Annotated in this window: 841 protein-coding genes, 11 tRNA genes, 3 rRNA genes, 1 other RNA gene, 4 pseudogenes and 7 riboswitches (1 of these 867 cut by a window edge); of the genes and pseudogenes, 401 read left to right on the top strand and 459 right to left on the bottom strand. The window is 63.5% G+C overall.

Annotated features, from left to right (window positions below):
- The 3 genes from ACNAOU_RS07090 to ACNAOU_RS07080 all read left to right on the top strand — a co-directional run.
- Positions 1–1001 carry the end of an MMPL family transporter gene (locus ACNAOU_RS07090; protein WP_422758346.1) on the top strand. Its footprint begins 1525 nt before the window's first position, so 1001 of the gene's 2526 nt are visible here — the last part of the coding sequence; the start codon falls outside the window, past its left edge; the stop codon is at positions 999–1001.
- 214 nt (positions 1002–1215) lie between these two features.
- Positions 1216–1887: a Maf family protein gene (locus ACNAOU_RS07085; protein ID WP_422758345.1), complete on the top strand. Its 672-nt coding sequence runs from the start codon at positions 1216–1218 to the stop codon at positions 1885–1887.
- Between the two features lie 105 nt (positions 1888–1992).
- A complete protein-coding gene (locus ACNAOU_RS07080) occupies positions 1993–3807 on the top strand; it encodes an acetyl/propionyl/methylcrotonyl-CoA carboxylase subunit alpha (RefSeq protein ID WP_018777390.1) in 1815 nt (604 codons plus the stop codon).
- 81 nt (positions 3808–3888) lie between these two features.
- On the opposite strand, the gene ACNAOU_RS07075 is transcribed toward ACNAOU_RS07080, so the two are convergent.
- Positions 3889–5298, bottom strand: a complete 1410-nt coding sequence (locus ACNAOU_RS07075) for an MFS transporter (RefSeq protein WP_026267117.1) — start codon at positions 5296–5298, stop codon at positions 3889–3891.
- Positions 5299–5593: 295 nt separating this feature from the next.
- Between ACNAOU_RS07075 and ACNAOU_RS07070 the strand changes: the two genes are divergently transcribed.
- From ACNAOU_RS07070 to ACNAOU_RS07055, 4 genes are all read left to right on the top strand, one after another.
- Positions 5594–7006: an MFS transporter gene (locus tag ACNAOU_RS07070; protein ID WP_039240395.1), complete on the top strand. Its 1413-nt coding sequence runs from the start codon at positions 5594–5596 to the stop codon at positions 7004–7006.
- Positions 7007–9211, top strand: a complete 2205-nt coding sequence (locus ACNAOU_RS07065) for a molybdopterin oxidoreductase family protein (RefSeq protein WP_064721871.1) — start codon at positions 7007–7009, stop codon at positions 9209–9211.
- Complete coding sequence (locus ACNAOU_RS07060; protein WP_422758344.1) at positions 9208–10770, top strand: FAD-dependent oxidoreductase; 1563 nt, start codon at positions 9208–9210, stop codon at positions 10768–10770. Before ACNAOU_RS07065 ends, ACNAOU_RS07060 begins: the two co-directional genes overlap by 4 nt.
- 91 nt (positions 10771–10861) lie before the next feature.
- On the top strand, positions 10862–11611 hold the full coding sequence (locus ACNAOU_RS07055; protein WP_422758343.1) for an MBL fold metallo-hydrolase: 750 nt from the start codon (positions 10862–10864) through the stop codon (positions 11609–11611).
- A 94-nt stretch (positions 11612–11705) separates the two neighbouring features.
- On the opposite strand, the gene ACNAOU_RS07050 is transcribed toward ACNAOU_RS07055, so the two are convergent.
- Positions 11706–13115 (bottom strand): NAD(P)H-quinone dehydrogenase, encoded by a 1410-nt coding sequence (locus tag ACNAOU_RS07050; RefSeq protein WP_026267116.1) that lies wholly within the window; start codon positions 13113–13115, stop codon positions 11706–11708.
- A 116-nt stretch (positions 13116–13231) separates the two neighbouring features.
- Between ACNAOU_RS07050 and ACNAOU_RS07045 the strand changes: the two genes are divergently transcribed.
- From ACNAOU_RS07045 to ACNAOU_RS07030, 4 genes are all read left to right on the top strand, one after another.
- Complete coding sequence (locus tag ACNAOU_RS07045) at positions 13232–14032, top strand: purine-nucleoside phosphorylase (RefSeq protein ID WP_422758342.1); 801 nt, start codon at positions 13232–13234, stop codon at positions 14030–14032.
- A 467-nt stretch (positions 14033–14499) separates the two neighbouring features.
- On the top strand, positions 14500–16101 hold the full coding sequence (locus ACNAOU_RS07040) for a glycoside hydrolase family 68 protein (RefSeq protein WP_018777382.1): 1602 nt from the start codon (positions 14500–14502) through the stop codon (positions 16099–16101).
- A gap of 93 nt (positions 16102–16194) precedes the next feature.
- Positions 16195–17817, top strand: coding sequence for a glycoside hydrolase family 32 protein (locus ACNAOU_RS07035; protein WP_422758341.1), 1623 nt, complete (start codon positions 16195–16197; stop codon positions 17815–17817).
- A gap of 101 nt (positions 17818–17918) precedes the next feature.
- Positions 17919–19664: a phospho-sugar mutase gene (locus ACNAOU_RS07030; protein ID WP_354627128.1), complete on the top strand. Its 1746-nt coding sequence runs from the start codon at positions 17919–17921 to the stop codon at positions 19662–19664.
- A gap of 4 nt (positions 19665–19668) precedes the next feature.
- On the opposite strand, the gene nirD is transcribed toward ACNAOU_RS07030, so the two are convergent.
- Positions 19669–20049 (bottom strand): nitrite reductase small subunit NirD, encoded by a 381-nt coding sequence (nirD, locus tag ACNAOU_RS07025; protein ID WP_018777379.1) that lies wholly within the window; start codon positions 20047–20049, stop codon positions 19669–19671.
- A 281-nt stretch (positions 20050–20330) separates the two neighbouring features.
- Between nirD and nirB the strand changes: the two genes are divergently transcribed.
- From nirB to ACNAOU_RS07010, 3 genes are read left to right on the top strand one after another with little or no spacing between them, the layout of a single operon-like run.
- On the top strand, positions 20331–22943 hold the full coding sequence (nirB, locus tag ACNAOU_RS07020; protein ID WP_055974963.1) for a nitrite reductase large subunit NirB: 2613 nt from the start codon (positions 20331–20333) through the stop codon (positions 22941–22943).
- Between the two features lie 12 nt (positions 22944–22955).
- Complete coding sequence (gene cobA, locus ACNAOU_RS07015) at positions 22956–23990, top strand: uroporphyrinogen-III C-methyltransferase (RefSeq protein ID WP_422758340.1); 1035 nt, start codon at positions 22956–22958, stop codon at positions 23988–23990.
- A 12-nt stretch (positions 23991–24002) separates the two neighbouring features.
- Positions 24003–25160 (top strand): uroporphyrinogen-III synthase, encoded by a 1158-nt coding sequence (locus tag ACNAOU_RS07010; protein ID WP_055974960.1) that lies wholly within the window; start codon positions 24003–24005, stop codon positions 25158–25160.
- A 13-nt stretch (positions 25161–25173) separates the two neighbouring features.
- Here the strand turns inward: ACNAOU_RS07010 and ACNAOU_RS07005 are convergent, their stop codons facing one another.
- The 3 genes from ACNAOU_RS07005 to ACNAOU_RS06995 form a co-directional block, all read right to left on the bottom strand.
- Positions 25174–26472: a Y-family DNA polymerase gene (locus ACNAOU_RS07005; RefSeq protein ID WP_422758339.1), complete on the bottom strand. Its 1299-nt coding sequence runs from the start codon at positions 26470–26472 to the stop codon at positions 25174–25176.
- Positions 26473–26629: 157 nt separating this feature from the next.
- On the bottom strand, positions 26630–27340 hold the full coding sequence (locus ACNAOU_RS07000) for a hypothetical protein (RefSeq protein WP_422758338.1): 711 nt from the start codon (positions 27338–27340) through the stop codon (positions 26630–26632).
- A 150-nt stretch (positions 27341–27490) separates the two neighbouring features.
- Complete coding sequence (locus ACNAOU_RS06995; protein WP_422758337.1) at positions 27491–28957, bottom strand: sugar porter family MFS transporter; 1467 nt, start codon at positions 28955–28957, stop codon at positions 27491–27493.
- Between the two features lie 137 nt (positions 28958–29094).
- Here ACNAOU_RS06995 and ACNAOU_RS06990 point away from each other — a divergent pair, with 137 nt between their 5' ends.
- Positions 29095–30111: a LacI family DNA-binding transcriptional regulator gene (locus ACNAOU_RS06990; RefSeq protein WP_055974956.1), complete on the top strand. Its 1017-nt coding sequence runs from the start codon at positions 29095–29097 to the stop codon at positions 30109–30111.
- Here the strand turns inward: ACNAOU_RS06990 and ACNAOU_RS06985 are convergent.
- A complete protein-coding gene (locus tag ACNAOU_RS06985; RefSeq protein WP_422758336.1) occupies positions 30102–30533 on the bottom strand; it encodes a LexA family protein in 432 nt (143 codons plus the stop codon). The genes ACNAOU_RS06990 and ACNAOU_RS06985 overlap by 10 nt on opposite strands.
- An 87-nt stretch (positions 30534–30620) precedes the next feature.
- Here ACNAOU_RS06985 and ACNAOU_RS06980 point away from each other — a divergent pair, with 87 nt between their 5' ends.
- Positions 30621–31061, top strand: a complete 441-nt coding sequence (locus ACNAOU_RS06980) for a hypothetical protein (RefSeq protein ID WP_039240372.1) — start codon at positions 30621–30623, stop codon at positions 31059–31061.
- A gap of 17 nt (positions 31062–31078) precedes the next feature.
- Here ACNAOU_RS06980 and ACNAOU_RS06975 read toward each other — a convergent pair whose 3' ends face one another.
- A complete protein-coding gene (locus ACNAOU_RS06975) occupies positions 31079–31672 on the bottom strand; it encodes a dihydrofolate reductase family protein (RefSeq protein WP_039240371.1) in 594 nt (197 codons plus the stop codon).
- Between the two features lie 48 nt (positions 31673–31720).
- The gene (locus ACNAOU_RS06970; protein ID WP_055974953.1) at positions 31721–32497 is read right to left on the bottom strand and encodes an SDR family oxidoreductase; all 777 of its coding nucleotides are present in this window, start codon (positions 32495–32497) and stop codon (positions 31721–31723) included.
- Between the two features lie 85 nt (positions 32498–32582).
- Here ACNAOU_RS06970 and ACNAOU_RS06965 point away from each other — a divergent pair, with 85 nt between their 5' ends.
- From ACNAOU_RS06965 to ACNAOU_RS06925, 9 genes are all read left to right on the top strand, one after another.
- Positions 32583–33014: a hypothetical protein gene (locus ACNAOU_RS06965; RefSeq protein ID WP_039240369.1), complete on the top strand. Its 432-nt coding sequence runs from the start codon at positions 32583–32585 to the stop codon at positions 33012–33014.
- A 151-nt stretch (positions 33015–33165) separates the two neighbouring features.
- The gene (locus ACNAOU_RS06960; RefSeq protein WP_422758335.1) at positions 33166–35841 is read left to right on the top strand and encodes a GMC oxidoreductase; all 2676 of its coding nucleotides are present in this window, start codon (positions 33166–33168) and stop codon (positions 35839–35841) included.
- On the top strand, positions 35838–37781 hold the full coding sequence (locus ACNAOU_RS06955) for a hypothetical protein (RefSeq protein ID WP_422758334.1): 1944 nt from the start codon (positions 35838–35840) through the stop codon (positions 37779–37781). The genes ACNAOU_RS06960 and ACNAOU_RS06955 overlap by 4 nt, the downstream gene beginning before the upstream one ends.
- Positions 37778–38833 (top strand): alpha/beta fold hydrolase, encoded by a 1056-nt coding sequence (locus ACNAOU_RS06950; protein ID WP_422758333.1) that lies wholly within the window; start codon positions 37778–37780, stop codon positions 38831–38833. Before ACNAOU_RS06955 ends, ACNAOU_RS06950 begins: the two co-directional genes overlap by 4 nt.
- Entirely contained in the window at positions 38830–39807 is a 978-nt protein-coding gene (locus tag ACNAOU_RS06945; RefSeq protein ID WP_018777363.1) for an acetoacetate decarboxylase family protein, read from the top strand. Before ACNAOU_RS06950 ends, ACNAOU_RS06945 begins: the two co-directional genes overlap by 4 nt.
- The gene (locus ACNAOU_RS06940) at positions 39804–40286 is read left to right on the top strand and encodes a hypothetical protein (RefSeq protein WP_018777362.1); all 483 of its coding nucleotides are present in this window, start codon (positions 39804–39806) and stop codon (positions 40284–40286) included. Before ACNAOU_RS06945 ends, ACNAOU_RS06940 begins: the two co-directional genes overlap by 4 nt.
- Positions 40283–40696 carry a hypothetical protein gene (locus ACNAOU_RS06935; RefSeq protein WP_064721884.1) on the top strand — a complete coding sequence of 138 codons (414 nt, stop codon included), beginning with the start codon at positions 40283–40285 and terminating at the stop codon, positions 40694–40696. Before ACNAOU_RS06940 ends, ACNAOU_RS06935 begins: the two co-directional genes overlap by 4 nt.
- Positions 40693–42036 carry a patatin-like phospholipase family protein gene (locus ACNAOU_RS06930; protein WP_189075876.1) on the top strand — a complete coding sequence of 448 codons (1344 nt, stop codon included), beginning with the start codon at positions 40693–40695 and terminating at the stop codon, positions 42034–42036. The genes ACNAOU_RS06935 and ACNAOU_RS06930 overlap by 4 nt, the downstream gene beginning before the upstream one ends.
- Positions 42037–42196: 160 nt before the next feature.
- Positions 42197–43069, top strand: a complete 873-nt coding sequence (locus tag ACNAOU_RS06925; protein ID WP_018777359.1) for an FAD-dependent oxidoreductase — start codon at positions 42197–42199, stop codon at positions 43067–43069.
- 144 nt (positions 43070–43213) lie between these two features.
- On the opposite strand, the gene ACNAOU_RS06920 is transcribed toward ACNAOU_RS06925, so the two are convergent.
- Complete coding sequence (locus ACNAOU_RS06920) at positions 43214–44767, bottom strand: HNH endonuclease (protein ID WP_413307484.1); 1554 nt, start codon at positions 44765–44767, stop codon at positions 43214–43216.
- 216 nt (positions 44768–44983) lie between these two features.
- Between ACNAOU_RS06920 and deoC the strand changes: the two genes are divergently transcribed.
- The gene (gene deoC / locus ACNAOU_RS06915; RefSeq protein ID WP_422758332.1) at positions 44984–45676 is read left to right on the top strand and encodes a deoxyribose-phosphate aldolase; all 693 of its coding nucleotides are present in this window, start codon (positions 44984–44986) and stop codon (positions 45674–45676) included.
- 53 nt (positions 45677–45729) lie between these two features.
- Positions 45730–45957: a hypothetical protein gene (locus ACNAOU_RS06910; RefSeq protein ID WP_018777356.1), complete on the top strand. Its 228-nt coding sequence runs from the start codon at positions 45730–45732 to the stop codon at positions 45955–45957.
- A gap of 79 nt (positions 45958–46036) precedes the next feature.
- Here ACNAOU_RS06910 and ACNAOU_RS06905 read toward each other — a convergent pair whose 3' ends face one another.
- A complete protein-coding gene (locus ACNAOU_RS06905; protein WP_079581068.1) occupies positions 46037–46831 on the bottom strand; it encodes a metal-dependent hydrolase in 795 nt (264 codons plus the stop codon).
- A 4-nt stretch (positions 46832–46835) separates the two neighbouring features.
- Entirely contained in the window at positions 46836–50468 is a 3633-nt protein-coding gene (gene mfd, locus ACNAOU_RS06900) for a transcription-repair coupling factor (protein WP_354627143.1), read from the bottom strand.
- Between the two features lie 109 nt (positions 50469–50577).
- Between mfd and ACNAOU_RS06895 the strand changes: the two genes are divergently transcribed.
- From ACNAOU_RS06895 to nhaA, 4 genes are all read left to right on the top strand, one after another.
- Positions 50578–52107, top strand: coding sequence for an SDR family oxidoreductase (locus tag ACNAOU_RS06895; RefSeq protein WP_079581070.1), 1530 nt, complete (start codon positions 50578–50580; stop codon positions 52105–52107).
- 47 nt (positions 52108–52154) lie between these two features.
- Entirely contained in the window at positions 52155–52652 is a 498-nt protein-coding gene (locus ACNAOU_RS06890; RefSeq protein ID WP_018777352.1) for a DUF2505 domain-containing protein, read from the top strand.
- A 1-nt stretch (position 52653) separates the two neighbouring features.
- Positions 52654–52875 carry an SCO4848 family membrane protein gene (locus ACNAOU_RS06885; RefSeq protein WP_018777351.1) on the top strand — a complete coding sequence of 74 codons (222 nt, stop codon included), beginning with the start codon at positions 52654–52656 and terminating at the stop codon, positions 52873–52875.
- Positions 52876–53037: 162 nt separating this feature from the next.
- Positions 53038–54351 carry a Na+/H+ antiporter NhaA gene (nhaA, locus tag ACNAOU_RS06880; RefSeq protein ID WP_422758331.1) on the top strand — a complete coding sequence of 438 codons (1314 nt, stop codon included), beginning with the start codon at positions 53038–53040 and terminating at the stop codon, positions 54349–54351.
- Positions 54352–54369: 18 nt separating this feature from the next.
- Here nhaA and sufU read toward each other — a convergent pair whose 3' ends face one another.
- From sufU to ACNAOU_RS06830, 10 genes are all read right to left on the bottom strand, one after another.
- Positions 54370–54822 carry a Fe-S cluster assembly sulfur transfer protein SufU gene (gene sufU, locus ACNAOU_RS06875; protein WP_055974938.1) on the bottom strand — a complete coding sequence of 151 codons (453 nt, stop codon included), beginning with the start codon at positions 54820–54822 and terminating at the stop codon, positions 54370–54372.
- A gap of 36 nt (positions 54823–54858) precedes the next feature.
- Complete coding sequence (locus ACNAOU_RS06870) at positions 54859–56184, bottom strand: cysteine desulfurase (protein ID WP_416429044.1); 1326 nt, start codon at positions 56182–56184, stop codon at positions 54859–54861.
- 79 nt (positions 56185–56263) lie between these two features.
- Positions 56264–58744 carry an ATP-binding protein gene (locus ACNAOU_RS06865; RefSeq protein ID WP_039240356.1) on the bottom strand — a complete coding sequence of 827 codons (2481 nt, stop codon included), beginning with the start codon at positions 58742–58744 and terminating at the stop codon, positions 56264–56266.
- 468 nt (positions 58745–59212) lie between these two features.
- A complete protein-coding gene (locus ACNAOU_RS06860; RefSeq protein WP_422758330.1) occupies positions 59213–61870 on the bottom strand; it encodes an AAA family ATPase in 2658 nt (885 codons plus the stop codon).
- Between the two features lie 41 nt (positions 61871–61911).
- Positions 61912–64644 (bottom strand): LuxR C-terminal-related transcriptional regulator, encoded by a 2733-nt coding sequence (locus ACNAOU_RS06855; protein ID WP_422758329.1) that lies wholly within the window; start codon positions 64642–64644, stop codon positions 61912–61914.
- 142 nt (positions 64645–64786) lie between these two features.
- The gene (gene pth / locus ACNAOU_RS06850; protein ID WP_018777344.1) at positions 64787–65371 is read right to left on the bottom strand and encodes an aminoacyl-tRNA hydrolase; all 585 of its coding nucleotides are present in this window, start codon (positions 65369–65371) and stop codon (positions 64787–64789) included.
- A 123-nt stretch (positions 65372–65494) separates the two neighbouring features.
- Entirely contained in the window at positions 65495–66070 is a 576-nt protein-coding gene (locus ACNAOU_RS06845; RefSeq protein ID WP_018777343.1) for a 50S ribosomal protein L25/general stress protein Ctc, read from the bottom strand.
- 321 nt (positions 66071–66391) lie between these two features.
- Positions 66392–67372 carry a ribose-phosphate diphosphokinase gene (locus ACNAOU_RS06840; protein WP_011774071.1) on the bottom strand — a complete coding sequence of 327 codons (981 nt, stop codon included), beginning with the start codon at positions 67370–67372 and terminating at the stop codon, positions 66392–66394.
- Positions 67369–68865 carry a bifunctional UDP-N-acetylglucosamine diphosphorylase/glucosamine-1-phosphate N-acetyltransferase GlmU gene (gene glmU, locus ACNAOU_RS06835; protein ID WP_422758328.1) on the bottom strand — a complete coding sequence of 499 codons (1497 nt, stop codon included), beginning with the start codon at positions 68863–68865 and terminating at the stop codon, positions 67369–67371. Before glmU ends, ACNAOU_RS06840 begins: the two co-directional genes overlap by 4 nt.
- A gap of 123 nt (positions 68866–68988) precedes the next feature.
- Positions 68989–69060, bottom strand: a tRNA-Gln gene (locus tag ACNAOU_RS06830).
- Between the two features lie 276 nt (positions 69061–69336).
- On the opposite strand from ACNAOU_RS06830, the gene ACNAOU_RS06825 reads away from it, so the two are divergent.
- Both ACNAOU_RS06825 and ACNAOU_RS06820 read left to right on the top strand, forming a co-directional pair.
- Positions 69337–69936: a TetR/AcrR family transcriptional regulator gene (locus tag ACNAOU_RS06825; RefSeq protein ID WP_026267111.1), complete on the top strand. Its 600-nt coding sequence runs from the start codon at positions 69337–69339 to the stop codon at positions 69934–69936.
- A 283-nt stretch (positions 69937–70219) separates the two neighbouring features.
- Complete coding sequence (locus ACNAOU_RS06820; protein ID WP_422758327.1) at positions 70220–70621, top strand: VOC family protein; 402 nt, start codon at positions 70220–70222, stop codon at positions 70619–70621.
- Between the two features lie 177 nt (positions 70622–70798).
- Here ACNAOU_RS06820 and ACNAOU_RS06815 read toward each other — a convergent pair whose 3' ends face one another.
- The 5 genes from ACNAOU_RS06815 to ACNAOU_RS06795 all read right to left on the bottom strand — a co-directional run bounded on the left by ACNAOU_RS06815 (position 70799) and on the right by ACNAOU_RS06795 (position 76920).
- Complete coding sequence (locus ACNAOU_RS06815; RefSeq protein WP_055974919.1) at positions 70799–72631, bottom strand: ABC-F family ATP-binding cassette domain-containing protein; 1833 nt, start codon at positions 72629–72631, stop codon at positions 70799–70801.
- 38 nt (positions 72632–72669) lie between these two features.
- Positions 72670–73662 carry a 4-(cytidine 5'-diphospho)-2-C-methyl-D-erythritol kinase gene (locus ACNAOU_RS06810; protein ID WP_018777338.1) on the bottom strand — a complete coding sequence of 331 codons (993 nt, stop codon included), beginning with the start codon at positions 73660–73662 and terminating at the stop codon, positions 72670–72672.
- Complete coding sequence (gene rsmA / locus ACNAOU_RS06805) at positions 73659–74540, bottom strand: 16S rRNA (adenine(1518)-N(6)/adenine(1519)-N(6))-dimethyltransferase RsmA (RefSeq protein WP_193589609.1); 882 nt, start codon at positions 74538–74540, stop codon at positions 73659–73661. The genes ACNAOU_RS06810 and rsmA overlap by 4 nt, the downstream gene beginning before the upstream one ends.
- 26 nt (positions 74541–74566) lie before the next feature.
- Positions 74567–75730, bottom strand: coding sequence for a resuscitation-promoting factor (locus ACNAOU_RS06800; RefSeq protein WP_039240342.1), 1164 nt, complete (start codon positions 75728–75730; stop codon positions 74567–74569).
- Positions 75731–76023: 293 nt separating this feature from the next.
- Positions 76024–76920 carry a TatD family hydrolase gene (locus tag ACNAOU_RS06795; protein ID WP_055974914.1) on the bottom strand — a complete coding sequence of 299 codons (897 nt, stop codon included), beginning with the start codon at positions 76918–76920 and terminating at the stop codon, positions 76024–76026.
- 163 nt (positions 76921–77083) lie between these two features.
- On the opposite strand from ACNAOU_RS06795, the gene ACNAOU_RS06790 reads away from it, so the two are divergent.
- Genes ACNAOU_RS06790 through ACNAOU_RS06780 form a run of 3 tightly spaced genes read left to right on the top strand, consistent with a single transcriptional unit; the run spans position 77084 to position 82176 of the window.
- The gene (locus ACNAOU_RS06790) at positions 77084–78172 is read left to right on the top strand and encodes an AAA family ATPase (protein WP_039240530.1); all 1089 of its coding nucleotides are present in this window, start codon (positions 77084–77086) and stop codon (positions 78170–78172) included.
- A gap of 12 nt (positions 78173–78184) precedes the next feature.
- Positions 78185–79678: a DUF58 domain-containing protein gene (locus ACNAOU_RS06785; RefSeq protein WP_210077372.1), complete on the top strand. Its 1494-nt coding sequence runs from the start codon at positions 78185–78187 to the stop codon at positions 79676–79678.
- Entirely contained in the window at positions 79675–82176 is a 2502-nt protein-coding gene (locus ACNAOU_RS06780; RefSeq protein ID WP_422758326.1) for a transglutaminaseTgpA domain-containing protein, read from the top strand. The genes ACNAOU_RS06785 and ACNAOU_RS06780 overlap by 4 nt, the downstream gene beginning before the upstream one ends.
- 127 nt (positions 82177–82303) lie before the next feature.
- Here the strand turns inward: ACNAOU_RS06780 and ACNAOU_RS06775 are convergent, their stop codons facing one another.
- Entirely contained in the window at positions 82304–83785 is a 1482-nt protein-coding gene (locus ACNAOU_RS06775) for an NAD-dependent succinate-semialdehyde dehydrogenase (RefSeq protein WP_018777331.1), read from the bottom strand.
- Positions 83786–83945: 160 nt separating this feature from the next.
- Positions 83946–84875: a 16S rRNA (cytidine(1402)-2'-O)-methyltransferase gene (gene rsmI / locus ACNAOU_RS06770; protein WP_018777330.1), complete on the bottom strand. Its 930-nt coding sequence runs from the start codon at positions 84873–84875 to the stop codon at positions 83946–83948.
- Positions 84876–85084: 209 nt separating this feature from the next.
- On the opposite strand from rsmI, the gene ACNAOU_RS06765 reads away from it, so the two are divergent.
- The 3 genes from ACNAOU_RS06765 to ACNAOU_RS06755 all read left to right on the top strand — a co-directional run bounded on the left by ACNAOU_RS06765 (position 85085) and on the right by ACNAOU_RS06755 (position 89238).
- A complete protein-coding gene (locus ACNAOU_RS06765; RefSeq protein ID WP_413303296.1) occupies positions 85085–86761 on the top strand; it encodes a dolichyl-phosphate-mannose--protein mannosyltransferase in 1677 nt (558 codons plus the stop codon).
- Between the two features lie 10 nt (positions 86762–86771).
- The gene (locus ACNAOU_RS06760; RefSeq protein ID WP_422758325.1) at positions 86772–88604 is read left to right on the top strand and encodes an AMP-dependent synthetase/ligase; all 1833 of its coding nucleotides are present in this window, start codon (positions 86772–86774) and stop codon (positions 88602–88604) included.
- Positions 88605–88845: 241 nt separating this feature from the next.
- Entirely contained in the window at positions 88846–89238 is a 393-nt protein-coding gene (locus ACNAOU_RS06755; RefSeq protein WP_422758324.1) for a hypothetical protein, read from the top strand.
- 2 nt (positions 89239–89240) lie between these two features.
- Here the strand turns inward: ACNAOU_RS06755 and ACNAOU_RS06750 are convergent, their stop codons facing one another.
- Together ACNAOU_RS06750 and ACNAOU_RS06745 are read right to left on the bottom strand one after the other, a co-directional pair.
- Positions 89241–90407, bottom strand: a complete 1167-nt coding sequence (locus ACNAOU_RS06750; protein ID WP_018777326.1) for a TIGR01906 family membrane protein — start codon at positions 90405–90407, stop codon at positions 89241–89243.
- A 141-nt stretch (positions 90408–90548) separates the two neighbouring features.
- The gene (locus ACNAOU_RS06745) at positions 90549–91544 is read right to left on the bottom strand and encodes a stage II sporulation protein M (protein ID WP_018777325.1); all 996 of its coding nucleotides are present in this window, start codon (positions 91542–91544) and stop codon (positions 90549–90551) included.
- Between the two features lie 126 nt (positions 91545–91670).
- Here ACNAOU_RS06745 and ACNAOU_RS06740 point away from each other — a divergent pair, with 126 nt between their 5' ends.
- Positions 91671–92477, top strand: a complete 807-nt coding sequence (locus ACNAOU_RS06740; protein WP_110504572.1) for an RDD family protein — start codon at positions 91671–91673, stop codon at positions 92475–92477.
- On the opposite strand, the gene ACNAOU_RS06735 is transcribed toward ACNAOU_RS06740, so the two are convergent.
- From ACNAOU_RS06735 to ACNAOU_RS06715, 5 genes are all read right to left on the bottom strand, one after another.
- Entirely contained in the window at positions 92461–93312 is an 852-nt protein-coding gene (locus tag ACNAOU_RS06735; RefSeq protein WP_422758323.1) for a pentapeptide repeat-containing protein, read from the bottom strand. The two genes, ACNAOU_RS06740 and ACNAOU_RS06735, sit on opposite strands and share 17 nt — an antisense overlap.
- A 235-nt stretch (positions 93313–93547) precedes the next feature.
- A complete protein-coding gene (locus tag ACNAOU_RS06730) occupies positions 93548–94780 on the bottom strand; it encodes an Ig-like domain-containing protein (RefSeq protein ID WP_422758322.1) in 1233 nt (410 codons plus the stop codon).
- A gap of 106 nt (positions 94781–94886) precedes the next feature.
- Positions 94887–96365: an adenosylhomocysteinase gene (gene ahcY, locus ACNAOU_RS06725; RefSeq protein ID WP_422758321.1), complete on the bottom strand. Its 1479-nt coding sequence runs from the start codon at positions 96363–96365 to the stop codon at positions 94887–94889.
- A 45-nt stretch (positions 96366–96410) separates the two neighbouring features.
- A complete protein-coding gene (locus ACNAOU_RS06720) occupies positions 96411–96629 on the bottom strand; it encodes a Trm112 family protein (protein ID WP_018777320.1) in 219 nt (72 codons plus the stop codon).
- A 139-nt stretch (positions 96630–96768) separates the two neighbouring features.
- Positions 96769–97146: a DUF3499 domain-containing protein gene (locus ACNAOU_RS06715; protein ID WP_026267105.1), complete on the bottom strand. Its 378-nt coding sequence runs from the start codon at positions 97144–97146 to the stop codon at positions 96769–96771.
- 141 nt (positions 97147–97287) lie between these two features.
- On the opposite strand from ACNAOU_RS06715, the gene ACNAOU_RS06710 reads away from it, so the two are divergent.
- Positions 97288–97806 (top strand): metallopeptidase family protein, encoded by a 519-nt coding sequence (locus ACNAOU_RS06710; protein WP_018777318.1) that lies wholly within the window; start codon positions 97288–97290, stop codon positions 97804–97806.
- Between the two features lie 54 nt (positions 97807–97860).
- Here ACNAOU_RS06710 and ACNAOU_RS06705 read toward each other — a convergent pair whose 3' ends face one another.
- The 3 genes from ACNAOU_RS06705 to ACNAOU_RS06695 form a co-directional block, all read right to left on the bottom strand.
- Complete coding sequence (locus ACNAOU_RS06705; protein ID WP_422758664.1) at positions 97861–99447, bottom strand: DUF5719 family protein; 1587 nt, start codon at positions 99445–99447, stop codon at positions 97861–97863.
- A gap of 148 nt (positions 99448–99595) precedes the next feature.
- Entirely contained in the window at positions 99596–102982 is a 3387-nt protein-coding gene (locus ACNAOU_RS06700; RefSeq protein WP_422758320.1) for a glycosyltransferase, read from the bottom strand.
- Between the two features lie 11 nt (positions 102983–102993).
- Complete coding sequence (locus tag ACNAOU_RS06695; RefSeq protein WP_422758319.1) at positions 102994–103539, bottom strand: WhiB family transcriptional regulator; 546 nt, start codon at positions 103537–103539, stop codon at positions 102994–102996.
- 374 nt (positions 103540–103913) lie between these two features.
- On the opposite strand from ACNAOU_RS06695, the gene ACNAOU_RS06690 reads away from it, so the two are divergent.
- On the top strand, positions 103914–104609 hold the full coding sequence (locus tag ACNAOU_RS06690; protein WP_422758318.1) for a TIGR03089 family protein: 696 nt from the start codon (positions 103914–103916) through the stop codon (positions 104607–104609).
- 24 nt (positions 104610–104633) lie between these two features.
- Here ACNAOU_RS06690 and ACNAOU_RS06685 read toward each other — a convergent pair whose 3' ends face one another.
- Positions 104634–105200 (bottom strand): GtrA family protein, encoded by a 567-nt coding sequence (locus tag ACNAOU_RS06685; protein ID WP_018777313.1) that lies wholly within the window; start codon positions 105198–105200, stop codon positions 104634–104636.
- A gap of 179 nt (positions 105201–105379) precedes the next feature.
- Between ACNAOU_RS06685 and ACNAOU_RS06680 the strand changes: the two genes are divergently transcribed.
- The 5 genes from ACNAOU_RS06680 to ACNAOU_RS06660 are packed head-to-tail and all read left to right on the top strand — an operon-like array spanning position 105380 to position 111008.
- Positions 105380–106567, top strand: coding sequence for a 5-(carboxyamino)imidazole ribonucleotide synthase (locus ACNAOU_RS06680; RefSeq protein ID WP_422758317.1), 1188 nt, complete (start codon positions 105380–105382; stop codon positions 106565–106567).
- The gene (gene purE / locus ACNAOU_RS06675; protein ID WP_018777311.1) at positions 106564–107127 is read left to right on the top strand and encodes a 5-(carboxyamino)imidazole ribonucleotide mutase; all 564 of its coding nucleotides are present in this window, start codon (positions 106564–106566) and stop codon (positions 107125–107127) included. The genes ACNAOU_RS06680 and purE overlap by 4 nt, the downstream gene beginning before the upstream one ends.
- A gap of 11 nt (positions 107128–107138) precedes the next feature.
- Complete coding sequence (locus ACNAOU_RS06670; RefSeq protein WP_422758316.1) at positions 107139–108764, top strand: LCP family protein; 1626 nt, start codon at positions 107139–107141, stop codon at positions 108762–108764.
- A gap of 54 nt (positions 108765–108818) precedes the next feature.
- Positions 108819–110069: a mannose-6-phosphate isomerase, class I gene (gene manA / locus ACNAOU_RS06665; RefSeq protein WP_055974875.1), complete on the top strand. Its 1251-nt coding sequence runs from the start codon at positions 108819–108821 to the stop codon at positions 110067–110069.
- Positions 110070–110072: 3 nt separating this feature from the next.
- Complete coding sequence (locus ACNAOU_RS06660; protein ID WP_018777308.1) at positions 110073–111008, top strand: lipid II:glycine glycyltransferase FemX; 936 nt, start codon at positions 110073–110075, stop codon at positions 111006–111008.
- A gap of 167 nt (positions 111009–111175) precedes the next feature.
- On the opposite strand, the gene glpX is transcribed toward ACNAOU_RS06660, so the two are convergent.
- Positions 111176–112198, bottom strand: coding sequence for a class II fructose-bisphosphatase (glpX, locus tag ACNAOU_RS06655; RefSeq protein WP_018777307.1), 1023 nt, complete (start codon positions 112196–112198; stop codon positions 111176–111178).
- Positions 112199–112398: 200 nt separating this feature from the next.
- On the opposite strand from glpX, the gene ACNAOU_RS06650 reads away from it, so the two are divergent.
- From ACNAOU_RS06650 to ACNAOU_RS06630, 5 genes are all read left to right on the top strand, one after another.
- Positions 112399–113073 carry a DUF4245 domain-containing protein gene (locus ACNAOU_RS06650; protein WP_018777306.1) on the top strand — a complete coding sequence of 225 codons (675 nt, stop codon included), beginning with the start codon at positions 112399–112401 and terminating at the stop codon, positions 113071–113073.
- Between the two features lie 57 nt (positions 113074–113130).
- A complete protein-coding gene (locus ACNAOU_RS06645; protein ID WP_018777305.1) occupies positions 113131–113745 on the top strand; it encodes a carbonic anhydrase in 615 nt (204 codons plus the stop codon).
- Positions 113746–113832: 87 nt separating this feature from the next.
- Positions 113833–115260 carry a class II fumarate hydratase gene (locus ACNAOU_RS06640; protein ID WP_055974872.1) on the top strand — a complete coding sequence of 476 codons (1428 nt, stop codon included), beginning with the start codon at positions 113833–113835 and terminating at the stop codon, positions 115258–115260.
- Positions 115261–115442: 182 nt separating this feature from the next.
- Entirely contained in the window at positions 115443–116111 is a 669-nt protein-coding gene (locus tag ACNAOU_RS06635; RefSeq protein WP_018777303.1) for a TetR/AcrR family transcriptional regulator, read from the top strand.
- The gene (locus ACNAOU_RS06630; RefSeq protein WP_039240319.1) at positions 116108–117781 is read left to right on the top strand and encodes an MDR family MFS transporter; all 1674 of its coding nucleotides are present in this window, start codon (positions 116108–116110) and stop codon (positions 117779–117781) included. Before ACNAOU_RS06635 ends, ACNAOU_RS06630 begins: the two co-directional genes overlap by 4 nt.
- Here ACNAOU_RS06630 and ACNAOU_RS06625 read toward each other — a convergent pair.
- Together ACNAOU_RS06625 and ACNAOU_RS06620 are read right to left on the bottom strand one after the other, a co-directional pair.
- Positions 117778–118254, bottom strand: coding sequence for an NUDIX hydrolase (locus tag ACNAOU_RS06625; RefSeq protein ID WP_018777301.1), 477 nt, complete (start codon positions 118252–118254; stop codon positions 117778–117780). The two genes, ACNAOU_RS06630 and ACNAOU_RS06625, sit on opposite strands and share 4 nt — an antisense overlap.
- Before the next feature lie 66 nt (positions 118255–118320).
- Entirely contained in the window at positions 118321–118872 is a 552-nt protein-coding gene (locus ACNAOU_RS06620) for a prepilin peptidase (protein ID WP_079581093.1), read from the bottom strand.
- Between the two features lie 61 nt (positions 118873–118933).
- Between ACNAOU_RS06620 and ACNAOU_RS06615 the strand changes: the two genes are divergently transcribed.
- Together ACNAOU_RS06615 and ACNAOU_RS06610 are read left to right on the top strand one after the other, a co-directional pair.
- Positions 118934–119695, top strand: coding sequence for a hypothetical protein (locus ACNAOU_RS06615; protein WP_422758315.1), 762 nt, complete (start codon positions 118934–118936; stop codon positions 119693–119695).
- A 31-nt stretch (positions 119696–119726) separates the two neighbouring features.
- Positions 119727–120371, top strand: a complete 645-nt coding sequence (locus ACNAOU_RS06610; RefSeq protein ID WP_422758314.1) for a GNAT family N-acetyltransferase — start codon at positions 119727–119729, stop codon at positions 120369–120371.
- A gap of 94 nt (positions 120372–120465) precedes the next feature.
- Here ACNAOU_RS06610 and ACNAOU_RS06605 read toward each other — a convergent pair whose 3' ends face one another.
- Together ACNAOU_RS06605 and ACNAOU_RS06600 are read right to left on the bottom strand one after the other, a co-directional pair.
- Positions 120466–121860, bottom strand: coding sequence for a PhoH family protein (locus ACNAOU_RS06605; RefSeq protein ID WP_026267103.1), 1395 nt, complete (start codon positions 121858–121860; stop codon positions 120466–120468).
- A 237-nt stretch (positions 121861–122097) separates the two neighbouring features.
- Positions 122098–122901 (bottom strand): isoprenyl transferase, encoded by an 804-nt coding sequence (locus ACNAOU_RS06600; RefSeq protein WP_052247135.1) that lies wholly within the window; start codon positions 122899–122901, stop codon positions 122098–122100.
- 107 nt (positions 122902–123008) lie between these two features.
- On the opposite strand from ACNAOU_RS06600, the gene trhA reads away from it, so the two are divergent.
- On the top strand, positions 123009–123650 hold the full coding sequence (gene trhA, locus ACNAOU_RS06595) for a PAQR family membrane homeostasis protein TrhA (RefSeq protein ID WP_039240310.1): 642 nt from the start codon (positions 123009–123011) through the stop codon (positions 123648–123650).
- A gap of 357 nt (positions 123651–124007) precedes the next feature.
- On the opposite strand, the gene ACNAOU_RS06590 is transcribed toward trhA, so the two are convergent.
- Positions 124008–124316: a hypothetical protein gene (locus tag ACNAOU_RS06590; protein WP_055975197.1), complete on the bottom strand. Its 309-nt coding sequence runs from the start codon at positions 124314–124316 to the stop codon at positions 124008–124010.
- A gap of 106 nt (positions 124317–124422) precedes the next feature.
- Positions 124423–125328 (bottom strand): mycothiol conjugate amidase Mca, encoded by a 906-nt coding sequence (gene mca / locus ACNAOU_RS06585; RefSeq protein WP_039240309.1) that lies wholly within the window; start codon positions 125326–125328, stop codon positions 124423–124425.
- Positions 125329–125401: 73 nt separating this feature from the next.
- Here mca and ACNAOU_RS06580 point away from each other — a divergent pair, with 73 nt between their 5' ends.
- Positions 125402–125860: a DUF4307 domain-containing protein gene (locus ACNAOU_RS06580; RefSeq protein WP_018777292.1), complete on the top strand. Its 459-nt coding sequence runs from the start codon at positions 125402–125404 to the stop codon at positions 125858–125860.
- Positions 125861–126012: 152 nt separating this feature from the next.
- A complete protein-coding gene (gene greA / locus ACNAOU_RS06575; RefSeq protein WP_018777291.1) occupies positions 126013–126507 on the top strand; it encodes a transcription elongation factor GreA in 495 nt (164 codons plus the stop codon).
- A gap of 103 nt (positions 126508–126610) precedes the next feature.
- Here the strand turns inward: greA and ACNAOU_RS06570 are convergent, their stop codons facing one another.
- The 4 genes from ACNAOU_RS06570 to ACNAOU_RS06555 are packed head-to-tail and all read right to left on the bottom strand — an operon-like array spanning position 126611 to position 130769.
- Positions 126611–127225: a rhomboid family intramembrane serine protease gene (locus tag ACNAOU_RS06570; protein WP_018777290.1), complete on the bottom strand. Its 615-nt coding sequence runs from the start codon at positions 127223–127225 to the stop codon at positions 126611–126613.
- A 13-nt stretch (positions 127226–127238) separates the two neighbouring features.
- Positions 127239–128477 (bottom strand): threonine ammonia-lyase, encoded by a 1239-nt coding sequence (ilvA, locus tag ACNAOU_RS06565; RefSeq protein ID WP_018777289.1) that lies wholly within the window; start codon positions 128475–128477, stop codon positions 127239–127241.
- A gap of 3 nt (positions 128478–128480) precedes the next feature.
- On the bottom strand, positions 128481–129758 hold the full coding sequence (locus tag ACNAOU_RS06560) for an AI-2E family transporter (protein ID WP_018777288.1): 1278 nt from the start codon (positions 129756–129758) through the stop codon (positions 128481–128483).
- 60 nt (positions 129759–129818) lie between these two features.
- Positions 129819–130769: an aldose 1-epimerase family protein gene (locus ACNAOU_RS06555; RefSeq protein WP_422758313.1), complete on the bottom strand. Its 951-nt coding sequence runs from the start codon at positions 130767–130769 to the stop codon at positions 129819–129821.
- 99 nt (positions 130770–130868) lie between these two features.
- Between ACNAOU_RS06555 and galT the strand changes: the two genes are divergently transcribed.
- From galT to ACNAOU_RS06540, 3 genes are read left to right on the top strand one after another with little or no spacing between them, the layout of a single operon-like run.
- Entirely contained in the window at positions 130869–132020 is a 1152-nt protein-coding gene (gene galT / locus ACNAOU_RS06550; RefSeq protein WP_422758312.1) for a galactose-1-phosphate uridylyltransferase, read from the top strand.
- A complete protein-coding gene (gene galK, locus ACNAOU_RS06545) occupies positions 132017–133177 on the top strand; it encodes a galactokinase (protein ID WP_018777285.1) in 1161 nt (386 codons plus the stop codon). The genes galT and galK overlap by 4 nt, the downstream gene beginning before the upstream one ends.
- Positions 133178–133230: 53 nt before the next feature.
- On the top strand, positions 133231–134469 hold the full coding sequence (locus ACNAOU_RS06540; RefSeq protein ID WP_422758311.1) for an acetyl-CoA C-acetyltransferase: 1239 nt from the start codon (positions 133231–133233) through the stop codon (positions 134467–134469).
- A gap of 110 nt (positions 134470–134579) precedes the next feature.
- Here ACNAOU_RS06540 and ACNAOU_RS06535 read toward each other — a convergent pair whose 3' ends face one another.
- Positions 134580–135488, bottom strand: coding sequence for a Bax inhibitor-1/YccA family protein (locus ACNAOU_RS06535; protein WP_018777283.1), 909 nt, complete (start codon positions 135486–135488; stop codon positions 134580–134582).
- A gap of 418 nt (positions 135489–135906) precedes the next feature.
- Here ACNAOU_RS06535 and ACNAOU_RS06530 point away from each other — a divergent pair, with 418 nt between their 5' ends.
- From ACNAOU_RS06530 to ACNAOU_RS06510, 5 genes are all read left to right on the top strand, one after another.
- Complete coding sequence (locus tag ACNAOU_RS06530; RefSeq protein WP_227453511.1) at positions 135907–137241, top strand: branched-chain amino acid ABC transporter permease; 1335 nt, start codon at positions 135907–135909, stop codon at positions 137239–137241.
- Between the two features lie 9 nt (positions 137242–137250).
- Positions 137251–138219 carry a branched-chain amino acid ABC transporter permease gene (locus ACNAOU_RS06525; RefSeq protein WP_018777281.1) on the top strand — a complete coding sequence of 323 codons (969 nt, stop codon included), beginning with the start codon at positions 137251–137253 and terminating at the stop codon, positions 138217–138219.
- Positions 138216–139277, top strand: a complete 1062-nt coding sequence (locus ACNAOU_RS06520; RefSeq protein ID WP_055974854.1) for an ABC transporter ATP-binding protein — start codon at positions 138216–138218, stop codon at positions 139275–139277. The genes ACNAOU_RS06525 and ACNAOU_RS06520 overlap by 4 nt, the downstream gene beginning before the upstream one ends.
- Positions 139274–140044 carry an ABC transporter ATP-binding protein gene (locus ACNAOU_RS06515; RefSeq protein WP_018777279.1) on the top strand — a complete coding sequence of 257 codons (771 nt, stop codon included), beginning with the start codon at positions 139274–139276 and terminating at the stop codon, positions 140042–140044. Before ACNAOU_RS06520 ends, ACNAOU_RS06515 begins: the two co-directional genes overlap by 4 nt.
- Before the next feature lie 92 nt (positions 140045–140136).
- The gene (locus ACNAOU_RS06510) at positions 140137–140994 is read left to right on the top strand and encodes a phosphotransferase family protein (RefSeq protein WP_422758310.1); all 858 of its coding nucleotides are present in this window, start codon (positions 140137–140139) and stop codon (positions 140992–140994) included.
- Between the two features lie 87 nt (positions 140995–141081).
- Here the strand turns inward: ACNAOU_RS06510 and ACNAOU_RS06505 are convergent, their stop codons facing one another.
- The 5 genes from ACNAOU_RS06505 to ACNAOU_RS06485 form a co-directional block, all read right to left on the bottom strand.
- Positions 141082–142440 (bottom strand): ABC transporter substrate-binding protein, encoded by a 1359-nt coding sequence (locus ACNAOU_RS06505; RefSeq protein ID WP_018777277.1) that lies wholly within the window; start codon positions 142438–142440, stop codon positions 141082–141084.
- 238 nt (positions 142441–142678) lie between these two features.
- Positions 142679–143791: an ABC transporter permease gene (locus ACNAOU_RS06500; protein ID WP_227453702.1), complete on the bottom strand. Its 1113-nt coding sequence runs from the start codon at positions 143789–143791 to the stop codon at positions 142679–142681.
- A 74-nt stretch (positions 143792–143865) separates the two neighbouring features.
- A complete protein-coding gene (locus tag ACNAOU_RS06495) occupies positions 143866–144555 on the bottom strand; it encodes an ABC transporter ATP-binding protein (protein ID WP_189075902.1) in 690 nt (229 codons plus the stop codon).
- A complete protein-coding gene (locus tag ACNAOU_RS06490; RefSeq protein WP_146230285.1) occupies positions 144552–145637 on the bottom strand; it encodes a peptidoglycan-binding protein in 1086 nt (361 codons plus the stop codon). Before ACNAOU_RS06490 ends, ACNAOU_RS06495 begins: the two co-directional genes overlap by 4 nt.
- A complete protein-coding gene (locus ACNAOU_RS06485; RefSeq protein WP_110504374.1) occupies positions 145634–145999 on the bottom strand; it encodes a hypothetical protein in 366 nt (121 codons plus the stop codon). Before ACNAOU_RS06485 ends, ACNAOU_RS06490 begins: the two co-directional genes overlap by 4 nt.
- A gap of 424 nt (positions 146000–146423) precedes the next feature.
- Between ACNAOU_RS06485 and ACNAOU_RS06480 the strand changes: the two genes are divergently transcribed.
- Positions 146424–147092 (top strand): response regulator transcription factor, encoded by a 669-nt coding sequence (locus ACNAOU_RS06480; protein ID WP_110504372.1) that lies wholly within the window; start codon positions 146424–146426, stop codon positions 147090–147092.
- 103 nt (positions 147093–147195) lie between these two features.
- Positions 147196–148281, top strand: coding sequence for a sensor histidine kinase (locus ACNAOU_RS06475; protein WP_422758309.1), 1086 nt, complete (start codon positions 147196–147198; stop codon positions 148279–148281).
- A gap of 811 nt (positions 148282–149092) precedes the next feature.
- Here the strand turns inward: ACNAOU_RS06475 and ACNAOU_RS06470 are convergent.
- A complete protein-coding gene (locus ACNAOU_RS06470; RefSeq protein ID WP_422758308.1) occupies positions 149093–150004 on the bottom strand; it encodes a hypothetical protein in 912 nt (303 codons plus the stop codon).
- 618 nt (positions 150005–150622) lie between these two features.
- Between ACNAOU_RS06470 and ACNAOU_RS06465 the strand changes: the two genes are divergently transcribed.
- Positions 150623–150769, top strand: coding sequence for a hypothetical protein (locus tag ACNAOU_RS06465; RefSeq protein ID WP_422758307.1), 147 nt, complete (start codon positions 150623–150625; stop codon positions 150767–150769).
- Here the strand turns inward: ACNAOU_RS06465 and ACNAOU_RS06460 are convergent.
- Positions 150766–151686: a tyrosine-type recombinase/integrase gene (locus ACNAOU_RS06460; protein ID WP_422758306.1), complete on the bottom strand. Its 921-nt coding sequence runs from the start codon at positions 151684–151686 to the stop codon at positions 150766–150768. The genes ACNAOU_RS06465 and ACNAOU_RS06460 overlap by 4 nt on opposite strands.
- 729 nt (positions 151687–152415) lie before the next feature.
- On the opposite strand from ACNAOU_RS06460, the gene ACNAOU_RS06455 reads away from it, so the two are divergent.
- Entirely contained in the window at positions 152416–153231 is an 816-nt protein-coding gene (locus ACNAOU_RS06455) for an SGNH/GDSL hydrolase family protein (protein ID WP_422758305.1), read from the top strand.
- Here the strand turns inward: ACNAOU_RS06455 and ACNAOU_RS06450 are convergent.
- The 12 genes from ACNAOU_RS06450 to ACNAOU_RS06395 are packed head-to-tail and all read right to left on the bottom strand — an operon-like array spanning position 153228 to position 163979.
- The gene (locus ACNAOU_RS06450; protein WP_422758304.1) at positions 153228–154703 is read right to left on the bottom strand and encodes a hypothetical protein; all 1476 of its coding nucleotides are present in this window, start codon (positions 154701–154703) and stop codon (positions 153228–153230) included. The two genes, ACNAOU_RS06455 and ACNAOU_RS06450, sit on opposite strands and share 4 nt — an antisense overlap.
- A 3-nt stretch (positions 154704–154706) precedes the next feature.
- On the bottom strand, positions 154707–154982 hold the full coding sequence (locus tag ACNAOU_RS06445) for a hypothetical protein (protein ID WP_422758303.1): 276 nt from the start codon (positions 154980–154982) through the stop codon (positions 154707–154709).
- Between the two features lie 17 nt (positions 154983–154999).
- Positions 155000–155359 carry a hypothetical protein gene (locus ACNAOU_RS06440; RefSeq protein WP_422758302.1) on the bottom strand — a complete coding sequence of 120 codons (360 nt, stop codon included), beginning with the start codon at positions 155357–155359 and terminating at the stop codon, positions 155000–155002.
- 3 nt (positions 155360–155362) lie between these two features.
- Positions 155363–155749: a hypothetical protein gene (locus tag ACNAOU_RS06435; protein WP_422758301.1), complete on the bottom strand. Its 387-nt coding sequence runs from the start codon at positions 155747–155749 to the stop codon at positions 155363–155365.
- A gap of 12 nt (positions 155750–155761) precedes the next feature.
- Complete coding sequence (locus ACNAOU_RS06430; protein WP_422758300.1) at positions 155762–156385, bottom strand: hypothetical protein; 624 nt, start codon at positions 156383–156385, stop codon at positions 155762–155764.
- Positions 156385–156738, bottom strand: a complete 354-nt coding sequence (locus ACNAOU_RS06425; protein ID WP_422758299.1) for a hypothetical protein — start codon at positions 156736–156738, stop codon at positions 156385–156387. Before ACNAOU_RS06425 ends, ACNAOU_RS06430 begins: the two co-directional genes overlap by 1 nt.
- A gap of 7 nt (positions 156739–156745) precedes the next feature.
- The gene (locus ACNAOU_RS06420; RefSeq protein WP_422758298.1) at positions 156746–157162 is read right to left on the bottom strand and encodes a hypothetical protein; all 417 of its coding nucleotides are present in this window, start codon (positions 157160–157162) and stop codon (positions 156746–156748) included.
- 11 nt (positions 157163–157173) lie between these two features.
- Entirely contained in the window at positions 157174–157776 is a 603-nt protein-coding gene (locus ACNAOU_RS06415; protein WP_422758297.1) for a hypothetical protein, read from the bottom strand.
- A gap of 1 nt (position 157777) precedes the next feature.
- Positions 157778–158740 carry a hypothetical protein gene (locus ACNAOU_RS06410; protein WP_422758296.1) on the bottom strand — a complete coding sequence of 321 codons (963 nt, stop codon included), beginning with the start codon at positions 158738–158740 and terminating at the stop codon, positions 157778–157780.
- 10 nt (positions 158741–158750) lie between these two features.
- On the bottom strand, positions 158751–160046 hold the full coding sequence (locus tag ACNAOU_RS06405) for a hypothetical protein (protein ID WP_422758295.1): 1296 nt from the start codon (positions 160044–160046) through the stop codon (positions 158751–158753).
- Positions 160047–160058: 12 nt separating this feature from the next.
- Positions 160059–160895 carry a hypothetical protein gene (locus ACNAOU_RS06400; protein WP_422758294.1) on the bottom strand — a complete coding sequence of 279 codons (837 nt, stop codon included), beginning with the start codon at positions 160893–160895 and terminating at the stop codon, positions 160059–160061.
- A gap of 3 nt (positions 160896–160898) precedes the next feature.
- Positions 160899–163979: a phage tail tape measure protein gene (locus tag ACNAOU_RS06395; protein WP_422758293.1), complete on the bottom strand. Its 3081-nt coding sequence runs from the start codon at positions 163977–163979 to the stop codon at positions 160899–160901.
- Between the two features lie 44 nt (positions 163980–164023).
- Between ACNAOU_RS06395 and ACNAOU_RS06390 the strand changes: the two genes are divergently transcribed.
- Entirely contained in the window at positions 164024–164221 is a 198-nt protein-coding gene (locus tag ACNAOU_RS06390; RefSeq protein ID WP_422758292.1) for a hypothetical protein, read from the top strand.
- Here the strand turns inward: ACNAOU_RS06390 and ACNAOU_RS06385 are convergent.
- The 36 genes from ACNAOU_RS06385 to ACNAOU_RS06210 form a co-directional block, all read right to left on the bottom strand.
- Complete coding sequence (locus tag ACNAOU_RS06385; protein ID WP_422758291.1) at positions 164218–164436, bottom strand: hypothetical protein; 219 nt, start codon at positions 164434–164436, stop codon at positions 164218–164220. The two genes, ACNAOU_RS06390 and ACNAOU_RS06385, sit on opposite strands and share 4 nt — an antisense overlap.
- Before the next feature lie 89 nt (positions 164437–164525).
- A complete protein-coding gene (locus ACNAOU_RS06380; protein WP_422758290.1) occupies positions 164526–165179 on the bottom strand; it encodes a hypothetical protein in 654 nt (217 codons plus the stop codon).
- A gap of 97 nt (positions 165180–165276) precedes the next feature.
- Positions 165277–165801, bottom strand: coding sequence for a hypothetical protein (locus ACNAOU_RS06375; RefSeq protein ID WP_422758289.1), 525 nt, complete (start codon positions 165799–165801; stop codon positions 165277–165279).
- A 2-nt stretch (positions 165802–165803) separates the two neighbouring features.
- Positions 165804–166031 (bottom strand): hypothetical protein, encoded by a 228-nt coding sequence (locus tag ACNAOU_RS06370; RefSeq protein ID WP_422758288.1) that lies wholly within the window; start codon positions 166029–166031, stop codon positions 165804–165806.
- A 46-nt stretch (positions 166032–166077) separates the two neighbouring features.
- Positions 166078–166515: a hypothetical protein gene (locus ACNAOU_RS06365; RefSeq protein ID WP_422758287.1), complete on the bottom strand. Its 438-nt coding sequence runs from the start codon at positions 166513–166515 to the stop codon at positions 166078–166080.
- Positions 166508–166903, bottom strand: coding sequence for a hypothetical protein (locus tag ACNAOU_RS06360; RefSeq protein WP_422758286.1), 396 nt, complete (start codon positions 166901–166903; stop codon positions 166508–166510). The genes ACNAOU_RS06365 and ACNAOU_RS06360 overlap by 8 nt, the downstream gene beginning before the upstream one ends.
- A complete protein-coding gene (locus ACNAOU_RS06355) occupies positions 166903–167247 on the bottom strand; it encodes a DUF6093 family protein (RefSeq protein ID WP_422758285.1) in 345 nt (114 codons plus the stop codon). The genes ACNAOU_RS06360 and ACNAOU_RS06355 overlap by 1 nt, the downstream gene beginning before the upstream one ends.
- 47 nt (positions 167248–167294) lie before the next feature.
- Positions 167295–167885: a hypothetical protein gene (locus tag ACNAOU_RS06350; RefSeq protein ID WP_422758284.1), complete on the bottom strand. Its 591-nt coding sequence runs from the start codon at positions 167883–167885 to the stop codon at positions 167295–167297.
- A complete protein-coding gene (locus tag ACNAOU_RS06345) occupies positions 167885–168058 on the bottom strand; it encodes a hypothetical protein (RefSeq protein ID WP_156369800.1) in 174 nt (57 codons plus the stop codon). Before ACNAOU_RS06345 ends, ACNAOU_RS06350 begins: the two co-directional genes overlap by 1 nt.
- Before the next feature lie 69 nt (positions 168059–168127).
- The gene (locus tag ACNAOU_RS06340) at positions 168128–169069 is read right to left on the bottom strand and encodes a phage major capsid protein (protein WP_422758283.1); all 942 of its coding nucleotides are present in this window, start codon (positions 169067–169069) and stop codon (positions 168128–168130) included.
- A gap of 67 nt (positions 169070–169136) precedes the next feature.
- Positions 169137–169637 carry a hypothetical protein gene (locus ACNAOU_RS06335; protein ID WP_055974771.1) on the bottom strand — a complete coding sequence of 167 codons (501 nt, stop codon included), beginning with the start codon at positions 169635–169637 and terminating at the stop codon, positions 169137–169139.
- A gap of 86 nt (positions 169638–169723) precedes the next feature.
- Complete coding sequence (locus ACNAOU_RS06330) at positions 169724–170992, bottom strand: hypothetical protein (RefSeq protein ID WP_422758282.1); 1269 nt, start codon at positions 170990–170992, stop codon at positions 169724–169726.
- The gene (locus ACNAOU_RS06325) at positions 170989–172368 is read right to left on the bottom strand and encodes a phage portal protein (RefSeq protein ID WP_055974766.1); all 1380 of its coding nucleotides are present in this window, start codon (positions 172366–172368) and stop codon (positions 170989–170991) included. The genes ACNAOU_RS06330 and ACNAOU_RS06325 overlap by 4 nt, the downstream gene beginning before the upstream one ends.
- Before the next feature lie 12 nt (positions 172369–172380).
- Positions 172381–174132 carry a terminase large subunit gene (locus ACNAOU_RS06320; protein WP_422758281.1) on the bottom strand — a complete coding sequence of 584 codons (1752 nt, stop codon included), beginning with the start codon at positions 174130–174132 and terminating at the stop codon, positions 172381–172383.
- Positions 174107–174706 carry a phage terminase small subunit P27 family gene (locus ACNAOU_RS06315; protein ID WP_055974760.1) on the bottom strand — a complete coding sequence of 200 codons (600 nt, stop codon included), beginning with the start codon at positions 174704–174706 and terminating at the stop codon, positions 174107–174109. The genes ACNAOU_RS06320 and ACNAOU_RS06315 overlap by 26 nt, the downstream gene beginning before the upstream one ends.
- A 474-nt stretch (positions 174707–175180) precedes the next feature.
- Positions 175181–175366, bottom strand: coding sequence for a hypothetical protein (locus ACNAOU_RS06310; protein ID WP_422758280.1), 186 nt, complete (start codon positions 175364–175366; stop codon positions 175181–175183).
- 367 nt (positions 175367–175733) lie between these two features.
- The gene (locus ACNAOU_RS06305) at positions 175734–176447 is read right to left on the bottom strand and encodes a hypothetical protein (RefSeq protein WP_422758279.1); all 714 of its coding nucleotides are present in this window, start codon (positions 176445–176447) and stop codon (positions 175734–175736) included.
- Positions 176444–176731, bottom strand: coding sequence for a hypothetical protein (locus ACNAOU_RS06300; protein WP_422758278.1), 288 nt, complete (start codon positions 176729–176731; stop codon positions 176444–176446). Before ACNAOU_RS06300 ends, ACNAOU_RS06305 begins: the two co-directional genes overlap by 4 nt.
- The gene (locus tag ACNAOU_RS06295) at positions 176728–177219 is read right to left on the bottom strand and encodes a hypothetical protein (protein ID WP_422758277.1); all 492 of its coding nucleotides are present in this window, start codon (positions 177217–177219) and stop codon (positions 176728–176730) included. Before ACNAOU_RS06295 ends, ACNAOU_RS06300 begins: the two co-directional genes overlap by 4 nt.
- A complete protein-coding gene (locus tag ACNAOU_RS06290; RefSeq protein ID WP_422758276.1) occupies positions 177216–177779 on the bottom strand; it encodes a hypothetical protein in 564 nt (187 codons plus the stop codon). Before ACNAOU_RS06290 ends, ACNAOU_RS06295 begins: the two co-directional genes overlap by 4 nt.
- Positions 177760–178200: a hypothetical protein gene (locus tag ACNAOU_RS06285; RefSeq protein ID WP_422758275.1), complete on the bottom strand. Its 441-nt coding sequence runs from the start codon at positions 178198–178200 to the stop codon at positions 177760–177762. Before ACNAOU_RS06285 ends, ACNAOU_RS06290 begins: the two co-directional genes overlap by 20 nt.
- Before the next feature lie 336 nt (positions 178201–178536).
- A complete protein-coding gene (locus tag ACNAOU_RS06280) occupies positions 178537–181047 on the bottom strand; it encodes a phage/plasmid primase, P4 family (protein ID WP_422758274.1) in 2511 nt (836 codons plus the stop codon).
- The gene (locus tag ACNAOU_RS06275) at positions 181044–181166 is read right to left on the bottom strand and encodes a hypothetical protein (RefSeq protein WP_422758273.1); all 123 of its coding nucleotides are present in this window, start codon (positions 181164–181166) and stop codon (positions 181044–181046) included. Before ACNAOU_RS06275 ends, ACNAOU_RS06280 begins: the two co-directional genes overlap by 4 nt.
- A gap of 315 nt (positions 181167–181481) precedes the next feature.
- Positions 181482–181754: a hypothetical protein gene (locus ACNAOU_RS06270; RefSeq protein ID WP_422758272.1), complete on the bottom strand. Its 273-nt coding sequence runs from the start codon at positions 181752–181754 to the stop codon at positions 181482–181484.
- The gene (locus tag ACNAOU_RS06265) at positions 181751–182848 is read right to left on the bottom strand and encodes a hypothetical protein (RefSeq protein WP_422758271.1); all 1098 of its coding nucleotides are present in this window, start codon (positions 182846–182848) and stop codon (positions 181751–181753) included. The genes ACNAOU_RS06270 and ACNAOU_RS06265 overlap by 4 nt, the downstream gene beginning before the upstream one ends.
- Positions 182845–183249 (bottom strand): hypothetical protein, encoded by a 405-nt coding sequence (locus ACNAOU_RS06260; protein ID WP_422758270.1) that lies wholly within the window; start codon positions 183247–183249, stop codon positions 182845–182847. Before ACNAOU_RS06260 ends, ACNAOU_RS06265 begins: the two co-directional genes overlap by 4 nt.
- Before the next feature lie 41 nt (positions 183250–183290).
- Positions 183291–183383, bottom strand: a tRNA-OTHER gene (locus ACNAOU_RS06255).
- A gap of 63 nt (positions 183384–183446) precedes the next feature.
- On the bottom strand, positions 183447–184262 hold the full coding sequence (locus ACNAOU_RS06250; RefSeq protein ID WP_422758269.1) for a DUF2303 family protein: 816 nt from the start codon (positions 184260–184262) through the stop codon (positions 183447–183449).
- Between the two features lie 3 nt (positions 184263–184265).
- Positions 184266–184619, bottom strand: a complete 354-nt coding sequence (locus ACNAOU_RS06245) for a hypothetical protein (protein WP_422758268.1) — start codon at positions 184617–184619, stop codon at positions 184266–184268.
- 172 nt (positions 184620–184791) lie between these two features.
- Positions 184792–185388 (bottom strand): hypothetical protein, encoded by a 597-nt coding sequence (locus tag ACNAOU_RS06240; protein WP_422758267.1) that lies wholly within the window; start codon positions 185386–185388, stop codon positions 184792–184794.
- Positions 185389–185462: 74 nt separating this feature from the next.
- Positions 185463–186353, bottom strand: coding sequence for a hypothetical protein (locus ACNAOU_RS06235; protein WP_422758266.1), 891 nt, complete (start codon positions 186351–186353; stop codon positions 185463–185465).
- Positions 186354–186377: 24 nt separating this feature from the next.
- On the bottom strand, positions 186378–187181 hold the full coding sequence (locus tag ACNAOU_RS06230) for a hypothetical protein (RefSeq protein WP_422758265.1): 804 nt from the start codon (positions 187179–187181) through the stop codon (positions 186378–186380).
- The gene (locus ACNAOU_RS06225) at positions 187178–187570 is read right to left on the bottom strand and encodes a hypothetical protein (RefSeq protein ID WP_422758264.1); all 393 of its coding nucleotides are present in this window, start codon (positions 187568–187570) and stop codon (positions 187178–187180) included. Before ACNAOU_RS06225 ends, ACNAOU_RS06230 begins: the two co-directional genes overlap by 4 nt.
- A gap of 159 nt (positions 187571–187729) precedes the next feature.
- On the bottom strand, positions 187730–187927 hold the full coding sequence (locus ACNAOU_RS06220; protein WP_055974712.1) for a hypothetical protein: 198 nt from the start codon (positions 187925–187927) through the stop codon (positions 187730–187732).
- Positions 187924–188148 (bottom strand): helix-turn-helix domain-containing protein, encoded by a 225-nt coding sequence (locus tag ACNAOU_RS06215; RefSeq protein ID WP_162239606.1) that lies wholly within the window; start codon positions 188146–188148, stop codon positions 187924–187926. The genes ACNAOU_RS06220 and ACNAOU_RS06215 overlap by 4 nt, the downstream gene beginning before the upstream one ends.
- 70 nt (positions 188149–188218) lie before the next feature.
- Entirely contained in the window at positions 188219–188485 is a 267-nt protein-coding gene (locus ACNAOU_RS06210; protein ID WP_055974705.1) for a helix-turn-helix domain-containing protein, read from the bottom strand.
- Positions 188486–188720: 235 nt separating this feature from the next.
- On the opposite strand from ACNAOU_RS06210, the gene ACNAOU_RS06205 reads away from it, so the two are divergent.
- From ACNAOU_RS06205 to ACNAOU_RS06195, 3 genes are read left to right on the top strand one after another with little or no spacing between them, the layout of a single operon-like run.
- Positions 188721–189005 (top strand): helix-turn-helix domain-containing protein, encoded by a 285-nt coding sequence (locus ACNAOU_RS06205; RefSeq protein ID WP_422758263.1) that lies wholly within the window; start codon positions 188721–188723, stop codon positions 189003–189005.
- Between the two features lie 3 nt (positions 189006–189008).
- A complete protein-coding gene (locus tag ACNAOU_RS06200) occupies positions 189009–189170 on the top strand; it encodes a hypothetical protein (protein WP_422758262.1) in 162 nt (53 codons plus the stop codon).
- Positions 189167–190510: a tyrosine-type recombinase/integrase gene (locus ACNAOU_RS06195; protein ID WP_422758261.1), complete on the top strand. Its 1344-nt coding sequence runs from the start codon at positions 189167–189169 to the stop codon at positions 190508–190510. Before ACNAOU_RS06200 ends, ACNAOU_RS06195 begins: the two co-directional genes overlap by 4 nt.
- A 434-nt stretch (positions 190511–190944) precedes the next feature.
- On the opposite strand, the gene ACNAOU_RS06190 is transcribed toward ACNAOU_RS06195, so the two are convergent.
- The 23 genes from ACNAOU_RS06190 to ACNAOU_RS06080 form a co-directional block, all read right to left on the bottom strand.
- A tRNA-Leu gene (locus ACNAOU_RS06190) sits at positions 190945–191018 on the bottom strand.
- Between the two features lie 21 nt (positions 191019–191039).
- Entirely contained in the window at positions 191040–191960 is a 921-nt protein-coding gene (locus ACNAOU_RS06185; RefSeq protein WP_422758260.1) for an N-acetyltransferase, read from the bottom strand.
- A 91-nt stretch (positions 191961–192051) separates the two neighbouring features.
- Complete coding sequence (locus tag ACNAOU_RS06180) at positions 192052–193506, bottom strand: NAD(P)/FAD-dependent oxidoreductase (RefSeq protein ID WP_018777275.1); 1455 nt, start codon at positions 193504–193506, stop codon at positions 192052–192054.
- Positions 193507–193544: 38 nt separating this feature from the next.
- Positions 193545–194948, bottom strand: coding sequence for a S8 family serine peptidase (locus tag ACNAOU_RS06175; RefSeq protein WP_064721923.1), 1404 nt, complete (start codon positions 194946–194948; stop codon positions 193545–193547).
- Entirely contained in the window at positions 194945–195901 is a 957-nt protein-coding gene (locus ACNAOU_RS06170) for a Ppx/GppA phosphatase family protein (RefSeq protein WP_018777273.1), read from the bottom strand. Before ACNAOU_RS06170 ends, ACNAOU_RS06175 begins: the two co-directional genes overlap by 4 nt.
- Positions 195898–196578 (bottom strand): DUF501 domain-containing protein, encoded by a 681-nt coding sequence (locus tag ACNAOU_RS06165; protein WP_422758259.1) that lies wholly within the window; start codon positions 196576–196578, stop codon positions 195898–195900. Before ACNAOU_RS06165 ends, ACNAOU_RS06170 begins: the two co-directional genes overlap by 4 nt.
- 68 nt (positions 196579–196646) lie before the next feature.
- Positions 196647–197405 (bottom strand): FtsB family cell division protein, encoded by a 759-nt coding sequence (locus tag ACNAOU_RS06160; protein WP_394525239.1) that lies wholly within the window; start codon positions 197403–197405, stop codon positions 196647–196649.
- Between the two features lie 146 nt (positions 197406–197551).
- On the bottom strand, positions 197552–198832 hold the full coding sequence (gene eno / locus ACNAOU_RS06155; protein WP_039240289.1) for a phosphopyruvate hydratase: 1281 nt from the start codon (positions 198830–198832) through the stop codon (positions 197552–197554).
- Positions 198833–198948: 116 nt separating this feature from the next.
- Positions 198949–199635 (bottom strand): MazG nucleotide pyrophosphohydrolase domain-containing protein, encoded by a 687-nt coding sequence (locus ACNAOU_RS06150; protein ID WP_422758258.1) that lies wholly within the window; start codon positions 199633–199635, stop codon positions 198949–198951.
- Complete coding sequence (locus tag ACNAOU_RS06145; RefSeq protein ID WP_018777268.1) at positions 199613–200755, bottom strand: adenosine deaminase; 1143 nt, start codon at positions 200753–200755, stop codon at positions 199613–199615. Before ACNAOU_RS06145 ends, ACNAOU_RS06150 begins: the two co-directional genes overlap by 23 nt.
- Positions 200756–200783: 28 nt before the next feature.
- Positions 200784–201467, bottom strand: coding sequence for a DedA family protein (locus tag ACNAOU_RS06140; protein ID WP_035733481.1), 684 nt, complete (start codon positions 201465–201467; stop codon positions 200784–200786).
- 192 nt (positions 201468–201659) lie between these two features.
- Positions 201660–202310 carry a DedA family protein gene (locus tag ACNAOU_RS06135; protein WP_018777266.1) on the bottom strand — a complete coding sequence of 217 codons (651 nt, stop codon included), beginning with the start codon at positions 202308–202310 and terminating at the stop codon, positions 201660–201662.
- 85 nt (positions 202311–202395) lie between these two features.
- Positions 202396–203706, bottom strand: coding sequence for a thymidine phosphorylase (locus ACNAOU_RS06130; protein WP_018777265.1), 1311 nt, complete (start codon positions 203704–203706; stop codon positions 202396–202398).
- A complete protein-coding gene (locus tag ACNAOU_RS06125; protein ID WP_018777264.1) occupies positions 203703–204107 on the bottom strand; it encodes a cytidine deaminase in 405 nt (134 codons plus the stop codon). Before ACNAOU_RS06125 ends, ACNAOU_RS06130 begins: the two co-directional genes overlap by 4 nt.
- 2 nt (positions 204108–204109) lie before the next feature.
- On the bottom strand, positions 204110–205399 hold the full coding sequence (locus tag ACNAOU_RS06120) for an ABC transporter permease (protein ID WP_018777263.1): 1290 nt from the start codon (positions 205397–205399) through the stop codon (positions 204110–204112).
- Positions 205396–206745 carry an ABC transporter permease gene (locus ACNAOU_RS06115; RefSeq protein WP_189075911.1) on the bottom strand — a complete coding sequence of 450 codons (1350 nt, stop codon included), beginning with the start codon at positions 206743–206745 and terminating at the stop codon, positions 205396–205398. Before ACNAOU_RS06115 ends, ACNAOU_RS06120 begins: the two co-directional genes overlap by 4 nt.
- A complete protein-coding gene (locus ACNAOU_RS06110) occupies positions 206735–208255 on the bottom strand; it encodes an ABC transporter ATP-binding protein (protein ID WP_189075912.1) in 1521 nt (506 codons plus the stop codon). Before ACNAOU_RS06110 ends, ACNAOU_RS06115 begins: the two co-directional genes overlap by 11 nt.
- A 133-nt stretch (positions 208256–208388) precedes the next feature.
- Complete coding sequence (locus ACNAOU_RS06105; RefSeq protein WP_018777260.1) at positions 208389–209495, bottom strand: BMP family lipoprotein; 1107 nt, start codon at positions 209493–209495, stop codon at positions 208389–208391.
- Between the two features lie 243 nt (positions 209496–209738).
- On the bottom strand, positions 209739–210761 hold the full coding sequence (locus ACNAOU_RS06100; RefSeq protein ID WP_422758257.1) for an NADP-dependent oxidoreductase: 1023 nt from the start codon (positions 210759–210761) through the stop codon (positions 209739–209741).
- Complete coding sequence (locus tag ACNAOU_RS06095) at positions 210758–211189, bottom strand: organic hydroperoxide resistance protein (RefSeq protein ID WP_018777258.1); 432 nt, start codon at positions 211187–211189, stop codon at positions 210758–210760. Before ACNAOU_RS06095 ends, ACNAOU_RS06100 begins: the two co-directional genes overlap by 4 nt.
- A gap of 87 nt (positions 211190–211276) precedes the next feature.
- A complete protein-coding gene (locus tag ACNAOU_RS06090; protein ID WP_039240284.1) occupies positions 211277–211711 on the bottom strand; it encodes a MarR family winged helix-turn-helix transcriptional regulator in 435 nt (144 codons plus the stop codon).
- 121 nt (positions 211712–211832) lie between these two features.
- Positions 211833–213038, bottom strand: a complete 1206-nt coding sequence (locus tag ACNAOU_RS06085) for an amidohydrolase (protein WP_018777256.1) — start codon at positions 213036–213038, stop codon at positions 211833–211835.
- Between the two features lie 109 nt (positions 213039–213147).
- Complete coding sequence (locus ACNAOU_RS06080) at positions 213148–214245, bottom strand: mannose-1-phosphate guanylyltransferase (protein WP_018777255.1); 1098 nt, start codon at positions 214243–214245, stop codon at positions 213148–213150.
- Positions 214246–214579: 334 nt separating this feature from the next.
- Here ACNAOU_RS06080 and sdhC point away from each other — a divergent pair, with 334 nt between their 5' ends.
- From sdhC to ACNAOU_RS06055, 5 genes are all read left to right on the top strand, one after another.
- Positions 214580–214915 (top strand): succinate dehydrogenase, cytochrome b556 subunit, encoded by a 336-nt coding sequence (sdhC, locus tag ACNAOU_RS06075; protein WP_026267095.1) that lies wholly within the window; start codon positions 214580–214582, stop codon positions 214913–214915.
- 3 nt (positions 214916–214918) lie between these two features.
- A complete protein-coding gene (locus ACNAOU_RS06070; RefSeq protein WP_017197835.1) occupies positions 214919–215380 on the top strand; it encodes a succinate dehydrogenase hydrophobic membrane anchor subunit in 462 nt (153 codons plus the stop codon).
- Positions 215381–215480: 100 nt separating this feature from the next.
- The gene (sdhA, locus tag ACNAOU_RS06065) at positions 215481–217280 is read left to right on the top strand and encodes a succinate dehydrogenase flavoprotein subunit (RefSeq protein WP_018777253.1); all 1800 of its coding nucleotides are present in this window, start codon (positions 215481–215483) and stop codon (positions 217278–217280) included.
- Complete coding sequence (locus ACNAOU_RS06060; RefSeq protein WP_018777252.1) at positions 217280–218062, top strand: succinate dehydrogenase iron-sulfur subunit; 783 nt, start codon at positions 217280–217282, stop codon at positions 218060–218062. Before sdhA ends, ACNAOU_RS06060 begins: the two co-directional genes overlap by 1 nt.
- 115 nt (positions 218063–218177) lie before the next feature.
- Entirely contained in the window at positions 218178–218945 is a 768-nt protein-coding gene (locus ACNAOU_RS06055) for an alpha/beta hydrolase family protein (protein WP_018777251.1), read from the top strand.
- A 72-nt stretch (positions 218946–219017) separates the two neighbouring features.
- Here the strand turns inward: ACNAOU_RS06055 and ACNAOU_RS06050 are convergent, their stop codons facing one another.
- On the bottom strand, positions 219018–220319 hold the full coding sequence (locus tag ACNAOU_RS06050; protein ID WP_422758256.1) for an ABC transporter substrate-binding protein: 1302 nt from the start codon (positions 220317–220319) through the stop codon (positions 219018–219020).
- Between the two features lie 109 nt (positions 220320–220428).
- On the opposite strand from ACNAOU_RS06050, the pseudogene ACNAOU_RS06045 reads away from it, so the two are divergent.
- Both ACNAOU_RS06045 and ACNAOU_RS06040 read left to right on the top strand, forming a co-directional pair.
- Positions 220429–221196 (top strand): annotated as a pseudogene (locus ACNAOU_RS06045) (glycoside hydrolase family 43 protein); the annotation flags it as partial.
- A 153-nt stretch (positions 221197–221349) separates the two neighbouring features.
- The gene (locus ACNAOU_RS06040; RefSeq protein WP_422758663.1) at positions 221350–223545 is read left to right on the top strand and encodes a hypothetical protein; all 2196 of its coding nucleotides are present in this window, start codon (positions 221350–221352) and stop codon (positions 223543–223545) included.
- Between the two features lie 16 nt (positions 223546–223561).
- Here ACNAOU_RS06040 and ACNAOU_RS06035 read toward each other — a convergent pair whose 3' ends face one another.
- The 9 genes from ACNAOU_RS06035 to ACNAOU_RS05995 all read right to left on the bottom strand — a co-directional run bounded on the left by ACNAOU_RS06035 (position 223562) and on the right by ACNAOU_RS05995 (position 230713).
- The gene (locus ACNAOU_RS06035) at positions 223562–223714 is read right to left on the bottom strand and encodes a hypothetical protein (protein ID WP_018777248.1); all 153 of its coding nucleotides are present in this window, start codon (positions 223712–223714) and stop codon (positions 223562–223564) included.
- Positions 223715–223732: 18 nt separating this feature from the next.
- Positions 223733–224818 (bottom strand): YihY/virulence factor BrkB family protein, encoded by a 1086-nt coding sequence (locus ACNAOU_RS06030; protein ID WP_422758255.1) that lies wholly within the window; start codon positions 224816–224818, stop codon positions 223733–223735.
- Complete coding sequence (locus tag ACNAOU_RS06025) at positions 224745–225422, bottom strand: 2'-5' RNA ligase family protein (RefSeq protein ID WP_422758254.1); 678 nt, start codon at positions 225420–225422, stop codon at positions 224745–224747. The genes ACNAOU_RS06030 and ACNAOU_RS06025 overlap by 74 nt, the downstream gene beginning before the upstream one ends.
- A 4-nt stretch (positions 225423–225426) precedes the next feature.
- Positions 225427–226536 (bottom strand): tryptophan--tRNA ligase, encoded by a 1110-nt coding sequence (gene trpS / locus ACNAOU_RS06020; protein ID WP_039240278.1) that lies wholly within the window; start codon positions 226534–226536, stop codon positions 225427–225429.
- A 20-nt stretch (positions 226537–226556) separates the two neighbouring features.
- Positions 226557–227390, bottom strand: coding sequence for an exodeoxyribonuclease III (locus tag ACNAOU_RS06015; RefSeq protein ID WP_394525226.1), 834 nt, complete (start codon positions 227388–227390; stop codon positions 226557–226559).
- A gap of 10 nt (positions 227391–227400) precedes the next feature.
- Positions 227401–227967 (bottom strand): hypothetical protein, encoded by a 567-nt coding sequence (locus tag ACNAOU_RS06010; protein WP_189075917.1) that lies wholly within the window; start codon positions 227965–227967, stop codon positions 227401–227403.
- A gap of 139 nt (positions 227968–228106) precedes the next feature.
- The gene (locus ACNAOU_RS06005; protein ID WP_018777242.1) at positions 228107–228940 is read right to left on the bottom strand and encodes an ABC transporter permease; all 834 of its coding nucleotides are present in this window, start codon (positions 228938–228940) and stop codon (positions 228107–228109) included.
- Positions 228937–229791, bottom strand: a complete 855-nt coding sequence (locus tag ACNAOU_RS06000) for an ABC transporter permease (protein WP_018777241.1) — start codon at positions 229789–229791, stop codon at positions 228937–228939. Before ACNAOU_RS06000 ends, ACNAOU_RS06005 begins: the two co-directional genes overlap by 4 nt.
- A complete protein-coding gene (locus tag ACNAOU_RS05995; protein WP_422758253.1) occupies positions 229784–230713 on the bottom strand; it encodes an ABC transporter ATP-binding protein in 930 nt (309 codons plus the stop codon). The genes ACNAOU_RS06000 and ACNAOU_RS05995 overlap by 8 nt, the downstream gene beginning before the upstream one ends.
- 312 nt (positions 230714–231025) lie before the next feature.
- On the opposite strand from ACNAOU_RS05995, the gene aqpZ reads away from it, so the two are divergent.
- On the top strand, positions 231026–231805 hold the full coding sequence (gene aqpZ / locus ACNAOU_RS05990; protein ID WP_416429116.1) for an aquaporin Z: 780 nt from the start codon (positions 231026–231028) through the stop codon (positions 231803–231805).
- Positions 231806–231891: 86 nt separating this feature from the next.
- Here aqpZ and ACNAOU_RS05985 read toward each other — a convergent pair whose 3' ends face one another.
- The gene (locus ACNAOU_RS05985; RefSeq protein WP_018777238.1) at positions 231892–232785 is read right to left on the bottom strand and encodes a bifunctional methylenetetrahydrofolate dehydrogenase/methenyltetrahydrofolate cyclohydrolase; all 894 of its coding nucleotides are present in this window, start codon (positions 232783–232785) and stop codon (positions 231892–231894) included.
- Between the two features lie 133 nt (positions 232786–232918).
- Positions 232919–234217, bottom strand: a complete 1299-nt coding sequence (glyA, locus tag ACNAOU_RS05980; RefSeq protein ID WP_422758252.1) for a serine hydroxymethyltransferase — start codon at positions 234215–234217, stop codon at positions 232919–232921.
- Positions 234218–234333: 116 nt separating this feature from the next.
- Positions 234334–234419, bottom strand: a riboswitch (ZMP/ZTP riboswitch).
- A gap of 35 nt (positions 234420–234454) precedes the next feature.
- Between glyA and purU the strand changes: the two genes are divergently transcribed.
- The 3 genes from purU to ACNAOU_RS05965 are packed head-to-tail and all read left to right on the top strand — an operon-like array spanning position 234455 to position 236516.
- Positions 234455–235306, top strand: a complete 852-nt coding sequence (purU, locus tag ACNAOU_RS05975) for a formyltetrahydrofolate deformylase (RefSeq protein WP_210077359.1) — start codon at positions 234455–234457, stop codon at positions 235304–235306.
- A 21-nt stretch (positions 235307–235327) separates the two neighbouring features.
- Entirely contained in the window at positions 235328–235987 is a 660-nt protein-coding gene (locus ACNAOU_RS05970; RefSeq protein ID WP_055974646.1) for a class I SAM-dependent methyltransferase, read from the top strand.
- Positions 235988–235997: 10 nt separating this feature from the next.
- Positions 235998–236516, top strand: coding sequence for a gamma carbonic anhydrase family protein (locus ACNAOU_RS05965; protein ID WP_210077357.1), 519 nt, complete (start codon positions 235998–236000; stop codon positions 236514–236516).
- A gap of 76 nt (positions 236517–236592) precedes the next feature.
- Here ACNAOU_RS05965 and ACNAOU_RS05960 read toward each other — a convergent pair whose 3' ends face one another.
- Positions 236593–238296 (bottom strand): flavin monoamine oxidase family protein, encoded by a 1704-nt coding sequence (locus ACNAOU_RS05960; protein WP_413303254.1) that lies wholly within the window; start codon positions 238294–238296, stop codon positions 236593–236595.
- Positions 238293–239807 carry an amino acid permease gene (locus ACNAOU_RS05955; RefSeq protein WP_422758251.1) on the bottom strand — a complete coding sequence of 505 codons (1515 nt, stop codon included), beginning with the start codon at positions 239805–239807 and terminating at the stop codon, positions 238293–238295. Before ACNAOU_RS05955 ends, ACNAOU_RS05960 begins: the two co-directional genes overlap by 4 nt.
- Positions 239808–239917: 110 nt before the next feature.
- Between ACNAOU_RS05955 and alr the strand changes: the two genes are divergently transcribed.
- Positions 239918–241150 carry an alanine racemase gene (gene alr, locus ACNAOU_RS05950; RefSeq protein WP_110504342.1) on the top strand — a complete coding sequence of 411 codons (1233 nt, stop codon included), beginning with the start codon at positions 239918–239920 and terminating at the stop codon, positions 241148–241150.
- On the top strand, positions 241140–242747 hold the full coding sequence (locus tag ACNAOU_RS05945) for a PucR family transcriptional regulator (RefSeq protein WP_055974637.1): 1608 nt from the start codon (positions 241140–241142) through the stop codon (positions 242745–242747). The genes alr and ACNAOU_RS05945 overlap by 11 nt, the downstream gene beginning before the upstream one ends.
- Here ACNAOU_RS05945 and ACNAOU_RS05940 read toward each other — a convergent pair.
- Positions 242744–243589 carry a carbon-nitrogen hydrolase family protein gene (locus ACNAOU_RS05940; RefSeq protein ID WP_422758250.1) on the bottom strand — a complete coding sequence of 282 codons (846 nt, stop codon included), beginning with the start codon at positions 243587–243589 and terminating at the stop codon, positions 242744–242746. The genes ACNAOU_RS05945 and ACNAOU_RS05940 overlap by 4 nt on opposite strands.
- Positions 243590–243894: 305 nt before the next feature.
- On the opposite strand from ACNAOU_RS05940, the gene ACNAOU_RS05935 reads away from it, so the two are divergent.
- The 7 genes from ACNAOU_RS05935 (at position 243895) to ACNAOU_RS05905 (ending at position 252853) form a co-directional block, all read left to right on the top strand.
- Positions 243895–245085: an ROK family transcriptional regulator gene (locus tag ACNAOU_RS05935; RefSeq protein ID WP_018777228.1), complete on the top strand. Its 1191-nt coding sequence runs from the start codon at positions 243895–243897 to the stop codon at positions 245083–245085.
- Between the two features lie 130 nt (positions 245086–245215).
- Complete coding sequence (mmsA, locus tag ACNAOU_RS05930) at positions 245216–246772, top strand: multiple monosaccharide ABC transporter ATP-binding protein (protein ID WP_018777227.1); 1557 nt, start codon at positions 245216–245218, stop codon at positions 246770–246772.
- Positions 246773–246817: 45 nt separating this feature from the next.
- Positions 246818–248089 (top strand): multiple monosaccharide ABC transporter permease, encoded by a 1272-nt coding sequence (gene mmsB, locus ACNAOU_RS05925; RefSeq protein ID WP_422758249.1) that lies wholly within the window; start codon positions 246818–246820, stop codon positions 248087–248089.
- Between the two features lie 54 nt (positions 248090–248143).
- Positions 248144–249241: a sugar-binding protein gene (locus tag ACNAOU_RS05920; RefSeq protein ID WP_035733403.1), complete on the top strand. Its 1098-nt coding sequence runs from the start codon at positions 248144–248146 to the stop codon at positions 249239–249241.
- A gap of 286 nt (positions 249242–249527) precedes the next feature.
- Entirely contained in the window at positions 249528–250979 is a 1452-nt protein-coding gene (locus ACNAOU_RS05915) for an ABC transporter permease (RefSeq protein ID WP_422758248.1), read from the top strand.
- A 2-nt stretch (positions 250980–250981) separates the two neighbouring features.
- Complete coding sequence (locus ACNAOU_RS05910; RefSeq protein WP_064721944.1) at positions 250982–251674, top strand: ABC transporter ATP-binding protein; 693 nt, start codon at positions 250982–250984, stop codon at positions 251672–251674.
- A gap of 108 nt (positions 251675–251782) precedes the next feature.
- The gene (locus tag ACNAOU_RS05905) at positions 251783–252853 is read left to right on the top strand and encodes a Gfo/Idh/MocA family protein (protein WP_039240516.1); all 1071 of its coding nucleotides are present in this window, start codon (positions 251783–251785) and stop codon (positions 252851–252853) included.
- A 15-nt stretch (positions 252854–252868) separates the two neighbouring features.
- Here ACNAOU_RS05905 and ACNAOU_RS05900 read toward each other — a convergent pair whose 3' ends face one another.
- The 3 genes from ACNAOU_RS05900 to ACNAOU_RS05890 all read right to left on the bottom strand — a co-directional run bounded on the left by ACNAOU_RS05900 (position 252869) and on the right by ACNAOU_RS05890 (position 254814).
- On the bottom strand, positions 252869–253309 hold the full coding sequence (locus tag ACNAOU_RS05900; RefSeq protein WP_064721945.1) for a DoxX family protein: 441 nt from the start codon (positions 253307–253309) through the stop codon (positions 252869–252871).
- A gap of 69 nt (positions 253310–253378) precedes the next feature.
- Positions 253379–254050 (bottom strand): phosphonatase-like hydrolase, encoded by a 672-nt coding sequence (locus ACNAOU_RS05895; RefSeq protein ID WP_064721946.1) that lies wholly within the window; start codon positions 254048–254050, stop codon positions 253379–253381.
- Positions 254047–254814 carry a GntR family transcriptional regulator gene (locus ACNAOU_RS05890; protein ID WP_422758247.1) on the bottom strand — a complete coding sequence of 256 codons (768 nt, stop codon included), beginning with the start codon at positions 254812–254814 and terminating at the stop codon, positions 254047–254049. Before ACNAOU_RS05890 ends, ACNAOU_RS05895 begins: the two co-directional genes overlap by 4 nt.
- A gap of 163 nt (positions 254815–254977) precedes the next feature.
- On the opposite strand from ACNAOU_RS05890, the gene ACNAOU_RS05885 reads away from it, so the two are divergent.
- The 5 genes from ACNAOU_RS05885 to ACNAOU_RS05865 all read left to right on the top strand — a co-directional run bounded on the left by ACNAOU_RS05885 (position 254978) and on the right by ACNAOU_RS05865 (position 259975).
- A complete protein-coding gene (locus tag ACNAOU_RS05885) occupies positions 254978–256183 on the top strand; it encodes a TIGR03364 family FAD-dependent oxidoreductase (RefSeq protein WP_422758246.1) in 1206 nt (401 codons plus the stop codon).
- Between the two features lie 178 nt (positions 256184–256361).
- Complete coding sequence (locus ACNAOU_RS05880; RefSeq protein ID WP_422758662.1) at positions 256362–257153, top strand: phosphate/phosphite/phosphonate ABC transporter substrate-binding protein; 792 nt, start codon at positions 256362–256364, stop codon at positions 257151–257153.
- Complete coding sequence (locus tag ACNAOU_RS05875; protein ID WP_422758245.1) at positions 257153–257908, top strand: phosphonate ABC transporter ATP-binding protein; 756 nt, start codon at positions 257153–257155, stop codon at positions 257906–257908. Before ACNAOU_RS05880 ends, ACNAOU_RS05875 begins: the two co-directional genes overlap by 1 nt.
- Positions 257905–258759 carry a phosphonate ABC transporter, permease protein PhnE gene (phnE, locus tag ACNAOU_RS05870; protein WP_416429137.1) on the top strand — a complete coding sequence of 285 codons (855 nt, stop codon included), beginning with the start codon at positions 257905–257907 and terminating at the stop codon, positions 258757–258759. Before ACNAOU_RS05875 ends, phnE begins: the two co-directional genes overlap by 4 nt.
- A gap of 106 nt (positions 258760–258865) precedes the next feature.
- Positions 258866–259975, top strand: a complete 1110-nt coding sequence (locus ACNAOU_RS05865) for an FAD-dependent oxidoreductase (protein WP_281444978.1) — start codon at positions 258866–258868, stop codon at positions 259973–259975.
- A gap of 122 nt (positions 259976–260097) precedes the next feature.
- Here ACNAOU_RS05865 and ACNAOU_RS05860 read toward each other — a convergent pair whose 3' ends face one another.
- Positions 260098–262317 (bottom strand): NADP-dependent isocitrate dehydrogenase, encoded by a 2220-nt coding sequence (locus ACNAOU_RS05860; protein WP_354627195.1) that lies wholly within the window; start codon positions 262315–262317, stop codon positions 260098–260100.
- A 321-nt stretch (positions 262318–262638) separates the two neighbouring features.
- Between ACNAOU_RS05860 and ACNAOU_RS05855 the strand changes: the two genes are divergently transcribed.
- Positions 262639–263640, top strand: a complete 1002-nt coding sequence (locus ACNAOU_RS05855; RefSeq protein ID WP_422758244.1) for a trypsin-like serine peptidase — start codon at positions 262639–262641, stop codon at positions 263638–263640.
- 130 nt (positions 263641–263770) lie between these two features.
- Here the strand turns inward: ACNAOU_RS05855 and purH are convergent, their stop codons facing one another.
- Together purH and ACNAOU_RS05845 are read right to left on the bottom strand one after the other, a co-directional pair.
- The gene (purH, locus tag ACNAOU_RS05850; RefSeq protein ID WP_422758243.1) at positions 263771–265441 is read right to left on the bottom strand and encodes a bifunctional phosphoribosylaminoimidazolecarboxamide formyltransferase/IMP cyclohydrolase; all 1671 of its coding nucleotides are present in this window, start codon (positions 265439–265441) and stop codon (positions 263771–263773) included.
- Positions 265442–265687: 246 nt separating this feature from the next.
- Complete coding sequence (locus ACNAOU_RS05845) at positions 265688–266485, bottom strand: endonuclease domain-containing protein (protein WP_422758242.1); 798 nt, start codon at positions 266483–266485, stop codon at positions 265688–265690.
- A gap of 305 nt (positions 266486–266790) precedes the next feature.
- Here ACNAOU_RS05845 and ACNAOU_RS05840 point away from each other — a divergent pair, with 305 nt between their 5' ends.
- The 3 genes from ACNAOU_RS05840 to ACNAOU_RS05830 are packed head-to-tail and all read left to right on the top strand — an operon-like array spanning position 266791 to position 270056.
- Complete coding sequence (locus tag ACNAOU_RS05840) at positions 266791–267738, top strand: N-acetylglucosamine kinase (protein WP_055974608.1); 948 nt, start codon at positions 266791–266793, stop codon at positions 267736–267738.
- Entirely contained in the window at positions 267713–268663 is a 951-nt protein-coding gene (gene murQ / locus ACNAOU_RS05835; protein ID WP_018777208.1) for an N-acetylmuramic acid 6-phosphate etherase, read from the top strand. Before ACNAOU_RS05840 ends, murQ begins: the two co-directional genes overlap by 26 nt.
- A 40-nt stretch (positions 268664–268703) precedes the next feature.
- Positions 268704–270056: an MFS transporter gene (locus ACNAOU_RS05830; protein WP_422758241.1), complete on the top strand. Its 1353-nt coding sequence runs from the start codon at positions 268704–268706 to the stop codon at positions 270054–270056.
- A 69-nt stretch (positions 270057–270125) separates the two neighbouring features.
- Here the strand turns inward: ACNAOU_RS05830 and purN are convergent, their stop codons facing one another.
- Positions 270126–270695 carry a phosphoribosylglycinamide formyltransferase gene (gene purN, locus ACNAOU_RS05825; protein WP_018777206.1) on the bottom strand — a complete coding sequence of 190 codons (570 nt, stop codon included), beginning with the start codon at positions 270693–270695 and terminating at the stop codon, positions 270126–270128.
- An 11-nt stretch (positions 270696–270706) separates the two neighbouring features.
- Here purN and ACNAOU_RS05820 point away from each other — a divergent pair, with 11 nt between their 5' ends.
- Positions 270707–271156: a hypothetical protein gene (locus ACNAOU_RS05820; protein WP_026267087.1), complete on the top strand. Its 450-nt coding sequence runs from the start codon at positions 270707–270709 to the stop codon at positions 271154–271156.
- Between the two features lie 24 nt (positions 271157–271180).
- Here ACNAOU_RS05820 and ACNAOU_RS05815 read toward each other — a convergent pair whose 3' ends face one another.
- The 4 genes from ACNAOU_RS05815 to ACNAOU_RS05800 all read right to left on the bottom strand — a co-directional run bounded on the left by ACNAOU_RS05815 (position 271181) and on the right by ACNAOU_RS05800 (position 274831).
- Positions 271181–272515 carry a DUF6350 family protein gene (locus ACNAOU_RS05815; RefSeq protein ID WP_422758661.1) on the bottom strand — a complete coding sequence of 445 codons (1335 nt, stop codon included), beginning with the start codon at positions 272513–272515 and terminating at the stop codon, positions 271181–271183.
- Between the two features lie 892 nt (positions 272516–273407).
- Entirely contained in the window at positions 273408–273785 is a 378-nt protein-coding gene (locus tag ACNAOU_RS05810) for a hypothetical protein (RefSeq protein ID WP_018777203.1), read from the bottom strand.
- Positions 273782–274180 carry a J domain-containing protein gene (locus tag ACNAOU_RS05805; protein WP_422758240.1) on the bottom strand — a complete coding sequence of 133 codons (399 nt, stop codon included), beginning with the start codon at positions 274178–274180 and terminating at the stop codon, positions 273782–273784. Before ACNAOU_RS05805 ends, ACNAOU_RS05810 begins: the two co-directional genes overlap by 4 nt.
- A 228-nt stretch (positions 274181–274408) precedes the next feature.
- Positions 274409–274831, bottom strand: coding sequence for an Hsp20/alpha crystallin family protein (locus tag ACNAOU_RS05800; RefSeq protein ID WP_018777201.1), 423 nt, complete (start codon positions 274829–274831; stop codon positions 274409–274411).
- A 140-nt stretch (positions 274832–274971) separates the two neighbouring features.
- Between ACNAOU_RS05800 and ACNAOU_RS05795 the strand changes: the two genes are divergently transcribed.
- The 3 genes from ACNAOU_RS05795 (at position 274972) to ACNAOU_RS05785 (ending at position 278129) form a co-directional block, all read left to right on the top strand.
- On the top strand, positions 274972–275415 hold the full coding sequence (locus ACNAOU_RS05795) for a MerR family transcriptional regulator (RefSeq protein WP_422758239.1): 444 nt from the start codon (positions 274972–274974) through the stop codon (positions 275413–275415).
- 162 nt (positions 275416–275577) lie between these two features.
- Positions 275578–276747: a glycosyltransferase family 4 protein gene (locus ACNAOU_RS05790; RefSeq protein ID WP_422758238.1), complete on the top strand. Its 1170-nt coding sequence runs from the start codon at positions 275578–275580 to the stop codon at positions 276745–276747.
- The gene (locus ACNAOU_RS05785) at positions 276744–278129 is read left to right on the top strand and encodes a UDP-glucose dehydrogenase family protein (RefSeq protein WP_422758237.1); all 1386 of its coding nucleotides are present in this window, start codon (positions 276744–276746) and stop codon (positions 278127–278129) included. Before ACNAOU_RS05790 ends, ACNAOU_RS05785 begins: the two co-directional genes overlap by 4 nt.
- An 8-nt stretch (positions 278130–278137) precedes the next feature.
- On the opposite strand, the gene ACNAOU_RS05780 is transcribed toward ACNAOU_RS05785, so the two are convergent.
- Positions 278138–278833, bottom strand: a complete 696-nt coding sequence (locus ACNAOU_RS05780) for a uridine kinase (protein WP_422758236.1) — start codon at positions 278831–278833, stop codon at positions 278138–278140.
- Between the two features lie 270 nt (positions 278834–279103).
- Between ACNAOU_RS05780 and ACNAOU_RS05775 the strand changes: the two genes are divergently transcribed.
- From ACNAOU_RS05775 to ACNAOU_RS05760, 4 genes are all read left to right on the top strand, one after another.
- Positions 279104–279706, top strand: a complete 603-nt coding sequence (locus ACNAOU_RS05775) for a hypothetical protein (protein ID WP_422758235.1) — start codon at positions 279104–279106, stop codon at positions 279704–279706.
- A 75-nt stretch (positions 279707–279781) separates the two neighbouring features.
- A complete protein-coding gene (locus ACNAOU_RS05770; RefSeq protein WP_079581126.1) occupies positions 279782–280198 on the top strand; it encodes an SRPBCC family protein in 417 nt (138 codons plus the stop codon).
- Positions 280198–280626, top strand: a complete 429-nt coding sequence (locus ACNAOU_RS05765; protein WP_055974580.1) for a MarR family winged helix-turn-helix transcriptional regulator — start codon at positions 280198–280200, stop codon at positions 280624–280626. Before ACNAOU_RS05770 ends, ACNAOU_RS05765 begins: the two co-directional genes overlap by 1 nt.
- An 86-nt stretch (positions 280627–280712) precedes the next feature.
- The gene (locus tag ACNAOU_RS05760) at positions 280713–281126 is read left to right on the top strand and encodes a hypothetical protein (RefSeq protein ID WP_039240223.1); all 414 of its coding nucleotides are present in this window, start codon (positions 280713–280715) and stop codon (positions 281124–281126) included.
- 242 nt (positions 281127–281368) lie between these two features.
- On the opposite strand, the gene ACNAOU_RS05755 is transcribed toward ACNAOU_RS05760, so the two are convergent.
- The 4 genes from ACNAOU_RS05755 to ACNAOU_RS05740 all read right to left on the bottom strand — a co-directional run bounded on the left by ACNAOU_RS05755 (position 281369) and on the right by ACNAOU_RS05740 (position 286541).
- Positions 281369–282625 carry an APC family permease gene (locus ACNAOU_RS05755; protein WP_422758234.1) on the bottom strand — a complete coding sequence of 419 codons (1257 nt, stop codon included), beginning with the start codon at positions 282623–282625 and terminating at the stop codon, positions 281369–281371.
- Positions 282626–282697: 72 nt separating this feature from the next.
- Positions 282698–285244, bottom strand: coding sequence for a LuxR C-terminal-related transcriptional regulator (locus ACNAOU_RS05750; RefSeq protein ID WP_422758233.1), 2547 nt, complete (start codon positions 285242–285244; stop codon positions 282698–282700).
- A 401-nt stretch (positions 285245–285645) separates the two neighbouring features.
- The gene (gene cspE / locus ACNAOU_RS05745; RefSeq protein WP_011773907.1) at positions 285646–285849 is read right to left on the bottom strand and encodes a transcription antiterminator/RNA stability regulator CspE; all 204 of its coding nucleotides are present in this window, start codon (positions 285847–285849) and stop codon (positions 285646–285648) included.
- A gap of 233 nt (positions 285850–286082) precedes the next feature.
- Positions 286083–286541: a hypothetical protein gene (locus tag ACNAOU_RS05740; RefSeq protein WP_422758232.1), complete on the bottom strand. Its 459-nt coding sequence runs from the start codon at positions 286539–286541 to the stop codon at positions 286083–286085.
- 356 nt (positions 286542–286897) lie between these two features.
- Between ACNAOU_RS05740 and ACNAOU_RS05735 the strand changes: the two genes are divergently transcribed.
- Positions 286898–287155 (top strand): hypothetical protein, encoded by a 258-nt coding sequence (locus ACNAOU_RS05735; protein ID WP_064721980.1) that lies wholly within the window; start codon positions 286898–286900, stop codon positions 287153–287155.
- A gap of 9 nt (positions 287156–287164) precedes the next feature.
- Entirely contained in the window at positions 287165–288409 is a 1245-nt protein-coding gene (locus tag ACNAOU_RS05730; protein ID WP_422758231.1) for a flavin-containing monooxygenase, read from the top strand.
- Between the two features lie 5 nt (positions 288410–288414).
- Here the strand turns inward: ACNAOU_RS05730 and ACNAOU_RS05725 are convergent, their stop codons facing one another.
- The gene (locus ACNAOU_RS05725) at positions 288415–289044 is read right to left on the bottom strand and encodes a dihydrofolate reductase family protein (protein WP_422758230.1); all 630 of its coding nucleotides are present in this window, start codon (positions 289042–289044) and stop codon (positions 288415–288417) included.
- A 461-nt stretch (positions 289045–289505) separates the two neighbouring features.
- On the opposite strand from ACNAOU_RS05725, the gene ACNAOU_RS05720 reads away from it, so the two are divergent.
- Positions 289506–290627 carry an HNH endonuclease gene (locus ACNAOU_RS05720; protein WP_275778477.1) on the top strand — a complete coding sequence of 374 codons (1122 nt, stop codon included), beginning with the start codon at positions 289506–289508 and terminating at the stop codon, positions 290625–290627.
- Positions 290628–290698: 71 nt separating this feature from the next.
- On the opposite strand, the gene ACNAOU_RS05715 is transcribed toward ACNAOU_RS05720, so the two are convergent.
- On the bottom strand, positions 290699–291718 hold the full coding sequence (locus ACNAOU_RS05715) for a serine hydrolase domain-containing protein (protein WP_422758229.1): 1020 nt from the start codon (positions 291716–291718) through the stop codon (positions 290699–290701).
- Between ACNAOU_RS05715 and ACNAOU_RS05710 the strand changes: the two genes are divergently transcribed.
- A complete protein-coding gene (locus tag ACNAOU_RS05710; RefSeq protein ID WP_422758228.1) occupies positions 291717–291926 on the top strand; it encodes a hypothetical protein in 210 nt (69 codons plus the stop codon). The genes ACNAOU_RS05715 and ACNAOU_RS05710 overlap by 2 nt on opposite strands.
- Before the next feature lie 179 nt (positions 291927–292105).
- Here ACNAOU_RS05710 and ACNAOU_RS05705 read toward each other — a convergent pair whose 3' ends face one another.
- Complete coding sequence (locus ACNAOU_RS05705) at positions 292106–292996, bottom strand: EamA family transporter (RefSeq protein ID WP_422758227.1); 891 nt, start codon at positions 292994–292996, stop codon at positions 292106–292108.
- A 96-nt stretch (positions 292997–293092) separates the two neighbouring features.
- Here ACNAOU_RS05705 and ACNAOU_RS05700 point away from each other — a divergent pair, with 96 nt between their 5' ends.
- From ACNAOU_RS05700 to ACNAOU_RS05665, 8 genes are all read left to right on the top strand, one after another.
- Entirely contained in the window at positions 293093–293596 is a 504-nt protein-coding gene (locus ACNAOU_RS05700; protein ID WP_275778471.1) for a MarR family winged helix-turn-helix transcriptional regulator, read from the top strand.
- A 1285-nt stretch (positions 293597–294881) separates the two neighbouring features.
- The gene (locus tag ACNAOU_RS05695; RefSeq protein ID WP_018777176.1) at positions 294882–295199 is read left to right on the top strand and encodes an ArsR/SmtB family transcription factor; all 318 of its coding nucleotides are present in this window, start codon (positions 294882–294884) and stop codon (positions 295197–295199) included.
- Positions 295192–295599 (top strand): SRPBCC family protein, encoded by a 408-nt coding sequence (locus tag ACNAOU_RS05690; protein WP_422758226.1) that lies wholly within the window; start codon positions 295192–295194, stop codon positions 295597–295599. Before ACNAOU_RS05695 ends, ACNAOU_RS05690 begins: the two co-directional genes overlap by 8 nt.
- Positions 295600–297172: 1573 nt before the next feature.
- Positions 297173–297349: an SRPBCC family protein gene (locus ACNAOU_RS05685; RefSeq protein WP_422758225.1), complete on the top strand. Its 177-nt coding sequence runs from the start codon at positions 297173–297175 to the stop codon at positions 297347–297349.
- A gap of 192 nt (positions 297350–297541) precedes the next feature.
- Entirely contained in the window at positions 297542–297721 is a 180-nt protein-coding gene (locus ACNAOU_RS05680; RefSeq protein ID WP_416429304.1) for a PLD nuclease N-terminal domain-containing protein, read from the top strand.
- A 14-nt stretch (positions 297722–297735) separates the two neighbouring features.
- Positions 297736–298212 carry a hypothetical protein gene (locus tag ACNAOU_RS05675; RefSeq protein ID WP_416429198.1) on the top strand — a complete coding sequence of 159 codons (477 nt, stop codon included), beginning with the start codon at positions 297736–297738 and terminating at the stop codon, positions 298210–298212.
- Positions 298209–298625, top strand: a complete 417-nt coding sequence (locus tag ACNAOU_RS05670) for a DUF6188 family protein (RefSeq protein ID WP_413301868.1) — start codon at positions 298209–298211, stop codon at positions 298623–298625. The genes ACNAOU_RS05675 and ACNAOU_RS05670 overlap by 4 nt, the downstream gene beginning before the upstream one ends.
- Before the next feature lie 129 nt (positions 298626–298754).
- The gene (locus ACNAOU_RS05665) at positions 298755–299831 is read left to right on the top strand and encodes a hypothetical protein (RefSeq protein ID WP_422758224.1); all 1077 of its coding nucleotides are present in this window, start codon (positions 298755–298757) and stop codon (positions 299829–299831) included.
- A gap of 105 nt (positions 299832–299936) precedes the next feature.
- Here the strand turns inward: ACNAOU_RS05665 and ACNAOU_RS05660 are convergent, their stop codons facing one another.
- Both ACNAOU_RS05660 and ACNAOU_RS05655 read right to left on the bottom strand, forming a co-directional pair.
- Complete coding sequence (locus tag ACNAOU_RS05660) at positions 299937–300242, bottom strand: winged helix-turn-helix domain-containing protein (protein ID WP_064722008.1); 306 nt, start codon at positions 300240–300242, stop codon at positions 299937–299939.
- Positions 300239–300682, bottom strand: a complete 444-nt coding sequence (locus tag ACNAOU_RS05655; protein ID WP_018777169.1) for a hypothetical protein — start codon at positions 300680–300682, stop codon at positions 300239–300241. Before ACNAOU_RS05655 ends, ACNAOU_RS05660 begins: the two co-directional genes overlap by 4 nt.
- A 180-nt stretch (positions 300683–300862) precedes the next feature.
- Here ACNAOU_RS05655 and ACNAOU_RS05650 point away from each other — a divergent pair, with 180 nt between their 5' ends.
- Positions 300863–302050, top strand: a complete 1188-nt coding sequence (locus tag ACNAOU_RS05650) for a TerC/Alx family metal homeostasis membrane protein (RefSeq protein WP_018777168.1) — start codon at positions 300863–300865, stop codon at positions 302048–302050.
- Between the two features lie 135 nt (positions 302051–302185).
- On the opposite strand, the gene ACNAOU_RS05645 is transcribed toward ACNAOU_RS05650, so the two are convergent.
- From ACNAOU_RS05645 to ACNAOU_RS05635, 3 genes are all read right to left on the bottom strand, one after another.
- On the bottom strand, positions 302186–303553 hold the full coding sequence (locus ACNAOU_RS05645; RefSeq protein ID WP_422758223.1) for an MFS transporter: 1368 nt from the start codon (positions 303551–303553) through the stop codon (positions 302186–302188).
- 167 nt (positions 303554–303720) lie between these two features.
- Positions 303721–304458, bottom strand: coding sequence for an ANTAR domain-containing response regulator (locus ACNAOU_RS05640; RefSeq protein WP_039240170.1), 738 nt, complete (start codon positions 304456–304458; stop codon positions 303721–303723).
- Between the two features lie 223 nt (positions 304459–304681).
- A complete protein-coding gene (locus ACNAOU_RS05635; protein ID WP_422758222.1) occupies positions 304682–305659 on the bottom strand; it encodes a nitrilase family protein in 978 nt (325 codons plus the stop codon).
- A 111-nt stretch (positions 305660–305770) separates the two neighbouring features.
- Here ACNAOU_RS05635 and ACNAOU_RS05630 point away from each other — a divergent pair, with 111 nt between their 5' ends.
- Positions 305771–306649 carry a LysR family transcriptional regulator gene (locus ACNAOU_RS05630; RefSeq protein WP_422758221.1) on the top strand — a complete coding sequence of 293 codons (879 nt, stop codon included), beginning with the start codon at positions 305771–305773 and terminating at the stop codon, positions 306647–306649.
- On the opposite strand, the gene ACNAOU_RS05625 is transcribed toward ACNAOU_RS05630, so the two are convergent.
- Genes ACNAOU_RS05625 through ACNAOU_RS05610 form a run of 4 tightly spaced genes read right to left on the bottom strand, consistent with a single transcriptional unit; the run spans position 306639 to position 310530 of the window.
- On the bottom strand, positions 306639–307664 hold the full coding sequence (locus ACNAOU_RS05625; protein ID WP_079581150.1) for a LacI family DNA-binding transcriptional regulator: 1026 nt from the start codon (positions 307662–307664) through the stop codon (positions 306639–306641). The genes ACNAOU_RS05630 and ACNAOU_RS05625 overlap by 11 nt on opposite strands.
- A 25-nt stretch (positions 307665–307689) precedes the next feature.
- On the bottom strand, positions 307690–308436 hold the full coding sequence (locus tag ACNAOU_RS05620; protein WP_416429211.1) for a cupin domain-containing protein: 747 nt from the start codon (positions 308434–308436) through the stop codon (positions 307690–307692).
- A 1-nt stretch (position 308437) separates the two neighbouring features.
- Positions 308438–309400: a PmoA family protein gene (locus tag ACNAOU_RS05615; RefSeq protein ID WP_189075970.1), complete on the bottom strand. Its 963-nt coding sequence runs from the start codon at positions 309398–309400 to the stop codon at positions 308438–308440.
- A 23-nt stretch (positions 309401–309423) separates the two neighbouring features.
- Positions 309424–310530 carry a Gfo/Idh/MocA family protein gene (locus ACNAOU_RS05610; protein WP_189075971.1) on the bottom strand — a complete coding sequence of 369 codons (1107 nt, stop codon included), beginning with the start codon at positions 310528–310530 and terminating at the stop codon, positions 309424–309426.
- 196 nt (positions 310531–310726) lie between these two features.
- On the opposite strand from ACNAOU_RS05610, the gene ACNAOU_RS05605 reads away from it, so the two are divergent.
- Positions 310727–313072, top strand: a complete 2346-nt coding sequence (locus ACNAOU_RS05605) for a glycoside hydrolase family 3 N-terminal domain-containing protein (RefSeq protein ID WP_422758220.1) — start codon at positions 310727–310729, stop codon at positions 313070–313072.
- 158 nt (positions 313073–313230) lie between these two features.
- A complete protein-coding gene (locus ACNAOU_RS05600) occupies positions 313231–313731 on the top strand; it encodes a GNAT family N-acetyltransferase (protein WP_026267083.1) in 501 nt (166 codons plus the stop codon).
- A 14-nt stretch (positions 313732–313745) separates the two neighbouring features.
- Here ACNAOU_RS05600 and ACNAOU_RS05595 read toward each other — a convergent pair whose 3' ends face one another.
- Positions 313746–314435 (bottom strand): hypothetical protein, encoded by a 690-nt coding sequence (locus ACNAOU_RS05595; RefSeq protein WP_018777157.1) that lies wholly within the window; start codon positions 314433–314435, stop codon positions 313746–313748.
- A 257-nt stretch (positions 314436–314692) separates the two neighbouring features.
- Between ACNAOU_RS05595 and ACNAOU_RS05590 the strand changes: the two genes are divergently transcribed.
- The 3 genes from ACNAOU_RS05590 to ACNAOU_RS05580 are packed head-to-tail and all read left to right on the top strand — an operon-like array spanning position 314693 to position 316397.
- Positions 314693–315448 (top strand): SDR family oxidoreductase, encoded by a 756-nt coding sequence (locus tag ACNAOU_RS05590; protein WP_051088485.1) that lies wholly within the window; start codon positions 314693–314695, stop codon positions 315446–315448.
- A 35-nt stretch (positions 315449–315483) separates the two neighbouring features.
- A complete protein-coding gene (locus ACNAOU_RS05585) occupies positions 315484–315915 on the top strand; it encodes a VOC family protein (protein ID WP_422758219.1) in 432 nt (143 codons plus the stop codon).
- A complete protein-coding gene (locus ACNAOU_RS05580) occupies positions 315912–316397 on the top strand; it encodes a DinB family protein (protein WP_055974485.1) in 486 nt (161 codons plus the stop codon). Before ACNAOU_RS05585 ends, ACNAOU_RS05580 begins: the two co-directional genes overlap by 4 nt.
- 82 nt (positions 316398–316479) lie before the next feature.
- Here the strand turns inward: ACNAOU_RS05580 and ACNAOU_RS05575 are convergent, their stop codons facing one another.
- From ACNAOU_RS05575 to ACNAOU_RS05545, 7 genes are all read right to left on the bottom strand, one after another.
- Positions 316480–317061, bottom strand: a complete 582-nt coding sequence (locus ACNAOU_RS05575) for a hypothetical protein (RefSeq protein ID WP_422758218.1) — start codon at positions 317059–317061, stop codon at positions 316480–316482.
- Positions 317062–317090: 29 nt separating this feature from the next.
- Positions 317091–317570 carry a hypothetical protein gene (locus tag ACNAOU_RS05570; protein WP_144401243.1) on the bottom strand — a complete coding sequence of 160 codons (480 nt, stop codon included), beginning with the start codon at positions 317568–317570 and terminating at the stop codon, positions 317091–317093.
- A 134-nt stretch (positions 317571–317704) separates the two neighbouring features.
- Positions 317705–318322: a YesL family protein gene (locus tag ACNAOU_RS05565; protein ID WP_231375218.1), complete on the bottom strand. Its 618-nt coding sequence runs from the start codon at positions 318320–318322 to the stop codon at positions 317705–317707.
- Between the two features lie 74 nt (positions 318323–318396).
- On the bottom strand, positions 318397–320046 hold the full coding sequence (locus ACNAOU_RS05560) for an extracellular solute-binding protein (protein WP_018777151.1): 1650 nt from the start codon (positions 320044–320046) through the stop codon (positions 318397–318399).
- Positions 320047–320050: 4 nt separating this feature from the next.
- Positions 320051–320920 (bottom strand): carbohydrate ABC transporter permease, encoded by an 870-nt coding sequence (locus tag ACNAOU_RS05555; RefSeq protein WP_026267080.1) that lies wholly within the window; start codon positions 320918–320920, stop codon positions 320051–320053.
- Positions 320921–320976: 56 nt separating this feature from the next.
- A complete protein-coding gene (locus ACNAOU_RS05550) occupies positions 320977–321957 on the bottom strand; it encodes an ABC transporter permease (RefSeq protein WP_026267079.1) in 981 nt (326 codons plus the stop codon).
- A complete protein-coding gene (locus ACNAOU_RS05545; RefSeq protein WP_235338887.1) occupies positions 321948–324032 on the bottom strand; it encodes a beta-galactosidase in 2085 nt (694 codons plus the stop codon). Before ACNAOU_RS05545 ends, ACNAOU_RS05550 begins: the two co-directional genes overlap by 10 nt.
- 385 nt (positions 324033–324417) lie before the next feature.
- Here ACNAOU_RS05545 and ACNAOU_RS05540 point away from each other — a divergent pair, with 385 nt between their 5' ends.
- Positions 324418–325170 carry an ArsR/SmtB family transcription factor gene (locus tag ACNAOU_RS05540; protein ID WP_422758660.1) on the top strand — a complete coding sequence of 251 codons (753 nt, stop codon included), beginning with the start codon at positions 324418–324420 and terminating at the stop codon, positions 325168–325170.
- A gap of 70 nt (positions 325171–325240) precedes the next feature.
- Here the strand turns inward: ACNAOU_RS05540 and ACNAOU_RS05535 are convergent, their stop codons facing one another.
- Positions 325241–326233 (bottom strand): nucleoside hydrolase, encoded by a 993-nt coding sequence (locus tag ACNAOU_RS05535; protein WP_422758217.1) that lies wholly within the window; start codon positions 326231–326233, stop codon positions 325241–325243.
- 78 nt (positions 326234–326311) lie between these two features.
- Positions 326312–327772, bottom strand: a complete 1461-nt coding sequence (locus ACNAOU_RS05530) for an MFS transporter (protein WP_422758216.1) — start codon at positions 327770–327772, stop codon at positions 326312–326314.
- A gap of 136 nt (positions 327773–327908) precedes the next feature.
- Here ACNAOU_RS05530 and ACNAOU_RS05525 point away from each other — a divergent pair, with 136 nt between their 5' ends.
- Positions 327909–328682 carry a GntR family transcriptional regulator gene (locus ACNAOU_RS05525; protein WP_018777144.1) on the top strand — a complete coding sequence of 258 codons (774 nt, stop codon included), beginning with the start codon at positions 327909–327911 and terminating at the stop codon, positions 328680–328682.
- A 33-nt stretch (positions 328683–328715) separates the two neighbouring features.
- Positions 328716–329624 (top strand): ribokinase, encoded by a 909-nt coding sequence (locus ACNAOU_RS05520; protein ID WP_422758215.1) that lies wholly within the window; start codon positions 328716–328718, stop codon positions 329622–329624.
- Here ACNAOU_RS05520 and ACNAOU_RS05515 read toward each other — a convergent pair.
- Positions 329570–330631 (bottom strand): SDR family oxidoreductase, encoded by a 1062-nt coding sequence (locus tag ACNAOU_RS05515; protein ID WP_422758214.1) that lies wholly within the window; start codon positions 330629–330631, stop codon positions 329570–329572. The two genes, ACNAOU_RS05520 and ACNAOU_RS05515, sit on opposite strands and share 55 nt — an antisense overlap.
- Positions 330628–331230, bottom strand: a complete 603-nt coding sequence (locus tag ACNAOU_RS05510) for a TetR/AcrR family transcriptional regulator (RefSeq protein WP_189075982.1) — start codon at positions 331228–331230, stop codon at positions 330628–330630. The genes ACNAOU_RS05515 and ACNAOU_RS05510 overlap by 4 nt, the downstream gene beginning before the upstream one ends.
- A gap of 87 nt (positions 331231–331317) precedes the next feature.
- Here ACNAOU_RS05510 and ACNAOU_RS05505 point away from each other — a divergent pair, with 87 nt between their 5' ends.
- Both ACNAOU_RS05505 and ACNAOU_RS05500 read left to right on the top strand, forming a co-directional pair.
- Positions 331318–331584 (top strand): type II toxin-antitoxin system Phd/YefM family antitoxin, encoded by a 267-nt coding sequence (locus ACNAOU_RS05505; protein ID WP_039240147.1) that lies wholly within the window; start codon positions 331318–331320, stop codon positions 331582–331584.
- A complete protein-coding gene (locus ACNAOU_RS05500; RefSeq protein WP_422758213.1) occupies positions 331581–331973 on the top strand; it encodes a type II toxin-antitoxin system VapC family toxin in 393 nt (130 codons plus the stop codon). Before ACNAOU_RS05505 ends, ACNAOU_RS05500 begins: the two co-directional genes overlap by 4 nt.
- 6 nt (positions 331974–331979) lie before the next feature.
- Here the strand turns inward: ACNAOU_RS05500 and ACNAOU_RS05495 are convergent, their stop codons facing one another.
- From ACNAOU_RS05495 to ACNAOU_RS05485, 3 genes are all read right to left on the bottom strand, one after another.
- The gene (locus ACNAOU_RS05495) at positions 331980–332264 is read right to left on the bottom strand and encodes an acylphosphatase (RefSeq protein WP_422758212.1); all 285 of its coding nucleotides are present in this window, start codon (positions 332262–332264) and stop codon (positions 331980–331982) included.
- Between the two features lie 92 nt (positions 332265–332356).
- Positions 332357–333265, bottom strand: a complete 909-nt coding sequence (locus ACNAOU_RS05490; protein WP_039240145.1) for a glycosidase — start codon at positions 333263–333265, stop codon at positions 332357–332359.
- A gap of 145 nt (positions 333266–333410) precedes the next feature.
- On the bottom strand, positions 333411–334442 hold the full coding sequence (locus ACNAOU_RS05485) for an adenosine deaminase (protein ID WP_422758211.1): 1032 nt from the start codon (positions 334440–334442) through the stop codon (positions 333411–333413).
- Between the two features lie 83 nt (positions 334443–334525).
- On the opposite strand from ACNAOU_RS05485, the gene ACNAOU_RS05480 reads away from it, so the two are divergent.
- From ACNAOU_RS05480 to ACNAOU_RS05470, 3 genes are read left to right on the top strand one after another with little or no spacing between them, the layout of a single operon-like run.
- A complete protein-coding gene (locus ACNAOU_RS05480; protein WP_422758210.1) occupies positions 334526–335440 on the top strand; it encodes an MSMEG_6728 family protein in 915 nt (304 codons plus the stop codon).
- Between the two features lie 30 nt (positions 335441–335470).
- Positions 335471–335863 (top strand): DUF1622 domain-containing protein, encoded by a 393-nt coding sequence (locus ACNAOU_RS05475; RefSeq protein ID WP_018777134.1) that lies wholly within the window; start codon positions 335471–335473, stop codon positions 335861–335863.
- Complete coding sequence (locus tag ACNAOU_RS05470; RefSeq protein ID WP_422758209.1) at positions 335860–336879, top strand: alpha/beta hydrolase; 1020 nt, start codon at positions 335860–335862, stop codon at positions 336877–336879. The genes ACNAOU_RS05475 and ACNAOU_RS05470 overlap by 4 nt, the downstream gene beginning before the upstream one ends.
- Before the next feature lie 111 nt (positions 336880–336990).
- Here the strand turns inward: ACNAOU_RS05470 and ACNAOU_RS05465 are convergent, their stop codons facing one another.
- The 3 genes from ACNAOU_RS05465 to ACNAOU_RS05455 form a co-directional block, all read right to left on the bottom strand.
- Complete coding sequence (locus tag ACNAOU_RS05465) at positions 336991–339429, bottom strand: Tex family protein (RefSeq protein ID WP_422758208.1); 2439 nt, start codon at positions 339427–339429, stop codon at positions 336991–336993.
- 99 nt (positions 339430–339528) lie between these two features.
- Entirely contained in the window at positions 339529–339963 is a 435-nt protein-coding gene (locus tag ACNAOU_RS05460; protein WP_018777131.1) for a CBS domain-containing protein, read from the bottom strand.
- A gap of 101 nt (positions 339964–340064) precedes the next feature.
- Complete coding sequence (locus ACNAOU_RS05455; RefSeq protein ID WP_026267077.1) at positions 340065–340520, bottom strand: nucleoside deaminase; 456 nt, start codon at positions 340518–340520, stop codon at positions 340065–340067.
- Positions 340521–340629: 109 nt separating this feature from the next.
- Between ACNAOU_RS05455 and ACNAOU_RS05450 the strand changes: the two genes are divergently transcribed.
- Complete coding sequence (locus ACNAOU_RS05450) at positions 340630–344268, top strand: TM0106 family RecB-like putative nuclease (protein ID WP_422758207.1); 3639 nt, start codon at positions 340630–340632, stop codon at positions 344266–344268.
- On the opposite strand, the gene ACNAOU_RS05445 is transcribed toward ACNAOU_RS05450, so the two are convergent.
- From ACNAOU_RS05445 to ACNAOU_RS05390, 12 genes are all read right to left on the bottom strand, one after another.
- Entirely contained in the window at positions 344265–345068 is an 804-nt protein-coding gene (locus ACNAOU_RS05445; protein ID WP_422758206.1) for a triose-phosphate isomerase family protein, read from the bottom strand. The two genes, ACNAOU_RS05450 and ACNAOU_RS05445, sit on opposite strands and share 4 nt — an antisense overlap.
- Positions 345069–345070: 2 nt before the next feature.
- Positions 345071–346420: an MFS transporter gene (locus ACNAOU_RS05440; RefSeq protein ID WP_018777127.1), complete on the bottom strand. Its 1350-nt coding sequence runs from the start codon at positions 346418–346420 to the stop codon at positions 345071–345073.
- A 154-nt stretch (positions 346421–346574) separates the two neighbouring features.
- Entirely contained in the window at positions 346575–347339 is a 765-nt protein-coding gene (locus tag ACNAOU_RS05435; RefSeq protein WP_018777125.1) for an SDR family NAD(P)-dependent oxidoreductase, read from the bottom strand.
- A 15-nt stretch (positions 347340–347354) separates the two neighbouring features.
- A complete protein-coding gene (locus ACNAOU_RS05430; protein WP_018777124.1) occupies positions 347355–348353 on the bottom strand; it encodes a 3-hydroxyacyl-CoA dehydrogenase family protein in 999 nt (332 codons plus the stop codon).
- A 2-nt stretch (positions 348354–348355) separates the two neighbouring features.
- Positions 348356–348838 carry a ribose-5-phosphate isomerase gene (locus ACNAOU_RS05425; RefSeq protein ID WP_110505848.1) on the bottom strand — a complete coding sequence of 161 codons (483 nt, stop codon included), beginning with the start codon at positions 348836–348838 and terminating at the stop codon, positions 348356–348358.
- Positions 348835–350589, bottom strand: a complete 1755-nt coding sequence (dhaL, locus tag ACNAOU_RS05420; protein ID WP_354627250.1) for a dihydroxyacetone kinase subunit DhaL — start codon at positions 350587–350589, stop codon at positions 348835–348837. Before dhaL ends, ACNAOU_RS05425 begins: the two co-directional genes overlap by 4 nt.
- On the bottom strand, positions 350586–351593 hold the full coding sequence (locus tag ACNAOU_RS05415; protein WP_026267076.1) for a sugar phosphate isomerase/epimerase family protein: 1008 nt from the start codon (positions 351591–351593) through the stop codon (positions 350586–350588). The genes dhaL and ACNAOU_RS05415 overlap by 4 nt, the downstream gene beginning before the upstream one ends.
- A 275-nt stretch (positions 351594–351868) precedes the next feature.
- Complete coding sequence (locus tag ACNAOU_RS05410) at positions 351869–352567, bottom strand: GntR family transcriptional regulator (RefSeq protein WP_422758205.1); 699 nt, start codon at positions 352565–352567, stop codon at positions 351869–351871.
- Between the two features lie 159 nt (positions 352568–352726).
- Positions 352727–353797: an alkene reductase gene (locus ACNAOU_RS05405; RefSeq protein ID WP_064722043.1), complete on the bottom strand. Its 1071-nt coding sequence runs from the start codon at positions 353795–353797 to the stop codon at positions 352727–352729.
- 471 nt (positions 353798–354268) lie between these two features.
- Positions 354269–354823 (bottom strand): SIS domain-containing protein, encoded by a 555-nt coding sequence (locus ACNAOU_RS05400; RefSeq protein ID WP_422758204.1) that lies wholly within the window; start codon positions 354821–354823, stop codon positions 354269–354271.
- Between the two features lie 91 nt (positions 354824–354914).
- Positions 354915–355442: a hypothetical protein gene (locus ACNAOU_RS05395; protein WP_422758203.1), complete on the bottom strand. Its 528-nt coding sequence runs from the start codon at positions 355440–355442 to the stop codon at positions 354915–354917.
- A 154-nt stretch (positions 355443–355596) separates the two neighbouring features.
- Positions 355597–355800: a hypothetical protein gene (locus ACNAOU_RS05390; protein ID WP_189075998.1), complete on the bottom strand. Its 204-nt coding sequence runs from the start codon at positions 355798–355800 to the stop codon at positions 355597–355599.
- Between the two features lie 135 nt (positions 355801–355935).
- Here ACNAOU_RS05390 and ACNAOU_RS05385 point away from each other — a divergent pair, with 135 nt between their 5' ends.
- Positions 355936–357111, top strand: coding sequence for a zinc-dependent alcohol dehydrogenase (locus ACNAOU_RS05385; RefSeq protein WP_422758202.1), 1176 nt, complete (start codon positions 355936–355938; stop codon positions 357109–357111).
- Positions 357112–357135: 24 nt separating this feature from the next.
- Here ACNAOU_RS05385 and ACNAOU_RS05380 read toward each other — a convergent pair whose 3' ends face one another.
- A complete protein-coding gene (locus ACNAOU_RS05380; protein WP_422758201.1) occupies positions 357136–358146 on the bottom strand; it encodes an SDR family oxidoreductase in 1011 nt (336 codons plus the stop codon).
- A gap of 108 nt (positions 358147–358254) precedes the next feature.
- Between ACNAOU_RS05380 and ACNAOU_RS05375 the strand changes: the two genes are divergently transcribed.
- Complete coding sequence (locus tag ACNAOU_RS05375; RefSeq protein WP_018777112.1) at positions 358255–358440, top strand: CsbD family protein; 186 nt, start codon at positions 358255–358257, stop codon at positions 358438–358440.
- A 155-nt stretch (positions 358441–358595) separates the two neighbouring features.
- Here the strand turns inward: ACNAOU_RS05375 and ACNAOU_RS05370 are convergent, their stop codons facing one another.
- Positions 358596–360323 carry a purine-cytosine permease family protein gene (locus tag ACNAOU_RS05370; protein WP_422758200.1) on the bottom strand — a complete coding sequence of 576 codons (1728 nt, stop codon included), beginning with the start codon at positions 360321–360323 and terminating at the stop codon, positions 358596–358598.
- A gap of 196 nt (positions 360324–360519) precedes the next feature.
- On the opposite strand from ACNAOU_RS05370, the gene bioB reads away from it, so the two are divergent.
- The 12 genes from bioB (at position 360520) to fdxA (ending at position 372256) form a co-directional block, all read left to right on the top strand.
- Positions 360520–361542 carry a biotin synthase BioB gene (gene bioB, locus ACNAOU_RS05365; RefSeq protein WP_422758199.1) on the top strand — a complete coding sequence of 341 codons (1023 nt, stop codon included), beginning with the start codon at positions 360520–360522 and terminating at the stop codon, positions 361540–361542.
- 268 nt (positions 361543–361810) lie between these two features.
- Positions 361811–362290, top strand: coding sequence for a very short patch repair endonuclease (locus tag ACNAOU_RS05360; protein WP_079581183.1), 480 nt, complete (start codon positions 361811–361813; stop codon positions 362288–362290).
- Positions 362291–362624: 334 nt separating this feature from the next.
- Complete coding sequence (locus tag ACNAOU_RS05355; RefSeq protein WP_422758198.1) at positions 362625–363005, top strand: Hpt domain-containing protein; 381 nt, start codon at positions 362625–362627, stop codon at positions 363003–363005.
- An 89-nt stretch (positions 363006–363094) separates the two neighbouring features.
- Positions 363095–363694, top strand: coding sequence for a helix-turn-helix domain-containing protein (locus ACNAOU_RS05350; RefSeq protein ID WP_018777107.1), 600 nt, complete (start codon positions 363095–363097; stop codon positions 363692–363694).
- Between the two features lie 161 nt (positions 363695–363855).
- Positions 363856–365184 carry an MFS transporter gene (locus ACNAOU_RS05345; RefSeq protein WP_018777106.1) on the top strand — a complete coding sequence of 443 codons (1329 nt, stop codon included), beginning with the start codon at positions 363856–363858 and terminating at the stop codon, positions 365182–365184.
- A 10-nt stretch (positions 365185–365194) separates the two neighbouring features.
- Positions 365195–366577 (top strand): FAD-dependent oxidoreductase, encoded by a 1383-nt coding sequence (locus tag ACNAOU_RS05340; RefSeq protein WP_422758197.1) that lies wholly within the window; start codon positions 365195–365197, stop codon positions 366575–366577.
- Complete coding sequence (locus ACNAOU_RS05335) at positions 366574–367824, top strand: CaiB/BaiF CoA transferase family protein (protein ID WP_422758196.1); 1251 nt, start codon at positions 366574–366576, stop codon at positions 367822–367824. Before ACNAOU_RS05340 ends, ACNAOU_RS05335 begins: the two co-directional genes overlap by 4 nt.
- Complete coding sequence (locus ACNAOU_RS05330; RefSeq protein ID WP_422758195.1) at positions 367821–368627, top strand: enoyl-CoA hydratase-related protein; 807 nt, start codon at positions 367821–367823, stop codon at positions 368625–368627. The genes ACNAOU_RS05335 and ACNAOU_RS05330 overlap by 4 nt, the downstream gene beginning before the upstream one ends.
- Before the next feature lie 63 nt (positions 368628–368690).
- Positions 368691–369632: a dihydrodipicolinate synthase family protein gene (locus ACNAOU_RS05325; protein WP_422758194.1), complete on the top strand. Its 942-nt coding sequence runs from the start codon at positions 368691–368693 to the stop codon at positions 369630–369632.
- Complete coding sequence (locus ACNAOU_RS05320; RefSeq protein WP_422758193.1) at positions 369632–370444, top strand: SDR family oxidoreductase; 813 nt, start codon at positions 369632–369634, stop codon at positions 370442–370444. Before ACNAOU_RS05325 ends, ACNAOU_RS05320 begins: the two co-directional genes overlap by 1 nt.
- A 21-nt stretch (positions 370445–370465) precedes the next feature.
- Entirely contained in the window at positions 370466–371965 is a 1500-nt protein-coding gene (locus ACNAOU_RS05315) for an aldehyde dehydrogenase family protein (protein WP_422758192.1), read from the top strand.
- A gap of 6 nt (positions 371966–371971) precedes the next feature.
- Complete coding sequence (gene fdxA / locus ACNAOU_RS05310) at positions 371972–372256, top strand: ferredoxin (RefSeq protein ID WP_018777099.1); 285 nt, start codon at positions 371972–371974, stop codon at positions 372254–372256.
- On the opposite strand, the gene ACNAOU_RS05305 is transcribed toward fdxA, so the two are convergent.
- Positions 372253–372996 (bottom strand): response regulator transcription factor, encoded by a 744-nt coding sequence (locus tag ACNAOU_RS05305; RefSeq protein WP_422758191.1) that lies wholly within the window; start codon positions 372994–372996, stop codon positions 372253–372255. The two genes, fdxA and ACNAOU_RS05305, sit on opposite strands and share 4 nt — an antisense overlap.
- Positions 372997–373095: 99 nt before the next feature.
- On the opposite strand from ACNAOU_RS05305, the gene ACNAOU_RS05300 reads away from it, so the two are divergent.
- Positions 373096–374763 (top strand): ATP-binding protein, encoded by a 1668-nt coding sequence (locus ACNAOU_RS05300; protein ID WP_422758190.1) that lies wholly within the window; start codon positions 373096–373098, stop codon positions 374761–374763.
- A 3-nt stretch (positions 374764–374766) separates the two neighbouring features.
- Here ACNAOU_RS05300 and ACNAOU_RS05295 read toward each other — a convergent pair whose 3' ends face one another.
- The 13 genes and pseudogenes from ACNAOU_RS05295 to ACNAOU_RS05235 form a co-directional block, all read right to left on the bottom strand.
- The gene (locus ACNAOU_RS05295; protein ID WP_018777096.1) at positions 374767–375021 is read right to left on the bottom strand and encodes a PLDc N-terminal domain-containing protein; all 255 of its coding nucleotides are present in this window, start codon (positions 375019–375021) and stop codon (positions 374767–374769) included.
- Between the two features lie 35 nt (positions 375022–375056).
- A complete protein-coding gene (locus ACNAOU_RS05290) occupies positions 375057–376265 on the bottom strand; it encodes a 5-methylcytosine restriction system specificity protein McrC (RefSeq protein ID WP_422758189.1) in 1209 nt (402 codons plus the stop codon).
- A 73-nt stretch (positions 376266–376338) separates the two neighbouring features.
- On the bottom strand, positions 376339–378570 hold the full coding sequence (locus ACNAOU_RS05285) for an McrB family protein (protein WP_055974383.1): 2232 nt from the start codon (positions 378568–378570) through the stop codon (positions 376339–376341).
- 78 nt (positions 378571–378648) lie between these two features.
- On the bottom strand, positions 378649–379251 hold the full coding sequence (locus ACNAOU_RS05280) for a DUF1349 domain-containing protein (RefSeq protein WP_026267072.1): 603 nt from the start codon (positions 379249–379251) through the stop codon (positions 378649–378651).
- 1077 nt (positions 379252–380328) lie between these two features.
- Positions 380329–381087 (bottom strand): annotated as a pseudogene (locus ACNAOU_RS05275) (DUF5107 domain-containing protein); the annotation flags it as partial.
- 193 nt (positions 381088–381280) lie between these two features.
- On the bottom strand, positions 381281–384361 hold the full coding sequence (locus tag ACNAOU_RS05270) for a glycoside hydrolase domain-containing protein (protein ID WP_422758188.1): 3081 nt from the start codon (positions 384359–384361) through the stop codon (positions 381281–381283).
- 144 nt (positions 384362–384505) lie between these two features.
- Positions 384506–385270: a copper homeostasis protein CutC gene (locus ACNAOU_RS05265; RefSeq protein ID WP_422758187.1), complete on the bottom strand. Its 765-nt coding sequence runs from the start codon at positions 385268–385270 to the stop codon at positions 384506–384508.
- Between the two features lie 35 nt (positions 385271–385305).
- A complete protein-coding gene (locus tag ACNAOU_RS05260) occupies positions 385306–385722 on the bottom strand; it encodes a thioesterase family protein (protein ID WP_110505881.1) in 417 nt (138 codons plus the stop codon).
- Between the two features lie 56 nt (positions 385723–385778).
- Positions 385779–387857, bottom strand: coding sequence for an ABC transporter ATP-binding protein (locus ACNAOU_RS05255; RefSeq protein WP_422758186.1), 2079 nt, complete (start codon positions 387855–387857; stop codon positions 385779–385781).
- A complete protein-coding gene (locus tag ACNAOU_RS05250; protein ID WP_064722054.1) occupies positions 387854–389587 on the bottom strand; it encodes an ABC transporter ATP-binding protein in 1734 nt (577 codons plus the stop codon). The genes ACNAOU_RS05255 and ACNAOU_RS05250 overlap by 4 nt, the downstream gene beginning before the upstream one ends.
- A 359-nt stretch (positions 389588–389946) precedes the next feature.
- Positions 389947–392007 (bottom strand): MFS transporter, encoded by a 2061-nt coding sequence (locus ACNAOU_RS05245; protein ID WP_422758185.1) that lies wholly within the window; start codon positions 392005–392007, stop codon positions 389947–389949.
- Positions 392008–392017: 10 nt separating this feature from the next.
- Positions 392018–392500, bottom strand: a complete 483-nt coding sequence (locus ACNAOU_RS05240) for a MarR family winged helix-turn-helix transcriptional regulator (RefSeq protein WP_018777085.1) — start codon at positions 392498–392500, stop codon at positions 392018–392020.
- 74 nt (positions 392501–392574) lie between these two features.
- The gene (locus ACNAOU_RS05235; protein WP_055974375.1) at positions 392575–393480 is read right to left on the bottom strand and encodes a LysR family transcriptional regulator; all 906 of its coding nucleotides are present in this window, start codon (positions 393478–393480) and stop codon (positions 392575–392577) included.
- 96 nt (positions 393481–393576) lie between these two features.
- Between ACNAOU_RS05235 and ACNAOU_RS05230 the strand changes: the two genes are divergently transcribed.
- Positions 393577–394605, top strand: coding sequence for an MBL fold metallo-hydrolase (locus ACNAOU_RS05230; protein WP_422758184.1), 1029 nt, complete (start codon positions 393577–393579; stop codon positions 394603–394605).
- A 28-nt stretch (positions 394606–394633) separates the two neighbouring features.
- Positions 394634–395962, top strand: a complete 1329-nt coding sequence (locus ACNAOU_RS05225) for an MFS transporter (protein WP_416429282.1) — start codon at positions 394634–394636, stop codon at positions 395960–395962.
- 92 nt (positions 395963–396054) lie between these two features.
- On the opposite strand, the gene ACNAOU_RS05220 is transcribed toward ACNAOU_RS05225, so the two are convergent.
- Together ACNAOU_RS05220 and speB are read right to left on the bottom strand one after the other, a co-directional pair.
- Positions 396055–397767, bottom strand: coding sequence for a thiamine pyrophosphate-binding protein (locus ACNAOU_RS05220; RefSeq protein WP_422758183.1), 1713 nt, complete (start codon positions 397765–397767; stop codon positions 396055–396057).
- Positions 397764–398825, bottom strand: a complete 1062-nt coding sequence (gene speB / locus ACNAOU_RS05215; protein ID WP_422758182.1) for an agmatinase — start codon at positions 398823–398825, stop codon at positions 397764–397766. The genes ACNAOU_RS05220 and speB overlap by 4 nt, the downstream gene beginning before the upstream one ends.
- A gap of 221 nt (positions 398826–399046) precedes the next feature.
- On the opposite strand from speB, the gene ACNAOU_RS05210 reads away from it, so the two are divergent.
- Both ACNAOU_RS05210 and ACNAOU_RS05205 read left to right on the top strand, forming a co-directional pair.
- Positions 399047–401020 carry an amino acid transporter gene (locus tag ACNAOU_RS05210; protein WP_422758181.1) on the top strand — a complete coding sequence of 658 codons (1974 nt, stop codon included), beginning with the start codon at positions 399047–399049 and terminating at the stop codon, positions 401018–401020.
- Between the two features lie 247 nt (positions 401021–401267).
- A complete protein-coding gene (locus tag ACNAOU_RS05205; RefSeq protein ID WP_035733454.1) occupies positions 401268–402173 on the top strand; it encodes a type IV toxin-antitoxin system AbiEi family antitoxin domain-containing protein in 906 nt (301 codons plus the stop codon).
- 33 nt (positions 402174–402206) lie between these two features.
- Here the strand turns inward: ACNAOU_RS05205 and ACNAOU_RS05200 are convergent, their stop codons facing one another.
- Positions 402207–402782, bottom strand: a complete 576-nt coding sequence (locus tag ACNAOU_RS05200) for a helix-turn-helix domain-containing protein (RefSeq protein ID WP_422758180.1) — start codon at positions 402780–402782, stop codon at positions 402207–402209.
- Between the two features lie 280 nt (positions 402783–403062).
- On the opposite strand from ACNAOU_RS05200, the gene ACNAOU_RS05195 reads away from it, so the two are divergent.
- Positions 403063–404598, top strand: a complete 1536-nt coding sequence (locus ACNAOU_RS05195) for a sodium:solute symporter (RefSeq protein WP_018777076.1) — start codon at positions 403063–403065, stop codon at positions 404596–404598.
- 110 nt (positions 404599–404708) lie between these two features.
- A riboswitch (SAM riboswitch) is annotated at positions 404709–404828 on the top strand.
- A gap of 16 nt (positions 404829–404844) precedes the next feature.
- Positions 404845–405144, top strand: a complete 300-nt coding sequence (locus ACNAOU_RS05190) for a hypothetical protein (RefSeq protein WP_422758179.1) — start codon at positions 404845–404847, stop codon at positions 405142–405144.
- Here the strand turns inward: ACNAOU_RS05190 and ACNAOU_RS05185 are convergent.
- Positions 405141–405332, bottom strand: coding sequence for a hypothetical protein (locus ACNAOU_RS05185; protein WP_018777074.1), 192 nt, complete (start codon positions 405330–405332; stop codon positions 405141–405143). The two genes, ACNAOU_RS05190 and ACNAOU_RS05185, sit on opposite strands and share 4 nt — an antisense overlap.
- Positions 405333–405570: 238 nt before the next feature.
- Between ACNAOU_RS05185 and ACNAOU_RS05180 the strand changes: the two genes are divergently transcribed.
- The 3 genes from ACNAOU_RS05180 (at position 405571) to ACNAOU_RS05170 (ending at position 408767) form a co-directional block, all read left to right on the top strand.
- Positions 405571–406734: a VIT1/CCC1 transporter family protein gene (locus ACNAOU_RS05180; RefSeq protein WP_035733445.1), complete on the top strand. Its 1164-nt coding sequence runs from the start codon at positions 405571–405573 to the stop codon at positions 406732–406734.
- An 86-nt stretch (positions 406735–406820) separates the two neighbouring features.
- Positions 406821–407714 carry a matrixin family metalloprotease gene (locus ACNAOU_RS05175; protein WP_181423357.1) on the top strand — a complete coding sequence of 298 codons (894 nt, stop codon included), beginning with the start codon at positions 406821–406823 and terminating at the stop codon, positions 407712–407714.
- A gap of 120 nt (positions 407715–407834) precedes the next feature.
- A complete protein-coding gene (locus ACNAOU_RS05170) occupies positions 407835–408767 on the top strand; it encodes a peptidase M10 (protein ID WP_039240090.1) in 933 nt (310 codons plus the stop codon).
- Between the two features lie 13 nt (positions 408768–408780).
- Here the strand turns inward: ACNAOU_RS05170 and ACNAOU_RS05165 are convergent, their stop codons facing one another.
- Entirely contained in the window at positions 408781–409914 is a 1134-nt protein-coding gene (locus tag ACNAOU_RS05165; RefSeq protein WP_422758178.1) for an LOG family protein, read from the bottom strand.
- A gap of 402 nt (positions 409915–410316) precedes the next feature.
- On the opposite strand from ACNAOU_RS05165, the gene ACNAOU_RS05160 reads away from it, so the two are divergent.
- The 3 genes from ACNAOU_RS05160 to ACNAOU_RS05150 all read left to right on the top strand — a co-directional run bounded on the left by ACNAOU_RS05160 (position 410317) and on the right by ACNAOU_RS05150 (position 415047).
- The gene (locus ACNAOU_RS05160; RefSeq protein ID WP_422758177.1) at positions 410317–413049 is read left to right on the top strand and encodes a chitobiase/beta-hexosaminidase C-terminal domain-containing protein; all 2733 of its coding nucleotides are present in this window, start codon (positions 410317–410319) and stop codon (positions 413047–413049) included.
- A gap of 125 nt (positions 413050–413174) precedes the next feature.
- Positions 413175–413837, top strand: coding sequence for a hypothetical protein (locus ACNAOU_RS05155; protein WP_422758176.1), 663 nt, complete (start codon positions 413175–413177; stop codon positions 413835–413837).
- A gap of 496 nt (positions 413838–414333) precedes the next feature.
- On the top strand, positions 414334–415047 hold the full coding sequence (locus ACNAOU_RS05150) for a DUF222 domain-containing protein (RefSeq protein WP_422758175.1): 714 nt from the start codon (positions 414334–414336) through the stop codon (positions 415045–415047).
- On the opposite strand, the gene ACNAOU_RS05145 is transcribed toward ACNAOU_RS05150, so the two are convergent.
- The 3 genes from ACNAOU_RS05145 to ACNAOU_RS05135 all read right to left on the bottom strand — a co-directional run bounded on the left by ACNAOU_RS05145 (position 415031) and on the right by ACNAOU_RS05135 (position 418341).
- Complete coding sequence (locus ACNAOU_RS05145; protein ID WP_422758174.1) at positions 415031–416056, bottom strand: Gfo/Idh/MocA family oxidoreductase; 1026 nt, start codon at positions 416054–416056, stop codon at positions 415031–415033. The genes ACNAOU_RS05150 and ACNAOU_RS05145 overlap by 17 nt on opposite strands.
- A gap of 81 nt (positions 416057–416137) precedes the next feature.
- Entirely contained in the window at positions 416138–417157 is a 1020-nt protein-coding gene (locus ACNAOU_RS05140; RefSeq protein ID WP_422758173.1) for a sugar phosphate isomerase/epimerase family protein, read from the bottom strand.
- The gene (locus ACNAOU_RS05135; protein WP_422758172.1) at positions 417154–418341 is read right to left on the bottom strand and encodes a Gfo/Idh/MocA family protein; all 1188 of its coding nucleotides are present in this window, start codon (positions 418339–418341) and stop codon (positions 417154–417156) included. Before ACNAOU_RS05135 ends, ACNAOU_RS05140 begins: the two co-directional genes overlap by 4 nt.
- 158 nt (positions 418342–418499) lie before the next feature.
- Here ACNAOU_RS05135 and ACNAOU_RS05130 point away from each other — a divergent pair, with 158 nt between their 5' ends.
- Positions 418500–419516 (top strand): LacI family DNA-binding transcriptional regulator, encoded by a 1017-nt coding sequence (locus tag ACNAOU_RS05130; protein WP_422758171.1) that lies wholly within the window; start codon positions 418500–418502, stop codon positions 419514–419516.
- Between the two features lie 69 nt (positions 419517–419585).
- Here the strand turns inward: ACNAOU_RS05130 and ACNAOU_RS05125 are convergent, their stop codons facing one another.
- The 3 genes from ACNAOU_RS05125 to ACNAOU_RS05115 form a co-directional block, all read right to left on the bottom strand.
- Complete coding sequence (locus tag ACNAOU_RS05125; RefSeq protein ID WP_018779627.1) at positions 419586–420512, bottom strand: ATP-binding cassette domain-containing protein; 927 nt, start codon at positions 420510–420512, stop codon at positions 419586–419588.
- 12 nt (positions 420513–420524) lie between these two features.
- Positions 420525–421577, bottom strand: a complete 1053-nt coding sequence (locus tag ACNAOU_RS05120) for an ABC transporter permease (RefSeq protein ID WP_018779626.1) — start codon at positions 421575–421577, stop codon at positions 420525–420527.
- 64 nt (positions 421578–421641) lie between these two features.
- Positions 421642–422637 (bottom strand): substrate-binding domain-containing protein, encoded by a 996-nt coding sequence (locus ACNAOU_RS05115; RefSeq protein WP_018779625.1) that lies wholly within the window; start codon positions 422635–422637, stop codon positions 421642–421644.
- 319 nt (positions 422638–422956) lie between these two features.
- On the opposite strand from ACNAOU_RS05115, the gene ACNAOU_RS05110 reads away from it, so the two are divergent.
- A complete protein-coding gene (locus ACNAOU_RS05110; RefSeq protein ID WP_018779623.1) occupies positions 422957–423697 on the top strand; it encodes a GntR family transcriptional regulator in 741 nt (246 codons plus the stop codon).
- A gap of 18 nt (positions 423698–423715) precedes the next feature.
- Positions 423716–424609, top strand: coding sequence for a 5-deoxy-glucuronate isomerase (iolB, locus tag ACNAOU_RS05105; RefSeq protein WP_422758170.1), 894 nt, complete (start codon positions 423716–423718; stop codon positions 424607–424609).
- Between the two features lie 72 nt (positions 424610–424681).
- On the opposite strand, the gene ACNAOU_RS05100 is transcribed toward iolB, so the two are convergent.
- From ACNAOU_RS05100 to ACNAOU_RS05040, 13 genes are all read right to left on the bottom strand, one after another.
- The gene (locus ACNAOU_RS05100; protein WP_416430144.1) at positions 424682–425554 is read right to left on the bottom strand and encodes a sugar phosphate isomerase/epimerase family protein; all 873 of its coding nucleotides are present in this window, start codon (positions 425552–425554) and stop codon (positions 424682–424684) included.
- Positions 425555–425564: 10 nt separating this feature from the next.
- The gene (locus ACNAOU_RS05095) at positions 425565–426578 is read right to left on the bottom strand and encodes a Gfo/Idh/MocA family protein (RefSeq protein ID WP_422758169.1); all 1014 of its coding nucleotides are present in this window, start codon (positions 426576–426578) and stop codon (positions 425565–425567) included.
- A gap of 59 nt (positions 426579–426637) precedes the next feature.
- Positions 426638–427555, bottom strand: coding sequence for a sugar phosphate isomerase/epimerase family protein (locus ACNAOU_RS05090; protein WP_039240059.1), 918 nt, complete (start codon positions 427553–427555; stop codon positions 426638–426640).
- Positions 427556–427583: 28 nt separating this feature from the next.
- On the bottom strand, positions 427584–429095 hold the full coding sequence (locus ACNAOU_RS05085; RefSeq protein ID WP_422758168.1) for a CoA-acylating methylmalonate-semialdehyde dehydrogenase: 1512 nt from the start codon (positions 429093–429095) through the stop codon (positions 427584–427586).
- A gap of 41 nt (positions 429096–429136) precedes the next feature.
- Positions 429137–431083 (bottom strand): 3D-(3,5/4)-trihydroxycyclohexane-1,2-dione acylhydrolase (decyclizing), encoded by a 1947-nt coding sequence (gene iolD, locus ACNAOU_RS05080; RefSeq protein WP_422758167.1) that lies wholly within the window; start codon positions 431081–431083, stop codon positions 429137–429139.
- A 7-nt stretch (positions 431084–431090) separates the two neighbouring features.
- Entirely contained in the window at positions 431091–432053 is a 963-nt protein-coding gene (locus tag ACNAOU_RS05075; RefSeq protein WP_018779616.1) for a Cgl0159 family (beta/alpha)8-fold protein, read from the bottom strand.
- Positions 432050–433072: a 5-dehydro-2-deoxygluconokinase gene (gene iolC, locus ACNAOU_RS05070; RefSeq protein WP_422758166.1), complete on the bottom strand. Its 1023-nt coding sequence runs from the start codon at positions 433070–433072 to the stop codon at positions 432050–432052. The genes ACNAOU_RS05075 and iolC overlap by 4 nt, the downstream gene beginning before the upstream one ends.
- Before the next feature lie 162 nt (positions 433073–433234).
- On the bottom strand, positions 433235–433639 hold the full coding sequence (locus ACNAOU_RS05065) for a tautomerase family protein (RefSeq protein ID WP_079581222.1): 405 nt from the start codon (positions 433637–433639) through the stop codon (positions 433235–433237).
- 964 nt (positions 433640–434603) lie between these two features.
- Positions 434604–435506: a succinate--CoA ligase subunit alpha gene (gene sucD / locus ACNAOU_RS05060; RefSeq protein WP_018779613.1), complete on the bottom strand. Its 903-nt coding sequence runs from the start codon at positions 435504–435506 to the stop codon at positions 434604–434606.
- 12 nt (positions 435507–435518) lie between these two features.
- Complete coding sequence (gene sucC / locus ACNAOU_RS05055; protein WP_039240049.1) at positions 435519–436688, bottom strand: ADP-forming succinate--CoA ligase subunit beta; 1170 nt, start codon at positions 436686–436688, stop codon at positions 435519–435521.
- A 264-nt stretch (positions 436689–436952) separates the two neighbouring features.
- Positions 436953–437642 carry a hypothetical protein gene (locus tag ACNAOU_RS05050; protein WP_018779611.1) on the bottom strand — a complete coding sequence of 230 codons (690 nt, stop codon included), beginning with the start codon at positions 437640–437642 and terminating at the stop codon, positions 436953–436955.
- Between the two features lie 23 nt (positions 437643–437665).
- A complete protein-coding gene (pcrA, locus tag ACNAOU_RS05045; protein WP_055973474.1) occupies positions 437666–440200 on the bottom strand; it encodes a DNA helicase PcrA in 2535 nt (844 codons plus the stop codon).
- A 76-nt stretch (positions 440201–440276) separates the two neighbouring features.
- Entirely contained in the window at positions 440277–440930 is a 654-nt protein-coding gene (locus ACNAOU_RS05040; RefSeq protein ID WP_018779609.1) for a response regulator transcription factor, read from the bottom strand.
- Between the two features lie 88 nt (positions 440931–441018).
- On the opposite strand from ACNAOU_RS05040, the gene ACNAOU_RS05035 reads away from it, so the two are divergent.
- The 3 genes from ACNAOU_RS05035 to ACNAOU_RS05025 are packed head-to-tail and all read left to right on the top strand — an operon-like array spanning position 441019 to position 444028.
- Positions 441019–442248, top strand: coding sequence for a sensor histidine kinase (locus ACNAOU_RS05035; RefSeq protein ID WP_422758165.1), 1230 nt, complete (start codon positions 441019–441021; stop codon positions 442246–442248).
- Positions 442245–443393 (top strand): hypothetical protein, encoded by a 1149-nt coding sequence (locus ACNAOU_RS05030; RefSeq protein ID WP_079581224.1) that lies wholly within the window; start codon positions 442245–442247, stop codon positions 443391–443393. Before ACNAOU_RS05035 ends, ACNAOU_RS05030 begins: the two co-directional genes overlap by 4 nt.
- Positions 443387–444028 (top strand): LuxR C-terminal-related transcriptional regulator, encoded by a 642-nt coding sequence (locus ACNAOU_RS05025; protein WP_422758164.1) that lies wholly within the window; start codon positions 443387–443389, stop codon positions 444026–444028. Before ACNAOU_RS05030 ends, ACNAOU_RS05025 begins: the two co-directional genes overlap by 7 nt.
- Here ACNAOU_RS05025 and ACNAOU_RS05020 read toward each other — a convergent pair.
- The 8 genes from ACNAOU_RS05020 to ACNAOU_RS04985 all read right to left on the bottom strand — a co-directional run bounded on the left by ACNAOU_RS05020 (position 444002) and on the right by ACNAOU_RS04985 (position 451728).
- Positions 444002–445729, bottom strand: a complete 1728-nt coding sequence (locus ACNAOU_RS05020; protein WP_422758163.1) for a hypothetical protein — start codon at positions 445727–445729, stop codon at positions 444002–444004. The two genes, ACNAOU_RS05025 and ACNAOU_RS05020, sit on opposite strands and share 27 nt — an antisense overlap.
- Positions 445722–446603: a septum formation family protein gene (locus tag ACNAOU_RS05015; RefSeq protein ID WP_422758162.1), complete on the bottom strand. Its 882-nt coding sequence runs from the start codon at positions 446601–446603 to the stop codon at positions 445722–445724. Before ACNAOU_RS05015 ends, ACNAOU_RS05020 begins: the two co-directional genes overlap by 8 nt.
- A complete protein-coding gene (gene xrtS, locus ACNAOU_RS05010; protein WP_144401237.1) occupies positions 446590–447183 on the bottom strand; it encodes an exosortase S in 594 nt (197 codons plus the stop codon). The genes ACNAOU_RS05015 and xrtS overlap by 14 nt, the downstream gene beginning before the upstream one ends.
- A 5-nt stretch (positions 447184–447188) precedes the next feature.
- Positions 447189–448550 (bottom strand): glycosyltransferase, encoded by a 1362-nt coding sequence (locus tag ACNAOU_RS05005; RefSeq protein ID WP_055973452.1) that lies wholly within the window; start codon positions 448548–448550, stop codon positions 447189–447191.
- Between the two features lie 88 nt (positions 448551–448638).
- Entirely contained in the window at positions 448639–448821 is a 183-nt protein-coding gene (locus tag ACNAOU_RS05000; protein WP_018779601.1) for a hypothetical protein, read from the bottom strand.
- A gap of 39 nt (positions 448822–448860) precedes the next feature.
- On the bottom strand, positions 448861–450150 hold the full coding sequence (locus ACNAOU_RS04995; RefSeq protein WP_018779600.1) for a choice-of-anchor G family protein: 1290 nt from the start codon (positions 450148–450150) through the stop codon (positions 448861–448863).
- 171 nt (positions 450151–450321) lie between these two features.
- Positions 450322–450747, bottom strand: a complete 426-nt coding sequence (locus tag ACNAOU_RS04990; RefSeq protein ID WP_039240037.1) for a hypothetical protein — start codon at positions 450745–450747, stop codon at positions 450322–450324.
- Between the two features lie 126 nt (positions 450748–450873).
- Positions 450874–451728 carry an inositol monophosphatase family protein gene (locus ACNAOU_RS04985; RefSeq protein WP_018779598.1) on the bottom strand — a complete coding sequence of 285 codons (855 nt, stop codon included), beginning with the start codon at positions 451726–451728 and terminating at the stop codon, positions 450874–450876.
- Positions 451729–451761: 33 nt separating this feature from the next.
- Here ACNAOU_RS04985 and ACNAOU_RS04980 point away from each other — a divergent pair, with 33 nt between their 5' ends.
- The 4 genes from ACNAOU_RS04980 to ACNAOU_RS04965 all read left to right on the top strand — a co-directional run bounded on the left by ACNAOU_RS04980 (position 451762) and on the right by ACNAOU_RS04965 (position 455213).
- Positions 451762–452382 carry a hypothetical protein gene (locus tag ACNAOU_RS04980; protein ID WP_422758161.1) on the top strand — a complete coding sequence of 207 codons (621 nt, stop codon included), beginning with the start codon at positions 451762–451764 and terminating at the stop codon, positions 452380–452382.
- Positions 452383–452527: 145 nt separating this feature from the next.
- The gene (locus tag ACNAOU_RS04975) at positions 452528–453343 is read left to right on the top strand and encodes a hypothetical protein (protein ID WP_422758160.1); all 816 of its coding nucleotides are present in this window, start codon (positions 452528–452530) and stop codon (positions 453341–453343) included.
- Positions 453340–454794: a hypothetical protein gene (locus ACNAOU_RS04970; RefSeq protein WP_422758159.1), complete on the top strand. Its 1455-nt coding sequence runs from the start codon at positions 453340–453342 to the stop codon at positions 454792–454794. The genes ACNAOU_RS04975 and ACNAOU_RS04970 overlap by 4 nt, the downstream gene beginning before the upstream one ends.
- Positions 454791–455213 carry a hypothetical protein gene (locus tag ACNAOU_RS04965; protein WP_039240033.1) on the top strand — a complete coding sequence of 141 codons (423 nt, stop codon included), beginning with the start codon at positions 454791–454793 and terminating at the stop codon, positions 455211–455213. The genes ACNAOU_RS04970 and ACNAOU_RS04965 overlap by 4 nt, the downstream gene beginning before the upstream one ends.
- Here the strand turns inward: ACNAOU_RS04965 and ACNAOU_RS04960 are convergent.
- Positions 455156–455986 (bottom strand): hypothetical protein, encoded by an 831-nt coding sequence (locus ACNAOU_RS04960; protein WP_422758158.1) that lies wholly within the window; start codon positions 455984–455986, stop codon positions 455156–455158. The genes ACNAOU_RS04965 and ACNAOU_RS04960 overlap by 58 nt on opposite strands.
- Before the next feature lie 108 nt (positions 455987–456094).
- Between ACNAOU_RS04960 and ACNAOU_RS04955 the strand changes: the two genes are divergently transcribed.
- The 3 genes from ACNAOU_RS04955 (at position 456095) to ACNAOU_RS04945 (ending at position 457022) form a co-directional block, all read left to right on the top strand.
- Positions 456095–456167, top strand: a tRNA-Arg gene (locus ACNAOU_RS04955).
- A gap of 1 nt (position 456168) precedes the next feature.
- Positions 456169–456627, top strand: coding sequence for a DUF6314 family protein (locus ACNAOU_RS04950; RefSeq protein ID WP_422758157.1), 459 nt, complete (start codon positions 456169–456171; stop codon positions 456625–456627).
- The gene (locus tag ACNAOU_RS04945) at positions 456624–457022 is read left to right on the top strand and encodes an NUDIX hydrolase (RefSeq protein WP_039240031.1); all 399 of its coding nucleotides are present in this window, start codon (positions 456624–456626) and stop codon (positions 457020–457022) included. Before ACNAOU_RS04950 ends, ACNAOU_RS04945 begins: the two co-directional genes overlap by 4 nt.
- A 2-nt stretch (positions 457023–457024) precedes the next feature.
- Here the strand turns inward: ACNAOU_RS04945 and ACNAOU_RS04940 are convergent, their stop codons facing one another.
- Both ACNAOU_RS04940 and ACNAOU_RS04935 read right to left on the bottom strand, forming a co-directional pair.
- On the bottom strand, positions 457025–458938 hold the full coding sequence (locus tag ACNAOU_RS04940; RefSeq protein WP_422758156.1) for an ABC transporter ATP-binding protein: 1914 nt from the start codon (positions 458936–458938) through the stop codon (positions 457025–457027).
- A gap of 3 nt (positions 458939–458941) precedes the next feature.
- A complete protein-coding gene (locus ACNAOU_RS04935) occupies positions 458942–460603 on the bottom strand; it encodes an ABC-F family ATP-binding cassette domain-containing protein (protein ID WP_039240029.1) in 1662 nt (553 codons plus the stop codon).
- Positions 460604–460812: 209 nt separating this feature from the next.
- Between ACNAOU_RS04935 and ACNAOU_RS04930 the strand changes: the two genes are divergently transcribed.
- From ACNAOU_RS04930 to ACNAOU_RS04900, 7 genes are all read left to right on the top strand, one after another.
- A complete protein-coding gene (locus tag ACNAOU_RS04930; protein ID WP_422758155.1) occupies positions 460813–461535 on the top strand; it encodes a hypothetical protein in 723 nt (240 codons plus the stop codon).
- The gene (locus ACNAOU_RS04925) at positions 461532–462239 is read left to right on the top strand and encodes a hypothetical protein (RefSeq protein WP_422758154.1); all 708 of its coding nucleotides are present in this window, start codon (positions 461532–461534) and stop codon (positions 462237–462239) included. The genes ACNAOU_RS04930 and ACNAOU_RS04925 overlap by 4 nt, the downstream gene beginning before the upstream one ends.
- Before the next feature lie 237 nt (positions 462240–462476).
- On the top strand, positions 462477–463292 hold the full coding sequence (locus tag ACNAOU_RS04920; protein WP_039240027.1) for an amino acid ABC transporter substrate-binding protein: 816 nt from the start codon (positions 462477–462479) through the stop codon (positions 463290–463292).
- Positions 463293–463952: an amino acid ABC transporter permease gene (locus tag ACNAOU_RS04915; protein ID WP_018779585.1), complete on the top strand. Its 660-nt coding sequence runs from the start codon at positions 463293–463295 to the stop codon at positions 463950–463952.
- Positions 463939–464727, top strand: coding sequence for an amino acid ABC transporter ATP-binding protein (locus tag ACNAOU_RS04910; protein WP_422758153.1), 789 nt, complete (start codon positions 463939–463941; stop codon positions 464725–464727). The genes ACNAOU_RS04915 and ACNAOU_RS04910 overlap by 14 nt, the downstream gene beginning before the upstream one ends.
- Before the next feature lie 13 nt (positions 464728–464740).
- Entirely contained in the window at positions 464741–465652 is a 912-nt protein-coding gene (locus ACNAOU_RS04905) for a hypothetical protein (protein ID WP_039240026.1), read from the top strand.
- A gap of 3 nt (positions 465653–465655) precedes the next feature.
- Positions 465656–466687 carry a hypothetical protein gene (locus ACNAOU_RS04900; RefSeq protein WP_422758152.1) on the top strand — a complete coding sequence of 344 codons (1032 nt, stop codon included), beginning with the start codon at positions 465656–465658 and terminating at the stop codon, positions 466685–466687.
- A 48-nt stretch (positions 466688–466735) separates the two neighbouring features.
- Here the strand turns inward: ACNAOU_RS04900 and ACNAOU_RS04895 are convergent, their stop codons facing one another.
- From ACNAOU_RS04895 to ACNAOU_RS04850, 10 genes are all read right to left on the bottom strand, one after another.
- Positions 466736–469765, bottom strand: a complete 3030-nt coding sequence (locus ACNAOU_RS04895) for an alpha-mannosidase (protein ID WP_422758151.1) — start codon at positions 469763–469765, stop codon at positions 466736–466738.
- A gap of 173 nt (positions 469766–469938) precedes the next feature.
- On the bottom strand, positions 469939–470802 hold the full coding sequence (fdhD, locus tag ACNAOU_RS04890) for a formate dehydrogenase accessory sulfurtransferase FdhD (protein WP_018779580.1): 864 nt from the start codon (positions 470800–470802) through the stop codon (positions 469939–469941).
- 1 nt (position 470803) lies between these two features.
- Positions 470804–473110, bottom strand: a complete 2307-nt coding sequence (locus ACNAOU_RS04885) for an FdhF/YdeP family oxidoreductase (protein WP_416430162.1) — start codon at positions 473108–473110, stop codon at positions 470804–470806.
- Positions 473111–473140: 30 nt separating this feature from the next.
- A complete protein-coding gene (locus tag ACNAOU_RS04880; RefSeq protein ID WP_039240020.1) occupies positions 473141–474484 on the bottom strand; it encodes a molybdopterin molybdotransferase MoeA in 1344 nt (447 codons plus the stop codon).
- Complete coding sequence (locus ACNAOU_RS04875) at positions 474481–475377, bottom strand: NTP transferase domain-containing protein (RefSeq protein WP_422758150.1); 897 nt, start codon at positions 475375–475377, stop codon at positions 474481–474483. The genes ACNAOU_RS04880 and ACNAOU_RS04875 overlap by 4 nt, the downstream gene beginning before the upstream one ends.
- 42 nt (positions 475378–475419) lie before the next feature.
- Positions 475420–475920: an HNH endonuclease gene (locus ACNAOU_RS04870; RefSeq protein ID WP_039240018.1), complete on the bottom strand. Its 501-nt coding sequence runs from the start codon at positions 475918–475920 to the stop codon at positions 475420–475422.
- A 216-nt stretch (positions 475921–476136) separates the two neighbouring features.
- Positions 476137–476919, bottom strand: coding sequence for an NlpC/P60 family protein (locus ACNAOU_RS04865; protein ID WP_039240017.1), 783 nt, complete (start codon positions 476917–476919; stop codon positions 476137–476139).
- Between the two features lie 93 nt (positions 476920–477012).
- Positions 477013–477744, bottom strand: coding sequence for a C40 family peptidase (locus ACNAOU_RS04860; RefSeq protein ID WP_237567108.1), 732 nt, complete (start codon positions 477742–477744; stop codon positions 477013–477015).
- Positions 477745–477748: 4 nt separating this feature from the next.
- Positions 477749–477910, bottom strand: a riboswitch (cyclic di-AMP (ydaO/yuaA leader).
- 145 nt (positions 477911–478055) lie between these two features.
- Positions 478056–478892, bottom strand: a complete 837-nt coding sequence (locus ACNAOU_RS04855) for a M23 family metallopeptidase (RefSeq protein WP_018779573.1) — start codon at positions 478890–478892, stop codon at positions 478056–478058.
- 4 nt (positions 478893–478896) lie between these two features.
- Positions 478897–479137: riboswitch (cyclic di-AMP (ydaO/yuaA leader) on the bottom strand.
- A 195-nt stretch (positions 479138–479332) separates the two neighbouring features.
- A complete protein-coding gene (locus ACNAOU_RS04850) occupies positions 479333–480028 on the bottom strand; it encodes a metal-dependent transcriptional regulator (protein ID WP_018779572.1) in 696 nt (231 codons plus the stop codon).
- 302 nt (positions 480029–480330) lie between these two features.
- On the opposite strand from ACNAOU_RS04850, the gene serC reads away from it, so the two are divergent.
- Complete coding sequence (gene serC / locus ACNAOU_RS04845; protein WP_079581238.1) at positions 480331–481461, top strand: phosphoserine transaminase; 1131 nt, start codon at positions 480331–480333, stop codon at positions 481459–481461.
- Positions 481462–481538: 77 nt separating this feature from the next.
- Here serC and ACNAOU_RS04840 read toward each other — a convergent pair whose 3' ends face one another.
- Genes ACNAOU_RS04840 through ACNAOU_RS04830 form a run of 3 tightly spaced genes read right to left on the bottom strand, consistent with a single transcriptional unit; the run spans position 481539 to position 483905 of the window.
- Positions 481539–482849 carry an MFS transporter gene (locus ACNAOU_RS04840; RefSeq protein WP_018779570.1) on the bottom strand — a complete coding sequence of 437 codons (1311 nt, stop codon included), beginning with the start codon at positions 482847–482849 and terminating at the stop codon, positions 481539–481541.
- 43 nt (positions 482850–482892) lie between these two features.
- Positions 482893–483513, bottom strand: coding sequence for a DUF3027 domain-containing protein (locus ACNAOU_RS04835; RefSeq protein ID WP_039240013.1), 621 nt, complete (start codon positions 483511–483513; stop codon positions 482893–482895).
- An 8-nt stretch (positions 483514–483521) separates the two neighbouring features.
- On the bottom strand, positions 483522–483905 hold the full coding sequence (locus tag ACNAOU_RS04830) for a cold-shock protein (protein ID WP_011773749.1): 384 nt from the start codon (positions 483903–483905) through the stop codon (positions 483522–483524).
- 224 nt (positions 483906–484129) lie between these two features.
- Here ACNAOU_RS04830 and ACNAOU_RS04825 point away from each other — a divergent pair, with 224 nt between their 5' ends.
- From ACNAOU_RS04825 to ACNAOU_RS04805, 5 genes are all read left to right on the top strand, one after another.
- Positions 484130–484345, top strand: a complete 216-nt coding sequence (locus ACNAOU_RS04825; RefSeq protein ID WP_422758149.1) for a hypothetical protein — start codon at positions 484130–484132, stop codon at positions 484343–484345.
- Between the two features lie 54 nt (positions 484346–484399).
- Complete coding sequence (locus tag ACNAOU_RS04820; protein WP_422758148.1) at positions 484400–486865, top strand: helicase-associated domain-containing protein; 2466 nt, start codon at positions 484400–484402, stop codon at positions 486863–486865.
- 74 nt (positions 486866–486939) lie between these two features.
- Positions 486940–488598 carry a DNA repair helicase XPB gene (locus ACNAOU_RS04815; RefSeq protein ID WP_413304026.1) on the top strand — a complete coding sequence of 553 codons (1659 nt, stop codon included), beginning with the start codon at positions 486940–486942 and terminating at the stop codon, positions 488596–488598.
- Between the two features lie 209 nt (positions 488599–488807).
- Positions 488808–489281 carry a hypothetical protein gene (locus ACNAOU_RS04810; RefSeq protein ID WP_018779565.1) on the top strand — a complete coding sequence of 158 codons (474 nt, stop codon included), beginning with the start codon at positions 488808–488810 and terminating at the stop codon, positions 489279–489281.
- Positions 489282–489293: 12 nt separating this feature from the next.
- The gene (locus tag ACNAOU_RS04805) at positions 489294–491363 is read left to right on the top strand and encodes a multicopper oxidase family protein (RefSeq protein ID WP_422758147.1); all 2070 of its coding nucleotides are present in this window, start codon (positions 489294–489296) and stop codon (positions 491361–491363) included.
- 25 nt (positions 491364–491388) lie between these two features.
- Here the strand turns inward: ACNAOU_RS04805 and ACNAOU_RS04800 are convergent, their stop codons facing one another.
- Complete coding sequence (locus ACNAOU_RS04800; RefSeq protein ID WP_039240009.1) at positions 491389–491607, bottom strand: hypothetical protein; 219 nt, start codon at positions 491605–491607, stop codon at positions 491389–491391.
- A gap of 68 nt (positions 491608–491675) precedes the next feature.
- Positions 491676–492599: a LysR family transcriptional regulator ArgP gene (locus tag ACNAOU_RS04795; RefSeq protein WP_079581243.1), complete on the bottom strand. Its 924-nt coding sequence runs from the start codon at positions 492597–492599 to the stop codon at positions 491676–491678.
- Positions 492600–492668: 69 nt separating this feature from the next.
- Between ACNAOU_RS04795 and ACNAOU_RS04790 the strand changes: the two genes are divergently transcribed.
- The 4 genes from ACNAOU_RS04790 to ACNAOU_RS04775 all read left to right on the top strand — a co-directional run bounded on the left by ACNAOU_RS04790 (position 492669) and on the right by ACNAOU_RS04775 (position 496005).
- The gene (locus ACNAOU_RS04790; protein WP_413304020.1) at positions 492669–493310 is read left to right on the top strand and encodes a LysE/ArgO family amino acid transporter; all 642 of its coding nucleotides are present in this window, start codon (positions 492669–492671) and stop codon (positions 493308–493310) included.
- Between the two features lie 83 nt (positions 493311–493393).
- Complete coding sequence (locus tag ACNAOU_RS04785) at positions 493394–494104, top strand: response regulator transcription factor (protein ID WP_026267426.1); 711 nt, start codon at positions 493394–493396, stop codon at positions 494102–494104.
- Positions 494105–494106: 2 nt separating this feature from the next.
- A complete protein-coding gene (locus tag ACNAOU_RS04780) occupies positions 494107–495570 on the top strand; it encodes a sensor histidine kinase (protein ID WP_039240006.1) in 1464 nt (487 codons plus the stop codon).
- A 144-nt stretch (positions 495571–495714) separates the two neighbouring features.
- Positions 495715–496005: a WXG100 family type VII secretion target gene (locus ACNAOU_RS04775; protein ID WP_018779558.1), complete on the top strand. Its 291-nt coding sequence runs from the start codon at positions 495715–495717 to the stop codon at positions 496003–496005.
- 108 nt (positions 496006–496113) lie between these two features.
- Here ACNAOU_RS04775 and ACNAOU_RS04770 read toward each other — a convergent pair whose 3' ends face one another.
- From ACNAOU_RS04770 to ACNAOU_RS04750, 5 genes are all read right to left on the bottom strand, one after another.
- Positions 496114–497178: an RNase H family protein gene (locus ACNAOU_RS04770; protein ID WP_413304015.1), complete on the bottom strand. Its 1065-nt coding sequence runs from the start codon at positions 497176–497178 to the stop codon at positions 496114–496116.
- A gap of 177 nt (positions 497179–497355) precedes the next feature.
- On the bottom strand, positions 497356–498981 hold the full coding sequence (gene groL, locus ACNAOU_RS04765; protein ID WP_018779556.1) for a chaperonin GroEL: 1626 nt from the start codon (positions 498979–498981) through the stop codon (positions 497356–497358).
- 320 nt (positions 498982–499301) lie between these two features.
- Positions 499302–499505 (bottom strand): cold-shock protein, encoded by a 204-nt coding sequence (locus ACNAOU_RS04760; RefSeq protein WP_011773737.1) that lies wholly within the window; start codon positions 499503–499505, stop codon positions 499302–499304.
- 168 nt (positions 499506–499673) lie between these two features.
- Positions 499674–500294, bottom strand: coding sequence for a LytR C-terminal domain-containing protein (locus ACNAOU_RS04755; protein ID WP_039240003.1), 621 nt, complete (start codon positions 500292–500294; stop codon positions 499674–499676).
- Between the two features lie 49 nt (positions 500295–500343).
- Positions 500344–500679, bottom strand: coding sequence for a DUF3263 domain-containing protein (locus ACNAOU_RS04750; protein WP_039240001.1), 336 nt, complete (start codon positions 500677–500679; stop codon positions 500344–500346).
- 108 nt (positions 500680–500787) lie between these two features.
- Between ACNAOU_RS04750 and ACNAOU_RS04745 the strand changes: the two genes are divergently transcribed.
- Both ACNAOU_RS04745 and ACNAOU_RS04740 read left to right on the top strand, forming a co-directional pair.
- On the top strand, positions 500788–501555 hold the full coding sequence (locus ACNAOU_RS04745; RefSeq protein WP_422758146.1) for a uracil-DNA glycosylase: 768 nt from the start codon (positions 500788–500790) through the stop codon (positions 501553–501555).
- A 137-nt stretch (positions 501556–501692) separates the two neighbouring features.
- Positions 501693–502532 carry a siderophore-interacting protein gene (locus ACNAOU_RS04740; RefSeq protein WP_422758145.1) on the top strand — a complete coding sequence of 280 codons (840 nt, stop codon included), beginning with the start codon at positions 501693–501695 and terminating at the stop codon, positions 502530–502532.
- Positions 502533–502614: 82 nt separating this feature from the next.
- Here ACNAOU_RS04740 and ACNAOU_RS04735 read toward each other — a convergent pair whose 3' ends face one another.
- The 9 genes from ACNAOU_RS04735 to ACNAOU_RS04695 all read right to left on the bottom strand — a co-directional run bounded on the left by ACNAOU_RS04735 (position 502615) and on the right by ACNAOU_RS04695 (position 514615).
- Positions 502615–504102 carry a threonine/serine ThrE exporter family protein gene (locus ACNAOU_RS04735; RefSeq protein ID WP_018779551.1) on the bottom strand — a complete coding sequence of 496 codons (1488 nt, stop codon included), beginning with the start codon at positions 504100–504102 and terminating at the stop codon, positions 502615–502617.
- Between the two features lie 26 nt (positions 504103–504128).
- Positions 504129–505445: a peptidoglycan bridge formation glycyltransferase FemA/FemB family protein gene (locus ACNAOU_RS04730; protein WP_416430173.1), complete on the bottom strand. Its 1317-nt coding sequence runs from the start codon at positions 505443–505445 to the stop codon at positions 504129–504131.
- A gap of 111 nt (positions 505446–505556) precedes the next feature.
- Complete coding sequence (locus tag ACNAOU_RS04725; protein WP_422758144.1) at positions 505557–506645, bottom strand: lipid II:glycine glycyltransferase FemX; 1089 nt, start codon at positions 506643–506645, stop codon at positions 505557–505559.
- Between the two features lie 119 nt (positions 506646–506764).
- Entirely contained in the window at positions 506765–507586 is an 822-nt protein-coding gene (locus ACNAOU_RS04720) for a DNA/RNA non-specific endonuclease (RefSeq protein WP_039239942.1), read from the bottom strand.
- Positions 507587–507624: 38 nt separating this feature from the next.
- Positions 507625–509037: an L-serine ammonia-lyase gene (locus tag ACNAOU_RS04715; protein WP_422758143.1), complete on the bottom strand. Its 1413-nt coding sequence runs from the start codon at positions 509035–509037 to the stop codon at positions 507625–507627.
- 193 nt (positions 509038–509230) lie between these two features.
- Complete coding sequence (gcvH, locus tag ACNAOU_RS04710) at positions 509231–509617, bottom strand: glycine cleavage system protein GcvH (RefSeq protein WP_018780132.1); 387 nt, start codon at positions 509615–509617, stop codon at positions 509231–509233.
- 99 nt (positions 509618–509716) lie between these two features.
- Positions 509717–510850 (bottom strand): glycine cleavage system aminomethyltransferase GcvT, encoded by a 1134-nt coding sequence (gcvT, locus tag ACNAOU_RS04705; RefSeq protein WP_189076061.1) that lies wholly within the window; start codon positions 510848–510850, stop codon positions 509717–509719.
- Positions 510851–510859: 9 nt separating this feature from the next.
- Complete coding sequence (gene gcvP, locus ACNAOU_RS04700) at positions 510860–513706, bottom strand: aminomethyl-transferring glycine dehydrogenase (protein ID WP_416430363.1); 2847 nt, start codon at positions 513704–513706, stop codon at positions 510860–510862.
- Between the two features lie 178 nt (positions 513707–513884).
- Positions 513885–513982, bottom strand: a riboswitch (glycine riboswitch).
- A gap of 93 nt (positions 513983–514075) precedes the next feature.
- A complete protein-coding gene (locus ACNAOU_RS04695) occupies positions 514076–514615 on the bottom strand; it encodes a TetR/AcrR family transcriptional regulator (RefSeq protein ID WP_275778254.1) in 540 nt (179 codons plus the stop codon).
- A gap of 73 nt (positions 514616–514688) precedes the next feature.
- On the opposite strand from ACNAOU_RS04695, the gene ACNAOU_RS04690 reads away from it, so the two are divergent.
- Positions 514689–516239, top strand: a complete 1551-nt coding sequence (locus ACNAOU_RS04690; protein ID WP_079582832.1) for an MFS transporter — start codon at positions 514689–514691, stop codon at positions 516237–516239.
- 6 nt (positions 516240–516245) lie between these two features.
- Here ACNAOU_RS04690 and ACNAOU_RS04685 read toward each other — a convergent pair whose 3' ends face one another.
- On the bottom strand, positions 516246–516905 hold the full coding sequence (locus ACNAOU_RS04685) for a cyclodeaminase/cyclohydrolase family protein (RefSeq protein WP_422758142.1): 660 nt from the start codon (positions 516903–516905) through the stop codon (positions 516246–516248).
- Positions 516906–517007: 102 nt separating this feature from the next.
- Here ACNAOU_RS04685 and ACNAOU_RS04680 point away from each other — a divergent pair, with 102 nt between their 5' ends.
- Positions 517008–518240: an amidohydrolase gene (locus ACNAOU_RS04680; RefSeq protein ID WP_422758141.1), complete on the top strand. Its 1233-nt coding sequence runs from the start codon at positions 517008–517010 to the stop codon at positions 518238–518240.
- An 86-nt stretch (positions 518241–518326) separates the two neighbouring features.
- On the opposite strand, the gene ACNAOU_RS04675 is transcribed toward ACNAOU_RS04680, so the two are convergent.
- Both ACNAOU_RS04675 and ACNAOU_RS04670 read right to left on the bottom strand, forming a co-directional pair.
- Positions 518327–518542, bottom strand: coding sequence for a hypothetical protein (locus ACNAOU_RS04675; RefSeq protein ID WP_064723672.1), 216 nt, complete (start codon positions 518540–518542; stop codon positions 518327–518329).
- A gap of 93 nt (positions 518543–518635) precedes the next feature.
- Positions 518636–519640, bottom strand: a complete 1005-nt coding sequence (locus ACNAOU_RS04670; RefSeq protein ID WP_422758140.1) for an NAD(P)/FAD-dependent oxidoreductase — start codon at positions 519638–519640, stop codon at positions 518636–518638.
- Positions 519641–519742: 102 nt separating this feature from the next.
- Between ACNAOU_RS04670 and ACNAOU_RS04665 the strand changes: the two genes are divergently transcribed.
- Positions 519743–520345, top strand: a complete 603-nt coding sequence (locus ACNAOU_RS04665) for a helix-turn-helix domain-containing protein (RefSeq protein ID WP_018780141.1) — start codon at positions 519743–519745, stop codon at positions 520343–520345.
- Here the strand turns inward: ACNAOU_RS04665 and ACNAOU_RS04660 are convergent.
- The gene (locus ACNAOU_RS04660) at positions 520342–520644 is read right to left on the bottom strand and encodes a helix-turn-helix domain-containing protein (protein WP_018780142.1); all 303 of its coding nucleotides are present in this window, start codon (positions 520642–520644) and stop codon (positions 520342–520344) included. The genes ACNAOU_RS04665 and ACNAOU_RS04660 overlap by 4 nt on opposite strands.
- 69 nt (positions 520645–520713) lie before the next feature.
- Between ACNAOU_RS04660 and map the strand changes: the two genes are divergently transcribed.
- The 4 genes from map (at position 520714) to ACNAOU_RS04640 (ending at position 525296) form a co-directional block, all read left to right on the top strand.
- The gene (gene map / locus ACNAOU_RS04655; protein ID WP_275778244.1) at positions 520714–521493 is read left to right on the top strand and encodes a type I methionyl aminopeptidase; all 780 of its coding nucleotides are present in this window, start codon (positions 520714–520716) and stop codon (positions 521491–521493) included.
- 189 nt (positions 521494–521682) lie between these two features.
- Complete coding sequence (locus ACNAOU_RS04650) at positions 521683–522711, top strand: nitrilase-related carbon-nitrogen hydrolase (RefSeq protein ID WP_055975258.1); 1029 nt, start codon at positions 521683–521685, stop codon at positions 522709–522711.
- Positions 522708–523733: an agmatine deiminase family protein gene (locus ACNAOU_RS04645; protein WP_422758139.1), complete on the top strand. Its 1026-nt coding sequence runs from the start codon at positions 522708–522710 to the stop codon at positions 523731–523733. The genes ACNAOU_RS04650 and ACNAOU_RS04645 overlap by 4 nt, the downstream gene beginning before the upstream one ends.
- Positions 523734–523745: 12 nt before the next feature.
- On the top strand, positions 523746–525296 hold the full coding sequence (locus tag ACNAOU_RS04640) for an APC family permease (RefSeq protein ID WP_422758138.1): 1551 nt from the start codon (positions 523746–523748) through the stop codon (positions 525294–525296).
- A 92-nt stretch (positions 525297–525388) separates the two neighbouring features.
- On the opposite strand, the gene ACNAOU_RS04635 is transcribed toward ACNAOU_RS04640, so the two are convergent.
- The 11 genes from ACNAOU_RS04635 to ACNAOU_RS04585 all read right to left on the bottom strand — a co-directional run bounded on the left by ACNAOU_RS04635 (position 525389) and on the right by ACNAOU_RS04585 (position 535472).
- Entirely contained in the window at positions 525389–525934 is a 546-nt protein-coding gene (locus tag ACNAOU_RS04635; RefSeq protein ID WP_055975249.1) for an AMIN-like domain-containing (lipo)protein, read from the bottom strand.
- Positions 525935–526149: 215 nt separating this feature from the next.
- A complete protein-coding gene (locus ACNAOU_RS04630) occupies positions 526150–526452 on the bottom strand; it encodes a DUF4193 domain-containing protein (RefSeq protein WP_018780148.1) in 303 nt (100 codons plus the stop codon).
- Between the two features lie 126 nt (positions 526453–526578).
- Complete coding sequence (locus tag ACNAOU_RS04625; RefSeq protein WP_018780149.1) at positions 526579–526794, bottom strand: hypothetical protein; 216 nt, start codon at positions 526792–526794, stop codon at positions 526579–526581.
- Positions 526795–526898: 104 nt separating this feature from the next.
- On the bottom strand, positions 526899–528098 hold the full coding sequence (gene lhgO / locus ACNAOU_RS04620; RefSeq protein ID WP_422758137.1) for an L-2-hydroxyglutarate oxidase: 1200 nt from the start codon (positions 528096–528098) through the stop codon (positions 526899–526901).
- A gap of 137 nt (positions 528099–528235) precedes the next feature.
- A complete protein-coding gene (locus ACNAOU_RS04615; protein WP_018780152.1) occupies positions 528236–528712 on the bottom strand; it encodes a DUF805 domain-containing protein in 477 nt (158 codons plus the stop codon).
- A gap of 281 nt (positions 528713–528993) precedes the next feature.
- Positions 528994–530544, bottom strand: coding sequence for an o-succinylbenzoate--CoA ligase (menE, locus tag ACNAOU_RS04610; protein ID WP_422758136.1), 1551 nt, complete (start codon positions 530542–530544; stop codon positions 528994–528996).
- 11 nt (positions 530545–530555) lie between these two features.
- A complete protein-coding gene (locus ACNAOU_RS04605) occupies positions 530556–531881 on the bottom strand; it encodes an MFS transporter (RefSeq protein WP_079582809.1) in 1326 nt (441 codons plus the stop codon).
- Between the two features lie 44 nt (positions 531882–531925).
- Complete coding sequence (locus tag ACNAOU_RS04600) at positions 531926–532381, bottom strand: MaoC family dehydratase (RefSeq protein WP_422758135.1); 456 nt, start codon at positions 532379–532381, stop codon at positions 531926–531928.
- A gap of 37 nt (positions 532382–532418) precedes the next feature.
- On the bottom strand, positions 532419–533624 hold the full coding sequence (locus tag ACNAOU_RS04595; RefSeq protein WP_422758134.1) for an acyl-CoA dehydrogenase family protein: 1206 nt from the start codon (positions 533622–533624) through the stop codon (positions 532419–532421).
- A gap of 1 nt (position 533625) precedes the next feature.
- Entirely contained in the window at positions 533626–534516 is an 891-nt protein-coding gene (locus ACNAOU_RS04590) for a 4-hydroxyphenyl-beta-ketoacyl-CoA hydrolase (protein WP_018780157.1), read from the bottom strand.
- Positions 534517–534518: 2 nt separating this feature from the next.
- Positions 534519–535472, bottom strand: a complete 954-nt coding sequence (locus ACNAOU_RS04585) for an SDR family NAD(P)-dependent oxidoreductase (protein WP_193590956.1) — start codon at positions 535470–535472, stop codon at positions 534519–534521.
- A 139-nt stretch (positions 535473–535611) separates the two neighbouring features.
- Between ACNAOU_RS04585 and ACNAOU_RS04580 the strand changes: the two genes are divergently transcribed.
- Both ACNAOU_RS04580 and ACNAOU_RS04575 read left to right on the top strand, forming a co-directional pair.
- Positions 535612–536070, top strand: coding sequence for a MarR family winged helix-turn-helix transcriptional regulator (locus tag ACNAOU_RS04580; protein WP_018780159.1), 459 nt, complete (start codon positions 535612–535614; stop codon positions 536068–536070).
- 261 nt (positions 536071–536331) lie between these two features.
- The gene (locus ACNAOU_RS04575; RefSeq protein WP_422758133.1) at positions 536332–537063 is read left to right on the top strand and encodes a DUF72 domain-containing protein; all 732 of its coding nucleotides are present in this window, start codon (positions 536332–536334) and stop codon (positions 537061–537063) included.
- Positions 537064–537074: 11 nt separating this feature from the next.
- Here the strand turns inward: ACNAOU_RS04575 and ACNAOU_RS04570 are convergent, their stop codons facing one another.
- A complete protein-coding gene (locus tag ACNAOU_RS04570) occupies positions 537075–537536 on the bottom strand; it encodes a GatB/YqeY domain-containing protein (RefSeq protein ID WP_039239905.1) in 462 nt (153 codons plus the stop codon).
- Positions 537537–537674: 138 nt separating this feature from the next.
- On the opposite strand from ACNAOU_RS04570, the gene ACNAOU_RS04565 reads away from it, so the two are divergent.
- Complete coding sequence (locus ACNAOU_RS04565) at positions 537675–537959, top strand: DUF3040 domain-containing protein (protein ID WP_422758132.1); 285 nt, start codon at positions 537675–537677, stop codon at positions 537957–537959.
- Here ACNAOU_RS04565 and ACNAOU_RS04560 read toward each other — a convergent pair.
- Positions 537945–539240 (bottom strand): NAD(P)/FAD-dependent oxidoreductase, encoded by a 1296-nt coding sequence (locus tag ACNAOU_RS04560; RefSeq protein WP_422758131.1) that lies wholly within the window; start codon positions 539238–539240, stop codon positions 537945–537947. The genes ACNAOU_RS04565 and ACNAOU_RS04560 overlap by 15 nt on opposite strands.
- A 125-nt stretch (positions 539241–539365) precedes the next feature.
- On the opposite strand from ACNAOU_RS04560, the gene ACNAOU_RS04555 reads away from it, so the two are divergent.
- The 3 genes from ACNAOU_RS04555 to ACNAOU_RS04545 are packed head-to-tail and all read left to right on the top strand — an operon-like array spanning position 539366 to position 541577.
- Entirely contained in the window at positions 539366–540151 is a 786-nt protein-coding gene (locus ACNAOU_RS04555) for a histidine phosphatase family protein (protein ID WP_018780164.1), read from the top strand.
- Positions 540129–541049, top strand: a complete 921-nt coding sequence (locus ACNAOU_RS04550; RefSeq protein ID WP_179128477.1) for an NAD(P)H-hydrate dehydratase — start codon at positions 540129–540131, stop codon at positions 541047–541049. The genes ACNAOU_RS04555 and ACNAOU_RS04550 overlap by 23 nt, the downstream gene beginning before the upstream one ends.
- Before the next feature lie 21 nt (positions 541050–541070).
- Complete coding sequence (locus ACNAOU_RS04545; RefSeq protein WP_422758130.1) at positions 541071–541577, top strand: hypothetical protein; 507 nt, start codon at positions 541071–541073, stop codon at positions 541575–541577.
- Here ACNAOU_RS04545 and ACNAOU_RS04540 read toward each other — a convergent pair.
- Entirely contained in the window at positions 541574–543235 is a 1662-nt protein-coding gene (locus ACNAOU_RS04540) for a RecQ family ATP-dependent DNA helicase (protein WP_422758129.1), read from the bottom strand. The two genes, ACNAOU_RS04545 and ACNAOU_RS04540, sit on opposite strands and share 4 nt — an antisense overlap.
- A 276-nt stretch (positions 543236–543511) precedes the next feature.
- Here ACNAOU_RS04540 and ACNAOU_RS04535 point away from each other — a divergent pair, with 276 nt between their 5' ends.
- Entirely contained in the window at positions 543512–544120 is a 609-nt protein-coding gene (locus ACNAOU_RS04535; RefSeq protein WP_422757675.1) for a TasA family protein, read from the top strand.
- 182 nt (positions 544121–544302) lie between these two features.
- Complete coding sequence (locus tag ACNAOU_RS04530; protein WP_144027695.1) at positions 544303–544782, top strand: hypothetical protein; 480 nt, start codon at positions 544303–544305, stop codon at positions 544780–544782.
- A 31-nt stretch (positions 544783–544813) separates the two neighbouring features.
- Here the strand turns inward: ACNAOU_RS04530 and ACNAOU_RS04525 are convergent, their stop codons facing one another.
- Positions 544814–546373: a glycoside hydrolase family 32 protein gene (locus ACNAOU_RS04525; protein ID WP_422758128.1), complete on the bottom strand. Its 1560-nt coding sequence runs from the start codon at positions 546371–546373 to the stop codon at positions 544814–544816.
- 326 nt (positions 546374–546699) lie between these two features.
- Here ACNAOU_RS04525 and ACNAOU_RS04520 point away from each other — a divergent pair, with 326 nt between their 5' ends.
- The 6 genes from ACNAOU_RS04520 (at position 546700) to ACNAOU_RS04495 (ending at position 553465) form a co-directional block, all read left to right on the top strand.
- A complete protein-coding gene (locus tag ACNAOU_RS04520; RefSeq protein ID WP_422758127.1) occupies positions 546700–548136 on the top strand; it encodes a GH32 C-terminal domain-containing protein in 1437 nt (478 codons plus the stop codon).
- Between the two features lie 45 nt (positions 548137–548181).
- Positions 548182–549519 (top strand): ABC transporter substrate-binding protein, encoded by a 1338-nt coding sequence (locus ACNAOU_RS04515; RefSeq protein ID WP_422758126.1) that lies wholly within the window; start codon positions 548182–548184, stop codon positions 549517–549519.
- 47 nt (positions 549520–549566) lie between these two features.
- Entirely contained in the window at positions 549567–550448 is an 882-nt protein-coding gene (locus ACNAOU_RS04510) for a carbohydrate ABC transporter permease (RefSeq protein WP_018779914.1), read from the top strand.
- Positions 550445–551350: a carbohydrate ABC transporter permease gene (locus tag ACNAOU_RS04505; RefSeq protein WP_055974167.1), complete on the top strand. Its 906-nt coding sequence runs from the start codon at positions 550445–550447 to the stop codon at positions 551348–551350. Before ACNAOU_RS04510 ends, ACNAOU_RS04505 begins: the two co-directional genes overlap by 4 nt.
- A gap of 38 nt (positions 551351–551388) precedes the next feature.
- On the top strand, positions 551389–552462 hold the full coding sequence (locus ACNAOU_RS04500) for a LacI family DNA-binding transcriptional regulator (protein WP_422758125.1): 1074 nt from the start codon (positions 551389–551391) through the stop codon (positions 552460–552462).
- A gap of 109 nt (positions 552463–552571) precedes the next feature.
- Positions 552572–553465 carry a glucose 1-dehydrogenase gene (locus tag ACNAOU_RS04495; protein ID WP_413303937.1) on the top strand — a complete coding sequence of 298 codons (894 nt, stop codon included), beginning with the start codon at positions 552572–552574 and terminating at the stop codon, positions 553463–553465.
- Positions 553466–553751: 286 nt separating this feature from the next.
- Here ACNAOU_RS04495 and ACNAOU_RS04490 read toward each other — a convergent pair whose 3' ends face one another.
- Together ACNAOU_RS04490 and ACNAOU_RS04485 are read right to left on the bottom strand one after the other, a co-directional pair.
- Positions 553752–554210 (bottom strand): Clp protease N-terminal domain-containing protein, encoded by a 459-nt coding sequence (locus ACNAOU_RS04490; RefSeq protein WP_422758124.1) that lies wholly within the window; start codon positions 554208–554210, stop codon positions 553752–553754.
- Positions 554211–554252: 42 nt separating this feature from the next.
- The gene (locus ACNAOU_RS04485) at positions 554253–554456 is read right to left on the bottom strand and encodes a helix-turn-helix domain-containing protein (protein ID WP_039239890.1); all 204 of its coding nucleotides are present in this window, start codon (positions 554454–554456) and stop codon (positions 554253–554255) included.
- Positions 554457–554491: 35 nt separating this feature from the next.
- Here ACNAOU_RS04485 and ACNAOU_RS04480 point away from each other — a divergent pair, with 35 nt between their 5' ends.
- The 3 genes from ACNAOU_RS04480 to ACNAOU_RS04470 all read left to right on the top strand — a co-directional run bounded on the left by ACNAOU_RS04480 (position 554492) and on the right by ACNAOU_RS04470 (position 556412).
- Positions 554492–555271: a hypothetical protein gene (locus ACNAOU_RS04480; protein ID WP_227453688.1), complete on the top strand. Its 780-nt coding sequence runs from the start codon at positions 554492–554494 to the stop codon at positions 555269–555271.
- A gap of 212 nt (positions 555272–555483) precedes the next feature.
- A complete protein-coding gene (locus ACNAOU_RS04475) occupies positions 555484–555978 on the top strand; it encodes a DUF2306 domain-containing protein (RefSeq protein ID WP_189076851.1) in 495 nt (164 codons plus the stop codon).
- 131 nt (positions 555979–556109) lie between these two features.
- Positions 556110–556412 (top strand): hypothetical protein, encoded by a 303-nt coding sequence (locus ACNAOU_RS04470; RefSeq protein WP_079582576.1) that lies wholly within the window; start codon positions 556110–556112, stop codon positions 556410–556412.
- Positions 556413–556679: 267 nt separating this feature from the next.
- Here ACNAOU_RS04470 and ACNAOU_RS04465 read toward each other — a convergent pair whose 3' ends face one another.
- Positions 556680–556916, bottom strand: a complete 237-nt coding sequence (locus tag ACNAOU_RS04465; protein WP_018779905.1) for a hypothetical protein — start codon at positions 556914–556916, stop codon at positions 556680–556682.
- Positions 556917–557090: 174 nt separating this feature from the next.
- The gene (locus tag ACNAOU_RS04460) at positions 557091–557585 is read right to left on the bottom strand and encodes a hypothetical protein (RefSeq protein WP_275778204.1); all 495 of its coding nucleotides are present in this window, start codon (positions 557583–557585) and stop codon (positions 557091–557093) included.
- A 209-nt stretch (positions 557586–557794) separates the two neighbouring features.
- On the opposite strand from ACNAOU_RS04460, the gene ACNAOU_RS04455 reads away from it, so the two are divergent.
- The 4 genes from ACNAOU_RS04455 (at position 557795) to ACNAOU_RS04440 (ending at position 559766) form a co-directional block, all read left to right on the top strand.
- Positions 557795–558517 carry a hypothetical protein gene (locus ACNAOU_RS04455; RefSeq protein ID WP_144027694.1) on the top strand — a complete coding sequence of 241 codons (723 nt, stop codon included), beginning with the start codon at positions 557795–557797 and terminating at the stop codon, positions 558515–558517.
- Between the two features lie 19 nt (positions 558518–558536).
- Positions 558537–558689: a hypothetical protein gene (locus ACNAOU_RS04450; protein ID WP_018779902.1), complete on the top strand. Its 153-nt coding sequence runs from the start codon at positions 558537–558539 to the stop codon at positions 558687–558689.
- Between the two features lie 382 nt (positions 558690–559071).
- Positions 559072–559377, top strand: coding sequence for a hypothetical protein (locus ACNAOU_RS04445; protein WP_275778201.1), 306 nt, complete (start codon positions 559072–559074; stop codon positions 559375–559377).
- A gap of 44 nt (positions 559378–559421) precedes the next feature.
- Positions 559422–559766, top strand: a complete 345-nt coding sequence (locus tag ACNAOU_RS04440) for a hypothetical protein (RefSeq protein WP_079582573.1) — start codon at positions 559422–559424, stop codon at positions 559764–559766.
- 228 nt (positions 559767–559994) lie between these two features.
- On the opposite strand, the gene ACNAOU_RS04435 is transcribed toward ACNAOU_RS04440, so the two are convergent.
- The 6 genes from ACNAOU_RS04435 to ACNAOU_RS04410 all read right to left on the bottom strand — a co-directional run bounded on the left by ACNAOU_RS04435 (position 559995) and on the right by ACNAOU_RS04410 (position 564664).
- The gene (locus tag ACNAOU_RS04435) at positions 559995–561425 is read right to left on the bottom strand and encodes a hypothetical protein (RefSeq protein ID WP_422758123.1); all 1431 of its coding nucleotides are present in this window, start codon (positions 561423–561425) and stop codon (positions 559995–559997) included.
- Positions 561426–561597: 172 nt separating this feature from the next.
- On the bottom strand, positions 561598–561879 hold the full coding sequence (locus ACNAOU_RS04430; RefSeq protein WP_055974205.1) for a hypothetical protein: 282 nt from the start codon (positions 561877–561879) through the stop codon (positions 561598–561600).
- Complete coding sequence (locus tag ACNAOU_RS04425; protein WP_064723544.1) at positions 561876–562184, bottom strand: hypothetical protein; 309 nt, start codon at positions 562182–562184, stop codon at positions 561876–561878. Before ACNAOU_RS04425 ends, ACNAOU_RS04430 begins: the two co-directional genes overlap by 4 nt.
- Positions 562177–562866: a helix-turn-helix domain-containing protein gene (locus ACNAOU_RS04420; protein WP_189076853.1), complete on the bottom strand. Its 690-nt coding sequence runs from the start codon at positions 562864–562866 to the stop codon at positions 562177–562179. The genes ACNAOU_RS04425 and ACNAOU_RS04420 overlap by 8 nt, the downstream gene beginning before the upstream one ends.
- Before the next feature lie 695 nt (positions 562867–563561).
- Positions 563562–563638, bottom strand: a tRNA-Thr gene (locus ACNAOU_RS04415).
- A 147-nt stretch (positions 563639–563785) separates the two neighbouring features.
- Entirely contained in the window at positions 563786–564664 is an 879-nt protein-coding gene (locus ACNAOU_RS04410; protein WP_018779880.1) for a DsbA family protein, read from the bottom strand.
- Positions 564665–564840: 176 nt separating this feature from the next.
- Between ACNAOU_RS04410 and ACNAOU_RS04405 the strand changes: the two genes are divergently transcribed.
- From ACNAOU_RS04405 to ACNAOU_RS04385, 5 genes are all read left to right on the top strand, one after another.
- On the top strand, positions 564841–566337 hold the full coding sequence (locus ACNAOU_RS04405; protein WP_422758122.1) for an alpha,alpha-trehalose-phosphate synthase (UDP-forming): 1497 nt from the start codon (positions 564841–564843) through the stop codon (positions 566335–566337).
- Positions 566327–567124 (top strand): trehalose-phosphatase, encoded by a 798-nt coding sequence (gene otsB, locus ACNAOU_RS04400; protein WP_039239857.1) that lies wholly within the window; start codon positions 566327–566329, stop codon positions 567122–567124. Before ACNAOU_RS04405 ends, otsB begins: the two co-directional genes overlap by 11 nt.
- Before the next feature lie 206 nt (positions 567125–567330).
- On the top strand, positions 567331–568413 hold the full coding sequence (locus tag ACNAOU_RS04395) for an ABC transporter ATP-binding protein (protein WP_018779877.1): 1083 nt from the start codon (positions 567331–567333) through the stop codon (positions 568411–568413).
- Between the two features lie 88 nt (positions 568414–568501).
- Positions 568502–570097 carry a family 20 glycosylhydrolase gene (locus tag ACNAOU_RS04390; protein ID WP_018779876.1) on the top strand — a complete coding sequence of 532 codons (1596 nt, stop codon included), beginning with the start codon at positions 568502–568504 and terminating at the stop codon, positions 570095–570097.
- Positions 570094–571509 carry a DUF4032 domain-containing protein gene (locus ACNAOU_RS04385; RefSeq protein ID WP_018779875.1) on the top strand — a complete coding sequence of 472 codons (1416 nt, stop codon included), beginning with the start codon at positions 570094–570096 and terminating at the stop codon, positions 571507–571509. The genes ACNAOU_RS04390 and ACNAOU_RS04385 overlap by 4 nt, the downstream gene beginning before the upstream one ends.
- A 63-nt stretch (positions 571510–571572) precedes the next feature.
- Here ACNAOU_RS04385 and ACNAOU_RS04380 read toward each other — a convergent pair whose 3' ends face one another.
- Both ACNAOU_RS04380 and ACNAOU_RS04375 read right to left on the bottom strand, forming a co-directional pair.
- Positions 571573–572274, bottom strand: a complete 702-nt coding sequence (locus ACNAOU_RS04380; protein ID WP_229778712.1) for a GntR family transcriptional regulator — start codon at positions 572272–572274, stop codon at positions 571573–571575.
- Positions 572275–572308: 34 nt separating this feature from the next.
- Entirely contained in the window at positions 572309–573775 is a 1467-nt protein-coding gene (locus tag ACNAOU_RS04375; protein ID WP_422758121.1) for a chlorohydrolase family protein, read from the bottom strand.
- Positions 573776–573935: 160 nt separating this feature from the next.
- Between ACNAOU_RS04375 and ACNAOU_RS04370 the strand changes: the two genes are divergently transcribed.
- From ACNAOU_RS04370 to ACNAOU_RS04345, 6 genes are all read left to right on the top strand, one after another.
- Positions 573936–574970: an ABC transporter permease gene (locus ACNAOU_RS04370; protein ID WP_422758120.1), complete on the top strand. Its 1035-nt coding sequence runs from the start codon at positions 573936–573938 to the stop codon at positions 574968–574970.
- A 64-nt stretch (positions 574971–575034) separates the two neighbouring features.
- Entirely contained in the window at positions 575035–576759 is a 1725-nt protein-coding gene (locus tag ACNAOU_RS04365; RefSeq protein ID WP_422758119.1) for an ABC transporter substrate-binding protein, read from the top strand.
- Positions 576760–576840: 81 nt separating this feature from the next.
- Positions 576841–577842: an ABC transporter permease gene (locus ACNAOU_RS04360; protein ID WP_055974226.1), complete on the top strand. Its 1002-nt coding sequence runs from the start codon at positions 576841–576843 to the stop codon at positions 577840–577842.
- The gene (locus ACNAOU_RS04355; protein ID WP_039239850.1) at positions 577839–578891 is read left to right on the top strand and encodes an ABC transporter ATP-binding protein; all 1053 of its coding nucleotides are present in this window, start codon (positions 577839–577841) and stop codon (positions 578889–578891) included. Before ACNAOU_RS04360 ends, ACNAOU_RS04355 begins: the two co-directional genes overlap by 4 nt.
- Positions 578892–578899: 8 nt before the next feature.
- Positions 578900–579922, top strand: coding sequence for an ABC transporter ATP-binding protein (locus ACNAOU_RS04350; protein ID WP_039239848.1), 1023 nt, complete (start codon positions 578900–578902; stop codon positions 579920–579922).
- 36 nt (positions 579923–579958) lie between these two features.
- A complete protein-coding gene (locus tag ACNAOU_RS04345) occupies positions 579959–581188 on the top strand; it encodes an amidohydrolase family protein (RefSeq protein WP_422758118.1) in 1230 nt (409 codons plus the stop codon).
- An 80-nt stretch (positions 581189–581268) separates the two neighbouring features.
- Here ACNAOU_RS04345 and ACNAOU_RS04340 read toward each other — a convergent pair whose 3' ends face one another.
- The 7 genes from ACNAOU_RS04340 to ACNAOU_RS04310 form a co-directional block, all read right to left on the bottom strand.
- Positions 581269–581754: a pyridoxamine 5'-phosphate oxidase family protein gene (locus ACNAOU_RS04340; protein WP_018779866.1), complete on the bottom strand. Its 486-nt coding sequence runs from the start codon at positions 581752–581754 to the stop codon at positions 581269–581271.
- Entirely contained in the window at positions 581751–582974 is a 1224-nt protein-coding gene (locus tag ACNAOU_RS04335) for an MFS transporter (protein ID WP_422758117.1), read from the bottom strand. Before ACNAOU_RS04335 ends, ACNAOU_RS04340 begins: the two co-directional genes overlap by 4 nt.
- Before the next feature lie 400 nt (positions 582975–583374).
- On the bottom strand, positions 583375–584838 hold the full coding sequence (locus ACNAOU_RS04330; RefSeq protein ID WP_413307876.1) for an FAD-binding oxidoreductase: 1464 nt from the start codon (positions 584836–584838) through the stop codon (positions 583375–583377).
- Positions 584839–584951: 113 nt separating this feature from the next.
- Positions 584952–586916, bottom strand: a complete 1965-nt coding sequence (locus ACNAOU_RS04325; RefSeq protein ID WP_422758116.1) for a glycoside hydrolase family 13 protein — start codon at positions 586914–586916, stop codon at positions 584952–584954.
- 2 nt (positions 586917–586918) lie between these two features.
- Positions 586919–587851, bottom strand: coding sequence for a sugar ABC transporter permease (locus ACNAOU_RS04320; RefSeq protein WP_039239841.1), 933 nt, complete (start codon positions 587849–587851; stop codon positions 586919–586921).
- Positions 587851–589488 (bottom strand): ABC transporter permease subunit, encoded by a 1638-nt coding sequence (locus tag ACNAOU_RS04315; protein WP_422758115.1) that lies wholly within the window; start codon positions 589486–589488, stop codon positions 587851–587853. Before ACNAOU_RS04315 ends, ACNAOU_RS04320 begins: the two co-directional genes overlap by 1 nt.
- Positions 589489–589584: 96 nt before the next feature.
- On the bottom strand, positions 589585–590883 hold the full coding sequence (locus tag ACNAOU_RS04310) for a sugar ABC transporter substrate-binding protein (RefSeq protein WP_064723531.1): 1299 nt from the start codon (positions 590881–590883) through the stop codon (positions 589585–589587).
- 209 nt (positions 590884–591092) lie between these two features.
- On the opposite strand from ACNAOU_RS04310, the gene ACNAOU_RS04305 reads away from it, so the two are divergent.
- Positions 591093–592820, top strand: coding sequence for a glycoside hydrolase family 13 protein (locus tag ACNAOU_RS04305; protein WP_235338878.1), 1728 nt, complete (start codon positions 591093–591095; stop codon positions 592818–592820).
- A gap of 20 nt (positions 592821–592840) precedes the next feature.
- On the top strand, positions 592841–593863 hold the full coding sequence (locus ACNAOU_RS04300; protein ID WP_018779858.1) for a LacI family DNA-binding transcriptional regulator: 1023 nt from the start codon (positions 592841–592843) through the stop codon (positions 593861–593863).
- Positions 593864–593876: 13 nt separating this feature from the next.
- Here ACNAOU_RS04300 and ACNAOU_RS04295 read toward each other — a convergent pair whose 3' ends face one another.
- From ACNAOU_RS04295 to ACNAOU_RS04260, 8 genes are all read right to left on the bottom strand, one after another.
- Entirely contained in the window at positions 593877–594398 is a 522-nt protein-coding gene (locus ACNAOU_RS04295; protein WP_422758114.1) for a GNAT family N-acetyltransferase, read from the bottom strand.
- The gene (locus tag ACNAOU_RS04290; protein ID WP_422758113.1) at positions 594391–594885 is read right to left on the bottom strand and encodes an SRPBCC domain-containing protein; all 495 of its coding nucleotides are present in this window, start codon (positions 594883–594885) and stop codon (positions 594391–594393) included. The genes ACNAOU_RS04295 and ACNAOU_RS04290 overlap by 8 nt, the downstream gene beginning before the upstream one ends.
- 127 nt (positions 594886–595012) lie before the next feature.
- A 5S ribosomal RNA gene (gene rrf, locus ACNAOU_RS04285) occupies positions 595013–595129 on the bottom strand.
- Positions 595130–595274: 145 nt separating this feature from the next.
- Positions 595275–598418: ribosomal RNA gene (locus tag ACNAOU_RS04280) — 23S ribosomal RNA — on the bottom strand.
- Between the two features lie 545 nt (positions 598419–598963).
- Positions 598964–600482: ribosomal RNA gene (locus ACNAOU_RS04275) — 16S ribosomal RNA — on the bottom strand.
- Together the 16S, 23S and 5S rRNA genes form the textbook arrangement of a ribosomal RNA operon.
- A 523-nt stretch (positions 600483–601005) precedes the next feature.
- Complete coding sequence (locus ACNAOU_RS04270) at positions 601006–604659, bottom strand: 1,4-alpha-glucan branching enzyme (protein ID WP_413303722.1); 3654 nt, start codon at positions 604657–604659, stop codon at positions 601006–601008.
- A gap of 1 nt (position 604660) precedes the next feature.
- Complete coding sequence (gene treS, locus ACNAOU_RS04265; protein WP_018777880.1) at positions 604661–606457, bottom strand: maltose alpha-D-glucosyltransferase; 1797 nt, start codon at positions 606455–606457, stop codon at positions 604661–604663.
- The gene (locus tag ACNAOU_RS04260; protein ID WP_422758112.1) at positions 606457–608541 is read right to left on the bottom strand and encodes an alpha-1,4-glucan--maltose-1-phosphate maltosyltransferase; all 2085 of its coding nucleotides are present in this window, start codon (positions 608539–608541) and stop codon (positions 606457–606459) included. The genes treS and ACNAOU_RS04260 overlap by 1 nt, the downstream gene beginning before the upstream one ends.
- Positions 608542–608666: 125 nt before the next feature.
- Here ACNAOU_RS04260 and glgP point away from each other — a divergent pair, with 125 nt between their 5' ends.
- The gene (gene glgP, locus ACNAOU_RS04255) at positions 608667–611291 is read left to right on the top strand and encodes an alpha-glucan family phosphorylase (RefSeq protein ID WP_422758111.1); all 2625 of its coding nucleotides are present in this window, start codon (positions 608667–608669) and stop codon (positions 611289–611291) included.
- Positions 611292–611418: 127 nt separating this feature from the next.
- On the opposite strand, the gene ACNAOU_RS04250 is transcribed toward glgP, so the two are convergent.
- Genes ACNAOU_RS04250 through glgX form a run of 3 tightly spaced genes read right to left on the bottom strand, consistent with a single transcriptional unit; the run spans position 611419 to position 614444 of the window.
- Positions 611419–611778, bottom strand: a complete 360-nt coding sequence (locus tag ACNAOU_RS04250; RefSeq protein ID WP_039239795.1) for a barstar family protein — start codon at positions 611776–611778, stop codon at positions 611419–611421.
- 21 nt (positions 611779–611799) lie between these two features.
- A complete protein-coding gene (locus ACNAOU_RS04245) occupies positions 611800–612303 on the bottom strand; it encodes a ribonuclease domain-containing protein (protein WP_354627909.1) in 504 nt (167 codons plus the stop codon).
- A gap of 26 nt (positions 612304–612329) precedes the next feature.
- Positions 612330–614444: a glycogen debranching protein GlgX gene (glgX, locus tag ACNAOU_RS04240; protein WP_039239791.1), complete on the bottom strand. Its 2115-nt coding sequence runs from the start codon at positions 614442–614444 to the stop codon at positions 612330–612332.
- 120 nt (positions 614445–614564) lie between these two features.
- Here glgX and ACNAOU_RS04235 point away from each other — a divergent pair, with 120 nt between their 5' ends.
- Positions 614565–615374 carry a carbon-nitrogen hydrolase family protein gene (locus tag ACNAOU_RS04235; RefSeq protein ID WP_189076104.1) on the top strand — a complete coding sequence of 270 codons (810 nt, stop codon included), beginning with the start codon at positions 614565–614567 and terminating at the stop codon, positions 615372–615374.
- 661 nt (positions 615375–616035) lie between these two features.
- Here ACNAOU_RS04235 and rlmB read toward each other — a convergent pair.
- The 6 genes from rlmB to ACNAOU_RS04205 all read right to left on the bottom strand — a co-directional run bounded on the left by rlmB (position 616036) and on the right by ACNAOU_RS04205 (position 620861).
- Entirely contained in the window at positions 616036–617025 is a 990-nt protein-coding gene (rlmB, locus tag ACNAOU_RS04230) for a 23S rRNA (guanosine(2251)-2'-O)-methyltransferase RlmB (protein WP_422758110.1), read from the bottom strand.
- 80 nt (positions 617026–617105) lie between these two features.
- Positions 617106–618572 carry a cysteine--tRNA ligase gene (gene cysS, locus ACNAOU_RS04225; RefSeq protein WP_018777892.1) on the bottom strand — a complete coding sequence of 489 codons (1467 nt, stop codon included), beginning with the start codon at positions 618570–618572 and terminating at the stop codon, positions 617106–617108.
- A 35-nt stretch (positions 618573–618607) separates the two neighbouring features.
- Positions 618608–618964 carry a hypothetical protein gene (locus ACNAOU_RS04220; protein ID WP_018777893.1) on the bottom strand — a complete coding sequence of 119 codons (357 nt, stop codon included), beginning with the start codon at positions 618962–618964 and terminating at the stop codon, positions 618608–618610.
- Complete coding sequence (gene ispF / locus ACNAOU_RS04215) at positions 618957–619496, bottom strand: 2-C-methyl-D-erythritol 2,4-cyclodiphosphate synthase (protein ID WP_422758659.1); 540 nt, start codon at positions 619494–619496, stop codon at positions 618957–618959. The genes ACNAOU_RS04220 and ispF overlap by 8 nt, the downstream gene beginning before the upstream one ends.
- A 14-nt stretch (positions 619497–619510) precedes the next feature.
- Positions 619511–620293, bottom strand: a complete 783-nt coding sequence (gene ispD / locus ACNAOU_RS04210) for a 2-C-methyl-D-erythritol 4-phosphate cytidylyltransferase (RefSeq protein ID WP_039239785.1) — start codon at positions 620291–620293, stop codon at positions 619511–619513.
- A gap of 85 nt (positions 620294–620378) precedes the next feature.
- Complete coding sequence (locus ACNAOU_RS04205; protein WP_011690592.1) at positions 620379–620861, bottom strand: CarD family transcriptional regulator; 483 nt, start codon at positions 620859–620861, stop codon at positions 620379–620381.
- A 291-nt stretch (positions 620862–621152) separates the two neighbouring features.
- Here ACNAOU_RS04205 and ACNAOU_RS04200 point away from each other — a divergent pair, with 291 nt between their 5' ends.
- Entirely contained in the window at positions 621153–621731 is a 579-nt protein-coding gene (locus tag ACNAOU_RS04200) for a hypothetical protein (protein WP_018777897.1), read from the top strand.
- A 140-nt stretch (positions 621732–621871) separates the two neighbouring features.
- On the opposite strand, the gene ACNAOU_RS04195 is transcribed toward ACNAOU_RS04200, so the two are convergent.
- Together ACNAOU_RS04195 and ACNAOU_RS04190 are read right to left on the bottom strand one after the other, a co-directional pair.
- The gene (locus tag ACNAOU_RS04195) at positions 621872–622552 is read right to left on the bottom strand and encodes a response regulator transcription factor (protein WP_020608526.1); all 681 of its coding nucleotides are present in this window, start codon (positions 622550–622552) and stop codon (positions 621872–621874) included.
- A complete protein-coding gene (locus ACNAOU_RS04190) occupies positions 622549–623832 on the bottom strand; it encodes an ATP-binding protein (protein ID WP_231375235.1) in 1284 nt (427 codons plus the stop codon). Before ACNAOU_RS04190 ends, ACNAOU_RS04195 begins: the two co-directional genes overlap by 4 nt.
- A 199-nt stretch (positions 623833–624031) precedes the next feature.
- Between ACNAOU_RS04190 and phoU the strand changes: the two genes are divergently transcribed.
- Positions 624032–624685: a phosphate signaling complex protein PhoU gene (gene phoU / locus ACNAOU_RS04185; protein ID WP_018777899.1), complete on the top strand. Its 654-nt coding sequence runs from the start codon at positions 624032–624034 to the stop codon at positions 624683–624685.
- Positions 624686–624772: 87 nt separating this feature from the next.
- On the opposite strand, the gene ACNAOU_RS04180 is transcribed toward phoU, so the two are convergent.
- Entirely contained in the window at positions 624773–625519 is a 747-nt protein-coding gene (locus ACNAOU_RS04180) for a phosphoglyceromutase (protein WP_018777900.1), read from the bottom strand.
- Between the two features lie 131 nt (positions 625520–625650).
- Between ACNAOU_RS04180 and ACNAOU_RS04175 the strand changes: the two genes are divergently transcribed.
- Positions 625651–626490, top strand: a complete 840-nt coding sequence (locus ACNAOU_RS04175; protein ID WP_018777901.1) for a hypothetical protein — start codon at positions 625651–625653, stop codon at positions 626488–626490.
- A gap of 37 nt (positions 626491–626527) precedes the next feature.
- On the opposite strand, the gene ACNAOU_RS04170 is transcribed toward ACNAOU_RS04175, so the two are convergent.
- Together ACNAOU_RS04170 and ACNAOU_RS04165 are read right to left on the bottom strand one after the other, a co-directional pair.
- Positions 626528–626869: a DUF2516 family protein gene (locus ACNAOU_RS04170; RefSeq protein ID WP_018777902.1), complete on the bottom strand. Its 342-nt coding sequence runs from the start codon at positions 626867–626869 to the stop codon at positions 626528–626530.
- A 10-nt stretch (positions 626870–626879) separates the two neighbouring features.
- A complete protein-coding gene (locus tag ACNAOU_RS04165) occupies positions 626880–628064 on the bottom strand; it encodes a trans-sulfuration enzyme family protein (protein ID WP_422758109.1) in 1185 nt (394 codons plus the stop codon).
- An 83-nt stretch (positions 628065–628147) separates the two neighbouring features.
- Here ACNAOU_RS04165 and tmk point away from each other — a divergent pair, with 83 nt between their 5' ends.
- Genes tmk through ACNAOU_RS04150 form a run of 3 tightly spaced genes read left to right on the top strand, consistent with a single transcriptional unit; the run spans position 628148 to position 631601 of the window.
- A complete protein-coding gene (gene tmk / locus ACNAOU_RS04160; protein ID WP_422758108.1) occupies positions 628148–628807 on the top strand; it encodes a dTMP kinase in 660 nt (219 codons plus the stop codon).
- Positions 628804–629955, top strand: a complete 1152-nt coding sequence (locus tag ACNAOU_RS04155) for a DNA polymerase III subunit delta' (protein WP_055973292.1) — start codon at positions 628804–628806, stop codon at positions 629953–629955. The genes tmk and ACNAOU_RS04155 overlap by 4 nt, the downstream gene beginning before the upstream one ends.
- An 8-nt stretch (positions 629956–629963) precedes the next feature.
- Positions 629964–631601, top strand: coding sequence for an alpha/beta hydrolase (locus tag ACNAOU_RS04150; protein ID WP_422758107.1), 1638 nt, complete (start codon positions 629964–629966; stop codon positions 631599–631601).
- On the opposite strand, the gene ACNAOU_RS04145 is transcribed toward ACNAOU_RS04150, so the two are convergent.
- A complete protein-coding gene (locus tag ACNAOU_RS04145; protein WP_422758106.1) occupies positions 631598–632329 on the bottom strand; it encodes an HAD family hydrolase in 732 nt (243 codons plus the stop codon). The two genes, ACNAOU_RS04150 and ACNAOU_RS04145, sit on opposite strands and share 4 nt — an antisense overlap.
- Positions 632330–632545: 216 nt before the next feature.
- On the opposite strand from ACNAOU_RS04145, the gene ACNAOU_RS04140 reads away from it, so the two are divergent.
- Positions 632546–632618: transfer RNA gene (locus ACNAOU_RS04140), tRNA-Thr, on the top strand.
- A gap of 386 nt (positions 632619–633004) precedes the next feature.
- Here ACNAOU_RS04140 and ACNAOU_RS04135 read toward each other — a convergent pair.
- Complete coding sequence (locus tag ACNAOU_RS04135) at positions 633005–633901, bottom strand: LysR family transcriptional regulator (RefSeq protein WP_422758105.1); 897 nt, start codon at positions 633899–633901, stop codon at positions 633005–633007.
- Positions 633902–634026: 125 nt separating this feature from the next.
- Here ACNAOU_RS04135 and ACNAOU_RS04130 point away from each other — a divergent pair, with 125 nt between their 5' ends.
- Positions 634027–634728 (top strand): type 1 glutamine amidotransferase domain-containing protein, encoded by a 702-nt coding sequence (locus ACNAOU_RS04130; RefSeq protein ID WP_422758104.1) that lies wholly within the window; start codon positions 634027–634029, stop codon positions 634726–634728.
- A gap of 126 nt (positions 634729–634854) precedes the next feature.
- Positions 634855–636657: a helix-turn-helix domain-containing protein gene (locus ACNAOU_RS04125; RefSeq protein WP_422758103.1), complete on the top strand. Its 1803-nt coding sequence runs from the start codon at positions 634855–634857 to the stop codon at positions 636655–636657.
- Positions 636658–636676: 19 nt separating this feature from the next.
- Here ACNAOU_RS04125 and ACNAOU_RS04120 read toward each other — a convergent pair whose 3' ends face one another.
- On the bottom strand, positions 636677–637126 hold the full coding sequence (locus tag ACNAOU_RS04120) for a MarR family winged helix-turn-helix transcriptional regulator (RefSeq protein WP_422758102.1): 450 nt from the start codon (positions 637124–637126) through the stop codon (positions 636677–636679).
- Between the two features lie 156 nt (positions 637127–637282).
- On the opposite strand from ACNAOU_RS04120, the gene ACNAOU_RS04115 reads away from it, so the two are divergent.
- Complete coding sequence (locus ACNAOU_RS04115) at positions 637283–638500, top strand: MFS transporter (protein WP_422758101.1); 1218 nt, start codon at positions 637283–637285, stop codon at positions 638498–638500.
- Positions 638501–638545: 45 nt separating this feature from the next.
- A complete protein-coding gene (locus ACNAOU_RS04110) occupies positions 638546–639511 on the top strand; it encodes an LLM class oxidoreductase (protein ID WP_422758100.1) in 966 nt (321 codons plus the stop codon).
- Here ACNAOU_RS04110 and ACNAOU_RS04105 read toward each other — a convergent pair.
- A complete protein-coding gene (locus tag ACNAOU_RS04105; RefSeq protein ID WP_422758099.1) occupies positions 639508–640302 on the bottom strand; it encodes an SDR family NAD(P)-dependent oxidoreductase in 795 nt (264 codons plus the stop codon). The two genes, ACNAOU_RS04110 and ACNAOU_RS04105, sit on opposite strands and share 4 nt — an antisense overlap.
- A gap of 150 nt (positions 640303–640452) precedes the next feature.
- On the opposite strand from ACNAOU_RS04105, the gene ACNAOU_RS04100 reads away from it, so the two are divergent.
- Entirely contained in the window at positions 640453–641238 is a 786-nt protein-coding gene (locus ACNAOU_RS04100; RefSeq protein WP_422758098.1) for an SDR family NAD(P)-dependent oxidoreductase, read from the top strand.
- A gap of 74 nt (positions 641239–641312) precedes the next feature.
- Here ACNAOU_RS04100 and ACNAOU_RS04095 read toward each other — a convergent pair whose 3' ends face one another.
- The 6 genes from ACNAOU_RS04095 to ACNAOU_RS04070 all read right to left on the bottom strand — a co-directional run bounded on the left by ACNAOU_RS04095 (position 641313) and on the right by ACNAOU_RS04070 (position 647418).
- Positions 641313–642347: an ABC transporter permease gene (locus tag ACNAOU_RS04095; RefSeq protein WP_144651782.1), complete on the bottom strand. Its 1035-nt coding sequence runs from the start codon at positions 642345–642347 to the stop codon at positions 641313–641315.
- 36 nt (positions 642348–642383) lie between these two features.
- Positions 642384–643913, bottom strand: a complete 1530-nt coding sequence (locus tag ACNAOU_RS04090; protein ID WP_422758097.1) for a sugar ABC transporter ATP-binding protein — start codon at positions 643911–643913, stop codon at positions 642384–642386.
- A 64-nt stretch (positions 643914–643977) separates the two neighbouring features.
- A complete protein-coding gene (locus ACNAOU_RS04085; protein WP_422758096.1) occupies positions 643978–644934 on the bottom strand; it encodes a substrate-binding domain-containing protein in 957 nt (318 codons plus the stop codon).
- Positions 644935–645231: 297 nt separating this feature from the next.
- Positions 645232–646008, bottom strand: a complete 777-nt coding sequence (locus ACNAOU_RS04080) for an SDR family oxidoreductase (RefSeq protein ID WP_422758095.1) — start codon at positions 646006–646008, stop codon at positions 645232–645234.
- Position 646009: 1 nt separating this feature from the next.
- Entirely contained in the window at positions 646010–646414 is a 405-nt protein-coding gene (locus ACNAOU_RS04075; RefSeq protein ID WP_422758094.1) for a NifU family protein, read from the bottom strand.
- Positions 646411–647418 carry an amidohydrolase family protein gene (locus ACNAOU_RS04070; RefSeq protein ID WP_144651775.1) on the bottom strand — a complete coding sequence of 336 codons (1008 nt, stop codon included), beginning with the start codon at positions 647416–647418 and terminating at the stop codon, positions 646411–646413. The genes ACNAOU_RS04075 and ACNAOU_RS04070 overlap by 4 nt, the downstream gene beginning before the upstream one ends.
- Before the next feature lie 190 nt (positions 647419–647608).
- Between ACNAOU_RS04070 and ACNAOU_RS04065 the strand changes: the two genes are divergently transcribed.
- The 7 genes from ACNAOU_RS04065 (at position 647609) to ACNAOU_RS04035 (ending at position 653654) form a co-directional block, all read left to right on the top strand.
- Positions 647609–648550 (top strand): LysR family transcriptional regulator, encoded by a 942-nt coding sequence (locus ACNAOU_RS04065; protein ID WP_422758093.1) that lies wholly within the window; start codon positions 647609–647611, stop codon positions 648548–648550.
- A gap of 125 nt (positions 648551–648675) precedes the next feature.
- Positions 648676–649563, top strand: a complete 888-nt coding sequence (locus tag ACNAOU_RS04060) for an NAD-dependent epimerase/dehydratase family protein (protein WP_422758092.1) — start codon at positions 648676–648678, stop codon at positions 649561–649563.
- Between the two features lie 252 nt (positions 649564–649815).
- On the top strand, positions 649816–650610 hold the full coding sequence (locus tag ACNAOU_RS04055; RefSeq protein ID WP_422758091.1) for an SDR family NAD(P)-dependent oxidoreductase: 795 nt from the start codon (positions 649816–649818) through the stop codon (positions 650608–650610).
- Positions 650611–650642: 32 nt separating this feature from the next.
- Positions 650643–651092: a hypothetical protein gene (locus ACNAOU_RS04050; protein WP_422758090.1), complete on the top strand. Its 450-nt coding sequence runs from the start codon at positions 650643–650645 to the stop codon at positions 651090–651092.
- An 11-nt stretch (positions 651093–651103) separates the two neighbouring features.
- Positions 651104–651442, top strand: a complete 339-nt coding sequence (locus ACNAOU_RS04045; protein ID WP_422758089.1) for a Dabb family protein — start codon at positions 651104–651106, stop codon at positions 651440–651442.
- A 41-nt stretch (positions 651443–651483) separates the two neighbouring features.
- Entirely contained in the window at positions 651484–652449 is a 966-nt protein-coding gene (locus ACNAOU_RS04040) for an NAD-dependent epimerase/dehydratase family protein (protein WP_422758088.1), read from the top strand.
- 128 nt (positions 652450–652577) lie between these two features.
- Positions 652578–653654, top strand: coding sequence for an SDR family oxidoreductase (locus tag ACNAOU_RS04035; RefSeq protein WP_422758087.1), 1077 nt, complete (start codon positions 652578–652580; stop codon positions 653652–653654).
- A 73-nt stretch (positions 653655–653727) separates the two neighbouring features.
- On the opposite strand, the gene ACNAOU_RS04030 is transcribed toward ACNAOU_RS04035, so the two are convergent.
- The 5 genes from ACNAOU_RS04030 to ACNAOU_RS04010 all read right to left on the bottom strand — a co-directional run bounded on the left by ACNAOU_RS04030 (position 653728) and on the right by ACNAOU_RS04010 (position 658401).
- Positions 653728–654780: a 1-phosphofructokinase family hexose kinase gene (locus ACNAOU_RS04030; protein ID WP_422758086.1), complete on the bottom strand. Its 1053-nt coding sequence runs from the start codon at positions 654778–654780 to the stop codon at positions 653728–653730.
- A gap of 12 nt (positions 654781–654792) precedes the next feature.
- Complete coding sequence (locus ACNAOU_RS04025) at positions 654793–655734, bottom strand: transketolase family protein (protein WP_422758085.1); 942 nt, start codon at positions 655732–655734, stop codon at positions 654793–654795.
- A complete protein-coding gene (locus ACNAOU_RS04020; protein ID WP_422758084.1) occupies positions 655731–656618 on the bottom strand; it encodes a transketolase in 888 nt (295 codons plus the stop codon). The genes ACNAOU_RS04025 and ACNAOU_RS04020 overlap by 4 nt, the downstream gene beginning before the upstream one ends.
- A gap of 243 nt (positions 656619–656861) precedes the next feature.
- Complete coding sequence (locus tag ACNAOU_RS04015) at positions 656862–657608, bottom strand: IclR family transcriptional regulator (protein ID WP_422758083.1); 747 nt, start codon at positions 657606–657608, stop codon at positions 656862–656864.
- Positions 657571–658401 carry an IclR family transcriptional regulator gene (locus ACNAOU_RS04010; protein WP_422758082.1) on the bottom strand — a complete coding sequence of 277 codons (831 nt, stop codon included), beginning with the start codon at positions 658399–658401 and terminating at the stop codon, positions 657571–657573. The genes ACNAOU_RS04015 and ACNAOU_RS04010 overlap by 38 nt, the downstream gene beginning before the upstream one ends.
- A 146-nt stretch (positions 658402–658547) precedes the next feature.
- Between ACNAOU_RS04010 and ACNAOU_RS04005 the strand changes: the two genes are divergently transcribed.
- Positions 658548–660026, top strand: coding sequence for an NAD-dependent succinate-semialdehyde dehydrogenase (locus ACNAOU_RS04005; protein WP_422758081.1), 1479 nt, complete (start codon positions 658548–658550; stop codon positions 660024–660026).
- A gap of 344 nt (positions 660027–660370) precedes the next feature.
- Here ACNAOU_RS04005 and ACNAOU_RS04000 read toward each other — a convergent pair whose 3' ends face one another.
- From ACNAOU_RS04000 to ACNAOU_RS03990, 3 genes are read right to left on the bottom strand one after another with little or no spacing between them, the layout of a single operon-like run.
- Positions 660371–661879, bottom strand: a complete 1509-nt coding sequence (locus ACNAOU_RS04000) for a carboxyl transferase domain-containing protein (protein WP_422758079.1) — start codon at positions 661877–661879, stop codon at positions 660371–660373.
- Entirely contained in the window at positions 661872–663098 is a 1227-nt protein-coding gene (locus tag ACNAOU_RS03995; RefSeq protein WP_422758078.1) for a CaiB/BaiF CoA transferase family protein, read from the bottom strand. Before ACNAOU_RS03995 ends, ACNAOU_RS04000 begins: the two co-directional genes overlap by 8 nt.
- 18 nt (positions 663099–663116) lie before the next feature.
- Positions 663117–664343 (bottom strand): amidohydrolase, encoded by a 1227-nt coding sequence (locus ACNAOU_RS03990; RefSeq protein ID WP_422758077.1) that lies wholly within the window; start codon positions 664341–664343, stop codon positions 663117–663119.
- A 291-nt stretch (positions 664344–664634) separates the two neighbouring features.
- Between ACNAOU_RS03990 and ACNAOU_RS03985 the strand changes: the two genes are divergently transcribed.
- Positions 664635–666083, top strand: coding sequence for an amidase family protein (locus ACNAOU_RS03985; protein ID WP_422758075.1), 1449 nt, complete (start codon positions 664635–664637; stop codon positions 666081–666083).
- Here the strand turns inward: ACNAOU_RS03985 and ACNAOU_RS03980 are convergent.
- On the bottom strand, positions 666064–667020 hold the full coding sequence (locus ACNAOU_RS03980; protein WP_079581514.1) for an Lrp/AsnC family transcriptional regulator: 957 nt from the start codon (positions 667018–667020) through the stop codon (positions 666064–666066). The two genes, ACNAOU_RS03985 and ACNAOU_RS03980, sit on opposite strands and share 20 nt — an antisense overlap.
- A 78-nt stretch (positions 667021–667098) precedes the next feature.
- Positions 667099–668763, bottom strand: a complete 1665-nt coding sequence (locus ACNAOU_RS03975) for an alkaline phosphatase D family protein (RefSeq protein ID WP_422758074.1) — start codon at positions 668761–668763, stop codon at positions 667099–667101.
- A gap of 87 nt (positions 668764–668850) precedes the next feature.
- On the opposite strand from ACNAOU_RS03975, the pseudogene ACNAOU_RS03970 reads away from it, so the two are divergent.
- A pseudogene (locus ACNAOU_RS03970) lies at positions 668851–669047 on the top strand (hypothetical protein); the annotation flags it as partial.
- A 108-nt stretch (positions 669048–669155) separates the two neighbouring features.
- Here ACNAOU_RS03970 and ACNAOU_RS03965 read toward each other — a convergent pair.
- Positions 669156–670232 (bottom strand): LacI family DNA-binding transcriptional regulator, encoded by a 1077-nt coding sequence (locus ACNAOU_RS03965; RefSeq protein WP_422758072.1) that lies wholly within the window; start codon positions 670230–670232, stop codon positions 669156–669158.
- A gap of 329 nt (positions 670233–670561) precedes the next feature.
- On the opposite strand from ACNAOU_RS03965, the gene ACNAOU_RS03960 reads away from it, so the two are divergent.
- The 7 genes from ACNAOU_RS03960 (at position 670562) to ACNAOU_RS03930 (ending at position 677834) form a co-directional block, all read left to right on the top strand.
- Positions 670562–671722: a substrate-binding domain-containing protein gene (locus ACNAOU_RS03960; RefSeq protein WP_018777917.1), complete on the top strand. Its 1161-nt coding sequence runs from the start codon at positions 670562–670564 to the stop codon at positions 671720–671722.
- Positions 671723–671777: 55 nt separating this feature from the next.
- Positions 671778–673286: a sugar ABC transporter ATP-binding protein gene (locus ACNAOU_RS03955; RefSeq protein ID WP_422758071.1), complete on the top strand. Its 1509-nt coding sequence runs from the start codon at positions 671778–671780 to the stop codon at positions 673284–673286.
- Between the two features lie 3 nt (positions 673287–673289).
- The gene (locus ACNAOU_RS03950; RefSeq protein WP_079581516.1) at positions 673290–674276 is read left to right on the top strand and encodes an ABC transporter permease; all 987 of its coding nucleotides are present in this window, start codon (positions 673290–673292) and stop codon (positions 674274–674276) included.
- 6 nt (positions 674277–674282) lie between these two features.
- The gene (locus ACNAOU_RS03945) at positions 674283–675434 is read left to right on the top strand and encodes a Gfo/Idh/MocA family protein (RefSeq protein WP_039239755.1); all 1152 of its coding nucleotides are present in this window, start codon (positions 674283–674285) and stop codon (positions 675432–675434) included.
- Positions 675431–676246, top strand: a complete 816-nt coding sequence (locus ACNAOU_RS03940; RefSeq protein ID WP_422758070.1) for a sugar phosphate isomerase/epimerase family protein — start codon at positions 675431–675433, stop codon at positions 676244–676246. Before ACNAOU_RS03945 ends, ACNAOU_RS03940 begins: the two co-directional genes overlap by 4 nt.
- A 28-nt stretch (positions 676247–676274) precedes the next feature.
- The gene (locus ACNAOU_RS03935) at positions 676275–677447 is read left to right on the top strand and encodes a Gfo/Idh/MocA family protein (protein WP_422758069.1); all 1173 of its coding nucleotides are present in this window, start codon (positions 676275–676277) and stop codon (positions 677445–677447) included.
- Positions 677448–677516: 69 nt separating this feature from the next.
- Positions 677517–677834 carry a putative quinol monooxygenase gene (locus ACNAOU_RS03930; RefSeq protein ID WP_018777923.1) on the top strand — a complete coding sequence of 106 codons (318 nt, stop codon included), beginning with the start codon at positions 677517–677519 and terminating at the stop codon, positions 677832–677834.
- 56 nt (positions 677835–677890) lie between these two features.
- Here ACNAOU_RS03930 and ACNAOU_RS03925 read toward each other — a convergent pair whose 3' ends face one another.
- The 7 genes from ACNAOU_RS03925 to ACNAOU_RS03895 form a co-directional block, all read right to left on the bottom strand.
- Positions 677891–678730: an aldo/keto reductase gene (locus ACNAOU_RS03925; protein WP_422758068.1), complete on the bottom strand. Its 840-nt coding sequence runs from the start codon at positions 678728–678730 to the stop codon at positions 677891–677893.
- Between the two features lie 157 nt (positions 678731–678887).
- The gene (locus ACNAOU_RS03920; protein WP_018777925.1) at positions 678888–679328 is read right to left on the bottom strand and encodes a hypothetical protein; all 441 of its coding nucleotides are present in this window, start codon (positions 679326–679328) and stop codon (positions 678888–678890) included.
- Between the two features lie 8 nt (positions 679329–679336).
- A complete protein-coding gene (locus ACNAOU_RS03915; RefSeq protein ID WP_039239748.1) occupies positions 679337–679990 on the bottom strand; it encodes a bacterial proteasome activator family protein in 654 nt (217 codons plus the stop codon).
- Between the two features lie 79 nt (positions 679991–680069).
- Complete coding sequence (locus tag ACNAOU_RS03910; RefSeq protein WP_018777927.1) at positions 680070–680261, bottom strand: YbdD/YjiX family protein; 192 nt, start codon at positions 680259–680261, stop codon at positions 680070–680072.
- Positions 680261–682531, bottom strand: coding sequence for a carbon starvation CstA family protein (locus ACNAOU_RS03905; RefSeq protein ID WP_422758066.1), 2271 nt, complete (start codon positions 682529–682531; stop codon positions 680261–680263). Before ACNAOU_RS03905 ends, ACNAOU_RS03910 begins: the two co-directional genes overlap by 1 nt.
- A gap of 158 nt (positions 682532–682689) precedes the next feature.
- Positions 682690–683247: a PadR family transcriptional regulator gene (locus tag ACNAOU_RS03900; RefSeq protein WP_018777929.1), complete on the bottom strand. Its 558-nt coding sequence runs from the start codon at positions 683245–683247 to the stop codon at positions 682690–682692.
- 30 nt (positions 683248–683277) lie between these two features.
- On the bottom strand, positions 683278–684261 hold the full coding sequence (locus tag ACNAOU_RS03895; protein ID WP_422758065.1) for an NAD(P)H-quinone oxidoreductase: 984 nt from the start codon (positions 684259–684261) through the stop codon (positions 683278–683280).
- 101 nt (positions 684262–684362) lie between these two features.
- Here ACNAOU_RS03895 and ACNAOU_RS03890 point away from each other — a divergent pair.
- The 4 genes from ACNAOU_RS03890 (at position 684363) to ACNAOU_RS03875 (ending at position 690815) form a co-directional block, all read left to right on the top strand.
- Positions 684363–684453, top strand: a tRNA-Ser gene (locus tag ACNAOU_RS03890).
- A 190-nt stretch (positions 684454–684643) separates the two neighbouring features.
- Entirely contained in the window at positions 684644–685429 is a 786-nt protein-coding gene (locus ACNAOU_RS03885) for a VOC family protein (RefSeq protein ID WP_039239741.1), read from the top strand.
- A 178-nt stretch (positions 685430–685607) separates the two neighbouring features.
- On the top strand, positions 685608–686099 hold the full coding sequence (locus ACNAOU_RS03880) for a septum formation family protein (RefSeq protein WP_422758064.1): 492 nt from the start codon (positions 685608–685610) through the stop codon (positions 686097–686099).
- Between the two features lie 183 nt (positions 686100–686282).
- Positions 686283–690815 (top strand): ExeM/NucH family extracellular endonuclease, encoded by a 4533-nt coding sequence (locus ACNAOU_RS03875; RefSeq protein ID WP_422758063.1) that lies wholly within the window; start codon positions 686283–686285, stop codon positions 690813–690815.
- A gap of 78 nt (positions 690816–690893) precedes the next feature.
- Here the strand turns inward: ACNAOU_RS03875 and cycA are convergent, their stop codons facing one another.
- Together cycA and ACNAOU_RS03865 are read right to left on the bottom strand one after the other, a co-directional pair.
- Entirely contained in the window at positions 690894–692354 is a 1461-nt protein-coding gene (cycA, locus tag ACNAOU_RS03870) for a D-serine/D-alanine/glycine transporter (RefSeq protein WP_018777934.1), read from the bottom strand.
- Between the two features lie 146 nt (positions 692355–692500).
- Positions 692501–692599: riboswitch (glycine riboswitch) on the bottom strand.
- Between the two features lie 75 nt (positions 692600–692674).
- Positions 692675–694612 carry an FAD/NAD(P)-binding protein gene (locus ACNAOU_RS03865; RefSeq protein WP_422758062.1) on the bottom strand — a complete coding sequence of 646 codons (1938 nt, stop codon included), beginning with the start codon at positions 694610–694612 and terminating at the stop codon, positions 692675–692677.
- Positions 694613–694672: 60 nt separating this feature from the next.
- Here ACNAOU_RS03865 and ACNAOU_RS03860 point away from each other — a divergent pair, with 60 nt between their 5' ends.
- The gene (locus ACNAOU_RS03860) at positions 694673–696955 is read left to right on the top strand and encodes a prolyl oligopeptidase family serine peptidase (protein ID WP_422758061.1); all 2283 of its coding nucleotides are present in this window, start codon (positions 694673–694675) and stop codon (positions 696953–696955) included.
- 143 nt (positions 696956–697098) lie between these two features.
- Positions 697099–697186, top strand: a tRNA-Ser gene (locus tag ACNAOU_RS03855).
- A 99-nt stretch (positions 697187–697285) separates the two neighbouring features.
- Here the strand turns inward: ACNAOU_RS03855 and ACNAOU_RS03850 are convergent.
- Together ACNAOU_RS03850 and ACNAOU_RS03845 are read right to left on the bottom strand one after the other, a co-directional pair.
- Positions 697286–698725 (bottom strand): MFS transporter, encoded by a 1440-nt coding sequence (locus ACNAOU_RS03850; RefSeq protein WP_189076120.1) that lies wholly within the window; start codon positions 698723–698725, stop codon positions 697286–697288.
- A gap of 112 nt (positions 698726–698837) precedes the next feature.
- Positions 698838–701003 carry a RecQ family ATP-dependent DNA helicase gene (locus tag ACNAOU_RS03845; RefSeq protein WP_422758060.1) on the bottom strand — a complete coding sequence of 722 codons (2166 nt, stop codon included), beginning with the start codon at positions 701001–701003 and terminating at the stop codon, positions 698838–698840.
- A gap of 140 nt (positions 701004–701143) precedes the next feature.
- Here ACNAOU_RS03845 and ACNAOU_RS03840 point away from each other — a divergent pair, with 140 nt between their 5' ends.
- The 5 genes from ACNAOU_RS03840 to ACNAOU_RS03820 all read left to right on the top strand — a co-directional run bounded on the left by ACNAOU_RS03840 (position 701144) and on the right by ACNAOU_RS03820 (position 705755).
- Positions 701144–702562, top strand: a complete 1419-nt coding sequence (locus tag ACNAOU_RS03840) for a phosphomannomutase/phosphoglucomutase (RefSeq protein WP_422758059.1) — start codon at positions 701144–701146, stop codon at positions 702560–702562.
- 10 nt (positions 702563–702572) lie between these two features.
- A complete protein-coding gene (locus ACNAOU_RS03835) occupies positions 702573–703487 on the top strand; it encodes a hypothetical protein (RefSeq protein ID WP_422758058.1) in 915 nt (304 codons plus the stop codon).
- Positions 703484–703948, top strand: coding sequence for a hypothetical protein (locus ACNAOU_RS03830; protein WP_422758057.1), 465 nt, complete (start codon positions 703484–703486; stop codon positions 703946–703948). Before ACNAOU_RS03835 ends, ACNAOU_RS03830 begins: the two co-directional genes overlap by 4 nt.
- Before the next feature lie 22 nt (positions 703949–703970).
- Complete coding sequence (locus ACNAOU_RS03825) at positions 703971–704438, top strand: RrF2 family transcriptional regulator (RefSeq protein WP_018777942.1); 468 nt, start codon at positions 703971–703973, stop codon at positions 704436–704438.
- 159 nt (positions 704439–704597) lie between these two features.
- The gene (locus ACNAOU_RS03820) at positions 704598–705755 is read left to right on the top strand and encodes a globin domain-containing protein (protein ID WP_110505035.1); all 1158 of its coding nucleotides are present in this window, start codon (positions 704598–704600) and stop codon (positions 705753–705755) included.
- A gap of 129 nt (positions 705756–705884) precedes the next feature.
- On the opposite strand, the gene ACNAOU_RS03815 is transcribed toward ACNAOU_RS03820, so the two are convergent.
- Positions 705885–707711, bottom strand: coding sequence for a phosphoenolpyruvate carboxykinase (GTP) (locus tag ACNAOU_RS03815; RefSeq protein ID WP_422758056.1), 1827 nt, complete (start codon positions 707709–707711; stop codon positions 705885–705887).
- Positions 707712–707995: 284 nt separating this feature from the next.
- On the opposite strand from ACNAOU_RS03815, the gene ACNAOU_RS03810 reads away from it, so the two are divergent.
- Positions 707996–708069 (top strand) — tRNA-Arg (locus ACNAOU_RS03810).
- 136 nt (positions 708070–708205) lie between these two features.
- Here the strand turns inward: ACNAOU_RS03810 and ACNAOU_RS03805 are convergent.
- From ACNAOU_RS03805 to ACNAOU_RS03795, 3 genes are read right to left on the bottom strand one after another with little or no spacing between them, the layout of a single operon-like run.
- Positions 708206–709162: a fumarylacetoacetate hydrolase family protein gene (locus ACNAOU_RS03805; RefSeq protein ID WP_422758055.1), complete on the bottom strand. Its 957-nt coding sequence runs from the start codon at positions 709160–709162 to the stop codon at positions 708206–708208.
- The gene (locus tag ACNAOU_RS03800; protein ID WP_018777946.1) at positions 709159–709944 is read right to left on the bottom strand and encodes a cyclase family protein; all 786 of its coding nucleotides are present in this window, start codon (positions 709942–709944) and stop codon (positions 709159–709161) included. The genes ACNAOU_RS03805 and ACNAOU_RS03800 overlap by 4 nt, the downstream gene beginning before the upstream one ends.
- Positions 709937–711172 carry an MFS transporter gene (locus ACNAOU_RS03795; RefSeq protein ID WP_422758053.1) on the bottom strand — a complete coding sequence of 412 codons (1236 nt, stop codon included), beginning with the start codon at positions 711170–711172 and terminating at the stop codon, positions 709937–709939. The genes ACNAOU_RS03800 and ACNAOU_RS03795 overlap by 8 nt, the downstream gene beginning before the upstream one ends.
- A 151-nt stretch (positions 711173–711323) precedes the next feature.
- On the opposite strand from ACNAOU_RS03795, the gene ACNAOU_RS03790 reads away from it, so the two are divergent.
- Complete coding sequence (locus ACNAOU_RS03790; RefSeq protein ID WP_422758052.1) at positions 711324–711947, top strand: TetR/AcrR family transcriptional regulator; 624 nt, start codon at positions 711324–711326, stop codon at positions 711945–711947.
- Positions 711948–712034: 87 nt separating this feature from the next.
- Here the strand turns inward: ACNAOU_RS03790 and ACNAOU_RS03785 are convergent, their stop codons facing one another.
- Positions 712035–712763, bottom strand: coding sequence for a FadR/GntR family transcriptional regulator (locus ACNAOU_RS03785; protein WP_422758051.1), 729 nt, complete (start codon positions 712761–712763; stop codon positions 712035–712037).
- 332 nt (positions 712764–713095) lie between these two features.
- Between ACNAOU_RS03785 and ACNAOU_RS03780 the strand changes: the two genes are divergently transcribed.
- The 7 genes from ACNAOU_RS03780 to ACNAOU_RS03750 all read left to right on the top strand — a co-directional run bounded on the left by ACNAOU_RS03780 (position 713096) and on the right by ACNAOU_RS03750 (position 721341).
- Entirely contained in the window at positions 713096–714718 is a 1623-nt protein-coding gene (locus tag ACNAOU_RS03780) for an ABC transporter substrate-binding protein (protein ID WP_374757515.1), read from the top strand.
- 151 nt (positions 714719–714869) lie between these two features.
- On the top strand, positions 714870–715775 hold the full coding sequence (locus tag ACNAOU_RS03775; RefSeq protein WP_018777951.1) for an ABC transporter permease: 906 nt from the start codon (positions 714870–714872) through the stop codon (positions 715773–715775).
- A gap of 3 nt (positions 715776–715778) precedes the next feature.
- Complete coding sequence (locus ACNAOU_RS03770) at positions 715779–717899, top strand: dipeptide/oligopeptide/nickel ABC transporter permease/ATP-binding protein (protein ID WP_275777977.1); 2121 nt, start codon at positions 715779–715781, stop codon at positions 717897–717899.
- Positions 717896–718702, top strand: coding sequence for an ABC transporter ATP-binding protein (locus ACNAOU_RS03765; RefSeq protein WP_275777975.1), 807 nt, complete (start codon positions 717896–717898; stop codon positions 718700–718702). The genes ACNAOU_RS03770 and ACNAOU_RS03765 overlap by 4 nt, the downstream gene beginning before the upstream one ends.
- A 37-nt stretch (positions 718703–718739) precedes the next feature.
- The gene (locus ACNAOU_RS03760) at positions 718740–719657 is read left to right on the top strand and encodes a dihydrodipicolinate synthase family protein (RefSeq protein WP_018777954.1); all 918 of its coding nucleotides are present in this window, start codon (positions 718740–718742) and stop codon (positions 719655–719657) included.
- Positions 719658–719663: 6 nt separating this feature from the next.
- Positions 719664–720644: an ROK family protein gene (locus ACNAOU_RS03755; protein ID WP_275777972.1), complete on the top strand. Its 981-nt coding sequence runs from the start codon at positions 719664–719666 to the stop codon at positions 720642–720644.
- Between the two features lie 10 nt (positions 720645–720654).
- The gene (locus ACNAOU_RS03750; protein ID WP_055973202.1) at positions 720655–721341 is read left to right on the top strand and encodes an N-acetylmannosamine-6-phosphate 2-epimerase; all 687 of its coding nucleotides are present in this window, start codon (positions 720655–720657) and stop codon (positions 721339–721341) included.
- Between the two features lie 60 nt (positions 721342–721401).
- On the opposite strand, the gene ACNAOU_RS03745 is transcribed toward ACNAOU_RS03750, so the two are convergent.
- Positions 721402–722271 (bottom strand): sulfurtransferase, encoded by an 870-nt coding sequence (locus ACNAOU_RS03745; RefSeq protein ID WP_275777969.1) that lies wholly within the window; start codon positions 722269–722271, stop codon positions 721402–721404.
- Between the two features lie 109 nt (positions 722272–722380).
- Between ACNAOU_RS03745 and ACNAOU_RS03740 the strand changes: the two genes are divergently transcribed.
- From ACNAOU_RS03740 to ACNAOU_RS03720, 5 genes are all read left to right on the top strand, one after another.
- On the top strand, positions 722381–723838 hold the full coding sequence (locus ACNAOU_RS03740; RefSeq protein WP_275777967.1) for a dihydrolipoyl dehydrogenase family protein: 1458 nt from the start codon (positions 722381–722383) through the stop codon (positions 723836–723838).
- Between the two features lie 70 nt (positions 723839–723908).
- Positions 723909–724691 (top strand): ABC transporter ATP-binding protein, encoded by a 783-nt coding sequence (locus tag ACNAOU_RS03735; RefSeq protein WP_275777965.1) that lies wholly within the window; start codon positions 723909–723911, stop codon positions 724689–724691.
- Positions 724688–726724, top strand: coding sequence for a YhgE/Pip family protein (locus ACNAOU_RS03730; RefSeq protein WP_422758049.1), 2037 nt, complete (start codon positions 724688–724690; stop codon positions 726722–726724). Before ACNAOU_RS03735 ends, ACNAOU_RS03730 begins: the two co-directional genes overlap by 4 nt.
- Positions 726721–727353: a TetR/AcrR family transcriptional regulator gene (locus ACNAOU_RS03725; RefSeq protein ID WP_039239714.1), complete on the top strand. Its 633-nt coding sequence runs from the start codon at positions 726721–726723 to the stop codon at positions 727351–727353. The genes ACNAOU_RS03730 and ACNAOU_RS03725 overlap by 4 nt, the downstream gene beginning before the upstream one ends.
- A gap of 141 nt (positions 727354–727494) precedes the next feature.
- Complete coding sequence (locus ACNAOU_RS03720) at positions 727495–728118, top strand: hypothetical protein (RefSeq protein WP_422758047.1); 624 nt, start codon at positions 727495–727497, stop codon at positions 728116–728118.
- A 43-nt stretch (positions 728119–728161) separates the two neighbouring features.
- On the opposite strand, the gene ACNAOU_RS03715 is transcribed toward ACNAOU_RS03720, so the two are convergent.
- On the bottom strand, positions 728162–729073 hold the full coding sequence (locus ACNAOU_RS03715; protein WP_200942060.1) for an EamA family transporter: 912 nt from the start codon (positions 729071–729073) through the stop codon (positions 728162–728164).
- A 72-nt stretch (positions 729074–729145) separates the two neighbouring features.
- Between ACNAOU_RS03715 and ACNAOU_RS03710 the strand changes: the two genes are divergently transcribed.
- Complete coding sequence (locus tag ACNAOU_RS03710) at positions 729146–730057, top strand: LysR family transcriptional regulator (RefSeq protein WP_422758046.1); 912 nt, start codon at positions 729146–729148, stop codon at positions 730055–730057.
- Between the two features lie 6 nt (positions 730058–730063).
- Here the strand turns inward: ACNAOU_RS03710 and ACNAOU_RS03705 are convergent, their stop codons facing one another.
- Together ACNAOU_RS03705 and ACNAOU_RS03700 are read right to left on the bottom strand one after the other, a co-directional pair.
- The gene (locus ACNAOU_RS03705; protein WP_039239709.1) at positions 730064–730588 is read right to left on the bottom strand and encodes a SixA phosphatase family protein; all 525 of its coding nucleotides are present in this window, start codon (positions 730586–730588) and stop codon (positions 730064–730066) included.
- 103 nt (positions 730589–730691) lie between these two features.
- Positions 730692–731558, bottom strand: coding sequence for a winged helix-turn-helix domain-containing protein (locus tag ACNAOU_RS03700; RefSeq protein ID WP_018777965.1), 867 nt, complete (start codon positions 731556–731558; stop codon positions 730692–730694).
- A gap of 661 nt (positions 731559–732219) precedes the next feature.
- Between ACNAOU_RS03700 and ACNAOU_RS03695 the strand changes: the two genes are divergently transcribed.
- The 4 genes from ACNAOU_RS03695 (at position 732220) to ACNAOU_RS03680 (ending at position 736848) form a co-directional block, all read left to right on the top strand.
- Positions 732220–732960 (top strand): response regulator transcription factor, encoded by a 741-nt coding sequence (locus tag ACNAOU_RS03695; RefSeq protein ID WP_018777966.1) that lies wholly within the window; start codon positions 732220–732222, stop codon positions 732958–732960.
- Positions 732961–732963: 3 nt separating this feature from the next.
- Positions 732964–734463: a sensor histidine kinase gene (locus ACNAOU_RS03690; RefSeq protein ID WP_039239705.1), complete on the top strand. Its 1500-nt coding sequence runs from the start codon at positions 732964–732966 to the stop codon at positions 734461–734463.
- 132 nt (positions 734464–734595) lie between these two features.
- A riboswitch (cyclic di-AMP (ydaO/yuaA leader) is annotated at positions 734596–734757 on the top strand.
- A 5-nt stretch (positions 734758–734762) separates the two neighbouring features.
- The gene (locus ACNAOU_RS03685) at positions 734763–735617 is read left to right on the top strand and encodes a hypothetical protein (RefSeq protein ID WP_422758045.1); all 855 of its coding nucleotides are present in this window, start codon (positions 734763–734765) and stop codon (positions 735615–735617) included.
- Positions 735618–735789: 172 nt separating this feature from the next.
- A complete protein-coding gene (locus tag ACNAOU_RS03680; RefSeq protein ID WP_193590892.1) occupies positions 735790–736848 on the top strand; it encodes a glycosyltransferase in 1059 nt (352 codons plus the stop codon).
- A 7-nt stretch (positions 736849–736855) separates the two neighbouring features.
- Here the strand turns inward: ACNAOU_RS03680 and ACNAOU_RS03675 are convergent, their stop codons facing one another.
- The 4 genes from ACNAOU_RS03675 to upp are packed head-to-tail and all read right to left on the bottom strand — an operon-like array spanning position 736856 to position 740085.
- Positions 736856–738247 (bottom strand): pyridoxal phosphate-dependent decarboxylase family protein, encoded by a 1392-nt coding sequence (locus ACNAOU_RS03675; protein ID WP_026267196.1) that lies wholly within the window; start codon positions 738245–738247, stop codon positions 736856–736858.
- A gap of 49 nt (positions 738248–738296) precedes the next feature.
- Positions 738297–738980 (bottom strand): HAD-IA family hydrolase, encoded by a 684-nt coding sequence (locus ACNAOU_RS03670; RefSeq protein ID WP_064722615.1) that lies wholly within the window; start codon positions 738978–738980, stop codon positions 738297–738299.
- 45 nt (positions 738981–739025) lie between these two features.
- The gene (locus ACNAOU_RS03665) at positions 739026–739403 is read right to left on the bottom strand and encodes a VOC family protein (protein ID WP_422758043.1); all 378 of its coding nucleotides are present in this window, start codon (positions 739401–739403) and stop codon (positions 739026–739028) included.
- A gap of 46 nt (positions 739404–739449) precedes the next feature.
- The gene (upp, locus tag ACNAOU_RS03660; protein ID WP_018777973.1) at positions 739450–740085 is read right to left on the bottom strand and encodes a uracil phosphoribosyltransferase; all 636 of its coding nucleotides are present in this window, start codon (positions 740083–740085) and stop codon (positions 739450–739452) included.
- A 22-nt stretch (positions 740086–740107) separates the two neighbouring features.
- On the opposite strand from upp, the gene ACNAOU_RS03655 reads away from it, so the two are divergent.
- Complete coding sequence (locus tag ACNAOU_RS03655; RefSeq protein ID WP_413303844.1) at positions 740108–740665, top strand: nucleoside deaminase; 558 nt, start codon at positions 740108–740110, stop codon at positions 740663–740665.
- 24 nt (positions 740666–740689) lie between these two features.
- Positions 740690–741145 (top strand): VOC family protein, encoded by a 456-nt coding sequence (locus ACNAOU_RS03650; protein WP_422758042.1) that lies wholly within the window; start codon positions 740690–740692, stop codon positions 741143–741145.
- On the opposite strand, the gene ACNAOU_RS03645 is transcribed toward ACNAOU_RS03650, so the two are convergent.
- Genes ACNAOU_RS03645 through ACNAOU_RS03630 form a run of 4 tightly spaced genes read right to left on the bottom strand, consistent with a single transcriptional unit; the run spans position 741078 to position 744711 of the window.
- Complete coding sequence (locus tag ACNAOU_RS03645) at positions 741078–742292, bottom strand: DNA glycosylase AlkZ-like family protein (protein WP_422758041.1); 1215 nt, start codon at positions 742290–742292, stop codon at positions 741078–741080. The genes ACNAOU_RS03650 and ACNAOU_RS03645 overlap by 68 nt on opposite strands.
- 22 nt (positions 742293–742314) lie before the next feature.
- The gene (locus ACNAOU_RS03640) at positions 742315–743307 is read right to left on the bottom strand and encodes a glycosyltransferase family 4 protein (RefSeq protein WP_422758040.1); all 993 of its coding nucleotides are present in this window, start codon (positions 743305–743307) and stop codon (positions 742315–742317) included.
- Entirely contained in the window at positions 743308–743706 is a 399-nt protein-coding gene (locus tag ACNAOU_RS03635) for a 6-pyruvoyl trahydropterin synthase family protein (RefSeq protein ID WP_018777978.1), read from the bottom strand.
- A gap of 3 nt (positions 743707–743709) precedes the next feature.
- Positions 743710–744711, bottom strand: a complete 1002-nt coding sequence (locus ACNAOU_RS03630) for a zinc-dependent alcohol dehydrogenase (protein ID WP_422758038.1) — start codon at positions 744709–744711, stop codon at positions 743710–743712.
- 137 nt (positions 744712–744848) lie between these two features.
- On the opposite strand from ACNAOU_RS03630, the gene ACNAOU_RS03625 reads away from it, so the two are divergent.
- Positions 744849–744938, top strand: a tRNA-Ser gene (locus ACNAOU_RS03625).
- A gap of 61 nt (positions 744939–744999) precedes the next feature.
- Here ACNAOU_RS03625 and ACNAOU_RS03620 read toward each other — a convergent pair.
- Positions 745000–745320 (bottom strand): tyrosine-type recombinase/integrase, encoded by a 321-nt coding sequence (locus ACNAOU_RS03620; protein ID WP_422758036.1) that lies wholly within the window; start codon positions 745318–745320, stop codon positions 745000–745002.
- Between the two features lie 751 nt (positions 745321–746071).
- Positions 746072–746725, bottom strand: a complete 654-nt coding sequence (locus ACNAOU_RS03615) for a DUF3800 domain-containing protein (RefSeq protein ID WP_422758035.1) — start codon at positions 746723–746725, stop codon at positions 746072–746074.
- Between the two features lie 523 nt (positions 746726–747248).
- Here ACNAOU_RS03615 and ACNAOU_RS03610 point away from each other — a divergent pair.
- From ACNAOU_RS03610 to ACNAOU_RS03575, 8 genes are all read left to right on the top strand, one after another.
- Complete coding sequence (locus tag ACNAOU_RS03610) at positions 747249–747740, top strand: hypothetical protein (RefSeq protein WP_422758034.1); 492 nt, start codon at positions 747249–747251, stop codon at positions 747738–747740.
- Positions 747741–747829: 89 nt separating this feature from the next.
- Positions 747830–748453, top strand: coding sequence for an SRPBCC family protein (locus tag ACNAOU_RS03605; RefSeq protein WP_422758033.1), 624 nt, complete (start codon positions 747830–747832; stop codon positions 748451–748453).
- On the top strand, positions 748450–749622 hold the full coding sequence (locus tag ACNAOU_RS03600) for a cation:proton antiporter (RefSeq protein ID WP_055976840.1): 1173 nt from the start codon (positions 748450–748452) through the stop codon (positions 749620–749622). The genes ACNAOU_RS03605 and ACNAOU_RS03600 overlap by 4 nt, the downstream gene beginning before the upstream one ends.
- 61 nt (positions 749623–749683) lie before the next feature.
- A complete protein-coding gene (locus tag ACNAOU_RS03595; RefSeq protein ID WP_422758031.1) occupies positions 749684–750304 on the top strand; it encodes a hypothetical protein in 621 nt (206 codons plus the stop codon).
- 125 nt (positions 750305–750429) lie between these two features.
- Positions 750430–751167 (top strand): YcnI family protein, encoded by a 738-nt coding sequence (locus ACNAOU_RS03590; protein WP_018777984.1) that lies wholly within the window; start codon positions 750430–750432, stop codon positions 751165–751167.
- Positions 751168–751270: 103 nt separating this feature from the next.
- A complete protein-coding gene (locus ACNAOU_RS03585; RefSeq protein ID WP_193591151.1) occupies positions 751271–751918 on the top strand; it encodes a DUF4232 domain-containing protein in 648 nt (215 codons plus the stop codon).
- 55 nt (positions 751919–751973) lie between these two features.
- Positions 751974–756974, top strand: coding sequence for an Lhr family ATP-dependent helicase (locus ACNAOU_RS03580; protein ID WP_422758029.1), 5001 nt, complete (start codon positions 751974–751976; stop codon positions 756972–756974).
- Positions 756967–757797, top strand: coding sequence for a DNA-formamidopyrimidine glycosylase family protein (locus ACNAOU_RS03575; protein WP_039239694.1), 831 nt, complete (start codon positions 756967–756969; stop codon positions 757795–757797). Before ACNAOU_RS03580 ends, ACNAOU_RS03575 begins: the two co-directional genes overlap by 8 nt.
- A 245-nt stretch (positions 757798–758042) precedes the next feature.
- Here the strand turns inward: ACNAOU_RS03575 and ACNAOU_RS03570 are convergent, their stop codons facing one another.
- Positions 758043–759299, bottom strand: a complete 1257-nt coding sequence (locus ACNAOU_RS03570) for a glycoside hydrolase family 16 protein (protein WP_064722663.1) — start codon at positions 759297–759299, stop codon at positions 758043–758045.
- 303 nt (positions 759300–759602) lie between these two features.
- On the opposite strand from ACNAOU_RS03570, the gene ACNAOU_RS03565 reads away from it, so the two are divergent.
- The 3 genes from ACNAOU_RS03565 (at position 759603) to ACNAOU_RS03555 (ending at position 763296) form a co-directional block, all read left to right on the top strand.
- Entirely contained in the window at positions 759603–761507 is a 1905-nt protein-coding gene (locus ACNAOU_RS03565) for a glycosyltransferase family 2 protein (protein ID WP_110504985.1), read from the top strand.
- Between the two features lie 90 nt (positions 761508–761597).
- Positions 761598–762035, top strand: coding sequence for an STAS domain-containing protein (locus ACNAOU_RS03560; protein WP_422758028.1), 438 nt, complete (start codon positions 761598–761600; stop codon positions 762033–762035).
- Position 762036: 1 nt separating this feature from the next.
- A complete protein-coding gene (locus ACNAOU_RS03555) occupies positions 762037–763296 on the top strand; it encodes a glycoside hydrolase family 26 protein (protein WP_422758027.1) in 1260 nt (419 codons plus the stop codon).
- A gap of 15 nt (positions 763297–763311) precedes the next feature.
- On the opposite strand, the gene ACNAOU_RS03550 is transcribed toward ACNAOU_RS03555, so the two are convergent.
- Positions 763312–763941 carry a YczE/YyaS/YitT family protein gene (locus ACNAOU_RS03550; RefSeq protein WP_026267203.1) on the bottom strand — a complete coding sequence of 210 codons (630 nt, stop codon included), beginning with the start codon at positions 763939–763941 and terminating at the stop codon, positions 763312–763314.
- Between the two features lie 61 nt (positions 763942–764002).
- Here ACNAOU_RS03550 and ACNAOU_RS03545 point away from each other — a divergent pair, with 61 nt between their 5' ends.
- Positions 764003–765457 carry a PLP-dependent aminotransferase family protein gene (locus tag ACNAOU_RS03545; RefSeq protein ID WP_422758026.1) on the top strand — a complete coding sequence of 485 codons (1455 nt, stop codon included), beginning with the start codon at positions 764003–764005 and terminating at the stop codon, positions 765455–765457.
- On the opposite strand, the gene ACNAOU_RS03540 is transcribed toward ACNAOU_RS03545, so the two are convergent.
- Positions 765454–765948, bottom strand: a complete 495-nt coding sequence (locus ACNAOU_RS03540; protein ID WP_018777998.1) for a DUF4188 domain-containing protein — start codon at positions 765946–765948, stop codon at positions 765454–765456. The two genes, ACNAOU_RS03545 and ACNAOU_RS03540, sit on opposite strands and share 4 nt — an antisense overlap.
- A 79-nt stretch (positions 765949–766027) precedes the next feature.
- Here ACNAOU_RS03540 and ACNAOU_RS03535 point away from each other — a divergent pair, with 79 nt between their 5' ends.
- Positions 766028–766603 carry a TetR/AcrR family transcriptional regulator gene (locus ACNAOU_RS03535; protein ID WP_231949127.1) on the top strand — a complete coding sequence of 192 codons (576 nt, stop codon included), beginning with the start codon at positions 766028–766030 and terminating at the stop codon, positions 766601–766603.
- A gap of 40 nt (positions 766604–766643) precedes the next feature.
- Here ACNAOU_RS03535 and ACNAOU_RS03530 read toward each other — a convergent pair whose 3' ends face one another.
- Both ACNAOU_RS03530 and ACNAOU_RS03525 read right to left on the bottom strand, forming a co-directional pair.
- Entirely contained in the window at positions 766644–767336 is a 693-nt protein-coding gene (locus ACNAOU_RS03530) for an SRPBCC family protein (RefSeq protein WP_055976859.1), read from the bottom strand.
- The gene (locus tag ACNAOU_RS03525) at positions 767329–767967 is read right to left on the bottom strand and encodes an ArsR/SmtB family transcription factor (RefSeq protein ID WP_055977153.1); all 639 of its coding nucleotides are present in this window, start codon (positions 767965–767967) and stop codon (positions 767329–767331) included. The genes ACNAOU_RS03530 and ACNAOU_RS03525 overlap by 8 nt, the downstream gene beginning before the upstream one ends.
- A gap of 151 nt (positions 767968–768118) precedes the next feature.
- On the opposite strand from ACNAOU_RS03525, the gene ACNAOU_RS03520 reads away from it, so the two are divergent.
- Positions 768119–769051 (top strand): RluA family pseudouridine synthase, encoded by a 933-nt coding sequence (locus ACNAOU_RS03520; protein WP_039239687.1) that lies wholly within the window; start codon positions 768119–768121, stop codon positions 769049–769051.
- A 21-nt stretch (positions 769052–769072) separates the two neighbouring features.
- Here the strand turns inward: ACNAOU_RS03520 and ACNAOU_RS03515 are convergent, their stop codons facing one another.
- Positions 769073–769609 carry an O-acetyl-ADP-ribose deacetylase gene (locus ACNAOU_RS03515; RefSeq protein ID WP_422758025.1) on the bottom strand — a complete coding sequence of 179 codons (537 nt, stop codon included), beginning with the start codon at positions 769607–769609 and terminating at the stop codon, positions 769073–769075.
- 54 nt (positions 769610–769663) lie between these two features.
- Here ACNAOU_RS03515 and ACNAOU_RS03510 point away from each other — a divergent pair, with 54 nt between their 5' ends.
- Positions 769664–770323, top strand: a complete 660-nt coding sequence (locus ACNAOU_RS03510; RefSeq protein ID WP_422758023.1) for a DedA family protein — start codon at positions 769664–769666, stop codon at positions 770321–770323.
- Here the strand turns inward: ACNAOU_RS03510 and ACNAOU_RS03505 are convergent.
- The 4 genes from ACNAOU_RS03505 to ACNAOU_RS03490 all read right to left on the bottom strand — a co-directional run bounded on the left by ACNAOU_RS03505 (position 770320) and on the right by ACNAOU_RS03490 (position 776241).
- Positions 770320–770625: a hypothetical protein gene (locus tag ACNAOU_RS03505; protein ID WP_018778005.1), complete on the bottom strand. Its 306-nt coding sequence runs from the start codon at positions 770623–770625 to the stop codon at positions 770320–770322. The genes ACNAOU_RS03510 and ACNAOU_RS03505 overlap by 4 nt on opposite strands.
- An 88-nt stretch (positions 770626–770713) precedes the next feature.
- Positions 770714–773512, bottom strand: a complete 2799-nt coding sequence (gene ppc, locus ACNAOU_RS03500) for a phosphoenolpyruvate carboxylase (protein WP_422758022.1) — start codon at positions 773510–773512, stop codon at positions 770714–770716.
- A gap of 240 nt (positions 773513–773752) precedes the next feature.
- Positions 773753–774592: an ATP-grasp domain-containing protein gene (locus tag ACNAOU_RS03495; RefSeq protein WP_422758021.1), complete on the bottom strand. Its 840-nt coding sequence runs from the start codon at positions 774590–774592 to the stop codon at positions 773753–773755.
- Between the two features lie 95 nt (positions 774593–774687).
- The gene (locus tag ACNAOU_RS03490) at positions 774688–776241 is read right to left on the bottom strand and encodes a sigma-70 family RNA polymerase sigma factor (protein ID WP_422758019.1); all 1554 of its coding nucleotides are present in this window, start codon (positions 776239–776241) and stop codon (positions 774688–774690) included.
- 149 nt (positions 776242–776390) lie between these two features.
- On the opposite strand from ACNAOU_RS03490, the gene ACNAOU_RS03485 reads away from it, so the two are divergent.
- Entirely contained in the window at positions 776391–777164 is a 774-nt protein-coding gene (locus tag ACNAOU_RS03485) for a hypothetical protein (RefSeq protein WP_018778009.1), read from the top strand.
- Between the two features lie 233 nt (positions 777165–777397).
- Entirely contained in the window at positions 777398–778225 is an 828-nt protein-coding gene (locus tag ACNAOU_RS03480; protein WP_422758018.1) for a DUF1684 domain-containing protein, read from the top strand.
- A 23-nt stretch (positions 778226–778248) separates the two neighbouring features.
- On the opposite strand, the gene ACNAOU_RS03475 is transcribed toward ACNAOU_RS03480, so the two are convergent.
- Entirely contained in the window at positions 778249–779520 is a 1272-nt protein-coding gene (locus ACNAOU_RS03475) for an acyl-CoA dehydrogenase family protein (RefSeq protein WP_422758658.1), read from the bottom strand.
- Complete coding sequence (locus tag ACNAOU_RS03470) at positions 779520–780311, bottom strand: SDR family NAD(P)-dependent oxidoreductase (RefSeq protein ID WP_018778012.1); 792 nt, start codon at positions 780309–780311, stop codon at positions 779520–779522. Before ACNAOU_RS03470 ends, ACNAOU_RS03475 begins: the two co-directional genes overlap by 1 nt.
- Before the next feature lie 92 nt (positions 780312–780403).
- On the opposite strand from ACNAOU_RS03470, the gene ACNAOU_RS03465 reads away from it, so the two are divergent.
- Positions 780404–781570, top strand: coding sequence for a glycoside hydrolase family 76 protein (locus ACNAOU_RS03465; RefSeq protein ID WP_055976879.1), 1167 nt, complete (start codon positions 780404–780406; stop codon positions 781568–781570).
- Here the strand turns inward: ACNAOU_RS03465 and ACNAOU_RS03460 are convergent.
- Positions 781567–782181 (bottom strand): YdeI/OmpD-associated family protein, encoded by a 615-nt coding sequence (locus ACNAOU_RS03460; protein ID WP_055976883.1) that lies wholly within the window; start codon positions 782179–782181, stop codon positions 781567–781569. The two genes, ACNAOU_RS03465 and ACNAOU_RS03460, sit on opposite strands and share 4 nt — an antisense overlap.
- 84 nt (positions 782182–782265) lie before the next feature.
- Here ACNAOU_RS03460 and ACNAOU_RS03455 point away from each other — a divergent pair, with 84 nt between their 5' ends.
- The 6 genes from ACNAOU_RS03455 (at position 782266) to ACNAOU_RS03430 (ending at position 787965) form a co-directional block, all read left to right on the top strand.
- Positions 782266–782979 carry a hypothetical protein gene (locus ACNAOU_RS03455; protein WP_422758017.1) on the top strand — a complete coding sequence of 238 codons (714 nt, stop codon included), beginning with the start codon at positions 782266–782268 and terminating at the stop codon, positions 782977–782979.
- A 78-nt stretch (positions 782980–783057) separates the two neighbouring features.
- Positions 783058–783597 (top strand): NUDIX hydrolase family protein, encoded by a 540-nt coding sequence (locus ACNAOU_RS03450; RefSeq protein ID WP_018778016.1) that lies wholly within the window; start codon positions 783058–783060, stop codon positions 783595–783597.
- 73 nt (positions 783598–783670) lie between these two features.
- Positions 783671–784690, top strand: a complete 1020-nt coding sequence (locus ACNAOU_RS03445) for a DUF6707 family protein (RefSeq protein WP_422758016.1) — start codon at positions 783671–783673, stop codon at positions 784688–784690.
- A 61-nt stretch (positions 784691–784751) separates the two neighbouring features.
- Positions 784752–785462, top strand: coding sequence for an SRPBCC family protein (locus ACNAOU_RS03440; RefSeq protein ID WP_055976891.1), 711 nt, complete (start codon positions 784752–784754; stop codon positions 785460–785462).
- A gap of 47 nt (positions 785463–785509) precedes the next feature.
- The gene (gene tgt, locus ACNAOU_RS03435; RefSeq protein ID WP_039239673.1) at positions 785510–786820 is read left to right on the top strand and encodes a tRNA guanosine(34) transglycosylase Tgt; all 1311 of its coding nucleotides are present in this window, start codon (positions 785510–785512) and stop codon (positions 786818–786820) included.
- A gap of 215 nt (positions 786821–787035) precedes the next feature.
- Positions 787036–787965, top strand: a complete 930-nt coding sequence (locus tag ACNAOU_RS03430; RefSeq protein WP_422758015.1) for a type IV toxin-antitoxin system AbiEi family antitoxin domain-containing protein — start codon at positions 787036–787038, stop codon at positions 787963–787965.
- A gap of 143 nt (positions 787966–788108) precedes the next feature.
- Here ACNAOU_RS03430 and ACNAOU_RS03425 read toward each other — a convergent pair whose 3' ends face one another.
- Entirely contained in the window at positions 788109–788813 is a 705-nt protein-coding gene (locus ACNAOU_RS03425; protein ID WP_018778021.1) for a queuosine precursor transporter, read from the bottom strand.
- Between the two features lie 221 nt (positions 788814–789034).
- Between ACNAOU_RS03425 and ACNAOU_RS03420 the strand changes: the two genes are divergently transcribed.
- The 8 genes from ACNAOU_RS03420 (at position 789035) to ACNAOU_RS03385 (ending at position 796987) form a co-directional block, all read left to right on the top strand.
- Positions 789035–789697: a TetR/AcrR family transcriptional regulator gene (locus ACNAOU_RS03420; RefSeq protein ID WP_018778022.1), complete on the top strand. Its 663-nt coding sequence runs from the start codon at positions 789035–789037 to the stop codon at positions 789695–789697.
- Complete coding sequence (locus tag ACNAOU_RS03415; RefSeq protein WP_422758014.1) at positions 789697–790611, top strand: TIGR01777 family oxidoreductase; 915 nt, start codon at positions 789697–789699, stop codon at positions 790609–790611. Before ACNAOU_RS03420 ends, ACNAOU_RS03415 begins: the two co-directional genes overlap by 1 nt.
- A gap of 107 nt (positions 790612–790718) precedes the next feature.
- On the top strand, positions 790719–791186 hold the full coding sequence (locus ACNAOU_RS03410; protein WP_189076167.1) for a hypothetical protein: 468 nt from the start codon (positions 790719–790721) through the stop codon (positions 791184–791186).
- A gap of 320 nt (positions 791187–791506) precedes the next feature.
- Complete coding sequence (locus ACNAOU_RS03405) at positions 791507–792904, top strand: MFS transporter (protein WP_018778025.1); 1398 nt, start codon at positions 791507–791509, stop codon at positions 792902–792904.
- Between the two features lie 158 nt (positions 792905–793062).
- Positions 793063–793725: a response regulator transcription factor gene (locus ACNAOU_RS03400; protein ID WP_018778026.1), complete on the top strand. Its 663-nt coding sequence runs from the start codon at positions 793063–793065 to the stop codon at positions 793723–793725.
- Complete coding sequence (locus ACNAOU_RS03395; protein WP_422758013.1) at positions 793722–795137, top strand: sensor histidine kinase; 1416 nt, start codon at positions 793722–793724, stop codon at positions 795135–795137. Before ACNAOU_RS03400 ends, ACNAOU_RS03395 begins: the two co-directional genes overlap by 4 nt.
- A 28-nt stretch (positions 795138–795165) precedes the next feature.
- The gene (locus tag ACNAOU_RS03390; RefSeq protein ID WP_422758012.1) at positions 795166–796107 is read left to right on the top strand and encodes a TAXI family TRAP transporter solute-binding subunit; all 942 of its coding nucleotides are present in this window, start codon (positions 795166–795168) and stop codon (positions 796105–796107) included.
- Positions 796108–796150: 43 nt separating this feature from the next.
- Positions 796151–796987, top strand: a complete 837-nt coding sequence (locus tag ACNAOU_RS03385; RefSeq protein ID WP_018778029.1) for a hydroxymethylpyrimidine/phosphomethylpyrimidine kinase — start codon at positions 796151–796153, stop codon at positions 796985–796987.
- Positions 796988–797094: 107 nt separating this feature from the next.
- On the opposite strand, the gene ACNAOU_RS03380 is transcribed toward ACNAOU_RS03385, so the two are convergent.
- Positions 797095–798024: a cytochrome b/b6 domain-containing protein gene (locus tag ACNAOU_RS03380; protein WP_055976913.1), complete on the bottom strand. Its 930-nt coding sequence runs from the start codon at positions 798022–798024 to the stop codon at positions 797095–797097.
- Positions 798025–798326: 302 nt separating this feature from the next.
- Between ACNAOU_RS03380 and ACNAOU_RS03375 the strand changes: the two genes are divergently transcribed.
- A complete protein-coding gene (locus tag ACNAOU_RS03375; protein WP_422758011.1) occupies positions 798327–798941 on the top strand; it encodes a TetR/AcrR family transcriptional regulator in 615 nt (204 codons plus the stop codon).
- A 10-nt stretch (positions 798942–798951) separates the two neighbouring features.
- Here ACNAOU_RS03375 and ACNAOU_RS03370 read toward each other — a convergent pair whose 3' ends face one another.
- The gene (locus ACNAOU_RS03370; RefSeq protein ID WP_055976917.1) at positions 798952–799200 is read right to left on the bottom strand and encodes a hypothetical protein; all 249 of its coding nucleotides are present in this window, start codon (positions 799198–799200) and stop codon (positions 798952–798954) included.
- A gap of 167 nt (positions 799201–799367) precedes the next feature.
- On the opposite strand from ACNAOU_RS03370, the gene ACNAOU_RS03365 reads away from it, so the two are divergent.
- Positions 799368–800141, top strand: coding sequence for an SAM-dependent methyltransferase (locus ACNAOU_RS03365; RefSeq protein ID WP_422758010.1), 774 nt, complete (start codon positions 799368–799370; stop codon positions 800139–800141).
- Between the two features lie 271 nt (positions 800142–800412).
- Here the strand turns inward: ACNAOU_RS03365 and ACNAOU_RS03360 are convergent, their stop codons facing one another.
- Positions 800413–800754 (bottom strand): hypothetical protein, encoded by a 342-nt coding sequence (locus ACNAOU_RS03360; protein WP_422758008.1) that lies wholly within the window; start codon positions 800752–800754, stop codon positions 800413–800415.
- Between the two features lie 429 nt (positions 800755–801183).
- The gene (locus ACNAOU_RS03355; protein WP_422758006.1) at positions 801184–801738 is read right to left on the bottom strand and encodes a hypothetical protein; all 555 of its coding nucleotides are present in this window, start codon (positions 801736–801738) and stop codon (positions 801184–801186) included.
- A gap of 227 nt (positions 801739–801965) precedes the next feature.
- Between ACNAOU_RS03355 and ACNAOU_RS03350 the strand changes: the two genes are divergently transcribed.
- The gene (locus ACNAOU_RS03350) at positions 801966–802247 is read left to right on the top strand and encodes a hypothetical protein (protein WP_422758005.1); all 282 of its coding nucleotides are present in this window, start codon (positions 801966–801968) and stop codon (positions 802245–802247) included.
- 77 nt (positions 802248–802324) lie between these two features.
- Here ACNAOU_RS03350 and ACNAOU_RS03345 read toward each other — a convergent pair whose 3' ends face one another.
- Positions 802325–803839, bottom strand: a complete 1515-nt coding sequence (locus tag ACNAOU_RS03345) for a helix-turn-helix domain-containing protein (protein ID WP_422758004.1) — start codon at positions 803837–803839, stop codon at positions 802325–802327.
- Between the two features lie 143 nt (positions 803840–803982).
- Between ACNAOU_RS03345 and aceA the strand changes: the two genes are divergently transcribed.
- Together aceA and aceB are read left to right on the top strand one after the other, a co-directional pair.
- Positions 803983–805299: an isocitrate lyase gene (aceA, locus tag ACNAOU_RS03340; RefSeq protein WP_018778036.1), complete on the top strand. Its 1317-nt coding sequence runs from the start codon at positions 803983–803985 to the stop codon at positions 805297–805299.
- Positions 805300–805550: 251 nt separating this feature from the next.
- Positions 805551–807203, top strand: coding sequence for a malate synthase A (gene aceB, locus ACNAOU_RS03335; protein ID WP_189076177.1), 1653 nt, complete (start codon positions 805551–805553; stop codon positions 807201–807203).
- Positions 807204–807435: 232 nt separating this feature from the next.
- Here aceB and ACNAOU_RS03330 read toward each other — a convergent pair whose 3' ends face one another.
- The gene (locus ACNAOU_RS03330; protein ID WP_422758003.1) at positions 807436–808629 is read right to left on the bottom strand and encodes a CynX/NimT family MFS transporter; all 1194 of its coding nucleotides are present in this window, start codon (positions 808627–808629) and stop codon (positions 807436–807438) included.
- An 85-nt stretch (positions 808630–808714) separates the two neighbouring features.
- The gene (locus ACNAOU_RS03325) at positions 808715–809932 is read right to left on the bottom strand and encodes an ROK family transcriptional regulator (RefSeq protein WP_018778039.1); all 1218 of its coding nucleotides are present in this window, start codon (positions 809930–809932) and stop codon (positions 808715–808717) included.
- A gap of 201 nt (positions 809933–810133) precedes the next feature.
- On the opposite strand from ACNAOU_RS03325, the gene ACNAOU_RS03320 reads away from it, so the two are divergent.
- The 12 genes from ACNAOU_RS03320 (at position 810134) to ACNAOU_RS03265 (ending at position 821983) form a co-directional block, all read left to right on the top strand.
- The gene (locus ACNAOU_RS03320; protein WP_422758002.1) at positions 810134–811225 is read left to right on the top strand and encodes a Gfo/Idh/MocA family protein; all 1092 of its coding nucleotides are present in this window, start codon (positions 810134–810136) and stop codon (positions 811223–811225) included.
- The gene (locus tag ACNAOU_RS03315; RefSeq protein ID WP_422758000.1) at positions 811222–812034 is read left to right on the top strand and encodes a hypothetical protein; all 813 of its coding nucleotides are present in this window, start codon (positions 811222–811224) and stop codon (positions 812032–812034) included. The genes ACNAOU_RS03320 and ACNAOU_RS03315 overlap by 4 nt, the downstream gene beginning before the upstream one ends.
- Positions 812035–812143: 109 nt before the next feature.
- Positions 812144–813472 (top strand): ABC transporter substrate-binding protein, encoded by a 1329-nt coding sequence (locus ACNAOU_RS03310; RefSeq protein WP_018778042.1) that lies wholly within the window; start codon positions 812144–812146, stop codon positions 813470–813472.
- A 15-nt stretch (positions 813473–813487) separates the two neighbouring features.
- The gene (locus ACNAOU_RS03305; RefSeq protein ID WP_018778043.1) at positions 813488–814450 is read left to right on the top strand and encodes a carbohydrate ABC transporter permease; all 963 of its coding nucleotides are present in this window, start codon (positions 813488–813490) and stop codon (positions 814448–814450) included.
- Complete coding sequence (locus tag ACNAOU_RS03300) at positions 814450–815343, top strand: carbohydrate ABC transporter permease (protein ID WP_018778044.1); 894 nt, start codon at positions 814450–814452, stop codon at positions 815341–815343. The genes ACNAOU_RS03305 and ACNAOU_RS03300 overlap by 1 nt, the downstream gene beginning before the upstream one ends.
- A gap of 56 nt (positions 815344–815399) precedes the next feature.
- The gene (locus tag ACNAOU_RS03295) at positions 815400–816146 is read left to right on the top strand and encodes a sugar phosphate isomerase/epimerase family protein (RefSeq protein WP_018778045.1); all 747 of its coding nucleotides are present in this window, start codon (positions 815400–815402) and stop codon (positions 816144–816146) included.
- Entirely contained in the window at positions 816143–817264 is a 1122-nt protein-coding gene (locus ACNAOU_RS03290) for a Gfo/Idh/MocA family protein (protein WP_055976951.1), read from the top strand. The genes ACNAOU_RS03295 and ACNAOU_RS03290 overlap by 4 nt, the downstream gene beginning before the upstream one ends.
- 28 nt (positions 817265–817292) lie before the next feature.
- Positions 817293–818498: a Gfo/Idh/MocA family protein gene (locus tag ACNAOU_RS03285; protein ID WP_055976954.1), complete on the top strand. Its 1206-nt coding sequence runs from the start codon at positions 817293–817295 to the stop codon at positions 818496–818498.
- Between the two features lies 1 nt (position 818499).
- The gene (locus ACNAOU_RS03280; RefSeq protein ID WP_281445112.1) at positions 818500–819498 is read left to right on the top strand and encodes a sugar phosphate isomerase/epimerase family protein; all 999 of its coding nucleotides are present in this window, start codon (positions 818500–818502) and stop codon (positions 819496–819498) included.
- Between the two features lie 95 nt (positions 819499–819593).
- Positions 819594–820478 carry a TolB family protein gene (locus ACNAOU_RS03275; protein ID WP_422757999.1) on the top strand — a complete coding sequence of 295 codons (885 nt, stop codon included), beginning with the start codon at positions 819594–819596 and terminating at the stop codon, positions 820476–820478.
- 4 nt (positions 820479–820482) lie between these two features.
- Positions 820483–821514, top strand: coding sequence for a Gfo/Idh/MocA family protein (locus tag ACNAOU_RS03270; protein WP_422757998.1), 1032 nt, complete (start codon positions 820483–820485; stop codon positions 821512–821514).
- Positions 821507–821983, top strand: a complete 477-nt coding sequence (locus tag ACNAOU_RS03265) for a heme-degrading domain-containing protein (RefSeq protein ID WP_422757997.1) — start codon at positions 821507–821509, stop codon at positions 821981–821983. The genes ACNAOU_RS03270 and ACNAOU_RS03265 overlap by 8 nt, the downstream gene beginning before the upstream one ends.
- A 39-nt stretch (positions 821984–822022) precedes the next feature.
- Here the strand turns inward: ACNAOU_RS03265 and ACNAOU_RS03260 are convergent, their stop codons facing one another.
- Positions 822023–822691 carry a response regulator gene (locus ACNAOU_RS03260; protein WP_018778052.1) on the bottom strand — a complete coding sequence of 223 codons (669 nt, stop codon included), beginning with the start codon at positions 822689–822691 and terminating at the stop codon, positions 822023–822025.
- Entirely contained in the window at positions 822688–824265 is a 1578-nt protein-coding gene (locus tag ACNAOU_RS03255; RefSeq protein ID WP_422758657.1) for a sensor histidine kinase, read from the bottom strand. The genes ACNAOU_RS03260 and ACNAOU_RS03255 overlap by 4 nt, the downstream gene beginning before the upstream one ends.
- A gap of 251 nt (positions 824266–824516) precedes the next feature.
- Here ACNAOU_RS03255 and ACNAOU_RS03250 point away from each other — a divergent pair, with 251 nt between their 5' ends.
- From ACNAOU_RS03250 to ACNAOU_RS03235, 4 genes are read left to right on the top strand one after another with little or no spacing between them, the layout of a single operon-like run.
- Positions 824517–825527 carry a Bug family tripartite tricarboxylate transporter substrate binding protein gene (locus tag ACNAOU_RS03250; RefSeq protein ID WP_018778054.1) on the top strand — a complete coding sequence of 337 codons (1011 nt, stop codon included), beginning with the start codon at positions 824517–824519 and terminating at the stop codon, positions 825525–825527.
- A complete protein-coding gene (locus ACNAOU_RS03245; protein WP_039239631.1) occupies positions 825524–826027 on the top strand; it encodes a tripartite tricarboxylate transporter TctB family protein in 504 nt (167 codons plus the stop codon). Before ACNAOU_RS03250 ends, ACNAOU_RS03245 begins: the two co-directional genes overlap by 4 nt.
- On the top strand, positions 826027–827634 hold the full coding sequence (locus tag ACNAOU_RS03240) for a tripartite tricarboxylate transporter permease (protein WP_422757996.1): 1608 nt from the start codon (positions 826027–826029) through the stop codon (positions 827632–827634). Before ACNAOU_RS03245 ends, ACNAOU_RS03240 begins: the two co-directional genes overlap by 1 nt.
- The gene (locus tag ACNAOU_RS03235) at positions 827631–828023 is read left to right on the top strand and encodes a universal stress protein (protein WP_018778057.1); all 393 of its coding nucleotides are present in this window, start codon (positions 827631–827633) and stop codon (positions 828021–828023) included. The genes ACNAOU_RS03240 and ACNAOU_RS03235 overlap by 4 nt, the downstream gene beginning before the upstream one ends.
- 133 nt (positions 828024–828156) lie before the next feature.
- Here the strand turns inward: ACNAOU_RS03235 and ACNAOU_RS03230 are convergent, their stop codons facing one another.
- The gene (locus ACNAOU_RS03230; RefSeq protein ID WP_422757995.1) at positions 828157–829509 is read right to left on the bottom strand and encodes a NosD domain-containing protein; all 1353 of its coding nucleotides are present in this window, start codon (positions 829507–829509) and stop codon (positions 828157–828159) included.
- Positions 829510–829861: 352 nt separating this feature from the next.
- On the opposite strand from ACNAOU_RS03230, the gene ACNAOU_RS03225 reads away from it, so the two are divergent.
- From ACNAOU_RS03225 to ACNAOU_RS03190, 8 genes are all read left to right on the top strand, one after another.
- Positions 829862–831148: an ABC transporter substrate-binding protein gene (locus tag ACNAOU_RS03225; RefSeq protein ID WP_039239629.1), complete on the top strand. Its 1287-nt coding sequence runs from the start codon at positions 829862–829864 to the stop codon at positions 831146–831148.
- A gap of 74 nt (positions 831149–831222) precedes the next feature.
- Positions 831223–832110 carry a carbohydrate ABC transporter permease gene (locus ACNAOU_RS03220; protein ID WP_039239628.1) on the top strand — a complete coding sequence of 296 codons (888 nt, stop codon included), beginning with the start codon at positions 831223–831225 and terminating at the stop codon, positions 832108–832110.
- Positions 832110–833039: a carbohydrate ABC transporter permease gene (locus ACNAOU_RS03215; protein WP_227453676.1), complete on the top strand. Its 930-nt coding sequence runs from the start codon at positions 832110–832112 to the stop codon at positions 833037–833039. The genes ACNAOU_RS03220 and ACNAOU_RS03215 overlap by 1 nt, the downstream gene beginning before the upstream one ends.
- 86 nt (positions 833040–833125) lie before the next feature.
- Positions 833126–834175, top strand: a complete 1050-nt coding sequence (locus ACNAOU_RS03210; protein WP_018778062.1) for a LacI family DNA-binding transcriptional regulator — start codon at positions 833126–833128, stop codon at positions 834173–834175.
- A 40-nt stretch (positions 834176–834215) separates the two neighbouring features.
- Entirely contained in the window at positions 834216–835775 is a 1560-nt protein-coding gene (locus ACNAOU_RS03205) for a glycoside hydrolase family 32 protein (protein ID WP_422757993.1), read from the top strand.
- A gap of 13 nt (positions 835776–835788) precedes the next feature.
- A complete protein-coding gene (locus ACNAOU_RS03200) occupies positions 835789–836730 on the top strand; it encodes a carbohydrate kinase family protein (RefSeq protein WP_189076187.1) in 942 nt (313 codons plus the stop codon).
- Positions 836731–836759: 29 nt separating this feature from the next.
- The gene (locus tag ACNAOU_RS03195; protein WP_422757992.1) at positions 836760–838088 is read left to right on the top strand and encodes a NosD domain-containing protein; all 1329 of its coding nucleotides are present in this window, start codon (positions 836760–836762) and stop codon (positions 838086–838088) included.
- An 82-nt stretch (positions 838089–838170) separates the two neighbouring features.
- Positions 838171–838701 carry a GNAT family N-acetyltransferase gene (locus ACNAOU_RS03190; RefSeq protein WP_018778066.1) on the top strand — a complete coding sequence of 177 codons (531 nt, stop codon included), beginning with the start codon at positions 838171–838173 and terminating at the stop codon, positions 838699–838701.
- Here ACNAOU_RS03190 and ACNAOU_RS03185 read toward each other — a convergent pair.
- Both ACNAOU_RS03185 and ACNAOU_RS03180 read right to left on the bottom strand, forming a co-directional pair.
- Positions 838698–840833 (bottom strand): glycogen debranching N-terminal domain-containing protein, encoded by a 2136-nt coding sequence (locus ACNAOU_RS03185; protein WP_422757991.1) that lies wholly within the window; start codon positions 840831–840833, stop codon positions 838698–838700. The genes ACNAOU_RS03190 and ACNAOU_RS03185 overlap by 4 nt on opposite strands.
- 52 nt (positions 840834–840885) lie before the next feature.
- Complete coding sequence (locus ACNAOU_RS03180; RefSeq protein WP_422757990.1) at positions 840886–841959, bottom strand: glycosyltransferase family 4 protein; 1074 nt, start codon at positions 841957–841959, stop codon at positions 840886–840888.
- Positions 841960–842087: 128 nt separating this feature from the next.
- Between ACNAOU_RS03180 and ACNAOU_RS03175 the strand changes: the two genes are divergently transcribed.
- Positions 842088–842786, top strand: a complete 699-nt coding sequence (locus ACNAOU_RS03175; RefSeq protein WP_055976992.1) for a DsbA family oxidoreductase — start codon at positions 842088–842090, stop codon at positions 842784–842786.
- 80 nt (positions 842787–842866) lie between these two features.
- Here ACNAOU_RS03175 and ACNAOU_RS03170 read toward each other — a convergent pair whose 3' ends face one another.
- The 5 genes from ACNAOU_RS03170 to ACNAOU_RS03150 form a co-directional block, all read right to left on the bottom strand.
- Positions 842867–844405, bottom strand: coding sequence for an alpha-N-arabinofuranosidase (locus ACNAOU_RS03170; RefSeq protein WP_018778070.1), 1539 nt, complete (start codon positions 844403–844405; stop codon positions 842867–842869).
- A 52-nt stretch (positions 844406–844457) separates the two neighbouring features.
- Entirely contained in the window at positions 844458–845354 is an 897-nt protein-coding gene (locus tag ACNAOU_RS03165) for a carbohydrate ABC transporter permease (protein WP_018778071.1), read from the bottom strand.
- Positions 845355–845356: 2 nt separating this feature from the next.
- Entirely contained in the window at positions 845357–846304 is a 948-nt protein-coding gene (locus ACNAOU_RS03160) for a carbohydrate ABC transporter permease (RefSeq protein ID WP_079581607.1), read from the bottom strand.
- A gap of 35 nt (positions 846305–846339) precedes the next feature.
- Positions 846340–847674 (bottom strand): extracellular solute-binding protein, encoded by a 1335-nt coding sequence (locus ACNAOU_RS03155; RefSeq protein ID WP_026267213.1) that lies wholly within the window; start codon positions 847672–847674, stop codon positions 846340–846342.
- A gap of 181 nt (positions 847675–847855) precedes the next feature.
- Positions 847856–848788, bottom strand: coding sequence for a LacI family DNA-binding transcriptional regulator (locus tag ACNAOU_RS03150; protein ID WP_422757988.1), 933 nt, complete (start codon positions 848786–848788; stop codon positions 847856–847858).
- Between the two features lie 183 nt (positions 848789–848971).
- Between ACNAOU_RS03150 and ACNAOU_RS03145 the strand changes: the two genes are divergently transcribed.
- Complete coding sequence (locus ACNAOU_RS03145) at positions 848972–849667, top strand: TetR/AcrR family transcriptional regulator (RefSeq protein ID WP_018778075.1); 696 nt, start codon at positions 848972–848974, stop codon at positions 849665–849667.
- A gap of 76 nt (positions 849668–849743) precedes the next feature.
- Here the strand turns inward: ACNAOU_RS03145 and ACNAOU_RS03140 are convergent, their stop codons facing one another.
- The gene (locus ACNAOU_RS03140) at positions 849744–850388 is read right to left on the bottom strand and encodes a LytR C-terminal domain-containing protein (RefSeq protein ID WP_354627828.1); all 645 of its coding nucleotides are present in this window, start codon (positions 850386–850388) and stop codon (positions 849744–849746) included.
- A 58-nt stretch (positions 850389–850446) separates the two neighbouring features.
- A complete protein-coding gene (locus ACNAOU_RS03135; RefSeq protein WP_018778077.1) occupies positions 850447–850746 on the bottom strand; it encodes a type II toxin-antitoxin system VapB family antitoxin in 300 nt (99 codons plus the stop codon).
- Positions 850747–850891: 145 nt separating this feature from the next.
- Here ACNAOU_RS03135 and ACNAOU_RS03130 point away from each other — a divergent pair, with 145 nt between their 5' ends.
- Both ACNAOU_RS03130 and ACNAOU_RS03125 read left to right on the top strand, forming a co-directional pair.
- Complete coding sequence (locus tag ACNAOU_RS03130) at positions 850892–851812, top strand: hypothetical protein (RefSeq protein ID WP_422757986.1); 921 nt, start codon at positions 850892–850894, stop codon at positions 851810–851812.
- Positions 851813–852041: 229 nt separating this feature from the next.
- Positions 852042–853457: a stealth family protein gene (locus ACNAOU_RS03125; RefSeq protein ID WP_018778079.1), complete on the top strand. Its 1416-nt coding sequence runs from the start codon at positions 852042–852044 to the stop codon at positions 853455–853457.
- Here the strand turns inward: ACNAOU_RS03125 and ACNAOU_RS03120 are convergent.
- From ACNAOU_RS03120 to ACNAOU_RS03110, 3 genes are all read right to left on the bottom strand, one after another.
- A complete protein-coding gene (locus ACNAOU_RS03120; protein ID WP_018778080.1) occupies positions 853435–854400 on the bottom strand; it encodes a phosphodiesterase in 966 nt (321 codons plus the stop codon). The two genes, ACNAOU_RS03125 and ACNAOU_RS03120, sit on opposite strands and share 23 nt — an antisense overlap.
- 140 nt (positions 854401–854540) lie before the next feature.
- Complete coding sequence (locus ACNAOU_RS03115) at positions 854541–855023, bottom strand: glutathione peroxidase (RefSeq protein ID WP_422757985.1); 483 nt, start codon at positions 855021–855023, stop codon at positions 854541–854543.
- Between the two features lie 95 nt (positions 855024–855118).
- The gene (locus tag ACNAOU_RS03110) at positions 855119–856672 is read right to left on the bottom strand and encodes a M23 family metallopeptidase (protein ID WP_422757984.1); all 1554 of its coding nucleotides are present in this window, start codon (positions 856670–856672) and stop codon (positions 855119–855121) included.
- A gap of 420 nt (positions 856673–857092) precedes the next feature.
- On the opposite strand from ACNAOU_RS03110, the pseudogene ACNAOU_RS03105 reads away from it, so the two are divergent.
- A pseudogene (locus tag ACNAOU_RS03105) lies at positions 857093–857356 on the top strand (IS30 family transposase); the annotation flags it as partial.
- Positions 857357–857426: 70 nt separating this feature from the next.
- Positions 857427–857669, top strand: a complete 243-nt coding sequence (locus tag ACNAOU_RS03100) for a hypothetical protein (protein ID WP_144027634.1) — start codon at positions 857427–857429, stop codon at positions 857667–857669.
- Positions 857670–857726: 57 nt separating this feature from the next.
- Here the strand turns inward: ACNAOU_RS03100 and ACNAOU_RS03095 are convergent, their stop codons facing one another.
- Entirely contained in the window at positions 857727–857954 is a 228-nt protein-coding gene (locus tag ACNAOU_RS03095) for a hypothetical protein (protein ID WP_055977018.1), read from the bottom strand.
- 297 nt (positions 857955–858251) lie between these two features.
- Between ACNAOU_RS03095 and ACNAOU_RS03090 the strand changes: the two genes are divergently transcribed.
- Positions 858252–858500 (top strand): hypothetical protein, encoded by a 249-nt coding sequence (locus ACNAOU_RS03090; protein WP_156369833.1) that lies wholly within the window; start codon positions 858252–858254, stop codon positions 858498–858500.
- Between the two features lie 79 nt (positions 858501–858579).
- Here ACNAOU_RS03090 and ACNAOU_RS03085 read toward each other — a convergent pair whose 3' ends face one another.
- Together ACNAOU_RS03085 and ACNAOU_RS03080 are read right to left on the bottom strand one after the other, a co-directional pair.
- Positions 858580–859275: a hypothetical protein gene (locus ACNAOU_RS03085; RefSeq protein WP_055977024.1), complete on the bottom strand. Its 696-nt coding sequence runs from the start codon at positions 859273–859275 to the stop codon at positions 858580–858582.
- Between the two features lie 113 nt (positions 859276–859388).
- Complete coding sequence (locus ACNAOU_RS03080; RefSeq protein WP_018778087.1) at positions 859389–859781, bottom strand: MarR family winged helix-turn-helix transcriptional regulator; 393 nt, start codon at positions 859779–859781, stop codon at positions 859389–859391.
- Positions 859782–859877: 96 nt separating this feature from the next.
- On the opposite strand from ACNAOU_RS03080, the gene ACNAOU_RS03075 reads away from it, so the two are divergent.
- Together ACNAOU_RS03075 and ACNAOU_RS03070 are read left to right on the top strand one after the other, a co-directional pair.
- Positions 859878–861320, top strand: coding sequence for an MFS transporter (locus tag ACNAOU_RS03075; RefSeq protein ID WP_039239599.1), 1443 nt, complete (start codon positions 859878–859880; stop codon positions 861318–861320).
- 98 nt (positions 861321–861418) lie between these two features.
- The gene (locus ACNAOU_RS03070) at positions 861419–862339 is read left to right on the top strand and encodes an oxygenase MpaB family protein (RefSeq protein ID WP_064722852.1); all 921 of its coding nucleotides are present in this window, start codon (positions 861419–861421) and stop codon (positions 862337–862339) included.
- Between the two features lie 160 nt (positions 862340–862499).
- Here ACNAOU_RS03070 and ACNAOU_RS03065 read toward each other — a convergent pair whose 3' ends face one another.
- On the bottom strand, positions 862500–865961 hold the full coding sequence (locus tag ACNAOU_RS03065; RefSeq protein ID WP_422757982.1) for a proline dehydrogenase family protein: 3462 nt from the start codon (positions 865959–865961) through the stop codon (positions 862500–862502).
- Positions 865962–866084: 123 nt separating this feature from the next.
- Here ACNAOU_RS03065 and ACNAOU_RS03060 point away from each other — a divergent pair, with 123 nt between their 5' ends.
- A complete protein-coding gene (locus ACNAOU_RS03060; RefSeq protein ID WP_422758656.1) occupies positions 866085–867014 on the top strand; it encodes a LysR family transcriptional regulator in 930 nt (309 codons plus the stop codon).
- 64 nt (positions 867015–867078) lie between these two features.
- Here the strand turns inward: ACNAOU_RS03060 and ACNAOU_RS03055 are convergent.
- Positions 867079–867163: transfer RNA gene (locus ACNAOU_RS03055), tRNA-Ser, on the bottom strand.
- 304 nt (positions 867164–867467) lie between these two features.
- On the opposite strand from ACNAOU_RS03055, the gene ACNAOU_RS03050 reads away from it, so the two are divergent.
- The 5 genes from ACNAOU_RS03050 to ACNAOU_RS03030 all read left to right on the top strand — a co-directional run bounded on the left by ACNAOU_RS03050 (position 867468) and on the right by ACNAOU_RS03030 (position 872564).
- Positions 867468–867791 (top strand): hypothetical protein, encoded by a 324-nt coding sequence (locus ACNAOU_RS03050; RefSeq protein ID WP_039239596.1) that lies wholly within the window; start codon positions 867468–867470, stop codon positions 867789–867791.
- Between the two features lie 79 nt (positions 867792–867870).
- Positions 867871–867967, top strand: an RNA gene (ffs, locus tag ACNAOU_RS03045) — signal recognition particle sRNA small type.
- 34 nt (positions 867968–868001) lie between these two features.
- The gene (locus tag ACNAOU_RS03040; RefSeq protein WP_422757981.1) at positions 868002–871304 is read left to right on the top strand and encodes a DNA polymerase III subunit gamma and tau; all 3303 of its coding nucleotides are present in this window, start codon (positions 868002–868004) and stop codon (positions 871302–871304) included.
- 33 nt (positions 871305–871337) lie between these two features.
- The gene (gene recR / locus ACNAOU_RS03035) at positions 871338–871937 is read left to right on the top strand and encodes a recombination mediator RecR (protein WP_018778094.1); all 600 of its coding nucleotides are present in this window, start codon (positions 871338–871340) and stop codon (positions 871935–871937) included.
- Positions 871938–871973: 36 nt separating this feature from the next.
- A complete protein-coding gene (locus ACNAOU_RS03030) occupies positions 871974–872564 on the top strand; it encodes a dihydrofolate reductase family protein (RefSeq protein ID WP_110504907.1) in 591 nt (196 codons plus the stop codon).
- On the opposite strand, the gene ACNAOU_RS03025 is transcribed toward ACNAOU_RS03030, so the two are convergent.
- Positions 872561–873658: a hypothetical protein gene (locus ACNAOU_RS03025; RefSeq protein ID WP_422757980.1), complete on the bottom strand. Its 1098-nt coding sequence runs from the start codon at positions 873656–873658 to the stop codon at positions 872561–872563. The two genes, ACNAOU_RS03030 and ACNAOU_RS03025, sit on opposite strands and share 4 nt — an antisense overlap.
- An 88-nt stretch (positions 873659–873746) precedes the next feature.
- Between ACNAOU_RS03025 and ACNAOU_RS03020 the strand changes: the two genes are divergently transcribed.
- Positions 873747–874271 carry a DUF427 domain-containing protein gene (locus ACNAOU_RS03020; protein WP_179128375.1) on the top strand — a complete coding sequence of 175 codons (525 nt, stop codon included), beginning with the start codon at positions 873747–873749 and terminating at the stop codon, positions 874269–874271.
- Between the two features lie 157 nt (positions 874272–874428).
- A complete protein-coding gene (locus ACNAOU_RS03015) occupies positions 874429–875775 on the top strand; it encodes an aspartate kinase (protein ID WP_026267216.1) in 1347 nt (448 codons plus the stop codon).
- Positions 875776–875832: 57 nt separating this feature from the next.
- On the opposite strand, the gene ACNAOU_RS03010 is transcribed toward ACNAOU_RS03015, so the two are convergent.
- The 5 genes from ACNAOU_RS03010 to ACNAOU_RS02990 all read right to left on the bottom strand — a co-directional run bounded on the left by ACNAOU_RS03010 (position 875833) and on the right by ACNAOU_RS02990 (position 879809).
- Positions 875833–877080 carry a Dyp-type peroxidase gene (locus ACNAOU_RS03010; RefSeq protein WP_422757979.1) on the bottom strand — a complete coding sequence of 416 codons (1248 nt, stop codon included), beginning with the start codon at positions 877078–877080 and terminating at the stop codon, positions 875833–875835.
- Positions 877081–877090: 10 nt separating this feature from the next.
- Positions 877091–877639, bottom strand: coding sequence for a copper chaperone PCu(A)C (locus ACNAOU_RS03005; RefSeq protein WP_422757978.1), 549 nt, complete (start codon positions 877637–877639; stop codon positions 877091–877093).
- Positions 877640–877717: 78 nt separating this feature from the next.
- On the bottom strand, positions 877718–878323 hold the full coding sequence (locus ACNAOU_RS03000) for a copper resistance CopC family protein (RefSeq protein WP_422757977.1): 606 nt from the start codon (positions 878321–878323) through the stop codon (positions 877718–877720).
- Positions 878324–878418: 95 nt separating this feature from the next.
- Positions 878419–879054 (bottom strand): hypothetical protein, encoded by a 636-nt coding sequence (locus ACNAOU_RS02995; RefSeq protein ID WP_422757975.1) that lies wholly within the window; start codon positions 879052–879054, stop codon positions 878419–878421.
- Positions 879055–879140: 86 nt separating this feature from the next.
- A complete protein-coding gene (locus ACNAOU_RS02990; RefSeq protein WP_422757974.1) occupies positions 879141–879809 on the bottom strand; it encodes a TetR/AcrR family transcriptional regulator in 669 nt (222 codons plus the stop codon).
- A 100-nt stretch (positions 879810–879909) separates the two neighbouring features.
- On the opposite strand from ACNAOU_RS02990, the gene ACNAOU_RS02985 reads away from it, so the two are divergent.
- Positions 879910–882405 carry a beta-glucosidase family protein gene (locus ACNAOU_RS02985; protein WP_422757973.1) on the top strand — a complete coding sequence of 832 codons (2496 nt, stop codon included), beginning with the start codon at positions 879910–879912 and terminating at the stop codon, positions 882403–882405.
- A 156-nt stretch (positions 882406–882561) separates the two neighbouring features.
- Positions 882562–882861, top strand: a complete 300-nt coding sequence (locus ACNAOU_RS02980; RefSeq protein ID WP_018778105.1) for a DUF4193 domain-containing protein — start codon at positions 882562–882564, stop codon at positions 882859–882861.
- 123 nt (positions 882862–882984) lie between these two features.
- On the opposite strand, the gene ACNAOU_RS02975 is transcribed toward ACNAOU_RS02980, so the two are convergent.
- Positions 882985–883368 (bottom strand): LapA family protein, encoded by a 384-nt coding sequence (locus ACNAOU_RS02975; RefSeq protein ID WP_039239589.1) that lies wholly within the window; start codon positions 883366–883368, stop codon positions 882985–882987.
- A gap of 184 nt (positions 883369–883552) precedes the next feature.
- Entirely contained in the window at positions 883553–883783 is a 231-nt protein-coding gene (locus tag ACNAOU_RS02970; RefSeq protein WP_026267218.1) for a hypothetical protein, read from the bottom strand.
- A gap of 192 nt (positions 883784–883975) precedes the next feature.
- Between ACNAOU_RS02970 and ACNAOU_RS02965 the strand changes: the two genes are divergently transcribed.
- On the top strand, positions 883976–885208 hold the full coding sequence (locus ACNAOU_RS02965) for an IS30 family transposase (RefSeq protein WP_422757743.1): 1233 nt from the start codon (positions 883976–883978) through the stop codon (positions 885206–885208).
- 54 nt (positions 885209–885262) lie between these two features.
- Here the strand turns inward: ACNAOU_RS02965 and ACNAOU_RS02960 are convergent, their stop codons facing one another.
- Positions 885263–885487, bottom strand: coding sequence for a hypothetical protein (locus ACNAOU_RS02960; protein ID WP_018779981.1), 225 nt, complete (start codon positions 885485–885487; stop codon positions 885263–885265).
- A 114-nt stretch (positions 885488–885601) separates the two neighbouring features.
- Between ACNAOU_RS02960 and ACNAOU_RS02955 the strand changes: the two genes are divergently transcribed.
- Genes ACNAOU_RS02955 through ACNAOU_RS02940 form a run of 4 tightly spaced genes read left to right on the top strand, consistent with a single transcriptional unit; the run spans position 885602 to position 888012 of the window.
- Entirely contained in the window at positions 885602–886090 is a 489-nt protein-coding gene (locus ACNAOU_RS02955) for a MarR family winged helix-turn-helix transcriptional regulator (RefSeq protein WP_018779982.1), read from the top strand.
- 8 nt (positions 886091–886098) lie between these two features.
- Positions 886099–886644 carry an SSI family serine proteinase inhibitor gene (locus ACNAOU_RS02950; RefSeq protein WP_039239582.1) on the top strand — a complete coding sequence of 182 codons (546 nt, stop codon included), beginning with the start codon at positions 886099–886101 and terminating at the stop codon, positions 886642–886644.
- Positions 886631–887569, top strand: a complete 939-nt coding sequence (locus ACNAOU_RS02945) for a hypothetical protein (protein WP_035734375.1) — start codon at positions 886631–886633, stop codon at positions 887567–887569. The genes ACNAOU_RS02950 and ACNAOU_RS02945 overlap by 14 nt, the downstream gene beginning before the upstream one ends.
- A 29-nt stretch (positions 887570–887598) precedes the next feature.
- The gene (locus ACNAOU_RS02940) at positions 887599–888012 is read left to right on the top strand and encodes a serine protease inhibitor (protein ID WP_422757972.1); all 414 of its coding nucleotides are present in this window, start codon (positions 887599–887601) and stop codon (positions 888010–888012) included.
- 66 nt (positions 888013–888078) lie between these two features.
- Here ACNAOU_RS02940 and ACNAOU_RS02935 read toward each other — a convergent pair whose 3' ends face one another.
- Positions 888079–891255 (bottom strand): S8 family serine peptidase, encoded by a 3177-nt coding sequence (locus ACNAOU_RS02935; protein WP_422757971.1) that lies wholly within the window; start codon positions 891253–891255, stop codon positions 888079–888081.
- 259 nt (positions 891256–891514) lie between these two features.
- A complete protein-coding gene (locus ACNAOU_RS02930) occupies positions 891515–894463 on the bottom strand; it encodes an exo-alpha-sialidase (RefSeq protein ID WP_422757970.1) in 2949 nt (982 codons plus the stop codon).
- 236 nt (positions 894464–894699) lie between these two features.
- On the opposite strand from ACNAOU_RS02930, the gene ACNAOU_RS02925 reads away from it, so the two are divergent.
- Positions 894700–895647, top strand: coding sequence for a phosphoglycerate dehydrogenase (locus tag ACNAOU_RS02925; protein WP_422757969.1), 948 nt, complete (start codon positions 894700–894702; stop codon positions 895645–895647).
- 127 nt (positions 895648–895774) lie between these two features.
- Entirely contained in the window at positions 895775–896755 is a 981-nt protein-coding gene (locus tag ACNAOU_RS02920; protein ID WP_039239578.1) for a manganese catalase family protein, read from the top strand.
- A gap of 64 nt (positions 896756–896819) precedes the next feature.
- Here ACNAOU_RS02920 and ACNAOU_RS02915 read toward each other — a convergent pair whose 3' ends face one another.
- Complete coding sequence (locus ACNAOU_RS02915; protein WP_018779990.1) at positions 896820–897110, bottom strand: DUF1540 domain-containing protein; 291 nt, start codon at positions 897108–897110, stop codon at positions 896820–896822.
- Between the two features lie 127 nt (positions 897111–897237).
- A complete protein-coding gene (locus ACNAOU_RS02910; protein WP_422757968.1) occupies positions 897238–897420 on the bottom strand; it encodes a hypothetical protein in 183 nt (60 codons plus the stop codon).
- Positions 897421–897745: 325 nt separating this feature from the next.
- Here ACNAOU_RS02910 and purS point away from each other — a divergent pair, with 325 nt between their 5' ends.
- Genes purS through purL form a run of 3 tightly spaced genes read left to right on the top strand, consistent with a single transcriptional unit; the run spans position 897746 to position 901081 of the window.
- Positions 897746–897997 (top strand): phosphoribosylformylglycinamidine synthase subunit PurS, encoded by a 252-nt coding sequence (gene purS, locus ACNAOU_RS02905; RefSeq protein ID WP_011773385.1) that lies wholly within the window; start codon positions 897746–897748, stop codon positions 897995–897997.
- Position 897998: 1 nt separating this feature from the next.
- Positions 897999–898775, top strand: coding sequence for a phosphoribosylformylglycinamidine synthase subunit PurQ (gene purQ / locus ACNAOU_RS02900; protein ID WP_422757967.1), 777 nt, complete (start codon positions 897999–898001; stop codon positions 898773–898775).
- Positions 898772–901081 (top strand): phosphoribosylformylglycinamidine synthase subunit PurL, encoded by a 2310-nt coding sequence (gene purL, locus ACNAOU_RS02895; RefSeq protein ID WP_018779993.1) that lies wholly within the window; start codon positions 898772–898774, stop codon positions 901079–901081. Before purQ ends, purL begins: the two co-directional genes overlap by 4 nt.
- 26 nt (positions 901082–901107) lie before the next feature.
- Here the strand turns inward: purL and ACNAOU_RS02890 are convergent, their stop codons facing one another.
- The 6 genes from ACNAOU_RS02890 to ACNAOU_RS02865 all read right to left on the bottom strand — a co-directional run bounded on the left by ACNAOU_RS02890 (position 901108) and on the right by ACNAOU_RS02865 (position 909963).
- Complete coding sequence (locus ACNAOU_RS02890; RefSeq protein ID WP_422757966.1) at positions 901108–902565, bottom strand: putative bifunctional diguanylate cyclase/phosphodiesterase; 1458 nt, start codon at positions 902563–902565, stop codon at positions 901108–901110.
- A complete protein-coding gene (locus ACNAOU_RS02885) occupies positions 902562–903065 on the bottom strand; it encodes a hypothetical protein (RefSeq protein WP_018779995.1) in 504 nt (167 codons plus the stop codon). Before ACNAOU_RS02885 ends, ACNAOU_RS02890 begins: the two co-directional genes overlap by 4 nt.
- Positions 903062–904246, bottom strand: a complete 1185-nt coding sequence (locus tag ACNAOU_RS02880) for a GGDEF domain-containing protein (protein ID WP_018779996.1) — start codon at positions 904244–904246, stop codon at positions 903062–903064. The genes ACNAOU_RS02885 and ACNAOU_RS02880 overlap by 4 nt, the downstream gene beginning before the upstream one ends.
- Positions 904247–904350: 104 nt before the next feature.
- Positions 904351–906306 (bottom strand): glycosyltransferase, encoded by a 1956-nt coding sequence (locus tag ACNAOU_RS02875; protein WP_079582725.1) that lies wholly within the window; start codon positions 906304–906306, stop codon positions 904351–904353.
- Positions 906303–907997 (bottom strand): ArnT family glycosyltransferase, encoded by a 1695-nt coding sequence (locus ACNAOU_RS02870; RefSeq protein ID WP_079582723.1) that lies wholly within the window; start codon positions 907995–907997, stop codon positions 906303–906305. The genes ACNAOU_RS02875 and ACNAOU_RS02870 overlap by 4 nt, the downstream gene beginning before the upstream one ends.
- The gene (locus ACNAOU_RS02865; protein WP_422757965.1) at positions 907987–909963 is read right to left on the bottom strand and encodes a cellulose biosynthesis cyclic di-GMP-binding regulatory protein BcsB; all 1977 of its coding nucleotides are present in this window, start codon (positions 909961–909963) and stop codon (positions 907987–907989) included. The genes ACNAOU_RS02870 and ACNAOU_RS02865 overlap by 11 nt, the downstream gene beginning before the upstream one ends.
- 205 nt (positions 909964–910168) lie before the next feature.
- Between ACNAOU_RS02865 and ACNAOU_RS02860 the strand changes: the two genes are divergently transcribed.
- A complete protein-coding gene (locus ACNAOU_RS02860) occupies positions 910169–910462 on the top strand; it encodes a DUF503 domain-containing protein (RefSeq protein WP_018780000.1) in 294 nt (97 codons plus the stop codon).
- Here ACNAOU_RS02860 and ACNAOU_RS02855 read toward each other — a convergent pair.
- Positions 910459–911100, bottom strand: a complete 642-nt coding sequence (locus ACNAOU_RS02855) for a GntR family transcriptional regulator (RefSeq protein WP_026267479.1) — start codon at positions 911098–911100, stop codon at positions 910459–910461. The two genes, ACNAOU_RS02860 and ACNAOU_RS02855, sit on opposite strands and share 4 nt — an antisense overlap.
- 230 nt (positions 911101–911330) lie before the next feature.
- On the opposite strand from ACNAOU_RS02855, the gene ACNAOU_RS02850 reads away from it, so the two are divergent.
- From ACNAOU_RS02850 to ACNAOU_RS02825, 6 genes are read left to right on the top strand one after another with little or no spacing between them, the layout of a single operon-like run.
- Positions 911331–912692, top strand: coding sequence for an MFS transporter (locus tag ACNAOU_RS02850; protein WP_422757964.1), 1362 nt, complete (start codon positions 911331–911333; stop codon positions 912690–912692).
- Entirely contained in the window at positions 912689–913483 is a 795-nt protein-coding gene (locus ACNAOU_RS02845; RefSeq protein WP_422757963.1) for a carbon-nitrogen family hydrolase, read from the top strand. The genes ACNAOU_RS02850 and ACNAOU_RS02845 overlap by 4 nt, the downstream gene beginning before the upstream one ends.
- A gap of 10 nt (positions 913484–913493) precedes the next feature.
- Positions 913494–914186, top strand: coding sequence for a DUF2848 family protein (locus ACNAOU_RS02840; RefSeq protein WP_018780004.1), 693 nt, complete (start codon positions 913494–913496; stop codon positions 914184–914186).
- A complete protein-coding gene (locus ACNAOU_RS02835) occupies positions 914186–915658 on the top strand; it encodes a 4-hydroxyphenylacetate 3-hydroxylase family protein (RefSeq protein ID WP_018780005.1) in 1473 nt (490 codons plus the stop codon). Before ACNAOU_RS02840 ends, ACNAOU_RS02835 begins: the two co-directional genes overlap by 1 nt.
- 2 nt (positions 915659–915660) lie before the next feature.
- Positions 915661–916032: a cupin domain-containing protein gene (locus ACNAOU_RS02830; protein ID WP_018780006.1), complete on the top strand. Its 372-nt coding sequence runs from the start codon at positions 915661–915663 to the stop codon at positions 916030–916032.
- 1 nt (position 916033) lies between these two features.
- Entirely contained in the window at positions 916034–916558 is a 525-nt protein-coding gene (locus ACNAOU_RS02825; RefSeq protein ID WP_018780007.1) for a flavin reductase family protein, read from the top strand.
- 57 nt (positions 916559–916615) lie between these two features.
- On the opposite strand, the gene ACNAOU_RS02820 is transcribed toward ACNAOU_RS02825, so the two are convergent.
- Complete coding sequence (locus ACNAOU_RS02820) at positions 916616–916936, bottom strand: putative quinol monooxygenase (RefSeq protein WP_079582715.1); 321 nt, start codon at positions 916934–916936, stop codon at positions 916616–916618.
- A gap of 93 nt (positions 916937–917029) precedes the next feature.
- On the opposite strand from ACNAOU_RS02820, the gene ACNAOU_RS02815 reads away from it, so the two are divergent.
- Both ACNAOU_RS02815 and ACNAOU_RS02810 read left to right on the top strand, forming a co-directional pair.
- On the top strand, positions 917030–918028 hold the full coding sequence (locus ACNAOU_RS02815; protein WP_413308199.1) for an AraC family transcriptional regulator: 999 nt from the start codon (positions 917030–917032) through the stop codon (positions 918026–918028).
- Positions 918029–918115: 87 nt separating this feature from the next.
- Positions 918116–918838: an alpha/beta fold hydrolase gene (locus ACNAOU_RS02810; RefSeq protein WP_422757962.1), complete on the top strand. Its 723-nt coding sequence runs from the start codon at positions 918116–918118 to the stop codon at positions 918836–918838.
- Positions 918839–918936: 98 nt separating this feature from the next.
- Here the strand turns inward: ACNAOU_RS02810 and ACNAOU_RS02805 are convergent, their stop codons facing one another.
- The 3 genes from ACNAOU_RS02805 to ngcE are packed head-to-tail and all read right to left on the bottom strand — an operon-like array spanning position 918937 to position 922261.
- Positions 918937–919830, bottom strand: a complete 894-nt coding sequence (locus ACNAOU_RS02805) for a carbohydrate ABC transporter permease (protein ID WP_018780011.1) — start codon at positions 919828–919830, stop codon at positions 918937–918939.
- Positions 919830–920855 (bottom strand): carbohydrate ABC transporter permease, encoded by a 1026-nt coding sequence (locus tag ACNAOU_RS02800; RefSeq protein WP_018780012.1) that lies wholly within the window; start codon positions 920853–920855, stop codon positions 919830–919832. The genes ACNAOU_RS02805 and ACNAOU_RS02800 overlap by 1 nt, the downstream gene beginning before the upstream one ends.
- Positions 920852–922261: an N-acetylglucosamine/diacetylchitobiose ABC transporter substrate-binding protein gene (gene ngcE, locus ACNAOU_RS02795; RefSeq protein ID WP_018780013.1), complete on the bottom strand. Its 1410-nt coding sequence runs from the start codon at positions 922259–922261 to the stop codon at positions 920852–920854. Before ngcE ends, ACNAOU_RS02800 begins: the two co-directional genes overlap by 4 nt.
- Positions 922262–922746: the final 485 nt, after the last annotated feature.

The following is a 922746-nucleotide window of genomic DNA, read 5'->3' as shown; positions in this document are numbered from 1 at the left end:
AGGCATACAAGGCCTACGACCTCACCCGCAGCAGCTTCGGCGAAGGCATGACCGGCCCGATCATCGTGGTGGGCGAATTCCCCGAGGGATTGAGCGACAACGACGCCAAGAACAAGCAGTACGACGTCGCCGACCAGCTCCGGAGCGTCGACAACGTGGTTGCGGCCGTTCCGGTTGCCCTGAGCGACGACCACCGTACCGCAGTCTTCCAGGTCATCCCTAAGGAAGGCCCGGCCAGCGCCGGGACCGTCCAGGTTGTCTCTGATCTGCGGGCCAAAGGCACGGCCATCCACGACGACCTTGGCGTGACCATCGGCCTGACAGGCCAGACGGCAGGCAACATCGACGTCTCCGCCAAGCTCGGCGCGGCCCTGCCGCCGTACCTCGCGATCGTGGTGGGACTCTCCCTGATCCTGCTGCTCCTGGTGTTCCGCTCCATCGTGGTGCCGCTGCTGGCCACGGGTGGATTCCTGCTCTCCCTCGCCGCCGCCTTCGGCGCAGTGGTCGCCGTTTACCAGTGGGGCTGGCTGGGAGGAATCTTCGACGTCGCCAATCCGGGTGCCGTCCTGAGCTTCCTGCCCATCATCCTGATCGGCGTGCTGTTCGGCCTGGCCATGGACTACCAGGTGTTCATTACGTCCGGCATGCGGGAGTCCTTCATGCACGGTGAGTCAGCCAAGCACGCCGTCCGCTCCGGCTTCAGCCACGCCGCCGCGGTGGTGACCGCGGCCGCCATCATCATGGTCAGTGTGTTCTCCGGCTTCATCTTCAGCCACTTGACCATGGTCCGGCCGCTCGGCTTCGCGATGGCATTTGGCGTGCTGATCGATGCGTTCGTTGTGCGCATGACAATCGTCCCGGCCATCATGTACCTGCTCGGCGAAAAGGCCTGGTGGCTCCCCAAGTGGCTTGGCCGGATCCTGCCGGACGTTGATGTTGAGGGCGCAAAGCTGAACCGCAGCGACCGCTCAAAGGACGGCGCCGAGGAACTGGTGCACTAACCCTTCCTCACATCACCACTGATAACCACGGACGCTCCCGCACTTGCTTCTCGCCAGTGAGGGAGCGTCCGGTATTTAAGGCCGGGATGTGAGGGAGGGTCTACGGCAAGCACGCGGGATGTGAGGGAGGATCCACGGCAAGCACGCGGGATGTGAGGGAGGATCCACGGCAAGCACGCGGGATGTGAGGGAGGATCATATTAGGCTGGGGAGCGTGACCCGATTGATCCTTGCCTCCCAGTCCCCCGCCCGCACCAAACTCCTCGCCGAGGCTGGGATCAGGCACGAGGTCCTGGTTTCGGACGTGGACGAGGACGCGGTGCAGGCAAAGTACGGTGTGACCGACGCCCACGACACCGCGCTCCTGCTGGCCAGGGCCAAGGCGGAGGCCGTCGCTGCCCTGCCTGAGGCCGAAGGTGCCCTGGTGATCGGCTGCGACTCCGTGTTCGAGTTCGACGGCGAGTCCCACGGCAAGCCCTACACCGCGGAGGTTGCCCGCGAGCGGATGCTACGCATGAGCGGCTCCCAAGGCGTGCTGCACACAGGACACTGGCTGGTTGACTGCCGGGACACTGCCGCCAACGTGGAAAACGATGAACCCGCCGAAGGCACGGGCGCTACGGTGGGAGCTGTGTCGAGCGCCGAGGTGCACTTCGCATCAATGAGCGAGAACGAGATCAACGCCTACATCGCCACCGGTGAACCGCTCCACTGCGCTGGCTCGTTCACCATCGACGGATTGGGCGGGGCCTTCATCCGCAAGGTGGACGGGGACCCGCACGCCGTCGTCGGTCTTTCCATCTCCACCCTCCGCGACTTGCTGGTGCATGCCAAGGTGGGCATCACCGAACTGTGGGGCGCGGACAGCCAGTGGGGCAATTTGTAGCAACCCTACAAAGGAACATCGCCTCACACACGGAATCCCCCATCAATATGGGCGGAACCCTCACAATCGCGCTAGGCTCCCTGAAGGACAGAAGGAGTCAACAACTTGTCAGCTAACCCGGCGCAGCCCATTTCCAGCCCTCTTACCAAGGTCTTGATTGCCAACCGCGGCGAAATCGCGGTCCGCATCATCCGAGCCGCCCGGGACGAAGGCATTGCCTCCGTAGCCGTCTACGCAGACCCGGACCGCGACGCCCTCCACGTCCGCCTCGCCGACGAAGCGTACGCCCTGGGTGGGAACACGGCCGCTGAGTCGTACCTGGTGATGGACAAGATCATCGACGTCGCCAAGCAGTCGGGCGCGGATGCCATCCACCCCGGCTACGGCTTCCTGGCCGAGAACGCCGAGTTCGCCGCCAAGGTCATCGACGCCGGAATCAACTGGATCGGCCCGTCACCTGAGGCCATTTCGGCTTTGGGCGACAAGGTCCAGGCCCGCCACATTGCCGAAAAGGTGGGCGCACCCTTGGTCCCCGGCACGGCTGATCCCGTGGAATCCGCGGACGAAATCCTCAAGTTTGCCGAAGAATTCGGCCTTCCGGTCGCCATCAAGGCTGCGTTTGGCGGCGGCGGGCGCGGCATCAAAGTTGCGCGCACCATGGAGGAAATTCCGGAGCTTTACGAATCCGCCGTCCGCGAAGCCACTGCAGCCTTCGGCCGCGGCGAATGCTTCATCGAGCGGTTCCTGGACGCCCCCCGCCACGTCGAAACCCAGTGCCTGGCCGACGCCTACGGCAACGTGGTAGTGGTCTCCACCCGCGACTGCTCGTTGCAGCGCCGCAACCAGAAGCTCGTGGAAGAAGCCCCTGCCCCGTACCTGAGCGAAGAGCAGAACAAGCGCCTCTACGAATCCTCCAAGGCCATCCTCAAGGAAGCCAACTACCTGGGTGCCGGAACCTGTGAGTTCCTGGTGGGCCAGGACGGCACCATTTCCTTCCTCGAGGTCAACACGCGCCTCCAGGTGGAGCACTGTGTTTCCGAAGAGGTCACCGGCATTGACCTTGTCCGCGAGCAGTTCCGCATTGCCCGCGGCGAGGCACTTGGCTACGAGGACCCCGAGGTCCGCGGCCACTCCTTCGAGTTCCGCATCACCGGCGAAGACCCGGGCCGGAACTTCATGCCCGCGCCCGGTACGGTCACCACCCTGAAGAACCCCACGGGCCCGGGTGTCCGCGTGGATTCCGGCATCGAGCAGGGCGACGTCATCAGCGGCAACTTCGACTCCATGCTGTCCAAGCTGGTCGTCACCGGCGCTTCCCGCGAGCAAGCACTCCAGCGTTCACGCCGCGCACTGGAAGAAATGGTGGTGGAGGGTATCCCCACCGTCATCCCGTTCGACCTCGCAGTGGTCACCGACCCTGCTTTCGCTCCCACGGAGGGCCCCTTCTCGGTCCACACCCGCTGGATCGAAACCGAGTTCGTCAACAGCATCCCGGCCTGGTCTGCTGCGGGCGCAGACGCCGGAACGCCCGACGCCGGTGAGCGCCAGCGCGTCGTCGTCGAGGTTGGCGGCAAGCGCCTTGAAGTGGTTCTGCCGTCCGGCCTGGGTGCCGGCGTCGCCACCGCCTCTGCCGGGACGGGCACTAAGTCCGGCAAGTCCAAGAAGCGTTCCCGCTCGGCAGGTGCTGCGGCTGCCGCTGCCGGCGGCGATGCACTGACCTCGCCCATGCAGGGCACCATCGTCAAGGTGGCGGCCTCCGAAGGTGACGTGGTGGCCGAGGGCGATCTGATCGTGGTTCTCGAAGCCATGAAGATGGAACAGCCCCTCACCGCCCACAAGTCGGGCACCGTCCGGGGCCTGTCTGCCAGCGCCGGGGAAACGGTGGCCGCCGGTGCGGTCATCGCGACCATCGAGGACTAGGAACCGACGCTTAACGACGCCGGCCCCGCACCTTTCGGTGCGGGGCCGGCGTCGTTATTGGGCAGCTTGTTCTTAAGGTTCTTAGGCGACGTTGTTCTCGTAGTCCGTGTCCTTGGTCTCCCGGGTGAGGAGCAAGGCAATGAAGGTGACCACGGCAGCGGCGGCCATGTAGACGCCCACCAACCAAGTGCTGCCGTTTGCCGCCGACCACAGGGCGATGGCCACGAAGGACGCAGGGGCCGCTCCGATCATGGACGACAGGTTGTAGGCGACAGCCGAGCCGGTGTAGCGGACGTTCGCCGGGAAGAGCTCCGGCAGGATCGCCGCCATGGGGCCGAACGTCAGGCCCATGAGGGTGAAGCCCACGATCAGGCCCACCATGGCTGCGGCCTGGCCGGGTCCAAACATGGTGAACCAGAGGGCACCGAAAACGAAGATTCCGGCCGTAACGCCCAGCAGGAACTTCCGGCGGCCCCACTTCTCGGCCAGCGGGCCTGAAACCACAGTGAAGATGCCGAAGAAGACGACGCCGATGATCAGCATCCAGAGGAAGTCGGAGCGGGTGATGCCCAGCCCGGGGACGAACGCGGCGACCTGCTCGGCCGTCATCGGCTTGCCGGCCTTTTCGGCTGCGGCCTGAGCGCCGGCCAACGTTGGCTTGGTGCCGTAGGACAGCGTGAACGTGGTCATGATGTAGAAGAGCACGTACGTGGCGAACATGATGAACGTACCAGCGAGGACCGGGCGCCAGTGGCTCTTGAGCGTTGCAGCGAGGGGCAGCTTCTGGACCTTCTCCTGCTCGATGACCTTGGTGAAGGACACGCTCTCCACCAGCTTCAGGCGGACGTAGAGACCGACGATGACCAGCACGGCGCTGAGGATGAACGGCACGCGCCAACCCCAGGCAAGGAACTCATCAGCACTGAGCGCCACGTTCATCCAGATGAAGATCACGTTGGCGATGATGAAACCGATCGGCGCACCCAGCTGCGGGAACGTACCGTAAATTGCGCGCTTGCCTTCAGGCGCGTTCTCTGTTGCGAGCAAGGCAGCACCGGACCACTCGCCACCCAGGGCGAGGCCTTGGAAGAAGCGGAGCACGACCAGCATGATCGGCGCGAGGATGGCCCAACCCGGCATGGAGGCGGTGGGCAGGAGGCCGATGAGGAAGGTTGCAATACCCATGGTCAGCAGGGAGGCAACCAGGGTGCCCTTGCGGCCGATCTTGTCACCAAAGTGTCCGAAGACCACTGCGCCGATGGGACGCGCGAAGAAGGCGACACCGAAGATGGCGAAGGCGCTGAGCAGCGCGTTGATGTCGGTGGCGTCCGGGAAGAAGAGCTTGGGGAAGACGAGTACCGACGCGGTGGCATAGGCGTAGAAGTCGTAGAACTCGATCGTCGTGCCGATCAGGCTCGCGAAGATCACCTTGCCCCGCGAGTTCACTGGTTTAGTGGACTCGCCTTCCTTGGATGGTGCGGTGGAAGACATGTAGTTGCAGCTTTCGTTCATACCGGCCGATGCCCCTCGGAGCTTGCCCGGCGAAGGATTATTTGAGAGTTCAATAATAGTTCCCGCTGTCCATTGACTGGACAACCAAGTCCAGTATGCGGACGAACGAGAAAATCCCACCATGTGGTCTGCGCCACATTACCTCACCGCCGTCTCACGCGCTGGTGACCCCGCCGATAGGGAAATGTCACAGGGCGTTTACAAACAGCGACCGTCCGTGAAATGCGCCAAACCTACCTTGGAAGAACAACGTCCCCCACCAAGGAGGCACTCCGTGACTGTTGATAGCACCGCAGATGCACTGGCCCCCATCCAGTCCACCACTGCTGCCACCCCCGCCCTTGAGCACCGCCCCGGCCGCTGGATTGCCAACTGGGATGCCGAGGACAAGGGCCAGTGGGAAGCCGAAGGCCGGTCCATCGCCAAGCGGAATCTGTACTGGTCCATCTTTGCCGAATTCCTCGGCTTCGTCGTCTGGCAGCTGTGGTCCATCGTGGTGGTCCAGCTCCCCGCGGCAGGCTTCACCTTCGATTCCAACCAGATCTTCTGGCTCATCTCCATCCCCAGCCTCGTGGGCGCCACACTCCGCATTCCCTACACCTTCATGGTTCCGAAGTTCGGTGGCCGGAACTGGACCATCGTCTCGGCCCTCCTGCTCCTGATCCCCACCACCGGGCTGGCGATCTGCGTGTCGAATCCGCAGACTCCGTTCGGTGTCATGCTCCTCATCGCCGCCCTCGCAGGCTTCGGCGGCGGCAACTTCGCCAGCTCGATGGCGAACATCACCTTCTTCTACCCGGCGCGCGAAAAGGGTTGGGCGCTGGGCCTGAACGCCGCCGGCGGCAACCTCGGTGCCGCCGTCGCCCAGCTTGTTGTCCCCATCGCCATCACCCTGCTGGCCGCCGGAACCGTCAACCTGCCCATGGCGGGCATCATCTGGATACCGCTGATCATCATCGCCGCCTTCGGCGCGTACAAATACATGAACAACCTCACCAGCGCCAAAGGTGATGTGGCCGGCTCACTGGCCGCCCTCAAGGAACCTCACCTATGGATCATGGCGTTCCTGTACATCGGAACTTTTGGCTCGTTCATCGGCTTCGCGGGCGTCTTCCCCAAACTGATCAAGGACTACTTCCCGGACTTCTCCTCGTTCCACGTTGGCGCTGTGGCCTTGTCCCTGGCTTTCCTCGGCCCGCTGGTCGGTTCCCTGGCCCGACCCTACGGCGGACGCATGGCCGACCGCATGGGCGGGGCACGCATGACCATCGCCTCGTTCGCTTCCATGGCCGTCATCACGTTGACCATGATCTGGACGCTGCCGCTGAAGAACTTCTGGCTCTTCCTCAGCCTGTTCCTGCTGCTCTTCCTGGCCAGCGGCTTCGGAAACGGCGCGACGTACCGCATGATCCCGGTCATCTTCGCAACGTCCAGCCGCGCTGCCCGCTCCGGCGCCAGCAGCGCCGCCACAGCACGCCTCGCAGCATCGTCACTCGGCCTGATCTCGGCGATCGGCGCCTATGGCGGCTTCGTCATCCCGCAGGTGCTCAACGCATCCAACACAGCCAGCGGCTCCTACACCCCGGCCTTCTACGGCTTTGTCGGAGCCTACGTCCTGATGCTCACCGTCTGCTGGGTCTGCTACATCCGCCCCGCCCGGAAGCGCAACACGATCGGACACATCTAGATGCCCAACGGCGCCGATACCCACTGCCCCTACTGCGCGCTCCAGTGCGCCATGACGCTGACCCCGGCTGCACCCGCAGTCCAAGGCACAGCGGCAGCGCCCGCCGCAGAACCGGCCACCCCCGTTGTCCCGCTCGAGGTTTCAGGGCGCGACTTCCCCACAAACCGGGGCGGGCTGTGCCGCAAAGGCTGGACATCGGCGTCGTTGTTGCGCCATAGCGGCCGGGTCACGGAGCCGATGCTCAAAGGATCCGACGGCGTCCACCAGCCCATCTCCTGGGACCAGGCCCTCATGCTGATCGCCGCAGCCGTCAAAGACACCCAGCAGCAATACGGGAACGACGCTGTTGGGGTCTTCGGCGGCGGCGGCCTCACCAACGAGAAGGCGTACTTGCTGGGTAAATTCGCCCGCCTGGCACTGCGCACGTCCCGCATCGACTACAACGGCCGGTTCTGCATGTCCTCGGCCGCGGCCGCCGGCAACCGGGCGTTCGGAGTGGACCGCGGGCTCCCCTTCCCCGTGACCGACCTCGATTCGGCGTCGGTCATCCTTATGCTCGGATCCAACGTCGCCGAGACCATGCCGCCGTTCGTCCAGCACCTCCAGGGCGCCCGCGACGCCGGCGGGTTGATCGTGGTGGACCCCCGCCGCTCGGCTACCGCCGCGTTCACGTCCGACGGCGGCGGCCTCCACCTGCAGCCGACGCCCGGCACCGATTTGGCACTGCTGTTGGGCATCTCGCACGTGGTGGTCCACGAAGGGCTCGTGGACGCTGAATACATCGCCGAACGCACAAGCGGATATTCAGCCCTGGTGCGCAGCCTCAACGCGTTCTGGCCGGAGCGGGTCCAGTCCATCACCGGCGTCCCTGCCAACCTCATCCGCGAAACGGCCCGGCGCCTGGCCCAGGGTGCCCGCGCGGGCGGCAGCTACATCCTCAGCGGCCGTGGCGTGGAGCAGCACGTGGACGGCACCGATACCGCCACCGCAGCCATAAATCTAAGTCTCCTCCTCGGACTGCCCGGCTCGGCCCTCAGCGGCTACGGCACCCTCACCGGCCAGGGCAACGGACAAGGCGGCCGGGAACACGGACAGAAAGCCGACCAGCTGCCCGGCTACCGCAAGATCACCGACCCCGCCGCGCGTGCCCATGTGGCCAGCGTCTGGGGCGTTGACGAGTCGCTGATCCCCGGACCCGGCCTGCCCGCCGTCGAACTGCTCAAGTCGCTGGGACAGCCCGACGGCGTCCGCTGCCTTTTCGTGCACGGCGCCAACGTGGTGGTTTCCGCACCGGACACCAACGCCGTGACACAGGGCTTACGCAGCCTGGATTTCCTGGTGGTGTGCGACTTCTTCATGTCCGAGACGGCCGCCGAAGCGGACCTGGTCCTGCCTGTCACGCAGTGGGCCGAGGAAGAAGGAACCCTGACCAACCTGGAGGGCCGGGTGATCCGCCGTCGCAAGGCACTCACTCCTCCCCCGGGCGTGCGCAGCGAGTTGTGGCTTATGGCCCGGCTCGCCGAGATGCTCGAAGCCCCTTCTACGTTCAGCGATGACCCTGAGACCGTTTTCGAAGAGCTGCGCCTGGCCTCGGCCGGCGGCCTGGCGGACTACTCGGGCATCGACTACGCCATGCTGGACCGTGGCGAGGCAGCCTATTGGCCATATCCAACCGGCAGCACCGGCACTCCGAGGCTCTTCGGTGACGGCTTTGCCCACGCTGATGGCCGGGCCGTGATGGTTCCCGTGACGCCGTCGAAACGGGCTGCGCGTTCATTTGCGGACGACTCCCTGGCGCTCGCTACGGGTCGTCTCCTGGAGCACTACCAGTCCGGCGCCCAGACCCGCCGGGTTGCCGAGCTGCTGGCGGCCCAACCCCAGGCACGGCTTCTCATCCATCCCGGAACCGCGGCAGCACGCGGGATTTCCGACGGCGATTACGCCACAGTGACCAATGAGCAGGGAGAAGTCCTGTGCCGGGCCGAGCTGAGCACCTCGGTCCGCCCCGACACTGTGTTCCTGCCCTTCCACTTCCCCGGCCAGGAAAATGCCAACCGCCTGACGGAGTCGGCCACAGATCCCATCTCCGGCATGCCGGAGTTCAAGACCAGCAGGGTGTGGGTCCGGCGCGCGGTCTCTTCACGAACCCTGGATGGCGTTCCTGCCGGAGCGGGAATTCCACTGCACATCAAGGAGGCTTCATGAGCGAGCGCATTGTCGTCGTAGGATTCGGGCCAGTGGCTGCCCGGCTCGTCGAGGAGCTTCTCCCCGCTGTCCGGACCGGTCTCGTGCAGTTGCTGGTGGTCGGTCAGGAAAGCGACGCTGCGTACAACCGCGTGATGGTGGCAGAACTGGGTGTCGGGCGGACGAGCGCCGAAGCACTGGCCATGGCTGATGTTCCCGGGCTGGAGGCCGACGGCGTGCAGCTCCGCCTGGGCGTCAAGGTCAAGAGGATCGACCGTGCCCGGCAGCACGTGGTCCTCGCCGACGGCACCACGGAGCACTATGACCGCCTGGTGTTCGCTACCGGGTCACGACCCGTCATTCCCAACCTCACAGGGCTCAACCCGGATCCTTCCGGCCCCGTCCTTCCTCCCGGCGTCATCACGCTTCGCGATCTTCAGGACGCCGCTGTGCTTCGCGCGGCGGTTAAGCAGCAGAAGCGGGTTGTCGTCCTGGGCGGAGGCGTCCTCGGCCTGGAAACAGCACTGGCAGCCTCGGAGGAGGGCGCCAAGGCCACCGTGGTCCACAACGGCCTCTTCCCCTTGGCCCGCAGCATCGACCGAGGCAGCGGCTCCGTCCTTAGCAACAGCCTGCGTGCAAGTGGCGTCCGGATGGCCGGCAATGCCCGCTCCACCGGGGTAGAGACTGCAGGTCCTGGTGGCTCATTCTCGGCCCTGCTGCTCGATGACGGATCCGCGATTGACGGCGATCTGCTGGTGTTGTCCTGTGGTGTCCGCCCTCGCCTTGAACTCGCCGAGGGCTGCGGGCTTCCCGTGGCGTCCGGCATCCTGGTGGACCACCACCTCCGGACCCATCACGAGCCTCACATGTTCGCGATCGGTGACTGCGCCGAAGTCCATTGCGCCGATCCTTCCTGCAAGGAGTGCCGGACTGCGGGCGGCCCTTCAGGACTGGTGGGGCCGGGCTGGCGACAGGCGGAATGGCTGGCGGAGTACCTGTTGGTCCTGGCCCGCGATGGCCAGTTGGCCGCGGACTCCCTGGAACCCCTGCCCTCGGAAAAGCCCGGCGTTGTGGTCCTGAAGGCCCGCGGCATCAACCTGGCCATGGCAGGCGACAACCAAGCCGATCCCTGGGACGAAGAAGTCCTGGAAGCCGGTGCTGCGGCTGGACGTGCACGACGCCAGATCTCCCAGTGGGCCGACCCCGAGCACGGCCGCTACGTCAAGATGACCACGCGCGGCGGAGTGCTGGAGGGCCTGGTGGCTGTGGGAATGCCCCGCACCGCCGCTGAACTGGTGATGCTCTTCGAACGCTCCTCGGAGCTGCCCGCGGACCGCTCCCTGCTGCTCCGGCTGGACGGGCCCGACCAACTCGACGCCGGCGCCTCCAGCAACGATCCCCAGCGGACCGTGTGCCGTTGTGCTGGCGTGAATGCGACCAGCATTGAGGATTCCGTGCTGGCTGGCTGCGGCACCGTGGGCGAGGTTTCCAAGGCCACCCGCGCAGGGACCGGCTGCGGAGGATGCCATGAGGACATCAAGGGGATCATCGAAAAGCACTTCCAGGCCGCAACCGCCTGAATCCGCCATTTCGTGGCCGCGCTGCTCACAGTGCCGCGCCTTCGGCATCGTGAGCAGCGAGGCATCGAAACAGACGGTCTAAACTTCCGGAGTGAACATCTCCGAACCCGCGCCCGGCGTCCACTTCGTCGAAGGACCCGCATCCAACTGGCTCATCGTCCGTAGTGCCCCGGCCCCAACGGATGACTCCGGCTTCATCCTGATCGACGGCGGCTACCCCGCCGACCGCGACCTGGTGCTGCAGTCTGTCCGCGAACTCGGCCTGGACCCTGCCGATGCCAAAGCCATGCTCATCACCCATGGACACGTCGACCACACGGGATCGGCCGCCTACTTCTCAAGGACTTTCGGCACAGCCATCCTGTGCTCCCCCGAAGAACTTGCCCACGTCCAAGGCAAGGAGAAGCACCAGGTCACCCTCGGCCAGGTCCTGGCCCGGGTGTGGCGTCCGAAGGTGTTCCGCTGGATGCTCCACGTCATCAAGGCAAAGGCCCTGCAGGCAGAGCCGGCCACGCATGCAGAAGCCTGGACCCAGGACAGGCTCGCCGGCCTTCCGGGCAAACCCACGCCGATTGCAGTGCCGGGCCACACTCCGGGCAACATAGCGATCCTGCTGCCGGATGCGGGAGCGATTGCCGTAGGAGACACATTTGTCAGCGGGCATCCGATCAGCAGCAGGCAAGGCCCGCAGATGCTGCACAGGATGTTCCACCACGATCCTGCGGCCGCCCTCAAAGCAACCCGCCGGCTGGAGGAAGTCCAGGCACGCGTGATCCTCCCGGGGCACGGACCCGCGCTGCACCTGCCCGTGGCCGAAGCGGTGAACCAGCTGCCCTCCTAGGAACGCAAAACCCGTTTCGATGGCTCGCTGCGGATCATGCCGCTCGTACGGCATGGCCCGCAGCGAAGCCCCGAAACGGGCGTCTGCGTTGGAACTACATGTGCACGTGAAGGCGGCGTGCAGCTTCCGAGATGGATCCTGTCAGCGACGGGTACACGGTGAAAGCGCTCGCGACGTCGTCAACATGCAGTTTCTGGGTCACGGCCACGGAGATGGGGAAGATCAGTTCCGAAGCGTTCGGCCCCACCACCACGCCACCGATGACGGTGCCGGATCCCTTGCGGGCGATGATCTTAACGAAGCCGTCCTTGGTGTTGCGCATCTTGGCACGGGCGTTGCTGAGCAGGGACAACATCACGACATCGCCCTGGTACTTACCGGACGCGAGGTCGGCCTCCGAAACGCCCACGGAGGCGATCTCCGGGGACGTGAAGATGTTGGACGCCACCTGGTTGAGCTTGAGCGGCTTCACGCCGTCGCCCATGAAGTGTGCAATCGCGATGCGGCCCTGCATGGCAGCAACGGAAGCCAACGCGAAAACACCCGTGCAGTCGCCGGCAGCGTAGATGTTGGGGGCCGTGGTGCGGGAAACGCCGTCAACCTTGATGTGCCCGGATTCGGTCAGCGTTACGCCGGCTTCCTCGAGTCCGACGCCGGCCGTGTTCGGGATGGATCCGACACATACCAGGCAGTGTGAGCCCGTGACGACGGAACCGTCACCCAAGGTGACCTTCACGCCGTCGTCCGTCCGCTCTACCGCGTTGGCCCGCGACTTGGACAAAACGCGCACGCCGCGGCGCTCGAAGACGCCTTCCAGCAGTTTGGCGGCGTCGGTGTCCTCGCCGGGGAGGACCTGGTCGCGGCTGGAGATGAGGGTGACCTTGGAGCCCAGGCCGTTGTAGGCGGAGGCGAATTCGGCGCCGGTCACACCCGAACCCACCACGATCAGTTCCTCGGGCAGTTCGTCCAGGTTGTAGATCTGGGCCCAGTTGAGGATGCGCTCGCCGTCGGGCTTTGCAGTGGGAAGTTCGCGCGGGTGGGCGCCGACGGCCAGGAGGATGGCGTCGGCGTCGATGGTCCGGGTTCCTTCGAGGGTCAGGACCTCAATGGTGTTGTTGTCCAGCAGCCGGCCGGAGCCAATGACGATTTCCACGCCCAGGCGCTCGAGGCCGGCGCGGATGTCGTTGGACTGGCCGTGGGCGAGGTTCAGGACGCGGTCGTTGATGTGCTTGAGGTCGGCGCGGGGCTTGGAGGCCGTGCCGTCGCCGTCGAACTTGACTCCAAGCTCGTCCGCCTCACCCACGCGGGTCATGAGGTCGGCGGTGGCGATCAGGGTCTTGGAAGGCACGACGTCGGTCAGCACGGCGGATCCGCCGAGGCCGGCACGCTCAATGATGGTGACGTGGGCGCCGAGCGAGGCGGCTACCATGGCAGCTTCGTATCCGCCGGGACCACCTCCCAGGATCGCGATACGGGGGGCACTGAAGTCAACTTGGGTGGTCACAATCCTCAATTCTCGCTCATTGCCTCCGTGGCTGCCAGTCAGCCCACCCTCACCTGTGCCCCTACCTGATTCGGCTGGCGGCAAGGTAGCTTGTACCAGTGAGTAACACTGAGCTGATGAACACAGACCCTTTCGAAGCCGCACAGGCCGCCGCAGACTTCATAGCCGCGGAGACCGGCGTCGAGTCCCACGACGTAGCGCTGGTGCTCGGATCCGGCTGGGCCGAAGCCGCCGATCTGATCGGCGAAACGACGGCCACACTGAACGCCTCGGAGGTCCCGGGCTTCCACAAACCAGCCGTGGTGGGGCACGTCGGCACTATCCGCTCCGTCCTCACCAAGCAGGGCAAGCGAGCTTTGGTCCTTGGCGCCAGGACGCACTACTACGAAGGCCGCGGCGTCCGCTCTGTCGTGCACGGCGTACGCACTGCGGCAGCCGCCGGATGCAAGACGCTGGTACTGACCAACGGCTGCGGCGGACTCAACGAGGATTGGACCCCGGGCACTCCGGTACTCATCAGCGACCACATCAACCTCACAGCAACATCGCCGCTGGAGGGCGCCACGTTCGTGGACCTCACGGACCTCTACTCCTCGCGCATCCGTACGCTGGCCCGTGAGGTTGATTCCTCCCTGCAGGAGGGCGTGTACGCGCAGTTCACCGGTCCGCACTACGAGACACCCGCCGAGGTGCAGTACGCCAAGCGGATCGGAGCGGACCTGGTAGGAATGTCCACCGCGCTGGAGGCAATCGCGGGCCGCCACGCGGGCATGGAAGTCTTCGGCATCTCCTTGGTTACCAACCTCGCTGCAGGCATCAGCCCGGTTCCCCTCAGCCACGCCGAGGTACTGGAAGCGGGACAGGCGGCCGGAAAGCGTATCTCCAAGCTCCTGGCGGAAATCATCGCCAAGCTCTGATCCACCGGCAACAATGCGCGGCCACCGCCTGGGTGCCCGCGCATTGTTGTTTAACCGTCAATGGAGTGTGCACGCTAACAGGCACGGCCGAAAGTAAACGCACAGTAAATTCCCAGATTAAATAAGATTTATTGCGCAACATTTGATTCCTGACGCTGGCCTATGGCACGCGCGCCCGTTGGCAATGTAAGCGCTTGCGCATCTACCGGCGGGTAGCCCGGACGACCCACGAAACACCCTTTGATTTGCGGCCTAACACGTGTCTAGCGTGGAGTGTGCTCCGGTAAGTCGACGTGCCGGAGCCATGTGCGGCGAGCGCCCTGACGGGCTCACCGCCACCTCGAAACGATGGCGTCCCTCGAAGACGCCACCAGCGGATTGAGGGACGCCGGAGTAGAGATCCCCAACCGGGGAACAGGGCATGCGCCCCACTCCACGAAGTCCAACACTCCGCGAGAAGAGCAAGCATGAACACGCACTCAACCCCTCAACGGCCGCGGCGCCGTCTGCGACGGGCAGTAGCCGTCGCAGCAGCAGCCAGCGTGGCGGGCAGCATCCTGCTGGTCACGCCGGCGGCACAGGCAAACCTGCCGGCCGATCCGCCGTCGAGCACCATGCCGGCGCCCACGCCCGGCTTTCCGCTGCCGAGCCAGCACACCCAGCAGGCCTATGACCCGGCCGCGGACTTCACGTCCAAATGGACGCGCGCCGACGCCAAACAGATCATGGCCCAGAGCAACACCAATGTGACACCCGGCCAGAACTCCATGAGCCCCAACGTCACCATGCCGGAAATCCCCAAGGACTTCCCCGCCATGAACGACGACGTCTGGGTTTGGGACACCTGGTCATTGACTGACGAGAACGCCAACCAGATCAGCTACAAGGGCTGGGATGTCATCTTCGCCCTGGTTGCCGACCGGCACGCCGGCTACGGCTTCGACCAACGCCACTGGAACGCCCGGATCGGCTACTTCTTCCGGAAGACCAACGCCGATCCCGCCAAGGACAAGTGGAACTACGGCGGACACCTGTTCCTGGACAACACCTCCATCGGCAACACCGAATGGTCCGGTTCCACCCGCCTTATGCAGGGCAACAAGATCAATGTGTTCTACACGGCCACCACGTTCTACGACGTCGCCGAACGGAACGCAGGCGGTGGCGGGATCGCTCCCGACGCCGCGATCGCCAAAGCCCTGGGCAACATCCACGCCACCAAGAACGGCGTGACCTTCGACGGCTTCCAGCACACCAAGCTGCTGGAACCGGACGGAAAGCTCTACCAGAACAAGGCCCAAAACCCGGGCTTCGCGTTCCGTGATCCGTACACCTTCAGCGACCCTGCGCACCCGGGCAAAACCTACATGGTGTTCGAAGGCAACACCGGCGGCACCCGCGGCTCCTACAAGTGCAAGCAGGAAGACCTGGGCTACCGGCCCGGCGATCCCCACGCCGAGACCGTCGACCAGGTCAACAGCACCACCGGTGCCTGGTACCAGACCGCCAACGTGGGCCTGGCAGTAGCGGACAACAAGGACCTCACAAAGTGGACCTTCCTGCCCCCGATCCTGTCAGCGAACTGCGTCAACGACCAGACTGAGCGTCCGCAGATCTTCATCCAGAACGAGAACGGCAAGAACAAGTACTACCTGTTCACCATCAGCCACCAGTTCACCTATGCCGACGGCATGCGTGGCCCCGACGGCGTCTACGGCTTCGTAGGCGACGGCGTCCGCTCCGACTACCAGCCGGTGAACAACAGCGGGCTGGCCCTGGGCTCGCCCACGGATCTGAACATGCCGGCCAACGCACCGGAGGGTCCCGACCCCCGCCAGAACGGGCGGCAATTCCAGGCCTACTCGCACTACGTGCAGCCCGGCGGCCTCGTCCAGTCGTTCATCGACAACGTCGACGGCGTCCGCGGCGGCTCCCTGTCACCCACCGTGAAGATGAACTTCAAGGGCGGCGTGACCCAGGTTGACCGCAGCTTCGGCCAGAACGGCCTCGGTCCGTTCGGCTACCTGCCCACCAACGTCCGCGTTGGCGGTGAAGGCCTCTACAAGTAGGCCGGCACACCCCGGCCGTCAGGCCACGGCAGGGGTGCCGGTTCCAGAAGAGCCGGCACCCCTGCCACCCCCAACCCTTCAGGATTTCTCCCCATGACTTACCCCAACCCCCTCCTGTCCCGCCGCCGGATGCTGGCCGCAAGTGCCGCCGTCGTGGTCTCTTTCGCTGCTGCCTCCTGCACAGCAGGCCCGACGCCGTCCCCCACCCCGGCGGGCCGGACGCCTACGCCTTCAGACCCGTGGCGTCCCGTGGCGCACCTGACAGCCGAAAAGAACTGGCTCAACGACCCCAACGGACTGGTCTACCACGACGGCACCTACCACGCGTTCTACCAGTACAACCCGCGTGCGAACTCTTGGGGCAACATGTCCTGGGGCCACTCCACCAGCACCGACCTGGTGCACTGGGAGCAGCAGCCTGTGGCCATGGAGGCGAGCGGCGAGGAAGAGATCTTCTCCGGCTGCATGGTGATGGACACCAAGAACGCCTCGGGCCTCGGTTCGGCGGAAAACCCGCCCATGGTTGCCCTTTACACCAGCGCTTACGGCAAGAACGGCGCACTCCCCCAAGGCGCCCAGGCCCAGTCCGTCGCCTACAGCCTTGACGGCGGCACCAAATGGCAGAAATACCAGGGCAATCCAGTCCTCAACCTCACGCCTACCAACAACAACTTCCGGGACCCCAAGGTCTTCTGGTACGAGCCGGGCCAGTACTGGGTGATGACCACGGTGGTGGCAGACGCCCAGGTGGTCAAGCTCTTCAAGTCCACCGACCTGCTCCATTGGGACTACCTCAGCGATTTCTCCGGCGCGGGTGCGCAAGGAGGACTCTGGGAAGTGCCCGAGCTTGTCAGGATGAACGTGGAAGGCTCAACCGCCAAGAAGTGGGTCATGCTGCTGAGCATCAACCCCGGCGGCATCGCTGGAGGTTCGGGCATGCAGTACTTCGTGGGCGAATTCGACGGCACGCACTTCACAGCAGAGAACGCGGCAGCCCCGGACGCACCCCTCAGCGACTCACAATGGCTCGACCACGGCGCGGACTACTACGCGGCGAACTCCATTACCGGCGCGCCAGGGGAAAAGCCCGTGCTGCTGGGCTGGATGGGCAACTGGGACTACGCCCAGCACGTTCCCACGACACCCTGGCGGGGTTCCATGGCGATTCCCAGGGAGCTGACGCTGGTCCGGGGCGTGCACCGTTACGAGCTGCGCTCGGCCATCGCCACTGCAGCCAGGGAGGCCCTGGAACGCCGCAGCGGTGAGGTCAGAAGGAAAAACCTCACCATCGGCTCCTCAGTCCAGGACCTGGGAGCGGACTTCACGGGACGCAGCCAGCTGATCGAACTGGAGCTGGACCTTGGATCGTCCAAGGAGGCCGGGATCATCCTGCGCCAATCCTCCGACGGCACCTCCGGCTTGCGCGTCTCCTACACCAAGGAAACCCGGACCCTGAAGGTCGACCGTTCGCAGGCGGGAACCACCAACTTCTCAGAGAAATTCAGCCCGTACCACCAAGTCCCGCTTCCTTCTGCCGGGAGCGACGGGAAAGTCCGGCTCACCATCCTCCTCGATGCCTCGTCCGTGGAAGTCTTCGCCCACGATGGCGTGGCCGTCATATCGGACACGTTCTTCCCGGATTGGGACGCTACGGGATCATCAGTGTTCAGCGTGGACGGCGAATCCACCATCTCGGTGCAATCCCGTCCCCTCTAAAAGCAACGCGGGGTCGGATATGGCCCATTACGACCCTGTTTATGGGCCATATCCGACCCCGCGTTGCCCTTGCTGTGCGCAATGAGGATAGTTTTGACCCTATGACATCCAGCGATGCCGCATTTGAACAGCTGATCACCGACGCCCGCCACTGGGCTTCCCAAGACCCGGACCCGACGACGACGGCGGCGCTCCTGGAGCTCGCCGACCTCGCCGGCGCGGGCGATGCGGGAGCTGCCCAGGAGCTGGGCGACAGCTTCAACGGCACCCTCCAGTTCGGCACGGCAGGCCTCCGCGCAGCCCTCGGTCCAGGTCCGAACCGCATGAACCGCGTGGTCGTCCGCCGGGCAGCAGCGGGCCTGGCGGCCTTCCTCACCGAAACCGTCGCCGCGGCGGCCCCGGGAACCCGGCCACGCGCCGTCGTCGGTTTCGACGCCCGCCACAACTCGGACATCTTCGCGGAAGAAACGGCCGCCATATTCACAGCCGCGGGAATCGAAACGTTCCTCATGCCGGCCGCGCTTCCGACGCCGTTGCTCGCCTACGCGGTCAGGAACCTCGACTGCGACGGCGGCGTGATGGTCACTGCCAGCCACAACCCGCCGCAGGACAACGGCTACAAGGTCTACTTGGGCCGCCATGCGGTGTCCGAGAGCGGCCGGGGTGCCCAGATCGTCGCACCGTACGACGCCAAAATTGCGGCGAAGATCGAGGCCGTCGGTGCCTTGGAGTCCATCGAGTTGGCCGATTCCGGCTGGTCAGTACTGCCGACGTCCATCGCCTCGGACTACGAATCCGCAATGGCCGGGCTGGTCGACCGTGAACACTTCCCGGCGCGGGAGCTGAAGATTGTCCTGACTCCGATGCACGGGGTGGGCGGCGGTACGGCCGTCTCCGTCCTGAATGCGGCAGGGTTCAGCGACGTCACCCTGGTGGCCGAGCAGGCCGAGCCGGACCCCGACTTCCCCACCGTCGCTTTTCCGAACCCGGAAGAACCCGGAGCGTTGGACCTGGCGCTCGCTGCGGCGGCTGCTGCCGGCGCGGACATCGTGCTGGCCAATGATCCCGACGCCGACCGCGCCGCCGTCGCTGCCTTGGACCCCGCGACCAATGCCTGGCGCATGCTGCGTGGCGATGAAGTCGGAGCCCTCCTGGGAGCGCACATTGTGGCGCGTTTGGCCGCTGCCGCACCCGACGAGCCGCACGCCGGCGTATTCGCCAACTCGATCGTTTCTTCACGGCTGCTCTCGCGGATTGCAGCCGCCGCAGGCTACGCCCACGAAGAAACACTCACGGGTTTCAAGTGGATTTCCCGCGTGCCGGGCCTCACCTACGGTTACGAGGAAGCCCTGGGCTACTGTGTGGCACCGGAGCTGGTCAGGGACAAGGACGGTATTTCAGCCGCTGTGCTGATCGCCGAGCTGGCGGCAGCCGCCAAAGCTGAAGGCAGGACGATCTTCGACACCCTGGACGACCTCTACCTCGTGCACGGCCTTCACGCGAGCGATCAATTGAGCATCCGGGTTGCTGACCTGGGTCTTCTCGACGCCATGATGAACCGGCTCCGGGTCAACCCACCTGAAGCGTTCGGAGGGTCCACGGTGGAGGTTTCCGTTGACCTGGCCGAAGGCAGCGACAACCTTCCTCCGACGGATGGGCTGCTGTACATCACTCGCGACCAGAGCCGTGTCATTATCCGGCCCAGCGGCACCGAACCGAAGCTCAAGTGCTACCTCGAAGTGATCCGCCCTGTGGAATCCGCGGCGGAACTCGCGGAAGCACGCCAAGCCGCGCGGACCTCCCTGGACGATGTCCTCAGGGATGTCCGCGAAGCACTGGGACAGTAACTTCCTAGAGCCCGACCTCAACGAAGCCGTCCACCAAGCGTGTAGCGAACGCGTCAAGGCGGAGCTCGGGATTGGTGAAGCACTCCCCCGTTTCAAGGTCGTAAACCTCTTTGTGAAGCGGCGAGGCGATGGTGGGCCGGCTTCCGCGGGACCCGATGATGCCGCGCGCCATGACGTTGGCGAGTGTCGCCGGGTCCTGCTGGGCTACGGCGAAGACTTCCGAAGGCCCGGTGCGGAACAGGGCAACCTGCCGGCCTTCGATCAGCGCTGCTTCTCCCCAGGCGGGCTCAAGTTCGTCCAGCGGGCACACACGGTGCCAGGTGGCGGCTGCGGCCGGGCCCCCGGCACTGTCAAGAGTCTCGGCACGGTCCAGAATTACGGTCATTTCAGCCCCTCTCACTGTGTCCGGGTGCTGGCATATTCGGTCATCACTCCCCGGACCGGGCCACGCTTGCGGCCACTCCTCCACGCTAGGACCGGGGTGTTTCAGCCGGGGTGCTCGTTTGTGTCCGGCGGGTAAAAGACACCTCACACGAGCTGAAACGCGTTCGTGATGCAGAAGTTAAGACCACGAAACAAAAGGGAAACTGAAGCGAAACTGCCCGTCCCTAGGCTGGGATCACAAGTTGCGGAGATCCGTCTGCAACATCTGCGAAAGGCCCACCAGTGACCGGACACACTTCAAGCACAGTGACTCCACGCCGCGTCGTCGTTATCGGCGGCGGACCTGCTGCCCACCGTTTCACCGACGCCATGGTCAATCGCGGTCTTGAAGGTTGGCAGCTCACGGTACTGACCGAGGAGGCACACCTCCCCTACGACCGCGTGGCATTGAGCAAGGCCCTCACCGAAACCGACGTCGACCTCACCTTGGGCGACGCCTCCATGTGGGACCACCAGGCGGTGGAGTTGAAGACCGGCGAGCGCGCGGTCAGGATTGATCCCGTTGCCCGGAACGTGGTGACCGCGGCGGGCAACGTTTACGGATATGACCATTTGGTGGTCGCTACGGGTTCCGATGCCGCCCGGCTCCCCATTCCCGGGTCCGAGCACACCCACGTTTACCGCACGCTTGAGGACGTTTGGTCCATCAACAAGGCCATCGAGGAATTGACCGCGAAACTCGGCCGGAAGGTCAACGCGGTAACCATCGGCGGCGGCCTCCTGGGACTCGAATCGGCTGCCGGCACGGAGCAACTCGGGGCGACGCCTGTGGTCATCAACGGCTCGCCGTGGCTGATGAACACCCAATTGGACGAAGGCGCCGGCCAGGCTTTGGGCCGCTTGATCGCGGCCAAGGGGTTCGAAGTGCACGGCGGTGTCTTCCCCTCCGAAGTGAAAACGGACGACGACGGCCAGGTCACCGGAGTCCTGATGGCTGACGGACGCACCATCGACGCCGACCTCGTGATTGTGGCCATCGGTGTCAGGCCCCGCGACGAACTGTTCCGCGCAGCCGAAGGCGAAGAGCAGCTCTTCAGCCTGGGCCAGCGCGGCGGCGTGGTCATCAACGATTTCTGTGCCACCGAAGTGGAGGGCATCTGGGCCATCGGCGAAGTGGCCAACTTCGAGGGCATGTGCCTGGGCCTCGTGGCTCCCGCCAACACCATGGCCGAGATCGTGGCGGACCGGCTGCACGGCGGTGAGGCGACATTCCCCGGTTTTGACACTGCCACCAAGCTGAAGTTGTCCGGTGTGGACGTTGCCAGCTTCGGCGATGCCTTCGCCAGGACCGAACACGCACTTGAAATCGTCTACGCCGACCCCGCTCGCGGCGTTTACCAGAAGATCGTTACTACCGACGACGCAAAGACCCTCCTGGGTGGCATCTTCGTGGGCGACGCTTCGCCCTACATGAGCCTTCGCCCGCTCCTGGGCCGCGAGCTGTCCGCCGAACCGGGTGCCTACCTGAGCGCCGCCGGTGGTGGCGAGGCTCCGGAGACCGAACTTCCCGATGACGCGATCCTGTGCTCGTGCAACAACGTGGCCGCCGGAACCATCCGTGACACCATCAACGGCTGCGGCGCCTGTGAAGGCAACGCCCCCGTGCAGGAACTCAGCGAACTCAAGGGCTGCACCCGTGCCGGCACCCAGTGCGGTTCCTGCGTTCCGATGCTGAAGAAGCTCCTGGAAGGCGAACTCACCAAGTCCGGCATCGAGGTCTCCAAGGCCCTCTGCGAGCACATCAGCCTTTCCCGTCAGGAACTCTTCGATGCCATCCGTGTCCTGGAGCTCACGTCCTTCGAAGACATCATGGCCAAGTACGGCACCGGCGCCGGTTGCGACATCTGCAAGCCGACCATCGCTTCCATCCTGGCCAGCCAGCACTCCGCCTATGTCCTGGACGCCGGGCGTGGTTCCCTGCAGGACACCAACGACCGCGCCCTTGCGAACATGCAGAAGGACGGCACCTACTCCGTGGTTCCCCGCATCGCCGGCGGCGAGATTACGCCCAAGGGGCTAGGTGTCATCGCAGCGGTGGCTGAGAAGTACAACCTGTACACCAAGATCACCGGCGGCCAGCGCATCGATATGTTCGGTGCCCGCCTTGAGCAACTGCCGGATATCTGGAAAGAACTGGTGGACGCCGGCTTCGAGTCCGGCCAGGCTTACGGCAAGAGCCTGCGCACGGTGAAGTCCTGTGTTGGATCCACGTGGTGCCGCTTCGGCGTCCAGGATTCCGTGGCCATGGCCATCGCACTGGAACTGCGCTACCGGGGCCTGCGCAGCCCGCACAAGCTCAAGATGGGTGTTTCCGGTTGCGCCCGCGAGTGCGCCGAAGCCCGGGGCAAGGACGTCGGCGTGATCGCCACCGCGGACGGCTGGAACCTTTACGTTGGCGGCAACGGCGGTGCCACTCCGGCGCACGCCAAACTGCTTGCCAAGGACCTGGACGACGAAACGCTGCTGAAGTACATCGACCGTTACCTGATGTACTACATCCGGACGGCCGACCGCCTGCAGCGCACTGCCCGCTGGCAGGAAGAACTCGACGGCGACATCAAGCACGTCGAGGACGTGGTGGTCCACGACTCCCTGGGCATTGCCGCTGAGCTCGAGGCCGCCATGGCCAAGCACATCGACACCTACGAGGACGAGTGGGCCGAGACGTTGAAGGATCCCGAGCGCCTCCGCCGTTTCCGTTCCTTCGTCAACGCCCCCAACCAAAAGGACGAGTCCATCTCCTTCGTTCCGGAGCGCGGCCAGATCCGCCCTGCCACGAACGAAGAAAAGGGCGGCGTGCTCATCGCCTCCACCATCCCGGTCCGCAGCGAATAACAAGGGGTCCCCATGCAGCTCACCATTGACCTGACCGACCGTGATGTCCTGGTCACAGGATCCGACAAAACCGCCCGCCAGGCCGTCCGCCGCTATCGGAGCGCCGGAGCCAACGTCTACCGGCTGAGCACGCCCGACGGTGCACCGGCCGACGGCCAGCTCCCCGAGCGTCCGTTCCTGGTGGCGGTAGTGGACGACGGCGAGGACGGCTGGGGTGCGCTGGTGGACCGGTGCCGTGAGGCCGGCATCCCTGTTGCGTTCGAGCCGCAGCCGGGCGCCGAAGGCCACGTGACATTGGTGGGCGGAGGTCCCGGAAGCCTTGAGCTGCTTACCGTGGGCGCTGTCGCTGCTTTGCGGGATGCCGACGTCGTCTTCTTCGACCGTCTGGCCCCCTACCAGGAGCTGGCGGGCCTGACCTCCGCTGACCTCGTGGATGTGGGGAAGCAGCCCGGCCTGCACAAGGTGACGCAGCGCGACATTGAGAAGCTCATGGTGGAAGCGGCGCTGCTGGGCAAGAACGTGGTCAGGCTCAAGGGCGGTGACCCCTACGTCTTCGGTCGGGGCGGGGAAGAGGTAGCCGCTTGTGTTGCGGCCGGTGTTCCGGTCCGGGTGATTTCCGGTGTCACCAGCGCCATCTCCGTGCCTGCTGCCGCGGGCATTCCGGTGACGCACCGCGAAGTGAGCCACATGTTCACGGTAGTGTCAGGGCACGCGCCCCTGACGGAAAAGGAGCACACCCACCTTGCCGGACTCGGCGGGACGATCATCGTCCTCATGGGCATCGGTACTCTCCCCCAGTTGGCCGCCGGACTGCGTCGGGCAGGGATGGATCGTGAAATGCCGATGGCTGTGGTGGAACGTGGGTATCGGCCGGGCCAACGCACCACAATTGCCGACCTCGGTAGTATCGAAACAGCAGCGACCGGCTGCAGCAACCCTGCCGTGCTGGTGATCGGCGAGGTGGTCCGGGTGGCCGAGGCCAACCGGAACCACGCCGAAGCATCCGCTGAACTGAGCCGACTCGCGGCTTCGCTTCTTGAAGCCTGAAGGTAAGAACACATGACTGTTGCACGTGCCATCGAAAGCCTGGACCCCAATGCCGCTCCGGACACTTCCGAGGCGCCCGAGGCGCCCTTGGACGGATTCCGCATCGGCGTCACCTCGCACCGCCGTTCCCGTGACCTCATCGAGGCCCTGGAGAGGCGCGGCGCCAGTGTCCTGCACGCCCCTGCCCTGAAGATCGCCCCAGTCCAGGAGGACATGATCCTCGTAGAGGACACCCGGACCATCATCGAAGCGAAGCCGGATATTTGCATCGCCACCACCGCCTACGGCATGCGCCGCTGGTGCGAGGCGGCCGATTCTTTTGGCATCGGCGAGCAGCTCCTGGAGACCTTGTCCGCCTGCCGCATGTTCGTCAGAGGACCCAAGGCCCGCGGTGCAGTCCGCGCGGCCGGGCTTGCCGACGTCGGAATCAGCAGCGACGAAACCACCGCGACCTTGGTGGACATGCTGCTGGTGGAGGGAGTTCGCGGCAAGACCGTGGCTGTGCAGTTGCACGGGTACACGGACGTTCGCCAGCTCGAGCGGCTCCGCATGTCCGGCGCGACCGTGCTGACGGTAACTCCCTACCGCTGGGTGAAGCCCGATGGTGAGGACAAGTTGCCGCGCCTGATCGAGGCCGTGGTCAATGGGAACCTGGACGTCCTGACCTTCACCAGCGCCCCGGCAGTGGACGCCATGTGGAGCACGGCGCATGAGATGGGCCTCTACCGACAGCTCATTGAAGCGCTCAAGGGCCCGGTGACGGTGGCCGCGGTCGGGCCGGTGACTGCCCAGCCCCTGGTCGACGCCGGGCTGACGCCCCTGATCCCCGACCGTTACCGCATGGGTGCGCTTATTCGGCTTGTGACCGAGCACTTGTCCTTGAACCATGTCCGCCGCCTGGAGACGAAGAGTGCCACCATCGAGCTGCGCGGACGGTGCCTGCGGATCAACGGCGAAGTGGTGGAGCTGGCCCCCGCTCCCCTCCTGCTGTTGCGGGCGTTGCTCGGCGCGGGCGGCGCGGTCTTGTCGCGTGAGGCGCTCTCTGACCTGTTGGATCTGCGCGGTTCCGTGCATGCCTTGGACATGACGGTCAGCCGGCTTCGGTCCGCGCTCCCGGACGGCAAGCTCGTGGAAACAGTGGTCAAACGCGGATATCGGCTGCGGGCCTAGGGTTGCGGCCCTGCTACGCCGCTTTCACCAAGGGCAGTTCATCCCAGTTGGTGGTGTAGCGGGGGCTGAGCATATCCCTCTTCATTGACCAGTCCGGGCCGCCCTTGATGCCGGCATGCCCCAATCCGATGGAGCCGCGGCCATAGCGTTTGCTGACCTCCTCCAGCAAGCTTCCGATACCCCGTTCCTCGTGGCGGTTCTCGAAGATCTCCAAGGGCTTCTGGTTGCCGCTGGGACGGAGGTCGGTGACCATGATTCCGGCCTTGGCGTACCTGACGCCCTCCTGGATTTTGGGGACCAGGGCGTGCGCAGCCTTGGTGAGCAGCACTGGATCGGCGGTGGGCATGGGCAGCTTGACGTTCACAGCGGGAAACGATTTGTCGTTCGGGTTGTACACCGACGTTGCTGCGAACGCCGTCAGCAGCTTGGCTTGGAGGTCGTGCTTGGCCAGCCTGGCGCTGGCCATCTGCCCGTAGACGCTGAGCACCTGCCGCAGCTGGGCCGCCGTCGTAATCGGCGTCGAGAACGAACGCGAGAAGATCAGCTGGTCCCGTCCGATCCTTTCCTCTTCCATGGGGATGCACGGCGTTCCCTGCAGTTCCAGGACGGTGCGCATCATGACGATGGAGAACTTGTCCCGGAGGGCCACGGGATCTGCCCGAACCAGGTCCAGGATTGAAAAGATGCCCATCGCGTTCAGCCGCTTGGTGAGCCTGGTAGCCACGCCCCAGATCTCGATGACGGACAGCCGGGCCATGAGCGCTTCGCGCTGGGCTTCAGGAACCGAATCCCAACGGCACACGCCGTTGAAAGCCGGATTGTGTTTGGCCCATTTGTTGGCCAGCTTGGCAAGCGTTTTGGTGCGGGCGATTCCGACGCACACCGGAACTCCAACGTTCCTGCGGCAAGCATCCTTGATGGTTCGCCCCAGCTGCAGCAACTCCTCCGGCCGGCCCTTGACGCCCAGGAACGCTTCGTCGATCGAATAGACCTCCTGCCACGCCGAGTAGCGCCGCAATAGCTCCATGACGCGCGAGCTGATGTCTCCGTATAGTTCGTAGTTGCTGGACAGCGCAATGAGCCCCCATTCCTTGGCCCGTGGAGCCAGCTTGAACCATGGGTCGCCCAGCCCGATGCCAAGCTGCTTCGCCTCAGGCGACCTCGTCACGGCGCAACCGTCATTGTTGGAGAGCACGATCAGGGGTTTGCCCTCCAACGCGGGATTGAAGGCCCGTTCTGCTGAAGCATAGAAACAATTGATGTCCACGTGGGCGATCTCCTGCATCGTGTGCATAAGGGCCGGCCTGGACATGCTCCTCCTCGATTGGTCACTAACATGCGCGACCTCGGAAAATGGGAGGACACGCCGCTGATTCGAAGATATATTCGAATAAGTCAACTGTACCGCCACCCACCGACAACGAAACTTCCCTGACCAATTGAGCCCGCTGCAGGAGGAAAGGGCTTGGCTAGTCCCCTAGGCGCGGCACGATGACGTCATCGACTCCGCAGTGGAGCACGAGATCGCTGCTTCCGCCCGTCAGTATGCAGTCCTTGGGGTCGAAGACCTCTGTGGCGGACAGCCACGGGACAGTTCGTTGCCAGAGCCCCCACGATTTTTGTGAATAAACGGAATAGGTTTGTGGATCGAAACCTGATTGTTCGACGACGACACTGTCTCCGCTGCTTGCCGTCACTTGGGCGTATGTTGCCGCCGCGGCGGCTAGCCCCATGCCAGCAGAATACATAGACCACGGCAGAGCCGCCGTGACACTGGCCAGAACTGCCAGAACGGCAGTCAGCCGACGGATCCGGCCGCGGGAAATCCGCCTGACCAGCACCGGCACCAGCAGAACCAGCGCTGCCAAGGCGGCAGCCCCACTCAGAAGGTGACCACACAGAATGAGCGCCCACCCCGGCATGACGAAGTAGACCAGAACCTCAGGCCATGAATCACTGACCCACGCTGCGGAAGCTTGGGCTGCTACTCCCAGCAGCACCGAGACGAGGGCCAACACGATGCCCCACTTGAGGCGCCGCCGCGCTGCGGTAGATCGCGCCGAGTCCGTTTCCGCGGAAACCTCCGCCCCCATCCGTGAAGCGCCCAACCGGGTCTCCGTTACATCATCGCCCGGCAACCGTTTCTGCACACCGCCATCCAACCACGCTTTTGACGTCATTGTGGAGCTTTGGCCAGCGGAGCCAACGAGGAGCCGGGGCTGTTTGCGCAGGCCTTATTGCGCACGTTACGAAACATCCCGCCCTCCGGACTGCGGAAAAGTCCGAAGAGCGGGATATTTCGCGCTATGAGATTCACACCATGAGCCCGGCTACGGGCGGGCGGCGGCGTCCTTCTTGTGCACCAGATAGATGGCCCCGGTAGTGACGTCCTCTTCAAGCGCTTCCAGGGTGCGCCCACGGGTCTCAGGGACCTGGGTGTAGATGAAGATGAGGGCCGCGATGCCCACGCCGCCGAACAGGAAAAAGGTTCCGGTGATCCCGACGCCGGCCACCAGGGTCGGGAAGAACAGGCCCAGCAGCGCGTTGGCGATCCACAGGCAGAATACCGACAGGCCGATGGCGAAACCACGGACGTGAAGCGGGAAGATCTCCGACAGCATGACCCAGACGGCGATATTCAGGAAGGTCTGCATCGAACCGACGAACGCCACCACCAGGAACAGGATCACGAATGGACGGGCCTCGTTTCCTATGGGAAGGAGGACGGAGGCGATGCCGATCAGGAAGTGGCATGCCGTGGTCAAGGTGAAGCCCAGGAGCAGGGTGGTGCGGCGGTTGACGCGCTGCATCAACGTCAGGGCAATGACGCCCCCGACTACCGCGATCACGCCGGGAGCGATGTTGGCGATCAGGGCTGCGTTGGAGTCGAATCCAGCCTCGACCAGCACAGACTGACCGTAGTACATGATCGAGTTGATGCCGGTCAGCTGCTGGGCCACACCCAAGCCGATGCCGACCAGGATGATGCGAAGGATCCACTTGTCTTTGAGCGCGCCCCACGACGTCGCCTTCGACACCCGCTCTTCGTCGGCGAGGTGCTTGACGTCGGCCATTTCGGCCTCTGCGCGTTCCACTGACCGGATCGTCTTGAGGACAACGAGGGCTTCTTCCCAACGGCCCTTGGATATCAGCCAGCGCGGCGATTCGGGCATCCGGAGCATGCCGAAGAACAACGCGATGGCAGGCAGTGCGGCAACGGCGAGCATGAGGCGCCATACTCCCCCGAACTCTCCCCAGACGTTACCGATGATGGCATTGACGACAAACGCCGCCAGCTGGCCGATAACGATCATGAGCTCATTCCGGCCGGCCAGCGAGCCCCGGATCTCGTAGGGCGCCAGTTCGGCAAGGAAGACAGGCACCACGGTGGACGCTCCGCCGACGGCAAGTCCGAGAACAACGCGTCCGAGCACCATCACTTCAAAGTTGGGCGCGAAGACGCAGGCGATGGTGCCGGCCAGGAACAGCACCGCGAGCAGGAGGATGGACTTGCGGCGGCCCCACGAATCGGACAGGCGGCCACCTCCCACGGCTCCGGCTGCCGCACCGAACAACAGGGAGCTGGTCACGATCCCTTCCGTCAGGGGCGTCAGGCCGAGATCGGCCGTCATGGGCCTCAGGGCACCGTTGATGACACCAGTGTCATAGCCGAACAGCAGTCCGCCGAAGGTTGCAACCAGGGCTACGAGGCCAAGGCGCTTTCTGTGCGGGCCGTTGGTCAGCGGAGGAAGGGCGGCCGCTTGGGCGCCTTCCCGCTGCATTTGCGTTGCAGACATCAGGACTCCTTTGTCAGTGTGTTGCGGGTCATACTCATCCGCTCTGAGTACAGACTAACGCGCGAAAGGCTTAAATGTAAGGTCAAACTAACAAACACCCGAATTAACCCTTTCTGTGACGTGGGAAGATGGAGGACATGGCCCCCGACCGCCCACTCCGCCCAGCTACGCAAAGTGATGTCGCCCGGGAAGTAGGCGTTTCCCGAACATTGGTGTCTTTCGCCTTCCGGGGCGCTCCTGGAGTCAGCGCCGAAACCAAAGAAGCCATTTTCGAAGCCGCCCGGCGTCTCGGATACCGACCCAACGCCGTAGCCGCCGACCTGGCACGCAAGCACCGCTCCGCCGTCGGGCTTTACCTGATGGATATCCGCAACGAGGTCTATGCCGACATTCTCAGCGGCGTCCGCGTGGCCCTCCCGCAGGACGGCAACCGGCTCATCCTGAGCGTATCCCGCTCGGTTGATGGTGTTGACCGGGGCGCGCTGGAGTCGCTCATAGAGGCCCGGGCCGGGATCATCATCGCCGCCACGCTCTTGGATCCGGACGAACGCGTGCAGGAACTGGCGCAGATCGTGCCGCTGGTCAGCGTCACACGGCCGGTACCGGGCGTGGACAGCGTCTATTCGGATGACGTCGTCGGGGCCAGGGCCGCGACTGAACATCTCCTCACCCTCGGGCACCGGCGCATCGCCCACCTGGCGGGTCCCGTGTACGACGGACACACCGTCCGCAGGCGGAGCTACCAACAAACCATGCGCGACGCCGGGCTGAAGCCCCAAACGCTGGCGGCCGAGGACTTCACGCAGGAAGCCGGGGAACGCGCCACCATGCTCCTCCTCAAACAACCCGAGCGCCCGACGGCGATTTTCACGCACAACGACCAACTGGCCCTGGGCGCCCGCGAAGCCGCCTATTCCCTGGGTTTGTCCATCCCGCAGGACCTGTCGCTGGTGGGCTATGACAATTCGCGGATCGCCAAGCTTCACGGCATTGACCTCACGACAGTGGACCTCCATGCCGCAGTGTTGGGCCAAAGGGCGGGCGCGATAGCGCTGGAACGGCTCGGAAACCCGGAGGGCCCCATCGCCGACGAAAGGCTCACGCCTGAGCTGGTGGTCCGCAACTCAACAGCACCGCCGCCCCTTCAGACGTGATGCAGGCACGTGGTTGCGACGCCCCAAATAGTCAGCTCCGACAAGGCAGCCACCCTGATGTCCGGGAATGCAGGGTTGTCCGCCTGCAGCACCACGCCCGTCGGGGTGATGCGCAAGCGTTTGATGGTCAGCTCACCATCCAGGACAGCCACGACGACGGACCCATCCTTGGGTTCCAGCGCCCGGTTGACGATTAGTTCGTCTCCGTCACTGATACCGGCGGCCTCCATCGATTGACCGGTCACCCGGACGACGAACGTGCTGGTGACGTCCTTGATCAGGTGCTCGTTGAGGTCGATGCGGCCATCGAAGTAGTCCTGCGCCGGCGAGGGATACCCCGCGGCCACAGACACGGGAGCCAACAGCGCCGACATCAAGGACAAGCCCGCATCTATCACGCGGGGGCCGACTATCACGCCCACAACACACCTTTATTCGAATATATGTTCGATAACTGAGTGTACAGCGAACTGCGGACATTCACGTCGTGGATGAATTAGTCTAATGAAATGATTATTTGGCGTGGTTGGGGAATTTTGGTCCTCGTCGTGTTCGGTATTTGCGGTGGTTTGGCGGGCGGCTTGTCGCACGGCAATCCGATCGCAGTAGGTGTGGGCTTCCTGGCCGGTGCAGCCGGGATCTGGTATCTCGGAAACTGGTTCAACCGCACCAGGCCCACAGCGGGCTACGAGGCAGCGGTCAACGCCAGAAGCCAGGAATTGTCCAGAATGGTAGAGGTCGGCGCCTACCAGCACCCCGGCCTTCCCGCTCCTCAATCCTTCGAGGAGGCACGTGCCCTCGCGGATGAGCAACTGAAATACGAGGCCGAGTCCGCCCGGCGCGGGTACTTCAACCGGCACAGCCTGTTCTTCCTGCCCATGCAGTACTGGGCGTTTGTGGCGGCCTTCGCCGGCGTTGCGATGATCATCAGCGGCCTGGTCCGGGGGTGATCCAAGAAGAGACGGGTTCAGCCCACCTTGTACCGCAGATGCGAGACCAGGCTGGTACCACGGACCTCAAGGGGTTCAAGCTTCAGCTCGCCTACACCGTCCAGCAAACGCTCACCTGCGCCCAGGACGATCGGCGCGATATGGAGCCGCAACTCGTCAATGAGGCCAGCGGACAGGAATTGTCTGGCGGTTGAGGCTCCACCGGCGATGGCAACGTTCTTCCCGCCCGCAGCTTCCTTGGCGCGCGAGAGCACTGAGCCGATGTCGTCATTGACGAAATGGAAAGTGGTGCCGCCCTCCATCACCATGGGTTCGTGCGGGTGCGAGCTGAGAACGAACACCGGCGCGTGATACGGGGGTTCTTCGCCCCACCAGCCGCGCCACTGCTCCGGCCACAAGTGCTCGCCCGGTCCAGCGAACATGTTCCGGCCCATGATGTAGGCGCCGGCTTCGAGGATCCCGGCGACCTCGGCGGCGTTGGTATCCCGTTCCTTGAACTGCCAACGGTGCAGCTTCTCTCCCCCTTCGCCGAGCGGTTGTTCCATACTCTGGTTAGGTCCGGCAACAAAGCCATCAAGGGACACAGTGAGGTCACACGTAACGAGGGTCATGCGCCCATCCTGCCATCGGCGCACCGGGGCCACCAGAGCACGCCGGCCTCAGGAGACGTTGAATCCGCCATTGCTGTGCAGGACCTGGCCGTTGATCCAGGAACCCGCGTCCGAGAACAGGAACCGCACCAGGTTCGCGGTGTCCGTGGGTGTACCCAGGCGTCCGGTCGGGGTCGCCCGGGTCGTCCAGCCGCGTACGTCGTCGTCCATCCAGCCGGTGTCAATCGGCCCGGGATTGATCACGTTGGCCCGCACCCCTTTTTCCCCGAGTTCGACGGCGGCCGCCGTTACGATCCGGTCCAGGGCACCCTTGCTCGCACCATATGGCAGGTTATGGACGGTGTGGTCGCTGGTCAACGCCACGATCCTGCCGGCCACTTCGCCGGGAGGTACGGCGGGCAGCTGCTCTGCAAACGCCTTGATGAGCAGCCATGGGGCCCTGGCATTGACGGCAAAATGGCGGTCCCAGCTTTCCACCGAAGTAGTGAGGATACTGCTGTCCACAGATTCGCAGTGCGAGACCACCAGCCCGGTCACGGGGCCCAGTTTCCGTCCCGCTGCAACGAGTGCCGCCGGTACACCAGGGTCGCTGAGGTCCCCGGATACGAGTTCGACGGCGACACCCTCCGCGCGGCACCCGGCGGCTATGGCGGCGGCATCGCCAGGTGACGATTCGAGGCCAAGCCGGTCGTCGTAGGGCTTCCAGTGGTTCAGGACAAGTGACCAGCCGTCGGCTGCCAGGCCCCTGGCCAGTGCTGCCCCGATGGAGCGGCGCCTGCCTACGCCTGTGACAACGGCAACCTTGGTTTCTTTTTCCAACGTCATCCCTTGACCCTATGCCGCGGCCCCGGCGGGTTCTACGCTTGACCACTTAGCACCCACGAATCAGCACCGCGGAAAGAAGGCGGCCATGGCACGGAAACCAGGACCCACGCTTGAGCAACTGAACATCCTCGTGGGTTCGTGGGAGACCACCATCCCCAGTGCCGGAACACAGGGACGGACCACTTTTGAATGGCTGGAAGGTGGCGGCTTCCTCATCCAGCGTTCCACCGTGGCAAGGCCCGAATACCCCAACGCAGTCAGCGTCATCGGTGCAACGGGCTCGGACCGGGCATTCCAACAGCACTACTTCGACTCACGCGGCGTTGCCCGCATCTACGACATGACGCTCAGGGACAATGTCTGGACGCTTTTCAGGGACGGACCGGACTGGCCGCAGCGCTTTGTTGGCCACATCAGCCCGGACGGCAACACCATCACCGCCCGCCTGGAGCGCGGCACCTATCCCGGAGGCCCACTGGAGCACGACTTCGACATGGTTTACTCGCGGATTCATTGAACCCTGTGCACCAACAGCATTACTCCACCTCATTTACAGATCCCTTGCCCGGTGGGAACATAAGGCCCATAGTCCGCGGAGGCAACGCCCGGCCACGCCCGGCATCCTCTGCCGCTGCCATGTAGTCAGCTCTCCTCTGAGAGGAACGGCCATGGGTCGTCTGGGGACCGGGAACAGTGGGGATGCGGGTCCCGAACCCGCTGATGATCCCCGACGCCACAGCCTGGACCGCATCGAAAAGGTGGACGCGGTGGTTGTCGGATCGGGGTTCGGCGGCTCGGTGGCAGCCCTGCGGCTCGCCGAAGCCGGACAGTCCGTGGTGCTCATGGAACGCGGCAAACCGTACCCGCCCGGAAGTTTCGCCCGTACGCCGTCGGAGATGGGCAAGAACTTCTGGGACCCAGACCGTGGGCTGTACGGCCTCTTCGACGCCTGGACCTTCCGCGGGACAGAGGGGCTGGTATCCAGCGGACTCGGCGGCGGCTCCCTCATCTACGCCAACGTGCTCTTGCGCAAGGACGAGAAGTGGTTCGTCAACGAATCCCCCATCCCGGGCGGCGGCTACGAGAATTGGCCGTTTACCCGGGCCGACCTCGATCCCTACTACGACGCCGCCGAAGCCATGCTTCAACCCGTTCCCTACCCCTACCAGGACACCGCCAAGACCGTGGCCATGGAAAAGACGGCAGCAAACCTGGGACTGTCCATCACCCGGCCACCCATTGCGGTCACCTTCGCCGCGGAACCAGGAGCAGCACCCCGGACCAACCAGGCGCTCCCGCTGCCCCACTACGGCAGCATCCACGGCCCCAACACCGTGCGGACCACCTGCACGCTCAGCGGCGAATGCGACATCGGCTGCAACGCCGGCGCCAAGAACACCCTCGACCACAACTACCTCTCGGCGGCTGCCTTCAAAGGCGCCGATATCCGTACCTTCCACGACGTCCGCGGCATCCGGCCCCTGGACCGGGACGGCGGCGGCTACGAACTCCGCTACGTCATCCACGAACCGGATCGTGGGGGCGGGCTGCTCACCGAACGCATCATCCATTGCCGCCGGCTCATCCTGGGAGCGGGCACCTTCGGCACCAACTTCCTCCTGCTGCGCAACCACGGCTCCCTGCCCGCGCTCAGCGACGCCCTGGGCACCCGCTTCAGCGGCAACGGTGACCTCCTGACGTTCATCATGGATGCCAAGACACCCGCAAGCAACGGCTCGCGGCCAGGAGTCAGGGCACTCTCCGGGAGCAAGGGGCCGGTGATCACCACGGCGGTCAGGGTCCCGGATGGGAACGACGACGGCGGCGACGGCCGCGGCTACTACGTGGAGGACGCCGGGTACCCGGCCTTCATGAACTGGCTCATCGAGACGGCCCAGCTGAAGACCGCTGTAAAACGCACGGCGAAGGTGGCGGGTCAGTTGTTCAAGGACCGACTGTTCGACGCCGGCCGCTCCAACGTCTCGGCAGACCTCGCCGCTGCCTTGGGAGACGGGCGCCTGTCATCCAGTTCCGTCCCCTTGCTCGGCATGGGGCGCGACATACCCGACGGCGTCATGACACTGCGCGACGGACGCCTCGCCATCGCCTGGACCATGGCGACGTCCACCGCGTATTTCGACCGTGTCCGCCGAACGATGTCGGATATTGCCAAGGACCTCGACGGCAACTTCATCGACAACCCGCTCTGGTGGGCCAAACGCGTCATCACCGTCCACCCCATTGGCGGAGCCCCCGCCGGGTGGCACCCGGGCGAGGCAGTGTGCGACTCCTACGGTGAAGTTTTCGGCTACCCCGGGCTGTTCGTGGTGGATGGCGCCGCAATGCCCGGACCGGTAGGCGCCAACCCCTCGCTGACCATCGCCGCCTTCGCTGAGCGCACGTGCGCCCACATCGTCGAGACCAGTGACAAAGCCCGCCACAGGGGCATCAGCCCCAGCGATGCGGTGACCGTTCAGCCGGAGGCGGCGGGCGCCGTCGTCGACGTCGGAAGTGTGGCTCCGCGCGCTTTGGCCCCCGACGCCACCAAGGGCAAGTCCGCGCTCCCGGAACGGCCTGCGAGCGCCGTTGCCCCGGGCACAGCGCAGCGTCCGGAGGGGCCCGGCACCCGTGGCCTGGCAATGCCCGGGAGCTCAAGGAAGGAAGCGACCTCCGTTCGGTTCACCGAGCAGATGCATGGGTGGTTCAGTCCAGGAGTCAGTGATCCGGAGAAGGGGCGCAGCCTGGGCAGGGACCGGTCCCGGCGGATCATGTTCGAGCTCACGATTACTGCCGAAGACATCGATCAGTTCGCTGCGGATCCTGAGCATCCGGCCAAGGCCGAAGGGTATGTGCTGGCTGATTATTTCGGCGGCCGGATGCCGGTGGAACGTGGATGGTTCAACCTGTTCGTCGCGGACACCTCCGACGACGGCGGGCCGGCCAGGCGCATGCTGTACAGGTTGTGGCTGCGCGACCCCGGCGGTACGCCGTTCACATTCACTGGTCACAAGCTCATCCACAATGAAGCGGGATTCGATCTCTGGCCGGACACGACCACTCTCTACGCAACGATCGCCCGGGGCCATGTCCCGCCATCTGAAAGGGACGCGCCACCTGAGGTCCCTGCTGAACCCCCAAGGGTGCGGCAGGAGGGCACCGTGGGCGCCGGCATCCTCTACATCCGGCCTTTGGACTTCGCCCGGCAACTGACCACCTTCCGGGCCGAGGGCGCTGCGCCGGCCGCTGGACTGCTGACGTTCGGGAAGCTGTTCGGGGGCGAACTCTGGCAGGTTTACGGGCGAACACCCCGACGCATATCCTTTCCATTCACGCCGAAGCAATGAAGATCCGGGAGCTCGCGCAACACCACGCCGTCCTGGGTTTCACTCCACGGACCGCGGTCCGCTGGCTCTCGCCCATGTCGCTGGCGCGTACCGCCCTGAAGGTCATGGCCGCCACCGTCTTCGCCGATTTTGGCGACAAACGAGAGTTGGAGGGCAGCTTCCCGGACGATCCGCTGAGCCTGGACAAGCTGCCCGACGCTGGCCAGCCTGCGCAACCGGTGGTCAGCGAGCGCGGCCTGCCGGATCCCGCTGGCCCGGATCCAGGCAGCCCGGATCAACCCGCCGAACTGTGGCTCGACTTCGCGGCGGACCTCGGCGACGGATTCGATGCCACGTACACGGTTGCCTCCCTGCTGGCCCAGGATGCCCTCAGCGTCGGGGGTCTGGTCCTCCCGAGGGGCCACGTCCTGGTCCTGGGCGGCGACGAGGTCTACCCCGTGGCGTCCCCGGCCGGATATAAGGACCGGATGGTCGGGCCGTACCGGATGGCGCTGCCACGAAACCAGGCGCCATCTCCCGGCATGCCACCAAACCGGGCGCCGATCATGCTCGCCCTCCCCGGAAACCACGATTGGTACGACGGCCTGACCTCCTTCATCCGGGTCTTCACGCGGCAACGAAGCATCGGCGGATGGCGGACCATCCAGACCCGCAGCTACTTCGGCCTGCGGCTCACCGGACAACCACCACGGCCCGGCCATCACGGCGTTCCGGGCTGGTGGCTGCTGGGCCTGGACAGCCAACTGGGCCAGTACATCGACGAACCACAACTGGAATACTTCTACCGCAGCGTCACGTCCCAGCTGCAGCCTGGAGACGCGATCATCCTCTGCGTAGCCGCCCCCTTCTGGGTCAAAGGAACCACTGAATTCCAGCAAGTGAGCTTCTTTGAGCAGGACTATCTGCGCCGCCGCTTCAATCCGGCCACGCAGCTGTTCGAGGACACAGGGGCCAACGTCCGGCTCTGGCTCACCGGGGACCTCCACCACTACTCCCGCTATGAACAAGACACTTCCGGCGCCGATGCAGGGAAGACACAGCTCATCACGTGCGGGCTGGGTGGGGCGTACCTGTCGGACGCCCACTGGCTGCCGGACGAACTCCTCCTGCCTGCACACGCCGTCCCGGGAGACCCGTTCAGTGTGCCCGCCGCCGGGAGCCACCCGGCAGCGGGACGCCGTTTCACCAGAAGCTCCACCATCTATCCTGACCAGTCCGACTCACACCTCCTGGGACCACGCCTGGCCAACCCCTTGTCCCCTTCATGGCTACCGGTGCGCAACCCGGGCTTCGGATTGTCCATTGGCCTGCTCCATGTGGTTGCCGCCCTCACGGCATGGACGGTGTTCAGTGCTTTCCGCGGTGAATCGTTCGTGGACGGGCTCCATGGGCTCACGCGCGGAAACACCGTTCTCCTTCTTGCCGTGCTGGTCCTTGTCGTCCCCGTGCTGCTGGGCGTGACCACCCTGGCGGCCCGGACCTTCCGTATCGCCAGTTCCGGCGTTGTCGTCTTCGCCCGGGGAGCGCTCTTCCAACTCGCGGCTCTCGCGGTGAGTGCCGGCGTCGTCATCCTTGTTCCGTGGCCCGGCAATTGGCCGGACGTGGTGGTGGTGCTCCTGGCGCTGGCATTGGTCCACGTTGGCGGGTGGGTGCTGGGCAGCGAAGCCTTCGCACTGTACATCCTGGCTACCCCAAGCGGGGAGGTGTCCACCTGGAAAATGTCAGGGCAATCCATCGAGGACCACAAAGGCTTCCTCCGCCTCCACCTGGACTCGGACGGCTCATTGACCGTCTACCCCCTGGCCGTGGACACCATCTGCCGCGACTGGCAGCTGACCGGAAACGACGACGGCGCGCGGCTGCTTCCCGAGGCCGGCCTTCCTGCCGTCCGGCTGCTTGAACAGCCCATCACCATCGCACAGGAGGGACCCGCATCATGATCATCACCCGTGCCGGACACCGGACCGAGGTCATCCCGTTCCGTGCCCGGGACAACACTCCGCTCAGCCTGGTCCACGTGACTTCGCCGGCGGAAACCACCAAAGGGCCGGTGCTGCTGGTCCACGGATCCGGCGTCAGGGCAGAACTGTTCAGGCCACCGGTCAGGACCACCATTGTCGATGTACTCCTCGAGGACGGCTGGGACGTGTGGATGCTGAACTGGAGGGCCTCCATCGATCTCGACCCCCTGTCCTGGACGCTCGCCGACGCCGCCGCGTACGACCACCCTGCCGCCGTCGAACACGTCCTCAACGCGACCGGAGCCGAAACGATGAAGGCCGTCATCCACTGCCAAGGCTCGACGTCGTTCACGATGTCCGCCGTCGCCGGGCTGCTGCCCCAGGTGGACACGATCGTCTCCAACGCCGTCTCGCTCCATCCCGTAGTGCCACCTTTCTCCCGCCTCAAGATCGACTACCTCACGCCGGTGGTGAAAGTCTTCACCCCGTATCTCTCGCCCGCTTGGGGATACAAATCCCAGGGCTACTTCACCCGGGTCATCCGCGGCCTGGTCAAAGCGACCCACCACGAGTGCGACAACACCGTTTGCAAAATGGTCAGCTTTACCTACGGCAGCGGACGCCCGGCCCTCTGGTCCCACGAAAACCTCGACGACGCCACCCACCAGTGGCTCAGCGGCGAGTTCGCAGAGGTGCCCGTGACCTTCTTCGAAGAGATGGGCCGAAGCATCAAGGCCGGGCATATGGTGGCTGCCGGCAACCACGCCGAACTCCCCGACAACCTTGTGGCGGAAGCCCCGCAAACGGATGCCCGATTCGCCTTCATAGCCGGCCTGGACAACCGCTGCTTCCTTCCCGAAAGCCAGCAACGTACCTACAACTTCTTCCAGCACCACCGTCCCGGCAAAGATTCGCTCCATCTCATCCCCGGATATGGCCACCTTGATGTCTTCTTTGGCGACCATGCCTGGCGGGACACATTCCCCGTCATCCTCCAGGAGCTGAACGGAACCAAGGAGCCGAACACATGAAAACCCTCACCCAACTGGTCACTCCCCTGCTCAAGCTCATGCCCTCACCGGTTCCCCGCAGACAGGAACGCCTTCGCGGCCAGCATGCTTTCGCCGACGGAATCAAATATGTGATGCCGGTCAATTCCGATGACTCACCAGTGCTGATGGCAGCCTTTCCCATCAACAAACGCGCGGCCGCAGCGGTTCTCCCCGGGACTGAAATGCGCCCCTTCAGCCTGGGCGGCAAAGGGCTGCTGGTAGTCACAGTGGTCAACTACAAATCCACGGACATCGGCAAGTACATCGAATACTCCCTGGCCATTGCCATCACCCATGGCAGCCGGCCGGCGCCGCCCATCCTGCCGTTGCTGTTCCAGAGGACGTTCAAGCTGGGCCAGTTCGTGGTGGACCTGCCAGTCAGCACGGAAGTTTCGGTCAAGGGCGGCAAGGGAATCTGGGGCATGCCCAAGCACCAGGCCAACCTCGACTTCGTCGTCACAGACTCAACCGTCTCAGCGCTCTACGAGAAAGACGGGAAGCTGGGCTGTTACATCGAAATAGAGCGGCCCGCCGCACCAAGTCCACTGGCGCTGCCCCTGAAACTCGCCGCATCCAACTACTGCGTCTTCCGGAACATGCTGTGGAAGTCCGATATCTACTTCGAAGCCATCGGAGACATCGCCCTGGGAGCACAAGCCAAGGCGCGCCTCATCCTCGGCGACGTTCCCGGCGTCGAACCCCTAAAGGAACTGCAAGTGGAGACCAAACCCGTCTTCACAGCCTGGCTGCCCCAGGCCCACGGCATCCTGGACGACCACTACGAAGCCTGGTTCCTCACCGCCCCCACCCCATTGGAAGCAGCGGCCCTTCAAGGGGGCGACATGCTGGACAGCGTCACGGACCTCGGCCAAAGCCAGGAATGGCTCGCGCCCCCGGACCGCAGCAGGGTACCGGGCGCCGTTTCCAACCCTCATGCCGGCGGCACACCGTGAACTGGCTCCTCCTGATCAACGCCCTCTACTTTCTCTTCGGCGCCACCATGTATGTCGGCACCATGTGGGTTCTCAAGTTCTTCCTCTACCCCACCTGGCACTCGCTGGCACGGGACAACGTGGACATGCATTTCGGCATCCCCACCCGCGCCGCCACGAAGTTCTTCACCGTCGTGGTGCCTGTCATGTTCATCTCCGGAGGCATCCTGGTGTGGTCCGAATGGGGAACCATCCGCGTCGTCTTCGCCATCATCTGCCTGGCAGGAATCATTGCACTGACAGTTGTCGGGCAAGGCCTCATCATCCCCATCAACGTGAGGATCCGCGGCGGCGACTTCGCAGATGACACCGAACTCCGGTCCCTGCTCAAACGGTGGATGATGCTCAACGACATCCGTTTCTACGTCTCCACCCTGACCTGGGCCTCGATGGTGTGGCTGCTCGTTGACCGTGGCCGGCTGCTGGAGTCCTTCACATGACTGATCCCCTCCGTGCCGTTCTCGCGGTCATTGCCGCCATCACCGTCCTCACCGGCGCCGCGCAATTGCCCTTCGGCGGTCCGATCCTTCAATTGCTGGGCTCCGAGGACACTGCTACGACCCGCCAACTGTTCGGGACAGTGGGCATGTTCATGGTGGTGGTGGGCGGGCTGCTCCTCCACACACTCCTCAGCGGCGCCCCCTCACCCGACGTAGTCCTTTGGTCAGGACTGCAGAAGGCCGGAGCCTTCAGCGCGGTGGGCATCGGGGTGCTGAACGGGGTATTTTCTCCCCTTGCACTCTGGGTCGCGTTCTTTGACCTCGCGACGGCGGGACTCCTGTTCGTCTACTGGCGCAGGATCCGCTTCGCTGCAGCCAGCCCTGGGCTGGCCGGAGGAAGAACACCGTGAAACGCTCCCTGGTCCTTGCCGGCGGAGGGATGCGGGTGGCGTGGCAGGCAGGCGTGGTCAAGGCGCTCGCCGAGGAGGGTTTGGAATTCCAGCACATCGATGGCACCTCCGGCGGCATCCTCACGGCCGGAATGATGCTCTCCGGAATTCCCGCCGAGGAAATGTGCCGCCGCTGGTCCGGCGTGGACGTCAAAGACTTCAGCTCCGCCCTGCCCTTTGCTGATTACGTCAAAGGGCCGTGGTCCCTCCCCGCGCTGGGAGACGCCGACGGCATCCTGGGCAAGATCTTCCCGGCCCTCGGCATCAACGCAAAAAGCATCCGTGACCGCGCGGCCGGGCCGGACGCTGTCGAAGGCTCCTTCAACGTAGTGGAGTTCACTTCGAAACAATGCCACGCCATCGATGCCGCGCACATTGACGCCGAACTGATGGCGGCCGGAATGTCGTTGCCCATCTTCCTCAAGCCGCTGCGCCGGGACGGGAAAATCTGGACGGACGCCGTGTGGGTCAGGGATGCCAACATCGGCGAAGCCTTACGCCGGGGGGCCGAGGAAATCTGGTTGATTTGGTGCATCGGCAACTCGCCGTACTGGGGGGACGGGCCGCTGGAACAGTACGTTCACATGATCGAGATGAGTGCCATGGGTGCCCTCCTGGCCGACTTCGAAGCTGCCGCCGCAGCGGGGCGCGAGTTTGTGCTGCATGTGATCCGGCCCGAGCACCCGTTGCCGCTGGATCCGGAGTTTTACCTGGGCCGGATCGACGCCGACACACTGATCGGCATGGGGTACCGCGACGCCAGGGCATATATGCGGACGATGTCGCCGACCGGACTCGCCAAAGACCCCCTCTGCACGGCGATGACCGAGCCGTCGCCTGGTGTCCGTTTCATCGATGTCCTGCACGGCGAACTGGACGGTCAACCGCTGACATTCCGGGCCGCCGTCGTGACGCCCTCCGAGCCCGGAGAAGGACTGGCGCAGCTCAGCGGACACCTTGACTACCCGCCGTGGGGGCGCGTCTTCCTTGCCGGCGGTCATGTGGAGACCGTGGGGGATGACATGGCCTATCGCTTTCGTTTGCGGCTGAACGGTGGGTGGCGGGATGCGGCCGTCATCCGGACCCTGCACGACGATCCCGGAGCAGATGCGTGGTCAGACAGCCGGAACGCCCGGCTCCACCTGGGCGAACAGGTGGTGGATCTCACTATGAGCCTGATCGATACGGCCGGCCTCCTGGCTTCTGTTGAACCCGTGGGCGTACACGGCCTGGCCGGGCGGGCACAAGCAATAGCCCGCTTCACAGCCAACGGATTCCGGGAGCTGTTGCGCCGATACTAACCGCGTCCCGGCTTCAATGTGATGCACGTTATTACCGGCGGGTAAACGGCACGCTACGAATGCGCCAAAGATGGCAACAGCGGTGAAACACCCGCGAAAAACCGGCATCCTACGCTGATGAACAACAGCACCAAACAGGTCATCAGCGAAAGGGCCCACCATGTCCTCTACTTCCCTTCACATCGTCATCGCCGGCGCAGGCCCGGCAGCCCAGGCACTGGTGCGGCGATTGGCTGGCAGGACCGACACCCGTCAGCGGCCCTTCGCCGGCACCATCACAGTGCTCAGCAATCGCGACGACTGCCCGGACGCCCTCCTCGAACTTGCCGAACTGCCCCAGGTTTCCGTGCGCTTCGGCCAGGCCGCCAGTTTCATCGACGCTGAGGCCAAGGTAGTCACCACGGTGGACGGCATGGAGTTCGCCTACGACCAACTGGTCATCGCCACGGGTTCGGCCCCCCTCCTTCCCCCGGTAGACGGTGCCGAGGCGGTCCTGAGCTACTCCACCATCGACGATGCCGCCTCCATTGGCGAAGCCGTCAAGGACGTCACCCGTTCTGTCGGCCGCCGTCCGCTGGGAATACTCGTCGGCAACGGTCCAGCAGCGGGCCAGGCCGAAGCGGTTCTCCGGGCACGCGGCGTCCGTCCCGTCCGAACCACCCTCCGCCCCACAGCTGTGGTTGCCTCTATTGCTGATTCGGCCATCCCCGGGCAAGCCCTGTCCCCCACGGGAATCGTCTTTGAGGACGGCAGCAGCATGAAGGGCGACCTCGTGGTCCTGGCCGAGGAACGCACCGCACGCAATGGCCTCGCCGAAAGTGCCGGCCTCCGGATCGCGTCCGACGGCGGGATCGCCGTGGGGCGCGACCTCGCCACGTCCGTCCCTGGCATCTGGGCGATCGGTGATGCCGCTTCCTGCGACGGCCTTCGCTTGGGCCTGCTCCTGTCCGCGGAATCTTCCGCGATGCTCTGCGCTTCCGGCATGCTGCTGGGAGCCGTGAGCAGCGAACCCCAGCCAGCCATGGCTGCGTGATTCGCCGACTCCGTAGCTCCCGCCGGGTGTCGGGAACCAGGGAACAGCTGGTGACGACTTCCTACGCAAGCAGTCTTCAGGCGCGACGCGTGCGACTCACGGCCTTGGCACCTGGGAAACTTCACTCACGGCCGCCAGCGATAACTAATCCCGGCCATCCTTGGTCGACCTGATTCTGTCCGAGCCCCCTGGCAGCGGTGGGGCTTTGGATTCGTAGTTGTGCCCGCTGGGTGTTCGGAGTTTGAGGGTGTGGCGGGTCCTCGTGCCGGGATCTGCCGGGGTGGGGTTACCGGGCCTGGTGTTTGCGGCCTCGGTTGTTATGGGCCGGGTGGTTCCGGCCTCCGTGGTTGCTGCGGTCCAGCCAGGATGTTCTTTGGTGTGGTTGCATGCTTCGCAGAGCCCGGCGCCGTTGTCCACAGTGGTAGGTCCGCCGTGCTGCCAAGGCACCACGTGATCGATGTGCCTGATGGGCGCGTCGCAGTAAGGGGTTCGGCAGGTGTAGTCACGGGTTTCGATGAAACGCCGGAGCCGCGGCGGGAACAGCCTGGATTTGGAGTCCGTGGTGAGCAGTTCCCCGGAGGTCGGGGCGGTGTAGAGCCGCCGAAGCCAGAGTCCGTACTCGGAATCCCGAACCGGCGCTAGGGTTTGGGAAAGCGTTCCTGCCCGACCCATGCCACCGTTTCTGCGTCCTGAAATCCCGGCCTGTCCAGCGTCAGGGCTTGTGTTCCCCGCCGCCTCCGGGTTTGCAAGTTCGCGCGCCCATTGTGCCGGGACGACGCCATAGCCCTGCAACCGGGCGGGTTCACTATCGCCTTGGAAAAGGGCCCGATCGGTCATGACGAGCTGGACTTCAACCCCGCTGATCCCGCCGGCCTTGCCCGTGAGACGTTCAACCAAGGTATCTGCCATGACCTGGCCCCGGCCCCGTTCCGCAGCCCCTGAGCCAGCACCCCCGCGGGCCCGGACCGAATCCGCGGCACGAGACAACGCCGCGTAAGCTGCAACCCCCTGGGCCGCCGGCAGCAGGGCAGTCAAAACCGTCATTGTCTCCGGCGCCGGTCGCAAAGTCACCGTTCGGTCCGCGGCTGCACGGGCCGCACGCTGGGCAACCGAGCGCGGATCACGCTGATACGCAGCAGCCCTGGCAGCCGCGATCACGCCCTTATCCCCCACGCCTTCAAAAGTCCCGGTATCCGCGGCCAATTCCGCATCTACCCCAGCCCGGTCCTCCACTGACAAGCACGCTGTTTCCTTCACCAACAACGTCGCCCGCCACTCATTCAACATCCCCGAGTCCAAGGCCGCCATCGTGCGCGGCATCTCGAACACCAGCGCCTTCGCCAGCCCCAGAAGCCGCGCTCCCCGGTTCGGGGATTCCCGCCGCGCCAACGCGATCTCGGCTCCCACATCATCGCCGCGTTCGGACACCGGCACCCCGGCAGCGGCCCGCTCAGCAGACCGGGCTGCCTCAAACGCCGCCGCAACCCTGGCCTGCAATCCGCAAATCGCCGACTTCATCTCCTCCAACACCCGCAACTGCCCAATCAAGTCACCACTTAGGGACCCAGGGCCCTCAACACCCGAACCGGGAACAGCCGGCCCGGGATCACTCTCAACCACCGACGCCCCAGCAGAACCAACCGGCCCCGCCGCCGACTGTCCTTCCACCGGCTCCCGCCCCTCCCGAATCCACTCCATACCGCAACCCTTCCAGCCACCACCAACAGCCAAAAGACACCGAGCCCCCTATGTGGAAAACCCCGCTCCAGCACCCGCGGAAATCCCCGCGCCCCACCCACCAGCGACCCCCACGGGGCCGCGGGGAGCCCCGCCGGATGTGGCAAGATGGTCCTTTGACGGGCAGTGACAACCCTGCGGCCACCGGGCCGGCCACGCCCTGCACGGAAGGATCCCATGAGCAACGAAGCCGTCGCCCCTGCAAACATCGCCTCCTACATCGACCACACGCTGTTGAAGCCCGAGGCCAGCGAGTCAGACATCCTCAAGGTGTGCGCGGAGGCCGTGGAGTACCGGTTCAAATCTGTCTGCGTGAACCCCGTGTGGGTCAAGACCGTCACCAAAGCGCTCAAGGGCTCAGGAGTCCTGACCTGTTCGGTGATCGGGTTCCCGCTGGGTGCCACGCCCACCGACGTCAAGGTTTTTGAGGCCCGTGGTGCGGTGCTGGATGGTGCCAACGAAATCGACATGGTGATCAACATGGCTTCGGCCCGCGCCAATGACAAGGGCGCGTTGGTGGACGACATCCGAGCTGTGGCCGAAACGGTCCACGCAGGCGAAGCCATCCTTAAGGTGATCATTGAAACATCCATGCTCAATGACGAGCAGAAGGTCATCGCCTGCGAGGCAGCAGCGGAGGCAGGCGCGGACTTCGTCAAAACGTCCACGGGATTCAACGGCGGTGGTGCCACGGTTGAAGACGTTGCCCTGATGCGCAAGACCGTTGGGCCCGGCCTCGGCGTCAAGGCCTCCGGTGGCGTGCGCTCCCTGGCCGACGCACAGGCTATGATTGCTGCTGGTGCAACACGTATCGGAGCGAGTTCCGGAATTGCCATCGTCAAAGGTGAACAGGGTTCATCTGCCTACTAAGGCTTCCGCTACCGCCAGAGATTTTTGAGCCCTGCGGGGCCGAGGAGGAATGAATGTCCAAGAACACCACAAGTGCCCCCATTGAAAAAGAGAACAATCTCGGCACGAGCATTGTCTTGTTCCTGGTCATGATCGTGCTCTTCCTGGGCGCCATCTACTCGCTCTCCTTCCTGAGCCTGGACAACCCGTGGCCGATGGCCGTGTGCCTTGGCCTCTTCGCCCTGGCTTTCTGGATCCCCCAGACCATTCTCGGCCGGTCGGACTCCGCCGGCGAAAGCTAAACCTCAAACAGCAACGCGGTGTGACTTACGGCCCATCCCGAAGGGGACCATGGGCCGTAAGTCACACCGCGTTTGGCTTTTAAAGCGCCAGCGCGGCAAGGAACGCGGGCCAGTGCAGCTTCGCCAGTGTCCAGGCAGCGGCCCCCATCCCCACCATGGCGTAGCCGCTCACAGGAATCAGCACCAACCATTCCCGCCGTGACCCCGCCCTGCCCAACAGCGGCAGGGAGAAAGCCCCGTTCGCCCGCCAGATTCCACTGACAACGGATTTCCGCAAAAATTTCGGTGGTTTGATGACGATCGGCCACAAGAGCGGCACCCCGCCAACGGTGATCATGTCCCCCACAATGTGGACCACCACGCCCGTAAGCATGGACAACGGGAGCCAACCCCATTGGGCCGGGGCGAACCAGGTCACCAGGCCGGCCATGAGCAGGGCGAACAGCCAGTTGGTGATCCACCCGGATTTGGGGAACAGGTTCAGCGCCTTGGCGGCCAGGTTGATCATGAACATGCACAAGAGTCCGGCACCCACCGACAGTTTTCCCACCGGCGTCACCATCTGGAATTGCGCCGCCATGGCGGCCAGCACCACGAAGGCCGAGGCGCCGAGCAGTGAGTGCGTCCCTTGCCGGTGCCCACCGCTGGCTTTCTCGATGCCCACGGCAATCACGTTGGACAGTGGCGGCAGCGAGTTGGCGATGGTGCTGTGCCGGTGGTCCCAGTCGCATACCAAAGCCGTTCCCGCCGTCGCCATGGCGCCAATCAGGATTCCAGTGGCATCCAGCGGGTACCAGCCGAGCGCGTAGGGGCCGGTTGAGGCAATAGCTATCCACGCCGCGGCTCCCGACGCGGCGTGGTGTCCTCCCATCATTCGCCTAGCCTGCCTTCACGGGGGCTTCGGCGAAGATCGCTTCAATGACGTTGTTGGCCCACTGCAGGATCTCGGCGTCCTGGAGGTCACGGCCGCCGATCCGGGCGGTCTTGGGCTTGGGGATCAGCACGGCGTCGAGCGCAGGCTTGACCTGGGAGCCCGGGTACATGCGGTTGAGGCGCATGGTTTTGGATTCGGGCAGTTGCGCCGGCGAGAAGCGGATGAAGTTGCCTTGGAGCGCGACGTCGGACAGGCCGGCTTCGCGGGCACCCACCCGGAAGCGCGCCACGGCAATGAGGTTTTGGGCCGGCAGCGGCGGCTCACCGTAACGGTCCACGAGTTCGGCCAGGACTTCATCAATGGCCTCATATGTGGTGGCGGCAGCGAGCTTCCGGTACGCCTCAAGACGCAGCCTCTCCCCGGGAACATAGTCATGGGGCAGGTGCGCGTTGACCGGCAGCTCGATCTTCATCTCGGCGGCCTTCTCTTCAGCCTCACCGCGGTATTCGGCCACGGCCTCGCCCACAAGCCGGATGTAGAGGTCGAAGCCGACACCTTGGATGTGGCCGGACTGTTCTCCGCCGAGCAGGTTGCCTGCGCCGCGGATTTCCAGGTCCTTCATGGCCAGCTGCATGCCGGCGCCGAGCTCGTTGTGTGCCGCCACTGCCTTGAGCCGTTCCAGCGCCACCTCACCCAAGGGCTTCTCGGAAGGGTAGAGGAAGTAGGCGTAGGCGCGCTCACGGCCACGGCCTACGCGGCCTCGGAGCTGGTGCAGCTGCGAGAGGCCATACTTGTCGGCCCCGTCCACAATCAAGGTGTTGGCGTTGGAGATATCCAGGCCGGTTTCGATGATGGTGGTGCACACCAGGACGTCGAAGCGTTTTTCCCAGAAGTCCACGATGATTTTTTCCAGGCGGCTCTCGGACATCTGGCCGTGGGCAACTTCCACCCGGGCTTCGGGAACCAGTTCACGGATCTGCGCGGCAATGCGTTCAATCGAGGACACCCGGTTGTGGACGAAGAACACCTGCCCTTCGCGCATGAGTTCACGGCGGATCGCGGCGGAGGTTTGCTTGTTGGTGTACGGACCTACATAGGTCAGCACCGGGTGGCGTTCCTCCGGCGGTGTGGCCAGTGTGGACGTTTCGCGGATTCCCGTCAGGGACATCTCCAGTGTTCGCGGAATGGGCGTGGCACTCATCGCCAGGACGTCCACGTTGGTGCGCATCTTCTTCAGCGCTTCCTTATGTTCCACGCCGAAGCGCTGCTCTTCGTCCACGATCACCAGGCCGAGGTCCTTGAACTCGAAGTCCTTGGACAGCAGCCGGTGGGTACCGATCACGACGTCGACAGCGCCGCTCTTGACGCCCTCGGCCGTTTCCTTGGCTTCCTTGCTGGTCTGGAACCGGGACAGCGGCTTCACGCGCAGCGGGAAGCCGGAGAAGCGTTCAGTGAAGGTTTCGTAGTGCTGCTGCGCCAACAGGGTGGTTGGCACGAGCACCGCCACCTGCTTGCCGTCCTGGACAGCCTTGAAGGCGGCGCGGACGGCGATTTCGGTCTTGCCGTAGCCGACGTCACCCGATACCAACCGGTCCATGGGGATTTCCCGCTCCATGTCGGCTTTGACCTCGTTGATGGTGGTCAACTGGTCGGGTGTTTCCACGTAGGGGAACGCTTCTTCGAGCTCGCGCTGCCACGGTGTGTCCGGTGCAAAAGCGTGGCCGCGGGATGCCATGCGGGCAGAGTACAGCCGGATCAGTTCCCCGGCGATTTCCTTGACGGCCTTGCGTGCCCTGGACTTGGTGCTGGCCCAGTCCGCGCCGCCCATTTTGCTCAGCGCAGGCGTGTCCCCGCCCACGTAGCGGGTCACCTGGTCCAGCTGGTCCGTCGGTACGAACAGCCGGTCGCCAGGGGCACCGCGCTTGGACGGCGCGTACTCCAGCACCAGATACTCGCGCAGCCCGGCGTCGGACGACGACGTCCCGGTCACCTTGCGCTGGATCAGCTCCACAAACCGGCCGATTCCGTGCTGTTCGTGGACCACGAAGTCACCCGCGTGCAGCTGCAAAGGATCCACGGCGTTTCGCCGTTTGGACGGCATGCGCCGCATGTCTTTGGTGGAGCTCGCTGTCGCCCGTCCCAGCAGGTCGGCTTCGGTCAGCAGCCCCAGTTTGAGGCCGTCCAGGACAAAACCGCGTCCGACGGCGGCAGTGGTCACCTCGATGATGCCCGGTTGGGGTTCCTGATCCAGGGAGTCGACGCGGGAACAGGGAATCTCTGCGTCGTGGAACAGTTCAGCCAGGCGCTGCGCGGGACCCGGGCCGTCCGTAACCACCACGACGCGCCACTGCTCGCGGACACGGGAGCCGATGAACTCCAGCATCTCGGCCACATCGCCCTGGTAGCCACGCGGTTCGCGGGCACGCATGTTGAGGACATCGATGTCCAGGACCAGGTCCTCGTCAGAGGCGAGGGAGGTGATGGACCACCAGGACACGCCGTGTTCCAGCGCTGCCGAGCGGGTGTCGGTCAGTGAGCGGAAACTGGCGGCGTGCAAGTCAGTGGACGCCTGTGACGACAAATCAAGGGGCGCCGCACCGCCGTCGGACGCCGTGGACCAGGCCGCTTCCAGGAACTCTTCGTTGGTCGCCGCGAGGTCGTGCGCGCGCGTGCGCACCTTCTCGGGTTCGATCACAACGGACAGGGAGCCGGCCGGGAGCTGGTCCACGAACGGAACCATGGCATCCACCAGCACCGGGGCCAGGGATTCCATGCCTTCCACCGCAATGCCCCCTGCGATCTTCTCCAGCATGTCGGCCGCCGCGGGCATGTCGGCTTTCAGCTTCGCCGCACGGGACATTACCGAGGGTGTGATCAGGATTTCCCGGCACGGAGGGGCATGCAGTTCCGTGGGGTGGTGGATCCCGGGTGCACTCAAGGAACGCTGGTCGGCCACGGCGAACCAGCGCATCTGATCCACCTCGTCGCCGAAGAACTCCACCCGGATCGGGTGGTCCTCGGTGGGTGGGAAGACATCGAGGATTCCGCCACGGACGGCGAATTCGCCGCGGTGCGTCACCATGTCGACGCGCGCGTAGGCGGCGTCGGAGAGGGCCCGGACAACGTCGGTGAAGGAGCGTTCCTGGCCTACTTGCAGGGTGACCGGCACCAGGTCACCCAAGCCGGCCACGATCGGCTGGACCACAGCGCGGACCGGAGCCACCACCACACGCAACGGGGCCGCCGTCGAGGTTTCCGGATGGGTCAGGCGGCGCAGAACGGACAGGCGGCGTCCCACGGTGTCCGACCGCGGCGAAAGGCGCTCGTGCGGGAGGGTTTCCCAGCTGGGGAAGGTGGCCACAGAGTCCGCGGGGAGGTAGGAGCAGAGCGCCGCGGTGAGGTCTTCGGCTTCACGGCCGGTGGCGGTCACGGCCAGGACCACCGGGGCTGCCGCGTCATCGGCGCCGGTGTCCGCCAGGGCATCGGCCATTTCGGCGAGCAACACCGCACGCATCCCCGTGGGGGCGCTGATCTGGTAGTCGGCGTTCCGGTCGCTGAAGGACCGCTCCGCCTCGGTACGAACGCGCGCGAAAGTCTTGTCCTCCGCCAGTGCGCGGCGCAGACCGTTGAGGCTCATGGCAGAAACTCCTAGGGTGGGTCCAAGGGCAGGCAACACAAATGCCCGGAAATTCAGATGAATGCCGGGTCATTCCAGCCTACCTCCACCCCCAGCCACAGGAGTTCCTTTGCAGCCTTCGGAAGCTACGCATTCCAACACCACGCAGGACACCAGGACAGTGCTGGTGACCGGCGCCACCGGTTACATCGGCGGTCGGCTGGTCCCCCGGCTCCTCGAAGCCGGGCACAAGGTCAAAGTCCTGGTCCGCACGCCCCAAAAAATCGCAGACGTTCCGTGGCATGACGACGTCGACATCATTGAGAACAGCCTGTCCGACGCCGACGGCCTCTCCGAGGCGCTCAACGGCGTGGACGTCCTGTACTACCTGGTCCATTCCATGGCCTCGGGCAGCGGTTTCGAGGCCAAGGAAGAAGCCATGGCCCGCCTCGTCGCCGGGGCAGCTGCGGAGGCCGGAGTGGACAGGATCGTGTACCTCGGCGGACTGCACCCGGAGAACACGGAACTGTCCACACACATGCGTTCCCGCGAAACCGTGGGCAAAGTCTTCCTCGAATCACCCGTGGACTCGATCGTGTTCCAGGCGGGCGTGGTGATTGGCTCCGGCTCCGCATCCTTCGAAATGATCCGGCACCTGGCAGACACCCTCCCGGTCATGCCCGCGCCGAGCTGGGTCAACAACCGGATTGAGGCGATCGCGGTGCGCGACGTCCTGCACTATCTCGTGGCGGCGGCGGCCCTGCCGGACAAGCTGAACCGCTCGTTCGACATCGGCTCACGGGAGATCCTGAAGTACAAGGAAATGATGAACGAGTACGCCGTGGAACGTGGCCTGCCTCGCCGGCTGGTCATCGCGCTTCCCGTTCCCGCGCCGAAACTCGCCGGACTGTGGGTCGCCTTGGTAACACCGATTCCGCTGTCCATGTCGCTGCCGCTGGTGCAGTCACTGCAGCACGACGCCGTATCGCGGGAGCACGACGTCGACCGTTACATCAAGCAGCCCGACGGCGGCCTGACCTCCTACCGGCGAGCCGTAGCCTTGGCGCTGGGCAAGGAACGGGACGGTCAGGTGGAGACCACTTGGGCCAACGCCGGTATCGACGCCGATCCCCTCCCCAGCGACCCCGATTGGGCCGGCTACAAAGTGTTCCTGGACGAGCGGACCTTCCATAGCGAAGCCAAGCCGGAGCATGTGTGGACCATCATCGAGGGCATTGGCGGCAAGAACGGCTGGTACTCGCTGCCTTTGGCGTGGCGGGTGCGCGGCTGGCTGGACAAGCTGCAGGGCGGCGCGGGGCTGCTGCGCGGCCGCAGGCACCCCAAGACGCTGAACACCGGCGAAGTGGTGGACTGGTGGCGGGTTGAAGCCATCGACCGCGGCCACCTGCTGCGGTTGCGCGCCGAAATGCGCGCCCCGGGTGGTGCCTGGCTTGAGTTGTCGGTGGAGCCCGACGGCGACGGGAGCCTCTATAAGCAGCGCGCGATTTTCTTCCCCCGCGGCTTGGCCGGACGGCTGTATTGGCTGGGCGTGTATCCGTTCCACGGCTTCATCTTTCCGTCCATGGCCCGCAACATTTCGGCAGCCGCGACCACCCTTCAGGAGGAATCGGGTTCAAGTGTGTCCACCCGGACCCCGTAGGATGTTGGGAGCTAAAAAGCTTCACCACCACCATCCACGGAGGACCCATGGCCCTGAGTGCATCCACCACCCTGCCCCACAGCGTTGACCGCGTAGCGGCCGTCTTTGTCGACGAGGATTTCCTGCGCCACACGAGCGAATACGTGGGCGGCTCGCTGGAATCGTTCACCGTTGACGGCGACACTGCCGGCGCTTTCACCACCACCACCGTCCGCACGTTGCCCACCACCCGCCTGCCGGAGATCGCCCGCAAGTTCGTCGGCGAAACCTTGAAGGTCACCCAGACCGAGCAGTGGGAAGCCCCGGCTGCCGACGGCTCGCGCGCCAGCACCATCGCGCTGAAGATCGCCGGCGCACCGTTGGATGTCACCGCGGTCCAACGGCTCGTGGCCGAGGGCGGCAGCACCCGGATCGAACTCGAAGGCAATGTGACGTCCTCGGTTCCGTTCCTGGGTGGAAAGATCGCTGACGCTGCCGAGCCCATGGTGGGCAAGGCCTTGGGCATCCAGTCGCAGCAGGCCCAGGCCTGGCTCGAAAGCCACTAGCATGCAGATTCCCGCAATCCTTGCGGTGGTCCTGATTGTGGCCGGCGTGTGGTCGCTGGCTGTGTGGCCGCAGTTCCTCAAGCGCGTCATGAAGGATCCCCGGGCCCGCGACGCCGCAGGCAAGGCCACAAAGTTCCTGACGGTCCACGTCGTCCTGGTCACCATCTCCATGGTGCTGGGACTGGCGACGGCGGTCATCGGAATCGCGGGCCTCGTCGCCTGAGCCTCGTCCCACCCGACCGGGGACGGCAAACGCTCCACTGAGCCCTCAGTGGAGCGTTTGCCGTCCCCAGGTTGGGTAAGATGGATATTGGTGTGCCGGGAAGTCTGGTCGGCGTGTATTTGCTGTACCCGCCCTATGACCGCCCACTGTTAGGAGCCCTCAGTGGCCCAGCTGCCTCCCGTCCCGCCCAAAACCCCCTCCAGCAAAGTCTTCACCCGCTCCAGCTACCCGGAGTATCGCAGGATCCTCTCGATCCTGCGTACGGAAACCGTGGGCGGAGCACTTCTCCTGGCCGCAACAGTGATAGCCCTCATCTGGGCAAACTCCCCCGCAGCCGACGGCTACTTCGCACTCCGCGACGTCAAGATAGGCTACGAACCCTGGCACCTTGAGCTCAGCCTGGGCCACTGGGCCTCCGACGGACTGCTGGCGGGGTTCTTCTTCCTGGCGGGACTGGAGCTCAAACGCGAATTCGTGGCCGGGGAACTCCGCAAACCAGCCCGGGCTGTTGTTCCTGTGGCTGCAGCGATCGGCGGCGTCGCAGTCCCTGCGCTGATTTTTGTTCTCTTCAACCTCGGTTCCCCTGAAACCCTCAAGGGCTGGGCCATTCCCACGGCGACGGACATTGCCTTCGCACTGGCGGTCCTGGCTGTGATCAACACGCACCTTCCCGCCGCGCTCCGGACGTTCCTGCTGACGCTTGCCGTGGTGGACGACCTCATCGCCATCGGCATCATCGCCTTCTTCTACTCCACTGGGCTCCAGCCGCTCATGCTGCTGGCCGCGCTCGTCCCGTTGGCGCTCTTCACGTTCCTGGTACAGAAGCGGATCCGCAGCTGGTACCTCCTGGTGCCGCTGGCCCTGGCGACATGGGGGTTCGTTCACGCGTCCGGCATCCACGCCACCGTGGCAGGGGTGTTGCTGGGCTTCGCCGTCCCTGTGTTTGCCAGTGGGAAGAAGGGTGAGCCCGCCGAGGGCCTCGCCGAGCACTTTGAGCACCGCCTGCGCCCGTTCTCGGCAGGTTTTGCCGTTCCGGTGTTCGCGTTCTTCTCCGCCGGTGTGGCCCTGGGCGGGCTGGACGGCATGGGCGCGGCGTTGCGGGATCCCGTGGCGCTGGGCATCGTGGCCGCGTTGGTGCTCGGCAAGGCTGTGGGCGTCTTCGGCACGACGTTCCTGGTCACCAAGACCACGCGCGCCAGCCTGGATTCCGGCATCGCATGGATCGACCTTTTCGGGCTGGCGCTTCTGGCCGGTATCGGCTTCACCGTCTCGCTGCTCATCGGGGAGCTGAGCTTCGGTGCAGGTTCAGCCCACAACGACCACGCCAAGGTGGCCATCCTGGCGGGTTCCTTGATCTCGGCGCTGCTGGCCGCCGTCGTCCTTAAGGCCCGTAACCGGCGGTACCGGCAGGTGCAGGCGGACGAAGAACGGGACGACGACGGCGACGGCGTACCTGATGTCTTTGCCCGCAGCTGACGCGGGGGTGCCTCGGAGCTAGGCCGTTGCCTGGTTGAGGGCGTCCTCGGCAGCCACCCACGAGATCATGGCGCACTTGACCCTGGCTGCGTAGCGGGCTACTCCCTCGAACGCTGCGGCGTCGCCCAGGATCTCCGGGTCTGCCTGCACCTTCCCGCGGGAACGCAGGACCTCCCGGAAGTTGTCGATCACGGAATGCAGTTCCGCCACGGACATCCCCTCACCCATCTCGCTGAGCACGGAGGCCGAGGCCATGGAAATGGAACAGCCGGCACCGTCCCAACTGATCTGCTGGACTGTTCCGTCCGCGACGGCGAGCCGCAACGTCACTTCGTCCCCGCACACGGGGTTCAGCTGGTGCGACTGACCGGTGGAGGCACCCGCAGGGGCTAGTGTTTCGGCGAGCCCGCTGCCGTGCCGCTGCTTGGAATGGTCCAGGATGATCTGCTGGTAAAGCTGGTCAAGACTCATGGTGCTGATGCCCGTTTCTTTGCAAAGTCAGTGTGATCAGGCCTGGAAGTAGGCCCGCACGCCCGAGACGGCGTCGAGGAAAGCATCGACGTCGTCCGTGGTGTTGTAGAGGTAGGTGCTGGCCCGGGTGGTGGCCGTTAGGCCGAGGCGCCGGTGGAGCGGCTGGGCGCAGTGATGGCCGACGCGAACAGCGATGCCGCGGTCGTCGAGGAACTGCCCGACGTCGTGGGCGTGGACACCGGCGACGTCGAAGGCTGCCAAACCGATCCGCTCAGCGCCGGACGCAGGACCAACGACGCGGATACCCTCGATGCTCTCGAGTCCCTTGACCAGGCGCTGGCCCAGGGTGGCCTCCCAGGCATGGATGCGGTCGATTCCCGTTTCGGAAAGGTAATTGACGGCTGTTGCCAACGCCACAGCCTGGGAGATGCGCTGCGTTCCGGCTTCGAACCGCTGCGGCGCGGGCAGGTATTCCGCACGTTCCATGGTGACTGTGGTGATCATGGAGCCACCCGTGAGGAAAGGCGGCAGCACGTCCAGGAGCTCCTGCTTTCCATACAGCACCCCGACTCCGGTGGGAGCCAGCATCTTGTGCCCGGAGAACACTGCGAAGTCGACGTCGAGCTTCTTCACGTCCACCGCCATGTGGGGAACCGACTGGCAAGCGTCCAGCACTACGAGCGCCCCGACACGGCGTGCCATGGCCACAAGATCGGCAACGGGATTGATGGTGCCCAGGACGTTCGAGGCGTGGGTGAAAGCAAGGAGCCGGGTCCGGTTCCCGATGATCTCTCCGGCGGCATCAAGGCGAAGCGCGCCGTCGTCGGTAATGGGGATGTGCTTGAGCGTGGCACCGGTGCGGAAGGCGAGTTCCTGCCAGGGAATGAGATTGGCGTGGTGTTCCATCTCCGTGACCACGATTTCGTCGCCGGGACCGATGGCCAGTTCCTTCAAGGCGGAGCTGCCGCGGCCCTGGGCTGCCCACAGCGCCGCGTTGGACAGGGCATAGCTGATGAGGTTCAGACCCTCGGTGGCGTTGGAGGTCCATACGGTTTCCTCGTAGCGGGCACCGATGAAGTCCGCCACGGTCTGGCGTGCGTCTTCAAAGGCTTCGGTCGCTTCGACAGCCAGGTGGTGGGCGCCACGGTGTACGGCAGCATTGCGTTGCTCGTAGAACTCCTGCTCGGCTTCGATGACGCTGAGCGGATTCTGCGAGGTGGCACCGGAATCAAGGTAGATCAGCGGTTTACCGTTGACCAGTTGGTCCAGCACCGGGAAGTCGTTCCGGATCCGCAACACCTCCGCGTTGTCCATGGCATGCATGGACTGTTGCAGTGAGGCTGGAGTTGATACGGCAGTCAAGGGGCGCTCCTTGGGAATCCTTCAGGGACTCCTCATTATCCCACGTGGGCCCGGATCGGGCGGTGTGCCGTACAGCACGTCAGTTCCCGGCCCTCCCCGGAACCCAACCCAGGGGTGGCACGGCCTCGCTCTCCGTGACACCGCGGAGCCGCTCAACGAGGACCGATACCCGCCGGGCCGCCGCAGTGCGGACCTTCGCCTGGTAACCGGCAGCCGCACGTGCGTAGCAAAGTGCTGCGTGGGCGAATTGCCGGTCTGCTGACAGTGAGCGGCCGGCCGCCTCCAGCGACTTGGGGTCGTCTTCCACCATGGCGGCCGCAAAAGTCCGCAACGCCGCACCACCGGTACCTTCGACGCCGGAAGCCGCGGCGGCCAGCCGCGGCAGGATGGCCGGATCCACGACGCCGGCACGACCTGCGTTGAGCGCCAGGAGGGACAGCGCCTCAGCTTCCAACAAGACACTTCCCGAGGATTGGGCTTCGTCCGCGAGCGCCATCAGGTGGGTGAAGGTACCGGACGAAACGTCCCTGGCCGCGGCACAGTAGAGGGCACTCATCCGCGACAGGAGATCGTCAGGCGACCCCCCAGTCAACCCTGTTTCGGCTCCCGAGGTGCTTTGCGCGGCCAGTTCCAGTGCCTCACCAGGGTTTCCGCTGAGCGCCTCGCAGTAGGCCATCATGGCCGCAGCCAAGGATCGCACCGGCGGCAGCCCGGCGTCGGACAGTTCTGCCAGTACCGCCTCAAGCGTGACGCGCGCCGCACGAGGGAATCCCTGGCCGAGCTGGGCGTAGGCCCGTGCTGTTTCTGAACATGCGGCCAGGTGGCTGGGCACCCCGTAGGCGGAGTACTCCAAGAGCGGGACCAGGGCACTCCACCCCAGATTGTGCCGCAGGCAGATCACGTGCCGAAGTGCCGCGCCCGCACGGAACGTCGCCATGGACGGATCACCACCGACGACTTTCATTGCCTCAGTGGTCTTTTCCAGGGCCTCGACGGCCGCGCCGGACAGGAGCAAGCGTTCGGCCTCCCGCACCTTTCCTGCGATCCGCGCGGCGGGGTCGGCAACCACGTCCCCTGCAGTCAGCCCGCCGTGCGCTGCGCCGAGCAGCTCCAGCGCCATGAGCCGCCCACCGGCGTCGGCCTTCACCTCCGCCGAGCTCGCCGCCGTAGCCAAGTGACGGAGGACAGGTGCGGCCTCAGCCAGTTGGCCTTCGGCAATCAATGCCCTGGCCCTGAGCATTCCTGCTTCGTCCAGGTGGCCCGGAGCCTTCACAGCCGAGGCAGCCTGGAGGGCAAGTTCGGCGGTTACGGGCCGGTCGGCGGCCGGCGCCGCCGCCAGCAGGAGCTCATCCGGCAGGCCCAGCCCGCAGTCCAGGGTCCAGGTCATCCACCGCAACATGCTCGGTGCCGTCTCAAGCGTGAGTCCGGGGTCCTCGATCCGTTGATGAAGGGCAAGGCTCCGGGACCTCGGAACTGCAAGCCGGAGGCCCTCCCCCCGCAACCACGAGCCCATCCGGACCATCGGAGACCTGCCGGGCAACAGCCTGATCTGGCCTTCGGACAGTAGGTTCTCTACGGCTTTGTGACCGCAATGGCGCTCCAAAACCTCGACGGCGACCGGCTCGGCCAGCGCTGTCAGCTCCAATGCCAGCCGCTCCTCAGGCAGCCGGGCAGCGTTTTCCGCCTGGACGCGATCCACGACGCCAGGCCACTGGCAATGCGCCCGGGTGTTGATCGTCCAATACCCTTCCCTCTGCACCAGGAGCCCGGCGCGGCGTGCGTCCTCCACGGCGAGGCACAGGATGCCCACGTTGAAGCCGCTGATGACTGCCAGAAGGCTGCTGGCCCGGCGTTGGACCTTTCCGCCAAGGAGAGAAACACACAGGGCGTGCGCCTCCGTGAAGGTGAAAGGCGGAAGAAGGTACTGCTCCATGAAGCCGTCTTCCCAGAGCTGATAGAGATCCTGCGGCAGCGGGCTCCGGCTGTCAGCCGTGGCAACGAGTTTGGCACCGAATCCAGGAATGAGCTGGAGCAGCACACCCAGGGAGGCAGGATCCACGTAGTGGATGTCGTCCACCAGCAGCACCAGCTGGGGACGGGCCTGGTGGTTCCGGCGCTTGTTGCCTCGCCGCGCGACGGGAGGCGAATACAGGTAGCTGGCCGGTCCGAGTGTGCTGGTCAGGGCGCGCAGGACATGGAGCCCCGGGAGCAAGCCCTCGCCGGTCCCCTCGGTGCCGGTCCCCTCGGTGCTGGTCCCCAGGACACGCGCGGCGCCACCCTGGACGCCTGTTGAGGCACCCAGGACACCGTATTGGGTCGCCGTCAGGTCCAGGCTTCCGGCGAAGGTCCTGACATCCATGGTCCCGGGAAGTCCGGCTTTGAGGGAGAGCAACATGTGGCTCTTGCCCGAGCCCTTCTCCCCTGCCACCAGGATGCCGCTCTTGGAAGATGACCGTACGGCGGAAAAGACGAGTTCCAGCAATTGCGCCCTATCGGGCAGTGTCGGAGATCCCAGCCTGGCTGCGACGGTGTCTTCGTCCAGCCAAGGGTCCGGCAGCATGCACACTCCAATAGCAGCAGTCCCATGTCCGGGAAGTTTTGATGTCCGCGATTCGCGGGGTCCCTGGCTTAGAAGCCGGCGGCGGCTGGGGGGAGAGTCTCGGTCTCAGAAGACTCTGTCGCCGCCGGCTTCGTTCAGGGCCGGACCACCTTCCGGTGGCCGGGGCATCGGCTGAAGAGACCACCGATGCGGTTGATGCGACTTTCGGAATCCCGGTGATGCTTGGGGCTGAACCGTTCTTCCAAGATCAATACTGCCGGGGGCGCAAAAGCCAAACACCAGTAATCGGTACTCGATTACTGGGGGGCTTTTCAGGGCTGGATACTGTGTTGTACTCAGTACGGGGAAGGGGCACTACTTGGTTCCGACACGAAAAACCCGCGAATTACTCCATTGATTGGTTAAATAGGGCAGGATTCCGCGTCAGAGCGCTAAAGGGAGTTTTCGGGTACTCGATCGGGCTCCGCGTCAGTGACGGACAGCAGCGCCAAGATCTTCACGACGACGGATGCCCAGCTTCGCGTAGCTGCGGTACAAGTGGCCTTCCACGGTGCGAACCGAGACCATGAGTTTTTCGGCGATCTGGCGATCCGTGAGACCTGATACGGCCAGCGCCACAATGTCCTGCTCACGCCGGGTCAGGGGCACGGCGTGATCGGTCTCGGTGTTGGGGTCATGGACTACGGAGTCGCCCAGGCTGGCCTGGTTGACGTCCCGCATGACGGCGGCCTGCCGCGCTTCCGGACGCTTGCCTTCGGCGTCGAAGGTTGCCGCCGCCTTGTCGAACGCTGCTGCAGCAGGCCCCGGCATCCCGGCCGCGGACAGCAGGTTTCCTGCGTTCACGAAGGCCTGGCCGCCACCCTTCAATTGGGCTGCGGCGAGCGATTGCCATCCGGCCGCCCAGGCGCCCGTCATCAGGGATGCGGTCTCCTCGATGGACTCCACTGCAGCGACGTCCCCGAGTTCAGTCCTCAGGATGAGGTTCTGCAGGTGCAGGCCCGGCAACGCGTGCAAACGGCCGGCCTCCGGCAGGTCCCGCAGTTTTGGAAGTCCGGATCCTTTGCTGAGGAGTTCTTGGCCGGCCAGCGTGAACAGCCCGGCAAGCGCCTCAACGTAGTTGCTCCCCCTGCCAGGGACCTGTTCGCTTGCCAGCCGTTGTGCGAGCGCAGTGTTTCCGGTTTTGCCCGCCGCGTAGAACGCCAGGGCGTGCCCCAGGCTCCTGAGCAGTTGCGGGTCCTTCACCCGGAGGGCTTCGACTGCAGGGGTCAGGAGTTCCGTGGCCTGCTCCGTGCGTCCTTGCCGCAGCAGGGCCAACCCCTTGAGCGCCTGGATGTCTCCGCCGAAGGTGATGAGCCCCATGGCTGAGCTTGCCGCATACCGGTCCAGGGCAGCATCGGCTGCACCCCAGTCCCCCGATTCCAAGGCCGCCAATGCGTATCGGACCAGGACGAAGTCGCCGAAGTACAGCAGGTTGTCGCTGTGTTCATCCACGAGGACCATGGCTTCGCGTCCGGCGTCGAAGGCTTGCTCGGGCTGGCCCTCAACGGTGAGGAGCTCGCATTTCATGGCCAGGAGGAAAATCCGGTTCATCACGCTGTCCGGCTCGTCGGTCCGGAGTCCTTCGGCAAACAGCTCCAGCCCCTCGCGAAGTTCACCGTAACGGCCTTCGTGGGCCAGTGCGGCCAGTTCCAGGGCCGAGGCATGCCTGTTGACCTGCGCGGCCATGGGGTCCGACGACGCTGACCCGTCCGTCAGGGATTTGGCGGCGTTGCGGGCGTCCGCTGCGATGCTGGACGCCGAATCGCCTTTGGCCGAGCGGGCGGCAGCCCACAACAAGCCCGCGCCCGTCGGTCCCAGCGGATCGGCGTCCAGGAACCCGTTTCCCTCCTCCAGCAGACGCACGGCACTGCTGTAATCGCCGTCGTTATAGCTGACCATGGCCATCACAGCGCGAGCCCGCGGCCGCAGCGCCTCTGAGCGGACTCTGCTGGCGGCGGCAACCGCCAAAGGATTCTGCAGGAGTTTGGCCGCAAGGAAAGCTGCCTGCAGCAGCTGTTCATCGGCGACGTCGGCACCACAGTCAAGCGCCCAGCTCACCATGCGGAGCAGCCCCTCAGCCGTGGCCGGTTCCACCGCAAGATGCTGCACCATCCGCTGGCGGATCTGGAGGCTGCGGGCAGGCGAAACGATCTGGCGCAGGGCCTCGCTGTACATCGGATGCCACATCTTCAATGGGCTGCCGGGGCCGTTCGTGGGGATCACGAGCCTGTTGTCCATCAAAGCCCGAACAGTGTCCCTGCCGACCTCCGCGTCCAGCAAAGCGGCAGGGACGGGCTCGGACAAGGCAATGACGAACATCGCCTCCCGTTCGGCCTCACTGGTTCGCAGCACCCTGTTCCGGACAACCTCGGCCAGGTTTTCGCCACTGCCCGAGGGTTCCCGCGTCAGGAGCCAGACGCCGTTTCGCCGCACCAGGTTCCCGTCCGCCCTGGTGTCATCCAGGAGGCAGCGCAACAGCAGCGGATTGCCCTCGGACAACCCATGCAGCACATCCACCGCGCTTGCCATGACCGTCCCGCCCAGGGTCTTCTCCACAAGTTCCGTGGCTGTTTCCTTGTCCAGGGGATGCAGCTCCAAGCGCTCGGCCAAACCGTCGTACCAAAGTTGGAGCAGTGCCGCCGGAAGGCCAGGCCTGGGCCTGCTGGTTGCAACCAGCCGGGCCCAGCCTGCAGTAACCAGTTCAGCCAGGATCTGCGTGCTGCCTTCGTCGAGCTCGTGGGCGTCGTCAACGATGAGCAGAAGGCGCGCACCTTCGCCGCCACGCCGCTTCTCGAACTGCGACCAGAATTCACGGAGGATGGCCACCGGCGATGTGGCCTGCTCCACCGGAAGGTCCAGCAAATAGGGCGCCAGGACACCATAGGGAACGGCGGACAGCGCAGGGCTGCCATGGACCCGCATCACCACCATTTCCGATGCCAGGCGGGCGGCTATCTCATCGGAAAGGGCGGTTTTACCGATGCCGGGATCTGCCACGACCAGAACGGCCCCGGCACCTTCCTGACGCAATATCTCCAGGGCCAGCTCCAATTCGGAGTCCCGGCCAACAAGGTGCTCAGCCTGCATGTGCAGCCCGTGCCGGAGTTGCGGATACTGCCCGCCCTACCTCACAGGAGCCCATTTAGCTCGCCCCGAGACGACACACCGAGCTTGGTGAATACCTGGTACAAATGGCCTTCTACTGTTCGCACAGACACCCCAATATCCATCGCGATTTCGCGGTTACTGACACCCTTTCCGGCGAGTTTAGCAATTTGGCGTTCCCGCTCGGTCAATACCGGCGCGTCGCTTCTTGGCTGGATGGGAAGAGCGGAGACGGAATGCTCCAGGCGTTCCAGCCTCAACTGGGCCGTCCGCGCTGTTGTCGTCTCGCCGGCATCGCGGGCGAAGTCCAATGCCATGGCCACGCACCGTGCTTCGACTACCAGCAAATCCAAGGAGGCGGCGGCGTCGGCGGCTGCCAACAGGGACCGTGAGCTCTTGCTCAACGAACCACGGGCAAGGTCGCCGGAGATTTTCGCGAGCGGCCCTTGGCGGCGGCCGGCAATGTCCTCAAGCAGCCTGTACTCCTCATCGGAGCCTTCCACCGTGGCGCCGAAAAGGCAGATGCCCGCCGTCGTGTACCGCTGTTGCCCGATGTCGTCGTGGACCCTGGCAAGAAGCCTTTCCTTGACGTCGGAGTCGCCCATCCACCTGCCCGCCATCTCGGCGCAAAACTCCGCCACGGACTCGGAGAAGTACATCCCCACGCCCCGGCAGGTCCTGTACAGATCCAGGTAGCGGCCTGCTTCGGCGGAATTGCCCAGTTGGGCGTAAGCGAACGCGGTGGCAGCGTAGGCCACCTTGTTCATGTTCATGGCGGGTCGGAGCTCGAGCTGGGCAACAGCGGAACGCAGCGGTTCGATCGCGCTGGCGGGCTTGCCGGCGTAGGCGTACGCCAAACCAACGCCCAGCTCAGTAAGTGCTCCGCGGTACTGGAGGCGGGACGGCCTTGACGGTGTGCGCCGCATCAGTTCGATGCATTTGCGCCACTGGCCGGACAGCAGGAGAACCAGGAAAGCGTGTTTGGCGAACGCCTCCTCCAGTTGGGCGGGCCTGTCCGTGTCCCCCAGATGCCGTGAAACACGTCGGGCGAGCTCCTGTGCTTCCAGCTCCCTTCCCAGAATGCACCGCGCTTCCATGAGGAAGAACGAGGACCTCAGCCAGTGCTCACGGTCCTCGCCGGGGTCCTTGGCCAGTTCCCGTTCCAGGTCCTCGATCATGGACGCGTACTCGCCCATGAACGTCTTGTACTCGTAGCTGCACAGCTGCAGACGGTTACGGGCCTTTGACAGTTCTGCTGCCGGATAATCGGCGGACTTCGCCTCGAGCGTTTCGAAGGCACCTGCGATGACACTCGGAACCATCCCGGACCGGCCGTCAATACAGGTCATGGCCTGGCATTGTGCTGCCGTGACCTCGGCGAACTCCAACGGGTCCAGCCCGGCGAGGTGGGACTCGGAGATTTCATCCAACGCCTGGGCAGCGTGCAGCGGCAGGTCCAGCATCAGGTAGGCAGCGGCTTTGAGCCGCTGGCCACGGACCCATTCACTGTCCTTGGGGTCCAGGGATGCGATGCACTGGATGGCGAAGTTGGGGTCGTAATCGTTCAACGCGGCGCGGCCTGCCGCAAGGGCCAACGCCGGGGAAGGCTGCGGTTCGTCCTCGCAGGCATGCATCCATGCGGCATAGCTCAACAGGTCCTGTGGAGCCAGTCCGCTGAGCTCCGGCTCTTTGGGGCCGTACAGCATCGTCTTGAGTTCCTTGGTGCGGCGCGTGCTCAGCCAGCTACGCACTACCTCGCCCACGTAGGGATCCCGCAAGGAGACCCAGTGTTCACCGTTCCTCTGGACGGTGAGCAGCCCGGATTCTTCCATCTCCACCAGGACCTGTGTCCCAAAGATGGCCGCAAGATCCACCAGAGTAGCGCGCTGCGCGCAAGCCAGGACTTCGACGACCGTCCTGCTGGCCTGCGGTTCGCGCGCCAATCTGGAACGGACGAAGTCCTCCACCACCGTGGCTCCCTCCAGCGTGATCCGGTCACGGAGGGTCCACACGGAGTCGTTGAGAACCAGGTTGCCCCTGTGGCGCTGATCCTCCAGGAGCGCATGCAGCAGCATGGGGTTGCCGCCTACGGCCGCGTGCAGCGACCCCGCCAGGGTTGTTGATACGTAGTGGCCCAAAACCGAACCAAGCACCTGCTTTGCCTGTTCTTCGCTGAGCGTGTTCAAGTGAACCTCGCCCAGTTCACCGTCCAGGACCATGCGGTGGAAATCCGCTGGGAGATCGCTGGCCCGCTGCACCGTGGCCACCACTTTGGCCGTGCCCGTGGCCATGAGGTTCAACAGCACGCCGGTACTCATCGGATCCATGCCGCCCGCGTTGTCAACGATGAAGACCGTGTCACGTCCGGCGGCTTCGGTCCTGATCAGGTTGGTGACCGCGTGCAGGATGCCTGTCGGGGAACCCACGGCTTCCGAGGGCAAACGGGCCAGCAGGAAACCCAGGCATCCATAGGGGGTTTGGCCGTTCGCAACGGTATTGCGGAGCTGCAGGCTGTGGACCTTGGGGCCGAGTGATGACACCACTGCCCTGGCCAGCCCCGATTTGCCGATCCCCCGTTCGCCGGTGAGGACCACTCCGAAGGTCAGGGGCGATTCAAGGTACTTGATGGCCTTGGACAGGTCGTGGCTGCGGGCCAGAAGCGACCAGGTCTGGCGATCGCTGGGTCCGCCCACAAGATCGGGAGCCGCAGCCCTCGCTGCGCCTCCACCGCTCCTGTTTAGCAACTCCGACGACATCCGCATCCTTAGCTAACACATTCGCGATAGTCCCCCACCGCTCATCTGCGTACCATGCACACTACCTTCGGGCGCCGACAGTTTGTAGGCCTTAAGGTCCTCCGGACCGTCAGTCTTTGATCAGGCTTTACTCAAGATTTGCTCAAGCTTTGGCCGGGTGGTGCTTCTGCTGGGCCGCCAACAGGCCCTGGCTGATAAGCAACTCCACAGCGTCAGCTGACTCGTCGAGGAGGAAGGGCAGCTCTTTCTTCTCCGCGGTGGCGAAATCCCGAAGCACGTAGTCGGCCGTATCCATCCGTCCAGGAGGCCTTCCGACGCCCACTCGAACACGCAGATAGTCCTTTGTAGCCAGGGCCTTCGAAATGTCCCGGAGACCGTTGTGGCCTCCCTCGCCTCCGCCAATTTTTAACTTGACTGTGTTAAAAGGGATGTCAATCTCATCATGGACAGCAATCACATGGTCCGGGGCGATGTCGAAGAACTTGCACAGCCCCGCCACGGGACCTCCGGAAACGTTCATGTAAGTCATCGGTTTGGCCAGCACCACGCGGGGACCGCCGATGCCCAGGCGTCCCTCCACTACCTGTGCGCGGGCCTTGTGGACCTTGAACTTTCCACCCATGCGGGAAGCCAGTTCGTCCAGCACCATCTGGCCAACATTGTGCCGGTTGTTGCTGTACTCACTGCCGGGGTTGCCGAGGCCGACGATCAGCCAGGTGTCAGTCATGGGTCTCATCCTAGGGAACGTAGTTGGGAGGAGCGGAGATGCGGAGGGCTGGAGCAAAGGAAAGTGGCCGGGACCCAAAGGGACCCGGCCACTGAACGGCGTCAGCCTCAAGCGGTCAAAAGACTACTCGGCAGCTGCTTCCGTGGTCTCTTCTTCTTCGGTGCTTGCCTCTTCAGCAACGCGGACCACCAGGGTGTCACCTTCGGTGAGGAGGGTGGAACCCTTCGGCAGTTCGAGGTCCGAAGCGTGGATGTTCTCGCCGGCCTTGCGGCCTTCGATGTTGACCTCGACGGCGGTGGGCACGTGGGTTGCCTCGGCTTCGAGGGAAACCGTGGTGGCTTCGAGGCTGGCAACAGCACCCGGAGCAACTTCACCGGAGACGTGGATGGCGATGTCGACGGTAACCTTCTCGCCGGCCTTCACGGTCTGGAGGTCAACGTGCTCGATGATCTGCTTTACGGGATCGCGCTGGATGTCCTTCACGAGCGTCAGGTGCTGCTCGCCGTCGACGTCGATTGCGAGGAGGGCGTTGGAAACGCGCACGGCCAGCGTGGTGGCGCGGCCCGGCAGGTTGATGTGGATCGGCTCTGCGCCGTGGCCGTAGATGACAGCCGGGATCTGGCCGGCCATGCGTGCACGACGGGCGAAACCCTTGCCAAATTCGGTGCGCAGTTCTGCGGTGAGCTTCTGCTCAGACATGTGTACTCCTTGATTACTGTGGCGCCCGGAAGGATCCGGGCTGGTATTTCAGCAAGGGCGGAGGTCTGGAGACCTTCTACGCCCGGCTGAAGCCGGCCGCGGAGCAGCCGTTCTGCCTGTGTTGAAGGAGATGCAGACCCAGTCGATAACGGAGACCCGCAATCTGGTCCACGAACTGCGGACCGGATGTGCTCTCCCTCGCCAAGGTATCCCCAAGAGTTTAGCAGCGGAACGTCCGCTTTCTGAAAACGGGCATGAAAAAACGGGCCACCCACTCGCCCGGAGGCGGCGGATGGCCCGTTCAGTCAGCTGGCTTCAGGCCTAAGCTTTGCCGTCGAACAGGCTGGTGACCGAACCGTCGTCGAACACTTCACGGATGGCGCGTGCAATCAAGGGTGCGATCGACAGAACCGTGAGCGACGGGAATCGCTTCTCAGCCGGGATGGGCAGGGTGTTGGTGACCACAACTTCGCGGGCGCCGGAGTCGGCCAGCCGCTGCGCTGCGGGATCGGAGAAAACAGCGTGGGTGCAGGCGATGATGACATCCTTGGCGCCGGCATTCTTCAGCACCTGGACAGCGCCGGAGATGGTTCCACCAGTGTCGATCATGTCGTCGATCAGGACACAGGTGCGGCCCTCGACCTGGCCCACAACGGTCTTGGAGACAGCCTGGTTGGGCACCGTGAGGTCGCGGCTCTTGTGAACGAACGCGAGCGGGGCGCCGCCCAGGCGTTCGGCCCACTGCTCGGCAACGCGGACACGTCCGGTGTCGGGTGAAACAACAGTGATGTTGTCCGCTTCAACCTTGGTCCGGATGTAATCAGCCAGCAGCGGGATGGCCATCAAGTGGTCAACGGGGCCATCGAAGAAGCCCTGGATCTGCGAGGTGTGCAGGTCCACGGACATGATGCGGTCCGCGCCGGCCGTCTTGTACAGGTCCGCGACGAGGCGGGCCGAGATCGGCTCGCGGCCGCGGCCCTTCTTGTCCTGGCGGGAGTACGGGTAGAACGGCGAGACAACCGTGATCCTCTTGGCAGAGGCGCGCTTGAGGGAATCGATCATGATCAACTGCTCCATGAGCCAGTTGTTCAGCGGTGCCGGGTGCGCCTGGATGACGAAGGCATCGGTGCCTCGCACGCTCTCGGCCGAACGGACATAGATTTCACCGTTGGCGAAGTCGTAGGCGTCGATGGGCAGGAGCTCGGTCTCCAGCTCCTTCGCGATTTCCTGCGCCAGCTCCGGATGCGCCCTTCCGGCGGCGAGAATCAGTTTCTTCTCACCGTGTGCGGTAATTTCGCTCATGCCTGATTGCCTTCTTCTGTGGTTGCCGGGGATTGTGAGGGAATGGAGGAGGACTTCTCTTGCGCGGCCTCGGCCAGCTTTGCGGAGCCGCTGCCGGGACGGTTCGCGATGACCCAGCCTTCAGCGTTGCGCTGAGCGGCCAGGCTGACGGCCAGGGCGCCTGCCGGCACGTCCTTGCGGATGACTGCCCCGGCACCGCTGTAGGCGCCGTCACCAACGGTGACAGGGGCGACGAAGACGGTGTTGGAACCGGTGCGGACGCCCGAGCCGATCACCGTGCGGTGCTTCTTCTCGCCGTCGTAGTTTGCGGTGATGTTGCCGCAGCCGATGTTGGTGTCCTCACCGATTTCGGCGTCACCGGCGTAGCCCAGGTGGGAAAGCTTGGATCCGCGGCCGATGGTCACGTTCTTGGTTTCGTAGAACGCGCCGATCTTGCCGGTCTCGCCCAGCACGGTGCCCGGGCGGAGGTACGTGAAAGGTCCCACGCTTGCCCTGGCGCCGATCGTGGAACCGGAACCGTGCGTTCGGGTCACCTTGGCACCCTCTCCCACGTTCACGTCGGTGAGCGTCGTGTCAGGACCCACGACGGCGTCGCGCGCCACGGTGGTGGAACCGTGCAGTTGCGTGTTGGGCAGCAAACGGACGTCTTCGTCGAGGGTGACAGTGGAGTCGATCCACGTGGTAGCGGGATCCACCACGGTCACTCCGGCGCGCATCCAGGCTTCGATGATGCGGCGGTTGTGCTCGGCGCCGAGCGCCGAAAGCTGGATGCGGTCGTTGGCACCCTCCACCTGCCAACGGTCTTCGGTCACGACGGCGGCAACCCGGCCGCCGGCGTCGCGCGCCAAACCGAGGACATCGGTCAGGTACATCTCGCCTTGGGCGTTGTCAGTGGTCACCTTGGCCAAGGCGGTCCGGAGCACTGCAGCATCGAAGGCGTAGATGCCGGAGTTCACCTCGCGGATGCTGCGCTCAGCATCGCTGGCGTCCTTGTGTTCGCGGATGCCCGTAACGGTGCCGTCAGCGGCGCGAAGAATGCGGCCGTAACCGGTGGCGTCATCCAGGACTGCAGTGAGAACGGTGACGGCGTTGGCTTCGGACTCGTGAGTGGTGACCAGTTCGGCCAGGAGCTCGCCGGTCAGGAGGGGAACATCGCCGTAAGTGACCACCACGGTGCCCGTGAGTTCGCCTTCGGTATCCAGGGCGTTCAGCGCGACTTCCACTGCACGGCCTGTGCCGGGAACCTCGTCCTGGTCAACAATGAGGGCCTCGGGGTCCAGTGCAGAGACGTGCTCGGCTACCCGGTCCCGCTCGTGCCGGACAACCAGAGCGAGCTTCAAAGGGTTAATGGCCCGGGCTGCGAGGAGGGCGTGGCCAACCATTGACCGGCCGCCGATTACGTGGAGGATCTTGGGAGTGCGCGACTTCATGCGCGTTCCGGCGCCTGCGGCCAAGACGATCACCGCTGCGGGACCGTTGGTTTCGGGGCTCACGTACTGGCTCTCCTTGCTCGGTATGTCCCGGGTAACCCGGCTTCGGAATGCTGCCATCCAACAATGGACCCAGGCACCGTTAGAGCCGTCGCAGGTACAGAGAAGGAGCGCGTTTTCCGACCGTTCCGCCCATAGGATTCGAACCTATACTCCACGGCTCCAAAGGCCGGGGTGCTGCCGTTACACCAGAGCGGACCGTGCATGGTTCATCCTTCGGACCAGCGGCCCGTAAGGTCTCCCGGCTCACCGGGTTCCACACACAAGAAACTAGTTTGCCATGACCTTTGCATGCTTCGCGACTTGACCCCTCGGCAAACGCTTCGCGACGCACCATTGCACGGTGCGTTCACCCGCACCACCGGCCATCTGGGGCATGATGGTCACGTGAGCAAGCGCACTGATCTTTCCCGGCCTGTGGGCACCTCTGCCCCGCTCGACCAAGCGTCCGAAGGCCAGCCAGTGCGCGTCAGGATGACGGGCCAACAGCGCAAGTCGCAGTTGATCGGCATCGGCCGTGCGCTGTTTGCCAGCCGGGGCCTGGACGGCACCACCATCGAGGAAATTGCCGCTTCTGCCGGTGTTTCCAAGCCCGTGATCTATGAACATTTTGGCTCAAAGGAAGGGCTGTACCGGCAAGTCGTCGAGACCGAGTTCCGGATCCTCCTGGACTCCATCACCGAGGCCCTCAGCACCGAAGCCAAGCCCCGCGTGCTGGTTGAGCGGGCCGCTTTGGCTCTCCTCGGTTACATCGAGGACCGCACGGACGGCTTCCGGATCCTGATGCGCGACGCGCCGCCGTCGCAGCCCGAGGGAGCTTTCTCCACTCTGCTATCGCATGTCACCGCACGGGTGGAGCACCTGCTCTCCGACGAGTTCGCCCGCCGCGGCTTCAGCGCAGCCGATGGAGCAATGTACGCCCAGATGCTGGTGGGGATGGTAGCGATGACCGGCCAGTGGTGGCTCGACAGCCGCGAGCCCGATAAACGCGCCGTTGCAGCCCACTTGGTGAACCTTGCCTGGAACGGGTTGACGGGGCTCCAGAAGGAACCCGGACTGCGCTCCGAGGACTGACCCTCCCTCACATCCCTCAAGCTTCACCCCAACCCTCCCTCACATCCCTCAAGCTTCAACCCCACCCCTCCCTCACATCCCTCAAGCTTCACCCCAACCCTCCCTCACACCCCACGCCCTTCAACCACCCCTCCCTCACACCCCACGGGCTTGAACCCAACCCTCCCTCACACCCCACGGGCTTGAACCCAACCCTCCCTCACACCCCACGCCCTTCAACCCATCCCTCCTCACACCCCACGGGCTTGAACCTATCCCTCCGCGGCATGAGTAGGATGTGCGCATGACAGCACCCCAGCTTTATCTCAGCTTTCCCGGCACAGCACGCGAAGCTCTGGGTTTCTACGCAGGAGTGTTCGGTGGAGAACTTACTCTTCACTCCTATGAGGACTTTTCGCGCACCGACGGTCCCGCCGACGCCGTCGCCCACGGAGTCCTCACCGGCGTCGTTGCCCTATACGGAGCCGATGCAGCCGCGGACCAAATGCCTGTCCGGATCGAAGGCGCCATGCTCTCGCTGCTGGGCACGGCGGAGCCTCAGATCCTCCACGAGTGGTTCGACAAGCTCGCCGACGGCGGCCGCATCGTGGACCCCCTGGCCAAGAAACCGTGGGGAGCTTCGGATGGTCAAGTTATCGACCGTTATGGTTTGCACTGGCTGATTGGCTACGAACCCACGCCGTGATGTGAGCAAGCGCCACGCCCAAACCCTAGGAACGTGAGCAAGCGTCACGCTCAAACCCTAGGGATGTGAGGGAGCGTCGTGGCCAAGCGACGGCGGGACCCCGCGGACGCAACACACGACGGCGGACCCCGCCGCCCGCAGCCGACGAGATTGCCGCCGGACGCACCAAGGCGCGGACTACTCGCCCAGGATCTCAGCGGCCTCGAGCCACTCCAGTTCCAGGCCCTCTTTTTCGTCGAGCAACTCACGGAGCTTGGTGTTGAGTTCTCCCAGGGCGTCGAAGTCACCGGATTCGGACTTCGCCGCCATCTGGGCGTGGAGTTTCTCTTCCTGCTGCGCGATCTTGCCGAGCTGCCGGTCGATCCTGTTGAGGTCCTTGCGGGCTTCACGCTTCTCGGCTTCACTGGCACCGGACGGAGCGGCAGCGGACGAAGAAGACCCGCTGGCAGAAGTCGGCGCACCGGATCCCCCACCAACAGCGCCCGACGCCAGGGCGGCTTCACGCAGTTCGAGGTATTGGTCCACCCCACCGGGCAGACCACGGAGTTTGCCGTCACCCAGCAATGCCATCTGGTTGTCGGTGACGCGTTCCAGGAGGTAGCGGTCGTGGCTGACGACCACCAGGGTGCCCGGCCAGCCATCAAGAACATCTTCGACGGCGGCAAGGGTGTCGGTATCGAGGTCGTTGGTGGGTTCGTCGAGCATGAGGACGTTGGGCTCCCCTACCAGCAGGCGCAGGAGTTGGAGCCGCCGCCGTTCGCCACCGGAGAGGTCGCTCACGGGCGTCCACTGCTTCTCCTTCGTGAACCCCAACTGCTCGACCAACTGTCCGGCGGTAAACTCCTTGCCGCCAACACTGAATGACCGCTTTTCGCGTTCGATGACTTCGATCACACGCAAGTCCGACACGTCATCGAGCTCTTTGACGTCCTGGGTCAGCACTGCCGTCACTACGGTTTTGCCGCGTTTGACCTTGCCGGAAGTCGGCTGGATCTCGCCGTTGAGCAGTTTCAGGAGTGTGGACTTGCCGGCTCCGTTGACACCGACCAGGCCGAGCCGTTCGCCCGGCGCGAGCCGGAGAGTGATGTTGTCAAACAGTTTTTGACCGCTCTGGCCACCCTCGAAGTCCAGGGTGACGTTTTCAAGGTCCAGCACGTCCTTGCCCAAGCGGGCTGTTGCCATCTTGCTGAGCGCCACGGAGTCGCGGGGGTCCGGCACGTCGGCGATGAGGTCGTTGGCAGCTTCGATGCGGAACTTCGGTTTCGCCGTCCGGGCGGGCGCACCGCGGCGCAGCCAGGCAAGTTCCTTTTTGACGAGCTGCTGGCGTTTACCTTCGACGACGGCGGCCATGCGGTCGCGCTCGGCGCGCGCCAGAACGTAGGCGGCGTAACCGCCGTCGAACATGTCCACCATGGCGTCGTGGACTTCCCAGGTGTAGTTGCAGACTTCATCCAGGAACCAACGGTCGTGGGTTACCACCAGGAAGGCGCCCTGGTTGGTGCGCCACCGTGTCTTCAGGTGCCGGGCAAGCCAGGCGACCCCTTCGACGTCGAGGTGGTTGGTGGGTTCGTCCAGCATTATGACGTCATGGTCTTCAATGAGGAGCTTGGCCAGGGCCACACGGCGCTTCTGGCCACCGGAGAGGGCATGGACGTTGGCGTGCCAGTCGACGTCCCCCACCAGGCCGCCCATGACTTCGCGGATCTTGGCGTTGGCCGCCCATTCGTGATCTGCGCGGTCACCGACAATCGCAGCGCCTACCGTAAGGTCGCCGTCGAGCACGTCTCCCTGGTCCAGGTAGCCCACAGTGACGTCACCGCGCTTGGTGACGCGGCCGGAATCCGGGGTGGATCGCAGGGCCAGAAGCCGCATGAGCGTGGACTTGCCGTCGCCGTTGCGGCCCACCATGCCGATCCGGTCGCCATCCTCCAAACCGAGGGTGACGCCGTCAAGGACAGTGCGGGTCGCGAACGAAACGGTGAGGTTTTCGCCGCCAAGCAGGTGGGCCAATGGGTACTACTTTCTACTGCCGGGAATGCGGAGAGGTACTAAAGGAGGGTATCGGAGATGATCCGGGCTCCGGGAACGGGGCCGTGGACGGCCACCGCGGTGTGCCCGCGGTGGGTCAGCTCCTCGGCGAGGACGCTGGCGGAGACGGAGTCCCGGGCCAACAGGGCGATGGTAGGGCCGGAACCGGAGACCATGCCGGCGAGGGCGCCGCGTGCTTCGCCCAAGCCGATGGTGTCGCGCAGTTGCGGCGCAAGGGTGATCGAAGCCCGCTGGAGATCGTTGATGAGGACGCGGCTCAAGGTTTCGGGATCCCCGTTGCGCAGGGCCTGCAAAATGGTGGGATCCACGGCAACCGGCTCGGGAATGTCCGCACCTTCGGAGTCACGCAAGCCATCCAGGGTACGGAAGACGTCCGGGGTGGAGAGCCCGTAATCGGCGAAGACGAGCACCCAGTCCATTTGGGCCTTGGCCAGAGCCGGCGACAGTTTGTCGCCCACGCCGAGCCCGACGGCGGTGCCGCCAAGGAGCGAAAACGGCACGTCTGCGCCCAGTTCAGCCGCCAGATGCGCGAGTTCCTCGCGGGAAAGGCCGCTGTTCCACAGCGCATCGCAGGCCAGGAGCGTGGCCGCCGCGTCCGCGGAACCGCCGCCCATACCGCCGGCGACCGGGACCCGCTTGGTGATCTCAAGGTGCACACCCGTGGGCTTTTCGGAGACCTCGGCCATGATTGCTGCAGCCTTGTAGGCGAGGTTTCGTTCGTCCAGGGGAATGTCCACGCCGTCCAGGTCCAGCGTGCTGTCCGGACTGATGCTGACGGTGATTCCAGGGCCTTCGGTGCTGGTGGCCGCAACTTCTTCGTACAGGGATACGGCCAGGTAGACGCTCGCCACGGAGTGGTAGCCGTCTGGCCTGAGCGGACCAACGCTTAGGGAGACGTTGACCTTGCCGGGTGCCTTGACGCGGACTGTCCGGGCGTGGAAGCGGTCTCCCGCGAATGGGAGACCGCCCGGTCTGCTGGTTCCCGGATTCATGCGCCCACGGGGTGGCGGGCTTCGGCAATCCTGACATAGGCGGAGATATCCAGGACTTCGCCGCGTGCTGTGGGGTCGACGCCGGCCGCCACGAGGCAGCGTTCAGCCTCTGCGGCGCTTCCGGCCCAGCCCGCCAAGGCGGCGCGCAGGGTCTTCCTGCGCTGGGCGAAGGCAGCGTCGATGACGGCGAAGACCTGCTCGCGGGTGGCGTGCGTAACGGGAGGTTCGTGCCGGGTGAAGGCGACCAGTCCGGAGTGGATTTTCGGTGCGGGCCAAAAGACGTTCATCCCGATAACGCCGGCCTTGCGCATGTGCCCGTACCAGGCTGCCTTGACCGACGGAACGCCGTAGATCTTGGAGCCCGGGCTTGCAGCAAGGCGGTCGGCCACTTCGTCCTGCACCATGACCAGGCCATGTTGCAGGGTGGGGAAATGCTGGAGGAGGTGCAGGACTACGGGAACGGCCACGTTGTACGGGAGGTTGGCCACCAATGCCGTGGGGTTGACGGGCAGCTCCGTGACCTTCATGGCGTCGGAAAGGACCAGGTGGAAATTGTCCTGGGCCTCGGGGCGCCATTCCCGCACCGTCTCGGGCAGTTTTCCTGCCAGGACGGGGTCGATCTCCACGGCCACGACATTCTTGGCCGCATCGAGGAGTCCGAGCGTCAGGGAACCCAGTCCGGGTCCCACTTCCAGTACGGTCTCGTCGGCATCGATAGCGGCCGCTGTCACGATCCTGCGGATGGTGTTTCCATCGATCACAAAGTTCTGCCCCAGTGTTTTCGTGGGGCGTACACCGATTTCCTCGGCGAGCCGTCGGATGTCGGTTGCGCCCATCAAAGGCGCGACGGCGGCGGGTTCGGAATTCGGTTCAGTCACCTAGGTATCGTATCGCCTGTCCGGGGTCAGGCTGCGTGCGCGCAGCCCCAGTCGCTGAGGCCGTTCTTGGCGTACAGGCGGTTGGCGATCTCGATTTGCTGGGCCTTGGTGGCGAGGTTTGCGGTCGGAGCGTAGGCGCCACCACCGTTGGCAAGCCAGGTGGGGCCGGAGAACTGGAGTCCACCGTAGTAGCCGTTACCGGTGTTGATGGCCCAGTTTCCACCGGACTCGCACTGGGCGATCCTGTCCCACATGGCCTCGTTCGGGGCACCGGTGGGACCGCTTGATACAGGGGCTGCTGCAGCAGCAGCGGCTGCGGGTGCTGCCACGGGGCGGGCCTTGGTGCCTACGCTGATCTTTTCTGCGACCGGCGGGGTGGCCACGTTGCTGGAGACCAGGGTTCGCGACGCTTCGCGCCCATCCACGAGAACCAGCTTGAAGGTCTTGACCAGGGAACCGGCGACGCCTTCCTGGGTGACTTTTTCCTCACCCTTGAAGAGATCGGCGCTTTCGGTCTTGACGCTGTCGAACGGCACTTCTTCAGTGGCCTCGGCCGTCTTGCTGGTGTCCACGCGGGAAACCTTGATGACCATGTCCTGGATGACGGGGGCGTTGCCGGGCTGGGACAGGCGGTCGTTGGCGCCTACCGTGACACCGGCGTCCTTGAGGACGGTGGCAACGTCAGCAGCTGTGGTGGTGGTGCTGGTGCTCTTGCCGTCGGCAACCACGCTGATGGTCTTGGGGGTGGAAATGGAGACGAAGGAGCCCGTAACTTCCAGGGCAGCTTCCTTCGGCTGGGAAACCTGCGAGGAGCTGGCTACACCAAGTTCACTGACCAGTCCGGCGACGTCGGAGGCGGTGGTGTTGACCGTCTTGCGGGCGCCGTCCAGTTCAATGGAGACCGCCTTGGCCAGGTTGATGTTCACCACGGAGCCGTTATCGACACGCGCGTCCAAGGCCGGTGAAACGCGGTCTGCGTCCTTCAGCTCGACCTTGGCTGCCTTGACTACTTCGTCAACAGTGCCGCCAAAGGTCTGGATGGAGCTTACCTTTCCGTCAACGTTGAGGGTGACGGTCTTGTTGTTGCCGACGAAGGCGACCACACCGACCACCAGTGCTGCAACTACCAGCAACTGGGCACCTACTTTGAGGAAGCTGAACTTGCCATCCGTTGTGAAGAACTTGATCACGATTGCCCATAACTCTCAGACCATCCGGGCACGGGGAAAAGCACAGAAATAATGCCAGCCGCAAAACCGAGGGGCCAGGCAAAACTGCCTGGTCCCACTCTTGCTGCCGGCATCTGTGCCGCCAAAAAACATTCAACTGAACGGTCCGGAATCAACCGGACCAGTTGTCCGAAGGCCTTCCCCGACCCCGGCTACTTGTTTAACACAGTAACCGATCTGTTATAAACGGACCAAGACTTCTGCATACCGGGTATCCATCCCCGAACGCCCGCTGCGCGCAAATCACTACTGGTTCAGGCCCAGGAACCGTAGGCTTCCAAGGTATTTTCGGCCAAGCGCGAACAGAGTTCGGCCAAGTCACTTTCTGTCACCTCGGCCATGGACCGGACGGTGTACGGGACCATGTAGCTCGCGTTCGGACGGCCGCGGTGCGGGTGGGGCGTCAGGAAGGGCGAGTCGGTTTCAACCAATATCCGGCTTGGCTCGGCGATGGCCAGCGCCGATCGCAGGTTTCCGGCATTCTTGAAGGTCATGGTGCCGGCGAAGGACATGTACCAACCGTTGTCATTGCAGATCCGTGCGAGTCCCTCGTCCCCCGAGAAGCAATGGAACACCACGCGTTCCGGTGCTCCTTCTTCCCGCAGTACCTGCACCACGTCGTCGTGCGCGTCGCGGTCATGGATCTGCAAGGTCAGTCCCAGTCGCTTGGCGATGTCGATGTGGCGACGGAAGGAATAGCGCTGGTGGGCCAGCCCCTCACCGTGGGTGCGGAAAAAGTCCAAACCGGTCTCGCCGATGGCCCGGACACGGGGATGTGCTGCCAGTTCCTCAATTTCCGCGAGCGCGGCGTCCAATTCACCGCGGCCCGCATAAACGGGAGCATCGTTGGGGTGGATTGCCACTGCCCCCAGCAGCCGCGGATCAGCGTCCACGGCCTGCACAGTGAAGCGCGAAGACTCAAGGTCGCAGCCAACCTGCACAGCTCCCTGCACGCCAACTGCCTCTGCGGAGTCCATGGCATCCCGGACCGATACCTCGATCAATCCGTGCCGGAAGTCCAGATGTGTGTGGTTGTCCATCACCGGTACGGGCAGGGGTTCGGGCGCGGGCGGGTATTCCCGGCGGGCGTCCGGCTTTTCGTCAGCGCCCGGTGACGCGCGGTAAGGGGCAGGAGCAAGGGAATTGCACATGCTCCCACCTTAATCGGACTGCGGTCCTCCTGCAGTCCGGATAAATTCCAGTTGGCACATAAATTCCGGGAGCACTATGTCAGGGACGGCCAAAGTCTGGGTAGTCTGGAACGGACAGGCGGCCAGCACCGGCGGTGCCGCGGCGAAGGCTGAAGGGCATTCCATGGAGTCAAAGCGACAAGCCACCGTTGAATCCTCGCCTCTTCAGGGCGAGGATTACAGTTCGCTGCCCCGTGATGGCGCAGGACTGAACGGGCACAGGCCGCAGGTCCTGGACCAGGACAGGTTCCATGATGCCAGCGAGCGCATCCTTGGATCCATTAACAAAGTCATCGACGGCAAGGCCGATGCCGCCAAGCTCGCGCTCACTGTCCTGCTCGCCCAAGGCCATCTGCTGCTGGAGGACGTACCCGGCGTCGGAAAGACCCTGCTGGCGAAGACGCTGGCCCGCACCGTGGACTGCACCGTCTCCCGTATCCAGTTCACCCCGGACCTGTTGCCCTCGGATGTGACCGGCGTTTCCATCTACAACCAGTCGTCACGGCAGTTCGAGTTCCGTCCCGGAGCGGTGTTCGCGAACATCGTGATCGGCGACGAAATCAACCGGGCATCGGCCAAAACCCAGTCTGCTCTGCTGGAATGCATGGAAGAGCACCAAGTCACTGTGGACGGCCATTCGTACCAGCTGGGTTTGCCGTTCATGGTGGTGGCAACCCAGAATCCGATCGAGATGGAGGGCACCTATCCGTTGCCCGAGGCCCAGCGCGACAGGTTCATGGCCAGAATCTCGATGGGGTATCCGGACAAGGACGCAGAAATCGAGATGCTGGAAACGCACCAGGCCACTTCTCCGCTGGCCAAAGTGACCCCGGTGGTCACGGCCAGCGACGTCGCGGCAATGATCGCCACAGTCCAACAGGTCCATGTCTCCACTGCGATCAAGGAATATACGGTGGCAATCGGCAGGGCCACCCGGGACAGTGCCCGCCTTCGCCTGGGTGCCAGTCCGCGGTCCCTGTTGCAGCTGCTGCGCGCGGCGAAGGCCACAGCCGCTCTGGATGGCCGGGATTTCGTCCTTCCGGATGACGTGGTGGATGTCGCTGAATCAGTGCTCGCCCACCGGATCATCCTGGACCGCAAGGCGGCCAGTTCCGGTGATACGCCGCAGAGCGTCCTTCGTGGAATCCTGGGGTCGCTGCCGGTGGCCCAGGACCCGCCCGGTGCGTGGCGCAGGGACCGCCACGCCGTTTAGGAGGTACCCGCAATGGCACTCATGGACCGGCTTCCCAAACACCTGTTCACTTCCCGGGGCTGGGGTCTGCTGGCCGCGGGCGCAATCTCCCTTGGGGCCGCCTACGTGATGGGCCGGCGCGATCTTCTGACCCTTTCGGTACTTCTGCTCCTGCTCCCCCTGGTTGCCCTTGCCGGAGTACGGGTCCTCAAGCCCAAGTTCCAGGTGTACAGGGAGTTCAATCCGTCCACGGTGGAAACATCCAGCACCACCACAGTCCGCCTGGCTGTAGCGCGGACGTCCTATTCCACGGGGCATGTGATCATGGAGGAACAATTGCCGCCCCGTTTCGGCCAGCCGCCTGCCTTCCGTTTCCCCGCCCGCTCCGCTTCGGGAGGCACAAGCCGCTACGAGTACCACCTCCGATCCGGTAAGCGCGGACAGTTCCGGATCGGTCCGGTCACCGCAGAGTTCAGCGATCCCTTCGGCCTTTCCTTGCGGCGGCACTCAATCGACGACGGCGACCTCCTCACCGTGACGCCGGCCGCCGTCGAGCTTCCGGTCACCGGCCTCGCCGGGGCCCGCGGGAACGACGGCGTGACGGCGACGCGGATCCGCGCCAACCCCAGCGACGACGACATCATGACCCGCGAATACCGGCACGGCGACCCCATGCGCCGCGTCCATTGGGCTGCCACGGCACGTCACGGCCAGCTCATGGTCCGCCAGGAGGAATCCGTGACCACCCCGGAGGCCACCATTGTCCTGGATCAGCGCTTCTCGGCCTTCGCTGCCGGCGCTGGTTCCGTTTTTGGCGGCCATGACGAAGACTCCGACCTGGTGACTGGCCCGGATTTTGAATGGATGGTGACCGCTGCCGTATCGATCGCGGCGCATCTGTCGGAGCGGAACTATTCGCTGCGGATTCTGGATGTGTTCGGCGCACCGGCATTCCTCCGTTCCCGCTCGGCACCGGATCCCGACGCGGAGGAATTCTCCGGTGTTGGCGGCCTCCAAGCCATCGCGGAAGGGTTGGCGGCCATCGAGCTCAGCGGTCCCCGGCACGCCAGGGCGGAGCATCACCGGCCGGAGAACGGTTCCGGTCGCCCGAGGCCCCGGCCTGCACGCACCGAACATCCGGCACCAGGGCAACGCGACGTCAGGACGGGCCAGGCACCGGCCGACGCTGCAGATTCAGTCTTCGACGACAGGCTTATGGACAAGCTGGCGGCACACCGTTTGCGGGGACCGCTTCTGGCGTTGTTGGGTGCGCTGACACCCGCGGAAGCCAGGGCGCTGGCCCCTGCGGCCGCCTATGGCGCCAACGCCTTCGCCCTGGTGGTCAGCGATTCTTCGCGAAGCAGCGAGGATGCCCTGGAGATCCTGCGCCAGGCGGGCTGGCGGGTTGCCGCCGTGACCTCGAAGACCCAGTTGGCGTCTGCCTGGTCCTCCTTCGATGAAGGTGGAATAGTCGCCGCCGCAGGGGCTGCCATGGATGTCAGGCGTGGAGCGGCGGTGCCCCGATGACGACTACTTCCCACCGGAACTCCCCGGCCTCAAACCCGGCGAACGGAACGCCCGGCCAGAAGCAGCCAACACCACCGTCCCGCCCAAGGACTGCGGGTCCGGGACCCTACCCATGGGTCATGGCCGCTGCGATTTCCGTAGCCGTCCTGGGCGCCGCTTTGTCGCTGAACGGTGTCCTCAGGGGCTGGGCCTGGTTCCTGCCGCTGATCACCACTGTCCTGGTGGTTTCCCTGACCCTGGCCGTCCTTCGAGCCCTCCGCGCCCAGCCCTTGCTGGCCACGCTTGGATCCTTTGTCTCCCTGGCAGCCGTGCTCACCTTCACTTTCTGCCGCCAGGACAGCCTGGCCGGCTTCATCCCCACTACCAGTACCTTTACCGCCGTCGGGCGCCTGATCAAACGAGCGGCCGAGACGGTGGTCTCGGAGAGCGCGCCGGTGGCACCGAACGCCGGGATCGTATTTGTCATGTGTGCGTGCCTGGGGCTCCTGGTGATCCTCATTGACGCTTTGGCGGTTCCTTTGTCCATGCCTGCTGCCAGTGGCATCGGGATCCTGGCGGTGATGGTGGTCCCGGCGACCATCAAACCCCAGAGCGTGGGCGTTGCCGGTTTCCTGGGTGCCGCCGTGGGATACCTGCTGATTCTCGGGTGCAGCCACTGGTTCGCCCCCGATGCCCGCCTGCAGTCCGGGGCGGGGCGGGGCGCCGGGCAGTTCCGGCGGTCGTTGGTGACCGGCGGCCTGGCGCTGGCCTTGACCATGGTGGTGCCCCTGGCGATTCCGGGATTCGAAACGGGAACGTTTCCTGAGGGTTCGCGGCTGAGTCCCTGGGGTGCTTCCAACGGACTAAACCCGATGATCACCTTGGGCAACAGCCTTCGGAGCCCCACCGGATCAGGCCGGATCACTTACTCAACCAGCTCCAGCGCACCGCTTTACCTGCGCTCGGTCACCATTGACCACTTCGATGGCGAAACCTGGGCGCCGGATGACCGCACGGCGCAGCGCCGGGCAGGTGCGGACAGGATCGAAACGGGCTATGCAGTCCAGGGTGAAATCGTTAATGCCGTTACTTCCGTCAGCGCCGGCCAGTTCACCAGCCCCTACCTCCCCGCGCCGTTCGCCCCTGCCTCCGTCAACGGCCTCAACGGTCGATGGACCTGGGACCCTGACACCCTGAGCATCATGAGTACGGAAACCACCACGCGGGCACAGCGCTACGTGGTTTTCTCGGCCGCACCCAAAGTCACGGCAGCGGCCCTGGCCCAAGCTACTGCGCCACCCCGCTCCATCTCCGATGATTTCCTCCGGGTTCCCGGCAACCTGCCGGACATCGTGCGGCAAACCGCAGACTCCGTTACGGCGCCTGCGGGCAACAACAATTACGCCAAGGCGTTGGCCATCCAGAAGTACCTGAGGTCGGGCGCGTTCACCTATTCACTGCAAGCACCCGTCCAGAACGGCTACGACGGCAACGGCCTCTCTGTCCTGGCCGATTTCCTCACGGTCAAGAGCGGCTATTGCGTCCACTTCTCGTCAGCTATGGCCGTCATGGCGCGCGCCGAAGGCATCCCGAGCCGCATCGCGGTTGGCTACGCTCCCGGCCGCCTCACGGGAGAATCGGTTGCCCTGGTGGGACAGGGTTCGTTCCCTGAATATGAGGTGGACGCCAGGGACGCCCACGCTTGGCCTGAACTCTACTTTGAAGGTCTTGGCTGGGTCCCGTTCGAGCCCACACCCTCGCGCGGCGTGGTACCCGACTATGCAACGGAAAGCTCCGTTGCCGGCAACCTCAGCACCAACACTGACGAGAAAGAAACCCTCACCACTCCCGCCCCGGTGGCTACCGCTCCCGTCCCTATCCCGGAGGTGGGCACACCCGCAGCAGGGTCCCCCGGCGTCAATCCCTTCCCTGCGATCGCAGCCGCGACGGCAGGGGTGTTATTGCTGCTTGCTTTCTTGTGCTCGCCGAGGCTCAGCAGGATTGCCCTTCGACGACGCCGGTTGAGCATCAAACCCAGGGCTGACTCGGACATTCTGCCGCCCGGATTCAAGGATCCCGCCCCGGAACTGGCATGGGCTGAACTGCAGGATCTTGCCAGCGACTACGGGGTTCCTTCGACCTCCAGCGAGACGCCCCGGCACTTCTCCAGCAAATTGCGTTCCAGCGCCGCTTTGGGCGAGTCGGGAGGGCTCGACGACGCCGCGCACCAGGCCGTTGCGTCCCTCACCTCGGACTTTGAACGGCAACGCTACGGCCGCCTTACGGTGGCGGCCCCGGCGGCCGCGCCCCGCATCGCCGTCGTGCGTGAGTCGTTGCGGAACAATGCACGCTGGATGGTCCGGTTCCGCGCGGAGTGGCTCCCGCCGTCGATGATGCGGCGCTGGGCCCGGGCACTCGGTGCGCCGTTCCGGGCCGTGGCTGCGCTGGGCAAGGCTGTGGCTTGGGCAGCCGTCCGCGGCTGGCGGTCCCTGCGCGGGGTCCTCCCCCAGCGGCGCTGACGCAGCGCCGGCGGTCTACGTCACTGAACGTCAAAGGGCCCGGCAGCGGAACTTGTGGTTCCGCTGCCGGGCCCTTCAATCGTCAACCGTCTTGTTGCGAGAGCGGTGGACGGGATCCCTGCGCAGTTTAGTCGGCGTACGGGTCCGCGATACCTACGTACTGGGTGTAGAGGTACTCTTCGATGCCTTCGGAGCCGCCTTCGCGGCCCAGGCCGGACTGCTTGACGCCACCGAACGGTGCGGCGGCATTGGAGATCACGCCGGCGTTGAGGCCAAGCATGCCGGTCTCGAGGCGTTCGCTGATCCGCAGGCCACGGTTCAGGTCCTTGGTGAAGACGTAGGCCACCAAGCCATATTCGGTGTTGTTGGCCAGGCGGACGGCATCGTCTTCCGTGGAGAAGGTGATGATCGGGGCTACCGGTCCGAAGATCTCTTCCTGCAGGATGCGGGCATCAGCAGCAACGTTCTTCAGCACCGTGGGCTTGTAGAAGTAGCCGGGACCATCCACGTGCGCACCACCGGTAACCGCCGTGGCGCCACCTTCGACAGCTTCGGTGACGAGGGCGTGGACGCCGTCGCGTGCCTTGCCGTCAATCAGCGGACCAACCTTGGACTCAGGCTCGGTACCACGGGCGGTGGTCAGCGAACCGATCTTCGCGGCGAACTTCTCAGCGAAGGAATCCGCGATGGACTCGTGCACGATGAAGCGGTTGGCCGCCGTGCATGCCTCGCCCATGTTGCGCATCTTCGCGGCGATGGCGCCTTCAACGGCTTTGTCCAGGTCCGCGTCCTCGAAGACAACGAACGGGGCGTTGCCACCGAGTTCCATGGAGGTACGCAGGACCTTGTCCGCAGCTTCACGGATGAGGGCCTGGCCCACCGGGGTGGAGCCGGTGAAGGAGATCTTGCGGAGGCGGTCGTCCTTGATCAGCGGACCCGTCACGGCGCCGGCCGTGGAGGTCTGGATGACGTTCAGGACACCGGCCGGGAGGCCTGCTTCCTGCATGACCTGGGCGAACAACAGGCTGGTCAGCGGGGTCAGGTTGGCGGGCTTGAGCACCATGGTGCAACCGGCAGCGACGGCGGGGGCAACCTTGCGAGTGGCCATGGCCAGCGGGAAGTTCCACGGGGTGATCAGCAGGCAGGGACCAACCGGCTTCTTCTGCACGAGCAGGCGGTTCTTGCCGTCCGGGGCTGCGGAATAGCGGCCGGAAACACGCACCGCTTCTTCGGAGAACCAGCGCAGGAACTCGGCACCATAGGTCACTTCACCACGTGCCTCGGCCAACGGCTTGCCCATTTCCAGGGTCATGAGGAGGGCGAAGTCCTCGGCGCGCTCAGTCACCAACTCGAAGGCGCGGCGCAGGATCTCGCCGCGTTCGCGCGGGGCCGTGCGGGCCCAGTCAGCCTGGGCGGCAGCAGCTGCGTCGAGTGCGGCGGCGCCGTCCTCAGCACCGGCGTCGGAGATGCTGAGCAGGACCTTGCCGGTGGCCGGGTCCTCAACATCGAAAGTTTTTCCCGATCCGGCCGGACGCCACTGACCGTTGATCAGCAGGCCGGTGGGAACGGAAGCCAGCAGTTCGCTTTCGCGTTCAACCGTGACAGTCATGGCGACTCCTTCGTCTAGGGTGCTTTGGAGATTTGCACCACTGGGGGTTCCTTGCCAGAAGTGGCTTGAATTACTGCCACGGTACTGCCCGGCCGGAAGCAGTGTCTACGCCTTGACGCACTGCCGTACGGATGCCAATTTGTGCAGGTGCACAGCCATGTCAGCGGGCAGCGAGGACCGCGGAGTACAGCTCCCGTTTGCTGACCCGGGCGTCCTCGGCTACTGCCGCAACCGCTTCCTTGAGGCGGATCCCCTGCGATATGAGCTCGTTGACTGCCGCAACGTGGTCTTCGGGTTTGCCGGGCTCCTGTTCAGGCGCACCACCGACTACCACTGCTATTTCGCCGCGGACTTCGTTGTTCTCGGCCCACTCCAGCAGCTCACGGAGGGTTCCGCGGATGACTTCCTCGTAGGTCTTGGTGAGTTCCCGGCAGACAGCAACCCGGCGTTCGGCGCCGAAACGCTCGTGCAACGCGCGCAGCATGACCTCAAGCCGGTGCGGAGCCTCGAAGAAGACCATGGTGCGGCGTTCATCAGCGAGGTCGGCCAGGCGCGAGTTCCGCTCTCCCGACTTCCGGGGCAGGAAGCCTTCAAAGCAGAAGCGGTCCGTGGGTAGCCCGGACAGGGCAAGGGCGGTCAGAACGGCCGAAGGACCAGGGACCGCAGTGACCGTCAACCCGGCCGCAACAGCGCCTTCCACCAAACGGAACCCGGGGTCCGAGACTGCCGGCATGCCGGCGTCGCTGACCATCAGGATGGTTTTTCCGGCGCGGACATGGTCCAGGAGTTCGCCTGTCTTGGCTACTTCATTGTGCTCGTGGTAGCTGATGACGCGTCCGGAAACCTCTACGCCCAGTGCTGTCACCAGACGGTGCAGGCGGCGGGTGTCCTCTGCCGCCACGATGTCGGACGTAGCCAGGAGCTCCACCAAACGGGTGGACGCATCGCCGACGTTCCCTATGGGAGTCGCCGCCAGGACGATCCTGCCGACCCCCGGTGCCGCACCGGAACCCGGGGCTAGCGGAGGAAGCGCCCCGTCCTCGTCGTCGCTGAAGCGGGCCTCGTCCGGGGTATTGCGCTGTTCGTCCACCTGCCAAGCCTAATGCCGCGATGCCTGCAACGCCTCACCTCAACGCTGCGGCAAGCATGGAAAGGTAGCATGGGCGGGTGAACCAGTCGCCCGTTCCTGCCGCCGCTTCCGGCACTCCTGTGGCGTCGTCCGCCGTAGCCGAAACGGATGAGCCCGCAGTCCAACGTCCAGCCGACCACCTCGACGACGCCGCGAAAGCACATAACGCAGTGCGCGGCGGCACGAGGCAGGCCGGCACCGGATACCTGCCGGGCCGGGGCCTTGAACGCCACCGTTGGATAGAGCGGCCCGCAGAGGCTTTCAGCGTGGAGGCCCTGCGCACCCGCCTGATCGGCGGAATCCAGAGCTGGCGCGACTACCCTGCGTCCCTGCGGTTGTGGTTTTGGCTGATTCCCACCATCACGGCCGTCCTGGGCGGAATTCTCCGCTTCTTCCGACTCGACGCCCCGCACAGCCTGGTTTTTGACGAAACCTACTACGTCAAGGACGCGTACTCCTACTTGGTGAGCGGCTATGAACGAAGCTGGCCCTCCAACGCCAACGACTCCTTCAATGCCGGCAATCCCGATGTCCTCCTGAACACCCCCGAGTATGTGGTCCATCCACCGGTGGGCAAATGGATGATCGCTTTCGGAATGTGGCTGTTCGGCGGAGACAACCCCTTTGGCTGGCGCTTCAGCGCGGCACTGACCGGCACACTGACGGTATTCCTCGTGGCGCTTATCGCCATGAAGCTTTTCCGCTCCCACACGCTCGGGGCGGTTGCGGGCCTGCTGCTCGCCGTTGACGGACACCACCTGGTGCTCTCCCGGACAGCCCTGCTGGATGTCTTCCTCGCGTTCTGGATCTTCGCCGCCTTCGGTGCCCTGCTGTTGGACCGCGACGACGGCCGCCGTCGTCTGGCTTCCCGGCTCGCCGCGCAGGCGGCTGCTTCACCAAGCGGCATCCCGTTGACCAGCCAGCTGGTGGCAGGTCCTTGGCTGGGCATGCGGTGGTGGCGCCTCGTTGCCGGTATCTGCCTCGGACTCGCTGTGGGCACCAAATGGTCGGCATTGTTCTTCGTGGCCGCCTTCGGCGTGATGACTGTGCTCTGGGATCTGAACGCCCGCCGGATTGCCGGGATCCGGAATTGGTTCAGCGCAGGCATCATCAAGGACGGGATCCCGGCGTTCTTCACCATCATTCCGGTTGCCGTTGTCACCTATATCGCCAGCTGGACCGGCTGGTTCCTGTCCAAGGATGCGTACTACCGGCAATGGGCCGCCACCAACCCGGCACCTGGCTGGGACTGGCTGCCTGACCCGGTAAGGTCCCTGGCCCACTACCACCTCGAAGCCTACAAATTCCACCAGGGGCTCAGCTCAGACCACCCCTATGAATCCAGCCCGTGGACGTGGCTGGTCATGGGCCGTCCCACGTCGTTCTATTACCAGTCCCCCAAACAGGGAACCTCGGGTTGCCTCGTGGAGACCTGCTCCTCGGCGATCCTGCCCGTGGGAAATCCCGTGGTCTGGTGGGGCGGAACCATTGCCCTGGTCATCCTCTTGTTCTGGTGGGCGGGACGTCGCGACTGGCGGGCCGGTGCCATCCTCGCCGGTGTTGCTGCCGGCTACCTGCCCTGGTTCATGTACCCCGAACGCACCATGTTCATCTTCTATGCGGTCTCCTTTGAGCCCTTCCTCGTGCTTGGCCTGACGTACGTGTTGGGATTGGTGCTGGGCCGCAGCAGCGATCCGCCGTGGCGGCGACGGTCAGGACTCTACGTCGTGGCCGTGGTCCTGGTGCTGGCTGTCCTCGCAACGGCTTTCTTCTATCCGGTGCTCACGGCAGAAGTCATCAGTTACCAGGAATGGCGCATGAGAATGTGGATGCCATCGTGGATCTAGGAGGCAAGCAGTGAGGGAAGCAAGCACGGAGCTCCTCTTCGAAGCCGACACGGACTCCAACGTCACCGACCTCCTTCTGGAGCGGTGCGCCAAGGATCCGTTCGGCGTCCTGTACGCGCACAACACCCCCAACGGGTGGCTGAACGTGTCAGCTGCCAGGTTCCTGGCGGACGTCACCGCCCTGGCCAAGGGCCTCATCGCAGGCGGCCTCACCCCAGGTGACCCTGTGGCGGTGCTGTCACGTTCGAGCTTCGAATGGACCTTGGTGGACTTCGCCATCTGGATGGCGGGCGGCGTCACGGTGCCCATCTACGAGACCTCCTCTGCCAGCCAGATCGAATGGATCCTGGCTGATTCCGGAGCCCGCCGCATCTTCGCGGAGGACGCCGCGAAGGCCGCGCTCGTCCATTCCGTCGTGGAAAAGTCAGACCTCCTCGGCGAGGACCCCGTCGCCATCATCCGGATGGAGCACGACGGTGACGCACCCAACCTGACCAGTGTGTCCGCCGTCGGCATCGGCGTCATGGACGCTGAGCTGGAGCGGCAACGCAGCACGGCAAAACTGGCCGACATCGCCTCCATCGTTTACACCTCAGGCACCACAGGCAAACCCAAAGGGTGCGAAATCACCCACGGCAACTTTGTGCTGGTGGCCAGGAACGTTATCCCGTTCCTCCCGGAGCTTTTGATGCAGCCCGGCGCGCGGACCCTCATGTTCCTTCCGCTTGCCCATGTCCTGGCCAGGGCTGTGCAGGTTGTTTGCCTCACTGCCGGTATCACCCTGGGGCACAGCGCCGGTGCCAGCGGTCTGATGGCGGACCTGGGTTCGTTCAAGCCGACGTTCCTGCTTGCGGTTCCCCGGATCTTCGAGAAGGTCTACGCCGGGGCCAGCCACAAGGCCGCAATGTCAGGCAAGTCCGCCCTCTTCTCGGCGGCTTCTTCAACAGCGGTGGAATATTCGACGGCGGTGGACCTCGCCTCCCGCGGTGAGGGGCCGGGTCCGGGTTGGCTGCTGAGAACCAAGCACAGGACCTTCGACAAACTCCTGTATCCCAGGGTGCGGGAAGTCTTTGGCGGCGATGTCGGCTACACGGTGTCCGGCGCCAGTCCCCTGAGCCCACGGGACAACCACTTCTTCCACGGTGCCGGGGTTCCCGTCCTGGAGGGCTACGGGCTGACCGAGACCACGGCGCCCTGCACAGTGAACACCCCCACCATGTCCCGGATCGGAACGGTGGGCATCCCGTTGCCGGGCACCACCATCCGCGTGGCCGACGACGGTGAGGTGCTGGTCAAGGGCATCGGAGTGTTCAAGGGCTACCACGGAAACCCGGAGGCCACGGAGGCCGCCTTTGTGGACGGGTTCTTCCGCACAGGGGACCTGGGCGAGCTCGACTCCGACGGCTTCCTGACCATCACCGGCCGCAAGAAGGATCTCCTGGTGACGGCCGGCGGCAAGAACGTCGCTCCCGGCCCCCTGGAAGAAAAGTTGCGCGAACACCCGCTGGTGGGTCAGGCCGTGGTGGTCGGAGACGGGCGTCCTTTTGTGGCAGCCCTGATCAGTCTCGACCCCGAAGGCCTTGCGGATTGGTGCTCGGAGAACAAAACCGGTGCCCTGTCCCTCGAAGAAGCAGTTCACGACGACCGCGTCAAGGCGGCCGTGCAGTCTGCTGTTGATGAGGCCAACAAGCTCGTCTCGGCCGCCGAATCCATCAGGAAGTTCGCTTTCATCACGGCGGAGCTCAGCGTCGAGTCCGGACACCTGACGCCGTCACTCAAGCTCAAGCGGGCGGCTGTGGTGGGAGACTTCGCGTCGGTTGTCGAAAAGCTGTACGCCAAGTAGGCCCACCACCTAGCAGCTCGTGGCCACCACCTGGTTCTGCCCTTTTCAGCACCTAATTTTGCCCAATCACCACCTAGCCAGGCCAATCTCTGCCTAGGTGGTCCTGGTGCCCCCGTAGCGTTTCCTTCACGAACCAACGTTCAAAAGGGATCTCATGACAAGTCCATCACGCATACCAACACCCGCGCTCTACTATTCGCGTGTCCGGTCTACCTTGGTACCGCGAATCATGGGTTTCACCATGATTACGCTAAGCCCGGTGCTGTTCGGGCTGATCGTCCTCAAGAACACGCCGGAAGTGCTCTTCGCACCGCTACTCACCACCGCAGCTGGTTCATTCATCGCTTTCATGACCGTCACCGTCAAGGTCGACCCGCAAAACGTCGTGATCGCCTTCTGCGACGTCTTCAAGCGGACACTGCCCAGGGACCACATCGCAACGGTGACCACCGACAACGCGGCCGGTCCCAGCGGTTACGGGCTCCGCTATCTGGGGCCCGGGATGGTCGGTTACCTCGTCGGCGGTCCCGAGATCCATATCGGGATGAAAAGCGGCAAGGCCGTTATCGCCAGCACGGACCGCCCTGAACAGCTCATTGGTGTTCTGACCGGAAGTCACCCTCCGGGACAGTAGGGCTAGCGCTTTGAGCTCGTCGTTTCCTTGGAAAGGGCATCATCGTCTTCGGCTGCGCCGTCAACCGCACCATCAGAATCCTCGTCATCGAGCTTCTCCTGGGAAACGGCAACGCCGCGGCGCCGCTTCGTGGGCCACGTGAAGATGAACGTCAACGTCGCCGCGATGAACACCAAAGCACCGATCACGATGCCCGCGTCAACCCAGAACTGCCCCGGGAAGAGCCGGATCAGGGTGTCCTCCAAGGAGAACGTCCATGTGCCATTGGCAAAGAAGATCCGGTGGAATTCGGTGAAGAACTGCTGCCAGCTCAAAGCTGCCAGAACCGCAAGGCCGATGATGATGACAAGCGTGACAATGGAGCCGGCGAACAAGCCGCGGCGGATCCCGCCATTGCTGCGCTTTCGCAGGTACACAATGGCGATAATGCTGAGGATGATGAGCAGGACTCCCGCGCCGAATGAGGACAGAATCACCATCTTGACGTCCGCCATGTGCGCCACTTCGCTGTCCTTGAACAGCTTGGCGCCGTCTTGGTTGACCAAGCCTCCCAGGTACCGGGGACCCGCCCAGTTGCTGAGGTAGTCAACGGCATAGGAGCCATAGGTCATACGGTCGTCAGTGTTGAAGCCATAGCCATCACCAGGGAAACCGGGACGGTTGTACTCCACCCACAGGAACAGTGGACTCGTGACCGCCCTGACTGCCAGAACCAGGAGGATCACGGGGTAGAAGACAGCCAACAGCACTTGGAAAACCCGGGGCCCTACAGGCTTGACCTTTGCCGCCTGCTCCCGTTCAGCATTGCGCCTGGCCACCTCATCTTCCGGCGGCCGGACCTGGAGGGCCGACGTCGGCAGCGGTTCGGAATAGTGCGACGGCTGCTTGCCGGAAGAGGCATTCGCAAGTGTGTCAGCGAACAGCGGCGGCTCCGTGTCGGCGTCGGCGGCTTCTGCAGCCTTGCGGTCTGCGCGGCTCTCCGGCTGGGCCGTTCCGGGCGCAGCTGACGCTTTTCCAGGCGCTCCAGACGCCGGTGCAGGCGCGGCGGTTGAGGCCGCGGATGAGGCACCACTGGACGTCTTTGGCTTCATCCAGTCGAAGGCCGGTTCGTTGGGGTCCTCGTGGACGTCCGTGTCCGGTTCTTGTGGTTTTGGGCTCTTGTCGCTCACAGCGGGGGTTCACTTCCGTAGGCATCCACCGGCGATTGCGTGCTGCCGGCTCTCTTGTCTGCCTTCGAGCCTACCGCCCGGCTTTGCGCCGACACGAGGAACTACCCCGCCTTGGAGCAGATTGAAACGCAACTGTAAGGTCTACGCGGCGATGCTTCTGTAACCGCCATCGTTGGCGTCCAAGTCACCTGTCTCCCCCGCACGGACAGCCCGGCCGCCAACAAGCAGCGTGTACGTCCAATAGCCGGCCAGCACCAGCGCGCCGATGGTGATCTTGGCCCAGACGGGGAGCTGGCTCGGAGTGACGAATCCTTCAACGATGCCGGAAACCAGGAGGACCAGCACCAGGCCCAGTGCGATGGTGATCAATGACCGCCCTTCATCCGCAACAGCCTGCATCCGGGTCCTGGGGCCGGGCCGCACCATGGCCCAGAAAATCCTGAGCCCTGCGGCGCATGCAATGAACACAGCCGTGAGTTCCATCAGGCCGTGGGGCAGGATGTAGCTGAAGAAGACGTCGATCTTGCCCGTTGCCAGGAAGACACCGGCGGCAACTCCCACGCCCTGGGCATTCATGAAAAGAATGTAGGGCACCCAGAATCCTGTGATGCCGAAGGCCACGGCTTGGGCGGAAATCCAGGCGTTGTTGGTCCACACGGCGCCGGCGAAGGAAGCCGCCGGATTCTCGGAGTAGTAATCGATGAAGTCTTCCTCGACGTACCTGCGCACCCTCTCGTCGCTGCCGAAGACGGCTCGAAGCGCATCCGGGGAGGTACCTATCCAGAAGGCATAGGCGGCACCGACAACCGTGAAGGCAAGCCCGCACCAAAGGGTCAGCCACCTGATCCGGTAGAAGGCGGCCGGCAACGAGATGACGAAGAAGCGGGCCAGGTCTTCCATGAAGTTCGAGCGGGCACCGGTAAACCTGGTGCGCGCCTGCGCCAACGCGGCGGACAACGACGACGACAGACCGGTTTCAGGAGCCACCGAACGGATCAGGGACAGGTGCCCGGAAACTGTTTGGTACAAGCGCAGCAGTTCATCCGCCTCGTCTCCCGTCAACCGGCGCTTGTGCGCCAGGAAATGAAGCCGCGACCATTTGTCCCCATGTACGGCCGAGAAGGCATCGATGTCCACGGCACCACCCTAATGCCTGAGGCCCGCGCGAGCGCCTGATCGGCGTCGTTTTGGCCTGTCACGCCGCTAGACTCGTTGTGCAGGCGCTGCTGGGCGCCGCATTGTCCGGAAGGCGTGGGGGCTGGCTTGAGTTCGATCATCACAGGCGAGGCAGTGGTCCTCGAGCTGCGCTCAGCGTCTTTTGCGGCCCGGGGGCTGGGCCTGATCCTCGACGTCATCTCGCAGGTGGTCCTCGCGATACTCCTGATCATCCTGGTCCTGATGGCTTCTTCGGACCTGGACGAGTCGGCCATCCGGGCTCTGGTCCTCAGCAGCGTCGTTTTCTCTGTGGTGGTCGTCCCTGTCACTGTGGAAACCCTCACCCGCGGCCGGTCGCTGGGTAAGCTCGCCACGGGTTTGCGGATCGTCCGTGACGACGGCGGTTCCATCCGTTTCCGGCACGCCCTTATCCGCGGGCTCCTCGGTTTCCTGGAAATCTACCTGACCTTCGGCGGACTGGCCATCGGAGTGGCGCTGTTCAACGAGAAATCGAAGCGGCTGGGCGATATCGTTGCCGGCACGTATTCGCTCCGCCTGCGCGTTCCCTCGAAACCCCGTATCGTGCCCAACGCACCGCACTATCTGCAGGGGTGGATTGCCATGGCGGACATCGGCAGGGTCCCGGACGCCACCGCCCGCCGGGCAGGGACGTTTGTACAGCAGGCTTACCTGATGGCTCCCGCCTCACGCCTGGCCATGGCGATGTCCCTGGCCACGGAACTCGCACGCTATGTCGCACCGCCACCGCCGCCCGGCACGATCCCCGAGGACTACATCGGCGCAGTCCTCGGGGAACGACGCAACCGGGAGCTGGCGCGCCTGCGTCAGGCCGAACAGCGGAACGCCACGGTGGGTGCCCGCTTGCGCAAGCTGCCGTTTACCCAGGAGCCCTAGTTCCGGGCTGCCGGAGCCAGTGATCCGGTCTGGTAAGTTCCGTGGGCAGGAGCGTCCGTGCATCGCCTTCGGCAGCATTGACCTGCGGTTGAGTCAGGTAGAGGGCCCTGGACAGGTCCGCCCCCGCCAGCTCTGCACCACGAAGATCCGCCCCCAGAAGATCCACGGCAGCCAGGTCGCTGCCTGCCAGGTTGGCCCCTATCAGGTACGAACCCCGCAGATCTGCTCCACAGAGGCGCTGGTTCCCCAGGTCTGCGCCCATCAGGTCGGCACCCGGCTGGAGGCCGCCGTCGTGACTTTGCCGGTCTTCCGCGCCGTAGGACGCGCGGACTTCTTCGCTGACCTCCATCAGGAGGGCCCGCACCTGCCCGTGGTAGGTTTCGACGTCGGCACCCAGGACCGTGGCTGCGTCACCCACGGCGGTGGCCGCCAGCTGTTCCGCAAGGTGGGCGGCTGCAGAGGCGAGCTCGGGGTCGAACGTCCGTTGCCGGGCCTCGTTCAGGTACCAGAGCATCTCGTGGAGTTGCCTGACCCTTTTGAAAACGTCGAACATCGCGGACGCGGAGGCAGGGTTGTCCCGCCAGTTGTTTCCCCCGAAAGTGTGCTGGGAAACGAGCTGGCCGGCGCCGAAGCAATCGAAAACTGTGCAGCCGCGGAAACCGCGGGGGCGCAGCCGTTGGTGGATGGCACAGGAAAAGTCCCCGGCCAGGTTTGGGCACGCCGAGGCGGCAGGCTTGTCGATGGCAAAGTCCGCTGAGCGGGTAAATCCCAGTGCGGTGCAGCACAGCGCAAAGCAGTTGCTGCAGTCAGGGCGAAGAATTGGTGTGATGGTCATGCGGTGCTCCAAATGATGAAGAGGGTCCGGGGTAAGGAGCCGGGGAACCCGTCAGCGGGTTCCCCTGAGGGACACCCGTGATCACCAGAGGGCAGCACAAAGTGGAGGCCAACACATGGTCGGCACAAATAGTCCGGGTCAAAGCGAAGTCCGGGTCAAAGCAAAGTCCGGGTCAAAGCAAAGTCCGGGTCAAAGCGCGCAGGAAATAATCACTGCGGCCATCTTAACAGCAGGTCTACCATTGGGCGTAGCTGGCCCAGGGAATGTTCCAGTCGCCGAAACCCTCCAGTGGCTCGACAGCCGGGGCTCCCGTGTTCAGGATCTGCACCACGTCGCCGGTCTTCATGTTGTTGAAGAACCAAGCGGCATCATCCGGCAGCAGGCCGACACAGCCGTGCGAGACGTTGACGCGGCCGATGGCTCCCCACGCTGATTCCAGCGCCTGGTGGACGTAGACTCCGGACCACGTGAGGCGGTTGGCGTAGTCCACCACCATTGGGGCGTAGTAGCCCTTGTCGCCGGGCTTCAGGCCGATGCTGCCGGCGTTGAAATTGGATTTGCGTTCCTGCTCCAGGATCACTGCGTAACCGGTGGGCGAGAGCCAGTCTTCGCCGCCGAGAGACACGGGCGCGGTGTGGAGCAGTTGGCCGTCGGAGTACACGTTCATGGTCTTGGTGGTGTCATCCACCACGGCAATCCGCTGCGGACCCGTCGTAAAGGTGGAGACAACGTCCCCATTACCGATCATGTTGTTGCCGAAATCCACGCCAAGCAGCTTCATGTCCACTGTGACAGTAGTGCCGGAAGCCCAGAATGCCTCGGGCCGGATCCGCACTTTCTTGTCGGAGTACCAGTGCCATGCCACAGGTTGGCCGGACGACACAGTGATGGCCACCCGCTTCTCCATGGCCACCTTGTCCACGACGGGTTCGCTGAAGTTGATTTCGATGGGCTGGCCTGAGCCTGCCGTGGTGCCGTTGCGGGGGTAGATGGACGCGTCTGCCTCGTACGCGGCGGAAACCGTGGTGAAGGTCTGGGTCTTCTTGGTTTCCTTGCCGGCGGTGTCCACGACGGTGAAGGAGTAGTTGTACTGCGTCTTGAACTTCAGGACTTCCTGGGTAGTCCAGGTAGAGCCGTCAGGACTGATCTTGCCCACCACGGGCGCCCCGCCACCGGCAGGGGTCAAAACGACATCCTTGACCTTGCCATTGACCGCCTTGATCTGGGGACCCACCACGGGATTCCATTCAACAGCCCCATCCAGCGGAGTGATGCCCAGTTCCACGGGCTTGGCCTCGATGGTGGGAGTCGGGGAAGGTGCAGCAGCGTTGTTCTGCGTAGAACCGGGGAGCAATCCGGGTACGGTGGCCACGCCGATTCCGCCTGCCACAATGGCGGCGCAAATCCCTATGATGGCAAGGACCTTGCCCGTTTTCCGTTTGGCGGCCTGTGTCATGGTTCCCGTCATCCTGTCCCCCGGCAAGCTATACCGAACACCCAATTCTAGCCGAAAGGCCGGCCACGCTGTTCGCGTGTCCGGCCTTTCGCCATCGAATGTTCTTTGCGGAGGGCTGCTAGTAGCGGTAGTGCTCCGGCTTGTACGGACCCGCGACGTCCAGGTCCAGGTAGTCTGCCTGGTCCTTGCTCAGCTCGGTCAATTCCACTCCCAGGGCGTCCAGGTGCAGGCGCGCCACCTTCTCGTCCAGAATCTTCGGCAGAACGTAAACCTGCTTCTGGTACTCGCGCTCCCCGGCTGGCTGGTCCTTCTTGGTCCAGAGTTCGATCTGCGCGATCGTCTGGTTGGCGAACGAGTTGCTCATCACGAAGGACGGGTGGCCCGTGGCGTTGCCCAGGTTCAGCAGGCGGCCTTCGGACAGGACGATGATGGACCGCTCGGAGGCTGTCCCGGAGTCGAAGACCCACTCGTGGACCTGCGGCTTGATCTCGACCTTCTTGACGCCGGCAACCTTGGCAAGACCTGCGATGTCGATCTCGTTGTCGAAGTGGCCGATGTTGCCCACGATTGCTTTGTTCTTCATGCCAAGCATGTGCTCGGCCATGATTACGTCCTTGTTGCCGGTGGTCGTGATGAAGATGTCGCCTTGCGCCAGCACCGTCTCAAGCCTGGCCACCTGGTAGCCGTCCATTGCTGCCTGGAGGGCGCAGATGGGGTCGATCTCAGTAACGATGACCCGCGAACCCTGGCCACGCAACGCCTCGGCGGCGCCCTTGCCGACGTCGCCATAACCGCAGACGACGGCGACCTTGCCGCCCATCAGCACGTCCGTGGCCCTGTTGATGCCGTCCGGGAGCGAGTGGCGGATGCCGTACTTGTTGTCGAACTTGCTCTTGGTGACGGAGTCGTTGACGTTGATGGCCGGGAACAGCAGCTTGCCCTGCTCGGCGAGCTGGTACAGGCGGTGGACACCGGTGGTGGTTTCCTCGGTGACACCCTCGATGCGTGCTGCCAGGCGGGTCCACTTCTGCGGGTCGGCTGCGAGGGTCCTCCGGAGGAGGTTCAGGATGTGGACGTACTCTTCGGGATCGTCCTCGGTGGCGGCAGGAACTGCGCCGGCTGCCTCGAAGTCCACGCCCTTGTGCAGCAGCAGTGTTGCGTCTCCGCCGTCGTCGAGAATCATGTTGGGACCCAGCTCGGGGTTGGTCTCAGCGCCGGGCCAGGTAAGGATCTGCTCGGCAGTCCACCAGTACTCTTCAAGGGTTTCGCCCTTCCAGGCGAAAACCGGAATACCCTGGGGATCTTCCGGGGTGCCCTTGCCCACAACGACGGCAGCCGCGGCTTCGTCCTGGGTGGAGAAGATGTTGCAGGAAGCCCAACGCACCTCTGCGCCCAACGCGGTGAGGGTCTCGATGAGAACGGCAGTCTGGACCGTCATGTGCAGCGAACCCGCGATCCGTGCACCCCTGAGCGGCTGCGAAGCACCGAACTCGGCCCGAAGCGACATGAGGCCGGGCATCTCGTGCTCGGCAAGGCGGATCTGGTGGCGGCCTGCCTCGGCGAGGGAAATATCAGCCACTTTGTAGTCGAAAGTCATGGAAGTCCTTAGGGGTACCGTGCGGGTGTTGAGAAAAAGGGGCTGCTAGGCCTTGGCATCATGCTGGCTGGAGCCGGCCGCGTTGGCCGCTGCCAGGAGTTCCGGCGGCAGGAGCAGCGGAATGCCGTCCTCGATCGAGTAGCGGAGCTTTTCGCCGTCCGCGGCGGCAGCTGTTGATACCAGCTCCTCGCCCTCCTGGACCAGCGGTGAACCCGTCACGGGGCAGCGCAGGATGGACAACAGTTCAGGACTGACCTTTGGCATGAATGATGCTCCCTGGGTGGCGCCGGCCTGGCGCCGCTGGCGGATTTATCTGCAGATTCCAGACTACCGCGCAAGATCGCAGGGTTTTGATCACGACGCCGCTTTGAGTCACGACGCCGGTGCAGTCACCTTCGGTGGTTTAGGACGGTTCGCGGAGGATCCGCAGGTGTCCCCGGCGGGTACCTTCGACGCTTGCGGGCGGCTCCATCTGCGTGTGGTTGTGGCGGGCCGGCGTTTCGGGTGCCGCGGAGGCAGCCTCACGGACGGCGTTGGCCAGAGCGAGCAGATCGTCGGGTCCGGGCTGGGGTGGCGTGCTGGGCATGGCCAGGCGCAGCACTTCCCAACCCCGGGGAACGGTGAGGCTCTCGGCGTGCTGCGTGCAGAGGTCGTAGGCGTGCGGTTCGGCGTACGTGGCTAGGGGACCCAGGACGGCCGTTGAATCGGCGTACACGTACGTCAAAGTGGCCACCGCAGACTGGCGGCAGGCTGATCTTGAACACTGACGAATAGCACCCACAACATCCCAGATTAGCGCCACTTGGCTCCCGTAGCGCGCATTGAGCGTCCGTGGCTGCCCGGGAGGGGCTGGTATCGGCAGCTCCGGCGCGGTGTGCACGATGATGTCGCGCTGGCGGTTCCTCAGGACTAAAGTCGATATATGCAGTCACAGCCACATGTTCCCGGGTTTACCGTCCGGTGGACTGACGCCGATGGCGATCAGACAGAGGAACACGCCGTACCGGGCGTGCGGGGGTTCCGGAAACGCCGCCGCAACCGTCATGGCAGGGGACTGCGTGGCGAGCTGATGCTGCCCAATCTTCCGGGTTTCCGGACGCGTTCCGAGCGTTTCGACGACATGGTGCTTGACTCCGCCGAACGCCTCCAGGACATGTGGGGCAAACAATTGGACGGCGTTCTCTTCGCCGTTGATGAGATCCCGCCGAACCTGGAACAGCTCGTTGCCACCGGCAACCCTGCACCCATGGGGTCCTACACTCCCGGCGGCCGTGGAGAACCGCCGATGATCACGGTCTACCGCCGGGTGGTGGAGCAGGGCTCCAACACCAGGGAAGAGTTGCAGGATCTCGTCCATGACGTCGTGGTGGAATACACCGCGGAAATGTTGGGCGTACCGCCGGAGACACTGGACCCGGTGTACCGGCGCCGGTACCAATAGGACGACGCCGGTCACCCGGCTGGCCGGTGAGGCCTGTAGCGGACCGAACCGCCGCTAGTAGCCGACGGAAACGGGAACCTTTTCAAGTCCCGCCGCAGCATCCTGGATCGCGACAACAGACACATCGTTGCGGCCCTGTTTTCCAAGGACCAGCGCGCCGTAGACGGGATCGCCGGATGCGGAAACAACGTATCCCGCTATGACCGCGTCCCCGGCCTTTGCAGGGAGCTCAATGACTGACGTGGTTCCACCGGCAAGGTCCATGTCAACAGCCTTGCCTACTTTGCCGTCGGCCGTGACCGGGGCGTAGCTGACGGTAGCGCGGCCTTCGGGCACCCCGAAGCTCAGGGAACGCAGGCCATCGCGGGGAACGGCCACCAGGTGCTGGCTGCCAAGCCGGGCCGATGCTGGAGACCAGGCGAAATCGGTGGCCTCTTCGGCCTTTGAGCCGCGGGTGACCCTGGCCGATGCCACGAAGGAAACGTCCGAGCTGGCACGGATTGTGTAACTGCCGGCCGGAACTCCATCGAGGCTCAGCGAGGCAACGGATCCACCCTTGACCGTCACCACTCCCCCGTTGGGAAGCTTTCGCTCGCCGTTCGCACCATACAACTTGACCTGGACCACGGCGTCCGTTGAGCCCAGAACAGCGATCTGGAGTGCCGGCACAGCGTCCGCGAATCCTGACTTGGCGGCGAGTGCCTTGATGCCTTCCGAGTCCTGGATGTCGACGCCGGACATCACCTGGAGGTTCGACGGTCCTTCGCCCGGTGAGAGGTATTCGACTCCCCCGGGAGCCAGCCCGCGCAGTACGCTCTGCTGGATGGTCCCGGCCACCGGACCGCCAGTGCTGCGCACGCGGATGCCCAGCTGGGATTGGCCCGGAGCGAGCCCGGCGAGGTTCACGGAGCGGGTGGTTCCCGGCGCCACCAGAAGCCCCCTGGCACCCGGAGCCTGAATCTGACCTTCGTACCCGTAGAGATCAAGGCTCACCGTGGCGGGCGTCTCTGATGAATTGCTGAGATTGAGGACAGCTGTGCGGCCGACAGCCGTGTTCGCGCCCAGCACCCACGCATCGTTGCTCGGCGGCTGGCATTGTGCGGAAGCGAGGCCACGGAGGTCGCCGTCGGTTGCCGAGTAACTGAGGTGGGCTGCCAAGGATGCTTGCTCGTTTCCGATGGGCCCGGCTTCCACCACCGTGGGCGAGGTTACCGGACTGATGGAAGCCACGCCCGCAGCAAGCACAGGGGGACCCGCCGTCGGCGTAGGAGTGCTCGTGGGAGTCTTGGCGATTTCCGCGACGTTCCCGCCTCCAAGGGAAGTGACCTTGCTGCCGGGAACGGTGCCGGCCGGATTGCTCAGCACCACAGCGTTGAGCGCGCTGGTAGCCGTCGTCGACACGGGGCTGAAGTCAGCATCCGTGCCCACCACTGTCCCATTGACCAGGCGGGCCGGTTCCGGGCAGACGCCCAAGGCCCTGCCGGCGGGAACATCCGCCTGCTGCACGTCGGTGCTCGTGCCGCCGGAGGGACCCGGAACCATCGAGCTGGCAGCCACAGCGCCTCCCCCGGCAGCCAGGATGACCACTGCCGACAGAACACCGGTGACCATGCCTTTGCTGGAGCTTCGGGACCCCCGCATGCTGCGGGAAGACTGTTCGCTGCGGGAAGACTGTTCGCCGCGGGAGGACTGTTCGCCGCGGCGAGACTTTCCTTTAAACGTTGGCTTGTCCTCGACCGGCGTTTCGCCGGCCGTCTGCGGTGCGTCGTCGGCGTTTTTCTTCTGCTCGTCAGACACTGCTGTACTCCTTACGGAGGGAGACTTCGTCCCTCGACATGCCGGTACGAGACCGGCGGGCAGGCATCGGGATCGCCAGCAGGACCGTCAAGGCGATCACTACGGCCTGCAGGATCCCGAGCCACAGGGCCCACGGGTTCGTGTAGCGGATCTCCAACTGTCCGCCACCGGCCGGCAGGTCGAACGCCTGTGACCACCCGGATGTTGTTGCCTGCAGCTGCTTACCGTCCAAGGTGGCCGTCCAACCGGGATCCGATCGCTCAGCCACGACCACTTTCCTGCCCTCATCACCGGATGGGACGCTGGCGTTGACGTTCACATCCTCCGAAGGCAAGGTGCCCACAGTGCTTCCTTGGGCGTCGATGATACGGACACGATGCGCCGTTTCTGCGGCGCCCGCCGAGGGCTGGTTCCGCGGAGTTACGCGCCACAACCACCCGGCGTCGGTCTGGCCGACAGCCACCAACCCTGGGACGGCGTCGATTCTGCTTGCCGTCAGTTGGGCAGCATTGTCCGCGGCCTTGAGGACCACGAAACCGGCACCGAGTTGCTCGAGGTCGGGACGCGGGTCAACGCCGGTGCTCGCCACGATAGTGGCCACTGCCCGCCGCAGAGACGCTGTAGCGGCGTCATCGCTCGTGATTTCCTCGCGTCCGGGAGCGCCAATGATGGTCCTCGCCGAGGCGATGGTGGACAAGCTGTCCAGGGTTGTTCCGGCCCCTCGCATGAGCGAGGAGGTAAACGCACCTTGCTCGCCGCTGGTGATCACCAATGTCCGCGTTCGCTCGGGTCCCTGGCCGCGGTCGACGGCGGTAGCAGGCAGCGTGCCTGATTCCATCGGCCGGACCTGACGCGGGCTACCCAATGACGAGGCCGCTTGCCGGGCTGCCGGGGCAGCCGGTGAATCCGTCGACGTCGAGGGCTGCAGGACGTTCTGCGCAGCCCAGGCACCCATTCCGGCCACGGGCCCGGCAACGAGGAGAGCAACCACCACACCGGACGCGACGCGACGCATCTGGAACTTCCGGCGGGCAGGATCGGATGCCCGCCGGCTCGCCGAAAAGAGCTTCTCCGCTCCGAGCAGGGCAGCACCGAGCAGCAACATGCCTGATGCTGAAACCGCCGGACCGGTAAACGGCCCGACAATGACGTTGTTGTTGACGCCGGTGGCTACATGCCCCACCAACCAGGCGCTGGCCAAGGTGGCCAGCGCAGCCAGCCAGAACACCCTGGCCAATGCTGTGCGTTTGCCGGGGAGGAACAGCGAGGCCACCGCAAGCAGCAACACCGGAGCCCCAATCAGCAAAGCCAGGATCAAAGCCCACGGAACAGCACCGGGACCGAACACCGACAGTCCCGTCAGGCCGCCGTCGATACTGAAAGCCAGCGGTTGGCCGAGTAGCTGCTGCCACAAGGGAGCCGCATCAAAAGCAAGGGGAAGTCCAGGATCAGCCAGCAGGGACCGGGGCCTGTCGAGGACGGAAATGCCGTACGGAAGGAACAAGGCAAGAGTCGGCAGTAACGACCACCACATGGTTTTGCCGCGCTGTCCCAGAACTACGGCAGCGAGGATCACTGCAACGGCAATGGGGCCCAGCAACGATGGTGCTGAGGCGGTGACGACGGCCATCACCAGGCCGGCGGCCGCTGCAGCCGTCCAGGAGGGTGTCCCGTTGATGCCGGGCTTACCGCGAAGAGGGGCCGGGAACCGGCCCGCAACGGCTGACGCGCTTCGCTGCGCGCCCGCCGTGCTTGATTGTGCCGTGCTCGTTTGACCGAGGGCAGATCCGGACGCCCGCACCAGGGCCAGGAGCAGCAACGGCATCATGATGTGCGCCACGAGGGCACCGACGCGGCCTTCGTTGATGGCGATCAGGAGACTCGGCGCACCGGCCCACAGCAGGGCTGCCACGGTCCGGAACCGGCGCTTGGTGGTCAAGGCACCCGATGCGAACCATGCTCCGACAGCGGACAAAGGCATGGCCAGGACGAGGAGCCACGCCATGGATGCATTCGCATCCCCGCCACCGAGGATCGACAGCACCCATAAGACGTAGCCAAAGGGATCTCCGTGGCCCGGAAGTCCGGCGCCCAGGGAAATCCACCACGTGGAGGCGTTGGCCCAGATCCCGGCCGGTGTTGCGGAAAGCGGGAGAAGCCCACCACCGGTGATCGCGCCGGAACGGAGCAGACCCAGCAAACCCACGAGGGCCGCTGCCAGGGCAACGCATGCGGCGGCAACAGCACCCGTTCCCACCCAGCCACGTTCGTTCGTGGCCAGGGCGGCGAAGTCGTCGGCGGCGTCGCCACTTGGTTCGGGAGCCAGCAGGTCGCTCACGGGCGCGGCGTCATCGGCAGGCCGGATGGCTTCCAGCAAGGACCGCCGGTTGGCCCGGACCTCGCGTGTTGGTGTCTGGAGGCCCCGGACGACGGAACGATGGACCCGTCGCGTTTTCGCAGCTGTGCGGCGCCCCCTCGCGATTGCGACAGGACGCATCAAAGCGGCAAGTGTGGCAGTGAACTGGGAGAAGCCATAGCCTGGCTCCTTCACCAGGATGCTCAGCACCAGGCGGACAACCGCGCCAAAAAGTGCTCCCAAAGCCTGGAAGGGAACGTTCCACCAGGGCGTGTGCTTCAGGCGCAGGTGGATCTGGGCCTTGCGCGCTGCCGAGGACGTTCCCAGGCCATGGGGGCGGTGCTCAACGTGGAACATCCGGGCGCTGGGCACAACCACCACGCGGTTCCCGGCGAGCCAGTTCCGCCAGCAAAAATCGACGTCGTCGCCGCTGCCGGGCAGCGCTGGGTCGAACCCGTCCAACTGTTCCCAGACATCGCGTCGGATCAGCATGCCCGCCGAATTGACCGCGAATGTGTCGGAGCGGGCGTCGTACTGCCCTTGGTCGACTTCGTCGGCGTCAATCAGGGTGAGTCGCTCAGCCCAGCGGCTCGTTGAGAGGCCCACATCCACCAAGTGCCGGTCGTTGTCCCAGCCGAGCTGCTTGCAACCAGCGACGGTTACCGACGGCGCGCGCTCAACGGCATGGAGCAGCTCCGCCAACGCGTCAGGCGCGGGCGCCGCATCATCATGCAGGAGCCAGATCCACTCCACGGTCCGGCTGTCACCGGTCGCAGCAGCGGCGGGAGCGAGCTCCTGCAACCCCGCACGGACAGCCGCGCCAAAGCCTGACTTGGCTTGGTGGAATGTGGTGGCATTGCCTTGGCCAAAGGCCTCCCGGAGCAGGTCCAGGGAGTTGTCCGTGGAACCTGTATCAACGCCAATGGCGGCATCTGCCGAACGCGTCTGGTCCGACAATGCCGCCAATGTCCTGGGCAGATAGTTGCCGCCGTCGTGGGAAACCACGACGGCGGTAACGTGCACTTCCTTGAGAATTAGACCGCTCGCTTCCTTAGCCGACGGCGCTCCCGCTCGGAAAGCCCGCCCCAAATACCGAACCGCTCGTCATTGGCGAGGGCATACTCCAAGCACTGCGAGCGAACGTTGCACGCTCCGCACACTTTCTTGGCATCCCGGGTCGATCCGCCCTTTTCAGGGAAAAACGCTTCAGGATCGGTCTGCGCGCACAGCGCGTCCGTCTGCCAGCCAAGTTCACCTTCGTCATCGAAATCCCCTTGGCCGGGGAGACCGATCCACACAGGCTGTCCGGGCGTCTCAAGCGGACGGCGCAGCTCCATGGGAGGATCGTCGAGGTCTTCTTCCGGACCAGCCGGCAGGTCGCCAATCAATGCCTCATGTGCTGCGAGGAGGGCTGTCGCCTGATCCTCCAAAGACTGCTGCACATTCTGGTTGTATCGGTCTGCCGCTTCCGGATCCGCAGGGTCTACGTACCAGTCTCCCGGCACCTCCCGCGAACGGTATTTCACCGACGCATGTTCTGCGACGACTGCATCTTTCTGGATACGCAACGCTTGCCCCATGGCGTCCCTCCTGAGTTTGCAGCTGCTGCTTGGATGTGTTTCCGATTCCCGGTGTCCGGGTTGTCTGCGCAGCGGCGTTGATTACTAATTACACGCGTGTAACTACCCGCCAGTCAAGCCGCGCCGGGATAATAATCAAGAAGCTGTGGAAAAGTGGGATGCGCCACGCCCAACATCCAGGCCGCGGCTTCCGCGGATTGCCGCGGGAAATGGAAGCACAGGATCGGTTGAGGTTAACTTTCGTTGAATTTCCGCGGAAATAGCAGCGGCACCCTCCCGAAGCCCAGCGAATGGACAAACATTGATGTGTCGCAATTCACATCCAAGGGGTTGCTGCCCGGAGTGGTGCGGGACCTGCGTGGCAAGATTGATCCATGAGCATTCCGGCAGTGAACTTGATGACCGCCCTGAGGTCCGGGCATTCCACCTCGCCCAGGCTCACCTGGTACGGCCCCGGCTCCGAGCGTGTTGAACTCTCCGGACGGGTCTTCGACAACTGGGTGGCCAAGACTGGCAACCTGCTGCAGGACGAACTCGATGCCGAGCCCGGAATGGCCGTCCGGCTGGACCTCCCCGCGCACTGGAAGTCCTTTGTGTGGGCCCTTGCCGCCTGGCAGTTAGGCATGGAAGTGGTGCTTGACGGCACCTCGGCGGAGCTGCTGGTAACCGACAAGCCCGACGACGGCGCCGGGGCGGGCTTCGACGCGGTCGTCGCCGTGCCGCTCGCAGCGCTTGCGATGCGCTGGCCGGGCGAGCTGCCGTCCGGCGTCGTGGATTACGCGGCGGAAGTCCGCTCCCATGGCGACGTGTTCATGGCGCATGACGAACCCGGGGCGGAAAACCCCGCGGTACGTGGCACGGCCGGATACGCGCACTCGGCTCTTCTCGAGGGATTCGCGGCTGCGCAGGAACCGGGTGTCCGCCTCCTGGTCCGCGCCGGCGATGGCTTGGAATCATGCCTCTCGGCCGCCCTGGGAGCATGGAAAGAAGACGGCTCCGTAGTGCTGGTGCACGAAGATGTCGAGGTCACCGCGCATCTTCTGGACAACGAGCGCGTCAGCCGGCCTTAGCGTTTGTGCCGGCCTTAGCGTTTGTCAGGGTTTCTTGACCGAAGGAAACTCGCCGGTCGACGGGTTGCCGGCGCCGGCTTCCGCCCCCGCCTTGGCCTTGGGATGCATGTCCAGAAGTTCGTGGTCGTGCGAGAACTCGGGTTCCTGGTCGAGTTCCTTGTTGAAGACCAGGAACCGGTAGGCAAAGAAGCGGACCACTGTCGCCACCAGGATGCCGACCACGCCGGCCGCGAAAAGCATGTTCTTGTCAGTGATGTTCAACCAGTAGTTGGCAATGAACGTGAAGCCGGTGGAGATACCGATGCCGATACCGTTGATGATGACGAACATCACGAACTCGCGCACAACGTTGTCCTGCCGGCGGTGCCGGAAGGTCCAGAACCGGTTGGCAATCCACGAGAAGATCGTCGCCACCACGGCACCGACAAAACGTGCCTTGGACGGGCTGTCGGTCATGGGGCCATGCATCAGGTAGTACGTGAGGCCGTTGTCGATAACGAACGCAACACCACCAACAGCGCCGAACTTGGCTACTTCGCGCCAAAAAAGCGAAGCAAGTCCGCGGATGCGATCTGCGAGTGTGGTGATCATGACCCTCCATGGCCGTTGAAAGTGGGCCGATGGGCCTCGACCATTTTAGCGCCGATTTCCAAGCGCTGCCCGGGAGTACGCTGTGAGAACGCCAATACAGTGGCCGGAACTGACGATAAATGGCGCCAAAAGGGCGGCAGAATCAGTGATCCCCCTGCCGGTTCGGTAGGCTGAACCTTGTGACTTTTCCAGTAATTGGCGTTGTTGGCGGCGGCCAACTCGCACGAATGATGGCTCCGCCCGCTACCGCACTGGGCTTTGAACTCCGCGTTTTGGCCGAAGGCGAGGACGTTTCGGCTGTGGCTGCCGTACCCACGGCCCCCATTGGCGACTACAAGGACCTCGAGGCCCTCCTTGAGTTCTCAAAAGGCCTGGACGTACTGACGTTCGATCACGAACACGTCCCCACCGGGCACCTGAGGGCGCTGTTGGACGCAGGCGTCAATGTCCAGCCCGGCCCCGATGCCCTGGTCAACGCCCAGGACAAGCTCGTGATGCGGGCCGCCATTGACCGCCTGGGCCTGCCCAACCCCGAATGGTCTGCCGTGCACACGGTTGACGAACTGGTCGCCTTCGGTGACAGGATCGGCTGGCCCGTAGTGCTGAAGACACCTCGTGGCGGCTACGACGGCAAGGGCGTCAGAATTGTCGACTCCGCCCAGGAGGCCCTGGAGACCAACGATTGGTTCCAGGCCATGAGCCCCCTGCTGGCCGAAGCGAAGGTGGAGTTCAGCCGTGAACTCTCAGCCCTGGTGGCTCGCACGCCCAGCGGCGAGTCCCGGGCCTGGCCGGTGGTCCACACCATCCAGGTGGACGGAGTCTGCGACGAAGTCATAGCCCCGGCACAGAACATTCCCGTGGAAGTAGCTGCCGCTGCCGAGGAAGCTGCGCTCCGCATCGCCAATGAGCTCGGCGTCACAGGCGTGATGGCGGCAGAGTTGTTCGAAACTCCCGGCGTCGGCGCGGGCTTCCTGATCAATGAACTTGCCATGCGTCCGCACAACACCGGCCACTGGACCCAGGATGGTTCCATCACCAGCCAGTTCGAACAGCACTTGCGTGCAGTTCTGGACCTGCCGCTGGGCGCCACCGATGCGCTCGCTCCGGTAGTGGTGATGAAAAACTTCCTCGGGGGCGAAAACCAGGACCTCTTCAAGGCCTTCCCGCAGGCGCTGGCCTATGAGCCCGCGGCCAAGGTGCATTCCTACGGCAAGTCCGTCCGCCCTGGCCGCAAGATCGGTCACGTCAACCTCGTGGGCACCTCTGCCTCCGACGTCGACTCGGTGCGCCAGCGCGCGACCACCGTGGCCAACATCATCCGCGACGGCCGCAAGCCTGAGCAGCCCACTCTGGAGGAGACCGTATGACGACAACACCGCAGGCCCCGCTGGTAGGACTCGTCATGGGCTCGGACTCCGACTGGCCCGTCATGGAGGCCGCGGCCGATGCCCTGGCCGAGTTCGGCATACCTTTTGAAGCGGACGTCGTTTCGGCCCACCGTATGCCCACGGAAATGATCAGCTACGGACAGAACGCCCACCAGCGCGGTCTCCGCGTCATCATTGCCGGAGCCGGCGGCGCGGCCCACCTTCCGGGCATGCTGGCCTCGGTGACCCCCCTTCCGGTAATCGGCGTTCCGGTTCCGCTCAAGACACTGGACGGCATGGACTCCTTGCTGTCGATCGTGCAGATGCCGGCCGGCGTCCCCGTCGCCACGGTGTCGATTGCAGGGGCCCGCAACGCCGGCCTCCTGGCCGTGCGGATGCTGGCCTCCGGTACTGATGAACTTGCCGCCAAGCTTCGTGGCGACCTCCTGGCTTTCGCCCAGGAACTCAACGATGTGGCCACCAAAAAAGGGGAGAACCTTCGCCACAAGGTTGAGGAAGTCTTCTCCCCTGCCAACCCGTCAGCCCGGAGCCCCCGCTAGGAAGGCAGCGGATGACTACCATGCACAAGAACACGAATCAGCCCGGTTCCGCCCTGACTGATCCTGTCCGCTATCCATCCGGCGCCAGTGCGCCGGTGCGGACCAAACGCGCCTTCGTGCTGGTCCTCCTCACGCTCCTGGTCCCCGGCAGCGCACAAATCGTTGCGGGCGACCGCAAACTTGGCCGCATCGCGCTGCGCGTTACGCTCACGGTGTGGGCGCTGGCGCTGATAACCATCGTCATCGCAGTCACCAACCGGACCATGCTGCTGAGCATTGTCACCCACCCCGTGGGGTCGCTGTTCATTATCGTGGTCCTCGTGGCGCTGGCCCTGGGATGGGCCTACCTGTTCCTCAACACCCTGCGGATCATCAGGCCGACACTCCTGGCACCCGGCATGCGTCCCATCATTGCCGTCGTGGTGGCAATCTCCACCGTGCTGGCGAGCGGATCGCTGGGCTACATTGCCTATGTCCTGAACGTCAGCCGCAACGCAATCGGCAGTATTTTCGACGCCGGTCCCGCGATCGATCCCGTGGACGGGCGTTACAACTTCCTGATGATGGGTGGCGACGCCGGCGATGACAGGACGGGACGCCGTCCCGATAGCCTGTCCGTGATCAGCGTCGATGCGAAAACGGGCGAAAGCGCCATCATTTCAGTCCCCCGCAACCTCCAGAACGCACAGTTCAGCGAGAGTTCGCCCATGCGGAAGATCTACCCCGAGGGCTACAACTGCGGCGACGAGTGCCTCATCAACGCCGTCAACACCGAGGTGACCAACAAGTACCAGGACCTGTATCCGGGCGTTCAGGATCCGGGCGCACAGGCAACCCTGGAAGCTGTGTCCGGAACCCTCGGTATCACGGTCCAAGCCTATGTCCTGGTGGATATGGATGGGTTCGCCAAACTCATCGACGCCATGGGCGGCATCCGCATCAAGGCCGGCGGTTGGGTACCCATCAGCGGCCCCGTCACCGATGAGGCCAACGGAATCCATGGCATGCCCGAGGGCTGGATCCCTGCCGGCGACCAGCATCTGGACGGCTTCCACGCCCTCTGGTACGGCCGCTCCCGCGAATTCGTGGACGACTACGCCCGCATTGCACGCCAGCAATGCGTGCAGCAGGCCATGCTCAAGCAGCTGGACCCGGCCACTCTCCTGACCAAGTTCGAGGACATCGCCAACGCCGGGACCAAGGTGGTCGATTCCAACATCTCGTCCAACCAGCTGGGCAGCTTTGTGGACCTCGCCTTGAAGTCCAAGAACCAGCCCGTCAAACGCCTCACCATCGGGCCGCCGGACTTCGACGCATCGTTCTCCACGGTGCCTGACTTTGACCTGATCCACTCCAAGGTCCAGGAAGTCCTCGCCTCGTCCAACAGCCCCAAGGCAAGTGACGCCGTCGTGACCCATGACCGTCCGGGCGCCGGGCCCGTCATGGCCGCCGGTCCGGTTACTGGCCTGCTGCCCGCAAGCCAACTGCCTTCACCCTCTGCGGACTTCACTCCGGTGACCACAACCCCCGACGGCACGCCGATCACCATTGAGTTGTTGAACGGCCTCAAAGCCCAGGGCGATGAGCAAGGCATCCGCGACCTCGTGGCCACCAACGGCCAGTGCGCACCACTGTAAATTCCCCCTTTGAGTTCCATCCCACGTCCAGCGCAACGATAAGGACTTTCTTTCGTGTACCAGATTGAGAATGTTTTGCGGCCCTATGCGTGGGGTTCGACGACGGCCATCGCCGGACTGCTGGGCCGGCAGGCCTCGGGCGGCCCGGAGGCCGAAATGTGGATCGGGGCCCACCCGGACTCCCCTTCGACGGCCATTCACCCCAACGGTGTCACCCAGCCCCTGGATGCCTTGATCGCCTCGGATCCGCAGCGCTTCCTTGGCTCCGAAAGCCTCGCCGGATTTGGTCCCCGCCTGCCGTTCCTCACCAAGCTCCTGGCGGCCGAAAAGCCGCTTTCCCTCCAGGTCCATCCGAGCCTGGAGCAGGCCCGTGAAGGGTTTGCCCGCGAGAACGCCGCCGGGATCGCCCCCGACGCCGCTGAACGCAACTACCGCGATGACAACCACAAGCCGGAAATGATCTTCGCCCTCACGCCCTTCAAGGCGTTGTGCGGCTTCCGCTCCCCTGCTGACTCCCGCGGCATCTTTGAACACCTGGCGCACGTCCTTGACTCCGCCGCCATCGACGTTCCCGCCGTTATCGCGGACGTCGTCACCGACCTTGCGCAAGCTGATGCTTCCGCTGCGCTGAAGGCTGCCTTCAGCCGGCTCATCCAGGGCGGCAGTGACGTCTCCGATGCCATTAACGAGGTAGTCGCGGTACTTTCTGCCGGGGCACCGCTGGAGCCGCACCGGGAAGCGCTGACCGCAATGCTGGACATCAATGAAGCCTTCCCCGGAGACCCCGGCGTCCTCATCTCCCTGCTCCTGAACCATTTGTCCCTCGAACCCGGTGAAGTGGTCTACCTCCCTGCGGGGAACATCCACGCCTATCTGCACGGCCTGGGCGTCGAGGTCATGGCGTCCTCGGACAATGTCCTTCGCGGTGGACTCACGCCCAAGCACGTGGACGTTCCGGAACTGTTGAAGACCGTACGTTTCGAATCCCTCGGGGTTCCACGCGTCGAGGCCAGCGGGACGGAGTTCGGACAGGAGCTGTACCGCCCGCCGTTCAAGGAGTTCCAGCTCCAGCGCATCGAGCTCGGCCCTGACGCAGCACCGGTGCCGCTGGCGCAGACCGGGCCCGCCGTCGTCGTGGTTGTTTCCGGCGCCGTGCTTCTCGACTCGCCCAAGAGCGACCTCCAGCTTGGACGTGGCGCTGCAGCGTTCATCCCCGACGTCGAAGCCCCGGTCAACGTCCACCCGGTCCAGGGCGCGACGGACACCAGCATTGCCTTCGCAGTCACGACAGGCTTGGGGAACTGAACCGTGGAATTCTTCCTCCAAACGCCCGCATGGGCGGCAGTCCAGCGTTCCCTGGGGCGCCGCGTCCACGAAAAAACCGGCCCCGGATGGAGTTTCCTCGCTATTGAGGAGAAGAACCCCGCCGGCAAAGTCATCTACGCGCCCTATGGGCCTGTGGCTGATTCCGTCGAAGCATTCGACGCCGCCACGGCGGCTTTGGTGGCGCTGGCCAAGGCGGAGCACGCCGTCTTCGTCCGGATGGAACCTGCTGCGGCAGGTTTTACCGCGTCCGACGCCGGTCCCCTGCTCCGCGCGCGGGGCTTACGGCCCGCGCCGGTCAACCAGCAGCCGGAACTCAGCTGGATTGTGGATCTGGACGGGGATTTCAAGGACGTCCTCGCGGGCATGAAGCCAACAAACCGGAACTTGTACCGGAACATCCACAAAAAGGGAGTGACGTTCCGGACCTCCCAGGACCCGGCGGACATCTCCATCCTGCTGCACTTCCTCCACCTGACGGCGGCGCGGAATGGCTTCAAGCCGCAGAGCGATGAATACCTGACCCAGGTGGCGGCATCATTGCTGCCTGCAGGGGCCGGAACCTTGTTCATCGCCGAACTGGAAGGTGAGCCCATCGCGGCCGCCTTCGCCTACGATTCGGCAGACACCCGGGTCTACGCCCACGCGGCACTCGATGACACGCACCGCAAGCTCAGCGCAGGTATCCCCCTCCTGGTCACCCTCATGGCAGACGCCAAGGAAAAGGGCCTCAAGCACGTGGACCTCTGGGGCGTCGCACCCGAGGACCAGCCGGACCACAAATGGGCGGGCTTCACGGCGTTCAAGAAATCCTTCGGAGGCCGCGAAGTCTCCTACCCCGGCACCTGGGACCTCCCGGTCAACAAACTCCGCTACGGCGCCTACCAGCTGGCCAGGAAGCTCCGCGACAAACTCCGCTAAGCCTTTCCCGGCTCCACCCGCGCCCGGCACACCCCACAACAGCGCGAAGCGGAAGCCGGCCGGACACAGAGAAGGACGGCGGGTATCGCGACAGCGGCATCAAATCGACGAGGTACGAGGAGATAGCCGCCGAGCGATGCTCGCCGTCCTTCTGTGAGCTGCGGAGGTTACGCCTTGCGCGCGTACGTCTCCCACTTGGATGCGTGGTGCTCAGCATCAACGAAGCGGACGGTGCCGGACTTCGAGCGCATCACGATGGACTGGGTCAGGACGCGGTCCTTCTGGTAGCGGACGCCGTGCAGGAGGTCGCCGTCGGTGATGCCGGTGGCTGCGAAGTAGCAGTTGTCCGAGGTGACGAGGTCGTTGGTGGACAGGACGCGGTCGAGGTCGTGTCCGGCGTCGATGGCCTTCTGCTTCTCGTCGTCCGACGTCGGCCAGAGGCGGCCCTGGATGACGCCGCCGAGGGACTTGATGGCGCAGGCTGCAACGATGCCTTCCGGGGTGCCGCCGATGCCCATGAGGGCGTCGACGCCGGTGCCGGTACGGGCTGCTGCAATGGCGCCTGCGACGTCGCCGTCCATGATGAACTTGGTGCGCGCGCCGGCTTCGCGGATCTCTTCAACCAGAGGGCGGTGGCGGTCACGGTCAAGGATCATGACGTTGAGCTGGTTGACCTTGACGCCCTTGGCCTTGGCGATGAGGTGCAGGTTCTGCTTGACGGGCAGGCGCAGATCCACCATGTCGGCGGCCTCGGGACCCGTGACGAGCTTCTCCATGTAGAAGACTGCGGAGGGGTCGAACATGGAGCCGCGCTCAGCGACTGCCAGCACTGCGAGGGCGTTGTTGATGCCCAGGGCGGTGAGGCGGGTTCCGTCGATGGGATCGACGGCGACGTCGCACTCGGGACCGGTGCCGTCACCAACCTGCTCGCCGTTGAACAGCATGGGGGCTTCGTCTTTTTCGCCTTCACCAATCACCACGACGCCGTTGAAGTGGACGGTGTGAAGGAACGAACGCATGGCGTCGACGGCGGCACCGTCGGCTTTGTTCTTGTCGCCGAAACCTACCCAGTGGCCGCCGGCAATTGCCGCGGCTTCGGTGACGCGGACGAGTTCAAGCGCAAGGTTGCGGTCGGGTTCGTCGATGCCGACGGCGAGCGACGGCGAAATCGTGGAATACTGCTGGGTCATTGGTGCAGGAGACACTTGAACCTCTTCTTCGAGTGACGATTCACGGGACCGGACATGGTTGCGCGGGGCAACCCGGGGTTCCTCTACCAACGATCATAGTCGCCACGTCCACTCCGGGTGGTTGAATGACCACCGGCCGCAATACCGGCGGTGAGGTTGCCCGATGTGTGTTCCCTGCCCCGATAAGGGATCATGGGAGGGTGAGTGAAACGCAGGACAAGCCCGCTGCCGGCAACCAACCGGATGCTGCCGCGGCTGAGCCAACCAGTGCCCCGGATGCCCCCTTCAAGCCCGTCATCGCGGCGAAAGCTGCCAAACGGGCCAACGCGTCCGTGATTGGCATGGTCATTGCCCTTTTGGTCTGCGTGCTGGCTTTCCTCCCCATCGTCCTGATGAATCCGGCTCCGAAGGGCGACGGCTTCAGGCCTCCCATCGATGTCTCCTCCATCGCCAGGAACGCCGAAGGTGTGGCGGGATTCACACCTGTCACTCCCGATACCGGCGACACATTTACCCCGAATTACGCGCGGTGGGAATCGGGCAGCGGGACAGGCGTGCCCACTTGGGAGGTCGGTTTCCTGACTCCCAAGGAAGCTTTCATCGGCCTCACCCAGACCAATAAGGCCAATCCCACCTGGGTATTGCAGCAGACGGGCAACCTCCCGGTCACCGGCACGCGCAACGCCGGCGGGCAGGAGTGGGAACTGCGCGATTCGGGCAAGGAAAAGCGCAGCATGGTCCTGGACTACAAGGGCACCACCATCATCCTGAGCGGCACGGCAAGCCTCGAGGAATTCGCGACGTTGGCCACCGCCGTCGTCAAGTCAGCGGACCAGGGCACCGCACCTTCGGCCTCAGCTGCCCCGTCCGCCTGACCGATTGGCGCGCAACAGTTTCACTGACTGCTGTCTCTGCGTCGTAAAGTAAGGTTCGTGCCTACTTACCTGACTCCAGCCCTGGCGTGGCGCCGTCTCCGCGAGGGCAACGAACGCTTTGTCTCCGGCGAATCCCTGCACCCCAACCAGGATGCCGCCCGTCGCTCGTCCCTCATCGAGGACCAAAACCCCTTCGCCGTCATCTTCGGTTGTTCCGATTCCCGGCTCGCTGCAGAGATCATTTTCGACCTCGGCCTTGGTGATGCTTTTGTTGTGCGGACCGCCGGCCAGGTGATTGACGATGCCGTCCTCGGTTCCCTGGAATACAGCATCAGCCAACTCCGGGTTCCGTTGATCGTCATCCTCGGCCACGACAGCTGTGGTGCGGTGAAGGCCACCAAGGCAGCTGTCGAGACCGGTGAGATGCCTGCGGGCTTCATCCGGGACCTCGTCGAACGCATCACCCCCTCCGTCCTGACTGCCAAGCGCAACGAGCAGGAAGACGTCAACGACATGGTGGTGGAGCACGTGAAGCAGACCGCCGCACGCCTGGCTGACAGCTCCCGTGTGATTTCCGACGCCATCGACGACGGCCGCGTCGCCGTCATCGGCCTGTCGTACAAGCTCGATGAGGGCCGCGCGGCCCTCGTTTCCGGGATCGGCAAGCTCTAAGAGGACGTGCTCCGGCGGCAACGCCGGAGCACGTAGCACTCTCCTCCGGGTTTTCTGTGAGGCGTCGGATCGCCATAAGCTAGCCCCATGACTTCCACCACTGAGTTCCGTATTGAACATGACACGATGGGCGAAGTTCGCGTCCCCGTGAACGCCCTGTACCGCGCCCAGACGCAGCGTGCTGTGGAGAACTTCCCCATCTCCGGCAAAACGCTCGAGCGCACACACATTGAAGCCCTTGCCCGGGTCAAGAAGGCCGCCGCACTGGCGAACGCCGAACTGGGGGTGCTCGATGGCGAGCTCGCCGAGGCCATCGCCGCAGCTGCCGATGAGGTTGCAACGGGCAAGTACGACGGCGACTTCCCGATCGACGTTTTCCAGACCGGCTCGGGTACCTCGTCCAACATGAACACCAACGAGGTCATCGCGGAACTGGCTTCCCGCGCCCTCTCGGCCGCCGGCAGCGACAAGGTGGTCCACCCCAACGACCACGTCAACGCTTCCCAGTCCTCCAACGACGTCTTCCCGACTTCCGTCCACGTCGCCGCCACCTCGGCCCTGATCAATGACCTGATCCCGGCCCTTGAGTACCTGGCAGCTTCCCTGGACCGCAAGGCCGTGGAGTTCAAGGACGTCGTCAAGTCCGGCCGTACGCACCTCATGGATGCGACCCCGGTCATGCTTGGCCAGGAATTTGGCGGTTACGCAGCGCAGGTGCGCTACGGCATCGAGCGCATCAACGCCGCTCTCCCCCGCGTAGCCGAGGTCCCCCTGGGCGGTACCGCTGTTGGTACCGGCATCAACACCCCGGCCGGCTTCCCGGAGCGCGTCATCGAACTCCTCGCAGCCGACACCGGCCTGCCGCTGACCGAAGCCCGCGACCACTTTGAGGCACAGGCGAACCGCGACGGCCTGATCGAGGGCTCCAGCCAGCTGCGCAACATCGCGATCTCCTTCATGAAGATCAACAACGACCTCCGCTGGATGGGCTCGGGCCCCAACACGGGCCTGGGCGAAATCGCCCTTCCGGACCTCCAGCCCGGCTCCTCGATCATGCCCGGCAAGGTCAACCCGGTCATCTGCGAAGCGTCCATCATGGTGTGCGCCCAGGTCATCGGCAACGACACCGCCATCGCCTGGTCCGGCACCAACGGCGCCTTCGAACTCAACGTCGGCATCCCCGTCATGGCCGCCAACCTCCTCGAGTCCATCCGTCTGCTGGCCAACACCAGCCGCGTCATGGCCGACAAGATGATCGACGGCATCACCGCCAACGTCGAGCGCGCCCGGTTCCTGGCCGAGGCCTCCCCCTCGATCGTGACGCCGCTGAACAAGTACATCGGCTACGAAAACGCCGCCAAGATCGCCAAGACCGCCGTCAAGGAGGGCCTGACCATCCGCCAGGCTACCGAGCAGCTCGGCTTCGTTGGCGAAGGCGAAGGCAAGGTCTCCGAGGCCGACCTCGATAAGGCTTTGGACGTCACCACCATGACGTCGCCGGCCCACAAGGCCTGACCCTTGGCTTAAACCCAAAGCACGACGGCCGGTACCTTTCGCACGAGAGGTACCGGCCGTCGTCGTACCCGGGAGTTTTTGTACAGCAGGTGCCCTCAAGAAACCTCCTTAGCGGCATCAGGTGTACAAGACCTCCGAGCAGGATTTTGCACCCTGGGTCGAAAAGTGCAAAACTTTACTTTGTGAGTAATAGTGCAAATATCGACGGCGGCCTCCGCGAGCGCAAGCGCGCCGCCACGCGGCTGGCCATCACGGCAGTCGCACGAACCCTGACCGCCGAACGCGGCCTGAATGGCTACACCGTGGAAGAGGTGTGCGAAGAGGCGGGCATCTCCCGCCGGACCTTCTTCAACTACTTCCACTCCAAGGAAGACGCAGTCATCGGAGCATTCTCCGATGACCTGCCCCAGGATTCGCTGGATAACTTCAACCGGGATCCTGAACGGCTGCCGGACGGCATCTCCGCCACGTTGCTCGCTGCCCTGTACCACCTCACCGTGGACATCGTGGAGCGTTCCACCATCAGCCGTACCGAGATCCAGCAACTGATTGCTGCCATCAAGGCCGAGCCCCAGCTCCTGGGCCGCATGACCCTTGAAGGCGAGGCCAGGGAGCGGCAGTTCATGGAACTGATCGCCGCCCGTGAGGGCCTCTCCCCCGGACATCCGGAGATCATCATGGCCTCAGCCGTGTTCGGCGCTGTTTCCAAGAAGACATCCCATCAGTTCTTCTCGGAGGACAACACGCGGCCTTACCGCGAGCTCCTGGACCAGAACCTTGCCGCAGCCCGGAAACTCTTATCGCAACCGCTGGACACCACTCCTGCACAGACACCGAAGGACCCCGCATGAGTACACTCTCGAAGGCGGCAGAACCACTGCTGCTGACCCAGAAACGGATCTGGATCATCTTCTCGGCGCTGATCGCAGGCATGCTCCTGTCCAGCCTCGACCAAACCATCGTTTCCACCGCCATGCCCACCATCGTGGGAAAGCTCGGCGGTGTCGAGCACCAGGCCTGGATCACCACGGCCTATCTCCTGGCCACCACGATCGTCATGCCCATCTACGGCAAGTTCGGTGACATCCTGGGCCGGCGCAACCTGTTCCTGGTTGCCATCGCCCTGTTTACCCTCGCTTCGGTGGGCTGCGCTTTCGCCACCGACTTCTGGGGCTTCGTGATCTTCCGCGCCATCCAGGGTCTGGGCGGCGGCGGCCTGATGATCCTCTCGCAGGCCATCATCGCCGACATCGTTCCCGCCAAGGAGCGCGGCAAGTACATGGGTCCGCTGGGCGCCATCTTCGGTCTCTCCGCCGTCGCCGGACCGCTGCTGGGCGGCTTCTTCGTGGACCACCTCACGTGGGAATGGGCGTTCTACATCAACATCCCCATCGGAATCGCGGCGTTTATCACCGCATGGTTCACCTTGACGCTTCCCAACAAAAAGGCCGAAAAGAAGATCGACATCCTGGGAGTCATCTTCCTCTCTGCCGCCACCACCTGCCTTATCTTCTTCACCGACTTCGGCGGCAAGAAGGACGAAGGCTGGGATTCACCCCTCACCTGGGCCTTTGGCGCCGGCATGGTGCTGGCCGCTTTTGCCTTCGTCATGGTTGAACGGCGCGCCGAGGACCCCATCATTCCGCTGAGCCTGTTCAAAAACCCGATCTTCATCAACGCGACCGCCATCGGCTTCACGCTCGGCCTGGGCATGTTCGCTGCCATCGCGTTCGTTCCCACCTTCCTGCAGATGTCCTCCGGTACTTCAGCAGCCGAATCCGGGCTGCTCATGCTGCCGATGATGGTTGGCCTGATGGGCACGTCCATCTACTCCGGTATCCGTATTTCCAAGACCGGCAAGTACAAGATGTTCCCGATCCTGGGTGCGGCGTTGACCATTGCGGCCATGCTGTGGCTGACCACCCTGACGGCAGCAACCCCGATCTGGGTCATCTGCGTGCAGCTGTTCATCTTCGGAGCCGGCCTGGGGCTGATCATGCAGGTCATCGTCCTGGTGGTGCAGAACTCCGTTCCGGCGGACCAGATCGGCACGGCAACCAGCACCAACAACTACTTCCGCGAGGTCGGTGCATCACTGGGTGTCGCCGTGTTCGGTTCCATCTTCACCAACCGCCTGGCTGAATCACTCAGGGAGGCATTCACCGGTGCCGGCGCTTCTGCGGAGCAGGCTTCGCAGTCCACCAGCACGCTTGATCCCCAAGCCCTGGCGCAGCTGCCTGAGCAGTTGCGGGATGCGATTGTGAACGCGTACGCCAATTCCTTGGCTCCAGTGTTCTGGTACCTGGTGCCGTTCATCGCCATCGCCCTGGTTTTGGCCATCACGCTGAAGCAGATCCCACTCTCCGACACCGCCGGCATGGTGGCCCGTGGTGAAGCAATCGGGGGCGCGGAGGCTGACAGGCTTGAGGCTGAGCGCCGTGAAACCACGCAGACGGCGCCGGACGAGGACGACCTCAGGACGGATCGCCCGACAGCCGACGCCGGAAGCCAACAGCACTAATCCTCCATTTGGTAAGCCACGGGGCCTTCGGGCTCCGTGGCAAGCCTGATGGCTTCAAGGTTGCCGGCGCTCATCTCCGGAAGATCATCCAAGGCGAACCAGCCCACGGCCAGTGATTCGTCGTCATTGACCCTGGCGTCTCCCGAGACGTACCTGCACCGGAAGGTGATGTCCAGGAAGTCGCACACGTCGCCGTTCGGAAAGGTCACGGGACCTACAACGCCGACGCCGACAATCCGTTCCGTTTCCGCCACCACCGCAGTCTCCTCGAAGATCTCGCGCACCAGCCCTGGGGCGGGGTGTTCGCCCGGTTCGAGCATTCCGGTGATGAGGGCCCAGTGCCCGTTGTCGGCCCGCTGGCCCAGCAGCACCCTGCCTTCGTCGTCGAAGACCACTCCCCTGACGGCCGGCAGCCAGAGGGGGTCATGGCCGATCTTCTCCCGCAGTCTGAGCACAAAATCCGGGGCACCCATGGTTCAGCGTTCCTCACAAGAATGGTCGGTCCCGGCGCGGTTTGCAGCCTTGCAGACAGGCTAGCCTCATGCGGGCAGCAGCACCATCGCAACAGCTGCTCCGGCCAGCATGAAAGGACCGAACGGAATGGCCGAACGCAGCGTTCCCCGCCGTGCGGCAAGGATGAACAAGCTCCAAAGCCCTCCCAGGAGGAAGGCCGCAAAGGTTCCGGCAAAGATGTGGCTCCAACCCAAATAGCCCAGGTAGAGGCCCAGCACCCCGGCCAGCTTCACGTCGCCAAAGCCCATCCCTGGTGGATGGATGAACCGCAGCACGAAATAGAAGAACCAGAGGGCCGCGCCGCCGGCAAGAACCGCCAGCCCCGGCACCCCCAACAGAGTGGCGGATGCTGCCCCTTGCGTAGGGGTACCGGGAAACGACGCCGCGATCGCGGCAGCGAGCAACAGCACTCCGGCCACACCGTAGGACGGAAGCACAATCCGGTTGGGCAGCAAGTGGCTGCGGACGTCGATGACCGTGAGCCGGACAGCCATCACCACGAAATACAGGCAGGCTGCCGCCACCAGCCAAAAACCCAGCGGGCTGGCCGTCCAGAGCTCGGAGAGTCGTCGGATCACCCTCGGATGCTACCCCGTTTTGCCCGTCCGACCCGTTTGAACGCTTGGGTAAACTGTGGATATGGGGCGCTACAGTGCAGACGAACCGGGCTTTGACTTGTCCTCCACATTCCGGAATCTATGCCGTTCTTCGCCATGGAAGTGGACCACCCTGCGATTTGAATATCTTGAGCGGCCCGGCAGTGGCGCCAATATTGTCCGTGCCTGGCTGCGGCGCCCGGGGGCCCTCCGCCTTGAGACGGCTGACGGTCAATTGCTCCACAGCACCACCGGCATCAACGACTCCCGGGATGACCTGTACGTCAGCTCCACGCGACGGTCCTGGCTGCTGCCGGCGCATCTGGTAACCCCTGTCTACGACGACGCCGGGCTGGTGCGCAGGCGTCCCGAGGCGGCGTATGGTGAGCCGTCCTTCGGCAATGGCCGCCTGCCTGCAGCCTTGGATCCAGTGGAGTTGGCCGGCAACGCGCCGGTTCCCATCGAATTCCCGGACACCAACCGCGTCTTCCTCGAACCCCCCATGGAAGTGGACCACGAGGGCCGTCCTGCCCTGGAAACCATCGTTAGGCCCAGCCGGACCTACGTTCCTTCCGATCCCGCCCAGCCCTTGGTCCATCCCGGCCGGACGCTGATCAGGATCGACACCGGAACAGGGGTCTGCGTGGCCAGCCAGAGCCTGGATGGCGACACTTCCGGTACGGGCCACTGGCTGAAGATCCTGGGTGTCGACGAGTACATGCTCGATGACCTGTTCCTGGCGGAGTCCATGAACCTCACGGACGTCCGGCGGCACATTCCGTGGGACATCGGCCCGGCCGCCTGACCGCGCCGCCTTTTCGGGCTAAGCTACGGCGATGACATCGCTGGCAGACATCTGGCCCCCGTTCGGACTCATTCTCACCACCCCGAGGCTGACCGTCCGTCCGATTCTCGACGACGACATCCCCGCCGCTGTGGACGCGGCCCGCTCAGGTATCCACGAACCCGGCAAGAGCCCCTTCAGCACGCCGTGGGCTGAAATGCCGGCGGACGAGCTGGCACCGAACATGGCCCAGTGGTACTGGCGGTGCCGTGGAAACTTCACCAAGGATTCCTGGACCCTCCTCCTGGCGGTCTGGCGCGACGACGAATTCCTCGGCGTTCAGGACCTCGGTGCCAGGAACTTCGCGACGCTCAAAACGGTAAGCACGGGTTCCTGGCTCAAGCAGTCCGCGCAGGGCCAGGGCGTCGGCAAGGAGATGCGCGCCGCCGTCGTCAGTTACGCCTTCGATTACCTTGGCGCCGAAGTGGCCGAATCCGAAGCAGCGTCGTGGAACCAACAATCCCTGGGCGTCTCCACCAGCCTCGGCTACGAACTCAACGGCATCTCCCGGGACGGCTGGGGAGAAAAAATCGAAGAAGTCCAAAGAGTCCGTCTCACCCCCACCACCTTCAAACGCCCCGACTGGACCCTCAAAGTCCAGGGCCACGAAGAACTAAAGAACTACCTGAAGCTGTAACTGCACCTCCACTTCGTCGTGTCTAAGCGACGGCGAAGGGCCGTGGCCCGGCGAACCGGACCACGGCCCTGGACACCACGTTCCAAGGAGATGCTTAGATCTCGGCCCCCTCCAGCAATTCCGTAACAAGCGCAGCAATCGGCGAACGCTCGGACCGGGTCAGCGTGATGTGCCCGAACAACGGATGTCCCTTGAGGGTCTCCACGACGGCGGCAACGCCGTCGTGCCGTCCCACGCGCAGGTTGTCGCGCTGGGCAACATCGTGGGTGAGGACGATCTTGGAGTTTTGACCGATGCGGCTCATGACGGTCAGCAGGACGTTCTTTTCGAGCGACTGGGCTTCATCCACGATGACGAAGGCATCGTGCAGCGAACGCCCGCGGATGTGGGTCAGGGGCAGGACTTCCAGCATGCCGCGGTCCATGACTTCTTCCACGACTTCCTGGCTGACCAACGCGCCGAGGGTATCGAACACGGCCTGGGCCCACGGGTTCATTTTTTCGGATTCGGATCCGGGAAGGTAGCCGAGCTCCTGGCCGCCCACTGCGTACAGGGGCCGGAAGACGACCACCTTCCGGTGCTCACGGCGCTCCAGTACGGCTTCAAGGCCTGCGCAGAGGGCAAGCGCGGACTTGCCTGTGCCTGCCCGTCCGCCGATGGACACGATGCCTACGGAGGGGTCCATGAGCATGTCGATGGCGAGCCGCTGTTCGGCGGAGCGTCCGTGGAGTCCGAAGACGTCCCGGTCGCCCTTGACCAGACGGACCTGCTTGTCGGCTCCCACGCGACCCAGAGCGGATCCCCTGTTCGACAGAAGCACCAGTCCGGTGTTCACGGGGAGTTCGGCGGCTGCGGGAATGAAGACAGGTTCATGGCCGTAGAGCGTGGTGATTTCGTCGTCGTTGGCTTCTATTTCCGCCATGCCGGTCCAGCCGGAGTCCTTGACGAGTTCGTTGCGGTACTCGTCCGCCTGGAGTCCCATGGCGGACGCCTTGACCCGCATGGGGAGGTCTTTGGAGACCACCGTGACGTTGTGGCCCTCGTTGGCCAGGTTCTTGGCCACGGCCAGGATCCGGCTGTCGTTGTCGCCACCGCGGAAGCCCGCAGGAAGCACGTCCGGGGAAATGTGGTTCATTTCCACCCTGAGCAGCCCGCCGTCGTTCCCCAGGGGAATGGCCCGGTCCAGTCCGCCGTGTTCGATCCTGAGGTCGTCGAGGAGACGCAGGGCTTTCCTGGCGAAGTAGCCAAGTTCCGGATCGTGGCGCTTTCCCTCGAGTTCACTGATGACCACGATGGGAACGATGACCTCATGTTCTGCGAACCGCAGGAGTGCGTGGGGATCGGAAAGCAGGACGGATGTATCGATCACATAGCTGCGGCCCGTGGCGGACGCTGTTGCCCGCGCTTTTTGTGGGACCCGCTTGGCGCGAGAGGTAGCTGCACTTTCCCCGTCGGAAACCATTGCGGGCAGTTGCTCAGAAATAGCCACATCGACTCCAGCCCCGGGCGGTCGCCCGGCCTAATGGTGAAGCGGCTCGGCCGGAAGGCCGGGCGTGGCCTCCCATGTAACTGGTGCGATGTTCCGCTCCATATACTGGCCTCCCCGATCAGCGGGCGGTTTTGCCTGCTGATGGGTTTAACGTAATCCCCGACACATTCATTTCCGCAATCCGTCGTCGGCAAGTCGCATGTCGGGCTCGTTAATTTTCGGTGAACCGCGCCTGGGCTAGGTTCCGTAGCGGCGCTGCCGCCCGGCATAATCCCTGAGCGCACGGAGGAAATCGACCTTGCGGAAGGCGGGCCACAGGGCTTCACAGAAGTAGAACTCGCTGTAAGCGCTTTGCCACATGAGGAATCCGGAGAGCCGCTGCTCGCCTGAAGTGCGGATCACCAGGTCCGGATCGGGTTGGCCCCGGGTGTAGAGGAACCGGGAGATGTCGTCCACTGAAAGTTCATCTGCCACCTCGGACATGGTGCGTCCTTTGGAGGCGGCGTCGTGCAGGAGTTCCCTGACGGCGTCGACAATTTCGCGGCGGCCACCGTAGCCGACTGCGACGTTGACGTGGATCTTTTCGTGGACCGGCGTCCGGGACGTGAGTTTGTTCAGCCGATCAGCCAGGTAGTCCGGCAAAAGTTCCGGTGCTCCCATGGCATGAACAGACACGTCTTCGTCTTCGTCGAGCCGGTCCATGGTGTTGGCGATGATGCCCATGAGCAGGTCCAGCTCCTCACCGGAGCGGTTCATGTTGTCCGTGGAGAGCATGTAGAGCGTGACGACCTTGACGCCCAGTTCCTGGCACCATCCCAGAAATTCGTGGATTTTGTCTGCGCCGGCCTGGTGTCCTTGGCTGGTGGGGGCATTGAACTGGCGCGCCCAGCGCCGGTTGCCGTCCACCATGACGCCGATGTGCCGTGGGATCTGGTCCTGCTTGAGTGAGCGCAGGAGTTTGCGCTCGTAGAAGCCATAGAGGAAACCGGGCAGCTCCACCGGACTCTCACCTGACTTCCTTGCTTGTACGACGACGCACATCCAAGGCTACCTTCCCGAACTGCCGGGGCGGTGCAGTGGACAGTCAAAAACCGCCCAACACTTGTTACCCAGAAGTAACTTACCGAAACGTAGGTTATTCTTGGAGCATGGCTGAGCTCCTCGAAACCAAGCCCCTCTGGCGTGGATGGATCCACGCAGTTGCCGCTCCTTTTGCACTTGCAGCAGGGATAGTCCTGGTGACGGTTGCTCCCACTCCGGACCGCAAAGTCACGTCCACCATCTATGCCCTGACCGGTTTCCTGCTGTTTGGCGTCAGCGCCGTGTACCACCGGGGAAACTGGTCCCCCAAGGTCCGCATGCTCCTCAAACGGCTGGACCATACCAACATCATGCTGGTGATCGCCGGGAGCTACACGCCCCTGGCATGGTCCCTGCTGGAACGCTCTGAAGCTGTCACCTTGCTATGGCTTGTGTGGTCCGGGGCGATCGTCGGCGTCTTGTTCCGGATTCTGTGGACCCATGCTCCGCGCTGGCTTTACGTCCCGGTTTACATCGCCCTCGGTTGCGGGGCCCTGTTCTACCTGCCGCAGTTCTTCGCCGCGAATGCCGCCGCAGCCATCCTCATTTGCGTCGGCGGCGCCCTGTACATTGCCGGCGCAGTGTTCTACGCCCTCAAGAAGCCAAACTTCAGCGCCCGGAACTTTGGTTTCCACGAACTGTTCCACGCCTTTACCGTGCTGGCCTTCGCCGCGCACTTCATCGCCATCATGATGGCCGTCCTGAGCTAGCCCGGAAAGAAGCTAGCCCGGAAAGGCGGGTTCACCGCCCACAGCCATGGCCGCCAGCCGCGCCCCAGCCATGGAGGCAGCAACGGGACGTCACGTCGGGGGCCGGGGACGCGTCGTCGTACGTTTGATGGGCGACCACCACCCCTGGGCGGGCGACGTCAGCAACGCGCCGCACAGTTCGCGGCGATGCCGCGAGCCAGGACCGGCGACGGCGGCCGCAACCCGGCAGCGGCAAACGCCAAGCCGTCATCCCCGAACGGACGGCAGTGGACGGGATTGCCCGCGTGTTGCCGGAGATAGGCAGAGGGTTCCGAACCCAGGGCATCGCTTGCCCCGGGACAGCCGGTTCCGCCCGTTTCAGCGGGCTCCGGGGCCGCCATTGCCGATCTCGTCAGTGGGACCGCCGCTTTGTGCCGGATTCCCGTCCGCGGACGGCTCACCCGCTTCAGCAGCCAGACGGGCTTCCTCTACCTGTGCGCGATAGCGGACGCGTCGGATCCTCCGGACCATGTCCACGATCAGGAAGGTAGTGAGGATCACGATGAAGGCCGTGAGGACGAAACCCCACGTGCCCGGCGTCACCTGATCCTCGGACAGGCCGGGCCGCAGCGTGCCCGTGGGATCGGGCGACGGAGTGACGGTCAGGGCGAGAATCAAGTGGTGCACGGTCAAACCTTCTATGGGAACTGGTACGCGCCGGCCGGCAAAGCGTAACCGGGATGCTGATGGGCCATCCGGTAATTTCTACGAACGATAGAAACTACCGGCGTTCTTATCTTATCCCTGCGAAGAGATCCTTTTCGGGCAGCTCGGAAGGCACACGGGACTTGATCAGGGTGTAGTCCTCCCAAGGCCATGTGGTCCGCTGCAGTTCCGGCGATACGGCAAAGAAGAAGCCCAAAGGGTCGATCTGGGTGCGGTGGGCCCGCAGGGCGTCGTCGCGGACCTCGAAGTAGTCGCCGCAGTCGATCTGGGTAGTGGTCTGGTGACCGCCGGCGGGTGGCGTGTGTCCCTCGGCGTCGGCCTCCAACCACGCCGCCAGCCGCTCGGCGTACGGAGACTGCAGCCCTGCTTCCTCCAACGCGAAATGGAGGGCACGGAAACGTGCGGGGCTGAAAGCACGGTCGTAGTAGAGCTTGTCCGGGGCCCACGGCTCGCCCATGCCGGGATAGCGTTCGGGATCGCCCGCGGCTTCATAAGCTTCAACCGCCACCTTATGGGCCATGATGTGGTCCGGATGCGGATAACCGCCGTTTTCGTCGTAGCTGAGGATGACGTGCGGCTTGAACTGACGAACCAGGCGCACCAGTGGAGCTGAAGCCCGCTCCAGCGGCTGCAACGCGAAGCATCCCGGCGGCAGCGGCGGGAGGGGATCTCCTTCCGGCAGGCCTGAGTCCACGAATCCGAGCCAGCGCTGTTTGATTCCCAGCACCGCTGCCGCGTTGGCCATTTCCAGCCGGCGCGCACCGGCCATGTCACGCTTGGGATGCGGGGCATCCTCCATGGCGGGGTTCTGGATGTCTCCGCGTGATCCGTCCGTGCACGTGGCGACCATGACGTCCACGCCTGCGGCGGCGTACATCGCCATGGTTGCTGCACCCTTGCTGGACTCATCATCCGGGTGGGCGTGGACGGCGAGCAGCCGCAGCTGCTGGTCGGAACTGCTGGACGCTGTCACGTGACGGCTCCTCTTTCATGGATCTGCTTCAGGGGCGGCAAAGTGCCACCGGGATCGGCACTAAACTGGATGGGTGACTTCAGAGGACCTTTCGGCCACCCAAGTACCGGCAAGCACCAGCCTAGCCAATCGCTACGGCGGTCAAAAGCGCGCCATGACAGGCAAAACCAAGCGGAACATCATCATCGCCGCGCTGGTGGTCGCCATTGGCTTGGCCGGGTATGTCGCGACAGGGTCCGCGCAGGCTCCGGTCACGTTCAAAGACATTGGCTACAGCACGGTGGACGACACCCAGGCCGAGGTCGATTACCAAGTCACCAAGTCCCCTCGCGCCACCGCGAAATGCGCCATCAAGGCCCTGGACTCGAAGTTCGCAGTAGTGGGCTGGAAGGTGGTCGAGATCGGCGCCAACGAGCCCCAGGACGACCCCGACGGCGGGAGGACCACTGTCCAGCGGACCACCCTGAGGACCGAGTCCCCGTCCGTCTCCGGCGTCGTGGATAACTGCTGGATTGTGGACAGCGGCAAATAACAAACGTGTGACCTACGGCTCAACCGGTTTGGGTTCGTCCAGAGGATTTACTACAATGGATGAAACCTTCACCCCGTTAAGTTGGTTACTGAGTTTTACGAGTGGCCACCTCGGCGGGGTCTTTTGCATTGTCAGATCTAGAGGAGAAATCCGTGTCTACCACCAACAGCGCCACTGCGGCTTGGCTTACCCAGGAAGCTTTCGACCGCTTGAAGGCTGAGCTGGACCACCTTTCCGGCGCTGGCCGGGCGGAAATCGTCCAGAAGATCGAAGCTGCCCGCCAGGAAGGCGACCTCAAGGAAAACGGCGGCTACCACGCAGCCAAGGAGGAGCAGGGCAAGATCGAAGCCCGTATCCGCCAGCTGACCGCCCTTCTGCGCGATGCGCATGTGGGCGAGGCCCCGGCCGACGACGGAATCGTCGAGCCCGGCATGCTGGTTGTTGCCCGCATCGCCGGTGACGAAGAGACGTTCCTGCTGGGCTCGCGCGAAATCGCCGGAGATTCCGATCTGGATGTCTTCAGCGAGAAGTCGCCCCTCGGTGCAGCCATCATCGGCCACAAGGAAGGCGACAGCCTCAGCTACGTCGCTCCCAACGGCAAGGAAATCGCGGTAGAGATCGTCTCCGCCAAGCCGTACGTCGCCTAGGTATCAGCCCGGGCACCACAAGCACGACGCCGGCCCCTCCTTTGTGGAGGTGCCGGCGTTTTTTGTGCCCGGCCCAGCTTTGGGACTTACTGTCCCCGTTGGGTCAGGGGGTGATGGCGGGCTTGGGCCGTAGCAAGAGGGCCGCGATGATGCCACCGATCGCGCCACCCAGGTGGGCCTGCCAGGAGATGTAGCCCATCACCGTAGGCAACACCCCGAAGAGGATGCTGCCGTAGGCCATGAACAGCACCACGGACAGCAGGATCTGCCACCAGCTCCGGTTGAAGAAACCCCGGACCAGCAGGAACGCGAAGAAGCCGAACACCAACCCGGAGGCCCCGACCGTCACCCCTCCCCCGCCGATGAGCCACACAGTCAACCCCGAGCCCAGCCAACTGAACGCCAGGGCCGTGATGAACACGCGGATGCCGGACAGGAACACCAGGAAACCGAAGATGATCAGCGGCAGGGTGTTCGAGATCAGGTGGTTGAAGTTTGCGTGAAGCAAAGGAAAGGTGAGGATGTCCAGGACACCGTCCATGGAGCGGGGGCGGAGTCCGAAAGTGGCGTTCAGGGCGTGCCGCATCAGCGTATTGAGAATCTCGATGACGTAGAGCAGGACCACGAACCCGCCCATGAAGAGCAGGCCGCCCTTCGCCCGTCCGGCCAGCGATTCCTCGGCTTCGGCTCTTGATCCTTCAGGCGTTCCAAGCACCATGGCGCTCCTCCCGTCAGTGCACCACGATCGGCTGGAAGCCCTCGGCCCGCAAGGCGCCAAGGACCTGTTCGCCGTGTTCGTGGCCCTTCGTTTCCAGGTTGATGGTGATGGAGACATCGCCCATGCTGATGGAACCGCCCAGGCGCGTGTGGTCCAGGCCGGTCACGTTGGCATCGTTCTCTGCGATGATCCGGGCGATCGTAGCCAATGAGCCGGGACGGTCATCGAGCATCATACGGACCGTCATGAAGCGGCCTGCAGCCGACAAACCGCGCTGGATGACCTTCAGCATCAGCATGGGATCGATGTTGCCGCCGGAAAGCACGACGGCGGTGTTCCCTGGGTTTTCGATCTTGCCGTCCATCAGTGCGGCTACTCCCACCGCGCCGGCGGGCTCAACGACCATCTTTGCGCGTTCCAGCAGGAAAATGAGCGCACGGGCCAATGAGTCTTCGCTGACGGTGACAACGTCGTCCACAAGCTCGCGGATGATGCTGAACGGCAGCTGTCCCGGTCGTCCCACTGCGATGCCGTCAGCCATCGTGGATACCTTCTTGAGCGGCACCAGGGCATCGGCAGCCAGGGAGGGCGGGTATGCCGCGGCGTTTTCTGCCTGCACACCAATGACCCTGATCTCACGGCCAAGCTCCTTGGCGCGGGCTTTGATGGCCACGGCCACGCCGGCCAGCAGTCCACCGCCGCCGACGCCCATAAGGATGGTGTCCACATTGGGGATCTGTTCCAGGATCTCCAGACCGATGGTGCCTTGACCCGCTACGACATCCACGTTGTCAAAGGGGTGCACGAACACGGCACCGGTTTCGTTGGCGTAGCGTTGCGCTTCGGCCAGTGCCTCGTCCACATTGTGGCCGTGAAGGATGACCTCTGCCCCGTGGCTGCGCGTGGCGGCGAGTTTGGGGAGGGCGACGCCCAGCGGCATGTAGATCCGGGCGTTGATGCCCAGGCTCTTGGCGGCCACTGCGACACCTTGGGCGTGGTTGCCGGCGGAGGCCGCCACTACACCGCGTTTCTTTTCGTCGGCAGTGAGGCGGGCCATGCGTACATAGGCACCACGGACTTTGAACGAGCCGGCGCGCTGCAGGTTCTCACACTTGAAGAAGACATTTCCGCCCACAAGGTGGCCCAGCGCCCGCGACGACTCCACCGGAGTCTTGGTAATAATGCCCTCGAGCAGCTCCTGCGCCTTGAGGACATCGTCCAGGGTGACGGGCAGGGTATCGAGGGTATTCACTGACTATTCTCCTTTGTTGGTGTCGGCCTCGGGGCCCTCAGCAGAGGTGCTCCCCGGAGCCTTGGTCGTGCCGGCGCCGCCCCTGGCGAGACGGGATTCGGACTTTGGAAGGTGCACTTCCTTGAAGTTGGCGTCGCCGGAACCCGCGGAAGCGGCCGCCGGTTGGAGTCCGGCGCCACCCAATCCTTCATCATGTTCCCACGTCCGGCCGGCAATGTAGCGAACTGCCGTGTTTACTACGGCGAGCAGGGGAACTGCGAACAGGGCTCCCGGGATGCCTGCCAGATAAGAGCCTGCAGCCACCGAGAGGATGACGGCCACCGGGTGCAGGGCAACAGCCTTGCCCATGACCAGCGGCTGCAGGATGTGACTCTCAAGCTGCTGCACCAGCAGGACGATGGCCAGCATGATCAGGGCATTGACGGGCCCATTGGCGACGAGGGCCAGCAGCACCGCGATGGCACCGGTGACCAGCGCGCCCACAACAGGGATGAACGAGCCGATGAAAACAAGGACGGCGAGGGGCAGTGCCAAGGGGACCTGGATGATCGCAGCACCGACACCGATGCCTACGGCGTCCACGAAGGCAACAAACATCTGGATACGGACGTAGCTGACCATCGAGGTCCAACCCCGCCGGCCTGCACCGTCAGTTGCCCTCCGCGCCGTTTTAGGCAGAAGGCGTACCAGGAAGGCCCAGATCCGGCTTCCCTCCAGCAGGAAGAAGATCAGGATGAACAGCGCCAGCACCAGGCCGGCCGCGAAGTGTCCTGCGGTACTGCCAAAGGACAAGGCGCCGCTGAGGATGCTGCTGCTGTTGTTCTGCAGGGCGTTGGCACCATCGGCGATGTACTGGTCGATCTGGTCGGCGGTGAGATGGAGGGGGCCGTCGGCCAGCCAGGTCTGGATCTGCTGGATTCCGGCGAGGGCTTCCTGCCACAGTGCGCCGAAGCCGGACACCAACTGCCGGCCCACAAGAGCCAGGGCGCCGGCAATGACGCCGATGAACCCGACTACGGTAATAGCGACGGCAGCGCCATTGGGAAGTTTGCGGCTCCGCAACCAGGCCACCACCGGATAGAGCAGACCTGCCAGCAGCGCTGCCACCATGACGGGGATGATGAGGAAGCTGACCTTCCCCAGCAGCCACACCAGAGCACCGATCATGAGCAGTATCAGACCTGCCCGCCACGACCACGCTGCAGCAATGCGCACCCCATAGGGGATGTCCTCGGCGATTTGGCGGTCAGAACGGGGCTTGGCGTCCGGTGTTGGCGTCATGAACCCATAATTCCGTAGCCCGCTCCGTATGGGAAACCGACCCGCAGGCAGCGCCGCGGACTAAAGGGATGCAGTAATGCCCCAGTTCATGGTGAACGCCTCCCCCGGCGCCAACCAGCGGAGGCCGTCACCACTGTTGAAGGCGTTCGCCGGGCCAGTCATCGGTTCGATGGCCACTGCCCTGGAACGTCCAGGAAAGGTGTCAGTGATGAAGACATGGACATACTGGCAGTTCGTGTCCTGCTCCAGGCTTACACTGCGGCCATCAGGTGCGGTGAGCGTATGGCGGGCCGCGCCGCCGTCGAACTCCAGGTCCGTTAACGCGACGTCCACCAATGACGTGCCAACCGGGATGCCTGATGAAAAGTCGTACGGCCCGTCCGCCGGGGCCGTGCTGCGCGGGATCAGGCGCTCATCCGCCACAAGCCGGGTCCGGGCGTTGACGGTAAGGATGAGGTCTTCGGGGGCAGTGTCGCCCAAGCGCAAGTAAGGGTGGGCGCCCAGGACAAAAGGAGCCGGGCTCTGCGCCTGGTTGATCAAGGTCTGGGAAACACGGAGGTCCAGGGCGTCGTCGAGTTCGTAGCGCACCCGGTGAAGCACCAGAAACGGGTAGCCGTGCTGGGGAAAAACAGTGGCTTCCAGGGTGACGGAGAATTCGGACTCATCCACCAGCGCATAGCCGGTGTTGCGCAATAGTCCATGGCTGGCGTTGTTGCGTGAAACTTCCGTGATGTCGAGCTGCTGCTTCTTGCCGTCGAGGTACCAGATTCCGTCTTCCACCCGGTTGGCCCACGGCGCAAGGGTGATGCCGGTGGCCCCTGGAGAGATCTCAGCGTCGCCGTAACTCTCGGTCAGCTGGACCCCGCCGCGGGAGTACAGCCGCAGTCCCGCAGCCAGTTCCGTGACGACAGCAACGGCGTTGTCCCGTCGCAGCTCGAACTGCCGCCCCGTGGCGAAACGGCGGGATTCGGGGTGGTGGGCGCTGTCGGTTGGCATCGAAGAGGCAGGCATGGCATTACCGTACTGCATTCGGGAGGTCGGACCGGACCCGGCAATGTTTGATTTTGTTAGAAACTATGCGCTTTTGGTCATTTGTGGAACAATGAAGTCATGAGCCGCATCACCACAACCCGCCTGGCGGACAGCCGGGAGCTGATCTACTTTGACGACCCCGGAACGCCGGAACGGTCACCGGATTCACTGGTTGACCATCGCCGGCTCCCCGCACGGGGCGAGCCCGGCGAAGTCAGGTACGACGCATTGTCAGGAGACTGGGTGGCTGTGGCAGCCCACCGGCAAACACGGACGCATCTCCCCCCGGCCGATCAGTGCCCCATCTGCCCCACCACTGCCGCGAACCCCTCGGAGATTCCGGCGCCGGACTACGACGTCGTGGTGTTTGAAAACCGCTTCCCGTCCCTGGGCCCGGCCCTGGGCGACATCCCTCCGCTGCCTGCAGCGGGACAGAACGCCCACGGCATCACAGGTCCCGCTTTTGGCCGCTGTGAGGTCGTGGCTTTCACGCCGCAGCATACTGGCTCCTTCGCAGGGTTGGGCGAGACCCGCGCCCGGACAGTGATCGAAGCGTGGGCACAGCGGACCGAGGCGCTGAGCGCCCTGCCCGGCATCAAGCAGGTCTTCCCCTTCGAGAACCGCGGCGCCGACATCGGCGTCACCCTGCACCACCCGCACGGCCAGATCTACGCCTACCCGTACGTGACGCCGCGGGCCGCCCAGCTCGGTGCCGTGGCCCGCAAGTATTACGACGACGTCGACGCGAAGGAAACGCTCGGGGCCTCGCTCCTGAAGGCAGAACGTGAAGACGGCAGCCGCATGGTCCTGGAGGCCGAGCACTTCAGCGCCTATGTTCCCTTCGCCGCGCGCTGGCCCTTGGAAATCCACCTGGTGCCCCACCGCAGCGTGCCTGACCTTGCGGCGCTCACAGGGGCCGAGCGGGACGAGCTCTCGCACGTCTACCTGGACCTGCTCAAGCGCCTCGACGCCCTGTACCCCACTCCCATGCCGTACATCTCCGCGTGGCACCAGGCCCCGCTGGATCCCGCGCTTCGTCCGGCGGGGCAACTGCACCTGCAGCTCACCTCCCCCCGGCGCGCGGCCGATAAGCTCAAGTACCTGGCCGGATCGGAAGCGGCCATGGGAGCGTTCATCAACGACACCACCCCCGAAGCCGTGGCCGAGCGGCTCCGCAACGTCGCCGTTGCACCGGCCACCGACAAGACCATGGAAGGCATCCGAGCATGACCACCACCACGGACGCCAGCGTCCTCACCGCCCGTTTCCAGGAAACGTTCGGAGCAGCTCCCGACGGCGTGTGGCAGGCCCCGGGACGCGTCAACCTGATCGGCGAACATACCGATTACAACGAAGGCTTTGTGCTTCCCTTCGCCATCGACAGGACGGCGAAGGTGGCCCTGCGCGTCCGCGACGATTCGACGGTGCGCATGCTGTCCACGTTCGGCGGCCACGGGATGGTGGAAGCCAGTCTCGTGGAGCTGGAACCCGGCTCGGGCGAAGGCTGGTCCCGTTATCCCCTGGGAGTCGCCTGGGCCTTGCAGGAGCGCGGCATCACCGTACCCGGCTTTGACCTGCTGCTCGATTCCGACGTCCCCTCGGGCGCCGGGCTGTCCTCCTCCCACGCCATCGAGTGCGCCGTCATCTCCGCACTCAACGAACTCACGGGTGCCGGCTTTGCGGCGGAGGAGCTTGTCCTGGCCACCCAGCGCGCCGAAAACATCTTTGTCGGGGCTCCCACGGGAATCATGGACCAGTCGGCATCCCTGCGTGGCGCCAAGGGACACGCTGTCTTCCTCGATTGCCGCGACCAACACGTTGAGTTGGTCCCGTTCGACGCCGAGGCCTCGGGCCTGGTCCTGCTGGTTATCGACACCAAGGTCTCACACTCACACGCCGACGGCGGATACGCCTCGCGCCGCGCGTCCTGCGAGCTGGGAGCCGAAATCCTCGGCGTTAAAGCACTGCGCGACGTCGGCGTCGAGGATTTGGAGGAAGCTTCCGGGCTGTTGGATGAGACCACGCTTCGGCGGGTGCGTCACGTGGTCACCGAAAACGACCGCGTTCTCCAAACCGTCGAGATACTTGGCACCCGGGGACCTGCGAGCATTGGAGCCCTGCTGGACGCCAGCCACGTGTCCATGCGCGACGACTTCGAGATCTCCTGCCCGGAGCTCGATCTGGCCGTGGATACCTCCCGTGCCAGCGGCGCAATCGGTGCGCGAATGACCGGCGGCGGTTTCGGTGGTTCTGCCATCGCCCTGACGCCGGTGGGCCAGGAACAGCAGGTGAGGGACGCCGTCGTGCGTTCCTTTGCGGAGGCGGGCTTCACCGCACCGGACATCTTCACTGTCACCCCCGCTGCAGGCGCCTTCCGCCTGGCCTGACGCGCCCGGCCTGCGCCCGGTAAGCACAGCGATGCCGGGCGTAAGCTGGGGCCATGACTGAGGCTGTCATTGTTTCCACTGCCAGAAGCCCGATCGGGCGCGCCTTCAAAGGGTCCTTGAAGGATGAACGACCCGACGACCTCGCCACTGCCATGGTGCAGGCGGCACTGGCCAAGGTTCCTGGCTTCGACCCGGGCTCGGAGGACGGACGCGGCCTGGACGACATCCTCCTGGGCTGCGCGGAACCCAGCGGCGAAGCAGGCTCGAACATGGCCCGCGTCGTGGCGGTGCTGGCCGGATTGGACCAGGTTCCGGCAGCCACCATCAACCGCTTCTGCGCATCGAGCCTCCAAACCCTGAGGATGGCCTTCCATGCCATCAATTCCGGGGAGGCCCACGCGGTGGTTTCCGCCGGGGTGGAGAGCGTTTCCCGCTACCGGAACTGGGTGGGCGCCGGCGAAACCGACACCGCCGACCACAATCCGCGCTTCGAAGCAGCCGCCCAGCGCACCGCAGCCCGCGCCGCTTCCAACATCCCGTGGACGGACCCCCGTTTTGGCGGCCGCTTGCCGGACATCTACATCTCCATGGGCCAGACCGCGGAGAACGTCGCCACGAGCTACGGCATCAGCCGCGCCGAGCAGGACGAATGGGGCGTCCTGAGCCAGAACCGCGCCGAGGCTGCAATTGCCTCCGGGTTCTACGCCCGGGACATCACTCCCTTCACGCGTAAGGACGGAGTGGTGGTTGACCGTGACGACTCTCCCCGGCCGGGGGTGACACTGGAGGCGGTGTCGGCACTGCAGCCCGTGTTCCGCCCAGGGGGCACTGTGACGGCAGGTAATGCCTGTCCCCTCAACGACGGCGCGGCGGCCGTGGTGGTCATGAGCGATACCCGGGCACGCGAACTCGGCCTGGAACCCTTGGCGCGGGTGGTATCAACAGGCGTCAGCGCACTCTCACCCGAATTGATGGGCATGGGGCCGGTGGAGTCCACCCGGCGGGCACTTTCCCTCGCTGGTCTGACCATGGACGACATCGATCTGGTGGAGCTTAACGAGGCCTTCGCCGTGCAGGTGGTGGCAAGTGCCAGGGAGTTGGACATCGATCCTGCCAAACTCAACGTTCACGGCGGCGCCATCGCCCTGGGCCATCCATTCGGCATGACTGGCGCACGCATGACCAGCACGCTGCTGAACGGGTTGAAGGAACGGGACGGGACACTGGGGCTGGCAACACTCTGCGTGGGTGGCGGCCAGGGCATGGCCGTGGTGTTCGAACGCCTGAGCTGACGCGAGGGGTTGGATCCCACCCCTTTGACACGCCCTTTCCCCCGAAACCTCACCCCTCGAAGACACGAAAAAGCCCCGAAGACGAATCTTCGGGGCTTTTTGCTGTGTAGCTAGTCGTCGCCTCGCAGGATGGCGAGCAGTCGAATGATCTCGACGTAGAGCCAGACCAGCGTGACTGTCAGGCCGAATGCTGCAACCCAGGAGTAACGCTCCGGGGCACCGGCGCGGACGCCTTCTTCGATGCTGGTGAAGTCCATGATGAGCGAGAACGCTGCCAGGCCGATGGCCAGGATACCGATGAAGACACCCAGCGGGATGCCGGCAATGGTGATGCTGGTGCGGAGACCGAAGGGCTCCTGCACGGCACCCGTCCACATCATGACCAGGTTGATCAGCGCGAAGACCGCATAGCCGATGGTCGCGATCATGAAGAAGCGCACCATCTTCGGCGTAGCGCGAACCTTGCCGCTCTTGAACAGCACGAGTGTCACACCGAAGACTGCAAGGGTACCGATGACGGCCTGCAGGCCGACGCCCGGGTACATGCCATCGAGGATCCGGGTCAGGCCGCCGAGGAACAGGCCCTCGAGTCCGGCATAGGCCAGGATCAAGGCCGGTGACGGCTGCTTCTTGAAGGTGTTGACCAGGGCCAGGACGAATCCGCCCAAGGCGCCAACGATCATCAGCAGGCTGGACAGGCCAGGTGCCACAAACAGCGTCACGGCTGCGCCGATCACGAGGACCACCAAGCAGGCAACGGTCTTCATAATGACGTCGTCATAAGTCATGCGGCCGGTGTCAGCGGGGCCTGCTGCCGGCTGGTTGTACATCTGCTGCAGTTGTTCGTTGGTCATGCCCTGCTGCTGGGCTGACCATGCGGCCTGGCCGTCCATGACCTGTCCGGGCGCCCGGCCAGCCTGGTTAAATTGCTGGCCGTACGGATTTTGCGGTACAGGCGGGGCCTGCTTTGCTCCACGGAAATTCTTTCCGTTGAAGACTGGGTTTCCGCCAAGTGCCATTACGGGTGTCCTCCTGAAAAAGGGCTAAGTGATAGTTCACGGTACCAATTACCACGCGTGCGCGGCAGGGAAAGTTCCCCTGTTCACCGAGACGAAACGCAACCGTGACACGGCAGGGGACGAATCCGGGACGCGTTTCGGCCCGCGAAACTTAAGTGACACTGCCACACAACAAATTTTTTGTTTAGGAATCCTGCATTAATAGTTGCCTATAGCTTCACAGTTGTTATCTGATCGCGATCTTCGCACCCCCGAACTGGGCATTCATTCGGTCCGTCGAGCGGTAACATAGGCCACACATGGGTGACTTAGATCACAATCGAGGCAGCTAGGCAAGAACTGTTCACAAGCCCCATGACCCGTTCGCACCGGCTGCAATGGCGCAGTCGGGACCACCCCCACTGTGGAGGTTTCCATTTTGAGAAGCACACTGCGCGACCCGTCCAAGAGACGGTCCAAGGGACTGCAGAGAGTCGTGGGGGCACTGTTCGCAGCCCTGATCGCAACTCTGTTGATCGCCGCCCCTTCGGCACAGGCAACCACCCCCTCGCCTTCGCCATCACCCACCAATTTCCAAAACAACATCAGCGGGTTCCTCCGCGATGACGCCCGGGCCCCCATACCCGGCGTCAAGATCAAAGCCTCGGGCAACGGATTCGAAGGTGAAGCCACCTCCGGAGCCAACGGTGCGTGGAGCATCGGCGTACCAGTCCAAGGCACCTATACCGTTGAGCTCGATACCTCGACCTTGCCCGATGGCATCAAGCTCGCCGATGGCCAGGACAACCCCAGGGATGTCACCTTCAGCCAGACATCCAACTTGTCGGTGATCTTCGCCTTCGGCAAAGGCATCGTGGTCCAGCAACAGGACTTCGGCCAGAACCTCTTGAACCGCCTGGTGGCGGGTTTGAGCTTCGGCCTCCTCCTCGCATTGGCTGCAGTGGGACTTTCGCTGATCTTCGGAACCACCGGCCTCACCAACTTCGCCCACGGCGAGATGGTGACCCTCGGCGCAGTCCTCGTCTTCATGTTCAACGGCTTCGGCCTCCCCTTCTGGCTGGCGATCCTGCTGGCCCTCGTAGGCGGTGGGCTCTTCGGCTACGTCCAGGACGCAGGACTTTGGCGTCCCCTGAGGCGGCGCGGTTCCGGACTGGTCCCCATGATGATCGTCAGCATCGGCCTCGCCCTTGCCATCCGGTACGTCATCCAGTTCTTCTTTGGCGGTGCTACACAGCAGCTGCCGGGAGCACAGAGCGCTGAGATCCAGATCGGCCCCGTGTCCATCTCCCCCAACAACCTGTGGTCGTTGCTCATCAGTGCCGTGGTGATCGCCTTGATTGGGTTCATCCTGTTGAAGACCCGACTGGGCAAGGCGACCCGCGCGGTCGCCGACAACCCGGCGCTGGCAGCAGCCTCCGGCATCGACGTCGACTCCGTCATCCGGATCGTGTGGATCGTCGGCGGCGTCCTGGCCTCCCTGGGCGGCATCCTCTGGGCCTACTACCGCCCTGGTGTCACCTTCGATATGGGTTCGCAGATCCTGCTGCTCATCTTTGCGGGTGTGACGCTCGGTGGATTGGGCACAGTATTCGGTGCGCTGATCGGTTCGATCGTCGTAGGCATCTTCGTGGAACTGACAACAGTCTTCGGCCTTCCCGCCGACCTCAAATACGTCGGTGCCCTTTTCATCATGATCGTTGTTCTTCTGTTCCGACCGCAGGGTATCCTCGGCCGGCGTGAGCGTGTGGGTTAGGAGCGGGCCATGGATTTCGGATTTATTTTCTCCAGCGCCCTTGGTGAATTGTTCAGCCCGACGACGGCGGCCTACGCGCTTGCCGCTTTGGGCCTTGCCGTGCACTTCGGCTACTCGGGCCTCCTGAACTTCGGCCAGGCAGGCTTCATGGCTGTCGGCGCCTACGGTTTCGCCATCTCCACTCTCACCTTCGATGCCCCGTTCTTTGTAGCCCTGCTCGTTTCGGTCATCTGTTCGGTCATCTTCGCCTTCATTCTGGGTATCCCAACGCTGCGGCTTCGAGCCGACTACCTGGCAATCGTCACCATCGCAGCCGCGGAAATTGTCCGCTACGTGGTCACCACCAACCAGCTCACCAAAGTCACCGGTTCCGCCAACGGCCTGGCTGCCTTCGAGAACACGTTCTACGCCATGAATCCCTTCCCCGAAGGGTCCTACATGGGTATGAACAACCGCGATTTCTTCATCCGCGTCGTGGGCTGGGGCCTGGTTATCGTCTGCTGCGTCCTGGTGTGGCTGCTGATGCGCAGCCCGTGGGGCCGCGTCCTGAAGGGCATTCGTGAGGATGAGAACGCTGTCAGGTCCCTGGGCAAGAACGTTTACGCCTACAAGATGCAGGCACTCGTCATCGGTGGTGTCCTTGGCGCCCTGGCCGGCATGATCTTCACGCTTCCCCGCGGTGCTGTCCAGCCGTCCAACTACGGAACAGAACTGACGTTCTTCCTCTGGACATGCCTCCTGCTCGGCGGCATGGCCACCGTACTGGGGCCTGTTATCGGAGCAATGATCTTCTGGGTTGTCCTCTCCCTGACCCAGAGCCTGCTCTATGGCCTCATCGAATCAGGGGCGGTCACCTGGCTGACAACGGTCCAGGCGGGCCAGCTGCGCTACATCCTTGTGGGCGTGGCGCTGATGCTCCTGATGATCTTCCGCCCACAAGGCGTGTTCGGCAATAAGAAGGAGCTTGCTTTCGCATGAGTGAGACCAACGACAGCAATATCGGCAACAGCGAAAATATTGATTACATGACAGATTCGCGCCCGATCGCAGTTGGGGAAAACACACCCGGTTGCAAGAAACGCGATCCGATCGTGGTGGCAGAGGACGTGACCCGCTCCTTTGGCGGCATCAATGCTGTGGATGTCGAGTACCTCGAAATTCCCCGCCACAAGATCACCGCATTGATCGGACCCAACGGTGCGGGCAAAACCACTCTGTTCAACCTGCTGACGGGCTTTGACACTCCCAACTCCGGGAAGTGGCAGTTCGAAGGCAACAGCCTTGCCGGTGTTTCCTCCTACAAAGTGGCACGCATGGGCATGGTCCGGACCTTCCAGCTCACCAAGGTCATGGGCAAGCTGACGGTTATGGAAAACATGCGCCTGGGGGCAGCAGACCAACCGGGCGAGCGGCTCTCCAGGGCTCTGTTCAAGGGCATGTGGGGCGGCCGTGAAAAGGAGATCACCGCCCAGGCCAACATCCTGCTGGAGAAGTTCAAGCTGGATGCCAAGAAGGACGATTATGCTGCGTCGCTTTCCGGCGGCCAGCGCAAGCTCCTGGAGATGGCCCGCTCCTTGATGGTCAAGCCCAAACTGGTCATGCTCGATGAGCCGATGGCAGGCGTGAACCCGGCACTGACGCAGTCGCTGCTGGACCACATCAAGAACCTTAAGGCCGAGGGCATGACCGTCCTCTTCGTCGAGCACGACATGAACATGGTCCGCCACATCGCTGACTGGGTGGTGGTCATGGCCGAAGGCAAGGTAGTGGCCGAGGGACCTCCTGGCGAAGTGATGAAGAACCCTGCCGTCATCGATGCCTACCTTGGCGCCCACCACGACGTCGATCTCGGCGACGCTGAAGGCATCAAGGAACTCGAGGCCGAGCTGGAGGCCGACGACGAGTCGGTGGTCGGCACGGAAGACGCCGGCATTCTGTCGGACATCGTCGAACCCAGGATCGTTGAATCGAAACACGCTGAACCGAAACACGTTGAACCCAATCATGTTGAACCCAGGAATGAGGAGGGGAAATGAGCAGCACCAGCGCCATGCCGGCTCCGGCTCCGGCCCCCACAGGCGATTCAGTGGTGAAGGTCACCAACCTCGTTGCAGGTTACATCCCGGGCGTCAACATCCTGAACGGCTGCAGCATCGAAGCCCGCAAAGGTGAACTCATCGGCATCATTGGCCCCAACGGCGCCGGCAAGTCCACGCTGCTGAAAGCCATGTTCGGTTTGGTCAAGGTCCACTCGGGCACCGTTGTGGTGCGAGGACAGGACCTCACCGGGTTGAAGGCCAACAAGCTGGTCACCCAGGGCGTTGGTTTCGTACCGCAGACCAACAACGTTTTTGCCACGCTGACCATCGAGGAAAACCTCCAGATGGGTATGTTCCAGCGGCCCAAGGTGTTCGCCGAACGCTTTGACTTCGTCACCAGCCTCTTCCCGGAGCTGGCCAAGCGGCGCGCCCAGCGTGCAGGGTCACTTTCCGGAGGTGAACGCCAGATGGTGGCCATGGGCCGGGCACTGATGATGGATCCCGCAGTGCTGCTCCTGGACGAGCCATCCGCTGGCCTCTCCCCCGTCAAACAGGACGAGACCTTCCTTCGGGTCCACGAAATCAACCGGGCCGGAGTGTCCGTGATCATGGTGGAGCAGAACGCCCGCCGCTGTCTCCAGATCTGCGACCGCGGCTACGTCCTGGACCAGGGCAAGGACGCCTACACAGGCACCGGCCGGGAGCTCATGAAGGACCCCAAAGTCATCCAGCTCTACTTGGGAACCTTGGCTGACGAGGTCTAGCGAAAAACAAAGCGGGGTCACTTCCTGCCCATGTTGGGTCTCCCAACGGGCCGGAAGTGACCCCGCTTTGTTGTTGCTGGCATGCTGGACGGATGACTGAAGGCCTCACTGAAGAACAGCGCGCCTTGCTGGAGTCCTGGCTGGGCCACTACCGGGTGGTGCGGGATCATTCCTGGCCACTCCAGGACACCACCGTGCTGCAGTTGGAAACCGCCTACGGAGACCAGGTCATCATCAAGGCGAGTGAGACCAGCCACCATATCCGCCGCGAGATTGCAGCCTATTCCCGTGGATTACCCGGGCTTGATGGCAACGTCCCTGTCATGCTCCACGCCGCCCCTGGCGCCGGTCTCCTGGTCACGCGCTACCTTCCGGGGGCGGTGGTGGCAGGTACGCCGGCAGAGGACGATGCGCAGACCTATCGGCAGGCCGGGGAACTCCTGCGCCTTTTGCATCAGCCGGCAGGAACGTCGGGCAGCTATCTGCGGTCACTCAGCATCAGAACCAGCTCGATGCTGGACAAGGCGCACGGGCTATTGGCGCGGCCCGTGCTGCGCGCCCTGGCTTCGGCGATTGCCGCCGTCGAACATCTTCCCGTCGAGGTGGTGACCACCCATGGCGACTATCAGCCCCGGAACTGGCTCCACGATGCCGGGACCATCCGCGTCATCGACTTCGGGCGGGCCGAGCTGCGCCCTTGGGTCCATGACCTGGTTCGTCTCGGCCATCAGCAGTTCCTGGGGCAACCCGGGCTGTCAGCGCCCTTCCATGAGGGTTTGGGCAGGCTTGTGGACACAGAAGAGGAATGGCAGTCGTGGCGGCTGGAGAACCTCAACCAGGCGGTCGGAACAGTGGTCTGGGCACACCACGTGGGAGACCGGGACTTTGAACAACAGGGCGTCCGGATGGTGGAAAGAGTGCTTGACGGTTTCGAACCCTATCCCGGTTGACGCAGCAAATCCGGGTTGACGCGGAACAGGCCCCCTTCCTGGTGTGGAAGGGGGCCTGTTGTAGACCGTGGTCTGTCGGTGTTCGGCTTAGAGCTTGCCGAACTCCTCACGGACCGGCTTGTAGGTGTTGTCGTCCTGGTACTCGTAGATACCGATGTACGCCTCGGTGGGGTCACCGGCGTCGGAGAACGTCACCGGACCCGACTGGCCGTCATAGTCGATGTCCTTGCCCTCGCGGAGCAGAGTGACGCAGGCGGGGTAGCTGGTGCACTTCTCGCCACCTTCGGAGACTTCCTTCAGCTTGGCTGCGATATCCGTGCCCTTGGTGCTCTTTGCGGCTTCGGAAGCCAGCGCGATCAGGTTCACGGCGTCGTAGGATTCACCTGCGTAGCTGTAGTCCTTCAGCGCGGGATCGATGGCCAGGAGCTTCTTCTTGAAGTCGTCCTTGGCGAACGTACCGGGAATCGTTCCCTGTGCACCCTTCAAGGTGCCTGCCTGGAAGTCCTTGCTGTAGTCCGAGGTGTTGCCGTCGACCATGAACAGCTGCGTGGGCTTGATGCCCTTGCCGGTGATCAGGGGGACGATGCTCTTGGCCTGGTCAAAGGTGATCAGGGCAATGGCATCCGGCTTTGCGGCCAGGACCTTGTCAACCTGGCTGCTGAACTGCGAGTCGCCTTCGTTGAAGAGTTCCTCAGCTACAACCTTGCCGCCGGCCGCCTCGAAGGCCTCCTTGACGTTCTTCTGAAGGCCGGTGCCGTAAGCGTCGTTGAGAACGATCATGCCAACGGTCTGGGCGCCACAGGTAGCCATGTAGTTACCAAGGACCTTGCCCTGCAGGACGTCTGACGGTGCAGTACGCCAGTACAGTCCCTTGTCATCCCAGGTGGTGAAGTCGGGCGAGGTGTTCGCGGGCGAGAACTGGATGACGCCGGCACCCGTGATCTGGTTGATGACAGTCTTGGAAACACCCGAAGACGCCGCACCGATAACCGCGCTGACCCCCTGGCCCAGAAGTGCCGTGGTGGACTGCGTCGCGATGTCGGTCTTGGTGTCGCCGGAGTCACGGTGAACTACGGAAACCGGAGCGCCAAGGACGCCGCCGGCATCATTGACTTCCTTGATACCAAGGTTCACACCAGCGATTTCGGGTGGGCCGAGGAACGCCAGCGACCCCGTTGTCGGCAGGAGCGAACCAATCTTGAGCGGTGTGGACGTTGTGGTGGTCGAGGGGGGTACAGGTCCCGTGTTGGTGGCAGCCTGGCTGTTGCCGGCTCCCGCTCCGCCGCTCGGTGCCGGGCAGGAGATGCCTGCCGCCGCGGAAGCGGAGGAAGACCCAGTCTGTGTCGGCGTCGAAGACCCGCCACAAGCTGTGGCCAAAAGGGCGACCCCAATGCCAAGCGCTGTTAGCTTGGCGGCTCGGGGCGCCGCTGGGGAAAGATCAAACATTCGTTGTCTCCTCGATCGAAAGGTGCGAACTGCCTTTGATGCGATTACTCAGGTGTTCCTGATTAAGACTCAAACTAGTGCAATTGATCGGCGAACATAAGTGATTCAGGTCACATCCCTATAACACTCGTTGCCTGTGGGGAATCTACGAGGTCACTGGGAATTTTCACTGAAGAGGGAATGTGCTCCCCCTGCTTCCTGTGGCAGGGGGAGCCGTCGACGGCCGTACCGGTGCCCGTCAACTGTTCAACGCGGCAGTAGGCGGTGTTCTCGCGGCCCGAACTGCGGGGACAACACCTGCCACGGCGCCTATGGCCACCGTGGCGCCAACTCCAGCCACGAGCACTTCACCAGGTATGTCGGTGAGCCATCCGTTGCTGCGGGAAACGATCGCGGTAATGAACCACCCGAGAGTGACGCCCGCAATCCCGCCGTAGGCGGCGAGCAGCATGGCTTCAACGAGGAATTGTGCTTTGATGTGCCGGCGGGTTGCACCAAGGGCGCGTCGAAGGCCGATCTCACGGCGTCGTTCCAGTACGGAGATGACCATAGTGTTAGCCACCCCGATGCCCCCGACCAACAGTGCGATTGAACCGACGCCTACGAGCAGCCCCGTGAAAGCTAGATCGACGGTGTTCTTCGCCGCGAGCGCATCCGACGGTCGGCTGACCAGCACTTCATTTGGTGCTTCAGGGTTGATGGTGGCGGGGACCAATTGACGAATGCGATTGACTTCGGAATCGGCGGAACGTTGGTAGATGGTGGTAGGGGCGCCGTCATAGCCGAACATCGATGCGGCAACAGGCTCGCCGATCAGCGCTGACATGTCCAGTTCAGGAGCCAGCGGTGAACGATTCAGGATTCCGACGACGGAAAAGGTGTTGCCGCCAACATCAACCAACGCCCCCGGCGCGTTGAGGCCCAGACGTTGTGCGGTATCGAACCCCAAAACTACGGCCGGAAGCTCGATGGTCGCTGAATTCAACCACGTACCGCTCAGCAAGGTAGCACTCGTAGCTTCGAGTAGGTTGACGTCCGCGGCAACTACCGTGAATCCGCCGGAGTGGCTCTTCGGTACCTCTGCATTGCGCAGAAGGGGGACGTTCTTTATCGTCGACGTCGAACTCGCAGAGTCGACGCCCTCGATACGGCGGACGGCCGCTACCGAGTTACTTGGAAGTGAGGTCTCTTTGCCAAAGGCGTCCTCGCCGCTTGTCACTGTCAAAAGGTTCGTGCCCAAAGAAGCCAGTTCGCGTTGAACCAAGGCTTGGCTTGATGAGGAGATGCCGATAACAGCTACCATCGCAGCGATGCCAATTGCGATGCCCAGCGAGGAGAGAACGATGCGCATAGGGTGGGCCTTAAGGCCATGAACGCCCAATACCAGGACATCACTGAGTCGTAGACGGGAGGTAAGCGGCGCACTCATGCGGTTCCGTTCTTCGTATCGTGGATGATTTCGCCGTCGCGAATGGCCACCCGTCGCGGTACTTTCGCGGCAAGCGATTCGTCATGGGTGATTATCGCCACCGTAGTGCCCGTATTGTTGAGTTCGTCAAGGATTTCCATCACGGTGCGACCGGACTTGGTGTCGAGGCTGCCAGTAGGTTCGTCCGCAAGGAGCAACGGCGGTTCCCCGACGATGGCGCGGGCGATGGCCACCCGCTGGCGTTCTCCTCCGGACATTTGCTTGGGCTGATGACGCATTCGCCGGCTAAGTCCCACACGTTCGAGTGCGATCGCGGCCCTGGCCCGACGTTGACGGGCGGGAGCACCCGTGTAAAGCAAGCCCATAGCGACGTTGTCGACCGCACTCACCCCGTCAAAGAGGTGGAACTGCTGAAACACAAATCCGATGGTGTAGGCGCGCAACGCTGAGAGCTGTGCGTCGGTCATCCCTTCCACGTCCCTGCCCGCAATGGACGTCGTGCCTGAGGACGCGCGATCAAGCGTGCCGATCAGATTGAGCAGGGTGGATTTTCCTGACCCACTGGGGCCAACGATTGCAAGGTACTCCCCCTGGGTAATGCGCAGGTCGACCCCTTTGAGCGCCTGGGTGGGCGGAGAACCGTAGACGCGCGTTACCCCCTGAAGGGCGACGATGTCAGTCGTCATCGTCCGACCACCACGTTGTCGCCTTCGGTGAGCTCTCCGTCGGTCACTTCAACATTGCCGCTGGCGAAGGCGCCCAACGTCACTGGAACGGAACGGGTCTTTCCCGGCTCCTCAAGAACATCGACGGCATATCCACCGCCGCTTTGGGCGAGCAACGCGAGTACCGGAACAATCAGCACGTTCCGGCTCCTGACCTGGGTAAGGCCCACGGTCACGGTGACGTTGTCGAAGTCGTTCGCCGCGGAAGGGTCGTTCAGGGTAACAGTGGCCTGGATCTTGAGGGACTTATCCTCCATTTCTTTCGGAAGTCCGACTTTGGAGATCGTTCCTGTCGACTTGGAACCGTTCGGCAGGGCAATGGTGACCTCTGCCCCTGCCACGGCCACAGACTGAAGCGACGGGTCCAGGGCTGCGACTACTTCTTTGCCGAGCGCGGACACAGTGAGCAGTGCAGGGCCCGAAGGGTCGCCGACCGATGCATTGATGGCCGATACCCGCACATCGCCGCCCGCAAAGACAATACGGCCTACGGGGATGGTACCAGTGACTTCCAAGCCGATTGACATTTGCCAGGCTTTGATCGCATCGGCTGTTTGCCAGCTGAATTCGCGGTCGGGCTGACCAGTAAAATACCCCAGAGCCGCCAGATTTTGCTCCAACTGGAGTACATCCGTTCCAGCCTCCATCCCGGATGCGAACCCGCGCCACACCGGTAAGGCGCCGTGCATGAGAACAACAGGCTGGTCATCGACTCGAAACAGCTCCCGCCCTGCGCCAATTACGGACGCCAAGTCCGGTAGCGCTGTTAGGACGCCGGGAAGAGGGGTGCCTATTGACCTCATCCCGGCGTAAGCCAGGGTGCCGGAAGCCCGAACCTGTTCGGTGAGGTCTCCCCGGGTCACCGCGACCGACTCAAGCGTGACCGTCGTCGCCTTCGACTCCGGCGTCGGTTCCATGAGGACCCCAACAAGGGCCAGTGTCGCAGCGACCGCCAGCCCTGCGCCGGTGAAAGCCCTGATGCGCCGCAACCTTCGGGAATGTACCGGCGCCGGGCCTGCGGGTTCAGTCGTTGTCGAGGTCACTTGCTTCCTCCGAAACCATTAAGGAAGTTCTCGCCATAAGCCTTGGACATGCAGTCGGTGAGGATTGTGCGGTCAAAGTCCCCCGGGCTGACGGCTTGTCCGGCCGAGGTGTCGTCCGCGTCGGGGTCCGGGTCCGGGTAGTCGTATCCGGCTTCGCGCATGCACTTTGCAAAAGCAAGGTCCATCTTCAGGCTTTCCTCCCTGGACGGTCGCGGCGGACCGTCGACCTGCGGGGGCGGGCCGACCTCGGCGTAGCACTTCGTGTAGGCGGCCTGGGAACCACCATTCGGCTGTCTCTTACGGTTGGGATCCACCCCCTCTGCTGCGAGGCAGTCGTTGAGCTTCGTCTGCCAATCCGCCATCAGTGCTTGCCCGTTTCCAGCACTCGGCGCCGTGCCAGGGTCCGTATCCGGTTCAGGGGAGCACGCAGCAAGCGACAATATCAGCGCCACAGCGGCCGTGCCCAGCAGTGAACATGCAAAAAACGGTTTTGAATGGGTTCGGGTTCTCAACAATCCGGGTCCTCGATACTTCTGCTTTGACGGAGACCTTGTGTCACCGTCTGGATGAAGCACATCAAGGAGCAGGTTTTGTTAGCGTAAAGAGATCGGCTTTCGGGCCGGGCATAGTCGAATTTGCCGTCAAGACGTCACCAGCGTTGCCTCAAACGAGGGCCCCGGGAGACCGGGGCCGGACCCGGCGTTGGATCATCCCTCGTCAGCGGCTTTACCAGGAAGTAACCCCGGCTCTGCTTAACTGTTTCCGGGAAGAGAGGAGGGTTCGCGCATGCGGGTTCTGATCGTGGAAGATGAAGCTTTCCTGGCCGAGGCCATCCGCGACCGTCTTGAAGTCGACGCTATTGCCGGGGATATCGCCTTTGATGGTGACGCTGCGCTGGAGGCGACGACGCACACACAGTACGACGTTGTTCTGTTGGACCGCGATATTCCAGGCATCCACGGAGACGAGCTATGTCAATTGCTGTCCTCGAACCCGGAGGGACCGGCTGTCATCATGCTGACGGCGTCCGGGCATCTGGATGACAGGGTTGGCGGACTCGGGCTCGGTGCAGATGACTACCTCACCAAGCCGTTTGAGTTCACCGAACTGATAGCCAGACTCCGTGCGGTCCACCGAAGGCAGTTTGTGTCCCACCCACCCGTCCTCCGTTCCGGCGGGATCTCGCTGGACCCGTTCCGCCGTGATGTGACTCGAAATGGCCGGGCTGTGAATCTCACCCGCAAAGAGTTCGCTGTCTTGGAACTTTTGCTCCGCGCAGGCGGGGGAATCATCAGCGCAGAAACGATTCTGGAGAAGGCTTGGGATGAAAACAGCAACCCATTCACTGGAACCGTCAAAGTCACAGTGAGCAACCTCCGGCGGAAACTCGGGTCTCCGGATCCCATCACCACTGTGATTGGTGTCGGTTATTCCATCACTGACCCTGGCCGCTGATATGCCCGTCCGACCCGCTTCCCGGTCCCGCCGCCGTCGGCTGACCATTCGAACGCGCTTCGCACTCACCTACGCCGGACTATCCATTGCCACCGGCACCCTCATGCTGACGATGATCTACCTGTTCATGCGTTATGTGCCGAGCTACGACTTCGCTGTGTTCGACGGCAAAACGCTGCAGGTTGGCCCGTCGGTACCACCCGATGGTGGTAACAGCGTCACCAGTGGTGCGGCCGCTCCCTTTCTCATTTCCTCAACCGAAACCCTCTTCAACGTACTGCTTGCGACCTCGGCTGTGGTCCTGCTTATCCTCATTGTCGGGGGGATCGCAACAGGTTGGTGGATAGCCGGGCGAATGGTCTCTCCGCTCCTGGCCATCAACGCAGCGGCCCTGCGGGCAGCCACCGGTACACTTGACCAGCGTGTAAATTTGCTGGGGCCCCGCGATGAGATCTCGGACCTTGCTGCGGCTTTCGACCATATGCTTGACCGGCTGCAACACTCAATGACAATGACCGGTCGCTTCGCCGCGAATGCCTCCCACGAGCTCCGCACGCCCCTTGCCACCAACCGGGCGATGCTCGACGCAGCCGTCGCGCGGGTAACCGATCCCGCAGAACTGAGCCTGCTGAGCCGTCTCCGGCTCACTAACGAGCGCAGCATCACCATCGTTGAGGCACTTTTGGATCTGGCCGAGATCGAGGCCACGAGTGCACCGCTGACGCCGACCGAACTGTCAACGGCCACACACGAGGCACTCGCCAGCTGTGCAGACGAGGCCCGGTCCCGCGGTGTTGCAATCGAACTGTATCTGGACCCGGTTGTAATCTATGCGAACCAGGCGCTCCTCGTGCAGCTCATCTCGAACCTTCTGCAGAACGCAATTCGTCACAATGAGCCGGGTGGATTTGTGCAGGTGAGCGTCGCGGCGAGCACGGCCGACGCGCTTCCCCGTTTGGAGATTCTCAACAGTGGCCCGGTGGTCGACGAGCAGACACTCGCGAAGCTGACCGAACCGTTCACCCGTGCCGAAGGTCGTACCCGATCAACCGGCTCAGGGTCGACTGGTCGCGGCCTTGGCTTGTCCATTGTTTCCGCCATAGCAGTGCGCCTCGACGCAGACCTCGACCTGAAGGCGCGACCCGAGGGAGGATTGCGGGCCACAGTATTCTTCCCGCTCACAACGTGAGCGCGGCCCTCGCGCGCCGGTCCTGCTGGGAGGCGAATAAAACTCCATGACAAAAGGCCGATGTGCACCTCCGTAGACAGTTCGAGAACCCTGGCCCGGCCCTGAAGACCGTGGCCTCCCGCCTGTCTCGGGGCGTTTACCAGAGTAGTCGGAGGCCGTCGGAGCCATCGATCACGGATACGCGAGGCCGGTTGGTGCGAGCGGTCGGGATGGTGCACACCTTTCTGAGTGCTGGCCAGATCGATGAACTGGTGGCTCTGTATGTGCAAGGCATGACTCTGCCGGAACTAGGCGAGAGATTCGGCGTACACCATCGGACTGCCACGGCGCATCTCGTTCGCCGGACGGTGCCGCAGCGGACAAGAGGGCTGGCAGATGAGCATGTGCCCGAGGCCCGGAATCTCTACGAGAGCGGGATGACGCTGACAGAGATCGGACTGCACTTTGGAGTCAGCCAGGGTTCAGCCCGTCGGGCGGTATCGACCGCGGGCAGGACAACCCGCCCGCGCGGCCGCCGAGGCGGATACCAACTGTGAGTTCGCTCGACCAGCGGTGCGACCGGGATCGCCTGGCCGCGACTTGCTTGGCTATCCGTGTCTGTTGGCACGCTATCCATCGAAGGCGGTCCTCTCGGGCTGGGTGGTCCGTCCGTCTCGTAGACGTGCCGACAGCTACATGCACGTTGCTCCCCACGGAGGGACAGGATGACGTACGCGAAGCGCGATTGGGTGTCCACCCTCTGATCCCACCAGGGTGCGGCGCTCGCGTCGCCCGAATGTCTCGTCGATCGTGGTCACCAGGGTCGGCAGGGTTACAGGAAAACTACTGTCAGAGTCCCTGGCGTGTCTCCATGGATGTCTTCGAAGAGCGCGGAGACGAAGGCCTCGCGCTCTTGGCTGGAGAGTTGGTTACCGGACTCGACTAAAGGTTTCGGGATCTCAAACCTGTCCGCATGGTCCGGCTTGGGGTCCGGGCCTGTCGGCCCGGACCAGACGTTTGCCACGTTGTACTCCCAGGGCCAGCTGCTGTCGATTGGCAGCCTGCTGACTGGCAGCTTGCTGACACCTTGGGCCGGCGCACGAACGGCCATAATGCCTCGGGCAGACGCGGAACGCGCGGGGCTGTTTTGTTTTCCTTCCATCATGTCCCAGTAGTAGACCCCGCCGAGCCGCGGAGCATTCACCGACATCGCTGTCTGCTCCCACCAGTCGGACCGGCAAGGCGTCCAGTTGCCGCGAATAACTTGAAGCTCTCGCTGGTACAGGGCAAGGTAACCGTGTTTCTCATAGGTGTCGCCATCCCAAACGAACGAGGCCGTGTTGAGGTGGCCTAAATGTTTCTGAGTGAGCGCAGATTTTAGGACGTACTTGTTGGCGGCGAAATCAATTTCCTTGACGAGCTTGGCCTGGTAGACGCGGATCGTCTTCGCTCTGTCGACGATTGCAAGATCGCCACCAAAAACGGCCTTCTCCGCCGCGGACGTCACGGCATATACCGCATTTTCTCCAGCATGGCGCCAGAGAGCGGTCATCACGGTGTCCGTGACACCGACCTCGTTCAAGGACCAGGCAACCGGTTTTCCCGATGCCACCACGGAATTTTTCATTTTGAGTACCGCGCCTGTTAAGTTCGACGCATCTTCGTACTCGCGCAAGGTCGCCCGTGCCTTCCACGAGGCGATCCCCATCGCACCGGCCAATAGATGCTTGGTTTTGGAAGCCATGTGGCGATTATGGCGTCCGCCGAGCCCGATTTGCGGGATCTCATGCATAGTTTTGCCGAGCATGTCATTGACGCGACGCGACGCCGTGCCCGCTGGTCGCGAGCAACCGCGGTCGTGCTGGCCGGCAGCGATCGCGTCTACTGCGGCGAGCGAGTGTGCATCACTGCAGTGAAGGCAAACCTTTCGTCAGGCGAGACGTGCAGGTGAAGGTTGACGGGACCCGCTATTGCAGCGTGGCTCACACGACGACCCTGCACCGGTTGCGTTAAGGGTTGCATCCGCAACTCCGGGGTTGCACGGCGCAATCGTGCGCACCAGTCCGCACCACCACCCAACGCTCCAGCATCACCTTCGTGCACCCACGGGAAAGCCCTCTGACCAGCCTATTTGCAACAATGTTGCGGAGCGGGCACCCACTTGCCCTGTGTGCCCCAGGTGGGACTCGAACCCACAACACGCGGATTTTAAGTCTGAGCGTGGGGTGTGCGCCGGGGTGCGGGTGTGTGCATAATCGCCAGTATCACGCGGAACTTAGATGCGCTGACGTGCGGCTAGATGCGTGCGGGTTTTTAGGATAGACCACCAAATAGGCCACCAAAACCACCCTATGATGAGGGCGTGGAAGTAACTTTGACGATTGAAAACAGCACCGGCGAGCAGGGCACCTTGAGCGCCATCAAGCCCACCTACGAGGACGCCTTGGCAGCCGCCCGTGAACTCGTCCCGGAGGGCTGCCGGACGCTCTCCATTCGCACCGATTCTTAGGCCGCGCCAGCAAGGAAAGCAGCCACCGTGTGATTGGCATGCCGGTCGTGATTATGCCGGGCGCGGTCATAGCGTGCAGTGATGCGAGGGTCCGAATGTCGGGCCGCCACCTGCACGTCACGGAGTGGCACACCAGCGTCCAGGCAGGCCGTCACGTATGAGTGCCGGAGCGAGTGCGGGCTGATCTTCTTGGTGATGCCAGCCGCCTTGCACAGTCGCTCCACGGCCAGCGCTGCGGACTTCCGGTTCATCGGTTCCCCTGACTTCCTGCGCAGGAGCAGCGGGCCCGATGTGCGGTCACCAGCTGCTGCGTCCAAGGCGCGGAGGACAGGCACCGGGAGCGGGATGGTGGCCGGCTTGCCGCCCTTGCCGATCAGGCGCAGCACGCGGTGGCCGCGCTCGATCTGCTGGTAGTCCTCAATCTTCACGCTGCAGGCCTCGGACACCCGGAGGCCGAGCATGCCCATCAGGGTTATCAGCGCGTTGTCCATGACGTGCGATGCCCTGGCGGTCTGGATCAGGTTACCGAGTTCCATGCGGTCCAGTCCGAGCGTCTTGGACTCGTCCTTATATACGCGAGGGATCCGGAGGTGCGCTGCGGGTGAGCGTTCGATGTAGCCGTCGATCTCGGCGAAGGAGTAGAAGCCCTTGACGATGGAGAGCCTCATGGCCACGGTGACAGGTGCGTTGCCTCGGTCCTCCTCCAAGTGCCTGGCGAAGAGTTCAAGGACTGGCCGGCGCATTCCGTCCAGGACATCCACGCCCATCTCGGCGCACCAGTCCCAGAGGACTTTGAGGCTGACGCGGTACGTCTCGCGCGTTGGCCCTGAATAGCGGGCGAGGAATCCTGCGGCGGCCAGTTCCGCGGGCGTCGTAATGCGGCCTTTGGGTACGCCAATGAGGGTAGTGTTACTCATGCTGTCTCCATGTGACTTAGCGGTTATGGATGGCGGCATAGGCCCTGTCAGTGTTAGCGCACTGGCGGGGCCGCCGTCGTTTGTGGGATGCCCACAGCCTACGGGAAAAGCCTCCCTAACCCAAGTGGGTTAGGGAGGACAATACCGGTCTTATGTTGCCGTGAGGTTACAGTTTCTGGATGGATGACTTGATCAAAGAGATTGAACAGGCCGTTGGGTCCGGACTTTGGCTTCTGGCACTTGCGGGAACACTAGCGCTTCCGGACATTTGTGCAGCAGTGCAATCACCTGATGGCGAGACAACAGGCGCAAAGTACAAGCATGGGTCAGTGCGCACCTGGAGCAGGAGTACCCCAGACTCGACCCTCACGAACTCTATAAAATGCGGTGCAGTCTGCTCCATCAAGGCACGTCTTCCACTCCCAAGTTCGTTCGAGTCATGTTCATTGCACCTAATGCTCAGTTCCGGGTCCACAACGCCGTGATTGACGACGCCTTGATCCTAGATATGGAGATGTTCTGCTCCGATGTCATCTCAGCCGTGCGGAGATGGGAAGCGCTTGTCAAAAACACCGCTACTTACCAGCGGAACATCGATAGCGTTATGAGATGGCATCCTCACGGGTACGGGAGCTACATAGAGGGCGGTCCTGTACTCACGTGATCCGCACTCGATGTTCAAGGCCTTAGAATTGCTTTTGACTTGCAGGATTTTCGACGGGGGACTAAGTGAAGCATCTGGGCTGGAAGCTGACTGGGCTTGTGATTTTGGCTGTCATGGCGTTCGCTGTTGCGGGGTTTGCCATGTTCCGCCCGGCGCCTGATGCCTCGGCAATTCCCGCACCTAAGGTCGCCCCTATTGCAAGCAGTCCGACACCTTCGGCATCAACTACCAAGACAGTCGCGACCATAGCCCCTACCCTCAAGACTCAGGGGCAGCGCTTTGTTCTTGCCGTTCTTGGCGACTCAACTGGCAACGGCCCTGACGAGTGGGTACGCCTGACTGTCGATTCCATAGTGGAGAAGACGGGCCGCACCGCTTCCATAAGCACATGGAACATGGATACAGCCAAGTACGACATGCCAGAGATCGTAGGTTCTGGCACACCTGACCTCATCGTTTACAACGGCTCAGCTTCGGGCAAGAGGCCCGTGTATTCCAGTGAGAACCTGCCCGTGATGCTGCCTGAAAAGGCTGATCTTGTGATTATCAATCATGGCCACAACAACGCAACCCCTGTTGAAGCCCGAACGCAGATCGCTGACTTGATTGCTCAGGTCAAGGCAGGTGCCAGCGCTGACGCAGCATTTGCTCTGACCCTGCAGAACCCGCGCATGGACAACGCTAAGGACAACGCGGCGTTGGTTGTGCAGGGTATCCGCGCCCAAGCCGCCCTGTTCCCTGATGTGACAGTCATTGACGCCAACGCAGCGTTCACCGCTGCGGGCGCCCTCCCCTCATTGCTGCTGCCAGACGGCCTGCACCCTTCCCCCGAGGGGTCCAAGATCTGGGCACAGACCGTCCTGAAAGCACTCAGCTTCTAGAGGGCCGCGAGGTTGACGCCCTCGATGGCGTCTGCCGCGACCAGAGACCCCTCTACGTTGGGGTGCAGTTTGTCAGATTCGAGCAGGGCATCAACGCCACGAGGGTCATCGAGGAACGCCTTGTAGGTGTCGATCACAACCAGCCCCCGACGCGAGCCCCAAGCCATCAGTAATGGCCTCCGTCGTGCGTGGTTGTTGATGTTGTCCAGCCCCACAGTTCCGCCTGGGAGTTCCGGATTCTGCGTAATCAGAACCGTCTGTGAACCCGGAGCGCGGGAATCGTTGAGGGCCAGCCATGCTTCACGTGATGCCAGATAGGCTACCCCCGTGTTGGAGCCGTCGTTATGCGAGCATGCCTGCATCAGGAGCGACCCCGCATAGGGGTGGACCATCTTAGGGTGTCGTGCCGGGTCTGAGAAGTAGGCATAATCAGAGCCGGGGTTGGAGCCATTCAGGACGTACAAAGTTGCTGAGCCGCCGAATGTGCCGGCGACATAGCTGCCAGAGACACCGCGAGGAATCCACGAATCGATCGGTTGCGGGTTGACGATCTTTCCGTTGATCCCGTCCCGAATCTGTACCTCGTAGAGCTTGCCTGCCCATGCCTCGGCGTTGAACCCGCGCCCGCCAATCTCGTACTCTTGCGGAGCGTCAAAGATCGAAGTTGCACCGCCTGTGGTGACTTCGGATGATCCAATCTCGGTCCAGGTCACACCATCGGTGGACTTGTACGCCTTCCACGTGTAGCCACCCAGCCCGTTGTCCACGTCGAGGGTTGCCCTAATCCACCCCTCGGTGCCGTCTGCAAATCCGGCGGCAGCGCTACTGACCTTCTGGATGTTGGTTGTTCCGTCCGTGGTCCATGTGAAGTCGATCAGGCCGGTAGCCCCGATGCTGAGCTTCCACCCACGTGAGCCTGCTGCGCCGTACCTGCTGACGATGCCTGACACAGCGCCGGGCGTCCAGTCGTTCATGGATAGTCGGGCTCGTACGTCGAAGTCTCCCGCGATGTGCGGGATGGCTGCTTGTGGGGTGTAGAAGGTGCGAGTGATGTTGGCGCCCGAGAAGACCGCGTGACGCTCACCAGCTGCACCGGCCTGGACCGTGTTCCAAGCCCCGTATCCCTGTGTTGCGTGATCCCACAGCTTGTACTTCACATGGGCGGTAGGGTGCTTCGCTGCCTGACGCAGCGTCAGCAGGTAGGGAGGCTCGTAGGTTGCGTTGCCGGTGGAGTCGATCTGCCACTGCCGACAGGCTGAACGTCCTGCGCGGAGGGCTTCGTCCTCCGCGGCGAAGATGCCATCCGCGACCTTGGGGCGATTGTTCACCTTCACGGAGACGGGCTCAACTTGGTCACCAATAGTGGCATTCAGTTCCCCTGGCTGGAGACGGGTGGGGAGGTTCTCGTCGATGACGTTTACCTCGTCCGGGAGGTTGAAGTCATCCCCCACAGATACGAGTCGGTTTCCCATTCGTCAGTCTCCAATCAGGTACAGGCCGGGATGGTCCGGGTCAGCGGTGAAGGATGGGCCGGCGAAGTAGTACAGGCCCGGGTGGAGCGGATCTTCGGAGAGGCCCACGCCGCCCGCCCCGGCGTTGATCATGGCTTCTGCCATGCCGAGGCGGGTCAGCGTGTGCTCGTGGAGGTCCTGTGCCCGTTGGGCGTTGTGCCCGATGATGTTGTCGCCGTTGCGGACGGGGTCGTTGCCGTCCGGGACTTTGAAGTCCAGGGACGTGGTGTCTACAGCCACAGGGGCCTCCTATTCAGTTATGCGCGGTGGTCCGGGCCGTCAGAGTCGCTGACGATCTCGCCCTGAATGACATCGCGGTTTGCCTTGTCCTCGGGGGCGAAGATCGGGACGTACTTACGCAGCCACTCGTTGACTCCCGGGATGGCAAGGATGCGGGTGCACACACCTATGACCACGACAACCACCGTGATGGCGACGTTGAGCGCGATGAACATCCACTCCGGAAGGTGCACCCGGTACGGCTCCAGCTCCTCGACAACGATCTTCAGTGCCGCGTTGAGCAGCGGGAAGAGCGCCACCGCGGCGACGAGGACGGTACGGAGGACTGCGGAGCGCGGGTTGCGCTCCTGGGTGGAAAGTGCGACGTGATCAGCCATGGCTTAGTTGCCCTCTTCCTGGTCACCCTCGCGTGCCTGCGGAACGTACACGGGCAGGTTGGCTGTGATGCGCCGTTCGATCTCGTCGTAGTCGACGTCGAGCGGGACACCGTTGTTGAGGGCAGTCACTACCTGATTCAGGAGTTCCTGCTGCGCCACTTGGCGGGCTTCGACTCGCGCGAGTGCCTGAGCGTCGAATGCCATCTGGTCGTAGACGCTGGTCTTGTAGGTGCCCCAGTCCATCTGCTTGTTCCAAAGGGCGTCAACGGGCGCCTTCTCGATCTGCTGTTCGATGGACAGCCCGTCCTTCATGGACTCCCCGCCCTCCACGAGGGCTTTGGGGATGAAGGTGAGCTTCTGAAGGTTGGACATTTCCGGGAGTGTGCTCATGATCTTTTTCCTTTACGGGAGTGGGATGTCGAGGTCGATGAAGAATTGCTCGTCCTCGGTATAGGACGGGTTGGGTGAGAGAACGCCGTTCAGAACATCGGCGGTGTATTTGAAGAACCGGTCCCAGTCGAAGTTGACGCCAGGGTCGGAACGGGAGATGCCGGAATCGCCGTGAGCTGCGAAGCCGGGGACGCGTGCGCGGGCCTGCGCGCCGGTGATGCGTCGCAGGGGAACTTGGATTTCCTTTGACGCCATGTAGTTGATGAAGTCGGCGGCCATGAGGGCGAGGTTCCGGTAGAACCCTTCCTCGACGTCGGCTGGCATGTTGCCCCAGTCCGTTGTCCTGCAGGCCGCGGAGATCCCGGCGGCCCAGTTGTTGGTCTCCGAGTCCTGCCACGTCTCCCATTCCCACGGGTAGTAGGTCGCGATGTCCTGCCAGTCGCAGGCCCGGTGGTAGCAGCCGTAATCAGCGCGCGTGCGGACAAGGTTGGTGAGGGCGTCCACTCCCCCGCGCCAGTTGCCCTCCGAGGTGTGCACGATGCACGTGCCCGAGAGCTGCGCACCGCCCCGGCGAGGATAGGTGCCCTGGGCCGTGTACGGGTTCGGGCTGTCAACCAAGATGTAGCCAGTGCTCATTAGGTATCTCCGTTCTTGCTGGGGTGGCTTTCGAGAGTCGGCCACGGGCGTAGTTCCTGTTGAGTCATTCCGTGTTCCGTGCAGTCACGGCGGAGCTGGGAGGCGTATTCCTCGGTGAGGCGACGGTTCCTGGCTTCACGGTCAGCTCGTGCTTGTTCACGGTCGGCGCGGGCCCGTTCCTTTTCCGCGTCAGCCCAAGCTTCGTTTCGCTGGTCCTTCAGGGTGGTGTTACGGATCCGCTCGCGGCCGGCGGAACCACTGAAGTACTTGATGAGGCCGTTGATGAGTGCCAACAACGCAGCGCCTCCGCCACCCGCCCCAACAAGGGTCACGAGCAGTTGAGTTGTGTCCATGACGCGCCTACTTTTCGGGGTCGTAGGCGTATTGCCGGATTTTCACGAGACGAGCGGCGAAGGCGAGGATTGAGAAAGTGATGAAGCAGAGGGTGGCCATGCGGAGGCTGAGCTGCGTGATGGGAGCGGCCGCCATCGTTACTCCGTAGATTCCTATGGCTGTCATGCACATCAGGGTCGCTGCCCGTTCAAGCCACCAGATCCCGGGTAGAACAGAGAACGATCCGAGCGCACCACCAGTCAGCAGCAGCCCGCCCCAAAATGTAAGGAGTCCTGTTCCCAAGCTGGACTGGACGTTCCTTGGAGGATCGGTAGCAACGAATAGGCCTAGTAAGCCGATGGCAAGATAAGCGAAGAAGTAGATCACAGACAGCGCACGCGGTTCTTGGACTTTGAGCCAGATCGAATAGAGGGTGCTTTTCATCGTCGCCGTCCTCATGAGTTCCAGGACAATCCGCCGAGGTTGAAGATCATCGTTCCTGCGCCCTTGGGTGGGACCGCGACGAGGAAGCTGATTTTGATTTGCCCCGCTGGAGTGACGCGTACGTTGCAGGTGTAGGCGTTGACCAGGAGTGTGAACAACTCGGACGAAACCTTGGGCGCGTACTCGGGGTCGAACCATGCCAGGAGGTATTCGGTGTCTGGGTCCAGTGGGTCGAGTGCGTCGTAGTTGACGGTGATGTTGTTGGCGAGGCCGCCTTGCGCGCTTACCCTTCGGCCTGACCTTGAAACGCCGCCAGCTTTGACCGGCTCGCCAAAGTAGGAGCCGACGTGCCTGTAAGTAGCTGCAAAGGAGAGTGTCACCGGCGCTTTGGGCAACCAAACGCCCGCGCTCTCGTCCCAAATGTCCACAGGCTGGCCCGGAAGGTCCAGCCGTTGAACACTCCGGCCGTTCCACTTAGTAAGAGCGTTACGCTGCGCCTCCCCCGTAACCAGGGTGGCGCCCGGAACCTTCTTGAAAGCGTTGGCTTGATCTTCGGTGAGGTTGTACTCATCCGAGTTGGTAGGCACCACAATGCCGTTGTCGAGTGTCTGCACCTTAGGCGCTCCAATCAATGAGTAGTTTCCCTGCGAGAGGATCTATGAGGCGGGACTGGAAGCCGACGTAGGAACCGCCAGCGATGCTGATTCCGCCGCCGGCTATGAGCGTCGGAGCAAAGGCCAACGGCAAGTCCACGTATCCGCCTTGGAAGCCCGGGTCAACGACGACGTCGAAGGGCCCCACAACGCGGGCAACGTCACCGCCTGGGCGAGCGCTGGACGTGTGCGCGTAAAGGTGGATTGTGGCCGGTGCGTTGTAGTTACCTGCGGACGTTTCCCGGGCAGGGACTCGGAACTGGATACGGGGAATGCTCTTGCCTTGCAGCGCTGGCCGAGGTGCCCCGTAGAACCAAGAGCCGGTCAGCGTTTGGCCACCCCAGAAACCGGAGTAAACGAACTCACCGCCGCCGATGGACTTGGCCCAGCGTCCCCAACCTCCGACGCCCCATGTGTCCGAAGCTGTGACGAGCAACGCTTCCGAGCCGGTTGTGATGACGGGAGGGGGTGGTGGCGGTGGTGGTGCGGGAGGGGGTGGAACAAAGACTTGGATCTTGCCGATGATGGTTGGCTGGGCGCCGTCCCATGTCAGGTAGATCGGGTCACCTGGTGAATAGGAGCCTATGAAACGGTCCGTGGTGTAGGTGACGCCGTCCTCGCCGATGAACACGATCTGCGTGGAAGTACCGGCGGGGATGACCTCTTGCGCGGTTCCGGTTGATGGCCTCGGCTGGTCCGTGTAGCCGCCGATGACGAGAGCTTCGGAGAGGCCCTTGCCGTCGGTGGTGAAGTCAACCACGATGTTGCCGCCTTGGAGTGGCTGGATCGGGTCAAGCCAGCGGGCCATGATCGGGCTCCCGCGGACGACTGCCCACCATTCGCTGCCGTCCCAGTAGGCTTTCCCGAATTCACGGGTGGTGCTTCCCGGAGGTATGGCCGCCATTGTTTTAGGCAGTGAAACCACGGAGGCCTCCTTATAGGTCGGTCCAGATACGTTCCGGGAGTTGGCCCCAGGAACCGGGCATCAGATCCCAGGTGAGTTCGGGCATTTCGGATGTGAGGTGCTCAGCCCATTGGGTTCGGGTGAGGGCAGTGACGACGTCGCTGTATGAGCAGCGGACTTTCATCGTGGTTTCCCTGGGGATTGGGTCGCCGCTGCGGCTTATCGAGGTGATGATCCCGGGGAGGTAGGCGACGTGGCCGGCGGCTACGGGGCAGCCGACTTCGATCTTGTCGCCTGCCTGCCGTTCCGGCCTCGGTGTGGTCTCCACCGTGAGCTCTACGGCGAGGTTGCCCAGGAACTCGTCCCGCAGCGTGGCCGCGTAGTTGACAGCCTGCGTGGGGGTGGTGATCATCTCGGACTTGTAGAAGTACGGTGCGCGCCCATGGTCCCCGCCGTACTTGAGTGCGCCGATGCTTAGCTGTACGGCGCTTGTGATGGGGTTGCCTGTGACGCCTTCCTTGCCCTCAACAACCCAACGGTTGTAGAGGCCGTCGATGCCTTGGCCGCGGCCGACGTTCACCAACCCGTTGCCCGGTTCGACCCGCCAGCTTGCCGAACCTCTGGTGCTGTAGATGTGGGCTTCGCCGTCGCCGCCCATCCGGTACCGTGCGGAGATCCGGCTGAGCAGGTCTTGGCAGGATTCGAGGCGTTCCCGTTCGTACACAAGCTGTCGGGATACTCCGATGTCCGTGACGCCCGCATCTACCACTGTGGGGAAGTAGTTGGCGGTGAGTCGCTTGAATTCGGAGATCACAGTTGCTCCGGAGCCGGGTGACTGCGGGGCTTCGAACCGGTCACGGTCAACGTAGTCAGTGAGGTCCACGGCAGTCAGTGCTACGGCGGCCCGGGTGATCCAGACGCGGCGCTTGTGCATCGGCAGGGAGCCGTCCGGCTCGATGTATCCGTACTCGTCGATGACGCGTGATTCCCGGTACTCCGTGGGGGTGTTGCCGGTGATGCGCAGCCAGGCGTAGTTGACTGCCCCGGCCCCGCCTACGTTGTAGATGATCTGCAGCTTGGTTCCGCCGACGCCTAGCGGGTCGTCGAACTTCCAAGCGCCGAGGGTTCCGTTAGGGTCAGCGACGACGAACGTAGCTCGTTGGCCGATCTTGACGTTGTCTCCGGCTTCTTCCTCGAATGACCAGCTCTTGACTTGCAGCGGGTCTGGGAGGACAAGGTTGCTGCCCCGCCATGCCCACACTGTGAGGGTGTCAGCGAGCCGGGAGCCGTCCAGCGCGTCCAGGGTGTTCTGATCGATCAGACGCACGGGAGGGCCTCCTTAGCCAAGCGGGTTCTTTAGGTCGTCCAGGTACGTTCTGCCGGCCATTGCGTCTTGCTTCTGCCCGTAGGTGGTGAAGAGCATCTGCACGTCGCCGTAGGTGAAGGTGGCGGTGAGTACCTTGATGGTTGGTGCCATGACGGTGTCCGCTTTGAGGTCCCACCACGTCATCTCTCCGCCGTAGCCAACATCGACGGGGAGCTGCACGGGTGATGGGATGGCGATGAACATGGAACCGTCGAGGTCCAGTCCCTCCAGTTCGGGTCCGGGACGGAACAGGAACCCGGAGGTTGAATTCAGCAGCGCCTTGAGTTTGGTGTTCTCTTCGGCTGATCGGGTGCCCATGGAAAGGTCCAAGCCCTTCTCCGCCATCCGTTCGCCAAAGAGCGCCATTGGTTCCTTCGAGCCCATGACGTTGAACATGGAGATATCCGCGCCGTACTCCAGTGCGGCTAGCGCCTGGCTGCGGAGGTAGATGTCGCCCTTGTTCTTCCGCAGCCCAAAGACGGGAATGGCTGTCTGCGGGACGAACGGGTCCATGAGCCAGGAGCAGTCGGACGGAACGGTGACAGCTTCCGCGTTGGCGCGGGCCGGACCGTTGGGCCCGGACAGCACCTCTACCTCGTAACTGACTCGCCGGTTGGTGGGCACATCCCAATCAGTGACGAAAGATGCGTCGTTCATGAGGATCCGGCGGGCACCGCGGACGGGTTTACGTCGCCCATCCGCGGTACGCCACACGTTGACGATGGAGGCGCCCACGCCAAGGCCGGTGATGGTGATGCCGGCCTTTGGCGCGGGGTCCGGTGTGAGCTCCTCAGCAGTGACAGCAACCATGGGTTACCCTCTTCCTTTTCGCATGTACTGGGAGTTGGTATCGGCTGCACCAAGGACTGAGCCGGCCACGACTTCGATCCGTGCATCGATCTGTTCGTTGCCGATGAACACCCGCACGTTCGGAGCTGCAACATTCACGCCACCGAAAGCAGCTGCCGACGTTTCTTGGTAGCCGCCGAAACCCATGGTGGATCCGTAGCCGCCCGCCAAGGACTTCGACGGTGCTTGGTAGGCGGCCGCGAACACGTCGTCCAGGTTCAGGCCGTCGTTGACAGCGCGCAGCCAGTGATCGTTGCGGTCTGACTGCGGGCCGTTGACGATCCATTCCTGACCTTGCAGCCCAATTGGCTTCCCGTTGACCAGCCCAAGCACGTTGTCTTTGGACATGTTCGCTGGCCGTCGGGCCGGGACACGGCCTCCGCTGTAGAAGCCCATGATCTCGGCTACTTGCCCACCCGTTGCTCCACCGTTCTGGGCCTCGAACAAGCTGGCTGACTTGCCAGTGGACCCGAAGATTTCCTCGTACTGGGTAAGCTTCGTGGTCCGTTCAAGGATGCTAATCTCGATGTCCTTGCGGGAGGGCAGCCCATCAACAGCGCCCTTGACGCCTTGCAGTTTCGCCATGGAATCGGCGTAGTTCTGGATTGCCGTTTCAATGGGAACATCCTTGGGGATGCCCAGTGCAGAGCGCGCCAGGTCGTCAGCCTTTGTCTCGGAAGCGCCAAAAGCTATCGCCGCGTCATACAGCGAACGGTAGGTGGTTCCGAGCTTCGCTTGCAGGTCGACTTGGGTGGCGCCGTTGTTCGCCATTGCCTGTGTTGTTGCGATGGCTTTCTGGGCCAGGTCACCAAAGACCCCATTCGCTGCCCGGCCTGCTTCGCTTGTGAGGTCGAAGCTGCCCGTTGCGGCATCCATGACCGCGTTGCCAGCTGTCTGGGATGCGTTGACCTCGTCGATCTTGACCTTGAGCCCGTCCAAGGTTTCTTGGAAGGCGGCCTCCGCGTCCCGGGCGGAGAGGGTGGCAAGGCCGGTTGCGAACATGACGTCCAGCAGCTTGGACAGCGACGAGATTGTGCCGTCCGCTGCGAGGCCCATTTCGGCGAGAGCCTTCTCGGCTTCCTCCGTGGCTTTCGCCTGGTACTCGGCTGCCTTGGCTTGGCCCTCTGTGGACGCTTGCGCGGCCAACAGCTTCCCAGGGACCTTGCCCATTGCGTAGTCGTAAAGTTCCTGCTGGGTCAGGTTGATTCCGACGGCACGCGCTTGCTCGAGCAAAGAGTCCCTGTAGGACGGGAACCGGGCGAACAGCTTCTCTTGCGAAAGTCCGGCTTCTTTGGACGCTTCGGCGAACTGCCTGAAGTTGTCCGCTGCTGCCTTGCTGTTGCCGGCCTTGGACATGCTGGCAAGCACCTGGTCCGCTTGGCCGAGTGCGTTGGTGGCCCTGTGCACGGTGGATTCGTAGCCGGTCAGTTGCTTGGCTGCGTTGTTCAGGAATCCGGTGAAGTCGTCCTGATCGGAGGCCTTGAAGAGGTCCTTCAGGTTGCCGATGTCGCCGACGTTGGTGAGGAAGCTCTTGTCGAAGGTCTCCCCGAATTTGTCCCCGGCCTTGGAGGCCTTGAGGATCTGGTTGGCCATCTGCTCAAAGGACGGGCCGGATCCTGCTGCCGAGTTCGCCAGGCCGCCGGCGATCTGTAGCCCAGCCAGTGCGATGCCGGCCACCGTGGCAGCTTTGGTTACCTTGGCTAGTCCTGCCGCGGTGCGCGGCGAGGAGATCGTCAGCTCGTCGAGGTTGCGCTTGGCTTCGATGATCCTCGGGAACGTGGTGAGGAAAGCACCACCGAGCAGAGCAGCTCCACCAGTCAGCGCAGCAACACCGAGCGTGGCTTGCAGGACCGGGCCGGGGATCTGACCGATGGAATCGATGAGCTTATCCGCGCCCTGGGCGAGTCCACGCAGGACGTCGTTGGCTCCGGAACCTGATTTGAGGAACACGGAGTCCAGCGAGCCGCCAACCTTTTCGAGGTCACCAGCAAGGTTGTCCTGCTTGATGGCTGCGGTGACAGCCGCGAAGCCAGCTTCGTTGACTTCCTTGGTCCACTTGGAGATGCCCTCGGCGCCCTCTTCGTACAGGACGTTAGCGGCACGGACAGCATCAGAGCCGAAGATGACTTCCATCGCTGCCGAGCGGGCCTCGGGCGTGAGCTTCTTCATGGACTCTTGCAGGTTGCCCGCGAACTGGGACAGCCCGATGAAGTTGCCCTGGGCGTCGTACGCCGAGATACCAAGTTCAGCCATTTTGCTGGCTGCAGCTGCCGAGTTCGGCGTGAGGGCCTGCAGCATGGTCTTGAAGCTGGTACCGGCGTCAGAGCCGAGCAGGCCGGACGCTGCGAAGGCAGCAAGACCACCGGTGGTTTCCTCGATGGACAGGCCAGTCTGGGAGGCAATCAGGCCACCCTGTTTGAGGGCGTTACCGAGGTCCTCAACGGAACCTTGGGCCTTGCCAGCTCCAGCGGCAAGGAGGTCAGCCACGTGTGGGAGCTGGTCACCGCTCAGCTTGAACTGCTTCAGTGCAGTGGCGCCCAGTTCGGCTGCGTCAGCAACCTCCATGGAGCCAGCAGCGGCCAGGGAAAGCGCGCCCTTTAGGCCGCCGCTGAGGATGTCCTTGGTGGAGACGCCAGCTTTCGCCAGTTCGCTGATGCCGTCAGCAGCTTCTTTGGCCGAGTACGAGGTGTCAGCACCCGCGCGTATGGCTGCCTCGCGGAGCAATTCCATGTCCCCGGCTGAGGCGTGCGTCGCGGCGCGGACCTCGGACATGGCTTTGTCGAACGCCATGTAGGACTTGATGGCCATGCCAACGCCCAGGGAGATGGCCGCGCCGACTCCGAGCAGGGTGTTTCCGGTGGAGCGCCAGGCTTCCTCGTGGCGGGACGCGGACTGCACCATTTGGCCGAGAGCCGTGCCTGACCTTTTGGCGGTGTCCTGGGCCTTGTCAGCGACGTCCTGCGTGGCCTTTGAGGCTTCCTGCATCTGCTTACGGAAGTCGGCTATTTCGGCCTTGACGCGGACAACGACGCTACGCTCGGCCACGGTAACCTCCAGGGGCAGTATTCAGTTGTGGTTAGATCAGGGGCATGAGCGAACAAAAGAGTGTGAGCAGGCCCGGTTCGATGTGGATCCGTGGCGGTGTCATCTTGGCTGTGTTGGGGGTTGTTCTCTTTGCCTTGACGGCCAGCGCAGGTCAAGGGAACGCGGGGATGCTGTTCGGCGCCCTCGTTGTTGGCCTGCTGCTGGTCATCGTTGGTTATGTGAAGCGTGGCAGTAGCCGCTAACCCCAGCCGTCCACTTCCCGGAGGGTGATCTTTTGGCCGGGGAACACTTGCCGGGTTTTGTCTGCCCTCTTGGCTTCCAGCGTTTCGCAGCCGTGGCAGATCACTTGGTCATCAGCTTCGTGCCGGCCTACGTTGTGGTCGCCGCGGGTGACTGAGTGATGGAGCCCGCATCCAGGGCAGAGGCCTTGCTCGTAGGCGGTCAGGGCTAGAGCCATGATGCGATCCCGGTCAGTCCATGTGCCGTTGTCCTTGCGCCCGCGCAGGACAGTCTGTGGGACTTTCCATGCGCGGGCAGTTTGGGCTTCTAGGAGGACATGCTTCCATCGTCGGTCGGCGAGGGCTTCGACGATTTTGGGACTGCCACCTGAGGTGCTTCGTTGGCTGCCCGGCTGTACGCCTGCTTCAGCAGATTCATCTGCGCTTCACCGACGGTCTTGGCCATCTTGCGAGCTCGGTCGAGTGTGAGCTGCGGGGACACAACCGCCTTGGTGATGGTGCGCAGGTCCGCTTCCTTTCGGATGACTTCCTCAGCTGCGGCGTTGGCCATCGTCCGCACGATGGTGTTGATGTCATTCACGGCGGTGACCTCGGAGCGCTTGCACTTCTCCCGGGCCTCGGCTCGGGCAGCAGAAGCAGCCTTATCGATCTCGTTCCTGAGGTCCTTTTTGACTTCCTCATTGACGGCTTCGAGTTCTTCGTCGTCGAGGAAGCTGACGCGGAACACCATTTTGGACTGGTCCAACTCGATGTACAGCTCGTCAATCTTGTCCTGCAGGTCCTTGCCAGGTGCAGACTCCCCCATGCTCCGGTCCTCGAATGGGACTTCCTGGACCTGCCGCAGCTTGGCTTCCAGCTCGTCGATGTCGGCGAGGAGATCATTACGGGCGTACAGGGTGACAGACCGTTCGGTGCGCTTCGCGCCGTCGAGCCAGTCGTCGAGGTTGATGGATTCAGTCATGGTGAAAACCTCCAAGGTTTTTCGAAGTGTGTGGGTCAAGGTTTGGGAGGAACGCCGGCCGGAGGGAACCTTGGAAAACCCTCCGGCCGGCAGCTTGTTACGGCGTGGCGGCGACGATTACCGCGCGCTCGTCCACGAGGTCCTGCACGGAGAAGACCTGGCGGAACTTCTCGTAGCCTGCACCGGACGGTGCGAGGACCTGCGGGGTGTTGGTGAGGACCTGGAATACGCGGATCTCGTCACCGACAGCCCAATCAACTTCATGTGCCTTCTCGCCGTCGGCGATCTGGCCGATACGCTCCACGAGGTAGCCGCCGATGTTCTTGCCCGTGAACGTGGTCCACGCTGTGTCATCGATGGCATTCTTGAATCGGAAGAAGTTCATTGCTGCCTCGTAGTTCGTCCGGCCGGGGGCCGTCGAGTTCGAAGAAGCGCAGTACGCCGGATCGTTGATCGAGTCGTCACCAGTGGCACCGAGGGCGAAGTCAGCGGCGGTGATCAGGCAAGAGACATCCTTGCCCGCGATGATCTCCGCCAGGAGCACCTCGTGGTAGTTCGCGATGGTCGGGACCCATGCGAGTCGTCGGTTCGCGTCAGTGAGCATCTTGGGGCCGAGCACCATGGCTACTTACCTGCTTTCTTGGAAGGAACTTCAGCGAGCCGGGGGAAGCGTCCGTCCAGCCACGTCTCAGGGACGGGGTTGGGCTGCTTCTCCTTGGTCTCTTTGTCGTAGACGTAAACCCGCTTATTGGGGTTGTACTTGCGGACCGGCGTTTCGTCCGGCGTTGCGGTTTCAGTGGTGGACTCCGTCGCGCCTGCGGCAGGGTCCGTCACCTTGGATGGGGTTGCCACAATGGGCCTCCTTTGGTGGTGGCCCCGCAGGGCCGGTGTGGGTTTCCTAGCGAGCGGACACGAGGGTGAACTCGTCTACCGCGTATTGGGGATGCAAGCCGACCCCGGGAATGGTTACGTCCCGGTCGGCGCGGATGTCGAGCAGCTGCTCCTGGCGGAGGATGCCGCTTGACCAGCCGGGCACGACGAGTTTCCGGCCGTTGAGCGAGGCGCGGACGGCTTCCATGACGACGAGGACGGAATCGAACGTGAGCCCGGCGTAGGTGATCTTGAACCGGATCTCCCGGGTGTCAGGGTCACCGTTCGCAGCTTCGGTGTAGTCGCGGCCGAGGTTGCCGCCCAGGACGATATAGGGGTAGTCGTCAGCGCTGAGTTCCCCATCAGGGTTTTGCTCGGTTGATTCCCATTCTGCGACTCCGCGGAATACCGTGAAGTTGCTGCTGGGCAGAGCATCTTCGAGAGCGTCGTAGTGGGCTTTACTCACGGAGCACCAGCCCTGCGACGTTCAAGATGGCCTCTTCGAACCGGGGCGCTTCGGCCTGCAGTGCATGGAGTGGATCCACTACGGTTCCGCCGCCCCCTCGGGAACCTCCGTAAAGAGCGACACCCACAAGCGAGCCGAAACCCTCGTGGTCCAGGTAAGGGGCGATGCTGCCCTCTATCGTGTCGCCACTGCTCTTCACCCTGTAGCGGATGTCCCGGACAGCTCCTTCGAAGCTGGACCCACGGAAGCTCTCCTGAATGTCCTTCTTGATATTCAGGGAGCCCTTTTCGACTACTTTGCGGACCTCGGGAATGATCTGCTCAGCAGCTTCAAGGAACTCCTGGCCGAGCGCTTTTAGGTCGGATGCGTCCACGTTCATACCGGCCATCAGAGAACCTCCACGACTCGGCAACGCTGGGACGTTGCTTGGGATTTGTTGAAGAGCTGCTCCACCCGGTAGACCTTGCCCACCAGTTGGCCGTCCAGCTCGGAAGTCAGCATCGTGACCACATCACCCTTTCGGAAAGGCCCGGTCCCCACTGGCGTTTGCCACTGGATACCCTGCTCCGTGAACTGGTGCTCTCCGGCTTCTTTCGTGGATGCCTGGGCGAGGGTCTGCTGCAGCCGGCACTTGCCCGCATAAACTTCGGCAGAACCTCGGGTTACTTTGCCTGTCACAGGGTCAGTCACCGGCTTGGCATTGGGACGGTCCACCTTGCAGGTGTCGAGCATGTTCCTCTCAGCGGCCCGACGTCCCATCCTTGTTGCTGACGTGACGCTCACCGGAGCCTCACCGAACCTGACCTGCGGCGGTAGCGGTCTAGGGTTTCCTTCTCGGACGGCACCAGGGCAACAGCACCGGAAACGATGTTGCCGCCCATCTGGTACTGGTAGTCGTCGATGGATTCAGATCGGAGGCCGGGTGTGTCCGTGCCGTCGATGACGCGGCCAACCATTTGGCAGACCACGGCGACGACGTCTGCGGGGATCTCCTCAAAACCGTGCGTGTAGGTCACCGTGACGGCTTGGGGAGTCCACGATCTGGTTGGCCCGTTTGCCAGCCAGGAGGGGCTACCAAAGTCGATGACGCCGATGCCTCCCCAGTACCAGGACCCGCTTGGATACGTTCCGGAACCGTCTGCCCTGCTGATCAGTGAGGGTTTCTCCGCTGGGCGTTGAGGGAGTGTGACCTGCCCTCGATTGACTGCGAGGGTTGCAACGTCGTCCTCAACTTTGGTGAAGTACTGCCCGGTGTAGCCACGGACGATTGCTGAAGCGTCCTCGAGCAATGCTTCAGCCCTGTCAGCATCCACGGCATGCCCAAGACGTGCTTCTAGCTGTTCGACCGTGGCCAGCACCGGGTCAGCCACTACTTGCCCTTCGTCGTTTCAGGCGTGGGCTTGCCAGCTGTGACACCGGCTACGGAGTAGTTCTCGTTGGGGGTCTTGTCGACTTCCTCCCCAACGAAGCCCTGCTCATTGATCTTGTCGAACTTTTCCTGGACGCTGGCGACGCCTGCGTCCTTCTTTTCAGCAGTTGCCATGATGGCCTCCTTCAAGAGTTATGAGATGGGGTACGGCGGCCCCAGCTTGTGAGGCCGCCGCGGTGTTTGTTAGGCGCCCGGTGCAGTGAGGACAGCGAACGGGTAACGCTCGGCTTCCGTCGGCTTGTCGAAATTGATCGGGTTTGCCGTGGCGAACGCGACGCGGAAAACGACGCGGAGGGCAACCATGTCCTGCTGGGCAAGGTTGTAGATGATCGCGCCGGCGTTGTCCTGGATCACGGCTTCCGTGAGGACCTTGTAGGTGAGATCCCGGCGGATACCGATGATGCCTCGGCTGAAGTCGCCAGCAACGGCTTCAGCAGCCGATACGCCGGTTGGCCACAGTCCCCGCAGCGGGTACGACGGTGCGATGCCGTACACGTCAGTCTGGGAGAAGCCGTTGAGGGTCTGGCCGTCAGTGGCGCGGGCGTTACGCAGCCGACCCTTGAGCGAACGGGATGCGATGAGTCCGTTGACGTCGTAGCCGTCGTCCTCAACCAGCCCGTAAAGGGTGGAGAGGTCACCGGCGATGCCGCCTGCAGCTGCGTTCGAGGTGCCGCGGACGGCGACGTTCCCGGCAGCGGTGGCACCGGCGACGATTGCGGCCGGCCAGGAGGCAGGCTTGTTCGTGCCGAAGAACACTGCTGCGTCGAGAGCCCGGCCGATTGCTTCCTGCAGGTCGGGCTTGATTTCGGCCCAGACGTCGAAGTCGGCGTCGTCAAGAACTGCTTCGGGGATCGGCACGATAGCCGCAATTTCCTCGACATTCAGGTACTTGTTGTCCCAGTTGACCTCGGTGGTCTGCTTGAGTCCGGTATCGCCGTTGACGAAGTACGCCGTCGGGAGCGCGGACTTCACAGGCAGGCGCTGCTGCCCGCGGGACATGCGACGCTGCTTGAACAGCGTCAGGGCCGCGGAGTTCTCGTGGAGGTGGTCGAAGACCTCGGTCGAGACTTCCTCGGGAATGAGTGCGGACGCATCAGTCCTGGAAATGATGTTGTTGTACGGCACGGTGACCTCCTACGGTTTCGTGAATGTTGGAACAGCGGGCCAGCCGTGCCGGCTGGTGCTGTGGGCGTTATCCCCGGCCAGTGGCCTGACGGATGATGTTGTTCATAGATGGGGTTGCAGGTGGCGGCGTCCGATGCCCGCCGTCGAAGTCGGGGGTGACTTCGCGAGTGAGGCGTTTCGAGATTTTCTCGGCCGTCTCTTCAACCTGTTCGGCAGGGACGAACTGGAGCAGCTCCAGGTCTTCCTCGGTGAGCTTGTACTTGAGCGCGGCCCGGGTCCTCGCCAGCTCGGCTTTCGCGTCTGCGGCTTCTTTCCGTTCCTGCTCCCGCTCGGTGTTGGCCTTCTCGGCTTCCTCCTGGCGGCGCTGCTCATCGGTCTTTTGGGATTCGAGGTACTCGTTGTACTCCGCTTCCTTTGCCTTGAGATCTTCGTAGTCGGAGTACTTTGACCGTTCCCGGGTAAGTCGCTCCGTGATGATCCGGTCCAGGTCTTCCTGGCTGGCGGGTGGCTTCCACTCGTTTGCGGGTGGGGCCTGTCCCTCCGGTGTTTCCGGCGTGGTTTCAGACATCGTTCCTGCTTTCCTTTTCCGTAAGCCCGTCGGCATGACCGGCCATACGCTGGCCGTGAGCGTCCCCCGCGGTGTAGCGGGGAAATCTATTTGGCGCCCATGCTGCGGCGCGCTGTGAGTTTCCACTGGGTATCGCCCAGCACAATGGCGTTGCGGTAGTCGTTTTCGACTGCGGCGGCCAGTTCGGGCGTGAGCTTGCCCCGTCCGTAAGGGTTGCGTCCGGACCGGACCTCATCCCACCGCTGCCTGGCGTCGAACGCTCGCCGTTCGGCCTCGGTCATGGTGGCCCGGCTGGTTGGGTTCCTGACACCGGTTTCGCGCGCGTTTTCGACTGCCTGGCGTGCGCCTACGCGGGTACCACCACGGCCTAACGCGCCGAAGCCTTCGCGTTCCCCGGTGATGGATCCACCAGGGGTCTGGCCGCCGGGGAGTATGTAACCATTGGATTCGAGCAGCTTCAACGTCTTGGCGCGGTCGCCGCCTGCCTGCTGGTAGATCGCTTCCGGGGTGAGGCGGCGCTTTCCACTGTTGGACGCGCGAAACGCTCCTCTGCGGGAGGTGCCTTCCGTTGTGATCAGTCCGCCCGGTTTCATGCCGCGGCTGGAGTTGACCACTTGATAGATGTCAGCGCCGTCGCGAATAGCCTGAGCACCAGAGACGGTGTACAGCTTGTCCTGCTCACGCGTGCTCATCGAGTGGAAGTACTCGTAAGGGTCATGAACGAGGCCCTCACTTGCGCCGGCCTCGATGGCTGAACGTGTGGAGGCTACGTGGACACAATCGCATCGAGGGTGCCGGTTGAATCCTGCATTCCAGCGGTAGAACTTGCCGGCGAGGATTGAGCAGCGAGGGCAGGACGGCGGGTTGAGCATTCTTATGTAGCCGGTGTTTTGCCTGGTCGCGATATCCACGCCAGCTGCTCCCCTGCCAGCGTCAGCTATCTGGGTCCGGAGCATAGTGTCTAGGCTCAGCCGCCCTGACTTCATGGCCTTGGCTTCGGGCATGCCCTTGCCGATCAGTGCTTTCACTTTCGTGACCGGTGAGAAGAGGAGCCCTTCGAGGGTCCTGCCGTCGCTGGCCGCGCCTGCGAACGCTCCCGGGTCAACGAAGTACTGAGGTGCTTCGTAGAGGCCTTGAGCTGCGAGTGTGGCTGCGGCGTAGCCGGCGCCCGAGACGGCGGCTTCTTCCTGATACGTCGCGATAGCCGGGATGATCAGTGCCAAGTTCCGATCCCAGGAAACGCTGAGGTTGGCTAGGTCGACGTTCGCCCAAGCGCGACGGCCCACAAGAAGCGCAGCGGTTTGCAGCCGCTGTATTCGCTTGTAGTGTGCCGTCGTCGCCTCGGGGATCATCATGCCTCCGCGTCGTCACCAACCAAATCGCGGTTGATTCTGGTAAGTACCGGGTCCTCACGGCGCTCGGCGTTCCACTTCCGCCACCGGTCACGTTCCTGCGGACTTGCTCCCCAGCGCTCCCAGAGTGCTTCCTCAGGGACGCCCAGGGTGGCCATCTTGGTCAAGGAATCGACAAGCTCACCCTCGGTGCGGAACTCTGGGTTCTTCCAGATGGGCTCCATGGGCAACGGAGGCAGGTCCGCTGCTTTACGAGCCAGCCGGAACGCATCCTTGAGGCCCTCAGCGTGAGGTTTGATGCGCTGGCGAATCTTGGACACCAGCCCAGACTCAGAGGCTTTGAGCGTTTCGCCATTCACGTTGGACATCTCACCCAGCAAGTACTGAGCAGGCGTACGAGACCGTGAAGCAATGTCCTTCACGTCTTCCCGCTTGGCTGCGGAGTAAGGATCCAGCGGCGCCGCGTCCCACTGACCAAACTCAGCCTCTTTGACGTCCGTAGTGACCATACGGTCCCTGCCCACATCAATCTGCTTGGTAGGGTTTCCGTTCGCATCCTCTTCAGGCCATGCCTTAGCCCACTTCTGCGGGAAGGCACCGTAGTCCTGAGTCATCAGCCGGTCGGCGATGGTCTTGTTGGTGCGGTCCTGGATGTCAATGAGGTCGTGAATCTCCGAAACGCCGCCGGTGAGGAGGCGCGGATTGTTCGGCAGCTCCACGAACGTCACTTCAGTGAGCGGATTCTTTGCCGGCCATGTTTCCTTGCCAACAACCCGGGGTACCCAGCGGATCCTGTCAGTCTCAGACTGGCTGTTCACCGGACGCTCTGATTCGAACTTCCAAATGTAGCCGTCGTACTGCAGCGTGGAGTTGAGCTTGCCGGTCCAATCGTCCTGCCATACCTTGAGGCCCGCGATGCGCTTGTTCCGGCCGGTTCCTGGAGCGTACTCAACGATGACCTGCGAGGGGTGTTCGATCCACATCAGCGGACGCTTGGCATTGTCAGGGTTCGGGGCAACCAGAAGGTAGGCCTGCCCAGCGATGGTGGCTTCCAAGATGCCTTGGTCGAAGTCGGAATCGAGGTGGTTCTCTTCCCAGATTGCCCACATTTCCGCGTCGGCTTCCATGGTGTCACCAACACGGATTCCCTCGAAGTGCATGCGTTCCACTTGGGAATCGCACACGAGGCCCATGTAGTTCGACCTGGTCATCTTCAGGATGCGCCGGAATTCCTCCTGCGCCTGCGGGGCAAGCCACGGAAGTGGATGATCACCACGGTAGTAGCGGTCATACAACTCGATATCAGCGGCACGCTGTGCGAGCTTCTTGTGGAGCCGGTAAACCCACCATTCAGGGGAAAGCGGTTCGAACTTAGGCACCCTTTGCCCCTCTCATTGGCTGGAAACTTTTCCTCGGACCCGGGTGAGGTCAGATTCCTTCTTGGCTACGCGGATGCGGCCGTCGAGCCCGGTGACTGCGGCTTGGATGCCGTCGATTCGGGTGACGCTCTTTTGCCGGTCAGGTTTGACTGGCCGGATGTTGTCGAGGCCGTCGTTCTTGACCTCAACCACGGAAGCCATCCATCTGGTCACCGGATTCGTCTGGATCGCGACTGACTTGGCGCCGATGAGGCGTTCCACTTCCTTGCACGCAGGGGATAGACCCATGAAGGTCTGAGCCACTGGTGCGATGTCCACGCCGTTCAGTTCCTCGTCGAGGTCTTGCACCAGCTGGCCAGCGAACATGCGGTCGTAGGAGACTCGCTGCATGTCGAAGTGGTGGCAATCGCCGATCGCTTTTGCCTTCACCGAGCTGTAGTCGATGACGTCCCCCTCGGTGGCAGTCACGAACCCTTGGTCAATCCACTCTTGGAGAGGCACCATGAGCTGCTTCTCCAAGGCTTCGACTCGCTCCCCCGGCACCCAATAATGGGTGAGGAGGTCCAGTTCGCGGCCCGGGGTTCGGGATTCTACCCACACCGCCCAGGCGGTGAAGTCGGCAACGGCGGAAAGGTCCAAGCCTGCCCAGGCACGCCGGCCACGCAGCGAGGCACGGTCAACGTCAACCGTCAGCGCATCAATCTTGTTCAGGTCAAGCCAACGGGTCTGCGAGCGCATGCGCAGATTCAGCGACAACCGGCAGTACGTCGGGAAGTACGTCGGCGAGGACTGCGCTTTCAGTGCTTCACGCTGCAAGTACGCCTTGGTCGGCGACTTGCCATAGCCCGGGTTGGCTTTCTTCTGCGTGGCTTCGGAGAACGGGTCGTCAGTTTCGGCGGCCGCCCAGATAACGCCGTAGTGCGCAGGGTCTTTGACGATGCCGTTGGCCACGTTTCGCGTGTAGACGTGCTTCTCGTCGTAGATCGTGCCCTCTTCCGCTTCGTCAGCGGTAGTGATGAACACGATGAGCGGCTGGTCGCGCGCGCCGACGCCCGTTTCGATGGCTTCCACCAGGGCACGGCGCAGCTTGAGGGTGTGCACCTCGTCGATGGTTGCAGCGGAGACATTCAGGCCGTGCGCGGTTTCAGCGACTCGGGACAGGACGCGGAGAATGCTGCCAGTCTTGGGGACGCGGACAACATCCTTGAGTGGCTCGATGCGCTTGGCAGCAGCCCGGGAAGTCTGGAGCATGCGCTTGGCATCTTCGAACACGCGGCCGGCCTGCAGCGCGGAGCCGGCCGCGTTGTAAACCTCGGCACCAGCTTCACCGTCAGCGAGAAGCATGACGCCTGAGATGGCCGAGGTGAGGGTGGACTTGCCGTTCTTACGCGGGATCTCGATCCACACTGTCCGGATGACGCGCACGACAATGTCGATTTCCGCGTCGTAGTAGACCCAGCCGAACACCGGGGCCATGATCCAAACAACCTGCCACGGGTCCAGGCCCTCGCCCAGTTTCATGGGCAGCCCGGCCCACCGGCCCTTGGTGTGCTTGAAAGCGCCAATCGCGCGGAGCGCTTTGCGTGCCCGCTCGACGTCGAACCATGCGTCCGGGTGCTGGTCAGCTTGGAAGCCGATGACCAGCGGAGCCCGTTCGACGCCGTCCATGATTTGCTCATGGGTCATGCCCAGCTCTACCAGGGCCTCGTAAGGAACCGGTAGCTGGTCGAGTAGTTCCTTAGTCGAACGGATCGTCGTCGTCATCGTCGTCCTTCCGAGACGGGACACCCGTCCGGGCAGAAGGAGACAAGCCGAGCTCACGGATGTAGGTCTTGAACTGAGTGCGGTAGGCAGTGGCCACCGTCGTCAAAGGGTTCCGGCACGGGCCGCGCTGGCCCTCAACGATCAGGCCTTCCCGGCTGATCTGCCGCTCACACCATTCCAGGCGTGCCACGCAAACGCAGAGATCCACGACGGTGGCGAAGTCAAGGTTGCCGAGGCCCACAGACACCTTGAGGATGGGGACCACGCGTGCCCACTCTTCGCCGGCGCGCTTGCGGCTGAACTTGGAAGCTTCCGCAGCCACAGCCTTGCGGCTCCAGCGGTCCAAGTCCCATTCGTACATGGCCAATTGCTTCTGGAACTCTTCGAAGCTGCCCGCGTCGTTGAGCTTCGGCTTGGAAGGCTTACGGCCAACCTGGCCAATCGGGAATTCGGCGGCCCAGTCAGGCTCATCGAAGGTAGCCGGCGGGACAACGATGTGCTCCGGAATCGGACGCTTCGAAGGGTTGCCTTCGCGGACGATTTGCAGGGCTGGTTTACGGGCCGGACCAGGCATGAAAAACCTCCCTGATCAAAAAGCTCTAACCTGCGGCAGTAGGAAAAACCCTCCCCGGCGGTCCGGCAAGGGTGGGGGCGGAGGGGTCACCCCCCACCCCCTGAGCGCCCTAGAAAGGCGGCGGTGTTGGTAGTTGCTGTCGATGTGATTTGAGGCCCGCTGCGCGCCTGTTGCATCCGTTGGCGTGCTCGGGTCCTCGGTACTTGGCGCGGTCGTTATCGTCGTGTCCTAGGTCCCATGCTTGGCCCTTGAGGATCAGCTCATCGCAACGCCAGCACCTGATGGATCCAGTGGCAACTGATGGTGCCCACTGTCTGCGGAGTTGGTCGTGCTTGCGGTCGTAGCCTCGCTGTTGCCTGCTGCCTCGTTGCTGTTCGTGCTGCTGCCCGTGCTTGGTGCAGCGTCGCTGTCCTGGTTGCAGCAGCTCTGGGCATCCGGGTGTGGGGCATGGCTTGCGTGGTGCGTGCGGCATGGTCAGTCGAAGGTGTCGATGCGGACGACAGCAGCCTTCACGACGTAGGCCATGCCAGTGTCGAGGGCGAAGCTGAGGAGGGTGGTGCGCTCGTTGCCGAACTCGTTGAGGAGTTCCATGAAGGATCCTTGGTCGAAGTCCTTGATGTCGAGCTGTCCGCCGTCTGTGGTGTGGATGGCGATCTTCATGTGACACCTCGCTCTGTTCAGTGGAATGAGTGAGGCCCGGCTGCTATGGGGAACAGCCGGGCCTCGGTGCCTGTGGAAGAGCAGGCTTTGTATCTCATGGAGGGATCTCTTGGTATCCCCGCAAGCTGTGCCGGAATCGAACCGGCCACGGTCTTGGTTGCCCTCACGTGCGCCCCGTCAGCCTGGCCACCGCCACTTGCGAACGTGTGACCGTCGGCGCAATGGGTGGCTATTCACTTGTCGTCAGCACCTGAAAGAAGCCCCAGCTCCTGAAAAAGGTATGGCTCGACGTGCTTCTAAGGATATCAGAGCGCTAACCTGTGGATAACCTTTTGTACCCAAACAGGTTCATGCGCGTGTCGCTGGGTTAGACGGCTCGTTGTAGCTGAGCTGACAGGCTTTCTGCCCTGCGTTGTTCTGCGTGCTGGATGCTCTTAGCCAGCCACTCCCATTCGTGGAACGGCCATGCTGGCATCCCGCGATGCCAGGTGCCGCAGCCTGCATGATCCGGGTTGCACGTTCCGGACTCGCACCTGATGATGGGCTGGCCGTTACCCTCGGGCCCGATGAGCCGGACGTAGAGGCTGGGCTGGTCGCACCATGGGCAGTCCGTCTTGAGTCGCTGGCCTACTCCGATCTCCGAGAAGTGGTGGGCGAGGCCGGCGCGCAGCCTGGCTACCTCCTCCTCTATTGCCTCCCCCAGCTCGGGCTTGACGTCGCTGAAGTGTGAGCGCACATACCGGATGAGCAGGAGCGGGTCATCGTAGCGGTGGCGTGCAGCTCGGATGATCACCGCCTGATGCTGCAGCTCCTCGGCCATGGTGCGGGCGAGCCTGACCATGGTAGCGGTGAGGTCGATGGCGCGGTCCAGTGCGTCAAGGTGAATGGGTGCTGGCGATTCGCCGAGGGTGAAGGCGCCGCGTTCCAGTTTCTCCAGTCGGGCGAGTTCGTCCAGGCGTCCGCGTTGTTCGAGGGTGAGGGTGGGTTCGCGCCATGGTTTGGGTGTGCCGCGGTGGATGGTGGCGCGGAGGTCTGACCAGCGGTCGTAGATCCAGTTGAGGTCATCGATGACGGTTCTCATTCGGACCCCTCGTCATAGTGGGGCAGGGTGATGAATCGACGGAGGATTACCTCTCGATCTTCGATCTGCACTGCTGCCTTTTGGTCGATGAACTCTGGCCGGCGGCAGAACATCCGCCACGCCTGAGATTCGTTGGCGTGGTACTCGGCGGCGAGCTCGGCATCGTCCAGGCGCTTGTCTAGCTCTTCCACGCAGTCAACGCATCTAACCCTGAGGGCACAATCGGCGGACATTTCGCATCCGCCTTCTGGGTAGATCGTGAGTTCAAGAGGTTTCTTACTCATGCTGCTTTCCTTTCGAGGGTGTCGCTGGTGAGTACGGCGAGGGCGTAGGCCTGCCAGATGTCGGCGGCGAATCCGTAGAACCATCCGGGGTTTGCTTTGGTGCCTTTGCCGCGGTTGGGTTCTCCGCAGGCGAAGCGGTCGATAAGTGCCTGGATGATGTTGGCGTCTTTGGCGCTGGTGGCGTTGCAGTGGTGGAGTTTTACTTCGCGGCGGTAGACGAGGTCGTAGTTGGCGTACTCGGCGACTCGATTTTTGTGGTGCTGGATGAACCGGCCGATCCAGACGCAGGTGTCGAAGACTTCCTTGCCGACGGCCATGCCATAGGAGGCGATCATCTCGATACTGAGGTGGTCGTAGCTGGTGAACCTGATGAGCTCAAGTACTTCCTCGTTGGGGATCTTGCCAACCTTGATTGGCCGGCAGGTGCCCGGCTCGATCAGGGCGTAGCCGGAGTGGGTGTTCCCAGGGTCGATGGCGAGGAGGCTCAATTCTTGCCCTTCTTCTTGAGCTTGATGTTGCGAACCTCGCCGGACGGGATGAGGCTTTGAAGGCCTTCGTGCTGGGCGTGAGCTTCGTGCTTGGAGCGGACAACTTTGACGGTCTTCCAATTGCCCGTGAAGTGGTCGAGCATCTCCCAGGAGAGTTTCCACTTTTCGTTGTCGACTTCGACGTACTCGACTCCGCAGATGCAGTAGGCGTCTCTGGTGCTTTTCAGCTCTGGGCGGCTGTCACGATCGCCAGTCCAGACGCTGCTGTGTCCGTACCCTCCACCGGTGGGGCAGACGTAGTTGGTGAATGGCTTGAGGTTGTTTAGCTCGAGGTGGTCGCCCTGGTCGTAGGTCAGCTTGCAGGTACCGCAGAGCCGCTTGCCGGCCTGCCAGTTGGTAGAGAACTTGAAGTAGTGTGCAACCTCTTTGGCTTGCTTGCGATCGTGGATGTTCTGGACGAGTCGCTGGCCTTCGACGTCGTTGACCATGCCGTCGATCTGCTGGAGCGCTGGCATGAGGTCAGCTTCCGGGAGCTGAGGGTTAGAAGTCTGGTTCTGCATTGGGTGTCTCCTTGGTGGTTGGTCGTTGGATGAAGCCTGGGAATCTTGCGCCGCATTGGTGGGCTGGGATGACTGTGCGGCCTTTGTGGTCTGGTGGTCGTGGCCCGTGCTTGTGCGCGTCCCGCCTGTCGTGGAGTTCGTAGGCTTGGCCTCTGGGTTTGAGGGTGAAGGTTGGCCGGCCGATGATCATGCAGGCGAGTTCTTGTTGCGGGGAAAGCGGTGTGGGGTCTGCGGTGACCATGCCTGCGCACATGTCCGCGTCCATGCCGTGGAGTGTGAGTTCTTGGCAGGTGTTGCAGCGTTCCCACCTAGCGGCTCGGAAACCGCCGGTCTTGTTTTCGAGGAGGGTCTTGAGCCAGTCATCTTTGCCTGGCGTGCGTGTGGTGCGCTTCGGCGTGGAGAACAGAGCTGGTTGGTTCATTTTCAGGTTCGCCCTAACCGAGTGACGCTAGGGACATGACTCTTGTTGAGTCCGACCGTGGGTGCGTGCGCCCGCAGTGAAACTGATAAGTCAGATTTCGTGTCACCGTGTCACTAGTAAGGTTGCTTAGGACTTTAGTGACATAACTTTTGTTGCTTGTCCTACGCGTGCGCGCACGTAGGCTATCCGACGAATCTCGCGTCACTCGTGTCACTCCCCTGATTTCATGCGGAGAATTTGCTGTCACTCGGATGCAGCCCTGTCTGTGGATAAGTGCCTGATGTGGGCATGCGGGTGCCTGGGCGTGCTGGGATACGGCGCCGTGTGTCGAGGCCACTACCAGCCTCCTCGGTCGCCGTCGTGGTCGTCCTGTTCGGTCTTTGCCGAGAGCAGAGTGACTCCGCCGTAGCGTCGGGTGCCTCCGGTTCCTCGGGGCGCGTTGGGTCCGGTGAGGACGCCGTGGCGGGCGATCTGGGATTGGAAGGCGCGTCCTCTGAGGGGTGTTTCGCCGTTGTCGAGGCACCACCGTTCGTAGGCTGCCCTGATGGCTGAGACGTCGGTGGCGAGGTGGGCTGCGGCGTCTCCTGGGTGGAGGGTGCATTCTTCCTCGAGGAACCTGCCGACGGTGTCCACGGAGTGTGCGTAGTCGGCGGTGGCTGCTTTGACGCCTGCTGGTTCTTGTAGGCCGGTGGCTGCGTAGGCTGCGGCTCCTCGGGCTATCCATGCCATGACGGCTGGGCCGTGGGATCTGGCGAGGATGCCTTGGAGGTCGTCTATTCGTTTGTCGTCGGGGACGGTGTGGGTGAAGGGGATGAGGCGTAGGCGTCTCCAGAATGAGTGTCCGCCGGATTCGACGGCTGGTTGGTGGTTGCCGAGGAGCCACAGCTGGTGGGTGGGTGTGAAGGTGAAGTCGTCCTGGCGCATGAACCGTGCGGTGAGGGTGTCACCGCCGGCCAGGAGCTTGACCTTGGCTTCGTCGAAGCGGTCGGTTTCGTTGACTTCGGAGCAGATCACGAACCGGACCCCTGCGAGGCGGGCTATTTCGGTGGTGTGCGCTGAGTAGTTGGTGGCCATGAGGAACCCGTTGGGTGAGGTGGTGGCGTAGTCGCCCAGGACGGCGCGGATGGTTTCAAGAAGCACACCCTTGCCATTACCGCCGCCGCCGTAACCGAACGGGAGGAGGTGTTCGCGGACCTCGCCGACGGCCGAGTATCCGATGAGGCGTTGCATGTAGCCGATGAGCTCCTCACCTTCTGGGAAGGTTTGGGCGAGGAAGGTGTCCCACATGGTGGAGTCGGCGGTGAAGTCCGGGGCGCAGGTGGTGATGCGGGTGTGGAGCTTCGCCGGATCCGGTGGGGAAAGCTGCCCGGTGCGGAGGTCGATGATGCCGCCAGGGGTGTTCAGCTCCCAGGGGTGGGCGTCAAGCATGTCAATAGTGACGGTGATGCGCGGGTCCGTTTGGGCTTGGGTGAGCATGTCAGAGGTGCCCTTGGCCGAGAGGGCCCGGCGCTTGTGGTTCTGCGCTTCGGTGCCGGCTTCTGGCAAGGCCCTTGCAATAGCTTTGGCGTACTCCCGGGCAGCGCCGCCGGTGCCTTGCTGCCACTGCCACACGTTCCCTGACCATGCGAGCCACCGGCCACGGTCGGAGCAGTACCGGAGCCGGCCACCGTACTCGTCGATGAGTGCCTGGGCGTTGCCGTCGTCGGACCGGGCAAGGGTCACGGTGGCGTCGCGGTGATCGTCGAGCTGGTGCACGGTGGCCAGCGCGGATGTCCCCGCCGTCTGCATAATTTCGGACGGTTGGTGCATATTCGGGGTCGATGTCACGGTTACGGGTGGTGTTGTGACGAGTTTGCCGGGTAGCGGTACGCGGACGGGGCGCTGTGGTTCGGACCCGTGCCCGGCTTTACGGAGCGCCGAGGCCGCTGCTGCGTGGTCCCCGCGGTGGTGCAGGAGGGCGTAGGCCCCGAACTTCGTGTACGGGGTTTCCTGCTCAAACTCGGTCGAGGAGGTGAATACGAACAGGCGGTCGCGGTCCTCGGCGTTGCCTGTGGTGGCGGAGATGCCGAGGTTCTTCCCGGGCCTGCGCCAGTAGGTGGTGCGTCCGGAGGTGAAGAGCTTCGTCCAGCCTGCGGGGCCGAGGATGTCCGGCCAGGTGGTCTTGTTCTCGTAATCGTCACCCGGGGTGGTGCCCTCGAGCGGATCCCGTTCAGTGGTGGTGACGCTGAAGGCCTGCTGTGTTGCTGCGGGTGTGTATTCGTTGAGGGTGCCGAGGATGGAGTGGAACGCTTCGCGCTCATCCGGGCTGATGGTCGGGATGGACTCCGGACCACCAGCCACGCGCACCCAAGGTTTGCCGGTCGGGTGGACCGAACCGGCGGAGGGTGCGACGACAACGAATCCGCCCTGGGAGCGGGTCTCGGCGAGGGTTTCCTTGTTCGCAGCCTTGGCGAGTTTGGTGTTGCCAGGGAACTTAAAGTTCTCGGGGTAGTCAATCTTGTAGAACCAGTGCCACCCGCCGGAGGGTGACTGTTCGAGCCAGCCGTTGCAGAGCTTGGCCCACAGTTCGCCCATGCCGGAGTCGGTGGCCAGTTGCGCGATTTCGGGAAGTCGGTCGGCGCCGCGGCCTTCGACTTCGGCCATTTCGACGTTGCCGGAGATGGTGCCGGTGATGATGCCGACGCCGTAGTCGCCCTGGCTGAACCATTCGGCGAGCTTGGCGTTGGATGCGCGGAGGGTCTGGTATTCCTTCCAGTTGCCGGCGGGGCGTTTGGTGCCGTCGGTCATGACCGGGACGACTGACAGTCCCGCTGCGGCGAGGGCTTGGGCTGCGTGGAGGGTGCTCAACTGGCGGCTTCCTTATCGGTGAGTATCTGGGCCAGCTGCTCCGGTGGAAGCATCTGGAGTTTGCGTGCGAGGTGTGGGCAGTTGATCGCGAGTTCCGCGAGCCGCTCCACGGTGGTCATTCCGGCTCATCGAGTTTTGCTGGGACCTTCTCGGTCCGGTCAGTCACCTTGTAGGGCACCGTGTAGCCGAGGCTCTCCGCCAGTTGCCGGCGCGCCTCCATGTGTCCCTGCCAGCGGTAGTAGTCGGCGTCGTCGTTAGAAATGGGGCCGCTTGCACGTACTCGCTGCGCTGATTGATGTGGTCGAGTACCGCCTGCGGTAGTTCCTCTGACTTGGCAATGGCCCTGTCCCGCTGCTCTTCCAGCGCAATAGCGAGGGTGATGAGCTGCTTGCGTGTGAGCTTGTGAAAGGACTTGGCCGGGTATTCAATCACGCTCATGCTGACTCCTCGATTGCGGTGGTAAGTAGGTGCTTGGCGAAAGCCGCATTTACCGCGGCGACGGTGACCGGGTCCTGGGCAGGGGTGAAGGTCTCTACCTCCCAGGAGCAGCCGGTGCAGGTGTGGACGTTGTTGCCGCTGATGAGCCGGTGGTTGTGGATGTGGTCCGGGACCTGTTCAAGAGGCCGGTCTGATTCGAACGCGCGGCCGCACTTGCATCCGGTGAGGAACATCCTGATGTTCCCGGTGCTGATCTGCTTGTTCCTCATGCTGCCCGGCTTCCTTTGCTGGCCTTCCGACCGTTCTCGCGGTTGTCAGTCTTGACGCGGGTAACCAGGTCACCGCGTCCCATGCGGTGGAGCTGGCGTTCGATGGACTGCCAAGGGTTGCCGAGGCGTTCGGAGATTTCATCGATGCTGGCGCCGGTCTTGTGCATGAACTCGACGTCCTCGGCGATGGTGTCGCGCAGCTTGAGCTTCGTGCCAAGCTCTGGCTGCGCGTCCGGATTGTCGATCGTGTCGTCATCCCACGCCAGGGGCGATGCCCAGCCGCGGGCCTTGGCGTGATTGCGTGCCCTGGTGGCTGAGGTCTTGCTGTGCCAGTCCGTGCCGGTTTGGGGCTGGTTCCAGAGGCGCTCATAGAGTTCATGGATGCTGATGACGCGACGGACGGTGCACTGGTCAGCGTTCATCATGGCGCCGAAATTAGACCGGTTCATCCCGAGCTTCTGCGCCAGGCGCTGCTGTGACCAGCCAATAGCCACGAGGGCCTGCAGCCGGCGGATGGCACCAGTGGAATCGATGTACCGGTTGGGTGCCATGTTCTCCAAGGTCGGCTTGATAGCCAGGATCTTCGCCGCGGTGTTCTTGTGGACGCGACGGTAAGCGGTGTGCCCGCGTTCGGTGCGTCCGTAGACGACGGCGGACACTGCGGAGTGGGACATCCCGGCTACCGCTGCGAGTCGTTTCATGGATACGCCGGCTTCCATGAGGGCGAGGATGTGCGCGCGAACTTCGGTGGCGTCAACCCGTCCGGTGTCATACCTGCCGAAGGCGATTTGCTTGTTCCTGTTGTTCTCGGCCAGGGTCGCTGCATCAGTGCAGGAACGGCAGCGGCACTTGTCGACAACGTAGGCGAGGCGGGTGCCGTGGACGTGGTTGGCGATCTTGCACTGGCAGTCCCTCTTGATGCCTTCACGGGTCTTACGTGCTTCCACCCTGGCGGCGCGGTCCTGAATCTCCCGCTGCCGTTCGCAGGAGTGCTTACGGAGGGAGTGCTCAGCGATGCCAGGCGTGCGCGCAGTCTTGCTGAAGCCGCATTCGTGGGTGACTGTGGTTTTGATCTCCTTGACGCGCCGGCTCATGCCTGGGCCTCCGCTACTTCCTTCTCGACGTCCTCGAGGTGGATGGCATAGACGTGGGCGTAGTTGGCGAGGGTGGAGTTGGTGTCGCCGACGATTTCCATGAGCTGGCCGGGGCGGGCTTTGCTCCGGATGGAGTCCTGGACTTTCTTGGCTGCCTTCTCGGCTTCTTCGCGGAGGGCGAGGATGGTTGCCAGTGATACGCGGAGGGTCTGCGCTTTGAGATTGCGGATCTCGCAGGGCTGAGCCCAGCGGTTGGTGTAGCCGTCGCCCAAGTACTTGGAGAGGTGCAGGTCCTTGATGCTGCCGTCATGGTTGCGGTTGACCTTGACGATCTCCCAGACGGTCTTGCCGCTGCCGAAGGTGCATGTCATGCCTTCGTGGGGTGTGGTGTCCTGAGCCATTGCTGTGGCTCCTTTCGGTTAGGTGAGGTTGGTTGTCGTGGTGGTGGGCCTGCCCGGATTCGAACCGGGTCCCGTCCGTTGCCGCCTGAAATGGGGGAATTGGAGCTTCGGGTGGTGGGTTGCCTATCAGGCCCTGTTCTGGCACAGCCCCAGGCGCTCGGGCCAGGTAACGAGGCTGTGCCAGTTCCTTGGGGGTGTTAGCCAGCGTTCAGGTAGAGGAAGTCCCGCTGTGCCGTGTAGTCGCTCACTTCCTTGGCGACGCTTTCAAATGCATCCTCGATGACCTTCTCCGGGTCCTGCAGCTTGTAGCCGAGGGTGAGTTGGCTGCCTTGGAGTCGGTACCGGAAGATCGCGTTCACTGCGTACTGTTCGCCGTTCTTGAACGGGCGCAGGGCAAGGGTGATCTTCTCGGGGATGCTCAGCTGGCCAACGTTGCCGGCGGTCGCTGTGGTGTTCTCTCGGTAACCGAACTGGACGTTGCCGTCGGCGAGGCGGGTGCCTGACTCGAACTCCACGCCGCGCTTCACCTGAAGGGATTGTGCGATTTCGAGTACTTCGGCGCTGGACGGGTTGACTATGTCCTTGGCGTTGTCCTCGATGAACTCTGCGAAGTCGGCCTGCGTCATCAGCTTTCCGGAGCGCTCGGACCAGCGGAGCCATTCGGGGGACTTGGACAGGCGGAGGGTGGCGGTGTGGTCGCCCCAGCCGGGGTGCTCGGAGTCGCCGGCGTTGAGGGATGCGAGGAAGGTGCCTGCGGTGACGTTGGCGATGACTTCGGTTTCGTCGATGCGTCCATGCTTGTCCAGGTACTGCTTGAAGGAGTCGAAGTCGGCGACGATGGTTGCGCCCTTCTTCCTCAGGGGCGTGGATGCGTAGTCGAGGGTGTCGATCTGCTTCACTCCGCCGAACTGGTCAGCGACGAGGAACAGTTTCCCGGCTTCCAGCTCTGCGGGGTCGTGGGCTTGCTGGGCGTACTGGGCGACAGCCTCAGCTTCGGTGCGTGCTTCGGTCATGGGTTAGTTCACTTCCTTGAGCTGGCGGACTTCGGCGGGTGCGGAGACGTCGCGGAGTCCTTCGAGTTCGGGCTGGTTGGGGTTGGACCGGGACAGGTTGCCGGAGTCGTCCTTGAAGTAGATGCGTGCGCCGCGGTCGTGGGCGGGTACCTTGACGGTGACGTTGTCGCTGATGCGGAATACGCCGGAGGCTTTCTTGTCCGGGTCGATCTTGATGGTGAGGGTGACGGAGCCGGGCTTGCCGGTTTCCTCGACGGCGGCGATGACCTGGTGCAGGCCTTCGGTGAGTTCCTCATGTGCTCGGCCTTGCTGGGCGAGGAAGTCTGCGAAGGGTTTGGCGTGCGGTTCAGTGCTCACGGTTCTTCCTTTACGAGTGCGGGGTTTCGGACGAATGGGTTCGGTGCTGCGGCTGGTGCTTGCTCTGTGCGGGGCGGGAGGTCCGGCCAGTGGTGTGGCTGGAAGGCGATTGCTGCCGCCTGCTCGTGGAACTCCCTCTGAGTGAGTGGGAAGTTCTTGTGCGGTCCCGCCACTAGAACTGTCGGCCGTGCTTATGCGGACGCGTGGCGTTGTAGGTCATCTTTTCGAGGACCAGCGCTCCGAGGTCCACTCCTGTCAGGTAGGCCAAGTCGGCGATGCGGATAACCGCGTCAGCCAGCTCGACACCGAATCCTTCGGGCTTCAGTACTGGGCGGCTTCCTTCATGAGGAAGGGCATCATCGATCGGTTCCCAGTCCTGGTTGAACCAAGTACGGTGTTCTTCGGTAGCGACAGACCCCGGGTAGGGCTGCAGCTTTACCACGTTGGAGTAGTAGACATCTTTGGCTGAGTGCCCGCTGCGGATCTCGCCCAGGGCTTCCGAGATCTCCTCATGGATCAGGGCGAGCTTTTCGACGATGGCACGGCGCATTTCGCCGGCGTCGTGGCTGCGCTCGTAGGGCTCGCCCTCGCCGTTATAGCTCGGCCAATCCTGATGGAAACCTTTGTTCCGCGAGTTGCTGCCCGCAGCGTCGGTCAAGAGCTCAAGGCCGCGCCCGATTACTGCCTTCTGGATAGCGTCTGGGGCGCCCGACTTGGCTGTGTGGCCGACCCAGTTGCCGATGGTGTCTGCTTCTACGTTGTTCGTCATGGTGTGTCCTTTGGGTTGAGGTTGGTTGCGGTGCCCGGCCGGCTGCTTGACCGGGCACCGCGGGTTGGGTGGTGCTAGCTGATGGCGCGGATGGCAGCGATGGCTGCGTGCGGTGCGCCGGTTGTCTGGTTGATGGTGTTGTCATCCATGCCTTGGGCGATGAGCGCCTGGATCTGGACGGCGTCCACTCCCCCGCCTTGCTGGGCGGGTGCTTGCTGCTGCGCTGGCGGCTGCTGCTGGAACTGCTGAACCGGTGCCTGCTGCTGAGGGGCAGCGATCTCGCCCGTGTTGGTGTTGACCTGCACCGGCGGCTGGTACTGATGCTGCGGTGCCGCAACCTGCGGCTGAGTCCAAGCGGGTGCTTGCTGCTGCACTGGCGGCTGCGGCTGGAACTGCTGAACCGGTGCCTGCTGCTGAGGGGCAGCCTGCGGCGGCGGGTTGAACTCGTTGTATTGCTGGGCCGGGGCTTGCTGCTGTGCAGGCTGGGCCTGCGGCTGCTGGAACGCGCCACCACCCGGGGCTGGCACCTGGTACTGGGCCGCGTACAGCTTGCGCGGGTTCTGCGGATTCTGTGACTGAGGGTCGAATCCAGTGAAGGTCACGGCGAGGAACCCGCCAGGGAGCGGGGTCGGAGCCTTCACCGCTTCGCAGGCATCCATGATGGCCGCGAGCTGCCCTCCGGCCTTCTGGTTTACGGTGACTACGGTGGTGCGAAGTCCGGTGTCCTCGGGGTCCTGCGGATCCCGTTCCTGGGTCTGGAGCGTGATCCACACTTCCATGACCGGATCACCAGACGGCCAGAAGTCCAGTTCCCGCTTGGCCTGCGGGTTGGGATTGAACTTGGTGGCCTGCTTTTGGTCGCTGATTTCGGTGATGGTGCCGGCTACCGTGTCGCCGGGCTGACCGAATTTGACGAACTTGCTGTTGCCGCGCTTCTTGAAAGCGTCGAGTCCGTTGCCGTTCATGTGGTTTGTTCTCCTGTTACTTGGTTAGCGACGTGCGAATGGGTTGGTTTGCTGGAGCTGAGTGACTCGGTTCTGAGGTGCGCACCAGTTGCAGAACCGGTCGTCACAGAGGGGGTAGAGGCTCAGTGCCTGCTCCAGTCCGATGGCTTTCTGTAGGCCGTCGAGCTGGTTCATGCGTGCCAGGGTGTCGAGTGCAACTTGTTGGCTGTACGGCTCGGACCAGACGTAGGAATCGGAGAGCTCGCCGTCCCGGGGAATGAAGAAGATCATCACCAGGTCGACTTGCCAGCCCTCCAGTTCCCAGCCGCGCCCGTAGAGGTGGGCTTGTTTCTTGTACTGGTTGCTTGGGCCTTTGGACTTGTAGCCCTTGAGTCGGCTTGGGCCTACGAACTTCCAGTCGCCGACGGCGTGGCCCCAGGCGTCGAAGAGGTCCGTGGATCCTTTGTGGTCCTCGCCGCTGATCTGGCCAACAACAACGGATTGTTCGCACAACCAGCGGTTCTCCTCGGAAGAACCTTTTGCGGCTGCCTTGGTGAACCAGCGTTCTTGCTGGTCGTGGAGGGCAGTGCCAACCTGTGGTTTCCAAGCTGGCCCGCGGGGCGGTTCCGGTGTGCGGGCCAGCTTGTGCAGTACTGCCCGGTTGCAGTCGATGCCCATCTCTGACGGGCCGATGCGCTTCTGCAGCGAGCGGGGCTGGTTGACCATTTCCTCGATCATGATGTCGAAGGCTTGGTCGGCGATGCTCTTGGCGCGGGCCCCGAACTCGTGGTCTGCGTCGAGGTAATAGGAGTGCTTGTGCCGCACCCCCTCCGAGTTGACCAGGGTCACTTGATGGATACCTTCGGGTCACCGGTGCCCTCGACCATGAACTGGTCCTTGAGCTTCGGCGGAACGGAAGCGGTGTCGATGACTGCCTTATAGAGTGCCGGGTTCATCTCCACCGGGTAGGACGCCATGAAGGCGGAGGAGTCAAAGGACCGGCTGGGGTTGGTGATGCTCACGGTGACGTTGCCGAACTTGTGCTTCCCGATGGGGAGGATCTGCCGGACCTTTGCTTTGAGGCTGTCGATCTCTGTGACGTGCTTCTTTGCTTCGGCCGCCAGTGCGGCGACGTCGGCCTCGTGCTGTGCGATGAGCGAAGCGAGCCAGGTGATCTGCTCTTCAACGGTCCCGGCAGGGACGCCTTCAACGGTGGTGGTGGATACTTCGGTGGTCATGGTGTTCCTTGTCTGGTGTTAGAGCTGGTCGTCGTTGTCATCGAATGGGGCTTCGGTTGGCCCGGACACGATGAGGAGCGCGGCAATTGCGGCGAAGAGGGAGCAGGACGCCTGCCATGGCCCAGAAGCCTGGGACTTCCCAGAAGGCGTCGATGCTGTTCATGGTTTGGCCGGCTTGCCTGCGAGCGGTTCACGGTGGGCGCGGTACTTGGCTTTGCCCTTGCGGAGCCGTGCCCTTTCGACGGCTTCCTGTGAGCGGTGGTAGCGCTCGGCCCAGTGCTCCATGTAGGAGACGCGGCTGGTGTCAGCCCTGCGTCCCTGCGTGGTTGCAGCTTCGGCCTGCGCGGTGGCGCTCATGCGGCTATCCCGGTGGTTCGGGCCTCGACCCAGGCGCGGAGGCTGTCGTCGCGTATGCGCAACTTCTTCTGGGTGTCGGTGCCCAGGTTTACGGTGGGGATCTCGTTGCCGCGGATCCGCTCGTACAGGAAGTTGAGCGAAACTCCGAGCTGCTTGGCCGCGTCGGCCACGGTGTGCAGCGGGAGCGCTGAGGACTGGAGTGTTTCTGTGGAGGTAGACAAGGTATGCTCCTTGGTGAGGTTGGTTTTCAACAGAGTCCCTCGCCTAGTTGCTGCTAGGCGGGGGACTTTTTTATTCGCCGTAGCCGGTGCCAGGTGCTGGGGCGATGATCCGGATGACCGGCACCTCCAGCCACTTGGCAATCTCTTCGAGCTCGTTGATGGTCATGTAGCCATCTCCGTTGAGACGCCGGACGGCTGTGTCACGGGAGACGTTCAGCTGTCGGGCGAGGTCAGGGATGCTGAGTTTCTTCGCACCCATGAGTCCCCGAATTTCGGTTGCCGCTTTCTCGGCGGCGGTTGCGGGTGGCTTATTGAGTACTGGTTCCGTGGTTTCCAAGTAGTGCGCTTCCTTCGTATGAGTACTGCGAGGGGGGTAAACAGGTATGAACCATGCTGGAAACCTAACCCATATAAGTACAGATGACAACTCACAGGGTTAAGTGAGCGTGTTTACGCTTAATCGTGCGTATATACGTTTATGTGTGTATGCTGAGCTAGTTAACGACGCCGTATAGGTTAAAACGGGCGTCTAGGGAGTTATTTGAGTGGGAGATGGGTTAGTGTCTATGAATATGCCGCTAGGAAAAGAAGAGAAATCCGGTCCGCTCGCTGTTGCTGTCGCCGCCGAGGTTCGCGCAGCTATGGGCCGCGCTCGTGTTAGCGGGAACCAGCTCTCAAAGCTGACCGGAATGTCGCAGAACTACATCGCCACTCGCTTACGTGATGAAGCAGCGTTCACCATCAGTGACATCCAGAGAATCTGCGATGCCCTGAAGGAGGACTACCGCGCGATCTTCCTGGCCGCCACCGACCGCTTGAGCGAAGAAACCAACACCAACACCGAGGGCCAGGACTAACCCATGGCAACCGCAGCCCCGAAGAGCCCCAGTGACTCCAAGGTCGAGCCGCATCAACTGTTCGGCTACCTCATGGCCGAACTTGAATCACGAGGCACCATTACTATCGATGCCTGGAACGCCGCCGTGGACGCACTGGCTGGCACAAAGCGATACACCGCATGAGCTCGACAGAAGAAAAACAAGCCCGACGGCCCAAGGGCGAAGGCACAGCACCTCGACAGCTCGCTGACGGACGCTGGCGCTCTGAACTCACCATTGGGACCGATGCCAACGGCAAGCGCGAACGCAAGGTCGTCTACGGCGCCACCAAATCTGAATGCTCCAAGAACCTCCGCGCCGTCATCGCGGACCGTGACAACGGGATCCTCACCAACGGACGTCCGCCAACCCTCGCGGAGTGGATGCATCACTGGCTGGAGAACATCGCCCCTACTAAAGTGCGCCCGCGAACCCTCGTTGGTTACCGCTCCTACGTGCGCACGTGGGTAGATACGTCCAAGGTCGCCAAGACGCGCCTGGACAAGTTGACGCCTGAACACCTCGAGCAGCTCTACAAGCCGATGCGCGATGCCGGCCGCTCAGAGTCCACCGTCGCGCAGCTGCACCGCATACTTTCCCGCGCACTCACCGTGGCTGTCCGCCGCGGACGCGTGGCCACCAACCCGGCCCAGCGCATGGACGCACCACAGCAAGCCTCCTTCGATCCGGAGGTCCTCTCCCCCGATGACGCGCGCAAGCTGCGAGTCGCGGCAGAGAACACCCCCGGCGGCGCCCGGTGGCTCATCGCCCTTGCCCTCGGCCTACGCCAAGGCGAAGCACTCGGCCTCGCCTGGGACAAGATCGACATCGAAGGCGGACAGATCCTCGTCCACCGCGAGCTCTACTCGCTGCCCTGGGAACACGGCTGCCCCGAATCGGAAGCAGACCCCAAGGCCAAGAAGCCTTGCGGACGTCGCGCCGATCACTGCAAGGACCGCCACTCCGGTGGGCGGTTCGTCGGTGCGCCGAAGTCGGACGCCGGCAAGCGCACCGTGCCGCTGCCGGAGCAGCTGGTGCCGGCCTTGCTGCAGCACCGCGCGGAGCAGCTCCGTGCCCGGGCCGAGGAGGGCACCCGCTGGCGTGGCTTCACGGCCGCCGGCGGCGAGAAGCTGGACCTTGTGTTCTGTCAGCGCGACGGCAACGCCATTCAGGCGTCCAAGGATTGGCAGTCGTGGCAGGAGTTCCTCAAGGCCTCCGGTGTGCCAGCTGTCCGCGTGCACGACGCCAGGCACACCGCCGCCACCCTGCTCCTCCTGATGGGCGTGGACGGCCGTGTTGTCATGGACATCATGGGATGGTCCGTGGCGTCCATGCTCAAGCGCTACCAGCACGTCCTCGACGTCATGCGCGTAGACGCTGGTAAGAAGATGGGCGCGGCCCTCTGGACCGCCCCAGCCGAGCCGGAACCGGACAACGGCGGAGTGGTCTCCATGGCAGACTTCCGCGCCCGCAAGAAGGCGTAGCTGACACCCAGTTTGTATGCGTTACGGAAGTCGCGGGATAATGAAGTCAGCAGAGGTTAAGGCCCCGGCAGGAAATGTTTCCTGTCGGGGCCTTTTTGTCTGTCCGTCCGTTTATGTTGAAGGTTCAAACCGAGGGGGTTTTATTGATGGTTGATCGGATTCGGCCTGTGCTGGGATGCGGGCCGGACGGGTGCACGCAGTCTGTCATGCGAGGGAAAGGGGAGTTCGGCACTGTCGTCGAAGTCCTGGAGATTGACGGAGGCGAGGTGTGGGAGATCCGATGGCCGGACGAAAGTACGGACCTTTGGTTTCAGGCATCAAGCACATAGACCACCAAATAGACCACCAGCCTTAGCAGCGGGGCTGGTGTCAGGTCAAAAGAAAAGACCTCCGAATCCCTTTAGTTTCAAGGGATTCGGAGGTCTTTTTGTCTGTGCCCCAGGTGGGACTCGAACCCACAACACGCGGATTTTAAGTCCGCTGCCTCTGCCAATTGGGCTACTGGGGCGCCCGGACCATGGTATCCCAGCTACAGCCGGTTGAAGGGTTCGGCGTACCGGAAGGTGCCGTGAACGCCGTCGGGCCAGTCCGGCAGTGCCAGCAGCTGGAAGTGATCTCCCCACCCCGTTTCCGGTGGTGCCACGCCCAGGGGCCTTGCCGGCACGAAGCCGAACCGCTGATAGTAGCCCGGGCTTCCCAGCAGCGCGATCCCCGGTTCCCCCATGGCGGTGGCACGGGCCACCGTCTCGCGCATGAGGGCAGAACCGACACCACGGCCCTGGAACTGCGGAAGAACGCCGATCGGCCCCAGCCCAAGGAGCTCCAGGTCCCCCACCCACCCCCGGGTTGAGATCGCATGGCCCACTATTTCGCCGCCTGCCTCAGCCACCACACTGAGTTCCGGAAGGTACCCGCTGCAGTCGAAGAGTTCCCGGAGCAGCCCTGCTTCAATCGGAACGCCCTCCACCGGCTCGCCCGTCACCGGCGATATGGCGAAAGCGCGCGCGGTCAGTTCCAGGATCTCCGGGCGGTCTGCCGGCCGCTCAGTGCGCAGGACCAGACCCTGCGCCAGCAGCCGCAACACACCCATCGCCCGCGGCGCGTCCGCCACCGGCACCAGCAGGTGGTCGTGGTGGAATCCGGCAAGGACGTTGCAGCTGATGCCCGCGTGCGTGAGCGCTGCGCTGACTGCAGCGGTCAGTCCCACGGCTTCCAGCGCGGAGTGGACCTGCAGCGTAATCCACGAGGCCACAAAGTCGTAGCTGAGGCCGAGCCTGTCCGCCTCATCGCGGTGCAGCACCACCGTCAGGCCCTCGGCCTCCCGGACAGCGGCCTCGATGGCGCCTTCCAATGGACGCCCGTGGGGCCAGAGCGCGTACACATAGTCGCCGTCGCGGAATACGGGGTGCAGGGATTCCAGCAGGGTGGTCAGATCTGTTTCACCGGGCATGGCTTCAGTCTAGAAGACGGATTAAACGACGACGGCGGCCACTCCCCGCAGGGGGCGGCCGCCGTCGTGCTTGTACTGCTTGGTGCTTGTGCTACTTGGCGTCAGCAGTCACCGGGGTCTTGTCCTCGACAGGCTTCCCGGGCGCAGGAGCGGGGGCCGGAGCAGCGGCAGGCTTGGGAGCCGGCGTTGCTGCGGCCACGAACGCACCGCGCGGGTTGTCGAGGTCGATCAGCTGGGTGGTGTCGCGGCCTGCGAAGAAGGACAGGATCCAGCCAAAGATCACGCGGAACTTGCGCTCAACCGTCGGCATGGCCATGCCGTGGTAGCCACGGTGTGCAAGCCAGGCGAGGCCGCCCTTGAGGCCGATGCGGCCCAGCAGGTTGATGTTGGCGACGCCCTTCCACTCGCCGAAGCCGGCAACAGCACCAAGGTTCTTGTGCTTGTAGTCGTGGAGCGGCTTGTCCCAGCGGGAAGCCCACAGGTTCTTGGCAAGCTTCTTGGCCTGGCGGAGTGCGTGCTGGGCGTTGGGGACGCAGGTGCCGTCCGGCAGGCCCTTGCCCGTGAGGTCCGGAACAGCGGCGATGTCGCCGGCCGCCCAGGCGTTCTCCACGATGCCTTCGTCGCCTGCGATGCGCAGGTCCGGGAGGACACGGACGCGGCCGCGCGGTTCCAGCGGGAAGTCGGTGGACCGGATCATCGGGTTAGCCTGCACACCGGCAGCCCAAACGAGTGTGTCTGCTTCGACTTCACCGGCAGAGGTCTTGTCCGGCAGGTTGATGAGCTTGAGGTTGCCCTCGGCGCTGTCCAGGGAGGTGTTGAGCAGAACTTCGATGCCACGGCTGCGGAGGTGCTCCACGACCCACTCGGCCTGCGAGGCGGTGACCTCGGGCATGATGCGGCCCATGGCTTCAACCAGGATGAAGCGGACTTCTTCCTGGCGGACGCGCGGGTTGTTGCGGACTGCCGCGCGGGCGAGGTCTTCCATTTCGGTGAGGCACTCGATGCCTGCGAAGCCGCCACCGACCACTACGAAGGTCAGTGCCTTGGCGCGCTCTGCGGGGTCGGTCATGGTGGAAGCGGCTTCAATGCGCTCCAGGACCTTGTTGCGCAGTGCAACGGCTTCTTCGATGGTCTTCAGGCCGATGCCCTTGTCCGCGAGGCCCTTGATGGGGAAGGTGCGGGTGATGGCGCCGGCTGCGATCACGACGTCGAAGTACGGGATCTCGAAAGGCTCGCCGCCATCGGAAGGAGCCACGACCGCAGTGCGGTTGGCGTGGTCGATGCTGGTGACGCGGCCCTGGATGAGCTCAGTCTGCTTCAGGTGCTGACGGTGGGAGACGACGGCGTGGCGTGCCTCGATGTTGCCACCTGCCACCTCGGGGAGGAACGGCTGGTAAGTCATGTAGGGCAGCGGATCAACGACGGTGACGATGCCACCGGCATTCGCGATCTTCTTCTGCAGTTTGAGTGCTACGTACAGGCCGACGTAGCCGCCGCCGACGACGAGAACCCGGGGACGGTCAATGAGCTCTGGGGTGGTTGCCATGGATCCAGAGTACAACACTTTGTGAAAATCTTCACTAACTACGTTTTGCCGGGCGGATCCACCGTCTCCAAGGTGCCGGTTTCAACCTCTTCAGGCACGGCGGGAGGATTCTTCGACACCCGCCGCAGCTGGATGGCGGCGCCGGCCACCAAGGCGATGAAAAGCGCGCCAAAGCCCAGTACGACGGCGGCGGGCAAGGCATCGTCGACGGTCGCCGGAGACTTGGCGACAGGAACGGTGGGGTCGGCCAGGGTGGGCACAGCACTGGTCGGGCTGGCTACCGGTGCTTGTGAAGGCTCACTGAGCACCCCGCGGCGATGCACCCGGATCCAGTCCGCGATGGATCCCAGCGGATTGCTGCTCGTGGTGGGAACATCGGCCTTGAGCGCAGCCTCGGCGTCGAGGACGCCGTAGCCGTACAGCGGATCCTTCCCAGGCGCTCCGGCATCCTTGGCCGTACTGACAATCCGGTTGATGACCTGGCTGGCACTCATCTCCGGCCATTTGGAGCGGATGAGGGCCGCCACGCCGGAAACGATGGGAGCGGCGCCCGAGGTTCCGGCCCATTCGGCGTAGCCGCCGCCGGGAATGCCTCCCACAAGGTTCTCCGCCGGTGCGGCCACCCCGATGCTGATGCCCTGTGACGACGAGTCCACGCTGGCGCGGCCTTCGCCGTCGAGCCCGGCAACGGTAAGGACGCCCGGGATGGTGGCCGGGGCCCCTACCTGGACGTTTCCGCCCACGCGGTTCCCTGCGGCAGCGACAATGACGACATCCTTCTGCTCCGCATAGAGGAAAGCCGCGTCCCAGCTCTGCGGCCAGTCCGGTGACGTACTGCCGAGGGAAATGTTGATGACCTTCGCGCCGTTGTCCACGGCCCAGCGAACGGCGTCGGGAATTTGCTCCTGATCGGTCTTCCCGCCGGGGTTGGGCGAACCAAGCCAGGTGGACACCGACAGGATCTGGGCTTCCGGTGCCACGCCGGTGATCCCGTCCGGTCCCCCGGCAGGAGGAGTCGTGGGGACAGGCGGGGACGAGGGTGTCGCGGAGGCCGAAGCCGACGCCGACGGTGGCGGCGTGGGCGTCGCATGCCCTCGCCCTGCCAGCATGGTAGCCACCAGCGTTCCGTGCTCGGTCTTGGCACCGATGCTCTTTTGCCCGTCGGGGGTACCGGCTCCGGAGACATCCGTACCGCCCACCACGGCACCCTTGAGGTCGGGGTGGTTCCCATCGACGCCGCTGTCGATGATCGCCACTTTGACCCCTGCCCCCTTGGAGACCTGCCAGGCGTTGGCAACCCCGGAATCCTTGATCCAGAACTCCTTGTCACGCCAGGCGTCCGCCACTGCGGCCGGAGCCGTCACGACGGCACCCAGCAGCGCACCGCCGGCCAGCACGGAGGCAAGGGCGGCGGAGAGGGTACGGCGGCGCAGCACCGTCATTCAGCGTCCCGGATGCTCAGGGCAATGCCGTCCAGGATGTCGTGCTCGCTCGAAACGGCTCCACGGATCCTGCCGTTGCCGGCCTCAGCCAGCCGGGCCAGGATCCGGCGCCACACCAAGGCTCCGGCCCCGATGACATCCACGCGTCCGGGATGCATGTAGGGAAGCGCTGCGCGTTCGGCCCGGGTCATTTCCAGCAGGCTGGTGCAGGCGTCGCTGATGGTCACAAGGTCCAGGGATGCGCCGTGGATCCGCTCGGGCTGGTATTCGCTCAGGCCCAACGCGTGCGCGGTGATGGTGGTGATGGAGCCCGCCACTCCAACCACGGCTGTGGCGCGGTCAAACGGGACCGTCCGGGCCGCGAGGTCGATCGCGGCATCGACGTCGGCCTCTGCGGCAGCGATTTGAGCGGCAGTGGGCGGATCGTTGCGAAGGTGGCGTTCGGTGAGCCGCACGCAGCCGATGTCCACGGATCGGGCGGCGATCACGCCGCCAGAGTCGCCCAGGACAAACTCCGTGCTCCCGCCGCCGAGGTCCACCACCAGGATGGCGTCCTCCCCCGTGACGGGCAGGACGCTGCTTGCGCCGGCGAAGGACAAGGCAGCTTCCTCGTCACCGGAGATGACCTCGGGCTCAACTCCCAGCAAGTCCCGGATCCCGTCCACGAAAACCTGCCTGTTACGGGCATCGCGGGTAGCCGAAGTTGCTGCGAAACGGACCCGCCGGGCGCCATGGTCCTCGATCAGGCGCGCGTAATCGCGGGCGGCTGCGAAGGTACGCTCAAGGGCCTCCGGAGCAAGCTCGCCGGTGGCATCCACGCCCTGGCCCAGCCGCACCACGCGCATCTCACGCACGACGTCGGTCAGCGGCCCCGGTGCGCCGCTCGCCGAAGCGTCGGCGATGAGGAGCCGGATGGAGTTGGTTCCGCAGTCGATGGCGGCCACACGGCTCATGCGTTTCCCTCTTCTGCAGGGGTTGTGGACTGGGCCTTGCGCACCGGCGCCGGGCGTCCCACGATCTCCGGAAGACCCTGGGGTCCGTGTCGGCTCAAGTCCCGGGAGGGCGCCTCCCCCGCGGTGTCCCATGCTCCGTCGCAGTAACAACGGTCCTTGGTCCACCACTCGGAGATGGCTTCGATGGCCTCGTCGCCGAGCGGGTTGACGCCCGGACCAGCGGCCAGGGAGTGGCCCACCAGGACGTGCAGGCATTTCACGCGGGTCGGCATGCCCCCGGCGGAGATTCCGTCGATCTCGGGGACGGCACCGGTGCCGGAGCGGCCGGCGATGTCGTTTCGAGCCTGCAGATACGCCTCATGGGCGCCCCGGTAGGCGTCAGCAAGGTCCTGCTCACCGGTCAGGCGCTGGTTCATTTCGTTCATGAGCCCACCTGCTTCAAGCCGCGAAACAGCGGAGGTGATGACCGTGTGGGTCAGGTAGAACGTGGTGGGAAACGGGGTCCCGTTGCTGAGCCGCGGCGCGGTCGCCGCCACCAGCGGGTTGCCGCACACACAGCGTGCCGGGATCTCCACGACGTCCCGGACCGGCCTGCCGAGCTGGCGGCTGAGGACCTCGAGGTCGTGTGCTGATGGCTGGCGGGATTCCTGCGGCACGGCTGCCGTGTTCTCTTCCACTTGCGCTGCCAACCTTCCTGCCCTTGTTGCCGTGTCCCATGCGGACACGACGGCGGTGGGCGCCGCGTCTAGTCTGTTGCCGATCGTCTGATGGACTCCCAGAGAGCATCCACCCATGGCAGATTCTCCGGGTTTGCAGTTGATCCGGAGCCGGTGCGGCCACCCGGCGTGCCGGCGGCATCTTCCCCGCCAAACACCCAGTAACCTGTTTCACCCGGCATAACCATGTTAATGCGGTCGCGGGCCTGCTGTTTCACATAGTTGGGATCCTGCCACCGTGAGATCTGCTTGTTCAGCTCAGTTTGCTCCGCCTTGCGGCTGGCAATTTCGGCCTCCAGGGCTGAGATTTCAGCACGCTTCTCCAGGAAGATCTTCACGGTGGGCGCCAACAGGATGGTGATGGCAATCATCACCACGGCCAGCGCCAGCATCCTGCCCGAGAAGGCTTTTGCGGGCACGGGATCGAGATTGTCGGCGTCCTTGTCCGTCTTGCCTGCGGTGTCGCCCGCCTTTGCTGACGCACCTTTGCCGCCGGAGCCCGTCTTGCTGCCGCCTGCTTTGCCGGAACCTGTTCCGGCCTTGCCGGTGCCGGGCGCGGGGGTGCCGGGCGCTGTGGTGCGTGGCGCCGTCGGTTTGTCAGAGGTGCGCGGCTTATCAGCAGCGCGTGAGGCACCCAGGGAAATGACGTCGGCGTCCTCGGAGGCCTGCGGGGAGGCATGGCCGCCAGCGGACGTACCGGGAGGGCGTGTTGCGCCTGCGGGGCGGGCTGTGCCTGAAGGACGGCCAAGGGCGTCGGCCCTGGGTACTTTTGGACGACGGGTGGCCATGACACTCCTGTAATGCCCGGTGCTTGCCTGGCGGGGTTGCTGCACTTGCTTGTCGAAACTTGCTTGTCGAATCTGGCCAGCTTTAAACAGAACCGGTGGCCATGGTCTTTCCACCATAGCCACCGGTCAACTGATTTCGCTGAAGGCTAGCCCTTGAAACGCGGGAAAGCGCTGCGGCCGGCGTAGCGTGCGGCGTCGTCGAGTTCTTCTTCGATGCGCAGCAGCTGGTTGTACTTTGCGACACGCTCGGAGCGGGCCGGGGCACCGGTCTTGATCTGGCCGGCGTTGGTGGCAACGGCGATATCGGCGATCGTGGTGTCCTCGGTTTCGCCGGAGCGGTGCGAGGTGATGGTGGTGTAGCCGGAGCGCTGGGCCAGGGAAACGGCGTCCAGCGTCTCGGTCAGGGAACCGATCTGGTTGACCTTGACGAGCAGGGAGTTGGCCGTGGCGGCGTCGATGCCCTGCTGCAGGCGGACCGGGTTGGTGACGAAGAGGTCGTCGCCCACCAGCTGGACCTTGTCACCGATGGTGTCGGTAAGGGTCTTCCAGCCTTCCCAGTCGTTCTCGTCCAGCGGGTCCTCGATGGAGACCAGCGGGTAGTCGGCAACGAGTTCGGCGTAGTAGGCGCTCATCTCGGTGGCGGAGAGTGCCTTGCCTTCGAACTGGTAGGCGCCGTCCTTGAAGAACTCGGAGGAGGCAACGTCCAGGGCCAGTGCGATGTCCGTACCCGGGGTGTAGCCGGCGTTCTTGATGGCTTCCTGGATCAGGTCCAGTGCAGCGCGGTTGGACGGCAGGTTGGGGGCGAAGCCGCCTTCGTCGCCGAGGCCCGTGGAGAGGCCCTTTTCCTGGAGGACAGCCTTGAGGTTGTGGTAGACCTCAACGCCCCAGCGGAGGCCTTCGGAGAAGGTCTCGGCGCCGATCGGGGCGATCATGAATTCCTGGATGTCGACGTCCGAGTCGGCGTGCGAGCCACCGTTGAGGATGTTCATCAGGGGAACCGGAAGCACGTGGGCGTTCGGGCCGCCGAGGTACTTGTACAGCGGCAGGTCAGCCGAAGCTGCTGCAGCGTTGGCCACGGCCAGGGAAACACCAAGGATGGCGTTGGCGCCCAGCTTGCCCTTGTTGGGCGTGCCGTCGAGGTCGATCATGGCCTGGTCGATGCTGCGCTGGTCAGTGGCGTCGAAGCCAATGAGTGCCGGGGAGATCTCGTCGATGACGGCGTCTACGGCCTTCTGGACACCCTTGCCGAGGTAACGGCCTTTGTCTCCGTCGCGGAGTTCGACAGCTTCGTGCTCGCCGGTGGAAGCACCGGAGGGAACTGCTGCGCGGCCGATCTGGCCGTCGGAGAGCAGGACCTCAACTTCTACGGTCGGGTTTCCGCGGGAATCAAGGATCTCGCGTGCGTGGATGGCATCGATAAGCGCCATGGATGTGCTCCTTATGGGCAAATTACAGGAATGAGGAGGGAAATTCTCAACGTCCTCGTCGCTACTAGCGTAGTCCAGAGTGGCTCAGGTTACGGAACGACTTCCAACCTTTCACGTCATGAAGGCCGGGCCTGGCTGTTCTGAAACGATCGAACTGCGGCGCGAAGGGCGCGTTCGGCGTCGAGTCCCTGCTCCCTGGCCCCGGTGACGACCGCCAGCAGCAACTCGCCGAGCGCCTCTTCCGTGGCAGGGATGACGGGAACAACGACGCCGTCCGGTGCGCCTTGCGCGTCGACGTCCAAGCCTGCACGGACCGCCCGGTCCAGGGACTTCTGCGCCGCCGCCAACGCCGGAAGGTGGGGCGGAATGCCCTCGAAGGGGTCCTCCCGCTCCGGTTTCTCCGCACGCTTGGCCGCGTCCCACTTGAGGATGATTTCCTCGACACTGGCCGGAAAACTCTCTTGGAGGGAACCGTCGGGCTTGAAGACGTGCCGGTTCCGCCGGATCATCTTGGCATTGATGTCCGCGGCCACGGCCTCGAAGTCGAAGCTGCCGCGCTCCTCGGCGAGCCGGGCGTGAAGTACTACCTGAAGCAGTACATCGCCCAGCTCGCCGCGAAGCTCATCGTCAACAGCACCCGCCTCGATCGAGTCCACCACTTCATAGGCTTCCTCGATCAGGTACTCCACCAGCGACTCATGAGTCAGGGCACCCATCCAGGGGCAATGCTCACGCAGTGCGGCGATCGTCCCGATGAGCTCTGTGAGCCCGTAGCAATTGTCAGCCGAGGTTGGCGTAGGCATCGTTGATGTACTCGACCAGCGCCTCGCGCTCATCCAGCGGCAGGAAGGCCGCTTCGGCTGCGTTGAGTGTCAGTTCCAGCAGGTCATCGAGGTCATAGTCGAACGTCTCCACCAGGAGCTCGAACTCATCCGTCAGGGTGACGCCGCTCATGAGGCGGTTATCGGTGTTGATGGTCACGTTGAAGCCGAGCTGGAAGAGCATGTCCACCGGGTGGCTTTCAATGCCCTCGCCAAAACCGGAAATGGCACCGGTCTGGAGGTTGGACGACGGGCAGATCTCCAGGGCGATGCCGCGGTCGCGGACCCAGGCAGCCACGCTGCCGATGGTCACCATGCCCACGGTGTCTTCGCCGTCGTCGTCCGAGTTGTCCTCGAACTCAACCGAGATGTCCTCGGCGATCCGCACGCCATGGCCAAGGCGCAGTGCCCGGCCGTCCACGAGTGCGGACTGGATGCTTTCGAGTCCGGCTGCCTCTCCTGCGTGGACTGTGGCGGGGAAATTGTTCTCCGCCAGGTAGGTGAACGCATCCTTGAAGCGCGAGGGCAGGAAGCCGTCCTCGGCCCCGGCGATATCGAAGCCGACGGCTCCATTGGCCCGGTGACGGACGGCGAGCTCAGCGATTTCCTGGCCACGGTCGGCGTGGCGCATGGCGGTGATGAGTTGCCCGACCTGGATCTGCTGGCCACGCTCTTCTGCTGCATCCACGCCCGCTTCGAGGCCGGTCTGGACGGCTTCCACCACTTCGTCCAGGGTCAGGCCCTTCTGGAGGTGCTGTTCCGGGGCCCAACGGACTTCGCCGTACACCACGCCGTCTTCAGCCAGGTCCTCAACGAATTCCTTGGCGACCCGGAACAGGCCTTCCTTGGTCTGCATGACGGCGATGGTGTGGTCGAACGTTTCCAAGTAGCGGACCAGCGAGCCGGAGTCGGCGGACTCGCGGAACCATTCACCGAGGGCGACAGCATCGGTGGATGGCAGCGTGTGGCCTACGGCTTCGGCCAGTTCGATGATGGTGGCGGGGCGCAGGCCTCCATCCAGGTGGTCGTGGAGGGAAACTTTGGGGAGGCTCTTCAGATCGAAGTCGAGGGCAGGGGCGGCGTCAAGTATGGGCTCAGTCACGTACTAAGACTAGGGCGACGGCGGGACCTTAGCCAGCAGGCTTTGAACGGTCGACGCCGACAACCGCCTTTTGGGACTTTTCCACCGCAGGTGCCTCGGCACTCGCGGCGGCGTCCTTGGAGTGATCCTTCTTCTCGAGGTACTTGTGCCACCAGCGGAGCGCGTGATCGACGACGATACCCAGGACCACGGCAAAGGCAACCGCAATGCCAACGCCCAGGAGCGGGTTGTTGTGGACCCACTGCCCGGCGAGCAGACCGATCCCGATGGAATAGGCCACCCACGTGATGCAGGCGAAGGCGTCCAGCAGGAAGAAGGTCCGGTGCCGGAATCCGGTCTGCCCGGCGACGTAATTGACAGCTACGCGGCCCCACGGGATGTAGCGTGCCGTGAAGATGAGCACCGCGCCGCGCTTGTCCAGTTCGTACTGGGCCCACGCGAACATCTTCTGCACCTTGGGGCGGCGCATCCACTTCCACCGTGTGAGCCCGATCTTGCGGCCGAGCATATAGGCCATGTTGTCGCCCGCCATGGCTCCCACCAGGGCGGTTGCCCCCAGTATCCACAGGTTGGGCTCTCCGCTGTGAAGGGACAGCGCAGAGAGGCCAACGATGGCTGTTTCGCTGGGAAGGATGGTGGCAAATCCGTCGATGAAGAAAAAGACCAGAAGGACCGGATATATCCAGGGCTGCCCGGCTGCATGCTCGAGCATTTGGTTCAAAAACTCCACGCGGCGGTAGCTCCTAGATGAATATGACTTGACAGTGTGACCGAAGTCGCTCTTAGTGTCCCATGGCCGGGACGTCGTTCGCTACGCCCCAGCCCCGGGATCACACGCTTAACGCTATCGGTCACCCTTCGTGGAGGCGTCAACCGGCGGACTGATCTTGGGAGGCCGTGAGTGTCATACCGTGGGTGGAGGCGGGACGTCCTGCCCGGGAATGTTCTTGCCGTCCAGGGGCACGGATCCGCGCACCCGGCTGATGATGCGGTCAATGATGATGCCGAGGATCACTGCCACCACAATCGCTATGACGGCACCCAGCAGATGGTTGTGCTCGAACCAGACGCCGAAGAAGTATCCGAGCACCACTGAGTAGCTGGCCCAGAGAACTGCCGAGGCTGCGGTCAGGAGAACAAAGCGGCGGTGATTGAAATGCGTGGCTCCGGCGGTGAGGTTGACCGCCACCCTGCCGATGGGAATGAACCTGGCGACCATGATGAGCGAAGCAGCACGCCTGCGCAGTTCCTTGCCGGCCCAGCGGAAGGCGCCCTGCATCCGTTGCCTCCGCATCCAGCGCCAGCGCTGCGTGCCGATCCGCTGGCCGATGATGTAGGCAATGTTGTCGCCGGCGAAAGCCCCCAGTGCCGCCATCAAGCCCAGCAGCCAGATGTTCGGCGAACCGCTGCTGCCCGAGACCGCGCTCAGGCCCACCACCACGGACTCACTGGGGATCGGTGGGAAGAAGCCGTCAATGAGGCAACAGGCGAGCACCAGGAACAACACCCACGGCTGTTCCGCCGCGGCGAGGATGAAGTCGTTGATGCCCTGCACGGTTTCCTTCGAGTAGCGGCTCCCCCACAGGCGCCGGACGACGATTATTCCGGGCCATCCGCAGGACGGCCCGGAATAATCCAGCCTAGGCGATGCGGCTGATAATTAGCTGACGGGCGGGACGTGAACCCTCAGGGGCAATGACCACCGCGTCCTGCAGGGCTTCCTTGGCACGATCAAACTTCTCCGGAGTGTCCGTCAGGAGCGTCATGAGCGGCTCGCCGGCGCGGACCAAAGCGCCGGGCTTGGCGTGCATGCGCACGCCTGCCCCGGCCTGGACCTGGTCCTCTTTACGTGCCCTGCCGGCGCCCAAGCGCCAGGCTGCGACGCCCACGGAAAGAGCGTCCAGTTCCACCAGGACCCCATCTGCCGGGGCGTAGACAACCTCGGATTCCTTGGCTACCGGCAGTGCGGCCCGGGGATCGCCGCCCTGGGCTTCGATCATCCGGTTCCAGACATCCATGGCCCTGCCGTCCTTCAGCGCCGCTGCCGGATCAGCATCGTGGATACCGGCACCGGCCAGCATTTCCTCAGCCAGGCGGACCGTCAGTTCGACGACGTCTTCCGGACCGCCGCCGGCCAGGACCTCCACGGATTCCTCTACCTCGATGGCGTTTCCGGCCGTCAATCCGAGCGGGGTGGACATGTCCGTTATCAGCGCCACGGTGTGCACGCCGGCGTCCTTGCCCAGGGCCACCATGGTTTCGGCAAGCTCCCGGGCCCTGGCTTCATCCTTCATGAAAGCACCCGAACCAACCTTGACGTCCAACACCAGCGATCCCGTGCCCTCCGCGATCTTCTTGCTCATGATCGAGGAAGCAATCAGCGGAATCGCCTCCACCGTTCCGGTGACGTCGCGGAGTGCGTACAGCTTCTTGTCCGCAGGCGCCAGCCCCGAACCTGCCGCGCAAATGACCGCTCCCACGTCCTGGAGCTGGGACATGATCTCGTCATTGCTGAGGTTGGCCCGCCATCCGGGAATGGCCTCAAGCTTGTCCAGGGTCCCGCCGGTGTGGCCAAGTCCGCGGCCCGACAACTGCGGTACCGCGACGCCGAAGACGGCCACGAGAGGTGCCAGCGGCAGCGTGATCTTGTCCCCGACCCCGCCGGTGGAGTGCTTGTCGCTCGTAGCTTTCATGCCGCCGTCGGGCCTTGTGAGGGACGAAAAGTCCATCCGCTCGCCCGAGGCGATCATGGCGGAAGTCCACCGCGATATTTCGGCGCGGTCCATGCCGTTGAGGAGGATGGCCATGTTGAGCGCTGCCATCTGTTCCTCGGCGATCACGCCACGGGTGTACGCGTCGATGGTCCAATCGATCTGCTCAGGCGTGAGCGTGCCCTTGTCCCGCTTGATGGTGATGATCTGAACGGCGTCGAACGCTTCGGTACTGGTCACGTGGTTTCCTCCAGGTGTTCCGGACCAAAGGCGTCGGGCAGTACCTGGTCCATGGTTTTGATGCCTTGGGTGGTCATGAGCTGCATGCCGGGGGCCCTGAATTCATAGAGCAACTGGCGGCAGCGGCCACACGGCATGAGGATGTTGCCTTGCCCGTCCACGCAATAGAACGCGGCAAGCCTTCCGCCACCGGTCATGTGGAGTTGGCCCACCAGCGCGCACTCGGCACAGAGGGTCAGCCCGTAGCTGGCGTTCTCGACGTTGCAGCCGCTGACGATCCTGCCGTCGTCGGTGAGGGCAGCAGCCCCCACCGGGAACTTCGAGTACGGAGCGTAGGCGTTTTCCATGGCCTGTTTCGCGGCTGCTTCCAGGGCGGGCCAGTCGACGTCGTTTTCCGGCATCGTCAACCCTTCACGTACGGTATGCCGCTTGCGGCCGGTGGCCGCGACTTACCCACCAAACCGGCGACGGCGAAGATGGTCACCAGGTACGGCAGCATGGCCATGAACTGGCTGGGCACCGGGGTACCGATGATGCCCAGGATCGACTGCAGGTTGTACGCGAAACCAAAGAGCAGCGACGCCAGGAACGCGCCGATCGGATTCCAACGGCCAAAGATCAGGGCAGCGAGGGCAATGAAGCCGCGGCCACCAGAGATGTCCTTGGTGAAGGAATCGATGGTCACCAGGGTGAACACAGCCCCGCCGATACCGGCGATCGCACCGCCCAGGGTGACATTCCAGAATCGGGTGGCGTTGACGTTGATGCCCAGGGTATCGGCCGCTTGGGGGTGCTCACCGACAGCGCGGACGCGCAAGCCCCAGCGGGTCTTGAACAAGCCGAACCACACCACGGCCACTGCGATGTACATGAGGTAGCCCGCGATGGACTGCTCGAACAGGATGGGCCCGATGATGGGGATATCCGAGAGCAGCGGGATCGGCAGGATGTCCAGGCGGCCCGGGGTGTTGAACTGCTCCTTGTTGGGAACCATGAGGGTGCCGTACAGGAAGCCCGTGAGGCCCGAGACCAGGACGTTGAGCACCACGCCGACGATGATCTGGTTGACGAGGTACTTGATGCTGAAGACCGCGAGGACCATGGACACCACCGCGCCGGCGGCAGCAGCCGCAATCAGGCCGATGTACGGGCTGCCGGTCATGGTGGCTACGAGCGCCGCCGTGAAAGCGCCGCCCAGAAGCTGGCCTTCGATGGCGATGTTGACGACGCCGACGCGCTCACACAAAACACCGGACAGCGAGCCGAAAACCAACGGAACGGCGAGGGTCACCGACCCGGCGACCAGGCCCGCCAATGAGATGGATGGCTGGCGGGCCCCGGCCACGATCCACACCAGGAGGGCGAAGACAAAGACCACGGCAAAGGCAATGGGGAGCCACTTCGGCGATTTTTCCCCCTGCGTCCAGAGGTAGATCGAGTAGGCAGCCATGGCCAGCAGCAGGATGCCGAAGACAATGCCGCCCACCTGTCCCGGAATCATGAGGGCAGGAACGGCAACGGCGTCACCGGCGTCACTGATTTTCATCTCCGCGGTCTTGTCCGAGCCCAGGAAGCCAAAGAACACCAGCGCGATGAGGGCGAGGACGCCCAGCGAAACCGGAACCTTCAGTGAGGGCCGGAACCCCGGCAGGGCCGTGGACCCGGGCGTTGGAGCGGTGGTTGTCGCGCTCATTTGGCACCTCCGGTGGCATTGGCAAGGGCAGCTTCAGGAGCCGCCTTCGGTGTCTTGTTCTTCTTCTTTTTCTTGCCCTCGAGCCGGAAGATCGACCTGATCAGGGGCGGTGCGGCGATGAACAGGACGATCAGGGATTGGACCACGAGCACGATGTCGATGGGGGTTCCCGTCTGGATCTGCATCTGCACGGCACCGGCACGGAAAGCCCCGAACAACAGTCCGGCGAAGAACGTGCCCCACGGTGTACTGCGGCCCAGCAGGGCAACAGTGATGGAGTCGAATCCGATCTGTGCAGCCACGCCGCCGGTGAGGACTTTCTCCGTGCCCGCAACCTGTGCGACACCGCCGAACGCCGCCAGGGCACCGGCCAAAGCCATCACCATGATGGTGGCGCGTGGCACCTTCACCCCGGCCGTACGCGCGGCCACGGGGTTGGCGCCGACGGCACGGAATTCGAAACCGATGGTGGAGCGGTTCAGCAGCCACCACACGCCATAGGTCAGCGCGATGGCCACCAGGAAGCCCAGGTGGAGCCGGGATCCCGGGATCAGCACCGGATAGGTGGCCGATTCATCCAGACGCGGCGAAATGGGGCTGTTGTCCCCAGGGCGCCGGAAGGCGGCGGTGTTCAGGAGGAAGTCCAGCAGGAACAGCGCCACGTAGTTCAGCATGATGGTCACGATGACCTCGTGCGCGCCGGTCCTGGCCTTAAGGATCCCAACGATTGCGCCCCATGCGGCGCCACCGAGGACACCCATGATGATCACCAGGAGGAGGTGCAGGCCAAACGGCAGGTGCCAGGTGAAACCAACATAGGCGGCCAGGGTGGCACTGATGATGATCTGCCCCTGCGCCCCGATGTTGAACAGGCCTGCGCGGAACGCCAGGGCCACGCCCAGGCCCGCGCAAATGAGCGGCGTCGCCACTGTCATGGTTTCAAGCAGCGGAGCGAACCCCTGGCGGCTGTTGAACACCGCACCTTGGAAGAGGGCCACGTAGCTGTCCGTCATGGCAGACCACAGCGCACTCAGGAAGTCGCTGGGGCGGGCGAACAGGTACCCTGCGGTCTTGGCTACCTGGGTGTCCGTACTGGCAATCAGCAGTCCACCGAGGAAAAGGGCCACGATCACGGCCAGGACCGAAACGAAGCCATTGCCCATCACGATCCGACGCATGACGTTGCCCTGTTGGTGCCCCGGTTCGCCGCTCTGGGAGGAGACAGGAACGATGGACGGCTCCAACGCGCCGCCGGCAGTATCCAAGGCAACGTCAGCTGCCCGGACTTCCGCTGTGGATTCTTCAGGTCTCTGGTCCTTGGCGGACCCGTCGCTGCTACTGGTCATCGGAGCCTCCTTCGGGGCCGACGCCGGCCATCATCAAGCCGAGCGTGTCGCGTGGTGTTCCCGCCGGGACGATGCCCACGAGTTTGCCCTTATAGAGCACGGCTATCCTGTCTGCGAGCTCAATGACTTCATCAAGCTCTGTGGAAACGATCATGACCGGCGTTCCGACATCCCGCTCGGCGACGATGCGCTTATGCAGGAACTCGATGGAACCGACGTCCACACCGCGTGTGGGTTGGCTTGCAATGAACAACCGCAGCGGACGCGAAAGCTCCCTGGCCATGACCACTTTTTGCTGGTTACCGCCGGACAGGGTCCCCGCAGCCGACCCCGCGGAGGGGGTACGGATATCGAATTCCGCGATCTTGGCCTTGGCATGCTCTGCAACCTTGGCAGGCTTCATGCTGATGCCGCTGGCAAACGGTGCTTGGTCGTAGAGGTCAAGCACCAGGTTTTCGGCCACGGAGAACGGGCCCACCAGGCCGTCCACGGTACGGTCTTCAGGAACGAAGCCGACGCCGGAACGCAGGACTTCCTTGACGGGCAGTCCGAGAAGCTGCTTCCCGTCCAGGACCACCGAACCTGTGACATGTTCCTGGATGCCGAGGATGGCTTCCGTCAGTTCCGTTTGGCCGTTGCCCTGGACACCGGCGACGGCGAGGATCTCACCTTGGGCGATATCGAAGCTGATGCCGTCCACGACGTTGGTGCCGTTTGCGGCGCGGACAGTGAGGTTTTCGACGACGAACGTGGTTTCCTTCGGCTGCGCGGCAGCCTTGTTCAGGCTCAGGCTGACCGGCCGGCCCACCATCATGGAAGCAAGCTCCGTGGCCGATGCCGTAGGAGGGGCGTCGCCTACCACTTTGCCGCGGCGGACCACGGTAATGACGTCGGAAACAGCCTTCACTTCCCGCAGCTTGTGCGAAATGAAGACGATGGACGTGCCGCCGGCTCTGAGCTGGCGCATGATGTCCAGGAGCTCATCGGTTTCCTGCGGGGTGAGCACGGCTGTGGGCTCGTCCAAGATGAGGACCTTGGCTTCCCGTACCAGCGCCTTGATGATCTCCACGCGCTGCTGGACGCCCACGGGGAGGTCCTCCACCAGGGCATCGGGATCGACGTCGAAGCCGTACTTGTCGGAGATTTCCCGGATCTTCTTCCGGGTTTCATCGATGCTGAGGACACCGCCGAACGACGTCGGTTCAGCACCGAGCGCAACGTTCTCGGCGACCGTGAAGACCGGGACCAGCATGAAGTGCTGGTGCACCATGCCGATGCCCGCCGCCATGGCATCGCCGGGGCCGCGGAAGTTGACGGGTTGGTCATCTACCAGGATCTGGCCGGCGGTGGGCTCGTAGAGCCCGTACAGCACGTTCATGAGGGTTGATTTGCCGGCACCGTTTTCGCCTAGAAGGCAGTGGATCTGGCCGGATTCGACCACGAGGTCGATGTCTTGGTTGGCGTAGAAGGTCCCGAAGGCTTTCGAGATCCCCTTCAATTCGAGTTTCACAACTCCCACCGTTCTGTGAGTCCGAGGGACAGCTGAACAGCTCCAAAGCAACGAGCTTTGGGTTCAGCCTAGTCAGGGCAAAAACGCGCCGCCAGTACCGGGGCTCGGTACTGGCGGCGCGTCCGGGAATTGCTTACTTCTTGGGGCTTGCCTTCGATTCGACCACGAGCTTGCCGGAGACGATATCCGCCTTCAGAGCGTCAAGTTCGGACTTGGTTTCTGCAGAAACAGCCGAGTCGAGATCGTGGAACGGGGCAATGGCCACGCCGTCGTTCTCCAACGTGCCAACGTAGGCTTTGTTGCTGAACTTGCCGTCCTTGTCGTCCTTCACCACGGTTTCGACGGCCTCGCCCATCTGCTTGACCACGGAGGTCAGCATGAGGTCCTTGTATTCGGGAGCCGTCAGGTAGCCGTCGGAGTCAACCCAGATCAGCTTGACGTCCTTACCGGCGGCTTTGGCTTCCTTAAGCGCGGCACCGGCACCTTTGCCAACCGGACCGGCGACGGGCATGACGATGTCCGCGCCCTGGTCCAGGAGGTTGATGGTGACCTGCTTGCCGGTGTCCTGCTTCTCGAAGTCGCCGGTGAAGGAGCCGTCCTGGGTGTTCTTGTCCCAGCCGACAACCTGGACGTTCTTGTTCTTGGCCTTGTTGTAGGCCTGGACGCCGTCGTAGAAACCATCCATGAAGATCGTCACCGTGGGGATCTTGATGCCGCCGAAGGTTCCCACCTTGCCGGTCTTGGTGGTTGCAGCAGCGGCGTAGCCCGCAAGGTATGCAGCCTGGGCGGTGTCGTACACGACGGGCTTGACGTTGGCGATCGGGGCGTCGTACGCGAAGTCGATGATCGCGAAGTGCTTGTCGGTGTTCTTTTCGGCAGCGGCCTTGGTGGCGTCGCCCAAGAGGAAGCCCACCGTGACAGTCAGGTTGCAGCCTGCGGAGACCATGCCGTTGAGGTTGGTCTCAAAGTCGCTGTTCGCCTTGGATTCGGCCGACTTGGTCTGGATGCCCAGATCTGCTTCGGCCTTCTTCAGTCCCTCGAAGGAGGACTGGTTAAACGACTGGTCGTCGAATCCGCCGGAGTCGGAAACGATGCATCCGAGGAAGTCGCTCTTGGTGGCGGCGCCGGATCCGGCGTCGGGGGCCTGGCCACAGCCGGTCAGCAGGAGCGCTGCTGCGCCGACGGTTGCAACACCGGCCATTGAACCGCGCTTCAGGGTGGCACGCAGTGGTTTCTTCAATTTTCCTCCAGGAAGAAAGTGATTGGCGCTACGACGGATGGTCAATGAGTGTCCGTTTCCTATACCTGAGGCAGAAATTCTGTTTTCACTGATGCTCGCAGCTGCGCCGAAGCGCATTGATGACACCACCCTAGTGGCCTGGAACACACCCGGATAGCACAAAGGCGGCCTGCCGCTCAGATTGTTGACTTTTTGTTACCAAGCAGTAGCCGGGTGTGCAAGTCACACCCGGCTACTGTCGCATCACAGGCGGACGAGCATCTTTCCTGTGTTCGCTCCATCCAGCAAATCAATGAACGCCTTGGGCGCATTTTCCAAGCCGTCGACGATCGTCTCGTCGTAGCTGATGGTGCCGTCGGCAAGCCATCCGGCCATCTTTTGAGCAAACTCGGCAGCATGCTGGCGCTGCCCGCCGACGAGGAACCCGCGAAGGGTCAGCTGCTTGCCGATCGCCACTGCCATGTTCCGCGGCGCTGCCGGAGGTTCAGTGGAGTTGTACTGGGCGATCGCGCCGCACATTGCCACGCGTCCGCCTACCGTGAGCGTTGCCAGGGCGGCCTCGAGGTGTTCCCCGCCAACGTTGTCGAAGTACACATCGATGCCGCGCTCCCCTGCAGCTTCCTGGAGCTGCTCGAGGACGGGACCATCGTTGTAGTTGAACGCGGAGTCGAAGCCCAGTTCCAGCAGCCGTGCGACCTTTTCCGGCGAACCGGCGCTGCCGATGACCTTGGAGGCGCCCATGGCCTTGGCAATCTGGCCCACCATGGAACCGACGGCACCGGCCGCTCCGGAGACGAACACGACGTCGCCCTCTTTGAACTCGGCAACCTTCAGCAGGCCGGCATAGGCCGTGAGGCCGGTCATGCCCAGCGCGCCGAGGAAGGCCGAGGTGGGAGCGAGTCCGCCCGGCACCGGCGTGGTGGCCGCAGCGTCAACCACCGCGTGTTCGCGCCACCCCAGTTGATGCACGACGACGTCACCCACCTTGTGCGCGTCCGAACGGGACGCGATCACCTCGCCTACGGCACCGCCGTCGAGCGCTGCATCGAGGCGGAACGGCGCCGAGTACGACTTGACGTCGTTCATCCGGCCGCGCATGTAGGGATCCACGGACATGAACTGGTTCTTCACCAGGAGCTGGCCTTCAGCGAGCTCCGGCAGTTCAGCCTGTGCCAGACGGAAGTTCTCCGGCGCCGGACGGCCGACGGGGCGGGAGGCAAGGTGGATTTCGCGGGTCTGCACCGGGGTGCCTGCTACGGCGCTCATGCTGCGAACTCCACGAGCTTGAGGTCAACGTTCATGTTGCCGCGGGTGGCGTTGGAGTAGGGGCAGATCTGGTGCGCCTTGGCCATCAGGGCTTCGGCGGTTTCGCGGTCCAGGGCAGGCAAGGCGATCTCGAGTTCGGCAGCGAGGCCGTAACCTTCGCTGTCGGTCAGCGCGCCAAAGTGGATCTTCGCCGCAACGGCGGAGTCGCTGACGTCGGCACGCTCCTTGCGGCCAACCAGCCGCAGCGCCGAGTGGAAGCAGGCTGCATAGCCGGCTGCGAAAAGCTGCTCGGGGTTGGTTCCCTGGCCGTTGCCACCGAGTTCCACCGGGCTGGCGAGGGCTACATCCAGCTTGCCGTCCTTGGTGCGGGCGTTGCCGTCACGGCCTTCGCCGGAGGCAAGCGCCTCCGCTGTGTAGAGAGTCTTCATGGTGTTTCCGTTTCTCTTCGGGAATGGGATGGCTTGGAAAAATTCAGAGTGAGCTGTTCAGTGCCTCAGAGTGAGCTGTTCAGGGCCTCAAAGTGAGCTGTTCAGGGCTGCGGTGAGCTTGCCGAGGGTTGCGTGGAGCTGCTCGATTTCGGCTGCGGAAAGTCCGGCAGCGTCGGCCAACCGTTGGGGCACTGCCTGGGCCTTGGCGCTCAGCGCTGTTCCGGCGTCGGTCAGGACCACATCCACGCGGCGTTCGTCCTCGGCGGAGCGTTTCCGCTCAACGAGCCCCAGGCCTTCAAGCCGTTTTAGCAACGGCGACAATGTTCCGGAATCCAGCCCCAGTTCGGCACCGAGTTCCCGGACGCTTCGCGGCTCCTGCTCCCACAACACCAGCATCACCAGGTACTGCGGGTAGGTCAGGCCGAGGTCGTCGAGGACGGGGCGGTAGACCGCCGTCGCGGCCTTTGATGCCGAGTACAGCGCAAAGCAGACCTGGTGCCGGAGGCGGGGTGCATCACTCATGGATAAAACGATAGTGCACAATTCAATTGTGCACAACTCAATTGGAGGCAGGCTGCCCAAGCAGGGGACAGCGAATGCTCCAAAGAGGGCTCAACGGGACATCTGCTGTCCCCCGGTTGGACTACTGGGGAAGGTCGCGGATGGTACGGAGTGCAGCCGCAGTGAGGACGCGGACAGCGTAGCCAAGGGCGCGCTCATCAACGATGAAGTCGCCGCGGTGAAGATCGTATTCCTCGCCGCCGGGGGTGTGCGTACCCAGGCGCATCATGGCGCCGGGCAGGTCCGCCAGGAACCACGCAAAGTCTTCGCCGCCCATGGACTGCGGGGTGAGCACAACAGCGTTCTCCCCCAGTTCCGCGCGGGCAGAGGCTTCGATGAGGGCCGTCTCATGCTCGGAGTTCACCACGGGAGGCACGCCGCGGGTGTGCTCCAGGTGCACGTCCACGCCGTAGGGCGCAGCGACCTGCCGGACGACGTCGTCCAGCAACTCGCCCGCACTGTGCCAGGCATCGCGGTCCAGGCAACGCATGGTGCCGGCCATGTAGCCCGTACCGGGAATGGCGTTCGGCGCCGAACCTGCCGAAATCTGTCCCCACACCACGGAGACGCCGCTGCGGACGTCCACCCTGCGGGACAGCACTGCGGGAACATTCACCGCTATCTGGGCCAACGCGAACACCAGGTCCTCGGTCAGGTGCGGCCTGGAGGTGTGGCCGCCGCGGCCGGAGAGCTCGATTTTGATGGTGTCCGACGCTGACGTGATGGCGCCGATGCGCGTGCCGATCTGGCCCACGTTGATCCTCGGGTCGCAGTGCAGTGCCAGGATGCGCGGCACGCCCTCAAGCACCCCCTGCTCGATGCAGGACAACGCGCCGCCGGGCATCGTTTCCTCGGCAGGCTGGAAAATGATCCGCACCGTGCCGCCCAGCGGGTTGTTCTTGTGCATCCGCTGGAGTGTCAGGGCAATGCCAAGCATCGCAGTGGTGTGGACATCATGTCCGCAGGCATGCGTCACGCCGTGGTTCTTGGAGGCGAACGGCAGGCCGGTTTCCTCGATGATCGGCAAAGCGTCAATGTCCCCGCGAAGAGCCGTGGCGATGGGACCCTCCCCCACGTCGACGGTGAGCCCGGTTCCTTCGAGCCGGCGCGGCTTGAGTCCGGCTGCTTCGAGCCGCTCCACCAGTTTGTCCGTGGTGCGGAATTCCTTGAACGACAGTTCCGGGTGCGCATGGAGGTCCCGGCGGAACTCAATGAGCCCGGGGAGCAGTTCATCAACCCAGGGACTCACAACGGGGGCGGGCTCGGTTTCAGTCGTGTAATTGCGCACGTCACAACTCTAGCCATCCGGGGCTCCCGAAGACCGAAAGCCACCTCTTGGTTACGCCGCGTTCAGACGCAGGACAAGCAAAGAGGTGGCTCACGGTATAAGGCTCGGGCTACAGGACGTCCGTGTCGCCGCTGGCTTTCAGGGCGTCAACGGTGCCTTTCACCAGTTGGGCATGCTCTTTCGTGGTGACCAACAGGGCATCCGGGGTGTCCACGATGACCACGTCTTTGATACCGATCAGGGCGATCACACGCTTGGTGTCCGAAACCACCACGCCGCTGGCATCCTCCGCGAACACGCGTGCGCCCTCGCCGAGAACCGTCACTTCGTCGACGTCGCCGGCGTTGTTCAGGCGACCGATCGCGGCAAAGTCACCAACGTCGTCCCACCGGAAGGTGCCAGGCACAACGGCGACGTCGCCGGCTGCCGCTGCGGGCTCGGCTACTGCATAGTCAATCGCAATCTTGGGCAGGGTGGGCCACACACGGGCGGTAACCTCAGCCCGCTGCGGGGTGTCCCAGGCCTCGGCGATCTCCTGGAGGCCGGCGAAGAGTACGGGCTGGTTGGCCTCGAGGTGCTTGAGCATCAACGCGACGGGAGCCACGAACATGCCTGCGTTCCAAACGTAGTCCCCTGCTTCGACGTACTTATTGGCAACTTCCTGGCTGGGCTTCTCCACGAATTCGGCCACCGCCAGCGCGTTCGGAGCGCCGTCAACGTTGAGCGCAGCGCCCGAACGGATGTAGCCGAAGCCCGTGGAGGCGTGGGTGGGCTTGATGCCGATGGTGACAATCTTGCCCGTGGCTGCGGTGTAGATCGCCTCCCGGACAGTCTCCTGGAACAGGTCGTCGGGGCTGATCACGTGGTCAGCGGCGAAGGACCCCATGATGGTCTCCGGATCGCGGCGGTAAAGGATGGCAGCGGCCAGGCCGATCGCCGCACCTGAATCCTTGGGCTCGCTTTCGAGCACCAATTCGTCGTCCCCAACTTCCGGGAGCTGGCGGCAGACAGCCGCACGGTGGGCCTCGCCCGTCACTACCAGTACGCGTTCGCCGGCCAGTGGCTCCAGGCGGTCGTAGGTAGCCCTCAACAAGGTGCTGCCGGACCCGGTCAGGTCGTGCAGGAACTTAGGCGCGGCGGCACGCGAGAGCGGCCATAGCCGGGTCCCCACACCGCCCGCCGGAATAACCGCATGGAAGCGGTTCATGGGCGATTCCGGGTATTTCGCGTCTTCTGTACTCACCGCAACACTTTATCCGACGCAAGCGGTAAGCTCCGCAGAACGCCACGCATGTGGCGTTCGTCTCAGACAGTATCCAAAATCGCCTGAATCCGGGCAGGAAACATGGAATTAACAAGCAGAGAAGCCCGTCCTAAATTGAATATGCTGTGAGCGAAGCCTAGATTTAGGCGTGAGCTACGAGTGCTCTCGCAGCAGGCGTTCCCCCCGCGTGGATCCCATGCCAGCGCCGCTGTGTTGCAGGAAGGTTTAATCAGTGCCGACAAAACCAGCTGGCACCTTGTACCGCGGCCGTGAAGGCATGTGGTCCTGGGTTGGACATCGTATTACCGGTGTAGTGATCTTTTTCTTCTTGTTGGTCCATGTGTTGGACACCTCATTGGTGCGCGTGTCCCCTGAGGCCTACACGGCCGTCATTGGTGCTTACAAGAACCCCCTCATGGCCCTGGGGGAAACGGGCCTGGTCGCCGCGATCATCTTCCACGCCTTCAATGGCCTGCGTGTGATCGCGATCGACTTCTGGAAGAAGGGCGCAAAGTACCAGCGCCAGATGCTCTGGGTCGTGCTTGCGCTGTGGCTGGTCACGTTCGCCGGCTTCGCCATCCGCCACCTTTCCCTCGCGCTGGGAGGCCACTAAGCCATGACAACCATCGAATCTCCGCGCAGCGGAAAGATCGCCCCGAAGTACAACCGCACCGGCTCCAGCCGTGGCAACTTCGAGATGATTGCCTGGCTCTTCATGCGCCTCTCCGGCATCGTCCTGGTGGTGCTGATCTTCGGCCACCTCTTCGTTAACCTGCTGGTAGGCGAAGGCATCCACGCCATCGATTTCGGTTTCGTCGCCGGCAAGTGGGCCGATCCCTTCTGGCAGTTCTGGGACCTGGCCATGCTGTGGCTTGCCATGCTGCACGGCACCAACGGTGTCCGCACCATCATCAACGATTACGCCGAGAAGGATTCCACGCGCTTCTGGCTCAAGATGGTTCTCTACGCAGCCACGCTGGTCATCATCATCCTCGGCACCCTGGTGATCTTCACGTTCAACCCGTGCCCCGTCGTCGACGGCGTTCAGCTTCCTGGCGGATTCTGCCCGGCCCCGTAGCGGCCCGTGCCGCATTGGCGTGGCCGGCTTGCCGGCCCGCCTGACGTAGCGGAGCAGCCTCCGCCGACCATCTGAATTTTTGAAAGAGAGAGCATCTGGTATGCAGGTCCATAAGTACGACGTCGTCATTGTCGGTGCAGGTGGCGCCGGCATGCGCGCCGCGATCGAGTCCGGTCAGCGTGCACGCACAGCGGTACTGACCAAGCTCTACCCCACCCGCTCGCACACCGGTGCGGCCCAGGGTGGTATGTGCGCAGCACTGGCCAACGTCGAAGAAGACAACTGGGAATGGCACACCTTCGACACCATCAAGGGTGGCGACTACCTGGTTGACCAGGACGCAGCCGAGGTCATGGCGAAGGAAGCCATTGACGCCGTGCTGGACCTGGAAAAGATGGGTCTGCCATTCAACCGCACGCCTGAAGGGCGCATCGACCAGCGCCGCTTCGGTGGCCACACCCGTGACCACGGCAAGGCTCCTGTCCGTCGCGCTTGCTATGCAGCCGACCGCACGGGCCACATGATCCTGCAGACCCTGTACCAAAACTGCGTCAAGCACAACGTTGAGTTCTACAACGAGTACTACGTCCTTGACCTGCTGATCGTCGAGGAAGACGCCGTCCGCGAAGACGGCACGCCGTACAAGCAGAAGCGTGTCGCCGGTGTGGTCTCCTACGACCTCGCCTCGGGCGAGCTGCACGTCTTCCAGGCCAAGTCCGTCGTGTTCGCCTCCGGCGGCGCGGGCAAGGTCTTCAAGACCACATCCAACGCCCACACCCTCACGGGCGACGGCATGGGCATCGCCTTCCGCCGCGGCATTCCGCTGGAAGACATGGAGTTCTTCCAGTTCCACCCGACAGGTCTTGCAGGCCTGGGCATCCTCCTCACCGAAGGTGCACGCGGTGAAGGTGCCATCCTGCGTAACTCGGAAGGTGAGCGCTTCATGGAGCGCTACGCCCCCACCATCAAGGACCTCGCTCCCCGTGACATCGTGGCCCGCGCCATGGCCAACGAGGTGCGTGAGGGCCGCGGTTGTGGTCCGAACAAGGACTACGTCCTCCTGGACCTGACCCACCTCGAGCCGGCCCACATCGAAGCCAAGCTCCCGGACATCACGGAGTTCGCCCGCACCTACCTGGGTGTGGAACCGTTCACCGATCCCGTCCCCGTGTTCCCCACCGCGCACTACGCCATGGGCGGCATTCCCACCAACATCACCACCGAGGTACTCCAGGACAACGACACGATCGTTCCCGGACTGTACGCCGCCGGTGAGGTTGCCTGTGTTTCTGTGCACGGCTCCAACCGGCTTGGCACCAACTCGCTCCTGGACATCAATGTCTTCGGCAAGCGTGCAGGCATTGCAGCTGCCGAGTACTCCAAGACGGCCGACTTCGTCGAGCTGCCCGAGGACCCGGAAGCAATGACCCGCGGCATCCTGGATGGCCTGCTCAGCGGCACCGGCACCGAGCGTGTTGCCCAGATCCGCAAGGAACTGCAGGACACCATGGACGCCAACATGCAGGTGTTCCGTACCAAGGAATCCCTGGAGCAGGTCCTTCGCGACATCGCATCCTTCGAAGAGCGGTACAAGAACGTCACCGTCCAGGACAAGGGCAAGCGCTTTAACCTGGACCTCCTGGAAGCAGTGGAGCTGGGCTTCCTGCTGGACATGGCCAAGGTCATGACCGTCGGTGCTCTGCACCGTGAAGAGTCCCGCGGTGGCCACTACCGCGAGGACTTCCCGGACCGCGACGACGAGAAGTTCATGAAGCACTCCATGGCTTACCTGGACACGTCCGTCACTGCCGCCTCCTCGGCGGAATCCGTTGCGGGCATCCGTCTGGAGACGAAGCCCGTGATCTTCACCCGTTACGAGCCGATGGAGCGTAAGTACTAATGACGACCGAAATGGCAGAGCCCGCATCAAAGATCGAGCTTCCGGCGAGTGTTGCCGGCGACGGTGAAATTCCCACGTTCCACATCACGCTCCGCGTGCGCCGCTACGACCCCGAGATCTCGGAAGAAGCGCGCTGGGACGACTACAAGCTGACCATGTACGGCACGGACCGTGTGCTGGACGCCCTGCACAAGGTCAAGTGGGAAATCGACGGCAGCGTCTCCTTCCGTCGCTCCTGCGCCCACGGCGTCTGTGGATCCGACGCCATGCGCATCAACGGCCGCAACCGCCTCGCCTGCAAGACGCTGCTGAAGGACCTGGACACGTCCAAGCCCATCACCGTCGAGCCGATCAAGGGCCTCCCAGTGGAGAAGGACCTGATCGTGGACATGGAACCCTTCTTCCAGTCCTTCCGCGAGGTCATGCCCTTCCTGATCAACAAGGGCCACGAGCCCACCAAGGAGCGCCTGCAGTCCGTTGAGGACCGTGAGCGTTTTGACGACACCACCAAGTGCATCCTCTGCGCAGCCTGCACCTCGTCCTGCCCGGTCTTCTGGACCGATGGCCAGTACTTCGGCCCGGCAGCAATCGTCAACGCACACCGCTTCATCTTCGATTCCCGTGATGACGCCGGCGACATGCGCCTTGAGATCCTCAACGACAAAGAAGGCGTGTGGCGCTGCCGTACCACCTTCAACTGCTCGGAAGCATGCCCCCGCGGCATCCAGGTGACCAAGGCAATCGCTGAGGTCAAGCAAGCCATCCTGGCCCGCAAGATCTAACCAGCCGTTCCTCGAAGAACAGCACGTCGACGGCGCCGCTCACCTCTGCAGGTGAGGGGCGCCGTCGTCGTTAATCAACTCCCGCAACCACACATCGCAACGCAAGGAGACCAGCGTGTCACGCTCTGAGAAGATCACCTTCACGGGAAGCACCGGCGATACGCTGGCCGGAATTGTGGACGTGCCCGAGGGACCGGTCCGCGGCTGGGGCCTCTACTCGCATGGTCTTACCCTGGGTAAGGACAGCCCGGCCGCTTCACGGATCTGCAAGGGCCTGGCTGAGCAGGGAGTAGGGATGCTCCGGTTCGACAACCTCGGACTTGGCGGCTCGGGTGGCGAATGGTCCGCCGGCTCGTTCAGCGTCAAGGTGGCCGACACAATCCTGGCCGCAGCCTTCATGCGTGAGCAGGGACGCGCGATTTCCCTGCTGGTGGGTCATTCCTTCGGTGGCGCAGCCGTCCTCGCCGCTGCCCGCGACATCCCCGGCCTCAACGCTGTCGTGACCGTGGCGGCGCCCTACGAGCCCAAGCACGTCGAGCACATGTTCGACACCGAGATCGACTCCATCCTGCGCGACGGCAGCGCCGTGGTTGACCTGGGAGGGCGTCCGATGGAGGTTCGCCGCCACTTTGTGGAGGATGTCGAAAGCGCTGACCTGCGCGACTGCATCCGGACGCTCCACAAGCCGCTGATGGTGATGCACTCCCCCACGGACAATACGGTGGGTATCGACAACGCCAGCGAGATCTTCCAAACCGCCCGGCACCCGCGGAGTTTCATCTCCCTGGAGGGCAGCGAGCACCTCCTCACGGGGAAGGGCCAGGCTGCGCGCGTGGCGCGGATCATCGGCGCGTGGGCCGACCCCTACCTGGAAGTCTCCTAAAGCAACGCGGGGTCACTTGTGGCCCGTGTTCCACCCCTGGACGGGCCAAAAGTGACCCCGCGTTGCTCCTGGCTACTTGCCGATGGCCGCTTTGCTCTCGCTGAGCCACTGCTCGGCAGCCTTCTCAGGAGTCAGGCGCTTGAACAGGACATCGGTGTTGATGCGCGCAGTGATCTCCGAAACCGCCGTGGAACCGGTGGGGCCGATGAACGTCGGCGCGAAGTCCATCTTGCCGATCTGGTCAATGTAGGCGGCCTCAACCTTGCCTTGGGGAGTGAGCAGGTCCTGGATGGCCGTGCGCATGCCCGGGTTGCTGGGCACCCCGCGGTCGCTCTGGATGATCTTGGCGGCGGCCTCGTTGTTGACCAGGAAGCTCACCAGTTTGGCGGCGGCATCAGTGTGCTTGCTGCGGGCCGAAATCGTGTAGAACTGCGAAGACTGGAGCCAGATGCCCGGGGTGGGAGTTTCGCCCGGGAGCTTGAGCAGCTTCAGCTCCGCGCCGGAAGCCTTGCTCAGTGCTGAAAGGGAGTTGCTCCAGGTAAGCATCATGCCAGCCTGCCCCAGGCCCATCAGCGTCTGCTCCGTGCTGACATTGAGCTTCTCCACGGTCTCCGAAGCGCTGGGGGCCGCGCCGGATTCGCTGAGCTTCAGCGAGAAGTCGAAGTAGTCCTGCACAGTGTCCTTGTCGAGCCCCAGCTGACCATCCTGGGTGTACAGGGACTTGCCGCGTTGACGGGCGAAGGCGTCCAGGGAGTCGTGCGTGAGGACGGTGGCCGTGCCGTACGTTCCCTTGGGACTCTTGGCCGTCACTTCCGAGGCGGTCTTGGCGAAGTCGTCCCAGGACCAGCTGCTGTCATCCGGGACGGCTACGCCGGCTGCCTGGAAGACAGCAGGATTCACTACAACCGCCAGCGCGTTGGCACCTGTGGAGACACCATACTGCTTGCCCTGGACCTGACCGTTTTCCAGGGCGCCCTGGTCCAGCTTCGACAGATCCAGCGAGCCTTGGACCTTTGACAGATCCAGGAGAGCACCCCGGTTGGCGTATTCGGCCGGGTAGGCACCACCCATGGTGATCACATCGGGAGCATCGTTGGCAGCCACTTGCGTAGCCAGTTTGTCGAAGTAGCCACTGATGTCGCCGTACTCGGGCTTGACCTTGATATTGGGGTTGGCGGCCTCGAATTCCTGGATTGCCTTGTTGGTCAGTTCGGCGCGGGACGCATTGCCCCACCACGAAAAGCGGATCTCCACGGGCCCGTCTTCGGGCTGGTTTGATGAGGGGCTGGAGCAGGCCGCGGTCAGGCCCAGCATGCCCACGGCCGTCACGAAGGCCAGGGATTTGCGAATACTTCGGAGGGATTTACGCGTCATTGGGTAAGCTTCTTTCAACCTTGAGAAAACGGTTCCTGAAACGTATCAAGGCGGTGTATATTCGTAAATAGTTTTGAGCTTGAACTATTCATTCCCAGAGGAGCCCGCCGTGTCACAGCCCTTGGAACAGATCCAGATCCGGGATCCCTACGTCCTGACGCTGCCCGGCTCGCAGGAGTATCTGCTCTTCGGCAGCACGGACCGGAACATCTGGTCCGGACCAGCAACCGGGTTCGACTGTTACCGAAGCAGCAACCTCGTGGACTGGGAGGGCCCGTACCCGGCTTTCCGTCCTGCTCCGGACTTCTGGAGCAAGGAGCAGTACTGGGCGCCGGAAGTCCATGAGTACAAGGGCCGCTACTTCATGTTCGCCACCTTCACCGCTCCGGGTCACACCCGTGGGACCCAAATACTGTCGGCTGCGGCCCCGCACGGACCCTATGAACCATGGAGCGACGGCCCCGTCACGCCACGGGATTGGGAGTGCCTCGACGGGACGCTTCATGTTGATGACGACGGCGTCCCCTGGATGGTTTTCTGCCACGAATGGAAGCAGGTCAACGACGGCGGGATGGTCGCCCAACGCCTCAGCCCGGACCTGCGTACATCCGAGGGAGAACCGGTGGTGCTGTTCACCGCCTCCGAGGCTCCATGGTCGCGAGCCTTGGAGCAGGCATCCGGCGCAGCCAAGGACGGCCCCGTGTACGTCACCGACGGTCCGTTCCTCCACAGGCTCGCCACCGGCAAGCTCATCATGTTGTGGTCCAGCTTTGCCCACAACGGATATGCCATGGGCATCGCGCGCAGCGAATCCGGGACCGTCCTTGGCCCCTGGATCCAGGAGGTGGAACCCCTGTGGAGCACCGACGGCGGCCACGGCATGATCGGCCGGAAACTGGACGGCAGCCTGTTCCTGACATTGCACCAGCCCAACAAGAGCCCCCACGAACGGGCGGCGTTCTTCCCGCTGCGGGAACTTGAAGACACTGTCGTGCTGGAGCCGGCGGGTGGGCCGCACTCCCCCGGCGGTATCGACCGGAAATCACTCGTGCGGCGCCATAACGTCCACCAACAGGAACTGGATTCCCGGAGCCCCGTATCCGTGGGCAACGGCGAATTTGCCTTCACCATGGACCTCACCGGTTTCCAGACGCTGCCAGATGCCTACCCGGTTGCTTCCCGCGATAACCTTCCGGCAGGCACACTACTGGGCACCCAATCGCAGTGGGGCTGGCACACCATTCCGCCGGCGGAACCCTACGACCTCGCCGGGTCCACCGTCCTCTACGATTCGCCGCGCGGGCCCGTCCCTTACGTCGACATGGTGGGCGACATCGTCAACGACCGCGAGACCAACACATCCGCAGCCGAAGATTGGCTCCGTGCCAACTCCCACAGGCTCGATCTGGGCCGCATCAGCCTCCGCTGGCTCGAGAACGGTGTGGAGCGCGAGGTACAGCCCGGGGAACTCACCCGTACCGTGCAGACGCTGGACCTGTGGACAGGAGTGGTCACCAGCCGGTTCTTCCTCGCCGGGCACCCCGTCAAGGTCACGACGGCGTGCCACCCGGACCGAGACGAGCTCGGCTTCCGTGTGGAGTCGCCTGCCCTCGGGGCCGGTTTGGTGGTGGGCGTCGCCTTCCCTTACGGCTCGGGTGCATGGCATGACGCGGCCGATTGGAACAACCCGGGGGCACACCGGACCGTCCTGGCTGGTGGGACGCCATCCGATCTACATGCTGGTTCCACTGTGTGGACGGCTGACCGTGAGCTGGACGAATCGCGCTACCAGGTCCTGATCACCGGCCCGGAGCTCACCGTGGAGCAAACGGAGGCGCACCGGCTGCGCGTGCTCCCGGTAAGTCCAGCCCACCCCGTCACCAACGGCGTCCTCGACTTCAGCATCTCCTTCCGCTCTTCCGGCGACGGCGACTGCCTTCCGCGGGGTGACCACAGCTCCGGTGACCGTGCGCCGGACCAGGGCGGCGCCACCACGGCACGTACCGGCGTCGTGCTTTCTCCGGGCAGCAGCGTTGCCGCGGCCTCCTCGGCCCATTGGCCCGGGTTCTGGTCCACGGGAGGTGCCGTGGAACTCCATGCCACGGAGGATCCACGGGCCAAGGAGCTGGAACGCAGGATCGTGCTGTCCCAGTACCTGACGGCGATCAACTGTTCAGGTTCGCTGCCGCCGCAGGAGACGGGACTCGTCTGTAATTCCTGGCGCGGCCGCTTCCACCTGGAAATGCACTGGTGGCATGCGGCGCATTTCGCACACTGGAACCGGGTGGAGCTGCTTCTGCCTTCCCTGCGCTGGTACGCAAGCATCCTGGAGATGTCGCGGCAAACCGCCAAGGCACAAGGATTCGACGGCGTCCGCTGGCCCAAGCAGGTAGGTCCGGACGGGCGGGAGAGCCCCAGCCCGATCGGCACCTTCCTGATCTGGCAACAGCCGCATCCGATCTATCTTGCCGAACTGGTGTACCGGGCCAATCCCAGCCGTGATGTGCTGGAGGAGTTCGCGGAGATCGTATTCGAATCGGCCGCGTTCATGGCTGGCTTTGCACACCCGACCCAGCGGGGCTTCGAGCTGGGTCCACCCCTGATCCCGGCGCAGGAGAGTTACGGCTCCATCAGGGCATCGGTCACCAACCCCACTTTTGAGCTGGCGTACTGGCAATGGGGCCTGGAAACAGCTGCTGCCTGGCGCGAACGGCTGGGATTGGACCCTGTAGAGGAATGGTCCGTCGTAGCGAAGGCGATGGTGAAACCCAGGGTGGTGGACGGCGTCTACGCAGCCATCGACGTGGACCCCTTCACCATCCGCACAGACCACCCGTCAATGCTGTGCGCAATGGGTGTCCTCCCCAAGACCGAGCTGATCGATCCTGACATCATGCGGACCACCTTGAAGGACGTGCTGGCGGATTGGGACTGGGCGAGTACCTGGGGGTGGGACTATCCAGTGATGGCGATGACCGCTGCGCGCTTGGGAGATCCCGAGGCCGCGGTGGAGGCGCTGCTGTTTGATGCGGGAAAGAACACCGTGCTTCCCAACGGCCACAACCGCCAGACTGATTCGCTGCCGCTGTACTTGCCGGGCAACGGTGGTCTCCTGGCCGCCGTGGCACTGATGGCGGCCGGCTGGGACAACGGACCCGGGCGTAACGCTCCCGGGTTCCCCGAAGACTGGACCGTGGCGTGGGAAGGGCTGGTGCAATCGCCCTAGCTGGAGGGCACTGCTCCTAACCGCGGCGGGGGCCCACTGCTGCGCCCACGAGCGCTCCGAGGCCAACGCCGATCAGGATGCCCAGGAAAGGCGAATTGAAGATCAGCTGCCCTGTTATCAAGCCCGCGGCAGCGCCCAGGAGGCAGGCGATCCACAGCTGATTGTTCATTGCGCCTCCACTGGATGCTCAGGTGCGCGGTGCCACGCGACGCGAACCGAGGACTCTCTTGCGCGGGGTCTCCCCCGATGCGAGGTCGGCCTCGCGGATGGCTGACCAGGACGCTGAAACGAGGTAGACCTGGCTCACCAGGTTGAACCAGATCAGCAAGCCGATGATGATGGCGAACGAAGCCAGGACAGGGTTGTTGCCGGAGCGGGCCAGAAGTTCCGTACTGAAGAATTGCAGAACCGTTGTCCCGACGCCGGCCAGCACCACGCCTTCGAGGAACGCCCGGCGCGTCAACGCCAGGCTGCCGGCGACGCGGAACAGGACGGCCGCCGTCGCGCAGTTCAGAAGGAGGGGGACGACGATCTTTACGACCGCCGCGATGGGGGCCGCGACGGTTTCGTCGAGCTTCAGGAGGTCGAAGAACCAGTCGGCCGCGGTGCCGAAAATCAGGGATGCCCCGGCGCTGACCACCAGGATCACGCCAAGGAGCAGCAGGGTTCCGGCGTCGATGAGTTTTTGAAGGATGGCGTTGCGGACCAAGGGGCCCAAACCCATGACTCCGCGCAACCCCTCCCTGACGCTTGCTATCCAACCCAGCGACGTGAAGATCGTGACGGCGGCGGCGATGACCGCGGTCCAGCCCAGGCCGGAGGGGTTCAGCAGGGATTGTGGATCCACCAAGCCCTCACCGCCATTGACCTGAAGCAAGCCGGGCGCCGCGGATGCAACGCTGCCGATCACGGCGTCCTCCAGAACCGGATTTCCGCCCAGGACAATGCCTGCGACGGCAAAGCCCGTGGTGAGCAAACCTGTCACCGAGAAGAACATGTTGAAACCGATGCCCGCACTCAACAGGGGGCCGTGCTGTCGGGTGTAGTGCTGGAAGGAGCGCATGACGCGATTGGTGTTCAGCCGCGCCATGAACAACGCAAAGAAGGCGCCGGCCTTCTTCAGTGCGCCGTCGCCGGCACGCTTGGCATGGCCCCAGTCCTGCCGCTTCCGGAGCAGCTCAAGCTTGAGCTTTGCCAGCTCAGTTGGCAGTGGAGGAGTGTCCGCCTCCGTGGCCTGAATCCGCTTGCTGTTCTTCGTCAGTATCGCCGCCAAAGTCGAGCTCTTCCCGTAGCTGCCATATTCCGTTGGTGTCGTGCTCGTAAAGTCCCATGCTAACCACAGGGAAGGTGGCCCGGTAATCTCTGAGGACCGTTTCGGCCTCATCAAGATTTTCCTGGGCGACATCGTGAGCCACAGTGACGTGCGGGTGATAGGGGAAGGGCAGCCGCCGCTCAAGGGGACCGGTTTGAAGTTTCTCGTGCAACTGCACGCATTCTTCAAAGCCCTGTTCGACGTTGACGAACACTACCGGCGACACCGGACGGAACGAGCCGGTGCCGGAAATCGTAATGTGGAACGGCTCCTGTGTGCGGGCTACTTCCCTGACGTGTTCCCGGGTGGCGTCCCAGTCCTGGGTGGGAGTGGTGGTGATCAAGGTGATGTGGGCCGGGATGACTTCGGCCATGGGATCGCCGAAGGAAGCCCGCCATTGCTGGAGTTCGCGGGCTATCTCCGGGGGAAAGCCAAGGATCACTCCAACGCACATGCTGTCACCGGCGCCGCAGTCGGCGCCGGTGACAGCAGGCTGGCGAGAGTCGTCAGGACCAACACCCTTACGGGTGTCGGTCTTGACGTTGAGCTGGCCAGCAGAGCACATGGAGTTAGCGGACCCCTTGCTCACCGTTGGCAGTCCCGCGGTACGGCAGGAAGCCGACCTTGGAGTAGACGTCAGTCAGGGTGGCTGAGGCGATTTCCCGTGCCTTGTCCGCACCGTGTGCCAGGAGCCGGTCCAGTTCCGCGGGATCGGCCAGGAGTTCGTTGGCGCGTTCACGGATGGGAGCGAGGTGCCCCGAGACCAGTTCCGCGAGGTCGACCTTCAGGTGGCCGTACATCTTGCCCTGGTAGTCGGCCACGATCTTCTCCACCGGCGTACCACTGATGGCCGAGTAGATGGTCAGCAGGTTGGAAACGCCGGGCTTGTTCTCGCGGTCATAGCGGATCTCGGTTTCGGTGTCCGTGACGGCGGATTTGATCCGCTTGGCCACGGTCTTGGGGTCGTCCAGCAGGTTAATGAGTCCCGCCGGTGATTCCGCGGACTTGGACATCTTGGCCGTGGGGTTCTGGAGATCGTAGATCTTGGCCGATTCCTTCTGGATGAAGGCCTCGGGGACCTGGAACGTTTCCCCGAACCGGCTGTTGAAGCGGTTGGCGAGGTCGCGGCTGAGTTCCACGTGCTGGCGCTGGTCTTCGCCCACCGGTACGCCGTGCGGCTGGTACAGGAGGATGTCGGCCGCCTGCAGGATGGGGTAGGTGAACAGACCTACACTGGCGTGGTCTGATCCCTGCTTCTGGGCTTTGTCCTTGAACTGGGTCATCCGGGCGGCCTCGCCCATGCCCGTGATGCAGTTCAGGACCCATGCCAGCTGCGCATGCTCGGGTACCTGTGACTGGACGAACAAGGTGCACTTGTCCACGTCCACGCCACCGGCGATGTACTGGGCGGCAGTAACGCGGGTGCGTCGTGCGAGTTCCGCAGGATCCTGGGGCACGGTGATGGCGTGCAGGTCCGGAATGAAGAAGACGGCGTCGTACTCATCCTGCATGCGGACCCAGTTGACCAAGGCGCCGAGATAATTGCCTAGGTGCAGGGAGTCCGCGGAGGGCTGCATGCCGGACAGGACACGGTGCTTGGCGCCGACTGCCGGTTTGGTGGACGTGGCGGCTTCCGGTGCGGCCACCGGATCGGTTTCAGTCGTGGTGGAACTTGTCATGGAGAAATACCTTAGGGAGCTCAGAGCCGGTAGTCGACTACCAGCGGTGCGTGGTCGGAGAAACGGGTGTCCCACGAAGGCGCCCGGTCCACCACAGCGGAGAAAGCAGCTGCAGCAAGGTCCGGCGTAGCCAGGTGGTAGTCGATGCGCCAGCCAGTGTCAGTGTCAAAGGCCTTACCGCGCTGGGACCACCAGGTGTAGGGGCCGGCGACATTTCCTGCCAGGCCCCTGTGGACATCCCTCCATCCGATTTCTTCGCCGAGGAAGCGGTCAAAGTAGGCGCGCTCCTCCGGGAGGAAGCCGGCACGCTTGACGTTGCCCTTCCAGTTCTTGATGTCGAGTTCCGTGTGTCCGACGTTGAGGTCGCCAACCACCAAGGCGTGGTCGCTGTGCTTGGCGAGCTCAGGGAGCCGGGTGATCATGGCGTCCAGGAAACGGAATTTGTCGTCCTGCTTGGGGGTTCCCACTTCGCCGGAGTGCACATAGGCGCTGACCACGGAGAGGGTGGTGGACTCCCCCGCACTGTTCGTGACGTTGAAGTCCGCTTCGACCCAACGACCGGAAGTGTCGAAGTAGGAATCTCCGATGCCGATCCGGGTAGCCGTGGGCTCTTCGCGGGATGCAATGGCAACACCGGCACGGCCCTTGGCTTCAGCTTCGGTGTGGAGGATGTGCCAGCCTTCGCCGATCAGCTTCCGGACGATGTCATCGGGGGCGCGGACTTCCTGCAGGCAGAGAATGTCAACCTCGCGGGGCTCCAGCCATTCCGCCATGCCGTTCTTGTAGGCAGCCCTGAGGCCGTTGACGTTGACTGATGCGATGCGAAGGAAGTCCTTCTTCAATGCCGTACTCACCCGCTCTACTCTAGTCGATGATGGTGCCGGCAACGGGCTCGTCCGAGCCGCCGGAAGACTTGATCATATCCCTGGCGTTGGTGGCCGTAATGGCGATGGTTTCCAGTGCACGGTTGATGGTGTCCTGGTCCGCGGCAGCGCCCTTTGCACGTTCCCCGTCAACCACGCGCACCTGCACCTGCACGATCTTGAACGAGTGGTCCAGCTTGAGGTCACGAACCTCATCGGCCTGGCTGCGCTCGGCCACCACCCGCGTGCCACCGTTGTCCGCAACGTTCGACGACGGCGCGCGGCCGGTTGCCGAGTTGAAGGCGGCTTGGGCTTCGCTCAGTTTTGCCCCGGCCCGCTGTGCAGCCCTGCGGATGCTCAACACGACGAAGGTGGCAAGGGCCAGCCAACCGAAGGCGACAACGGCAACTACCCAGCCCACCACGTCGTTCTGGTTTGCCGCGAAGATGACGGCCACCAGGAAAGCGATGATGACAACGGTCATCCCCAGGCCGCCGATACGGAAGCCCTTGAACATGCCTTTGCCGGCGGGGGACGTGGACGGGTGCGGGTCACCGAGAGATTGCATGAGCCCATTCTCTCAAACCCCGAAAGGTGCCCGGGACTCTTCCACGGACGGCGAACACGAGCCCCCATCCGTGGGAGTTTTTGTACACCAGATGCCCTCAACACGCCCTTTTGCGGGCAGGAGGTGTACAAAAACTCCATCACTTGAGGAACAGCCGGCGCAGCCTTCCGGTGGTCAGCATGATGCCGAGCGCAATCATCACGACGTAGTAGCCCACATGGATGGCCGTGGCCGGGCTGAAAGACCCCACGCTGATCTGCCGCAGCAACTCCACACCGTGCCACAACGGCATGGCCTGGATAAACCACTGGATGACCTGCGGGTAGACGCTGAGCGGGTAGAACGTGGCGCTGAACAGGAACATGGGCAGCAGGAAAAAGTTGATCCAGTCCATTTGCTGGAACGTCTTCATGAAGCTGGTGATGCCCATGCCGAAGCTTGCGAATCCGAAGGCGATCAGCACCGACGCCGGGATGACCAGGAGGGACCACCAACTGGTGAGCAGGCCCATGACACCCATGACCGCGGTGAACCCTGTGGCATAGAGAAGTCCCCGCAGCAACGCCAGGAAGATCTCGCCAATGGCGACATCCAGCGGTCCCAAGGAGGTGTAGAGCATCCCCTGGTAGAGCTTTGCGAAGTTCATCTTGAAGAAGACGTTCCAGGTGGAGTCGTAAATGGCACCGTTCATGGCGGACACGGCGAGGAGTGCCGGTGCGATGTAGGCCGCGTAACTGATTTCCTGGCCGCCGGGGCCTTCGACTGTTCCGACGATCGAGCCCATGCCCACGCCCATGGCCAGCAGGAACAGCACGGGCTCAAAGAACCCGGACACCAGGACCAGCCAGGTACTGCTCTTGGCCGCCATCAGCCCACGGCCCACAACAGCCCTTGCGTTGCGGGAGTACAGGGAACCAAACTTGCGTTCGCGGGCAAGATCGGTGGCGCTGTGGCCGCCTGTGAGGACACTCATGAACCCATCCTTTTCACGAACTGCCGGCGCACGAGCACCCAGCCCCCAACGGCAGCCGCCACCAGGAACACCACGTGGGTGATGGTCAGCAACGGCGGTTCATCCAGTCCGTACGTGAACACCCTGCCCAGCTCGGTTCCATGCCAGACCGGCGAAATCCAGCCGATCCAGCGGACAGCCAAGGGCAGGGTATCCAGCGGGAAGAAGGTCCCGGAGAACAGGAACAAGGGCATCACAATGAACCGCTGCACCAGCGCGAACTGCCCTTTGTCCTGGGTGATGCTTGCCGCATAGGCCATCAGGGGCAGGCCAAAGGACAGCGCCGCCACGGTCGCCACCAGCGCAGAGACCCAGCCCCACGGACTCGGTGAAGCTCCAAAAATGGCCACTACCGCGAAGTAGACCACTGATTGGAGGAGGAAGCGCAGGGAGCTCGCCATGATGTGCCCGCTGGCGATCTGCTGCGGAATCAACGGCGAGGCGTGCGGGCCATAGAACACCCGGCGCCATTTGAAGCCATCCATGACGGGGTACGAGAACTCACCGGACGCCGTCATCACCGCTGCGGAGACCAGCAGCGCCGGCGCAACGAATTCCAGGTAGCTGACGCCGCCGAACGCCGACACGCTGTTGGCGTCCACCAACGTGGCCAGCCCGACTCCCATGGCGAACAAGTACGCAACGGGCTGCCCCACGCTGTAGAGGACCACGGACCAGCCGTAGTTGCGCATCACGCGGAGGACTTGCTCCGCATAGTAGAAGGAACCCCAGCGGCGAGCCCTGGCGGCCGAAACCTGCGGCGAGTGGGCCCGCAAAGGCTGCTCCGTCGTCGTGGTTTGCTTCTCAGTCAACGAGGCTCCTGCCGGTCAACCGGAGGAACACGTCCTCCAGCGACGAGCGGCGGACCAGCGAGGTCATGGGCCGCAACCCGCGGGCGGACACCTGCTCCAGCGCGGCCTCGCCGTCGTGCGCGTAGATCAGGACGCGGTCCGGGAGGGTCTCCAGCCGCTCACCGATGCCTTCAAGTTCGACGCCGATGGTCGCGTTCCGCTCGGACCCGAACCTGAGCTCGAGTACTTCGCGCGAGGAGTGCTCGCGGATGAGGTTGGCAGGCGACCCCTTCGCCATGATCCGGCCCTTGTCCACCACGATCAGACGGTCACAGAGTTGCTCCGCCTCGTCCATGTAGTGGGTGGTCAGGATGAGGGTGACGCCGCTTTCCTTGAGCCGGAACAGCCGGTCCCAGAGGATGTGGCGGGCCTGCGGATCAAGGCCGGTGGTGGGTTCGTCCAGGAGGAGTATGCGGGGCTCGTTGATCAGCGAGCGGGCGATGGTCAATCGCCGCTTCATGCCGCCGGAGAGCGCGTCCACCTTGGAATTGGCTTTGTCCGTCAATTGCGCGAACTCGAGCAACTCGTCCGCCTTCGGACGCAGGTAGCGCAGGGGCAGGCCGAAATAGCGGCCGTACACGATCAGGTTCTCGCGGACTTTGAGTTCTTCGTCCAGGTTGTCCTGCTGCGGCACCACGCCCAGATGCGCCCTTACCTCGGGGCCGTGGGTTTCGGGGTCCAGGCCCATGATGCTCAGCGAGCCCGACGTGCGCTGGGAGACGCCACCGATCATTTTCATGGTGGTGGACTTGCCTGCGCCGTTGGGCCCGAGCAGGCCGAAGGACTCCCCCGCCGGAACGTCGAAGGAGATGTTGTCGACGGCGGTGAGGTCACCGTAGGCCTTGGTGAGGTTCCGGGCACTGATGACGGTGGGTCGGTTCATGTCGAAGCCGGGTTGCAACGATTCTGACTGTGTTGGTGACGGTGTCGATGACGGTGTTGGAGACGGTGACGGGGAGCGGATTGCTTCATTGTGCACCCTCAGCAGACTAGTAGCGCCCACCGACATGTGAAAGATGTGTTCCGCAACTTTCTGGATTTAGCCGATGCAGGCACCGGGGACCTGCGCCCGCAACCAGCTGTCCTTCCCGAAAGACAGGCCCGGAATCGCGTCACAAACACGGGAGCAGCCGCACGACGTTCTTGGGGTGAACCGCCCCCAACACAAACAACCTCCAAAACTGAAAGGCTCAGCATGGCCAGCCGCAATACCAAAACCATCCCACGACCCACGGATCCCGGTGCCGGCCCGGCTTTGGTCTCCAGGCTCGGCGCTGAAGCTTTGGGCACATTTATTTTGGTTTTCGGTGGCGTGGGAACTGCGCTGTTCGCAGCAAGCTTCCCGGATCCAGCTAACGCCGTGGGGGTTGGATTCCTGGGCGTGTCCCTGGCTTTCGGACTGACGGTCGTCGCCGGTGCCTACGCTTTCGGTCACGTCTCAGGCGGGCACTTCAACCCCGCGGTGACGATCGGCCTGGCAGTCGCCGGGCGTTTTCCGGCCAAGGACATAGCGGCCTACATTGGGGCGCAGCTTGTGGGCGGCGCGGCAGGCTCCAGCGTGCTGGCCGTCATCGCTGCCGGCGGCTCCGACGGCTTCTTCACTGCCGCCCGGGCAGCCGGATTCGCCTCCAATGGTTTCGGCGACCACTCCCCCGGGGGCTTTGGCCTTGGTTCGGCGCTGATGACCGAATTCGTCCTGACCGCCGTCTTCGTCCTGGTCATCCTTGGCGTCACTGACCGGCGTGCTCAGGCGGGATTCGCCGCCCTTGCCATTGGCTTCAGCCTCACGCTGATCCACCTCATCAGCATTCCCGTGACCAACACCTCGGTGAACCCGGCCCGTTCGATCGCCACGGCCCTGTATGCCGACATCTGGGCGCTGGGCCAGCTCTGGGTCTTCATCGTTGCCCCCATCGCCGGAGCCATCGCTGCAGCCGCCCTGTACCGCGTCGTATTCGCAGCGAAAACACCATGACCGAGGTCCGCTAGGGCGCTCCCCGCGGGACGGAAAAGGGCGCCTGCTCCCAACGGGAGCAGGCGCCCTTTCTGCATTCAGCGAGGTTACGCGATGCCGGCCTGGCGCTCGGCGCTCTCCACGACGTTGGCAAGCAGCATGGCGCGGGTCATCGGACCCACGCCGCCCGGGTTCGGGGACAACCAGGCGGCGACGTCGGCAGCTGCCGGGTCCACATCCCCGGTGACAACAGCCTTGCCGTTGCCGTCGTCCACGCGGCTGACGCCGACGTCGAGCACGATTGCGCCCGGCTTGAGGTCTTCTGCCTTGATCATGTGCGGCACGCCGGCGGCGGCAATCACGACGTCGGCCTGCTTGAGTTCCGCGGGCAGGTCCACGGTTCCGGTGTGGGCCAGGATGACCGTTGCGTTGACTTCCTTGCGGGTCAGCAGCAGTCCGATGGGACGGCCGATGGTCACGCCGCGGCCAACCACCAGGACGCGCTTGCCCTTGAGGTCGATGTCGTGGCGGCGAAGCAGCTCCACACAGCCCTTGGGCGTGCAGGGCAGCGGCGACTTCATTTCACCGTTCACGTTGGCCACCAGGCGGCCAAGGTTCATGGGGTGCAGGCCGTCGGCGTCCTTCTCCGGGTCCATGGCTTCCAGGATGACGTCCTGGTCGATGTGCTTGGGAAGCGGGAGCTGGACGATGTAGCCGGTGCACTCGGGGTTCTCGTTGAGTTCCTGGACGACCTTCAGGAGGTCTTCCTGGGAGATGTCCTCGGGGAGGTCGCGGCGGATGGACTGGATGCCCACCTCTGCGCAGTCCTTGTGCTTGCCGCCGACATACCAGGTGCTGCCGGGGTCGGAGCCCACCAGGATGGTGCCCAGGCCGGGGACGATGCCCTTGGCGGCAAGGGCAGAAACGCGGGTGGTCAGTTCTGCCTTGATGGCAGCGGCGGTGGCCTTGCCGTCAAGGATCTGTGCGGTGGACTGTGTCATTCCAACTGCTCTTTCTGCTGGGAGGCTCATGCCAACGGGACCCGCCGCCGTAGGTGTGGCGGCGGATCCCGTTGGCTCCGGTTCAGTGCCGGGGTAATGCGTGTTCAGCGCTTGTTGTCGCAGGAACCGCTGGTTACCACTGCTCGTGCTGCGGGTACAGCGGGAAGTTGTCGGCGAGCTTGTCGACGCGTGCCTGGAGAGCCTCTGCATCAACGCTGCCGGCGGCGCCCTTTACGAGTGCGGTGGCGATGATGTCGGCAACCTCGGTGAACTCGTCGGCACCGAAACCGCGGGTAGCCAGGGCGGGCGTACCGATGCGGAGGCCGGAGGTGACCATCGGCGGGCGGGGATCGAACGGAACAGAGTTCCGGTTCACGGTGATGCCCACCGAGTGCAGGAGGTCTTCGGCCTGCTGGCCGTCCAGCTGGGAGTTGCGCAGGTCAACCAGGACCAGGTGGACGTCGGTGCCGCTGGTGAGGACCGAGACGCCGGCTTCGGCGACGTCGGCCTGGTTGAGGCGGTCAGCGATGATCTTGGCGCCCTCAAGGACGCGCTCCTGGCGTTCCTTGAACTCTTCGCCGCCGGCGATCTTGAAGGCAACGGCCTTGGCTGCGATGACGTGCATGAGCGGGCCGCCCTGCTGGCCCGGGAAGACGCTGGAGTTGAGCTTCTTGGCCCACTCCTGCTTGCCCAGGATCACGCCGGAACGCGGACCTGCCAGGGTCTTGTGGACCGTGGAGGTGACGACGTCGGAGTGCGGCACCGGGCTCGGGTGCAGTCCTGCTGCTACAAGGCCTGCGAAGTGCGCCATGTCGGTCCAGAGGAGCGCACCGACTTCGTCGGCGATGGAACGGAAAGCTGCGAAATCGAGGTGGCGCGGGTAGGCGGACCAGCCTGCGATGATGACCTGCGGCTTCTCGGCAATGGCCTGCTCGCGGAGCTTGTCCATGTCGATGCGGAAGTTGTCTTCTTCAACCTGGTAGGCCGCTACGTTGTAGAGCTTGCCTGAGAAGTTGAGCTTCATGCCGTGGGTCAGGTGTCCGCCGTGGGCCAGGGACAGGCCGAGGATCTTGTCGCCCGGGTTGATCATGGCGGACAGTGCTGCAGCGTTTGCCTGGGCACCGGAGTGGGGCTGGACGTTGGCGTATTCGGCGCCGAAGAGTTCCTTGACCCGGTCGATGGCGAGCTGCTCAGCGACGTCGACGTATTCACAACCGCCGTAGTAGCGGCGGCCCGGGTAACCCTCGGCATACTTGTTGGTCAGGACGGAGCCCTGGGCTTCCATCACGGCGCGGGGGGCGAAGTTTTCGGAGGCAATCATTTCCAGGGTGCCGCGCTGGCGGCCAAGCTCCTGGTCGAGGACTGCTGCGATCTCGGGATCGAGTTCGGCGAGCGACTGGTTGCTGACAGACGCTGAAGTGGTGGTAGTCACGGAGATCTCCTGGCTAGGGAACGGGTGGTGCTACAGGTCAGGCTACCGGCAGCAGCATTCCCGCGTCCCCTTGATGACAGGAGGCATCGGTCACTTGCGTGCGACGGTAAGACATGACCCTCGGCCCAGGCGTACGATCCGTGGTCTTCGTGATTGCCGCTCCCTGGTGGTAGTCCACCCAACGCCAGTTGCGACCCGTTAACAGTACAACAAGGCAGCACCGGTAGGCTTGTCCGTGTGACTGACTCCACCGCTTTTGTTGTGACCCTCTCCTGCCCCGACCGCCCCGGCATCGTGCACGCTGTTGCCGGCGCACTCCTTGACGCCGGGTGCAATATCGCCGATTCGCAACAATACGGAAGCCCCACCACCGGCAACTTCTTCATGCGCGTGGAGGCAACGACGTCGAGCACCCAGGCGGAACTGGCCGCCGCCTTGCAGCCGGTGGCCGATACCTTCGGCATGACGTGGCAGATCAACCCCGTTGGCCGGAAGGTGCGCACCATCATCCTGTGTTCCAAGGACGCCCACTGCCTCAACGACCTGCTGTTCCAGCAGCGCACAGGCACCCTGCCCATCGAGGTTCCGGCCATCGTCTCCAACCACCGCGACCTGGAGGAACTGGCCAACTTCTACGGCATCCCGTTCCACCACATCCCCGTAACACCGGAAACCAAGCCGCAGGCCGAGGCTGAGCTCCTGAAGCTGATCGCCGAGCACGACGTCGAATTGACCGTCCTGGCCCGGTACATGCAGGTCCTCTCCAACGATCTCTGCACGGAGTTGAACGGCAAAGCCATCAACATCCACCACTCGTTCCTCCCCTCTTTCAAGGGCGCAAAGCCATACCACCAGGCGCACGCCCGCGGCGTGAAGATCATCGGCGCCACGGCACATTATGTGACCGCAGACCTGGATGAGGGGCCGATCATCGAACAGGAGGTCATCCGAGTGGACCATGCGCGCACGGCGGCCCAGTTCGTCCAGATGGGCCGCGACGTGGAGGGCCGCACCTTGGCCCAGGCCGTGCAATGGCACGCCGAACACCGCGTGCTGCTCGATGGCACCCGGACCGTGGTGTTCAACTAGCGCCACTCCTAAGCTGGGGGTATGCAGGGCCTTCCTGATCCGGAGCGCGACCTCGCCGTCTATTACGACCGCCATGCCGCCGCACGGAATACCCGCTCGCTGACTCCCCACCGGGTTGAGTGCCGGGAGTGGTTCATCCGGCTGCTCAAGTCCGAACACCGTCGTTCCTTGCTGGAGCTCGGCTGTGGCACCGGTGTTGAAGGCGTGGAGTTCGTCCGCGCCGGGCTGCACTACACGGGTGTGGACCTGTCGCCGGAGAGCGTCCACGTGGCCCGCGCCGCAGGACTCGACGCCTCGGTTGCGAGCGGGCGGGACCTGCCGTTTGCGGATTCAGCCTTCGAAGCGGCGTGGACCATGAGCACGCTGTTACATGTCCCCAACAGCGGGATTCACGACGTCGTCCGCGAACTCGTGCGGGTCACCGCACCGGGTGCGCCAATCGCCGTCGGACTCTGGTCCGGTGACGACGACGAAGTTCTGAACCCGGAGGACCTGGAAGAACCGCGGCGTTTCTTCAGCCGCCGCAGTGACGAAACCGTGCAGCGGATTTTTGGGGAACACGGCGTGGTGGAGCATTTCCGAACGTGGCCGGAAGGTGTGGGCGTTGAGTCCGGCCCGGGCGCGGGAAACTGGGAGCAGCACTACCAATTCCTGGTGCTCCGCACCCCTTCAGCCAACTAGGCTGGGCTTCATGGCTCCTTCTTACACTTTTGCCGGGGACACTCCGGACATCCATGAAACCGCCTTCGTGGCGCCCACCGCGTCCATTATCGGCAAGGCCACCTTGGCCCAGGATTCCAGCGCTTTCTACGGCGTCTCCGTCCGCGCTGATACAGCCGCGATCAAGGTGGGGGCGGGTTCCAACCTGCAGGACAACGTGGTCCTTCACGCCGATCCCGGTTTTCCCTGCACCGTCGGCGAGCGCGTCTCCGTCGGGCACAGCGCTGTGGTCCACGGCTGCACAGTGGAGGACGACTGCCTCATCGGCATGAGTGCCACCATCCTCAACGGCGCGGTGATCGGCACGGGTTCCCTCATTGCTGCCGGCGCCGTCGTGTTGGAAGGCACCGTCGTTCCCCCGCGCTCCCTCGTGGCGGGCGTTCCAGCCAAAGTCCGCCGCGAATTGACGGACGAAGAATTCGAGGGCGTGAAGCACAACGCCGCCCACTACAAGGAGCTCGCAGCGGCGCACCGGGACCTGCACGCTTAACGCCGAATGCGAGGCCCGCTCTGCGTCCCCTGCGGTGGGTTTGGGGCGTAGAGCGGGCCTCGCAATGCAAAAGGGACTAGTCCAAGCTGATCGGGCCGAGCTCGTCCAGCAGGTCACCCGGGCCGGGGTTTCCGGCGGCGGACGAGCCACCCAGGTGGTTCACCACGCCCCAGACGGCATTCAGGCCCGTGGTGACGGCACCCTCGGCCCACCCGGCGGTGAAGGACACGTCATCACCGGCGAGGAAGATGCCGCGCTGGTTCCCGGGCAGCTTGTCCTGCTTGAAGTGCGTGAACAGCCGCTGCTGGTAGCGGTAGTGTCCGGGCAGGTTGGCCTTGAAGGCCCCCATGAAGTTGGGGTCCGCTTCCCAGGAGACGGTGATCGGCTGCCCCACAATGTGGCTCGCGATGTCAACGCCCGGATAGATCTGCTCCAGCGAGTGGAGCATCAACTTGACGCGCTCCTCCGCAGTGAGGGCGAGCCACTTCAGGGCGTCGTCGTTCCACGTGTAGGACAGGAGGATGACGGCGGGCTTGTCCGGGCCGTCGTCGAGCAAGTACGTTGCCCGGTTGAGGCGGTCGGTGAGGGTCATTGACAAGACTTCACGCCCGGTCTCCGGGTCGATGTCCTTCCAGAACGGCCGGTCCACCATCACGAAGGTCTTGGACGACTGCATGTAGTGCGAGCGTTCGATCGCGGTCCACATCTCCGCGGGGAACAGTGCCTCTTCGGTGTGGATACGGGTGGAGAGCAGCCACGACTGGCATGTGGTGACCACGGCCTGGTAGCTGGCTTCGCGTCCCCAGTTTTCCCGCACCACGAGGTCGCCGTTCTCTGCCCGGCGGATGTTGTCCACGGCACCGCGCGGCGAACCTGAGTGCAGGGAGGCCAGCGAGGTTCCTTCCGGCCAGTGCTTCAGGCCCGACGGCGCGTGGTTCCAGAGTGCCTCCGGGAGCCTTTGCGCGCCTCCCGAAATGGAGCGGTGCTGGTCGTCGGCGTCGGTGTACACGACGCGCAGGATCTCAAGGATGGAGTTGGGGAAGTCGGTGTCCCAACCGCCCGTGCCGAAGCCGACCTGGCCGAATGCCTCGCGGTGGGCGAAGCCGGCTTCCTTGAAGGACTTGCTGGCAGCGATGAAGCCGTAGAAGGTCTGCTCGTCGAGTTCGGGCAGGAGCGCGTTCCACAGTTCCTTGATCCGCTTGGTGTCACGGGCCTTGATGGCTTCCTGCATCTCCGCGAAGGCTGCGCCGTCGTTGATCGCGGCTTTCCAGGCATCGGCAACTTCGCGGAAGAACACGGGCAGTTCGTCGGCGGTGGTGGCGTAATGCTTCTTACCGGCGAGCTCGATCACAGTGCTGGATGTTGCCGGTGCCATGGGGTTGGGGAATTCGTTGGTGTCCAGCCCCAGGAGGTCCACGTAGTGGTAGAACGCCTTGCCGGAAACCGGGAAGCGCATGCCGCCGAGGTCGGCTACGACGCCGGGCGCGGACGGGAAGCTCGCGGTCCGGAGCCGGCCACCGATCTGGTCGGCCTCGTAAATGACCGGTTTGAGGCCAAGCTTCATGAGTTCGTAGGCGGTCACGAGTCCGGAGAGGCCCGCACCGATGACGGCGACTTCGGTGCCGTACATTTCCTCCGGGACGGAGCCAAGCCCGTCCGGGTGTGCCAGGTAGTGGTCGTAGCTGAAGGGGAAGTCCGGGTTCAGCATGGTGATCGGCGCTTCACTGGCGCCGGGTGCTGCGGGTTCCCCGGCGACGGGAAGTTCGGTGGCGATGGTCATGGTTTTGCTGCTTTCACAGGTTCCGGGCTCATGGCCCTGGTGGTCATTTCACGGTAGTCCTGATCGCTGAGCGCGGCTACCTTGGAGTTCCGGCGTCCATAGCCGAAGTAGACGGCGATGCCCACCAGCATCCACACCCCAAAGGTGATCCAGGTATCGGCGCCGAGGTTGAGCATCAGGTAGGCGCACATCAGGGCGCCCAGGATCGGCGTGACCGGGTACAGGGGAACGCGGAAGCTTCGCTCGAGGTCCGGGCGGTTGCGTCGCAGGTAGATCACGGCGACGTTGACCAGGGCAAAGGCAAACAGCGTGCCGATGCTGGTGGCGTCCGCCAGCGCGCCCAGCGGGACAAGGCCCGCAGTGAGGGCGACGGCGGTGCCGATGATGAGCGTTCCCGCCACCGGAGTGCCGGTCCGCGGGGAGACGCGGCCGAAGATTTTGGGCACCATGCCGTCGCGGGACATGGACAGCATGATGCGCGTCTGGCCGTAGAGGACCGTCAGGACAATGCTGGCGATGGCGAGCACAGCACCGATGGAGAAGACCAGGGCGATCCAAGGCTGGCCGGTGATCTCGTGCAGGATCTGCACCAGGGCAGCTTCTGTACCGTCGAACCATCCCCACGGGCGGGCGCCGATGGCGGCCACGGATACGAGGACGTAGATGCTGGTGACGATCACCATGGACAGCATGATGGCCCTGGGAAGGTCACGCTTAGGGTTCCTGGCCTCTTCCCCTGCCGTGGAGGCGGCGTCAAAGCCGATGTAGGAGAAGAAGACGCTGGAGGCGGCTGCCGAAACACCTGCAGCGCCCATGGGCAGCAGGGGCTCGAAGTTGCCGGCATTGAAAGCCGTGAAGGCCACTGCGCAGAAGAAGATCAGGATGCCCACCTTGATGATGACAATCGCTGTGTTGATCCACGCACTCTCGCGGGCGCCCCTGACCAGCAGGATCATGGCAAAGACCACGATCACCACGGCCGGTATGTTGACCAGGCCGCCATCCCCCGGAGGTTGGGACAACGCGTCCGGAAGGACCTGCCCAAAGGCGGCCAGCGTCTCATTGACGTACTGTCCGGCGCCGACGGCAACTGCTGCCACGGAGACGGCATACTCCAGCACCAGGCACCAGCCGCAGATCCACGCCATGCCCTCACCCATGGTGGCGTAGGAGTACGAGTAGCTTGACCCGGCAACCGGCACGAGGCCTGCCATCTCGGCATAGGAAACAGCGGAGAGGAGCGCAGCAAGGCCGGCGATGACAAAGGAGATCCAAATGGCCGGACCTGCCAGCGGCACGGATTCGCCGAGGATGACCAGGATGCCGGTGCCGAGCGTGGCACCAACGCTGATCATGGTCAGCTGCAGCACGCCGAAGCTGCGGACCAGCGGAGTGCCGCCTTCGCCGCTGCCGGACTCGCTGACCATCTGCCCAATGGGCTTTCGGCGCAGCAACTGGGCTCCGAGGCTCGGCCTCGCAGCGCCCACCGCCGCTGGATTTTCGGTGTTCACAGGCACAGTCACCCTTGACGTCCCTTCAAAGTAGTTTCGATTTCCCCTCCACAAGACTGGCATGTGAGCCACCTCTCACCACGGTGCAAAATGACCTATAGTGTTCAACCATGAGACGTAATGCACACTATCAAGAGGCCGCCCCAGCGGCCCTCTCCGGACAGGTCACCGTTGACCTGTCCGCCATTTCAGACAACGTCAAGGCCCTGAAACAGCGCACCGAGGCGCCGTTCTTCATGGCCGTGGTGAAGGGCAACGCCTATGGGCACGGCCTGGTGGAAGTCGCCCGAACTGCTGCCGATGCCGGGGCCGATTGGTTGGGAACAGCCCAACTCACGGAAGCCATCGCCCTCCGCAAAGCAGGCATCACCCTGCCCATCCTTTCCTGGCTTTATCTGGCATCCCAGACAAGTGCCACCATTCTCGAGGCGCTGGAAAACGACATCGACGTGTCCCTCGGGAGCGTTGGCCAACTGGAGGTCCTGGCGGGTATCGCCGGCCGCCTTGGCCGCCCCGCCGTCGTCCATCTCGAACTGGACAGCGGCCTCAGCCGTGGCGGCGCGCGCAAGGAAGACTGGGCGGAACTCGTGGCGCACGCGCGGCAAGCCGAAATCGACGGAACCCTCCGCGTCCGAGGCCTCTGGACCCACCTGGCCTGGGCCGATGTCCCGGCACACCCTGGCAACGCAGCCGCCGTCGCCGAGTTCGAGGACGCCGTCCGTGAAGCCCGTGACGCCGGGCTGACGCCCGAGCTGCGGCACGTTTCCAGCTCCGCCAACATCCTGGACCGCCCCGAATTCCACTTCGACATGGTCCGCGCAGGGCTGGCAATCTATGGCCTCGCTCCGGCGGACCACCTCAACCCGGCGGACTTCGGGCTGCGCCCGGCGCTGAGCGTGACTGCGCCGCTGGTCATGGTGAAAAAGGTCCCAGCGGGCACCGGGGTCAGCTACGAACACCAGGCCATCACCTACGAACCCCGGTACCTGGGGCTCATCCCGCTCGGTTACGCGGACGGCATTCCCAAGGGCATCAGCGGACGCTCGGTGGTGAACATCGCTGGCCGCAGCGTGCCGGTAATCGGCAAGGTCTGCATGGACCAGTTCATGGTGGACCTCGGGCCGGATGCGTCCGGAATCGCCGTGGGAGACACCGCCGTACTGTTCGGCGATCCCTCCAGCGGAGCGGCGAGCGCCGACGACTGGGGTGCCGCGATCGGCAGCCATGGAGACGAGATCATCAACAGGATCGCACCGCGCCTCCCCCGCGCCTACTCGACTACCGCCTACCAGTGCCCCGACTACCAGGAGCCGGCAGCCGCCGGGCAAGGCAATGTCGCCTGAACCCGCCACCGCCCGCCTGAGCTTCGTCACGCTTGAGCAGTTCCTGGAGCAGCTGCCGCCCGAGTTGAAAATGATTCACGACGGCGGCAGCGGCGGCTCGCTGCTGCGGTGGGTGGAACCCAGTGAGCTCGAAGACCCCACGCCCTACCTGCCCGAGGGCGAATTCCTCCTCACCGCCGGGCTGCCCTTCCTTGGGGAGGGCGGCACGGCGGCGAAGGTTGACGCCTACGTCCGCCGGCTCGTGGACGCCAAGGTCGCTGCACTGGGGTTCGGCATCAGGCCCTACTTCGACGCCGTACCTGAGGCCCTGGTCGAAGCGTGCCGCACCCACGACCTCACCCTTTTCGAGGTACCGGAGTCCGTCCCGTTCGCCGCGATCGGTCTTGAATTCTCGCAGCTTCTGGAGACAGACAACGCGCGCGTTTTCCGGCAGCTCGCCGAGACCAACCGGCAGCTCATGCGCGCGGTCCTCTCCCCCAGGCCGGAACACGAACTGCTGGCAGCCCTCGTCCAGCGCGTACCGGTGTGGGCGCTGCTGGTGGGGGCGGACGGGCGGGTCAGGGCACGCGGGCACAATGCCGGCGGCAGCAACGGCGTCGAGCATTCACTGCTGGCACCGATGCTGGAGCGGCTGCTGTCCGGCAGCGGTCCCCGCGTGGAGATGGACGGCTTTGAGCAGCCGGGATCGGCGCTGGTGTTCGGGCACCCCCTGCGGAGTACCAAGGACGCGAACCTTGGCGCGTTGATCCTTGGTTCGGACGCGCCGCTGACACCTGCGCAGAACAACGTGGTGCAGTCGGCCGTGGGATTGCTGGAACTGCTGGTGCGGCAACGAACCAGCGGATCCCTGGCTCCGAGCCAGCTCGCCACCGCGGTGTTGCTGCATCCGGACTCCCTGGCTACCGGCGGGACCAAGCACGTCAACGGCCTCAAGGACCTGCTGGCACAGAGTTTGTCGTCCACCAGGTCGGCGCAGATGCGGGTGGTGCAGGGTGTCAGGGTGGATGGGGCGGCCGACGATGGTCCCGTCCGCGAGGTGCTCCAATGGCGGCGTCTGCTCGACACCAAGCTGGTGGAGATCACCGAGTACGGTTTCGCGGCGATCACCCGTTTGAGGGTCGATGATTCGCTGCTGGCCGACATCGAAAAACTGGGCTGGCGCCTGGTGATTGGCGAACCGACTGAACTTCACGGGCTCTCAGCGGCCTACCAGCGGGCAAGCTCCCTGCGGTCCCGGGTTGTCTCCAGTGGCATGAGCGCACGCGTGGACGAGGTGACGTGGTCGGTCACCGGCCTTCTGGGACGCGAAGCGGGGACCATGCTGGCTGAGCGGCTTCTGGCGCCCGTGCTGGCGTTGGAACCGGACCGCAGGGATCCGCTGCTGTCCGTGCTGCGGGGATGGCTCAGCGAAAACGGAAGTTGGGACGGCTCCGCCAAATTGCTCGGCCTGCACCGGAACAGTGTGCGTCGGCAGATCGGCGTCCTCGGGGAGCTGCTGGACATGGACCTCAACCAGGCGCAGGTACGGGCAGAGTTGTGGTTCGCGCTGCAGTACGTGGACGGATTGGTGACGGCGGACCGGGAGGCCACTGCCTAGGCCTGCTGCTCCCACTCGTTGTACAGTTCCGGCCTGCGTTCGCGCAGGTACGGGACTTCGTCACGGGCGGCCTTGACCGTTTCCGTCCCGACCTCCGCGAACAACAACGCGGCGCCCTCCCCTGCGGCGGCGAGCAGCGAACCGTCAGGACCGGCCACCACGCTGCCGCCCAGGAAGTTGTAGATGTCCTCGTGGCCGGAATGGTTGGCGTAGGCCACGTTGAGCTGGCTTTCCAATGCCCTGGCGCGGATGAGCACTTGCGGCACGTTCTCGAACCCGGCGGAAAGAGCTGTCGGCACCAGCAGGAGTTCGGCACCGCGGGTGGCTGCTGCACGCACTGCTTCAGGGAACTCGACGTCGTAGCAGATCAGCATCGACGTGCGGATTCCGTTGAAATCCACGACGGCGGGAGGTACGTGGGCGCCGACGAACGCCTTGTGTTCCTCTGGACCGAAGAGGTGGACCTTGGCGTAATTGAGGATTTCATCGCCCGAAGCGTCCAGCAAGGTGGCCGTGATGTGCCAGGCGTCGCCGGCCAAAGCCGGCTGCGCGGCGTCGTCGTGCGTTGCCTCCTTGGGGGCGACGGCCGGCAGGCTGTAGACCAAGCCAATGCCGTGAGTGCGCGCGATCCCGGCCAAGCGTTCGCGAACGGCCGGCAAAGTGGCGGGGTCCAACTCGGCATGCAGGCGCAGTGGCGCATACCCAACAGGGAACAGCTCCGGGGTGAGCAGCAGAGCAGCTCCCGCGCTGGAAGCACGCTGGGCTGCGTCCTCGATTGTGCGCAGGTTGGCGTCCACGTCCATGACGGAGGCGTTCGCCTGCAGGATTGCGAGCAGCATCATTACCACCTTGTTTCACCTGATCCCTGCCGTCCGTGGGCATGGGACATCTTCTTGGTTCAAGCCTAGGCTTCGCTCCGTTGCATGCGGCGATGCAATTGGACCTGCGGGCCGCGAACCCGGGACGCATTGCACGCGCCTCCTTGTTGCGGGGCCCGCTCTGCGCCTAAAAAGTTGGGGATAGGGCGCATATCGGGCCTCACAAGGGGTACTTAGAGAGTGTCCTTGCGTTGGAGTATGTCAGTGATACTTGACTCGCTGTGTTCACTTCTTGACTACAACGCATCTTCTGGGGCAATCTTCTTGTCATGCCCGCTACGCAGCGCTCAACGAAGAGCCACCCAAGAAAACCCGGCTCGCAGTCCGCGCTCCGCCACCTCAATCAGCAGCGCATCATCGAGTGCTTGCTGAGCGGACCGTCCACGCAAGCCGAGCTTTCGCGGCAGACCGGCCTCTCCACCGCCACTATCTCGAACATCGTCAAAATCATGCAGGACGCCGGCCTGGTCTCCACCGAACCGACCACGAGCTCCGGCCGCCGCGCAACCAACGTACGGCTGAACAGCAACGGGGCTGTCGCCGTCGGAATCGACTTCGGACGCCGCCACCTGCGGGTGGTTCTGGCCTCGCTGGGTTACCACGTTATTGCCGAGGACTACATCGAGTTGCCCTTGGGTCACCAGGCGGAAGAGGGCATCGCCGCTGCGGTCCGCCTGCTGGAGAAACTGCTCCGTGAGAACGGCATCGACCGAACGGCCGTAGTCGGAGCAGGAGCCGGCATTCCCGGCCCGATCGACCGCAGATCCGGCACCGTCGCGCAAGGAGCCATCCTTCCCGAATGGGTGGGCATCGACATCCTCCACAGGCTGGAGGAAGCACTGAATTGCCCCGTCTTTGTTGACAACGACGCCAATCTTGGCGCGCTGTCCGAAGTGACCTGGGGACCGCACAGCGGGGTCTCCAACCTCATGTTCCTCAAGATCGGTTCGGGCATTGGCGCCGGCCTGATCCTCAACGGATTCCCGTACTACGGCAACGTCGGCATCACCGGTGAAATCGGCCACGCGACGATCCATGAACACGGCCTCGTGTGCCGCTGCGGGAACCGGGGTTGCCTGGAAACGATAGCGTCCACCACCACCATGATCGAGCTGCTGGGCCGCGGCCAGGAGACATTGCTGACGCCCCAGGACATCGTGCGCAATTGCCTCGCCGGGGACTCCGCGACACAGCGCGTCGTGGACGACGCCGGCCTGGCCGTGGGACGTGCACTGGGGAACGTGTCCAACCTGATCAACCCCGAGGTCATCGTTGTCGGTGGCCCGCTGGCTGGTCTTGGCGACCTGCTCCTGGACCCCATCCGCAGGGGCCTGGTACGCCATGCCGTGCCCGTGGTGGGCGAAACGACGCACCTGGCAATGTCCTCCCTCGGCGCCCGGGCAGAGGCCCTCGGAGCGGCCGCTTTAGTGTTCCAGCACGCCGGTATTACTGGTAGGTAACGAAATCGTTAGCTGGATCATGCGTTCAAGTCTTGACGACAAGATAGGTGATCCAGTTTACTTTTTCATCAGACAGCTCCGCCGTTTGCGGGGCCGACAACGAAGTCATGCATTGGAGGCGTAAGGGCTGATGACAACCCTCGACACGCAAGGCGAGCCCATCCTTTTGGAGATGCGCTCCATTACCAAGGAATTCCCTGGAGTGAAAGCCTTGTCGAACGTAAGCCTGCGCGTAATGGCCGGCGAGATCCACGCAATCTGTGGTGAGAACGGTGCAGGCAAATCCACACTGATGAAGGTCCTGTCCGGGGTCTACCCCTACGGCAGCTACACCGGCGACATCGTGTACCAGGCCGAAACGCAGCAGTTCAAGGACATCCGCGCCAGTGAAGCGGCCGGCATCGTGATCATCCACCAGGAACTGGCACTGATCCCGGAACTGTCCATCATGGAGAACATCTTCCTGGGCAACGAACCGACGAAGTGGGGTGTCATTGACTGGGCCGAGGCCCGTAAGCGTTCCCTCGAACTCCTTGCCCGGGTAGGCCTCCGGGAAGACCCGGACACCCCCATCAAGGAAATCGGTGTCGGCAAGCAGCAGCTGGTGGAAATCGCGAAGGCGCTGAACAAGTCCGTGAAGCTCCTGATCCTGGACGAGCCCACCGCAGCACTGAACGAATCGGACTCCCAGCACCTGCTGGACCTGATCCTTGGCCTCAAAGGCCGCGGCATCACCTCGATCATCATTTCCCACAAGCTCAACGAGATCGAACAGATCGCGGACGAGATCACCATCATCCGCGACGGTAAGTCGATCGAAACGCTGAACGTCAAACGCGATGGCGTGGATGAGGACCGCATCATCAAAGGCATGGTCGGCCGGACGCTCGAGTCCCGCTTCCCGGACCACGAGCCCAAGATCGGCGAAGTCTTCTTCGAGGTCAAGGACTGGACAGTGGGTCACCCCCAGATCCAGGACCGCCTCATCTGCAAGGGATCCAACTTCTTTGTACGCCGCGGTGAGATCGTCGGCTTCGCGGGCCTTATGGGCGCCGGCCGCACGGAACTTGCCAGGTCGGTCTTCGGCCACTCCTACGGCCGGTTCATCAAGGGCCAGATCTACAAGGACGGCAAGCCGATCCAGCTCCGCAGCGTCAGGGCAGCGATCGACGCCGGACTCGGCTACGTGACCGAAGACCGGAAGTCGCTCGGGCTGAACCTGCTGGACGACATCAAGACGACCACCGTTGCGGCCAACCTTCGCGCCATCAGCAACTACACCGTAGTTGATGACCGCAAGGAGTTCAGCGTCGCGGAGGAATACCGGAAGTCGCTTCGGACCAAGACCCCATCGGTTGAAGAGGGCGTAGCCAAACTCTCCGGTGGCAACCAGCAAAAGGTGGTGCTGGCCAAGTGGATGTTCACCGACCCGGACCTCCTGATCCTGGATGAACCCACCCGCGGCATTGACGTGGGCGCCAAATACGAGATCTACGGCATCATCCAGAGGCTGGCCGACCAGGGCAAGGGAGTGATTGTCATTTCCTCGGAGCTTCCGGAGCTCCTGGGCCTGTCCGACCGTATCTACACCATCTTCGAAGGCGCCATCACCGGCGTCCTGGACAAGAACGAAGCAAGCCAGGAAAGCCTCATGAAGCTGATGACTTCCTCCCGCAAAGCAGCCTGACCCTTTGGCCCAGCCCCGCCCCTTCCTGACACAAGGACCAAAACAATGAACGCGCTCAAGAAGCTATTTGGTGGCAATACCCGCCAGTTCGGCATGATCTTCGCCCTGGTGGCACTTATCGTCTTCTTCCAGATCTTCACGGACGGCCGCACGTTGACGCCCGGCAACGTGATCAACCTGTTCAACGGCAACTCTTACATCCTCATCCTGGCCATCGGCATGGTCCTGGTTATCATCGCCGGCCACATCGACCTCTCCGTGGGATCCGTGGCAGCATTCGTGGGCGTGTTCGTGGCCCTCGCAATGCGTGACTGGGGCCTGCCCTGGTGGGCCGGTGTGCTCTTCGGGCTGCTCCTTGGTGCCGTGATCGGTGCCTGGCAAGGGTTCTGGGTGGCATACGTCGGCATACCCGCGTTCATCGTGACGCTGGCCGGCATGCTCCTGTTCCGCGGCTTCAACCAGTTTGTTGGCAAGTCCAACACCATCCCGGTCTCCAAGGACTTCCAGTACCTCGGTTCCGGCTACCTTCCGGAGATCGGCCCGAACACCGGCTTCAACAACCTCAGCTTGCTCCTGGGCATCGTTGCTGCAGCATTCGTCGTCATCATGTCGCTGCGTGCCCGCGCTGCCAACAAGGCTTTGGGCGCAGACGTTCCCGAGCTTTGGGTTGAGGTCACCAAGCTGGTCCTCATCTGCGGAGCGATCCTCTACGCCACGTACTTGTTCGCCACCGGCCGCCCCGGAACGTCCTTCCCCATCCCCGGCCTGATCCTGGCCGTCCTGGTCCTCATCTACGGTTTCATCGCAGACAAGACGGTCCTTGGCCGCCACGTCTACGCTGTGGGTGGCAACCGCCACGCAGCCGAGCTGTCCGGCGTGCAGTCCAAGAAGGTCAACTTCATGGTCATGATGAACATGTCCGTCCTTGCAGGCCTGGCCGGCATGATCTTCGTTGGCCGCTCCACGGCATCGGGCCCGTTCGATGGCGTTGGCTGGGAACTGGATGCCATCGCAGCCGTCTTCATCGGTGGCGCAGCCGTTACCGGTGGCGTCGGTACCGTGATCGGCTCGATCGTCGGTGGCCTTGTCATGGCCGTCCTCAACAACGGCCTGCAGCTTCTGGGCGTCGGCGCCGACCTCACCCAGATCATCAAGGGCCTGGTGCTTCTGGCCGCCGTTGCCTTCGACGTCTACAACAAGTCCCAGGGCAAGCGTTCGATCACCGGTTTGCTGCTGAAGAACTTCCAGCGCAACAACAACGAACTCAAGCCCGACGAAACCACCTCCACCAAAGAGGTCATCTCCAAGGAAGCGTAATCCCGCTTCCGCTCGACTCGCTCCACCCCACCCACACAGAAAGTGAACCAAGATATGCGAATGTTTGGTAAAGCAGGAAAGGCAGCAGCAGTCGCTGCCATCGCGGCACTGGCGCTGACAGCCTGCGGCCGCACTGACAGCGGCTCAAGCAGCAGCACGGCAGGCGGGGAAGCGTTCCCCAAGGACTCGCTGATCGGCGTCGCACTTCCGCAGAAGACCAGTGAAAACTGGGTCCTCGCGGAGAAGCTGTTCAACGATGGCCTCTCCGGCGCCGGCTTCAAGGCCGACGTCCAGTTCGCCAACGGCGGCGTGTCCGAGCAGCAGAACCAGATCAGCGCCATGGTCACCAAGGGTGCCAAGGTCATCATCGTGGGAGCCATCGACGGCGCCCAGCTGGGTACCCAGCTTCAGCAGGCCAAGGACTCCGGCGCCACCGTTATCGCCTACGACCGTCTGCTCCTGAACACGGACAACGTGGACTACTACGTGGCATACGACAACTTCAAGGTCGGTGTCCTGCAGGGCCAGGCGTTGCTGGACGGACTGAAGGCCAAGAAGCCTTCCGGCCCGTACAACATCGAGCTCTTCGCTGGTTCCCCGGATGACGCCAACGCCAAGGTCTTCTTCGACGGCGCCATGAGCGTCCTGAAGCCGAAGATCGACGACGGCACCCTCAAGGTTGTCTCCGGCCAGACCTCCTTCGAGCAGGCCGTTACCCAGGGCTGGAAGGCAGAGAACGCACAGCGTCGCGCTGACACGCTGCTCACCGGCAGCTACGGCACCGCTTCGCTCGACGGCGTCCTGTCCCCGAACGACACCCTGGCCCGTGCAGTGCTGACGTCCGTCAAGGCCGCCGGCAAGCCGCTGCCCGTGGTCACCGGCCAGGACTCCGAAGTTGAGTCCGTGAAGTCCATCATGGCCGGCGAGCAGTACTCCACCATCAATAAGGACACCCGCAAGCTCGTTGAGCACGCCATCACCATGGTGAAGGACCTCCAGGCCGGCAAGCAGCTGGAGATCAACGACAAGGACTCCTACAACAACGGCGTCAAGACCGTTCCTGCGTTCCTCCTGCCGCCGCAGATCGTTACGGCTGAGAACGTCAAGACGGCTTACGTCGACGATCCGGTACTCGGCCCGATCACCAAGTAACACCCGAGCACCAAGTAATACAGCAAGCCCCGGTCCGCCAGCAGGCGGGCCGGGGCTTTTGCTTGCTCAGGTTCTGCTGGATCATCGAGCCCCCGGGGCGGGCCAGGACTCCGGAATTCGGGGTTCCGGGTAACAACGAAAGTGAATGATCCAGCAGAATTCGTGACCCCAGGCTTTCACAGCCCACACATAGCTTCGGCTGGAGTGCCGCACAGCAGCGCTCAGCAATGTTGGACCTGCAGCCCGCGTCCCGTGGGCCACGAACTTGCAGGTCCAGAGGAGAAACGTGAGCGTCCTTGCCCGAAGCGTAGGCAATGCCTTCCGCAACAAAATCAGAACAGCGGCGGTGGTCGCCGTCCTCGCCGTAGCGATCGGGCTGGCTTTGGCCATGCTCGTGGCCAACCAGGCGGTGGGCGCCAAAGTGCAGGAGCTCAACGCCTCCGTAGGCACCACCCTGACGGTCAACCCGGCCGGCGGGCAAGGCTTCGAAGGCGGCGGCGAACCCCTCACGACGGCGGAAGCCGGGACCGTGGCGTCGGTCGCCAATGTCACCTCGGTAGTCGGAACCAAGGCCCTGCGCCTGCAGACTACAACGACAGGAACCGCAGGAACCACGCAGCAGGCGGGTCCTGGAGGCGGCTTCGGCCCTGGCGGCCAGCAGGCTACGGTCAGCACCAACCTGACAGCGGCCATCGACGCCGGCACCCTGGGCAACCGCAACAATGCCAACGGAAATTCGGGAACGGGCACCACCGCCCTGCCCGCCCGGGCCCTTCCGATCACGGCAACGGGCATCGGTGCGGAGGTCGACAGCACCGGCAAAGCACTGAATATCACCAGCGGCACCGGGCTGGGCGAATACACGGCTGCCGGTGGGAAGGCCCTGGTAGGCAAGTCCTTGGCAGAAAAGAACAGCCTGAGTGTCGGGTCCACCTTCACCGTGCAGGACAAGACGTTGACAGTGGCCGGTATCTTCGACGCCGGCACCGCGTTCGGCAACAATGCCGTCTACCTGACGCTCCCCGAAGCCCAGACCCTGGCATCAACACCGGACGAGCTCTCCAGCATGATCGTCACGGTCAACAGCATGGAGAACGTCGACAGCACCAAAACGGCCGTCCAATCGGCTCTCGGCACGGATAAAGCCGACGTCACCCAAGGCCAGCGCAACCTTGAAACAGCCGTCAGCTCCTTGGACAGCGTGAAGAACATTTCCATGGTTGCCTTCATTGCGGCGCTCGCCACGGCGGGGATCATCATCCTGCTCATCATGGTCATGCTGGTCCGTGAACGCCGCCGCGAAATCGGCGTGCTGAAAGCCATCGGTGCTCCCAACCGCACCATCGGCCTGCAATTTGTCCTCGAGTCCCTGGTTCTCGTTGCCATGGGCAGCGTAGTGGGCGCGGTGATTGCATCGTTCGCCAGTGGCGGCATCGCCTCGGCACTGATCAGTTCAAACACAACCACGACGGCGGCCCCCACCAACCAGCGCGGCGGCGGCCTTGCCGGCGCCATGCCAAACGGGGCGGTACCCGGTGGTGGCGGCTTCCCCGGCGGCGGGCAGGGAGGTCCGTTTGGCGGGGCCTCACAGTTGCTCAGCTCCGTCACGGCCAGCGTCTCCCCCGGCGTCCTCGCGGCCGGCATCGCCGCGGTGTTCGCCGTCGCCATCATCGGTGCGCTGGTTCCGGCGCTGCTGACCGCCCGCATCCGTCCCATCGAAGTACTCCGAGGAGAATAGCCGTGATTGAAGTCAAGGACCTTGTCCGTCAGTTCAAGTCCGGTGACCGGACCATCAAGCCAGTCAACGGCGTGAGCTTCGAGCTCGAAAAGGGTTCGTTGTCGTCCATCGTGGGCAAGAGCGGCAGCGGCAAGAGCACACTGTTGTCCCTCCTGGGTGCTTTGGACAAGCCCACCTCAGGGGACGTCGTCGTCGATGGCGTCAGCCTGGCGGGGCTGCCGGACGGCAAGCTGACCGAGTACCGCCGCCGCGACATCGGTTTCGTCTTCCAGCAATTCAACCTGATCCCCAATCTCAGTGCCGTGGACAATGTCATGCTGCCCATGGAGTTCGCCGGAGTCCGTAAAGCGGCCAGGCTGAAGCGGGCCAAGGAACTGCTTGAGCAGGTTCAGCTGGATCCGGAGAAGCATTCGCGGCGGACCAACCGGTTGTCCGGTGGGGAGCAGCAGCGTGTGGCGATTGCCCGGGCGCTGGCCAACGAGCCCAAGCTGATCCTCGCCGATGAGCCCACCGGAAACCTCGATGAGCAGACCGGCGAGCACATCATCGAACTCCTGAGCTCCCTGAGCCGCGACCACAACACCACCATCCTCGTGGTCACGCACGACCGCAGCCTGGCTCAGAAAACCGAACGCTGCTTCCGCCTCCAGCAGGGCCGGCTGACCGAGGAGCTCAGAACCGGATCGCATCGATGACCTTGACGCGCACCGCCACGGGCGCCGGAATGGCTCCGGCGAGTGCGCCCACAAGGACGGCTGTGCCCCTGGCCGCCAACGCCTGCGCGGAATGAGAGGATGGCTGGCATGACTCTTCCTATTGCCGTGCCGTGGCTCACAACCCAGGACAACCAGGATCCTCGCGCTGCCACCGGGCAACCTTTGCGGTGGGGCGTGGTGTCCACGGGCAATATCGCCAAGAGCGTCTCCCAGGACCTGGCCCTCTTGGAGGACGCGGAACTCTACGCCGTGAGTTCCCGGACCCAGGCTGCCGCGGATGCCTTCGCCAACGCTTCGGGTTTCGCCAAGGGATACGGGGACGACGCCGGTGTTCCCGGCTACCAGCGTCTGTTCGAGGATCCTGCGGTGGACGTGGTCTATGTGGCGACACCCCACGCCCAGCACTTCCAGATCGCCTCTGCGGCGTTGCGGGCCGGGAAGCACGTCTTATGCGAGAAGGCCCTCACCATCAATGCCCGTGAGGCCATGGAACTGGTGAAGATCGCGCGTGAGCAGAACGTGTTCTTCATGGAGGCGGTGTGGAGCCGCTTCCTGCCGAGCATGCAGCGGGCTTTCGAGATCGCAGCGTCCGGTGAGCTGGGGCAAATCCAGTGGGTTACCGCGGATCTCGGATTCCCGGCACCGTACGATCCTTCGGCCCGCATCTGGGCCCTGAACGACGGTGGCGGAGCGCTCTTGGACATCACGGTGTATCCCTTGCTCTGGGCCTTGGGGACGCTGGGCTTCCCGCAGTCGGTCACGGCGATCGGATCGCTGAATGAGGACGGCGTGGACACGCAGAACGCACTGACGCTGGGCTATGACACGGGCGCACAGGCGCAATTGACGTCGTCCCTGATGGCCCATGGGCCAAGGACAGCCACCGTTGCCGGCGGCCTTGGCTACTTGCAGACAGTGGGATCGGTGAACAATCCGCGTGAGCTGCTGGTCAGGGTCGGCTGGGACGAGCCCCGTCACGAGCACTTCGACGTTGCAGGCATCGGCTACACCTATGAACTGCGCGAGGTGACCCGCTGTGTTCAGCAAGGACTCCTCGAGAGCCCGGTGATGCCGCTGGAAGATTCCATCAATGTGATGCGCCTCTTCGACGGCGTCCGTTCACAGTTGGGTGTCCGTTATCCCAATGACGCCCGGTGATTTAACCAGGACGGGTTAAGACCCCTTGCGGCCTGGCTGCCTGGCCAGTTTGCGGTCCAGCGAGAAGGCCCCGGAGCCCAGGAAAACGAAGGCCACGGACACGGCGAAGTAGATGATGAGCAGCTCCGCCGTCACGCCCGCTTTGTCCGTGAGCAGGGGCTTGCCCGCTTCCGTCACGAACCAGATCGAGGCGAACATCAAAGCCGACAGGAATCCGGCCACCCGGGTCAGCGCTCCGAGGACCAGCAGCAGCCCCAGTCCCAGCTCACCGGCGATCACCAGCCACGCAACGACTTCCGGCTTCTGCACACCCATGGCAGCAACGGATGCTGCGAACGCGGCATGGCCGGCCATGAACTTCTGGAAGCCGTGGACCATGATGAGCGCGCCGAAGACCACGCGCAGGATCGTGACGCCACGGGCGGAGGACTTGGGTGAAGGGTGAAGGAATTTCACGCAGTCCAATCTTCCATGCCCGGCGCTCCCGGCCAAACCCCCGCAATCCGGCGACCTTGGAAAGAGAAGCTAGGACAGCAGCGCCGGGATGTCCTTCACTCCGGCCAGGATGTGGTGATGCGGGTGCGCGGCAAGCTCGTCGCGCCCGAGCTTGCCGGTTAGTACGCCGACGGCCAGGACCCCTGCGTTGTTGGCCGCAGCGAGGTCGTTGACAGTGTCGCCCGCTGCCATGACCGAGCGGACATCCTGAACTCCCGTCAGCTCCATGGCGCGGTGGATCATGAACGGCGCCGGACGCCCGGCGGCTACTTCGTCGGAGCACACGACGGCGTCCAGCAGGTTGCCGTCGCCGACGCCCCACCCCAGCCGCTCAAGAAGCGGCCCGGCGACGTCGCGTGAAAAGCCTGTCGTCAGGGCCACCTTGACGCCCTGGCGGCGGAGTTCGCGGAACGCGTCTTCGACGCCTTCCAGCGGGACGGGCGGGTTGGCATCGTAGAACCCGCCCAGGATTTCCTTGAACCGCGCGAACGCTGCGGTCACTGCGTCCTCCGTTGCGGCTCCTCCCCCGGCTTCGATCAAAGCGGTAATGGCCTCCACTTTGTCCGCACCCATCCACTCCTGGACGGCCTCGGGGCTGGTGGCGGCTCCGGTTTCTTCGACGCAGCGGGCCAGGGCAACATAGACGTCACCGTGTTCGTCGATGGTGGTTCCGGCCATATCGCAGGCTACGAGCTTGATCATGGGGTGGCTCCTTCGGTGTGGATGCGGACCAGGGCTGCCCTGCGCTCCACGGTGTTGTCGATGGTGAAGTTGGTAAGGGCCGGCAGGTAGCGGTCCTCTGAGTATTCAAGGGGCTGACCGTCACCGGAACGGGTGATGCGGCGTTCGCGCAGGAGCGGAATTCCTTCGGGTTGCTCCAGGAGTTCGGCGTCCTCGTCGCTGGCCGCTACTGCGTCGATGGTGTGCCGTGCGCTGTGCAGATCCACGCCTTGGTCCTTGAGGAACGCAAAAATGGATCCCGAGTCGGTGTCGAAGTCGAACAGTTTCCGGCCTACGTCCAGGACGAACGTGGTGCGCTCAATCATGGCCGGAGCTTCATCCAGATAGCGGACCCGCAGGACTTCCACAACCGTTGTTCCCGGCACCAGTCCGAGCGCTGCCGCAGCTTCCGGGCTCGCATCGCGTCGTGCCACCTCCAGGGTTCGCTGGCCGGGCTTCTTGCCGATCCCCAGCGCCCACTCGGTGAACGAGTTGAAGGTGGAGAACGACTGCGACGGCACGGACGAGCGGACCATCGGGGGACGGCCGCGGCCACCTGTAACCGCGCCTTCGGAACGGAGGAAGGCGAGCGCCTGGCGGATCGGTCCGCGGGAGGTTCCGAACTCCCTGCACAGCTCCGCCTCGCTTGGAAGCTGGAAACCGGGCGGCCACTCGCCGTCAGTGATGCGGCGCATGAGTTCCTCGCTGAGCCGGACATGGAGGGGTGCATTTTGCTGAGTGCTCACCAGTTGATAATACAAGTTGCCAGCATCAAAAGAGCCTCTTTCGCTGCATCCCACATGAATCCGGCGTGAACAAACATGAACGGAGGTTAAATTCTGATTAACTTGTATATACAAGTGGCGATGTAGCTTGATTCACCTCTTGCGTGCCGTCAAGGTCGATAGTGTGAACAACGCAAGCAACCCCACCTCAGCCACCGGCAACAGCCCCGGCCAAGCCGCCGACGTCGTCGTCGTCGGCGCCGGCATCATCGGCCTGGCGCATGCCGCCCACGCTGTTGCCAACGGACTGACTGTCACCATCATCGAACGCGACCACCACGCCGCCGGCGCCTCGGTACGGAACTTCGGCCACTGCTGCATCACGGCGCAGTCCGGCGAACTGTACGAGCTCGCAAAGACGTCCCGGAAGTACTGGCTCGAGTTCGCCGAGCAGGCAGGTTTTTGGGCCGTTGAATCCGGAGCAGTGGTCCTTGCCCGTACCGATGCAGAGATGGCTGTCCTGCGCGAACTCTCCGCAGCCCGGGAGCCCGGCCAAGTTCAACTGCTCTCCCCTGCCGCGACACGGGAGCGCCTGGACCCGGTTGCGGCCGGACTGCCCGACGGCGGCACCCGCCAAGGCGATTGGCCCGGCCTGGTCGGCGGAGCCTTCCTCCGCGACGACCTCCGCGTCGATCCCCGGACCACCGTCGCAAAGTTGGCCGAATGGCTGAGCCGGCAGCCCGGCGTCGAACTTCACTGGAACACCGCGGCACTGGGCTTCAGCCAATCGCCGGACGGCGTGACCGTGCAGACATCGCGCGGCGCGCTGCAGGCGAAGCAAGTGTTCGTGTGCGTGGGCCACAACGTCGACTACCTGTTCCCGGACCTCGCTGCGGAACACAGGATCCAGCGGTGCGCGCTCCAGATGTCATTGGCTGCCGGGCCAGCCGGAGTCCGCTTCACACCGGCTGTGCTCACCGCAACGTCCATGCTCCGCTACCCGGCTTTCACCGATATGCCCGCGGCGGAGGCCCTGCGCTCCGAAGTGAAAGCCAAGCAGCCGGAACTGTTGGACATCGGCGCCAACGTCATGTTCACCCAACGCCCGGACGGCACCATCATCCTGGGCGACTCGCACCACTACCACCGCACCGCCGACCCGTTCCTGGACGAGGCAGTCACCGACGCCCTGAACAACGACATCAGCGGCAGGATCGGCCGGCCCCTGGAAATCATCGAACGCTGGCAAGGCATTTACGCGTCCTCGGACGTTGCCCCGATCCTGGTCCGCAACATCCAACCGGGCGTCACCGTGGTGTCCGTGACCTCCGGCGTCGGCATGACCCTGTCCTTTGGCCTGGCACACCGCAATGTGTCGCGTCTGTCCTGAGTTCCTCCGTTCCCCCACCCCTCCCTTCGCCTAAGGATTCCCATGAAAACCACGCTCTTCACCGGCTCCGCGCTTGCCCTCGCCGCTGCTTTGGCATTGACCGCATGCGGCGGCTCGCCCAGTCCTCTCCAGACCAGTCCTCCCCCGGGACGGCGTCGCCACCTGCCCCAACGGCGGGATCAAGTTCGGCATCGAGCCCTACGAGGACCCGGCCAAGCTGAAGCCCGCCTACGACGTCCTGGCCGCTGCCCTTTCCAAAAAGCTCGAATGCCCGGTCACAGTCCAGGTGGTGGAGGACTACGCAGCCGAAGTCCTCGCCATGCGCAACGGCAAGCTGGACCTGGGGCAGTTCGGGCCGCTGGGCTACGTGTTCGCCGACACCAAGGCAGGCGCAGAACCACTGGTTTCATTCGGCACGGCAGAAAAGGAGCTCAGCAGCTACACGGCCGGAATCTGGGTACCCAAGGACAGCCCCATCCAGGCAATCGGCGATCTCAACGGCAAGTCCCTGGCCCTGGGCAGCGTCGGATCCACCAGCGGCGATGTCCTGCCCCGGTTCGGTCTCCGTGAGGCAGGCATCGCTGACGCCGACCTCACCATGGACTACACCGGCGGCCACCCGGAGGCACTCCTTGCCCTGACCAACGGGAAGGTGGACGCGGCCGAGATCAACTCGCAGACGCTGGCCACGGCGATCGCCGCGGGAACCTTCGCCAAGGACGATTTCCGCCAGGTCTGGACGTCCAACCCCATCCCGAACGATCCCATCACCGTACGCGGCGACGCCGATCCCGCCTTCAAACAAGCCGTCAAGGAGGCGTTCCTGTCACTGGAGCCCGCCGACGTTGCCAAAGTTGGAGAGTTCCTGGACGTGACCCCTCCCGGCCCGTTGCTGGAGGTCACCAAGGACAACTACACGCCCCTGTTCGAGCTCGCCAAGACCATGCACCTCACGGAGAAGGATCTGTAATGCCGCTCTCCGTCCAAGGGCTGGGTAAGTCCTTCAACGGCAGGACCGTCCTTCAGGGTGTCGACTTCTCCGTCGCCCCCGGTGAACTGGTTGCCTTCCTCGGCGCCAACGGCTCGGGCAAGTCCACCACGCTGCGTTGCGTCATGGGCATCACCGCTCCCGATGCCGGAAGCATCAGCATTGACGGCACGGCACTGGACCGTCTCCAGGGCCGCGAACTCCTGCAGGCGCGGCAGCGGATGGCCATGATCTTCCAGAAGATCCACCTGATTCCGCGCCGCACGGCCCTGGATAACGTCTGCGCCGGAGCCCTGGCACGCATCCCCACAGTCCGTTCCCTCACTCCGCTGCTGTTCCCCGCCGAAGTCCAGCAGGAAGCCCTCGACTGCCTGGACCGCGTTGGCATGGCGGACCGTGCCTTCGAGCGAGTTGGCCGGCTTTCCGGCGGACAGCAGCAACGCGTGGCAGTAGCCCGGGCACTGTGCCAGCGGGCCGACGTCGTACTCGCTGACGAGCCGGTCTCTGCACTGGACCCGCACGCCGCTGAACAAGTCATGGCACTGCTGCGCGAACTCGCACACACCGAAGGCCTTGCCGTCGCGGCCGTGTTGCACCAGCCGGACCTTGCGTTGCGTTACGCGGACAGGTCCATCGGGCTGCTGCACGGCTCCATGAACTTCGACCTTCCCTCCACGGAAGTCACCGCCGAACACCTCAACACGTTGTATGCCCCGGACAGGAACATCGCAGCATGACACCCCATACCTTGACCCCCGCCGTCGCGCGCCGGGACTCAACAAGCAAAAGCCGCGTGGCTCTGGTCCGCCCGAAGAAGCCCCTGCGGTGGATCACGACGGCGGCAGTGGCGGCCGTCGTCGTCGGACTTCACGCTGTGGCCATCCAAGGGACGGGCTTCAAACCCGAGTTGCTGGTGGACGGCTGGAAAGGCATGGCGGCGTTCATCGGTGATGCTTTCCCGCCGGACCTGAGCTGGGAACGGACCGTGAAGCCCGGGCTGGAAGCGACGCTCGTGACCCTGTGGATCGGCTTGCTCGGCACCACGTTCTCCGTGCCGTTCGCCTTGCTCCTGGCCGCACTTGCGGCAAGGAACACCAGTCCCCATCCTGCGGTGTACCAAGCTGCCCGGGCTGTGTTGTCCTTCTTCAGGGCGGTTCCGGACATAGTGTTTGCCCTGATCTTTGTCACCGCCGTGGGCTTGGGTCCGTTCGCGGGCGTCCTCGCGCTGATCTGCCACAACACCGGTGTCATGGGAAAGCTGTGGGCCGAGTCCATGGAAGAGATCGACGCCGGGCCGCAGGAGGCGCTGCGGACCGCCGGCGCCAACCGGATCCAGCAGGTCGCCAATGCCACGCTGCCCATGGTGATCCCGCAATTCGTGGGCCTGCTGTTGTACCGCTTCGACGTGAACGTGCGGTCCTCGCTGGTCCTTGGCCTGGTGGGCGCCGGTGGCATCGGGTTGCTGATCAACCAGTCCATCAAGTCCTTCCAGTTCGATTCCATGCTCACGCACATCCTGATCGTGCTTGTGCTGATCGTCGTGGTGGACCAGTTCTCCGCGTGGATCCGCCGGCGGTTGGCTGCGTAACCCGCATTCCGGCCCAATCCACGTTCCAACCCAACTGGGGGCAGAATGGGAGGTGGCTCTTCTTGGAGCCACGGTTGGTCTCGCGGACGTTGTGGATGGAGCAGGCATGCAGGTTGATGTTGTAGTTGTTGGCGGAGGAGCCATGGGATCGGCCGCTGCATGGCAGTTGTCCCGCTCCGGACGTTCGGTGGTCCTGCTGGAACAGTTCGAGGCCGGCCACCACATCGGTGCCTCCCACGGAGCAACCCGCAACTTCAACACCGCCTACGCCGAGGCCGACTACCTGGACCTCCTCGCAGAGTCCAAGACCCTCTGGGACGAGCTCGCGGCAGAAAACGGGGCGCCGCTGCTGGACCTCGTGGGCTTGGCCAACCATGGCAACATCCCCAAACTGGAACTGGTGCGGGAAGCACACCAGGAACGCGGCATCGAGAGCTACTTCATGTCCGCCGACGAGGCCGCGGACCGTTGGCGGGGCATGAACTTCTCCACCGATGTCCTCTTTGTGCCAGGATCCGGCCGGATCCGCTCGGCTGACGCCTTGGTGGCGCTGCGGAAATCGGCTGAGTCGCACGGCGCGGTCTTCAAGTATTCGACGCCGGTCCGGGACATCCGGGTGGACGGCGACGATTCCGTGGTGGTGGTGACGGAGGAAACCGAGTACACCGCCAACCGCGTGGTGGTGACGGCTGGAGCATGGACCCCCAAAGTCCTGAAGGACCTCGTCAAGCTGCCCGCACTGGTGGTCACCCAGGAGCAGCCCGCCCACTTCACCCCGACCGATAACACCTTGGTGTGGCCGAGCTTCAACCATAATCCGGACCCCGACCCGAACAACGAGCTCTACGAATACTGGTTCAGCCCGGTCTACGGAATGCTCACCCCCGGAGAGGGCGTCAAGGCCGGCTGGCACGGCGTCGGGCCCGTCATGGACCCTGATGAGCGCACGTTCGAGCCCATCCCCCAGCAGCTCGAAGCCCTGGTGCGGTACGCGGAAGAGTGGCTCCCCGGCGTCGACCCTTCCACTGCGGTTCCCATCAGCTGCACCTACACCACCACCCCCACGGAGGACTTCGTCCTGGACGGTTTCGGCCCGTTGGTGGTGGGCGCCGGATTCTCGGGGCACGGTTTCAAGTTCACGCCGGCCATTGGCCGGGTGCTGAAGGACATCGTCGACGGCGGGGTGGCACCTGACCGGTTCCTGGCCGACCGCTAGGAGTTTTTGCACACCTAATGCCCTTTAGAGGGGCTTTTAAGGACGCTATGTGTACAAAAACTCCAATGGGGGGACGAAAAAGACCCCGCAAGCGTGATGCTCGCGGGGTCTTTTCGCGGTGACTACTTCAGGGTCGCAACGACCTTGTTGAACGTAGCCGACGGGCGCATGATCTCGGCAGCCTTGGCGGCGTCCGGACGGTAGTAACCGCCAAGGTCGACGGCGGGACCCTGCACGGCTGCCAGCTCACCGACGATGGTCTCCTCGTTGGAGGTCAGGGCTTCGGCGATAGCGGCGAAGTCCTTGGCCAACTCGGCGTCCTCGGTCTGCTTGGCCAGTTCCTGTGCCCAGTACATGGCCAGGTAGAAGTGGCTTCCACGGTTGTCGAGCTCGCCGACGCTGCGGCGCGGGGACTTGTTTTCCAGCAGGAACGTGCCCGTGGCGCGGTCCAGCGTGTCAGCAAGAACCTGTGCCCGCGCGTTGCCGGTGGTGGTGGCCAGGTGCTCGAAGCTCACGGCCAGGGCCAGGAACTCGCCAAGGCTGTCCCAGCGGAGGTGGTTTTCCTTGACCAGCTGCTGGACGTGCTTGGGAGCGGAGCCGCCGGCGCCGGTTTCGAACAGGCCGCCACCGTTGATGAGCGGAACGATGGAGAGCATCTTGGCACTGGTGCCGAGCTCGAGGATCGGGAACAGGTCCGTGAGGTAGTCGCGGAGGACGTTGCCCGTGACGGAGATGGTGTCTTCGCCCTTGCGGATGCGCTCCAGGGTGAAGGCCGTGGCCTCAACCGGGGAGAGAATCTTGATTTCAAGGCCCTCGGTGTCGTGGTCCTTGAGGTACTCGTTGACCTTGGCGATGAGGTTGGCGTCGTGGGCGCGGCCCTCGTCCAGCCAGAACACTGCCGGGGTCTGGGAAGCACGTGCACGGGTGACAGCCAGCTTGACCCAGTCGCGGACGGGGATGTCCTTGGTCTGGCAAGCGCGCCAGATGTCACCGGGGAAGACCTGGTGTTCGGTCAGGACGTTGCCCTTGCTGTCCACGAGCTGGACGGTGCCCGCTGCCTGGATCTCGAAGGTCTTGTCGTGGCTGCCGTATTCCTCCGCTGCCTGCGCCATGAGGCCGACGTTGGGGACAGTGCCCATGGTGGTGGGGTCGAACGCACCGTTGGCACGGCAGTCGTCCAGCACAACCTGGTACACGCCGGCGTAGGAGCTGTCCGGGATGACGGCCAGGGTGTCGGCTTCCTTGCCGTCCGGGCCCCACATGTGGCCGGAGGAGCGGATCATGGCCGGCATGGAGGCGTCAACGATGATGTCCGAGGGAACGTGGAGGCTGGTGATGCCCTTGTCGGAATCAACCATTGCCAGCGCGGGACCCTCTTCGAGGCCCTTGGTGATGGCTGCCTTGACGCCTTCGCGGACGTCCTCCGGCAGGTCTTCCAGGCCGCTCAGGATGGCTGCGAGGCCGTTGTTCGGGCTGATGCCGGCGGCTGCGAGCTGCTTGCCGTAGGTGTCGAACAGCTCGGAGAAGTAAGCCTTGACCACGTGGCCGAAGATGATGGGGTCGGAGACCTTCATCATGGTGGCCTTCAGGTGTGCGGAGAAGAGGATGCCCTCTTCCTTGGCGCGGGCAACCTGTGCTTTGAGGAACTCGTCCAGGGCGTCGGCGCGCAGGACGGTGGCGTCAACAACTTCGCCGGCCAGGACCGGGAAGTCCTTCTTGAGGACCTTGGTGGTGCCGTCTTCACGGACCAGCTGGACGCTGAGGGAGTCGGCGGCATCGAGGACGACGGACTTCTCGTTGGAGCGGAAGTCGTTCTGGCCCATGGTGGCGACGTTGGTCTTGGAGTCAGCGGACCAGGCACCCATGGAGTGCGGGTTCTGGCGGGCGTAGTTCTTGACCGACAGGGGTGCGCGGCGGTCGGAGTTGCCTTCGCGCAGCACCGGGTTCACGGCGGAACCCTTGATCTTGTCGTAGCGCGAGCGGATGTCCGTCTCGGTGTCCGAGGAGGGGTTGTCCGGGTAGTCCGGGAGGGCGAAGCCCTGGGCCTGGAGCTCGGCGATGGCAGCCTTGAGCTGCGGCACGGAGGCGCTGATGTTGGGCAGCTTGATGATGTTGGCTTCCGGCTGCTTTGCCAGTTCACCAAGTTCGGCAAGGGCGTTGCCCGTGCGCTGCTCTTCGGTCAGGAAATCGCCGAAGACGGCGATGATGCGGCCGGCCAGCGAAATATCGCGGGTCTCCACCTCTACACCTGCGGTCGAGGCATACGCTTCCACAATCGGCAGGAATGAGTAGGTTGCCAGCATCGGCGCTTCGTCTGTGTGGGTATAGATAATCTTGGCCATTGGCGGGGTTCTCCCTGAAAGTCTGCAGATTTCAACACTCCTAACTTACCCGAGTAGACCGTTTTGGCGGCCCTTCGTGTCCGGGATCACTCTCTGGGTTACCGCCCGGGAAAGCGATTTACCCCCGACGGCGACCTGACCGCCGCAGCTGCCTGCCGCCGTCGTGTACTCCTCCCCACAGCACGACAAGAAAATGACAGCAAATTATCACAAACTCTGAAACATCTCTTTACAAACTTGTCATACGTTGGGTAGCTTCGATTCCGTCAGTCGGCGGTCGCCATCACTGGCCGCCTCACTCCCTCGATAGGTAGGAACAACGTGACAAAAACCAAGACCCTGGCCACAAGCCTGCTGAGTCTGTCCGCTGCCGCAATCCTGGCGCTGCTAGGAACAACCAGCGCCAACGCAGCACCGTCAAAGGACGCGGACACCAGCGGCGCAGCGGTCAGCAGCCATGCAGTCTCCGACGCCGGCGCTGCAGATTACTGGACACCGGAACGCATGAAGAACGCCAAGTCCGGCGACATCCTTGCCTCCAAGGCACTGGAACGCGGCCGGCTCCTCAACCTGGGCAAAGCGCCAGCCACCGAAGCCCCGGGCGCCATCAGCAGCATCGCCGGCCAGCCTGCGGCCACCGACTCCACCACGATCGACCGGAAGGTCAACCAAAGCGAAACGCCGGTCAAGCACATCGGCAAGATCTTCTTCACCCTGGGCGGCTCCAACTACGTCTGCTCCGGCAACTCCGTGACAGCGGCCAACAAGAGCACAGTGTCCACCGCCGGCCACTGCCTCAACGAAGGTCCGGGCGCCTACGCAACCAACTTCGTCTTCGTGCCCGCCTACCTCAACGGTGCAGCACCCTACGGGAAGTGGACGGCAAAGGCGCTGTACGCCCCCACCCAGTGGGCATCGAACGGCAACATGCAGTACGACACCGCCTTCGCCGTCATGAACACCCTCAACGGCCAGAAGCTCGCCGATGTCGTGGGCTCCTCCGGTGTCCAGTTCAACGCCGCCCGTGGCCTGAGCTACAAGTCCTTCGGCTACCCGGCAGCCTCACCCTTCAACGGCGAATCGCTGAAGAGCTGCTCCGGCACCGCCACCAACGATCCCTACAACCCGCAGTTCGCCACGCAGGGCATCCCCTGCAACATGACCGGTGGTTCCTCGGGCGGTCCGTGGTTCATCGGCAACAGCTCCAGCGGCTACCAGAACTCCGTCAACAGCTACGGCTACGGCAGCAACTCCAGCACCATGTACGGCCCTTACTGGGGCACAGTAATCCAGTCCACCTACAACACCGCTGCGGCTTCGTAACTGATGTAGCAAGTCCCTGTTAACAACGACGGCGGCCGTCCCCTTCCGGGGCGGCCGCCGTTTCCGTTGTGGGCCCACGCCGCCCGGGTTCCCTGGCCGAAGCGCAGCGAGGTTAGGGCGGCGGTGGGGACTAGTGGAAGAAGTGGCGTGCGCCGGTGAAGTACATCGTGATGCCGGCAGCGTTGGCTGCGGCGATGACTTCCTCGTCGCGGACCGAGCCACCGGGCTGGACGACGGCGCGGACACCGGCGTCGATCAGGATCTGCAGGCCGTCAGCGAACGGGAAGAACGCGTCCGAGGCTGCAACCGCGCCGCGTGCGCGTTCCGGTGCGTTGGCACCGCTGGCGTTGGACGCGCCGCCGGCACCTTCGACGTCGGACTCCACCTGGACGCCCAGCGTGTTGGCGCGCTCCACGGCAAGGCGGCAGGAGTCCAGGCGGTTGACCTGGCCCATGCCGATGCCCACGGCAGCACCGTGGTTGGCGATCAGGATGGCGTTGGACTTGGCAGCGCGGCAGGCAGTCCAGGCAAATGCGAGGTCCGCGAGGGTGGCGGCATCAGCGGCTTCGCCGGCAGCGAGGGTCCAGTTGGCGGGGTTGTCGCCCTCTGCGTCCACTTTGTCGCTCATCTGGACCAGGACACCACCGGAAACCTGGCGCATCTCGGACGGGTAGCGGCCATAGCCCTCGGGCAGGGCGAGCAGGCGGATGTTCTTCTTCTTGGAGAGGATCTGCACGGCTTCGGGCTCGAAGTCAGGTGCGATGACAACCTCGGTGAAGATGTCGGCAACGGTGCGGGCCATGCCTGCAGTCACGGTGCGGTTGGCAGCGATGACGCCACCGAAAGCGGAGACGGGGTCGCAGGCGTGTGCCTTGGCGTGGGCGTCGGCGATCGGGTCGGCCGCGTCAGCGGAACCGACGGCGACACCGCACGGGTTGGCGTGCTTGACCACTGCAACGGCGGGCTCGGCGAAGTCGAACGCTGCGCGGAGGGCGGCATCGGCGTCGACGAAGTTGTTGTAGCTCATTGCCTTGCCGTGGAGCTGGTCGGCCTGGGCGATGCCCGCCGGAGCGGCCTTGTCCACGTAGAGGGCAGCCTGCTGGTGCGGGTTTTCGCCGTAGCGGAGGACCTCGGAGCGCTCCAAGGCAAAGCCGGCGTAGGCGGGCCAGTCAATGACGCCGTCGCCGTCTTCGTCCAGGAACTGGCTGGCGGTCCAGGAGGCAACAGCGTTGTCGTAGCTGGCCGTGTGCGCGAAGGCCTTGGCCGCCAGGCGGCGACGGGTGTTCAGGTCGAAACCGCCGTGCGCAGCGGCGTCGACAACGGCACCGTAGAAGTTCGGGTCCGTGACGATGGCGACGGCGGCGTGGTTCTTCGCGGCCGAACGCACCATGGCGGGGCCTCCGATGTCGATCTGCTCCACGACGTCATCCTGCGCCGCGCCGGACTTCACGGTCTCGACGAACGGGTACAGGTTCACCACAACGAGGTCGAAGGTTTCGATCTCCATGCCGGCAAGGGTGTCCATGTGCGCCGGAACGCGACGGTCGGCCAGGATGCCGCCGTGCACGCGGGGGTGCAGGGTCTTGACCCGGCCGTCCAGCATTTCCGGGGAGCCGGTGACTTCTTCGACTTCCTTGACCGGGATGCCTGCGGCGGCAATCTTCTTGGCGGTGGAGCCGGTGGAAACAATGGCGACGCCTGCTGCGTGCAGGCCCTTCGCGAGCTCCTCCAGTCCCGTCTTGTCGTAAACCGAGATCAGTGCACGGCGGATGGGAACACGGTCAAGCTGCGTCAAGCTCACAAAAGTCTCCGTCTTAGTTCGCGTAGATGTCGCGGGTGGTGGGGATACGGAGAGTTTATCGTGTTTCGTTGGCACCCCGCTTTTGCGTCTTCGCTCCTGGATTGCGGCACCCGTTGCGGGGCCTGCTCTACACGCCATCCTTCCCACATGGAACGCACACCAGGCCCCACAAACTCGGCACCCCCGTTGCGGGGCCCGCTCTACACGCCATCCTTCCGACATGGAACGCACACCAAGCCCCACAATTCACGACGGCAGTCGCAGCCACCCGCGCGAACTCAGGGCATCCCTGATCTTCCGCTCGGAATGTGCCCAGCCGGCATTCATCTGGACCTGCGAGAACCTCAGCACGATCCACCCCATGGCCCGGAGCCGGTCATCACGTTCAATGTCCTTACCCCATTGCACCGGGTCACTCCGATGATGGTCACCCTCATATTCGAGAGCGATCTTGTACTCCTCGTACTGCAGGTCGGGCGTGGAAATGTAGATTCCTCGTTCGTCGAAGATCGGCCGGGTAACCGCCGGCTCCGGCAGACCGGCGTCGTCGATCATCACGCGCAAGCGGGACTCCTGCGGTGAGTCCACTCCTGGGCGCAACAGCGGCAGGACCTCTCGAGCCATCCGGATTCCCTTAACCTTGGGGCGCCGGTCAATGACTTCCTGGATGGCATCGATCGAAGAAAGCGGGTTCGTCCGCGCCAGCAAGTAGTCGCCGGAGGCTACGAGGGAAGCCCGGCCCATGTGTCGCGCGAGATCCACCCACGTCCACTCCGGAGATGTCAGGTTGATGCCCTTGAATACCCGGACATCCCTGGCCAGGAGTGGAGCCCGATGCCCAACCACTCCCCGACGTTTTACGCGGCCTATCTCCTGGCGTCGAGTGACATGGATCAGGCCGCTCCGGCCTTCCTCTTCCAGATAAAGGGGCAGCGGAATGGACCACAGAAGCGCGGCGGTCACATGGCTCACGGCGCACTGTGGCGTCACTGCGGAGTGCAACCGGCCCAGCAACTCAAGGTCGGGCTCCCCGGTTCTTGGCACTCGTATGCCCCTGCTGGGGGGTGATGAGGTCGCCGGTCTGAAGGCGCCATCGCGGGACTCCCTCGGCGTAGGCGTCTTTCACGAGGAAGCCACCGGGATCGAGGGAGGCTGGCAAGGGTGTCGGATTTCGCATTCAACCATGCTCCCGAAAAACGATATCCAACATTCAGTTATCCACAGATTCGTCCCTTGGAGCCGGGGCGACCCCTCCTCCACAGGGCATTGTGAGGCCCGGTCTGCGCCTGATATCCGAACAATGGCACGCAGAGCCGGCCCCACAACGACATGCAACATAGGGTTGAGCCATGGAAGCGCCCAACGATGTCGTTCTTGTTGCCGATGTAGGAAAGAGCCGCTGCCGCGTGGAATTGCGCCGCGGAACTGAGCTTCTGGGCGCCGCAGACCAACACGGTTTTCCCGGCGTCCACGTGGAGAATGGCCCCACACTGGCGTTCGAGCTGCTCCTTGAAACTGTCGCCCTGCTCCCGCCCGCTCTTCCCCTCGGTGCGGTCACCAGCGTCGGGGCGGCCGTAGCGGGCGTGGCAGCTTCCGAGACGAAGGCCCAGGAACTGGCCACCCTGTTGTCGCAGCGCTTCAGCGTCCCCGCAGCTGTCCTGTCCGATGCCACGGCCGCCCAGCTCGGCGCACTCCAGGGCGCCCCGGGCACTACGTTGATTGTCGGCACGGGCGCCGTCGCCTTCCGTTTTGATGAAGCCGGGGTCCTGCACCGGGCCGACGGTTGGGGACCGTATCTGGGTGACCGCGGCAGCGGCCGCTGGATCGGCCAGCGAGGTCTGCAGGCAGTCCTCGAAGCGCACGACGGCGGTCCCTCCACGTCGTTGTCGGCCGCGGCAGGGGCGCTGGTCGAGTCGCCGGAACTCCTTCCGGGATGGTTGGCCGAACAGGAGAACCCCTACCGGGCGATGGCCCGGTTCGCGCCGCTGGTTCTGCAGGCAGCGGAGGCGGGTGACGCCGTCGCGCATGGCATAGTCGCTGAGGCATGCCGCATCCTGACCCGCACCGTGGAGCTCGCCTCCGGCGGGGACGGCACGTCACGGCGCGTGGCATTGCTGGGCGGAGTGGTGGGATCGGACTTCTTTGCCGCGCTCTTGCGGAAGTCCCTCGCTTCGGCTGGGATTGAGGTGGTGGCGCCGCTCGGCGATGGCTTGGACGGTGCTGCCCTCGCTGCGACGCGCCGCGGGCTCATCCAGGAAAGGTACATCCACCGTGACGGAACAAACTGGCCCGACTGACGCGGACAAACTCGCAGGCCTGCGCTCGGAACTAGCCGGATTGCAGACCGAAGCCGCCGCCGAAGGCCTGGACAACCTGGACATCCTGGGCACCGAAGAACTCGTGGCGGCCATGCTCGCCCACAGCGCGGGAGTACACGCCGCCGTCGCAGCTGCCAGCCCGGCCATTGTGCACACCGTCGACGCCGTTGCGGAGCGGCTCCAGCGCGGAGGCCGCCTTTTGTATGTGGGAGCCGGGACGGCCGGACGTTTGGGTGTGCTCGACGCCAGTGAGTGCCCACCGACATTCGGCACCCCGCCGGGACTCGTCGTCGGGCTGATCGCAGGCGGACCCAAAGCGATCCAGCACCCTGTGGAATACGCCGAGGACAACGCAACGGCCGGCGCACGCGACCTGCACGATATCAACGTGACCGAGGCGGACGCCGTCGTCGGCATTACTGCCTCCGGGCGGACCCCGTACGTGATCGGCGCGCTGGAGGAAGCCCGGAAGCGCGGCGCGTTCACGGCGTCGCTGGCGTGCAACAAGGGCTCGGCCGTGAGCCATGTGGCGGATGCGGCGATCGAGGTGGTGGTGGGTCCGGAGTTCATCGCCGGCTCCACCCGGTTGAACTCCGGCACGGCGCAGAAACTTGTCCTCAACATGATCAGCACGCTGGTGATGGTGAAGCTGGGCAAGACCTACGGAAACCTCATGGTGGATCTGCGTGCGACGAACGAGAAGCTGCAGGCCCGTTCGCAGAGGACCGTCCAGCACGCCACCGGGGTTTCCGCCCAGGAGGCCGCCGCAGCATTGGACTCCGTGGGCGGCTCGGTGAAAGCCGCGATTCTGGTGCTCCTGACGGGCATCGATGCTGGTCAGGCCAAGGGTGCGCTGGAGGAAGCCGGCGGTTTCCTGCGCAGGGCCATCGAGAACCAGAAGTAACGTTGCCCGGCAGCGCATAAAGTTGCATGCAGGAGGCCCAATGAATACATACACAGCCGTGCCCAGCGGCGAACAAGTAGTGCAGGAACTGCCGTGGCGGTGGAAGGTTCAAGGCAGGATCTTCCTGATCGGTGGCCTCGGGTTCATGTTCGATGCCTGGGACGTCACGCTCAACGGCATCCTGATCCCCCTGCTGTCCAAGCACTGGTCGCTGCAGCCGGCCGACGCTGCGTGGATCGGTACCGCCAACTTGATCGGCATGGCCGTGGGTGCGTTTGCCTGGGGCACTATCGCCGACACCATTGGGCGGAAGAAGGCTTTCACCGCCACCCTCCTGATCTTCAGCATCTTCACCGTTCTGGGTGCGTTCTCGCCGGACATCGTATGGTTCTGCATCTTCCGCTTCATGGCCGGCTTCGGCCTTGGCGGCTGCATCCCCGTGGACTATGCGTTGGTGGGTGAGTTCACGCCGCGCAAGCAACGTGGCCGGGTACTGACAGCCATGGACGGTTGGTGGCCGGTGGGCGCTGCCCTGTGCGGGTTCGTATCGGCGTGGCTGGTTGCGGCTTACGGCGACTGGCGGCTCACCATGCTGATCATGGTGCTCCCCGCGTTGCTGGTTTTCTGGATCCGGCGCAGTGTTCCGGAGTCTCCTCTGTTCTTGATCCGAAAGGGCCGGCGGGCCGAGGCAGCGGCCGTCATCGATGGGCTGGTGGACGCGACCGGGGCTGAGCCGCGGGCTTACAGCCTGCCCGAACCCCAAGCCGCTCCCAGGCTCTCGGCGGGTTCCGCGTGGACCCAGTTGCAGCGGATCTGGCAGTTCAACTGGAAGATCACGACGGCTGCATGGGCTTTGTTCTTCAGCATTCTGCTGGTCTACTACTTGTCGCTGACCTGGATGCCGCGCATTCTCATCGGCGCGGGGTTTGAGGAGTACAAGGCGTTCGTGACCACGGCGGGAATGGCCGCCGTCGGGCTTTTGGGCGTCGTGGTGGCCGCAGTCCTGGTGGAGCGTGTGGGACGCAAGTGGATCCTCGCCATCACCGGTCCGCTGTCCGCGTTGACGCTGGTGATTGTGGCGTTCGTGGTGGATGTGCCCTCCGCAGCCGTGTTCTGGCTGCTGGTGTTCGGCTTTGTGGTGCAGGTGGCCATCCCGGTCCTGTACGCATATGTTTCCGAGCTGTATCCGACGGAGCTGCGTGGCTCCGGCTTCGGCTGGGCTTCTACGTTTTCCCGCATCGGCGCCGGATTCGGCCCGTTGGTGTTTGCTTCGTTCTTCTGGCCGGAGTTCGGGTTGGCGACGTCGTTCGCGCTGGCGGGTGGGCTGGTGCTGCTCTCCGTGCTCTGGATGGCGTTCTTCGCCCCGGAGACCAAGCAGCAGAGCCTCGACTAGCCCGTTTAGCCAGCGAGGGGTGGGCGCCCTTGGGGTGGGCGCCCTTGGGGTGCACGTGGGTGGGCCGGCTCAGTTGGGTGCGGCGGCGAGCTCGGCGAGGGTCTGGACCAGGAGGCGGCGCTCCACTACCTTGATGCGTTCGTGCAGGGTTTCTTCGGTGTCGTCCGGAAGCACTGATACAGCTTCCTGCGCGATGATGGGCCCTGTGTCCACACCGGCGTCGGCCCAGTGGACCGTGCAGCCTGTGACCTTCACGCCGTATGCCATGGCGTCGCGGACACCGTGGGCGCCGGGGAATGCCGGCAGCAGGGCCGGGTGCGTGTTGACGTACTTGCCGCCGAAAGCGTCGATGAAGTCCGCGCTGACGATCCGCATGAATCCTGAGGAGACCACAACATCCGGGCTGTAGGACAGGACCTTGTCCCGCAAGGCAGCATCCCACTCCGCGCGGGTTTCGAACGAGTTGAAGTTCACCACGAACGTTTCAATGCCGGCTTCGTCAGAGCGCTCCACACCGTAGGTATCGGGACGGTCAGCGCCCACAGCGGCGATCTCGACATCCAGTTCACCCGACTTCACGGCGTCGATGACAGCCTGAAGATTGGAACCGGTACCGGAGACAAGGACAACAATGCGCATTGCACTAGCTTATGGGCGGCTCGCGTAGGCTGGAAAACATGAATCCCGACGTCGGCCCCCGGCCGAGCCAGCAACCTCGCTCCGAGGCCGAAAAGTCCGCCCTCGGCGTGACCCAGAACCTCTTCCGCGCTTTCCTTTTGTCGGCTTTGGGCGCGTTCTTTGTGTTCTCCCTGAACGTGAATTATGTGTGGCTGAGTGCCATTCTGACGCTGGCCGCGTTGGTGTTGGGCATCGCGGTTCTGGTGCGGACCGTCAAGTACAAGCACCCGCGGTTGATTCTCTTCGGGACCATTTCAGGCCTGGTGGTGACCGGCGTTATGTGCCTGCTCATCCTGACGTCGGCCCTTTTCTTCAAGCAGGTCAGCACGTACCAGGATTGCGCCCGGTCAGCACTTACGGAGTCCGCGAAGACGCAGTGCCTTACGCAACTTGAGAAGTCCATGCCGGGCTCGCTCAGGTAGCCCGGCACCACCGGACCTGCGCGCTCAGGCGTGCTCGTCGTCGTACGCTGCCTCGTCCAGGTTGGCCTCACGCAGCTTCTGGCGGCGTTCCAGCCAGGGCCCGACTGCGTAGCCAATCACGACGCCGATACCCACTTCCGCAGCCAACCAGACTGCCGTCCACAGCGGGTGGGGCCCGATTTCCGTGAGCCGCCCTATGCCGGCAGAACCGCGCGCGACCCACGCCAGTGCGCCACCAAGCAGGCCCGCGACGGAACCAATGAAAGCGCCCAGGAACAGCGTGGACACGGTGGCCGTGAACCAGCGGGCCTTGATCTTGATGGAAAGCCACTCGTCGAAGTGGTTTTCGCCTTCGCGGAGGAACCACCAGCCGGCCAGGATGCCTGCCACTACCGGCAACGCGAGCGCCATGGCTCCGAAATCCAATTGCCCGGCCGGCAGGCTGCCCAGGATCGGGACCGCCGGAAGTGGTCCCACGGAAGTGCCCAGCGGACCCGCGGTGGAGCCGATGCCCAGTGAGAAGCCGGCTCCCGAGGACCATGACAAAGCGAAGATCACCAGGTTGGGCAGGAAACCGAGTTGGGCGATCGTGAGCACAGCGCCGCCCAAGGCGCCGGCCTGCAGGCCTTCGTAGACTGCGATGATGTCCGTCCAGTGCCACACAATGGTCACAGCCAACAGCACGGCTGCCAGGCACATTGCGGCCATCGCGGCCACGAAACCGGCCTTCAGTGCTGAGCCGACATACGAGCCTGCCCATCGTGAATGCTGGCTGGTCTTGGAGAGCCAGGCGACGGCGTCGACACCGATCAGGCGGCTCCAGGAACCGGCCTCGCGTCGGGCGCCGACGATCATGCCCAGGCCGAACGAGATCAAGGGGATGGACATGGCCAACCACAGATTGATGACTACTTCGGGTGTGCGGCACACAAATCCGGTGGCTGCGCCGAACGCCGCGTACACAACGAAAGCGCCCAGGAACGCCTGCCACAGCTGATCGGTGTAGGAGGCACGGGCCAAGCGACGGCCGGCACGCCATGCCAGCAGGAACGGGATGAGGGTCAAACCCAGCGGAATCAAAGACAACAGTCCCGACCCCGGCTGCGCAGCCGCGGCGCCAACGTTCACGTGAGCCAGTTCCAGCGGCACCCCGTGGATCAGCAACCAGGCCTGGCCGCCCAGCCGCGCAAGGGTGTCCACGGCGCGGTCCTGGAAACCGTCTGTAGCCCACACTCCGACGAGCGGAAGCACCACAACAATGGCCGAAATGAACGCTGCCTGGGCCGCTTCCAACCCGCCCTGCAGCCAAAGGGGCATAGGGAGGCCACGGTTTCCGGTCTGATCAGCGCGCAGTTTCATCGTGTTCAATCGTGCCACGGCGAGCCGCTCTCCCCCGTCAGGCGCCCCTGAAATACCGCGAATTTCAGCGCTTTTTCCTGCTGGCCGCCGTAAGATGGGAGGTGTTCTCCCGGGGCAGACCACCACTCCCTGACTGACATTGAAGCCCGGAAACAAACCGAAGCCGGGAACTAGGAGCGGCCAATGGATAGGTGTCACAACTTTTAACAGAAAGTCGTACTAGCAGCTGGTGCAGCCGCCTTGGAATTCTTTCCCAGGCTGCACCAGCCTTCTTTTGCCCACGCGCTCTTTCGCCGAGGGGTTGGCTCTCGGCACTTTGGGGGCGCCCTTTCGCCGAGGGGTTGGCTCTCAGCACTTTGGGGGCGCACCTTTCGCCGAGGGGTTGGCTCTCAGCACTTTGGGGGCGCACCTTTCGCCGAGGGGTTGGCTCTCGGCACTTTGGGGGCGCACCTTTCGCCGAGGGGTTGGCTCTCGGCACTTTGGGGGCGCACCTTTCGGTCGAAACCTCGCCCCTCGCGGAAACCACGACGGCGGTCCGCCGGGTTTGGGCGGCCACCCAAACTGCCCTGCGCCACATTTGTGGTTCCGCGCCACCCAAACTGCCCTGCGCCACATTTGTGGTTCCGCGCCACCCAAACTGCCCTGCGCCACATTTGTGGTTCCGCGCCACCCAAACTGCCCTGCGCCACATTTGTGGTTCCGCGCCACCCAAATTTGGGTGGCGTCAATGCGTATCCATGGCGGCCATCGGTTTGCGCGTCATAAACGCTCGACGCCGGCCGAGGCGTCGGCACCCACCTCGCCGAGGGGTTGGCTCTCGGCACTTTGCAAGCACACCTTTGGGTCGAGACCTCACTCCTCGCGGCAACCCACAAGACGCTCGAACGCTCACTCACAACTGCGGGCCGTAGATGAACTCCTTGGCATGATTGACGGCCTTCTTGAAGGCGTCGTTGCGAAGTGTCACCTGTTCCTGGTTGGCGCCTCCTTTTGGTTCCACGAACGTGGTGGGTCCGGGGCGCAGCATCCAGATGTCACCTGCCGGCGGCAAATAGAACACCCCGAAGGAGCGATGCTCTGGATCGTCGGTCCAGATAGGGACGACGGCGACCGCGGCACCGGTGTCCGGGTTGATCCACTGCGCCCGGGGAAGGGGTTGTTCGTGGACTTCCGGGTCCAGGAACGGCGCTGTCCCCCTGCCCCAGCGTTGTTCGAACCGCTCGTAGAACGCGGGGATGATGTGGCCGTCATACGGACGCCAAGCACTCATGGATTACTCCTTGGTGTTCTCAGGTTTCTGGACGAAGGTTCCCAACGGGTGGGCCCAAAGGTGAGCGGTGACTGCTCGCCGCTCGTCCCAGGCCGTGGTTCGCGCCTGTGCACCCGGACCTTCACGGGTGTTCCGCCGGCACCAACAATGGATCCACTCCGCCGCGCCCGATCGTATGCCGCCCGCTTTCCTGGGTCCGACAACACGACGTACGCCTGCATGATGGCGTGCAGTTCCTGGAGGTCGGCCGCGGAGGTGGCGTCGCCGTCGTCGACCTTTTGGCGGGTGTCCGGGTGGTGGGTTCGCAGCAGTGCGCGGTAGGCGCGGGTGATTTCACGCGCCGTCGCGTCCGGCGGCACGTGGAGGGTGGCGTAGTAGTCGGGTTGCGTACTCACTGCGGGTTCCGGTTCATGCTGCGGATCAGGCGATGGCCCCCGGCCTGGGCCGGGGGCCATCAATCGGGAGACGACGGGCGGGGGGTCGCTTTCATGTGCGCTAAGAAACGCTGTGACGTGGCACGAAGCCTGCGCCCGACTTTTCCGATGCGGCCGCCTCCGTCGTTCCCGGTCGCTGCCCTGCCGGTCGGCCACCCCCGGGTGAGCCTTCCGGCAGGACGGACTGGATTATGCGTTGATCTCCTGCCTCTGCCCATTGGATGTGATTTCAATGCGCCGTGGCTTGGCCTTCTCGGCGACGGGGATGCGGAGTGTGAGTACCCCGGCGTCGTAGCTGGCCTGGACGCCATCGGTGTCCAAAGTGTCACCCAGGATGAGTTGCCGGCTGAAGACACCCTGCGGGCGCTCGGCGGCAATCATCTCCGTGTTCTCGCCCGCGGGCGACTTCCGTTCTGCCTTTACCGTCAGGACGTTCCGTTCGACATCCAACTCCACCGAATCAGGGCTTACGCCAGGCAGATCGAAGGCAACAACGAATTGTCCGTCCTCCTGCCATGCATCCATCGGCATTCCGGCCGGGCGTGCTGTTGTGCCAAAAACCTGTTGGGCGAGCCTGTCGAATTCGCGGAACGGGTCAGTGCGCATCAGCATTGGGTTCTCACTCCTTTGGTTTTGATGCTGATTCTGTTGTAGGTTCCAGCCTGTTCGATCTTTGTTGGCTGGTATAGATTTTTTATAGCACTGGTGAGAGAGTGGTGCAAGTAGCTTTTTGGAAGATTTCGGAGGTTCTTATGGCGGTTTCGGATCGCGCGACTGCTGCCCAGGAGCACGACGGCGGTTTGCCCACCCCAGCGTCCGACGGCCGCCCTGATGGTGGCCGGGACACGCAAGGGGTCTATGCGATCTCAGTTGCCGCGGAACTGGTGGGAACCGGGCAGCAGAACATCCGGCAGTACGAGCGCAAGGGTCTGCTCACCCCCGAGAGGACCGACGGCGGCACGCGCCGCTACAGCGAAAACGACCTGACCACACTGCGCCGGATCGGGGTGCTCCTGGACGAAGGGTTGAACCTGGCCGGTGTGAAGCGGGTGCTGGAGCTCGAGGAGGAGAACCGCGGGCTGAGCGAGGACAACCGTGGGCTGAGTGAGCACAACGAGGAACTCCGCGCGGACAACCGGGGGCTGCGGAAGGATTTGAAGAGGGCACAGGGTGGGCGACCAACCGAACATCAGTAAGTCGCTTCCGGCTTTCCTACTCCCAGTGCGAGTGTCTTCTTCAAGACTCCCCCTGCTTGCTGCGAGTCGGAGACCAGCCCAACCCACCTGTTAACCCACTCTTCCCGCACAGGCCACCCCCGCGCACCCAGTAAGCCACCCGCCGCGACCACCGTGGGAGGCGTGAGGATCGCAATCGTCGCCGAATCATTCCTGCCACTGATGAATGGGGTCACCCATTCGATACTGCGGGTGCTGGAGCATCTGCAGGAGCGCGGGGATGAGGTGATGGTGATCGCGCCGTCGACCTCGGACACTGATGTTTCGAGCGTCGAGAAGGGCGCGTATGTGCACCGGCTTCCCTCGGTGCCGCTGGCCGGTTACACGAATGTGCGGGTGGCGTTGGGTGGTGTGAATCGGGTCAAGCGAATCCTTGCCGATTTCGCGCCCGACGTCGTTCACCTCGCCTCCCCTTTTGTCCTCGGCTGGCGCGCCGTGCAGGCCGCCCACCAACTCGGCATCCCGACGGTCGCGATCTACCAAACTGAAGTCCCCAGCTACGCGGGCCGCTATGGCGTGCCGTTCCTGGAGAACTGGGCCTGGAACCGCGTGGACAACATCCACCTCCTAGCCACCCGGAACCTGGTGCCGTCCACTTTCGCGCTGAACCAGTTGCGCGGACGCGGCATCCTTCGCGTGGACATGTGGCGGCGCGGTGTGGATACCGCGCGCTTCAATCCCGCGAAACGTTCGACGGCGTGGCGCAGCAAAGTAGCGCCTGACGGTCAGCGCATCATCGGCTACGTCGGCCGGCTCGCCGTCGAGAAGCAGGTGGAGGATCTTGCCGTGCTGGCGGATGTGCCGAACACTAAGCTGGTCATCGTCGGCGATGGCCCGCAGCGCGAAGCTCTCCAAGCCGCGCTTCCCAACGCCCATTTCGCCGGTTTCCTCGGCGGCGAAGCCCTGGCGGAGGCCGTCGCCGGTTTCGACCTCTTCGTCCACCCCGGCGAGTTCGAGACGTTCTGCCAAACCATCCAGGAAGCCATGGCGTCGGGCGTTCCGGTGGTGGCCACGGGTCGCGGCGGCCCCTTGGACCTGGTGGAAAACTCCCGCACCGGCTGGCTGTACGAGCCCGGAAACCTCACCCAGCTCCGCGCCTACGTCCAGGACCTGATGGGCGACGACGCCAAGCGCCGCGCGTTCGCAACGGCAGCTGCCGCTTCGGTCCAGGGCCGGACGTGGCCGGTGCTCAGCGCCGAGCTGGTCCGTCATTACAACGAAGTCATCTCCGGCGTGCCCAGCGAAACAACCGGCCCCTCGGAACTCACCTCAAGCAAAGGACCCTCTTCATGAAGATCTCCGTGATCGGCTGCGGCTACCTCGGGGCAGTCCACGCTGCAACTCTGGCGTCCATGGGCCACACCGTGGTGGGCATCGACGTTGATGCCGCCAAGGTGGAGCAGCTCAACAAGGCGCTGGCCCCGTTCCATGAACCGGGGCTGGATGAGCTCCTGAAGGACGGCCGCACCACGGGCCGGCTCGTGTTCACCACGAATTTCGCGGCTGCAGCGGACGCGCAGGTGCACTTTCTCTGCGTGGGTACCCCGCAGTCCAAGACCTCGGACACCGCGGACCTCTCGTACCTGATGGGCGCCACGAAGAGCCTCCTGCCGCACTTGGCGAAGGGCGCCGCCGTCGTCGGTAAATCCACGGTGCCGGTAGGCACGGTCGAAACGCTTCGCGCGGTGCTGGCCCGACGCTCGGACGTGCTGCTCGGCTGGAATCCGGAGTTCCTGCGGCAAGGCACCGCGGTGAAGGACTCGCTGGTGCCCGATCGGCTGGTGTATGGGGTTCCGGGTGGCAAGGGCGCCGCTGCGGGCGCGCCCGTCACCGCCGTGCTGGATGCGGTATACGAACCTCTGATCTGCGCCGGCATCCCGCGGCTGGTCTGCAACTTCGCGACTGCGGAACTGATCAAGTCGGCGTCGAACGCGTTCCTGGCCACGAAGGTCAGCTTCATCAACGCGATGGCCCAGCTGTGCGACGCGTCGGGCGCGGACGTGAGTGAGTTGAGTGAGGCGATGGGCCTGGATCCTCGTATCGGCAACCGCTACCTGCACGCTGGGCTCGGCTTCGGTGGCGGCTGCCTGCCCAAGGACATCCGCTCCTTCCGGGCCCAGGCGCGGGAATTGGACGTACCGTCCGTGGATGAGTGGATGGCGTTGGTGGATTCAGTGAACCTGGACCAGCGTTCCCGCGCGGTGGAGGTGGCCCGCGAAATGTGCTGCGGTTTCCTGTCCGGCCGTACCGTCACGATCCTGGGCGCCGCCTTCAAACCGGACACAGACGATATCCGCGACTCCCCCGCACTGGACGTCGCCCAGCAACTCGCCGACGCCGGCGCCCACGTCACCGTCACCGACCCTAAAGCCATCAACAACGCGTGGATCCGCTACCCGCAGATCCGTTTCGAGGCCTCCACCAAACGTGCCCTCGAAGGCGCCGAACTGGTGCTGCTGCTCACCGAATGGGACGAGTACGTCGCGTTGTCGCCTTCTGTTGCCGGTTCACTGGTACGACGCTGGATGGTGCTGGACGCTCGAAACGTGCTGGACGCGGAGGCCTGGCGGAGCGCCGGGTGGACGGTGCGCGGCTTGGGTACGGGCGCGTCAGTGGTTGTCGACGAGGAAGGCACCACCGGCGGTGCCGACCGGAAGCGGCACGCGCGAGCGTAGCCGGCTGATCAGCGCTGCCGCTGTGCGGCCTCTGTTGCAGACAGCAGCCTTGGCTGTTCGGGAAGAGTGTTGTCGACAACTCGTGTGGCACTCCTCCATGGCCGGCTCTCTTCAAAGTAGAGCCGCTGCCCGCCAACGTAGCGGCGCATAGAGGGGTGTTCAGGGTCCGGGTTGCTGCCATCCCTGACGGACATGCGCCTGGCCGTTTCGGCGAAGGGAACATCGAGGAAAACGGAGTAGTCCCAGTGGCCGGCCATCTGGTCGCGGTGGAGGAACATTCCCTCCACCAGGATGATCGCATCGGACGGCGCCTTCCGGGGTTCGGGGTGTAGCGGCACATCCTTTCGGACATCCGCAGCTGCCGGACGATACACTCCGTCGCCGCCCTTCCCGAGCGGGGTGAGGACGTACTTTTCGAGCGCGTCGTAGTCATATGTGTCCAGCCAGAATCCCTCGGGCGATGCCCGGCCCCGGCGGTGTCGGACTTCCTGAAGATTGAGGAAATCGTCGACGTGAATAATCAGGACCGGGCGGGCCTGGGACAACGTAAGCGCTTCCGACAACCCCTCGGCGAAGGTTGATTTGCCACTGCCATCCACGCCGTCGATGCCAACGAGCTGCCGTCCAGCCCCGAGTGCCTGCAAGTCTGCTGCCAAGAGACGGAAAAGCCCAGCCTTTCCCATCGTCTCGTTCTCCCCAAGCATCCACCCATGGTTACACAGGGCAGGCTCAGCCATGTGGCACGTAATATGCGACTTTTTCACTCCCGCCCTTAAGGCGGGTGTTATGGTCGCAGCACGCGCCATCGCATCGGCGCACTAAAAGGGGGCATTACGTTGCAAAAACAATTTTCGCGCGCCGAAAAACAGTCAGCATCCAGCCGGAGTACTCGGCCCAAAGCACTTGGCATCACGGCCATGGGATCACTGTTCATTCTGTTGACGGCCTGCGCACCGATTGGAACTGCCAGCTCAGTGAGCAGCTCCAGCGGGTCGCCGGCCACCACCTCATCACCAAAGCCCACGCCAACACCCAGCAAGATCTCGGGCACGTCCTGTTCTGCGGAGAAAAAGACCCAGGTTCTGGCAGGCGAGACGTACGTGTGCGCCGCTGATCAGACCGGGAAACTGACGTGGTTGGATTCAGCCACAGCACAGGCACTGAATGACCAGCGTGCCGCCTCGGCCAAGGCAGTGGCGGATAAGGCAGCTGCAGACAAGGCGGCAGCTGCAGACAAGGCGGCAGCTGACCAAGCCGCAGCGGTAAAGGCAGCAGCGGACAAGGCGGCCGCAGACAAGGCGGCTGCCGACCAGGCAGCTGCAGCGAAGGACGCGGCCGACAAAGCTGCAGCCGACCAAGCAGCCGCGAACGCGGCACCCAAGGCGGTTCCCGTCGCGCCGGCACAAAGCCAATGCGACCCGAACTATGCCGGTGCCTGCGTGCCGATTGACTCCGACGTCGACTGCGCTGGCGGCAAAGGCAACGGTCCCTCATACGTCCGAGGCCCTGTGACTGTGATCGGTTCGGACATCTACGGCCTGGACAACGACCACGATGGCATCGGCTGCGAAAAGTAAATCCTCGCGCTCCATGGACAAGATGATCTATGCACAGATAGTCTGTGCATAGATCATCTTCCAGAGGAGGCAGCCATGTGGGACTACGAACACAGCGTTGAGACCGGCGCGGCACAACAGGACATCTGGCGCCTGTGGGCCGACGTCGAAAGTTGGGGCGGCTGGAACGCCGAGATCGAGCGGATCGAGATCGACGGCCCCTTCGCTGAGGGCGCGACCATCCTGATGACACCTCCGGGCGAGGACCCCATCGCGCTGCAGCTCGCCGAGGTGGTGCCGGGTGAGCTCTTCGTTGACGAAGCGCGATTCGACGGCTTGCTGCTGCGGACCACCCACCGCATCGAAAAGCTCGACGGCGGCCGCGTCCGGGTTACCTACCGGATGGAGATCTCCGGCGCCGGGGCAGACGATATCGGGCCCGGCATTGGACCTGGTATCACGGCAGATTGGCCCGAGACCATGGCTTCCCTCGTCGAACACGCACAGCTCTGATGCCGCTCAGCCCCGGCGAAAGTCCAGGATTCCTGCTGTGGCACGCGACTCTTCGCTGGCAACGTGAGGTCGCGGCGGCCCTGGCCCCGCACGGCATCACCCACGTGCAGTTCGTCCTGTTGGCGTGCACCTGGTGGCTCAACAAAGAGGGCGGCCATCCCAATCAGCTGGCCGTAGCCCGTCAGGCTGGCACCGACGTGAAGATGGCGTCGCAGGTTCTGCGCACATTGGAACAGAAGGGCCTCATCGAGCGCGAAGTGGACCCTGCGGACACACGGTCCAAGCGGCTGCGAGTCACACCGGCGGGGGCAGAGCTGGCCCCGCTTGCCATTGCCGCCGTTGAACTCGCCGATGCCCACTTCTTCGGACCTGCTTCCGCCGGTGACCTGGTCCCCCTGTTGAAGCGGTTGGCGCATCCGGAGGATTAGCCGGCGGTATTTCGCGTCATGGGTCCGCAGTTCGTCGCACTACCCCTATGCCGGGGGTAGGGCCGACGAACGACGAGGATTTTCCAGTGATTACGCACTTCTACCCTGCAGCCCTTCGAATACTCACGAGCATTGTTGCTGTCTGTTCTGCGGTGTCGGCTACCCTCCTGGGAATGGCTCCACCCCCGGAAGGCCTGAAGGTGCTTGATCCCGCGGACCTGCGGGCTACCGCGGTTGTGCTGACCATGGCATTGGGTGTGGTGGCGCCGGTAGCCGCCTTGGTAATGGACCCGTTGAGGTGTTTGCTGCTGAAAGCGGGAGTGTTTGCGGCGTCCGGATTCGGCAACGCCATGATGCTCAGTCCGTTGCTGGTTGTTCCCTTCCAGGAGACTCCCGCAGTGCTGGCGGTGATGTGTTCCCTTGCCATGACCCTCGCCAGCATTGTCACGTTCATGGAATCCGTTGAGCGCAGGAATGCCCGACGACGTGCCAACACCTAGAGCGGCCACACCCAACACCTAATTTCATGCTCTTTGCGAACTAAACCGCGCCCAGGACCACCTAGTTTCGGGGTTTCGATACCTAGGGCCGGAAATCCGGCCATATGGTTCTTTTGTGCCTCCGGAGCAGGGATCCCGGTGTCCGGCGGGTAACCCCACCTGCTCCAGACGTAGGCGGCACTACGGCACGGCTCCACCCCACTACCCCCGGTGGAGTCGTGCCCAGCCGGACCTCATTACACTTAGGTCCGGTTTCGGCGGAGCCGCAAAAGGCGGTAGATGATCCCCGCCGCGAACATCAGCACACCAAGCCCCACGGAGAGCGGCGGCAACGTCATCACCAGACCCACGCAGGCCACAGCGCCAGCCACCTGAAGGAACTTGGGATATCGGCGGTCTTCCTGCGGTTGGGTGTACGCGGCCACATTGGCCACCAGGTAGTAGAGCAGCACACCGAAGGACGAGAACCCAATGGCGCCCCGGAGGTCCGCCACTGCGATCACGAGGCACACCACAACGGCCAAGGCCGTTTCTGCCCGATGCGGGACCTTGTACTTGGGGTGCACGGCAGCCAGCCATGGTGGTAGGTCACGTTCCCGGGCCATCGCCAGGCTGGTGCGTCCGAGGCCCGCAATCAAGGCCAGCAGCGCCCCCAACGAGGCCACGGCCGCGCCGACTCGAACCACCGGAGCCGCCCACGCCATCGAGCCTGTCGCTACGGCGTCGGCCAGTGGCGTCGGTGTCCCGGCTACCCCCTGCGGACCGAGCACTCCGAGCAAGGTAATCGCAACGACGGCGTAGATGACAATGGTGATTCCCAGCGCGATGGTAATTGCCCTGGGGATGGTCCGCCGGGGGTCACGTACTTCCTCGCCCATGGTTGCGATTCTGGCGTAGCCGGCAAACGCAAAGAACAGCAGGCCGGCCGATTGGAGGACGCCGTACCAGCCGTGTGCCAGGAGCCCCTCACCCACAATGTTCCCGAAGTCCGGGCCGGAACCACCCCAGACTGCTGCAACGGCGATCGCCAAGGCACCCAGCACGGCAACCACGAGCACCCGGGTAAGGCCCGCGGTTCGGGTCACGCCGTGATAGTTCACGGCGGTCAGAAGTACGACGGCGGCGATCGCCACCGGCCGCTCCCAGCCCTGCGGTGCGGCGTAGGCGGCGAAGGTCATTGCCATCGCGGCGGCACTGGCCGTTTTGCCGATGACGAACCCCCATCCGGCAAGGAACCCGGGCCATTGGCCGAGCCGTTCACGACCGTAAATGTAGGTGCCCCCGGAAGTGGGGTACCTCGCCGCGAGCTGCGCAGAGGAGGTGGCGTTGCAGAAGGCCACGAAGGCCGCCATCACCAGCCCGATCAACAAGCCTGATCCGGCTGCTGCGGCCGCGGGGGTGAAGGCCGCGAAGACGCCGGCTCCGATCATGGATCCCAAGCCGATAAGGGAAGCATCGAAGGTACCTAGGCGTCGGGCCAACGTGGGTGGCTGGTTCACAAGAGCCCTTTCAGCATCTGCCAGGGCACTTATGTAAGTGCCATGGGAGGGACGCTGACAGCATATCCAGTGTCACTCGGGCGGCAGTGAATTTCTGGCCAGGATGAAGAGACGATTGCGCGAAGTTGCGCCGGTCTTTCGCAGAGCGTTGGAAATGTGATTCTCCACGGTCCTGGCACTGATTCCAAGTTGTTCAGCAATCTCCACATTCGAGCGGTACCCGGCCAGCAAGGCTATTTCGGTTTCCCTGTCCGTGAGGAGCATTGACTTCACCGCAATGAAGGAGACCGGTTCGAAGGCTGCCGGGAATCGGGCCGCGAACAGTGATGACTCCCCCGCGAGGACTTCCGCAGTGTCTGAGTCGCCGTCCAGAACATGACGTTTGAGGCCGCCCTGGAGCAACATGCCAACCTGGTAGAGGTCGATGTCCGGTTCGTAGTGCTTCAACAAACTGCTGAGCGTCTTGTGGTCTCCCTCCACCACAGCAGTTGCGATGGCCAGGAACTGTTCATGAACGGTGATGTTGCTTTCCCTGAGGATCCTCTTCAGCAGGTCCAGCACCGGGCGAGCCGGACTCAGGCAGGTGCACAGCAGCGCCGTCATCATTCCTTCCAGTACGTAACCGCTCTTCAGCTGCCGGTTGATCAGTTGTAAGGCGCGGCGGTCAAATCCCGCCGGCCGAGTGTTGCTGCCGGCGACCAGTGCGTAAGTCCCCTTACCCACACCAGGCAACGGACCGACGTCGGGCACTTCCGTCCGCGCCTGAGTGGCGATGGATAGTTCCGGCGCCGCCGAAGACGTGGCGTGCCGCAGGCCCGCAAGGCGCAGCATGGCGTCGTAAAGTACGTCCACCACAAAGCCCGGCCGGCCCATCGCGAACACGCTGCTCATCAGGTATTCGGCTTCCTCGAAGTAGCCGCGGTAGAGCAGTCCGTGGACCGCGATGTAACTGCTGCTGACCACTCCGAACTGGTCGAGGTTCTTACGGGCTTCGGCACGCCAGTCCAGTGCGAACACCAGCGATTCGTCGATCTTGCCACTGGCAAAGAGGGAGAAGCCGGTGATGAATGGCCGTAGGTGCGGGAAGATCTCGTCGTCTTTTGTGTCCTTGATGACTTCCAGGGCCATGGTCGGATTGAGGCGGTAGAGATGCATAAGGCCCTCGATCAGCTTGCCGATCCCCGGCACCTGGCCTGTTCCCGACTCAAGCCGGGCCTTGGGGACGCGGCTGTGGGATCCGCTGAAAAATAGAATGGCGGCGTCCGCACCAAATTTTAGTCCTGGATGTGTTTCACCCAAGTTCTTCAGGATCCCAACGGCCGAGTTCAATCCCCTGCCCGTGTTGATGGCGAGGAGGGCCTTGGAGATGGTGAACAGCAGCAGGTCCGAAGGGTCGGCGTCGTGGGTTGATGTTTCCGTGCAGACGCGCTGGGCGCGCTTCACATCCACAGGTGCGCCCCAATAGATGCGCAACAGCGCAGCCGCATTGGCGACAGACTTTTCGGCTTCCCACCGTTCAAAGCGGGCGCGCTCACGGACCGTGCTGTGTTCATGAAAGTGCCTGGCCGTAACGGCGTCGTCGCTGCTGCGCTCTCGGCGGAGTGAGGCGAGCACACGGGAGAGGCAGTCTGCGGTGGTGAAGGTGTCGGCAGACGCTGGCGTTGACTCCAGCACACCAGCGATTCTGCTCCGCAGCAGGTGCCTGTCCCGTAGGGACTTCTGCCCGTTGAAGTAGTCTGCGACCACAGGCGGGCTGACCGCCGCCGTGGCGCCGTTGTGGTGATCGTCCATGACGGACAGCAGGCCCTTGCGCTCGAGCGCATCCAGCACGTCGGGGTGCACGATCTTCTGAAGGACATCGATACGGGCCGTACCCAGAATGGCCATGGCGTTCAACCCCGTAAACTCGTCCGCGGTGAGCTCCGCCAACAACCCCTCGATGGTTCCGCGGAGATGATCGCTCCAAAGCGTCTCACCGGTCATGCGCCACAACCCACCACGCCTGACCAACAGATCGCTCAGTGAGGCGGTCTCTGCGATCTTCACGATGAGGCGAGGGTTGCCGGCCGCCTTGGTCAGAATCCGCGCTGTCGTGTCAGCATCGGCTGATCCGCCCAGCACTTGGGAGAGCAGGGTGTGGACTTGCTCGTAGTGAAGAGGGTCCAGCTGGAGGACGGCTTCCCGCCCGTGGTTGAGGACAGCCAGTTGGCTCTCGGAGAAGGTGACGTTCTCGGGTGCCGTGGCAATCAACGGGCTGCTCGAACGGCCGCGGACAGCTTCAAGAACAGCCAAGGATTCGTCGTCAACGAAATGGATGTCATCCAGGATCAGGACATGTTTGCCACTCATGGCCAGGTGACTTGAAAGGACATCAGCCAGATCCAACACCCCGCTGCGGCCTGGCCGCAGATCGAGTCCAAGGCTCTCGATGGCCGAGAAGGGGATGTTCCTGTGTGTACGGAGACCTTCGATGACATGGACCATCGCTCCGGATTTCTCCAGGCTTGCGATGACGTTGCGCACCACCGTGCTTTTGCCGCTGCCGGGTACCCCAACGATGCGCACACCAATGCCGTGCGCTACATAGTCCAGGACACGCTGGACCTCTACATCGAACACCCGATCCAACCTTCTGCTTCTGTGCATGACCGACATTCGGCTCACCTCGCAGGTTAGATCTTGAACAGCGGACTAGGTGTTGAAAATGGCTTGCACAGGCGAGATCTGCCAAATCTAGGTGATGATTTGGGTCGATTCGGGTGGTGAGCGGCATCAACTAGGTGGTGGCGGCGGAGTTCGCGCTGGTGTTTGGTGTTCGGGCAGATCATCGGTACCCCTTGCGTCGTGGTCTCTTGCTACCGACGCTACGGTCTGCGTTGGATGAATTACATTGGTGTAATTCGCTATGTGGATATGTATTCGAATCCACTCTCCATCGGTAGTAGACATCTTCTATCCGGGGAGCGACAAAAAAGCAGGGCCGGTCAGTGACCGGCCCTGCTTTTTGCGTTATCCGAAGACTAGATAGCCTGGATGTTTACTGCCTGGGGACCCTTGGGGCCCTGCTCGACGTCGAAGGAAACCTTCTGGTTCTCTTCGAGGGAGCGGTAACCCGAGGAGTTGATCGCAGAGTAGTGAGCGAAAACGTCCTGGCTGCCATCTTCAGGAGAGATGAAGCCGAAGCCCTTTTCGGAGTTGAACCATTTCACGGTACCTGTAGCCATTTTTTTCAGTCCTTACTGAAGGTGGAGATTCTCCCGACTTTCGGGTCTCCGGTGTGGGGTGTTCTCCACCGTTACTTCAGAAGGTCACGATCCAGATGGATCATGGGGACTGCCTGAACTACCAAATGCCAAACACAACAACACCATCAAGTCTACAGAGTTCTGAGCAGATAGCTAGTGCTGGGAAATGTTTTATCCATCGGATGTGCCAGACAGCCCCAAAATCAGCTGGATCACAGTCCCGAATGGACCGCACCCTGCGATGCAACCGCGCCTTCGGGAGCCTGCTGTTGGAGTTTTCCGTCAGCACCTCGCACCCAGTGACGACCGTCGCTGTCCATGAAGGTCACCGTGCCCATGTAGTCGATGTTCCCGGGGAGGGGCTCACAAACGTGGCTCGCGTCGATGTATACAGGCCAACGGTCTTGATGGCTGAAGAAGTAGCGGCCGGGAGGGAGGATCTTGGCCGTAGCCTTGATCGCCGGAATCGGGTGGTCCCTCCGCGTGACCCCTTCGGGCCGTTCCAGGGTCAACCGGAAGATCGGCGCCTCACTGGAATTGACCAGTTCGATGCCCCACTGCTCTTTGCCTTGAAACTTCTTCTTGACCGGCCAGAAGGCGACCCGCCCGGCTTGGCGCCGCTCCGCCGTCGTGATTGCTCTTTGGTCCCGTTCTGCCTCCAAGCGGCGCATCCGCTGGGACTCTTCCACTGTTTGCCGCGAATGTCACGTTGCTTTGGCGACGAAGAACAGCGCCGTGGCCGTAGCCAGCGCGCCAATAATCTGCGCTATATCCACCCAAAAATCCATGCCCAGCCTTTCCGAGATCCGCCTTCACGTGCCCTTCCTCTGATACAAGGCACCTCTTGTATGTGATCCGAGCCGGCCGGATATGACGGCGTTCGCGTCACGACCCGGCCTCAGCCCGCACTTCTCCTAAAGGAACACTGCGAGCGCCCAGGGGGCCAGTCACATTGAGCTGCACCGAAATCCCGCCTGGCGGATCGTCGTCCGATCACGCGCATCCCAAGAGTCCTTGGAGCAGTCATTTGCTGCGGAACTTCGACCTCGAGGTCATCATTGAGATCTCTGGATGCGAGCGCAGCGCCTCACGCCTGCTACGCGGGGAGCCGTTGTCCGGAGTCGACGTCGGACCTCTCGCCATGGCGAATCATGCCGCCCGGCACATGGGCTACCTGCCGCTTTTCGAGCTGGGCGGCAAGGCGCCGTCCGTTGCTCCCGGTGTGGAGGATGTGCTCCGCAAAGTTCTCCCCAACGCACTGTTCCCAAGGGGTGGCCGGGCGTAAAGTCCACCCATGGGACGCATCCCGGAAACCGTCGTTATCGGCGCAGGCCAAGCCGGCCTCACGACGAGTTATTGGCTCACGCAATTCGGCGTGGAGCATCAGCTCCTGGAGCGGCGCGACACTTTGGGCGGCGCTTTTCAGGATCGTTGGGACGGCTTCTACATGAACACGCCCAACCTTTCGCTGGACCTTCCCGGGATGCCGTTCGACGACGGCGACCGTGACGCCTTCATCCCCCGCGAAGCCGCAGTGAACCTTTTCAGGCGATACGCGGAGCTGATTGCGGCGCCGGTCCACACGGGCGTTGACGTGACCCGGTTGTCCGCTTCTCCGGAGGGCGGGTTCCTGATCGAGTCCTCCCAAGGGAGCATGAGAGCCCGGAACGTCGTCCTGGCCACGGGCGCCTATCAGGTGCCCAAGGTTCCCGCCCCGGCCGTCAAGCTCCCCGCCGCCGTGACCCAGCTGCACACCCACGATTACCGCAATCCGGAGCAACTGCCCGACGGTGCCGTGTTGATCGTAGGGACCGGCCAGTCGGGCGGTCAGGTCGCCGAGGAGCTGCACGACGCCGGCCGCGACGTCCACCTCGCGATCTCCGTCGTTCCCGAAGCCCCTCGCCGCTACCGTGGCCAGGACCTCATCTACTGGATGCTCGAGACCGGCAAACACGGACCTGACTACGGCGTCAACGCACTCACCCGTGAGGCACTACCCTCCCCCGCGTTGCGGTTTGCGCCCAATCCCCTGCTTTCCGGTACCGACGGCGGCCACAGCATCCACCTGCGCGAACTCGGCCGCCGCGGCATACACCTGCACGGTCACCTTGAATCAGTCGACGACGGCGTCATCACCTTCAGTGACGACCTCCCCGAACGCCTCGCAGCCGTTGAGTCCGCGTTTGGACAGCGTTCACGCAAGGCGATTGATGCGTATATTGCGGCAGCGGGGATCGATGCACCGGAGCAGGCGGTTGCGGAAGCGGATGACTGGTTGCCTGCGGAGCCTTCGCGGGTGAGCCTTGCGGAGGCGGGCATCACTTCCGTGTTGTGGGCTTCCGGATACAAGCTGGACTTTGGGTTTGTGGACCTGCCGCTGGTGGATGAGTGGGGGTATCCGAACCACTCCCGGGGTGTCACGGAGTTTCCCGGGCTGTTCGTGGTCGGGTTGCCGTGGCTGACCCGGCACTACTCCTCCATTGTTGGAGGCGTGGGGCTTGACGCGGAGTACGTGGCGGGGCGGGTTGCTGGGGATTGAAAGCCTTACTGGCTTTCCGCCTGATCAATCTCCGCCATGTTTCCCACCCCAGGAGTCCCCTCAACCAAGGCGTAGCGTTGCATCACAGCGCCCTTCGGGGAGGCAACCACGGGCTCGATAAGCCGAAGGTTCGTTGGCACCACCCCATCGGCGAACACCTTCTTCCCGCTGCCCAGGAGGATTGGATAAACCCAGAGGTTGAGCTGATCGAACATGCGTTCAGCGAAAAGAGTCTGGACGAAATCGAGGCTGCCGATGACGTGGACGTTCTGGTGCTTCTCGCGTAGCTCCCGCAATTCAGCCACTGTGTCTGGGCCGAGAAGCGTGGATCCTCCCCACTCAAGATGCGGCGACTGACGCGAGGCCACGTACTTCGGAATCCGGTTGAACAGCTCCGCGATTTTGCCACGCTGGTTCGGCCAATACGAAGAGAAGATGTCATAGGTCCGCCGGCCCAATAGCAGCGCGTCCATCCCCGCCATACCGGAATCGATCTGCTCGCCGACAACCTCGTCGATGAGCGGCGCCTGCCAGCCGCCGAACGCAAAGTCGTTGGCAGTGTCCTCTTCCGGCCCGCCCGGCGCCTGCGCGACCCCATCGAGGGTGGTGAACAGGTCAATGTGGATCAGTCCCATGTCGGGTTCCTTCCCTGCTGCCTGCCGTCACCCCGGCGGCAGGATCAAGTCGAGAGTTCCACAGGTGAGGCGACTAGGCAATGGTCACCGGACAGATACGACGACGCCGACAGCATCTTGCGCTGGCACAGGCCCACCGTCTTGGCCTTGGTAGATGAGAAGACAGGCTAAGCCGAGTCCCGCATCTTCTCGGCGCCCTGGCGCCGCTCAAGAATCACCCAAGCCACCGTCGTCGGGGCCCCGACCAGCACCAGGAGTGTCATGCTTCAGAACCCATCGATCACTTTGGTGAACTGCAAAGTCAAAACGGCTAACAGCAGGACTGTGGATGCAATGTTCCAAATGCGGAGCTTACGTGCCGTAGTCATTTTCGGAATCGTCCCCCTACGATGTCGTCCAAGAAGCCTAAGGAGATCTGTCCTCGTGGTGCATCCAGTCCTGGGACGATGACATCACCCTGAATGGAGATAGACATCCCCTATTTATGTGCAATCCAGGAACCGAATGTGACGCGGTTTTCGTATATTTTGGAGGAAGGATCGTTGGCAGCACTGCCAGACTCAGACGATCCGCCGCTTCGATGCCCCCAGATCGTAGCTGGCACAAAAGGGACAGGAATCGAGCAGATCGCCGTGGTTGAGCACGTACTGAAGAACCCGGAAGATGGCGAAAGCACGGCGCGGGTACAGCTTTCAGCCGCCATCATGGCGGAGAGAGTCCGACGAGAGGCACTATGGGCGTCGCTTCTCGCGGCGGGTGGGCCCACCGACGTTCCACGGGCTCTGCCAAGGGCACTTGGGATTTACGGCAACCAAGCCGGCATATTCGTCCCAAACGCGGAAACCAGAACGCTGGAAACTCCCAGGGGCATTGCCCTCTCGTTCCTCAATACAGGTCGCCACTACGATGACGAGCTAACAGATACGGGCGTCATCTATCACTATCCGACGACGGGCAGATCCGGACACGATGCGTCCGAAATTGAAGCTTCCAAGGCTGCGTACAGAGCCAGCCTTCCAGTTTTCGTCATAGGACCGGGCCGCAAATCAACGACAAGAACCGTGTACCGCGGTTACATCGAAGACCTGGACGACCGGAACAGGGTGATGCTCATAACCTTCACGCGGTCGGAACTCCCTCCACCGCCACCGCTGCCGACGGAACATGATGAGGCTTTCAGGCTCACAATTGAGGACGACGCGTCGAGCTACAGCGCTCGGAGGAACAGACCGAATCAAGTACGTTTCGCCTACGACGTTTACAAGCGCTACGGCCACGAGTGCGCCGTTTGTGGGTTGAGCATCCAAGGCCTTCTGCAGGCAGCACACTTGCTCGCGAAGAAGCGCAAAGGAAGCGATGACCCACGCAACGGCCTCCCGCTTTGCGCGAATCATCATTTAGCCTTCGACCGCGGCTACTGGTGCATGGATACAGACTTGATGTTGCATGCCAGCCCAACCGGCCCAGCACTCGACGAGCTTGCCATCACGCGGAAGGATCTTCTGCACCTTCCCCGAGCCCCTCATTTGGATGCTGTAAATCGGGTGTGGGGCAACTGGACGGCGGCTACACGAACACGCTAGACGGCAGTCCGAGTACGGAACGCATCGACCGCATTAGCGTCGGATAGTCGTGCCTTACCCGCCCAGCACCCCTACCCACACAACCGATCCTGCACCTCCATCAGGGCCGACAGCATCTGGCTGCTCATCAAATCGCGTTCGTCCACCAAGTCCTCACCCGCCCGCAATGACGGCTCCGGAGCAGGAGACACGGCCATTGACGCTTGGTATCGCCCATCGTCAGAGCTAAGGGCGACGGCCCGGAAGTCGAGGAAACCGCCTTTCGTGAAGAAACGCGGTGCGCCGCCGCAGTCCGGGGACCACTTGACCAGCCCCAACGCAAAGGGTCCGATCACCACCTTCTTCATCTCCGTCAACGAATTGGCGGACAAGACCCGACCACCAAACAGGGCAGCCATAAAGTCATTGACGTCGGCCATGGTCGAGACCACGACTGGCAGCGGGGAACCCAGCTGTTCCAGGACCGGGCCACCGGTGACGCGCTTGCCTCGGACGCTGACGTAGCCCTTGATCAGGTCAGGGGCGTCCGGCGCGTCCTCGTCGATAGTCGTATGGGTCAGCCCGAGCGGGCTGATGATGTCGTCGCGAAGAATCTGAGGGTATGACTTGCCACGGAACTTTTCCAGGATCAGTCTCAATGCCAGGTTGTTCGAGTCGGAGTAATGGAATAGCCCGACAGTTCGCGCTTCCCAAGGCAACGTACCGGCGAGCCGAAGAGCCTGCGGGGTGGTCAGCCCCTGAGAGGAAGCAGACACAAAGTCCTCCAAGCTCCGGATCATCATGTCTCGGTAATCTGGCATTCCCGACGTCTGGGAGAGCAATTGCCTCAGAGTGATCGGGACGGGAGGTTTGAGACCAACCCCAAAGCTCTCCAAAAGCCCGTTGACGGGATCATCTAGAGCGATCAGTCCGTCGTCAACGAGTTTCAGCACGGAAACCGCCGTCATGGTCTTGGTAACGCTTGAAACGGGGACTCGATCCTGCGGCCGGGCCGGTTGCCTCGTGTCTAGATCGCGGACTCCGTAAGCCTTCGACCATTCACCACCTGGCCACCGCAGTTGGGCGAGGACAGCCACAGCGTCTTGGTCCATGAAGGTCTGCATCGCGTACTCCAGGGAGCTGATGGCCTCGGCGTCACCGAACGACGGCGACGGCGAGGCCGAAGGCGATGGAGACGGCGACGGCGGCGGGCCCGGTGATGTGCACCCGGCAAGTACCTATCCGGCCAGCATCGACGCGACCATCACTCCAGCCAGTCGAACGAGCCAGCCATGGCGGTTCATCAACGCACCAACTTGAACGCGAAGTAAGACCTCGGGGCCAGCGCCAGTCCGGCTTACGTCCAGCCGATGAGCACTGCCTCCTGGATACGGCTCGGGGCCGCGACGACACAACACCGCGAGCGCATTCCGGCGCTGCCGCTGATTCGATCGTCCTCCCGCCACCCCTGCGGGACAAGCATCAGAACTCCACCCCCGTCAGCTAAGCACTTTCACCTTTGCCGGCACTGGCTGACGCGCCGCCGCCCCAGCCCGCTGCACCAAATACACCGACCCCAGCACCAACACCGCGCCCACAATCTGCCAGCCCGACAACGCCTCCCCCAGGAACGCGAACCCCAGCACGGTCGCGACCAGCGGGCTCAGGAATCCCAGGAACGAGACCACCATCGTGGGCAGCCGCTGAATCCCCCGGAACCACACGGCGTAAGCCACCAACGCACCAATGACGCTGAGGTAGGCAAAGCCCGCAAGATTGGGCAAGGTAACCGACGTCGGCAGTCCCTCAACCACCAGCGTTACCGGCAGCAGCATCACCCCACCCATCGCCAACTGAAGGCCGGTAAACCCAAGCAGCCCCACGCCGTCGGGCCTTCCCCAACGTTTCGTCAGGACAATGCCGGCCGCCATGCTCAGCGCACCCGCCATCCCGGCAAGCACACCAATGACCGTCAGCGACGCGTCGGAGCGCAGAACCAGCAAACCGACCCCGGCAGCTCCCACGGCGCACGCCACGATGTGCGCGAGGCGGATCCTCTCCCCCAGCAGCAACGCACCCAGGAAGAGCACGAACAGGGGCTGGATCGACCCGACCAACGCCGCCAACCCACCCGGCAACTGGTACGCGGTGAAGAACAGCAGGAAGAAGAACAGCCCGATGTTCAGTGCGCCCAGTGCCGCTGCTTTGAACCACCAAGTTCCCCGCGGCCATGTCCGGGTGACGAGCATCAGCACGATTCCGGCAGGCAGGGCCCGCACGGTTGCGGCAAGGAGCGGCCTGTCGGCGGGAAGGAATTGAGTTGTCACCAGATAGGTGGAGCCCCAGACCATCGGCGCGAGCGCGGTGATGAAGAGGTCGCGGGGAGACATCCGAGCCATTGTTCACTCCCATACATTTCAATGTCGAACTATTTGATGTATGACAATGTAGGTGTTGTACTGTTTGAGGTCAAGCATGGGAGGGCAATGGACCGCGACGCAGTGGACACGATTCTTGACCAATGGAACCGGGAGCGCCCCGATCTGGATGTCAGCTCCATGGGCATTTTGGGCCGACTCGCAAGGGCGAACCGTTTGGCGTCACTCGATGTGCAGAGATTCATGAACCAGTTCGGGCTGGAGCCTTGGGAGTTCGACGTCCTGGCAACCCTTCGGCGGTCGGCAGCCGAGGCGCCGCTCACGCCCGGGCAGCTCGCCAGCCTGACCATGATCGGCTCCGCAGCCATGACCAACCGCGTCGACCGCTTGGTGAACCGCGGCCTGATCCACCGCGAAACCAACCCCGGGAACCGCCGTCAGCTACTGGTCAGCCTGACGCCCGAGGGACTTGCCCTGGTTGACGAGGTGGTGGAACATCACGTGGAGAATCAGCAGAAGATGCTCGACGGCCTCTCCAAGACCGAACGCGAACAGCTGGCGAACCTCCTGCGGAAGTTCCTCCTGGCAAACAACGACGGCGGCCCCGCCTAAGCAGCCAGCCTCACCCATGCAAGGATGAGGCGTGGAGGCAAACGGCACGGACACAACGCTGCTGCTGAGGCATCGTGAAGTCCCCACGGTCTTTGGGTCTCTCACTTTCGAACCTGAAAGCGGATTCGCGAAAAGACTCTGCACCCAGCGATGTCCGCAATCTCTAGCGCGAGCCGAAACCAAACGACGGCGGCATCAATTCGGATTCGTGGCAGGCCGTGGACAGGGCGCGCAGCCCGGAGTGCGACAAAGGCGCCTCACCATAGGCCAACAAAAGGGACAGGCCGGCAAGCATAAGCCTGCAGACCTGTCACCGTATCTCAATGCTATTCGGTCCCGCCATCGACATCCCCGGCACCTGTTCCCCACCGAGATCTGAGCAGTACATAGACGCCATAACACCCGAGCGCCAGCATGATTACTGAGCCGACGGCACGCCACCAAACAAATGGCTGCCACGTCGCGAACACAACTGCCATCCCGAAGAACGCAGCGATTTGTAGCGGCGGAGGAACCTTCCGCTTCGTCATGCCGGACCCCTTTCGTCGCGGGACGTCCGCGGGTCTACCAACCCGCGCAACCAGCCAAGGCTATCCCCATGGATGACAATGCCCCTACAAGCGCCCATCCAACGGGTGGTCCCCCCGGAACGAAGATGGAAACCATACTCACGCCAACACCCAGCGCACAGCTCCACAGCAGACACAAGCTCGCGGCCACTATAAGGGCTCCAAATATCTTGCTGATGCGCTTCAGGATCATGATTGCTCCTAATCAAGAACGATCTTGCTTGACCCGCACAGCCTCCACCCGCAAAAGGCGGTCTAGGTGTCGAAAAGCCACAAACTAGGTGGTCCACGACTCAAATTAGGTGCTGGACTACCCAAAAATGAGTGGTCATCAAGGTCGTCTAGGGGTCCACGCGGCACCCTCAGCTCATCTTCAGTCCGGCGCAGATCGACCCAGGCACCACGCCGCAATAAAGTCGACCGCAGCTGGGAACTTGTCGAGACGAGGGCGATTCAGGAACGCATGCCGGACCCGGGTAGAACGTGGTGCTCAACGTCGACATTGGCCTTTTAAAGTTCCGAGCATGAGCACAGCACCAGCGACCCGCCACTGCGCCCGCAAACCCGCGCGCAGGTGCCGAAGACGCCAAAGTAGGTGCTGCAAGCGCAAAGATAGCTGCTTGAAACGCCATAAATGTGTGGTCACGCGCAACCTTTAGGTTTTGCGTTCCACAGGAGACCTTTCATTTCGGAATTTTCCGACATATCATCAACCCGTGCCCTCCGACGTCTTCGGCGCCCTCGCGAATCCCTCGCGGCGGACCATCCTCGACACCCTCCTCGCCGGTCCCCTGACCGCGGGCGAACTGACGGGTCGACTGGAGCTCAGCCGCTCATCGGCGTCGGAACACCTGGCCGTCCTCAAGGAGGCAGGCCTGATCCGCGAGGAACGGCAAGGCCGGCACAGGATCTACCACCTCCAGCCGCAAGGACTGCGTGAAGTCAGCGGTTGGCTGCAGCACTACGAGCATTACTGGAACCAGAGGCTCGATGCCCTGGCCGGTCTTCTGGATGAGGAGAACACCCATGACTGAAAACGCAATCCGCCTCGAGCGCACCTTCCCCCACCCCAAAGAAGCCGTGTGGGCCGCCCTCACGACGCCGGAACTGCTCGCCCGCTGGTGGGCGCCTGGCGATATCGCACCCGTGGTCGGACACCGCTTCACCATGGACATGGGCGCCTGGGGCCAGCAGCAGTGCGAAGTCACCGCCGTCGAGCCCGGCGATTCCATAACTTTCGTCTTCGCCGAAGGCAGCTTGGATACGACCATCACCTGGACGCTGGAAACGGTCGACGCCGGGACAACACTTCACTTCGAACACGCCGGCTTCAACCTGGACTCACCCATGGGACGGCAGGCCATCGAGGGCATGGGCAACGGCTGGCCGGGCCTGCTTGCGCGTATCGAGCAGGTGTTGGTGAGCGTGGGCTAGGGACAACCGATGTTGATTACGGGCTCTTGCCGTTCTTTTGGGGCAGAATCGAGCCATGGGTGGATCGATGTACGCAGCGGAAAATGAAACACCAAGTGTCGTTTTGCGCCGACAGCGCGCACTGGAGGCAGCAGATAGCTTCGGCGAGTTCGCCTCAGCGATACCTTGTGGCGCCCTCAAACGAACGTCAACTGCTGGTCCTACCCTGACTCCTAACGGCAGGCTCGTCGTCACAAATCTAGGCCCACTGCTTAACAATCCAGATGAACCACAAGACAGAGAAGTTCTCCTAACTTTGGAACTACAGGGAGGCTCACCACTTACGACTAAACAACTTATCGATCTGCTCGAGACGGAGTTAGTCGAATTTGGTCCACGGGTCACGGCAAGCCCGCCCACCCTGCTGCGGAAGCTGCGGAACTCAAGCGCTGAATCGATAATCCTGCCTATCAACAGCACCGCTAGAGCAGGCTGGGTTCTACGCTGCCCGCCATTGCAAGGCCTCGCAGTCGAATTCAATGACCGCGTCATCATGTGGGTAGCCAAGAGTGACTCAGCGCTCCCCACAAGCATAGCGACGACGAATTTAGGTCGAGACATTCGTTCCCTTCGGAATGATTTTATCTAAGCCAAGGTCTTGTATCTCATAGATTTATAAGTGATGATGCCCTCGTTGGGGGAGGATGGAGTAGCCAATAAGGCTACTTGCGATCCCTCATTGCCCTAAGAGAGGGAACTACCTTTAAAGCAATGAGATTAATCACCGCCATTACGGCAGCGCTACTAATGGGGCAGTCGTAACGGCGCCCGCAAATGCAACGCCCGCAGAACACTCGTCAAATGCCTCGCCATCAAGCAGGTCGCACACTCAGCAGCCCGTAAAGGGCGGACCTTTGGACCTGAGTGATCCAAAAGTGCTTGAGCATGACGCCAAGATCCACAATTCTGGGGTGCGAGTGCTGTCAGCTTCAACTACAGCCTTCGTGGAAGGTGGTAAGCAGAAGAAGTTGCAGAAAAATGAGGATGTGCGTATAGCTCCTATGCTGTTCCCATCAGGTTGCGGCTTGTCTGTCTGGGTCTACCAAGACGGGGGCAGGATCATTTCCCGCAGTCTCACCTCATGTCCGTTTACATTTAGTACTGCCGATATGGACTCATGGTTGGGGTTCTATGCCTGGTTCAGTTACAACAACCAGGTGGCATCGAATGTTGTCTACTCGGGTCCAGCGAGTTCCTTCACGAATGATTATGCGTACTGGTGCGCCAACGGGAATAACACGTCGTATCGCACCGAAACGTACGGAGAGCTCTATCTGAGTGGGACCCGCTACTCAGCGGCCGCCTATGATGAATTGACTAACGTTCCATGCGGTACGTGAAGCCTTAAAAGGAAAATCCCAGCGATTAATCGATAGCCGGGGGCATCGCCCCACCCTCAGCTTTCTTGCAAATTGCGGCTCGCCAACTCGGTACAACCGGGAGACGGGTCAATTTTTTGTTTAAGGCCACATTGCAACTACGTCCTTCCCTTCCTTCGAAACGTATCCGTCCGCCCATCTTCGCCGAAGGCACCTTGGATACGACCATCACCTGGACGCTGGAAACGGTCGACGCCGGGACAACACTTCACTTCGAACACGCCGGCTTCAACCTGGACTCACCCATGGGACGGCAGGCCATCGAGGGCATGGGCAACGGCTGGCCGGGCCTGCTTGCGCGTATCGAGCAGGTGTTGGTGAGCGTCAGCTAGCGGTCACAGCGGCCGGCGATCGTCGCCGTCGTGCTTTCGGCCAGAGCACAACGGCGGCGGCCGAAATGTTCTGGCACCCGGCCGCGGAGCGGTTTCAGGGTGCTATATTGACGGAATTCTGGCCGAGGGGACAACGTGGAAGTTTGGCAGTGGGCCTTGGTGCTGTTGGCGGCGGCGTCAGCGGCCTTTGTTATGGGCTCGATCATTTGGGCAGTCTTCGACGTGCTCGGGGAAGTCCGTCTGAACCAAACAACCCGGATCCTATGGGTACTGCTTTTATTTGCTGTTCCGCTGCTCGGGCTACTCGCATGGCTTTACGCAAAGCCTCGGCTTGCCCAGTCGGGTAACAGCCTCCGGCGGCAGACGCTTTAGTGTATAGCGCAGCATTGGGCGAACTCCTTACGGCCAGAGCTTTGTGGATCCTCAGGCAGGCTGCTGCAACTCCAGCCATCTCGGCAGCCACAAATGCGCTGGTCGAAGGTTATGACAACGAATCTCTCCGCGAACTTGCTGGAGCATCACCAGACATCAACGTCTTCCAGCTCGGAACGCTGATAGTTGATGCCCTCAGCTCGCTTGGCATGGCAACGGGATCCATGACCCGGGAAGAAGCTCAACTTGCTGCCACCCACCACTACGCAAGCCAGGTCCTTGCTGGAAACCTGCAGATACGGGAACTCACCAGATGGGTCCACAGGACCATTGGTCATGAGGGACACCCCATGGTGCAGGATCTTGTGGTTCTCGATGACTCCTTTGATGCGTTCGAGGACGGGTGGGGCGCGGAGCCTGACGGAATGAGTGTGCTGACCAGTTTCGTCGACGCATTGGGACCGGAAGATCAGATGTGGATGCAAACATGAGCGATATCCCAGTGGACGACCACGTGCTCTGGTCGTGGCCGGTTACTCCGGGGCCAGACCTGATAGTCCAATGCCGGGTCGACCATGCATTCACCATCTGCACAGACGGCGGCATGATCCTCAGGATCGCGTCGGACTTCATCTTCAAGTCTGCTGCCGGGAACATCCACCAGCTTGACCCCAACGGAAAACCTGCCCTTCTGGGTCCAGCTCTCTCGATCACCCGGTCATCAATCGTGGCGGGCCTGGCCGACAACCGCGGCGCCCTTCATGTGGACTTCGCCGACGGGAGCGCCATGGACGTCCCTGCGGATAAGAACTATGAGGCTTGGACGATCAATGGGCCCCAAGGATTGTTGCTCGTTTCTTGCCCCGGGGGCAGCATCGCAAGCTGGGGTTTACGGACGGGGTAGCAAACTCGACCAAGTCTTGGTCAGCGTCAGCTAGCGGTCACAGCGGACGGCGAGCGAGCGGAAGTTCCGGAGTATTGACAGCGAGACTGGTGCGCCTCGATGGAATACCGGGTATGGCAGGATGGGCGGATGCTGCCTGATGCTGAGTTCCTGCTCCGTGGCCCGCGTGGGAGGCGCCTTTGCCTTGAGCTCGCAATAGAGGCCGACCCGTTCATCCGGCGAGCCGCACTCGAGCTTGGATACAACCTCGATCCGGGGGCTGGCAGATCCCGGGTCATGCTCACGCTCAGCGGCTCTCCGGGACATGAACTGGAACCTTTTCCAGCCATCCCGACGGTAGCCGAGGTCGCCGCCGGCATCGCTTCGCTGGACGTGGGAGCCGTCAGTTCTGCCTTGGCGCAGTACTCCCTCCAACGCAGCGTGGACACGGCCCGATACTGGCAGCCTCCCGACGGCGAGGACGTACTCGCCGGCACCGACGCCGTGACCGCCGCGTTGGCACATGTGGCTGCGGGTTTGCTGGCGTCCGACGCCACTCATTGGTGGCACCAAGGCTTCCAACCGAACCAATGGGCCATCGACTGGCGGCCGGCAAGCGACCCCGCACCACTCCCCCGGAATCCACAACAGACCCTGGCCGAATGGGCCCGCAAGGAACGTGCCGAAGAAGCCCGCGCAGCGTGGGAACGACCCAAAGACCCGCAAGCCAACTTCAGTGGAGAATGGTGGTCCATCGCGCACGGACTCGTGCAGACTGTGCCGCGCATCCCCGAAGGCCTCAGCCTCGTGGAGGATTCCCTCGGCTGGGAGGATGCCACGACAATTCCCGTGAGTGGAACTGGCCGGATCCTGGATATCCACACCGCGGAGGACTGGACTGCTTTGTGCGGGGCGTTCCCCTTGGAAGTTTCAGCGTCCCGCCGTCATGACTGGTTCCGTACAACAGCTCGGCACGGTCGCTGGGTCATCCCTGACTGGGAGCTTGCGGCCACGGAATGGGACGCCGTGCATCTCACGGTCACCGGGTACTTGAACGCGGCAGGACGCGCGCTTGCTGTCGATCAGGACACGGCAACTGTCATTGCGGGCTGGGACCCGGGCAGCACCCTTTGGCTCACGGACGTCGCCCGCGAATCCGAACAGCCCCGGCAGTACTGGCACCGGCCGGCAAACCAAGACGAGTGGACCCAAATCCAAACGAGATAGGCGATGCGCCGCGCTGTGACATGAAAAGCCTGCAGCACCCCCGCATGTCCGGACCTCTGGGCACTCAAGGCGCGTTCCGCCGTCGTACTTCACATACGGGAGGGATCAGCCGCCCGCAATCTCCCGCAGCGTCTGCAGGTGCGCAGCCCATACGTCCCGGCCCAATGCCGTCAGGCTGGCCGACGTCCGCGGCATTTTCCCCGCGAAGCTCTTCTTGATCTTCACGTACTCGGCCTTCTCCAGGATGGCCAGTTGCTTGCTCAAGACGGAATCGCTCACCTGGATGGCATCGCGGATGTCCTTGAAGTCCATCGATTCCGCTCCCGCCAGGGCAGCCATGATGGAGAACCGGACGGGTGAATGGACCAGTTCGTTGAGCTTGTGGCGCGGGTGCTCCGCCGGGGCGCTCATGCGCGCAGCTCACGGAAGGCCGCTGCCAGGCCCACTGCACCGAGAGCAATGGCCGCCGGGAGGTAGAACCAAAGGTTGCCGTCCCTGAAGAACGAGGCGCCCACCACGAGCGCCACTATGTAAAGGGCAAAGTACGCAAACAGGGACGTGAGGAAGCGCCTGGTGTAGCCGGCCTTGGTGGACCGCTGGAACATGGGCCAGACGGAGGCTGTGACGGCAGCCCAGGCACCCACCGAAATGGCTAACAGGGCTGCGCCGTAACCGGTCACGAGCACGATGTGCATACCGATCATGAGCAGCGATCCAATGATCGCGAGGCTGGTAAACGTGACGGCAACCGGCCAGGCCGCTGCGTTGGTTGAGGTGGCACTGATGGCCTCTGCCTTGGCAAGGAGCTCGCGTGCTTCTGCAGCGGAAGGGCCGCCTGTGGTGTCGTTCATGGTTCCCCCAAAGATGCGTTTACTTGATAGAGCAACTCTAAGAAAGTACTTTCCAGTCTGTCAAGTACTTTCCAGCGCACTCCCGTTACCACCAGCCCCACCAGACCCGGTAAATTTGATTCCACGAGTTTGACCCTCGGTGAGCAACACCACTCGCGCGCCTCACGAAAGCAGGATCATATGACCGTCTCTCCCCTCATCTGGGGCATCACCATCGTCGTCATTCTGGCGCTCTTGGCCTTTGACTACTTCTTCCACATCCGCAAGGCCCACGTTCCTTCCCTGAAGGAAGCAGCCATCTGGTCGTCCATCTACGTAGGCCTGGCCGTCGTCTTCGGCATCCTGGTACTGGTCTTTGGCGGAGCACAGATGGGTTCGGAGTACTTCGCCGGATACATTACGGAGAAGGCCCTCTCGGTCGACAACCTGTTCGTCTTCCTGATCATCATGGCGAGCTTCCGGGTGCCGCGTGAAGACCAGCAGAAGGTCCTGTTGTTCGGCATCGTGTTCTCACTGATCGCTCGCACCGGCTTCATTTTCCTCGGCGCCGCGCTCATCAACTCGTTCGCCTGGGTCTTCTACATCTTCGGCCTCATCCTGCTCCTTACGGCCGGAAACCTCCTCAAACCCGGCGACCACGGCGACGACCAAGCGAACAACTTCATCATCCGGCTCGCCAAAAAGCTCTTCCACACCACGGATAAATACGACGGCGACAAGCTCTTCACCATGGTCAACGGCAAGCGTGCCCTGACTCCCATGCTCCTGGTAATGGTGGCCATCGGCGGCACGGACATCCTCTTCGCCCTCGACTCCATCCCCGCTATCTTCGGCCTGACGCAGAACGTCTTCATCGTGTTCACGGCGACGGCGTTCTCGCTGATGGGCCTGCGCCAGCTCTACTTCCTGATCGACGGACTGCTGGACCGCCTCATCTACCTTTCCTACGGCCTGGCGGCCATCCTCGCGTTCATCGGCGTCAAGCTGATTCTCCACGCGCTGCACGAGAACAACCTGCCGTTCATCAATGGCGGCGAACACGTCAACGTCATCGAGATCACCACAGGCCTATCGCTGAGCGTCATCATCGGCGTCCTGGTCATCACCGTGGTGCTCTCACTGATAAGCCCGGCAGGCAAGGCCCAAACTGCCATCAACAACGCCCGCCGCCACGCCGTGGACTACTTGGACCTCGACTACACCGCCGACGCCAATGAGCGCGAGCGTATCTACCGGGCATTGACCGCGGAGGAAGCCCAGATCGTCCAGATGCCCCTGAAGTATCGGAACAAGGCCAAGGACGTGGAGAAGATCCGCGAACAGGTGGCAGAAGCCCACCGCCAGCACGAGGCGTTCCTCAACCGCTAAGCACAGCCCTCGGTTCAGCATGAAAACGGGACTCTGGCACCACTGCCAGGGTCCCGTTTCGATGTTCACCTGCACATTCGATGACGGGCAACGTCGAATGTGCAGCGGGCCATCGAATCGGGCCCAACCGATCCGCTAAACGGCCGCCGGTTTCCGCCACATCACCGCGAGCACCAGCACCAAGGCACTAAGCCCGAGCATCACCAGGACCATGATGCCCCAGTTCGCCTGGTTCACACCCGGACCGTACAGCACGCCGATCAGCACGGTTGCGGTGATCGCGCCAAGGTAGCGGCACGTCTGGAAGATGCCAGCCGCCACACCCCTCTCCTCGGGACGGGCCGAAACATACAGGCCTTGGTTCGACGCCGTACTGACCACACCATACGGAACACCCATCAAGGCAGTCAGCACGAACACCACCGGAGCCCACAACGTCGTCGTCAGGACGCCAAGTGTTCCTGCCGCGAGCGTCAGGATCCCGACGCCGGCGATCAGCACCGAACGCACACCGAACCGCTCAATGAACGGCACCGTCAGCGGCGTCACCACAACCGACAACGCCGCAAGGGGAAGCATCAGCAGGCCTACCACACCGGCGTCGTAATGGCCCGCTTCCTGCAGCAGCTGCGGCAGGCCGAAGAACGCAAAGTAATACACGCCGCTGAAAACAATGAACAGCACATAGACCAGCAACAGCGGCCGGTTGCGGCCCAGCAGCCGGAGGTCCAGGAACGGCGGCCTGAACCGCAGCTCGCGCCAGGCAAAAAGCGCGCCAATCACGGTAGCCGCTCCCAGAAGGTACCAGCGGTAGCCCGGCATCACGTTGAGCAGCGCCATCATGGCGAGCATGAGGGAGGTGACGAACGCGAGGATGCCGGGGATGTCGGAATCCCGTATCAGCGTTCCCAGCGAACCGGTCTCCCTCCCGGAATCGGCAGGTGCAGTTTGCCGGACAACAAACAACGCGAGCAGCGCGATGGGCACGTTGATAGCGAACAGCGCCTGCCACCCCACCAGGCTCACCAACAGGCCGCCCACCACGGGACCCACAGCAGCGGCCGAGGTGTTGGCCATCTGGATCCGGCCCAGCGGCCGGGTGGACGGCAAGTTCGCCAGCCGGCTTAGTTCGGTAACCATCACGACGGCGGACGGGTACGCCGTCGCGGTCCCTACAGCCATGAGCGCGCGGGCCACGCAAACCAGCGCAAAGTTGGGCAGGAACGGTGCGATCGCACAAGTAACAGCGACCAAGGCCATGCCGAACATGAACAGCCGCCGGGGCCCGAAGCGGTCAGCCAGCCTGCCCATGAGGGGTTGCCCTACCGCGGACGCCAGGTAGAACGACGTGATCACCCAGGTGACTGTTGCGACGTCGAGCTCAAAATGCTCCCGAAGGACCACCAGTGCCACAGCGATCATGGACGAGTTCAGCGGGTTCAGTGCAGTTCCGAGGCTCAGCGCAGCAATCGCGAGTCCGGGGCGGGGTTTCTTGGCGGTCACCCAACCCAGTCTGCTCCATGGTTGCCTCGGGTTACGAAACGGGTTCGGTGGGCGGACTTACTGGTTCGGGCAAATTTTGCTGGATCATCCGGCGTGGCACCGGCACCCAACCCTGGAATTCCGCGGGTGCACCGATGTGCGGGCGACGATGATCCAGCAGAATGTACTCACTCCTCGAAGTGCGTCGTGATCTTCCCGGAAGACACCGCCGCGATGATGGACTTGGCCAGATGCCGCAGCTTGATGTTCCGGTTGCTGGAGGCCGTCCGCAGGATAGTGAAAGCTTCCTCCTGGCTGCAATGGTTTTGCGCCATGATCGCCCCGACCGCGAGGTCGATGACGGTGCGCGACTGCATCGCTGTTGCCAGGTCGTTCCGGGCATCGCTGAGTTGTGCGATTTTCAAGGCGAGACGCAGCGACTTGGAGGCGTGGGAGGCGAAAACCTCGGCCCGCTCCATGTCCTCGGCTTGGAACGCATCCGGTTTCTCGGAGTACAGGTTCAGGGCAGCGCGCGTATCGCCCTCGACCAGGAGCGGAACGCTCAGGATGGAGCGAAGCCCTTGGTCGGAGGCGGCCTGGATATAGGCCGGCCAACGCTGGTCGCTCAGGAGGTCCGGGACCAGTACGGGGGTGAGCTTGTCCATGGCCGTGAGGCAGGGGCCTTCGAAGGTGCTTTGGAGCTGATCCATGACGCGGGCGCGCTCGTCACTGCTTGCGGCAGTTGCCGACTTCTTGCGACGTAACACTGTGATGCCGCTGTATACCGGGCTCTCCGGGTGAGAGAGGCTCTCGGCTGAGAAAGCCGCGAGGTCGCTGAGAAAAGCCTCAACGTCCTCGCTTCCCAGGACGAGATCCAAAAAGTATCCGTTCTGGAGAGCTTCATGCTCGGGGAGGGGGTTGACCATGCACGTTCCTACTGACTGAAATGCGTCCCCAGCAGACAGCAAAGGAGCGAAAAGGGCCGCCCTCTGCAAAACGGTCTGGCAATACCTTATCGCCCAACGATCGACGGTACAAAGTGCGGCGCAAGAGGTCATTGACCTGCGGCTATGGTGAAACGCCCCCTGATGGTTTACCCCCTCACCCTGAGTCGGGCCCGCTAGCCGCTGGCCACGAGGGAACGTCCGTTCAGACGTCCACAGGGTCCTTGGAGAAGCGCGCTGCACGAGCGTCCAGCTCGTTTCCCTGCTGGCGGCCGAGGATGCCGTACAGCTCTGGCCTGCGGCCACGAATCCATCTGCGCCCGGTTGAAAGTGGCACGAGATCAAAGTCCAGATCTGCCGTTACCACGGCTTCGTCCGCCACCCAGGTCTCGGCCACGATCGTTCCGTAGGGATCGATGATCATCGCATTCCCCGTCCGGATCTCGTCGTCGTCGCGGCCCACGCCGTTGCTGAAGAGGATGAACATGCCGTTGTCGTGGGCACGGGCAGGCAGCCACCGCATAAGCCACCCACGGCCGTTGACCCCCCGGAACGCGTCCTCGATGGCCGCGGGATCCGCTGCACGGTTGTCCCATAGCTCTGCCGGGACAGGCTTCATGCCCCGGGGACTGGCCGAGTTGGTCCCGCCCGTCTGGTGGGGAGCGATAAGCACCGTTGCCCCGAGGAGGGCCGTGGCACGCACATTCTCCACCAGGTTGTTGTCCCAACAAATCAGAATCCCTGCTTTGACACCCCAAGGTGTATCGAACACTGTGAACTCCGAGCCGCTACTGATGGCCTCGTGCTCGAAGGCGTGGAGTTTCCGGTGGGTGTGAACGGTCCCGTCCGGGAGGCAGACGGAGTAGGAATTGAAAAGCCTCCCGTCGGCCTGTACTTCCAGGAACCCGATACCGATCCCCAGTTCGAGCTCTGCGGCAAGCTTCCTGATGGTTTGGACGTGTTCACCGTCCTCGGACTGTGCTAATTCATACAAGCGTTCCGGGGTCTGCTTGCGTAGATGCCAGTAACCGATCAGGCACATTTCCGGGAACGCAACAATCCGGGCGCCTTCCCTCGCCGCCTTGATGGCCAGCCGGCGAATGGTCCTTAGATTGAGGTCCGGGCGATCCGGGGCGGCTTCGAACTGGACAACCGAAGCGCGAAGGGTGGGGGCGGTGATCATTGGTTTCTCCTTGGTTGGGACACCTCCCATGCTCGCCGCCACCTAGCATTCCGTCTAATGAAACTTTAAGGACTTTTGATTCCCTTCGGGAATGAAACTAGGATCCCCAGAATGGAACTACGGCTGATTCGCTCCTTCGTTGCTGTCGCCGAAACCGGGAACTTCGGGCTGGCGGCCAAGGCGCTTTCCACCACGCAATCCAACCTCACCAAACAGATTCAGCTCCTGGAGCGTCAGGCCGGAAGCCAGCTGTTCACCCGGGGTCGGCATGGGGCAGCACTCACCCGTGCCGGAGAGGCGCTGCTTGCCGATGCGGTCGACCTCGTGCGCCGCGCCGACGGGCTCGCACAGCGCATGGAACGTATCTCGGCGGGGGCTGAGGGTGCGTTGAAGGTGGGATTCGGCATGTCCGCGATCGACGTGGCTCCGCGTGCTGTGGCCGCCTTCAGGACCGAACATCCGGCCATCGACATCGGATTGGACGACATGTCATCCACAGCGCAGTTCGAGGCACTGCGCAACGGGACGCTCAGTATCGGATTTGTTCGGCTGCCTGCCCCACCGGACATTGCCACCCGGATGATTCGCCGCGATCGTCTGGCCCTTGCGATTCCCAAGAGTGAGTCGGCTCCCCTATCGACCCGGGATGCGCTGCATCGGTTCATCGATGGTCGTCCTCTCATTCGCCTTGATCCGGCGCGCGGCCCAGGACTCACTGCCCAAACCAGCAATCTCTTCTCGGATCTGCGCGCACGGCCAGGCGTCCTCTATGAGACCTCGGACCTTCTCACTGTGCTGGCGCTCGTTGCAGCCGGAGCCGGCTCCGCCGTGGTTCCCGCCAGCACCTCGGCCATCGTTCCGGAAGGCGTGCAATTGGTGCCCATCGACCTCGAGTCCTCAGTGTGGAGCATTGGAACCGCGTGGCTGCGCGGAAACAACGACCCACTCATCCCATTGTTCCTGCAATCCATCGACGCCCTCAGTCTTTAGCCGGCGCCGCCGTCGAGCCCCTGACCACCAGTTCAGTCCCCAGCTCGATCCGCTGCGGCAGCTCCTCATCTCCTTCGAGGTGACGGAGGAGCGCGCGCATGGCAGTTTCGGCCATCTGCACCACGGGCTGGCGGATGGTGGTGAGGCCGGGTTCTATCCATTCAGCTGCGGGGATGTCGTCAAAGCCGATGATGGAAAGATCCTCGGGAATGCGAAGGCCTGCTGAGCGTGCAGCCCGGTAAGCACCGAGCGCCTGGGCATCGTTGCCGGTAAAGATCGCGGTGGGCCGGTTGGAAAGAGCCAGCAACGCTTCCGTCCCGCGGGAACCGGACTCGGTGGAGAAATCGCCCGGCACCATCAGGGAATGATCCAGCTCAATACCACCCCGCCGCAGCGCTGCCACGTAGCCGTCCTCACGGGCGCCGCTGCATTGGAGGTCCTCGCGGCCCCCGATCATTCCGATCCGGGTATGGCCCAACTTCAGCAGATACTCGGTGGCAGAGAAAGCGCCGTCCCAGTTGGCGGCACCCACGGTCATGAGGTCCGGCCCGGGTTGCCCCACAGGATCGATCAGAATGACGGGGATACCCAAGGATTTGATGCGCTGAATCTGCTTCTGGTCCAGACCGAAAACGGCAAGCAGCACGCCGTCGGACTTCCGCTCAGCGAGGTTCGCCAGCCAAGGACGGATCCTGGAACCGTCCAGGGACAGGCTGCTGACGACGGTGCCGTAGCCGGCTTCCTGCGCCACGCGCTCTACGCCTTCGATAATCTCGCAGGCCCACTCGGAGCCCATGCCTGGGAACACAAGATCCACGAGCCCGGCCTTCTTGCTCCGTTTGGCCGGCCGCCGCGCATAGTCACGCTTGGCGATGATCTCTTCGACCCTGGCACGTGTGGCTGCGGCAACATGGGCATGGCCGTTGAGAACCTTGGATACGGTGGGCACCGAGACTCCGGCCTCACGGGCGATCTCGCTGATCGTGGCCCGTCCAGAGTCCTGCTTGGTCACCATGGGTCCCCACCTTTCCAGCCCGGGATCACCCCGCGGCGATGTCTGTTTCGGAAAGTTCCCACGCCTGGATCCGGCCGCACATGCCATAGATCCTGCGGGTTTTCCGTTCGCCCATCGTAGTCCTCGCGTCCTGCAAGTAGAAACTTTCCATGGACTCGAGAGACTCCAACTGCCGCCCCGTCAGCTCCGCCTGCCGCGCAGCGCCCCCAACCAAGTAGTCTCGCCAGTTTCCGGTCTTGCCGCTCACCAACCTCGCGGCCGCGGCATGAAATTCCGCCAGCGCCCCGACCCCCGACTCCTGCACGGCCGCCTTCAGGGCCAGATAACCCTCCAAAGCCAGGTCCCGACGACGGCGCGCGGCCGCCTCCGCCGCCGCGTCACTGCCGTCGGCATCCCGGGACGGAAGGGACGCAACACGCGCGTAAGCGTCAACGTCCACCAGGTGCTCGGGCGGAAAGGTCATCACCGCGTCGCCGTTCTCCGGAAGGCCGGCGTTCTGCATGACAATCAGCACCCTCAAATCGCCCGAGTCGTTGATGGCACGGTGGACGGTACCCGGCGTGAACCAGACCACCGTTCCGGGGGCCAACGGCGTGGAGGTAAACCCTCGCGAGTCCAAGGTTTCCAAGCGACCAGTCCCCTGCTGCACCACATATGCCTCCGTAGAGGCGGTGTGCACGTGCGGTGAGCCGCCGGCTCCGCCATCCGCCCCTGGCCAGTCATAGATACTGACCTCGGATACGGCGGTGGCCCCCGGAAATGTGTTGCACATGTCAGGCCCAGCCCTCCAGCGCTGCCTTGGCGGCGACCGCGAGCGCGGCAGCTTGCCCGCCTTCCAGGTCGCCGTCGGCAATCACGACGGCGTACCGGTACGTGAGCGGCTCGGCCTCCGTGAGCGGGACTACTTCGCTGAAGAATGGAGCCGACCCGAGGCAGGCGAACATGGAGGAGCGGGCGAACCACTGGTTGGAGGCACCAGGGTTGGCTTGGTCCTCGACGAACAGGATGCTGGACTTCCGGCATGTGACGTCGTGCTGACCGGTGAAAGCGATCCACTCTGAGCGCGTGCCCATGAATTCGTCAGCACCGGTCCCTGCTTCGGAGCGGAATTCCCCGCCTGTGAATGAGCGCGGCCCGCGCCAGAACAGCCCGCCGTAACCTGCGTTGTCGCGACCCTCTGTTGTGGGGCTCCCGATGCCGATCTCGGCGCCGGAGACGTTGCTCATCTCTGTTTCGAAGAGGAGTGCCCACGCATTGAGGGTGGGAAGGAGCTGAATGCCGAACCGGCGCTTCTCGACGATGAGCGGCTGACCATTCTGCCCGGCGCCGGAGGGTTGCGCACTCCAGAGCAGTGTTTCCGCAGCGGTGATGCCTTCGCCGGAGTCTTCAATGGACGTAAATGCCTGATGGTTCATGGCACCGTTATTGTCCAGGTTCGCGTAGCCGGTGTCCCGGGTGTAGGTGGCACCGCCCCAGAAGTTGTGCTCTCCCACGTTCGGCAGCGCCCAGGACAGGCCTTTGTGCCAGACGTGGTCCCACGGCCTGGAAATGGTAACTTCATCGCCTTCCAGTGTCTTCAGTGGGTGGAAGAAGGGTCGGGGGCTCTCGTACTGCTCATCTACAGGCAGATAGGTGTACGTGGCGATGTCCTGGGCGCCGACCGTGAAGGTCAGGGCACGGCCGTCGTCGGTGTAACCAAGGGTTTGAGTGTAGGAGCTTTGGGCTGTGCTGGTCATGGTGTTCTCCGTTTACGTGGTGGTTAGGCGCGGGCGGTGGCGGCCAGGACGCGGGTCCCTCGGCCATCCCCGTCCATGCCCTCATAGAAGGCGTGGCCGGGGACGATCTCTCCGCGACGAACGGGGTCACCTGTGAAGGCCGACGCGTAAATCGCGGCAGCGAACTCCAGTGTCTGCCGGGCTGAGTCCGCCCCGGCTGGGAGCGGCAGGCCGGCGTCGAGCGCGTCATACATGGCGAGGAACTGCGCAGAGTGCCCACTGCCCCGCTCCAACGGTTGGCTGGACCAGGCGGCGGAGACGGCGGCCTCGTGGCCAGGCGCGGGCGTAATGGTCCAGTCCTTGGTGCCGTAACCGTAAAGGTGGCTGAGTTCGACGGTGGCGTATTCGCAATCCACGCGGATGTCCGAGGTTTCGCGCGGTGAGAGCAGCGAGTTGATGACCGTTGCGGCCGCGCCGTTTTCGAAGCGGACGAGCGCGGCGGAGAAGTCCTCGGTCGACGTGGCCCGGGCTTGCCGCGAGGCGATTGCGTGCACCTCGTCCCATGGCCCCAGGAGGTGCAGGAGGAGATCGAACTGGTGGATGCCGTGGCCCATCGTGGGCCCACCGCCCTCCGCTTTCCATGTGCCGCGCCACGGAAGATCGAAATACTCATCCGGCCGGTACCACAGCGTGTCGCAGCGGGCTACGAGGGGTCGTCCGAAATCGCTGCCACCAATCAAACCCCTTGCGGCTGCCGAGGCGTCACCGAAGCGGTGCTGGAAGACGCACGAGAACTGGGCGCCGCCCTTGGCTTCTGCGGTGTTGAGCCTGTCGAAGTCGGCAAGGCTGAGTGCCGGAGGCTTCTCGGACAGGACGTGCACACCGGCCTCAAGGCACTCGATCGCCTGGTCAATGTGCATCATGGGCGGAGTACACAGGTGCACGATGTCCGGTTTGGCCTCGGACAACAACTCCGTGAGGCTCTGGTAGCGGCCGGCGATCCCATGCTCATCCGCGAAGGCCTGCAAGCGTGCGTCTTCGACATCGCACGCGGCGATCAACGTCGCTCTGTTGTCGGTGCGGGCCAGGTTGGACGCGTGAACAGCTGCGATCCCGCCTGTTCCGATGATGGCCACCCTGTAAGTCTGCATATGGGTCTCTCCGTTGAGCGTAGGCAATTATGTCCGAAAGTTTCTGATTTTTTAGTGAGCAACTTATCCACAACGGCCCACCAGTGACACAACGCTATGAAGAAAATCCTCATAAATCAACAGAAAATCTGCCTAGCAAGTTGATTAAAGTTTCTGATACTTTCTAAGAACCAACCCAGATCCCGAGGAGAAGCTTGTGAGCACCGGTGCCGCCGATCAGCACGCACTCGCCCGCGTTCCAGCGTCCGGCATCGTGGAGCATCTCATCCGTGAAATGACTCTGGAAGAAAAGCTGGCACAGTTGGCAGGCGTGTGGGTCAACGCCTCCACAGATGGTGATTCCGTTGCGCCTTTGCAGAGCCAAATGGCCGGAGACGACCGCTCCTGGGACGACATCATTGCCGATGGCCTGGGACAGATCACCCGCATGTACGGGACTGTTCCCGTGGAGCCCGCGGAAGGTGCGCGACGGCTGGCCGCAGCCCAGGAACAGATCATGGCCGCATCCAGGTTCGGCATTCCCGCCCAAGTCCACGAGGAATGCCTGGCCGGGTTGGCCGCCTGGAAGGCCACAGCCTTCCCCGTCCCCCTGGCTTGGGGCGCCACTTTCAATCCTGGCCTGGTGAAGGAGATGGCCTCCCGGATCGGTGAAAGCATGCGGTCCCTCGGGGTGCATCAGGGCCTGGCTCCGGTGCTGGACGTTGTCCGTGATCTCCGCTGGGGCCGGGTCGAGGAGACAATCGGCGAGGACCCTTACCTGGTGGGAACTGTAGCAACCGCTTATGTTCAGGGCCTGGAATCAACCGGGATCGTTTCCACCCTCAAGCACTTTGTGGGCTACTCGGCCTCGCAGGCCGGCCGCAACCATGCCCCTGTCTCCATGGGTCCCCGGGAACTCGCCGACGTCATGCTGCCGCCTTTCGAAATGGCCCTCCGGCATGGTGGCGCCAGGTCGGTGATGCACGCCTATACCGACATCGACGGCGTACCCGCCGCCGCGAATCGTGCCCTTTTGACCGGGCTGCTCCGTCAGGAGTGGGGTTTCAACGGCACAGTGGTGGCGGACTACTTCGGCGTCGCGTTCCTCGATGTCACCCACGGCGTTGCAGCAGATTCCGGAGAGGCGGCCATATTGGCCCTCTCCGCGGGCGTTGATGTGGAGCTCCCGACCGTGAATTGCTTTGGCGCGCCGCTCCTCGCCCGTGTCCAAGAGGGCGCCCTGGACGTAGCTGTGGTTGACCAGGCACTCCGCCGGGTCCTGACGCAGAAGGCCCAGGTGGGGCTCCTGTCCCCCGACTTCTCCCCTGCTCCGCCGGCCTTGTCAGCAGCTGTTGACCTCGATCGCGCCGAAGACCGGGCCCTTGCGCGTGAGTTGGCCGCGCAGTCCTTGGTCCTGTTGAGCAACGGATCGTTCGACGGAGCTCCAGCGCTCCCGTTGCCATCCGGCGGATCTCTGGGTGTGGTGGGTCCCTTGGCCGATGACCCGTTCGCCATGCTGGGTTGTTACTCCTTCGATGCCCATGTCGGCGCATCGCATCCTGATGTTCCCATGGGCATCTCCGTTCCTTCGGTCGCGGCTGTTGCGGCCGGGCGATTCGATTCTGTGCTCAGTTCCGTGACCGGAAATTGTGAGGTGGCGACGGAGACTGAAATTGCCGAGGCATGCCAGATAGCCGCCTCCGTGGACACCTGTGTGGTGGTGGTCGGTGACAACGCGGGACTCTTTGGTCGCGGCACCTCAGGCGAAGGGAACGACGCCGCCGACCTCCACCTTCCCGGCGATCAGCACCGGATGCTTGACCGGGTCCTTGCGGCCTGCGCGAATTCCGGATCCCGTGCCGTGGTGGTCGTCCTGAGCGGGCGACCCTATGCACTCGGCGACTTCGTCGACCGGGCCGACGCGATCGTTCAAGGGTTCTTCCCTGGCGAAGCAGGCGGCGAGGCACTCTGGGACGTGCTCACCGGCGTCGTCAATCCCTCCGGCAAGTTGCCCGTCTCCGTGCCGAGGTCGTCCGGTGGCCAGCCCGGCACCTACTTGCACTCCCGGCTTGCCGGTCGCACTGAAGTCAGTGCGCTGGATCCCTCGCCGCTGTATGGGTTCGGGCACGGCTTGTCCTACACCAGCTTCGAATTGTCGGGTCACCAGAGCAGCGCACCGGCGATGTCGACGTCGGACTCGGTCACCGTCAGCTGTACGGTCACGAACACCGGTCTCCGTGATGGCGCCGAGGTTGTCCAGCTGTATCTGGAAGATCCCGTGGGTGAAGTAGTGCGTCCGGTCCGCGAGTTGATCGGGTATGCGCGGGTGGAGTTGCCGGCCGGAGCTTCTTCCGAGGTGGAGTTCGTGGTCCATGCGGACCGCACGTCCTTTACCGGATTGGACCTGCAGCGCGTCGTGACGCCCGGCCTGGTGAAGCTGCACGTTTCCACCTCCTGCGCCTCAGATGCGGCCACCCACGAGGTGATCCTCCACGGGCCACGCCGTGTGGTCGGGTTCGAACGGGAGATGCTCACTCCGGTGCGGGTGCGGGCTACGGCTTGAACGGGTACCCGCGTGGGCTGCCTGTAGGCTCACGACCCACTTTGACATTCGGTGGCCCCAAATTCAGCCGATTCCGATTGCATAAGCGTCCAACGGAGTTCAAAGAAGGTAACGGAAGCACGGCCCACGGCGGGGTCAGCTGCCGGTAGGCTTCGGAGATGCTCCCCCTCCCAACCAAACGATTGCGCTTTCGCGAGATGACGCCTGCTGACATCGACGGGATGAGCAGCCTGCTCGGTGACCCCCACGTCATGACGTACTACCCGGCGCCCAAAACCCGGGAAGAAGCAGCCGCCTGGATCGACTGGAACCGGGCGAACTATGCCCACCATGGGTACGGGTTGTGGATCGTGGAAACCCACGACGGCGATTTTGTCGGCGACTGCGGGTTGACGTGGCAGAACGTCAATGGCCGGTCCGAGCTTGAGGTTGGTTACCACGTACGCCTGGATCTTCAGCGGCGGGGCTACGCCACGGAAGCCGCTTTGGCCTGCCTCGAATACGCCCGGGATGTGGTGGAAGTTGATCGCCTGGTAGCCATCATCCACCCCGACAATATTGCCTCCAGGCGCGTTGCCGAACGGATCGGAATGCGGCACCTTGAGGACGACCTTGCGGGCTCCACGGTTCGGACCGTGATGGGTGTCAAGCTCCGTTAGCTGCCTCTCCGGCGTCACGCGAACTTCACGTCCGTGTCCGGGTCCTTCCGGGTATCCAGCATTCCGGCGATCTTGCCTTCCAGCGCGGCAACTGTTGCTTCGGGAAGGACGATCAGGCCGTCGAGTTCCTTGCGTGCGCGCTTGTACGCAGTTTGCCGTTCCGCAGGTGTAGCTGCGGTGTCCTCGGCAATGCGCAGCAGTTTCCGGGCCGTAGCCAGTCGTTGCCGCTCGGGGCCTGAGAAGTTGCCGTCCTTGATGCGCCGGGCTTCGCGCTCGGCTACGTCGAAGGCCAACTCGTAGCTGTGAACGGCCGCCCGATATTCCGCAAGCCGGGCCGGCGTCGAGATCTCCTCCGGCGCGCCCGGCCGCAGGCCGTCGGCTTCCTTCTTGGCGCGCAGGAACGCGACCGTGAGCGGTTCACGGACGTCGGTCATCAGCGGAAAGTCGATGAGATTGCCGACGTCGAGTTCGTACTCCAGCCATCTGTGATTGACCGAATCGTGGGCGGTCATCAGTGAGACCACCTCAGCCTGGTTTGCTTCCTCGTGCACCGCCAGCTGGTTGCGCAACTTCAGCAACTCGACCTTGCGGCGGTGCCGCTCTTCACTCGCTTTGGACCACGATCTCGCCCAGCCGCCAGCCATCCCGCCGATGGGGAAGATGAGCCACCAGTAACTGCCAAGGAAGTCGAAGAGGGGTTCCACCGCTCCATCCTCCCACCGCTGCCGACGGTGCCTCAACAGGCCATGGCGAGTCGCTCAATCATCTGGATTTTTGGGCCCGCAGACGCTGCCACCGATCGGAACTTCAACGTCAAGCAGCCACACTCACTGGCTTGCTTAGAGGACCCAATAAGCACCGAGCATTAGATCCTCTATCCCTAAACTAATCTAGGCATAAGCCAACCTTGTCCACCGGATATGCTCCTTCCGACCGTGATTACGTCTTGGAAGGACACACCTTGCCTACTACGAATGACCACAACGACGTGGCATCCACCCCGGCCCTCAACGTTGTGGTGGCCGGTTCCACCAGCGCGGCAGGCCAGGCAGTGGTGAGCGCGTTGCTCGCCGCAGGAGCCCGTGTTGCCGCCGTCGACCTCGACGCCGCCCGCTTGGAAGAACTCGCCAGGAACCACGACGGCGTAGTCCCCTACACCTGCAACCTCGCGAACATGGAGTCGGTAGAGAAGCTGGCGGCCGCAGTTCGAAGCGATCTGGGCCCAGTGGACGGACTCATCCATCTGGTCGGCGGATGGCGCGGAGGCGACGGAATCACGGGCCAGAGCGACGAGGACTGGGACGTCCTCCACACCAGCATCATGACGACGCTCCGAAACACCTCCCGGGCGTTCTACGCCGACCTGGAGGCATCGCCGCGGGGCCGCCTCGCCATCGTTTCCGCCACGGCGGCAGCGAACCCCACCGCCGGCGGCGCGAGCTACTCGGCCATCAAGGCAGCTTCGGAAGCATGGGTCCTCGGCGTCGCCGACGGCTTCAAAGCAGCACAGTCAGGCCACAAGACTGAGCCCAAGGAACAGACCTCGGCCGCCGTGGTTTTCATTGTGAAAGCCCTTTTGGACGATGCCATGAAGGAGGCCGCGCCGCACCGCAAGTTCCCCGGCTACACGCATGTCAACGAACTTGGCGAACACATCGCCGCGCTCTTCGACGCCCCGGCTTCCCATCTGAACGGCACCCGTCAGCGCCTGAGCTAGCTTCCGGCGTCGTACCCTGTCGCTAGCATGTCCGTATGGACCAGCGACTGCACTTCATCACGTTCGCCACGCCTGACCTCGACCGGGCCCGCGCCTTCTACAAGGACGGGCTCGGTTGGGAGCCGCACATGGACGTGCCCGGCGAAATCCTCTTCTTCCAGGTTGCCCCGGGTTTGATGCTCGGCCTGTTCGACGCCGAAAAGTTCGACCAGGACCTGGCCAGCGGCATCCAAACCCCTGGTGTGAGTGGAGTGACGCTCTCCCACAACGTCGGCAGCGCAGCGGAGGTCTCCCGCACCATCGACGCACTTGTGACTGCGGGCGCCACGCTGATCAAACCCGCACAGGCAGGCGCTTTCGGCGGCATCTTCCACGGGCACGTCAAGGATCCCAACGGCATCGTCTGGGAGATCGCGTACAACCCCGGCTGGCGAATCGACAATAACGGAAAGGTGGTTTTTGAATGAGCGCATCTACGCAAGAGGTCACCAACGAGGACATCCGGACGCAGTTCGAGGCGTTTCTGGACGAGCACCGCCGTGCGCTCACCGCCAGTCTGGACGGTCTCACCGAAGAACAGGCACGACGGCGGCTGGTCCCGTCGCGCACGACGCTTCTGGGCCTGGTGAAGCACGCGACTTTCGTGGAAAAGGTGTGGTTCGACGAAGCCATCACCTGCAGGTCGCGGGCCGACATTGGCATCCCCGCCACACCTGACGAGTCCTTCATCCTTGGCGCAGATGACACCATCGCCAGCATTCAAGAGGCATACTCGGTGGCCTGCGAAGCTTCGCGGAAGGCCACGTCCAACCTTGGGCTGGACGATCTTCTCCACGGGAACCGCCGTGGACCGCTACCCCTCCGTTGGGTGTATCTGCACATGCTGCGGGAACTGGCCCAGCACTGCGGGCACGCGGATATCTTGCGGGAGCAGATCACAGGAGATTGAGGGGGCTGCCACCAAGACTGCTTACCCAAAAACTGGATAGAAAGCAGTTCTCGGCGACATGCCCCCTCTGAGTTTTGACGACCTAGGAACCCTTCACCGCTGCGGCGAAGTCTTCCAGGGTGCCCTCAAACTTTGTTCCCTCAGCGTCGAAAGGTGTGACCCTTCCGTTGATGACTTCAAAGCGCCCTGACGGTCCACCGATTACATAAAATAGGCCAGGCTCCGGCTCTTTGAGGAACAGGACGGCATTTTCAGAAATCTTGAACAACGGGTCGTCTGAGATCTGATGAAGAACCCCGTCAACAGACCCGCCGGTCTGTCGCACGGTTATGCGGGTCCCCTCTTTCAGGGTGCCCGCGGGATCATGGATTACTTCGTCAACGGTGAACTCAAAATCCGTGATAGGGACAGTTTTGATCTTGGATTCGTCTATGATTCGCGCGAAGCTTCCCTCGACAGCCAGCGCGCTGTGCGCTTTTAGATCCGTCAAATTGTCGTAGCTCTCCGCCCAACTGGCGTCCATGCCTACGGTATTGACGGAGCTGCTTGAATTAGCCACCTCGGGCGAACCTGCGCATCCCGAGAGACCCGCAATAGTTACTAGGGCGATTATCGTTGAAGCCATACGTGGAAATGCGGACTTCTTTATGAATTGTGTCCTCATGATTTCAGCATCCTCTCTGAACAGAGCAATTAGTACAGGGCAATAGTGCCGTTGTTGTCATCATTGGTTGGCCCAAATACCCCACAGCTATTTCGTGTGGAGGTGGAGGAAGTCATGAGAACGCAGCCGCCGGCGTGGCCTAGTCCGATAGCGTGACCCAGCTCGTCAACCGTCAGCGCGCCGGGTCCGCTGGGAAGGTAGATGTTGTCCGGAGCGACGTTCCATGCATAACGACCATTATCCCAGCCTGCTATGTTGATGCTGTACATACTTGGCTGGTACTGAATGTAAATGGTTGCGCAACAACCGCTGGTCGGCGTGCCTTCCCACCGAACGCCCTCAAGGACATATGCCTTTGCAGGGCTCATGCCAAGTGCTGTCATCAGAAGTATCACCAACCCTACGGTCAGCGATTTAAGCCAAAGCGACGTCGGCCCTTTTGTGCCGAGTTGAAATTTGATCCGCGGACGCAATTCTCCCCGTTCATATTTTTCCCCATCACTTGCCACAGAGGACGCCCATTGCACCCCCTCCTCTTTCTGTGGGGCCGCCCTCGAGAACGTGACGCAGATCTCTTGAAAGAGTGCTGATTGATTTCTGTCGGTTCGGATAGGACACCGCCAGGCAGGATCCTGCGCCGTCCTCAGGTGAACCTGGCTTCAACGAACCTCAGCATTGAAAGGGAATTGAGGCAGACGAGGTACAGCACCAAACCGGCTGTAAAGAGCATCAACCAGACGGTGGTCATTCCCAGAATGAAGGCGGTCACGAACAGGATCCCGGCGGTGCCCAACGACACCCTCTTCTCCACGCCCAAAGCGTAGAGGGACAACCGGTAGACGTCCCGGGCGCGGAAGCTGAAGCGGGAAAGGATGAGCATCGCGTTCATGGCGGCAGTGCAGACCAGGAGCGCGAGACCCACCAGACCTATCCGTGCGGCGAACTGTATCCCGAATCCTGAGGCAGCGTCCGGTGAGCCGGGGAGGACGCTCAGGTTGAAAGCGATGACACCCAGGAACAGCATGTAGGGCAGCCAAACGAGCAGTGCCTGCTTGAAGTTCAGACGGTACGAAGCCAGGAAGTCACGGAACACTCCCCTGTCCCCGCCTGCAAGAAGTCGATTGAAGGCATAGCAGGAAGCCACAACAGAAGGTCCCACTAGGACAAACCCCAGCAGCGCACCTGGCCCGAGTACACCGACCAGCAACGGCATGAGAACCGCCGGTGCATTGGCCAACACCAACAGAGCACTCCCGGTCATGATGCCATATACAGTGCCGGCGGCTTTGAACAGTGGTCCCGTTCCGAATTCTGGCTTCCTGCCTGCCATCAGATCTACTTCTTGTCCGCGTACGCTTTGTAGGCCTTGTTCGCCAGCTCCACGTATTTTGTCTGGCCTTTGCTGTCGAGTTCCTTGACGTAGGCGTCGAACTCGCCGAGGGGACGTTGGCCGGTGATGAACTTGAGGGTGTTCTGCTTGACGTGGTCTTTCAGCGGGGTGAGCGCCAACGTGGCTTGTTCGCGATCGACGTCGTTGAACGGGACCGGCGGCGCGACCGGGCGCGGCTTCTTCGACTTCATCGCTTCCTGGAAGGCCAGTTCTTCTTCATTGAACGTGGACTGCAGGAGTTCCGTCGTGCCGCCGTAGGCGAAGTTGCCGCCGGAGAACCCGTAGTCAACACGAAGATCCTTGGTGCCTGCAGGGTTGAGCCCCTGGAAGTTGATGTCGGCCGCAAGCTTGCGCTTACCGCCTTCCTTGGTGAACGTGGTTCCTTCCACACCCCATTTACTGAATTCCTGCCCGGCATCACTGTAGAAGAGCCAGTCGATGTACTGGATAAGCGCCACGAAGCTGTCCTTATCCTTCACCGAGGAGTTCAACATGATGCCGTTCTCCAAGCGACTGCCGCCAATAATGTCGCCCGCAGGGCCTCCTGGAACAATGATCTTGCCGATCTCGAAGTTGCCCTTGCCCAATGACTGTTCCATGGAGGTCCGATAGGTAATGACATTCTGGGAGTTGGCGCTGATGACGAAGGACTTCCCCGAGACAAACTTCTGGATAGCGGAATCGTCCGTCTGGGTGAAGCTTTCGGGATCCATCAGTCCTTCGGATATGAGCGAGTTGAAGTACGTCACCAGGTCTTTGAACTTGTCCGACCCCGCGGCGAATGCGAACTGCTTCTTACCTTCATCGAACTGGAGTCCGTCCACCAACCCCCAACCGGCCACCGTACCGAAGGCTGCGCTGGCGATGTTGAGGACGCTGTCGCCCTTGAACCGATCAGAGAAAGGAACAACATCCGGATAAGCCTTTTTCAAGGAGCGCAGCACATCTCTGAACTCGTCCCAGGTTTTAGGTTCGGACAGGCCTTCTTTTTTCAGCACATCCTTGCGGAAACACAGGGAGTAGTCCGGCCAAAGTTCCTCGTGCAGTCCGGGAAGGACGTAGTACTTGCCGTCTTCCTGGGTCAGCGCTTCAATTTCCGGTTCCAGCTTCCATTTCTTGACCTTTTCCTGGAAATGCGGCATCAAGTCCACGTAGTCGCTGACGGGGAGTACAGCGCCCGCCGAGACGAACGCGGACTCCTGTCCCGGATACGTCTTGGCGATGATCTCAGGGGCACTGCCGGAGCTGATGAGCAGGCTGCGCTTCTGCTCGTAGTCGCTGTTGGGCACGATGGTGGGTTCCAGCGTGACGTTGTTGTCGCTGGCCATCTTGGTGAAGAGCAGCCAGTCCTTCTTGTAGGGGTAGGTGGGCTGGTCGGAGAACAGGAACGTGAACGTCAACGGCGTCGTCGCCTTGAATGTGTCACCCACCTTGAAACTCTCCATCGCACCGTTGCGGGATTTGGAAGTGTCCACCTTCTCGGAGGTGTCGGAATCACAACTGGTCATCATCAGGCCGATGGCGACAACGGATGCGAGGCCGAGGAAGTCCCTCCTGCGGAACTCTCGTGTGCTGATCATGGGGTTTCCTTTCATAGGTTCATTCCTTGACGGAGCCGAGCATGACGCCCGAGAAGAAGTACTTCTGGACGAAGGGGTAGACGCAAAGGATGGGAATGACGGTGAGCACGATGGTGACCGACTGGATGTTGGCTGCGATCTGCCCGACGTTTTCAGCCGTCCCGCCAGCCGACCCCGCTGTGGTGACACCGGCAATCATGTTGCGCAAATAGATGGTGACCGGGAAGAGGTCCGGGTTGTCGAGGTAGAGGAAGGCCTGGAACCAGGAATTCCAGTTGGCCACCGCGTAGAACAGCACCATGGTGGCCACAATGGCTTTGCTCAGCGGCAGCACTACCCTGAAGAGGATCCCGTACTGGGTAAGCCCGTCAATCGATGCCGCTTCCTCCAGCTCACGGGGCATGTTCTCGAAGAACGACTTCATGATGAGCAGGTTGAAGACGCTGATGGCGTTTGGCAGCACCACCGCCCAGATGGTGTCCCGCATTCCCAAGGAACTGATGAGTACGTAGTTCGGGATCAGGCCGCCGTTGAAGAACATGGTGAAGACTGCCAGGCCGATGAACACACTGCGGCCCTTGAGGTCCTTCTTGGCAATGGCGTAAGCGAAGGCCGTGGTCAGCACCATGGAAATAGCCGTTGCCACCACTGTGTACAGGACCGTATTTCCGTAGTTGGTCCAGAACGTGGAGTCGGCCAGGATCAACTTGTAGGTCTCCGTGTTGAAACCCATCGGGAACAGGTTCACCTGCCCGGCGTTGATGAAGCCTTCACTGGAGAACGACTGGGCAATGATGTTCAGGAACGGATACATCGTCAGGAACACCACGAGCAGCAGGAACACCAGGTTGAAGGCCCGGAAGATCCGCATCCCGCGGGAAACCCGCATGTTCTTCAAAAGGACCCCTTGGGCCGCAGCGCCCTTGTTGGCAGTAGCTGACTTGTTCACCACAGGCTCGTTCCTGCGAGGCGCTTGGAAATCGCGTTCGCTGAGAGGATCAGCGTGAGGCCGATGACGGATTCGAACATTCCGATCGCGGCCGCGTAGCTGAAGTTGCTGGATTCCAGGCCTACCCGGTACAGGTAGGTGGAGATGACGTCTGAGGTTGCGTAGTTGAGCGGGTTGTAAATGAGGAGGATCTTCTCGAAACCCACAGCCATGAACGTTCCGATGTTCAGGATGAGCAGGGTGATGATGGTGGGTCGGATGGCCGGCAGGGTCACATGCCAGGTCTGCTGCCAGCGGTTGGCGCCATCGATCCGTGCCGCCTCGTACAACGATTCATCGACCCTGGTGAGCGCGGCGAGGTAAAGGATCGCTCCCCAGCCCATGGTCTGCCAGACTTCCGAGCTGATGTACATCGGCCGGAACCAACCTGGGTCCTGCGTGAAGTTCACCGAAGTTCCGAACAGGGACTCCGCGATCTGATTTACGGTTCCCGTCATGGAGAAGTTCTGCAGGATCATCCCGGCGATGATCACCACGGACATGAAGTGCGGCAGGTATGCCACGGTCTGGACGAACTTCTTGAACTTCTGCGACCTCAACTCGTTGAGCATCAGCGCGAAGATGATGGGCATCGGGAAGCAGAACACCAGGGTCAGGACACCCAGGACGATGGTGTTCTGGAATGCCTGCCAAAAGCTGGGGTCATTGATGAAGAGGGTGACGTACTTGAGGCCAACCCACTTCTCCCCGAAGATACTGCCACCGGGTTGGAACTGACGGAAGGCAATCACATTGCCGGCCATCGGCAGGTATCTGAAAATCAGAAGATACAGCAGTGGCAGCGCCAACAGCGTGTAGAGTCGCCAATCGCGTTTGAAGGCCAGCTTCCAGCTCCCGGGCTTGTCACGCCGCCTCTTCGCTTTGCCTGGCTGGTCGCCCGGCACCACCTTTGGTGGAACATCCAGTCTTAGTGCCATGGTCCCCGCCTCTCCTGCTGTTCTTCGAGGATCAGCACGTCGTACGCAGGGAGCTCAACCGCCCCCTGAACCGCACGACCGCTGATCAGGTCCGTGCCGCCGTCGAGGACGTCCACCCGGGACGGCGCATCATTATGGTTCAGCACCATGAGAAAGCTTTTGGCGGTGCCGTCGCCGCTGGTGCCGGCACGACGGCGGACCTGGACTCCTGTGGGTGCCTTCAGTTCCGGCTCAACGCCTGCGGTCCGCAGTTCGTCGTCGAGAAGTTCCTTGAGGAGTCCGTCGTCGACGCGGGCCGACACGTACACGGCCGAGCCTTTTCCGAACGAGTTGCGCGTCACTGCCGGTGCGCCGTTCAGGCGACCGGACGCATACCTGGCCAGGACCTCCGCGGTTTCGGCGTGCAGGTGCTCGGTCCAGTAATCCGCGGAGAAAGTACCGCCGTCGGCCGTGGTCAGCTTCACTTGCTCGCCGTCCCCTGCCAGTGGATGCATCTCCTCGCTCCAGGCACCAAGGACATTTCGCAACGCGCCCGGATACCCGCCCAGGCGGATGGTGTTGTCGCGGTCCACGATGCCGGAAAGGTAGGACACCACCAGGCGTCCACCCTCGGACACGTAGTCTTCGACCTTCTTAGCGGCTTCGTCCGTGAGGAGGTACGACGCCGGCATGAGCACCACGCCGTAGGCGGAGAGGTCGCTGTTGGCATTGACGAAGTCAACAGTGATGTTGGCGTCAAAAAGCGGGCGGTAGAAGCGCAATACTTCCTGCGCGTAGTTCAGGTCCGAGCGGGGGGAGTTACCCAGCTCCAACGCCCACCAGCAGTCCCAATCGAAGACAATGGCCACGTTGGCAGCGGAACGGGTCCCCGTCAGCCCGCCCAGTGCTTTGAGTTCCTGGCCCAGCTCGCACACTTCGCGGAAGATCCTGGTGTTGGGGCCCGCATGGTTCACCATGGCCGAGTGGTAGCGCTCGGTCCCACCCTTCGCCTGCCTCCATTGGAAAAAGAGGATCGAATCGGCGCCTTGGGCAATGGCTTGGTAGGAGCCGAGCCGCATCTTGCCAGGAAGCTTGGACACATTCACGGACCACTGGCTGACCGCGCCCGTGGCTTGTTCCATGACCATCCACGGTTGGCCGTGGCGGAGGGAGCGCATGAGGTCGAAGTTCAGGGCAGCCGCGATGTGAGCGTCTTCTTCCCGCGGGTCCGGGTAGATGTCCAGGGCGGCGGCGTCTTCTTCGGCTGCCCATGCCCAGTAGTCGTTGGTTTTGTAAAAGCGCATGAAGTTGGTGACGATCGGCAAGTCCGGGCTGTGGCGCCTAAGAATGTCACGTTCGGCTTTGAAATGTTCCAGCATGCTGTCCGACGTGAACCGATGAAAGTCCAGACGCCGTGACGGGTTGGACCACGTTCGGGGCTGGGCCGGGACCCGGACCTGGTTCCAGTCCGAGTAGAGCTGGCCCCAGACGGTAGTGCTCCAGGCCTCGTTCAGTTCATTCAGTGAGGAATACTTCCGCTGAAGCCATTCCCGGAAGGCCTTCTCAGCCCACGGTCCGTAGGAAACGGGCCCATATTCATTGCCCACATGCCACATTCGCAACGCCGGATGGTTGGCGTATTGCTCCCCCATCCGCTCGGCCAGTGCCAGCGACTTGGCCCGATACACGGGGTGTGACACGTCAAAGTGCTGGCGGGAGCCGAATCCGAAGATGCTCCCGTCCGGGCGTTCCGGCATGATGTCCGGGTGCTGCTCCACCAGCCAGGCCGGCGGGACGGCATCCGGTGTTGCCAGGTCCACGCCGATGCCGTGCTCATGCATGAGATCCATGACCTCGTCCAGCCAGCCAAAGTCGAAAACGCCATCGCTGGTTTCCAAGCGGCTCCAAGAGAAGACCGCAAGCGTCACCAGGTTCACCCCGGCCTGCTGCATGAGTTTGGCATCTTCCAACCAGACTTCGCGCGGCCATTGCTCAGGGTTGTAGTCCCCGCCGTACGCGATACCGCCTAATCGCTGATGCAGGTGCTGCAGCCGCGTTTTTGCGGTCCGCAAGTCCTCAGGGTGGATGGTCATCATTGTCCTTCACTCGGGGTTCGTCGCTCCGACTTACAGTGCGACGCACATCACAGAGAGAAACTATCGTAAAGTTTCAGCAATAACAACAGTCCAGTATCCGAAACTCGCAAGTAACTTAGAGGCCTGAAATCTGCGTTCGAGTACGGCTTTCGGGCGTATGGCCTCGAGTAATTGATTCGGAATCGCGGAATAGTTTTGAAACGAGCGGACTTGTTTCGACAACAGTTCGGAAACTTTCGGAGCTTGTTAACAACTGTCTTGAATTCGCGGGAGGCCTGCGAGCGGCCAGGGGATGTTCAGCGAACTCGACCGAGCACCCGCGATCTCGCCGAGCCCCCACGAAAAACCGTTGACACGTGACCAAAAGGTCACCTATCCTGATCCCATGGACGCCGTGTTCAAGGCCTTGGCTGACCCCACCCGCAGGGAACTCCTGGACGAGTTGTTCCGCGCGGATGGCCAATCCGCCACCGCCCTCGGAGCCCGGTTCGAGATGACCCGTTTCGGCATCGCAAAGCACCTCAAACTGCTTGAGGATGCCGGGTTGGTGGTTGTCCGCCGTCGAGGACGCGAGAAGCTGCACTTCCTGAATCCGGTCCCCATCCGCCTCATCCACGATCGCTGGGTGAGTAAATACGCAGAACCATGGGCCGCTGCCCTCAGCGACCTCAAATCCAGATTGGAAAGTCCCATGGAAAAGATCTTCGAGATTTACATCAAGACCACGCCGGAAAAGCTCTGGGAAGCCATCACCGACAGCGAAATCCGCAGCAAATACCAGTTCGGGAACACCTTGACGTCGGACTGGACGCCGGGCAGCCGCTTCGAGATGCGCAACCCCAAAGCGGACGCGCCGCTGGGTGAAGGCGAGAACATCGAGGTCGATCCCCCACGCAGGCTCGTCCAGACCATGACCGCGCTGTGGGGCGAGGACGTCAAGGCCGATGGAACATCGCGGATCACCTGGGAAATCGAACCCGTCGGGGATTCCTGCCACCTCACGGTCACGCACGATCAACTCCGCGAAGGCGCGAACGACCAGCTCTACGGCGGCTGGCCCATGATCCTCTCCGGCCTGAAAACCTGGCTGGAAACCGGGGAAAAGCTCACCACGCCCGGTTCGCTGATGTACGCATAAGCCTCTTAAAGAAGGACGACGACGGCGGGCCGCTGCCGCCGTCGTCGTCGATACCTCAGTCTCCCGCCCGTCAGGCGACGGGCTGTGCTACCTGCTCTTCGCTGAGCCATGCCGCCTGCAGGGTGCCGAGCAGGTGGGGAGCGAAATCCTCGCCGATCTCCAGGACGACGCGGCATCGCGCGCCGCGCTGCTCCGGGAACCCGGCGTACTGTCCTCGGAGATCGCAGACCGTCTGGCCCCGGCCCGGGCCGTCGGTGGTGTCCACCTGGACCCGGACGGTCGGGGCCAGGGTGGGTTCAACTCCCCTGACGGCGATGGCGGCGGCAAGGGGATCGTGCATGGCCGAGCAGGCCCGTCCGAAAATGTCGACGTAGAAGCCGAAGTAGTAGCCCAGCATCTCCCCCAAGGCCTGGGACACCGGGTGTTCGGTGGACAGCAGCTCCTGGCGGTGGTTTTCCTCCAGGACGTTGGTCATGGTGACATCCAGGGGCACCAGAGTCACGTTCCAGTCGGCGGCCAGGACCTCGGCGGCGGCCTCCGGATCGTTGGCAATGTTGGCTTCCGCTACAGGAGAGATGTTTCCCGGTGCCAGCGCAGCGCCGCCCATGATGGTCACCTCGGCAATAAGCTCAGGCAGCTTCGGTTCCAGCCGCAAGGCTTCGGCGATATTGGTCAGTGGGCCGATGGCCACCAACCGCAGCTCCCCGGCGTACTGGTGGGCCAACTGGACCAACAGTTCGGCAGCCGTGGTCTTCACCGGTTCGCGGTCTGAAGGAACCAGGTCCACTCCGCCGATGCCGTTATCGCCATGGACGTGCGGCGCGCCGCCGTGGAAGGTGCCCACCTGGGGATCGTGCGCGCCGACTGCCACGGGAATGTCCGGGTGGCCCGCAAGGTTTAGCAGGTCCAGGGTGTTCCGGGCGCCGCCGGCTGCACTGACGTTGCCGCTCACGGTCCCTATTCCTACGAGCTCGGCCTTGGGTGAGGCCATGAGGTAGGCGAGGGCGAGGGCGTCGTCGATGCCGGTATCGCAGTCAAGGAAGAAGGGTGCAGGCTGGTTCACAGGTCTCTCGTTTCAGGTGTAGCGGTGATGGGGGTTCTGCTGGGTGTCCGCGCGGAACCGGCGGACCGGCGTCGTGTGTTAGATCTTTTCGCCCTTCGGCGCGGCGATGAACAGGCTGACAATGAACGCCAGGGCCGTGATCGATACCGAAATCCAGAGGGCAGCAGAGTACCCGGCCGCGGTGCCCTGGCCTGCGAACGGCGCAACAACCACGACGCCGAGACTCGCCCCGATGCCGAAGGAGGCGCCGTTGATGCCCGGCAGCGCTGCGGGTGCTTCCTTGGGCGAGAGTAGGACGGACAGGCCGTTGATGGCAGTGAGGAAGAATCCGTTGTAGAAGATACCCAAGGCGGCAATGGCGATGAGGACCGCGATCTGGTTGTGGGCGAACAGGGCGGCGATGATCGCGCAGGCGAGGCTGGTTGCGGTGCCTACACGGACGATCTTGATCCAACCGCGGCGGTCGGCGATCCAGCCGGCCAGCGGAGCGGCGAACACGCCAATCAGTGCTGCAGGGGTGAGGAAGAGCAGGGCTGCCACCGACACGGACAGTCCGAAGCCGTTGTCCTTGTCCTGGCTGAGCAATACCACGGTGAAGTTGATGATGGCGAAGATGCCCGCAAGTGTCAGCACGGTGGTGGCGATGACGGGCCACACCTGGCGGGAACGGAGGTGGTGGACTGCAACCAACGGGGTTTCGCGCTTTTTCTCGATGAGCCAGAAGGCCGTGAACGATGCAATACTGCCGGCCAGCAGTCCGAGGGCTGCCGGTGAAGTCCAGCCGGCAGAGGAACCCGTGGACACGAAGTAGGTGATGAACACCAGGAACACGGACAGGGAACCCGCTCCCCACCAGTCCATCCGGCCCGGAGCCACGCTGGACCTACCGCCCGGGACTACCTTGATGACACAGACGACGGCGATGGCCGCCAGCACCAGCACGGCGACGAAGATCGACTGGAAGCCCAGGGTCTCGGCCATGAGCCCGCCAAAGTAGCCGTCCACGCCACCAACTCCACCGTTGATGGCGGCAATGATCCCAATGGAGGTGCCGAAGAGCCGGGCGGGCAGGTACTCGTTCAGGACGATGTAGGAGAGGGCGAAAATCGCGCTGGAGACGCCCTGCATGAAGCGGCCCGTCACCAGCAGCGGCAAGGTCGGGGCGAAGATGCACAACACGGTTCCGGCGCCCATGATGGCCAGCACCAGCAGCAATGCGTTGCGGCGGCCTATGAAGTCGCTCCACCGGCCAATCACAGGACCTGAGATGGCGCCGGCGAGGAAGAACATGGATTGAACCTGTGCGACGGCTTCCGGGGTCTCGCCGAAGAAGGAGCCGATATGCGGCAGTGCGGGGGTGATCATGCTGGCGTTGAGTTGGAACGCCAGGACGGCCAGGACCAGCGTGGTGATCAGCAGTGCGGCAGCCTTGCCGTGGACCCTGCCTTCATCGGGAGCGTCAAGATCGCCGGCCGGGGTTTGCGGGTCTACGGCCTGCGGATCTGCAGCCTGCTGGCCTGTGGCGGTGGGGATGTTCACATCAAACTCCTTTGTCCAGGGGCGCGGGGCGGCGCCACGAGATGTGAGTTGTTATACAAGCATGTATTACGAGCTTGTGCAACCTGTCACATTCATCCGGTACAGTGTCGGTAACCCATTCCAAGTGAGGCCTCCCTTGACCGACAAAGCCGTCCAGTTCCTGTCCCGCCCCATAGCTACCCAGCCCGGGCAGCCCCTTCGTGTTGCCGCGTACTCGCGCATCGCAGAGGCGATCCGGACAAAGATCCTGCCGCCGGGTTCGCTGCTCCCCACCGAGACCGAGCTGGGCACCATGATGGATGTCAGCCGCACCGTGATCCGGGAAGCGTTGATGTTGCTGGAAGAAGACGGCCTCACCCGGGCACGCCGTGGAGTCGGACGGTTCGTGGCTGATTCACTGCCCAGGATCGGCATTGAACACATCCGCCCGTTCGATCAACTCCTTGGCGGGCCGGACCAGGACATCCAGGTCAAGCGCGTGGCAGCCATCAAACAACCGGCGTCGGAGTTCGTTGCGCCGGGTATCGGAGTGGAGCCCGATGAGGACGTCTGGTTCTGGGAGAGCGTACTCATCCGCAACGGCGAGCCCGTGGCCCACCTCCAGGAAAACGTCGCACAGAGAATTCCCGAAGCCGACCAACTCGCCGAGGCCGCAGAGGCGCCCACGCTTTCCGCGTCCACACTCCTGGAGGTGCTTAGCGGACTACCCGGCGCTTCCCTGGGACCCGGCGAATGCGAGATCAGCCTCAGTACGGCCGGGCCAAGCCGTGCAAAGCTGCTGGGACTGCGCCCCTCTGATCCGGTGCTGGTCCTCACCCAGTACGTGCGCCGGAACGGCTCCCCGTTCTACCTCGCAAAATGCCTCGTAGCCGCGAAAGCCGGCCACCTCTCCGTCATCCAGTCCTCCTGACATTCAGCTGATTTCTTCCAAAAAGGACCTTCCATGAGCACTCCCCTGCACTCTTCCGCGCCCATTTCCAGCTCCACGCTCACGGTGGTGGGCAGCATCAACCTCGACATCACGGCAACGGCCAGCCGGCTGCCCTCCCCCGGTGAAACCGTCGGCGGAGCAGTCCTCCGCCAGCAGCCCGGTGGGAAGGGCGCCAACCAGGCAGTTGCTGCGGCCCGGCTTTCCGGCCGCTCCCGCATGGTGGGGGCCGTTGGCGAGGACGACGCCGGCCGGACACTTCTGGACGCAATGGCCGGTGCCGGCGTCGACATCCACAGCGTTGCCCGCGTGGAAGCGGCGACGGGAACTGCCTTGGTGCTGGTGGACAGCGACGGCGAAAACCAAATTGTGGTGTGCCCCGGCGCCAACGGCTCAGTGGCCTTGGACGGGGTGTCATTCGGCGAAGAAGAAGCCCTGCTGTGCCAGCTCGAAGTGGACCAGGACGTGGTTCTGGAAGCTGCCCGCCGCGCACCGGGATTCTTCGCACTCAACGCCGCACCGGCAGCGCCGATCCTGCCGGAACTCCTGGAGCGCTGCGATCTGGTGATCGTGAACGAAACCGAATACGAGCTGATCCCCGCCCTCAAGAATGCGCCGCTGGTCGCGGTGACCTACGGCGGCGAGGGCTCGGCAATCTTCGTCGACGGCGAACGCGTCGCCGAGGCTCCGGCGGTAAAAGTCAAGGACATCGCCAACACCATCGGCGCGGGCGACGCCTTCTGCGCAGCCCTGGTCCTTGCCTTGCAATCCGGCTTGGACCACAGCCATGCCCTGGCCGTAGCCAACGCCGTGGGCGCTGACGCCGTCCGCGATGCCTCGTCCCAGCCCGGCTTGCATTCCTTGGAACACTACATTGAGGCGACGCGCCTGCCTGATGCAGCGGGTTCCGCCGCCACCAAGTAATCCGCCCACCGCTTCAGGGCAGTCTCCACAGGCGGATGATGCAATCCGTGTGCCTCAGCCAAGGCGAGCGCTGCCGCGGTGGGATACCGCTCTTCCGAGAGGAACGACAACGTCTCCGGATCCGCGCCGGTGAGTTTGGGCGGGAGCCTCTTCAGAAGAGCACTGGGGATTCTCAACCACGGGACCCTGACCTTCAGGTGCTTCCCGAGCATGCGCAACAGTTCCGGCAACGGCGGCGTGGCGTCATCGAGAACCCAGTACGAGGCGTTTTCCGCCTCGGATGTGATGGGGACCAGCGCCATGAATGACGCCAGGTAGTCCACAGTCACCACGGGGACGAACGTGCGGTTGTTCCCGGGCAGTGCGGGCAGCTTTCCACGGGAGAGGTCCATGACGCTCGCCGCGAGGCCCAGGCCCTGCCGCGACTCGCCGTTGACGGAATCTCCGATCACGGAGGCCGGATTGACCACGGTGAAAGGGACGCCCAGGGAACGCGCTGTCGCTTGCACGACGGCGTCGGACTCCACCTTGGACCCTTCATAGGCGCCCAGGTGTTTGTATTCCCTGGCGCGGCGCGAGTCGTCCCACGGCACCTCGTTCGGGTCCTGGCCGCCCACCCGGTAGCCGGACAGATGGACCAGCCTGGTCAGCGCCGGCAGCTGCGAGGCGAAACGAACCACCCGTTCTGCGCTGGTCACGTTCGCGGAGTAGGCATCATCGGCCGTCATGCCAAACGCGAACGCACCGGCGACATTGTGGACTTCAGTCACGGTCCGGAATTCGTCCGACCCAGGATCAACACCCAAGCCGGCGTCGTTAAAGTTCACGAGCACGTGCTTTGCGGTGCCGTCGGCATCGTGACGCGCGAGCCAGTCCGCCAGCCGGTGGAAGGAATCTTCGCTGCGCACCGCGGCTGTGACGGTCACCCCCTGGTGCAGGAGTTCCCGCACCAGCCACTGCCCGATGTGGCCCGTGGCTCCGAACACCAAGGCATGGCGGAGGCTCATGCGCCTGCTCCGGCCTGGGTTGCTGCCAGCAATGTCTTGAGCGTCCCGGCGGCTGCGTCCATTGGCTGGGTGGACTTGTGAGCGCGGGACAGGATGAGCGAGCCCTCCACCAGGCAAATGATCGATGTCGCCAGGCTATGGGCGTTTCCCTCTTCCACCCCGAACGTGGACAAGTAGCCGGATACGGCCTGGATCCATCCGTCGTAGACGCGGCTGCACGCCTCCCTCAGCGGCTCATTCTCCGATGCCGCGTCCAAGGCGACGGAGGAAACGGGACAACCTGCCTGATAATCGCTGGTTTCCAGGATGTTTTTGAGTTCGGCAATGAGTGCGTCCACTACCGCCGCAGGTGAGGTGGCCGTCGTCGTGGCCTTGCCAATCAGTTCTCCGAAGTGATCGCCGGCCAGCGCCACGGCGGCAACGCCGAGCCCCGTCTTCCCTTCGGGGAAATGGAAATAGAGCGAGCCTTTGGGAGCACCGGACCGGGCCAGGACAGTGTTGAGTCCGGTTCCGTGATAGCCGTGAAGTTGGACCAGATCAAGCATGGACTCGACCAAACGCTGCCGGGTTGCGATTCCTTTGGGGTATGAAGAAGACATATCTAGATAATAGACCAGTCTATATATTATTTCCACAAACAGCCGGGTTAGATGCTACAGTTGCTACGATTGCTACGGAGGATCATCATGACAACTATTCCCCACCGGGAACTGCGCAACCAGAGCAGCAAGATTCTGGAACGCGTCAAGAATGGCGAAGTCATCGACGTCACCAATAACGGCCAGGTCGCGGCCACCCTCATTCCGCCATCCGCTTCGCCCTTTGAACGATTGCTCCAAGCAGGAAGCATCCGGCCTGCGATCGAGTCACCCGTGGACTTCCGCCTTGTGGCGCGTGTCAGCAGCGATATGACCACGGCCGACATCCTGGCTGACCTCCGCGGAGACCGGTGATCGTTTACGCGGACACCTCCGCGATTCTTAAGCTTGTTGTGGATGAGCAGGAATCTGAAGCTCTGGCCGCGCATCTCCAGGGAGTCCGGTTAGCTGGAGGTCACTTGGTGGCTTCCATGCTCCTCTACACCGAGCTTCACTGCGCTGCACGCCGACGCAGCCTTCCCTTTGACCAAGTCAACGACGTCCTTGCCGGCCTCAACCTTGTTGATGTCACCCGTTCGGATCTAATGTATGCCTCAGCGCTGCCCAGGCAACTTCGGAGCGCAGACGCCATTCACTTGGCAACCGCCATCAGGCTTCAAGTGGACTCCGTGGTGGCCTATGACCAGGAACTGTGCTTGGCCGCGAAGGAATCCGGGCTCACGACCATGTCGCCCGGAACCTAGCCAGGCCTACCCCACGATCCGGAAGTCGTCGAACTCCCCTGTACCGTCGGAGAGCTCGAAATCCACCTTCTCAACGTGGCCCGGCGCCTGCGTGGACTGGAGCCACTTCACGAGGCGGTCAACGTCGGCTGCCGAACCCTCGGCAAGCAACCGGACGGAACCGTCGTGATCATTACGGACCGTCCCTGTCAGCAGGAGTTCGTCGGCCTTCCGGGCAGTCCAGTAGCGGAAGCCCACCCCCTGGACGACGCCGGTGATGCGGGCTGTGAGCCGAACGGTCCCGTCAGTCATGGCTCCACTTTAACCAGATCCGCCCTTGTCCGGCCCGTTCACCGTATAAGGGCGTGCGGGCCTGACAAGGGCGGGATCCGGCAGCAAACAAGCTAGCCGATCACGATGTCGCGCGTTTCGTGGCTGTAGGTGATGGTGACCGTGCCGCCGTCGTGGTTCAACTCGTGGTTGGCGCCGTCACGGACGCCGAACGCACCGTAGTTCTCGTCCCACGAGCGGTTCAGGGCCACTTTGTAGGTGTAGAAACCAGCGGGCAGTTCAGCCGTCAGCGTCCATACCTGGACCAACGGGTTGAACGTCATCTGGGCTTCGTCATACTGCGGCGCCCAATCCTCGGGGGCACCAAGGATCTTGTTGAAGTCCCCGGCAATCGCGACGGCGTCCGGCTGCGGCAACGTCTCGACGGCGGTGGCCGCCTTGCCCTTGGCCGGCGCCTTGCGCGTGGTGGCCTTCTTTGCCGCAGGTGCGGCTTTCGCCGCGGCAGCCTTAGTGGCAGTGGCCTTCGGGGCCGACACCCTGGCGGCGGCAACCTTCGGCTCGGCCACGTCGGTGGCCGCTTCCTTGGGTGCGGTCACTTTCTTCGCAGCAGCACGCTTGGTCGCCGCTGCCTTCTTCGCCTGGGGCTTCACCGGCGGCGCGGTGGGAACCGGGACGTCGGCTGGTACCGGCGTTCCGGCGTCGAGCGCTGCTGCAAAAGCTGCAACGTCGCCGAACGCGACCGTCGCACGCAAGCCGTCCTCGGGAATGGTCCAGCCCGAACGTCCCTTGACCAGCCAGCCGGCCTTGACCAACTTGGCCGAGGCGGAGGTGAGCGTCTTGTGGCCGCGCGGAATTCCGCCACTGAGCAGTTCGGCCTCGTGGTCGTTGAAAGGAACGCGCGCAGTCGCTTCGGCCAGCACTTCGCCGGCGTTCAGCGTTGCCCCGGACCATACGCCCTCTGCGAGGATGTCCAGGACGGCCTTCAGACGAAGGTTGGTGTTCTCGGCGGTGTTCGCGCCCATGCTTCTCCTTCTACGGTGGTTATTCCCTTGCAGTTTGCCAATGAATTGTTAATTCCCGCGACTGCAGTTGGTAAACACCGTGTGTCGTGACTGAGTGTGACATCACAATCGCCGCAAGTGATCCACGGGTCTCGGCTGGAGCGGTTCAGGCCCGCGTCACCGATGATTTGACCCACTCTGTGACCTCGTCCAGGAGCTCTGTTTTGCGCGCCTCGCTGGCGAAGGATGACCGGATGGAATTGGCAGCCAAGGTAGCCTGCTCGGGCACCGAGAACTTCAGGACCTCAACCAGCTTCCCGAAGTTATCGTCCACGTACCCGCCAAAGTAGGCGGGGTCGTCCGAGTTGACGCAGACGTTCAGGCCGATCGCCAGCATTTCGGGAAGCGGGTGGTCCTCCAGCTTGTCCACGGCGCGAAGCCGGACATTGGACAGGGGGCAGACCGTCAGGGGCACCTGCTCGGCCACCAACCGCTGCACCACATCGGTGTCTTCCATGCACCGGATGCCGTGATCGATCCGCTCAACATGCAACACGTCCAGCGCCTCCGTGATGTAGGAGGCGGGGCCTTCCTCGCCGGCGTGGGCGATCCTTCGCAGCCCGGCCTCGCCTGCGCGCTGGTACAGGCGTTCAAATTTCGACGGCGGATTGCCCACCTCGGCCGAGTCCAGGCCGATGCCAGCAATGGGAGCATGCATGGCAAGGAGCTGGTCCAGCACTTCCAGCGCGGATTCCTCGGACATATCCCGCAGGAAGGCGGCAATGAGGAGGGTGGAGACACCAAAGTCCTCTTCCGATGTTGCCAGGGCCTTGGCCACGCCGTTGACGCAGGTCTCCAAGGCCACTCCGCGTGAGATGTGGGCCTGGGGGTCCATCATGATTTCCGCGTGCCGTACTCCTCCGGCGGCGGCGCGCTCCAGGTAGGCGCGGGTCATGTCCGTGAAATCCTGTTCGGTCTGCAGGACGGCCATGTTAGCGTAATAGAGGTCCAGGAAGGACTGCAGGTCGGAGAATTCATACTTCCCGCGCAGTTCTTCGATGTCTTCATAGGGCAGTTCAATGCCATTGCGTTCGGCCAGGGCAAAGATCAGCTCTGGCTGGAGGGTCCCTTCGATGTGCAGGTGCAGTTCGGCAACCGGAGGTGCCGGGGTGGTTGTTTTCTCGCCAATAGTATCCACCCTGCAACTCTAGGCCCGAACACGGGCACGTGTCCCGGAGCACTCAACTTGGTTCTCACGCCCGGCACCCTCAAACTGAAAGGATGCAGACTTTCCTCCCTTTCGCCGATTTCCGTCAGAGCGCTGCGGCACTCGACACGTCAAGGCTCGGCAAACAGCGCGTCGAAGCACTCCAGGTCCTCCGCGCGTTGGTGATCCCGGAGTACGGTTGGCAGTCCCACCCGGCGGTCCGCATGTGGATGGGCCACGTTCCGGCACTCACCATGTATGGCCTGGCCATGGCCGACGAATGGATCGAACGCGGCCACCCGGACAACACCCGCACCAACATCGCGGAGTTCGCGCCGCAGGCCGCCCACCCGGACTACGCGTCCAGGATCATCATGCCGCCGTGGCTGGGACACGAGGACCTGCACCTCAGCCACCGTTCCAAATTGATCAGCAAGGACCCCAAGCACTACACGCAGATCTTCCCGGGTACCGAGGAGAAGCTGGAATACGTGTGGCCGGAGCCCAAGCATGAGTTCCACCCGGAAGATCCCGAAGAGGACAGCCTGTGGATCCTGCGCTCCAACGTTGAGAACCTTCGTCCCGAAGAGCTCACCACCGTCAGCATGCCTCCGCATGGCAAGGCCCGTTCCGCGGCGCCGGCGGACCCAGACGAGTACCAGTTCGTCTACGCCGAGGAAAAGTCGCGGCGGCAGGTGAAGGGCCCCAAAAAGCGCCCGGTGAAGCAGCTTGAGAAGAAGCCCACGCGCAAGCGCCAGGCCCAGGAGCAGGCGTTCAACACCCTGCCCGGCAAGACCGAACTGGCCGTCCCGTTCGACGGCGGCCAGACCTTCGCCGTCGGCCTTATCCATGGGCGCCCCATCACCGTGAACGGCCGCTTCGCGCGCAACTTCGAGGTCACCAACGTGATCAAACGCTCCGACTTCGACTACCCGGCGCTGTTGCAGGATCCCCGGGTGTTCTTCCCGGTCCCCGCACCCGCGCAGTAGCGGCACGTTTCCACCAACGCAGGGAGGGCCATGGATTTCCAGCACATCATCGAGGCCGTTGGCAGGTACATGGATGCTGCGGGGGTGGCCGTCATGGTGGTTGGAGCTTTGGTTTCCATCCCCATGGCCCTGCGCGGCTACCAGCCGGAACGGGCCAGGGGCTTGGCGCCGTTCACCCCATACCGGGCCTACCGGCAGTTGTTGGGCCGCTCCATCCTGTTGGGCCTTGAGCTCCTGGTGGCGGCGGACATCATCCGTACCGTCGCGGTGACGCCAACTTTCGAGAGTGTCGGCGTCCTGGCGATCATCGTGCTCATCCGGACCTTCCTCAGCTTTTCGCTCGAACTGGAAATAACCGGCCGCTGGCCGTGGCAGAAGGAAAAGAGCCCGGACGCCACCGAGCCGCTACGATCGGATGCATGACGCAGCCGTGGGGACCGGACATTCTTGGCGAAGGCTTTGAACAGCAAACGCTGAAGCTCGACGGCGACGCTGTCGCCACCTTGGTGCGTTACGTCGGTTCCGGTCCGCAATGGCTCGATGCTCCGGATGGCGTTGGCCTCGACGCAGACGTCCTCTACGTACATGGCTGGTCCGACTACTTCTTCCAACGCCACCTCGCCGAATTCTGGCACCGGGCCGGGGCGCGCTTCTACGCCCTGGACCTGCATAACTACGGCCGCAGCCTGCGGCCTGGACTGGTACCGGGGTTCGTCACCAACCTCACGGATTACGACGCCGACATCGCGGCCGCCTTGGACGCCATGGGGCGTTCAGGTGCGCCGGGTGAAGACCGTCCACTCATCCTGCTGGGACACTCCACCGGCGGGCTGACACTAAGCCTCTGGGCGCACCGCCATCCCGGTATGGCCTCGGCACTGGTCCTCAACAGCCCGTGGCTGGAGTTCCAGGCCACCGAACTTGGCCGCCGCGCAATTGCGCCGCTTGTGGGTCTGCATGCCCGGCTCCACCCGCTGGCGCCGCTGCCGCCCGTGGATCCGGGAATTTACACCCGTGCAGTCTCAGCAGCCCTCGACGGCGAATGGGACTACAACCTCGACTGGCGCCCCGACCGGGGATTCCCCATCACGCCGGCATTCCTGGACGCTGTGTTCCGCGGCCAGGCAACAGTCGCCGCAGGTCTGGGCATCGACACACCCGTGCTCGTGTTGCTCTCCGACAAGAGCTACCTGCAACCGAAGTGGTCCGCCGATGCGCTCACTGCGGACGTGGCACTGAACGTAGACGCCGTGGCCCACCGTGCCCTTTCCCTGGCGGACACAGTCACAGTGAGCCGGCTGCCGAACGCCTTCCACGACATCTTCCTCTCCCCGGAACCCATCCGCAGGGAAGCGTTTGAGCGCATCGGCCGCTGGCTGCCCATGGCCCTGCAACCGGCCGACGCCATGGAGTGGGAAGCCAGGACAGCGGGCTTGTAGCCCTCGCCCGGTCCCGCCGTTGTTGGCCCGCTGCAGTGGGCCTTGCAGCCCGTAGCAGCACGGGAGGGTACGCAAACGAGGGCAGCCCGCGGGGATCCGTAGGCGGCAGGCCTACTTGCCAAGCCCCGCCCGGCGCAAGGCCTCAGCCATGGCGGTGTTGGCCGGAGCTGCTTGGGTCTGCTGGGGTTTGCCCTGTCGCGGGCTGCGTTGTTGCGGGCTGCCCTGGCCTTGCCGCTGGCCCGGCTGACCGCCGCGCTGACCCGACTGGCCGCCGCCCCGCTGGCCCGGCTGACCGCCCGAGTCGCGCCCTCCTGCTGCACGCCCACCCGAGGTGCGGCCACCTGCAGAGCCGGGTTCGTCGTCGAGCCTGAGCGTCAGGGAAATGCGCTTGCGCTCCGGGTCGGCCTCCAGCACCTTGACGCGGACCACTTGGCCGGACTTCACGATTTCGCGCGGATCAGAGACGAACTTGTTGGACAGGGCCGAGACGTGCACCAGACCGTCCTGGTGCACCCCGACATCCACAAAAGCGCCGAACGCGGCAACGTTGGTGACCGTACCTTCCAGGATCATGCCCGGCTTGAGGTCGGAGATCTTCTCGATGCCCTCGGAGAACGACGCCGCCTTGAACGCCGGACGAGGGTCGCGGCCGGGCTTCTCGAGTTCGGACATGATGTCCTTGACCGTCGGCAGGCCGAAGGTACCGTCAACGAACGCCTGCGGATCCAGCGCCGTGGCGGGACCCCCGCCCGCTGCCACCAGGATCTTGCGGGCCACGGAATACGCTTCCGGGTGCACGCTGGAGGCATCCAGAGGCTCCGCTCCCCCGGTGATGCGGAGGAAGCCGGCGCACTGTTCGAACGCCTTGGCCCCCAAGCGGGGAACCTTCTTGAGGTCGCTGCGCTTGGCGAACGGACCGTTCTCGTTCCGGTAGGCCACGATGTTTTCGCTCAGCAACGGCCCGACGCCGGCCACGCGGCTCAGCAACGCAGGCGAGGCGGTGTTCACATCCACGCCCACGGCGTTCACGCAGTCCTCGACCACCGCGTCCAAGGACCGGTCCAGCTTCGCGGCAGTGACATCGTGCTGGTACTGGCCCACGCCGATGGACTTTGGCTCGATCTTCACCAGTTCCGCCAAGGGGTCCTGGAGGCGCCGTGCGATGGACACAGCACCACGCAGCGAAACGTCCATCCCGGGAAGTTCCGAAGCCGCCAAGGCAGATGCTGAATAGACAGAAGCTCCGGCCTCGGAGACAACAAGCTTCTGGATCCCCTTGGAGCCGGCAGCTTCAAGGGACTTGATCAGCTCGGTGGCAAGCTTATCCGTCTCACGGGATGCCGTTCCGTTGCCGATCGCCACGAGTTCCACGTTGTGCTGCTTGGCGAGCCGGCCCAGGGTTGCCAAGGCTTCGTCCCATTTCCTGGCGGGAGCGTGCGGGTAGATCGTGTCCGTGGTGACCACCTTGCCGGTGCCGTCCACCACAGCCACTTTCACACCCGTCCGCAGACCCGGGTCCAGTCCCAGGGTGGCCCGGTTGCCGGCCGGGGCTGCGAGCAGGACGTCGCGAAGGTTGGCCGCGAAGACTCGCACAGCCTCGTCCTCTGCGTCAGCGAACATGCGGCCGCGAAGATCCGTGGTGAGGCGGTCCAGGATCCTGCCACGCCAGGCGAGCTGAGCCGTCTGCATCAGCCATGCATCGGCGGGACGGCCCTGGTTGGCGACGCCGAGGCACTTGGCCACAGCGTTCTCGTACTTGCCGCGGGCGGCGGCCAGGGCGTCGTCGTCGGCCGGGTCTGCTTCGGCGAGATCCAGCTCAAGGACGCCGTCCTTCTCGCCTCGCAGCAGGGCAAGCACGCGGTGCGACGGCATCCCGGACGGCACCTGCGTGAACTCGAAATAGTCCTTGAACTTCTGGCCCTCGGCCTCCATGCCCTTCTTGACGCGGGAGACCATGCGGCCTTGCTTCCACAGGCGTTCCCGGAGGTCCTCGGCGAGGTCCGGGTCCTGCCCGACGCGCTCCACCAAAATGGCACGGGCACCGGCGAGCGCCGTGGCGGCGTCCTCGATGGAGTGCTCGCTGTTCAAGTACTTGGCGGCTTCGGCGGCGGGGTCCAGCTGCGGGTTGGCGAGAAGGACGTCGGCCAACGGCTCAAGACCGGCTTCGCGGGCGATCTGCGCTTTGGTGCGCCGCTTGGATTTGAAGGGAAGGTAGATGTCTTCGAGCCGGGCTTTGGTATCGGCCCCGACGACGGCGGCCTCCAGTTCCGGGGTCAGCTTGCCTTGCGAGGCAATCGCCTCGAGGACGGCCTTGCGGCGTTCTTCCAGCTCACGAAGGTATCTGAGGCGCTCTTCGAGGTCACGCAGCTGGGTGTCATCGAGCGTCCCGGTGACTTCCTTGCGGTAGCGGGCGATGAAGGGGACGGTGGATCCGGCGTCGAGCAGTTCCACCGCGGCCTTGACTTGCCAGGCTTTGACGCCGAGTTCTTCTGCGATTTGTGCGTGGATGGCGGAGTCGGCTGACTGGTGTTGGAGATTTGAAGTCACCATGACAGTTTGCCTCACGAGGGCTTGCCTGTGGGAACGGGCCGCGAGGCGTTCCCGTGGCGGGAGTGCCTCGCGGCAGCTGGCCTTGCCCTCCGGCGTGGTTTAGTGCGCCATGTGCTCCTTGGCGGAGATGTGCTCCACCATTTCGCCGAGGCGCTGCTCGGCGTAGTGGTTGCGGGCAATGTCACCCTGGCTGATGATGCCCACCAGTTTGTGGTCGCTGATGACGGGCAGGCGGCGCACCTGGTGCTCCTCCATCATGGCCACGGCGTCGTCAACGCTGGCATCGGCGTCCACCCAGTAGGGCTTGCCGCCGGCGAGCTCGCTGGCTAGGACTTGCCGGGCGTCCTTGCCCTCGGCCAAACACTTGACCACGATGTCGCGGTCCGTGATGAAGCCGGTGAGCTTGCCGTCATTGCCGCAGATGGGAAGCGAACCGCAGTCCAGGTCCCTCATCAGCACGGCGGCTTCCTGGAGAGTTTTGTCCTCGGCGATGCACTGGGCATTCGTCGTCATGAATTCACGCACGGCACTCATGGGTCCTCCTTCATCGATTGGGATTATCGACGCGGGGCCCTTCGGCTCCAACGCCGATGATGCCAGACTACGCCCGCCAAGTAGCCGTGACCAGAAGGATTTCAGTCCTCCGCGATGTCCTCGGCCCAGAGTTCCGGATGCTCATCCTGGAAGGTGCGCATCATGTCCACGCAGCGTTGGTCATCCAGCACAATGACCTCCACGCCGCGTGAGCGCAGGAGCTCGAATTCGCCCGGAAACGTCTCGGCCTCCCCCACCACCACGCGCGGAATCTTGAACTGGATGATGGTCCCGGTGCACATCGCGCACGGGGCAAGGGTGGTGTACAGGGTGGTGTCGCGGTAACTCTTTTGCCGGCCGGCCGCACGCAGTGCCGACATTTCCCCATGCGCAATGGGGTCGCCGTGCTGGACGCGCTCGTTATGCCCGCTTGCTATGACTTCTCCGGCCCTCGCCAAGGCGGCTCCGATGGGGATTCCGCCCTCGTTGAGGCTCTTCTGCGCGGCTTGGTAGGCGGCTTCGAACGCGGGATCTGCTGTGGGCATTGTTTCGGTCATGGGTGCAGTCTAAATCGGAGGGAGGCTACATTGCCGGGCTATATTGTCGGGGCCCGCTGATAGCTTGGCTTGCAAGGGTATTCACAGCAAGGAAGGCAGGTGGCCCGCGGTGTTCTTTCTCGATCCGGAGCCGGCAGGCGCCCCGCAGGATCTGGTCTTCTCGGCCAGCGATCTGGTGATCGCGGCTACCTGCGAGTACCAATTGCTCCGCAAGCTCGACGAAAAACTGGGCCGCACTCCGAAGCCGGAATTCCCTGCCGATGCCATGCTGGAACGCACTGCGGCACTCGGCGACGTCCACGAACACCGGGTTCTGGAGGAATTCGTCGACCGGTTCGGCCAGTGGGACCCGGCCACGGGAACCGGGGTTTACGACGTCGTTCCCGCCACTGCGATGGACCGCGGCACGCTGAGGGCCAAGCATGCGGAATCCCTCGATGCCTTGCGTGCCGGTGCGGATGTCGTTTTCCAGGCCGCCTTCTTTGATGGCACGTTCCACGGTCGATCCGACTTCCTGGTCAAGCGGCCAGGCGGTCAGTATGCAGTGTTCGACACCAAGCTGGCGCGCCACGCCAAAGTCACAGCCCTCCTGCAGCTGGCCGCCTATGGGGACCAACTCATTCAGGCCGGCATCACACCGGACCCCCAGATCACCCTGGTGCTGGGCAACCGGGTCCAGAGCGATCATCCGCTTTCCCAAATCCTGCCCGTGTTCAAGGAACGCCGCGAACGGTTCCTCGGAATGACCGCTGCGCACCGTTCAGGCAGCGAACCGGTTGCCTGGGGCGACCCCCGGTACTCTGCCTGTGGCCGCTGCGACTACTGCGCGGAGCAGGTCCAGCTGCACCGGGATCTGCTCATGGTCGCGGGCATGCGTATCAGCAAACGCAAGAAGTTGCTCGAGGACGGCGTCACCACCATCGACCAGCTGGCCGCCCTGCCGGCCACGGGCGATCCCACGCTGCTGCGGCTCCGGGAACAGGCGAGGCTCCAAACGGGAACCGGGACCCCGGACGGCACTGTGGAGTACACGGACGCGTCCGGAGAAGCCAAAGCAATCAGTTACAACGTGCTGGCTGACAACACGCTGGGACGCCTCCCGACGCCGGACCCCGGCGACATCTTCTTCGATTTCGAAGGCGACCCCCTGTGGCAGGATCCAGCTACCGGAAAATGGGGCCTGGAATACCTGTTCGGTGTCGTGGAGAACCCTGTTGAGCCCGGCGCATCTCCGGTGTTCCGTCCCTTCTGGGCGCACTCCCGGACGGAGGAAAGCCAGGCGTTCGTGGACTTCCTGGAATACGTCGCCAAGCGCCGCGCACAATATCCGGGCATGCATATCTACCACTACGCTGCCTACGAAAAAACTGCACTGCGTAATCTTTCCCTGACACATGTGGTGGGTGAAACCGCCGTCGACGACCTCCTGCGCGAAGGCGTCCTCGTGGACCTTTACGACACCGTCCGGCACAGTATCCGGATTTCCTCGAACTCCTACAGCATCAAGAAACTTGAGCCCTTGTACATGGGCCAGCACCTCCGCTCCGGTGACGTGACCGACGCTGGCGCGTCCGTGGTGGCCTACGCGGATTTCTGTACGGCCCGGGACACCGGACAGGCTGCCGTAGCCGCTGAGATCCTGGAAGGTATCCGGGACTACAACGAGTACGACTGCCTCTCCACGCTGGAACTGCGCAACTGGTTGCTTGCGCGGGCGGCGGAACGCTCAATCACTCCCGGATCGTTCCGCGACGAGACCGGTGACACGCAGCCAGGGAACCCGAAAGACCGGGACGCGAACAAGTACGAGGCCGCACCCGAAGAGACGGCACTGTTCGACTACCTCGCAGGGCTCCCGGAGGCCGAACGAGCCACTCCGGATGCCCTGGCCATCCGCATTGTCGCAGCGGGTGTCGGCTACCACCGGCGTGAGGACAAGCAGCATTGGTGGGGCCACTTCGATCGTCTTGAGAAGCCCACCTCCCAATGGGACGACGCCCGTGACTTGTTCATCGTGGACCATGCCGAGTTGCTGCAGGACTGGGCCAAGCCAACGCCCCGCAGCAACCCGGTCCGAATCGTCAAACTGCTTGGACGTTCCGGTGACGGTGCGGGGTTGGATCCGGGCAAGAGCTACTTCAGGATGTACGGCCCCCCGCTGCCGGAGGCCCTGTCAGCGAAGGAATCATCAGTTCTCGGCCGCGCCGGCTGGAGCAACACCAAAGTCACTGAGGTGGGCGAAGACGGGGACTTCGAGTCAGTCATCATCGCCGAAAGCCTTCGCAAGGACTCCACGGAGTTCACCCAACTGCCCATGGCTTTGACCCCTGACAGCCCCATTCCGACGAACGGTCAGAGGGCAGCGCTGGCAGCATTGGCCACCAAGCTCCGGTACGGGTTGCCCGCATGGCCCAAGGACGCGGCGCTGGATCTGGTCCGCCGGCAACCACCCAGGCTGCGCAGCCTCGACGCACTGCCCGCTGTTGGGTCCGGGCCCGACGGATACATTGACGCAATTACCGCCGCAGTGAAGGACCTTGACCATTCATACCTGGCGGTCCAGGGCCCTCCGGGGAGTGGAAAAACCTACGTTGGCGCGCACGTCTTGGCCCGGCTCGTGGCCGAGGGCTGGAAGGTCGGCGTCGTGGCACAATCACACGCCGTGGTCGAGCACATGCTGTGTGCCGCCGTCGAGAAGGCCGGGGTGGACCCGATGCGGGTGGCCAAGGAGGTCAAACACAACGATCCCGTGCCGTGGAACGGGTGCGGGAAGGCCGACGTGGCGGAGGCGTTGTCCATGCCCGGCGGTGCCCTGATCGGCGGCACAGCCTGGGCCATGGTGGGCAAGGAGGTCCCTGCGGGAGCCCTGGACCTGCTGGTCATCGACGAAGCGGGCCAGTTCTCCCTGGCCAATACCATGGCCGTCAGCCGGGCAACCAAGCGGCTCCTCCTGCTGGGTGATCCCCAGCAGCTCCCGCAGGTCACCCAGGGGACGCACCCTGAGCCCGTTGACGAGTCAGCATTGGGCTGGTTATCCGACGGTTACAACACACTGCCGGCTGAGCTTGGCTACTTCCTGGCGCTGTCATGGCGCATGCATCCGGATCTGTGCAGTGCCGTGTCCGAGCTCTCGTACGACTCCCGGCTGGAAGCGGCACCCGCAGCCTCAGAGCGCTGGCTGGAAGGTGCCGGCCCGGGAATTTCGACCGTCTACGTCCACCACACCGGGAACTCGACATCCTCAGCCGAGGAAGCGGCGGAAGTCCTCCGGCAAGTGCAGGCCCACCTCGGCCTGACATGGCACGACCCCTCCCAATCCCCGAAAAGCCCATCCCCGGAGGGCCGTGCTTTGGAGGGCCGTGCCCTGGAGGTCCGTGCCCTGGACGAGAGCGACATCCTGGTGGTCGCGCCCTACAACGCGCAGGTACAGCTCATCAAGCATGAACTCCACGCTGCCGGCCTGATTAAGGTCCGGGTAGGGACAGTGGACAAATTCCAAGGCCAGGAAGCTCCCGTGGTCATCGTGTCCATGGCTGCATCCGCCGCCGGAGAAGTCCCTCGCGGCATGGAGTTCCTGCTCTCACGCAACCGGATCAACGTGGCGGTCTCCCGCGGACAGTGGCGGGCCGTCGTCGTGCGTTCTCCCGAACTGACCAACTACCTGCCGACACATCCGGAAGGACTGGAAAACCTGGGCAGCTTCGTGGCCCTCTGCCAGCGGAGTTTTTGTACACTTACTGCCCTTTAGAGGGCGGGCGACTTAAGGGCGTCTGCTGTACAAAAACTCAGGGCCTCATCCAGGACACGGCCAAAGTTCGCGGCGTCGTGCGCGAAGCGGCCAAGGAAGAGGCCGGAAACACCCGTAAGTCGGGGCAGGAGGCCGGGTTTCGCCGAGCCCCCGTAGATCACGGGAAGGCCCGGCAAAGCGTGCTGCGCCAAAGCCCCCCGCAAGGCGCCGACCACCTGGGAAACGTATTCGGCCGAGGCCGGTTCGGGAGCGCCAATGGCCCACACCGGCTCGTACGCAATCACGAGCCGGGCAGCCACGGCCCAGTCGCCGGACACGGCCGCCTTGATCTGGTGGAAGACAATCTCTGCTGCGGCCTCCGGCGCGCAGACCTCGGTCTCGCCAACGCACAACAGCGGAGTAAGGCCGGACCCGACGGCGGCGCCCACTTTCAGGGCCACCACCGCATCGTCTTCGGCAAAGTACCGGCGGCGTTCGGCGTGCCCGATCTCCACCAGGCCAACGCCGAGCTCCGCCAGCATGGACGGCGCAACCTCACCAGTCCAGGGTCCGTCGGACCAGCCGCAGTTCTGCGCGCCGAGGACCAGCGGCGAGTCAGCCACCAGCGCAGCTGCCGCAGGGAGGACCGGGAAGGAAGGAATGACAAACGGGACTACCCGCCCGGCCGCGAGGGCCGGACGGGCGTCCACTTCTGCCACCAACTGCTCCAGCCACGCGAGGCTGCGGGCGTACCCCATGTACATCTTGGTACTGACTCCGATGTATAGGGCGTCCTGAGAGGTCACGGCTGCTGCGTTCATTACTACTTGTCCAGCAGCTCGTCGGCCTTGTTGGAGAAGACACGGGTGCCGAACATCATCACCGCGGCCAGGAAGGGCAGGACCCCAAGGGCGTAAACACCCATGGTCCCCGTGTCCGAGGCCGTCATCTGGTTGACTGAGGTGCGCAGGATCGGTGCGACGAAACCGCCCAGGTTACCCAGGGAGTTGATGAGGCCAATGCCTGCAGCTGCAGCCGTTCCGGTGAGGAACGCCGTCGGGTATGACCATGCGATCGGACCGATCGCCAGGAAGCTGCACACCGCCAGGGTGATAAAGATGATGCCGAGGACCGGCTGGTGGTTGGCGCCGGCCCAGGCGGAACCGAAGATGCACAGACCTGTGGAGACGAACAAAGCCGTGCCCCAGCGGCGCCGGCGGAGGACCGTGTTGGCTGCCTTCCCGATGAAGAAGCAGGCAAAGATGCCAAAGAACCATGGGATGGCGGTCAGCAGTCCGACGGCGAGCCCTACCTTTTGTCCTGTCAGCTGGGACACCTGTTGGGGAAGGTAGAACGTGACACCGTACACCGCGATCTGCAGGCAGAAGTAGATGACGGTGAAGTACCAGACCTTGCCATTCTTCATCGAAGCCATGACGCCGCGGGGGCCGGATTCTTCCTTCACGGTGTCTTCCAGCGCCATGACATCGGTCAGGGCCACCTTTTCTTCCTTGCTCAGGAACTTGGCATCCTGGGGGCTGTTGATGAGGAAGAAGAAGGCAGCAATACCCGCCAGGACAGCGAGCATGCCTTCGACGAAGAACATCACCTGCCACCCGGCAACCCCCGGAACCTGGTCACCAATGTTGATGAGCCAGCCCGAGAGCGGGGCGCCGATCATCTGCGAGAACGGCTGGGCAAGGTAGAAGATGGCGAACATCTTCACACGGACCTTGTTGGGGAACCATGCGGCGAGGAACATGATGACGCCGGGGAACAGCCCGGCTTCAGTCACGCCCAGCAGGAACCGGAGGATGATGAACGAGGTTTCACCCTGCACGAACGCGAAGCAAGCGGACACAATCCCCCACGTGACCGCAATGCGTGCAAGCCACATTTTCGCGCCGAACTTGGTCAGCAGCAGGTTGCTGGGGATTTCAAACAGGGCGTAGCCGATGAAGAAAATACCGGCACCCAGGGCGTAGGCCCCGGCGGTGATGCCCTTGTCCACACCGAGTGCCGCTTCGGCGAAGCCCACGTTGGTACGGTCAAGGAAAGCTACTACGTACAGGATGACCAACATGGGCATCAGCCGGAATGAAGCCTTGGATATGGCCGATTTCAGGACCGGCGAATCCAGCAATTCCTTGGTGGAACTCGAGGCAACAGACATCGAAACTCCTCTTTGAGTAGTCAATTAGGGGGAGATAACCTCAGCGGGCTATCAGCGCGGGAAGAAAATGAGCACCAGGCCCACGACGCAGACGACGACGCCCACGGCAAGGTAGATCTTTCTTTCTCGGGTCCAGGTCTTCATCGGCGAAGGCCTAGTGCATGTACAGTCCGCCATCCACATTCAGCGTCTGGCCGGAGATGTATCCGGAGTCCTCGCTGATGAGGAAGGCGATGGCGGCGGCGATGTCACGCGTGGAGCCCACGCGGTTCACTACCAGGTCCTTGGTGAGTTCATCTTTGCGTTCCTGGCTCAGCGTGCCACCCATGATGTCGGTGTCGATGGGCCCCGGTGAGATGGCGTTGACGGTAATGTCGTACTCCCCCAGTTCGCGCGCCGTAGCACGGGTCAGTCCGATGACGCCCGCCTTTGCTACGGAGTACGGGGTCTTGGAGAACGTGCCGCCGCCACGCTGGGCGGAAACCGATGAAATGTTGACGATTCGGCCGATGCGGTTCTTCACCATGGACTCGGCAACGCGCCGAGTGGCGTAGTGGACGCCGTTGAGGTTGATGTTCAGCACGCGGTCCCACTCGGCCGGCTCGAGTTCGAGGTAGCCGATGGGCGAGCTGACGCCGGCAACGTTGGCCAGTGCCACGATCTGGGGCAGTTCAGCCTCAAGCTCGTCAATGGCTGCACGTACTTCGGATTCGCTGGCAACGTTGGCGCCGACGCCGTGGGCCTGGACACCGTATTCGGCGGCGATCTCCTTCGCGGCAGCCTTGCAGGCGGCGTCATCGAGGTCGATGATGCCGATGTTCCAGCCCTGCGCGGCGAGGTAGTTGACGGTGGCGCGGCCGATGCCGCGCTCGGAAACAGCACCCGTGACGATTGCGGTGCGTTCTGCGGGGAAAGTCATGTGGTTTCTCCTGGATTAGTTGATCGGGGCCGGGCCAAGCTCTTCAATGAGCTTCTGCATGGCGACGTAGGCCTTGTTGCGGTAGGCGATCAGTTCCGGGGTGCGTTCTGCCGGAACATTGAGGAAGCCCGCACCGGTCTTGGTGCCGAGCTTGCCGGCCTCCACCAAGTCGGAGAGGATCTTCGGCGTCGCGAAGCGCTCCGGGAATCCGGTCTGCAGCGACTTGTAGCAGAAGTTGTAGACATCCAAGCCGGCCATGTCCGCAATGGCGAACGGACCGAAGAAGGGCAAACGGAAGCCAAACGTCGTGCGCACCAGGGTGTCGACGTCGTCGGCTGTTGCGATTCCCTGCTCCACCAGCTGTGCCGCCTCGTGGAACAGCGCGTACTGCAGGCGGTTGAGGACAAAGCCGGTGACGTCCTTCACGACGGCGGTCTGCTTTCCGGCCGCGTGGACGAGGTCACGCGAAGCGGACACCGTTGCCGCGGAAGTACCTGCGTGGGGAATGACCTCCACGCCGGGAATGAACGGTGACGGGTTGGAGAAGTGGACGCCCAGGAAACGCTCCGGGTTTGTCACGGCCTCGGCCAGCGCCGCAATGGAAATCGTTGAGGTGTTGGAGCCGATCACTGCATCCGGACGGGCTGCGGCGCTGATCCGTGCGAGCGTCTGGTGCTTGATCTCCAGCACCTCGGGAACGCATTCCTCAATGAAGTCGGCGTCGGCAACAGCTTCCTCGATGTCCTTGGCAGCCCACAAGTTCTGCTTGAGGATCTCCGTGGAACCTTCAGGGAAAAGGCCGTCCGCGATGAACTGCTCGGACTCCACCAGGAGGCGGTCATAGTTCTTCTGCGCAACTTCGGCGGACACGTCAGCCAGTGCAACGCGTGCTCCACCGAGTGCCAGGACCTGCGCGATTCCGCCGCCCATGTAGCCGGAGCCAACGACGGCGATCTTCCGGGCTGCGTTGTTCACAGCGGCTTCAGTGGTTTGAGTGCCTTCGGAAACGGTCATGATCAGACTGCCTTTGTGTAGTCGGGCTCGTACGAGCAAATGGCGTCCACCTTGGCGGCGGAGGATGAGTTTTCGTCAAAACGGTGGCTGAGCCACTCGCCGACCAGCTTCTTGGCCAGTTCAAGGCCAATCACCCGCTGACCGAGGGTGAGGACCTGTGCGTTGTTGCTCAGGACCGAACGTTCCACGGAGTAGCTGTCGTGCGCAGTGACTGCGCGGATGCCGGGCACCTTGTTGGCCGCGATGGCCACACCCAGTCCCGTTCCGCAGATCAGCAGTGCCCGGTCCGCTGCGCCTTCTGCCACCTTGCGGGCAGCGTCGACGGCCACGTGCGGGTAGGCCGTGGAATCGTTGGGACCCACGCCGACGTCGGTCACTGACGCAACACGCGGGTCAGCTTCCAACAGGGCCAGGAGGGCGTTCTTGTATTCCACTCCGGCTTCATCGTTGCCGACGATGATGCGCCAGCCTGGTGTGTTGCTCATTCTGATGCTCCGTTTCCGGCCGCTGTGGAGGGAGCCGCGGCGGCTAGTTGTGAATCGATGTGGTGGGAGATCCTTGCGGCGATCAGGCCGAAGGACACTGCACCGGGATCAGGGTGGCCGATGCTCTTCTCGGCGAGGGGACGTGCGCGGCCCTTGAGCGGCCGGAGGTCAGCGGTATTGGCGGCAGCGGACTCGGCCGCTGCAGCGGCGACAGCCAGTGCGCGGTCAACGGGAGCTCCGCCGTCGAGCTCTGCAAGGAAGGCGTCCCGGAACGGCAGGAGGGCATCCACCATGGTCTTGTCACCGGGGTCGGCCTTGCCGAGTTCGGTGATGGCGCTGGTGAAGGCTTCCACCGCAGCGGCGGCATCCTTGGAACTGTAGGACTCCCGGTTTCCGAGCGACAACCCGGCTGCGATGACTGCCGAACCCCACAGCGCCCCCGAAGTGCCACCGGCCCGCTCGCTCCACGCCTCACCGGCGCTGGCAAGAATCCGCGCAACGGAAGAACCGCTCGCAGCTTCTCCGGCCTGCGCGGCGGCATCCACGCCGCGGCGCATGCCGATACCGTGGTCGCCGTCGCCGGCGATTGCGTCCAGCTTGCCGAGCTCCTCTTCATGCTCGACGACGACGTCCCGCACCTGGGCGAGGACCGCAATGGCCTGCCGCCCGAGTTCGGCGGCAGCCGGGGTGGGCTGTTCGACGTCGGCGGTTTCGGCGTCGTCGATGGCCGCAGCCGCGCGGGCTGCGCGCGGTGCCATGCTGCCCTTTCGGAAGGCGGGAGTGTCGGCGGGTGCTGCCCAATACTGTTCGAGTTCTTCGTCCAGCCACAGCAGCGTCAGCGAGAGTCCGGACATGTCCAGGCTGGTCACCAGCTCGCCGCATTCAGGTTCAACGACCGTCAGTCCTGCGGCACTGAGCAGTTTTTCGATCTTCCCGAACAGCAGGAAAAGTTCGTCGTATTTGACGGTGCCCAGTCCGTTGACGATCGCTACGACGCGGTCCCCTGCGTCCTCCGGCTTGTCGGCCAGCAGCTTGGACACCAGGAGATCGGCGAGCTCGGAGGCCGTGGGCATGGGGTGCTCGGAGATGCCGGGTTCGCCGTGGATCCCCAGGCCGAGGGACATCTGGCCGGCAGGGACATGGAACAGCGGATCCGTGGCTCCCGGGAGCGTGCAACCGTCGAACGCCACACCGAGGGAACGTGTGCGGTAGTTGGTCTTGATGGCTAAACGCTCGACGTCGTCGAGGTTCAGTCCTGCTTCTGCGGCGGCGCCGGCGATTTTGAAGACCGTGAGGTCCCCTGCAATGCCGCGGCGCTTTTCGATCTGCTCAATAGGCGCACTGGCGATGTCGTCGGTGACGGTGACCGTGCGGGTTTCGATGCCCTCGGCGTTAAGCCGCAGCTGGGCCTGGCCGAAGTGGAGGACGTCGCCGGCGTAGTTTCCGTAGCTGAGGAGGACTCCCCCGCCCGCATTGGCAGCCTTGGCCACGCGGTAGACCTGGCCGGCCGCCGGGGAGGCGAACATGTTGCCGCACGCCGAACCAGCCGCAAGGCCGGGTCCGACGAGTCCTGCGAAGGCCGGGTAATGCCCGGAACCTCCACCAACCACCAGCGCCACCTGGCCGGCGGGTACTTCGGTGGAGCGCACCACTCCGCCGTCCACCCTGGCTACGTAGCCGCGGTTGGCAGCGACAAAACCGTCGAGGGCTTCGTCGGCGAAGTCTGCCGGGTTGTCAAAGATCTGTGTCATTTCGCGGCTCCTGCCAACGCTGCCGCGGGCTGCTGCCGTCCCTGGGCGACCTGGCTCGTGCCCAGCGCATAGCCATCGGACTTCGGGAGGACGTGCCGGCGGAGGTATTCCTGGTTGCTCGCGGTCACGCTGAGGCCGTCTCCGCCGTAGTGCTCAGTGCAGAGGATGCCCTGGAAGCCCACCGAAAGCGCCACTTTGAAGGCCTCGCGGTAGTTGATGAGTCCGCTTTCCATCGGGGCTGGCATGGTGATGTAGCTGTCGCGGGCTACGTCTTCGTCGCGGATGTAGTTCTTCATGTGCCAGTAGTTGGAGTACGGGAGGGTCTTGGCCACCATTTCCCGCCAGTCCTCAATGGGCCTGTGCAGGCGGATCAGGTTGCCAAGGTCCGGATTCAGGCCAACGTTGTCCAGGCCGATGTCCTGGACCAACTGGACGGAAGAGTCGGAGGTGCCCAGGTAGGTGTCCTCATACATTTCCAAGGAGAGCAAGATGCCGGCCTCGGCTGCGTGCTTTCCGAGTTCCCGGATACGGGAGACCGCGTTGCCCCATGCTTCCTTGTCCCCGACCGGATCCTTGTAGCCCTCCACGGTCCAGAACCAGAGTTGTTTCTGCTGCTCGGCAGTGATGGCCTGGTGGAGTCCGATGGAGACAACTTCGCAACCGAGCTCTGCGGCGGCGTCGATGGTGCGGTGGCTGTAGGCGAGGTTGTCGGCCCAGTCCGTGCTGTGGATGACGCTGCGACGAATTGCTGAGATCACCGGCATCCCGATGCCCACATGGTCCGCGGTCTGCTTGAACTCGGCGAGGCGGTCCTTGCTGAGGTCTCCCGGACGGACCCAGCTGTCGGTCAGGTCGGCGTTCGCGAACCCTGCTTCCTTCACTTCCTGAAGGACTTCGGCCCAGACGGAAGCATCGGCGTCGTTGATGTCCAGGCCCGTGCTGTCGGTGCCCGGGAACTGCAGGAGGGCCGCTGTAATGGGCCAATTCTCGGCGGTATACGCCATGATGATCACTCCTTCGTGGAATCCTGTTTCCTATAGGATTTACGAACAGAGAAGAACTGTCAAGCTTTTTCGGAAACTTCCTAGATCCTATATGTCTTACATATGTCTGTGAAGGGGGTCACTGGAGCTGGTGACGGGGCGCACGGGTCTCTGCGGGCATGGACGTGCCGGTCAGCGGGCAAGTCCATGCCCAACCAGACGCGGGCTGGTTAGTCTGCCGGCGTCGGCTGGTTAGTCTGCCGGCGCGGGCTGGTTAGTCTGCCGGCGTCGGCTGGTCAGTCTGCCGGCGCGTCCGCGATCGCCCGGCCGCGCACCTTTTCCACGTGCTCGGTCATTTTCCGCGCGGCTTTCTCCGGGTCGCCGCTCATCATCGCATCCAGCACGGCCTGGTGCTCGGAGATTGCCTGCTCAGCATCAGTGATGCCCACTCCCCCGAACAGCCTGAAGCGCTGAATCTGTCCGCCCAGGGTGTTATAGGCCGCCAAGAGGAACTGGTTGCTGGCCTGGGCCGCGATGAGCTGGTGGAATCGCTCGTCTGCTTCGAGATAGTTGCGGTATTCAGCGAACGTCCGGCCCCTGGGAGCTGTCTTCAAGTCCTCCACAGCCTGCTTCAGCGCTTCCAAGCCCTCCGGGGTCATGCGGGCACACGCCAGGCGGGCGTTGACGGGCTCAATTGAGAGCCGGGCTTCCATCAGTTCGGCGAAGTCTTCGCGGGTGAAGACCGGCGCCACCCGGTAACCCTTCAGCGCGACACGACGCACCATCCCCGTATGCTCCAAGCGGGCCAGCGCCTCACGCACCGGCGTCGGCGAAACGTCCAGTTCCCGCGCCATTCCGTCGATGCTGACGGCAGCTCCGGGCTCCAACCGGCCGTCCATGAGCCATTCGAGCAAGGCTTCATACACGTGGTCGGCCAGGACTTGGCGACTGACAGGAAAGCCGGGGCGGGCGACTGCCGGCGAAGGTTGAGACATGCCACAAATCCTATAGGAACGCGGACCCATGGCCGATAGGGAGACGTCGTCACATTGCGCTCGATGCCGGTAGTTACAGGTGACCGGTACTTAAGGCACGACGCCGGCACGCACCACTGGAAACGAGTGGTGAGTGCCGGCGTCGTGGCGTGCTGTGGGTTAGTTCGCGTAGAACGGGTAGTCCGTGTAACCCTCGGCGCCGTCCGCGTAGAACGTCGAAGCGTCCGGTTCGTTCAGCGGCAGGCTTTCACGCCAGCGGCGGGCAAGGTCCGGATTCGCGATGGCGGGACGGCCAACCACTACGGCGTCGGCGAGGCCTTCTTCGATGATGGCGAACGCTTCATCGCGGGTAGTGATCTCGCTAAAACCGGTATTGACGAGGAAAGTGCCGTTGAAACGCTCGCGAAGATCCTGGACCAGCGCACCCTTGGGCTCGTGGTGCAGGATGCTCAGGTACGCGAGGTTGAGCGGGGCGATGGTGTCCACCAGCACTTCGTAGGTGGCCCGGACATCGGTGGCATCCGTCTCGGCGATCCCCTGCACGTTGTGCTCCGGGGAGATCCGGATGCCAACGCGGTTGGCACCCAAGGCTTCCACCACAGCGTTGACGGTCTCGATCACGAAGCGTGCGCGGTTCTCGGGAGAACCACCGTAGCTGTCGGTACGGACGTTGGAATTCGGGGCAAGGAACTCGTGCAGGAGGTAACCGTTGGCGGAGTGGAGCTCAACGCCGTCGAAGCCGGCCGCAATGGCATTCTTGGACGCGGTGACGATCTCCTGGATCACTCCCGGGAGCTCGTCAGTGCGGAGTTCACGCGGCACGGGGTAGGCCTGCTTGCCCTGCGGGGTCCGTACCTCACCGTCAATGGCTACCGCGCTGGGAGCCACGATCTCGTGGCCACCAGTGATGTCGGCATGCGAAACCCGGCCGCCGTGCATGATCTGGGCGAACATCCGGCCACCCTCTGCGTGAACGGCATCAGTCACCTTTTTCCATCCGGCAATCTGGTCCTCGGTCACGAGGCCAGGCTGCCCCGGGTAAGACTGGCCTGCCGGCGTCGGGTAGGTTCCTTCGCTCACGATCAAGCCCAAGGAGGCGCGTTGACGGTAGTGCTCGGCGATCAAGGAACCGGGCACACCCTGTTCGCCGGCGCGGAGTCGCGTCAGCGGGGCCATTACCAGTCGGTTGGAAAGTTCAAGCTCGCCGAGGGCCAAGGGGGAAAACAGCATGCGCAGTTCCTTTCAGAATGAAACAGGTTCACTGCGCACAACTGCATGGCGTCTGCAACTATTCCGACTGAGTGGCAGATCACATCCTCGTGGCCGCTCCTGCTTCGCCAGGTCCCCCCGCTTGCTGATCCAGCAACGCATTCACTCTGCGGAGGTAGGAGCCCCAGTAGCGGCGGTATTCTTCTCCTTCCAAGGAGAAGTCACCAAAGACTTCAAGGTCGCTCTCAATGGTCAGCCGGGATCCGTCTCCGGTGCCCTGAGTGTGCAAAATCCTCGGAGGCAACGACGGTGGTCGTCGTCGACTCCCGCGCGATGGCCCCGGGAGACCCAACAGCGCTCCCGGCCTTGCTTTTCCGCCCAAGCATCACCCCCTGAACGAAGGTCAGCAACAGGCCACCGACCACCAAGGAAAGAACAGGGATAGAGTGTCACGGCCACGCGCCCAGCCCGGGGTGACACACGCCGCCGCTGTTACTCGGTCAGCTCCCGCATGGACTCGTCGAAGCACTCACAGAGGGCAAGGACGGCCACCAGGTGCGCTTCCTCGGCATGTGGGGGGTCCGTGTTGATGTTGATGGCTTCACTGACGGATTGGGCCAGGTCCTTGGAGTCCCTGCCTGTCAGAGCCCACACCTTGGCGCCGGCGGCTTTGGCAGCGGTCGCGGCGTTGCGGAGATCGTCCGTAATCCCCTTGGCAGCCAGGAGCACCACGATGTCTCCCTGCCTGACCACTGAGGGAATTTGGTCACTTATGGTTTCCCCGGTTTCCTTGCTGGCGACGATGGCCGTGAAGGAGCCGGGGCTGCCGTCGTGAGGATGCGCAGCGCCATGGGCGGTCAGCTCGGTGGTAAACCGGTCGGCTTCGTGGGCTGAGCCGTCGCTTCCGGCAGCGAACACACTGCCTCCCCGCAGGCGGACACGGGCCAGCTCTTCGCCCCACTCGGCGAGCCTGGACGACTCCCGGCGCAATGCCGCCACGGCCGGGCCGGGAGTCGTCCAGGTGGCCAAGGACGACGTCGACCGCATGTCGGTTCGCCTTCGACTCCGTACCGCGGATCGCCTGACCTGTCCGTCTCACCACAATGCTCACTTTCCTACCTCCGCTTCGTCGTTGAAACTACAGGTTCCTTTCATCCTCACGCGTCGAGCCGTCGCGCCTGCTCCGGTCGCGTGTGAGCCGCTCACCCTCAGCCAGATTGGAGCGGTCAGATGCGTCGGCACGGTCCCCGTCATGGGAACCGTTCACGTCCTCGGCACGGTCCGCGCCGGCAGTGCCGCGGTCGTTTGCGCGGCTGGCATCGGCGGGTCGGGCCGAAGCGGCATTCGGATCAAGCTTTTCGGCATGCCGAAGATGTTCCTCGACGCGTCCGTGCGCTTCGTGGGCCTTTTCCGCGTGCTTTTCGGCGTCCATACGGAGCCGGTTCGCTTCGGCTTCAGCTTGCAAAGCATTGGCCTCGGCTTGGGCAGCATCCGCTTTGGCTTGATGGGCGCCAATGGCTTCTTCCTGCGCCTTTTCGCGCAATTCCTCGGCCCTGCGATGGTTGACTTCGGCCTTCTTGCGGCGTCCGACGACGACCGCGAAGATCACAGCGGCGATGACCACCGCGGCCAGCACGATGATCAGTACCAGTTGTCCTGTATCCATAAGGATTACCTCCCTGGTGAGCGGGCTTCTGTGGGCGCCGCTCGCGGCCCTCGCTGTGCTTAATGTCCGAGTCGTACCCAGATCGGGTTATTCCTAAACGTTTCCGGGTCCGCCTCTCCTTTATGGTAGCTAGTTATCAGGTTACTTACTAGTTTCAGCTGCCGGTCTCCTCCGGATCTTCCCTGGCACGCTTCGCGTCCGGCGTCTCCCCGGAGTCATCCGGGACAAAAGTGGGGTCCAGTTCAGTTGTGAAGTCGCCCGATCCGGCGGTGCCTTTGTCAAGTTCGACGGCGGCAGGCGCCGCTTGCCCGGACTGTTCCGCTGGCGTCTCTTCAGCCTTGTTTGCTTCCTCGCTCATGGCCTCAATGTAGGCTTCGCCGGGGAAGCCTGTCGAGAGCGGGCGACCTTGTGCCTCGGCATGATCTCTGTTTCGCTGGGAAGGTCTCCAGAAGAGCGGGACCCACCCCCAGCAGCACAACAGGGAGATCCAAAAGTGAAAGCAGTGACATGGCAAGGCCGGCGCTCACTCAGCGTCGAAGACGTTCCGGACCCCTCCATCCAGGAGCCCACGGACGCGATTGTCCGCATCACCTCCACAGCCATCTGCGGCTCGGACCTTCACCTGTATGAAGTCCTGGGACCGTACATGCATAAAGGCGACGTCATTGGCCACGAGCCCATGGGCATCGTGGAAGAAGTGGGATCCGGGGTCCATCGCCTCAAGAAGGGCGACCGCGTGGTTGTCCCCTTCAACATTTCGTGCGGGCACTGCTACATGTGCAACCTGGGCCTGCAGTCCCAGTGCGAAACCACTCAGGTCAAAGCAAAGGGTTCTGGAGCGGCTCTGTTTGGCTATTCCGAGCTGTACGGCTCCGTTCCGGGCGGACAGGCCCAGTACCTGCGGGTGCCCTTCGCGGACTACGGCCCCGTGAAAGTGGACTCGGACGCGCCGGACGAGCGCTATCTTTTCCTCTCCGATATTTTGCCCACCGCGTGGCAGGCAGTGGAGTACGCCAATGTTCCCGAAGGTGGAACCCTGGCGGTCCTGGGCCTGGGACCGGTAGGCCAGTTTGTCACCAGAATCGGCCTGCACAAGGGCTTCCGGGTCATTGGCGTCGATCCCGTTCCGGAACGGCGTGCCATGGCAGAGTCGCGTGGTGTGGAAACGCTGGACTACAGTTCGGACGTTTCCGGAGAAGTCCGCGAGGAAACGCTTGGCCGGGGGCCCGACGCCGTGGTTGACGCCGTGGGCATGGAAGCGCATGGCTCCCCGGTGGCTTCCTTCCTTCACCGGGCGGTATCCCTCCTTCCGGACAAGCCCGCACAGGTCGCCATGGAGACCATGAGTGTGGACCGGCTTGCCGCGCTCCACACGGCCGTGGATATGGTCCGCCGCGGTGGCACCATTTCCTTGAGCGGCGTCTACGGCGGCCAAGCCGACCCCATGCCCCTCATGACCATGTTCGATAAGCAGATCCAGCTCCGCATGGGTCAATGCAATGTACGCAGCTGGATGGACGACCTGCTCCCGCTGGTAGAGGACGACGCCGATCCCCTGGGAGTGATGAACCTGGTCACGCACACCGGTGGCCTGGAGGAGGCGCCTGCACTCTACGAGAAGTTCCAGAAGAAGCAGGACGGCTGCATCAAGGTGGTGCTGAAGCCCTGACGGCGGGACGGGTATCCCGGACGCCTACGCCAGATGCTTTCCGCCCGTGACACCGATGACCGAGCCCGAAATGTAGCTGGAATCCTCGGTGGCCAGCAGCACATAGGCAGCCGCGAGTTCGGCGGGCTGTCCGGCCCGGCCCAGCGGAATGCCCAAAGGGGACTCCCCCCGTTCTTCGTGGGCTGGATTCTGCGCGGGCCGGACGGACGGTTGCGCCGTTGTTCCTATGTCCCCGGGAGCAACGGCGTTGACGCGGATCCCCCGGGGTCCCAAGGCTTCGGCCAAGGAAAAAGTCATGCTGTTGACGGCTGCTTTGCTGGCGGCAAAGTCGATCAGCCACCGGCCGGGTTGGTAGGCCTGGTATGAGGAAGTGTTGATGATGGCAGCCCCGGACTGCAGATGCGGCAGTGCAGCCTTGCAGAGCCAAAACAGGGCGTAGACGTTGGTTTTGAAGGTCCGGTCGAACTGTTCGTTGCCCAGGTCTTCAAGACCATGGCTGGTAAAGAGCTGATAGCCGGCATTGTTCACCAGGACATTGAGTCCGCCGAATTCAGTAACGGTCTGCGCTACGGCTTCCTGGCAGAACTCCTCGTCCTGCAGGTCACCGGGAAGGGCGAGCGCCCGACTTCCGGCGTCTTCGATGAGTTTGACGGTTTGCTCGGCCTCCTGCTCATCCTCCGGAAGATACGTAAAAGCGACGTCGGCGCCTTCACGGGCGTAGGCGAGCGCCACGGCCCTGCCGATACCGCGTTCACCGCCGGTGATCAACGTGCGCATGCCCATCATCCGGTGGTGGCCAACATAGTTGCGCTCGCCGTAGTCCGGGCGGGCAATCGCGGCCTCAGCCCACCCCGGGTCCTGGAGCTGAGGCCCGCTGGCTGCGGCCGGGTTTGCACCGACAGGAGCTTCGGATTCCCGGGCGTCGTCTTCGGGAGGATCCTCGGAAGGGCGGATTACCTGGTTCACCAAGGCCATCGCAATGTCCTCATCCAAGTCCGTTTGTCCCGATTCCCCATTCGGGGTGTCCTGAACCATGGCTTCAGTGTAAGCATCCTGGCCGCTGGCGGAGTACGTTCAGGAAGTACCCAGAATTGCTCGTTAGCCTAGCAATTGTCAGCGTTGGACTACATCGAAGGAGATCCCATGGGACTCGGAGACAAGATCAGCAACAAGGCACAGGAAGTCACCGGCAAGGCCAAGGAAGCCTTGGGTGACGCCACGAACAACGAGAAACTGCAGGCCGAAGGTGTTGCCGACCAGGCAGCAGCCAAGACCAAGCAGGCAGGCGAGAACGTCAAGGACGCCGCGAAGGACGCCTTCGACAAGTAAGCCCCACAGCTCGACCAACAAACGCAGAACACACAGCAGAACGCCCCGGCTCCCCCAAAGGAAGCCGGGGCGTTCTGCGTCGGCCAAGCAGGTAGCAATCAATGCCGTCCGGGTTCTGATAACCGCGTCGGCCGCTCCCCGTTGGGTGGGTCCGGCTACTTTTGAGCGGGAAGGACCAGGCCGCCCGACTTGTCCGTGGACAAGGCGAGGGACGAGATGTACTGCGGTTCGCCGTCGGGACCGTCCTGGCCGGAGCGCAGCATGTCGGGGCGTTCGAACTCCAGGCCTGTGACGTGGCAGAGGAGCTTGGCGTCGCTTGGGTTGCCGTCGGCGTCGAACATCGGCAGCTCGATGCCGTCGTCGGTGCGGCGCAAGTAGTAGCGGCCCTTGGTCGCCAGAGCCAGCACCGGCGGCAGCACCAACGCCAGGCCCACAGCGAAGATCGGCGAGAACGGCTGGACAGCGGAGCCGAAAGCACCGAAGAACACCGCGATGGAAACTCCGGCGGAAACCAGCATGGACACGAAGCCCACCGGGTTCACGGCGTACAGCATGCCGCGCCGGAATTCCGGAACCTTGGGCGAGATCTTCAGCAGGTACTTGTTGATGGCAATGTCCGAGGCTACCGTGACCACCCACGCCATGGCGCAGTTGGCGTAGAAGCCCAGAATGGTGTTGAGGAACTCGAACATGTTCGACTCCATGAGGATCAATGCGATCACCAGATTCACCACCACGAACACCATGCGGCCCGGGTAGGTCTCGGTGATGCGGGTAAAGGAGTTGGTCCAGGCAAGTGATCCGGAGTAGGCGTTGGTCACGTTGATCTTGATCTGCGAAATGACCACCAGCACCACGGCCAGGGTCATGGCGAGCCAGGCCGGCATCATCTCTTCGTAGACGCCCAGGAACTGGTGGACCGGCTCATTGGCGTGGACTGCGGCTGCGGGGTCGAGCTTGGCGATGAGGTAGATGGCGATGAACAGGCCGATGATCTGCTTGATGGCGCCGAAGATCACCCAGCCCGGCCCGGCGAGGATCACTGCACGCCACCAGGCGCCCTTGTTTTCGGCGGTCTTGGGCGGCATGAAGCGCAGGTAGTCGATCTGCTCGGCGATCTGGGCCATCAGGGACAGACAGACGCCTGCGGCCAGCATCACCGACGCCAGGTTGGGTCCGCCGTCGCCCGAAGCACCGGTGAACGCGAAGAAGGCGTCGATGCTCTCAGGGTGCGAAAGAAGAAGGTAGCCCACCGGAACCACCATCAGAAGGAGCCATAGGGGCGTGGTCCATACCTGCAGCGTGGCCAGGGTCTTCATCCCGTAGATCACCAGCGGAATGATGATGATGGTGGACACGGCATAGCCGATCCACTGCGGAATGCCCAGGCCCAGTTGCAGGCCCTGGGCCATGATGGAGCCTTCCAGTGCGAAGAAGATGAACGTGAACGTGGCAAAGATGATGTTGGTGACCACCGAGCCGTAGTAGCCAAAACCGGAGCCACGGGTGATGAGGTCAAGATCGATGTTGTACCGGGCCGCGTAGTAGGCAAGCGGAAAACCTGTGGCGAAGATGATCACTGCGGCCACGATGATGCCGAAGATGGCATTCACCGTTCCATAGGAAATGCCGATGTTCGCGCCAATGGAGAAGTCGGCCAGGTACGCAATTCCACCCAGGGCGCTGGTTGCCACCACGCCGGCGCTCCACTTCCGGTAGGAACGCGGTGCGAACCGGAGCGTGTAGTCTTCCAGGCTTTCTTTCGCTGCGCTCATTGCGTCGGCGTTGCCTGACGCTGGAACGGTTGAGGTGCCGTTTACGACGGCGGGGCCTGCCGCCGTCGTCGGCTCCAGCGTTGCGGTACTCGTCGTGTCGTCGCTCATGCGGGCTCGCTTTCTTCGTGGGTCCTGGGCTCGTCCACGACGCTAGTCACGCAGCGCGTCAATTCAGTCACGGGCGTGTTTCGCAGTTGTAACTTCTGCATCAGGGCTACCAAAGCTTCCATCACCAAAATCCCGGATCACCCTTTGTGCGCACCCCACAAAATGCCCTTCCACCTGCACGGATACCGTCGAGGACATGACCCACGCACCCCAGGAAAAGGCCGTCCATGCCATTCTTGACACCGCCCGTCGGCAGGTCCTGGAACGCGGCGAGGGCCTGAACGAAGACCAGCTTGTCGAGATTCTGCGGCTACCTGATGAGGCCATCCCGGCGGCACTTCAACTCGCGCACGAAGTTCGGCTGAAACACTGCGGCGAGGACGTGGAGGTGGAGGGCATCATCTCCATCAAGACCGGCGGCTGCCCTGAAGACTGCCATTTCTGCAGCCAATCCGGGCTGTTCGACTCCCCCGTCCGCGGTGTGTGGCTGGACATCCCGGAACTCGTCAAGGCAGCCAAGGAAACCGCCGCGACAGGTGCCACGGAGTTTTGCATCGTCGCCGCCGTACGTGGCCCCGACATCAAGCTCATGAACCAGATCAAGTTCGCGATTGACCGCATCAACGAAGAAGTGGACATCAACATCGCGTGCTCCCTGGGCATGCTCACCCAGCGCCAGGTGGACCAGCTGGCCGGGTGGGGCGTGCACCGGTACAACCACAACCTTGAAACGGCCCGCAGCTACTTCCCCGAAGTCGTCACCACACACAGCTACGAAGAACGCCTTGAAACCTGCGCCATGGTCAAGGCTGCCGGCATGGAACTCTGCTGCGGCGCCCTGATCGGCATGGGCGAATCCGTGGAGCAACGCGCCGAACTGGCCGCCCAGCTCGCCGCCCTTGAACCGCACGAAGTCCCCCTGAACTTCCTCAATCCCCGCCCCGGAACGCCTTTGGAGAAACAGGGGATCATGGACGGCAAGGACGCCCTCCGCGCCATCGCCGCCTTCCGCCTCGCCATGCCACGCACCGTGCTCCGCTACGCGGGAGGACGCGAACTGACGCTCGGCGACCTTGGCACCCGGGAGGGTCTCCTCGGCGGGATCAACGCCGTCATTGTCGGCAACTACCTCACCACCTTGGGCCGTCCTGCCAACGCCGACCTCAATCTCCTGGTGGAGCTGAACATGCCCATCAAGGAGCTCCAGAAGTCGCTGTGAGGGCCGCGGTACCGCCCGCCTACTGCGGGCACTGCGGAGGTGAGGGACCGACGTCGGACGCTCACCAAAGCTGCCGACAGCAGTTGATGATGGAGCCGCCGCGCTATTGCCCGGCGTGTCGGAGGCGCATGAAGGTCCAGGTCACGCCGTTGGGGTGGACGGCCGAGTGTTCACGCCACCCCCTCACGAGTTTTTGTACAGATAATGCTCCTAAAAGCGCTCCATAAGGCCATTATCTGTACAAAAACTCCCTGGGTAGAGTGGTCTTATGGGCGAGAGCCGGGACCTGTTGACACCGGAGCAGCGCAGCCGCAACATGTCCAAAATCCGGGGAAAGGACACCAAACCGGAGTTGCTGGTCCGCAGGCTCCTGCATGCCAAGGGCTACAGGTATCGCCTGCACGGCCAATCCGGCGGATCAAAGCTCCCCGGCCGGCCCGATCTGGTGTTCGCCGGCCGCCGCAAGGTCATCTTCGTCAACGGCTGTTTCTGGCATTTCCACGACTGCAAGGCCGGCCTGCATGCTCCTGCCGCGAATGCGGACTTCTGGGCGGCCAAGCGTTCCCGGACCCGGGAGCGGGATGCCCGGCAGCGGGAGCAACTCGGTGCCTCCGGCTGGCAGGTGCTGACGGTCTGGGAATGCGAGCTGAAGGATCTTCCGGTTCTCGAAAACCGCTTGACGGATTTCCTGGGCAGGCGCGCCGGCTACGGCCTGGAGGACGTTGAGGGGGCAGACTCGACGGGGTGATCGGAGCCAACACTGTGTGATCCCTGCTCCCAGAGAGCATAGGCTGCGGTCCCGCCGATGCCGAGGAGGATCGCCAGGCAAAAGGCAATAGTGACCATCAGCCCAGGCGATGGGCGAGCACTGCTGTCCACGCTTTTCCCCTCTCCTTGGTAGACGCTGGAAGGTCCCCCGGATCAGGGATTTCTTCTGTTCGCCCTACTCTGCGGCCCGGGAATCAAGACTCCCTCTGAGTCCGCTCAAGATTGGATCAAGCTTTGCTTTTATGGCACTTCCGCTGTTCCACGGGTTCTACTGTTGAAGCGTGAATCGATTGTTCGGAGGCGGGAGGGGTTTGGTGTCTGAGTATGACGAGTGCACAGACGCCTTGGTGGATCACACCGTTCTCACTGGACTCCAAGCCGAGCTCGGCGGCGACCCCACCATCATCCACGCGTTCGTTCGCAATTACGTGGCCATGCTGCCCTGGCGGGTTTCCCGGCTGCATCGCGCCCTGGACAATCTTGACATCGAAGACGCCATGGACGCGGTCCTGAGCTTGAAGACGTCCAGCCATATGGTGGGGGCGATCTGCATGGAGCGACTGGCGACGGAACTGGAGATGAGCATCCGGCTGCTGCCCACTGCCGATCACCTGCACGAACTGACGGATCAAGTCCGTGCGATCGAGAACTTCGTCTTCGGGACCATCCGGGAGCTGGAAACCCCGATTCCGTAAAATTCTTCACCTTAATGAAGAAAACCATTGACTCGCTAAAAATCTTCACTATAGTTGTGTGAGTTAGCTCACCAACGAAGGATGCGGCAATGACCACCGAGACTCCTGCCCCACCAGCCACCAGCGAACTGCTGGCGACTGTAGGAAACAAGGTGCGCACCATGCGCAAGGCAAAGGGCATGACCCTCGCCCAACTCTCGGACATTACAGGCCTCAGCCAGGCAATCGTCAGCCAGATCGAACGCGGCATGGCCAACCCTTCCTTCACCACGTTGGCCCAGCTGGCCCACGGCCTGGACATCCCCGTAGGGAGATTCTTCATAGGCCAGGACGAATCAAAGTCCCCTGTGGTCCGCAGGTCCGATCGACGCAACCTGAAGAACGTCACGCGCGAATCCGTCGGTGAAGCAGTACATGAACTGCTCACCCCGAACCGCGATGGAAGCATCGAAGCACAGTGGATCAGCACGCCCCCAGGGCACGACACCAGCGACACCCCTTTTACCCACAGCGGTGAAGAGTTCTGCTACATCATCTCCGGCCGTAAAGACGTCTATTTGAACGGCGTCTGCTACAGCCTCGAAGAGGGCGACTCCATCACCTACTCCTCAGAGATCCCCCACTGGTACAAGAACAGCTACGAAGAGGTATGCGTAGCCATCTGGGTCAACGCACCACACGCGTGGTAACCCTGCCGCCGTACAACGGCGCCGGCGTTTTCCCTTAACCGTCCGGGCACGAACACGTGGCCGCTGACACTCCTTGCCACTTTCGCATCAAACGCCTCCAACGGGCGTTCCTGCGTCATACCCTCCCACGCCCTCCCGGGCGTCAGCGTAAGGACACTTCCATGCTCGACATCCAAACGGACAACGTAGTCCCCTCACCCAAAACCCATGAATCCACTGCCGTGAAGAACGCCAGGTTCACCCCGGAAGTCCGTAAGGGCCTCCTCGGACTTGGCCTGGGCAACGCCCTTGAATGGTACGACTGGATGGTCTTCGGCCTCCTGTCAGCCTTCATCGGCCCCAACTTCTTCCCCAATACCGATCCCCTCTCGGCAACGCTGAACGCCTTGGCCGTGTTCGCCGTCGGGTTCGCTTTCCGCCCCTTGGGCGGCATCCTCCTGGGCACGCTGGCGGACCGGATCGGCCGACGACGCGTCATGCTCCTGTCCATCATGCTGATGGCAGGCACCACCCTAATCATCGCTATCACCCCGAGCTACGCAACCATCGGCCCTGCCGCCGGCATCATCCTCCTGGTGTGCCGCGTCCTGCAGGGAATCTCGACCGGCATCGAAGCTCCGCTCTCCACGTCCCACGCCGTGGAACTGGCACCGGAAGGCCGCGAAGGGTACGTCGCAGGCATCATGTCCTTCTATGTGAACATCGGCATCCTCATGGCCTCCCTGGTCAGCTTCCTCTGCAGCCTGGTCATCGGCGGGACCGCCATGGGCGAGTGGGGTTGGCGGGTCCCGTTCATCATCGGCGCCCTCTTCGGCTTCGTGGTCCTCTACCTTCGCCGTTCCCTCCCGGAAACCCTCAAGCAGGAGGAAATGGCAACCAACACCCCCCGCGCAGTCTGGAAGGGCGTCGGCAAGCACTGGTTGTCCGTCCTGGCCATCATCTTCGTGGTGGGCGCGGCACAGGCCTACAACTACGCCTGGAACGTAGGCCTCCCCAGCGCCGCCCGCAGCGGATTCAAGGAAGATCCCACCGCTGTATTCGCCCTGACCACCATCCTGGGCGTCATCCTGGTCATTGGCAGCTGGGTCATCGGAAAACTCGCCGACGGCAAAGCGATGTCCACCTGGTTCCTGGTCACCCGCATCCTTGCCATCCCCGCGGTCTTCCTGATGCTGCTCTACGTACAGCCGGGCATCGGAGGCTTCGCGGCAGTCCTCCTGGGCGGCTCGATCGTTCTGGTGCTCAACATGACCCTCTACAACGTGGTCAGCTCCTCTTTGATGCCCAAGAACATCCGCGGCACCGGCGTAGCCCTCGGCTACGGCATCGGTGTGGCCCTCTTCGGCGGAACCGCCTCCTACCTCCTGGTCTGGTTCCAATCACTGAACCTCAGCTGGATCTTCCCGGTCTACGTGGCCGTCCTGTCCATCCTCAGCATCGTTTTCTACATCGCCGCCCGCCGCAGCAACGGCATCTTCGTCGGCAAGTAAGGACTTCACCATGAACCCGCTCGAACACCACACGTCCCTCGAACTCAGCACTTCGACGGCGGACCTCACCGCCCCGGTCATCTCCCGCTCCGATGTCCTCGTCGTAGGTGGCGGGCCCGCCGGTGTAGCCGCCGCCGTAACCGCAGCGCGCTCCGGCGCGAAGGTCACCCTGCTCGAACGCTACTCATCCCTGGGTGGCCTCGCCTCCGGCGGCATGGTCCTTGTCCTCGACGACATGATCAACGGCCAGGAAATCACCGTCACCGGCATCGTCTCCGAGTACGTCGAACGCCTGCAGAAGCTGGGCCTGGCCATCGTCCCGCCGGCCGATGACCGCAAGACCTCCGAGGAACTCTGGAACAAATGGGGCCGCTTCGGCACCTTCGACTTCCACTCCCACACCAACCCCAAGCCCATTTGCTACGCCGCCGCCTTCGACCCCGACGGCTGGAAGCGAGTATCCAACGACCTCGTCCGCGAAGCCGGAGTGGACCTCCGCCTGCACTCCTGGTTCTCCCGTCCCATCGTGGACAACGGCGTGATCAAGGGCGTCATCTGCGAAACGAAACTTGGCCCGCAGGCCTTCATGGCCGACGTCGTCATTGACACCACCGGTGACATCGACGTCGCATCCCGTGCCGGTGCCAGCTACGCCAAGGACAACTACCTCACCACCTTGGTCTTCCGCCTCGGGAACGTCGACACCAAGGCGGCCGAAGCCTTCGAGCAGGCCAATCCGAAGGAAGCCCGCGCCATCAACCGCAAGATCAAGCGCCTCCTCGGCGGCGCCTGGGAACTGTGGTGGCTCAAGACCCCCATCGACGGCGTCGTCTGGTGCAACGCCCCGCACATGACCGGTTTCGACGGTGTCGACCCTGCCGACATGACCGCAGCAGAGTTCGCTGCCCGCGACCGGATCTCCGAGGCCGTGGATTACGTCCGCGCCAACCTCCCGGGCTTCGAAAACTGCTACATGCTGGACGTCGCCTCCCAGATGGGCGTCCGCCAGACCCGGCTCCTGCAAGGCGAATATGTCATGACCAAGGACGACGTCACCCAGCGCCGCCACTTCGCAGACACCGTGGCACGCGGCCGGGACTACTACTACCCCTACCGTTCTCTGCTGCCCAAGGAAGTGGACCAGCTCCTGGTGGCCGGACGGCACTACTCCGCAACGCCCGAGGCCCAGAAGATGTCCCGCGAGATCCCGCCCTGCATGGCCATGGGCCAAGCCGTTGGCGTCGCGGCGGCTCTCGCCGTCGAGAACAACGTCCTGGTCCGCGATGTCGCGGCAGCGGACATCCAGCAGGGCATGCGCCGCCACGGTGCAGACCCGGGCGACGTCCCGTCGTCGAACGCCACCGTCGACTCCGAAGCAGCGGTGCCGGCATGAGCACCGTGACCCTGGAACAAGCAGAACACACGACGGCGGCACACGCCGCAGAGTCCCGGGCACCCATGCGGCTCCCCCTGGACGGCATCAAGATCGTGGACTTCACCCAAGTGTTCATGGGCCCGTCCTGCACCCAGCTGCTGGGCGACTACGGTGCCGACATCATCAAAGTGGAACGGCCCGGCGCCGGCGACATTTCCCGCAACTCCTTCCCGGACCAGGACGGGCAGGACAACCCGATCTTCCTGTCCATCAACCGGAACAAGCGCAGCGTCTCCGTAGACACCCGCACTGATGAGGGACGCGAGGTACTGCACCGGCTCATGGCCGACGCAGACGTCGTGGTCAGCAACTTCCGCTCAGGCGTCATGGAACGCATGGGCTTCGGCTACGAGGAACTCAAGGATAAGAATCCGGGCATCATCTGGGCCTCCGGTACCGGCTTCGGCCCCGTTGGACCCTACTCGCACAAGGGCGGCCAGGATGCGATCGCCCAGGCCTATTCCGGCGTGATGTGGCGCCGCGAGTCCGAAGACGCCAAGCCGGCCATCTACCCCACCACCCTGTGCGACTACATCACCGGCATGCACCTCATGCAGGGCATCCTGCTGGCGCTGCGTACCCGGGAGACCTCGCGCACCGGCCAAAAGGTGGAAGTGACCATGTACGACTCCATGCTGCACCTCCAAATGCAGGAAGCGTGCATGCAGCTCAACCGGGGCTACGAGGTCAACTGGGGAGCCATGCCTTTAAGCGGAGTCTTCGAAACCACCGACGGCGCCGTGTGCATGGTGGGTGGCTTCACGCCCGATCCCCTGGCTCGGATTTCCGATGCCTTGGACCTCGATGAGGACCTCACCGAACGGCCCGGATTCGCCACCTTGGAGCAGCAGTTCAAGAACAAACCCGCCCTCCAGGCCATTTTCCGTGAACACTTTGCCACGAACACCACCGAATACTGGACCGCGAAGCTTGAGGAACAGGGCCTGCTGAACGCCCCCGTGCACACCTTGGAGCAAGCGCTCGCCGACGCACAGACCGAAGCCAACGGGATGATCGTCGAAGCTGAACATCCGACGGTGGGCACCGTGAAAATGCTGAATGCTCCCATCCGGCTCTCCGCCACCCCTCCCACCATCCGCAGGACAGCACCCCGGCTGGGCGAGCACAACGTCGAGGTCCTGCTGGAAAACGGCTTCGATGAGGAAACCATCGAACGCCTGCAGCAGTTGGGAGTCCTGCGATGAGCGTCGTGATTGAAGAAACCGTGGACGAGGTCACGCTGACGATCACCGGTGGAGTCGCCACCGTGGTCATCGACCGGCAGGGCGTGCTCAACGCCGTGGACGGCGCCACGCACGCACGGCTCAACGAAATCTGGGCCCGGCTGGAGGCAGATTCGTCCCTGCGGGCCGTGGTGGTCACCGGCGCCGGGCCCCGCGCGTTTTGCGTTGGCGCCGACATGTCGGCAGAGGCAGTGGACAAGACCGGGCTGGAATACTGGGCAGGACTGGACCCCAACGGCTTCGGCGGCCTCAGCCTCCGCACCAGCCTGGACATCCCCGTCATCGCCCGGGTCAACGGGTATGCCTTGGGCGGCGGCATGGAAATCGTGCTCGGCGCAGACATCGTGGTGGCGGCCGATACCGCGAAGTTCGGTTTGACCGAACCCCGGGTCGGGCGCTTGGCGCTCGACGGCGGCATCCACCAACTGGTGCGACGCGTCCCCTACACGCAGGCCATGGGAATGCTGCTGACCGGACGCAAGGCCGATGCTGCCGAAATGCGTTCCATGGGGCTCGTCAACGAGGTGGTACCCGCCGAGGAACTCGACGCCGCAGTCCAGCGCTGGGTGGACCAGATCCTTGCCTGCGCGCCCACTTCGGTCAAAGCCGTCAAACAAATGGTCAGCCGGACCGGCCACCTCACGGCCAAGGAAGCCCGGGGCTTGCGTCTTCCTGCCCTGATGGCCGCGCTGGACAGCGAGGACTCCGCGGAAGGCGTCCGGGCCTTCCAGGAGAAGCGTCCGCCTGTGTGGCCCGGCCGCTGAGTAAGCGCCCACCACCAGCCACTTCAGGCACCACAGCACCGCATTTGCACTGAAAGGAACCACATGCCTCTTTCTTCTGCGCCCAAAAACCGTGAATCCCTCCCGCCTGGCGTATGGGGCGTTGTCGCCACGCCGTTCCAAGGCAGCACCTTGGACGTGGACCTGGACAGCCTCGCCGGACTCGTGGAGCACTACGAGGCCATAGGGACGACCGGCCTCACTGTCCTGGGCGTCTTCGGCGAAGCGGCCTCCCTGACACCGCAGGAACGCCGCGATGTCCTGGAAACGGTTATCGACAGCACCACCCTTCCGCTGGTGGTGGGCATCACCGCTCTGGCCACCCGGCCGGCCATCGAAGAGGTCCTGGCCGCACAGCAGATCGCCGGCCCGCGCCTTGCCGCGGTCATGGTGCAAGCGAACTCGCCCCGCGCCGAAGCAGTCATCGCCCACCTTGATGCCATCCACCGGGCAACAGGGGCGAAGGTTGTCCTGCAGGATTATCCCCTCGCCAGCGGTGTCAGCATCCCAACACCGGCATTGATCACTGCGGTCAACGCCTGCGCCTCGGTCATCGCAGTCAAAGCCGAAGCCCCGCCCACCAGCGTGGCCATCGCGCAGCTGCGGACCGCCGTCGGGGTTTCCATCTTCGGCGGCCTGGGCGGCCAGGGCCTCCTGGATGAACTCCTGGCAGGCGCAGCCGGTGCCATGACCGGTTTCTCCTATCCGGAAGCCCTCATTTCCTGCGTGCGGGCCTGGCAGGATGCCGGATATGCAGCCGCCGAACGCGAACTGCAGCCGTACCTGCCGCTTATCAACTTTGAGCAACAGGCGAAAGTTGCCCTCGCCATCCGGAAGGAATGCCTTCGCGAGCGCGGCCTTATCAAGGACTCCGGCGTCCGTGCACCGGCGGCCGGATTCCCGGACGTGCTGCGCGAGGCCATGAACGTGCACCTGGCAGAAGCCGCTGCCGCACTGGCAGCACACACCACAGCAGGGAGCATCTGATGGATCTGGGCATCGCAGGAAAGACAGCGCTCGTAGCGGCCTCGACAGGCGGGCTTGGCTTGGCCGCTGCACGGGCACTGGCCGCCGAAGGCGTCCGGGTGGCAGTGGTGGGCAGACGGCGTGAGCGGGCCAAGGAAATCGTTGCCGAACTGCAGGCCGCCTACGGCACGGGAACGCTTGGCAGCGCCGGCTTCGACGCGGTGGCGATCGAAGCTGACCTGGGCACTGAGGAAGGCATCGAATCCGCCGTGGACCAGACCGTGGCAAACCTCGGCCCGGTCGACATCCTGGTCCTCAACGGTCCCGGGCCCAAACCAGGCGCCGCCGCGACCCTGAGTTCGGCGGACATGGCAGCCGCTTTCGACCTCCTGGTCAAACCCCATCACGCCCTGGTCTCCAGGGTCTTGCCGGGAATGCGTGAACGCCGCTGGGGACGCATCCTGGCCATCGGTTCCAGCGGGGTCACTGCCCCGCTCCCCAACCTGGCGGTCTCCAACACCGGTCGTGCCGCGCTTGCCGGCTACCTCAAGACCCTCGCGGCCGAAGTCGCCTTGGACGATGTCACGGTGAACCTGCTCCTTCCCGGCAGGATCGCCACGGACCGCGTTGCCCAATTGGACCAGGCCGCCGCCAAACGCCGGGGTACCACGCTGGAGGACATCCAGCTCGAATCCCGCAAGACCATACCCGCCCGACGGTATGGAGAACCTGCCGAGTTCGGTGCCGCCGCAGCCTTCCTGTGCAGCGCACCGGCGTCGTACATCACCGGAGTCGCGCTCAGGTGCGACGGCGGCCTGATCCGCAGCCTGTAACCCATCTACCTAAGGACCGACATGACCTCCACGACTTTTGATACCAACCTCACAACCGGCGGCACCCCCGGACCACACCTCACCGCCCAGCACCTCATCAACGGCCAATGGCTCGGCGAGGCCGGAACCAGGCGGATGAACCCGGCCCGTCCGGATGAGCTCGCCGCACTCTCCCCCAGCGGCTCCGCCCAGGACGTGGACGCCGCCATCACGGCCGCTGCTGCCGCGCAGCCTGCGTGGGCCGCCCTGCCCGCACCGGCTCGCGGTGCCATACTGATCGCAGCCGGAAACCTCCTCCTCGACCGCCAGGCCGCCATTGCCGAGGATTTGGTCCGTGAAGAGGGCAAGACCCTGGCCGAAGCCAAGGGCGAAGTGAAACGGGCTTCCGACGTGCTCCGCTTCTTCGGCTCCCTGGGCTGGGCCGCCACGGGTGAAGTCCTGCCCAGTGGGCTTCCGGACACCACCATTACCACCCGCCGCGAAGCATTGGGCGTTGTCGGGCTCATTACGCCTTGGAACTTCCCTATCGCCATCCCCGCCTGGAAGACCGCCCCGGCCCTCATCAGCGGCAACACCGTGGTGATCAAACCCGCCGAGCTCACTCCCCTCTCGGCCACGCACCTTGCCCGCGCCCTCCAGGATGCGGGACTCCCGGCGGGAGTCTTCAATGTGGTCCACGGCAAGGGCCGCATCGTGGGCGATGCCCTGGCCCGGGACACCCGGATCGCCGGGCTGTCCTTCACCGGCTCAACCAAGGTAGGCCTCGGGCTGCAGGAAATCCTCAACGCACGCCGGGCCCGCGTCCAGTTGGAAATGGGCGGCAAGAACGGGGTGCTGGTCCTCGACGACGCCGATGCCCGCAAAGCCGCGCAGGTGGTGGCCGCCGGGGCATTCGGGCTGACGGGCCAGGCGTGCACGGCAACGTCGCGCGTCTACGTGACACCCGCCATCCGCCCTGCCTTCCTGGAAGCCCTCGTAGCGGAAGCGGCCACCTACAACCCCGGGGACGGCCTTGGCGGTGTTGATTCGGGCGAAGCCCGGATGGGCGCCGTGGTGAGCAGGCAGCAGTTCGAGCAGGACCAGGCCGCGGTGCGGACCGCCGTCGAACGCGGTGCGACGCTCCTGCACGGAGAGTACGACGGTGACCCCACCGGTCCGCTGTTCCTCGCACCGGCCATCCTCACGGACCTGCCGTTCGACGACGCCGCAGTCATGGAGGAGATTTTCGGTCCGGTTGTGGCCGTGCTCGAGGTTGCCGACTACGAAGCGGGACTGGCCGCCATCAACGACTCCCGGTATGGCCTCACGGCAGGAATCTGCACGGACTCGCTGGCGTTGGCCACCGACTTTGCTGCACGGGCACAGGCCGGAGTAGTGAAAGTGAACCGTCCAACAGCGGGTCTGGACCTGAACGTTCCCTTCGGCGGAGTCAAAGATTCCTCCACCAACACGTTCCGCGAACAAGGCCGCTCCGCGCTGGACTTCTTCACTTGGGGCAAGACCGTTTACACAGGGGTGTAGCCCGCCATGAGCTACGTGATCGCCCAGCCGTGCGTGGATGTGAAGGACAAAGCCTGCATCGACGAGTGTCCGGTCGACTGCATTTACGAGGGCGACCGTTCACTGTATATCCACCCCTCGGAGTGCGTGGACTGCGGGGCCTGTGATCCGGTATGCCCGGTGGAGGCGATCTACTACGCGGACGACGTCCCGGATGAGTGGGCAGACTACGTCCGGGCGAACGCCGAGTTCTTCGAGGATCCGGCCCGCGACCATCCTGTGGTCGCGGCCGAGCCCTTGCGGGTTGCTTAGTTGTTGTTGACGGCCGGGGCTAGCCGGTACCCGACGCCGCGGACCGTCTCGAGCCACCGCGGGCCCTGGATGCTGTCGCCCAGCTTCTTGCGCAGGTTGCCCATGTGCACCTCTACGGCACGTTCGTCCGCGTCGCTGACGTAGCTGCCGACGTCGTAGGGTTCGTTGCGAAGGCGACGGGCGAGGTCGGCTTTGGTCCGCACAATCCGGCCGGTTTCCAGGAGCGCCAGCAACAGATCGAACTCTGTGCGGGTGAGCTTCAACTCGGTGCCGTTGAGGATTGCCGTGCGGGAACCGGCCGAAACGGCCAGTCCGTTGTGGATCATCTCGGGATCCGCTTCTTCCGGCACGTTCTTGATGTCCGACGACGCACGCGGCCTGCGCATCATGGCCTCCACCCGGGCACGCAATTCGCGCGGCCGGAAAGGCTTGGTGAGGTAGTCGTCGCCACCGGCCTCCAGGCCCATGAGAGTATCGAGTTCCTCGGCGCGGGCCGTGAGCATGATGATGTAGGCGTCGGAGGACTTACGGATCTGCCGTGCGACCTCGAAACCGTCGATGTCAGGAAGGCCGAGATCCAGGGTGATGACGTCCGGGTTGAGTTCGCGGGCCGACGTCACACCGGCAGAACCCGTCGACGCCGTGTGAACATCAAATCCTGCTTGGGAAAGAACTACCCGCACCAACTCGCGAATATCCTGATCGTCTTCAATGACCAGCCCCACACGTACTTCACTCATCGCTGCCCCTCAGCCCCTTCGATAACCTCAGAAGTATATCCGTTATGGTTAGGCTGATCTCATGAACCGAATTTCTTCCGCACCCGTGGTGGTTGTGCCATGACCCAACCCTCAGCTTGGGATATTGGTGAAAAGAAGAAATTGTTGATTTTTCAGCGCTCGTTCCACGAACATACCCTGCGGATGCGGGTTGTCCTCAGTCAATTGCCGTTATCGGTGTGTGTCTGTCTTTCGGCAATTCTGGTGTGGCTGTTTTTCCCCGCCACACTCGAAAACCCGTTGTTCCTCATCTTCCTGCTGAGCCAGGCATTCCTGTTGGCACTGTGCATTGTGGTTCCTTGGCACCGCCTGCCATTCGCCAGTTTCCTCATCATCCCCATCCTGGACATGGTTTCCATAGCCTTCGGCAGGGAAGGCGGACAGGAGGCGCTCACCGGCCTCAGTGTCCTGGTGGTGTTGCCCGTCATCTGGTTGTGCGCTTCCGGCCTCTACCCGCGGCTGGCCATCGTCATGTCCTTCCTGGGCCCGCTCGGAATTGTCTGGGTACCGGTCTTCCTTCATAACGAGGTCAGCGAACAGGCCCTCACCAAACCGCTGCTGTTCCCCATCCTTATCCTCGGCATCGGCGTCTCGGTAAGTGTGCTCACCCTGAGCATGGTGCGCCAGCAGCGCGTCCTGGAGCAAAAAGACGAGGCCCTGAAAGAAGCGCTGGATATCAGCACCAAACAGGAACGGCTGCTGAACACCGTCATGGAAGCCCTGCCGCTGGGCGTGGTGGCTGTTGACGGCGACGGGCACGACATCCTCATGAACAGGCGCCAGCGCCAGACCCACGCATTGGCCACACCGCCGGACAACGACGACCCCAACGAATCCCAGCTGCTGGTGTTCGACATTGACAGGAGCACTCCCCTGCCGCCCGACCGCCGGCCGGTGCGGCGCGCCGTCCTGGGCGAACGCTTCACAGACCAGCTGGTCTGGCTGGGTACAGGAGAGGGACAGCGGGCCTTCACTACCAGCGCCCGTCCCATGCTGGACGACGCCGGGAAGTTCGCGGGCTCTGTGGTGGTCTTCAGCGACGTCACGGATCTGGTGAATGCGCTGGCAGCCAGGGATGACTTCGTGGCCAACGTCTCCCACGAGTTCCGCACCCCGTTGACGTCCATCCTGGGTTACGTCGAGCTGATCCTCGACGACGCCTCCCTCGATGCCCATTCCCGCAAACAACTCGACGTCGTCAGACGGAACGCGGAGCGGCTGCTGACCTTGGTTTCGGACCTGTTGGCGGTGCGATCCGGACAGATCGTCATTCAACGACACACGGCAGACGTTGCCGAATTGGTGCGGGGAAGCGTCACCTCCGCCGAGCCCCGCGCAGCCAAGGCCGGCATCCGGCTCTCGATGGACCTGCCCGATGCCCTGGAAGCACGCGTGGACTCATCACGCCTGGCCCAGGTCCTGGACAACCTGGTGTCGAATGCCATCAAGTACTCCCTCGACGGCGGCGATGTGGAAGTTGCGGCCTGGGAAGATGAGGACTTTGTCTTCTGCCGTGTCACCGATACGGGCATGGGCATGAACGAGGAAGAACAGGCCGAGGCCTTCACCAAATTCTTCCGCGCCGGCGGGGTCCGCAAGAGCGCCATCCCCGGGGTTGGGCTGGGATTGCCCATCAGCAAGGCCATTGTTGAAGCGCACGGCGGGACCATCACCTTGGAGAGCGAGCCCGGGCGCGGAACCACCTTCACAGTGAAGATGCCCGCCTAGCTCTCAGCGTTTTGCCGGGGTGCCGCCCACCAAGCCGGATTCGCGTCGCCTGCCGAACAGGAAATAACTGACCGGCCCAAAGAAATTGATGAACGAAAGCGCACGCCACATCACTTTCTTCCCCCTGATGTTAGAGTCCGGGGTTTTGGCGATGCTTCGCTGCGCTGCCACCAGCAACGCCAGGTTCACAGCACCACTGACCAGCACAGAGATGCGCTGCCCTTTGCTCATATCACGCCACGTTTTCTTGCCGGCCATGGTGCCTCCTCAGGGCGAAAGGTCTACTTCACAGGCTAGTCCGACGCCGATCGTCCCGCCACAGCCTGGCGTACTACTTCGCCCCACGACTGTTCAGCGAGGTCTGCCACTGCAGCAAGGATTTCCGACGGCGGCCGGGACAGGTCCAGCGGGTACTCCACGATATCGATGTCCGTGTTCAGGATGCGCCGCAGCTTCACTTCCCCCGCCCCGGCATAAACCAGCCAGGCCGTGGGGACCCGCAGGGCGGTGCAGTAGGCCAGCAACTGGTAGTGGTCAGCGCTGAGGGAAGCCCCGGCGTCGGAAGCTGCCTTGTATTTGGAGTCGTACACCACCACGGGCCGGCCACCCAGGAAGTGCACCGCATCCGGACGGACGGTCAGACGGTCTGAATCCCGGACGGCCTCGTTCAGGAGCGCGCCGTATTGCAGGCGCATCTCTCCCGGGTGGGCTGCCATGGCGCTTCGCAGGGCGGTCCCCACGAATTCCTCGAACACCTGCCCCATGTCCACCACGAAGGACGCCGTCCGCTGTTTACCGTGGCCTGCCTCCGCTGAGGCATTGCGCAGGATGACCTCAGCCAGGCGCAGCACCGCGTGGAATCTCAGGTTCATCCGGCTGGCCCGCCACGGCGGCAGCGGCGCGCCGGGCTGAAGGCGGGTCACGGCGTCGAGCTTTCCCTTGAGCTGCCGCAAGCGGCTCAGGACGTCGGGACGGACCCCGGGAACCTGGCCCATGCGTTCCAGTGCGGCCCGGAGGATCCTGTTCTCGGCGATGTCCTCGGTGAACTCGTCATAGGAGACCTCCAGCGGCACCATCATTCCGGGACGCCGTGAGATCTGGTCCGAGATCCGGATACGGCCCTTGACGGTACGCAACGACTCTTCGACGGTGAGGTAGCCCTGCAGAACCCCACGGCTGAGCGCTTTATCGGCCAGCTGCGCCAGGGACTCCGCCAGCGCACTCCACAGGTCCGGGTGCTCCACGGCTTCCACGGAATGGTCGCGAAAACCTTGGTCCCCGGCGTAGCTGAGCAGAAACAGCAAGCGGCTAAGGCCCAAACGGTCCTTGGGCCGGACTTCCAGTTGCACTGTGGCCGTCCGAACGGAGCCCACCTTGCCCGCGGGCTCAATACGGTAAAGGCCCAGGCCCATGGGGGATGCCTTGGCCAGCCCGCTGGTGTTGATGAAAGCCGCGGATTCGGGATCGAGTTTTTCCACCATCCCACCCGAGAGCTCGTCCATGACGATGTGCCGGGGCCCCTTGTTGGCGCCCCGGGCACTGGACGGTGCCCTCGCCGGCCTTGGGGGGATGGCGTTAGCGGTCCCCAAGACGTCCCAGCAACTGGTCCAGGCCGAAGCGCTCTTCCAACTGGGCCCGGTTCAGCTGCCCGTGGTAGTGCTCCTCCAGCAACGGCATGAGCTCGTACTTCCAGATCCGGCGCAACCCTGTGGGGTTCTGGGCGGCGTTCTTCATGAAATACGAGGGTCCGATCATGAGGTCCCGGTCCCAATCGTCGATCGAATCATTAAGGGCATCCAGCAGGTCCGCGTTGAGGGTGTCCAGCCCGCGGGCCTCCAGGAAGCGGCGCAGCGAACCACGGACCGGTTCCACCTTGGGGTGCAGTTCGATGAACGCGAAGCGGCGGCGGATGGCCGCATCCATCATGGCGATGGAGCGGTCCGCGGTGTTCATGGTGCCAATGATGTAGAGGTTGTCCGGCAGGCTGAAGGGCTCGTTGGGGCTGTACTGCAGGTAGATGCGGTCGTCCCGGTACTCCAGCAGGAAGTACAGCTCACCGAAGACCTTGGCCAGGTTGGCGCGGTTCATCTCGTCGATGATCAGGAAGTACGGCTTGTGGGCGTTTTCCGGCTTTGCCGCTTCCTCGGCGAGTCGCCGCAACGGTCCGGCGACCAGCTTGAAGGACACCTGCCCGTCGTCGGTCTTGTCCGGCCGGTACCCCTCAAAAAAGTCCTCGTAGGCGTACGACGGGTGGAACTGGACCAGTTTCACCCGTTCATCGGTGTGGTCACCGGCGAGCTCAGCGGCCAGGTGCTTGGCGAGGTAGGTCTTGCCGGTCCCCGGAGGGCCGTAGAGGACCAGCTGGCGGTTCTCTTCGAGCAGTTCCGCGATCTCCTGCAGCGGCTCAAGGTCCATGTGGAGGGACGCTGCGAACTCTTCGGTCAAAGGCCGGAAGCCCTGCTGCACAACCTCGACGGCGACAGTGGGCGGCGCTTCGTCCTCGCCGTCGGTTTCGGCTTCCACGGGGAGCAGTTCCTGCAGCGCCTGGATGACCCTGGTGACATCGACGAGGATGCCGGGGGTGGACAGCTGCCGCTGGGCGTGGCGGGGAAGTTCGGGGATGGCATAGCTGTCGTCGAACCACCGGACTTTGCGGCGGATGCGGCGGTTGTCCTCGTCGTGCTCCGGCTCGCCAAGGACCACGCCGACGCGCACACGGCCGGCATGCTGGTACAGCGTGAGATCGCCGGGTTTCATGACGGTGAGGAAAGCGAAAACAGCCGTCTTGGTGTCTTCGCGTTCCACGTAGCCCAAGTGTTTGTAATCCTCGTCCACGGCGTGCTGGACGACACCGGCTGTGACGCCCGCGGTCAGGGTGCGGAGGTGCTGCACGTCCAGGGTTGCCTTCTCTTCGGCGACCCAGGAAGCGAGCAAATCCGCGTTGTCATGGTGGGTCCGCAGGAGCCAGGACCGGCGTCCCGGGTCTCCCACTTTGCGCCATTGGCTCACCAATTGCCGTGCGTACCAATCGATGCGCTGCCCGGCCTGCTCGTCCAGGTGCAGCCGGATGCGGTGGATGTCCGCTGTGATGTCCTCATCCGTGTCACCCTTGGCACCGCCCACCAGCGAGGCGAAGGCGTCCCGGATTTCCTGGCGTTCAACGTCAGCCACGACGGGCTCGAAATAACTTGGCCACACCAAGTACTCGATGCTCCGGCGCAGGGCAGGCTGGTCATCGGGCGTTGCTGCTGCCAGTTCGTGGAACATCAAAGGGTCCGCGAGGGCCCTGTTGATGGTTGCCGTGCTTTGGCTGTCCACGTGGGCAACGAAACGGCACAGCCACTTCAGGTGGTCCCAGATGGTCCAGTTGAATTCTGCGGTACGGTCGCGGATCACCCCGTGGTCCGTCATGCCCTCGTACAGTTCTTCCGGAAGCTCGATGGGCGGCTCAACCCACGACGCAGCCTCGGCTACCCGGGCGCGCTTGACCCTCAGGGACTTGACCTCGTGCGCCAGCGGCAACGACTGCAGGAAGAGCAACTCGACGGCCAGCAGCTTGGCTTCCCGGGAAGCGCCCTCCAGATTGTTCCGAAGGTTGGTCATCATGGGCGCCTTGGAGTCTTCCACCCCGCGCTCGAGCCTCTCGAGGAGCTCGGCGGCAGCATCCGCAGTCCAGGTGAGCGTCCGGCCATCCAGCGCCGAGGGTTTCCCGTGAAGCGCCGGACCGAGCACATACCAGGCTGCGTCCTCGATCTCCTTGGAGACTCCGGGGGCGCGGTCAATGGCAGGTTTCAGGGAGGGAATCACCCTGCCAACTTACCTTGTTTGGCTTAACCAAGCATCTGGATATCCACAAGCTTCCCGTGCTATTGGCCCCGCCCGCTGCTAGCTGCCGTCCCGGAGGTCGGCGGGTGGTTTTTCCGTCAATTCGATGGCGTCAAAGCGGGCCTCGCAGCTGGGTCCGAGTGGCGCCTGGGACATGAAACCCACGTGGACCGGTTTTTCCGTGTCCAACCGGAAAAGCCTGACGAATGACCATTCCCGCCCGTCCGCAGAGGAGTGGAACGCCCATGCCGGCCCTACCCGGCTGACCCGCAGATATACCCAGGGCGCAGTGACCACAGGCCCGTTGGAGTCGTCCGAATAGCTGTTGGTCACCACGCTGACCACCATGGCCTCGCCTTGCGGAGAGAACTCGAAGCAGAGCTTGGCCCAGTGTTCGCTGTCCGCCCACAGACTCAGCACCCCGGCGTCGAACGTTGTCCTGGGCGACGCGACCAAAACCCTGGCGGAGAGCGAGAAAGCCGCTGGGGCCCTGAAGCCCAGCGCTGTGGCTCCGTGTTGCGGTTCTCCGCCGAGGGAGTCGTTGGTCCAGTCGACGCCGGGTGCGGCGGTGAGCACCAGCGCTCCCTCTGCGTCGTCGTAGCTGGCTTGGCCAACCGTCGAGGTCCACTCCAAGGGCGGGAGTCCTGCAATTTCGGGTATCACGTCCGTGCTCCGTTCATCGTCGCTTTAGTCGTCCAGAACACGCTTTCAGAGCTTGCCCCGGATGTGCGGGAGGCCACACCGGGGCACCCCTTAATGCATGCCGAACTGGTACGCCGCCGGCACCGGTTCGTCAGGACACACCTCTTGCCACAGCGCGGCAATCGCGTCCTCGCCCTCGCGGAGGTCCGGAACCTCCACGCCCGCGCGCAGAATCGAGGCCGCTTCATTGGCGTTTCCCGTTCGTGCCAGCGCCAGCGCCTTCAGGAAACGCAAACGCCCGACGGCGGCACCATCGTGGGGTACCGACTCCACCAGTTCCAGGGCCATGGCCGGGTCCCCGTGGCGGATGCTGAGCGTCACGGCCTCCGTGAGCAGGGCTCTGTTGGAAGAGTCTGCCTCGACGCCCTTGCGGAGTTCAGCCAGCCCTTCGGCGTCCTGGCCGTTTGCGAGCAAGGCCAGCCCCAGTCCACGGTGTGCGAGCGCCTTGATACCCGGCGCTACCCCGTCGTCGGAGATTACCTCGCGGTAAAGATCCTTGGCGCCGTCCAGGTCCTGCCGGGCATGGCGCATGGTGGCCAGGTGGAACGTAGCCGCGGGACTGTCCTGCCCGGCCAGCAGCTGTTCCCAGTCCACCCCCGCGACGAAACTGGTCGCGCCGTCGAACGCCTTTCCCTTGAGCAGCCCAAGCCATGGCTCCTGTTCCGCGAAAACGCTCTCGTCCACGAATGGCGTACCGCTTTCGTCAATCCACGACAGACCGGCCTTCAGCCGCCGGGCCCTCTCCACCACGCCCCAGCCGCTGCCGTGCAGGAGCATTTTCGACGGCGGGACGTCGGCATTGGTGATGGCCTCGGGCAGCATGGCTTCAAGGGATTCGTGTGGCAGGAGCTCTTCCAAACGCTCACCGGCGTGGGCTACCGCGGCATCCCAGTCAGTGCTGTGGGCCGTATCCGTATTCAGGTGTCCGTTGCCGTATGCCTCCACCCACGCCCACTCTGCACCGGCGGGCATGACCAGGTGTTCGAACTGCGTCTGTGCCAGGCCGGCCTGGATCTCCGCATACGGGCCGGCTCCCGGGCTCAGCCATTCCTGCCAACGTTTGCCGCCCTGCCCCTGGCCCCATACGAAGAGCTTCTTTCCCCGCAGGAGCCCCGTTGAGAGCATCGCCAGCCCGTCGCCGTCGTCGTCCGCTGCCACAACCCAGCGCCGCTCGGAAGGGTCGATGTCGAAGAAGAAGTCCGCCGCGTGCGGGCTGTTGACCGGCCACGTGCCGTCATAGCCTTCGTGGGTGGTGGGCCTGACGCGGGTGATGTCCGTGGTGTAGTCGCTGCCGTAGGCCTCGTGGGCGGGCGCGATGACACGGGTGCGGTCAGTCTCCGGGATCGCGGCATTGCTCCACCAGTACATGGGGACGTCGTGGTCGTTCGGGTTCCGGATCCGAACCGCTGCCAGCACCACGGGCGATTCTGCGGGCAACCAGATGTCTACCTGGAACACCACTTCCCGGAGCCGTTCGTACTCCCACATCCGCAGGATGTGTTTGCCGTCCGGGGTGTGGACGATCGCCGTGTGCAACGGATCGCAGCTGGTGGGCGAATGGCCGCGGGTCCCGATGTTCCACTCAAGCCCGCCCGCGAACCAGGCCTTGCGCAACGCGATGTTGGCCAGCTGCGGGGCGTCATGGGTGTGGAGGAGCTGCTTGCCTGTTGCTTTGTCGAACAGTTCCCAGATGCGGCCGCCCAGGGACGGGAGGACTGTCACCTTGAGCTTGCTGTTTTCAAGCACGACGGCGGGAAACTCCCTGGGTGCCGCCTCCCGGCTGTAGCCGTCCTGCATGAGATACGGGTAGATGTTGGGCACCACGCCGTAGCGGGCCGATGCCTGCAGTTCCTCCGGCACGCCTTCGCCTACCGTGTAGGGCTGGTCCAGTTCGGCGGCAACCACCGGTAGCGGGTTGAGCGGGCCGAGCTCAGCCATGGTCAGGGAGATGGTGGTGACGGTGAGGCTGGAAGTTGCGGTGTCTGGCACGTCAGTATCCGATCATGAGAAGGAGGCCGCGCTGCGGCTCAAGGGTGATGGCCTGGCCGGGCGCGTAGTCCATGGCGGGCTGGAAGCCGCGGATCGCGGGCGCCTTGATACTGGCGGCGCGGGCTGTGGAGGTTTCGTCGGTGAGGGCCGCGTCGTCGAAGATCAACGTCACGTCCTCAGTTTCCCCGGCCCATGAGGCCAGCGCCACCACCATCCCGTTGTCCGTCAACCACGTGGTTGCCAGGACATCCGGGTGGCTGGTCCGCACTGGCGTGTGGGGGTCCCAGAACCCGTGCATCCGGGCACGTTCCAGGTTGTTCGCCGTCCAGAACTCCCACAGCGGACGGTTGTCCACCGCGGGTGCCCGGCCCGTCATGCCGAACACCATTCCGCGCCACGGATTGCCGCCGCCTTCGAGCATCTCGCCCATGAGGCCGAAAGGAATGCCGGACAATTCCACCAGCCAATAGTCGGGGTCTGTGCCGTTGTAGTCGAAATACTCCCCCAGCCACAGCCTGTCCACATACGGCAATTGCTCCATGTACAAATTGGCTGATGAGGCGTAGCCGTCGTTGGCGGTGAACTGGTTGGCAGAGTGGAGGTCAATCTCCGGGCCCCCCACTCCCCTGGCCCTGCAGGCCCTTTCAAGGACCTTGCGGACGCGCACCATGGCGTGCCGGTCAAAGGCCAGGTCATCGAGGTAAATACCGTCGATTCCGTCGTCGCCGGCAGCCAGTTCCTGCAGGCTGCGCACGTAGAAGTTCTCCCACCGCGACCCGCCCGTGGTCACCACCGCGATGTCCTCCACGTTCGGGGCAAACCAGGCCGAGACGTAGCCACTGCCGGCATGCTCCTGCAACCAGCTATGGCCGGCGCCCGGACCGTCGCTGAAGATCTCGTGGTCCAAATGCAGCAGCGGCAACAGCTCCGGGCTGTGGAACGTGAGCTCACGGACAGTGTTGTAGATCTTGGCTGTCAGGCCCTCCCGATGGCACTGCGCCACGTATTGCCGAAGCGTTTCCTTCGTGAGCAACGGATCATTGATATACGGTGCAGGCGCTGTCGCATGGTGGATATTGACCACAGTGGCTCCGGCCGCCCTGATCTCCGATGGGTCTTCAGGGGCGTGAAAGTAGCGCTTGCCCAGATGCCTGCCGGGTTGGATCGGCTTGAAGGGTGTGAGCAGAAGCCTGAAATCGAAGTGGAGCGGCTCGTTCGGCGTCAGCGTGCGGGCGCCGCTGAACGCGCGGACCGACACTTTGCCGTTGGCAGTCCGGAGCCGGACGCCACCCCTCACCCCGTCCTCCTGGCGGTTGGCCCACGATGCCGGTTCCAGCAACGGCTTTTCCCGGTAGAAGTTGGTGTTCAGGGGACGCTGGTACTTCTCATCCCGCAACGACAACTGAAGCCCGGCGTTCACCCTTCCCAGCCACAGTGCATCCTGGTTCCTGGCAGCCACGTCCCACATCCAGTCCAGGGTCTCCGGCCGCCGGCCGCCCGGAACGCCCAGACCCATGGCCAGCGGGACGGCGTCCTCGTCGAACGAAAGCTGCAGCCCGACGTCGTTCACGTCCAGAGTCTTCCGCGGCGCGAGCCGCAGCGAGTACTCAACTGTTCCATCGGCGTCGAGGGTGGCGTTCAGCTCCAGCGAGAACACCGCAACGCCTTCCTGGCTGCCCGTCCAGTTGCAGCCCCACGAGACCCGCGCAGGCCCTTCCGCGTTGAACGTCAGTGGCGAAAACTCCCAGCTGGTCCCCTCGATGTGCACAGCCATCGGAACGTCGAAAAGCCCGACGGCGGGACCATCCGTCGACGTCACGTCGCCCGTGAAGCTGGACGTCACTTGGGCAGGCAACCCCGATGCCGACAACCGCAGGCTCCGGCCAAGGATCCCCAAGGTTCGTTCCCGCTCGTCCACGGTGATGGCAGTGAAAGGAGCCACGAGCTCGACGTCCTGGGCCACGGCAGAATCCAGCCAGGCCAAGCGCCGAAGGAAACGTGGATCGCCGAAACCACCTTCCAGGATGTCCGGGTCCGTTTCCGTCGCCACGTCCAGCGTGACCTCGATTTCCTGCGCAGCCTCACCTTCCGCATGGATGGTGACCATGGCGGAATGCGTGCTTCCGGCGACGCCACGGGGCACGGGAAGGACCACGAACAGGGCCCGCACAGTGCCCGCCGGGACGGCCAGCTCCTTGTGCCATGGCCTGCCCAGCCGGTCTACGCCGTCGGAGTTGATGCAGTGGCCTCCGGCTGATGACACGACGTCCACGGAGACGCCAGCAAGGTCCTTCAGCGCGTGCAACCCCAGCTGCACCACGTAGTCCTCGCCCGCAACGGCGCCCGCCCGAAAGGTGTCTGACGGCCCGTTGGCTACCCAGTGCGCAGGCAGGTCAGTGCTCATGGAGACGGGATTCAGCCGGTCTTCGGGAAACACCAGGAAGGCCTCGCCCTTGTGGCACGAATGGAACTGTTCCAGTTCGTCCGCCCGGGCCGTGAAGTTCATCGGCGCGAACGAGTCCCGCTCACTTGCGGCCTCGTAACGGACGACCGTCGCGTTGGGCAGCCCGGCCTGCGCCCGATCCCGCCAGGCCGAATACCCGACGGCGGCAGCCCACCCCGGCTCTGCCGTCGGACGACGCGGGAGGTACTGGGCCTGGGGATAGTGGGGTTTGCCCAGCATTGCGTAGGGCAGGTAGTAAACGTAGTAGATGCCCGGGCCGTCGATGGCTTCGAAAAGGAGGGTTCCTGATTCCCTGGTGCACTCCTCTATGACCACATTGCGGACCCTGGCGCCCGTCTTCCTGGAGACGACGATGACATCCACTGTCGCGGGGCCCTCATCCTGACGCCGCCACGGCAGGACAAGCTTGTATGCCGCGGTCGTTGGGGCAACTGAGGACGTTGGGACACCCTGGGCCGTCGGGGCAACTTCCACCACAAAGCGGTGGTTGCCGTACAGCAGTTTGTCCCACGTTCCGATGCCGCATGCCACCTCAGGATGGCCGGTGGTTGCGTTGTTGCTTCGACTGCTGGGTGGACGGGAATTGACGGCCGGTGAAACCGGCGAGGGCAGCGGCATCGCTGGGACTCCTGGAAGTAGCTTCGGGGGCTTCTTCACCGAGTTGGTGAATCCTTACATCATCCGGTCGTTCCGCGGAATCGTAAAGGGTCATTGCGATGCGTACTCACTGGGATTTGCCCTGCCAGAGGCTGGACGGCAGGACTAATTCAGCCTAGCCAGATTCAAGGCGTTGATTTTCGCTTTGGCGGCACGGACGGTTTCGCGGTCCGTGACCGTGTAGGCCGTGGGATCGCTGCCGTCCTGGGTACCCAGGGAAATCGTTCCTCGGCCGAGCGTGGAGACGGTTTTCTTGGCGGACAGGTGGACCGCGCTCAAACCTGCAGCGTGCATCGCCGGGATGTCTGCCAGGGCCAGTCCCCCGCCGGCCATGATCTCGATGGCACCTCCGGCGCGTTCCACCATGGTGGCGAGCGTGCCGAGGCCTGCTCCCGCCGTCGCTGCATGCCCCGAGGTGAGGACCCTGGTGAACCCCAGCTCCATGAGCTGGTCCAGGGCAGCCAACGGATCCTTCGATTGGTCGATGGCCCGGTGGAAGGTCAGCTGTGCCTCCGGCTTGGTGTCCCTTACAGATTCCAGCAAGCGCCGGATGGTGTGCACGTCGACTGTCCCGTTGGGTTCGAGTGCCCCGATGACAACCCCGTTTGCTCCTTGGCGCAGCAGATGCCTGATTTCATGCACCATGGTGTCCACGTCGGAGGCCGAGTACAGGAAATCACCGGGCCGGGAGCGGATCAGTGGATGGATTTCCAAACGGCCGTCGACGTGTTCCATGCTGGCTTCCAGCAACCCCTGGCTGGGTGTGACGCCGCCCAGTTCCAGGCTGCTGCACAGCTCAATGCGATGGGCACCCTCAGCGGCAGCCACACCTGCACCGGCGGCGCTGACCACAGCGATTTCAAGTTTCATGGTGAAACTCTACGGGCAATTGGCCAACGTCCTGGCTACGCCTTATAGCGTTCGAGCTTTTCCTTTTGGTCTGGCGTGAGCCTCAGGACCCTCCCCGTCGCCTCGGCGACAAAGGCAAGGTGGGTGGTAGCCTTCACGCACTCTTCCCGGGTCACGGGATCCTTGATGACGTAGTGAAGATCGAAGCTGGCCCCTTTGATGGCGCCCACCCAGATCTCCACGACCGCCGGGATGTTGCGGTAGTCCAGGGTCCGGACGTAGCGGACCCTGTGCTCCACCACCAGGGTCATGACGCCCTCCTCAACGTCGTTGAAGAGGGCTGCCGGTGGTTCGACGCCGGGAAGCCCCGCACCGCTGGGCGGCCCGAAGGCTGCGATGCGGGCTTCCTCGAGGATGCGCACAATCTGGACATTGTTGATATGTCCGTAAGCGTCCATGTCACCCCAGCGCATGGGCACCAGGACCTCGATGCGCCGGGGTTCCACGGACTCCTCCGGTTGCTGCGTACTCAGCTGTGCACCGCCGTCGAATCATCCACCGCAGTCTCTTCCCCGCCAGCGAACTGGGACATGTACAAGCGGTAATAGGCGCCTTCGAGGGCGAGGAGCTGGGTGTGGTTACCCTGCTCCACGATCTGGCCGTTTTCCATCACCAGGATGGTATCGGCGTCGCGGATGGTGGACAGGCGGTGGGCGATGACGAAGCTGGTCCGGTCCGTCCGGAGCGCTGCCATGGCCTTCTGCAGCAGCAGTTCCGTACGGGTGTCCACCGAGCTGGTGGCTTCGTCCAGGATCAGCAAGGAAGGATCGGACACGAATGCGCGGGCGATGGTGATGAGCTGCTTCTCACCGGCGCTGACATTGTTGCCTTCTTCATCGATGATCGTCTGGTAGCCATCCGGCAGGGCACGGACAAAGCGGTCCACGTACGTGGCCTTCGCCGCTTCCATGATCTGCTCTTCCGTGGCATCCAGCTTGCCGTACTTGATGTTGTCGTAGATGGTCCCGCCAAAGAGCCAGGCGTCCTGCAGCACCATGCCCACCTTTGACCTGAGCTCGGAACGAGTGAGGTCCTTGATGTCCACTCCGTCCAGGGTGATGCGGCCGGAATTGAGCTCGTAGAAACGCATCACCAAGTTCACCAGGGTGGTCTTGCCGGCTCCTGTGGGCCCAACGATGGCCACAGTGTGGCCCGGCTCGGCACTGAAGGAAAGATCCTCAATGAGTGGCTTGTCCTCCACGTAGCTGAACGAGACATGCTCGAACTCAACATGGCCGTCAGACTTTGCCGGAAGGTGGCGCGTACCGTTCTCTTCGACCTCTTCATCAGCGTCCAGGAATTCGAAGACACGCTCCGCGGAGGCGACGCCGGACTGCAGCATGTTGGCCATGCCGGCAATCTGGCCCAGCGGCTGCGTGAACTCGCGTGAGTACTGGATGAAGGCAGTGGCATCGCCCAGGCTCATGGAACCCGAAGCAACCCGCAGGCCACCCACCACGGCGATCCCGACATAGGACAGGTAAGAGACGAAGTTCATGGCCGGGAAGATCACGCCTGAGACGAACTGTGCACCGAAAGATGCCTTGTAAAGTTCCTCGTTCTTCTCGTCGAAGCGCGTCAGCATGTCGGCGTCGCGGCCGAACACCTTGACCAGGTCATGGCCGGAGAACGACTCTTCGATCTGCCCGTTCAACGCGCCGGTGTTCTTCCACTGCGCAGCGAAGAGCTTCTGGCTGCGGGCACCGATGACCCCGGCAACAACACCGGAAAGCGGTAGTGCGATCAACGCGATAAGCGCCAGCTCCCAGGACACGATGAACATCATGACCGTGATGCCCAGGACCGTGAGGACGGAGCTGACCAATTGGGAGAACGCCTGCTGGAGGCCCTGCTGGACGTTGTCGACGTCGTTGGTCACGCGGGACAGGATGTCGCCGCGCTGGCGGGTGTCGAAGTAGTTCAGCGGCAGGCGGTTGAGCTTTGCCTGGACATCGTTGCGCAGTTTCTTGATGACCCGCATGACGATCCTGTTGAGCAACCAGCCCTGCGCCCACAGGAAGATGTTGGCCACGAAGTACATGAGCAGCACTATCGAGATCAGGAACGTCAGCTTGGAGAAGTCGATCCCGTTAGTGAGTTCCATCTTGGAGACCATGTCGGCAAAGTTCCCCTGGCCCTGCTGCCGCATGAGCTCAACGAACTGTTCCTGCGATACCCCGGGCGGAATCTGCTTGCCCATCACACCGCCGAAGATGACATCCATGGCACTGCCCAGAACCTTGGGTGCGATCACGTTGAGGACCACGGAAACGATCACGAGGCCGATCACGATGAACACACCGATGCGTTCGGGCTTCAGCAAGCCCATGAGCCGCTTGGCGGAAGGCCAAAATTCCTTGGCCTTCTTTGCGGGCACATCCCCGAACATGCCGCCATCGGCCTCCGAGGGGACGTACTCCTCCTCAACGAAGTCGTCGTCGTCCAGTGCTTCCGTTGCAACCTCTGCCGCAGCGGTTGCCTTGGCATCTTTCGCGGCTTCGGCCTTGGCAGCCCAGCCACGCTTTTTCTGCTGGTTCTGCTCGCTCATGCCACTTCCTCCACACTCAGCTGGGATTCGACGATTTCCTGGTACGTCGGTGACGTCTCCAGCAGTTCGTCATGCGTTCCCCGGTCAACGATGCGGCCGTTGTCCAGGACAAGGATTTCGTCAGCATCGGCAATGGTGGAGACACGCTGGGCCACGATGATGACCGTGGCATCCTTGGTCTTCCCCTTCAGGGCCTTCCGGAGCCGGGCGTCGGTAGCCACGTCCAGTGCCGAGAAGGAATCGTCAAACAAGTACACGTTCGGCTTGGTCACCAAAGCCCGGGCGATGGAAAGCCGCTGGCGCTGTCCACCGGAGACGTTGGTACCGCCCTGGGCGATGCGCCGGTTGAGGCCGGAGGACTTCTCCTCCACGAAACCCTTGGCCTGCGCGGTTTCCAGCGCGTCCCACAGTTCCTCATCCGTGGCATCGGGCTTGCCAAAGCGCAGGTTGTGCTCGATGGTTCCGGAGAACAGGTACGGCTTCTGGGGTACCGCCGATACACGACTGGTGATTTCAGAGGCATCCATCTCGGTGACAGGAACGCCGTCGAGCAGAACCTCACCGGAGGCGACGTCGTAAAGGCGCGGCAGCAGGGAGACCAGGGTGGTCTTGCCCGCCCCGGTGGATCCGATGATGGCGAGGGTCTTGCCCGGCTCCGCCGTGAAGGAGATGTTGCTCAAGACCGGTGCTTCAGCACCCGGGTACTTGAAGGTGACGTCACGGAATTCGACGCGTCCCTTCTTTTCAGCCGGCACTACCGGCGAGGAGGGGTTGTGGATGGACGGCTCGACGTCCAAAACCTCGCCGATGCGGTCTGCACAGACGGAGGCGCGCGGAATCATCATGGCCATGAAGGTTCCCATCATGACGGCCATGAGGATCTGCAGGAGGTATTGCAGGAAGGCCGTGAGGGCACCCACCTGCATGTCACCGGAATCGACCCGCTGCCCGCCGAACCAGAGCACCGCCGCAGTGGAAAGGTGCAGGATCATGCCGATCGCCGGGAACATCAGGACAAAGAGGTTGCCGATCTTCACGGATACGGCCGTGAGGTCCTGGTTGGCATCGCCGAAACGCTTGGCCTCGTGGGGTTCGCGAACGAAGGCGCGGACAACCCGGATGCCGATGATCTGCTCGCGCAGAACGCCGTTGATGGCATCGATCTTGGTCTGCATGGAACGGAAAAGCGGCATCAGCCGGACAACGAGATAGCCAACCACTGCCACCAGGACAGGGACCGAAACCCAGACGAGCCAGGAAAGGCTGAGGTCCTCACGGAGGGCCATGATGATGCCGCCTACGCACATGATGGGCGTGGAGACCATGAAGTTCAGGCCCATCAGGACGAGCATCTGGACCTGCTGGACATCGTTGGTGCCGCGGGTGATCAAGGTAGGGGCGCCAAAGCGGTTGACGTCCTGGGCGGAAAAGCTGCTGACCTGGCGGAACACGCTGCGGCGCAGGTCGCGGCCGATGGCCATGGCCACGCGGGCACCGAAGTACACGGCGATGATGGCGGAAAGCACCTGTCCCAGGGCGACAGCGAGCATGAGCGCACCGGTCTGCCAGATGAAATCAGTGTCGCCGCGGGAGACTCCCTCATCGATGATTTTGGCGTTCAGGCTGGGGAGGTAGAGCGTGGCGATGGTGGACGCCAGCTGAAAAAACAGCACGGCCACAATCTGCGGCAAATACGGCTTTGAGTAGCGCCGTATAAGGGTGACAAGCATGCCCACGGGTCCTTAGAAAGAGTGCGTGAATGTGATGAAAAGAAGTTTGGCAGCAGAGGCCGACAGTATTAGCCTCCCCACTCTACGAAATCCGTTGCCCTGGCGAAACAACTTCGGGAAAAGATCATCCCAGCGGAGTATCTGCCGTGTCGTGCATGCTCCCCCAGCGGCAGAAGGTTGCCGGGATACAGCAAAGCGCCGGCTGGAATCCCAGCCGGCGCTTTCAGTCCTGCCGCCGTTTTCGGCCCTGTTCGCTGGACCTGTCCCGGGCCCCGTTCCCTGGACCTGTCAGCTGCTCATGTTTCGCTGCAGTCGGCCTTGCGGGCCCGGAATCCCGAACCGGGTGGGGTCAGTGCCTTTCAGCCTGCGTGCTTGCCGTGTTCCTGGCGGGCTTCAACACCCTGGAGCAGAAGCAACGCCATACGTTCCTGCTGCCTGCGTTCACGCTTGAGTTCCTTACGGATCGCGGCAAGTTCCTCAGCGGTGCGGGTCTGCTGTTCCGCGATGGTCTGCTGGTCCCGCAAGCGGGCCTGCAGTTCCACGTTGGCACGGCTAAGCTGCAACTGCTGTTCGGCCAGGACGTACTGCGTGCGTGTCAGTTGCTCCTGTACTTCCTTGACGTCGGCCGTCGCTGAGGGCCGTTCCTGGGTCAGGATGCGGGCGAACTCAAGGTCGAGGTCGGAACCGGAATCCTCCGGCCGTACCTCACGCCCGGCCCCCGGAAGGGGACGACGGGCACCCACGGGGCTCGCGGCGTCATCGATCTTCACCCTGTCGCCGGTCTTCACCGCGTCCATGGACGCAGTGTCCAGCGACATGCCGGCTTCTCCCGAGGCCGTGGCCACGAGTTCCTTTTCCGGTGCGGCATCAACGGTGCGGCGCAACGGGCGTTCCTTGATGAAGAGGACTGCCAGGAGGGCCACCACGCTGATGATCGCGGAGATCAGGAAGATCTGTGCAGTCGCGTCACCGTAGGCGGCACGCATGATGTCTGCGATGGGAGCGGGCATATCCGCCAGGTCCATGCTAGCGCCTGAAGCGCCGCCCTGGACGGGGATGCCGGCGGCAGCCATGCCTTCAACCGCCAGGTCCTTCACGTGGTTGGACATGATGGCGCCAAGAACGGAGACGCCGATCGCGCCACCCACCGAGCGGAAGAATGCCACCGACGCACTCGCCGTGCCGATGTCCTTTGCCTGAACGGTGTTCTGTACGGCCAGCACCAGGTTCTGCATCAGCATGCCCAGGCCCAGGCCGAACACGCCTGTGTAGATGGCCACGATCCAGAGTTCGGTGGTGTGGTCCATGGTTCCTGCAAAGGCAAGCCCGCCGATAAGGAGAACGGAGCCTGCAATCAGGAACCTCTTCCACTTGCCGAAGCGGCTGATCAGGATGCCGGATGCCACCGAACCGATGAGGTTGCCGGCGATCATGGGCAGCGTCAGCAGGCCGGCCTCGGTGGGTGTGGCTCCGCGGGCTACCTGGAAGTACTGTCCCAGGAACGTGGAGGAGCCGAACATGGCGATACCAACCGCAACGGACGCAACGATGGCCAGCGCCGTGGTGCGCTCGGAGATGATCTTGAGCGGAATGATCGGCTGGGCAACCTTGGTTTCGACGAACACCAGGAGCGCAAGGAGTGCTACGCCGCCGCCGACCATGAGTGCCGACTGCCACGAGACCCAGTCGTAGTACTCCGGGTTGCCGGCAAAGGAGACCCAGATCAGGAGCAGGCTCACGCCGGAGGTCAGCAGGATGGAACCGAGCCAGTCGATCTTGGCGGGCCGCTTGATGTGCTCGATCTTCAGGGTGATCTGGAGCAGGATCAGCGCGACGACGGCCAGTGGCACGCAGACGAAGAACGTCCAGCGCCAGCCGAGCGGGCTATCCACGATGAAGCCACCCAGCAACGGGCCGCCGGCCGTGCCGACAGCCATGACGGCACCCATGTAACCGGAGTACTTGCCGCGGTCGCGGGGCGGAATCATGGATCCGATGATCGCCTGTGCCAGGGCCGTGAGGCCACCCATGGCGATGCCCTGGATAACGCGCGCGGTCAGCAGGAGCGGGATGGTTTCGGACAGGCCCGCCATGACCGAGCCGGCCACGAAGATGATGATGCTCAGCTGGACCAGGAGCTTCTTGTCGAAGAGGTCCGCGAGCTTGCCCCAGATGGGCGTGGTGGCCGCGTTCGCCAGCAGGGCGGCCGTGATGACCCAGGCGAAGTCGGTCTGGGTGCCCTTGAGCTCGGACATGATGGTGGGAAGTGCGTTGGCGACGATGGTGCTGCTGAGGATCGCCGTGAAGAAGGCCGCGAGGAGGCCGGTCAGGGCTTCCATGATCTGACGGTGGGTCATGGGCGCGGCAGCCTTGGCTGCGGCGTCCACCGCCTGCGGATGTTGTGGTGCTGCTGTAGCCATGCGTGGGCTCCTAAGCTGTCTGGTCTGTTGTGATGGAGCCGGCCGCCGTTGCCCGGATTGAATCCTTGAGGGATTCGGTGAGTTTGTTGATGACCTGGGAGGCCTCGAGGGCGTCAGCCTCGCTCCAATCCGCCAGGTAATCCCGCAGTCTCACGCTGCGTTGTTCTTCGAATTCGTGCAGCTTCGCCGTCCCGCGTTCAGTCAGGGCCAGAAGCTGCGCCCTGCCGTCTGCGGGATCCGGCCGCCTGGTAACGAAGCCGAGTTCTTCGAGCTCCGCGACGTGGCGGCTCAGTACCGGCGCACTCACGCCAAGGCGAGCGGCCAGGTGCGTGGCACGGGTCTCCCCCTCGCCAATGAACCGCATCACCCCTTGGACCGCCATTCCGACGTCGGGAACGCGGGCCATGTGCGCGGTTACCACGCAGCGCAGAGTCCGCTGCAGGTCAAAGATCTGATGCACAAGATCGGTTGCTGTGGCAGAACCGACAGACATGTAAAACACCCCTTTTTGTTTGCCTAAAGCAACTATAACGCAGATTGATTGCTTTGGGAAACTAAAGGAAGAGCTTAGGCCTCCGGGCGGGTCAGCTCCCGGGCCGCGTTGATGACTTCCTCCACGCGGCGCGGACGGCTTACGCCCGGCGCCACCACGGCTGCCAGTTCGTTCGCCGGCACCTTGTCCTCGATCGGGACAAGCGCAACGCGCGCACCCGTGTAGAGGGACTCGATTCCCGGCCAGACATTCGTTACCGAGTACGCCCGGCCGCTGGCCACGATGCCGCGGATTGTCTGGGCCACCACGCTGCGCCACCGCACTTTCGGCTCGATGCCCGCCGAATGGAACATCGCGATGACCCGCTCCGCGCTGGGTGGAACATCGAACAGGACCACATCCTCATCGGCGAGATCGGCAAAGCGCAGCGAGGCACTGCCGGCCAGAGGATGATCGGCGGCCAGCATGAACTGCGGCCGGGAAGGAGCCACCGTCAGGATTTCGACGCCGGGAACCGCCTGGAGCGAATAGATGAACGCAACGTCCAACTCGCCTTCCCCCACGGCACGCTGCAGCTCTTCGGCGTTTCCCTCCACGAAGTCGAGCTCCACCTCCGGCCATTTGGCCGCAAAGACATGGATCAGCTCGGGAATCAAGCGAGGCGAGATGGCAATCATGCAGCCGATGGCGACCCGACCACGCATGTCCTCATGGGAACCACGAAGTGCCCCCTGGAGATCTGCGGCTTCACGGAGGATCCGCCGGGCCCGGACGCCGAGCTCAACTCCGGCCGGCGTCGGTTCCACCCGCTTGGCGCGCGTCCGGATCAGCAGGTCCAGGCCAAGGTTTTTCTCCAACTGGGCGATGGCCATGGATGCGGCAGCCTGGGAGATATTGCTTTCACTGGCGGCCTTGGTGAGCGAACCGTGGTCCAGCACGGCCACGAAATATTCCAGCTGCCGAAGCGTAAACTCACCCATCAGTTCTCCTTATGAACTTCTTTGAATTGATTGATTATACAAGTGACGTGGTCCGCACCACACTGGAAGAAAGCCCATTCAGTCAAAGGAGCATCCATGACACCGACGTCATCCCTGAAGCCGCACATCGTCACCCTCGGAACGGCCGGCGGACCGCGATGGTGGGCAGCGGCTGACACCGGCGAGCGCACCGGGATCGCCACCGCCGTGGTGGTGGGGGATGCTTTCTACCTGGTGGATTTCGGCCAGGGCGCCGGACGGCGGCTCAGCCAGTCCCGCTTGCAGCTCAAGGACCTCCGGGCACTCTTCATCACGCACCTGCACTCGGACCACGTCTACGATCTCGCCGGGCTGGGAATCTTCGGCCTCTACGCCCTGACAGACCGCCTAGACTCGCCCGTAAAGATCATTGGACCGGGCAACCGCGGCGAGCTGCCCGCCGTGTCGCCGCGCGCCGTCGTCGAGCCTCAGCCGCTGGCGCCTGAAAATCCGACGCCGGGTACCCGGCAGATGTTCGAACAGCTCATGAAAGCGCACGCCACCGACCTCAACGACCGCATCCTGGACAGCCTGCGGCCCAGCCCCTTGGACATCTTCCACGCCGAAGACATCCGGATCCCGGCGGAATCGGGCTACCACCCCAACAGCAACCCGACGCCGGACATGGAACCCTTCGAGGTCTACCGCGACGAACTCGTCACCGTGACCGCGATCCTGGTGGAACACCCTCCCGTGGCCCCGGCATTCGCCTTCCGCTTCGACACCGCCGAGGGTTCCGTGACCATTTCCGGTGATACCGCTTACACGCAAAACATGATCACCTTGGCGCAGGACACGGACCTCCTGCTGCATGAAGCGATCGACTTCAACTGGGTGGAGTCGCTGTACGCAGACAAGACCGATGAGTCCAGCCGGGCTTCCCGCGACCACCACTACAAGTCCCACACCAGCGTCCGCGAAGCCGCGAAGCTCGCCGAGCTTGCCGGTGCCGGCCACCTGGCCCTGCACCACCTCGTGCCCGGTTCCGCTTCCGAAGCCGTATGGCGGGAAGCCGGGGAGCATTTCTCCGGGACGTTCACGGTTCCCAATGATCTCGACACCATCCCGTTCGCCCGTCAGCGCTGACGAGCCAATACCCACACTGAGGAAGCACATGAGCTCAGCACCAACCGCCCCGAAGACAGGCACGGCCACTTCGGCGGATGCGTCCATGAACACCAAGGACATGCGTCGCATCCTCGCATCCAGCTTCATTGGCAGCGCCATCGAATACTACGACTTCGTTCTCTACGCCACGGCAGCAAGCCTGGTCTTCAACAAGGTGTTCTTCGCCAACCTCGGCCCCGGCTTTGATTTGTTCGCGTCGTTCGTCACGCTCGCCGTGGGATACATTGCCCGGCCGGTGGGCGGCCTGATTTTCGGACACTTCGGTGACCGACTTGGCCGCAAGAAGATGCTGGTCCTGTCCATGCTCATCATGGGACTGGGCACCACGGCGATCGGCCTGCTGCCCACCACCGCCCAGATCGGCATGGCCGCGCCGCTGGCTTTGGTCCTTCTCCGCCTGGTCCAGGGTGTTGCCGTCGGTGGCGAGTGGGGTGGTGCCGCGCTCATGGCGATCGAGCACGCCCCCAAGAAGCACCGCGGTTTTGCGGCCGCCTTCGCCAACGCCGGCGGACCGGCCGGCGCCATTCTTGGCACCCTTGCCCTGTCCTTGTTCGCCGCGGTTTCCGGCAATGACTTCCTCGTGTGGGGTTGGCGCGTGCCGTTCCTGCTGAGCGCATTGCTCATTGTCGTCGGCATGGTCATCCGGCTCAAGGTGGCCGAAACACCCGCCTTCCAGCGTCTGGAAGCTGCCGGCGAACAGCGCCGGGTGCCCTTGCTCGATGTCCTGAAGAACAACCCCCGCGCCGTAGTCCTGGGCCTGCTGGCCACCACCTCGTTCTACGTGTGCCAGTCCATGACCACGGTGTGGGGCGTCTCCGTCGCCGTCGAGAGCGGGGCGGACAAGAACGGTGTCCTGAACATCAAGGCTGTTGCCGCGCTGCTGACCCTGGTGATCTGCTTCTACTCCGCCCGCCTCAGCGACCGGATCGGCCGGCGTCGTGTCCTCATTGGCGCGTCCCTCCTGGGCGCGGTGCTGGTCTACCCGATCCTCGTGCTGATGAGCAACGGGGAGCTGTGGGGCTTCGCGGCCGCGATCATCCTGGGCAACGGACTGGTCCAGGGCTTCCTGTACGGCCCGATTGCCGCTTACGTCGCCGAACAGTTCCCTACCCGCAACCGCTACACGGGAGCATCGCTGGCCTATCAGGGTGCCTCGATGATCGGTGCGGGCTTCACGCCCATGATCGTAGCCGGACTGAGCCTTGCCGCCGGCGGTGGAATCTGGCTCATCGCGGTCTTCTGGATTGCCGCCATGCTGGCATCGGCCATCGCCGTGAAGGCCACGCCCGAAGGCACCCAACGCGAACTCGACTAACCGCTTCCCTTGCCGCCGGCATCCCCGCAACGCAGTCAGCCCCCGCACGGTATTCCGTGCGGGGGCTGACTCGTTAGGGCTGCTTGGTCGCCTTAGTCGTCCAGGTGGGTGGGGCCGAACATCTTCAGCAGCGTCTCAACCACGACGACGTTGGGTCCGTCCGCTGCGAAGGACGCCTTAAGCGCGTCCCCGACATCCTCCGGGGCGACCCGGCGGGCCGGGACACCGAAGGCTTCAGCGAGCTTCACGAAGTCCGGGCGGGCGAGCTCGGTGGCGGTGGCCTGGCCGAAAGCGCCCACCATGTACTCGCGCAGGATGCCGTAGCCGCCGTCGTCGACGATCAGCCAGGTGACCGGGACGTTGTGCTGCTTGGCGGTGGCGAGTTCCGAGATGGAGTACATGGAAGAGCCGTCACCGGACACAGCCAGCACTCGTGCAGAACCACCGGGCTTTCCGGTGGTTTCCAGGCCCACGGCCCCGCCGATGGCTGCCGGGAAACCGTAGCCGAGCCCGCCGGCGCCCTGGGCGGAGTGGAACTGGCCCTGCCGGGCATCCCAGCAGCTCCAGCCCCAGTACGCGGAAATGGTCATATCCCAGAACGTCTGCATGTCACCCGGGACGGCCTCGCGGATGTCCGACATGAACTTCAGCTCCTTGGCCAGGTCCTGTGATTCCAGGCGGGCCTTGACCTTCGCCAGGGAGTCCTTGACCACATCTTCCGGAGCGGTTCCGTGCCAGGAGCGCGTTGTTGCATTCGCGGCTCCGGCTGCTTTGAGCGCTTCGTCGAGGGCCGCGAGGGCCTGGCCGGCGTCGGCGCGGATGCCCAGGCCAGGCCTGTTGGATTCGAGGACGCGGGGCTCGGCGTCGATCTGGATGATGCGGCCGCGGGGTTCGAACGTGAAGTAGTTCGACGTCACCTCGCCCAGGGAGGAGCCGATGACGATCAGGACATCGGCGTCTTCGAGGACATCGGTCATGTACCGGTCCTCGATCCACGACTGCAGGGACAGCTCATGGGTCCACGGGAACGCGCCATTGCCGCCGGGGGTGCAAATGACCGGGGCGCGCAGTTGCTCTGCGATCGAGAGCAGCGACTTCTCGGCCCGGCCACGGCGGGTACCGCCGCCTGCGATGATCGCCGGACGTTCCGCCGTCGAGAGCCACTTCACGGCCTCGCGGACCAGCTCCACCCGGGGCGGGTTATCGAATGCCTCGGCGAGGGCGTCTTCGACCGGGGGGACCATGATGGGATCCAGCAGGACGTTCTGCGGGATTTCGATCCAAACCGGGCCTTGCGGCGAGGAAATCGCCTCGGTCCACGCGTCCTGGATCGCCGACGGGATACCCGAGGCGTGCTGGATCAGGCGCTGGCTCTTGGTGACGTTCGCCGCCGAGGCCTTCTGGTCATCAAGCTGGTGCAGCATACCCTTGCGGCGGGCACCCAGGCCGTCGAGCGGGATCTGGCTGGCAACAACCACCATCGGAACACCCGTGGCATACGCTTCCTGCAAACCGGCGAGGGACGTCAGCGCGCCCGGACCGGTGGACAGGAACAGCACCCCCACCTCGCCGGTGGCACGGGAGTAGCCGTCAGCTGCGAACGCCGAGTTGTTCTCCACACGGGAGGACACGAAGTGCAGGTTGCCGCGGCCCATGGCATCAAAGAGACCCAGGGCGTGCTGGCCCGGGATACCAAAAACAGTCTTCGCACCCAGCGCTTCAAGGGTCTCGACGACGAGGTCCCCACCGTTGCGCTGGTTGGTCCCCTTGGTGGGAGCTGCTGTGCCAGGATCGAAATCGATCATCGCTGCCCTCCGATGGCCTGTGCGACTTCCTGGATGCGGGCGCCGAGGGCCTGCTGCGCGTAGCCGTTCGGGGCACCGTGGCGGTCACCTTCCACCGCGTTGTCTGCCATGAGGGTCACCAGTTCATAGGCAACGTGGCTGCCGGCGACTCCGGTGATTTCTGCGTGGTCGTAGGCCGGGGCGACTTCCACCACGTCCGCGCCAACGAGGTTCATGCCGCGGAAGCCGCGGATGATCTCCAGCAGTTCGCGGCTGGTGATGCCGCCCGCTTCGGGGGTGCCGGTGCCGGGGGCGTGGGCCGGATCAAGGACATCGATGTCCACCGAGATGTACAGCGGGCGGTTGCCGATGCGGTCGCGGATCTTTGCCACCGTCTCCAAGACGCCCTGGTAGTACACGTCGGCGGAGGTGACGATTCCGAACCCGAAGCGGTGGTCGTCGTCGAGGTCCTTCTTGCCGTACAGCGGACCGCGGGTACCGACGTGGCTGATGGCCTCCGTGTCCAGGATGCCTTCTTCGACGGCCCGGCGGAACGGCGTACCGTGCGTGTATTCGGCGCCAAAGTAGGTGTCCCAGGTATCCAGGTGGGCATCAAAGTGCAGCATGGCGATGGGTTCGCCTGCGCGTTCCGCTGCTGCCCGGAGCAGCGGGAGGGCGATGGTGTGGTCGCCGCCGAGGGTGACCAGCTTGCTGCCGTTGGCCGTGAGGTCCAAGGCGTTCTGCTGGATGGTTTCGATGGCCTCGTTGATGTTGAACGGGTTCACTGCCATGTCGCCGGCGTCGGCTACCTGGATGTTCTCGAACGGGCTGACGTCCCAGGCCGGGTTGTACGGGCGGAGCAGACGGCTGGCCTCACGCACGTGGGTGGCGCCGAAGCGGGCTCCGGGGCGGTACGAAACGCCGGAGTCGAAGGGAACGCCGACCACGGTGACGTCGGCCTTGGAGACCTGGTCCAGGCGGGGCAGGCGGGCATACGTGGCGGCACCGGCGTAGCGCGGGATACGGGATGAATCGATGGGGCCCAGGTTGCCGTTGGCCTCGATGCGGAGCTCTTCCAAAGTACGCCACTCCTTGAGTGAATAGGGGGATTGATTCTGCGGACTGTGACACCCATCATACACTCAAAGTTGTCTAATATGCATCACTTGTTTACAACCTTCCAAAAGGATGAGACGCCGCTCACAGCAGGCGTAAAGATTCCATAAAAACCGGTGTCCCGGCGTCGAACCGGGCCATACGCTCCATGCGGAAGCAGTACCGTGCTGCGCGAAAGGACACCGTGACCACCCTGTCGAGGCCTCCGGCCGACCCGGCCAACCGGCCCAAAAATTCCTTCAAGCTCAAACCCTGGTTGCTTGAGGGAATGCCGGACACTTCAGGCAAGCGGCAAGGCCCCCACGGCCAGCCCTCGGAGTCCCACAAGCCGCAGGCCTGGTGGAAGGTCATGTGCCTCACGGGCCTGGACTACTTCTCGACACTGGGGTACCAGCCCGCCATCGCCGCCCTGGCAGCGGGCCTGCTTTCTCCCTTGGCGACGTTGCTGCTGGTCACAGCAACCCTGGCCGGAGCGCTGCCGGTTTACCGCCGGGTGGCAAAGGAAAGTCCACGCGGCGAGGGCTCCATTTCCATGCTGGAGCGGCTCCTCCCCCGCTGGGGCGGCAAGCTCTTCGTCCTGGCACTCCTTGGCTTCGCGGCCACGGACTTCATGATCACCATTACGTTGTCGGCTGCCGACGCCACGGCCCACCTCATCGAGAACCCGTTCGCGCCGGACTTCCTTGAAGGCCAGAACGTCGCCATCACCCTGGCGCTCATCGCGGGCCTGGGCATCGTCTTCCTCCGCGGATTCAAGGAGGCCATCAACGTGGCCGTCGTCCTGGTGGGCGCCTTCCTGATGCTCAACCTTGTGGTCATCGCCGTATCCATCGGCCACGTCTTCACCGAGACCCGCGTCATCACGGACTGGTGGACTGCTTTGACCACCTCCCACGGCGATCCGATCATGATGATCGCCCTGGCATTGCTGGTGTTCCCCCGCTTGGCGCTGGGCCTCTCGGGTTTTGAAACAGGCGTCGCCGTCATGCCCCAGATCAAAGGCCATGCCACGGACACGGAAGCCGATCCGGCCGGCCGCATCAAGGGTGCCCACAAGCTCCTGACCACCGCCGCGATCATCATGAGCTCGTTCCTCATCACCTCCAGCTTCACCACGATCATGTTGATTCCGGCCGCTGAATTCGAACCCGGCGGAAAGGCCGATGGCCGCGCCCTTGCCTACCTCGCGCATAAGTTCCTGGGCGATGGCTTTGGAACCGTGTACGACATCAGCACAATCGCCATTCTGTGGTTCGCCGGAGCCTCCGCGATGGCCGGATTGTTGAACCTTGTTCCCAGGTACCTGCCGCGCTACGGCATGGCACCGGCCTGGGCGCGGGCACTCCGCCCCCTGGTCCTCGTCTTCACGGTCATCGCCTTCATCGTCACCATCATCTTCCAGGCTGATGTCAATGCCCAGGGTGGCGCCTATGCCACTGGCGTGCTGGTCCTGATCACTTCCGCGTCCATCGCCGTGACGCTGTCGGCACGCCGAAGGAAGCAAAAAGCACAGGTCATCGGCTTCGGCCTCATTTCCCTGGTCTTCGTTTACACCACCGTGGTCAACTCCATCGAGCGCCCGGACGGCCTGAAAATTGCCGCCCTGTTCATCCTTGGCATTCTGGTGGTCAGCTTCGTCTCCAGGATGAGGCGGGCATTCGAGCTGCGGGCCACGCACATCAAGATGGACCGGAAGGCCCTGGAGTTCACGGCCAACAACACGCACGGACCGGTCCGGATCATCGCGCACGAACCCAAACGCTTCAGTGCCGACAGGTACCGGGAGAAGCTGCAGCACGCCCAGCAGGCCAACCACCTCCCCCTGGACTGCGACGCCGTCTTCATCGAGATCATCGTGGACGACAGTTCAGACTTCGAGCAGGAACTCCAGGTAGTGGGCAAGGAACGGCACGGGTTCAAGATCCTGGAAGTGCACAGCAACAACGTGCCGAACACGCTGGCGGCAGTACTCCTCCACATCCGCGACGTCACCGGTTTCATGCCGCACATCTACTTCCGGTGGACTGAGGGCAACCCGATTTCGAACCTGAGCCGCTTCCTCTTCTTCGGCGAAGGGGAGATCGCGCCTGTCACCCGCGAAGTGCTCCGGGAAGCCGAGCCGGACATCACCCGGCGCCCCTGGGTCCACGTGGGCTAGCCGCCTCGCACGCTCCTGCCCGGTTAGTCCCTTCGCAGGCTGCGCTCCTCCCCAGTTCGTCCCCCCGCGGACTCCGCTCATCCCCGGATTTCGGGCGCTCCGCTTGGCCCGTAGGACGAAGGGCGGCGGCAACCGGGGAGGAGCGCCGCCACCAGGAGCTCAAACCGGGATGGAGCGTCGGCTGGAGTTGCCCACATACGGCAAGTGCGTCATTTCGTGGAACGTTGGAAGCCTGTGGACTGGTCCGATGGACGCCTTCCAGTACCTCGAAAAAGTAGGCGGCGTGGCTCGGACCGGACAACTCCTGGCCGCAGGCTATTCGCGCCGGGACATCGCGCGCCTTCCAAGCAAGGGTGCGAAACAACCCCGGCGGGGCATCTTCATGCTTGCGGATCACAGACCCGAGTTGGCAACCGCCCTCCGCTACAACTCCTACGTCTCCTGCGCCAGCGCAGCTCAACACTACGGATTGTGGATACGCAAAGCACCTGATCTCCACCATCTGGCATGCGATCACGGTCACGGCACCGGGTTCGTCAGGCACAGGACCATGAGATTCGAACCTCATCCCAGCCTCCCAATCGCCGCGGTGGAAGATGTAGTCCTACATGCCATGGCTTGCCTGGCGCCGCCCGCTTCAACGGCAATGGCAATCTCGGCGGTTCGACTGCACGGTGTGCCGTTGGAACTGCTGAAGGAACAGTTGCAGGGAGACAGGTCGCGGCCCGTCCTCAACGCGCTCAAGGATCTCGACCTGCGTGCAGAGTCCATTGTGGAGGTCGATGCACAGCATCTGCTCCGCACCCACGGCATTGCATTCGACGCCCAAGTGGCAATACCTGGCATCGGGCGCGTCGACCTCCTTCTGGAAGAGTTCCTCATTATTGAAGTGGACGGCTTCGCGTTTCACTCCGATAGAAAGGCCCTCCGCAACGACTTGGCACGCAACAACGCCTCCACCATCAACGGGTATTTGGTCCTGAGGTACCCACCGGAAGTCATCTGGTTCGAGCCGGAGCGCGTGATCGCGGAGATCCAGGCGGTTCTCAAGCTGCGTCGTGACGATCCCGCCCGGTTGGTGGACGGCTTTGCCCAGCCGAGCCCCGGACTTTCGGGGATCGGCCCGGTCCCTGGCTTCCAATACAGGAGGTAACTGGGAGGGAGTGCACAACGCCGGCAGGGAAAACTACCGGCTTGCTGCGGGCACCAGCACCCAGAGCACTTCCACGGTTTCGTCCGTCGGGTTGATCCACGTGTGCGGTTCGCGGCCCGGGAAGGAGAGGGTATCCCCTTCCTCGAGGTCGTATTCTTCGTTGGTCAGGATGAGCTTGATGCGGCCCTTGACCACATGCAGCACGTCCACGTCGCAGTCCACCGCGTAAAGCTCGCTTTCGCCGCGCCCGCGGGGCTCGATAGTGGCTTGGAGTATCTGCAGGCGCCGCTCGGAACGTGCGGTCAGCAGGCGTTCCACAATGCCTTGGCCGCCCAGCGAGATCCTGGGGCCGTCGTCGCGACGCGTCAGATGGGTCTCCGGCGCGGCGAACAAGTCGCCGACGGAGACGGACAGAACCTGGCAGAGGGTCACCAAGGAAGCCACCGACGGCGATGTCAGGTCGCGCTCCACGCGGCTCAGGAAGCCTTTGGTCAACCCGGTGGCGTCCGCAACCTGCTCGATGGTGAGGCGCTGCGCTTGCCGGGCTGCGCGGATTCTGGAACCGATGGCAACGGGAACATTGCTCGGTTCAACGGGTAGAGCCTTCATTCACGAACCTTTCAGGCCTGTCATGTGGCCCTGTCATTGGAGCAATAGTAGCCGGGAGGCACGCCAACAGGGCCACTGCGGGCGTAACCAAGTCCAAAGGATCTTGACTGTTACTCCGATCACAACATATCCTCATAGGCAACAAGTGTTGTCTGTGAGGCACACAACACATCCCCAAGCTCCAAACCCAAATCTCCAATCATCCGCACAGAGACTTCGACGCATCGCAGGAGTATCGTCGAAAACCCCAACCTCCGTGCATCAGCTCCAAGGACCGTTCATGGAATCTTCGGCTATTAATATCGCAATCGTGGTGGTGTACCTGCTCGCCATGCTGGCCTTCGGCTGGTGGGGCAAGTCCCGCACAAAGAACAACAGCGACTTCCTGGTGGCCGGCCGCCGCCTGGGACCCTTCCTCTACACAGGCACCATGGCCGCCGTGGTCCTCGGTGGCGCATCCACCGTGGGCGGCGTGGGCCTCGGCTACAAGTTCGGCATCTCCGGCATGTGGCTCGTGGTGGCCATCGGCTCCGGCGTGCTGCTCCTTAGCCTCCTGTTCGCCGGCACCATCCAGCGGTTGAAGATCTACACGGTCTCCCAAATGCTGAGCCTGCGATACGGCAGCAAAGCCACCCAGACATCCGGAATCGTGATGTTGGCCTACACCCTCATGCTCTGCGCCACGTCCACCGGCGCCTACGCCACCATCTTCGTGGTGCTCTTCGACTGGGAACGCTGGTTGGCAATCGCCGTCGGCGGCGCCATCGTGCTGGTCTACTCCACCATCGGCGGCATGTGGTCCATCACCTTGGCAGACCAGGTGCAGTTCCTCATCAAGACCGTAGGCATTTTCTTCCTGATGCTGCCGTTCGTCCTGAACGCAGCCGGCGGAATGGACGGCATCCGTGAGCGCCTTGACGCCAGCTTCTTCCAGATCGACGGCATCGGCGTCCAGACCATCATCACTTACTTCGTGGTCTACACCCTCGGCCTCCTGATCGGCCAGGACATCTGGCAGCGCGTCTTCACCGCCAAGACCGCCACCGTTGCACGCTGGGGCGGAGCTACCGCCGGTGTTTACTGCATCCTCTACGGCATCGCCGGCGCACTGATCGGCCTGGCTGCCCGCGTCGCCCTCCCGGACATCGATGTCGCCAACCTCGGCAAGGACGTTGTCTACGCAGAGGTGGCAACCCACATCCTGCCCGTCGGCATCGGCGGACTGGTGATGGCCGCGGCTGTGGCTGCGATGATGTCCACCGCTTCGGGCGCCCTGATCGCCGCCGCTACGGTGGCCCGCGCAGACGTTGTCCCGTTCGTGGCCAGCTGGTTCGGCAAGACGATCAACACCGACGACACGGAAAACCCCGAGCACGACGTCAAGGCTAACCGCTACTGGGTCCTGGGCCTGGGCATCGTTGCCGTCCTGATTTCCATGGCAGCGCAGGACGTCGTTGTTGCCCTGACCATCGCCTACGACATCCTGGTGGGCGGACTCCTGGTCGCCATTCTCGGCGGCCTGGTCTGGAAGCGCGGAACGGGCATCGCGGCTGCATGGTCCATGGCAGTCGGCTCAGTTCTGACACTGGCCCTGCTCATCATGTACGCGGTTGGTGTCATCCCGAGCGAAGACGGCGTCTACGCCAACGAGCCCATCTACTGGGGCCTCGGTGCTTCCCTGGTGGTTTACGTCGTGGTCTCCCTGCTGACTCCGCCCACGGACGCAGCCGTCCGCGAGGCCTGGGACAAGCGCGTAGCCGGCGCCATCTCCGAGGAACTGCCGCCGGAAGTCCACCCGGTGGGCAGCAGCAAGTAACCAGGCAATACCCGACGGCGGTGCCGCCCCCTTCACGGGGGCAGCACCGCCGTCGTTTTGTCCCCGGCAATAGGGCCTTCACAACCTCAGGTGCGGTACTGTTGTCCCAGCTTCAAGAGATGTGGCGCCAAGCTCCGACTGGCCATGCACCAACCCCATGTTCACGGGTGGTTCGGATGAGGAAGCGGCCCGTCCCGGACCTGAGACAACCGAGCGGGCAAGAGCACTCTCCACAGGAGCAGCACCTTGCCGTATCAGAGCGATGCCAGCCACGCCCACAACACCACCGGCCAAACCGAAGCCCGGAACGTCACGGTGATTCCCGCCGTCGACCTTTACCTGGGCACGGTCACCATAGTGGCCAGGAACGAAACCCTGTTCTTCCGGCATCCCCATCCGCAGCAGATCGCCAAAGCGCTGGCCCAGGCCGTCCGGCCCTCAACGTGGTGCGAGGCGTCCCGGACCCTGACGGTTACTGTGGCCGCGACAGGAAAACGGGATGGCCAGCCGCGCCTGTTCGCCCTCGGCAGCCGGGACGAGGACTAGATTTCCTCTTCCTCCCCACGGAATTCCTCGGTCTCATCGATCGGCACCACCCGTTCATCGTCCTCGGGGGCGTCCACTTCCTCAACCCAGGGCTCGTCCACTTCCTGGTCTTCGGCGTAGTCGTAGGCCGGGTCCGACTCGATGGTGGTGCGTTCCGGGTACTTGGCGTGTGATTCGGTGGTGTCCATGGTGCAACCTCCGTCCCGTGGGCCTGTAAGAGCCCGCTAACCGAGTGCGGGGAGGCTCCCCGCCCCTGTCCTTCCATCTGAGCACCGGCCAAAGCGAGGGTCAAGCAGAGCCGGAAATTACGGTGCACCGAACATTCCAGCTAAGGAATACCAGCCAAAAAACCCTGCAAATAAGCGGTAGTGTGGTGCGTGCAATGGGGCCGCAACTACCCCACCCAGCACAGGAGATAAAGTGCAGATGCACCAGGAATCCCACAGTTCGTCGAGCCCCGCTCCGGACCCCGCCATCGAACCCGCAGCTCTCCACCACACCGCAGACCCGGCAGCACCCACTGCGTCGGACATCAGGCGGTGGCGGCAGTACCTTGCCGATGAACGCGCCGAGGCTGCGGTCTACCGCGAACTCGCCCAGCGCCGCGACGGCGAGGAACGGCAGATCCTGCTGGCTCTGGCCGAAGCCGAAGGGCGGCATGAAGCGCACTGGCTCAAACTCCTGGGTGAGCACGCAGGCATGCCCAAGGCAGCTTCCGCCCGCAGCCAGTTCCTGGGGTTCCTGGCCCGCAACTTCGGTTCGGTCTTCGTCCTGGCCCTGGCGCAACGTGCAGAGGGCCGCTCCCCCTACGGAACCGAGCCGGCCGCCACCCCCGCGATGGTGGCCGATGAACAAATCCACGAGGAAGTAGTCCGGGGCCTGGCGACCCGTGGACGCAACCGGCTCTCGGGTACCTTCCGCGCAGCAGTTTTCGGCGCCAACGACGGTTTGGTGAGCAACCTGTCGCTGGTCATGGGCATGGCCGCGACGGGTGTACCGAGTTCCGTGGTCCTCATGAGCGGCGTTGCAGGGCTCCTGGCCGGCGCATTGTCCATGGGTGCCGGCGAATACGTCTCCGTCCGCTCGCAACGCGAACTGCTCAACGCCACCCTCCCCACCCAGGCCACCCTCACCGCAGCCCCGTCGCTGGACATCGACCACAACGAGCTGGTCCTCGTGTACCTGGCACGCGGCATGACCCGCGAAGCCGCCGAGCACCGGGCAGCCGAGCGCATGGGATTGTTCAGCTGCGACTGCGATCCCAGCCTCTCCCTGCAGCCCGAGAAACCGGTGGCCGATGAGCATGAATCGGTGGGTTCGGCGTGGGGCGCGGCGCTGTCCAGTTTCTGCTTCTTCGCCTCGGGAGCCATCGTTCCGATCCTGCCCTTCCTTTTCGGGATGACGGGTATGGCCGCGCTCCTGGTGGCCGGAGTCCTGGTGGGCATCGCGCTGCTGGCGACAGGCGCCGTCGTGGGTTTGCTGTCCGGTACGTCGCCGCTCAGCCGCGGCCTGCGGCAGCTGGCCATCGGGCTGGGAGCAGCTGCTGCCACCTACGGTCTCGGTTTGCTGTTCGGCGCGGCGATCGTCTGAGTTTGGACTGCTCCCCCGGCAGACCGTAATGTTGGTTCGTCCTCCGCGCTGCCCCGCGTGACCAAGGGCCTGAGGAATGGAGAACCGTGGACTGGGAGCGGGAAGCTACGCACGTGCCGAAGCACCGGCGATCGGGAACAACCCAGCGCGTTCTGCTCGGCCTGCTGATGGCATTCATTGCGGCAACGGTCGCTGTGCTGGTGTCCTGGTTCCTGAATGGCGACCCCCGCATCACGGCACTGTTCCCGGGCGTCAGCGTCCCGGGCGGCCCGCAAACCGGGAAGATACAGCCCACCTCGGCCCGCATTCCGGACGCACCACCGCCGGGACTTGAGGAAGCGGACGCCCCGCTGGCCTCGCCGACGGCACCGGGCACCACCAATGATTCGTACAAGTTCCTGGCCATGAACGACGACGGCACCCCGGTGGGCTATTCCCCTTGCCGGCCGCTGCACTACGTGGTGAACAACGCCTCCGCTCCCGAAGGAACCGACCCCCTCCTGGCGACGGCCATTGCCAATATCTCTGCAGCCTCGGGCATCCAGTTCGTCAACGACGGAACAACCGACGAACAACCCGCGGACCGGCGCGAGCCCTACCAACCCAATCGCTACGGCGACCGGTGGGCTCCCCTGCTGATCTCGTGGACCACACCAGAAGTGGCGCCGGCCCTTGAAGGGAAGGTCATCGGCACGGGCGGCAGCACCATGTATTCGCTGGACAAGGGCCCCAAAAGCTACATCACCGGAAGCCTCGAGCTGGACACACCCCAGATCGCGGAACTTCTGGCCGATCCCGGCGGCGCGGACTACGTCCTTGCCGTCATGCAGCACGAGCTGGGACACGTGATGGGACTGGACCATGTGAACGATCCGATCCAGCTCATGTACCCGGAAATCGGGGCACCGGACGGTCTGGCCGCCGGTGACCTGAACGGCCTCCATCTCCTGGCATCAGCCCCCTGCCGCAAGGACATCTAGCAGCGTTCAGGCGTTGGGTACAAAGGCCATGGACTCACGGGGACGCTGGACTTATGCTGGCGAATACGGCCGACGGCGGCGCCCCACCGCCCGTCCGCGGCCTCCACGTCAGGGGGTTCCATGGAACCTTATGGGTCGTCCAAGTGGCCGGACCCGGATCCTCCCCGGCCCCATTACCTTCCGCCTTCGGGTCCGCACGAGCCGCCTGAGCCCCGCCCGCCGATCAAGCACAGCAGCGTCGCCGCCATCCTGTTCCTGCTGGGCATTCTGGGACTCGTGTGCGCCGGAGCCTATTTCGGCGGAGAGCTGCAGCAATTCCTCTACGGATCATCGGAAAGCCAGAGCCAGCCGCCACGTCCCGGGCTGGCACCCTTCGGACAACGGGACGATCCCCTGCCCGGACGTGAAGAAGCCGACGCGCCCCTCGGCACGCCGCCCCCGCTGGTCCAAGCCAGCAGCTCGTACAAGTTCCTGGCAGTCAAAGAAGACGGCACGCCCTTGGCGTACTCGCCCTGCAGGCCCATCCACTACGTGGTGAATTCGGACCTCGCACCGGCTTCCTGGCAGGTTCTTGTAGAGAAGGCTGTCCATGAAACCGGGAGAGCTACGGGGTTGAGATTCATTTACGACGGGCCGAGTTCCGAGGTTCCCTCCCCCAACCGTTCCGGGTATCAGCCGGCCAGATACGGGGACCGTTGGGCGCCGGTGCTGATCGCCTGGAGCACCCCGGAGCAGGTACCGCGCCTGACCGGGCAGACGGTGGGTCTGGGCGGAAGCTCCTCCATTGGCCTGAGCAACGGCTACAAGGCATACGTGACCGGGACAGTCTCACTGGATGCACCACAGTTTGCCGGGATCGTGGACACCCCGGACGGGGAGGACATCGGCGTGGCGGTCATCATGCACGAGCTCGGACACCTGGTGGGCCTGGACCACGTGGACGATCCCCGGCAACTCATGTTCGGGCAGGCATCGTGGGTACGGGAATATGCCGCAGGCGACCTGACGGGGCTCGCGGAATTGGGTTCAGGTCCTTGCAGCAAAGACTTCTGATCCGGGCTGTGTCTTAGCGGGCCAACACCGCGAGCGCATCCTCCACCGTGTCCACCAAAAAGATACGCTCCGCCATGGGCTTCCCGGCGGCCAGGCTCTGCAGCATAGGCCACGCCGGGAAGGTCCGTTCCCAGTGTTCGCGGCCCACCAGGACCATGGGTGTAATGGTTTCGGGCGCGCCGTAGTAGTTCTCACAGGCGTCCTGGAAAATCTCCTGCACCGTGCCTGCAGCTCCCGGCAGGAACACGATCCCGCCGTTGCAGACTTCCAACAGGATGGCTTCCCGGATGGCGTTGGCGAAGTATTTGGCGATGTGGGTGGCGAACAGATTGGGCGGCTCGTGCCCGTAGAACCAGGTAGGGATGCCGAGAGTCGGGGTGCCTTCCGGGTAATGTTCGACGACGGCCGCCGCCTGACGCGCCCAAGCCGTCACCGAGGGCCTGAACCCCGGTACATCGGCGAGGGTCGCAAGGGCCGCCTGCAGTTCGGCGTCGGGCCTTCCGCTGAAGAAGGCGCCCATATTGGCCGCTTCCATGGCACCGGGACCCCCGCCCGTGGCGACGGCGAAGCCGGCTTGGGCGAGCAGGCTGCCCAGCCGGGCGGCGTCGGCGAATTCCCTGGATCCTCGCTGGGCGGCATGGCCACCCATGACTCCCACAATCCTGCTTCCTGCGAAGGGGCCCTGATCCAATGCCTCGTCCAGGGCGTCGCCTATGGCGTGATCGTGCAGCGCTGCGGCGAGCGTGGCATCGAGGCTCTGACGCTGGCCGGGCAGGATGCTCCATTGGTAGACCTGCGCGTCGAGGGTGGACTCGTACTCAGTAGCCGGGATGTCCCGGTAGAGCTCCGCCGGGGTGTAGAGAGTGCCGCGGTACGGGTCAAAGGGAACACCCAGCAGCTTCGGAAAGATCAGTGCGCCACGGCTTCGCAGACTTTCTTCCACGCCGGTGTCGAAGGTGCAGCCGAGGAAGATGGCACCTTGCGGATCCATCGCTTTGAGCTGGCGCGAGTAGCCGCGAAGGTCCAACGACTGCGCGTGCCAACCGTGCATTGACCGGGCTCCGGCACCGACCAGCCGATCGAAATGAACCACGCTTTCGACGTCGAGTGTTCGAGGACTTGGGTTTAGCGCTGCCGTGCGGTTCATGGTTTCAGCCTAGTAGCGGGCTTGCCCGCGCCACTGGGATTTCGCCCATACCGGTCTGGACCCTAGCCATGAATTTCCGCGAGGAGTACAGTATCGATCACTGCTCCACTTTCGATCCATGAAAAGTATTTGCAGTACCCAACTGAATTCAGGAAATGACGTCGCGGAGGCGTCGTAAGCTTGCCGGCTGGGGGGCCCAACATCTGCTCGAGGAGCATGGTTGTGGACCGTCCAAAATACGCTCGGCGTCATACTCATTCCACCCTGTTCAGCACCCGTTCCCTTTTCCGGAAAATCCTTGTTTTCCTGCTGGGTTCCTCTGTTGCCTTTTCTGCCCTGACCGTTGGTATGGCGGCGCCTGCCGCTGCTGCGGTCCCGCCGTGCCCGGGCACAGGCGGCGCCATGCAGATAGTGGCCCACACCGATGATGACCTGATTTTCATCAGTCCGGATTTCATGCGTGACATCCAGTCCAAGCGCTGCGTGCAGACCGTGTACGCAACGGCGGGTGAAGCCGGTGAAGGGGCTGCGTACTGGAACAGCCTGGAAGCGGGAATCAGGGCAAGCTACGCGAAAATGGCGGGTGTAGCCGATGCCTGGACCACCTCCGACGCGGGCGTTCCGGGCCGACCCCTCACCCTTCAGACCTTGAATGCGGCACCCAACGTTTCCGTCGTTTTCATGCGGCTTCCGGATGGCTTCCCGGATGGGAGGGGCAGCAGCCGCTACAACGGCCAGAGCATCCTGAAACTGTGGGACGGCCGGCTCAGCTCCATCCGTCCGGTTGATGGGGCCGCAGCGTTTACCAAGGCGCAATTCCAGACGACGTTGAACCAGCTGGTGGCCAATTACCAACCCACCACCTTCCGGACCCAGGATTGGACGGGAAATTACCAGGACCCCTACGACCACAGCGATCACTGGGCCACGGCAAAGTTTGCCCAGCTGGCCAGCAGGGCCTACACGGGACCCCATACGGCATCTGCATACGACGCCTATGTAATCGATGAATACGCCCAGAATGTGACGGGCGCGGACCTGACCAACAAAGTCAACACCTTTGTGCGCTTCGCCGATTTCGATAAATACCTCTGCGACACTCCCTGCCCGGCGCCGCCTTACAGCGACTGGCTCAAACGGCAGTACATCACGGCCATCGAGTGGACGGGCAATGCTGCCAAATCAGCAGGCACAACAGTGAGCGCTTCTTCGCAGAAGGCCTCGGGGCAGAGCCCCGAGAAGGCCCGCGACGGGTACGCATGGGGTACGCCCATGGACGCCAACCGCGAATGGGTCACCAACGGCGGCAAGGCAGGCAGCTGGATCCAGTACAACTTCTCCCCTGCCCGGACCATCAACGCCGTGACGCTTTTTGACCGGCCGATCCTCAGCGACCAGGTAACCGGCGGCAACCTGGCCTTCCCGGATGGCAGCACCGTGCCAGTGGGCGCCCTGCCTAACAACGGTTCGGGACTCACAGTGAATTTCCCGGCACGGACAGTCAGTTCGGTCCGCTTCAACATCACCTCCGTGAGCGGCTCCACCACGAACGTCGGCTTGTCCGAGTTCGAGGCCCACATCACGGCCGACGTCGTTGCACCCGAAGTGACGGCGACACCGCCCGGCGGCACCTATGACATCGGGCAAAAGGTCACCCTGTCCGCGAACGAACCTGCGACGATCTTCTACACGCTGGACGGGACGACCCCCACCACCGCGAGTGCCAAATATGCCACGCCGATCACCGTGAATGGTCCACTGACGCTGAAGTACTTCGCCGTGGACGCTGCGAACAATCCGTCGGCCGTCGTGACTCAGAGCTACTCCACCGGCCCGGACGTGACCAAGCCTGTGGTGACGGCCAACCCGCTGGGCGGCGCCTACGCCCCGGGCACCAGCATCACGCTTACGTCCAACGAGGCAAACTCCGTGATCAAGTACACCAAGGACAGCAGCGATCCCCTCACTGCAGGCTTGGTCTACTCCACGCCGATTGTCTTCGCGGGCCCGGATCCGATGACCCTGAAATTCTTCGCCATGGATCCTGCCGGAAACGTGTCCGATGTCGTCACGCAGACCTACAACGTTCCGCCTGACACGCGGGCGCCTGTGGTGACGGCAAACCCAACCAGCCGTGCGCTGGCCAGCGGGGCAACCATCACGCTTTCCGCCGATGAACCAGGCGCAAGCATCTACTACACCACAGACGGCAGCAGCCCCACGGCTACGGAGTCTGCCACCAACTTCAAGTATTCGGCTCCGCTTGTCATGGGGACATCACAGCTGACCCTGAAGTACGTCGGTGTGGACGCTGCAGGGAACACCTCACCCATTGGAACCCAGACGTACAGCGTTCCCGCAGCCGGGCCGCCGTCGTCCCATGACTTCAACGGCGACGGCAAGGCCGACGTCTTGTCCTCCGATACTGCCGGCAACCTGTACCTCTACCCGGGCAATGGCGGAGGCGGTCTGGGGCCGCGGCAAACGGCCTTGGCGGCACCTGCATGGTCCACGATCACCGACACCATAACCCCCGGCGACTTCAACCGGGACGGCAAACCGGACCTGCTGGCCCGTGCAGGTGACGTCCTGTGGTTCTACCCGGGCGACGGCGCCGGCAGCTTCGGCGCCAGGGTCCAGGTGAGCACCGGATGGAGCACCATGAGCCAGTTGTTCTCCCCGGGCGACTTCAGTGGCGACGGAATCCCTGACCTGATCGCCAGGCGGAGCACCGGCGATCTGCGCCTTTACGAAGGCAACGGCAGCGGCGGGCTCCGGACGCCAATCACGATTGGAACCGGCTGGAATGTTATGAATGCAATTCTGAGCACCGGGGACTTTAATGGAGATGGTACGGGAGACGTGCTGGCCAGGCGTTCGGATACTGGCGCCCTCTGGCTCTACCCCGGCGATGGAACCCGCGGATGGCTCGCATGGAAGCAAATCTCCACGGGTTGGGACAACCGAACATCGATCGCAGGCCCCCGGGACCTCGACGGCGATAACAAGAACGACGTCATCGGCCGCATCGGAGACACCCTGTGGCTCTACCCAGGCAGCGGCAACGGGACTCTCAGCAACGTCCCGCCCACTAGCCTCGGCACCGGTTGGCAGGCCATGAAGATCATCGGCTAGCCAACCCCATGGACCTGGCGCGGGTCGGAGTTTTCCCCCAGACTCTTCGGCCCGCGTCAGCCATGTCCGGAGCCTGTCCGGGGTGGGCTGCCAAAAATGTCAGACCCTCCTGGCAGGGTTAATGCATGGGAAGCATTGGGGATGTTTTGGCGCGGCGGGCAGGTTCGCCCGGCGCCAAAGTCCTGCCCCGACGCGTCCGCCACAGCGAGAAAACAGGTTCGACGGCGTCACTCGCCGCCGCGCTCACCGGCAGCGACCCTGGCGCGCGGCCAACCGCCGGTATGTCATTTGAGGGCCGCGCCGGAGCTGCAGGACTCGCCGAATCGCTGGCATTGGGTGCTGCAGCAGTGGCAGCTGTGCGTTCACTCGCGGCCGAGGAGACACGGCTGTTTGACTTCACGGAAGCCGCAGATTTCGCAGGATCGGTCGAAGAGATTTCCCGGGCCCTTGAGTACCTCCAGGTCGTTGCGGCGCAGACTGTGGAGCGGACCCGGACGGAGGCGCAGCGTGCGGCGCCGGCACAGCAGCCTGGACAGTCCCCGGCGTCCGGCGCGCAGGAATGGCGGACGGGGTGGACAGAACCAGCCGGTGAGTCAGAAGGTGGCGGTGGCGGTGACTCCGTCCTGGCTGCTGCTGCTGATGGTGCTGATGGTGCTGGTGGTGGCAGTGTTTTGGATGATGGGTACCGGAACGCGGCGGAGTTCCTCCGGGCCCGGTTGCGGATCGGGATCGGCGAAGCACGGCGCCGGCTCGCCCTCGCCACCGATGTCCTGCCGGGGCCGGAATAACCGGCCAGGAAATCCCGGCCCGTCGTCAAAGACTCGCCGACGCCCTCCACACCGGACAGGTCCCGTCCCGGTCCGCGACGATCATCAGCACCGCCCTGGACAAAGCCCAACACTTCACCGACCCGGACACCCTCACCGGCATGGAACACGCCCTCACCACCACCGCCACACAATCCGACCCCGACTTCGTCACCACAATGGCCAACCGCTGGATCGACCACATCGACCACAACGGCCCCGAACCCACCGAAGAAGCCCTCCGCCACGTCCAAGGCGCGCGCGTTCCTCCGCCGCCAACGCCGCCACGGACTCCACCACCTGGAAATCTTCGCCACCACCGAACAATACGAAACCCTCACCACCGCCATGAACGCCGCCACCAACCCACGACTCACCAACACCACCGGCCCTGACCAAGGCACTGTCCAAGGCACGGTTCAGGGCACGGCCCTAGGCGCTGACCACGGCACGGCGACCGCGTCGGCACCGGATGCGGGTGTTCCGAACGGTGCGGGCCCTGGCTGGACCGGCGCTCCGCGCCCAGAAACTCCTCGACGGCCTCGTCGGAGCCTGCGCCGTAGCCATGACCACCGGGAAACTGCCCAGCAACGGCGGACTCCGACCCCAACTCACCGTCACCATCGACCACCACGACCTCTTCCAACAACTCACCCACACCACCACGAGCGCCACAGAAGAAACCAACACCCCGAAGCAGCCGCGCCTCCGGAACACTGTCAGTACCGGCACCGCGACCTTCACCGGCCCGATCCACCCCAACACCATCCGCAAAATCGCCTGCGACGCCGACATCCTGTCCGTCCTGCTCGGCACCGACTCCCAAATACTCGACATCGGCCGCACCACCCGGATCTTCCCACCCCACATCCGCAAAGCCATCACCGCCCGCGACCAAGGCTGCGCGTTCCCCGACTGCACCCTCCCCGCACCCTGGTGCGAAGCCCACCACATCACCTACTGGTCACAAGGCGGCACCACAGGAACAAACAACGCCACCCTGCTCTGCACCCACCACCACCACCTCATCCACAAAGAACACTGGCGCATCACCATCCAAAACGGCGTCCCCTGGTTCATCCCCCACCCCACATCGACCCCCACCAAACACCCCGACGCAACCACCACCACACACCACCCAGAACATGACACCGGGCGAAGCAGACACGTCTCAGCTAGGCAGAAACCCTGACCGGCGCACCCGTCTCCAGGGACTCCTGTGCTGCATCCGCCACCTTGGAAGCAGCCACAGCGTCCTCCGGCGTGCAGGGATTCTTCCGCTGCCCGCGCACCAGTTCAACAAACGCAGCCATCTCCGAGCGATACGCCTGATCAAACCGCTCCGCAAAAGTCAGATGAGGGGCGCCCGTGGGAAACGCGACGCCGGGTTCGGCGGACCGCATGGCCATGTGCTCGTCCATCCCAACCAGGACGGAGCCATTGGAGCCTTGGAGTTCCAGCCGGACATCATGGCCGGCCCCGTTGTAACGGCTGGCCGAAACCGTGCCTACCGTGCCGTCGTCGAACGTCACCACCGCCAAAGCAGTGTCGACGTCGCCAACCTCACCAATTGCCGGATCGCCGTTGTTGGAGCCCTTGGCATAGACCTCCACGATTTCCTTGCCGGTGAGCCAGCGGAGGATGTCGAAGTCGTGGACGGAGCAGTCCCGGAACAAGCCACCCGAGGTGGCGAGGAACTGGACCGGCGGCGGGGTCATGTCGCAGGTGACTGCCCGAAGCGAATGGATCCAGCCAAGCTCTCCGGCTTCGTAGGCCCGTTTTGCCTCGAGGTAACCCGCATCGAAACGACGCTGGTGCCCGATCTGCACCACGCCGTCCTTCTCCCGGATATAGTCCAGGACCAGGAGGGATTCCGGAACGTTCACGCCCACAGGCTTTTCGCAGAAGACAGGGATCCCGGCATCGACACCGGCACGGATGAGCTCCGGGTGGGTTGCCGTGCCTGTGGCTATGACCAGACCGTCCACCGCGGAGGCAATCAATTCCTCCACAGAGCCCAGGAAGTCGGCGCCGACAGAGCCGGCCACCGCGCGCGCATGCTCCTCCGCGACGTCTGTCAGCTTCAGTCGTACCTTCACACCGTCCTGCGCCATGGTGCCGTTCAGCGCGCTGATGTTATTCGCATGCATCACACCGATCCGGCCAACGCCTACCAGTCCGAGGGTCACTTCGTTCGTCATGTTCTGTCTCCGTCACTGCAGCAGAAAGCGGTCTCGGGGCGAGAATCCTGAAGCGAGACTAGACCTTGTTAGTTTGTCCTGTCAAACTTTCTGATTCAATGACTCCTCCAGTGCAGCATCCGCATCCAACAGGACCTTCGCCGCCACCTCGAGCCCTTCGATGCGCCCCAGGGACACGTCTTCATGCTCGATGTTCACCAGCATGTCCGGGTCCACGTCATGCAGCGCCCGGAGGAATTCGGTCCAAAAGGCGGTGTCGTGCCCACGACCCAGGGCAACGAAGTCCCACGCCGAGTTCTTGGGCCACTCATTGGCCCACTCATCGCCGCCAAGGTTGGTGCGATTCTCGTCGGCTGCGAGTCTGCGGAAGCTGTTGTCCAGCACACCGTAGAGCGCGGCATTTTCCGGGTTGACGCGCACGTCCTTAGCTGCCGCCTGGAACACCAACGGGCCAAGCTCCCGGACCACGGCCACCGGATCCATCTGCTGCCAGAACAGGTGGGAAGCGTCGAGCTCCACGCCCACATGGGTGGCGCCGGTGAGCTCGATCAGCTTGTAGACGTCGGCGGTGTTGAACACGATGTTCTGCGGATGCAGCTCCAAAGCCACCTTGACACCGTGATCGGCAGCGAGGCGATCGGTTTCCTTCCAGAAATCCGCAGCCACGCCCCATTGGTAATCCAGCACATCCAGTGCTGCCGAGTTCCAGGCGTTAACCACCCAATTGACGGTACTCGCGCCAGGCTCACCACCGGGAAGGCCGGACATGGTGACCACCCGGTTCTGGCCCAGGCGGCTCGCCAAACGGATCGAGCGCCGAATGTCCTCCGCGTGCTTTTCACCGATCTCGCGTTTGGGGTGCAGGGGGTTGCCGTTGCAGTTCAAGCCTGCAATGGACACGCCAGTGCCCTCGAAGACCGCGAGGTAGTCATCACGGGCTGCGTCGCTTTCCAGAATCTGGTCAAAGGTAGGCACGTGCACAGCCGGCAGGAAGCCGCCCGTGTTGATCTCGATCCCCGTGAGCCCAAGGTCGGCAATGACTTTCAGCGCTTCGGGCAGGGGGCGGTCGTGAAGGATCGCGTTGTAGACGCCGAGCTTCATAGCGTGATCTTCTTTCCGTTGTTGAGAGCGGAGTCGGTGACGGCGCCAAGGAGCTCCATATTGCGGACACCTTCATCGAACGTTGCACAGCGGGGCAGGGAGGACTCCGCGCTGAGGCCGGCAACCTCTTCCAGGAAAGCCCGCGCCTGGTAGCCGAACGCGTCGTTCTGGCCGAAACCAACCTCGGGCGCATCCATGGCAAGGCCTCCGGCGATGTAGGGGTGGCCCGGGCCAAGGATGACTTGGCGGTAGCCGTTCTCATTCCCGGATCCATCGTTCAGGAACAACTGAATCTCTGAAGGCCTGCGCTGGTCGAACTTGGCTGCGCCATTCTCGCAAAAGACTTCAAATTGCAGGCTGTTGGCGTGGCCTGCCGCCACACGTGAGACTTCGAAGCTGCCGGCACCGTTGGTGAACTCAGCGTTGAAAGCGGCGTAGTCGTCATTCTCCACGGCTTCAAATACGTCACTGACGGCAACATGGTCATGGCCCATCACGGCGCTGAGCGGCAGGGGACGCTTGTCGATCGCCGTCGTCAGTCGTCCGCCGCTGATGGATTTGATGTCGCCACAGAGGAATTCGGAGACGTATGTCAGGTGGCTTCCGACGTCGGCCAGCGCACCTGATCCGGGCCCGCCCTTGTAGCGCCAGCTCATGGGCGCGGCGGGGCTGAAGCCGTAATCCGTCCAGTATCGGCCACTGAAGTGGAGCACATTGCCAAGCGTTCCATTGCGGATCAGGTCGCGAATGTAGGCAATGCCAGGGGTGCGGCGGAATGTGAAACCGATGCGGGCAAGGGTTCCGCGGGCTTCCGCTGCCCGGGCGGCGTCGGCCATGGCCCGTGCGTCGTCCAAGGTATCGCTGAGCGGCTTTTCGCATAGGACATGCTTGCCGGCGGCCAACAACCCTTCGACCACTTCACGGTGCAGGGAGTTGGCGATGACCACGCTGACCACATCGATGTCGTCAGCTTCGGCGATGGCCTGCCAGGAGGTGTCGTTGCGCTCGTACCCGAAACGGCGTGCTGCCAGTGAGCCGAATTCAGCATTGACGTCGCCGATCGAGACGAGGCGGACCGGTGGCAGCACCGGGCTGTAGAGGGAAGATGCGGTCCGGTAAGCGGCAGCGTGGGCCTTGCCGGCCATGCCCGCACCGATGACGGCGACGCCGAGGCTTTCAGCCATGATTTCTCCTTCGAAATTTCGCCTGCGCCCGAGGCGCTTTACGGCATTTTGTAGCGCTACAATTTTTACGCTGGATCTGATCGTAACTATGTCTATATGTCCTGTCAATCATTAACCGACTATCCTCGAAGACAGAACGAAAGGCATCCAGGAATCCCGTGACAAGCCCCGGAACACAGAACAGTCCCCTGGCCCGTCGGCCAACGCTCTACGACGTCGCTACCCAGGCGGGAGTCTCGCCGTCGTTGGTTTCCTTGTTCCTCAAGGATCCCGCACGCATCAGCGAAAAGCGCCGGGGCGCTGTGCAGAAGGCCATCTCGGAGCTCGGCTACCGGCCCAGCCGGGCCGCCACCACCCTGGCGAGCAGCAAGACCAAGAGCATCGGCCTGGTCATCGACGACTACCGGAACCTTTGGTTCGTGGATCTTCTCCGCGGCATGGAGTCCGTCCTTTCCGATCTCGGCTACCAAGTGATGCTCGCGGACTCCAGGCCAGGCGAGAACCGCATCAAGGAAGCCACCGACGGCCTGCTTGCCATGCATGTCGACGCCCTGGCGCTCGCGGCCGAGCCCAGCGAAGCCATGTTGTCCGGAACCTGGGTTCCCACCGTGGTGGCAGGCTGGCGCAAAGGCATCCCGGAAGGCGCGGACCTGATCACCAACGACGACGACACCGGCGGCCGCCTGGCCGCCAACCATCTGCTGGAACTGGGCCACGTCCGCATCGGTCACCTCTCAGGTTCCGACGGCGCCTCCGCACACCGGCGGGCCGGCTTCCTGCGCGCTGTGGAGACTGCCGGCGTCGGGTCTGTTGTCAGTGAGTCCGTCGGTACGTCGGAGGAAGACGGCTACGCTGCGACCGTGTGGCTCCTGGAGCACCACCCGGACACCACCGCAGTCTTCGCAGCCAACGACACCATGGCCCTGGGCGCCTTCGCCGCCCTCAAGGCCCGTGGCTTGTCCGTGCCGGATGATGTTTCGGTGATTGGCTACGACAACTCCCCCTTGGCGAAGTCGCGCTACCTGGACCTGACCTCCATCGACAACCGGAGCGATCTGGTCGGAGTGGACACCGCCCGCAGACTGCTCGCACGGATCGAGGACCCCGCGCTCCTCCCCGAGCGGAAGCTTATTGAACCCGCCCTGGTACTGCGCGGCACAACGTCCATGCGCTGAGGCCCTGCTGCTGAAATAACTCTGCCCGGAACCGTTGCAGGCTCCGGGCAGAATTCCATGAAGGGCTGCCTAGTGGCGCTTGGGGGCGGCCTCCGTCGTGGCCTCGGCGACATCCGCTACCTCGGCTTTGACTTCCTCGAGCGCCGCGGAGTGTCCGCCAAGCTGCTCCAGCTCATGGGCCAGTTCAGCCAACTCCGCGCCACCAGCCATCTGGGCTGTCAGTTCATCCAGGGTGATGTCCTTCTTGTCGTAGTAGCCGATCGACTTGCCGCGCTTGAGCAGCAGGAACCGGTCACCGACGGGAAAGGCATGGTGCGGGTTGTGGGTAATGAAGATGACGCCCAGGCCCCGGTCGCGTGCCTGCAGGATGTAGCGAAGTACGACGCCGGATTGCTTGACTCCCAGCGCTGCTGTCGGTTCGTCCAGGATCAGGACTTTGGCGCCGAAGTACACAGCACGGGCAATTGCCACACACTGGCGCTCACCACCGGAAAGCTGGCCGATGGGCTGCTCGACATCGCGCAGGTCGATGCCCATGTCGGCGAGCTCCTTCCTGGTGATGTCCTTCATCTTCTGGACATCCATGCTCTTGAACGGACCGAAACCGCTGGTGAGTTCAGAGCCGAGGAAGAAGTTACGCCAGATGGGCATCAGCGGGACCACGGCGAGGTCCTGGTAGACGGTGGCGATGCCGGCGTCGAGGGCGTCACGGGGTGAGTTGAACTTCCGCTCGTCACCCATCACCTGAAGTGTGCCCTCGTCGTGCTGGTGCAAACCAGCGATGATCTTGATCAGCGTGGACTTGCCGGCGCCGTTGTCGCCCAGGACGCAGGTGACGCGGCCGTTGTCCACGGCCATGGTGACATCGCGCAGGGCGATGATGTTGCCGTAGTGCTTGCCTATGCCATCGAGTGAGAGCAGGTGCACCGGTGTGTGCGTCAAAGGGTCCTTCTCGTCTTTCAGCAGGGTTTGCTGGTCAATCTGTTGTGCGTTCATGGTTCCGGCCCCTTACTTCAGCTCTGCCCGGCGTTTGACGATGAGGTTGACGATGGTTGCCAGCAGGAGCATCAAGCCAAGGAAGAACTTGAACCAGTCCGGATTCCATTGTGCGTACACGATGCCCTTATTGGCCATGCCAAAGATGAAGGCACCGATGGCGCCGCCCACTGCTGAGCCGTAGCCGCCGGTGAGGAGGCAGCCACCAATGACTGCGGCGATGATGTAGAGGAACTCGTTGCCGACACCTTCACCGGACTGCACGGCGTCGAAGGCGAAAAGGTTGTGCATGCCCAGGATCCAGCCGCAGAAACCCACAGCCATGAACAGGCCGATCTTGGTCTTGGTCACAGGGACACCTACGGCCCGGGCAGCATTGGCGTCGCCGCCCACTGCGAAGATCCAGTTGCCGACCTTCGTGCGCAGGAGCACCCAGGATGCGATCAGGACAAGGACGATCCAGAAGAAGACGGTGATCTTCACTTCCACTCCGCCAATGCTGACGGAGGACGCGAAAACCGCACGTGCTGATTCGAAGCCGTCAAGCTTGGAGATGGACGGGGAGGAAACACTGCCGCCGATCAGGCGGGTCAGCGCCAGGTTGAGGCCGGTGAGCATCAGGAACGTGGCCAGGGTGACGATGAAGCTTGGCAGCTTGGTCTTGACCAGGATCCAGCCGTTGATGAATCCGATGCCCAGCGAGACCACCAGGGCCAAGCCCACACCAACCCAGGCGTTCAATGAGAAGTTCCAGCTGAACAGCGAGGCGGTCAGCGCTGACGAGATCACGGCCACGCCGGTGGAAAGGTCGAACTCGCCACCGATCATCAGCAGCGACACGCCCACGGCCATGATGCCGATGGTCGAAGAACCGTAAAGGACGGTGGCGAGGGCGTTCGGTTGGGTGAACGTCTGCGACACCGAGGCGAAGAAGATAAAGAGGACCACGGCACCAACGAGGGCACCAACCTCGGGCCTGGCGAGGAATTTCTGGAAGGGGTTGCGGCGGCCGACCCGTTCATCACCAGGCGATGTCGCCGGCGGCAGGGTTGCTGTGTTTGCCATGGGAGTGACTCCTTGTTGTCCAGGCTGCGCGGCGGTTGCCCGCCGCGCAGCCTGATGCCGGGATCTAGCGGACGCCCTGCTGGGCGAATTTGAGGACGTCGGAAGCGTTGGACTTGTCCACGATGGTTGGTCCGGTCAGGACCGGCTGGCCGCCACCGATCTTGAAGCCGCCGCGCTTTGCCTGCCACAGGGAATCCACGGACATGTAGCCCTGGAGCCACGGCTGCTGGTCAACAGTGAAAATGACTGCTCCGTCAACGATCTTCTGGGCGAGGTCGGCGTTGAGGTCGAAGCTGGCCACCTTGGACGAGCTTCCAGCGTCAGTAACAGACTTGAGCAGGGTCAGCGTGATCGGGGCACCGAGCCCGATGATCACATCCGCGTCCTTGGCCGCCTGGAGTTTGGCAGTGGCCGTGGACTGGACGGCTGTCATGTCCTTGCCGTCAACATAGAGGATCTCCGTTGCGGGAACCTTGGCCTTGACGCCGGCGCAACGGGCTTCCAAACCTACGTGGCCCTGCTGCTGGATGACGCAGACGGGGTGCTTGTAACCTTCGGCTGCGAGCCTGGTGCCGACGGCCTCGCCGGCCAGTTGCTCGTTGGAACCGAAGTGGGTGAAGGCGCCGAGCTGGGCCGAGACGGATTCGCCGGCATTGAGGCTGACCACCGGGATACCCGCATCGGTGGCCTTCTTCAGTACATCCTTCAGGGCGTCCGGGGTCGCCAGCGTCACGGCGATGCCGTCCACCTTCTGGTCAATGGCCTGCTGGACCAGCTGCGCCTGGCGGCCGGCTTCGGGGTCGCTGGTGTACAGCAACTCAACATTGTCCTTCGCCGATGCTTCCTCCGCACCCTTGCGGACGATGTCCCAGAAGGTGTCACCGGCAGCGGCGTGCGTAATCAGGGCAACTTTGATGCGATCAGTGCCGGCCACCTGGCCGGCGGCTGCTCCCCCACCGGAATCTGCCGGCTTGCCACCCTGGCTCGAACAAGCGCTCAGTGCCACCAAGGGAACCACTGCAGCGACGACCGCCGCTTTGCGCCATGAGAATTTTGCCACCGTTATCTCCTTTGATTTCAGGTTGAGGGGTCCGAAGACTCGTATCCGGATCTCCCCACTACACCGATCATGGTGACTCGCCTCACACTTTGTCAATAGTTTGTCCTGACATTAGGATGTTTTTACTTGACCTCCTCGTGTAGACGACAAAGAACGTCCCGCGTGGAGCGATGACCTTGACGGCCATAACCCGGCTGCTATCATCAAAAAAGGCAGTATGTCCTATCAAGAGAACATGACCGGACATACGCTTCCATCCGGCAGAGGAGCCACATCCTGCTTCCCTGGCCGGTCTTCAGCAGGCGTCTAGGAGAATCCAGTGGCGAACCAACTCAGTCTCAGCATCGATCGTTCGTCTCCGGTGCCCCTCTACCACCAAGTGGTCCAGGGCATCGAGGCCGCGATCCACAGCGGCATCCTGGAACCCGGGAGCCGCTTGGACAACGAGATCGACCTCGCGGCACAACTCAACCTGTCCCGGCCCACCATGCGCAAGGCAATGGATGAGCTCGTCCGCGCCGGTCTCCTGGTTCGCAAACGCGGTGTGGGAACACAGGTGGTAGCCAGCCAGGTCCGCCGGCCGCTGGAACTCTCCAGCCTCTACGACGACCTCAGCAACAACGGCAAGAAGCCCACCACCGAAGTCCTGAGCTTCTCCCACGTCGAAGCCGACGCGCTCACGCTCACAGCCCTCCAATTGCCCGCCGGCTCCAAGGTCTACCACTTCACGCGCTTGCGCAAAGTGGGCGGCAAGCCGCTGGCGCTCATGGAGAACTGGGTCCGCGATGACATCACCAGCATGGATGAAGCCCAGCTTTCCAAGGAGGGCCTTTACGCCATCCTCCGCCGTGGTGGCGTCAACTTCAGGCTCGCTTCGCAGCGCATCGGCGCCATGATTGCCAACGACTACCAGGCTCCCCTGCTCGAAGCAGAGGTGGGTTCAGCCCTGGTCACCATGGAACGCACTGCCGTGGACGACACCGGCCGCATGGTGGAAACCGGTCACCACGTCTACCGTGCCGACTCCTACAGCTTTGAAATGACACTCGTACAGCGCTAAAGCAAGGACAGATTACATATGGCCAACTGGGTCTACCCGCTGGGAACAGCCAATGACGGCAAGTGGGACATCTCCCTGGGCACGTCAGATTCCAACCTCGCCGTCGACGGTTGGGCCCACACGGGACTGAAGGCGGCGACGCTCGCCGCCGGGGCCGCCGTCGAACTTCCCGCAGCCGCGGAAGAACGCATAGTGGTGCCGCTGAGCGGCTCGTTCACCGTAACGGTCGACGACGGCGAGTACGTCCTCGCCGGGCGGCAGTCCGTTTTCCACGGGCCCAGCGACGTCCTGTACACGGGCATCGATAAGGCAGTCACCATCAGTTCGAACGACGGCGGCAGGGTCGCCATTGCGACCGCCCCGGCCAAGGCCGCGTACCCGACCCGGTTGATCACCGCAGCCGAGACCCCCGTGGAACTTCGCGGTGCCGGTAACTGCTCGCGGCAGGTGCACAACTTCGGTACGCCCGCCGCACTGGAAGCGGACCGTTTCATCGTCTGCGAAGTCATCACCCCGGCCGGCAACTGGTCGTCCTACCCTCCCCACAAGCACGATGAGGAGAAGGACGGCGAGACCAGCCTTGAAGAGATCTACTACTTCGAGACCCGGGTAGCTGCCGGTTCGCCCGCGCCTGAAGATGCCGACGCGTTCGGCCACGCGCGCGTGTACGCCTCCGACGAGCGCCCCATCGATGTCTCAGCCGAGGTCCGCACTGGCGACGTAGTTCTGGTGCCGTATGGCTGGCACGGACCTGCCATGGCGGCGCCGGGCTACGACCTGTACTACCTCAATGTCATGGCCGGTCCTGGCCGCGTGCGCGACTGGCTCATCAGCGACGACCCCCACCACGGCTGGATCCGCCGGACCTGGGAAGGCCAGGACATCGATCCCAGGCTCCCGTTCACGGCCTAACCGGCTGAGTTTTTGTACAGCTAATGCCCCCAAGACCGCGTCTTGGGGGCATTAGCTGTACGAAAACTCGCGTTACCTGGCCTGGGCGATGTAGTCGTTCATCGTCTTGAGCTGGTAGCGGGACACGTCTTCCGCGTTCTCATCCTCGGCGAAGACCGAAGAAACCATCACGGTGTTCGCCTTGTCCAGGAAGCCGATTTCTTTCAGCCCGCCAAAGAACTCGTCCCAGTTGACGTCCCCGTCGCCGATCTTCAGGTGCTGGTGGACGCGTACGGCGTTGCCGGGCGGGTTGGTGATGTAGCGCAGGCCGTGGGACGCGTGATGGTTCATGGTGTCCGAGACGTGGACCAGCCGCAGCTTGTCCCCGGCCGCCCGCATGATCTCCAAGGGTTGGTTCCCCATGTGGAACGTGTGCGAAGCGACATAGACCATGCCGATATTCGGCGAGTTGACGCCGCGGATCACGCGCAGGGCAGCAAGCCCGTCTTCAACGAAGTCGTCCGGGTGCGGGTCAATCAGCACGTCCAGATCTTCGCGTTCGATGATGGGCAGGAGCTCTTCCATGGAGCGGTAGAACGCCCGCTCCGACTCTTCGGCCTTCTCGGGACGGCCGCTGAACTCCGTGTTCATGGTCTGCACCCCAAGGTCCACGGCAATCTGGATGGCGCGCTTCCAGTAGCGGACCGCGGCTTCCCGCGCATCCTCGTCCGGACCGGACCAGCGCAGGACCGGCAGGACCGAGGCGATCTCGACGCCGGCGTCCTTGCACGCTGCTTTCAGCTTCCCCACCAGCTCGTCGTCTGCCTTGGGGTGGTTGAAGAACGGGATGAGGTCCGCGTGCGGGGTCATCTGCAGGTATTTGTAGCCCAGGTCCGCGGCCACACGCGGGAACTCCAGCAGGCTGTGACTGTGGTGGAACGGTGTGGGATCCAGTGCGATCTTCATGCTCAATCCCCTACTTGTACAGGTCCGGCTTGGTGTTCAGCTGGACTTTGACCTTCTCGCCGGACTTCTGGGCCTCGACGCCTGCCTCGCAGCAAGCCGCGGTGGCGTAACCGTCCCAGGCGGTGGGCCCGCCGATTTCGCCACGAAGGGCGGCGTCCACCCAAGCCTGCACCTCGACGTCGTACGCAGCTCCGAAACGCTCCTCAAAGCCCGGGGTGACGTTGCCGCCCCACTTGCCCGCGGACTGGATGTAGGGGCCGGAGTCCCCGCCGATGCTCACAATGCCGTCCTCGAAGGAAGCCTGCGTAGCCACCTGGTAGCCGAACTTGGCGTTGACGTAGATTTCGACGTCGGCCAGCACACCTGATTCGGTTTCCAGCAACACGTGCTGGGGATCGTGCTGGCCGTTCGGGGCGTCACGCGTCGCCTTGCCCAGGCGGACCTGCACGGAGGTGATTTCCTCACCGGTGAAGTAGCGGATCGCGTCGAATTCGTGGACCACGGAGTCGTTGATCAGCATCTCGTTGGTGAAGCCCTCGGGCGTTGTCGGGTTGCGGTGCTGGTGGTGCAGCATCAACAGCTCCCCCAATTCGCTGTTGCGGATGACCGACCCGAGCGCCGCATACTCGGCGTCGAACCGGCGCATGAAGCCCACCTGGATCCGCTTGTGGCCGAGCGCCTGCTCGGCCTGGACAACCTTCCAGGCGCTGTCGGCGTCAGGGGTCAGCGGCTTCTCGCAAAGAATCGGGAAGTCCTTTTCGAGCGCCTTGTAGAGGATTTCCTCGTGGAGGAATCCCGGGGTGGCAATGAGGACGGCGTTCACGTCACCGTTGTTGAGGGCCTCGTCGGCGCTGGCCAGCGCCACGGCGCCGTCGATGCCTTCAATGGCGGCTTGCGCGCGGGCGAGGTCGACGTCGACGACGGCGGCAACTTCAGCGCCGTGGATGCGGGTGCTGAGGCGCTTGATGTGGTCCGCACCCATGCGGCCCGCACCGATGACGGCAACGCGGAGAGTCTTGGTCACTGTTCTTATCCTTCGTGAGGTTCTTGTGGGGTGCTGTTGGCAGGCGTTACTGGACTGCGTTACTCAACGCGGGTACGGGATCCGCAGGAAAGCAGATAGTTGCGGGTCCGCTTGGCGATGGGCATCGGCACATCGAATGCCACCGGGTACATGTCCTGCTCCACGATGCCGAAAATGGGGCGGTTGAGCGCCTCCACGGCGTCGATGACGGCGCGCAGGTCCGGGAGTCCGTTCGGCGGCTCGGTCATCACGCCGGCAATGTTGGCAGCTGCCCACGTCATGTTCTTCTCGTTGACCTCGGCAAGGACCTCGGGGTTGATCTGCTTGAGGTGCAGGTAGCCGATCCGGTCCGGGTAGTTTTTGATGAGTTCCAGGCTGGAAGCGCCGCAGTATTCTGCGTGGCCCGTGTCCAGGCAAAGGTTCAAGTACCGCGGATCCGTCGCCGCCAGCAGGGTTTCGATGTCCTGCTGCGCACCGACGTGCGAATCGGCGTGCGAGTGGAACTGCTGGTGCAGCCCGAAGTCCTCCAGCAGGACCTTGCCCATGCGGTTGTGGCCTGCGAAGAGGTCCGCCCACTGCTCATCCGTCAAGTTACCGTTTTCCACGGCCTCGCCTGTGACATCGTCCCGCCACATCGCGGGGATGACCACCACGTGTTCACCGCCCATGGCTGCCGTCAGTTCGGCAACCTTGCGCGCCGGTTCCCACGCCTCGTCGTACTGCTTGGCCCCGCGGTGGAAAGCCGTGAAGACCGTTCCCGCAGTGACCTTGAGGTCGCGCTGCTTGAGCTCTTCAGCCAAGCGTGCGGGGTCGTTCGGCAGGTAGCCGTACGGGCCCAGCTCGATCCACTTGTAGCCGGACTCCGCAACCTCGTCCAGGAAGCGTTCCCACGGGGTCTGTTGGGGATCATCCGCGAACCATACGCCCCAGGAGTCGGGGGCGGTGCCGATGATCAGCTTGTTCTCAACATCAGTCATGACAGCGTTGTCTTTCTTCGGGAAGCCGCTAGTTGGAGGGGAAGTTGTACGAGGCGCCGGAGGCATGGGTGGGCTCGGGCCAGCGTGAGGTGATGACCTTGCCCCGGGTGTAGAAGGAGACGCCTTCGGGGCCGTAGATGTGCTTGTCGCCGAAGAGGGAGTTCTTCCAACCACCGAAGGAGTGGTAGGCCACCGGCACGGGCAGGGGAACGTTGATGCCGACCATGCCCACGGTCACGGAGCGCTGGAACTTCCGGGCGTTCGCGCCGGAGGAGGTGAAGATCGCGGTGCCGTTCCCGTACGGGTTGGAGTTGATCAGGGCGATGCCTTCTTCGAGGTCGGCCACGCGGACCACCACCAGGACGGGTCCGAAGATTTCCTCGGTGTAGGCGGTCATTTCGGTCTTGACGTGGTCGATCACGGTGGGGCCCACCCAGAAGCCGTCTTCGTGGCCGGGGACCACCAGGTCACGGCCATCCACCACCATTGCCGCGCCGGCCGTTTCAGCTTCGGTGACGATCTTGACGATGCGTTCCTTGGAAGCCGGGGTGATGACCGGGCCCATTTCAGCGTCGGGTTCGGTGCCGTTCTTGACCTTCACGGCCAGGGCGCGTTCTTCGACCTTCTTCACGATCAGGTCGGCGGCGTCACCGACGGCCACAGCGACGGAGATGGCCATGCAGCGCTCCCCCGCTGAGCCGAAAGCGGCAGCGGCGAGGTGGTCTGCGGCGTTGTCGAGGTCGGCGTCGGGCATTACGATGGCGTGATTCTTCGCCCCGCCCAGGGCCTGGACGCGCTTGCCGTGCTTGGTGGCGGTCTCGTGGACGTACTGGGCGATCGGGGTGGAGCCGACGAAGGAGATGCCGTCCACGTCCGGGTGGGTCAGCAGGCCCTCAACGGTTTCCTTGCCACCATGCAGGACCTGGAACACTCCGTCCGGCAGTCCGGCCTGCTTCCACAGCTTGGCCAGCAGCATCGAGGCGGACGGATCGCGCTCGGAGGGCTTGAGGATGAACGCGTTGCCGGTGGCGATGGCCATCGGAGCCATCCACAACGGAACCATGACCGGGAAGTTGAACGGCGTGATACCGGCTACCACGCCCAGCGGCTCACGGAACGAGAAAACATCGATGCCCGTGGAGACCTGGTCAGAGTAGTCACCCTTGAGCAACTGCGGAATGCCACAAGCGAACTCAATGACCTCCAGGCCACGGCCGATCTCGCCCTTGGCGTCAGAGAGGACCTTGCCGTGCTCGGCGGTGATCAGCTCAGCGAGTTCGTCCACGTGGGCGGCCACGAGCTCACGGAACTTGAACAGCACGGCGGTGCGCTTGGCCAGGGAAATGTCACCCCAGGACTCCGCGGCCTTCTTCGCGGCGGCAACCGCTGTGTTCAGGTCAGCCTCGTTGGCCAGGCGCAGTTCAGCCGTAACCTGGCCGGTGGCCGGGTTGTACACCGGCTGGGTGCGGTCGCCCTCGCCGGTAATTTCAGCGCCGTTGATGAAGTGGTGAATGGTGGTCAGTGTGGTCGTCGTCGACATGTGCGGACTTCCTTTGGTCTGTAGCGTGACGTGTGCGGGAATCAGCCGAGCAGTTTGCGCTGGCGGTTCTTGTGGTCGGTGTACGTCTTGTAAGCCTGCTGGGTGGACTCCAGGTCCGAGACCTGCGAGACGGGGACGTCCCACCAGGATTCGGAGGACGGCGCATCCAGCAGCGGATCGGATTCGACGTGGATCACGATCGGGCCGGTCTCCGGGGCTGCCTTGGCTTCCTTGATGGCTGCGCCCAGGGACTCAATGGCGTTCTCCCCAGGCTCGATCCGGATGACCTTCGCGCCCAGGGATTCGGCGTTGGTGGCGAGGTCGATGGGCAGGTGTTCACCGGCGTCGAAACTGTGCTGTTCTTTGTCCAGGACGCGGTACTGCGTACCGAAGCGCTGCGAGCCGAGGGACTCGGACAGCGAACCGATGGAGGCGTAGCCGTGGTTCTGTATCAGGACCACGATCAGCTTGATGCGTTCGGCGACGGCGGTGACCAGTTCGGTATGCATCATCAGGTAGGAGCCGTCCCCCACCATGACCACCACATCCCTGTCCGGACCACCGGCGGCGGCTTCGGCCAGCGCTGCGCGCTTCACGCCCAGCCCGCCGGGGATTTCGTAGCCCATGCAGGAGTACGCGTATTCCACGTGGTAGCCGAACGGGTCGCGGACACGCCACATCTTGTGCAGGTCACCCGGCAGCGAACCGGCGGCACAGATGACAACGTCCTGGTCATCCATGGCCTTGTTGGTGGCACCGATGATCTCGTTCTGGGCCGGCAGCGGTGTGTAACGGGTCTCGAAAGCCTCGTCCACGATCGCGTTCCAGCGCTTCTTTTCCGCAGCGACCTTCTGTTCGAGGTCAGCACCGACGCGGTACCCGCCCAGGGCCTCGTTCAGCTTCACCAATGCCTTGCGGGCGTCAGCGACGATCGGGAGCGTTGTCCCGTGCTTGTAAGCGTCGATGGGGGCCACGTTGATGTTCACGAACTTCACGTCCGGGTTTTGGAACGCCGTGCGGGACGCGGTGGTGAAGTCCTCGTAGCGCGTGCCGATACCGATGATGAGGTCCGCTTCGGCGGCGATGGCGTTGGCCGCCGTCGTGCCGGTTGAACCGATGGCACCGAGGGAGAACTTGTGGTCCCACGGCAGGACGCCCACGCCGGCCTGGGTGTTGCCTACCGGAATGCCGGTCAGTTCAGCGAACTTGGCGAGTTCATCGTTGGCGTAGGCGTAGAGGACTCCACCACCGGCGATGATCAGCGGGCGCTTGGCCGCACGGATGGCCTCCACGGCGCGGCGGATGTCGTCATCCTCGGCCTCGGGGCGGCGGATCCGCCATTCACGTTCGGCCAGGAACTCTTCCGGGACGTCGAAAGCCTCGGCCTGGACATCCTGCGGCAGCGAAATGGTGACGGCACCAGTCTCCGCCGGATCCGTCAGGACACGCAGCCCGTGGTGGAACGCGGAGAACAACTGTTCCGGACGCGAAACCCGGTCGAAGAACTTGGACAACGGACGGAAGGCATCGTTGACCGTGATGTCGTAAGCGTACGGGAGCTCCAACTGCTGCAGCACAGGGTCCGCCGCGCGGGTGGCGAAGGTGTCACTCGGCAGCAGCAGCACGGGAAGGCGGTTGGTGGTGGCCAAGGCGGCACCTGTCAGCAGGTTCGAGGAACCCGGGCCGATGGAGGTGCTGATCGCGAACGACTGGCGGCGGCGCGTGTGCCGTGCGAAACCTACCGCCTGATGGGCCTGGGCCTGCTCGTTGCGGCCCTGGTAGTACGGCATGATGGTGGGGTCCGCGGCCTGGTACTGCTTCAAGGCCTGTCCCACACCAGCAACATTGCCGTGTCCGAAGATACCGAACGTACCCGGAATCAGGCGCTCACGATACTCCACTCCGTTAATGGAATCCACGGTGTACTGCTTGGAAAGGAACTCGACCACGGCCTGCGCCACGGTCATCCGACGGGTTGCTGTTCCCATGGGTCTTCTACTCCGATACTTTCACTGGAATACGGGCATCAGCGCCATTCTTCGCCGCGACGGCGGGCACGGACGCAGTGTTGTTCAGCAGCGAGGCGGCCGTTGCTACGGCACCTGCGACGTCGCCGTCGTGCGGGTACAGCAGGGTGCGCCCGACCGTCAGGCCACGCACGCCCGGAAGTGCCAATGCCGCTTGCCAGCTGGCGAACACCTCGTCCTGGGTACCGTCCGGGTCGCCGCCCAAGAGTACGGTCGGCAGGGTGGTGGAGGCCATGACGCGTTCCATTTCGGCCACCACCGGCAGCTTCATCCAGGTGTAGGCACTGGTAGAACCGAGGCCCTCGGCAATTCCCACGGACTTGATCACAGCATCCGCGCGGAGGTCGTTGCGGACTTTGCCGTGGGCGTCACGCACGGACAGGAACGGCTCCACCATGGCGATCAGCTTGCGTGCTGCCAGGGAATCAATGGCTTTGGCAGTGGCTTCGAGGGTGGCCACCGTGTCCGGGTCGCCCAGGCAGATACGGGTCAGCATCTTGCCGCCATCGGCGCCGAGTGCTTCAAGGGCCTCTGCCGTGTGTCCGGTGAAACGGTCGTCGAACTCGTTGACCAGACCGGCCAGGCCGCCACGGTTCATGGAACCAAAAATGAGTTTGCCATCCAACGCGCCCAGGAGCAGGAGGTCGTCCATGATGTCCGGCGAGGCGAGGATGCCGTCCACGGCGGGGTTGGCCAACGCAATCTGGAGGCGGTCCAGGAGGTCGCGGCGGTCGGCCATCGCCATGGGCTCGGAGCCGACGGCCAGGGCACCACGGGCCGGGTGGTCAGCCGCGACGATGAAGTTCTGCTTGCCGTGCTTCAGTCCAGGGTGCCTGCGGCGCGTGGCTGCCGCGCGGGCAACAGCTTCCGGGTCTTCAAGCCTGATCCGGCTCAGGTGCTCATAACGGCGGGGGTCATCGTTGAGGCTCAACGCACTGCTCCTTCTGCGAGGGTCGAGGAGGCTGCAAGTGAGGCACCGGGAATGGGCCGGCCACGTTCGGCGAGCAGCGAGGTGACCTCGTCCGGCGTCGGCATCGCATCCGCGCACGACACCCGGGAGGCGACAATCGCGCCCGAAGCGTTGGAGTAGTCGAGGACTTCCGACAGCGGCCAGCCGGACAGCAGTCCGTGACAGAAAGCGCCGCCGAAGGAGTCGCCGGCGCCCAGGCCGTTGACGGTTTCCACCGGGACAGGCGCCGAGACCACGCGTTCCGTGCGGGTCTTGGCCATCACGCCTTCAGCGCCAAGCTTCACGACGGCGATTTCGACGCCGGCGGCCAGCAAGCGGTCTGCCTGCTCATCAGGCGTTCCCTCACCCACGGCGACGGCGCATTCCTTATCGTTGCCGATCGCGACAGTGACGTGCGGGAGGATCTTGGCGACCTCGGTGCGGGCTTCTTCTTCGGACGACCAGAACATGGGGCGGTAATCCAGGTCCAAGATGGTGAACTGGCCCGGCTTCAAGCCGGTCCGGGGACGGGCCTGGTGTGCGGCGATGTGTGCGCTGCGGCTGGGCTCCTGGCACAGGCCGGTGACGGTGGACCAGAAGATTCCTGCTTCGCGGACGGCTTCCAGATCAAGCTCTTCGGCTTTGATCTGCAGGTCAGGCGCAGTGGGGAAGCGGCCGTAGAAGTACAGCGGGAACTCGTCCGTTGCGGGCTTGATCGCGCAGAACGTCACTGCCGTGGGGTATTCCGCAACCGGCGACACGAACGAATCGTCAACGTTGAACTTGTGAAGTTCGCGGTGCAGGTACTTCCCGAAGGCGTCATCGCCGGTGCGGGTGATGACACCGGTGCGGCGGCCATGGCGGGCTGCCGCAACAGCCACGTTGGAGGGCGAGCCTCCGAGGTACTTACCGAAGGACGTCACGTCCTCCAGGTCCACTCCGATGTCATTCGGGTAGATATCAACGCTGATGCGCCCGATCGTGAGTAGTTCGTGGGTCACGGTAATCGTTGACCTTTCTCTTGTGAACTCTGAACCTTTGAGCGCTGGGCCCCAATGCCTTGCCACCCCTCAGTGAGCGGGGCCACATAACTACTTTGCACCAGATTTCATGTCCTGTCAAAGGTTTGTACTGACATATTTACAACATGACACGGGCGGCTTTTACTTGCTCGGAACAGCCAGTTCCCCACTGACATATTGGCTGCGCCCAAAGCCAAAGGACCAGTCCCCCGGCGAGTTCTCCACGTAGCCAACAAAGACATCCTCGCCCGCAACGCCCACACCGGCCAGGCCAGTCGCGATGGCCTCAAAGAGGGAGCTCTTGGCCTCCTGGCTGCGTCCACCCTGGGTGAAGATCTGGATCATGACCACACTGTCGGTGCGCTCGAAACCGAGGCCTGCGTCCTGGGCGACGATTTGACCCTGCGCATGTTCCGTAAGGATGTGGAAGTAGTCCCGCTCGGGGATTCCATACTCGGCAAGGATGGCGTCGTGGATGGCGCGGCTGAGGGCAGCCAGCTCCGCGGGCGAGCGACCTTGGTTTACATCGATTCGAACAAGCGGCATTGCGATCCTCCTGGAGTAGTTTGTCCTGACATACTAACAAGCATTTGTATCTGGAGTACAGCAAAGGCCCGCCCGGGACATTCCGGACGGGCCTTTTCTTGAGCGTTGCGAGGCCCACTCTGCGCCCCAAAACACGCGAATACCCCGCAAAGCGCGCCCCACAACGAACGCTTAAAGTACGACGGCGGCCCGGCACCTTCCGCGAGGAAGGGCACCGGGCCGCCGTCGTAAATGACACCCAAACTCCTGAGCGACACCCAACCCGACCCAGGACACCCACATCCGGGCGTCGCCAGCGAACATGCGCGTCACTCGTCCCCGCGCTACGCCACCCAAACACGCGAATACCCCGCACAGCAGGCCCCACAACGGGGAACCTCACGTTGCGAGGCCCACTCTGCGCCCCAAAACACGCGAACACCCCGCACAGCGGGCCCCACAACGAACACTTAAAGTACGACGGCGGCCCGGCACCTTCCGCGGGGAAGGGAGCCGGGCCGCCGTCGTAAATGACACCCAAACTCCTGAGCGACACCCAACCCGACCCAGGACACCCACATCCGGGCGTCGCCAGCAAACATGCGCGTCCCCAGCGAACATGGGCGTCACTCGTCCCCCGCTACGCCACCCAAACACGCGAATTCCCCGCACAGCGGGCCCCACAACGGGGAACCTCACGTTGCGAGGCCCACTCTGCGCCCCAAAACACGCGAATACCCCGCACAGCGGGCCCCACAACGGGGAACCTCACGTTGCGAGGCCCACTCTGCGCCCCAAAACACGCGAATACCCCGCAAAGCAGGCCCCACAACGAGGAACCTCACGTTGCGAGGCCCGCTCTGCGCCCCAAAACACGCGAATACCCCGCACAGCGGGCCCCACAACGAACGCTTAAAGTACGACGGCGGCCCGGCACCTTCCATGGGAAGGCACCGGGCCGCCGTCGTCAGTCTTACTGCGGAACCTAGAGCGTTGCGTAAACTTCGCGCAGCAGCTTGGCGGTCTCGGACGGCGTCTTGCCGACCTTCACGCCTGCAGCTTCGAGGGCTTCCTTCTTGGCCTGTGCGGTACCAGCGGAACCGGAGACGATGGCGCCGGCGTGGCCCATGGTCTTGCCTTCGGGAGCGGTGAAGCCAGCCACGTAGCCAACAACAGGCTTGGTGACGTTGGCCTTGATGAAGTCGGCTGCGCGCTCTTCAGCGTCGCCACCGATTTCGCCGATCATGACGATTGCCTTGGTCTCGGGGTCAGCTTCGAACGCGGCCAGGGCGTCGATGTGCGTGGTGCCGATGATGGGGTCGCCACCGATGCCGATCGCGGTGGAGAAGCCGAGGTCACGGAGTTCGTACATCATCTGGTAGGTCAAGGTACCGGACTTGGACACGAGGCCGATGGGGCCCTTGCCCGTGATGTTCGCAGGGGTGATGCCAACCAGGGCCTCGCCCGGGGTGATGATGCCGGGGCAGTTCGGTCCGATGATGCGCGTGACCTGCTTGCCGTCGGCGTCCACCTTGGACTGGGCCAGTGCCCAGAACTCTGCGGAGTCCTGAACCGGAACACCTTCGGTGATGACAACCACGAGGCCGATGCCGGCTTCGATGGCTTCAACCACGGCGTCCTTGGTGAATGCCGGCGGAACGAAGACGATGGAGACGTCAGCGCCGGTTTCAGCCATGGCTTCCTTGACGGTGCCGAAGACCGTGATTTCCTTGTCGCCGTGCAGGACCGTGGTGCCGGCCTTGCGGGCATTGACGCCACCAACAATGTTGGTGCCGGCCTTGAGCATCAGGGCGGTGTGCTTGGTGCCCTCGCCGCCGGTGATGCCCTGAACGATGACCTTGGAGTCCTTGTTGAGGTAGATAGACATTGTCGCGTCCCTTTACTTAGCTGCGTTGGCGAGCTCGGCGGCCTTGTCGGCGCCCTCGTCCATGGTGGCGGCCAGGGTTACCAGCGGGTGGTTGGCCTCGGTCAGGATGCGGCGGCCTTCCTCAACGTTGTTGCCGTCGAGGCGAACAACCAGCGGCTTGTTCGCGGAAGAACCGAGCTCGGCCAGTGCACCCACGATGCCCTTGGCAACAGCGTCACACGCGGTGATGCCACCGAAGACGTTCACGAACACGCTCTTGACCTGGGAGTCGCCCAGGATAACGTCCAGGCCGTTGGCCATGACCTCGGCGGAAGCTCCACCACCGATGTCCAGGAAGTTGGCGGGCTTGACGTTGCCGTGGTTCTCGCCGGCGTAAGCAACGACGTCGAGGGTGGACATCACAAGACCGGCGCCGTTGCCGATGATGCCTACTTCGCCGTCCAGCTTGACGTAGTTGAGGTCCTGCGCCTTGGCCTTGGCCTCGAGCGGGTCAGCTGCGTCCTTGTCTTCCAGCGTTGCGTGGTGCACGTGGCGGAAGTCGGCGTTCTCGTCCAGGGAGACCTTGCCGTCGAGGGCAACGATGTCGCCTGCTCCGGTGCGGACCAGCGGGTTGACCTCAACCAGGGTTGCGTCTTCCTTCTTGAAGACATCCCAGAGCTTCAGAATGACGTCGGCGACCTTGCCGCGCAGTTCTTCAGCGAAGCCTGCAGCTGCGACGATCTCGTCAGCCTTGGCCTGGTCGATGCCCACAGCCGGGTCGATGGCGATCTTGGCCAAGGCCTCGGGACGCTCGACAGCCAGCTGCTCGATTTCCATGCCGCCTTCAACCGAGCACATGGCCAGGTAATTGCGGTTGGCACGGTCCAGGAGGACCGAGAAGTAGAATTCCTCGGCGATGTCAGCACCCTGGGCGATCATCACCTTGTTGACGGTGTGGCCCTTGATGTCCATGCCCAGGATATTGGTGGCGTGCTCAAGTGCCTCGTCGGCAGACTTGGCAACCTTGACGCCGCCGGCCTTGCCGCGGCCACCAACCTTAACCTGTGCCTTGACGACTGTTACGCCGCCGATCTTCTCGGCAGCTGCCTTCGCTTCTTCAGGAGTGTGCGCCACGATGCCGGCGAGCACGGGTACACCGTGCGCTTCGAACATATCGCGCGCCTGATATTCAAACAGGTCCACGGTTTAGTGTCCTTCTACGTCGAAGTAGTTTTCTGTTCAGCCGGGAACCGCGATGACCGCGATAGCCAGCTGCGGAGAGTACGCGGTAACAACCAGGATTGAAGCCGGTCACATTGCGTAAGGTCCTCTCGGAACTTTAGCCCTTTGAGGAGTCCCGCCAGCTACACAGTACCCGTTAAGTGAGTAACCTTACACTTCTATCGTATGTAGAAAAACCGCATAATCACGCGGATTTTGGGTTCTTCCGGATCCGTGCAAAGCCCATCAGAAGCCTTCCTTCAGGCTCCCGCGGACCGTCTTGCCGCCGTCGGAAACCAACTGGTAACCCTCACGGCTGACGAAGAACGCCACGCCCCCGGAGACGTTTCCGCAGGCTACTCCCCCGTTGTAGGCAGAACACCGCAGGCCGTTGCGTTCGATGTTCTGGCCGTCGGCCAGCTCGCGAAGCTTGGAGATGGGACCGTTGCGGCTGCCCTTGGGTCCGAACTCCGACTCCATTTGTGTTACGCCGGAACGACACGAGCCGTAGACGGCCTTGTCCGGAGTGAGGAGCGCTGTTCCGCCAAGGTAGCCCAGCCCGGTGCCTGCGCAATCGTCCGCCATGTCGTCAAGCTCAGCCTTGGCGTACGCGGCAAGTTCGCAGTGCACCACCGGCACTACCGCGAATTTGTTGTTGGCTGCGTCCGAGTAGCTGTTGGCCTCGTACGGGAGGTTGAGGTGGCCGCCCCTTGAGGAGGTCATGGCGCACACGATGTTCCGGTCCCCGGTGACGAAAGCTGTCACGTCCTCGCCCGCAGCCAGAGTGGTCTGCTCAGAGACAGGTACCTGCTGCAGTTGCTCCAGCGGCGGCAAAGGGGCAGGCGGAACGTAGTCCGGGTCCTTGGTGGCGAAGGAGCAACCCGACACCAACACCAGGAGCAAAGCGGCCAGAATCCCCCACACTGTGCGTCGCATGGCACCAATTATGCCGTGCGGCCTCATGCATCAAGCTTGGTCAGCGGCGCATAACGCAACAACAGTCGCTTCTCGCCGACGTCGAACTTCACCTTCGCGACCGTCTTATCGCCCGCACCTTCGACGCCGAGCACCACGCCGTTGCCGAAACTCGTGTGGTTGACCTTGTCCCCCACCACTACGGAAATGACTTCCTTCTGTGGCTGCACCCTGTTGCGTGCGACGGCGGCAGGAACGTCGGCGTCGAACCCGGCGGTTGGGCTCGCGGCCACACCGCGGGAGGTACCCGCGCCCCAGAACGAACCACCGTAACGGTTGGAACCTATGGGAGCACTCCCCCATCCGCCCGCCTGCCGGCTCATGCCTTCGCGCTTCCACTCCACGAGTTCGGACGGAATCTCTTCGAGGAACTGGCTGGCCGGGTTGTACTGGCTTTGGCCCCACATGCTGCGGACCTCCGAGCGGGTGACGTAGAGCCGCTGGCGTGCCCGGGTCAGCCCCACGTAGGCCAGCCGGCGCTCTTCTGCCAGTTCCTTGGGGTCCGTGGCCGAGCGTTGGTGCGGGAAAATCCCGTGCTCCATGCCGGTCAGGAAGACCACAGGGAACTCAAGGCCCTTTGCTGTGTGCAGAGTCATCAGCGTGACAACTCCCATGCGCTTGGCTTCTGCCACCGCAGCATCGATGTCCGCGCCGGGAGCGTCCGGAATCTGGTCGGCATCAGCCACCAGGGACACCTGTTCCAGGAACTCGCCCAGTGAACCCTCCGGGTTGTCCCTTTCGTACTCACGGACGACGGCTACAAGTTCGGCAAGGTTCTCTACCCGCGATTCGTCCTGCGGGTCGGAACTGGCGCGCAGTCCGGCGAGGTAGCCGGTCTGTTCCAGGACTGCCTCGAGGGCTGCAGCCGCGCCGGATCCGGAGGCGACTTCCGCGAGGTCGTCCAGGAGCTTCACGAAGCCGAGGACAGCGTTGACCGAACGCGTGGCCATGCCCGGCGCCTGGTCCGCCCGACGCGCCGCAGCCATGAAGGATGTCCGCTCGCGCTCGGCAAGGGCGGCGACGGCCCCCTCGGCACGGTCGCCGATCCCTCGTTTGGGTTCGTTGAGTACGCGGCGGAGGTTGACGTCGTCGTCCGGGTTCACCAGGACGCGCAGGTACGCCAGGGCGTCCTTGATTTCCTTGCGCTCGTAGAAGCGGGTGCCGCCAACAACCTTGTACGGCAGGCCCACGCGGACCAGGACGTCTTCAATGGAGCGCGACTGTGCGTTGGTCCGGTAGAAGATGGCAACGTCTCCGGGACGCAGGCCTTCCTCGTCCTGCAGGCGGTCGATTTCCTTGGCAATGAACTGGGCTTCGTCGTGCTCGTTCTCGCCCACGTAACCGATGATCTTCTCGCCATCGCCTTCGGCCGTCCACAACCGCTTTTCCTGGCGGTTGGGGTTGCGGGAGATGACGGAGTTTGCTGCGCTGAGGATGTTCTGCGTGGAACGGTAGTTCTGCTCCAGCTTGATGGTGCGCGCGTTCGGATAGTCGGCTTCGAACTCCACGATGTTGCGGATGTCCGCACCGCGGAAGGCGTAGATGGACTGGTCCGAATCACCCACCACGGTCAGTTCGCTGGGTTGGACCTCCGTGTCAGTGCCCAGGCCCACGATCTCCCTGACCAGCGCGTACTGTGCATGGTTGGTGTCCTGGTACTCGTCCACCAGGACGTGCCGGAAGCGCCGCCGGTAGGACTCCGCGAGCGCAGGGAAAGCCCGGAACATGTAGACGGTCTCTGCGATGAGGTCGTCGAAATCCATGGCGTTGGCCTGGCGCAGGCGTTGCGTATAGCCCTTGAAGACATCAGCGACGGCGGTTTCGAAGGGGTCGTTGTGATTCGCCGCGGAGGAGTAGGAGTCGGCGTCGATGAGCTCGTTCTTGAGGGCCGAGATCTTGTGCTGGATGGCCTTGGGCGCGAACTTCTTGGGATCGAGGTCCAGGTTCTTGGCCACCAGGGTGATGAGGCGCAGCGAGTCGGCGGAGTCGTAGATGGAGAAGTTCGAGTTCAGGCCCACGTTGGCGGCCTCGCGCCGCAGGATACGGACACAGGAGGAGTGGAAGGTGGAGATCCACATGCCCTTGGCCCGCGCCCCCACCAACGCTTCAATGCGCTCCCGCATCTCGGCTGCTGCCTTGTTGGTGAAGGTAATGGCCAGGATTTCGCCGTGATGTGCCCGTTTGGTGGCGATGAGGTAGGCGATGCGGTTACTGAGCACGCGCGTTTTGCCCGAACCTGCGCCTGCAACGATGAGCAGCGGACTTCCGGCGTGCTTGACTGCCTCTTCCTGCTGCGGGTTGAGCCCTTGGAGCAGGGCATCGGCAGAGGGGAGCCCGGACGTGCCCGGGTTGCCCCATCCCCCTGAGGCAGGAGCGTCCGACTGGCCGCCGCCGCCCTCCTGAAGACGGGGACCCGGCGCACCACCACCTGGGCGTGATAGCTCCGGGGCAGCCTTGACTGCGGCTTTGGTGCCTGCTTTGAAGGGTCCGTCTGCGTAGGGGTCAAACAACATATCCATGGTGCCTACCAGTCTAGGCGGTGCCCCCGACACTATAGGGCGGTACGTCCACGGCCCCGGGGCCAACCACCGGAATCTACTGCCGCGGGTCCTCCAGCAGCCATCCGCCGGCAGTGAGCCGCTCCCGGAGTCCCAGCCTCGTCAGGGGCTCGGGACCGTCCTGGAACTTCCGGCGCACTGACGCCAGGTGTTTCTTCACACCATCCACGGAGATACCCAGCAGCTGGGCTGTCTCCGCCATGGTCCCGGCCTCTCCTCCGAGGTAGACGGAGACCACTTGGTGCTCCCTGGCGGACAATTGCGGTTCCCCCCGGCCGGCATCCATGGCTGCGGCCACTTCAGGGGTGATGTGTTGCAGTCCTTGCGCTGCGCGCCGGAGCGCGGTTTCCACCACACTCGCGGAGGCTGTCTTGGGGATGTAGGCCATGGCGCCGGCCGCCATGGCCTGGCGCATTACGGCAGGGTCAAGGACTGAACTGCACACCACAACCTGCGGGCCGGAGGAAAGGATGGCCTGGATCTTGGCGCGCAGCGGGACCTGGTCACCCAGGAGAACGTCCAGGATAACGACGTCGGACAGGGCACCCAGGCTTGCTGCGGCTTCGGCCCAGGAGGCGAACCGGCCAACCACACGGATGCCCGTGGTGTTGTCCTGGAGCCACTGGGAAAGCCCTTCGAGCAGGACGGCGTGGTCCTCCACGATGTCCACTTCGATCGTGGGTTGGGACACCGGGTATCGCACTTAAATCGGTCCTCCCCGTATATGATGCTGGCTAAGTGGTCATCATATTCCGATGACGGGTTTTGGGGAGACATTCATGGGGGCATGGATAACGCGGCTGGCAACCTACCGGCCCGCGTTGGAGCGCTCGGACCTGCTGGCCAGATCCGGGACGGTAATGAGCTTCGTTTTCGTGGCGGCCTCCTGGCTATACCTGTTTCCGATCATGGGCGGACCCCTGTGGCACCGGGCCTTGGCGTGGGTGCTCGTGATGATGCTGGTGATGTGCTTCGCTACGATGCTGCGGACCGATTTCTGGCCCCTTCGGCTGATGATCGTCGTGGGCCTGATCGCCCTGTCCGAACTCCTGGCAGGAGTCAGCTACCGCCAGGATTCGGACTCGCTGCTCCTGGCGCACAGCCTGCTGATCGGTGCCAGCTCCACGGTGGCCTTGTCCTTGCGAGCTTCTTGGCAGTCGGCGGTCTATACGGCGCTGCTGGCCGTCCTGGTATTTGGGCATACCATCGCGACATCAATCCTGCATCGCCTCGGTCCCATCACCTTCTCGATTCTTGTGGGATTCTGGCTCATCATGCTCGCCATCCGTCACTCAGCGCCCAGGGCCCTGGATATTTTCCTGCGCGACCAAGCCGTGAAGGCGGAATCCCTTGCTGCCCAAGCGGTCGTCCGTGACCGGACCAGTGCTGCCGCCCATGACGCCCGATTGCTTCACGACACCGTGCTGCGGGGGCTGACCCTCTTGGCCCGGGGCGGCGCCGGGTTGGCTCCGGAGGACTTCCGCAGCATGTTCGCCGCTGGGGAGTACGACGGCGTCGGGTCAGGTCACCGGAGCCCCGGCACCCCGGCGGAAGCCACCACGCTGGACGGCCGGCGCGCGGCCCTTGGCAGCGGAGGCGGGCTGGCCGTCGTCGAGTCTTCCACAGCCGCTGACGTGGCGTCGTTGCTGAAAGAGCGGGCCCGCGAACACAGCCGGAACGGCTTCACCGTGGACGTTTTCGGCGAGGGCGGAACCCTGCCGCCGGATACCTTGCGGGCGGTTGCTGATGCTGCCGGGGAATGCATGGTCAATGCGGCCCGGCATGCCGGGAGCGATCACGTGGATGTGCTCATTTCGCGCACAGGTCCTGTGGTGTCGGTCCTCGTCAGCGATGCGGGCCGCGGATTCGACCCCGGGTCCCTCCCGGCGGAGAGCTTCGGGGTGAGGCATTCGATCATTGAGCGAATGGCACAGGTCGGCGGGAACGCCAGGCTGTTGTCGACACCAGGGCGTGGAACCACTGTTGTCCTTGAGGTCGAGGCGGCATGAACCGATTCCTTCCGGATGTACACGTGGCCACTGCCGGTCCCCTTTTCCTGTCCCGGGGCATCCTGGTGAGCATCAGTCTGACGCTCTGGATATTCTCGGCCATGACGCAGATGGTGTCCTTCGACGGGAGCAGCCTTGATCGCTCAAGGTTTGCTGCCGTGGCCCTCGACCTCATTGGCTGCTGCGCGGCTTTCCTGGCGTCTGCGCCGGCAACGCCCCGCAGGCATCTTCCCTATGTGCGCCTGGCCTGGCTGGCCACGTCCATTATTTCGGGCGTCATGACGGCCCAAGTGGTGACGCTGGGCTCGGGCTACCTGGCCCTCGCCTTCAACGTCATGCTGGGGTCGGCTTTGGTCTTCCTTGTCTGCATGCGGTGGGACCTGATGGGTTTCATGCTCCTGTCGGCCGCCAACTCGGTCCTGAGCAGCTTCTACTACGCCACCACTCCAAGATTCGGGTCCGGCGAGGGCCTGCTGATTTTCTTCATCACGCTGATCCCGGGGCTTTTGGGCGCTTTGTTCGTCGTGGGCATCCGGAGCCGCATGGAGGAACAGCTCGCCCGGCATTCCGCCCAGGCCATGACTGCCCTGACCCGGCAGGCTGATACCCGCAGTTCGGCCCACACCGAGGAGCTGTCAGCCACACACCATCAGATCCAGGAGCTGTTTGCGAGGGCAGCCCGGAGCGAAAGCCACCCGCTGACGCCGGGCCTGGCGGAGGAAGCCCAGTGGCTCGCCTCGAGGTTGCGTGCCCAGTTGATGGTGGCACAGGGCGGCGACTGGTTGTCGGAGTCCTTGGTGCTGGCCGGCCTGGACTCCACGGCCACTGTGACGGCCCAGCCGGACCTCCTTCAACGTATCCCGCAGGCACAGCGCCCGGCACTCCTCGCTGTCACCATGCTGCTGCTGAAGCCGGTGCCGGACGGGCCGCGCCAAGGCAGCAGTTTGCCCGGAAGGGTACATGTCTATGTGGAGCCGCATGTGAACGATCATTTGCTGATTACCTGGCGTGTGACCGGACTCAATCCGAACCGCTGCACCCCCGCGTTGTGGAGCGAAGTGGAAGCCCTGGGTTCGCCACGCGTTCACACGGACCCCGGAGGAGCCAGCATCATTGTCCCCATCAAGGCACCCAAGCCATGGTGACGCGCCTGATGGTGGTGGACCAGCACCAATTGATGATCGATACCTTGGATGCGTGGTTGCGCCGCAACGCCCCGGACCTGGTGGTCGCGGCGGGCTTCACTACCGTTCCCACGCAACTCCAGCAGGAGGCCTTGGCCGGCCTTTCGGTGACGGTGGCTGTCCTGGGTACCCTCGATCGCCGGGAAAAACTGGTCCCTGCAGTTCAACAGCTGGTGCAGGCCGGATTGCGGGTGGTAGTCCTTGCCACCGCCCTGGACCGCTGGGATGCAGGCGCGGTCCGCTCTGCCGGTGCCTTGGGTTATGTGCCCAAGGCAGCTGGCCCCCGGCACACCGAACTCGCCCTCCGCGCCGCCGCATCCGGACAGGAATATCTGCATCCTGACGTCCTGGCCGGTCATGACAGCAGCACACCGCTGCGCATCACACTTTCACCCCGGGAACAGCGTCTTGCCGAGCTGTACCTTGGCAGTGACGCCATGTCCGTTCGTGGCGTTGCGGATGCCATGGGAATCAGCGAGCAAACAGTCAAGGCGCACCTTCACCGGATCCGGCAGCGCTACGCCACGGCCGGCATCAAGCTCGGCAATGTCATCAGCCTCCGCAAGCAGTTAAACAACGATGGCTGGATCAGCTGACCCTTGCTGTGCCTTGGCCCGCCGGCCCCTGCGCTTTCGCGCCGGCACCTTCCCCGGCTCCGAAGCCAGGATGCTGATCAGGGCCACCAGCAATGGCCCGCACAAAGCCGCCATGAAGCCCGCAATGATCATCTGCTTGTAAATTTCGGCCTGGCCGCCATTGAGCATGACGGCCCAGAACTGGAACCAGCATCCCAGCACCATGATGACCGCCAGCCTTCCCACGGCACTCCGCTTCCGGAAAGCCACGGCCAGGCCCAGCAGCAACGTCACCAACTGCATCCCGACGAAGGCCACCGGAGCAGCTTTTACGGCGCTGAACAAGCCCAACACCACGGGAAAACGCCGTTCCTTTTCATAAGGGCCATGATCGGAACCCTCAAGGTACGAGCCAACATAGCCCAGTTCCGGAGTCAGCATGGCAGTCACTCCGCGTTCGCCCATGGTGATGAGCCGTTCCGGATGCGTGGCGTAAAAACCGGCGATCGTGCCCAGGCTGATCTTCTCCTGGAACTGGGGGTACAGCGGGTTGTAAACAGCCGAACGTGTGGAGGCCACCGTAGTGTCCATGGAGTTGATGAAACTTGGGTCCAGCCCCAACCATTCGAGGTCTGCCTCAGGGGTTGGGCTGTACGGAAGAAGCTCCACAAAGACGGCGTTGTAAAGGTTCACTTCCGAGAAGCGCTTGGGTTGGACGTTGATGAATGCCACCGAAAACGCAACGATGAGCAGCACCGCCGTCGCGGGCAGCAATAGCGCGCGCCAATGTCGACCCCTGCCGAGCGCACCGTCGGCCGGTTTACCGTCGGACGGAGGCACGACGACGGCCGCCTCACCGTCCGCTGCACCCCGCCGCCACGGCACCCAGAGCAGCGCCAGGGCAATAACGGGCAGCCACGAGACAGTTTGTGTTTTTGCCGCAACGGTAAAGACCGTCGCGAAGACGACCAGCAGCAAAGCCAGCCACCGCGGACCGCTGCCGTTCCAGTAGTGGAGCAGCGCAACGGACACGGCAAGAATGCCAAGGAAGGCCGCGGGTTCGCTGTAGGGCGAGACGAAGAAATCAGCGAAGACGCCGTCTGCCATCACCCCGGTGACCAGCGCGGCGATGAGGATACGGAACCAGGTCCGGCCAGGCAGCACGTTGATCAGGGCCGCGATCAGCAATCCGAAGACCACACAGCAGACGATTCCAACGGCACGGGTGTCCAGCCCCGGTCCCCAGCCCAGGAGGGGTGTCAGCAGTTTCCCCAACCACAGGAACAGCAGCTGGGAAGAGTAGTACGGCTCCCCGGTGCCGTTGGCGCCGCAGCCTTCACCGTAGAACTGGTGCGGGACCCAGGAAGGGTGGATGTATTTCGTGAACCCCGCGTAATCCCAGGGCCGTTGGTTCATGACCCCCAGGGAGCACAGCAAACCATGCCCTTCGCCCTGGTCCCCCATCCCCACAGGTTCCGGAATGAACAGCCGGACCATCATGAGGGCGGCCGCAACCAGCCCCGCGATCAGGGCCGCGCCGTGGACTGGTCCCAGCGTCAAGGTACCGGGACCGAAGGTCCTGGCAAAGTATCGTCCCAGGCTGCCGAGCGGACGGGCCTTGGTGCCCTTGCGTCCGCGCACAGGGGCAGGGGTGAACGTTCTCTGCGCTTTCCCGCCACGTTCACGGAGCTGCGTGGCGCTCCCGGATCCTTGATCAGCCATTGTTTACTGCTCCCCCGGTGACAGGCACGCGCACGGGAGCCAGGGTTCCGGTCACCAGTTCCGGAGCTTCACCCGGTACTGGCTGCCGGGCGGAGGCCACGGCGCAGCGGACGGTCCGGGCAGTCCCCACCGTCCGGATGATGGGATGGACCGTGACGCCTGCCGGCAGTTTTTCCGTGCCGAGGAATTCGAGCGCATAGGGAAGGCAACGCGCTTCACGCGCCACGGGTGTTGCCAGTGACGCGTCCTGGGCGATCCATGCGCTGATGTCCTCCGCGGTATGGGGCTCCGAACACGGGACATCGGTTCCGTCGTCGGAAAGAACGCCGTCCTTGTATTCCTGCCGGTAGCAGAGCCGTACTGCTGCCGAGTGTGGTCCCGCCAAAGCATCCTTGAGGTCAAGGCCGGTTTCCTGCGGGGTGCCGTCTTGGTCCGTGACCGCTACGTCGCAACGAACCGCCCGGCTGCCGGCAGCCCAGGCGTCCCTGTCAGGGAAGTAACTGGTGACCGCCAGTCCGAAGGTCCCGTCCCTGTCGGACGCGGAGAGATAAGTGCGCAGGTCCTCGCTGGTGCACAGCCGTTTGCCGGCAGCCTTGAGCTGCTGCTGGTTGGGACGTGACTCCTGGCGGGCCAGGGGTTCGGGCATCGTCGTGACCAGGAAAGTCTGGGTGGTGTGGCGTTCGGTGCAGGAAACAGGCGGGCTGGCTTCGCTGCTGGCATCGAATTCTTCCGGGGACACCACGGCATGGCAGAGTCCTGTTTCCGGACTCGCCGTGTCCAGCCCGGATTTTCCTTCATCACAGGCGGCCAAGGCTGCCGTTATCATCACCGCGGCCATGACGGCCGACGCCCGGAACAGACTACGAGGACGCACGCCGGCCCTTGCTGCGGGTCTTTGCACGGTCTTTGCGGACGACGGCGGCCCGGACCAGCACGATGATGGCCGCGACGAAGCCGAAAATCACCACGAAGGAACCCAGAAAGTGGTGCATGACATCGAATCCCTGCTGCCCCCAGCTCTGTTGCGCCGCTGCGATCATGAAATAGCGGGTTGCGTTGCTGATGCAGACTATGAGGAGTGCGATGAGGGCCGCGGGCATGAGCCGGGAGACGGGGATGCGTCCCATCAGGAAAAGAATCCCGGCGAGGCCTGCGATCGGCGTGAGGAGGACGGCGCTGGAGCACAGCCCGGTGACTTGGAGGGCGAAGGGCTGGCCCCCGCCCACATTGTGGAAAATGATGTCGCCCACGCTGTAGGAAGCCCCGCCGAGGACGCCGTCGAAAATGGCGGACATGAGCCAGGCTTCGGCTGCCCTGATGTGCTCCTGCTGCAGCATGGCCGCGGCCGCGGCAGCGATGAAGACCAGCCCGATGAGGCCCCCGCCACGGGCCTTCCGTACGGGGATCGCACGGGGTCCGGTGGGGACGCTGATGTTGCCGGCTTCGGCGCTCATGGCCACTAGGCTTCCTTCGCTAGGAGTTTGACGTCTGTCTCCTGGTTGCGGCGGGTCTTGGCCCACCCCTGTCGTCCTGTGATGAGGCGGTAGGTTGCCCTGAGCACCGTGACGTAATTCTGGTACATGTAGAGCCAGTAGCCGAAGCCCCAGAGGACACCGAGCATGAAGTTCTTCTCCGGTGTGACCTGCTTCCGGTACACCAGGCCCCACAGCGCGAACGGCAGAACGCCTGTTGCGAAGATCAGGGGAATGATGAACCATGCCGCACTGATCCAGGCGCCAAAGCTGCCCATGGTCAATGAGCCCTGCGCCACCATGGTGATAAACAGCGTTGGCCACAGGACCAAGCCGAGAATCTGGATGAAAGGCTGGACCAGGAAGTAGCTGGATTCGATCGCGCCGACGTTGCTGAAGTAGGGCGATTCGAAGATCCGCTTGAGGTAGACGCTGCACTGCATGCCGCCGTGGCACCACCGCGTGCGTTGCGTGAGGAGCCTGCGGAGGTCAGGGAGTGCTTCCTGGGCTACGTGGGTGTCATGCATGTAGACGGTCTTGTAACCACCCAGCATGATGTGGATCGCGAGTTCGTAATCTTCAAGGAGCGCCCCGTGCCATGGCTGGCCGGACGTCCTGGCGATGACATCCAGGGCGGACAACCGCGTGAACTGGCCGTTGCCGCCCAGGCCGACCGTCAGGGTGTGCCGCCGAAGGGACTGCATGGCCGCGATGGTGGTGCGGAACTCCATGTCCTGCATCAGGACCAGGTACCGTCCGAAGGACTTCCTGAGACGCTGCATCCCGGTGCCGCCTTCGAGGGCCGGGTCCTGCAGGTTGGACATCCAGACGGCGGTTTGGGCGGCGCCGACTTCCGGGTCACCGAACGCCAGGGGACCAGCCGCCTGACGGAACGCATTGTCAGCCAGGTGGCCATCGGCGTCGACCACCAGGACAATCACCGACGACCGGTCGACGTCGGCGGGCAGCCAACCGTCCAAAGTGCGGTAGGCGGCGTTAAGCGCATCTCCCTTGCCGGTGCGGGCCAGGGGCCGGCGGCGGCGAACGAGGTGGATCATGGCGTCGCGATCAGAGGCCGCGTCCACGATGTCGGCGGTGGCGTCGTCGCTGTCGTCATCGACAACCCATACGTGGGCCTGCGGGAATTGCCTGCGGAGCAATCCCAGGGTTTCGCCGATCACCACTTCTTCATCGCGGCACGGAATGAACACATGCCACGAGAAAGAGTCGGGATCGCCCTCGGGATCGGGTTTGCGCCGGAGGAAGGGCACCAGAATCACCAGGATGTACGACAGAAAAACCACCAGGAGCACAAAAGCCAGCGCCTGTGCGGATTCGAGTACCGACATTTACTTCCGATGCTTGGGCGAGGCCGGAAAGGCCCGGGAAAAATGGGGATGGCGGGACGGCCCGGAAAGAGCCGCCCCGCCGATGGTATTACGAGTTGGGATGTGCTCCCCGCTTTGCGGCTTTGAGCCTGCTGTTTCGCAGGACTACAAAACCGGTAATCAGCAGGGCTACCCCCACGAGGATGACCCAACCGAGGGTTGGGGCTCCCGTGACAGCGAGCGTGGTACCGCCGGCGGCGGTACCGCCTGCGGTCCAGTTATTGCCGTACATTGACTGTTCTCCTTTCGCCGTGCGTGATCGCCGGGGCGATCAGACAGCGGCTACCGCGGTGCGGCGGCGTGAGCGGACGAACAACCAGGTGAGCAGAGCCAGGAGGGCCACGCCACCGCTGATGGCCATGGTGTCGGCGTTGACCAGCGGGATCGCCGCTGCGTCAAGGTTGGGTCCGACGGTTGCGTTGGCCAGGTTGACGGTGGCGATGGAGCCGCCGGCAACGGCGATCTGCAGGGCGCGCTGGGTAAAGGCGCCGGACGGAGCGGTTTCCTGGACGTTGACCTTGGCCGAAACGAGGGCGGTCAGCGCGGTGCTCAGAGGAGCCACAACGCTGGTAGCAACTGCTCCGGTCACGCCGTTCAGGGTGGTGGTCAGGACAGACAGGGCAGGTCCTGCGACGAGCTGGGCGATCGGTCCAAGACCGTTCACGGCGGCCGTGGCGGTTGCCAGGGTGCTGCTGACGATGGAGGTCAGCTTGTTGGCAACAGCCTGCGGCAGGAACGAGATCAGGTCGGTTCCGGCCGGCAGGGAGTTCAGGTCCGGCACGCCGGCAACGGCCAGCAGGTCTGCCTCGGTGATGGAGATGGTTCCACCGGCCACCGGGTTGGCCACCGTGACGCCCAAGGGGGTCAGGACGGCGTTGGCCGTGTTGATGGCGGTGCTGATGGTGCCTGCGACGCCGCCAATGACAGTGCCGCCGACTTCAGCCGAAACGCCGGCCAGTGAGTAGGCACCCTGGGGGGCTGCACCCTGGTCCTTCTTGGCTGCCGCCGCGAGGGTGGCCACCTGAAGGTTGACGTTGACCAGGTCCGTGCCACCGAGGATGGCTGCAGTGCCGAGGCTGACGCGGGCTGCCGGGATGGCAGGATCGCCGGACGTGGGAAGGCCGCCGGGCAGGGTCACCAGACCGGGAGCGCCGCTCACGGTACCGGAGAATGCTTCCGAGGAACCATCGTTGACTGCCTTGCCGTACTGGCTGACAGCACCAACCTGGATGATGCCGTTGTTCTGGAGCAGCGGGATGTTGCCCGCGCCCACGTTGACGACGCCGAAGACTGCGCTGAGATCCAGCGGGTCGGTGGCCTCGATGACTGCCGGGCCGCTCGGCGGGGTGCCGATCTGCTGGGCAGTTGCTGCTCCGTTGGATGCCAGGTTGGCAAAGTTCGGAAGTGTCAGGACAGAACCATCGATGATCTGTCCGCTGCCCACCGAGATGACGTCGGTGGGCGCTGCGTTTGCGGCTGGTGCGGCCACGAGGCCGATTGCCAAGGCCGATACGGCGGTGACGCCGACGGCTGTGGGCCACAGCTTGCTCTTGCTGTTCAAGTATTTCCCCCTTGCGAACGCTGCAGGACAGGGCTGTTCTGCAGCTGAGACCGTGGGGGCAAACGCCCCCCGGTGCAAAATAACAAGGGGAATGGGGCCAGGTCCGCGGGGGTACCCGAAGGGGTTAACCCGCGTCCTGGTTCTATAGCTGTTCTATTTACTGAGTTGCTGTCAGTCCGGCAGTTCCAGCTGGAAGCCGCACTGGCACCGCAGCAACTTCGTGCCGACGTCGACTGCCGAAGCGTCGCCGCCGGGTTCGTCCGTCGACAAGGGCGCGTAGATGCTCTTGACGTTGGAGCCTGCCAGGGACATTGCTTCGCCGCAATGGAAGTACTCTCCTGCGAAGCGGAGCAATCCCTCCAGCGAGCGCACCTTGTTCAGGACCGCTGCCACATCACGGAACCGTGCCCTGTGCAGGTAGTTGCCTTGGCATTTGCGGCAGACGTACCCGACCTGGACCTGCAGTTCGCCCGGATGCGGCGGCAGGGACTCGATGGATTCGATGGCAACATTTTCGTTCGTTCCGCAGTGCGGGCAGCCAAGGGGCCGCATGTCTTGCGTCAGCCGTGGAAGGCTGGGACCACCAATGCCTTGCATGGCGTCTCCTGGGGCTCGGCAGCTGACCGGTCAGCACCTGGGCAGCGGGACGAACCATTCGTCCCAGTACAAGGAAACCATTACTAAGGCTACTTAGCAATACCCTGCGGGGTACGATGGCGCCAGCTAGGCGAACTGCGGAACCGAGGTTAGCGCGGCACCCAACTCGCGGACCGCCGTCGGGCTTCCGGCAACGAACCAGTTCATCCCGTTGACCTTCACGACGGCGGTGTCCCCGCCGGCCGCGCGAACGATCGCCTTGCCGGGCAGCCAGTCCCATTCGGGGCAACTGTGCTGAAACCAGCAACCGAGTTCGCCATCGGCCACCCGGCCCAGGTCACAGGAACCTGAGCCAAACATCCGCAAGGAGGCGGCGGTGATGGCGGCCGCGTGCCATGGCATGGCCGTGCGCGGATCCGCGAGCCAGGTCGGATGGATGTACGTGGCTGCGCAAATCCCGGCCACCGAAACATCGCCGGAACCGGAAATGGGTTCTCCGTTGAGCGTCGCCGCCTGGTCCTCGCCGCCCAGCCAGAGCTTGTCCAGTTCGGGCTGGTAGATCGCCCCCAGCAACACCGACGGGTCCACCAACGGGCTGCCGGACTGGCCACTGTGGGCGGTGTCATCACGCTTCAAGGCAATGGCCGAGCACCAGTAGGTAGAGCCGTGCAGGAAGTTATAGGTGCCATCAACGGGGTCGATCACCCAGGTCCGTCCGCTGGTCCCGGCCACCGAGGCACCCTCTTCACCAAGGATGCCGTCCTCCGGCCGGCAACGGCGCAGTTGCTCCAGGACGTAGGCCTCGGCTGCGTGGTCGGCTGCGGTGACGACGTCCGAGACGGACGTCTTGCGTTCGCCCTGCAACCCGCCCATCCGCATGAGCAACGCCAGTTGCCCTGCTTCCCGGACCAGGGCGCTGGCCAACTGGTAGTCATCAAGTGAAGGATCGAGTTCAGTTGCGGTGTGCCTGCCGGTGGTCATGGATCCAGCTTAGGTGGCGGGATAATGAATGACATGGCCAAGACACCAGCTCAGCGGATCAAAAAGCACGGAGCGAAGGCAGTGGTTCCCGACCACACACTGCCTCCCGTGATCAACAGCACCACCGCGCGGACGCCGCAGAAGGCACAAAACAACTCCAGGTTGATCGTGATTGCCGGCGTGGTGGCCAGCCTGTTCCTCTTCTGGTACCTGCACCTGTTGACCCTGAACCAGATGACCCAGCTTTCCGGCGGGCTGGCAATGCCGGACTCCCTGATCGGCGGTTTCTCCCCGGACTACATCGCCCAACTGCGCGCAGCCATGGATGACGCGGCACGCGGCCAGCTCAACTACGTCCACAAGACGGCCGGCACACTGTTCCCGTTGATCTTCGGCTTCAGCTGGCTGCTGCTCATCGGCACCAACGTGGCACGCAAGTCGTGGCGCTGGGCCATGTGGGCCGCTCCCCTGCTTTTTGCCGTGGCCCACTTGTGGTCGAACGTGGCCATTGATTCGGTGCTGGCCGCACAGACGCCCGACGCCGGTTCGGTCGCCGTGGCATCGGCCGTCACCGTTGCCTCCTGGGTACTTTTCCTGATGAGCCTCGTGTGTGGCGTCGTTGCCGTCTTCCTGGGAAAGAAGCGCGCGTCCTGAAACGGGGGGCCACCTCCCCGCCCCCGCCCCCGCCCCCGCAGCAACCACTGAGGATAGCTCTCCCCATTCCGCGTCCCGGCCCGCCCGGATAGTGTTGCGCTTGCCGCCAAGTGCTGGCGCGCAGTAAGTGGATCTTGGGGGATCAATGGGGGAAATTCACGTCGATGCCAGGCTCAACATCGTTGAGCTCAGCGGAATCGCCTGGGCAGAAACTGTCCGCAGGGCGGCCGAAGCAACGGGCAGCGAGGCCGACGCTGCCGCCTATCCGGAGTACTTTCCACATCCGGACGCGCACCACCAGGACGCCGGGGACGAACTTCGCCGTGCCGGCATCCTCGATGCGCAGGGCACCTTGTCACCGCAATGGATACTGGCGGTTACCCTCGCTGTATCGGCACCCCTGACGGCCACCACGGTGGTGCAGTTCCAAGACCAGTCCATCCACAGCAGGGCCGGCCTGGCAGGAGGGCGGGGCGTCGCCGTCTCCTATCGACGCCGTATCAGCCACCAGCCAAACGGTGTGGTGGTGACGGAAGTCCGCAACGCTGTCGAGGTTTCCTTCTTCCAGGAGGAAAATGCGTGGGCTGCCCTCAGCCGCCATTTTCCCCGGCTCCATCAGCTGGAGCCCTTGCCGGAAGCGACGCCGCAGGCGGTAGCGGCCAACACCAGCTGCACCATCCACCTTGACGTGTCAGGCCACCTTGATGTTTCAGGCACTCCGGCGCCAGGTTCCCGCCCGTATACCAGCCGGCGCGTTTGGGCCGTCGCGGACCAGCTGTACTCCGTGGACCAGCTGTACTCCGTGGACCAGCTGAACTCCGTGGAAACCGGGCCAGGACAGAACCCCTCGCCCACCCTGACCGCCGTTCCATCCACGGACCCCGGGCTCGAATTCGCCTGGTCCCTCCTGGGAGCAAAGGAATACCTTGGCAGCGCTGCCGGTCGGAGCGTGCGCTCATGAGCCTTTACGGAATGGATGTGGAGGGCGGGCGACGCCTCAGCAAAGAGTTTGCCCGCAGCAGCCAACGCCTGCTGGACCTGAGCGGCAACCTCACTCCCTTGATCACCGGTGTGGACTGGCACGGCGATGACGGGAAGCGCTTCACGCAGGAGTGGATGGCCTACCGCAGCCAGCTCATCGCGGCAGGGCATGCGCTCGCCGCCGCCTCCAGTGCCGTGCAACGCAACGTCGACGAACAAATGGCCGCCAGTACCACCGCGGCCGGCTCCGGGAATCCATCCGTCCTTGACCGGCTCCTGGACGCCGCCGCCGGGGAGGCTGGGGACCTGTGGGATGCCAGCGGAAAAGTCACCAGCCTGTTGGCAGGCACTGCGTCCACCATGTGGAACCTTGCCCAGGACCTGGCTCCCCTCCCTGTAGGGAACCTCATGGATGCCGAGGAAAACCGTGCCTCGCGGCTGGGCGACTTCGTGAACATGGGCTGGGGGTGGCTGACCTCGGGCGAGCCACCGTCGATCACCCAGCTGGTGTCCAACGGGGTGCTGTTCGTAGCGGCGACACTGAACACAGCCGCGACGGTGACGAGTTTCGGCTTCCACAATCCGCATTTGATGGATGACGGCAGGCCGGTGGCCGGCGAGCCCATCCCCCTGACCGTAGGCAAACCCGGAACCGCCGACGTGAACGGCAGGCCGGTCACGCCCGTGCCGTCAACCATCAGCTCCGTCCTGGCCGCCACCGACGCAGCCTACGCCGACGCAGGAATCGCGGGCACGGAAGATACCGGGATCCGGATCACCACAGTCGACAAGCCGGGCAGTCCCCCTGCCTACATCATCAGCATTCCAGGAACCACCCGGTGGATGCCGGACGGCGCGGCCAACCCCACCGATCTCACCGGGAACCTTGAACTTGCCGGTGGGAACCTGTCCACTGCCGCCCAAGCGGTCCGCATCGCCATGGAGAAAGCCGGCATTCCCCAGGACGCACCGGTGATGCTGTCAGGTCATTCGCAGGGCGGCATGATCGCCACGGCCTTGGCATCCGACAGCAGCTTCACCGACAGGTTCAACGTCACCAACGTTGTCACGTACGGATCGCCGGTGGATTCGGCCCCCATCCCGGCATCCATCGACGTCCTGGCCCTTCAGCACGCCGGTGACCCCGTCCCGCAGGTGGACCTGGCGGATGCCACTTTGCTTCCCGGCGGCAGCATCACCACGAGCCGGGACAACAACGCCCTGGTGGTGACGCTGCCCAATCCGGACATCGATCCGGGATTCGCCGGAATCAGCTACCACGACTCCTACCGTTACGTTGACTCGGTAGCGCAGCAGGAAGCCGGGAGTCCCATCGCCCAGTACAGTCAAAAGGAATCCACCCAGCAGTTCCTCACAAGCGATGCCGGCCAGGTGTCCTCAACCGTGTCCAACATCTCCCGAAAGCAGTGACCTTGAAGAAACTTCCCAAGCCGGTGCCGGCCCTGATCATCATGATGCTGATTCTGGGCATCACGGCTTGCGGTGTGGGTGGCCCGTCCAAGGCCGAGCGGCTCGGCAAGGACATGCAGGACGCTGCTGCGTCCGTGCCGGGAGTAAAGGACGCCCAGGTCCACGTGAACATGAATACGTCCGGCAACTTCATCACCGCCAAGCTCACAGGAACCGGCTCCGAGCACGCCGCGCTCGCGCAGGCCCTGGAAGAGGCCCTTCCGGCCATGCTGGAGAAGACCACGGACTTGGACTCGGGATCCTTCTCGGTCAGTATCTTTTCACCCGACGACTCGGTTTCGGTGGGTGCTGGCGACCTCGGCTACGCGGGAGGGACTTCACTCGTGGACTTCCGCGAGTACTTCCTCAATCGGCCCTGAGCGCTTTTTCGTTCCGTTCGTACCCGCTGGGCAATAACAAGGCCTGCAGTGGCCAGGCCGATAGTGACCGGATACCCCATGAAGCGTTCCAGAGTTCCGGGCCGGGGTACATCCATCGCGGTGACGCCGCCAATGACCAGCGCCCCAAGGCAGAGAATCCCGCAGATTCCGAGGAACCAACTGACGGGGGTTTGCCTGAACCACAATACGGCCAGCAGGAGCAAGGCGAACCCTCCCCCAATGAAGAACATGAGGGCCCCTGCAAAATGCCACGGCGAGCCCAGGTCTTCGGGTACCAGTCCCACAATCACCGTGCCCACCCCCGCAACGCCCGTCAGGATCCGGATGGCGACCGCCATGATCCAGGGCACGGCCAGCACGCGGATGGGCGTTTCACCCTCCTGCGTCGCCCGGAAACGCCTGGCCTGGACTTCCGGCCTCGCCGCGACGCACAGGAGCCCGGCCGTCAGGAGGATTGCCCCGAGGACCAACGCCAGCCCCTGGACCACGAAAGAGGCATTCATCAGCCAATGCAAGGGCGAACAGACTGGTCGGTCCTCATACAGTCCGCAGGAAACAGCGCCCAGGTCGCTGATGAAGCCGGTGGCCCTGCTGTAGGGCTCCGGACCGGCCCAAGCCTCGATCACAGCAGCCTCGGCCACGAAGTACTGGACGACGCTCAGTTGCGCCCATCCCCCAATATTTGCCCTGATGCTGCGGACATCCGGAAGGAACCATCCCGCCGGTGCCGACGCCGTTGCACGCCCGTTCATGGTGGCCAGCCTAGCTGTGTTCTGGCATCGCCCCGGCAGCTTGTATGCTTGTAGTCGTGTCCGGGCCCTTGAGCTCCAGCAGTGGGATTCCGAGCCATGGACACACAGGCCCTCGTAGCTCAGTGGATAGAGCACGGCTCTCCTAAAGCCGGTGTCGTTGGTTCGATTCCAATCGAGGGCACTTGAAGCACCAGCAGCGCATCCAGGACTTGCGGGCCTACCTGGCCGGCAGCTGGAGGGTGGAGCGAAACCTCCTGGACCGCGCCTCCGGCACCCGCGGAACCTTCACCGGCGTCGTGCATTACAGACCGAACCCCCACGGCGGCCTGGATTACCGCGAAGACGGCACCATGCACTGGCCCACCCACACCGGCCCCGCCTTCCGTGAATACGTCCTGACACCCGGCGCCGCACCGGACTCCATGGACGTGTCCTTCCCCGACGGCAGGCCTTTCCACGTCATGGGATTCTCCGAAGAGGGCCACCAGGACAAGCACTGGTGCGATCCCGACGACTATCACGTCAACTACCGCTACGAGGGGCCGGATTCGTTCAGCTTCACCTGGGACGTCACAGGGCCCGCCAAGGACTTGCTGCTGGAATCGCATCTGATCCGCATCGACGCCGGGAGGCATGAATGACAACAACGGACCTGATCGTGGTCAGCGCCGTGTGCGTCTACAACAACGAAGGGCAGCTGTTGACCGTCCGCAAGCGCGGCACGGACAAATTCATGCACCCCGGCGGCAAACCCGAACCGGGTGAAACCGCCGCCCAGGCCGCTGCCCGGGAACTGTCCGAGGAAGTCGGCATCGAGGTATCACCGGAGCAGCTGGAACCCCTGGGTGTCTGGCTCGCCGTAGCCGCCAACGAAGCCGCCACGAACATCGAAGCCACCGTCTTCACGGCGCCCGGAACCTGGGACGCGCACCCCTCCGCCGAGATCGCGGAAATCCGCTGGCTGGACCTCTCAGCACCCCTGCCTGCGGACCTGGCGCCGCTTCTCACGGACCACGTCCTTCCGGCCCTCAAGTAGCGCTAGAGCTCCGGGACAGCTTCCTGCGCCACTGCCGTGGCCTCCGCGAACTGGGTCTGGTACAGCTCGGCGTAGCGCCCGTCCGCCGCCAGCAGCTCGGTATGCGTGCCACGCTCCACGATCCTGCCGTCCTCAACCACCAGGATCGCGTCAGCGGCGCGGATGGTGGACAAGCGGTGCGCAATCACGACGGCGGTACGTCCCTCGAGCGCCTCACCCAGGGCCGCCTGCACGGCGGCTTCGTTGGTGGAGTCCAGCGCCGCCGTCGCCTCATCCAGAATCACCACGCGCGGCTGCTTGATGAGCAAACGTGCGATGGTAAGGCGTTGGCGCTCGCCGCCGGAGAGCCGGTAGCCACGCTCCCCCACCACTGTCTCCAGGCCATCGGGCAGGGAACGGATCATCGGTTCCAGGCGGGCGCGCCTGAGCACATCCCACATGTCGTCCTCAGTAGCATCCGGCCGTGCCAGGCGCAGGTTGGAGGCGATGGTTTCGTGGAACAGGTGGCCGTCCTGGGTCACCATGCCCAGCGTGTCGCGCAGGGAATCGAAACTGATGTCCCGCACATCGGCACCCGTCCGGGGCCCGTTCCCGCCAAGGCGCACTGCTCCGGAGTCGACGTCGTACAAGCGGGACAGCAGCTGGGCGATGGTGGACTTGCCGGCACCCGAGGAACCCACCAGGGCCACTGTCTGGCCCGGTTCCACCCGGAAGCTCACCCCGTGCAGCACTTCCTCTCCGCCGCGGGTGTCCAGCGTGGACACCTCCTCCAGGGAGGCCAGGGAAACTTTGTCTGCTGAGGGGTAGGAGAAGCGGACGTCATCAAATTCCACCGCGACAGGGCCCGGAGCGACCTCAATGGCATCCGGCTTTTCGGTGATGAGCGGCTTCAGGTCCAGGATTTCGAAAACCCGTTCAAAGCTGACCAGAGCGCTCATGATTTCCACCCGCGCGTTGGACAGCGCGGTCAGCGGCGCGTAAAGCCTGGTGAGCAGGAGCGCCAGGACCACCACATCGCCCGGTGCCAGCTGGCCGCTGAGGGCCAACCAACCGCCAAGGCCGTACACGAGGGCCAGTGCCAACGCCGAGACCAGGGTCAGGGCAGTGACGAAGGTGAACTGCAGCATGGCGGTGCGGATGCCGATATCCCGCACCCGTCCTGCCCGGTCGGCAAATTCACGCGATTCCTCGTCCGGGCGGCCGAACAGTTTCACCAGCGTGGCACCGGGCGCCGAGAAACGCTCCGTCATCTGCGTGCCCATGGCGGCGTTGTGGGCTGCAGCCTCACGGCGAAGATCTGCCAGTTTGGAGCCCATGCGCCGCGCAGGGATGAGGAAGATCGGCAGCAGCACCATGGCGAGCACCGTCACCAGCCAGGAAGTATTGAGCATCACGGCGAGGGTCAACGCCAGGGCCACTACGTTGCTGACCACACCGGACAACGTGCCGGCGAAGGCGGACTGCGCCCCGATGACGTCATTGTTCAACCGGCTCACCAAAGCGCCGGTCCGTGTCCGGGTGAAGAACGCGATGGGCATGCGCTGCACGTGGTCGAACACCCGCGTGCGCAGGTCCACGATGACGCCTTCACCAATGATCGACGACAACCAGCGCGTCAGCAGGCCCACTCCGGCCTCACCCACCGCAACGATCGCAATGAGGACCGCCAGCCAGATGACCGTTCCCACGCCTGCGTTCGCGATGATCGCATCCACCACCTGTCCGGCAAGCACCGGGGTGGCCACTGCAAGGAAAGCGCCCGCGATGGAGGCTATGACGAAGGCAATCAGCTTCCCCTTGTGAGGGGAAGCGAAGGCGAGGACCCGTTTGAGGGTTTCCTTGGAGAACGGCTTGGAGCCGCTCTTGGCAGTGGTGATGTTGTACAGCGAGCTCCAGGCCACGCGGTCCATGCTCATGGGTTACTTCTCCTGGCTTGGGGTGTGGTGGAGTTCCCGGACTTGTCCGTTGTCCAGGTGCCACCGCGAATCGAGACGGACGTTTTCCAGCAGCCGGCGGTCGTGGGTGACCAGCAGGAGCGCACCGTCGTAGCTCTCCAGCGCTTCTTCAAGCTGTTCGATCGCCGGAAGGTCCAGATGGTTGGTGGGCTCGTCCAGCACCAGCAGGTTCACGCCGCGGGCCTGCAGCAATGCGAGCGCAGCCCGGGTCCGCTCCCCCGGGGACAACGAGTCCACAGTGCGTGAGGTGTGGTCCGCTTTGAGCCCGAATTTGGCCAGGAGGGTGCGGACGTCTGCGCTGTTCCAGTCCACGAGCACGGCTTCCACCGCGTCGCCGAGCGGCTGCCCGCCGTCGAGCAATCCGCGTGCCTGGTCGATTTCGCCGATGGCGACGGACGCGCCCATGGAGGCAACGCCGTCGTCGGGTTGTTGCGTCCCCAGCAGCAGGCGCAACAAGGTGGACTTGCCGGCGCCGTTCGGACCCGTGATGCCGATCCGCTCCCCACCGTTGAGTTGGAGGTTCACCGGTCCCAGCGTGAAGTCGCCCTGGCGCGCGACGACGTCACGCAAGGTCGCGACGACGGCACTTGAGCGGGGTGCCTGGCCGATGCTGAACTGCAGCTGCCACTCCTTGCGGGGCTCGTCCACCTCAGTGAGCCGGGCAATGCGGGACTCCATCTGGCGGACCTTCTGCGCCTGCTTCTCCGACGATTCGACGCTGGCGGCCCGGCGGATCTTGTCGTTGTCCGGGTTCTTCTTCATGGCGTTGCGGACACCTTGGGAACTCCACTCCCGCTGGGTGCGCGCGCGGGAAACAAGGTCCGCTTTGGTATTGGCGAACTCCTCGTAGCGCTCCCGGGCATGGCGTTTGGCCACCGCGCGCTCTTCGAGGAAGGCTTCGTAGCCGCCGTCGTAGACAGCTACCGAGTTCTGGGCCAGGTCCAACTCCACCACTGTGGTGACGCAGCGGGCCAGGAATTCGCGGTCGTGGGAAACCAGCACCACTCCGCCGCGCAGGCCCTGGACGAAGGCTTCAAGGCGTGCCAGCCCGTCGAGGTCCAGGTCATTGGTGGGTTCGTCCAGGAGCACTACATCGAAGCGGCTCAGCAGCAGCGCCGCCAGAGCCACGCGGGCGGCCTGGCCACCGGAAAGGCCGGTCATCAGTGCCTCGGTGCCAACCTCCAGCCCGAGATCGGCCAGAACGGCGGGGATGCGGTCTTCCAGGTCTGCCGCGCCGGAGGCCATCCAGCGGTCGAAGGCAAGGGAGTAGGCGTCGTCGGCTCCTGCGGCACCTGAGCCGAGGGCTTCGGCAGTGGCTTCCATCTCGGTGGTGGCTTGCGCGCAACCGGTGCGTCGGGCGATGTAGCCGGCGATGGTTTCGCCTTCGGTGCGCTCGTGTTCCTGCGGCAGCCAACCCACGAACGCATCCGAGGGTGCAAGGCTGAGGCTGCCTTCCTGCGGCTGGTCGACGCCCGCCAGGATACGGAGCAGCGTTGATTTTCCGGCGCCGTTGGCTCCCACTACGCCCACCACGTCGCCGGGCGCCACCGTGAGGGACAGCTTGGAAAAGAGTGTGCGGTGGCCATGCCCACCGGCCAGTTCCTTGGCCACCAAGGTTGCAGTCATTTGTCTATCCTCCAGCAAGGAAACGCAGATCATCAGGCCCCGATTCCCGCGGGCATGGAAAAACCCGCTGGTCCGGACTTGGGGGGTGTACGGACCAGCGGGTTCAATCATCAAGCATAATTCAATGTGGCGTCGGCGTAAAATCGATCTGTACTCCCACATACCGCAATTTGCCGGTTTGCCGCGCCCCACATCACAGAGAGTTCCACATGCCCTTACAGTCCAAGGCGTTCCAGCGCTGGCTTCATGGCGTTGCGCCCGATGCCAGCACGGCGGACGTCTGCAGGATCGCCGGCATCAAACGGACAACCCTGGCCCAGCAGCTGGTCCGCGGCAAGGTGGCCGAGTCCACGCTGGTGAGCATCAGCCGGGGCTTCAACATCAACCCTGTGCAGGCCCTGGCCACTTTCGACCGCTACTCCGATCTCCGCGGCGACCCCGTTCCGCCCACGGGCTGCGAACTGGTCAGCCAAGTTGCCACGATCGATCTTCTGCGTGCCGTAGTGGAGCGCAGCGAGCCCGGCTCCGCGCCCGTGGCCCGCCTTTCGGAACCACCTCACCCCACCTCCGTGCGCAACTGGGTGGACGCAATCGACGACGGCGAGTTGCGGCACCGGGTCAGCGACACCACCGGCATCGCGCCCCAGAATTTCTCGGCCCACCTGACAGCCAACAGGCTTCCGCCGGAGCTGGCGATTGCCACCTCCCGTGCGGCCGGGGTGGGACCGGCAGGAGGGTTGGTGGCCGGAGGACTGATCACCGAAGCCGAAGCCGGCTGGCCACCCAATGCACGCCGGGAGGCCTTGGACGCAATGTCCCAAAGTGCACTGGTGACACTTGCCGGTGAGCGGCTGCTGGCATTGGGAAAAACCCTCCGCCGCCAGGAACAAGACCACGAACGAACTGAACGAATTTGGGAGAACCTCGGATGACGGCTGTCCTGCCCTGGGTCACGCTGGCAGTTTGCCTGGCGATTACGATCGCACGGATTCCGAGCGCACTGCGTGGGGAGAACCGCGTTGTCTTCTACATCTTTTCGTTGATCTCACTGAGCATCTTCATCAGCATCGAGGCGCCCTACCTTGTCATCGACGGCTGGCTTGGCGGGATGAACGTTGGGAACCTGATTCTGCGTTTCCTGCTGTATGCGACGTTCTTCTTCATGGGCATCAAGATCGCCACCGCGTTCGGCTCCCAATCGGCAGTGCGGGCCATCCGCGGGCCACTGGGTATCACGGTTGCCGCAATCGTGGGCGTGCTGACCATCTACTTTTTCCTCATCACCGACACCCGGGGCTCGTCGGCGGGGATGAGCGGGCTGGTGTGGGGGCCGTCGTTGGAGGCCTATGCCTTTATGGGCCGCTTCTACCCGGGATTCGTTGCTGCCTGCCTGGTGCCGGCCATCTGGCGCACGGTGACGAGCCAGGCGCCTGTGTTACTGCGCGTCGCCTCGGGCCTGCTTTTGCTGGGACTTTCGTTGCTTTTGCTGTCACAGCTTTTTCCGCTGATCCCGTTTTCGGAGGCCTGGCTGCGGGTGCTGATCAACTACTCCGCAGCCATGTTCACGTGCATCGGATTGGCCGGAATCTGGTTCTCGAAAGCAGTTGCGCGTCGAAAACGGCGTCTCTCAGCGTAAGACTTTCACAAAACCATTAGATCGTGGCACAATCATGAATGTGTGAACGCGGCTGCAGCCTGACACCGGAATCAGAGAACGGGTTTCCGGTGGATGTGGCGCCCACGGGATCACAATTGGGGGGATGAGTGGTGGCGGGCTGTTGGGGACCGCCCCCACTCAGCCTTTTTAACGCACCTTTACCTGGCACTGGTGTCCACCGCCGTGCCCGTTCCCTCCGGTGACTAAGATGGCTCCATGAACAGCCTCCGCACCCGACGTTCCATCCTTGCCGCCACCTTGGCTTCCGCTGCCCTCGCTCTTTCGGCGTGCGGTGGTGGCTCAACGCCGGCGCAGTCCGGCGGGGACACCTCCCTCTCTGACGTGAAGTCCAAGGGCGAACTGGTAATTGCCACCGAGGGCACCTACCGCCCGTTCAGCTTCCACGCCGAGGGAGCCGGCGACCTCACCGGATTCGACGTCGAGATTGCGCAGGCCGTCGCCGGGAAGCTCGGCGTCAAGGCGTCTTTCCAGGAGACCCAGTTCGACGGCATCTTCGCAGGCCTCGACTCCAAGCGTTTCGATACCATCGCAAACCAGATCTCCATAAACGACGACCGCAAGGCCAAGTACGAGTTCTCCACCCCGTACACGATCTCCACCGGCGTAGTGGTCACCAAGTCGGACAACTCCAGCATCAACAGCTTCGCCGACCTCAAGGGCAAGACCACCGCCCAGTCCCTCACGAGCAACTTCTACAAGATGGCCGTGGAAGCCGGCGCCAATGTCCAGGCCGTTGAAGGATGGGCCCAGTCCGCCACGCTGGTCCAGCAGGGTCGCGTGGACGCCACGGTGAACGACAAGCTCACCTACCTGGACTACGCCAAGACCACTCCCGACTCCGGCTTGAAGGTGGCAGCCGAAGCACCGGACAAGACTGAGAGTGCCTTCGTCTTCCGCAAGGGTTCCAGCGAGCTCACCAAGGCCGTGGACAAGGCTCTTGAAGACCTCCGCGCGGACGGAACCCTGGCGAAGATTTCGGACAAGTACTTCGGCGCGGACGTCACCAAATAGATGAACTGGGACCTCATCTGGAGTTCCTTCGGACCACTCATCACCGGCGCCGTGACAGGGACCATCCCCCTGACACTGGCTTCCTTCGCCTTTGGCTTGTTGCTGGCCTTGGTAGTGGCCCTGATGCGCCTGAGCCCCAACCGGTTGTTGTCCGGCATTGGCCGGTTTTATGTCTCGGTCATCCGCGGCACTCCCCTGCTGGTGCAGCTGTTCGTGATCTTCTTCGGACTGCCCAGCATCGGTGTGCGGCTTGATCCGTGGCCCAGTGCCATCATCGCGTTTTCGTTGAATGTGGGTGGTTACGCCGCCGAGATCATCCGCGCCGCCATCCTTTCCGTGCCCAAGGGCCAATGGGAAGCCGGGCACACCATCGGCATGTCCAACCGGCAGACGCTGGTACGGATCATCCTTCCGCAGGCTGCCCGGGTCTCGGTTCCACCGTTGTCCAACACCTTCATTTCCCTGGTGAAGGACACGTCCCTCGCATCACTGATCCTGGTCACCGAACTGTTCCGGAACGCCCAGCAGATCGCCGCTTTCAGCCAGGAGTTCATGGCCTTGTACCTGCAGGCAGCCCTGGTCTACTGGGTGATCTGCCTGGTTCTGTCCACGGCGCAGTCCGCGGTCGAAAGAAGATTGGACCGCTATGTCGCCCACTGATCCGTCATCCATGGTCCTGGAGGCAAGGAACCTCGCCAAGGCCTTCGGCAGCAACACAGTATTGCAGGACATCGATATCACCATCCGCCGCGGCCAGGTGGTGGCCCTGATCGGGCCTTCCGGCTCCGGTAAGACCACGGTCCTGCGTTCGCTCAACGGCCTGGAAGTTCCCGACGCCGGTACGGTCACCTTCGGCAGCGGCGATGCCTCAAGCGGGCTGGCCATTGATTTCGGGGCCAAGGTGGGCAAGAAGGAGATCGCAGCGCTCCGCGACCGCAGTGCCATGGTTTTCCAGCACTACAACCTGTTCCCGCACATGACGGTGCTCAAGAACGTCATCGAGGGGCCCGTCCAGGTGCAGAAGCGGCCGAAGGCGGAAGCCATCGCGGAGGCCGAGCGGCTCCTGGAACGCGTGGGCCTGGCGGACAAGCGCGATGCCTATCCGTTCGAGCTTTCCGGCGGCCAGCAGCAGCGTGTTGGCATCGTCCGGGCCCTCGCCCTCAAGCCGCAGCTCCTGCTGTTCGACGAGCCCACGTCCGCCTTGGACCCGGAGCTTGTGGGTGATGTCCTGGGCGTCATCAAGGAGTTGGCCGAGGAAGGCTGGACCATGGTGATCGTGACGCACGAACTCGCCTTCGCCCAGCACGTTGCCGACGAGGTGATCTTCATGGACGGTGGAGTCGTGGTCGAACGTGGCCCGGCCGCCGAGGTACTGCGGGCGCCACGGCAGGAACGTACCAAGCTCTTCGTGAAGCGGCTTCAACACGACGTTTAGCCTTTTCAAAAATATGGGGGATCAGACTTTGGACGAGACCAACAAGGACTCCGGGCGCAGCAATTCCCGGCGTACAGGCATCATTGTTGTCGTGGTGGTCCTGGCCTTGGCCGCCGGGGGGTTCGGCGCCTGGTTCGCCTTTCTCCGGCCAACCGGAGTGCAGCGCGCGGACGTGGAGCGGCTGGACAAGCAACGGGGCATCGTGGATCGCTCCATGAACCTTTACGACCCCTTGCTTGAGGAGTTCACGGCACGGTACACCAACGTGGTCGCCGAGGAAGAGGGCGATCAGGAAAAAGAGCAGGTGTTCACCCGGGAAAGCGATGTGATCAAACGCGAGTCGGCCGCCAACACCGGCAGGCTCGACGCCATGGCCGCTTCTCCCGTGGCGCAGGAGCCGGAGATTGCCGAGGCGTTCCGGCGGTTCAAGGACCAATACGTAGCGGTGATCGCCTACAACGACCAACGACTCATCAATACGGCCAACATCACCCGTTCTGTGGGTGGACCGTGCGCCCCGCTCCACAGGGACCTGAACGTCAGCGGTGGCGACTATGCGCAGGCGTACGTCAAGACGGCCGATTCCTGCCTGCTGGCCTTGGCAGGTGCCAAGGACAAGGCAGATGCGGACACGGTCCAACTCCTGCAGGGGATCGAAGGCATCGTCAAAGGACAACGCGACAAGCAGCAGGAAGTCCTGGACGCGACGGATGACCTCGGACGCCTCGCCAAAAGCACCACCGCGGGAGTGGCCTTGCTCGACATCAATGATGCACTGAACAAGGTCCGCACCACGTATGAGGACGCCGTGAAGGCCAGCTCAACCAAACTCGTCGACGACGCAAATGCCGCCAATGCCGAGCTCGAACGTGTCCTGAAATCCCGGCTGGACCAGTTCAAGGCCTCCGGCCAGGAGGGGAAATAGGCCATGACCTACGAGAACCCCGGGGTCACCCCCGAACCCGCCCGCTCACGCCCCCGCCCCGTCATCCTGGTGACCTGCATTGTCCTTGCCGTGCTGGTGATCGCCGTCGGCGCCCTTGTGGCCGTCAACAACTTCGCCGGACAGCAAAAGGCCGAAAGCCTCTCCGCGTTGAAGGGAGACCGCCTCAACGCACTGGGCGACGCCAGGGGCAAGGTCCAGCCGGCAGCCAATGCGTACCTGGCCGCCTACAAGAAGGCCCGGAACGCCCCTGCCTCGCGGGACCAGGCCGTGAAGGACAGCCAAAAGGAAAAGGACGAATTCCAGCAGGCATCGAAGTCCGCCCGCTCTGCCCTGCAGGAGCTGAAGTCAGGGAATGACTCCGTCGACACTCCCGTCGGCGTCGCTGTTCACCAGCTGGTCGAATCCCACGAGGACTACTTTGACTACATGGAAGGCCTGGTGGAGTCCTACCCGCAATTTGAGGGCCTCTTCCGCGATGACGACGCGGCCCGATGCAACGGCCTGTTCGTCGGCTCGAAAGCATCCACCCTCCGGGAACGCCAAACCCTGCTTGCCCAGGCCGCGGAGCCTTGCCGGAAGGCGGCAAGCGATCTGTTGCAGTCAAAGAACAATGCCTACGTGGAGTTCGCCCGGACGTTCGACAACAAGGTAGCTGAGCTGCAGGAACGCGCCGAAGTTACGGCCAAGGGCGAAGAAAACTACGCTGGGTTTGTCCGGCTCAAGGACGACCTCGTCAAAAGGGCGGATGATGCTGAGGCACGCAACGCCCCGGAGGCGGAAGTGCAGAAAATTGCCGATGACGCCAAGGCAGTTAACGCCCAAATACGTACAAACCGCTCCGAGTTCGACTTTGCAGCCAAGCGCTACCTGGCCGGAGTGAAGGAGATGCCCTCCACAGTGGAGAATGTCTTTTCCAAAGAGGTCTCAGCCGACATCAAGCACTTCGACGCGGTGATCCCGGCCAGGGAGCAGATCCTCAAAGACATGATCGACGTCGAGTTGACCACCAAGTAGGCAGTCGTTGAGGGTCCTGCGCTTCTGTGCAGGACCCTCAACCGCTTTTTACCTGGAAAAACGCAGCGTGACCAGCTGGAACGGACGCAGCGCCAGGCTGACAGCGGAGTCGTCCTTCACCGTCACGCCAGGGGCGTCGGTGGCGCGCTCCAGCAAGTCCGTGGCAGTGGCTCGCCTGGCATCGAAGCCAGGCTTAACCAGGGCAACTGACCGCTCCCCCAGTGATTCGTAGAGCCGCACTATGACATCACCCGAACCGTCCTCAGCCAGCTTCACGGCTTCGACCACGATTGCCGGGTTGGATACGAGAACCACTGGGTCCACCGCATGTCCGCCGGTAACGAACCGCGGACGGAGATTGGTGCGGTAGCCCTCCTCCACGGCGTCGGCGATTGCGGCGCCGGGCCTGATGGACAGCTCGAGCGTGTGCTCGCCCCTGTCTGCTTCCGGATCCGGGAAACGGGCCGAACGCAGCAGCGAGGTGCGGACCGTCGTCGTAGTTCCGCCGTCGTCGCGGACCGCCCTGGTGACGTCGTGTCCGTAGCTGGCAGCGTTGCTGATGGCCACGCCGTAGCCGGGTTCGGACACGTGGATCCAACGGTGCGCGCAGATCTCGAACTTCGCCGCTTCCCACGAGGTATTGGTGTGGGTAGGCCGGAAGACATGGCCGAACTGGGTCTCCGAAGCCGATCGGTCCGCCCGGACGTCCAAGGGGAAGGCGATCTTCAGCATCTTCTCCCGTTCCTGCCAGTCCACCGTAGTGGAGATCCCCAGCGACCTGGCGCCGGCGTCGAGCGTCAGGCGTTGGGTGATGGATGAGCTGCCCACCGCGCGCTTAACCACGACGACGGCTCCGTTGGGTGTCCGCTCCAGCTCAATTCCTTCTGCCTGGGTCAACGGAGTGACGTTGCGGCGGTAGAACTCCTCGATGTCCCAGGCGTCCCATTCATTGGGGGTGTCCCGGAACAATTCGAGCAGATTGCCGGCCTGCCCCGGAGCGATGGCTTCCCTGCCGCTGGCATGGTCCACCACAGAGGTCAGGAGGCCGTTTGCGTCCACCACAACCCGGATCAGTCCGTTATCCAATACGAAACCATCGCCGGACTGGTCCACCTCAACCACGGAATCGTCCTGGCTGATCTTCGCGATGCCAAGAGCGGGCACGCCATGACGCTGGTGCGGAGCGGCGTTGAGCAGGAACTCCTCGGTGCCCGGCCCTGCCAACGCCTGGGCCGCGTGGGTGATGATCCGTTCAAGATCGCGGGAAATGGCCTCATAATTCCGCTCGGCATCCTGATGGACCCACGCGATGGAGCTGCCGGGAAGGATGTCATGGAATTGCTGGAGGAGAACCAGCCGCCACAGCCGCTTCAGTTCCTCGCGGGGATACTCGTATTCGTTGCCCAGCCGGACAGCAGCCGTGGTGCACCACAGCTCAGCCTCGCGAAGGAGGTGTTCGCTGCGCCGGTTGCCCTTCTTGGTCTTGGCCTGGCTCGTGTAGGTTCCTCGGTGCATCTCCAGGTACATCTCCCCCACCCAAACGGGAAGGTTGGTGTACTCGGCTTCCGCTTTGGTGAAGAAGTCCTTGGCCGTGCCCATCCGGACCTTCGGTGAGCCTTCCAGGTTCTCCGTGCGGTGTGCCGCAGCCACCATTTCGCGCGTGGGTCCGCCACCGCCGTCGCCGTATCCGAAGGGCACCAGCGACATGGTGCCGCGGCCGTGCTCACGGTAGTTGCGCTCGGCGTGCGCCAACTCGCGGCCATGAAGCTCGGCGTTGTAGGTGTCCACCGGTGGGAAGTGGGTGAACAAGCGGGTGCCGTCAATGCCTTCCCAGGAGAAGGTGTGATGCGGCATGCGGTTGACCTTGTTCCAGGAAATCTTCTGCGTGAGGAACCACCGGGATCCCGCTTCCTTGACGATCTGCGGAATCGCGCCGGAATAGCCGAAGGAATCGGGGAGCCAGGCTTCCCGGCATTCGATGTCGAACTCCTTGAGGAAGAAGCTCTTGCCTTCCACGAACTGCCGCGCCATGGCCTCGCCGCCGGGCATATTGGTGTCCGATTCCACCCACATGCCACCCACGGGGATGAACTGGCCGGCCTTCACTTTCTCGCGGATGCGCACAAAGAGCTCGGGGAAGTATTCCTTGATCCAGGCCATCTGCTGTGCCGAGGAGCAGGAGAACACAAAGTCCGGATCTTCGTCCATGAGCGCCACCACGTTGGAGAACGTCCTGGCGCACTTGCGGATGGTTTCGCGGACAGGCCACAGCCAGGCTGAGTCGATGTGTGCATGGCCCGTCGCCATGAGTTCGTGGGCTGAGGCATACGCGGGGCGGCCCAGCACCTCCCTGAGGGCCTCACGGCCGGCTGCGGCGGTTCCAGCGACGTCGTCCGGGTCCATGATGTCCAGCATGCGTTCGAGGGCGCGCAGGATCTCGTGGCGGCGGGGCAGCTCCATTGGCAGCTCATGCATCAGGCCGGTGAGCGTCCAGATGTCCTGGTTGAGTTCCCAGACGGTCTCGTTGAGCTCGGCGATTGCGATCCTGCCAAGGCGGTACCGCGGCTCGTCGCCGGAAGTGGCCTTGTCCCCGAGCGGAGTGGGGGCAAAGGACCAGCCCTGCGCCACATCCGGGTTGGCCGCCGCTTCCACATAGAAGTCAACGGATTGTCCGCCACCCAGCAGCTTCAGCGGAACGTGGTAATTCCGGGGCGATATTGCTTTGATGATGCTTCCATCGGCACGCCAGGCAGTTCCTTCGCACTGGAAACCCGGGACGTCGCTGTTGAAACCCAGATCCACGATGATCTCCACAGCGGTGGCATCGGACATGCCCCAGTCCGGCGGAACCTCGCCCTGCAGACGCAACCACTTGGTGCTCCATGCCTTGCCCCAGGGCGCCCCGGGCTCCTGCGGTGTGAACAGTTGGCGCATCGCTTCTGCGGCCGGCACCGGTTCTCCGGGTACATCCCAGCTGCTGAGTTCAAGCGGTATCGCCCTGCCGTAAATGGCCGGAAGAATGCGGTCCCGAACAAATCGGTCGAGACGCTGTTCAGTGATCCGGCGGTCGTCGTGCAATTATTTCCCCTTTGGGCGTTGGCTGGGCGGCCAGGCTTGGTGACCCGGCCCCGGCGTGCTTGGCGTGGACGGCATTTATGGTTTTCGCCGCGCTTCCAATCGATGGATAAAATCTACGGCGTTCGCGGACAATAGCCAAGTGATTGGACACTATCCCCAGGCACCCACCAGCTTTAACCTGGCTGCCCGACTATCCGGTCCCGGCCGGCGTACACGTTCAGGCTCGATCCCCGGCTGAAGCCCACCAAGGTGATGCCGGACTCCACGGCAAGTTCAGCAGCAAGGCTGGAGGGCGCGCTGACCGCGGCCAGGACGGGGATCCCGGCCATGGCAGCTTTCTGCACCAGCTCAAAAGATGCCCGCCCGGAAACCTGCAGCACGGTACCGCGCAAGGGCAGCTTGCCGGCGCGCAGTGCCCAGCCCACCACCTTGTCCACCGCATTATGCCGGCCGACATCTTCCCGGAGGCACAGCAGCTCGGTGGTGCCGTCGTCGTGAATCCGGAAGAGTCCGGCAGCGTGGACGCCGCCCGTCTTGTCAAAGACCGCCTGTGCCTCGCGGAGCCGGTCCGGAAGTGCGGCCAGCGCCGCCACGGGGATGGTGACGTCGTCCTCCTTGGGGCTGTGGCGGGAGGACTTGCGGACGGCCTCGATCGAGTCCGTGCCGCAAATGCCGCACGAACTGGACGTGTACACGTTCCTGCCCGTGTCAGGGCGCTCCACGTCAGGACGGAGCTGGGCATCCACGACGTTGAATGTCTGAACCCCGTTCTCGTCCTCCCCCGAACAAAAACGCTCGGAAATCAGCTGCGAAGGCTCCCACACAATGCCCTCCGACACCAGGAAGCCCGCCACCAGGTCAAAGTCGTCCCCCGGGGTCCGCATGGTCACCGAGAAGGACATGTCTCCAAGCCGGATTTCCAGGGGCTCCTCCACCGCCAGGACATCTTCCTTGAAACGGACGGGATGCTCCAATGCCTGGGGCGAACCGTCCAGGACGAACTTGTGCACCTTGCGGCGTTGCGTCACGCGTCCCACGTCAGGATCCGTTCTCCTCATGGTTTACAAAGCGCACAGTCATGGCCTTGTAACCGGGGGTGTTTGATTCCCGGGCCACCAGCTCACGGTGCACCAGGGCATTGGCTTCCGGGAAGTACGCCGCAGCGCATCCCCTGGCGGTCGGGTAACCGATGAGCCGGAACTTGTCGGCCCGGCGCTCGGTTCCGGCGAAGGTGGAGATGACATCCACCAGATCACGGTCATTGAAACCCAGCTCCGTCAGGTCGTCCGGGTGGACCAGGACCACCCGCCGCCCATCCGAGACGCCACGGTAACGGTCATCCAGGCCATAGAACGTGGTGTTGTACTGGTCGTGGCTGCGCACGGTTTGCAGGATCAGGTGGCCTTCGGGCGCTTCAAGGTACTCCAGCGGCCGCACGGAGAACCGGCCCTTTCCGATATCCGTGGCAAAGGTGCGGGAATCACGGGGTGGGTTCGGCAGTACGAAGCCGTTCTTGGTCCGGACCCTTGCGTTGAAGTCCTCAAATCCAGGTATGACGCGCGAGATGTGGTCCCGGATCACGTCGTAATCCTCGGCCATGGCCCGCCAGTCCACGCTGTGGTCGTCACCGAAGGTGGCCTGGGCCATGCGGGCTACGATCACGGGTTCGCTGAGCAGGTGTTCGGAGACCGGTTCCAGCCTGCCTTGTGTCTTATGGATGACGGACATGGAGTCTTCCACCGAAAGGAACTGCTTGCCTTTGGGGTGCTTGTCGTCCGTGTCGGTCCGCCCCAGTGTCGGCAGGATCAGCGACGTCCGGCCATGGACAATGTGGGCGCGGTTGGGTTTGGTGGAGATGTGCACGGTCAGCCCGGCCCTCTTCAGGCCCTCCTCCAACGCCGCCGTGTCCGAGCCGGCGGCGGCAAAGTTCCCGCCCATGGAGACGAACACGTCCACGTCTCCCTTTTCCAGGGCGTGCTGTGTTTCCACGGAGTCGTAGCCGTGGTCCCGGGGCATGCGGAAGCCGAATTCCTGGTCCAGGGCAGCCAGGAAGGATTCCTTGGGTTTCTCCCAGATCCCCATGGTGCGGTCGCCCTGCACGTTGGAGTGGCCACGAACCGGACAAGCACCAGCGCCGCGCTTGCCGAAGTTGCCCTGCAGCAAGAGCAGGTTGATGATCTCGCGCAGCGTGTCCACCGAGTGCGGCTGCTGGGTCAGCCCGAGCGCCCAGCAAATGACCGTGGCCTTGGAAGCTGCCATCATCCCGGCAACCTTGGTGATCTCCGCGCGCGAGAGTCCGGTGGCCCGTTCCGTCTCAGCCCAGTCCAGCACGGAACGCGCTTCCCGGTAGGCGTCAAAGCCTTCGGTCTGGCTCTCGATAAAGGAATGGTCGACGACGGTGCCCGGGTTGCGCTTCTCTTCCTCCAGGAGCAGATGGCCCAGGGCCTGGAACAGCGCGAGGTCGCCACCGACCTTGATCTGCAGGAACTCATCGGCAATCGTGGTGCCGCCACCGATCACGCCGTTGAGGGACTGGGGGTCCTTGAAATTCAGGAGTCCGGCCTCGGGAAGCGGGTTTACGGCCACCACTTTGCCGCCGTTGTTCTTGCAGTCCCGCAGGGCGGACAGCATCCGCGGATGGTTGGTGCCCGGGTTTTGGCCCACTACCAGCACCAGCTCCGAGTGGTGGATATCCTCCAGCGAAACAGTGCCTTTGCCGATCCCGATGGTGGGGTTCAACGCACTGCCTGAGGACTCATGGCACATGTTGGAGCAGTCCGGCAGGTTGTTGGTGCCCAGGCTTCGTGCGAACAGCTGGTACATGAAGGCGGTCTCGTTGGCTGTCCTGCCGGAGGTGTAGAACACACACTTGTCCGGGGTGGTGGCATTGATGTGTTCGCCGATCAAGGCGAAAGCATCGGTCCAGCTGATCGGTGAGTAGTGCGTGTCCCCCGGCCTGATGACGACAGGCTCGGCGATGCGGCCCTGGCTGCCCAGCCAGTACTCGGTTTTGCCTTCCAGTTCGGCAATCGGGTGTTCAGCCCAGAATCCGGCACCGACTGTACGGGTGGTGCTTTCCTCGGCGATGGCTTTGGCGCCATTCTCGCAGAACTCTGCCGGGCTCCGCCTGCCGGTGATCGATTCCGGCCACGCACAGCCGGGGCAATCGAAGCCGTCATGCTGGTTGACCCGCAGCATGGACCGGACAGTCCGGGTTACACCGGCTTGGGCATAACCGCGCTCGAGGGCGACCGTGACGGCCTTGACACCTGCTGCGGCTCGTTTGGGCGGATGGATTTGCAGGTCATCTTCATTGATGTCCTGTTCGGGAGCGTGCCTGTTCATAGGTCCATCATTGCATCTTGCATCCTGCGGTCAGGCGTCCAGTCCGCTCCAATCGACAGGACCCGCGGGAGCCTTGCGCGGAGGCCGGGCCTGCGTCTTCCGCGGTTTGTCCTCCGGCGGCTTCGGCGCGGGCAGCGGCTTCGCCCAGGGCAAAGGGAAAGCAGGGACCAGTTCCCCCAGCTGGACTCCATGGGGAGGCACAATCATGACCCCGTCAGCGCCGGCCAATCCCCGCATCATTCCCGGACCTGTGTGCTGGGCCGGCGACGCCAGGCCATAGACCAGCCTGAAGGGCATCAGACGCGTTCGCCCCGGATCAGCATCGATGGTGGTGCCGCACGGCACCTCTCCCACGTCAGCCGGGCGGGCATGCCCGAGGGCTGCAAGCAACGGCGCCCCGACAGTGAAGAGAGCCATCATCGCGGCCAAGGGGTTGCCCGGCAGCCCCACCACGAACCGTCCATCAGGAAGTTCCGCCAAAACGGCCGGGTGCCCTGGCCGCATCGCGATGCCATCGATCAGCAGGCGGCCGCCGAGTTCGGCCACGGCCCTCCGGAAGTGGTCCGTTCCGGAGCGCCCGGTCCCGCCGGTCGTGATGACGACGTCGGCCGGCGGCTCTGTTTCTGCGTCCGGTCCGCCTGGTTCCGGCTCCGTATCCTGAAGCGCGGCCATCCATTCCTCGTAGCTGTCACCCACCCGGAGTTGTTCGCCGGCGATTCCGCCCAGGAGTTCCACTACTGCACCTAATTGTGGCCCGAAAGTGTCCCTGACCTGACCCGGTTGCGGGATGCCGCGCTCCACCACTTCCGAGCCTGTCAGGAGGAAGCGGACCAAGGGCTTTCCCAGAACATCCACGTGATCCAGGCCGGCAAGGGCCGCTAGGGCAATGTGCGCGGGGTTCAGGCGTGTTCCGGCCTTGAGAAGGACGTCACCTTCGGCCGCTTCTTCTGCGGCCTTGCGGATGTGCTGGCCGTTGCGGGGCTCCCCCGGCTTGGCGGCGCCGCCAAGCGCGAGAACCGGCAGGCCGTCGTCGTCGGTGGTGATGATACCGCTCTCGCTTCGCAAGACGGCCTTGGCGCCGGGCGGAATGAGTCCGCCGGTGACTATCGGGCTCGCTTGGTGGGGCGCCAGACGCTGACCGGGTTCACTGAGGATCCACGGGCCGCTGCCGTTCACTGCCCATCCATCCATCGCGGAGGAGGCATAGTGGGGCATGTCCTGGATAGCCAGGGCATCAGAGGCCAGGGTACGGCCAAGGGCTTTTGCCAGCGAAACCGGCCCCGGGGGTATGGGCGTGGCGGCGTCGAACGCGCGCTGCCGGGCCTCCTGCCATGTGTGTGCCGCGTGGTGGCCCTCGCCGGGGGCCTCCGTCATTCGGCGTCAGTCCCGGTCTCCGAGTACTCCTTGGCGATTTTGCGGGCCAGGTCCAGGGCCGCTTTCATGGAGGCGTCATCGCTGGCCTGGCCAATGCCACGGGCCATTCCCGCCGCGAAGCCTGCAATGAAGGTGGTGAGCGGCGCGGCCGGGCGAACCACCGAATGCGCGGCCACTCCTGCCACGGCCAGTACCTCGTAGATGTCTATTTCCACGCCCTCAAGCTCAAACGCCTGCAGCAATATGCGGCACCAGTCCTCGAGCGTTTCTTCCTGGCTCTTCACGTCCGCCTCCAACTCGTAGTCAATACCCAGCACCGCGGCGTCCTCCCACGTATCCACGTCGTCTGTGGACCCCGCGGGGACGTCAACGTCCAGCAGGTTCAGCCTAGCAAGCAGCTTGAACACTGAAGAGTTCGTTAACCCGGAACCCCGGACGGCCGAGGCCACCTCCCGGTCCAGAGCGGCCGTGCTGTATATGCCCAACAACGGCTGCTTCCGCCCGTCACCGGATACCGCCATGACCCCTTCCACCCCGGGGTGCCCAGCGAGCACTTCCAACAGGCGGCCGATCCCCTGCGATGCCTTGGGCATATCGCAGGCCAAAACCAGTGTCCAGGGGGATCTCATCCCGGCCGTATCCAGCGCCGACAACCCTGCGGCGATCGCCGCTGCCGGGCCCGCGAAGGCCGGCTCCTCACGCGCGAGCAGCACGGATCCGGGCAAATGCACTCCGTGCTCGCCGGGACCCACCACTACTGTGGCAGCAGCAGCCCGGGCAGCCTCCAGTGCGTGCGAAAGGAGGGTGCCGCCGTCGTACTTCAACGTGGGCTTGGGCACGCCACCGAGGCGGGTGGCCCTGCCACCCGCCAAAACAACGGCGTTGAACTCCATCCGCCCAGCGTACCCGGACGGCGGGAGCTCAGCAGAAATCGATCAGGCAGCGGATTCCGGCAGAAGGAACGGGTCCCAGTCCGGCGCAGGTTTCTCGAGTTCTTTGATCTGCCACATGGTCCCCTGGGGCACACCGGGTTTGAAACGGAGTTTCCAGCCCATTTCGGCAAGTGTGTGGTCGCTCTTGGCGTTGTTGCATTTCAAGCACGCCGCAACCAGGTTTTCCCAGGAATCCGCGCCGCCCCTGGATTTAGGGTGGACGTGGTCTATGGTGTGGGCTGTTTTCCCGCAGTAGGCGCACCGGTGACCGTCGCGGCGAAGAACCCCGCGGCGGCTTACGGCAGTGATCTTGTTGTACTTGGGGCGGATGTAGCGGTTAAGGAGGATCACGGAGGGGCGTCCGAGAATCTCCTGTGGCCCGACGACAGGCTCGTCGCCTTCGGCCACTACGCTTGCTTTCCCAGTGAGCACAAGGACCAGCGCCCGGCGGAATGTTATTACCGCCAGCGGTTCATATCCAGCATTCAGAACGAGTGTGCGCATGCACGTACCTCTTCACGGCCGCACCCGTCAGGGGCACGAGGGCCGGCTGCCCTCTGCATGTACGGGCTGTGGATCGACAACACAAGGGTAAGCACTTATATGCCGTATCAACGAATTTATTTGTCGTTTCGCTCACAGTGTCGGCAAAAGTTCACGCGTGATTAAAGCAAAACACCCCGCAGGCATCTGCCTGCGGGGTGTTCCGGGAGCTGATTGTCAGCCGTTGACGCGGATGAAGACCGGGCCGGAGCCGACGTTGACGCTGAACAGTGCCGTGGTGGATCCGTTCCATCCACCGTGGACTGCCATGCCGTTGCCGACGTACACAGCAATGTGTGCCTGTCCGGCCAAACCGCCATTGGCGTAGTAAGCGAGGTCCCCGGGCTGCGCTTCTGCTGCACTCACGGTGCGGCCCAGCGAAAGGTAACCGGCGGGCCAGTCGTGGAAGTGGATTCCCACTGCTGCCAGGGAGTTGGTGACCAGCATGGTGCAGTCCTGCGTGACACCGAGCTGGGCGTACGCGGCGGCAGCAATTGCTGCGCCGAGTCCGCTGGACGCAGCCGGAGCAGCGGGTGCAGGGGTGGCAGTGCTGACGGCCACTGAGGCGTTCGTGGCCGGAGCCGCAGTGGCGGTGGACTTGGTCGATGCCTTGGCCTCAACCTTTGCCGGAGCCTCTTCAACCACGGGAGCCGGAGCTTCCACGGTGGTGACCACGGGACGCTCGTAAGAGATGGCAACCGTGGAGTCCGCAGCGATGGTGGCCTGGGCAACAGACTGGACATCGAGGGCGGACGTCGACGTCGATTCGCGGTCGACATTCGTCTCAGCAGCATTGGCAGCGATACCGCTGGTCAGCACCAAGCCTGAAGCTGCGGCGATGACTGCTGCCTGGCGGCCGACGCCACCGGCGTTGACGGTGACGGCCTTTGCGATGACGGCAAGCGAGCTGGTCTTGGGGGCCTCAGCGCGGTGCCGTGCAACTTTGTGTGCACTGGTCATTGTTTTCTCTTTCGTATCCGCAGGCAGTTGGGGTACCTGTGGGTAGTGGGTCAGCTGGCAGGGGTACGTCAGCCGGCCCCGAATCGGTTGTTTCTAGCGGAGGGTGAAGAACGAAGACGTGCCGGTGGAGGCCACGGAGTGCAGCAGGGTTCCCTGGCCCGGGTTCAAAGCACTGATCATCATGCCGTTGCCGACGTAGATGCCTACGTGCGCACCGCCGTTCTGCATGACCAGGTCACCGGGCTGGGGGGCGCTGGTGGGCTTCATGGCCGTCCAGGCGTTGACGCGGGGGATGCTGATGCCGGCCTGGGCGTAGACCCACTGGGTGAAGCCGGAGCAGTCCCAGCCGCTCGGAGTAGTGCCGCCCCATACGTAAGGCGAGCCGATTCCTGTGTAGGCAATCGCTGCGAGCCCGGATGCTGCCGCGCTGGAGGCGGACTCCTTGGCTTCGGAGGACTGGGCAGTGACTGCAGTGGCTTCATCCGCCGTGCGCTCTGTGACCAGGGCCGCACGCTGGACAACCTTGGGGGCTTCCTTGGTGGCCACGACGGGGCTCTCGAAGGAGACGGTGGCTGTTGGCTCTGCAGTGACCACTGCGGTGGCAGCCAGCTGCTGGGTGCTGGAGACTTCCGAGGTGGAGACGTCGGTGTCAGCGGCGTGAGCCGGCAACCCGACAGTAAGGACGAGGCCTGAGGCTGCTGCCAGCACGGCGGCCTGGCGGCCAACGGTACCGGCGTTCGAGGAAACAGCCTTCGAAAGAGTGTTCAACGGGTTCGAACGAACCGATTCAGCGCGATGGCGCGCAGGGGTAGTGCGTGATGACACGTAGGTAGCCTCTCCCAATGCCTGCGAGGTGAGCTGTCGGATTCGGATGGGAGTCATCCGGCCGCGCTGCTTCACTGGGAAACTTTGCGACTTAACCCCAAGGCCTTCATTCGAAGACCAGAAGTGGTTCCCCCGCCCCTGCCAGACGATTTTGCGAACGGACCTCGAGTGGTGGCAGAGCTAGGCAATCCACTCAAGTGCACCGGCCCCCTAAAAAGCCGATGCGCTCTGAAGGTTATAACAATTGAAAGCGAATGTCACATTCAGGTCACGAGGCCTGTCATCAATGCGAGAGAGCACCATCAACTGGCTTAGAGCCAGCCCATGGGGTCAACGACCTCGCCGTTGACCTGTACTTCGAAGTGGAGGTGGCAGCCGGTGGAGGCGCCTGTGGTGCCGCTCAGGGCTACGGTGTCCCCGCGGTTGACCGTCTGGCCCACCTGGACGTTGAAGGACGACAGGTGGTTGTACGTGGTCTCCAGGCCGTTGCCGTGATCCACAACCACGCGGTTTCCTCCGCCGTACTCGTGCCACCCGGCAAAAGTCACTTTGCCTGCTGCAGCTGCATGCACGGCAGTTCCGCATTGGGCCACGAAGTCCTGGCCGCGGTGGAAGTCACCGGTGCCGCCCGTGAGGGGGCTGACGCGGTAACCGAAGGGGGAAGCGGTGGTGAGCGTGTCGAGGGGGCTGCCCAGGGTGCCCACGGAAGAAGCACGCTGGATGCTGCCGGCCGACTGGGCGCTGAGCAGTTGCTTCAGCTTTCCGTCAGGGTCCGCAGCGGTGGCTACAGCTGCGCGGCTGAAGTCGATTTTGGCTGATGCTGCCGCGGAAACCTCGGGCTGGCTTCCGACAGTGCCGCCAACGGCCAGGGCAGATTCGGACTGTCCCGATTCCGAGGTGGCCATGACGGGGCTGGTGGCCGGCAGGCCGACAGTCAGGGCAAGTCCGGTGGCGGCAAGCGCAACTCCGGCCTTCTGCCCGACGCCACTTGCTGCGGCGAAGTCGGCAACCTGGCGCAACGGGCTCTTACGGCGGCGCACCTGGCGTTCGGTGTCGCGGGGCCGGATCTCCGTTACGACGCGGGCTGGCCGCAGCTCAGTAGCGGGGCCGGACGCACGGCGGCGGCCCCTGACGTTCTGCGATGTCAAACTCTGTTCCTCTCTGAAAAGCCTGCGAAGTTAGCTGTCGGATTCGGGTCAGAGAGTTCAAAGACCCGGTCCGCACGAAGCGCTCACGGCACACAGGTATCCAAGGAGGGACTTGCATCAATGGGCACTTCTGCTGCGGACTTCACCCCAAGGCTGCTTCTTTAGACAGCCGCTTGTGGTTCCCCCGCCTCTGCCAGTGGTGATGGTTCACCCGATCCGCTGGCAGAGCTCGGCTCCGGATCAGGTAACGCTTTGGTATCAGCGCTAGTAGATAACTATAGGGGATTAAGGGCGTTGGTAATAAATTCGTTATCAACAGAAAGATGCCTGCGGCGGCGGGCCCTTATCATCAATTTCGAAAAACCGCAGGTCACACGCGCGCCAAAGCCCCTCAAAGTGAGGTTTGACACTGCCGGGAGGGTTGTCGGACCGGAAGGCTGTCAGTTGAGGGACACGAAGACGTGCGCTGCAACTTCAGGCGGGAGCTCCAAGGCTCCTTCGATGCCGGGCACCCGGACGGAGATGTACTCGCCCACGCGCTCGAGGGAGACCGGCGCCCCGGGCCGGATTCCGCCCTCATCCAACTGGGTGAGCAGTTCCGGCTCCACCTGGATGGGCTCGGCCAGCCGCGTGACAACCACCCGGGAGTCGGAGGCGTAGCCGTCCATGGCCTGCAGGAGGTTCACGTCGATCCGGGGGAACTGCGTTCCGGCCATGCCTCCCAGTGCTTCCAGTCCCGGAATCGGATTTCCGTAAGGTGACTCGGTGGGATGCTCAAGCAGTTCGTAGAGCCGGCGCTCCACGCGCTCACTCATCACGTGCTCCCAGCGGCAGGCTTCATCATGCACGTACGCCCAGTCGAGTCCGATGACATCGGCCAGGAGCCGCTCCGCCAGACGGTGCTTCCGCATGACTTCGGTGGCACGCTTGCGTCCGACTTCGGTCAGCTCCAGGTGGCGGTCGTTGGACACAATCACCAGGCCATCGCGCTCCATCCGCCCGATGGTCTGGGAGACCGTGGGGCCGGAGTGCCGCAGGCGTTCGGCTATGCGGGCCCTGAGAGCCACAATGTTTTCTTCTTCAAGCTCCAAAATGGTCCGAAGATACATCTCAGTGGTATCGATCAGATCCGTCATCCAGCTCAGCTCTCCTCGAACGCAGTTCTTGCGTAATCTCCACCGTACCGCGTCCCATACCGGGGTGGGCGGTGCCACCGCCACCCTTTGAACGCCAACCCCCAGCCTAGCTTATTTGGAATTACTCCGGATAATTCCGGACCCATTGCGGTCGCATCTTGTTCGTCCGCGTTCCACGTGGCGGACTATGACAGGGGCAGGTTCCTGCGCGCGGGCCATGTCAGGCAGAATTGGGGTGTCGAAGGGGCAGCTGACGCCACCTGCCACGACCCATCTTGAGCCGATACCCTTTGGAGCCACACGTGAGCGACAACAGCATCACCATACCCGCCGACCTCCTGCCGAAAGACGGACGCTTCGGCGCTGGACCGTCCAAGGTCCGCCCGGAACAGCTCGAGGCCCTGTCTGCCGCTGCCACCACCATCCTGGGCACCTCCCACCGGCAGGCTCCCGTCAAGAACCTGGTGGGTTCCGTCCGGGAGGGCCTGAGCCAGTTCTTCCGCGCCCCCGAAGGCTACGAGGTTGTCCTCGGCGTCGGTGGTTCCACCGCGTTCTGGGACGTCGCCGCGTTCGGCCTGGTGGACAAGAAGGCCCAGCACCTCTCCTTCGGTGAGTTCGGTTCCAAGTTTGCCGCCGCCACCAACAAGGCACCTTTCCTTGATGCGTCCTCCATCATCAAGTCCGAACCCGGCACCCGTCCTGCCGCCCAGGCAGAAGCCGGCGTTGACGTATACGCGTGGCCGCAGAACGAAACCTCCACCGGCGTCGCGGCTCCCGTAAAGCGGGTCCAGGGAGCCGACGAAGGTTCGCTGGTCCTGGTGGACGCGACCTCCGCCGCCGGCGGCCTGGACGTCGACGTCTCGGAGTCGGACGTCTATTACTTCGCGCCGCAGAAAAACTTCGCCTCCGACGGCGGCCTGTGGCTCGGTCTTTTCTCCCCCGCCGCGTTGGAGCGGGCCGCCCGCATCAAAGCCAGTGGCCGCTGGATCCCTGACTTCCTGGACCTCCAGACAGCCATCGACAACTCCAAGCTGAACCAGACGTACAACACGCCGTCGCTCTCCACCCTGGTAACGCTGGATGCCCAGGTGCAGTGGCTGAACAGCAACGGCGGCCTGGACTTCGCCAGCAAGCGCACGGCAGATTCGGCCAACCGCATCTACTCATGGGCAGAAGCTTCCGAGTACGCGACGCCGTTTGTCGCCAACGCCGAAGACCGCTCCAACGTCATCGCCACGATCGACTTCGACGATTCGATTGACGCCGCCGCCATCGCCAAGGTCCTGCGGGCCAACGGCGTGGTGGACACTGAGCCGTACCGCAAGCTTGGCCGCAACCAGCTGCGCATCGCCACGTTCGTAGCCATTGAACCGGACGACGTCTCGGCCCTGCTCGCCAGCATCGACTACGTCGTGGGCGAACTGAAGAAGTAGCTCCCCCAAAAAAGGATCGAACGGAGCCGCCTGGGTCATGCCCGGGCGGCTCCCCCGTTTAAATCCCCCAAGGCGCCTTAGCGGACCGGCCCAGGGCCGCCGTCGCCATCCTCAGTAACCGGACCGGACAGCAGCGACTCCACCCGGAAATGCCGCAGGCCGCGGGCCCTGCGATCGAAGCGGAGGCGCAGCTGCTTGGCCCTGATGATCCACACCAAACCCACGACGGCGGTGCTGACGCCGGCTACGGCCGCGACGCCGACAGCCCAGCGGGGGCCGCCCACGTTGGCCACCCAGCCCACCAGCGGAGCGCCAATTGGTGTGCCGCCCATGAAAATAGCCATATAGAGGGACATCACGCGGCCACGCATGACTGCCTCGGTGGTGGACTGTACGTAACCGTTGGCGCTGGTAATCAGGGTCAAGGCGAACAGGCCACATGGGACCAGGGCGAGCCCGAACATCACGGCGTTGGGAGCCAGGGCTGCGAGGGCACTTGCCACGCCGAAGCCACCGGCTGCAGCGAAGATCAGCCTGAGGCGGGGCCGGCCACGGCGCGCGGCCAGCAGCGCCCCGGTCACTGAGCCGATGGCCATGACGGAGTTCAGCAGTCCGAATGCGCCTGCATCCATGCCGAACTGCGTACCCACCATGGCTGCGATGAACAGCGGGAAGTTAAGTCCGAAAGTGCCCACGATGAAAATGGCCACCAGGACCACCTGGATATCGGGCCGGCTCTGCACGTAGCGCAGCCCTTCCCGGATTCGTCCCTTCCCGGCGGCGGCACGGGGTTGGGCACGAAGCGACGACACCGGAATCAGCTTCAATGCCACAAGCATGGCCACGAACGAGACGGTGTTGATAAGGAAAACCCAGCCGGGGCCCACCACCACCGTCAGCACGCCCGAGACCGCGGGTCCGATCATGCGTGCCACGTTGAAGGAAGCGCTGTTGAGGGCCACCGCATTGGACAGGTAGTCGTCGGTAACCAGCTCGGAGACGAATGTCTGGCGCACCGGCGCGTCCAGGGCAGTCACGATTCCCAGGAGCAACGCGAAAATGTACACGTGCCACAGCTCAGCCACACCCAGCAATACCAGGATGCCCAGGCCGGTGCTGAGCAAGGCCATGGCTATGAGCGTGATGAACAGCAGCTTGCGCCGGCTGTAGCGGTCAGCCAGCAGTCCCGCCCAGGGCGCAAGGAACAGTTGAGGCCCCAGTTGCAGGGCCAAGGTAATGCCCATCGCCCCGGCGTCATGCGCTGTCAGGTGGTCAAACACCAGCCAGTCCTGGGCTGTGCGCTGCATCCAGGTCCCGATGTTGGATATCAGCGCACCGAAGAACCAGATGCGGTAGTTGAGGATTCCGAGCGACCTAAACGTGGACATCAGTGTCCGCCATCCATTGAGTCACCCAGTGTTTCCGCAATGCTTATTCAGCCCCGGCTTCGTCGCTGTCCACAGCGATGTCTTCGTCCCCGGACTCGTCCGGTTCGTCGTCGTCTTCGGCGGCCGGGCCGGTTGCCTCGTCTTCGGCAGCCTGCACTGACTCTTCGGAAACGTCACTTTCTGTCTCCTCCACCAAGGGCGTCTCGTCCTCGGGCCGGACACGCTTGGCCCAAGGCACCCACTCCGGCGCCAGGATGGAATCCTCGGAAGGCAACAGCCCGAGCTCACTCACAGTGACGATCTTGGAACGCGAGTTGCGGGTCACCACGGCATACCACTGCCAGCCGCCGTATCCGGCAAGCTTGGACTCAAAAAGGTGGGTGACCACTCGGTCACCTTCGGATTTGGCGCCAAGGTGCGCGCCCACCTCGCCCGGTTTGGCGATGCCCTCCACAGCCTCACGGGCAGTATCGACGGCGGCTGCCAGGAAGGCGTCCGGCTTGCCTGTGCGCCACACGGGCAAACCGGCACGCGGCTTGGTGGCCGTGGGCTTCCGCGCGGGAGCTTCCCCGTTGCCAGGAGCCTGGGCACCACGAGGACCTGCCCCGGCGTTATCCAGGACATCCTGTGCGGGCGTTGTTTCCTGTGCGGATTCCGAGGTCATGGCCGGTCCTAGGCTTCCAGCTCGTCGGCAACCTTGCGCAGCGCCATGCTGATGGCCTTGGCCTTGTTGCCATCGGGGTACTTGCCGGAGGACAACGAACCGGAGAGGTTGTCCAGGACGGTGACAAGATCCTGCACCATCGGAGCGAGGTCCCTGGCATTCATGCGCTTGGCCTTGGCAATCGACGGAGTCTTCTCCAGGACGCGAAGTCCCAGTGCCTGGGCACCGCGGCGGCCGTCGGCGACGCCGAACTCCACGCGGGTACCGGCCTTGAGCTCCGTTACGCCCGCAGGCAGGGACGTCTTGGGCAGGAAGACTTCCTGGCCGTCTTCAGCTGCGAGGAAGCCGAAGCCCTTTTCCTTGTCATACCACTTGACCTTGCCGGTAGGCACGTAATCAACCTTCTTCGTTCTTGCTGTGGGAGACACGCCGGGCCGTTACCGCATCCGCAGATAGCTGCGGGATCGAGGGTGACAGTCCGGTCCGTGTTGGTCTGTTCCTTCAAGGTTATCCTGCCGGACCCCCTAATCCCGCTTTGTCGGCCATGCACGGGCAAGCTGCGGCTTCATTTCCTGCGGCGCGCAGCCCCGGACTCTCTGCTGCTAGCGTTGAAGGCATGACTTCCCCGGGTTACCGCCGCCCCCTTATGATTGCCGCCGTCGCCATTGCCGCCTTTTCCCTGGCAGCTGTTGCCGTGGTCATAGCAGTGGCATATTACGGTGGCGTGGCGCCCATTTGGGTTACCTCCACTGCCCTTTATGGTTTGCCTGTGGCCTTCACGCTCGCGATGGTCCTGATGCTGGACGCAGTCCGGCAACGCCGCCGGCAGTAGGACGGCCGGCCCAGGATCGGGCACGAGTTGCCGCGGGGCGGTAACGTTGGATTGATGTCCCTTATTCGCGCGCTCAGCAAGGAACTGGAAGCGCGCAGCGACAATTCGCTGCGGGCCTTGTTTGCCGCGCGGCCTGATCTCATTTCCCCCATGGCGCCGGACTTTGCGGCATTGGCTGCGAGGGCGAGCGCACGCGTCAGTGTGCAGCGGGCACTTGAACGCCTGAACAAGCCGGAAATGCAGGTCCTGGAAACCCTCCATCTGTGTACCAACACCGATACCGGGCACAGCGTTTCGGCGGCAGGGTTGAAGAAGGTCATCGCCGGTTCCACTCTTTCGGCCTTGGACCCGATCCTCGCAAAGCTGCAGGAGCTGGCCTTGATCCACCGGGCTGATCCGCCCCAGGGCTCTCCGCCCACCTCGTCGCGCCAGCGTTTCTACCTTCCGGTGGGCAGCCTCAAGGACGTGATCGGCATCTACCCGGCTGGACTGGGCAGGAGCTACACGGAACTTGTGCGGTTGCAACCCGCTTTCGCCCAGCGGGTGGTCCAGTTGGTCGCCGAGCTGCACCAAAGCGGCCTGGGAATCCATCCGGCCAGCACCCCCATGGATGCGGCCCTGGCCCTGCAGCGATGGACGGCCACTCCCGAGAACCTGCGGGCCATCCTTTCGTCAGCGCCCGAACGGACGCTTGGCCTGCTGAACAAGTTCGGCAGCTGGGCCATGGGCGCAGTACCCCAGGCACAGCGGCGGGCTTCCGTCACGCACGAAAGCCACGACGTCGGGCCCATTGACTGGTTGCTGGCGCGCGGCCTGCTGGTTCCCCTGGATGCCGGCCACGTCGAATTGCCCCACAGCGTGGGCCTTGCGCTCCGGGGCGGCGCCATCATTGACGACTTCACTCTTTCCCCGCCGGTTCCGGAGTTGGGGCACACCAGTGCGGCACTGCGGCGCAACGCGGCCATGGGTGCCATCGCGGAAACACTGCGGTTGGCCAACGAGCTGCTGTTCGCTGTCCGGGAGCAGCCTCTCACCACGCTCCGGAGCGGTGGCGTGGGCGTCCGGGAACTGCGTCGCCTTGCCGAGTCGATCCGTCTGGGTGTGCACGAAACGGCGATTCTCCTGGAGCTGTGTGCCTTGTCCGGCCTGCTGCGCCTGGACGTCGACAGTTCAACGTGGGTCCAGCCGCCGTCCCTGGAATGGCTCAGTCTGCCCCGGCAGGAACAATGGCTGTGGCTGGTCAATGCCTGGCTTGCCAGCGAGCGCGCCCCTTCGCTGGTGGGGCAGCCGTTGACGGGCCCTTCGTCCTCGACGGCCCATCATGGTGCAGCGGGCACCACCATCAACGCCTTGTCCGCGGAGGCCCAGCGGCCGGATGCCCCGGTGGTCCGGCGTCGTGTCCTTGAAATCCTGAACGAGCTGACCGTCGAGGCAGCCGCGCCCGACGGCAAAGCACCCGTCCTGGACGCCAGGGCCGTACTCCAACGCGCCGAGTGGGCTCAGCCGAGGATGTCCCGCCGTTTCAGCTCCCTGGTCCGCGGCATCCTCGAAGAGGCCGCCCTGCTGGGTTTGATGGGTTCCGGGGCGTTGACGCAACTGGGCGCAGCCATTGCCGATGCCCAGCCGGAGCAGGCCATCACCATCCTCGGCGAGCATCTGCCGGCCGCCGTCAACCACATCCTCCTGCAGGCCGACCTGACGGCCGTCGCCCCGGGCTACCTGGCTCCGGAGCTCAGCGAGACGCTGTTGCTGATGGCCGACGCCGAAGGCCAGGGGCCGGCATCGATCTACCGTTTCTCTGCCATCACCATCCGCAGGGCCCTCGACGCCGGACAGGACGCGGAGTCGCTGTTGGCTTTCCTCCGCGAGCACTCGGCCACCGAGGTACCCCAGCCATTGGCGTACCTCATCCAGGACACAGCCTCCCGCCACGGCCGCCTCCGGATCGGAACCAGTGCCAGCTTCATCCAAAGCGACGACGAAACCGCCATCTCCGATCTCCTCCAGGAAGCCAGGACCTCCGTGCTGAGCCTGGTACGCATCGCCCCCACCGTGCTCACGTCCTCGGCCAGCCCCCGTGAAACCGCCCGCGTCCTGCGCGAGCTGGGACTTTCGCCGGCCGTGCAGGAGGCCGAACCCGCCGTCGTGCGTTTCAAGCGGACCACCGCGGTGCCGGGCAGCGCGCGGCCTGTCTACACCGCCCCCAGGACCGCACCCCCGGACGACGACGTCGAGGCGCAGCTGACGGTTCTTCGTCAGCACCGCGGCGTCCCGGCCGAGGCGACGGGCGAGGCATCCACGCAGCTGGGCCTGGAGACGCTCCAAACCGCGATCCGGCTCAAACAAGCGGTCACCATGAACGTGGTGGACAGCCTGGGGAATGCCAACACCGAAACCGTTGTTCCTGTATCCGTCTCCGGCGGACGGGTCAGGGTGTTCGATCCTGCCAAGGACACCGAACGGGTGTTGTCCATCCACCGGATCATCGATGTGGAACCCGCCGGAGAAATGCGTTCATGAAAACAGCGCTGCCAGCCAAACGGCGCTTTGACGGTGCCAAGTGAGGATTCAGCTGTGAACGTGAGGATTCAACTGTGAACGACGGTCCCCTGATCGTACAAAGTGACAAAACCATACTGCTCGAAGTCGACCACGAGCTCGCCACCGAAGCCCGGCACGCCATTGCGGCCTTCGCCGAACTGGAGCGCGCCCCGGAACACATGCACAGCTACCGGCTCACGCCACTGGGCCTGTGGAATGCACGCGCTGCGGGCCTGGACGCCGAGCAGGTACTCGATACCCTGCTGAAGTACTCGCGCTTCCCCGTGCCGCACGCACTACTGATCGACATTGAAGAAACCATGTCCCGCTACGGCCGCCTGCGGTTGGAGAAGGACCCCCAACACGGCCTGGTGATGCGCACCGACGACTATCCGGTACTCGAGGAAGTCATCCGCGCCAAGAAGATCGCACCCCTGCTGGGGCCGCGGATCGACGGTGAAACCGTGGTGGTGCATTCCTCGCAGCGGGGACAGCTGAAGCAGTTGCTCCTCAAACTGGGCTGGCCCGCCGAAGACCTCGCTGGATACGTTGACGGGCAGCCACACCTCATCATGCTGGACGAGAGTGGCTGGCAGCTGCGGCCGTACCAGAAGCTGGCCACGGAGAACTTCTGGGCCGGCGGCAGCGGCGTCGTCGTGCTCCCCTGCGGTGCCGGGAAGACACTGGTGGGCGCGGCAGCCATGGCGACGTCCTCCACAACAACCCTGATCCTGGTGACCAACACTGTTTCGGCGCGGCAGTGGAAGGACGAACTCCTCAAGCGGACGTCCCTCACCGAAGACGAAATCGGTGAGTACTCCGGCTCCGTCAAGGAAGTCCGGCCCGTCACGATTGCCACCTATCAGGTCCTCACAACCAAGCGCGGGGGCCTGTATCCGCACCTGGAACTCGTGGATGGGCACGACTGGGGACTCATCATCTACGACGAGGTCCACCTGTTGCCTGCCCCGATTTTCCGCATGACGGCGGATCTGCAGGCCCGCCGTCGTCTGGGCCTCACCGCCACGCTGGTCCGTGAGGACGGCCGGGAAGGCGAAGTCTTCAGCCTCATTGGTCCCAAGCGGTACGACGCGCCATGGAAGGACATCGAAGCACAGGGTTACATCGCACCTGCGGACTGCGTCGAAGTGCGGGTGGACCTCCCCCGCGACGAACGCGTGGCCTACGCCATGGCCGACGATGCCGACAAGTACCGCCTGTGCGCTACCTCCGAAACCAAAACCAGACTGGTGGAAGACCTGGTGGCCGTCCACAAGGGCGAGCAGTTGCTGGTGATCGGACAGTACATCGACCAGCTGGATGAAATTGCCGAGCGCCTGGACGCGCCCCTGATCAAGGGCGAAACCACTGTCAAGGCCCGCCAGAAACTCTTTGACGCTTTCCGCAAAGGCGAGATCCATACCCTGGTGGTCTCCAAGGTAGCCAACTTCTCCATTGATCTCCCCGAGGCGTCCGTGGCCATCCAGGTGTCAGGTTCCTTCGGTTCCCGGCAGGAAGAGGCGCAGCGGCTGGGGCGCCTCCTGCGTCCGAAGCAGGACGGCAGGGCTGCCCGGTTCTACTCACTGGTGGCCAGGGATACGCTCGACCAGGACTTTGCCGCCAAACGCCAACGGTTCCTGGCCGAACAGGGCTACGCCTACCGGATCATGGATTCAAAGGACGTCGGCAAGGACGTGGGCCAGGAACAGTAGCGGCCCTTCCGGGAATGTACCTCAGGACCCTTGCTATTCACCTCCAGCGAATTTACGATTCCTAGTGAAGCTCTCCGCCCTACGTGGTTGCCCCTGGTCCAGGCAATCCGGCGGCCAGCCGTCGGCGGTGGGGGTAGCCCGCAGCCAGGGAGCCGGCGGTTCGAAGGCCTAGAAGAATCCGAAAAGAAGTTTTCCCCAGAGGATTCCCCATGCGTAAAGCCCTCCTGGTCATTTCCGCAATCGTCCTGTTGTCAGCACTCGCGCAGTTGTTTTTCGCAGGATACTTCCACTTCCAGAACACCATTGAAGCCCAGCGTGAAGCGGGCGTCTTCCACGTGATGAACGGCCAGTATGTGCTGCGTTACTCGGCGCTCCTCGCCGCCATTGTGGCCGCCATCGCCCGGATGGGCGCCCGGACAATCTGGCTGGCAGCCGGAATTTTCCTGCTTTCCTGGGTCCAGCTGTTCATTTTCATCATCGGCGGCATGTTGACCGGTTCTTCGGAAGACTTCATCACCCCTGCCGGATCATGGGTTGTCTCCATCCACCCGATCACCGGTGTGCTGATGATCTTCATGTCCTACTGGCTCTTCAACCGCGCACGCGCAGCGGCCCTCAATCCGCAGCCGTTGCCTCCGAAAGCTGCTGCTTCGGATGCTTCTGCCTCCTCCAGCGCAGCCTGAGCAAAGGCAGCTGTGAATACCTCGCAGCTGCTGGCGGTGGATTTGGTGTTGTCCATCCTCGCGGCCGCAGCCTGGACGGCTGCCGTGTGGATGACTGTTGTTTCAAGCACTGACCCGAAGCCGGGGCCGCGCCGCGGGATTGACCTGGCTTTGCTGTTGGTGGGTGTTGCCGTGATCGTGACGGTGTCACGCTATGCCTTGCTTCCGTCTTTGGTGGCCGGCGGTTGGTGGTTTGCCAGCGAACGCATAATCATCAGTCTGCCTCTGACCGCCATCCCCGCGGCTTGGGCCGCGATGGCCGGTGTTCCGTTCTTGCTGAGGAGGCGGAACACCGGCGCCAAACCTGCCAGGGTCCGGTGGTGGTTCGGGCGAAGCCGCCGAGGGGCGGTGATGGCAATGGTGGCGGCGGCCTCGTCCGCTGCCGCCGCACTGGTTCTAGTCCTGGTCCTCGGACCGTTCCCCGCACCGTGGAGCATCGCAGTACTTCTCTTCATGGTGGGCGGAACAATGCTGATCGCCTGGATCGCCCTGGGAAAGCCGGCCGGCTCCGGCGTCGCGCGAACCCATGGCAGACGTTCGACGACGGCGTCGGCCGCCGTGGCCGCCCTTATGCTTTGCACAGTGTTGGGGTCGGGAGTCTTTGCATGGCTCGGGAGCCGCTCCGCCGCTGGCGCGGCGATAGCCGCCGCTGTAAGCCATCACCGCGGTAACAGCGCCGCCACGGTCGCGGACCCGACGCCGGTGACCAGCCTCGTGGGTGAGACACCCAAAGATGCGGTGGTCCGGCACTACGAACTAACCGCCCGGGTGGAGCAGCTGCCCCTGCCATCCGGACGAACCACGGAAGCCTGGACCTTCGGGAGCGTTCCTGGCCCGATGATAGAAGCCACGCTGGGCGAGGTAGTGGAGGTGGTTCTCAAGAACCGGGATGTCGCCGCCGGTGTGACTGTCCATTGGCACGGCTACGACGTCCCCAACGCCATGGACGGAGTGGCTGGCGCAACACAGGACGCAGTGATGCCTGGCCAGTCCACCACCTACCGCTTCACCGCAGCACAGGCCGGTACGTACTGGTATCACACACATCAGGATTCGGCCGAGGGGGTCCGCAAGGGCCTCTACGGCGCATTCGTCGTGCACCATCCCGCGAAGGTCCGTGCTGACACGGATATCGTGGTGGCGGGGCACGACCTCAGCGGTCTGGGGTTGCTGGGCTCCTCAGACCGCAGCAGCGAATACCGGGCCGCCCCGGGGACGAGTGTGCGGGTGCGGCTGGTGAACACCGATTCCTTGCCCCAGCGCTACCTTGTGGAAGGCACGTCCTTCAAGGCCGTGGCCGTGGACGGTACCGACGTCAATGAGCCCGGGGACATCAAGGGAAAGTTGGTGCGGCTGGGAGCGGGCGGCCGGGTGGATGTTGCGTTCAGCATGCCGGACTCCCCCGTCACCCTGCGCTCGGATTCGGCAGCCGACGCCGTGGTGGTCATTGCCCCACCCGGATTCCCCACAACGGCCCAAGGGCGGGCGCCGTCAGGCGTTTTTGCCACCACTCCTGTGCTGGACCTTTTGGATTATGGCAGTCCACTGTCCGCCGGGAATACGCTGGCCGGGACTCCGACAGAGGCGTCCGGTCCACCTGCCTCTGCTGTCACCCGCGAAGAGGTAGTGGTGCTGGACCGGCAATTTCGTTTTGTGGATGGTGTCCTGCGGTATGCCTTCACTGTGAACGGGGCGGCGTACCCGCTGGTGCCGTCCATTGAGGTGGCGGAGGGTGACACTGTGAAAGTGACGGTGGTGAACAGGACCGCCGAACCCCACCCGATGCATCCGCACGGTCATCACGTGCAGGTCCTGAGCAGGAACGGCGTGGCACCCAGCGGCTCACCACTGGTCCTGGACACCGTGGATGTGCTGCCCGGCGAAGTATGGGAAGTACTGCTGCATGCCGACAACCCGGGAATTTGGATGGATCACTGCCACAATCTGGATCATGCTGCCGAGGGCATGATGATGATGCTCAAATACGAAGGCGTGTCATCACCGTTCGTCCACGGCGGCCACGCCGGGAACCGGCCCGAGTAAGGCGTTCAGGCGACCTGCCAGGGGTTCAGGCGACCATCCGGTTTGAGGGCGTGGTGTCCACTTGGTCAATGACGGCCCAGGAGTCCGCGTCGCGGAGCTGCGCACTGGCGAAGCGTTCTGCCTCCATGAGGTCCTGGAAGTCTTCACGCCGGACCCGTCCGGTGTCCGTGTCCAGGTAGGTGACATGGAATTCGACCTCACCGGTGAGGTGATGGATGCTGACTGGAGCTGCTGTGTTTGCCATGTTTTAAGTGTGGAACGGGGCACCGACATTTTTGGAAGCATCGGCGGGCGTGTTCGGATTTAGCGTCTTCAGGACTGGCGGAGGTATTGTGCCGACACCCGGCGGACCGTCTCGCTGAGCGTGTCCAGTGCAGAGGACGCCGTGCGCCACCGCTGCCAGTACAGCGGCACATCGAAAGGCTGCTCCGGAGCGAGCTCGATCAGCCGCCCGTCCGCAATGTCGGGACCGCATTGGACTTCCGGGATGAGACCCCAGCCGAGTCCCAGCCGGATCGCATCGCCAAAGTCCTGGGATGCCGGCACATAGTGGCGCGGGCCTTTCCTCTCGGGAACCGGCCGCCCCTCGGCGTTGATCACGGACTGGACGAAGGCCCATTGGTAGGTGTCTTTGCGGTCGAAGTCCACTGTTGGCGCAGCATTGAGTGCTGCGCCGTCGAGGCCCTTGGGAAGGCCCGGAAACCAACGTTCCACGAACGTCGGAGCGGCCACGGGGAGGTACCGCATGATGCCGAGGCTTTCGACGCGGCAGCCTTGGACGGGCTCGGGCGTGGCCGTCACAGCAGCCATGACCGTGCCTGACCGGAGCAGCGACGTGGAGTGCTGCTCGTCGTCACGGTGGAGATCGAACGTGACGTTGAGGCTGCCGGGCACTTGGGCAAGCGCCTTCAGAAACCACACCGCCAAAGAATCCGCGTTGACCACGATCGGCAGGGCCAGTTGGGGCTGGCCACCATCCAGACCCAGTTCCTTGCCCGCGTCGGCTTCCAGCTGTCCCACCTGCCGCGCCAGCCGCAGGACGACCTCGCCGGCTTCAGTTGCCAGGGCAGGGTTGCTGCGTTGCAGCAGGACCCGGCCCGTGGATTGTTCCAGTGCTTTCAGCCTTTGGGACACCGCCGACGGCGTGATGTGAAGCATGCGCGCCGCCGCTTCCAACGTCCCCTCGGAGAGGACAGTGGCAAAGGTCAGCAACTGTTCGGATGGAAACTGGCTCATAAGCTCAGCTTACGCAGATTCAGAAACTTTAGCTGGTCTTAGGTTTGGGACCGCCGTAACTTCGGGAGGGTGACTTCCCTTGACTACTTCCATTCCGCAGGCCTCGGCCTGGCCACGGGTCTTGCCCTCATTGTTGCCATCGGCGCCCAGAATGCGTTCGTGCTGCGCCAAGGCATCAGAGGCGAACACCTCGTCCCCATCGTCGCTGTGTGTGCGCTTTCGGATGCCGTCCTGATCGCGGCCGGAGTCTTCGGTACAGGTGCGCTGATGACGGCAGCGCCTGCCGCCGTCGTCGTCCTCCGCTATGTAGGCGCCGCATTTTTGGTGACGTACGGCGTGATGGCGGCCAGGCGCGCCATGCGGCCGCAGTCGTTGACGACGGGCGAAAGCACCAGTGGTAACGGTGGTACCGGCCGAAAGGGCAGTGCCCTGGCCGCGGTAGCCACCGTCCTCGCGCTGACCTGGCTCAATCCGCACGTCTACCTGGACATCGCCCTCATCGGCTCGCTGGCGAACGCCCAAGGCAGTCCCCTGCAGTGGTGGTTCGGGGCCGGCGCCATGGTGGGCAGTATCCTCTGGTTCTGTTCCCTGGGATTCGGCGCGAGGTTCCTCCGCGGCTTCTTCGCCCGTCCGTTGTCCTGGCGGTTCCTGGACGGCGGGATTGCCGTGACCATGGTGGCGCTGGGAGTCGGGTTGGTCCTGCAGGCATAACCAACCTGACACGCCGTTGGCACTTGGGGGGCTCACATGCAGCATTCAGAGAACTCCCAGTTTCTGGGAGCACTATGGGTGTCATGAAAAAGAACGGTCCTGAAGCCAAGCTCCTTGTGGTTGACGACGAGCCCAACATTCGCGAGCTTCTTTCCACGTCTCTGCGTTTCGCCGGCTTCGAGGTGGTCGCCGCGGCCAACGGTCGCGAAGCCCTCGCCGCCGCCGACCTTCATGCCCCGGACCTGGCGGTCCTGGACGTCATGCTTCCGGACATGGACGGTTTCACCGTCACCCGCCGTCTCCGCGCGGCCGGCAAGCACTTCCCCGTGCTTTTCCTGACCGCGAAGGATGACACCGAAGACAAGGTCACCGGCCTGACGGTGGGCGGCGATGACTACGTCACCAAACCGTTCAGCCTTGACGAGGTTGTGGCCCGGATCCGCGCCGTACTCCGCCGCACGCAGCCGCTGGAGGACGATGACGCCGTCATCCGCGTTGACGATCTTGAACTCGACGACGACGCCCATGAAGTCCGCCGCGGCGGCACCGTGATCGAGCTGTCCCCCACCGAATTCAAGCTGCTCCGCTACCTGATGCTCAACCCCAACCGCGTGTTGTCCAAGGCCCAGATCCTTGACCACGTGTGGGAATACGACTTCAACGGAGATGCCTCGATCGTCGAGTCCTACATTTCCTACCTTCGCCGCAAGGTGGACATCGATCCCGATGCCGCAGCCCTCATCCAGACCAAGCGCGGCGTGGGCTACGTGCTGCGAACGGCAGAGAAGCGCTGACCTTGCTGCAACGCTGGAAGTCGGCTTCCCTGCGGTCGCAGCTGGTAGCCATCATCATGTGCCTGCTCCTGCTTGCCCTCGCGGCGACCGGCGCAGGTACCCTGACGCTCGTCAAGAGCTACCTGCAGGGCCAAGTCGACGACAAGCTCAAGGCCGCTGTCGCCTTGGCCCAGGACCGCCAGTCCTTCGACAGGCTGACCGAGCCTAACAGCGCCGTGCCCGCAGACACCGCGGTTCCCACGGACTATTCCCTGACGCTTTACGTCCCTGACCTTGCACCGTATCCATTCGGCGGCAGCCAGAGCGATCGTCCGGCGATTTCCAACATCACCCCGCTGGAAGCGAAGCAGCGCGCCAATGCGCCCTTCCAGGTCAAGGGAACCGCCGGAACCAACTGGCGGGTTGTTGCTGTGGGAGTCGTGGCCAACGGGCAGAATGGCGTGGTCATCATTGGGCTGCCGCTGACTCCCGTGGACAAGGTCATGGAGCACGCCGTCCTCGTGGTGGTGGGCGTCGGCCTGCTGACGCTGGTCCTGGCGTTCTTCATAGCCACCTGGACAGTTGCACGGTCCTTCCGCCCCCTGGCCAAGGTGGAAAAGACCGCAGCGGCCATTGCCGCAGGCGACCTCTCCCGCCGTGTGGAAGTAGACAATCCGCATACCGAAGTGGGCAGGCTCGGCGGTTCCCTCAACGCCATGCTCGCCCACATCGAAGCCTCGTTCGCCGCACGTGCCGCCTCTGAGGGCCGGATGCGCCGCTTTGCCGCGGACGCGTCCCACGAACTGCGGACTCCCCTGGTGACTATTCGAGGCTTCTCCGAGCTGTACCGGCACGGAGCCCTCTCCACCGAGGAAGACGTGGCCATGGCCATGGGGAGGATCGAAAGCGAAGCCAAGCGGATGGGTTCAATGGTGGAAGACCTGCTGCTTCTGGCGCGCCTGGACGAACAGCGGCCGCTCCAGCTCAAGCCTGTAGACCTGCAGCTCCTTGCCCACGACGCCATGGTGGACACCAAGGCGTCCTCCGGCGACCGGACCATCACCCTCACAGGTCTCGACGGCGATTCCCCCTCTGCGGCGCCGGTCCAGGGGGATGAAGCGAAACTTCGCCAAGTGATCGGGAACCTGGTGGGCAACGCCTTGCGGTACACGCCGGAGGGAAGCCCGATTGAGCTCGCCGTCGGCGTAAGCACCACCCCCGCCGGGAAAATGTCCGTCATTGAGATCCGCGACCACGGGTCCGGGATTCCGGAGTCGGAAACCAACAAGATCTTCGAACGCTTTTACCGGGCAGACACCTCGCGGACCCGGGAAACCGGTGGCAGCGGCCTTGGACTGGCGATTGTGGCGGCGATCGTCGGCTCCCACGGTGGCTCGGTCCAGGTGACAGAGACCGACGGCGGCGGCGCCACTTTGGTGGTCAGCCTCCCCTTCCGTGAAGAACCGGCCGAGGTGCCGTCCGCATAGTGCTTTTGCACATAGCAGTCTTATCCACATAGCGATGAAGGGCCGTTACGGGCTGCAGGCGCAGTCCCTAGGCTGAATGCAGTGGCCACGCTTCCCAAGCAGCCCGCGCATACGGCGGGACATCTTCATCGAAAGGCACCATCCATGACCGTCATCTCCGTTGATACCGAGCTGCTGCAGCTCAAGTCCGCCAACGTCAAAGGAACTGTGGACCGCATCAGTACAGACGTGCACACCATGAGACGCGGCCTGGAAGAACTGCAGGCCAGCTGGAAAGGCTCAGCGGCCAACAACTTCCAGGCCCTCCTGGTGGAATGGTCGCTCACCCAAAGCAAGGTCGAAGCCTCTCTGGATTCCATCACCATGGCATTGGCCTCGGCCGCAACCAGCTACTCAGAGGTGGAACAAGGCAATACCCAACGCTTCGCCTACTAGGATCCCCTCGGACCAAACGTCCCGATCCAGGACGCTTCGATTTCCTGCGGGGCCGGCTGTCTTCCCCCCTGTGCATCCGGCCCTGCAGGTTATACCGGGCTGTCTCAGCTACTGTTTTTCGAGCGTGCCCTGGTGGAACCGCAGCCGCCATTGGCCCCGGTCGAGCGTCCAGACGGAGCTGCGGAGCGCTGAACCGGAATGGCTGAAACTGCGGTAAGTCAGCAGGATGGTGTTTTCGCTGAGCCGGTCCGCGCTCAGGAGTTCCAGTTCCGTTGCCTCTCCCGGGTCTTCTTCCAGGGCCATCATCATGGCATCGCGGGTCCAGTAGCGTCCCGAGCTGCCGATCTCGGCGAAGTCCGGGTGAAGGAGAACTCCGATCCTTCCGATGTCGGCCCTGACGTCCGGCCTGAGCAGTTCGCGTTCCAAGGCAAGGACGGTGTCCTCAGCCGAGAGCTCGGGCGCTGAAGTGTCATCTCCCAGTTCGCTGAACAGGTCGGGCTGGCCGAAGAGGCCCGCCTCGCCAAACAAGGTGGGCTCGAAATGCGGCCGGATGCTCCGGTCGGGACGCACGGACGCCGGAAGTGCATTCGAGGCGGACACAGAAGCGACCCCGGAGGCCACGGCAACGGGCTCGGACCGGACCGGTACCTCCGATACCGTCGTCGCTGCCGGGGATCCCTTCCCGGCAGCGGTTGCCTTCTCCTGGGCTCCAGGGAAGCCGGGGCCACTGCGCGGCGCTATGCCCTGCTGATAAGCCGTGGCCACCGCGCGTGCGCGCTCGTCCGCTGCCTCATTGAGGTCATGGCCGGCATGGCCCTTGACCCACTCAAACGTGTACTTGCGTCCCGCGATCGCTTGGTCGATCTCTTTGAGGAGGTCCACATTCAAGACGGGCTTCCCATCGGCCTTCCGCCAACCCTTTCGCTTCCAGCCCGGCATCCACTTGGTTATGCAATTGATGACGTATTGGCTGTCGCAAAGGATCAGCAGTTCTTCGTGAGGTACGTGGGCTGTTGACCGGAAAAGGTCAAGCACAGCCATCAATTCACCCTGGTTGTTGGTGCCGTGCGGCCACCCTCCCGCGCGCCAACAGGAGTCATCAACGTACCAGGCCCAGCCGGCCGGTCCAGGATTACCGAGGGCAGACCCATCGGCGGCAGCAATAATCGTCATGCATTAATCCTGCCAGACCGCACCGACACTTAAACGCGCCCGCGCCCCGGCAGCCAGCAGCAGCAGGCTCCAGAAAACTTGGCCGCAGACGCACAACGGCGGCCCCCACCGGAGTGGGGACCGCCGTCGCGTGTTTTCAAGCGTGAGCCTGGCGCTGTATCGCTACAGCTGTGGGGCTTAGAAGCCGCCCATGCCGCCCATGTCGTCGCCGCCGGGAGCCGGAGCGTTCTTCTCGGGCTTGTCTGCAACAACAGCTTCGGTGGTCAGGAAGAGACCAGCGATGGAAGCAGCGTTCTGGAGAGCCGAGCGGGTGACCTTTACGGGGTCGTTGACGCCGGCAGCCAGAAGGTCTTCGTAGACGCCCGTGGCAGCGTTCAGGCCGTGGCCGGAAGGCAGGCCGCGAACCTTGTCCACCACAACGCCCGGCTCCAGGCCGGCGTTGAAAGCGATCTGCTTCAGCGGTGCGTCGATGGCAACCTTGACGATGTTGGCACCCGTTGCCTCGTCACCCTGCAGGGTGAGGTTGGCGAATGCCTTGGCGCCTGCCTGGATGAGGGCAACGCCACCACCGGCAACGATGCCTTCTTCAACAGCAGCCTTCGCGTTGCGGACTGCGTCCTCGATGCGGTGCTTGCGTTCCTTGAGCTCAACTTCGGTGGCGGCACCGGCCTTGATGACTGCAACGCCGCCGGCCAGCTTGGCCAAGCGTTCCTGCAGCTTCTCGCGGTCGTAGTCGGAGTCGGAGTTCTCGATCTCGGCGCGGATCTGGGCCACGCGGCCTGCGATTGCGTCAGCGTCGCCGGCACCTTCAACGATGGTGGTCTCGTCCTTGGTGACAACAACCTTGCGGGCGGTGCCGAGGAGGTCCAGGCCGGCGTTTTCGAGCTTGAGGCCAACTTCTTCGGAGATGACCTGGCCACCGGTGAGGATGGCGATGTCGGCCAGCTGGGCCTTGCGGCGGTCACCGAAGCCCGGAGCCTTGACGGCAACAGACTTGAAGGTGCCACGGATCTTGTTGACGATCAGGGTGGCCAGGGCCTCGCCCTCGATGTCTTCGGCGATGATCAGCAGCGGCTTGTTGGACTGCATGACCTTCTCCAGAACCGTGACGAGTTCCTTCACGTTGGAGATCTTGGAGTTGACGATCAGGATGTACGGGTCTTCGAGGACCGTTTCCTGGCGTTCTGCGTCCGTGACGAAGTAAGCGGAGATGTAGCCCTTGTCGAAGCGCATGCCTTCGGTGAGCTCAAGTTCCAGGCCGAAGGTGTTGGACTCTTCAACCGTGATGACGCCTTCCTTGCCCACCTTGTCCAGGGCTTCGGCGATCAGGCTGCCGATTTCCGGGTCACCGGCAGAGATGGAAGCCGTAGCTGCGATCTCTTCCTTGGTTTCGATTTCCTTGGCGGAGGCCAGCAGTTCGCTGATGACTGCCTCAACAGCCTTCTCGATACCGCGCTTGAGGGACAGCGGGTCGGCGCCTGCGGCAACGTTGCGCAGGCCTTCCTTCACCAGTGCCTGGGCGAGGACGGTTGCAGTGGTGGTACCGTCGCCAGCGACGTCATCCGTCTTCTTGGCAACTTCCTTGACCAGTTCTGCACCGATCTTCTCGTAAGGATCGTCCAGCTCGATCTCCTTGGCGATGGAAACGCCATCGTTGGTGATCGTGGGGGCGCCCCACTTCTTTTCGAGGACGACGTTGCGTCCACGCGGGCCGAGGGTGACCTTGACGGCGTCTGCGAGGATGTTCAGGCCCCGCTCGAGGCCGCGGCGTGCCTCTTCATCAAATGCAATGATCTTGGCCATAACGGCGGTAGTCCTTTCGGGACAGTCGTTAAGAAGGTACCTGTCAGATGGGGTGCCCGCGACGGACGGTCCTTCACGTGCGGCCTCTGTATGCCCCGCGTTCCGAACCTCACCCCACCAAGGTGTTTCTTGATCTCCCAGCGATCCCACCACTGTCCGCCACCGGGGAAACCCGGGCCGGATTTAGCAGTCGAACCGCAGGAGTGCTAAATCAATAATTAGCACTCGACCGGGGAGAGTGCAAGCAGAGCCTCCACTTTTCGCAGTAAAAACACGGGTTTCAGCCGATAGCTGATGGCGATGCGGGACAACCCTGAAAGTCAGGCGACTCGAACACCCTCGGCCTGCGGTCCCTTCTGGCCCTCCCCCAGTTCGAACTCAACCCTTTGGCCCTCCTCGAGGGCACGGAAGCCATCCATCTGGATAGCCGACCAGTGCACGAAGACGTCGTCGCCGGACTCATCCACAGTGATGAATCCGTAGCCCTTTTCGGCGTTGAACCATTTGACGGTTCCCAATGCCATGATGCCCACACTTTCGCAGTAGCCAAGACCGGTTGCCGGGATCTCCGGACCGGAATTAGTCCACTGTAACCACAGTCACTCCGCCGGCGCTGCCCCCAATGGGCGGGGTGCTGGTTTTGTTATTGAGGCTTAACCGAGTTGGCCGTTTTGGGCCGTGGAGTCGCGCCGTTACTGGTAGCCGGGTCCCGCTACGACAACCAGCGGCTGCTGCACATCCGGGGTCTCAATGATCGTCTGGATGCCCAGGAGGGTTCCCAAGGCCTCTGCATTGGCCTTCTGCGCCGGAGCGTTGTAGAAGATCACCGAAGTCTGCTGGGGAATGCCGCCCCAGTTGGCTACCGTGCTGAGCGTCCAGCCACCGCCCTGCACCAGGCCTGCAACCCTGCCCGCCAAGCCGGCAGTACCTGCCCCGTTGTAAACCGCCACCGGAACGCTCTTGTCCACCGGCGCCGATGACGGCGTCGCTGACGGAGTGCTCGACGGCGTCGGCTGGGTGCTCGGTTCGCTGGAAGCGGGCGGGGCGCTGCTCGATTCGGAAGGCGCAGCGGACGGCGAGGTGGATGTTTGCTGGGGTACCGGCGTCGAGACGTTTGACGACGCGCTGGGCGCGACAAGCCCAAGGTTCGGCAGGATGAGGAACGCTACGAGGCCGAGCACCAGAGCCACAGCTCCAACAGTCAGAACCGGCCACAAGGTGGGACGCGCAATGTCCTGGCCGTCGCGATGAACGCCCTGCCGGGAGGTGTTCTGTGGGACCTGGTCGAATTCGTCCCTGGCATATTTGGTCATGGTGAAGCGTTGTCCTTGCTGGTTGCTGCTGACAGATCAGCCTGGCGATTTACGCGTCCGACCCCAAGCGCCGCGCTGTCCGCGCGCGTTGGCGGGACGTACGTAGTCTACGCAATCTCTTGACGAGCATGGGGTCGTGGGCCAGCGCGTCCTCGGTGTCGATCAGTGCATTCAGGATCTGGTAATAGTGGGTGGCAGAGAGGTCGAAGAGCTCCCGGATAGCCTGTTCTTTCGCGCCGGCATACTTCCACCACTGCCGTTCCAGCGCCAACATCTGCTGATCACGCTCACTCAACGGGGAGTCGCTTCGGGTACCGGCCGTGAGATCTTCCAAGGCCAACCCGTCGGCCTGCGGCGCCATTGGTTCCGGTGCTGGTTCTGCCACGGCACACTCCTTCGACGCTTGTTGGGGAAAATGTCCTACCCCCATGTTACGGGCGAATAACATCACTGTCATTCGCCCGACCTCCGCCACGCGGGAGACAATGGCCGGGTGACTGGCGAGGATGCTCTCTTTGATCTTGAACCTGCGGGCCCGGAGGACGCGGGCTTGGCTGCGCTGCTTGACCGTCCGATTGAGGAGCTGATGGCTCCCGACTGGGCCGATGCCCTGCGTCCAGTCGAAGGCCAACTGCGCGATGCTTTGGCCTACGCCGCCCGGCGTGCCAACGACGGCAAACAGATCCTCCCCGCCTCCGGGAACATCCTCCGGGCGTTCCAGCAACCCTTGTCCGACGTCAAAGTCCTCCTCCTGGGCCAGGATCCCTATCCGACACCGGGACACGCCGTGGGACTTTCCTTCTCCGTCTCGCGCGAAACACGGCCCATCCCCCGCAGCCTTGCCAACATTTACCGAGAGCTTCATGACGACCTCGGCCTCCCACCCCGCGTCCATGGCGATCTCAGCGCATGGACGGAGCAAGGCGTCCTCCTCTTGAACCGCGTCCTCACGGTCGAGGCCCGCAATGCCGGCGCCCACCGCGGGAAAGGATGGGAGGCCATCACGACGGCGGCAGTCACCGCCGTCGCACAGCGGACGGACGGTGCGGGACGGCAGAAGCCGCTGGTCGCAATCCTGTGGGGCAAAGACGCCGAAAGTGTGGTGCCGCTGCTGGAGGGGGCGCCGTCGGTGGTCTCCGTCCATCCAAGCCCGCTCTCGGCGTCCCGGGGCTTCTTCGGTTCCAAACCCTTCAGCAGGACCAACGCATTGTTGGTCGAACAAGGCGCGGAACCTGTCGACTGGGAACTCCCGGTCCTGTAGGACGTGAGGAAGCGTGCGGCCCAAGCACGCCGAATGTGAGGAAGCGTGCGGCCCAAGCACGCGGAACGTGAGGGAGCGTTTGTAACCTTCGACTCATACCCGGCCGGGGCCCAGTCGATTAGCTTAGGCTTACCTATATGACTGCTCTCCCCGTCACCTCGTCCGCCACACGCAAAAGCCGTCCGCAGGTCAACCTGACCGTCTTGCGGAACGAGCGCCTTTCGCCCCACATGGTGCGGATCGTGGCCGGCGGTCCGGGGTTCAACGACTACGTCAACAACGACTACGTGGACCGCTACGTCAAGATCGTCTTCCCGCAGGACGGCATCGACTACGAGCAGCCCTTGGACTTGTGGGCCATCCGCGAGACCATGCCACGCGAACAGTGGCCGCATACCCGGACCTACACCATCCGCTGGGTGGACCTGGAGGCACAGGAACTGGCCATCGACTTCGTGGTGCACGGGGATGAAGGCCTTGCAGGTCCTTGGGCGGCCAAGGCCGGGCCCGGGGATTCGCTGATTTTCACTGGTCCGGGCGGCGGCTACAACCCATCCCCCGACGCCGACTGGTACCTGTTTGCCGGAGATGACGCAGCGATCCCTGCGATCGCCGCATGCATTGAGGCCCTGGACGCCGACGCCCGGGGAACCGCCTACCTCGAGGTGGACAGCGAAGCCGACATTCTTCCCCTCGCAGCGCCCCACGGCGTCGAACTGCACTGGCTGCTGCGCAAGGGCACGCCGGCCGGCTCCAGCGCGCTACTTCTGGACGCCCTGCGCAGCACCGAATGGCTGCCGGGACGCGTCGACGTCTTCGCGCACGGCGAGCGGGGGTACATGAAGGGCCTGAGGGAGATCTTCTTCGTCCAGCGCGGCCTGGAGCGTTCGCAGGTTTCGTTGTCCGGGTACTGGGCCCTGGGCCGTGTGGAGGAAGTCTTCCAGGCGGAGAAGAAGCTTCCCGTCGGCCAGATCTAGCTGACTTTTTGTACAGATATTGCCCCTAAAAAGGCCTTTTAGGGGCAACATCTGTACAAAAACTCCGGAGGGGGGAGGCGGCCTAGCGCCGGCGCACCCGGCGGCGTTCGTTGCTGGAAAGACCCTTGGTCAGCGGCCTGGCGAGGTTGTCGCCGAGAACGATTCCAGCGGCTACCCCGAGTACGATCGCGCCTGCATTCAGCATTCCGCCCGCACCCAGCAGGATGTTGCCGCCTTCCACGGTCAAGGCATACATTGACCGGAAAATGGTGAGCCCCGGCAGCAGGATGAGCGCGGCCGGAACAGCCACCACCAGCTGCGGGGCACCCAGCTTCAACGCCACCACACGGGCCAGGAGGCCAATGGCCACGGCCGCAACGGCTGGAGACAAACGGTCCCCCAGGCCGGCCTGGCCGACCCCCCACAAAACGAAGAAACCTACCAACCCGACTGCCGCCGTCGGAATCAACAACCGCATCTGGGTCTGTTCCGTCACGCCGATTGCCACTACGGCGACGGCGATCAGGATGGCCTGGCCCCACAGCGGGTACGCGTCGGGGAACGTCTGGGTGACGTCGAGGACGGCACTGCCCATGAGTGTCCCGACCACCACGGCCACGCCGATGCCCGCAACGATCGCGCCAAAGGTCAGCAGCGTGGAGAGGAACCGGCCTGCGGCAGTCACCGGGAAGCCGTTGATGGCATCCTGCACCGAGGACACCAGCCGGCCCGTGGGAAGGAGCAACAGGATTCCACCGGCCACCACAATGGATGGCGCGATCTCCACCCCCGCCCAACGGAGCATCAGGGCAACGAACGTGACCAGGAAGGCGCAGGCCATGGTGTTGAAGAAGTCCGCCGTCCGCCATCTAACAAGCTGGCGGGACAGCAGGCTGATGAGGATGTTGGAACCGAAAGCCACCGCCGAGGCACCAATGCCGCCACCCAACACACCCACGAAGACTGCGGCGAAGATACCGAAGGCGATCGTCACCATCCACCGGGGGAAGGGTTTGGCACTGCGGATGATGCCGTTCAGCCGGCGAACGGCTTCGTCACGGCCAACTCCCCCGGCCACGATGTCGGTGACCAGTTGATGGACCTGAGCCAATCCGGCGTAGTTGTTGGTCCAGGAGCGCACCACCCTCAGCAGGGTGATGGGGGTCTGGTCCTTGGGAGCGTAGTTGATGGCCACCGACTGGTTGGTGATGTCCACTTCCACGTTCTTCAGTCCGAGCGCGGCCGTGACAGCGATCATGCTCGTCTCTACTTCCAACGCACCCGCACCGTAACGGAACATCACTTCGGCCAAATGGAGCGCGAAGTCGATGGTCTTGCGGGCCGAGGCGTCCACGCCAACCACCTGGATGGTGGGATTGGCGTAGGGACTCCCGGCGAGCCGGTCCACGATGTTCATGGGAGCGGTAGGCGGACTATCGCCCTGCACCAGGCGCATCAGCATGCGTTTGGCGTTGACGTTCTGCCGGACCTGCGACGGGCGCAACGGCTGGGTCTTTGGCAACCCGTCGGTCTGGGGCCGGCTGGCGGACCCATCGGGGCGTTCAGTCACGCGGCGATCCTCCCTTGGCTGTTTGATCAGCGGTTACCCCGCAGGTTTCGTACTACCGGCAATTTGCCCAGCGGCAATCGTCCCAGAACTGTCTGGGCGGCCCCTGCGAGCTTCCTGGCCACACGGTACGCCGTGTACTTCAGGGGACTGACCGGAGCAACGAAGTCACCCAGCAGCTGGACTACCTCGCCACCGAATCCCTTCTTGAATTCATAGCCACCGTGCCCGGTTTCGTCCTGGCCCTGGATGCCGAAAGTCCCGTAGAAGTTGTAGCGGGAGTAGCCGTTGTTCAGCGCGTGCAGCATCATGCCCCAGTAAAGGGACGTTGCGCCGTTGAAGTAGATGTAGTCCTGCACGGTGCCGCCGATGACGCACGTGAGTTCGTCACCTGAACACGCAAAGTGAATGGCAGCTACGGTAGCCACGCCCACGGAGTCCGGGAAGCGCTCGATGTCCTTCAGGCTTCGCTCGTAGCTGTCCACGAGATCCTGGACCACTTTGACGCGGTTGGCTTTCTTCTTGCTGCCGGTTTCCTCAACCTCCCGCTTGAGGTCAGCAAGGGTGGCGGATTCAGCTTCCAGGCGCTCGGTAATGGAGGCCCGGTACTCCGGGATGTTGATCTTGGCCATCATGAGCTTGGTGAACTCATCGGAGGTGTTCCTGAGGAGTTGCTCGTAGTACTCGCGTTCGCGGTACGTGAAGCCCTTCTCGTCGCCGGCAGTGCTCAGCGCGCTGTAGAAGTCATCCAGCGTTTCCAGCGTGGCCTGTTCCAGGTACACGCCGTTCTTCTCCGCTTTCCTGATGGCCTTGCGGGTGCGGTAGTTCATACCCATGATGAGCTCTTCGGAATCGGCGATGCCGTCGAGCTGCTTGATGAACATCCAGTTGATGTTGGCGAAGTTCATGTCGAAGCCCTGGTGCTGGAAGCCAAGGCCTTCCAGTTCCTTTAGCAATGGACGGTTGTCCTCGACTTCCGGGTGCTCCGCGCCGTCCTCATCGCGCGCGATGTACCGGAGGTTGGGTGATATCCGCAGCTCTGCGGCCTTCTTCGAGGCCGCGTGCTTCTTCAACTGCCCGACGACGAAGTGAACCACTGCCGGGTCGCTGTAGTCCATCAGTGGTCCCTTGGCGCAGTCGGCTGTCTTGTAGCCAAAACGGTTGGACGTGTACACGAGCTTTCCTGCTGCGATAAGGCTCCCGCCCCGGGTCACGCCGAAGAGCTCGACTTCCTGTCCGCGGGCGCGCTGGAAACGCGTCAGGTCCATGGACTGGATGAAGCTCCCCTGCGGGTGTCCCTTGGCAAACGTCTCGAAATCAGCGTCGCTGAGAATCACGAATTCCATGTCGGTTCCAGCCTCGATCGGAGTCAAAGAAATTACCTCGCCTAAGTTAGATTTGCGCCCGTTGGTGGCCGGGGCGGGCCTTTTCGCTGGCTTGTTGGCTTTTGCTGCCGGTCAGTAGAACTGGCCTCCGGTGCGCATGGTTTCAAGTCGACGGAACACCCGCTCGGCCCCTTTGAGCCACAGCTTGTAACGGACCGGACCCAGCACGAGGTCGTAGCAGCCCACGAAGTCCGTGACCGTCTTGGTGAAGCTTGTCTTGAACGATCCCAGGCCATACAGCGGGTGGGTCTTGTCCTTGATCCGGGCTCCTGGAGGGGTGCCGCAGAAGTCATACTCGACGCAGCCAAGTTCCTGCATGCGCTGAATGGCAGCCCACTGGACCAGGTGGGAGTCGCCATACTGTTTGCGGTTCTGTGTCGACCCGCCATCCTTGTAGGTGGCTTTGGAACCGTAATTGATCACAAACGCGCCTACGCTCGGGGCATCGTCCTCGTACACGAAGAAGAACTGTCCCTGTCCACGACTGCAGAATGCACCCCAGAACGCGGCATAGTACTCATAGCTCCGCAGAGGCATGGCGCCCTTGGCGTTCACGGTGTTCTGCATGAGGGCGTAGAGCTTGCGGTAGCTTTCCTCGCCGGCCTCTTCCTGCCGGACAACGCAGCCCTCGCGCTCTGCACGGCGGACTGCATTGCGGGCCCGGGAGGAAATGCTCCGAAGCACTTCATTGGCAGGCGCTGAGATGTCCAGCAGCGCGGTGGAGTCGTTGGACTGAATATTCGGGGCCTTGACCAGGCCACTGGCCTTCAGGTGAGCGGCCACCTCAGGCAACTCCACGACGTCGGGCTCTATCTTGATGGTGAAGACGTTCATCTTCTGTTCCCGCGCCAAGGAAGCGACGGCGTCCAGCATGGGCTTGATGTCGTCAACGGACCCGGCGTCCGGACCCTTGATCAGGTACCAGAGCCGTCCCAGGACGGGGAACTTCTTCTCCAGCAGGAGGTTGTAGCTGGCGTAGTCAGCGGTCTCGATGACGAGCCGGCGGACAAGCCACCCATTGCCGTCCTTGACTGCCGCGTAGGCGTCCGACTGCAGCATGTTGCCACCGTTCGGGTTGGCAGTGACGTGCTTGTCCCAATTATCGATTTCCTCGGCAGTGGCAAAGCGGGCGGTAAATTCTCGCAAGGTGGCCGTGTCCAATCTCAGGGTTTTGGTGCAGTGTTCAAAAGCATCGTGCGCATGCGGACATGCAGCCCCAAGTCTATCGGGCCGAGAAAAATCGGGCTGATTTACCAGGATAAATGCATTGTTGGAGCTACTTACAGACGAATCTGCTCCATGCTCTCCAGTTCCATCGCTTTCGGCTGCTTCCCCAGTTCACGCTGGCCACTGCCAAGACGGTCGGCGTTCGCGAGGCGGCTGAGGCTCAGCCCGGTGAGGTCTGCGATCTCCCCGATAGGGACCTGGAAGGTCCGGAAGGGACCCAGGGGCGGAGGTTCGCCTTCCAGAAGCCGTTGATCAATGGCCCTCTTCAGTTCCACCTTCCCGAGCAGTGGTGACTGGTCCAGAACGAACCCGACGGCGGCCAGCTTGGCATCGTTGGTCCATGCCGCAATCTTCCAGAACTTTCGAGGGATCCGGACACCACGGTAAGGCTGATCATCCTCAAGCAGGACCGGCCCCGTGAAGACGCTGATCTTGGCGTCATGGGCATCGGCGTGCCCCAGGACATGGTCCTCCAAGCCCACCCAGAGTTCCTTGCCTTGGTTGAAATCGTCCACTTGCGGCGCCGCATTGGTGAATGAGAACGTCTCCTGGTTGGCCTTCTTGGCAGTGGCGGCGTCCCCCCAGACGGGATCCAGCCGGCGCACCAAGTGGCCGCGATCGAAGGCGTTGTTCTTGTAGACGTCCGGACCCGCCTGCTGTTCCCGGGGGACCCTGTCATCGAAGTGCCAGGTTCCTTCCCGCGCCAACGGGTTCAGTTCTGCACCGCTGATGTTGACCCCCACGATCGCCGCGAGCTTCCGGGCGGCCCGGAAACGCACGGAGAAGTGGGTGTAGTCCAGCAGTATCGTCGTTGCCGACGGACTGGGCAGTTCAAGGCGTGCCCGCAAAAAATCCCTGTCGTATCCCCCGCTCATGGATACAGCATGGCACTACGCACTGACAGTAAAAAGACTCAGCATTCGACGACGTTGACGGCGAGGCCGCCCATCGCGGTTTCCTTGTACTTATCGGACATGTCCTTGCCCGTCTCACGCATCGTCACGATCACCTCGTCCAGGGAAACCCGGTGCGTCCCGTCCCCCCACAACGCCATCTTCGCCGCGTTGATCGCCTTCGCCGCCGCGATCGCGTTCCGCTCAATACACGGAATCTGAACCAACCCCCCGATCGGATCACACGTCAACCCCAGATTATGCTCCATCGCGATCTCCGCAGCGTTCTCCACCTGACCCGGAGAACCACCCATCACCTCAGCCAACCCCGCAGCAGCCATCGACGACGCCGAACCAACCTCCCCCTGACACCCCACCTCAGCACCCGAAATCGACGCCTGCTCCTTATACAACACACCCACCGCACCAGCAGCGAGCAAGAACTTCACCACCACATCATCCCTGTCCTGCTGACTGGCCTGATCCATGCCCGGAGCGTAATTCAACGCGTAATACAACACCGCCGGAATAATCCCCGCAGCCCCATTGGTCGGCGCCGTCACCACCCGACCACCAGAAGCGTTCTCCTCATTGACCGCCAAAGCAACCAGGTTCACCCACTCCTGCCAATACTTCGGATCATTCCGGTCCTTGTCCTCCTTCAACAACCGCTCCAACCAATCAGGAGCACGACGCCGGACCCGCAACCCCCCAGGCAACACACCCTCACGCTTCAAACTGGTTTCAACACAGGCCTCCATCACCGACCAGATATGCAAAAGACCCTCCCGGATCTCCTCCTCAGACCGCGACGCCCGCTCATTGATGAACATGATGTCCGAAATCCCCAACCCCTTGGACGCACACCTGCCCAACAACTCCGCCGCCGTCCTGAACGGCAACGGCAACTCCTTCTTCGACTCCTCCAACTCCTGCCGCGCAGCGTCCTCCTCACCCTCACGGACAATGAACCCACCACCAACCGAAAAGAACGTCGCCTCATGCACAGTGTTTCCCTCAGCATCAGCCACGGCGAACTTCATCCCGTTCGTATGCCGCGGCAACACCGTCAACGGATGCAACACCATATCCTCCACCGCATACGGCAACTCCACACCCCCGCCGGATGCCCCCGCAAGGTTCAGCACACCGCTCTCAGCGATCGTCGCGAGCCGCTCCTCCACTTCCTCGGGAAGGATCAACTCAGGGTGGTAGCCCTCCAAGCCCAGCAACGTCGCCGTCATGGTTCCGTGACCACGGCCCGTTGCCGCCAACGAACCATACAAATCAACCCGCAACGACGCCACCGAGTCCAGGACACCAGCGTCCTTCAACTCACCAGCGAACACAGCGGCGGCCCGCATCGGCCCCACCGTGTGGGAACTCGACGGACCAATGCCCACAGAGAACAGATCGAAAACACCAACAGCCATAGCCGGGATCCCTTTTATACAGCTTGAAACGGTCCGGCAGATGGTCCTGCCGGATGGCCTCCCCCGCTTGTGGCGGAAGACGACCGAAGCACGACGCCGGATGGCCCCCAAAGGCGGCAACCCGGCGTCGCAAATTATTCAGTTACTACAAACGCTACGCCCTGCACGCTCGTTCCGTGCCGGAGCGCGGACCTTAGGAGAGGTCGCCGCCGTTCTTGGAGGCGTATTCCTCTGCCGAGAGCAGCGGGCCGTCGGACTCAGCAGCGACCTTGAAGAGCCAGCCGGCGCCGTAGGGGTCGTTGTTGATCAGGGCCGGGTCCGAAACAACGGCGTCGTTGATTTCCGTGACCTCGCCGGTGACGGGCGAGTACAGGTCGGAGACGGACTTGGTGGACTCAACTTCGCCACAGGTCGCGCCTGCGGTCACAGTCGAACCGACCTCGGGCAGGTCAACGTACACAATGTCACCCAGTGCGTCGGTGGCAACCTCGGAGATCCCGACGGACACCGAGTTCCCCTCGCCGCGGGAGACCCACTCGTGCTCGTCGGAGTACTGAAGTTCGGGCGCTACTTTGGGCATTCTGTTTCCTTTACGTGGTCGAAATGAAAAACGTGGAGATTTTGTACAGCTAATGCCTTTATAGCTGGGCTATGGGGTCATTAGCTGTACAAAAACTCGCTACTTTTGGCGCTTGTAGAAAGGCAGTGCGACGACTTCGAACGGCTCGCTCTTGCCACGCAGGTCAATGTCCAGCGCGGTTCCAAGCTCGGTGTGTTCGACGTCGACATATGCCAACGCTACCGGGTACCCGAGGGTCGGACTGGGCTGGCCGGAGGTCACTTCGCCGACTACCGCGCCGTCCTTGAGGACCGGGTAGTGGCCGCGTCCGGCGCGACGCCCCAGGCCCTTGAGGCCCACGAGCTTGCGTCCCGTGGTGGAACCGGCACCGTCGGCCTTCAACGCAGCCAGTGCGTCCTTGCCAACGAAGTCACCTTCCTTGGACAGCGCCACCACGGCTCCGAGCCCTGCAGCGAAGGGGTTGCCTTCACGGGAGAGCTCGTTGCCGTAGAGCGGCATGCCGGCTTCCAGCCGCAGGGAATCGCGGGAGGCAAGGCCGGCCGGAACCAGTTCTCCTTCTTCGGCGACGGCGGCGATTGCCTGCCACAGCGCGGCAGCGGATTCGTTGGGAACGAAGATCTCGAAACCGTCCTCCCCCGTGTAGCCGGTGCGTGCCAGGAGAAGGTCCTGGCCGCTGCCTGCCACCAGGAAGGTCACCTCAACCGCGGCGTAGTACTTGAGCCCGGTGACCAGCGCGTGCTGGTCGGCCGGAACCAGGCGCAGCAGGATGGCTTCGGCGAGCGGACCCTGCACGGCAATCAGGGACGTCTCGGCGGAGGCGTCGTCAACCACGACGTCGAAACCGGCGGCGCGTTCAAGCAAAGCGTCAGCCACAACCTTGGCGTTGCCGGCGTTCGGCACCACCAGGAACTTGTCGGCACCACGGCGATAGGTAATGAGGTCGTCGATGATGCCGCCGTCTTCCTGGCAGATCAGCGAGTACTTGGCCTTGCCGTCCGCCATGGCCGAGATCTTGCCCACCAGGGCGTAGTCCAGGAAGGCTGCGGCTTCGGGGCCGGTGACCCAGACTTCGCCCATGTGGGAGAGGTCGAACAGGCCTGCGGACTTGCGGACTGCGTGGTGCTCGGCCAACTCGGAGGAGTACTTGAGCGGCATCTGCCAGCCACCGAAGTCGGTGAACGACGCGCCAAGTTTCTTGTGTTCTTCGTAAAGGGCTGTGTAGTTCTCAGTCATGACGAGTCCTTAGTTTTCGAAGTCTTCGATCGGTGGGCAGGAGCAGACCAGGTTGCGGTCTCCGGCTGCGCCGTCGATGCGGCCAACCGGCGGGAAGTACTTGTCCTGCTTGAGGTGGTGGACCGGGAAAGCGGCCTGCTCGCGCGGGTACGCGCGGTCCCAATCAGAAGTTACGACGGCGGCAGCCGTGTGGGGCGCCCGGCGAAGCGGGGAATCCTGCACGGAGAAGTCGCCGTGGGCTACCTGGTCGATTTCCTTGCGGATGGTGATCATGGCTTCGATGAAGCGGTCAATCTCGGCCAGGTCCTCGGACTCGGTGGGTTCCACCATCAAGGTTCCCGCCACAGGGAAGGCCAGGGTGGGGGCGTGGAAGCCGAAGTCGATGAGGCGCTTGGCCACATCCTCGGCCGTGACGCCGGTCTTCGCGGTCAGTTCACGCAGGTCCAGGATGCACTCGTGGGCCACAAGTCCGCCTTCACCCGTGTAGAGCACCGGGAAGTGCTCGTTGAGGCGCGATGCGATGTAGTTCGCAGCCAGCAGCGCGGACTTGGTGGCTTCGGTGAGGCCCTGGCCGCCCATGAGCTTCACGTACGCCCAGGAGATCGGAAGAACCCCGGCGGAACCGAAGCGGGAGGCCGAAATCGGGACATCGTTGCCTTCGGTCCAGGATGCCGCGTCACCGGGCATGAAAGGTGCGAGGTGTGCCTTGGCAGCAACCGGGCCAACGCCCGGACCGCCGCCGCCGTGCGGGATGCAGAAGGTCTTGTGCAGGTTCAGGTGCGAGACGTCGCCGCCGAACTTGCCCGGCTGGGCCAATCCCACAAGTGCGTTGAGGTTGGCGCCGTCGATGTACACCTGGCCGCCGGCCTCGTGGATGGCATCGCAGACTTCGCGGACGTCGGCGTCATACACGCCGTGCGTGGACGGGTAGGTGATCATGATGGCCGAAAGGGCGTCGCGATGGGCTTCGATCTTGGCCTTCAGGTCAACGTGGTCGATGGTGCCATCAGGAGCGGTGGCCACCACCACGACCTTCATGCCGGCCAGCACTGCCGAGGCAGCGTTCGTGCCGTGCGCGGACGCCGGGATGAGGCAGACGTTGCGCTGGTCGTCGCCATTGGACAGGTGGTAGCCGCGGATGGCCAGCAGGCCTGCGAGCTCGCCCTGGGAGCCGGCGTTCGGCTGGATGGAGACCTGGTCGTAGCCGGTGATCTCGGTCAGCTGCGCTTCGAGGTCGCTGATCAGTTCACGCCAGCCCTCGGTCTGGGAATCCGGAGCGAACGGGTGGATCGAGGCGAACTCCGGCCAGGAAATGGCTTCCATCTCGGCAGTGGCGTTGAGCTTCATGGTGCACGAACCGAGCGGGATCATGGTGCGGTCCAGCGCGAGGTCGCGATCAGAGAGCTTGCGGATGTAGCGCAGGAGCTGGGTTTCGGAGCGGTGGGTGTTGAACACCGGGTGCTGCATGAATGCGCTGGTGCGCTCAACGGAAGCCTCCAGCGCAAAGTCCTCGGCGGCATCGGTGACCGAAGCGCCAAAGACATCGAGCAGGCTGCCGACGATGTCGGACGTAGTCGTCTCATCAACCGAGATGCCAACAGTGTCGGCATCGATGCCGCGCAGGTTGATGCCCTTGGCCTCGGCGGCGGCGACGATCTCTGCTGCCTTGCCCGTGACGCGGACGGTGATGGTGTCGAAGAACGAACCGTGGAGGACCTCGACGCCGGCAGCCTTCAGGGACGCTGCGAGCGTGCGGGCGTGGCTGTGGGCGGTCTCGGCGATCGCTTTCAGGCCTTCGGGGCCGTGGTAGACGGCGTACATCGAGGCGACGATGGCCAGCAGCGCCTGCGCGGTGCAGATGTTGGACGTGGCCTTCTCGCGGCGGATGTGCTGTTCGCGGGTCTGCAGGGCCAGACGGTAGGCGGGGACACCGGCGTCGTCCTTGGAAACGCCCACCAGACGGCCCGGCATGGAACGCTCGAGACCCTTCTGGACGGCCATGTAGGCCGCGTGCGGGCCGCCGAAGAAGAGCGGGACACCCAGGCGCTGGGCGGAACCCACGGCGATGTCAGCGCCCTGCTCACCCGGAGGGGTGATGAGCGTCAGGGAAAGGAGGTCGGCGGCAACGGTGACCAGTGCGCCGCGTTCCTTGGCCTCGGCAATGACGGCGGAGTGGTCGAAGACGCGGCCGGAAACACCGGGCTGCTGGAGGACGACGCCGTTGATGGCACCTTCCGGAAGGCCGGCTGAAAGATCGGCAACCTCAACCTCGAAGCCGAGGGCTTCAGCACGGCCCTTGACGATGGCGATGGTCTGCGGGAGGCAGTCTGCGTCGAGCACAGTCTTGCCGTCCTGCACGGCCTTGTTCTTGTTGGCGCGGCGCATCATGAGGACGGCCTCGGCCACGGCGGTTGCTTCGTCAAGCAGCGAGGCGTTGGCGATAGGCAGGCCAACGAGGTCCTGGACCATGGTCTGGAAATTCAGGAGTGCTTCAAGGCGGCCCTGCGAAATTTCAGGCTGGTACGGGGTGTAAGCGGTGTACCAGGCCGGGGACTCAAGGATGTTGCGGCGGATGACCGGCGGCGTGATGGTGTCGTAGTAGCCCTGGCCGATCATCTGGACCGCGGTCTTGTTCTTGGAGGCGAGCTTGCGCAGCTCGGCCAGGACCTCGACTTCGCTCAGCGCGTTCTGCAAGGTGAGGGCGACGTCCTGGCGGATGTCGTTCGGAACGGCAGTGTCGACCAGCGAGTCAACAGAGTCGTAGCCAACGGACTTGAGCATGGTCTCAATGTCGGCCTGGCGGCGGGCGCCGATATGCCGATCGACGAAGGTGGTGGAGGCAGAACTAACCGTCACGAAGGAACTCCAATACTTGGGCGGCGTTTGGGTACGCCACAGCGGCTCGGGTTCCTCCCCGCTCTGTATTGGACCTGAGAGTTTCCGCGTGTTGTCCGCACAACGAATCGCTTGCACCGTCGGTGAGCACAGCATCCCACGTCAATGGCGTGGAGTGCCTGCTGCTTTCCAGAGTTGCCTCGCCGCGGCGGTGCGTGGGCCTGAGAGATTCCTGGGGAGGGTTTGCTCCTACGGCGCCTGCATCACGTGCCTGCAGGACTCTCCCGCCGCAGATCAAAGGCATGTTCAGTTGTCTGTGGGCGCCACGCTGGGCACGCCACAAGGCTTAATTGTCCTACGTGCAAGGCCCTGCGGCAAATGGATGAGCAGTCACTTCCGCAGGCGGTCCAGGACCCCCAGCAGGATTTCGACGTCGGCCTCCCGGCCGGCGTTGCCGGCCCCCTGCCCGCCCTCGAACATCGCGTTGAAATAAAGGCCGTCGCCCATGTAGCTGACGGCCTTGGCGATCTCCGGTCCTACGTCTTCGGCCAGGACATCAAGCCACTGCTGCTGGATTCCTGCGAAGCGCCGCCGCGTTTCCTCATGGGCTACTTCAGCGAGCCTGGTGGCGGCTACGAAGGCCCTGTCCATGGGGGTGTCGGCCCAGAGGGAGGACCGGATGAAGTAGGCGGCGGAACCGTCCGGCGCGGCCTTCATCTGCTCAATGTCCTCCTGCGCCAAATCGTCCAGGCGTTCCAGCAAGGCGCTGATCAGGGCTTCCTTGTTGGGGAAGTGATACAGGAGCCCGCCCTTGGAGACACCGGCCCTCTTGGCGACGGCATCCAGGGTAGCGGCCCGCTCCCCTACCTCGATCAGGAGGGATTCGTAGGCATCCAGGACGGCGTCCCGGGCAACTGGTTTTCGTGGCATGTGTACATCATTCCCTAAAGAATTGCGGGGGTTGAATTTGTAACTATACCGTCTGGACGGTACAGTAAGAGGCATGTTCTCGCCGTCCTCAACCCAAGCACCCCGTTCCGCCGCCCCCTTGACGGGCCCGGCTGCACCGTGGCGCGACTGGACGGCCTTGGCACTGCTGATGTTCCCGGTGCTGCTGGTGGCCGTCGATAACACCGCGCTCACTTTTGCCCTGCCGGAAATCGCCCGCTCGCTGGACGTGGGCGGCATACAGCTCCTGTGGATCGTTGACGCCTACCCGCTGGTGCTCGCTGCGCTCCTGGTCTCCATGGGCAACCTTGGTGACCGGATCGGACGACGCCGGTTGCTTCTGATCGGCAGCACAGGCTTCGCCGCGGTTTCGGCTGCTACGGCATTCGCTCCGTCCGCGGAGTGGCTTATTGCCGGACGCGCTGCACTCGGCGTCTTCGGCGCCATGCTGATGCCATCAACGTTGTCCTTGATCAGGAACATCTTTATCGACCCCAACCGCCGTCGGCTCGCGATCGCTGTATGGGCTGCCGGATTCTCCGGCGGCGCAGCCCTCGGTCCCATCTTCGGCGGCTGGCTGGTGGAGCACTTCTGGTGGGGCGCCGTCTTCCTGGTAGCAGCATTCCTGCTTCTGCCGCTCCTTGCCTTTGGCCGGGTACTCATTCCCGAGTCCAAGGACGCCAACCCCGGCCGGGTGGATGTGTCCAGCATTGTCCTGTCCGTGGTCACCATGGCGCCCTTCGTTTACGGCATCAAGGAATTCGCGGTCCACGGCTTCGGTGCGTCAGCTGCTGCTTTCATGGGCTTTGGCCTGGTGATGGGCATTCTGTTCGTCCGCCGCCAGCAAAGGATCGAAAGCCCCATGCTGGATGTTTCCCTGTTCAAGAACAAGGTATTCAGCACGGCCATCGTGGCGAATGTTTTGTCCTTGTTCTCCATGACGGGGTTCATCTACTTCTTTGCCCAGCACCTGCAACTGGTCGAAGGGCAGTCCCCCATGGAAGCCGGCATCGCCATGATCCCGGCCCTCCTGGCCACCGTCATCGCCGGCCTGCTCGTAGTACCGCTGGTCAAGAAAGTACGGCCCGGCTTCGTGGTGGCCGGCGGACTGACACTGAGCGCCATAGGCTACCTGGTGGCCGTCGTGGGTGACCACGGCAGCGGACCGGTGTTCCTCCTGTCAGCCCTGACGGTCCTGGCCGTCGGCGTGGGTGCAGCGGAGACCATCTCCAACGACCTCATCCTGGCGTCCGTGCCGGCAGACAAATCAGGGGCGGCCTCGGCCATCTCCGAGACCGGTTACGAACTCGGTTCACTCCTGGGAACAGCCGTGCTCGGTTCAATCCTCACCGCGTCCTACCAGCACAACCTCGTCATTCCCGACGGTGTGCCCACAGAGGCGGCGAGGAAGTCCGGAGAGACTCTGGCAGGTGCGGTTGACGCGGCATCCGGGCTCCCCGCCCAGTTGTCGGAGGCACTGACCACCGCCGCGCGGATAGCCTTCGACTCCGGCGTCCACATCACCGCGGCGATTGGGCTGGTACTGATGGCCGGAGCAGCAGTGATGGCCGCCGTCGTACTGCGCAAGGTTCCCAAAGCGCAATAAGGGAAGCTACACGGCTTCCGTGGGTGCCGCCTTCGTGTCGACGCCGGCAGTCAGTTGGTCGATTCGCTCCAGGGCGTCGCTGAGCCGGCCGACCGTTGTCCACAGCCCAGGCTGCTGCTCCCTGACCTCCTCGAGGGAAGTCCCCGCGGAGGTCAGGGAAGCGAGGTCGAAGCTCACGTTGGTCCTCGCCCCCGCTATGGCGGCCCGCAGCGCACCGAAACCCACCACGACGTCGGCGACGAGGGCCGGGTTCCCGTGGGAAGCGAGCCAGCCGAGATCTTCAATGGCGTCGATGGCCCGTTCACCCAGGACGGCGGAGGCCTTGGCTGCGTCCACGGAGGCTTGGTGGATGGCTTCTTCGCGTTCCGGTCCGGGGTCGAGGCGGAAAGCAGCCCCGAAGGCGTTGGAGGCAGATGCGTCCTCGTCCGCGAGCCGGAGAGCCGCTTCCCGGAGCTCATGGGCCCTGGCATGGATAGCGGAAAGCTCGTCACGCTGGTGCCCCTCGGCTTCCGTGTACCCGGCCACCATTGACGTCAAGGCAGCCGCAATGGATAGCATCACCCCGGTGCCGGCGCCGCCCCCGGGCGAGCCGCTCGACTCTGCCAGGGCTGCGGTCCAGTCCTCAACCGTGGAGTGCTGCGTGGTGGCGGGTTCGGAATTCGTCATGCCATCAAGTGTGCCGTGACAGCCAGGTTCGCACACACAGGGTTCGCACAAAGCGGATGGATACACTGGCCAGACCGAAGGCGTCGAACGAAGGGTAAACCCATGACCATTGACCTCGAAGAGCTTTACAAGGACCTGCACGCCCACCCGGAGCTGTCCTTCCAGGAGACCAGGACCGCCGGGATCGCAGCCGGGCACCTGGAGAATCTTGGCTTCACCGTCCACCGCAACATCGGCAAGACCGGCGTGGTGGGCATCCTTGAGAACGGAGCCGGGCCGGTCGTCATGCTCCGGGCCGACATGGACGCCCTCCCGGTCAAGGAGTCAACGGGACTGGACTACGCAAGTACTGCCACGGGTGTCGACCCTGACGGAAACGATGTTCCGGTCATGCATGCGTGCGGACACGATGTCCATGTCAGCTGTCTCGTGGGAGCAGCAGAAGCGTTGGCCGGACAACGTGACCGGTGGCAAGGCACACTGATCGTCGTGTTCCAGCCCGCCGAGGAATGGGGTGGCGGTGCGCAGGCGATGGTTGGCGACGGCCTCTATGACGTCGTGCCGAAGCCCGATGTAGTGCTCGGACAGCATGTGGCCCCCTTCCCCGCCGGATGGTTCGGCGTCCGGGCCGGCGTCACCATGGCCTCCGCAGACTCCCTCAACATCACCTTGCACGGCCGCGGCGGGCACGGATCGCGCCCGGAAACCACCATTGATCCGGTGGTGATGGCCGCCGCTGCCACCATCCGCCTGCAGGGCATCGTGTCGCGTGAACTCGCCGCCAGCGACTCCGCTGTGGTCACCGTAGGACAGATCCACTCCGGTACCAAGAACAACATCATCCCCGAGACGGCAACCCTCGGCCTCAGTGTCCGCACCTTCAGCGATTCCACCAGGGACAAAATCCTCGGTTCGATTGAGCGCATTGTGCACGGGGAATCAGCGGCATCCGGCGCCCCCAAGGACCCGGAGATCCATTTCGAAGAGCACTTCCCGCTGACAGTTAACGACGAGTCGGCAGCAGGCAGGATTACAGCAGCCTTCAAGGCCAGGTTCGGCGAGGCACAGGTCATTGATCCCGGGCCCGTATCCGGCAGCGAAGACGTAGGAGCCTTGGCAAAGGGCGCCGACGCGCCGTTGGTGTTTTGGTTCCTCGGCGGCGCCGACCCTGCCCTGTTCCGCGAATGGGCGACGACGGGGCGCCTCCCCGAAGATATTCCCTCGAACCACTCGCCCTACTTCGCGCCCCTGATCCAGCCCACGCTGGCCAAGGGAACGGAAGCATTGGTCACAGCCGCTCTGGAGTACCTCGGTTCAACAGGCGGAAACAACTAGCCTGCGCGTGGACGGGCACACGGGAAAGGCGCCGGCAGACCGGCGCCTTTTTCGTGATCTTCTACTCGTTTCAGTCCAGGCGGAGCCTAGACCTTCTCGTGGATGCGGTCAACCTTCGGTTCGTAAACCACAGGTTCCCTGCGACGGCGTGCCAGGAAAGTCCAGAACGTCCCTTCCGATGCCTGGCGGGTCTCCGCCGGGGCAACCGGTTCCTTCCTGGCCTCTTCAGTTGTGGTCTCGGGCTTGCGCGCGGAGTCCTTCTTCGTGCGCCGCTCGAAGTCGTCATAGTACGCGTAGCACATACAACCTCCCTTAGTGGCGTTCTTTAATAGTCCTCGCACTCCGGCCGCACGTCGACCACTTTTTTGCAGGGGTTCCGTTTCAGCTTGTGGTGGTCAACGGGCGAGGCTGGACAGCCGCGCAACGTCCACCGCCAATCTGGTTTCCTCCGCCACCAAGTGGGCGTTGATGGCGGCCCCGGCCATGACGCCCGAAGCGGCCGACGCCATGACCTGTCCCATAAGGTCCGCGACATTGCCCGCAGCCCAGACGCCGGGAATCGCGGTGGCCCCGCCCATGGGATTCACTTCCACGTGGTGCCCTACTCCCATGGGGTGTTCCACCACCGGGACGCCAAGCGACTCCAGCACTGCGGACCTTGCCTCCAGCCTGGTTGCGGTCACTACGGCCTCCACCGGAATGACTGTTCCCGAGGCCAGGACGACACCCCTCAACGCATCATCCTGGATGGCGAGTGACTCCACCTTGCCTTCCACCACGCTGATCGAGCGTGCAGCCAGCTGCTCCCACTCTGGGTCCGTCGGCTCCACCACGTCATTAAGGAACAGCGTGATGTTCGGGCTCCACTGCCTGAAGAGCATCGTCTGGTGCAACGCCATGGGAACAGAGCCCAGTATGCCGATCGCTTTGTTCCGGACCTCCCAGCCGTGGCAGTAGGGGCAATGCAGGACATCACGACCCCACCGCTCCCGGATGCCGTCGATGTCGGGCAGAACATCGGTCAGCCCCGTGGTCACAAGGATCCGGCGGGCCTTCACCGTCCGCCCATCGGCCAGTTCAACATCAAAGGAGAGCTCCGCGCCTTCCTCGGCCCCCGCCGTCGAGCGCGCTGCGACGGCGACGCCCGCGATGAAGTCCACCCCGTAGCCGCGTGCTTCTTCCCGCCCCATATCCAACAATTCCCTGGGATCAATGCCGTCCCTGGACAGGAAACCATGGACCCCGGCAGCCGGCGCGTTCCGCGGCTCGCCGGCGTCGATCACCAGGACGGACCGGAGGGCCCTGCCAAGCGTCACGGCGGCACTTAACCCAGCTGCGCCACCTCCGATCACCACAACCTGGTACTCGTCCGCGGTGTCCGTCTTCGTATCTCTGCTCACTGTGCCTCCGTCGACTCGCTGCGGCCTTCCGCCGCTCCTACCATCCTTGGTCGATGTCGACAGAAGCGGCAAGAAAAATTGCCACTATGGCAAACTGGAGACATGGCAAAGGATTTCAGCGCAATGCTCGACGCCGTCGGCCCGCGCCTGCGCGCGATGCGGACCCAACGGAACCTGACGCTGGCAGAGGCATCGGAAGGCACGGGGATCTCGGTGAGCACGCTGTCCCGCCTGGAGTCGGGCCAGCGCAAGCCCACCCTGGAACTGTTGCTGCCGATTGCACGGCTTCACCAAGTACCTCTTGAGGAGTTGATCGACGCCCCGGAAACGGGCGACCCCCGCATCCATCTCAAGCCACACGTCCATCATTGGGGCACCGCGCTGCCCCTCACTCGCCGCCCCGGCGGAATCCAGGCCTTCAAGATGGTGCTGAAAGCCGGAACGGGCAAGGAAATTCCAGACCCGCAATCCCACGAAGGCTACGACTGGATGTACATCCTCAATGGGAAACTGCGGCTGGTTTTGGGCGGGAACGACTTCATCCTCAAACCCGGGGAAGTGGCGGAATTCGACACCCGCACCCCACACTGGTTCGCCAGCGCTACCTCTGAACCGGTGGAACTGCTCACCCTGTTCGGCCAGCAAGGCGAGCGCCTGCACGTCCGGGCACGGCCCAAGCGGCAGGACCAGCAGGCGGAAATCTAGGAAGCCAGGAACTCCCGGGCATTGCGGCGCGACACGGCGGGGTCCGCTCCGGCGTCGGGCTGGTTGATCTCGGACCACACCTCATCGAGCGAAAGTCCAAGAACATCGGCAATGGCCGCCACCGTGGGAAAGGCGGGAGTGGCAACCCTTCCCGACTCGATTTTGCGCAGCGTTTCGGGAGAAACACGGGCATCGAGGGCAATCTCCAGCATGGAGCGTGCGCCCCGCGCACGGCGGAGCAGGGCACCGAGACGCTGTCCGCGCTCGGCCTCTGCGGGTGTGAGCGGCAACCTGACCATGGCTCCAATTGTAATACCGGGATAATATGGCCGGGATAGTTATTGGCATCAACCCCGGAAAGGTCCCCTATGATCGAGATCCTCAGCACCAGCGAACTGACCCGTGCCCGGGCTGCAGGGACCCTGGTGGCCAACATCCTGCACACGCTCAAGAGCCGGTGCACTGTTGGCACCAACCTCCTGGAGATCGACGCGTGGGCCAAGGCCATGATCCTCGAGGCGGGCGCGGTGTCCTGCTACGTGGACTACGCGCCATCGTTTGGGCGCGGCCCCTTCGGCCACTACATCTGCACAGGCGTCAACGACGCCGTCCTCCATGGACTGCCGCGGGACTACGCGCTTGCCGACGGCGACCTGCTGACCCTTGACCTGGCCGTCTCCCTGAAAGGGATCGCAGCAGACTCTGCCATCAGCTTCATCGTCGGCGACGCTAAGCCCGCCGAAAGCGTGGCCATGATCGAGGCAACCGAACGCGCCCTGCGTGCCGGCATAGCAGCGGCGCGGCCCGGCGCGCGGATCGGCGATCTGTCCTACGCCATTGGCTCAGTCCTCGGCGAGGCAGGATATCCCGTTAACACGGAGTTTGGCGGCCACGGAATCGGCTCAACCATGCACCAGGAACCGCATGTGCCCAACATGGGACGCCCTGGCCGCGGCTACAAGCTGCGCCCTGGCTTGCTGCTCGCTTTGGAACCGTGGGTCATGGCGGATACCGCCCAGCTCGTGACTGATCCCGACGGCTGGACCCTCCGCAGCGTCACCGGCTGCCGGACGGCCCACAGCGAGCACACGATCGCCATCACCCCGGACGGAGCCGAGATCCTCACCTTGCCCACCCTGGCCGGCTAGGCCTGCTCCCGGGGCGGGAGGGGGCGGGAGGGGCGCTCGGCCAGGGCGTCCGCAGGGGTGCCGGGTAGGGGTCCGGGCTGTCATAAATGATTGGCATTCGTTTTCCCCTTGCACTACGGCGTGACTCGCGTCATACTAAATGAACGCTATTCATTTAGTGACTGTCGTCTCATCGGAGTACATGCCACCATGATTGAAATAACCCGCCTCGAAGCCCCGACTTCCCTGGCTCGCACCGAACCCTCCACGCGGACGCCGCTGCGCGTCGGCGTTGTCCAGCACCGCTGGCATGCCGACGAATCCGCCCTCCGCGCAGAACTTACCGAAGGCATCGAGCGCGCCGCCAAGCTGGGAGCCACTGTTGTTTTCCTGCCTGAACTGACGCTCTCCCGCTACCCCGCCGACACCCGGCCGGAGAACAACCCCGCGGCAGGCATCCGCCCATCGGACATCACCGAGGACCTCCTCACCGGCCCCACCTTCACCTTCGCTGCCGAAGCTGCCAGAAAGTTCGGCGTCTCGGTCCACGCATCCTTGTACCAGCGGGCTGAGAACCCGGATGGCACTGACGACGGCCTCGGCCTGAACACCGCGATCCTGGTCTCCCCCGCCGGGGAACTCGTAGCCCGCACCCACAAGCTGCACATCCCCGTCACCGCCGGCTACTACGAAGACAAGTTCTTCCGCAAGGGCCCGGAAGCCGAGGATGCCTACGCAGTGTACGCACCGGCCGAACTCGGCGGTGCACGCCTGGGCATGCCCACCTGCTGGGACGAATGGTTCCCCGAACTCGCCCGGATGTACTCCCTGGGCGGAGCTGAGATCCTGGTCTACCCCACCGCAATCGGCTCCGAACCGGACCACCCAGACTTCGACACGCAGCCGCTCTGGCAGCAGGTCATTGTGGGCAACGGCATCGCCAACGGCCTGTTCATGATCGCGCCGAACCGCTACGGCAACGAAGGCACCCTGAACTTCTACGGCTCCTCCTTCATCTCCGATCCCTACGGCCGCATCCTGGTCCAGGCACCGCGGGACGAATCCGCCGTTCTGGTCGCCGACCTCGACCTCGACCAGCGCAGGGACTGGCTCACGCTCTTCCCGTTCCTGGCCACGCGCCGCCCTGAAACCTACGGTCGCCTCACCGAACCGGTGGACCCCAACGCGCCACTGGGAGCAAGCGCTGTCGCCACTGCCTACCAGGCGGTCTCCGCGTGAGCGCCTGGCGCATGCCGTCGGAAACGGCACCGCAGGACCGCGTCTGGATGGCCTTCCCCACCGGCGGTTACACCTTGGGCGACACCGAGGAAGAGGCGCATGCAGCGCGCTCCACCTGGGCCGCCGTCGCGAATGCCGTCCTTGAGTTCGAGCCGGTCACCATGGTGGTAGCGCCCGACGACGTCGAAACAGCCGCGCGCTACCTGGACCCCCGCGTCGAGGTACTCACCGCGGAACTGAACGACGCCTGGATGCGGGACATCGGACCGTCGTTCGTGTTGGATGCGAACAAGCAACTCGGCGCCGTGGACTGGATCTTCAACGGCTGGGGCGCCCAGGACTGGGCGGCGTGGGACAAGGATTCGCAGATCGCCGCCAACATCACCGGCCGTGCCAACGCCACACACCTCCCCTCGGGGATCGTGAACGAAGGCGGCGGCATCCAGGTTGACGGCGAAGGCACCGTCCTTGTCACCGAGACCGTACAGCTTGACGAGGGCCGCAATCCCGGCCTGACCAAGTCCGACATCGAGGAAGAGCTCGCCCGCACCATCGGCGCTACCCACGTGGTGTGGCTGCCTCGCGGCCTCACCCGCGATTCGGAGAAGTTCGGCACACGCGGCCATGTGGACATCGTGGCCGCCATCCCCTCCCCGGGCACACTCCTTGTCCATTCCCAGCAAAACCCTGAGCACCCCGATCATGCGGTGTCCCGGGAGATCATCGAATTCCTGCGCACCACCCATGACGCAGCCGGACGGGACTGGAACATCATCGAAGTTCCGGCACCCGAAACCCTCACTGACGACGAGGGCTACGTGGACTACAGCTACATCAACCACTTGGTAGTCAACGGTGGGGTCATTGCGTGCAGCTTCAACGACCCCATGGACGAGAAAGCGCTCCGCATCCTCGCCGATGCCTACCCCGGACGCCGCGTTGTCAGTGTTGACGCGCGCGAACTCTTCGCCCGGGGCGGCGGCATCCACTGCATTACGCAGCAACAGCCTTCGGCCATCTAGAAAGGGCCTTTCATGAGCCAGACAATCCGCGCCGGTGCTTCCAAAAGCACTGGAGCCGCTGCAGAGTCGCACAACATCAGCGGCAAGGGACTGAAGACGGGGCAGTTGGGGCTCCTCGCCGTCGTCGTTCTTGGCATTTCAACCATCGCCCCGGCGTACACGCTCACCGGTGCGCTCGGTCCAACAGTCAACGAAGTCGGGCTGCAGTTGCCCGTCATCTTCCTGATCGGGTTCATTCCGATGATCCTGGTATCGCTGGCCTACAGGGAGCTCAACGCAGACTCCCCGGACAGCGGCACCACCTTCACCTGGGTCACCAAGGCATTCGGACCCTGGGTGGGTTGGATGGGCGGTTGGGGCCTGCTCGCAGCCAACATCATTGTCCTGTCCAACCTGGCCGGTGTAGCGGTGGACTTCTTCTACCTTTTCCTCGCCCAGGCCACAGGTTCCCCTGAGCTGGCCGACCTCGCCTCTAACAAGCTGCTGAACGTAGCCACTTGTTTTGTCTTCGTGGCCCTGGCCGTGTGGATCAGTTACCGCGGCCTGCACACCACCAAGATCGTCCAGTACGGGCTGGTGGGTTTCCAGCTGCTGGTTCTGGGCTTGTTCGTGGCCATGGCCTTCTCCAACTGGTCCACGTCCGAGACCGCCGTTCCCTTCAGCTGGGATTGGTTCGACGTCACGAAGGTCGAGACCTTCGGCCAGATCGCCGCGGGCATTTCGCTGTCCATCTTCGTGTACTGGGGTTGGGATGTCTGCCTCACCGTGAACGAGGAAACCGCCAACGGCAAGAAGACCGCGGGCGCCGCCGGAACCCTCACGGCAGTCATCGTCCTGGGGATCTACCTGCTGGTGACCATCGCCACAATGATGTTCGCCGGCGTCGGCGACACCGGAATCGGGCTGAACAACCCCGAGAACCACGCCAACGTGTTCACGGCACTCGCTTCTCCGGTCATGGGACCGTTCGCGATCCTCATGTCGTTGGCGGTGCTGTCCAGCTCTGCGGCTTCGTTGCAGTCCACGTTCACTTCGCCGTCGCGGAGCCTGCTTGCCATGGCGCACTACGGCGCGCTGCCGGAACGCTTCAGCCACATGAGCAAGAAGTTCTCGACGCCGGGCTTCGCCACCATTGCGGCAGGCGTACTGTCCGCGGGCTTCTACGCCGTGATGCACGTGATCAGCGAGAACGTCCTCAACGACACCATCCTGGCCCTGGGCCTGATGATCTGTTTCTACTACGGACTGACGGCCATTGCCTGTGCTTGGTACTTCCGCAACAGCGTCTTCAGTAGCGCCCGCAACTTCCTCCTGCGCTTGGTGTGCCCGGTACTGGGTGGCGTGGGCCTGTTCGTTGTGTTCCTGCAGACCGCGATGGACAGCTGGGATCCGGAGTTCGGCAGCGGCTCGGAGATCTTCGGGGTGGGGCTCGTGTTCATCCTCGGCATCGGGATCCTGGCCTTGGGTGCCGCCGTCATGCTGATCCAGTCCCGCATGCGGCCAGGGTTCTTCCGTGGCGAGACCATCCGGAAAGACACTCCCGCCCTGGTGGTCCCTGAGTAGCCGGGCGCGCCGAACAGCGAGAACGCCGGAAAGCGGCCAGTTCGCCGGAGCTATCCGGCGAACTGGCCGCTTTCGCGCGTTTTGGCAGTGTTTCACCAGTGATGGGCGACATCCACGACAAGCCGCGAGCCGCCGTCGGGTCCGTCCAGGGTGAAGACCCGGAACGGAAGCCTGGCACGGACACCCAAGCCGATGCTGGTAGTTCCTTCGAAACTCCCGGCATAGACCACCTGACGGAACGTCTGGTAGCCCGATACGTTGGAGAGCTCGGCCTTGGCTGCCGGAACGTAGGTGGGCTGGCTGTACTGGTTGTACGACGGCGCCGTCACCACCACTTGCAGGTCGGCGTCACCGAGCACCGGGATGGGGAAGCCCGTTGCATCCTGGGTGATCACCGGAACGTACTGCACTGAATAACCGGCCACTTTCCCGGTCATGTCGATCACCAGTCGGTCGTAGCAGAGCTGTTGGCCCGTGCGGACATTGGTGACCTGCGCGGCGCTCATATCGGGGTCGGCCTTGGCCAGGGAACCCCAGGTGATGCCGCAGTAGGAAGCCGCCGAGGCTGGCCCCGGTGCTGCCAGACCGAGCCCGGCCGCTGCCACAACAGCCGCCAAACCCGCTCCAATTTTCCTCATTTTTTGTGCCCCCTTCAGGCGAAGTTGATACTTCAACTGTAGGAGTGCATCCACGGGTTTTGGCGGGTTGTGGCCGCTTCGGAGCACAACCGTTAAGAGGACCCCCGTCAGGTTACGGGCGGGTCATCCGAAGCCGCTTCCGGCATCAATTCCGGGCCGTTTCAGTCGGCTTCAACCACGTTTTCGTGACCGAAGATAACGTGATCAGCGCGTTATCAGCCTTCGCAGTCCTTGCAGAACTTAAGGCCGTTCTTTTCCAAGGCAATCTGCGAACGGTGACGGACCAGGAAACAAGACCCGCACGTGAATTCGTCCGACTGCTCCGGAACCACAACGACGGTCAGTTCCTCGCCCGAAAGATCGGCGCCCGGAAGATCGATTCCTTCGGCGGTATCGACGTCTTCCACGTCGATGACAGCGGTCTGGGCACCGCCCCCGCGGGACGCCTGGAGAGCCTCAAGCGATTCAGCGGGAGACTCTTCTTCTGTCTTGCGCGGGGCGTCGTAATCAGTAGCCATTGAGGGTTCGCTTTCGTTGCTGCATAGTGCCTATTCCGGCACCTCAGTGAAGCAGTTTAGGGCATACTACCCGGCATCAACGAAAAGTGTGCTCAACGCAACATTGTGCAGCTTATAGCGCGGTTCCTACGTGGCCGTCGGCGGGCGTCCTGCGTGCGATTGGATGGCCTGGGCTCCTGCCACTGTCACCCCGCTCAGGGCTGGAAGCCATGTCCAATCCGAAGCCGACCCGTGCGGTCCTTCAGGCTCGGGACCGGCGCAATCCAGGACGTACGCGGCCTCGATCCAGCGGCCCAGGGAATCGCCGAGTCGGGTAGCAAGTGCGGCCAGTGAGGTGATCATGGAGCAAAGCTATCCACCCCGCATGTGGGCGCCGTTTCCGGATCGTCACGGGCTTGTTAACTCACGCCGCTCCCGACCCTCCCCGGCCAAACAGCCCTCGCCTGCTAGTCCGCCAGCGCCTGCTCCACGATGTACTCGGCGATCGCCATGGACGAAGTAGCCCCGGGCGACGGCGCGTTCCGCACCAAAACGGTGTCCCGGCGTCGTCCGATGACAAAGTCGTCCACCAGCGATCCGTCGCCGTTCATGGCCTGGGCGCGGACGCCGCGGGTGCCAGGGAGAACAGTGGCGCCCTCCAGGGACGGAACAAAGCGGACAGCTTCGCGGATGAATTTCTTGCGGCTCACCACAGTCTGGAATTCACGAACAGCCGAGGGCACATTCTGCCGCGCAAAATTCCAAAAGCCCGGGAACAGCGCATAATCCAGGACATCGCGGACCCTGACATCCTTCCAGCCGTAGGATTCCCGGCCAAAGGAAATGAACGCATTCGGTCCGAGCATCATTTCGCCGTCAATGCGTTTGGTCAGATGCACGCCCAGGAAGGGATGCCGGGGGTCCGGGACAGGATAGATAAGGCCCTTCACCTGCTCACGGGCCGCGCGGTCCAGGAGAAAGTACTGCCCGAAGAACGGCACGATCCTCGGGTTCGCGGCCTCACCCGCCGCCTTCGCCAAACGGTCCGATTGCAGGCCGGCGCAGGCGACCACCAGGTCAAAGTGTTCACTGTCGTCCTTCGTATGGACAACCGCGCCACTCGCTTGCTGTTCCACCGACGTGACTTCCTGCCCAAGCCGGATGGTCCCTCCCGAGGCCCGAACGTCGTCGGCGAGCGCTTCGGTGATGGCCGAATAGTCGACGATCGCCGTTTCCGGCGAGTGCAAAGCGGAAAGCCCGACGGCGTTCGGCTCCACCTCGCTTATCCGGTCACCGCCCAGCATCCGTGCTCCGGGCACCTCGTTGGCTGTGGCGCGGGCAAAGATGTTGTCCAGGCGTTTTTGCTCTTCTGGCGTCTGGGCAATGACCAGCTTCCCGCATGCTTCGTAGGGAAGGGCCTTCGCGGCGCAGAATTCCTGCAGCAGCTCCACTCCCCTGCGGCACAGCCGTGCCTTCAACCCGCCGGGTTCGTAGTACAGCCCTGCGTGGACCACCCCTGAGTTGTGGCCTGTTTGGTGGGCAGCGAGGCGCCCTTCCTTCTCATAAACGGTGACCTGGACGCCGTCGAGCTTGTTGGAAAGTTCCCGCGCAACCGCGACGCCGATGATCCCGCCGCCAACCACGGCGCAGCGCTTGATCGGTTTCATGGCTGGCTCTCCTCGTCATCGGGGTCGGTCCGCGTTAAGGACAGCATTTCACGGAGTGGTCGCGTGGGCACGCAGTGCGGGCACAAAAAAGGGGCGGCACACTAGGTGCCGCCCCTTTTTGCGTGGTGCGTGGGTTATTACGCGGTCGGCTGGTCGAAACGCTGGCCGGCCGGGTTGGACGGCAGGAGCGAGAGCACGAAAACAACGATCGGCACCACAACGAGCAATGCCAACCAGCCGCTGAGGTTGGCGTCGTGGAGACGGCGAACCAACAGGGCGAGAGACGGAATCAGGACTGCCAAGTAGAAGACGAGGACGAGGATGAGCCCCACTGCAGCACCAGGACCGGGAATTGTTCCGCTGCTTGTAGTGGTGGCACCAGCGGCGCCGAGAATGCCGGTGAGCAGCTGCAGGACGAAGCCCACGACGCCCAGTACAAGGGCGACCCACCAGTATTCACTGCGGCTGGCACGGCCCGAGAACGCGGCGTACTTCTTGAAGAAACGCTTGACGGCTGCACCGATCGGAGCGCCATAGTAGGGTGCCCACAGCGGCGGCTCGCCGGCCTGCGCTGCGTAGGGCTGGGTCTGTTGCGGTTGTTGCGGGTAGCTCATTGGTATATCCCCCGGGGTTTCGTTGTGATGAATGCGTACTCAGAGACGAGTCGACCCAATCGTAATGCCCCGAACGCTGTTTAGGCAGTTCGATGGACAAAATTAACCGGGATTTAGCCCAGTAACGGAATATGTCGCCCGAAAGCCGCATTCAGCACCCGGAATGTGAGCAAGCGTCCCACCCAAACACCCGGAACGTGAGGAAGCGTCCCACCCAAACACCCGGAACGTGAGCAAGCGTCCGCCCCAAGCACGCGTGACGTGAGCAAGCGTCGGGAGGGTTACTGCGCGTAGTGCTTGCGGAGGTCGGTCTTCCTGATCTTGCCGCTGGCCGTGCGCGGCATCTCTTCCACGAACACCACGGACTTGGGGATCTTGTAGCGTGCCAATCGTCCGTCCAGATGCGAGCGCAGCTGCTCTTCGGTCAGGGCAGCACCCTCCCGCAAAGTCACGATCGCCCTCGGGACTTCGCCCCATTTCCCGTCGGCCACTCCAATGACGGCCACGCTTCCCACGGCGGGCAATTCCGCAATGGCTGCTTCCACTTCGGCCGGGTAGATGTTCTCGCCGCCGGAAATGATCATGTCCTTGAGTCTGTCGGAGACGAACAAGAAGCCTTCCTCGTCCTGGTGTCCCATGTCCCCCGAGCGGAACCAGGAGGAGTCCGCGTAGCTGTCGGCAGTTGCCTCCGGCCGGTTCCAGTATTCCTTGATGACGTTGGGCCCGGAGATCTGGATCTCCCCCACTTCGCCCGCGCCCACGACGCTCCCGAACGGATCAACGATCCGCACATCCGTGAAGAAGTGCGGCAAACCCGCTGATCCGGCCTTCACCTTGGAAGCGGAAACCGGGAGCATGGTGGCTCCTGGCGCGGTTTCGGTCATGCCGTAGCAGGCGGTGAATCCGATGCCACGTTCCTCATAGGCGTCCAGTACCCGCTGCGGAACGGCGGACCCGCCGCAGGTGAGTTTGTCCAGGGAGCTGAGGTCCGCCGTCGACCATTCCGGATGGTCGCAGAGCATCTGGAAGGTGGTGGGGACGCCGTTCAGGGTGGTGACCCTGTGCCGGCCCACCAGTTCCAGGACGCGACCGGCGTCGAACTTGGATTCGAGGACCACCGTGGCGCCCTTGAGCAGCATCGGCAGCAAACCCATGTCCAGGGATGCGACGTGGAAGAGCGGCGAAATCATGAGCGCTATGTCGTTGCGGCTCAGGTCCATGTCCACCACGGTATTGATGCAGTTCCAGGTGATGTTGCCGTGCGTGAGCAGCGCACCCTTCGGCTTCCCTGTGGTGCCGGAGGTGTAGAGGATCATGGCGGCGTCGTCCAGTGACACCGCAACATCCATCGCTGTACCGTCCGAGGCGCCAATCACCTCCTCATAAGGTTCGACGCCGGTCGGCAGCTTGACCGCGGACCCTTCAGGTCCGCCGTCGGGAGCCACCACAAACCGGTGGGTGACCGCAGTGTCAGCCACGGCGGCCGTCGCAACAGGCTCCAGGGCCGCGGCGTTGATGAGGATCCGGGCTCCCGAGTCCTGCAGCTGGAACTGAAGCTCGGGAGCGGCCAGGCGCGTATTGAGAGGCACGAAGATGGCGCCCACCAACCCGCAGGCAAAGAAGGTTTCCACAAAGGAGGGGTGGTTCTCGCCCAAGTAGGCCACACGGTCCCCTTTGGCCACTCCCCTGTCCTTGAGGGCGTTGGCCAGGTGATCTGCCCGGTCAGCCAGTTCGAGGTAGCTGAGCTTCCGGTCACCGGAAACAAGTGCTGTTGCGTTTCCGGACTTGCTGCGGCGACGGTGCAGCCAGGATCCAACTCCGTTGTTGTCCATGGTGGTTTCTCCTAACTGACCGTAGAGAGGTCGTTGTTCTTAGACTCCCGCGTCAGCAGGATGAAGACAATCGACACCAAGGACATGATGGACAGGAAGACCACCACGGGGACGATACTCTGGCCTGCGTCCTTATAGAGTCCGGCGACGATTCCGGGGGTGAAGCCCGCGCCGATCAAGGTAGCCAGCTGATAGCCGACCGCAGCACCCGTGTAGCGGTTGGTGGTGCCGAACTGTTCCGATACGAACGCTGCAAGGGGTCCGTAGAGGGACGAGTGCAGGACCAGCGCCACCGTGAATGCCAGGAAAATCAGGGCGATGTTGCCTGAGCTGAGCATCCCGAACATGGGGAACAGGTAAAGGATGAACAGGGCCAAACCGGCGACCATCACGGGACGTCGACCGAAGCGGTCCGACAAGCGGCCGCCCAGGAGGACGAACAGGATGGAAATCGCCGAGGCTCCCGCGAAGGCATAAAGCACGCCCTGCTGCGGTGCGCCCTTTGACACTGCGTAGGTGACGGAGAACGTAGGAAGCACTACCTGAAGACCAAAGCCAGCAGCACCGGCAAACATGATCATGATGAGTGCTTTGGGGCGCTTCAGGACCTCCAGCAGCGGGATCTTCCGCTTGCTGCCTTGGGCGCTTTCCTTGGCTACGGCCTCGGCGAAGATCGGACTCTCGGAGACCCGGAGCCTGACGAACATGCCCACGATCAGCAGCACGAAGGAGAGCAGGAACGGCACGCGCCAGCCCCACGCCAGGAAGGCGTCTTGCGGCAGTGCGGAGAAAATGCCCATCACAACCGTGCCGAGTACGGCGCCTGTCGGCGCACCGGCGTTCACGAACGAGGCAGCGAAACCGCGCCGCTTGGGATCGGAATGTTCCAGCGCCATCAGCGCGGCGCCACCCCATTCACCCCCGACGGCGATGCCCTGGCAGACGCGCAGGAGCACCAGCAGCACGGCACCCCAAGGACCGATCACGCTGGATCCCGGGATCAAGCCGATCAGTGTGGACGCGACGCCCATCATGGCCATGGAAACGATCAACATTCCCTTCCGGCCGATCCTGTCGCCGAAGTGGCCGAAAATGATGCCGCCCAAGGGCCGGGCAACGTAACCGGCGGCGAACGTTGCATAGGCAGCGACGACGCCCACCCACTCGTCCGTTCCGGCGAAGAACACCTTGGGGAAGGCAACCGCTGCCGCCGTCGCGTACAGCAGGAAGTCGTAGAACTCGATGGTGCTGCCCAGATAGCTGGAAAGGATGACCGTACGCGCTTCTTTACGCTTTGCGGCCGTGCTCGACTGTGCGAGCGCAGTGTGTCCTGACATGGCTGTTCCTTGGAAGAGGAGGGAAGTTGCTGGAAAGGGAGTGCTTATTTGTAGAAGCGTGCGAGGAATTCGGCCACGACGGCGGGCCGTTCCTGGCCTTCGATTTCGATGGTGGCGTTGACCTTGATCTGGGCGCCGCCCTTGACCTCGGTAACCTCGGCGATACTGCCCTGCATACGGACCTTGGAGCCCACCTTCACCGGTGACGTGAAACGGACTTTGTCCAGGCCGTAATTGACCCTGGTGGTCACCCCGTCGACGTCGAAGAGTTCGCCCCAGAACGGGATGATCAGGGACAGGGTGAGGAAGCCGTGCGCGATCGGTGCACCGAAAGGACCATCCTTGGCGCGTTCGGGATCAACGTGGATCCACTGCTGATCGTCCGTGGCATCGGCGAACAGGTTGATCTGCTGTTGGGTGATCTCCCGGTAGTCGGTGGTGCCCAGGTCCTTGCCGGACATGGTGAGCAGGGTGTCGAAATCGACGACGAGATTGGGCATCGTTGCCTCCTGGTTGTTGTGTTTTTCTGTGCGTTGTTCAGTGAGTGAAAGCACTCTCGCCCGTCAGGGCGCGTCCGACGATCAGTGCATTGATTTCGTGGGTGCCTTCGTACGAATAGACAGCTTCCGCGTCGGCATGGAAACGGGCGACGTCGGTGGCGAGGGTGATGCCGTTGCCGCCCACGACTTCGCGGGCGAGGGCGACGGTTTCGCGCATCATCAGGGACGTCTGCATCTTGGCCAGGGCGGAGTCCTGGTCCCGGTAGATGCCTTTGGCCTGTTGTTCGGTCAGGCGGGTCACCAACGAGAGCGAGGCGGTGGTATTTCCGAGCATGCGTGCCAGCTTTTCCTGCACGAGTTGGAAGGACCCCAAGGAGCGGCCGAACTGCCGGCGTTCCCTGACGTAGGCAAGGGCGGCTTCGAAGGCACCGGCCTGGATACCGGTGGCGAGCCACGCGACGTCCGAGCGCATGGCCCGCAGCATCGCGGCCACGTCCTTGAAGGAATTTACGCTGTGCAGCCGCATGGCTTCCGGCACCCGGACGCCCTTCAGGGTGATGTGGGCGTTCTGCATCATCCGCAGGGACGTCTTGCCGTCGATCTTCTCCAAGCCGACCCCGGGAGCGGTCCGGTCCACGAGGAACCCCTTGACCTGTCCGTCGGCCACATCCCGGGCGAACACGCACAGCACATCCGCCGTGGAGGCTCCCCCGATCCAGCGCTTGGCGCCGTCCAAAACCCAGCTGCCGTCGGCGCCTGTTCCTGTGCCACGTTCAAAGCGTGCGGTGGTGGAAAGCCCTCCCGCGATGTCCGAACCGTGTTCCGGTTCGGTCAACGAGAAAACACCTTTGAGGGAGAAGTCCACAACGCCGGGCATCCACTCCTTCTGTTGTTCCTCGGAGGCCCCTACCCGGATTGCCGTCCGGAACAGGCCAGCCTGTGCCGTGTACCAGGTGGCCAGGGACGCATCGGTTCGGGCGAGCTCGAAAATCCGGAAACCGTGGAAGATTCCCCGCGCCGGATGTTCGAACGGCTCCATCAGATCAAGGTCGATCAGCGGCTGCGCCAGTTGTTCAGGGAATTCGCCCCGCTCCCAGTACTCGGCGAGCAACGGCTTCGCTTCGGTCTCCAGGAAGGTCCGCAACCGGCCCAGCACCCGGCGCTCTTCGGTGGTCAGGAGCGCCTCGGCGTCGTACCAGTCCGCCACCGAGTACAGTCGCTGATCCGCAACACTCGTGGTCATCTCAGCTACCCAACCCGAGCAGCCGGACGGCGTTGTCCTTGAGGATCTTCGGGCGGACTTCGTCCTTCAAGGGCAGGTCGGCAAATGCGCCCAGCCACTTCTGCGGAGTGATCAGCGGGAAATCCGTCCCGAACAGGACCTTGTCCTGCAACACCGAATTCGAGGCCTTCACCAGCGATTCCGGGAAGTACTTCGGCGACCACCCGGAGAGGTCGATGAACACGTTGGCTTTGTGTGTGGCGATCGAATTTGCCTCGTCCTGCCACGGCACCGAGGGATGGGCCATGATGATCTGCAGGCCCGGGAAATCGGCCGCCACGGCGTCGAGCAGGAGCGGGTTCGAGTACGCCAGCTTGATGCCGTATCCCCCGGGAAGCCCGGCACCCATACCGTTCTGGCCCGTGTGGAAAATACACGGCAACCCCAGCTCCTGGAGCGTTTCCCAGAGCGGGTAGAACTGCTCGTTGGATGGGTCGAAGCCCTGGAGTGAAGGATGGAATTTGAATCCCCGGGCACCGAGCTCAACGGCCTGGTGCTTGGCTCCGGCGATCGCGTCCTCACCCGTCCGCGGGTCCACGCTGCCGAACGGAATCAGAACATCGTTGTTCCGCCCGGCTCCGGCGATGAGTTCCGGGATGCTGTTTGGTTCGTGCTTTAGTTGCGTCCTTGCGTCGACGGTAAAGACGACGGCGGCCATGTTCAGTTCGCGGTACACCTCGGCGATCCTGTCCAGGGACGGGGTCCTGTCCTCGGCTTTGAAGTACTTGGCCGAGGCTTCCGTCAGGGCATCCGGGAGCGAGCCGTGGCCGCAGCTGTCCACTTCGAGGTGGACGTGCATGTCGATCGCATCAAGGGCAGCGGCGTCGATGCCGAGCTCGTATCGGTCAGCCATGATCAGCGGGCCTGTACCGCTTCGGGCTTGGCCGGTTCAGGCTGCAGTTCTTCCGGCAAGGGCAGGAATTCCTCACCGTAGCTCTGCAACGCGTCGGGGCCGAAGAGTGATCCGGCGTTCTCTACCAGTGCTTCGTAGCTCCAGCCGCCGTCGCGGTATTCGGTGGTTGCCGCCGTCGGGTGCGTCCAGACCTGCAGCCGGTCACCGCCGGCACCGATCGCCTGGCCGGTAATGCCGGCCGCCTTATCCGAGGCGAGGAAGGCGATGAGCCCGGCGACGTCGTCGGCAGTTCCGAAACCCAGGTCATGACGGAAGAACGACGGCATGGCCTCGCCACGCTCGTCAGCTTCCACGGCCTTCTGGAAATAAGGGACCGTCTTGGTCATCGCCGTCGCCGCCACCGGAATGACAGAGTTGACGGTCACGCCGGCCTTCTTCATCTCCAGCGCCCACGTCCGGACCATGCCCACGATCCCCGCCTTCGCAGCCGCGTAATTGGTCTGCCCGAAGTTGCCACGCTGGCCCGTAGGCGAACCGATAGTGATGATCCGGCCCGCGACGTTGTTTTCCTTGAAGTACGCGAAGGCCTCACGGACGCAGGTGAACGTGCCCTTCAAGTGGACGTTGATGACAAGGTCGAAGTCCTCGTCGGTCATCTTCAACAGGCTCTTATCGCGGAGGATTCCTGCGTTCGTGACCAGGATGTCCAAGCGACCGAACGTCTCCACGGCACCGGCGACCAATGCCTTGGCGGCATCCGTGGTGCCCACCGGAACGACGACGGCGGTGGCCCGGCCGCCGTCGGCCTCGATCTGCGCGACTGCTTGCGCTGCGGTCTCAGCGTTCACGTCATTAATGACGACGGCGGCACCCTGGCGGGCGAGCTCCCTCGCGTAAGCGAGACCAAGACCCTGTCCACTCCCGGTAACGATTGCAACCTTGCCGTTCAAGCTCATGGCGTGCTCCTTCGCATGCAGTAACCGGCCGGAGCCGGTGGGGCCGATCCCACTGCGTCGTGAGATCCTTGTCATGATCAATGAGAATACGGATCATTGAAAAAGTCAACGATTGTTTTTCATTACTATTGGAGTTGTCATGGGCCCGCAAAGCACCGAAGTGGAAACCCCGCGCCTGGCCGAGGCCAAAATCGGCAACGATGTGGGCCTGTTGCTGGCCAAACTGCACGCGACAGGCTCCCTTCTGAACAACAAGGCACTGGCGGATTACGGGCTTCGTGAGCGGTCCTTCTCCGTGCTGACACTTGCCTGCAGCGGCCTGGAACCTACGCAGCGCGAGCTCGCCGATTTCCTCAGCCTGGACCCCAGCCAAGTGGTCAGTCTGGTTGACGACCTTGAACACCGCGGCCTGGTTAAGCGGGCGCAAGGCAAGCAGGACCGGCGGGCCAAGATCATCGTTTCCACCGCGGAGGGCCGCCGGATCCACAACAAGGCTCGGGCTGCGCTCGAGGTGTGCGAGCAAACGCAGCTGGCAGCGCTCAGCGAGGACGAGAACACGCAGCTGCGGGCACTGCTGAAAAAGGCGCTGTGGGGCTAGGAGCAATGACGACGTCGACTTCCTCGGCCGGCCGGACTCCTACGCCATCGATCCAGCCCTTCCGATTGCGCGGGGCACCCACTCCGTGAGAGGACTGCCAGGTGCATTTGCTGACGCTTCCCGAAGTTCTGACGAGCAGCCCCGCAGAGCACGCCAGCGGGAAGTAGCAAATGTTGCCGATGACCTCCGCGCGCTAATGGCGAGGACCGCTGGAAACGGAACCGTGCGTTAAGAAACCACCCACAGGGGTACATCCTCACCATGGGCATCCGCATCGGCACATCGGGCTGGAGCTACGATCACTGGGAGAGCGTGCTCTATCCCCCGGGACTGCCCGCCTCCAAGCGGCTGGCCCACTACACTGCTCGGTTCACCACCGTGGAACTCAACGCGAGTTTCTACCGCTGGCCCCGGAACACTACCTTCGCGGGTTGGCGGAACCGCCTGCCGGAAGGCTTCGCGATGTCGGTCAAAGCGCCGCGTGGCCTTACCCATGCCAAGAAGCTCTACAGCCCCGAGGTATGGGTGGAAAGAATCGTGCGCTGCTGGCACGAGCTCGGCGACAAAAGGGCGGTTCTGTTGGCGCAGTTGCCACCTGATTTTGCCCGTGATGATGCCCGGCTCGACTACTTCCTGGCCGCCCTGCCGCACTGGATCCGCGTCGCCGTCGAGTTCCGGCACGACAGCTGGGACCACCCGGACGTGTACGCGCTGCTGGAACGCCACCAGACCGCCTACTGCATCATGAGCGGCGCCAATCTGCCCTGCATCCTCCGGGCCACGGCTCCGTTCGTCTACATCCGCATGCACGGCCCGGACCACCAACACCTCTACGGCGGCTCCTATTCGGACGACGATTTGAGGTGGTGGGCGGACAGGATCCGCGAGTGGAGCGGCGCCGGCAAGGACGTGTATGTCTACTTCAACAACGACGGCGGTGGTAACGCCGTGCGCAACGCTGACACTCTGCGGTGGCTGCTTGGGGTCAACTGACCCGGTGGCGGTCAGGCCAAGCGGGCGCGCACGATCTCGCTGACGGTCTTGCCATCGAAGCGCCCTGCGACCTTCGCGGTAACAGGCTTCATGACGGCACCGATGGAGCGCATTGAGAGTTCCTGGCCTTCAGCTTTCAAGGCATCAATGGTTTCCTCCACGATGGCCTCAACCTCTTCACGGGTGAGCGCTTTGGGGAGGTAGGCCTCGATGATCTCCGCCTCGGCAACTTCGGCCGCTGCGCGGTCAGCTTCCCCCGCCTCGGTGTAGATCTTCGCCGTGTCCCGGCGCTTGGCGGCTTCCTTCTGCAGCAGCGAGGTGACCTGGGCGTCGTCGAGCTCCACTGGCGTCTTGCCTGACTTTTCACGGGTGGTGATTTCACCCAGGACATTGCGAACCGTGGTCAGGGCAACTTTGTTGCCGGCCTTCATGTGGTCGACGACGTCTGCCTTCAAGCGTTCTTTGAGTGTCATACTGCTCCTTGTTCGAATTCCTCCTGCTATCTTCCCAGCAGATCCCCATGGGCGCTCATTGCCGGCAAATTGATGCTTGCGATCTTAATAATCAGCATGCTTAGCTAATTTGGAAACCTAGCGCCGAGGAGGACCACTATGCCGCTTTCAGAACGCGAGCGCCGGGTTCTGCAGCAGCTCGAGCGGGAGCTCTTCATCCAGGATCCCCACCTCGCCCGGCAACTGGAATCCGGTGTCCCCGTGCGCGGCACCATCCACCCGCGCCTCCGTGACGTCATGGCCGCCGCTTTGGGAGTACTGCTGGTCCTGATGGCGATACCTCTGCACGTACCCCTGTTGGGCGTGGCCGGCACACTTCTTGGGGTTCACGCGGTGTTGTCCCACCGCAACTACAAGAAACAGGCCCCCTCAAGATTCCTTTGACGGTGCCGGCACAGGCGGCCCCTGCCCGGGAGGTTCCTTGTCCAAGGGTCCGCTGACCACCACTTGGGCGGGACTGTGCAGGAGATAGCCGTTGAGCCAGGAAAACAGTGCCCGGATCTTTTGCTGGAGCCCTGACAACAGGGCTAAGTGCACCAGCAGCCAGGACAAAAACGCAAAGAGGCCCTGAAGCTGGATGCGCTTGCGACCAAGTTCCGCCACTGCCGCACCGCGTCCCACCATCGCCATGTAGCCCTTGTCGACGTACCGGAAAGGCGTTCGGCTGCCGCCGCCAAGGTCGGCAAGGATGTTCTTGGCCGCCCATTTACCCGCCTGCTGGGCTACCGAGCCCAACTGCGGCAATTTGGCTCCCGTTGAGTCCGTGATGTTGGCAGCATCCCCGATGACGTAAACGCCATCCACGTCCGGCGCTGTCAGGTCCGGGTGGACATCGACACGTCCACCCCTCCCCTGGGCCAGCCCCGATCCGGCGATAATACCGCCCGCTTTCAGGCCGCCGGCCCAAACGACGATCTGCCCCGGGACGGAGCTCCCGTCCGCCAAGGTGACACCATCAGGCCGGACCTCAGTGACACCCACACCCATGTGAAGCTGGACGCCGACTTTCTGCAGGTGTTCAGTCGCGTACTTTTGGGACTTCGGGGAGAACATGTTCAACACGCTGGGAACCATGTCCACCAGGTGTACCCGGCAGCGGGCAGCCAGCTCGGGCGAGAAGTACTTCCGCACCACGTATTTGACGTTTTCAGCCATCGCTCCGGCTGTCTCTACACCTGTGGGACCGCCGCCGACCACCACCACATCCACGAAGCTGTCGGGATTCCCGTCAGCCTGGTCCAGCAACCGGGTGAGCCCGCCACCAAGTCTTGTTGCGTCTGTGACGGAGTACAGGGGGAAGGCCAATTCCTCCGCGCCCGGAGTGTTGAAAAAGTTCGGGACGGCCCCCACGGCAAGGACCAGGATGTCCGCCCGCAGGGTCTGCCCGTCGGACGTCGTCACTGTGCGTTGCGATGCGTCCACGGATTCCACTTTGGCAGTGAGGACCTTGACCGTTTTGAGGCGGCGAAACACCGAACGGAGTGGCCGGGCAATGGCCGACACCCCGATTTGGGACGTAGCAAGCTGGTAGAGGAGGGGCTGGAACTGGTGGTAGTTGTTCGAGTCGATGAGCAAGACGTGTAAACCCTTGCGGCCGAGTTCCCTGGCTGCTGCAACGCCTGCAAATCCGCCACCGACCACAATGACCTGGTATGTGTCCTTCATGCGAGCAACATACTTCACCGGGGGTCCGGGCAACAGAGGTTCCCGATCCGTCGTCGCGTGTTTATTCTCTGGACCGGTGGGTACGCAGTGGGTAGTGTTCTGCATTCGGCAACGCACGCGGAGGGGTGGCTTTTGTGAACGAGGACGGTCTGACGGACGCCGTGCAGGAGGCCGGTGCCGTGGAATTACTGCTGGTCCGGCATGGTGAGAGCGAAGGGAACCTGGCGGCCACCGAGGCGCGGCTGGCAGGGGCGGAGGTCATTGCGGTCCCGGCCCGGGACCCCGACGTGAACCTCTCGGGCACCGGACAGGACCAGGCCAAAGCGCTTGGGACCGCGCTGGCCCGCATCGCCGAAGACATGAGGCCGGACGCTGTTGTCTCCTCCCCCTACGCCCGTGCCAGGCAGACGGCGGAAATCGCCGTCCAGACTGCCGGATGGCCAGTGAAGGTGCTCACCGACGAACGTCTCCGGGACAGGGAATTGGGCATCCTGGACAGGCTGACAAGCCGGGGCGTGGAAAACCGCTACCCGGATGAGGCCGAGCGGCGTCTGTGGCTGGGCAAGCTGTACTACCGTCCGCCCGGCGGTGAGTCCTGGGCCGATGTTGCCCTCCGGCTGCGCTCGGTGCTGGACGAACTCAACACCTTGGGCTCGGGCCAGCGGGTGATGCTGGTCTGCCACGATGCCGTCATCCTTTTGGTCCGCTACGTCCTGGAAGGCATGTCCGAAGAGGAGATCCTGGACCTCGCTGCGACGACGTCGGTGTTGAATGCTTCGATCACGCGCTATGTGCGTCCCACCGGCTCGGGGCCCTGGGAATTGGAGAGCTTCAACGTCGCCGACCACCTCACAGAGCAGGGTGTCACAGTCACCGAACACGCCGGAGATGCCAGTGTCCACCCCCAGTGAACCCACTTTGGTGACTCCGTCCCTTCTGCGGGACTGGCCACTGCCGGCCCCTGGCGAGGACAAGTATTCGCGCGGGGCAGTCCTGGTCATCGGCGGGGCACGCGCGACCCCCGGGGCGGCCATACTCGCCGGGACGGCGGCGCTGCGTGCCGGGGCAGGCAAAATAACCTTGGCCGTGGCCGAATCCGCGGCGGTGCAGGTGGGCGTAACCCTGCCGGAGTGCGGTTCACCCGGTCTTCCCGAAACAGCCGACGGGTCATTGACCGGAGAAGGGCTGGAACGAATCGGATCCGACCTGGAGCGGGCCGACGTCCTGCTGATTGGGCCGGGGCTGGATGATCTGGATCTGGCCGGGACGATGCTGCGGGCGCTCTTGGAGCGGGAGGAATCCAACGGTCCCGCTGACGCTGCGGGCGGTCCCGCCGTCGTTCTTGACGCCTATGCCCTGGGGGCACTTGGGAAGGTTGAGTCGCTGCTGGGACCATGGCGTGGGCGCCTGATCCTTACCCCCAATCCCACAGAGGCCGGAGTCCTGTTGGGGAAGGATGTCGATGACCTGGAAGCTGCAGTGATGGACATTGCCCAACGGTTCGATGCCGTGGTGAGCTGCCAGGGATTCATCGCCGGCCCGCAGGGGATGTCGGATCAAGGATCCGGACTCTGGAAGATCACCACAGGCTACGGAGGGTTGGGAACTTCGGGCAGCGGAGACGTCCTGGCGGGTGCGATTGCCGGTCTCAGGGCCCGCGGAACCAGCGACGCCCAGGCCGCCTGCTGGGGTACCCATCTGCATGCAGCCGCTGCGGACCGCCTGGCCAGCAAACTGGGTCCCCTCGGATTCCTGGCCCGGGAGCTCGCCGACGAACTGCCGGCCCTGATGGTGGAACTGAACACCTGAGTCCTCCACTAGGCTGCCAGCATGGGGACAATCGGGGGAAGTAATCGAACACCGCGTGTCATTGCCAGTTTGTTCGGGCTGGCTGCAATAGCTGCATTCGCAGTTGTGGGAGCGTTCCAGATTCTTGTCTGGAATCCCCTCGCAGCTGTGCCCGGTGCCAGCCTGGACGAAATTCATGAAGGGCTGGCGCGGGCCAACGAGTCAATCTCAGCGCCCACGGTTGTGACATGGGCCTTTTTGGGAACAGCGCTGGGGGCCGTTGTGGTGCTGCTTTCAGCGGCCGGCTCTCTCGGGCGGCTGAGGACCGTTGTCCTCCTCGACCTCCTGATCCTTGGGCTCGGCGCCCCATCCTATTCCTTGGTGTCTTTCCACGCCGGAATGGCTTTGGCTGATGCGTTCTTCATTTCCGGTGGCGATTACGCCCCGTGGGGCGGAGTGCTGTACACGGTCAGTGCGGCAGCCTTGCTTGCCGGTTTGATCGTGATGGTCACCAATGGCCGATCCGGCGCGGCTCCCGCCACCGCCTAGGCCGGTTTCAGCAGCTCATGCTCCACGACGGCGGTACGGGACAGGGTCTTGTAACCCTCCTGTTCGAACAGGACAGTAATGACGTCGTCCTCGTGCCGCATCACCAGACCAGGCCCCCACTCCTTATGGACCACGGTGGACTGCAGGGGGAACTGTTCCTCGCCGCCCGGGGCCGCGGGGTTGCCGGAACCCGGGGCGTCTTGTCGGACCTCAGCGCAGGAATCGCAGTTGCCGCAGGGCTCCGGCAGCTCCTCCCCGAAGTAGCCCAACAGGAACTGGCGGCGGCAGGCATCCGTCTCAGCGTAAGCCCGCATCATGGTCAGCCGGGACTGGTCAACCCTTTGCCGTGACTCGGCCAGATCCACAGCACGGTTGACCAGCGTAGCCGGTTTTGCCTTGGAAATGAGCCGGGTGCCGCGCTTGCCGGTTTTCACCGCGCCGGCCTCCTCCAACTGGTTGACCAGCCCGGTAATCCGCCGGGCGGGGAATCCCGTCAGTTCCACCAGGGCGCTCTTCGGAGCCGGCCCACCGGCGTTCCTGATCACCTTCAGGATCGTTTTGAGGGCACCAGGGTCCGGCGAATGGGTACCGAAGAACTTGCGCAAGCCCAGGTCCTCGGCCCGGTAATGCAGGATGGCCGCAGCAGCTTTGCCATCACGGCCCGCCCGGCCGATTTCCTGATAGTACGAGTCCAGTGACTCGGGGATGTCCGCGTGCACGACGAACCTGACGTTGGGCTTGTCGATGCCCATGCCAAAAGCAGTTGTAGCGACCACCACATCAAGTTGGTCGTCCAGGAAGCGCTCGTGAATGCTTTCGCGGTCCGCGTCCGTCCTGCCCGCGTGATAGGCCTCAGCACGCAGGCCCCGTTCGGTCAGTTTGGCAGCATACTTTTCGGTGTCTTTTCGCGTAGCCGCGTACAGAAGCCCCATCCCCTGCGACGCGGACAGCTCCCCTACCTGTTCCACCACGGCTTTGCGCTTGGCCTTGTCCTCCTGGTGGCGTATGACGTCCAGGCTGATGTTGGGCCTATCGAACCCCCGGACCAGGACCAAAGGATCGCGCATGCCAAGCCGTTGGACGATTTCATCGCGGACCGGCGGGGAAGCTGTTGCCGTCAGCGCTATCACCGGCGGGTTGCCCAACCGTTCGCGGACGTTGCCCAGCTCCAGGTAGTCGGGGCGGAAGTCATGGCCCCACGCGGAGACGCAATGGGCCTCGTCCACCACGAACATGGAGATGTCCAACGTGGCGATCCGGTCCACTGTCTCCTGCCTGGCCAATTGCTCCGGCGCGAGAAAAAGGAAGACAGCCTGGCCGGATTCGGCCGCTTGCCAGGCGGCCTCCACTTCAGAGTCACTGCGGGACGAATTTATGGCGACGGCGGAACCCTCGCCCAGGTCCCCGGCCAGGCCCTCCAGTTGGTCCTCCTGCAGGGCAATGAGGGGAGAAACCACGACGGCGGGGCGCTTGGTTTGTTGGTGAAGGTGAAGTGCCGCTACCTGGTAGGTGGCAGATTTTCCGTATCCGGTCGGCATGACTGCCAAAACATCACGGCCCTCAGCAAGGGCGCTCATGCCGGCGAGTTGGCCATCGCGCAACTCAGGAAGGGAAAAGGAGGACGCCGCAAGGGCAGTCAGGGCAAGGTCAACTGACATGGAAAGATGGCTCCGCTTGGTGGTTCCTGCGGCCACTTGCATCAGCCGAGATGACCAGCCTAGCGCGAGGCACGGCTCTGCGCCGTTTACGAAGTTTGGGTTGTGGATAAGCGCCTTGGGGTGCTGCGGTTTTCTTGAGGGTTTCCTGAGGAAGTGTTGTGGGTTTGCAGGATTGGTTCTTGATCCAGGCCCGGCAAAGTATTTCTTGTCAGCCACACAGGCTGAAGAAACGGCCGGCCGGTCTCACGGTGGCCACACGAAAGGACACTGATCCCCATGGCCATCAGCCTCAAGACCACCTCCGGCAAAATCCTCGCCTCCGTCGCACTGGTCGGCACCGCAGCCGCCGTCGCCGGCATGGGAACCTACGGCGCGTTCACCTCCTCCACCTCCGCCTCCCAAGCCGTCACCGCAGGCACCGTCACCATCGCCCTGGGCGCCCCCGGACCAGCCAACACCCTCAACGTCCCCATCGCGGGCCTGCTGCCCGGCGACAAAGTCGAAAAACTCGTCACCCTGGCCAACACCGGCAACTCCGACCTGAACAACGTCACCCTCACCACCTCCGCCGGCGCCACCGCCTCCCTCCTCACCACCGACACCACCAACGGGCTGCAACTGACCATCGAAAACTGCTCCACCCCCTGGACCGGCACCGCCGCCCCCTACACCTGCGCCGGCACCAAAACCACCGTCCTGGCCAACGGCCCCGTCATCGCAGCGAACAAAACCCTGAACAGCCTCACCTCCCTGACCTCGGCCAAGACCGACAACCTCAAAGTCACCACCGCGTTCCCCACCACCGCGGACAACACCTTCCAAGGCGCCACCTCCACCATCGCCTTCGCCTTCACCGGCACCCAACGCACCGAAACCACCAAATAGACCACCCCAAACCCCGGGAACCGGCCCGTCTTGCCCTTCAGGCCGGTTCCCGGCCATTACTGTGCCGGTCAAATCCAGGCTTTCCCTGAGTCTTGAGTAGACCTTGAGGGTCCGAAGGATCTTTTCCTGAGGATCCCTTGGGAGAGTTGGATCAAGGCCAATCCACACCATCAGAAACGGAAGTGACGACGAGCATGCGGATCAAGTTCATCCTCTGGCGCGGACCGGCCATCTTCCTGGCCGTCCTGCTGATGCTGATGGGCTTTTCGTTGTCTCCGGCCCATGCACAGTTCCACGACACCGAAAGCGCCGGCATGGCCGTGGCGGCGGCGCGGATCCCGGCACCGGCGGCCAATACCGTCTCCGTAACCAAGAGCTGTGATTCCTTCTTGTGGTTCGGCCAGGCCAAGATCAGTGTAGGAAGCTACACCGCCGTAACCTATGCGAACTACTACGAACTCAAAGTCATCGATCCCGACGGCGTCGTCCAGTTCACTGGAGATCTGAGCAAGTCGTCCGGCCGTTCCTACAGTTCGGGAATCCAGAGCGTGGGAAACCTCAGCGGAACGTGGACTTACCAGATCCGCGGTTATTACAAGGTGCCCAACTCCACCAACAGCTGGGCAGGCCAGCCGCTGACCGGCACGCTGAACTGCCCCTGAGCCGCGGACTCCGCGACGCCACGAAGAGCTTCTAGATGGGGTTGCCGAACTCACGGATGGTTATCCCCGTGAAGTTGGCAGGGCCACCATCGGCATAGAGGGAAATCCCGGTGTCGCCGTCCGCGAAGTGAACTTGCTGCGAAACAACGGTGTGTCCGGAATTCACAAAGACCTCCACGCTTTGTTTATCGACAAAGATGCGCAGGTGGACGGAGCGGGCGTTGGCATCAATGGGTGCGGCAGTACGGGTGTACGGTGCCATCGAATAGCCGGCCAGCTCGGAGGGACTCCTGTCCACGTACAACTCATCGCCGTACTTTCCGATGTTCGTGTGCCGCGTTCCATCGGCCGAACGGCCCACTGACACCCCGACGTTGGCTGCTGCGTCCCAGGAGATACTGAGCTCCAGTTCATAGGCACGGCCGGTCCATGGCAGGACGGCGCTGCCATTGACGACGCGGTCCGGGAGGGCGGTGGTGGCGCTGACGTAGCCCTGCAAGGCAGCGACCGGGGAACTCAGCAGGCTGTACCAGCCTCCTGACTGCCTTTCCAGCCTCAGCTCCCGGACAATCGAGTTTTGCCCGTTGTACCCATCGGATGCGTCGGTGGGGACGTCCCGGGCGGCGTATTTCCAGTTGTTCATCCATGCAACGGCAAGACGCTTGGTCTCCGGCGCATCCACGGCCGGCCAAGTCACCCCGGCGTACCAATCCCAGCCCCAATCCAACCACTGCGGCGTCAGGTCATCGGCAATGAAGGCCGAGCCGTTCCAGCTGCCAGTCCAGTACGCATAGGTCATGGGCAAGCCCACGCTGTAGGCATCCATGCTCGCGGCGAAGATCCAATGCCGGGTGCCATCGCCAGCAGTCATTTCAAACAGGTCCGGGCACTCGATCCCGCCAAGGGCGTGGTTCGGGTAATCGAAGTTGGAGGTCCACTGCCAATCACGCAGGTTCGCGGAGGTGTAGAAGGCCGCATAGCGGGCCCGGCCGATGACGCACACCCATTCGCTGCGTGCCGCGTCCCAATGGATCTTGGGATCGCGGAACCACTCAGCGTTGTCGATCTCGGCAGGTGTGGTGGCGGCCCGGCCGTCAGTGTTCACGATCACCGGATCCGGCAGGGCCGTGAAGGTGTAACCGCCGTCGGTGGACCAGTACAGGTACTGCTCCTGGTACTTGCGGATGCCGTCGGTCGGCTTGGTAGCCAGCACGACGACGGCTCCCGCGCCAAAGCCTGCGGTGTTGGCCGTGTCCACCACTCCCGACCCGGACCACACGGGGAAGTTCGGTTGAAGCGGCAGGACTACGCCGTGGTGGCTGAAGGACACCGCGTCAGTTGTGGTGGCGTGATCCCAACCGCCCTGGCCGTTGTTGATGCTGGAGTGCAGGTAGTACAGCTGATAGGCGCCGTTGGTGTACACCGGCCTCTGCGGATCACACAACCATCCGGACGGCGGGGTCATGTGATAGACCGCCCGCTGCGAGGCAGCAGCCTGGGCGGAGCCGGACACGGCACCACTCATCAGCAGGGCCAAAGCGCCGGCTCCGGTGCCTTGGAGAAGGGTTCGTCGTGGAAATTGGGGCGTCATGAAGCGGTTTCCTCTCAAACATTCTTTGGTTGAGAACGCGGTGGGTGTGCGGATACGGCTGCGCATCCGGGCACGCCAAAGTGCGCCATCAAAGGAACTGGATTACTTCGTCCGGTGGGCGTGACCAAAGGTGTCTGCTCGGCGTCGAGGGACACAGGTATGCCTCCGGTAGCACGGACGTTAGTGGCTGGGGGTTTCGGTGGTCAAGCGTTTTAGCGAAGAATATTTTTGAGCAAATTAACTTTGCTAAAACGCTTGATCAATGTGTGTGACCTGCGCTACCTTCAGTGTGATCAAACGCTTTAGCAGAATGGACATCAGCGCAGATGAAACGCTCAGTCTTCTTCCAACCCGCCGACGGCTGGGTCGGCGACCTCATCCCTTTCGAGAAAGACGGGGAGTTTTGGCTCTACTACCTCCATGAAGTCCGGTCACAGCCCAAACCGGGCACTTCATGGAACCTCGTCACCACCAAGGACCTCACCCAGTTCGAGGACCACGGCGTTGCCCTCCCGCACGGAACCGAAGCGGAACTGGACTTCAACGCCTACACGGGCAGCGTCGTCGTCGATGACGCCGGAGTCCACCACCTGTTCTACACCGGCCAGAACCCCCGCAACCTAGGCACCGACGGCGCACCGCTCCAACTGGTCATGCACGCCACCAGTACCGACGGCATGCAGAGCTGGACCAAGCACCCGGAGCTCACCTTCGGAGCTCCCGACGGGTACGAATCCGGGGACTGGCGGGATCCCTTCGTTTTCCGGGATGAAGCCAAAGGCCAGTGGCGGATGCTGCTCGCGGCTCGGCATTCAGAAGGACCCGAGCGGCGTCGCGGTGTCATCGCCCAGTGCGTATCCACGGACCTGATGACCTGGGAGCACACCGAGCCTTTCTGGGATCCCCGCCGCTACATCACTCACGAATGCCCGGACGTTTTCCAGTGGGGCGACTGGTGGTACATGGTCTACTCAGAATTCTCGGAATCGTTCACCACGCGGTACCGGATGGCCAAGAGCCCTGACGGCCCATGGACCGTACCGAACCTGGACAGCATCGATGGCCGGGCCTTCTATGCGTCCAAAACAGCCGAACGCGACGGACGCCGCTTCTTCTTCGGATGGATCGCCAGCAAGGAAGGCAACAAGGACCACGGCCCTTGGGAATGGGCCGGCACCATGTCCGTCCTGGAGGCCCGACAGAATCCGGATGGCACCCTCGGGTTCTCCTTCGCGGATGAACTGGTGGAGAGCTTTTGGGAAGACGTGCACGTATCGCTGGCGGACGAGCTGCCGGCAGCTTTGGACGTGCCGGACAGCTACGCAGCCCTGGTCTCCCGGGAGGAGCTCCCCTCGCAGTTCTACGCCAAGGCCGTGCTGGACATAGGGCCCGACACCACCGAATGCGGCCTGCTCCTGCGGGCAAGCCACGACGGCGACCAGTCCTACATCCTGCGTCTGGAACCCAAGCGCGGCCGCCTGGTCTTTGACCGATGGCCCCGCGCCATCACCGGCGACGCCCAGTGGCACGTTTCCGGGGACGTCCCCTTCGATATCGAACTGGAACGCCCCTGCGACCTCACCCCGGGCGAGCACAGCCTTGAGGTGATTGTCGACGGCGACACTTGCGTCGCCGTCGTCGACCGCCAAGTTGCGCTCAGCGCCCGGATCTACGACCTGACGGCGGGACGGATCGGCGTTTTCGCCGGTGAAGGTTCCGTCAGCGTCACCGAACTCGAAATCCGTCAACGCACCGAAAACTAATACCCCCAACCCCAACCTCTGTTCCAATCAAGGGAGATTGCCGCAATGAAAAAACTACTCCGCGTTGCCGCCGTCGCAGCCGCAGCCGCACTGGCATTGACAGCCTGCGGCGGCGGAGGAAGCACCGCCGACCCTGCCAACGTCAGCCCCACCGGCGAGATCAAACCCCGCGAAATCTCGTGGCTGCTCTCCAGGCCCGCCGACGGCGCAGTCATCAACATCATGAAGAAGCTCGCCGATGACTACGCCAAGGACCACCCCGGCTTCGCGCTGAACCTCATCACCACACCGGACCGGCCGTCCTACATCCAGAAGCTTGAGACCCTGGCTGCAGCGAACAAGCTTCCTGAACTTTTTGACACCGACGCCACCCCGTTCGCCCAGCAACTGGCGAAGCAAGGCAAGATGGTGGACGCCGACAAGCTGTTGAAATCCTTGAACCTCTACGACGACTACCGTCCGGGCGCCTTGGACTACCAGCGTTTCGACGACGGTTCGCTCTACATGATTCCGTTCCAATTCGAGCTGGAATTCATGTGGTACAACAAAGCCATCCTGGAGAAGGCCGGCGTTTCCATCCCCAAGTCCCTCGATGACATCCCGGCCATGTGCACGGCTTTGAGGAAGGCCGGGATCACCCCGATCGCAATTGACGGGCAGGACCAGTGGCCGCTGGAACGCTACGTTGCCTACCAGCCCTTCCGCGAAGCCGGTCCTGACTTCGTGCAGAAACTGAAGAAGGGCGAGTCCTCATTCTCCGACGCCACGGGCCAGAAGACAGTCAAGTGGATGGCTGATCTCGGCAAGGCCAATTGCTTCCAGGACGGGTTCTCTTCGCAGGGATACTCGGACGCGCAGAACCAGTTCACGTCCGGCCAGGCGGCCATGTACAACATCGGAACGTGGGAGCTGCCTAGCCTTGCCACGGACAAGCTCAACCCGGCAGTCCGGGACAACATAGATTTCTTCACCCTTCCCACAACTGAGGGGTCCGTGACCGCGGCCAACGAGTTCGTCTCACCGTCCGGCATCGGCATGGCCGTGAACTCGAAGACCTACGATCCGTTGGTCAGCGACTTCCTGAAGTTCGCCCTGGAGAAGTACCCGTCCGAGTACGCGGCCACCGGCGCACTGTCCCCCACCACCAATGTTCAGACGGCAATCCCGGCCAACGCCACCCCGCTCTACAAGAAAGCGCTGGAGACGGCCAACGATCTTGGTGACAAGCAGGCCATGCCGTGGGATACGCAGTTGGACCCAACCACCAACGGCAGGCTCCAGCAAGAGCTGGTCCTGCTGGTCCAAGGCAACATCACGCCCGAACAGTTCACCAGCACGATGAACGACGCCATCAAGCAGAACGCGCCCAAGTTCTTCAAGTAAACGTAGCAGCGGGGGGTCGCAAGGCCCCCCGCCCGAAAGGCCCCGCCATGCTTCCCAACCGGTCAAGGACGTCCGTCCTGGTCTTCCTGCTCCCTCCACTGCTGCTGTACTGCGCAGCCGTGCTGTTCCCCATCCTGCAATCCCTGTTTCTCAGCTTCTTTTCCTGGAACGGCATCAGCGACATGGAGTTCGTCGGGCTCCAGAACTACGTCCGGATGCTCACCGCCGATGATGTTTTCTGGCGCTCCTTCTTCAACGCGCTCCTCTACCTGGCCATCTGCCTGGTCCTGCAACTTGGCGGCGCCCTGGTTGTCGCAAGCCTGTTGACCTCGCTGCGCCGGGGCCGGGAGCTCATCAAGACCCTATACCTGCTGCCCGCGGTCATCTCCACTGTGGCGATCGCCTTCCTGTTCGTGCGCATCTACTCCATCGATCCCGTCGGCCTGCTCAACCAGCTCCTGCACTGGGTGGGACTCGGTTCCTTTGAACGCGCCTGGCTCTCCGATGTGAATACCGTGCTTGCCGCAGTTTCCGCCCCGGAGGGATGGCGATTCACCGGGCTCTACATGCTCATCATCTACGCCGCACTGATCGCCGTTCCCAAGGAACTTGAAGAGGCCGCCGTCCTGGATGGCGCCTCCAAATGGACGCTCTTCACCAAGATCCGTTTTCCGTACATCCGCCCTGTCTGGATCACTACCACCATCATGGCCACCACCTACGGCCTGCGCGGCTTCGACATCCCCTATCTCATGACCAACGGCGGCCCCGGACAATCCTCCGAGCTGCTCACCACCTACATGTACAAGACAGCGTTCACCAGTACGGACTTTGGCTACGCAAGCACCATCTCCGTCTTCATCGTGATCGAGTGCCTCGTCGCCGTCGGCCTCATCCTTTTCATGCTCAAGCGGAAGGCAGACTCATGATCGCCCAGACAGCCCCGGCCACCAAGTCACCGGCAGTTCCGCCGTCCGCGCCGGCACCCAAACGGCGTCGCCGCAAGCCGAGCCTGTACCGGACGCTTTCGCGGGTCCTGATCATGCTGATCGTGATCGTCCAGGTGTATCCGTTGGCCTGGCTGTTCCTGACAAGCCTCCGCACGGAACAGGACTTCGCCACCGGAGACCCGTTCGCACTGCCAAGCGCACTGACCTGGGACAACTACGCCCGGGCTTTTGAGACGGGTGACCTCGGCCGGAACATCCTCAACAGCTTCATAGTGACCATGGGCGCCAACCTTCTCATCGTCCTGTTCGGCATGATGGCCGCGTACGCCATCCAGGTCCTTGGCTTCCGTTTGAGCCGGTTCGTGCGGGGGTTGTTCCTGGTGGGCATCATCGTTCCCGTCCAGATCGCCCTGGTCCCCCTGTTCATCGACTACTCCACCGTGAATCTGCTGGACACCTACCAGTCGATGATCATTCCCCTGGCCGGCTTTGCGCTGCCCATGTCCATCTACCTGTTCTCGTCCTTCTTTGAGTACATTCCCCGGGAAACCTACGAAGCAGCTTCCCTGGACGGTGCCGGACCGTACCGGATCTTCGGCCTGATCACCCTGCCGTTGTCGCTGAACACCGTGGTGACCGTGGTCCTGGTCAACAGCATCTTCATTTGGAACGACTTCATTTTCGCCAACACCTTTGTCCTCTCCGAGGACCTCAAGACCATTCCCCTCGGTCTGCAGAACTACATCGGCGCCATGGGCAAGGTGGACTGGACAGCAACGTTTGCTGCTGTCTGCGTGACCATCACACCGCTGCTGCTGGTCTTCCTGGTGTTGAACAAGGCCATGATCCAGGGCCTGGAGAGCGGGGCGAGCAAGGGATGACCACCACAGCGGATGGATATACTCCTGATGGAGGACAGATGATTTCGCAGGAGAAAAATTCAGGCAGCGCGGCCGATGTTCCAATCACCACCGACCGCGCCCATCCGGTAACCCTCCGCGAAGTTGCTGAAGCAGCCGGTGTTTCAACGGCAACTGTCTCGTTGGTCATCAACAAGAAGAAGAACGCCCGCATCGCTGACGACACACGGCAGCGCGTTCTGGAAGCCATCCAGCTCCTGGGTTACCGGCCCAATGCGATGGCGAAGAATCTGGTCAGCGGAACTTCCAAGTTCATCGGACTCGTAGCGGACGGCGTGGCAACCACCCCGTTCGCGGGGCAGATCATCCACGGCGCGCAGGACGAAGCCTGGAAGCACGGTTACGCCCTGCTGATCGCCAACACCGAAGGAAACGTGGACCTGGAAAAGGACGCGATCGCCATGATGCTGGAGTACAAGGTCCGCGGCATCCTGTACTCAACCTGGTTCCACCGGGCCACGGAAGTTCCGGAAACCCTTCGTGAGTCCGACTTCGTGCTGGTCAACTGTTTTTCGCCGGATTCGCCGGCATCCCGCGCCGTAGTGCCCGATGAAGCCCAGGGCGGGAAATCGGCCACGGAAATCCTGCTGCGCGGGGGGCATCGTCGTATCGCCTTCATCAACACCACCACTCCCGCTCCGGCCAAGGACGGCCGGCTCGAGGGCTACCGGGAGGCGTTGGAAGCGGAGGGAATTGCCTTCGATCCGGAACTGGTGATGGAGGCGTACCCGGACCAGGAAGGTGGCTACGGCGCGACGGAGGAGCTGCTCAAGCTCAACGTTTCCGCCGTCTACTGCTACAACGACCGCATGGCCATGGGCCTCTACGATGGCCTGCGGGAACACGGGCTCGCCATTCCTGAGGACATGGCCGTTGTGGGCTTCGATAACCAAGAGGTTATTGCCGCGCACCTCCGCCCGCCGTTGTCCACCGTTTCCCTGCCGCACTACGAACTCGGGGCGGCCGGCGTCCGCATGTTGCTCGGCCTGGATCAGGCCGCTGACGACGGCCCCGTGAAAATCGCGTGCCCCGCCGTTGAGCGGGCTTCCGTGGCGGTGCACACAGCAGCTTGATACGGGAGGTGGTTCCCCGGTTTGGCAGGGACGCCTTCACGTGTCTAGGCTGGAAATCATAAGCTTACTTAGCTTTCGTGTTCCACGCCTAAGAAACCGGAGGACCACCATGACTGACCAGTACACCTTCCGCAACCCGGTCACCGCCTACGAGCAGATCTCCCCGCCAAAGCAGCACCAGCCCGAGCCCGGCCTCGACGCCGAACTCACGCCCAAGGCGGATCTCGGCGAGGAAAGCTACCGCGGCACCGGACGGCTTGAGGGGCGCAAGGCGATCATCACCGGCGCCGACTCAGGGATCGGCGCAGCCACCGCCATCGCCTTCGCACGTGAGGGGGCCGACGTCGTACTGTCCTACTTGCCCGAAGAAGAAGAGGACGCCGCGCGGATTGCGGCACTTGTCGAGGCAGCAGGCCGTAAGGCCGTGAAAGTCCCCGGCGACCTCAAGGACCCGGCGACCTGCCAGGAACTGGTGGGCACCGCCGTCGCGGTTTTGGGCGGCGTGGACATCCTGGTCAACAACGCCGGAAAGCAGGTTGCCCAGGAAAACCTGGCCGACATCACGGACGAGCAATTCGACCACACACAGAAAACCAATGTGTATGCGATGTTCTGGCTGACAAAAGCGGCGCTCCCGCACCTGCCGGCGGGCTCGACGATCATCAACACCACGTCCATCCAGGCATATAACCCGTCGCCCACCCTGGTGGACTACGCCACGACCAAGGCGAGCATCAACAACTTCACCAAGGGACTCGCGCAACAGCTCGCACCGAAGGGCATCCGCGTCAACGCTGTTGCACCCGGACCCATCTGGACTCCCCTGCAGGTCAGCAGCGGTCAACCCAAGGAAGAGCTCCCCGAGTTCGGCCAGTCCACTCCCCTGGGCCGCGCCGGGCAGCCGGCCGAACTGGCTCCGGCCTATGTCTTCCTGGCGTCGGCGGAATCCAGCTACGTAGTGGGCGAGACCCTCAACGTCAACGGCGGCAGCCCCACGCCATAGGCGCCACTTGGCACCATCACGACGGCGACGCCTCCACACGCTGGGGCGTCGCCGTCGTCGTCCCAGCCGCGCAGCCCTCGCGTCAGGGCCGGACAGCACTTCTGGGAGATGCGTCCGGCCCTGCGCCGCAGATCCGATGGGCAGCACCGGCCGACGAGGGGGGTCATGGGCCGTTGCTTGGATCCGCTGGATTCAGTCAAGTCGCTCCCACCCGCGGGGACACGAGTAATGTGTACTCATTTTTGGCTCCCGTTGGAGCCTCCCGCTACTTGGACTCTCTTCGGGACTATTGGGAGAGCAGCCGTCCTCGAACAGCTTCACGGTTTACCTTGAGCTCCTGGAACAGGGCGGACACGGGGTCATGCTCCTCCCGATCCAACAGGGAGAGTAAAAGGCTCGATGCGGTGATCTTCCGGGATTTTTGATCCACAGCAGATTTCACCATGCTCGCCATGACCTCCTTGGCTCCGGAGCTGAAAGGCGGCTTCCTTCCGCGGGTTGGCATGGGTGCCCGTCCAAGTCCCTTGCTTTTGAAGCCGATGGCCTCCAGCGCAGCGGCGTCAAGCCTGGCCGCCGCCTTCCGCGCATCGTCCAGGGAGACGCCCAGGACATCAGCGGGGCCGCGTTCATGGAGTGCCCCCAGGAGCAGGTGCTCCGTTCCCATTCGCTTGTCGCCCAGACTGCGTGCTTCTTCCATGGCAAACCCCACGATCCGGCGGGTGTCATGGGTAAATTGCTCAAACATTGCTCAACTCATTCCCTGTACTTGGTCATTCTCCGTTACTGGTCATTCCCTGTATTTGGCATGCACCGATTGCCGGGAAACACCCAAAGCGTCACCTATCTGCTCCCACGTCCAGCCTTGCTCGCGTGCCGCCCGAACATGGACGGCTTCCACTTGCTCGGCCAGGCGGTGAAGGGCACCCACGGCCCGCAATCCGACGGCGGGGTTGGTGGAGTGGATCTGCTCGGAGAGTTCATCAGCTTCCATGCTGTCAGGCTAGACTGACATGAGTCTTTGTGTCAATGCAGACTGACAAGGAGCTTCTTGCCGGCATCCGGACCTACACGGCTAGACTCGTCGTGAAGGACGGATTGGGGGATCCACAACGACGCGCGCAATCGGTCGTTCCGCTGGTCGGTCGAAACCAGCGAGCAAAGGACCCCATGGCCTTCTTCCAGGATTTCCCCATTCCAACCCAGCCCAAACGTGGGCGCCAAGGCCGCTTCGTTCCCCCGCCATGGTCCGGAACACCCCGCTACGAGCTCCCCGCGCTGGTCCACATCGGTCAGTTCCTGTACTTCAGCCCCACGAGGGTGATCGCCGTCAAGGGCGTTGAAGTGTTCTCCACCGGATGCAATTTCGATCTGACCTGGATCATCCGCCGGGCCGACGAGACAGACGAGGAATGGGAAGCCCTCAATGGCGTGTTCTTCCAGCACGGGTTCCGGCCGAAGCCCGAACAAAATCTGCTGGACGTGCTTCTGCTGTTCGGCGTAGAACTCCCTGACGGTTCCCGCGCTTTCACCGGAGCCCACGGAGGTGGCCGGTACATGGACCCGTCACAGCAGCCCACAGCTCCCGTCCTCTCCTTCAACGGCGGTGGAGGCAGTGGCGGTGACGACGAACTTGCCGGCTCGGGATCACTCTGGCTGTGGCCCCTTCCCGAGGAAGGCGACCTTCGGCTGGTCACGCAATGGCCCGCCCTCGGCATCGAGGAAAGCTCTCTAATTCTCGACGGCGGACAGCTGCGGGCCGCTGCCACAGGGGCCAAGGAGTTCTGGCCGGGCGAGTACACGCCATAAAAACGCTCGAAGGCTACGCAGGCAAGGATTTGCAGTGAGTAGCTGCCACTACCGTGTGCCTCCGGAGAATCCAGTTGACCAATATAGCGGCCACGATTGTGATCGCCGCCAGAGACCACGGACGTTCGAGCCGGAACAGGGCAGCGATTCCGATCATTGCGCCCATGTTGCCGCAGTCCGTCACTGCCCGTCCGACTCGCTAGGCTGGCCGTATGCCTTCGCCGTGGACTTTCCTGATCGCCCTGCACGCCATCGCTGCGGGCTACGCCCTGATCTTCGGCGCCGTAAACCTGCTCAAGCGCAACAAAGGCACCGCAGCACACAAGATCCTGGGCCGCATCTGGGCGGCGACCATGTACGTCGTCGTCCTCACCTCATTCGGGATCCGGACCATCGACGGCGGGTTCAACTGGCTTCACGCACTTTCTGTGCTGACTTTCTGCACCTTGACCCTGGGCTTGTGGTCCGTCCGCAAGGGCAACATCCGCGCTCACCAACGATTTATGACCGGCAGTTACTTCGGACTCATTGGCGCGTTCATCGGCGTCGTTGCTGTACCGGACCGACGTCTCCCCCAAATGGCCGTTCACGACCTCGTCGGCTTGACCCTCTGGGTAGCAGCGTTGGCTCTCACCGCCGGGCTGGCTGTCGCCGGCCTGACGCAGCTTCGTCAGAAGACCACGCCAGGGGCCAGCGTCCGGCAGTAGTGCCGAACAGCGTCCCGAGACTTTCAATAATATGAAGGTGCGCCCGCTGAAAGACGTGTAACACCAGACCGCCCAGCCACGGCCACACCGCACAACAGCCGATCCACCAGACCAACCAACGAGAAACGAATATGGACCTTCTTGACGCCCCCACAGTAGTGATCCCTGCCGTCCTCCTAGTGCACATCACCGGCGTGATGATCGTAGTGGCATCGGCTGCCGGCCTGGCGATTTCCCTGTTCACAGTAGTGATGGCCGTGCACCTCACCCGAACAACATGGGGACTGACGCAAAACCTGCGAGACCAGGAGCCGTTCCGCAGCAGCTGGAGTAAGGTTCTTGGCACTTTGAAGGCAGGGGTTGTCGCGGCACGCCCTCTGATCGTGGCGACACGGCAGAAGATCAGCCAGCTGAGATCGTACAAACCCCAGTAGCCGGCTGACGTCCATGCAGCGCTTCTTCTTCTCGTCGGGCCCGCTCCATCGTGTGCGTTGCGTAGGCTGGGGCGAATAAGCGACGTGACTCGGCTTAGGGAGACGACCCCTCAGGAGTCCCACAAGATCCGCATGATCGATCGGTCGGAGCAGATTGAATCCCTCGCCCTACGAGACGGCGTGTCCCTTATCGTGTCATGCCTGGAGTGGGCCTGCTGCAGTCCTTGAATAAGGCATCGTGGCGGGCAGCGACGTGCCAGCACACTCCTACATGTTGAACATCAGACGCCATTTGACCGGCACACCGTTGACGGTGCTGATGACGGTGCAGTACTGAACGATAGTGCCGCGCTGGGCGTAGTATTCAGCGGCCTGGTTGCACGTTGAAAGTGACTCATAGGTGTACACCCTCAACGTGGCCGCCTGGGCAGGAATCGCACCGCCGACGAGTGTGGAACCTGCGATGCCCAATCCGAGCAATGCTGCGGCAATTCTGCGTTTCATGGTTACTCCCCCAAATAGTCCTGTATGGATAGAGCGAAACTATCAGCGGGGGTTTCTGGCGTATATGGGCAGGGGTGCCCATGTCCGCCAGATGTAGGCGCCATGCCCTCTCCGCAAGAGTTTCTCAGGGAGCCGAAGTGGCGGCTGAGCTCAAGTAGCTCCGCCACCACACGCTTAGCCCAGCCTGGCCGCCCAGTACTGGCGCTGCTGCGAAGTTGCGGAGAGAACCCGCGGCGCTAACACCGCCTCAGGCCAGATCTGCACCAGATAGTCTTCAACAGCTGTCGAAGAGACCAAGTCGGGAGCCGCATCGCGGCCCACAGCGGACACTCGGATTCTGTAGTCTCCGGATTCGTCCTCCCCCATTTCTCCCAAGGCCGTCAGTTCCTCCATGGGTCCGCCGGCGGCCACCCGCCCTGCAGGAAGATTGGCTGAGACTTCATGAACGTCCTCCCACCCTTCCAGAACAGACTCGGGACGGGCACCTAGGACGTCTACAGTCATGGTGACCGGCCCCGAATTGATGCCGGTGTGGAACAGTGTGGTCCGGAAAGGCTGCTGGGCTCCACCTGCCCGGCTGGCTTGCAACGCCGCCACGGGGTCAGCAGGCGGGACCGGCTCCACTACCTGCTCGGCGGCTCGTAGCCCGTAAACACCTGAGATAATCATCGCTGCCTTATGAGACGTGTGCTTCCCTCCAGACGCTGGGAAGCGGCTCCGCGAGGCTCGTGGTGCCAAGCCACAACCCCACCCTCTATGACCCGGCACAGCGGACCTTTCACTGCAGTGGGGGACTTGACTTGCAATCCTCAGATCCTCTCTTAACACTGGACTGATCGGCAACGGACCGAAAATAGTCAAGATTACTGGGGGATACCTTGAAAAAATCCGCGTTCGGAACCGCAATTCTTCTTGCTGCTGGTTTGACCATGGCATCTGTTCCGGCAGCAACAGCTGCTCAGTCGCCGGCACCCAAAGTGGCCGTTTCAGACGTGAACCAGTCCCTGGAACAGGCTCGTGAGTTCCTTACCCTTTACAAGGTAACGGCGGAAACTCAGGAGAGACTGGTCGCCAAATACCAGCGTGGTGAGACCTGGGACTCATTGAATGGGGCCACGCCGGTGGATACCCAAACCGTCGAGAAGACGGGCAAGACAGAAACTGTTTCCCGGTTCGCTGACGGCTCCGTTAACGTCACGTCAATTCAAAAGCCAGCGGCCGCGCCTCAAGAGGGCGAAATAACAACCCGTGGTATCAGCGAGTGCGGGTACTACCGTGTCGGAGCGACCGAGAACTACGACAATTGCTTGGTCGACTTCTGGGCGGGCCTGGTCTACATGGGCTTCCGCGCCGACTACTCTGCTGTCGATAACAATGTCGACTACATTCGAAGCATCTACTCCCCCGATTACATCATCGGCGGAGCATCGAGCGCAGAACAGACGGAGTTCGCGGTAACTCGAGAGTATGAAACACCCGGGGCCCCCGCGACGGCTCGCTTGACCGTCCTCGCCTATCCTGCCGGTACGCCCTTCGCGTTCAACTTCTGGGTTCAGCTGAATGTTGGCTTCGGCGGAGCCTACATGACCTACTCGTCCTAATTATCCAAGGAGGATCACCATGGGTGGAATCGCCGCCTGGCACCTCATCATTGCCGCAGTAGTCATACTCGTTCTCATCGTCGTGGGAGTGCTGATCTACATAGCCAAACGCGGCATCCCGAAGGGCATCGCACGCCGTGCTGCCCGCGGTAACGCAAAACGAACCCACTGACGGTCCCTATACGCAGGAGTCAAAGGCGACGGAGAGATCCTCCGTCGCCTTTGACTCCGCAGACCGGCCGTCTGCTTCAGCTCGAATGACAGCTACGTATTCAAGCGAAATGCTGTTAGCGAATCCAATTGGTGGTGGAACCAGACAGGCATAGTTTTGAATTGGAAGCCCCGCCGGTCCCCCATCGGCGGGGCTTTCCTGCGTTGTGGCTAGAATCAAACACACAAGAGCCTGAGGGGGCAGCGCCATTAAGAAGCCAAAGTTCGCATTCCTAGTCACGACGCTCGCAGTTAGTTCGTTTCTCGCGGGTTGTTCCGGCGAGGCACCCGGTTTCAAGGCGCTCGAGCGTCAATCCACAGCGAGCGACAGCCTTCCCGACGGTGTGAATTTCGGGCCCGACACAAACCTGAGCAAAGTACTTTTGGTCGCCGAGGCCAACGGTAAGAAATTCTTCCTCGGACAGGATGAGGAAGGGCTTACCTCATGCCTCGCTGTCTATCCCGTTGAAAACCCCGCCGGCTGGCACGCCAGTTGCGCAGGAAAGGGTTCAGGACGTGGAGAGATCCTGAAGGCGTCAGGGCCTGACCAGAAAACATCCATTCTCGTCCCAGACGGCTACGACACCAAAGACCTGGAAGCTTCCGGCTTCACCAAGGTACACGCCAACATTCTGGTCTCGAATAGTTAAGGCACGTCGGCTCGGCGCGAGTTGTTTAGAAAGCTTGGCCCGCCATGCACCTGGTTCAGCACATAGACGACGCGGTCGACCGCTACTGGACCGTGGACGTGAAGATCATCGGCATCTGGGAGGACGGACCGGCCGCCTGCGTAGTGCACCGCCGCTCCATGGACCCAACCACGATCCTGGGCCACCGGTTCGAGTTCACGCCCACCTCAGCGGACGGCACCATCGAAGGCTACGCGCGGGACATAGCGATCAATCTTGCCGAACCCCTAGGCACACTTGCGGCCACCACCCGACAGGACGAGCACGGCATCGTCTGGGTCGTCATCCCCGCGGACCGGCCAACACCGGAGCCGCCTGCCGAGGTCTTGGAGAAGCTCGGCGATCGGTAGGACATTAGTTCACTTCACCACAGCAGTTTGAGGCTGACGACATCAACTGTCGGCCTTGAACGCTGCCAAGGAAGCAGGGGTCATCTTCGGCCCGCTCATGGCCCTGATCTTCATCCCGTTCTACGCAATCAGCCTCATCCTGTCCGACCCAACAGCGGACCGAGGCCGTCCGCAGAGCCATCTACTGGGCCGAGCACGCCACCGGTCAGTAGTAGTCAGGCGCAGACCTCACACGCAGCGGTCGTCGAGTTCGGCGTTCCAGATGGCGTCCTCGTTCTCCTGGATGTGCAGCCGGATGTCCCACGCCTTCGAGTGGCTTCTCCGGTCCGGCGCAGCCACCTCCTTGGGGCCTGCCTGAGCGATGGTGTTCTCCCAGTCCACGAGCTCCGATGTCAGTTTCAGGTCTGTCGTCATGCGGACCATCTTGTCCAGCGCCAGTGTGTAGTAGACGCCATCGGATGGCTGGTCGAACGGGTACAGGCCTTGGTCCTTGTAGAGCTTCCGGATGACGGCCATCTGCTTCTTGTTCGGATAGAACGCCTTGTAGACGGACATACCGTTGAACTTCTCGTACTGGACGCTGATGAACGCCGCCGTGTACTCACGCACCGCTGCCGGCGCTTCCAGCAGTGTCGGGGCGACCAGGACACTGAGTCGCGGGTTGGTGATCTCAAACGTCGGGTAGGCCAATGTCCCATGCTCATCGAGGCCTACGCTCAGGGATGCCTCCGCCGGATGAGAGCTGTACCGCTGCAGGCTTTGCTCAAATTCGGTCCGGGCGTCATCCCAAGGGGTGGGCTTGGCAAAGCGCTTGTACCCGGTCATCGGGAACGTCGCATCATAGGGCGGGTATTCGACGCCGGACGGGTGGAGCTGCTTCCATTCAACCGGCTCCTGGCAGACCCGTTGGGTCAGATCCTCGTAGCCTGCTCTGGCTTCTGCCAAGGTGTATCCGAGCCGTTCCCGGGAATCCCCAAGCAATTCGATCATCACTGCGCGGCCGGTCGGGACGTAGAAGTCATCCTCGAACGGCTCCAGTCCAAGCTGACGGCAGTACTCGACGAGCATCTCGTGGGTGAACCGGTCCGTCGTTTTCGGTTCCTCGTACTTGGACGTGTCCTCGAAATCGTAGGGCTCGCCATTCTGGTTGAATTTCCACGGCTCAAAGTTGCTGAGGCTCAGGAACCGCTTCAGCCCTTCCCTGTCGTGGACTGTGAAGGTCCGTGAACCCCAACGGCCTCGGCCTGGTTCATCGTCGAACCGTTTGATGTTCCGGGGTTCGTCCTCGACCTCGACAGTAGTGATTCCGCGGGCGTCCGGGAAATGCATGTGAAGGGCGGCATGAAGGTTGGACCCTCCGCGGGAGTTGTCCACGATGGCAGTCCATTCCGGGTTGCTCGTCTCCAGAAGAAGCCACCGATAGCTCCAGTCGAGGGGTAGGAGTTTCTCGAAAAGTTCGGGAAGCGTGCCGTTCAGTTCAGTGACACCAACCCCTGTCCCGCCTTCCGTCGGACGGCCTTGAGCCCACACCCGCCACTCGTGAGCGCTGTCGTCCAAGGGCAGGTTGATGAAACCCATCCGGGTGGTGATCGGCGCCCATTCATTGCCCAGCAATAGCTTCGCTGACAACTTTTGGGCAGGTGTTTGACGCGGTGGCACTATGAGTTCCCTTCCTGAACGGGCGATTGATCGCCCCGACAGCATGCATGCTGCCACATCAAGCCCTTCAACTTTGACATGCGTAGTTTCAGCCTGCGCTTTGCTCTTACGTCAAATAACAATGGCCGGGATTTTATGACCATTGTTTTTAGACAGCCGCTCCTCGACGTTGTCAGCCGGATTTGAGGCGGTTGGCTGGCGGCAGGCTGTGATTGGCGGCAAGTATGCGCAGCGCGTCCATCGCCGGTGTCCGGTCGACCGGGTCCAGCAGCTGCCACGATCGGTGCCCCGGATCGGCCAGCTCTTTGTGCAGGGAAAGAACCCGTGACCTATCGCTGCCCTTCATCTGGGCCGCCGTGGCCAGCGGTGTTCTGATGGTCGCGCAGAGGACGACGGCATCATCGAGGTGCCGATCCCTGTCGCGGGAGTCCTCGCGGTAGGCCGCGCCTTTCAAGACCAACGCCCCGAGGGCATTCGGGATGCTGATGAGTACCGGTTCGTCGTCGTCGCCGCACCGGTCTCGATGTGCAGCACAATGTCGACATCCGCCGTTGGCCTGGAGACGGCAAGACCGGCGGCCGCAGCGTGCAGTTGCACCATGAGCCCACCGACCAACGTCCATTGGGTGGACGGCAGGGCACGGGCCAGTTCCACGCACTGTGGCCATGGTGTTCCCCAGCCTCCAGGAGGCACAGGCACGTCCCAGGTCTCGCGGTCATCTTCCGCTTCGGCGACTGCGTCCAGTTCAGGTTCAGACATGGAGCAGTTCGTTGATGACGCGTTGTCCGGCGCTGCGTTCGCGGGTTGCCAGTGAGTCCATGAGGTCCACGGCGATCGCTGCCACCGGCGCCCGGCCGTCGGCAAAGGGTTCATCCAAATCGACTTCATGAATGATGGCGTTGCCGTCTGGATCTTCAACCAGGCCGAACGCGTCCGCGAGGGCGGATACGTCGCCGATCATGACATAGCCCTCTGCAGTCCCGCTCCCGCCGGCCATCCCGAAGGTCCCTGCAATGGACTCCTCGCGCATGGCCGAGGCGCCACTTGGGATCAGGTGGTCGCTAAGTGCGGCCAGCCCGTCCGAAGTCGCCCTATAGCGATGGGTTATGTCCTTGTTCCGGGCAAGAACACGAACGGCGTCGGCGTCCAGCTCACGCAGTCGCCTCTTCAACCGGGACTTCTCCGAAGCGCTGATCCAGGTGGGGTTCTGGCCAGAGAGCAGCGCCAATGCAGCCCAAGCAATCCTGGCCGTCCAGGCGCGGCCGCGACGGGTACCGGCCAGGGCCAGGCGCTCCACCGACTGACGATCGATGAGCAGCATACGGCCAGCCCTGCCACTGGCCGTCAACTGGCCAGAGCCGAGCAGGCCATGAACGGACGCGCGGGTGATACCGAGCCTCTCCCCCACCTCCGCGACGGTCATCGCGTTCATGTTCTGCATACACTAAACCATACCTAGGTAAGGATATGTGTCAATACTAGGAGCCACTGCAGTGTGCGTCCTGCCAATCCTGCGGGCCCGATACTGAGTGCGAAGATTGAGGCCAGATGAAAGGGCTGTGATGGGGAAGAGCAGGCCAAAGGCATGGGGCATTGTTGTGCGCCTCGATACGGGCGAGACGCTCTATTACTAGCTGCACCCCAGCCGGCCAGGAGACCGCTGACAGCTTCAAGTCTGGTCTCTCGCGTCTGTCGTCGCACGTTCAAAGTGGGGTTGGCAGCGCGGTTGTGGCTTTGCCCTTGGTCGAACCGAACTTGCTGTACGTCCGAGTGGCCCCGTCCCAGCCGCGGAACCTGCAACTGGCCCGCCACTTCCCTGTCGTCTCGTCCTTCGCACACTGCCTCTGCAACTCTGATGCTTCGACGCGTCGGAAGTACAGCCGGCACCGGTGTTGTTCCTGGTGTCCACCGGAATGGGTTGACACCTGCCGACGGTCCTATTTGTATCCCTGAGCGTCCCTACGTTGTCTCGGTCCGTCGTCGCCCTCAGGGCCTTCTTCTCTGGCTCCATGGCTCCCTCTATGCAGCTGGGGAGCCCGCTGGTGTCGTCTGCCTTCTTGAAAACGTGTAGTGCCCTGCATTTCAGACAAGAAAACCCCTCCGTTCCGGGCAGAATCGCCGGAATGGAGGGGTTCGTGGAGCCCCCTGTCGGATTCGAACCGACGACCCCCGCTTTACAAGAGCGGTGCTCTGGCCAACTGAGCTAAGGAGGCACGCTCCGGCTACCCGGAACCATGCGCGAAAGAGCGCTAGATAAGGTTAGCCCAGACCATCCCCGTCAACGAAATTTGCCTGAGCAACAACGGCCGGCCACCTCAACGAGAAGGTGACCGGCCGCCGTCGTGATGTCAGATAAAGGCTTAGCCCTTTGCCGTGATGGCGGTCTGGATCTCGGCGTTCAGGTCAGTGGAACCGTCCCACTGCTTGCCGTCGACGAAGATGGTCGGCGTGCCGGTGATGCCGATTGCGGCTGCTTCTTGCGTGGCAACCTTCACCCAAGGACGGAACTGCTTGCTGTCCACGCACGAGTCGATATTGGCGGCGCCAACCTCAGTGGCCATGGCCTTCAGGTCCTTGTCGGAGATGCCTGCGCTGCCTTCGGCCGGCTGGCGTTCGAAGAGCAGGTTGAAGAAGTCCGCGTACTTCTCCGGGGAGGTGTTCGCTACGCATGCTGCGGCGTTGGCTGCGCGGGATGAGTAGTTGGTGGTGGACTGCAGGTCCAGGAACCCGAGGGGACGGTATTCGAGGGAGATCTTGCCTTCGTTGCGGAGGTTGGTCAGGGACTCTCCGTAGGTGGTCTCGAACCGCTTGCAGACGGGGCAGATGAAGTCGATGTAGGCGATCACCTTGACGGGCTTCCCGGCCTCGGCTTCGCCGCCGGGCACGGTCACCGTGGCGGGCTTGGTGGCGGGAGCGGAGGGAACATCGGCGACGTTGACGCTGCCGGGCTCCGACTTGACGACTTCGCTGCCAGCCAGCAGCGTGACGCCGCCGTGGACGTTGCCGTTGGCCGGCGTCGGGCCCTGGTCTGCAACCGGCGCGTTGTTCTGGATGTTGCCGATGACCACTGCGGCGATTATGGCAATGATGACGACGATGGCAACCACGATGCCCCAGCCGACCAGAAGCTTGTTGCGCTTCTCCTTCTTCAACTGTTCTTCGCGGATTGCTCGCGCTTTTTCCCGTGCCTGGGCGGTGCGTTCAGCCTTTGACAGGCGGGATTCGTTTGCGGGGCTCATCAGTTCCTCGGGTTACTCGACGTCGTAGTGAATAGCTAGGGCAACGGGGACAGTTTACGGGAGCCAACTTGGAGCTCTACCGCGCACCCGTCCGCCCGGTAGTTGAACGATCAACCGCCGGGGAAGATTCCGCTAGTAGGCTGGGAGTTGAGTCACAGCAACCCCAGGGAGCATTGATGCAGGATTTGGCAAGCGAGAAACTCACAACCAAAGAAGGCGTTCGGGCTTCCCCCGTCAAGAAGCCCACGGCAACCAAGTTCGATTTTATGGTGGTCTCCAACAGGTTGCCCGTCGATCGGATCAGCGACGACGGCGATGAGAAGGACGGCTGGCGCCGCTCGCCAGGCGGCCTGGTGACGGCGCTCGCGCCGATGATGACCAAGTCCGACGGCGCGTGGGTAGGTTGGCATGGCGCTCCGGATGAGACCGTGCGCCCGTTCAGCCATGAGGGCATGGACCTGATCCCCGTACAGTTGAGCAGCGATGACGTTGAACTCTTCTACGAGGGCTTCTCCAACGCGACCATCTGGCCGCTCTATCACGACGTCATCGCACCGCCGGAGTTCCACAGGACCTGGTGGGATTCGTACCGCAAGGTCAACAGGAAGTTCGCCGACGCCGTAGCCCGGCACGCAGCACAGGACGCCACTGTGTGGGTGCAGGACTACCAACTCCAACTGGTTCCGCGCCTGTTGCGGGAATCCCGGCCGGACCTCAAGATCGGCTTCTTCAACCACATTCCCTTCCCGCCGCCGGAGATCTTTGCCCAGCTGCCGTGGCGCCGCGAAATCATCGACGGCCTCCTTGGCGCTGACCTGCTGGGCTTCCAACGCCCCAGCGACGCCGGCAACTTCATGCGCTCCGCCCGCCGCTTCCTGGGCGCCAGCGTGAAGCAGCAGCAGGTTCATGTGAAGGGCCCGGACGGGGAAGTGACCCACATCGCCAGGGCGCAGGCGTTCCCCATCTCCATTGATGTGGACCAGATCCGCGAGCTCGCCGCCAGGCCGGACATCATTGAGCGGGCCCGGCAGATCCGCACGGACCTGGGCAACCCCAAGACCATCCTCTTGGGCGTGGACCGGCTCGACTACACCAAGGGCATCCGGCACAGGCTCAAGGCTTTTGAGGAACTCCTGGCGGACGGGCATATCAAGGTAGAGGACGCTACCCTCATCCAGGTGGCCAGCCCCAGCAGGGAGCGCGTGGAGCAGTACAGGCTTCTGCGCGAGGAAATCGAGGGCACCGTAGGCCACATCAACGGCACGTACGACACCATCCAGAACACGGCCGTGCGCTACCTGCACCACAGCTACCCGGTGGAAGAGATGGTGGCCCTGTATCTGGCTGCGGACGTCATGTTGGTGACGGCCTTGCGCGACGGTATGAACCTGGTGGCCAAGGAATATGTCACGGCCCGTTCCGAGGACGACGGCGCGCTGGTCCTCAGTGAGTTCGCCGGCGCAGCCGATCAGCTCAAGCAGGCCCTGCTGATCAACCCGCACGACATCGACGGCCTCAAGTCCACCATCCTGCGCGCCATCAATCTCTCCCCGAAGGAAGCACGCCGCCGCATGAAACTGATGCGCAAGCAGATCCTGGACCACGATGTCGATCATTGGTCGGCCGAGTTCCTGGCCGCCTTGGAGGAGAAGGTGGTTCGTGATGACAGCTGAGAACCTGTCGCTGTCACCGGAACTGTTGGACGCCGTCCGTCGTATTTCCGGCACGGAGCACCTGCTGGTGGCGTTGGACTTCGACGGAACCCTCTCGCCGATCGTCGACCGGGCCGAGGACGCGCGTCCCCTTCCGCGTTCGGCTGCAGCGCTTGCGAGCCTCGCCGAACTGCCACGCACGACGACGGCACTCATCTCCGGCAGGGCCCTGGACAGTCTGCGGCGGGTCGCCTCTCCCCCGGCCAACACGCTGCTGATAGGCAGCCACGGCGCCGAGGTGTGGCTGGGCGAGGGATCCCTGGGCCTGGAATTGGATGAGGACCAGCGGAAGAAACTGGCTGCCGTCCGTGAGGTGCTTGCCGAAATCGTGAACATCGCCCCCGGGACGGTCCTCGAAGACAAGCCTGCCGGGGTGGTCCTCCATACCCGGATGGCCGAGGACGACGTGGCGGAGGACGCCGTCGAGGCCGCCACGCGGGTCCTGGGCGACTATCCGGGGGTGTACCTGAAGACGGGGAAGCGGGTGTTGGAAACCTCCGTGGTCCACGCTTCCAAGGGCGAAGCCGTGGAGTTCCTCCGCCAGGCGACAGGTGCCACGGCCATCCTGTTTGCCGGGGACGACGTCACGGATGAAGACGCCCTGGGCAGGCTCATGGGTGATGACGTCGGCATCAAGGTTGGCTTGGATTACACCCAGGCACAGTACCGGGTGGAGGCTCCCGTCCACGTGGCGGAGTTGCTGGAAGCGCTTTTGCGCGAGCGCCGACGGGTCACCGCGGAGGCCTGATATGTGAGCAGTTGCATATGTGATGTTCGTAACATTTAGGTAGTTAGTCAAAAAGTCTGACATACTCTTGGTTGTGATGTGACGCACAGTACCGTGCGGCGTTACACGATCCTCCCCGGCCTCAGGCCGGGGAGTTCAACTGAAGAAAATGAACCATTCACAACGGATCGTCCGGCACGTACCTGCCGGTGAAGGGATTGATAACTGTGGCTACAGTTACTTTTGATAACGCTACGCGTCTGTACCCGGGCACAGATAAGCCCGCCGTCGATAAGCTCAACATCGACATCGCCGATGGCGAATTCCTGGTCCTCGTTGGACCCTCCGGTTGCGGTAAGTCCACCTCCCTGCGCATGCTCGCAGGTCTTGAGGATGTGAACGCCGGCCGCATTCTGATCGGTGACCGCGACGTCACGGATGTTCCCCCGAAGGACCGCGACATCGCAATGGTCTTCCAGAACTACGCCCTGTACCCGCACATGACCGTTGCGGACAACATGGGCTTCGCACTGAAGATCGCCGGCGTTTCCAAGGAAGAGCGCGCAGAGCGTGTTCGCGAAGCCGCCAAGCTTCTTGACCTTGAGCAGTACCTGGACCGCAAGCCGAAGGCTCTCTCCGGTGGTCAGCGTCAGCGTGTTGCCATGGGACGCGCAATCGTCCGTAACCCGCAGGTCTTCCTCATGGATGAGCCGCTTTCCAACCTTGACGCCAAGCTCCGCGTCCAGACCCGTACGCAGATCGCATCCCTGACCCGCCGCCTCGGCGTCACCACGGTTTACGTGACGCACGACCAGGTCGAGGCCATGACCATGGGTGACCGCGTTGCAGTCCTGAAGGACGGCCTGCTCCAGCAGGTTGACACCCCGCGCAACCTGTACGACCGCCCGAAGAACGTCTTCGTTGCAGGCTTCATCGGCTCCCCGGCCATGAACCTGCTGGAACTGCCGGTCGTCGACGGCGGCGTCCAGTTCGGCGGAACGGTTTACCCCGTGCCGCGCGACGTTCTCCAGGAAGCCCACGGCCAGACCGTGACCGTTGGTTCCCGTCCGGAAGACCTCGAGACCGTCGGCAACGGCGAAGGCCTCCAGGTTGAGGTTGACGTGGTTGAAGAACTCGGTGCCGACGCTTACGTCTACGGCCACACCATCCTTGATGGCAAGAGCCACGACATCGTCGCACGCGTCGACGGCCGCCGCCCTCCGATGAAGGGCGAGTCCATCTTCGTTCGTCCGCAGTCCGGCCACGTGCACCTGTTCGACACCAAGACGGGCCTGCGCCTGGGCGACTAATCGCGTCTGTACGTTCCGCATTGTGATGGCGGCCCGACCCTTCCGGTCGGGCCGTTATCACGTTAACCTTCTTCCCGGAAAGAACGGCATGAACACCACAGATCACCTGATTCCCCGGCCCTCCCACGTCGCACCCCAGGACGGCCCGGCTTTCACCCTCTCCCCCGGCGCCAGGATCGCGGCCGGCCATGCCGCCGCGCAGCCCGCTGAACAGTTGGCCGCGCTGCTCCGCACCGCCACCGGCTTTGCACTGCCGCTGGTTGAAGAACATCGCCCAGGAGATATCGCCCTGGAGTTGGTGGATTCGTTCGACGGCGGCCGAGAGGCTTACACACTGACCGTCGCCGAGGATGGCATCCGGCTTACCGCCTCCACCCCTGCCGGCCTGTTCAACGGACTGCAAACGCTCAGGCAGCTATTCCCCGCAGCGATCGAAGAAACCGACGCCGCCCAAAACCGCGACGCCGGCATCTGGGTGGTTCCCGCCGTCGAGATCCTGGACGCTCCGCGCTTTGCCTACCGCGGCCTCATGCTCGATGTTGCCCGCAACTTCCTCACGGTGGAGGAGGTCAAGGAGCAGATCGACGTCATGACGCAGTTCAAGTTCAATGCCCTTCACCTGCATCTGACCGACGACCAAGGCTGGCGGATCGAAATCCGCCAACCGGAAGAGAACCCGTCGGGCTTGGACTACAGCAAGCTGACCGACGTGGGCGGCCAGGGAGCGGTGGAAGTCGCCACGGCAGTTCCGCCCCGCGGCAAGTCCGGTTTCTACACCCAGCAGGATTACAAGGAACTCCAGGCGTACGCCGCTGTCAGGAACGTCGTCGTCATTCCGGAGATCGACCTTCCCGGACACGTCAACGCCGCCCTCGCGGCCATTCCGCAGCTCAACCCGGACGGCGTCGCCAAGGACATGAGCACCACTGCCGACGTCGGCTGGTCAACGCTGGACGCCTCACTCCCGGCCACCTATGAGTTCGTAGCCGAGGTCCTGGGCCAGCTTGCCGCGATAACCGTTGGCCCCTACCTGCATATCGGTGGCGACGAAGCGTTGGTAACGGGGCACCGGAACTACCTCGACATGATGCAGGAATTTGCCCGCTTGGCTTCGCTGACCGGAAAGACCGTGGTGGGCTGGAACGAGTTTGCCGAGGCAGAGCTTCCGAACGGGGCCGTGATCCAGTACTGGTTCGGAGATCTGGAAGCGATTGTCCAACAGGCTGATACCAGCACACCCACAGTGATCATGTCGCCGGCAGCCAACACCTATCTGGACCAGAAGTACTCCCCGGAGAGTCCTGTGGGCCTTGAATGGGTCAAGGGCGGCCCCTTCACCTGGGCCGAGTACTACAACTGGGACCCGGCCCAAGGCGGCCTGACGGACCAGCAGATCCTGGGCGTCGAAGGCCCCCTCTGGACCGAGACCGTCCGCAACAATCAACAAGCACAGTGGTTGCTCTACCCACGGGCCATCTCGCTGGCGGAAGTCGCCTGGACCGGCCAGGAGTTGCGCAACGCCGGTGACTTCCGACGTCGACTGGGCGCCTTTGGTGAGCGCCTCACCAAGCAGGGCGTCGTCTTCCAGGAGGCCCCCGACGTCGAATGGTCAGCCCCGCCGCTGAACCCCTTCACGGACGCGGGTGCGTCCGCTTCCCCTGAGTACGGAACAATTGAGGCATGAGCGAGCAAAACGAAGCCCAGTGGCACGACGAACCCACCGACTACGGGCAGATCGGCAAGCTCCCGCGGACCGAGGCTGCCAGCGCGCAGGATGCCGCCCCTCCGGCAAGCGTCATCGGTTCGCTGAACATCACGGCGGCAACGGCAGATCCGGAGTTGCTGGATCTGCCCTGGCACATTGCGTTGGAGGATTGGCCGGCTGAGAACCTTGCCGCCCTTCCCCGCGGTATTTCCCGGCACATTGTCCGGTTCGCCCACTTGGGCGGTTCGGTGATCGCCATCAAGGAAACGTCGGAGCACGTTGCACGGCACGAGTACCATATGCTGCGCAAACTGGCGCGGCTGGATGTGCCCTGTGTGGAGCCCGTAGCCGTCATTACTGGACGCACCACGGCAGATGGCCGGCCGCTCAATCCGGTGCTGGTGACCCGGCACCTGAAGTTCTCCATGCCTTACCGCGCCCTGTTTTCGCAGATGCTCCGCAAGGACACCCTGACACGCCTTATTGATGCGCAGGCCCTCCTGCTGGTCCGCCTGCACCTGATCGGCTTCTACTGGGGCGACGTCTCGCTGTCCAACACGCTGTTCCGCCGTGACGCAGGTGCCTTTGCCGCCTATTTGGTGGACGCCGAAACGGGCGAGCTCTACCCGGACCTTTCCATGGGCCAGCGCGAATACGACCTTGAGATCGCCAGGGTGAACATCGCCGGTGAGCTCATGGACCTGCTGGACGGCGGCCTCATTGAGGAGAAGGTGGATCCTGTAGCCACCAGTGAGCTGATCATGGGCAGCTACCGCCGGTTGTGGACTGAACTGACCGAGAAGGAATCCTTCGAACTGGGCGAGCGCTGGCGCGTGGGTGCACGCATCCGGCGCCTCAACGAGCTCGGCTTCGACGTTGAAGAATACGCCATCAAGACGACGGCGGACGGCTCCACCATCCAGCTCCAGCCCAAGGTGGTGGACGCCGGGCACCACCAGCGCCGGCTGCTGCGCTTGACCGGTTTGGACGCCCAGGAGAACCAGGCCCGCAGGCTCCTGAACGACATGGACCAGTTCCGGGCCGACAACAACCCGGACCTGGACGAGGAAATCAGCGCGCACATCTGGGTCAGCCAGATCTTCGAGCCCATTGTCCGCTCCATCCCGCGCCATCTGGCGGGAAAGCTGGAGCCGGCAGAGGTTGTTCACGAGGTCCTGGAACACCGCTGGTACATGAGCCAGAAACAGGACAGGTACGTGCCGTTGGCTGAAACCGTGCAGTCCTACCTGGACACTGTGCTGCAGCACCGCCGTGACGAGGCCGCCATCATGTTGAACCCGGACACGGAACTGCTCAAGATCCTTGAGGTCGAAGTGGAGGAGTCAGGCCGGTACGACGACGAGGACGAGTACCCGGACGCCGACGACTAATGGAGTTTTTGTACAGCTAACACCCCTAAGACGGCTCCTAAAGGGCGTTATCTGGACAAAAACTCAGGGTTCCAGGGTTTCCGCGAGCCCGTTCAGCACGGGCTCGCGGCCCAGCTCGATGTGCGAGTACGCCAGTGAATACGCCAGGTCCGGCTTGCCCTTGAGGATCGCGTTGCAGAGTTCCGTATGCTCGTCGCGTTGGAGTTCGTTGCTGCGGTTGTGCGTGAGCCCGAAAATCCAGCGCATCCGCCCAAACAGCGGCTTCACGGATTCGATGAGGAGCCTGTTCCCTGACAGGCGCACGATCTCGGCGTGAAGCTCTGCGCTGATCACGGCGACATCCTCGGTCCGGTCCTCGTCGATGGCGGCGTTGGAGGCCTCCATGAGTTCCTCCAACCGGCCGCCGTCGCTGCCCTCGGCCACCCGGGTGGCGGCCATCCTCGCGGCGAAGGTTTCCAAGCACAGGCGGATATCAAAGAGCTCATTGACGTCCGTGAGAGTCAGCTGGCGGACCACCGCCCCGCGGCGCGGGAAGGTCTCCACGAAGCCGTCCTGCTCCAGGCGCTGGATGGCCTCACGGACCGGGATGCGGGAGACGCTGTAAATCTCCGAGAGTTCGCGTTCGCGCAGCCGCACGCCTTGGGCGTACTTGCCCGTGACAATGCCCTCCAGTACCAATTGGTAGACGTTCTCTGCGCGGGCCTCGTCATCGCGGCCATTCCCGGTTTCCGGCATCGCCTCAGCCACTGTGGAACTTCCCTTCATCACTGCGTACGCTGCCGCCGCCGGACGGCGCCGGTCAGCGTTCCAACCGAGCATACACGGGCGGAAACAGCTCATCGGCCGGGCGGTTCCCAAAGTCACGGCTGCTGTAGGCTCCACGCATCCTGTCGAATAATTCCTGCCCCTTGGACCGCCAAAAGGCCAGGTCAACGCCTTCGATCGTCCCGTCAACCTTGATGGTCCGGCCTGCCACGACGGACAGCACGGCCTGGCGGGCTGTGCCGTTGAGAAGGAGGGTCCGCAGCGGGTCGTCGTGGACGCCGTCACGGATGTCTTCCAAGGAGAACGCCACCAGGTCAGCCTGGGCGCCGGGCTCAAGCCGGCCCAGGTCCGGGCGCCTCAAGGCGTGGGCACCGCCCAGCGTGGCGGCGTCGAAGTATCCGGCGACGTCTCCGGCGTCGTTGCTTCCGGCGAGGATTTTGGCGAGCTGCACGCCGGCATCGATGCCCCGGATGAGATCGGGCGGGAACGAGTCCGTGCCCAGCGAAATGTTGATGCCCGCGCTCTTGTAGGCGTTGAAGGAGTCCAGTGTGCTGCCGTAACGCATGGAGGTGAGGGGGCAGTGGATGATGCTGGCGCCGCTGTCCGCCAACTGCGCGAGGTCGCCGCGATCCTCGCCATGGACGGCAGGGTTCCTGTCCGTGTAGGTGGCGTGCGGGATCAGGAGCCGCTCGTTGAGGAGGCCTACCTGGTCGAGGAGTTCCAGTGGCGTTACGCCGTGCCAGTCCTGGATGAGTTGTCGCTCCACGAGCCCTTGCAGGGAGTGCAGGCGCACCAGCACGTCCCGCTCGCTGGAAGCTGCGGCAGTGGCTTTGAGCAATTCGATGTCCAGCGTCTCAATGCGGCACGGGAGCAGGACTCCGTTGACCAAGGGATCGTTGAGCTCGTTCGCGTGGTCAATGAAGCGCAAGGCGTCGGCAAGACCCTCACGGCCGCGGTCGTCGTCGAACATGACTGAACGGCTGCCATCGTCCAACACGACGTTCACGCCCGAGCGGTAGGCCGGACCGAGGTAGCCGCGCAGGCCCAGCCGCCGGCTGGTCTCCGCCATGCCCGCCAGCTCCTCGAACGATTCCGCCCATTCGGAGTGCACTTCGGAGGCGATGGGCATGTAGGTGGTGATGCCGTGCAGGACGAGTTGGATCAGGGCGTACTCACGGATCTGTTGGCGTTCCCCGGCCGTGAAGACATCGGTGCGGCGGTTACGGAAATAGTCCTCGGACCACTGGTGGCCTTTGGCCTGCTCAGCGCCGGCCCAGCTGTCCAGGATGAGGTGGTCGATGTCGGTGAGGGCATCGAGATCGATCAGGCCGGGCATGAGCAGCGCATCCCCCATGTGCCGTTCCTCGTCCACAGGACCGGTGAAGTCATGGCCCACGAAGTCGATGGTGTGTCCGCTGTAGACCACGCACGCGTTTTCCAGCAGCACGTGATGTCCGTTGTGATGGCCCAGCACGTAGCGGGCGGTGACCTTTGTGCGCACGTCGTCTCCTGTTTCCTGTCCCGTCCGGACAACTCGTATTACTCTCTGGTATTCCAAACAGTACATTATTTGTGATTTACATCGCATGAATCCTGCTCTAGTCTATTTTGGTATACAAGAACTCCGGAGCAAGCTCCTGATCACGAAACGAGCAGAACCGTTGACCCAGATACAGTCCGTCGAACCAAGTACCGGCAGTCCGCCGCTGCCTCCGGCAACGACGCCGGAAGGCAAAGTGGCGGCACCTGCCGAAGCCCGCTCACTGCTCGCCACCGCATGGATGCGGATCCGGCGCAGCAAGGTGGCACTTCTTAGCCTGTGCGTCGTGGTGACCATCCTGTTGTTCGCCATCCTTGCCCCTGTGCTCAGCGCCATGTCCGGCAACGATCCCTATACGTCCAACACCAGCCCCGAAGTGCTGGACGACTTCCAAACACCCGGGCTGCCCCTCCCAGGGTTCATGTACCCCTCGGCGCAGCATTGGTTGGGTGTGGAGCCCGGACTGGGCCGGGACCTCTTCGCGCGGCTTGCCTACGGCGGCCAGGTCTCCCTGACCATTGCGCTGCTTTCCACTGCAGTCTCCGTGGTCCTCGGCACGGTCCTTGGCGCAGCCGCCGGCTACTTCGGCGGCAAGACAGACGCCATCATCAGCCGGATCATGGACCTGTTCCTCGCGTTCCCGCACCTGCTCCTGGTGCTCTCGCTGACGCCCATCCTGCAGTCACGGCTCCGCAATACCCCGCTGGGTGAAGGCAGCTTCCTGCCCATGGCCTCGCTGGTGATCATCCTGGGCTTCTTCGGCTGGGCCTACCTTGCACGCATCGTCCGCGGCCAGGTGCTGAGCCTCCGCGAGCGCGAATTCGTGGAAGCCGCCCGGTCCTTCGGCGCCTCCCACCTCAGCGTCCTCTTCCGGCAGATCATCCCCAACGTCATGGGAGTCGTCCTCGTGTACGCCACCATGCTGATCCCCACCAACATCTCCGCCGAAGCAGCACTGTCCTTCCTCGGCGTCGGCGTCAAGGACCCCACACCGTCGTGGGGCCAGATGCTCAACGCCGCCCAGTCCGGCAACTGGTACCTCAGCGACCCGTGGTTCCTGGCAGTACCGGGCATCATGCTCATCGTCACCGTGCTGGCCTTCAACCTCCTGGGCGACGCCGTCCGGGATGCGCTGGATCCCAAGTCCTCCCGCTGACAAAAAACCCGCCGACAAATTCCGCACCATTCCCCGCATCGCCCCACCCTCTACAAGGAGCATCATGAAAACCCCCGCAAGAGCCCTTGCTCTTTCCGTGCTGATTGCCGTGGCAGCCACCGGCTGCGGCGCCGGCCAAAACCAGCCGGGCAACTCCAAGCCCGCAGAGTCCGTCACCGAGCTGGCCCCCAATGTGGTCAAGTCCGGATTCACTTCCAAGGGCGGAAATCTCAACGTCCTGATGTCCTCCGATTTCCAGACCCTGGACCCGGGCAACAGCAACTACGTCCAGACGGCCAACGTCGGCCAGCTGTACTACCGCACGCTCACGATGGCCAAGGAAACGGCGGGCCAGCCGCCAACGGTGGTCCCGGACCTCGCCACGGACACGGGCAAGGTCTCCGATGACGGCCTCAGCTGGACGTTCACCCTCAAGGACGGCGTGAAGTTCGAGGACGGAACACCCATCACCTCCGCCGACATCAAGTACGGAGTGGAACGCACCTTCGCCCAGGATGTCTTCACCCAGGCGCCGCAGGAGTTGAATGCAGCGCTCGACGCCGGCGGGTACAAGGGTCCGTACAAGGATCCTGCCGCTGTGCTTCAGGCTGTTGAAACGCCCGACGAGCGCACCGTGGTCTTCCACCTGAAGAAGCCCTTCGCCGAGTTCCCGGCCTTGGCGTCGCGCTCCAACACGGCTCCGGTCCCCAAAGCCAAGGACACCAAGCTGGACTACACCAACCACCCCGTTTCCTCGGGCCCGTACATGGTGGAGTCCTACAACCGCGGCAAGTCCCTCAAGCTGGTCCGCAATCCGCACTGGGATCCGGCAACCGACCCCAACCGCTCCGCCCTCCCGGACACTTTCATCTTCTCCCTGTCCACGTCCCAGGCCACCATCAGCCAGCAGTTGCTTGCCGACTCGGACCCCAACGCCATCACGCTCGACTCCAACGGCGCGCTTCAAACCTCCGACTCCGCAAAGCTGGCAGATGCCAAGGTCAAGGACCGCGTAGCTTCGGGCCTGCTGGGCTGCAACGACGTCCTGAGCCTGAACACCCAGAAGATCAAGGACCCGGACGTCCGCAAGGCGATCGCCTTGGCCCTGGACCGCCAGTCCATCCTGGTGCAGTACGGAGGACGCCGCTTCGGCGAGATCACCCAGAGCCCGCTGAACTCCAAGATGCGCGGCTACGTGGAAACGGAGCTGGAACTGGACCCCACCGGCAAGCCCAAGCTCGAGGAAGCCAAGAAGCTCCTGGAAGGCAAGGACTACCCCAAGACGCTGACGTACGGCTACGCCAACAACCGGGACGCCTTCAAGAACACCGGCACGGTGGTCCAGCAGAACCTCAAGGCCCTGGGCATCGACGTGGAACTGGTTCCGATTCCCGCCCCGAACTACTACTCGGTCCTTGCCAGCGAACAGCTCCCGGACATGGGCCGCTCAGGCTGGTGCGGTGGCGCCGACCCGGCATCGGTCCGCACCTCCGCCGACCCTCTGTTGGGACCGAACAATGAGGGCACCAGCTATGGCTTCTCCAACACTTCCCGTTACTTCGACCCCGTAGTCTCCAAGGCCATGTTCGATCTGCGCAACACGGACGGCACCTCCGAGGAACTTGGCAAGAAGTGGGCAGAGGCCTTCGGTTCGGCCTTGAAGACCTACCCGATCGTCCCGCTCATCCGCAGCCACACGAACAGCGTGGTCGGTTCGAATGTCCGCAATGCCCAGGTGGGCTACTTCTTCGGCGGCATCGACCTCTCCATCGTCGGCGTCGAGCAGTAACCGGGCTTTGATAACCATTCGGGCATAGTCCAGAAGGAGAAGCGGGCCGCCTGCCCCGGCGGGCGGCCCGCAACCACCACCATGATGACTTTCATTCTTCGCCGGACCGGATCGCTGGTCCTGCTGCTTGCCGCCGTCAGTTTCATTACGTTCACGCTCTTCCAGCTCGGTCCGTCCGATCCCGCCGCCGCAGCCTGCGGCCAGGAGTGCACTCCCGAACGCGTGGCTGAAGCCCGCGTAGCCCTGGGCATGGACCAGCCATTCCTTATCCAGTACATCGACTACATCCGCGGCTTCTTCTCCTCGCGCATGATCGGCGCTCCGGGAGCCCAGACGCTTTGCGAATGGCCCTGCCTCGGCAAGTCGTTCCAAACCAATGAGAACGTTGCCGACATCATCGGCCGCTCGCTCCCCTACACCTTCTCCATGGCCATCGGCGCGCTGGTCCTGTGGACCATCACCGGCGTCGGACTGGGTCTGCTGGCCGCCCTCCGCAAAGGAACGCCGGTGGACAAGTTCATCGTGGGTGCTGCCTCAGTGGGGGTCTCGCTGCCCATCCCGGTCACCGGCTTGTTTCTGCTGCTCCTGTTCGTCAACCAGCTGCATCTCCTGCCGTTCACCACCAACGAAATCAACAGCCCGTTCGGACCGCAGGGTCCCGGAGCCTGGGTGGCCAACTATCTGTTGCCGTGGATCGCCTTGGCTGTCCTGTTCAGCGCCTCCTATATCCGCGTCACCCGAACCAACATGATTGAAACCTTTGGCGAGGACTTCATCAGGACCGCCCGTGCGAAAGGCCTGGCACCCCGGACGGTCACGTTCAAGCACGGCGTCCGTGCGGGCATCACCCCGGTTGTCACCATGCTCGGAATGGACATCGGCCTCCTTCTCGGCGGAGCGGTCCTCACTGAACAGATCTTCTCCGTTCCGGGCCTGGGCTTCACGGCAGTGCATGCGGCCATCTCCGGCGACCTTCCAGTCACCATGGCCATCACCATGCTGGCCGCGTTCTTCGTCATCGTTGCGAACGTCGCCGTGGACCTCGCCTACGCCGCCATCGATCCCCGAGTGAGGCTCCAATGACCCAGCTTCAGACCAACACCGCGAGCGCTACTGCCGGAAGTACAGCAACCGCTGCTTTCCTTGAAGTCCGCGGTCTCACAGTGAAGTTCCCTACGGATGACGGCGTTGTCTCCGCAGTGAACGGCATGGACTTCGCCCTGGAACGTGGCGAGACCCTGGGCATCGTGGGTGAATCCGGATCCGGGAAGTCCGTCACCAGCCAGGCCTTGATGGGCCTGCTCAAAGGCACCTCCGCGCAGGTGACCGGGCAGGCCATGTTCCAAGGCAAGGACCTGGTGACGCTGCCCGAGTCCGCCATGCGCAAGCTCCGCGGCCGCAACATCGGAATGATCTTCCAGGATCCACTGTCGGCACTGCACCCCTTCTACACTGTGGGCCACCAGATTGCCGAGGCCTACCTGGTCCACAACAAGGCGAGCAAAAAGCAGGCCCGGGCGGCCGCCGTCGACATGCTGGGAAGGGTGGGTATCCCCAGCCCGGAGCAGCGCTTCGACGAGTACCCGCACCACTTCTCCGGTGGAATGCGTCAGCGCGCCATGATCGCGATGGCGCTGATCTGCGAGCCGGAGCTGCTGATTGCCGACGAACCCACCACCGCCCTGGACGTGACTGTCCAGGCGCAGATCCTGGACCTCATGTCAGAGCTCCAGGAGGAAACGAACTCTGCGCTGATCCTCATCACGCACGACCTCGGCGTGGTGGCCGAGGTCTGCGACAACGTGCTGGTCATGTACGGCGGCCAGTGCGTCGAGTCCGGGCCGGTGGACGACATCTTCTACGACACCCGGCATCCCTATACCCTGGGCCTGCTCAACTCCATGCCCACGCTGAACAGCGCCGCAGGCCGGCTGAACCCGATACCCGGCCAGCCGCCGTCGCTCCTTGACCTGCCCAAGGGGTGCATCTTCAGCGCGCGGTGCCAGTACGCCGAACTCGTCGGCGACGGCGTCTGCGCCAAGCAGCGTCCGGAGCTGACAATCGACGACGGCCACGGCCAACGCTGCCACTTGAGCGGCCCGCAGATCATCACCATCCGGAATTCGCGTTAGGACCAGCCGTGGAACATGAACCAATTCTCCAGGTGGAGAACCTGCAAAAGCACTTCCCGCTGAAGGGCGGGTTGCTGCCGGGAGCCGCCAAGCGATCGGTCAAAGCGGTCGACGGCGTGTCCTTCAGTCTCGCCCGCGGCCAGACTTTGGGGCTCGTGGGTGAGTCCGGTTGCGGCAAGTCGACCACCGGCCGCATGGTGGCCCGGCTTATGGACCCGACGGCCGGGCGGATAGTGATCGACGGCGTGGACATCAGCCAGTTGCGGGGCCGGGAGCTGTACAACTTCCGCCGCAAGGTCCAGATGATCTTCCAGGATCCTTTCGCTTCCCTGAATCCGCGGCAGAGCGTGGGCACAGCCATTGCCGCTCCCATGGTGGCGCAGAAGATCAACCCTCCTGGCGGCCTGAAGAACCGGGTCAAGGAACTCCTGGACCAGGTTGGCCTGAAGCCGGAACACTACAACCGGTTCCCGCATGAATTCTCCGGCGGGCAACGCCAACGCGTAGGTATTGCCCGGGCCATTTCCCTGAACCCGTCGGTCATTGTGTGCGATGAGCCCGTCTCCGCGCTGGATGTCTCCGTGCAGGCCCAGGTGGTGAACCTCCTGCAGCAGATCCAGCAGGACACCGGCGTTTCCTACATTTTCATCGCCCACGATCTCTCCGTGGTCCGGCACATTTCCCACGAAGTTGCGGTGATGTACTTGGGCAAGATCGTGGAGCAGGGACCCCGCGACGAGCTCTTCCGGAACCCCCTGCATCCCTACACCAAAGCCCTGCTCTCGGCAGTGCCACTGCCCGATCCAAGGGCTGCCCGGGAACAGGTGAAGATCCGGCTTCGCGGCGACCTGCCGTCACCGGCCAATCCGCCCAGCGGCTGTGTGTTCCGGACCCGTTGCCCCTTGATCGGGACCCTCCCGGAAGAACAACGCCAGCGCTGCATCGACGAGATTCCAACACCGGCGACGCCCGCCGCGCCGGCCTGCCACCACGCGGGTATGGCCGCAACGGCCCTGGCGGGCGTGAAATAGACGCAGGCAATTGATCCACAACCAAAGGAGCAACCATTGAATACCCTGATCCGTGCCGTCCGCCCGTGGGGGCAAGCGCTCAGCGATGTCACCATCGTCGCGGGTGAAGCAGGCGGCAAGATCACCGGCGTCGAACCTCATGACCCGGACCGCGCCGTTCCAGCCGGCGTGACCGTAGTGGAGGGACGCGGACGCTTGCTGCTGCCGTCCTTCTCCGACGTTCATGTCCACCTCGATTCCACCCGGATCGGTTTGCCGTTCCGCGAGCACACCGGCGGTCCGGGTGTGTGGACCATGATGATGAACGACCGGAAGAACTGGCGCAACGCCGAGGTGCCACTGCAGGATCGCGTGAACGACACCCTGGGGAGGATGATCGCGAGGGGCACCACCCGGGTCCGCTCCTACGCACAGGTTGACGTGGACTGCAGGCTGGAACGCTTCGACGCCGTTGCTGCCGCCAAGGAGAAGTTCGCCGGCCAGGCTTCGGTGGACATTATTGCTTTCCCCCAAGCCGGCTTGTTACTGGAGGAAGGGACGGTGGAACTCATGGAGGAAGCGCTCAAGGCCGGTGCCAACGTGATGGGTGGCATTGATCCCTGCACCCTGGACCGGGACCCCGCGAGGCACCTCGACATCGTGTTCGGCCTCGCCGAGAAGTACCAGGTTCCCATTGATATCCACCTTCACGAACCCGGCGAACTCGGCGTCTTCAGCACGGACCTGGTGCTGGAACGGACGCGGGCCCTGGGGATGCAGGGCAAGGTGACCATGTCCCACGCCTACCAACTGGGCAGCGTCAATGAGGCCACCACCCGCAGGCTGATTGACGCCTTCGCAGAGCTTGATGTCTCCCTGGCTTCGGTGGCTCCAGCTGCTGCCGGCCAGTTGCCCATCCCGCTGCTGACCGAGGCCGGCGTCCGGCTTGGCCTGGGCGAGGACGGCCAGCGTGACTACTGGTCCCCCTACGGCAACACCGACATGCTGGACCGGACGTGGCAGCTCGCTTTTACCCATGGCTTCCGCAAGGACGAGTTGATCGAGCACTGCCTGGCCATCGCCACCATCGGCGGGGCGAGCATCCTGGACCCCTCCGCGACCCGGCTGAAGGATACGGCCCACCGTCCCGGCGTCGAGGTTGGGGATCCGGCGGAACTGCTCCTGGTGGACGGCGAAACTGTGGCGTCCACGGTGATGGACCGGGGCAGGGACCGCACGGTCATCCACGCCGGCAAGGTAGTGGCCGACCAGCTGGAACTCGTCTAGCCGGCACGAAACCCGCCCCTGACCAAGCTCCCGCCCCGCAAGGGGAAGAAGCCGGACAGGGGCGGGTTTCTTGGTTCGGCCTACTCGGCGCGGGCCGTGGGGGCGTTATCGAGCGGCGTCCACCAGGTCACGGCAGGGGTCACCGTGAAACGCCGTCCCGTGACTTTGTTGGGCGTGATGCGGATGAACTGGTCCTTTTGCCCTGCCTCCCAGGGAAAGAGCAGGAGCCCGATGGTGTCCAGCACCTCCTGGGTCAGTTTCACGGCCGACGCCTGGCCTTTGACCACCACGCTCCACGCCACTCCCGTTTCGGCATTGACCCCATCGGCTTCGATGGCCACTGGCGCGTCGCCGAGGGCAGCGTGGAGCTTGGTACCCTCGCCGGTCCGGAACACCATGGTGCCGTGGTCAACCTTGTAGTTCACGGGGAAGATGTCCGGGTGGTCGTCCACCCACACGGCAAGCCTGCCCACTGAGACGCCCCGGAGGAGCTCCCAACATTCGTTGGTTTCAAGGATTTCGGTGGCGGGTGTTGCTGGCTGGTTCGTCCCTGATGAGTTCGTCATAACGCCGAGGATACGCCGCGGGGGTGCGCCCCGACAGGCCCGGCCGGCTCCGGGGCTGAGTCGGCTGATCCCACGCTGACCAATGGTCCGCGGATTGCGAAGAATCCAGCACCGGCCAGCACCACAGCTTCCGCGGCAAGCACGCAGAACGTCACCTCCCACCCTCCGGTCACCGCATGCAGCAACCCTGCCAGCAGCGGGCCGAGGGAGGCCAGGGCGAATCCGAAGCCCTGGCTCATGGCCGATAGCCGCCCGGCAGATTGCGGCCCGGCTGACCGGATCACTACCAGGGCCATGGCCAATCCGAAGCCTGCGCTCTGGACAACCCCCAAAACCCCGACGGCGATGAACTGCAGTTCCGTAGGTGCGGTGAGGACTCCCAGGAGGGCAACGGCCACCGACAACCCCAGTCCCGGCGCCATGACCCGCAGGATACGCGGGCGGCTGGCAAGGACCGGGGCCAGCAAACTGGCCGGGAGTCCCGCCAGGCTGAACCAAGCGAGCAATGCCGCAGAGTCGGCTGGCGAAAGACCCCGGGATACCAGGTACACGGCCAGCCACGACGTGATGGCGAAGTACAGCATCGCCTGAAGACCGAAGAACGCCGTGACAGCCCACGCCGTGCGCTGTCTCCGCAGCGGTGTGGCTGCACCGGAGGCTCCGGAAACCGTACCCGCAGCGGCGGGTGCCGCCGTCGGCCGTCCTCCGGACCGATGGATCAGGAACGCGCCGATCAAAGCGGGCACCGCCCACACCGCGAGGGCTGAGGGCAGGTTTCCGCCAAAGGCCTGCTCCAAGGGCTGAACGAGTCCCGCGCCCAGCGCAGCGCCGAGACCGAATCCCATGGTGCACAGGCCAGTCCACCAGCCCGTGCCGCGATTGGCTTTGACGATCTGCGGTACCAGGACACTTGCGGTCATGATCGCCGAGCCCGCCAGGAATGTACCGGGCAACAGCAGCGCAGGCACCGTCGCACGAACGATCAGGGCCGCAGCCAGTACCAACAGGGCCACCGCAACGGCACGCCCTGTTCCGACCCGCCGGGCCAACCAAGGCCCGATCGGACCCGAAATGCCAAAGGCCAGCACCGGCAGGGTCCCCAGCAGCGGAAGCAGCGCAGGATCCAGCCCAAACACCCCGGGAACCTGATTCATCACCCCGGCGACGGTGGTAATGGCCGGCCGGAGATTGATGGAAACCATCACGAGAGCAAGCAGCACGAGCCCCGTAGCGAGTCGGCCCCCACTCCCCGAAGGTAGGACACCATCTCTGCGCCGTTCTTCCACGTCAATCTCCTCATAGCCACTTTGGTATACCAAGTAAGACTATGAGGTGATTGGCGGAAAGTAAATGCAGGGAATCGGTGGGGTGTAATAAGCGGTCGGTAAAATTTGGGATACCAGTGGGTACCCAAGGTGCACCTACCCAAAGGGCCGGAACGCGGCAGCGCGCGTCTAAGGTGGGCAGCCTACGTCACCGCCCCAAAGGGCCGGAACGCGGCAGCGCGCGTCCAAGGGAGGAACGACCGAGCGCGCAGAGCGTTCTGGCCCTTTGGGCCGCCCACGCGCCCACGCGCCCACGCGCCCACGCGCCCACGCGCCCACGCACCCACGGACTGCCCTAGATAGCCTTCCCCGGATTCAGGATCCCTTGCGGATCGAACAACTCCTTGATCCGCCGCTGCAACTCACGCACCGGCTCAGGCTGCTCAAGCCCCAGCCAGCGGAGCTTGTACTGCCCGATCCCGTGCTCGCCCGTGATGGTCCCGCCCATTTCCAGGCCTACCCGGATGGATTCGTCGAGGGCGGCGTTGAGGCGGACAAGTGCGTCGGCATCCGTGGCGGGGTCTACCCTGTCCATCCAGAACGTGGGGTGGAGGTTGCCGTCGCCGGCGTGGGCCACTACTTTGAGACGGACCTGGAAGCGTGCGGCCATGGCTTCCAGTTCGGCGACAAAGTCCACCAGGCGTGAACGCGGCACCGCGATGTCCTCCCCTACCCTGAACTCGTCGTCGACTTCCACGCCGCGGCTGTTGCGGCGCAGTTCCACCAGCATTTCCGCTTCGGCGCTGGCTTCGGTGGTGACTGTGGCGCCGCCCGCGGCGAGGACCTCCCGGACGACGTCGGCCTCCGCAGCGGCGCCGAAGCCGTCGGTCTGGATGAGGAGCAGGGACTTGCCGCGCTTTTGCAGGTCGCCTCCGTGCAATTCGTCCAATTGCTCAAGGGTGCCGTTGTCCAGGAGTTCCATGATGGCGGGTTGTACTCTCGCCCGGCCAACGGCCAGCACTCCGGCGGCAGCGTTGCGGAAGTCCTGGTAGAACGCAGCGATGGTGTGGACTTCGCGCGGGAGGTACTTCAGCCGGACAGTTATCCCGACCACGATGCCCAGGGTTCCCTCGGAGCCCACCAGCAGCGCGGTCAGGTCGTAGCCTGCCACGCCCTTGAAGGTCTGGTGGCCGGTGTGCATGAGCGAACCGTCCGCCATCACGACATCCAACGCCAGCACGGAATCGCGTGTCACACCGTACTTGGCGCAGCGCAGGCCTCCAGCGTTCGTGGCCACGTTGCCGCCGATGGTGGACATTTTGTAGCTCGCCGGGTCGGGCGCATACATGAGGCCGTGCGGGGCGGCGGCGGCGTTCAGCTCGGCGTTGATGACGCCCGGTTCGACGACGGCGGTCTCGTCATCGGGGTTGAGGTCCAGGATGCGGTTCATCCGTTCCAGGCTCAGAACGATGCAGCCTTCGGTGGCGTGCGCTCCTCCCGATACGCCGGTTCCCGCGCCACGGGCGACGATCGGCACGTGATGGGCGGCGCAGCTGCGAACCACGTGCTGGACGTCCTCTACGGATTCTGCCCACACAACGGCCAATGGAAGGTGTCGCTCCACTGTGGGCCCTTGGTCGATTGAGTAGACCGTGAGGGTTTCTTCGTCCCGGGCGAGTTGGCGGTCTTCAAGGCCGTTGGCCAGTTCCGCCAGGAATTCCCTTTGCGCGGCCGTGTGCCGTGCAGTTTCTGTTCCGCCGACTGTGCGGCTCCTGACGCTTTCTCCTGATGTTCCGGCGATAGCCGTTTCGTCCGACAAGACATTCCCTCCACATGTGCACCGCGGACACGCCAAACCGGCAGTCTTCGCAGTGTTTTCTGTGGTGCCAGTCTAGCCAGACCGGCGTCGGCCGGCACGGAACCTGGCGCCCCCTACCGGCCCGGCACTGCGGTTCCCGGGAGCTCCCAGACGCCGGCCGACGGCCCTTCCGCCCTCAGCCGCACGCCGTCGACGCCGGTTGGTCCGGCCGGTGCCGACATCACCGTCCCGGACTGGTGCCTTGGCGCGGCCAGCAGTGCCCGCAATTGCGGTTCGGACAGGACAGAGGAATCCATGACGACAGTGGCGTCGCACCTCGCGGCGAAGACCAGCGCTGAGGTCCCGGAGCATTCACGGATGAAGACCAGGACATCCCCTTGGGCGTGGAGCCATCGGATCCCGCCGTCGCCCAGTGCCGGCAGCTCTTTGCGGAGCCGTCCCAGGGTGGCGTAAGCCGAACGCAAGTCCTTGCGCACCCGCTCCGGGGCGTCCCAGGGCATGGGGCTCCGGGAGTCTTCGCCGTTGAACCCTTCCAGGCCGAACTCATCGCCGGCGAACATGACGGGAACGCCCGGCAGGCAGAAGGCGATTACTGCGCCCACTTCCGGGCCGCCGTCGATCATGACCGTTGCCGCCCGGGCGGTGTCGTGCGTATTCAGGGCGTTCATGTTGTTTTGTCGCACACCCCAGCTAAATCCCGCGGCCAGATCCTGGTGGGTGGCCAGGAAATCTTCCGCGCCGATCCTGTTTGGCCCTGTTTGGGGCGAGCCGAAGAAGTTCACATGCGGAGCGTCCTTGGCGAGCCAGGACCACAAGGGGCGGGTGAAGTTGGAGTACGTCATGGCACCCTGCCAGTGTTCACCGGTGACATCGGGGGCTGCGTCGGACGTGGACTCGGCCAGCAGGGCGGCATTCGGGTTGATCTCGCGAACCCGGTCCGCGATGAGCCGGGCTACTTCGTGATTGAGGTCCACGGATCCGAGGCGCCCGGTCATGTTGCCGACGTCGATCCGCCAACCGTCCAGGCTGAATGGTGGCTTGAGCCAGCGCGCCACCACCGAGTCTTCATCGGTGATGAAGCGTCGGCGCAGAGCATCCGAGGCCCAATTGAACTTGGGCAGCGACGGCACTCCCCACCAGGACTCGTAGCTGGAATGGTCGGCGCTGAAGTAGTAGTAGCCTGCTTCCTCCGAGCCCGGATCTGCGAGCGCCTTGACGAACCACTCATGCGCAGCGCCCGAGTGGTTCGCGGTGAGGTCCCCCAGGACCTTGATCCCGCGTGCGTGCGCCGCTTCCACCAGCTGCACCAGGGCCTGGTCCCCGCCCAGGAGCGGGTCCACCGAGTCGAAAGTGGATGCGTCGTAACGGTGGTTGGAGCGGGCCGGAAAGAACGGAGTCAGGTACAGGACATCGACGCCCAGCTCCCGGAGGTGATCAAGCTTGCCCGTGATTCCCGGCAGGTCTCCCCCGTAGAACTGAGTAGCTGCCTGCCCGCCCGTCCCGACAACCGGCTCATCCCAGGAACATCCGATGGCCCAATCGGGAACAGGGTGGCCATCTGCCTGCTCCGAGCGGGCGAACCTGTCCGGGAACACCTGGTACATGGTTCCTCGGCGGAGCCACTCCGGCGCCGGGGCAAACGTTGTCACCCTGAAATCGGCGGCGTCGGACACATCGCGCCGGAAAAGCCCTTGGGCGTTGAGGTTCCAGTAGCTCCGCCCCACCGTGCCGGATACCGCCGTGCCGGATACCGCCGTGCCAGATACCGCCGTGCCGGCGGGAGCGCCGTCGTCGTGCGCTTCTGTTACTTCCAGCAGGAAGCGGTACTTGGCCACGGGATTGGCTACCAGCATCGCCGCTTCCCACCATTCCCAGCCGTCGGCCGTGCCCAGCCGGATGGCGGCGTCGTAGCGCGGCTCGCCGTCCTGGACGGACCGGACCCAGACCTTCGACGCCGGACCCCACCCCTGGGGGACGCGTACCCGGAGGCGGACGGTATCGCCAAGGGATACGGACTGAGGGGAGGACGTGGAGACGAAGAGGCTGGAGCCGTCGTGGTGCGGAAGCGCGATGGGCATGGTCAGCCTTTCACTGAGCCGGCGGTGAGTCCGCTGACAATGTATTTCTGCAGGAACAGGAACAGCGCCATGACAGGGATGGCCGCGATGACCGCGCCGGCTGCGAAGACTCCCCAGTTCTCCGAACGCTGCTGGGCCACGTAGGAGTAAAGCCCGACGGCGAGTGTCTGGCTGTCAGGGTCGGTCAGGACCACGCTGGCGATGACGAATTCGCTGGAGATTCCAATGAATGCCAGCAGTCCCACGACAGCAAGGATCGGTGTCACCAGGCGGAGGATGATGCCGAAGAAGATCTGCACGTGGCTGGCGCCATCGATCTTGGCGGCTTCGTCCAAGGACTGCGGGACAGTATTGAAGAACCCGTACATGAGATACGTGTTCACGCCCAACGCACCTCCGAGGTACACCATGATGAGGCCCAGTTGGCTGCCGAGCCCCAGGGCCGGGATCACCTGTGAGATGCCGCTCAGGAGCAGGAAGATCGCGACGACGGCCAACAGTTGCGGGAACATCTGCAGCAGGAGCAGCGTCAGCAGGCCCACCCGGCGGCCCTTGAAGCGCATCCGGGAGAAAGCGTACGCGGCCATGGCACCGAGGAACACCGTGGCGGCTGAGGTCACCACCCCCACCACCAGCGTGTTCACGAACCAGCGGCCGAATGGGCGGCTTGGATCGCTGAAGAGAGCCGTGAAGTTGCCGGTGTCGAATCTGGAGAACAGCCCGTTGGAACCTACCAGGGTGCCGTTGGAGTCCAGTGCCGCGGACAATACGTACAGGAGGGGGAACACTGCGAAGATCGTCGTGACGACTCCCACCACATGCCGCCACCCCTTGTCTTTGAACCAAACCCCGAACGGGCGGCGCTTGGGCACCAGCGGCGAGGGGCCGCCGTCGGACGCTGTTTCCTTGCTGGCGGCGAGAGTGCGTACGCTCATCAGTTCACGTCCTCGAGTGCTTTGGTCTGCTTGAAGCTGATGGCCGAGATCGTGGCCACGATGATGAAGATGATGATGGCCAGTGCGCTGGCCAACCCGTAATCACGGCCTGTTCCCTGGCCGAAAGCCACCTTGTAGACCAGGGTGATCAGGATGTCGGTGGCTCCGATGTCGCGATCGGTGTCCGCGAAGCGTGGACCACCGCCGGTGAGCATGTAAATCACGTTGAAGTTGTTGAAGTTGAATGCGAAGGAAGAAATGAGCAGGGGTGCCACGGACACGAGGAGCAGCGGCAGCTTGATGGAGCGGAACACCCGCCAGGCAGAGGCGCCGTCCATGCGTGCGGCCTCGTCAATTTCGGAGGGCAGCGACTGCAGCGCGCCGGTGCAGACGAGGAACATGTACGGGAAGCCGAGCCACACGTTGACCACCAGCACGCTGACCTTGGCCAGGACGGGGTCGGTCAGCCACCCGATGTTCGCACCGCCCAGCAGGGTCTGGTTGAGCCAGCCGAACTCGGGATTCAGGATGCCGGACCATACCAATCCGGAGAGGAAAGCCGGGAACGCGTAGGGCAGGATCATCAGTATCCGGTACACCTTCTTGCCACGGAGGTCCTCACGGTTGAACGTGATGGCCAGGAAGAGGCCCATGATGAAGGTCAGTGCCACCGATGCAATGGAGAAGGTGAAGGTCCAGATAATCACGCCGAGGAGCGGTCCGCGGAGGCTGGGATCGGTGAAGGCGCGGGCAAAGTTGTCCAGGCCGACGTCGATCTTCCAGCCGGTAGCCAGCGTTTCACCCTTGGAATCCGCGAACGCACCTTTGCCGTTGTCGGTGTACTGGGTACCGGTTTCAGTGTCCGTGAAGGTGTCCGTGCCGGCGTCATAGTGCAGGGCGGGCTTGAACTGGTAGGCCGTGCTGCCGTCCGCAGTGCGCAGCGTTCCGTCAGCGGGATCGCTGGAGACCGGGACCGCGATCTTCAGGATCTCCTGTTGATTGGCCACGATCTCCTGGAACTTGAGGGTCTCGTAGCCGGGCAGGGAGTTTGCTTTGCCGGTGGAATCCTTGCCCGCAGCCGTCGCGTCAGCGAGTGCTTGCCCGGTGCTGCCGATCTGCGCTTTCCCGGAGGGGTCCGTGAGCAGCAGGTAGAAATCACTGCCCTTGGTGAGCACGGATGCCTTGTAAGCGGGCGAATCCGGGACACGTTTCTGGGCAGTTAACTGGATGGCGGAGATGGCATCATCCTTGGTGCTGTTGTGGCCATCTCCGTAGTTGGTGAACGCGATGTAGCCGCTGAAAACCACCACCAGGACCTGGAAAACCAGCAGGAACAGCACACCGGGAGCGAGGTATTTGGCGGGCAGCCCACCCTTTCGGAGGTAGATCCAGTTGATGGCAAGGACCACCAGGGCGGACACTCCCAGCGCAGCCCACGACTGGCTCAGGAAGAGCATCATCAGCACGCAGACGGCGAAGGCATCCACCAGGCCCAACAGGACAATCTTCAGGATGGTGCCCTTGAGGGAATCGGGGTGGTGCTTGCCCTGCATGCGGCGGGTATTGCCGCGACGCGGCCGGGGCGGTGCGGTGCTGGCGGCGGTTGCCGGGAGTTCTTGGATGTCTGGGGTTGGCATTGTGGGTCCTTGCGTCAAGCGGATGGCGGCAGGCACGGGCCGGACGGTGGTGTGCCGCCCGGCCCTGGGCAGACCGGTGGAATCACCGGTGCGGGATCAGCCGCCGATCTTGGACTTGATGCTGGCGGCCATCTTGGCCCATGCCTCAGCCGGGTCGCCCTGGCCCTTGATAATGGCAAGCTCCGTAGCTCCCCAGTCAGCCCACACTGCACTCATCTCGGGGATGGCAGGCATGGGAACGCCGGTGGCACCGATCTTGCCGAACGCTTCCACCACGGGATCGCTGGCAGCCTTCTCGAAGGAGGACTTGAGGGCCGGCGGACGGCCACCGGCTGCATACATGGAGTCCTGGGCAGATTCCGAGGTGAGGTAGTTGGTGACGAATTCGTTGGTGGCCAAGGCGTTGGCGCTCTTGGCACTGATGAAGAAGCCGTTGACGCCGATGAAGGGTTGGGCGGGTTCGCCACCGGCAGTCGGCAGTTCATCCACCGCGAACTTGATGCCCTTCTTCTGCACGTCCGGCACGTTCCACGGGCCCGTCAGGAAGTACGGGGATTCGCCGGCGAGGAACTTCTCCTTGGCGATATCGCCGGTGATGTTGGAGTTGATGATTTTCTCGCCGGCATCGCCCCAAACGGCCAGCTTCTTGGCAAATTCGACGCCGGCGGCGTCACCAATGAGGAGCTGCTTGGCGTCATAGCCACCATCGGCATTCTTGCCGAAGACCTGCGAACCCATGGAGGACTGCAATGGGTACAGGTGGTACGGGTCGCCCTGTTTGGGGTCCATGCCGACCAGGAACGGGAACGTGGCTTTACCGTCAGCAACGGCTTTCTTTCCGTTGGCCACAACTTCGTCCAAGGTGGCGGCTTTGCTGTCCACGATGCCGGTGTTACGAAGGAGCGCGATGTTCTCGATGGCGTACGGGACACCGTAAACAGCCCCGTTGTAGGTCATGGCCTTGATGGAGGAGTCCTGGAACTGCCCGGCCTTGTCGCCGAGTTCCACGGGTGCGATGACGCCGTTCTGGACGAATTTGCCGATCCAGTCATGGGGTCCAACAATGAGGTCCGGCCCCTGTCCGGTGGGCACCTGGGTAATGAAGTCGTCTCGGACCGCTGCGAAGTCCTTGACCACGAGCTTCACTTCGATGCCGGTGTCCGACTTGAATTTTTCGGTGATGTCCTTCAACGCCGGCGAGCGTTCGGCGTCTACCCACATGGTGATGACACCGGCTCCTGACGCTTTGAGGTCGGGCTTTGCGGCTTCGGAGGTGGGTGATGTGGAAGCGCTTCCGCCGCAAGCGCTCAGGGCCAGGGCTGCCACGGCAGAGATGGCTCCCGTGGTGAAAACGCGGCGGGTGGTTCGAGTCTCGAGGGTGTTGTGCACCTTCATTGGTGTCCCTTTCGTTCTTTTTCCTTCGACGGCAGGGGCTCTGGGCCCGGTCGCATCGCGGGTGACATGGCTCACAACTGCAAGCGCTTCCACACACTACAGGGCAATTGCTTCTTTTGAAAAGCGCGCTTGCATATCAGCCTGTAAAGAAAGCATCCTTAGGACTGGAAACGTTTACAATTTCGCGCTTTCTCTTCTACGATGACTCCATGTCCGTTGATTCCTTGCTCCAGGTTGCGGCCCACGAGCCCCCCGCAGCCTTCACACAGCTCAGCCCGGTCCACGACGCCTCCACGGCTCACGGATGGTGGCGCTCCGCTGTGATTTACCAGATCTATCCACGCTCCTTCCGGGACCTGAACGGGGACGGTGTGGGAGACCTGGCGGGCATCACTGCCGAACTCAGCCAGTTGGCACGCTTAGGGGTCGACGCCGTCTGGCTGTCGCCCTTCTACCGCTCACCGCAGCGGGACGCCGGTTACGACGTCAGCGACTACTGCGACGTCGATCCACTGTTCGGGACCCTGGCGGACTTCGATGCCCTTATCTCGGAGGCCAACAAGCTCAACCTCCGGGTCATCGCCGACATCGTTCCCAACCACTGCTCGGACCAGCACGTCGCCTTCCAGGCAGCGCTGGCCGCCGGTCCCAACAGCCCCGAGCGGGATGTCTTCATCTTCCGGGACGGTCTGGGACAAGACGGCAACGAGCCACCCAACAACTGGCAGTCGCACTTCGGCGGACCCGCCTGGACGCGGATCATCGAAGCCAACGGGCGGCCAGGACAGTGGTACCTCCACCTCTTCGATTCCTCGCAGCCCGACTTCAACTGGGACAACCCCGCAGTGCACGCCGAATTCGAACGCGTGCTCCGCTTCTGGCTGGACCGTGGAATCTCCGGCTTCAGGGTCGACGTCGCCCATGCCCTGGTCAAGGCCCCCGGCCTGCCCAACTGGGGTGGCCGGGCTGACGGCAACAGCACGGAAGGCTTCCCCGGCCAGGACGCCCCCATGTTCGGCCAGCCTGCCCTCCACGGGATCTACCGCCGCTGGCGGACCATCCTGGAAGAGTACGGTCCGGACCGCATCCTGTGCGCCGAAGCCAACGTGGACCCGCTCCCGCGCCTGGCCCAATGGGTACGTCCGGACGAAATGCACCAGGCGTTCAACTTCCCCTACCTGCACGCAGGTTTGGACCTCAACCGCCTGCGCCACATCATCACCGACTCCTTGGTCTCGCTGGACGCCGTAGGCGCCCCCAGCACCTGGGTCCTTTCGAACCACGACGTCGTCCGCCACGTCTCACGCTTCGGCTACGACGGCCCTGGTCCCCGTGACGGCGATGGCATCGGCCCTGACGACGTTCAGCCCAACGAACAGCTGGGACGACGCCGGGCTGCCGCGGCCACCATGTTCATGCTCGGCCTCCCGGGCGGTGCCTATCTCTACCAGGGCGAAGAACTGGGCCTTCCCGATTCCTCCAGCATTCCCGGGAGCCTGCGTCAGGACCCCACCTTCGCGCGAACCGGCGGAGCCAGGATCGGGCGCGACGGTTGCCGCGTACCCCTGCCGTGGCGTTCCGCGGAGCCCCATGCAGGATTCGGTCACGGTCGGGACCCCTGGCTTCCCCAGCCCGAGTCCTGGCCCGCACTGGCGAGGGACGAGCAGGAGTCTGATCCGGCGTCGCACCTTAACCTGTACCGGGCGTTGCTGGCGGAACGGGCACGGCTGCGGCTGGGCGCCGGGTCCCTCGCCTGGGTGGAGGACTACTGCACGCAGTCCACACTCGCGTACCTCAACGGGGAAACGCTGGTGGTCATGAACGTCGGCGAAGAACCCCTTCCGCTTCCGGCGGGCGAGGTAATCCTGCGCAGTTCCGCGGCGGACGCCACCCATCCATTAGGCTCGGGGGAGACAATCTGGCTGTCAGCCAGCTAATTTTCCCACCAAGGAGCAGCATGACCGGCATCAAGGACGTAGCCGAGCGCGCAGGGCTGTCCGTTGCCACTGTTTCACGGGCCTTGAGCGGGAAGGGCCACGTGTCCCCCGCCAGCCGGGAACGCGCGCGGGCAGCAGCCGCGGAGCTCGGTTTCGTGTTGTCGTACCATGCCTCAAGCCTCGCTTCCGGCCGTACGCACAACGTTGGCCTGGTGGTGCCCTCGGTCCACCGCTGGTTCTTTTCAGCGGTGATCGAGGGCGCTTCGGCCGCCCTCCTCGAAGCCGGCTACGACCTCACCCTCTACAACATCGGTGAAAACCCGGCTCATCGGCACAGCGTCTTCAGTGACTTCCTGCTCCGCAAACGGGTGGACGCAGTGATCGCTGTTTCCCTGGAACTCAGCGAAGCCGAAATCCAGCAACTCCATGCCATGCACCGGCCCATTGTCGGCATTGGCGGCCCCCTTCCCGGGGCTTCGACCATCCGGATCAATGATGCCGGCATCGCGATGCAGGCCACCAATCATCTGCTGGGGCTTGGCCACACCAAGATTGCCCACATCACGGGAAGCGAAACCTACGACCAGGACTTCCAGCTGCCCGGAACCCGCCGCGGCGGTTTCGAAAAAGCAATGAACGACGCCGGCTGCCCGGTGAGGCCCGAATGGATCGTTACGGCGGACTTCACCATCGAAGGCTCATACGCCGCTGCCCGGCAACTGCTGGCCAGTGCGCCCGAACGGCCCACCGCCGTGTTCGCAGCATCGGATGAGATGGCGATCGGCACCATCCTGGCCGCCCGCGATTTTGGGCTGCGGATTCCCGAGGACCTTTCCGTGATGGGCATCGACGGCCACGACCTGGGGAACGTCATGGGCCTGACCACGATCGACCAGGATGCCAAGGGGCAGGGGGCACTGGCGGTTCACACTCTGCTGGGTGCCATCAATAACGGCCTGGTACTGGAGCCCGAGGACGCCGAACACCCCACCAAACTGGTGGTGCGTACAAGCACGGCAGTGCCCAAGGTGGGCTCAGCCTAAGTTTGGGAGCGGCCTAGGAGAGCTTCCGCTCCATCACGAGCTCACGTTTGGTGGTGTCCTGCGGATAGGGCTTGCTGGCTCCGGTGGTTTCGAATCCGTGGCGTCTGTAGAAGGCCTGGGCGCGGGAGTTGTCCTCATGCACGCCCAGCTCCAGATAGCCGGCCCCGAGCTCGTTTGCCGCAGCTGCGCAGGCCTCCTGGAGAAGCTCGTCAGCCAGGCCCAGCCCACGATGCTCAGCTGCGACGTACACGCTGATGAGCATCGCCTGCAGTGGGCGCTCGGGATCTTGTGGATGCTTGGCCACTACCCGCATCAGGCCACAGAGTCTGGAGCCGTCCTCGCCGCCGTCAGCCACCAGGGTAACGCTGGAATCCCCGGACATGGCAGCGGCTCGTTCCCGCCACTGGCTGTCCGTCTGACGCCGCGCAGCTGCAAGGCTCTCCACGTACGCCATGGGGGTGTCGGCAAGCATCTCCAGCCGGACATTCTTGAGCAGCAGCCAATCGCCTGCGTGGAGCCTGCGGACCCTAGGCAACTGCTCCGCCCATGAACCGGGCGTAGCGCTGGAGGACCCGAGGCCAGCCCTCGGCATAGGAGGCCCTGGAGGCCGCAGGATCTTCCGCGCCCTCCCAGCCATCGTGGATCAGGCGCACCTCCGTACCATTTTCGACGGCGCTGAACACCACCCGGATCTCGGTGGACCACAAGGGAGTTCCGGCGGGATACCAGCTGGCGTGGAAGGACAGCGGGGGCTGCCAGTCATCAATTGTTCCCCACACGGACGTCCGGCCGTCTTCAGTCGTCTCTAGGATGAGGTTCTCCTCGAACTCAACGTGGGAGCCCGCACCGTAGACGCTTTCCTCTTCCAAGGGCCACCAGAGATGCGGGTGGTCCGTGAATCCTTGGAAGGCGTGGGAGACGTTGCTGGGGACCACGACACAAACGATGAGCGGCTCGAGGTCGTTGCTGCCCTGTTGGGCCGACTCAGGCTCCGACTCGGGGTGGCTGAAGAGGTTTTCCATGACCACCAACTCTACCGGTGGACCGGGCCCAGACGCATTGTGGTCCTGAGGGCCAGTACGTGGTGAAGTTGAAGTGTGTGTTAAATGGAAGAGCCCCAACCGTGGTTGGGGCTCTTCGTTAATGGTTGTCCGGCGGTGTCCTACTCTCCCACACCCTCCCGGGTGCAGTACCATCGGCGCTGTGGGTCTTAGCTTCCGGGTTCGGAATGGGACCGGGCGTTTCCCCCACGCTATGACCGCCGTAACTCTGTTACCCGTCCCAACCCCGCGTTGGTGTGGGGGTGGGTGGGAAGCTTGTGGTTACAACTGTGGTGTTATGTAGTTGTTGTTGGTTCCTGGAACGGTTGTTGTTCGGGAACCACATAGTGGACGCGTGCAGTGTTTTGTGTGTGGTGTAAGTTGTTGGCCTATTAGTACCGGTCAGCTTCACGAGTCTTTAGTCCTCGCTTCCACATCCGGCCTATCAACCCAGTGGTCTGGCTGGGGGCCTCTCACACATAATGTGTATGGAAATCTCATCTTGAAGCGAGCTTCCCGCTTAGATGCTTTCAGCGGTTATCCCATCCGAACGTAGCTAATCAGCGATGCACTTGGCAGTACAACTGACACACCAGAGGTTCGTCCGTCCCGGTCCTCTCGTACTAAGGACAGCCCTTCTCAAATTTCCTGCGCGCGCAGCGGATAGGGACCGAACTGTCTCACGACGTTCTAAACCCAGCTCGCGTACCGCTTTAATGGGCGAACAGCCCAACCCTTGGGACCTACTCCAGCCCCAGGATGCGACGAGCCGACATCGAGGTGCCAAACCATGCCGTCGATATGGACTCTTGGGCAAGATCAGCCTGTTATCCCCGAGGTACCTTTTATCCGTTGAGCGACGGCCATTCCACAATGTACCGCCGGATCACTAGTCCCGACTTTCGTCCCTGCTCGAGATGTCTCTCTCACAGTCAAGCTCCCTTGTGCACTTACACTCGACACCTGATTGCCAACCAGGCTGAGGGAACCTTTGGGCGCCTCCGTTACTTTTTAGGAGGCAACCGCCCCAGTTAAACTACCCATCAGGCACTGTCCCTGACCCGGATCACGGGCCGAAGTTAGATGTCCAAAGTGACCAGAGTGGTATTTCAACGATGACTCCACCCGAACTGGCGTCCGGGTTTCAACGTCTCCCACCTATCCTACACAAGCCACTCCGAACACCAATACCAAACTATAGTAAAGGTCTCGGGGTCTTTCCGTCCTGCTGCGCGTAACGAGCATCTTTACTCGTACTGCAATTTCGCCGAGTTTATGGTTGAGACAGCGGGGAAGTCGTTACTCCATTCGTGCAGGTCGGAACTTACCCGACAAGGAATTTCGCTACCTTAGGATGGTTATAGTTACCACCGCCGTTTACTGGGGCTTAAATTCTCAGCTTCGCCACAAGTGGCTAACCGGTCCTCTTAACCTTCCAGCACCGGGCAGGAGTCAGTCCGTATACATCGTCTTGCGACTTCGCACGGACCTGTGTTTTTAGTAAACAGTCGCTTCCCCCTGGTCTCTGCGGCCCACACCCGCTCACGGAGAGCAAGTCTCCATCACGGGGCAGGCCCCCCTTCTCCCGAAGTTACGGGGGCATTTTGCCGAGTTCCTTAACCATAATTCTCTCGATCGCCTTGGTATTCTCTACCTGATCACCTGTGTCGGTTTGGGGTACGGGCGGCTAAAACCTCGCGTCGATGCTTTTCTTGGCAGCATAGGATCACCGGATCCCCCCTTACGGGAGTCCCATCAGATCTCAGGAACGTGCTCGAAGCACACAGGAACGGATTTGCCTATCCCTGACCCTACATCCTTAGACCGGGGCAACCATCGCCCGGCCCGGCTACCTTCCTGCGTCACACCTGTTAATACGCTTACCTCCCGGGATCAGGTCCCGCGCTCGGCCAAAACCCACAACACCACAAGGGTGAGCGGGCAGGCTCCGGGCGGTTAGTATCCCCCGCTTGGCATGGGCGGTTTTTCGCCGGTACGGGAATATCAACCCGTTGTCCATCGACTACGCCTGTCGGCCTCGCCTTAGGTCCCGACTTACCCAGGGCAGATTAGCTTGACCCTGGAACCCTTGATCATTCGGCGGACGGGTTTCTCACCCGTCTTTCGCTACTCATGCCTGCATTCTCACTCGTGTAGGCTCCACCGCTGGTTTCCACCGCGACTTCACTGCCCACACGACGCTCCCCTACCACTCCACACCCCTGAACCACGAAGGCTAGGGTACTGTGTGAAATCCACAACTTCGGCGGTGTACTTGAGCCCCGCTACATTGTCGGCGCGGAATCACTTGACCAGTGAGCTATTACGCACTCTTTCAAGGATGGCTGCTTCTAAGCCAACCTCCTGGTTGTCTTCGCAACTCCACATCCTTTCCCACTTAGCACACGCTTAGGGGCCTTAGTTGGTGGTCTGGGCTGTTTCCCTCTCGACTATGAAGCTTATCCCCCACAGTCTCACTGCTGCGCTCTGACTTACCGGCATTCGGAGTTTGGCTGACGTCAGTAACCTTGTAGGGCCCATCGGCCATCCAGTAGCTCTACCTCCGGCAAGAAACACGCAACGCTGCACCTAAATGCATTTCGGGGAGAACCAGCTATCACGGAGTTTGATTGGCCTTTCACCCCTACCCACAGCTCATCCCCTCCATTTTCAACTGAAGTGGGTTCGGTCCTCCACGACGTCTTACCGTCGCTTCAACCTGGCCATGGGTAGATCACTCCGCTTCGGGTCTAGATCACGCCACTACACTCGCCCTATTCAGACTCGCTTTCGCTACGGCTACCCCACACGGGTTAACCTCGCGACGTAACACTAACTCGCAGGCTCATTCTTCAAAAGGCACGCCGTCACAGTAACAAGACTGCTCCGACGGATTGTAAGCACACGGTTTCAGGTACTGTTTCACTCCCCTCCCGGGGTACTTTTCACCTTTCCCTCACGGTACTGGTCCGCTATCGGTCATTAGGAAGTATTTAGGCTTATCAGGTGGTCCTGACAGATTCGCACGGGATTTCTCGGGCCCCGTGCTACTTGGGATACTCTCCAGGCGGCACACAACATTACGGTTACGGGGCTCACACCCTCTCTGGCCGGCCTTTCAAGACCGTTCACCTATGCACGCACTCTCACCTCACTGGCCCGGCAGAACCAGAACGGAAAGTCCCACAACCCCGCCCATGCAACGCCCGCCGGCTATCACACATGGAAACGGTTTAGCCTGATCCGCGTTCGCTCGCCACTACTAACGGAATCACTCTTGTTTTCTCTTCCTGCGGGTACTGAGATGTTTCACTTCCCCGCGTTCCCCCCACGCACCCTATGTGTTCAGATGCGGGTCACACAATCACCATGACAGCGTTGTGCGGGGTTTCCCCATTCGGACATCCTGGGATCAACGCTCGGTTATCAACTCCCCCAGGCTTATCGCAGATTCCTACGTCCTTCTTCGGCTCCTAATGCCAAGGCATCCACCGTGTGCCCTTAAAAACTTGACCACACAAACATGATCAAAAACTTACTCGAGAGAACCACGAGCCACTACGGCCCAAGGTTCATTCATAAGAAATTGCTGTATGGAACACACACACCAAAGCGTGTATGTCCCAGATGCTCGCGTCCACTATGTAGTTCTCAAACAACAACCCCATCAACCAACCCCCCAACCCGCCACAACCCACACACGCAGGCCGCAACACAAAGACCGGAGGAACCGGCTGCAGGAACAAAAGAAACACCAGAAGTGCCCCCCTGCATTGCTGCAAAAAGGTCCTGTTGCCTCAGGACCCAACAGTGCGCCAAACACAACCCCCACCAGCCACACCCCGGACACGTTCCCAACAACCCACACCCCCACACAAAGCAGGAGCACGAACCGCCGTACTAGCACCAGGACACAACCACGAAAGCCATGCCAAAAAAATGATTCGTTGATATTCCACCCATGAGCACCCACCGCAGAACAAACGCCTGCGCAATGGGCAACACTGACAACAACCAGACACCCCATGCAGGGCACCAATCATTGCAAGCAGCTCCTTAGAAAGGAGGTGATCCAGCCGCACCTTCCGGTACGGCTACCTTGTTACGACTTAGTCCCAATCGCCGGTCCCACCTTCGACGGCTCCCCCCACAAGGGTTAGGCCACCGGCTTCGGGTGTTACCAACTTTCGTGACTTGACGGGCGGTGTGTACAAGGCCCGGGAACGTATTCACCGCAGCGTTGCTGATCTGCGATTACTAGCGACTCCGACTTCATGGGGTCGAGTTGCAGACCCCAATCCGAACTGAGACCGGCTTTTTGGGATTAGCTCCACCTCACAGTATCGCAACCCTTTGTACCGGCCATTGTAGCATGCGTGAAGCCCAAGACATAAGGGGCATGATGATTTGACGTCGTCCCCACCTTCCTCCGAGTTGACCCCGGCAGTCTCCTATGAGTCCCCGGCCGAACCGCTGGCAACATAGAACGAGGGTTGCGCTCGTTGCGGGACTTAACCCAACATCTCACGACACGAGCTGACGACAACCATGCACCACCTGTAAACCGACCGCAAGCGGGGCACCTGTTTCCAGGTCTTTCCGGTTCATGTCAAGCCTTGGTAAGGTTCTTCGCGTTGCATCGAATTAATCCGCATGCTCCGCCGCTTGTGCGGGCCCCCGTCAATTCCTTTGAGTTTTAGCCTTGCGGCCGTACTCCCCAGGCGGGGCACTTAATGCGTTAGCTACGGCGCGGAAAACGTGGAATGTCCCCCACACCTAGTGCCCAACGTTTACGGCATGGACTACCAGGGTATCTAATCCTGTTCGCTCCCCATGCTTTCGCTCCTCAGCGTCAGTTACAGCCCAGAGACCTGCCTTCGCCATCGGTGTTCCTCCTGATATCTGCGCATTTCACCGCTACACCAGGAATTCCAGTCTCCCCTACTGCACTCTAGTCTGCCCGTACCCACTGCAGAACCGGAGTTGAGCCCCGGTCTTTCACAGCAGACGCGACAAACCGCCTACGAGCTCTTTACGCCCAATAATTCCGGATAACGCTTGCGCCCTACGTATTACCGCGGCTGCTGGCACGTAGTTAGCCGGCGCTTCTTCTGCAGGTACCGTCACTTACGCTTCTTCCCTACTGAAAGAGGTTTACAACCCGAAGGCCGTCATCCCTCACGCGGCGTCGCTGCATCAGGCTTGCGCCCATTGTGCAATATTCCCCACTGCTGCCTCCCGTAGGAGTCTGGGCCGTGTCTCAGTCCCAGTGTGGCCGGTCACCCTCTCAGGCCGGCTACCCGTCGTCGCCTTGGTAGGCCATTACCCCACCAACAAGCTGATAGGCCGCGAGTCCATCCAAAACCACAAAAGCTTTCCACCCCCCACCATGCGATGAGGAGTCATATCCGGTATTAGACCCAGTTTCCCAGGCTTATCCCAGAGTCAAGGGCAGGTTACTCACGTGTTACTCACCCGTTCGCCACTAATCCCCCAGCAAGCTGGGATCATCGTTCGACTTGCATGTGTTAAGCACGCCGCCAGCGTTCATCCTGAGCCAGGATCAAACTCTCCGTTGAAGTAAAACAAAATCAAACAGACACAACCACACCCACCGGAAATAACGGCAAACACGGCTGCACAAAATTCGAAACCAGCTGAAAACCAGACCACCACACACGGGGGTGCGCAGCAACCTGGCAAAATTTCAACCAATCAATAAAACAATCGGTATCAACAAACTTGGCACACTATTGAGTTCTCAAACAACAGACACTACCGACACCACCCACACCCCACAGGGTCCAGGATCGCTCCGGAGCAACTTTCCAAACTTACCGGCTACTTCCCTCCGAGTCAAATCGGCAAGCTTGACTTGATTTTTCCTTGCGGTTTCTTGTCAGCTTGCGATCTCAACTCGTGGAGCAGCGCGGGTATTAACTATACACACACTCTGCCGGGTTGGCAAAGCCCCTCTCCGATGGACTCCCTGGGCCCAACGAAAGCAGGCAACACTCCCCGGCCGCAGTGAGGGAGCGTTGCCTGGAAACACCGGTTATGTGAGCGGGCGTCGGGCCCAATCACGCGGGAACTGGAGAGGCGTTACTCAGCCGGCGTGAACCAGGATGCTCCGAGCGGCGGCAGCGTGACGGACAGCGCCGCCGGCTGCCCGTCCGTGCCGGGGGCAGTGGCCTTCAGCGAACCGGCGTTCACCACACCTGACCCGCCATATGCTTCGGCATCGGTGTTCAGGACTTCGGTCCACTCCCCCGCCAGCGGAACACCCAGGATGTATTCCTGGTGCGGACCGCCGGAGAAGTTCACCGCGCAGACCAACGGCTTGCCGTTGTTGCCCCAGCGGATGAAGGTGAGGACGTTATGGTCCGCGTCGCCACCGTTGATCCACTGGAACCCGCCGGCCTCGTTGTCCTTCTCGTAGAGCGCAGGAGTGGCGGCGTACACCTCGTTGAGGTCCTTGACCAGGAGCTGCAGGCCGCGGTGAGCCGGAATGTCGGAGAGGAACCAGTCCAGTCCGTACTGCTCGGACCACTCCGCTTCCTGGCCGAACTCAGTACCCATGAAGATGAGCTGCTTGCCGGGGTGCGACCACTGGTACGCGAAGAAGGCACGAAGGTTGGCCAGTTGCTGCCAGCGGTCGCCCGGCATCTTGCGCAGCATGGAGCCTTTCCCATGGACCACCTCGTCATGGCTGATGGGCAGGAGGAAGTTCTCCGTGAACGCATAAACCAGCGAGAAGGTGATGGTGCCGTGGTGCCACTTGCGGTTGATGGGGTCTTCGGAGATGTACTTCAGGGAGTCGTGCATCCAGCCCATGTTCCACTTCAGGCCAAAGCCCAGACCGCCGTGGTTGGTGGGTGCCGTAACGCCGGGGAATGCGGTGGACTCCTCGGCAATGACGATAGCGCCGGGGTGTGACTTGTAGACCGTCGCGTTGACTTCCTGCATGAAGGAGATGGCTTCCAGGTTCTCCCTGCCGCCGAACTTGTTCGGGCGCCACTGACCCTCCTCGCGGGAGTAGTCGAGGTAGATCATGGAGGCCACGGCGTCCACGCGCAAGCCGTCTATGTGGAACTCCTCCAGCCAATACAGCGCGTTGGCCACCAGGAAGTTCCGGACCTCGCTGCGGCCGAAGTCGAAAATCAGCGTGCCCCAGTCCGGGTGTTCGCCCAGCGCCGGATCGGAGTGCTCGTACAACGGCTGGCCGTCGAACTGGGCCAGCGCCCAGGAATCCTTGGGGAAGTGGGCAGGGACCCAGTCCAGAAGGACGCCGATACCGGCCTGATGGAGCGAGTCCACCAGGAACCGGAACTCATCCGGGTGCCCGAAGCGTGAGGTCGGGGCAAAGTATGACGTCACCTGGTAACCCCATGAGCCGCCGAACGGGTGCTCGGCGACGGGCATGAATTCAACGTGGGTGAAGCCAAGCCACTTCACGTACTCGACGAGTTCCTTGGCAAGTTCCTTGTAGCCCAGACCCAACCGCCAGGAGCCCAGGTGGACTTCGTAGACGCTCATGGGCGAGTTGTGCGGATCCCGCTTGGCCCGGGCAGCCATCCAGTCCGCGTCCTTGAAGCGGTAGCTGGCGTCCACTACCCGCGATGCCGTGAGCGGAGGGACCTCGGTCCCGAAGGCCAGCGGGTCGGCTTTCTCGATCCACTGACCCGCCTTGGTCAGGATCTCGTATTTGTAGCACGCCCCTGCTACAACACCTGGAATGAAGAGCTCCCAGACGCCCGAGGACCCCAGCGAGCGCATTCCGTGCGAGCGTCCGTCCCAACCGTTGAAGTCACCCTTCACGCGGACAGCCTGCGCATTCGGCGCCCACACAGCGAAGGAAACACCATCCACGTCGCTCAAGGCGGACCGGTAGTGCTGGACGTGCGCACCCAGGACATCCCAGAGCCGTTCGTGGCGGCCTTCGCCGATCAGGTGCAGGTCAACCTCACCCACAGTGGGCAGGTAGTGGTAGGGGTCATCGATGGTGACGGGTTCGACGTCGTACACCACTTCCAAACGGTAGTCCGGCACATGCCCGGCCTGCAGCGGTTCCAGGACCGCTGTCCATACTCCGTGCGACTCGTGTTCCATGGGGGTGCGGCCGGTCTCCGTCACCACGGTGACGGACTTGGCCAGGTGCTTCACTGTCCTGATGGTCACGTGGCCGTGGTCATCTAGGTGGGCGCCAAGGACCGAATGCGGCGCGTGGTAAGCGCCGGCCGCCACGCGTTCCAAGGTCTCGGAGTCCACGTGCAAGGGAACTCGGGGCCGTTCGGTACGTGCTGAGCCAGTCATGTCATTACCTTCCGCTGTTGCTGCCGCATGCTTGCCGCGGCTTGTGTTGTCGAGGATCCGTCGGGATGCGTTCACCGGTATCGACAACCAGTCGGGCCGGTTACGCAGCTCGTACACCACCTCGTATAAGGCCTTGTCCAGCCACAATGCCACAAAGAGCGGCGACTGGAGGTCAATGGTTCCCGGGGTGACTTCGCTGTACCCCTCAAGGAAGGCGGCAGCACAGTCATCCACCCAGGTCTCCGGTACCTGCGCGTCAGGATTCTCCCTGGTCGCGGCACCGGCGGCGTAGTCGAACGAGCGCAACATGCCGGTGACATCGCGGAGCGGAAGATCAGGGGTGTTCCGCTCGTCGATCGTCCGCAGCGGCTCGCCCTCAAAGTCCAGGATCGCCCAGCGGCCCGGTTGCGCCCCGTTACCGGCAACCCGCAGGATCTGGCCCAGGTGGAGATCACCGTGGACGCGCTGCAGCTGTCCCACGGCCCGGGGCTCCAGGGCCGCCAGCAGTTCTTCAAGGTTTGCGTCATAGGGCCCGACGGCGGACGCCGCCTCAGCCCACGACTGCCGGACCCGCCGGGCAACAGTGGCGATGATGTCCGGGCCCTGCTCCTGGCCGTCATGGGTGCCGAAGGTTTCCGCCAGCCTGGCGTGAACCGTGGCGGTGGCGTTGCCGAGTCCCCGCGCTTCAGCCGTGAAGTCGTTGCCGGCCGCGGCGGCATCAACAGCCAGACGCCAGGCGTCCAGGCCGCCGAGCAGGAATTCGTGCGCGACTGTCAGCTCACCTGTGGCCACTGCACCGTCTTTCGACGCCGGTTCATTCCACGAGCCCGTGATCCAACCCAGCGTCGCGGGAACCTCGCTGGTCCCTGCAGCGGTCAGCGCCGCACCCAGCTCAACCTCGGGATTCCGGCCGGGCGAAAGCACCCGGAAGATCTTGACGATCGCCGCCGAGTCACCGTCGTCGATAATGACGGACGTGTTGGACTGTTCGCCGGAAAGGACCCGCACGGACACCGGGTTTTCCGGAAGCGGGACGCGGCCACGGGTGAGGTGGCCGCGGGCTGAACCAACATTCCCTTCGCTGCGCATGAGCTGCAGCCACGCCGTGACGAATTCGGAGTCGTAGACGGCGTCGTACACCAAACGAAGGCCCAGTTCCGGATCCGTGTACTCGCCCAAAAGCGCCGAAGGCGCATCCACAAGCGGTTGGTTGTGGAAGCTCAACGGCACCTGGACCACATCGGTCCGGGGACCGCCGTCGGCCGTCCGGTGGGTGACGGCCAGCACCAGGACCTCCAACACAGCGTCGCCGCTGGCCTGAAGTCTGAAGCCGCCCACCTGCTCCAACGCGAAGTCGGGGCTCTTGACCGGGAACCAGCGTTTGCCGGGAAGCCAGGTCCGCAGAAGTCCTTCAATGGAGGGGTTCAAGTTTTCCTTGTTCATCTCATCCTTTGGAGGTCACCACTGGAATCGCCTGGGTAAAAGGCGACGAGGGATTCGAAAATGCCGAGCGTACCCGCAGCCAGTAGAAGCTGTGGCTGCCCAGCATCACGGTCAGGTGACCGTTGTCACCGACGGCCGGGAAAGGCTGACCGCCAAAAATATCGCGCAAGCCGCGGCCTGCGAACTCGGGGATATCCAACGTTGCCGCGACCGGGTGCTGCGAGAGGTTGAAGACACAGAGAATGGTTTCCGCGTCTTCCCCTTCCGGGTTTCCTGCGGGAAGCTCACGTACGTAGGCCAACACCACCTCGTGGTCGGCCTCGATGTGCCGGAAACCGCCCAAGCCGAATACCGGGTGGTTCTTCCGGACACTAAGGATCTGCCGGGTCCACCGGAGCAGGGAGCCTGAGTGTGCGGCTTCGGCCTCGACGTTGGCCATGCTGTAGTTGTAGACCAGCGACTGGATTACCGGAAGATACAGCTTGCCCGGGTCCGCCGAGGAGAACCCGGCGTTGCGGTCCGGGTTCCACTGCATGGGGGTGCGGACGGCATCGCGGTCATCAAGCCAGATGTTGTCGCCCATGCCGATTTCGTCCCCGTAGTACAGGAACGGGCTGCCGGGCAGGGACAGCAGCAGCGCATTGATGAGCTCGATCTCGGAGCGGGAGTTGTCCAGGAGCGGTGCCAGACGGCGGCGGATACCGATGTTGGCCCGCATGCGTGGATCCGGCGCGTACCAGCCAAGCATGGCCGCACGCTCCTCCGCAGGCACCATCTCCAGAGTCAGCTCGTCGTGGTTCCGCAGGAAAGTACCCCACTGCGCACCCCGCGGGATTTCCGGCGTATCGCGCAGCGTGTCAATGATCGGCGCGGCTTTCTGGTCACGGAGTGCGTAATACAGCCTGGGCATGATCGGGAAGTGGAAAGCCATGTGGCATTCGGGCGCTTCTTCTGTCCCGAAATACTCCACCACTTCGTGCGGAGGCTGGTTGGCCTCCGCAATGATCACCCTGCCCGGATAGTTCGCATCCACCATCCGGCGCAGGTCCTGCAGGAAGGTGTGGGTCGCCGGCAGGTTCTCGCAATTAGTGCCCTCCTCTTCGAAGAGGTACGGAATGGCGTCAGCCCGGAAGCCGTCGATGCCCTGGTCCAGCCAGAACCTGATGACGTCGTAGAGAGCCTCGATGACCTTTGGGTTTTCGAAGTTCAGATCCGGCTGGTGGCTGAAGAACCGGTGCCAAAAGAACTGCCGACGGATGGGATCGAAGGTCCAGTTCGATTCCTCCGTGTCAACAAAGATGATGCGGGCGTCCTGGTACTTCTCGTCCGTGTCGCTCCAGACATAGAAATCACCGTAGGGACCGGTGGGATCCTTGCGGGACTCCTGGAACCAGGGGTGCTGGTCAGACGTGTGGTTCAGCGGAAGGTCGATGATCACCCGGACGCCACGGGCGTGGGCCTCGGCCACCAGCCGTTTGAAGTCGCTGATGGTACCGAATTCGTCCAGCACCGAGGTGTAGTCCGCGATGTCGTAGCCGCCATCGCGCAACGGGGAATGGAAGAACGGCGGCAGCCAGAGGCAGTCAACGCCCAGCCACTGAAGGTAGTCCAGTTTGTCGATCAGGCCTTGGAAGTCGCCGGAACCATCCCCGTTGGCATCCGCAAAAGCCCGCACCAGTACCTCGTAGAAGACTGCCTTCCGGTACCAGAGCGGATCATGCTGGAGGCCGGGGGCGTTCAACTCGAAGGTGTTCTTCGGGGTGAAGTACTGGCTGGGATTCTGCGGAGAAAAACTCACTAAGGCTGCCTCCGGATGCTCAGGACGTGTGCCGGTTCAACGTGGGCATCGAGGCGGACATAGTTGTGCTCGCCCCACCACCAGCTCTGGCCGCTGATGAGGTCGTCAACACGGAAGAGCCCGTCTTCGTTGAGATCGGCCGGGTCAAGGTCCAAGGCCGCCAGATCCAGTGAAACGGTGCTTTCACGGGCACTGTGCGGATCCACGTTGACCACCATGATCAAGGTGTCCTTGGTACCGTCAGCCAACGTCTTGTGCTTGGAGTAGACGATCGTGGCGTCATCGGTGCTGCGGTGGATGGTCAGGTTCTGCAGGTCACCCAGCGCCAAGTGGTCCTTGCGGATGGTGTTCAGGCGTGTGATGTACGGGGCCAGCGTCCGGCCGGATTCGGCGGCACCGTCCCAGTCCCGGGCTTTGTACTCGTACTTCTCGTTGTCGATGTACTCTTCCGCGCCGGGACGGGCCACGTGTTCGTACAGCTCGTAGCCGGCGTAGACGCCCCACAGCGGGCTGGCCGTCGCTGCAAGGACGGCCCGGATGCGGAAGGCCGCGGGTCCGCCGTACTGCAGGTACTCGGTAAGGATGTCCGGGGTGTTGACGAAGAAGTTCGGACGGAAGTATGCCGGGCTCACGTGGCTGACTTCGTGGAAGTACTCCTCCAGCTCGGTCTTGGTGTTCCGCCAGGTGAAGTACGTGTAGGACTGCTGGAATCCGGCCCTGCCCAAAGCATGCATCATGGGCGGGCGTGTGAAGGCCTCCGCAAGGAATACGACTTCGGGGTTCTTCTTATTGATCTTGCCGATCAGCCATTCCCAGAACCACACCGGCTTGGTGTGCGGGTTGTCCACGCGGAAAATCTTGACCCCGTGACTGATCCACAACTGCACGATGCGCAGGATCTCCTTGGAGAGGCCCGCGGGGTCGTTGTCGAAGTTCAGGGGGTAGATGTCCTGGTACTTCTTTGGCGGGTTCTCGGCGTAGGCGATCGAACCGTCCACGCGGGTGGTGAACCATTCCGGGTTTGACGTGACCCAGGGGTGGTCCGGAGCTGCCTGCAACGCCAAATCCAGGGCCACTTCCAGGCCAAGCTCATTGGCCCGGGCCACGAAAGCGTCAAAGTCCTCGAAGGTTCCGAGCTCCGGGTGGATCGCGTCGTGTCCGCCGTCCTTGGAACCAATGGCCCATGGCGAACCGGGATCCTGCGGCCCCGGAGTCAAGGTGTTGTTACGGCCCTTGCGGTGCTGGAAACCGATCGGGTGGATGGGCGGCAGGTAGATGACGTCGAAGCCCATGTTCGCGACGGCGTCGAGCCTCTTGGCCGCCGTGCGGAAGTTGCCGGACGTCCACACCCCGGTGGAGTGGTCCAGGACGGCGCCTTCAGAACGCGGGAAGAACTCGTACCAGGAACCACGCCCCGCCAGGTCGCGCTCCACTTGAAGCGGAAAGCGCTCCGAAACGGTCACCAGCTCGCGGATGGGAAGACGCCCGACGGCGGCCAGCACCTCAGGGCTGAAGCCGGCGCCAAGGCGCTCCTCGGCTGTCTTGGTGGTATCGGAAAGCACGACGGAAGCGGCACGCAGGGTGCGCTTTTCAGCGCCGGTGCGACCGGCGTCGTCGGCTGCTCCCGCGAGGAGGGCTGCGCCTTCGGCGAGCATCAACTCAACGTCAATGCCCGCGGCGACCTTCACCTCGGCATTGTGGTGCCAGGTGCCGTAGCGGTCATGCCATGCCTCAATGACGAAGGACCAGGCGCCGGTGCCGCTGGGGGTGATCAGGCCCTCCCAGCGGTCCAGGCCCTTCCACTGCTCGCCTTGGGCCGGGTGCAGTCGCACGCGCTGGCGCTCCCTGCCCCGGGGATCGAGAAGCACGGCGGAGACGCCCAGCTGGTCATGCCCCTCTCGGAAGACGGTGGCTCCGACCACCAGATCCTCGCCAGGCAACGCTTTCGCGGGGAAACGGCCACCCTCAACCACCGGCTGCACGGCAGTGATGGGGAACCGCCCGAAGCGAAGGCCGGCGGTGATGTCCGAGGTCGTCTTGGAATTCAGAACGGTGGTGGTTCGCGCAGTTTTCGTCACAACCATGACGTTAGCGACAAAAATCACAGAATGCTAAGCAAACGAGGTTTCTCCTTGACGCAAGATGACTTTTACCTAAAAGAAACCCAATGCAGTTCCGACTGCCATGGGAGTCCGTTAGTGTGGCGCTCGTGAAGGCTATTCGAAGGTTTACAGTCCGTACCGTCCTCCCCGAGCCCATCCGGCCGCTGGCCCGATTGGCGACCAATTTGCGCTGGTCCTGGCACCGGCCAACGAGGGAACTTTTCGCGAGCCTTAACCCGGCTCTTTGGGAGGCCTCGCAGCACGACCCCATCGCTCTCCTGGGATCAATCAGCCGCGAGCAGCTACAGGACCTGGCAAACAACGGCGAGGTAGTGGACCGCGTACAGCACGCCGCAGCCGACCTGGACCGCTACCTCAGCGAGCCGCGCTGGTACCAGGGCCTCGGCGAAGATGCGCCGGCTTGCATCGCCTACTTCTCCCCCGAATTCGGCATCACCGAAGTTCTCCCGCAGTACTCCGGCGGCCTCGGCATCCTCGCCGGCGACCACCTCAAAGCCGCCTCCGACCTCGGTGTGCCCCTGATCGGCGTCGGGCTCCTCTACCAGGCCGGCTACTTCAAGCAGTCACTGTCCCGCGATGCATGGCAGCAGGAAACCTACCCCGTGCTGGACCCCGATGGTCTCCCCCTGACCCTGCTCCGCCACCCGGCCAAGGACGGCGCCCAAGGCAAGCCGGTGCAGATCTCCCTCCCGCTGCCCAACGGCCGCGAGCTGCACGCGCACGTGTGGCGTGCCGACGTCGGACGCGTTCCGCTGCTGCTGCTGGACTCCAACGTCCCGTCGAACGATGAAGCCGCCCGCGGCATCACCGACCGCCTCTACGGCGGCGGCGGCGACCACCGCCTGCAGCAGGAACTCCTGCTGGGCATGGGCGGGGTCAAGGCCCTGCGCGTCTACCAGGCACTCACCGGCACGCCCGCGCCCGAGGTCTTCCACACCAACGAAGGCCACGCAGGGTTCCTGGGGATCGAACGCATCCAGGAAGCCATGTCCGACGCCAACGAGCCCCTCACTTGGGACGAAGCCCTCGCTGCCGGCCGTGCGTCCACCGTCTTCACGACGCACACGCCGGTGCCGGCCGGGATCGACCGTTTTGAGTCCCTCCAGATCAAGCACTTCTTCGACGCCGGACTGGCACCTGCCGTCCCCACCGAACGCATCCTGGAACTCGGCCGCGAAAACTACGACGGCGGCAACCCCTCCGTGTTCAACATGGCCGTGATGGGCCTGCGTCTGGCGCAGCGCGCCAACGGTGTGGCAAAGCTCCACGGCGTGGTCTCCCGCGAAATGTTCTCCGGACTGTGGCCGGGATTCGACCATTCCGAAATTCCCATCACCTCCGTAACCAACGGCGTCCACGTCCCCACCTGGGTGGACCCGCGGATCTCCTCCCTGGCCCGGCACCAGTTCGGCGCCGAAGCTGAGGCGATGGGACGCTGGGACCTGGCCTACAACGTCAGCGACGAAGACGTCTGGAGCCTCCGGCGCGAACTGCGGGCACAGCTCATCGAGGACGTCCGACGCCGGCTCCGGGCTTCGTGGAAAAAGCGCGGCGCCGCCGATGCCGAGCTCGGTTGGACGGACTCCGTCCTGGATCCGGACGTACTCACCATCGGCTTCGCACGCCGGGTACCCACGTACAAGAGGCTCACCCTCATGCTGCGCGACCCCGCCCGGTTGAAGGCCCTGCTGCTGGATCCGAAGCATCCCATCCAGCTGGTCATCGCCGGCAAGTCACACCCTGCCGACGACGCCGGCAAGAAGATGATCCAGGACCTGGTCCGCTTCACCGACGACCCCGAGGTCCGGCACCGGATCGTGTTCCTGCCGAACTACGACATCGCCATGGCACGCACCCTGTTCCCCGGCTGCGACGTCTGGCTCAACAACCCGCTGCGCCCGCTCGAAGCCTGCGGCACGTCCGGCATGAAGGCCGCCATCAACGGCTCCCTCAACCTCTCCGTCCTGGACGGCTGGTGGGATGAAATGTACGACGGCGAAAACGGCTGGGCCATCCCGACGGCCAACAACGGCGCATCCGCCGACGAACGCGACGACATCGAGGCCTCGGCACTGTACGAGCTCCTGGAAACCCAAGTGGCACCACGCTTCTACGGCACCACCGTCGCCCAGGGCGCCGGAGCAGCAGGCCCGTCCGAGTCCAGCCAGGAAACCGTGCCGACCCACTGGGTGTCCATGATCAAGCACACCCTCGCCAACCTCGGCCCGGCCGTCTCCGCCGAGCGGATGCTGCACGACTACGTCAACAACCTCTACTGCCCCGCCGCCGTCTCCGGACGCCGGGCGGTTGCGGAATCATTCAAGGAAGCCAAGGAGCTCGCAGCCTGGACGTCCAAGGTGCGCAGTGCATGGCCCGAGGTCGTAGTGGAACACGTGGACTCCGTCGGTGTTTCCGAGGAACCCCAGGTCGGCGACAGCCTCCAGGTCAACGCCTACGTCGCCCTGAACAACCTCACTCCGGACGACGTCTCCGTGGAAGTGGCCTTCGGCCGCGCCGAGGAATCCGACGAACTCGAAGACATCGTAGTGGCGGAACTGGACTCCGTAGAGGACCTCGGCAACGGGCGGCACCTCTTCAACGGCTCGCTGGTCATCAACCGTTCGGGCTCGTTCGGCTACACCGTCCGCGTGTTCCCGAAGCACAGCGCGCTTGCATCCAAAGCTGAACTGGGGCTGATCGCGAACGCCTAAGCGCAATGACGTCGGTGACCCGCTGGGCAACACTGATCCGCTGCGCGCTGCTCCTTCGTCGCTTTGACGAGCGCTGCCGGACCGCTGTTGCCCAGTGGGGCCCGCAGGACCCGGGCGGGTTCGCGGGTTAGTTTTCGAACACCGCAATGACTGCCAGGTCGCGGCCGGCGTAGCGCTCTGCGTCTTGCAGGATCTCGCAGACGACACCGAAGGAGCGATCCGTGCGGTATGCCGCGGGGACCTGCCAGATCATCGTGACGGGGCTGCCGTCGTCCTCGGAGAGGGCGTCCGCGTAGTCGTGGAGGGAATCGTTCAGGGCGTCCAGGTTCACGCCGTAGTACTCGGGGAAATCCAGGACCTGGCCGAAGACCTCAAGGACTGTCTGCTTGGTGGTTGCGGGTGGGACCAGTACTGTCCTGCGGCCTGCGTCGGATACCTGCTCCTGCAGTTCCTCCATGGTCCAGGTGTCGGCTGAGTAGATCTTCATGGGCTCCTCTGTTGTCTTCGACTATTTGTCCTCGACGATGAACTTGAACGACTCGTAATGATCCGGCGTGTAGTACTTCGCAGCGTCCTTGCCAACAATGATCCGCCGTGCGCCGCGATCCGACTCTCCCGGGGTGGGCACGGTGTACTCCTTGTAAAAGCCGCCGGACTTCTTGGGCAGCAGGCCCTCGAAGTTGCCGAAGTTCACGCCGTCCCGGTCGTAGGGATACGGGCCGCCTTTGGCGATGAGGGCCAGGGTTTGGCGGGCTTCCTTCGGCAGTTGGGAGGCATTGATCGACGGCAGGCCCGACGGGTTCTCCACAGCTGCCGCCGCCGTCGTCCGGCTTGGCACGGCGGCGGGTGAGGTCGGCACCAAGCCTGCGGACGGCGTCGTGGTTTGGACGCCGCCCCCTGGTGTGGAAGAGGGCGCCGTCAGCGCGCCTCCACCCACCATCGCGACCACCAGCACGACGACGGCGATCACCAAACCCGCGAATGCCACGAGTTTGCTGCGGCTGCGGTTCATGCGGAGTTCTCCTGTGTGGTTGGTGCCTACGTGCGGTAAATGTTGATCGTATTGGCTTGCAGGATATCCCGCTCCCCGGAGGCAACCAACGCGCCCTTCCGGCGGTCGTGCAGCACCGACGTGGTGAACCGGAGTTCGAACATGCGCTTGCCGATCCCTGTTTCACTCAGGATCTCCGGAAGCACCATCTTCACGTCCTGGTTGCTGCCGTTCACGACGATCAGGCCACGGATTTCGCTGTCCTCGTGACCCATCAACAGCTGGACCGCACGAACGCCCGGATCGTTCCAGCGTGCCGGTGTCATCCGCTTGCCCTTGTCATCAAACCACTGAAGGCTTGAATTGTTGGCCTGGCCCGGAAAGCTCTCGGGCTGGTGCCGAAGGAACCAGCGGCGGAGCCTGACAAGCTCCCGGGTGGTCCGGAACATGGCGTTGGCTTCCTGTGTGCGGCTCCAGTCAAGCCATGCCGTCGGGTTGTCCTGGCAGTAGGCATTGTTGTTGCCCTGCTGGGTGCGGCCGAGTTCGTCGCCGGCAGTGATCATGGGCACGCCGATTGAAATCAGCAGCGTGGCCATCAAATTCCGGATGGACAACGCCCGCGCCGCCACAATGGCCTCGTTCTCGCTGCGGCCTTCCACACCGTGGTTGTAGCTGCGGTTGTCGCCGTGACCATCACGGTTCTGCTCGCCGTTGGCCTCATTGTGCTTGCGGTCGTAACTGACAAGGTCTTTGAGGGTGAAGCCGTCGTGGGCCGTGATGAAGTTCACCGACGCCAGCCGGGTGCGGCCAGAGGACGCAAAGAGGTTCGCGGAACCGGCCATCAGCTCAGCCAACGACGCCACCGACCCTCCTTGGCCACCGGCTTCGATGGCCGCGCGGTCCGAAAGCCAGAAGCTGCGGACGCCATCCCGGAAATGGTCATTCCAGTCCGACCATCCCTGCGGGAACCGGCCCGTCTGCCAGCCGCCGTAGCCCACGTCCCAGGGCTCGGAGATGAGTTTGACTGCCGACAACACCGGATCCTCGGCGATGGCCTGCAGGAAGGGGTGCTGGGGATCGAAGGTGTTTCCGGCGTCACGGCACAAGGTCACGGCGAGGTCGAAGCGGAATCCGTCCACGTGGAACTCGTTGACCCAGTAACGCAACGAGTCCAGCGCGAGGTCCACCACTACGGGGTCGCTGAAATCCAAGGTGTTGCCGCAGCCAGTGGTGTCCAGGTAACGGCCATGCGCGTCATGACGGTAGTAGCGTTTCTCCCCGAGTCCCCGGAAGCTCAGCGCCGGCCCGTCAGGACCGGCCTCGGCAGTGTGGTTATAGACCACGTCCAGGATGACTTCGATCCCGGCCGCGTGCAGGAGCTTGACCATGCCCTTGAGTTCGTCCTGCACAGCGTGGGGACCTGCGTTGCGGGCAGCTTCCGTGGCGTAGTCCGAATGCGGGGCGAAAAAGGCCGCCGTGTTGTAACCCCAGTAATTGGTCATGCCAAGGTCCTGGAGGTGCGATTCATCCAAGTGGAAATGGATGGGCAGCAGCTGCACGGCGGTAATGCCCAGCTCGGTGAGGTGCTGGATCATCACAGGGTGCGCCATCCCGGCATACGTGCCGCGGAGGTGCTCGGGAATTTCCGGGTGAAGCATCGTCTGGCCGCGGACGTGGGCCTCATAAATGACCGAAGTCCGCATGGGGGTCCGGGGCGGTTTGTCCTCACCCCAGTCAAAGCCGGTGTCCACGTGGACACTCGTCAGGAACTCGCCATGCTGATCCACGGCGCGACCGTAGGGATCGAGCAGGAGCCGCTGTCCGCCGTCGTCATCCGGGTCCAGCGCCGGAACCGACATGGGCAGCACGTCTTCCAAGGGCGCCGCGCGGAAACCATAGCGCGTGCCCGGAGGGAAGCCGCCCACCAGCCCGAAATGCACGTCGTCTTCGATGTTGGGAAGTATCCGGGCGCGCCACGGTTCGCCCGGCGCTTGGAACACGATCTCCACCCGTTCCAGGTCCGGTGCGAAGACTGCGACGTTTACTTCCTGGTTTTGCGTTCTCTCCGCATCCGTAAGACCGGGCTGGGGCGTGCTCAGTCCGAGGGGTCGTGGCCGCGACGCGTCGACGGCAGCTGCTGTGTCAAAGATAGGCATAACCATTGAAGGCAAGTTTAGTTCCACGCCCGGTATGTGCAGTGCCCGCAGCCCATATGACGACGTTCGAGGCAGCGATTTTGTGTTCCTTGGCATACTGGGAGGCAGAGAAGTGGAGGTTCTATCGTGCGCGTGGCACTCGCCCAAGTCATCTCAGGCCGCGACCTGGCCGAAAACCTGCGTCTCCTGGAGGAGTACGCGCGACGGGCCAAGGATGGTGGGGCCGGCCTGGTGGTCTTCCCCGAGGCGATGATGCGCGCGTTCGGCAATTCACTGTTGGACATCGCGGAACCGCTGGACGGTCCCTGGGCAGGCCGTGTCCGTGCCATCGCCGAGGAACTGCAGCTGGTCATCGTGGCGGGCATGTTCACGCCCGGCGCTGCTGCGGAGTCCGGGGCGCCGCGCGTGCGCAACACCCTTCTCGCCACCGGGCCCGGCGTCGACGCCAGCTACGACAAGATCCACCTTTTCGATGCGTTCGGCTTCGCTGAATCGGACACCGTTGAGGCCGGTACAGAACCCGTGACGTTCGACGCCGGCGGCCTCACCTTTGGTTTGGCCACCTGCTACGACATCCGTTTCCCCGCCCTGTTCACTGCCAACGCCCAGCGCGGTGCCGTGGTGAACATCGTTTCGGCGTCCTGGGGAGCTGGTCCGGGGAAGGCCGATCAGTGGCAGCTCCTGGCACGTGCCCGCGCAGTGGACACCACTACGTTCGTCCTCGCCTGCGGCCAGGGTGATCCAGCCACTCAGGGAATTGAAGCCAAGGGTGCCGCCCCCACGGGAGTCGGGTACTCCGCCGTCGTGTCCCCCTTCGGCCAGGTTCTGGAAGCCCTCGAAGGTGAGCCGGGCCTGATCTTCGCCGACCTCGATGCCGCAGTCGTGGACGACGCCCGGCAGAAGCTCCCCGTCCTGGCCAACCGCCGCGACTTCTGACCCTCGCTCACATCCCTAAGGCTTCCCGCCGACCCTCCCTCACATCCGCCGTGCTTCACATCGACACTCACTCACATCCCCCGTGCTTCACATCGACGCTCACTCACATCCCTAAGGCTTCCCGCCAACCCTCCCTCAACTTTTGGCTGTGGGGCCAATGCTGCCTTTGGTCTATTCGCGGTCAGGAATCGAACCGCTAAAAGGCAGGACGCCAGGCGGTCTACGTCCGCGCGATTGGCGCTCAGGCGGGTGGACAAACCGAGGCCGCTGTCGCCGTCGTGATTCCAGAGCGGCCTAAAGGGTGAGAACGTGAGCAAGCATCAGGCTCAAGCACGCGGAACATGAGCAAGCATCAGGCTCAAGCACGCGGAACGTGAGCAAGCGACCGGCCCAAACACCCGGAACGTGAGGAAGCATCAGGCTCAAGCACGCGGAACGTGAGCAAGCATCAGGCTCAAGCACGCGGAACATGAGCAAGCATCAGGCTCAAGCACGCGGAACATGAGCAAGCATCAGGCTCAAGCACGCGGAACATGAGCAAGCATCAGGCTCAAGCACGCGGAACGTGAGCAAGCATCAGGCTCAAGCACGCGGAACGTGAGGAAGCATCGGGCATGCGAAAGGCGGCGGTCGCGTCTGCGACCACCGCCTTGGGCACTGCTTACTGGGCGGAGCGTTGCCTCGACACTTCGTACAGCGAGATGCCGACGGCCATGGATGCGTTGAGAGACTCCATGGCGGAGTCGATCGGGATGGAGACGATCTGGTCGCAGTTTTCGCGCACGAGCCTGCTGAGGCCCTTGCCTTCGGAACCAACCACGATGCAGACCGGTTCGGTGGCGACCGTGAGGTCGGGAAGCGAGACGTCGCCTTCGCCGTCCAGTCCAAGGACGTAGATGCCCATGTTCTTGAACTGCTTGAGCGCGTTGTTGAGGTTCGACGCGCGGGCCACCGGTACGCGGACAGCGGCACCGGCGCTGGTCTTCCATGCGGACGCGGTGACGCCCACGGAACGACGCTCGGGTACGATCACGCCGTGCCCGCTGAACGCGGAGACGGAGCGGATGATGGCGCCGAGGTTGCGGGGATCGGTAATGCCGTCCAAAGCCACGAAGATCGGCGCATTGGAGATGTGCCCCTTCTTCCACTTGGCGAGGGTCTGCTCGGCGAGGTCGTAGGCGTCCTCGTATTCGTACGGCGGGATCTGCAGCACGAGTCCTTGGTGGACGGCGTCCTCTGTCATGCGGTCCAGCTCGGGCTTGCCGGTTTCCAGCAGCGGGATGCCGCGCTCGGCAGCGAGCTTGAGGGACTCCTTGACGCGGTCATCCATTTCAATCCGGATGGCTACGTGCAGTGCCTTGGCAGGGATGCCGGCACGCAGGGCTTCGACCACGGAGTTACGGCCGGTGACCAGTTCCTCGGTGGCGCGGCCCTTGGGGCCGGAGCGGGCGCCGGCGCCGCCCGGACGTGCCGGTCCGCGCTTGGCGGCCGAGCGTTCAGCGAGCTGCTTGTTCTTGTACGCCTTGTGGTAGGTGCGGTCCTCCGCCTTGGGCGTGGGACCCTTGCCTTCCAGGGCCTTGCGGCCATGGCCACCGGTTCCGGTGGAGGGGCCCTTCTTGTTCTTGACCGACCGGCGACCATTGTTGGCCATGAGATTCCATCCTTGATTTTGTGAGTAAGTCTGGAATCAAGTCTACTGACCCGATGCAATTCGGCCGCAGCGCCCGTTTGTCAGTCGCGTTTGAGGCTCCAGGTGGCCCCGTCCGCACCATCTTCGACGACGACGCCGGCGGCGGCGAGTGTGTCGCGGATCGCGTCGGAGGCTGCCCAGTCCTTGTTGGCCCTTGCGGCAGCGCGGGCCTGGAGCTGTGCGTCCACGAGGACCTTCAGCGCCGCATGCTCACGGCCCTGTACGGCTTCGGGTTGCTTCACTGCGTCCAGCCCCAGCACCTCGGTCATGGACAGCACGCTGTAGAGGGCCGCCTTGGCGCCGTCCAGGTCACCGCTGGCGAGGGCTGTGTTGCCCGCGCGGACGGTTTCGTGCAGCACGCCGAGGGCTTGCGGGACGTTGAGGTCGTCATCCATGGCAGCAGTGAACGCGGCGGGCATGTTGGCCTGCGGTGCCACGTCCGCGCCTGACCTGCGGGGAACTTTGGCGGACGCTTTCGAGATGAATCCGTCAATACGTTCGACGGCGGCCGCGGCCTCCTGCAGCGACGTGGGCCGGTAATCGAGCACCGAGCGGTAGTGTGCCTGGCCGAGGTAGTAGCGGACGACCCGCGGTGAGGCGAGGTCGAGCATCTCTGCCGGGCTCACGGTGTTGCCGATGGACTTGGACATCTTTTCGCCCTCGTACGTGACCATGCCGTTGTGCATCCAGAAGTTGGCGAATTCGTCGCCGGCGGCCTGCGACTGGGCCATCTCGTTCTCGTGGTGCGGGAAGCGCAGGTCCAATCCCCCGCCGTGGATGTCGAAGCGCGCACCAAGGTACTTGGTGACCATCGCGGAGCATTCAAGGTGCCAGCCCGGACGGCCCGCACCCCACGGCGACGCCCAGCTCGCGGACTCCGGTTCGCCTTCCTTGTAGCCCTTCCACAGTGCGAAGTCGCGGGGATCGCGCTTCCTGCTGACGAACTGGGCTTCGACGTCGGGGGCGCCCTGCATGTCGTCGATGTTCTGCCGCGTCAGGGAGCCGTACTTGCTCCACGAGCGCACGTCGAAGTAGACATCGCCCGAGTCGTCCGGCGCGGGGTAGGCGTGGCCCCGGTCGATGAGGCGCTGGATGAGCGCGTGCATTTCCGGGATGTGTCCGGTGGCCCGCGGCTCGTAGGTGGGGCTTTGGACGCCGAGGGATTCGTAGGCGTTCTCGAATTCCTGCTCGTAGCGGTAGGCCAGGGCCCACCATTCTTCGTTCTGCCGTGCGGAGGGTTCGGCGTCCCAGTCCGGGCCGAACGACTGGGCGGACTTGGCCAGGATCTTGTCGTCGATGTCGGTGACGTTGCGCACCACGGTGACACGGAGGCCACGGAATTCGAGCCAACGGGTCAGCTGGTCGAAGGCGATCGCGGACCGCACGTGGCCCACGTGGGGCATTCCCTGGACGGTGGCCCCGCAGTAGTACACGCTGGCCTTGCCGTCTTCGAGGGGAACGAAGTCGCGGACTTCGGCGGAAGCGGTGTCATAAAAGCGCAGGGTCACCGCTCCAGATTAGCCGATGACGCGGCGTGACCTGCCTACTTGCAGTATTCGCCGATCTTATTGAACTGCACCTTGAGTTTTTCCTGCTGCTCCTGGGTGGCCGCGCCCAGCGACGACGCTGCAGCCTTATCCATGATCGCGGCCATCTCCTTGATGGGGTCGCCGATCTCCGGAGCCAGCTTGTCCGCGATCTGGTGGTAATGCTCAGCGATCTGCTTGGATTGCTGCTGCTGGTTGCCGTCCGGTTTGAAGGCGTCGTTGTTGAGGAAATCGCAGCTGGCTTTCACGTCCATCTTCGGCGTCCCGGCACAACCGCCCAGCAGGAGCGCGGCCGCCAGGGCCGCCGGCAGCAGGACAGCGGAACGCACGACGCCGGCACCTGACTTACGCATGCGGCGCCCGTTTCGCGGGCCCAGGCACTGCGGCGGGTACCTCGTGGCCAGGCATCGGGTAGACCAATGCTGTGGCGACGGCAGAGATGCCCTCTCCACGTCCGGTGAAGCCCAATCCGTCGCTGGTGGTGGCCGTGACGGTCACGGGAGCGTTGGCGGCTTCGGAGAGGACCCGCTGGGATTCTTCCCGACGCGGAGCAAACTTGGGGCGGTTGGCCACGAACTGCACAGCTACGTTGCCGATCTCGAAGCCGGCAGCACGGACAAGCCGCGCTGCCTCTGCGAGGAGTTTGACGCCCGATGCGCCGGCGTACTCGGGACGGTCCGTACCGAAGTGCGTGCCAAGATCCCCGATGCCGCTGGCGGAGAATAGCGCATCAGCGGCTGCATGGGCGACGCAATCGCCGTCGGAATGGCCGGAGAGTCCCTGTTCGCCTTCCCAGAAGAGGCCACCCAACCAGAGCGGCTGGGGGTCGTCTTCTGGCGCGAAGGCGTGGACGTCCATCCCGATGCCGGTGCGTGGCAGGATCATGTTTTCCGGGGCCACTATCCCTCCACCCAACGAATCCCAAGGGGGCCTTCCAGGAGGCCTTCGGCGATGATGAGGTCCAGCGGCGTGGTGATCTTGAGGGATTGGCTTGCCCCGCGGACGGCGTGGACCGGGACGCCAAGGAGTTCCACCAGCATGGCGTCGTCGGTGACCGCGGCGGCTTGCTTGTCGTCAAAGAGTTCTGCGGCCTCATGTGCCCGCCGCAGGGTGGCGAGTTCGAAGCCCTGGGGGGTTTGGACGGCGCGGAGCTGTTCGCGCGGTGCCGTGCCGGTGACAACCTCGGGGGCTATGGAGGCGTCCTGGACATCCGTTTCTGCGACGGTCTTGATGGTGTCCACCACCGGCATTGCGGGTATGACCGCCTTGGCGCCGGACGACAACGCATCGGCGACCCGCTGGAAGACCCGTTCAGGGGTGAGCGCCCGGGCTGCGTCGTGGACGAGGACGAATTCCGTTCCGTCTTCCAAGGCAGCCAGGGCAGCGCGGACGGAATCCGCGCGGGAGGAACCGCCGTCGACGACTGTGACCTCAGGGCCACCATCCACCAGGTCGACTGTGAAGTCCGCGATGGACTCGCGCAGGACGGTGTCGCCCTTGGGCACGGCTACGCAGATCTGGCGTGCGACGTCGGACGAAACAACTCCGCGCAGGGCGTGCATCAGGATGGTCTCGCCGCCCAGCGGAACCTGGGCTTTGGGCATGCCGTAGCCGAGCCGCTCACCGGAGCCGGCGGCAACCACGATCACGGCCGTGACGGCGCGCTTGGAAGGAATACTCATGGTCACCAGAGTACTGCGAGGCATCAGGGGTGATTTGTGGCAAAAAGAAACCCGGCGGCGCTTTCGCACCACCGGGGCTCAATTCTTAGGAAGCCAAGACCTCGTCAAGAACGCTTGCAGCCTTCTCTTCGTCCGTCTTCTCAGCCAGGGCCAGTTCTGAAATCAGAATCTGCCGTGCCTTGGCCAGCATTCGCTTCTCGCCTGCCGAAAGGCCGCGATCGTGATCGCGGCGCCAAAGATCGCGAACGACCTCTGCCACCTTGATGACATCGCCGGAAGCAAGCTTCTCCAGGTTCGCCTTGTAACGACGTGACCAGTTGGTAGGCTCTTCAGTGAACTCGGCGCGGAGAACGTCAAAAACGTGCTCCAAGCCTTCTTTGCCCACTACGTCCCGGACCCCAACAAGGTCAACGTTCTCTGCTGGAACTTCAATGGTCAGATCACCCTGAGCCACCTTGAGCTTGAGATACATCTTCTCTTCGCCCTTGATGGTGCGCATCTTGATTTCCTCAATTTTTGCTGCACCGTGGTGAGGGTAAACTACTGTCTCGCCGACCTCAAAAACCATGTGGACTTTCCCCTTTCCCGCAGATTAGTCTATCACGATTAAGGCATACGACTGGCACCCAAAGGCCTCCTCACCCGCGCCAATACAGGGAAACAGGCCTTAAACGGGTTCATCCAACCTCTTGACGTATTCGCCGAAAGATGCATCAGGCACCCAGTGTGAGCGGCCGGACTTCTCCACCGACTCCGCCACAAAGCCCTCCCGAATCCTTGTTTTGGACCGTTTGCCGATAGGCTATGGCTGAAAAAGTTTCCAATGACTCTAGGAGTAGGTGTCGTGCGCATTTCTGCGATGAACACTGTCCAGCGCGGCAAGCTGGCAATTGCGGCCGCTGCAATCGGCGTCGGCCTTCTGTCCGTCACCGGCTGTGGCTTCGTCAACGCCCAGCAGACTTCGCACCAGTATTCGGCTTCAGACGGGGTCAAGGCCGACCTCGGCAAGCTGCAGCTGCGCAACATGCTGATTGTTGCTTCCGGCGAAAACCAGCCTGGCCGCGTCATCGGTGCGGTATTCAACCAGTCGAACTCCGACGCCACGCTGTCGATCAGCGGCGCCAACGGCTCCCAGACCGAGATCCCGGTCAAGGCAATGTCCGAGACTTATCTCAACGACGCTGCCGACCCCGCCATCCTCAGCAGCGCTGGAGTCATTCCCGGCGGGCTGACTCCCGTGACGATCCGCAGCGGCTCCGACTCCGCCACGATCAACGTCCCGGTGGTTGACGGCACCCTCCCCGAGTACGCCAAGTACCTCCCGAGCCCCAGCCCTTCGGCCAGCCCGAGCGGTTCGGCAACTCCCGGCGCAACGGGCACCGAGACCAGCTCGGCCACCCCGTCCGCTACCTCCACGAGCTCCGCAGCCGGCCACTAAGGCCCCTGCCAAGAACACACAAAGGAAGGGTCCCGCCGCGGCGGGATCCTTCCTTTTTGCCCCCTCTGGAGTTTTTGTACGGATAACGCCCTTTAGAAGGCTTCTAAAGGGCGTTACCTGTACAAAAACTCCGCCAGGGGTTACGGCTCGAACTTGTAGCCCAGGCCGCGCACGGTCACCAGATAGCGCGGCGCTGACGGATCCGGCTCGATCTTGCTGCGCAGGCGCTTCACGTGGACATCCAGGGTCTTGGTATCCCCCACGTAGTCGGACCCCCACACACGATCGATGAGCTGTCCACGCGTCAGGACGCGGCCCGAGTTCCGGAGCAGCATCTCCAGCAACTCGAATTCCTTCAAGGGCAGGGAAACCTGCTCGCCGTTGACACTGACCACATGGCGTTCGATGTCCATCCGGACAGGACCGGCCTGGACTGTGGAGGTGATGAGCTCCTCGGGCTCCCCTTGCCGGCGGAGGACCGCGCGGACACGGGCCACCAACTCGCGGGAGGAATACGGCTTGGTGACGTAGTCGTCGGCTCCGAGTTCCAGCCCCACAACTTTGTCGATCTCCGAGTCCTTGGCTGTCAGCATGATCACCGGGACGCTGGAGCGTTGGCGCAACTGGCGGCACACCTCTGTTCCCGGCGTCCCGGGCAGCTGCAGGTCGAGGAGGACGAGGTCGGCGCCGTTCCGGTCGAACTCCACCAGGGCATCGCTGCCGTTGTCCACTACCTCGACGTCGAACCCCTCTTTGCCCAAAAGATAGGACAGGGGGTCGCTGAAGGACTCTTCGTCCTCCACTATCAAAATCCGGCTCAAGCGCTGGCTCCTTGCTCTCGGGCGCCAGTGGCGCCCCCTTGGTGGTTCACGTGGTGGGGTTGCCGGGCAGCAATTCCAGGTTCGACGGCGGCACCAGCCGTTGCGGACCCGGGCGGAAGCGCCGCCGTGGCAGCCGAAGGCGGGAGGCCGGCGTCGTCGTCCTGGCCTTCCATCTCGGGCAGTCGGATGGTGAAGGTGGAACCCTGGCCGGGCTGCGACCAGACGGTCACTTCGCCGCCGTGGTTGGAGACAACGTGCTTGACGATGCTGAGGCCAAGGCCGGTGCCGCCGGTGTGCCGCGAACGTGCTGCGTCGACGCGGTAGAAGCGTTCGAACACCCGTTCCTGGTCCTCGGGCGTCAATCCCTCGCCCTGATCCGTGACGGAGACGGCAACCACGCCTTCCCGGGTCCGGACACCCACGCCCACGCGGGTGTTTTCAGGGGAGTAACGGATGGCGTTGTCGATCAGGTTGCGCAGGGCAGTGACCAGGAGGTCGCGGTCACCGAAGACCAGGGAATCGGAGTGGCCGCCCACCACGATCTGGATGTTCTTGCTCTCGGCGGGAAGCTGCGAACGGTCCACGGCTTCGGTGATCACCGTGTTGATGTCCACAGCGTGGCCCTGCTGGGCGACGTTGGCGCCCTGGAGCCGAGAGAGTTCGATGATGTCCTGGACCAGGGCCGCCAGCCGGCCGGACTCCTTGTGCATGCGCTTGGCGAAGCGGCGCACCGCTTCTTCGTCGTCGGGCGATGCTTCCAAGGCCTCGGCCAGGAGCGAGATCGCGCCGACGGGGGTTTTGAGTTCGTGGGACACGTTGGCCACGAAGTCGTTGCGGATCTCCTCGGTGCGAGTGATCTCGGTCCGGTCATCGGCCAGGAGGACGATATATTCCCAGCCGAGCATGGCGGCCCGTACCTGCACCACGATGGTGCCTTTGCCGAGCGGCCCCCGGGGAAGTTCGTATTGTTCCTCCAGGATCACACCGTCGCGGCGGACCTTGGCGGTCATGTCCAGGAGCTGCTTATGCACTACCGTGTGGCCGCGGACCAGCCCGTAGGCGTAAGCGGCGGGGCTCGCACGGACCACGCCGTCGATCGCGTCCACCACGACGAACGCACGCCCGACGACGGCAAGGACTTCCGCTGCCCCCTCAGGGAGGAGGGGCTCGGCGACGTCGAGGTCCACGATGCTGCGCTGCCGTTCGCTGATCCTGAAAGCGAGCATGCCAAAGACGCCCAGCGACAAGCCAACGAGGCCTGCAATGACACCTATGAGCAACGGATCCACGTGTCCAGCTTATGCTGTGGAATCAGGGCGGAGCATTGATCCGGCGCCAAATGCCGACGGTTCAACTAACGTTCATCTAAAGGTGCCAAACAGTTCACGGGGCCCTGACACAGTTACTGGTTGGACTGCCAATGTTTTTGAAGTCCTGTCCCTTCAGGGGGCTCGGGATTTCCAAGGAAAGGACGCCTTAGTGCGCAAGGTTTTTCAGGAGGAGCTCACCCAGGTAGGTGACGACCTCATCGAGATCTCCAAGCTGGTTCACGAAGCGATCACGAAGGCCACGACGTCCTTCGAAGGCGCCGATGTGGACCTTGCACAGGATGTCATTGCGGCAGATGCCAGGATCGATTTCCTGCAGAACAGCCTTGATGAGCGCGCCATCGACATCCTGGCATTGCAGGGTCCCGTGGCCAGCGACCTCCGCATGATCGTGGGTTCGCTCCGCATGAGCGCTTCCCTGGAGCGCATGGGCGACCTCGCCCGCCACGTGGCCCAGCTGGCCCGCTTGCGCTACCCGGCAACCGTGATTCCTGCTTCGCTGACCCAGACCTTCAAGGCCATGGCCCAGCACGACATCGACATCACCGCGAAGGTCATCGAGCTCCTCGAGACGCGCGACCTTGAAGTCGCCCGCGACATCCTCAAGATCAACATCGCCGTGGACGACCTCCACCTCAGCGTCTTCAAGGCCATTGCCTCCCCCGAATGGAACGAGAACCCCGCCACCACGGTGGATGTTGCCTTGGCCAGCCGCTACTTCGAGCGCTTCGCCGACCACGGCGTCTCGGTTGCCCGCAAGGTCACCTACCTGGTGACGGGCGAATGGCAGCCTGAGGGCTTCTAACGCTCCATCCGCAGAACATACGACGGCGGCCGGTCACCTGAGGTGACCGGCCGCCGTCGTTAGTCTGGGGCCAAGAACCGCGAAGCCCTATTTCTTGCCCTGGTTCGCTACCGCGAGGATAGCTTCAGCAGCTGCGTCGGGATCCAGGTAGGTTCCACCGGGCTTGATCGGCTGGAAGTCCTCGTCCAGTTCGTAAACCAGCGGGATGCCGGTGGGGATGTTCAGGCCGGCGATGGCGTCGTCGCTGATGCCGTCCAGGTGCTTGACCAGGGCGCGCAGGGAGTTGCCGTGGGCCGTGACCAGAACGGTCTTGCCAGCCTTGAGGTCTTCCTTGATGTCCGATTCCCAGTAAGGGAGGAGGCGGACCAGGACGTCCTTGAGGCATTCGGTGCGGGGCAAGGCGTCGCCGAGGTCCTTGTAACGGACATCGTGCGCCTGGGAGAACTCGCTGTCATCGGACAGCGGCGGCGGCGGTGTGTCGTAGCTGCGGCGCCATTCCATGAACTGCTCTTCGCCGAATTCGGCGAGGGTCTGGGCCTTGTCCTTGCCCTGCAACGCACCGTAGTGGCGTTCGTTGAGGCGCCAGTCGCGCTTGACGGGGATCCAGCCACGGTCGGCCTTGTCCAAAGCCATGTTGGCCGTGTTGATGGCACGCTTCAGCAGGGAGGTGTAGAGGATATCCGGGAGGATGTTGTTCTCTACCAGGAGCTCCCCGCCGCGTACTGCTTCTTTGCGGCCTTGGTCGTTCAGGTCAACGTCCACCCAACCGGTGAACAGGTTCTTGGCGTTCCATTCGCTGTGGCCATGGCGCAGCAGAATCAGCTTGTAAGTCATGGTTTTCATCCTAGCCGAGGGCTCCGGTGCCCTGCCCGGCGTTACGAACAGCAACGAGGGCTCAGTCGCGGCCCATCAGGCGCCATCGAACGGGCCATAAGCGACCCGGCTTTGCAGGATAAAGTGGGGCCGTGGTGCAAAAGGCGGAACGGGTGGGCTCTCCCCGCAGTCGGGGCGGCAACCCGTTACGCAAACCGATCGGCAATATTACCCGCGGCACCACCAACCCCAACCGGATGCGGCGGCTGGACCGCTGGCTGGCCGGCCCGCAGGCGTGGCGGCTGCGCACCGCCGTCGAGCCTTTGGTAGTGGACCTGGGCTATGGCGCCTCGCCGGCCACCGCCGTGGAGCTTTTCGAACGGCTGCAGGCCGTCCGCCCGGATGTACAGGTCCGTGGAATCGAGATTGAACCGGAGCGTGTCCGCAGCGCCAAGGCCCTGGAAAGACCCGGACTCAGCTTCTCGGTAGGCGGTTTCGAAGTTCCGGTGCCGGGCAATCCCGTGCTGGTCCGGGCATTCAACGTGCTCCGGCAATATGAAGAAGCGGACGTCGCCGCGATCTGGGCCCTGGTGCAGTCCCGCCTGGCGCCGAACGGACTGTTCATTGACGGCACGTGCGACGAAATCGGCCGCCGTGTCACCTGGGTGGCCCTGGATCCGGAGCGTCCGCTGAGCCTGAGTTTTTCTGTCCGGTTCGGAAGCTTCGAGCTGCCTTCCGAAGTTGCCGAGCGGCTGCCCAAGGCGCTCATTCACCGGAACGTGCCGGGTGAGCCGATCCACGCGTTCCTGCAGGCAATGGACAAGGCCTGGCTGGAGGCGGCGCCGTTGGCTTCGTTCGGCAACAGGCAGCGCTGGACCGGGATGTGCCGTTCACTGCGCGACGCCGGGTGGCCGCTTCAGGATGGCCCTTCGCGGTGGCGCCTTGGAGAAATGACGGTGGCCTGGGACGCGGTGGCGCCCGGCCAGCGCTGATAAAGCAGGGCCAGCGCTGATACAGCAGGGGCTGGGTCTACCAGGGTCCGTACGGGCCGACGTTGCGGTTTCCGCCGCTGCCAGCCTCGCGGACTGCCGGCCGGACATCGGCGAGGTAGACGCAGGAGGCTGTGACTGCGGCGATGCCGAAGAGGCCAAGGCTGCCGCCGCCGGTAAGCATCGTCAGTCCACCGATGGCGAGAGCCACGCCGGTGAGGGCCAACCAGAACGTCTTGGTCCGCTTGGAAGCGGCCACAAACAGGGTGGGTCGGTGGCGCAGGCAATCAACGAATGCCCACAGTTCCAAGGCAAGGGCCACCAGTCCCAGGATGATGTAGACCCCGGAGGTGACGTACGCGATCAAGATTTTTCCGTCCACGTCCTCCAGCCTAGCTGTCCAACGCCTTCAGTGCTTGCTCAAGGTCGGACCAGAGGTCTTCCACGTTCTCAATTCCGACGCTCAAGCGGACCAGGTTCTCCGGAACGCTCAGCGGCTCGGCGGTGTGCCGGCGTCGTCGCTCAATCAGCGACTCAACTCCGCCCAGTGATGTTGCCGGGAGCCAGAGCTGCAACGCGCGGACCAGTTCGTCAGCAGCTTCGGCGCCGCTGCGTTGGTTGTCGCCGGCGATCTGGATGCACAGAATCGAGCCGAAACCCTTCATCTGGGCCTTCGCGCGCTCATGGCCCGGATCCGTGGGGAGGCCGGGGAACCGGATGGCTTCCACGCGTGGATGGGTGTTGAGCCTTTCAGCGAGCGTGGCTGCGGAGGCCTGCGAGCGCTCGATCCTCAACGCCAGCGTGCGCAGGCCGCGAAGAGCCAGCCAGGCCTCGAACGGCCCGGCGATTCCGCCGTGGATGATGCGGTGGTGAAGGAGCGTGGCGCGCAGCTCAGGGTTGGACGTCACCAGAGCCCCGAGGACGACGTCCGAATGCCCGGCCAGGTATTTGGTCACCGAGTGAAGCACGACGTCGGAGCCCAGGCTGAGGGGCTGCTGCACCAGGGGCGTGGAGAAGGTATTGTCCGTGACCACGAGGGCGCCCACGGCGTGGGCGGCATCAGTGAGCGCGCGGATATCTGCGATTCCGAGCATGGGATTGGTGGGGCTTTCCAGCCACAGCAGGTCAGCTTTTTTGCCGTCCTCAGGGCTGATCAGGGCCTTCACCGCGTCCGTGTCCGTGATGTCCACGGTGCGGAGCTCCAGGAAGCCTTTCTCCGCCAGCTCCGTGGCCATGACAAGCGAACCTGCGTAGCTGTGGGACGGCATCACCACGACGCCCCCGGCGGGAACCAGGGAGAGCGCCGAACTCACTGCGGCCAGCCCGGATGCGTAAAGCAGTCCCGGCAGGGTGGCGCCTTCAAGTTTGGCCAGCGCGTCCTCGAAGGGGTCCCAGGTGGGGTTGGCGTAGCGGCCATAGCCCCGGTCGCCGTCGCCCAGGCTGCCTGTACCGAAGTATGTGGAGGACAGGACGATGGGTGGATTCACCGGTTCGTCGTGGGCGCGTTCAGGACGACCGGCAGCAACCACAACGGTTTCAGGCGACAATTCGGCGGCGTGCTGATCGGAAAGGCTCATGCTTTCAGCGTAGTCGCGGGGAATGCTGTGGATGAAAGGCATTACGCGCCTTTGCTGTCAGGGAAGCTCGGTAGGCTAGACGCGTGAGTATTCAGAGCACAGGTCTTTTCATCGCGTTCGAAGGCGGGGACGGAGCGGGCAAGTCCACACAGGCCGCCCGGCTCTCCGACGCCCTCGAATCCCGGGGGCTCACCGTACTGCGCACCCGGGAACCGGGCGGCACCCCTATTGGCGAGAAACTGCGCTCCCTTGTGCTTGACCATGGCCACGGCACCATCGATGCCCGTACCGAGGCCCTGATGTTCGCAGCTGCCCGCGCGGCCCACGCGCATCAGGTCATTCGCCCGGCTTTGGCTCAGGGAACGGTGGTCATCACGGACCGCTTTGTTGATTCCTCCGTCGCCTATCAGGGTGTTGGCCGCGGCCTGGGCGCTGAAGGCGTTTTGTCCCTCAACGAATGGGCCACCGAAGGCCTCCATCCGCACCTGACGGTACTGCTCGACGTCGATCCCGCCCATGGCCGCCGACGCCGCACCGCAGGGGACACCGCCGAGGACCGGTTGGAATCCGAGCCTGACGAGTTCCATTCAGCCATCCGCCATGCTTTCCTGGATCTGGCCGAGGCCGCACCATCGAGCTATCTGGTCCTGCCGGCCGGCGAGGAAATCGAGGCCTTGGCTGCCCGGATCCTGGAGCGCGTGGAGTCACTGTTGGGTGACCGGGTTCCCGGTTCACGCCAGTGAGCGTCTGGGACGACCTCCAGGGGCAGGCCCCGGTTGTCGCACAACTGAAGCAGGCGGCGCAGGGCGACACGGGCCTCACCCACGCGTGGCTCTTCACCGGTCCCCCCGGCTCGGGCCGTTCAAATGCGGCAAAAGCGTTCGCCGCGGCACTGAACTGTGAGCAGGATGATGTCACGCAGCGTGGCTGTGGTGTCTGCGCGGCGTGCCACACCATCCTCGGCGAGACCCACTCCGATGTGACCTTCGTGCGGACGGAAAAAGTCACCATCACCATCGATGAAGCCCGCGAGCTTGTTTCCAAGGCCGGAGACCGTCCGGCCACGGGCCGCTGGCGGATCATCGTGGTGGAGGACGCGGACCGCATGGCCGAGCGCACCACCAATGTCCTGTTGAAGGCCATCGAAGAACCGACCCCGCGCACCATCTGGATGCTGTGTGCCCCTTCGCCAGCCGACGTCCTGGTCACCATCCGTTCGCGCTGCCGTCCGGTGAGCCTGCGGCTTCCGCCGGCTGCCGACGTCGCGGACCTCTTGGTGAGGCGCGACGGCGTCGAGCGCCAGCTTGCGGAGCGGGCGGCGCGGGCGGCCCAGAGCCATATCGGCATTGCCCGCCGCCTCGCCCGCGACGCGGATGCCCGGGAGCGCCGCCTGGAGACCGTTCGGATCCCCTTGGGCCTGCGGGGAGTCACGGCCGCTGTGATGATGGCCGAGAAGCTGGTCAAGATCGCCACGGAGGAAGCCAACAGCTCCAACGATGAACGGGACGCCGCTGAGAAAATAGCGCTGCTCGCGAGTCTTGGCGCCCCCGAGTCCGGGACTCTGCCGCCCTCCATGCGCAGCCAGGTCAAGCAGCTTGAGGATGACCAGAAGCGTCGCGCCAAACGCTCCATCACGGACTCCCTGGACCGTACCCTGACGGATCTGTTGTCCTTTTACCGGGACGTACTGATCATCCAATTGGGGAACGCCGTTGAACTGGTCAACGTTGAGCTGAAGGGTGATCTGGAAGAATACGCAGGCCGTTCAACGCCGGAAACCACCCTGGCCCGGATGGATGCCATCAACAAAGCCCGGGTCCGTATCACCACCACCAACGTGGCCCCGCTGTTGGCGGTCGAGTCCATGGCAACCAGCCTCATCCAGCAATAGGAGAACGCATGACGTCCGCACCCCGCCGGCCCGCCGGTAACCCTTCAAGGGACCGGTCTGCCCGGCTGTCTGCGGGTGGTGCTGTTCCTCGGGGGGCTGCACGACGCGGAAACCGCGGCCGCGGGTTCGCGGCGATGTGCGTGGCATTGGCGTCAATGCTGGTCCTCAGCGCCTGCACGGTGCCGTTCCTGCCGGCGCCCACCGCGAAGCCGTCCACCAGCACTGTGGATCCCTCCATCGCGGCCTCGGCCCCCAAAGGCCTGGAGAAGTTCTACTCGCAGTCCGTGGAATGGAGCTCTTGCGGAGACGGACTGCAGTGCGGCAAGGTCCAGGTCCCCATGGATTACGCGCAGCCGGGTTCCGCGGAGATAACCCTCGCGGCCATCAAGCTGCCCAGCACCGGAGACAAAAAGGGCTCCATCCTGGTCAACCCCGGGGGTCCCGGGGGCTCGGGGGTGGACTTCATCAAAGATGCAGGCACCACGCACTTCACAGAAAAACTCCGGGCGAATTACGACGTCGTGGGCTTCGACCCCCGCGGCGTGAAGGACTCCGCGCCGGTCAAGTGCATGACCGACGCCGAGCGTGATGCCGCCAGGGCAAAGGTGTTCCGCAAGAACACCGACGAAGGCCTGGCAGCGGCGATAGCGTTCAACAAGTCTTTTGCCGAGCAGTGCGCCCAGCAGACAGGGCCCGTCCTCGGACACATTGATACCGTCAGCGCGGCCAAGGACCTCGACATCCTGCGTGCCGTGGTGAACGACGCCAAGCTCAACTACCTGGGCTTTTCCTATGGGACGTTCCTTGGGTCCACCTACGCTTCGCTCTTCCCGGACAACGTTGGCCGGCTGGTCCTCGATGGAGCGGTGGACCCGTCCATCAGCAATGAGGAGCTGACCGCAGGCCAGGCCAAGGCGTTCGAAAAGGCAATCCACACCTACGTAGCCAGCTGCCAGAAGCAGAACCAGTGCCCTATGAGCGGGTCGGTGGAAAACGGTGTGCAGGAAATCAGGGACCTCATCAGCGCCGTGGACGAGAACCCGCAAACCGCCAAGGACGGCCGGTTGGTTACCGGCAACGACTTCGTCAACGGCCTCATCCTGCCCCTCTATAACGACCAGAGCTGGCCGGCACTGACCCAGGCCCTGGACAGTGCCTTCTCCGGCGACGTTTCGCAGATGATGCGGCTCGCCGACCTTGGCGCGGACCGCGAACCCAACGGAACGTACAGCTCCAACTCCGCTTTCGCTTTCCAAGCCATCAACTGCCTGGACTACCCCATGGTCATGGACACCGCAGGCATGCGTGCGGAGGAGGCCAGGCTCATCCAGGACTCCCCCACGTTCGGTGCATTCTTTGCCTACGGCGGCGTGAACTGCAAGGACTGGCCGTACCCGAACACCCGGACACCGGCGCCCGTCAAGTACAGCGGTGAAGCTCCCATCGTGGTGGTGGGCACCACGGGAGACCCCGCCACTCCCCTGGCGTGGTCGCAGTCGCTGCGCAAGCAGCTCGAGAACGCTTCCCTCGTCACGTGGGAAGGCGAGGGGCACACCGCCTACGGCCGCTCGAACTCATGCGTCAGCTCCGCCGTCGACGACTACTTTGTTGACGGAAAGCTGCCGCAGGACGGCCTCACCTGCTAGAGGTGCCTGGCTTCGCGTTTCTCCACCAGGAGCGGGAGCTGCTTGATGGAATCGACGACGGCGGTGGCGCCGGCCGCGCGCAGGGTTGCCTCTGAGTGTGAGCCGGTCAGCACCCCTGCGACGAGTGAGGCCCCCGAACGGACGCCCGAGAGCATGTCCGAGCTGGTGTCGCCCACCACGGCGACTTCGCGCACGTCATCGAGGTCGAGTGCGAGCACTGCGGTGAGGATCATGTCCGGGTAGGGTCGTCCGCGTCCGGCGTCCGCCGGGCACAGGCTGAGGTCCGCCAGGCCCATCCAGCCCAACGATTCGAGCACCATGTTCTGCGTGTGGCGCCCGAAGCCCGTGGCCAGGCAAATCTGCATGCCGGACTCGCGCATCCACAAGATGGCGTCCTCCGCCCCGGGAATGGGGCGGATGCCGCCGTCGGCAATCATGTCGTCGTAGGCCCGTTCGAAGACCTTATTCGCGCTCACGGCCACGGCAGCGTCCTCGAACAGGTGGCTGAAAACCGTCATCTTGGAGAAGCCCATGGTGTCCCGGGCATAGCCGAGCATGCTCTCGAAACGGCTGCTGCCCGGTTCAATCCCGTGTTCCACCAGCGCCCGGGACATAGCCTGCCCGGTCCGGCCATCGTCGGTGATGGTAGTCCCCACCATATCCACGACCGCCAGCTTCAGCCGGTTGGGTGTGTGGTTGGCGTCCCTGGTCAGTGCGTCCCCGGTCATTGAGCGGCTCCTTCGGCTGTGCTTCGCGGCGAGTGGACCCCGCCGCAGTTGATTCCCCAGCTTCCGGCGAGCGGGAAACCGCAGCCTGAACCGGGCCCGACGCCCGGGTGAACATCCCCGCAACGGCCGCCATCGTGCTCGTTTTGACCCGGGCGCGGTGCCTCTATTACAGTTATGTCTTGCGTGATCGCCCGGGAAACCGGGGATGAACGCGGTGCTTCCTTAGCTCAGTCGGTAGAGCGTTTCACTCGTAATGAAAAGGTCATCAGTTCGATTCTGATAGGAAGCTCAGACAAGGAACCCCTTGGAGACCAACGTTTCCAAGGGGTTCTTTTGCGTTGGTGAAAGGCGGCTCTCCAGAGCCTGGCTTCTGCCAGGAAAGTCGCATCCGGGAGTTCGATGTATCTGATCGGCGCGGCGGCCAAAGCCTCAGGGCCAGGGAATGGGGCGATCCAACCGGGCCGGCGGTGATCTTCCATCACGGGTCACCGAGTAGTTCGGCGGTCCCAGGGGCTGGGGAATCCCCCTGGACATTGGGATTCGCGTTCTGACCTTTGATAGGCCCGGTTACGGCGGGTCTCCACGGCAACGCGGGCGGTAAGTGGCCCGCTGGCCGGCATGTTGCCGCGGAACTCGAAGCCGCCACACAGGGAGAGAACCCGCTCCGCGCCTTCATCAATTTCCCACCAACCGCTGGATGGTGGACACCAAGGAGCGCAGCTGCGGGTTACGTTCGGGCTCACCGGTCCGGGTGGCGAGGTACACGGTGTTCAGCGGTGCGAATTCCGGCGTGTGAAGGGTAACCAGGGTTCCAGCGGTGAGGTCTTCTTCCACAAGGTAGCGCGGCAGCACTGACATTCCCGTGCCGGCCAGGATGGCTGCACGCACGCCACGAAGGTCGGGCACGATGCAGATGGTCCGGAGGTGGTCGGGGCGTCGATGGAACACCGTCCGCCAATAGCGGCGAATGATGGGGAGGTTCTCGGCGTATGCCACCACCGGGACAGCGGACAACTCACCGTCGGCAGGTTCAACGCCCGTGATGCCTGCCGTCCAGGAGGGCGCTGCCACCAGCACAAATTCCTCGTCATACAGGGGTACGCCGCTGATCCCCTGAACCCGCGGCCGGACAGCGCTGATCACGATGTCCAGGGCGCCTGAACGCAATTCCTCGAGGAGGTTGTCCACCAGGCCAAAACGGATTCGCAGCCCTCCCCCTATTGCCTTGGTTAGGTCCGGGGTGTGAGGCAGGAGCATGGCGGAGATGAACTCTGCAGGACCGCCCAGGTGGATCGACTCATTGCCGCCCGACATAGCGGACATGAAGGCCAGATCGTCCAAGGCATCAATGTGCGGGCCGACGTCCCGAGCCAGGCCGTCGGCTTTGGGAGTGGGGGTGACGCCCGAAGGACTTCGCTCAAAGAGGCACAAGCCAAGATTCTGTTCGAGGGAATGAACGTGCGTGGAGGCAGTTGGCTGCGAAATGCCGAGCAACCGCGCGGCCTCGGTCAACGACCCCACGCGGTAGACGGTGAGGAAGGTCCGCAAATGTTCCAGGTTGTGAGTGGCCATCCGTGCCATCCTCGCACGAGCGGGTCCAAGGAATTCCAATAGGGGCCACCGCATTTTTCAATAAGTCCCTCAAGCGGCTGAAGAGCATGATCGGTGGACAACAAACCATTCCCGAAAGGCAAGAAATGTCCCGCATTCTCATGATCGTTTCAGCAGCCAACTCCCTTGAACTTGCCGACGGCACACAGCATCCCACAGGCGTGTGGGCCGAAGAACTGGTGGTGGCTCACCAGTCCCTCAAAGCAGCGGGTGCAGACGTTACCATCGCCAGCCCAGGCGGCAGGAAGCCCACGGTGGACCCTGGATCCCTGAACCCCGAAATTGTGGGCGACCAGGACAAAGTCCTCGTCTTCAAGCAATACCTTGCGGACATCGCAGGGGAACTTGAGGCACCAGTGCCCCTCGCCTCCATCAACGTTGGCGACTTTGACGCCGTCGTACTGCCCGGCGGACACGGCCCCATGGCGGACCTCGCAACGGATGCGGATCTTGGTGACCTGCTCATCCAAGCCAACAATGCGGGCACCATCATCGCGCCCTTCTGCCACGGACCTGCCGGCCTGCTCAGCGCCACGAACAGTGACGGTAGCTTTGCGTTCGCGGGCCGTGAGCTGACAGTGTTCACGGACGAGGAAGAACTCACCGGCGGAACGGGCCAGAAGACCCCGTGGCTGGTGGCTACCACTTTGGCCGAACGCGGCGCAGTGGTCAGGAGCGGCCCGGCCTGGAACAGCTTTGTGGTCCGCGACGGCAATCTGATCAGCGGCCAGAACCCCCAGTCCAGCGAGGCCGTAACAGCAGCCGTGATCGAAGCCCTCGCCGAATAGCGTCACACCGCTGCACCGGCTGTTCCGCCTCTATCCCCGAAGCCCCTGAATCTGAATACTGGGAGTGTGAAAGAGCGGTCGGATCGAACGGCTGAACGCCTGAGGAGCTGGCTAAAAGCCCTGGGCATGGTCGGTGCAGCGGTTAACGGGGGCATCTCCCTGGATGAGCTGCTCAACATGGTGTCCCGAACTGCCAGCGAATTGATGGGCTACGACTTTTGCTCCGTGACGGTCCCGGACGCCAACAATACTGCCCTGGTGATCAGTGGCTCCTACGGCCTCTCCGAAGACTACATCCGGGAAGTCAATGCCCTGCACCCCATCCGGTTGCAGGGCATGTCCATTCCTTCACCATCCACCCAAGCCTTCAAACTGGGGATCCCGATTCAAATCGAGGACACCGCAACCAATCCATCGTTCGTGCCGTGGGCTGCCGCGGCTCAACGCCAGGGCTTCTCGTCGATGATTGCCGTGCCGATTGCAGCGCCCAACGGAACACTTGGGACGCTGAACTGCTTCACCCGCCTTCGCCACCCTTTCACCAGCGAAGAGGTATCGCTCCTGACGATCCTGGCCGATCAGGTGGCCATTGCCATCAGCACGGCCAGCCTTCGGGCCGAACAGGCACGCGCAATCGTCGAGCTGACGTCGCTGAACAAAGCCCTGGAGGAGCAGTACACCCTGCAGCGTCAGGTAGCCGACGTGCACCGCCACCTCACATCACTGGCTCTGGGCGGGGGCGGCGTTGAGGATGTGGGAACAGCGCTTGCTGAACTGCTCAAACGTCCCGTGGTGGTCCGCAGCGACCAGGACACGGTGATGTGTGGCCCGGAGAATGACGCACGGAGCCTGGTGGAAGGGTTGAAGGAATCCACTTCCGGGCCTGCCCTTCCTAATCCCACCCCGGTGCTCTCGGGCGTCGAGTTGCCGCTGCCGGACGGGTCATCAGTACCGGCAGTCAGTGCGCCTGTGGTTATCAGGGAAGAGGTTGTGGCGACGATCTGGACCACGGGAGCCCTGTCTGGGTTGACGCCCTTGGAACGGCACGCCATGGAACATGCGGCAACAGTCATGGCGTTGGAATTCCTTCACGCGCGCAGCATCGCGGAGTCCGTGTGGCATCGATCGGGACAGATTCTTTCAGGCATCCTGCTGGGTTCCGGCCCATCGCCGTCGGTTCTGTTCGACCAAGCCCGCAGGCTGGGGCACGACCTCGCAGAACCGCACGCCGTGATCGTCACGCGACACGATCGCGCCCCTGAGAGCGAACTTCAGAGCAGGCTCACGAGTGTCCTGACAAGCCGCTCGGGAGGTTCCGTTCCGAGGCCTTTCATGGGAGTCCACAAGGACTACGTCATAGCCCTCTGGCCCGTGGGATCGGAGCCACTCGTGGCGGCACGCGCAATTGCTGATGAGATCAGGCTGTCCCTGAGCGAGGGCGGGACCCTTCAGATCTCCGCGGTGGCCGGCCCGGCATCTGATCCTGCAGGATACGTCGAAGCATTCGCCACCGCGCGGGGTGCAGCCGAGCTTGGCCGGCTAAGGGGAATCTCCGGACGGACTCTGCTCTTGAACGATCTGGGAATGGCGGCGGTGTTCCTCCAAGGACCGGACACAGCCAGGCTCCGCTCCTACTGCGAGGAAGTCCTGGGGCCGTTGCAGCGATACGATGCTTCCCACGGCACCGCACTGACCCATACCCTGTCTGTGCTGCTCCATTGCGATCTCGACGCCCACAAGGCAGCAGCGCAACTGTCCGTACACGCGTCAACCATCCTCCGGCGTCGTCGACTCATTGAGGACACGTTGGGGCGGGAGATGACGAACGTGGCCGCCTTAACGAGTATTGCTGCGGCCCTCCAACTGGAGGAGATACTGGCGGTCACGGGCGCTCAAGGGCTCGGTCAGCAACCCGATCCCCTGCCGTAATTCCAAGAGAGCCACGGCGTCAAACTGCCGCGTGCAGCCCTGGCAGTGCCTGAACGAGCGGCGCAAGCTCAGCGGTTTCCCCTGCGGTGGCCAACGCCTGTTCCAGCGTCCTGTCGTGGGCAGGCCGGGCCGCGCTGAGCAGTTCGCTCCCATCCGGGGTGAGCTCTGTGTAGATCCCGCGCCTGTCGTCTGCACAGAGGACCCGCTGCAGGAGCCCCCTGCTCTCCAACCGGTTCACGAGGCGGGTGGTGGCACTCGGAGACAGGGCGGTGGCCCGCGCCAATTGCTGCATCCTCATGTGCCAGCCGTCTTGCCTGGCGAGCGCATCCAGGACCGTGTATTCAACCACTGACAATTTGGCTGTGGACTGAAGCGCCTCTTCGAGTTGCCCCTCTATCAGTCCATGCAGCGCTGCCAGCGTGCGCCAGCCTCGGGCCCGCACCTCCAGGGCGTCGTCTTCGATGCTCATGTCATGTTCCTTTCATCCGCGCCGACCACGTCATTCCCGCATCGGCAAAGTAGTTGCTTGCGCGTTGTATCTTCTTGTGCAAAGATATTACAAGCGTCTGCAACTAACAGCTTACGCGCACTATCCTCTGACGTACAGAATTTCAAGGAGATTGTTATGCCTATCGGGCTTATCGCCTTAGCCTTGGGTGGCTTTGGCATCGGACTCACCGAGTTCGTGATCATGGGACTTCTCCCCGAAGTCTCCGCCGATTTCGCCGTGAGTGAGGCAACTGCCGGCTGGCTGATCTCGGGCTACGCCCTCGCAGTGGTGGTGGGAGCCCTGCTGCTCACCCTTGCCATGGCGCGCATGGACCGGAAAAACGCCCTCGCATTGCTTCTTGGCGTTTTTGTAGTGGGCAACGTCCTCTCAGCGATCGCCCCCGACTACTGGACCATGATGTCAGGACGGATCATCGCGGCCCTGGCGCACGGTGCATTCTTTGGCATCGGATCGGTAGTGGCGGCCGGAATGGTGGACCGCACCCGGAAAGCCGCGGCCATTGCCATCATGTTCACGGGCCTGACAGCCGCAAATGTACTCGGCGTGCCCTTCGGCACCATGCTGGGCCAAGCCGCCGGATGGCGGTCCACGTTCTGGGCCATCAGCGTTATTGGAGTCCTGGCCCTCATCGGCATCCTGACGTTCGTGCCACGTACAGCGGGCGCCGACGAAGCGCCGTCGGCCGGTATCCGCAGTGAGCTGCGCGCCTTCAAGTCAGGCCAGGTCTGGCTCTCCATCGCAGTGACGGTCCTGGGCTACGGCGGAATGTTCGGCGCGTTCACCTACATCGCCTTTACGCTGACGGAAGTCTCCCACTTCTCGGCGAGCACTGTCCCGTGGTTGTTGATCCTCTTCGGTGTGGGCCTGTTTGTGGGCAACGCAATGGGTGGCAAGGCAGCTGACCGCAACGTCGACCGCACACTGCTGGTGATACTTGCCGTGTTGGTGGTGGTCCTGGTGGCCTTCGCCCTGACTGCCGGCAACCGGCCTCTCACCATCGTGTTCCTGGTCCTCATGGGTGGCTTCGGCTTTGCCACGGTTCCCGGGTTGCAAATGCGCGTTATGAACTACGCCAAGAACGCACCCACCCTTGCCTCGGGCGCCAACATCGGAGCCTTCAACGTCGGCAACGCCCTGGGCGCCTGGCTCGGTGGCGTCACCATCACGGCCGGCTGGGGGTACACATCACCCATCTGGGCCGGTTCCGCCATCACCTTCCTGGGACTCATCGTCATGGTGATCGCCGCAACCAACGCCCGCCGCGCAGCACGGATCTCCGCCCAGACGCCCCGGCATGCAGCACCACAAGTGGTCGAAGAATACTCACGCTGAGAACCACAGTCACCGAAATCCAACTCCCCTGATCGAGAGGCCGGCATGACCCGGACAGCAGACATATCCCACCGCCCATCTTCCGCTTTGGCAGCGCTCAGCCGGAACGGCGACGGCCTGAGCATCGGCGTCGAGTTTCCTTTGGACAATGATTTCGCCCGGTTCAGCCGGGCGGAGTCCGACGCCCAGTTCGGCATTCCGGACCTTAGCCACCAGCGGCGTAGGGCCGAACTTGCGGACCGGCTGGGTTTCAAAGCCCTCTGGCTTCGCGATGTCCCTCTCTGGGTGCCCGCTTTCGGCGATGCCGGCCAGGTGTTCGATCCCTTCCCCTACCTGGGCTACCTTGCGGGCGTTACCGAATCGATCCTGCTGGGAACCGCCGCAGTGGTGCTTCCACTGCGCCACCCCCTGCATGTGGCCAAGATGGCAGCGTCCATCGATCGGCTCTCCGGAGGCCGCCTTATCCTGGGCGTCGCCTCGGGCGACCGGCCCAATGAGTATCCAGCGTTCGACGCCGATTTCGAGTCGCGCGGCGAGCGGTACCGCTCCGCGGTGGACACCATCCGGACGGCATGGCGCGAAAGCTCCGGTCCGGACAATGCCGTAAAGGTCCTGCCGGTGCCCGCCCAACCCGAAATTCCCCTGGTGGCGGTGGGCCGCGCCCAACAGAGCACGGACTGGATCGCCTCCGCCATGGACGGCTACATGACCTACCACCGTTCCGGGCCACTCATGAAACCAGTGGTGAACCGCTGGAACCACGCCGTTCCGGACGGACAAGCCAAGCCTGTGCTGACCACTATGCTGGTGGACCTTCTGGAAGACCCGTGGGCGCCGGTGGAACCGATCCGCTTCGGCGCCCGGCTGGGCCGCAACTCCCTCGTCCGGTACCTGGCGGAGCTGGAAGAATCGGGTGTTGCCCACGTGGCCCTGAATTTCAGGCCCAGTTCACGGCCGGTGGAGCAGGCGATGGAAGAAGTGGCCCGGCACGTTCTGCCGTCCTTCTCCTAAGGAAAGATCGAGTCGACGTAACCGCCGTCCACCCTCAGGGCGCCGCCAGTGGTGGCCGAGGCCTGGGGAGAACTGAGGTAGACCACCATGTTGGCGATCTCGGCCGGGTCGATGAGCCGTTTGATCAGCGAGGCGGAGCGTTCAGTGGACATGAATTTGCCCTCGGCTTCCTCCCACGGCATGACCGGGCCAAACTTGCTCCTGATGAAGCGGACGGCGCCGTCGGTCCTGGTGGGCCCGGCTATTACCGAGTTGACGGTCACGCCGGATCCTGCAGCTACCTTGGCATAGCCCCTAGCCGCCGCGACCAGGGCGGTCTTCGACACACCATAGTGCAGCATGTCGTGGGGCACGGCGATGGCGGCATCGCTGGCGAGGTATAGGACCCTGCCCCACTTCTGCTGCATCATGGTGGGGAGAAGGGCCCGCGTCAACCGAACAGCGGAGAGCAAGTTGACATCCAGGTAGTCCTGCCAGTCGTCGTCGGTGATGTCCATGGCGTCCTTGGACTCGTAAATACCAAGGTTGTTGACCAGGATGTCAATGCCGGCCACTTCCCCCAGCAGATCCGCAATTCCCTGTTTGGTACCCAGATCCGCTGCCACAGTCCGGGGCTTGCGGACTCCGGCGGCCTCCGAAACAGCAGAGGCGGCGTCATCCAGCGAGTCACGGCTCCTACCGCTAAGCACCACATCGGCTCCCGACGTGGCCAGCGCCGTGGCGATGGCCAAGCCGATGCCCTGGGATGAACCCGTGACCAAAGCTGTCTTTCCAGTGAGATCAATCTTCATTTTTAGCGCAACCCCTTCGAAACGAACCACTAGTCAAGTAGCCTGTTCTTATAATACGGACACAATGTCTGCTTGGCGATAATAATTGACATTCTTTCTCGCCTTTGCCCCGCTGTGGCGCGAAGCCACGTGAAAAATATGGAGTAGCAAATGGATCAGAATCGATTCCTCGGAAAAACAGTCATCGTCACGGGGGCCGGGTCCGGACTGGGGGCTGCGGTCTTCAAGAGGTTCCTCCTTGAAGGGGCCAACGTCGTCGGTGTGGACCTCAGCGCAGAACCGATGGAACGGTTTCGGGAGCGAAACTCCGTCCTATCGGCGCAAATGACACTCAAGGTGGCCAACGTCAGCGATCTGGACGCCATCGCCGCCGTCATTAACGAGAGTGTGGAAGAACTTGGCACGCTGGATGTACTGGTCAACAATGCCGGCATCGCTCCGACGGGCCCGGCGGCAACCACCTCGAACGAGCTCTGGCGGACCGTCATGAAGGTCAACGTGGATGGCCTGTTTTACGCAACACGGGCCGCACTTCCCCACCTGATCCGCTCCCAGGGCAACATCGTTAATACTGCGAGCGTCTCAGGTATCGGCGCTGATTACAGCTATGCCGCCTACGACGCCTCGAAGGGTGCGGTCATCAACTTCACCCGCAGCGTCGCGGTGGACTACGCCCAGCGTGGTGTGCGCTGCAACGCCGTGGCTCCCGGACCTGTTTTGACGCCGCTGCTGCAGAAGAACCTGGATACCACCGCCGGCCTCAAGGAAGCCTTTGGACGTTCCATCCCGTTGGGCCGCATTGCTGCCCCGGAGGAGATTGCCCCTTCGTTCACCTTCCTCGCCTCGGCCGACGCCTCCTATATCAACGGACACATCCTGACCGCTGACGGTGGAGTCACTGCCTGGAACGGGCAGCCCAATCCCCACGAACTCTGAACAAACCACACCTGAAAAAAACGAAAGCTCCCTCCACGATTCGTGGAGGGAGCTTTCGTTTGTTGGAAGTGGAGTCATGTTCGCTTCAGCGGAAGGTTGCCTCGATCGCTGATGACCGCCAGCACAATGACGACGCCGATCACCACCGGTTGGAGATTCGGCGACACGTTCAGCAGGGTAAGCCCGTTGTTAAGGACGCCGATAATCAGAAGGCCAATGAACGTACTGAACATGGAACCCACACCGCCGGACAAGCTGGCCCCGCCAATAACAACTGCGGCGATCACGCTCAACAGATCGGAGGCACTTCCCGCAGTTGGCTGCGCCGAATCCAACCGGGCTCCGACTGCCAGACCGGCGAGGGCCGCCAGGAACCCGGCAATGACGTAAACGCGTGCTTGGGCAAGCCGAACGCTGATACCTGAAAGGCGGGCTACCTCCTCGTTGCCGCCAATGGCGTAGAGCTGGCGGCCGGAGGGCCGGTACCGCAACCACAGAGCGGCAAGAATGAAGACCAGGAGCATGAGGTAGACCTGCAGCGGGATTCCCAGCAGTCGCGTACGGGACAGGCCGAGGAACCAATCAGGGAAGCCGACCACCGGGTTTCCATTGGTGATGTACAGAGCCAGCCCCGCACCGGCGAACATGGTTGCCAGCGTCGCGATAAATGGCTGGACATGCCCGAACGTCACCAGGAGCCCGTTCACCAGGCCGATGAAGGCACCCAGAATGAGCCCGCAAACCATGGCGAGCCAAAACGGCAGGCCGATTTCCTTATAGAGGAACGCCGTCGCCATGAATGACAACGCCATGGTGGAACCGACAGAAAGGTCTATTCCACCGAGGATGATGACCAACGCGGCCCCCACGGCCATCATCCCGATGTAGGACACCTGGCTGAGGACGTTAATGAGGTTGTTCGGAGTGAGGAAGTACGGCGAGAGCAGCGACATCGCGATGCAAATGACCACCAGGCCGATCACGGGGCCCGGGACACTCTTGGCGAGCTGCTTGATCCTTGCTTGCAATGGCTCGGGGCCGATGCCTGAGCCGGTGTTATGCCGGGCGCCTGGCTCGGCCTTGGCGCCGATGGTATTCGTTGTGGGCACTGTCTTAACTTTCTGTCGTGAAGGGCATGAAGTGCGCTACGGCACTGAGAGTTCCATGACACGGTCTGGAAGGGCTTCGTCCCGGCTCAGAATGCCGCGCTGCCTTCCCCCTGCCATGACGAGGACGCGATGGGAGAGGCCCAGGACCTCTTCAAGTTCGGAAGAGACAACGATGATCGCTACCCCTTCAGCTGCCAGCTTCCTGACGATCCCGTAGATGGCTGCCTTGGCACCGACATCCACGCCACGGGTGGGTTCATCAAGGATGAGCACTTTCGGTTTCCGGACCAGCCATTTGGCCAGCAGGACCTTTTGCTGGTTTCCTCCGGACAGGAACAGGACCGGGATGCTCAGATTGCCCCGAATGTCCAGTTCAAGGGCTTGCTCGCGCTCGACGCGCTTCACGGTCCTGTTGGTGACGAAGCCGCTGGGGGTCAGGGTGTTTTCCCACGGCAGGACCATGTTCTCTCCCCCGCTCCTGCCAAGGTTCAGCCCCTGGCCTTTGCGGTCTTCAGGGACCATGAAAATGCCTTCGCGGATGGCACCTGCAACATTGCGGATCTCAACGGCCTTACCTTCGACCGTCACCGTTCCGGTATCCGCCCGGTCGGCTCCGGCGAGGGTCCTCACAACCTCCGTGCGACCCGCACCGACCAAGCCGGACATCCCCAGGATCTCCCCCTTGCGGACCGAGAAGGAAACATCGCTGAAGACTCCCTGACGGGTCAGGCCGTCCACTTCCAGCACCACGTCCTCTTGGGCTGGTTCCGGTTGCTGATGGGCGTAAACGAATTCCCTCCCCACCATGGCGTGAATCATCTGGTCCTTGGTGACCCGTCCGGTGTCCCACGCCATCGCACGGCGACCATCCCGGAGGCAGAGTATTTCATCGGCAATCGCGGAGATTTCGTCCAGGCGGTGACTGATATAGATCACGCCTGCGCCCCGGTCACGGAGGATCCGGATTTGATCAAGGACCTTCTCGGTCTCCTCCTGCCCCAGAGAGGCGGACGGCTCGTCGAAGATCACGTAGGACGGATCGCGAAGAATTGCCTTGGCGATCTCTATCTCCTGTTGGGCCGCCATGGACAACCCGGCGACGGCCCGGCGTGGGTCTATTTTGGCTCCCAGAACGGCCAACGCCGATTCAGCCTGCTCGGCCATGGATGCTGTATCCACGCGGCCCCGCTTTTTCGGCCACCGTCCCAGGAACATGTTCTCAGCGACGCTGAGCCGCGGCACCATCTTGATTTCCTGGTGGATGATGGCAACCCCACTGTTCAACGCCGAGGCTGGACCGGTGGGAGCATAGGGAGTTCCGTTCAGCCACATTTCGCCGGCATCCGGAGATTTGATACCAGCCAGAATGGAGCTCAGGGTGGACTTTCCAGCGCCATTCTCACCGATGAATCCCAGGACCGTTCCCGCCTTCAGCGTGATGTCGACTCCGTGCAGCACTGTGTTGCCGCCGTACTGTTTGGTGAGGCCTATTCCTTTGAGGGCGTTGGGCTCCTCGGTCAGCGTTCCTCCGTTGAGGGGTGCCGGTCCCGTGCTCAGGATTGACATGGATTTCCTTCTTGGTTCGGGGGGAAGTGCCGGCCTGCCCGGTACAGGGCAGGCCGGCTCCGTGCTATTTCGCGGGGCCGTAGTATCCGGCGGAACGAGCCTCTTCGAGGTTCTCTTTTGTCACCAGGACGGTTGGCTGCAATTGCTCCTTTTCAATGGAGGCAGCATCGCCCTTCATCGCTTCAATGGCGGTGCGAACGGCCAACTCGCCCATTTGGAAAGGTTCCTGGGACATCGTGGCCAGGACCTGCCCGGCCTCGATGGCGTCATAGACCTGAGGGAAGCCGTCAACGCTGACGATCTTGAGGTTGGAGCGGCCGGCCTGCGCTGCTGCCTTCGCCGCACCAAGGGCCATTCCGTCATTTTGGGCAAAGATTGCCTGCAGGTTAGGGTTGGCCGTCAGGACATCCTGGGCCACGTTGTAGGCCTTGTTCTCGTCCCAGTCGGCGTTGGTGGTGGAGACCACCTTGATGTCCGGATTCTTTTCCAGAATGCTTCCGCATCCTTTGGAGCGCTCAATTTCTGTGGAGGAACCAAGCACGCCCTTGATGATGGCCAGGTTTCCCTTGCCGCCCATCTGCTTGGCCAGGTAGTCGCAGAGTTCCGTGGAAGCCTTGATGCTGTCGCTGCCAATGAAGGTTGTTACGTCGCCCTGGGGCCGCTGGTCAATGGCAATAACGGGGATGTTTGCCCCCTTGGCCTCCGCAACACCGGCCGCACCGGCCGTCGCATCCTGCATGGCGAAAATGACTGCCCCGACTTGCTGGGTCACCAGGTTCTGAACCTGGTTGACCTGCTGCGAGGAATTGCCGTTTGCATTCAGGACGACGAGTTCATAGCCTTCGTCGGCAGCGGCCTTCTTCATGCCATCAACGGCGGCAACGTAAAACAATGAGTGGAACTCGGGCATCGATACGCCGATGGTCTTTTTGCCCGAACCGCCTGCGTTGGCGGCTCCGTCCGCGCTGCAACCAGTCAGCGCCAGGGCAGCCGTGGCGAGCATCGCCAGAGCAACTCCCATGGGGCGGCGCAGCTTCCTTTGACGGCCTGCCTGAACAGAGTCCGTTTGCGTTGTACGGCTTGATTCGTTCATCACGATGGGCCTTACCTCTCTGTAAGAAAATCTCGACGGTGTGATGAGGGTTGGGGATGTGAAGCTCTTCGCACTCTCGGGGTAGCGGGGCTTTCCGCTTGCCGGCCCTCGACCGGGCACCTGCGAAGCTATTTCAAGTTTGTGAGGACCGTCACGATAAGTCCAAGTCAAAGATTCTTCGCAGCTGATAACCCTGGGTTATCGCTGGAGGCAGCGAGTTGCGTCCTACCAGGCGGTAAAGCCACCATCCACCACGAGGTCCGCGCCAGTGCAGAAGCTGGCTGCAGACGACAGCAGGAACACCGCGGGCCCTGCCATTTCAAGCGGCTCGGCCGGCCGCCCCAAAGGCGTGTTCCGGGTGACGGCCTCGTCCAGGATGCTTGCCACTTCCGCACGGTCGTTCATAGGTGTTCGGGTAAAGCCGGGAGAAATGGAATTGACCCGGATACCGTAGGGAGCCCACTCTGTGGCCAACGACTTTGAAAGGTGCGCTACGGCGGCCTTGGAACTGTTGTAGTGCGCTTGGAGCATTTCCCGGTGGGAGACGATTCCGGAGATGGATGCCAAATTCACGATCGCGCCCCCACCGTTGCGTTTCATGGCTCGGGCCTGTGCCTGGCAGCTAAGGAACACTCCGGTGACGTTGATCTGGAACACGCGCTCGAACTGCTCCATGGTCATGTCTTCTGCCGCAACGGCATGGGCAATTCCGGCAGAGTTCACCGCTGCCGTGAGCGGACCCAACGAACTTTCCGCCTTTTCCACGGCAGCCTGCATCTGCTCAGGCTTGGTCACATCAGCCGGAATGAACTCAGCGTTCCTTCCGGCCGCCCTGATGGCCTCCAGCGTTGCCGAAGCATCACTGGACGGCAGGTCCACCACGGCCACGTGGCTGCCCATTTTCGCCAACGCCGTGGCAATGGCACTACCAATGCCGGACGCCCCGCCCGTCACCATGGTGACGCCGCCGTCGAGTCTGAACGAGAGCTCGGAAGGGTTCACGTCAGCACCTTCCCGCATCGGCCACGGCCGCCGCCTGGCACGCCGCTGGCTGTGTGGGCCGAAGTGGCAGCGACGGCCGTGCAGCCGGCTGCCCAGGGCGGTAATGCGCCGAACTGCCAAGGGTGGCAGCAATCCGGTCCAAGGCCCTCTGGGAAGCGTGGACCTGCGAAGACCTGACACCTTTTACGCCGTCCACCTGCATCAGGCGGGAACGGACCAGACCGGCAAAAGTCACTGATATGGCTGGGCAGGAGTGGCACGCGTTATGGAAATCGACAGTCACCACACCGTCCTCAACTGCTGCGATGGTGAGGTCGCCCGAGTGCCCCTTGAGAAGGGGACGAATGTAGGACAGGGCCTCTTGAAGGTCCTCTTCCCGGGGTTCTGGATTGGCTGCACCCGTCACAGCAGCCCCAATTCCTTCTTCTTTACCTCGAGGTCAATCCCCAGGCCCTTGGCAAAGTTCAAGCCAAAGACCTGCTCCTTGATCTCCGGAGTCAGCTCCGGGTATCCGTACTTGTCCTGGAGTTCCTCCGGCATTTCGAGGTTGGCCCACGTGTCGATGTAGGTCTGCATGTGCGGCCACAGGAAGCCTTCGGATCCGTAGCAAAGCTTGTCCGCTCCGACGAAGAGCAGGGTCTGCCCCAGACGGTGCAGCATCGGGTAGGGCTGAAGGTAATACTGGTTGTGCCACAGCGGAAGCATCAAGTAAATGTTGGGAAAACGGGACGCAATGCTGACCAGCTCATCGACGTAGGGATCGCCGAGGTGGTGGATCCCGAAGTTCAATTCCGGGAAGTCATACGCGGCCATTTGGATGTCATTGGGGCGGAACGCTTCCACCGGCTGCATGCCCAAGGGATAGCCCTTGTGGAACTGCACCATCTTGATGCCGAGCTCGATTGCCTTTTCCCACAGCGGGTAGGCGATCTCCTTGTCATCAGCCCGCCAGTGATGTTCCTCATCGTGGTACTGGTAGAACTTGAAGCTGACCGCACCCCATTCCTTGACCTGCCGCTCCATCTCTTCCAGCGCGAAGTCCAGCCCTTGCCACACGGGGTCCACGCCGCCGGTGAAGTAAAAACGGGACGGGTTGGAAGCAGCCAGCTGATAGTTCAATTCGGCGGGCCCCAGCGAGTTCTGCCATTGGCCAAAGAGCGGCACCGTGCACACCATCGCGATGTCCGTGTCGGACTGCTCAAAGAGCGTCTTGTTTGCCCATTCGACATCCACAGGATCGTAGTAGTCCGGCTTGTCGGCCGGACCCTTGGTGGCCATGAGCTTATTGAACTGCCCCTGGTTGGTGCGGTGCGCGCGAACCTGCCGGCCGTCACCTCCGGGCCGGATCTGCCGATCAGTGAAATCCTGCGTGTGAACAACGCAGTCGAAGACGAACATTCCGTTTTTCATCGTGTTACCTCCAAGAATCGGTGCACGGCTTCAACAAAATCGTGAATCGGTGCTCCGGGGCGTTTGCATTGCGGCCGCCTGCCGCTGCTTTGAACTGATGTCACCAGCTTGTGTCGCAGCACACAGGAAAGTCCAAGAGCTATTTCCAGCGCCTTGCATAACCTATGCTTATAAGGTGACTTTGAGGCAGATGGAATACTTACTGGTCGTGGCAGAGGAAGGGTCCTTCACCCGGGCGGCTGAACTCCTCCGTGTATCCCAGCCAGGACTGAGCCAACAAATCCGCGCGCTGGAGCGCGCCGCGGGTGGTGAGCTCATAGAGCGAAGCACCGGAACGGTGCGGCTGACCCCTGCCGGCCGCGCCTACGCTGAACACGCGCGCATCTCATTGAAGGCTGCCGAGGACGCGAAGCGGGCGGCCCGCGAAGTCCTCAACGGTGAAGCAGGCGAATTAGTGATTGCCACAGTGCACTCCATAGCCGCGGGCATCCTGCCTCCGTCTTTGCTCCGTTGGCATAACGACAACCCAAAGATTCCCGTCACCCTGTTGGAGTTCGCCCACAGGAGGACGTTGGAGGAGTCGGTGGCCTCCGGCACGGGAGATCTGGCGGTCGGCCCCACGCCCAAGCAGTGGAGCGGACCGGTCATCGACCTGGGCCATGAGATCTTTGTGCTGTATCTGGCTCCCGAGGATCCCATCCTGAAAGACGTCCAACCGTATGCGGGACAGACCCCGCAAGGGGCACCCCAGTCCCGCGGGATCCTTCCCGTGAGCTCGCTGGATTCGCATTCCTGGATAACCTTCGAAGGAAATCACGGGCTGGGCGAATTCATCCGCGAGTACATGCAATCCACCAATATCACCCCTGATTTCGTGTTCCACACCGGGCAGATAGACAGCGCCGTCAAGCTGGCAGGAGCGGGCGCCGGTGTTGCGTTGCTTCCCGCCAACGCCCTTCCCATGGACGGGCCCGGGGTGGCTGTGGAACCCTTCCCTCCCCTGACCCGGGACTTGTCTGTGTACAGCCGCACCAAGTTGTCGCCTACCGCGGAGAGGTACGTGGAACTGTTGCAAGAACTGCCAGCCGTGCTGGAACGGCGCAACGGCCGACGCAAAGAACCCAAGCCATAATCAAACCCCATGGGTCCCACAGCGGATTTCTATTAGAGACCCTGCAATTGCCGTGGAACGATGTTCACGGACGTGCATAGCGGAATGCGCAGCACGCGGGGACGTTCAGCCGAAAGGGAATCAGAATGTCTGTACTTGTCACCGGCTCAACCGGGTACCTTGGACTGGCAATTGCCTTACGGCTCAAGATGGCAGGCCATGAGATCTTTGGGCTCACGGACACTGTGACGGGAACGAGGGTCTTGGAGGCCCGTGGGATAACTCCCATCCTGGCCACCCTCGAAGACGGGGAGACCATCCGGAACGTCACGCAACTGGTGGATGCTGTGGTTGATGCCTCAGGGCACCTGCCGGCAGCGAAGCTGTTCCTCGCCACGCTGGAGGGTACCGGCAAACGGTACATCCGAAGCAGCACTGCAAGGGTGTACGTGGACGCATCCCTTGGCTCGCTGAACAGGACCGTCCACAAAGAGGGGATGTCGGTCTCTCCGATTCGGGGGATAGCCCAAATCCTCGAAACGGACGACCGGGTGCAGCAAGCCGCGGAGAGGGACATTCACACCACGGTCCTTCGCCCTTCGATTGCCTACGGGGAGGCGGGCGGTCCTGTGATCGGAGGCCTGATCAAGCGGGCCATCACTGCGGGACAAAGCCTGTACATAGGCCCCGGCGCCAACAGGCAATCCCACGTCTACATCGCCGACGCGGCTGAATCGTTCGCGCTTGCCCTGGCCAAGGCACCCGCAGGGAGTCTCTACAACATCGCTGCCGGCGAATCGTCAGTGGGCGACATCGCCCAGGACATCGCCGGGATCCTCGGATACGCCGATGCCCAGTCATGCACCATGGATACGGCCTACACGGCATACGGCGTGACGTTCGTCGATGGCGTGCTTGCAGGCAACTGCCGCGTGGATGCTACCAAGGCAAGGATTGAACTGGGCTGGCAGCCCAAGGGGCCGGGGCTCCAGGACGAATTACGCGAGGGATCGTACTCCTTCATGTGGTCCTGACGAGGCCCCGCGAAGTCATAAGCAGCGCTTTGCCCCTGCATTGCATTCTGGTCTTGGACGCCTGCCCGCCCTTCGTGGAAGCATTGATTTCAAGCCCATTCGAGGGAACCCAGGACCCAAGCAAAAGAACTAAAACGAATATCCACCAATCCTTTGCCCCTCGAACCCGGGACCTTGCGCCGCCTGGCAGCTAGGCTCGGTGTCCTCTGCGAACGTCTGATTTGCATGAACAGAGGAAGGCAAACACGGACCATGAATCAAACTTTCAGCGGCAAAACTGTCCTTATAACAGGGGCGAGCCAGGGAATCGGGCTCGCTGCCGCGGAACTCTTCCTCAAGGAAGGAGCAAACGTTGTTGGAGTCAGCCGCGAACACGTGGAAACGGCGGGCGTCGAAGGCGCGGAGGCCGGCAGGCTCCTGCACATTGCCGCGGATCTGGCTCTTCCGGAGTCCCCCGGGCCCGCCGTGCAAGAAGCCATTGAACGATTCGGTGGAATAGACGTCCTTGTCAATAACGCTGGGGCGGTGTCGGTCCGGGAGGGCTTCCTGGACGTCACCGACGATATGTGGCGTTCCACCATGGAACTTAACTTCATGGCATATGTGAGGATGTGCCGGGAAGTCCTGCCATCCATGATTGCGGCCGGTTCAGGATCAATCGTCCATGTGGGCTCGGAAGCGGGAAGGACCCCCCTGGTGGATGCGCCGGACTACAGCGTTTCCAAGGCCGCCGTCCTGTCTCTGTCCAAGATGCTGTCCCGCGAGTTCGGACCGAAGGGAATCAGGTCCAATGTAGTTGCACCGGCGCATATCTACACTTCAATGTGGGATCGCCCCGGAGGATTCCTCGACTCCCAGGCCCGCAAATTCGGTGTACCGCGGGAAGAGGCAATCCAAGCGTTCGTCAATGACTCGGCACTGCCGGTAGGGAGGCTGGGGAACGCCGACGACGTCGCCCCAGTCATCCTCTTCCTGTCATCACCCGCCGCAAGCTTCATCACCGGAGCCGAATACACCGTCAACGGAGGCGTCACCACGTTCGTGTGATTCCTCCTCGCCTGCCATCGAGAGGACACCTAGTGACAACCCAGGAAAGCCCGGCCACCGTCCCACGTGGAAGCCAGCGAGCGGGAGCCGTAGTGGCCCGAAACTTCGTTGGCTGGCCGGAAGAAGTCCTCCGCGACTTTCATGAGAACGCCTACAACTTCAACGTCGGACAAAGAATCGTCTCGGAGACCGAGCACGTAAGGGTCTGGGAAATCAGGCTGGACCCGGGTCAGCGCCTCCACGCCCACCGTCATGTCCTGGACTACTTCTGGACAGCGGTCACCGCAGGACGCAGTAGGCAGCACGAAGACGACGGCACCACACGGGAAGTGGAGTATGCCGTGGGCGATTCGCGTCATTTCCATTTTCTTCCCGGCGAATACCTGCTCCACGATCTGGAAAATATTGGGCTGTCGCAATTGATCTTCGTCACCGTTGAGCACAAGACCAATCCCGATCAAATGAACCACCACAACAGATAGGCCACAGAACGATGTTCTACCAACTCGTCAGTTTCACTTTTCCCGAGGACATCACTCGCGAGGCACGCACCACCTTTGAAGACGCCTTGAGGAGCCTTCCGGGCAAGATTCCGGATTTGGAGGACGTACGGGTTATCAGGGCCGTCGACGACGTTAACGTCACCGGATACATGTCAGTGTTCCCCTCCGAGGATCACTATCAGCGATACCTCGTTCACCCGGAGCACGCCCCGATCGGAACCATGGCCGAAGCTGTTTGTTCCGCCATCAGCCGCCTCCTCCTGGACGATGACCGTCCCAACGTCCTGCCCCAAGGGCAGCAGGACGAACAACTGAACCACGTGGCCTAAGCAGCCCCCAGACAAAACCCCGCACAGAGAAAAGGAAAACAATGCATATCTTCGTAACTGGAGCCACTGGCTACATCGGACAGGCGGTGTCACAGAGGTTCCTTCAGGCCGGTCACTCCGTCAGTGGCCTGGTCCGCAGCGAAAGCGGCGCCAAGGCCCTGCGTGCCCGGGGCATCAATCCCGTGCTCGGCGGACTCGACGACGCCACCACCCTCCGCGAAGCTGCCCTGGCTGCCGATGCGGTGGTTGACACTGCCACGGCCGATCACGCTGACTCAACGCAGGTGTTCCTCTCGGCCCTGGAAGGAACGGGAAAGAAGTTCATCCGCACCAGCGGAACGGGCGTCTACACAGACCTGGCACAGGGTGAGCTGAACCAGACCGTCTTCACCGAAGACGTGGTCCATGACCCCGCAGAGATCGTGGCCACCCGGTACTCCACCGACCAAGCGGTCACCGAAGCCTCCGGAAGGGGGATCCACACGGTGGTCCTGCGGCCGTCGATGATCTTTGGCGATGGCGCCAGCGAACAATTGCCCTTGCTCATCCGTCAGGCCATCACCTCGGGACGCAGCTTGTATGTGGGCCGAGGCGACAACCGCTGGTCCAACGTGTACATTTCCGATCTTGCCGAGGCCTACCTCCTGGCTTTGGAAAACGCCCCTGCAGGGAGCGTCTACAACCTGGCCTCGGGTGAAGCCCGAATGGGCGACATCGCAGAGACCATCGCCCGGCTGGTGGGCCTGGAGTCAGCAGAGTCATGCCCGCCCGAGGTGGCCTACGAAGCCTTGGGGCAGCGCTGGGTTGACGTAGCAATCTCGAGCAACAGCCGCGTGGATTCGGCAAAAGCCCGGGCCGAGCTCAATTGGAATCCGGTGGGACCGGACCTGCTTGACGATCTTGGTACCGGCTCGTACAAGCGGATCTGGGCTTACAAGGGAGACCCGCACGATCACGTCCAGGCCGTAGCGGGCGACGACACCCTCCAAGGCGCCGGCTCCCACTAGGGCCGCTACCGCCGTCGAGCATTAACAAACAACGTGCACCTGCGCGTTCATCTTCGGCATTGGGCCGGGCCACCTGGCCCGGCCCAATGCCATTTCAACCACAGCAGTCAGCTGGGAATGGACATGTGATGAAAGAGTTTCATAGCGAGGGCCCCGGTACGGTACTGGTGGCCGGGGCGCATGGCGTCATTGGACGCGCGGCAGCCCTTCGCCTGGCCGACGACGGCTGGAACGTGGTGACGGTTGCGCGGCGCGGCCCCCTGGAGGAGCTCCACGAACGGAGCACCGTTCGCCACGTCAGCGTCGACCTCCTTGACCCGGCGTCGGTCAGGGAGAATTTCGCCGATCTGGCAAGGGTCACCCATGTGGTGTACGCCGCTTACGTTGACCTGCCGATGAAGGCAGCTGTGGAGCCCAACACCGCCATGCTGGTCAATATCCTCGATGCTTTGGAGGTCACCGGCGCCACCCTCGAGAGAGTCGTCATGGTGGGAGGCGGGAAGTCGTACGGGGAACACCTGGGCCACTACAAGACGCCTGCCAAGGAATCAGACCCCCGGTTCCTTGGACCCATTTTCTATAACAACCAGGAGGACGCGCTGAGGCAGCGCGGCCAGGAGCGCAACTTCTCCTGGACCGTTCTCCGCCCTGATGGCGTGTTCGGTTTCAGCGCCGGATCCCCCATGAACATCGTCAACGGGTTGGCGGTTTTCGCCGCAGTGAGCAAGGAAGAAGGCGTCCCTCTCCGTTTCCCGGGTCTGCCGGGAACATGGAAGGCCCTGCACCAAGCCACGGATGCCGGACTTCTTGCACGGGCCGTTTCGTGGGCCCTGACCGCTCAAGCAGCGCATGCCGAAATCTTCAATGTCACCAACGGTGACAACTTCCGGTGGAACCAACTCTGGGAGGTGCTGGCCGGGTTCTTCGACATGCCGACGGCCGAACCCCAGCCCCTGTCCCTGTCAGATCAGATGGGTGACAAGGACGGGCTGTGGCAGAAGATGGTGAGCCGTCACGGACTCCGGCCAACGCCGTGGGACACCATTGCTTCGTGGCCGTTCGTTGACGGCTGGATGGCGTCTGACTTCGACATGGTGCAGAGCACTATCAAGATCAGGCAGGCAGGATTCAATGACTGCGTCGACTCCCACGAGAGCCTGCGAACACACCTGGAATATCTGCGCAGCAACCGGTACATCCCGTAAACGTCCGCGGGCAAGGGAAAGCCAGGGCCCGGACGTTGCGAGACACGGGCCCTGGCAGATCGTGGGCGATAAGTTACCGGGAAAGTACGTAGTCAGGGTCCGGCGCGGACACTGAGATGCCTGCCGGTGAGAAGACGACCCGCGGAAGGATGGTAGTGGCTTCCTGCACGGCGAGCGCACCCCAGGCGACGGCGCGGGCAAGGGCCTCGCAGACCACTTCCGTTGAGTACGGGGCCGCTGTTGAGTGCGGCAGTGCGCTGAGATAACCGGCAAGTGCGGCGTCTCCGGCTCCCGTGGTGTTGAGGACCCTGGCTGAAGGGCCCCTTGCCCAGAGGACCCCATGCTCGCTGACCGCTACCAGCCCGTCGCTTCCCAGGCTGGCCAAGACGGTCCTGATCCCCCTTTGCCGGAGCACGTTGGCGGCGAACACCACATCCCTCATGGTCCGTAGCGCCGTCCCAGTGATCTCAGCCAGTTCTTCCCTGTTGGGCTTGACCAGGTCCACCGGCGTTGCTGATGAGGCCCAAGCTTTAAGGGTTTCTCCCGAGGTATCCAGGCACGTTGAGACTCCTTGCTGATGTGCAGTACGGAAGAGCCTGCCAGGATCGACTTCGTGGCCGGTGCTGCTGTCCACCGGAAGCGAACCGCCCAGGACCAACCAGTCTGCCTGGACCCTTTTGACTTCATCGAGCGTCGCGTCGCAGAGCTGTTGCCATTTCTCCGCAGTCAGCGGCGCCGCGTTCTCGTTGAAGTTTGTGGTGGCGCCGTCCGTGTCCACGATGATTGCGTTGACCCTGGTGGCTGCAGTGACTCCCACGGTCTTGAACACCTTGTTGCGTACGCTCTCGCTGCCCTCGGCCAGCTCGAGGTCCTCGTCGTTGATGGGCACCACAGCGGTGGCGACGTTTCCAGCGAGGCTCAGGGCACGTGCAACGTTGATGCCTTTGCCTGCCAAGTACGTTTCAACTCTGGTTGCCCTGTTGACGTGCCCCTCCACCATGCGGTCCAGGAAGTAGACCCTGTCAATGGCCGGGGCTGGGGTGAGGGTGACAATGCGTGAAAGGCCGGCGGGCACGCGCTGCTGCACGGTCTTAAGGGGGCTCAAAGTCTGGAGTGGCTTGGACATAATGGACGTCATTCACTTCCGCGACTTCAGGGTGGCCTTGATGTGCTCCGCAACTTTGGCCGGTGACAGTCCGTATTTGTCCAAAAGGAACTCGTTCGGCGCGGATTCGGACCAATGATCGGCAAGCCCGAGCCTGGTGACACGTGCAGGCTTTTCGGATCCTGCGGTCAGCTCACAGACCAGGCCCCCGAGTCCTCCGAGAACGCTGTGCTCTTCCACGGTGACAATCAAGGGCGCAGAGCGGAGCTCCTGCAGGAGTTCCTGTTCGTCCAAGGGCTTCAGCATCGGAACGTGGATGTGTTTTGCCGTGATTCCTTCCTGCTCAAGGGAATCGAGCGCCTGCGCAACCCTGGAGGTCTGCACCCCGGTTGAGACGACCGTGAGATCGGTTCCGTGGCGCAGGACCACGGGCTTGTGCGGTGCGAACACGTAGTCTTCGTCAAATACGTCCTGGACGGCGTCGCGGGCGAAACGAATGTAGACGGGGCCGTCGTAGTCCGCCACCCATTTGATGGCGGCGCGCGCCTCGGTGGCGTCGGCTGGGGCGATGACCGTCATGTTGGGCATGGCCCGCATTATGGCGAAGTCTTCGATGTCCTGGTGTGTCTTGCCGCTCGAGCCGTTGAGCAACCCGGAGTACGCCGCCGCGATACGGACTGGGGCCTTGGTCTGGGACACCAGCATCCTGACCTGGTCCAGTGCCCGGTTGGTGAAGAAGACCCCGAACGATGACAGCCACGGCCGGTACCCAAGGGTACTGAGGCCGAAGGCCATGCCGACGATGTTTTGCTCTGCGATGCCCACCTGGATGAACTTTTCCGGATGGGACTCTGCAATGATGTCCGCGCGTGTGGACGTCGCAAGGTCCCCGTCCAGGACCAGGATGCGCTCATCCAGTTCAGACAGTTCGGAAAGCGTCTCTCCCCAAACCTGACGTTGTGCTTTGGTGCTCACTTGACTGACTCCATCTTCTGGCCGAGTTCTTCCCGGGCGGTCCGCAATTGTTCCTCTGTGGCGATGCCGTTATGCCACTTGTACGTGCCACTGGTAAATGAGACTCCGAACCCCTTGGTGGTGTTCGAAATGATCGCTGTCGGTTTTCCGGAGACTCCGCGGAAAGACTGCGCAAAGGTGAGGCCGTCCGAGATCTCTTTGAGATCGTGCCCATTGATGCTGATGGTGTTCCATCCAAATCCGGTGAACACGGCCTCCAGGTCCACGTGGCCCACGGGCTCGCTGCGGTCGAACCGGTCCCGCGGCCCCGCCGGCCAGCCATACTGCTGCAGGCCATTGACGTCCACGATCGCCGTCAGGTTGTCCAGTCCAAAGCGTGGTGCTGATAGGACTGTTTCCCACACCATGCCTTCTCCGAGTTCACCGTCGCCCAACATGACCCAGGTGTGGAAGTCCTTTCCCAGCTTCTTGGCGCCGAGCGCCATGCCGGCGCCGCTGGACAAACCTTGACCCAGCGACCCTGTTGACGCGTCCACTCCAGGGGTCAGGAGCATATCCGGGTGTCCTTGGAGGCGGGAGTTTCCGTGGTCAAAGGTTGCCAGTTCCTCAACGGGAAAGTATCCCCTGAGTGCCAGGACGGTGTAGAGGCCAATTGCGCAGTGACCCTTGGACAGGATGAACCGGTCCCTTTCGGGATCGCGCGGGTTATTCGGATCAATGCGCATGTGCTTGAAGTAGAGGGAGACAAGCACGTCCATGGCAGACATGGGACCGCCGATGTGACCGGCCTTGCTGGCGGCCACAGTGTCGATGACGCGCCACCGGGCTTCTTGGATGATGCTGCTCATCTCCAGGTCGGTGAGGACCTCAGTTTTCGTATTCATGGGTAATCCTCTCTCAACAAAGTACGTCAAATGTATCGCCCTGCGGACAGTTTGTCTATGAAATGAGAATTAAATGTTTGTGCAGGAAACCCGGGCTCCCGACGGCGGCGCCCCTCCCCGCCGTGGCGCCACAAAGGGCACAATAAAAGAGCCCCCTTTGCGGGGGCTGGAAATAGGGTGGCGGTGAAGGTTCGGGCGACGGCCGGGCGTCAGCGGCCGGGGCCGGTCCGTCCCGGCCGGGTGTCACCGACTGGCTTTGAGCGCTTCCTGGATCCTGCCTGCAGACATCAAAAGCTCAGAAGCATACTGAGACTCGTTCCCCAGAATGTCGTCAGTCAGCCCAGCCAGCGATATGGCGCAACTGACCTTGCCGTCCGGGCCGAAGACGGGAGCGCCCAGAGCCGATACTCCCGCGGTCACGTCCTCGCGCGACACACTGTAACCGCGCTGGCGAATCTCCTTGCCGTCGCGCTCCAGAGCCTCAAGCGAGGTCAGCGTATTCGGCGTCAACTTCTCAAGGCTGAGACCGGACAATCCCTCAAGGAGGCCCGGAGAATACGCCAAAACTGCCCGGCTGGTTGCCCCTGCATTTACCGGGAGCGTACCTCCGGGGCTGAGGGCCAGCAGGGAGACGCGGGTGCCCCTCACCCATTCCAGGCATGCCACAGTGTTTTCCCGTGGAGCGCAGAGATATACAGTTTGGCCAGTGACGCGGTTAAGTCGCTGAAGTTCACCTTGTGCCGCCCTGGCTTCAGGGAGGGTGTCCAGAACCGCACGCGCCAGGTGCAGTACTTCCACGCCGAGTTGGATGCGTCCATCCTCTGCAGTTGAGGTGAGGCCGACCAGCCTCAACGCATCGGTCAGCCTGTAGACGCTGGGCCGCGGCATATCGAGCTCCTCAGCCAACTCGCTGATGGGCAGGGCTCCCCCGTCTGCGAGAGAATGCAGCAGCTTACTGCTCTTGGCTAGCAACTGAATTGGCTTGGCCACGGTTCACCCTTCCTGTGAATGACTTTGAACCCAGCTTCAGGCTCACTGCGTGCGCCGCCTGGGTCACCAAGGCCACCACGTCAATATCTCCGGAGAACAGACGACCGGAGAGTCCGCTGATCGACAGCGCAGCCACGACGTGCCCCTTGTGGTCGAAGATCGGGGCACCAACGCCACCGATGCCGTCAACCCAATCTGCTTCGGCCACCGCCACACCGCTTGCCGCGGTTTCATCGAGGAGCCGCACCAGCTGCTCCCGTTCCGGCGCGATCGCGCTGACGGGGGCCCGGGACGCGGCGTCGCGAAGGTATCGGGCCACGAAGTCGGGGCTTTCAAAAGCCAGAATGGCCCGCGGGGCAACACCCTCGCCAAGTGGCAACGACTCCCCCAGCCGAAGGCTATGGATCTGGACGTCGCGTCCGTCGATTCTCTCTATGCACACGGCCGACATTCCGCGGCGAATACAGAGGAAGACCGTCTCCCCGGTGGCCTCATGCAGGCGCGTGAGTTCCGGCAGGGCCAGGCGTCGGACATCCAATTGAGCTTCCAGCCGGGCCCCCAGCCAGAGGAAGTCCAGGCCAAGGCGGAACTTGCCGCGCTTGCTGCCTTGCTCCACCCACCCAACGGCGTCCAAGGAGGACAGCAAGCGGTACAGGGAACTGACCGGTTCGCCCGTGGCGTCGGACAACTGCCCCACAGTGAGCTCCCCGGAAGCGGCCAGCGCCTGAAGAACGGCCACCGACTTGGTGATCAGGCCCATGCCACCGACGGAGGCCTCACCAGTGTCAGTCATTTTGTTTCTCTCACCTCGCGGACAACCCTTGGACATTGACGATACGGGGCGCTCCAGCCGCAAGCAAGCAGAAAACTTCTCGTAGTGCAGACAACTTGTCCGCAAGGCGATATAATTGGACACACCATCCAGCAAGGAGAACAAAGATGACCACTGCTTCGCGCGAGAGCGAGCTGCTCGCCTCCGTACCCACTGGCTTGTTGATTGGCGGCGACTGGCGCGCCGCCACCTCAGGTGCCACGTTCGACGTCGAAGATCCCGCCACCGGCAAGGTCCTGGTGAGCATCGCGGACGCTGGGCCTGAGGACAGTCTGGCCGCACTTGACGCCGCAGCGGCTGCGCAGGCTCCATGGGCGGCCGTTGCGCCCAGGGAACGCGGTGAGATCCTGCGCCGCGCCTTCGAATTGGTCACGGCGCGGGCAGAAGACTTTGCCCTGCTGATGACCCTTGAAATGGGCAAGCCGCTGGCCGAGGCCAGGGGCGAAGTGGCCTATGGGGCCGAATTCCTCCGCTGGTTTTCGGAAGAAGCCGTCCGCGCCTCGGGCCGCTACTCGGTTTCTCCCGACGGGAAGTCCCGGCTTTTGGTTCAAAAGAAGCCGGTAGGTCCCTGCCTTCTGATAACACCGTGGAACTTCCCCCTGGCAATGGCCACCAGGAAGATCGCTCCCGCCGTGGCCGCCGGATGCACCATGGTGCTCAAGCCCGCGAGGTTGACTCCTCTGACATCACAGCTTTTCGCGCAGGTCATGCAGGAGGCCGGCCTCCCCCCGGGCGTCCTCAACGTCGTCCCATCCACCAGGGCGGGCGCCACCACCGGACCGCTGATCAAGGACTCCCGGCTCCGGAAGCTCTCCTTCACCGGTTCAACCGAGGTCGGCAGGCGACTGCTGTCAGATGCCGCCGAGACGGTGCTGCGCACATCGATGGAGTTGGGTGGGAATGCACCGTTCGTCGTCTTCGACGATGCGGACATAGATGCCGCTGTTGAAGGGGCCATGCTGGCGAAGCTGCGGAACATGGGCGAAGCGTGCACTGCGGCCAACCGGTTCATCGTCCAGGATTCGGTGGCTGATGAATTTACGGAAAAGTTCGCAGCCCGCATGGCGTCGATGACCACCGCGCGCGGAACGGAACCGGGCTCCACTGTGGGGCCTCTGATCGATGCCAAGAGCAGGGACAAAGTCCACTCGCTGGTGACTGATGCAGTATCCGCCGGCGCAACGGTCGTCACGGGCGGGACCACCGTGGACGGGCCGGGATACTTCTACGCGCCAACTATCCTCGCGGGAGTTACCGAGGGATCACCCATTCTCTCCGAGGAAATATTCGGCCCCGTCGCGCCAATCGTCACCTTCTCAACCGAGGAGGAAGCGGTCAGGCTGGCAAACAACACCGAGTACGGGCTTGCAGCCTACGTCTTTACCAAGGACCTGGACCGCGGGCTGAGGATGGGAGAGAAACTTGAGACGGGCATGCTGGGCTTGAACGCGGGCGTCATCTCCAATGCAGCGGCTCCCTTCGGTGGAGTGAAGCAATCCGGCCTGGGCCGTGAAGGCGGAGCCGAAGGCATCGAGGAATACCTCTCCACCCAGTACATCGGCATTGCAGTTCCAGCTGGGGCTTAGGCGCGGCACCAAAGCTGCAGCTGCGGTCCGCGGACGCACCGTTGAGTCGACGTCGGGCCGCAGCGCAGCAGGGCAACCGGGATGAGATGGGCAAAGAGCCACCTTGATGGCCGGGAATGGGAAGCTGACGAGTTTGACCGCCAGGCGGTGGACTTCCAGTGTCAGCTGCGAGGCACCTTGAGTTGTATTGCGTGCGGTGCCCCAGCAGTATTTCAGTCTTCATCGGCCAAACGACGGCCCACGTTCAGCGCCAGCCATCGGCATGGTTGTGTGGTGAGGACGCCAGGATGGGGCGTCTTTCGGTACCTCACGTGAGACGGCCAGGCGGCAATAACTCCCGCAACTCAGCTAACCAGCGCCCGGTATTTGGCCCGCCTTTGGTGAAGCCCGGGAGCACCGCTTCGCGCGAGTCCCAAGAGTTCGACGGCGATCGTCTCACCCAGGCGGTCACAGAACTCCATCGGGGCCGCGGCGGCATCCGGGACTTCCTCCACCACCGCATCCACCACACCACTGGCTGCGAGCGCGGCCGCGGTGATGCCCTGACTTCCTGCGAGCGCCGCGGCGTGCGCGGTGGTCCGGTGGACGATGGCACTGGCTCCTTCCGGTGGCAGCGGGGCCAGCCAGGCGTTCTGTGCCGCTATGGTCCGGTCGGCCGGCAGGAGGGCCAGTGCCCCTCCCCCTGTCCCTTGCCCCAGCAAGACTGACAACGTAGGAATCCCCACTCCGAGGAGGTCGTACAACGAGCGGGCGATCTCAGCGGCGAGCCCGCCTTCTTCGGCCTCCCGGGAGAGGGAGGCCCCCGGTGTGTCGATAACGGTGACCAGCGGCAGCCGCAGTTCCTTGGCCAGACGCATCCCGCGCCGGGCATCCCGCAGCGAGGCCGGTCCCATCGCGTTGTTGCGTTGATGCCCCACCAGCACGCACGAGGTGGCGCCGAATCGGGCAAGGGCCACCAGCATGCCGTGGTCTTTGGTGCCATCACCCGCCCCACGCAGCAACACAACACTGCCCGCGGCATGCCGCAGGAGTTCAGCAGTGGATGGCCGCAGGGGATCCCGGGAACGGAGGACGGACTCCCAAGCAGTCTGCCCGGCTGCCCCGGCCGTGGCGGAGCTGGTGGACGGCAGCGCACCGCCGGCCACCACGTGCCCGGGCTCAAGCAGATCCAGCACCCGCCCAAAGTAGTCCCCCAACCCTTCAGGCGGAACCACGGCGTCCACCAATCCGTGGTCGAAGAGGTTCTCCGCCGTTTGGACACCTGAGGGAAAAGCCTCTCCATGCAGTGCCTCATAGACGCGCGGGCCCAGGAAACCCAGGAGCGCACCCGGCTCTGCAACGGTCACATGTCCCAGCGAACCCCACGATGCCATGACCCCACCCGTGGTCGGATGCCGGAGGTACACCAAGTACGGCAGGCCCGCGGTTCGATGTTCCTGCACGGCCGCCACGATGTCCACCATGCCCAGGAACGCAGGGGTTCCCTCCTGCATGCGCGTCCCCCCGGATGCAGGCATCGCCACCAGCGGCAGCCCAAGCCCGGTGGCACGTTCGACGGCGGACACCAACCTTTGGGCGGCATCGCGCCCGATGGACCCGGCCAGGAAAGCGAAGTCGGAAACCACGACGGCGACCCGATGGTTCCGTATCCGGCCCTCCCCGGTGAGAACGGATTCGTCGCTGCCGGACTTGCCCCGGGCCGCTGCCAGGTCGGCCGCATACCCGGTGTTTCGGGTCCCGTCGCCTGCCACCCCGCGAACCGGGGCGTCCCACGAAAGGTAGCTCCCGGCGTCGAGCATTGTCTCCAGCAGTTCGCGCGCGCCGAGGCGCCGTCGCGTAGCCGTTTCAGTCATCAATGTCCTCCCCCGCGAGCCAGCCCCGGATCTCCTCGTTGTGCTGGTTGAGCACCGGAGGCGCACAATGGGCTCGCCGGGTGGCTTCCGCCCCGGAGACGTTGTCGAAGAAACGCAGCGGCGGTCCGGGCAGCGTGACAGCTCCGAGCACCGGGTGGTCAACGTCGATCAGCAGGCCTTGCGAAGCCAGTTGCGGCCACTCATAGACCTCTTTCAAGGAGCGCACCTTCCCGGCGGGAATTCCCGCGCCGGCAAGTTTCGCCAGCAACGGTTCGGCGTCGTAGTCGGCAAACGCTGTTTCGACTACGTCGATCACGTGCGTGCGGTTCCGCACCCGATCAGCGTTGGTGGCAACGCCGTCGGCCGTGGGATCAAGGCCAAAGGCGGAGGTGAAGGCCGCCCACAGCTTCTCGCTGCCGACACTGATCTGCACACTTCCGTTACGGCAACGGAAGAGCCCATACGGCGCGATGGAGGGGTGGTGGTTGCCCTGGGCTTCCGGGGATTCGCCGGCTACCGTGACTTTGGTTCCCTGGAACGCGTGGACTCCCACCAGTGATGCCAGTAGCGACGTCCGCACCACCTGTCCACGGCCGGTTTGTTCACGCTCCAGCAGGGCCGCGACCACCCCGTAGGCCCCGTACATGCCGGAGAGCAGGTCCGCGATGGGCACCCCCACACGTTGTGGATCATCGGGTCCCGAGCCCGTCAGGGACATGAGCCCGGCCTCACCCTGGAGGATCTGGTCGTAACCGCTGCGCTGTGATTCGGGACCATCGTGGCCAAATCCGGTGATGGACAGGATCACCAGGCGCGGGTTGATCCTGTGCATGGCGTCGGTGCTGAAGCCCAACCGGTCCAGGACCCCGGGCCGGAAGTTCTCCACCACCACGTCGGCCCGTTCCAGGAGTTGGCGCAGGACTGTCCGGCCGTCTTCGCTCTTGAGGTCCAGGGCCAGGGACTCCTTGTTTCGGTTGCAGGAGAGGAAGTAGGTGGCCTGTGGATCGTCCTCGGGGCCGACGAAAGGCGGACCCCACCCGCGGGTGTCATCCCCCGTGCCAGGATTCTCGATCTTGATGACCCGTGCTCCCAGGTCGCCCATCATCATGGCCGCATGCGGGCCTGCGAGCGCCCGGCTGAGGTCCACCACGAGCCTGCCGGAAAGCGGGCCGCCGGTGTCCTGAAGCGCAGGTGCCGGTTCGGTCAATGCTGAAGTCATAGGGACGCTCCTTGCAGCTCAGTTGCCCAGGCGGGACAGGAGGACGGCGACGGCGGCAGAGACTCCCCCGGTCAGGGAACCCTCCAGCTCGGGAGCGAAGAAGGGCGAATGGTTGACCGGGACTGGTCCCGGACCGTCGAACACAGCACCCGGCGTACCGCCGAACATCCAGAACACGGAAGGGACGCCAATGGCCGTACCCAGGTGTCCAAAGTCTTCGCTGCCCATCATGGGCGGGGTCACCTCGACAGACTCAGCCCCCAACGCATCTCGCAGTGCCTCCAAAACAGAAGGAACGGCGTCGGGGTCGTTGTAGCACTGCGGGAAGCGGTACAGCTCTTCGATCTTCGGGCCCGGTGCTCCGGAGGCAGCTGCCTCGGCCTCAATGATGCGTCGGACGGCGGTCAGGACCTGGCCTCGGACCTCTTCGTCGAAGGTGCGGATGTTGAGGGTGAACTCAGCCGAAGCCGGGATGATGTTCTCCTTCAGGCCGGCATGGAAGGTTCCAACCGTTACGACGGCGGACTTCCGTGGATCCAGCTCGCGGGACACGATGGTCTGCAGCCGGGTAACCATGTGGGCTGCCATGACGATGGGATCGATGGAGTCCTGGGGCTGCGAGCCGTGCGACTGCTGTCCGTGGACCGTCACGCGGAGGGAATCAGCCATTGCTGCCACCGGACCGCTGGAAATCGATACTGTGCCCACGGGCCGTGGCATGACGTGCTGCCCGAACACGACCTCCGGGCGGGGAGCCCTGTCCCAGAGCCCGTCCTCCAGCATGGCCAGCGCCCCGGCGGCCGTTTCTTCACCGGGCTGGAAAATCAGCACCAGCGTCCCTGACCAGGCGTCCTGGTTTCCGGCGAGGATTTCCGCAGCTCCCAACAGGCTGGCCACGTGGGTGTCGTGGCCGCAGCCGTGCATCACCGGAACCTCGGAACCGTCCAGCATTCCCGTGTCCGTGCTGGCGTAGTCCAGGCCCGTGGCCTCTTCGATGGGCAGCCCATCGGTGTCCGCGCGGAACGCGACTACGGGCCCCTCACCGTTGCGCAGGATGCCGACCACCCCTGTCCCGCCGCAGCGGAAGTGGTCCACACCGAGCCGGTCCAGCTGTTCCTCGATAAGGGCAGCCGTGGCGTGCTCCTGCATGGAGAGTTCGGGGTGTGCGTGGAGCCTGCGGTACAGCTCGTGGAGCGCCGTGGTCTGTTCGGTATCGAGGTGGAGGACAGTGGCTGTTTGCGTCATGGTCTTCTTCTTTCTGCTGCGTGCTGACGGTGTGGGGGGCGGCGGCGGCTACTCGATGTGGATCGGCGTGGCGGCCGCAACCTGCTTTCCGCGGAAGAACGCCCATCGACCGGATCGGCCAGTGGGTTAGCAACACCTTCCGCTATGAGCCGGATCACACACAATAGCTGACGGAATCCGCCAAATATCTGGCCGAAACAGTCAAACGATGCCGCTTGGGCGGGGCGCCCTTCCGGGGTGCGATGTGACTCGGCACACTTTCAGCAAGCGAATATCCAGCAAAGGAGCACCATGTCCAGCACCATTGGCGAGCTGTCCGCCGTCGAACTCACCGCCGCGATCCGCAGCAAGGAAATCTCGGCGCGCGAAGCCCTGGACGATCATCTCCAGCGGATTTCGGATGTGAACCCGGTGATCAACGCCGTGGTGACGTTGGATGCCGAAGGCGCACGTGCCCTGGCGCTCAATGCCGATCAGCTGACGGCGTCCGGGGCCGAACTGCCTCCCCTGCATGGCCTGCCCATGACCCATAAGGACACCAACAACACCGCCGGCATGCGCACCACCCAAGGCTCCCTGGCGTTGCGCGACTTCGTGCCCGATGCCGACGACCTCATCATTGCGCGGCTCAAGTCGGCGGGCGTCGTCAGCACCGGCAAGTCCAACGTTCCCGAGTTCGGAGCCGGATCACACACGTTCAACGACCTCTTCGGAACCACCACCAACCCGTACGCGCCCGCCCTGAGCGCCGGGGGCAGCAGTGGCGGGGTGGCCGCCGTCGTCGCTTCCCGGATCCAGGCGATCGGCGACGGCAGCGACATGGGCGGTTCGCTCCGGATCCCGGCTTCGTTCTGCAACGTGGTGGGCTTCCGGCCGTCGACGGCGGTGATCCCCATGCCGTCCGACGTCAACGCCTATGCGTGGCTGGGAAGGACAGGGCCTATGGCCCGCAGCGTGGAGGACATTGCGTTGTTCATGTCCGTGACCGCAGGCAGCGATCCCCGGGTACCGCACCCCGAAGGGCTGGATCCCAAGGTTTTCCGCTCCAGCTTGGAGACGGACATGCGGGGTGTGCGGATCGGCTGGTCCCGGGATTTCGGGATCGGCGTGCCGGTGGAACCGGAGATCCTGGAGCACCTGGAACGGCAGTTGTCGGTGTTCGCAGACCTGGGTGCGATCGTGGAGGAAGCAACGCCGGACTTCAGCGAGGCTGACCTCGTTTTCGGGAACACCCGGGCCATGGACTTCGCCGCAGGACTGGGCCCGATCCTGGAGCGTTCCGGTGACGTCATCAAGCCGGAAGTGCATTGGAACGTGAACAAGGGGTTCGCGCTGACTGCCCGGGACCTCATCGAAACCACGGCTGCCAGGACTCGCCTGGAACGCAGCGTGCAGGAGTTCTTCGGCCGCTTCGATCTCTTCGCAAGCCCCTGCGCCCAGGTCCTTCCCTTCGACGCTACGCTTCGTTATCCCGACGACGTCGCGGGCGTTGCCTCCGAAACCTACCTGGACTGGATGCGCTCGGCGTGCCTGTTGTCCGCTACGGGGCTCCCCGTCCTCAGCGTCCCCGCCGGCTTCAGCTCCGCCGGGCTGCCCATCGGGCTTCAACTCGCTTCCAACCACTACACCGATATGCAGCTTCTCCGCTATGGGCGCGCCTTCGAGCAGCAGACGGGGTACGCCGCCGTCGCCCCTGTTGTCACAGCAGAACCGGCACGGCTTACGACGGCGAGCGCATGAGCCGACCACCGCGCTTGCGGGCATCGAGCAGGATGGAAACGTCCACGCCAGCGGCGTTCCGGGCCCATTCCGAATCGGTGATGAAGCGATAGAGGGACGACATGTCCTCCACAGTGACGTCGGCCATGATCTGATAGTCGCCGGCAATTGCCGCAGCATAGCGGACAGTGGGGAGCTCCGCGAGGCTCTTGCCCACCGGCTCGACCTGGTGCGGCGACGCCCGGATCCACAGCAGGGCCTCGACACCAAGACCGAAAGCGGCAGGCTCAACGATCGCCCGCAAGTGGACCTGGTTGTTGGTCAGCAGCCATTCGCTGCGCCGACGCGCCGTAGCCTCGGAAACACCAACCCGTCGCCCCAGCGCTTCGAAACTCATCCGGCCATCGGCGCACAGCGCATCGATGAGCTCGTTGTCCTGGCGGCTGAGCTCCTGCCGCGGAACCAGGACGCCCGAATCAGGGGTCAGGGCTGAACGGAATGCCTCTACCCGGTCAGCGGTGAGGATCTCAGGCCGCCAACCTCGGATAGTGCGGAAGTACCGAAGAACGGGATAGCTGGTGGAATCGCGTAAACCAATAGTGGACGGCAACTCATCGGACAGGACGGTGCCCATACGGGACGGTTCGGTGAGGATCTCGGCCACACAGTCGCCGGTTCCCGTGGTGGTGTAGACGAACGTCGTGTCATTGCGCTGCGACAAGGCCTGAGCGGCGGCACGGACCGTTCCAGGCATGCATCGCATCTGCACCAGCACTACAGCGGGCCTGGGGCGAATCCCGACAACGGCCACCGCACCGGATTCCAGCAGCTGCGATCCACGGCGCGCCACTGTCCGCTCGGCTTCCCCGAGCACCGCGGCCATCTTGCGCCACGGGCAGCGGGGGTCCAACTGCAAGGCGGCAACGATCTGCCGTTCCAAGGGGTCAAACAGCACCATGCGCGCTCCGTCCGCTCCGGTTCATGGGTACGGGTCAATTTGACCACGGACTCCCGGAGCGGCGGAGCGCGGCGACGGTCAGCGTTCGGGGCTGAGCACCTTCGAGAACACCGCAGCTCCATTGGCGTTGCGCAGACTCACGGTGAACGAATCATCCGAACCGAGTTCCACATGCCCGAAGAACTGGTTCTCCCCGTTGCGCGGGGACTCACCCGGGAACCGGCCCGCCTTGGAAAACACGACGTCCGGCCCGAAGGTCCCGTCCATGTCGTTCGGGCCGAAAGAGCCGGCGTTGATGGGCCCCGCAACGAACTCCCAGAATGGCTGGAAGTCCTTGAAGGATGCCCGCTCCGGAGAATAATGGTGGGCGGCGCAGTAGTGGACGTCGGCGGTGAGCCACACCGTGTTCTTCACGCCATACTTCTTGAAGGCGCTCAAAACCCCGGCGATCTCCAGTTCCCGGCCCAGCGGCGCACCATTGTCCCGGTTGGACAGGCTCTCCTGGTTCACGGGACCGTCAGGCACCACGATGCCCAAGGGCAGGTCCGCGGCGATGACCTTCCAGGTGGCCTTGGACTGCCGGACTTCCTTGATCAGCCAGTCCACCTGCTCCTGGCCCAGGATGTTGGTGGTGTAGGGCTCCTTGCCGTCGGTGTTCGGCGACTTGTACGTCCGCATGTCCAGGCAGAAGATGTCCAGTTGCGGGCCGCGCGGAATCTTGCGGTAGATGCGTGCGGGCTGGTACTGGCCGGCGTCGTAGGTTCCGGGGCGCCACAGTGCCGCCGAGTCCGCGATCGGCATGTTCTCCTGCCACGCCTGCCGCCCGCGCGCGGCGAGGACGTCGACGTTGCGTTCGGTATAGCGCGCGTCGTCCAGGACCTGGCCCGGGTACCAGTTGTTGTGCGTTTCGTGGTCGTCCCACTGCGCGATGACCGGCACGTCGGCGAACAAGGAACGCATGTTGGCGTCGAGGGAGTTGTAGCGGTGCCGGCCCCGGAATTCCTTGAGGGTTTCGGCTACTTTGGAGACTTCCTCGGTGACGATGTTGCGCCAGACCTGGCCGTCCTTCTCGGTTACTGATTCCGCGATGGGGCCGTCGGCGTAGATGGTATCTCCCGAATGGATGAAGAAGTCCGGGCGGACGTCATGCATGGCCTTGTAACCGCGCATGCCGCCGATCTCCTCGTTGATGCCCCAGCCTTGGCCGGCGGTATCGCCGGTCCAGACGAAGGACTGGGAGGACGACGCCGGCCTGCCGCCTCCGCGGCCTCCCGACGGGTCGCCGTCGTTGGGTTCCTTGTTTCCGGGCGCCGTGCTGAAAGTGCCTTGCCCGGCTTCGCCCATGCCGTTCTCATCCTCAAAGTTCAGCTCCAGCCTGAACCTTGTGCCCGCAGGCAGTCCCTTGGCGTGGATTTTCGCGGTGAAGTCACTGGCTTCCGTGGCCAGGGGTCCACGAATGGTTCGGCTGAACCCGTAGCGTCCACGCAGGAGCTCCCCGGCGTCGTCGATGGCGTTGAGGGTGGCGGTGAGACGTCCGGGTCCTGAGGCGCGCGACCACAGGACGGCCGAATCCGTGGTGACGTCCCCGGTGGCAATGCCCGTGGGGAGCGTGAGTCGCTTGCGGACCAGCGGGATGGCTGCAGGTGCTGCGCCGGCCGGGCCGGCGGCCCCTACGGTGAGGCCGGCCAGCGTAAGGCCGGCGAGGGAGGACTTGACGAGGGTGCGGCGTGAAAAGTCGGTCATGGCATCCACCCTTTCCGGCCGTCATGAACGGAATGTGAGGGTGGGGTGAAGATTTTCGTGGGTTGCCAGTCCTGAAGGGAGCACACCTTGATTGAAACAGCCACACCTTACGTCGCCGAAAAGACCGGCAAAAGAGAGTCTGCAGAGGCTTTGCGGGCCCGGATCCCGGGGTGGGGTGCCGATCTCGACCCCGCCGCCCCTCCTACCCCCGCGAACAGCCAGGCATCGAGACTGGCGCGCACTGGGACTTCCCCGAGCGCCAGCCTGAGAAATGGCCCCGGGAAGCGAAAGCCGGATCGTCCACTGGCTGCTGCTCGTTGCAGGCGCCGTCGTCGTGCTCAGGTCCCAACGGAAGGTCCGCTCAAGCTGACCTGCCAGCAGGACCCTGAAGGCTAGGTATCTCTTCCTGAATGGCGTGTTGCCCGCGTGGAACTTTCGCGCACAACAAGGGTGGGCGATATCGGGGTGCGGTCAACCTCCCGCCCCTCCATGGCGCCCAGGAGGACCTCCATGCTCATGTGCGCCAGGGCTGTGAAGTCCTGACGCACAGTGGTCAGCGGGGGCAGGAAATAGTCTGAACCTTCGATGTCGTCGAATCCCACCACACTGACGTCCTCCGGGACACGGATTCCATTTTCGGTCAAGGCCCGTATGAGTCCGAGTGCCGTATGGTCGCTGGCTGCAAAAACAGCTTGGGGAACCTTTCCCTCCCGGACAAGGCGGAGGCCGGTTTCATAGGCCCATCGGGGACTCCAATCGCCCTCCAGGCACAGCCCCGGCGGAAGTCCGGCGTCACCCAGGGCTGCCTCCCAGCCGCGTTTGCGCACGCGCCCGTCAAACCAGTCCATGGAGCCTGCCAAGTGCGCGATGTCGGTGTGGCCGAGGTCGATGAGGTGCTGGGTGGCGAGCCGGGCTCCGAGTTCCTGGTTTTCCGAGTAGGTGAAGACATTCGGAGTTGATGACGCTCCTGCCGCGATCATTTCCACGGGTACCCGGCAGGAGGCATTCCAGACAGCCGACGCCATGTCGACCAAGGGTGCGACGACGATGATGCCCCCAACGCCGGTGTCGTCCAGAGTGTCCAAGGCCGCCTGCACGGACTCGTCGTAGGGTTTATCCACGCTGATGACTGTTGTGGCATACCCCTTCTTCCGTGCAACGGTTTCCAGGGCCATGAGTGTCCCTACCGGACCGAACCGCGGGGAACCATCAGAGAGCAGCCCGATGGATGTTGACCGGTTGGTGACAAGGGCAGTGGCTGCCCGGTTCCTGCGGTAGCCGATGTCCTTTATGGCCTGCAGGACGCGTTCCCGGGTGGCCGCACTCACGTCCGGGGCGTTGTTCAGGACGCGGGAGACAGTACCAAAGGACACGCCCGCAATCTCCGCCACATCGTTGATGGTCGGCTTCCGCCGCAACGTGGCTCCTGTTTGCCCGTTCGCTCCACGTGGAACCGTTATGCCTGACACGCTCTCTCCTGTCCCCACACCGTCCAACCGGGCCGATGCGTACCAATACTACGTGCGCCCGTCCCATCCGGTTACTTCGAAATGGGCGGGGCGTGATGTTTGACACTCTCTACCGTAAACGTTTACGATCGGTTCCGTAAACGTTCACGGAACTCCCGTAAGCGATTACGGTCCGGGTTCACCAAGGATGAAGCGGACCGCCCCCGCAGACTCTTCGGCGTCCACCATCGACGGTTCCGCCGGAAAGGGTCCGTCCGCCCTAACAACGGTTGCAGGCGCGCTCGTTCCCGCCCTCCACCACCACATCCCCTCATAAGCACTGGAGAACAATGATGATCCGCAGGCTTCCCCTCGTGGCTTTGGCCGCAGTCCTGTCACTTTCCGTAGCCTCGTGCAGCAGCTCGGCGGCGAGCACGTCGAACGCACCCGACGCCGGCGTGTCCGAAAAGGCCCAGCAGGCTCTCGACAAGATCAAGGGCCAGGTCCTGAGCAAGGGCCCCAACGGCGAATCCCCCTCCCCGGCATCCGTGTCAGATCTGACGCCGGAGGAGATCGAGAAGATCAAGGCACTCAACGCCAAGGCCGCAATCGTGATGCACTACGGCGGCAACGACTGGGCAACGGCCCAGGTCAACGGCCTCAAGAGTGAATTCGAAAAGCTCGGCATCAAGGTCATCGCGACAACGGACGCGAATTTCAAGCCGGACAAGCAGGTTTCGGATATCGAGACCGTCATGACGCAGGACCCGGATGTCATCGTCTCCATCCCCACGGACCCGGTGGCCACGGCCTCCGCGTACAAAAAGGCTGCGGCTGCCGGCACAAAGCTCGTCTTCATGGACAACGTCCCCCAGGGTCTGACTCCCGGCACGGACTACGTTTCAGTTGTTTCGGCTGACAACTACGGCAACGGCGTCGTCTCCGCTCACCAGATGGCCAAAGCCCTGGGCGGCAAGGGAAAGATCGGCCTCGTGTTTCACCAAGCCGACTTCTTCGTGACCAAGCAGCGACACGAAGGGTTCAAGGAGACTATCGCCAAGGAATACCCCGACATCCAGATCGTCGAAGAAAAGGGCATCGCGGGCCCGGACTTCGCTGGAGACGCACAGGCTGCTGCCAACGCGATGATCAGCAAGTACCCTGACCTGGCCGGCATCTGGGCCGTGTGGGACGTCCCGGCTGAAGGCGTCATGGCGGCGGCCCGCGCGGCCGGCCGGCAGGACCTGAAAATCGCCACGGAGGACCTCGGCAAGAACGTGGCCATCGCCCTGGCCAAGGACGAACTCGTCGTCGGCCTCGGCGCCCAGGTTCCGTTCGACCAGGGTGTCACCGAAGCCCGGCTCGCGGCAGGAGCACTTCTCGGCAAGCAAGCACCTCCGTACGTGGCCCTGAGCGCCCTCCCTGTTGACCACTCGAACGTCCTTGAAGCCTGGAAGCAGGTCTACCACGAGGACGCTCCCAAGGACATCCAGGACTCCTACAAGAAGTAGCCAGATCCTACGGTGCGGGGGCCCAGGCCCCCGCACCGCGCCGAAAGGGCGGGAAATGAACACCGCAGACAATGTCGTCGAGATGCGCTCGATATCCAAGGCCTTCAACGGCGTGTCCGTTCTGAAGGATGTCGGCTTCGATGTCCGCAAGGGCGAGGTCCACGCACTGGCCGGGGGCAACGGGGCCGGGAAGTCCACCCTCATGAAGATCCTCCAGGGCGTCTACCAGACGGATGCCGGAGAAATCCTCATTGGCGGCAAACCGGCCGCCATCAACTCGATCCAGGATGCGAAGTCCGCCGGAATCGGGATGGTTTTCCAGGAATTCAGCCTCGTACCCAGCCTTACCGTTGCCCAGAACATCTTCCTTGGCGCAGAGCCGCTCGGCCGGGGCGGCCTCATCGATGACCGCGCCGCGGTGCGACGGGCCAAGGAAGTCTTCGCCGAGATGGAGGTCGACGTCGACGCCGGCGCCCAGGTCTCGCGGCTTGGCACCGCCTATTGGCAGCTGACCGAAATCGCCAAAGCCCTCGCGCAGAACGCACAAGTGCTGATCATGGATGAGCCCACGGCAAGTTTGGCCCGGCACGAGTCCGAGGCGCTCTTCGAATTGATCGACCGCCTCAAGCAGCGCGGAATCTCCATCATCTACATCTCCCACCGCATGGATGAGGTGTACAGGTTGGCGGACCGGATCACCATCCTGCGCGATGGAAGGCACCTCTTCACCGAGCCACTGACGGAGGTCACTCCCGAACAAATCGTCGAAGGAATCGTGGGCAAGAAGGTCGAGGGCCAACTTTCCTATCGGGCGCGGAACGATGTGGGCACCGACGTCGAGCCACTGCTGGAAGTGCGCGGGCTGAACGCGGGCCTACGGGTCCGGGACGTTTCTTTCGCACTGCGGCCCGGCGAAATCCTCGGCCTGGCCGGGCTCATGGGCAGCGGGCGGACAGAACTCGCGCGGGCACTTTTCGGCATCGACAAACTGGACAGCGGGCAGGTCCTCATCCGGGGCAGGAAAGTTACCCTGGCATCTCCGCAGCAGGCCATCAACGCCGGTATCGCCCTTGTCCCGGAGGATCGCAGGGCACAAGGCCTCGTCCTGGAACACTCGGTCCAGGACAACCTGCTGCTGCCGCTCCTGAAGCACATTCAGCGTGGCCCCCTTCTTGATGGCGCCAAGGGCAACGAGTTGTCCGCGTCGCTGATCAAGAGGTTCGCAGTCAAGGTCGCCCACCCCCACCGGCCCGTGCGGCTGCTCTCGGGCGGCAACCAACAAAAGGTGGTCATCGCCAAGTGGCTGGGCACCGATCCCGACATCCTGATCCTCGATGAGCCGACGGCCGGCGTCGACATTGGCACCAAGAGCGAAATCCTGGACATGATCCGCGAACTGGCAAGCGATGGCAAAGCCATCATCGTCATCTCCTCCGAGTATCCCGAACTACTCGCGGTCAGCGACCGCGTCCTCGTCCTCAAGGACGGCTCCATCATCCGCGACATCCCCCGCAGCGACATTGCTGGCGAGGAATATCTACAACTTGCAGTCCAGGGAGTCTGAACAGTGAGCAAGACAAACACCATCGCGCCACGGGACACCGGGGCACCCCGCAACGTCGGCACCATCCTGAAGGACCTCGACTGGCGGCGCTACGTCATTTACATCGGCTTCGTCGTCGTCTTCCTGATCTTCGCGGTCCTGCTGCGCGACCAGGGATTCATGTCACCGAACAACCTGCTGAACATCTTCCGGCAGACGGCCACCATCACCGTCATCGCAGTGGGCATGACCTACGTCATCGCCTGCGCCGAGATCGACCTGAGCGTGGGATCCGTCGCCGGCCTCTCCAGCGTCTGCACCGCTATGGCCCTGTCCCAATGGGGCCTGGTCCCTGGCATACTTGCCGGCCTGGCCGTGGGCCTCGTGGTCGGATCGGTCAACGGCGCACTGGTCAGCCTCCTGGGCATCCCTTCCTTCCTCGTGACACTCGGCATGCTCGGCATTGCCGTGGGCGTCGCGCAGTGGATCACCGCTTCAGCGCCCCAGCCCATCCTGGACGACACCTTCAACGCGGTGTTCGGATCCGGGAACTTCGGACCCATTCCGGGCCTTGTGGTGTGGAGCGGCATCTTCGTAGCCATCGGCGCCGTCGTGCTTAACCGGACCAAATTCGGCCGGCAGGTCCTGGCTACGGGTGGCAACCGCAACGCCTCCGAATTCACTGGCATCAATACAAAGCGCATCAAGTTCCAGGTGCTGCTGATCTCCGGCATGGTTGCCAGTGTTGCCGGAATGCTCTACGCCGGCCGCCTCCAGTCCGGACGGTTCCAGTGGGGCGCCGGTGACGAACTCTCAGCCATCGCTGCGGTCATCCTCGGCGGGACCAGCCTCTTCGGCGGATTCGGCTCCATCATCGGAACCCTTTTCGGCGCCCTGTTGATCGGCCTGATCAACAACGGACTGATCCTTGCAGGCCTCGACAGCAGCCAGCAGCAAGTAGTGCGCGGAGCCATCATCATCCTTGCAGTCGCCCTCGCCCGGAAGAAGTGACAGTCCATGGCCTCCACACCACGTGCCGGGATTATCGGCACAGGATTCATGGGCACAGTCCACTCCCATGCCGTCCGGGCCGCAGGAAGCACGGTCAGTGCAGTAGCCGGGAGTAGTTTGGCCAGTGCCGAGGCCGCTGTGGCCCGATTGGGTGCACAGGCCGCGGCCGGCTCCCCCGAAGCCCTGATTGCCCGCGATGACGTGGACGTCGTCCACATCTGCACCCCAAACGCCACCCATGCGGACCTTGCACGCTTGGCCATCGCCGCCGGCAAGGCCGTCATCTGCGAGAAACCCCTGGCCACCACCATTGAGGATGCCAAGGAACTGACGGACCTTGCAGAACAGGCAAATGTGGTCACCGCCGTGCCCTTCGTCTACAGGTTCTATCCGGCAGTCCGGGAGGCCCGCGAGCGCATCCACAACGGGGAGGCAGGCCGCCTCTGGCTGCTGCACGGATCCTATCTGCAGGACTGGCTGGCAGGTGCAGCGGCAACAAACTGGCGGGTCGACTCCAAGCTCGGAGGAGCGTCCAGGGCCTTCGGTGACATCGGAGTGCACTGGTGCGACCTGATGGAGTTCACCACGGGACACCGCATCTCCAGGATCATGGCCAGTACAAGCCGGGCCCATGAACAACGCGAAAGCCTTGGCCAGTTGTCCCCGGTATCAACTGAGGACGGGGCAACACTGCTCTTCGAAACCGACAAGGGGGCCACCGGTTCGTTGGTGGTGAGCCAAGTTAGTCCAGGAAGAAAAAACCGCCTCTGGTTCTCTTTCGATGGAACTGCGGCATCGTTCAGCTTCAACCAGGAAACACCGGACACCCTGCACATTGGACGCGTGGATTCCACTTCGCACATTCCTGTGGGGCCGGAGACCCTGTCCACCCCGGGCGGCGGGCGCTACGCCAAGCTCCCGGCGGGTCACCCCCAGGGGTACCAGGACAGCTTCAACGCTTTCGTCGCTGACACCTATGCAGCTGTCCAAGGACACGAACCCGAGGGCCTGCCCACCTTCCGGGATGGCCTCCGGGCAGCACTCCTCACGGACGCAGTGGTTACCTCCGCGGCACGACAGTCATGGGTGGACGTTCCCACCGGCAACCTCTTCGATTTTCCCAGCTCTTCTCCGGCAGTTGAAAGGCAAATGCAATGAAACTCGGTTACTGTTCCATCACCTGGGGCGGGGTCGTCGGACACCCGCAAGGCGTGACCAGCGTCAAGGACCTTTTCTACATGACCCACGGATCCATGCGCGACGCCGTGCGTGACATCGCCGCCGTCGGCTATGAGGGCGTGGAGATGTTCGACGGAAACCTGGTCGAATATGCCGACAAGCCGGAGGAACTCAAAGAGATCCTCAGCAGCAACGGAGTCGTGCTGACGAGTGTCTACACGGGGGCCAACTTCATCTACGCCGACATCCTTCCCGACGAGATGCACCGAATCCAGAAGGCCGCAGAACTGGCTGCGAACTTCGGAGCTGAACGGCTGGTGGTTGGCGGCGGCGCGCGCCGGGCTGCTGGAACCACCGAACAGGACTATTACCTGCTGGGCCAGGCGCTGGACCGCGTAGCGGACATCGCGGAGAGCTTCGGCCTGTCCGCGAGCTACCACCCGCACCTCAGCACCATCGTGGAGAGCCCGGACGAGCTGGAAAAGCTCATGCCGCTGACCAGGATCGGGTTCTGCCCGGACACGGCGCACCTTGCGGCAGGCGGGGCGGACCCGGCCGCGGTTATCCGCAAGTACTCCGACAGAATCCAGCATGTCCACCTCAAGGACTTCCAACAAGACCCGTTCAACTTCCTCCCCCTGGGCGAAGGTGAGCTCGATTTCCCGGACATCATCGCTGCGATCCGGGAGAGCGCCTACGACAGCTGGCTCATGGTCGAACTCGACAACTACGACGGCGACCCCGCCGAAGCAGCAAAAATCAGCAAGAACTACCTCGAGACACTCCTCTAAGCAATCCTTACGGAAGGACCTGATCCACATGCAAAACCTCAACGTTGGCCTCATTGGTGGAGGCTTCATGGGCAAGGCCCACTCCTTGGCCTATGCCGCCATGCCCATGTTCTTCTGGCCTGCCCCGGCATTGCCGGTCCGCAAAGTCATCGCCGAGGCGAACCCCGAGCTGGCCGCAGAAGCCGCCAGGCGCTTCGGTTTCGAGAACTCGACCTCGGACTGGTGGTCCATCATCGACGATCCCGACATTCACGTCGTCGACATCGCGACGCCGAACCACCTTCACGCCGAAATCGCCATCGCCGCCGCCGAGGCGGGCAAGCACATCATTTGCGAGAAGCCCCTCGCACGCACCGGCGAAGAGTCCAAGGCCATGTATGACGCCGTCAAGGACAAGGACATCGTCCACATGGTCGCCTTCAACTACCGGCGCACTCCAGCCGTTGCACTGGCAAAGAAGTACATCGAAGAAGGTGCCATTGGCCAGATCCTCAGCTTCCGCGGAACCTATCTCCAGGACTGGAGCGCCGACCCGAACTCGCCGCTGTCATGGCGGTTCCAGAAGTCCATCGCAGGTTCCGGCGCGCTTGGCGATATCGCGACCCACGTCATAGACATGGCGCGGTACCTCGTGGGAGAGTTCAGGGCCGTCAACGCAGTCCTGTCGACGTGGATCCCCGAGCGGCCGCTCCAATCCGGCGGGGCCGATGCCCTCGGCACCGTTCGCGGCGGAGAGGGCCCGAAGGGCCCGGTTGACGTCGACGACGAAGTGATGACCATGATCCGTTTCGCAAATGGAGCGGTTGGATCGGTCGAAGCCACACGCAACGCGCACGGCAGGAACAACTACATCACCTTCGAAATCCATGGAACCGAAGGCAGCATCGTCTTCAACTACGAGCGGCGCGACGAGCTCCAGGTTTGCTTCGCTTCAGACCAAGCAGACCGTCGCGGGTTCCGGACCATCTACACAGGCCCGGCCCACCCCTACGGTGAGGGGCTGTGGCCCATTCCGGCCCTGGGCATCGGCTATGGAGAGACCAAGATCATCGAGGCCCATGACTTCTTCAAAGCCATCGCCGAAGGCGGAAGCGTTAGCCCCAACTTCGCCGACGGCTACCAAGTCGCCCTCATCGATGACGCGATCGTCGAATCCGCGGCCAAAGAGTCCTGGGTTGAGGTTCCACAAATCACCGATTGATCCCTTTCGGGAGGGACGGCGAAGTTCCGTCCCTCCCGGCCCCTCCGGCCCATCATCAAGGAAACAAGAATGACCAGCCCAACCCACAAAGAGCCCGCAGAAGTGTGGCTCATGCCGGTATTTATCGCCAAAGCAGGACGCGAAAGCGAGCTGCAAGGAGTCCTCAGCTCACTGCAGACGAACAGCCGCAAGGACCAGGGCTGCCTGGAGTACACCGTTTTCGCCGATGGGCAGCAGCCCGGCACCTTCGTCATGTTTGAAGGCTGGGCAAGTGCCGAGGATCTCGAAGCCCACAACCGGCAACAGCATGTGAAGGACTTTGTGGAAGCGGTAAAGACATTGCTGGAAGTGCCCTTCTCAGTGACCACCCTCGCGCCCATCAGGTGAAACGCCAGGTGCCCCGCCCCCGGAAGGGAGCGGGGCACCTGAGTAAGGCGCGGGGCCTAGGCGAAGTCGGAGACTGCCGGGTCCGGGCCGATACGGCCTTCGGGGCCGCGGTCCAGGCTGTTGATGGCCTCGACATCGGTGGCGTCCAGCGTGACGTCCAGGGCTGCGAAGTTCTCCTGGATGCGGGACTCCGTGACCGACTTGGGGATCACGACGTTGCCGATGGCCAGGTGCCATGCGATGACAACCTGCGCCGGCGTGGCACCATGCTTGGCTGCGATCTCAGCAATCGTGGCGCTCTCCAGGAGCTCGCCACCCTGGCCCAGCGGGGACCATGCCTGCGTGAGGATGCCCTTGGAGGCGTTGAATTCGCGCAATTCGGCCTGGTTGAAGAAGGGGTGCAGTTCAACCTGGTTGATGGCCGGAACGACGCCGGTTTCATCGATGATGTGCTGCAGGCCTTCCTTGGTGAAGTTGGAGACACCAATGGACTTCACCCGTCCGCGCTTCTTGAGCTCGATGAGGGCCTTCCAGGTATCGACGTACTTCTCCTGCTTGGGCTGCTGCCAGTGGATGAGGTAGAGGTCCAGGGTTTCCAGGCCAAGGCGGTCGAGCGACTTCTCGAAGGCCTCCAGGGTGGATTCGTAGCCCTGGTCCGCGTTCCACAGCTTGGTGGTGATGAAAATTTCTTCGGCGGAGAGGCCCGAAGAGGCGATGGCACGGCCAACGCCGGCCTCGTTGCCGTAGATCTTTGCGGTATCGATGTGGCGGAACCCGGCGTCGAAAGCCTGGCGTACTACCTTTTCGGCTACATCGTCTTCAACCTGCCATACCCCGTAGCCGAGCTGGGGGATGGTGTTGCCGTCGTTAAAAGTAAGTTCTGGTGACGAAGTCATGGTTGTCATCCTGCCAGCTACCGCCTGGGTCATGGGCCGATTATGACGAAGATCAGCTATCCGCTTAACTTCTTGCATGCAGGGAATAGGGGCGCACGCGTGTAGTTGTCAACGCCTGCCTTATTTCCGGATTACTCCGGATTACTTAGTTTCCGGATCAGGGATTGAGTTGGCGCTCCGCGTCGGCCACCTGCTCGAAGACGGACTCAGCACGGCGCCGCACGGATAATGCACCGACCGGTACAGGACCTACAGCCAGACGCAACATCGCCGCAGCCTCAGCCGTGGTGGCGAGCGAGTTGCCGGCTTTGGACAGCGCCCTGTGCACGCCCGCGAGCGCTCCTGGCACGTCCAGCCCATCGCTGGGCGAGCGCTTTTGCGCCTCTACGCAGATGCTCCGCACCCGTGGGGACAACTCCGCCAGTTCATTGGCGATCTCCACAAGCTCGTTGTAGAGCTGCTCGTCGTCCACGCCTTCAAGGACCTGGTGATAACGGTCTAGCCCGCGATGGAAGCGGTCGTGGGCGCGGCGCCACAGGCCCTTGCCGAGCTCAAGATCGTCCTTCCGTCCCTGCCGGACGGCCCCAAAGAAACCCACCCGCGAACTCAGAGGTACTGGCCCGGGCCGTGGTCGGGATCTTCCGGGCGTCCATTGGAAGCAGCACCCGAAGCCCCGGGCGCAGCAGCCCGCTGCGGTTGCCCGTTTTCGCCAATGATGATGCCCGGCGCGATGACCGTACCCGGGGGCAGCTGCCGAAGCTGCATTTGCGCGGCAGCGTGTTCTTTCGCTGCCTGCTGGGCGGCAATGGCTGCCTGGATGCCATGGAACAGCCCTTCCAACCAGCCCACCAGCTGGGCCTGTGCGATGCGAAGCTCAGCGTCCGAGGGGGCCTTGTCCTCGGGAAACGGGAGGCTGATGCGTTCCAACTCGTCAATGAGCTCAGGTGCCAACCCATCTTCGAGCTCCTTGATGGACCGCTCGTGGATCTCGGCGAGGCGACCGCGCGCTGCATCATCAAGCGGGGCGCTCTTAACTTCTTCCAGAAGCTGACGGATCATCGTGCCGATCCGCATCACCTTGGCAGGCTCGTCCACCAGTTCCTGAAGGTTGCTGGGCTTGGGCTTGACGTCGTTCGCTGCCTCGCCCTGCGGGGATTGCCCGCCATTGGGCGCAGCCGCATCCCCGTCCAGTGTGGTTCCTTCCACGGGAGTGTCGTCCGAAGCCTCATCCGTGGGCTGAATGTCGTTCAGATCGCTCATTCGTTCATACTCTCATGTGCTTCCCGTGAACCTCCGGCCACAGCCGGATTTTGGACTTCGTTCGTAGCGAAACTACAGCTCAGCAGCAGCGGCCCTGGGGATTGCTGTCCTGCCGGTCCATCCGGTCCCGCCAAAACTCGCGTTCGGTCATGGCGGGACCGGCGTGGCCGGAGGCGGTGAAGTGCTCAAGGTATTTCGTGTACGCGTCAGCGCCCATAAGCGAACCCATGTATGCGGCAAAGCCACGAAAGCCCCTGGTGACCGCGTTCATCAGTGGTGCCCCGCTTTGTGGGTGCGCTTGTCAGCAGGCAACGCGTTCCATTCGGCGAGCAGCGCTTTCTCGGCCGGGGTGGGAAGGAGTCCTGCAGGAGCAAACACCTTGGACGGCACGGCAGGATCTTCATGATCCTGTCCCCCACCGGCCCGGATGGCCTTGACGGTGGCGATCAGCGCCGTGAGGATCACGATGATGCTCAAGACAACAAAGATCACCGACAACCATCCCTGAATGGCCGTATTCCGGACGACAGCTTCCATGGCCGCGACGCTCTTGGCCGTGCCGAACTCCGTCTTGCCATCAGCAAGTGCCTTGGAGAATGCCTGGTTGTTGGCGAAATAGCCTACGGCCGGTACCGGGGAGAAGATCTTGTGGAAGCTGGCAGTGATGGTGACGACAGCCGCGAAAGCCAGCGGGACGGCCACGATCCACAGCCACTTGAACGTGCCCCGCTTGGCCACGATGGCCAGGCACACCGCCAGGGCGATGGCTGCCAGCAGTTGGTTGGCGATGCCGAACAGCGGGAACAGCGTATTGATGCCGCCCAGCGGATCCGTCACACCCATCAACAGCACAGCGCCCCAGGCACCCACCATGATGGCCGTGCAGAGCCAGGCACCGGGGCGCCATGAAGCTTCCTTGAACTTGGGAACAAAGTTGCCGATGGAATCCTGCAGCATGAACCGGGCAACGCGGGTTCCGGCGTCCACGGCGGTAAGGATGAAGAGCGCCTCGAACATGATGGCGAAGTGGTACCAGAACGCCATCATGGCGGGCCCGCCGATGAACTGCTGCATGATGTGCGCCAAGCCAACTGCCAGCGTCGGGGCACCGCCGGAGCGGGAGATGATGCTTTCCTCGCCCACGTCCTTGGCCGTCTGGGCCAGCACGTCCGGGGTGATGTTCACGTTGGCCAGGCCCAGGCTGTTCACCCAGGTGGCGGCTGACTCCACCGTGCCGCCGGTCAGTGCCAGGGGCGCGTTCATGGCGAAGTAGATGCCGCGGTCAATCGAGATTGCAGCCACGAGCGCCATGATGGCCACGAACGACTCCATCAGCATGCCGCCGTACCCGATGAAACGGGTCTGTCGTTCCTTCTCGATCAACTTGGGGGTGGTCCCCGAGGAAATGAGGGCGTGGAAACCGGACAAGGCACCACAGGCAATCGTGACGAACAGGAACGGGAACAGCGCGCCGGAGAACACCGGACCGTTCTCGCGGCCCGCGAACTCGCTGAAGGCAGGGACGGTGATTTCCGGCCGCACAACGATGATGGCGAGGGCCAGCATCACGATCACGCCGATTTTCATGAACGTGGAAAGGTAGTCGCGCGGCGCGAGCAGCAGCCACACGGGCAGGATCGCAGCAATGAATCCGTAGATGATCAGGCCCCAGGCGATGGTCACCTTGTCCAGGTGGAAGAATGCCGCACCCCACTCGGTACCAGCCACAGCACCGCCGCCGATGATGGCCGCCATGAGCAGCACGAAACCAATGATGGAAACCTCCATCACCTTGCCGGGCCGGATGAACCGAAGGTACACGCCCATGAACAGCGCAATCGGGATGGTCATTCCAACGGAGAAGACGCCCCACGGGCTCTCACCCAGGGCATTGACCACTACCAGCGCAAGGATGGCCACGATGATGATCATGATCAGCAACGTTGCGACCAAGGCCGCTGTACCGCCAATGACTCCCAGTTCCTCACGGGCCATCTGGCCCAGGGACCGGCCGCCTCGACGCATCGAGAAGAACATCACCAGATAGTCCTGCACGGCACCGGCAAACACGACGCCGATGATGATCCAGATGGTGCCTGGAAGGTAACCCATCTGCGCCGCGATGACCGGGCCCACCAAGGGGCCTGCACCGGCGATCGCCGCGAAGTGGTGCCCGAACAGGACGTTCCGGTCCGTGCGGACGTAGTCCTTGCCGTCGGCCTTATACTCGGCGGGCGTAGCCCTTCGGTCATCCGGCTTCAGCAGGTAGCGTTCAATGACCTTCGAATAGAAGCGGTAGCCGATGAGGTAGGTACAGACAGCGGCGAAGACAAACCAGATGGCATTCACAGTCTCGCCGCGAACCAGGGCGAGCATGAACCACGCCACTGCACCGAGCAGCGAAATCGCCACCCAAAGACCGATTTTCGCCGGAGTCCATTTGCGTTCCTCGGCGTCCCGGGCGGAATGGTCCACCGCGGGTGCAGGCAGCGTAGGATCAAGTCCTTCCATGAGTCCGGTCTGGTCAGGATTCTTGCCCATATCTCCTCCTTGAGAACTGCTGCGCTGCCTTGGCTCGGACGTGCGTCACGGGCAAGTTAGCAATAAGGTTCCCCGGGAAGTGGCCGTACTCACCGCCGGATCCGTTGGCTGCGCTGAGCGGTAGCCTGCCTGCGGCAAACGGTGGGCCCGATATGCAGTTAGCTGGCACCAGCGGTGCTTGACCCGCCCTTGCCCAGGCTCTGCACCATGCGGGCTTCGCACAGGTCCAGCCACCGGACTTCGGCCTCTGCCTGGAACACCAGGGAATCGAGCACCAGCAGGAACGCCGTGTCTGCTGAGCGCTGGTTGGCCGAGACCGCTTTGCGCGCCTGGGTGTGCTCCTGCAGCGCCTTGACGGAAACTTCACGCTGGGACTGGATCACCGCAGCGGCATCCACCCCGGGCATGGTCACGGCGAGCGCCAGTTTGATGGCGATCTCGTTCCGCGGCGGATTTCCCCGGTCGACAGCCCCGGAAAACCACGCCGCGACTTCCTCGACCCCAGCGTCAGTGATGCTGTAGATGACGTGCCCGCCGCCGTCGTCGCCGTCCTTGCTGACCAAGCCGTCGCGCTCAAGCCGGTCCAGGGTGGTGTAAACCTGGCCGATGTTCAGCGGCCAGGCGGCACCGGTCCGGTCCTCGAATTCGACACGCAACTCATAGCCATACCTGGGCTGGTCCTGGAGCAGGGCCAGAAGGCTGTGCCGGATGGACATGGAGCTCCTTGCTGCGGGTTGGCTGGAATGTCAGAGGAGCAAGAGGACCTTGCCCACGTGCTCCCCGGAGTCGAAGTACTCATGCGCTTCGCGGACCTGGTCCAGCGGAAAAGTCTTGGCGACGAGCGGCGTGATGCGACCGTCGGTGACCATGGGCCACACGGACTCGCGCACCGCCGTCATGATGATGCCTTTTTCGGCAACCGAACGGGGCCGGAGGGCTGTGCCGATCACGGCTGCACGCTTGCTGAGGAGCTGGCCCAGGTTGATCTCCGCCTTGGCGCCGCCCTGCAGCCCGATGATGATGAGCCTGCCGTACTCAGCGAGCGCGTCGACGTTCTGCTGGAGGTACTTGGCACCCACGACGTCGAGGATAACGTCCGCGCCTTTGCCGCCGTTTTGTGCCTTGAGGCTTTCAACGAAGTCTTCTTCGGTGTAGTTGATGGCGATGTCGGCCCCGAGGAACGCCTTGGCCGTGCCGACTTTTTCATCCGACCCCGCCGTTGCCGCAACTGTGGCACCGTAGGCTTTCGCGAGCTGGATGGCCATGGTGCCGATTCCGCCGGTGGCGCCGTGGATGAGCACCGTCTCGCCGGGTTGCAGCTGGGCCGTCATGATGAGGTTCGAGTAAACGGTCGCGGCAACCTCCGGCAGGGCAGCTGCGGTGATCAGGTCCACGCCTTCAGGAACGCGGAGCACCTGTTCGGCAGGAACCGCCACCTGTTGGGCGTAGCCGCCGCCGGAAAGCAGCGCCACTACCTTGTCCCCCACGGAGAAGGCCTTGGTAACGCCGGGGCCGAAGGCGGAGATCCGACCGGAAACCTCGAGTCCGGGGATTTCCGATGCCCCGGGCGGCGGTGGATAGAAGCCGCGCCGCTGCTGGACGTCCGCACGATTCAGGCCCGCAGCAACGACGTCGATCAGTACCTCGCCATCGCCCGGCACCGGGGAGGGGACCTCGCGGACCTCGAGGACTTCGGGCCCGCCCGGCCTTGGGATAAAGACGGCTTTCATGACGAACTCCCGGTTTCTTGCTTGTCCGCCGGCCCCGGGACGGGGACTGGTGGACGTGATGTTTTGGAACAGCCAACTCCCTATGAAACACTACTAGGCGAGGAAGGTTGTCCGAGCGGCCTAAGGAGCTGGTCTTGAAAACCAGTGTGCGGTAACCCCGTACCAAGGGTTCAAATCCCTTACCTTCCGCCAACGAATGCCCCGGGTTCTTCAACCCGGGGCATTTTTGTTGCTTCCAGTACCTGCTCGCCACCCCGCTCCGGGAACCGTCTTCCGGCAGATCATTGAAAGTGTCAGACCCCCGGCATAGTGTTCTGACTGTCTCCACACGACCGACATCAGACGCGGTTTTCATCGCGGAACAACAACAGGAGCCTCACCTATGCCAACCCCTGACATCGCTCCGGGAGCACCTTGCTGGATCGACCTGATGACCTCCGATACCGAACAGGCGAAGTCTTTCTACGGCACCCTTTTCGGTTGGACGTTCGAGACCGGCGACCAGGAGAAGTACGGCGGCTACATCACAGCGTCCAAGGACGGCCGGATGGTTGCAGGGATCATGCAGAAGCAGGAGGACATGGGGACCATGCCGGATGTGTGGTCCACTTACCTGCGCACCGATGACATCAAGGCAACCACGGAAGCCGCAGCTGCCAACGGCGGCCAGGTGTACCTGGAACCGATGGAGGTTCCCGAGCAAGGCAGCATGGCCATGTACGGTGACTCTTCGGGTGCCTCGATCGGTGCTTGGCAATTCGGGGAGATGAAGGGCTATGAGATCGCAGCCGAGGCCGGCGCTCCAGCTTGGCATGAGCTCCTCTCCAAGGATTACGACTCCGCGGTCGCCTTTTACCAGAAGGTGTTCGGCTGGGAAACGGACGTCATGAGCGACACCCCTGAGTTCCGGTACACCACCCTCGGCTCGGGAGACAACGCACAGGCCGGCATCATGGATGCCTCCGGCTTCCTCCCCCCGCAGGTCCCTTCCATGTGGAGCGTGTATTTCGCGGTGGCGGACACCGATGCCACCGTTGAGCAGGCTGCGGCCCTGGGCGCCACCGTCATGGAACCCGCCGAAGAGACGCCCTTCGGCCGCCTGGCAACGTTGTCCGATCCCACGGGTGCAGTCTTCAAGGTGATCCAGGAGCAGGGCCAGACGGCCTAGACTATGAAAATTCGGGTCCAGCCGGTCTGCCTCCTACCCAGGGGCAGTCCGGCTGGAGCCTCTCATCGTCGGCCTTGGGGGATCGACCGGCGTGGGAATACCTTGTTGGGTCCCTCATCGTTGACCACAGGGCCTTTCCGATCAGGAATCCTGTGCTCCTTCTGGAATGAGGACCAGAATGCTCCACCTTTCAAAGACCCTCAGGGCTGCTGCCGTGCTGACCATGGCATCGCTGGCACTGGCGGGATGTTCGCTCATCAGCAGCGGGGACGCCAAGCGGGATGAATCCGGCAAAGCAACGGAATCGTCCAAAGCTGACGCCTTCAAAGTGAAACTGGGCGACTGCATCGCCAACCCTGATACCCAGGAAGTCGTGGACGTCACCATCATTCCGTGCGACCAGAGCCACGACCTCGAGGCCTACGCTGTCACCAAAATGGACACGTCCGCGTTCCCCGGTGACACCGAAGTGGGCACCAAGGCAGAGGAGTTCTGCGGTGCCCAGTTCGCAACTTTCGTAGGCGTACCCTTCGAAGAGTCCGCCCTGGATGTCACTTTCCTCCACCCCACCAGCGATTCCTGGAAGACCGGCGATCGTGAGATCGTCTGCCTGATCGGCGCTGCTGCTGGAGCCGCAACCACCGGAACCCTCAAGGGCGCGGCCCAGTAGGAGCCTCGGTGGCCGGGAGAACCTTCCGGCCACCGATGCGCCACCTCCCATTCATCCGTTCGTGTTCAGCTATGCCCGAGGCAGCTTTACCCCGGAGTAACTTCCGGGCATATCGCCCACTTCACAAGACAGCGGGCGTCGTCCACAGGGCCCCACAGGGCTCCCTAATGAAAGTTAGAGCGGATGCAACATCAATATTGGAAATCAGCTGCGGGAACGGTCCTGTCAGTCGGGTTGCTTGCAGCCCCGCTGACCGCGGCACCCGCCTTCGCGGCGGACGATCCGGCAGCACCCACCGGCACTTCGCCTGTGGTAATCAATGAGGCGTACCTTAGCGGCGGCAGTACGGGCGCCGCCTTCAAGAACAAGTTCGTGGAGCTCTACAACTCCTCGGACACTCCCGTCAGCCTGGCTGGATGGTCCCTGCAGTACAGATCAGCCACCGCCACTACGGCACCTACCGGCATCACTCCCTTGACGGGCAGCATCCCGGCCAAGGGCTACTATCTGGTTCAGGGAGCCACGAACAACGGCAGTTCCACGGCCCCGAACCTCCCCACGCCCGATGTGCAGGCAACCGGCACCCTGAATCCCAGCGGCACCACGGGAACCCTGGTCCTGGCCAAGCAAGCCAACGCGGTCTCACCGCTCCCTGCCGGCTCGGTCACCGGAAACCCCGCCATTGCCGACCTCCTGGGCTACGGCACCTCCAACACCTTCGAGACCGCCGCAGCCAGCGCACCTGCCGGCAACGCGGACGTCAAGAGCCTGAATCGAACCAACGGTGTGGACACCGACTCCAACGCCGCCGATTTCAGCCTCAGCACCACCATCACCCCGACAGGTTCCAACGGCGGAACCCCGCCCACGGACCCCGGTCCGCAGCCCGGCGTCAAGACCATCGCAGAGATCCAAGGCACCGGCACGGCAAGCCCGTTCGTAGGCAGCACCGTCACGACGCGCGGCAAGGTCACGGCCGTCTACGCAACCGGCGGATTCAACGGCTACTACGTCCAGACCCCCGGAACCGGCGGCGACGCCGGCGGGGCGGCCAGGACGGCGTCGGACGCTTTGTTCGTCTACTCGCCTACGACGGCGGCAACGGTACAGCCGGGTGACTACCTGGAACTCACCGGAGCGGTGAGCGAATTCGCCAACCAGACCCAGATCACGGTCGAAGCCGCAGGCTTGAAGAAGCTCAGTGAGGCAGCGCCCGAGGTCAAGTCCACCCCGTTCTCCCTGCCGGCCAATGAAGCCGCCCGTGAGAGCCTGGAGGGCATGCTCGTCGCTCCGCAGGGCGAGTTCACCGTCACGGACAACTACTCCCTCAACCAGTACGGCGAGGTCGGCCTGGCGGCCGGCACATCACCACTGGTGCAGCCGACGGCAGTGGCCACTTACGGTTCGCCGGAGTACGCCGCTGTGGTTGCCGACAACGCCCTGCGGGCCATCAAGCTCGACGACGGCGCGTCCACGAACTTCCTCAAGGACGCCACCACCAAGGCACAACAACTGCCGTACCTGAGCACCTCTGATCCCGTGCGGGTCGGATCGCCGGCACAGTTCCGCACCGACGTGATCCTGGGCTACGGCAACAACTCCTGGAAATTCCAGCCGCTGGCCGCGCTGACCCCGGCCAACGCGGACTCAGTCCAGCCTGCGTCGTTCACCTCCACCCGGCCCGACGGTCCGGCCAACGTTGGTGGAAACCTTAAACTGGCGTCCTTCAACGTGCTCAATTACTTCCCCACCACCGGGGACCAGCTGAGCGGCTGCGTCTTCTACACCGACCGCGAGGGCAACCCGATTACGGTCAAGGAAGGCTGCAACGCCCGCGGAGCCGCCAACGCGGAGAACTTCGAGCGCCAGCAGGCCAAGATCGTAGCGGCCATCACCAAGTCCGGCGCGGACGTCATATCCCTTGAAGAGATCGAGAACTCGGCACAGTTCGGCAAGAACCGCGACGATGCCCTGTCCAAGCTGGTTGACGCGCTCAACGTCAAGACTCCGGGTGTTTGGGACTACGTGCGGACTCCGGCCAACGCTCCCCCGCTGAGCGATGAGGACATGATCCGCACCGCGTTCATCTACAAGAAGGCCGCTGCCGAGCCCGTGGGCGAGTCCATCATCCACAACGACACCGTGGCCTTCGCAAGCGCCCGCAAGCCGCTGGCACAGGTGTTCAAGCCGGTGGGCGCTGCCGACGACAAGAAGTTCATAGCAATCGTGAACCACTTCAAGTCCAAGGGTTCCGCGGCCACCCCGGACGATACCGACAAGGGCCAGGGTGCCTCAAACATCGCCCGCACCAAGCAGGCCGAATCGTTGCTCGCATTCTCCAAGGACCTGCAGGCTTCCAAGGGCACGGACAAGGTCTTCCTCATCGGTGACTTCAACGCCTACGCCAAGGAAGATCCCATCAACGTCCTGACGGGCGCCGGCTACACCGACCTTGAGGCCGGCACCGGCAAACACTCCTACCTGTTCGGTGGCATGGTGGGTTCGCTCGACCACATCCTCGCTTCCCCGGCGGCTGCGGAAAAAGTCACCGGGACCGACATCTGGAACATCAACTCCGTAGAGTCCGTCGCGCTGGAATACAGCAGGTATAACAACAACGTGACCAACTACTACGCCGCGGACGAATTCCGGGCCAGCGACCACGACCCCGTGGTGGTTGGACTGAACCTGACTCCCGACGCACCGGCCACCGTTGACCTGCAGTTCCTGGGCATCAACGACTTCCACGGCCGCATCGACACCAACACCGTGCTCTTCGCAGGAACCGTGGAGAAACTCCGTGCCGCTGCAGCACCGGGCGCAACGGCGTTCATCTCCGCTGGTGACAACATCGGCGCGTCGCTGTTCGCGTCGTCAGTGGCGAAGGACCAGCCCACCATCGACGTCCTCAACGCGCTGGAGCTGCAGGCTTCCGCTGTGGGCAACCACGAGTTCGACGGCGGTTGGCAGGACTTGCGCGAGCGAGTCATCGCCGGAGGGACCAACGCGAAGTTCGCCTACTTGGGTGCGAACGTCTATCAGAAGGGCACCACCACCCCGGTCCTCCCGGAGTACAAGGTACTGGACATGAACGGGATGCGCGTGGCCGTGATCGGCACCGTCACCCAGGAAGTTCCCTCCTTGGTAACTCCGGCCGGAATTGCCGATCTTGAGTTCGGGGACCCCGTGGAAGCCATCAACCGGGTGGCGGCAAAAATCAAGGCTGAGAACCTGGCAGACCTGATCATTGTGGAGAACCACGACGGCGCCGCTTCCGGTACGCCCGAAGGCGCCACTTTGGAACAGGAAGTCGCAGCAGGCGGACCGTTCGCCAAACTGGTCAACGAAACCACTCCTGACGTCGCTGCCATCTTCACCGGCCACACGCACAAGGAGTATGCCTGGGACGCACCGGTCCTGGACGCCAACGGCCAGCCCACAGGCAAGACCCGGCCGATCGTGCAGACCGGCAACTACGGCGAAAACGTGGGCAGCGTGACGCTTACGGTAGACACCGCAAGCAAGTCCGTCACCGCCTACAAGGCCGCCGTGGTGGACCGGACGACCGATACCGCCGAGGGCCTCGTGGCCAGCTACCCGCGGGTGGCGGCAGTGAAGACCATCGTGGACAAGGCCCTTGCCCAGGCTGCCGAGATCGGCAACCAGCCGGTGGGTGCAGTGACCGCTGATATCACCACCGCCTTCACCCCGGACCCCGCCGGCGGGGCTCCCAAGCGTGACGACCGCGCGAGCGAGTCCACGCTGGGAAACCTGGTGGCGGACTCACTGGTGGACACGCTCAAGGCGCCTGAACTGGGCTCGGCGGAGATCGGCGTCGTAAATCCCGGCGGCCTGCGCAACGAGCTCTATTACGCACCGGACGGCACCATCACCTACGCCGAGGCCAACGCGGTGTTGCCGTTCGTGAACAACCTATGGACTACGTCCCTGACCGGCACGCAGTTCAAGACACTTCTTGAACAGCAGTGGCAGACCAACCCGGACGGCACTGTTCCCAGCCGCCCGTACCAGCAGCTGGGTCTGTCCAAGAACGTCAACTACACCTATGACGCCGCCCGCCCTGCAGGTGACCGCATCACCGGCATCTGGGTGAACGGCGCCGTGATCGACCCCGCCAAGCAGTACAGGATCGGCACCTTCAGCTTCCTGGCAACCGGCGGTGACAACTTCCGGGTCTTCAAGGAAGGCAGCAACACCAAGGACACCGGCCTGGTGGACCGTGATGCGTGGATCAGGTACCTGCGCGAACACAACCCGGTGTCCCCGGACTTCGGGCGCCGTTCGGTTGCCGTCGCCAACTCGACGGCGGCCCAGGTGAAGGCCGGTGAGCCCATCACCCTGGCTGTTTCCAAGCTGAACCTGACGTCGATCGGCAGCCCGGCCAACGCCTCGCTGAACGCCGTCTTCGTGGACGGCAAGGGCGCCGCTGTGGCGCTCGGTTCCGTGCCGGTGACGGCAGGCGCGGCAACGGTGAACCTCAAGGTTCCCGCGGCGGCAGCTGCAGGTACCGGCACCCTGGTGCTGACCGCCGTCGAAAGTGGAACGGTGGTGAAGGCTCTGATCACTGTGGCGGACAGCGGACCGCAACCGCCCCAGTGCACCCCACCCACCAAGCCGTCCAAGTGGTACGACATCGTGGGCTGGCTGCGGTATGCCTTCGCCTGGTTGGACTACCAGAAGTGCTTGAGGGGCTGACCACTCCCGGCAAAAGCAACATAAGCAGGGCCCTCCACGCAGCCAGCGTGAAGGGCCCTGCTTTTGCGTTCGGGAAGCCTACTTGGTGGCCGGCTCCGGCTCGGCCGTCCTCTCAGCATCCCGCTGCAATTCGGCCTGGAACGCCGCGTAGCGTGCCAGGTGCGCGGGCCGGCGCCGAAGGATGATCCACGCGACCCCCAGAATCACAAACCACACGGGGGTGGCGAGCAAGGCAATCAGGGTGTCCGGCTGGGTGGTAAGGGCCCACAGCACGAAAGCGAAGAACGCGAACACCACCCACACCATCACCACGCCACCGGGCATCTTGAACGCTGACGACTCGTGCAGGTGTGGCCGGCGCTTCCTGAAGGCAAGGTAGCTGGCCAGGATGATCGACCAAACGAACACGAAGCACACCGCGGACACTGTGGTCACCATGTCGAAGGCCTTGCCAACGTCCTGGCCGGCGTACATGAGCACGACGCCGGACAGCAGCAGGACGCAGGACAGGAACAGGGCGTTGCGGGGTACTTTGCGTCCGGAGAGGGCGCCAAACACCTTGGGCGCGTCGCCCTCCTGGGCGAGACCAAACACCATGCGGGACGTGGAATAGATGCCGGAGTTGGCAGAGGACATGGCAGATGTCAGCACCACGAGGTTGACGATGGTGGCCGCTGCGCCGAGGCCTGCCAGGGAAAACATCGCGATAAACGGGCTGTGGCCGGCGGCGAACTGCGTCCACGGTGTGACGGACATGAGGATGATGAGGGCACCGACGTAGAACAGCAGAACCCGGATGGGGATCGAGTTGATGGCCTTGGGGAGGTTCTTCTCCGGGTCCTTGGCTTCGGCAGCGGTGGTGCCCACCAGTTCGATGCCCACGAACGCGAACACGGCGATCTGGAAACCGGCCACGAAGCCCATGAACTCGTTCGGGAAGAAGCCGCCATGGCTCCACAGGTTGGAGAAACCGGCCGGACCGGCGTCGGACTCGAAGCCGCTGAAGATCATGAACAGGCCAACGATGATGAGCGCAGCGATAGCCACGATCTTGATGAGCGCGAACCAGAACTCCGTCTCACCGAAGGCCTTCACGGTGGCCAGGTTCAGGAGCAGGAGAATGCCGATGGTGATGAGTCCCGGAACCCACAAGGGCAGGGAAGGCCACAATTCCTTGGAATAGCCGGCGATGGCGATCACGTCGGCGATCCCGGTAATGACCCAGCAGAACCAGTAGGTCCAGCCGGTGAAGAACCCGGCCCAAGGGCCCAGGAGGTCAGCGGCGAAATCGCTGAAGGACTTGTAGTTCAGGTTGCTGAGGAGCAGTTCGCCCATGGCACGCATGACGAAGAACAGCATGAAGCCGATGATCATGTACACAAAAATGACGGATGGGCCGGCTGCGGAAATGGTCTTTCCCGAGCCCATGAAAAGGCCGGTGCCAATCGCTCCACCGATGGCTATGAGCTGGATGTGGCGGTTGCTGAGCTGGCGTTCAAGATGGGGTGAACCGGCACTCGCGGAAGGATGAATCGTCAAAGGAACTCCGTCGTTCAGGCGGCACAGGGTGCCGCATTGATTCGGGTTCCTCCCCGCTCTGTACGTGGACCTGAGAGTTTCCGCGGGCATGGGCCTGCTTGCACCTTCGGTGAGTCCGGTGTGGCCGGACTGCTTTCCAGAGTTGCCTCGCCGCGGCGGTACATGGGCCTGAGAGATTCCTGGGGAGGGTTTGCTCCTACGGCGCCTGACGGGATGTACCGGCAGGACTCTCCCGCCGCAGATCAAAAGCGCGCACACCCTTGCGGGTGATGCAGCTCACACAGTAACGAAGGCTGGCAGGCAACGCAAGCCTGTGACGGCTAGAGGCCCAGGATGCTGCGGGCGATCTCGTCAGCGTCGCGCAAGGTCCGCTGGCCGCTGGCATAGGCCCGCCCGGAGCGGGGACGGGCTTCGGCGGCAATGGCATTGCCCCACTGCGACGCGGACAACTGCAAGCCCAGAACGTACATGTTTTCCGTGATGGATCCGTTGGCGGCAAGGGGACGGTAAGGGTGCGGCTCAACGTCCAGGCCGGTGGTTTGCATGGGCGTCCCCTCCACACTCATCATGATCTTGGTCCGCACCAGGCCGTCGGCCATGAGCTGCTCGAGCAGCGGAGAAATGTTGATGCCCACCCTGTTGGCGGGTGACATCGCTTCGATCAGGGTGCGTGCTTCAGCGGGCCCCTCGTGGACCCAGGGTGACGCCGCCCGGAACACTTTTGCGCCACGATCGACGCTGAACTTGGGGTCCGGTCCCACAAAACTCACGACGCCGGCACGCGCCAAGGCGGCCAGCTGCTCCGAACGCAGCGCAGGAGGTCCGCTGGCCAACCCTTCGACAAACGACTCGAACCAGCCGCGCAGCCCTGCCAGCCAGGACTCGTCGGTGATGCCGCCGTCGGCTACAACGGTCTTGAGGATGGCACGGCCGGTGTGGAGCGCGCCGATGGCCATCTTCACGGGGTCCGATTCGCCCAGCGCCGAACGCCGCGCGTCGTCGTCCAGGTACGCGGTGATCGCAGCATCCAGGTCACGCCGTGACGCGAACGTCCGGCCTGCCAACGGCGCCGCGAGCCCGCGCAGGTTCAAACGCCGTGATGCCGCCACATGCTTTTCAACCAGGACCTCCACGTCGCTTTCCCAGTTTGCCGTGGTGTGGGCATGCGGTTGGAGCGCGTCTTCGAGGTCGGCCAGGAACTGCGCCGGGTCCTTGATCGCGGCCGGCTGGGACCGGGCCAGCGTCGAATAGTAGGCCCACAGCGCGTCCCGGTGCAGCAAGGGCCACAGGTCATGGTCGAAGCCGGGCTGGATGCCTGCGGCCCGGAACCGGTCCACTGCGTCCTCGGTCAGGTAGCGCATGGTGATGCTGCGCGGGTAATAGCCCTCCAAACCGGCCTTCGCCCGGTACGGCGTTCCCCTGCGTGACGCGGCGATGATCCTGGGCTCCCGGCCCGAGGCCCGGTACTCCAACACCCCGGCACCGGGCGCTCCGGCTTCAAGGAACTTGCCGCCGCGGCCTTCGGTCAGCTGGCCCATCACATCAAAGAAGTTCAAGCCCATGCCGCGGACAAGAACCGGCTCATTGTCCGGCACAACCTGCCAGTCAACGTCGGCGGGCGGTGCCGGCGGGAAGTACAGCAGGCCCAACTCGTCAGCTGCGCGCTTGAATAATTTCTGCTCCGGATTCAGCCGTGACTCGATGTGACCCAGAGCCAGCACCACCGAATCGACGGTGAGCGTGCCGCCGTCGGCCAGTTCGACGTCGAACATCCCGTCCACGGGCCGCGCCGCAACGGCGAGCGTTTCATGGAAGGTGACTTCCACGCCCTCGGGCTTCCGCTCCAGCAACCCGGCCAGGGTTTGGCGCAGGTACCGCCCGTACAGCGCACGGCTGGGGAAATCGTGGGACTCGAGCGTGGCCAGCTCTGCCTTTTCGGCGTCGTTCAGCCCGGCACCATCGCGACGCCGGGCCTCGCGCCACTGGTCGAAGGAACCACCCGCCAACGGTGCCGCCAATCCGGAATCCTCGGGGATGAGGGTGGGATAGAACGACTGGGTGTTCATCAGGTAGAGGCGCGACTGTTCCGGCTGCCACACGTGTCCGGAGCCGGCGGGGTACGGATCCACCACATGGACCTGCAGGGTGGCGCCTTCAGCTCTCTTCGCAGCCCAATTCGCGAGCAACCGTTCGAGGACACTGGTGCCCCGAGGGCCCGCCCCCACAAGGGCAACACGGTTGATTTGGGATTTAGCCACGCTCCAGCCTAACTTCTGCGTGACTTGCTTACCGTCGAAGTGTGTTGCTTGGATGGGGCGATGACCACCACAGAAGCTGATCCGTCGCCACTTTCCGGGAATGACACCGCGCCGGCCTCCGGACCGCGCCACGCGGCGGAGTCCGCACCTGAGCCCACGGATGAAAACGCCTGGCTTGAGGACATCCACGGCGAAGAGCAGTTGGCCTGGGTCAGGGAACAGAACGCCCGCACCGAGGAGCTGCTCGAAGACGCCGATTACGCGGCGGTCGAGTCCGGCATCCTGGAAGTCCTGGACTCCACGGACCGGATCGCCATGGTCAACAAACGCGGCGATTTCTACTACAACTTCTGGAAGGACCAGGAGCACCCAAAGGGCCTTTGGCGCCGCACCACCTGGGAGAGCTACCTCACCGAGGATCCCGAGTGGGATGTACTGCTCGACGTCGATGCCCTTGCCGCTGCTGAAGGTGTTGAGTGGGTGTTCCACGGCGCCGGTTTCCTCCGTCCTTCGGACGGCGCAGAGTACCGCTTTGCCATGGTTTCGCTCTCCCCCGACGGGGGCGACGCCGACCGCCACCGCGAGTTCGACGTCGAAACGCGAACCTTCGTGGACCCGGCAGCAAGTGGCTTCGACATTCCCACAGCCAAAGGCAACATCAGCTGGTTGGATGCCGACACCCTTCTCGTGTCCAGCACAGCTGAAGGCTTGCCCGCCACGTCCTCCTCCTATGCACGGACCGGCGTCAAGCTTCGCCGCGGGCAGTCGCTCGCGGACGCTGAGCGCCTGTTCGAAATTCCGGAGAACCACATGCTGGCCATGGTGGCGCACGATTCCACGCCCGGTTTCGAGCGAACCTTCGCCGTTGACTACATCGATTTCTACAACCGCAGTACGTGGCTGCTGCGCGACGACTCGTGGGTAGCCATTGACGTGCCTACCGATGTCAACATCAGCGTCCACCGCGATTGGCTGCTTTTCCGACCCCAGGGCGACTGGGAAGCAGCGGGGGTCACGTACCCGGCCGGCTCCCTGCTGGCCGCAGATTTCGAAAGCTACCTGGCTGGCCCGGCTGAGTTGCTGGTCCTGTTCACCCCTGATGCGCACACGTCGTTGCAGTCCTGGAGCTGGACCAAGGATTACCTGCTGCTGAACCTCCTCCGGGACGTCTCCTCCGAGATCAGGGTCCTGGATCCGTCGGCTGTTGACGCCTCAGGCTCGTGGGCCTCCACCGTCCTGGACGCCTGCCCTCCCCTGCATGACGTCAATGCCTACGCCGTGGATGATGAGGACGTCTCCGACTCCGGTGCCGGGAACGACTTCTGGTTGGTGGCCACAGGCTTCACGACACCTACCACTTTGACCCGGGGTACGCTTTCGCCTGCAGCAGCGCAGGACACGGCCGACGGTGACGTGGCTGACGGTGGCGCGGTGAGCGGTGGCGTGGTGAGCCGGCACACCGAGGTGAAGCGGTCGCCGTCGTTCTTCAACGAAGCCGCCTACGAGGTCCAGCAGCACTTCGCGGTTTCCTTGGATGGCACCAAGGTTCCGTACTTCCAGGTGGCCTCCAAGGACCTGGTACTGGACGGGGAGAACCCCACCCAGCTCTCCGGCTACGGCGGGTTCGAAGTTTCCCGTACCCCGGCGTACAGCGGGACGATCGGGCGCGCCTGGCTGGAGCGCCGCACTGCGGGCATAGCGTCCGACGACGGGGCTGCCGCCCACTCACGCGGCGGCGTGTACGTGGTTGCCAACATCCGCGGCGGCGGGGAGTATGGCCCCTCGTGGCACCGTGCAGCACTCCAGGAGAACCGTCACCGTGCCTACGAGGACTTCGCCGCAGTAGCCAAGGACCTGATCTCGCGTGGCGTGACCAGTCGTCGTCGCCTTGGCTGCGTGGGCGGCTCCAATGGTGGCCTGCTGGTGGGCAACATGCTGACCCAGTACCCGGAACTGTTTGGCGCTGTCTCCTGCGGTGTGCCCCTCCTGGACATGCGCCGGTACACCAAGCTCTCGGCGGGCTACTCCTGGATTGCCGAGTACGGTGACCCGGATGTGCCGGAACAATGGGATTTCATCCGGACTTTCTCGCCGTACCACCTGCTTCGGGACGGCGTGGAGTACCCCGAAACCTTCATCTGGACAGCAACCTCTGACGACCGGGTGGGGCCGGTGCAGGCCCGGAAGATGGCGGCACGGATGCAGGCCATGGGGATTCCGAACGTCTGGTTCCACGAAGCCCTCGAAGGTGGGCACGCGGGAGCCTCGGACAACCGGCAGGCTGCAGCACTGCAGGCACGGAGCAACCACTTCCTGTGGGTTTCCCTGGCCGGAAGCAACTGACGCCTGTTTCGATGGTTCCCTGCGCACAAGGCCACGCGCACGGCACGAATCGCAGCGGGACATCGAAACGGACACCCGGCTCTGGCGTGTTTTGCGCTGGACGGCAGGTTCTGCGTATCCTTGGTGGGCTAGCAATAGCAAAGGGAGACGTGCCAGAGCGGCCGAATGGGCTTCACTGCTAATGAAGTGTGGGGCACAACTCCACCGGGGGTTCAAATCCCCCCGTCTCCGCGAACAGGCCCCGGTTTTCGAACCGGGGCCTTTTGCGTTTAAGCGAGCCAATGGCCGTGGCAGCGCCAGCGACCAAGCCGGGACGCCCGCCGGCAGGGTTCAGGCGCGCTTTGCCCCGGCTGAGGTACCGCTGACCTCGGCTCCTGCGTGACGGTGGAGGGTCAGGCTGTCCACCGTGCTGATGAGCATCAGGACGGCCATGGCGATGAAAGCACCCTTGTATGCCCCCACCTGGTCCGTCCCGAAAAGACCCGTGGCTTCGAAGAGGCGCAGGAACAAAGCTCCCACCGCGATCCCGGCCGCGGCTGCCAACTGAACGAGGGTTGCCGAGATGGCGTTGGCCGAGGGCAGCTGCCCCGGGACGATGTCCGCATATTGCACCGAAGCGTAGGCGGAAAAACCGATGGAGCGGAAGGCGCCGCTGAACAGCAGCAAAGCGAAAATCAGCGGTTCCGGTGTTTGGGCGTCAAGGAACGCGCACAAAGCGAACGTTACGGCGGAAGCGAACGACGCGAAGACAAGCACGGCTTTGAACCCGAAGCGCCTGATCAGTGGCGTGGTGGCAGGTTTGATCCCGATATTGCCGACGAAGACTGCCGCCACCATGACGCCGGCCTTCAGCGGGTCCCAGCCGAATCCAGCCTGGAACATCAGGGGCAACAAGAAGGGGACCGAACTGATGGTCAGCCGGTAGATGAAGCCACCGGTTGAGGTCGCCCGGAAAGTCCTGGTACCGAAGACGCTGAGGTTGAACAGTGGTACTTTCGCTTTCCCCATCCACCAGACCGCCCCTGCCAAGGACAGCACTCCGGCGGTTACCACCACTACAGCGAGGACATTGGATGCGTGGCCGCCCAAGGTTTCCAGCCCCACCACCAACGCCCCGACGCCAAGGGTGGTCAGCATCAGCCCGAACCAGTCAAGGCGGCGCTTTCCATCGAATTGCGTCCGAGGCACCAGCCGAAGTGCAGCGATGAAGGCTGCCAGGCCCAGCGGGATGTTGATGAGGAAGATCCAATGCCAGGAAAGGAACGTTGTGAGGGCGCCACCGACCATCGGCGCAAGTACCGGTGCGAGGAGCCCGGGCCAGACCAGATAGGCCGTTGCCCGGAGGAGCTCGGATTTCGGCGTACCCCGCAGGACCACCAGTGTCCCGACAGGAACCATCATGGCCCCGCCCATCCCTTGGGCCACCCGGCTGAGTGTGAGCATGGTCAGGTCGGTGCTCACGGCGCAGAGCAGGGAAGCAATGGTGAAAACGGCTATGGCCAGGCAGAAGATCCGGCGAGCGCCGAACCGTTCAGCGAGCCAACTGCTCAGTGGGATTCCCATCGCGACCGTCACCAAGTAGGCCGTCATGGTGATGTTGATGTCGGCCGGTGCGACTCGGAAGTCGGACGCAATGCTCGGAATAGCGGTGGTCAGGATAGTCCCGTCAAGGAACTCCATGAAAAACGTCGCGGCCACCAACAAGGCCAAGCGGGGGCGCCAACTGGTCTCGCTGGCTTCTTCGATGCCTGCGCTGGGTCTTGTGGTCATGGCTCCGGTCCAAGTTCGTCGCTGGTGCTCCACGAAGGCAGCAGGGGGCGTTTCCTCGATCCTATAGACCAGGTGTGGGAGCGATCACAAAATGACGCTTTCCTACCTTCCGCTACCCCGCTTGCGCCAATGCAAGTGGGAGGACCGCTGCTACGCCTGCCTGCCGCAAAGCCCGCGCCGATACCGTCATCGTCCAGCGACTGTCGACCAGATCGTCCACCAACAACACAGGCTGGCTCCCGATATCGGCAAGAGCCTGGGCAAGTTCAGGCCCGACCACCAGCCGGTCCCACACGCCGGCGAGCCTGTAGGCGCTATTGCCGCCACGCGCGCCGGTTGGACCACCGTGAGCCGGCTGCAGCTGCCCCAGGTACGGCATTCTGCCTATTCCGGCTATCCCCTGGGCCAGGGAATCCACGAGTTGCGGTTTGCTTCGCGACGGGATGCTGACGACGGCCACCGGGCGTCCGACGCCGCTCCACGGCGTTCCACCCTCGGCGCCTGACCACTCCCTCAGGACCTGCACGCATGCCTGCAGCATCCCCTGATCTACGGCCCGGTCCGGCGCGCCGGCAGCAAACAGTTCACGGAGGGCGCCGCCCCAGCCCAGGTCTGTCAGCCTGGCCAGGACACGTCCCTCTGCAACGCTTTCGTCGGGATTGATCTTTCCCTTGACGGCAACACCGAGCCGGTCCATTCCGCTGGGCCATTGAAGGCGCGGCTCTATTGCGATTCCTGCCCGGCGAAGAGTCTGGCCTGCCGCTTCCACCGCCGAGTCCGCCACATCCACGGGGAACCATCGGCCCGCACAATTGTCACAACGTCCACAGGCGGCAGCAGTTTCATCATCAAGCACCGAGGTGATGTACTCCATCCGGCAACCGGCCGTGTCCTGGTAGACCACCATGGAATCCTGCTCATCCACCCGCGCCTCGGCAATGCGCGCATAGCGTTCGGCGTCGTAATTCCATGGCCGGCCGGTTGACCGCCAACCGCCGCCAACGCGCTCGACGGCGCCATCCACCGCCAAAACCTTCAAGAGCAATTCCAGTGGCGTCCGGCGAAGGTCCACGCGGGCTTCCAATGCGACGGTGGACATGGCTGTGCCGGCATCGCCGAGGACAGCCAGCACGGCTGCTGCCTTCTCCTCGGACGGCATGGATGCTGTAGCGAAGTATTGCCAGATCTCGCGGTCTTCCGACCCAGGAAGGAGCAGTACATCGGCATTGGCGGCGCCACGGCCCGCGCGGCCGACTTGCTGGTAGTAGGCGACCGGTGATGATGGCGCCCCAAGGTGGATCACGAAGCCGAGGTCCGGTTTGTCGAAGCCCATGCCCAGGGCAGAGGTTGCCACCAGCGCCTTCACCTGATTGTCCTTGAGCAGTTGCTCTGCCCGTTCCCGGTCAGCGGGATCGGTCCTGCCTGTGTAAGAGAGCACGTTGTGTCCGGCTCCGGCAAGCAACCGCGCAGTGTCCTCGGCCGCAGAGACGGTGAGCGTATAAATGATGCCGCTCCCCGGCATGTCTGCAAGATGGGTCAGCAGCCAGCCCAGCCGGTCCTTGGAGTCGGAGAGATTGAGGACCCCAAGACGCAGCGACTCCCGCCCCAAGCCCCCGCGGATGGTCAGCACTCCTGCGCCAAGCTGCTCTTCAATGTCATGGACCACCCTGGAGTTGGCAGTAGCAGTGGTTGCCAGGACTGGAACAGTCTCCGGCAACTGGGCGATGAGGTCGGAGATGCGGCGGTAATCGGGCCGGAAGTCGTGTCCCCAGTCGGAAATACAGTGGGCTTCGTCGATCACCAGAAGCCCTGTCCTCCGGATAAGCTCCGGAAGCTGGTTCTCCCGGAAGGACGGATTGGTCAGGCGCTCGGGAGACACGAGGAGAACGTCGACCTCGTCTGCCGCCAACTGGGCCAGGACTGTGTCCCATTCAAGGGCGTTGGCGGAATTGATGGCCACAGCACGGACACCTGCACGCGCAGCGGCGGCCACCTGGTCACGCATGAGCGCCAGCAGGGGTGAGACGATCAGGGTCGGTCCGGCTCCCCTGCGGCGCAAGAGCAAGGATGAAACGAAGTAGACGGCGGACTTTCCCCAGCCGGTGCGCTGGACCACGAGTGCCCTTCGGCCGGCATCCACCAAAGCCTCGATCGCTTCGAACTGGCCATCGTGGAACTGCGCCTCAGGGTGGCCTACAAGTTCGCGAAGGCAAGCCAGCGCCTCCTGCTGGGTTGTCGATTGCACGGGAGCGGCAGTGTTTGGGGAGTTGTTGGCCATGACCCCAGTATTCCAGTCGCCCCTGACAGCAAGACCGGAGCAGATCAGCTATGTGGATAAACAGCCAGTGGATGACTGCTATCCACATGGGGAGGCCCCCGGTTCATGCCGTGCTGGGTAGCCACAGTAGGATTGAGCCCGTGACTAGCGAGCAGAACAAGACATTCGACCTCTCGGCATCCTTCAAGGCGTACGACGTCCGGGGGATCGTGGGTGAATCCATCACGTCTGAAATCGTCGAGGCAGTCGGCGCTGCCTTCATCGACGTCCTGGGCCTTGAGGGCGAAACTGTCCTGGTCGGTGGCGACATGCGTCCTTCGTCACCGGAGTTCAGCCAGGCCTTCGCCAACGGCGCGGCCACGCGTGGGGCCAATGTACAACTCCTGGACCTGATCTCCACCGATGAGCTCTACTACGCATGCGGCGCCCTGAATGCAGCCGGCGCCACGTTCACCGCCAGCCACAACCCCGCCGAATACAACGGCATCAAGATGGCCAAGGCCGGCGCCCAACCCATTTCCTCCGAAAGCGGATTGAAAGAGATCCAGGCACTCGCGGAGCAGTATCTGAACGCAGGCACCATCCCTTCCGCAGCGACGCGCGGCGAGATCGGTGTCCATGATGTCTTGAAGGATTACTCCGAGTACCTGCGCAAGCTGGTGGACCTTTCCGGTTCCCGGCCGCTGAAGATCGTGGTCGACGCCGGCAACGGCATGGCCGGCCTCACCACCCCTGCCGTCCTGGGAGACAAGTTGCTCCCGGCCCTGCCCTTCGAGATCATCCCGCTCTACTTCGAACTGGACGGTTCCTTCCCGAACCACCCCGCCAACCCGCTGGAACCGGAAAACCTCCGCGACCTCCAGGCGGCGGTCGTCAAGCACGGCGCGGACATCGGCCTGGCGTTCGACGGCGACGCCGACCGCTGCTTCGTGATCGACGAAAAGGGCGAGCCCGTGTCCCCGTCGGCCATCACCGGCATGGTTGCCCGCCGCGAGATCGCCCGGGCACGGAAGGCCGGGGAAGAAACTCCAGTCATCATCCACAATCTCCTGACCTCAAAGGCCGTTCCCGAACTCGTGGCAAAGGACGGCGGCCGTGCCGTCCGGACCCGTGTGGGGCACTCCTTCATCAAGGCCGTCATGGCGAAGGAAGGTGCGGTGTTCGGCGGGGAGCACTCCGCGCACTTCTACTTCAGGGACTTCTGGAACGCAGACACCGGCATGCTCGCAGCCATGCACGTGCTCGCTGCCCTCGGCGAGCAGGACGGCCCGCTGTCCGATCTCGGCCGCCAATACGAACCCTACGTTTCGTCGGGCGAAATCAACTCCGAGATCGAAGACAAAGCCGGCGCCGTAGAGCGTGTCCGGGTGGACTTCGAAAGCGAAAACATCGAGATCGACCACATGGACGGCAGCACCTTCACCGCGAAGGACGGCAGCTGGTGGTTCAACCTCCGCCCGTCCAACACCGAGCCCTTCCTGCGGTTGAACGCCGAGGCCAAGGACCAGCCCACCATGGAGAAGATCCGCGACCGCGTTCTTGCCTTGGTCCGGGGCTAGGCCTGCTGGCATGATGCAGCTTTCGCCCGAGGAACGGACCTCTCCCGAATCCGAATTGGCCGCTGTCGTGGCCGAGGCCTTGAAACTGGCCGACGCTCAATTGGTCCTCAACAAGAGCTTCGCCCCGTTCGTCTTCATGCTCGACGCTGAGGGCGCTGTCCACCGCGGCGAGGTCCCCCAGGAAATCCGGGGGACCATGCCCTCGGACCCGGAGGTATCCGTGAAGCTGACGGTCGATCTCTTTTCGGGCTATGCCGAAAACCTCCTCGCGATGGTCGCCGTATTGGATCCGGAGTCGGGCAAGAACGAGGACACGCTCCACCTATGGGCCGAACACCGCAGTGGCATTGCCCAGCTCATCCGGGTGGACTTCACCCGCAAGAAATTCCTGAAGCACCCCACATTCAGCGAACCCCGGGTCGAGGCCCAGGCTGCCCACCTGTGGAATGGCGAAACGGCCTCACCCGCGGAGGAATGGTGGCACCAAGGACTTTCGGAGCAGGCCATCCAGGATGTTTTCAAGCTTGTGGGTGTCGCAGTTCCGTTCGCCGAGGATCAGCTGTCCAGGAACGGCGTCCTGGCCCCATACGGCGCAAGCACCGATCTCTCCGGCGAGGTAGCGCACCGCATGGCCTACTTGGAGCCCAACGAGGATGACGAACTGGATTCCTCCGAAGCAATCCAGTTAATGACCGAAGGCTTTCGGCTGGAGAAAGACACACTGCGCGGAACCTGCATCGTGGCTGACGTCAGCATCAAGCTCGAGGAGGGCGGTGTTTTGGACGCCGTCAGACTGCACATCGAGCATTCCGAAGGGTTGTCAATGCACATCGTCAAGCCTTATGAGCTGGACGGCGAATCCGGCACGGTCGCCTTCGGCGAGTCAGCGGTGGTTCCCGCACAGGCCCATGTGTGGTCAGTATGAGCGAACAACCAAACGACAGCACCCTGCCGGAAGAATCAGAAGAATCAGCCCAGGACCGCGAGCTCCGGGAGACCCTGGGCACTGGCCTCGGGACCGCCCAGGAGCATCTCCAGCAGAATGGCGGCTTCTTCCCCTTCGGCATCACGCTCGGGAGTGATGGCGAACTCCGGATCGTCATGGTGACTCCCGGGGAACCTGACGAGGATGGCCAGGTACATGCCGGTCAGATGCTGACCGATCTTCACGAACTCTTGCGCCAAGGCCGGGATGAATGCCGTGCGGTTGCCATCGTCAGCGATGTCAGTTTGCCCGAACATGGTTCAGACGGCATTCACGGCGCGGCGGAGCACCGTGATGGTGCTGTTCTGGCCGCCATCATCCCGTATGTCCCGGGAGCTGAGGGATTTACCTTCGCTGCCATGGAACCGGACACCCACGAGCCATCCATCTGGGTGGACTAGACCTACGATCTAGACTGATTCCATGAAAATCAACGCCTTCGCAGATGTGAGCCTTCGGGCCATCATGGTGTTGGCCGCAGCTCCCGAGGGTGCACTGCTGACCACCCAGGCAGTGGCAGATGCTGTTGGAACTCCGTACAACCACGTCAGCAAGGCCATGGTCCGTTTGCGTTCACTGGGGCTGATCGACGTCGAACGGGGCCGGCTGGGTGGGTCCCGGTTGAACGAAGCCGGGCGGAAAGCCACTGTGGGCGAGGTGCTGCGCCATTTGGACAGCCGGCAGGACCCGGCAGAGTGCCAGTCCCCCACCAAGAACTGCCCCCTCATCACCGAGTGCGGACTCCGTCACGCCATGACGCGCGCCAGGGAGGCGTTCTACCGTGAGCTCGATGCGGTGGTCATCTCATCCCTTCCCCACGCCCGGCAGATGAACCCGGTGTTCCAGTCAATCGGTCTTCGGCCTGAGATCCGGATGCCTGCAGCGCAGTAGCGGCCCACAGCCTCGCGCAAAAGGCCTTCACGGAGCCTCCCGCTTCATAATTTGCACATGATTTCTACGAGGTGTAGAACTTGGAGTAAATACATGCATTCCAAATGCGTGTATTTATCCGGCCGGACAGAAGGCCCGGCCTCAACCGCCAGGAGAACCATGCTCTCGGAAAAATCCCGTCCCGTTATTGAAGCCACCCTGCCATTGGTCGGATCCCGGATAGGCGAAATCACCGCGGATTTCTACAACCGCCTCTTCACCGCGCACCCCGGACTGTTGGACGGCCTGTTCAGCCGCTCCAACCAGCGTTCAGGCGAACAACAGAAGGCACTTGCCGGGAGCATCGCCGCTTTCGCCTCGCACCTGCTCACTAACCCGGACTCCCTGCCCGAGAAGGTCCTCTCCCGCATCGCTCACAAACACGCTTCCCTGGGCATCACCGAGGAACAGTACGACGTGGTCTACAAGCACCTGTTCGCAGCAATCGCGGCGGATCTGGCCGACGTCATTACCCCGGAAATTGCCGAGGCCTGGACCGAGGTCTACTGGCTCATGGCCGATGCCCTGATAAAGCTCGAGAAGGACCTCTACGCTAGCCAGGCAAACGACCGGATGTGGATGCCGTGGCGCGTGGTCGCAAAGGAACCCGCGGGCAAGGATTCCATTACTTTCACCTTGGAACCCGCGGATGAAACCCCGGTCACCGAAGCCAAACCGGGCCAGTACGTCAGCGTCAAAGTGACGCTCGCCGACGGCCTCCGACAGGTCCGTCAGTATTCGCTGTCCGGCGATGCCGGCACCAGCCGGATTTTCACCACCAAGCTCAACGACGGCGGTGAGGTGTCCACCGTCCTGCATGCCGACGTCGAACCCGGTGACATCCTGGAAATCTCGAATCCCTATGGTGAGATCACCCTCAAGGACGGTGAGGGACCGGTGATTCTCGCCTCGGCAGGCATCGGCTGCACTCCCACCGCATCCATCCTGCGTTCACTCGCCGAATCCGGCACGGATCGCGAGGTCATCGTGCTCCACGCCGAAAAGGCCATGGACAACTGGGCACTCAGCGGCCAGATGACCCAGGACGCATCCAGGATCGACGCCAAACTCGAGCTCTGGCTGGAGACGCCGCACGCCGGAGCCAAGGAGGGATTTATGTCCCTTCGCGAAATGGACCTGCCGGCTGACGCGTCACTTTACCTCTGCGGCCCGCTCCCTTTCATGAAGTCCATCCGCGACGAAGCAATCGACGCCGGGATTCCGGCCACCCGGATCCACTACGAAGTCTTTGGACCGGACGTCTGGCTCGCAAACTAACGGCGGACCGCCAGGGAAACTTGCAGCCCAGGGACTCCAGCACCAAGCACGACGGCGGCCCGCCACCTTTCCAACGAAAGGTGACGGGCCGTCGTCGTTCACTTAAGAACGCCGTTGTTCCTAAGAGGTCTAGCCCAGACGGGTCTTGAGGCCGTCCAGCTCGGACTGGAGTGCCGCCGGGAGGGATTCGCCGAAGTTAGCGAACCATTCCTCGATGGACGCCAGCTCGGTTGCCCACTCGTCTGCATCGACGCGAACCGCGGCCTCAACCTCGGCCGGGGTCATGTCCAGGCCCTCAAGATCGATGGATTCGCCGGTCGGAACGAAACCGATCGGAGTCTCCACAGCGTTGGCCTTGCCTTCGAGGCGCTCGATGGCCCACTTGAGGACACGGGCGTTGTCCCCGAAGCCGGGCCACGCGAAGCCGCCTTCGGCCGTGCGACGGAACCAGTTGACCAGGAAGATCTTGGGCAGCCGCTCCGGGTTTGCCTTGGCCGACAGGTTGACCCAGTGGTTCAGGTAATCGCCGGCGTCGTAGCCGATGAACGGGAGCATGGCCATGGGATCGCGGCGCACAACGCCGACGGCACCGGCGGCAGCAGCAGTGGTTTCCGAGGACAGCGTGGAGCCCATGAAAATGCCGTTGGACCAGCTGCGGGCTTCGGTCACCAGGGGGATAGTGGTCTTGCGGCGGCCGCCGAACAGGATCGCGGACAGCTCCACGCCTTCCGGGCTGAAGTATTCTTCGGCCAGCATGTCGATCTGGTCGATCGGCGTGCAGAAGCGGGAGTTGGGGTGCGCTGCCGGGGTATCGGAGTCCGGAGTCCAGGACTCGCCACGCCAGTCGGTCAGGTGCGCCGGAGTTTCCTCGGTCATACCTTCCCACCAGACGCCTCCGTCATCTGTCAGGGCAACGTTGGTGAAGATGCTGTTGCCCTTGGCGATGGCGCGCATGGCGTTGGGGTTGGTGCCCCAACCGGTGCCGGGTGCGACGCCGAACAGGCCGGCCTCGGGGTTGACGGCGCGGAGTTCGCCTTCCTTGCCGAAGCGCATCCAGGTGATGTCGTCTCCGAGGGTCTCGACCTTCCAGCCCTTGATGGTGGGATCCAGCAGGGCGAGGTTGGTTTTGCCGCAAGCGGAGGGGAACGCAGCGGAGACGTAGTAGGTCTTCTGCTCGGGGGAGGTCAGCTTCAGGATGAGCATGTGCTCGGCGAGCCAGCCTTCATCGCGGGCCATGACCGATGCGATGCGCAGTGCGTAGCACTTCTTGCCGAGGAGGGCGTTTCCGCCGTAGCCGGAGCCGAAGGACCAGATGGAGCGCTCTTCGGGGAAGTGGACGATCCACTTGTCCGGGTTGCAGGGCCAGGCGACGTCGGCCTGGCCGGCTTCCAGAGGTGCGCCCAGCGAGTGGAGGGCGGGAACGAAGAATGCGTCGGTCTGGGTAATGCGGTCCAGGACGTCGGTGCCGATGCGGGCCATGATGCGCATGGACGCTACGACGTAGGCGGAGTCAGTGATCTCGACGCCGAATTTGGGGTCCTCTGCGTCAAGGTGGCCCATGACGAACGGGATGACGTACATGGTGCGGCCACGCATGGAGCCGGCGAACAGGCCGCGCAGCTTCTGCTTCATCTCGGCCGGAGCCATCCAGTTGTTGGTGAAGCCTGCGTCGCGTTCGTTTTCGGAGCAGATGAAGGTCTGCTCTTCCACGCGGGCAACGTCAGCGGGGTCGGAGAACGCCGCGAAGGAATTCGGGAACGTTTCCGGGTTGAGCCGCTTCAGCGTGCCGGCCTCGACGAGTTCGTCGGTGAGCTTCTTGTTTTCTGCTTCGCTGCCATCAACCCAGTGGATGCGGTCCGGCTGTGTCAGCTCGGCAACTTCCTCAACCCAAGCCAGCAGGCGTGCATGCGTAGTAGGTGCCTTCTCAAGCAGCGGCAGTCGCGCCAGATCGCCCATTGCGGTTCCCTTCCTCGGGTTCAGTGGTGTGTCCTAAACGATAGGGGCCGCGGAGCAGACCATTCCCCTGTCAGACATCGGACATCCACCTACTCGAAAAGTAAAAACCCCTAAAAATCAACGATTCGGATTGAGGATCCGGCGATTTAAGTGACTAAGGTCACGTAGACCGGTCTAGTTGCGCAGATTGCAGCTTTTCGATTTGGAACTTCACATGAACTTCTGTAAAGTTTATTGAGGTTCGAGGGGGTCAGAGAAACAGACCGTCGAGAATCACGCGAAATGCGCCCATAGCTCAGCTGGATAGAGCGTCTGTCTACGGAACAGAAGGTCAGGGGTTCGAATCCCTTTGGGCGCACAAATCAAGACCCGCACCGGTTCGCCGGTGCGGGTCTTTTTTATGTCCAGAACAGCGGCAGGCGAGCCGTCCCGAAAACCGCAAGGGCCGCCGTCGGGCTTCTTCAGAAGATTCGACGGCGGCCCTTGGCGTCCGCTCAAGCGTCCGGAATAAACGGCAACGGCGGTGCGTACACGCGCCGCCGGGCCTTGGGGACCTCATGGACAGGGGCCGCGCGGCCCACAAGGTTGGTCAAAGTACCCAGACGCTCCACCGTCAGGCTCACAGCATCGCCTCGTTCCAGCGGCGGCGGGGTCATGGCCCCGTACCATCCCCAAAATTCAGCCAGGCAGCCGCCCCCGCTGGTCCCGGATCCCAGGATGTCACCGCGACGGACCCAGGTTCCCCTGCTGGCGTAGGCCACAAGCTCCGCGAAGGTCCACGCCATGTTGGCCAGCGAATCCGTGGCAAGAACCCGTCCATTGACAGAAACGCTCATGGAGAGATTCAAGAAGCCGTCAGAAGTAACGTCGGCGAGTTCATCCTTGGTCACGAAGACCGGGCCCAAGGACGTGGCGGTGTCCTTGCCCTTGGCCGGCCCCAGCCCCACGGTCATCTCGCCGCGCTGAACATCCCTTGCGGACCAGTCGTTCAGGATCATGTACCCGGCGATGTGCTCCGCGGCTTCCTCCACCGAGAGGTTGTAGCCGTCCGCACCAATGACCGCCGCAACCTCCAGCTCAAAGTCGAATTGCCCGGTACCTGGAGCCATCGCGACCGTGGCGTTGTGTCCGGTCACCGCGTGCGGGTTGGTGAAATAGAACGACGGCGCGTCATACCAGGCGGAGGGAATGCCCTTCCCTGCGGCTACTGAACGCAGGGCTCCGACGGTGTGCTGCTCGAAGGTGATGAAGTCCCGGATGGTCGGAGCCACGACGGGAGGCAGCAGTTCCACCGCCGCGAAATCCAGGGGCTCACCCTCCGTTGCTGTCCAGGGGCGGTCCAGCACGTCGAAGGCATCGAGCCCTGCCGGGTACAGGCGTCCTGACACCAAGTCGTCGTCGGCTTGGCCAAGACGCGGTACGCCGTCAATGATGAGTCTGAAGAATTTCACGCGGCCACCCCGGAATCAAGAATGGCTACAGCACGGGTCCAGCCTGCGGAGGCTCCGTGGATCTTCACCGGGAAGCACGAAATGTTGAACCCGGTGGCCGGGAGCGCTTCCAGATTGTGCAGTTTCTCGATGTGGCAGTAACCGATCTCCATCCCGGCTTTGTGGCCTTCCCAGATCAACGTGTTATCGCCGGATTCCGCATACCGCTTGGCGGTGTGGATGAAGGGGGCGTCCCAACTCCAGGCATCGGTGCCGGTGACGCGGACGCCCCGGCTGGTAAGGAAGAGTGTGGCTTCGCGTCCCATCCCGCAACCCTTGGAAAGGTAATCGTCAAAGCCGTACCGGGTGCCGGCAGAGGTGTTGACCACCACGATGTCTCCCGGGACCAGCTCGTGCCCGATCCGGTGAAGCTCGGCCTCGACGTCGGCGGCCGTGGCAACGTAGCCGTCTTCGAATCCACGGAAGTCCAGTTTCACCCCGCGGCCGAAGCACCACTCCAAGGGAACCTCGTCAATGGTGATGGCGCGCGCTCCCCCGTCCATGGTGGAAGCGTAATGATAGGGAGCATCCAGGTGTGTACCGGTATGGGTCGTGGCACTGATGCGCTCAATGGCCCAGCCTTCTTCCCCTGGAAGGTCCTCTTCGCCCATCCCAGGAAAGTAGGACACCAGGTCCTTGGCCGTTTCCTTGTGGGTGTAGTAGTCAATATGCGGCGTCATTCCGGGTGGATCAGAGGCGATACCGGCTCGGAGGCTGACGGAAAGGTCTATCAGGTCAGGCATTCTTGATGGATTCCTTCTCAAAATGGAAGTCGGTTGCGGAGTTGTCCGTGGAGGCGCCGCGGTGGGTATGGGGAAGGAGCAGCATGAGGGCAGCACCGGCCAGGAACACTGCTCCGGACAGGATCAGCCCGGTCGAGAATCCCCAGGAGGCTGCAATCCCACCCATCGCCAGGGGTGCGAACGCCGCCACTCCGCGTCCGATGTTGAAGCAGAAACCGGCGCCGGTGGTACGAATCCTGGTGGGGTACAGCTCCCCGAGGTACGAACCAAAAAGTCCGGCAAAGGTCATGAAGAAGGCGTACAGCGGTCCCATCCACAAGAGGACCGACTGGTTGGTGACCAGGCCGTACAGCGGCATCAACAGTCCGGTGCCGGCCAGGGAGAGCAGGATGGCGTTGCGCCTGCCAATCCGGTCGGCGATCCAGCCGAACACTATGTAGCCGGCAAACATGCCCAGGTTGAGGATGGTCATGAAGAGGCTGACCTGCCGGGGATCGAGGCCCCGCTCGGTGGAGAGGTAGCTGGGCATCCACGTTGAGGCTCCGTAGAAACCTACGAATGCGCAGACTGCCACCACGGTGGCGATGACTGTGCGGCGGCGATAAGTACCGGTGAAGAGTTCTTTGACGGTGACGTTGCCCTTCTGTTGCCGTGCGCGTTCTTCCAGCCAGGCCCTGGATTCGGGGAAGAAGAACACAACCATGAGCAAGGGCAGCAGTGCCGACAAACCGGTAACCAGGAAAAGGAGCCGCCAATCGGGCATGAAAGCGCCTGCAATCAGCGCCGCGGCCGCCCCGCCCAAGGGGTAGGCGGCCAGCACGAACGCCACGGCCCGCCCCCTTTGTTCGGCGGGCCAGGTCTCCACAATGTACGTGGACAGCACTGACCAGACTCCGCCAAGACCTATGCCGGCCAGGAAGCGGAGGGCGACGAACACGCCATAGTTCGGCACCACGAAGAGCGCCGACGTCAGGGCAACGAACACCGCCATGGAGCCGATGAGCGCGATGCGGCGGCCGCGGTTGTCGGCCACCCACCCGGTCACGACGCTGGAACAACCCATGCCAAGCAGCGTGGCGGTAGCCAGGAGGCCGCCGGCAACCGGGGTCAGCTTCAGTTCGGCACTGATGGCCGGCAGCGCGAACGACAGCACTGCGATTTCCAGTGCATCAAACAGATAAATGATGAACGACCCAACAAGGATGAACCACTTGGTTCCACGTTTCATGGGATCCCTTTCGATGGGGGCATCGTTGCCCGGAACAGAAAGAGAACTTTTACACCCGTTCAGTTTCTGCTGGAATAGAATTTATACACCCATTCAATTTGTGTCAACGCTCACAGCTCCGACCAGCAAGGAGGCCGATAAGGTGGGACTCATGTCCACGGAAGTACAGGGAAATACCGCCGGAACCCGCCGCCGGGAGCAGATCTTGGATGTCGCGGTGGAAATGTTCGCCAACCGCGGCTTTGAAAGCACCACCATGCGGGCAGTTGCGGAGGAAACCGGCACAACGGCACCCCTGGTGATCTACCATTTCGCCACCAAGCAGGAGCTCTACAGGGCCGTCTTCGCCCGGTACCAGTACCTCAATGAGGAACGCCGCCGGCAGGTCCTCGCGGTGGATCCTTCGGCGGCCGACGCCGTCGAACGCATTGTGGACGCTTTCCTGATGCCGACCCTGAAAGCGCAGGAAACCGTGGACGGAAAGCTGTTCGCCCGCCTGGTCCTTCGGGAGGCCTCGGACCCGTCAGCTCACGACCGCGGAATCCTTGCCGAATACTTCGATCCCATGGCCAGGGACTTCATCCAGGTGATGCGCAAAGCCCTTCCGGACAAACCACCCGGGTTCCACGAGTGGGCCTACATGTTCGGCGTGGGCGCACTGACCGGCACCGCACTCCCCCGCCGCATCGCCTCCCTGTCGGAGCTGCCGAACATCAACGACTTCCGCTACGACTACCTCCGGACAGTCCTCATCGCCGGCTGGCGCGGCCACTGACCCGCGAAGCTGAGCCGCGCCGTTAACGGCAAGGGCCGCCGTCGTACTTCCGGTGAAAGTACGACGGCGGCCCTTGGGTGGAGTGCGTTACTCGCCGACGGCCTCGCTGATGCGGCGGCGAATGCCATCGAAATGCCGGTTGAGCAGCTCAGCGACCGCGACCTTGTCCCCCGCGGCAACGGCGGCGTAGATGTCGCGGTGCATCGCTGCTGTTTTGACGAGGTCCTCGTTGCCCGGGCCGATCTCCACGTGGATCTTGCGGTAGACCTTCCAAAAGACGCCCATGAGGTTGATGAGGAGCTCGTTGTTGAGGGGTTCGAAAAGGCGTCGGTGGAACTCTGCGTCGGCGGCAACGAAGTTCTCGCCGGCTCCTGCCAATTCCTCCATCTGCTTGACCGATTCTTCGATGGACGCCAACTGCTCTTTGGTCATCACGTCCATCGAGGATCCAATCAGTCCCGACTCAAGGGCCTGGCGTACGTCCACCAACTGCAGCGCTTCGAGTCCCTGGTGACGCAGCGAGAGCCTGCCACGGAAGGTCAGCCCGTCGGCGAGCGCGTCGAAGTTGCTCGGCGCGACGAACATCCCGAACCCGTGGCGGATTTCGATGACGCCCAACGCCTGGAGCACCTTCAGTGACTCACGGAGGGTGTTGCGCCCAACGCCGAGGGCTACCGACAGTTCGCTTTCCGTGGGCAAGGGATCGCCGGCCTCAAGCTCGCGCTCAAGGATCAATTCCATAATGTCCGACTGCAAGGCGCGCAGCCGGGCCTGCGCGCTGAACCGCGCCTGCGGAACCACACCGGAAGTTGTCATGGCTTTCTCCTTGCCGTGCACCGGCCCCAAGGGTTTGAAGTGGTGCGGTGTTAATATTGAGGCGAGCTTAGCGCTCACCACAGAATGAGTAGCTCGCAACATACAATATCGGATGTCCCACCTCCCTGATAGACGTGGAGTGCGATTTCCCCGGATATCCCTGAGATTTCCGCCACGAACCGGCCGTAGCCGGATAACCGCAAGGCGCGCGGACTGCGCCCCGGCCGCTTAATCTCACTTGACGTTCCGCTGTGACCGCCCTTACAGTTTCCATACGAGCATCGGACGTCCCACATCCGATAACCCACGAAACTCGAATGGTGAGGCACCCTATGAGCAAGACGATCCAAAGCCTGCCGCTGGTCAACGATGCCAGCCGCCGGAACTTCCTGAAGCTGAGCGGCGCAGTTGGTGCAGCAGCCGCCTTCACGGCAACCCTTTCTGCGTGCGGCGGCGCTGCCAGCACCACGACCGGCAACGCAACGAACACAGCTGCAGTGAACAAGGACCTCATCATCGAGGCAGGCATTTCCTATGCACTCTCCACAGGCTTCGACCCCCTGAGCTCCTCGGGTGCGACCCCGATGGCAGCCAACCTGCACATCTTCGAAGGACTCATCGAGCTGCACCCGGCTACCCGCCAGCCGTACAACGCCCTGGCGGCAGCGGACCCGAAGAAGGTCAACGACACCACCTACCAGGTGACCATCCGCGACGGCGCGAAGTTCCACGACGGCTCCCCCGTCACCACCGAAGACGTTGCCTTCTCCTTCACCCGCGTCATGGACCCGGCGAACAAGTCCCTCTTCTCCCAGTTCATCCCCTTCATCCAGGCCGTGAAGCCGCTGGATGAGAAGACGGTTGAATTCACGCTCAAGTACGCTTTCCCGGGCTTCGGTCCACGCATCTCCGTAGTGAAGATCGTCCCCAAGGCCCTCGCCACCGACCTGAAGGCCTTCGACGCCAAGCCGGTGGGCTCGGGCCCCTACAAGCTGGTCTCCGCCGTCAAGGACGACAAGATCGTCTTCGAGGCATTTGCCGACTACAACGGCCCCAAGCCCGCCCTGGCAAAGGGCATGACCTGGCTTCTCCTTTCCGACGCAGCAGCACGCGTCACCGCCGTCCAGTCCGGCCGCGTCCAGGCAATCGAGGACGTTCCGTACCTGGATGTCGACGGTTTGAAGTCCAAGGTGAAGGTCGAATCCGTCCAGTCCTTCGGTCTGCTGTTCCTCATGTTCAACTGCGCCAAAGCACCGTTCGACAACAAGCTGGTCCGCCAGGCCCTGCACTACGGCCTGGACAAGGAAGCCATCATCAAGAAGGCACTGTTCGGCAACGCCAAGGCAGCCACGTCCTACTTCCAGGAAGGCCACCCGGATTACGTCAAGGCCAAGAACGTCTATGGCTTTGATACCTCCAAGGCCGCGGACCTCCTGAAGCAGGCCGGCGTCACCAACCTGGAATTCGAGCTGCTCACCACGGACACCGCCTGGGTCAAGGATGTGGCCCCGCTGATCCTCGAATCCTGGAACAAGATCCCCGGTGTCAAGGTGACGGTCAAGAGCCTCCAGTCCGGTGCTTTGTACAGCGACCGCGTGGGCAAGGGCGACTACTCCGTGGTCGCAGCACCCGGCGACCCCTCAGTCTTCGGCAACGACGCGGACCTCCTCCTGAGCTGGTTCTACTCCGGCGCAACCTGGATGGACAAGCGCGCCTTCTGGACCACCCCGGAGCGCACCAAACTCCAGGACCTCATGGACAAGGGCTCCCAGGCCTCCGGTGATGCAGCCAAGAAGATCGTGGGCGAAATCGTGGACATGGTCTCGGACGAAGTTCCCCTCTACCCGGTCTTCCACCGCCAGCTCCCCAGCGCCTGGGACGAGAAGAAGCTCAACGGCTTCCAGCCTCTGCCCACCACCGGCCTGTCCTTCATCGACGTCGGACGCACGGCCTAAGCACCCCTCGCGTTGCGGGGCCTGCTCTGCGGCCTGAAACCCCCACAGAGCCCGCAGAGCAGGCCCCGCAACCAGCACCACCAACCAACCGGAGAACAAATTGGTCACGATATTGCGTCTGCTTGGCCGCAGGCTTGCAGCATTGCCATTGATGATCCTGGGCATCACGTTGCTCGTCTTCCTCGTCCTGCAGGCCGCTCCCGGAGACCAGGCAAGCTCCGCCCTCGGTGACGGCGCCAGCGAAGAAGCGAAGCAGCAGTACCGCCAGGACAATGGCCTCAACGATCCCCTGGTCCTGCAGTACTTCCGATTCCTCGGCAAGCTCCTGCAGTTCGACCTTGGCACCACCACCCCGCCGGCCAAGTCCGTGGCTTCCATGATCGGCTCGGCTTTCCCCCTGACGCTCCAGCTCACTTTCCTGGGCGTCCTCATCGCCATCGTGCTCTCGCTGGCGTTCGGCATCCTCGGCGCGCTCTACCGCGACAAGTGGCAGGACCAGTTGGTCCGCGTCTTCTCCATCGCCGCGATCGCCACGCCGTCGTTCTGGTTGGGCATCCTGCTCATCCAGTGGTTCGCGCTCGGCGAGAACCCGATGTTCCCCTCGGGCGGAATTGCGACGCCGGAATCCGGCTTCGGCGGTTGGCTCAACTCGATGGCCCTCCCGGCCCTCGCGCTCGGCATTCCCGTGTCCGCCTCGCTGATCCGCGTGGTCCGCACCTCGATGGTGGAAGAACTGGACCGCGACTACGTCCGAACCGCCATCGGCAATGGTGTCCCCTACCGTGAGGTCGTCTCCAAGAACGTCCTCCGCAACGCACTCGTCACCCCGGTGACCGTGCTGGGACTGCGCGTCGGCTACCTGCTGGGCGGCGCCGTCGTGATTGAAATGATCTTCGCCCTGCCCGGCATGGGCCAGCTGATCCTCAACGGCATCACCAACCTGGACGTCAACCTGGTCCAGGGCGTGGTGCTCACCATCTCCGTCACCTTCGTTCTGGTGAACATCGTGGTGGACCTTCTTTACCTGCTCATCAACCCCCGAATCAGGACGGTATAGCTCATGCGCAGCAAGCTCGCAGAACGGCTAAGTGCCCCGGGCATTCGTTTCAAGGCCCTGCCCTGGGGCTCCCGCATCGCCCTGCTCTTCCTCATCGTGATTGTCCTGGCCGCGGTCTTCGCGCCGGTCATTGCCCCGCACGATCCGCTGGAAACCTTCATTCCAGCCACCCCGCCCGGCGCCGAGCACCTCTTCGGTACCGACCGCCTAGGCCGCGACATCTTCTCCCGGCTCCTGTTCGGCGCACAATCGTCGCTGATGATCGGCCTCGGTGCAGTGGCTCTGGCCATCCTCGCCGGCGCTCTCCTGGGCTCCTTCGCGGCGACCTCCAGCAAGTCCGTGAATGAAATCATCATGCGGCTCATGGACATCCTCATGGCGTTCCCAGGCATCGCCCTGGCCGCCGTGCTGCTGGCAGCATTCGGCAACTCGGTCCCGACCATCATCATCGCGATCGCCATCATCTACACCCCGCAGTTGGCCCGCGTGGTCCGCGCCAACGTGCTGGCACAGTACGGCGAAGACTACGTCCGAGCCGAACGGGTGATCGGTGCCGGACGCTTCTACATCCTGGTCAAGCACATCGTCCGCAACACCGCCGCTCCGGTGCTGGTGTTCGCTACGGTCATGGTGGCAGACGCCATCATCCTGGAAGCTTCCCTGTCCTTCCTCGGCGCCGGTGTGCAGGATCCCGCCCCGTCCTGGGGCAACGTGATCTCCTACGGACGCAATCTGGTGCTGTCCGGCGGCTGGTGGGCCACCACCTTCGCCGGCCTGACCATCCTCCTGACAGTTCTGTCCCTGAACATCCTCGCCGAGGGCCTCACGGATGCGATGGTGAACCCGAAACTCCGCCGTGCGCCCGTAGTAAAGGACGACGACGGATCCGCCGCAGTTGTGGCCGTTGACACTGAGGTGGCAACCTCAGTTGCCCAGCCTTCGGTGGTTGAGGAACATGAGCTCGACGGCGTCCTTGCGGCTTCCGGTGACGGATCCGCTTCTGATGTGGCCACTTCAGCCGTGCTCACCGACGTCCGACTCGCTGCCGCGAATCCACACCTCCTGCTGGACCGTGAGCTGGAACTGCTCTCAGCCATCGAAGCCAAGCGCACCGACCGCCTCCCCCAGGTTGCGGCCGGCGCACGCAACGTCCTTGAGGTGAAGAACCTGTCCATCCGCTTCCCGGGCCGCTTCGGCGACATCGCGATCGTGGACAACGTGTCCTTCACCGTCCGCGAAGGCGAAACGATGGGCCTAGTGGGCGAATCCGGTTGCGGCAAGTCCATCACCTCGCTGGCCGTCATGGGCCTTCTTCCCAAAACAGCCCAGGTCACCGGTTCCATCATGTTCGACGGTAAGGAACTCCTGGATGCCAAGACGCAACACAGCAATTCCAAGGCGTACGAGGGCCTCCGCGGTGAGCAGATTGCCATGGTCTACCAGGACGCCTTGAGCTCCCTGAACCCGTCCATGAAGATCAAGGACCAGCTGGAGCAGCTCACCAAACGCGGCGGACGGAAGACGCCCACCGAGCTCCTTGAAATGGTGAAACTGGACCCTGTCCGGACCCTCGCCAGCTACCCGCATGAGCTCTCCGGCGGCCAGCGTCAGCGTGTGCTGATCGCCATGGCCCTGTCCCGTTCGCCGAAGATCGTGGTTGCCGACGAGCCCACGACAGCCTTGGATGTCACCGTCCAGAAGCAGGTTGTGGATCTCCTCAACGAACTGCGCGAACAGCTCGGCTTCGCGATGGTATTCGTCAGCCACGACCTCGCGCTGGTGGCTTCCTTGGCGCATCGCATCACCGTCATGTACGCCGGCCAGGTGGTGGAATCCGCACGAGCCTCCGAACTCCTGCAGAACCCCAAGCACGAGTACACCCGGGGTCTGCTGGGCGCCGTCCTTTCCATCGAAGCCGACGCCGTTCGTCTCCACCAGATTCCCGGCACCGTCCCGTCGCCCCGGGACTTCGCAACGGGCGACCGCTTCGCGGCCCGCTCACTGCGACCCGACGCCGACCCCCACCAGAAGCTGGTCCTCACCACGGTTCCTTCGGTTGACTCCGCAAACGGTGACGATGCCGACCACTACTGGGCCAGCCACTTGAAGGAGGACGCGAAATGAGCGAGTCAACCGGCAAGCCGGTCATCGAACTCAAGGACGTCAAGGTCTACCACCACGCACGGACCGGTGGCCTGTTCCGGCCGAACATCGTCAAAGCCGTGGACGGCGTGGACTTCACCATCAGCCGCGGCGAAACCGTGGGCATCGTCGGTGAGTCCGGCTGCGGTAAGTCCACGCTCGCGTCAGTGCTCGTGGGACTGCAGCCGCCGACGTCGGGCCAGGTCATGTTCCACGGAAAGCCTGCCATCAAACGGAACGCCGCCATGCGCAAGCAGTTCGGCCGCTCCGTCTCCGTGGTCTTCCAGGACCCGGCAACGGCACTTAACCCGCGCATGACCATCCAGGACATCCTCACGGATCCTTTGCAGATTCACGGCATCGGTAACGCGTCATCACGCGACGCCAAGGTCAAGGAACTGTTGGCGCTGGTTGGCTTGCCGCAATCGGCAGCCGAAGTGACGCCGTCGCAGGTTTCCGGCGGCCAGCGCCAGCGTGTGGCGATCGCCCGCGCACTGGCCCTGGACCCGGACATCATCGTGGCGGATGAGCCGACGTCGGCCTTGGACGTTTCAGTCCGTGCGCAGGTCCTGAACCTGTTGTCCGACCTGAAGACCCAACTGAACCTCGGCATGGTGTTCATTTCGCACGACATCCAAACCGTCCGGTACGTCTCGGACCGCATCTGCGTCATGTACTTCGGCAAGATCGTCGAACAGGGCACAGCCGCGCAGGTCTTCGACAACCCGAGCAACGACTACACCAAGAAGCTGCTGGGCGCCGCGCCGAGCTTGCTTCACATCTAGTTTTTCCCTTCACAAGTTACAAACAACGGAGAATTCTGTGTCCACTCAGTTCCAGGGCGTCATCCCCCCGGTCATCACCCCCCGCCACGCTGACGGCAGCATCGACACCGCGTCGCTGAAGAACGTCACCAAGCACCTGATCGACGGCGGTGTGTCCGGCCTCTTCGTCCTGGGCTCCTCCGGCGAAGTCCCGTACCTCAGCAACGACGAGCGTGAGCTGGTGGTCTCCACCATCGCCGACGCCAACGCCGGCGCGGTTCCGCTGATCGTGGGCGCCAACGAGCAGACCACCAACCGCGTGATCGAAGAAGCGCGCAAGGTGGTTGACCTGGGCGCTGACGCGATCGTAGTCACCTCCATGTACTACGCAATCGGCAACGCAGCGGAAACCGAAACGCACTTCCGCAGCATCCACGCCGCCATCGACAAGCCGATTTTCGCTTACGACGTCCCGGTCCGCACGCATTTCAAGCTGCCCACCGACCTCCTGGTCCGCCTCGGCCGTGACGGCGTCATTGCCGGTGTCAAGGATTCCTCGGGCGACGACGTTTCCTTCCGCCAGCTGCTCCTCGCAGCCAAGGACATCCCCGACTTCGACATCTTCACCGGTCACGAAGTTGTGGTGGACGGCGCCCTCCTGGGCGGCGCGCAGGGCGTTGTTCCGGGCCTGGGCAACGTTGACCCGGCAGGCTACCGCCGCCTGTTCGACGCCGCGCAAGCAGGCGACTGGGCAGGTGCGGCCCGCGAGCAGGACCGCTTGGCCGACGTCTTCGAGATCGTCTACACCCCCAATGGACGCGTTTCCGGCGGTGCCGCCGGCCTGGGTGCCTTCAAGACCGCGCTGCAGGTGATGGGCGTGATCGAGTCCAACACCATGAGCTCGCCCATGCTGTCCCTGAATGAATCCGAGACTGCTGCGATCCGCGAAATCCTTGAACGGAACGGGCTGGTCTAAGCATTCATGACCGCTCCCCTAGCCCAAGCGACCCACGTGATCGGCGTTGACCTCGGCGGCACCAAAACCGCTGCCGGGGTTGTTGACTCCACTGGTGTTGTGCTGATGTCGGAGACCATTCCGACATTGAACCGGGCAGGTGGTGAAGCGATCCTCGACGCCACCTCTGCGCTGATCGCGGGCTTGGTGGAGCGCGCTGCCGACGCCGGACATACCGTGTCCGGCGTCGGTGTGGGCTCCGCAGGGGTTATCGACGCCGCTTCCGGGACCGTGGTGTCGGCAACGGATGCCATCCTCGGCTGGGCCGGGACGGCGCTTGCCGCCGGCCTGTCGGCGCGCCTCGGCCTGCGCGTGCGTGCCGTCAACGACGTCCACGCCCATGCCCTCGGCGAAGCCTGGCTGGGTGCCGCCGAGGGATCGTCGAGTTCCCTCATGGTGGCCTTCGGGACCGGCGTCGGAGGCAGTTTTGTCCTGGACGGCACCCCTGTTCTTGGCCACCGGTTTGTCGGCGGGCATGTTGGGCACTTCGCTTCGCCTTACGCCACGTTCGACGGCGTTCCCCTGGCCTGCGTCTGTGGCTCTGCCGGGCACGTGGAGGCGATCGCTTCCGGACCTGCCATCCACGAGTCCTACCTCCGCTTGGGGGGTTCTGCCCTGGATGCCGCTGACACCCGTGGCGTGTTCGCGCTGGCCGAACCTGACAGCAACGCCGACGCAGCCACCGCGAGCACTCTCGCCGCGGCCCAAGCCGTTGAACTCGGCGCTGCCGCCGCCGGGCAAGCCGTCGGTGGCCTCATCAATATCCTGGACCCTGAAACCGTCGTGGTCTCCGGCGGCGTTGCCGACGCGGGCGACCTCTGGTGGACGCCCATGGAGATCGCCTTGCGCCGGGAACTGCTCTCGCCGCTGCTTTCCGTGCCGGTAGTCCGGGCAACCCTCGGCAACAGCGCTGCCATTGTTGGTGCTGCGAAACTCGTCCTTCAGTAAGGAAGACATCTTGATCCTCACTCCAGCAGGCCTCGAAGGCCTCCGTGCCCAACTGATCGTCTCCTGCCAGGCCTACCCGGGTGAGCCCATGCGCGATCCCCGGACCACCGGGCAGGTGGCCGCCTCGGCCGTGATCGGCGGGGCTGCGGCGATCCGTGTCCAGGGGTTGGCCGACGTGCAGTTCACGCGCACCGCCGTCGAGGTCCCTGTCATAGGCCTGTGGAAGGACGGACACGACGGTGTCTTCATCACTCCCACACTGCGGCACGCCCTCGCTGTGGCCAATGCCGGTGCACACGTTGTCGCCATTGACGGGACACGGCGTTCCCGACCGGATGGGCTTTCCCTCGCCGGGACCGTTGCCGGAATCCATGCGGAATCCCATGCTTTGGTCATGGCTGATTGCGGTTCGTTCGACGACGCCGTCGCCGCCGTTGAGGCGGGCGCGGACCTGATCGGGACCACCTTGGCCGGCTACACCGGCGAGCGCCCCAAGACCGACGGGCCGGACCTGGAGCTCCTGGAACGGATCGCTTCTGCCGGCTTGGGAAAGCCCTTGATAGCCGAGGGCCGCATCCACACCCCCGCCCAGGCCCGCCAAGCCCTCGACGCCGGCGCCTTCGCCGTGGTTGTCGGGACCGCCATCACCCACCCGGCCAGCATCACGGGCTGGTTCAAGGGTGCGATGCACGCGTAGCTGCATTTTCTGCTGGATCATTCCGTGTACCCACCCTGCGTGGGCCCCACATGGCGTGGGTTACCCCGCTCGGGACGGCGATGATCCAGCAGAATCTCCACGAACCTGTCCCCAGGACGTCTCCACCGGCCTGTCCAGCGCCTGTCCGTACTGGGACCACCCGCCGACAAACAGCTTGCCGCGGCCCATTCCCAGGTGCTCCATCATCAGCAGGTTGTGGCAGGCAGTCACCCCGGAGCCGCAGTAGGAAATGGTGTTGTCTGCGGACTTTATGCCTGCCCGTTCGAAGTTTGTACGGATCCGGAGTTCGGGCAGCATCTGCCCGGAAGGGTCGAGGTTGCCGCGGCAGGGAACGTTGACGGCTCCGGGTATGTGGCCCGGACGAGGATCGATGGGGTCCTGTTTGCCCTCGAAACGGTCACGGTTCCTGGCATCCAACGTCACGTACCTCCCGGAAGCAGCGTCCGAGATATCGGCGAGATAGCCCGCCGGCCATGCCCGGGCCGTGAAGTTCCCTCGCGGCCTTGGCGCGGTTTCATTGGTGAGCCGGCCTGGATGGGAGTCCATCCCTCCCTGCAGGACCGCTGCCTTGTGTCCCGTCGACCTGAGCATCCACACGAGCCTGGCCGCGATGACTCCACCGGCGTCGTCGTAGGCAACTACTGTGTCCGCGTCATTGATACCGGCGGCCCGCATCCCCTCGGCGAACACTTCGGGATCGGGCAGCGGGTTCCGCCCGGCCTCAGGGGACGCCGGACCGGATAGCCAGCGGTCCAGATCGATGAACACCGCGCCGGGGAGATGGCCGCGCAGGTACTCGTCCCGCCCGGACGAGCCGTCGAGATACCATCGGGCGTCCGCCAGGACGATGCCCTCAAGGCGCCCCGCACACCACTTCCAATCAACAAACGGCCTCAGGTGTTCGTTCATGTCGGCAGCCTAATCAATCAATCCATATTTTGAGATATGGATATCAATATATGGACAATGCAAAGCTCCTGCCCTCACAACGCCAGCGGAGCGGTTGTAGGCTTTCCCCATGACTGCCGAGAGCTCCCGCGAATACGACGTAATAGTGATCGGCGCAGGCGCCGTTGGGGAAAATGTGGCGGACCGGGTGGTTCGGGGCGACCTCTCGGCAGTGATCATTGAAAGCGAATTGGTTGGCGGCGAATGCTCGTACTGGGCCTGCATCCCCTCCAAGGCACTTCTCCGCCCCGGCAGCGTCCTCCATGCCGCCCAGGGAATTCCGGGTGCGACGGAGGCCGTTACCGGGACAATTGATGCCAACGCAGCTTTGAAGCACCGGGACTGGTTCACCAACAATTGGCAGGATGGCAGCCAGGTTGAATGGCTGGACAGCGCCGGCATTGACCTGATTCGCGGGCGCGGCCGGATAACCGGCCACCGCGAGGTTCACGTGGATGGGCTTGACGGCAACAGCTACGCCCTCAAGGCACACCACGCCGTAGTGCTCGCCACCGGCTCGAAGCCCACCGTCCCGGGCATCGAAGGCCTGCAGGACGTACCTTTCTGGACCACCAGGGAGGCCACAGCAGCCAAGGAAGTTCCGAAGCGGTTCGTCGTCCTCGGCGGTGGCGTGGCCGGCGTCGAACTGGCCCAGGCATTCGCCCGCTTGGGTTCCAATGTCACGCTGGTGGCGCGCGGGCGGCTGCTGAGCAGCTATGCGGAGGAAGCAGCGAACCTGGTCCTGGCCGGCCTTCGCGCCGATGGCGTCGCGGTCCACCTCCATAGCGACGTCCACAAGGTGGAGAAGAACGACGACGGTTCCATCACCGTGGTGCTCGACGGCAAGACACTCGTTGCCGACCAGCTGCTGGTCGCCTCAGGACGGCATCCCGCCCTGGCCAACCTGGGCTTGGAAAGCGTGGGCCTTGAAGCCGGGGACGGCAAACCGCTCCGGCTCACGACGGATGCCAGCGGGCTCGTCGAGGGCCCATCCGGCGGCGAAAGCAACGCACCGTGGCTCTATGCCGCCGGAGACGCTGCCGGAAAGGTGCTCCTGACACACCAAGGCAAATACGAAGCGAGGGCAACGGGGGACGCCATCGTGGCCCGGGCCAAGGGCGAACTGAAAGGCAGTCCGCAGCCTTGGAGCCCCTGGGCGCATACCGCCAATGATCACGCGGTGCCCAGCGTCGTCTTCACCGACCCCGAGGTTGCGTCCGTGGGCCAGGGCCTTGAGCAGGCACTCCTGCAGGGCAGGAACGTTACGGGGGTTGAACTTCCCATCAACGTTAGCGGCTCACAGCTGTACTCCCCGGACTACAAGGGGTGGGCCCAGATTGTGGTGGATGAGGACAGGAAGGTGATCCTGGGAGCGACGTTCGCAGGTCCCGGCGTCGCCGAACTCCTCCATTCGGCGACGATCGCCATCGTTGGGGAGGTGCCGCTTGACCGGCTCTGGCATGCGGTTCCGTCGTATCCGACCATCAGCGAGGTATGGCTGCGGCTTATGGAAAAGTATGGCCTCTGATTCTTATTTGAACTGACCAGTCAGTTCAGTTAGACTTTCAGCAGACAACAGTTCTGCGAAAGGCTTCATTGTGCTGTCCGTACAGCAACTCCAGATCAACGGCCGCCGGGACGATCTCCTCCCGGCAACCTCGCTCCAGGTGCACCGCGGCGAACTCCTCCTGGTTGCAGGGGAAGGCCAGGACCAGCGGACCGCCCTCGCTTTGGCCCTGAGCGGCCGCATGAAGCCCAGCAACGGCGTCCTCAGCTGGGACAACACCACCAAAACAAAGAAGATCAGGCTTGCCAGCGCCCTGGTGGACTCCCCCGGAGTCAACGAACCGGAGCAGCACCTCAGCGTCCGCGACCTCGTCACCGAAGACCTTTCCCTTATCCCGCGACGCTACCGCGGTGCGCTGCTGAGCAAACCCTGGCTCAAAGTGAACAGCTTCGAGGACATCGCCGGCCTCTGGATCGAACAACTTCCCGCCGGCCGACGCCTTGAACTGCTGACGGCCCTCGCCCTGGCAGACCCTGCCACGGACCTCCTGGTCATCGACTCCCCCGACCGACACAGCGCGGATCCTGAGACCTGGTTGCCCCGGCTCCAGGCATTGGCGTCCGACGCCGGGCGGCCGCTTGCCGTCGTCGCCGTCGTCGGTGCCCTCCCGGACAACTGGACGGGCGCCGCAGCCGTGATCGGCAACTCAGTGACCCATCCCCCTGAACCGGAAGCGGAGCCCGCGCCGGCACCGGCCGAGCCGGCCGCCGTCGCCGAACCGGCGGTCGAACCCAAAGCCAAGCACGCCGCCGGCGCAACCCCGGACGTGACCGAAGAACCTGAAACCGAAAACCTCCAAAGGACTGCAAAGTGACTGTTCTGCGGCTTGCCCGCTCCGAACTCAAGCGCATGACCGGCGGGCTCCTGCCCAAGCTGACCATCCTCGCCCTGACCATGGTTCCGTTGCTGTACGGCGCCGTGTACCTGTACGCGAACTGGGATCCGTACGGCAACCTGAACCAGATCGACGCTGCCTTGGTGGTCGAAGATACCGGAGCGACGTCGAAGGACGGCACCGAGCTGCAGGCCGGCAAGAAGGTGGCCGACAGCCTGGAAGAAGGCCATGTCTTCAACTGGAAGCAGGTCTCCAGCGCGGAAGAAGCAGACGCCGGCGTCCGGACGGGCGAATACGCCTTCGCATTGCGGATCCCCAAGGATTTCTCAGCAAACCTGGTCTCGCCCGGCAGCTTCGACGCCGCAAACCAGGCCATGCTGCACGTCACCACCAACGACGCCAACAACTACCTCCTGAGCACCATCGTGGACAAACTCACCGCTGCCGTGCACTCGACGGTGGCCAAGGAAGTAGGCGAGGAAACGGCCAACCAGCTCCTCACCGGTTTCGGCACCATTCACGCGTCGATCGTGAAGGCAGCCGACGGCGCGTCCGAGCTGGCCACGGGCGTCGGAAAACTCAGCGACGGCGCCGCGACCCTCCACACGGGCACCGGCCAGCTGGTCACCGGCGCGGATCAGCTCGTGTCCGGCCAAACCCAGCTGCGGGATGGCGCCGTGCAACTGAACACGGGTGCCGGCCAGCTGAGTTCCGGCCTCACGGAATTGAAGAACAAAACCGCCACTTTGCCTGCCGATTCGCAGAAACTCGCGGACGGTGCAGCCCAGGTGGCCGCTGGAAATGCGGAGCTGAACGCCAAGGTCCAGGAGGTCGTCGGACAGTTGGACGCCGCCGACAAGGGCCTGCGCAACCGCGTCGTGGAGTCGAACGCACGGCTCGTCACGGCGGGCGTGCTGACACAGGAGCAGGCCGATAAGGTCCTGGCAGATTTCGATGCCGCCGCAGCATCCAGCCCGGTCACCGATGCCAAGGCGAAGATCTCCGGTGATGCGGCCAAGATCCAGCAGCTCTCGGACGGTTCGGCAGCAGTGAGCGCAGGCGCCCAGAAGCTTGCCGGCGCCACGCCGACGCTGACCGATGCCATCTCGCAGGCTGCGGCTGGTGCCGGGCAGCTGAATTCCGGCGCAGCAACCCTGGCCGCCGGCCAGCAGACCGCTTTGGACGGCGCAGTAAAGCTCGACGACGGCGCCCGCCAACTGGACGACGGCGCGGGACAACTTGCCAGTGGTGCAGTGACCGCTTCCGATGGCTCGCACACGCTGGCCACGGAGCTCGCCAAGGGTGCGGGTGAGATCCCCAACCCGAACGATGAACAAAAGAGCAACGTCTCCAAGGTCATCGCCGACCCCGTTTCGGTGAACAACGTCTCCCAGGCGAAGGCAGGTTCCTACGGCGCTGGATTGGCGCCCTTCTTCCTGACCTTGGCCCTGTGGATCGGTGTCTTCATGCTGGTCCAGGCCATGCGGCCCATCACCCAGCGGGCCCTGGCGTCGAACGCCCCCGCCTGGAAAATCGCCGTCGGAGGCTGGCTGCCGTTCTTCGTGGTCTCGGTGCTGCAGGCCACCATCCTCACCCTGGTGGTGGACCTCGGACTTGGCTTGAATCCGGCCCATCCGATCGGGATGTGGCTGTTCATGCTGGCCGCGGTGATGGCGTTCAGTGCCATCATCCAGGGCATCGTGGCGCTGATGGGTACGCCCGGCAAGTTCGTTGTGCTGATCCTGCTGGTCCTGCAGCTGGTCTCCTCCGGTGGTACCTTCCCCTGGCAGACCACCCCCATGCCGCTTCATGTGGTGCATGAGGTCCTGCCCATGGGTTACGTCGTCACTGGCATGCGGCACCTGATCTATGGCGGTGAACTCAGCATGATCTGGCCGACGGTTCTGGGCCTGCTTGGATACACTTTGCTCGGAGCGGCGCTGTCCACGCTGGCAGTCCGCAAGCACAAAATGTGGACCCTGAAGACCCTGAAGCCGGAGATCGCAGTATGAGCACCACCCAGCCATCCGATTCCGGCGATACCGGAAAGAAACTGCGCCCGGGTCGCACCAACGCCACCAAGCAGCGCCTGTTCGAAGCGTCCATGGAGCTGATTGGCGAACGTGGTGCAGCGGGAGTGACGGTTGACGAGATCGCGGCCGCCGCAGGAGTGTCCAAGGGGACTGTGTATTACAACTTCGGCAGCAAGTCGGACCTGATCGCGCAGCTCCTGCGGCACGGCGTGGACATCATGCTGGTCAGGCTCCAGGACGTCCAGGGGCAAAGCAGTGATCCGCTGGAATCCATGAAGAACATGGTGGCACAGGCCATGGAATTCATGGACGACTACCCGTCCTTCGCCCGGCTGTGGGTCAGCGAAAACTGGCGGACACCCGGCGAGTGGAGCGCTGTGTTCACCGAACTCCGCGCAGAGCTGCTGGACGTGATCGGTTCCGCAGTTGAGCGCGTCGCCGCCGGCTACAAGGTTGACCAAAGCATTGTCCGGGGCAGCCTGGAAGCAGCCATCTTCGGGGCCATCTTCGTGGTGGGCCTGGACCGGCAAACGTACAACCCGGAGCGGACCCGCGAGCAAAGCGTGGCCGCAGTGATGACCATCATGCACGGCTACGTGATCAAGTAGCTTCAAGCACGTTGTGAGGCCCGGTCTGCGTGGCATAACGCGCTCATAGCCTGCTCAGCGGGCCCCGCAACGGTATGCAACTGCAATGTACGACGGCGTGGCGCGGCCACATGGTCGGCGATGATTAACCTCATGCGTCACATGGGGAACAGCGGGAAGCTTGCGGTGGTGTCTGCCTTTGTGTCCCTGGGACTCTTGGTCATGGCAGCCGTCGTGCTCGAGGAATTGGTGCTGTACCTGTTCCTGGGCAGCGTACTGCTTTGCTATCTGGCGTCCCTGGTCCAGGTCTTCAACCGGCGGCGGTACTTTGTGATCCTGCTCGGCGCCATCGGAACGAGCCTGTTCATCGGCTGCAGCATCGCCTTCCTGCGGATGTGGGGCATTGCGTTCACCCAGGATGCCAACGCTTTGGGCAGTGCGGTGAGCACCAAGGACTCTGACATCTATTTCTACTTAGCGGTGGCCGCCGGGGTGGGAACACTGGCCGTCATGTTCCTCGGAGCCGTGGTGCCTTCGTTTGGTTCGCGGGCTGCAGCTCCCGCGAAACGGCCCGTCCCTGCGGCAAGGAAACGGCCGGCAGCGCGCACGCCAACTTCCCGCCAGGCGACGCAGTCCAAGCGTCCGGTTGTGCCGGCCCAACGCCCCGCGGGCACTGCAAAGCCGGCTGCCCCTAAGCGCCCCGCACCATCCCGGACGCCGACCACGGCAGCCAAGCGGCCGGCGTCGAACGCTCCAAACCAACGCAAGGCAGCGCCAAAACGCTAACGCCCCTGCGTTGCGAGGCCCGCTCTACGCGCTTACGCCAGGTTTAGACGCGCAGAGCGGGCCCCGCAACGGGAACGTCCGGGCGTTTCCTTGGGATTCCCAGCACCGCCGTCGCAACGCCGAGCAGCAGGATCAGGCCACCCATGACTTCGGCGGGCGTGGGAATTTCGTTCAGGACCAGCCACGCAGCCGTCATGCCCACCACCGGAACCAGCAGCGTAAAAGGCACGACGTCGGAGCTCGGGTACAGCGACAACAGCCGGTTCCAGATGCCGTAACCCACCAACGAGGCAAACACCGCCGTGTAGACCGCGCTCAGGACGGTGGCCGGCTGCAGATCCGTGAGCGTGCCCCACACGACCCCGGGCCCGTCCACCAGCAGCGACAACCCCGCCAACGGCAGCGGCACCACAGCGCCGGACCACACCACCAGCCCCAGGCCCGATGCAGCTTTGGAATGACGCGCCACCACGTTTCCCACGGCCCAGGACAATGCCGCCGCGAGCACAATCATGAGCGGCAGCACGGGCGCCACGGCACTGCGTCCCAGCGCCACGACGGCCAAGCCTGCGATACCGAGCGCCACGCCGACCAGTTGCCTCCGGCTTGGCTTTTCGCCAAGGAAACGCGCGGCGAGCAGCACCGTAAACAGCACCTGCGCCTGCAGTACCAGGGACGCCAGGCCTGCAGGCATCCCCAGCGCCATGCCGAGGTACAGCAGACCGAACTGCCCGGCACTCATGAAGAGTCCGACGCCGATAATCGCCTTCCAGCCGACGTCCGGTTTCCGGATGAAGAAGATGAAAGGAAAGACCACCAGGAGGAAGCGCATGGCCACGAAGAGCAGCGGCGGGACGTCCCGGCCGTTCGTGTGGAGTCCGAGGTCGATTGCGACGAAGTTGATGCCCCAGAGGACGGCGACAAGCACGGCAAGGAAGGAGTGGCGAAGGTTCACAAGTACACTCTGACGCCCTTTTCCTTGAAGCACCAGCGTTGAATTCAGCAACAAACCAAGTAGATTTGCTTCATGATCGATATCTCGGCTTTGCGCGCATTGGTCGCCGTGGAACAGCACGGTTCCGTAGTGGCCGCCTCGGACGTCATGGGCTACAGCCCCTCAGCGGTCTCCCAGCAGATCAAGAAATTGGAGAAGCAGACAGGCGTGGCCGTCCTGGAGCGGAACGGCCGTGGAGTGCTGCTGACTGAGCGGGGGCTGGCGCTGGCAGGGTACGGCCGGCGGATCATGGGCGAACTTGAGGAACTCCAGGCAACCCTCCTGGCCGATCCCGCCAAACCGTCAGGGCTGCTGCGGCTGGTGGCTTTCTCCACAGCCTGCCGGGGTCTGGTGGGACCGGTCCTCGGACGAATGGCAGCCGCACATTCCGCGCTGGACATCACCGTCCTGGCGGAGGATCCGCGCGAAGCTGTGCAGCGCGTGGCGTCAGGCGAAGCCGAACTGGCGGTGGTCCACAACTGGAACTCCGTTCCGCTGGTGATACCGGATAACGTCGTGCACGAGGACCTGTGTGTCGACCAGGCCGATGTCCTGGTCAACAGCACGCACCCGCTTGCGGCGCGTACCGCCGTCGAGCGTGAGGACCTGCTGGACGAGACGTGGATCAGCACCCCGGCAGGAGCCATCTGCAATGAGGCTCTTTTGCAGATCTTCGCCGGACTGGGCCGCGTCCCGGACATTCGCGTTTACGATCCCGATTTCTCTACCCACATCGCCATGGTCGAACAGGGGGTGGCGATTGCGCTGGTCCCCCGCCTGGGCAGGCCTACCCTGCCGCCCGGCGTGGTGGCCATTCCCGTGGTCAGGCCTGCCCAGCAGCGATCCGTGGGAATCGTGTACAGGAAGACCATGACTGCCAGCCCCAACATCCGGCACGTTGTCCGCTTGCTGCGTGAAGTGGCCGCGGACGAGTTGACCGCATAGCAGCAGCTAGTGGCGGGGCACCGTGAAGTGCGTCAGCCGCGCATCCTGCCCGTCGAGCTCAGCCCAGGACTTTTCCGTTTCCATGACCGTCAACGCGCTGGTTGGGTAGCGGGTGGCGGCATCCATGTAGGCGTCGTGATCCGAATCCCGGGAGGCCAGGTGCATGGCAAGATCCTGCACCCCCGGCATGTGCGAGATAACCATGAGCGTTGTCACCGTGTCCGGCACGTGGTTGATGACCGTCAGCATGCGGTTGGCCGAGGCGGAATACAGGCCGTCCTCAAGTTTGGGCGTGGGCGCCTTCTCGCCGAGCTCGTCGCACACCCAGGTACAGGTCTGGCGCGTCCTCAGGGCTGAGGAGCAGAGGATGAAGTCCGGAACAACACCGTTTTCGAGCAACCACTTGCCGGCCAGCGGCGCCTCGCGGTGTCCGCGTTCCTCCAGTGGACGCTCATGATCCGGCACACCCGTGGGCCAGTCGGCCTTGGCATGGCGCATGATCACAAGCCGCTTGATGTGGTGGTCACTCATAGATCAACCCTATCCGTCCCCTTGACCGTGGAGGCCAATTCTCACTGGCCGGACAACGCGAAAGCGCCCGCCCTGGAGGGCGGACGCTTTCGCAGTCAAAAGATTAGATCGAGTATTCCGGAGCGGCCCAGACGATGACCTCGGGGTGCTCGTAGAAGCGGTAACCCTGTCCACGGACGGTACGCACGGTGTTCGCCAGGCGGCCCAGCTTGGAGCGGAGGCGGCGGATGTGGACGTCGATGGTGCGCTCGTTCGGCACCTCTTCGGCGTTGCGCCACAGGCCTTCCAGCAGCTCGTCGCGGCCCACGGTGCGGGTGCCGTTTTCGACGAGGTAGTTGAGAAGCTCGAACTCCTTGAACGTCAGGTTCAACGACTCGCCATCCAGGTGCACTTCGCGACGGGCAAGATCGATCAGCACGCCTGAGGGGCGGGCTTCCTGCTGCGGAGCCGGACGTGCCGCTTCCGCACGCTGGCGGGAGGCTACGGTGGGGTCGCCGAAGGTGGAACGCACGACGTCGAGCGCGGACCCGGGTGCCCCGGCGGGAGCGACGGCCACGGCCGCGTAGCTCTCGGCGCCTGTCACCAAGGACTGCGCGTAGGCACGGATTTCCTGGGCCAACTTGGCAATGGAGGTTCCAGCCGCAGCTGCGGTCTCTTCGTCAATACCCATGTAGAGCACGAAACCGCGGGCTACGTTGTCGTTGGCGACGGGGCGCAGCCTGTCCGACTGGGCGATCACCGGGGTGGGCGCAGTCATGGGTGCCGGCTCGGCGGCAGGTACTGCACGCAACTGGCCGTAGGAGTTGGGGTTGTAGCCCTGCGGCACGTACCCGGGAGCCTGCTGGCCGGCGCCTTGCTGGGCGGGGGCGTAGCCGGGGCGGTTGCCGAAACCGGGGCGGAGCCCTGCGTTCGACGCGGCCTTGTTGGCGTTACGGACGGAGATGTGGACGTATCCAGATGCAACTGACATGGAGTGCTTACCTCAAAAGTGAATAGCCGTCATCGCGGCTTCGAATGCTGAATGTCCCCGCAATGAGTTTGGGGAGGGGCGCCCAACGCTGGGCTAGGGGGCGAATGCCTGAAACTTCTTGGGGTGGAAAGTTAGGCTTGCATTCGACAACAGCGGTCATCATGGCCAGCGGGTGTGCTGGACCAGGTTGCTGCGGCTGCAGGTGCTGTTGAGTTCTTGTTCACATTGGAAGTGTGCAACGTAACAATGGCAACACGCAAGTAACAAAGCGCCGAACCGTCCACATTTTGAGACGTAGAGGTCTATTGTGCTGCAAATCACAATTCCGTGGACCCCTAAAATGAACGCCATTTCATTCGTTGCGAGGAAGAAATATTAGCCTTCCAGTGAATTTTCTTCGGCTGATCGGGCATGATTCGCACTCTCGTGTTCGCGATCGCAGCTGATTCGGAATCTCACGTTCTGAAACACTTGTTGTCCAATCGTCGGCCGGCAACTTCTCGAATTTTTTGTCCGGAATCTGGTAGAGACGGCGAAATCGTCCCCCGTTTCAGGACCAAGTGCCACCCCGGGCCGGGTCCCACCTCGCTAGTGTTGACTTCACAGCGTCTTCACAGGACCGGCAAAGCGCTGGCAAACCAGCAGAACAGAGAGTTGTCCCATGGCCTCCTCGCACTCCATGACCAACAACCTTCCCCAGCTCACCCATCCTGACGGGTCCCCCATCCGTGCACTGGTGGTGGACGACGAACCCAGCCTTGCCGAACTCATGAGCATGGGCCTCCGCATGGCCGGCTGGTCCGTAGCTGTGGCCGCTGACGGTCCCGGGGCGGTGAAGCTTGCCAAAGAATTCCGGCCCGACGTGCTGGTGCTCGATGTCATGTTGCCCGGATTCGACGGCGTGGAGGTCCTCAACCGCATCCGCGCCTTCGCCCCTGAAGTTCCCGCGCTGTTCCTCACCGCCAAGGACGCCGTGCAGGACCGCATTGTGGGCCTGGCGGCCGGCGGCGATGACTACGTCACCAAACCTTTCAGCATGGAAGAAGTCCTCCTCCGCCTCCACCGGCTGGTCCAGCGTTCCGGCGTCGCTGCCATGGACACCGCCGAACTGGTGGTGGGAGACCTGACCTTGAACGTGGACACCCGGGAGGTAACAAGGGCCGGTGAAGACATCACCCTCACCGCCACGCAGTTCGAACTCCTGCGCTACCTCATGGAAAATCCCAAGCGCGTCGTCAGCAAGGCCCAGATCCTGGACCGCGTCTGGGACTACGACTTTGGCGGCCAGGCCAACATCGTGGAGCTCTACATTTCGTATCTCCGCAAGAAGATCGAGGCGAACCACCCACCCATGATCCACACCATCCGTGGTGCCGGCTACGTCATCAAACCCGCGGACTAGGCATTGGGCACCCTTTCAGGAGTTGCCAGGAGCTCCCGGCGCAGCTGGCTCAATCCCTCCACCTGGCATTTGCGCACCCGCCTGGTGCTGGTAGCCATGGCCTTGCTGGTAGCAATCTGCAGCGCCGTCGGAATCGTCAGCTACGCCTCCATGGACGCGGTGTTCAACAAGCAACTGGACCAGCAGCTTCAACAGGCCTCCAGCCGCGCGAACGAGTTCGGCAGGCCGCCGTCGAGCTTTCCGAACGCACCGTCCGGGAGGCCGGATCCGCTGGAGGCCCGCGGCCAGGCCGCCGGGACGCTGAACGCCCGGATCGACGGATCAACTGTTCGGAGTTCAGGCCTGATCGACGCCCAGGGCAAGAGGGTCTCCCTTTCGGACGCTGACGAGCAGGTACTTCTGACACTCCCCCGGGACAGCCGCCCTGTGGACCGTTCCCTGTCCAACGGCGACTACCGCCTGGTGGCCGTGACAACAAACTACGACGACGTGATCGTGACGGGTCTGCCGCTGGCGGACAAGCAGACCGCCGAGGCGTCCCTGGTCTGGACCATGGTGCTGGTATCGCTGGGCGGTCTGGTGGTGATCGGCCTGGTTGGCACGGTGATTATCCGGCGAACCATGCGGCCGCTTGAGCAGCTCTCCGAAGTCGCCACCAAGGTTTCACGCCTCCCTCTCGACGCCGGCGAGGTGGCACTTGCGGTGCGGGTCCCGGCGTCGGCTTCCCATCCCGGCACTGAAGTAGGGAGCGTCGGCTACGCCCTGAACCAAATGCTGAACAACGTATCCAGCGCACTGGAGGCCCGCCAGGAAAGCGAAACCAAGGTGCGGCAGTTCGTCGCCGACGCCTCCCATGAACTGCGTACCCCGCTAACCGCCATCCGCGGCTACACCGAGTTGCTGCGGATGACCGAAAACTTCACGGACGACGGCAGGAAGTCGCTGGCCAGGGTCCAAAGCCAGTCCGAGCGCATGACCACGCTGGTCGAGGACCTCCTGTTGCTTGCACGGCTGGATGAAGGCCAACCGGTCAAGGTCACCGATGTGGACCTGACCCAGCTTGTGGTTGAGACAGTGAGCGACGAGAAGGTCATGGCCCCGGACCACATTTGGCAGCTCTCGTTGCCCGATGAACCCATCACCGTCCGCGGCGATGCCACGCAGCTCCACCAGGTGCTGGCCAATCTGCTCTCGAACGCCAGGAAGCACACAGATCCCGGAACTACGGTTGTCACCGGCGTGATGCTCTCGGCCGACGGCAGTGCAGTGGTGACCGTGACGGACAACGGGCCCGGCATTCCGGACGATTTCCAAGGCCGGATCTTCTCCCGCTTTGCCCGGGCCGACGCAGCGCGGTCAGGGTCGGAAGGGACGTCGGGGCTGGGCCTGTCGATCGTGGAATCCATAGTTGAAGCGCATGGTGGAAGCGTCGAAGTGACCTCCCGTCCGGGTCGTACGGAGTTCGCCGTGAGGCTTCCAACCGTGAGCGGCGGACAACTGTAACGATCCCGGCAAGGCGACTCACCGTCGTCGTGATCTCTGTTACCTAAATGTGACTTCTGCAGAAACCTCCTGTACCGTCGAAAGGGTGGGTCGCCCCAACTGGCCCGCATCCGGGATGCGCCGAGCTCTGCCACTTCCCGGAGTCCGTACTTTCTCCGAGGCAGAGACGGGGGACCCAGAGTCTCCGGGCCCAGGCATTTATTGCCTGCCCTTGGGGTGAAGCCGCAGCGTGATGCGCGGCCGGATGACCTCATCCGAACCCGACAGCTAACTCCGCAGGCGCTGAGAGGTAATCACACATGTCTGAATTTAACGATCAGACGCGCCCTTCCGCGCGTCACCGCGACCATAACGACAACCCGTCGACCAAGTCGCAGTCAGTCCTCAAGAAGGCAGCCCGTGACGGCAAGTCCGGTGCACGCATGTCCGTAGTAGCCGGCGTTATCGCCGCTGCACTGGGCGTTGCATCGCTCGGAACCGCCGCCAACGCAGCTCTTACTCTCCCTGAGGCAAGCCGCGTGGCCGAAGCCCGGACCGCCGCCGAGGCCAGCAACAACAAGGCCGCCGCTGACGCAGCAGCCAAGAAGGCCGCAGCTGAGAAGGCTGCCGCCGACAAGGCCGCAGCTGACAAAGCCGCCGCCGAAAAGGCTGCCGCTGACAAGGCTGCCGCCGACAAAGCCGCTGCCGATCAGGCCGCCGCCGCACAAGCAGCAGCCGACCAGGCCGCCGCAGAAAAGGCTGCCGCCGAAAAGGCCGCCGCTGACGCAGCCGCCAAGCAGGCAGCCGACGCCGCTGCTGCCGCCGCCGCAGAAGCCGCAGCCGCCGCAGCTGCTCCCAAGGCTGTGGATGACCCCGCTGCTGCCAAGGCCTACGCCGCCAGCATTCTGGGCAGCTACGGCTGGAGCGCCGCCGAAATGACGGCACTGAACACGCTGTGGGAGAAGGAATCCAACTGGAAGACCACTGCCACCAACGCCTCCAGCGGCGCCTACGGCATTGTCCAGTCCCTTCCGGCCGGCAAGATGGCTTCTGCCGGCGCTGACTGGCAGACCAACTACCAGACCCAGATCAAGTGGGGCCTGAACTACATCAAGGAACGCTACGGATCCCCGTCAGCTGCACTGGCCTTCCACCTGGCCAACAACTGGTACTAAGCCAAGCTGTTTGATTGCCGCCCCGGCTTCCGCCGTTTGCCTCAGTTCTTACTGGAGCGGATGGCGGGAACCGGGGCGGCTTCTTTCGTTTTCACAGGTGCTTGCCGGGGCTCACAGTAGTGTCACAGCTTCCGCCTAAAGCGTTCATAATCTGATCCTTCATTCTGGATCCATGACCATCACGGATCCAGGGACCGTAGTCCACCACCCGCAGGACCCGGGCGTGGGCGTCCCCGCCCGGGTTCCTGTCCTGGACCTCACCGTGCCCGTCTGCGACGAGGAAGCGCGGCTAGAGGCGAACCTCCGCCGGTTGCACAGCCACCTCATGGAGTCACTGCCGCACGCGTTCCGGATCACTGTTGCCGACAACGCCAGTACGGACGGTACGCTTCGGATAGCCGAGCGTCTGGCCCGGGAACTGCCCGAACTTCTCGTCGTCCGTTTCCAGGACAGAGGCCGTGGGAACGCGCTCCGCCAGGTCTGGCAAAACTCGCCGTCGCCCATTCTGGCCTACATGGAAGCCGAGCTGCCGGCCGACCTTTCCGCCTTGGCACCCTTGCTGGCCCCGCTGCTCTCCGGGCACTCGGATGTCGCTGTCGGCACCCGGCTGTCACCGGCCTCGCACACGAACCTGAGCCCGCAGCGGCAGATCATTTCCCGCAGCTACAACGCCCTGCTGCGGACCCTCATGGGCGCCCACGTCTCCGATGCCCAGTGCGCTTTCAAAGCCATCCGGGCCGACGCCGCACGCAAGCTCCTCCCCTACATCAAAGACGACCGCTGGTTCTTTGACACTGAACTCATGATCGACGCCGAGCTCTGCGGTTTGCGCGTCCACGAGGTCCCCGTGGACTGGACTGACGATCCCAACTCAAGCGTCGACGTCGTACGGACAGCCTTTGCCGATCTGCGCGGCATGGCGCGGTTGATGCGCGACCTCGCCCGGGGACGGGTCCCCGTCCGTGAGCTTAGGAGGGAGCTCGGTGCGGTGGCGGAAACGGGAAGCGGTATTCCCGGCAGAGTACTTCGCGCCCTGGGGTGGGCTGCGGTCTTCGTCGTTGTGGTCCTGCTGACGTCCAATCCCCTCGGTTTATTGCCGGGCGCCTTGACCGCGCTGGTTCTGACGGGATCGGCCGCCCGGGTGGCCGCAGGGTTACGCGTCGTCCTGCGCGGGCAGAAGTCCGCCCACCGTCCCCACAGCATTGAGCTGCCGCAGGCCAGGGCACAGTAACGGGCGTCTATTCTTCAGGTTCCGCCTCAACCGCGCCACGGACGGCTGCGATGGACGCTGCAACGTCCCCGGCGTCCGTGGTCCAGTTGCTCACCGAGATCCTGAGGATTTCCCGGCCGCGCCAGGAAGATCCAGACATCCACACCGCCCCCTCGGCCATGAGCCGCTGCGTGATCCTGTGGGTCCGGTTATCGCTGCCGAAGCTCACGGACACCTGGGTGAACACCACGTCATTGAGGATCTCAACCCCAGGGATAGCGGCCAGGCCTTCCGCCAACGCCCGTGCGTTCGCTGCGAGCCTGTCCACCATGGCGATCACACCGGAGCGGCCCAGCTGCCGCAACGCAGCCCACACCGGGATGCCGCGTGCGCGCCGGGACATCTCAGGAACCTTCTCCAACGGATCCCCCAGGCCTGTTTCCGTGGCGATCAGGTAGCTGGTGTGGACACTGAACGCGCGGCGGAGGGATTCCGGCCGCGAGACGATCGCCAATCCGCAGTCATAGGGAACGTTCAGGGTTTTGTGGGCATCCGTGGCCCAGGAATCTGCCTCCTCGACGCCGGCCAGCCTCGGCCTCAGGGTGGGGCTGACGGCTGCCCACAAACCAAAAGCACCATCAACATGGACCCACGCTCCGCGGTCGTGGGCCACCGCGATGGCTTCTTCCATCGGGTCGAAAGCGCCTGAGTGCAGGTTGCCCGCCTGCAGGCAGACCAGCGACGGTCCGGGCTGCTCATCCATGGCCGCAGCCAAAGCTTCGGGAATGATCCTTCCCTGCCGGTCCGCTTCAACTGGGACGCATGCTCCCAAACCCAGATACCGCAGCGCCAGGTCCACGGCGGCGTGGCGCTCCCTGCCGGCAAAAGTGGTGATGCGCGGCCCGCCGTTGAGTCCCAACGATTCCAGGTCCCAGCCTGCCTCATCCATCAAAAACTGTCGTCCCGCTGCCAGGCCCACGAAGTTGGCGGTGGTGGCACCGGTAGTGAATCCGACGTCGGACGTTGCCGGAAGGTGGAGAAGGTCCAGCAGCCAGGCAGCCGCGGATTCCTCGATGGCGGCCGCCGCCGGTGTGGCGAAGCGGAGTCCGGTGTTCTGGTCCCATGCCGATACGAGCCAATCGGCGGCCATGGCTGCGGGCAGGGTCCCGCCCATGACCCATCCGAAGAACCGGCCGGACTGGATGGCCATGAGGCCGGGTTCAGCCAAAGCGGCGAGTTCATCCACTACCTCGGCGGCATCGGTGGCCTCATCAGGCAGCCGCGGCAGGATGCTTTTAGCCACCTGGTCGGCGTCGGACGAAGGACGGACAGGGCGGGTAGGCACTGACGTGAGCCAAGCACCGGCATGGACCATGGCCCGTTCCAATGCAGCACCGTAAGCCTCCGGCATCGCAGACATGCGCACAGCCTACGCCCGGTTAACGGGCTGGAACAGTACGAATTGAAAGCTAGAGGGTCAGCGTCAGGAGGTGGCCGCCGTCGTCATCCTTCACGACGGTGACCGTCACGGCTGAGTAGTCCGGGATCCGCCACATGCCAGGCTCAAGGCCGCTGCCGGCGTCGCCCACCACAACAGTCCGCATCCCCGCGGCCCGCGCAGCCGCGATACCTGCCGGTGCGTCTTCGAAAACCACGACGTCGGCCGGCTCGGCTCCCAGCAGCGCGGCGGCTTTGAGGTACCCCTCCGGATGCGGCTTGCCCCGGGTGACGGACTCTGCGGTGACGGTGGTGGACGGCATGGGGAGCCCGGCGGCCTGCATGCGGATTTCTGCCAGGATGCGGTCTGCGGAGGTAACCAACGCAATGGCCTCATCCGGCAGGCCAGCCAAGAGCGCTTCGGCGCCGGGCAGCGCGATCACTCCGTCCGTCCGGGACCGCTCCATTTCACCGAGCTCGGCAGTCAGCGCCTCCATGTCGGAACCCGCGGGAGCATAGCGGCGCACAGTATCGCCTGCCTGGACGCCGTGGGACGTGCGGAGGATCTCGTCGAAGTCCAGGCCATAGCGTTGGGCGAACTCCAGCCACACCTGTTCCACGATGGCCGTGGAATCGACCAGGGTGCCGTCCATGTCGAAAAGGACGGCGCGTGCATTCAGCACCGGCGGGGAGGCAGGCTCGGCAGGATGGCTCATGGTTCCATCCTGCCGCACCCGCGGGACGCGGTGCTGCTGTGTGACTTAGCCGTTCGGCCGCTGCGGCAAGTACTGGAGGGCCCACTTGTTTCCGTCGGGGTCGGCGAAGTACACAAAGTGGCCCAAGTCCTGGATGTCGACATCGCTGACGTCCACGCCGTTTGCCTTGAGCTGATCGTGGGCTTTGTTGATGTCGCTCACCACCACCTGCAGGTTAGGGGCGGTACCTGGAGGAGCATCTGACAAGCCCTCGCCGATAGCGATGGAGCAGGCCGAACCCGGCGGGGTAAGTTGCACGAAGCGGATGCCGTCCATGGGACGCTCGTCAAAGTCGGCGTTGAAACCGACCTTGTTGACGTAGAAGTCCTTCGCGCGGTCGACGTCGGACACAGGGACAAATACCAGTTCAAGTTTCCAGTCCATGCGCCACAGGCTAACGGGGCCGCCGGGAAACCGGTAGGGGTGTGAGTCAGCCAGCCACGCCGTAGAGGCGGTCGCCAGCGTCGCCCAGGCCGGGCACGATGTAGGACTTTTCGTTGAGTTTCTCGTCGATCGAGGCCAGGACGATCTTCACGTTGGCGTCAGACAGCTCTTCTTCCAGCTTGGACAGGCCTTCGGGGGCTGCGAGGAGGCAGATGCAGGTTACGTCGGAGGCGCCGCGCTTGAAGAGGAATTTGATGGCCTCGCGAAGGGTGCCGCCGGTGGCGAGCATGGGATCCAGGACGAAGATCTGCCGGCCGGTAAGGTCCTCGGGGAGGCGCTCGGCGTAGGTGATAATGTCCAGCGTCTCTTCGTCGCGGGCCATGCCCAGGAAGCCGACCTCGGCCGTGGGAACCAGCTTGGTCATGCCCTCCAGCATGCCCAGCCCTGCGCGCAGGATGGGGACCACCAGCGGCGTGGGCTTGGTGAAAGCCGTGCCGATGGTCTTGGTGACGGGGGTCTCGATCTCTACTGGCTGGACCTTGACCTCGCGGGTGGCTTCATAAGCCAGCAAGGTGACCAGTTCTTCGGTGAGTTGCCGGAAGACCGGTGAAGGGGTGTTCTTGTCCCGCAGAACGGTGAGCTTGTGAGCGACCAGCGGGTGGTCCACGACGAGTGTGCGCATCCCCCAAAACTATCATTGAGACATGAGCGCCACCGAGCCGTATCACGCAGAACACCTGGCCTGGATGGGCCTTGCCCTGGACGAAGCCCGGTTGGCGTTGAAAACCGACGACGTCCCGATCGGCGCCGTGGTGCTGGGGCCCGACGGCGGCGTGCTGGGTTCCGGACGTAACGAACGGGAGGCGCACGGTGACCCGACCGCCCATGCCGAGGTGGTGGCGATCCGCCAGGCGGCCGCCGCGCTGCAACGGCACGCGCTTGAATTGGGCGAAGGCGGCGACGGTTGGCGGCTCGAGGACTGCACCCTGGTGGTCACCCTGGAGCCGTGCGCCATGTGTGCCGGGGCCATTGTCCTGGCCCGTATTCCCCGCGTCGTTTTCGGCGCGTGGGACGAGAAAGCAGGAGCGGCAGGATCCGTGTTCGATATCCTCCGCGAGCGCCGCCTCAATCACTGGGTGGAGGTCTACGCCGGGGTCCGGGAAGGCGAGTGTTCAGCGCTCCTCAAGGACTTCTTCGCCTCGCATCGCGCTCCGGCAGGACACGCTCCGGCGGATCACGCTGTAGAGCACCGCCCATCCTGATCCCTTCCTTCACGGGAGCAAGCCATGACAGTTTCGTTCAATCACACCATCGTCTACGCCACGGACAAGCAGCGATCCGCAGAGTTCCTTGCCCGGATCTTCGGGCTCCCGGCACCGAAGCCCATGTGGTCCTTCGTCACGGTGTCCTTCGAGAACGGCGTGACACTGGATTTCCTGGGCGCGGACGGGGACATCACACCGCAGCACTACGCCTTCCTGGTCAGTGAAGAAGAGTTCGACCAGATCTTCCTCAGGATCACCGCAGAACACGTGCCCTACTGGGCCGACCCTGCACGTTCCCGCGGGCAACAGATCAACCACAACGACGGCGGCCGCGGCATCTATTTCGCGGACCCCGACGGACATTTCCTGGAGGCGATCACCCGGCCGTATGGTTCGGGCTGGTCGTGCCCTACCGCCCTGCCGCCGCGTCCAACGCGTCGATCCGCACCTGACGTGATGCCGGGGAGTCCAGGCTGAACGAACGGAAATCGCCGAGTTCATCGCGGATCCAGGCCTCCACCTCGGCGATCCGTTGGCTCACAGCTGCAGTGGGAGCGTCAAAAGTCCACGCCGCGATCCGTTCCTTACCGGGATCGTATTGCCATAGTCCGATGATCCGCCCGCGATCCAGGATGGGGTGGTCCGGCAGGTCGGCCTGAAGTGCCAGAGTGGTGTCCAGGACCTTCTTTCCCTTGTCCCCATCAGCGAACATGTCCCCCGAATTGCGCCTGTGGAGGACCAATGAGTCTGTGCCTGCCAACAGCTGGATTTGTTCGTCACCCTGCTCTTCGAAGTCCGCCAAACGCTCGACGTCGGAAGGCAGCATCCAGAGCACGTCTCCACGGGCCGTGGTCACCTCCATGGCACCAATGGAGGCGAGCGCTGCCTTGCTCTGGGCCACCGTAAAGGCAGTGAACCACTGTGTCTGCTTGAACGTCGCTCCCCCGGTCCAGCGCAAGTACCGTTCCAGCAGCAGGCGGCGGGCGCCGTCGTCGTCCATATCGCTGGGCGGCAGGCCCCAATTCGTGTAGGCGTAGCGCTGTTGGTCCAGGCGGCCGTTGACCGGGACGCGACGGATGCGGCCTTCCGCCTGCAGGAGTCCAAGGGCGGTGGGCAGCGTGGTGGAGGCGCCCTTCTTCTTGCCTTCCTCGCCCAGGCTGCGGACCGAATCGCCCAGCACGTCCCTGAGTTGTTTGGGGTCCATTGGCTCACTGGACTCTTTGAGGACGTGTTCCACTTCGCCCTCCAGGAGGGTGATCTCGCCACGTTCCACGCCGAGCCGTGCCAGCACCTTGAACGGGGCAATCGCGGCGTCGCGGCCGATCTGGAGAGCCCACGGGTAGTCACTTTGGCCCAGGACATACGTGCATCCGCGGGCGGTCGGGAGTTCGTGGATTCTGAGCGCCCTGACGTCCTTGTCAGCTTGTTCGCGACTGGTTCCTGCCCTGGCGAACAGCGTCAGGTACGGGTTGGCGCCGCCTACGGATCGGGCCCAACCGGCGTGGTCCAAGACTTCCTCTGAGGTTTTGCCTTGGAGCGAACCGTCCAGGCCCTGCTTGTGCCAGGCCCAGGCCCGGAGCCGTTCAGGGGTCAGGGTGTCTGCGGCAGGCGCGATGCTGGTCATGGCCCCATTCTGCACCCGGTTATCAGGGCGAAGCTGTCACGGCTTTCAAAACAATCGCAGCAGTGTTGTCCCAGCCCGAGAGGTTGTCGCGGGCCAGGATGGCGTTTTCATGCCAGGACCCTTGGATTTCGACGTCCGTCAGCCAGCCCCGGAGAGTGTCCGCGAGAGCTTCCCGGGGATCCCACGCGGCGCCCGCCCCGGTACCGCCCAGCGCCTCCACTGCACCTGTCCCTTGCCGGACAAGGACCGGGACGCCATGTGCCAACGATTCGGTCACCACCATCCCAAAGGACTCGGAGTGCGAAAGCAGGACGCTGAGGTCGGCTTGGTGCCACTGCTCTTCGAGTGAGGTGCCGGTCAGCTCGCCGGTGACACGGATGCGGTTTTGCAGCGCGTGATGTTCGACGGCGGCCCTCACCTCGGCCGCGTACGCCGGGTCAGCTTCCTCCGAACCGATGAGCGCTGCGGTCCAGGGCAGGTCCTTTATCTGGCTCAGGGCCTCTACCAAGTGTGCTTGGTCCTTGTTGGGCAGCAACGCCGCGACAGCAACGATGTGCTTGGGCTGTGAACCCGCGCTGAGGTCTGCTGGTTCGGCGCCGGGGGTGGCCACCGCTATGTCCAGGGAGCCGTGTTTAGCCTGCAATTCAGCGGCGGAGTGGACGCTCGGGCAGATAATCCCGATCGCGGCCGCCAACGCCTTCGACTCAAGGTCACCGTGCTCCGCCAATGCCATGTGCGAGAGGATCCAGACCTTGGTTCCGGCCTTGACCGCGCCGGCGATCTCCTCCGGAGCCCCACTCGCTACCAAGCCGTCGGCAATCACGGTGGTGCCGCCGTCGAGCGCTTGCGCGAACCGCTGCCGGTCCGCCGGGCTGCCAACCGGCCAGTCGCCGTCGACGGTTACCGTCTCAACCGAGGCGCCGAGGGCCGTCAGGTGCTCGGCGAGTTTGGCGTTGTATTTGTTGCCGCCGGAGCCGTGCCTGACGTTCCCCGGAACCAGGAAGCGGATGTGCACTTACTTGGCCGGAAGCTCCAGCGAGTAGCCGGCCCAGGCGTCGGGGTTCTCGCGGAGGACGACATCGATGCCGGCGAGCGCGGGCCCGTCTTCGGTGTCCTGGATCCGGGTGGCCATGGCGTCTGCGATGTGCTTTGCGAGCGCCTCGGTGGTGGAAAGTTTGCCCTTGAACGCGGGGTGTTCGTCCAGGTTCTTGTAGTTCAGGTCTTCAAGGATTTCCTCGAGAATGCCGCCTGCTGCGCCGATGTCCAGGACGATTGCGTCGTCGTTGAGGTTCTGGCGGCGGAAGCTGACTTCGGCAACGAATGTGGCCCCGTGGAGGCCCTGCGCGGGGCCGAACGCTTCGCGGGGAAGGCTGTGGGCGATCATGAAGTGGCGTCGGACGGTCAGGCTGAACATGTACTAATCCTCCGGGTTTGGGTACGCGACCACATGGCAGAAACCGCCGGGCCGTTCGAACAACTTAACAAGTGTGGTGGGCAGGTTCTGGAACTGGCATTCGCTGCTGAGGAACGTATCGAACAGCGGATCCTTGAGCTGGTTGACCGCTTCCTGAAGCCGCTGGGCGTTGGTGCGCCGGTGCCTCCTGGGGAGAGCGACGGCGCCCACCTGGCTGGAGCGGATGTTCAGCCTGCGAGCGTGGAAGTCCTCGCCGAGCGGGAGCGTCACTTCCTTGTCCGCGAACCAGGAAAGCTCGATGACGTCCGAATCATCACCCGCCAGTTGCAGGCTCAGCTTCAGGCCGTCATTGGAGGCGGAGCAGTGGAAGACGATGTCGTTATCGTTGGCTGCGTCCTCAGGCTCGGCGAATTCGATGCTGAGCTTTTCGGCGAGGTTGCGCTTCTCCGGGTCGGCATCCACCAATTGCAGACGGCCTAGCGGATACTTCCGCAGGAGCGTCGCCAGGACGCCACCCACCAAGCCACCACCGACGACGGCGACCCGGTCTCCCAGCCTCGGTCCGGCTTCCCAGAGGGCATTGATGGCAACCTCGACGATGCCGGTCAGTACGGCGCGGCGGGCCGGGACGTCCGCGGGGATAGCCGTGAGCTGGCTGGTGGGAACGATGTAAAAGTCCTGGTGCGGGTGGAGGCTGAAGACAGTCTTTCCCCGCCATTCCTCCGGGCCCTCTTCGACGGTGCCAACGCTCAGGTACCCGTACTTCACCGGGCCGGGGAAGTCGCCTTCCTGGTGCGGAGCCTGCATCAGATCGGCGACCCGCTCCGGGACGCGGCCTTCATGGACCACGCGCTCGGTTCCGCGGCTGACTCCTGAGTACAGGGTCCTGACCAGGGCTTCTTCCTTTTGCCTCGGCGGCAGGGACTCCGGGCGTAGTTCGCCATTGCCTGACTTGGTGACCCAGTAGGCGTGGGCTTCGTGCACTTGATCGCGAGGAATAGTCATGATGCTTATGAATCTATCGGTGGGTTGCTTCGGATGGAAGTTGGCGCTGTTTTGCGGGGCTTGGGGTGGTTCTGCCGACGGCTTCCCGCGGGCCCGTTTTGGGGAACCGGCCCCGACTCCGGTACCCTATTTCAGTTGGTGACGTGTCCGAGCGGCCGAAGGTGCAACACTCGAAATGTTGTTTGGTGTAAAAGCCAACGTGGGTTCAAATCCCACCGTCACCGCCAATGAGAAAGGCCCTGCTTCCCTTTGTTTACAAGGGAAGCGGGGCCTTTTGCTTTGCCCAAATTAGGCTGGTGGGCACATTTTGGGCACATTCGCCAGAGAGACGGCGTGATCTAGAGCGTCTGAAACTGAGTCCAGGTCACCGTCAAAGAGGTCCGCGTAGACATCCAGCGTCATCGCTGCCGAGCTGTGGCCGAGCATCTTTTGCACCGCCTTCACGTTTGCGCCGGCTGAAACAGCAAAACTCGCTGCTGAGTGCCGCAGGTCGTGCGGGGTGATCCTGGGAATGCGGGAGCGCTTCACGGCGCCGGCGAACCAGCTCATGTTGTCCTCATGCACGCGGGCCAGCCGTGGATGGTGCCCGTCCTCCCCCGGGCTGCCCATGTCCTATCGGCCTTTCCCGGCGCACTGGCGGACTGGGCCGTCCTCCAACAATTTAGGAAACGGAACGGTTTCACGTAAGATGGTTCGTCTGCGTCCCAACTTCTTTGTCGGACCCCACTAAACGGCGGTCGTCCTCGGTCATCAGTCGTCGCTGAGCCTGTCCAGATGCTTGCCCTTCAAGCACGGGCCCACGACGGAGGCCGTTGTAGGCCAATACTAAAGCCAAAGTCTGGCATTGCCAGCGGAACTCGGGGCGTGCACCTGCTCGTGGCTAAGTAGAAGTACGCCCTCTTGGTCTTTCGTGGCAGGGTCACACGCCAGGCCGGGTTGCTGAGGAATCTTCCGCCGCTCACGGCGTCATCGAGTATTGCGACTGGACGCCGCCGGCGCGGAACACAAGCGTTGCATGAACACCGTGCTCCTAGTTGCCGACTCACAGAACGCGCTCGATGGGCGGTGGCGAAAGACCTATAGTACGGGACCGCCCGGCAGACGATTCTCGTGGGGCCTAACTGGCTAATTCGTGGCCGCGAGTTCGGGGGCAAAGATGTCCAGGAGAGCCTCGGCGGTCAAATCCAGAGTTAGGTGTGCAGGTCTATACGCCCGCACGACACCCCTCAAGAGGTCCTTGCGCGCACCGTCCATGATTGCTACTATGATTAACGCAGGACGCGGAAACGTCTCCCGCATAAACCGAAACTCCGCTGCGTGAGCACGGGGTTTCGCGTTTTAAGCTGGCACTTCTGTTAGGTCACGGCCAGACGTAGCTCCACCTCGTTGCTTTGTCGAGGTTCCCCTTGATGTCCTGCATGGCCTTCTTGGCAGCCGGGTGCTTCTCCGTGATGGTGACTGAGCGGTTGGTCAAAAACGTGGCCATGTCCGCAGCCTGGAGAAGCCGGCTGTGGTTCGACGGGCCGAAATAGATGGTGTCTATGAGGTCCTTCAAGGCAATGCTCGTAAATCCTCGCTGAGCTGCGGCCCTCATACCCCGAAACCTGGTCCTGCTATCCGGTGCCGTGTGGTGCTCATCGGCAAGCACCAGGACACTTTCGTCAGTGTGGTCAAGGTTGAGGACATGCTGGACGGACTCGAGTGCGTGCGAGAGTGCGAGGGCATGGGCTGGATGCGGATTTGTGTACCTATCGCTGAGCTTCTGGACATCGATTCCACGGAATACGAATTTCGCGCCGGAGTCGTGTATAGCTTTGGCTACTTGCTTACAAACCTGCACGGTGAGCCACACGGGAATGCCGTCCCAACCCTCCTTCTGGTGGAAGACTTCGTACCCATGAAGCTCCGTGGCAGGATCAAAACCCGGGACAGCAGCGGCAACGTCCGCAACAATCTCGTCTAAGCTCTTCTCAAGCTTTCTTGCTTCAGCAGCGCCCACCATCAGTGCGCCCATTTAGTAAAGCTCACCGCCCCGAGCGGATTCGTCTAAAAATGCAAGGATCATGGGCCGATCCTATAGAAAGCAAAACGAAGTTACTAAACAGCCACCCGTCAGAGGACGGACGGCGACCTGCACACGCTGTGCCCACATATGCGTTGAACTTGTGTGATCGCGGCTGATAAGAACCTGCGGAATCTGGGGGGTGAGGTTTGCCGGAGAAAGTGTAGAAAGAGGTTTTCAAATCCCATCGTCACCGCAGATGAGAACCCTTGGAAAACCGGGGATTTAATGGATCTTCAGCGCCTTTGTGGCGTATTTTTCGAGCAGGGCGGTCATCCATGAGTCGGCCGCTTCGGAAATAAGTTGCTGACCTAGCATCTTTCAGCTTCTGCCCGGTCCTAAATTGAGCCGAATACGCAACATACATTCGAGTACTTGTCTGTCCGTACTGCTCTGAGGCTCCTAGCCAACATCCCGGCGCTGCTTATCCACGTCCGCGTGAGGCCACTGCCGCCATCCAAAGAGGGGAATCCACATGCGTCGACGCATGGTGTTGGCCGCATTGGCGGTCTTCTGTGCGGGAATGGCCACATCCTGCGCCGGCTCCGCTCCTCTTCAGTTGGATGCCGGCACCACGACTGTCGAGTACAGCTTCCGCGACAGCTCCGTCCCGCCCCAGTACCACCGCAGCTACGTGATCAAAGCTTCGAAAAACGAGGCATCCATCACCGTGGACTCATATGGCGACGTGCTGGGCCAGGAAACCAGTGTCATGCCAGCCGATACGTGGACCCAGGTCTTGGACTCGGCAAAAACCCTGCCCTCCCGTGCCGCCAAGATCAGCGAACCCAAACCCGGTTGCACGGGAGGCACGGGATCGAAAATCACCATCCGGGACAGCGGCGGGGAACGCTACTCCAAGTCAGTTGAAAACTGCGGTGGCCGATCCGATCAGCCTCTGACCGAGACCGCGGGCCTCCTTGAAGCCCTCTTCGACATGGACCAACTGCTGAAAACCGGCAAATAGCGCGTCGAGGGGCGAGGTTTCGGGACTTTCGCGAAGGCAAAGAGCCGGGATCTAACCCTTCGCCGCGGCCAGGAGTAGATTTAGGCCGGATGCCGCATGGCACCCTCGGAACCTCACGGACCGTGGAGGCGGCAATGGCCAGGTCATCACAGCAAAAAGGCAAAAGCACGGACTACGAGTTCGTCACCGTGTGGCGAGTGGCCGGCACACGTGAGGAAGTCGTGGACGTCCTCGGCGACGCCGGAACCCTCACGGAGTGGTGGCCATCGGTCTACCTCACTGTCACACCGGTAGCCCGAGGAGGCCCCGACGGCGTGGGTGCTTCCTTCGACCTCCACACCAAGGGAAGGCTCCCCTACACCTTGCGGTGGCGGCTCACCATCACTGAACCGGTCACCCTTGACGGCTTCGCACTCACAGCCAAGGGCGACCTGAATGGAACCGGCCGCTGGACGTTCGAAACCGACGGCCCCGAAGTTGTCATCACCTACGACTGGCGGGTCAGCACAGCCAAACCGCTACTACGCAGACTGAGCTGGCTCCTCAAACCGGCCTTCTCCGCGAACCATCACTGGGCCATGGCGCGAGGTGAGGAAAGCTTGAAACTCGAGCTCCGCCGTCGTAGGTCCACAGCCGATCCGGCCCGCGTACCGGCACCGCCGGGTCCGACCTTCACTCCGCGGCGCAAAGCAACGCCCGGGCAAAGAAGTTGACATTCTTTCAGCTCGCCCTGATCTCGGCAGCGGCCCTCTTGGGGCCGCTGCTGGCGTTGCCACGGAAATGGCATTTGCCTGTTGTCCTGGGCCAACTGCTGGCGGGCATCGTCATTGGCCGGACAGGCCTGCAAGCAGTGGACCCCGGGGACCCTGCGTTTACGTTGATGGCCGATGTCGGCTTCGCGCTGATCATGTTCGTTGCCGGCACGCACGTTCCTATACGGGACAAAGCGATCAGGGCTGCCGTGGGCGGCGGCGCGACCAGAGCGGGGGCCGCGGCACTACTGGCCGTCGTGACGGGTTTGGGGATTGCTGCCGTTTTCGGAACCGGCCATGCGCCCGTGTACATCGTGTTGCTGGCGTCGTCTTCGGCCGCCTTGGTGCTGCCGATCGTCGATTCCTTGGGACTGCGCGGACCGAAGGTACTGACCATGACCGCCCAGGTGGCGATAGCCGACATAGCCTGCATCGTGGCACTCCCCCTGGCGGTCGATCCGCCCAACGCGGGCCGCGCAGCTCTGGGCGCCGCCGCGGTAGCGGTCAGCGCGCTGCTCCTGTACGTCATCCTCCGCGCCTTGGAACGCCGCGGCACACGCGGCCGCCTGCACGACGTTTCCGAAGACAGAAAGTTCGCGCTGGAGCTACGAATTCAGTTGACCTTGTTGTTTGCCTTGGCAGGTCTGGCCGTTTTTGGGCACGTGTCCGTGATGCTGGCCGGCTTCTCCTTTGGCCTTGTCGTGGCAGCCGTGGGTGAACCCCGGCGGCTTGCCCATCAGCTTTTCGCAGTGAGTGACGGTTTCCTGGGACCCGTCTTCTTCGTATGGCTTGGCGCGTCCTTGAACCTGAACGACCTCGGATCGAACCCCCAAATGATTCTCCTGGGCCTCTGCCTTGGCGCGGGCACCCTTTTGGTTCACGCCGCCATGCGGCTCCTTGGACAGCCTCTGCCGCTGGCCGTCCTCTCCGCATCCCAACTCGGCGTGCCCGTGGCGGCCGTGACCATCGGCGCACAGTCGCACCTTCTTCAACCGGGCGAGGGCGCGGCGATGCTTTTGGGCGCGCTCATCACCATTGCGGCCAGTGCAATCGCGGGGCGGACGGCAGCCGCCGCCCAAGACGCGGCAGCGAACCCATCCGGGACCAGACCGGCACCGAACTCCCGATAGAATCGAAGCCGTTGCCGTCCACGCCGACAAGCCAACACAAGCAAGAAGAAAGGGAGGACCCGTGCGCACTTCACAGCCCCGGGCACCCTTCCACGCCTTGCGGTCCGGCGCGATCGCGCTGGTCATCCTTGGCTTGGCTGCCGGAGCCCACGTCATTGGCGGCGGATTGCTGCCGATGGCCCCGGTGCTCCTGGCCTTGCTCGCGCTGACGGCGCTGGCCACCACGCTGGCCACCCGGTTCCGCCTGAACGCCGTCACCATGGCAGCGCTGCTTGGCGCAGGACAACTCGCACTCCATGAGGCTTTCACTGCCCTCGGGCCCGTTGCTGCCGACGCACCAGGAACAGCCCACCACCTCGGCAACGAATCACTGAACCCTGCCCTGCAAACGGTGACAGAACATACCCACGAGCTTGGTTCCACCGTGGGCGTCCTGATGCTGATGGCGCACGTCGCGGCTACCCTGGGGTCTGCCCTGGTCCTGTCCAAGGGCGAGGATGCGCTCTGGCAGCTGGCCGCGTGGCTCCGACCGCTGGTTGCCCTGCCCACGCTGCTGTTCAGGCCCGACGCCGGTGCGTCTCCTGTCGCAGTAGGCGCACCTGACGTTTTCATCCCCCGCCCCTGGCGGAACCTAAGGCAAGACAGCCGCCGCGGCCCGCCCGCCGTCGTCGTCCTTAGCTAGTTCCGCCCGGCACCCAAGCTGCAAAGCACCAATGCTGCAAAGCCAGCAAACGCCTTTGCACGGTGACGGGCTCCCAAACCCGTACCCCAGCGCCCCCTCACTTGGCGCACCCGAAAGGCAACCCCATGAAGAAGTCCTCGCTTCGCCGTACCCTGTCCGCTACCGCCGTTGCCGGTGGAACCGCTGCCCTGATGATGGCCGGTATCGCAGGGGCGTCGGCCCACGTCGGTGTCGACCCCAACAAGACCGCGGCAAACTCCTACGCTCTGTTGACGTTCAGCGTTCCCCACGGCTGCGGCACGTCCGGCACCACCAAAATTGCCATCAGCCTCCCCGAGGAACTGACCGATGCAACCCCCACCGTCAACCCGAACTGGAACGTGGAGAAGGTGACGGAAAACCTCGCCGAGCCCAAGAAGCTGGACGACGGCACGTCCATCACCAAGCGCACCAGCCAGATCGTGTACACGGCCAAGGCGCCACTGGATCCGCACATGCGCGATGCCCTGGTCCTCTCGGTGAAGCTGCCTGACGCTGCCGGCAAGACCATCTACTTCCCCACGTTCCAGACGTGCGAAACGGGAAAAACGGACTGGATCGAGATTCCCAAGGACGGCCAGAGCGAGGATGACCTGAAGTCGCCTGCTCCGGCCATCGCCATCACCCCGGCGGACGCTGCGGGAGACCACCACGCTGCCGCCAGCGTGTCCACCGAGCAGGCGTCCTCGGTAACCGACGACGGTTCACAGGCCCGGAGCTGGGCCGGCCTGATCGCAGGCATCGCGGGCCTCGGACTCGGTGGCGCGGCGTTCTTCCGCAGCCGATCGGCCAAGCCCGCCGCAGTGAAGGCAGACACCAAGTAAATCAGTGCAGGTGGCGCCCGGAAGATCACGATCCGGGCGCCAATCTGCCCTGTAACCCGTGGCTGAATTGACTAGCGCCACCGCCGAAGCAAGGCTGGTGCCCATGTGGACTCAGCGCATCAAAACCGGTCTTGTGACGACGACGGCGGCCGCCTCGCTGCTGCTTCTTGCGGCTTGCGGGCCAAGCCCCAGCCCGGCGGAATCAAGCAGTGCCCCGCCAAGTTCTTCCACTCCCTCGGCATCGTCGACGTCGGCCTCCCCCTCCGCGACGGCCTCCACGACGCCTTCGCAGTCTCCCACCCCGACCACCACGTCCGCGCCTCCTGCAGCCGTTGGACAGTGCAAGGCCGCAAGCCTGACTGCGGCCACCGATGCCACTGGCGGCGGAGCAGCCGGCAGCGTCTACGAGAAGCTGATCCTGACGAACTCGGGAACGGCTCCGTGCATTGTTGAGGGCTTCGCCGGGGTATCCCTGACGGCGGACGCCAATGGCGAACCGATCGGCGAACCGGCGACCCGCGAAACCACTACCCCGGTGACCAAGATCGAGCTGGCTCCGGGCAAGTCGGCGTGGGCGGAAATCCGCTACACGCAGGCGGGCAACTACGGCGACTGCACCAAGGTTCCTGCGGCCGGGCTGCGCATCTACCCGCCGAATGACACTGCCTCGCTGTTTGTCGCCGAACAGCACGATGCGTGCAGCAACGCCGGCATCAAGCTGCTGACAGTCACTGCCTTCCAGGCTGTTTGACCGCTCCCCCACGGTTCCGGCTTATTCTGTCGGAGCCGTGGGGCATGATGGATGAATGCAGGAGCCGCAGACGTCCGTTGGCGCCATCAGCCGTTTCAGCCAGGCAACCAGGGAATGGTTCCTCGGCGCTTTTTCCGAGCCCACGCCTGCGCAGGACGGCGCCTGGAATGCCATCTCTTCGGGTTCGCATGCCTTGGTCGTAGCGCCCACCGGATCCGGTAAAACGCTCGCCGCCTTCCTGTGGGCCCTGGACAGACTCCACGCAACTCCCACTGACACGCTCCCCGGGCTGGAGAGCGTGCCGGCGAACGGCAAGGGGCGGGCCAAGCGTCCGAAAACCAAAACCCGCGTCCTCTATATCTCGCCGCTCAAGGCGCTGGGTGTCGACGTCGAACGAAACCTCCGGTCACCGCTGATCGGCATCACGCAGACCGCCAAGCGCTTGGGATTGCCGGCACCACTGGTGACGGTGGGCGTTCGCTCCGGAGATACGACGGCGGCGGATCGCCGCACGCTGCTGACCAACCCTCCGGACATCCTCATCACCACCCCGGAATCCCTGTTCCTCATGCTGACGTCTCGTGCCCGGGAGACGCTCAGCGAAGTGGACACCATCATCATTGACGAAGTGCACGCCGTCGCGGGTACCAAGCGTGGGGCACACCTCGCTGTCTCCCTTGAGCGCCTGGATGCGTTGCTTCCCAAGCCCGCGCAGCGCATCGGGCTCTCTGCCACGGTCCAGCCCCGCGAGTTGGTGGCCCAGTTCCTGGCCGGCCAGGCTCCCGTCGAAATCGTCGCTCCGCCGTCAAAGAAGAACTGGAACCTCACGGTCACTGTGCCTGTGGAGGACATGTCGGACCTGCAGGGTGCTGCCGGAGCGTTCGATTCCGGCCCGGCGTCAGGGCTTCAACCGCAGGCGTCGATCTGGCCGCATGTGGAGGAACAGATCGTGGATCTGGTTTTGTCCAAGCAATCCACCATTGTCTTTGCGAACTCCCGACGCCTTTCGGAACGCCTGACGGCCCGCTTGAATGAGATCTATGCCGAACGCCAGTTGATGGCAGTGGGAGGTGGGGAATGGGCGGCCCACGAGTCGAAGGCGGGCGAGCCCAACCCTGCCGTTCCGGCCTCCACGTCAACCCCCGCGCACATGATGGCCCAGGCAGGCAGTACCACCGGCGCGGATCCTGTCCTCGCCCGCGCCCACCACGGCTCGGTTTCCAAGGACCAGCGCGCCATGATCGAGGACGACCTCAAGTCGGGCAGGCTGCGTTGCGTCGTTGCCACGTCCTCCTTGGAACTGGGCATCGACATGGGTGCCGTGGACCTCGTGATCCAGGTGGAATCGCCGCCGTCGGTGGCCAGCGGACTGCAGCGCGTGGGACGTGCCGGCCACCAGGTGGGCGAGATCTCCGAAGGCGTGTTGTTCCCCAAGCACCGGGCTGACCTCCTGCACACCAGCGTCACCGTCGAGCGGATGCTCAGTGGCCAGATCGAGCGGCTGAGCATACCTACCAATCCTTTGGACATCCTGGCCCAGCAGACGGTCGCAGCCACGGCATTGGGAAGCATCGACGTCGACGAGTGGTTCAGCACGGTGCGTCGTTCGGCGCCGTTCGCCAGCCTTCCACGCTCAGCGTTCGAGGCCACCTTGGACCTGTTGGCAGGCCGCTACCCCTCGGACGAATTTGCTGAGCTCCGGCCACGCATCATCTGGGATCGGCACGCAGGAACCATCGAAGGCCGGCCCGGCGCCCAACGCCTGGCGGTAACCTCCGGCGGTACCATCCCGGACCGTGGCCTCTTTGGCGTCTACATCATCGGCACAGAAGTTGAGGGCTCGTCCTCCCCGGCCAGTGCGGACGGCAGTGAACCCACGGCCTCTGCCCGCGCAGCGAAGGGCGGACGCCGCGTCGGCGAGCTCGACGAAGAGATGGTGTACGAGTCCCGGGTAGGCGATGTTTTCGCCCTCGGTGCCACCAGTTGGAAGATCGAGGACATCACCCACGATCGCGTGCTGGTCTCCCCCGCTTTCGGCCAGCCCGGGAAGCTTCCTTTCTGGAAGGGTGATTCCCTGGGCCGTCCTGTTGATTTGGGCAAAGCACTGGGCGCCTTCATCCGGGAACTCTCGGCTGCCGATGATGCCCCCGCCATGGAACGCTGCCAAGCCAGCGGCCTGGATGCCTTTGCCGCCAGCAACCTGCTGCAATACCTCCGGGAACAAAAGGAAGCCACGGAAATCGTTCCCAGTGACCGGACCCTGGTGGTGGAGCGTTTCCACGATGAACTCGGAGACTGGCGGGTGGTCCTGCACAGTCCCTTCGGCATGCCGGTCCACGCCCCGTGGGCCCTCGCCGTCGGACAACGCCTGCAGCAACGCTACGGCCTGGACGGCTCGGCCATGGCCGCTGACGACGGGATTGTCCTCCGCGTGCCCATGATGGAGGACGAACCACCCGGAGCTGAGCTGTTCCTCTTCGACCCCGAAGAACTTGAACAGATTGTCACGGCAGAGGTCGGTGGCAGCGCACTGTTCGCCTCACGATTCCGCGAGTGCGCCGCCAGGGCCCTGCTCCTCCCCCGGCAGAATCCCGCAAAGCGTCAACCCCTGTGGCAGCAACGGCAGCGCTCGGCCCAGTTGCTGGATGTCGCCCGGAAGTACCCCTCTTTCCCCATCGTGCTCGAAACGGTGCGGGAATGCCTGCAGGATGTTTACGATCTGCCCGCGCTGAAAGACATCGCAGCATCCGTGGAGCGCCGCGAACTACGGATCGTGGAAACCACCACCCAGCAGCCCTCGCCTTTCGCAAAGTCACTCCTGTTCGGATACGTAGCCCAGTTCCTCTACGAGGGCGACTCCCCCTTGGCAGAGCGGCGGGCTGCCGCCCTGGCACTGGACTCGACGCTGCTCAACGAACTCCTGGGCCGCGTGGAACTGCGCGAACTCCTGGATGCCGCGGTCATCGACGCAACCGAAATGGAGCTGCAACGGCTTGCACCGGACCGCCGGGTCCGTGGGATGGAAGGAGTCGCCGACCTGCTGCGACTCCTCGGCCCACTCAGCATCGACGAGGTGGCCGAGCGGCTGCAAGGGATGGAACAGCCGGAGGCTTCACTGCAACCGGCCACGCTGGACCAGCCGCTGGACCATCCGTTGGACCCGGACGATCCGGACCACGTTGAGGAAACACCTCCGGCCGCTCCCCACGGCACAGTGTTCGACGCCGAATCCCACCTTGCTGCGCTGCAGAAAGCCAACCGCGCACTCAAGGTGACAATCGGCGGCGTCGAACGCTTTGCTGCGGTGGAGGACGCGGCCCGGCTCCGCGACGCCATCGGTGTCCCGCTGCCCATGGGCGTTCCGCTGGCCTTCATCGAACCGGTCAGCGATCCCCTGGGCGATCTCGTTTCCCGCTACGCCCGCACCCATGGGCCCTTCACTGCCGCGGAGGCAGCGTCGAGGCTGGGGCTGGGCGTCGCTGTCGTCAATACCGCCCTGAAACGCCTGGCCGGGGATGGCCGCGTGGTGGAAGGCGAGTTCCGGCCGCACGCTGTGGCGGAGCAGCCCACCGAAGCCGTTGAACCGGAACTGATGACCCTTGACGCACCGCCCTCCAGCGAGTGGTGCGATGCCGAGGTCCTCAGGAAGCTCCGGCGTCGTTCCCTCGCCGCGCTGCGGGCCGAAGTGGAACCCGTGGACACAGCAGCCTACGGACGGTTCCTTCCTGCATGGCAGAACGTGACCACCCCCGGAAAGTCCCGCAGCCAGGCGCTGCGCGGACTCGACGGCATCATCACGGCCGTGGACCAGCTCTCCGGAGTACCCATCCCCGCGTCCGCCTGGGAACCGCTGGTGCTGGCGAGCCGCGTGGCTGACTACAAACCGGCCATGCTCGATGAACTGATGGCGGCCGGGGAACTCCTCTGGTCCGGGGCCGGGTCGCTGCCAGGAAACGACGGCTGGATCAGCCTGCACGTGGCCGATTCCGCAGAACTGACCCTCAACCCCGCACCTGACTTTGAACCGGGCGACGCACAGCAGCGGCTCCTGGAACACTTCAGCGCCGGAGGCGGCTACTTCTTCCGGCAACTTACCGAAGTGGCAGGCGGCATGGACGCAGTACTCAGCGACGACGCCGTCGTGACGGCCCTGTGGGACCTGGTGTGGGCCGGCCGCGTCACCGGAGACACCTTCGCCCCCGTGCGGGCCATGATCTCCGGCGGCAAGACAGCCCACCGGCAAGTTGCCAAGGCCCCCAGGGCGAGGACTCCGCGGATGAGCAGGCTTGGCCGCTCGCACGGGACCGGACTGCTGGGCTCGCCCGGTCTCACCGGCGGACGCTACGGCTCGGTTAGCGGCGGCGTTGCACCGGCACCACCCTCGGCTGTGGGCCGGTGGTCGGCGTTGCCTGCGCCCGAACTGGACCCCACCATCCATGCCCGGGGCACCGCTGAGCTGCTGCTGGACAGGTACGGTGTGGTGACCCGCGGTTCGGTCATGGCGGAGAACATCATCGGCGGCTTCGGCCTCATGTACAAAGTTCTTGCACGGCTCGAAGAAGCCGGGCGGTGCCGCCGCGGTTACTTCATCGAGCACCTCGGAGCGGCCCAGTTCGCCGTCCCCGCGACGGTGGACCGGCTGAGGTCATTCACTGAAGACGCCCGCATCTCCAAGGCGGAGCCGGTCGCCCTTGCACTGGCCGCAACCGATCCCGCGAACCCGTACGGTGCAGCGCTCCCTTGGCCGGCCCTGTCCGTCGACGCCGGGTCCGGCCACCGGCCCGGACGCAAGGCGGGGGCGCTGGTGGTCATGGTCGACGGCGCCCTGGTCCTTTACGTCGAACGCGGCGGCAAGACGCTGCTCACCTTCAACCAGGAAGAGCCCGTGTTGGCTGTTGCCGCCCAGGCGCTGGTTGATGTGGTGCGTCGCGGAGCCGTAGACAAGCTCTTCATGGAGAAGGTCAACGGCCACGACCTCCTGGACACCCCGATTGCCGCTGCTTTGGCGTCCGCCGGGGCCTACTCCACTCCGAAGGGACTACGGATCCGTGCCTGAAGGCGATTCCATTTGGCGGGCCGCCAACCGGCTCAACGAGGCCTTGGCGGGCCAAGTCATCACAGCTTCCGACTTCCGCGTGCCCCGTTTCGCCACCCTCAACCTGACTGGCTGGACCATGACCGAAGTGGTCCCCAGGGGCAAGCACCTGCTCATGCGCTTGACCGGCCCCGTTGATGACGAGCCCGGTGCCAGCAGGAAACCCCGGGCACTGACCATCCACTCCCACCTCAAAATGGAGGGTAACTGGATGATTTATCCGCCGGGTGGTCGATGGACCAAGCCGGGCCACACGGCACGTTGCGTCCTTCGCACGGCGACTGCCGACGCGGTCGGGTTCTCCCTGGGCATCCTGGAAGTCGTGCCCACCGCCGAGGAAGACAAGATCGTGGGACACCTCGGACCCGACCTCCTGGGGCCGGACTGGGACGAGGAAGAAGCACTGCGCAGGCTGAAGGCCGAGCCGGACGTTACGGTCGGCTTCGCCTTGTTGGACCAACGGAAACTGGCAGGGATCGGCAACATTTACCGCTGCGAGGCATGCTACCTTTCGGGCATCCACCCGGCCCTGCCTGTCGGAGAAGTCCCGGATCTGGCCAAGACCGTCACCGACGCCAAACGCCTCCTGGGCGAAAACCTTGGACCTGGCCGCCGGACCACTTTGGGCCCACGAGCCCTGCGTCCCGGCTACTGGGTTTACGGCCGGGAACGCCAACCCTGCAGGCGATGCGGCGCCACGATCCGCCGTGGCCTGCTGGCAGGACCGGACGGAACCGAAGAACGCGACATCTACTTCTGCCCGCGCTGCCAACCCGCTCCCTAGAAGCCCCGGATCCCTGGAGACCAAGTCCCTGGAGACCGGCTCTTGCCAGCCCACTTCCCGGACACCTGGCCGTGAAACCGTGGCCCGGCCGGAGACGTCAGATTCGTCCCGGCCGGGCACAGCGGCAACCGCCGCGACGGCGCCGCGCCCCATGCAAACCGCGCCGACTACTCCAGGAAGCTCCCCAGCCGCCCCAGCAATAGTCGTCGGATCCGCGCTGGCTGCGCGTCGCCGTCGGACGTTTTCTACACCGTCCGCCACCATTTCTGGTTGGCGGACCCGGCGCAATCCCATAACTGCAGGCGTGAACCATTCGACCACGACCAGTCGGCTACGTCCACGCATTTGTTCGCCTGGGGGTTCACCAGATCTCCGGCAGAGTTCAGCACGAACTGCTGCGCGGCGTTTCCGTTGCACGTGGCCAGCTGGACGCGAGCGCCGTTACTGGTGGAACCCCAGGCCACGTCCATGCATTTGCCCAACGACTGCACCGTGCCGTTGGAAGCGAACGTCCATTGTTCGGAGGCAGCCGCCTCACAGTCCCACAGTTGCAGCTGGGCACCGTCGGTGGCCTGGCGTCCGGCAACATCGATGCATTTGCCCGCGTAGCCCTGGATCCTGGCACTGGCGGGAGCCGCTGACGGAGCCGCAGCGAGCTCGTACACACGGACGTAGTCGACCAGGAGCGACTGCGGAAAAGTGGTGCCTGAATCCGGCGCTCCGGGCCAATAACCACCCACGGCCAGGTTCAGCAGCAGGAAAAAGTTGTGGTCGAACACCCATGGCCCGGGTGTGTTGGCCTTGGTCTTGTGTGAGTACAGGATCCCGTCGATGTACCAAGTGATTGAATCCGCCGCCCAATCCACGGTGAACGTGTGGAAAGCGTCCCCCAACGCGGCACCGTGCGGCAAGGTGTAGCTGGCGTTGGCGGCGTTTGCACCTGAATACCCGGGACCGTGGATGCTTCCCCACGTTGTCCCGGGTTCCTTGCCGACGTTTTCCATGACGTCGAGCTCGCCGCTGTTGGGCCAGCCATCAGTGAAAACGTTGTCACCCAACATCCAGAACGCGGGCCACATTCCTTGTCCTTTGGGCAGTTTGAGCCGGGCTTCGAACCGGCCCTGGGTGCGGCTGAACTTCCCCGCCGTCAAGAGGCGCGCGGAGGTGTACTGACATGCCCCGTAATGGCACTGATAACCGGCCGGGTTTTCCCGCCGCGCGGTAATGGCAAGGTTGCCTTGCCCGTCGGCGGCGGCGTTCCGCGTGCTGGCGGTGTAGTACTGAAGTTCGCCGTTACCCCACCCCGATCCCCCGGTGTCGTGGACCCATTTGGCGGAGTCGGGCGCTGTTCCGGCGGGTCCGTTGAATTCATCGCTCCACACCAACGCCCCGGGGGCCGGCATGCCGGCCGCTGCCAGCGCCGGCGGTTCAGGAGCGATGAGTGTCGCTGAGACGGCCAGTCCGACGATGACCATCACCAAAGGCATGAGTCTTCGCTTCATGGTTGCCACTCTGACCGTCTTTTCGCCACGCACGCAAGGCTTTTTGTAGCGACACGCAAAACGTCACTGCGAGGAAATATTCCGCGCGAAATTACTTATCAAGTCCGTAACGGCGACGAAATGTGAGCGGGCGAGAGTGGGATAAGGACAGGTAAATTCCGTTCGCAACGTATTTCCTTCCTCTGAGCATCGACGATGCATGCTCCAGGCGCGTCAGCCGTGTCTTCCCAACTTTCGCCTAGCGGCGTCCGGACAGACTGACGTGCCTTTGCCTTTTCCCCAGCAGTTACCCGGAGGCTAAAAATGGGCATTCGTAAGCAGATTTTGGTAAGGATCCTTGCCGTCCTGGTGGTTTCCTTTGGATTGATCTACATCAGTTGGCGCTGGTCGGGCACCGTTGCGTGGGACGCGTGGTGGATTTCCCTGCCCCTCGTTGCGGCGGAAACGTACAGCCTGGGCGAATCGGCGTTGTACGCGGCCACCATGTGGAATGCACGACGGCGGCCGCCTCCCCCTCCTGCCCTGCCGGGCAGGACCGTGGACGTTTTCATCGCCACCTATAACGAGCCGCTCGACCTCGTCCTCAGGACGGCCATCGCGGCCAGGGACATGGAATATCCGCACGAAACGTGGATCCTGGACGATGGCGACCGCAGCGACTTCGCCACGGCAGCCCGGCAGATCGGCGTCGGATACATCAGGCGGGGCCCCGAATGGGATGGCCGGCAGCGGTTCGCCAAGGCAGGCAACGTCAATAATGCCCTCTCCATGACCACCGGTGAATTCGTGGCCATTCTGGACGCGGACCAAGTCCCGGAACCCCGGTTCCTGGACCGTGTCCTTGGCTACTTTGATGCCGGAGAGGTGGCGTTCGTCCAGACGCCGCAGCACTTTTGGAATGTTCCGGACCGTGATCCCCTGGGCAGCCAGGCGGAGCTGTTCTATGGACCTATCCAGCAGGGCAAGGACGGGTGGGATGCGGCGTTCTTCTGCGGTTCCAATGCTGTCCTGCGCAGGGAAGCCCTCATGGCCCTGGGCCTGACGCGTTACACCCGGACCGCCACCGAACATACATGGAGCGCCCTGCGCAGGGGTCGCACCCGGTTGCAGGATCTCCTTGGCGAGCTGGGCAGGCGGCATCCGGCGGCCATGCCGGTGGTTGAGCAGGCGCTGGAGGCGATCACCCGCGCGGAACATCAGGTCCGCAGGGGCGATGTCCTGGCGGAAATCACCTTCGAACTCCGCGTCTCCTTCCATGCTGCGGCGTTGGGGAACCCCGATGCCATGGACGATGTGGTGCCTGAACTTGATGCGGTGCTGGAATCGGTGGATGTGGCGCACACGGACCAGGCACTTGCCATCCACCCGATGGACACCACCACCATCACCGAAGACATGGCAACCGCCATGCACCTTCACGCCATGGGATGGGGAAGCGTCTACCACCATGAAGTGCTGGTGCACGGGCTGGCCCCGGAGGACGTGTCCACCATGTTGTCGCAGCGCCACCGCTGGGCAGCCGGCACCATGCAGGTGTTCTTCAAAGACAATCCGCTGTTCCTTCGCGGCCTGACGTTGGCACAGCGCCTCATGTACCTGGGCACCATGACCAGTTACCTCAACGGCTTCGCCGCCTTGAGCTACATTGCGGCGCCGGTGGTTTTCCTGGTCGCGGGAACCTACCCCCTCACGGCGAGCCCCGTGGTCTTCTTCTGTTTGTTCCTGCCGTTCTTCATTTCCTGCCAGCTGCTCTTCCAGGTGGCGGGCAACGGAGCCAAGGGTCTCTGGCGCGGCCAGCAGTGGTCCTTTGCTCTTTTCCCCACGTGGATCGCGGCGACGTGTTCCGGTGCGGCAGCCGTCTTTCTGGGCAAACACCTGGCGTTCTCGGTCACTGCCAAAAGCAAACAGGCCACTGGGCGCGGTTTCCAGCACGTCCGTCTCCAGATCGGGGCCATGGCCGTCCTGGTTTTGTGTTCGGGCATAGGGATAGCCAGGGCAGCGACCGGCGAAGCTCCCCTGTACCCCACCCTCATCACCCTTGCCTGGGTGGCCTTGGACCTGGCCCTTTTGAGTGTGGTGATCGGTGCCGCAAGGTACCGGGGTCCCGGAGATGACCTGAAGGATCCCATGCCCGTCCCCAGGGAACTCGTTGAGGTCCTCGGGCCGGATTCCGCTGGAGCCCCGCACAGCGCAGGGCCACACACCTGAGCACCGCACATCACAACGCCGCACAGTGAGAGCTGACCGGCTACCTTTCCCCACGACCGCCGTTCCAACCCCCAGCCAGGAGCGACCACCATGTCCACACTTTCCCGCGTCCACAACATCATCCCCACATCACTGGCGCACGTCGACCTGACCCTCACCGGCGCTTTGAACGCGGCAACCGTTCAGGCCATCCGGCAGGACTCAGCCAAGGCAGCAACCGACGGGCCCGTGCTGGTCCTGCTCGACGTGACCGCAGTGACCACCATCGGCGCGTCCGGCGTCGTCGGTCTTCTGGAGGTGCTGCACTTCCTGCGCGCCCGCGGAGGAGATCTTCGCCTCTTCGGTAACTCCCCGGCGCTCGAAACCACCCGCCTCCAGGCCCATCTGGGGCAAGTCGCCCGTGTCTACGAGAACCGCGAGGGAGCCGTAGACGGTGGTCGGACACTCGTGCGTGCCCGCCGCCTCACGTCCAGGTTCGCCTGGCTCAACCTGTTCACCCGACGTCCACGCACTCTTGGTTGGGGCTGACATGGCCCGGACATTAGTGTCTCCGCCACGGCCGCCGCGCCAGAAGCCGGCTCCGCCTTCCTTCACTGGCCATCCTGACCGCAAACGGAGGCGTGCAAGCCTTCTTGTTCCCGTCGTGGTGACAGCACTGGCCGCCACCGGTTTGGGGTTCGCTTCCAGGGAAGTGGTCCCCATCGTCCAGGCGTTGTCCCTGTGCAGGGCCGCGGATGCGGCATCCATCATTCCCAAAGATGGCGTGCTTCTTGGGGTCAACCTGGATTGGGATTCAGAGACCTTGGCCGAACACCGCGCAAACCTCGGCCATGATCCCGCGGTGGTGGTCCAGTTCTCGGACATCCCCTACGACGACGAGACGTGGTCCCACACCACGAACGCCGTCACCCAGGTCCGGGCAACAGGCGGTGCGCTGCTCCTGACACTTGAGCCGCACGGCGGCCTGGCGACCATGAGTGATGAGGTGATCGCGAAGTTGGCCGCAGACTTGCGGGCCATCAACGATCAGGGGACGCCCGTCGTCGTGCGTTTTGCGCATGAGATGAACGGCTCCTGGTACTCGTGGGGCCAGCAGCCGATCCACTACGTGGAGGTGTTCCGGAAGGTGGCGGCAGCCATTCATTCCCAAGCCCCCGGCACCTCCATGATGTGGGCGCCCAACTACGGCGGGGGCTATCCGTTCACGGGTGGCCAGTTCGCGGCCCGTCCGGGCACCCCGGACTTTGCCGCGCTGGACACCGACCACGATGGCACGCTCACGATGTCCGATGACACCTACGCTCCCTACTATCCGGGGGATGACGCCGTGGATTGGGTGGGCGTCTCGCTCTATCACTGGGGTAACCAGCGGCCTTGGGGCAACAACGACATTGCCGAACCGGGCAAGTTCCTGGCCATGCTCACGGGCACGTACAGCGGCACAGCAGGTAACGACAGTGCCGTGCCGGATTTCTACCAGGTATACGGTGTGGACCATAACCGCCCTGTGGCCATCCCGGAGACCGCAGCGATCTTCACTCCTGCCCGCAGCGGGGCCTCCGAGGTGGACGTCAAGCAGGCATGGTGGCGCCAGGTCTTCTCCGCCGAAACCCACCAAAAGTATCCGCAGTTGAAAATGATCAACTGGTTCGAGTGGAAGAAGTACGAGATCGAGATTAACGACGACGTCGACTGGAGGAGCGCAGGATCGCCCACCATCCGTGACGCGCTGGCCCGGGACCTGCCGGACTGGTTGCGCTACGGCGAGGACTTGGGGGCGTGCCGCTAGGCGGGAGGACTAGGCTCACGCAGCGGCTGCGGCCTCCACGGCTTCCGTGGGGGCCGTTGCCTTTGGCCGCTCCGGGACCATGAACTTCGGCAGCAGGACCTGCACGATCGGACCGATGGCCAGGGCGTAGACCACGGTGCCCACTCCCACGGAGCCGCCCAGCAGGAACCCCACAGCCAGGACCACTACTTCGATGCCGGTGCGGACCAGTCGCACGGACCACCCGGTGCGCCGGACAAGGCCCGTCATGAGCCCATCACGCGCGCCGGGACCCAAGCGGGCTCCGATGTAGCAGGCGGAGGCGATGCCGTTGAGGATCACGGCGCCGGCCAGCATGGCGATCTGCCCGCCGAGGTGCGAGAACGACGGGATAAGCCAGAGTCCAAGGTCTGCGAAGAGGCCCACCAGGACCGCGTTGGCGATGGTACCGATGCCGGGCATCTGCCGGAGCGGGATCCAGAGCAGGAGAACCAGGAAGCTGACCGCGATGACCACTACGCCGATGCTGAAGCCGGTCTTCTGGGACAGGCCTTGGTGGAACACATCCCAAGGGTCCAGCCCAAGGCCGGCCCGGATGAACATGGCCAGGGAAATGCCGTACATTGCCAGGCCGATCAGGAGTTGAGTGATTCTGCGGGTCATCATGTTCTCCATCCTCCAAGAAAACTGGCCTTGTATTCCATAGCCAGTTTGGAATACTGGTCTTATGGCTCCCTCACTGAATCCCACCGCCCTCCTCCGCCTCCTGGGGCAGTGGAACGCCGGCGTCCTGCCCGCCTACCGCGAGCTCGCCGACGTCGTGCGTTTACTCGTGATGGACGGTCGCATCCCGCTGGACGTCGCGCTGCCCAGCGAGCGGGCGCTGGCCCAGTCGCTGGGCGTCAGCCGCACCACCGTGACGGCCGCGTACGCGAGCCTCCGGGAACAAGGATTCCTCACGGCCGGGCAGGGCAGCCGCGGGCGGACCTGCATCCCCTTCCGCTCGACGCCGGCGAGCATGCCCGGCCTGGCCGCACCGGAGGGTATCCTCGACTTGGCCTACGCCTCCTTGCCCGCGGCGGGTGAAGCAGTACACCGGTCCTTCGCGGAAGCACTCACCGAGCTGCCGGCGCTCCTGCCGGGCTTCGGTTACGACGCCATAGGCGTAGCGGCCCTTCGCGAGGCGATCGCGGACAAATACTCGGCAGAAGGCGTGCCCACCACCCCTGACCAGATCCTTGTCACTTCCGGGGCGCAGCATGCGCTGAACATCGTGCTGCGCACCCTGGCGGGCAAGCAGGACCGGGTCATGGTGGAACACCCCAGCTACCCCAACGCACTGGATGCCATCCGAGCCGCAGGATGCCGGATCCTCCCGGTCGCCTTGCCTGGGGGAACCTCTCCGGCGTGGGACATCGACTCCATGGTGGCTATGATGAACCACCAGCGGCCCGCGATGGCCTACCTCGTTCCGGACTTCCACAACCCGACCGGGCGCATCATGTCCGATCTGCAGCGCCGGCGACTGGCCCGCGCGGCCGCGTCCGCGGGGACGGTGCTGGTTGTTGATGAGACGCTGCGCGGGTTGAACCTCGACGGCGTCCGCACAGCTCCGATGTCCGCCTTCAGTACCGCCGTGGTTTCCATCGGCTCGCTCAGCAAGTCGCATTGGGCGGGCCTGCGGACCGGCTGGATCCGGGCGGACGAGGACCTCGTTGCCCGATTCATAGCGACCCGTACCGTCATGGATCTGGGTGGCCCCGTGGTTGAGCAACTGGCGGCGGCGCGCCTGATCAGGTCGTTCTCCGATCCCCTGGACGCACGCCTCGAGGAGCTGCGCCATAACCGGGAATCACTGTTGCGACTCCTGGGGCAGCAATTGCCCGAGTGGGAGGTGGAAACGCCCAAGGGTGGATTGACTGTTTGGTGCCGGCTGCCGAGTCCATGCAGCACCGCCCTGACGGTATTGGCACCTGACTTCGGAGTGCGCCTGGCCGCCGGTCCGCGCTTCGGCGTGGGAGGCGCGTTCGAGCACTACCTGCGCGTGCCCTACACCTTGCCCCCGGCTCAGTTGGAGATTGCCGTCGGTGCGCTCCGCGCCGCCCAGGACAGGCTCGACGCAACACCCCAGCTCCGCCGCACGCTCAAGACCGGGCCAGCCACCGCCGTCGCGGTCGCCTAGTGGGCCGCGCGGGTTGCTGAACCCATCCGCTGCTTGGCTGTGTTCGTGCCGGGGCCGATGGGAACCTGCGTTGTCGCCTTGGCCAGGCCGAACAGCGGCATGCCGTTGTACACCACTTCGATGCCGGACGCGGGAACCTGGTACGTCTCGTGCCAAACGCCAACGTCGCCGCTGCCCGCGATCTCCTTCATGAACTTCCGCCAGGGCCCAAGGTGGGGCGAGTCCCGGTCCGCCGCGAACCGCCGCAGGTGTTCCGGGCTTTCCCAGTAGCTCAGGATGATGGTGGTGCGCCCAAACCACTGTTCGCTCCCGAGCAGGCCGGCGTCAGGGTTGGTGGCGAGGTGTTGCATCATGGCGGGCATGGCCGAGGCAACCTTGGCTACCTGGCCCATCTTCCACCACTTGTTGGCCCGCATGCCGATGAGGAAGACCGTGACGTCGCTGCGGCCGATGTCCGCGGTGAAGCGGCCGGGAAAGACTTTTTGTGCCATGACATTCCTTCGCTTTGTGGACTCTCAGGTCCGGTTTCATAACAACGTTATGAAACGATGTTATGAAACAATGGAAGGCATGGCAAGACCCATCGTTCATGACCATCTGGTCCAGCAAAGACTCCTGGCCGTCACGGCCGAACTCGTCGACCGCGAGGGCCCCGCCCGCGTCACCCTGCGCGACGTCGCCACGGCAGCGGAAACGTCAACCTCGGCCATCTACTCGCTTTTCGGCGGCAAGGCCCAGCTGCTGCAGGCAGCCATCGACGACGGCTTCCGCTCCTTTGGCGAATCCCAGCGCCAGGCGGCTCCGGGCGGCCTGCTGGACCTTGGCCGGGCTTACCGGACCTGGGCCCTGGACCACCCGGCGCTGTATCGGCTGATGTTCGGCGGCGCGCTGGCGGCTTACGTTGAATGCACTCCGACGCCGGAAGTCGCCTCCGACTCGATGCTTCCCCTGGTGGAGGCGGTCACCTCCGCACAGGAAGCGGGAAGGCTCCGGGCCGGAGACCCTACGGTGGTGGCGATGGCTATCTGGGGCCAGGTCCACGGCCTGGTGGGCCTGGAACTGGCCCGGATGAATGCGCCGGAAACCGACTGGGCCGGCATTTACGAAGCCGCCCTGGAATCGGTGGCCCGCGCCTGGGCCCCCTAGTCCCCGGACAGGGGAACCCAGGCACCCAGGCAGGGGAACCCTACGCGTACACCTTCTCCAGGAAGGCGCCCCAGGTTTTCGCGGTCAGCTCCGCATCTCCGGAACCACTGAAATCGTGCACGGTCATCCCCACCGGGGCCCCGAAAACGTTGCGGCCGAAGAACCGGTACATGGCATCCGCCGTCCGCAGGCCGAGGAAGTTCTCATCAGAGAAGTCCACCTCGCCGCTCAGCCGCCCAACGCCGTCGAGCTCCAGGTCAACAGCAGTCCCGGCAGCGGTGCCGTCGACTCCCAGGGCCTTCTTCAACTGCACGAAACCATCCGGCACCTGCGACGCCGCCGGCGCCTGGATGTCCGTGAACGTGACCGGCTTGCCGTCGAAGTACTGCAGGTACTGGCCCAGGGTGTGCAGGTAGAAGCGGGTGTGCTTGCTGGCGCCGTCGTACTGCTCATCCCAGTTGTCGGCGAAAATCCCGCTGTGGACGTAGTGCAGCTTGGCGCGGCCACCTTCCAACGGCTCCAGAACGTGTTCCAACTGGTTGAACCAGCCGTCGGGGCCCTCCATCCGCGACACCAAATGAGTGGGGTACTCCTCCACCGTTTTCTCCGCGGGCCACTGGTCCGTGGGGAACATCCAGGCCGCTGTGTCGGCAGTGACGGCGTTCCAGACGCGTTCGGGCGTGCCGGGCAGCTCGGTGTCCGCCACGATTTCGAATTTACGGTTGTCAGTCATTGCTTTGGTCCTTATCTGCCGGTTTTTCCGTTTGCGAGGGGGTCTTCAGTGCGGGGTGGAGGACGACGACGAGCCGGTGCTTGCGCCCGCCGCCCGCCACCGCGGCAGCACCGCCGTCGTGGTACTTGTCCACGAGGCGCGTTACCGCCACCCCAAGTTCTTCCGCGAACGCCGCGCGTTCAGCGGCGGAGCGGAAAGTGATTTCGCCGTCGATGGCGAAGCTGGCCAGCTTTTTCCTTGCCAGGGCCGCACCGGAGATGAGCTTGCCCATCTCCTGGACGGTGCGGGAGGCGAGCGCCAACAGCCAGAACGCCGAGAAGCGGTCGGAGAACCGCCGCGGGTCCGGTGCGACGGAAGCCAGGGCAACGGGCGAGATCAGGTAGGAGGCCGCCGTTGCGCGCAGGACCCGTTCCGTGACGTTGCCCTTGCGCCGCTCCTCCACCAGTTCCACCAAGCCGTGGCGCTCCAGGGCTTTGAGGTGGTAGTTCACCTTTTGGCGGGGCAGCCCGACTTTGGCAGCCAGTTGCGTGGCCGACGCCGGCTCGACGAGTTCTTGGAGGATCCGCGTCCGGATGGGGTCCAGCGAAGCTTCTGCCGCCGCCGGGTCCTCAATCACTTCGATGTCCAACATGCTTACAGTATGGCCACCGACAACTTTTATTGTCAAGAACTTTTTTATGTTCGGAAGCTGCATCTGTTGTGGGGCCTCTTCTGCGCGCATTCAGCCACGAATTGGACGCAAAGCAGGCCTCACAACGCAGGCAAAGTAGAATTGCCCGGTGATGCAATCCCCCCTCCCCGTGCGCGACGGCGTGAACGCGACCCGCCTCCGCCTCCCGGACGAGGGGCCCTGGGTCACCGCGATGGACTACATGATGCACCGCTGGGGACACATCGACCCCCAGGGCATCGAGGACCGGTTCGATGCCGGCGAAATCGTGGGCGAAGGCGGCGTACCGCTGACCCGCAGCACCAAGCTGGAGGACCACACCTTCATCTGGTACTACCGCACCCTGCCCCCGGAAACCCGGCTGCCCGTGGAGATCAGCATCCTCCACCAGGACGAGCACATCCTGGTGGTGGACAAACCGCACTTCCTCCCCACCACCCCCGGCGGAACCTACATCCAGGAATCCGCCCTGGTCCGACTGCGGAACCTGCTGGATCTCCCGGACCTCATCCCCATGCACCGGCTGGATCGCATGACTGCCGGTCTGCTCCTGCTCTCCACCAACCCGGAGACGCGCGGCAAGTACCAGGTCCTCTTCGAGAAGCGCCAGGTCCGGAAGGAATACGAGTGCGTGTCCGCCGCGACACCTGCCGCAGGTTTTCCCGCCGTCGAATTTCCCGCCACCGTCCGCAACCGCATGACCAAGTCCCGCAGCTACCTGCTGGCCGAAGTCATCGATGGCGAACCGAACGCGGAAACGCGCATAGAGCAGGTAAGGACGTTCGACGCCGGCCCCCGGCAGCACGCGCTGTACCGGCTGGAGCCGCACACCGGCAAGACACACCAACTGCGGGTACACATGGCTTCGCTCGGATTGGGCATCGTCAATGACGCCTTCTATCCGGACCTGCTGGACAAAGCCCCGGACGACTACAGCAAGCCGCTCCAACTCCTGGCACGCGGCATCACCTTCGTGGACCCCATCACCAAGCAGCCCGTGGAATACCGGAGCCAGCTGGAACTCAGCGAAGCCCACCCCTCTTAAAGCAACCCAGGGTAGCCGGTGTCAGGCGTCGAACACGGACCGGAAGACCGCCGTCGTGTCCTCGGAGAACAGCACGAACTCCACCAACTCCAGCGGACCAGCGGCCGTATCGCGTTCCGCTGACGACGCAAACGACCCGACGGCGTCGGACGCCACCTCGGCAACCTGACGGGCGTCCCATCCATAGATTCCGGCGCTGATCGCAGGGAAGGCGACGGACCGGGCACCAAGTCCGGCCGCCACTTTCAGGCTTTCGCGGAAGCAGGATCCAAGCAATGCCGGATCAGTTTCTCCGGCATGCCGGTTGGGGCCCACCGTGTGGATGACCCAGCGTGCCGGAAGCCGGAAGCCAGGCGTCGCGACAGCCGCGCCAACCCGCAGCCCGTCGGGCAATTCCGCCCGCCTCAGCCCCCGGCACGCATCAAGAAGGTCCGGACCGGCGGCCCGGTGAATGGCCCCATCCACTCCCCCTCCACCGAGCAGCGACGAATTGGCTGCATTGACGATTGCGTCCACTGAACGCGTTGTGATGTCACCGTGCAGGATGTCGATGCGCATGCCCACAGTCTCGCGCCCGCGCGGCGGGGTCGGCAAGTGCGGTACCTTGTGCCCATGGACATCACTGCCCCGGAGACATGGGGATCCGCTATCTACCTGTGGATCGTCCCCATTGTGCTGGGCGATGCCATCTTCCCGCCCATCCCCTCCGAAATGGTGGTCATCACCGGTGGAGCGCTCGCAGCCGATGGACACGCCAACTTCTGGCTGATTCTTTTCCTGGCCGCTTTCGCCTCCTGGCTCGGGGACATGGCGGTCTTCCTGCTGTTCAAACGGCGGATCAGCCATGTACTGGACCGCTGGTCATGGGGCCGGCGGGTCCACCGCGGAATCCACGAGGCCATCGCCAAAGCCGGCCGCTCCTCCACCTACGGCACCATTATCGGCGCGCGCTTCATCCCCGGCGGCCGGCTCGCGACGTCGGCCGCAGCAGGAATTGCCAACGTTTCGGTCCGCGGATTCGGATTGTGTGCAAGCCTGGGCGGAGTCCTGTGGGCTGTGTGGCAGGTGGGTCTGGGCTACTTCACCGGCTCCACCACCAAGCTGCCGTTTTGGGCCAGCTCGCTCATCGGCGTTGGTGTGGGCCTGGTGATCGGCGTGGTTGTTGGCCTGATCGTCACCCGGCGGCGCGGGACCCGCTCCCCCGTGGACGAACCGTTCGACGGCGAAGCTCCCGGCGACGTAGCGCGGCCCGAAGAGGGCCTGCAACCCTAGACAGGCGACCAGCGGCCCCGGTTCCGGCGCAGCACGTACAGGCTGCCGGTCACCGCAACACGCTCGACGGCGTCACGCATCATCGCCGCCGACGTCCGGGCTTCGTCGTTCTCACCCGAATAGTCCCTGGCATCCACCATGAAACGAAGGCTGATCTGCGGGACGCCGCCCACGATATCCAGCTGGTTCGCTTCAACGTGGTGGCGGGTTTCCAAGGCTTCGACCGCTGCGGCCATGACGGACTCCGGAGCGTTGCCCGGTTTGAGGCCAGTGATCTTCAACTTGGTCTGGAACGACGGCATCCCACCACCCTAACGCCCTCCCGTGGCCCGCTTAAGCAGGAATGCTCCCCCACCAGGAAGTGAGGGAGCATTCCGGTCCGGCGGCTGCCTAGCCCGTGTTGCGCAGGCCGGCTGCCACGCCATTGACCGTGATGAGCATGGCCCGCTGAAGCCGCTCGTCGATCTCGGCGCCGGAGACCGACTCCTCGCGCACGCGGCGGAGAAGTTCCACCTGCAGGTAACTGATCGGATCCAGGTACTGGTCGCGGATTTCCAGGGAACGCTTCAGCGTCGGCTGGGCGTCCAGCAACTCCATCTCGCCGGTGAGCCGTTCAACCTCAGCCACGGTGAGTTCGTACTCGTCGCGGATCATGTGGAACAAACGGTGCAGTTCCTCAGGGACCAAGGAGGAAACGTAGTGCCCCGCAATCTCCATGTCCGTCTTGGCCAAGGTCATTTCCACGTTCGAAATAACTGAACGGAAGAAGTGCCAACGGTCCATCATTTCAACGAGTTGTCCGGTGTTCCCGGCCTCGCGCGCAGCCTTCAACCCTGAGCCCACACCGAACCAGCCCGGAACGATCTGCCGGGACTGCGTCCACCCGAAGACCCACGGAATGGCACGGAGCCCGCCAAGTCCTGCCCCGGAATCCGGACGCTTGGAAGGACGTGATCCGATGTTCAGGGACCCCAGCTGCTCCACCGGGGTGGAGGCGAGGAAGTAGGCAGGAAGGTCGGGATCGTCAATGAGCTTGCGGTACCGGGCAAACGCGGCGTCGGAGATGGTCTCCATGACGTTGGCGTAGCGCTCGCGCTCGTCTTCGGAGGTACGCGGAGTGCGGTGGAGCGCCGAACCCTGCATCACCGCCGCCAGGGACAGTTCAAGGTTCTCGCGGGCCAGTTCAGGAAGCGAGTACTTGTCCGAGATGACCTCGCCCTGCTCGGTGAACTTGATCTCTCCTTCGAGCACACCGTTCGGCTGGGCCATGATGGCGTCGTACGTCGGTCCGCCACCACGGCCAACCGAACCGCCGCGGCCGTGGAACAAGCGCACCCGCACGCCATGCTTCGCAGCAATGTCGCGCAGCTTGCGCTGGGTCTTGTGGATCTCCCACTGGCTGGTCATCACGCCGGATTCCTTATTGGAGTCCGAGTACCCGAGCATGACTTCCTGGATGTCGCCGCGGAGGCGGACAAGTTCGCGGTACGAAGGATCGGACAACAGCTGGTCCACGATCTCCGCCGAAGCACGCAGCTCTTCCACGGTTTCCAGCAGCGGAGCAAAACCGATCTTGGCGTGGGGCTTGGCTCCGAAGAGGTCGAACAAACCGGCTTCGCGGGCCAGCACGGCTGCGGCCAGGACGTCGTCCGCCCCGCGGGTCATGGAGATGATGTAGGTTTCCACCACGTCCGGGCCATAGGTGTGCAGTGCTTGGCGGATGCTCCGGAAAACGTCGTACGTGCCATCTGCCGTGCCCTCGAGCTTGATCGGGTGGCCGGAGAGGGGCCGGCGTGACGCGAGCTCCGCACCGAGAAACGCGAACCGTTCCTCGCGGGTCAGCTCGCCGTACGGCTTCTCGGTACCGATGCGGTCCACAAGCTGTCCGACGGCGTCATGGTGGTAGTCGGCGTGCTCACGGATGTCCAGGGTGGCCAGGTGGAGGCCGAAGGCGGCGATGGCCCGGCGAACGCGCGCCAGGGCACCATCGGCCACCAGCCCGGCCGAGTGGTTCCGCAGGGAATCCTCGAGCAAGCCGAACTCTGCCAGCAGCTCGGACGTGGTGGCGTAATCGCGGCCCGGTTGGTGGTGCGTGGAACCGGAAACCCGGCGGCCCGTGTTGATCAGCTTCGCTTTGATGCAGGTCAGCTTGAGCCGGTACGGCTCCTGCGCGTTCAGTTCAAGGATGCGCTTATCCAGGCCCGGCAGGTTCTTCAGGTCCTCGGTGATGGAATCAAGCAGCGCTTGGTCGGCACCGAAAAGGGCCGTGGAGTTGGACAGGACCGAAATGAGCTCATCGATCAGGGCAATGCTGATCCGCACGGCATTCTGGTTCTGGAGCTGCAGGATCTCGCGGGTTACGGCAGCCGTCACATTCGGGTTGCCGTCGCGGTCTCCACCAATCCAGGAACCAAAACGGAGAGGGGCAGCCGCTGCGGGCAGCTTCACGCCGTGTTCCTCGAGGAGCTCGGACAGATCAGTCAGCATCTCCGGCATCGCGTCGGTGAGGATGCTGTTCAGGTAGTAGATGGCATTGCGCGCTTCATCCACGGGAGTGGGGCGCACTTGGCGGAGTTCATCCGTCTGCCACATCTGGTCGATGATTTCGGCAAGCTGGCGGTCCTGGCGGCGCCTCGCCGAGGTGCCTTCCTCCGTAGCTTCGGCCAGGACATCAGAGAGCTTGCGGACCTTGTCCAGCACAGAACGCCGCGAAGCCTCCGTGGGGTGCGCCGTGAAGATGGGACGCACATCGAGTTCATTGATGACGTCCTGGAGAACCTGCGGGCCTGCCTGCCCGGCGATCTCGGACACGGCCTTGGCCAGCCAGCCGTCCTTTTCCTGACGGGTGCGGAGTCCCCGGACGCGGTGCACTTGCTCGGCCGCATTGCTGAGGTGGAAATAGAACGCAAAGGCTCGGACCAGATCCGTCGCCTGGTCCAGTGGCAGGGAGGCGAGCAACTCGCGGACCTGGGCTACGACGTCGTGCGCGCTCCATGGACCCGTCGCATCCGCGCCGCCCCGCGCGGCTTCCTTCGATTCCTTGGTCAGCAGACGCACCTGCTCCACGAGCTGGAGCAATTCCGGACCGTGCTGCCGAACCAGCGACTCCCCCAGAAGAGTCGAAACGCGACGCACGTCGGCCCGCAGTTCTGCAGCGAGGTCGGTGTCTTGATGGGCAGTGTGAACCATGGATACATACCTTCGGGGTCAGGTTTGGCCCGTACACTGCGCTGGATACTGTGAGCCGGATTACTGTTGTTTCCTACGGGATCTTACCCGGCCCCGACCCCAGCAAAGAATGCGTCTCAAAATTTGGCACGGGCTTCTACTCCCGTCCGTAACGCACTATGGCCGGGCTCCGCGACGACCATCGGGTCCCAACCCGGTTGGTTCGAGCTCGTTCCAGCCAGCCTGCCGGACTGCAATCAGTCACACGGCTCCCCGGAGCATCTGCCCGGCCGCGTACTGCCTCATGGCGTGCTCCAGGAGCTCGGGCGCGTAGGCACTGTTGGCACCAAAGCGGGCATTGACTTCCAAAACCACAGGGCGCCCGTCGGGCATTCGACGGATGTCGATGGCAGCGGCGCCCGTGAGCCCCAGCGCCTCAGTCGCTGCCGCTGCCGTCCTGGCCACGTCCGGTGCCATCGACGCTTCCAGTCTCTTGAGCGGGACCACGTTGTCCGAACGCCCGCGGGTGAGCTTGGATTTCTCCAGGACCACCACAAGGGTGTCGTGGTCATGGCCTGCTCCATCTCGGTGAACCATTGACGCGTATCCGGTTCCGGAGGCACAGCGTTGAACAAGCCAGGAGTCATCCAGGGAACGCCAAAACCGTTCGGCGTTCCGGCCGCCGTCGCTGTGTCTTTTCAACACCCGCGCCTCCCGGCCACCACGCGAAACCCTTGGCTTCACCACCAGGCATCCGCCCATCCTGGCCATGGCCTCGTTAACGGAGCTGAAGTCCCCCGGCAACCCGAAATCGGGAACTCCCACCCCCGCGGTGGCAAGGCATCCCATCGTCAGGTATTTGTCGTTGGCGATGGACATCGGAGCCGGATCGGCGATCAGCACCTCCACCCCTGGCGCGAAGCCTTCCCGGGCAACCGAGGCGGTGAGCAGCTCCGCATTCACCGTAGGGATGACCAACTCGATCCCGTGGGCCGCCACGAGTCCGCGCAGCTCCCACAAATACGCCGGTGCGTCGACTGGCGAAACCACCGCCAAAGCATCTGCCGCCCAAGCGTGGATCCGCCGCATGTCAACGCCCAAAACCCAGTGTCCTTGGTCCCGCAACTGACGGGACAAAGAAAGCCCGGCTGAACCGCCAACGCCTGTTACCAGCACCCGCACCATCGCAACTCCCCTCAGTACTCGCAGGCAAAGTTGGCCGGCGTGAGCCCCGTGCCGCTGAGGGAGTACCTGAGCACTCCACCGGTATTGGGCACTTTGGGGGCAGAATTCAGATGGAAATGGAGGTCGCTCCTCTGAACCGAATCCGTCACACAGGACACGGCATTGGAACCTGCCCCGGAACATGACCAACCAGCAGGCGCCGCAACTGACTGCGGTTGGATCAAGTCGCCATTGTCCAGCGCAATAACAACCCTGCCGTTTCCGAGGGCTTCGGTTCCTGACGCGGTGAAAGCGATATCCCAGCGTGAAACGCTGGAAGTCCTTGCCCCGTTGCGATCGGTCGTAGTGACCCATTTCGCTGAACCGGTGACGGCCGCCAAGGACGTCGAAGGCGGCTTGGGCGCGGGGACAGCAGGCGGCGTCGGGACGGGGACGGGCGTAGCCACCGGTTCAGGAGGAGTGACGGGCACCGGTTGCTCTTCCACGGGAGCAGGGGCAGGTGTGGGCGCGGTAGTGGGCGCACTAGTAGCAGCAGGAGGGGGCGGGGATGGCCAGGGGCTGGGCTCCGCATGCACCGTGCTGGTTTCAATGGCCATGGGCTCCACGGGGTCATGGGGTGAGATGAGGTCGACGATTCCCGCTGCACCGAGGACCAATCCGACAGCGGCAGCGGTGGTGAGGGCCAAGACGGCCGGCTGCGCGAGGGCGGGGACGGCAAGGAAACCCTTGACCGGCAGAATCCCGCCCAGTACCCCAAGCCCGGCACCCTTTGCCACCCACGCTGCCAACGGTATGCCCGTGATCAGGGGCAGAAGCACGGCACGCATGGTTCCTTGGACATCTTTCAACTCAGCGAGAGCTGCCGTACATTCTGCACAGCCACGCAAGTGCTCGCGGACTTTGGCCTCTGCCCCGCTGGAAAGGCCTCCCCGAATGAAATAGCCGAGCTTCGTCACGAAGTCCGTGCAGTTGCCATCAGCTTTTTCGGCAAGGTGGAACTGCAGGTACTGTCTCCGCAGACCTTCACGGGCTCGTACAGCCAAAGCGGAAACGGCGTTGGCCGACACTCCCAGTATTGGCGCAACAGCCGCCGGTTTCATGCGTTCAACGTCCAGGTACCACAGGACTGCCTGCCACCGTTCCGGCAATGAGCGGAACGCCCGGGCCACCGTGCTCGACTCGAAAGCCTGGACGGCGGCATCGGGCTCGGCCATGGTCTGGTCCAGCACCGAATCATCCCCGCTGGGAACAACCCTGCTGCTCTTACGATTCTGCTGATGCGACAACCGGGTCACCGTGGACAACAGATATGCCCGGAAGAATGTGTCCGGGCCTTTGCCGGCCACCAGGCTCTGAAGAACTGATTGGAAGGCCTCGGCCACGACATCTTCAGCATCGCTCGGATTGTCCACATTGCGCTTGGCAACGGTGGAGGCAATGGCTACGTGCCGCTCATACAGGTGGTTAAAGGCCGACATATCCCCGCTGCGGACCAGCTCAATCAGATGTCCATCGTCGTTGACTCCGCGGTTTGATTTGTTGCTCGAGCGTGACCGCCGTGCCATCTAAGCGCCCCCAAAACGTAATGAACCCTGCCCATACATATGAAGTGGGGGTCGCCCGGGAGTCGTGACGCGAATTTGTCCACAATGTTTACCAACGATCTCTTGGAGCTGTTTCGTCACGAAACGCCCGAAAAGTGCACTGCTCGAATATGACATCGTTCCGCACAAAATCACTGGGCGAATGCACCTTTGCGCGGCACCTTCTGCTGCGCAGATGGCAGAGCACCAGCTATCAGGCCGGCTGGCGTTTCCGCTCGGATTGGTTTCAGCCGGAGGTCCGCTCCGTGGTGACTTCCCTCGCCACAAGCGCGGCGGTTCCGGCAACCTCAGCCAAATCCCTGGGCGCCGCCAGGGCGAGGAACGGCGTGAGCATCGGCGAGACCATGACGGATTTCAGGGCACTTTTTACTGCGGCCAAACAATCCTTGGACATCGATGCCCTCCAATCATTGGCAGAAGGCTGGGCGGAAGTTGCTGAGACGGCCCCGCCCATTTCCTGCACCGACGTGTACACGGGCCTGGCCAGCAAAGCCCATTTTCAGCGACGCATCCATGAAGTGTCCGGGATCGCCACTGAATGCCAGGGGGCACACGCACTGGCCGTCATCTCGGTTCCCGGCCCGCAGGAAACCCGCAGTCATTGCTGGACGTTGCTGGCCCTCATAGGGGAGGTCGTCAAGGCGCAACTGGGTGGAACAGGCGCCACAGCCATGTACCTGGACTCCGCGGTCCATGTTCTCTTTCCGCTCAGTGAAGGCAACCTCGCCCGGGTGATGAAATGCAGAACAGCCATGGAGGAGGTCGGTGACGGCGCCCTCAGGCCGTCGCGCATCAAGTTCTATCCACTGGCAGGAGGGACGGCGGCAGTATCAACGGCCGCCCCCTCCAAAGCCCCGGTGGTCTCTTTCTTCGAATCGAACTAAGACCCGGGTTCCATCGCGTCATGAAATGCGCGGTACGGCCACTCACCCTCTGATGGATCGTTCCCGGGCTCTCCGGGGATCGACCATCAAACGCGGCTCGCGCTGGCATGGGTTGGGGGCCAGCGCGAGCCGTTCCAACGCCGTGCGCCGGCGACAGGAATTCGGGGAATGCCGCAGCCCGGTGCATGGTTGAGGAAAGTGCACCAACGCACCACCGCCAGCCAAGGAGAGCCATGAGTTCATCTGCCACAGCAACCGACCCGCGGATCGCCCGATGGGAGCGGTTCCGTGAGGGCCGTAACTCAGCGCTTGCCACAGGGCATGGCTGGCTGACCCTGACCTCCTTCCAGTGGCTGGCCGAAGAACCGTCCGAGGTCGAGCTCGCGCCCGGGCTCTGGTCCACTGACGGAACAACAGCATTCCTGACTGCCAGCGCCGCAGACGGCCTCACATTGGTGGCCAGCGGTGAAAAGGTGGACGGCACCATCAGCGCGGTCTTGGAAGACGAAGAATCCCTGATGTGGGTCCAGTACGGAGGCGCAGACGGCAAGCAGGTAGTGGTTGAGCTGGCCATGCGTGCCGACAAGTACGCCATCCGGACCCGGGATGACGCATCTCCGGTCCTGACAGAGTTCACGGGCGTGCCGACCTACGACTACAACCCTGACTGGGTGGTCACTGGCCGCTTCGAGCCGTATGAAGAACCCCAGGACGTCCCCATCGGAACGGCCAACCCCCTGGTGGACGGCGTACACCGTTCCGTGGGCGAGGTTGTTTTCCATGTCCCCGGCATCGGGCACGGGATCCGGCTCCATGCCGAGGCGGAGAAGCTCGGCGCGCTCAACGTCACGTTCCACGATGAAACCAATGGCGACACAACGGACGAGTGGCGCAAGGTCTTCATTCCCCGGCCCCGGCCTGACGGCTCGGTGGTGATCGATTTCAACCGTGCCATCAACTACCCCAGCGCCTTCACTCCATACGGCACCTGCCCCATGCCCGTCCGGGGAAATTCGATCGATGTCCGGGTGGAGGCCGGTGAGAAGGTTCCCCAGGCCTAGGCAGCCACGGCTCCGGCCTGGGCCTAGGCGATAGCGGAAACGCCGGTCACGGCGCGGCCAACGATCAGCGAGTTGATTTCATAGGAGCCTTCGTAGGTGTAGATTGCCTCGGCGTCAGCGAAGATCTTGGCCATCCGGTAATCGGTGACGATCCCGTTCCCGCCCAGGATGGAACGGCCCCGCGCCACGGTTTCGCGCATCCGCGCACTGCAGTAGGCCTTCGCGAGCGCCACTTGGGCCATATCCGCACCACCGTGCCGGAGACCCTGCGCGTCAGTGAAGATATCCTCCTGCAGTTGGGCTATGCGGACCATCATCCCCATACTGGCCACCGCGTTACCGAGCATTTCCACCAGGTGCTGCTGGATGAGCTGGAACCTGGCCAGCGGCTTTCCAAACTGCAAGCGCTCGACGGCGTACTGCCGGGCGACGTCGAAGGCGGCCAACTGCTGGCCTACCGCCTGCCAGGCGACCATGATGCGGGAGCCGCGCAGAAGGTGGTTGGTGTCGGCAAAGCTGCTGATGCCTGAGAACCTGTCTGCCTCGGCCACTTCCACGTCCCTGAAGACGATGTCGGCGTTCTGCACGGTCCGGAGTGCGATTTTGTTCTCGATCCGGCTCCTGGTGATGCCGGGCAACGAAGCGTCCACGATGAATGCCCGCACGGCTCCGTCGGCTTCGTCCTTGGCCCATACCAGCATGTAATCGCAGAACGTCCCGTTGCCGATCCAGCGCTTGGCGCCGTTGAGCACCCAGTAGTCGCCGCCGTCGGACGCTGGGCGTGCCACGCGGCGGACCGTGGTTTCCATGCCACCGGCGACGTCGGAACCGTGGTCCGGTTCGGTGAGCGCAAAGGCGCCTGTGGTGCGGAGGTTCGAGGCGTCGTCGAGGTAGCGGTCCTGCTGGGAGTCGCTGCCGAAGTCGTACAGGGACTCGACGAAGAGATCGTGGTGGACCATGAAGAAGGTGGCGATCGAGGTGTCGACGCGCGTCATCTCCGCGATGACCAGGCCGGCGAAAAGATGGGTATACCCCCGCTGGGCCGGCGCGCTTAGCCGCAGCGCGGCTAGTTTCGGCAGGATATGCTCCGGAAATTCCGCTTTCTCCCACCATTGCCCGGCGTACGGCGCGATCTCGGAGGCGAGAAACGCCCGGAGTTCGTTGAGTTTCCGCTGTTCCTGGACGCTCAGGAGCGACTCGAAGTCGAAGAAGTCCGCTGTGGGAAGATCCGCTGCTGACGCCTGGGTGCCACCTGAGGATCCCGCCGTTACCGGTGTGCCGCTGTAGTCGCCCATCATTTGATGCCCATCCGGATGGCCCCATCCAGGCGGATGGTTTCACCGTTCAACATGGCGTTTTCCACGATGTGCGCGGCCAGGTTGGCGTATTCGGCAGCCCGGCCCAGGCGTGCGGGGTGCGGGACCTGCTGGCCCAGCGAGTCCTGGGCCGCTTGGGGAAGTCCGGCCATCATGGGTGTTTCAAAGATGCCCGGGGCAATGGTGTCCACCCGAATCAGCGAGCGCGCCAGCTCGCGCGCCAGCGGCAGCGTCATGGCAGCCACCGCTCCCTTGGAGGCGGCGTAGGCGGGCTGGCCGATCTGGCCTTCGAAGGCCGCCACGGATGCGGTGTTGATGATGACGCCGCGTTCGGGACCGCCCAGCCCGGTGGTCACCGGTTCTGTTTCCACCATGGCAGCAGCTGCCAGCCGGATCACGTTGAACGTGCCGATGAGGTTTATTTGGATCACTTTGTTGAAGGTCTCCAAGGGCAGGACGCCGTCCCGGCCGAGGACCTTTCCCGGCGTTGCGATACCGGCGCAGTTGACCACGATGCGCAGCGGCCCCAGTGATGTCGCCGCGTCCACGGCGGCCTGGACCTGGGCCTCGTTGGTGACGTCCGCAGGAGCGAAGACCGCCTTGCCTCCGCTGCTCCCGGCGTTAAGTTCCGCCGCGTAGGCCTCGCCTGCGGACTGGGGCAGGTCCACCAGAACCACTGATGCTCCGGCGTCGAACAGGCGCTTTGCGGTGGCAGCGCCCAAACCTGAAGCTCCTCCAGTGACCAGTGCCACCGTGCCGTTGATGTCCATCCATCCTCCTTGATGCAGAACCCAAATCCGTTAATGCATGTTAACTGGAATTGTGAGCCAGTGCACACCCGGTCCCCGGATAGGCTGTTCCCATGCCCGTGCACGATGCCCTCGACAACCAACCGCTCCCCACCCCGGATGATGCCGATTGGGCCGGCCGCGCCGACCAGGCAGCCCGTTCCGTGACCGGCAGCTTCGGGCGGCGGCTGCTCTTCCTGCCCGGCACGCACATCGGCGCCATCAGGATCCCGGGGAACACGCTCCGCAGCCTGCTGGGCCCCTGGCACTACTGGTGGCAGGCGCACTATGTGGATTGCCTGGTGGACACGGGTCGCCGGGAGCTCGCCAGGAAAACAAGGTTCGACGGCGGCTCCCGCCCGAGCGCCGGAAGGCTCGCTTCCCGGCTGGTCACCACTATCCGGCTTAGGAACCTGTTCAGGTTCGAGAACCACTACTACGACGACATGGCATGGCTCGCCCTCTCAACGCTCAGGCTCGAAAGGCTCGCGGAGGAGACCCGGAAGCCGGGGCGCCGACGCAACGCTTACGTCCAAAAACGGTTGACGCTGCAGTTCGATTCTGCGTCCACTGATGACCTGGGCGGCGGGACGTTCTGGAGTACCAAGAGGGACTTCAAGAACACTCCTGCTACCGCACCCGTGGCCCTGTATTTCGCCCGGACCGGCCGCCGCGAGCGGGCACAGGCCCTGGTGGGATGGCTCAATTCCAGGCTGCTTCATCCCGAACGCGGCGTTTATCAGGACGGGATCCGGATCAGGAACGGTGAACCCGTCCTGGAGGAAGCCGTGTACACCTACAACCAAGGCCCGGTTCTTGGGGCGCTGCTGGAACTCGGCGGCCCGGACAACCTTGAACGGGCAGCGCAGCTGGTGGCGGCCGTTGACCGGGAGTTGACGGTTCCCGGCACCCGGGTGATCCGAGGCGATGGAACCGGCGACGGCGGCCTGTTCACCGGGATCCTGGTCCGCTACCTCGCTTTGGCGGGACGGGACGAACGGCTTCCCCTGGAGGCGCGCACGGTTGCCCGCGAACTGGTCCTCGCCACCGCCGGGGCCTTTTGGACAGGCCGCCGTGAAGCACCGGAATTGGTGCGCGGCACGCCGACAGGACACACTCCGTTGCTTTTCTCCCCCAACCCCCTGAGTCCGGCGACCGAGACCTATCCGGCGGGTGCCGGCGTCGAGCTTTCCACCCAACTGCAGGCCTGGATGACTTTCGAGGCCGCCGCCACGCTTTAGCCGGCGGGTTTCGGGGGTGTTGCCGGCTGTTTCTTCTGCGGATAAGGCGTTTCGTGGCGGGACAGCATCTCCACGAACCCGGCGATTTTGCGCGCCCGGGTATCGGCCCGCTTGACCAGGTTGGTGCGGTGGATCAGGGCGAAGCGGTTCTGGGACGTGAGGACGTCGAACATGGCCTGCGCTTCGGGCACTTCAGCGATGGCAGCGGCGAGGTCGTCCGGAACCACGGAGTCGGCAGGGCCGGCGTAGGCAGCCTCCCAGCGGCCGTCGGCTTTCGCAGCGTCGACGGCGGCGCGGCCGGCGTCGGTCATCCTGCCCTCGGCTTCGAGCCGGGCAATATGGCCCACATTCCGCGCGGACCAGATGCTGCGGCGACCCCGCGGGGTCATGCGCTGGAAGTAGCTTTCGGCGTCCCGGCTCCTGGACTGCCCGTCGATCCAACCGAAACACAGGGCCTCGTCCAGGGCGGCGTCGTAGTCCAGTTCCGTGACGTTGCCGCCCTTTTTGTGCAGGATCAACCACACGCCAGGGCTCTCTGCTGCGTGTTCAGCCAGCCAGGCGCGCCAGGCCGTGCCGTCTTTGACTACCAATTCCTCAAGCTCAATGGGCATGGTCCCATTCTGCTGGTGAAACGGCGGGACCCGATACGGGCACGCGGAATAGGCTTGGAACGACGCCCAGAACCTGGAGGACCAATGTTGCGCGCACGCCCCATCCATTACACGTCCCGTCCGGAACAGTGGTCCGTACTCATGCGGGCCCTGGGTTTGGTGGTGACCGTCGAGGACGGTGACTGGTTGGAGTTCGACGCCGGTTCCGGGCGCGTCGCCCTGGGGCGTGTGGAGCACGGACACCCCCTGGATGGCAGCACGGTCTTCAGCGTCGAGGCAGGAGACCTGGAAGAGTTCGCGCGGCGTACCGACGACGACGGCACGCAGGCCGAAGTCCACCATGGCCCCGACGGGCCTGCCGTCCGGATCTCCTCGGACGACGGATTCGAGTTCTTCGCCTTCCCGGCCACGCGTGCCGCTGATGGCTTCTGGGCCACGTCCGCCGACGCTGATCCCGCCCTCACTGTCGTGGCGACCTGGGTCAGCCCGCTGGTGGCCCTGGCCGCCGTCGACCTCCGGAACATCGGCGCACGCCCACGCGCCGACGACGACGAATCGGCCTCCTTCACCACAAAGAACGGCGGCGTCCTGCGGGTAATCCACGGCGCGGACAGCACCAACGGCGACCTCGCGTTCGAATACGACGGCGACCTGGAATCCTTGCTGGGACGGCTGAAGGCAGCGGACATCGAGGCGAGGATCAGCGAGGACGTCCTGTACGTGGCCAATCCGGATGCCGTGGGCGGTTCCGCGCCGGCGTCGATTGCGGTGGAGAAGGCCCCCGGCTCCCATCCGTAATACAGCCGAGAGCGTAACGGCCCCGGCAACCGGAATGCCTCCACGGAACTTCGGCCGGGGATGCGGTAGAACTTAACCATGAGCGTACGTACACCGGACCCGTATCCAGGCTGGCTTTCTGATGAGGACCTCTTCGAAGCCCGCGGCCGCCTCCCCATGGTCTACGTGGAGGCCGTCCCCGTCCGGCTGGATCCGCTCGGATACGTGAACGAGGTTGGCACGCTCCTCCAGGGCGACGCCGATGGCAACATGGTGCGCTACCTCGTCTCCGGCCGCGTCCTTTACCGCGAAACCATCCGCGCGGCGCTTCTACGGCACATGGAAAAGGACCTCGGCCCCCTGGCCTTCCCCCAGCTGCCCATCAGCCCCGTTCCCTTCACGGTGGCCGAATACTTCCCGGCGCCGTCCCAGACAGGCTTCACGGACGACCGCCAGCACGCCGTCTCCCTGGCCTATGTCATCCCGGTAACCGGAGAGTGCGATCCGCGCCAGGACGCCCTGGAACTGACCTGGATGACGCCCCAGGAAGTGCTGAGCGAGAACGTCCAGCAGGAATTCGACGGCGGCCGGGGCAACCTCGTGCGGCAGGCTTTGGCATTCTCGGGCGTGATCCTCTAGCGGGTCCCGGCCCCGGGAGCAGCGCGTCTTTGTAGACTGGACGGCGGACCCCAAGAGAACCAAAGGACTTCCGATGACTCACAGCCCAGCCACACAGCAGTACAGAGAGAAGCAGGCTGGGGACCTGCGGCCCGGGGACTTTGTGTTCCCACCCGGTGACGGGCCGGCCCAGGAAATCGTCAGTATCGACGTCGAAAACGATGACTACGGCGTTGCCGCTTTGCTGCGCCTGGCAATGGACGACGGCGGCACGGTGCGGATCGCTGTCGGGTCCAGTGTTCCTGTGGGTGACGGGGCTCCGGCCGACTCAGGCGCGGACGCCGGCGACGCCGGCACCGCCGACTCGCCCGGGCCCGACTCCGGCACCACGGATTCCAGCACCTCCTCCGAAGCCGACGCCGATGCTCCCGCCGGACCCGCCGTCGTCGTGCCTCCACGCCCGGAAACGCCGCCCGCCTACACCGGACCGAGTGCTGAAGAACTCGCGCTCATTCCCGAACCCGAAGGAACCCCGGAAGCTGTGGTGAGCGCCGCCGCGGCCAACCACAAGGGCAAAAACGGCGTGCAAGTGCTCGCAGACCGGCTCGCGAAGGGCATCAACACCAAATCCGGAAGCTGCCTCCGGGACCTCAGCAACCTCGCATTCGATCTGTGCATTGTGCTGCGCGATCCGGACCACGCTTTGGAGGTCGCGGACCTGCTGAACGTTCTGCCGTTCGATGGAAACCTGGACCGGTGGGCGTCGATCGAGCGTGCTTTGGCGTTGTCCAGTTTCATCTGCCGCGAGGCCGGCCAGCCTGAACGCGCCGCCGTCTACGAGAAGCTGCTCCGGGCACCGGAGTCCCAGGAAGAGGACCCGTTCAAGGCCCGGATCAACGCCAGGGTGCGGCAGCGCTCGCTCAACGAACCCAACCTTTATGACAAGGAAATCTTCCGCGCGATCGACAACGGCAACCACGAAGCCGAACGCGAATGGCGCTTCCTGCGCCTCGAAGCGCTGATGTTCCTGCGCGCCCACGGCGGGTCCAAGACCATTGGCGAGGACGAGCTGGCCCGAAGGATCGCAAACGAACTGGAATCGGTCCGCGCCTAAGCCGTTTTCCGGGAAATTCAAGACCTGTTATGTGGGCGCCAACGGCGGTAGATTCGGGGCCATGACGAACAATCTGAGCGTTGTGGTTAATGCCGATGCGCAGCAGGTTTGGAACATGCTGCGCGAACCGTCGTTGGTTGCCCAATGGCACGGTTGGGAAGCCGACGATCTCGCCGACGAAATCAAGCAAATCTACTTCAACACGGACGTTGTGGAAGGACCCGATCACACCAGCCTCACCGTCAACGGCGGGGACATCTTTGAACTGCACCCCGTCTCCGGCGGCACGGAAGTAAGAATCACCAGGGTCGCCCTTGACCACGATTCCGAATGGGCTGACTGGGACGAGGACATCACGCAAGGCTGGCTCACGTTCCTGCACCAGCTGCGCTTCGCCCTGGAGCGGCACCCGCACGGGCACCGGCGGACGCACTTCGTCTCGCTGCCGGGCAAAGGCGGCCCCGCGATCGAGAAGCTGGGGCTCGGAGATTTGCCGCCCGTTGGGGAGGAGTACTCACTCACTCTCGCGACGGGTGAGAAGATCTCCGGCAAGGTCTGGTTCAAGAGCCGGCACCAGGTTGGCCTCACCGTCCACAGCTACGCCGAGCACGGAGATGGGCTTTTGATCGTCGCCGAGCAGCTGCCAATTCCGGAGAAAAGGCCCGACGGCGGCTCCATGGTGATTGCCTCCACGTACGATCTGGGGGCCCACACCTTGGCGGACATCCGGTCGTCGTGGGACAACTGGAAAGCTGAAAACTACGGGTCGTAGCCTTACCCGGGCAGGTTACCCACGGTAAAGCTGGCACACTTGGTAGCGTGCCAGCTTCAGTTCCTGCTCCTGCTTCTTCCCCTGCGCTGCCCGGTTTGTCCGACCGGCAATCCGAGTTCTCCTTCTCGGTGGGCACGCGCCTGACTGAGACGTGCTCGCCGTCGGACGCTCAAGTAGACGCCAACGGCGGCGCCTTCCTGGGCCGCACCGGGACCATCACCACGCCGCACGGGACCATCCAGACGCCCGCGTTCATCGCCGTCGGGACCAAAGCCACCGTCAAAGCGGTGCTGCCTGAGTCCATCGCCGAGCTCGGCGCCCAGGCCGTCCTTGCCAACGCCTACCACCTGTACCTGCAGCCCGGCCCCGAAATCCTCGACGCCGCCGGCGGGCTGGGCGCGTTCATGAACTGGTCCGGGCCCACCTTCACCGACTCCGGCGGATTCCAGGTGATGAGCCTGGGTTCGGGGTTCAAGAAGGTCATCGACATGAAGAACGTGGATTCTTCCGGCCCCGATGACGCCGTGGCTCCCGGCAAGGAGCGGCTGGCGCACATTGACGATGACGGTGTCTGGTTCAAGTCGCACCTGAACGGGGACCGGCACCGCTTCTCCCCCGAGATCTCCATGCAGGTCCAGCACCAGATCGGCGCGGACATCATGTTCGCCTTTGACGAGCTCACCACGCTGCAAAATTCGCGGGCGTACCAGGAAGAGTCACTGGAGCGGACCCGTTTGTGGGCGCTGCGGTGTTTGGAAGAGCACGCTTCACTGACCGCTTCCCGCGTGGGCAAGCCGTACCAGGCACTGTTCGGCGTGATCCAGGGCGCCCAGTATGAGGACCTTCGCCGCAAGGCTTGCCAGGACCTCGGTGCCATGCCCTTCGACGGCTACGGAATCGGCGGTGCGCTGGAGAAGGAAAACCTGGGCACGATCGTCCGCTGGTGCAACGAGGAACTTCCCGAGGACAAGCCGCGGCACCTGCTGGGCATCTCCGAGCCGGACGACATCTTTACGGCCATCGAGAACGGCGCCGACACGTTCGACTGCGTCTCCCCCACCCGCGTGGCCCGGAACTCCGCGTTCTACACTCCGTTCGGGCGCTTCAACTTGTCGGGAGCCCGCTACAAGACGGACTTCGGACCCCTCCAGGACGGCTGTGACTGCTACACGTGCGTGAATTACTCCCGCGCGTACATCCACCACCTGTTCAAGGCCAAGGAAATGATCTCGGCAACGCTGATCTCCATCCACAACGAGCGGTTCGTGGTGAAGATGGTGGACGATGCCCGCCTTGCCATCGAATCCGGGGACTTCTTTGAGTTCAAGGCCGAGACGCTGGGGCGCTACTACTCGTAGACCGGGGTTGCGCTCGCTCCCGGCCCGACGCCCGCTGGCGCGCTCCCGCTGGCGCGCCCGCCCCGAGATCGCGGGTCCGGCGCCAAATCGCTGGAGCTGAGCCGCGACCTCGCACAGCTCCCGCGTCGTCGGCATGACTACAGCGATCTCAAGCGTTTTCCACATAGCGGCAGCAGGGGCTGTCTTGGGGCGGACGCGCAGCCAAGGCTGGTTACATGAGCCAGAAACTTACGCCGACCCTCCCCCAACTGGGAACACTGTGGCGCACACAGCAACTCAACGAACTGGGACTTGGTTCACGCGCAATCGCCGGATTGGTCCGGAGGGGTGAGCTTCTCCGTGTACGCAGGGGATGCTACGTCCGAAAGGCGGCGTGGGACAAACAGCCCGTCGATGCCCGTGGTAAACAACTGATTCACGCGCATGCTCACGGAACGCTCGTCACGTCCAAAGGGGACTTCGTCTACAGCCATACTTCCGCGGCCCGCCTGCACGGCTTGTTCCTATGGAACGTGGACCAGCTGATCCATGTCATTCTTCCCACCAACCCCTCCAGCGGGCGGCTTGGCAAGGACGTCCGCGGCCACAGGCTGCGGTTGCCGGCCTCCCAGATCGTCACCGTGGAGTACCTACCCGTAACGGACCTGGAACGAACGGTGGTGGACTGTGCCATGACCCTGAGCTACCCGCAGGCCCTGATCATCATGGATCATGCGCTTCGGCTCGGAGCCGACAGGCTTCTCATGATGGCGTGCGCCGGTGCCTCAACGGGACGCCGAGGAGTCACGACCCTGCGGAGATGCTTGGCCAATGCTGACCCCGCCTCCGAATCCGCAGGTGAGACGCTGTGCCGTGATCTCCTCCAGCGGCTCAAGTTGCCGATGCCCGAGTCGCAGGTAGAGGTGCAAAGCCGGGTCGGCCGCTACCGGATGGACTTTGCGTGGAAGAAGGAGAAGGTGGCCCTGGAGTTCGACGGAGAGGTGAAGTACTTCAAGTACGCCCGTACGGATCGTGTGATCTTCGAGGAACGACGCCGGGAGAAAGCACTCGTCGAGGACGGCTGGTTCTTTATCCGGGTGGAGTGGCGGGACCTGTTTCAGGAGCAGGAGTTCAAAGCGCGCGTCCTGAAAGCCCTCCGTCGGTGAGTTCAACGCCGGCCGCGAGGACCGCCGTCGTGCTGGTTCGCGAGATCGCCTGGACTGTGCGGGAAGCGGGATCTGTGCGAGATCGCCGCTCGTGTCCGGCGATCTCGCGCAGCCCCAGCGTCCGCAGCGCTGTTCCGGCGAACTCAGCTAACTCCGTAGCTCGGCTCGCGCTTCTTGATCCAGCCGACAACCAGCACGGTGACCGGCACGAACAGGAACTCCACGGCGGTCTTGTAGACGAAGCCCACCAGGACATAGTTGACGAACGAGCCGGCGTCGGTGATGCCGATGACCGACGCCGCGATGCTGCAGAAAATCAGGGTGTCCACGAACTCGCCCACCACCGAGGAGCCCATGAGGCGTGCCCACAGGCTCTTCTCACCCGTGCGTGCCTTCATCTTCACAAGGATCCACGAGTTGATGGTCTGGCCGGCCAGGAAGGCAAGCAGCGACGCGAGCACGATCTGCGGCACGGGGCCGAGTGCGCCCTCGATGGCGGCCTGCTTGGCGGTTCCGTAGTCGTCGTTGAAGCCGGGAAGAATGATGATCACCCAGTAGCAGAGGGATGCGAACACCGAGAGGGCAAAGGAAGTGATGATGGCCTTGCGTGCCACTTTGAAGCCGTAGACCTCGCTCATGACATCGCCCAGGATGTAGGCCAGCGGGAACAGGAAGAACCCGCCATCGGTGATGATCGGTCCGAGCACCACACCCTTCGAGGCGCCGATATTGGACAGGATCAGCACCACGGCCATGACGGCAAGCATGATGCCGAAGTACGGTGATCCGATCGAGGCGAAGCGGGGTGCAGGCTTGCTCAGCGTGCTGGAGCCGGAGGGCGAGGGCATGGGTCATCCATTTCGTAGTGGTTCGCGCAGGCATCCTGTTCCGAGGAGCCCCGCTGTATTAGCACTGGGGTGGTGGGGCATGCAGCCGGCACCTCCACCATTCTCCCACCCCCTTCAACCAAACCCTCCCTCACACCCCACCCCCTTCATCTTTTGAACACGTTCAAGAATGTGCCATACTCATTTCTGAACACGTTCAAAATTTCCGTGAGGAGCACTGCATGGCCGCGAAAAGTGAGCAGACCCGCCAACTGGTGGCCGACGTCGCGCTGAAGATGTTCCGCGAGGTCGGCTTTGAAAAAACCACCATGCGCGCCATCGCCCAGGAAGCCGGTGTGTCGGTCGGCAATGCGTACTACTACTTCGCATCCAAGGATGAACTGGTCCAAGAGCTATACATCCAGGTACAGGATGAGCATGCAGTTGCCGCAGCGCAGGCACTCGAAAATGTCCAAGACCTCGCGGGCCGGCTCAAGGCGGTCCTCCACACCGGAATCGATGTCATGGCGCCGTATCACCAATTCGGTTCCGACTTCATCTCAACGGCCATCCGGCCGACGTCGCCTGTCAACCCGTTCGGCGAGGCGTCCACCGCCGCCCGCGACGCTTCGCTCGCGATCTTCCGTTCCGCCGTCGAGGGCTCCTCCCCCGCGGTCGCTAAGAAACTGCGCGCCGATCTGCCCGAACTGCTATGGCTGGCATACATGGGCGTCGCGTTGTTCTGGGTTTACGACAAATCCGCGGGCCAACGCCGCACGCGAAAACTGATCGACGGTGCGGCACCGCTGGTGGCTCGTGGATTGTCGCTCGCGAAAATTCCCGGAGTGAGCAAGGTGTTTGACGACGTCCTGGGACTCGTGCGTAGTGTGAAGGAGGACTCGTGATGACCCGGACCGTGGTGATCGCGGGCGCGAGCGGCTTCATCGGCAGCTACTTCCGACGGCGGTTTGCTGATGCCGGATGGCAGGTGCGGACGGTTGGACGCGGCCCTTCGTCTGACGCGCAATGGAACGACGACGGCGCCATCACCAAGGCGCTGGACGGCACGGAACTGCTGGTGAACCTCGCCGGACGATCCGTGAACTGCCGCTATGACGAGCGCCACCGTCAGGAAATCCTGGACTCCAGGGTTCTGACCACACGGGCCTTGGGCCGGGCCGTTGCTGCATGTGACGAGCCGCCCAGGACATGGATCAACTCAAGTACCGGCACCATTTATCGGCATGCCGAGGACCGTCCGCAGTCAGAGATCGCAGGCGAACTGGGCAGCGGGTTTTCCGTGGACGTTGCCCGGGCATGGGAAGACGAGTTGGCGTCGGCTGTTGTGCCGGAGACCCGGAAGATTCCGCTCAGGATTGCGATCGTGCTGGGTCCCGGCGGCGGGATCATGACTCCTTTCCGGAACCTTGCGCGGCTGGGTTTGGGTGGGCACATGGGGCCCGGAACGCAGAAGTTCAGCTGGATCCATGTGGAGGACCTGTTCCGGACAGTGTTGTTTCTCCACGCCAGGCCTGAACTGAGCGGCCCGGTCAATGCAGCATCGCCCTACACCGTGGACAATCGGGAGCTGATGGCACTGGTTCGGCGGAGCCTTGGTATTGCGTTTGGCGTCCCGACGCCGTCGTGGCTGCTCGAGGCTGGCTCTGTTCTCATTCGGACCCAGACCGAGCTGGTGCTGAAGAGCCGGTGGGTGGAGCCCCGGAAACTGCTCGACGCGGGGTTCGCATTTGAATACCCATCGTTGGCCGGTGCGCTCAACGAGATCGCCACAGGGCGCCCCAAACCCTCACTCACGTAACCACCCCATCCGCCCAACCCTCACTCACGTAACCACCCCATCCGCCCAACCCTCACTCACCAAACCGCCCCATCCGCCCAACCCTCACTCACAAACCGGGAGCAACTATGAACGATGACAGTTGGGCGGACGAGTCCGAGTACGGACTGGTGGCGCCTGGGTCGCGGAATAGCTGGCGGTACGGATCGAAAGACCGGGTAGTGATCGGAGGCGGAGGCCTCGCTGTCGGCGTCGCGGTGGCGCATCTGACTTTCTGCCTGTTGCTTGCAGTCCAGTCACCGGGGGGCTGGGCCCTCGTCTTCTTCATATACAGCCTGATTCCAGTGTGGGCTATCGGTGTTACGGCCGGATCTCTGCTCGGCCTCGTCCTGCGACGCATCACCAACCAATGGATCCACGTGGCGGTCTTTTTCCTCGCCCCGTTGCTCGTCTGCGCGCCATTCGGCGGGCTCTCCCCGAACGGCGCGATCTTCTTTTCAATGTCCATAGCTATTGCAGCTGGCTTCGGACGGCTCGCAATCTGGAAGCTCGTTCGCATCAATAGGCCCCTCCCGATCATGGACGGATGGATGTGAGCGAGCGTCCCCACCAAACCCCCGGGATGTGAGCAAGCGTCCCCACCAAACCCTAGGGATGTGAGCAAGCGTCGGTTGTACCCGGAACGGGGCCCCCTCCACCTCACCCCGAAACCTAAGGAAGTGTTAGGAAATCCCCTCCCACGTTGGTTGTGCCGTGCATCACCCATAGTTTGGAATACGTCCTCTTCACCCCAAGAGGGCCTTTCTTAGTCGACGAAGAGCCATGCGCAAGGACGCCATGAGCACGAGCTTCATGGACAGAACGAACTCATGCAAGACACGGCTGCCGCATGCGCAGCCGCCAGGAAGGTTCATTGATGAGCACCCAACAAGCTGCACCTCTGAGCGAAGCCGCCCAGACACGCAAGGCAGTGAGCAACATCCTCAAAGGCTCCGCGGGCAACCTCGTGGAGTGGTTCGACGTATACGTCTACACCGCTTTTGCGGCGTATTTCCAGTCGCACTTCTTCAACTCCTCGGACGATCTCCAAGCCGGCCTTGAAGCGATGGCCGTGTTCTCGACGTCGTTCCTCATGCGCCCGATCGGTAGCTGGTTCTTTGGTCGCTACGCCGACCGCAAGGGCCGTAAAGCCGCGCTTACTCTCAGTGTGACCATGATGTCCGCCGGCTCGTTCGCCATTGCGATCATGCCGACCCAGGACGTCATCGGTCTATGGGCCATGATCCTCCTGGTCTTCATCCGCATGGTCCAAGGCTTCTCGGTGGGCGGCGAGTACGGAACCAGCGCCACCTACATGTCCGAGGCTGCTACGGCCAAACGCCGCGGCTTCTTCTCCAGCTTCCAGTACGTGACGCTGATTGGCGGCCAGATGCTGGCACTCCTGGTGCTCGTGATCCTGCAGAACACCATGAGCAAGGAAGACCTGACCGCGTGGGGTTGGAGGATTCCGTTCGCGATCGGCGGCGTGGCCGCACTGGTGGTGCTCTGGCTGCGACGCTCCATGGAGGAGACACTCTCTGCCGATCAGCTGCGAGCTGCGCACGTCAAGGTTGAAGGCGAAGCCCAGCCGGGAACCATGAAGCTCCTGTTCACCAAGCACTGGAAGCCGCTGCTGATCTGCATCGGCATCACACTCGGCGGCACCGTTGCCTTCTACACGTACACCAACTTCATCCTGAAGTTCATGAACGATACGTCCGGTATAGCCAAGACGGACACCTCCGTGATCAACTTCTGGGCGCTGTTCATCTTCATGCTGCTCCAGCCCGTCTACGGCATGCTTTCGGACAAGATCGGCCGGAAGCCGCTGCTGATCTGGTTCGGTGTGACGGGTGTTCTGTTCACGTGGCCTTTGCTCTCGGCGCTGGCCGGGACCAAGGATCCGTTCGTGGCATTCCTGCTGATGTTCGGCGGCCTGTTGATGGTGGGCGGCTACACGTCCATCAATGCCTTGGTGAAGGCCGAACTCTTCCCGGCATCCATCCGTGCGCTCGGTGTGGGCCTCGGCTACGCGATCGCCAACTCGCTGTTCGGCGGTACGGTTCCGCTGATTGGTGCAGCTTTGCAGAAGTCGGACCAGGTGGACCTGTTCTTCACCTACGTCACGGCGGCCATCTTCATCTCGCTGCTGGTGTACATCTTCGCGCTGAAGAACAAGAAGCCGACGCACTTGGATGCGGAGCAGGGCCACGCGTTCAAGGCCCGGGCCACTGCAGACGACGACGGCGACAAGAAGGATCGCGTCAACGCCTGACTTGGCTGCCTCTTGGGGCCCGTTCTGCACTCTTTGGATACTCCGAAGGGCGCAGAGCGGGCCTCACAACGTTAAGCTCTAGTAGCGAACCCAACCAGCGAACCCGACCAGCGAAACCCCACCAGCGAACCCACCAGCGATCCCCGAAGGACTACACCGTGCATGTGCTCATCGTCGAGGATGACGACGCCATGGCCTCAGCCTTGAGCGCCGCCGTCGCCTCTGCCGGGCACAAGCACACCCGGGTTTCCCGCGGCGAGGACGCGCTCCTGGCCCACCGTCAGCACGAGGTCATCCTGCTCGATCTGGGCTTGCCGGACCTTGATGGCCTGGACGTCCTCAGGAAACTCCGCCAGGTCACGCAGATCCCCATCCTGATCCTGACGGCCCGCGATGACGAGCGGAGCGTGGTCCTTGGCCTTCGCTCGGGCGCCGACGATTATCTGGTGAAGCCCGTGAAACTCGTGGAATTGCTGGCCAGGATCGAGGCGGTGACGCGCCGGACCAACCGCGGCGGCCAGGCAGCACCACACACTATCGCCCTCGGTGAGCTGGAGGTGGACCTCGACCGCCGTGTGGCATCGGTCGGCGGCAAGCAACTGGCCCTCACCGCCACGGAGTTCGACCTCCTGGGCCTGCTGGTCAGGCATGCGGGCTCGGTGGTCACCCGGGAACAAATCCTGGACGCGCTCTGGGGCGACGCGTTTCTTGCGCACTCCCGGTCGTTGGATGTGCACCTGACCGGTCTCAGGTCCAAGCTCCAGCTGCCCGGCTTCATCATCAATGTCCGGGGCGTCGGCTACCGCGTCGAGCAGCCGTGAAACTCCGGGTCCTGGGCATCCTCAGCCTGCTGGCGGTGGTGATTGTGGTGACGGTGTCCAGCGTGATCCTGACGTCGGCCAGCCGGGAGCTCACGCAGGAGCTGCAGATCAACAGGGTCGCTGCCCTCAACCGCTTCGCCCAGCTGGCCAGTGACGCCCTGGAGGACAACAACACCACTCAGCTGCAGCGTGAAATGGACCGCTACGCCGAGCTTTACGGCGAAGGAATCCTGATCCATATGCAAGGCCAGAGCATCCATTCCGGCGGCCTTCGCGACGATCAACCGGAGGTCATGGACGCGCTCGGCAGGGCAAGCCTGAACCTGAGCGACACAACGCTCAGTCCAATCCGCGCCTTCGGGACGGGCAACGAGATCATCTCAAGGTCCTTCGGCACGGCAAGCCAGGTTCTCGGTGAAGTTGTCATGGAGGTAAACCTCGACGCCGCCCGGCAGAAGCTACGGGAGCGGTGGCTCGTCGTCGTCGTTGCCGCCGTGGCGCTTGGCGCGCTGCTCCTGCTGGCCGCTGCCCGTATCACCGGCTGGGTTTTGCGCCCGGTCCAGCGCCTTAGCAAGGCCGTCCACGAGCTCGAAACCACCGGCGCGACCACCCAACTGCCTGAAGCCGGGCCGCCTGAGCTGCGCGAGCTCAGCCGCTCCTTCACCACCATGGCCCAGGCCGTGAGCGAGAGCATGGAATCGCAACGGCGACTCATCGCCGACACCTCGCACCAGCTCCGCAATCCGGTGGGGGCGTTGCGGTTGCGGATCGATCTGCTGCAGCTCGCCTTGCGATCGGAACCGGAAAAGGCCGCCGCTTCGGGCGTCGTTGCTGAACTTGAGCGCGTGGAGGAAATGCTCGACGGCGTGCTGAAGCTGGCCACCGCGGAACATCGCGCCTCTGCCGGGGCTGCCCGCGCGGACCAGGGAACGGGACACCAGCGCCTGACGGTCATCGACCCGTTTCCTGTCCTGCAAGGTGAGGCGGAACGGGCCACGCCCTCTGCCCTTCAGGCAGGTGCCACGATCACGCTTCTCGAGCCGGGCCGGCCGATCACCATCGCCTGCAATCCGGAAGAACTCGCGCATATGGTGGGCGAGCTTCTGGCCAATGCCGTCAAATACGCCCCAGGTTCCCACATCACGGTGGCGACCGAACCCACCCCGGGTGGCACCGCCGTCGTGGTTTCCGACGACGGTCCCGGCCTCCCCGCTGATCAGCTCGCCGCGTCAACCACCCGGTTCTGGCGGGCGCCGCAGCACAGCAAGATCCCGGGCAATGGCCTGGGCATGACCATTGTGGAACGGTTGGCCGAAGCGAACGGAGCAAGGTTGGTGCTGGAACCCCGCGTGCCGCACGGGCTGACGGCGCGCCTCGAGTTTGTGCACCCGCAGGGCGGTTCCGATGCCTGAAAGCCGCACAGTGACGCGAAGGAATGCCATGAGGGCAGCTGTGTCGTTCGGCCTGCTGGCGTCAACGGTTGGCTGCTCCGCGGAGGAACGGCCGCAGGAACTCACGGTGGCCGGTGGCGAATCGGGCGGCTTCTACCTTGAGTTCGCCACCCTCCTTGCGGACCTGCTGCAACGGGAACGGATCGCCGACAAGGCGCGGGCACTGACCACCGGCGGGAGCCTTGAGAACATCCAGCGGGTGCTGTCCGGCGAGGCGACCTTCGCCGTCGCCCTCGCCGATGCGGCAGCCCAACCCGCCGCGAACAGCCACAGCGAAGGACGCCTGATGGCTTTGGGGAAGGTCTATCAGAACTACGTGCACTGCATTGTGCGGGAGGACAGTTCGATCCGGTCCTTATCGGACCTTGCCGGCAAGACCGCGGGGGTGGGCGAAGTCGGTTCGGGGACCACCCTCACCGCCGGAAGGATCATCGCCGCAGCGGGGCTGGCACCGCAGTCCGCCACGCCGGACCGGTCCTTGAAACAGGTCAACCTTGGCTTGAACCAGGCGATCGCGGCCCTTGCCGATGGTTCGATCGACGTCATGATCCAGTCCGGAGGGGTCCCGACGGCGCCGATCGCCGCGGCTGCGCAGGACCTTCGCGTGCGGCTTCTTGATCTCTCCGAACTGATTCCGGCAACGCGAGCACAGTCAGGCTTCTTCTACGACCGGGTCCTCATCCCCGCCAACAGTTACGGGGACGCGCCCGCCGTCTGGACGGTGGGGGTCGCCAACCTTCTCCTGTGCCGGAGCGATCTTGCCGACCACGTTGTCCGGCAGACCGTCGAACTCCTGGTGGAGCAGGCCCAGGACCTTGTTCCTAAGTCCAGCGCAGGGGTCCAGTTCCTCAGTCCCGAAACGCTGATCAACACTGCCGGAGTGCCGCTGCATCCGGCCGCTGAGGCCGCTTACCGGGCGTTGCACGGCTAGCCCCGTTTAGGAGTCAAACCGGAGCAACTGCCAAAATGAAGTCATGACTTCTGCCGTTGCCCCTGCCATTGCCCTGACCATCGCCGGCTCCGAAGCGACCGGTGGCGCCGGCGCCCAGGCCGACCTCAAGACCTTCCAGGAACTCGGAGTGTTCGGCATCGCGAACCTCACGTGCATCGTTTCCTTCAACCCGCAGGACAACTGGAACCACCGCTTCGTGCCGGTGGACCAGCAGGTCATCGCGGACCAACTGGAAGCCACGACGGCGGCATACGGCGCCGCTTCCGGCGCACCGTCGGTTCTGGATACCGTGAAGATCGGCATGCTTGGAAGCCCGGCAACCATCAGCACGGTGGAGAAGGCTTTGACGGACGGCTCGTTCAAGCACGTGGTGCTGGATCCGGTGTTGATCTGCAAGGGCCAGGAACCGGGCCACGCGCTGGACACCGACCAGGCTTTGAAGGCACAAATCCTGCCGCTGGCTACCTTCGTGACGCCGAACCATTTTGAAGCCGAGTCGCTGTCCGGGCTCACCATCACGGACGAAGAGTCGCTGAAGGCTGCTGCCATCCGCATCCACGAAATCAGCGGCGCGGCAGTCCTCGCCAAAGGCGGGGTGCGGCTGGAAGGCCCGGACGCCGTCGACGTCTACTACGACGGCGACACGCTGGAAGTCCTGCGGGCTCCGAAGGTGGGCGAGGTTGCCGTGTCGGGCGCCGGTTGCTCGCTTGCCGCTGCTGTGACCGCGGAGTTGGCAAAGGGCGCAACCCCGGTGGAAGCAGCCCGTACGGCCAAGGCTTTCGTGACGGCGGGTATCAAGAACCGTGTGGCCTCGGGGGCGCCGTTTGATGCCCTGTGGCAGGGCGGCGCGCTGAGCTAGCGCCTCCTGCGTGCGAGAGGCTGGCGCCCGCGTACGAAAGCCAAGCGTCTGCGCGCGAAAGAGCCGCCCTGGAAAGCCTTCCGGGGCGGCTCTTCTTTTGCAGGCGCTTAGCGCGAGACTTTGCCCATGAGCGAGGCAATAGGTCGCAGGAACAGTGGCCTGGCAAGGAACCAAGCGGCCGCCGTGAACACGATCGATGCTGCGAAGATGGCGAATCCCCACCAGCTGTAATCGTTGTTCGAGGCGTACATGTGGTTGAGGTTGTTCAACGCACCGGTGGCCAGCACCAGGGTTACGTGGACGATGACGAAGGCTACGAAGTAGATCATCACCGGGAAGTGGATCTTGCGGGCCAGTTCGATCGGGTAGAACTTGTTGATCGCGGCTTTCTTGGGCCATGCCCCAGACATCCGGATGCCCGTAATGATGGCCAGCGGGGCGGCGATAAACACGGTGATGAAGTACGTCAGCAGCTGGAGGCTGTTGTAGTTGTTCCAGCCGTTTTCCACCGGCCAGTTCAGGGAGGCGTACTGCAGGCCGGCCGAGACGGCGTTCGGGAAGACGTCCCAGTTGGTGGGAACAATCCTCAACCATTGGCCGGTGGCGAAGAGGAGCACGATGAAGATGATGCCGTTCAAAACCCAGAGGGCGTCCAGCGTCAGGTGGAACCAAAGGTCCAAACTGATTTTGGCGGGTGGGTTCTTTGTCTTGATGAGGCCCTTGTTGTTCCGGGTCCAGTACGCCGGCGGGCGAGTGGTGGTGCGCACCTGCCAGCCAGAACGGATGATCAAAACGATGAAGAACATATTGAGGAAGTGCTGCCAGCCAAGCCAGGCCGGGAACCCCGTGGGCGTGCCGTCGGGGATTGCAGAATGGCCGGGGTAGTCCGTCAGGAACTGCTGGACCGGCTGAAGGGTCCGAAGCCATTGCGCAACGAGCACGAGGATCAGTGCCACCACCAAAGCTCCTGCGGTGACGACGACGGGCTTGAACCACCTGTTCGACGTGATCCCGGACGACTTGCTTGAAACGGACATCAGGCCGCGTTCCTCTCTGGCTTGGTTGGCTGCGACCAGTTGGCGCTATATAGCGATTCAACCAGTTGCAGCCCGACGGTGAAAACGGCACCCGGGTTTCGGGGCGTCCGACGTCAAAAATCGCAGCATTCGGATACATGCCGCAATATGTATTTCTAGAACAGACTTCCAGAATTATTTCCTTTCACTCACTGGTCCGTCAAGGTTCGCTGTTCGCTATGTGGATTATTCCGGGGGTAGGATTCCAGAAAATAGGCAGCAGACACACCGGTATTCGTTCTGACTGAGGGAGGAGCCCCACCATGGTCCGCAAGACCTCCGAAGTTGCCAGCAACGCGGGCTCCTGGCAATGGACCCGGACGGCGGCTACGCAGCGCACCTTGCTGGACGCGGCGGCCGGGGTATTCGTGGAACATGGATTCACCAATGCCAGCATCTCGGACATTGTTTCCCGCGCAGGATCGAGCGTAGGCAGCCTCTACCACCACTTCGGCGGCAAGACCGAGCTGTTCCTTGCCCTGTGGAACGACTACCAGAATGAACATGAGCGACTGGTGGCTTCTGCAGTGGCCAAGGCACGCAAGGCAGGCGAGACAGACCCGCTGGCACTGTTCAACGTGGGCAGCCGCAGCTACTTCGACTACACCTGGAAGCACCGGGGACTGGAGAGGGTGTTCATTGAGGGCGACACTCCCCCGGGCTTCGAGGTTTTGCGGCGCGAGCGCGGACGCGAATGGGTCCGGCAGAACTCGGTCCTGCTCGGCGCCAGCGACGACACCCTCGGTCGATTGACGGTAGCGGTGATCACGGACATCGTGACTGTTTCGGGGCAGGAAGTGGCGTTGAGTGCCTCAAAGCGTGAGGCGGACGAGGTTGTGGGTGCGGCGGCCGAGCTGGTGGGCCGCTTGGTCCGCTGAGGCTCGGCCCTTAGTTGCCGTGAACGGCTTCCTCGGCAGCTCGCCTCGACCTGGTGATGGCCAATCCGACGACGCTACCTGCGGCGGCGAGGAAGAAGACCAGAACCAGCAGCGGTCCCGTCATCCCCGGGAAGAGCGGGCTACCACCCGTCAGGAAAATCGAGGCCAACAAACCCACCATCGACAGGCCGAATACGAGCGCCAGTGCTCTCTGCAGGCGGCTTTGCCTCATCAACAGTGACTCGCTTGTAGTGGCCATAAGTGGAGTCTATCCGGCTTCTCCACGGGTAGCTGCTCTGGGGGTAGTCGATGTCGCTGTACAGCGACAGAGGGAGGTTTCTCCATGGATTCCTCACCCGGCAGCCAACTGGAGTGCAGTGCGAGTAGACAAGCAGTCGCTTCGATGAGTCGTGAGAACATCATTGAGTGACCGACAGTACTTCGCTTGAACTGCCGCCCCTGTACGAGTCCTTGACCTGGCTTACCCCGCTCTCCGAAGAACGTGCTGCACACCTTGTGGCATTCCTGACCGACCCGGCGCCGGCTGAGGTTCTGGACATGGGGTGCGGATGGGGTGAACTGCTTCTTCGGGTCTTGGACTCGGCCCCGCAGGCTCGTGGACGCGGAGTGGACAGTGCTTCCGTGTTCATCAACCGGGCCAGGCAACAAGCCTTGGCTCGTGCACTGCTTGAGAGAGTGACTTTTGATTCAGTGCCCGGGCTGGAAGCCCAGGATCGGCCCGCAGACGCGGTCATCTGCATCGGTGCGAGCCAGATCTGGGGACCGCCGGTAGAGGACGCGCAGCCGCTTGACTACGCCGCAGCCCTGCGGGCCCTTCGGGCTTTGGTGCTGCCCGGCGGAAGGCTCGTCTATGGCGAGGCAATCTGGTCAGCAGCACCTCATCCCGCGGCCACCGCACCACTCGCTGGGCGTGATGACGAGTACCCGACAGAACATGCGCTACGCGATCAGATCAGGGCTGCTGGTTTCGAGGTAGTGGACCACGACCAGGCAAGCGTTCAGGAGTGGGACGTCTTTGAGGCCGGGTATCGCGACAGGTTCACCCGCTGGCTGGAAGCACATGATGCCGACCACCCCGCGGCAGAGCACGTCCGCGCGAGACATGAGGAACAGCGCGCTGCATATGAAGAAGGCTACCGAGGCGTACTCGGGATGGCGTATTTCTGCTTACGGGGTTAGAAGTCCAGCAGACTGACGAGCAAGTCCATGCGTTCTGTGGCGGGAAGATCATCAACCGGATCTTGCCCAATCATCGACAACAGGGTCTGAGTTCATCCGTGCGGCCGCTGACCTGTCAGGCGTCCAAGTCCATGTTGGATGCCCGTCGATTACGGGCGCAACGTATCGATACCTGATCATGCAGTCCACGAGTAAGTATCCCTGGAGCCTCCAGCGATAGCATGCCGAATTCGACACCCCGCCCCGGTGAAGATTCCGGGTGTGCAATGATTCAGGTCATGGGGAACACGTTGAAGACGTTCTTCTTACGCTTCACGCCCCAGAGGCGCACTGATCCGTCCGCCCTCATAACAGCCACAGACTGTTGTACTTTCAAGATGTCAACGTCTTTTGGGTAGTCCTCTTTGGTGTGCGCGGCAAACTCTGCGGCGAATCGCTGGTTGATGAGGGGTGCAAGCTCTTTCTGCTTCCGCCACCCGTAAATGGAAAATGCCACGAACAGCGCGAATGAGATGAGCCTTAGGCTGAACCACGGAAGGTCCGGGACATCCGAACCCCCGAAAGAATCGATACCCCACAGAATCCAGAACACCAGGAAGGAAGCTGTGGCCAAGGTGCTGGCCGTTCTCGTTCTTTTAGCCTCGGGAAAGGCAACTGTAAAAGCGGTGTTGCCTTCATTCATAAGACGCCCCCGTATCGCCAAAAGACTCTGACGATAGAGTAACGCGGCGGGAGCCGGAATGCAGCACAGCTTGTCTACGCCCAGTTGAACTTGGTCACTTGGCCGCATCCCGGCCGGTAGATGTGTCCGGGTAACGATCTTTCACCGGACGCCGGGAGCCCCGTTGAGTGTTGTGCCTGACTCCAGCTGGGGAACGCTTTCGTCGTGGAGGATCACCGCAACGACGGTCTCGGTAGCATGCTCCGCTACGGGATCCTTCACGGTGCACCTTCCTACTGCCTCGTTGTGCAGTTTTTTCCAGGCTTCGATGAAGTCCGCGATCAAGTTTTGCCCACCCGACGCTTCCCTTAGCAGACGCCTTTAGATCCACCGGCCCTCTGCCAGGTCAGACCAGAACTCGATGCGATGCGGGGATGATTCTCGGTCAGCAGTGTTGAAGAACTCTCTTTGAAAGTAGGAGGCGAGATCGCTGCCGTAGTAGATGACATCAGTTTGATACACGGAAAAAACCGGGCTGCCGGCGGGTGCAGGAGCTGCGGGCATGAAACGGTGCGAATAGATCGGGACGAGGACAGGCACCGTGCGCAATCGCTGACGTGCCGCTGGGAGGGCTTCCTCAACTTCGGTTGGCCGCTCGCCCCATTCCTCAGGCCAGAAAGCACTCTCCCGAACGTCAAACAACACGCCATCGCGCGGCCAGTCGAGCCTCTTCTGAATTCCGACGGGGTCGCCCAGCCAATCAACCCAGCCAGGGCCTATAGGCATCGCCAGACTCAAAAACCGCACATGATCAGGACTGAACTCGAACGAGAACTGCTCTTCAACATCCTCGAGCTGCCATGGCGATAAGCCCGGAGCCAGAGGAACCTTGGCCGCATAAAGCACCTCTAGGGCTTCTTCAACAAGAGAACTCACGCAATAAATCTAGCCGTAGGGTTACTCGTTCCAGTTCAACACGTCACGCTGCCAGTCGTGGTTCGAGTGCCGTCATGTATCGAGAAATTACTGCGACGGACTTCCGGAATGTCCACGGCAGTAATGCTCCCGCAAGCATCGGTCCCTTAACGGACGCCGAGAAGTGTGAATGACTTCCAGCCAGTTGGGATGATTTCCGCGGTTAGTGGACCGAAGGGGGAACTTCCGTGGTGTCGCAGGATCAAATACGCGAAGCGCTCTATGACCTCATACAGTTGCGTCGTCCATTAGCCGAGTTGTCAGTTCGATTGTTGACGTTTGAATGGTCCTCCCAAGAGGAGCTAGCCACTGCTTTCGCTCAGGATATCGGCCATGCCCTTGACGAATTCTGGGCCGGGAAGATCAGTGCAGATGATCTTTGCGCATGGGCGGAGGAGCTGCAGGGACGCGAAGATATTGCACTGAACCCGCAGGAACGCGATTTCTTCTCCGATTCCGAACGCTGCTGAGCAAGCGTCACCCCCAAACACCCGGAACGTGAGCGAGCGTCCAGCCAAAACACGCGGGACGTGATAGAGCGTGGGGGTCAGCGCTCGGAGTGCGCCGCCAGGAAGGAGTAGACCTCGGTCTCGTCCACGCCCGGGAACGCGCCCGGAGGCATGGCGGCAAGCAGGTGCGAGTGGGCCCGGGCGGAAGGCCATGCGTTGCCGGCCCACTCGTTCGCCAGCGAGGCAGGCGGCCGCTTGCAGCAGTTCGGGTCCGGGCAGTTGGATGTGGCACGGGCGGTGGTCTCCCGGCCGCGGAACCACTTCACGTGCTGGTAGGGCACCCCGATGCTCAATGAAAATTCACCGGCTGCCGAGCGCTCCGTCCGGGCCGTGCACCAGTACGTGCCCGACGGCGTATCCGTGTACTGGCTGTAGGCGCTGAACTTGTCCGGCACATCGAAAACGGCCCGGGATGTCCACGCTTTGCACGACGGTTGGCCCTCGATCGCCCCGGTGTGGTCCTGCGGGAAGGTCACGCCATCGTTCTCGTAGGCCTTGTAGATGATGCCCGACTGGTGGGTCTTCTGAAAGTGCGTGGTGATGCCCAGGTGCTTGGTGGCCAGGTTCGTGAACCGGTGCGCGGCGGTCTCGTAGGACACAGCGAAGGCGTCGCGGATGTCCTCCACAGCGATTTCCTTGGCGGCCTTGGCCTTTTGGAGGAACTCCACCGTGGCCTGCTCCGGCAGCAGCAATGCCGCAGCGAAGTAGTTGGTGGCCACCCGCTGCGCCAGGAAGTCCCCATAATTCCGCGGAGTTTCATGCCCCAGGACATAGTGACCCAGCGCCTGAAGCAGTACTGAGCGGGGGTCGTGATCCTGGCGCTGGTTCTGCGTCAGATAAATTCTGCGGTTCTTCAAATCCGTCACGGACCGCGTCGAGTGCGGCAGATCGCCCACGTGATGGAGGGAGAAACCAAGGTTCTCGGCGATGTCAGCAATGACGTGCTGGCTGAGCGGACCGGTGGTGTACCCAACCCCTTTGAGGACCTTCTGTGCCTCGGCTTCATACTCGGGGAAATAGTTACCGCGCTCACGCATCATGGCACGCAACTCGCCGTTCGCGCGGCGGGCCTCTTCCGGCGTCGCGACTTGCTCGTTAAGTTTGCGTTCGAGTTCCTGAAGCAGCCCCACCTGCGACTCCAGAACATCCAGCGGAAGCCGCGAGCTGATGCGGATTTTGGGCAGGTTCAGCGACTCGTAGAGGGGTCCGCGCTGGTACCGTTCCAGCTCGATTTCCAGGGCCGCGCGACGGCTCGGCGGCTCCGCCCCGAGCAGTTGGTCGATGCTCACGTTGAGGGACGCAGCGAGCTGCTGAAGCAGCCCCAGTTTGGGTTCGCGCTTGCCGTTTTCGATCAGGCTCAGCTGGCTTAGCGCGGTCCCGACGGCGGCACTCAGGTCATCGAGCGTCAGCCCCGCCTGCTTGCGCAGATGGCGCACGCGGCGGCCAAGGCTGATGACGTCCAGTTCGGGGGACGCAGGGGACAACGACGGCGACGCGACTTCGCGATTCCAGCTCACAGGCGACATTTCTTGAGAATACGCGAAGAAGTGCATTTCTTTCCATAGTTTTCCTCTAGCTACCCTCTTGGAAGTGCAGAAAAGTAGGTCTTACGAAAAAGAAATACAGACCCGGATAAGCCGGCCGATGCAGCAAAGGTGCAGCGGAGGCCGGCCCGGGCACCACAGAGGAGATCAAGATGACCGCTTCATTTGAACCCGCAGAGCAGTCCGCAGAGCAGCAGGCAGCAGCGCTGGAACTCGAATGGTCCGCCAACCCGCGGTGGGAAGGCGTCACCCGTGATTACTCGGCTTCCGACGTTGTCCGCCTCCGTGGCCGCGTCTCCGAAGAGCACACCCTGGCCCGTCGCGGTTCCGAGAAGCTTTGGAAGCAGCTCACCGAGGAAGCTCCCACCGGCGGCTACACCAACGCCCTGGGCGCACTGACCGGTAACCAGGCTGTGCAGCAGGTCAAGGCCGGCCTCCGCGCCATCTACCTCTCCGGCTGGCAGGTGGCCGCCGACGCCAACCTGTCGGGCCAGACCTACCCGGACCAGTCCCTGTACCCGGCCAACTCGGTGCCGCAGGTTGTCCGCCGCATCAACAACGCGCTGCTCCGTGCGGACCAGATCGAGTATGCCGAAGGCGTCAAGACCGTCGAAGACTGGCTGGTCCCGATCGTCGCGGACGCCGAAGCAGGCTTTGGTGGCCCGCTGAACGCCTACGAGCTCATGAAATCCATGATTACCGCAGGTGCCTCGGGCGTTCACTGGGAAGACCAGCTCGCTTCGGAAAAGAAGTGCGGCCACCTGGGCGGCAAGGTGCTGATCCCCACCCAGCAGCACATCCGGACCCTGAACGCAGCCCGCCTGGCAGCCGACGTCGCCGGTACCCCGACGGTGGTCATCGCCCGTACCGACGCCGAAGCAGCAACCCTGATTACCTCCGACGTTGACGAGCGCGACCAGGAATTCATCACCGGCGAACGTACCGCTGAGGGCTTCTACAAGGTCCGCAACGGAATCGAACCCTGCATCGCCCGTGCCAAGGCCTACGCACCGTACTCCGACCTCATCTGGATGGAGACCGGCACCCCGGACCTGGAGCTGGCCCGCAAGTTCGCCGAATCGGTCAAGGCCGAGTTCCCGGACCAGATGCTCTCCTACAACTGCTCCCCGTCCTTCAACTGGCGCAAGCACCTGGACGACACCACGATCGCCAAGTTCCAGCGCGAACTCGGTGCCATGGGCTTCACGTTCCAGTTCATCACTTTGGCCGGCTTCCACGCCCTGAACTACTCGATGTTCGACCTCGCCCACGGTTACGCCCGTGAAGGCATGAGCGCCTACGTCGAGCTCCAGGAGAAGGAATTCGCCTCCGAGTCCCGCGGCTACACCGCCACCAAGCACCAGCGCGAAGTCGGCACCGGCTACTTCGACGACATCGCAACCGCGCTCAACCCGAACGCATCAACCTTGGCCCTGGTGGGATCCACCGAAGAAGGCCAGTTCCACTAAACCAAACGCCCAAAGGTGAGCTGTTCGCTGCGCTCACCGGAAGGCACGACGGCGATTGTCGCCTCCGGCCTGCGGACCGGTACCGCTCTGCCTGCTATTCCCCACGTCCCGGTTTCGACCTCGCTGAGCGAGGACGGACCGGGATGCAGGGCCCCTTTTACGCAGGCTGCCGCGGCACCGGCTCCTTGGCCTAGTGCCCACGCGACCCAAGCACCGCCGTCGAACATTTGCTTCTCATAGGAGAGATTGAAATGAACAGCTTCACTGACAACTTCACTATCAATGGCATCACTTTGACCGCTCAGCCCATTTGCCGGCAGAATGAGGTCCTCACGCCGGACGCTTTGGAGTTCATCGGCCAACTGCACCGGGCTACGGCTGATCGTCGTCAGGAGCTGATGCAGGCGCGGCATGCCCGCCGTGGGCAGATCGCCGCCGGTCAGGATCCGCGGTTCCTGCCGCAGACCGAGGCCATCCGGAACGACCCGTCCTGGCGCGTTGCTCCCCCGGCACCGGGACTGGAGGACCGCCGTGTTGAGATCACGGGACCTGTGGACAAGAAGATGACCATCAACGCGCTGAACTCCGGTGCGAAGGTGTGGCTGGCCGACATGGAGGACTCCTCCACGCCGACGTGGCGCAACGTCATCCAGGGCCAGCTGAACCTGACCGACGCGTTGGAGCGCCGGATCGATTTCACCTCTCCCGAGGGCAAGGAATACAAGCTCAAGGCGGCCGAGGATCTGCCCACCATCGTGGTCCGTCCCCGTGGCTGGCACCTGCCGGAGAAGCACATGCTGATTGACGGCAAACCCATCGCCGGCGGAATCGTGGACTTCGGACTGTTCTTCTTCCACAACGCCCGCCGCTTGCTGGCGCAGGGCAAAGGCCCATACTTCTACCTGCCCAAGATCGAGAACCACCTCGAGGCACGGCTGTGGAACGACATCTTTGTCCTGGCCCAGGATCTGCTCGGCATCCCGCAGGGCACCATCCGCGCCACGGTGTTGATCGAGACCATCACGGCAGCGTTCGAGATGGAAGAGATCCTCTACGAACTGCGGGACCACGCAGCTGGTTTGAACGCCGGCCGCTGGGACTACATTTTCTCCCTGATCAAGAACTTCCGGACCCGCGGACCGCGTTTCGTGCTCCCGGACCGCGGCCAAGTGACCATGACCCAGCCGTTCATGCGGGCCTACACCGAGCAACTGGTCCGGGCCTGCCACCGCCGCGGTGCCATGGCGATCGGTGGCATGGCTGCCGCTGTTCCCAACCGCAAGGACGAGGCCGCCAACACCGCCTCGTTCGAGAAGGTCCGTGCGGACAAGACCCGTGAAGCCAACGACGGTTTCGACGGCTCCTGGGTTGCCCACCCGGACCTGGTGCCGGTGTGCCGCGAAGTGTTCGACTCAGTTCTCGGAGACCGACCCAACCAGCTGGACCGTTCCCGCGAGGACGTCACCCCGGATGACCGTGCGCTGATCGACATCTCCACCACCGAGGGCACCATCACGGAGGCCGGGGTACGCCTGAACATCGAGGTAGGCATCCGCTACATCGAGTCCTGGCTGCGGGGCAACGGCGCTGTCGCCATCCACAACCTCATGGAGGACGCCGCCACCGCCGAAATTTCGCGGTCCCAGCTGTGGCAGTGGATCCACTCCCACGCCATCACTGACCAGGGCGACATCATCAGCCGTGAATGGGTAGAGGACATGTTGGACGAGGAATTCGCCCGCCTGGAACGCTTCGATGGGGATCGCTTTGCAGATGCCCGCGCCATCTTCGAGGAAGTCACCCTGGCTGAGGAATTCCCCACCTTCCTGACCATCCCCGCCTACGCCCGTTTCCTCACCGAGGCCCGTGAAGAGGCCACGGAAGAGGAACTCGTCGCCGCCTAGCTGCACTGTACTGGTCGTCGACACGCCAAGCCCCGACGCTGGGCTGCCTGCACTCTTCGCAACAAGTGACCCCGATGGTCGGGGAGGCAGCCCAGCAACGGGGCTTTTCCATGCTCAAGGCCCTCCGGATTCGATGGTTCGCTGCACACCATGCCGTGCGCACGGCATCCTGTGCAGCGAACCCCCGAATCAGCCGCTGGAGGGGCCCAGCGGCCCGGAGCGGCCCGGCCCCTTAGCGCTGCCGGGCAACCCAGCGCACGGACAACGTCGTGCACACGCAGAACGCGAGCACCGAGCCGAGGATCACGAAGAGCGGACCCGTCCAGCCGTCGGTAACACTGTGCACGTATCCGACAACGGTGGGCGCCAGGGCAGCAAAACAGTAGCCAACACCCTGGACCACGGCGGACATCTTCCCTGCGGCGGCCTGCGAGCGGGCGAACTTGATGATCGCAATGAAAATCACCGTGATTCCACCACCTTGGGCAACGCCTCCCAGCGAGGACCACAACCACCAGAAGCCCGATGCCAGCAACAAGCCAACGGGAACGGTCAGCCACATCGCACTCAAGGTGACCGCTACCGTCGTCGTACTGGTGAAACGGGCCAGGAGCGGAACGCCCAGGCCGCCCACAATCGCGAAGATCTGGAAGAGCGAGGAGCCCGCGCCGGCCTCGGCCGTGCCCATGGCGAGTTCGTCGGACAGGAAGCTTGGCAGCCACGCGGTGACGCCGTAGTAGGAGAACGCCTGGCCGGCGAAGCCGAGCGTCAGGCCGACGGTCAACCAGCCCACCCCCGCAACGGGTCCCGAACCTGAAGGGACGGCAGCCTCAACCGCGGCTGGGACAAAGGCCCGGCGCGTACCCACTGTGGGCACCCAGAACAGGATTGCCGCCAAGGCCAGCAGCGCGCTGGCAGCCAAGGAAAGCCGCCACCCCCCCAGCTCGGCCAGCGGAGCCGTGGCTACGGAGGTGAGGAACGAACCGATGTTCAGGGCCGCGGTGTAGACGCCCATCGCTGTCGCTTGCCGGCGGGGAGCGAAGTCGCGGCGGATGATCAGCGGCACGGCGATGTTGCCGATGGTGATGGCCACGCCAATGACCACTGTGCCGGCCATGACCAGGGCGCCACCGCCGCTGGAACGGATCACCACACCGGCCAGCACGCCGAGCAACGTGAGCATGACGGCGAATTCGGCGCCCAGTCGGCGTCCGGCCAACGAAGCCAACGGCGAAGCCAGGGAGAAGCAGAGCACGGGGATGCCTGTCAGCAGTCCGAGTTCAACCGGGGAGAAGCCAAGGTCCTGTCGGAGCAGATCCACTACGGGCGCCACGGCGACGAACGGTCCGCGCATGTTCAAGGCAATCAGCCCTATGCAGGCGAGGATCAGCCAGCCTCGGGGAACTTTGGCGAGGAACTGGCTCATGGTGCGGACCGGAAAGGGACAGGAAGCGTTTTCATCAGTTTCATTGCTATCACGCCCCCGGCCGCCCCACGGCATCCATGAAGGCCTAGCCCGTCGCTTGGAGTGTGGCCTCAATCACCGCAGGCGAGAGAACGTACTGGGTCACCATCTGGCTGGCACCCAGGATCGCGGAGCGGTCTCCGGCCATGGAAATGCCGATCCGAAGATGCGTGGTGGCCAACGGCAACGACCGCCGGTAGACCACTTCGCGGATTCCGGCCACCAGGTGTTCGCCGGCCTCTCCCACGCTGCCGCCAATGATGATCATGGAGGGGTTGAGCAGGTTGACCACGGTTGCCAGGACATCTCCGACATCACGTCCGGCCTGTCGCAGCGCCTGGATAGCCTGGAGGTTTCCCTCGCCCACGAGCCGTAGGACATCGGCGCCGTTGGTGGCTTCCAGCCCCTGCGTTTGCAGTTGATGCGCGACGGCGGGACCGGAGGCGAGCGCTTCAAGGCACCCGTAGTTGCCGCAGCGGCAGAGGACGTCGTCGCCACGTGGCACCCGGACGTGGCCGAGGTCGCCGGCGGTGCCGTTGGCGCCCCGCTGCAGCTCACCACTGCTGATGATGCCCGCACCGATGCCGGTGGCCACCTTGATGAACAGGAAATTGTCGTGGTCGGGCCAGTAGGCGGTCCGCTCCCCCAGGGCCATGATGTTGACGTCGTTGTCCACCAGTACGGGAACAGGCAGCGAGCGCTGAACGTAAGTGACGACGTCGAATCCGTCCCAGCCCGGCATGATCGGCGGCTTCACGGGCCGTCCGGTGTCATGCTCCACGGGCCCGGGGAGGCCGATGCCTATCCCGGCGAGGTCGCCCGGTTCCCGCCCGGCTTCGGCAAGCAGCTCCCGGCCTGCTGAAACCACGCGGCCCAGCACTACCTCGGGACCGTCGGCGACTTCCTGTCCCAGCCGGCGCTCCGCCAGGATGCTGCCCCCGAGGTCGGTGACGGCAACAATCACGTGGGTCGCTCCGACGTCGACCGCCAGCACGACGCGCGCGGCCGGGTTGAAGGCAAAGCGCGACGGCGGCCTGCCGCCGCTGGAGCTTGCCTCACCGGCCGGGCCGACCAGCCCGGAGTTGATCAGGGCGTCGATGCGGGAAGCCACGGTTGAGCGGGCAAGTCCGGTGGTGAGGGCAAGTTCGGCGCGTGTCCGGGCTTGGCCGTCGCGGAGAAGTTGGAAGAGATCGCCAGCGCGCGACAGGTTGCCGGCCTCTAAGACCATGGTGTTTCCGGCGTCGTTTCCGGGTGCTGGAGTCATGCATTTAGTGAAGCACGATTGCTTATGCATGTCATGCAATGAAAGTTTGTCGGCCATATTTCAACTTTTGCTTGACGATCGACAAAAGTCCCCCTAGGTTGTGATGAGCAGCACATCACGACGCTCGATGTCAGGGATCCACAGCATCGATCCCTCCCGTTCCGCTCATGCGCCAGTCCGCTTACGAAGAGGTAACTGAACTTGTCCAGCCCTACAGACGCCACCCGAATCCTGGGTGTTGGCATCCTCGGCGCCGGCCCGGTCACCCAGGCCATCCACCTGCCATCCTTGGCGCGTTTGGACCACATCCTGGCTGTCCGCCACATCATGGATGTCGACCCCAAGGTGGCTGAGTCCGTTGCCGCCCGAGTTGGCGCCACCCACAGCACCAGCATCGACGCCCTTCTGGGTGACCCGGACGTGGACATCGTGGCCATCTGCAGCCCGCACCAATTCCACGCTGAGCAAGTCATCGCCGCATGCCGCGCCGGCAAGAAGGCTGTCCTTTGCGAGAAGCCCTTCGCCATGAACGCCGAAGAAGCTGCCCGCATTTCGGCGGTCAGCGCGGAAACCGGAGTACCGATCATCGTGGGCGCCATGCACACCTTCGATCCCGGCTGGCTCGCCGCCCGGAACAACTGGGGCGAACTTCCGGAGAAGGCACACACGATCCGTTCCTCCATCGTCCTCCCGCCCAACTCACGGTTTGAGGACTTTGCCACGGAGATCATCACCCGTCCCGCCGGCGGTGCCCCCGACTACTCGGACCCCGAGGTCATCAAAGGCGCACTCCGCGGCGGGGTCATGGGGCTCGCCATCCACGACCTCCCCTTGATCCGCAGGTTCACGCCGGACTTCAAGGACATCGAAGTGCTTGAAGCACGCCATGTCCGCCCGTTCGGCTACGTCATCTCCCTCCGGACCCCCACCCGGACCATTGAGCTCCGCGCAGCCATGAACAACACCTGGAAGCCCGAATGGAGCTTCGAAGCCCTGTCCGACGACGAGTCCCTCCGCATCGACTTCACCCCGTCGTACGTCCAGGCCGGCTCAGCGGTGGCAACGTTCTCCCGCGGGTCGCAGAAAACCATCCTTGGCCCCTTTGAGCACAACGGCTACGAAGGAGAGTGGCGCGAACTCGCGGCCCTCGCCGCCGGCACCAAGCAGCCGCCGTCTGCCCAAACCCTGATTGACGACCTCACGTTCGCGTTGGACATCGCCGAGGCCACGGTGGCCACCCTTGATCGCCGGACGGCAGTACAGCCCGCAGTCTCCGAAGGAGTCCACGCATGAGCGCCGCCGCCTTCGAGCACTACACAGTCCAGGCCACACCCGAGGCGCAGAAAGCAGGCGCCGTTGCCTTGGCAGTGGCTTCCCTGCCCGAATCGTTCGGCCCGGCCATGGATGAGAACAGCGCCGACGTCCAGGTCATCGCCGGACAGCCCGGCTGGACCCGGCACGCCGTGGAAGCCATCAGTGCGGGAGCCCGCGGCATCGTGGTGGTCAACCCTTCACCCGAAAACGTCAACGAGCTCACAGAGACGGCAGCACGGCACAATTCGGCCGTGGTCCTCGACCAACGTTGGGCGTCCAACCCGGCCACCGCGGCAGCCGAGGACGCAGTCCGGTCCATGGCCGGCCGCGCCGTAGTCCTCGACGTCGTCGCCACCGCTCCGGTGGGAACCGACAGCGGCGCGTTGCTCGCGGACCAACTTGCCGCCGTCGTGCGTCTCACCGGACCGCTGGGAAACCTCAGGCTCCTGGACCGCAGGCCGCACGGCTACACCGCGACGGCGGTACTCGCCAACGGCGCACCGGTGGCCCTGCAGGGCATCCTTTCCAACGCCCGGCCCGCAAGCGTCACCATCACCATGCTGACAGACGACGGCGGCGCCGCCGTTTCGCTGCCGGATCCGGTGGCTGCCTGGCCGGCCACCGTGAAAGTCACCGGTCCACACGGTGAACTGCTTCTTCCCACGATCTACGAATCTGCTCACCGCGCCACCTGGCGCCGGCTCAAGGAACACCTCGACGCCGGCACCCTCCCCTCGGATCTGCAGCAGTTCGCTGCGGTTTCGGAATCCATCGCAACCCTCACCTGAAACACCAGCACCTCCGTTCCACCAGCCATTCAGTATCCGTTGCCCTACTCAAAGTTGAGCTGGACCGGCAAACCAACGCACAGCGTCGCCGGTCCCGAAAGGAATCACTATGAATGTTCAGTCCGCAGCCACCCGGTCCTTCTCCCGCCGCAATTTCCTCGGCCTGTCCGCGGCTGCCGCTTCCGTGCCGCTGCTGGCAGCCTGCGGCGGAGGCTCGGCTACCCAGGGCGGAGGTGGCGGCGCCGGTGGAACGGTCAAGTTCTGGGACATGCCGTGGGCCACCCCCGCCTACAACGAATCCGCTAAGAAGATCGCAGAAGGCTTCTCCGGCGCGAACAACGCCAAGGCCAACTACCAGATCATCCAGTGGAACAACTTCTACCAGACGTTCTCCTCGGCCATCGCTTCCAAGACCGGCCCGGCCGTTTCCACCGGCGGCGGCTTCCAGGCCTTCCAGTTCGAGCAGCAGGGCCAGATCGCGTACGCCGACAAAGTCATTGAAAAGCTGAAGTCCAACGGTCAGTTCGATGACTTCCTGCCCGGCGTGCTGGACCCGTTCAAGTCCGACAAAGGATACGTCGCCGTGCCGTGGCAGTTGGACATGCGCGTGTTCTGGTACCGGAAGTCCCTGTTCGAGAAGGCGGGCGTGTCGCTGCCCACCGACTGGCCGTCCCTGCTTGAAGCCGGCAAGGCGCTGAAGAAGGTTGGCGCGTTCGGCTTCGCCACGGGCGCCGGTTCGGGCAACAACTACGGCAACCACTCGATGATCATGATGATGGTCAACAACGGCGGCGGTGTCTGGAACAAGGACGGCGAGCTGGACCTCCTGAACGACCGCAACGTGGAAGCCATCGAATTCGTCCGCGAGCTTGTCTCCAACGGCATCGTGGATCCCGCAGCCGTCAGCTACACAACGGACAACATGTCAGCACAGTGGAAGGACGGCAAGGCCGGCTTCGGCCTGTTCCAGGTCAACGTGCCGCAACGCGTCGGCGACACCTCCGGAGACCTGCTGGTGGCCGACCCCATCACCGGTCCGCACGGTGACAAGGCAACCATCGTGTTCCCGAACAACATCATGATGTACAAGAACACCCCGTCGCAGGAAGCCTCAGAAGAGTTCCTTGTGTACTACCTGGGCCAGCTCAAGGAACTGTGGAAGCAGAAGCTCATGTCCGCACTGCCCGTCTTCAAGTCGATCACCGAGCTGCCCGAGTTTGCCGACGACCCCAACAACGTCAAGATCGTCAAGGACTGGCAGCCGATCGCCAAGACCTTCGCAGCCCAGGGCAGCACGCTCAACGCAAACCTCGCAGCCCTTGACGGCGGCCAGGCGCTGAACCAGTTCAGCCAGTCGATCCTTACCGGCCAGGCAGCTGATGCCAAGAGCGCCCTGCAGGCCTTCCAGTCCGGCCTCGAATCGGTCTTGAAGAAGTAGAACGGTACCTCTGCCATGTCATCAACTACTGCAACATCGGGCCTGTCCCGGGCCCGCCGGGGAGTGGCCCCCGGCGGCTCGGGGGCCGGCCCCGGCAAACGCAAGAGCAAACTCAGCGCGCAGACCACCCGTACTTTCTTCTGGCTGTTGCTGCCTTCGGTGGTGCTGCTGGTCCTGATCCACGGCTACCCGCTGATCCACGCCGCGGTACAGGCCACCCACGACGGCGACCTCCTCCAGACCGGCAACTTCGTGGGCGGCGAGAACTTCGCCAGCGTCCTGTCCTCCCCGGCGTTCTGGAAAGCTGCACAGTTCACTCTCTGGTTCACGATTGTCGGAGTCTTCGGCTCCTGGCTGGTAGGACTGGGCCTGGCCCTGCTGCTGCGGACCAGGATCCCCGCAGGCAATACCTTCAAGGTCCTCTTGCTCCTGCCGTGGGTAGTGCCGATCGTCGTCTCCTCCACCGCCTGGAACTGGTTGGTGGCCACCCCCGACAGCCTGATCCCGTCGATCTTCCGCGGGCTGGGACTGGGGACCCCGCTGTTCCTGGCCGACCCCACACTGGCATCCATCACCGTGATGGTGTTCAAGGTCTGGGTCTCTTTCCCCTTCATGATGATGATGATCTCCGCGGCACTGGCCTCGGTGGACACCACCGTCTACGAAGCGGCCAGCATGGACGGCGCCTCCAAGTGGCAGCAGTTCACGCAGATCACGCTCCCGCTGATCGCCCGCTCCACGTACATCTCGTGGATCCTCATGACGATCTTCTGCGTCAATGACTTCCCGACCATCTACCTGCTCACCGGCGGCGGTCCCGTCAGTGCCACCACCTCCTTGGTGGTCCTTGCCTACCGCACGGTCTTCCAGGACTTCGCCACCGGCCCCGGCGTCGCCATCGCCTTCCTGATGACCATGACCCTGGTGGTCATTTCCGTCATCCTGTACCGCCAGATCCGAAAGTCGAGCGTCGAATAATGAGCACAGTACTTCACGCCCACCCCGAATCCGGTCCCGCCCTGGGCATCACCGACTCCGGAAAAACCCGCCGGGTGCTCTCCGAAGCCGGTATGCGCGGACGCTGGTGGAGGTTCGCCCTGATCCTGGCCATCACGGTGATCGTCCTGGTCCCCATCATGGTCACTGTGGTCCTGGCCTTCACTCCCGGAGCCAACAGCACCGCCACCGGCTTCACGTTCGAGAACCTGGCCAACGTGTTCAACGGGACGCTCGCCGCCACCTGGCTCCAGAACAGCCTGGTCACCACACTGTCCACGGTCCTGGTTTCGGTCGCGGTGGCCGCTCCCGCTGGCTACGTCCTCTCCCGCGGACGTTCCAAGGCCGTGTCCGGTTACTCACTGCTCCTGTTCGTCATGCAGTCCCTGCCGATCATCACCTCCGTGGTCCCCCTCTTCATCCTCTTCGCTGCCATGGGACTGGTGGACAACCTCCTGGGCATCACCATCATCTACGTCGGTTCCACCATGACCGTGGCTACCTGGATGATGGCCGCCTACTTCGACTCCATCCCCATCAGCCTCGAAGAAGCCTCCTGGATCGATGGCTGCTCAGTCTTCGGATCCTTCACCAAGGTGGTGCTCCGCAACTCGCTGCCGGGCATCCTCTCCACCGCGATCTTCGCCTTCCTGCTCGCCTGGAACGACTACCTGGTAGCCATCGTGTTCCTCCGTTCCAACGAGATCTTCACCCTGCCCATGGGTGTCCAATCCTTCTTCCAGCAAAACGCCACTGACTGGACATCCGTCATGGCCCTGGCCGTGGTCATGATGCTGCCGCCGATCATTGTTTTCGCCACCCTGAACAAGTACTTCAGCGTCGGCGGAATCGGCGGCTCCCTGGCCGGCCGCTGATTAGACTGGCGCCAAGTCCCCGAACTCCCGGAAAACCACTCCCGAAAAGGAAACCCATGTCTTACTCTCTCCAGCTGTACACCCTCCGCAACGCCATCCAGGAGGACCTGCCTGGAACCATCAGGAAGGTCGCTGAGATCGGCTACACGCAGGTGGAGCCCTACAACTTCGTGGCCACAGCTTCGGAACTCGGCAAGGCTTTGAAGGAGAACGGCCTGACCGCTCCGTCCGGTCACGCCCCGCTCCTGTCACAGGACCAGGACGAAATTTTCGCTGCCGCCAAAGAGCTGGGCATCACCACCGTCATCGATCCGTTCCTCCCGGCTGAACACTGGCAGGATGCGGAAACCATCCAGGGCACGGCAGCCAAGCTCAACGCCGCCGCGAAGAAGGGCGCCGAGTACGGCATCCGGGTTGGTTACCACAACCACGCCTGGGAGCTGCAGTCCACCATCGAAGGCACCACTGCGCTTGAATACTTCGAAGGACTGCTGGATCCGGAACTCGTCCTCGAGGTAGACACGTACTGGGCAGCCGTCGGAGGCCAGGACCCCGTCGAATTGCTGGCCCGCCTGGGTGACCGGGTCAAGCTCATCCACATCAAGGACGGCCCGGGCAACACAGACACCAAGGCCCAGCAGCCCGCCGGCCAGGGCACCATTCCGGTGCTGGATGTCATCGCAGCTGCCAAGTCCCTGGAAGTGGGCGTGGTGGAGTTCGACGATTATTCGGGCGACATCTTCCAGGGCATCACGGAGAGCCTCGCATTCCTCAACGCAGAATCGGCAGGGGCCAAGGCATGAGCTTCACACCCTCAACCCGCAAGGGCCCCGTAGGCGTCGCCGTCATCGGCGCGGGCAACATCAGCAAGCAGTACCTGGATAACCTCACCACCTTCCCGGACGTCAAGGTCCTGGTGATCGCCGACCTGTTCGAAGAGGCAGCCAAGGCCCGCGCCGAGGAATACGGGATCGCCGAGTTTGGCGCGCCGGAGCTGGCACTGAACCATCCCGACGTCGAAATCATTGTGAACCTGACCATTCCTGCGGCGCACGTCGAGGTAGCCACCGCTGCCGTCAATGCGGGCAAGCACGTATGGACTGAGAAGCCGTTCTCGCTGGACCGTGAATCCGGTCTGGGCCTCCTCAAGGCCGCAGATGCAGCGGGGATCCGCCTCGGAACCGCACCGGACACGTTCCTGGGTGCCGGCCTGCAGACCGCGCGCCGCATCATTGAACGCGGTGACATCGGCACGCCGCTGACCGGCATGACCACGTTCCAGACCCCGGGTCCGGAATCCTGGCACCCGAACCCGGCCTTCCTGTTCCAACACGGCGCCGGCCCGCTGTTCGACATGGGTCCGTACTACCTCACGGCCCTGATCCAGACCTTCGGCTCCGTCCGCAAGGTGGCCGCCGTCGGCTCCTCCGCCAAGGCCACCCGCGTCATCGGTTCCGGACCCAAGGCCGGCGAGGAGTTCGCCGTCGAGGTTCCCACGCATGTGTCCGCGATGGCGCAGTTCGAAGGCGGACAGTCCAGCCACAGCGTGTTCTCCTTCGAGTCGCCGCGCCTCCGGATGGGCTTCGTGGAAATCACCGGCACTGAGGCGACCCTCTCACTGCCGGACCCGAACTATTTCGACGGCGAGCTGAAGCTCTGGCGTCCAGGCGCGGAAGAACCCGAGATCATCGCCGCAACCGGCCCCGCCAACGGCCGCGGCCTGGGTGTGCTGGACATGGCCCGGGCGCTTCGGGCCGGAACTCCGCACCGAGCCACCGGCGATCTGGCCTACCACGTGTTGGACAGCATGGTCTCGATCGCCGAGTCCGTGGAATCGGGCACGTTCGTGGATGTCACCAGCAACGCGCCGGCCTCGGCGGCAGTCCCTGAGGACTGGGCTCCCGAAACCGCCACACTCTAAGTCCGCAGCAACAGCGAGGAACCTGACCATGAGCACGCCCACACACTCGTCCCTGCCTTCCGACAGGCTGGCTTCCCGCGAGGATAAGGCCCCCCTGGGGGTTGCCGCCATTGGCTATGCCTTCATGGGGAAGGCCCATTCGAATGCGTGGCGGAATGTGGCCAGTTTCTTCGACGTCCCGGCCTTCGAGCAGAAAGTGCTCGTTGGCCGGGACGCCACCCAGGTGGCCGAGGCCGCTGCCAAGTACGGCTGGGCCGAATCCGCCACCGACTGGCGCTCCGTGATTGAACGCGATGACATCCACATCATCGATATCTGCGCCCCGGGCTGGATGCACGCGGAAATCGCCATCGCCGCCCTTGAAGCGGGCAAACATGTGTTGGTGGAGAAGCCGCTGGCCAACACATTGGGTGAGGCCGAACTGATGACCGCCGCTGCCGCGAAAGCCCGCCAACGCGGAGTGCAGTCCATGATCGGCTTCAACTACCGCCGCGTCCCCGCCCTTGCACTGGCCCGCGAACTCATCGCCGAGGGCCGCCTCGGCACCGTCCGCCACGTCCGTGCCGCCTACCTCCAAGACTGGCTCTCCGACGCGCAATCCCCCATGACCTGGCGCCTCCGTAAGGAAACCGCCGGTTCCGGCGCGCTCGGCGACATCGCTTCGCACGCGATTGACCAGGTCCTGTTCCTTCTGGGCGATGCCGTTACCGAGGTCTCCGGCCGCCTGCAGACGTTCGTGGACCGACGCCCCGGACCGGATGGTCCGGAGGATGTCACGGTCGACGACGCCGCCTGGGCAACGCTGACGCTCGCCTCCGGAGCAATCGCCTCCGTTGAAGTCAGTCGGGTGGCCACGGGCCAGAAGAACTCCCTCAAGCTCGAAATCTACGGAGACAAAGGCACTATCCTGTTTGATCTCGAGGCACTGAACGAACTCGGCTTCCTTGACGCCACCGTCCCGGTCCGGGAGCAGGGCTTCCGACGGATCCTGGTCAACGAGCCCGTTCACCCCTACCTTGAAGCATGGTGGCCGCAAGGCCACATCATCGGCTGGGAACACACCTTCACCCACCAGATCCGGGACTTCCTCCTTGCCGTTCGCGACGGCAGCCAGCCATCGCCGTCGTTCGAAGAGGGCCTGAACGTCCAGCACATCCTCGCCGCCGTGGAAGAGTCCGCAGCCGCCAAAAGCTCACTGATCCAGTTGCACGCAAACCCTACCGAAGGAGCCTGACATGCCCCGCCCGTACACCCTGTTCACCGGCCAGTGGGCCGACCTCCCCTTCGAGGAAGTCGCGCGCCTTGCCTCGGGCTGGGGCTACGACGGCCTGGAAATCGCCGTCTCCGGAGACCACCTGGACGCCTGGCGCTGGGACGAACCCGGCTACGTCGAGTCCAAACTCGCCATCCTGGACAAGTACAACCTCAAGGTCTGGGCCATCTCCAACCACCTCAAGGGCCAAGCCGTCTGCGATGACCCCATCGACTTCCGCCACGAGGCGATCGTTGGGTCCAAGGTGTGGGGCGACGGCGACCCCGAAGGCGTGCGCCAACGCGCTGCCGAAGAAATGAAGCACACAGCCCGCCTCGCAAAAGCGCTCGGCGTGGACACCGTCGTCGGCTTCACCGGCTCCTCGATCTGGCAATACGTCGCCATGTTCCCGCCTGTCCCCGAGAAAGTCATCGAGGCCGGCTACCAGGACTTCGCCGACCGCTGGAACCCCATCCTGGACGTCTTCGACGAATGCGGGGTCCGCTTCGCCCACGAAGTCCACCCGAGTGAGATCGCCTACGACTACTGGACCACCGTCCGGACCCTCGAAGCGATCGGACACCGGCCAGCTTTCGGCCTGAACTGGGACCCGTCGCACTTCATGTGGCAGGGCATCGATCCCGTGTCCTTCATCTGGGACTTCAAGGACCGGATCTACCACGTGGACTGCAAGGACACCAAGCTCCGCCCTACGGGCCGGAACACCGTCATGGGCTCCCACTTGCCCTGGGGCGACCCGCGCCGCGGTTGGGACTTCGTCTCCGCCGGACGCGGCGACGTGCCTTGGGAATCGTCCTTCCGCGCCCTCACCGCCATCGGCTACAACGGACCTATCTCCGTGGAATGGGAAGACGCCGGCATGGACCGCCTCCACGGCGCCCCCGAAGCCCTCGCCGCGCTCAAGAAGTTCGACTTCCCCGCCTCCCAAACCTCCTTCGACGCCGCCTTCAGCCAGGACTAACCCTCCGGAGTTTTTGTACAGCTAACGCCCTTTAGAAGCCTTCTTCAGGGCGTTAGCTGTACAAAAACTCCCATCAAAGTGGCAAGGAGCCAACCGTGATCCGCACCCTTCAACCCGGCCAGCGTTGCGAGGTGCGGATCGCGTCGGTCACGGGCCACAGCGAAACCCTCTACTCCACTGACCACATTCTCCTCGAAGCCCCGAACTGGACCCTGGACGGTTCAGCCCTCGTCCTGAACGGGGACGGTAAACTGTGGCGTCTTGACGCTTCCACTGCGAAACTGACCCAAATCCCGCTCAGTGGCATCCCAGACCTCAACAACGACCACGTCCTAACGCCGGATGGCACCGGCATCTTCCTCTCCGCCAACGACGGCCATATCTACCGTGGACTGCTCAAGGGCGGCCCTGCCACCCGCATCACCGAGGACGACGGCTCCTACCATTTCCTCCACGGCGTCAGCCCCGACGGCAAAGAACTCGCGTACGTCGGAATTAAGGCCGGCGACTTCAAGCAGCCCGGCAAGCTCATGACCATGGCGTCCGACGGCGGCGCTGCCGCCCGGGTCGACGTCGGTCCAGGCCACTGCGACGGGCCCGAATACTCGCCTGACGGGCAATGGATCTACCTGAACACGGAGTCGTTCTCAACAACACCGGGCCATGCCCAGCTTGCACGGATCCGACCGGACGGCAGCGACTTTACTCAGCTGCTGAAGTCCGACACCGTCGACTGGTTCCCCCACCTGTCCCCGGATGGCCGCTACGCCAGCTACATCCGATTCCCCGGCGGCACCGTTGGACATCCCGCTGACCTGCCCGTCGACGTCGTGCTTGTTTCGACCAAGGACTGGACCACCCCACTCCAACCATGGCCACTTTTCGGTGGCCAAGGTACCCTCAACGTCAACAGCTGGTCGCCGGACTCCGCGCGCTTTGCGTATGTGGCGTACCCGCTCACTGACTCTGCAAAGGACTAACTACGTGACCCTAAGCAACGGTACTTCCGACGGAACCATCCGCTGGGGCATCCTCGGCACCGGATTCATAGCCGGGCTGCAAACGCAGGATTTGAATGAGAACGGCTTCACTGTCCAGGCGGTGGGTTCGCGTTCGGCAGAGTCCAGCAGGTCCTTCGCGGATAAGTTCGGGATCGCCACCGCGCATGGCAGCTACGAAGACCTGGTAGCCGACCCCTTGGTTGACGTGGTCTACATCGCCACGCCGCACCCCTTCCACCACGCGAACGCCCTCTTGGCCTTGAACGCCGGCAAGCACGTGCTGGTGGAAAAGTCGTTCACCATGAATGCCCGTGAAGCCCGGGACATTGTAGGACTCGCGGAATCAAAAGGGCTCGTGGCGCTCGAAGCCATGTGGACCCGTTTCCTCCCGCACATGATCCGTCTCCGGGAAATCATCGCCGCAGGCACCATCGGAGAAGTCCGCAAGGTGGTGGCCAGCCACAACCAGAACCTCCCAAAGGACCCGGCACACCGCCTCAACAATCCCGCCCTGGGCGGCGGCGCACTGCTGGACCTGGGGGTCTACCCGGTCTCCTTCGCGTTCGACATCCTGGGCACGCCGGCCTCGATCAGGGCCAGCGCTGCCATGACTGCTACCGGCGTCGACCGCCAGACTGCGGCGGTTTTCGATTACGACGGCGGTGCGCAGGCGATCGTCGACTGCGAACTTGACGCAGCAAGCGCCAACCGGGCCATGGTGATCGGAACCGAAGGCTGGATCGACGTCGAACACACCTGGTACAACCCTGTCCCCTTCACCGTTCATGCGGCCGACGGTTCCGTGGGTGAGCGCTACGAGCAGCCCGTGAACGGTCGCGGCATGCAGTTCCAGGCAGCTGAGCTGGAGCGCCTGGTCCGGGAAGGTTCCACCGCAGGCACCATCCTTCCGCCGGACGAGAGCGTTGCCATCATGGCTGCCATGGATGAGATCCGCCGCCAGATCGGGCTGAGCTACGACGCTGATGCCGCCCCGGAAGGAAACCACCGTGACTGAATCCCCACGCCTCGCCGAGCTTCGCCGGCAGGAAGAAGAACTGGTCTTTGCTTCGTTCGATCACCATGACGCCTGGCGCCTTGGTTCGTTGATCGCCAATCATGCCATCAGTTCGGAGTTCGGGGTTGCCATCGACATCCGCCGGCACAACATCGTGCTCTTCCGCTGCATCCTGCCCGGCGCGACGGCGGACCAGGAAGAGTGGATCCGCCGGAAGTCAGCTTCGGTGCTGCGTTTCGAGCACAGCACGGCACTGTTGACCGAACTGTTTGCCTCCCGTACCCACAGCCCCCTGGGCAACGGGTGGCTGGCCCACGAGGACTACACCCTGGCGGGTGGTTCCTTCCCTCTCCGCGTGCGTGGTGCAGGTGTGATCGGGGCTGTGACGGTGTCCGGCCTCAGCTCCGACGAGGACCACCAACTGGTGGTCGATGGCATCCGGAACTACCTGAAGACGGTCGGGGTTTAGGGGCAGCAGGGCTCGAACCCGGCCAGGGCTGGTTTGGCCTCACCGCCCCTTCAGCACATAGCGCCTTTCGGGACGTCCGACGCCGTACTTGAGTCGAACGTCCAAGGCGCCTTCGTCGTGGAGGTACTCAAGGTATCGGCGGGCACTGACACGGGAGGTCCCGAGTTGTTCTGCAAGCTCAGCGGCTGACAAATCACCCGGTGCTGATTTCAACGCGGACTCCACCAGTTCCAGGGTCTCCACGCTGCAGCCCTTCGGCAGGGTCCGCTCGGAAACACCCAACCCAAAGACCCTGTTCACGTCGGATTGTTCAGCCTCGACCTTGGAAGCATCCAGCCCCTGGTAGGCGCTGAGGTAGTGTTCCAGCCGTTCCTGAAGATCGGACTGGGAAAAGGGCTTGATCAGGTAGTGGACGATGCCGCCGCGGAGGGCTTTGCGCACGGTCTCAACCTCGCGGGCTGCACTGATCACCAGCACGTCGAGGTCCGGGGCAACGTCCCGCAACTGGTGCATGAGGTCCAGGCCGTTGATGTCCGGGAGGTGGATGTCCAGGAGTACAAGATCGGGTTGCAGCCGACGCGTTTCCGCCAAGGCCTGTGCGCCGGTGTGGGCAACACCCACCACCCCGAAACCGGGGCTTCGCTGGATGAACCCGGCATGAACCTTGGCCACCATGAAGTCGTCATCGACAATCAAGACCTTGATCACTTGTGGTGAGCCCCTTTGCTGAATCGTGCGGTGAACACTGCACCGTCGTCGTTGGCCACGGTCAGTTCGCCCCCGCTGCGCCGGCAGATGACCCGCGAAAGCGCCAAGCCGAAGCCCCGGGCATCCCCCGGTCCCGGTTCCTTGGTGGAGTAGCCCTGTTGGAAGATCTCCTCGGCAGAACCGGCGGGCACTCCCGGGCCGTTGTCCTGGACAGTCACCCCGACGCCGTCCGGCGAGTCCTCCACGAGCACGCGGACCGATGCCCCGGCGAGGCCAGTGACGGCGTCGAACGCGTTGTCCACGAGGTTGCCCACCACGGTGGTGATGTCCCGGGACAGTTCGTCCTTGACGCGCGGAAGCGCGGACCGGGGGTCCAGTTTCAACTCGACGCCGCGCTCAGTGGCCAGGCTGGCCTTGGCGATCAGCAGGGCAGCGAGCGCGGGATCCTCGATCCGCCGGGTCACGTCGTCATTGAGCCGGGTCCGCTCCACGGTGGCACCGTTGACGAACTGCACCACGGAATCGTACTCGCCGATCTGGATGAGGCCCGAAATGACGTGGAGCTGGTTGGCGAACTCGTGGGCCTGGGCGCGGAGGGTGTCCGTGACCGTACGGGTGGCACCAAGTTCGCTCTCAAGGGAGGACAACTCGGTGCGGTCCCTCAGTGTGGTCACAGAACCGATGTCGCGCCCATGCGAGCGCAGCGCCACCCGGTTCATCACCACCAGCCGCTCCCCTACCAGCACCAGTTGGTCCGGGTCCGACTGTTCGCGGGTCAGCACCACTTTCAGGGCGGATTCGACGGGGAGGGAGCGCAGCTTCCTGCCTACGCAGTCGTCGGGCAATCCGAGCAACTGTCGGGCGCTCTGGTTGGCCACCGTGATCCGCTCATGGGGGTCCAACGCCACAACACCTTCCTTGAGGCCCTGCAGCATGGCTTCGCGGTTTTCCACCAGTCCGGTGATTTCCCGGGGTTCCATGCCGAGGGTTTGCCGTTTGACACGACGGGACAGGAGAAGCGAACCCGCCACCCCCAGGACGCTGGCCACGCCCAGGTAGGTGAGGAGGTTGGGAACGGCGTCGCCGAGTCTTTCCAGGGTGGAAGGGTAGTTGCGGCTGATGGATGCGATGCCGATCATCTGCCCGGAGTCGTCGATCACCGGCACGTGGGCGGACAGCACTGTCGCGTTGTTGCTGGTGACGACGCCGGTCCAGGCCCTGCCTTCCATCACCCGGCTCTCTCCCAGTGGCAAGGGCCGGCCGATCAGTCCGGGGTCCGAGGCCGTGATGACTGTGCCGTCCAGTTTTGCCAGGGCCACGTGCGCTGAACCCGAGACTGTCCTGACGGATTCGGCGACGGCGGGAAGCGCCGAACCGCCGCGCGGTTCCGCCGTGGGGAGCAGCGCGCGTACGGTGGGGTTGTTGCCCAAGGCTTCGGCTGCCGACAACGCCCGCCTGCCCTCAGTCCGTTCGAACGCGGCGGCCGACTGCGCCAGGGAAATGGCGACCACTGCCACCAGCACCGCCAGGACGATCAGCAACTGCAGCACAAGGTATTGCCCGGCAAGGGACATTCCTCTTCTTCGAGTCACTGCGTGGTTTCCTTTGGTGGTACCAGAGTCCGGAGGTGTCTGGGGGCGCTCCGCGTGGCGTATCGGAACTATACCCCAGAGCAGTAATGGACCGTCCAGGACCGTGAACGCAATGAACTTAAAGATCACTGCGAACACAAGAGTGATCGGCGTCACTGCGGCCCCTAGCATCAGTTCACGGGGCACAACGTTGATCGCCCTGCAGAGAATTCAAAACTGAGAAGAGGAACACCATGCGCCAGATCCGCGCATTGCGAGTCGCCGCCGTCGCCGCCGGCCTCGCCCTGATGGCCACCGGTTGTGGTGCCACCGGCAAGAACTCCACTGGTTCCGAAAGCTCCGGCGCTGCCGCCGGACCCATCACCGGCCTCCAGATCATGGTTCCGAACACTCCCGGTGGCGGCTACGACACCACCGCCCGGGCAGCGGCCAAGGTCCTGGACGATGAGAAGATCGCCAACAACACTGAAGTGTTCAACCTTGCAGGCGCAGGCGGCACTGTGGGCCTGGCCCGCGTGGTGAACGAAAAGGGCAACGGCGATCTGACCATGCTCATGGGCCTGGGCGTGGTGGGTGCCAGCTACACCAACAAGTCACAATCGAAACTGACGGACACCACGCCCTTGGCCAAGCTGATTGAAGAGCCGGGCGCCATCATGGTCAGCAAGGACTCCCCCTACAAGACCATCGATGACCTGGTGAAGGCGTGGAAAGCAGATCCCGCGTCGATCTCCGTAGGCGGCGGCTCCTCGCCCGGCGGCCCGGACCACCTCCTGCCGATGCAGTTGGCCGGCGCTGTGGGCATCGACGCCACGAAGGTCAACTTTGTCTCCTACGACGGCGGTGGCGACCTCCTTCCCGCCATCCTTGGCAACAAGCTCGGCTTCGCAGCTTCCGGCGCAGGCGAGTACCTGGAACAGATCAAGTCCGGAGAGGTCCGTGTCCTTGCCACGAGCGGCGAGAAGCGGCTTGACGGCGTGGACGCCCCCACCCTCAAGGAATCCAACATCGACCTCGTGTTCACCAACTGGCGCGGTGTCGTAGCCCCTCCGGGCATCAGCGACGCCGACAAGAAATCCCTGATCGCCGCGCTGGAGAAGATGCACGAGTCCGCTGGTTGGAAGGAAGCACTCAAGACCCACAGCTGGACGGATGCCTTTGTCACCGGCGACGAATTCCAGACGTTCCTGACTGACCAGGACAAGCGGGTGGCGGACGTCCTCACCAAGCTTGGCTTGGCGTGAGCTCTCCAGCAACAGGCTTGAAAGGCCGCGCCGAGCTGGGGGTCGCCCTCCTGCTCGGCGTGGTCGGAGTCCTGGTCTTCCTGGACGCCAACGGCCTGGTAACCCCGTACTCGAAATCGGACCCTGTGGGTCCAAAGACTGTCCCGTTCATCGTTGCCGGACTCCTGGTGGCCTGCGCTGTTCTGCTTGCCATCAATGTCCTCCGTGGCGGCAGGGGCGAGGCCGAAGGCGGCGAGGATGTGGACCTGGCGCACCCTGCCGATTGGAAGACCGTCCTGCCGCTGGCGGGAGCCTTCCTGCTCAACATCCTGCTGATCGATTGGGCTGGTTGGGTCATCTCCGGCACGGTGCTTTTCTGGGGCAGCGTCCTTGCCCTCGGAAGCCGCCGTTATGTCCGTGACGGACTCATCTCCGTGGCACTTTCCCTGCTGACCTTCTACGGCTTCTACCTCGGCCTGGGCATTGCGCTGCCGGCCGGACTCCTGGAAGGAATCCTCTGATGGACGTCTGGTCCTCCTTGATGGACGGGTTCTCCACCGCCCTCACTCCTTTGAACCTCATGTACGCCATGATCGGCGTCATCCTCGGCACCGCTGTAGGTGTCCTTCCCGGGCTCGGTCCGGCCATGACCGTTGCCTTGCTGCTCCCGGTCACGTACGCACTTGAACCCACCAGCGCCTTCATCATGTTCGCCGGTATCTACTACGGCGGAATGTACGGCGGCTCCACCACCTCCATCCTGCTGAATACTCCCGGCGAATCGTCGTCCGTGGTGACGGCCATCGAAGGCAACAAGATGGCCAAGGCGGGGCGGGCGGCGCAAGCACTCGCGACGGCGGCCATCGGCTCGTTCGTGGCAGGCACCATCGGCACTACCCTCCTTGCGGTCTGCGCACCGATCGTTGTGAAGTTCGCGGTCAGCCTGGGCTCCCCCAGCTACTTCGCGATCATGATGTTGGCCCTGCTGGCTGTCACTGCGGTACTGGGGTCGTCGCGGTTGCGCGGCTTCGCCTCCCTCGGCCTGGGACTGGCCATCGGTTTGGTGGGCCTGGACTCCGTTACGGGCCAGAGCCGGCTCACGTTTGGCCAGCCGCTGTTGTCCGACGGTTTGGACATTGTGGTGGTGGCTGTGGCCATCTTCGCGGTGGGCGAGGCCCTCTGGGTGGCGGCACACCTGCGCCGCACCCCGTTGCATGTCATTCCCGTTGGCCGTCCCTGGATGGGCAAGAAGGATTGGCAACGCTCCTGGAAGCCATGGCTTCGCGGCACGATTTTCGGTTTCCCGTTCGGGGCTTTGCCGGCAGGCGGAGCGGAAATCCCCACGTTCCTGAGCTACGTCACCGAGAAGCGCCTCAGCAAGCACCCCGAAGAGTTCGGCCATGGAGCCATCGAAGGCGTGGCGGGTCCGGAAGCTGCGAACAACGCAGCCGCCGCCGGTACCCTCACTCCCATGCTGGCCCTCGGCCTGCCCACCAACGCAACCGCGGCAGTGATGCTGGCAGCGTTCACGTCCTACGGCATCCAGCCCGGCCCGCAGCTCTTCTCGAGCCAGGGACCACTGGTGTGGGCGCTGATCGCGAGCCTCTTCATCGGCAACCTGCTCCTTCTGCTGATCAACCTGCCCCTGGCACCGTTGTGGGCGAAGCTGCTGCAACTGCCCCGCCCGTACCTGTACGCAGGCATCCTGTTCTTCGCCACGTTGGGCGCCTACTCGGTGAACCTCCAGGCATTCGACCTGGTGATCCTGCTGATACTGGGGGCTTTGGGGTTCATGATGCGCCGCTTCGGACTCCCCGTCCTGCCGCTCATTCTTGGCGTTATCCTGGGCCCGCGGCTGGAAGGCCAGCTCCGCAAGACCCTGCAGCTCAGTGCAGGCGACCCGGCAGGGCTCTGGAGCGAGCCGATCGCCGTCGGTATTTACGTCATCATCGGCATCATCCTGGCCTGGCCGCTGGTCCTCAAGCTCATCCGGCGGAACCGTCCGACGGCAGCTCTTACAGGGCCGTCCATGCTTTCGGACCAAGATGAGCCGCAGACCCCGGCGACGCCTTCAACCACGAAGACCGAACCAACCACGCCCGCACACCATCGGCAGGAGAAACCATGACCATCGTGGTGGGATACGTCCCCACACCAGAAGGCGAAGCAGCACTGACGCAGGCCATCGCCGAGGCAAAGAAGAGCAACGACACCCTGCTGGTCATCAATTCCTCCAAGGGCGACGCCCTGGTGGACAACCGTTATGCCCAGGAGCCGGAGATCCAGAGCATCGAGGACCGGCTGGCTGAGCACGGCATCCAGCACATCATCAAGCAACCCATCCGCGGTCATGACGCAGCGGCCGAGGTGCTTGATGCTGCCGACGAGCACGACGCCGGATTGATCGTGATCGGCCTCCGCCGCCGCAGCCCGGTAGGCAAGCTCATCATGGGCAGCGTTTCCCAGCGCATCCTCCTGGAAGCGGACTGCCCGGTCCTTGCGGTGAAGGCGGACTAGGAGTTTTCGTACAGCTAATGCCCCTAAGAGGCGTTCTTAGGGGCATTAGCTGTACAAAAACGCTCGACGGCGGCTGGTCGCCCTTGGTGACCAGCCTCCGTCGTACTTAAAGCCGCGCCTTCCTTTCCGGGTCTTAGGGTGTGGGCCGGATTGCCGTGTCCGGGCTGTAGGACGTAATGGTGGTTGCGGATCCGCTGTCGAGCACCTTTGAATGGGTGGTGGATCCGTCAAGAACCACGTGCTGGGTGGCAACGTTGCTGACCACGTGATTAGTGGCTACGACATTGCCGTCCCCTCCCGCGATCAGGATGATGGTTGGCTGGGCGCCTGCGGGGACAACCTTGTTCGGTGGGACGTCATAGGCGAAGAGGTTGTTTGAAATGAGGTTGTTGTCTCCCAGCGTATGGAGAACGCCGTAGAGGTCATCGAGACCGTTTGTGCGATTGATAAAAGGGGGGAACCCCTCGGTGCCCCTGCGGAAGTGATTGGACGTGATGAGGTTTTCCTTGCATCCATTCAGCAGGCGCATCATGCCAGGATAGAAGCCCTGAAACCGGTTCGACGATACGGAGCAGCGGTTACAGCCGTTGAACTCGATGAGGCTTCGTCCTCGCGGGAAGAAGTTGTTCCCCGTGACAAGCAGGCCCTCGTGGTTTTCAGCCAGAAGCGTCACACCCTCGGGTCCTGCACCCATCAGGTTGTCGCTGACAATCGTTGCCTGCCCGGCACCAGTTAGTTCGACGCAGTTCCCGCACTCGGCGATCATGTTGTCGTGGACCCGGAGGGCATCTGCGCCGCGAACTATCAGGGCGTGCTCAAGGTAGACGAACCCCATCCCGGTGATATGGGTGGAGTCATTGTCGGATGCGACCTCGATGCCCGTTTTCCCGTTCCTGTAGCTGTTCCCGTCCGGGGTGAAATTGACCCCGTCCAGGCAGAAGTCCCTGAACACGATTCCGGACAGGCGCGGACTGCCACTCCGACGCACGAGGAATGCCTGTGGTGCGGATGGGGGCGTCAGGACGCGGATGTGGCTGCCGCCTGGCTGGAGGTTCAGCCATCCCGTAGGGTCCACGTTGTCCTTGATGCTGCGGGAGAAGAAGCCATGGCCGAAGCCCGCGATGGTGAGGTAATCCACGTCCACTACCACCTGGGTGCGAAGGTCGTAGTCCCCTGGGGGAATGATTACCACGGCTCCCGGCCTGGTGTCCGGCGTCGTTTGGCGCTTTTTGATGTCGGCAATGATGTCGTTGATGACGGCGCCGATATCCGACTCAGCTGTGACCTTGGGCTGGCCCTTGATCCGCCAAGCTGTGACGTCATAGGTGTTCGGCGAGTTGAAGGGGCCGGCTTTCGTATCCTGCGCAGCTTCAGCTTCCGGGGACATCCCCAGGCTTAGCGCGGCCGCCAGCGAGCCCACGGCTCCAGCGCCGACGAGCATCCGACGACTGGTGTTTTTCACGTCAAGCGTCTCGTCAATTTCCATATTGGTCTCCTGCCGGTCCTTGTTCATTCGTGTTGCTTGATTGGCCCCGCCCCATTGGCCCGGACTCCTGCGTCCGGGCAATGGCGTAGTGAGCGTGGCGTCCATGCCAAAAATGCCAAATCGTTTTATCGGGAGCCGGAACAAACAGTAAGTGGCATCGAACAACACTGTCAACGACAAAATCCGAGGAGTAATTTTGGCAAGACCGCGCGCCCCAAGTGGCTCTTGACACTCCCGAACTTCCAGCTCTAAAGTGTTGCCAAGTCGTTTTGGCAAAACGATTTTTCAAGCCAAAGACGTGAAATCCCCATCTCTCTGCAATTTCCGTTCAAGAGAAAGTGAGTCGACAGCGATGTCCACTCGAAACACCATCTCCAAGCTCGTCACCCTCGGCGGGCTGTGCACCGCCGTCGCACTCGTTGCCACCGGTTGTGGCGCCGGCGGTCCCGCACCATCCTCAGGCGGATCGGGCGGCTCCAGCTCCATCAATGTCCTGGTTGAAGCCGGCGGCCACGCCGAACTGACAGGCGTAGCCGAGCAGTGCAAGAAGGACGCCGGCATCGACGTGAACTTCGTCGAACTCCCCTACGACGGCATGTTCAACCGCCTCTCCAGCGAGTTCTCCTCCGGCAACGTCTCCTTCGACGTCGCCGCACTCGACTCCGTATGGCTTCCCAGCTTCAAGGACGCCGTGCAGCCCATGGACGAACTCTTCACGGACGACGTCAAGAAGGACATCTTCCCGGCCCTCGTCAAGGAAGCCAACGTGGATGGCCACTTCATCGGCATGCCGGCCTGGACCAATGCCGAGATCATCCTGTACCGCAAGGACCTGTTCGAGGACGCCAAGAACAAGGCTGACTTCCAAGCCAAGTACGGTTACGAGCTCGCCGCCCCCAAGACGTGGAAGCAGTACCAGGACATTTCCGCGTTCTTCACCAAGGACGGCATGTACGGCACGGACGTCAAGGGCGCCGTGGAAACTGAATGGCTGGCCCACGTCCTTCAGGCGGGCTCCCCCATGGTCCTGGACAAGGACAACAATGTGGTCATCGACAACGCCGCCCACAAGGAAGCCCTGGACTTCTACGTGAGCTTGGCCAAGGATGCCCCGAGCGGTGCAGCGCAGGTTGACTGGGCAGCAGCACAAAACCTGTTCAACCAGGGCAAGACCGCCATGACCCGCTTCTGGGCCCACGCCTACCGCCAGATTCCCGCCGATGCTCCGGTGGCAGGAAAGGTGGGAGCCGCAGCAATGATTGGCGGCAGCGCCGGCGTCGCAGGTGTTCCGGGACCGTGGTACCTCTCCGTTCCCAAAGCCACCAAGAACACTGACGCCGCCAAGAAGTTCGTCAAGTGCGCCTATGACTACAACGACAAGGGAATCGAATCCAAGCTCGGTTTGGCCTCCCGTATCAGCGCGTTTGAAAAATACCAGGACCAGCCTGGCTACGAGAGCTTCAAGCCGCTGATCGAGACCCTCAACGGCCAGGCAACGGCCACCCGACCCGCTACCGCCAAGTGGCAGCAGATCGTTGATACCGTCCTGATCCCGTTGCTGCAGAAGGCCGTGGCCGGTGGCGACACCTCAACCCTCCTGGCCGATGCCAAGAAGCAGATCCAGGACCTCCTGAAGTAGAACTCCGCGGCCGGCACCGTTAGCAACTGAATGACAGTGCCGGCCGCGGTCCCAACCAGCAGAAAAGAAATACCGTGCGTATCTCCGATCGCCGCTTCGCCCTCTATCTGATGACGCCCGCGGCACTGTTCCTGGCCGTATTCGTGGCCTACCCCCTCTTCCGCCTGGTGGCAGACAGCTTCTTCAAGATCTCCCCCATCGCCGGCGGGCCCCGCGATTTTGTGGGGTTCCAAAACTACGTCACCGCCTTCACCTCCGAGGCCTTCACCAGCGCAGGGTGGCGTACGTTCGCCTACACCCTGGTGGTGGTGACCCTCGAATTCGCGCTCGGCCTGGGCATGGCACTGCTGTTCACCACGCTGGGCAGGAAATCCCAGATTTGGCGGACCGTCTTCCTCTACCCGTTGATGATCGCCCCGATCGTGGCGGGCCTGCTGTGGAAGTTCCTGATGATCGACAACTTCGGTCTGATCGGAACTCTCCTCCACCAGGCAGGGATCCTTTCGGACCCCAACCAGATCGGCTGGCTGTCCGACCCCAACATCGTGCTGTTCTCGGTGGCCATCCCGGACATCTGGCTCACCACGTCCTTCATGTGCCTGGTGCTCTTCGCAGGCCTCCAGAACATCCCCGGCGATCTGATTGAGGCCGCCCGCCTGGATGGTGCACGGGCTCCGGCACTCCTGTTCCGGATCATCCTTCCCCTGCTCCGCCCAGTGATCGCCGTTGCGCTGGTGGTCCGCGGAATCGATGCGGCCAGGGCCTTCGACACCATCCTCATCCAGACCAACGGCGGACCGCAGTCAGCCTCCGAGACGATGAGCCTGTTGATCTACCGCACCATGATCCGCTTCGGCGACCCTGGCCTGGCCAGTGCCATGGGCACCATCTACCTCCTCGCAATGCTCGCCATTGCCTTTGTTGCAGTGACCACCATCTGGCGGCCAGGAAAGGACAACTGATGAGCACCACAAGCGTCACCACCAAAGCCAGCCCGCCGTCGTCGGACTTCCCGGAAGCGCAGCCGCTGCGCAAGCGGCGCGGGGCCAACCGCGAAGGCCTCGAAGCCGGCCGGCGCAGCACCCGGACCATCCTTTGGATCCTGCTGGCAGCGGCCATGGTCCTCTACGGTTTCCCGTTCCTGTACCTGCTGTTCACGTCCTTCAAGACGCCGATCGATACCATCGCCGTCCCACCGACCATCCTTCCCAGGGAATGGACGCTGGAGAACTACACCAACGCCCTGGGCCGGAGCGGGGTGGTGGCATCCTTCATCAACAGCATCCAGACCGCCGTCATCAGCACCCTGCTCTCGCTGGTTCTGGCCGTTCCGGCCGCCTACGGCATTACCCGCTACAAGACCCCCAGCGGTCAGGTATTCATCATGGCTGCACTGGTGACCCGCATGGTTCCACCCGTGGCCATCGGCATTCCGCTGGCGTCCATGATGGCCTCGGCGGGCTTGTCCGATACCCCGATCGCCCTCTCCATTGCGCACACCACCATCTCTCTGCCGCTCTCCATTTGGCTGATGTGCAGCTTCTTCGAATCCGTCCCCCGGGACCTTGAAGAGGCCGCAACCGTGGACGGCTGCAGCAGGTTGGGCGCCCTGTGGCGGGTAGTGATCCCGGTAGTGTCCGGCGGCATTGCGGTCACTGCGATCTTCGCCTTCCTGGCATCCTGGAACGAATTCCTGTTCGCACTCCTGATGACCGCCATCCGTTCGCAAACCACACCTGTGGTGATCGCGAACTTCCAGACCCAGTTCGGCCTGGATTGGGGATCCATGACGGCCCTCGCCGCCGTGTACTCGATTCCGGTCATCCTGCTGACACTTCTGCTGCAGCGCAAGATCGTCGCGGGCATGACGCTGGGCGCAGTCAAGGGCTAATGCCACCAAGGCCACTGCCACCATCAACGAGTAGCCTACTGATAGCCCTTCCGGGGCATCGCCAACCATAAGGACGTGGGAGCCACATGAGCAGCAAGAACATCGGTATCAAGGACGTTGCCGTCGCCGCCGGCGTGTCCGTCACCACCGTCTCCCACGTCCTTAACGAGGTCTCTTACGCGCGGATCAGCAGTGAAACCCGGGACAAGGTCCGGAACGCCGCCGAGGAGCTCGGCTACGGCCCCAACCGCCTGGCCCAGGCCCTTCGCACGCAGCGGACAGGAATGCTCGGCCTGGTCAGCGAGGAAATCGCTACCACACCCCATGCAGGCCGGATCATTCTCGGCGCTGATGAGGCGGCCAAGGCCCGGGGCTACAACCTGATGATCATCAACACCCCGGGCTCCGCCAGTCTCGAATCGAGGCAAGCCGACGTCCAGGCCCTCCTGGAGCGCCGGGTGGACGGGATCCTGTACGCCACCATGTACCACCGCAACGTGGAACTTCCCCGGAACCTGGAAAACGTACCGTCGGTCCTGGTGGACTCCGTGGCCATTGGCGGAAACATCACCGCGGTGGTCCCGGACGAAGACGGCGGCGCCCGCGCCGCTGTTGGGGCACTCCTGGACGCCGGCCACACCCGGATTGGATTCATCAACAACACCGACGACGTACCCGCCACCCGCCAGCGGCTCCAGGCCTTCCGGGCCATGCTCACCGAAGCAGGGCTCGACGGCGATGCCGCACCGGTCGAGTCCGAAGTCTCCGAAGTTCATGGCGGCTATGCGGCTGCCAAACGGATCCTGTCCCGGGAAGACCGCGCTGACGTGCCGACGGCACTGTTCTGCTACAACGACCGGATGGCCATGGGCGCCTACCGGGCAGCCGCCGAGTTAGGGCTCAGCATTCCCAAGGACCTCTCCGTTGTGGGCTTCGATGACCAGGAACTCATTGCCGCCAACCTCTACCCCGGCCTTACCACCGTGGCCCTCCCCCATTACGAGATGGGGGCCTGGGCAACGGATCACCTTATTGATGCCATCGAGGGCAAAGAAGATCTTTCCTTAATGGCGCTCCACCCCACCGTCCTGGGCTGTCCCCTGGTTCGCCGTGACTCGGTCGCGGCTCCACGGTAAGCCCAACCAGCCCTTCAACGTCCCAAAAGGAACGCACCACATGTCCAGTAGCCTTGACGCCGCACGCCCGGAAACAGCCCCGGCCGTCACTCCCAGGTTCCGGCCTGCCATCCATTTCACGGCACAGGACACCTGGCTGAACGACCCCAACGGCCTGGTCTTCCACGACGGTTTGTACCACCTCTTCTTCCAGAACAATCCCTACGGCAGCGTCTGGGGCAACATGTCCTGGGGGCACGCCACCTCCCCGGACCTCCTGCGCTGGACCGAACACCCCGTGGCTATCGCAGGCGATGAAACAGAGGACATTTTCTCCGGAAGCGTGGTGGTGGACCACGGCAACACCTCCGGTTTCGGCACAGCCGGGGCGCCGGCTTTGGTGGCCATATATACGAGCGCTTTCAAGCCCGGGACCGAACACAGCGGCACGCAGGCCCAGTCCCTGGCGTACAGCTCCGATTCGGGAATGACCTGGCAAAAGTACGGCGGTAATCCGGTGCTCACCCGGGACTCAGCCCACTTCCGGGACCCCAAGGTCTTCCGCTACCACAGCGGAGCGAGCGCGTACTGGGTCATGGTCGCCGTCGAAGCCCAACAGCAGAAGGTGGTTCTCTACCGTTCCGACGACCTCAAAACCTGGGACTTCCTGAGCGACTTTGGCCCGGCCAACGCCGACGCCGGTGAGTGGGAATGCCCTGACCTCTTTCCCCTGGCGGTGGACGGGGATCCTGAGGACATGAAGTGGGTGCTGATCGTCAACGTGAATCCCGGCGCTGTCGCGGGGGGTTCCGGTGGACAGTACTTCGTAGGACAGTTCGACGGCGTCAGCTTCGTTCCGGACGCGGGTTCCCTTGCGGCGCCAACGGGAGTCACCTCCCTGCCGGACGAATCTGCCACGGCCGAGGCACTGCAGCAATGCCTGTGGCTGGACTGGGGCCGCGACTGCTACGCCGCGGTGTCCTTCAGCGACGTCCCGGATGAGAAGCGCATCATCATCGGCTGGATGAATAACTGGGACTACGCCAACCAGTTGCCCACAGCACCGTGGCGGTCCTCCATGACCCTCGCCCGCGAGCTGAAGCTGAAATCGATCAGCGGCACCGCCCGGCTGGTCCAGTACCCCGTCCTCGCGGGTCCGGAGGAAGAACTGTTTCGCGCGGGCACCATCGAGTTGGGGTCGGAAGCCCTCACCTTGCCGGACGCCGTACCGGGCACGGCGCAGGTTATTGAGGCTGAGATCACGCCGGGAACCGCAGAGCGTGTTGAGTTGCGGCTGCTCGCCAGCTCCGACGGACGCCAGGGCACCCTGCTGAGCTACACCCCGGGCAGCGGCAGGCTGACCCTTGACAGGACCCGGTCAGGGGACACCTCGTTCCACGGGAAGTTCGCATCCGTCGAATCCGCACCGGTTGCACTGGAAGACGGCGTCCTTAAGCTGCTCATTGTGGTGGACCAGTGCTCCGTGGAAGTCTTCGCCCAGGACGGCACGGTGGTCCTGACGGACCTGGTCTATCCGGATGCCGACAGCCGGGAAACCCGGTTGTCCGCCCAAGGCGGCACCGCCACAGTTCTCAAGCTCGTTGTCTCAACACCCGCCTAAGGAGCAGGTTCCAATGCAGAACATCCAAAAGCCAACCAGCAGTCCGGCAACCGAAGTCATGGTTGTGGGCGAGGCCCTGGTGGATATCGTCGTCTCGACCCACGGCACCGTGGAGCATCCGGGAGGATCTCCGGCGAACGTGGCCTACGGCCTCGGCAGGCTCGGCGTGCCCACCTCATTGCTGACCTCCATTGGAGAAGACCACCATGGTGCTGCCATCCAGCGGCACCTGGCCGGTGCCGGCGTCGAACTCCTGGCCGGTGCCCGCGCAGGCGTCCGCAGCGCTACGGCAACCGCCACCCTGGCGTCGGACGGTTCAGCACGCTACGACTTCGACATTCAGTGGGACCTTCCCCGGATCACCCCAACCACCCTGCCCAAGATCCTGCACACAGGATCGATTGCCACCTTCCTGGAACCCGGAGCGGCAACTGTGCGCGATCTTCTTGAGCAGGTACATCAACGCTGTGTGGTCACCTACGATCCCAACATCCGGCCGGCCCTGGTGGGCAGCCACGCCCAGGCCACCACCACTTTCGAGGAACTCATTCCTTTCACCGACGTGGTCAAACTCAGTGATGAGGACGCGCACTGGCTTTACCCGGGCCTGTCCCTCGAAGACACTTCACGGCGCATCCTGGGCCTTGGGACCGGCCTCGTGGTGGTGACCAAGGGTTCGGAAGGATCCATGCTCTCGACCACCGGCGCCCAGGTCTTGGTTCCCTCCGTGACGTCCACCGTGGCTGACACCATTGGCGCGGGCGACTCGTACATGTCCGCCTTGATCTACGGGCTCCTCCAGACCGGAGTTGACCGACTCACTGAGGAGGCCCTGGAGTCCCTGGGCGGCCGGGCCGCCAAGGCCGCAGCCATCACTGTCCGTCGTGCGGGCGCCAACCCGCCGACGTCGGACGAGCTGCTGGCCGAACTGCCCGAACACCAGCCCGCCACCTGACCACCCCCAACTCCACGAGGATCCACACCATGTCCAGCAGTAACTACTACGATGTGACCACCTGGCCCACCGGCGACCCGTCCAAGGATGTCGGCGAGGTCATCAACAGCATCATCGCCGACGTCAAGGAACGCCAGAACGCCACAGATGTGAACGACGGCGGCAAGCCCGGTGCGGTGATCTACCTGCCACCGGGTGACTACCGGCTGCGCACGCAGGTCCTGATCGACATCAGCTTCCTTCGGATCCAGGGCTCAGGCCACGGGTTCACGTCCTCGAGCATCAGGTTCAACGTTCCCCAGGACGAATGGTCCGACCTTCATGAGCTGTGGCCCGGCGGCAGCCGCGTGCTGGTGGATCTTCCTCCCGCTGACAACTCGGACCCGGCCAGCGGAGCAGCGTTCCTTGTTGAGCGTGCGGGCAGCCCCCGGATCAGTTCGGTGGAGTTCGCCAACTTCTGCATTGATGGCCTGCACTTCACCCCGGACGGCTCTGACCTGCCGGCCGAGAATACATACATCAATGGCAAGACCGGGATTCACGTTGCCAGCGCCAACGACTCCTTCCGGGTCAACGAGATGGGCTTCATCTACCTCGAACACGCCCTGACCATCCACAACGCCGATGCCCTCTCCATCCACAACAACTTCATCGCCGAATGCGGAAGCTGCATCGAATTGCGGGGCTGGGGTCAGGCATCGAAGATCACGGACAACCTGATCGGCGGGGGATTCAAGGGCCACTCGATCTATGCGGAGAACCATGGCGGACTCCTGGTCACGGCCAACAACGTCTTCCCACGGGGTGCCAGCAGCGTCCATTTCAGCGGTGTGACGCGCTCCAGCATCACCAACAACCGCCTGCATTCCTTCTATCCGGGCATGGTGGTCCTGGAGCGGAACAGCTCGGAAAACCTCGTGTCCACCAATCACTTCCTCCGCGACCACGAGCCCTGGACGCCGTTCCTCGGGATCGATAACGGGCTGGATGACCTCCACGGGGTCCTCAGTGTAAGCGGCAACAACAACTCGGTGATCGGCAACCACTTTTCACAGATCATCGACTCGGAGAGCATCCGTCCGGAGGGCGCAACGCCGGTCATCATCCGCTTGCGTGAAGGCGCGGGCAATTTCGTGTCCAACAACCATGTGGTGGCTTTGAACGTGCACGCCAACGCCAGCGACGACTGCTTCGAGGCCCAGGTGGATGCCCTGCTGACCACCGATGCGGCTGAAGACCTGGCCGTGACCGCGGTCCTGGTGGACCCGGAATCAGCGCGGAACACCATCCTCGACTCGGGCAGGGAAACCCAAATCACCGCCGACCGGGCAAGCAACGCCATCCGTCCCACCCCTTAACCTGGGAGTTTTAGTCCAGCTAATGCCCTTAAGATTCGTTCTTAGGGGCATTACCTGTACAAAAACTCGCAAGGGGGACCACGTGCCAGAGACTATCCGCACCGCAACAGCCAACGACGCCGGGAAGCTGGCTGAGCTTGCCGCCATCACCTTCCCGCTGGCGTGCCCGCCGGGCTCCTCACCGGACGATATCCAGGCGCACCTTGAGAAGACACTCAGCGAGGCCAACTTTTCGGAATACCTCGCCGATGCGAACATCACGGTCATGGTGCTCGACGACGACGGGCAGCTCACCGGGTACACCATGCTGATTGCCAAGCCGGCAAGCGACCCCGACGTCGCCTCGGTGCTTTCGGCGCAGCCCTCCACCGAACTGAGCAAATGCTACGTCCACCCGGACCACCACGGAAAGGGCGCCGCAGCACGGCTGATCCAGGCATCCCTGGCCCTGGCCGCGGACAAGGGCGCATCCGGGGTGTGGCTGGGCGTCAACAGCGAGAACGCCAAGGCCATCCGCTTCTACGAGAAGAGCGGTTTCCAGCGCGTCGGCACCAAATCGTTCAAGCTCGGCAACACGGTGGAACACGACTTCGTCATGGAGAACAGGCTCTAGCCAAACAAGTCCCCGGCCAGCTGCGGCCGGGGGTCGTTGCGCAAATGGAGTCCCTCCGGAAGGCCGCTGACTGTACCCGAGGAACCGGACGCCCGCACGGTGAGCCGCGAACTCCCGAGCAGCACGTTGTCGGCCGTGAACCCACCGAAGGACTCCGGGAGGATCGGAGCCAAGTGGAGCACGTCCCGCGTGAAATCGGGGTCGAACCGCAACAGGATCCGGGCCAGTTGGACCGGTGCCGCAGCCGCCCACGCCTGCGGGGAACACGCCGTCGGATACGGTACGGGCTCCGCGAACTCTGAACGGTCAAAGCCGCAAAACAGCTCAGGGAGCTGACCGCCAAAGTGCTCAGCGGCGTCGAACAGTCCACTGGCCGCCCGGCTGGCCTCGTCCACGAAGCCGTAGCGCATGAGTCCCGTGGCGGCGAGCGCCGTATCGTGGGGCCAGACCGAGCCGTTGTGGTAGCTGACGGGGTTGTAGGCACCCATGTCGGAGCCGAGGGTGCGGACGCCCCAGCCGGTGAACATCTCCTTGGACATCAGCCGCTCCGCCACCTGTGGCGCCTTGTCCTCGTCGACGATGCCCACCCACAGGCAATGGCCTATGTTGGACGTACACGAATCCACGGGGTTCTTGTCCTTGTCCAGCGCCAGGGCGAAGTAACCCTTGTCCGGCAACCAGAAGGTCTTGTTGAAGGCCTCCTTCAGCTCTGCGGCCTTGTCCGCGCAACGGCGTTCGACGGCGGTGTCGCCCGCCGCACGCGCCAGCAGGGACCGGCCCACGTAGGCCGCGTAGGCGTAGGCCTGGACTTCACACAGGGCGATCGGTGCCTCCGCCATCCGGCCGTCAGCAAAGTTGATCCCGTCCCACGAATCCTTCCATCCCTGGTTCACCAGTCCGTGGTTGTTGGGGCGCTGGTATTCGATGAACCCGTCCCCGTCGCGGTCGCCGTACTTCTCCATCCATTCGATGGCCCGGTCAGCATGAGGGAGAAGTGACTCGATGATGTCCTCCCCCAGGCCCCAGCGGCTCAACTCGCCCAGGGTGGAGACGAAAAGCGGCGTCGCATCGGCTGTGCCGTAATAGGCGGTGCCGCCCAACGACAACCCCGCTGTGATCCCGAGCCGGACCTCGTGCGGCATGCGCCCGGGCTCCTCTTCGGAATCGGGGTCCACCTTGCTGCCTTGCAGTCCGGCCAGTGTTTGGAGCGTCCCGGCGGCCAGGCTCGGATCAACCATGAGGGACATGTAGGAGGCAAGCAGGGAGTCCCGTCCGAAGAGGGCCATGAACCACGGCGCCCCGGCGGCGATGGCGGCACGGCCGGGGTGTTCGTCGTCGAAAATCCTCAGTGATCCGAGGTCCCGCTGACTTTGGGTAAGGACGTCCGTGACGTTTTGGTCGCTGACCGTGATGCGCGGAACGTGCTCCTCCCATTGGGTCTGCCGGCGTGCTCCCGTGCTGTGTTTAAGGGGCGTTCCTGCGGTGAAGGGATCGTCCGGGGCCTCACCGTTGACCAGCGGCAGGGCAATGATGGTGGTCGACCACTGCTCCCGGGCAGGGATGGTGACGTTGAACGTCAGCCCTTCCTCCGTGACTTTTGCTCCGTGCGCCTGGAACAGCACTCCCCGTCGCTGTCCGCTGGAGTGCAGGGCGTCTATGTGCAGCCCGTCCTCCCGCGCCGCCTTGATGGTTTCCTCGGCGGTTCCCACCCTGCCGCCTTTGACGTCGAAGAGGTCGGCGAGGTCGGCGTCGATCAGCAGTTCGATGGTGCACGTTGACGGGGTGCCGGAGTAGTTGGTGATGGTGAGGTCATCGCGGAGCCCTGATCCGACGCTGCGCTGGTGCCGGACCAGCAGCGGGCTTTCAAAGCGCCCGTCCTCGGTACACGCCCGGCCCACGTATTCAGCCTGGAACGACGCCGGGTTGCGGGCCACCAGGGGCTCCCGGGGTTCGCCGTTGATGCGCAGCACCCAGCGGGACACAATGCGCGTGTCCTGGTAATACGCGCCTTGCGAACCGCCTGCGTGGATGTCGCCCGGGTGGGCGGAAATGCAGAAGGACGAGCCTTCGACGACGGTCACCGCCCCCAGTTCGGATGCTCCGGCTTCCGTGTCTGCGTTCCAAGCGGTCATGCGCGGCAGGGCTCCTCTGGCGGGGTTGGTTTCGCGGACAAGCAACCTCTGGCTACGAGGCCTGCCTCTGATTCTCTTTCACGTAGCCGCCGTCGGGAAGCCCCTTGCTGCTGAATTGTTGAAGGATGCGCGAATAGAGGGCCAGATGCTCGGCAGCCATCCGGCCGGCGCTGAAGTACTCGTCCACCGAGCGCCGGCATTCGGTCCGGCTCAAGCGTGCGGCGGTATCCAGGAAGCCGGCGAGGTCCCGGACCTCGCCCAGGAAGCCGGTCTTGCCGTGCTTGACGATTTCCGGAGCGGCACCCATCGGGGTGGCCACAACAGGTGTGCCCGTGGCCAGTGACTCGATCATGACCAACCCAAAAGGCTCGGGCCATTGGATGGGGTTGATCAATGCCACGGCACCGCCCATGAGCTCGTATTTTTCAGGGTCGGAGAGTTCACCCAGGAACTCCTCCTGCGGGCCCAGGGCCGGCTTCACGACTTCCCGGAAGAAGTCCTGTTCGTCTTTGGCGTGCATTTTGGCGGCTATTTTCAGCGGTACACCGGCCTCGCGGGCAACCGCTACCGCTTCCATGAGCCCCTTGTCCTGGCACATCCGTCCCACAAAGCACGCATAACCGCCTAGCCCGTCCCCCATGGACACAGTGGACAAGTCCAAGCCATGGTGGATGACCGCTGCAACGTTGAGGTCCGGGAACATGGACCGTTGGTCATTGGAGATGGCGATGATGGACGTGTCCCGCTCCATGGCGCGGTAGAGCTCCGCCGACTGGGCGGTGAACTGGCCGTGGATGGTGGTGACCACGGGGATGGCAGGAGGTCGGTAAGCGTAGAGGGGTCCGGCCAGCGTATGGTCGTGGATGATGTCCACCCCGCCCAGCCCGCGGTAGGCCTTGATGACATGGTCCAGCTCGCTGAGGGTCAGTCCGAGTTCATCCGGCTGGCTTGGGCCGAAACCGGGGATGCGGGGCACCGGACACGTGCTGTCGGAGGCTGCCGCCAGGAGGACTTCATGCCCGGCGTCAACCAGCGCGCGGGCGAGGGCGTCCACCACCCTTTCCGTGCCGCCGTATTTTTCGGGCGGGACGGTAAACCATGGTCCAACAATGAGTCCAATGCGCATCCGGGCCTCCGCGCATAACCCCCAAACCATGGGCTGGCTTCATAACCCTCCTCAAGGCTAGGCGTCCCGTGAGGAAAATAACAGGCCGCCGCCGGAATGCCCTGGAGCCGGGCGGGGTTGACGCAACCATGAAGATTGAGATCTGGTCAGACGTCGCGTGCCCGTGGTGCTACATCGGCAAGCGCCGTTTCGAGACCGCCCTGGCACAGTTCCCCCACCGCGACTCCGTGGACATCGAATGGAAGAGCTACCAGCTGGATCCGTCCGTTCCGGGGCATTATGACGGCACGGAGCTGGACTACCTCAGCCAGCGCAAGGGCATGGCTCCGGAGCAGGTCAAGCAGATGTTCGCGCACGTCACGGAGACCGCCAAGGGCGAAGGCCTGGATTACCACTTCGACAAGGTGGTTGTGGCCAACAGCTTCACCGCCCACCGCCTCATCCACCTGGCTGCCGGCCACGGACGCCAGGACGCCGCCAAGGAACGACTGCTCAGCGACCACTTTGAGCACGGCAAGGACATCGGCAACCAGGAGTACCTGACGGAGCTCGGTGAAGCCCTCGGCCTGCCGGCACAGGAAGTTGCCGAACTCTTCACGTCCGACAAATTCACGGACGAGGTCAATGAAGACATCAACGAGGCCCGTGCCATCGGCGTGACCGGCGTTCCGTTTTTCGTGATCGACCGCAAGTACGGCATCTCCGGTGCCCAGCCTGCCGAACTTTTCAGCCAGGCCCTGAACCAGGCATGGCAGGAAGCCAACCCGCTGATCCCGGTCGGCGCTTCCGACGCCGAGGCCTGCGGCCCGGACGGCTGCAGCGTTTAACCCAACGCGGGGTCACTTATGGCCCAAAATCCCCCTTGGGATAGGCCATAAGTGACCCCGCGTTGCTTTGTTGGCGAGGGCTAGGCCTTCGCCACCTCAAGCTCCACGACGGCCCAGGACAAGGCGGGCAGCGTCAGGCGCAGCTCCGAACCAGTCGCCTTCACGCCGTCCAGCGGCTTGAGCCCAACCCGGCCCGGCTGGTCCTGGCTGTTGATGGTGAAGCGGTCGCCGCCGTCGGGAATTTCCAGGACCTCGGCGCGGACCACCTGCCGGGCGTCGAACCCGCGCAGGGCTGTCTCGACGTCGGCCGCTTCCTCCAGGCCGCGGTTCGCGAAGAACAAGGCAACCCGGCCCGTTTCCTCGTTCCACGTCGCGCTAACGTCCACCAGGTCGGTGTCCCCGAACCGGTTGTTGGAGTACTTGTCCGAATCAACTGAGAGCCGCAGGATCTGTCCTGTGGCGAGCTCTGCCATCCGGGCGAACGGGTGGAAAATGGTCTGCTTCCAGGCCGGCCCGTTTTCCTCGGAAAGGATCGGTGCGATCACGTTGACCAGCTGCGCCTGATTGGCGATCTTTACCCGGTCGCCATGGCGCAGCAGCGAGTTGAGCAGGGTCCCCACCACTACGGCGTCGGTCACGTTGTACTGGTCCTCGATGACACGCGGGTGTTCGCGCCACGGAGCCTTGACGATGTTGCTCAGCTGGTCCTCGGTGTCCCGGCCGCGCTGGTACCAGACGTTCCACTCATCAAAGGACAGGTTGATGTGCTTCTTGTGCTTGCCCTTGGCCCTGACGGCATCGGCCGTAGCGATCACTGACTCAATGAAGTAGTCGGTGTCGACGGCGGACGCCAGGAAGCTGCCGACGTCGCCCTCCTCCTCGAAGTAGTAGGCGTGGAGGGACACATAGTCCACTTCCTCATAGGTGTGCGTGAGGACGGTCTGCTCCCAGGCCCCGAAGGTGGGCATCCTGGAATTCGAGCTGCCGCACGCGACGAGTTCAATGGACGGATCCACGTATCGCATGGCCTTGGCGGCTTCCTGGGCCAGTCGGCCGTATTCATCGGCCGTCTTGTGCCCGATCTGCCACGGGCCGTCCATCTCATTGCCGAGGCACCAAAGCTTGATGTCGAACGGGTCCTTGTGGCCGTTCTTCGCCCGGAGGTCAGACCAGTACGTGCCTCCGCTGTGGTTGGAGTACTCCACAATGGCGCGGGCTTCCTCGACTCCCTTGGTGCCCAGGTTGATGGCTTCCATGATTTCGGTGCCGGCCTGCCTGGACCAGTCCACGAATTCGTGCAGTCCAAAGGCGTTGGTCTCCACGGTGTGCCAGGCGCCATCCAGGCGGCGGGGCCTGTTTTCCCGTGGACCGATCCCGTCTTCCCAGTTGTAGCCGGAGACGAAGTTGCCGCCGGGGTATCGGACAACGGTGGCGCCGAGTTCCTTGACGAGCTTGAGGACGTCCTGGCGGAAGCCGTGCTCGTCAGCCTCCGGGTGCCCGGGTTCGTAAATCCCGGTGTAGACGCAGCGGCCCATGTGCTCCACGAAGGAGCCGAAGAGCCGGCGGGGTACCTCCCCGATGGTGAAGTCGCGATCGAGGGTGATGCGTGCGCGGGACATGTATCTCCTTGGTTGTGTGTTTCAGGTCTGGTGGTGCGGCAATGCGGACCGGTCAGGTCCCGGCAAGTCCTGTGGTGGAAATGCCCTTGATGATCTGGCGCTGGAAGAACAGGAAGACGACAATCAGCGGCAGCGCGGCCAGCAATGCCGACGCCATGTTCTGGGCGTACTGCACGCCGTAGGCGCTCTTGATGGTCTGCAGGCCCACCGGAAGGGTCAGCAGGGAATCGTCGTTGGTGGAGATGAACGGCCACAGGAAGTTGTTCCACGCGCCGATGAACACAAAGATCGCGACGGCGGCCAGGATCGGCCGGGACAACGGCAGGATGATCTGCATGAAGATCCGGAGCCGGCTGGCCCCGTCCATCACGGCCGCTTCCTCGAGTTCACGCGGAATCTGGTCGAAGAACCTCTTGAGGACGAACACCATGGCGGGGTGGATCACCTGCGGAAGGATGATGGCCCACGGGGTATCGATCATCTTGAACGCGAGCATTTGGTAGAAAAGCGGGATCATGAGTACCGGCGGCGGCACGATGATGCTGGCGATGATGGCCGTCATCAGTACCTTCTTGCCCTTGAACTCGATCCGGGACAATGCATAAGCGATGAGGGCGGAGATCACCAGCGTGATGAGGGTGATCGCAGCGGAGGTGTAGAGCGAATTCCATGTCCAGAGCGGGATGTTGCCGGCTTGGAAGACGTTGGCAAAAGCGTCGAACGTAAAGCCCGACGGCGGGATCCAGCTGACCTTCGAGGCCGAGGCGTCCGCTTCGGATTTGAAGGCGGTGACCGTTGCCCAGGCGAAGGGAACCAACCAGAGGACAGCGAGGACGGCGGCGACCACGACGGCTGCGGCCTTGCCCACTGTCAGCTTCTTGCGTGGTTGGCGGATGACCTGGCCGGCAGTGCTGCGCGGGATGGATCGGGTGAGGGTTGTATTTGCCATGGCTATGCACTCCTGCGGCGGGTGATGACGAACTGCAAGGCAGAGACCAGCACGATCAGTCCGAAGAAGATGTAGGAGATGGCTGCGGAGTATCCCAGCCGGTATCCGGTAAACCCGGTTTCGAAGATGTACTGGACCACGGGCCTGGTCGATCCGCCCGGACCGCCGGACGTCATCTGGTAGATCTGGTCGAAGACCTTCAGGGAAGCGAGGATCTGCAGCAGCACGATCATCACCGTGGTGGGGGTGAGCTGTGGCAGCGTGATGGAGAAGAACTGCCGCCAGGCTCCGGCGCCGTCCAGCGATGCTGCCTCATAGTGCTGAGCGGGAATGTTTTGCATTGCCGCCAAGTACAGAAGGAAATTGAATCCCACGGTCCACCAGAGCGTTGCAATCACGATCGACCACATGGCCACATTGGGATCGTTGAGCCACCCGATCTTCGGGATGCCGAACTTGGACAGGAAATCGTTGATCAGTCCGAGCTGCGGGTTGTACATCCAGACGAAGAACAGGGAGACAACCGTGGATGCCAGAAGGAAGGGCGCGAAGTAGGAAAGCCGCCAAAGCCACTGGGCGGGAAGGCCGATGTTCAACAGCGCAGCCATCACCAACGCCACCAGGACCAATGGCACGGTGCTGATCACGGTGAAATAGAGCGTGTTTCCCAGGGAACGCCACATACCGGCATCGGCAAAGGCCTCAGAGTAGTTGGAAAATCCAATGAGGACGTCGTTGGCTCCCGTGAGGGATTTGCCCGTCAGGCTCATATAGAAGCCGTACAGGATTGGCCATACAAGGAACACGAGGAAGAAGACGAGGAACGGCGCCGCGAAGGTCCAGCCGCTCACGTTGTCCCTGCTGCTGCGCAGGGAGGGCCCGGTCTTGGTGCCGGGAGTGGGTTTTGTCCGTACTTGGCTGGTCTGCCGGGACACTGTAGAGGAACTCATGAAGGACTCCTTTGTCGCTCGGTGTGCTGTGCCGGTCAGACCGGGTTGGGCCGGGATAGAAGGTCGTTGGTGCGGGCCACGAAACCGTCCCACCCCTCAGCTGCTTTGCTGCGTCCCAGAAGTACGTTCTGGATGTACTCGGCAAAATAGTTCTGCCAGTCCGAGCCTGATCCGCTGAACCAGGCCTCGGGGTCGTAAGCGATGATGTCTGCGGCGTTGGCATAGTGGACTTGAGGGGTGAGTTCCCGGTATGCCTGCGACTGCACTACGGGCTGGTATGCCGGGATGTGCCCCGCCTCGGCCCACGACAACGACCCCTTGAGGATGTCGCTGACGAACTTGTAGGCGTCCTTGCGTTTTTCTTCATCCACCGCGAGTTGCCGTGGAAGCACGAAGGAATGCGAATCGGCGTACGACGCAGGCGTCCCGTAGAGCGTCGGGATGGTGGCAGCGTCAACCGGAAGCTTGGCCTTCTTCATGGTGGGCAGTTCCCAGCCGCCGCTGAAGAGCATTCCCGAGTCGCCCCTGACAAACTCGGCGATGCCGGTGTTGATGTCGTTGCCCTTGGCCGCGATCGTGTCATCAAAGAGCGACGCCATGAATTCCAGTGACTCAACGGCAGCGTCCCTGTCGGCCTGCATGGGCTGGCCTGGAGTCAGTACGATCTCGGCCCCGTGCTGCTTGTAGAGCGTGTAGAACAGGCGCCACATTTGCGAGCCGAGGTTCAGGTATCCGAAGGAGAGGCCGTGGGCCTTGGTGACCTTTTGCATCTCCAGTGCCATGGCTTTGAATCCGTCCGGCGAGTTCACTTCCTGCAAGAGGCCGTTGCTTTCCAGGAGCCCCGCTTTACCGGCGATGTCCGTGTTGTAGAACATGATGAACGGGTGGGAGTCCAGTGCGAGCGAGAACACCTTTCCGTCCTGCTGGCTCTTTTCCCAGATACGCGGGGCAAAGTTCTCCGGCGTGATGCCGTTCTCTGCCAGCAGGCCCAGGTCCCAGGGCTCGATGAGGCCGCCGGGGGCGTAGCCGGGAACCCGACTGGCATGCATGATGGCTACTTCCGGCGGCCGTCCGCCGGCCGATGCCATGGCCAGCTTGGTGTAGTAGGGCGGTCCCCAGGCCAAGACCGTGGGGTGGACCTTGAAGCCCGGATTGGCGCTGTTGGCGTTGGCGATCATGGCCTGCATCTTGGTGCCGTCTCCCCCGGAGAGGAGGTGCCAGAAGTTGATGGTCGGGACGGCCGCGGCTCCCGCCGATCCGCCGCATCCTGTGAGGCCCGTGGCCAAAAGCCCGCCGCCCAGCAGCGCCGAGCCTGTCAATAGCTGTCTCCGGGACAAACTTCTCCCGGTCAAAGATTCAAACTGCTTCACCCGTCACTCCTTTGGAAGGGTCCGCTGAAAGGACACACAATGCTGCACGAAAGTCCGGCTTCGCTGCGTCTCCACGCGTGGGTAAAAGGTGGCCCCCGGGTGACGCAGGTCTGACATTACATCGTTGTAATGTGCAGGGCAAGAGAAATTGTTAGCGCCAACAATTTGTTTTTTCGGGAACCTATCGGGTGCTGTCCCGCTCTTCGATGCTGTACGGAACGGACACTATGCGCTGTCCATGGCCCCTGTCCGCCATACGTTCGGTGAGCAGGCGCAACGCCTCGGAAGCGATCATGCGTTTGTCAAAGGACACGGTGGTGAGCGACGGTACAGCGAACCGGCCATCGGCAATATCGTCAAAACCGGCCACAGCAATGTCCTTGGGAACCCGCACGCCGCGCTTCCACAAAGCGTTCAAGGCACCAAGGGCCATTGAATCCGTGAAGCAGAAGAGTGCCTCCGGCAGCGGGTTGCTGTCGAGATACCGCATGACGGACTCAGCCGCGGAGCCAGGCGTCCATTCATCGCAGGCGATCATGAGGGATTCGTCCCGCGGGATGCCCAGGGAGCGCAGGGCTGCCTCATATCCCTGGGTCCGTTGGATGGCGGTGGCCGATTTCCTTCCCTGGTTGATGCCCAGTACCGCTATGCGGCGCCGCCCCGGGCGGGCCAGGGCCAAGGTCATATCCCGGGCCGCGGCAAAGCTGTCCACAAAAACGCGGTCGGCGAGTTCTTGCGACACCTCACCCAACAGGACCACCGGAGGCAACGCCACACCCACCCGCACGGCACTCTCATCGAGAACAACAGGATTCAGGATCAGGCCATCGATCAGGTTGGCCCGCGCACGTGTCATCAGTTCCTGTTCCCGTTGGGGGTCGGAACCGGTTTCTTCAATCTGCACGCTCCAGCCCCGGGCATGGGCAACTTCAACGAGGCTTTGGGCGAGTTCCGCAGAGAACGGGGTGCCGAGGTTGGGCAATGCCAGGCCGATCACACCCGAGCGTCCATTGCGCAGTCCACGGGCCGAGAGGTTGGGGACGTAGTCCAGCTCCTGCATGGCCTGCTCAACCCTCAGCCGCGTAGGTCCACTCACCGGAACGATTCCGTTCATGACATTCGAGACCGTTTTGGGTGAGACCCCCGCGCGACGCGCTACGTCTTTGACCGTTGCGCGCAAGACGCCCCCTTGCTGCAATGTTTTACGGATTTTCCCGTTTTCCACGATGTTGCCGCCGGGTTCCGCGGGTTCCGCGTCGGGACCCGGTTTGCTGACAGATCACTGTAAAGTGTCTATATGCCCAGGATCACGGCCCCCACGAACGCTGCCCAACGCGCCGAGACCCAACGTCGGATTCTCACGGCCTTCGGCGAGCTCCTCTTCACCCATGGCCTGCCCGGATTGACCATGACCGATGTCGCCCGTCATGCAGGCGTTGGCCGCACAGCGGTCTACAACTACTACGCGGACATGGAGCAGCTCCTCATCGCGTACGCCCTGGACGAGACCGAACGTTTCATCGTCGACCTCCGGGAATCCCTGGCCGCGCTCCAGAACCCGGTGGACCGGCTGGCCCTCTACGTCCGCGCGCAGGTGGAGGACCTCAGCCGACGCCACCTGCCGCCGGGTCCGGCCATGGCAGCCGTCCTCTCCCCCGGCTCCTTTGCGAAGCTCGCAGACCACGTGGGCGACCTCAACGCCTTGCTCGAGGACATCCTCCGGGATGGTGTCCACCAGGGCTACCTTCCGGACATCGACGTCACCCAGCTCGCGCGGCTCATCCACGGCACACTGTCGGCAAGTGCCGCGCGACGCAACCGGACGCCCGACGGCGGGACTCCCCCGCCGCCCCCGGCCTCCGACGTCGGGCTTCTTGCCGCACAAGAGGCGCAGACAGCGCAGACTGTGCGTTTCATCCAGTTGGGTGCGGGTGCGCGTTTCGACGACGCCGGCAGGCCGGTCCTGCTGGCCACCGCTACCCCAACTGTTTAGTGCCACCCAAACGGGCTGACGCCACGCAAATCCCGGCGTCACCCATCTCTTTGAGTGGCGAAAACCGGCAAGCGTGTCAGCCGGCGGGCCGCGTCGGGATGATGGGCCACTTGGAGTTGTCAGCGATCCGCAGTTCCTCACGCGGACACAGGAGCTTTCCGGGAGTCTGATCCACCAGCTGCGGCTCCACGAGACCCTCATAACCCGGGGTGATGATGACGTCCACCGACTCGTCTTCGCGGTTGTCCTGGAAATAGTCCGTTCCGGCCAGGTTGCGCTGGATGTTAAAGGCGGCAGCTTGGCCCTTGACCCCGGATACCACCACGGCGATGCCTGAATACGTGGTGTCACTGTTGCCCACGGACGCCACTGTGTATCCACGGGCAGTGAACTGGTCGGCTACCGTTGCCGCGAGTCCGCCGCGGGACGTGGCATTGAGGACGTTGAGCCGCACGGTGTTGTTGGGTACGTAGTCGAAAGTGGTGGAAGGGCACAGGCTGGTGGGGGCTTTGCTCGCAATCGCCGTCGGGACTTTGATGACGCCGTTCATGACCGCCCAGGCACCAACTGCGCCCGCAGCGATCACTCCGAGCAACACCACCAGGACAATGCCGTGGAACAAACGACGCCCGAAGCTGCCTCGCCGGACCGGGGCGTCGTCGGCAAAGGTTGCCCGTAGCTCCGGCCCCGTCACAACACGGTGGCCATGGAGCTGCGTCACATCTTTGGGACGCTTACGTTTTTTTGGCCGGGAGTTATCCTCCCCCGGACCGGACAGCCTAGCCATCGATGACCAATACACGTGCGTGGATGGCAGTCCTTTGGTGCAGCGCCGTGCGGACCGCCCGGTGAAGACCGTCCTCGAGGTACATCACGCCCTGGTACTGGACCACGTGCGGGAACAGATCGCCAAAGAAAGTGGAGTCCTCCGCCAGCAATGCCTCCAGGTCCAAGGTCCGCTTGGTGGTGACCAGATCGTCCAGGCGGACAGGGCGCGGGGGCAGGGCAGCCCAGTCCCTGGGCGCGGAGTATCCATGGTCAGGGTACGGGCGTCCCTCGCCCACAGCTTTGAAGATCACCCTGCAAGCCTATGGAAGATACCGCCGTAACGGAACTTGTGACCCGCGGCACAGGAAGGTTGTAGCCAAAAGGTGACTATCCTTCGCGGGGCGTCACAGACGTCATAGCTGTGTTGTGGGTCTGCGGGACTGACAGAATAGGGGCATGACCCAACCGTTCCCAGGTACTGACCGTGCCGCTGCCCGCACCGAGCCCGCACTGGCCCTGCTGCTGGACGTCGATGGCCCCATAGCCAGCCCTGTGACGCGCGACGTCAAACCGGACATCATCGCCGACATGGTGGCCCTTGCCTCAGCCGGAATCCCGGTCATCTTCAACACGGGCCGCTCGGACGCGTTCATCGCCCAGCAGGTCATGGAACCCATGATCGCCGCCGGCATGCCCGCCAACACGGTGATCCACGCCATTTGCGAGAAGGGAGCCGTGTGGTTCAGTTACACCGCTGACGGCCCCGGCCCCATCCACGTGGACCACGAACTCGCGGTACCGACTGCCTACGGCGACGATATCCGCCGGCTGGTGGCCGAGGATTACTCCGCCCACATGTTCTTCGATGAGACAAAGCGCGCCATGGTATCCGTGGAGCAGCACCTGAACGTAGCCAGCGCGGATTACCTGGCTGAACAGAAACTCTTCGACGCCGACGCCCTGGGCATCATGGAACGGCACGGCCTCAGTGCCGCCATCCTGGACCATCACGCGCCCGGATCCGATGACACTGCAGACTACCGTCTGGACCCCACCATCATCTCCACGGACATCGAGTCCGTGCGCCTGGGCAAGGACCTTGGAGCAAGCCGGGCCGTTGAACTCCTGGCCGCCCAGGGCATCACCCCGCTCTCCTGGCGCACCGTGGGAGATTCCCGGACGGACTACGCCATGGCAGACTGGCTACACCACAACGATCATGACGTGAAGCACGTGGATGTCCGGCCCGCGGACGGCGTACCGGTGAAGCCCTACACCATCCTGACTGCCGCAGACCTTGACCTTGCAGAGGACGTGATCCACGACGACGCCGGCGGAGCGTTCCTCCGCAGCTGGCGCGAGGCCCTGGCCATCTAGCGGCGACGCAGCACCACCTACACCCAGAAACACCGAAGATCCCGGAGAAACAGCCATCACACAAGCACAGGTCGATCCGATTTACCACGGCAGCCCTTCCGTCGAAGAGGACACGATTGCGGAGGCGGTTTCGCCTGCCGTCGTCGCGCATCTCAAGCACAGGTCCGACGTCGTCCGTCACCGTGGGCGGTACGCCCTGATCAACAGCGACCTGACACCTCAACAGGCCATGGTTTCGGACCTCTTGGCTGTGCGGGCCGCGCTGGATGCCGCAGGAATCGATTTCATCCTGGTGCGGGGCAACGACGAACGTCCGGTCATCGCCGTCGACTGGGAGTCCCGCAAGGACGTCCGGGATGCACTGGCTGCTGCCTTCAAGAATGAGCCCTTCTACGCCATGACGGTGGACGCCAGGAAGAAGACCTCCGTGCTGGTGGCCGACGGCGAACTCTCGGCCAACAGGAAGGCCCGGATCTTCCGCCTGTACCGCCCCCGCGTCGAGGTCGGCGGCGGGCTTTGGTACGGCCCCGCATTAGGCGTCCAGCTTGAGCTGTGGAGGTTCGAAGGCGACCACCTGGAACTCCCCGTGGAGAACTCACTGACGCGCCGGACCATGCTCCGGCAGGACGCCGTCCGCGGAACCGTGCAGCGGCATGGTTTGGCTTGGCCCACTATCGAGAACATGTTCGCCGACCACGCCAGTGACATCGATTTCGACGTCGACATCGTCTTTTCCTGGGTTGATGGCAGCGATCCCGAGTACATCGCACGCAGGCGCGCCCAGCAGGCCGAAGCCGTCCTTGGTGAAGGCGATGACCATGAGGCCCGATTCCGGCAGATCAACGAACTCAAGTACGCGCTGCGTTCGGTGCACATGTTTGCGCCGTGGATCCGGCGGATCTTCATTGCCACCGATTCTCCCGCCCCCGAGTGGCTGGCCGACCACCCTGCCGTGACGATCGTTCGGAGCGAGGAATTCTTCGCCGATCCTTCCGTGCTGCCCACCCACAACTCCCAGGCAGTGGAGTGCCAGCTCCACCACATCGAGGGCCTGTCCGAGCACTTCCTGTACTCGAATGACGACATGTTCTTTGGCCGGCCCGTGGGCCCGGACATGTTCTTCACGCCCGGCGGCATCACCAAGTTCATCGAAGCGGACACCCGCATCGGCCTGGGCGAGAACGACGCCGAACGCAGCGGCTTTGAGAACGCCGCCCGCGTCAACCGCAAGCTTCTCTGGGAACGGTTCGGCCGCATCACCACGCGGCACCTGGAGCACACCGCTGCCCCGTTACGGCGCAGCGTGGTGGCACAGATGGAGAAGGAATTCCCCGCCGAGTTCGCCAAGACCGCAGGCAGCCGTTTCCGCGCCGCGGACAACATCTCGGTCACCAACTCGCTGTACCACTATTACGCCCTGCTGACCGGCCGCGCCGTGACACAGACCGCCGCCAAGGTCAGGTATGTGGACACCACCATGTGGGCCGGGCTGCACTACCTGCCCAAGCTTTTGGCCAAGCGTCACATGGACTTCTTCTGCCTGAACGACGGCAGCTTCCCTGAGGTTGACTCGGAAGAACGAGCTGAGCTGGTGACCGACTTCCTGGAGAAGTACTTCCCGGTCAAGGCGCCTTGGGAGAAATAAGCGGCAAGGACGACGTCAGGGTTCCCGGGGAAGTGTGGGCCCCCACACGGGACTCGTGCGGGATGCGGATGCCGGCAGCGGCCAGCCGCCGCTGAACCTCCGCCGCGTCCACGGGTTCGCCCACGGTGACACCGCCGGACATCGGCACCACGGAGTGCACTATGGTGTGCTCGTACACGTGGATCATGTTGTAGGACTGGGCGCCGTCGCGTCCCCGTTGCCCGCCCGCGCGCACGCCCAGGTCCTGGGTGTAACACGTCGCCGAGGCGACGGACACCGGGATGCCGGCGAAGCTCGCCGTCGTGGAGTAATGCAGGTGTCCACCCAGGATGGTCCGGACGTCGGTATTACGGACGACGGCGGCCAGAGCGGCCTGGCCGCGCAGCTCCACCAGGACCGCGAGGTCCTGCACGCACGGGACCGGCGGGTGGTGCAGCGCCAGGATGGTGCCGTCCGGCGCCGGGGTCGCGAGCTCGGCTGCCAGCCAGTCCAGCTGGGCCTCGGACAGTTCACCGTAATGGTGGCCCGGGACCGTGGTGTCCAGGGTAATGATGCGGAGTCCATCGACGAAGTAGCTGCGGTCAACAGGGTCCTGCGGCTGGCTTGCTTCCGAGGCGTCCATGAAGGCGGTGCGGAAGTTGGCCCGGTTGTCATGGTTTCCCATGGCCCAGATCGCCTTGGCGCCCAGGGCGTCGCAGACCGGCTCTATCATGACGCGGAGGCGTTTGTAGGCTTCGAGCTCGCCCTTGTCCGCGAGGTCGCCGGTAAAAATGATGGCCGCGGGCTTGATCCGGGAAGCAATGATCTGTTGGCAGATCTCCTGCAACCGGGCAGAACTGTCGACTGAGCCGTGGAGCGTGCCTGGACCACCCACCAGGTGAAGATCGCTCAAGTGCAAAAGCACATGACCTGGGTGGGGGTACTCTGCCTCGATGAGCTCCATAGCTTGCCTTAGCGTTTGGTGGGAGACGGCGTCTCCCGTGTCAATCCAGTAGGGCCAATCCAACCAGACAACAAGCCAACAACTGGCTAATTTCCGGCGGAATGTTGGAAAATTACTTTCCTCCCTTCAGGTTTGGCGGCTTACGCCAACGCCTTTTCCACTGCCGTCAAAAGGTCTTCGGAGTCAGGCTCCACTGCGGATGGGAATCTCCCCACGAGTTCTCCCGCCCGGTTGATGACGAACTTTTCGAAGTTCCACTTCACCTTGACGGGCTGGCCGTCGTCGTCCCGGGTGAGCTCGGCGAAAAGGGGGTGCTGCTCCTTGCCCAGGACGTTCGCCTTGCTGGTCAGCGGGAACGTGACACCAAAGTTACGCTCGCAGAACTCCGCGATCTCCGTATCTGCACCCGGCTCCTGGCCGCCGAACTGGTTGCAGGGGACGCCGAGAATCTCCAGTCCCTGCCCGCGGTACTTGCCGTACAGTTCCTCAAGGCCCGCGTATTGACGGGTGAAGCCGCACTCCGAAGCCACATTCACCACCATTACAGCCTTGCCCTGGAACCGTCCGAAGTCACCTTCGGAGCCGTCATTGAACGTGATGGGAATGCTGTAAAGGCTGGTCATGGGATTCGCTTCCTGACGTCTTCGGCTGGCGGGATCGCCGCCATCGAGCTTACGGGAGCCGGCTGAGGGCCACGAAATGCAGGCCCTTGCGTTTTTTAGGGAGCGGGAATGACGAGCGTGGACAAAGGCACTATTACGCCGTCCGGCCGCTGGACCAGGTCCGGTGCGATCAGGATGTAACCGGGCGGGAGCGTCACAACCGGAAGCGCGGACGGGAGGACCGCCACCGGCGTCGGCGCGGGTGCCGGGGCCACAGGCGTCGGAGCGGGTGCCACGGCTTGCGTAACCGTAGGAACGATCGGTGCCACCGCAGGTGCCGGCTCCACGACCGCAGGTGCGGGTGCGGGCGGCGCGGGCGGCGCGGGCGGCGCGGGTGCGGGTGGTTCGACGACGGCGGCCGGCGGCGGTGCGACAGCTGACTGGACGGTTGGTGCCTGGACGGTTGATACCGGATCCGTCGGCGCAACCGGAGCTGTGGTGGTTTCAGGAACCGCGGGCGGGGACGTCGGAGTATCGGTGGGTGTCGGCGTGATTGTCGGTGTGGGGGTAACCGTCGGCGTCGGGGTGACCGTCGGCGTGGGAGTCGCTGTGGGTGTCGGGGTGACCGTCGGCGTCGCGGGGGCTGTCGGCGTCGCCGTCACGGACGGTGACGGTACCGGCGTCGTGGTTTGTGTCGGTGACGTCACCACGGGGCCGGGCGGGTTGACCGAGGTGACGGGCGGGACCACCACTGGTGGCGCGACGGGTTCTTCGTGTTCGCCGCCGATGACAGCGCGGTTGGTGCCGTCGGCAACGGGGACCGCCCACTGGGGCGCGGAGGCTCCCGTGCCAACTCCCGGCTGGTAGTTCACGAACGTCATGGTTTGCAGCGGATCCACCTGCTTTATGGGCAGGTACGTCCAACCGTTGGGGTTGGTGTGGAGTCCGTTCACGATTGTTTCGAAGTGGAGGTGGCATCCCGTGGACCAACCGGTGGTGCCGACCTCGGCAATGACTTCGCCGACGCGGACCGACTGGCCCTGCGTCACTCCGATGGCTTGAAGATGGTTGTAGGTGGTGACCAGGCCGTTGCCGTGTTCGATCTCCACCCGGTTGCCGCCACCCCAGATGTGCCAGCCAACCGCGCGGACCACGCCGGCGTCGGCCGCATAAACACGCGTTCCGCAAGCTGCAGCGTAGTCCTGCCCCCAGTGGAACTCACCGGCCAGCCCGGTCAGTGGGCTGTAGCGGTAACCGTAGGGGGAACTAGGATTGAGGACTTCGAGAGGGGCGTAGAGGCTGCCGGCGGGCGGACGGGAGAGTCCGGCCGAAGCCACCGTCAGCCCGGTGGAACCGTCCTTGCTTACTGTCCGGACCATCGCCCGGTCAAAGAAGACCATTGGCGTGCCGGGCGTTTGCTCGGGGGGCGCCTGTGTGGGGTCAATGATCATGGTTTCGGCTTCCGGCGGGGTCAGACTACCCAATGCCGTGGGGCCTACGACGCCCTGGGCAACTGTTCCGTCCACATTTCCTGCGGGGACGGACGTCAGGGGCTGGAAGCCGAAGGCGAAGAAGGCCAGGGCCGCAAGGCATCCGGCGATAAGAACGCGGCGGAATTTTTCAGTGTGGATCAGGTCAATCGCCCGGTCTGATTCATGATGCTTGCCCACAAAACACTCCCCAAAAGCCAGCGGCACCAAACCCCAGCCTGGCGTGCAAGCACCATTGTTGCGGGTATGACCTCAGAAATAAAGGCTTCGCGGGCGCCGTGGAGCGAAAGGTTGGATCAGTTTTTGCTCAAGACGTCTTGAGCTTCGCCGGGGGCGCTTTTGCTGTGGATACTCATGGAAACCGACAGGCTCGAAAAGCACCCCTACCGTCGAGTGAATGCGTTGCGTTAAGGGCCCCTTTACCGGCAGTTTTGCGGGCGGGCCTCACGGGCGGGCCTTCGCGCGGGCGGGTCTTCGCGCAGGCGGGTCTTCGAGAAACCCTGGAACGCAGTGAGTACTGATGCGCGGCCGGTGAGTATCGACGGCGGCCGGTGAGGACTCCCTTGGGTTCTTGCGGTGATTGCACGACTTAGCGGAGGGGGCATCGAAATGCAGGACTGGAAGACCGTGAAAATAGACACCGGCATCGACATCTACTTCTGCGACCCGCGCTCACCTTGGCAACGCGGCATCAACGAAAACACCGATGGCCTCCTGCGCCGGCACTTCCCCAACGGCACCGACCTGAGCATCCACAGCGCCGAAGACTTCGACTGGGTCGCACAGGAACTCAACGACCGACCACGCAAAAGACTAGAGTTCAGAAAACCGATCGAACTGATCGAAGGACTCCTGTTGCAATAACAGCCTGAATCCGCCGATCCCTTTGCGGGAAGCGCCACATGACTAGAGGTCTTGCTACGGTAACGGCACCATGAGCGTTTCAGAAAGACTCCAGCAATCAGCCGATCGGTTCCTTTGCGGCGACGAGTCCATGCATGCTGCACAGGCGTTGGAACGAGTTCTTATCGACGAGTATCTCGGCGACGACCGGACGGAAGAGTTGCTGTACGTTCTTTCGCTGTATTCGCCTGGAAGCAGTGTGCCTTACTCCGAGGCATCAGACGTTCGTCCTCTGGTTCTTTCAACACTGGAAAGTCTGGCCAAAAAGGGTTGATCTAAGGCGACTGTGATGGGCGCACTGTAAAGGATCCTGGCCGAACGCAGGACCCTCTTATATGCGCAGAAGCGTGTCGCGCACAGATACGTGCTCACCGACCTGCACCACTAATTCGCCGCCCAGTCCTTCCCAACGCGACCAGACGCGGAACTCAATGACGCCGCGCTCGTCGCGCACGCTGATCTTGACCGGGGTCTCTCGCTCGACAGCAAGCCGCGCTACGGCACCGTCCAGCCAGCGGACGCTCACTGATCCAGCGATCTCATCCCAGGTCAGTGTCACAGTGCATCCGTCGTTAGCCCTCGCGACCAAGGAAACTACCCCAGACTGATCAGACGGCTCGACCGCAATCCCGAGGCCACTCAGGTCTCCAAGCCTCGGAACCTCAAGCTGCGCGCTCATAAGCACATGTTGTCACACGCGCGGCAAATGACGGGGGCTCTGCTGCACGTTGAGCGATCCTTGGATCCTTCACCGGGCACTCCCACCGCAGCCCTGCAGCGGCTGGAGGGGCAACCCTGTACGGGCGCCAGCAAGCATCCGCCGCCGAAAGTGAATTGAACTGAGAGGATAGGGACCATGCGAGGAAATGTGTGGGCGTGGGCCAGCGCTCTGATTGGGGCTGCAATTGTGGTGCTGATCTTCTTTTACGGCACCGAATACGGGACCTGGATCGACGAAGCTGGCTCCCTTAGTGTTGAGCCCCCAACCTTTATCCTTCCGTTCGCCATCGGCGGACTTGGCTTTGTGCTCCTGATCGGTGGCGTCATCGCGGGATCAAAGGGAATGCCGAGCGCCGCAAGTTCCGGCCGCGAAGCTAGGCGCTAACGCTAGCGGTCACATCAGAGCAACGCGCTCCTACTGCGTCGTAGAGCGCAGAAGTACTTAGCCGATCGGCTTGCGGACGCTAGGGCCCTTTCACACGGGTAGTGAATTGGAGCTGGATGCTCTTGAGCTCGGCGCGTGGAAGCACGGCCGTCACGACGCCGCCGGTTGCTAGTTGGGCGCCGACGCCGTAGACGAACGGGTCCGTATCAACCTCCGCACCGGGCACACTGACTCCATTGATGACGATTCTGGCCTGACTGTTGACCACCCGACCGGTTATTGGGGGTGCGTGTTGGTCCCAAGGTTTGCTGCCCGGCCAAATCTCCTGCCGGTACTGATTCATCAGGATGTGGTTGACATGGTCAACCAGGAGGCATTGAACCGATGAACGCTCGGATGGAGCGCGGTGCCAGACGGTTCGCACGGCCTCCCACAGTTGCGGGTAGCGCAGTCGCTCCACCTGCTCGATCAGCCAGCGCGGCCGGGGCCATGGCGGAACTTCCTCGATCGATCTGCGTGTCTTTTCGTCGAGGTCTGCAAGGTTTACCGGGTCTGAGCGATCATCCGGGTTTCGCCAGAGAGTGTAGGTGATGCTTGCGGTCATATCGCTGTATCCACGATCATCCAAGCAATAGGTCAGCCCGACGGAGTCCGTGTCCTCCAGCGAAGGTTGGGGCGCGAGTCCAATGATCGGAATGGGCATGAGTTTGAGATTGTCGGCCCATGCGACACGGGGGTCAGGGGCGTCCTCAGGAAGAATGCCGGCCTCTCTCATGGCTCGACTATGAACCAACATAGGGCACGTGTAAACGGGCCTAAGTTTTCGAGTGTCAATGTTCCACTGAGGGAGCCCCCCCTCGGGACGCCCAGGGTTTGCCCGCGGCCGGATCAGCCCAGGTTTTCCTTGAGCAGCGCGCGGTGTTCGACGGCGGCGGTGGAGTGGAGCGCACGGCCCGCCTCAGTAAGTTCCAGGAACAGCGAGCGGCGGTCCTCTTCACAGGTCTGCCGGGACACCAAGCCTGCCTTTTCCAAGCGGTCCACCACTTTGGAGACAGCACTTTGCGTCATGGGGGTCCGCTCCCCCAGGGACTTCATGCGGCACGACGACTCTTCGCTCTCGGCCACGAGGTCAAGGATTTCGAACTCATTGAGGCCGATGTCGAATTTGGCTTCCAGGGCGCGGTCGATTGCTCCTGCGGTTCGGAAGTAGGAGCTCTGGATGTCGCGCCACTGCTCGACCAGTTCACGGTCTTCCAGCTGGCGGTCACGCGTCGTTGCCATGCCCCGATTCTAGTTCATGAACGACTTAAAATCCACGTCATAAGATTCCGCGTCATATTCCTTGTCATTGAATGACGTGTCATATAGATTGATCGCATGACCTCACCCACCACCCTCAAAACCTCTGCCGAGCCGCCCTTGGTTTCAGCTGTTCGCTGGACCCGGGCCCAATGGCTCCTGTTGATGGTCGTCTGCACCGTCCTGGCCTTGGACGGGCTGGACGTATCCATGGTCGGCGTCGCGCTTCCATCCATCGGACAAGAACTCCACCTCGGAACCGATTCGCTGCAGTGGATCGTCTCCGCCTACGTCCTTGGTTACGGCAGCCTGCTGCTCCTTGGTGGCCGCCTCGCGGACCTGTTGGGCCGCCGTCGAATCTTCCTCATCGCCTTGACGGTGTTCGCCGCAGCGTCGCTCCTTGGCGGCCTGGTGGACGACCCCGCCGTCCTGATCGCCACACGTTTCGTGAAGGGCCTCGCAGCGGCCTTCACCGCACCTACCGGATTCTCGATCATCACCACGAACTTCGCCGAAGGACGCGAGCGCAACAAGGCGCTGTCCATCTTCACAACGTTCGGAGCCAGCGGATTCTCGCTGGGACTGGTGGTCGGCGGCCTGATGACCAGCCTCAGCTGGCGCTGGACCTTCCTGGTCTCCGTCCCGATCGCCGTCGTCGTGGTCCTGCTGGGGATCAAATTCATCCCCAAGGACAAGCCGTCCGCCGAAAACAGCGGACACGACATCTGGGGTGCGGTGACGCTGGCACTGGGCATGCTCGGCCTTGTGTACACCTTGGTTTCAGCACCGGAGCAGGGCTGGGGATCTGTGGCAACAATCGCCGGGTTCGCAGTTTCTGTCGCCGTGCTGGCAGCCTTTGCAATCATTGAAAACAAGGTCAAGCATCCGCTGATCCGTTTCGGCATCCTGAAGGAAGGCTGGGTAGCAAGGGCCAACCTCAGCGCCGTGGGACTGTTCGGGTCCTACCTGAGCTTCCAGTTCATCGTCACCATGTTCCTGCAGTCCGTACTCGGCTGGACACCGTTGGGTATGGCGCTGGCCCTGCTGCCGGCCGGCCTTCTGGTGGCCACCAGCGCACCGTTTGCGGACCGGCTCATTGAAAAGTTCGGGGCCACGCAGCTGATCCTCACCGGTCTTACCGCCCTCGGCCTGGGTTACGTCCTCTTCCTCCGCGTGGGCACAACTCCGAACTACGCCCTGGACATCCTGCCCTCGGTGGTCCTGCTGGGCGTCGGCTTTGCCCTGGCCTTCCCTTCCATCAACGTCCAGGCCACAGCCGGGATCAAGGACTCCGAACAGGGACTCGCTGCGGGCCTGATCCAAACGAGCACCCAGGTTGGGGCGGCGCTGGTCCTCGCCGTCACCACCGCATTGGTCAGCGGTCACGGCCAGGCCGCGGGAACCGTCAGCGCCCAAGCCATGCTGGAACAGTACCGTCCGGGACTTATCCTGAGTGCCGCCGTCGCAATTGCCGCCCTGCTGGTGGCAGCGGCACCTTCCCGTCGTCGCGTCCGCCCCTAACCCGGAGTTTTTGTACAGCTAATGCCCTTATGAGCCCTTCATAAGGGCATTAGCTGTACAGAAACTCCCTCTGTACGGTCTGGCGAATCTGCGGTCTCATGGGATGCATGAGGAATTACCTCACTGAGTACCGCCACGAATTGCAGCGCACGTTCACCGGCACGTCGGGGACGCCGCCTGAGTGGGTGCCGCGCCTGGCGGAAGGGAACGACGCCGGATATCACCTCCCGGGCTCGGCCGTCTGGGCGGTTCACGGCCACGTCGCGACCATCGTGGCAGGCATCCGGGTCCTGCTGATGCAGGCCCTCCACCCCGGCGCGCTGGCCGGAGTGTATGAGCACTCGGGTTTCCAGAAGGACCCCTTGGGTCGCCTGGCTAACACGGTCCGGTGGATCTTCACCGTGACCTACGGATCCACCGAAGCGGCCGAGTCCGCAACCGCCGTGGTGCGCAGGATCCACGAACGCGTCCGCGGGACCTATGTGGACGGGCTCGGCGTCCAACGACCGTACGCGGCCAATGATCCCGAACTCCTCCGCTGGGTCCACGTCACCTACGCCGACTCGTTCCTCACGGCCAACCGCATTTGGGGTGCTGCCATCCCGGGCGGGGCCGACGCCTACGTCCGCGAATGGGCTGCGGCAGGCCGACTCATCGGCGTTCAAGATCCGCCGCTCACCGAAGCGCAGGTCCGTGACGAGCTGGAGGGTTGGTACGCCTCTGGCATCCTCCGGGCGGATGACCGCCTGGCAGAGACCGTCTCGTTCATTCGGCACCCTCCCCTGAGCCCGCTCCTCAAGCCCGGCTACCGCATACTGTTCGCGGCCGCCGTCGCAAGCCTTGAACCGAAGTACAGGGAACTGCTGGGGCTCCAGCGCGCCCAGCTGGGCTTCGTCCCGCTGCCGGTCATCACGGCGGCGAGGGTGGTGCTGGGCATGGTCCGGCTCGCCCTGGGATCACACGGCCCCAGCGAACAGGCGGCGCGGCAAAGACTGCAACGTCTCGGCTACGCCGCCTGACATCACCCAGGGGCGAGCTCTCACCCTTTTGGGGACTCCGCGAAATGCCGAAAGCCAACCCCTCAGCGGGACCTCACTTTGTGTGGGGTTCGCCGAGGGGTTGGCTTTCAACCTTTTACGGGCATTTATTGTGCCGAGAGCTCACCCCTCGGCGCACGAACTAGATCAGGTGATCCGACAGGTGGTTCGGGGTGCCGAAGCGGTGGGCCGTGATGGACACCGCCTGCTCGCGGAGGAACGGCAGCATCTCGATCCGTCCGGCCTGGGTCACGGCGCCGTGGTATACCGCGACGTCGGGACGGCCGCCCATCGCTGCGCTCAGCGCGGCGAAGTCGCCACCGATCAAGCGGATCCGGCCGGCGTCGAAGTTGGCCGCACGGCCCAGCCACGCGGCGTCGTCCTCGATCCGCACGTTGACGCCCAGACCGGCGAAAGCGGTCACCACAGCGTCAGGAAGTGCGACGGCGGAGCTCACCGTGAGCTTCGAGCCCGCCACTGCACCGGCTGCCACAACGCGGATCAGCTCAGCGAGCCGCTCGCCTTCGGAGAGGCGGATGGTCACGGGCAGGGACCGGTAACGGAAGACGTTGCGCTCTGCGGTCAGTGCGGAGACGTCCTTGCAGGTGCCGAACTCGGATTCCCAGGCTGCTGCGTCGCTGAAGAGTGCCTTCTGGAGGGTCTCGTGTTCCTCGGCGGTCACGTCAGCGGACTTGGCTGCAGCGAGGAGCTGGGCAGCAGCACCCTGAAGGACGGTGCCCCGCTGCCCCTTGGCCTCGGCTGGTACCCACGAGCCGAGCCCGATCAGGTAGTTCGGTCCGCCTGCCTTGGTTCCTGCACCGACGGCCGACTTCTTCCAGCCACCGAACGGCTGGCGCTGCACAATCGCACCGGTGATGCCGCGGTTGACGTACAGGTTTCCGGCCTGGATCTTGTCCAGCCAGACACCCATTTCAGCTGAGTCCAGGGAGTGCAGGCCGGCGGTGAGGCCGTATTCGATCTCGTTCTGGATGGCGATGGCTTCTTCGAGGGTTTCAGCGGTCATGACACCCAGCACAGGGCCGAAGAACTCGGTCAGGTGGAAGTAGGAGCCACGCTTGACGCCCGAACGGATGCCCGGGGACCACAAGCGGCCGGTCTCGTCGAGGCGCTCGGGCTTGATGGCCCAGGTTTCGCCGTCGCCCAGGGTGGTGAGGGCGTTCAGGAGCTTGCCGTTGGCGGGCTCGATGATCGGCCCCATCTGCGTGGTGGCGTTCTCCGGGTAGCCAACGGTCAGGGAGCGCGCGGCGTCGATCAGCTGGTTGTGGAAGCGGGCGCTCTTCGCGACCGAGCCCACCAGGATCACCAGCGAAGCGGCCGAGCACTTCTGGCCCGCGTGGCCGAACGCCGAGTACACGACATCCTTGGCTGCGAGGTCAAGATCGGCGCTCGGGGTGACGATGATGGCGTTCTTGCCGGAGGTCTCGGCGAGCAGCGGCAGGTCCTGGCGGAAGGAGCGGAACAGCTCAGCGGTTTCATAGCCACCGGTGAGGATCACGCGGTCAACGCTCGGGTGCGAGACCAGCTGGGTGCCCAGTTCACGCTCTTCGAGCTGCACCAGCGCCAGAACGTCACGCGGCACACCGGCTTCCCACAGGGCATCCACCATGACCGAACCGGACCGGCGGGCCTGCTTTGCAGGCTTGATCACGACGGCGGAACCTGAGGCGAGCGCTGCGAGCGTCGAGCCTGCGGGGATCGCCACCGGGAAGTTCCACGGTGGTGTCACCACGGTGAGGTTCGCTGGGACGAATGTGGCGCCGTCGACCGTTTCCAGGTCCTTGGCGCGCTCGGCGTAGTAGTGCGCGAAGTCGATTGCTTCGCTGACCTCGGGGTCGCCCTGGTCGATGGTCTTGCCAGTTTCGGAAGCCATGACCTCCAGGAGTTCGGCGCGTCGGGCCTCAAGGACTTCACCGGCGCGGTGCAGGATGGCTGCCCGCTCGGCGGCGGGACGGGCGCCCCAGGCCTTCCCGGCGTCAACGGCGGAGGCAATGATCTGGTCCAGCTGGGCGGCGTCGGAAACCTTGGTGGATTCGACGATCTTGTTCCCGGCCGTGGATCCCGGGATGCGCTTGAGGATGTCGCGGCCCCAGGCACGGTTTGCCGGGAGTGCCGGGTCGGTGTCAGGGGTGTTGCGGAAGCCCTCGGTGGGGGCGGGTTCGGCCGGAAGGCGGCGGTCCTGCTGGCGGTTGGGCCCCGGAACTTCACTCTTCATGTTGGCCAGTGAGCTCAGGAAGCGCTGCTGCTCGCGCTTGAAGAGACTCTCATTTTCACTGAGTTCGAAGACCGCGGACATGAAGTTTTCCTGGCTCGCACCCTCTTCGAGGCGGCGGATCAGGTAGGCGATGGCGACGTCGAACTCGCCCGGGTGGACCACCGGTGTGTAGAGCAGAAGGCTGCCGACATCCTTGCGGACCGCGGTGGCCTGGCCTGTTGCCATGCCCAGGAGCATTTCAAACTCGATGCCCTCGGTAACCCCGCGCTGCTTGGCCAGGAGCCAGGCGAAGGCAACATCGAAGAGGTTGTGACCGGCGACGCCGATGCGGACGGCGTCAACGCGCTCCGGGGTGAGGGCGTAGTTGATGACGTTCTTGTAGCTGGTGTCCGAGTCCTGCTTGGTGCCCCAGGTAGCCAGCGGCCAGTCGTGCAGCGAGGCTTCGACCTGCTCCATGGGGAGGTTGGCACCCTTGACGACGCGGACCTTGATGGGTGCGCCACCTTCGGCGCGACGGGCGGAGGCCCACTCCTGCAGTTCCTGCATGGCACCAAGTGCGTCAGGCAGGTAGGCCTGGAGGACAATGCCGGCTTCCAGGTTCTTGAACTCCGGCATGTCCAGGATGCGCTTGAACACCGCGATGGTCATGCTGAGGTCCTTGTATTCCTCCATGTCCAGGTTGATGAACTTGGGCTTGGGGAAGGACGCTGCGAGGCGGTAGAGCGGGGTGAGCTTCTCAACAACGTGGTCGACGGCTTCGTCGAAGGCCCACGGGGAGTGCGGAGCAACTGTGGAGGATTCCTTGATGGAGACGTAGTCAACGTCTTCGCGGGCCAGCAGCTTCAGGGTGCCTTCCAAACGACGCTGGGCTTCGTGCTCGCCCAGGACGGCTTCGCCGAGGAGGTTCACGTTCAGGTGCACGCCGTCCTGGCGGATCTTGGCGATGGCCGGACCGAGCTTGGCGTCGGTGGCGTCAACGATCAAGTGGCCCACCATCTCGCGGAGCACGCGGCGGGCGATCGGGATGACAATCTGCGGCAGGATCGGGGCCATGACGCCACCCACCCGGACAGCGCTGCGCATGTACCAGGGAAGGAACTTGGGAACCTTCGGGGCGAGCTCGGCGAGTTTACGGCCGGCGACCGACAGATCCTCGGGGCGGATGACGCCGTCGACGAATCCAACCGTGAAGTCAAGGCCGTTCGGATCCTTCAGGACGCCGGCGAGGCGCTGGGCGGAGACGTCCACGGGGATCTTGCCGGCTTCAGTCAACCAGTGGCGGACCAAAGCAATGGCTTCCTGGGCCAGAGCATCGAACTGCCCCGATTCCTCGGTGCGCGGGGCGGTGGCATCCGGGAGGGTGCTGGTCATGGGGGCTCCTTCTGAGACGGAGAAGTTTGTTTGTTTCCATCAGTATGGATCTACAATCTCATTAGGAAAAGCGATCTTTTCTGACGAATATTGATTACCCATCCCGAACCTTTGGAGGCCGCCTTGCTGGATGTCCGCAGGCTGCGTTTGCTGCACGAGCTGAAGATCCGCGGGACCCTGGCCGAGGTCGCCGACGCGATGCAATACAGCCCTTCATCGGTATCCCAGCAATTGACGCTATTGGAGAAGGAAGCCGGGGTGGAACTGCTGCGCAAGGCGGGCCGCCGGGTCCAGTTGACGCCCCAGGCCGAGATCCTCGTGGCACACACCGCGGCGCTGCTGGAGACCCTGGAACGGGCGGAAACCGAGCTCGCTGCATCCCTGTCCATGGTGACCGGGACCGTGCGCCTGGCCGTGTTCCAGTCCGCAGCACTGGCGCTGCTGCCCGATTTCCTCAGCATTATGCGCCGGGAGTACCCGGAAGTGCGCGTGGAAATGACCCAGCGCGAGCCCGAGACCGCCCTCTACGAAACCTGGGCCCGCGACTTCGATCTGGTGGTAGCCGAGCAGTACCCCGGCCATGCCGCGCCGCACCACAGCGGACTGGACCGGGTCACGCTGACCAGCGATGCCATCCGGCTGGCCACTCCCCCGGTCGGGCTGGGCGGCGAAACAGTTGCGGCCCTGGCCGACACGGCCTCGATGCCGTGGGTCATGGAACCCCGTGGTGCCGCTTCAAGGCACTGGGCCGAGCAAGCGTGCCGCTCCGCAGGCTTCGAACCGGACGTGCGCTACGAAACGGCCGACCTCCAGGCGCAGATCCGGCTCATCGAGTCCGGAAATGCCGTGGCCCTCATGCCGGACCTCGTCTGGACCGGGCGAAGCAGGACGGTCCAGCTCCTGGATCTCCCTGGCCTGCCGAAACGGACCGTGTTCACCTCAACCAGGACAGCCGGCAGAATCCACCCGGCCACCGCAGCGTGCCGCGAGGTACTGGAACGCGTGGCGGCAACCCAACAGCAGGACGCCGAACAACAGGCGGACGCAGGCTAGCCAGGCTCAGCCGCCGCGTCCATGGAACGCAAAAGGCCCCGGTCCACTGGACCGGGGCCAAACGCGGAGAATGGGGGATTTGAACCCCCGAGGGCGTTAACCCAACACGCGTTCCAGGCGTGCGCCATAGGCCGCTAGGCGAATTCTCCTTGCTTCCGATTCGAAAGCAGATACTACTGTACCTGAGAATTTCGGCATCGTGTAATCGGGCCGAATCGCCCCTTTTGCCCAGCCAGGGGAGCACACCGCTTAACGGAAAAATGGACGCCCCCAACGCGCCCATTCTTGCGGCACAACCGTTGAGCTACCGGGTCCGGCCCCTCGCCCCCAGGCCCCGCAGCTCACAACCTTGAGATTGCCCCAATCGGTGTACATACCCATGGTCCGCTGCCACCCCTTCTTTTGCAATGGTTGAGACCGCTTTGTAGCCTAATTTGCTGACAAGATGTCCCCATGACGCAGCTTCATGCCTTGGTGGTCTACGTGCCCGAGTCGCATCTCGAAGAGGTCCTGCTGGCCATCGGCGACGCCGGCGCGGGACGGATAGGCGACTACTCCCACTGTTTCTACACGTCCCCGGGCACAGGCCGGTTCACTCCCCAGCCCGGCGCGCAGCCCTTCGTGGGAGCGGTCGGCATCGAGGAGCAGGTGCCCGAAACCCGGGTTGAGTGCGTGGTTGAGGAGGCAGCGCTCGACGGCGTGGTGCTGGCCCTGCGGGCGGCGCACCCTTACGAGGAACCGGCGTTCATGACGTGGCCGGTGAACGGCTGGCGGTGACCCAACCACCCGCCGTCGAGCGTTATCCACAGCCTTCCGCACCGATTCGAACCCCGAACCAAGTTCGGGTAAGCTTATCGACGGCCCCTCATGTGGCGTCATCCTGTTGAACTCCCCCAGGACCGGAAGGTAGCAAGGGTAGATGGGCTCTGGCGGGTGCATGAGGGGTCACTTACTTTAACTGTCAGTCCCTATAGGTAGGTTTCACTTGTGACTGTTACAACTGCCCTGTATCGAAGGTATCGCCCGGACTCTTTCGCGGACGTTATCGGGCAGGAACACGTCACAGAGCCCCTGATGACGGCACTCCGGAAGAACCGCGTGAACCACGCCTACCTCTTCTCCGGTCCGCGCGGCTGTGGCAAGACCACCTCCGCGCGCATCCTGGCACGCTGCCTGAACTGCGCCGAAGGCCCCACTGACACACCTTGCGGCAAGTGCCCCAGCTGCATCGAACTTGCCCGCGGCGGTTCGGGCTCCCTGGACGTCATCGAGATCGACGCCGCCAGCCACGGTGGCGTCGACGATGCCCGCGATCTCCGTGAGCGCGCCACCTTCGCCCCGGTCCGGGACCGCTACAAGATTTTCATCATCGACGAGGCCCACATGGTCACGTCTGCCGGCTTCAACGCTCTGCTGAAGATCGTGGAGGAGCCGCCGGAACACATCAAGTTCATCTTCGCCACCACGGAGCCGGACAAGGTCATCGGCACCATCCGCTCCCGCACGCACCACTACCCCTTCCGGTTGGTGCCACCCGAGCCGCTGATGCACTACCTTGAGCTGCTCTGCCAGCAGGAGAACGTTCCTGTTGCCCCCGGCGTGCTCTCACTCGTTATCCGCGCTGGCGGGGGTTCTGTCCGGGACACCCTTTCGGTGCTCGATCAGCTCATGGCCGGCGCCGGCCCTAACGGCCTGGACTACGAGCTCGCCGTGGCGCTGCTCGGCTACACCCACGCTTCGTTGCTGGATGACATCGTCGACGCCGTTGCTGCCGCCGACGCCGCCACCGTTTTCCGCGCCGTGGACCGCGTCATCCAGACCGGCCACGACCCCCGGCGCTTCGTCGAGGACCTGCTGGAGCGCTTCCGCGACCTCATCATCGTGCAGGCGATGCCCGAAAGCGCCCAGGCCATCCTTCGAGGAATGCCCGCCGATCAGATCGCCCGCATGCGCAACCAGGCAACCAACCTGGGCGCGGCTGAGCTGTCCCGGGCCGCGGACGTCACCAACACCGCGCTCACGGAGATGACGGGCGCAACCTCGCCCCGGCTCCACCTTGAGCTGCTGTGTGCGCGCATCCTGCTCCCCAGCGCTGAACAAACCGAGCGTGGTATCGCCGCGCGCATCGATCGCGTGGAACGTCGCCTGAACTACGCGGGCGACGGCGGAACACCGGCTGTTGCTGCCGGCGCGCCTACAGCTGCGGCTGCTTCGGCTGTTCCGCCGGCGGCCGCGCCCGTTACACAGTCGGCCCCGGCCCCCACGGCTTCTCCCACACCTGCAACTGAGCCCGCAGCAGTGGAGCAGGTCCCTGCGGCTTCAGTCCCTGCCGTTCCCGAACCATCCACCGCAGCTGGTCCGCGCGATGCCATCTCAGCACCGCGGGTGTCCACCAACGATTGGCCCGTCGAGGAACGTGCGGCTTCCGGTCGCGCAGCCCAGGCTCCGCCGGCCCCGGCTGCTCCGAGTGCTGCGGCTGCTCCGACCCCGGTGCAACCCCCGCAGCCTGAGCCTGTCCAGGCATCTGCTTCCGCAGCGCCGCAGACACAGCCATCACATGCAACGCCCCCGGCAGCGCCGTCACAACCAGCGCCGTCACAACCAGCGCCGTCACAACCAGCGCCGTCTCAGGCGATGCCCTCTCAGGCAGTGCCGCAGGCACAACCTTCCCCGGCCGCATCTCAGGCACCTGCGTCAGCGCCGCAACCTGCGGCTGCCCCGGCTCCGAGTGCTGGAGGCAGCGGGGACGTCGAGGCCCTTCGCCGGGCATGGCCGGATGTGCTCCAAACGCTGACCAAGATCAAGCGCAGCACGTGGGCCCTCGTTGAGCCCAACGCCCAAGTTGCCCAGTTCGACGGCCAGGTGCTGACCCTCGCGTTCACCACCGGCGGCCTTGCTGGTGCCTTTGGACGCGCAGACCACTCCGAGAACCTACGCCAGGCAATCCACAAGACCATCGGCATCGACTGCCAGATCGTCGCAGTGGCCGGCGGCAACAGTTCAGCGAGCTCTGAGCCAAACCCAAAAGCGCCTACTAGCCGGGAGAGTCCGGCTGCTTCAACGCCAACGGCTGCCCCGGCACCGGCTCCGGTGTCTTCGGTCGACTCGGCGTGGGGCCTCGCTCCAGCCACCCCTGCCTCGGCGACCGTTCCATCGGCCGGCCCTCACGCGGGCACAGCTGCGTCCTCGGCGCCATCCCGTGCAGCTGATGTGGCTCCTGCAGAGCAGCCCCAGCCACCGGCGACCCCCGTCCCGGCAGCAGCATCAGTTCCTGCCACTGCGGCGCCGGCTCAGGCAACCAGCCCGACTCCGGCTTCTGCTCCCGCTCCAGCTACAACACCGACACCGACACGACCACCGGCCCCCGCTCAGGCTGCGCCTGTGCCTGTGCCTGCCGTCGTCGAGACCGCTCCCTCCTCCGCCGGAGAGTACTCCTACCCTGACGACGACTGGGGTCCGCCCCTGGACGAGGACGCCCCTCCACTGGAGGAAGAGCCGCCGGCTGATTGGGAGCCACCGTACGGCCATCAGGGAGAACCCCGGAGCTACCCACAAGCAGCCTCCGCCTCCTCTGCCGCCCCAACACCTGCACCAGCGCCAGCACCAGCAAGCGCGCCCACACGCACAGCCGCGCCTCAAGCCACCCCGGCACACGCCTCCTCGGATGACCCGTGGTCCCGCGCGGTGGAACAAGCTCCGGGCACGTGGGTGGTCGGCACGGAATCCAACGTCGGCAAAAACCCGCAGGCAGCAGAAGAAACCGTCGCTCCAGCAGCGGACACCCCGGACTATGAGCCGGCCGCGGCACAGGTCCCGGAGCCGGCCCCGGCCGCATCGTACGGTCACCCAACCAACGCCGAAGAGAACCCAAGCTCCAGCTGGGACGTCGCACCGGCGTCGAACTGGCCTGGAACTCAGGCGCCCAGCGCGGCCGTTTCGGGTGCACCGGCCGCCGGCAGCATCCCCACGTGGCCGTCGTTGGCGATCCAACCTGAGGAAGCACGCGGTTCCGTCGCCACGCTCGAGGACGACGCGCCGTCGGGCAATCCGAACGGACGCCAGAGCCTGTACCAACGGCTCACTAACAGCCCCGAAGCCCAGGCAGGACGTGTGCAGGCGCCTGTGCGGACACAGGCAGCGCCGGCCGCCGCGCCGGAGGACATCCCCAGTCCCGAGGACGAAACCATCGAAGAGTCGAGGGTCTTTGGGCGGGCTGCGGTGGAGCGTATTCTGGGCGGAAAGCTGATCGAAGAGCGCGCCTTGGACGGTTCTCCCCTGCAAACCCGCTGATCCCGGCATTGATTTCAAACAAACGAGGACATTGTGTACGAAGGTGCAGTTCAAGAGCTGATTGACGAGCTCGGCCGGCTTCCCGGCGTGGGCCCCAAGTCAGCGCAGCGCCTGGCGTTCCACATCCTGGAGGCCGACCCCGAGGACATGAAACGCCTGGTCACGGCTATCACCACGGTCAAGGAACGCGTGAAGTTCTGCTCCGTCTGCTTCAACGTCACCGAGCAGGAAACATGCAACATCTGCCGTGATCCCCGTCGGGATCCTTCGGTGATCTGTGTGGTCGAAGAGTCCAAGGATGTGCTGGCTGTGGAACGGACCCGTTCCTTCCGCGGCCGGTACCACGTGCTGGGCGGCGCCATCAATCCCATTGCAGGCATCGGCCCCGAGCAGCTGCGCATCCGCGAGCTCCTGACGCGGCTCAACGACGGCGCCATCCAGGAAATCATCATCGCCACGGACCCCAACCTGGAAGGTGAGGCCACGGCCACCTACCTGGCCCGCATGCTCAAATCCATCGGGATCACGGTGACGCGGCTGGCGTCCGGCTTGCCCGTCGGCGGAGACCTTGAGTATGCCGATGAGGTCACGCTGGGACGCGCCTTCGAAGGCCGACGCAACGCCCTGTTGTAATCTCGCAACCACAACATCAATCGTGATTGGGGTCCCGTGCGAGAACTTGTCTACTACGTTGCCGTCAGCCTGGACGGCTACATTGCCGGTCCGGGAGGCGAGTTCGACGCTTTTCCCGTGGAGGGCGATCATATGGCCGCCCAGAATGAACGCTTTGCCGATGCCATCCCCACGGTCATTGCCGATGCCATGGGCATCGAGCGCACCGGAACCATGTTCGACACCGTAGTGATGGGTTGGAACACGTACGCCGTCGGACTGCCGGTAGGCATGACAAGCCCGTACCAACACCTCCGCCAAGTGGTGTTCTCACGGACAAAATCCGAGGCTGACATCCCGGGCGAACATCCCAACCTGACGTTGACCTCCGAGGACCCCGTAGAGGTGGTGCGACGGTTGAAGTCGGAGCCTGGCCGGTCGATCTGGCTCTGTGGTGGCGGAGAGCTGGCCACACAGCTGGCCGATGAAATTGACAGGCTTGTGCTCAAACGCAGCCCGCTGCTCTTTGGCGACGGGATTCCGCTCTTTGCACCCGGCACCTACCAGCCACGTGCTTTCGACGAGGCAGGCACCACGGCATTCGACTCGGGCGTCGTGATCTCCGAATACGTGCGGCGGAAGATCTAGCCGGAAACCGAATCAGTCGTCATCCGTCGGGAGGCCAGCCAGCGGCCTGCAGCAAGCACCACCGCGGCGAGCAGGCCCTGCAGGAACAACCCCGTGAGAGCCACCGGCACCGCGGGTGCCAGTCCGTCGCTGGAGACCCCGCCGAGACACGGGACTTCCCTCGCAGGCCCGTCAGCCGCGAACTGGAGCCCGGACAAAACCCAGGCTACGTCGTTGTCCGGCGGAACAAACTCCGCCCCGACGCTGGCTAGCAACAAGGCCGGGTGCGACGCCGCCAACCACGCCACCCTGTCCGTGTGTGCAACTTCCACCTGGTGCAAGCTGCCAACACACTCATAGGCAGTGATTCTCCCGGCGTCGTCGCGCTCCACGTTCACGGGGACTGAAGCGCTGGCAAGTTCCGTGGTTCCGGGCAGCAGGAGAACGGTGAGGGCAACGTTTCCTGCGCAGAAAAAGGCCGCCAGCACGGAGGCCAGGGCGACGCCCGGGACGGTAGCTGCGAAGCAAGCACGCGAACCGGCCCCCATGAGCTCGAACACAGCCACTTCAAGGACCACCACGACGACGGCGGCACCGGCCAGCGCGAGAGGCCCGCCGCTGCTGATGCCCAGCATGAGCAAAAACGGCAACGCCACCACAGCCAGAGCCAGCCCCCGCAGAGCCCCTGCCAGAAGCATCACCAGGACGCTTTCATGGACGTGCCGGAATCCCCAGACGACACCGAGCACGGCTGCCGGGAAACCAAGGAATACCGCCATGATCACGAAGGTGGCCGCGGGCATCGCGTTCTCGATCCAACCATTCCGCAGAGCCCAGGCGACCAGTCCTGCAGCCGTTCCTGCGGCGAGGGCCACCCCTGAACAGCACGAGAGCCAAAACAGCCACGATGAAAAGGACTTCCGGGCATCCCGCCAGGCAATTCCGACAGCGTTCTTGAAGGCTGCGTTCTTGTAGCCGGCGTCGCGTGGTGGATTGGAACCATGGCCGGACTGCCCGGTACGGGGCTGGTCATCAACCAACCCACCCCCGATGACCTCATACTCGGGCTCATTCCAGCCGTCATCGCGGCCTGGATGGTCAGGGACGCCGGCCATTGCCACACGCAATCCTCATGATGTGGATGGTACGCCGGGCGGACCGGCACCGACATCCATTCCGGGGAGAAGGTGGCACCATGGAGAGATGGTCCCCATTCCCGGTTTCCCCCGTTCCAAGCGTCCGCACCGCATCCCTCCCGCGCCTGGACAGGAATCGGTGTGGGACTATCCGCGGCCGCCGCAGGTCGAGGCCCGTTCGGAGCGGATCGTGGTGCGGCTGGGTGGCCATGTCATTGCTGACACCGTGGATTCAGTGCGGGTACTGGAGACAAGTCATCCGCCCGTCTACTACCTGCCGTTCGATGCCTTTGCGCCCGGGGTGCTCGTCCCCGTGGACGGCGCCACCTTCTGCGAATACAAGGGCATGGCCGGGTATTTCGATGTCGCGGCAGGCGGGATGGTGGCTTCCCGTGCCGGATGGACCTACCCGGAACCCAGCCGCGGTTTCGAAGCACTGCGGACCCGGGTGGCCCTCTACCCCGGCCGGATGGACTCCTGCGAGGTGGATGGCGAGCAGGTAACGCCCCAGGACGGGAACTTCTATGGCGGCTGGATTACGCGGAACATCGTGGGTCCTTTCAAGGGCGCTCCGGACACTGCCGGGTGGTGAGCTCCCCCGGCCGCTGTTTGTGTGGCCGCCATATGGTCACAATTCCTGCCAGCACTCCACGCGGCGATAAACTGGGCAAATAAGCTACGCAGGCGTGCTCCAATTTGGAATCCAGCATGCCGCGTTCGAACCCTATTGATGCAGTGAGGGTGCGCGCATGACTATGCCCACTACCGAAGTGAAGATCGAAGAGCTCTCCAACGAGGCTGCCATTACCAAGCAGCTGATCGTTCAAAAGTTCGGCGGCTCCTCGGTTGCCGATGCCGATGGCATCAAGCGGGTCGCACAGCGCGTCGTGGATGCGCAGAAGGCCGGCAACGAGGTCGTGGTGGTTGTCTCCGCAATGGGTGATACCACCGATGAGCTCCTGGACCTTGCCGCCCAGGTGACGGACTCCGCACCTGCCCGCGAGATGGACATGCTGTTGTCCGCCGGCGAGCGGATTTCCATGGCCCTCCTTGCCATGGCCATTAACAAGTTCGGTGCCTCGGCGCAGTCCTTCACGGGTTCCCAGGCCGGCATGATTACCGACGGCATCCACGGCAAGGCGCGAATTATCGCCGTCGACCCGCACCGCATCCGCACCGCCCTGGACAAGGGACACATCGCGATCGTCGCGGGCTTCCAGGGCATGAGCCGCAGCACCAACGAGATCACCACTTTGGGTCGCGGCGGTTCCGATACCACTGCGGTCGCCCTGGCCGCAGCCCTCGAAGCCGATGTGTGCGAGATCTACACGGACGTGGACGGCATCTACACGGCCGACCCCCGCGTGGTGACGTCGGCCCAGAAGATCGACCGGATTTCCAGCGAGGAAATGCTGGAACTGGCCGCCTCCGGTGCCAAGATTCTCCACCTGCGTTGCGTTGAGTACGCCCGCCGCTTTGGTGTGCCCCTGCACGTCCGTTCGTCATTCAGCCAGAAGGAAGGCACCTGGGTCATCCCGGGCGCCGACGAAAAGTTCACGATTGAAGAGGGAGTTGCCTTGGAGCAGCCAATCATCTCCGGCGTTGCACACGACCGGTCCGAAGCCAAGGTCACCGTTGTGGGCGTCCCCGACATCCCCGGCAAGGCTGCCGCGATCTTCCAGGTGATCGCCGACGCACACTCGAACATCGACATGATCGTCCAAAACGTGTCCACGCACGGCACGGGCCGCACGGACATTTCGTTCACCCTGCCCATCGTGGAAGGTGCCGATGCCCTGGCTGCCCTCCGCGCTGCGGAAGGACAGATCGGCTTCGAGAGCATCGAGTACAACGAGCACGTAGGCAAGCTCTCCCTCATCGGCGCAGGCATGCGTTCCCACCCCGGCGTTTCGGCCACCTTCTTCAAGGCACTCTCCGACGCAGGCATCAACATCGACATGATCTCCACGTCGGAAATCCGCATCTCCGTTGTCACCAGTGCCGACGCCCTGGATGACGCCGTTCGCGCCATCCACAATGCGTTCGAGCTCGACGGCGACGCCGAGGCTACCGTTTACGGCGGCACCGGCCGCTAGGCCAGCCGCTACGACGACATGAAGGACCGGAGCCAGTGCTCCGGTCCTTCATGTCTTTCAGGCGAAAAGCCCTTCGCCGACGAAACCGCCGGGAGCGCATCCCGGTGGAATCGCGAAGACGGCCGAACCCACGGGCGTGGTCCAGAGATTCAGCAGGTCCAGCTCGTCGAGGCGGCGCTGGATGGGAACGAACTGCCGGCCGATGTCCGCTTGGTAGGACGCGAAAATCAATCCGGAATCCGACACGCTCCCGGCCCCGGGAACGGAGTCGTAGTTGAAGGCCCGCCGGAAAATCCGCTGGGACGGGTCGTCCGGGCGCGCCCTCCGCAGATGGGCGAAATCGGCTATGACCGGAAACCCGACGGGCGTGACGGCGGCAAAGTCCGGCTCGTCGTGCTCGGCCGTGCCCGTCAACGGAGCGCCGTTCGCCAATTTGCGGCCCACGGACTCTTCCCGGCCGGACCTGTCCAGCTCGTCCCATTTGTCCAGGTGCATGCTGATCCGGCGGATCACCAGGGATGTTCCATGGGGCGCCCATGACCCGGTACCGCCGTCGCCATAGACAACCTTCTCAAACTCCGCGCTTCCCGGCACTGGATTCGATGTCCCATCCACCTGGCCAAAAAGGTTCCTCATGGTCGTTCCGGACTGTTCCGTGCCGTAGGCGCGCCGGAACCCCGTTTGGACCCAGCGCACGGTGGTGAAACGGCGGCTGTCCTTAAGCAGCATGCGCTGGGCGTGCGCAACCGAAAGGGGGTCGTCGGCGCATATCTGCAGCAGGAGGTCACCTCCGCAGAACTCCGGTACCAATTTGTCGATGGAGAAGGCCGGAAGTCCGGATACGCCGTCCGGGACCGGCACGGTGCCCGCAACCCGGAACAGGCTAGGACCAAAGCCGAACGTGACCGTCAGGCGTGCGGGCCGGAGCGCCAATTCACCCTCTGTATCGGCCAGCGCTGCCTTTCCCTGGGTCAAGTTCGCGGCATCGTCACTCAGCAGTTTCAGGAGCGACTTGAGCCGCTCAGGCGTTGTCCCTTCCTTCAGGTCGAGAGCAAGGAAAACACCGTGGGCCTGGGCAGCCGTGCCAACGCCCGCCTGCCTGTCACCGTAAAACGGCACCGTCCTGGCACCGTTTGCCCCGTCCCCGGAATCACTTGGCATCGGTGGGACCGGTTTCCCGGCGAGTTGCGTGCCCACGGCGGCCAATGCTCCGACGCCCGCGGCAGCACCGCCAAAGAGGAGGTGCCGCCGCCGTACTCCGGGCCCGGGCTTGGGGGTGGTGTTGTCCCGTCCGGAACTTCCCACGGCTGCTGCCCTACTTGGCTGGCGCAGCGGGTGCCGAACCGCTGCCTTCGCCTGCTGTGTAGTTCTCGTTGGCACCCGTGAAGTCCTTCGCTTGGGCAGTAAAGGTGACCGAGCCGCCGTCGGACGTCTTCAGGTCGAAGGTGACCTGATCCCCGGCCTGGACCGGCTTGGTCAGGTCCATGAGCATGATGTGGTTCGCCCCGGGCTCGAGTTTGAGTTCGCCCTTCGCGGGGATGACGAATCCGCCCTGTTTGGCCTGCATTTTCATGGTTCCGTCCGGTCCCATCACGGTTTCGTGCAGTTCCACCATGGTGGCCACCGGTGCTGCCGCGCTGACGACGGTCACATCCTTGTCGCTCGTGTTCCGAATGGTCCCGAACGCGGCCGACATCCCCGAGTCCGCGGCTTTGATCCACGTGTCACTCACCGTCAATGGTTGGGAGGACCGGGAAGCGGACTGGGCTGTGGTGTTTGGTGTGTTGCTTTGTCCGCAACCCACCAGGGCCAACGAGGCCGCTGCCAGGATGGACACGACGGGAATCACTTTTCTTTTTGTCATGGTGATGCTCTCTGTGAAAGTAGTGTGCTGCACCGGGCTGAATCGGCTCCGGAACAGGTGGGATGGCAGGTTGGTGGCTTAGCCGCCCCGCGGGCCGGACCGGCGTCGGCGCTTGAAAAAGCCCCAGCCCAAATACAAGGCGAGGCCCGCGGCCGCCCCGAGGGCAGCAGCAATCACCCAATCGGGTACCTGGACCGTGGAGGCCGTGGCTCCTGGTTCGGCTGATCCGGGAGGAACACCGGGGGTGGCCGTGTTTCCGGGGGCCGGGATGGCACCTGCTGTGGCGCCGGCCCCCACCAGGAATGAGTAACTGCCGTTGATGGGGTGGCCGTCGCTGGAAACCACGCGCCACCTGACCTGGTACTCCCCGTCGGGCATGCCCGGGGCGAGCGGCTGGGTCAAGGTCCCGCGGTCCAGCGCAGAATCGCCCTGGACCCAGTTCTTTGATGCCGCATCTACGACGCGGACTTCGTGGCCGATGGCCAGCAACGGTGCACTGAATTTCAGTTCAATGGTCGACGGCGGCACGGCCAGCCGCTCGCCGGTGGAAGGTGTGGACGAAACCAGTTGGTCATGGGCGGACGCCGCCGGCGCGCTGACGAGCCCGAAGGCGATGCACAGCGCAAAGACGGCAAGGAGGAACGCTCCGCCGGGTCCTGGGTTTCGCCATGAAAAAGTACGCAAGGATTTTCTTGCCATGGCTGCTTCCCGCCCCGCTGCCTGTGAAAAAGGTCCGGCAGTCCGTGGAAGGATGGCCTCCCCTCACGGGGTGGCGGGGCTTATAGGGTGATGAAGGCGCCGGGCGCCTGGGACGTTGCTGGACGCCGTGGCGGTCCTCGATGGCGCATGGCAAGCAACGGAACGCCAAGATTGCGCAGCGGGCGTACAGCCCAGTCCGAGGGGATGACGTTTGGCCCGGGGTTCACAGCCAAGGGCTGGATGATCCTCAGAAAAGGAATCAGGCGCAGGCCAAGGGCGGCCAGCAAACGGACAGCCGTGACCTCGCCGTACCGCAGGACTGCGATGGTGGCGACGGCTGCGAGGACGTGCCCCACCACCATCGACGGCGAGGAGTGGTCCGAGGGAGCGGCGGCGACGGAAGCGAGTGTGTGCGCCCCGTGCCCGGCGTGCCCTGCTGCGGCCGCGGTCCCGACATCGTGGTGGGCACCGGGATCAAGGCTGTACAGGCCATGGAACACGGTTTGGCTTACCAGCACGGCCGTGGCAAGACGCCATAGCGACAGCACTTTACCGGCCAGGGCCATGCACACAAGCCCGGAAAGAGCCAAGGACAGGATCAGGACAGGGGCTCCCGGCGCGTTGCCGCCGGACAGCACGTGCGAGGCAGCAGCGATGAGGGTGGCGGCAACGGCTCCCGCCCACCCGCGCGCGAAGCGCACCGTGCGTGCCGTCATGTCCCTCCCGCCTGTTGAGGGGCAGCCCGGGCGGGCCCTCCTCGTGATGCACTAATTCTACGCAGCGTAGAATCTTCCAAGCATAATCACAATCCGGGCGCCCCGGCGCCGGCTGAATCCCCGGCGTCGGCTGCACCGCCGTCGTCCTCCGCGCCGCCGGCAGGGGCCGAAGCGCCAGGAGCCAGCAGGATGTTCGTCAATTGCCGCAACCCCTCGGCCATGTCCACATCTTTGTCGTACAACCACTGCAATTGAAGGCCGTCAAAGGCAGCTACGACCAGCCGTGCCAGAGGGATCGCTGCAACATCCGTCCGGACTTCTCCTGCTTCCTGGCGGCGGGCAATGTCCGCGCTGACTTCGCGCACGATCACCGAATAGCGTTCCTGGAAGTACGCGTGGGAGTCGTGCCCGGGGTCGTTCGCCGTAGCCGATGCGACCGCGTAGAGCGTGGTCAGCCCGGGCTCGCTCCGATTCCGTTCGGCGATGGCGGGCATGTGGTTCAGCCCGATGTCACTCTGCCCCGTTGCCGCCAGAGAGCGCTTGTCCCGTTCCGTGAGGACCGCTGTAAGGAGCTCCTGCTTGCCCTTGAAATAGTGGAAAAGCGTCGCTTCCTTGACCCCCACAAGCTCGGCGACCCGCTTGAGCGCTGTTCCTTCGAAGCCTTCCGTAGCGAAGACGTCCGTGGCCGTCTGGATGATCTGTTCGCGGCGTTCCGCACCCTTTGCGTACTGACCCCGGGCCTTCGACGATGACATTCGTTCAGTGTAGATGAGCAAACGAAAACCTAGTCATACTAGATTTTGACGATTAGACTCAACAAAGATGCCCAACGATGGGCCACGAAGGAGTCATGAAATGAACCCGACACTCCCGGCCGCCGTCACCGTCCCGCCCGCCGAAGGCCAGGGCGCCGACACGAAGATCCGCGAACTCGCCCGGAGCCTCAGCCTTGAGCAGCAGATCCGGCTTCTGACAGGGGCGGACGTTTGGTCCACGCACGCCATCCCGGAGATCGGCCTGGCGCGCATGGTGCTGTCGGATGGCCCAGCCGGAGTCCGTGGCGAAGACTTCGACGAGCGCCACGATTCCGTTTCCCTTCCGTCCCCCTCGGCGTTATCGGCTACGTGGAGTGTCGAAACCGCCCACCGCTACGGCCAGATCCTGGGCCAGGAAGCGCGGCGCAAGGGCGTCGACGCCGTCCTCGGTCCCACCATCAACCTGCACCGCTCCCCGCTGGGCGGCCGGCACTTCGAATGCATGAGCGAAGACCCGCGGCTCACGGCAACCATGGCAGCCGGGTACGTCGCCGGAGTGCAGTCCATGGGTGTCGGCGCAACGCCCAAGCACTACCTCGCCAACGAAGCCGAGACCGAGCGCTTCACGGCGGACTCCGTGGTGGACGAGCGGCCCTTGCGCGAGCTCTACCTTGCGGCGTTCGAAGACGCCATCACCGAGGCCCGCGCCTGGCTGGTCATGAGCTCCTACAACTCCATCAACGGGACCACTGCCAGCGAGAACAAGCTCCTCGAAACTCCGCTATCCACCGAATGGGGCTTCGACGGCGTAGTGCTTTCCGACTGGACGGGCGTCCGCTCAGTCGACGCCGCCAACGCGCACCAGGACCTCGAAATGCCTGGCCCGGTGGGCCACTGGGGCCCCAAGCTACTCGCCGCCGTCCATGATGGCCTGGTCAGCCGTGACGCCATCCTTGAAAAGGTCACCCGCATCCTTCGCCTGGCAGCCCGCGTGGGCTCATTGGAGGGTTTCGAACCTGCGGTGACCCAGCTTCCGACGCAGCTTGACGGGGCCGCCGTCGCGCGTGAAGTTGCGGTCCGCGGGGCCGTCCTGGCCCGCAACAAGGGCCTCCTGCCGCTGGATGCCAAGGCGCTCAGCAGCGTCGCGGTGATCGGCCACAACGCCGACGAGGCCCGCACGCAGGGCGGCGGCAGCGCCACCGTCATGCCCAAGTACACCGTGTCCCCGCTCGAAGGCCTCCGGAAAGCATTGCCCGACGACGTCAAAGTCACCTATGCGCGCGGCGCCAAGGTGGCCGAGGGCATCCAGGCGTTCCCCCGCACGAGCCTGCACAACCCGGTGTCCGGCGTTCCGGGAATCCGGGTGACGTTCCTCGCGGAGGACGGCTCGGAAATTTCGGGTGAGGACCGCCTGGCGTCCCACCTGATCTGGTTCGGTGTGGGGATTCCCGATGGTGCCGCCTCCATCCGGATGGAAACGGACTGGACTGCCGAAACAGCGGGCGTGCACCATCTGGGCGTCGGTACTGTGGGCCAGATCCGTTTCGCCCTGGACGGAGCAGCGGTATTCAACAGTGAACTTGAGGATGACACGGAAGTCCTCGGCGCCGCGCTGTTCGACCCGCCCAAGACAACCCACCCAATCGAAGCCGCTGCCGGGCAGACCGTGCGGATCGAGGCCGAATACCAACTGCCCAAGCAGCAGGTCATTCCGTTCACCGCGATTCTCCTGGGCGAGGAAACGGTGGTAGCTGATCCACAGGCCGAGATCGACGCGGCAGTGGAGGCCGCCAGGGCGGCCGATGTCGTCGTCGTCGTGGTGGGTACCAACGCAACGATCGAATCGGAGGGCTTCGACCGGAAGAACCTTGACCTCCCCGGCTATCAGAACCACCTGGTGGAGGCCGTGGCGGCAGCCAACCCGCGGACAGTGGTGGTGGTGAATTCCGGCTCACCGGTGGTGATGCCTTGGCTCGACACGGTGGATGCGGTCCTGTTGGGCTGGTTCGGAGGCCAGGAATTCGGCAGCGCGATAGCCGACATCCTGTTGGGCAAGGAAGAGCCCGGCGGCCGCCTTCCCACCACCTGGCCGGCCGCGCTGGAGGACGTCCCCGTACTGAGCACCACGCCCGTTGACGGCAAGGTGGTCTACTCCGAGGGAATCCACGTCGGCTACCGCGCGTGGCTGAAGCAGGAAGCCGAAGGGGGAGCCAAGCCGGCCATCCCGTTCGGCTACGGCCTCGGATACACGACGTTCGATCTCGGGACCGCCCACGCACCGCAGGTGGTCACGGCGGGGAACGATGTTGTGGTCCACGTGCCCGTCAGGAACACGGGCTCGCGTACAGGCCGCGAAGTGGTGCAGGTTTACCTGGACCGACCGGCCTCCGCGGTTGAGCGCCCGGTCCGCTGGTTGGCCGGTTACGCCGGAACGCACCTCGCTCCAGCCGGCACCGAGAGCGTGGAGGTCCGGATCCCCGCCAAGGCATTTGCGCATTACGACGGCGGCTGGCAATTTGAGCAGGGCACGTTCCGCCTGCTGGTGGGTCGCCATGCAGCTGACGAATTCCAGTTCCTTGACATAGAACTCCGGTAATACAGGAGTAGGATCTCCGTGCGTGGCAGCCTTTTTTTGACCGCCACGCACGTGGTTTTCGCCACAAGCTGTAGAACTGGGGTATGGTATGGAATTTTCATGGCATGCTGTACGTTGCATACCCGGTAACCCCCTAACACGAAGAGGCATTAAAAAGTGGCAGCCGATTACGACGAACTCCGTACCGATGTAAAAGAGAACCAGGAGCAGTCGCTCCAGGCTCTTCAATCTGCCAGCGCCCCCACGGCCAAGAGCGTCGTGCTGGAACTGGACGAAACCGACGGCCTTGACGCCAATGGCCCCGGTGGCGAAATCGTCGCCGAGGAACTGGTCATCCAGGTCATCCCGCAGGCAAACGACGAGTTCACTTGCAACTCTTGTTTCCTGGTCCGCCACCGCTCGCAAATTGCGCGCGAAAAAGATGGCGTTGCCTACTGCACTGACTGCGAAGGCTAAGACGACCCCAACACCCCGGCGGACTGAACGTCGTCAGGGAGTGCCGGCGTCGGGATTAAATTGCGGAAGGACCGGAGCATGTGCTCCGGTCCTTCCGCAGTTAAACCTGGGCGCCGTATGAATCTAGGGTGCCGTTCCCGGACCGCCCACGACCTTCTTGCGCCGATGATTGCCCATTCGGAGTTGAAGGATGCGCGCTCCCCCGGCGAGGGCAACCAGCACTCCGCCACCCACCGCTGCGATGAAGAGCGTGGTGCCCAGGGCGAGTGTCCCCTCCAGCCCGAAGAACCGGACGGTGATCATGTCCTGGTTCTGGACGAAGAACACAATCAGCATCACCAGGACCACCAGGCCGACTGCCACCGCTACCCACAGGGCTGCGGTGCGGGTGGGCCGGGCGTGGCCTGGCGCGGGCGGTGGGATCACCCGCTCGTGGTGCCCGGAACCGGCCCGGTCCGGGCGTGCCGAACCGCCCGGAACTCCTGCTGCATCTTCATGGAAACTCATTGACGGCCCCCTTAGTACGCCAGCACCTACCGTGCAATTACATAATAAGCATGCTGACTAGTTGCTCAACAGTGGCACGGCCACCAAACCGGGGTCAAGGTGGCGCGTTTGCCGGCACGCAAGGAAGGGCCGGAGTTCGCGGTCCGGCCCTTCGGCACCTCATGCCCCGCTACAGGGCATAGTCCTACAGGGCATAGTCAGTGGTGGTGGGCCCGGGATCGTCATTGCGGACTGCGTAGTGGTGACCCTCGGAGTCAGTCTCGATATCGAAGTGCTTCAGGTCTTCCTCGGAAGCGGATTCGAAATCATCGTGCTTATGCACCACGGGGCTGTCCGTATCGCCGTGGGTTGCCGGTCCAAAAACGGACTGCAGCCGCTCGGTCACATGGACGAAGCCTTCCATTCTGCGTCCCATGTTTTCCACCTCCCTTCTTACCGGAGAGCGAAAAAGCGGCAGGGCTGGTGCGTGCCGTTCAGTGAGCCAATTTTACGCCCGCAGGCCCGAAAAGGCTCCGGGTCGGCCGTGCGCCGAGTTGACAGTTAATGACAATCCGAGTGCGGCGTCTTCAGGTGGCTAGTGCAACACCCCTGGAGTTGGAGGGGTGTCATGGTCAAGAAGTTGCCGTGGTCGGTTCGTGCGTGTGCGTATGAGCACTTGCTGGCGGGTGAGGACACGGGACGAAGTGCTGCCGCGGCTGGGGTGTCCCGGCAAGCGGTGTCGCATTGGGCGAAACTAGCGGGCATGGAACTTATCTCCGGCCCTGGTGGTGGCGTGCGTCTTCCGATGGCTTCGGAGGTGCTTTCGCGGGATAAGGAGCGAAGGTACCGGCGGCTGACTTTGGAGGACCGGGCTTATATCAAGGCCTGTCTGGGCTTGCCGGAGCCGCGTTCCATGCGACAGATCGCCAAGGAGTTGGGCGTGCATCCATCAACGGTGTCCCGGGAGATCCGCCGACACAGTATCGAGCATTGGGCCCGGCGCTATTACGACGCCGGGGTTGCCCAACACCGGGCACTGGTCCGCCGTAGACGGAACCGGCCCGTGAAGCTCTCTGCGGGAACGGCGGTGTGGAAGGAGGTCGTGGCACGCTTGAACCAGCGTTTCTCACCTCAACAGAGCGCTGCGGACCTGAAGAAGACGTTCCCCGAGCAGCCGGAGATGCACGTGTCCCACGAGTCAATTTACCAAGCCCTTTACGTGCAGGGCCGGGGTGCCTTGCGGCATGAACTTGCCGTGGAGAAGGCCCTACGTTCGGGCCGGACCGGTCGTAAGCCCCAATCAAAGCTGCCTGCCAGGAACGTAAGGCCCTGGCTTGAAGGGGCCCGGCTGAGCGACCGGCCCGCCGAAGTCCAGGACCGGGCCGTGCCCGGCCATTGGGAAGGTGATTTGGTCGTGGGTCCCGGTAACTCCGGGATCGTCACCTTGGTCGAGCGCTCCTCACGGTTCACTTTGCTGGGCCGGCTGCCGGGAGCCAGGGACAGCGCGACGGTCATCGAGGTCATGCAGAAAATGATCCACACCCTGCCCCAGGCGATCCTTAAAACGATCACCTGGGACCAAGGCACGGAAATGGCTCAACACGCCAAGTTCACAGTAGCGACCGGCTGCCAGCTGTTCTTCTGTGACCCGCACTCACCCTGGCAACGCGGCACGAACGAGAACACCAACGGACTGGTCCGCGATATCCACCCCAAAGGCACGAACTTCAACCAGGTCAGCGACGAAGAACTCGCCCACACCCAGCACCTGCTCAACATCCGACCGCGTCAAACACTCCAATGGGACACCCCAACTGAAAGACTGACCAAAATAATCGATGGTGTTGCACTAGCAAGCTGAAACCGCCTGCCCGGCATTGTCATTAACTGCCACCTCGGCGAGAGGAGAAGGGGTTTAGCGCAGGGACTTGTCGTCCGGATTGCGGGGAACTACGTAGGTGCTGCCATCCGGACGGCGGAGGGTTTCCCACTGCTGGGTCTCCGCTTGGCGCTGGGCGAGCAGCTTCCGGTTGGCTTCCGTCATTTCGTGATCCAGGGAGCTGCTGTGTGCCGGGCCAAAAATCACGCGAAACTTTCCGGTTGCGCGCATGAATTTCCGGGTGAAGGATTCCTTTGCCACGCGGATCGACTCCTCAGTGTTCGACGACTCTATACGTTCATAGTACGCTAATCATTAGTACACTAACTAATTGGTTCGGTGTAGCCTCGTCAGTGCAGCAAGCAGGAGGAAGCCATGACGACCATCAGCGATACCAGCCAGGAAACCGATGACCTCCTTCTGGAGCGCCAACTGTGCTTTGCCCTCACCGTAGCCTCGCGCAGTGTTGTGGGTGTCTACAAGCCCGTTCTTGAAAAGCTCGGCCTGACCCACCCCCAGTACTTGGTGATGTTGGCACTGTGGGAACGCAGCCCGAGGACGTTGAAGGACATCAGCGACAGCCTGCTCCACGATCCCGCCACCCTCTCCCCCTTGCTCAAACGCCTGGAAGAAGCACAGCTCATCACCCGCGAGCGCGTGCCCGGTAATGAGCGCGCACTGGCCATCACACTCACTGACAAGGGAGCGGCCCTCCGCGCACAGGCCACGGCTGTGCCCGGCGAAATCCGCAATCGCCTGCACCTCAGCCGCGAAGAAGTAGCCGAGCTCCACCAAGCGATGACCGGCCTGATTGCCGCCACTCAGCGCACGGCCGACGAGCCACGTAAAATGGAGGCAACCTAGGAGATCCCATGAGCATGCGAAGTGTCCGCCCGTTACTGGCAATACTTGCTGTCGCAAGCCTCGCCGCATGCTCCGGTGCCCCCGCACCAGGTTCCACAGGCAGCCCAACCCAGGCGCCGACGTCGGGCCCTTCAAGCAGCAGTACAGCACCCGGCAGCCCCTCCACCAGCAGCACCCCGACGGCGGGCGGCAGCCAATCGGCAACGGCCGGACGCGGCGACGCTGAACTGAGCATCACACTCCTGGAAACCCCCGAGGCCGCGCCCAAGACCTTCACCCTTGTCTGCACGGGCGGAACTCCCGCCGCGGAGAGCAACCACCCGTCGGCCGCCGAAGCATGCGCCGCGATCAAGAACAACCCCTCCATGCTCAACCCGGCTCCGCCCCGGGCCGACCGGGCCTGCACCATGCAGTACGGCGGCCCCGCAACCGCCAAGGTGACCGGCGCCGTGGACGGCAAGGAAGTAGTCGCGGCCTTCAACCGCACCGACGGCTGCCAGATCGGTATGTGGGACGTCGCCAAGAGCGTCCTCGGATCAGATGGCGGTTTCTAGGCTGCGACACCTCCCCCAAGAGGAATGGCTTGGGCTGGAGGCTGCCCATCACACTCGGGTCGCACGCTATGCGGACCCGTACTTGGCCCGGCGTTCGGCCGGGAAGAAGCACCCCGTGGAGGACTTCCTCTTCACCTACTACACCCAGAAGCCGGGCCAGTTGCTTCGCTGGCACCCCGGGGATGCCGTAGTCCTCAGCGGTGAGCGGGCATTGGAGCGCAGCGCGTGGAAGTTCTACAGGACACCCGACGACGGCGAACTCGCCTCGCTGGGGCTGCCCTCCGGTACACCGGCGGTCACCTTCGACCGGGCCGGTTTCCTGGCCGACCGCGCCGAGGCCGTCCGCTTCGCGGGCATCATCCTCTCCGGGACCGCGAAACGTCCGGCCCAGTTCGGCTGCTTCGGCCTGCACGAGTGGGCCATGGTGTACCGGCAGGAAAAGTTCGAGCTGCGCCACGAATACCTCAAGCTCAGGCTGGGCGGCGAGGGTACTGACACCGTGGTGGAAGAGAACCGGATCCGCTGCTCCCACTTCGATGCCTTCCGCTTCTACACCCCCGACGCCTTGCCCCTTAATGAGCTCACGCCAACCCGCGAAAACCAGCGGACCATGGAGCAACCGGGCTGCCTGCACGCCAACATGGACCTTTACAAGTGGGCCTACAAACTGACGCCCGCGTTGCCAAGCGGGCTGGTGATGGACTGCTTTGAGTTGTCGTGGCGGATCCGGGCCATGGACATGCAGGCCTCTCCGTACGATCTCGAAGAATGGGGCTACCCGCCCATCAGGATTGAGACACCGCAGGGCAAGGCCGAGTACGTTGAATACCAGCGGGCTTTCGCAGCCGAATCCCAGGAGCTGCGGACCCGCGTGCTTCAGGCAGTAAGCCCACTCTTGGACGAGCTGAGCGGCGCGGCCGCCTGAGCACCCGACGCCACCAGCGAAAGGTCACCATGGTTTCCCCAAGCAACAGCGACACCACCGACACAAACGCAAGCGAAAACGACGTCGACCTCACCGTCACGCTGACAGAGTCACCGGGCGCTGACAGCCGGGTGTTCCACCTCCGGTCGGCAGGGGGTGTCCTCTCCCCCGACCCGGACTCGGTCGACTCAAACCTGCCGGATGCGACGGCGGCGCTTGCCGCCGTCGAGCAGTTCGGGGAGGAGATCTTCTTCCCGCAGCCGCGGCCAGACCGGATCTGCACGCAACAGTACGGGGGCCCGCAGGTAGCCGAAGTCCGGGGATGGTTCCGTGGGCGTAAAGTCCATAGCCATTTCAGCAGGACGGATGGTTGCGAGATCGCCCGGTGGAAGACCATGGCGGCGTTGCTGGGCAATACCGGAGGCGCAACTTCCGGCTCATGACACGCAAATGGGCTGGGGACGCCCGGATTCGGATGTCCTCAGCCCATTTGCGTGTCCCGCAGAGTTTTAGCCGGCGTTGTTGCTCTGTGTCGGCTCATCGCCGCGGATCTTGCCCCGCGGCTTCTTGTCCTTCTTGTCCTTCTTGGGATCTTCCTCATCCGGAACCACAACAGCTCCGCCGGGGTTGACCAGGACCGTGACGAAGCTCGGCTCGCTGGTTCCTGCGAAGGTCAGGCGGCCAATGTAGGAACCCGGTTCCAGGTTCTTCCAGTTCAGCCAAATCTGGCCCGTCTTGCCGTTGGCGAGTCGGATCGGATTCGGCGTCACGGTGGCGTTGCCCTGGTTGGCCCCCAGCACTGCAGCATCAACGGTTGCCTTGGTGGGCTGGTTGTTGGGGCTGGCGTAGAGGTTGGCGTAGACAAAGTAGTCGCCCGGGGCCGGGTTGGGAACGGACAGGGTTTCGCTGGCGGATGCCGTTGCGGCCGGCAGCTGCTGACCGGACGGAGTCAGGACCAGCATGTCGAAGTCGGCGGCCTCATTGGAGGAGATCACCGAGAACTTGGCCAGGGCACTGCCCTCACCAACGGTCACCTTCTTCACGAAGTTGGATGCGTTGGTTTGGCCGGCAAACGGGCCGGGAACCAGCTCGATAGCCGAAGAATCAGCCTTGGACAGGCCATCAATGGTCACACCCACCGGCAGGTTGGTGCCGGAGGTGATGTTGATGGTGCCCGAGCCATTGGGGCCCGTGCCGGTGAAGGCCAGGGCCTTGTCCGCGATGACGGACTGCGGACGGACGGCGATCGGCGAGGTGACGGTCTTGTTGGCACCCTGCCAGTTGAGCGAACCCATGGCGAACTTGCCCAGTTCGGCGTTCTTGTTCTCAAACTGGACCTTGAAGGTCTTCTTTTCACCGGGCGCACCGAAGGTCAGCACGGACGGTGTCACCTTGACGTTGACGCCCGGCACGTTGGCCGTGGCCCGGTAGGTGCCCGGCGTCAGCGCAGTCAGCGTACGCGTGACTTCGATCTTGCCGGCCAGGTTGCCCAGCGCGAAGGAGGGAACGTTCATGTCGCGCGCGGCCGTGGTGCCGAGCCCTTCCATGCCCAGGTCCATCCCGGTGCCCTGGATGAACTTCAGGTAGTCCTCGGTGGTGGCGTCGTAGACCAGGCCAGGGTTGAGGACCTTTGCCGGATCAACCTGTCCGGCGCCGGTGGCGAAGACGTCCTTGTTGACGGCGCCGTTGGCCAGCTTGACCGGACCAGCGGTGGTCATCATGGCGGACTTCACCGTAGCCGGAGACCACTGCGGGTTCTTGCCGAGGATCAATGCGCCGAAACCGGCCACGTGCGGTGAAGCCATGGACGTTCCGGACAGGAAGCCGAAGTTGTCGCCGCCGGTTCCGATCGGGGATACACCCGCGAGGATGGCGACACCGGGTGCCGAAACATCCGGCTTCAGCAGGTCCGAGTCAGTGGCAAGCAGCGGCCCGCGCGAGGAGAACCCGGCGATCTGCGGCTGTGCTTCGGCCGGCAGTCCCGTGGTGTCGCGGTTCAACAGGGACACAGTGATGGCCGGGTTCGCCGTGACCTTGTCCTTGATGGTCTGCGTGGCGGGCGGGTTCACGTGCACGGTAGGAATGACGTGCTTGTCAGTATCCAGCGACGAGTCCGTCAGGTTGACGAGGATCATGCCAACGCCGCCGCCGCGCAGGACTTCAGCGCTCTTGGCGGTGCGGTCAACCACGCCACGGTCACAAACAACAACCTTGCCGGCAACCTTTCCCGGGTCCAGGGACCCGGGAGCACACAGCGCTGCGTTACCTTGGCCGCTTGCGGCGTTGGTGGACAGCACGACGCCGGCCCCGCTCACCTCGCGGTTCATGATGCTCGCTCCGCGGAACTTGCTGCCGTCGGAGAATTCAACTGTGCCCTGGAGTTCCTGGGAGAAGGATGTCGCAGCAACGGTGGTCAGCCAGGGAGCTCCGTGATTGACGGTGCTGGCGGTTGGTCCGGAGTTGCCGGCCGAGGTGGCGACGAAGATGCCGGCTGACGCTGCGGACAGGAATGCCAGCGACACCGGATCCGTGGTGGAAGTGGTGGAACCGGAAATGGAGTAGTTCAGTACGTCCACGCCGTCCAGGATGGCCTGCTCGATCGCATCCACGGAAGCGGAGCCGTAGCAGCCACCGGTGGCGGGATCGGTGTCTTCCCAGCAGACTTTGTAGATGGAGAGCTTGGCGGCCGGTGCAATGCCGCTGGTGGTTCCGAAGCTCCTGCCATCCACGACGGCGTCAACGTTGCCGTTGCCTGCTGCCGTGCTGGCGGTGTGGGTGCCGTGGCTGTCCACGTCCACCGCTGAAATGACTTCTTCGGGAGCCCGGTTTTCCGGGGGAACTGTTTCCAGGAAGGCGTCTGCGAAGTAGTGGGTGCTGAGGACCTTTGAGTTGCAGGCGCTGCCGTCGTAGTCGGCGCCCGTCCCGGTGCCTGGCTGGCATTCGCCGACGAAAGTGTCGCCGTCGGCCTTGAGCATGGCGATCTTGCCGTCCGCAGTGCGGTAGGGAACGCCAACCTGGGGGTTGCCGACCAGCGGCCCCACGGGCTCACCGGCGAAGAACGGGTTTGAAGGGGTGTAGCCGGTGTCGATGACGCCCACGACCGTGCCCTTGCCGGCATTCTCCTGCCCGCCATACTGGGTGGCCCAGGTGCCGTTGGGGCCGCTGAGCTTCAGGAAGTCGGTGGTGGAGTAGTCCGGAGCGTATTGCGTGTCCGGTGCGACCATCAGGACTTTGGGATCCTTGGCAAGGTTGATGGCCTGGTCCGCGGTCAGGTTGGCGCTGAAGCCGTTGACGGCGGTGGTGAACTCGCGCTTGATGGTGACGTTTTCCTGCCGGGCAACTTCCTGCTGCTTCTGCTGCAGGTGCTGCTGGTATTCCTTCACCTCGGCACTGTCGGCGTCGAGCTTTTTGCCTTCCTCCGGTTTGGTCGGCGCGAGCCCTGCCGTGCCGCCGTCGTAGGTTGCCGCAGGCTTTTCGGCAAGGACCACCATGTAGCGGCCGTCCTTGTAGGAACCGGGGTCAAGGTTCTTCTTGGCCACGCCTGCAACATTTCCGGGCGCCTCCGGGGCAGGGGCGGCCTGGGCCGGCATCGCCATGGACGAGAGCAGCAACGGCAGGCCGACGGCAAGCACCGCGGCCTTCCGGAGTCCCCCGCTTCTGACGAAGCTCTTTCCTTGTGATTTCACGAGTGGTTGCACCTTTCACTGAGGAGGCCCGGGCTCCATCGCCAAGGCCTGTCAACTTTCAGATGGTTGAACCTTTGACAGTTCTTGTCAAAGCCGCACAACCAGCCGAGTCATAGAGTATCTACTGAGAGCCGAATATGACATACAGCACATTTCAGCGAATTTGTCTTGTCACAATGGCCGCGATTCGTCATGGAAAGCAGCAACGGACCGCAGGGAACAACCCTGCGGTCCGTCGTGTGCAGCCAGCCGTAAACGACTAGCCCTTGGGTGTCACCTGGAGCCGGTCAAACGAAACCTGCACGCCATCCTTGTCCAGGACCACGACGTCGTCGCGGCCGTTCTTGACATCCGAAGGCAGGATGAACTCCACGGTGTTGTCGGTGGTGGGGAAGATCCAGCCGAGACGGTACATCGTCTTGTTGAGATAGACGTAGTACCACTGACCGTATTCAAGACCCTTGAGCTCTACCTTCTGTCCGGTCCGGTACTTGTCCGTCGTGCCCAGGTCAAAGGGCGGCGTCCGGCCGTCGAAGTCCTGGACTGTCAGCGCAGGCACGTTGCCCGGCTTGGCCGGCTGGACAGTCAGTACCAGCGGATCCGCTGCCGCAGACGCAGCCACTTCCGTTGCACCGTTGCGGGCCGTCGCCTCGAAACCCACTGCCGCAAGGCTTCCGGCGGCCACGTCCGCAGCTGTCAGGACATGCTCCCGGGTGGACGTCACCGTGGCGCCCTCAGCAAGCGCGGCTGCGGAAATACCGGCGTCGGGGGCCTCCAACCCGGTTACCGCAACGTTGCCCGCGTTGCCCACCGTGTACGTGTAGGTCACGGGATCACCGGGGCTGGCGAAACGATCTCCGTCAGCGTCCCGCCATTCAGCGGAAACCGTTGCCGCAAGCTTCGGTTCGCGCACTTTGAGGTCCACCTCGCCGCCGTTCACCGTAATGGTCTTGGTGCTTTGGCCGGCAGCGCTGACCTCCCAGGTGGTGTCCGGGACGAAGAAGCCCTGCTCGGCTTCGGCGGCAGTCACCGTGTGCCGCGGGGTGGTGCACTCGTAACCCTGCCCCGCCGGCAACACGCTGTAACGGCAGTTCCCCGGACCCTCGGGAAGGAACGGGCTGAAGTTGCCGGCGGTGGGGACTGTTTTCTCCACCAAAGGGCTCGTGTTCTTCACCGTGAACGTGTACGGGACCAGCTCACCTGCGGCGTAGGGCCGGGTTGCGAGGTCACGCCCGACGTCGGCACGCGCCCCGCTGATGTCGGCTGTCAGCAGACCGTCGCGCAACGCGACCGCAGCACCAGTGAACTGCACCGTTTTGCTGAGCGACGGCGTCGCGCTGGCAGTGATGGTGAAGCCCGCCTCCGGAAGGAAGTAGCCACGCTGGACGTCCGTAGCCGTGATCACATGCTTGGCAGTGGTGCAGTTGTACGCAGCGCCTGCGGCCAGGTTGTTGAACCGGCAGTTGGGAGCCGAGGGCGGCAGGAAGCCGGAGTCGAAGGTTCCCGAGACCGGTACGGAGTTGGCCGTGACGTTGGCCGTGCTCTTGACATTGAACGAGTAGCTGAGGACTTCGCCCACCTGGTAGGGGCTGGCCACGACATCGCGTGCGGGTGCAGAACCGGTGATGGTGAGACCCACCTGCGGAGCCACCGGCACGGTGGCGGTGAAGGTGAACTGCGAAACCCGGCCATCCGCCGTCGTGAAGGCCGCGTTGAGGTTCTGCGGCCCGCTGGCGTTTGCCGGTGCGGTGAGGGCTACGTTGACGGTGACCGAGGCTCCCGGCGCGACATCGGGAACCGGCACTGTGGTGGCCGACCAGCCGCTGGGTGTGTAAACAGTGGCGTTGGCGCCAGTGAGCGTGGTGGCTTCCTGGTTTGTCACGGTTACCGGCACTTGCTGCGTAGCTCCGGGAGCAGCGGTGACGGCCGGCACGGACAACGGTGCGCAAACGTAGTTCAACCAGGCGTCGTCGAACTTGGCGAACGGCATGTTGTCCGTGTAGTTGCCCTCGTAGAGCACGCCGAACTTGCCGTCCTCCAGCCGGGTCACAGTGGAGTACGCGGAGAAACCGGAGCGGATGGTGCGGACGCCCGGCCACGTAGCGCCGTCGTCGCAGGAGACACGGGCGGAGACATTTTCGCGGCCGGTCTTGGAGTTGGCGTTGGTGAAAATGAGCTTCCTGGCATCGGCCGAGCCCTGCGCGGCGTTCGGGAACATGCGCGCGATGGCTCCGTTGTTGGCGGGATCCGGAAGCTCCGTGTCCTGCGTGACCGGACCGTACGTGGCGCCGCCGTCAGTGGAAACGGCCACCTTGCGGTAGCCCTGGTTGGCGTTGTCCCGGGAATTCAGGAGGACACGGCCGTCGGAGAGTTCAACGGTCTTGTTTTCGTCCATCCGGTCACCGACGTTGGCACCCTTGTGCCAGGTGGCGCCGTGATCGTCCGAATAGACGCTGTAGGCCTGGATCTTGTTGGTGCCGTCGGCCTGGCGCACATCGCCGGCGTACTGCTGGATGAGCCGGCCCTTGTACTGGCCGTACTTGAGCTGGATGCCTTCGCCGGAGGAGGCAAAGTTCGAGCGGACGTCCCCGGCCGCCGGGCTGGTCTTGCTGGTCCCGGGCTTGGTCACGTTGGTGATGAGCCGGGGCTGGCTCCAGGTGATTCCGCCGTCGGAGGACTCGATGACTGCCGAGGAGATCACTGCCCTGTCGGCGTCGTCGTTGCCGAACTGGCTGCCGCCGAAGCCTTGGTCCTTGGAGTAGACGAAGAAAGCGAAGACCTTGCCTGCTTCCGCGTCGTAGATGTAGGAGGGGTCGCTGTAACCGTATTTGGGTCCGCTGGCGTCAGCCACGTGACCCGCAGCGATGACCTGCACCGGCCCCCAGGTCTGGCCGCCATCAGTGCTGCGGAGTTGGACTATCGAGTTGGGGTTGGGCGCGTCGGCCGCTGAGCCGGGACGTCCGTCCCAGGCTGCCAACACCACATTGTTGCCCAGGTAGGTCAGGGCGGGGATCCGGTAGAAGAAGTTGGCAGCCGTGCGGTCAGCGGCGATGTTGGCCTCGGTGAAGGTGCCGGGGGATGCAGAGGGGTTGCTGGGCGGGATGGGGGCGGCGGTGGCCGGAAGGCCGAGCCCGGCCAGCAGGCCCAGGCTCAGGGTGCCGGCAGCTGCGATGCGGGCGAGCGATGGTGCAGGGGGTATGGATTTCAAATCCAGTGTCCTTTCGAATCGGCTCCGGGTTGGCACTTCACGCGTGGTTGGTTCAGGGATTTGCGTGTAGTGCTACCTCGTGATGGGCGTTCGTGTTACGTGCTACGTCGAACGTCCTACAACCATAGAGTGCTGGCCGTCACATTGCCAGAGATGGAGCAGGAGCAGATGCGCGGCGGGATAAAGCGGTAGCCTCTAGTGCAAACTGCCCGACGCCCGTAAACCTTGGAGTTGCCGTGAAAATCCTCGTCCCGGACACCATCGAACTGGACCTTTCCGATCCCGCAACCTCCGGGGACGAGATCGTGGTCTACGCAGTGGACAAGCCCATCCCCGGCGAACACCGCGACGCAGAGGTTCTGGTGGCATGGCGGAATACCTCGGAGAACCTCGCCGATGCCGCCAAGGAAATGACCTCACTCAAGCTGGTCCAGACGCTCGCAGCCGGACCCGACTCCGTACTCGCCGCTGGATTCGGGGACACCACAGCCATCACGTCCGGACGCTCACTCCACGACGGCCCGGTCGCTGAACACGCGCTGGCGCTGGTCCTGGCTGCCGTGCGGCGTCTGGATGTCCTCCTGGAATCGCAAAAAGCCGCTACCTGGAACCAGCCATACAACGCCGAGCAGTCCAACCCCGGCACCGAACAGCTCTACACGCTCGACGGCGCCAAGGTCACCATTTGGGGGTTCGGTTCCATCGCCGGGCGGCTGGCTCCCCTGCTGGCCGCGCTGGGCGCGGAGGTCACCGGCGTCGCAAGTTCCGCCGGCGAGCGCTATGGCTTCCCGGTGGTGCCCGCGGATGGGTTCCCGGAGGTCCTGGGCACCACGGACGTGCTGATTTCAATATTGCCCGCGACCCCGGAAACCGCCGACGCCCTCAATGACGAGGTCCTGCGTCATCTGCCGGCGACCGCTGTGTTCGTCAACGTGGGCCGCGGCGCGACGGTGGATGAGGACGCGCTGCTGGCAGCGCTGAAGGAAGGCCGCCTGCGTGCAGCAGCACTGGATGTGACCAAGGTGGAACCACTGCCGGCCTATTCGGAATTGTGGTCGGCGCCCAACCTGATCATCACGCCCCACGTCGCGGGCAACCGCCCCAAGGGTTCGGCGAAGCTGGTCCTGGCCAACATCTCCGCCCTCAAGGAAGGCAAGCCGCTCACCAATCAAGTGGCGGGCTGAACGAATCTCCACTTACTTGCGAAATTCCTTGCGTGGAAATAGTAAGCATGCTTATGTTATGTGGGTCCGGGGTGGCCAGCAGAGGGTTCCCATCCCACGCATAGCATGAGGCAACGTGAGGAAACGTATGTACCTGCACACCCAACTTCTCATCAATGAAATCGCTGCCGACGAGCCTGATCCCGCTGCAGCCAACGCCCTCCAGGAAGGCCTGGGCGGACAGTTCGGCGAAATGCGGACCATGATGCAGTACCTCTTCCAAAGCATGAACTTCCGCGGCGATCCCGCCTCCAAGCCCTACAAGGACCTCCTCCAGGGCATCGGTACCGAAGAGATCAGCCACGTGGAACTCATCGGAACCACCATTTCCCAACTCCTTGATGGGTCACCCCGCTACCAGGGCAAGAAGTCGGATCCGGTGGACGAGCCCGGCGCCGGCGGTGCCACTCCCCTGAAGATCGCCCTGGACACCAGCAATATCCACCACTACCTGGTGGGCGCCCAGGGTGCGTTGCCCGTGGATGCGGCAGGCAACCCTTGGAGCGGTTCCTACGTCTACAACAGCGGGAACCTCGTCCTGGACCTGCTCTACAACCTGATGCTCGAATCCACGGGGCGGCTCCAGAAATGCCGCATCTACGAGATGACGGAAAACAAGACGGCACGCTCCACCATCGCCTACCTGATTGTCCGCGACCAAGCCCACGAGAATGCTTACGCAAAGGCCCTGGAAAGCCTGGGTGTGAACTGGGGCAAGGTCCTCCCGATCCCCAAGACCAACGCCGAGCAGTTCCCGGAAGTGAAGAAGCTCCTGGACCTGGGACTCCAGAGCATTCAGTACACCTTCAGCGCTGACAACCTCAGCGAAGCAGGCAAGCTCTACCGTGGGGCGTCACCGTCCAACGACGGCACCGAACTGAGCACCGAGCAGATGCCGGACGGTTTCCCCATGACCATGTCGGCGGAGCGCAAGGAAGAGTTTGCGCCCGGACTCGATCCTGAACTCCTGGCCTTGATCCAGGCTACGGCCGAGCAGGAGATGAAGGACGCCGACAGCCCCAAGGAAGCCGCGGCAACCCCGGCCAAATCCAAGACGGCCAAGAAGTAGCCTGACATCAAGAAAGTGGGCCCAACCTCGCAGGAGGTGGGCCCACTTTTCGCTTAGTCAGCAATCAGGCGTGCTCGTAGGTAAGGCAATCGGCGGCTTCGCGGCCGGGTCCGACCTTGACGTCGTGGGCCTCGCACATGAGGTTGTTGTTGTGGACGCACTCGGACCGCTGGCAGGCGCCGACGTGGGCCAGGACCTTGGGCAGGCCGCCCATGGCATTGGTGTCAATGAAAGTTGCGCAGGAAGCGTGGTCCTGGGTTCCGCCGATGGTGATTCCAAAAGCGGTGCAGCCATCGTGGTTGAATCCGCAGCTGCCAACGCTACAGGCGGATACTTCTGCAATGTGATCGGTCATTGGTCCTCCTGGTTATCCTTGTTTTACCAGGGGGGTGAACCCCCGCGTGTATCTCCAAAGTACGCCGGAATCACGCCGTTTAACCCCTTTGAATAGCGCATTTGTACGTGCGCTAATGTCAGGTTCCCTACCGGGGTCCGCGCAGGGCGTCGCTGATTTTCGCCCGGGTCTCCGCGTCCAAGGGAGCTGTCACCCTGTGGTCGCGGGCAGCTTTGTCAGCCCTGATCTTTTGGATGACCATGCGGCCCAAATCTGCAAAAACGGCTGCGGCCACAACACCCAGCACCATCGATTTCGGTTTTTCAGCCATGCGGCAATCCTAGTGACGCCGGGCCGCGGCGGCCAGCGTCGACAGGCGCTCGTGCCTGCCGCCGTCGGACGTTCCCTTGGCACGATTTCCGCCGTGACGGCGGGGTGGCCTCGCAGAATCGGGCTGAATAGGGTATGTGCGCCGCTCCCGGTAGAATGGTTGTGCAAGCTCGCGGAGCGCCCCCATGCCGTTCAAACAATGCAGTTCACAACCGTGTTTAACCCTGTGTCCATAACGCTGTTTGAATGCGGCTGAACGGCGTGAGACGGCATCTCCGCGGCAGCCTTATTTAAGGTTCACCCAACTCACGCACAGGAGTTACCGGATGCCCCGGATCGTCGTTGACGTCATGCCCAAGCCCGAGATTCTGGACCCCCAGGGGAAGGCCATCGTGGGTGCACTGCCCCGCCTCGGCTTCAACAGCTTCAGCGCAGTCCGCCAGGGCAAGCGCTTTGAACTGACTGTCGACGGCGAGGTGACCGACGCTATCCTGGCCCAGGCCCGCGAAGCTGCCGAGACCCTCCTGTCCAACCCGGTGATCGAGGATGTCGTCAACGTCGAGGTCGTCGAGGCCTGATATGACTTCACTCCCCCTGATCGGCGAGGCTATCGCCGCCGACGCTTCTGGTGCTCGTGGCCTGGCTGGTGCCAAGATCGGCGTCGTCACCTTCCCCGGCACCCTTGACGACCGCGACGCCGCCCGTGCAGTGCGTCTCGCAGGTGGCACGGCGGTGCCGCTCTGGCATGCCGACTCCGAACTCGGCGATGTTGACGCAGTCATCATCCCCGGCGGATTCTCCTACGGCGACTACCTCCGTGCAGGCGCCATCTCGCGTTTCGCACCGCTGATGTCCAAGATCATCGATGCTGCGAACTCCGACGCCAAGCTCCCGGTCCTGGGTATCTGCAACGGCTTCCAGATCCTCACCGAGTCACACCTGCTGCCCGGTTCCATGATCAAGAACGACCACCTGAAGTTCATCTGCCGCGACCAGACGCTGCGCGTGGAAAACGCCAACACAGCCTGGACCGTGGACTACACCGATGGCCAGGAAATCATCGTGCCGTTGAAGAACCAGGAAGGACAGTACATCGCCGACGAGAAGACCCTGGACGCCCTTGAGGCTGAGGGCCGCGTGGTGTTCCGCTACGTGGGCTTCAACCCGAACGGCTCCCGCCGGGACATCGCCGGTATCTCCAACGCAGCCGGCAACGTGGTGGGCCTCATGCCCCACCCCGAGCACGCAGTGGAGGCCGGCTTCGGCCCCGAGTCGCTGAACGGCGAACCCCGCGACACCGACGGCCTGGGCTTCTTCACCTCCGTACTGACCAAGATTATGGGAGGCGACAAGTGACCACGGAAACCACCAAGAAGTTCAACATCGACACCGTTGAGCACGCTGCCAAGACCCCGGACACGGAACTCCCGTGGGCCGAGCTGGGCCTGAAGCAGAACGAATTCGACGAGATCGTCAAGGTCCTTGGCCGGCGCCCCACCGGTGCCGAGCTGGCCATGTACTCGGTCATGTGGAGCGAGCACTGCTCCTACAAGTCCTCCAAGAACCACCTCCGCCAGTTCGGCGAGAAGGTCACCGAGGAAATGAAGAAGGACATGCTGGTGGGCATCGGCGAGAACGCCGGCGTCACCAACCTGGGCGACGGCTGGGCCGTAACGTTCAAGATCGAGTCCCACAACTCGCCGTCGTTCGTTGAGCCGTACCAAGGTGCCGCTACCGGCATCGGCGGCATCGTCCGCGACATCATTTCCATGGGCGCCCGCCCGGTAGCGGTGATGGACCCGTTGCGCTTCGGCGCCATCGACCACCCGGACACCGCACGCGTCATGCACGGTGCCGTTGCCGGCATCGGCGGCTACGGCAACTGCCTTGGCCTGCCGAACATCGGTGGCGAAATGGTCTTCGACTCCGTCTACCAGGGAAACCCGCTGGTGAACGCGCTGGCCGTGGGCGTAATGCGCCACGAGGATATCCGCCTGGCCAACGCCTCCGGCAAGGGCAACAAGGTTGTCCTCTTCGGTGCCCGCACCGGCGGCGACGGCATTGGCGGCGCCTCGGTGCTGGCCTCGGAATCCTTCGATGACACCAAGCCCTCCAAGCGCCCGGCCGTCCAGGTGGGCGACCCGTTCGCTGAGAAGGTCCTCATCGAGTGCTGCCTTGAGCTCTTCAAGGGCTCCCTGGTTGAAGGTATCCAGGACCTCGGCGCTGCAGGCATTTCCTGCGCCACGTCCGAGCTCGCCTCCAACGGCGACGGCGGCATGGAGGTCGAGCTGACCTCGGTCCTGCTGCGCGACCCCACGCTGACCCCGGGCGAGATCCTCATGTCCGAGTCGCAGGAACGCATGATGGCCGTCGTTACCCCGGAGAACATCGAAGCCTTCGAAGCCGTGATGGACAAGTGGGCCGTGGAGTACTCCTGGTTGGGTGAAGTCACCGACACCGGCCGCCTCATCATCACCTGGGAAGGCGAAGTAATTGTCGACGTCGATCCCCGCACCGTCGCGCACGACGGCCCGGTCTACGACCGTCCGTTCGCCCGTCCGGAGTGGCAGGATTCCGTCCAGGCAAACTCCTTCACCGGTTCCGTTGAGGACGCCGGCCGCCCGTCGGCTCCCACCGAGCTGGCTGCGGCTGTCACCGAACTGGTGGCATCGCCCAACATGTGCAGCAAGTCCTGGATCACCAAGCAGTACGACCGCTACGTTGGCGGCAACACCGCCATGGCTTTCCCGGATGACGCCGGAGTAGTCCGTGTTGACGAGGAAACCGGCCTGGGCGTTGCCCTGGCCACCGACGCCAACGGCCGCTACACCTACCTTGAGCCGTACCAGGGCGCACAGCTCGCACTGGCTGAGGCCTACCGCAATGTCGCTACCTCCGGCGCCGTTCCGATGGCCGTCAGCGACTGCCTGAACTTCGGTTCCCCCGAGGACCCGGATGTCATGTGGCAGCTCGCCGAGGCCATCCGTGGCCTCTCGGACGCCTGCATGGAACTTGGCATCCCGGTAACCGGCGGCAACGTCTCGCTGTACAACCAGACCGGCACCACGCCGATCCACCCCTCCCCCGTTGTGGCGGTCCTGGGCAAGCTTGACGACGTCGCCCGCCGTACGCCGTCGGGCTGGCGTGAAGATGGCCAGGCCATCTACCTGCTGGGTACCACCGCAGCTGAGCTGGATGGTTCCGAATGGTCCAACCTGCGCGGACACCTCGGTGGCCTGCCGCCGAAGGTTGACCTCGCAGCTGAGCGTGCACTGGGTGAAATCCTGATCAACGCTTCACGCGACGGCATGGTCGACGCGGCACACGACCTCTCCGAAGGTGGCCTCGCGGCTGCTTTGGTGGAGTCCTCGCTGCGCTACGGCGTCGGCGCCCGCATCGCCCTTGAGGAACTCATGGAGCGCGACGGCGTGGACCTGTTCACGGCCCTCTTCTCCGAGTCCCAGGCCCGGGCCATCGTGTCCGTGCCGCGCTCCGAGGAAGTCCGCTTCAAGGACATGTGCACCGCCCGTGGCTTCGCCCACCTCCGGATCGGCGTCGTTGACGCTGCCGGTGGAAAGCTGGAGATCAACGGCGTGGATGAGCTCTCGCTGGACGCCCTGCGCGAAGCCCACGAAGGAACCCTGCCGAAGTACTTCGGCTGATCCTCTCCGCCTGAAGTGACGCGAGGTCACTTATGGCCCGTAAATCCCTCCGGGATGGGCCATAAGTGACCTCGCGTTTCCTTTAACCGGGCAAGGAAGTCTGCTTCGGGCAACGGCCTGCCGAAGAAATACCCCTGTCCGCTCGTACAGCCGATACTCCGCAGCAACTCCGCTTCCCGCGCTGTCTCAATGCCTTCCCAGACCCCTTCCAGCCCGCACGAGCGGATGACTTGCTGGATTGCCGCCAGGAACTCCAGCTGGGACGGGTCCTTCTCCAGGTCCTTCACGAACTGCCGGTCAACCTTCACCCGATCCACGGGGAGTTTGCGCAGGTAGCCCATCGAGGAATAACCGGCGCCGAAATCGTCTATCTCCAGGCCTACGCCCAGCCTGTGCAAGCTCATCAGGGTGTAACGGTCCAGCTCGTTGTTCTGGATGATGGCGCTCTCGGTAAGTTCCAGGACCAGCGACTCCGGGGACAATCCTTCCTTTTGGAGAACGTCGCGGACGTCGTCCACGAATTCCAGGCTTTGAAGGTCGGCGGCAGAGACGTTGATGCGCATGGAGAAGGCGGGCTCCGACGTCGCCGGATTATCCCGCCATTGCCTCAGCTGGCGCATTGCTGTGCGGAGGACCCACCTGCCCAGTTCCGCAATCAACCCGGTGGCCTCTGCCACGGGAATGAACTGGTCCGGCATGATGAGCCCGTGTATCGGATGGTTCCAGCGGACCAGGGCCTCGCAACCCTCAATGGTTCCCGTGGCAAGGTCAACGATTGGTTGGTAATAGAGGACCAGCTGCTCAGAGCGGATCCCCTCCCTCAGGTCGCCCACGATCTGCCGCTGGAGTTGCCGGGAGTGCAGGGTCACGGGATCGAAGAGCTTGAGCTTGTTCCGGCCCTCGCTCTTGGATTCCTCCAGGGCGAAATCGGCTTCCTGGAGGAGGTCCTCCAGGGTGTGGTGCGGCTCGGCGATCCGCAGGCCCATGCTGGCAGCACACTGGACACTGTTGTTGCCGAGGTCGATGCCGGGTTCCAGCGCGGCCAGGATGCGGTTCCCGACGGCGGCAGCCCGGTTCTTGGGGGTGCCGGGCATCAACACAGCGAATTCGTCGCCACCCAGGCGGGTGACGACGTCGTTCTCCCGGACTGCCGAGCGGATGCGCATGGCAACGGTGACCAGAACCTGGTCCGCTGCCGCATGGCCCGCAGAGTTCTTCAACGTCTTGAATCCGTCCAGGTTCAACAGGAGCAGCGCGGGCGGGGCGATGCTGTTGGCCATGGCAGCCGTGGCTTCCTTGAAGGCATCGGCCAGGGCCAGCCGGTTGCCGACGCCTGTCAGGGGGTCGGTAAGGGCCTCATGGCGTCGTTCATTCCGGACCTCATGGAGTTCTTGCATGAGTGCCCGGACCTGCCGTTCCAGGCTTTGTATTCGGGGGTCGTCATCATCAGTGGACACCAGCCGGCGAGGCTTGGTACTGGTCACGATTCGTCCAGGCTGCGCAGCGTCATATCGGCTACGGCCTGGGGCTTGGGAACCGGGTTGCGGTGCTCGTCCAGGAACAAGCGATAGGAAGCGATATCCAGCCGGCCGTCGGGCTTTGCCTTGTTGCCCATGCGGTAGACGTTTGTGATCCATGACCCGCCCAGGATGGCCTCGATCCAGGCATCGCATTCAGCGAGCGGGAGATGGACGCGCGTGCCGGTGTTCCGCCGGTGGCCGGCGATGGACACTGTGATGCAACTTCCCAGGAGGCCCTTGTCCGCAGTGAACCAGGCAAGGCCTTCAACATCGGCCACGATGGTCAGGTTGGCGTTTCCGTCCTCAACGGACTGGACAGGACCCATCCGCACCGAGCGCCGGTCCGCGTTCAAGGATGTGGCTGTTCCGGCTTTGTAGGGAGCACTGGTGATGTCTTTCCTGAAGACGGACAACTCCTGGTTGTGCTGGATCTGGATCCTGGTGGTCAGTTCATTGAGCGTCATGATCGTGCCTCATCCGCAATAGTGGCCGCCTCGAGGCGGTCGGCTCCTACAATCCGGTTTCTTCCTTGTGCCTTGGCACTGTAAAGCGCTGCGTCAGCTACCTCGATCATGAAGTTCAGATCGGCTCCGGCAGAGATGCTGGACGTAACTCCATAGCTGATGGTGGGGAACGGGATACCTTCCGGTGTGCGCATGCCTGCGGTCCGGCGGCTGATTTCGACGGCGATGCTCTCGGCCCGCTCCTGTGTGGCCCCGGGCAGGAAAAGGATGAACTCCTCCCCGCCGTAGCGTCCAATGAGGTCCGTGGACCTCACGGACGCGGCGCAGGCCGCAGCGAAGGCCTTCAAGGCCTCATCCCCGGCGCCATGACCGTATTCGTCGTTGACTGCCTTGAAGTGATCCAGGTCTGCCAGGACCACGGCAGCGCCGGATCCTGTGGAGTACAAACGGTGGAGCTCGGTGGTGGCCAGTTCGAGGAACGTTCCACGGTTGAGCAGGCCGGTCAGGTGGTCGCGGGCCGCCCGCTCCTTCAAACCCTTGATGAGTTGGTCGCTGGTGAGGGCCGTCATGCTGAAGGACACCGTCACCAGCAGCACCAGCGAAACCAGGCCCGACGGTCCGGGACCGAAGTACATACGGAAGGCCTCACTTGCCGGCCCTTCCAGTGCATAGACCGTAAAGCGGCCCAGGTAGTACGTGGCCAGGAGACCTGCTGCCAGCGACAAAGCCTTGTGGACCTGGGAATGGGAAGCTTTAATCAGCCAAAGATCCCGGGCGGCCAAGGCAATCCCGGTGGCCATCATGGCCAGATAGACGAAGCCCCCGGACCAGACATTGGTGGCGGGGCTTTCGAGGACAGAAGCGACAGCAGTGACCGCAGGACCTGCGGCAAGTTGCCAGCGGGCGGTTTTGAGGTCCCGCAAGGAGCGGGCGCCGGCCCACACGCTGAATGCTCCAGCCACCACCAGGACGTTTCCCACCGGATTGGCCCATTGCTGATGCGGGGATCCGTTGAGCAGAAAGGCTGTGTTGCCGGCCATGAATTGCAGCAGGGCCAGGCTCCACCAGCCGGCATACGGCGAACGGGTGCGGTGGAAGGAGGTACAGAACAACACCAAGAGGGTTACTGTGACGACGCCCAGGGCGACTCTTACAGAGAACGGATCGAGCACCGTGTCCAACCCCCTCAGCTGGTCATCCTGCGGCTTTGGATTCAGTGTGGCGGTGCTTACTCAACCTCTCTGCGGCATTTGCTCAAGATTGGCTCAAGATCAGGTGCGGTGCTTCACCCGACCCAGTGGCCGTCGTCGTGGTATTCCGCCTCCAGACCGTGCGGGGTCTTCTCCCATTTATGGGGGCTGGTCAGCATCTGCCAGGCCGCGCGCCACGCCGCCACGGAATGCAGGACCCAGTAGAACGGGTTCAGCAAGGCAAAAATCGCGATCCTCCAACCATGCCTGCGGAAGGTGGCGACACCGGAGACGATGATCATCATGGCATTGCCGAACAGCATGGACACCACCCCTCCGGCCAGCAACCAGCCGGGAAGGACCAGGCCTACGATGTCGTAACCGATGTAGGTCACCACGGTGAATCCAACCACCAGCGGATAAGCCAGGAAGGCCAGCGGCGTGCCGAGGATCAGCCCAAGGAAGCCTACTGTTCCGGCTACCCCCGTGCTCTTGATGTACCTCAGGGAGTTCCGGGTATTCACCGCCGAGGTAATCATGTACCCCTTGATCCAGCGGGTGCGTTGCTTGATCCAGGCAGGCACCTGTGAACAGGCCTCCTCCCACGTTGTGGAGTCGATGACACCCACCCGGTAACCGTCCACGGCCGCCCGGAGTCCCAGGTCCGCGTCTTCGGTCACGTTCCACGGGTCCCACGCGCCAACTTCCTTGAGCAGCGCGGTGACGAAGTGGTTGGACGTGCCGCCCAGCGGCAACGGGATCCCGGAGTTGTCCAGGCCCGGGAGCATGGAATCGAACCAGTGCGTGTACTCGATGGTGAACAGGCGCGTGAGCACGTTCTGGTCGGCGTTGAAGTAATTCAGCGCGGCCTGGACACAGATGAGCGGTTTGCGGCCGGGGTTCAGGTGCTCCCGCTCGAACTCATCCCGTTTGAAGGCTGCAATGGAAGCCCTCAGCTGTCCCGGATCAGGGCGGTCCTCGGCGTCGTAAATGACCACGTATTCGCCCCGCGCAAACGTCAGTCCGTAATTGCACGCCCTTGGCTTGGTTTGCGGTTCTCCCCGCGGAACGATGAGGATACGGACGTACTCCGGCGGCCTGGAGGCCTTGGCCGCGGCGATGGTCTCGGCGTCGTCTTCCTCCAGGAGGACCAGCACATCCAGCTTGGACCGGGGGTAATCCAGCTGCCCCAGGTTCGTCAGCAGTTTGTCGATGATGTTGGCCTCGCGGAACACCGGTACAAGGATCGTGTAGACGGGCAGTTCGGAATCCGGAATCCGCTCATCGGCCACCGGCGGAAGGCCGCGTCGTGCGCGTTCCTTGTTCCGTGCCCGGACCACTGCCGCCTCGTGGAGCTTGTCGAAAGGCCGGCGGAGACTGGCCAACGTCTTGAATCCGATGCTGATCAGGAAGACGATGTTCGCTGCAGCCAGCAGCACGATGACCGCCGTCAGCGGCGAGATCACGAACCCCACCATGATTGCCGCTACAAGGACCACAGGAAGGTACCGTTGCCACGGCGTCAACGCGATGCGAGCGGAGTCACCCGGCCGTTCCTCGGCCAGGCGTTCAGCGGATTCGTAGAGCAGGTGGCGCCTGAAGGAGCGTTGGATGGATTGGTTGATGTCCCAGTCCGTCGTAGTGCGGAAGACGACGTCGGTGGCCCCGAACTTCGCTGCTGCTTCCTCGGCGATTGCCGCGGACGGAACAACCGCCGTCGCCACGGTCAGCACTCCGTCCTCGCTGCGCCACGGCAACCATTGAGGTTCCGCAAGCTCGCTGAAAATGAGCTGCTCCATGAGTTCGTCGGCTGGTGGCTCGGCCACCAGATCCACCAGCGGGGCGTCCCACTGCCGGGCCAGCACTTCATAGATCCGACGCCGGTCCAGCCCGGCTTCCAGGATCAAGTGCCGTCCCAGCAAACCGCCTTCGATCGCGGCCCGATCCAGTGCACGCTGCAGTTGTTCAGGGGTCACAAGGCCTGCGGCGAGCAGTGTCTGGCCGATCGACTGCCGGTTGAACTGTCCTTTGACGAGGGAAGCAGGGGTCATGAATCCGAGGACCTTTCATAGATCCGGTGCGTGGGCGTGGAAAAGGCGACGGAGTAGCGCACGCCGAAGGAAGGGTTCTTGATGATCGCCTGGTAAACGAGGTCGGTGGGGCCCGAATCCCGCGCTCCTGTACCTGCTTCGACGTTGACGAACACCCATTTGGCATACTTGGCCGGATCATCCAGCGCAGGAGCGAAGTAATCGCCGGAGGCCCTGTTGTAGATTTCCTTGAGCGGGATGCCCATCACGGGAAGCACTGCGTTGCCGCGTGCGCTTTCGTCCATCAGGATCCCGCCGGATTCGTAGTGCTGGTTCAGCCAACGGGCGGCGGCGGTGGAGTTGGTGGTGGATTCAGCTGACATCCTGCCTTCCGCCAGGACGGCCAACCTCCCGGTGGGGTCCTCGTTCCACCACACGTTCTGCACCACCAATGCACCCAGCAAAGCACAGATCAGCCAGGGCCGGAGCCGCGCCGGCCGGGTCAGTTCCTGCACGAAGACGGCCACCAAAACCGCTACCAACGGCAACGCCGTCAGGGCGAAGCGGTTGTTCCACCAGGTGGTGGGAAGCGAGTGGTCATTGTTGATGGCCGTTTGGCCCAGGAAAAGGCTCAACAGCGCAAAGGCATAGGCGCTGCCGGTCACCGCCACCAGGAGGGTGCTGTTCGCGAAGCCCCTCCTGAAGACCAGCACGACGGCGCCGCACGCCGCCAGGGCGAGGACCACCACCCCCGCGGTTTCCAGCAACGACCAGTGGAAAGTAGTCAGCGTCAGTCCGAGGTTGCCCTTGGTAGGCAACAGGCCGCCGTCGGTGATGTTTTTCTGCTGCGCGTAAGCGGAATACTGCCCGAACATGAACTCAAGCGGGTTGCCGTAGATGGCCCAGTTGTACGAAAGCCACCACAGCACCGCCGCAGCAGGGATCATCACGTAGCCGCCGGCCATGGTGAGGGCTTCGCGCCATTGGCCTGTGCGGCGCTTGGAGACGATCAGCACGAACAGCGTCCCGGTCATCACCAGCGCCCACCCCTCATAGCGGGAGAGGACGGCTGCGGCCGAGGGAATGCCTGCAAAGACTGCCAGTTCACCGGCGCTCATCCGACGCCGGCTGGTGGACCAATGTGCCAGCCCTGCCATGCCGCCCACGATGCACATGATCAGCACGGGCTCGGTCAAAGCAGTGGTGTAAACGTAGAGGACCGCCGGGTTCGCCAGGACCACCAGTGTGGTCGCCAGGCGGCCCGCCCGGCCCAAACCGAGGCGCGCTGCGATCAGGTACAGGCCCGTGGCGGTAGCGGACAAGGCGAGGATCCCCAATAGTCCCGCAGCCCAGCCCGTGCTGAACAGCCACATGTTCACCACGAACGGCGCCAGCAGAAGGTGGGGCATGGGCAGCCACACCGTGCCGAGCTGTTCAAAGCCGGGCGCCTTGCTGTCGAAGATGCGCCGGGCGATGGTCAGGTGACTTTGGGCGTCGGAGTAGTCCAGGTTGGTGCCGTGGCCGATGGTGTACAGGCAAGCAACGTAGCCCACCACTGCGGCCAACAAGGCCACAATCCTGGTGCCCGGGACCTTGCGTCCGTCCACCGGGGCGCCGAGCCGTTCCCAACCCCGGATCATCAGCGATGACAGGGACCGCAGCACCGGCTGCCGGTGGGCAGCGCGGCGCCGCGTGGCAACGCTAGTTGCCATGGCCCGGTTCGGTCGCCTTCTGTTCAGCGTCCACGTAAGCCTGAGCTTCCTTGGCCCGGCGCCGCATCAGGATGGTGCGGGCGGCGAACGCGAGGCCCAGCACCAGCACTGCACCGCCGATCCACCAGGCGTAGGGACGGTAGTCGTCGGTGACGGCCTTCTGCGGAACCACCACGTTGCTTTCCAGCAAGACCGGCGTACCCGAGGGCTGGGTGACCAGGAGGTTCCGGGACAATGATGCCCAACCGCCGTCAACACCACTGATGTGCGAGGTCAGGGAAGCCTGCAACGCAGCCGCGGAAGCGTCGCCGTCCGGTGCCCACGCCCCGAGGAGCAAAAGATCACGGCCGCCTTGTTCGAACGCCTCCAGGACACCGAACGGTGCCGACGTGCCCACCCCGTATTCGACGTCCTTCGGCGAGATGGTGCGGAACTCGGCCAAACGCAGGGGTGCCGAGAGCTTGTCGGCAACATCGCCGGTGGCGCCCACCACCAGTCCGGACTCGCTGGAGCCGGCCAAGGTATCCAGGCCCACCACCCGGGTGTCCAGCAAGGTGGCGCTCTGCCGCTGCAGGGAAGCTACCAGGGTGGCCGCGTTCACGGTGTTTGCCTGCGCGTTGCCGTCGCCGAACGCTACGGGAACACTCTGTCCCAGGGCCTGGGGGAACCGTGCAAAACCGGCCTTCATGGAACCGCCCCGGGCGGCAGTCAGCGTGCTGCCTGCCGTGTCCACGGTGACCTCCATGGGCATCACACCTGCGGGGCCGGTGCAATCACCGCCCGCGGGAAGGGCCGCGAGCCGGATCCGGAGGCCGTTGTTCGCCTGAAGCTGCCCGGCTGGTACTTCGGCGTCCACCGAAAAGCTGTCACCGCCGTCGAGGTTCCTGGAGCTGAGCAGGTAATCGTTCCAGAAGACGGAAAGCTGAGCCTGGGCGTTGGCCGGCACGGCCGTGTGCGTGCCCTTGAGCTGGACCTTCACTGATTGGACGGGACCGCCGAACTGGGACTGGGTGACTCCCACGTACGATTCCGGCGTGCCGTATCCGGAGAGTTTCAGGGTGCTGCTGCCCAGGTCCTTGAGGCTTTGCGTCAGGCCCGGCGACGCAGGCAATGCGGACGTCAACCCGGTGACGGACGATGTCACGGCGAGCGCTGTATTGTCGCTGGCCAGTGCGCGCGCGGCGGTACGGAGCTGTTCGTCATGGCCGCTGAGGATGAGCTGCGGGAGGCCGGCTGTGGTGGAGAGTTTGGTGCTGGTTTCGCCTTGGTCACCCACGACGCTGAGGACCCGGCTGCCCGCAGGAAGGCCGGCCGCCCGGGCGGCAAGTCCGGCTTCCGGGACCACGCTGACAGAGGCGTCCGGGTAGCGGTGCGTCATCGAGGCGGCGGCAGTCATGACGGCCGCGGAAACATCGGCACCCGGGTCCGCCGGGACGGGAAGTACGACGGCGGGCACGGACACCGGGAAGAACCCGCCGACGGTCGTGGGAACCTCCGCGGTTCCGGAGAAATCGACTGCGAGGTTGTTCAGCGTGGCTGTGGCGTTTGAGAGGACGCACATAGTCTGCGCCGCCGGGATGAACTGCAGTCCAACGGTCATCTGTTGGTTGATGACGTCTGCGCTGCTCACTGCCTGGTCCAGGGCGATGGCTGCTGCTGCGTTGGCTTCGAGGACTATCCTGCCGTTGACCGTTGCGCGGACCGTTCCTTCCGGCTTTCCGGCGACCACGATGCTGCCCTTGATCCGCGTGGGCTCCAATCCCGCAGTCACCGGAACCACAAGTGTCTGCTCCACCTGGCCGGCCATGGCCGACACGCTGGAGGACGCCCGGACCACTGCTCCCTGCGCGGGCCCGGCCGAAGCCGTAGGGGCCGTGATGGCGGAAACCGCCAAGGTGGCGGCGCAGGCGATGAGTATGGCTGTGGTGCGGGATCGGGCGCGGGCTCTGGCAGGGTTTTGGGTCACGATGTCAGTCCTGGGTAACTAGCAGCGGATGAGTCGGGGGCCCTTTTGGGCCAACCTCATAGACACTGCCGGGCCGAACTCAAGACGCCTTGCTGCGTTCGATCAAGATTCCCTCAAGACCTCAAACAAGGCGGGGTCACTTTTGGCCCGTAAACGCCCCTGACATGGGCCTTAAGTGACCCCGCGTTGCTGTTGAATGGGGTTTATGTGGATCGGGTGGATCGAATTTGATGTCCTGCTGGGCGACGTTCACAGCCTGAAGGAGAAGCGTTCGCTGGTCCGGCCGCTGGTCGCCGAACTCAAGCGCCGCTTTGAGGTCTCCGCAGCCGAGACCGGCTTCCAGGACCAGCACCGGCGCGCTTTGATTGGCGCTGCTGTGGTGGCCCCTGACCACGCCCACCTTCAGCAAGTGCTCGACGCCGTTGAACGTTTCGTGGCTGCCAGGCCTGAATTTGAGCTGCTTAGCGCACGGCAGCGGGAGTTGCACAGCGAAGATTAGTAGCCGATGACGGCCCATCGGGTGGAGTCCAAGTGCGCATCGATGGCTTGGTGGGCCGCTTCCAGGCTTCGGCTGCGCAGGGCGTCCACAATCAGTTGATGTTCGCGAAGCACATCACCGGCGCGATCCGATCCCCGGGACACTGCTTTGACGCCGATTCTCAGCTGCTTCTGCCGGAGCGAGGCGTAGAAGTCGGCGAGGACCGGATTTCCGCCGGCCTGAACCATGAGCGTATGGAACTCGGTATCCAGCTCAATGAAGCGCGCGGGATCATCCTTGGCTTCCCGTTGCTGGTCGATGACGCTCTGGAAAGCGTCGATCTGTCCGTCGGCCATGGTGTCCAGGGCTGACACGGCCCACTTTTCCACCACGGCCCTGGCCTGCAGGATTGCCCGCACATCGGGGTCGGAAATTGGGGGCACGAACGCGCCCTTATGGGGGATCCGCTTGACGAAGCCTTCCGCTTCGAGGCGCAGCAGGGCCTCCCGTACCGGCGTACGGGATGTGCCCGTGGTCTTGGCGAGGACGGCCTCGTTGAGGAACGTTTCCTCCTCCCGCGGGAGGGCAGCGATGTAGCTTTTCATCCACTGATAAGCCACTTCGGGCTGGGATTGCGCAGTGGGAGTCATTTGGATCATGGAGAGCCTTTCTCGCGAAGCCCAGTATACGAGTTGCCTCCAGGAGGGTCCCGGACGTCTGGAAGAATCTTTAACCCCAACTATAGACAGGTTGTATACAACTCGTCTACAGTAGTTTTCAGTGGCGGCTCAAGTGATTCCGCTCACGCACTGGAACCCCTCAATTTCTTGGGACATCGGCCCGCCTCACAAGAAGCCCGGCCGCTCCCAATCGCAAAAGGATCCCCACAATGACCGATTTGAAGAAAGCCGAGCCAAGGCAGCAAAAGCACTCCAGCTTGCCCGTGGTTGCTGCTTCGAGCCTCGCCGGTACGGCAGTGGAATGGTACGACTTCTTTCTCTACGGCACAGCCGCTGCACTGGTATTCAATAAGCTCTTCTTCCCCACGGACGATCCCCTCGTCGGCACCATGCTGGCGCTGGGCACATTCGCCGCCGGCTTCCTCGCCCGGCCCCTCGGCGCGATTGTCCTGGGGCACCTTGGCGACAAACACGGCCGACGCGCCACGTTGGTAGCAAGCCTCATGCTCATGGGGGTCGCGACGACCCTCATCGCCTTCATCCCGTCATACGCGGCCATTGGTATTGCAGCACCGTTGCTGCTGCTGTTGCTGCGGCTGATCCAAGGGTTCGCACTCGGAGGGGAATGGGGCGGCGCTGTCCTTCTTGTGTCGGAGCACAGCAATGACAGTTCCCGCCGCGCGTTCTGGTCCTCCTGGCCGAATGTGGGCCCGCCCCTGGGCAATCTCATGGCAGCCGGCGTGCTCGCTATCCTCGCCGGCACCATGCCGGAGAGCGAATTCCTTGCATGGGGCTGGCGCATAGCATTCGGATTGTCCGCATTGCTGGTCATCATTGGCCTGGTCCTCCGCCTCTACGTGCAGGAAACACCGCTGTTCAAAGAAGCGCAGCGGAAGCGCGAGACCATGGCAGTGTCCGAGCGCAAGATGCCCTTGGCCATCCTTTTCCGCCGCAACTGGCGCGAAATCCTCATCGCCACGGGAAGCCGCATGGGTGAGAACGCAGGCTTCTACATCTACTCGCTGTTCATCATCACGTACGTCACCCAAATCATGGGATTGCAAAGGCAAGCCGGACTCACCGCCGTCATGATCGGTCAGGCAGTGGCCGTCGTCGCTATTCCTGTCCTGGCCATCTACGCGGACCGCGTAGGCCGGAAGCCCATCATGATCGGGGCTTCGATCGCCACCGTCATCTGGGCATTCGCCTTCTTTGCCCTCCTCAACACCGGACAGATGTGGGGCATCATCGCCGCGGCGGTAGGTGGCCTGTTGATCTTCGCCGCGTACAGCTCGGTGATCGGCGCCTTCTTCTCCGAACTCTTCCCCACCGATGTCCGGTACAGCGGCACCTCCGTAGCCTACAACCTGGCTTCGCTGATCGCCGGCTCGCTGTCTCCCATCATTGCGTTGGCTCTCTACAGCGCCTTCGGTACGGGCTACGCGATCGGCATCTACCTGGCAGGGATGGGCTTGATCTCGATGGTCTCGGTGATGTTTGCCAAGGAAACCAAGGGCCTGAAGCTCAGTGATCTGGACGAGCCGAGCAGCAAAGAGAAGGAACAAGCATGAAAATCGCATTGGTCCAGGTAGCCAGTCCGGACACCGAAAGCCGCGGGGACCGGATCGACCGGGTCGAGAAGATTCTTCGCAACATCAGCGGCGCCGAGCTGATCGTCCTCCCGGAACTGTGGAGTGCAGGCTACTTCCACTTCGATGACTACGCGACCCTGGCAGAGACACTCTCCGGCCCCACCGTTTCAATGTGCTCACGGGTTGCGAAAGAACTGGGCGTCCATCTCCATCTCGGCAGCATCATTGAAGCCGGCGCGGACGGGCAACTCAGCAACACATCAATCCTGCTGGGCCCGGACGGCAGCGTGGTCCACACCTACAGGAAGATCCACGTCTTCGGTTACAAATCGAAGGAAGCCAGTCTCCTGACAGCCGGGGCCGCCCTGCCTGTGGTCCCGCTCCCCTTCGGGGCCACGGCAGGAATCACGTGCTACGACCTGCGTTTCCCGGGGTTGTGGATGGAGCTGAGCACCCGCGGCGCAGAAATCGTGATCGTTCCGGCAGCCTGGCCCGCAGCCCGGCGCGAACACTGGCGTCTCCTCACCACCGCCCGCGCCCTGGAGCACCAGATCTTCGTGGTTGCCTGCAACGCTGCCGGTGTCCAGGAGGGCGTGGAGCTCGGCGGCCACAGCAGGGTGGTGGATCCCGCCGGCAAGGTGCTGGCCGAGGCCGGCGCCGGGGAGTCAGTGCTCATGGTGGACATCGATCCGCAGCAGGTGGGCATTGTCCGCAACGAGTTCCCGGTGCTCAATGACCGCTTGGCCAGCTACGAAACTCTGACCGTCTAGAGGAAGTCCAATGCAAACACAGCAAACAACACGGCAAGTCCCACTCACTTTCAGGGTGGTGGGCACGGACAAGACAATCGTCATTTCGGATTTCCACGCAGTGGTGGCCGGCTACACGGGCCGGGATCCAAAAGCGGTGCAACACCATATTGACGAGCTGGCTGCCATCGGCGTAGCCCCTCCCCCGGAGGTGCCCATGTTTTACCGCATGGACTCGGACCTCTTCGAGACCTCGGGCGAGCACGACGCTTCGGAAAACCTGACCTCCGGTGAGATTGAGCCCCTGTACATCCGCCACAACGGCCAGTATTACCTCGGCATCGGATCCGACCACACAGACCGTGACATTGAAGCCCGGGATATCGGCGATTCAAAGCGCGCGTGCCCCAAGCCGGTGGCCGCTGAGGTGATCGCCGTAGAGAACCTGGAAAATCTCGACCTCGACGAGTGCACAGCGCGCTCGTGGGTTGACGGAGTCCTGTACCAGGAAGGTTCGCTGAGCGGCCTGCGCAAGCCGGCCGACGTCGTCGAGCGTCTCCTGGCCCGGACCGGCATCGGCGACGCCGACTTCATGTGCCTCGGCGGCACCCTGCCGCTTCTGGACGGAAAGTTCATAGACGGAACTTCCTGGAAGTTGGAGCTCTCGTTCCCAAATGGGACCACCATTGAACATAACTACAAAATCAAGAAAGGCTCACTCTGATGAGGACCGGAAAAGAGTACCTGAAGTCCCTTAATGACGGCAGGACGGTTATCCTCGACGGCGAGGTTGTCGGCAACGTCCTGGAACACCCGGCCTTCGCGAAGGTTGCCCGGACCATGTCCGAGCTGTTCGACATCGCGGCTGATCCCGCCAATGGAATGCAGTTCCATTCGGAGGAAATCGGCGGGCCGGCAAACCGCACGTTCGCAGCTCCCCGGACCCAGGAAGAGCTGGTGCTGCGCCGGCAGGCCATCGAAAAGTGGGCCAAGCACACGCACGGCTGGGTGGGCCGCAGCCCTGACCACGTCGGCACGTTCTTTGCCGCGTTCGGTTCCCATCCGGAGGTCTTCAAGAACGACGAACGCGACTTCGCAGGCAACGTGGAGCGGTACTACAAGAAGATCCTGTCCGAGAACCTGTACCTCTCCTACGCGATCATCCCGCCGCAGGTCTCCCGCGCCACCACAGCGTCAGGGTGGGAAGGCGAATACCTGCAGGTCGGCGTCGTGCGCGAAACCGAAGAGGGCATCATTGTCCGGGGTTCGCAAATGCTCGCCACTGGCGCTGCGATCGCCGACGAAGTTTTCGTCACCTGCATCAAACCGCTGGGACCGGACGACGTCGACTTCGCCGTCAGCTTCGCCGTCCCGGTGGCCACCGACGGCCTGAAGCTGTACTGCCGCCGCCCGTTCGCGCCTGCCGCCACCAGCGACTTCGACTACCCGCTCACCAGCCACTACGACGAGCCGGACGCCTTGGTGGTCTTCGACGACGTGCTCATCCCCTGGGACCGGGTATTCATCAACCGGAACATCGACACACTGCGCCGCCAGTTCTTCGAGACCGGCGCCCACGCCCTGGGCAACTGGCAGGCCCAGATCCGGTTCTCCACCAAGCTCAAGTTCATCGCCTCCGTCGCCCGCAAGGTCACACAGGTGAATGGCACGGACAAGATCCCCGGCGTGCAGGAGAAGCTCGGAGAACTCGCCGCGATCGTCCAGTCCGTCGAATCGGCCGTGCTCGCCGCCGAGTACACCGCAACAACGGACGACGCCGGCATGCGGGTTCCCGGGAAGAGCGCACTCTACGGGGCCATGGGCCTGCAGTCCGAGACGTACCCTCGAGTGATCTCCATCCTTCGCGACCTCGTGGGCGGCGGCGTGCTGCAGCTGCCCTCCAGCGTCGCCGACATGACCAGCAGCGTGACGCGGCCGGATATGGAACGCTATGTCCAGTCCCCCGGCGTCACCAGCGAGGAACGCGTCAAGCTGTTCAAGCTCGCCTGGGACATCATCGGTTCGGAGTTCGCGGGCCGCCACCAGCAGTACGAAATGTTCTACGCCGGCGCCCCGTTTGTAGTCCGAGGTGCGTACACCTACCGGAACTACGGCTACGACGCACTGGTCGCCGAGCTGGACACCTTCCTTGGTTCCTACAGCATTGCCGGCACCACCGAGTCGGAGGAGATCTGATCATGGCCAAGCCCGAATTCGAGTTCACGCCCACGGACTCGGTGGACTTTGCACCCTGCAACCCGCACATTGAGGGTTTGTCCGAGGCCATCCTGGCCCGGGACTCGGACAACGACTCAGTCACCCGAATCCTGAAGTTCGAACCTGGAACGGACACCTCCCCCAACGGCGTCCTCACCCACGATTTCTGGGAAGAAGTGTTCATTTTCGAAGGCTCGTTCGTTGACCAGCGCCTGGGCAGGACCTTCAAAGCCGGCGACTGGGCTACCCGCCCGCCCGGCATGGAACACGGCCCGTGGGTTTCCGAGAACGGTGCCAAGATGTTCGAAGTCCGCTACTACACGGATCCAGCACCAGCTGAGCGGAGCAACTGACATGAGCCTCGCACCGCTTTTCACTGTTCCCGATGCCATGGGGATGCGCCGGGCCATGGGCCGGTTCCTGACGGGCGTTGCCGTGGTCACCACCCAACACGAGGACGAGCAATACGGGATGACCATCAGTTCGCTGACATCCATCAGCCTGGAGCCGCCCATCCTGATGATCTCGCTGAACTTCGGTACCCGAACCGGTGAGGCCCTGATGGAGAGCGGCAAGTTCGCGGTGTCCATCCTGGGGTCCAAGCAGGAGTCGATCGCGCGGCGGTTCGCGGTGCGCGGCGGTGACCGCTTCGGCGACGGAGACTTTGACGTCACCGAAAGCGGCCTGCCCGTGATCAAGGGCGCCCTCGCCCAGGCGGATTGCACCGTTGTGCAGAAGTACGACGTCGGCGATCACCAGGTCTTCTTCGGCCAGGTCACCACGTGCCGGGACCGGGACGGCGAGGTGCTCGCGTTCAAGGCCGGACGGTTCGGATCCTTCTCCGACTTCGGCCACGCGGAGATTCCGTGGATGTTCTGAGGAGTTAAACAGGTGGTGCCCGGCTCGTTCGAGCCGGGCACCACCTCTACCCTCCGGCTAGGCGATGGTCAGCTCACCCATGCGGTCCCAGCCACTGCCCTCGATCTGGCGGCTGATGATGTGCGGCGTTTCGGCGAGTGCCTGCGGCATGTCCGACATGGCCTTCTTGAAGTGTTCGCTGTTCACGTGCGCCTCGGCGGCATCGTCCTGGAAGGCTTCCACGAGGACGAATTCGTTCGGGTTCTCCACGCTGCGGGACCAATCGAACCACAGGTTCCCGGGTTCCGCGCGGGTAGCATCGGTGAAGTCACCGACGAGATCCAGCCAGCGATCGGACCAGTCCGGCTTGACGTTGAACTTGACCACGATGAAGATCACGGTTGCTGCCTTTCGTTGCGTTGCGGTTTACCGTCCATGTTTACTGTCCATACTGTCAGAATTCCTGTACTTCCCTCCGCCGTGGAGATCCCAATGACGCTTTCACGCATTGCTGCCACCCTCAGCTCCACAGCCCGGAGGATATTGGACCCGGCGCACGATAAGGACCAGGTGGTGGAGGCATGTACGCGGACACTGCGCCCCCACACGTTGCGCCTTAACGGCAGGACATCCCGGCTTGCGGCGCGGCTCGACCATCAGCAGATTGGTTCGCTTTCGATCAACCGGCTGCACTACGGCGCTGCAGTCACGGTGTCGCCGGCTGAGCCCGACGAGAACAGCTTCCTGGTGAGCATGCCCGTCCGCGGCCGCGCACTTTTTCGCTACGGCTCGGAGACCGCCGTCGCAACGCCTGACAACGCAGTGGTTGTCGGCCCGTATGACCTCTTTCAATTCGACCTCGACGCCGACTACGACCAAGTGGTTTTGAGGCTGGATCGTCATCGCGTCGAGACCGTGGCCGGCCAGGCAATGACCACTGGGCCAGGCCGAAGAGTCGAGCTCCCCTTGTCCCTTGGGCTGCCGCCGGCCCTGCTTTGCAGCTTGATCGAAAGCAGCATGAGCATATCGACGGTGAAAGACTCCAGCTGGCAGCATCGGGTGAGCCTTCACCTTGAAGAGCTCATCATCGAGTCCCTCCTCATCCCCAGCGGAGACGTTGCCACCCCCTTCCAGCCACGGAGCCCGGGCGGGATTGCGTCTTTGCGTGTCCGCCGGGCAACCGAGTACATGCTGGAGCGTATCGGCGAACCAGTAAGCCTCAGCAGCGTCGCACGTTGCTGCGGCATCAGCATCCGCAGCCTGCAGGCAAGCTTTCGCCGCGAGCTGGACACGACGCCCGGCCAATGGCTGAAAATGAAGCGGCTCGAAACCGCCTACCGGATTCTGCGGGAATCAGATCCGGACGGGACCAGCGTCACCGAGGTCGCGTTGCAGTGCGGTTTCTTCCATTTGGGTGAGTTCTCCACCCAGTTCAAGTCCCGCTACGGCACGACGCCCTCCGTTGTCCTGAAGGCTGCGCGAATCCGATAGGACCGCCGTCGTCTTTCCGATAGCGGCCCCGTCCGCCGTTGAACATACTTCGATGACAGGCAATTGATCCCGGATTCGGAGAGAACCATGAAGTTTGTCCTTGTACACGGCGCTTGGCACTACGGCGAAATGTGGAACCCCGTTCGCACCCACCTTGAGGCGGCAGGGCACGAAGTTCATACCCCCACTGCGGGTGGGCTGGGGCCGAACGACAGCAAATACGTCAACCTGAACGGTGCGGCCGAGCCGATCATCGATTACATCAGGGAGCACAACCTCAGCGACTTTGTGCTGGTGGGCCACAGCTGGGGCGGTTATCTGATCTCCAGGGTCGCCATTGAAATGCCCGAACGGATCCGACGACTCGTCTACTTTGCAGCGTTCGTGCCGGAGCACGGCAAAGCGCTGGTGGACGAGCTACCGCCGCACCTCCGGGCCGCCCTGCAGGCAAGCGCCGACGAACGCGCTGACGGCTCGGTGGTCCTGCCGTTCTTCGTGTGGAGGGACGGATTTTTCAACGATGGAAGCGCCGAACATGCCCAGGAAATCTACGATGTACTGCGCCCCCAGCCCTTCGGCGCATTCACCGACCCGGCAGACATGACAGGTTGGGAGCGCGTTCCCCAGGCGTTCAGCTACATCGCGCCTTTGGACGACAACGACATCACCCAGGGGGAATGGGGACGGCACCCCCGGCTATCAAACAGGTTGGGTGTCTTCCGGCTGGTCAGTATGGAAGGCAGCCACGAGGTCCTCCTGACAAACCCCGGGTACACCGCCCTTAAATTCATTGAGGCCGGCAGGGACTGAACCGGACCGCGCCCCCTCCCCCGCTGCCCTTAACGCCCGACGGCGGCCCGCACCTGGGGTGCGGGCCGCCGTCGAACGCTGTCTTTAGCGCTGTTGTACTACTTTGAGGTGCCCTGCGAAACGGATCCCTGCAACTGGCGCTGGAAGATGATGTACACGATCAGCACCGGAACCACGGTCACGGTCACCGCGGCGAACAATGCCCCGAAGTCCACCGCATAGCCCATCTGGCCGGCGAAGGCCGCCAGTTCCTGCGACAGCACGCGTGGACCGGCGGCGTTGATGGACACCGGAATCAGGAACTGGTTCCACAGGCCCAGGAAGTTGAAGATGGCCACCGAGGCGAGGCCCGGCTTGGCCATCGGCAACATGACCTGGAAGAACGTCCGCCACTCCCCCGCACCGTCAAGGGCTGCTGCCTCTGTGATTTCGTGCGGCAACGACTTGAAGAAGGAGAAGAGGAAGAACACCGTGAACGGCAGCGCGAAGCCGACGTAGACCAGAATCAACCCGGGCAGTGTGTTCAGCAGTCCCATGTTCTTCAGGACGAAGAACAACGGAACCATGGCCAGGAAGATCGGGAAAGTCAGGCCGGCGAGCATCAGGTAGTAGATGGCCCTGCTGCCCGGGAAGGTGTAGCGGGCAAGCACGTAGGCACACATGGCGCCAAGGACCATGACGATCACCAGGGCCACAGCGACCACCAGCACGGAGTTCAGGAACGCAGCTCCGATGCCTGCTTCACTCCACGCCTTGGTGTAGTTATCCAGGTTCCACTGGGACGGCAAGGCGAACGGCGAAGCAAAGATCTCGCTGGACGTCTTGAAGGACGACATGACCGTCCACAGCAACGGCAGGATGACAATGAGCGTCCAAATGGTCAGGGCAGTGTGCGAGACCGCTCCCACCACTTTGTCGGACGTGGATGTTGCCGGGGTCCGCGGCTGGAAGTGCAGGGACTTCATTTCCGGAGTTGAAACTTTTGTCGTCATTACAGGCTCACATCCTTATCGCCGCCGGTGAGCCGGTTGACCAAGAAGACCAATCCGGAGAAGATCAGCGTCGCAATGGCCAGCACGACACCCATGGCGCTGGCGAGACCGAACTGCCCCTTGCTGAAGGCTGTGAAGAACAACTGCTGCGCCATGACCAGTGTGGAGTTGTCCGGACCACCGCCGGAGTTCAGTGCGGCCATGTAGACAAACGCGTCCAATGCCAGGATGCCCATGTAGATGTAGGCGGTCTGGATGTTGTCCCGGATCAGCGGAATGGTGATGGACACAGCGGTGCGGAAGCGGCCCGCGCCGTCGATCCTTGCCGCTTCGAAGAGTTCAGCGGGAATGCCCTTGATGCCTGCAACGAACAGGACCATGTAGAAGCCAACGAAGCCCCACACGATCACGAACATCGTGGCGATCATGGCAGTGTCCTTATTGCCCAGCCAGGCGAAGTCCTTGAACTGGTCCAGACCCAGCCCTGTAAGGATGCCGTTCAGCAGACCGCCCGAAGGATCGTAGATCTGCCCCCACATGATGCCGATGGCAATCGCGGGAATCGTGTACGGGAAGAATGACACAACCCGATAGAAGCTGGAATTCCGGAGGCCCTTGATCTGCCCCTTGCTGCTTCCGCCAACGGTCACCAGGGAAGCCAGCACCAGGCTCAGGATGATGGTGATGATCGGCAGGAAAATAACCAGGAGGATGTTGTTCCCCATGGCTTTCATGAAGATATCGTCCGTGAAGATCTTGGTGTAGTTCTCCAGGCCGATGAAGTTCTGCGTGGGCGAGAAGCCGGACCAGTCCGTCAGCGAGTAGCCGAATGCCTGGATGAACGGCCAGATCACGAACAACAGGTAGATCGCCAGCGGAAGTCCGAGGAATACCGCGAAGAAGCTGACTTTGTCCCAGGTCAGCGGCTTGCGCCGCCGCTTGACCAATTGCTGTGGAGCTGCGGCCGGAACGACGGCGGCCAGGCCGTCGTCGTTCCGGCTCTGCTGTGTTTTCACTACGGTCACTTCACTTCGATCTTCTTGACCGAGCTGTCGTTACGGACCTTGTCGGTGATGTTCTGCAGTGCGGAGGTCAGGGTTGCAACGTCCGACTTGCCGTCCAGGAAGGTGTTCCAGACAACGAGCTGGTCCTTGTTGGTTCCGTAAAGGTCGATGAAGTTCCAGGAGTAGACGTCGTCGCCGGCATCGCCCAGCATTTTGGTTTGCGAGACCAGCGCGGTGGATCCGAAGCCGTCTGCCGGAACGGTGTCCTTGACGATCGTTGGAGCCAACTTGGTCTTGGCGAAGTTGGTTGCAGCTTCCTTGGACAGCATGATGCGGAGCATTTCCTTGCCGCCTGCCGCGTTCTTGCCTTGCGACGGGACGATGTACGGTTCGCCGGCTGCGCTGTGGAGGGCGGTGTAAGGCATCTTGGGGCTGGCACTGACCGAGGGCGCCGGGGCGCCCATCATGTTGAAGCCGGCCTTCGTCTGGTCCTTCATTTCGTTCTCGATCCACGAACCCGACGGGTAGAACACAGCCTCCTGGGCGTTGCTCCACTGCGCCTGGGCGGCCGTGAACTGCGTGCCCGAGCCGCCGGGCTTGAAGAAGCCGGCCTTCACGATCTTGTCCAGTGCGGTGAAGACGGACTGGATGGCCGGGTGAGACCAGCAACCTTCCTTGAGGTTTTCCAGCGCGAGGCGGACTTCGTCCCCGCCTTCCTTGATGGCGGACGCGATGGCGAGTTCCTGGTAGTACGTGGCGGCTTCCTTGCCCCACACGAACAAGTACTTGCCCTTGGCTTTTGCCTGCTCGCCGAGCGCATACATTTCATCCCAGGTCTTGGGAACGGTCCAGCCGTTTTCCTTGAGTAGGGAATCCGAGTACCAGACGGCGTAGACGGTCAGTACGTAGTTCAGCGCGGCAAGCTTGCCGTCGAAAGTGCCCGGAGCCAGCACGCCCGTGTACAGGGTGTCCTTGATGACCTTGCCTTCGAGGTTCTTGGCCTCCACCACGGGGGTGAGGTCCTCGAGCTGGGCCAGGATGGTGCTGAAGCCGATTGCCTTGGCGCCGGAGTTGTCGATCAGGTCCGGCGGGTTGCCACCGACGAAACGGGGCTGAAGTTCCTGGGCGATGTCCGTGGACGGAGCGATCTTTGCGGTGGAACCCTCGTGCGTCTTTTCAAAGATCTTGCCGGCGAAATCCACGTAGTCGATACCGTAGCCGCCCTTGAAGATCACGGCGTCGAGGGTGGCCTTGTCAGCCATGCCGAACGGGTTGGTGTCGGAGACAGTGCCCGTGGGGCCGGTGGTGGTGCCGCCTCCCCCGGCAGCACAGGATGCGATGGTTCCCCCCATGGGCACGAGTACGGCTGCTGCGAGTGCCCCGCGCAGGAATCCACGGCGACCGACGGACTGGTGCTGAATGGTCATTTCAATACCCCTCTAGTGACTCGTAAGGCCGACTCCGGCGGCTAGGGCCGTCCAGTCGGACAGTCTGGGCTGACGCTCTGGCAGCACCAACCTTCGTGTGACATACTTCACCACGAATGATCGAAAATCAATATTTCTCCGCAGTTTCGATCAACATTTGTCAAAGCGTGATCTTTTCACGGTCCCTCCGCGAGAGCCTTTCCGCATTCCGTCCGGGACCGGCGATACACCCCGTCGGGATGTTCAGTTCCCTTTGGTTCCGCCCAATTTTCGACCATCCCGGACTCCGTCGCGTGGTCAGTGAGGCGGTTTTTACCGTCCGGAAACACTCCGGAGCGAGTGCGCGAAGCAATCATCCGCCGCGTGGTTCGCTCATCCAGTGAAGCAGGGCCATATCCGTGGGCTTTGCGCATCGCTTCACCGGCTCAGCGCGATCGGTGGGACGTTCCACAGCTGCGCCTGTGCTTTCGTATCCACCATCAAAC

This window comes from Paenarthrobacter sp. C1 (assembly GCF_049315185.1).
Classification (GTDB): domain Bacteria; phylum Actinomycetota; class Actinomycetes; order Actinomycetales; family Micrococcaceae; genus Arthrobacter; species Arthrobacter nicotinovorans.
The sequence above is the reverse complement of the archived record's forward strand: the minus strand, read 5'-3'. Positions and strand labels throughout refer to the sequence as shown.

Coding starts and splice junctions, on each gene's coding strand:
- ACNAOU_RS04070 (WP_144651775.1), bottom strand. CDS start 647,418: ATGAAAAACGGAATGTTCGTCTTCGACTGCGTTGTTCACACGCAGGAT.
- ACNAOU_RS06170 (WP_018777273.1), bottom strand. CDS start 195,901: ATGAGCCGTGTGGCCGCCATCGACTGCGGAACCAACTCCATCCGGCTC.
- ACNAOU_RS04130 (WP_422758104.1), top strand. CDS start 634,027: ATGTCCCGCATTCTCATGATCGTTTCAGCAGCCAACTCCCTTGAACTT.
- sdhA (WP_018777253.1), top strand. CDS start 215,481: ATGCAGGTCCATAAGTACGACGTCGTCATTGTCGGTGCAGGTGGCGCC.
- ACNAOU_RS03065 (WP_422757982.1), bottom strand. CDS start 865,961: ATGACCAGCACCCTCCCGGATGCCACCGCCCCGCGCACCGAGGAATCG.
- ACNAOU_RS05440 (WP_018777127.1), bottom strand. CDS start 346,420: ATGTCTGTTGCCTCGAGTTCCACCAAGGAATTGCTGGATTCGCCGGTC.
- ACNAOU_RS05405 (WP_064722043.1), bottom strand. CDS start 353,797: ATGCTGTTTTCCCCCTTGGCCCTCGGCGAGCTTGAACTTTCCAACCGA.
- ACNAOU_RS03555 (WP_422758027.1), top strand. CDS start 762,037: ATGGCCCGGACATTAGTGTCTCCGCCACGGCCGCCGCGCCAGAAGCCG.
- galT (WP_422758312.1), top strand. CDS start 130,869: ATGAGCCGCATCACCACAACCCGCCTGGCGGACAGCCGGGAGCTGATC.
- ACNAOU_RS04930 (WP_422758155.1), top strand. CDS start 460,813: ATGCCCTTACAGTCCAAGGCGTTCCAGCGCTGGCTTCATGGCGTTGCG.
- ACNAOU_RS05800 (WP_018777201.1), bottom strand. CDS start 274,831: ATGCTGATGCGCACTGACCCGTTCCGCGAATTCGACAGGCTCGCCCAA.
- ACNAOU_RS04145 (WP_422758106.1), bottom strand. CDS start 632,329: ATGACCGGGGACGCACTGACCAGGGACGCCAACCACACACCCAACCGG.
- ACNAOU_RS04505 (WP_055974167.1), top strand. CDS start 550,445: ATGATCGCCCAGACAGCCCCGGCCACCAAGTCACCGGCAGTTCCGCCG.
- sufU (WP_055974938.1), bottom strand. CDS start 54,822: ATGAGTCTTGACCAGCTTTACCAGCAGATCATCCTGGACCATTCCAAG.
- ACNAOU_RS03755 (WP_275777972.1), top strand. CDS start 719,664: ATGACCGCTCCCCTAGCCCAAGCGACCCACGTGATCGGCGTTGACCTC.
- ACNAOU_RS03815 (WP_422758056.1), bottom strand. CDS start 707,711: ATGGGCGATCTGGCGCGACTGCCGCTGCTTGAGAAGGCACCTACTACG.
- ACNAOU_RS06195 (WP_422758261.1), top strand. CDS start 189,167: ATGAGCTCGACAGAAGAAAAACAAGCCCGACGGCCCAAGGGCGAAGGC.
- ACNAOU_RS04935 (WP_039240029.1), bottom strand. CDS start 460,603: ATGACTGCAACCTTGGTGGCCAAGGAACTGGCCGGTGGGCATGGCCAC.
- ACNAOU_RS06440 (WP_422758302.1), bottom strand. CDS start 155,359: ATGGCTGATCACGTCGCACTTTCCACCCAGGAGCGCAACCCGCGCTCC.
- ACNAOU_RS03665 (WP_422758043.1), bottom strand. CDS start 739,403: ATGGACTGGAAACTTGAACTGGTATTTGTCCCTGTGTCCGACGTCGAC.
- ACNAOU_RS06050 (WP_422758256.1), bottom strand. CDS start 220,319: ATGACGCGTAAATCCCTCCGAAGTATTCGCAAATCCCTGGCCTTCGTG.
- ACNAOU_RS06775 (WP_018777331.1), bottom strand. CDS start 83,785: ATGACTGTCACGGTTGAACGCGAAAGCGAACTGCTGGCTTCCGTTCCC.
- ACNAOU_RS03520 (WP_039239687.1), top strand. CDS start 768,119: ATGCAATCCCCCCTCCCCGTGCGCGACGGCGTGAACGCGACCCGCCTC.
- ACNAOU_RS05780 (WP_422758236.1), bottom strand. CDS start 278,833: ATGCTTGGGGAGAACGAGACGATGGGAAAGGCTGGGCTTTTCCGTCTC.
- cobA (WP_422758340.1), top strand. CDS start 22,956: ATGCAGCTCACCATTGACCTGACCGACCGTGATGTCCTGGTCACAGGA.
- ACNAOU_RS06080 (WP_018777255.1), bottom strand. CDS start 214,245: ATGAACCGCTTCCATGCGGTTATTCCGGCGGGCGGTGTGGGGACCCGG.
- aqpZ (WP_416429116.1), top strand. CDS start 231,026: ATGGCCAGCCGCAATACCAAAACCATCCCACGACCCACGGATCCCGGT.
- ACNAOU_RS06475 (WP_422758309.1), top strand. CDS start 147,196: ATGCTGACGATGATCTACCTGTTCATGCGTTATGTGCCGAGCTACGAC.
- ACNAOU_RS05400 (WP_422758204.1), bottom strand. CDS start 354,823: ATGCGGTCGACGTCGTCCTTGGCCACCTGGACGACTCCCGGCCCGGCC.
- ACNAOU_RS03225 (WP_039239629.1), top strand. CDS start 829,862: ATGTCCACTCGAAACACCATCTCCAAGCTCGTCACCCTCGGCGGGCTG.
- ACNAOU_RS05380 (WP_422758201.1), bottom strand. CDS start 358,146: ATGGTTCAGGACACCCCGAATGGGGAATCGGGACAAACGGACTTGGAT.
- ACNAOU_RS03080 (WP_018778087.1), bottom strand. CDS start 859,781: ATGGCAACGACGCGTGACCGCCAGCTGGAAGACCGTGAACTGGTCGAG.
- ACNAOU_RS03515 (WP_422758025.1), bottom strand. CDS start 769,609: ATGCGCATCGACATCCTGCACGGTGACATCACAACGCGTTCAGTGGAC.
- ACNAOU_RS04320 (WP_039239841.1), bottom strand. CDS start 587,851: ATGAGCGTACGCACTCTCGCCGCCAGCAAGGAAACAGCGTCCGACGGC.
- ACNAOU_RS05875 (WP_422758245.1), top strand. CDS start 257,153: ATGCCGCTCTCCGTCCAAGGGCTGGGTAAGTCCTTCAACGGCAGGACC.
- ACNAOU_RS05935 (WP_018777228.1), top strand. CDS start 243,895: ATGCCCGCTACGCAGCGCTCAACGAAGAGCCACCCAAGAAAACCCGGC.
- ACNAOU_RS04250 (WP_039239795.1), bottom strand. CDS start 611,778: ATGAAGATCTACTCAGCCGACACCTGGACCATGGAGGAACTGCAGGAG.
- ACNAOU_RS06220 (WP_055974712.1), bottom strand. CDS start 187,927: ATGAGCGCCACCGCGCAGGCCGAAGCTGCAACCACGCAGGGACGCAGG.
- ACNAOU_RS05335 (WP_422758196.1), top strand. CDS start 366,574: ATGAGCACCGTGACCCTGGAACAAGCAGAACACACGACGGCGGCACAC.
- ACNAOU_RS02965 (WP_422757743.1), top strand. CDS start 883,976: ATGGTCAAGAAGTTGCCGTGGTCGGTTCGTGCGTGTGCGTATGAGCAC.
- ACNAOU_RS05140 (WP_422758173.1), bottom strand. CDS start 417,157: ATGAAGCTCGGCGTCTACAACGCGATCCTTCACGACCGCCCCCTGCCC.
- ACNAOU_RS04380 (WP_229778712.1), bottom strand. CDS start 572,274: ATGAAGGGAAGTTCCACAGTGGCTGAGGCGATGCCGGAAACCGGGAAT.
- ACNAOU_RS05815 (WP_422758661.1), bottom strand. CDS start 272,515: ATGAAACTGCGCGCTGATCAGACCGGAAACCGTGGCCTCCCTATGCCC.
- ACNAOU_RS06025 (WP_422758254.1), bottom strand. CDS start 225,422: ATGTGCTCTGCTGGCCAGCTCAACGTCAAGACCGACACCCGTAAGGGT.
- ACNAOU_RS02850 (WP_422757964.1), top strand. CDS start 911,331: ATGACCGATTTGAAGAAAGCCGAGCCAAGGCAGCAAAAGCACTCCAGC.
- ACNAOU_RS06285 (WP_422758275.1), bottom strand. CDS start 178,200: ATGAACCAACCAGCTCTGTTCTCCACGCCGAAGCGCACCACACGCACG.
- ACNAOU_RS03980 (WP_079581514.1), bottom strand. CDS start 667,020: ATGGTGCTGTTTGACCCCTTGGAACGGCAGATCGTTGCCGCCTTGCAG.
- ACNAOU_RS06310 (WP_422758280.1), bottom strand. CDS start 175,366: ATGAAGATCGCCATCCACACCACAGACGGCGGACAGCTCGACATCAAG.
- ACNAOU_RS06810 (WP_018777338.1), bottom strand. CDS start 73,662: ATGAATCCGGGAACCAGCAGACCGGGCGGTCTCCCATTCGCGGGAGAC.
- ACNAOU_RS06090 (WP_039240284.1), bottom strand. CDS start 211,711: ATGAGTGATGCACCCCGCCTCCGGCACCAGGTCTGCTTTGCGCTGTAC.
- ACNAOU_RS04945 (WP_039240031.1), top strand. CDS start 456,624: ATGACAACAACGGACCTGATCGTGGTCAGCGCCGTGTGCGTCTACAAC.
- purN (WP_018777206.1), bottom strand. CDS start 270,695: ATGCGCATTGTTGTCCTTGTCTCCGGTACCGGTTCCAATCTTCAGGCT.
- ACNAOU_RS04770 (WP_413304015.1), bottom strand. CDS start 497,178: ATGACGATTATTGCTGCCGCCGATGGGTCTGCCCTCGGTAATCCTGGA.
- ACNAOU_RS06420 (WP_422758298.1), bottom strand. CDS start 157,162: ATGAAAAGCACCCTCTATTCGATCTGGCTCAAAGTCCAAGAACCGCGT.
- ACNAOU_RS04045 (WP_422758089.1), top strand. CDS start 651,104: ATGTTCTACCAACTCGTCAGTTTCACTTTTCCCGAGGACATCACTCGC.
- ACNAOU_RS04035 (WP_422758087.1), top strand. CDS start 652,578: ATGAAAGAGTTTCATAGCGAGGGCCCCGGTACGGTACTGGTGGCCGGG.
- ACNAOU_RS05430 (WP_018777124.1), bottom strand. CDS start 348,353: ATGACCGTTTCCGAAGGCACTCAAACCACTGAAGCCGCTGTGAACAAC.
- ACNAOU_RS04405 (WP_422758122.1), top strand. CDS start 564,841: ATGCAGGATTTGGCAAGCGAGAAACTCACAACCAAAGAAGGCGTTCGG.
- otsB (WP_039239857.1), top strand. CDS start 566,327: ATGACAGCTGAGAACCTGTCGCTGTCACCGGAACTGTTGGACGCCGTC.
- ACNAOU_RS03540 (WP_018777998.1), bottom strand. CDS start 765,948: ATGGCACAAAAAGTCTTTCCCGGCCGCTTCACCGCGGACATCGGCCGC.
- ACNAOU_RS06125 (WP_018777264.1), bottom strand. CDS start 204,107: ATGCCGGAAAACGACGTCGACTGGCCCGCCCTGGAAGCAGCCGCGAAA.
- ACNAOU_RS04980 (WP_422758161.1), top strand. CDS start 451,762: ATGGCCAAGACACCAGCTCAGCGGATCAAAAAGCACGGAGCGAAGGCA.
- ACNAOU_RS07065 (WP_064721871.1), top strand. CDS start 7,007: ATGCCCAACGGCGCCGATACCCACTGCCCCTACTGCGCGCTCCAGTGC.
- ACNAOU_RS03100 (WP_144027634.1), top strand. CDS start 857,427: ATGAGCGTTTCAGAAAGACTCCAGCAATCAGCCGATCGGTTCCTTTGC.
- ACNAOU_RS06540 (WP_422758311.1), top strand. CDS start 133,231: ATGACTGAGGCTGTCATTGTTTCCACTGCCAGAAGCCCGATCGGGCGC.
- ACNAOU_RS06315 (WP_055974760.1), bottom strand. CDS start 174,706: ATGCCTGGTCCGGCCCGTAAACCAGCCCTGCAAATCGTCCGCGAAGGC.
- ACNAOU_RS06335 (WP_055974771.1), bottom strand. CDS start 169,637: ATGTCTGAAACCACGCCGGAAACACCGGAGGGACAGGCCCCACCCGCA.
- ACNAOU_RS03580 (WP_422758029.1), top strand. CDS start 751,974: ATGCAGGAGCCGCAGACGTCCGTTGGCGCCATCAGCCGTTTCAGCCAG.
- ACNAOU_RS05270 (WP_422758188.1), bottom strand. CDS start 384,361: ATGCCGCTGCCCTCGCCGGTTTCACCGGCCGTCAATTCCCGTCCACCC.
- ACNAOU_RS07035 (WP_422758341.1), top strand. CDS start 16,195: ATGACTTACCCCAACCCCCTCCTGTCCCGCCGCCGGATGCTGGCCGCA.
- ACNAOU_RS05205 (WP_035733454.1), top strand. CDS start 401,268: ATGGACGCCTTCCAGTACCTCGAAAAAGTAGGCGGCGTGGCTCGGACC.
- ACNAOU_RS05940 (WP_422758250.1), bottom strand. CDS start 243,589: ATGATGCTGCTCGCAATCCTGCAGGCGAACGCCTCCGTCATGGACGTG.
- ACNAOU_RS04010 (WP_422758082.1), bottom strand. CDS start 658,401: ATGACTGACACTGGTGAGGCCTCCGTCGGTGGCATGGGCCTGATCACC.
- ACNAOU_RS02985 (WP_422757973.1), top strand. CDS start 879,910: ATGAACCCGACACTCCCGGCCGCCGTCACCGTCCCGCCCGCCGAAGGC.
- ACNAOU_RS04715 (WP_422758143.1), bottom strand. CDS start 509,037: ATGGCTGTTGGTGTTTTCGATCTGTTCTCTGTGGGCATTGGTCCGTCG.
- ACNAOU_RS03015 (WP_026267216.1), top strand. CDS start 874,429: ATGACTATGCCCACTACCGAAGTGAAGATCGAAGAGCTCTCCAACGAG.
- ACNAOU_RS06470 (WP_422758308.1), bottom strand. CDS start 150,004: ATGGCTTCCAAAACCAAGCATCTATTGGCCGGTGCGATGGGGATCGCC.
- galK (WP_018777285.1), top strand. CDS start 132,017: ATGACCACCACCACGGACGCCAGCGTCCTCACCGCCCGTTTCCAGGAA.
- ACNAOU_RS04535 (WP_422757675.1), top strand. CDS start 543,512: ATGGCCATCAGCCTCAAGACCACCTCCGGCAAAATCCTCGCCTCCGTC.
- ACNAOU_RS04425 (WP_064723544.1), bottom strand. CDS start 562,184: ATGTCTGAACCTGAACTGGACGCAGTCGCCGAAGCGGAAGATGACCGC.
- ACNAOU_RS03670 (WP_064722615.1), bottom strand. CDS start 738,980: ATGAGCCATCCTGCCGAGCCTGCCTCCCCGCCGGTGCTGAATGCACGC.
- ACNAOU_RS03530 (WP_055976859.1), bottom strand. CDS start 767,336: ATGACTGACAACCGTAAATTCGAAATCGTGGCGGACACCGAGCTGCCC.
- xrtS (WP_144401237.1), bottom strand. CDS start 447,183: ATGAGCGCCGAAGCCGGCAACATCAGCGTCCCCACCGGACCCCGTGCG.
- ACNAOU_RS03900 (WP_018777929.1), bottom strand. CDS start 683,247: ATGTCCATCCGGCACAGCCTTCTGGCCCTGCTCCAGGACCAGCCCAGG.
- ACNAOU_RS05260 (WP_110505881.1), bottom strand. CDS start 385,722: ATGCGCTGGGGTGACATGGACGCTTACGGACATATCAACAATGTCCAG.
- ACNAOU_RS06120 (WP_018777263.1), bottom strand. CDS start 205,399: ATGAGCGCGACAACCACCGCTCCAACGCCCGGGTCCACGGCCCTGCCG.
- ACNAOU_RS05330 (WP_422758195.1), top strand. CDS start 367,821: ATGAGCGTCGTGATTGAAGAAACCGTGGACGAGGTCACGCTGACGATC.
- ACNAOU_RS05490 (WP_039240145.1), bottom strand. CDS start 333,265: ATGGGCGCGAACACCGCCGAGAACACCAACCTTCGTCTGAAGGCCGTC.
- ACNAOU_RS04720 (WP_039239942.1), bottom strand. CDS start 507,586: ATGAGCGGGGGATACGACAGGGATTTTTTGCGGGCACGCCTTGAACTG.
- ACNAOU_RS03480 (WP_422758018.1), top strand. CDS start 777,398: ATGAGTTCATCTGCCACAGCAACCGACCCGCGGATCGCCCGATGGGAG.
- ACNAOU_RS04525 (WP_422758128.1), bottom strand. CDS start 546,373: ATGACGCCCCAATTTCCACGACGAACCCTTCTCCAAGGCACCGGAGCC.
- ACNAOU_RS06730 (WP_422758322.1), bottom strand. CDS start 94,780: ATGACGGGAACCATGACACAGGCCGCCAAACGGAAAACGGGCAAGGTC.
- ACNAOU_RS04315 (WP_422758115.1), bottom strand. CDS start 589,488: ATGCCAACCCCAGACATCCAAGAACTCCCGGCAACCGCCGCCAGCACC.
- ACNAOU_RS04990 (WP_039240037.1), bottom strand. CDS start 450,747: ATGCAAGGCATTGGTGGTCCCAGCCTTCCACGGCTGACGCAAGACATG.
- ACNAOU_RS03985 (WP_422758075.1), top strand. CDS start 664,635: ATGTCCAGCACCATTGGCGAGCTGTCCGCCGTCGAACTCACCGCCGCG.
- ACNAOU_RS04600 (WP_422758135.1), bottom strand. CDS start 532,381: ATGCCCAATCTCGTCGTCGATTTCGACACCCTGCTCACCATGTCCGGC.
- ACNAOU_RS07000 (WP_422758338.1), bottom strand. CDS start 27,340: ATGACGTCAAAAGCGTGGTTGGATGGCGGTGTGCAGAAACGGTTGCCG.
- ACNAOU_RS06380 (WP_422758290.1), bottom strand. CDS start 165,179: ATGACTGAATCCATCAACCTCGACGACTGGCTCGACGGCGCGAAGCGC.
- ACNAOU_RS03295 (WP_018778045.1), top strand. CDS start 815,400: ATGTCTTACTCTCTCCAGCTGTACACCCTCCGCAACGCCATCCAGGAG.
- ACNAOU_RS03645 (WP_422758041.1), bottom strand. CDS start 742,292: ATGACCAGCATCGCGCCTGCCGCAGACACCCTGACCCCTGAACGGCTC.
- ACNAOU_RS06525 (WP_018777281.1), top strand. CDS start 137,251: ATGGATTTCGGATTTATTTTCTCCAGCGCCCTTGGTGAATTGTTCAGC.
- ACNAOU_RS05665 (WP_422758224.1), top strand. CDS start 298,755: ATGCTGCCTGATGCTGAGTTCCTGCTCCGTGGCCCGCGTGGGAGGCGC.
- ACNAOU_RS05540 (WP_422758660.1), top strand. CDS start 324,418: ATGGACGCCGTGTTCAAGGCCTTGGCTGACCCCACCCGCAGGGAACTC.
- ACNAOU_RS05235 (WP_055974375.1), bottom strand. CDS start 393,480: ATGGGTGAGTTTACGCTTCGGCAGCTGGAATATTTCGTGGCCGTGCTG.
- ACNAOU_RS04550 (WP_179128477.1), top strand. CDS start 540,129: ATGCCAGTGTCCACCCCCAGTGAACCCACTTTGGTGACTCCGTCCCTT.
- ACNAOU_RS04385 (WP_018779875.1), top strand. CDS start 570,094: ATGAGCGAGCAAAACGAAGCCCAGTGGCACGACGAACCCACCGACTAC.
- ACNAOU_RS03875 (WP_422758063.1), top strand. CDS start 686,283: ATGCAACATCAATATTGGAAATCAGCTGCGGGAACGGTCCTGTCAGTC.
- ACNAOU_RS06185 (WP_422758260.1), bottom strand. CDS start 191,960: ATGCCCGGTGAAACAGATCTGACCACCCTGCTGGAATCCCTGCACCCC.
- ACNAOU_RS06910 (WP_018777356.1), top strand. CDS start 45,730: ATGTCCAAGAACACCACAAGTGCCCCCATTGAAAAAGAGAACAATCTC.
- ACNAOU_RS04125 (WP_422758103.1), top strand. CDS start 634,855: ATGGTCGGTGCAGCGGTTAACGGGGGCATCTCCCTGGATGAGCTGCTC.
- ACNAOU_RS06175 (WP_064721923.1), bottom strand. CDS start 194,948: ATGACGGTGCTGCGCCGCCGTACCCTCTCCGCCGCCCTTGCCTCCGTG.
- ACNAOU_RS03445 (WP_422758016.1), top strand. CDS start 783,671: ATGACTCACAGCCCAGCCACACAGCAGTACAGAGAGAAGCAGGCTGGG.
- ACNAOU_RS06990 (WP_055974956.1), top strand. CDS start 29,095: ATGGCCCCCGACCGCCCACTCCGCCCAGCTACGCAAAGTGATGTCGCC.
- ACNAOU_RS03775 (WP_018777951.1), top strand. CDS start 714,870: ATGATCCTGGGCATCACGTTGCTCGTCTTCCTCGTCCTGCAGGCCGCT.
- ACNAOU_RS05670 (WP_413301868.1), top strand. CDS start 298,209: ATGAGCGATATCCCAGTGGACGACCACGTGCTCTGGTCGTGGCCGGTT.
- menE (WP_422758136.1), bottom strand. CDS start 530,544: ATGGACAACAACGGAGTTGGATCCTGGCTGCACCGTCGCCGCAGCAAG.
- ACNAOU_RS06935 (WP_064721884.1), top strand. CDS start 40,283: ATGACTGATCCCCTCCGTGCCGTTCTCGCGGTCATTGCCGCCATCACC.
- ACNAOU_RS06265 (WP_422758271.1), bottom strand. CDS start 182,848: ATGAGCCGGCGCGTCAAGGAGATCAAAACCACAGTCACCCACGAATGC.
- lhgO (WP_422758137.1), bottom strand. CDS start 528,098: ATGAAACCGATCAAGCGCTGCGCCGTGGTTGGCGGCGGGATCATCGGC.
- ACNAOU_RS06925 (WP_018777359.1), top strand. CDS start 42,197: ATGTCCTCTACTTCCCTTCACATCGTCATCGCCGGCGCAGGCCCGGCA.
- ACNAOU_RS05920 (WP_035733403.1), top strand. CDS start 248,144: ATGCGAATGTTTGGTAAAGCAGGAAAGGCAGCAGCAGTCGCTGCCATC.
- ACNAOU_RS06890 (WP_018777352.1), top strand. CDS start 52,155: ATGGCCCTGAGTGCATCCACCACCCTGCCCCACAGCGTTGACCGCGTA.
- ACNAOU_RS03145 (WP_018778075.1), top strand. CDS start 848,972: ATGCCCAGGATCACGGCCCCCACGAACGCTGCCCAACGCGCCGAGACC.
- ACNAOU_RS04460 (WP_275778204.1), bottom strand. CDS start 557,585: ATGATTATCTCAGGTGTTTACGGGCTACGAGCCGCCGAGCAGGTAGTG.
- ACNAOU_RS06975 (WP_039240371.1), bottom strand. CDS start 31,672: ATGACCCTCGTTACGTGTGACCTCACTGTGTCCCTTGATGGCTTTGTT.
- ACNAOU_RS06160 (WP_394525239.1), bottom strand. CDS start 197,405: ATGGCCACCCGTCGTCCAAAAGTACCCAGGGCCGACGCCCTTGGCCGT.
- ACNAOU_RS03285 (WP_055976954.1), top strand. CDS start 817,293: ATGAGCACGCCCACACACTCGTCCCTGCCTTCCGACAGGCTGGCTTCC.
- groL (WP_018779556.1), bottom strand. CDS start 498,981: ATGGCCAAGATCATTGCATTTGATGAAGAGGCACGCCGCGGCCTCGAG.
- ACNAOU_RS03250 (WP_018778054.1), top strand. CDS start 824,517: ATGCGCCAGATCCGCGCATTGCGAGTCGCCGCCGTCGCCGCCGGCCTC.
- ACNAOU_RS05545 (WP_235338887.1), bottom strand. CDS start 324,032: ATGATGACCATCCACCCTGAGGACTTGCGGACCGCAAAAACGCGGCTG.
- ACNAOU_RS04245 (WP_354627909.1), bottom strand. CDS start 612,303: ATGAACCGCAGCCGCAGCAAACTCGTGGCATTCGCGGGTTTGGTGATC.
- ACNAOU_RS03450 (WP_018778016.1), top strand. CDS start 783,058: ATGAGCGTACGTACACCGGACCCGTATCCAGGCTGGCTTTCTGATGAG.
- ACNAOU_RS06140 (WP_035733481.1), bottom strand. CDS start 201,467: ATGCTCGAGCATGCAGCCGGGCAGCCCTGGATATATCCGGTCCTTCTG.
- ACNAOU_RS03415 (WP_422758014.1), top strand. CDS start 789,697: ATGACCCGGACCGTGGTGATCGCGGGCGCGAGCGGCTTCATCGGCAGC.
- gcvH (WP_018780132.1), bottom strand. CDS start 509,617: ATGCCCAAAGTAGCGCCCGAACTTCAGTACTCCGACGAGCACGAGTGG.
- ACNAOU_RS05290 (WP_422758189.1), bottom strand. CDS start 376,265: ATGGACGAGCTCTCGGGTGGGATGGTGGAAAAACTCGATCCCGAATCC.
- ACNAOU_RS03210 (WP_018778062.1), top strand. CDS start 833,126: ATGAGCAGCAAGAACATCGGTATCAAGGACGTTGCCGTCGCCGCCGGC.
- ACNAOU_RS02885 (WP_018779995.1), bottom strand. CDS start 903,065: ATGACGCTCAATGAACTGACCACCAGGATCCAGATCCAGCACAACCAG.
- ACNAOU_RS07040 (WP_018777382.1), top strand. CDS start 14,500: ATGAACACGCACTCAACCCCTCAACGGCCGCGGCGCCGTCTGCGACGG.
- ACNAOU_RS05715 (WP_422758229.1), bottom strand. CDS start 291,718: ATGGACCAAGACGCTGTGGCTGTCCTCGCCCAACTGCGGTGGCCAGGT.
- ACNAOU_RS04910 (WP_422758153.1), top strand. CDS start 463,939: ATGTCGCCCACTGATCCGTCATCCATGGTCCTGGAGGCAAGGAACCTC.
- ACNAOU_RS03765 (WP_275777975.1), top strand. CDS start 717,896: ATGAGCGAGTCAACCGGCAAGCCGGTCATCGAACTCAAGGACGTCAAG.
- ACNAOU_RS06390 (WP_422758292.1), top strand. CDS start 164,024: ATGAGCGAACAAAAGAGTGTGAGCAGGCCCGGTTCGATGTGGATCCGT.
- ACNAOU_RS05085 (WP_422758168.1), bottom strand. CDS start 429,095: ATGTCGACGACGACCACACTGACCACCATTCACCACTTCATCAACGGC.
- trhA (WP_039240310.1), top strand. CDS start 123,009: ATGGCTGAGCTCCTCGAAACCAAGCCCCTCTGGCGTGGATGGATCCAC.
- ACNAOU_RS04905 (WP_039240026.1), top strand. CDS start 464,741: ATGGGGGATCAGACTTTGGACGAGACCAACAAGGACTCCGGGCGCAGC.
- ACNAOU_RS06320 (WP_422758281.1), bottom strand. CDS start 174,132: ATGACGACGACGATCCGTTCGACTAAGGAACTACTCGACCAGCTACCG.
- ACNAOU_RS03375 (WP_422758011.1), top strand. CDS start 798,327: ATGGTCCGCAAGACCTCCGAAGTTGCCAGCAACGCGGGCTCCTGGCAA.
- ACNAOU_RS05810 (WP_018777203.1), bottom strand. CDS start 273,785: ATGAGTGCTTGGCGTCCGTATGACGGCCACATCATCCCCGCGTTCTAC.
- ACNAOU_RS06520 (WP_055974854.1), top strand. CDS start 138,216: ATGAGTGAGACCAACGACAGCAATATCGGCAACAGCGAAAATATTGAT.
- ACNAOU_RS04920 (WP_039240027.1), top strand. CDS start 462,477: ATGAACAGCCTCCGCACCCGACGTTCCATCCTTGCCGCCACCTTGGCT.
- ACNAOU_RS05445 (WP_422758206.1), bottom strand. CDS start 345,068: ATGAACGCAGCAGCCGTGACCTCTCAGGACGCCCTATACATCGGAGTC.
- ACNAOU_RS04570 (WP_039239905.1), bottom strand. CDS start 537,536: ATGACACTCAAAGAACGCTTGAAGGCAGACGTCGTCGACCACATGAAG.
- ACNAOU_RS04640 (WP_422758138.1), top strand. CDS start 523,746: ATGAGCCAGACAATCCGCGCCGGTGCTTCCAAAAGCACTGGAGCCGCT.
- ACNAOU_RS02955 (WP_018779982.1), top strand. CDS start 885,602: ATGACGACCATCAGCGATACCAGCCAGGAAACCGATGACCTCCTTCTG.
- ACNAOU_RS05240 (WP_018777085.1), bottom strand. CDS start 392,500: ATGTCTGTCGGTTCTGCCACAGCAACCGATCTTGTGCATCAGATCTTT.
- ACNAOU_RS04690 (WP_079582832.1), top strand. CDS start 514,689: ATGTTCTCGCCGTCCTCAACCCAAGCACCCCGTTCCGCCGCCCCCTTG.
- ACNAOU_RS03785 (WP_422758051.1), bottom strand. CDS start 712,763: ATGACAACTTCCGGTGTGGTTCCGCAGGCGCGGTTCAGCGCGCAGGCC.
- ACNAOU_RS03370 (WP_055976917.1), bottom strand. CDS start 799,200: ATGGCCACTACAAGCGAGTCACTGTTGATGAGGCAAAGCCGCCTGCAG.
- ACNAOU_RS04440 (WP_079582573.1), top strand. CDS start 559,422: ATGCACCTGGTTCAGCACATAGACGACGCGGTCGACCGCTACTGGACC.
- ACNAOU_RS05550 (WP_026267079.1), bottom strand. CDS start 321,957: ATGGCACTAAGACTGGATGTTCCACCAAAGGTGGTGCCGGGCGACCAG.
- ACNAOU_RS03695 (WP_018777966.1), top strand. CDS start 732,220: ATGGCCTCCTCGCACTCCATGACCAACAACCTTCCCCAGCTCACCCAT.
- ACNAOU_RS05455 (WP_026267077.1), bottom strand. CDS start 340,520: ATGACCGAAACAATGCCCACAGCAGATCCCGCGTTCGAAGCCGCCTAC.
- ACNAOU_RS05785 (WP_422758237.1), top strand. CDS start 276,744: ATGAAGATCTCCGTGATCGGCTGCGGCTACCTCGGGGCAGTCCACGCT.
- ACNAOU_RS03780 (WP_374757515.1), top strand. CDS start 713,096: ATGAGCAAGACGATCCAAAGCCTGCCGCTGGTCAACGATGCCAGCCGC.
- ACNAOU_RS05180 (WP_035733445.1), top strand. CDS start 405,571: ATGCACCAGGAATCCCACAGTTCGTCGAGCCCCGCTCCGGACCCCGCC.
- ACNAOU_RS05600 (WP_026267083.1), top strand. CDS start 313,231: ATGCTCCCCCTCCCAACCAAACGATTGCGCTTTCGCGAGATGACGCCT.
- ACNAOU_RS06515 (WP_018777279.1), top strand. CDS start 139,274: ATGAGCAGCACCAGCGCCATGCCGGCTCCGGCTCCGGCCCCCACAGGC.
- ACNAOU_RS03570 (WP_064722663.1), bottom strand. CDS start 759,299: ATGAAGCGAAGACTCATGCCTTTGGTGATGGTCATCGTCGGACTGGCC.
- ACNAOU_RS04030 (WP_422758086.1), bottom strand. CDS start 654,780: ATGTCCAAGCCACTCCAGACTTTGAGCCCCCTTAAGACCGTGCAGCAG.
- ACNAOU_RS04005 (WP_422758081.1), top strand. CDS start 658,548: ATGACCACTGCTTCGCGCGAGAGCGAGCTGCTCGCCTCCGTACCCACT.
- ACNAOU_RS05770 (WP_079581126.1), top strand. CDS start 279,782: ATGTGGGACTACGAACACAGCGTTGAGACCGGCGCGGCACAACAGGAC.
- ACNAOU_RS06920 (WP_413307484.1), bottom strand. CDS start 44,767: ATGGAGTGGATTCGGGAGGGGCGGGAGCCGGTGGAAGGACAGTCGGCG.
- ACNAOU_RS02815 (WP_413308199.1), top strand. CDS start 917,030: ATGACGCTTTCACGCATTGCTGCCACCCTCAGCTCCACAGCCCGGAGG.
- ACNAOU_RS05340 (WP_422758197.1), top strand. CDS start 365,195: ATGAACCCGCTCGAACACCACACGTCCCTCGAACTCAGCACTTCGACG.
- ACNAOU_RS06855 (WP_422758329.1), bottom strand. CDS start 64,644: ATGTCGTCGGAGTTGCTAAACAGGAGCGGTGGAGGCGCAGCGAGGGCT.
- ACNAOU_RS04165 (WP_422758109.1), bottom strand. CDS start 628,064: ATGAGCCTTTCCGATCAGCACGCCGCCGAATTGTCGCCTGAAACCGTT.
- ACNAOU_RS05410 (WP_422758205.1), bottom strand. CDS start 352,567: ATGTCTCAACCTTCGCCGGCAGTCGCCCGCCCCGGCTTTCCTGTCAGT.
- ACNAOU_RS03390 (WP_422758012.1), top strand. CDS start 795,166: ATGAGGGCAGCTGTGTCGTTCGGCCTGCTGGCGTCAACGGTTGGCTGC.
- ACNAOU_RS06510 (WP_422758310.1), top strand. CDS start 140,137: ATGACTGAAGGCCTCACTGAAGAACAGCGCGCCTTGCTGGAGTCCTGG.
- ACNAOU_RS06005 (WP_018777242.1), bottom strand. CDS start 228,940: ATGAGTGTCCTCACAGGCGGCCACAGCGCCACCGATCTTGCCCGCGAA.
- ACNAOU_RS03940 (WP_422758070.1), top strand. CDS start 675,431: ATGAAACTCGGTTACTGTTCCATCACCTGGGGCGGGGTCGTCGGACAC.
- ACNAOU_RS03710 (WP_422758046.1), top strand. CDS start 729,146: ATGATCGATATCTCGGCTTTGCGCGCATTGGTCGCCGTGGAACAGCAC.
- ACNAOU_RS03405 (WP_018778025.1), top strand. CDS start 791,507: ATGAGCACCCAACAAGCTGCACCTCTGAGCGAAGCCGCCCAGACACGC.
- ACNAOU_RS04000 (WP_422758079.1), bottom strand. CDS start 661,879: ATGACTGAAACGGCTACGCGACGGCGCCTCGGCGCGCGCGAACTGCTG.
- ACNAOU_RS04960 (WP_422758158.1), bottom strand. CDS start 455,986: ATGAACGGGCGTGCAACGGCGTCGGCACCGGCGGGATGGTTCCTTCCG.
- ACNAOU_RS04260 (WP_422758112.1), bottom strand. CDS start 608,541: ATGGTTGTGACGAAAACTGCGCGAACCACCACCGTTCTGAATTCCAAG.
- ACNAOU_RS03790 (WP_422758052.1), top strand. CDS start 711,324: ATGTCCACGGAAGTACAGGGAAATACCGCCGGAACCCGCCGCCGGGAG.
- cspE (WP_011773907.1), bottom strand. CDS start 285,849: ATGGCTACAGGTACCGTGAAATGGTTCAACTCCGAAAAGGGCTTCGGC.
- ACNAOU_RS04515 (WP_422758126.1), top strand. CDS start 548,182: ATGAAAAAACTACTCCGCGTTGCCGCCGTCGCAGCCGCAGCCGCACTG.
- ACNAOU_RS03925 (WP_422758068.1), bottom strand. CDS start 678,730: ATGACTTCGTCACCAGAACTTACTTTTAACGACGGCAACACCATCCCC.
- ACNAOU_RS04975 (WP_422758160.1), top strand. CDS start 452,528: ATGGGGGAAATTCACGTCGATGCCAGGCTCAACATCGTTGAGCTCAGC.
- ACNAOU_RS03895 (WP_422758065.1), bottom strand. CDS start 684,261: ATGAAAGCCGTCTTTATCCCAAGGCCGGGCGGGCCCGAAGTCCTCGAG.
- ACNAOU_RS04575 (WP_422758133.1), top strand. CDS start 536,332: ATGGGCATCCGCATCGGCACATCGGGCTGGAGCTACGATCACTGGGAG.
- ACNAOU_RS04650 (WP_055975258.1), top strand. CDS start 521,683: ATGATTGAAATAACCCGCCTCGAAGCCCCGACTTCCCTGGCTCGCACC.
- ACNAOU_RS03525 (WP_055977153.1), bottom strand. CDS start 767,967: ATGTTGGACATCGAAGTGATTGAGGACCCGGCGGCGGCAGAAGCTTCG.
- ACNAOU_RS03820 (WP_110505035.1), top strand. CDS start 704,598: ATGCTCTCGGAAAAATCCCGTCCCGTTATTGAAGCCACCCTGCCATTG.
- ACNAOU_RS03930 (WP_018777923.1), top strand. CDS start 677,517: ATGACCAGCCCAACCCACAAAGAGCCCGCAGAAGTGTGGCTCATGCCG.
- ACNAOU_RS06180 (WP_018777275.1), bottom strand. CDS start 193,506: ATGGCAACCACCCCAGAGCTCATTGACCGTCCCCGGGTTCTCGTCGTC.
- ACNAOU_RS05650 (WP_018777168.1), top strand. CDS start 300,863: ATGACCGTCTCTCCCCTCATCTGGGGCATCACCATCGTCGTCATTCTG.
- ACNAOU_RS03075 (WP_039239599.1), top strand. CDS start 859,878: ATGACCTCACCCACCACCCTCAAAACCTCTGCCGAGCCGCCCTTGGTT.
- ACNAOU_RS03175 (WP_055976992.1), top strand. CDS start 842,088: ATGAAGATTGAGATCTGGTCAGACGTCGCGTGCCCGTGGTGCTACATC.
- ACNAOU_RS04100 (WP_422758098.1), top strand. CDS start 640,453: ATGGATCAGAATCGATTCCTCGGAAAAACAGTCATCGTCACGGGGGCC.
- ACNAOU_RS07005 (WP_422758339.1), bottom strand. CDS start 26,472: ATGTCCAGGCCGGCCCTTATGCACACGATGCAGGAGATCGCCCACGTG.
- ACNAOU_RS02915 (WP_018779990.1), bottom strand. CDS start 897,110: ATGACCGATCACATTGCAGAAGTATCCGCCTGTAGCGTTGGCAGCTGC.
- ACNAOU_RS04585 (WP_193590956.1), bottom strand. CDS start 535,472: ATGAGCTTGAACGGCAAGGTTGCAATCGTTACCGGGAGTGGACAGGGT.
- ACNAOU_RS02920 (WP_039239578.1), top strand. CDS start 895,775: ATGTACCTGCACACCCAACTTCTCATCAATGAAATCGCTGCCGACGAG.
- ACNAOU_RS06290 (WP_422758276.1), bottom strand. CDS start 177,779: ATGCAGAACCAGACTTCTAACCCTCAGCTCCCGGAAGCTGACCTCATG.
- ACNAOU_RS03955 (WP_422758071.1), top strand. CDS start 671,778: ATGAACACCGCAGACAATGTCGTCGAGATGCGCTCGATATCCAAGGCC.
- ACNAOU_RS04065 (WP_422758093.1), top strand. CDS start 647,609: ATGGAATACTTACTGGTCGTGGCAGAGGAAGGGTCCTTCACCCGGGCG.
- ACNAOU_RS04450 (WP_018779902.1), top strand. CDS start 558,537: ATGGGTGGAATCGCCGCCTGGCACCTCATCATTGCCGCAGTAGTCATA.
- dhaL (WP_354627250.1), bottom strand. CDS start 350,589: ATGACACAGATCTTTGACAACCCGGCAGACTTCGCCGACGAAGCCCTC.
- ACNAOU_RS02845 (WP_422757963.1), top strand. CDS start 912,689: ATGAAAATCGCATTGGTCCAGGTAGCCAGTCCGGACACCGAAAGCCGC.
- ACNAOU_RS03565 (WP_110504985.1), top strand. CDS start 759,603: ATGGGCATTCGTAAGCAGATTTTGGTAAGGATCCTTGCCGTCCTGGTG.
- ACNAOU_RS05660 (WP_064722008.1), bottom strand. CDS start 300,242: ATGAGCGCCCCGGCGGAGCACCCGCGCCACAAGCTCAACGAACTGGTC.
- ACNAOU_RS05905 (WP_039240516.1), top strand. CDS start 251,783: ATGACTCTTCCTATTGCCGTGCCGTGGCTCACAACCCAGGACAACCAG.
- ACNAOU_RS06790 (WP_039240530.1), top strand. CDS start 77,084: ATGGAGTCAAAGCGACAAGCCACCGTTGAATCCTCGCCTCTTCAGGGC.
- ACNAOU_RS04840 (WP_018779570.1), bottom strand. CDS start 482,849: ATGTCCACGTTTAGGTCGCTCGGAATCCTCAACTACCGCATCTGGTTC.
- ACNAOU_RS02970 (WP_026267218.1), bottom strand. CDS start 883,783: ATGGGACGCAGAATGGAAGGCTTCGTCCATGTGACCGAGCGGCTGCAG.
- ACNAOU_RS04465 (WP_018779905.1), bottom strand. CDS start 556,916: ATGAAACGCAGAATTGCCGCAGCATTGCTCGGATTGGGCATCGCAGGT.
- ACNAOU_RS02975 (WP_039239589.1), bottom strand. CDS start 883,368: ATGAGTTTCCATGAAGATGCAGCAGGAGTTCCGGGCGGTTCGGCACGC.
- ACNAOU_RS04680 (WP_422758141.1), top strand. CDS start 517,008: ATGACCATTGACCTCGAAGAGCTTTACAAGGACCTGCACGCCCACCCG.
- ACNAOU_RS03910 (WP_018777927.1), bottom strand. CDS start 680,261: ATGAACGCGGTCACCAGGGGCTTTCGTGGCTTTGCCGCATACATGGGT.
- ACNAOU_RS03975 (WP_422758074.1), bottom strand. CDS start 668,763: ATGACCGACTTTTCACGCCGCACCCTCGTCAAGTCCTCCCTCGCCGGC.
- ACNAOU_RS03700 (WP_018777965.1), bottom strand. CDS start 731,558: ATGTCAGTTGCATCTGGATACGTCCACATCTCCGTCCGTAACGCCAAC.
- ACNAOU_RS05460 (WP_018777131.1), bottom strand. CDS start 339,963: ATGAGTGCCGTGCGTGAATTCATGACGACGAATGCCCAGTGCATCGCC.
- ACNAOU_RS05625 (WP_079581150.1), bottom strand. CDS start 307,664: ATGGTGACCAAGCAGGACTCTGGACGGGCCACGATCAGCGAGATCGCC.
- ACNAOU_RS04135 (WP_422758105.1), bottom strand. CDS start 633,901: ATGGCCACTCACAACCTGGAACATTTGCGGACCTTCCTCACCGTCTAC.
- ispF (WP_422758659.1), bottom strand. CDS start 619,496: ATGATCCTGCCACGCACCGGCATCGGGATGGACGTCCACGCCTTCGCG.
- ACNAOU_RS06300 (WP_422758278.1), bottom strand. CDS start 176,731: ATGAGTAAGAAACCTCTTGAACTCACGATCTACCCAGAAGGCGGATGC.
- ACNAOU_RS04290 (WP_422758113.1), bottom strand. CDS start 594,885: ATGGAAAACCTCTTCAGCCACCCCGAGTCGGAGCCTGAGTCGGCCCAA.
- ACNAOU_RS05350 (WP_018777107.1), top strand. CDS start 363,095: ATGACCACCGAGACTCCTGCCCCACCAGCCACCAGCGAACTGCTGGCG.
- ACNAOU_RS06435 (WP_422758301.1), bottom strand. CDS start 155,749: ATGAGCACACTCCCGGAAATGTCCAACCTTCAGAAGCTCACCTTCATC.
- ACNAOU_RS06260 (WP_422758270.1), bottom strand. CDS start 183,249: ATGGCTCAGGACACCACACCCCACGAAGGCATGACATGCACCTTCGGC.
- gcvT (WP_189076061.1), bottom strand. CDS start 510,850: ATGACTGAGAACTACACAGCCCTTTACGAAGAACACAAGAAACTTGGC.
- ACNAOU_RS06035 (WP_018777248.1), bottom strand. CDS start 223,714: ATGAACAATCAGCTGTGGATCGCCTGCCTCCTGGGCGCTGCCGCGGGC.
- ACNAOU_RS03325 (WP_018778039.1), bottom strand. CDS start 809,932: ATGACTCCAGCACCCGGAAACGACGCCGGAAACACCATGGTCTTAGAG.
- purQ (WP_422757967.1), top strand. CDS start 897,999: ATGACTTCACTCCCCCTGATCGGCGAGGCTATCGCCGCCGACGCTTCT.
- ACNAOU_RS03545 (WP_422758026.1), top strand. CDS start 764,003: ATGGCTCCCTCACTGAATCCCACCGCCCTCCTCCGCCTCCTGGGGCAG.
- eno (WP_039240289.1), bottom strand. CDS start 198,832: ATGGCGCTTATCGATGCCATCCACGCACGCGAGATCCTTGATTCCCGC.
- ACNAOU_RS05575 (WP_422758218.1), bottom strand. CDS start 317,061: ATGAGGACACAATTCATAAAGAAGTCCGCATTTCCACGTATGGCTTCA.
- ACNAOU_RS04420 (WP_189076853.1), bottom strand. CDS start 562,866: ATGCAGAACATGAACGCGATGACCGTCGCGGAGGTGGGGGAGAGGCTC.
- ACNAOU_RS04390 (WP_018779876.1), top strand. CDS start 568,502: ATGAACACCACAGATCACCTGATTCCCCGGCCCTCCCACGTCGCACCC.
- fdxA (WP_018777099.1), top strand. CDS start 371,972: ATGAGCTACGTGATCGCCCAGCCGTGCGTGGATGTGAAGGACAAAGCC.
- ACNAOU_RS03745 (WP_275777969.1), bottom strand. CDS start 722,271: ATGAACGAACACCTGAGGCCGTTTGTTGATTGGAAGTGGTGTGCGGGG.
- ACNAOU_RS05495 (WP_422758212.1), bottom strand. CDS start 332,264: ATGACTGACGGGACCGTTCGGCTCACAGCCCGCATCACCGGCGTCGTC.
- ACNAOU_RS06685 (WP_018777313.1), bottom strand. CDS start 105,200: ATGATCACCACACTCGCAGATCGCATCCGCGGACTTGCTTCGCTTTTT.
- ACNAOU_RS05435 (WP_018777125.1), bottom strand. CDS start 347,339: ATGACTTTCCCCGCAGAACGCACCGCAATCGTCACGGGTGCTGTTTCC.
- ACNAOU_RS04060 (WP_422758092.1), top strand. CDS start 648,676: ATGTCTGTACTTGTCACCGGCTCAACCGGGTACCTTGGACTGGCAATT.
- ACNAOU_RS05195 (WP_018777076.1), top strand. CDS start 403,063: ATGGAATCTTCGGCTATTAATATCGCAATCGTGGTGGTGTACCTGCTC.
- ACNAOU_RS05315 (WP_422758192.1), top strand. CDS start 370,466: ATGACCTCCACGACTTTTGATACCAACCTCACAACCGGCGGCACCCCC.
- ACNAOU_RS05125 (WP_018779627.1), bottom strand. CDS start 420,512: ATGAACGCACAACAGATTGACCAGCAAACCCTGCTGAAAGACGAGAAG.
- ACNAOU_RS06695 (WP_422758319.1), bottom strand. CDS start 103,539: ATGGGGCAAGCGTTGCGTATCCAGAAAGATGCAGTCGTCGCAGAACAT.
- ACNAOU_RS04580 (WP_018780159.1), top strand. CDS start 535,612: ATGGGCCCGCAAAGCACCGAAGTGGAAACCCCGCGCCTGGCCGAGGCC.
- mmsA (WP_018777227.1), top strand. CDS start 245,216: ATGACAACCCTCGACACGCAAGGCGAGCCCATCCTTTTGGAGATGCGC.
- ACNAOU_RS05580 (WP_055974485.1), top strand. CDS start 315,912: ATGAGCGCATCTACGCAAGAGGTCACCAACGAGGACATCCGGACGCAG.
- ACNAOU_RS06060 (WP_018777252.1), top strand. CDS start 217,280: ATGACGACCGAAATGGCAGAGCCCGCATCAAAGATCGAGCTTCCGGCG.
- ACNAOU_RS03425 (WP_018778021.1), bottom strand. CDS start 788,813: ATGCCCTCGCCCTCCGGCTCCAGCACGCTGAGCAAGCCTGCACCCCGC.
- ACNAOU_RS05185 (WP_018777074.1), bottom strand. CDS start 405,332: ATGGACACCACCGAATCACACGCCAAGTACCCGGAACGCACCACCATC.
- ACNAOU_RS05155 (WP_422758176.1), top strand. CDS start 413,175: ATGGGAAGCATTGGGGATGTTTTGGCGCGGCGGGCAGGTTCGCCCGGC.
- ACNAOU_RS03300 (WP_018778044.1), top strand. CDS start 814,450: ATGAGCACAGTACTTCACGCCCACCCCGAATCCGGTCCCGCCCTGGGC.
- ACNAOU_RS06955 (WP_422758334.1), top strand. CDS start 35,838: ATGAAGATCCGGGAGCTCGCGCAACACCACGCCGTCCTGGGTTTCACT.
- ACNAOU_RS02910 (WP_422757968.1), bottom strand. CDS start 897,420: ATGGCTGAAAAACCGAAATCGATGGTGCTGGGTGTTGTGGCCGCAGCC.
- ACNAOU_RS04685 (WP_422758142.1), bottom strand. CDS start 516,905: ATGACGAATTCCGAACCCGCCACCACGCAGCACTCCACGGTTGAGGAC.
- ACNAOU_RS03860 (WP_422758061.1), top strand. CDS start 694,673: ATGACCACCACAGAAGCTGATCCGTCGCCACTTTCCGGGAATGACACC.
- ACNAOU_RS06615 (WP_422758315.1), top strand. CDS start 118,934: ATGGGGCGCTACAGTGCAGACGAACCGGGCTTTGACTTGTCCTCCACA.
- ACNAOU_RS04825 (WP_422758149.1), top strand. CDS start 484,130: ATGACTTCCCCGGGTTACCGCCGCCCCCTTATGATTGCCGCCGTCGCC.
- ACNAOU_RS02835 (WP_018780005.1), top strand. CDS start 914,186: ATGAGGACCGGAAAAGAGTACCTGAAGTCCCTTAATGACGGCAGGACG.
- ACNAOU_RS06965 (WP_039240369.1), top strand. CDS start 32,583: ATGGCACGGAAACCAGGACCCACGCTTGAGCAACTGAACATCCTCGTG.
- ACNAOU_RS04355 (WP_039239850.1), top strand. CDS start 577,839: ATGACCCAGCTTCAGACCAACACCGCGAGCGCTACTGCCGGAAGTACA.
- ACNAOU_RS07060 (WP_422758344.1), top strand. CDS start 9,208: ATGAGCGAGCGCATTGTCGTCGTAGGATTCGGGCCAGTGGCTGCCCGG.
- ACNAOU_RS03345 (WP_422758004.1), bottom strand. CDS start 803,839: ATGCACTTCTTCGCGTATTCTCAAGAAATGTCGCCTGTGAGCTGGAAT.
- ACNAOU_RS04675 (WP_064723672.1), bottom strand. CDS start 518,542: ATGTGCTACGCGTACTATGACGACTTCGAGCGGCGCACGAAGAAGGAC.
- ACNAOU_RS05415 (WP_026267076.1), bottom strand. CDS start 351,593: ATGGCGTATACCGCCGAGAATTGGCCCATTACAGCGGCCCTCCTGCAG.
- ACNAOU_RS05655 (WP_018777169.1), bottom strand. CDS start 300,682: ATGAACGACACCACAGGCGGCCCTTCCGCTGCAGAAGCACGCGAGCTC.
- ACNAOU_RS04410 (WP_018779880.1), bottom strand. CDS start 564,664: ATGAGCCCCGCAAACGAATCCCGCCTGTCAAAGGCTGAACGCACCGCC.
- ACNAOU_RS05520 (WP_422758215.1), top strand. CDS start 328,716: ATGAGCACTCCCCTGCACTCTTCCGCGCCCATTTCCAGCTCCACGCTC.
- ACNAOU_RS03235 (WP_018778057.1), top strand. CDS start 827,631: ATGACCATCGTGGTGGGATACGTCCCCACACCAGAAGGCGAAGCAGCA.
- mmsB (WP_422758249.1), top strand. CDS start 246,818: ATGAACGCGCTCAAGAAGCTATTTGGTGGCAATACCCGCCAGTTCGGC.
- ACNAOU_RS03315 (WP_422758000.1), top strand. CDS start 811,222: ATGAGCGCCGCCGCCTTCGAGCACTACACAGTCCAGGCCACACCCGAG.
- ACNAOU_RS05945 (WP_055974637.1), top strand. CDS start 241,140: ATGTCGCCTGAACCCGCCACCGCCCGCCTGAGCTTCGTCACGCTTGAG.
- ACNAOU_RS04800 (WP_039240009.1), bottom strand. CDS start 491,607: ATGGCAAACACAGCAGCTCCAGTCAGCATCCATCACCTCACCGGTGAG.
- aceA (WP_018778036.1), top strand. CDS start 803,983: ATGACCGCTTCATTTGAACCCGCAGAGCAGTCCGCAGAGCAGCAGGCA.
- ACNAOU_RS06375 (WP_422758289.1), bottom strand. CDS start 165,801: ATGGTGCTCGGCCCCAAGATGCTCACTGACGCGAACCGACGACTCGCA.
- ACNAOU_RS06495 (WP_189075902.1), bottom strand. CDS start 144,555: ATGACGACTGACATCGTCGCCCTTCAGGGGGTAACGCGCGTCTACGGT.
- ACNAOU_RS05370 (WP_422758200.1), bottom strand. CDS start 360,323: ATGAGCGACGACACGACGAGTACCGCAACGCTGGAGCCGACGACGGCG.
- ACNAOU_RS06825 (WP_026267111.1), top strand. CDS start 69,337: ATGACGGGCCAACAGCGCAAGTCGCAGTTGATCGGCATCGGCCGTGCG.
- ACNAOU_RS03705 (WP_039239709.1), bottom strand. CDS start 730,588: ATGAGTGACCACCACATCAAGCGGCTTGTGATCATGCGCCATGCCAAG.
- ACNAOU_RS05050 (WP_018779611.1), bottom strand. CDS start 437,642: ATGCGACGCACAGTGTGGGGGATTCTGGCCGCTTTGCTCCTGGTGTTG.
- ACNAOU_RS03505 (WP_018778005.1), bottom strand. CDS start 770,625: ATGCCGTCGTTCCAGACCAAGTTGAAGATCACTGGCCTCAAACCGGGC.
- ACNAOU_RS04500 (WP_422758125.1), top strand. CDS start 551,389: ATGATTTCGCAGGAGAAAAATTCAGGCAGCGCGGCCGATGTTCCAATC.
- ACNAOU_RS03725 (WP_039239714.1), top strand. CDS start 726,721: ATGAGCACCACCCAGCCATCCGATTCCGGCGATACCGGAAAGAAACTG.
- sucD (WP_018779613.1), bottom strand. CDS start 435,506: ATGTCTATCTACCTCAACAAGGACTCCAAGGTCATCGTTCAGGGCATC.
- ACNAOU_RS03310 (WP_018778042.1), top strand. CDS start 812,144: ATGAATGTTCAGTCCGCAGCCACCCGGTCCTTCTCCCGCCGCAATTTC.
- ACNAOU_RS03230 (WP_422757995.1), bottom strand. CDS start 829,509: ATGGAAATTGACGAGACGCTTGACGTGAAAAACACCAGTCGTCGGATG.
- ACNAOU_RS03680 (WP_193590892.1), top strand. CDS start 735,790: ATGACCATCACGGATCCAGGGACCGTAGTCCACCACCCGCAGGACCCG.
- ACNAOU_RS03205 (WP_422757993.1), top strand. CDS start 834,216: ATGTCCAGTAGCCTTGACGCCGCACGCCCGGAAACAGCCCCGGCCGTC.
- ACNAOU_RS06450 (WP_422758304.1), bottom strand. CDS start 154,703: ATGGGAAACCGACTCGTATCTGTGGGGGATGACTTCAACCTCCCGGAC.
- ACNAOU_RS02990 (WP_422757974.1), bottom strand. CDS start 879,809: ATGTCATCGTCGAAGGCCCGGGGTCAGTACGCAAAGGGTGCGGAACGC.
- ACNAOU_RS05965 (WP_210077357.1), top strand. CDS start 235,998: ATGGCTCCTTCTTACACTTTTGCCGGGGACACTCCGGACATCCATGAA.
- ACNAOU_RS06485 (WP_110504374.1), bottom strand. CDS start 145,999: ATGGCGGATTGGCAGACGAAGCTCAACGACTGCCTCGCAGCAGAGGGG.
- ACNAOU_RS03825 (WP_018777942.1), top strand. CDS start 703,971: ATGAAAATCAACGCCTTCGCAGATGTGAGCCTTCGGGCCATCATGGTG.
- ACNAOU_RS06400 (WP_422758294.1), bottom strand. CDS start 160,895: ATGGTTGCTGTCACTGCTGAGGAGCTCACACCGGACCCCGCGCCAAAG.
- ACNAOU_RS05765 (WP_055974580.1), top strand. CDS start 280,198: ATGCCGCTCAGCCCCGGCGAAAGTCCAGGATTCCTGCTGTGGCACGCG.
- ACNAOU_RS04510 (WP_018779914.1), top strand. CDS start 549,567: ATGCTTCCCAACCGGTCAAGGACGTCCGTCCTGGTCTTCCTGCTCCCT.
- ACNAOU_RS05300 (WP_422758190.1), top strand. CDS start 373,096: ATGACCCAACCCTCAGCTTGGGATATTGGTGAAAAGAAGAAATTGTTG.
- ACNAOU_RS05480 (WP_422758210.1), top strand. CDS start 334,526: ATGCAGACTTTCCTCCCTTTCGCCGATTTCCGTCAGAGCGCTGCGGCA.
- ACNAOU_RS06460 (WP_422758306.1), bottom strand. CDS start 151,686: ATGAGTAACACTACCCTCATTGGCGTACCCAAAGGCCGCATTACGACG.
- ACNAOU_RS06690 (WP_422758318.1), top strand. CDS start 103,914: ATGAGCATTCCGGCAGTGAACTTGATGACCGCCCTGAGGTCCGGGCAT.
- ACNAOU_RS05295 (WP_018777096.1), bottom strand. CDS start 375,021: ATGGCCGGCAAGAAAACGTGGCGTGATATGAGCAAAGGGCAGCGCATC.
- ACNAOU_RS04115 (WP_422758101.1), top strand. CDS start 637,283: ATGCCTATCGGGCTTATCGCCTTAGCCTTGGGTGGCTTTGGCATCGGA.
- ACNAOU_RS03470 (WP_018778012.1), bottom strand. CDS start 780,311: ATGGACATCAACGGCACGGTGGCACTGGTCACTGGAGGAGCTTCAGGT.
- map (WP_275778244.1), top strand. CDS start 520,714: ATGATCGAGATCCTCAGCACCAGCGAACTGACCCGTGCCCGGGCTGCA.
- ACNAOU_RS04775 (WP_018779558.1), top strand. CDS start 495,715: ATGACCGTCATCTCCGTTGATACCGAGCTGCTGCAGCTCAAGTCCGCC.
- ACNAOU_RS05960 (WP_413303254.1), bottom strand. CDS start 238,296: ATGACCATCGCCACCGAACTTCCCGTCGCCGGGGAACCCGCAGCACCC.
- ACNAOU_RS03605 (WP_422758033.1), top strand. CDS start 747,830: ATGCCGCATGGCACCCTCGGAACCTCACGGACCGTGGAGGCGGCAATG.
- ACNAOU_RS03465 (WP_055976879.1), top strand. CDS start 780,404: ATGCCCGTGCACGATGCCCTCGACAACCAACCGCTCCCCACCCCGGAT.
- ACNAOU_RS05680 (WP_416429304.1), top strand. CDS start 297,542: ATGGGCTCGATCATTTGGGCAGTCTTCGACGTGCTCGGGGAAGTCCGT.
- ACNAOU_RS06640 (WP_055974872.1), top strand. CDS start 113,833: ATGACTTCCACCACTGAGTTCCGTATTGAACATGACACGATGGGCGAA.
- ACNAOU_RS05265 (WP_422758187.1), bottom strand. CDS start 385,270: ATGAAACTTGAAATCGCTGTGGTCAGCGCCGCCGGTGCAGGTGTGGCT.
- ACNAOU_RS04540 (WP_422758129.1), bottom strand. CDS start 543,235: ATGTCAGTTGACCTTGCCCTGACTGCCCTTGCGGCGTCCTCCTTTTCC.
- ACNAOU_RS02870 (WP_079582723.1), bottom strand. CDS start 907,997: ATGGCAACTAGCGTTGCCACGCGGCGCCGCGCTGCCCACCGGCAGCCG.
- ACNAOU_RS06710 (WP_018777318.1), top strand. CDS start 97,288: ATGCAGTCACAGCCACATGTTCCCGGGTTTACCGTCCGGTGGACTGAC.
- ACNAOU_RS06755 (WP_422758324.1), top strand. CDS start 88,846: ATGATTACGCTAAGCCCGGTGCTGTTCGGGCTGATCGTCCTCAAGAAC.
- ACNAOU_RS06950 (WP_422758333.1), top strand. CDS start 37,778: ATGATCATCACCCGTGCCGGACACCGGACCGAGGTCATCCCGTTCCGT.
- ACNAOU_RS02855 (WP_026267479.1), bottom strand. CDS start 911,100: ATGATCCAAATGACTCCCACTGCGCAATCCCAGCCCGAAGTGGCTTAT.
- ACNAOU_RS03200 (WP_189076187.1), top strand. CDS start 835,789: ATGCAGAACATCCAAAAGCCAACCAGCAGTCCGGCAACCGAAGTCATG.
- ACNAOU_RS03290 (WP_055976951.1), top strand. CDS start 816,143: ATGAGCTTCACACCCTCAACCCGCAAGGGCCCCGTAGGCGTCGCCGTC.
- ACNAOU_RS07045 (WP_422758342.1), top strand. CDS start 13,232: ATGAACACAGACCCTTTCGAAGCCGCACAGGCCGCCGCAGACTTCATA.
- ACNAOU_RS06560 (WP_018777288.1), bottom strand. CDS start 129,758: ATGACGCCAACACCGGACGCCAAGCCCCGTTCTGACCGCCAAATCGCC.
- ACNAOU_RS03880 (WP_422758064.1), top strand. CDS start 685,608: ATGCTCCACCTTTCAAAGACCCTCAGGGCTGCTGCCGTGCTGACCATG.
- ACNAOU_RS03935 (WP_422758069.1), top strand. CDS start 676,275: ATGCAAAACCTCAACGTTGGCCTCATTGGTGGAGGCTTCATGGGCAAG.
- ACNAOU_RS05225 (WP_416429282.1), top strand. CDS start 394,634: ATGAGCTCAGCACCAACCGCCCCGAAGACAGGCACGGCCACTTCGGCG.
- ACNAOU_RS06735 (WP_422758323.1), bottom strand. CDS start 93,312: ATGACCATCACACCAATTCTTCGCCCTGACTGCAGCAACTGCTTTGCG.
- pcrA (WP_055973474.1), bottom strand. CDS start 440,200: ATGGATATGTTGTTTGACCCCTACGCAGACGGACCCTTCAAAGCAGGC.
- ACNAOU_RS06980 (WP_039240372.1), top strand. CDS start 30,621: ATGATTATTTGGCGTGGTTGGGGAATTTTGGTCCTCGTCGTGTTCGGT.
- ACNAOU_RS03280 (WP_281445112.1), top strand. CDS start 818,500: ATGCCCCGCCCGTACACCCTGTTCACCGGCCAGTGGGCCGACCTCCCC.
- ACNAOU_RS05510 (WP_189075982.1), bottom strand. CDS start 331,230: ATGTCTTCTTCATACCCCAAAGGAATCGCAACCCGGCAGCGTTTGGTC.
- ACNAOU_RS05840 (WP_055974608.1), top strand. CDS start 266,791: ATGGAAGCGCCCAACGATGTCGTTCTTGTTGCCGATGTAGGAAAGAGC.
- ACNAOU_RS06840 (WP_011774071.1), bottom strand. CDS start 67,372: ATGAGCGAAATTACCGCACACGGTGAGAAGAAACTGATTCTCGCCGCC.
- ACNAOU_RS03255 (WP_422758657.1), bottom strand. CDS start 824,265: ATGTCCCTTGCCGGGCAATACCTTGTGCTGCAGTTGCTGATCGTCCTG.
- ACNAOU_RS03885 (WP_039239741.1), top strand. CDS start 684,644: ATGCCAACCCCTGACATCGCTCCGGGAGCACCTTGCTGGATCGACCTG.
- ACNAOU_RS03585 (WP_193591151.1), top strand. CDS start 751,271: ATGTGGACTCAGCGCATCAAAACCGGTCTTGTGACGACGACGGCGGCC.
- ACNAOU_RS04880 (WP_039240020.1), bottom strand. CDS start 474,484: ATGACGGAGGCCCCCGGCGAGGGCCACCACGCGGCACACACATGGCAG.
- ACNAOU_RS03800 (WP_018777946.1), bottom strand. CDS start 709,944: ATGCCTGACCTGATAGACCTTTCCGTCAGCCTCCGAGCCGGTATCGCC.
- ACNAOU_RS05165 (WP_422758178.1), bottom strand. CDS start 409,914: ATGAACCGCACGGCAGCGCTAAACCCAAGTCCTCGAACACTCGACGTC.
- ACNAOU_RS06885 (WP_018777351.1), top strand. CDS start 52,654: ATGCAGATTCCCGCAATCCTTGCGGTGGTCCTGATTGTGGCCGGCGTG.
- ACNAOU_RS03455 (WP_422758017.1), top strand. CDS start 782,266: ATGTTGCGCGCACGCCCCATCCATTACACGTCCCGTCCGGAACAGTGG.
- ACNAOU_RS04730 (WP_416430173.1), bottom strand. CDS start 505,445: ATGGAATTCGTGATTCTCAGCGACGCTGATTTCGAGACGTTTGCCAAG.
- ACNAOU_RS03185 (WP_422757991.1), bottom strand. CDS start 840,833: ATGACCGCTTGGAACGCAGACACGGAAGCCGGAGCATCCGAACTGGGG.
- ACNAOU_RS06845 (WP_018777343.1), bottom strand. CDS start 66,070: ATGTCTGAGCAGAAGCTCACCGCAGAACTGCGCACCGAATTTGGCAAG.
- ACNAOU_RS05560 (WP_018777151.1), bottom strand. CDS start 320,046: ATGAAAGGAAACCCCATGATCAGCACACGAGAGTTCCGCAGGAGGGAC.
- ACNAOU_RS04040 (WP_422758088.1), top strand. CDS start 651,484: ATGCATATCTTCGTAACTGGAGCCACTGGCTACATCGGACAGGCGGTG.
- ACNAOU_RS04660 (WP_018780142.1), bottom strand. CDS start 520,644: ATGGTCAGGTTGCCGCTCACACCCGCAGAGGCCGAGCGCGGACAGCGT.
- ACNAOU_RS05865 (WP_281444978.1), top strand. CDS start 258,866: ATGCAGGTTGATGTTGTAGTTGTTGGCGGAGGAGCCATGGGATCGGCC.
- ACNAOU_RS03410 (WP_189076167.1), top strand. CDS start 790,719: ATGAACGATGACAGTTGGGCGGACGAGTCCGAGTACGGACTGGTGGCG.
- ACNAOU_RS04520 (WP_422758127.1), top strand. CDS start 546,700: ATGAAACGCTCAGTCTTCTTCCAACCCGCCGACGGCTGGGTCGGCGAC.
- ACNAOU_RS06705 (WP_422758664.1), bottom strand. CDS start 99,447: ATGCGGGGGTCCCGAAGCTCCAGCAAAGGCATGGTCACCGGTGTTCTG.
- ACNAOU_RS03675 (WP_026267196.1), bottom strand. CDS start 738,247: ATGTCTGCGATGCCGGAGGCTTACGGTGCTGCATTGGAACGGGCCATG.
- ACNAOU_RS05720 (WP_275778477.1), top strand. CDS start 289,506: ATGGAGATAGACATCCCCTATTTATGTGCAATCCAGGAACCGAATGTG.
- ACNAOU_RS05390 (WP_189075998.1), bottom strand. CDS start 355,800: ATGAGCGAGGAAGCAAACAAGGCTGAAGAGACGCCAGCGGAACAGTCC.
- ACNAOU_RS06330 (WP_422758282.1), bottom strand. CDS start 170,992: ATGATGATCCCCGAGGCGACGACGGCACACTACAAGCGAATACAGCGG.
- ACNAOU_RS04635 (WP_055975249.1), bottom strand. CDS start 525,934: ATGAGGAAAATTGGAGCGGGTTTGGCGGCTGTTGTGGCAGCGGCCGGG.
- ACNAOU_RS05725 (WP_422758230.1), bottom strand. CDS start 289,044: ATGGGACTGATCCACATTGACCTGTTCACCACCCTCGATGGGGTCGCG.
- ACNAOU_RS04925 (WP_422758154.1), top strand. CDS start 461,532: ATGACGGCTGTCCTGCCCTGGGTCACGCTGGCAGTTTGCCTGGCGATT.
- ACNAOU_RS06945 (WP_018777363.1), top strand. CDS start 38,830: ATGAAAACCCTCACCCAACTGGTCACTCCCCTGCTCAAGCTCATGCCC.
- ACNAOU_RS03125 (WP_018778079.1), top strand. CDS start 852,042: ATGGTTTCGGACCTCTTGGCTGTGCGGGCCGCGCTGGATGCCGCAGGA.
- ACNAOU_RS06820 (WP_422758327.1), top strand. CDS start 70,220: ATGACAGCACCCCAGCTTTATCTCAGCTTTCCCGGCACAGCACGCGAA.
- ACNAOU_RS06505 (WP_018777277.1), bottom strand. CDS start 142,440: ATGTTTGATCTTTCCCCAGCGGCGCCCCGAGCCGCCAAGCTAACAGCG.
- ACNAOU_RS04365 (WP_422758119.1), top strand. CDS start 575,035: ATGAAAACCCCCGCAAGAGCCCTTGCTCTTTCCGTGCTGATTGCCGTG.
- rlmB (WP_422758110.1), bottom strand. CDS start 617,025: ATGGCCAACAATGGTCGCCGGTCGGTCAAGAACAAGAAGGGCCCCTCC.
- ACNAOU_RS04090 (WP_422758097.1), bottom strand. CDS start 643,913: ATGTCAATCCTGAGCACGGGACCGGCACCCCTCAACGGAGGAACGCTG.
- ACNAOU_RS04605 (WP_079582809.1), bottom strand. CDS start 531,881: ATGTCAGGACACACTGCGCTCGCACAGTCGAGCACGGCCGCAAAGCGT.
- ACNAOU_RS04220 (WP_018777893.1), bottom strand. CDS start 618,964: ATGCGTAAGTCAGGTGCCGGCGTCGTGCGTTCCGCTGTCCTGCTGCCG.
- ACNAOU_RS06995 (WP_422758337.1), bottom strand. CDS start 28,957: ATGTCTGCAACGCAAATGCAGCGGGAAGGCGCCCAAGCGGCCGCCCTT.
- purE (WP_018777311.1), top strand. CDS start 106,564: ATGACGACAACACCGCAGGCCCCGCTGGTAGGACTCGTCATGGGCTCG.
- ACNAOU_RS05830 (WP_422758241.1), top strand. CDS start 268,704: ATGAATACATACACAGCCGTGCCCAGCGGCGAACAAGTAGTGCAGGAA.
- ACNAOU_RS04810 (WP_018779565.1), top strand. CDS start 488,808: ATGCGTAAAGCCCTCCTGGTCATTTCCGCAATCGTCCTGTTGTCAGCA.
- ACNAOU_RS05425 (WP_110505848.1), bottom strand. CDS start 348,838: ATGAGCAACACACCAGGCTGGCGCATCATCGTCGGCAACGATGAAGCC.
- ACNAOU_RS06795 (WP_055974914.1), bottom strand. CDS start 76,920: ATGTGCAATTCCCTTGCTCCTGCCCCTTACCGCGCGTCACCGGGCGCT.
- ACNAOU_RS05610 (WP_189075971.1), bottom strand. CDS start 310,530: ATGCAGACTTACAGGGTGGCCATCATCGGAACAGGCGGGATCGCAGCT.
- ACNAOU_RS03130 (WP_422757986.1), top strand. CDS start 850,892: ATGACCCAACCGTTCCCAGGTACTGACCGTGCCGCTGCCCGCACCGAG.
- ACNAOU_RS06150 (WP_422758258.1), bottom strand. CDS start 199,635: ATGCCTACGCCAACCTCGGCTGACAATTGCTACGGGCTCACAGAGCTC.
- ACNAOU_RS04915 (WP_018779585.1), top strand. CDS start 463,293: ATGAACTGGGACCTCATCTGGAGTTCCTTCGGACCACTCATCACCGGC.
- ACNAOU_RS04940 (WP_422758156.1), bottom strand. CDS start 458,938: ATGAGCATGGACCGCGTGGCCTGGAGCTCGCTGTACAACATCACCACT.
- ACNAOU_RS03915 (WP_039239748.1), bottom strand. CDS start 679,990: ATGAGCGATCTGAACGACATTCAGCCCACGGATGAGGCTTCGGACGAC.
- ACNAOU_RS03420 (WP_018778022.1), top strand. CDS start 789,035: ATGGCCGCGAAAAGTGAGCAGACCCGCCAACTGGTGGCCGACGTCGCG.
- ACNAOU_RS05170 (WP_039240090.1), top strand. CDS start 407,835: ATGGAACCTTATGGGTCGTCCAAGTGGCCGGACCCGGATCCTCCCCGG.
- ACNAOU_RS04755 (WP_039240003.1), bottom strand. CDS start 500,294: ATGACCAAATATGCCAGGGACGAATTCGACCAGGTCCCACAGAACACC.
- ACNAOU_RS04325 (WP_422758116.1), bottom strand. CDS start 586,916: ATGCCCATCGCGCTTCCGCACCACGACGGCTCCAGCCTCTTCGTCTCC.
- ACNAOU_RS03005 (WP_422757978.1), bottom strand. CDS start 877,639: ATGACAAAAAGAAAAGTGATTCCCGTCGTGTCCATCCTGGCAGCGGCC.
- alr (WP_110504342.1), top strand. CDS start 239,918: ATGAGACGTAATGCACACTATCAAGAGGCCGCCCCAGCGGCCCTCTCC.
- ACNAOU_RS04480 (WP_227453688.1), top strand. CDS start 554,492: ATGCAGACTGACAAGGAGCTTCTTGCCGGCATCCGGACCTACACGGCT.
- ACNAOU_RS03460 (WP_055976883.1), bottom strand. CDS start 782,181: ATGCCCATTGAGCTTGAGGAATTGGTAGTCAAAGACGGCACGGCCTGG.
- ACNAOU_RS04490 (WP_422758124.1), bottom strand. CDS start 554,210: ATGTTTGAGCAATTTACCCATGACACCCGCCGGATCGTGGGGTTTGCC.
- ACNAOU_RS04630 (WP_018780148.1), bottom strand. CDS start 526,452: ATGGCTACTGATTACGACGCCCCGCGCAAGACAGAAGAAGAGTCTCCC.
- ACNAOU_RS05325 (WP_422758194.1), top strand. CDS start 368,691: ATGCCTCTTTCTTCTGCGCCCAAAAACCGTGAATCCCTCCCGCCTGGC.
- ACNAOU_RS06570 (WP_018777290.1), bottom strand. CDS start 127,225: ATGGTGCTTGGAACGCCTGAAGGATCAAGAGCCGAAGCCGAGGAATCG.
- ACNAOU_RS05710 (WP_422758228.1), top strand. CDS start 291,717: ATGAAGGTCTGCATCGCGTACTCCAGGGAGCTGATGGCCTCGGCGTCA.
- ahcY (WP_422758321.1), bottom strand. CDS start 96,365: ATGACTTTCGACTACAAAGTGGCTGATATTTCCCTCGCCGAGGCAGGC.
- ACNAOU_RS03090 (WP_156369833.1), top strand. CDS start 858,252: ATGCGAGGAAATGTGTGGGCGTGGGCCAGCGCTCTGATTGGGGCTGCA.
- ACNAOU_RS03115 (WP_422757985.1), bottom strand. CDS start 855,023: ATGACCAGCCTTTACAGCATTCCCATCACGTTCAATGACGGCTCCGAA.
- ACNAOU_RS05860 (WP_354627195.1), bottom strand. CDS start 262,317: ATGGCCAAGATTATCTATACCCACACAGACGAAGCGCCGATGCTGGCA.
- ACNAOU_RS05305 (WP_422758191.1), bottom strand. CDS start 372,996: ATGAGTGAAGTACGTGTGGGGCTGGTCATTGAAGACGATCAGGATATT.
- ACNAOU_RS05565 (WP_231375218.1), bottom strand. CDS start 318,322: ATGACCGGGAGTGCTCTGTTGGTGTTGGCCAATGCACCGGCGGTTCTC.
- ACNAOU_RS03150 (WP_422757988.1), bottom strand. CDS start 848,788: ATGAACGGAATCGTTCCGGTGAGTGGACCTACGCGGCTGAGGGTTGAG.
- ACNAOU_RS03610 (WP_422758034.1), top strand. CDS start 747,249: ATGCGTCGACGCATGGTGTTGGCCGCATTGGCGGTCTTCTGTGCGGGA.
- ACNAOU_RS05025 (WP_422758164.1), top strand. CDS start 443,387: ATGGTGACGCGCCTGATGGTGGTGGACCAGCACCAATTGATGATCGAT.
- ACNAOU_RS04760 (WP_011773737.1), bottom strand. CDS start 499,505: ATGGCATTGGGAACCGTCAAATGGTTCAACGCCGAAAAGGGCTACGGA.
- ACNAOU_RS06355 (WP_422758285.1), bottom strand. CDS start 167,247: ATGCTCGACACCTGCAAGGTGGACCGTCCCAATGCCAAGCCGGTGACT.
- ACNAOU_RS05895 (WP_064721946.1), bottom strand. CDS start 254,050: ATGATCAAGCTCGTAGCCTGCGATATGGCCGGAACCACCATCGACGAA.
- ACNAOU_RS05345 (WP_018777106.1), top strand. CDS start 363,856: ATGCTCGACATCCAAACGGACAACGTAGTCCCCTCACCCAAAACCCAT.
- ACNAOU_RS03850 (WP_189076120.1), bottom strand. CDS start 698,725: ATGACCACAAGACCCAGCGCAGGCATCGAAGAAGCCAGCGAGACCAGT.
- trpS (WP_039240278.1), bottom strand. CDS start 226,536: ATGACAAGTTCCACCACGACTGAAACCGATCCGGTGGCCGCACCGGAA.
- ACNAOU_RS03485 (WP_018778009.1), top strand. CDS start 776,391: ATGACATCGTTCCGCACAAAATCACTGGGCGAATGCACCTTTGCGCGG.
- ACNAOU_RS06780 (WP_422758326.1), top strand. CDS start 79,675: ATGACGACTACTTCCCACCGGAACTCCCCGGCCTCAAACCCGGCGAAC.
- ACNAOU_RS06480 (WP_110504372.1), top strand. CDS start 146,424: ATGCGGGTTCTGATCGTGGAAGATGAAGCTTTCCTGGCCGAGGCCATC.
- ACNAOU_RS06555 (WP_422758313.1), bottom strand. CDS start 130,769: ATGCCTGCCTCTTCGATGCCAACCGACAGCGCCCACCACCCCGAATCC.
- ACNAOU_RS06235 (WP_422758266.1), bottom strand. CDS start 186,353: ATGAACGGCAACGGACTCGACGCTTTCAAGAAGCGCGGCAACAGCAAG.
- ACNAOU_RS06345 (WP_156369800.1), bottom strand. CDS start 168,058: ATGGCAACTGCTGAAAAGAAGGACGCAGGCGTCGCCAGCGTCCAGGAA.
- ACNAOU_RS02830 (WP_018780006.1), top strand. CDS start 915,661: ATGGCCAAGCCCGAATTCGAGTTCACGCCCACGGACTCGGTGGACTTT.
- ACNAOU_RS04180 (WP_018777900.1), bottom strand. CDS start 625,519: ATGACTTACAAGCTGATTCTGCTGCGCCATGGCCACAGCGAATGGAAC.
- ACNAOU_RS05100 (WP_416430144.1), bottom strand. CDS start 425,554: ATGAAGATCGCACTGGATCCCACACCGTTCCACCACAGTCACAGCCTG.
- ACNAOU_RS05065 (WP_079581222.1), bottom strand. CDS start 433,639: ATGCCGCTTGTTCGAATCGATGTAAACCAAGGTCGCTCGCCCGCGGAG.
- ACNAOU_RS03720 (WP_422758047.1), top strand. CDS start 727,495: ATGGGGAACAGCGGGAAGCTTGCGGTGGTGTCTGCCTTTGTGTCCCTG.
- ACNAOU_RS05245 (WP_422758185.1), bottom strand. CDS start 392,007: ATGGCTACAGCAGCACCACAACATCCGCAGGCGGTGGACGCCGCAGCC.
- phnE (WP_416429137.1), top strand. CDS start 257,905: ATGACACCCCATACCTTGACCCCCGCCGTCGCGCGCCGGGACTCAACA.
- ACNAOU_RS03475 (WP_422758658.1), bottom strand. CDS start 779,520: ATGGGCGACTACAGCGGCACACCGGTAACGGCGGGATCCTCAGGTGGC.
- ACNAOU_RS03635 (WP_018777978.1), bottom strand. CDS start 743,706: ATGTTCAGCCTGACCGTCCGACGCCACTTCATGATCGCCCACAGCCTT.
- ACNAOU_RS04985 (WP_018779598.1), bottom strand. CDS start 451,728: ATGACCACCGGCAGGCACACCGCAACTGAACTCGATCCTTCACTTGAT.
- ACNAOU_RS06250 (WP_422758269.1), bottom strand. CDS start 184,262: ATGACCGAAGCACGCACCGAAGCTGAGGCTGTCGCCCAGTACGCCCAG.
- ACNAOU_RS04875 (WP_422758150.1), bottom strand. CDS start 475,377: ATGGAGTTCAACGCCGTTGTTTTGGCGGGTGGCAGGGCCACCCGCCTC.
- ACNAOU_RS04270 (WP_413303722.1), bottom strand. CDS start 604,659: ATGAACAAGGAAAACTTGAACCCCTCCATTGAAGGACTTCTGCGGACC.
- ACNAOU_RS04560 (WP_422758131.1), bottom strand. CDS start 539,240: ATGAAGGACACATACCAGGTCATTGTGGTCGGTGGCGGATTTGCAGGC.
- ACNAOU_RS06240 (WP_422758267.1), bottom strand. CDS start 185,388: ATGACGAACAACGTAGAAGCAGACACCATCGGCAACTGGGTCGGCCAC.
- ACNAOU_RS05145 (WP_422758174.1), bottom strand. CDS start 416,056: ATGACGAACGAAGTGACCCTCGGACTGGTAGGCGTTGGCCGGATCGGT.
- ACNAOU_RS03655 (WP_413303844.1), top strand. CDS start 740,108: ATGAGCGCCACCGAGCCGTATCACGCAGAACACCTGGCCTGGATGGGC.
- ACNAOU_RS05255 (WP_422758186.1), bottom strand. CDS start 387,857: ATGAGCGAGCAGAACCAGCAGAAAAAGCGTGGCTGGGCTGCCAAGGCC.
- ACNAOU_RS03120 (WP_018778080.1), bottom strand. CDS start 854,400: ATGGAGCTCATCGAGGCAGAGTACCCCCACCCAGGTCATGTGCTTTTG.
- ACNAOU_RS04470 (WP_079582576.1), top strand. CDS start 556,110: ATGGACCTTCTTGACGCCCCCACAGTAGTGATCCCTGCCGTCCTCCTA.
- ACNAOU_RS05505 (WP_039240147.1), top strand. CDS start 331,318: ATGACAACTATTCCCCACCGGGAACTGCGCAACCAGAGCAGCAAGATT.
- ACNAOU_RS05620 (WP_416429211.1), bottom strand. CDS start 308,436: ATGTGCAACACATTTCCGGGGGCCACCGCCGTATCCGAGGTCAGTATC.
- ACNAOU_RS05730 (WP_422758231.1), top strand. CDS start 287,165: ATGGGACGCATCCCGGAAACCGTCGTTATCGGCGCAGGCCAAGCCGGC.
- ACNAOU_RS05220 (WP_422758183.1), bottom strand. CDS start 397,767: ATGATCGATTTCGATCCTGGCACAGCAGCTCCCACCAAGGGGACCAAC.
- ngcE (WP_018780013.1), bottom strand. CDS start 922,261: ATGACCATTCAGCACCAGTCCGTCGGTCGCCGTGGATTCCTGCGCGGG.
- ACNAOU_RS02825 (WP_018780007.1), top strand. CDS start 916,034: ATGAGCCTCGCACCGCTTTTCACTGTTCCCGATGCCATGGGGATGCGC.
- ACNAOU_RS06720 (WP_018777320.1), bottom strand. CDS start 96,629: ATGCCAAAGGTCAGTCCTGAACTGTTGTCCATCCTGCGCTGCCCCGTG.
- ACNAOU_RS03740 (WP_275777967.1), top strand. CDS start 722,381: ATGACTGCCGAGAGCTCCCGCGAATACGACGTAATAGTGATCGGCGCA.
- ACNAOU_RS03830 (WP_422758057.1), top strand. CDS start 703,484: ATGAGCGAACAACCAAACGACAGCACCCTGCCGGAAGAATCAGAAGAA.
- ACNAOU_RS03535 (WP_231949127.1), top strand. CDS start 766,028: ATGGCAAGACCCATCGTTCATGACCATCTGGTCCAGCAAAGACTCCTG.
- ACNAOU_RS04545 (WP_422758130.1), top strand. CDS start 541,071: ATGGGGACAATCGGGGGAAGTAATCGAACACCGCGTGTCATTGCCAGT.
- ACNAOU_RS06905 (WP_079581068.1), bottom strand. CDS start 46,831: ATGATGGGAGGACACCACGCCGCGTCGGGAGCCGCGGCGTGGATAGCT.
- glgX (WP_039239791.1), bottom strand. CDS start 614,444: ATGGTTATGCCTATCTTTGACACAGCAGCTGCCGTCGACGCGTCGCGG.
- ACNAOU_RS03215 (WP_227453676.1), top strand. CDS start 832,110: ATGAGCACCACAAGCGTCACCACCAAAGCCAGCCCGCCGTCGTCGGAC.
- ACNAOU_RS04665 (WP_018780141.1), top strand. CDS start 519,743: ATGGCAAAGGATTTCAGCGCAATGCTCGACGCCGTCGGCCCGCGCCTG.
- ACNAOU_RS03685 (WP_422758045.1), top strand. CDS start 734,763: ATGTCTGAATTTAACGATCAGACGCGCCCTTCCGCGCGTCACCGCGAC.
- ACNAOU_RS05035 (WP_422758165.1), top strand. CDS start 441,019: ATGGGGGCATGGATAACGCGGCTGGCAACCTACCGGCCCGCGTTGGAG.
- ACNAOU_RS03770 (WP_275777977.1), top strand. CDS start 715,779: ATGCGCAGCAAGCTCGCAGAACGGCTAAGTGCCCCGGGCATTCGTTTC.
- ACNAOU_RS05360 (WP_079581183.1), top strand. CDS start 361,811: ATGGGCGAGAGCCGGGACCTGTTGACACCGGAGCAGCGCAGCCGCAAC.
- ACNAOU_RS03170 (WP_018778070.1), bottom strand. CDS start 844,405: ATGTCCCGCGCACGCATCACCCTCGATCGCGACTTCACCATCGGGGAG.
- ACNAOU_RS05030 (WP_079581224.1), top strand. CDS start 442,245: ATGAACCGATTCCTTCCGGATGTACACGTGGCCACTGCCGGTCCCCTT.
- ACNAOU_RS06270 (WP_422758272.1), bottom strand. CDS start 181,754: ATGAGGAACAAGCAGATCAGCACCGGGAACATCAGGATGTTCCTCACC.
- ACNAOU_RS06225 (WP_422758264.1), bottom strand. CDS start 187,570: ATGACCACCGAAGTATCCACCACCACCGTTGAAGGCGTCCCTGCCGGG.
- purS (WP_011773385.1), top strand. CDS start 897,746: ATGCCCCGGATCGTCGTTGACGTCATGCCCAAGCCCGAGATTCTGGAC.
- ACNAOU_RS05020 (WP_422758163.1), bottom strand. CDS start 445,729: ATGGCTGATCAAGGATCCGGGAGCGCCACGCAGCTCCGTGAACGTGGC.
- ACNAOU_RS03430 (WP_422758015.1), top strand. CDS start 787,036: ATGAGCCAGAAACTTACGCCGACCCTCCCCCAACTGGGAACACTGTGG.
- ACNAOU_RS04850 (WP_018779572.1), bottom strand. CDS start 480,028: ATGACGGATCTGATCGATACCACTGAGATGTATCTTCGGACCATTTTG.
- mfd (WP_354627143.1), bottom strand. CDS start 50,468: ATGAGCCTCAACGGTCTGCGCCGCGCACTGGCGGAGGACAAGACTTTC.
- ACNAOU_RS06860 (WP_422758330.1), bottom strand. CDS start 61,870: ATGCAGGCTGAGCACCTTGTTGGCCGGGACTCCGAATTGGAGCTGGCC.
- ACNAOU_RS03620 (WP_422758036.1), bottom strand. CDS start 745,320: ATGGGCAGCCCGGGGGAGGACGGGCACCATCCACGGCTGGCCCGCGTG.
- ACNAOU_RS03380 (WP_055976913.1), bottom strand. CDS start 798,024: ATGTCCGTTTCAAGCAAGTCGTCCGGGATCACGTCGAACAGGTGGTTC.
- ACNAOU_RS03305 (WP_018778043.1), top strand. CDS start 813,488: ATGTCATCAACTACTGCAACATCGGGCCTGTCCCGGGCCCGCCGGGGA.
- ACNAOU_RS05320 (WP_422758193.1), top strand. CDS start 369,632: ATGGATCTGGGCATCGCAGGAAAGACAGCGCTCGTAGCGGCCTCGACA.
- ACNAOU_RS07075 (WP_026267117.1), bottom strand. CDS start 5,298: ATGTCTTCCACCGCACCATCCAAGGAAGGCGAGTCCACTAAACCAGTG.
- ACNAOU_RS03960 (WP_018777917.1), top strand. CDS start 670,562: ATGATGATCCGCAGGCTTCCCCTCGTGGCTTTGGCCGCAGTCCTGTCA.
- ACNAOU_RS04970 (WP_422758159.1), top strand. CDS start 453,340: ATGAGCCTTTACGGAATGGATGTGGAGGGCGGGCGACGCCTCAGCAAA.
- ACNAOU_RS03020 (WP_179128375.1), top strand. CDS start 873,747: ATGGTCCCCATTCCCGGTTTCCCCCGTTCCAAGCGTCCGCACCGCATC.
- ACNAOU_RS06100 (WP_422758257.1), bottom strand. CDS start 210,761: ATGAGCGCCGTAGCAGGCACCCCGGTGCAGACCCGCGAAATCCACCTT.
- ACNAOU_RS05635 (WP_422758222.1), bottom strand. CDS start 305,659: ATGATCACCGCCCCCACCCTTCGCGCTTCGGTTGTCCAGTTCGAAGCC.
- ACNAOU_RS03835 (WP_422758058.1), top strand. CDS start 702,573: ATGATGCAGCTTTCGCCCGAGGAACGGACCTCTCCCGAATCCGAATTG.
- ACNAOU_RS04085 (WP_422758096.1), bottom strand. CDS start 644,934: ATGGGAGTTGCTCTGGCGATGCTCGCCACGGCTGCCCTGGCGCTGACT.
- ACNAOU_RS04205 (WP_011690592.1), bottom strand. CDS start 620,861: ATGGTTTTTGAGGTCGGCGAGACAGTAGTTTACCCTCACCACGGTGCA.
- ACNAOU_RS03180 (WP_422757990.1), bottom strand. CDS start 841,959: ATGCGCATTGGACTCATTGTTGGACCATGGTTTACCGTCCCGCCCGAA.
- ACNAOU_RS03050 (WP_039239596.1), top strand. CDS start 867,468: ATGACGCAGCTTCATGCCTTGGTGGTCTACGTGCCCGAGTCGCATCTC.
- ACNAOU_RS02805 (WP_018780011.1), bottom strand. CDS start 919,830: ATGACGACAAAAGTTTCAACTCCGGAAATGAAGTCCCTGCACTTCCAG.
- ACNAOU_RS05005 (WP_055973452.1), bottom strand. CDS start 448,550: ATGTCGGTACTCGAATCCGCACAGGCGCTGGCTTTTGTGCTCCTGGTG.
- ACNAOU_RS06785 (WP_210077372.1), top strand. CDS start 78,185: ATGGCACTCATGGACCGGCTTCCCAAACACCTGTTCACTTCCCGGGGC.
- ACNAOU_RS04305 (WP_235338878.1), top strand. CDS start 591,093: ATGTCCGTTGATTCCTTGCTCCAGGTTGCGGCCCACGAGCCCCCCGCA.
- ACNAOU_RS04785 (WP_026267426.1), top strand. CDS start 493,394: ATGAAAAAGAACGGTCCTGAAGCCAAGCTCCTTGTGGTTGACGACGAG.
- ACNAOU_RS02995 (WP_422757975.1), bottom strand. CDS start 879,054: ATGACGGCACGCACGGTGCGCTTCGCGCGCGGGTGGGCGGGAGCCGTT.
- ACNAOU_RS03845 (WP_422758060.1), bottom strand. CDS start 701,003: ATGGCCAACAACTCCCCAAACACTGCCGCTCCCGTGCAATCGACAACC.
- ACNAOU_RS05615 (WP_189075970.1), bottom strand. CDS start 309,400: ATGACCAGCACAGCCCAAAGCTCCTACACTCAAACCCTTGGTTACACC.
- ACNAOU_RS06500 (WP_227453702.1), bottom strand. CDS start 143,791: ATGCGCATCGTTCTCTCCTCGCTGGGCATCGCAATTGGCATCGCTGCG.
- ACNAOU_RS04695 (WP_275778254.1), bottom strand. CDS start 514,615: ATGCCACGAAAACCAGTTGCCCGGGACGCCGTCCTGGATGCCTACGAA.
- ACNAOU_RS03510 (WP_422758023.1), top strand. CDS start 769,664: ATGGACATCACTGCCCCGGAGACATGGGGATCCGCTATCTACCTGTGG.
- ACNAOU_RS04150 (WP_422758107.1), top strand. CDS start 629,964: ATGACGTCCGCACCCCGCCGGCCCGCCGGTAACCCTTCAAGGGACCGG.
- ACNAOU_RS06095 (WP_018777258.1), bottom strand. CDS start 211,189: ATGAAGACTCTCTACACAGCGGAGGCGCTTGCCTCCGGCGAAGGCCGT.
- ACNAOU_RS03440 (WP_055976891.1), top strand. CDS start 784,752: ATGACGAACAATCTGAGCGTTGTGGTTAATGCCGATGCGCAGCAGGTT.
- ACNAOU_RS02840 (WP_018780004.1), top strand. CDS start 913,494: ATGCAAACACAGCAAACAACACGGCAAGTCCCACTCACTTTCAGGGTG.
- ACNAOU_RS03795 (WP_422758053.1), bottom strand. CDS start 711,172: ATGAAACGTGGAACCAAGTGGTTCATCCTTGTTGGGTCGTTCATCATT.
- ACNAOU_RS03025 (WP_422757980.1), bottom strand. CDS start 873,658: ATGGCCGGCGTCCCTGACCATCCAGGCCGCGATGACGGCTGGAATGAG.
- deoC (WP_422758332.1), top strand. CDS start 44,984: ATGAGCAACGAAGCCGTCGCCCCTGCAAACATCGCCTCCTACATCGAC.
- ACNAOU_RS04485 (WP_039239890.1), bottom strand. CDS start 554,456: ATGGAAGCTGATGAACTCTCCGAGCAGATCCACTCCACCAACCCCGCC.
- ACNAOU_RS02860 (WP_018780000.1), top strand. CDS start 910,169: ATGTGGATCGGGTGGATCGAATTTGATGTCCTGCTGGGCGACGTTCAC.
- ACNAOU_RS05585 (WP_422758219.1), top strand. CDS start 315,484: ATGGACCAGCGACTGCACTTCATCACGTTCGCCACGCCTGACCTCGAC.
- ACNAOU_RS03945 (WP_039239755.1), top strand. CDS start 674,283: ATGGCCTCCACACCACGTGCCGGGATTATCGGCACAGGATTCATGGGC.
- ACNAOU_RS04820 (WP_422758148.1), top strand. CDS start 484,400: ATGTCCCTTATTCGCGCGCTCAGCAAGGAACTGGAAGCGCGCAGCGAC.
- ACNAOU_RS06425 (WP_422758299.1), bottom strand. CDS start 156,738: ATGGACACAACTCAACTGCTCGTGACCCTTGTTGGGGCGGGTGGCGGA.
- ACNAOU_RS03590 (WP_018777984.1), top strand. CDS start 750,430: ATGAAGAAGTCCTCGCTTCGCCGTACCCTGTCCGCTACCGCCGTTGCC.
- ACNAOU_RS05120 (WP_018779626.1), bottom strand. CDS start 421,577: ATGGCAAACACAGCAACCCTGCCGCCGGCGACATCGCCTGGTGATGAA.
- ACNAOU_RS06960 (WP_422758335.1), top strand. CDS start 33,166: ATGGGTCGTCTGGGGACCGGGAACAGTGGGGATGCGGGTCCCGAACCC.
- ACNAOU_RS03385 (WP_018778029.1), top strand. CDS start 796,151: ATGACTTCTGCCGTTGCCCCTGCCATTGCCCTGACCATCGCCGGCTCC.
- ACNAOU_RS06630 (WP_039240319.1), top strand. CDS start 116,108: ATGAGTACACTCTCGAAGGCGGCAGAACCACTGCTGCTGACCCAGAAA.
- aceB (WP_189076177.1), top strand. CDS start 805,551: ATGAACAGCTTCACTGACAACTTCACTATCAATGGCATCACTTTGACC.
- ACNAOU_RS05555 (WP_026267080.1), bottom strand. CDS start 320,920: ATGCGGGTTTCCCGCGGGATGCGGATCTTCCGGGCCTTCAACCTGGTG.
- ACNAOU_RS03070 (WP_064722852.1), top strand. CDS start 861,419: ATGGGATGCATGAGGAATTACCTCACTGAGTACCGCCACGAATTGCAG.
- ACNAOU_RS03165 (WP_018778071.1), bottom strand. CDS start 845,354: ATGGCAAATACAACCCTCACCCGATCCATCCCGCGCAGCACTGCCGGC.
- ACNAOU_RS05820 (WP_026267087.1), top strand. CDS start 270,707: ATGGGCGGCTCGCGTAGGCTGGAAAACATGAATCCCGACGTCGGCCCC.
- ACNAOU_RS06070 (WP_017197835.1), top strand. CDS start 214,919: ATGACAACCATCGAATCTCCGCGCAGCGGAAAGATCGCCCCGAAGTAC.
- glpX (WP_018777307.1), bottom strand. CDS start 112,198: ATGACCCAGCAGTATTCCACGATTTCGCCGTCGCTCGCCGTCGGCATC.
- ACNAOU_RS06010 (WP_189075917.1), bottom strand. CDS start 227,967: ATGCAATCTCTCGGTGACCCGCACCCGTCCACGTCCCCCGCCGGCAAA.
- ACNAOU_RS04835 (WP_039240013.1), bottom strand. CDS start 483,513: ATGACCTCGGAATCCGCACAGGAAACAACGCCCGCACAGGATGTCCTG.
- ACNAOU_RS04590 (WP_018780157.1), bottom strand. CDS start 534,516: ATGGCTGACCGATACGAGCTCGGCATCGACGCCGCTGCCCTTGATGCG.
- upp (WP_018777973.1), bottom strand. CDS start 740,085: ATGCGCACACTCGTCGTGGACCACCCGCTGGTCGCTCACAAGCTCACC.
- ppc (WP_422758022.1), bottom strand. CDS start 773,512: ATGGTTCACACTGCCCATCAAGACACCGACCTCGCTGCAGAACTGCGG.
- ACNAOU_RS04595 (WP_422758134.1), bottom strand. CDS start 533,624: ATGACCACGAGTGTTGCGGATCAGCGACTGTACTCGGTGGCGGACTGG.
- ACNAOU_RS05705 (WP_422758227.1), bottom strand. CDS start 292,996: ATGTCTCCCCGCGACCTCTTCATCACCGCGCTCGCGCCGATGGTCTGG.
- ACNAOU_RS02875 (WP_079582725.1), bottom strand. CDS start 906,306: ATGACCCCTGCTTCCCTCGTCAAAGGACAGTTCAACCGGCAGTCGATC.
- ACNAOU_RS05090 (WP_039240059.1), bottom strand. CDS start 427,555: ATGACTGATGTTGAGAACAAGCTGATCATCGGCACCGCCCCCGACTCC.
- ACNAOU_RS03195 (WP_422757992.1), top strand. CDS start 836,760: ATGTCCAGCAGTAACTACTACGATGTGACCACCTGGCCCACCGGCGAC.
- ACNAOU_RS04870 (WP_039240018.1), bottom strand. CDS start 475,920: ATGCGCACACTCGTTCTGAATGCTGGATATGAACCGCTGGCGGTAATA.
- ACNAOU_RS04865 (WP_039240017.1), bottom strand. CDS start 476,919: ATGACCAGTGCACACAAAGTTGCACGGCACCGCGCTGAGGCCCCCAAG.
- ACNAOU_RS03160 (WP_079581607.1), bottom strand. CDS start 846,304: ATGAGTTCCTCTACAGTGTCCCGGCAGACCAGCCAAGTACGGACAAAA.
- ACNAOU_RS05230 (WP_422758184.1), top strand. CDS start 393,577: ATGACACCGACGTCATCCCTGAAGCCGCACATCGTCACCCTCGGAACG.
- ACNAOU_RS06360 (WP_422758286.1), bottom strand. CDS start 166,903: ATGGCCGGTATGAACGTGGACGCATCCGACCTAAAAGCGCTCGGCCAG.
- ACNAOU_RS03630 (WP_422758038.1), bottom strand. CDS start 744,711: ATGACTATTCCTCGCGATCAAGTGCACGAAGCCCACGCCTACTGGGTC.
- ACNAOU_RS04565 (WP_422758132.1), top strand. CDS start 537,675: ATGCCGCTTTCAGAACGCGAGCGCCGGGTTCTGCAGCAGCTCGAGCGG.
- ACNAOU_RS04495 (WP_413303937.1), top strand. CDS start 552,572: ATGACTGACCAGTACACCTTCCGCAACCCGGTCACCGCCTACGAGCAG.
- ACNAOU_RS04900 (WP_422758152.1), top strand. CDS start 465,656: ATGACCTACGAGAACCCCGGGGTCACCCCCGAACCCGCCCGCTCACGC.
- ACNAOU_RS03490 (WP_422758019.1), bottom strand. CDS start 776,241: ATGGCACGGCGGTCACGCTCGAGCAACAAATCAAACCGCGGAGTCAAC.
- ACNAOU_RS05135 (WP_422758172.1), bottom strand. CDS start 418,341: ATGGCTGAAAGCCTCGGCGTCGCCGTCATCGGTGCGGGCATGGCCGGC.
- ACNAOU_RS06610 (WP_422758314.1), top strand. CDS start 119,727: ATGACATCGCTGGCAGACATCTGGCCCCCGTTCGGACTCATTCTCACC.
- ACNAOU_RS06670 (WP_422758316.1), top strand. CDS start 107,139: ATGACTACCATGCACAAGAACACGAATCAGCCCGGTTCCGCCCTGACT.
- ACNAOU_RS03240 (WP_422757996.1), top strand. CDS start 826,027: ATGGACGTCTGGTCCTCCTTGATGGACGGGTTCTCCACCGCCCTCACT.
- ACNAOU_RS04020 (WP_422758084.1), bottom strand. CDS start 656,618: ATGAATACGAAAACTGAGGTCCTCACCGACCTGGAGATGAGCAGCATC.
- ACNAOU_RS04200 (WP_018777897.1), top strand. CDS start 621,153: ATGAACACTGTCCAGCGCGGCAAGCTGGCAATTGCGGCCGCTGCAATC.
- ACNAOU_RS06200 (WP_422758262.1), top strand. CDS start 189,009: ATGGCAACCGCAGCCCCGAAGAGCCCCAGTGACTCCAAGGTCGAGCCG.
- ACNAOU_RS03995 (WP_422758078.1), bottom strand. CDS start 663,098: ATGACTTCAGCATTGACCGAACCGGCACCTGCGCTTCAGGACACCGGC.
- ACNAOU_RS06275 (WP_422758273.1), bottom strand. CDS start 181,166: ATGACCACCGTGGAGCGGCTCGCGGAACTCGCGATCAACTGCCCACAC.
- ACNAOU_RS05375 (WP_018777112.1), top strand. CDS start 358,255: ATGGGACTCGGAGACAAGATCAGCAACAAGGCACAGGAAGTCACCGGC.
- ispD (WP_039239785.1), bottom strand. CDS start 620,293: ATGAGTATTCCTTCCAAGCGCGCCGTCACGGCCGTGATCGTGGTTGCC.
- ACNAOU_RS05465 (WP_422758208.1), bottom strand. CDS start 339,429: ATGGTGACTTCAAATCTCCAACACCAGTCAGCCGACTCCGCCATCCAC.
- ACNAOU_RS04300 (WP_018779858.1), top strand. CDS start 592,841: ATGACCGGCATCAAGGACGTAGCCGAGCGCGCAGGGCTGTCCGTTGCC.
- ACNAOU_RS03650 (WP_422758042.1), top strand. CDS start 740,690: ATGACAGTTTCGTTCAATCACACCATCGTCTACGCCACGGACAAGCAG.
- ACNAOU_RS07010 (WP_055974960.1), top strand. CDS start 24,003: ATGACTGTTGCACGTGCCATCGAAAGCCTGGACCCCAATGCCGCTCCG.
- ACNAOU_RS04360 (WP_055974226.1), top strand. CDS start 576,841: ATGATGACTTTCATTCTTCGCCGGACCGGATCGCTGGTCCTGCTGCTT.
- nirD (WP_018777379.1), bottom strand. CDS start 20,049: ATGACCGTAATTCTGGACCGTGCCGAGACTCTTGACAGTGCCGGGGGC.
- ACNAOU_RS03550 (WP_026267203.1), bottom strand. CDS start 763,941: ATGATGACCCGCAGAATCACTCAACTCCTGATCGGCCTGGCAATGTAC.
- ACNAOU_RS02940 (WP_422757972.1), top strand. CDS start 887,599: ATGGTTTCCCCAAGCAACAGCGACACCACCGACACAAACGCAAGCGAA.
- ACNAOU_RS05630 (WP_422758221.1), top strand. CDS start 305,771: ATGGAACTACGGCTGATTCGCTCCTTCGTTGCTGTCGCCGAAACCGGG.
- ACNAOU_RS05250 (WP_064722054.1), bottom strand. CDS start 389,587: ATGCTTGTCACCCTTATACGGCGCTACTCAAAGCCGTATTTGCCGCAG.
- ACNAOU_RS06865 (WP_039240356.1), bottom strand. CDS start 58,744: ATGCTGCCGGACCCTTGGCTGGACGAAGACACCGTCGCAGCCAGGCTG.
- pth (WP_018777344.1), bottom strand. CDS start 65,371: ATGACTGACACCTGGCTGATCGTCGGCCTCGGCAACCCCGGCAGTGAG.
- ACNAOU_RS02945 (WP_035734375.1), top strand. CDS start 886,631: ATGGCGGTTTCTAGGCTGCGACACCTCCCCCAAGAGGAATGGCTTGGG.
- bioB (WP_422758199.1), top strand. CDS start 360,520: ATGACCCACGCACCCCAGGAAAAGGCCGTCCATGCCATTCTTGACACC.
- ACNAOU_RS06385 (WP_422758291.1), bottom strand. CDS start 164,436: ATGGCTCTAGCCCTGACCGCCTACGAGCAAGGCCTCTGCCCTGGATGC.
- ACNAOU_RS05690 (WP_422758226.1), top strand. CDS start 295,192: ATGACTGAAAACGCAATCCGCCTCGAGCGCACCTTCCCCCACCCCAAA.
- ACNAOU_RS05970 (WP_055974646.1), top strand. CDS start 235,328: ATGCAGGGCCTTCCTGATCCGGAGCGCGACCTCGCCGTCTATTACGAC.
- ACNAOU_RS05160 (WP_422758177.1), top strand. CDS start 410,317: ATGCAGATAGTGGCCCACACCGATGATGACCTGATTTTCATCAGTCCG.
- ACNAOU_RS05000 (WP_018779601.1), bottom strand. CDS start 448,821: ATGTACGGCAATAACTGGACCGCAGGCGGTACCGCCGCCGGCGGTACC.
- ACNAOU_RS04120 (WP_422758102.1), bottom strand. CDS start 637,126: ATGAGCATCGAAGACGACGCCCTGGAGGTGCGGGCCCGAGGCTGGCGC.
- ACNAOU_RS06970 (WP_055974953.1), bottom strand. CDS start 32,497: ATGACGTTGGAAAAAGAAACCAAGGTTGCCGTTGTCACAGGCGTAGGC.
- ACNAOU_RS06205 (WP_422758263.1), top strand. CDS start 188,721: ATGCCGCTAGGAAAAGAAGAGAAATCCGGTCCGCTCGCTGTTGCTGTC.
- ACNAOU_RS04105 (WP_422758099.1), bottom strand. CDS start 640,302: ATGAAGATTGATCTCACTGGAAAGACAGCTTTGGTCACGGGTTCATCC.
- iolD (WP_422758167.1), bottom strand. CDS start 431,083: ATGGGAACAGCAACCCGTCGGATGACCGTGGCGCAGGCCGTGGTCGAG.
- ACNAOU_RS04475 (WP_189076851.1), top strand. CDS start 555,484: ATGCCTTCGCCGTGGACTTTCCTGATCGCCCTGCACGCCATCGCTGCG.
- ACNAOU_RS05470 (WP_422758209.1), top strand. CDS start 335,860: ATGACGCAGCCGTGGGGACCGGACATTCTTGGCGAAGGCTTTGAACAG.
- ACNAOU_RS04615 (WP_018780152.1), bottom strand. CDS start 528,712: ATGAGCTACCCGCAACAACCGCAACAGACCCAGCCCTACGCAGCGCAG.
- ACNAOU_RS02950 (WP_039239582.1), top strand. CDS start 886,099: ATGAGCATGCGAAGTGTCCGCCCGTTACTGGCAATACTTGCTGTCGCA.
- ACNAOU_RS04885 (WP_416430162.1), bottom strand. CDS start 473,110: ATGAACAGGCACGCTCCCGAACAGGACATCAATGAAGATGACCTGCAA.
- ACNAOU_RS05395 (WP_422758203.1), bottom strand. CDS start 355,442: ATGGATACAGGACAACTGGTACTGATCATCGTGCTGGCCGCGGTGGTC.
- ACNAOU_RS05740 (WP_422758232.1), bottom strand. CDS start 286,541: ATGCGCCGCTTGGAGGCAGAACGGGACCAAAGAGCAATCACGACGGCG.
- ACNAOU_RS04110 (WP_422758100.1), top strand. CDS start 638,546: ATGACCCGGACAGCAGACATATCCCACCGCCCATCTTCCGCTTTGGCA.
- ACNAOU_RS05995 (WP_422758253.1), bottom strand. CDS start 230,713: ATGAACCGACCCACCGTCATCAGTGCCCGGAACCTCACCAAGGCCTAC.
- ACNAOU_RS05985 (WP_018777238.1), bottom strand. CDS start 232,785: ATGACACAGTCCACCGCACAGATCCTTGACGGCAAGGCCACCGCCGCT.
- ACNAOU_RS06600 (WP_052247135.1), bottom strand. CDS start 122,901: ATGTGCGTCGTCGTACAAGCAAGGAAGTCAGGTGAGAGTCCGGTGGAG.
- ACNAOU_RS06430 (WP_422758300.1), bottom strand. CDS start 156,385: ATGAGCACTGGCTACATCTTGGTTGACAGCCCGAACCCGTACACGGCC.
- ACNAOU_RS05475 (WP_018777134.1), top strand. CDS start 335,471: ATGGATTTCCAGCACATCATCGAGGCCGTTGGCAGGTACATGGATGCT.
- ACNAOU_RS07030 (WP_354627128.1), top strand. CDS start 17,919: ATGACATCCAGCGATGCCGCATTTGAACAGCTGATCACCGACGCCCGC.
- ACNAOU_RS05200 (WP_422758180.1), bottom strand. CDS start 402,782: ATGAAGGCTCTACCCGTTGAACCGAGCAATGTTCCCGTTGCCATCGGT.
- ACNAOU_RS03990 (WP_422758077.1), bottom strand. CDS start 664,343: ATGACGCAAACAGCCACTGTCCTCCACCTCGATACCGAACAGACCACG.
- ACNAOU_RS03615 (WP_422758035.1), bottom strand. CDS start 746,725: ATGGGCGCACTGATGGTGGGCGCTGCTGAAGCAAGAAAGCTTGAGAAG.
- ACNAOU_RS06535 (WP_018777283.1), bottom strand. CDS start 135,488: ATGGCACTTGGCGGAAACCCAGTCTTCAACGGAAAGAATTTCCGTGGA.
- ACNAOU_RS05640 (WP_039240170.1), bottom strand. CDS start 304,458: ATGGTCAACCCCCTCCCCGAGCATGAAGCTCTCCAGAACGGATACTTT.
- ACNAOU_RS06115 (WP_189075911.1), bottom strand. CDS start 206,745: ATGACCAGTAGCAGCGACGGGTCCGCCAAGGACCAGAGACCTGAAGAA.
- ACNAOU_RS04740 (WP_422758145.1), top strand. CDS start 501,693: ATGACTGCTCTCCCCGTCACCTCGTCCGCCACACGCAAAAGCCGTCCG.
- ACNAOU_RS04055 (WP_422758091.1), top strand. CDS start 649,816: ATGAATCAAACTTTCAGCGGCAAAACTGTCCTTATAACAGGGGCGAGC.
- ACNAOU_RS02810 (WP_422757962.1), top strand. CDS start 918,116: ATGAAGTTTGTCCTTGTACACGGCGCTTGGCACTACGGCGAAATGTGG.
- ACNAOU_RS04795 (WP_079581243.1), bottom strand. CDS start 492,599: ATGAGCCAGTTTCCATCCGAACAGTTGCTGACCTTTGCCACTGTCCTC.
- ACNAOU_RS05515 (WP_422758214.1), bottom strand. CDS start 330,631: ATGAGCCTCCGCCATGCCTTGGTGTTCGGAGCCACGGGCCACATCGGG.
- ACNAOU_RS05700 (WP_275778471.1), top strand. CDS start 293,093: ATGGACCGCGACGCAGTGGACACGATTCTTGACCAATGGAACCGGGAG.
- ACNAOU_RS03560 (WP_422758028.1), top strand. CDS start 761,598: ATGTCCACACTTTCCCGCGTCCACAACATCATCCCCACATCACTGGCG.
- ACNAOU_RS04340 (WP_018779866.1), bottom strand. CDS start 581,754: ATGACGAACTCATCAGGGACGAACCAGCCAGCAACACCCGCCACCGAA.
- ACNAOU_RS06625 (WP_018777301.1), bottom strand. CDS start 118,254: ATGGGTGCCCCGGATTTTGTGCTCAGACTGCGGGAGAAGATCGGCCAT.
- sdhC (WP_026267095.1), top strand. CDS start 214,580: ATGTGGTCCTGGGTTGGACATCGTATTACCGGTGTAGTGATCTTTTTC.
- ACNAOU_RS04310 (WP_064723531.1), bottom strand. CDS start 590,883: ATGAAGGTGCACAACACCCTCGAGACTCGAACCACCCGCCGCGTTTTC.
- iolB (WP_422758170.1), top strand. CDS start 423,716: ATGGCCAACTGGGTCTACCCGCTGGGAACAGCCAATGACGGCAAGTGG.
- ACNAOU_RS05795 (WP_422758239.1), top strand. CDS start 274,972: ATGGCGGTTTCGGATCGCGCGACTGCTGCCCAGGAGCACGACGGCGGT.
- ACNAOU_RS03085 (WP_055977024.1), bottom strand. CDS start 859,275: ATGAGAGAGGCCGGCATTCTTCCTGAGGACGCCCCTGACCCCCGTGTC.
- ACNAOU_RS03330 (WP_422758003.1), bottom strand. CDS start 808,629: ATGAGCCAGTTCCTCGCCAAAGTTCCCCGAGGCTGGCTGATCCTCGCC.
- ACNAOU_RS04625 (WP_018780149.1), bottom strand. CDS start 526,794: ATGATCACCTCACTGGCCGCACTTGCTACCCGACTCGGCGATTCCCTG.
- ACNAOU_RS06305 (WP_422758279.1), bottom strand. CDS start 176,447: ATGAGAACCGTCATCGATGACCTCAACTGGATCTACGACCGCTGGTCA.
- ACNAOU_RS03905 (WP_422758066.1), bottom strand. CDS start 682,531: ATGGGCAAGAATCCTGACCAGACCGGACTCATGGAAGGACTTGATCCT.